This window comes from Anaerocolumna sp. AGMB13025 (genome assembly GCF_029689925.1).
In the GTDB taxonomy this organism is placed as follows: domain Bacteria; phylum Bacillota; class Clostridia; order Lachnospirales; family Lachnospiraceae; genus Anaerocolumna.
In genome coordinates this window covers 2,289,804-3,017,500 of record NZ_CP121445.1, presented here as the reverse complement: position 1 = coordinate 3,017,500, position 727,697 = coordinate 2,289,804, and the positions used below count along the sequence as shown (strand labels likewise).

Annotated in this window: 596 protein-coding genes, 4 tRNA genes, 2 other RNA genes, 4 pseudogenes, 1 riboswitch and 5 other annotated features (2 of these 612 cut by a window edge); of the genes and pseudogenes, 127 read left to right on the top strand and 479 right to left on the bottom strand. The window is 37.3% G+C overall.

Features of this window, described 5'->3' with window-relative positions; all coding sequences use genetic code 11:
* The 5 genes from alr to QA584_RS12280 form a co-directional block, all read right to left on the bottom strand.
* Positions 1–1,048: the 5' portion of an alanine racemase gene (alr, locus tag QA584_RS12300; protein ID WP_278274801.1), read on the bottom strand. 140 nt of this gene lie to the left of the window's left edge; only the first 1,048 of its 1,188 coding nucleotides appear in the window; it begins with the start codon at positions 1,046–1,048; its stop codon lies off the left edge, out of view.
* 242 nt (positions 1,049–1,290) lie between these two features.
* On the bottom strand, positions 1,291–2,931 hold the full coding sequence (locus QA584_RS12295) for an NAD(P)H-hydrate epimerase (protein WP_278274800.1): 1,641 nt from the start codon (positions 2,929–2,931) through the stop codon (positions 1,291–1,293).
* Between the two features lie 224 nt (positions 2,932–3,155).
* A complete protein-coding gene (gene acpS, locus QA584_RS12290) occupies positions 3,156–3,524 on the bottom strand; it encodes a holo-ACP synthase (protein WP_278274799.1) in 369 nt (122 codons plus the stop codon).
* Positions 3,525–3,561: 37 nt separating this feature from the next.
* Entirely contained in the window at positions 3,562–4,170 is a 609-nt protein-coding gene (locus QA584_RS12285; protein WP_278274798.1) for a hypothetical protein, read from the bottom strand.
* A 63-nt stretch (positions 4,171–4,233) separates the two neighbouring features.
* On the bottom strand, positions 4,234–4,884 hold the full coding sequence (locus QA584_RS12280) for a redox-sensing transcriptional repressor Rex (protein WP_278274797.1): 651 nt from the start codon (positions 4,882–4,884) through the stop codon (positions 4,234–4,236).
* 226 nt (positions 4,885–5,110) lie between these two features.
* Between QA584_RS12280 and abc-f the strand changes: the two genes are divergently transcribed.
* The gene (gene abc-f, locus QA584_RS12275; protein WP_278274796.1) at positions 5,111–7,045 is read left to right on the top strand and encodes a ribosomal protection-like ABC-F family protein; all 1,935 of its coding nucleotides are present in this window, start codon (positions 5,111–5,113) and stop codon (positions 7,043–7,045) included.
* Between the two features lie 312 nt (positions 7,046–7,357).
* Here abc-f and QA584_RS12270 read toward each other — a convergent pair whose 3' ends face one another.
* From QA584_RS12270 to QA584_RS12260, 3 genes are all read right to left on the bottom strand, one after another.
* Positions 7,358–8,026 (bottom strand): GntR family transcriptional regulator, encoded by a 669-nt coding sequence (locus QA584_RS12270; RefSeq protein ID WP_278274795.1) that lies wholly within the window; start codon positions 8,024–8,026, stop codon positions 7,358–7,360.
* 11 nt (positions 8,027–8,037) lie between these two features.
* Complete coding sequence (locus QA584_RS12265; RefSeq protein ID WP_278274794.1) at positions 8,038–9,198, bottom strand: isocitrate/isopropylmalate family dehydrogenase; 1,161 nt, start codon at positions 9,196–9,198, stop codon at positions 8,038–8,040.
* Between the two features lie 158 nt (positions 9,199–9,356).
* Positions 9,357–10,736 carry a 2-isopropylmalate synthase gene (locus tag QA584_RS12260; RefSeq protein ID WP_278274793.1) on the bottom strand — a complete coding sequence of 460 codons (1,380 nt, stop codon included), beginning with the start codon at positions 10,734–10,736 and terminating at the stop codon, positions 9,357–9,359.
* Between the two features lie 345 nt (positions 10,737–11,081).
* On the opposite strand from QA584_RS12260, the gene arcC reads away from it, so the two are divergent.
* The gene (gene arcC / locus QA584_RS12255) at positions 11,082–12,017 is read left to right on the top strand and encodes a carbamate kinase (RefSeq protein WP_278274792.1); all 936 of its coding nucleotides are present in this window, start codon (positions 11,082–11,084) and stop codon (positions 12,015–12,017) included.
* Between the two features lie 34 nt (positions 12,018–12,051).
* Here the strand turns inward: arcC and QA584_RS28850 are convergent.
* Both QA584_RS28850 and QA584_RS12250 read right to left on the bottom strand, forming a co-directional pair.
* Positions 12,052–12,150, bottom strand: a pseudogene (locus QA584_RS28850) (transposase); the annotation flags it as partial.
* A 274-nt stretch (positions 12,151–12,424) separates the two neighbouring features.
* Positions 12,425–14,218 carry a heme NO-binding domain-containing protein gene (locus tag QA584_RS12250; protein ID WP_278274791.1) on the bottom strand — a complete coding sequence of 598 codons (1,794 nt, stop codon included), beginning with the start codon at positions 14,216–14,218 and terminating at the stop codon, positions 12,425–12,427.
* Between the two features lie 284 nt (positions 14,219–14,502).
* Here QA584_RS12250 and asnB point away from each other — a divergent pair, with 284 nt between their 5' ends.
* Positions 14,503–16,356: an asparagine synthase (glutamine-hydrolyzing) gene (asnB, locus tag QA584_RS12245; protein WP_331487914.1), complete on the top strand. Its 1,854-nt coding sequence runs from the start codon at positions 14,503–14,505 to the stop codon at positions 16,354–16,356.
* 200 nt (positions 16,357–16,556) lie between these two features.
* Here asnB and QA584_RS12240 read toward each other — a convergent pair whose 3' ends face one another.
* From QA584_RS12240 to QA584_RS12225, 4 genes are all read right to left on the bottom strand, one after another.
* Positions 16,557–17,228 (bottom strand): ABC-2 transporter permease, encoded by a 672-nt coding sequence (locus QA584_RS12240; RefSeq protein WP_278274790.1) that lies wholly within the window; start codon positions 17,226–17,228, stop codon positions 16,557–16,559.
* The gene (locus QA584_RS12235) at positions 17,225–18,100 is read right to left on the bottom strand and encodes an ABC transporter ATP-binding protein (protein ID WP_278274789.1); all 876 of its coding nucleotides are present in this window, start codon (positions 18,098–18,100) and stop codon (positions 17,225–17,227) included. The genes QA584_RS12240 and QA584_RS12235 overlap by 4 nt, the downstream gene beginning before the upstream one ends.
* A gap of 3 nt (positions 18,101–18,103) precedes the next feature.
* Positions 18,104–18,532, bottom strand: a complete 429-nt coding sequence (locus tag QA584_RS12230; protein ID WP_331487913.1) for a GntR family transcriptional regulator — start codon at positions 18,530–18,532, stop codon at positions 18,104–18,106.
* Between the two features lie 598 nt (positions 18,533–19,130).
* Positions 19,131–20,825, bottom strand: coding sequence for a methyl-accepting chemotaxis protein (locus tag QA584_RS12225; RefSeq protein WP_278274788.1), 1,695 nt, complete (start codon positions 20,823–20,825; stop codon positions 19,131–19,133).
* 242 nt (positions 20,826–21,067) lie between these two features.
* Here QA584_RS12225 and QA584_RS12220 point away from each other — a divergent pair, with 242 nt between their 5' ends.
* The gene (locus QA584_RS12220; RefSeq protein ID WP_278274787.1) at positions 21,068–21,403 is read left to right on the top strand and encodes a cupin domain-containing protein; all 336 of its coding nucleotides are present in this window, start codon (positions 21,068–21,070) and stop codon (positions 21,401–21,403) included.
* A gap of 202 nt (positions 21,404–21,605) precedes the next feature.
* On the opposite strand, the gene QA584_RS12215 is transcribed toward QA584_RS12220, so the two are convergent.
* The 22 genes from QA584_RS12215 to mltG all read right to left on the bottom strand — a co-directional run bounded on the left by QA584_RS12215 (position 21,606) and on the right by mltG (position 53,096).
* Positions 21,606–22,553, bottom strand: coding sequence for a MetQ/NlpA family ABC transporter substrate-binding protein (locus QA584_RS12215; RefSeq protein WP_278274786.1), 948 nt, complete (start codon positions 22,551–22,553; stop codon positions 21,606–21,608).
* Positions 22,554–23,252 (bottom strand): methionine ABC transporter permease, encoded by a 699-nt coding sequence (locus tag QA584_RS12210; protein WP_278274785.1) that lies wholly within the window; start codon positions 23,250–23,252, stop codon positions 22,554–22,556.
* Positions 23,249–24,064, bottom strand: coding sequence for a methionine ABC transporter ATP-binding protein (locus QA584_RS12205; protein WP_278274784.1), 816 nt, complete (start codon positions 24,062–24,064; stop codon positions 23,249–23,251). Before QA584_RS12205 ends, QA584_RS12210 begins: the two co-directional genes overlap by 4 nt.
* 363 nt (positions 24,065–24,427) lie before the next feature.
* A complete protein-coding gene (gene nifJ / locus QA584_RS12200; RefSeq protein ID WP_278274783.1) occupies positions 24,428–27,958 on the bottom strand; it encodes a pyruvate:ferredoxin (flavodoxin) oxidoreductase in 3,531 nt (1,176 codons plus the stop codon).
* A 23-nt stretch (positions 27,959–27,981) separates the two neighbouring features.
* Positions 27,982–28,176: a DUF3787 domain-containing protein gene (locus QA584_RS12195; RefSeq protein ID WP_278274782.1), complete on the bottom strand. Its 195-nt coding sequence runs from the start codon at positions 28,174–28,176 to the stop codon at positions 27,982–27,984.
* Positions 28,177–28,381: 205 nt separating this feature from the next.
* Positions 28,382–31,321 carry an EAL domain-containing protein gene (locus tag QA584_RS12190; protein WP_278274781.1) on the bottom strand — a complete coding sequence of 980 codons (2,940 nt, stop codon included), beginning with the start codon at positions 31,319–31,321 and terminating at the stop codon, positions 28,382–28,384.
* 282 nt (positions 31,322–31,603) lie between these two features.
* Positions 31,604–34,759, bottom strand: coding sequence for an AAA family ATPase (locus QA584_RS12185; protein WP_278274780.1), 3,156 nt, complete (start codon positions 34,757–34,759; stop codon positions 31,604–31,606).
* The gene (locus tag QA584_RS12180; protein WP_278274779.1) at positions 34,756–35,910 is read right to left on the bottom strand and encodes an exonuclease SbcCD subunit D; all 1,155 of its coding nucleotides are present in this window, start codon (positions 35,908–35,910) and stop codon (positions 34,756–34,758) included. Before QA584_RS12180 ends, QA584_RS12185 begins: the two co-directional genes overlap by 4 nt.
* A gap of 464 nt (positions 35,911–36,374) precedes the next feature.
* Positions 36,375–37,286, bottom strand: coding sequence for an AraC family transcriptional regulator (locus QA584_RS12175; protein ID WP_278274778.1), 912 nt, complete (start codon positions 37,284–37,286; stop codon positions 36,375–36,377).
* Between the two features lie 215 nt (positions 37,287–37,501).
* Complete coding sequence (locus QA584_RS12170) at positions 37,502–38,260, bottom strand: tRNA threonylcarbamoyladenosine dehydratase (RefSeq protein ID WP_278274777.1); 759 nt, start codon at positions 38,258–38,260, stop codon at positions 37,502–37,504.
* 467 nt (positions 38,261–38,727) lie between these two features.
* Entirely contained in the window at positions 38,728–39,345 is a 618-nt protein-coding gene (locus tag QA584_RS12165; protein WP_278274776.1) for a DUF3793 family protein, read from the bottom strand.
* 424 nt (positions 39,346–39,769) lie between these two features.
* Positions 39,770–40,297 carry a peptide-methionine (S)-S-oxide reductase MsrA gene (gene msrA, locus QA584_RS12160; protein ID WP_278274775.1) on the bottom strand — a complete coding sequence of 176 codons (528 nt, stop codon included), beginning with the start codon at positions 40,295–40,297 and terminating at the stop codon, positions 39,770–39,772.
* Positions 40,298–40,570: 273 nt separating this feature from the next.
* Complete coding sequence (locus tag QA584_RS12155) at positions 40,571–41,245, bottom strand: GntR family transcriptional regulator (RefSeq protein WP_278274774.1); 675 nt, start codon at positions 41,243–41,245, stop codon at positions 40,571–40,573.
* Between the two features lie 39 nt (positions 41,246–41,284).
* The gene (locus tag QA584_RS12150) at positions 41,285–42,892 is read right to left on the bottom strand and encodes a mannitol dehydrogenase family protein (RefSeq protein ID WP_278274773.1); all 1,608 of its coding nucleotides are present in this window, start codon (positions 42,890–42,892) and stop codon (positions 41,285–41,287) included.
* A gap of 51 nt (positions 42,893–42,943) precedes the next feature.
* Entirely contained in the window at positions 42,944–44,023 is a 1,080-nt protein-coding gene (uxuA, locus tag QA584_RS12145) for a mannonate dehydratase (RefSeq protein ID WP_278274772.1), read from the bottom strand.
* 190 nt (positions 44,024–44,213) lie between these two features.
* The gene (locus tag QA584_RS12140) at positions 44,214–45,494 is read right to left on the bottom strand and encodes a hypothetical protein (RefSeq protein ID WP_278274771.1); all 1,281 of its coding nucleotides are present in this window, start codon (positions 45,492–45,494) and stop codon (positions 44,214–44,216) included.
* 130 nt (positions 45,495–45,624) lie between these two features.
* On the bottom strand, positions 45,625–47,397 hold the full coding sequence (locus tag QA584_RS12135; RefSeq protein WP_278274770.1) for a methyl-accepting chemotaxis protein: 1,773 nt from the start codon (positions 47,395–47,397) through the stop codon (positions 45,625–45,627).
* Positions 47,398–48,115: 718 nt separating this feature from the next.
* Complete coding sequence (locus QA584_RS12130) at positions 48,116–49,435, bottom strand: urease accessory protein UreH domain-containing protein (protein WP_278274769.1); 1,320 nt, start codon at positions 49,433–49,435, stop codon at positions 48,116–48,118.
* Positions 49,435–50,052, bottom strand: coding sequence for a DUF2318 domain-containing protein (locus QA584_RS12125; RefSeq protein ID WP_278274768.1), 618 nt, complete (start codon positions 50,050–50,052; stop codon positions 49,435–49,437). Before QA584_RS12125 ends, QA584_RS12130 begins: the two co-directional genes overlap by 1 nt.
* 52 nt (positions 50,053–50,104) lie before the next feature.
* The gene (locus QA584_RS12120) at positions 50,105–50,638 is read right to left on the bottom strand and encodes a hypothetical protein (RefSeq protein ID WP_278274767.1); all 534 of its coding nucleotides are present in this window, start codon (positions 50,636–50,638) and stop codon (positions 50,105–50,107) included.
* A gap of 402 nt (positions 50,639–51,040) precedes the next feature.
* Complete coding sequence (locus QA584_RS12115) at positions 51,041–51,454, bottom strand: Hsp20/alpha crystallin family protein (RefSeq protein ID WP_278274766.1); 414 nt, start codon at positions 51,452–51,454, stop codon at positions 51,041–51,043.
* 289 nt (positions 51,455–51,743) lie between these two features.
* Positions 51,744–53,096, bottom strand: coding sequence for an endolytic transglycosylase MltG (gene mltG / locus QA584_RS12110; protein WP_278274765.1), 1,353 nt, complete (start codon positions 53,094–53,096; stop codon positions 51,744–51,746).
* Between the two features lie 533 nt (positions 53,097–53,629).
* Between mltG and QA584_RS12105 the strand changes: the two genes are divergently transcribed.
* On the top strand, positions 53,630–54,586 hold the full coding sequence (locus tag QA584_RS12105; protein ID WP_278275160.1) for a S8 family peptidase: 957 nt from the start codon (positions 53,630–53,632) through the stop codon (positions 54,584–54,586).
* 246 nt (positions 54,587–54,832) lie between these two features.
* On the opposite strand, the gene QA584_RS12100 is transcribed toward QA584_RS12105, so the two are convergent.
* From QA584_RS12100 to QA584_RS12090, 3 genes are all read right to left on the bottom strand, one after another.
* Positions 54,833–55,387 carry a rubrerythrin family protein gene (locus tag QA584_RS12100; protein ID WP_278274764.1) on the bottom strand — a complete coding sequence of 185 codons (555 nt, stop codon included), beginning with the start codon at positions 55,385–55,387 and terminating at the stop codon, positions 54,833–54,835.
* Between the two features lie 90 nt (positions 55,388–55,477).
* Positions 55,478–56,323, bottom strand: a complete 846-nt coding sequence (locus QA584_RS12095) for a 2-oxoacid:ferredoxin oxidoreductase subunit beta (RefSeq protein ID WP_278274763.1) — start codon at positions 56,321–56,323, stop codon at positions 55,478–55,480.
* 1 nt (position 56,324) lies between these two features.
* Positions 56,325–57,995, bottom strand: coding sequence for a 2-oxoacid:acceptor oxidoreductase subunit alpha (locus QA584_RS12090; RefSeq protein ID WP_278274762.1), 1,671 nt, complete (start codon positions 57,993–57,995; stop codon positions 56,325–56,327).
* 356 nt (positions 57,996–58,351) lie between these two features.
* Between QA584_RS12090 and QA584_RS12085 the strand changes: the two genes are divergently transcribed.
* Positions 58,352–58,567: a chorion class high-cysteine HCB protein 13 gene (locus tag QA584_RS12085; RefSeq protein ID WP_278274761.1), complete on the top strand. Its 216-nt coding sequence runs from the start codon at positions 58,352–58,354 to the stop codon at positions 58,565–58,567.
* 95 nt (positions 58,568–58,662) lie between these two features.
* Here QA584_RS12085 and QA584_RS12080 read toward each other — a convergent pair whose 3' ends face one another.
* Positions 58,663–58,887 carry a hypothetical protein gene (locus QA584_RS12080; RefSeq protein ID WP_278274760.1) on the bottom strand — a complete coding sequence of 75 codons (225 nt, stop codon included), beginning with the start codon at positions 58,885–58,887 and terminating at the stop codon, positions 58,663–58,665.
* A gap of 197 nt (positions 58,888–59,084) precedes the next feature.
* Here QA584_RS12080 and aroC point away from each other — a divergent pair, with 197 nt between their 5' ends.
* From aroC to QA584_RS12050, 6 genes are all read left to right on the top strand, one after another.
* Positions 59,085–60,200, top strand: a complete 1,116-nt coding sequence (gene aroC / locus QA584_RS12075) for a chorismate synthase (protein ID WP_278274759.1) — start codon at positions 59,085–59,087, stop codon at positions 60,198–60,200.
* Between the two features lie 290 nt (positions 60,201–60,490).
* Positions 60,491–61,030, top strand: a complete 540-nt coding sequence (locus QA584_RS12070; RefSeq protein WP_278274758.1) for a helix-turn-helix domain-containing protein — start codon at positions 60,491–60,493, stop codon at positions 61,028–61,030.
* A 40-nt stretch (positions 61,031–61,070) separates the two neighbouring features.
* The gene (locus QA584_RS12065; protein WP_278274757.1) at positions 61,071–62,150 is read left to right on the top strand and encodes an ABC transporter ATP-binding protein; all 1,080 of its coding nucleotides are present in this window, start codon (positions 61,071–61,073) and stop codon (positions 62,148–62,150) included.
* Positions 62,140–62,958, top strand: coding sequence for an ABC transporter permease (locus QA584_RS12060; protein ID WP_278274756.1), 819 nt, complete (start codon positions 62,140–62,142; stop codon positions 62,956–62,958). Before QA584_RS12065 ends, QA584_RS12060 begins: the two co-directional genes overlap by 11 nt.
* Positions 62,952–63,758 carry an ABC transporter permease gene (locus tag QA584_RS12055; RefSeq protein WP_331487911.1) on the top strand — a complete coding sequence of 269 codons (807 nt, stop codon included), beginning with the start codon at positions 62,952–62,954 and terminating at the stop codon, positions 63,756–63,758. Before QA584_RS12060 ends, QA584_RS12055 begins: the two co-directional genes overlap by 7 nt.
* Positions 63,759–63,938: 180 nt before the next feature.
* Positions 63,939–65,009, top strand: coding sequence for an ABC transporter substrate-binding protein (locus QA584_RS12050; protein WP_278275159.1), 1,071 nt, complete (start codon positions 63,939–63,941; stop codon positions 65,007–65,009).
* Positions 65,010–65,295: 286 nt separating this feature from the next.
* Here the strand turns inward: QA584_RS12050 and QA584_RS12045 are convergent, their stop codons facing one another.
* The 19 genes from QA584_RS12045 to QA584_RS11955 all read right to left on the bottom strand — a co-directional run bounded on the left by QA584_RS12045 (position 65,296) and on the right by QA584_RS11955 (position 89,665).
* A complete protein-coding gene (locus tag QA584_RS12045; RefSeq protein ID WP_278274755.1) occupies positions 65,296–66,447 on the bottom strand; it encodes an iron-containing alcohol dehydrogenase in 1,152 nt (383 codons plus the stop codon).
* 9 nt (positions 66,448–66,456) lie between these two features.
* Positions 66,457–67,671, bottom strand: a complete 1,215-nt coding sequence (locus QA584_RS12040) for an aspartate aminotransferase family protein (RefSeq protein ID WP_278274754.1) — start codon at positions 67,669–67,671, stop codon at positions 66,457–66,459.
* A 122-nt stretch (positions 67,672–67,793) separates the two neighbouring features.
* A complete protein-coding gene (locus QA584_RS12035; protein WP_278274753.1) occupies positions 67,794–68,375 on the bottom strand; it encodes a TetR/AcrR family transcriptional regulator in 582 nt (193 codons plus the stop codon).
* Between the two features lie 66 nt (positions 68,376–68,441).
* Entirely contained in the window at positions 68,442–69,167 is a 726-nt protein-coding gene (prdB, locus tag QA584_RS12030; protein ID WP_278274752.1) for a D-proline reductase (dithiol) protein PrdB, read from the bottom strand.
* A 15-nt stretch (positions 69,168–69,182) separates the two neighbouring features.
* The gene (locus tag QA584_RS12025; protein WP_278274751.1) at positions 69,183–69,380 is read right to left on the bottom strand and encodes a CBO2463/CBO2479 domain-containing protein; all 198 of its coding nucleotides are present in this window, start codon (positions 69,378–69,380) and stop codon (positions 69,183–69,185) included.
* A gap of 141 nt (positions 69,381–69,521) precedes the next feature.
* Positions 69,522–71,333, bottom strand: coding sequence for a D-proline reductase (dithiol) proprotein PrdA (gene prdA, locus QA584_RS12020; protein WP_278274750.1), 1,812 nt, complete (start codon positions 71,331–71,333; stop codon positions 69,522–69,524).
* 25 nt (positions 71,334–71,358) lie between these two features.
* Positions 71,359–72,648: a proline reductase-associated electron transfer protein PrdC gene (gene prdC, locus QA584_RS12015; RefSeq protein ID WP_278274749.1), complete on the bottom strand. Its 1,290-nt coding sequence runs from the start codon at positions 72,646–72,648 to the stop codon at positions 71,359–71,361.
* A gap of 275 nt (positions 72,649–72,923) precedes the next feature.
* Entirely contained in the window at positions 72,924–73,955 is a 1,032-nt protein-coding gene (locus QA584_RS12010; RefSeq protein WP_278274748.1) for a proline racemase family protein, read from the bottom strand.
* A gap of 332 nt (positions 73,956–74,287) precedes the next feature.
* Complete coding sequence (locus QA584_RS12005; RefSeq protein ID WP_278274747.1) at positions 74,288–77,635, bottom strand: beta-L-arabinofuranosidase domain-containing protein; 3,348 nt, start codon at positions 77,633–77,635, stop codon at positions 74,288–74,290.
* 69 nt (positions 77,636–77,704) lie between these two features.
* Complete coding sequence (hypD, locus tag QA584_RS12000) at positions 77,705–80,077, bottom strand: trans-4-hydroxy-L-proline dehydratase (RefSeq protein WP_278274746.1); 2,373 nt, start codon at positions 80,075–80,077, stop codon at positions 77,705–77,707.
* Between the two features lie 2 nt (positions 80,078–80,079).
* Positions 80,080–80,994 (bottom strand): glycyl-radical enzyme activating protein, encoded by a 915-nt coding sequence (locus QA584_RS11995; RefSeq protein WP_278274745.1) that lies wholly within the window; start codon positions 80,992–80,994, stop codon positions 80,080–80,082.
* A gap of 796 nt (positions 80,995–81,790) precedes the next feature.
* Positions 81,791–82,102: a pyrimidine/purine nucleoside phosphorylase gene (gene ppnP / locus QA584_RS11990; protein ID WP_331487909.1), complete on the bottom strand. Its 312-nt coding sequence runs from the start codon at positions 82,100–82,102 to the stop codon at positions 81,791–81,793.
* Between the two features lie 4 nt (positions 82,103–82,106).
* Complete coding sequence (proC, locus tag QA584_RS11985; protein ID WP_278274744.1) at positions 82,107–82,901, bottom strand: pyrroline-5-carboxylate reductase; 795 nt, start codon at positions 82,899–82,901, stop codon at positions 82,107–82,109.
* A 96-nt stretch (positions 82,902–82,997) separates the two neighbouring features.
* Positions 82,998–83,972, bottom strand: a complete 975-nt coding sequence (locus QA584_RS11980) for an ABC transporter ATP-binding protein (RefSeq protein WP_278274743.1) — start codon at positions 83,970–83,972, stop codon at positions 82,998–83,000.
* Complete coding sequence (locus QA584_RS11975) at positions 83,973–84,995, bottom strand: ABC transporter ATP-binding protein (RefSeq protein ID WP_278274742.1); 1,023 nt, start codon at positions 84,993–84,995, stop codon at positions 83,973–83,975.
* Positions 84,996–85,013: 18 nt separating this feature from the next.
* Positions 85,014–85,949, bottom strand: a complete 936-nt coding sequence (locus tag QA584_RS11970; protein WP_278274741.1) for an ABC transporter permease — start codon at positions 85,947–85,949, stop codon at positions 85,014–85,016.
* 17 nt (positions 85,950–85,966) lie between these two features.
* Positions 85,967–86,881 carry an ABC transporter permease gene (locus tag QA584_RS11965; protein ID WP_278274740.1) on the bottom strand — a complete coding sequence of 305 codons (915 nt, stop codon included), beginning with the start codon at positions 86,879–86,881 and terminating at the stop codon, positions 85,967–85,969.
* Positions 86,882–86,892: 11 nt separating this feature from the next.
* On the bottom strand, positions 86,893–88,584 hold the full coding sequence (locus QA584_RS11960; RefSeq protein WP_278274739.1) for a peptide ABC transporter substrate-binding protein: 1,692 nt from the start codon (positions 88,582–88,584) through the stop codon (positions 86,893–86,895).
* 16 nt (positions 88,585–88,600) lie between these two features.
* Positions 88,601–89,665 (bottom strand): M24 family metallopeptidase, encoded by a 1,065-nt coding sequence (locus tag QA584_RS11955; RefSeq protein WP_278274738.1) that lies wholly within the window; start codon positions 89,663–89,665, stop codon positions 88,601–88,603.
* Positions 89,666–90,187: 522 nt separating this feature from the next.
* On the opposite strand from QA584_RS11955, the gene QA584_RS11950 reads away from it, so the two are divergent.
* Positions 90,188–91,438 (top strand): aminopeptidase P N-terminal domain-containing protein, encoded by a 1,251-nt coding sequence (locus tag QA584_RS11950; RefSeq protein WP_278274737.1) that lies wholly within the window; start codon positions 90,188–90,190, stop codon positions 91,436–91,438.
* A gap of 281 nt (positions 91,439–91,719) precedes the next feature.
* Here the strand turns inward: QA584_RS11950 and QA584_RS11945 are convergent, their stop codons facing one another.
* The 5 genes from QA584_RS11945 to QA584_RS11925 form a co-directional block, all read right to left on the bottom strand.
* Entirely contained in the window at positions 91,720–92,310 is a 591-nt protein-coding gene (locus tag QA584_RS11945; RefSeq protein ID WP_278274736.1) for a TetR/AcrR family transcriptional regulator, read from the bottom strand.
* A 510-nt stretch (positions 92,311–92,820) separates the two neighbouring features.
* Entirely contained in the window at positions 92,821–92,961 is a 141-nt protein-coding gene (locus tag QA584_RS11940; protein WP_278274735.1) for a hypothetical protein, read from the bottom strand.
* Positions 92,962–92,996: 35 nt separating this feature from the next.
* A complete protein-coding gene (locus tag QA584_RS11935; protein WP_278274734.1) occupies positions 92,997–93,953 on the bottom strand; it encodes a D-2-hydroxyacid dehydrogenase in 957 nt (318 codons plus the stop codon).
* A gap of 116 nt (positions 93,954–94,069) precedes the next feature.
* Positions 94,070–95,074, bottom strand: a complete 1,005-nt coding sequence (trpS, locus tag QA584_RS11930; RefSeq protein ID WP_278274733.1) for a tryptophan--tRNA ligase — start codon at positions 95,072–95,074, stop codon at positions 94,070–94,072.
* Positions 95,075–95,351: 277 nt separating this feature from the next.
* Positions 95,352–95,626, bottom strand: a binding site (T-box leader).
* A 141-nt stretch (positions 95,627–95,767) separates the two neighbouring features.
* Positions 95,768–96,385, bottom strand: coding sequence for an HAD family hydrolase (locus tag QA584_RS11925; RefSeq protein WP_278274732.1), 618 nt, complete (start codon positions 96,383–96,385; stop codon positions 95,768–95,770).
* A 434-nt stretch (positions 96,386–96,819) separates the two neighbouring features.
* Between QA584_RS11925 and QA584_RS11920 the strand changes: the two genes are divergently transcribed.
* The 3 genes from QA584_RS11920 to QA584_RS11910 all read left to right on the top strand — a co-directional run bounded on the left by QA584_RS11920 (position 96,820) and on the right by QA584_RS11910 (position 98,421).
* A complete protein-coding gene (locus tag QA584_RS11920; protein WP_278274731.1) occupies positions 96,820–97,299 on the top strand; it encodes an S-ribosylhomocysteine lyase in 480 nt (159 codons plus the stop codon).
* Between the two features lie 283 nt (positions 97,300–97,582).
* Positions 97,583–98,104: a hypothetical protein gene (locus QA584_RS11915; protein WP_278274730.1), complete on the top strand. Its 522-nt coding sequence runs from the start codon at positions 97,583–97,585 to the stop codon at positions 98,102–98,104.
* 44 nt (positions 98,105–98,148) lie between these two features.
* Positions 98,149–98,421 carry a hypothetical protein gene (locus tag QA584_RS11910; RefSeq protein ID WP_278274729.1) on the top strand — a complete coding sequence of 91 codons (273 nt, stop codon included), beginning with the start codon at positions 98,149–98,151 and terminating at the stop codon, positions 98,419–98,421.
* 63 nt (positions 98,422–98,484) lie between these two features.
* On the opposite strand, the gene rseP is transcribed toward QA584_RS11910, so the two are convergent.
* From rseP to QA584_RS11890, 4 genes are all read right to left on the bottom strand, one after another.
* Entirely contained in the window at positions 98,485–99,855 is a 1,371-nt protein-coding gene (gene rseP / locus QA584_RS11905; RefSeq protein ID WP_278274728.1) for an RIP metalloprotease RseP, read from the bottom strand.
* A gap of 613 nt (positions 99,856–100,468) precedes the next feature.
* Complete coding sequence (locus QA584_RS11900; protein WP_278274727.1) at positions 100,469–102,166, bottom strand: L,D-transpeptidase family protein; 1,698 nt, start codon at positions 102,164–102,166, stop codon at positions 100,469–100,471.
* Positions 102,167–102,319: 153 nt separating this feature from the next.
* Positions 102,320–104,053, bottom strand: coding sequence for an ABC transporter ATP-binding protein (locus QA584_RS11895; RefSeq protein WP_278274726.1), 1,734 nt, complete (start codon positions 104,051–104,053; stop codon positions 102,320–102,322).
* Between the two features lie 15 nt (positions 104,054–104,068).
* Positions 104,069–105,847, bottom strand: a complete 1,779-nt coding sequence (locus QA584_RS11890; protein ID WP_278275157.1) for an ABC transporter ATP-binding protein — start codon at positions 105,845–105,847, stop codon at positions 104,069–104,071.
* A gap of 156 nt (positions 105,848–106,003) precedes the next feature.
* On the opposite strand from QA584_RS11890, the gene QA584_RS11885 reads away from it, so the two are divergent.
* Positions 106,004–106,588, top strand: coding sequence for a DedA family protein (locus QA584_RS11885; protein ID WP_278274725.1), 585 nt, complete (start codon positions 106,004–106,006; stop codon positions 106,586–106,588).
* Positions 106,589–106,662: 74 nt separating this feature from the next.
* On the top strand, positions 106,663–109,398 hold the full coding sequence (locus QA584_RS11880; RefSeq protein WP_331487907.1) for a calcium-translocating P-type ATPase, PMCA-type: 2,736 nt from the start codon (positions 106,663–106,665) through the stop codon (positions 109,396–109,398).
* Between the two features lie 253 nt (positions 109,399–109,651).
* Here the strand turns inward: QA584_RS11880 and QA584_RS11875 are convergent, their stop codons facing one another.
* From QA584_RS11875 to QA584_RS11855, 5 genes are all read right to left on the bottom strand, one after another.
* On the bottom strand, positions 109,652–111,361 hold the full coding sequence (locus QA584_RS11875; protein ID WP_278274724.1) for a peptide ABC transporter substrate-binding protein: 1,710 nt from the start codon (positions 111,359–111,361) through the stop codon (positions 109,652–109,654).
* 81 nt (positions 111,362–111,442) lie between these two features.
* Positions 111,443–112,420, bottom strand: coding sequence for an ABC transporter ATP-binding protein (locus QA584_RS11870; protein WP_331487906.1), 978 nt, complete (start codon positions 112,418–112,420; stop codon positions 111,443–111,445).
* Positions 112,420–113,418 carry an ABC transporter ATP-binding protein gene (locus QA584_RS11865; RefSeq protein ID WP_278274723.1) on the bottom strand — a complete coding sequence of 333 codons (999 nt, stop codon included), beginning with the start codon at positions 113,416–113,418 and terminating at the stop codon, positions 112,420–112,422. Before QA584_RS11865 ends, QA584_RS11870 begins: the two co-directional genes overlap by 1 nt.
* A gap of 22 nt (positions 113,419–113,440) precedes the next feature.
* Positions 113,441–114,481 carry an ABC transporter permease gene (locus tag QA584_RS11860; RefSeq protein WP_278274722.1) on the bottom strand — a complete coding sequence of 347 codons (1,041 nt, stop codon included), beginning with the start codon at positions 114,479–114,481 and terminating at the stop codon, positions 113,441–113,443.
* A 13-nt stretch (positions 114,482–114,494) separates the two neighbouring features.
* Positions 114,495–115,412, bottom strand: coding sequence for an ABC transporter permease (locus tag QA584_RS11855; RefSeq protein WP_278274721.1), 918 nt, complete (start codon positions 115,410–115,412; stop codon positions 114,495–114,497).
* Positions 115,413–115,972: 560 nt separating this feature from the next.
* Here QA584_RS11855 and QA584_RS11850 point away from each other — a divergent pair.
* Positions 115,973–116,182, top strand: coding sequence for a hypothetical protein (locus tag QA584_RS11850; protein ID WP_278274720.1), 210 nt, complete (start codon positions 115,973–115,975; stop codon positions 116,180–116,182).
* 395 nt (positions 116,183–116,577) lie between these two features.
* Here the strand turns inward: QA584_RS11850 and eno are convergent, their stop codons facing one another.
* A complete protein-coding gene (gene eno / locus QA584_RS11845; RefSeq protein ID WP_278274719.1) occupies positions 116,578–117,888 on the bottom strand; it encodes a phosphopyruvate hydratase in 1,311 nt (436 codons plus the stop codon).
* 411 nt (positions 117,889–118,299) lie between these two features.
* Here eno and QA584_RS11840 point away from each other — a divergent pair, with 411 nt between their 5' ends.
* Both QA584_RS11840 and argH read left to right on the top strand, forming a co-directional pair.
* The gene (locus tag QA584_RS11840; RefSeq protein ID WP_278274718.1) at positions 118,300–119,808 is read left to right on the top strand and encodes a carboxypeptidase M32; all 1,509 of its coding nucleotides are present in this window, start codon (positions 118,300–118,302) and stop codon (positions 119,806–119,808) included.
* Between the two features lie 103 nt (positions 119,809–119,911).
* Entirely contained in the window at positions 119,912–121,291 is a 1,380-nt protein-coding gene (gene argH, locus QA584_RS11835) for an argininosuccinate lyase (protein ID WP_278274717.1), read from the top strand.
* Positions 121,292–121,374: 83 nt separating this feature from the next.
* On the opposite strand, the gene QA584_RS11830 is transcribed toward argH, so the two are convergent.
* From QA584_RS11830 to pgmB, 10 genes are all read right to left on the bottom strand, one after another.
* The gene (locus QA584_RS11830; protein ID WP_278274716.1) at positions 121,375–122,010 is read right to left on the bottom strand and encodes an SdpI family protein; all 636 of its coding nucleotides are present in this window, start codon (positions 122,008–122,010) and stop codon (positions 121,375–121,377) included.
* A complete protein-coding gene (locus QA584_RS11825) occupies positions 121,994–122,290 on the bottom strand; it encodes an autorepressor SdpR family transcription factor (RefSeq protein WP_278274715.1) in 297 nt (98 codons plus the stop codon). The genes QA584_RS11830 and QA584_RS11825 overlap by 17 nt, the downstream gene beginning before the upstream one ends.
* 151 nt (positions 122,291–122,441) lie before the next feature.
* Positions 122,442–124,034, bottom strand: coding sequence for a putative ABC transporter permease subunit (locus QA584_RS11820; RefSeq protein ID WP_278274714.1), 1,593 nt, complete (start codon positions 124,032–124,034; stop codon positions 122,442–122,444).
* Positions 124,035–124,145: 111 nt separating this feature from the next.
* Complete coding sequence (locus QA584_RS11815) at positions 124,146–124,865, bottom strand: ABC transporter ATP-binding protein (RefSeq protein ID WP_278274713.1); 720 nt, start codon at positions 124,863–124,865, stop codon at positions 124,146–124,148.
* Positions 124,866–125,447: 582 nt separating this feature from the next.
* Complete coding sequence (locus QA584_RS11810; RefSeq protein WP_278274712.1) at positions 125,448–126,749, bottom strand: LCP family protein; 1,302 nt, start codon at positions 126,747–126,749, stop codon at positions 125,448–125,450.
* 365 nt (positions 126,750–127,114) lie between these two features.
* Entirely contained in the window at positions 127,115–127,378 is a 264-nt protein-coding gene (locus QA584_RS11805) for a metal-sensing transcriptional repressor (RefSeq protein ID WP_278274711.1), read from the bottom strand.
* A gap of 13 nt (positions 127,379–127,391) precedes the next feature.
* On the bottom strand, positions 127,392–127,622 hold the full coding sequence (locus QA584_RS11800) for a heavy-metal-associated domain-containing protein (protein ID WP_278274710.1): 231 nt from the start codon (positions 127,620–127,622) through the stop codon (positions 127,392–127,394).
* Positions 127,623–128,019: 397 nt separating this feature from the next.
* Complete coding sequence (locus QA584_RS11795; protein WP_278274709.1) at positions 128,020–128,643, bottom strand: discoidin domain-containing protein; 624 nt, start codon at positions 128,641–128,643, stop codon at positions 128,020–128,022.
* Positions 128,644–128,655: 12 nt separating this feature from the next.
* Complete coding sequence (locus tag QA584_RS11790) at positions 128,656–130,221, bottom strand: glycosyl hydrolase family 28 protein (RefSeq protein ID WP_278274708.1); 1,566 nt, start codon at positions 130,219–130,221, stop codon at positions 128,656–128,658.
* A 106-nt stretch (positions 130,222–130,327) separates the two neighbouring features.
* Complete coding sequence (pgmB, locus tag QA584_RS11785) at positions 130,328–130,990, bottom strand: beta-phosphoglucomutase (protein ID WP_278274707.1); 663 nt, start codon at positions 130,988–130,990, stop codon at positions 130,328–130,330.
* Between the two features lie 531 nt (positions 130,991–131,521).
* Here pgmB and QA584_RS11780 point away from each other — a divergent pair.
* Positions 131,522–132,532, top strand: coding sequence for a LacI family DNA-binding transcriptional regulator (locus QA584_RS11780; RefSeq protein ID WP_278274706.1), 1,011 nt, complete (start codon positions 131,522–131,524; stop codon positions 132,530–132,532).
* Here QA584_RS11780 and QA584_RS11775 read toward each other — a convergent pair.
* From QA584_RS11775 to QA584_RS11680, 20 genes are all read right to left on the bottom strand, one after another.
* A complete protein-coding gene (locus QA584_RS11775) occupies positions 132,519–134,711 on the bottom strand; it encodes a glycosyl hydrolase family 65 protein (protein ID WP_278274705.1) in 2,193 nt (730 codons plus the stop codon). The two genes, QA584_RS11780 and QA584_RS11775, sit on opposite strands and share 14 nt — an antisense overlap.
* A 223-nt stretch (positions 134,712–134,934) precedes the next feature.
* Positions 134,935–137,241 carry a glycoside hydrolase family 65 protein gene (locus QA584_RS11770; protein WP_278274704.1) on the bottom strand — a complete coding sequence of 769 codons (2,307 nt, stop codon included), beginning with the start codon at positions 137,239–137,241 and terminating at the stop codon, positions 134,935–134,937.
* A gap of 440 nt (positions 137,242–137,681) precedes the next feature.
* A complete protein-coding gene (locus tag QA584_RS11765) occupies positions 137,682–138,560 on the bottom strand; it encodes a carbohydrate ABC transporter permease (protein ID WP_278274703.1) in 879 nt (292 codons plus the stop codon).
* Positions 138,561–138,670: 110 nt separating this feature from the next.
* On the bottom strand, positions 138,671–139,582 hold the full coding sequence (locus QA584_RS11760) for a carbohydrate ABC transporter permease (RefSeq protein WP_278274702.1): 912 nt from the start codon (positions 139,580–139,582) through the stop codon (positions 138,671–138,673).
* A gap of 99 nt (positions 139,583–139,681) precedes the next feature.
* Positions 139,682–141,184, bottom strand: coding sequence for an ABC transporter substrate-binding protein (locus QA584_RS11755; protein WP_278274701.1), 1,503 nt, complete (start codon positions 141,182–141,184; stop codon positions 139,682–139,684).
* Positions 141,185–141,464: 280 nt separating this feature from the next.
* Positions 141,465–142,298: an undecaprenyl-diphosphate phosphatase gene (locus tag QA584_RS11750; protein ID WP_278274700.1), complete on the bottom strand. Its 834-nt coding sequence runs from the start codon at positions 142,296–142,298 to the stop codon at positions 141,465–141,467.
* A gap of 195 nt (positions 142,299–142,493) precedes the next feature.
* Positions 142,494–142,781, bottom strand: a complete 288-nt coding sequence (locus tag QA584_RS11745; protein ID WP_278274699.1) for a hypothetical protein — start codon at positions 142,779–142,781, stop codon at positions 142,494–142,496.
* Positions 142,768–143,637 carry a hypothetical protein gene (locus QA584_RS11740; RefSeq protein ID WP_278274698.1) on the bottom strand — a complete coding sequence of 290 codons (870 nt, stop codon included), beginning with the start codon at positions 143,635–143,637 and terminating at the stop codon, positions 142,768–142,770. The genes QA584_RS11745 and QA584_RS11740 overlap by 14 nt, the downstream gene beginning before the upstream one ends.
* Positions 143,618–144,118 (bottom strand): hypothetical protein, encoded by a 501-nt coding sequence (locus QA584_RS11735; RefSeq protein ID WP_278274697.1) that lies wholly within the window; start codon positions 144,116–144,118, stop codon positions 143,618–143,620. The genes QA584_RS11740 and QA584_RS11735 overlap by 20 nt, the downstream gene beginning before the upstream one ends.
* A gap of 4 nt (positions 144,119–144,122) precedes the next feature.
* A complete protein-coding gene (locus tag QA584_RS11730; RefSeq protein WP_278274696.1) occupies positions 144,123–144,632 on the bottom strand; it encodes an RNA polymerase sigma factor in 510 nt (169 codons plus the stop codon).
* Between the two features lie 249 nt (positions 144,633–144,881).
* Positions 144,882–147,395, bottom strand: a complete 2,514-nt coding sequence (locus QA584_RS11725; protein ID WP_278274695.1) for a DNA internalization-related competence protein ComEC/Rec2 — start codon at positions 147,393–147,395, stop codon at positions 144,882–144,884.
* Complete coding sequence (locus tag QA584_RS11720; RefSeq protein WP_278274694.1) at positions 147,395–148,372, bottom strand: GerMN domain-containing protein; 978 nt, start codon at positions 148,370–148,372, stop codon at positions 147,395–147,397. The genes QA584_RS11725 and QA584_RS11720 overlap by 1 nt, the downstream gene beginning before the upstream one ends.
* A 92-nt stretch (positions 148,373–148,464) precedes the next feature.
* Entirely contained in the window at positions 148,465–149,928 is a 1,464-nt protein-coding gene (locus QA584_RS11715) for a HAMP domain-containing sensor histidine kinase (protein ID WP_278275154.1), read from the bottom strand.
* Entirely contained in the window at positions 149,885–150,571 is a 687-nt protein-coding gene (locus QA584_RS11710) for a response regulator transcription factor (RefSeq protein WP_278275153.1), read from the bottom strand. Before QA584_RS11710 ends, QA584_RS11715 begins: the two co-directional genes overlap by 44 nt.
* 53 nt (positions 150,572–150,624) lie before the next feature.
* Positions 150,625–151,371 carry a helix-hairpin-helix domain-containing protein gene (locus QA584_RS11705; protein ID WP_278274693.1) on the bottom strand — a complete coding sequence of 249 codons (747 nt, stop codon included), beginning with the start codon at positions 151,369–151,371 and terminating at the stop codon, positions 150,625–150,627.
* Positions 151,372–151,570: 199 nt separating this feature from the next.
* Positions 151,571–152,005, bottom strand: a complete 435-nt coding sequence (locus QA584_RS11700; protein ID WP_278274692.1) for a DMT family transporter — start codon at positions 152,003–152,005, stop codon at positions 151,571–151,573.
* A gap of 391 nt (positions 152,006–152,396) precedes the next feature.
* A complete protein-coding gene (locus QA584_RS11695) occupies positions 152,397–153,578 on the bottom strand; it encodes an aspartate aminotransferase family protein (RefSeq protein ID WP_278274691.1) in 1,182 nt (393 codons plus the stop codon).
* A gap of 30 nt (positions 153,579–153,608) precedes the next feature.
* On the bottom strand, positions 153,609–154,511 hold the full coding sequence (gene argB / locus QA584_RS11690) for an acetylglutamate kinase (RefSeq protein WP_278275152.1): 903 nt from the start codon (positions 154,509–154,511) through the stop codon (positions 153,609–153,611).
* 128 nt (positions 154,512–154,639) lie between these two features.
* Positions 154,640–155,860 (bottom strand): bifunctional glutamate N-acetyltransferase/amino-acid acetyltransferase ArgJ, encoded by a 1,221-nt coding sequence (argJ, locus tag QA584_RS11685; RefSeq protein ID WP_278274690.1) that lies wholly within the window; start codon positions 155,858–155,860, stop codon positions 154,640–154,642.
* Positions 155,861–156,285: 425 nt separating this feature from the next.
* Positions 156,286–156,900 carry a Maf family protein gene (locus QA584_RS11680; protein WP_278274689.1) on the bottom strand — a complete coding sequence of 205 codons (615 nt, stop codon included), beginning with the start codon at positions 156,898–156,900 and terminating at the stop codon, positions 156,286–156,288.
* Positions 156,901–157,376: 476 nt separating this feature from the next.
* Here QA584_RS11680 and QA584_RS11675 point away from each other — a divergent pair, with 476 nt between their 5' ends.
* Together QA584_RS11675 and QA584_RS11670 are read left to right on the top strand one after the other, a co-directional pair.
* Complete coding sequence (locus tag QA584_RS11675; protein ID WP_278274688.1) at positions 157,377–158,594, top strand: argininosuccinate synthase; 1,218 nt, start codon at positions 157,377–157,379, stop codon at positions 158,592–158,594.
* A 485-nt stretch (positions 158,595–159,079) separates the two neighbouring features.
* Positions 159,080–159,400 (top strand): putative heavy metal-binding protein, encoded by a 321-nt coding sequence (locus QA584_RS11670; RefSeq protein ID WP_278274687.1) that lies wholly within the window; start codon positions 159,080–159,082, stop codon positions 159,398–159,400.
* A gap of 257 nt (positions 159,401–159,657) precedes the next feature.
* Here QA584_RS11670 and QA584_RS11665 read toward each other — a convergent pair whose 3' ends face one another.
* The gene (locus QA584_RS11665; protein WP_278274686.1) at positions 159,658–160,596 is read right to left on the bottom strand and encodes an alpha/beta hydrolase; all 939 of its coding nucleotides are present in this window, start codon (positions 160,594–160,596) and stop codon (positions 159,658–159,660) included.
* A gap of 462 nt (positions 160,597–161,058) precedes the next feature.
* Between QA584_RS11665 and QA584_RS11660 the strand changes: the two genes are divergently transcribed.
* Both QA584_RS11660 and QA584_RS11655 read left to right on the top strand, forming a co-directional pair.
* A complete protein-coding gene (locus QA584_RS11660; RefSeq protein ID WP_278274685.1) occupies positions 161,059–161,979 on the top strand; it encodes a GGDEF domain-containing response regulator in 921 nt (306 codons plus the stop codon).
* 101 nt (positions 161,980–162,080) lie between these two features.
* A complete protein-coding gene (locus QA584_RS11655; RefSeq protein WP_278274684.1) occupies positions 162,081–162,887 on the top strand; it encodes a Cof-type HAD-IIB family hydrolase in 807 nt (268 codons plus the stop codon).
* A 196-nt stretch (positions 162,888–163,083) separates the two neighbouring features.
* Here the strand turns inward: QA584_RS11655 and pflA are convergent, their stop codons facing one another.
* From pflA to QA584_RS11620, 7 genes are all read right to left on the bottom strand, one after another.
* A complete protein-coding gene (pflA, locus tag QA584_RS11650; RefSeq protein ID WP_278274683.1) occupies positions 163,084–163,824 on the bottom strand; it encodes a pyruvate formate-lyase-activating protein in 741 nt (246 codons plus the stop codon).
* A 187-nt stretch (positions 163,825–164,011) separates the two neighbouring features.
* On the bottom strand, positions 164,012–166,237 hold the full coding sequence (pflB, locus tag QA584_RS11645; RefSeq protein ID WP_278274682.1) for a formate C-acetyltransferase: 2,226 nt from the start codon (positions 166,235–166,237) through the stop codon (positions 164,012–164,014).
* Between the two features lie 587 nt (positions 166,238–166,824).
* The gene (locus tag QA584_RS11640) at positions 166,825–167,547 is read right to left on the bottom strand and encodes an amino acid ABC transporter ATP-binding protein (RefSeq protein WP_278274681.1); all 723 of its coding nucleotides are present in this window, start codon (positions 167,545–167,547) and stop codon (positions 166,825–166,827) included.
* On the bottom strand, positions 167,534–168,247 hold the full coding sequence (locus QA584_RS11635) for an amino acid ABC transporter permease (protein ID WP_278274680.1): 714 nt from the start codon (positions 168,245–168,247) through the stop codon (positions 167,534–167,536). The genes QA584_RS11640 and QA584_RS11635 overlap by 14 nt, the downstream gene beginning before the upstream one ends.
* Before the next feature lie 244 nt (positions 168,248–168,491).
* Complete coding sequence (locus QA584_RS11630; protein ID WP_278274679.1) at positions 168,492–169,352, bottom strand: transporter substrate-binding domain-containing protein; 861 nt, start codon at positions 169,350–169,352, stop codon at positions 168,492–168,494.
* Between the two features lie 132 nt (positions 169,353–169,484).
* Positions 169,485–170,060 carry a LiaF domain-containing protein gene (locus tag QA584_RS11625; protein ID WP_278274678.1) on the bottom strand — a complete coding sequence of 192 codons (576 nt, stop codon included), beginning with the start codon at positions 170,058–170,060 and terminating at the stop codon, positions 169,485–169,487.
* Positions 170,061–170,658: 598 nt separating this feature from the next.
* Positions 170,659–171,852 carry an SLC13 family permease gene (locus QA584_RS11620; RefSeq protein WP_278274677.1) on the bottom strand — a complete coding sequence of 398 codons (1,194 nt, stop codon included), beginning with the start codon at positions 171,850–171,852 and terminating at the stop codon, positions 170,659–170,661.
* Between the two features lie 272 nt (positions 171,853–172,124).
* Between QA584_RS11620 and QA584_RS11615 the strand changes: the two genes are divergently transcribed.
* Positions 172,125–172,694 (top strand): manganese efflux pump MntP, encoded by a 570-nt coding sequence (locus tag QA584_RS11615; RefSeq protein WP_278274676.1) that lies wholly within the window; start codon positions 172,125–172,127, stop codon positions 172,692–172,694.
* A gap of 262 nt (positions 172,695–172,956) precedes the next feature.
* Here QA584_RS11615 and QA584_RS11610 read toward each other — a convergent pair whose 3' ends face one another.
* The 15 genes from QA584_RS11610 to QA584_RS11540 form a co-directional block, all read right to left on the bottom strand.
* A complete protein-coding gene (locus QA584_RS11610) occupies positions 172,957–173,583 on the bottom strand; it encodes a histidine phosphatase family protein (RefSeq protein WP_278274675.1) in 627 nt (208 codons plus the stop codon).
* 107 nt (positions 173,584–173,690) lie between these two features.
* The gene (gene rlmH, locus QA584_RS11605) at positions 173,691–174,170 is read right to left on the bottom strand and encodes a 23S rRNA (pseudouridine(1915)-N(3))-methyltransferase RlmH (protein ID WP_278274674.1); all 480 of its coding nucleotides are present in this window, start codon (positions 174,168–174,170) and stop codon (positions 173,691–173,693) included.
* Positions 174,167–174,850 (bottom strand): histidine phosphatase family protein, encoded by a 684-nt coding sequence (locus tag QA584_RS11600; protein WP_278274673.1) that lies wholly within the window; start codon positions 174,848–174,850, stop codon positions 174,167–174,169. The genes rlmH and QA584_RS11600 overlap by 4 nt, the downstream gene beginning before the upstream one ends.
* A gap of 66 nt (positions 174,851–174,916) precedes the next feature.
* Positions 174,917–175,339 carry a threonine/serine exporter family protein gene (locus tag QA584_RS11595; RefSeq protein WP_278274672.1) on the bottom strand — a complete coding sequence of 141 codons (423 nt, stop codon included), beginning with the start codon at positions 175,337–175,339 and terminating at the stop codon, positions 174,917–174,919.
* Positions 175,336–176,112 (bottom strand): threonine/serine exporter family protein, encoded by a 777-nt coding sequence (locus tag QA584_RS11590; RefSeq protein WP_278274671.1) that lies wholly within the window; start codon positions 176,110–176,112, stop codon positions 175,336–175,338. The genes QA584_RS11595 and QA584_RS11590 overlap by 4 nt, the downstream gene beginning before the upstream one ends.
* 387 nt (positions 176,113–176,499) lie before the next feature.
* The gene (locus tag QA584_RS11585; protein WP_278274670.1) at positions 176,500–176,865 is read right to left on the bottom strand and encodes a PH domain-containing protein; all 366 of its coding nucleotides are present in this window, start codon (positions 176,863–176,865) and stop codon (positions 176,500–176,502) included.
* Between the two features lie 20 nt (positions 176,866–176,885).
* Positions 176,886–177,623 (bottom strand): hypothetical protein, encoded by a 738-nt coding sequence (locus tag QA584_RS11580; protein WP_278274669.1) that lies wholly within the window; start codon positions 177,621–177,623, stop codon positions 176,886–176,888.
* 109 nt (positions 177,624–177,732) lie between these two features.
* Positions 177,733–179,250 carry a sensor histidine kinase gene (locus QA584_RS11575; protein ID WP_278274668.1) on the bottom strand — a complete coding sequence of 506 codons (1,518 nt, stop codon included), beginning with the start codon at positions 179,248–179,250 and terminating at the stop codon, positions 177,733–177,735.
* Positions 179,247–179,924, bottom strand: coding sequence for a response regulator transcription factor (locus QA584_RS11570; protein WP_278274667.1), 678 nt, complete (start codon positions 179,922–179,924; stop codon positions 179,247–179,249). Before QA584_RS11570 ends, QA584_RS11575 begins: the two co-directional genes overlap by 4 nt.
* Before the next feature lie 100 nt (positions 179,925–180,024).
* Positions 180,025–180,582, bottom strand: a complete 558-nt coding sequence (locus QA584_RS11565) for a hypothetical protein (protein ID WP_278274666.1) — start codon at positions 180,580–180,582, stop codon at positions 180,025–180,027.
* Between the two features lie 285 nt (positions 180,583–180,867).
* Positions 180,868–181,548 (bottom strand): peptidylprolyl isomerase, encoded by a 681-nt coding sequence (locus QA584_RS11560; protein WP_278274665.1) that lies wholly within the window; start codon positions 181,546–181,548, stop codon positions 180,868–180,870.
* A 207-nt stretch (positions 181,549–181,755) separates the two neighbouring features.
* The gene (locus QA584_RS11555) at positions 181,756–182,745 is read right to left on the bottom strand and encodes a Gfo/Idh/MocA family protein (protein ID WP_278274664.1); all 990 of its coding nucleotides are present in this window, start codon (positions 182,743–182,745) and stop codon (positions 181,756–181,758) included.
* Positions 182,746–183,151: 406 nt separating this feature from the next.
* Positions 183,152–183,498: a transfer-messenger RNA gene (gene ssrA / locus QA584_RS11550) on the bottom strand.
* Between the two features lie 550 nt (positions 183,499–184,048).
* Positions 184,049–185,014, bottom strand: coding sequence for a hypothetical protein (locus QA584_RS11545; protein WP_278274663.1), 966 nt, complete (start codon positions 185,012–185,014; stop codon positions 184,049–184,051).
* A 345-nt stretch (positions 185,015–185,359) separates the two neighbouring features.
* Positions 185,360–185,608, bottom strand: a complete 249-nt coding sequence (locus QA584_RS11540) for a hypothetical protein (protein ID WP_278274662.1) — start codon at positions 185,606–185,608, stop codon at positions 185,360–185,362.
* Positions 185,609–185,769: 161 nt separating this feature from the next.
* Here QA584_RS11540 and QA584_RS11535 point away from each other — a divergent pair, with 161 nt between their 5' ends.
* Together QA584_RS11535 and QA584_RS11530 are read left to right on the top strand one after the other, a co-directional pair.
* Positions 185,770–186,327: a hypothetical protein gene (locus QA584_RS11535; protein WP_278274661.1), complete on the top strand. Its 558-nt coding sequence runs from the start codon at positions 185,770–185,772 to the stop codon at positions 186,325–186,327.
* Positions 186,328–186,390: 63 nt separating this feature from the next.
* Positions 186,391–186,714 (top strand): hypothetical protein, encoded by a 324-nt coding sequence (locus QA584_RS11530; protein WP_278274660.1) that lies wholly within the window; start codon positions 186,391–186,393, stop codon positions 186,712–186,714.
* Positions 186,715–186,829: 115 nt separating this feature from the next.
* On the opposite strand, the gene smpB is transcribed toward QA584_RS11530, so the two are convergent.
* The 33 genes from smpB to QA584_RS11365 all read right to left on the bottom strand — a co-directional run bounded on the left by smpB (position 186,830) and on the right by QA584_RS11365 (position 228,784).
* The gene (gene smpB / locus QA584_RS11525) at positions 186,830–187,297 is read right to left on the bottom strand and encodes an SsrA-binding protein SmpB (protein ID WP_278274659.1); all 468 of its coding nucleotides are present in this window, start codon (positions 187,295–187,297) and stop codon (positions 186,830–186,832) included.
* A gap of 20 nt (positions 187,298–187,317) precedes the next feature.
* Complete coding sequence (rnr, locus tag QA584_RS11520; protein ID WP_278274658.1) at positions 187,318–189,462, bottom strand: ribonuclease R; 2,145 nt, start codon at positions 189,460–189,462, stop codon at positions 187,318–187,320.
* A gap of 181 nt (positions 189,463–189,643) precedes the next feature.
* Positions 189,644–191,686 carry a methionine--tRNA ligase gene (locus QA584_RS11515; RefSeq protein ID WP_278274657.1) on the bottom strand — a complete coding sequence of 681 codons (2,043 nt, stop codon included), beginning with the start codon at positions 191,684–191,686 and terminating at the stop codon, positions 189,644–189,646.
* A gap of 278 nt (positions 191,687–191,964) precedes the next feature.
* Positions 191,965–192,204 (bottom strand) — a binding site (T-box leader).
* A gap of 392 nt (positions 192,205–192,596) precedes the next feature.
* Entirely contained in the window at positions 192,597–192,833 is a 237-nt protein-coding gene (gene secG / locus QA584_RS11510; protein ID WP_278274656.1) for a preprotein translocase subunit SecG, read from the bottom strand.
* A 110-nt stretch (positions 192,834–192,943) separates the two neighbouring features.
* Positions 192,944–194,488, bottom strand: a complete 1,545-nt coding sequence (gene gpmI / locus QA584_RS11505; protein WP_278274655.1) for a 2,3-bisphosphoglycerate-independent phosphoglycerate mutase — start codon at positions 194,486–194,488, stop codon at positions 192,944–192,946.
* 195 nt (positions 194,489–194,683) lie between these two features.
* Positions 194,684–195,433 carry a triose-phosphate isomerase gene (gene tpiA, locus QA584_RS11500; protein WP_278275151.1) on the bottom strand — a complete coding sequence of 250 codons (750 nt, stop codon included), beginning with the start codon at positions 195,431–195,433 and terminating at the stop codon, positions 194,684–194,686.
* Positions 195,434–195,565: 132 nt separating this feature from the next.
* A complete protein-coding gene (locus QA584_RS11495; protein ID WP_278274654.1) occupies positions 195,566–196,759 on the bottom strand; it encodes a phosphoglycerate kinase in 1,194 nt (397 codons plus the stop codon).
* A 311-nt stretch (positions 196,760–197,070) separates the two neighbouring features.
* Complete coding sequence (gene gap / locus QA584_RS11490) at positions 197,071–198,084, bottom strand: type I glyceraldehyde-3-phosphate dehydrogenase (protein WP_278274653.1); 1,014 nt, start codon at positions 198,082–198,084, stop codon at positions 197,071–197,073.
* A gap of 401 nt (positions 198,085–198,485) precedes the next feature.
* Entirely contained in the window at positions 198,486–198,797 is a 312-nt protein-coding gene (locus QA584_RS11485; protein ID WP_278274652.1) for a spore coat protein, read from the bottom strand.
* A 12-nt stretch (positions 198,798–198,809) separates the two neighbouring features.
* Positions 198,810–198,995, bottom strand: coding sequence for a hypothetical protein (locus tag QA584_RS11480; RefSeq protein WP_278274651.1), 186 nt, complete (start codon positions 198,993–198,995; stop codon positions 198,810–198,812).
* Between the two features lie 429 nt (positions 198,996–199,424).
* Complete coding sequence (gene glgA, locus QA584_RS11475; protein WP_278274650.1) at positions 199,425–200,861, bottom strand: glycogen synthase GlgA; 1,437 nt, start codon at positions 200,859–200,861, stop codon at positions 199,425–199,427.
* A gap of 191 nt (positions 200,862–201,052) precedes the next feature.
* On the bottom strand, positions 201,053–201,856 hold the full coding sequence (gene spo0A / locus QA584_RS11470; protein ID WP_278274649.1) for a sporulation transcription factor Spo0A: 804 nt from the start codon (positions 201,854–201,856) through the stop codon (positions 201,053–201,055).
* Between the two features lie 489 nt (positions 201,857–202,345).
* Positions 202,346–203,635: a SpoIVB peptidase gene (gene spoIVB, locus QA584_RS11465; RefSeq protein WP_278274648.1), complete on the bottom strand. Its 1,290-nt coding sequence runs from the start codon at positions 203,633–203,635 to the stop codon at positions 202,346–202,348.
* Positions 203,636–203,842: 207 nt separating this feature from the next.
* Positions 203,843–205,525: a DNA repair protein RecN gene (gene recN, locus QA584_RS11460; protein ID WP_278274647.1), complete on the bottom strand. Its 1,683-nt coding sequence runs from the start codon at positions 205,523–205,525 to the stop codon at positions 203,843–203,845.
* Positions 205,526–206,139: 614 nt separating this feature from the next.
* Entirely contained in the window at positions 206,140–206,544 is a 405-nt protein-coding gene (locus QA584_RS11455) for a hypothetical protein (RefSeq protein WP_278274646.1), read from the bottom strand.
* Positions 206,545–207,009: 465 nt separating this feature from the next.
* Positions 207,010–207,687, bottom strand: a complete 678-nt coding sequence (locus tag QA584_RS11450) for a DUF5680 domain-containing protein (protein ID WP_278274645.1) — start codon at positions 207,685–207,687, stop codon at positions 207,010–207,012.
* 614 nt (positions 207,688–208,301) lie between these two features.
* Entirely contained in the window at positions 208,302–208,514 is a 213-nt protein-coding gene (locus tag QA584_RS11445; RefSeq protein WP_278274644.1) for a helix-turn-helix transcriptional regulator, read from the bottom strand.
* A gap of 497 nt (positions 208,515–209,011) precedes the next feature.
* Positions 209,012–209,332, bottom strand: a complete 321-nt coding sequence (locus QA584_RS11440) for a nucleoside triphosphate pyrophosphohydrolase (RefSeq protein ID WP_278274643.1) — start codon at positions 209,330–209,332, stop codon at positions 209,012–209,014.
* A gap of 68 nt (positions 209,333–209,400) precedes the next feature.
* Positions 209,401–209,733 carry a MazG-like family protein gene (locus QA584_RS11435; protein WP_278274642.1) on the bottom strand — a complete coding sequence of 111 codons (333 nt, stop codon included), beginning with the start codon at positions 209,731–209,733 and terminating at the stop codon, positions 209,401–209,403.
* A gap of 42 nt (positions 209,734–209,775) precedes the next feature.
* Positions 209,776–210,297 carry a dCTP deaminase gene (dcd, locus tag QA584_RS11430; protein WP_278274641.1) on the bottom strand — a complete coding sequence of 174 codons (522 nt, stop codon included), beginning with the start codon at positions 210,295–210,297 and terminating at the stop codon, positions 209,776–209,778.
* Positions 210,298–210,376: 79 nt separating this feature from the next.
* Complete coding sequence (locus QA584_RS11425) at positions 210,377–210,958, bottom strand: uridine kinase family protein (RefSeq protein WP_278274640.1); 582 nt, start codon at positions 210,956–210,958, stop codon at positions 210,377–210,379.
* Between the two features lie 497 nt (positions 210,959–211,455).
* Positions 211,456–211,860, bottom strand: coding sequence for a response regulator (locus tag QA584_RS11420; RefSeq protein ID WP_278274639.1), 405 nt, complete (start codon positions 211,858–211,860; stop codon positions 211,456–211,458).
* Positions 211,861–211,870: 10 nt separating this feature from the next.
* Entirely contained in the window at positions 211,871–215,326 is a 3,456-nt protein-coding gene (locus QA584_RS11415; protein WP_278274638.1) for a PAS domain-containing hybrid sensor histidine kinase/response regulator, read from the bottom strand.
* A 22-nt stretch (positions 215,327–215,348) separates the two neighbouring features.
* A complete protein-coding gene (locus QA584_RS11410) occupies positions 215,349–216,380 on the bottom strand; it encodes a protein-glutamate methylesterase/protein-glutamine glutaminase (RefSeq protein ID WP_331487901.1) in 1,032 nt (343 codons plus the stop codon).
* Between the two features lie 54 nt (positions 216,381–216,434).
* On the bottom strand, positions 216,435–217,265 hold the full coding sequence (locus QA584_RS11405; protein ID WP_278274636.1) for a CheR family methyltransferase: 831 nt from the start codon (positions 217,263–217,265) through the stop codon (positions 216,435–216,437).
* 33 nt (positions 217,266–217,298) lie between these two features.
* Entirely contained in the window at positions 217,299–219,014 is a 1,716-nt protein-coding gene (locus QA584_RS11400) for a methyl-accepting chemotaxis protein (protein WP_278274635.1), read from the bottom strand.
* 45 nt (positions 219,015–219,059) lie between these two features.
* A complete protein-coding gene (locus QA584_RS11395) occupies positions 219,060–219,557 on the bottom strand; it encodes a chemotaxis protein CheW (RefSeq protein ID WP_278274634.1) in 498 nt (165 codons plus the stop codon).
* A gap of 177 nt (positions 219,558–219,734) precedes the next feature.
* Entirely contained in the window at positions 219,735–221,864 is a 2,130-nt protein-coding gene (locus QA584_RS11390; protein ID WP_278274633.1) for a chemotaxis protein CheA, read from the bottom strand.
* A 30-nt stretch (positions 221,865–221,894) separates the two neighbouring features.
* A complete protein-coding gene (locus tag QA584_RS11385; RefSeq protein WP_278274632.1) occupies positions 221,895–222,257 on the bottom strand; it encodes a response regulator in 363 nt (120 codons plus the stop codon).
* Positions 222,258–222,278: 21 nt separating this feature from the next.
* Positions 222,279–222,869, bottom strand: coding sequence for a TetR/AcrR family transcriptional regulator (locus QA584_RS11380; RefSeq protein WP_278274631.1), 591 nt, complete (start codon positions 222,867–222,869; stop codon positions 222,279–222,281).
* A 330-nt stretch (positions 222,870–223,199) separates the two neighbouring features.
* The gene (locus QA584_RS11375) at positions 223,200–226,949 is read right to left on the bottom strand and encodes an Ig-like domain-containing protein (RefSeq protein ID WP_278274630.1); all 3,750 of its coding nucleotides are present in this window, start codon (positions 226,947–226,949) and stop codon (positions 223,200–223,202) included.
* Positions 226,950–227,380: 431 nt separating this feature from the next.
* On the bottom strand, positions 227,381–227,785 hold the full coding sequence (locus QA584_RS11370; RefSeq protein ID WP_278274629.1) for a DUF2680 domain-containing protein: 405 nt from the start codon (positions 227,783–227,785) through the stop codon (positions 227,381–227,383).
* 414 nt (positions 227,786–228,199) lie between these two features.
* Entirely contained in the window at positions 228,200–228,784 is a 585-nt protein-coding gene (locus QA584_RS11365; protein WP_278274628.1) for a TetR/AcrR family transcriptional regulator, read from the bottom strand.
* 199 nt (positions 228,785–228,983) lie between these two features.
* Between QA584_RS11365 and QA584_RS11360 the strand changes: the two genes are divergently transcribed.
* Entirely contained in the window at positions 228,984–232,064 is a 3,081-nt protein-coding gene (locus tag QA584_RS11360) for an MMPL family transporter (protein WP_278274627.1), read from the top strand.
* 231 nt (positions 232,065–232,295) lie between these two features.
* Here QA584_RS11360 and QA584_RS11355 read toward each other — a convergent pair whose 3' ends face one another.
* The 16 genes from QA584_RS11355 to QA584_RS11280 form a co-directional block, all read right to left on the bottom strand.
* Complete coding sequence (locus QA584_RS11355) at positions 232,296–233,495, bottom strand: SHOCT domain-containing protein (RefSeq protein ID WP_278274626.1); 1,200 nt, start codon at positions 233,493–233,495, stop codon at positions 232,296–232,298.
* 106 nt (positions 233,496–233,601) lie between these two features.
* Positions 233,602–234,090, bottom strand: a complete 489-nt coding sequence (locus QA584_RS11350) for a GNAT family N-acetyltransferase (protein ID WP_278274625.1) — start codon at positions 234,088–234,090, stop codon at positions 233,602–233,604.
* Positions 234,074–234,652, bottom strand: a complete 579-nt coding sequence (locus QA584_RS11345; protein WP_278274624.1) for a hypothetical protein — start codon at positions 234,650–234,652, stop codon at positions 234,074–234,076. The genes QA584_RS11350 and QA584_RS11345 overlap by 17 nt, the downstream gene beginning before the upstream one ends.
* Positions 234,653–234,928: 276 nt before the next feature.
* The gene (locus QA584_RS11340; RefSeq protein WP_278274623.1) at positions 234,929–235,555 is read right to left on the bottom strand and encodes a hypothetical protein; all 627 of its coding nucleotides are present in this window, start codon (positions 235,553–235,555) and stop codon (positions 234,929–234,931) included.
* 625 nt (positions 235,556–236,180) lie between these two features.
* Positions 236,181–236,525 (bottom strand): helix-turn-helix domain-containing protein, encoded by a 345-nt coding sequence (locus tag QA584_RS11335; RefSeq protein WP_278274622.1) that lies wholly within the window; start codon positions 236,523–236,525, stop codon positions 236,181–236,183.
* Positions 236,526–236,927: 402 nt separating this feature from the next.
* A complete protein-coding gene (locus tag QA584_RS11330; RefSeq protein WP_278274621.1) occupies positions 236,928–237,656 on the bottom strand; it encodes a YebC/PmpR family DNA-binding transcriptional regulator in 729 nt (242 codons plus the stop codon).
* Positions 237,657–238,001: 345 nt separating this feature from the next.
* Complete coding sequence (argR, locus tag QA584_RS11325; RefSeq protein ID WP_278274620.1) at positions 238,002–238,463, bottom strand: arginine repressor; 462 nt, start codon at positions 238,461–238,463, stop codon at positions 238,002–238,004.
* Positions 238,464–238,465: 2 nt separating this feature from the next.
* Positions 238,466–239,332, bottom strand: coding sequence for an NAD(+)/NADH kinase (locus QA584_RS11320; RefSeq protein WP_278274619.1), 867 nt, complete (start codon positions 239,330–239,332; stop codon positions 238,466–238,468).
* Positions 239,333–239,408: 76 nt separating this feature from the next.
* A complete protein-coding gene (locus tag QA584_RS11315) occupies positions 239,409–240,275 on the bottom strand; it encodes a TlyA family RNA methyltransferase (RefSeq protein ID WP_278274618.1) in 867 nt (288 codons plus the stop codon).
* A gap of 29 nt (positions 240,276–240,304) precedes the next feature.
* Complete coding sequence (gene dxs / locus QA584_RS11310) at positions 240,305–242,245, bottom strand: 1-deoxy-D-xylulose-5-phosphate synthase (protein WP_278274617.1); 1,941 nt, start codon at positions 242,243–242,245, stop codon at positions 240,305–240,307.
* 52 nt (positions 242,246–242,297) lie between these two features.
* Positions 242,298–243,266 (bottom strand): polyprenyl synthetase family protein, encoded by a 969-nt coding sequence (locus QA584_RS11305; RefSeq protein WP_278275150.1) that lies wholly within the window; start codon positions 243,264–243,266, stop codon positions 242,298–242,300.
* Positions 243,253–243,465, bottom strand: coding sequence for an exodeoxyribonuclease VII small subunit (gene xseB / locus QA584_RS11300; RefSeq protein WP_278274616.1), 213 nt, complete (start codon positions 243,463–243,465; stop codon positions 243,253–243,255). Before xseB ends, QA584_RS11305 begins: the two co-directional genes overlap by 14 nt.
* A 23-nt stretch (positions 243,466–243,488) precedes the next feature.
* Entirely contained in the window at positions 243,489–244,694 is a 1,206-nt protein-coding gene (gene xseA, locus QA584_RS11295; protein WP_278274615.1) for an exodeoxyribonuclease VII large subunit, read from the bottom strand.
* Between the two features lie 17 nt (positions 244,695–244,711).
* Positions 244,712–245,107 (bottom strand): transcription antitermination factor NusB, encoded by a 396-nt coding sequence (nusB, locus tag QA584_RS11290; protein ID WP_278274614.1) that lies wholly within the window; start codon positions 245,105–245,107, stop codon positions 244,712–244,714.
* Positions 245,108–245,222: 115 nt separating this feature from the next.
* Positions 245,223–245,612, bottom strand: coding sequence for an Asp23/Gls24 family envelope stress response protein (locus QA584_RS11285; RefSeq protein WP_278274613.1), 390 nt, complete (start codon positions 245,610–245,612; stop codon positions 245,223–245,225).
* 284 nt (positions 245,613–245,896) lie between these two features.
* Positions 245,897–246,445, bottom strand: coding sequence for a TetR/AcrR family transcriptional regulator (locus QA584_RS11280; RefSeq protein WP_278274612.1), 549 nt, complete (start codon positions 246,443–246,445; stop codon positions 245,897–245,899).
* Positions 246,446–246,717: 272 nt separating this feature from the next.
* Here QA584_RS11280 and QA584_RS11275 point away from each other — a divergent pair, with 272 nt between their 5' ends.
* On the top strand, positions 246,718–247,704 hold the full coding sequence (locus tag QA584_RS11275; RefSeq protein WP_278274611.1) for an NADP-dependent oxidoreductase: 987 nt from the start codon (positions 246,718–246,720) through the stop codon (positions 247,702–247,704).
* Positions 247,705–248,213: 509 nt separating this feature from the next.
* Here QA584_RS11275 and QA584_RS11270 read toward each other — a convergent pair.
* The 8 genes from QA584_RS11270 to spoIIIAA form a co-directional block, all read right to left on the bottom strand.
* Positions 248,214–249,089, bottom strand: a complete 876-nt coding sequence (locus QA584_RS11270; RefSeq protein ID WP_278274610.1) for a SpoIIIAH-like family protein — start codon at positions 249,087–249,089, stop codon at positions 248,214–248,216.
* Positions 249,090–249,108: 19 nt separating this feature from the next.
* Complete coding sequence (locus tag QA584_RS11265; protein WP_278274609.1) at positions 249,109–249,723, bottom strand: stage III sporulation protein AG; 615 nt, start codon at positions 249,721–249,723, stop codon at positions 249,109–249,111.
* A gap of 30 nt (positions 249,724–249,753) precedes the next feature.
* Positions 249,754–250,383 (bottom strand): stage III sporulation protein AF, encoded by a 630-nt coding sequence (gene spoIIIAF / locus QA584_RS11260; RefSeq protein ID WP_278274608.1) that lies wholly within the window; start codon positions 250,381–250,383, stop codon positions 249,754–249,756.
* 79 nt (positions 250,384–250,462) lie between these two features.
* Positions 250,463–251,623 carry a stage III sporulation protein AE gene (locus QA584_RS11255; protein WP_278274607.1) on the bottom strand — a complete coding sequence of 387 codons (1,161 nt, stop codon included), beginning with the start codon at positions 251,621–251,623 and terminating at the stop codon, positions 250,463–250,465.
* A 21-nt stretch (positions 251,624–251,644) separates the two neighbouring features.
* Positions 251,645–252,028 (bottom strand): stage III sporulation protein AD, encoded by a 384-nt coding sequence (spoIIIAD, locus tag QA584_RS11250; protein ID WP_331487899.1) that lies wholly within the window; start codon positions 252,026–252,028, stop codon positions 251,645–251,647.
* A gap of 18 nt (positions 252,029–252,046) precedes the next feature.
* Positions 252,047–252,241, bottom strand: a complete 195-nt coding sequence (gene spoIIIAC, locus QA584_RS11245) for a stage III sporulation protein AC (RefSeq protein ID WP_161839598.1) — start codon at positions 252,239–252,241, stop codon at positions 252,047–252,049.
* 43 nt (positions 252,242–252,284) lie between these two features.
* Positions 252,285–252,809, bottom strand: a complete 525-nt coding sequence (locus tag QA584_RS11240; RefSeq protein WP_278274606.1) for a stage III sporulation protein AB — start codon at positions 252,807–252,809, stop codon at positions 252,285–252,287.
* 157 nt (positions 252,810–252,966) lie between these two features.
* Positions 252,967–253,917 (bottom strand): stage III sporulation protein AA, encoded by a 951-nt coding sequence (gene spoIIIAA / locus QA584_RS11235; protein ID WP_278274605.1) that lies wholly within the window; start codon positions 253,915–253,917, stop codon positions 252,967–252,969.
* Between the two features lie 839 nt (positions 253,918–254,756).
* On the opposite strand from spoIIIAA, the gene QA584_RS11230 reads away from it, so the two are divergent.
* Positions 254,757–255,518 (top strand): shikimate dehydrogenase family protein, encoded by a 762-nt coding sequence (locus QA584_RS11230; protein WP_278274604.1) that lies wholly within the window; start codon positions 254,757–254,759, stop codon positions 255,516–255,518.
* 246 nt (positions 255,519–255,764) lie between these two features.
* Here the strand turns inward: QA584_RS11230 and QA584_RS11225 are convergent, their stop codons facing one another.
* The 5 genes from QA584_RS11225 to leuB form a co-directional block, all read right to left on the bottom strand.
* Positions 255,765–257,366, bottom strand: coding sequence for an MBL fold metallo-hydrolase RNA specificity domain-containing protein (locus tag QA584_RS11225; RefSeq protein ID WP_278274603.1), 1,602 nt, complete (start codon positions 257,364–257,366; stop codon positions 255,765–255,767).
* Between the two features lie 59 nt (positions 257,367–257,425).
* Positions 257,426–258,298: a DegV family protein gene (locus tag QA584_RS11220; RefSeq protein WP_278274602.1), complete on the bottom strand. Its 873-nt coding sequence runs from the start codon at positions 258,296–258,298 to the stop codon at positions 257,426–257,428.
* A 515-nt stretch (positions 258,299–258,813) separates the two neighbouring features.
* Positions 258,814–259,296: a 3-isopropylmalate dehydratase small subunit gene (gene leuD / locus QA584_RS11215; RefSeq protein WP_278274601.1), complete on the bottom strand. Its 483-nt coding sequence runs from the start codon at positions 259,294–259,296 to the stop codon at positions 258,814–258,816.
* Positions 259,297–259,308: 12 nt separating this feature from the next.
* Positions 259,309–260,574 carry a 3-isopropylmalate dehydratase large subunit gene (leuC, locus tag QA584_RS11210; RefSeq protein WP_278274600.1) on the bottom strand — a complete coding sequence of 422 codons (1,266 nt, stop codon included), beginning with the start codon at positions 260,572–260,574 and terminating at the stop codon, positions 259,309–259,311.
* Positions 260,575–260,924: 350 nt separating this feature from the next.
* Positions 260,925–262,007 carry a 3-isopropylmalate dehydrogenase gene (leuB, locus tag QA584_RS11205; protein WP_278274599.1) on the bottom strand — a complete coding sequence of 361 codons (1,083 nt, stop codon included), beginning with the start codon at positions 262,005–262,007 and terminating at the stop codon, positions 260,925–260,927.
* A 238-nt stretch (positions 262,008–262,245) separates the two neighbouring features.
* Between leuB and QA584_RS11200 the strand changes: the two genes are divergently transcribed.
* Positions 262,246–263,157, top strand: a complete 912-nt coding sequence (locus tag QA584_RS11200; protein ID WP_278274598.1) for a LysR family transcriptional regulator — start codon at positions 262,246–262,248, stop codon at positions 263,155–263,157.
* A gap of 76 nt (positions 263,158–263,233) precedes the next feature.
* Here the strand turns inward: QA584_RS11200 and mutY are convergent, their stop codons facing one another.
* The 7 genes from mutY to pheA form a co-directional block, all read right to left on the bottom strand.
* Entirely contained in the window at positions 263,234–264,310 is a 1,077-nt protein-coding gene (gene mutY / locus QA584_RS11195; RefSeq protein WP_278274597.1) for an A/G-specific adenine glycosylase, read from the bottom strand.
* Between the two features lie 656 nt (positions 264,311–264,966).
* A complete protein-coding gene (gene ilvC / locus QA584_RS11190; protein WP_278274596.1) occupies positions 264,967–265,977 on the bottom strand; it encodes a ketol-acid reductoisomerase in 1,011 nt (336 codons plus the stop codon).
* Between the two features lie 164 nt (positions 265,978–266,141).
* Entirely contained in the window at positions 266,142–266,648 is a 507-nt protein-coding gene (gene ilvN, locus QA584_RS11185) for an acetolactate synthase small subunit (RefSeq protein ID WP_278274595.1), read from the bottom strand.
* Between the two features lie 140 nt (positions 266,649–266,788).
* Positions 266,789–267,790, bottom strand: a complete 1,002-nt coding sequence (locus QA584_RS11180; RefSeq protein ID WP_278274594.1) for a glycosyltransferase family 2 protein — start codon at positions 267,788–267,790, stop codon at positions 266,789–266,791.
* 106 nt (positions 267,791–267,896) lie between these two features.
* Complete coding sequence (locus QA584_RS11175) at positions 267,897–268,943, bottom strand: glycosyltransferase (RefSeq protein ID WP_331487897.1); 1,047 nt, start codon at positions 268,941–268,943, stop codon at positions 267,897–267,899.
* A gap of 178 nt (positions 268,944–269,121) precedes the next feature.
* Complete coding sequence (locus tag QA584_RS11170; RefSeq protein WP_278274593.1) at positions 269,122–270,423, bottom strand: S1C family serine protease; 1,302 nt, start codon at positions 270,421–270,423, stop codon at positions 269,122–269,124.
* A gap of 144 nt (positions 270,424–270,567) precedes the next feature.
* A complete protein-coding gene (pheA, locus tag QA584_RS11165; RefSeq protein WP_278274592.1) occupies positions 270,568–271,707 on the bottom strand; it encodes a prephenate dehydratase in 1,140 nt (379 codons plus the stop codon).
* Between the two features lie 408 nt (positions 271,708–272,115).
* Here pheA and QA584_RS11160 point away from each other — a divergent pair, with 408 nt between their 5' ends.
* Entirely contained in the window at positions 272,116–273,141 is a 1,026-nt protein-coding gene (locus tag QA584_RS11160; protein ID WP_278274591.1) for a DUF5050 domain-containing protein, read from the top strand.
* A 418-nt stretch (positions 273,142–273,559) separates the two neighbouring features.
* Here the strand turns inward: QA584_RS11160 and QA584_RS11155 are convergent, their stop codons facing one another.
* From QA584_RS11155 to QA584_RS11130, 6 genes are all read right to left on the bottom strand, one after another.
* Positions 273,560–274,726 (bottom strand): IS110 family transposase, encoded by a 1,167-nt coding sequence (locus QA584_RS11155; protein ID WP_278271556.1) that lies wholly within the window; start codon positions 274,724–274,726, stop codon positions 273,560–273,562.
* 359 nt (positions 274,727–275,085) lie between these two features.
* Positions 275,086–275,913: a 2-amino-4-hydroxy-6-hydroxymethyldihydropteridine diphosphokinase gene (gene folK / locus QA584_RS11150; protein ID WP_278274590.1), complete on the bottom strand. Its 828-nt coding sequence runs from the start codon at positions 275,911–275,913 to the stop codon at positions 275,086–275,088.
* A 10-nt stretch (positions 275,914–275,923) separates the two neighbouring features.
* Complete coding sequence (gene folP, locus QA584_RS11145) at positions 275,924–276,739, bottom strand: dihydropteroate synthase (RefSeq protein ID WP_278274589.1); 816 nt, start codon at positions 276,737–276,739, stop codon at positions 275,924–275,926.
* A 182-nt stretch (positions 276,740–276,921) separates the two neighbouring features.
* The gene (folE, locus tag QA584_RS11140) at positions 276,922–277,476 is read right to left on the bottom strand and encodes a GTP cyclohydrolase I FolE (RefSeq protein ID WP_278275147.1); all 555 of its coding nucleotides are present in this window, start codon (positions 277,474–277,476) and stop codon (positions 276,922–276,924) included.
* A complete protein-coding gene (locus QA584_RS11135; RefSeq protein ID WP_278274588.1) occupies positions 277,454–278,797 on the bottom strand; it encodes a bifunctional folylpolyglutamate synthase/dihydrofolate synthase in 1,344 nt (447 codons plus the stop codon). Before QA584_RS11135 ends, folE begins: the two co-directional genes overlap by 23 nt.
* A gap of 13 nt (positions 278,798–278,810) precedes the next feature.
* Complete coding sequence (locus QA584_RS11130) at positions 278,811–280,013, bottom strand: class I SAM-dependent rRNA methyltransferase (RefSeq protein WP_278274587.1); 1,203 nt, start codon at positions 280,011–280,013, stop codon at positions 278,811–278,813.
* Between the two features lie 186 nt (positions 280,014–280,199).
* On the opposite strand from QA584_RS11130, the gene QA584_RS11125 reads away from it, so the two are divergent.
* The 3 genes from QA584_RS11125 to QA584_RS11115 all read left to right on the top strand — a co-directional run bounded on the left by QA584_RS11125 (position 280,200) and on the right by QA584_RS11115 (position 283,525).
* Complete coding sequence (locus QA584_RS11125) at positions 280,200–280,544, top strand: putative ABC transporter permease (RefSeq protein ID WP_278274586.1); 345 nt, start codon at positions 280,200–280,202, stop codon at positions 280,542–280,544.
* Between the two features lie 692 nt (positions 280,545–281,236).
* Entirely contained in the window at positions 281,237–282,178 is a 942-nt protein-coding gene (locus tag QA584_RS11120; protein WP_278274585.1) for an MBL fold metallo-hydrolase, read from the top strand.
* Positions 282,179–282,325: 147 nt separating this feature from the next.
* Entirely contained in the window at positions 282,326–283,525 is a 1,200-nt protein-coding gene (locus QA584_RS11115; RefSeq protein ID WP_278274584.1) for a GNAT family N-acetyltransferase, read from the top strand.
* An 88-nt stretch (positions 283,526–283,613) separates the two neighbouring features.
* On the opposite strand, the gene QA584_RS11110 is transcribed toward QA584_RS11115, so the two are convergent.
* The 6 genes from QA584_RS11110 to QA584_RS11085 all read right to left on the bottom strand — a co-directional run bounded on the left by QA584_RS11110 (position 283,614) and on the right by QA584_RS11085 (position 289,579).
* Complete coding sequence (locus tag QA584_RS11110) at positions 283,614–283,856, bottom strand: hypothetical protein (RefSeq protein ID WP_278274583.1); 243 nt, start codon at positions 283,854–283,856, stop codon at positions 283,614–283,616.
* Positions 283,857–283,961: 105 nt separating this feature from the next.
* Positions 283,962–284,768 (bottom strand): TIGR03915 family putative DNA repair protein, encoded by an 807-nt coding sequence (locus QA584_RS11105; protein ID WP_278274582.1) that lies wholly within the window; start codon positions 284,766–284,768, stop codon positions 283,962–283,964.
* Positions 284,765–286,216, bottom strand: coding sequence for a putative DNA modification/repair radical SAM protein (locus QA584_RS11100; protein WP_278274581.1), 1,452 nt, complete (start codon positions 286,214–286,216; stop codon positions 284,765–284,767). Before QA584_RS11100 ends, QA584_RS11105 begins: the two co-directional genes overlap by 4 nt.
* 130 nt (positions 286,217–286,346) lie before the next feature.
* Positions 286,347–287,510: an ABC transporter permease gene (locus QA584_RS11095; protein ID WP_278274580.1), complete on the bottom strand. Its 1,164-nt coding sequence runs from the start codon at positions 287,508–287,510 to the stop codon at positions 286,347–286,349.
* Complete coding sequence (locus tag QA584_RS11090; RefSeq protein WP_278274579.1) at positions 287,497–288,633, bottom strand: ABC transporter permease; 1,137 nt, start codon at positions 288,631–288,633, stop codon at positions 287,497–287,499. Before QA584_RS11090 ends, QA584_RS11095 begins: the two co-directional genes overlap by 14 nt.
* Positions 288,634–288,646: 13 nt before the next feature.
* The gene (locus QA584_RS11085; RefSeq protein ID WP_278274578.1) at positions 288,647–289,579 is read right to left on the bottom strand and encodes an ABC transporter ATP-binding protein; all 933 of its coding nucleotides are present in this window, start codon (positions 289,577–289,579) and stop codon (positions 288,647–288,649) included.
* 540 nt (positions 289,580–290,119) lie between these two features.
* Between QA584_RS11085 and QA584_RS11080 the strand changes: the two genes are divergently transcribed.
* On the top strand, positions 290,120–291,235 hold the full coding sequence (locus QA584_RS11080; RefSeq protein WP_278274577.1) for a sensor histidine kinase: 1,116 nt from the start codon (positions 290,120–290,122) through the stop codon (positions 291,233–291,235).
* A gap of 241 nt (positions 291,236–291,476) precedes the next feature.
* Positions 291,477–292,100, top strand: a complete 624-nt coding sequence (locus QA584_RS11075; protein ID WP_278275146.1) for a response regulator — start codon at positions 291,477–291,479, stop codon at positions 292,098–292,100.
* Between the two features lie 103 nt (positions 292,101–292,203).
* On the opposite strand, the gene QA584_RS11070 is transcribed toward QA584_RS11075, so the two are convergent.
* From QA584_RS11070 to QA584_RS11050, 5 genes are all read right to left on the bottom strand, one after another.
* A complete protein-coding gene (locus QA584_RS11070) occupies positions 292,204–293,178 on the bottom strand; it encodes an ABC transporter ATP-binding protein (protein WP_278275145.1) in 975 nt (324 codons plus the stop codon).
* Complete coding sequence (locus QA584_RS11065) at positions 293,178–294,278, bottom strand: ABC transporter ATP-binding protein (protein WP_278275144.1); 1,101 nt, start codon at positions 294,276–294,278, stop codon at positions 293,178–293,180. The genes QA584_RS11070 and QA584_RS11065 overlap by 1 nt, the downstream gene beginning before the upstream one ends.
* Positions 294,279–294,341: 63 nt before the next feature.
* Complete coding sequence (locus tag QA584_RS11060; protein WP_278274576.1) at positions 294,342–295,337, bottom strand: ABC transporter permease; 996 nt, start codon at positions 295,335–295,337, stop codon at positions 294,342–294,344.
* Between the two features lie 14 nt (positions 295,338–295,351).
* On the bottom strand, positions 295,352–296,320 hold the full coding sequence (locus tag QA584_RS11055) for an ABC transporter permease (protein ID WP_278274575.1): 969 nt from the start codon (positions 296,318–296,320) through the stop codon (positions 295,352–295,354).
* A gap of 208 nt (positions 296,321–296,528) precedes the next feature.
* Positions 296,529–298,586: an ABC transporter substrate-binding protein gene (locus QA584_RS11050; RefSeq protein ID WP_278274574.1), complete on the bottom strand. Its 2,058-nt coding sequence runs from the start codon at positions 298,584–298,586 to the stop codon at positions 296,529–296,531.
* 714 nt (positions 298,587–299,300) lie between these two features.
* Between QA584_RS11050 and QA584_RS11045 the strand changes: the two genes are divergently transcribed.
* From QA584_RS11045 to QA584_RS11030, 4 genes are all read left to right on the top strand, one after another.
* A tRNA-Pro gene (locus QA584_RS11045) sits at positions 299,301–299,374 on the top strand.
* 17 nt (positions 299,375–299,391) lie between these two features.
* Positions 299,392–299,464, top strand: a tRNA-Thr gene (locus tag QA584_RS11040).
* Positions 299,465–300,969: 1,505 nt separating this feature from the next.
* Positions 300,970–301,995 (top strand): ComEC/Rec2 family competence protein, encoded by a 1,026-nt coding sequence (locus QA584_RS11035; RefSeq protein ID WP_278274573.1) that lies wholly within the window; start codon positions 300,970–300,972, stop codon positions 301,993–301,995.
* A gap of 23 nt (positions 301,996–302,018) precedes the next feature.
* Positions 302,019–302,234 (top strand): DUF3006 domain-containing protein, encoded by a 216-nt coding sequence (locus QA584_RS11030; protein ID WP_278274572.1) that lies wholly within the window; start codon positions 302,019–302,021, stop codon positions 302,232–302,234.
* Between the two features lie 231 nt (positions 302,235–302,465).
* Here the strand turns inward: QA584_RS11030 and QA584_RS11025 are convergent, their stop codons facing one another.
* Positions 302,466–303,341, bottom strand: a complete 876-nt coding sequence (locus QA584_RS11025; protein WP_278274571.1) for a DegV family protein — start codon at positions 303,339–303,341, stop codon at positions 302,466–302,468.
* Between the two features lie 259 nt (positions 303,342–303,600).
* Here QA584_RS11025 and QA584_RS11020 point away from each other — a divergent pair, with 259 nt between their 5' ends.
* Both QA584_RS11020 and QA584_RS11015 read left to right on the top strand, forming a co-directional pair.
* The gene (locus tag QA584_RS11020; RefSeq protein WP_278274570.1) at positions 303,601–304,260 is read left to right on the top strand and encodes an ABC transporter ATP-binding protein; all 660 of its coding nucleotides are present in this window, start codon (positions 303,601–303,603) and stop codon (positions 304,258–304,260) included.
* Positions 304,261–304,318: 58 nt separating this feature from the next.
* Entirely contained in the window at positions 304,319–304,528 is a 210-nt protein-coding gene (locus tag QA584_RS11015) for a hypothetical protein (protein WP_278274569.1), read from the top strand.
* A gap of 174 nt (positions 304,529–304,702) precedes the next feature.
* On the opposite strand, the gene QA584_RS11010 is transcribed toward QA584_RS11015, so the two are convergent.
* Complete coding sequence (locus QA584_RS11010) at positions 304,703–304,912, bottom strand: hypothetical protein (RefSeq protein ID WP_278274568.1); 210 nt, start codon at positions 304,910–304,912, stop codon at positions 304,703–304,705.
* A 141-nt stretch (positions 304,913–305,053) separates the two neighbouring features.
* On the opposite strand from QA584_RS11010, the gene QA584_RS11005 reads away from it, so the two are divergent.
* The 7 genes and pseudogenes from QA584_RS11005 to QA584_RS10975 all read left to right on the top strand — a co-directional run.
* Positions 305,054–306,682, top strand: coding sequence for a recombinase family protein (locus tag QA584_RS11005; protein ID WP_278274567.1), 1,629 nt, complete (start codon positions 305,054–305,056; stop codon positions 306,680–306,682).
* A 37-nt stretch (positions 306,683–306,719) separates the two neighbouring features.
* Positions 306,720–306,890 (top strand): sulfonate/nitrate/taurine transporter ATP-binding protein, encoded by a 171-nt coding sequence (locus tag QA584_RS11000; RefSeq protein ID WP_278274566.1) that lies wholly within the window; start codon positions 306,720–306,722, stop codon positions 306,888–306,890.
* The gene (locus QA584_RS10995; RefSeq protein ID WP_331487890.1) at positions 306,877–307,359 is read left to right on the top strand and encodes an ABC transporter permease; all 483 of its coding nucleotides are present in this window, start codon (positions 306,877–306,879) and stop codon (positions 307,357–307,359) included. Before QA584_RS11000 ends, QA584_RS10995 begins: the two co-directional genes overlap by 14 nt.
* A 244-nt stretch (positions 307,360–307,603) precedes the next feature.
* Positions 307,604–308,899 carry a LysM peptidoglycan-binding domain-containing protein gene (locus QA584_RS10990; protein WP_278274565.1) on the top strand — a complete coding sequence of 432 codons (1,296 nt, stop codon included), beginning with the start codon at positions 307,604–307,606 and terminating at the stop codon, positions 308,897–308,899.
* 135 nt (positions 308,900–309,034) lie between these two features.
* On the top strand, positions 309,035–309,220 hold the full coding sequence (locus tag QA584_RS10985) for a hypothetical protein (RefSeq protein ID WP_278274564.1): 186 nt from the start codon (positions 309,035–309,037) through the stop codon (positions 309,218–309,220).
* Between the two features lie 319 nt (positions 309,221–309,539).
* Complete coding sequence (locus QA584_RS10980) at positions 309,540–310,877, top strand: recombinase family protein (protein ID WP_278274563.1); 1,338 nt, start codon at positions 309,540–309,542, stop codon at positions 310,875–310,877.
* Between the two features lie 46 nt (positions 310,878–310,923).
* Positions 310,924–311,322, top strand: a pseudogene (locus QA584_RS10975) (ABC transporter permease); the annotation flags it as partial.
* A gap of 323 nt (positions 311,323–311,645) precedes the next feature.
* On the opposite strand, the gene QA584_RS10970 reads toward QA584_RS10975, so the two are convergent.
* From QA584_RS10970 to QA584_RS10885, 18 genes are all read right to left on the bottom strand, one after another.
* On the bottom strand, positions 311,646–313,274 hold the full coding sequence (locus tag QA584_RS10970) for a hypothetical protein (RefSeq protein ID WP_278274562.1): 1,629 nt from the start codon (positions 313,272–313,274) through the stop codon (positions 311,646–311,648).
* Between the two features lie 257 nt (positions 313,275–313,531).
* The gene (locus QA584_RS10965) at positions 313,532–314,425 is read right to left on the bottom strand and encodes a hypothetical protein (protein ID WP_278274561.1); all 894 of its coding nucleotides are present in this window, start codon (positions 314,423–314,425) and stop codon (positions 313,532–313,534) included.
* 358 nt (positions 314,426–314,783) lie between these two features.
* Positions 314,784–326,102 (bottom strand): glycine rich domain-containing protein, encoded by an 11,319-nt coding sequence (locus QA584_RS10960; protein WP_278274560.1) that lies wholly within the window; start codon positions 326,100–326,102, stop codon positions 314,784–314,786.
* 248 nt (positions 326,103–326,350) lie between these two features.
* Positions 326,351–326,485 (bottom strand): hypothetical protein, encoded by a 135-nt coding sequence (locus tag QA584_RS10955; protein WP_278274559.1) that lies wholly within the window; start codon positions 326,483–326,485, stop codon positions 326,351–326,353.
* 58 nt (positions 326,486–326,543) lie between these two features.
* The gene (locus QA584_RS10950; protein WP_278274558.1) at positions 326,544–327,941 is read right to left on the bottom strand and encodes an Ig-like domain-containing protein; all 1,398 of its coding nucleotides are present in this window, start codon (positions 327,939–327,941) and stop codon (positions 326,544–326,546) included.
* A gap of 172 nt (positions 327,942–328,113) precedes the next feature.
* Entirely contained in the window at positions 328,114–329,508 is a 1,395-nt protein-coding gene (locus QA584_RS10945) for an Ig-like domain-containing protein (protein WP_278274557.1), read from the bottom strand.
* A gap of 1,029 nt (positions 329,509–330,537) precedes the next feature.
* Positions 330,538–331,779: a DUF5050 domain-containing protein gene (locus QA584_RS10940; protein WP_278274556.1), complete on the bottom strand. Its 1,242-nt coding sequence runs from the start codon at positions 331,777–331,779 to the stop codon at positions 330,538–330,540.
* 261 nt (positions 331,780–332,040) lie between these two features.
* The gene (locus QA584_RS10935; RefSeq protein ID WP_278274555.1) at positions 332,041–332,907 is read right to left on the bottom strand and encodes a hypothetical protein; all 867 of its coding nucleotides are present in this window, start codon (positions 332,905–332,907) and stop codon (positions 332,041–332,043) included.
* A gap of 45 nt (positions 332,908–332,952) precedes the next feature.
* The gene (locus tag QA584_RS10930; RefSeq protein WP_278274554.1) at positions 332,953–333,378 is read right to left on the bottom strand and encodes a GNAT family N-acetyltransferase; all 426 of its coding nucleotides are present in this window, start codon (positions 333,376–333,378) and stop codon (positions 332,953–332,955) included.
* 57 nt (positions 333,379–333,435) lie between these two features.
* On the bottom strand, positions 333,436–333,642 hold the full coding sequence (locus tag QA584_RS28700; RefSeq protein ID WP_278274553.1) for a GNAT family N-acetyltransferase: 207 nt from the start codon (positions 333,640–333,642) through the stop codon (positions 333,436–333,438).
* A complete protein-coding gene (locus QA584_RS10920) occupies positions 333,624–333,869 on the bottom strand; it encodes a hypothetical protein (RefSeq protein WP_278274552.1) in 246 nt (81 codons plus the stop codon). The genes QA584_RS28700 and QA584_RS10920 overlap by 19 nt, the downstream gene beginning before the upstream one ends.
* Before the next feature lie 89 nt (positions 333,870–333,958).
* Positions 333,959–335,425: a helix-turn-helix transcriptional regulator gene (locus tag QA584_RS10915; protein WP_278274551.1), complete on the bottom strand. Its 1,467-nt coding sequence runs from the start codon at positions 335,423–335,425 to the stop codon at positions 333,959–333,961.
* 300 nt (positions 335,426–335,725) lie between these two features.
* Positions 335,726–336,232, bottom strand: a complete 507-nt coding sequence (locus tag QA584_RS10910) for a hypothetical protein (RefSeq protein ID WP_278274550.1) — start codon at positions 336,230–336,232, stop codon at positions 335,726–335,728.
* A 95-nt stretch (positions 336,233–336,327) separates the two neighbouring features.
* Positions 336,328–337,134: a hypothetical protein gene (locus QA584_RS10905; RefSeq protein ID WP_278274549.1), complete on the bottom strand. Its 807-nt coding sequence runs from the start codon at positions 337,132–337,134 to the stop codon at positions 336,328–336,330.
* A gap of 428 nt (positions 337,135–337,562) precedes the next feature.
* Positions 337,563–338,399: a DegV family protein gene (locus QA584_RS10900; RefSeq protein ID WP_278274548.1), complete on the bottom strand. Its 837-nt coding sequence runs from the start codon at positions 338,397–338,399 to the stop codon at positions 337,563–337,565.
* A gap of 459 nt (positions 338,400–338,858) precedes the next feature.
* Positions 338,859–340,928: a molecular chaperone HtpG gene (gene htpG / locus QA584_RS10895; RefSeq protein ID WP_278274547.1), complete on the bottom strand. Its 2,070-nt coding sequence runs from the start codon at positions 340,926–340,928 to the stop codon at positions 338,859–338,861.
* A gap of 394 nt (positions 340,929–341,322) precedes the next feature.
* Complete coding sequence (locus QA584_RS10890; protein WP_278274546.1) at positions 341,323–341,877, bottom strand: hemerythrin domain-containing protein; 555 nt, start codon at positions 341,875–341,877, stop codon at positions 341,323–341,325.
* A 284-nt stretch (positions 341,878–342,161) separates the two neighbouring features.
* Complete coding sequence (locus QA584_RS10885) at positions 342,162–342,659, bottom strand: DUF5721 family protein (protein WP_278274545.1); 498 nt, start codon at positions 342,657–342,659, stop codon at positions 342,162–342,164.
* Between the two features lie 101 nt (positions 342,660–342,760).
* Here QA584_RS10885 and QA584_RS10880 point away from each other — a divergent pair, with 101 nt between their 5' ends.
* The gene (locus QA584_RS10880) at positions 342,761–342,958 is read left to right on the top strand and encodes a hypothetical protein (protein ID WP_278274544.1); all 198 of its coding nucleotides are present in this window, start codon (positions 342,761–342,763) and stop codon (positions 342,956–342,958) included.
* Positions 342,959–343,038: 80 nt separating this feature from the next.
* On the opposite strand, the gene QA584_RS10875 is transcribed toward QA584_RS10880, so the two are convergent.
* The 6 genes from QA584_RS10875 to QA584_RS10850 form a co-directional block, all read right to left on the bottom strand.
* Complete coding sequence (locus QA584_RS10875) at positions 343,039–343,728, bottom strand: TraX family protein (protein WP_278274543.1); 690 nt, start codon at positions 343,726–343,728, stop codon at positions 343,039–343,041.
* A gap of 124 nt (positions 343,729–343,852) precedes the next feature.
* Positions 343,853–345,706: an alpha-amylase family glycosyl hydrolase gene (locus QA584_RS10870; protein WP_278274542.1), complete on the bottom strand. Its 1,854-nt coding sequence runs from the start codon at positions 345,704–345,706 to the stop codon at positions 343,853–343,855.
* 51 nt (positions 345,707–345,757) lie between these two features.
* The gene (locus QA584_RS10865) at positions 345,758–346,420 is read right to left on the bottom strand and encodes a DUF6320 domain-containing protein (RefSeq protein WP_278274541.1); all 663 of its coding nucleotides are present in this window, start codon (positions 346,418–346,420) and stop codon (positions 345,758–345,760) included.
* Positions 346,421–346,435: 15 nt separating this feature from the next.
* A complete protein-coding gene (locus tag QA584_RS10860; RefSeq protein WP_278274540.1) occupies positions 346,436–347,695 on the bottom strand; it encodes a hypothetical protein in 1,260 nt (419 codons plus the stop codon).
* Positions 347,682–348,617: an alpha/beta hydrolase gene (locus tag QA584_RS10855; protein WP_331487889.1), complete on the bottom strand. Its 936-nt coding sequence runs from the start codon at positions 348,615–348,617 to the stop codon at positions 347,682–347,684. The genes QA584_RS10860 and QA584_RS10855 overlap by 14 nt, the downstream gene beginning before the upstream one ends.
* Positions 348,618–348,744: 127 nt before the next feature.
* Entirely contained in the window at positions 348,745–349,290 is a 546-nt protein-coding gene (locus QA584_RS10850) for a class I SAM-dependent methyltransferase (protein ID WP_278274539.1), read from the bottom strand.
* Between the two features lie 487 nt (positions 349,291–349,777).
* On the opposite strand from QA584_RS10850, the gene QA584_RS10845 reads away from it, so the two are divergent.
* Positions 349,778–351,412, top strand: a complete 1,635-nt coding sequence (locus QA584_RS10845) for an ABC-F family ATP-binding cassette domain-containing protein (RefSeq protein ID WP_278274538.1) — start codon at positions 349,778–349,780, stop codon at positions 351,410–351,412.
* A 480-nt stretch (positions 351,413–351,892) separates the two neighbouring features.
* Here the strand turns inward: QA584_RS10845 and QA584_RS10840 are convergent, their stop codons facing one another.
* Complete coding sequence (locus QA584_RS10840) at positions 351,893–352,480, bottom strand: zinc dependent phospholipase C family protein (RefSeq protein WP_278274537.1); 588 nt, start codon at positions 352,478–352,480, stop codon at positions 351,893–351,895.
* A gap of 732 nt (positions 352,481–353,212) precedes the next feature.
* Here QA584_RS10840 and QA584_RS10835 point away from each other — a divergent pair.
* A complete protein-coding gene (locus QA584_RS10835) occupies positions 353,213–354,490 on the top strand; it encodes an HlyC/CorC family transporter (RefSeq protein WP_278274536.1) in 1,278 nt (425 codons plus the stop codon).
* Between the two features lie 280 nt (positions 354,491–354,770).
* Here QA584_RS10835 and QA584_RS10830 read toward each other — a convergent pair whose 3' ends face one another.
* Both QA584_RS10830 and QA584_RS10825 read right to left on the bottom strand, forming a co-directional pair.
* Positions 354,771–355,538: an alpha/beta fold hydrolase gene (locus QA584_RS10830; RefSeq protein WP_278274535.1), complete on the bottom strand. Its 768-nt coding sequence runs from the start codon at positions 355,536–355,538 to the stop codon at positions 354,771–354,773.
* Positions 355,539–355,572: 34 nt separating this feature from the next.
* Positions 355,573–356,181: a nucleotidyltransferase family protein gene (locus tag QA584_RS10825; protein ID WP_278274534.1), complete on the bottom strand. Its 609-nt coding sequence runs from the start codon at positions 356,179–356,181 to the stop codon at positions 355,573–355,575.
* A 588-nt stretch (positions 356,182–356,769) separates the two neighbouring features.
* On the opposite strand from QA584_RS10825, the gene QA584_RS10820 reads away from it, so the two are divergent.
* The 5 genes from QA584_RS10820 to QA584_RS10800 are packed head-to-tail and all read left to right on the top strand — an operon-like array spanning position 356,770 to position 362,355.
* Entirely contained in the window at positions 356,770–358,281 is a 1,512-nt protein-coding gene (locus QA584_RS10820; RefSeq protein ID WP_278274533.1) for an amino acid adenylation domain-containing protein, read from the top strand.
* Between the two features lie 2 nt (positions 358,282–358,283).
* Positions 358,284–359,513 carry a diaminopimelate decarboxylase family protein gene (locus QA584_RS10815; protein ID WP_278274532.1) on the top strand — a complete coding sequence of 410 codons (1,230 nt, stop codon included), beginning with the start codon at positions 358,284–358,286 and terminating at the stop codon, positions 359,511–359,513.
* Positions 359,514–359,562: 49 nt separating this feature from the next.
* Complete coding sequence (locus QA584_RS10810) at positions 359,563–359,793, top strand: phosphopantetheine-binding protein (RefSeq protein WP_278274531.1); 231 nt, start codon at positions 359,563–359,565, stop codon at positions 359,791–359,793.
* Positions 359,794–359,795: 2 nt separating this feature from the next.
* The gene (locus QA584_RS10805; protein WP_278274530.1) at positions 359,796–361,379 is read left to right on the top strand and encodes an MBOAT family O-acyltransferase; all 1,584 of its coding nucleotides are present in this window, start codon (positions 359,796–359,798) and stop codon (positions 361,377–361,379) included.
* Positions 361,380–361,389: 10 nt separating this feature from the next.
* A complete protein-coding gene (locus tag QA584_RS10800; RefSeq protein WP_278274529.1) occupies positions 361,390–362,355 on the top strand; it encodes a hypothetical protein in 966 nt (321 codons plus the stop codon).
* A gap of 1 nt (position 362,356) precedes the next feature.
* Here QA584_RS10800 and QA584_RS10795 read toward each other — a convergent pair whose 3' ends face one another.
* From QA584_RS10795 to chvE, 20 genes are all read right to left on the bottom strand, one after another.
* The gene (locus QA584_RS10795; protein WP_278274528.1) at positions 362,357–363,310 is read right to left on the bottom strand and encodes a hypothetical protein; all 954 of its coding nucleotides are present in this window, start codon (positions 363,308–363,310) and stop codon (positions 362,357–362,359) included.
* The gene (locus QA584_RS10790) at positions 363,297–363,812 is read right to left on the bottom strand and encodes a hypothetical protein (RefSeq protein ID WP_278274527.1); all 516 of its coding nucleotides are present in this window, start codon (positions 363,810–363,812) and stop codon (positions 363,297–363,299) included. Before QA584_RS10790 ends, QA584_RS10795 begins: the two co-directional genes overlap by 14 nt.
* Positions 363,813–364,171: 359 nt before the next feature.
* Positions 364,172–369,358, bottom strand: coding sequence for an Ig-like domain-containing protein (locus QA584_RS10785; protein ID WP_278274526.1), 5,187 nt, complete (start codon positions 369,356–369,358; stop codon positions 364,172–364,174).
* Between the two features lie 52 nt (positions 369,359–369,410).
* On the bottom strand, positions 369,411–369,791 hold the full coding sequence (locus tag QA584_RS10780) for a hypothetical protein (protein WP_278274525.1): 381 nt from the start codon (positions 369,789–369,791) through the stop codon (positions 369,411–369,413).
* A gap of 108 nt (positions 369,792–369,899) precedes the next feature.
* Entirely contained in the window at positions 369,900–370,349 is a 450-nt protein-coding gene (locus QA584_RS10775; RefSeq protein WP_278274524.1) for a hypothetical protein, read from the bottom strand.
* Between the two features lie 368 nt (positions 370,350–370,717).
* Complete coding sequence (locus QA584_RS10770) at positions 370,718–372,733, bottom strand: hypothetical protein (RefSeq protein WP_278274523.1); 2,016 nt, start codon at positions 372,731–372,733, stop codon at positions 370,718–370,720.
* Positions 372,734–372,943: 210 nt separating this feature from the next.
* A complete protein-coding gene (locus QA584_RS10765; protein WP_278274522.1) occupies positions 372,944–374,746 on the bottom strand; it encodes an ATPase, T2SS/T4P/T4SS family in 1,803 nt (600 codons plus the stop codon).
* Positions 374,743–375,540: a hypothetical protein gene (locus QA584_RS10760; protein ID WP_278274521.1), complete on the bottom strand. Its 798-nt coding sequence runs from the start codon at positions 375,538–375,540 to the stop codon at positions 374,743–374,745. The genes QA584_RS10765 and QA584_RS10760 overlap by 4 nt, the downstream gene beginning before the upstream one ends.
* Before the next feature lies 1 nt (position 375,541).
* Positions 375,542–376,210: a hypothetical protein gene (locus QA584_RS10755; RefSeq protein ID WP_278274520.1), complete on the bottom strand. Its 669-nt coding sequence runs from the start codon at positions 376,208–376,210 to the stop codon at positions 375,542–375,544.
* Complete coding sequence (locus QA584_RS10750; RefSeq protein WP_278274519.1) at positions 376,200–377,177, bottom strand: SAF domain-containing protein; 978 nt, start codon at positions 377,175–377,177, stop codon at positions 376,200–376,202. Before QA584_RS10750 ends, QA584_RS10755 begins: the two co-directional genes overlap by 11 nt.
* A complete protein-coding gene (locus QA584_RS10745) occupies positions 377,174–378,040 on the bottom strand; it encodes a hypothetical protein (protein WP_278274518.1) in 867 nt (288 codons plus the stop codon). Before QA584_RS10745 ends, QA584_RS10750 begins: the two co-directional genes overlap by 4 nt.
* 258 nt (positions 378,041–378,298) lie before the next feature.
* Positions 378,299–378,763 (bottom strand): YbaK/EbsC family protein, encoded by a 465-nt coding sequence (locus QA584_RS10740; RefSeq protein WP_278274517.1) that lies wholly within the window; start codon positions 378,761–378,763, stop codon positions 378,299–378,301.
* Positions 378,764–378,909: 146 nt separating this feature from the next.
* On the bottom strand, positions 378,910–379,443 hold the full coding sequence (locus QA584_RS10735; RefSeq protein WP_278274516.1) for a hypothetical protein: 534 nt from the start codon (positions 379,441–379,443) through the stop codon (positions 378,910–378,912).
* Between the two features lie 224 nt (positions 379,444–379,667).
* Complete coding sequence (locus QA584_RS10730) at positions 379,668–379,820, bottom strand: hypothetical protein (RefSeq protein WP_278274515.1); 153 nt, start codon at positions 379,818–379,820, stop codon at positions 379,668–379,670.
* Between the two features lie 156 nt (positions 379,821–379,976).
* Entirely contained in the window at positions 379,977–380,654 is a 678-nt protein-coding gene (pyrE, locus tag QA584_RS10725; protein ID WP_278274514.1) for an orotate phosphoribosyltransferase, read from the bottom strand.
* Between the two features lie 79 nt (positions 380,655–380,733).
* Complete coding sequence (locus QA584_RS10720; RefSeq protein ID WP_278274513.1) at positions 380,734–381,642, bottom strand: dihydroorotate dehydrogenase; 909 nt, start codon at positions 381,640–381,642, stop codon at positions 380,734–380,736.
* A 26-nt stretch (positions 381,643–381,668) separates the two neighbouring features.
* Positions 381,669–382,436, bottom strand: a complete 768-nt coding sequence (locus tag QA584_RS10715; protein ID WP_278274512.1) for a dihydroorotate dehydrogenase electron transfer subunit — start codon at positions 382,434–382,436, stop codon at positions 381,669–381,671.
* Between the two features lie 269 nt (positions 382,437–382,705).
* The gene (gene mmsB / locus QA584_RS10710; RefSeq protein ID WP_278274511.1) at positions 382,706–383,881 is read right to left on the bottom strand and encodes a multiple monosaccharide ABC transporter permease; all 1,176 of its coding nucleotides are present in this window, start codon (positions 383,879–383,881) and stop codon (positions 382,706–382,708) included.
* Positions 383,881–385,419 (bottom strand): multiple monosaccharide ABC transporter ATP-binding protein, encoded by a 1,539-nt coding sequence (gene mmsA, locus QA584_RS10705; RefSeq protein WP_278274510.1) that lies wholly within the window; start codon positions 385,417–385,419, stop codon positions 383,881–383,883. Before mmsA ends, mmsB begins: the two co-directional genes overlap by 1 nt.
* A gap of 204 nt (positions 385,420–385,623) precedes the next feature.
* Positions 385,624–386,691, bottom strand: coding sequence for a multiple monosaccharide ABC transporter substrate-binding protein (gene chvE, locus QA584_RS10700; protein ID WP_278274509.1), 1,068 nt, complete (start codon positions 386,689–386,691; stop codon positions 385,624–385,626).
* 446 nt (positions 386,692–387,137) lie between these two features.
* On the opposite strand from chvE, the gene QA584_RS10695 reads away from it, so the two are divergent.
* Both QA584_RS10695 and QA584_RS10690 read left to right on the top strand, forming a co-directional pair.
* Positions 387,138–387,920, top strand: a complete 783-nt coding sequence (locus tag QA584_RS10695) for a DeoR/GlpR family DNA-binding transcription regulator (RefSeq protein ID WP_278274508.1) — start codon at positions 387,138–387,140, stop codon at positions 387,918–387,920.
* Between the two features lie 71 nt (positions 387,921–387,991).
* Entirely contained in the window at positions 387,992–389,488 is a 1,497-nt protein-coding gene (locus tag QA584_RS10690; RefSeq protein WP_278274507.1) for a sugar ABC transporter ATP-binding protein, read from the top strand.
* Positions 389,489–389,635: 147 nt separating this feature from the next.
* On the opposite strand, the gene QA584_RS10685 is transcribed toward QA584_RS10690, so the two are convergent.
* The 4 genes from QA584_RS10685 to QA584_RS10670 form a co-directional block, all read right to left on the bottom strand.
* A complete protein-coding gene (locus QA584_RS10685) occupies positions 389,636–389,944 on the bottom strand; it encodes a DUF2087 domain-containing protein (RefSeq protein ID WP_278274506.1) in 309 nt (102 codons plus the stop codon).
* A 19-nt stretch (positions 389,945–389,963) separates the two neighbouring features.
* Positions 389,964–390,713, bottom strand: coding sequence for a DUF2087 domain-containing protein (locus QA584_RS10680; protein WP_278274505.1), 750 nt, complete (start codon positions 390,711–390,713; stop codon positions 389,964–389,966).
* Positions 390,714–391,446: 733 nt separating this feature from the next.
* Entirely contained in the window at positions 391,447–392,376 is a 930-nt protein-coding gene (locus tag QA584_RS10675; RefSeq protein ID WP_278274504.1) for a glycosyltransferase family 2 protein, read from the bottom strand.
* Positions 392,377–392,518: 142 nt separating this feature from the next.
* The gene (locus tag QA584_RS10670) at positions 392,519–395,329 is read right to left on the bottom strand and encodes a YfhO family protein (RefSeq protein WP_278274503.1); all 2,811 of its coding nucleotides are present in this window, start codon (positions 395,327–395,329) and stop codon (positions 392,519–392,521) included.
* Positions 395,330–395,582: 253 nt separating this feature from the next.
* Here QA584_RS10670 and QA584_RS10665 point away from each other — a divergent pair, with 253 nt between their 5' ends.
* From QA584_RS10665 to QA584_RS10650, 4 genes are all read left to right on the top strand, one after another.
* On the top strand, positions 395,583–396,107 hold the full coding sequence (locus QA584_RS10665) for a peptidylprolyl isomerase (protein WP_278274502.1): 525 nt from the start codon (positions 395,583–395,585) through the stop codon (positions 396,105–396,107).
* Between the two features lie 287 nt (positions 396,108–396,394).
* On the top strand, positions 396,395–398,191 hold the full coding sequence (locus tag QA584_RS10660; protein WP_278274501.1) for an aminopeptidase P family protein: 1,797 nt from the start codon (positions 396,395–396,397) through the stop codon (positions 398,189–398,191).
* Between the two features lie 192 nt (positions 398,192–398,383).
* Positions 398,384–398,652, top strand: a binding site (T-box leader).
* 420 nt (positions 398,653–399,072) lie between these two features.
* The gene (locus QA584_RS10655) at positions 399,073–400,209 is read left to right on the top strand and encodes a trans-sulfuration enzyme family protein (protein ID WP_278274500.1); all 1,137 of its coding nucleotides are present in this window, start codon (positions 399,073–399,075) and stop codon (positions 400,207–400,209) included.
* A gap of 26 nt (positions 400,210–400,235) precedes the next feature.
* Positions 400,236–401,423, top strand: coding sequence for a MalY/PatB family protein (locus QA584_RS10650; protein WP_278274499.1), 1,188 nt, complete (start codon positions 400,236–400,238; stop codon positions 401,421–401,423).
* A gap of 229 nt (positions 401,424–401,652) precedes the next feature.
* Here the strand turns inward: QA584_RS10650 and pyrF are convergent, their stop codons facing one another.
* From pyrF to QA584_RS10635, 3 genes are all read right to left on the bottom strand, one after another.
* On the bottom strand, positions 401,653–402,579 hold the full coding sequence (gene pyrF / locus QA584_RS10645) for an orotidine-5'-phosphate decarboxylase (RefSeq protein ID WP_278274498.1): 927 nt from the start codon (positions 402,577–402,579) through the stop codon (positions 401,653–401,655).
* Between the two features lie 149 nt (positions 402,580–402,728).
* Positions 402,729–404,006 carry a dihydroorotase gene (locus tag QA584_RS10640; RefSeq protein WP_278274497.1) on the bottom strand — a complete coding sequence of 426 codons (1,278 nt, stop codon included), beginning with the start codon at positions 404,004–404,006 and terminating at the stop codon, positions 402,729–402,731.
* An 80-nt stretch (positions 404,007–404,086) separates the two neighbouring features.
* A complete protein-coding gene (locus QA584_RS10635; protein WP_278274496.1) occupies positions 404,087–404,482 on the bottom strand; it encodes an NUDIX domain-containing protein in 396 nt (131 codons plus the stop codon).
* Positions 404,483–404,782: 300 nt separating this feature from the next.
* Here QA584_RS10635 and QA584_RS10630 point away from each other — a divergent pair, with 300 nt between their 5' ends.
* A complete protein-coding gene (locus QA584_RS10630) occupies positions 404,783–405,034 on the top strand; it encodes a hypothetical protein (protein ID WP_278274495.1) in 252 nt (83 codons plus the stop codon).
* A gap of 464 nt (positions 405,035–405,498) precedes the next feature.
* On the opposite strand, the gene QA584_RS10625 is transcribed toward QA584_RS10630, so the two are convergent.
* The 5 genes from QA584_RS10625 to QA584_RS10605 all read right to left on the bottom strand — a co-directional run bounded on the left by QA584_RS10625 (position 405,499) and on the right by QA584_RS10605 (position 410,123).
* A complete protein-coding gene (locus QA584_RS10625; protein WP_278274494.1) occupies positions 405,499–406,179 on the bottom strand; it encodes a DUF3298 and DUF4163 domain-containing protein in 681 nt (226 codons plus the stop codon).
* A gap of 131 nt (positions 406,180–406,310) precedes the next feature.
* On the bottom strand, positions 406,311–407,159 hold the full coding sequence (locus QA584_RS10620) for a sugar phosphate isomerase/epimerase family protein (protein WP_278274493.1): 849 nt from the start codon (positions 407,157–407,159) through the stop codon (positions 406,311–406,313).
* 19 nt (positions 407,160–407,178) lie between these two features.
* The gene (locus tag QA584_RS10615; RefSeq protein ID WP_278274492.1) at positions 407,179–408,180 is read right to left on the bottom strand and encodes a Gfo/Idh/MocA family protein; all 1,002 of its coding nucleotides are present in this window, start codon (positions 408,178–408,180) and stop codon (positions 407,179–407,181) included.
* Entirely contained in the window at positions 408,177–409,352 is a 1,176-nt protein-coding gene (locus tag QA584_RS10610; RefSeq protein ID WP_278274491.1) for a Gfo/Idh/MocA family protein, read from the bottom strand. The genes QA584_RS10615 and QA584_RS10610 overlap by 4 nt, the downstream gene beginning before the upstream one ends.
* A gap of 12 nt (positions 409,353–409,364) precedes the next feature.
* Positions 409,365–410,123 carry a sugar phosphate isomerase/epimerase family protein gene (locus tag QA584_RS10605; protein ID WP_278274490.1) on the bottom strand — a complete coding sequence of 253 codons (759 nt, stop codon included), beginning with the start codon at positions 410,121–410,123 and terminating at the stop codon, positions 409,365–409,367.
* A gap of 138 nt (positions 410,124–410,261) precedes the next feature.
* On the opposite strand from QA584_RS10605, the gene QA584_RS10600 reads away from it, so the two are divergent.
* The gene (locus QA584_RS10600; RefSeq protein WP_278274489.1) at positions 410,262–411,104 is read left to right on the top strand and encodes a helix-turn-helix domain-containing protein; all 843 of its coding nucleotides are present in this window, start codon (positions 410,262–410,264) and stop codon (positions 411,102–411,104) included.
* Positions 411,105–411,309: 205 nt separating this feature from the next.
* Entirely contained in the window at positions 411,310–412,695 is a 1,386-nt protein-coding gene (locus QA584_RS10595; RefSeq protein WP_278274488.1) for an MATE family efflux transporter, read from the top strand.
* Between the two features lie 42 nt (positions 412,696–412,737).
* Here the strand turns inward: QA584_RS10595 and QA584_RS10590 are convergent, their stop codons facing one another.
* The 10 genes from QA584_RS10590 to QA584_RS10545 form a co-directional block, all read right to left on the bottom strand.
* The gene (locus QA584_RS10590; protein WP_278274487.1) at positions 412,738–413,382 is read right to left on the bottom strand and encodes a glycerol-3-phosphate acyltransferase; all 645 of its coding nucleotides are present in this window, start codon (positions 413,380–413,382) and stop codon (positions 412,738–412,740) included.
* Positions 413,369–414,463, bottom strand: a complete 1,095-nt coding sequence (locus tag QA584_RS10585) for a glycosyltransferase (RefSeq protein ID WP_278274486.1) — start codon at positions 414,461–414,463, stop codon at positions 413,369–413,371. Before QA584_RS10585 ends, QA584_RS10590 begins: the two co-directional genes overlap by 14 nt.
* Before the next feature lie 286 nt (positions 414,464–414,749).
* Entirely contained in the window at positions 414,750–416,894 is a 2,145-nt protein-coding gene (locus tag QA584_RS10580; RefSeq protein ID WP_278274485.1) for a glycoside hydrolase family 3 C-terminal domain-containing protein, read from the bottom strand.
* Between the two features lie 101 nt (positions 416,895–416,995).
* Positions 416,996–417,460 carry a RidA family protein gene (locus QA584_RS10575; RefSeq protein WP_278274484.1) on the bottom strand — a complete coding sequence of 155 codons (465 nt, stop codon included), beginning with the start codon at positions 417,458–417,460 and terminating at the stop codon, positions 416,996–416,998.
* 83 nt (positions 417,461–417,543) lie between these two features.
* Entirely contained in the window at positions 417,544–419,142 is a 1,599-nt protein-coding gene (locus QA584_RS10570) for an N-acyl-D-amino-acid deacylase family protein (RefSeq protein WP_278274483.1), read from the bottom strand.
* A complete protein-coding gene (locus tag QA584_RS10565) occupies positions 419,139–420,254 on the bottom strand; it encodes an alanine racemase (protein ID WP_278274482.1) in 1,116 nt (371 codons plus the stop codon). The genes QA584_RS10570 and QA584_RS10565 overlap by 4 nt, the downstream gene beginning before the upstream one ends.
* Before the next feature lie 66 nt (positions 420,255–420,320).
* Positions 420,321–422,840 carry a beta-mannosidase gene (locus QA584_RS10560; RefSeq protein WP_278274481.1) on the bottom strand — a complete coding sequence of 840 codons (2,520 nt, stop codon included), beginning with the start codon at positions 422,838–422,840 and terminating at the stop codon, positions 420,321–420,323.
* 328 nt (positions 422,841–423,168) lie between these two features.
* Positions 423,169–424,014: a carbohydrate ABC transporter permease gene (locus QA584_RS10555; protein WP_278274480.1), complete on the bottom strand. Its 846-nt coding sequence runs from the start codon at positions 424,012–424,014 to the stop codon at positions 423,169–423,171.
* Complete coding sequence (locus QA584_RS10550) at positions 424,015–424,959, bottom strand: carbohydrate ABC transporter permease (protein ID WP_278274479.1); 945 nt, start codon at positions 424,957–424,959, stop codon at positions 424,015–424,017.
* Between the two features lie 167 nt (positions 424,960–425,126).
* Positions 425,127–426,476, bottom strand: coding sequence for an ABC transporter substrate-binding protein (locus QA584_RS10545; RefSeq protein WP_278274478.1), 1,350 nt, complete (start codon positions 426,474–426,476; stop codon positions 425,127–425,129).
* Between the two features lie 632 nt (positions 426,477–427,108).
* On the opposite strand from QA584_RS10545, the gene QA584_RS10540 reads away from it, so the two are divergent.
* Together QA584_RS10540 and QA584_RS10535 are read left to right on the top strand one after the other, a co-directional pair.
* Entirely contained in the window at positions 427,109–427,768 is a 660-nt protein-coding gene (locus QA584_RS10540) for a helix-turn-helix transcriptional regulator (RefSeq protein ID WP_278274477.1), read from the top strand.
* 21 nt (positions 427,769–427,789) lie between these two features.
* On the top strand, positions 427,790–429,142 hold the full coding sequence (locus tag QA584_RS10535) for an MATE family efflux transporter (RefSeq protein WP_278274476.1): 1,353 nt from the start codon (positions 427,790–427,792) through the stop codon (positions 429,140–429,142).
* A gap of 96 nt (positions 429,143–429,238) precedes the next feature.
* Here the strand turns inward: QA584_RS10535 and QA584_RS10530 are convergent, their stop codons facing one another.
* The 26 genes from QA584_RS10530 to QA584_RS10405 form a co-directional block, all read right to left on the bottom strand.
* Positions 429,239–431,029 carry a hypothetical protein gene (locus QA584_RS10530; RefSeq protein WP_278274475.1) on the bottom strand — a complete coding sequence of 597 codons (1,791 nt, stop codon included), beginning with the start codon at positions 431,027–431,029 and terminating at the stop codon, positions 429,239–429,241.
* A 366-nt stretch (positions 431,030–431,395) separates the two neighbouring features.
* Positions 431,396–432,685: an MFS transporter gene (locus QA584_RS10525; protein ID WP_278274474.1), complete on the bottom strand. Its 1,290-nt coding sequence runs from the start codon at positions 432,683–432,685 to the stop codon at positions 431,396–431,398.
* Between the two features lie 205 nt (positions 432,686–432,890).
* On the bottom strand, positions 432,891–433,358 hold the full coding sequence (locus QA584_RS10520) for a hypothetical protein (RefSeq protein ID WP_278274473.1): 468 nt from the start codon (positions 433,356–433,358) through the stop codon (positions 432,891–432,893).
* 65 nt (positions 433,359–433,423) lie between these two features.
* A complete protein-coding gene (locus tag QA584_RS10515) occupies positions 433,424–434,233 on the bottom strand; it encodes a hypothetical protein (protein ID WP_278274472.1) in 810 nt (269 codons plus the stop codon).
* A 75-nt stretch (positions 434,234–434,308) separates the two neighbouring features.
* The gene (locus QA584_RS10510) at positions 434,309–435,151 is read right to left on the bottom strand and encodes an AraC family transcriptional regulator (RefSeq protein ID WP_278274471.1); all 843 of its coding nucleotides are present in this window, start codon (positions 435,149–435,151) and stop codon (positions 434,309–434,311) included.
* A gap of 167 nt (positions 435,152–435,318) precedes the next feature.
* Positions 435,319–435,789, bottom strand: coding sequence for a GNAT family N-acetyltransferase (locus tag QA584_RS10505; protein ID WP_278274470.1), 471 nt, complete (start codon positions 435,787–435,789; stop codon positions 435,319–435,321).
* A 36-nt stretch (positions 435,790–435,825) separates the two neighbouring features.
* Positions 435,826–436,611, bottom strand: coding sequence for a helix-turn-helix domain-containing protein (locus tag QA584_RS10500; protein WP_278274469.1), 786 nt, complete (start codon positions 436,609–436,611; stop codon positions 435,826–435,828).
* Between the two features lie 94 nt (positions 436,612–436,705).
* Positions 436,706–437,254, bottom strand: coding sequence for a flavodoxin family protein (locus QA584_RS10495; protein WP_278274468.1), 549 nt, complete (start codon positions 437,252–437,254; stop codon positions 436,706–436,708).
* Between the two features lie 739 nt (positions 437,255–437,993).
* Positions 437,994–438,581: a helix-turn-helix domain-containing protein gene (locus tag QA584_RS10490; protein ID WP_278274467.1), complete on the bottom strand. Its 588-nt coding sequence runs from the start codon at positions 438,579–438,581 to the stop codon at positions 437,994–437,996.
* 120 nt (positions 438,582–438,701) lie between these two features.
* A complete protein-coding gene (locus QA584_RS10485; RefSeq protein WP_278274466.1) occupies positions 438,702–440,057 on the bottom strand; it encodes a helix-turn-helix domain-containing protein in 1,356 nt (451 codons plus the stop codon).
* Between the two features lie 134 nt (positions 440,058–440,191).
* Positions 440,192–440,704 (bottom strand): GNAT family N-acetyltransferase, encoded by a 513-nt coding sequence (locus QA584_RS10480; protein ID WP_278274465.1) that lies wholly within the window; start codon positions 440,702–440,704, stop codon positions 440,192–440,194.
* Between the two features lie 145 nt (positions 440,705–440,849).
* Positions 440,850–441,512, bottom strand: coding sequence for a hypothetical protein (locus QA584_RS10475; protein ID WP_278274464.1), 663 nt, complete (start codon positions 441,510–441,512; stop codon positions 440,850–440,852).
* Positions 441,513–441,666: 154 nt separating this feature from the next.
* Complete coding sequence (locus QA584_RS10470; RefSeq protein WP_278274463.1) at positions 441,667–442,101, bottom strand: hypothetical protein; 435 nt, start codon at positions 442,099–442,101, stop codon at positions 441,667–441,669.
* A gap of 75 nt (positions 442,102–442,176) precedes the next feature.
* On the bottom strand, positions 442,177–442,893 hold the full coding sequence (locus tag QA584_RS10465) for a lysophospholipid acyltransferase family protein (RefSeq protein ID WP_278274462.1): 717 nt from the start codon (positions 442,891–442,893) through the stop codon (positions 442,177–442,179).
* Between the two features lie 470 nt (positions 442,894–443,363).
* Positions 443,364–443,981: a helix-turn-helix transcriptional regulator gene (locus QA584_RS10460; RefSeq protein WP_278274461.1), complete on the bottom strand. Its 618-nt coding sequence runs from the start codon at positions 443,979–443,981 to the stop codon at positions 443,364–443,366.
* 36 nt (positions 443,982–444,017) lie between these two features.
* The gene (locus QA584_RS10455; RefSeq protein WP_278274460.1) at positions 444,018–444,572 is read right to left on the bottom strand and encodes a Type 1 glutamine amidotransferase-like domain-containing protein; all 555 of its coding nucleotides are present in this window, start codon (positions 444,570–444,572) and stop codon (positions 444,018–444,020) included.
* 486 nt (positions 444,573–445,058) lie between these two features.
* A complete protein-coding gene (locus tag QA584_RS10450; RefSeq protein WP_278274459.1) occupies positions 445,059–445,970 on the bottom strand; it encodes a helix-turn-helix domain-containing protein in 912 nt (303 codons plus the stop codon).
* A gap of 135 nt (positions 445,971–446,105) precedes the next feature.
* Positions 446,106–446,870, bottom strand: coding sequence for a class I SAM-dependent methyltransferase (locus tag QA584_RS10445; protein WP_278274458.1), 765 nt, complete (start codon positions 446,868–446,870; stop codon positions 446,106–446,108).
* Positions 446,871–447,057: 187 nt separating this feature from the next.
* Positions 447,058–447,444: a pyridoxamine 5'-phosphate oxidase family protein gene (locus tag QA584_RS10440; RefSeq protein ID WP_278274457.1), complete on the bottom strand. Its 387-nt coding sequence runs from the start codon at positions 447,442–447,444 to the stop codon at positions 447,058–447,060.
* Between the two features lie 452 nt (positions 447,445–447,896).
* Positions 447,897–449,327, bottom strand: a complete 1,431-nt coding sequence (locus QA584_RS10435) for a helix-turn-helix transcriptional regulator (protein ID WP_278274456.1) — start codon at positions 449,325–449,327, stop codon at positions 447,897–447,899.
* Positions 449,328–449,472: 145 nt separating this feature from the next.
* Positions 449,473–449,904: an ankyrin repeat domain-containing protein gene (locus tag QA584_RS10430; RefSeq protein ID WP_278274455.1), complete on the bottom strand. Its 432-nt coding sequence runs from the start codon at positions 449,902–449,904 to the stop codon at positions 449,473–449,475.
* Between the two features lie 122 nt (positions 449,905–450,026).
* Positions 450,027–450,446 (bottom strand): GNAT family N-acetyltransferase, encoded by a 420-nt coding sequence (locus tag QA584_RS10425; protein ID WP_278274454.1) that lies wholly within the window; start codon positions 450,444–450,446, stop codon positions 450,027–450,029.
* Positions 450,447–450,629: 183 nt separating this feature from the next.
* On the bottom strand, positions 450,630–450,893 hold the full coding sequence (locus QA584_RS10420) for a CD3324 family protein (RefSeq protein ID WP_278274453.1): 264 nt from the start codon (positions 450,891–450,893) through the stop codon (positions 450,630–450,632).
* Between the two features lie 276 nt (positions 450,894–451,169).
* Positions 451,170–452,075: an AraC family transcriptional regulator gene (locus QA584_RS10415; protein ID WP_278274452.1), complete on the bottom strand. Its 906-nt coding sequence runs from the start codon at positions 452,073–452,075 to the stop codon at positions 451,170–451,172.
* A 1,091-nt stretch (positions 452,076–453,166) separates the two neighbouring features.
* Positions 453,167–453,238, bottom strand: a tRNA-Gly gene (locus tag QA584_RS10410).
* A gap of 163 nt (positions 453,239–453,401) precedes the next feature.
* Positions 453,402–454,193 carry a Cof-type HAD-IIB family hydrolase gene (locus QA584_RS10405; RefSeq protein ID WP_278274451.1) on the bottom strand — a complete coding sequence of 264 codons (792 nt, stop codon included), beginning with the start codon at positions 454,191–454,193 and terminating at the stop codon, positions 453,402–453,404.
* 340 nt (positions 454,194–454,533) lie between these two features.
* On the opposite strand from QA584_RS10405, the gene QA584_RS10400 reads away from it, so the two are divergent.
* Entirely contained in the window at positions 454,534–455,679 is a 1,146-nt protein-coding gene (locus QA584_RS10400; RefSeq protein ID WP_278274450.1) for an acyltransferase family protein, read from the top strand.
* A gap of 233 nt (positions 455,680–455,912) precedes the next feature.
* Here the strand turns inward: QA584_RS10400 and QA584_RS10395 are convergent, their stop codons facing one another.
* Positions 455,913–456,863: a radical SAM protein gene (locus tag QA584_RS10395; RefSeq protein WP_278274449.1), complete on the bottom strand. Its 951-nt coding sequence runs from the start codon at positions 456,861–456,863 to the stop codon at positions 455,913–455,915.
* A gap of 73 nt (positions 456,864–456,936) precedes the next feature.
* A complete protein-coding gene (locus QA584_RS10390) occupies positions 456,937–457,722 on the bottom strand; it encodes a class I SAM-dependent methyltransferase (protein ID WP_331487886.1) in 786 nt (261 codons plus the stop codon).
* 324 nt (positions 457,723–458,046) lie between these two features.
* Between QA584_RS10390 and QA584_RS10385 the strand changes: the two genes are divergently transcribed.
* From QA584_RS10385 to QA584_RS10375, 3 genes are all read left to right on the top strand, one after another.
* Entirely contained in the window at positions 458,047–458,352 is a 306-nt protein-coding gene (locus tag QA584_RS10385; protein ID WP_278274448.1) for a hypothetical protein, read from the top strand.
* A 323-nt stretch (positions 458,353–458,675) separates the two neighbouring features.
* Positions 458,676–458,901, top strand: a binding site (T-box leader).
* A gap of 283 nt (positions 458,902–459,184) precedes the next feature.
* Positions 459,185–460,858 (top strand): arginine--tRNA ligase, encoded by a 1,674-nt coding sequence (gene argS, locus QA584_RS10380; protein WP_278274447.1) that lies wholly within the window; start codon positions 459,185–459,187, stop codon positions 460,856–460,858.
* 42 nt (positions 460,859–460,900) lie between these two features.
* Positions 460,901–461,962 (top strand): radical SAM protein, encoded by a 1,062-nt coding sequence (locus QA584_RS10375; RefSeq protein WP_278274446.1) that lies wholly within the window; start codon positions 460,901–460,903, stop codon positions 461,960–461,962.
* Positions 461,963–462,378: 416 nt separating this feature from the next.
* On the opposite strand, the gene QA584_RS10370 is transcribed toward QA584_RS10375, so the two are convergent.
* From QA584_RS10370 to QA584_RS10285, 18 genes are all read right to left on the bottom strand, one after another.
* Positions 462,379–463,629, bottom strand: a complete 1,251-nt coding sequence (locus QA584_RS10370) for a glycerate kinase type-2 family protein (RefSeq protein WP_278274445.1) — start codon at positions 463,627–463,629, stop codon at positions 462,379–462,381.
* A gap of 44 nt (positions 463,630–463,673) precedes the next feature.
* Positions 463,674–464,558 (bottom strand): 2-hydroxy-3-oxopropionate reductase, encoded by an 885-nt coding sequence (gene garR / locus QA584_RS10365; protein ID WP_278274444.1) that lies wholly within the window; start codon positions 464,556–464,558, stop codon positions 463,674–463,676.
* Positions 464,559–464,730: 172 nt separating this feature from the next.
* Complete coding sequence (locus QA584_RS10360) at positions 464,731–465,687, bottom strand: D-2-hydroxyacid dehydrogenase (protein WP_278274443.1); 957 nt, start codon at positions 465,685–465,687, stop codon at positions 464,731–464,733.
* Positions 465,688–465,981: 294 nt separating this feature from the next.
* Complete coding sequence (locus QA584_RS10355; RefSeq protein ID WP_278274442.1) at positions 465,982–466,884, bottom strand: sugar phosphate isomerase/epimerase family protein; 903 nt, start codon at positions 466,882–466,884, stop codon at positions 465,982–465,984.
* 98 nt (positions 466,885–466,982) lie between these two features.
* Complete coding sequence (locus tag QA584_RS10350) at positions 466,983–469,121, bottom strand: alpha-amylase family protein (protein WP_278274441.1); 2,139 nt, start codon at positions 469,119–469,121, stop codon at positions 466,983–466,985.
* Positions 469,122–469,142: 21 nt separating this feature from the next.
* Positions 469,143–470,486 carry a hypothetical protein gene (locus QA584_RS10345; protein ID WP_278274440.1) on the bottom strand — a complete coding sequence of 448 codons (1,344 nt, stop codon included), beginning with the start codon at positions 470,484–470,486 and terminating at the stop codon, positions 469,143–469,145.
* Complete coding sequence (locus tag QA584_RS10340; RefSeq protein WP_278274439.1) at positions 470,446–471,108, bottom strand: hypothetical protein; 663 nt, start codon at positions 471,106–471,108, stop codon at positions 470,446–470,448. The genes QA584_RS10345 and QA584_RS10340 overlap by 41 nt, the downstream gene beginning before the upstream one ends.
* A gap of 12 nt (positions 471,109–471,120) precedes the next feature.
* The gene (locus QA584_RS10335) at positions 471,121–473,175 is read right to left on the bottom strand and encodes a family 10 glycosylhydrolase (protein WP_278274438.1); all 2,055 of its coding nucleotides are present in this window, start codon (positions 473,173–473,175) and stop codon (positions 471,121–471,123) included.
* 116 nt (positions 473,176–473,291) lie between these two features.
* On the bottom strand, positions 473,292–474,119 hold the full coding sequence (locus QA584_RS10330; protein ID WP_278274437.1) for a carbohydrate ABC transporter permease: 828 nt from the start codon (positions 474,117–474,119) through the stop codon (positions 473,292–473,294).
* A 12-nt stretch (positions 474,120–474,131) separates the two neighbouring features.
* Positions 474,132–475,052 carry a carbohydrate ABC transporter permease gene (locus QA584_RS10325; protein WP_278274436.1) on the bottom strand — a complete coding sequence of 307 codons (921 nt, stop codon included), beginning with the start codon at positions 475,050–475,052 and terminating at the stop codon, positions 474,132–474,134.
* An 88-nt stretch (positions 475,053–475,140) separates the two neighbouring features.
* Positions 475,141–476,628, bottom strand: a complete 1,488-nt coding sequence (locus QA584_RS10320; protein ID WP_278274435.1) for an ABC transporter substrate-binding protein — start codon at positions 476,626–476,628, stop codon at positions 475,141–475,143.
* Between the two features lie 245 nt (positions 476,629–476,873).
* Positions 476,874–477,509 carry a GntR family transcriptional regulator gene (locus QA584_RS10315; RefSeq protein WP_278274434.1) on the bottom strand — a complete coding sequence of 212 codons (636 nt, stop codon included), beginning with the start codon at positions 477,507–477,509 and terminating at the stop codon, positions 476,874–476,876.
* Between the two features lie 316 nt (positions 477,510–477,825).
* Positions 477,826–478,503 (bottom strand): GntR family transcriptional regulator, encoded by a 678-nt coding sequence (locus QA584_RS10310; protein WP_278274433.1) that lies wholly within the window; start codon positions 478,501–478,503, stop codon positions 477,826–477,828.
* 202 nt (positions 478,504–478,705) lie between these two features.
* Positions 478,706–479,272, bottom strand: coding sequence for a GNAT family N-acetyltransferase (locus tag QA584_RS10305; protein ID WP_278274432.1), 567 nt, complete (start codon positions 479,270–479,272; stop codon positions 478,706–478,708).
* A 212-nt stretch (positions 479,273–479,484) separates the two neighbouring features.
* Positions 479,485–480,318: an ornithine carbamoyltransferase gene (locus tag QA584_RS10300; RefSeq protein WP_278274431.1), complete on the bottom strand. Its 834-nt coding sequence runs from the start codon at positions 480,316–480,318 to the stop codon at positions 479,485–479,487.
* Positions 480,319–480,429: 111 nt separating this feature from the next.
* Complete coding sequence (locus QA584_RS10295; RefSeq protein ID WP_278274430.1) at positions 480,430–480,885, bottom strand: 8-oxo-dGTP diphosphatase; 456 nt, start codon at positions 480,883–480,885, stop codon at positions 480,430–480,432.
* A gap of 11 nt (positions 480,886–480,896) precedes the next feature.
* Positions 480,897–481,478, bottom strand: a complete 582-nt coding sequence (gene rfbC / locus QA584_RS10290; protein WP_278274429.1) for a dTDP-4-dehydrorhamnose 3,5-epimerase — start codon at positions 481,476–481,478, stop codon at positions 480,897–480,899.
* Between the two features lie 159 nt (positions 481,479–481,637).
* Positions 481,638–481,799: a hypothetical protein gene (locus QA584_RS10285; RefSeq protein WP_278274428.1), complete on the bottom strand. Its 162-nt coding sequence runs from the start codon at positions 481,797–481,799 to the stop codon at positions 481,638–481,640.
* Between the two features lie 201 nt (positions 481,800–482,000).
* On the opposite strand from QA584_RS10285, the gene QA584_RS10280 reads away from it, so the two are divergent.
* Positions 482,001–482,324 (top strand): hypothetical protein, encoded by a 324-nt coding sequence (locus QA584_RS10280; RefSeq protein WP_278274427.1) that lies wholly within the window; start codon positions 482,001–482,003, stop codon positions 482,322–482,324.
* 258 nt (positions 482,325–482,582) lie between these two features.
* Here the strand turns inward: QA584_RS10280 and QA584_RS10275 are convergent, their stop codons facing one another.
* The 4 genes from QA584_RS10275 to QA584_RS10260 all read right to left on the bottom strand — a co-directional run bounded on the left by QA584_RS10275 (position 482,583) and on the right by QA584_RS10260 (position 487,514).
* A complete protein-coding gene (locus QA584_RS10275) occupies positions 482,583–482,981 on the bottom strand; it encodes a GNAT family N-acetyltransferase (protein WP_278274426.1) in 399 nt (132 codons plus the stop codon).
* Between the two features lie 179 nt (positions 482,982–483,160).
* Positions 483,161–483,419 (bottom strand) — a binding site (T-box leader).
* 78 nt (positions 483,420–483,497) lie between these two features.
* Positions 483,498–484,139 carry an XRE family transcriptional regulator gene (locus QA584_RS10270; protein WP_278274425.1) on the bottom strand — a complete coding sequence of 214 codons (642 nt, stop codon included), beginning with the start codon at positions 484,137–484,139 and terminating at the stop codon, positions 483,498–483,500.
* A 64-nt stretch (positions 484,140–484,203) separates the two neighbouring features.
* Positions 484,204–485,307 (bottom strand): WD40/YVTN/BNR-like repeat-containing protein, encoded by a 1,104-nt coding sequence (locus QA584_RS10265; protein ID WP_278274424.1) that lies wholly within the window; start codon positions 485,305–485,307, stop codon positions 484,204–484,206.
* Between the two features lie 392 nt (positions 485,308–485,699).
* Positions 485,700–487,514, bottom strand: a complete 1,815-nt coding sequence (locus QA584_RS10260) for a leucine-rich repeat domain-containing protein (protein ID WP_278274423.1) — start codon at positions 487,512–487,514, stop codon at positions 485,700–485,702.
* A gap of 290 nt (positions 487,515–487,804) precedes the next feature.
* Here QA584_RS10260 and QA584_RS10255 point away from each other — a divergent pair, with 290 nt between their 5' ends.
* On the top strand, positions 487,805–488,692 hold the full coding sequence (locus tag QA584_RS10255) for a substrate-binding domain-containing protein (protein WP_278274422.1): 888 nt from the start codon (positions 487,805–487,807) through the stop codon (positions 488,690–488,692).
* Positions 488,693–488,896: 204 nt separating this feature from the next.
* Here the strand turns inward: QA584_RS10255 and QA584_RS10250 are convergent, their stop codons facing one another.
* The 13 genes from QA584_RS10250 to QA584_RS10190 all read right to left on the bottom strand — a co-directional run bounded on the left by QA584_RS10250 (position 488,897) and on the right by QA584_RS10190 (position 498,553).
* Positions 488,897–489,283: a VOC family protein gene (locus tag QA584_RS10250; protein WP_278274421.1), complete on the bottom strand. Its 387-nt coding sequence runs from the start codon at positions 489,281–489,283 to the stop codon at positions 488,897–488,899.
* A gap of 76 nt (positions 489,284–489,359) precedes the next feature.
* Positions 489,360–490,295: a hypothetical protein gene (locus QA584_RS10245; RefSeq protein ID WP_278274420.1), complete on the bottom strand. Its 936-nt coding sequence runs from the start codon at positions 490,293–490,295 to the stop codon at positions 489,360–489,362.
* Between the two features lie 79 nt (positions 490,296–490,374).
* A complete protein-coding gene (locus QA584_RS10240; RefSeq protein WP_278274419.1) occupies positions 490,375–491,223 on the bottom strand; it encodes a helix-turn-helix domain-containing protein in 849 nt (282 codons plus the stop codon).
* Positions 491,224–491,486: 263 nt separating this feature from the next.
* Positions 491,487–491,861, bottom strand: a complete 375-nt coding sequence (locus QA584_RS10235; RefSeq protein WP_278274418.1) for a hypothetical protein — start codon at positions 491,859–491,861, stop codon at positions 491,487–491,489.
* Positions 491,862–491,930: 69 nt separating this feature from the next.
* Complete coding sequence (locus QA584_RS10230) at positions 491,931–492,311, bottom strand: hypothetical protein (protein ID WP_278274417.1); 381 nt, start codon at positions 492,309–492,311, stop codon at positions 491,931–491,933.
* A gap of 107 nt (positions 492,312–492,418) precedes the next feature.
* Positions 492,419–492,640, bottom strand: coding sequence for a hypothetical protein (locus QA584_RS10225; RefSeq protein WP_278274416.1), 222 nt, complete (start codon positions 492,638–492,640; stop codon positions 492,419–492,421).
* Between the two features lie 87 nt (positions 492,641–492,727).
* The gene (locus tag QA584_RS10220; RefSeq protein ID WP_278274415.1) at positions 492,728–493,135 is read right to left on the bottom strand and encodes a DUF1905 domain-containing protein; all 408 of its coding nucleotides are present in this window, start codon (positions 493,133–493,135) and stop codon (positions 492,728–492,730) included.
* A gap of 248 nt (positions 493,136–493,383) precedes the next feature.
* Positions 493,384–493,884 carry a hypothetical protein gene (locus QA584_RS10215; protein ID WP_278274414.1) on the bottom strand — a complete coding sequence of 167 codons (501 nt, stop codon included), beginning with the start codon at positions 493,882–493,884 and terminating at the stop codon, positions 493,384–493,386.
* A 49-nt stretch (positions 493,885–493,933) separates the two neighbouring features.
* Positions 493,934–494,641 carry a Type 1 glutamine amidotransferase-like domain-containing protein gene (locus tag QA584_RS10210; protein ID WP_278274413.1) on the bottom strand — a complete coding sequence of 236 codons (708 nt, stop codon included), beginning with the start codon at positions 494,639–494,641 and terminating at the stop codon, positions 493,934–493,936.
* A gap of 458 nt (positions 494,642–495,099) precedes the next feature.
* Positions 495,100–496,089, bottom strand: coding sequence for a hypothetical protein (locus QA584_RS10205; protein ID WP_278274412.1), 990 nt, complete (start codon positions 496,087–496,089; stop codon positions 495,100–495,102).
* Positions 496,090–496,663: 574 nt separating this feature from the next.
* Positions 496,664–496,735 (bottom strand) — tRNA-Gly (locus QA584_RS10200).
* 115 nt (positions 496,736–496,850) lie between these two features.
* Positions 496,851–497,630, bottom strand: coding sequence for a nitroreductase family protein (locus tag QA584_RS10195; protein WP_278274411.1), 780 nt, complete (start codon positions 497,628–497,630; stop codon positions 496,851–496,853).
* Between the two features lie 59 nt (positions 497,631–497,689).
* Positions 497,690–498,553 (bottom strand): AraC family transcriptional regulator, encoded by an 864-nt coding sequence (locus tag QA584_RS10190; RefSeq protein WP_278274410.1) that lies wholly within the window; start codon positions 498,551–498,553, stop codon positions 497,690–497,692.
* 354 nt (positions 498,554–498,907) lie between these two features.
* Between QA584_RS10190 and QA584_RS10185 the strand changes: the two genes are divergently transcribed.
* Both QA584_RS10185 and QA584_RS10180 read left to right on the top strand, forming a co-directional pair.
* Positions 498,908–500,671: an ABC transporter ATP-binding protein gene (locus QA584_RS10185; protein WP_278274409.1), complete on the top strand. Its 1,764-nt coding sequence runs from the start codon at positions 498,908–498,910 to the stop codon at positions 500,669–500,671.
* A complete protein-coding gene (locus tag QA584_RS10180; protein ID WP_278274408.1) occupies positions 500,664–502,460 on the top strand; it encodes an ABC transporter ATP-binding protein in 1,797 nt (598 codons plus the stop codon). The genes QA584_RS10185 and QA584_RS10180 overlap by 8 nt, the downstream gene beginning before the upstream one ends.
* Before the next feature lie 155 nt (positions 502,461–502,615).
* Here the strand turns inward: QA584_RS10180 and QA584_RS10175 are convergent, their stop codons facing one another.
* Complete coding sequence (locus QA584_RS10175) at positions 502,616–504,478, bottom strand: 5'-nucleotidase C-terminal domain-containing protein (protein ID WP_278274407.1); 1,863 nt, start codon at positions 504,476–504,478, stop codon at positions 502,616–502,618.
* Positions 504,479–504,943: 465 nt separating this feature from the next.
* On the opposite strand from QA584_RS10175, the gene QA584_RS10170 reads away from it, so the two are divergent.
* On the top strand, positions 504,944–505,750 hold the full coding sequence (locus QA584_RS10170; RefSeq protein WP_278274406.1) for a class I SAM-dependent methyltransferase: 807 nt from the start codon (positions 504,944–504,946) through the stop codon (positions 505,748–505,750).
* Between the two features lie 295 nt (positions 505,751–506,045).
* On the opposite strand, the gene QA584_RS10165 is transcribed toward QA584_RS10170, so the two are convergent.
* From QA584_RS10165 to QA584_RS10155, 3 genes are read right to left on the bottom strand one after another with little or no spacing between them, the layout of a single operon-like run.
* Positions 506,046–506,786, bottom strand: coding sequence for a DUF4825 domain-containing protein (locus QA584_RS10165; RefSeq protein ID WP_278274405.1), 741 nt, complete (start codon positions 506,784–506,786; stop codon positions 506,046–506,048).
* Positions 506,783–507,454 (bottom strand): permease prefix domain 1-containing protein, encoded by a 672-nt coding sequence (locus tag QA584_RS10160; protein ID WP_278274404.1) that lies wholly within the window; start codon positions 507,452–507,454, stop codon positions 506,783–506,785. The genes QA584_RS10165 and QA584_RS10160 overlap by 4 nt, the downstream gene beginning before the upstream one ends.
* A complete protein-coding gene (locus tag QA584_RS10155) occupies positions 507,447–507,794 on the bottom strand; it encodes a PadR family transcriptional regulator (protein WP_278274403.1) in 348 nt (115 codons plus the stop codon). Before QA584_RS10155 ends, QA584_RS10160 begins: the two co-directional genes overlap by 8 nt.
* Before the next feature lie 927 nt (positions 507,795–508,721).
* Here QA584_RS10155 and rsgA point away from each other — a divergent pair.
* From rsgA to QA584_RS10135, 4 genes are all read left to right on the top strand, one after another.
* Positions 508,722–509,822, top strand: a complete 1,101-nt coding sequence (gene rsgA, locus QA584_RS10150; RefSeq protein WP_278274402.1) for a ribosome small subunit-dependent GTPase A — start codon at positions 508,722–508,724, stop codon at positions 509,820–509,822.
* A gap of 855 nt (positions 509,823–510,677) precedes the next feature.
* Positions 510,678–511,661, top strand: a complete 984-nt coding sequence (locus QA584_RS10145; protein ID WP_278274401.1) for an ABC transporter ATP-binding protein — start codon at positions 510,678–510,680, stop codon at positions 511,659–511,661.
* On the top strand, positions 511,658–512,524 hold the full coding sequence (locus QA584_RS10140; protein ID WP_278274400.1) for an ABC transporter permease: 867 nt from the start codon (positions 511,658–511,660) through the stop codon (positions 512,522–512,524). The genes QA584_RS10145 and QA584_RS10140 overlap by 4 nt, the downstream gene beginning before the upstream one ends.
* Positions 512,525–512,695: 171 nt before the next feature.
* Positions 512,696–513,487, top strand: coding sequence for an ABC transporter permease (locus QA584_RS10135; protein ID WP_278274399.1), 792 nt, complete (start codon positions 512,696–512,698; stop codon positions 513,485–513,487).
* A 42-nt stretch (positions 513,488–513,529) separates the two neighbouring features.
* On the opposite strand, the gene QA584_RS10130 is transcribed toward QA584_RS10135, so the two are convergent.
* Both QA584_RS10130 and QA584_RS10125 read right to left on the bottom strand, forming a co-directional pair.
* Positions 513,530–513,919 carry a VOC family protein gene (locus QA584_RS10130; RefSeq protein WP_278274398.1) on the bottom strand — a complete coding sequence of 130 codons (390 nt, stop codon included), beginning with the start codon at positions 513,917–513,919 and terminating at the stop codon, positions 513,530–513,532.
* Positions 513,920–514,376: 457 nt separating this feature from the next.
* Complete coding sequence (locus tag QA584_RS10125) at positions 514,377–516,086, bottom strand: hypothetical protein (protein ID WP_278274397.1); 1,710 nt, start codon at positions 516,084–516,086, stop codon at positions 514,377–514,379.
* A gap of 285 nt (positions 516,087–516,371) precedes the next feature.
* On the opposite strand from QA584_RS10125, the gene QA584_RS10120 reads away from it, so the two are divergent.
* Entirely contained in the window at positions 516,372–517,208 is an 837-nt protein-coding gene (locus QA584_RS10120) for a helix-turn-helix domain-containing protein (protein ID WP_278274396.1), read from the top strand.
* A 290-nt stretch (positions 517,209–517,498) separates the two neighbouring features.
* On the opposite strand, the gene QA584_RS10115 is transcribed toward QA584_RS10120, so the two are convergent.
* The 3 genes from QA584_RS10115 to QA584_RS10105 form a co-directional block, all read right to left on the bottom strand.
* Entirely contained in the window at positions 517,499–518,452 is a 954-nt protein-coding gene (locus QA584_RS10115; protein WP_331487884.1) for an L-lactate dehydrogenase, read from the bottom strand.
* 205 nt (positions 518,453–518,657) lie between these two features.
* Positions 518,658–521,024: a diguanylate cyclase gene (locus QA584_RS10110; protein WP_278274395.1), complete on the bottom strand. Its 2,367-nt coding sequence runs from the start codon at positions 521,022–521,024 to the stop codon at positions 518,658–518,660.
* Between the two features lie 306 nt (positions 521,025–521,330).
* Positions 521,331–525,158 carry a phosphoribosylformylglycinamidine synthase gene (locus QA584_RS10105; protein ID WP_278274394.1) on the bottom strand — a complete coding sequence of 1,276 codons (3,828 nt, stop codon included), beginning with the start codon at positions 525,156–525,158 and terminating at the stop codon, positions 521,331–521,333.
* 516 nt (positions 525,159–525,674) lie between these two features.
* Here QA584_RS10105 and QA584_RS10100 point away from each other — a divergent pair.
* The 3 genes from QA584_RS10100 to QA584_RS10090 all read left to right on the top strand — a co-directional run bounded on the left by QA584_RS10100 (position 525,675) and on the right by QA584_RS10090 (position 527,812).
* The gene (locus QA584_RS10100) at positions 525,675–526,466 is read left to right on the top strand and encodes an MBL fold metallo-hydrolase (protein WP_278274393.1); all 792 of its coding nucleotides are present in this window, start codon (positions 525,675–525,677) and stop codon (positions 526,464–526,466) included.
* A gap of 72 nt (positions 526,467–526,538) precedes the next feature.
* Positions 526,539–526,907: a VOC family protein gene (locus tag QA584_RS10095; RefSeq protein ID WP_278274392.1), complete on the top strand. Its 369-nt coding sequence runs from the start codon at positions 526,539–526,541 to the stop codon at positions 526,905–526,907.
* A gap of 20 nt (positions 526,908–526,927) precedes the next feature.
* Positions 526,928–527,812 (top strand): LysR family transcriptional regulator, encoded by an 885-nt coding sequence (locus tag QA584_RS10090; RefSeq protein WP_278274391.1) that lies wholly within the window; start codon positions 526,928–526,930, stop codon positions 527,810–527,812.
* Positions 527,813–527,949: 137 nt separating this feature from the next.
* Here the strand turns inward: QA584_RS10090 and QA584_RS10085 are convergent, their stop codons facing one another.
* Together QA584_RS10085 and QA584_RS10080 are read right to left on the bottom strand one after the other, a co-directional pair.
* Positions 527,950–528,165, bottom strand: coding sequence for a hypothetical protein (locus QA584_RS10085; RefSeq protein ID WP_278274390.1), 216 nt, complete (start codon positions 528,163–528,165; stop codon positions 527,950–527,952).
* Between the two features lie 107 nt (positions 528,166–528,272).
* The gene (locus QA584_RS10080) at positions 528,273–529,223 is read right to left on the bottom strand and encodes a DUF1848 domain-containing protein (RefSeq protein WP_278274389.1); all 951 of its coding nucleotides are present in this window, start codon (positions 529,221–529,223) and stop codon (positions 528,273–528,275) included.
* 645 nt (positions 529,224–529,868) lie between these two features.
* Here QA584_RS10080 and QA584_RS10075 point away from each other — a divergent pair.
* The 6 genes from QA584_RS10075 (at position 529,869) to QA584_RS10050 (ending at position 537,159) form a co-directional block, all read left to right on the top strand.
* Complete coding sequence (locus QA584_RS10075) at positions 529,869–530,216, top strand: DUF1622 domain-containing protein (protein WP_278274388.1); 348 nt, start codon at positions 529,869–529,871, stop codon at positions 530,214–530,216.
* Between the two features lie 148 nt (positions 530,217–530,364).
* Positions 530,365–531,306 carry a M14 family metallopeptidase gene (locus QA584_RS10070; protein WP_278274387.1) on the top strand — a complete coding sequence of 314 codons (942 nt, stop codon included), beginning with the start codon at positions 530,365–530,367 and terminating at the stop codon, positions 531,304–531,306.
* On the top strand, positions 531,306–532,241 hold the full coding sequence (locus QA584_RS10065) for a M14 family metallopeptidase (protein ID WP_278274386.1): 936 nt from the start codon (positions 531,306–531,308) through the stop codon (positions 532,239–532,241). The genes QA584_RS10070 and QA584_RS10065 overlap by 1 nt, the downstream gene beginning before the upstream one ends.
* 152 nt (positions 532,242–532,393) lie before the next feature.
* The gene (locus QA584_RS10060) at positions 532,394–533,575 is read left to right on the top strand and encodes a peptidylprolyl isomerase (protein WP_278274385.1); all 1,182 of its coding nucleotides are present in this window, start codon (positions 532,394–532,396) and stop codon (positions 533,573–533,575) included.
* A 230-nt stretch (positions 533,576–533,805) separates the two neighbouring features.
* Entirely contained in the window at positions 533,806–535,608 is a 1,803-nt protein-coding gene (locus QA584_RS10055) for a sensor histidine kinase (protein ID WP_278274384.1), read from the top strand.
* A gap of 3 nt (positions 535,609–535,611) precedes the next feature.
* Positions 535,612–537,159: a response regulator transcription factor gene (locus tag QA584_RS10050; RefSeq protein WP_278274383.1), complete on the top strand. Its 1,548-nt coding sequence runs from the start codon at positions 535,612–535,614 to the stop codon at positions 537,157–537,159.
* 320 nt (positions 537,160–537,479) lie between these two features.
* On the opposite strand, the gene QA584_RS10045 is transcribed toward QA584_RS10050, so the two are convergent.
* From QA584_RS10045 to QA584_RS10005, 9 genes are all read right to left on the bottom strand, one after another.
* Positions 537,480–538,292 carry an alpha/beta hydrolase gene (locus tag QA584_RS10045; RefSeq protein ID WP_278274382.1) on the bottom strand — a complete coding sequence of 271 codons (813 nt, stop codon included), beginning with the start codon at positions 538,290–538,292 and terminating at the stop codon, positions 537,480–537,482.
* A 76-nt stretch (positions 538,293–538,368) separates the two neighbouring features.
* Positions 538,369–540,393 carry a beta-galactosidase gene (locus QA584_RS10040; RefSeq protein ID WP_278275140.1) on the bottom strand — a complete coding sequence of 675 codons (2,025 nt, stop codon included), beginning with the start codon at positions 540,391–540,393 and terminating at the stop codon, positions 538,369–538,371.
* A 122-nt stretch (positions 540,394–540,515) separates the two neighbouring features.
* Positions 540,516–542,345, bottom strand: a complete 1,830-nt coding sequence (locus tag QA584_RS10035) for an ABC transporter substrate-binding protein (protein WP_278274381.1) — start codon at positions 542,343–542,345, stop codon at positions 540,516–540,518.
* A gap of 66 nt (positions 542,346–542,411) precedes the next feature.
* Positions 542,412–543,335 carry a carbohydrate ABC transporter permease gene (locus tag QA584_RS10030; RefSeq protein ID WP_278274380.1) on the bottom strand — a complete coding sequence of 308 codons (924 nt, stop codon included), beginning with the start codon at positions 543,333–543,335 and terminating at the stop codon, positions 542,412–542,414.
* Between the two features lie 16 nt (positions 543,336–543,351).
* Positions 543,352–544,302, bottom strand: coding sequence for an ABC transporter permease (locus QA584_RS10025; RefSeq protein WP_278274379.1), 951 nt, complete (start codon positions 544,300–544,302; stop codon positions 543,352–543,354).
* A gap of 433 nt (positions 544,303–544,735) precedes the next feature.
* Positions 544,736–545,464 (bottom strand): hypothetical protein, encoded by a 729-nt coding sequence (locus QA584_RS10020; RefSeq protein ID WP_278274378.1) that lies wholly within the window; start codon positions 545,462–545,464, stop codon positions 544,736–544,738.
* Complete coding sequence (locus QA584_RS10015) at positions 545,428–545,916, bottom strand: aromatic acid exporter family protein (protein ID WP_278274377.1); 489 nt, start codon at positions 545,914–545,916, stop codon at positions 545,428–545,430. Before QA584_RS10015 ends, QA584_RS10020 begins: the two co-directional genes overlap by 37 nt.
* Before the next feature lie 323 nt (positions 545,917–546,239).
* The gene (yicI, locus tag QA584_RS10010) at positions 546,240–548,603 is read right to left on the bottom strand and encodes an alpha-xylosidase (protein ID WP_278274376.1); all 2,364 of its coding nucleotides are present in this window, start codon (positions 548,601–548,603) and stop codon (positions 546,240–546,242) included.
* Positions 548,604–549,279: 676 nt separating this feature from the next.
* Complete coding sequence (locus QA584_RS10005; protein ID WP_278274375.1) at positions 549,280–551,910, bottom strand: bifunctional diguanylate cyclase/phosphodiesterase; 2,631 nt, start codon at positions 551,908–551,910, stop codon at positions 549,280–549,282.
* Between the two features lie 226 nt (positions 551,911–552,136).
* On the opposite strand from QA584_RS10005, the gene QA584_RS10000 reads away from it, so the two are divergent.
* Positions 552,137–553,843 carry a S8 family peptidase gene (locus QA584_RS10000; protein ID WP_278274374.1) on the top strand — a complete coding sequence of 569 codons (1,707 nt, stop codon included), beginning with the start codon at positions 552,137–552,139 and terminating at the stop codon, positions 553,841–553,843.
* 320 nt (positions 553,844–554,163) lie between these two features.
* On the opposite strand, the gene carB is transcribed toward QA584_RS10000, so the two are convergent.
* The 4 genes and pseudogenes from carB to QA584_RS09980 form a co-directional block, all read right to left on the bottom strand.
* Positions 554,164–557,364: a carbamoyl-phosphate synthase large subunit gene (gene carB / locus QA584_RS09995; RefSeq protein WP_278274373.1), complete on the bottom strand. Its 3,201-nt coding sequence runs from the start codon at positions 557,362–557,364 to the stop codon at positions 554,164–554,166.
* Positions 557,364–558,500, bottom strand: a complete 1,137-nt coding sequence (locus QA584_RS09990; RefSeq protein WP_278274372.1) for a carbamoyl phosphate synthase small subunit — start codon at positions 558,498–558,500, stop codon at positions 557,364–557,366. Before QA584_RS09990 ends, carB begins: the two co-directional genes overlap by 1 nt.
* Positions 558,501–559,272: 772 nt before the next feature.
* Positions 559,273–559,659, bottom strand: a pseudogene (locus QA584_RS09985) (peptidoglycan-binding domain-containing protein); the annotation flags it as partial.
* A gap of 27 nt (positions 559,660–559,686) precedes the next feature.
* A complete protein-coding gene (locus tag QA584_RS09980) occupies positions 559,687–560,085 on the bottom strand; it encodes a hypothetical protein (protein WP_278274371.1) in 399 nt (132 codons plus the stop codon).
* An 88-nt stretch (positions 560,086–560,173) separates the two neighbouring features.
* On the opposite strand from QA584_RS09980, the gene QA584_RS09975 reads away from it, so the two are divergent.
* Positions 560,174–560,467, top strand: a complete 294-nt coding sequence (locus QA584_RS09975; RefSeq protein ID WP_278274370.1) for a hypothetical protein — start codon at positions 560,174–560,176, stop codon at positions 560,465–560,467.
* A gap of 6 nt (positions 560,468–560,473) precedes the next feature.
* On the opposite strand, the gene QA584_RS09970 is transcribed toward QA584_RS09975, so the two are convergent.
* Positions 560,474–560,617, bottom strand: a complete 144-nt coding sequence (locus QA584_RS09970) for a hypothetical protein (protein ID WP_278274369.1) — start codon at positions 560,615–560,617, stop codon at positions 560,474–560,476.
* A 142-nt stretch (positions 560,618–560,759) separates the two neighbouring features.
* Between QA584_RS09970 and QA584_RS09965 the strand changes: the two genes are divergently transcribed.
* Entirely contained in the window at positions 560,760–562,229 is a 1,470-nt protein-coding gene (locus QA584_RS09965) for a recombinase family protein (RefSeq protein WP_278274368.1), read from the top strand.
* A gap of 22 nt (positions 562,230–562,251) precedes the next feature.
* On the opposite strand, the pseudogene QA584_RS09960 reads toward QA584_RS09965, so the two are convergent.
* The 7 genes and pseudogenes from QA584_RS09960 to QA584_RS09930 form a co-directional block, all read right to left on the bottom strand.
* Positions 562,252–563,115, bottom strand: a pseudogene (locus tag QA584_RS09960) (carboxypeptidase-like regulatory domain-containing protein); the annotation flags it as partial.
* A gap of 292 nt (positions 563,116–563,407) precedes the next feature.
* A complete protein-coding gene (locus tag QA584_RS09955; protein ID WP_278274367.1) occupies positions 563,408–564,391 on the bottom strand; it encodes a polysaccharide deacetylase family protein in 984 nt (327 codons plus the stop codon).
* A gap of 455 nt (positions 564,392–564,846) precedes the next feature.
* Complete coding sequence (locus QA584_RS09950; RefSeq protein WP_278274366.1) at positions 564,847–565,671, bottom strand: ABC transporter ATP-binding protein; 825 nt, start codon at positions 565,669–565,671, stop codon at positions 564,847–564,849.
* Positions 565,664–566,671, bottom strand: a complete 1,008-nt coding sequence (locus tag QA584_RS09945; protein ID WP_278274365.1) for an ABC transporter ATP-binding protein — start codon at positions 566,669–566,671, stop codon at positions 565,664–565,666. Before QA584_RS09945 ends, QA584_RS09950 begins: the two co-directional genes overlap by 8 nt.
* Before the next feature lie 10 nt (positions 566,672–566,681).
* A complete protein-coding gene (locus QA584_RS09940) occupies positions 566,682–567,932 on the bottom strand; it encodes an ABC transporter permease (protein ID WP_278274364.1) in 1,251 nt (416 codons plus the stop codon).
* A gap of 17 nt (positions 567,933–567,949) precedes the next feature.
* On the bottom strand, positions 567,950–568,954 hold the full coding sequence (locus QA584_RS09935; protein ID WP_278274363.1) for an ABC transporter permease: 1,005 nt from the start codon (positions 568,952–568,954) through the stop codon (positions 567,950–567,952).
* Positions 568,955–569,066: 112 nt separating this feature from the next.
* Positions 569,067–570,992 (bottom strand): ABC transporter substrate-binding protein, encoded by a 1,926-nt coding sequence (locus QA584_RS09930; RefSeq protein ID WP_278274362.1) that lies wholly within the window; start codon positions 570,990–570,992, stop codon positions 569,067–569,069.
* Positions 570,993–571,750: 758 nt separating this feature from the next.
* Here QA584_RS09930 and QA584_RS09925 point away from each other — a divergent pair.
* Together QA584_RS09925 and QA584_RS09920 are read left to right on the top strand one after the other, a co-directional pair.
* Entirely contained in the window at positions 571,751–574,255 is a 2,505-nt protein-coding gene (locus QA584_RS09925) for a GH39 family glycosyl hydrolase (protein WP_278274361.1), read from the top strand.
* 123 nt (positions 574,256–574,378) lie between these two features.
* A complete protein-coding gene (locus tag QA584_RS09920) occupies positions 574,379–574,933 on the top strand; it encodes a DUF3877 family protein (RefSeq protein WP_278274360.1) in 555 nt (184 codons plus the stop codon).
* 82 nt (positions 574,934–575,015) lie between these two features.
* Here the strand turns inward: QA584_RS09920 and thpR are convergent, their stop codons facing one another.
* Genes thpR through QA584_RS09905 form a run of 3 tightly spaced genes read right to left on the bottom strand, consistent with a single transcriptional unit; the run spans position 575,016 to position 576,400 of the window.
* Entirely contained in the window at positions 575,016–575,573 is a 558-nt protein-coding gene (gene thpR, locus QA584_RS09915) for an RNA 2',3'-cyclic phosphodiesterase (RefSeq protein ID WP_278274359.1), read from the bottom strand.
* A 19-nt stretch (positions 575,574–575,592) separates the two neighbouring features.
* On the bottom strand, positions 575,593–576,282 hold the full coding sequence (locus QA584_RS09910) for an MgtC/SapB family protein (RefSeq protein WP_278274358.1): 690 nt from the start codon (positions 576,280–576,282) through the stop codon (positions 575,593–575,595).
* Entirely contained in the window at positions 576,275–576,400 is a 126-nt protein-coding gene (locus tag QA584_RS09905) for a hypothetical protein (protein ID WP_278274357.1), read from the bottom strand. The genes QA584_RS09910 and QA584_RS09905 overlap by 8 nt, the downstream gene beginning before the upstream one ends.
* A gap of 389 nt (positions 576,401–576,789) precedes the next feature.
* On the opposite strand from QA584_RS09905, the gene QA584_RS09900 reads away from it, so the two are divergent.
* Positions 576,790–577,713: an ATP-dependent DNA ligase gene (locus tag QA584_RS09900; protein WP_278274356.1), complete on the top strand. Its 924-nt coding sequence runs from the start codon at positions 576,790–576,792 to the stop codon at positions 577,711–577,713.
* A gap of 143 nt (positions 577,714–577,856) precedes the next feature.
* On the opposite strand, the gene QA584_RS09895 is transcribed toward QA584_RS09900, so the two are convergent.
* The 14 genes from QA584_RS09895 to QA584_RS09830 form a co-directional block, all read right to left on the bottom strand.
* Positions 577,857–579,737 carry an APC family permease gene (locus tag QA584_RS09895; RefSeq protein ID WP_278274355.1) on the bottom strand — a complete coding sequence of 627 codons (1,881 nt, stop codon included), beginning with the start codon at positions 579,735–579,737 and terminating at the stop codon, positions 577,857–577,859.
* A gap of 368 nt (positions 579,738–580,105) precedes the next feature.
* Complete coding sequence (locus QA584_RS09890; RefSeq protein WP_278274354.1) at positions 580,106–581,176, bottom strand: branched-chain amino acid aminotransferase; 1,071 nt, start codon at positions 581,174–581,176, stop codon at positions 580,106–580,108.
* Positions 581,177–581,250: 74 nt separating this feature from the next.
* Positions 581,251–582,129, bottom strand: a complete 879-nt coding sequence (locus tag QA584_RS09885; RefSeq protein ID WP_278274353.1) for a DegV family protein — start codon at positions 582,127–582,129, stop codon at positions 581,251–581,253.
* A gap of 318 nt (positions 582,130–582,447) precedes the next feature.
* The gene (locus QA584_RS09880; RefSeq protein ID WP_331487879.1) at positions 582,448–583,608 is read right to left on the bottom strand and encodes a cyclopropane-fatty-acyl-phospholipid synthase family protein; all 1,161 of its coding nucleotides are present in this window, start codon (positions 583,606–583,608) and stop codon (positions 582,448–582,450) included.
* A 523-nt stretch (positions 583,609–584,131) separates the two neighbouring features.
* Positions 584,132–585,769 (bottom strand): hydroxylamine reductase, encoded by a 1,638-nt coding sequence (gene hcp / locus QA584_RS09875; RefSeq protein ID WP_278274352.1) that lies wholly within the window; start codon positions 585,767–585,769, stop codon positions 584,132–584,134.
* A gap of 484 nt (positions 585,770–586,253) precedes the next feature.
* Complete coding sequence (locus QA584_RS09870; protein ID WP_278274351.1) at positions 586,254–586,478, bottom strand: hypothetical protein; 225 nt, start codon at positions 586,476–586,478, stop codon at positions 586,254–586,256.
* A gap of 180 nt (positions 586,479–586,658) precedes the next feature.
* Entirely contained in the window at positions 586,659–591,533 is a 4,875-nt protein-coding gene (locus tag QA584_RS09865; protein WP_278274350.1) for a metallophosphoesterase, read from the bottom strand.
* A gap of 538 nt (positions 591,534–592,071) precedes the next feature.
* The gene (locus QA584_RS09860; RefSeq protein ID WP_278274349.1) at positions 592,072–592,743 is read right to left on the bottom strand and encodes a Crp/Fnr family transcriptional regulator; all 672 of its coding nucleotides are present in this window, start codon (positions 592,741–592,743) and stop codon (positions 592,072–592,074) included.
* A gap of 115 nt (positions 592,744–592,858) precedes the next feature.
* Positions 592,859–593,350 (bottom strand): dihydrofolate reductase, encoded by a 492-nt coding sequence (locus tag QA584_RS09855; protein WP_278274348.1) that lies wholly within the window; start codon positions 593,348–593,350, stop codon positions 592,859–592,861.
* Positions 593,351–593,448: 98 nt separating this feature from the next.
* Positions 593,449–594,297 carry a thymidylate synthase gene (gene thyA, locus QA584_RS09850; RefSeq protein WP_278274347.1) on the bottom strand — a complete coding sequence of 283 codons (849 nt, stop codon included), beginning with the start codon at positions 594,295–594,297 and terminating at the stop codon, positions 593,449–593,451.
* 347 nt (positions 594,298–594,644) lie between these two features.
* The gene (locus tag QA584_RS09845) at positions 594,645–597,059 is read right to left on the bottom strand and encodes a ribonucleoside triphosphate reductase (RefSeq protein ID WP_278274346.1); all 2,415 of its coding nucleotides are present in this window, start codon (positions 597,057–597,059) and stop codon (positions 594,645–594,647) included.
* A 674-nt stretch (positions 597,060–597,733) separates the two neighbouring features.
* Positions 597,734–598,978: a GTPase HflX gene (gene hflX / locus QA584_RS09840; protein ID WP_278274345.1), complete on the bottom strand. Its 1,245-nt coding sequence runs from the start codon at positions 598,976–598,978 to the stop codon at positions 597,734–597,736.
* A 23-nt stretch (positions 598,979–599,001) separates the two neighbouring features.
* Entirely contained in the window at positions 599,002–600,204 is a 1,203-nt protein-coding gene (locus tag QA584_RS09835; RefSeq protein ID WP_278274344.1) for a tetratricopeptide repeat protein, read from the bottom strand.
* Between the two features lie 267 nt (positions 600,205–600,471).
* Entirely contained in the window at positions 600,472–600,741 is a 270-nt protein-coding gene (locus tag QA584_RS09830; RefSeq protein WP_278274343.1) for a hypothetical protein, read from the bottom strand.
* A 363-nt stretch (positions 600,742–601,104) separates the two neighbouring features.
* Here QA584_RS09830 and QA584_RS09825 point away from each other — a divergent pair, with 363 nt between their 5' ends.
* Positions 601,105–601,485 carry a nuclear transport factor 2 family protein gene (locus tag QA584_RS09825; RefSeq protein WP_278274342.1) on the top strand — a complete coding sequence of 127 codons (381 nt, stop codon included), beginning with the start codon at positions 601,105–601,107 and terminating at the stop codon, positions 601,483–601,485.
* A gap of 33 nt (positions 601,486–601,518) precedes the next feature.
* On the opposite strand, the gene QA584_RS09820 is transcribed toward QA584_RS09825, so the two are convergent.
* The 3 genes from QA584_RS09820 to QA584_RS09810 form a co-directional block, all read right to left on the bottom strand.
* Positions 601,519–602,187, bottom strand: a complete 669-nt coding sequence (locus QA584_RS09820) for a GyrI-like domain-containing protein (RefSeq protein ID WP_278274341.1) — start codon at positions 602,185–602,187, stop codon at positions 601,519–601,521.
* 430 nt (positions 602,188–602,617) lie between these two features.
* Positions 602,618–605,719 carry an alpha-mannosidase gene (locus tag QA584_RS09815; RefSeq protein WP_278274340.1) on the bottom strand — a complete coding sequence of 1,034 codons (3,102 nt, stop codon included), beginning with the start codon at positions 605,717–605,719 and terminating at the stop codon, positions 602,618–602,620.
* 152 nt (positions 605,720–605,871) lie between these two features.
* Positions 605,872–606,993, bottom strand: a complete 1,122-nt coding sequence (locus QA584_RS09810; RefSeq protein WP_278274339.1) for a LacI family DNA-binding transcriptional regulator — start codon at positions 606,991–606,993, stop codon at positions 605,872–605,874.
* Between the two features lie 379 nt (positions 606,994–607,372).
* Between QA584_RS09810 and ssrS the strand changes: the two genes are divergently transcribed.
* A non-coding RNA gene (gene ssrS, locus QA584_RS09805) (6S RNA) lies at positions 607,373–607,549 on the top strand.
* A gap of 99 nt (positions 607,550–607,648) precedes the next feature.
* Here the strand turns inward: ssrS and QA584_RS09800 are convergent.
* The 17 genes from QA584_RS09800 to QA584_RS09720 form a co-directional block, all read right to left on the bottom strand.
* The gene (locus tag QA584_RS09800) at positions 607,649–608,704 is read right to left on the bottom strand and encodes a Gfo/Idh/MocA family protein (protein WP_278274338.1); all 1,056 of its coding nucleotides are present in this window, start codon (positions 608,702–608,704) and stop codon (positions 607,649–607,651) included.
* 198 nt (positions 608,705–608,902) lie between these two features.
* Positions 608,903–609,874 (bottom strand): sugar phosphate isomerase/epimerase family protein, encoded by a 972-nt coding sequence (locus tag QA584_RS09795; RefSeq protein WP_278274337.1) that lies wholly within the window; start codon positions 609,872–609,874, stop codon positions 608,903–608,905.
* A gap of 107 nt (positions 609,875–609,981) precedes the next feature.
* Positions 609,982–610,806, bottom strand: coding sequence for an AraC family transcriptional regulator (locus tag QA584_RS09790; RefSeq protein WP_278274336.1), 825 nt, complete (start codon positions 610,804–610,806; stop codon positions 609,982–609,984).
* A 408-nt stretch (positions 610,807–611,214) separates the two neighbouring features.
* Entirely contained in the window at positions 611,215–613,731 is a 2,517-nt protein-coding gene (locus QA584_RS09785) for a leucine-rich repeat protein (RefSeq protein WP_278274335.1), read from the bottom strand.
* A 205-nt stretch (positions 613,732–613,936) separates the two neighbouring features.
* Complete coding sequence (locus QA584_RS09780; RefSeq protein WP_278274334.1) at positions 613,937–614,362, bottom strand: hypothetical protein; 426 nt, start codon at positions 614,360–614,362, stop codon at positions 613,937–613,939.
* Positions 614,363–614,504: 142 nt separating this feature from the next.
* A complete protein-coding gene (locus QA584_RS09775) occupies positions 614,505–617,207 on the bottom strand; it encodes a GH36-type glycosyl hydrolase domain-containing protein (protein WP_278274333.1) in 2,703 nt (900 codons plus the stop codon).
* Between the two features lie 67 nt (positions 617,208–617,274).
* Positions 617,275–618,735 carry a response regulator transcription factor gene (locus tag QA584_RS09770; protein ID WP_278274332.1) on the bottom strand — a complete coding sequence of 487 codons (1,461 nt, stop codon included), beginning with the start codon at positions 618,733–618,735 and terminating at the stop codon, positions 617,275–617,277.
* Positions 618,736–618,817: 82 nt separating this feature from the next.
* On the bottom strand, positions 618,818–620,617 hold the full coding sequence (locus QA584_RS09765; RefSeq protein ID WP_278274331.1) for a sensor histidine kinase: 1,800 nt from the start codon (positions 620,615–620,617) through the stop codon (positions 618,818–618,820).
* Between the two features lie 141 nt (positions 620,618–620,758).
* Positions 620,759–622,462 (bottom strand): extracellular solute-binding protein, encoded by a 1,704-nt coding sequence (locus tag QA584_RS09760; RefSeq protein WP_278274330.1) that lies wholly within the window; start codon positions 622,460–622,462, stop codon positions 620,759–620,761.
* Positions 622,463–622,710: 248 nt separating this feature from the next.
* Positions 622,711–623,619 carry a carbohydrate ABC transporter permease gene (locus QA584_RS09755; RefSeq protein WP_278274329.1) on the bottom strand — a complete coding sequence of 303 codons (909 nt, stop codon included), beginning with the start codon at positions 623,617–623,619 and terminating at the stop codon, positions 622,711–622,713.
* A 14-nt stretch (positions 623,620–623,633) separates the two neighbouring features.
* Positions 623,634–624,596, bottom strand: a complete 963-nt coding sequence (locus tag QA584_RS09750; RefSeq protein ID WP_278274328.1) for an ABC transporter permease — start codon at positions 624,594–624,596, stop codon at positions 623,634–623,636.
* Positions 624,597–624,971: 375 nt separating this feature from the next.
* Positions 624,972–626,273: a peptidyl-prolyl cis-trans isomerase gene (locus tag QA584_RS09745; RefSeq protein WP_278274327.1), complete on the bottom strand. Its 1,302-nt coding sequence runs from the start codon at positions 626,271–626,273 to the stop codon at positions 624,972–624,974.
* Between the two features lie 398 nt (positions 626,274–626,671).
* Entirely contained in the window at positions 626,672–628,804 is a 2,133-nt protein-coding gene (gene ppk1 / locus QA584_RS09740; RefSeq protein ID WP_278274326.1) for a polyphosphate kinase 1, read from the bottom strand.
* A gap of 2 nt (positions 628,805–628,806) precedes the next feature.
* Complete coding sequence (locus QA584_RS09735) at positions 628,807–629,712, bottom strand: Ppx/GppA phosphatase family protein (RefSeq protein ID WP_278274325.1); 906 nt, start codon at positions 629,710–629,712, stop codon at positions 628,807–628,809.
* A 304-nt stretch (positions 629,713–630,016) separates the two neighbouring features.
* Positions 630,017–630,556: a DUF5662 family protein gene (locus QA584_RS09730; RefSeq protein ID WP_278274324.1), complete on the bottom strand. Its 540-nt coding sequence runs from the start codon at positions 630,554–630,556 to the stop codon at positions 630,017–630,019.
* Between the two features lie 106 nt (positions 630,557–630,662).
* Positions 630,663–630,863, bottom strand: a complete 201-nt coding sequence (locus QA584_RS09725) for a hypothetical protein (protein ID WP_278274323.1) — start codon at positions 630,861–630,863, stop codon at positions 630,663–630,665.
* Entirely contained in the window at positions 630,856–632,349 is a 1,494-nt protein-coding gene (locus QA584_RS09720) for an amino acid permease (protein ID WP_278274322.1), read from the bottom strand. The genes QA584_RS09725 and QA584_RS09720 overlap by 8 nt, the downstream gene beginning before the upstream one ends.
* Positions 632,350–632,646: 297 nt before the next feature.
* Between QA584_RS09720 and QA584_RS09715 the strand changes: the two genes are divergently transcribed.
* Complete coding sequence (locus QA584_RS09715; protein WP_278274321.1) at positions 632,647–634,014, top strand: MATE family efflux transporter; 1,368 nt, start codon at positions 632,647–632,649, stop codon at positions 634,012–634,014.
* A 375-nt stretch (positions 634,015–634,389) separates the two neighbouring features.
* Here QA584_RS09715 and QA584_RS09710 read toward each other — a convergent pair whose 3' ends face one another.
* The gene (locus tag QA584_RS09710) at positions 634,390–635,967 is read right to left on the bottom strand and encodes a nitrite/sulfite reductase (RefSeq protein ID WP_278274320.1); all 1,578 of its coding nucleotides are present in this window, start codon (positions 635,965–635,967) and stop codon (positions 634,390–634,392) included.
* Positions 635,968–636,123: 156 nt separating this feature from the next.
* Between QA584_RS09710 and QA584_RS09705 the strand changes: the two genes are divergently transcribed.
* Positions 636,124–637,029 carry a LysR family transcriptional regulator gene (locus QA584_RS09705; protein ID WP_278274319.1) on the top strand — a complete coding sequence of 302 codons (906 nt, stop codon included), beginning with the start codon at positions 636,124–636,126 and terminating at the stop codon, positions 637,027–637,029.
* A gap of 232 nt (positions 637,030–637,261) precedes the next feature.
* Here the strand turns inward: QA584_RS09705 and QA584_RS09700 are convergent, their stop codons facing one another.
* The 13 genes from QA584_RS09700 to QA584_RS09640 all read right to left on the bottom strand — a co-directional run bounded on the left by QA584_RS09700 (position 637,262) and on the right by QA584_RS09640 (position 648,241).
* Positions 637,262–637,672, bottom strand: coding sequence for a F0F1 ATP synthase subunit epsilon (locus QA584_RS09700; RefSeq protein ID WP_278274318.1), 411 nt, complete (start codon positions 637,670–637,672; stop codon positions 637,262–637,264).
* 44 nt (positions 637,673–637,716) lie between these two features.
* A complete protein-coding gene (atpD, locus tag QA584_RS09695; RefSeq protein WP_278274317.1) occupies positions 637,717–639,120 on the bottom strand; it encodes a F0F1 ATP synthase subunit beta in 1,404 nt (467 codons plus the stop codon).
* A 78-nt stretch (positions 639,121–639,198) separates the two neighbouring features.
* Positions 639,199–640,071, bottom strand: coding sequence for an ATP synthase F1 subunit gamma (atpG, locus tag QA584_RS09690; protein WP_278274316.1), 873 nt, complete (start codon positions 640,069–640,071; stop codon positions 639,199–639,201).
* Between the two features lie 8 nt (positions 640,072–640,079).
* Complete coding sequence (atpA, locus tag QA584_RS09685; RefSeq protein WP_331487877.1) at positions 640,080–641,579, bottom strand: F0F1 ATP synthase subunit alpha; 1,500 nt, start codon at positions 641,577–641,579, stop codon at positions 640,080–640,082.
* 5 nt (positions 641,580–641,584) lie between these two features.
* A complete protein-coding gene (gene atpH / locus QA584_RS09680; RefSeq protein ID WP_278274314.1) occupies positions 641,585–642,091 on the bottom strand; it encodes an ATP synthase F1 subunit delta in 507 nt (168 codons plus the stop codon).
* Entirely contained in the window at positions 642,088–642,573 is a 486-nt protein-coding gene (gene atpF, locus QA584_RS09675) for a F0F1 ATP synthase subunit B (protein WP_278274313.1), read from the bottom strand. The genes atpH and atpF overlap by 4 nt, the downstream gene beginning before the upstream one ends.
* Positions 642,574–642,591: 18 nt before the next feature.
* The gene (gene atpE / locus QA584_RS09670; RefSeq protein WP_278274312.1) at positions 642,592–642,816 is read right to left on the bottom strand and encodes an ATP synthase F0 subunit C; all 225 of its coding nucleotides are present in this window, start codon (positions 642,814–642,816) and stop codon (positions 642,592–642,594) included.
* A gap of 41 nt (positions 642,817–642,857) precedes the next feature.
* Positions 642,858–643,082, bottom strand: a complete 225-nt coding sequence (gene atpE, locus QA584_RS09665) for an ATP synthase F0 subunit C (RefSeq protein WP_278274311.1) — start codon at positions 643,080–643,082, stop codon at positions 642,858–642,860.
* 29 nt (positions 643,083–643,111) lie between these two features.
* A complete protein-coding gene (locus tag QA584_RS09660; protein WP_278274310.1) occupies positions 643,112–643,798 on the bottom strand; it encodes a F0F1 ATP synthase subunit A in 687 nt (228 codons plus the stop codon).
* Positions 643,799–643,978: 180 nt separating this feature from the next.
* Positions 643,979–644,428: a hypothetical protein gene (locus QA584_RS09655; protein WP_278274309.1), complete on the bottom strand. Its 450-nt coding sequence runs from the start codon at positions 644,426–644,428 to the stop codon at positions 643,979–643,981.
* 289 nt (positions 644,429–644,717) lie between these two features.
* Positions 644,718–645,098 carry an SMU1112c/YaeR family gloxylase I-like metalloprotein gene (gloA2, locus tag QA584_RS09650; RefSeq protein WP_278274308.1) on the bottom strand — a complete coding sequence of 127 codons (381 nt, stop codon included), beginning with the start codon at positions 645,096–645,098 and terminating at the stop codon, positions 644,718–644,720.
* Between the two features lie 332 nt (positions 645,099–645,430).
* Positions 645,431–646,615 (bottom strand): S8 family peptidase, encoded by a 1,185-nt coding sequence (locus QA584_RS09645; protein ID WP_278274307.1) that lies wholly within the window; start codon positions 646,613–646,615, stop codon positions 645,431–645,433.
* Between the two features lie 48 nt (positions 646,616–646,663).
* Complete coding sequence (locus QA584_RS09640) at positions 646,664–648,241, bottom strand: recombinase family protein (protein ID WP_278274306.1); 1,578 nt, start codon at positions 648,239–648,241, stop codon at positions 646,664–646,666.
* Between the two features lie 500 nt (positions 648,242–648,741).
* Between QA584_RS09640 and QA584_RS09635 the strand changes: the two genes are divergently transcribed.
* Complete coding sequence (locus QA584_RS09635; protein WP_278274305.1) at positions 648,742–649,524, top strand: hypothetical protein; 783 nt, start codon at positions 648,742–648,744, stop codon at positions 649,522–649,524.
* A gap of 170 nt (positions 649,525–649,694) precedes the next feature.
* On the opposite strand, the gene QA584_RS09630 is transcribed toward QA584_RS09635, so the two are convergent.
* Positions 649,695–652,373, bottom strand: coding sequence for a glycosyltransferase family protein (locus tag QA584_RS09630; RefSeq protein ID WP_278274304.1), 2,679 nt, complete (start codon positions 652,371–652,373; stop codon positions 649,695–649,697).
* 943 nt (positions 652,374–653,316) lie between these two features.
* Between QA584_RS09630 and QA584_RS09625 the strand changes: the two genes are divergently transcribed.
* The 3 genes from QA584_RS09625 to QA584_RS28845 all read left to right on the top strand — a co-directional run bounded on the left by QA584_RS09625 (position 653,317) and on the right by QA584_RS28845 (position 654,923).
* Complete coding sequence (locus tag QA584_RS09625; RefSeq protein WP_278274303.1) at positions 653,317–654,216, top strand: GNAT family N-acetyltransferase; 900 nt, start codon at positions 653,317–653,319, stop codon at positions 654,214–654,216.
* Positions 654,217–654,315: 99 nt separating this feature from the next.
* The gene (locus QA584_RS09620; RefSeq protein WP_278274302.1) at positions 654,316–654,828 is read left to right on the top strand and encodes an NUDIX hydrolase; all 513 of its coding nucleotides are present in this window, start codon (positions 654,316–654,318) and stop codon (positions 654,826–654,828) included.
* 26 nt (positions 654,829–654,854) lie between these two features.
* A complete protein-coding gene (locus QA584_RS28845; protein WP_442870358.1) occupies positions 654,855–654,923 on the top strand; it encodes a hypothetical protein in 69 nt (22 codons plus the stop codon).
* A 58-nt stretch (positions 654,924–654,981) separates the two neighbouring features.
* Here QA584_RS28845 and QA584_RS09615 read toward each other — a convergent pair whose 3' ends face one another.
* From QA584_RS09615 to QA584_RS09490, 27 genes are all read right to left on the bottom strand, one after another.
* The gene (locus tag QA584_RS09615) at positions 654,982–655,572 is read right to left on the bottom strand and encodes a nitroreductase family protein (protein WP_278274301.1); all 591 of its coding nucleotides are present in this window, start codon (positions 655,570–655,572) and stop codon (positions 654,982–654,984) included.
* Between the two features lie 148 nt (positions 655,573–655,720).
* Entirely contained in the window at positions 655,721–656,257 is a 537-nt protein-coding gene (locus QA584_RS09610) for a class I SAM-dependent methyltransferase (RefSeq protein ID WP_278274300.1), read from the bottom strand.
* Between the two features lie 66 nt (positions 656,258–656,323).
* On the bottom strand, positions 656,324–656,902 hold the full coding sequence (locus QA584_RS09605; RefSeq protein ID WP_278274299.1) for a hypothetical protein: 579 nt from the start codon (positions 656,900–656,902) through the stop codon (positions 656,324–656,326).
* A 98-nt stretch (positions 656,903–657,000) separates the two neighbouring features.
* Positions 657,001–657,654 (bottom strand): helix-turn-helix domain-containing protein, encoded by a 654-nt coding sequence (locus QA584_RS09600; RefSeq protein WP_278274298.1) that lies wholly within the window; start codon positions 657,652–657,654, stop codon positions 657,001–657,003.
* 258 nt (positions 657,655–657,912) lie between these two features.
* Positions 657,913–658,878, bottom strand: a complete 966-nt coding sequence (locus tag QA584_RS09595) for a phosphotransferase (RefSeq protein WP_278274297.1) — start codon at positions 658,876–658,878, stop codon at positions 657,913–657,915.
* A gap of 69 nt (positions 658,879–658,947) precedes the next feature.
* On the bottom strand, positions 658,948–659,553 hold the full coding sequence (locus tag QA584_RS09590) for a lactate utilization protein (RefSeq protein WP_278274296.1): 606 nt from the start codon (positions 659,551–659,553) through the stop codon (positions 658,948–658,950).
* Between the two features lie 36 nt (positions 659,554–659,589).
* On the bottom strand, positions 659,590–660,174 hold the full coding sequence (locus QA584_RS09585) for an AAA family ATPase (protein ID WP_278274295.1): 585 nt from the start codon (positions 660,172–660,174) through the stop codon (positions 659,590–659,592).
* A gap of 40 nt (positions 660,175–660,214) precedes the next feature.
* Positions 660,215–661,411 (bottom strand): enhanced serine sensitivity protein SseB, encoded by a 1,197-nt coding sequence (locus QA584_RS09580; RefSeq protein ID WP_278274294.1) that lies wholly within the window; start codon positions 661,409–661,411, stop codon positions 660,215–660,217.
* A gap of 63 nt (positions 661,412–661,474) precedes the next feature.
* Complete coding sequence (locus tag QA584_RS09575; protein WP_278274293.1) at positions 661,475–662,572, bottom strand: serine hydrolase domain-containing protein; 1,098 nt, start codon at positions 662,570–662,572, stop codon at positions 661,475–661,477.
* A 96-nt stretch (positions 662,573–662,668) separates the two neighbouring features.
* Complete coding sequence (locus QA584_RS09570) at positions 662,669–663,001, bottom strand: DUF4274 domain-containing protein (protein ID WP_278274292.1); 333 nt, start codon at positions 662,999–663,001, stop codon at positions 662,669–662,671.
* Between the two features lie 144 nt (positions 663,002–663,145).
* Positions 663,146–663,904, bottom strand: coding sequence for an MBL fold metallo-hydrolase (locus QA584_RS09565; protein WP_278274291.1), 759 nt, complete (start codon positions 663,902–663,904; stop codon positions 663,146–663,148).
* A 62-nt stretch (positions 663,905–663,966) separates the two neighbouring features.
* A complete protein-coding gene (locus QA584_RS09560; RefSeq protein ID WP_278274290.1) occupies positions 663,967–664,512 on the bottom strand; it encodes a GNAT family N-acetyltransferase in 546 nt (181 codons plus the stop codon).
* 139 nt (positions 664,513–664,651) lie between these two features.
* Positions 664,652–664,792: a hypothetical protein gene (locus QA584_RS09555; RefSeq protein ID WP_278274289.1), complete on the bottom strand. Its 141-nt coding sequence runs from the start codon at positions 664,790–664,792 to the stop codon at positions 664,652–664,654.
* Positions 664,793–665,045: 253 nt separating this feature from the next.
* Positions 665,046–665,534 carry a hypothetical protein gene (locus QA584_RS09550; protein ID WP_278274288.1) on the bottom strand — a complete coding sequence of 163 codons (489 nt, stop codon included), beginning with the start codon at positions 665,532–665,534 and terminating at the stop codon, positions 665,046–665,048.
* Positions 665,535–665,636: 102 nt separating this feature from the next.
* Positions 665,637–665,846 carry a DUF3916 domain-containing protein gene (locus QA584_RS28840; protein WP_442870357.1) on the bottom strand — a complete coding sequence of 70 codons (210 nt, stop codon included), beginning with the start codon at positions 665,844–665,846 and terminating at the stop codon, positions 665,637–665,639.
* A 347-nt stretch (positions 665,847–666,193) separates the two neighbouring features.
* Entirely contained in the window at positions 666,194–666,625 is a 432-nt protein-coding gene (locus QA584_RS09545) for an HD domain-containing protein (protein WP_278274287.1), read from the bottom strand.
* 139 nt (positions 666,626–666,764) lie between these two features.
* Entirely contained in the window at positions 666,765–667,433 is a 669-nt protein-coding gene (locus QA584_RS09540) for a hypothetical protein (RefSeq protein ID WP_278274286.1), read from the bottom strand.
* 264 nt (positions 667,434–667,697) lie between these two features.
* Positions 667,698–668,201, bottom strand: coding sequence for a hypothetical protein (locus tag QA584_RS09535; RefSeq protein WP_278274285.1), 504 nt, complete (start codon positions 668,199–668,201; stop codon positions 667,698–667,700).
* Positions 668,202–668,696: 495 nt separating this feature from the next.
* Positions 668,697–669,254, bottom strand: coding sequence for a YcxB family protein (locus QA584_RS09530; RefSeq protein WP_278274284.1), 558 nt, complete (start codon positions 669,252–669,254; stop codon positions 668,697–668,699).
* Positions 669,255–670,093: 839 nt separating this feature from the next.
* A complete protein-coding gene (locus QA584_RS09525) occupies positions 670,094–670,621 on the bottom strand; it encodes a GNAT family N-acetyltransferase (protein WP_278274283.1) in 528 nt (175 codons plus the stop codon).
* Between the two features lie 25 nt (positions 670,622–670,646).
* Positions 670,647–671,447, bottom strand: coding sequence for a phosphotransferase family protein (locus tag QA584_RS09520; protein WP_278274282.1), 801 nt, complete (start codon positions 671,445–671,447; stop codon positions 670,647–670,649).
* 282 nt (positions 671,448–671,729) lie between these two features.
* Positions 671,730–672,338, bottom strand: coding sequence for a S8 family serine peptidase (locus tag QA584_RS09515; protein ID WP_278274281.1), 609 nt, complete (start codon positions 672,336–672,338; stop codon positions 671,730–671,732).
* Between the two features lie 284 nt (positions 672,339–672,622).
* Positions 672,623–673,009: a hypothetical protein gene (locus QA584_RS09510; protein WP_278274280.1), complete on the bottom strand. Its 387-nt coding sequence runs from the start codon at positions 673,007–673,009 to the stop codon at positions 672,623–672,625.
* 76 nt (positions 673,010–673,085) lie between these two features.
* On the bottom strand, positions 673,086–674,381 hold the full coding sequence (locus QA584_RS09505) for a methyl-accepting chemotaxis protein (RefSeq protein WP_278274279.1): 1,296 nt from the start codon (positions 674,379–674,381) through the stop codon (positions 673,086–673,088).
* Positions 674,382–674,454: 73 nt separating this feature from the next.
* Positions 674,455–674,539: riboswitch (cyclic di-GMP riboswitch) on the bottom strand.
* Positions 674,540–674,783: 244 nt separating this feature from the next.
* Positions 674,784–675,521 carry an SDR family NAD(P)-dependent oxidoreductase gene (locus QA584_RS09500; protein WP_278274278.1) on the bottom strand — a complete coding sequence of 246 codons (738 nt, stop codon included), beginning with the start codon at positions 675,519–675,521 and terminating at the stop codon, positions 674,784–674,786.
* 49 nt (positions 675,522–675,570) lie between these two features.
* The gene (locus tag QA584_RS09495) at positions 675,571–677,196 is read right to left on the bottom strand and encodes a thiamine pyrophosphate-binding protein (RefSeq protein WP_278274277.1); all 1,626 of its coding nucleotides are present in this window, start codon (positions 677,194–677,196) and stop codon (positions 675,571–675,573) included.
* A gap of 21 nt (positions 677,197–677,217) precedes the next feature.
* The gene (locus tag QA584_RS09490; RefSeq protein WP_278274276.1) at positions 677,218–677,670 is read right to left on the bottom strand and encodes a GAF domain-containing protein; all 453 of its coding nucleotides are present in this window, start codon (positions 677,668–677,670) and stop codon (positions 677,218–677,220) included.
* A 674-nt stretch (positions 677,671–678,344) separates the two neighbouring features.
* Here QA584_RS09490 and QA584_RS09485 point away from each other — a divergent pair.
* A complete protein-coding gene (locus QA584_RS09485) occupies positions 678,345–679,196 on the top strand; it encodes a cell wall hydrolase (RefSeq protein ID WP_278274275.1) in 852 nt (283 codons plus the stop codon).
* A 185-nt stretch (positions 679,197–679,381) separates the two neighbouring features.
* Here the strand turns inward: QA584_RS09485 and QA584_RS09480 are convergent, their stop codons facing one another.
* Positions 679,382–680,083 (bottom strand): cyclic nucleotide-binding domain-containing protein, encoded by a 702-nt coding sequence (locus tag QA584_RS09480; RefSeq protein WP_278274274.1) that lies wholly within the window; start codon positions 680,081–680,083, stop codon positions 679,382–679,384.
* A gap of 164 nt (positions 680,084–680,247) precedes the next feature.
* Between QA584_RS09480 and QA584_RS09475 the strand changes: the two genes are divergently transcribed.
* Both QA584_RS09475 and QA584_RS09470 read left to right on the top strand, forming a co-directional pair.
* A complete protein-coding gene (locus QA584_RS09475) occupies positions 680,248–680,670 on the top strand; it encodes a DMT family transporter (RefSeq protein ID WP_278274273.1) in 423 nt (140 codons plus the stop codon).
* A gap of 19 nt (positions 680,671–680,689) precedes the next feature.
* Positions 680,690–681,172: a DMT family transporter gene (locus QA584_RS09470; protein ID WP_278274272.1), complete on the top strand. Its 483-nt coding sequence runs from the start codon at positions 680,690–680,692 to the stop codon at positions 681,170–681,172.
* 314 nt (positions 681,173–681,486) lie between these two features.
* Here QA584_RS09470 and QA584_RS09465 read toward each other — a convergent pair whose 3' ends face one another.
* The 4 genes from QA584_RS09465 to QA584_RS09450 form a co-directional block, all read right to left on the bottom strand.
* Positions 681,487–682,455, bottom strand: a complete 969-nt coding sequence (locus QA584_RS09465) for a D-2-hydroxyacid dehydrogenase (protein WP_278274271.1) — start codon at positions 682,453–682,455, stop codon at positions 681,487–681,489.
* Positions 682,456–682,839: 384 nt separating this feature from the next.
* Positions 682,840–683,361 (bottom strand): hypothetical protein, encoded by a 522-nt coding sequence (locus QA584_RS09460; protein ID WP_278274270.1) that lies wholly within the window; start codon positions 683,359–683,361, stop codon positions 682,840–682,842.
* Between the two features lie 71 nt (positions 683,362–683,432).
* Positions 683,433–684,323, bottom strand: coding sequence for a DUF445 domain-containing protein (locus tag QA584_RS09455; protein ID WP_278274269.1), 891 nt, complete (start codon positions 684,321–684,323; stop codon positions 683,433–683,435).
* 485 nt (positions 684,324–684,808) lie between these two features.
* A complete protein-coding gene (locus tag QA584_RS09450; protein ID WP_278274268.1) occupies positions 684,809–685,975 on the bottom strand; it encodes an IS110 family transposase in 1,167 nt (388 codons plus the stop codon).
* A 369-nt stretch (positions 685,976–686,344) separates the two neighbouring features.
* Between QA584_RS09450 and QA584_RS09445 the strand changes: the two genes are divergently transcribed.
* Positions 686,345–687,502 (top strand): IS91 family transposase, encoded by a 1,158-nt coding sequence (locus QA584_RS09445; protein ID WP_278271643.1) that lies wholly within the window; start codon positions 686,345–686,347, stop codon positions 687,500–687,502.
* A gap of 55 nt (positions 687,503–687,557) precedes the next feature.
* A complete protein-coding gene (locus QA584_RS09440) occupies positions 687,558–687,737 on the top strand; it encodes a hypothetical protein (protein ID WP_278271644.1) in 180 nt (59 codons plus the stop codon).
* 240 nt (positions 687,738–687,977) lie between these two features.
* Here QA584_RS09440 and QA584_RS09435 read toward each other — a convergent pair whose 3' ends face one another.
* Both QA584_RS09435 and QA584_RS09430 read right to left on the bottom strand, forming a co-directional pair.
* A complete protein-coding gene (locus QA584_RS09435) occupies positions 687,978–691,940 on the bottom strand; it encodes a CARDB domain-containing protein (protein ID WP_278274267.1) in 3,963 nt (1,320 codons plus the stop codon).
* A gap of 872 nt (positions 691,941–692,812) precedes the next feature.
* Complete coding sequence (locus QA584_RS09430) at positions 692,813–693,331, bottom strand: nitroreductase family protein (RefSeq protein ID WP_278274266.1); 519 nt, start codon at positions 693,329–693,331, stop codon at positions 692,813–692,815.
* A gap of 374 nt (positions 693,332–693,705) precedes the next feature.
* Here QA584_RS09430 and QA584_RS09425 point away from each other — a divergent pair, with 374 nt between their 5' ends.
* The gene (locus QA584_RS09425) at positions 693,706–694,005 is read left to right on the top strand and encodes a winged helix-turn-helix transcriptional regulator (RefSeq protein WP_278275138.1); all 300 of its coding nucleotides are present in this window, start codon (positions 693,706–693,708) and stop codon (positions 694,003–694,005) included.
* A gap of 93 nt (positions 694,006–694,098) precedes the next feature.
* On the opposite strand, the gene QA584_RS09420 is transcribed toward QA584_RS09425, so the two are convergent.
* The gene (locus QA584_RS09420) at positions 694,099–695,007 is read right to left on the bottom strand and encodes a helix-turn-helix domain-containing protein (RefSeq protein WP_278274265.1); all 909 of its coding nucleotides are present in this window, start codon (positions 695,005–695,007) and stop codon (positions 694,099–694,101) included.
* Positions 695,008–695,349: 342 nt separating this feature from the next.
* On the opposite strand from QA584_RS09420, the gene QA584_RS09415 reads away from it, so the two are divergent.
* Positions 695,350–696,342: an alpha-L-fucosidase gene (locus QA584_RS09415; RefSeq protein WP_278274264.1), complete on the top strand. Its 993-nt coding sequence runs from the start codon at positions 695,350–695,352 to the stop codon at positions 696,340–696,342.
* A 181-nt stretch (positions 696,343–696,523) separates the two neighbouring features.
* On the opposite strand, the gene QA584_RS09410 is transcribed toward QA584_RS09415, so the two are convergent.
* The 6 genes from QA584_RS09410 to QA584_RS09385 all read right to left on the bottom strand — a co-directional run bounded on the left by QA584_RS09410 (position 696,524) and on the right by QA584_RS09385 (position 704,460).
* Positions 696,524–697,927: an FAD-binding oxidoreductase gene (locus QA584_RS09410; protein WP_278274263.1), complete on the bottom strand. Its 1,404-nt coding sequence runs from the start codon at positions 697,925–697,927 to the stop codon at positions 696,524–696,526.
* A 118-nt stretch (positions 697,928–698,045) separates the two neighbouring features.
* The gene (locus QA584_RS09405) at positions 698,046–699,236 is read right to left on the bottom strand and encodes an electron transfer flavoprotein subunit alpha (protein WP_278274262.1); all 1,191 of its coding nucleotides are present in this window, start codon (positions 699,234–699,236) and stop codon (positions 698,046–698,048) included.
* A gap of 13 nt (positions 699,237–699,249) precedes the next feature.
* Complete coding sequence (locus QA584_RS09400; RefSeq protein ID WP_278274261.1) at positions 699,250–700,038, bottom strand: electron transfer flavoprotein subunit beta/FixA family protein; 789 nt, start codon at positions 700,036–700,038, stop codon at positions 699,250–699,252.
* 98 nt (positions 700,039–700,136) lie between these two features.
* Positions 700,137–701,693: an L-lactate permease gene (locus QA584_RS09395; protein WP_278274260.1), complete on the bottom strand. Its 1,557-nt coding sequence runs from the start codon at positions 701,691–701,693 to the stop codon at positions 700,137–700,139.
* A 457-nt stretch (positions 701,694–702,150) separates the two neighbouring features.
* Positions 702,151–702,858, bottom strand: a complete 708-nt coding sequence (locus QA584_RS09390; RefSeq protein WP_278274259.1) for a FadR/GntR family transcriptional regulator — start codon at positions 702,856–702,858, stop codon at positions 702,151–702,153.
* A gap of 252 nt (positions 702,859–703,110) precedes the next feature.
* The gene (locus QA584_RS09385) at positions 703,111–704,460 is read right to left on the bottom strand and encodes an MATE family efflux transporter (RefSeq protein WP_278274258.1); all 1,350 of its coding nucleotides are present in this window, start codon (positions 704,458–704,460) and stop codon (positions 703,111–703,113) included.
* Positions 704,461–705,036: 576 nt separating this feature from the next.
* Here QA584_RS09385 and QA584_RS09380 point away from each other — a divergent pair.
* Positions 705,037–705,192 carry a hypothetical protein gene (locus tag QA584_RS09380; RefSeq protein ID WP_278274257.1) on the top strand — a complete coding sequence of 52 codons (156 nt, stop codon included), beginning with the start codon at positions 705,037–705,039 and terminating at the stop codon, positions 705,190–705,192.
* Positions 705,193–705,361: 169 nt separating this feature from the next.
* Here QA584_RS09380 and QA584_RS09375 read toward each other — a convergent pair whose 3' ends face one another.
* The 4 genes from QA584_RS09375 to QA584_RS09360 all read right to left on the bottom strand — a co-directional run bounded on the left by QA584_RS09375 (position 705,362) and on the right by QA584_RS09360 (position 710,852).
* Positions 705,362–706,309, bottom strand: coding sequence for a glycoside hydrolase family 43 protein (locus QA584_RS09375; RefSeq protein ID WP_278274256.1), 948 nt, complete (start codon positions 706,307–706,309; stop codon positions 705,362–705,364).
* A 529-nt stretch (positions 706,310–706,838) separates the two neighbouring features.
* Positions 706,839–707,315, bottom strand: a complete 477-nt coding sequence (locus QA584_RS09370; protein WP_278274255.1) for a GNAT family N-acetyltransferase — start codon at positions 707,313–707,315, stop codon at positions 706,839–706,841.
* A 105-nt stretch (positions 707,316–707,420) separates the two neighbouring features.
* Positions 707,421–709,805, bottom strand: coding sequence for a GH36-type glycosyl hydrolase domain-containing protein (locus tag QA584_RS09365; RefSeq protein WP_278274254.1), 2,385 nt, complete (start codon positions 709,803–709,805; stop codon positions 707,421–707,423).
* Positions 709,806–710,204: 399 nt separating this feature from the next.
* Complete coding sequence (locus tag QA584_RS09360) at positions 710,205–710,852, bottom strand: flavodoxin family protein (protein WP_278274253.1); 648 nt, start codon at positions 710,850–710,852, stop codon at positions 710,205–710,207.
* Positions 710,853–711,199: 347 nt separating this feature from the next.
* Between QA584_RS09360 and QA584_RS09355 the strand changes: the two genes are divergently transcribed.
* The 9 genes from QA584_RS09355 (at position 711,200) to QA584_RS09315 (ending at position 721,638) form a co-directional block, all read left to right on the top strand.
* Entirely contained in the window at positions 711,200–711,859 is a 660-nt protein-coding gene (locus QA584_RS09355) for a redox-sensing transcriptional repressor Rex (protein WP_278274252.1), read from the top strand.
* A 16-nt stretch (positions 711,860–711,875) separates the two neighbouring features.
* Entirely contained in the window at positions 711,876–712,814 is a 939-nt protein-coding gene (locus QA584_RS09350) for a LysR family transcriptional regulator (RefSeq protein ID WP_278274251.1), read from the top strand.
* Between the two features lie 1,285 nt (positions 712,815–714,099).
* Positions 714,100–714,942: a sulfide/dihydroorotate dehydrogenase-like FAD/NAD-binding protein gene (locus QA584_RS09345; protein WP_278274250.1), complete on the top strand. Its 843-nt coding sequence runs from the start codon at positions 714,100–714,102 to the stop codon at positions 714,940–714,942.
* A 3-nt stretch (positions 714,943–714,945) separates the two neighbouring features.
* Positions 714,946–716,343, top strand: a complete 1,398-nt coding sequence (gene gltA, locus QA584_RS09340; protein ID WP_278274249.1) for an NADPH-dependent glutamate synthase — start codon at positions 714,946–714,948, stop codon at positions 716,341–716,343.
* A gap of 102 nt (positions 716,344–716,445) precedes the next feature.
* A complete protein-coding gene (locus tag QA584_RS09335; protein WP_278274248.1) occupies positions 716,446–717,084 on the top strand; it encodes a redox-sensing transcriptional repressor Rex in 639 nt (212 codons plus the stop codon).
* A 157-nt stretch (positions 717,085–717,241) separates the two neighbouring features.
* On the top strand, positions 717,242–717,718 hold the full coding sequence (locus tag QA584_RS09330) for an NADH-quinone oxidoreductase subunit NuoE family protein (RefSeq protein WP_278274247.1): 477 nt from the start codon (positions 717,242–717,244) through the stop codon (positions 717,716–717,718).
* Positions 717,719–719,593, top strand: a complete 1,875-nt coding sequence (locus tag QA584_RS09325; protein ID WP_278274246.1) for an NADH-quinone oxidoreductase subunit NuoF — start codon at positions 717,719–717,721, stop codon at positions 719,591–719,593.
* 91 nt (positions 719,594–719,684) lie between these two features.
* The gene (locus QA584_RS09320) at positions 719,685–721,388 is read left to right on the top strand and encodes a [FeFe] hydrogenase, group A (RefSeq protein ID WP_278274245.1); all 1,704 of its coding nucleotides are present in this window, start codon (positions 719,685–719,687) and stop codon (positions 721,386–721,388) included.
* A gap of 1 nt (position 721,389) precedes the next feature.
* Entirely contained in the window at positions 721,390–721,638 is a 249-nt protein-coding gene (locus tag QA584_RS09315) for a (2Fe-2S) ferredoxin domain-containing protein (RefSeq protein WP_278274244.1), read from the top strand.
* Between the two features lie 477 nt (positions 721,639–722,115).
* Here the strand turns inward: QA584_RS09315 and QA584_RS09310 are convergent, their stop codons facing one another.
* On the bottom strand, positions 722,116–722,844 hold the full coding sequence (locus tag QA584_RS09310) for a 4Fe-4S double cluster binding domain-containing protein (protein WP_278274243.1): 729 nt from the start codon (positions 722,842–722,844) through the stop codon (positions 722,116–722,118).
* Positions 722,845–723,184: 340 nt separating this feature from the next.
* Here QA584_RS09310 and QA584_RS09305 point away from each other — a divergent pair, with 340 nt between their 5' ends.
* On the top strand, positions 723,185–724,195 hold the full coding sequence (locus QA584_RS09305; protein ID WP_278274242.1) for an Ig-like domain-containing protein: 1,011 nt from the start codon (positions 723,185–723,187) through the stop codon (positions 724,193–724,195).
* Positions 724,196–724,256: 61 nt separating this feature from the next.
* Here QA584_RS09305 and QA584_RS09300 read toward each other — a convergent pair whose 3' ends face one another.
* Positions 724,257–724,640, bottom strand: coding sequence for an iron chaperone (locus QA584_RS09300; RefSeq protein ID WP_278274241.1), 384 nt, complete (start codon positions 724,638–724,640; stop codon positions 724,257–724,259).
* Positions 724,641–724,801: 161 nt separating this feature from the next.
* On the opposite strand from QA584_RS09300, the gene QA584_RS09295 reads away from it, so the two are divergent.
* Positions 724,802–725,899 (top strand): lactonase family protein, encoded by a 1,098-nt coding sequence (locus tag QA584_RS09295; RefSeq protein WP_278274240.1) that lies wholly within the window; start codon positions 724,802–724,804, stop codon positions 725,897–725,899.
* Between the two features lie 199 nt (positions 725,900–726,098).
* Here QA584_RS09295 and QA584_RS09290 read toward each other — a convergent pair whose 3' ends face one another.
* Positions 726,099–727,697, bottom strand: the 3' portion of a protein-coding gene (locus QA584_RS09290; RefSeq protein WP_278274239.1) for a GMC family oxidoreductase N-terminal domain-containing protein. The gene runs 117 nt beyond the window's last position; the window shows 1,599 of its 1,716 coding nt (coding positions 118–1,716); the start codon falls outside the window, past its right edge — the gene reads right to left on this strand; it ends in the stop codon at positions 726,099–726,101.

The following is a 727,697-nucleotide window of genomic DNA, read 5'->3' as shown; positions in this document are numbered from 1 at the left end:
TGCCTAACAGAGTAACCACATCTCCTTGCTTTACCTTATCAAGTCCCGTAACATCAACCATAAACTGATCCATGCATACTCTTCCGATAATCGGTACAGCTTTACCATGGATTAAAACTCTTCCTTTTGACGATAAAAGCCTTGGATAACCGTCACCATAACCAACAGGTATTGTTGCGATCTTAGTCTTGATTTTTGTTACATATGTACTTCCATAACTAACTCCAACACCTGCATCAACCTCTTTTATATAACTGACATGGGTCTTAATTTCCATGGCAGGTTTTAATACGATCTTATTTTTATTAACTTCTTCTGACGGATATAAGCCATAAGTCGAAATCCCGCTTCGAACCATATCTAATTGTGCTTCCGGTAAATCGATAATTCCGGCACTATTGGATATATGCTTAACGGGTATATTGATTCCAGCTTCCTCTAACTGTTTTATAAAAGCAAGATAACGTTTAAGCTGGTTTTTGGCCGAGGTTTTATCTATCTCATCCGCGCATGCAAAATGGGAAAATACTCCTTCTATGCAGATACCTTCCAATGCGTTAATTTTTTTGATTTCTTCCAAACTTTCTATTTTATCGCTAAATCCAATCCGACTCATTCCTGTATCCAGTTTTATATGGATTTTCGCTGTTTTGTTCTGTTTTAAGGCTTCTTTGGATAATTCCTCTGCTGCGCTATACTGAAAAATAGTTGGTGTTATATCATAACGGAGTAATTCTTTATATTGTTCTTTCGGTGTATACCCTAATATTAGCAGCGGTTTTAAAATACCGGCACGCCTTAATTCAATGCCTTCTTCAAGAATAGCGATTCCAAATGCATCCACTCCTATTTGGTCCAAGGTCTTTGCAATGGGAACTGCTCCATGGCCATAACCATCCGCTTTGATAATAGCCATTATTTTTGTAGTATTGTTGATTATTTTCCTTGTGTTGATAATATTTCTGCAAATAGCATCCAGATCAATGTTAGCGGTCACCCTGAAATACCGTTTTTCAATCTCATCTGAATCTGTTAACTCTGTTGACATATGTTCCTCCATTCCGTATCGGGATTTTGATGGTAGTCCTGATACCAATTTTTTCAGGCGTTTTATATATACAAATTGCTTATAATTGATTAAATTCATATAAAATACCTTCAAGCCTTAAAGTGTTATAAAAATTATCAGTAACCATATTGATAATAACAGTATCCATATTGATAATAAATAGATTAAAATTATTTTCATAAAATATCTGAGAAGGATTTGGTAAAAACTTTAATATGACATTATGATATGTTTATTACCATCGAAAGTGCATCAATTATGTCGCTGGCCATTAATGCATAGTTTCCCTTAGCCTCAGAGACCTTATCACCTGCCAAGCCATGTATAAAAACCCCCAGTTTGGCAGCATCCTTTGAAGCCATACCTTGGGCGATTAAGGCTGCTATGATTCCGGTTAATACATCACCTGACCCACCAGTAGCCATTCCATTGTTACCGGTTACATTGATATACCGCTCATTCTGAGATGCTACGATGGTTCTTGCATCCTTTATCGCAAATATGAGATCATTGTTCGTTACGCACTGGTCCGCAATGTCTATAAGCCCCTCTGCTATCTTTGATACCGAAATATTTAATAATCCGGATAGTTCTTTCAGATGAGGCGTTAATACCGTATTCTTTGGAAGGCAAGACTTTATGAGAGTTATCCGGTCAACACCTATGGTTCTATCCCATGAAGATGCATTTTCATTATATATTTTATCATATATGGATTCCTGCGTATTCCTTAACTCATCATCTGAATACATCTGCATATTTTGCATAGGAAGCTGTTCTAGCAGATTAATCTTCCTGGACAGCAGATTTATTCCATCAGCATCAAGTATTAAGGGTACCTTGCTTTTTGATAATACTACCTCTAACAGCCTTTTGGAATTATCGCTGATTCCGATTCCCGGTCCGATTACTATTACGTCTGCCCAATTTAGTTCATTTATTATTTCTTTAAGGACGATTTCATCAAAGAAAGCCTCCTCGTAAGTATATATAAGTGCTTCCGGTAATTGGGATTGCAGTATGATTCGGTTTTCTGAAGATGTCACGACTTTTACCAAACCAGCACCCATTCGGTATGCTGCTTTTGCAGAAAAGTAACAAGCGCCGCTCATCCCTTTTGAGCCAGCAATGATAAGTACCTTACCATAAGTACCTTTGTTGGAGTAATTCTTTCTTTTTGGCAACTTATCTAAATCCGAATCTTCATAACTAAAATAGCGGGAGTTAACTGCAGTAACTGCAAGCTGTGGAAATCCAATATCTGCAACCGTAACACAGCCGGCATATTCGCAGCCTGGATATAAGATCATACCTATTTTATTTAAACCAAAGGTTATTGTATAATCAGCCTTAACTGATATTCCCATAGGTCTTGCGGTATCTGCAGAAAGTCCGGAAGGTATATCTACGGAAAAAACCGTATGTCCGCCTGCGTTTATTTTTTCAATAATATCCTTGTAAACACCTGTGATATCCCTGCTTAAACCAATACCAAATAACGCATCTATTATAATAGTATATTCAGTGATTACTATATTGTTATCTATTGTTATACCTAAATTTCTAACGATAGATAGCTGCTGTTTTGCTAAAAGTGAGGCTTTATCTTCTTCACCAATGAAAAGAATCCTGACTTGATATCCCTCCAAGGCTAAAATACGTGCTGCTGCTATTCCATCTGCCCCGTTATTACCCGTACCGCACACTGCCAATATACGTTCCTGTTTATCTGCGTGTTTTTTTACCTGGCAAGCTACCGACAAAGCGGCCCGTTCCATTAATACAACTGCAGGAATACCTACTTTCTTGATCGTATAATCATCAATCGCTTTCATCTGCGAAGAATTAACTATTGTTCTCATATTAAAACCTCGTTCAACCTGTAGAACTATTACATGTTGCTTTAAAATATTATCCTTCAATACTAATGCTCTGATTTTACTTTATTACGGTGTCCTGACATACCTATTTTACACTAGCAAACAGGGCAATGCCTGCTCTCTATTCTAGATAGCTAACTGGGCAATGTCTGCTCTCTATTTTAGATGGCTAACAAGGCAATGTCTGCCCAGATTTTACTTTAGCATTAATCCGCACTTCGTTCTCCAACCACATATGCGCTGGCGTAATCCTTCGTATTTGTGATACTGACAAATATATTTGCGATTTCCAGAGATTTGCTGAGTTCTAATGCATATCCGTATAAATTAACGTACGGTTTTCCTAAAGGATCTCTTAAAACTTCTATTTCAATGGGTCGTATACCTCGAAAACCAGTTCCGAACATTTTTGAAACCGCTTCCTTCACGGCAAAATTATCTGCATACTTTTGCTTATGGGTAGCTCCCAATTCGATTTCCTTTGCTGTAAAATACTTGTTTAGAAACGTTTCATTCTCACATGCTTTTACCACACGATTAATCTCAATTAAATCAGTACCAATGCCAACAATCATTTAAAACTCCTGTACAGCTATGGTCTTTCCATACCTGTTAAATATTTTTCAGTTCCTCATCCAGCCCCTGCAGCAATTCAGCTCCTAACATATCATGCATATACGCGTAAATGGAGGTGTTTTTCATCTCCATATCTTGTTTTTCCAGTATCTTTTCTTTTAATTCTTCTCTCACTTTTGAAACCCATTGTGTAATTTCGGCAACTCTTTTATTATTGCTATTTAATCTGGCATAACATACCTTTGCGCTTTCAATAATCAACTGCTCATTAACCGCTTTAATCCGGTAGGGTAATTGGATTAATTCGTCTTCTGTGTTATTCATCTTTTCGCTGAGTTCCTTAATAAGCTTTTGATTGCGATCCATTTTTTTCGCTTTTAATTTGCCTGCTTCCGTCTCATTGACATCCATATGAGTGATGATTTCCTGCATAAGCCTTGATTTTAAGGTTTTCATGTCTTTCATATCACTTGTAAGTTTTCCCTGCTGTTTCATTAGATCATTTAACCTGGTTTCAATATCTTTTATATGGGCAGGTTTATCATAATCAGGAAATAGTTCATGCCAACGCTCATCCAGGGTAAGAATTGGAATCTTCTTACCCTTAAATATTTTATCATAATTTACTTCTTTTGATTTTCTCATTTGAATTCACTTCCTTCACCAAAGTAATTACCAGGCGTCAAGTTCTAATTGGTACCAGGAATTCTAATTTTTATCTTCTTTGCTTTCTTCCAAAGCTTTCAGGTTATAGGATAACCGCATTAAGCTCTCTGCCAGATGAACATTCTCTACCATAATATCACCAGGCAGATTAAGGTCTGTAGGCGCAAAATTCCAAAAAGCTTTTATCCCCATTCGAACCAGGTCTTTTGCAAGGGCTGGTGCTTTTAACTTTGGAATCGTTAATGCGGCTATATGAACTGTATTATTTTTCACAAAATCCTCTAACTCATCCAGCATGCGGATTTCTGTACCACGGATTGATATTCCTTCCAGTCTTGGATTTACATCGAAAATTCCTTTTATATAGAATCCCCGTCTTTCAAAATCCGTATAGTTAGCCAGAGCCTGACCCAAATTACCTGCTCCGATTATTATTAAATTATAGCATTTATCTAAGCCTAAAATCTTACCAATTTCTGTATATAAGTATTCCACATTATAACCATAGCCCTGCTGACCAAATCCCCCAAAATTATTCAAATCCTGTCTGATCTGTGATGCAGTTACCTTCATTCTTTCACTTAATTCTTTGGAAGAGATTCGGACTACGTCATTCTCTAACAGTTCTCCTAAATACCTGTAATACCTTGGTAATCTTTGTATTACAGCTAATGATATTTCCTTTTCCTGCACGATTATTCCTCCTATACTATTTAATGTAATTATTCACTGTCTTTCATAAACCAATGTGACTGAATAATCACAAAACTCACAAAACCCCACTTTATTAAATAATTATATGTGATTGATATTAAATTGTCAAATATAGTTTACCTAGTCATTTACTTGACATTCTTCCTGTGTTACAATATGATTTTAGTAGAATTATACTTGCATAAAATTAACGGAGAATAACATTATGATATTAGCATGTAAAAATATAAGTAAAAGTTTTGGGACAGACCAGATTTTAAATAATATTTCCTTCCATATTAATGACCGGGAAAAAGCTGCCATTGTGGGGGTAAATGGAGCTGGCAAATCTACTTTATTTAAAATTATCATGGGCGAACTTCCAGCCGATGAAGGAGAAATTATATTTGCGAAAGGAAGCTCTGTCGGTTATTTAGCTCAGCATCAGGATTTATCCTCTGAAAATTCAATATATGATGAAATCCTTACCATAAAAAAAGATGTTATTGAATTAGATAATTCCATACACAAACTGGAACTGGATATGAAGACTGCCTCCGGTGATGAATTGGAACGAATGCTTACAGCATATACAAGATTAACCCATGAATTCGAATTAAAAAATGGATATTCCTATAAAAGTGAGGTTATCGGAGTTTTAAAAGGACTTGGTTTTGAGGAAGAGGAGTTTATGAAACCGGTAACGAACCTTTCCGGAGGACAAAAAACCAGAGTTGCTCTGGGTAAATTACTTTTAAGTACACCAGATCTGATTTTACTTGATGAGCCAACAAACCATCTGGATATGGAGTCCATCGCCTGGCTTGAGAACTTTTTACTCAATTATAAAGGTGCTGTAGTCGTAATTGCACATGACCGTTACTTTCTAAATAAAGTGGTAACAAAAGTTGTAGAAATAGAAAACTCGAAAGCCACTTCTTATGAGGGCAATTACTCTGCTTATGCAGAAAAAAAAGCGTTTCAAAGAGATGCCCTGTTAAAGCATTACTTAAACCAACAAAAAGAAATTAAACACCAGGAGGAAGTAATTGCAAAACTTCGTTCTTTTAACCGTGAGAAATCCATCAAACGTGCGGAAAGCCGTGAAAAAATGCTGGATAAGATTGAGCGTATTGAAAAACCTATTACTCAGGAATCGCATATGTCCATCCGCCTTGAGCCTCACGTAATCAGCGGCAATGATGTACTTACCGTTACAGACTTAAGCAAATCCTACCCTTCCCTAAACCTGTTCAAAAAGATCAGTTTTGATATAAAACGTGGTGAAAAAGTAGCAATCATCGGTAATAATGGAACCGGTAAAACTACAATCTTAAAAATCATTAATCAGTTAATTGACTTTGATGAAGGTGAAATTAAATTAGGGGCTAAAGTTAAAATCGGGTATTACGACCAGGAACACCAGGTATTAAATCCTGATAAGACATTATTTGATGAATTGCAGGATACCTATCCTGATATGGATAATACGGAAATCCGAAATATTTTGGCAGCATTCCTGTTTACCGGAGATGACGTGTTTAAACGCATTAAGGATATCAGCGGTGGTGAACGGGGCAGAGTCTCCCTGGCAAAACTCATGCTTTCCGAAGCTAATTTTTTAATTCTGGACGAACCTACCAATCACCTGGATATATCTTCAAAAGAAATACTGGAAAATGCTGTTAATCATTATGCAGGCACTGTACTTTATGTCTCCCATGATCGTTATTTTATTAATAAGACTGCCACCAGAATTTTAGATCTGACGGAACAGAAACTTCTCAATTACATTGGCAATTACGATTATTATCTGGAGAAAAAACCGGAGATGGAATTACTTTACTTATCAGATGCCAAGTCACAGTCTCCTGCTGCTTTTGGTTCCAGCGATATGGATACATTAAACGGAGACGGTAAGCAGGATTGGAAACAACAGAAGGAAGAACAGGCCAAACTTAGAAAACGTCAGAACGATTTAAAGAAGACTGAGGACGAAATTCATAAATTGGAAACCAGAAATGAAGAAATCGATACTCTTCTGACAATGGAAGAGGTATTTACCAATGTAACCAGATTAATGGAACTTAATACAGAGAAGAAAACCATTGAAAAACGCTTGGAAGAACTATTAGAACTATGGGAAGAACTTGCAGAATAGTTCAATTAAATAAACCAATTAGATTCTCTATAAATGCACACTGAGGTCTTTGTAATAACTTCATAAAAAAACAAAAAAGCTGCTGTAACGTTAATTCTTTGTTACAGCAGTTCTTTTTAGATATATAGGTTTTTATATAATTCATTGCATATAAATTTTATATTTAGAGTCTTTTATATTCTTTATATAATATTTCAAATATAAAATATTATATAAAATATGCATGGTATTTTATATAATATTGTTTGAATATAATTTTAGCATGACATATAAATTACAACCCATACAATGCCCATTGACTACTATGTCGTCTTATAATCCCTGTTCACTGATATTCTTAATTGTATTCATAATATGTTCATGTGCCAGGAATTCAGCTTTTTCGCCATCTCTTTGCCTTATGGCATCTAATATGGCTGTATGTTCCTTATTGGAATTCGCTGCCCGGTTGTCAGATGATAAGGTTATCTTACGGATACGCTGTACATAATGATGAAAATCGGATAAAACATGATTTAATATCTTACTGTCGGATGCTTCATAAATCAACTGATGAAATTTATTGTCCAATTCAACAATCTGTTCATGATGCTCTTTCTTGGTATGAAATTCTGATAAATATACGATTTCCTCCAATTCATCAATCTGTTCCTGAGTAATATGTTCACAAGCCCACCTTGCGCACAGTCCTTCCAGATAAGAACGTATTATGTAAATGTCGTGAATGTCTTTTTCCGATATACCATTTACATAAGCCCCTTTGTTAGGAATGATGTTAACCAGCCCTTCCAGTTCAAGCTGCCTTAAAGCTTCTCTTACCGGGGTACGGCTGACACCAAGTTCCACACCAATGGAAGTCTCTTTTAATTCTTCGTTCTGACTATATTTACCGGATAAAATGTCCTCTCTTATCTTATTAAAAACCCGTCCTCTAAGAGAATACTTATCCGTTACTTCCTTATGAACATCTTTGTCGTCCACAAAAAAACCTCCTATAGATTTTCAATCGTACTCATTAAATAATCTGCAAATTCCGCACTGGTAGCACCGGTATTTCTTCCAGTGATAACAAGTTTTTTCTCAGAAATGGTACAAATATCAAGCGCTTTATATAATTTTTCAGCTTCCGCCCCATATCCGATATGTGCTAATAACATAGCACCTGCGCGGATTACGCTGCAGGGATCAGCATAGATATCTCTGCCTTCATCCACCATACGGGGAGCTGATCCGTGAATTGCTTCAAACATGGCGTATTTCTTACCAATATTGGCACTGCCGGCAGTTCCTACACCGCCCTGAAATTCAGCCGCTTCATCTGTAAGGATATCTCCATACAGATTAGGTAGAACCAGTACCTGAAAATCTTTTCTTCTCTTCTCATCTACCAGTTTAGCAGTCATGATATCAATATACCAATCATCTGCTGTAATATCAGGATATTCTTTAGAAATTTCTTTAAACATATCCAGGAATTTACCGTCTGTTGTTTTAATTATATTAGCTTTGGTTACTGCTGTAACTCTGGTTTTACCATTATTTTTAGCAAACTCAAAAGCTGCACGGATAATTCTTTCTGTACCTTGTGAAGTTACTACCGTAAAATCAACACCAAGATCCTGTGTTACATGGATGCCTTTACTTCCTACGGCGTATGCTCCTTCTGTATTTTCTCTGTAAAAGGTCCAGTCGATTCCCTGTTCCGGAATGCGTACCGGCCTGACGTTGGCAAATAAATCCAGTTCTTTTCTCATCGCAACATTGGCACTTTCAACATTCGGCCATGGATCGCCCTTTCGTGGCGTTGTTGTCGGTCCCTTTAAAATTACATGGCATTCTTTCAATTCCTCTAAAACAGCAGGGGGTATCGCTGCCATCTCATTAGCCCTGCGCTCTATGGTCAATCCATCAATCACTTTAAATTCAATCTTTCCGGATTTCACATCCCCTGATAATAAATATTCCAAAACTCTTTGAGCCTGGGAGGTAATTGCAGGACCGATACCATCTCCCCCGCATACACCGATAACTATCTTGGGTAACTCTTTATAGTTTATGAAATCACCTTGCTGTTTCATGACTTCAACTCTTTTTAATTGTTCCTCCAATAATCTGCCAAACTGTTCCTTAGCTGCTTGAATAAAATCCGTCATTTTTATCCTCCATTTTTATTTATATTATACCAACTACATACCAGTTTATTTCATTTTTCCCCAATTGTCAAATCACAGATAATGACTTTTCGTAATTTATTTAACAATAGCCTGCTGATATTTTTAATATATCTAATATGAATTTTTATTTTTTTACATTATTTCAAGGCTTCTTTTACTCCGTTAATTACTGTTATTAATTCTTCGTCGGTAATTACCGTAACACGACCATCCTCATATTCTTTATCTACCCATTCTTTTACTTTTACAACAACAGGATTAGACTTATCCACTGCATCCTTTCCTTTTAGCTTAAAGTAAGCATTCATCCAGTGGGCAATCCCAGCCAGACCGGAGGTATTAGAGACAGATACCAGCACAGGTCTGTTCAGGAATTTCTCCGTGTCGAATATATTATAGATTTCTTCGTTCTTAAGCAGACCATCAGCATGGATACCGGCCCTTGTAACATTAAAATTCTTACCTACAAAGGGCGTTCTGTGGGGTATATTATATCCGATTTCATTGGTAAAATAATCGGCTAATTCCGTAATGACTGTAGTATCCATACCATCCAGGCTTCCCTTTAACTGGGCATATTCAAATACCATAGCCTCTAAAGGTGTATTACCGGTTCTCTCACCAATACCGAATAGTGAACAATTGACACCGCAGGCACCGTAGAGCCAGGCTGTGGTTGAGTTAGTAACCGCCTTATAAAAATCATTATGTCCATGCCATTCTATCATATTGGATGGAACTCCGCCATGGGTTAAAAGACCGTATATAATACCCTGCACAGAACGAGGGATAACCGCACCTGAGAAATTAACACCATATCCCATGGTATCGCAGGCTCTGATTTTAACAGGAATACCGTACTGTTCACCTAACTTCATAAGTTCAAGGCAAAATGGGATAACAAAGCCATGGATATCGGATCTTGTTATATCTTCCAGATGACATCTGGGTGCCACACCAGTTTCCAGACATTCCCGCACCACACTTAGATAGTGGTTCATGGCTTCACGCCTTGTCATCTTCATTTTATAAAATATGTGGTAATCGGAACAACTTACTAATATTCCAGTTTCCTTCATACCGATTTCTTTCACCAATTCAAAATCTTTTTTGCTGGCACGGATCCATGAAGTCACTTCCGGGAATTCATAACCTCTTTCCATACATTTATAAACAGCATCTCTGTCTTTTTTACTGTATAAGAAAAATTCACTCTGTCTGATAATACCTTTTGGTCCGCCAAGTCTATGTAAATAATCAAAGATCGTAACTATCTGTTCAGTTGTGTAAGGTGCTCTGGACTGTTGTCCGTCACGGAAGGTAGTATCAGTGATCCATATTTCATCGGGAAAATTATGGGGTACGATTCTATCATTAAACGCTATCTTTGGCACCTCATCATAGGGAAATAAATTCCTAAATACATTAGGCTGTTCTACATCAACCAAAGGATATAAATGTTCTTCCAATTGAAGTAAATTGTTATGTGGATTCATAAATACTTTCCTGTTTTCCATGTTAAATTCTCCTTACCGTTTTTAATGAGCAATATATAAGAATATATGCCTATATTCTCATGATATTTTTTTAACGTTTTAAATTCTGTTTTATTGTATACAATTATACCGTCCTTGTCAAGTGAAAATTTTGATGTTGTAACCAATTATCACATTAACGTATTAAATTCTGGCAATATGCCTATAAATAACCTTTATTTTTTCATCTGATTGTTATATAATGTTTTAATAGAATATCCAACATAAAATAATTAGTTCAGAAACGGAAAACCCCGCTTTATTTGGAACCGCTTCTGACTTCTGGTACGTTATATTATGTTAATAATAAAAAAGCGAGGTAACGTTATGCAAAAAAAGAAACTTGTAGTTGCATTGGGAAGGAATGCGTTTGGGGATACCTTTCCCGAACAGCAGAAAGCAGTTAAGATAGCAGCAAAAGCAATAGCTGATCTGGTAGAGGATAATTATAATATTGTTATTACCCACAGCAACGGTCCTCAGGTAGGTATGTTCCATACAGCAATGACGGAATTCAGCCGTCTGGACTCAAAATACACGGTTGCTCCCATGTCCGTATGCAGTGCTTTAAGCCAGGGATATATCGGTTACGATTTACAGAATATAGTACGGACAGAATTATTAAACCGAGGAATTTTTAAACCGGTAACTACCTTGATTACACAAGTTAAGGTTGACCCCTTTGATAAGGCTTTTAGTAATCCTGCTAAAATAATTGGACGTTATATGTCTTTGGAGGAAGCAGAACAGGAAAAGAAAAAAGGTAATTATGTTGTATATGAGGAAGGCAAGGGCTATCGCAGAATTATTGCCTCCCCAAGACCTAAGGATATTTATGAAATCGATGCCATTAAAGCACTTTTAGACTCCAACCAGCTGGTTATTGCCGGCGGTGGCGGCGGAATTCCGGTTCTGGAACAGGGCACTACTCTAAAAGGAGCCAGTGCAGTCATTGAAAAAGACTATACCAGTGAATTATTGGCTGAGTTGGTTTCAGCAGATATTCTTTTATTCCTGACGGGAGTTGAAAAAGTTGCCCTTCATTATGGAACGGAGGAAGAACAACCCCTTGATTCCATAAGTGTTGAGGAAGCAAAGGAATATATTAGAATGGGTTATTTTGATGCTGCTTCCATGCTTCCTAAAATTGAAGCTTCAATACAGTTTATCTCTGGTATGCCAGAACGGCAGGCTATTATAACCCATATCGAGAAAGCAAAAGAAGCCCTTCATGGTAAAACTGGTACAAGATTTGTTTTATAACTGTCAGGTTATTATCGTTGCATTATACAACAAAAAAGAAAGGATCAGATATATTAATTAGTTTTTCGATTTCCAATGGTAATTTCAGCTGTCGTACTGTATAATTATCATTGGTGTTTTTATTTAGTCGCATAATTAATTATACCAAAAAATCGCTGAAGTCTCATGACCTCAGCGATTTTTCTTTTAGGGGAGTTTTTTTACAGCCCCTTTCTTTTTTATTTAATCAAATGAAATGTACTACATTTAATTATAATAATTGCTCTAATAGTTTTTGTACAAAGAATATTATGCACGGAGTATTATTCACAATACTTCCGTTCTATTGTATACTTCTTAGCGGTATATTGTAATTTATCTCATGTTAGATAAGAATTCTTTTATCAGCATATTAGTATCTAACTTCATCAGATTGCATAATTACTTAAATCTTCCTGGAAGTTCTTAATCATGGCTTCAAATACATTAATCTGACGGGTCAATTCATTGATTTGTTCCACATATACTGCTACATTGGAATTCGCTTCCTGGGTAGACGCTGAATTCTCTTCTGCGATTGCTGCCAGACTCTGGATACCGTCAAAAAGATTCGATATATTATCCGCTTCCAGTTTCAGATCCTGGGAATTTTGTATCATTAAATCAGAAACTACTTTCAGGCGTTCGTTGGTATGACTTGATGTATTAACAGCATCAGTCAGCTTTGTATTCTCAAGTTCCAGTACATCATATTGTACATCTATTCCTTCTACTACTTCATTGATACTGGATACAAAGGTTGTTAAGCTGTCATTGATCTGGTTAACGGCATTATTGGTTTCTTCCGATAACTTTCTTACTTCTTCTGCTACAACAGTAAAGCCTTTTCCTGCCTCACCAGCCCTTGCAGCTTCTATTGAAGCATTTAATGCCAGCAGGTTAATCTGTTTTGCAATGGCGGCAACGATTAAAACAATTTGTGTAATATCATTGGCATTGTTCTTTAATTCATTACTGCTGCGTCTGATATCATTAAACTTATGTAATACTGCTGTAATCTGGGATGCGGTTGACTGCACATTCTGGAAACTGTCTTCGATTCCAACTACTGCTTCTTCAATCTGTGACTTATTCGTTTGACCGTCGTTGGATATATCGGTAACATTCTGTATACTTCCATCTAAGACCGTTATTGCATTCTCCGTATCTTCTGCCTGGGTTATAGCTGCTCCTGCCACCTGGTCAAGGACGGTTGTAATATCATTACTGGTATTCTGCATGGTGAGAGCGATATCTGCAACAGATTTATTAAATGTGTATAACTCGTCCACAATTGCATTAAATCCGATAAAATCTTTTTGTACGCCTCTCTTTATATCATTGATACGTTCCATCATTTCTTCATATTCATCATTGGATTTTAAAACAATGGATTCTACAAAATTACGATTGCTTAGTTTCCCCAGTTCCTTCATTATCAGTTTTTTAGGTCTGTTAAAAAGCATGGAGGATAATAAGGATATGATGAGGGTCACACCTCCGATAATACCGGATTTCACAGGACCTGCTGATATTGCAAAGGATAAGGCTGTTAGGATTATCGTATTAAGTATGGCAGTTTTAGCCGCCGTATTTTTAAATACTCCCAGGGAAAACAAACGGCTGATATGATATTTTTTCGTAAACTGTATTTCCTTTTCAAAGGTTAGTTTCAGTTTTGTTTCATTCTCCTGCTTACTAGCAAGTTCTACCTTTATCTCTTCTTTAAAATAGTTGGCAACTCCACTAACTAATCCGGTAAGATAATCAATCATTCCTCTTTTGGAGCGGTAGGTAAATATGATATCATGAGATGATATAGGCTCAACATCAAGTACCGGGGGTACCGCACCTTTTATTCGTTTCATAACGATGACATGAACATCGTTCATGGATTTTAAAAACTGGTACGCAGATTCATGGCGGAAAAATCCGGGATAATTCTTACTGAATGTCTTAATGTTTTCCTCTCCCATAGTAGACCAGATTTCTTTATGACTTTTACCCGCAGCATTACCTATGTGATCTATTATTCCCTGAGCTATTCTGTCTTCTACATCTTCCAGAGGTGTAAATATATGATCGCTGGATAAACCATATGACTGCAGGGCGTTGTTTACTATTGCATCTCCAAACAATTTTCTGCAGGATTCTACCCAGGATGATACTACTGTGCCTTTCATATTCCTTTCTCCTTTGCAATAATTTATAGTAGAACGGATTTGCTTTAAACGGAAAGTAAAATATTGTCGTTTTTATTCAGAATCTGCCGCTTTTACTATTGACTCAATTATAAAACAATCATTTCATAAATACAAGATATCCCAGTACAAATTAAACAGGAAAATATATATTACTAGCTGCTGTCATTACCTTAAGCCCCCTCTGATTTATGACCGCAGCTTTTTTGTATCAAAAAATATCAAAAAGCATACTATAGCTATTATGATTAAGGATGGTGCTGATTTTGTGTGGAATAGCAGGCTTTTGTAACTTTCAGGAAGACTACACGTTAAGATCACCGGAATGGACTGATATTCTTAATAGGATGAAAGAGAAAATTAAGCATAGGGGGCCGGATGATAATGGGATATATCTTACAAAACATGCAGGTCTTGCCCATGCAAGGCTTTCAATCATAGATTTAGCGAACGGCAGACAGCCTATGACAAGAAAGATTGGTAATAAGACTTTTACCATAATTTATAATGGCGAACTTTATAATACGGCAGAATTAAGAACCGATTTGGAACAACGGGGTTTAAAATTTTTGACTACCAGCGATACAGAGGTAATTTTACTTGGAATCATGGAGTACGGCAATGATTATGTGAAACAATTAAACGGTATCTTTGCCTTTGCCATCTGGGATGAATATGCCCAAACCTTAAGCATATTCAGAGATCGGCTGGGAATAAAGCCATTATTTTATACCCTTGCAAATAACACTCTTGTCTTTGGTTCCGAATTAAAGGTTTTATTTGAATATCCGGATTGCAGACCGATTATTGACAAGCAGGGGTTGTGTGAAGTCTTTGGACTTGGACCGGCTAAAACCTATGGCAGCGGGGTATTTAAAAACTGCTTTGAAGTATTGCCAGGATGCTATAACGTATTTCATGAAGGTGATTTTAAATCCATAAAATACTGGGAACTGGTAAGCCGTCCACATACGGATTCATACGAAGAAACCATTGAAAAAACGTCTTTTCTTGTTAGAGATTCTATAAAACGTCAGATGGTATCCGACATTCCTATCTGTACCTTTCTCTCCGGCGGCGTTGACAGCAGTATTGTAACTGCCGTCTGCGCAGGTGAATTAGCCAAACTCGGCGAACAGCTTAATACCTTTTCTTTTGACTTTGACGGAAATGACCAGTTTTTTAAGGCCAACTCGTTCCAGCCCTCCAGGGATCGACCTTATGTTGATATGATGGTTAAGTATTTAAAGACCAACCACAAATATCTGGAATGTGATAATCTTAAATTGGCAGACTATTTGTATACATCGGTAGATGCAAAAGACCTGCCGGGAATGGCAGATGTAGATTCCTCTTTATTATATTTTTGTTCGGAAGTTAAGAAATATAATAATGTTACCTTAACCGGGGAATGCGCTGATGAAATCTTTGGCGGATATCCATGGTTTCATAATAAGGAATCTTTTGAACGAAACACTTTCCCCTGGTCTATAAACGTTGAGCCTAGAAAGCAGCTCCTAAAGGATAGTTTATTACAAGAAATTAACTTAGAGGAGTATATCTTAACCGCCTACGATAAATCGGTTCATGAAACTCCAAGGCTTGAAGGTGAAAGTGAATTAGAAGCCAGAAGGCGTGAAATTGCTTTCCTGAATATAAAATGGTTTATGATAACCCTCTTAGACCGTATGGACCGTACCAGCATGTATTCCGGTCTGGAGGCTAGAGTACCTTTGGCAGACCATCGTATTCTGGAATATGTATGGAACGTTCCCTGGGATATCAAATGCAGGGATGGCGTGGTTAAGCATCTACTGCGGGAATCCGCAAAAGGTTTATTACCAGAGGAGGTTCTCTACCGTAAAAAGAGCCCTTATCCCAAAACTTATAATCCTAATTATGAAAAACTGCTCTCCGACAGACTTATGGCAGTTTTAAAAGATTCATCTTCTCCGATTAATGCTCTTGTTGATATTGAAAAAGTAAGTAATTTTATCAGTACGCCTTCCGACTATGGCAAACCGTGGTTTGGCCAGCTCATGGCTGGTCCCCAAATGTTAGCTTATTTGCTGCAGGTAAATTATTGGCTGGATAAGTTTAAGATTGAAGTACAATTATAATGATTGGTAATTATTCCCATTAAAAGATCTAATACTTATTAAAAACAGTTGAGATTTGTATCATATTTTAAATTTATAATGCTGAATTCGTATAAGAATTAAAGTACAGAATGAATAATATATATGAAACAGCTCTCAACTGTTTAATTATTATATATCTTGGTTCGGGTAGGCTCCATATGAATCTGTAGATACCCATTTTATTTAAGTTCTTTCTTACGACAGATTGCAGCAGATACGTGACAGCATGTAAAAAATACAAGGGACACAGGCAATAATTCCAGTAAAACTGCAAGTATAAGGTGACGGCTACCATACACCAATACGCTCTGGATATGGTTTCCTGCTTCCGAAATATATTTATTTCCAAAACTCATGATTAACCAGATAATCATTCCTGGTATCATTTGTATGAATGTAAAAAACTGCTGGCTTTTTATTACACCTACTTTATAAAACATCGTATACTGAAGGCAACTTATAATAAACATTGCCGAGGTAAAAATGGTATAATATAAAATATGAATTCCGGTAACGGAACCGCCCTTTACGATGCAAATAAGCACCAGCAAAACAGACATTATCCCAAAGGAAGTAATTCCGGTAAACAGCAATAAAAATCTTCCCATCACCATACTATCTGTTTTCGCCGGCAGCGTATAATAAAATATGCTATAGCTTTTTGCGTTGTCCATGCTAAATGGTGTAGTTGCCAAAACAGAAAACCCAAATAACATATACCCTAAAATAAAAGTAGCTTCGGAATTAAGGAATACTATCATTATCAATCCTGTTAAAGGATACAGGAACATTGTTTTAATCTGTGCTTTCATTACTTTTAAATCGAGTTTTAAAAATTTTGCGGCATTCATGATGCATTCCTCCTTAATCCTTGAATATGATATATTACAATCTGTTCCACTGAGGGCTTTTCAATTACATAATTCCTTTTTAGATGATCCATATAATCCGCTGATAACAGTCCTTCAAATCCAACTTTTGTCTTTTTGAGCCCAATGATTTTATCTTCCAGGTTTTTACTTAGTTCATCCAGCCCGCCTTTTATTAAAACATATTGTTCCACCAGTTCATCTTTTGGTGCATCTATTATTTTTATTCCTTTATCCAAAAAATATATATAATCCGCTATCTGTTCCAAATCACTCATGATATGAGTAGAAAACAACACACTTCTTTCCCCGTCTGCAATATAGTCTTGCAATAATTCCAGGATTTCACTCCGCACTACCGGATCAAGACCACTGGTGGCTTCATCCAGAAGCAGCAGTTTTGTATCTCTGGCAAGAACCGCGGCAAACATGGTCCGGACTCTCATCCCTTTTGAAAACTCCTTTACTTTTTTTAAATAGGGAAGTTCCCATTGTTTTATAAGGGTTTGGAATTGTGATTTTCGAAATGAGGGGTAAAAAGCAACCATTACTTCCTCAATATCTTTTATGGTAAAATCATCAGGATAAAAACAGTCTTCTGAAATATAACCGACAGAATCCTTAAAAGCAATTTCATTTTCCTGTAACTCTCTTCCATCTACTTTAATGATACCCGCTTCTATCTTAAGCATTCCCATGACCAGCTTTATCGTTGTCGTCTTTCCGGCACCGTTTTGTCCTACATATCCTAATATATAACCTTTAGGAAGCTTAAGATTAATGTCTTGTAAAATAAAATCCCCCAGCCGCTTACTAAGTCCGGCTATCTCTAATGAATATTCTGAATTTACCATACTTTATACCTCCAGCAAAGTCTTTAAAATAACTACTAATTCTTCTTTATCAATTCCTGCATACCTAGCATTTTCCATTGCAAGTAAAAATGCCTCTTCTATACGTTTTAAGTACTGTTCCCGTACCATTGCATTATCTCTTGGAAGAATAATACTGCCTTTACCGGGAGTTGTTGCAATAAAACCCTCTTGTTCTAATTCACTGTAAGCTCTGGTTGTTGTAATGACACTGATTCCTATGTCTTTCGCTAACTGTCTGATCGATGGCAGAGTCTCATTCTCTTTCAGTGTGCCGTTGAGTATCTGTTCCTTAATTTGATCTTTTATCTGCATATAAATCGGCAATTCTGTATGATTGGATACGACCACTTTCAATTTATCACGCTCCTTAACTTTTTTATATTGAACAAACATGATTGCTTTAATTTTCATTACTGCTTCATGTGTCATTACTGTTATTACTGTATATATTATATTATATACAGTAGGTCTTTTTTGTCAAGATAAATGAATAAAAAAACTAGTTGTCTGAACATAATTATTTACTTTGCATTAATCTATACTTGATTTGAGTGTCAAATCCCCATGCCTTGGCGACACCACCATGAATGAAAACCGAATTTTAGCACCCTTTGTTTACTAGTTGTTAAATATTGGTTGTAGTCAATGCCATACAGTTGTAAAATTAGGAACTTTTTTAAGGTACGACCTCGCGTGTCAAATTGATATAGCTTCCAAGGTCTGCACCACGAATTGTCCAGCTCTTTTGAGCAAAAGGACGTATAATAAAATAAATTTATAGTAGGAAGCCCGCTGGAATCATAAATTGAATTTACCTGATTGCAGTAGATAAATTCAGCCTGGTTTTCAGATATCCATTCCGTAAGGATAAAAAAACGGATTGCAGGTCTGAAGCCAGGCTTATATTTTAATCATTATTTACTTTACTCACTCAAATCTCGCATTAATAAGTACAAATACTTGATAAATGATTGCTTATTTATTCCGGTCAGAATTAGCTAATGGAGCATTATAACTGAAAAAACTGTATTAATTCATTCAGTTTTTCCGCACTGATTTTATTCCCATTGGCCTGTTCTAATACATCACTGGTTTTAGCGGCTATATTGGTAGACTTTTCTGCGATATCAGATGATCCGCTGGCTCCTTCATTGGTTGCTACAGTAACTTCTTCAATAGCTTGTCTGATGAACTGAATCGATTGATAAAGGGTAATGGCAGAAGCTTTAATCTCTGCTACCATTCCTTCCACCGTAACTGCATCCTCATTATACTGTTCTCCTGTCTTAACAAAAGCTCTGTAGTCCTGAATGACTTTATTATCTACAAAATCCAATATACTTTTTGAATCCGAAACCAGATCTTCTACTGCACCGGATACCTCCTGTGTGATTGCTTCTATCTTTGATACAGCTGCCTGGGAATTCTCAGCCAGAAGTCTTATTTCATTGGCAACAACGGCAAACCCTTTCCCTGCTTCTCCAGCCCGGGCAGACTCAATGGATGCATTTAAAGCCAGAAGATTGGTCTGGGCTGTTATGTTAAGTATTGTTTTTGACAAGACCTTAATTTCTTCAATAGCATTTGTCTTATCAATAGACTGCCTTAATTGCTTATTGGCTTTTTGATATATCTCTGCGGCTGCTGATTGGGATTCCAAAGTCATAACCATTAATCGTTCCGCTCTTGTTTTTATATCAGATGCTAATACTAAACCATTATTAGATTTCTCGGATACACTTGCGATTTCTTTATCAATTTCTGCGGCTGCCGCACTCATCTCTTGGGAAGAGGCTGCTGTTTCTTCCATACCGGCTGATAATTCTTCGGTAGTGGCTGAGATTTCCTCAACATTGTTATATACTTCATTGGCATTGTCAGCTAATAAATTTGCAGCTCCTTCTATTTTTCCGCTCTCTTCTTTAATGGAATTCATAATCTTACTGATTTGATTCTGCATATTTATAAAGGATCTGGTAATATCACCCACTTCATCCTTTCGTTTCGCTATTTTGGGATTAAATTCGAATTTAAGATCTCCCTTCTCCAATTTCTCAATACTGTCTTTCAGATGCTTAAATCCACCGGCTATTATGGTTCCTAACAGGTATGCGAAAATAGAACCGGCCAGCAGGACCAACATCAGGAACCCGGTAATAGATAACAAGGATTCCGTTATCTTTGCATCTACATCCTTGGTATATATACCCACAAACCACATACCAATTACCTTGCTGTCTTTATCCTTAATTGGAATATAATAAGTACTGGCTTGGTTCCCCTCAACAACTGCTGACCCCAAATACTCCTGTTCTTTCTTAAGTACGGTATCGATGACCTGATCAGAAGCCCTGGTTCCAATCTGGCGCTTGCCAGAAGGGTCTTTTACCGTGGTGGAAATTCTTGTGTCTCCGGCAAATATAGTAGCAAGGATATCTGTCTTTTGTGTAATTTCATCTACCACTTCAAAATTATCGTTTATGCTGGTATCACCTTTATATAGCTTATTCCCTTCTAAACGCCAGTCTCCGGGATAATGTGCATCCAAAATGGATAAGCCTAATTCAGAATAATTCTTAAGTTCTGTTTTTGTTTCTTCTTTAATCAGTGTTGATATGTTTCTTTGGAATATTATAGTCGTAATAGCGATAAAACCTGCTAATGCAATTACTGCTGCCAATACTATTTTCCATTTTATTTTCATTTGTATTCCATCCTTTTGTTATGTATTTTACTGCTGATATTCTGAATTTTAGCTGATAATTTTAAAAATTTCAACTAAAATAAATGATAATGGCTAAAATGCCATAAATTACTATCTAATTTCCAATTTGTTGCAACTGCAACATACATTTTAGAATTTAGGTTTATACTAATTAGTAATCACTTACTACTAAATTAAGGGATTTGTATTATACAAGTTTTTTGGCACGGAAAGGAGATTTTATGGATAAAAAAATACTTAAGAATATTGATTTTGCTGCCGTATTAAATTTAAAGGAGCAGGTAAATTACCAGACAGGACAGATTGTAAGTAAAACCCTGATTCAAAACCAGAATGTAAGCCTTACCTTGTTCGCTTTTGATAAAGGAGAAGAAATCAGCAGTCATACTTCCAACGGAGATGCAATGATTACTGTAACAGACGGTACCAGTGAAATAACCATCGGCGATCAGGTATATTCCTTATCGGAGGGACAGACAATCGTAATGCCGGCCCAAATCCCTCATGCGGTTTATGCAAGGGAAGCTTTTAAGATGACATTGACCGTAGTTTTTTAATGAGTTGGTTCGCCAGACTCTAGCCCTGGCGTGCTGTCACATCAGTGACATCTTCTTATGAAGCGTCATGCTCATCCTGCACAGAGTGCTTTTTAAGTTACAGAATGGTTCAGAGAACTTTCCTCGTAACAGATAAAAAAGATTCAAGGAAAATACACCTTGAATCTTTTTTTAGTATCTTTTACTGCTCCAGCTAAGAGCATTAGAATACGGGAATTACCGCACCTTTCCAGGTATCGTTAATGAACTGTTTGGTTTCCTCAGAAGTAACGGCTTTTATTAATGCTTTGGTTTTATCCGATTCTTCATTGCCATCTTTTACTACTATCACATTAGCGAAAGTCTGGGCTGCATCAGAAGCTGTATCTTCTACAAGTAACGCATTTTCACTGGCTGATAAGCCGTTTGATAATGCATAGTTACCATTAATTACTGCAAGATCTACATCCTGTAATACTTTAACTGTCTGGGCAGCTTCGATTTCTACGATATCCAGCTTTTTCGGATTATCAACAATGTCCTTAACGGTAGCTTCGAGGCCAGCATTTTCTTTTAATTTTATAAGTCCTGCTTTTTCAAGTAACAATAAAGCTCTTGCTTCATTGGAGGTATCATTGGGAACTGCTATCTGCGCTTTGTCTGGTAAAGCATCAAGAGAAGTGGTTTTACCAGGGTAAATTCCAAGTGGTTCGAAATGAACTTTAGCTACTGCTTTTAAGTTAGTTCCATTTTTTTGGTTATAATCATCCAGGTAAGGCACATGCTGGAAGAAGTTGGCATCCAGGCTTCCGTCCTGTGTAGCAACATTAGGCTGGATATAATCAGAAAATTCTACTACCTTAATGGAATAACCTTGGGCAGCTAAGGAATTTTTCACTGCATCGGAATTTAATATAGTTGCATGAGGCTCTATGGTTGCACCAACAACGATTTCTGTTAATTCTCCGCTTGTAGTCTGCTCTGAGGCAGTATTTGCTGCAGAATCTGTAGTTGTATCTGCTGTAGCTTCTGTAGTTGATCCTGCTTCACTGGTTGTCTGATCCTGTGATGTTGCAGTATCCGTATCTTTTTTTGTCCCACACCCCGTAAATAATGCTCCAATCAGCACTAACGCCAGTAATAAACTGGTAATCTGTTTCACTTTTTTCATTTAATTCTCTCCTTTTCCTCTTTTATCAATTCTTTTTGAAACTATATGTCCAATGCTTTGTATGGCCTGCACAAATATAACCAGCAAAACAATTGTAACTATCATAATATCCACCTGGTACCTGTAATAACCAAAACGCATGGCAATATCTCCAAGTCCTCTTCCCCCGACTATACCTGCCATAGCAGTATAACCAACCAGGGTAATCATCGACAAGGAAGCACCCATAACCATAGATGGCAGGGATTCCGGTAACATTACCTTAAAAATAATCTGTAAGGTATTAGCACCCATAGCCCGGGCAGCTTCAATTACACCGCCGTCCACATCATGTAAGGTATTTTCTATAAGCCTTGCGATAAAAGGGGTTGCGGCAATGATTAATGGCACCGTAGCCGCTTCCGGTCCAATGGTAGTTCCGGTAACTAGTCTAGTGACCGGCATTACAAATACCAATAGTATAATAAAAGGTATGGATCTTCCTATATTAATAATCAGCCCTAGTAGTCTGTTAATAAAAGGCATTGGGAAGATACCGTTTTTTCTTGATATTTCAGCCAGAATTCCAATCGGAAGCCCTAATATGTAAGATACCGCCGTAGATACAAAAACCATATACAGGGTATCCATAATACCTTGTGCTATCATGGAACCATTATCTTCTAACAAAACTTTTAAATACTCGATTATCTGATTCATACATTACCCCCGCCAACTAAATTTCTTACGATTTCTGATGTATTATTCGTAAATACTTCATTTGTATCGCCCATTGCAACAACCTCCGCTTTGTCAAGGACTGCAACTTTATTGCATATTTTTTGTACTACATTCATTTCGTGGGTAATGACGATAATGGTGACTTTGGTTTCTTCATTTATCTTCTTTAATAATCTTAAAATCGAGTCGGTAGTCATACTGTCAAGTGCCGAAGTTGCTTCATCACAAAGAAGTATGGAAGGTCTGGTTGCTAATGCCCTTGCAATTGCCACACGCTGCCTTTGTCCTCCGCTTAGCTTTGCCGGATAATAAAATTCTTTTTCTTTTAAATCCACTAAAGCAAGTAATTCATCAACACGTTTCGCAATTTCTGCTTTCTTAACTTTTCTTTTCTTAAAGTAACTTAATTGCCTGTACTCTTTCACGCTCATGCCAGGTACGATAAAATCTTTAGTTCTGATAATCTCCAAACCAAAAGCAATGTTCTTTCTTACATTCTTTTGCATCAGCAGATTGAAATTCTGGAATATCATACCAATGTTCTTTCGAATGGCAGATAATTCTCTGCCCGTTTTAGCGGTAATATCCATACCATCAATAATAATCTTTCCTCTGGTTGGTTTCTCTAACAGATTAATACAGCGGATTAACGTACTTTTGCCTGCACCGCTCATTCCTATTATCCCATAAATATCGCCATCTTCGATTTCAAGATTAATGTTTTTTAAAACTGTTAACTTTTTGTTTTTACCGCTTTTAAACTCCTTCGTTAAATCACTTATTTCAATCATACCGTCACCTTTTCATATTGTATTTTTATTTCATACTTATCTGATATGATTTGTATGAATATTTATACTACTTTTTTTACTGTTTGTCAAGAGTCTTTTTTGAAGAATGCTAATTTTATCACTTCACACTGTTAAACCATAAAGGTAAAAACCAACTACTAGTTTGACCATTCGACCTAATAATGCACAACATAAAAATTTATACTATATTTCAGGGTATATTGTCAATAGAATAAGGCTTTTAATTAAGAATTAAAAGATAAAAAGAACGAATAGGAGCACTTTTCTATTCCATTAAAAAGAACCTGATACAGAATTCGTTCTGAAACAGGTTCTTTTCCTATATAATATAAGTTATATTCCTTACAAAGAAGCTAATGTTTTATAGGTTTCATACCGCTCTTTTGCATTTTCCTCAGCTTTATTAAATAATTCTTCCGCCACCTCAGGAAATGTCCTTGCCAGAGAACTATACCGCACCTGACCCATTATAAACTCGCGGAAGTTCTCCGTTGGTTCTTTCGAATCCAGGGTAAAGGGATTTTTGCCCTCCTTCTTTAATTCCGGGTTGTAACGATACAGATGCCAGTATCCGGCTTTCACTGCTTTCTTAATTGTTTCCATACTCCTGCCCATGCCTTCTCTGATACCGTGGCTGATGCAGGGAGCATAGGCAATTATAATAGAAGGTCCTTTATAGTTTTCCGCTTCCCTTACTGCCTTAATGAGCTGGTTATTGTCCGCGTGAATTCCTACCTGGGCGACATAAACATTACCGTAAGTCATCATCATTCTGCCCAGATCCTTTTTACCTGCCTTTTTACCGGAACTTGCGAATTTGGCTACTGCTGCCGTTGGAGTGGATTTAGAAGCCTGACCACCGGTATTGGAGTAAACTTCCGTATCAAATACTAAGACATTAATATCCTCCCCGGAGGCCATTACCTGATCTAATCCTCCGTAACCAATATCATAGGCCCATCCATCACCGCCAACAATCCAGTGAGACCGTTTCATCAGATAATCACTTCTTTGCTTAATCTGGTCGATCAGGCTCATAACTTCACTATCGGCAGATTGATAATTCTTAAGTTCCTCCATGAGTTTTTCACTTGCCGCTTTGCTGATTTCACCGTCTTCTTTATAATTAAGCCAGTCCACTAAAAGTTCCTTTACATGGGGCTCAATGGTTTTCTCCACTAATTTTAACATAGTGTCTTCCAAATTCTTACGCATCTGTTTTGAGGCCAAATACATTCCAAATCCAAATTCCGCATTATCTTCAAATAAAGAATTAGCCCAGGCAGGTCCCTTTCCCTCATGGTTGGTGGTATAAGAAGTACTTGGTGCGGAGGCTCCCCATATGGAGGAACAGCCGGTGGCATTGGCAATCATCATTCGTTCTCCAAAGAGCTGGGTTATCAACTTAATATAGGGAGTTTCTCCACAACCTGCACAGGCACCGGAGAATTCCATCAGCGGTTGTTTGAATTGGCTGTCCTTAAACGATTTGCCTAAGACTAAATCACTCTTATAGTGTACTTCCAAAGAAGCGAACTTCCAATTCTCCACTTGCTCCTCTACCTGGGTACCAAAAGGTTTCATTACCAGGGCCTTTTCCTTGGCAGGACATATATCCGCACAGTTACCGCAGCCCGTACAGTCCATGGGACTTATCTGTATACGAAACTGAAGTCCTTCTAAACCTTTGCCGGTTGCTTTTAGTGTTTCAAAGGATTTTGGTGCCTTTTTAGCTTCGCTGTCATTTAATAGAAAAGGACGGATTACGGCATGGGGACAAATATAGGAACATTGATTGCACTGAATACAGTTTTCTTTAATCCACTCCGGTACATTCACTGCAATACCGCGTTTTTCATATGCGGTGGAACCAGTGGGAAAGGTGCCGTCTTCTCTGCCTTTAAATGCACTGACCGGAAGTTTGTGACCTTTTTGCTGCTGCATCGGTCTCATAATATTCTTTACAAAATCCGGTTCTTTCATATCCTCTTCTTCAACGTCTTTCGCATCCTTCCAGGTCGTCGGAATATCCACTTTATGAATTCTTCTGACTCCTTTATCTATGGCATCGTGATTCATCTGAACCACTTTTTCACCTTTTTTATTATAGGAATAGGTTGCTGCATCTTTTAAGGCTTTTATAAATTCCTCTTCCGGGAGAATATTAATTAGTTTGAAAAAGGCTCCTTGCATTACCATATTGATACGGTTGCCAAGTCCTATCTCTTCCGCAATAGAAACCGCATCAATAGTATAGAACTGAATATTCTGTTCCGCAATCTGACGTTTATATCTGGCAGGCAGGTTTTTATCCAGTTCCTCATCGGACCATACGCAGTTTAGTACAAAGATTCCACCTGGTTTCAAATCATCGATAATATCATATTTATTAACATAGGATTGATTATGGCAGGCCACATAATCCGCATGTTCCACCAGATAGGTGGACTTAATGGCTGTTTTGCCAAACCTTAAGTGAGACATGGTAATACCACCGGATTTTTTCGAGTCATAATCAAAATAAGCCTGTACTTTTTGGTCGGTCTGATTACCGATAATCATAATAGCCTGTTTATTCGCTCCAACCGTACCGTCTGAACCAAGCCCCCAGACTTTACAGGAAATCCTGTCCTGAGGCTCTGTCATTAAACGGGTCACTGAGTCCAGGGACGTGTGGGTGACATCATCATTAATACCTAATGTAAAATGATTCTTGGAACTCTTTTGCTTTAAATTCTCATAAACTGCCGTAATATCAGTAGGCCTGGTATCCTTAGAGCCCAGACCGTAACGACCGCCGATTATTGTGGGTGCATCATGGATATCACTGTAACAGCCGCATACATCCAGATATAGAGGTTCTCCGATTGCTCCCGGTTCTTTTGTCCGATCCATAACTGCAATCTTTTTTACCGTTGCCGGAATACAGCTTAAGAAATGTTTGGCTGAAAATGGCCGATACAGATGTACCTTTATCAAACCGTATTTTTCTCCTTTTGCATTATGAAAATCTATAGTTTCTTCAATGGTTTCTGTAACGGAACCCATTGCAATAATTACATATTCCGCATCCGGTGCACCATAATAATCAAATAGTCCGTATTTTCTTCCGGTTATCGTTCCCATCTTTTCCAGATATTCTTCCACCACTGGAATAATATTATTATAAAAGGTATTACTAGCTTCCCTTCCCTGAAAGTAAATGTCCGGGTTCTGAGCCGTACCCCGAATCACTGGATGATTTGGGGATAAGGACCTTTTTCTAAATTCTTCAATTGCCTTATAATCCACAAGACTTGCATAGTCCTTATATTCCAGAGCCTCCACCTTTTGTATTTCATGGGAGGTTCGAAACCCGTCAAAGAAATGTACAAAGGGAAGTCTCCCCTTTATTGCCGCCAAATGGGCAATGGGAGCTAAATCCATCACCTCTTGAACCGAGCCGCTGGCTAACAAGGCACAGCCGGTCTGCCTGACTGCCATAACATCCTGATGGTCTCCAAATATACTAAGAGCATGAGCTGCCAGCGCTCTGGCACTTACATGCATTACACCTGGCAGCAGTTCACCTGCAGCTTTATACATATTCGGTATCATCAGCAGCAAGCCTTGTGAAGCGGTAAAGGTAGTTGTTAATGCCCCTGCCTGCAAGGAGCCATGAAATGCACCGGCTGCGCCGGCTTCTGACTGCATCTCTACTACGTTAACTTCCTGGTTAAATATATTCTTACGTCCTTTGGCCGCCCAGTCATCCGTAATTTCAGCCATACCCGAGGAAGGGGTAATGGGATAAATAGCTGCCACATCGGTAAATGCATATGCCACATATGCGGCTGCTGAATTGCCATCTAAAGTCATCTGTGTTTTTGACATTATTTTTCTCCACTTCTAGATTTCTATAATTTACTGCCGTTGTCTACCCAGTTTTTTGCCTTTTCCACATTATATTCATTTGGAATGCCTACATTGGTGTCATCCTGCAGTTTTTCTATATTGGCCCAAGCAGCCGTTCCCTCATTATTTGTGCAGTTTAATTTTCCAAGACGCTTGTTATTCGTACCGCTTAATGTATTTTTTACATTATCCTGCATTGCAAAGCTCCTCCTTCCTGTAATTAGATAAAAATTCATATTCATTAAATTCTCCAATTTTCTTTTTATTTATGCAAAGATAACCAAAAAGAGCTGTCCTGAAATCAAAAACAAATTAGAAAAGCTACAGAAAAGCAATCGCATTTCATTTCTTGTTTTTGAATTCAGGACAGCCTGATTTGGGACACAAAATAAGTAATAATTACTATGGTACAATATTGTCAAGAAAATTATGGTTATATATTTTCTCAACCTCTTCTTCCTGTAAGGGTTTGCTAAAAAGATAACCTTGTATATAATCACAGCCACCGTTCTTTAACCGTCTAAGCTGATCCATGTCCTCAATTCCTTCCGCCGTTATGGCAAGTTCCAGACTATGCACCAGCGCAATCAGATTGTCCATTGCCTTTAAATTATCCATGCTCAGGAATTTTTCACACAGGGATTTATCCAGCTTAATCTTATTAACCGGTATAAACGTCAAATAATTTAAGGAAGTATAACCGGTACCAAAATCATCCAATGCCAGTTTCGTGCCAATATTCCGTAACTGTTTTAAGAATTCAATGGTATTCCCTGTCTTTTCAATCAAAATACTTTCCGTTATTTCAATTTCCAGATAGGAAGGGTCTACCTCATATTTAATCAGTGATGCCTCCAAAAACTTAAGAAATCCGGAATCATTGATCTGTTTACTGGAGAAATTAATCGCCACCGGCTTTAACTTAAAACCTTTATTCTTCCAGTCAGCAAGTTTTTTTATTGCTTTCTCCGTTACCCATCGGCCAATTTCATGGATTAAACCAGTCTCCTCGGCAATCGGTATAAATTTATCAGGAGACATTCTGTAATTCTTAAGTCTTAGCAACGCTTCAAAACCAACAATATCTCCGGTCAATACATTGACCTGGGGCTGAAAAACCAGCATTAACCCATCTTCCTTAAGAGCTGACCGTAAAATCATTTCGATATCGGTTTTACTTTTTAACTCATCCTGCATATCATTATTATAAAACATGTAGTTATTTTTACCGCCCCGCTTCACACAATACATGGCGGTATCTGCATTCATCATCAGATGCTCTATATTATCGCTGTCCTCTGGAAAACAGGTAATACCAATACTGAATTTCACATAGTTTTCTTTCTCATTTAAAATCAGAGGTTCCTCAAAGAGCTTTATTATTTTATCTGCATAAGCTTCAATGACAGAACTATTTGTTTCATCTGATATCAGTATTAAAAACTCATCACCGCCAAATCGGGAGACAAATAATTTTTCATCGGCTATACCGGATAATTTTGAAGCTATCTCCAGGAGCATCATGTCGCCATAAAAATGACCCAGTGTATCGTTTATGCTTTTAAAATTATCGATATCTAGAAGCAGGACTGCTCCCTTCTTCTTTAAGGTCAATGCCTCTTTTATCTTATTCATGAAATTAAGGCGGTTTGGAAGATTGGTAAGATAATCATGAACGGCAAGATATTCAATATACGCTTCCTGTTCCTTCATCTTGGTTATATCCAGTATAATCCCATGAATAATTCTTAGTTCATTATTAATATCTTTAAAACCCTTTCCCCTTACAAGGACCCATCTTAAATTGGAATTCTGGTCGTAAATAGGCAACTGAATATTTATCTCTTCTTTTTCTCCAGCTTTATAAGCATTGAATTCATTTCTGATTTTTTGCTGCTCCTCGCAGGTTAAAAGAAGATCGAATAATTTATAGACATCCTCCTGTTCATTTAGGGATTTATTAATATCGTTAATGAATTTCTTAGATATATGGATTTCGTTGGTTATAAGATTATACTCCCATACGGCACTGTCAGTACTTTCAATGGCTACACTGTATTTTTGGTTTAAGGTCTCAATTTCTTCATTATGTTCCTGAATGGTATCATACTGTGCTCTAAGTTCCTCTTCGGAGGCAGTTAATTCTTCAAAGGTCTGGGTCAGCTCCTCATTGCTGTCCTGAAGTGCCTTTTCAATTCTTCTGCGCTTAATATTATCAAGAGTCAGGATAATTACGATTACCACCAGACAAGCCAATACAAAAAGGGTGTTTAAAACCAATTGCTTATGTTGTTCATAAAAACTGATCTTTTTATTAATAAGAACGGAATTTTCAGGAATTAAACCTGGGTCGATTTTAAATTTTTTAAGAAGCTGATAGTCAAATGTATAGGTATTGGGACTATCTGTTATCATGGCAATGGTTTCTACCGGGGTTCCGTCAAAAACCCGGCAAAGCATCCCTGCTGCTATTTTGCCAGATTCTAGATAATTCACCATTTTACCGCCTAAAATTCCTTTACCGACTCCTCCTACTTCGGCTCTTAATATAGGAATATGAGTATGTTCCCGCAATAGGTCCACGGCCTCTGGAATGGTAAGGGTATCTCCGTTCTTATCGGTATACATGCTTAAGTATAATAATATAGTATCCTTGCCAATGCTTTCAAATACATCCTCTAGTTCTGAAAATGTATATTGGGAAACATTAATATCATCAAAGATTAGCTGCTTAAAATATTCCTGATTCTGATAAAACTGCTCGCTGTCCCCTCTCCCTGTCAGAGTATCATCCACAATGGCCACTACTCTTTTTGCCTCTTTGTTTATTTTTAAACCAAACTGGATGTTTTCCCTTAGTGACATCTCTTCTACAATACCGGTTATATATTTATCAGAAGCTGCAAGCCTTGCTCTGTCAAAATCATTAACCCCCAAAAAAACAATAGGAAGCTCCTTGAATAAATCCTCCTGGTAATCCATGACAAACTGCAGGGCATTATCATCCCCCACCAGGATTCCGTCATAGGGAGCCAGATGATCTAATTTATACTTTAGCAGGTCATAAAATAATTTTTTACTCTCTTTTGTGTCAAAACGCTTTGTATCCATAAATTCTACATCCAACTGGATGTTAAGAGGATCGAGCACCTCTCTGATTCCCTTAATCTGATCGGGCACGCTTAAGAAACTTTCACTATAGGAGCTGATAAACAATACATGCTTGTCCTTTTCACGGCTATAGGCGACATTAGGTTTTACATGAACAAAATAGCTGCTGATACAAACAACTATAATCAAAACAGTTACCAGATATTTTATAAATCGACTTAATTCTTTCATAAATGCCCCCCATTTAACAGCAACAATTCAACAATTTTATCTTATATTACATATTATACCATATTATTCCTGATTTCGCCACAGTTAAAATGAACAAACATTTATAAGGATATATAGGATAAATGGGTGGTGACTTATAATTCTTAGAATTAACATATACCGTTTCAAATCCACTATTTTTATTATTCTATTATTGATTTGAGGGTCAAAAGCCTAATTTAGGTTGTAAAATGAATAACCCGGTATATATTCATTAATTAAGTTTTTTGAGGCTTTTGACTCTCAAATTATTATTTTATCAATATAACTTCCCTTGATATCTTTCTTAACAATAATCTGCTTTTCCATTCTCTCTTTTAACTCCTCCACATGAGAGATAATACCAACCAGACGGTTTCCCAAAGTAAGGTTGTTAAGGGTATGGATGGATTGTTCCAGCGCCTCCGTATCCAGTGAACCGAAGCCTTCATCCACAAACATGGTTTCGATTTCAATACCTCCTGCGTAGTTTTGGATAATGTCAGAAAAACCAAGGGCCAGGGATAGTGCCGCCATAAAAGATTCTCCGCCGGAGAGGGACTTTACATTTCTGATTTTACCGGTCCAGGTATCATATACATTAAGTTCCAGCCCGGTTGCACCTTGTAAACTGCCCTCTTCCTTTCGCAGCAGTTGATAGCGTTTGCCGGACATTTCATAAAACCGTTTATTGGCTTCTTCAATAATCTGTATAAAATAAGCTGCCTGGACATAGGTTTCAAAAGTAATCTTTTGTTTACCCTCTAATCTCCCATTCGCTGTTTTTGACATGGCACTAATGTCTAAATACTGTCTGCTCTTTTCCTCCCGTATCTTATTAATATCTTTTATATGAGTAAGGATTCCCTTATTTTCTATAATCCGGTTATGTACCTCTTTCTGTAGTTTCTCCAATTGATTACGTTCGTCACTGTTAAGTTTAATCTCATTCCGGATGGCTTCTAGGTCTGCCCTTTCCTTCCCGTAAGTCTTTTCCTTTATACGGTCGAGGCGGACTTTTATCTCCTGTCTGGCTGTCTCATACTGTTTGCAAGTATTTTTTATTTCATCAATTTCTTCCTGGGTCAAAAGTGCATTCAGATAGTCTTCTTCCTTACGGAATCCATATTCTTTCAACTTCTTTAGAAATTCTTTGCATGCCAAATCAAGGGCTTCTCGTTGGTCCTGGCACTGATTGGTAAATTCACTTAACAGACCGATGGTAGTTTTTAAATTTCCATCCGCCTCATGATATTCTTTTTCCGCTCTTAAATACCGGTTCCGCAGTTCTTCCAGTTCCCCTTTTTTCTTTGCTATTACTTCTTTTGCTTCCTCTAAAGAGGCAAATTCCAGCTTACTTTTTATGGCTTCTATTTCCCGTTTGCAGGCCTTTAATTCGGCTGTAGTCTGAATCTGTTCTTCTTTTAACTGTGCTGTTTCAGCCTCATAGGTTTCCAGGCGCTTTTGTAAATCTTTAAGTTGAATTTCACAAATTTCCTTTCTGTCACATTCTGATTTTAACCTGGCTTTTGCTTTTTCCAGGTTAAGAATTCTTTCCTTGAGGACAGATAAACAATCTCTGACGAAAGAAAGCATACTTTTAAGGTCAGTCCCGACTTCTTGCTCTTTTTCCTTATATAGTTCCGATAAGGCTTCCTCTATTGTCTTTCGTCTCGTTTCAAATTCTTTCTTCGAGCCGCTTGCCCTCATGCTGGCCTGAAGCATTTCTTCATTCAGGATATCTTTTTTATCTTTCAGTTTATTTAATTCTGCTTCGGAAGGCGCTTCCAGTAAAAGCTGTGCGGTCTTTGGATGGGTTATGGAACCGCACACCGGGCAGGGCATCCCGGTTTCCAGGGTTAAAGCCAGAATTCCTGCCTGCTCACGCAAGAAAGCCTTTTGCTTCGTTTCATATTCATTCCTGGCAGCTTCGTAGCTCTCTTCTGCCATAAGGAAGGTTTTTCTGTGGTTCTCTGCTTCTTCTTCCAGACGGATTAAGTTTAAAAGCTCTGCTTCTGACTGCTTTAGATGCAGTACTGCCAATTGCTCTTTCTCTAAAGTGTTCGCACAGTTTAGATAGTTAACCGGACTGTCTTGTATTTCCTTTAATTCCTCGGACAGATTCTGATTTAACTCCCTGGATTCTTTCCTTTTTTTAAGCAGCAAAACTGCCGTTTCCTCGGATTTTTTTAAATTACCGGCTAACAGGTTTTCTTGTTCGGTCAATGCTTTTAGCACATCATATTGAGGAAGACTTTCTTCTATATTACTGATTGATAGATTTAAGGTATCCCTGTAATCCATCTTTGTAAATTCTTCTTCATAAAGATTTTTAGTATGAATAACTCTTACTTCTAGTTCTTCCTTTTCTTTACCGGTAGCGATAAGCCTCTCTTCCAATTGTATTAGTAGAGCTTCTTCTCGTTTTTTCATATCTTCTATCGGTTTTACATAAGAGAGTGCCCTTTGCCCGGTAACTGCTTTTTGCTCCAGGGCTTTTATTTGCTCTTTCTGTTCTTCCAATTCTTCTTTTCTGATTTGGAGCTTTTCTTTTTCCTCAAAGTCATTGTTGATTGCTTTTCCATTGACTTCTTTTTTGATTAATTTTTCCTTGGCCTTATCAAGTTTACTTAGTTTATCATTTACTTCACTTAAGATATGGCTATCCTCCTCTAAGAGAAGGTCCAGGCAGTCTAATAATCCACTAACCTGATTTATATTTCTTAGTGCTTTAAAGCTTAGAATATTCTGATACTGCTCTGATTCTTCCCTGCCTTTAATGCCGTCTATATATTGTAGGATGCTTTTCTCCATGTCTTCATTTTCATTTTTGAGACTGATTTCTTTTTCTTTTAATTTATAGGAAACCCTTCTTAAAAAGTCAGTATTAAATACCTTTTGCAATATTTCATTTCTCTTATCATTATCCGCTAAGAGAAGCTCTAAAAACTCTCCCTGGGCAATCATTGCAATCTGTTTAAACTGGTCATATCCCAGACCGCCCAGTATATCGGAGATGATACCTTTTACTTCATTACGGTTGTCAATCTTTTTCCCGTCGGGCATCAGAATATATGCACCTTTCTTCTGTTCTGCCATGCCCTTTCCCCGGTCACTTTTTCTGGTCTGATCTGGGTACCGGTTAATGAGGTAATGCTGACCCTTATGGACAAATTCCAGGGTTACCTCAGTAAAGACATCAAGTGTCGCAAAATCACTTCTTACGGAATTAATCTCTCTGGTCAGACCGCTGGTCTTTTCGAATAAAGCATAGGATATAGCGTCAAAAATGGTGGTTTTCCCGGCTCCCGTATCCCCGGAGATTAAAAACAAGCCGGAACTTCCAAGTTTTCCAAAATCAATGGTGGTGGTCCCTGAATAGGGTCCAAAGGCACTTATAGTTAGTTTTAACGGTTTCATTCTGCCTCACCCCCAAGTTCCATAAAAATATCCTGCATTATTTTCCTCTGAGTCTCATTTAATTCCACATTATTTTGATTTTTATAAAACTCTTCAAACAAATCCATAGGACTTCGGCTTGCCACATCACCAGAGGCTGAGGTCCTTGAATTCTCATTAACCCTGGATTTTGCATTTTCCTTTTCCAGAATTAAGATATTGGGATACACCGTCCTGAGTTTGCCCATGGGATCGTAGATGTCCTCTTCATCCGTTATGATTGCATGTATATAGTCTTCCCGGTTTTTTCCGGTGTAGATTTCCTCTTTTAGCAGATTATCTAGTTTATCCTTTATAATCCGCATATCCCTGACCGGATGCAGGGGGATGGCCGTAACCGATACCTGGTTTTTATCCGTTATCTCCAGACAGGTTACGGACTTTTTATGGTTTGCTTCCGAAAATGAATACTTTAAAGGTGTACCACAATAACGGACTGTTTCCCGCCCGATTCTCTGGGGACCGTGAATATGTCCTAAGGCAACATAATCAAAAGCGTCAAAAACTGAAACATCAATATTATCAAGCCCCCCAACGGACAATAATTCAGAATCCGATTTCTCGGGTTCAACTCCTTGATTGGTAACAAACTGATGGGCTACCAGTATATTTCTTTGTGACTGGTCTATCTGTGCAGCTTCGATTACTGCCTTTACTGCCTTTTCATAAGTATCGGTTTCTTCCTCCTTAAAGAAGTAGGATACAACAGAGGGCTTTACAAAAGGAAGGAGATAGATATTAATACTCCCAAATTTATCTTCCATGGATATTTTATCCATCTTTCCGCGAAAAGTCCCTGCTATATGGATACCACTCTTACTCATTATCTCTTTTCCGAAGTTTAGCCGCTCCGGAGAATCATGATTGCCGCTTATGATAAATATCTTTATCTTTTTCATATCCAGTCTGGTCAGAAAGTCATCGAAGATATTAACTGCCGCTGCGGTAGGCACGCTTCGGTCATAGATATCCCCTGCTATTAAGATTCCATCCGGTTTTATATCATCAACAATTTCCAGTATTTCATTTAGTATATGTATTTGGTCATCGGTAAAATCTGTTTCCCTGAATTTTTTCCCTATATGAAGGTCAGAAATATGTAAAAATTTCATTCGAATTCCTCCTTTGCTTGTTTTTATCATATATCACCAGACTGGGACAGGCAAGTAAAAGTTCTTGGAATATGATTTTATTATAAAATTAGGATAAATCAAAATATAAAACTTTTAAAGGTATTCATATTAGTACCTTTTTCAGTAATGAATCGGTATTGTGTTACCATATAATTTAAATATTCAAACTTAGAAGTTATTTTAGTCTTGGTATACTTGATAAAATCAGCAAGGAAGGTGATTAAGAAAGCATGATTATGCTTTCAATTTAGCTTTAGGGCTGATTTTACCAAGTGTTTTTAAGTTTATTAACTGCGAAGTTTGAGTTAAATACATATTCCTGGCAGTCTGTAGACAAATTAACTTATGAATTTTAGATTATGCAAAAAGGCATGGGGTATTCCATGCCTTTAGTATGTATACATTATTAAATTAGGAAATTATCTAGTCTCACACTATGATAATTATCTTCTTATAATTGGTGCATAAATTTGAATAGCGTCAGTTTCATTTTTAAAGTGCTTGTCATACACTTCAAAGAGAGGATAACGTGAATATGTGTTACCATTCTTTGTGAATACTTCATCAGGTAAACTTAGGTTGTTTTCTTTTAGGAAAGTTTTAAAGAAATATTGAAAAAAATTCCCACTCGTTTCATCTTCCAAAGTGCAGTCAAACACTGCATATTCCGTAGTATCGAAACGACGTCCAATTAATCCTGTTGGTATGTTCTCAAGTGTTGAAACTTCAACAGCAACAATATATTTTGCTGTATCATCCTCCGTTTCGCTGTGAGTCATTCCATAACAAAGATGGTCATGAACCTGATCAGGAATTTTTTCTATTAAATTTTCGTTTCCCCATTGTTTGTATAAATCGCCTATACTGTGAGTTCCTTCACTGGTGTGATAATTTATATCAGTTTCTATGCCAACTACCAAAAAACTGTCTTTCTTGACAAATTGAACCTTCTCAAACACTTTTTTTAATTCCATAGATATACCTCTTTCCATTAATAAATTTTCAAGATTTAGAGGAAAGGGTTTGATATCTGGATTTAATTGACGAAATCTTGCCGGCGAAATTCCATACAATTGTGAAAAACTCTTAGTGAGTGCTTGCTGAGAACCGAATCCATTTTCATAAGTTATCTCAATAATCCGTTTATCCGTTCTTTTGAGTTCCAATGCTGTTTGATATAACCGATAACGTAGTATATAATCTTTCATTGTGTAGCTGGTCAGCGTCCTGAACACAGTTGATAAATGTGACGACGAAAGATATACATGGCTGGCCACATCGGAAACAGTAATAGGTTTGCTGTACTGGCACTGAATATACTCTATGGATTTTTTCACAATATCTGTATAATCCAAGTCAATCCCTCCTTCCATTATAATTATATCAAATGGTAGGTTATAAGTTTTGTCAAAATTAACTTTTTTACAGATGTTTACTGCACTTAATATACATACTCGGCTAATAAATTCTAATTTATTAAATAATATTATCATCAAGGATATAAATATAACTTTGAATGTTTATAAGAATAAGCTTTGAAATTGTGAAGAAATCAGTTCTTGTACGTTGTTTATCGAACCCCAGTTAAATCTTTTATAACCTCGCCTGCAATTATTAATCCGGCTACAGACGGTACAAAAGCATTGCTGCCTGGTATCTGTCTGCGTTCGGTACATTTTCTCTGGGCACCGGGTGGACAGATACAATTACTCCTACAGCTGATGGACATATCTTCAAGGGGCTGTCTTGCCGGCTCTTTTGAATATACCACTTTAAGTTTCTTAACTCCCCGTACCCTTAATTCCTTACGCATTACCTTAGCTAAAGGGCAGACTGAGGTTTTATAGATATCCGTTACTTCAAATCGTGTCGGGTCTAATTTATTCCCTGCACCCATACAGCTTATAATGGGCACATTACATTGATTGGCCCGCATTACCAGTTCAAGTTTAGCTGTTACGGTATCAATTGCATCAACAATATAGGTATATTCCCGAAAATCATATTGATCTGCTACCTCAGGAGTATAAAAGGTCTGATGCGTATTCACAACTGCCTGAGGATTGATTTCAAGAATCCGTTCTTTCATGACCTCTACTTTGTATTTGCCAACGGTTTTTCTGGTCGCTATTATCTGCCTGTTTATATTGGTAAGGCATACTTTGTCATCATCAAATAAATCAAAGATACCTACTCCGCTTCTTGCCAAGGCTTCTGCCGTATATCCACCGACACCGCCGATTCCAAAAACAGCTACCCGTGACTGACTTAATTTCTCCATAGCTTCTTTTCCAAATAAAAGCTCTGTTCTTGAAAATTGATTTAACATGCAATTACTCCTGTTCTATATTAAAATCACACAAATTGTTCTTTATTTCCCAGATTACCTATCTATTTAACCTGAAATATCATAGCATTTTATAGCTGTCATGTCAACCGGAATTGGCTTAGAAACGGTTTGACGATAGTTTGTTTAAAGGGAACGGCAGTATCCGGGTATGCTTGTAATTTTTTTGTAGGGAAAGAACCCACATGGCACTAAAACTTGGTGAACTGCTTAGAACAGTCGTAAAAGAGTAAAACTCGCTTCGCTCAGACAATTACTCTTTTACGACTTGTCGCAGTTCTCCAAGTTTAAGTGCCATGTGGAACCTTTCCAATACAAAAAAATTACAAGCATACCCGGATACTGCCTTTGTCTTTGGATTTTTACTGGGCATTACTGCAAAAAAGCGCTAAAAAGCTGAAGGCTTTCGAGCGCTGTGTTTTGTTCTTTATTGTTATTATATTCAGTTTTTATGCGGAAAGAAGGAGTTCTTTTAAATTCCTTCCTTCAAAGAATAGTTCCATTGCGTTTTCTCTCTGTTTTTTGAATCGTTCAAAGGTTCTGCCGGCTTCTTCAACATTATGATACACTTTCCAACAACCGCATAACATATAATTCTCCCCTTTATTTTTGATGAATTCTTCTACGTCAATGATGGGATATCCTAAAAATATGCCTACTTCGTGGGGGAATTCCATCCTTTTGTTTTCTTTAAAGCACTGAAATCTTATTTGAAAATGAAACAGGTTGTAATCAAAATTTTCAGCTCCCTTGCGATAGCCATTTTCTTTTAATATAACATTGTTACTGTTTTGGTCTAATACCTTTTTTAAAAGCTCACTTTGATATATTATGATATAAAACGCAGTTCCATTTTCATATAAAACCTTATAATAACATCTGAATTGGTCACTTTCCTCTTTTAAAATCTGAAAAAAGCGTTCCTGATCTTCTATATATTTTTTCTGAAAACATACCAGACTGGAAGGCTTTTCATTTAACAGGGTTGGCATACAGCTATTGGCAAAGGTAAACATTACATATGACGTAACTTTATCTCCCCTCATATTAAAAATATCATCGCTCATAACTATTCCTCCAGCATCACAATTTCTTTGCAGTTATCAGTTATCTCATCTTATTGATAACCGTTCTCATTATATAATATAATCTTACGGGAGCGAATATAAAAAGTCAATATTATAAATGAGAACAATTATCAAATAACATTGATATCTTAGGAATATCTTTTGCAATTATTAACTAAATTATGTTCATGAATTTTAATTCTAAGAGAGGATTCTACAATTATGAGAAACATATCGGAATATAAAAATATAAAGTGACTGTTAACAGACATATCATCAAAACTTACATTGATCATTAGAGACTATTGTATAAAGTACCTGAATAAAACACCAGGGTCACTAAATCCAGAACTCTACCTTTTCTGAAATAACAACCCTGGTAATTATTGTTTTACTATATCAATCTTTCATATTATTATTGGTTTTAAGCCCTGTTTGGATCTACAGCAGCCTTGGCCTTATCAAACTTATCTACACCGATATGGCAGTAGCCACTCGGGTTTTTATCCAGATATTTTTGATGATACTCTTCTGCCAGGTAATAATTTCTTAATGGCAGAACTTCAATTGCAATGGGTTTTTCATATCTGGTCTGAAGGTCAGTGATGGATTCTTTAATGATTTCCACATCACTTTCATCAATATAGTAAATACCGGTACGGTATTGTGTTCCGGTATCACCACCCTGTTTATTGACTGACGTAGGATTAATCACATCATAATACAATGTCAGTATAAAGGACAAGCTGATAACCTCCGAATCATACTCCACCCTTACTGTCTCCGCATGCCCGGTATTATTATGGCAGACTTCCTGATAGGTCGGATTCTCGGTATTGCCATTGGCATATCCTACATCGGTTTTTATAATTCCATGAATTCCGGATAAATACTTTTCAGTACCCCAAAAACAGCCTCCGGCTAAATATATGACTTTCATTTCCTTAAGCATAACTATTCACCTCGTAAAAATTTTTCGCTGTGTGTCTTATGAATGCATCATATATCACCCAACTTCCATTGTCAATATCGAAAACAGTTTATCCATCATATCGAAACAGTTTATCCATCATGACATATCGAAAACAGTTTTCCAACCATGAACTTGCCAAGGAATAGACCGCATATACTATAGGTATGTCAAATGCCGATTCTTTTACCCATTCTGCATATGATAAATGCTGCGGCAAATTGAATATAGTTTTACCGCAGCCTGCTATTTATTTCATTTAAAATAATCTGGATATTGCTTTTTTAATTCATCTTCATCCAGCTTATATCTGGATAAATGTTTCGTGACAATATTCTTTGCCGCTTCCTTATCCTTCTTTCTGATGGCCTCCAACAAAGTACGGTGATCTGAAATATTCTTGGAATCCTTAATTACGGATAAGCTAAGTCTTCTGACCCGGTCAAAATGTGTCATCATTCCGCCCAGTAAATCATAAGTAAATTTCTTATTGCTGAGCAAAAAAAGCAACTCATGAAATTCATTATCAAGCTGTAATAATTTGTCCTTAGCGGAATGTTCCAGATAAAACTCCTGCAATCTGAGGTTTTCTTCCAGGGCAAGAAAATCAGCTTCCTCTGCCGTATCACAAGCAATCTCCACCATAGCCTGTTCCAGTATTAACCTCACAAATCTAGCTTCATCAACCAATCCAGTATCAATTAAGGAAATATAACTGCCTCTTTGAGGATATATCTCTACTACTTTTAACTTACTAAGTTCAATTAATGCTTCCCGTACCGGTGTCCTGCTAATCCCCATCTCCTCTGCCAGTTCGTTTTCACTTACCATACTGCCAGGTATCAGATTCAGATAAATAATGTTGTGCTTTATTACACGATACGCATATTCCCGTGCCGTTTCTTTTCCGTTTCGTTCTAAAATGTACATGATAATTCCTCCGAATTCATGTTAGTATAAATAAAACTCTTAGTCAAGATACTTTATCAGAGTTTTACGAACGGCACCCGGACCTTTAATCAATTCCAAAAACATGTTTTCTATTTTATCTCCCAAACCAGCGGTATACAAATCTGTTCCAAAAATAATGTGATTTGATAAAATTTCAGCCACTTTCTCATGAATGCCTTCTTTATCCCCCAGTCTTATTCCGCTAATAAGAGGCGTTAACGACTCTAACATAGGGTCGGGGCTTAATTCAAATAAATTACCGTTATCATCAACTGCCATCAGATACCTTAACCACCCTGCCAGTACCAGAGGTATAAAGAACAGTGATTCCGTACTTAAACCTTCCTTATTCGCATATGCTTTTATTGTTTCCCCAAAGCGTATACTCAGCTTTTGTGAAGTATCACAGGCAATTCTCTGTGGCGTATCCGGCATAAAAGGATTTGGCAGTCTTACCTTAATTACCTCCTCTAAAAAATCACGTGGTTTTATGATTTCCGGGTCTGATACTACCGGAAGTCCTTCTATATACCCTATCTTATGTACCAAAGCCGCCAGTTCTTTATCCTTCATCTCTTCGGAAATCTTATCATAAGACAATAAGCAGCCAAAAATAGCCAAAGCGGTATGTAAGGGGTTTAAACAAGTACATACTTTCATCTTTTCAACTTTATCTACGGTTTCTTTTTCCGTATAAATGATTCCGCCCATATTTAATGGGAGACGACCGTTCTTAAAATTGTCTTCGATTACTAAGTACTGTGGTTCTTCTGCGTTGACAAAAGGAGCTACATATGTATTTTTTGAGGTAATCACAGTCTGGGTATCATAAAACCCAGACTCTTCTAACATAGTAATAACAGATTCCGCCGGTCTTGGGGTTATCTTATCAATCATGGTCCAGGGATAAGCAATCTCCTCTTTTACATATGTTAAAAAATCTTCCTCCACCATTCCATTCACAGCCCACTGTTCTGCAAATGTTGTTACAGCTTCATAAAGCCTGGTGCCATTGTGGGAACAATTATCCATACTGACTAAGGTTAACGGGAACTTTCCGGCCTTGTACCGCTCATAGCACAGTGCTGTCAGCTTTCCGATATAACTTTTGGAATCGGACGGTTTATGAGTAAAATCCTCCGATACACTGTTTATAAACTCCTGCTTATCATTCTTTAGGCTGTATCCTTTCTCTGTTATGGTAAAGGATACCATCTTTAAACCTTTGGTTCTGAAAATTTCAGTTAACCGGTTCCAGTCATGAGTATTCTGCGTATCCATCGTCAGGGATTCTGCGATACTTCCAATTACTTTCTTTTCCAGCCTTCCATCTGCCTTTAAGGTTACTAGTAAACTTAAGTCATCATAATTTTTATAACTTTTTTCTATTATTTCATAATCGTATCCTTCCGCAACAATAATGCCTTTCTTTAATATCCCTTTGTTTAATAAATCCTGGCATACAGCTGCAGGAAAGGCGCGGAATATATTACCGGCTCCAAAATGGATCCATTCCGGCTCCTGCCTGGTAGCTTTTATCATCACACTGCGGTTAAACTGTGGCAGTTCAAAACCTCTCTCTTCCCAGATTTCTCTATTATCAAGTTCCGATTGTTTTAATTTCATACTTTCCTCCATCTAAAGCATCAGCGGCAATTCACCGTTAATCGGCTTACATTATTTACCACTATTCTTATCTGCTTTTTCCACAGCTTCAATAAGCCCATTTAGGTAAGCTGCCCCCAGTGCCCGGTCATATAAGCCATAACCTGGCATTGCCACCTCTCCCCAGATTGCACGCCCATGGTCCGGACGAACCGGTCCGTCATATCCGACTTCATGAAGGGTTTTTATAATCTCGTACATATCAAAAGAACCATCACTGGATAAATGTGCGGCTTCATCAAACTTACCTGGTCCATGATGAATCAGGTTACGTACATGTGCAAAATATATCCTGCCTTTTCCTGCCCGTATGATTTCACATAAATCATTTGCTGGATTAGAGCCGTATGAACCGGTACAAAGAGTCAGCCCGTTAAATTCCGCATCTACGGCCTTTAAAAGTCTCACCGCATTCTCTTTACCGGTCATAATTCTTGGCAGGTTAAATACCGGCCATGCCGGATCATCCGGGTGGATTGCCATCTTAATCTTATATTGCTCGCAGACTGGTCTAATTCGATTCAAAAAATAAACCAGATTATCAAATAGCTTATCACTATCAACATCTTTATAAAGTTCAAACAATTCTTTTACGTGTACCAGTCTTTCCGGTTCCCATCCCGGCAATATAAATCCGTTGCTAGTTCCGTCTATCTGGCTAAATAATTTATCCGGTTCTATCTTATCGATTAATTCCTGGTCATATGATAATACGGTAGAGCCATCGGTCCTCCGTTTCGCAAGATCCGAACGTGTCCAGTCAAATACCGGCATAAAATTATAGCACACCATATGTATATCTGCTTTTCCCAGATTCTCAAGCGTGGTTATATAATTATCAATATATTTTTCTCGTTCCGGCAGTCCTATCTTTATGGAATCGTGTATATTAACACTTTCAATGCCTGCTATCTCAAGACCTGCGGCTTGTACTTCATCCTTTAAATTCTGAATTTTCTCCAAGGTCCAGACTTCACCGGCAGGTATCTCATACAAAGTAGTAATTACACCATGGACTCCAGGAATTTGTTTTATTTGCTCCAGGGTAACTGAATCATGACCGCTTCCAAACCAGCGTAATGTCATTTGCATTAATTAGTCCTCCTTATGTTTTATCTTGTATACTAGTATATATACTTTACCTTTTATTATGCATATTGTCAAGTGCAAGGAACATTCTCTCTAACAAGACTTTTATTCCCGTGAACTAAAGGTGACTAATAGTAACTAAAAGTAAAAACCCCTCTCATTATACGGGAGGGGTTCTTATCAAAATATCTCTTTATGATAATCTTAAAATATATAAGGACGATACAACACTTCCTGGTGCAAGTATCGGGAATCCGATTGTTGCAAAGGAATTATTGGCAATGGTAAGAACTGCCGGTACCGTACCAACTTCTACGATAGCAGAGATTTCAATTATATTGGTTGCCGCAAATGCTCCGGCCGTACCACCTGGTACCGGTACACCATTTAAGTTAATGGATATTGAAGTTAAAGCTCCAATCACATCAGCAGTAAAAGATACCAGATAAAAACCAGGCTGGGTAATAATTGTTTCTGTTGCATTCGGTAAAGTAAATCCGGTAGGAACTGCAGGTACATTACCACTGTTAAATACAAAATCATCGCCGCCGAGGATGGTTATAGAGGGATCTGTACTAAAACGATATACAAAGCCTGCTAATCCGCCTGATGGTCCAGGAGGTCCGGGAGGTCCTGCTGGTCCTTGCGGACCGGTGGCTCCGGTTGGGCCGGGAGGTCCTACTGGGCCGGTGGCTCCTGCTGGTCCTGCTGGACCGATTGGTCCTACTGGTCCTGCCGGACCGGTTGCTCCTGTGGCTCCGGTTGGGCCTGCTGGACCGATTGGTCCTACTGGGCCTATCGGACCGGTGGCTCCTGCTGGACCTGCTGGACCGATTGGTCCTACTGGTCCTGCCGGACCGGTGGCTCCAGTTGCTCCAGTGGCTCCGGTGGCTCCTGCTGGACCTGCTTCACCTTGTGGTCCTTGCGGACCGGTGGCTCCTGCCGGACCTTGTGGTCCTGCCGGACCTGGTATACCTTGAGCTCCTGCCGGGCCTGCTTCACCTTGCGGACCTGCCGGACCGATTGCTCCAGTGGCTCCGGTGGCTCCGGTTAAACCAATTGGACCCTGCTCTCCTTGCGGACCAGTCGGTCCAATTGGACCTGGTGCTCCTGCTGCTCCGGTAGCTCCGGTGGCTCCGGTGGCTCCTGCCGGACCTTGTGGGCCGGGAGGTCCTGCCGGGCCTGCGGGTCCTCTAGGTCCGACTGGACCAATTAATCCTTGTGGACCTTGAGGACCTTGTGGACCGAGAGGTCCAGGAGGTCCGGGAGGTCCAGGAGGTCCAGGAGGTCCGGGAGGTCCAGGTGGGCAAGGTGGTTTCGGTGGTTCCGGCGGACATGGCCAGTTTGGATCTGGTGGGCATGGTCTGCCTTGATTCCACTGATTGCCCAGACTTGAAGCTGTAACAATAGATTTATCTACATTTGAATTATTAACTGAGGATTTCGAAGTTGATGAATTTTGATCAGCGTTCATGCAAAAACTCCTTTCTGTTTAGATCAGGATTTAAAATCCTTACACATTAATAATATGGTTTTTACAGAAAAAGGTGCAACATAATTCATCAATATTCAAGGATATTTAACACAGAAAATCTAAATATAAATCAGACTAAAGTATATTCTCTCAGCAGTTCCTCTAATTTCCCTGCCTGGTTAATAAATTCTTCACTCATAGCAGAACTTTCCTGAGACGCTGCTGAATTTGACTCGACAATGGTGGTAATCTGCTGAAGATAGGACATGGATTCTTTTAACTGTCTGGCTTCGGCTTTCGAATTCCTTGACATACTCTCCATAACCTGATTGGTCTTCATGGATTCATTAACAATTATCTTAAATTTATCAGCAGTTTCATTGGCAACAAGAACCCCTTCCTTAATTGCACCAATGGTACTGTTAATCAAATCCGCACTGGACTTTACAGCTTGTCTGCATTCGTCTGCCAATTTACCGATTTCACTTGCCACTACAGCAAAACCCCTGCCTGCACTACCTGCTCTTGCAGCTTCAATCGAGGCATTCAAGGATAACAGGTTTGTCTGCTCTGCGATTGATTCGATTACACTGATAACTTTAGAGATTTTACCTGAATGTTCAGCTATTGCTTCCATCGCATATACCAGAGAAGTCATCTGACTGTTTCCCGACTGTGCAGCCGATACGGTATTCTGTGCCAGTCCCTGGATACTGTCCGCATTACTTACATTTTTATCAGCCATAACTACAATCTCATCGATCTGCTCTACAAGACGGTTAATTGCACTCATCTGATCCGTACCCCCATCTGCAACAGTTCTTGCAGTGTGGGCAATCTGATCTGCCCCAGCGGTAATCTGTCCTGCCAGAGCATAGATGATTTTCATCATATCTCCAAGAGACATAACCGTATTGTCAAGGGATGCCTGGATAGGTTTAAAATCTCCATCATAATCAATAGATACCCGAACTGTCATGTCTTTTTCTTCCAGCCGTTTCACTGTTTCGGTGATATTACCAATATAGCTTTTTAATTTTCTTGCAGTTTCCATAACCGCTTCGCATAGTATACCCATTTCATCTTCTGAGGAAACAGATATATCAATTCCCAGATTTCCTTTGGATATTTCTACCATCGCTGCTTTTAGTACCGTAATCGGTTCAGTGATACTTCGTTCCGTTAATCTTAATATGTAATAACAGCTTCCTGCACCGACTATAATCAGCAGAACAAAAATAATAATACCTTCATTCACTTTTTGATCCGACTGTTTCATATAATTTTTACCGTATATAGAAAAATTGGCTTCTATTTCACTTAACTCCGACACGATATGATCTAAAATCGGTACATAGTCATTTTTGTAAATACTGTATAACTTCTTCTGATCAAATACATTGGCACTGTCTAAAATCTGGGTTCGGTAACGGTTACCTTTATCAAATTCCAGCTTTAAGTTATTAACTATTTCAATATTATCATCCTCTAGCAAATCCATGGCATTCGTTAATTCCGTTACGCATTGTTCCAGCTTACTATATTCTTCTTCTGAAGCCTGTATGTATTTTTTGCACAAATCTTCTTTTTTGGTCATATATGCCCGAAAGATATTATTTTCAATATTCTTCATGGCCACCTGTGCGCTTTGGACATTCTGTTCTATGGCATATGGTCCAGCATAAAACCTGTTTAATTGATTATCGATTGCTTTCATATTAATAATACCAATAGTTACAATAATTAGGGCTATGATACCTGTATAGATAAATGTTAGATTTAACCTCCGATCGATGGATAAATTTAAGAATTTTTTTCTGTAGTACTTGATTCCTTTTAAGCTTACAGTACCTTTTCTCAAATTCCTTTTATTACCTCTGCTTTTTTTAATTCGCATCTTCATAAGTGTCCCCAACTTTCTTATCTGTTTGTTTACTAAGCTTATTGATCTTCTTTATTATGCCTTCAGATTATCAATTTTAAGTAAAGTCAGTGTTTACTGACTGTTAATCTTATGTAAAGAAATAGGGAATAATACCCATGAAAGGTAAGTATTAAGTTTTTGAAAAGCTAAATTTTATTGTGTTAATTTTATATAAAATAATGGTAATATCAGCATAAAATAAGGGTTTATCTGTATATTAAGCAATTGTAAACTTTGTCGTATAAGATAGAATTATAATATATTTCGTCGTAATAGATACTTTACATTTGCCATTCTGTTTTTGGATTCAATTTATCATAACAGTTTTATTTAGCATGAAAATTTTTTATTAGTTTCACTATATGCCAACTCATAATAAGCTTCCAACAAAATTATTCTAAACGGATCATTAACTCCCAACTCATAATCAATCTCGAATTAAAATATTGGGCAACATTTAATTTAATTTCAAATTCGCTTATTTGACAATATATAAATAATCTCAAATTCAATTAATTGATAATACATAAATAATCTCAAATTCGCTTATTTGACAACACATAAATATTCTCAAATTCAATTATTTGACAAAACATAATAATGGCTGCTGCAAAATTCAAGGGATAAATCACCTGGAAAAGTCCAAGTTTTATAACCTTCAATTTAGCAGCAGCCATGTTTATTTTAAATTCATTTTCTAATCAACTACAGTTATGGAACTCCTTATCATACCCATCCAACAGCTAAACCCAAATCTGCCTGATTCAGTCGGTGTAAATTCAATTACATTATCACCTTCTTTAAGCTTAACACTCAGATTATATTCCGGTATAATCATTTGATTGTTACAGCCGTTTATCATACCTTCACCGGCTTTAATGGTCCATTTTACTGGGACACCGGCTTTAACGGTAATAGCAGGATATCTTCCATAATCCAAAGTAGTGGTTATCTCCTGGTATTTACCATTCTCCTCTGCAACATTAGCAGAAACTTCCGTTCCTGTTTGCAGCTGAGGCAGTGTGACACCAGATAATGCAAGACCGTTATTTAACATACCGATACCCAAGACTACGACCAGCATAGCACAAACCGACATCATTTTATCCGTGAAGCGTTTATTCAGCTTACTGCTTACAGTTCCTAACAGGTACATTAGGGGTACCGTACCAAGGCTGAATAAGAACATAGATAAGGCCCCGGCAAAAAAACTTCCGGTAGAAAGAGCATATAACTGCATACTTTGCAGAGGACCGCAGGGCATTAAGCCATTTAGTAATCCAATATAAAAAGAGGAGTGTTTTTTATATTTCTCCTGACTTACTCGTTTGCCGATGAATTTTGGCATTTTCAGATTGAACCTGCGCAGCCATGGAAATACATTCAGCATATTTAATCCCATGATTACCATGAACACACCTGCAAATACTGCTACTGCACCTTTAAACCCGCCTCCAAGGCTGACTGCGGAACCCAGTAATCCTACAATTCCACCAATAATCGTATAAGATACCACACGTCCCAAATTATACATAAGATTAGGGATTAAGACAGAAGTATGTCCGCCTTTTACCGAGTTTACACTCTGTGCCAGATTAATTCCCCCACACATAGCCACACAGTGGAGGGACGTAAGAAGACCGATTACAAACAACATTCCGTATCCCATACTATTTTGTATTTGTGGAAAAAAATTAGTGAAATTCAGTAATCCAAAGTGCTTTAATATAATGTAAGCTCCAAATATCATAATTAAGATATAAAGTGCCTGGGAATTCATGGACTGTTTGGTATCAGGAGGCGTATCCACCACTTTGTAATCCAGGCGGTTGATTGCCGCCTTTATTGCATTCAGTTTTATGACATCTTCGTCATAGGTAATATTCACTTCCCCTTTACCGTAACTTGCCTTAGCGTTAATGATACCCTTCATGCCAGATAACGTATTTTCAATCGTCAGTTCACAATGTGCGCAGCTCATACCGGAAACTGATAACTTTTTTTTAAGCTGTTTCATTAAAACTTCTTCCAGTTCGTAAACCGTTCGGCATTATCTTGTAAGAATTTAGCCGGTATTACGATTTGAGTATCGGTAGTAGTCGCATCTGTATCGGTAATTGGTACAGGATTACAACCGCCGCGTTCCTGACCAATCATATCCAGACTGAATTGGTTTCCACAGTTCTGGCACTGAACAGAATCCCCCTGCTGCTCAAAAAATGCATAGGGGCTGCCATTACATACCTGACAGGTATTTAAGGCGGTGCGAATGGTTCCGTCACTGGCCTTAACAGCAAATAAGCCCATAGTAGTTCCATTAGCATCATATTCATAAAAAGATGCTTTATCCGTAATGTCGGAGAGATTAATTACAACATCACCCTCCTCGTTCAAAACCGCTTCTTTTGCAGAGGAACCGGAAGTTCCTGTGTCACTTACGGCAGTGATTTCGTCTGAAGCATTTTCTGCAATACTAGAAGTATCTTTATCTGTATTGGCAGCTTTCTTATTCGGAGCTAATACTACCAGTGAAATTGCTATGGCAGCCACAGCCACAGCTCCAATCATAAGTGGATTTACTTTCTGATTTGATTTCTTATTCGCTGGTTTTTTGATTGGTTTGTTGTTGGCCATATCATTGATTCCTCTCTTTTGATATCATTCTTTGACTAAATTATGAAAAGGATTAGTGGCAGGAAGGAAAACCTCCGTTACCTCCACTAGAAGCACCACTCTGGGTACTGTCTGAACCGGTACCAAATATAACAGCACACTGATCATACATGTTTAGATAATATTCTTTGTCATCTTCCGTAATTTCACCGTTTTTCACGGCATCCTCAAGTTCTTTCGTAAAACTATCCCGGTCAATTAAATTACCATTTTCATCAAGCATGTTAACAGAACCGCTTCCACAGCAGCTGCCCTGGCTTAAACTGTCATCTGCCTGACCAGATGCGGCAAGGGTAGGATCAAGGGCTGATGACTGTCGGGTAATTGATGTTCTGTCTTGTGTATCCTCTTCTTGGATATTTGACCCCTGTAAAAATTCGGTCTTTGTAATGCCGGTTTTTGTGTTACCTAAAGAATTCGTTGTAGTCACTTGTGGTACATTCACGTTATTGTTTGATATTTGTTTTCCATAAAAGGCATAGCCGGTTTTGACAGATGCTACTGAAATGGCTATGACTGCAAGTATAATTACTGCATTTTTCTTCATTCTATATTTCCTCCTTAACTTATTGTTCTTCTAGAGTATATTGAATCTATATGGAGGTTTTATGGAGAAATGTTCAGACACATTTTTTTCACATTTTATTCATTTTCACTTTACACAATTATCTGTCAGCTTATAAAAGCTTTCGCCAAACTTAACACCTCTCCTGTACTGAAAAAGTTATTAGCCAAGTGTCTTATACTGATACTCAAAACAAAGAGTCTGGCCTCTCCAGACTCTAGCACTGACGAACTGTCACATCCATGACACCTTCTTATTAAGCGTCATGTACATCCTGCACAGAGTACTTTTTATTTTACAGGATGGCAAGAAAACGTTTCAGAAAAATAAAAATAAGGGTCAACCTGACCCCTTTGCCAGGATGACCCTTAAGACTTTCTTCAATTATTTAATATCGATACGCTTGGTTTCAGAAGCTTCTATTGCCTCTTTGGGAAGCTTTAATTCCAGAATGCCGTTATTATAGGCAGCAGTTATATTCTCTTTGGCAATTCCACTTACATGAAAGCTCCTGGAATAGGAATTATAATGCCGTTCCTGCCTGATAAAATTATCTTTTTCCTCATTTATCTCTTCTTTGTGATTTGCGGTTATCTTAAGCAGGTCATTATCTAAGTCAATATTAATCTCTTCTTTTGCGAATCCAGGTAGTTCAGCCTGTAACAGGTAATGATCGCCCTTATCAATTACGTCTGTATTGTAATTGTCAAAACTGCTTAACAGATTTCCAAAGAAATCCTTGTACATGTTACCAAAGAAAGATGGTTGGGTTTGTTCGAATAACATTGGTCTTAACATAACTTTCACTCCTTTTTAAAATATAAAATTTTTACGCAACTAGTAAATCTTTTATTTTATAAAGGACTTTTTGTATCCTTTGCAATATATGTTATATCACATATATAACACGTATACAATAAACAAAAAATAAAATATATATAAATATTTTATAAACTAAAATAATCAGTCTGAGCTCTATAAAAATCAGTCTGAACTCAATTTACTTTGTTTTAAGCTCAGACTGATCTTTCATTTAAAGATTTAATGTTTATCTTATAACTTTATCTTATATATAACTGAAAGTGATTTACTTACCTGATATGGCTTTTATTTCTTCATAGGTTGCTGTAAAATAATATTTATCATCTTGATCACTGCAAAAGTATAAATAATCGGTAACTGCCGGATTCAAGGCAGCTTGAATTGCTTTTCTGCCCGGATTGCAAATCGGTCCTGCCGGTAATGCTTTACATTTATAAGTATCATAGAATGAATCATAACGCAACTTATCTCCGGTTATGTAGGGTTTTATATATCGCGTCAGGTAGAAATCGGTGGCATCCAATTGTAATGGCATATTCGCTTTCAATCGATTATGTATTACAGAAGAGACATTGGACATAACTTCTGGTTCAGCTGCTTCTTTTTCTATCAACGATGCTATTGTAAGAATCTCATCCATCGTATAACCCAGGCTAGCAGCCTTCGCCCTGTCTGCATCTGTAATTTTTGCATTGGTATTATTTAATATTCTTTTTAATACATCTGTCCCTTTGCTTAATCGGTAAAACTCATAGGTATCCGGATATAGATAGCCTTCCAATTTAAAGCATCTGTTTTCATCCTCCGGAATTTCCTTCACCAGGCTGTTATCATATTCCGTTTCCAGGGCATCATATAAAAACTTGGTTGAAGCACATACTCCTTTTTTAACAAGTAAATCAAATACCTGAGCAACGGAATACCCCTCTGGAATTGTTACTCTTACCGTAGCGGATATATTATTAACACCGGTGGCTTTTGGTATTGCAGTAACTGCTTTATACGGATTATAAACAACTAAGCCGCTGTATGTATAGGTATCATAACCTGCTAATTGCATGTCCGTTACTCCAAAAGATTTCACCCCCGTGATACTTGACATAACCCATTTCAGAGATGACATATGTACCATCATTGCATTGCTATCAGGGGAAATATAGGTTTTATACGGTAAAGACTTTTTAACACCCTTTGCTTTCCCACTGGAGTAATATATGCATTTGTTGCTGCCACAGGTAAAAACCAACTTTTTACCTGTATTTGTATTCGTTACCGTTGCCTTGTTACTTTTCGCATCAAAACTTAAGTTCAATACCGGCATAAGGCTGGTTAATTTCTCTAAAGGCATCATGATACTGCCGCTGTCGGTAATTTCAATTCCTGCGTCTGTGTCGGTCTCGCCAGGTTGAGTGGTTTCGGCGGTTTGAGTTGTTTTGCCGGTTTGAGTCGTTTTATCAGTTTTACGGTTAACATCATAATAAGTATATTTTCCATTTTGATCGGCAATTACTATTCCGTATTGTTTCACTGCTCCTTTTGCAACTTTGGGAAAACCGGCAACGGATAAGAGTAGGACCATTACCGTAAAAAGAGTAATTAACTGCTTGTATCTTTTCATTATAAACTTCCTTTCTGGCACTAACTAATATTTTTTACCTTTTACATCCCTTTATTTTACACTTTTATTCCAGATAAGTCACCACTAAATTACAACTTAAGGAAATCTTAAGATACGACAGTTTTTGAGGATAGCAAGTCCCTGTCTGCGGCACGCCTATCGAAAAAGAAGCTTATCTGGGCGGAAGTATTTATTACCTGAAAGATTGTCAGGCTCTAACATAGGATTGGATATATAAAATAAATTTACTACAAAAAATACTTGCATAAAGACAAGGAGCGAATTCATAAGATTAACAATGATATAAAGAAAGAATTTGGGCTGCCATGAATCAAAAGCAAAACATACAAATTATTGTTAGTTGCAGTGACTATGAAAATAATTACAATGAAGTAGCCGCTATGGGAAAAGTAAAATACAGACTTCCCATGATCGATTCCTATGTCATTGAAGTGGAACAAGACAGACTGGATCAGCTGCAGGAAGAAAATGCATTGTGGAGTTATGAGTTGGATACCCATATTACTGCCCAAATGAACCGGGCAGCAGAAATCATTGAATTAAAGTGGGCACATGACAGACAGATATTTGGCGAAAATATCGGAGTTGCTGTTGTAGATACCGGAATATGCATGCATAAGGATTTTACAGAAGGCGGTAACCGTATCCTTAGTTTTTACGACCTCATCCACGGAAGAACGGAACCATATGATGATAATGGTCACGGAAGCCATGTAGCCGGAATAATCGGCGGTAATGGTTTTTTGTCCAACCGAAAATATATTGGTCTGGCACCAAAATGCAATCTAATCGGCATTAAAGTATTAGACCAAAAAGGGGATGGCAATATATCTGATGTATTAGCTGGTCTTCAATGGATTATTGATAATAAACAAAAATATAATATACGGGTTGTGAATATATCCGTAGGTACCACCACAAGAGAAAATGTGGATGAAAACTCCCTTCTGGTAAAAGGGGTAAATGCGGTCTGGGATGCTGGTATTGTGGTAGTGGTTGCCGCAGGTAATAACGGACCCGGCCCCATGTCTATATCAACTCCTGGTATCAGCAGAAAAGTCATAACTGTGGGTTCCTCAGATGACCGGATTACTGTTGAATTATTTGGTAATAAAACCATGGATTACTCCGGCAGAGGACCTACGGCCTCCTGTATTAAAAAACCGGATATCGTAGCGCCAGGTTCCAATATTATCTCCTGCTCAACCATGAAAAATTATCAGCGTTACCGCTATAATCTACTCAATAATCCCCGCAATGATTATTCCAGTTTAATGTATACTATAAAAAGCGGGACTTCTATGGCTACACCCATTGTATCCGGTGCCATAGCCCTGCTGCTTTCCCAATATCCAAATATGACAACAAAAGAAGTCAAACTGAAATTGAGAGAAAGCGCGGTAGACTTAGGTTATCCCTGGTCAAAACAAGGTTGGGGATTGTTAAACATACCCAGACTATTGCAGTAGAATTGAACATGAAAATCTAAAAAAAGAGACTGTTGCAAAATTCATAGAGTAAATTACTTGGGAGAGAATGGGGATAATGTTTTTAGAAATTTTGTGTAAAGTATGCGCGAATGGCTGCAAGAAAGAGAATGCAGCCGCCTATTCGCGCAATCTTTACACAAAATTTCTAAAAACATTATCCCCATTCTAAGCCCAAGTTCAAAATCTTACAATTTTGCAACAGTCTCTTCTTCTTTATCATTCCAACTAAAATTTCTTATACATCTCTTTCTTTGCACCACAGACCGGACAGTTATCCGGCGCACCGTCAAGAACCGTATGCCCGCAGACCGGACAGATATATACACTGTTAAACTCCATATCTTTTCCCTCTTTTGCTGCGTTTTGTGCCTGACTGAATAAATCCGCATGAATCTTCTCTGCTTCTAAGGCAAAGTGGAAAGAACGCTGTGCCCCTTTTTCCTCCTGAAATTCTGCGGCATTTAGATAAACTGGATACATCTGTTCCACTTCATGAAGCTCTCCGTTAATTGCTCCCTGCAAATTATCAACGGTCTTACCGGTACCAAATACTGCTCCGGCTACAACAGTTGCATCTGCAGTGGTCCCGCCTATTTCTTTATAATGGTTATTGGCGTGGACCCTTTCTGCAAAGGATATTGCTTCAAATAATTTAGCAATATTGGGAAAACCTTCTTTTTCTGCTGCTGCTCCCCAGGTCAAATACCTCATGTGGGCCATACTTTCACCGCCGTATGCGGAATGTAGAAAATCACTGGTCATTGCATTTTTAACTGCCATAATATTCCTCCTAAAAATAATATTTATGTCAATAAAAACATAATTATAATTATATAATTCTGATTATTAGTATGAGTTCTATACAACCAATTATACAAATTCCTGTATTAATTTTTGAACCACCTCTTTGGAAGTCTGTCGGTCAACCAGTGGTAAACCTGATTTCAGAACCTGGTTTCGCTCGTCAAAATCCGCCTTTTCTTCCCTATATATAACTCCTAGCGGAATTTTATCACCGAATTCCAGGGACTTTTTAAAGGCTTCTAATTTATCCGCTGGATTATAGTCATCTTCAATATGGTAAACCCGGCTCTTATAATACCCGAAGGTATTAATCTTATTAAAACTAATACAAGGCTGCAGGATATCTACAAATGCATATCCCTTGTAACTGATTGCCTCCTTCATGATTGAAACCAGATGTTGTGTATCCCCGCTGAAGGCTCTTGCAACAAATCCTGCACCGGCTGAAATTGCCATCAGAATCGGATTAAAAGGGGTGTTGCTGTTCCCATTAATCTGTACATCGGTGATATGCCCTTCTGCTGAAGTCGGGGACGCCTGACCTTTTGTCAGTCCGTATATTTGATTGTCATGGACAAAATGTGTAATATCTACATTCCTTCTGATATTATGTATAAAATGATTGCCGCCTTCACCATAGGAATCACCGTCTCCGGTATCCACGATAACCGTAAGCTTTTCATTGGCAATTTTTGCCGCTGCGGCCGCCGGCAGGGACCTGCCATGCAGTCCGCAAAAGCGGTTAGCACTGATATACTGGGGAGTTTTAGCGGCCTGCCCGATACCGCCTACCATAAGTACTTCATAGGGGTCTTTACCAAGTTCCTCCAAAGCTGTCTTTAAACATCTTAATATGTTAAAATTACCGCAGCCCGGGCACCAGGCTGTTTCATATGTACTGAATGTATCCATATTAAATCAGACCTCCTTTCCATATTTCAAGAGCAATCTCTTCTCCAGAAATCTCCCTGCCATCGTATTTTAATATATGGGAAGTGCAGGCAATTCCTGTTTTTTCCCGTATCAACTCGGCTAATTGTCCTGTTGCGTTCTGCTCAACATTGATAATATTATTTGCAATAGCACTAAATTCTGTTAGTTTTTTAACCGGCAGAGGATAAATGTCGCCAAATATTAAGGCACCGTATTTTCCAGGCTCTTTTTCATTTAATAGCTTAACTGCTTCTGCCAGCGGACCATAGGTAGAACCCCAGCCAAGCAGTAAATCCGTACAGCCTTTTGCTCCTAAGAATTCCGGTTCTAACAGCTCTTCTTCTAATTTCTTAAGTTTTCTCATACGCTTATCCATCATATCCTTGCGTACACTGGCCGATTCGGTTATAAAACCATATTCATCGTGTTCATCACTGTCTGCCGAAACAAAATGTTTGGATTTGCCAGGGATCAGACGGGGAGAAATTCCATCCTCCGTTATAAGGTATCTAAGATATTCTCCCTTGATTTCTTTCGCATCAGCCGGTACGGCAACCTCTATACCGCTTAGATCAAAGGGTTCAACCGTTGCCGTTGAGTCACCTAAGAATTGGTCGCTTAGAAGGATAACCGGTATCTGATATTTTTCTGCCAGGTGAAATGCCCGGATGGTCTGGTAAAAAGCATCTTTATGATTTCTTAAGGCAATTACCATTCTTGGAAACTCTCCCTGTGCGGCTGATATGACAAACTTTAAATCACTCTGTTCTGTTCTTGTTGGCAGACCCGTTGCAGGTCCGGGACGCTGTACGTCCACTGCAACTAAGGGTATCTCTGCAATTCCTGAAAATCCAAGAGCTTCCACTTTAAGACAGAACCCGCCGCCGGAGGTACCAGTCATAGCTCTTGCTCCGGCATAGGATGCACCAAGCGCCATGTTAATGGCTGCTATCTCATCTTCCGCCTGCTCCACAACAATACCGGTTTCGTTACTTTTTGAAGCCAGAAATTCCATTACAGCGGTTGAGGGCGACATCGGATAGGCAGAATAAAAATTAAGACCAGCTGCGATTGCTCCCATAGCCAAGGCTTTGCTTCCGGATAGGAGCATCCAGTCCTTAAAGTTACCGTCAATATGGGTAAACTTTGCAGTAACACTGTCATATCCTGTTTGCAGGGCTTTTAAATTCACTTCCAGATATTGTTCTTTCACAGAAGTTTTCATGATATCACTGATATGTTCCAAAGATTCTCCGAATAGTTTCAGTACGGCACCAACTGCAATACTGCCGGATACACGGATGTTACCCAGGTCTTTTGCCATCTGATCCATATCCAGCTTAATCACCTGTGTTCCTTCGGCATTTAAACTGCTGTCACATAGTATAAACCCCTTTGCTTTCAGTTTATCTTTATGTAAAGAAACGGTTTCATCATTCAAGGCAATCATACCGTCTAATTTATCATTATGCGAAGTAATCTCTTCCGCTCCAAACCGGAGCATCGAAAAATTATGACCGCCGCGTACCCGGGACATAAAATCTCTTACTGTAAATACATAATAACCTGATTTCTTTAATGCTTTTTCCAAAATAGCCACTGTCGTATCAATTCCTTGTCCGGCAGCTCCTCCAATTAAAATATTGTACATAGATTTCCTCCTTTTCTAAATATAACAAATATTATACTTTATTCCGCCTATAATTACAACACGAAAACACTTTTTTACTGTTTATTTTCATTATTCATTATATTTACTTTAATTAAATAATTATTTAACAAAATAACCTATAATTATCAACACATTAATAACTATATTATTCTCCCTTCAAATGTATGCAGAGAATCTTTGTTTATTATACAAGCAAAACCTGTCCTTTTTTTTCCTGTCATAGTCTTTTATGTCGTTAATTGCGATAAAAACAGTATGTTTTTTTAAGAATTATAGGAAATGAGGCAAGCATGAATTCATATGATACAGTGTAATAACAAATAGGAGGCTCTTACATGAGTGATTTAGCAGCAACAAATTGCGGTGTTGGTAACGGTTGTAACGGAGGGTTCGGCGGCTCTTGGATCCTTATAATCCTTTTACTGTGCTGTTGCAATGGTAATAATGGTTTATTCGGAGGCGGTTTCGGTAATGGATGTAATGATGGCTGTGGTTCTATTATCTGGATCATCTTAATCCTTTGCTTATGCGGAGGTAATAGCTTCTGCTAATTATTATTCTTTGCGTCACTTCGGTACTAAAAGCTTAAGAAAAAAAGCTGCTGATGCAGCTTTTTTTCTGTTTATGAATCATATATTAATATCTTCTATTTCCTATTCCAATCCTGCCTTTGATTAAGCCTCATTTGCTTTACTTTCTCATAGCAATCCGGGTCAATTTCATACACGGAATTATCATCTATAATTAAATCATCTGATACTTTCCCACTCCGGTCTCTTCTTGCTTCACCTGCTGCGTAATATCTGTCACTTTGTGAGTTTTTTTGTATTGGATATTCATTACTCCTATTATAGTCATAATAATTTGGCATAGTAACCTCCTTGTATTTTAAATCGATTGTAAACTGTTAAAAATAACATTTTAGTTCAGGAAGAGCCTAAAATTAATTTACCAATCCTTACAATATATGAATAATTTGTTGAAATGTACATAATTGATATTGATAACCCGAATCTTTTCTTATATACTATGTCTAAATACACGTAAAAAGAAAACGAGGTGACTCTAATGTCAGGTTCTACATACGGAACTATGTTTAAAATAGCTACTTGGGGAGAATCCCACGGCAAAGGCATCGGGGTGGTGATTGATGGCTGTCCGGCCGGTTTAACCCTTACGGAAGAAATGGTACAGACTTACTTAAACCGTCGAAGACCCGGACAGACCAAATATGCGACTCCCAGAAATGAGAGCGATAAAGTTGAGTTCCTGTCCGGAATTTTTGAACAGAAAACCACCGGGACTCCAATATCCATGATTGTAATGAATACCAGTCAGCATTCGGCGGATTACTCAGATATTGCTAACTATTATCGTCCGGGACATGCCGATTATACTTATGACACGAAATATGGTTTCAGGGATTACCGTGGCGGTGGTCGTTCCTCCGGCAGAGAAACCATAGGAAGGGTTGCAGCCGGTGCAGTAGCCATGGCAATATTAAACCAACTTGGAATACAGGTTTGCGCTTATACAAAAACCATAAGTGATATCTCCATTGATTATAAAAACTGCAGCAAAGAGAACATTTTATTAAGCCCCCTTGCCATGCCGGATTTAGCCGCCTCTGAAAAGGCTCAGGTTCTTTTGGACACTACGATGAAGGAACTAGATTCCGTAGGCGGAATTATAGAATGTATCGTAAGTGGTATGCCTGCTGGCATCGGAGAACCGGTCTTTGATAAACTGGATGCTAATTTAGCGAAAGCAGTTATGTCTATCGGCGCAGTAAAAGGCATCGAATTCGGTTCTGGTTTCCTGGCTGCGGGTATGACCGGAATACAGAATAATGATAAATTCCAATATGATAAAGCAGGAAATATCAGTACAATGACAAACCATGCCGGCGGTATTCTTGGCGGTATCAGCGACGGTGCAGAAATCATATTCAGAGCTTGTGTAAAGCCTACTCCCTCTATAGCACAGACTCAGGATACCATTAACAAAACCGGTGAAAATATTAAAGTTAATATCAGGGGACGCCATGACCCAATCATAGTACCCCGGGCAGTTGTTGTCGTAGAAGCCATGACTGCGGTAACCTTAGTGGATATGCTTTTTATGAGCATGACCTCTAAAATGGATGCTATAGTGAAATACTTTACGCCCCAGAAGAACAACTAAATTTCTTTTTCCAGATTTTTTATAATAATACACTTTATATACAAAGAACGTAGAATCAAAGGTGAAGGATCCCTTTCGGTTCTACGTTTCTTTTTGCTTGATTTTACAGGTTTTCTCCGGGTATTAAACGGCTTTTGCAGCGGGTTTTATATTTTTTTGTATTTATTCAGAATTATTCGTTAAATTTACAAAACATTATATTGACATAGGAAAGATTACGTGTATAATAAATTATGGCATTTGTTTAGCAAGACTAAACTAAAAGTTTATTTCTATTAAGGAGGCAGGTTGTGAAGATTGGAGAAAAGATTAAGGAACTGCGGGTTTTAAAAAGCCTGACCCAGGAAGAACTGGCTGACCGAGCTGAATTGTCCAAAGGATTTATATCCCAGCTGGAAAGAGACTTAACTTCCCCTTCCATTGCTACCCTGGTAGATATACTACAATGCCTTGGGACAGATCTGGAGGAATTCTTTTCCGACCCTACCGCAGAACAGGTAGTTTTTAAAAAGTCAGATTATTTTCAAAAGTATGACAGTGAACTAAAAAATGAAATAAAATGGATCATTCCCAATGCCCAGAAGAATATGCTGGAACCAATTCTTCTAACCCTTGACCCGGGCGGTTCCACTTATCCGGATAACCCTCATGAAGGTGAAGAATTCGGATATGTATTAAACGGAAGCATAACGTTACATATTGGAAACAAAACTTTCAAAGCCAAAAAAGGTGAATCTTTTTATTATAAAGCCGGTAAAAAGCACTTTATTACCGCATCCGGAAAGCAAGGTGCTAGCCTGTTATGGATTTCCACCCCACCTAATTTCTAGAAAGTCATTCCTATATTATGAATACCAAGGAGGATATAACATGGCTGGCAACAAACTGATTAATTTAATTGATATTACAAAATCTTATGATAACAATACAGTACTGGATTCCTTAAATCTCTATATAAGAGAGAACGAATTCTTAACCTTGTTAGGTCCTAGCGGCTGTGGTAAAACTACTACCCTTCGAATTATCGGCGGTTTTGAAAATCCGGATTCGGGTAAAGTAATATTTGACGGTAAAGATATCTCCAAGCTGCCTCCCAATGAAAGACAATTAAATACTGTATTCCAAAAGTATGCCCTATTTACCCATATGACCATTGCCGAGAATATAGCCTTTGGGTTAAAAATAAAGAAAAAAAGCAAAGCCTACATAGATGATAAAATTAAGTATGCACTGAAACTGGTTAATCTAGAGGGTTTTGAAAACCGTACTCCCGATTCCTTAAGCGGCGGCCAGCAGCAGCGTATTGCCATTGCAAGAGCCATCGTTAACGAACCGAAGGTGCTGCTTTTGGACGAACCTTTAGGTGCTCTTGATTTAAAGCTCCGCCAGGATATGCAGTATGAATTAATACGTCTTAAGAATGAACTGGGTATTACCTTTATCTATGTAACCCATGATCAGGAAGAGGCCTTAACCATGTCCGATACCATTGTCGTTATGAACCAGGGTTACATTCAGCAGGTGGGTACCCCGGAGATGATTTATAATGAACCAAAGAATGCCTTTGTAGCTGACTTTATCGGCGAAAGCAATATTCTCCATGCTACTATGCTTGAAGACAAATTGGTTAATATCCTTGGCACTAATTTTCCCTGTGTCGATATCGGCTTTGGAAAGAATCAGCCCGTAGACGTGGTTATACGTCCGGAAGACATCGATCTGGTAAAACCGTCAGAAGGATTAATGACCGGACGGGTTACTTCCTTAATTTTTAAAGGTGTCCACTATGAAATGGATGTCATGGCCGGAGGTCATGAATGGCTTGTTCACAGCACAGATCTTTTCCCGGTAGGAAGTGAAGTCGGAATCTCTGTGAATCCTTTTGATATTCAGATTATGAACAAACCGGAATCGGAAGATGAAGAGGCGGTGATTCTGGATGAACAGTAAAAAATGGCTTTCCTTTCCCTTTATACTATGGATGGCTGCCTTTATCATTATACCGCTTCTAATGATTATTTATTATGGTTTTACTTCACAGGACGGCGGCTTTACCTTTCGTAATCTGACTCTGATTTCAGACCCGATTAACAGAAAAGCCCTCTGGCTTTCCTTACGGTTATCCATAATCAGTACCGTATTATGCCTGGTACTCGCCTATCCGGTGGCTCTTATCCTGCACAATATGAAATTAAAGAACAACTCCTTTATTGTAATGATATTCATTCTTCCCATGTGGATGAACTTTTTATTAAGGACTTTGGCCTGGCAGAATATATTGGAGAAAACAGGTATTATTAACACACTCCTGAATATACTGCATCTTCCTAATATAAATATTATAAATACACCATCTGCTATCATATTTGGTATGGTTTATAATTTTCTGCCCTTTATGATTTTGCCTATATACAATGTATTAATAAAAATCAGTGATGATATAACCAATGCTGCCAGGGATTTAGGCGCTAACGGAGTACAGACCTTTACAAAGATTATTCTCCCCTTAAGCCTTCCCGGCGTAATAAGCGGGATTACCATGGTCTTTGTTCCTTCCCTTACCACCTTCGTTATCTCGGAAATATTAGGTGGCAGCAAGGTTGTTTTAATCGGCAATGTAATAGAACAGCAATTTAAAACAATTAATAATTGGAATGCTGGCTCCGGTTTATCCTTGGTATTAATGGTATTTATATTAATCAGCATGGCGGTGCTGGCAAAATATGATAAGGAAGAGGAGGGCAAAAGTGTATGGTAAAAAAGATATTGACGAAATTTTATTTAGGCCTGATTTTACTGTTTCTCTACGCTCCTATCCTGATCCTGATTATATTATCCTTTAATAAATCGAAATCCCGTTCCAAATGGGGCGGCTTTACCTTTAACTGGTACAGCCGGTTATTCCAGGATGATGACATTATGAGAGCTTTATACAGTACTCTTTTGATTGCTATATTATCCGCATTGATTGCTACTGTCATCGGTACGGCAGCTTCTCTGGCAATCAACAATATGAAGCGGATTCCAAGAGCTGTTTTAATGGGAATTACCAATATTCCTATGTTAAATGCAGATATTGTAACCGGTATTTCCTTAATGCTTTTGTTTGTTGCCTTAAATTATTCCCTGGGTTTTTCCAGTGTCCTTATGGCACATATTACCTTTAATATACCTTATGTCATCTTAAGTGTCATGCCAAAATTAAAACAGCTTAACTTAAGTACCTATGAAGCAGCACTTGATTTGGGAGCTTCCAGAAGTTATGCCTTTTATAAAGTAGTATTTCCTGATATTTTTCCTGGTGTATTATCCGGTTTCTTACTGGCCTTTACCATGTCACTGGATGATTTTGTAATCACATATTTTACAAAAGGTGCATCCATTGATACCTTATCCACCAAAATTTATTCGGAGGTCCGTAAAGGAATCAAACCGGAGATGTATGCCCTGTCCACTCTTTTATTTGTCTCCGTCCTGATTCTTTTGGTATTAATTAACCGGAGAAATGACAGATCAAAAAATCCTGTTAAAGCGATGAAAGCAATAAATGACAGGTAAAACCATCTCTACAAAAGCTTCATGTTAAAGATTAGGGTCTTACAACCGGTAAAAAACCGATACTCTTTTCGCCCATTATTTTTTGCTGCTATGCGGCCGATGGAAGTTAGGTTGAAAAAACAAGAGCAGTTTTTTCAACATCCTGTTTTGATAGTGTGCTAAAGCACACAGATGGAGGTTATTATGAAAAAATTTAGCTTTATACTATTATTTGCTTTCGTTGGCATAATTGGTCTGACCGGCTGCCAGAAAAGCAGCAAGCCTACGGTTTATGTATATAACTGGGGTGAATATATCGATCCCGATGTGATTGATTCCTTTGAAAAAGAAACTGGTATCAAGGTGGAATATAATGAATTTGAGCAGAATGAAGATATGTATCCCGTAATTAAAACCGGTTCTGTAAAATACGATGTTGTATGCCCTTCAGACTATATGATTCAAAAGATGATTGACGAGAATCTTCTGGCAGAAATCAATTATGATAATGTACCTAATATTAAAAATATTGATACCATCTATTTAAAAAGTGCAGAAAACTTTGACCCGGGCAATAAATACAGTGTACCCTACTGCTGGGGAACTGTTGGGATTCTTTACAACAAGTCTATGATAAAAGAACCAATCGACAGCTGGGATGCTCTCTTTGATAAAGATTTTATTGAAAGGAACGGATACTCCGGTGATATCCTTATGATTAACAGTGTCAGGGATGCCTTTGGAATTGCTTTATCCTACTTAGGTTATTCCATCAATACCACCGATCAGTCACAATTAGAAGAGGCCAAAAAGCTGTTACAGTCACAATTTCCTATGGTCGATGCTTATGTCGTAGACCAGGTAAGGGATAAAATGATTGGCGGAGAAAATCCAATCGGCGTAATCTATTCCGGCGAGGCAATCTTTACCCAGAGGGAAAATAAAGATTTAGAGTATGTTGTGCCCAAGGAAGGCTCCAATGTATGGATTGATGGCTGGGTTATTCCTAAAAATGCACCGAATAAAGAATATGCAGAAAAATGGATTAACTATATGTGTGATCCGGAAATTGCATTAAAGAATTTTGAATATATTACTTATTCTACCCCGAACAAAGCTGCCAGGGATCTGATAAAAGATGAAGACATCAAAAACAGTAAGGTAGCTTTTCCTGAGGCTTCTGTCCTGGAAAGATGCCAGACCTATCAGTATCTTGGCACAGATTTAGAAAAACTATATCTGGATAAATGGAATGAAGTAAAATCAAACTAAATGTCAATGCTATATATAAAAGGTCTTAATTAGTGCTAAAAGAAACTGTGACCTAATAGAAACTGTGACTAATAGGAACCAAGTGTCAGTTTACTGAAACTTTCGCCTCCAGGGGTTAAGTAGTATGATAATTTTCTGCGAGGTGCGTAAACATACTGAAGTATTATTTTGTATCAGGAATAAATCTCCTAATGCATCATAAAAACTCCGGCTGTAAAAAATCAGTTATCACTTCTGATTTTTACAGCCGGAGTTTTTATGATTAAACAAAGTCTTTAAAAAAGTTCTAACCCATAGCCTTTTTATATAACAAAATAATATCCTCTAAGGTACTCTGTCTTGGATTAACTAAAATATTCCCGCTTTTCATGGCGTCCTCTGCCATAGCAGGAATCATATCCTCTGTGACTCCCACTTCTTGTAAATTCTTAGGAATTCCAAGGTTTACTGTCATTTCTTTTAACACTTTAATTAATAGATCCGGTGTGAAATCCTCTGGGACTTTTCTGTCTGGAACTAAATATCCATAGATTTTTTTATACCGCCCTTTATCACTAAGGGCATTATATTCCATTACCACCGGTAATAATATGGCATTAGCCACTCCATGGGAAACATTAAAAAATCCACCCAAAGGATGAGCCATGGCATGTACATTACCAAGTCTGGCATAAGCAAAGGCCAGTCCCGCAAACATGGAACCAGTAAGCATAGCCGATGCTGCTAAAAGGTTGGTTCTGTCTGCGGTGAAAGACCGGAGATTTTCTCCGATTAACTCCATTGCTTTTTCTGCGAAAGCATCTGTAAAGGGTGACGCTGCTTTTGATAAATATGCCTCGATTGCATGGACAAGGGCATCAATACCGGTAGCAGCGGCAATTGGACCTGACAGGGAAAGAATTAGTTCCGGATCTAGTATGGCATATTGAGGAATCAGTTCATAACTAAATACAGTTAGTTTATAATTTCTGGCATGATCTGTAATTACTGTAAAGGCAGTTACTTCACTTCCCGTGCCCGCTGTTGTCGGTATCGCTATGATAGGAGTAATTTTACCCGGCACCTTACTGCCGCCTTCATAATCCTTAATATTACCACCGTATACAGCAACAATTCCTACTGCTTTCGCCACATCCATAGGACTGCCGCCGCCCAAGGCTATAATTGAGTCAGCTCCGCTTTCTTTAAATGCTAAAGCAGCTTTCTCCACCGTTTCCACCGACGGATTCGCTTCCACTTCGTTAAAGAGTTCTGCTTTACAACCTGCTTTTTCCACAAGCTTAATAATTTTATCTGCTACACCAAGTCTGGTCAGATTTTTCCCAGAGATAATTAAGGGCTTACACCAGTTATTCTTCTTTAATATCTCTTCTACTTTTTTAATAGAGCCTTCCCCGAATATGATATCCTGGGGAACCGAAAAACTAAATTCCTTCATAACCCCTCCTTAGGCTAACGATAACACCGTTTCCTTAATAATTTCATAAGCTTTATCACAATCTTCTTCTGTTAGGATCAAGGGCGGAACCATACGGATGACACTGCTTCCGATCGCAGTTATAATAAGTTTTCTGTCAAAACAGCCATGCTTTACATCAATTGCTTTTATGCTTCCATCGAATTCAACTCCGACTAATAAGCCTTTGCCTCTTACTTCTATGACATGGGGCAGGGTTGCTAATTTCGCTTTAAAGTATTCACCCATTCGTTCAGCATTTACGTCCAGATTCCGGTCAAGGAGTTCTTTTATCTGAGCTAAGGAGGCAGCACAGCTTACTGGATGACCGCCGTAGGTCGTTCCGTGGGAGCCCATACTAAAGGCCTTTGATACTTCTTCTGTCGCACAGATTGCACCAATTGGCATGCCTCCGCCCATGGCTTTTGCCATAGATACAATATCCGGTTTTATGCCATACTGCATATAACACATAACCGTACCGGTTCTGCACCAGCCGGTCTGGACCTCATCCAGTAATAATAGCAGCCCTTTTTCATCACAGAACTCTCTTAGTCCAGTCATGAATTCCTGGGTTGCCGGATGTACTCCTCCCTCTCCTTGCAGCGGTTCAATCATAATAGCAATGGTATTATCAGTGCAGGCTGCCTTAAAGGAATCAAGGTCGTTATAATCTGCGTATGTAAACCCGGGAACCATGGACCCAAAACCTACCTGGCAGGCATTATTTGGTTGTCCCGTAGCTGACATGGAACCAAAACTTCTGCCATGGAAGCCCATTTTTGCAGTTACAATATTATATTTATCGGGACCATATGTTTCCGTTCCATATTTTCTTGCCATTTTAATCATTGCTTCATTGGCCTCTGTTCCGGAATTCTGAAAAAATATTTTATCCATTCCGATTGTAGTGCAGATTTTTTCTGCAAGGAGGGCCTGGGGAATGGTATAAGGATAATTAAAGGTATGCATAATATCCTGTACCTGATCCATAACTGCCGCTACTACCTTTTCATTGCAGTTACCGGCACTGTTAACAGCTATTCCGGCGTAAAAATCCAGGTATTTCTCTCCTTCTGAATCATAGATATACATATCTCTGGCAGTTTCTGCAATCATGTCAAAACGCTCATAAGTGTCAATCATATACTTTTTGACTAATCCCTTTATTTCTTCTTCTGTTTTACCTGTTTCTTTTAGTTTCATAATAGTGTTCCTGTGTATATTACAGCATCCATTTATCCTGCAATATTAATTGCCACAATCGTTGAAAGAAGTAAATGTGGCACCCTTTCTTTTATCAGATTTTCTTTCAACCAAACTAACCTTTAATTATTTCTGAAGCCCTGCATAAAAATGGTTAATAACTCGATACCATAAGAAGCCAGCGGATAGTTTCCTTCACAAATGCACCAGTCATACAGGATAGAACGTTCCTGCATCGCATAGATTTTCATTAATTCCCTGGAGGATCGCTCATCTTTTAATTGCTTCCTCTTTTGTCCTTCCTCTATGATTAACATTAAAGCTTTGTAGTAATAACGATTCTGGTTTAAAAGATGTTTTTCGCCTTTTTTCGTTACCTGGGATGAATATAAGTATGCCAGTATATCCACCGGTACTTTATCTTCAATATACTTAAATAAATGTTTTGACATGTATATTAATTTATCAAAGCTGTGAAGGTTCGGGTCTAAATCTTTTACTATAATCAGATACTGCTCATCAAACAAATCCGAAAGTGAACTAAACAAATCTGTTTTCGCACTGAAATAATGATAAAAGGTACCCTTTGAGACTTTACATTCTAGTATTATCTGCTCAATAGTCGTTGTATCATAACCCTGTTCATAGAATAACCGGAATGCGGTTTCTATTATTTTCTTCTTTTTTGAACTTTCCCGTGCCATTCGTCCACCTCCTGGATTTGTATAACTTAATAAGTGACTGTTCTAATACGTATCTAGTATAAAGGTTTATACATTATGCCTGTATTCATAGGGAAGTACTTTTAGTTCTCCAAAAGACTGCATCTCTGCAACTGCCTGTAACGATTCTTTTAAGATTGCTGTCTGCATTTCTATATTGTTAGGTTCCCCGGCATTGGACCCAATGGGTACGTGAGGCGCTGTAATACGGGGAGCACCCTGCTGTCTTGCAATGGGAGGCAAGGCGGCAATAATAACAGTTGACATACCAAGTTTTTCGCAGGCACGTTCTACTATAACTGCCGAACGGTGGCAGGTACCGCAGCCCCCGGTACATACTACAATATCAACCCTTTGTTCCTTTAATCTTCTAGCAATCTCCGGTCCGGTTTCGGTAGTGAATTTATCCACATTACCGCCGCCTCCCATAAAGCCGAACATGGTATCAGCAAGACTTCCGATATAACCTTCTGCAACCAGTTCTCTCAACCTGTCTAAAGGAAACATGGCATTGGGGTCTTTGTTAATATCAGAATTATCAAACCCGCCGTGAGTAACCATTAATTCACTGGTAGAAATCGTTGAGGGTATCTCGCGGTAAGAGTAATCTCCTGCCGTATTAAATGGTTTTTGGGATTTCTGGTGAATACCTCCGGCTGTGATAAAAGCCACCTTACATTCCTTTAAAGGTTTGCCAAGAGGTGTCCAGACTGCCTCTGGTGTTATAGGTACAAATATTTCTGATTTCATTCCTGTTGCTGTAGTTAATTGCATATACTTTCCTCCAATCTATTTTTGTTGTCTGACCTGCATATAGCTAAAGTAAAATTCTACTTCCTGTCCGACTTCTAACGCTTTATCTGAGATGATCCATCTAAGAGGTACGGTGATAACACCTAATCTTCCCTGAATACTGACTTTGACTGCGGTATCATTGATATCTATAACTTTTGCCCTGGTAAGCTGGGGATTTAATTCCACCTCCATGAAAGTCCTCCTTTCTCAGTCATCCTCTTCCTATAAATAATCTTTTAACTTAACTTTCTAATTTCTAATTACATAACTTTCTAATTTTTAATATCTTAACTTTCATTCGAACTTAATACGTTTTCAGCCTTCGAATCAACTCTATTTCACCAGTTTTTGATTTGCATCAATAACTTCCTGTGACCATTTTCTATTTGCGGGTTCAATTGGAATACCTGCCATTTTTGTTTTTAGCATAAGTACGGCTCTGGCAGCATCTTCGGGGCAGATGGAACTACAGCCCAGGACTTCATTTTCAAAGCCTTCCGGGTCTTTGTTTAATTCAATCATGGCATCCATATATTGATTGCCAACTACCAATTGTCCCTGATAAGCAGAGAAAGTAACCCCTACTGCTGGAATTCCACGGCTTCCGATGGCTGCTATGTTGCCGGCAAAATCAATATGGTTATTACCAAAGCCTTCCGTAGTAACAATTGCTCCCTCTAAGGCCATCGTTTCAATTAAAGCACCAAGGCGTTCAGTAACAAACATCTTTTCATCATTTACCTGGGGGCTTCCGATAAAGATTACTCCTACCAGGTATAATTCTTCGTCCTGTGCCAGCGCTTTTACCAGAGGTTCTCTAAAATAATGCCTCGTCATTTCTTTCGTAGCCGGTCCGATGCAAGTAAGGGCATGGATTCCGCCGTCTAATACTTCATTGGGGGATAACATAACCGGCACATTACCTAAATCTACATTCTTTTGTCCGCCGGGAACTCCTGCCGGTTCGCCAGGACAGAGGATATTATCATGCATGGCACCCTGACCCATGATTTCTTTTACTAGTACAACTCTTGGGCGTCCGTATTTATGTACATCACAGAATTTTTCTTCTCTGACCACTGGTTCAGTTGTCTTTTTTAATACTTCGCGGATTTCCTGGATAATTACATCACAGGCACAATGTGCGGCAAAAGGTCCTCTTCGCTCCATGCCGGTACCTTCTTGTATTACAACATTAACACGAATCATGATATCTGTTTCATCCGGGCAGCCAGGTCTTCCAAAAGCAACCTTTTCATCAATATAACCTTCACAGGAACCAAATTCATGAATCTGGACACCGCTTTCATCCAAACCGGTTAAACAAAATACCGCACCACTTAAAACCGCGGTTTCTCCTTCACCTAACTTACCCTTTACCTTAGCTGCAATTGGGATAATATCCATTATGGTATTTGTAAAGACATGGAGATTATCTGGTGTAATAATATCCAATTCCACTGACTTAACCAGCGGATTGCAGTCTTTTGCTTTCTTTAGGAGACCCTTGTCAATGGTTAAAACACCATTTGTAAAGGTGGTAGTTTCTGAAAGCTTAACTTCCTTTACTTTATATTCTTTTTGTATTAAAGTACGGATAATCTTATCTGACTTTTCAGCTTCTGCTATGCCTGACTCAACTTTTGCTGCAAATTTTGCAGATTCTGGGTTTACCAAACTTTGTTCTGATATATCTCCCAGATTAAAGCCTGCTGTATTCAGGGACTGTAAGGGAATATCAAGTGATAACCCTTTTAGTTCGTTTATTTCTAAATGAATCATTCTAGTTCCTCCGGTATTTGCTTCTTTTTTATTCATACCTATTCCATTCACTCCTTCCCCCGCCTTAACAGGTGCTATCTTTTCTTTTGCTGCTTCTGGCATTTCTTTCTCTATACCGCCTTCAATCATATCCGCGGTGATTGGTGTTAATGCCTCTGCGTCTGACTTTAAGGTTTTACCCAATACCTCTTGAATCGTTAAACCTTCCGCTGTAAGAGTAAGGAGCTGTGATTCCACCAGATCCGGAAATATCGTAGGATCTTCTAAATCCCCCTCGCTGATTACCAAGCCTTTTTTTCTTTGGCAGCAGAAAATTGCAGGTTCCTTCAGATGTTTTTGTAACATTTCTTTTGATATTGACATAAGTTCTCTCCTTATATAATAGTTTTTATGTTAAGTGGATTTTTCTGACTAATCTTAATCCGGCTGCCCTTAAAGCCCCATCCGTACAGTGGTATACTGAAAGGTTAAGCTGAGGGGCAATTGACATGACCGTATTGCTGCAATCGGTGCAATTGCTGATTAACAGTGACTTAGCGCCAAGACTTCGCAACTTTAAAACCTTGGCAGACTGACCCGGGCATTTACCTGGATTATCACATTTTAGATTATCCTTAACCCGTTTCGCCTGCTTACAGAATTCGACTCCAACTACATTAGCTCCCATGGAAGCTGCTATTTCCTGTAATCTTTCTTCATTGCCGCCGCAGGCACAGACTAATAGTCCCATATCTCTCTTATCCTGTAAAAATGGCATGGCAGCAAGGATTCCTCCGGTTGTTTTATGAGTAAAATCCTCTTTCGTAGTACGTTTACCAGTAAAAGGACCACCCATAATTAATTCTCCCACATCTTCTTTTAAGCCTCCGGCCATTTCTAATAGTTTACTGACTTTGGTACCTGCTAAAACATCGAGGAAAACCGTGGTGCCTTCCTTTACAGCCCCGCCAACGGTTATATCTTTATGTATTACCGGCTTCTTAAGCGCTACCGCTTCATATACCCGGTATATCGTTTCCAGATTCATAACCACTGCTTTTGCAGCCTGGGGCAGAGAATTAATATCAAGTAATTTCCCAGTAACTTCTCTGATTACCGCTCTTTCTTCCCCCATTGGATAAAGGTCCGGCAGCAGGAAGATTTCCATATTGTTATTTACGTGTTTCTTAAGGATATCAATCGCCTCTTTCTGTTTTTCTTTTATTGCGATGATACCTTTTGCAGCATTGGTAATCTCCATGGCTATGGCAAGTCCCTTAACAACTTCTTCCCCACTTTTTATAATCCGCTTTATGTTATGTTCTAAAATTGGTTCACATTCGGCTGCATTGATGATAACACTTCCTCCCCCTGATAAATCCGTCTGTAACTTCACAAAGGTTGGGAAACCGGCTCCTCCCATACCGCAGATACCAGCCTCCTCAATGAGTTTTAGTGGATCAGTTTCTGATAAGTGGAGGTATTCTGCTGTATCCGGCAGGTTTTTAAGAATTTCTATATATTCCTTTGTTACCTCTAGTATAGAGCCGGAAACACTGGAATGAATATTCAGACTCAAACCCTCGTCTGCCTTTCCGATTAGTTGACCGGTAAAAACATCATCACCGGGTTTTACACAAGCAAGTGCTGGCTTTCCTATATGCTGTTTTAAATAAAAGCGGTACACTTCTTCTTCCATGCTAAACCTTACTCCCTTCTGTATGTATTGCTTGTCTGACTATTATTATCTTTCAGGTTATACTCTTCTATTATCTGGGTAGTTTCTATGTAGTTTTTATGTAATTTCTATATATCTTCTATGTATCTTCTATATATTTTCTAAGTATTTTAATATACTTAAATTCATACTATGTTTTATACTTCGGTCGGTTGAGGGCTAAAAAAAATAAACCAATATCACAAAAGATTATCCTTCTTAAGAAAACATATTAGATTAACTCAATTCATGCCTGCCTAACTTTTACCAAAAATAAATCCATCCTTTAAAGGGTCCGTTTCATCTATCACCCATCGGTTAAATCCGGTAATATAAGCACTGCCGGTTATCTTTGGGATTACGGCTTTATACCCGCCGATACTGGTTTCTTTGGTAATCACGCCCTTAAACATAGAGCCGGTGATGCTTTCATATACGAATTCCTCTCCAATGCTTAGTTCTCCTTTCGCATATAACAATGCTAATTTTGCACTGGTCCCTGTCCCGCAGGGTGACCGGTCTACCTGACTATCTCCGAATATCACTACATTTTTTTTATTAGCCGCTGGATTGGTGGGGCTGCAATAAAATTCAACTAAATCCACCGTAGTGATATCTAAGCAAGGGTGCTTTATTTCAAAGGCTTCATTCACTTTTTTAATTATCTCCATCCCAAGTTCTGTTATCTCTGTGATATTCTCTGTACTTAAGATCAAGCCTAGCTTCTCTGCATCAATCATGGCAAAAAAGCTGCCGCCAAAGGATATATCCAGTTCTACCTTCCCATATCCTGCTATTTCAACCACTAAATCCTTTTTGTATACAAAAGCGGGAACATTAAGAATACTTGCTTCCACCGCTTTTCCATGCTCTACTTTAACACTTGCATAGATTAAACCCGCAGGTGCTTCTAACACTATCTTTGTATAGGGCTCCGTAACCTTTACCAGACCGGTTTCAACTGCTATCGTAGAAGAACCGATACTTCCGTGACCGCACATATTCAGATAACCTCCAGTATCCATAAAGATTACCCCCAAATCAGCTTCTTTGCTGATCGGTTCTGTTAAGACTGCACCAAACATGTCTTTGTGTCCCCGTGGTTCTAACATCAGGGCTGTCCTATAATGGTCAAAATGCTCTTCCAGATACTGTTTCCGTTCAATCATCGTGTTACCGATTAGTTCTGGAAATCCTTTGGTAATGATTCTGGTAGGTTCCCCCATTGTGTGTGAATCTATTGTTTCAAATACGGTGTAATTTAACCGCTGTTTCGGTTTTAGGTCCATGCATACCTCCTTATGGCATCCAATCCAGAAAAAAAGGTGTCACTTATATAAAGTGACACCTTTGTCGTATAATCCTATACTTATTTGGCTTCTGAATCTGTTCTGCATTCGTTTGTACTTTATTCTAGACTACGTTCTAGTCTTTTGTCAAGTATATTTTTTCTTTTGTTAAAAAAATATTTATTCAAACTTCGCTGCTATTTTTGTATTGGCATACTTAATATAATCAGCAATAAAAGTATTTAAGAAAGTTATTTAAGAAAGCATTGATTATGCAAGTATCAAAAATATCATTCCTTGAATCCTGAACATTAAGTATACTACATAAAACTCTATTCTACATATGGTATCATTATTTTAAAGTAGGTATGATAATCCACATGATGTGCAGCATACATAGGGATAAACCGCAATTCTTCATAGCTAAGCACAGGTATTCCTTCCTGCCAGGCAATACTAAAATCCTCCTTTATATCAGGGGATAGGATTAGGGTAATCCATTCTTTTAAACTGCTGCAGCCAACCATGACAAATGGTCCGTAAAAAATACTGGCTACCGGTAACTCCAAATCATCCGGAGTATATTCTAAGGCTAATTCATAGGGAGTATAAATTACTAATTTATCACCCTCTGTCCAGGTTCTGGTTAGGGTAATATAATTCTTATTCGTTTCGGTGCAAGCAAGCTCTCTTCCATTAAGAACCATCCGAAATCCGCTCCTGCACCAGTCAGGGATCCGAAAGCAACCGGTAAATGACTTACTGCTATGTATAGTAAAAACGGTTTTCTCAGCCACAAATCCTCCCGATTGGGTTATAACTATCTCTTCCTCCTGCCAATTCAAAATAGAAGGAATGTATAGATTGATATAAACTTTACGTTCCGATAAGTTCTTAAAATAAATACTCTCCTCGTACTTCACATGATTTTCCATGCCCGTTCCGTGGCAGCAGGTAAACTCCTGGTAATCTGTTCCATATTCTTTATGCTGTCCGGGTCCGATTGGCAGCATATAAGTGACACCATGATGCATTGTTTCAGTAATAACAGGATTTTGGGAAGCTATAATCTGGTTAAATAGAGTCTTTTCATAATAATCCATATATTCACTGTTCTCTGGTTCATACAGATACAGCTCTTTTGTCAGTTTCAGCATATTATAGGCGGCACAGGTTTCACAATTTCTATCTCCTTCTATATGACCGGCTAAAATATCTTTTTCCTTAAAATTTTCCCCTCTTCCTACTCCGCCTATGGAATATGCATAGTGTTTTGTTATCAGATGCCAGAAGTAATAAGCAGTCCGATAATAAGTAATATCTCCCGTTGCCTCATATTCTTTTAAGGCACCTAGAATCTGAGGAATATGCTGATTGGCATGCAAAGAGGTTATCGTATCTTTATTATTCGCAAGCCCGGTAAATACGATATGATTATCAAATAAAGCTGCTGCCGCTATATATTTACTGTCCTCCGTTATTAGATATAAGCGTGCCAAAGCTTCGTTCATACCGCCATATTCACCTGCAATATAAATGCTCCACATCTTACCCAGCTGCTGCCTGGTACAGACAGATAACCGCTCATATACCCAGTTTCCGATTCCGCAGGCTATGGTTAGTGCTGTCTGATTCTGCCCGTATTCATAACAGTCCAATAAGCCTGCCAATATTTTATGTAACGTATAATACGGTGCCCAGATAGACGGATAAGTTGCATATTCCTCCAAAAGAGCAAATTGATCCGGCGGATAAGCACTTAAATATCCTTTGCCCCAAAGCCTGCTAGACTGTCCCCACATAGATTGGGCTGTGTTGTCTTTCGTACATCTGCTGTTAAATTCAGAAGGATTTCCCTCTGATAAATCCTGCAATTCCTTTAAGGAATCTATTAGGTAATCTATTTTTTTCTTTAGCTCTTTATCACCTGTGGAGGAAAAAGCGTAAGCCAGAGCAGATAAATAATGTCCGGTAGAATGCCCTCTTAATAACCCTAAGGGTTCATCCCAGCCCCCTAAGGGTTTTGCATTTTTAGTATCCACTGAAAAGGCAGCACGAAACGCATAGAGCATCCGGTCCGAATCAAGTAGTTTTAAATAATCCAGTGTTCTTTTTTTGTTCTGGGTTACTATAGTATCTTCCCGTAAAACTATCTTGTTAAGACCAAAGCTGCCGCCTAGTTTCTTTCTTTCAACCCAACTGTCGCGCACTGCAATATAAGCCGGTATGATAACACCAGGATACTGTTTTAAATATCCTTTTACAGTAAAATCACCTTTTTTCTTTAGATCAGTTAATGAGACCTCTGACCAGAAAACCAACTCTTTCTTTTTGGTACCGTCACTATATTCAATCCAAATGCGATTTGGCAATACCGGGGAGACTTCTGGCTGCGTCTCTATTTTTATAAGGGGAATACTGGTAATGGATTTTCTTTTATATTCCGGCAGAAGCTTAACCTGGAACGGTTTCCTTAACTCCAGCTTATTATAAGAGAGAACCGCTGTTACTATTACTGCCTTCTTACCCTCTGTTTCAATTCCGCGAAAAACAACTCCTTCCGGTGATACTGCGAGAGCATCACTACTTTCCCACCGCAGTGCAGCACCAAGGTTTCCCCTTTGTGGCAGCTCTATATCCTCATAAATATGATTGATCCGGTTAAGGTTTAAGGACTCTGCTTCTTTTTGCAGCAGCTGTTCTTCCGAAGGATGGGCTTTTATCCGTACCACACAGCCATATTTTTTTTTGATGTTGTCACGGCTGATTACTACGTTAAGATGAACCCGTGCATCCCCTTTTCCGGGAAGCGGTCTCTTCACTTTCCCCTCTGATGTAAGATACGCTTCTTCTTTAGAGCTATAAGAAAACCTTGAACCATAAGGACCTGTCACCGGAAGTATTAGATCTTTGGAAGCTTCCTCTGGTATTTGAGCTTTTAAGTATTCTCTATCTGCCTTAATACAATCCTCATCAGATACAAAAAACAATTCCCTTACTTCCCGGAGAGGTAAAACCCGGTTATAAATCCTAAAATCCGCTACCTGAACCTTAGCAGACTCCAGTCCAAAGATTCCTTTGCCAAAATATAAACAGTCCTCCTTAGATAAAGCAGAAGCTCTTATTTTCTTTTGATCTAATTGGCTGGTTAACTGTCCATCAAGGTAAAAGGTAAAAAGTGAGGGTACCTCCGGCTCTAAGGTGATGCAGAATTGGTACCATCTATCTGTCTGAACCTTCTTATCAGGGCCTGCCGCCTGTTCCTGACTTTGACCGCTGTCTGATACACAGGGAATACAAGCAACTTCCTTTTTATCATCTCCTGTGAGAATTTTACAATAGAGCATAGTATCCTTACCAAAAGAGAATAAGGTCTGATTGTCTTTACATTCTATTATCTTGCACCAGAAACTGATGGTTATCCCAGCTTCATTGGCTAATATTCCTCGGGGCAGTTCAAGGTATCCCCCGTCTTCTCCTCCTGGTAACATAAGAGTATGAAAGGGTCTTCCATATATATCTTCTTTTACAATTACTGCACCGCCACGGTCGAAACTTCGGATTACACCGGTATAACCGTTCTCTGATACATCGGGCACAATCGTACTGCTTACCCGGGTAAAATCAAACTGTAATTGCAATCCCCTGTCAGGGCTGGTTTTTGTAACATCATTATTCACAGCATTATCTCCTTTTTAAGCGAACATAATTGACAGTCCTGCCCTTGGTATAGTTTAGTCTGTTCTTTCTTAATGAAAAGTCTGTTCCGTTCTTTCAATGATTTCGTCCTGTAAGGCTTTGCTCAAATTCCGGAAATGATCGCTGTAACCGGCAACCCTTACAATCAAATCTTTATAATCCTCCGGATTTTCCTGTGCATTGATAAGGGTTTGACGGTCAATTACATTAAACTGAATATGATGACCATCTAAATCAAAATAGGCTTTTACCAGATTAGCCATCTGTTCCAGCCCAATATCCCCTGCAACTACAGAAGGGGTAAACTTCTGATTTAGAAGCGTCCCTCCGGTTTTTAGATGATCCATTTTAGAAGCAGACTTTAATACGGCGGTGGGTCCTTTTGTATCAGCACCTTTCTCCGGTGAGATACCTTCCGACACTGGTTTATGGGCGAGGCGTCCATTGGGGCTGGCAATCATTACATCACCAAAATATACGTGACAGGTAGTAGGCAGCATATTAATACCATAAAATCCACCTTTCACATTGGGTCTGCCGGTGACACTATTACAATAATAAGTAAATACCTCTTTCATAATCTCATCTGCATACTCCTCATCATTGCCGTATTTTGGGGTATGGTTGCGCACCAGATTTAAAATATGCTCCCTGCCGGTAAAATTCTCCTTCAGGGCGTCTAGTAACTCCTTTAAGGTAAATTTCTTCTTGTCGTAGACGTTGTATTTTATAGCTGCTAAAGAGTCGGTTATGGTACCGATACCTACTCCCTGGATGTAATTGGTATTATATCTGGCTCCGCCTGCATTATAATCTTTGCCCTTTGCGATACAATCATTGGTTACAACAGATAACAGAGGTACCGGCATATAATCTCCATAGATTTTCTCAATAATATTATTACCCTTAAGCTTTATAGTAAGGAAATAAGTTATCTGCTTTTTATAAGCCTCAAACAGTTCCTCATAAGATTTAAAGTCCTCTGCCTCTCCCAGTTTTAATCCAAGCTGTAAACCGGTCATATGATCAAAACCGTTATATAAGGTAAGTTCTAAAATCTTTGGAAGGTTAAAATAACCGGTTAGAATATAAGCTTCATTACCAAAAGCTCCGGTTTCCACACAACCACTGGTGCCGCCTTTTCTGGCGTCGGTTATGGTTTTTCCTGCATTTAACAGTTCCATAATAATGGCTTCCGTATTATAAAAAGCCGGCTGTCCCCAGCCTTTTCTGGATATTTCACATGCCTTAAGTAAAAATGCCTTTGGGGTCTTCTTACTGATTTGTACATTGGAACTTGGCTGAAGAAGCTTCATCTCATCCATGCATTCCAGTATCAGATAACTTACTTCATTGACACCATCTTCTCCTTCCGGTGTAATACCTCCAGTATTAATATTGGCAAAATCCGTATACGTACTGCTTTCCTTCAAAGTTATACCAACTTTAGGCGGTGCAGGCTGATTATTGAATTTCACCCACAGGCATTCTAAAAGTTCTTTTGCAGAGTCTCTGTTAAGAATACCATTTTCTAAGTCTTTTAGATAAAATCCGATAAGATGCTGATCCAGTCTTCCTGGGCTATAAGCATCCCAGGGATTTAATTCTGTAGTTACTCCCAAATGAACAAACCAGTACATCTGAATCGCCTGCCAATAAGAACAGGGTTTATTTGCCGGTACGACCTTACAATTTTCGGCTATTTGCCGAAGTTCTTTCTTTCTGGTTTCATCCTTTTCCTGTTTTTCCAGTTCCAGGGCATAATCATGATAACGCTGTCCTAAAATCATAATAGCGTCACAGGCTATTGCCATAGCTTTTAATTGATTTTCCTTATCGAGAGCTTCCATATCCTTTATATAATCCAGATTCGCTATGGCTGCTTCTATCTCTTTTTTATAATCTGAAAAGCCTTTGATATAAATATTTTCCGAGCCAACGGTATGTCCGGGACCTCTTTGCTCCATAAACTCTGTAAATATTCCGCTTTGATATGCACTTTTCCATTCCGGTGACATATGTTTTAGTATTTTATATCTTATGGAACGTTTTTCCCAGTAAGGTATTATAGTAGTTTCCTGAAAACTGTAATCTTCTTCTTTTACCTTAAAATCGATTAAATCCCTGTCATTCATGACATGGAGATCTTCAACTGTATGACAGCACAGTTCCGGAAAGGTAGGTGAGGACTGGGGACCGTCTCCTTTTTCCCCTACTATTAATTCACCTTCCCCAATATAAAGGCTTTTGTGGGTGAAATAATACTTAAGGGACAATGCCCTAAGTTCTGGTATTGAGACACTGCCTTCATATTGTTTATATGCTTCCGTATACAATTTAGCACGTTCCATGTCTATATGGGTCGGGGTGGTCATACTTGTTTTCCTTAAATTCTGTATACGATTGTTCATTCCTCTGTCCATAGTCAACCTCCTATTTTAATATTAGAAAATCCATATTGTTCAAAAACTATTTTTATTGTCTCCATGGTTTGATTACTTGGAGTCATTAAGTCCTCCCCTGGATACATTAATTGCAGCCGCTTATATTTGCTGCTTCCGGTATCATGATATGGCAGCAGGTTTATTTGACTAAAAGATATATGGTTTTCTTTTAAAAATATCGCAATTTGTTCCATCTGCTCGGTAGTGGCATTAACCCCCTCAATTACGGGTATTCGTATCCATATGGAAGCTTTCTCCTGACTTAAGCGTTTCAAATTCTCTAAAATACGTTCACTGCCCACTCCTGTATATTTTTTATGTAATGCTGTATCCAGAATTTTAATATCGTACAAAAAGGTATCTACCATGGGTACCATATCTTTTAATACAGAAAAAGGGGCATAGCCGGAAGTATCAATATTCACCCGGTATCCCTTACGATAGAGTTTTGTTAATAGTTCCATTATGTAGGCGGTATCCTGAGCCAGCACTTCACCGCCGGATAAGGTTACCCCGCCCTTTGATTGTTCATAAAACACTTTATCTTTTTCTATTTCCCTAATTAGTTCATCTACAGTATAGTATTCTCCTGCCAGTGTTCGGATGTTTTGAAGACAGTACTCCACGCAACTGCCGCAGCCGTTGCACTCTGATAATTTAGTAGCCGCTATGCCCCATTTAAGAGTAATTGCAGCCTTGGGACAAGCGTTTATACAACTGCCGCAGCCAGTACAGGTTTCTTGGTTAAACAACAACTGTGGTGAAAACTTCTGGGTTTCCGGATTATGGCACCAGATACAGCACAGGGGACATCCTTTAAAAAATATCGTGGTCCGAATACCGCTGCCATCATGGATTGAATACTTTTGAATATCTGTAATGAGTGGTTTACCCATCTTTTCTCCTTTATACTTTGGTTTATACTTTAGTCTATTAAAATTTTAATCTTTCCTGCGTTATTTGTCAATATAGACTTTGAAATTTCATGGCTTAGACATTGAAAATTTTATAGCTTAGACTTTGATATTTTATAGTTGATTTGAGAGTCAAAAGCCTAATTTAGGTTGTAAAATGAATAACCCGGTATATATATTCATTTTGTCTACCTTACCTTCCTGCGGCATGTCCTTTGTAGAGCCTCATAGATGCAAAAAGCATCGCACTGCTCAGCTTTTTGCTGAGTCTCTAGTCGGACATAAACAGCCTTGTCAGCCGGTCTACGACAAAATGAATATATATACCGGGTTATTCATTAATTAAGTTTTTTGAGGCTTTTGACTCTCAAATCGTAGTTTAGACTTTGAAATTTAATAGCTTTTTACTTGACAGGAATCCTATGAATACAGCCGAGTTGGTTTATGAATCACTAAAGACAGAGCAAGCCTTTGACACTTTCATCCATACAAGGAATCAAGTAAAAAATCTGACGAATAAAAAAGCTGTTGCAAAATATAGGATACCAACCCTGGGCATAGAATACAGATTATATTTTGCAAAAATTTTGTTCCAGGTTCGTGCAAATATGCGGCTGCATTCTCTTTCTTGCAGCCATTTGCCCATACTTTCCACATAATTGTTGTAAAATATAATCCGTTTTCTCCCAGGTAATTTAGTCCTTGATTTGCAACAGCCACCTATTTTTTTACTTACAATGAACTACATTTCAATCAAAACTTACAGCTTCCCTGCTTACTATTCTTTATAGGAACAGCAATAATCCGCATAATTCCCTACTTTTACTTTGAATTTAGAATGAGCCGGAACGATAAAGCTTTCTCCGACTTTATAGGTCGTAAAGCCTGCTTCTTCCGGTAAACAAATCTCCATTTCTCCGCCTAATACTTCCATACATTCCTCTGCGGCAGTGCCAAATTCATATTCACCGGCTAACATAAACCCCAAAGTTTTTCTTTCGCCATTGTTAAAAAGTATCGTACGGCTGGTAACTTTTCCGTCAAAATACACATTGGCTTCTTTTATTACATCTACCTGTTCAAATTTCATAATTTTATAATCCTTTCGCTTTACTGGTACAGGCTTTCATCGCCTCCATAACGGAACTCCGGAAGCCGTTCTTTTCAAGGGCCCGAACTGCTTCAATTGTGGTTCCGCCAGGGGAACATACCATGTCTTTTAATTCTGCCGGGTGTTTTCCCGTTTCTAAAACCATTTTAGCACTGCCATAAACTGCCTGGGCTGCAAACCGGTAAGCCTGTGCCCTTGGCATGCCATCGGCTACTGCGGCATCTGCCATGGCTTCAATAAACATAAATACATAAGCCGGTGAACTGCCGCTTACAGCTACTACCGCATCCATAAGGTTTTCTGTTAATACTTCTGTTTTACCAAATCCACTCAAAACTCTGCACACCAGTTCCAGTTCATCTATTGTCACCAGTCCATTCGGACATACACCGGTAATACCTTCGCATACCAGAGCTGGTGTATTTGGCATACACCGCACTATTTTAACTGGTTTTCCAAAGCCTGTCAATAACCAATCCAAAGTTTTGCCCGGAGCAATGGTCACGATAATCTGATTTTCTCTTACCGTTTCTTTTATTTCCTTTATTACCGCTTCGTAGTACTGTGGTTTAACAGACAAAAACAGAATATCTGCCTTCGCGGTAACCGCTTTATTGTTAGTCGTAATCTGTATTTTCAGTTCATCTGCTGCTTTTGTAAGAGCAGGTTCATACGCATCGGAAGCTATCACATCTTCTGTGCTGGATATTCCTTTATTTATAATTCCGCCAATCATGGCAAATGCCATATTACCACAGCCGATAAAACCTAATTTCATATGAATTTCCTTTCTCATTACAGACTGATCTGCCTTACTATATTATTTCTTTTTCGAGGGATTTTTAACCGTTAAAGCAACACTTATCCAAACTTCCTACTCATTAGGAAAATGGCAGGCAACGCAATGCCCTTTCGTACTTTCCACCAGTTCTGGTATCTTTTTAAAGCAGATTTCCTGAGCCTTATGGCAGCGTTCTGCAAATCGGCAGGCTTGTGGTGGATTAATAGGACTAGGCACCTCCCCTTTAATAGGAATACTCTTTTGATTTCTGGATTTTGCTGGATCTGCAATTGGTATTGCTGAAAGCATAGCTTCTGTATAGGGGTGCCGTGGATGAGCGTATAATTCTTCGGTTTCTCCTATTTCAACAATCATCCCTAGATACATAACAATAACCCGGTCTGATATGTACTTAACCACACTTAAGTCATGGGCGACAAAAAGATAGGTAAGCTCCATTTCCTCCTGGAGTTTTTTTAACATATTAATAACCTGGGCTTGAATGGATACATCCAGAGCTGAGATCGGCTCGTCGCAGACAATCAGCTTTGGTCCAACCGATAAGGCTCTGGCAATGCCAATTCTTTGTTTTTGTCCTCCGGAAAATTCATGGGAGAAGCGAGACATATGGTCTTTATTCATGCCAACCTTTTTAAGAAGTTCCAATACCTTTAGGTCCAGTTCTTTGGCAGGACACTTCTGATGGAGTTTAATCCCCTCCCCCACAATTTCCTTTACAGTCATTCTTGGATTTAAGGATGCATACGGATTTTGGAAAATCATCTGTACATTTTTACAAAACTCACGTTTTTCAGTCTTTGATTTTATTCTGGAGATATCAGCTCCATTATAATATATGGTTCCGGCGGTAGGTTCATAAAGCCTTAAAAGGCACCTTCCCAAAGTGGACTTTCCGCACCCACTCTCTCCTACCACACCTACAACTTCTCCTTTATATACTTCAAAAGATACATTTTCTACTGCTTTTAGAGTTTCTGTTGATGAGATTTTAAAGTGTTTGCTTAACCCTTCTACCTTTAATAAGGGTTCTTTTCTATCAAGGGTCATCTAAAAACCTCCCTTCAACTGATTGATATCCTCGGTCTTAGGTGCGTAGGGGTGCTGCAGCCAGCAAAAGGTATAATGATCCTTTGTAAAATCTGTCTTCTCCGGCATCTGTTCATAACATACTTCCATGGCATATTCACATCTGACCGCAAAGGGACAGCCTTTTGGAGGGGAGAACAAATCCGGCGGCGTACCTTCAATCGAAATCAGAACATCCTCCTTCTTCATATCAAGACGGGCAATGGACTGAAGAAGACCCTTGGTATAGGGATGGCCTTTTTTATAAAAAATATCATCCACCAAACCACTTTCTACTACCTTACCACCATACATTACCAGCACCCGGTCACAAACCTTAGCAATAACCCCTAAGTCATGGGTAATAATAATTACTGCAACATTCAAGGTTTTACATAGGGTTTTTAGCAAAGATAGAATCTGTGCTTCAATGGTAACATCCAAAGAGGTGGTAGGTTCATCCGCGATAATAAGACCTGGATTTCCAATCAGTGCGATTGCAATTCCAATTCTCTGTCTCATACCGCCGCTTAACTCATGGGGATATTGCTTTAACCGGCGCTCCGGGTCGGTAATGCCAACCTTTTGCAATATATCAAGGATTGCTGCCTTACGTTCCTGGCGGGACATAGTTGTCCTTCCTGTAAAGACTTCTTCTATCTGCTTGCCAATTCGCATGGTTGGGTTTAGAGAGGTCATTGGATCCTGAAATATAAAACCGATTTCCTTACCCCTGATTTTTCTCATTTCCCGGTCTGTTTTTGTAATAATTTCTTCCCCTTTATACTGAATGGAACCGCCTTCAAAAAAGCCTGCGGATTCCGGGTTAAGCTTTAGGATACACTGTGCGGTAACACTTTTTCCGCAGCCGGATTCACCGACAATACCAAGAATTTCACCTTCTTTTACCTGAAAGCTTACATCCCTGACAGCTTTTACAACTCCACCATAGGTATGAAAGGAAAAGCTTACATGATTCATTTCTAAAATTGGGTTTTCACTCATAACCGCCTGTTCCTTTCTTTATTCTGTGCCTCGAAGTCTTGGATCAAATGCATCTCTTAAACCATCCCCCAGCAGATTAAGCGCTAACATAGTTGTGCAGATAAAAAAGGAGGGTATAATCAACTGTCCCGGACTAATACGCAGGTATTTAATTCCTTCTTTTGCAAGAATGCCCCAGCTGCTGTTGGGAGGTGCCATTCCAAGACCAATAAAGCTTAAGAAGGCCTCTGAGAAGATCGCAGATGGAATCGCCATGGTAAGATTTGTAATAATCATACCCATAATATTGGGTATCAGATATCTAAGTATAATATTAAAATCAGATACACCCAGTACTTTTGCGGCAAGCACAAATTCCTGTCCTTTTAATCGTAAGACTTCACCCCGGACAAACCGGCAGCTTCCAATCCACCCAACAATAACCATTGCTATAATCAAGCTGGTAACACCTCGCCCGATTACAACCATAATAAGCATAGTTACAATCAAATGGGGGATACCATATAACACATCTACCAGACGCATAATAAACATATCTAGTTTTCCGCCGCAATAACCGGAGATTCCTCCAATAAAGGTACCGATAATCGCATTTAGTAAGGCTGCAATAAAACCGATGGATAAGGATACCCTTGCACCCATCCACAAACGTACAAAGATGTCTCTGCCCAGGGAATCGGTTCCAAATAAATGCTTTAAGGACATTTGCTGGTTAATGCCTGCTGCATCCTGGGTTGCAAAATTATAAGGACTAAAAATTGGAACAAAAATAGCGAATAGCACATAGAGACCTACCAATAATAAGGATAAGTAAGCTATTTTATTTTTTCTTATTCTTCTCCAGGCATCCTGCCAATAGGATAAATTAGGTCTTGAGATGCTTTCCATTTGCTCCAGATTCTTGCCTACAACCTTGAATTTATCTTTTGTTAATGTCATTTCATCTGCTTTCATAATCTTGCCCTCTTTCTTTAACTTACCCTGATACGGGGATCTACAAATCCATATAAGATATCCACGATCATATTTGCAAGGACTAGAAATACTCCGTAGAATACCGTCATACCAAGTACCATGGTATAATCATTACCACTGATACTTTCAACATAATAGCGGCCCATACCCGGTATTGCAAAAATAGATTCAATTACAAAAGTACCTGTAAGTATAGAAGCCACCACCGGTCCCATCACTGTAATAATAGGCATAATAGCATTACGTACCTGATGTTTATATACAATCCGCATTTTGGACAAACCTTTTGCTTTAGCCGTCTTAATATAATCCTGGTTTACAACCTCTAACATACTAGAACGCATAACTCTTGAAATCATAGCAAGGGTACCAAACCCCAAGGCTATCATGGGAAGAATCGTATATTTAATTCCCTTATACTGGGCAACCGGCAGCAGCCCCCATTTGATGCCAAAGAAATACTGCAGCACACCACCCATAATAAAATCAGGAATACTAGTACCAATAATGGCTATAAAAATGCATATAAAATCCAGCTTTTTACCTCTGTTTAAAGCAGCAATAATTCCTAATACCAGTCCAAAGGATATGGCAAAGACAAGTGCTCTGATACCAATATCAAAGGAATAGGGGAAGGATTCCAGTAGTACTGCATTTACTGTACGGTTCATATATAGCATGGAATATCCGAAGTCACCGTGGAATAGATTTCCCAGGTAAGTCAAATACTGAATGAAAAGCGGTTTATCGAGGCCATAATAGGCCTCCATAACCGCTTTAATCTGCGGATTCATCTTTTCACTAGCAAAAGGTCCGCCAGGCATTAGTCTTACCAGGAAAAATACAGCGGTAACCAGTACAAATATAGTTATAATTGATATACCGATTCGTTTTAAGATGTATTTTCCCATTTAATCCCCTCTTATTCTGTAATATCAGCAGTGATATAGTTTAAGTTGGTTCCAACAAAATAAGTTTTAAAATCTTTAATTTTATCATTGATTAAGTAATATCTGTAAGTCATATCCGTAGGGATCATCGGCAGATCATCACAGATAATTTTTTCAGCTTCAAATAAAGCGTCATATCTGGCTTTGGGATCGATTGTGTTCTTTGCTAACTCTATGTACTTATCATATTCTGGACTGCTATACAAAGAAGCATTGTAACCATTTCCTGTTTCAAAGAACTCTAAGTAGCTAAAAGGATCCGAATAATCTGGTACCCAGCCTGTTGCCATCATCTCAAATTCATGTTTTCCTGAAAGTTCATATAATTGTTTGTAAGGAACCTGATTGATTTCAAGAACAATGCCTAAGTTTGTCTGTAATTGTTCCTGTATTACTTCTGCAGCCTTACGGGAGGAGTCTGCATCGGAGGTATTTAATATTACTTTTATATCAGAAGCATTCTTAATATTTAATTCCTTCATAGCTGCGGCTAAATATTCTTTTGCTTTTGTTACATCTGCGGTCTGGCTGAACGCATCTAAAGGATATTCTTCACCATAGGTTTTTGTAACACCGGATACCGTTGGTAAGACATATCTTGATGTAACTTTACTGATATCAGAAGTTGCTAGTTTAACATACTGCTCTCTGTCAATTGCAGTACTTACTGCCTTACGGAAGTTCTTATTGCCAAGAATATCATTGGCAGTTACATTAAACTGTAAAAAGCTTACTGCACCTGTACTGTAACTTTTTGCATCCGGATAGTTTGCAACCATTTCTGCCGGTATTTCAACAAAATCCAGATCCCCTGATTCATATAATCCAAGTGCAGTATTGGGGTCGGTTACAACTGAAATCTCAAGACCGCTTAATTTTACGATGTCTTTATTCCAATAACTTTCATTTTTTGTAAAGGTAAGTGTTGCTGCATGTTCCCAGGAAGTAAGTGTGAAGGGTCCGTTATATACTGCTTTGTCAGCGTCAGCAGCAAAATCTTTACCGTACTTTTCAACTAAATCCTGTCTGCAGGGATAATAGCCGCTGGTAGATAATACACCAAGAAAATAGCCGGCTGGATTTTCCAAAGTAATTTCTACGGTAGATTTATCAAGTGCTTTCACACCTAATTCTGAAACCGGCAATTCACCATTCATAACCTTCGTTGCATTTTTAACAATTCCGCCCATAAAGGAGGAGGGGCTTGCAGTTGCAGGATCACATAAACGTTGAATACCGTATACAAAGTCATTCGCCGTAAGGTCAACACCATCGCTCCATTTTAAACCTGATCTTAAATGAAAGGTATAAGTAAGACCATCCTTTGATAAATCATAGGATTCAGCACAGGCCGGTTCTACCGTACCGTCATTGTTCCTCATTAAACCTTCATATAAATGGTAATCAAGGGTTGCACCATACATGGAGTTAACTAACTGGGGATCAAGGGTCGGTGGTTCATTGGTAATGGAATATCGGATTACTTTTGCTGCGGTACTGGCTTTTGCATCCCCGGTATCACCGGTGGAGCTTTCCATGCTGTTTGTATTACCGGAAGTTGTAACATCGGTTTTGGTATCTTTGTCAAAGACACCACTGCATCCTGTTAGTGCAGACATACTTAGTACTACTGTCATTGCCAGTGCTAAAAATTTTTTCCTCATAATAGGTCCTCCATTTTTATAATTCTATCAGTTCCTTTGTAGCGCTTATCAGGTTTTCACACCCACTGTCTGTTATCAGCACCTGATCCTCAATTCGGATGCCGCCCCAGCCAGGAATGTAAATTCCCGGTTCTACCGTAATAATGTTGTTGGTCATAAGCTGGTAGGTTCCATTGGCCCCTATAAACGGAGGCTCATGGACAAAAAGTCCAACCCCGTGACCGATTCCTGAATAATTGTACTTCATATATTCAGTATGTCTGATTGCCTGTATCGAAGCTTCATAGGCTTGTACACTGGTGATTCCGGCTTTTAGTATTGCTTCTACCTCATTTACCATCTGAGATTCCAGTGCATATACTTCTCTTTGCCGGTCATCTGCCTTGCCTACCACCACGGTTCTTGTCATATCGGATAGATACCCTTTATATTGACAGCCATAATCCATCAGAACCAAATCGCCATATTCAATGGCTTTACCCGAAGGTATCCCATGGAGCAGTGAAGTTCTGGCACCAGAAATTACGATTCCGCCATAGGGCTTGGTATCGGCTCCTTCCATAACCATATAATGGGATAACTTAGAGGCAATCTCTTTTTCTGTTACACCTACCCGAATATCCTTTACTATCTTTTCAAAGGCTCTGGATGCAATATCACAAGCCGCTTTGGAATAAGCAATTTCCTGTTGGGTTTTTATGGAGCGGAATTCTTCGATCACATCGGTCAGCGGAATCAGTTCCATCTTTAATTTATCTGTTAATGCAGAATAGGTATCAAAAGTTATATGGGAGCTTTCAAAACCGAGATTGGTTAAATGCTGCTCTGCTTCAATATCTGCCAGGGTATCACCCATATTCCTGCCTGGCTTTCTCCAGTTTACAATTTCGTATTGGGGGCATTCAAGTGCTGCCTGCTCGGTATACCTGGGATCTGTTATAAAGTAGCTTTTCTTCTTTGTTAACAATAGAAAGGAATCCTCTCCGGTAAAGCCACATACATACCTTACATTTTCCGGTCTTGATATGAAAAAACCATCGATATGATTGGTTTCCATATAAGTCAGTACTCTTTCATTCATTGCCATACCTCCTGTTGTTTTCTGAATTTTTAACCAGGGTTTCTTCTTTCTTACTAATTCCTATCTTCTAAAATTGGATTTGCTTTATAAACTGCAAACAATAATTCAATACAAAAAAGAACGGCAAGGCAGTCTATATGACCGCTTTGCCATTCTTTTTTTTTATATCTTGAAAATAATTATGGGCTGTATTATACTATGTTTTATACTATGGTCTATATTATAATGTGGCGTTTTTCATTTGTCAACACGTAATTTTATTTTTTTTACACGTAATTTTATTTTTTTTTACTATTAATTTACATAGTATTCTTTGACTCCTAAATTATTGCTGCAGTATTCTTACTATCTCATTGCTACAAAAGTGATACAACTTGTATCATAGTTCCTGCTATGAGCATGAGATTTAGAAAAAGGTATCTATATACTGAAAGAAACTTAAAAAAGACACAGAGGATGCACATTTTTTAGTTATCCACATGGATTAATAATGCCGTTATTAAACGGCGGAATGGAGAAAACATGAAGAAAGAATTTCACAAAGCAAACAGAACTAACCTTTTAGACAGCCTGGAACCGGGTTCCCTGGCAGTATTGTTCTCCGGACAAGCGCCCAGAAAAACAGGTGATGAGTACTACCCCTTTTTTGCAAACCGTAGTTTTGTTTATCTGACCGGTATTGAACAGGAACAGAGTATCCTTACTTTGTACAAACAAGCTACTATTACTGAGGAAACCCTTTTTCTGCTCCCTCCTGATTTAATGGCAGAACGATGGACGGGAAAACGTCTTACGGATACGAATGCTTCTGATCTCTCAGGTATCACCATAATTAAACCCCTCGAGGAGTTTAAAAGAATACTGGAGCAGCTAATAGATTCCGGTGCTGTAGAAATATTGTACTTCGATTTTGATAAATTAAAAGAACAAGAACCGGATAATGAAGCTTATACACTTGCTGCCTACCTAAAGACACGTTACCCCTTTCTCTGTATTAAAAATTTGCAAGCCAGCTTAAGGAAACAAAGAACGATAAAACAGTCTTGTGAAATAGAAGCCATGAAAAAAGCAGAGGAAATTACAAAAGCAGGGATTATAGCAATGATGCAGGCCTCAAAACCAGGAATGTATGAATACCAATATAAAGCAGAATTTGATTATGTCCTTGCTAACCACGGAGTCTTATCTCCTGGTTTCCCTTCCATTATTTCTGCCGGTAAGAATAATTTCTGCATCCACTACTACGATTACCGTGGTCAGGCATTGGACGGAGATATGATTTTAAACGATGTAGGAGCTTGTTATGACAATATGATTAATGATGTTTCCAGAGGCTGGCCCTGCAATGGTAAGTTTAATGAAAAACAAAGGCTGCTATACGAATGCGCTTATGCGACCTCGAATTATATGTTTGATCTCTTAAAACCTGGTATACCCATGAAGGAAGTAGATTTAATTGCCCGAAAATTCAATTATGAACAGTTAAAAAATATTGGTCTGTGTGAGAAATATGAAGATGCCGGAAAATACATATGGCACGGCGGCGCACATCACGTAGGTTACGACGTTCATGACAGGGTATCACCTGTAAATGAGATGATTACTGCTCCTGGAATGGTGTTTTGCGTAGACATAGGAATATACTGTGAAGAATGGGGAATCGGCTTCCGGCTCGAAGATAATTGCCTGATTACGGAACATGGCTGTGAAAATCTCTCTTCTATCACTCCACGCAGTATCGAAGAGATTGAAGCAGTTATGGGTAAACGCTGAGTTATTAAGCCTTAATTAAACTGGTCTGTTTATAATTTAGCGTAACCTATATTACAGTTTCACATTTTCAGCCTGAGGACCATATACAAAAAATCCATGAAAATGCTGTCAAAACAAGGATTTAAACCTTTACGGCATTTCATGGATTTAGCAAACTAATCTTACGAATTATTTTTCCTATAATCTTTCATTATAACTGTCTGTCTAGCTAAATTATTCAATCCTTTTTACCCGTATTATCAAGCTCAAAGGTCTATTATTTAGAATCTTGATTATATAAATTACTGCATTTCATTATCCTTAAGGGCCTGCAACATAACTGGCATATATTCTTTACTGTATTTCGCCAGCGAATAATTTCCTCTGTTTAAACACCAGTCAGAAACAATCGCACGTTCACATAAGGTATAATATTTTGTTATCTCACGAACGGATTTATTCTTTGTAATCTGTCCATTTTTTTGACCTTCTTCAATAATATCTGTGATTAATTTATAATAAACCCGGTTCTGATCTAATAATCCAGATTGTCCTTTTGATAAAAGCTGAGTGGAATATAGGGAAGAAAGCAAATCTATATCGATCTGTTCCTCAATAAATAAATGCATTTCATAATTCATATAAAGCAGTTTATCGTAACTATTCAGATCTGGATTCATCTTTTTCTCTAGTTTTTCATATTCGTGATCCAAAATAGTCGATAAGGTATCAAGAAGTGCGTCTTTTCTATCAAAATAATAATAAAAAGTTCCTTTTGAGGTTTTCGCAGCAGCGATAATATCCTCTACCGTAGTATCTTCAAATCCTTTTTTATGAAATAACTCCCAGGCTGCATTCACAATCTTATCTTTTGTGTTTATTTGTTCTGCCATTACAATTAACATTCCTTTCATAAAACCCACAGCACAAAACTTAGCGGAAGTACTTGAGCTTAAAATAATTTTAACCTTTTCTAAATTGTAACTACATGAATACTGTGACCAACTTCTGCATTATTGACGTAATTTGACTCTTTTCATTATAGCTTTTTATATTGATTTATGCAAGTATTGTTAAATTTTTATAAAAGGCAGTGATACTTTCATACCGTTTCTAAAGCAGCTGAACTTGGAACAACAATATACTATATAATAAATTGTTTCATCATTTACTATACTTAAAATTGTATTTATCCAATTTTTTTATGACTATATTATGTAGCAAACAACAGTAAATTATATACTTTACTTTAGACGATAAAAACCCGGTAATACCTGCTTCCAGAGTACCGGGTTTATCGCTGATTCTAATTAATTAATTAATATTTCGTCTATGGATCCATATACTATTTGTGCATCTTATCAGTATCTCTATTGGCAGTCATTCTTTTCTCACAACAAATATCATATATAATCCAACAATTTCTCTTCTTCACCATACATATATCGTTTATAATCCAACAGTTTCTCTTCTTCACCATACATATATCGTTTATAATCCAACAATTTCTCTTCTTCACCATACATATATCGTTTATAATCCAACAGTTTCTCTTTTTTCACCATACATATATTGTATATTATCTAACAATATTTCTTTCTTCACCGCATAAAAAAGCTTTTATATTCTGATAAACTTCTTCCACGCAGCGTTTCCTTGCTTCTACCGTTGCCCAGGCAATGTGCGGTGTGATAATTAATTTCTTACTGTCTTTTATGCGAAGTAAGGGATTATCCGGTAACATAGGCTCAATTTTTATGACATCCAACCCAGCTCCAGCAATTTGGTCCTTCTCCAAAGCTTGTGTTAATGCATCTTCATTTATAATCGGACCCCTGCCTAAATTTAGCAGTACCGCGGTACTTTTCATCTTACTTAGAGCATTTTCATCAATCAGGTTCTCTGTCTTAGCGTTTAGAGGAGCATGAATGGATATTATATCAGAAGACATCAGCAATGTATCAAAGTCCACCTGCTGATAATCAGTTGTTGTATTCTTACCCGAGGTGGAATAATAATTAATACGGCAGCCAAAAGCCTGGGCTATCTTTGCTACACCTCTTCCGATTTCACCAAGTCCTATTATCCCCCAGGTCTTCCCATAAAGCTCATTGAATTTGACATCAAAACAGCTAAATATATCACTTCTGGCATATTCACCGCTTTTTACAAAGTCATCATAATAATTTAACTTTTCATATACATAAAACAGAAGGGCAAATGTATGTTGAACAACAGAATTGGTAGAGTATCCTCTTACATTGGTAACAGCAATATTTCTTTTGCCGGTATATGCAAAATCCACAATGTTAGTACCGGTTCCGGTTATGCATATTAACTTCAAATGGTCAGCTTTATACAGCGTAGATTCATTCATTGGAATCTTATTTACGATGATAATATCCGCATCTGCTGCCCTCAAAAAATCCTTATCCGGCTCTGATTTATTATATTTTACTACTTCACCAAATTCATTAAAAACAGATAAATCTACATCATTTCCTAAGGTATCGGTTTCTAAAAAAACTACCTTCATGCAATCCCTCCATGTCATATTCCTATGTCGTAATCATGATTTTAACTCAATTTACTTTATTGACAATTACTTTATTGAGAATTACTTTATTGAGAATCATTACTTCCTTTTGTCACTTACCTTACTCTCTCAGGAAAACCCACCTTTTTTTGTACCTTACGTAAGGTCTTAGTGGCAAAATAACTGGCTTTTTCTGCATTATCCTTAATAATTCCATCAACATAGGCTTTATCCTTGTTAAGTTCTTCTACTCTGGTTTGAATCGGTTTTAAAATAGAAGCAACTGCTTCTCCGACTGCTAATTTAAAATCGCCATACCCTTTGCCGTCAAACTCCTTAACAACGTCTTCGATGGACTTATTGGTAGTTGTACTGTAGATATCAATCAAATTTTTAATTCCGGGTTTATCTTCGGAATATATGATCTGATTATCGGAATCAGTCACAGCTCGTTTAAACTTACGTATGACGGTATCGGTATCATCTGTCAAATAGATACTGGCATTGATATTTTCATCGGACTTAGACATCTTTTTCTCAGGATCCTGAAGACTCATAATTTTAGCCCCGGTTTTACCGATATAAGGCTCAGGAATTGTAAATACATCACCATATATACCGTTAAAACGTTCTGCAATATCCCTGGTTATCTCCAGGTGCTGCTTCTGGTCCGCACCTACCGGAACCACATCTGCCTGGAATAAAAGAATATCCGCGGCCATAAGAACCGGATACGTAAATAAACCGGCATTGATGTTATCGGCATTCTTTGCCGATTTATCCTTAAACTGTGTCATTCGGTTTAACTCGCCCATATAAGTAAAACAATTTAAAATCCAGCTTAGTTCCGCATGACCGGATACATGGGACTGGTAATAGATACAATTCTTAACCGGATCCAGACCTGCTGCAATGTAAAGAGTCAGCAATGCCCTTGCTCTTTTCCTAAGCTCTGCCGGGTCCTGTCTTACCGTTATGGAATGAAGGTCTACCACACAGTAAAAGCATTGATATTCTTCATTTAATGTCAGCCAGTTACTTAATGCACCTATATAATTTCCTAAAGTAAGGCTGCCCGTTGCCTGCATTCCGCTAAATAATGTCTTTTTTCCATCTAACATATTTTTTCTCCTTTATAATAATTCTAGTCATATAACAATTTTAAGGGGGTATGCCTCCTGCAAGGGTGGATTTTATTTTACAGGAGGTTCAGAGAACTTTCCTGTAAAAAGAACAAAGAGTCTGGCTCGCCAGACTCTAGCGCTGACGCGCTGTCACGACAGTGACAATCTTCCTTAAGTGCGTCATGCGCATCCTGCCTGGAAGGCTTTTTAATTTATTGGAAAGTTCTAAGAACTTTCCTATAAATTAAAAAAAGACTCCTGTCGCAGTAATTATTACTGGGACAAAAGTCGAATCTGCTTCTGCGGTACCACCCGGTTTGACGTAAGATACGTCCACTTTCTCGTATACCCTTTAATTGATTCTTATTGACCAATTCCGATATACCCTCACTTGATAACGGGCAGAGTTCCCGTCAGGCATTACTAAGTTTACACTGTTCCTCCTGATCCTATAAGTCCATTCAATATAATCTTAATTACCGTGGTTCCACCCTCCACAGCTCTCTGTAAATCAGTACTATATCTACTATTCTTAATCCTCGGAAAAGAATATTCTGTTATTATTATCTATAGAATAATATTCTGTTATTCTTAGTTACCCATATAATTTTATTCCACCATATGGGAGTATCTTTAATATCGCTAATAAATAAAGTATATCTTCCACCTACAGAAAAGTCAATCCCTAATTTACAGCTTCAAAAGTTCATCAAAGGAGTCAATTACATAATCAGACTCTTTTACTTGCCCAAAGCCGTATCTGGCATAAACAAAGGGCAGTCCTGCGGCTTTTGCAGCTGTTGCATCTCCTGCGGTATCACCTACATAGACCGGTGCTAAAAGATTGTTGCGTTTGACAATCAGCCTGATATTATCTGCCTTTAACACACCTGTCCTGCCGGGATATTCAAAATCTTCAAAGTAATCCTGCAGCTGATGTGCTTTTAAAAAGCATTGGATATAGCCTTCTTCACAATTGCTTACAATAAAAAGCCGATAGGTTTTCTTTAATTCTTTCAGAGTTTCCTCCAAGCCTGGAAACAGGATACCTCCTACCTTTTCAAGGTACGGACATTGTTTGGTTGTACTCTCTCGCATAATTTTTATTGCTGTCTCCCTTGGTACGCTGGTAAGCAGCTTAACTGCAATCTCTTCCAAAGGCAATCCATATAAGGCTTTTAAGCGGTCAGCACTGATAATGTCTGTCACCTCTTTATATTTTGAAGCTTCTTCTTGCCAGATGATTGCCGCTGCATCGGTCGAATCCCATAAGGTTCCGTCTAAATCAAATATTATGCTGTCAAACATGTTTTATATCCTTTCTTCTTATGGTATAGTTCCATTATCCCTTGCATTCGATATGGTATAGTTACCTTTTTCTCTTGCATTTTATATGGTAGTTACCATTTCCTCTTGCATTTTATTTGGTAGTTCCATTTCCTCTTGCATTATATACGATATCCAATAAAAAATCCAGTTCCTTGAAGTAATTTTCCTAAATTAATTCAATAAGCTTTTCGTTCACAAATCAAAATTAATATTTCATAAATTTATTCTTTTTTGACTGGATAATATATGTTATAATATTCATATTATTATATTGGCAGTAAATTATCAATACTAAAAGATAAAGGATTCTAGAAGACAGACCAAGTGAAAAAACACAGTTCAACCGAAGATAAGCAAAAATATGTTTTTTTACTCAATATTTAATTGCCACTAATGGGCGGATGGAGGTTATTATGAAACAGATAGCAAGTTTTACCGTTGATCATATTAAATTGTTAAGAGGTGTCTATGTATCAAGGAAAGATACCGTAGGAGACGAAGTCCTTACCACTTTTGACATCCGTATGACCAGACCTAATTTTGAACCGGTTATGAATACGGCGGAAATCCATACCATGGAACATCTTGCCGCGACTTTCCTTAGAAATCACCCAGATTACGGTTCAAAAATAATCTATTTTGGACCTATGGGTTGCCGGACAGGATTTTATTTAATACTTGCCGGTGACTATGAATCAAAGGATATTATACCATTGTTGGTTGAACTGTTTGGGTTTATCCAGAATTTCGAAGGTGAAGTACCTGGTGCAGCTGCAATAAACTGTGGTAATTACCTGGATATGAACTTAAATATGGCAAAATATCTGGCGAAAAAGTTCTTAGAAGAAATACTTATTAATATTGATGAATCTCATTTAGTATATCCCCAATAATATGTATTCTTACTTGTGATATCTTTCATATAATTTTATTAAATGTTCATAGAAACCATTTTAATCGCATTTTGATTGATTATAAGTTAAGAATTAAGTAATATCGGACCGGAATTATGGTTATGTATAATGCCTGTAAGCAGACAATCTCAGGTTTATACTGTTCCCATATCCCGGTCTTTTTTATTTCATGGAATAGGGTAAGTCTTTCACTAAGCGCTTATTAGTAATATTTTAGATTCCTATGAATATAGTATAATGATAACAGAGAATTGGAGAAGCCATGGATATCGATGAAACCTTTAAGGATTCGGCACCAAAACAAAATATATTCAGCCATATTCTGGATATAGTCAGAGCCGCTTTTCCTTATCTTGACAGTGACACTCAGCAGTCAGCTCAGATTATCGTAAAAACCGGGGAATTAATGGATGCATATAATTCAATCCGTCACAAGGATTCCATTACAACTTTTAGTATGAGAACACAAAATATTGATATAGAAGCTTTACTGACTAATGTAAGAACTGTATGCACTGATAAAGAGAGGGAATTAATAGATACTATTCTAAATTTAATCAAAGCTAAGAATCTCTACGATACATATACCGCCTTCGCTTCAATGGCCTCCCAATCTGTAAATACAGAGAATCCCGACGGGTCCACCGAAAATAGTAACAGCGGTAGCTCAAGCCCGGATATGATGGATATTTTAGGAGCTTTTTTAACACCAGAACAAAAAAGTACCTTTGAGAATATCAACATGATGTTCAATATGACACAAGATCCACCAAACAATGAATAACTAATTTATTAAAACGCGTGTTATAACGCAGACAGGAGTCAGAGATGAAGGATTTAGAATGGATTAACCATCCTGCAATGAAGAATATCGATGCCAGAAAATTAGCTGTTTTAGTTGATTTAGCTAATGAGGCAGAAGGAAAACCTGCAGATAAAGCTTTGCCGATTTTAATAAAAGCCAACGCAAAAATGAAAGCCCTGGGGCTTACTTTTTCCCAAGATGAAACGAATTTAATGGTCGAAATCTTAACAAAAGATATGTCCCCTGCAGATAAACAAAAATTAGAGATGATTAAAAAAATGATCGCAAAAAAATAATCACAATAAGGCTGCTTCCTATTAATAAGAAGCAGCCTTATATACTAATTCGTAAAGCCAAAGCTATATCAGCCTTCTGACATCATTGAACATAACAACTACCATAAAAACAAATAATGCCACTAAACCTACAAAATGAATCAGTCCTTCTCTTTCTTGTTTTACAGCTTTCTTACGGTATACTTCCAATAATAAGAATACCAGCCGCCCTCCGTCCAACGCCGGTAAGGGGAGCAGATTCATCACACATAAATTTGCACTAAGCAAAATAGTCATATTGGCCAGGCTTAAAAACAAATTTAATAATCCATCATTCTTATTGGCATTATAGACAGTTCCAATCATACCCACAACACCAACAGGACCAGTCATATCATGAAGCCCCAACTTTCCCTGTATTAACTGACTTACACTTTTAACAGTACTCGTAACCATATATTTAATTTGAACTGCACTAGATTTAATAATTTCAAGTGAATCTGCTTTCTGCCTTCCGGTATTTATATTGAACCCAAGTTCATACTCTTTACTTAAAACCGGTGTTATTCTGACCGGTTTTTGAAGTTTGTCATTTCTGGAATAAGTAATAAAAACCTCTGTCTTCGTAAGTGGATTTTCTATAAAATAATTTTGCAGCTGATCCTCATTTTTGATTGTATATCCGTTGATTTTATGGATTACATCTCCGACAAGAAGTCCTGCATTTTCCATTGGAAGATTATTCGTTAAAAGAGTTATTACAACACCCTTATTATTAGGGACTGACTGATAGTTAAAGCCAAGCTTATATATCCTATCCGGTATATAGGTCGCGTATCCACGTCTCCCATTATGTATATAGGTTAATTCTACCTTATCACCGCTTAATGGATTCAACTGAATATAATTTAGAAAATCATAACCGGCAGAAATTTCAGTTCCATTCATATTGGTAATAAGGTCACCCTGTTTTATTCCGGTGCTTTTCATAGCCGGTGAATTTAACACTTGATTGATAACCGCAGGACTATACCCTATATCGTAACCGCTGATACCTATAACAACCATACACAGTACAAAAGCTAATAAAAAATTAAAAAACGGACCAGCAAGCGTTACAGATATCCTCGCCCAAACACTCTTATTACTATAAGCATTATCATCTTCCATTCCTTCATCCTCTCCCAGCATAATGCAGGAGCCTCCGATAGGGAATAGTTTCAACGAATAAATGGTGTTATAATTCCCATCCTGATTAACTTCCATTTCATGCGGGGACAGGAAGCATACAACTCTTCTTCCTTTACTGGTTCTAACCAGGGATATAATTCTTGGTCCCATCCCAATAGAAAATTCTTTCACAAATATCCCATTCTTCTTAGCAAGCAGAAAATGTCCCAATTCATGAACTACAATAATGAAACTGAAAATAAAAACAGCAATTATTACGTTCACTGATTCACCACCTTATTCCATAATTTGTATAATGTAATTAAATTATATACGCAGATATAAACTTTGTAAATATGCAGTAAAAAAGATTATATTATAAGTACAATATCAGATAAATTTATTTCAATGCTAAGCCTTCCAAAGTTAACCCTTTGTAAGCGTCTAAAGATTGATACATCAAAATCCATTCATATACACGCTTTTGATGAGGCCTAAACATTAGCTTCCAGTGCTACAGTAGTTTCCCCTAAACATCTTTGCACAATATCCATATCATTTACATTAGAAAACTTTGCTTTTCTTCCCAGAGCAAAATTGTCAGTTTACTGACAATTTCGTACCATCGCGGATTAACAGTAATAAACTTCCTCTCCGCGAGGTGTGCATCCATAGCGGAGCGTATTTATGGATGTAATATCTATTAGATTAAAAAATATGCTCCCTTCTAAGTGACAAGTCTTATTATTTTACTTGTCAACCTAGAAGGGAGTATCTCAACCATAAGCACTGTTTTCTTCCATTTATTAATACATTATATACGAAGAAACAATCTAGGCTGTAGCAATAATCACAGGTTATACAAATCCGTGCTTCCTAAGACTATAATAAAAAGTCGTTAATTTGCCCCATCCGTCGTATCCGTCTGATCAGTGGTACCAGTCTGATCAGAAGTATCACCTGAATTATCTTTATTACCTGCCTTATCTGTGTTACCGGATTTATCATCAGCAGATTTCGTACTCGGATCAGGTTCTACCGGTTCACCATCTGCTGTAAAATAAGCCGTAATGGAAATTATCTTACCATCATTGTCTTCTATGGAGTAAATAACTTTATATAATACATTATCTCCAGTGCTTATCTTAACAGTAATTTTATCCGTACATTCCTCACTGTCGCTATTGATAGCCGTAACTCCCTGTTTAACGAACTCTTCTGTAATATCTGTACCGGCAGGAATCCCATAATGATTATAAATTCCGTCTATCCTGGCTCCTGCAAAATAAGTAAATTGTACGGTTTCACTGGTGACATTACCAACTTCATCAGCTGCCTTATAGGTTACCGTATAAGCATAATCATCTTTTGCTTTCACCGTTACCTTAACTTTATCCGGTGTCAGCTTGGAATAATCATCTTTTACTTTAACATCCTTTAATGCCAATTTCTTAATTTCCGCACTGCCGGCCTGAAGCTGCTTCAATGTTAATTCCCTATAATAAATACCTTCCAATACCGGTGGTGTCGTGTCAATATGAACAACTGCTTTCGCGGTACCGGTTAATTTGTTTTCTGCTTTAATGGAATAATTAATAACATAGGAATCCTCTTTTCCTTTTGTTATCTTAACTTTGATATCTTTAGCAGAAAGCTTCTTCGTAGACAGATATGCAGTTACACCCTCTAAAGCATATGCCCGGTCTACTACGGTATCTGCTCCAATACTACTGTCAGCTACGCCTACAAGCTTTGGCTTTTCCTTACACTGGTTTACTGTATAAATTACTGTCTTTTCCGCAGTTCTACCAATTTGATCGGTGACCATATACTTTATCTTATATTTTCCTGCTTGATAAACATCCAGGCTACCTTCTACTTTAATCTTTTCGGTAATGTCAGTTCCGGTAGTAGAAGCCGCTTTTACACCGGACAGTAGGTTTGTTTTTACTCCCCAGGCAACCGATTTATTTACTGCGCCGTTAAAGCTTGGGGTTTTGTCCTTAAAAGGGTTTTTACTGCTAGGATCTGTAGGATCCCAGCCTGTACCGGCAGGAAGCTTAATAGTTTCCGGTTTTCCAAGGGGACCGGGTTCTTTAGCATTATAGATTTCAACGGTTGTCCCAAGGGGGCAGTTGTCATAAATCCATTTCACATCTTCTACTGTAAGTCTGATACAGCCGTGGGAGGCTGAAGTACCTAATTTATTATACTGGGTGGATGAAAGAGTCGTTTCATCCATTTTGTAGTACCAAACCGAATGAAACAAAATACCTTTAACTATTCTTGTAGAATATTGTCCCCACACATCTCCCATTAATAACTTCCACCTGTATTTCTCAAGTGTATTATATGTACCAAGCGGCGTATCCGGACCGGTAGAACAAGTCATTGCTTTTACAGGTACTGTATATTTACCCTCTTTATCTTTTCCATACACGGTCACACAATTCTGCTGCTTATTCACCTTTATGTAGTAAGGTGAGGAAGCTTTCGCAGATGTTGGCAACTTCATAATAAAAAGACTAAGAAACAGGCAGCCGATACATAGGATAATCATCTTTCGTAATTTGCGTTTAGTCACAAACCTAGTCATTCTTTACTCCTCATACTAAAGATTTTAAAATTTATGATCATTAAATTTACCATTATTTAGCATCCAAATAATGGTAAATAATATCATCCAATCAGGTAGTCTTAACATAAATGACCTTTGTGCCATTCTTATGTCAAAACTATTTCAAAACTATTAAACTGCAAATTGACTGTTATAAAGTGTATAATAAAAACCTTTCCTCTTAAGCAGTTCTTCATGACTGCCCTGTTCAACAATATCCCCATGCTGTAAAACCAATATGGTATCTGCTTCTTTTATTGTAGACAAACGGTGAGCTATTACAAAACTGGTCCTGCCCTCCATCATTTTGTTAAATGCCTTTTGAATATTAATTTCAGTTCTGGTATCAATGCTGCTGGTAGCTTCATCTAAAATCAGCATAGGCGGATCAATAATCATGACACGGGCTATTGTTAATAACTGTTTCTGTCCCTGGGATAAATTACCCCCGTCTTCCTCTATTCTGGTATCATAACCGTTTGGAAGACGCTTTATAAAGCTGTGTGCCCTGGCAGCTTTGGCAGCGCTAACAATTTCTTCTCTGGTGGCTTCCGGTTTTCCGTAAGCGATATTCTCGGCAACTGTACCGGAAAATAACCAGCTCTCCTGCAATACCATACCAATGGTCCTACGGAGCTTATCTCTGTTGATATGATATATATCTTTTCCGTCTATACTGATTTCTCCGGAATTAACATCATAAAAACGCATTAAAAGATTCACCAGAGTAGTTTTTCCAGAACCGGTTGGGCCTACGATTGCAATCATATTCCCCTTGTCCACCTCTAAATTAAGATTTCTGATAAGCGGCACTTCTTCCCGGTAGGAAAAACTGACCTGCTTAAAACTAACCTTTCCTTCACAATCCAGTAAAGATTCCTCCGGTTTTAATACAGGGGTATCCTCACTTAAGTCTAACAGAAAGAAAATTCGTTCTGCTGAGGCAAAGGCTGACTGTATCTGTGAAGCTATGGCGGTAATTTCATTAATTGGTTTTGCAAACTGGTTGGAATAAGTTAAAAAGCTTGCAATATTACCAACGGATAATCTGCCTGCCACAGCTAAAAAACCACCGATTACCGTTACGGATACATAAGCTATATTATTAATTAGCCTGGTGGTCGGATTGGTCAGGGAGGAATACCATTGGGCTTTTTGACCAGCCTTATACAGTCTGTTATTGATTTCATTAAAGTGTTTCAGAGATTCTTCTTCATATCCAAAGGCATTTACAATTTTCTGGTTTCCAATAATCTCTTCCACATATCCGTTTAGTTCCCCAACGGTCTTTGATTGTTCTGCAAACATCCTTTTAGAATGCTTGGCTATGAAAGAGGCGATAAAAAAGCACAGCGGTGTAATTAATACAACTGCCAGGGTTATGATGGGACTGATTGTTAACATAAAGATAAAACATCCCGCTATGATAACGACTGCCGACATAACCTGTGTGATACCTTGTAACAGACCATCCGAGATTGCATCAATATCATTGGTCAGTCTGCTTATGATGTCCCCATGGGCATTGCCGTCAAAGTATTTTAAGGGAAGTGTATTCAATTTTTCAAAGGCTTCCTTACGGATATCATGAATGGTGTTATAGGAAACAATGCTGCTTACATAAGACATAAGCCACTGGAATACACTGCTTACCAGAAAAAGCACCAATAATTGTATTATTATATGAATTAACCCTTTAAAATCCACCTGGCTGACACCTACTATCTTATCGATTGCATGTCCGGTAAGAAGGGGTGTAAATATAGATATGGTATTACCCAATAAAGCAAAAATAAATACAACTGTTAAAAGGGCTTTATATCTGCCCACATAGCCCCATAGCCGTCTTAATAGAGATTTTTTCATGGTATGCTCCTTTTCTTATCCTTCCGATTTCTGCATTTCCTGTGACTGACAGATTTCTTTGTATACTTCACAGTTCATTAGCAGTTCCTCATGTTTTCCGATACCTGCAATCTCGCCTTCGTTCATAACAAGGATCTGATCTGCATTTTTTATGGTACTGGCTCTCTGGGATACTATAAAAGTAGTCATCTCCCCTGTGTTTCGTTTAATGGCTTTTCTGAGTGCGGCATCCGTTGCAAAATCCAGGGCATTAAAGCTGTCATCTAATATGAGAATATCCGGTCTTCTGACCAGTGCCCTGGCTATGGTGATTCGCTGTCTCTGCCCACCGGACACATTAACGCCGCCCCGTAATATCCTGGTTTCATACCCGTCTGGGATTTCTTTAATAAACTCATCCGCTTGTGCAATTTTTGCCGCATTACGAACTTCTTCTTCTGTGGCATCAATTTTCCCCCACCTGATATTCTCAGAGATGGTACCGGAAAACAATACTGACTTTTGCGGAACGATACCGATTTTATTTCTTAAAGTTTGAAGCGGATAATCTCTTACATCTACTCCGTCTACCAGCACACTTCCACTGCTTACATCATAGAACCTGGGTATTAAGTTAATAACACTGGTTTTACCGGAACCTGTTCCTCCGATAATACCTATGGTTTCACCACGTTTTACCCGAAAAGTTATAGGTCCGATATCAGGGCTGTTATCCGAAGCATCTAAAAGTTCCTTCTCTTTATTTATATGCGCTTTATAGGACATGGATACATCTTTAAATTCAACAATGATATCACTGAAAGCTTCCTCTGCCTTTTCTGAATCCATCCCATCTTTTGTACTTACTATACTTGCTTTGGTTTCAAACACTTCAATAACCCGGCCGGCAGAAGCATACGCTTTTGTAAATATAACTACAAGATTTGAAATGACAATCAATGCAGCCAGAATCTGGGTTACATATCCGATAAATGCAATTACTTCTCCGGTAGCCATATTGCCTGCATTAACCCGGATACCGCCAAACCAGATGATAGCACCGATGGCTAAATTCATAACCAGGCTGGTTAAAGGATTTAACAGCGCAGAAACCTTTCCTACTAAAATTGCATTATCAGAATATTCTCTGTTACGCTTTCCAAATCGTTTACTTTCATAATCTGTTCTTGCAAAAGCACGGATAACCCGGACTCCGTTTAAATTCTCCCGAAGTACCAGGGCAATCTGATCTAATTTATTCTGAACTGCCCGGTATAAAGGAACCGTCTTCATCATGGTAAGAAAAAGTATGAGAACAAAAACAGGTAAGACAATAACCATAATAACCGACAGTTTTACATCCAGGACAAAGGCCATAACCAAACCACCAATACACAAAAATGGTGCACGGATGACAAGGCGGATCAACATTGCCACTGCAAGCTGTACCTGGTTGATGTCGTTGGTAATACGGTTTATTAATGATGCTGTCCCAAATTGGTCCAGTTCGGTATTAGACAATGTTCCAATATGTTTAAACATGGCATTCCTGATATCGGTTCCAACTCCCTGAGACACTAAAGACGCACTGTACTGACAGATTAAGGCACATATAATTCCAATAATAGCAGTGCCAAGCATAACACCACCCATCATAAGAATATATCTCTTATCCCTGCCGGCAACTCCAACGTCAATCACTTTTGACATGAAATAAGGCAGAAACAATTCCAGAATTGCTTCAAAAAGCTTAAAACTAGGACCTATAATCAAAAGTTTCGTATATGGCTTTAAAAACCTCGTAAGCTGCTTCATCATGTACACCTCAATAAGTATTCTTATATTATTAATCAGATAAAAACCCAATTGCCATAAATTATACCATTCTTTCAAGGATTTGTTAATACCAAAGTTAATCATGTTTAAACTTTATTGCTAATATATTGTATAAATTTGGCTTTAGGAGTTGAAATGAGCTTTTTTACCAACTTAATTAATGAATATGGCTTATTAGCAATGTTTCTAATTATTTTAATTGAATATGCCTGTTTTCCCTTATCCAGTGAAATTGTACTTCCTTTTTCTGGTGCCGTGGCTTCCTTACAGCATATTAATTTTTTAACCATACTGTCCCTTAGTGTTCTGGCAGGTCTGATCGGTACCAGCTTCTGCTATCTGATTGGCCGCCTGGGAGGCGGTGCATTAATAAACCGCTTAATCAGTAAATTCCCAAAGGCTGAAAAAGGAATTCTCTCCTCCCAGGCTAAATTTAAACAATACGGTGACCTGGCTGTGTGTTTCGGACGCTTAATTCCTATCTGCCGCACCTATATTGCATTTATAGCCGGTGCCGCAGGGCAGAGTTTCATATCTTATCTTATCTCCTCTTTTGCAGGAATTACCATCTGGAATACCATATTAATAGGTCTTGGTTATTATCTGCGTGAAAACTGGGATATTGTCGGTGGTTATTATACCCGTTATAAGGACGTTATATTGCCTTTCGTTGTATTTATCGGATTATCTCTGCTTGTTCATGTAAGGAAAGACAAGTGAATTGTTTTTGCACATGCCTCATATAATTAGCTAAGACATACTGAAAAAAATATTGACTTAACACGGGGGTTTATATGATGAACTGGCATAATATCACAAAAGAGGAAACCTTAAAACTACTGGAGAGCTCACAAACAGAGGGTTTATCTAAAAAGGACGTAATAAAAAGGCAAAAAAAATATGGACTTAATATATTAGACTCAAAAAAGAAAAAGAGTGTATTAATAAAGTTTTTCAGTCAATTTAAAGACTTTATGATTATTACTTTAATCTGTGCAGCCTTGGTGTCTTTCCTCGTTTCCCTGTTACACGGAAACCTGGATTTCGTTGATCCAATCATAATCATGTTAATCATTACTTTAAATGCGATTCTGGGTGTCATGCAGGAAACCAAAGCAGAAAAATCCCTGGAAGCCTTACAGAAAATGTCTGCACCATCTGCCCAGGTCTTACGGGACCACGAAATTATATCTGTCGATGCGAAAGATTTAGTACCTGGTGATATCGTCTATCTGGAAACCGGACATTTTGTACCGGCAGATGCCAGATTATTAACCGCTGTAAACCTGCGGATTGAAGAAGCCTCTTTAACAGGTGAATCCCATCCCGTTGAAAAAGAAGCAGATCTCGTATTAAAGGAAGATACTCTTTTAGCTGACCGCCATAACATGGTTATGGCAACCGGAGTGGTAACTTATGGCAGAGGAACCGCAGTGGTTACCGCAACCGGTATGAATACAGAAGTCGGTCATATTGCCCGGTTAATTATGGAGGACGAAACACCTATGACTCCTCTTCAAAAACGGCTGGCAGGAACGGGAAAAGCCCTGGGGATAGCAGCTTTACTAATCTGTGTCGTTATTTTTCTCTTAGGAATACTAAAAAGCCGCCCTGTTTTTGATATGTTCATGACCTCTGTCAGTCTGGCGGTTGCTGCGATTCCGGAAGGTCTTCCGGCAATTGTAACCATTATGCTCTCTTTAGGTGTCCAGCGTATGGCTAAGAAAAATGCAGTCATCCGTAAGCTCCCTGCAGTTGAAACCCTTGGCAGTGCTACTGTTATTTGTTCCGATAAAACCGGTACATTAACCCAAAACAAAATGACAGTAACGGAATTAGCCTCCTATCAGGGTAAAGAACAGCCTGACAGCCTGTTCAGTAAGTTCTTACTATCACTGGCTTCTCTTTGTAATGATTCCATCCTTCAGGTATCCGGTAAAGGAAAACGGTCAGGGGTTACCGCTACCGGTGAACCTACGGAAAAAGCGTTAATTATGGCAGCTTACCATATTGATTTATTAAAGCCAAAACTTGACAGCACGAACCCTAGAATCTTTGAAATCCCCTTTGATTCAACCAGAAAGCTGATGACAACCGTACATAATTATCCTTCGGGCAATATAAGAAGCATAACAAAAGGGGCCTTTGATGTCTTAATCAATAAATGCTCCTATATCTATCAAAATGGAAAGCAGGTTCCCATCACAAAAGTCCACCTGCAGTCAGTCAATAAGTTAAACGAGAATATGGCTGAACGAGCCTTAAGAGTCCTAGCAGTTGCTTATAAGGATATTGGCTCTGCCACAGTACTGCACAATCATACTGCTCCTGACAGAAATACCACAGAGCAAATCTGTAATTTTTTAGAAACCGGACTCACTCTGGTAGGTTTAATTGGTATGATCGATCCACCAAGGGAAGAAGTTGCAGATGCAGTATTAACCTGCCAAATGGCAGGCATAAAGCCGGTTATGATTACCGGTGACCACGTATCCACAGCCTGCGCTATAGCAAAGGAACTAGGTATCATGTCTGCCGAGGATTCCGCTATGACCGGTCAGGAATTAAGTCAGATGAATCAAGATACCCTTATTGAGCAGATTCCTCGCTATTGTGTATTTGCAAGAGTTTCACCGGAACATAAGGTCCGTATTGTAAAAGCCTTCCAGGCCAGAGGAGAAGTCGTAGCCATGACCGGTGATGGTGTTAATGATGCACCTGCCTTAAAAGCTGCCGATATCGGATGTGCTATGGGTATTACCGGAACAGATGTGGCAAAAAATGCTGCCGATATGATATTAACCGATGATAATTTTGCAACCATAGTATCTGCCGTTCAGGAAGGCCGGGGCATATATGATAATATCAAAAAAGCAATCCACTTTCTCCTATCCTGTAATATTGGAGAGATTATTACCATATTTACTGCTATCCTATTAGGTCTGCCATCTCCTTTGTTAGCTGTTCAGCTGTTGTGGGTCAATTTAGTTACCGACTCCCTTCCTGCCATCTCGTTAGGTATGGAACCAGCTGCAAAGGATATTATGAGAAAAAAACCAATACCTCAGAATAAAGGCATGTTTGCAGACGGTTTGGTATTTAAGATTATAATTGAAGGTATCCTTATTGGTTTCTTGGCCTTACTGGCCTTTATTATAGGTATTCGGGTTTATGACAGCCAAAGTATCAGCGATACCCTTTTAAGGCATGGCACTACTGTGGAAATAGCCGGCAATATTACCCCTTATATTGGCCGTACCATGGCTTTTGCCGTATTAAGCCTTTCTCAGTTATTCCACTCCTTTAATATGCGGAGTGAACATTCCTTAACAAAAATTGGATTTTTCTCCAATATGCAGCTAATCCTGTCCTTTATCGTATGCTCCTTCTTACAGATTATTGTAATCTCCTTTGAACCTTTAGCTGCTATTTTCAAGGTAGTACCTTTAAACGCTGCACAGTGGTCCGTAGTCCTTGTTTTATCCTTTATGCCTATTGTGGTGGTAGAACTGCAAAAAGGGAAGAAATAAATATTTCCTGCCTGAGCGGTCAGACTCTAATACTGCCGCCAGACCAGAAAGTGACAATCTTCCAGATACACATTTTATGCATCTCCTACGGGTTTATCTCATTATACTAATTATGTTTTATTATACAAAAAGAGAGTTGATAATAGCTGTATATCAGCAAATCATCAACTCTCTTTCTTAAATCATAATTTTTATTAAACCTGACTCCTCAGCCTTAATAAAATATTAAATTGAATACTGTTGCAAATTACTATTATTCTGCAATATCAGCATACTGGAAGTACCAGTATCCATAAGGAGAATGCCAGGAACCAGTAATCTTGCTGCTCTGCAGATAGAAGTCATTATAATAAGCAATAGGAATAATGCCAGCATCTTTCATAACAGTATCTTCAGCCTGGTGAAGTAAATCGGAACGAGTCTTAGGATCTGTTTCAGCGGCTGCTTTGTCCATTAATGCATCATAGTCAGGATTGCTGTACTTAGCATTGTTATTACCATTTGTACTAACCATTAATTCTAACATATTGGAAGGATCATTATAGTCAAATAACCATCCATCACGGCTTGCTTCATAGTCACCAGCACGACGCATAGGAGTGAAGGAAGCCCATTCAACTACGTTAACGTTCATAGTAATACCAAGTTCTTTCCAAGCCTTTTGTAAATACTGAGCTACTACTTTGTGATAACCAGAATCATTGATAGAGTAATTAATAACCGGGAAACCTTTACCTTCAGGATATCCTGCGTCTGCTAACAATTGTTTTGCTTTTGCAAGGTTGCCTTGGAAATCACCAAGATCAATATAAGGTTTTCCACCGTTAGCATTATCCATAAATGGACTGCCATCCCAGTCAACAACACCGGTACCAATGAAGTTAGGAGCTGCTGTATAGGTTTTCTGCATTAAGGTTTCGGCAACATAGTTTCTGTCAATTGCAAGACTTAAAGCTTGACGTACCCTAGAATCTGAGAACTGAGGTAACGTATTGTTAAGGTCAAGGTAGTAAGTTCCTAAAAGGGGATCAATATGGAAGTCTTCTTTTCCTTGAAGGGAAGGAATTTCTGCAGTAGGTACATCTTTAATCATCATTGCTGTTTTATCCTGATAAGCTGCATAAGAAGCGTTGGCATCTTCAATCAGAAGGAGTTTGATGGAATCCAGTTTGATGGATCCCGCATCACGGTAATTAGGGTTCTTCTTGAAAAGAATGTAAGAGCTTGGTACCCATTCACTGATATAAAAAGGTCCGTTACAGATATAAGTTTCAGGTTTAGTTGCCCAAGCATCGCCATTGGCTTCAATAGTTGCCTGGTTAACAGGACTTAAAACACCAAATGCCGCAAGTTTGTCAAAGTAAGCACATGGATGAGAAAGTTCAACCTTGAAAGTAGTATCATCAGGTGCGGATACACCTAAAGCATCTGGATTACCAGCTGCTGCTTCATCAAAGCCTTTTACCATACCAAGAACGGTTTCACCATAAGGAGCTGCGGTATTCGGATCAGCAACACGTTTCCAGCTGTATACGAAGTCTTTTGCTGTTAAAGGTGAACCATCAGACCATTTAAGACCACTGCGTAATTTAAAAGTCCAAGTCAGACCATCTGGGCTTACTTCATAAGATTCAGCAGCGCCTGGGATAATCTTATTGTCTTTATCAATATTTAACAGACAGTCAAATGCAAATAAAAGCATGTTACCACCATCAACGGAACTGTTAAGTGCAGGGTCGATAGTTTCAGGGTTAGGACCGATTTGTGCAACAAGCTGTTTTGCTGCACCGCTGTCTCCGCTGTCACCACTGGTGTTAGCGTCGGTTGTGCTGCTGGTATTACTGCTGGTGTTACTGCTGGTGTTACCGTTATTGTCGCTAGTGTCTGTTTTTTTGCCGCAGGCAGCCAGAACGGTAGTAGCCAACATAACAAGTACTAAGAAAAATGAGATTTTTCTTTTCATAAATTTCCCTCCTTAATTTTTAGGTTATATACAATTCACCCCAGTTTATTTGGGGTGAGATTGGGCAGAATTATACCGTGGCTATTTAACACGGTCCAGGTGATGACAGGCTGCAAAGTGACCGGTAGAAACTTCTTTCCACTCCGGTTCTTTCGCTGCACACTGCTCATCCGCATAAGGACAACGGGTACGGAAACGGCAGCCGGATGGCGGATTTACAGGGCTTGGGACATCACCTTTTAAAACAATACGTTTGTTTTCTCTTGAGGAAACCGGATCTGCAACGGGGATAGCAGATATCAAACTGCGGGTATAAGGATGAACACTGTGGGTAGTTAATTCATAACTATCTGCCAGTTCCACCAATTTACCTAAATACATAACACCAATACGGTTGGAGATATGCTTTACAACGCTTAAGTTATGGGAAATGAACAGATAAGTCAAGTCCATTCTATCCTGAAGTTCCTCAAACATATTTACAACCTGTGCCTGGATGGATACATCCAGAGCAGAGATAGGTTCATCACATACTATGAATTCCGGATTTACCGCTAAAGCACGGGCAATACCGACACGTTGGCGCTGACCGCCGGAAAATTCATGGGGGTAACGGTTGGCATGTTCTGTATTCAGTCCAACCAGACTTAACAGTTCTACAATACGGTCACGGCGTTCTTTTGCATTCGCCGCAAGTTTATGAATATCAATCGCTTCTCCTACAATATCTCCCACTGTCATACGGGGATCTAAGCTAGCATAGGGATCCTGAAAAACAATCTGCATTTTACGTCTGTACGGAAGCATGTTAACATGCGTAATATCAGTTCCATCATATATAATTTTACCTTCGGTGGGTTCATGAAGGCGGAGCAGGGTACGTCCTGTGGTAGTCTTACCGCAGCCGGACTCACCTACAAGCCCAAGAGTTTCTCCTTTATTGACAAAGAAGGAAACATCATCTACTGCTTTTACGACTTTTTTATCAAAATAGCCACTTCCGTGTACAGGGAAGTATTGCTTAAGATGCTGTACCTCGACTAGTTTTTTCTTTTCCATCAGGCTTGCGCCTCCTTTTCAAATTTAGCCTTATCTAGCAGCCAGCAGGCACTGTAATGATCCTTATCCACATGGGTATATTCCGGCATGGTACGCAGACAGATTTTCATACAGGAGTTGCAGCGGGGTGCAAAAGGACATCCTGCCGGAGGATTTAACATATCTACCGGCTGACCTTCGATTGGCACCAGTTTCTTATGTTCCTCATCATTAATATTAGGCACACTTAAAAGCAGCCCCTTTGTATATTCATGGGACGGGTGATAGAATATATCATCTGTTGTTCCCGTCTCTACTACCTTTCCTGCATACATTACGGCAATACGGTCACACATACCGGCTACAACACCTAAATCATGTGTGATAAGTATAATTGCCATTCCAAGCTTCTGCTTAAGTTCTGTCATCAGCTCCAGAATCTGAGCCTGAATCGTAACGTCAAGTGCTGTAGTTGGTTCATCGGCAATAAGCAGCTTCGGTTCACAGGCAAGTGCCATGGCAATCATAACACGCTGACGCATACCTCCTGAAAGCTCATGAGGATACTGTTTCAGACGTTTTCCTGGTTCATTGATACCAACCAGCTGTAAAAGTTCTTTTGCTCTTTCCTGAGCCTGTTTTTTATTTTTATCGGTATGAAGAAGAATTGCTTCCATAATCTGGTTTCCTACTGTATAAACAGGATTTAAACTGGTCATGGGATCCTGGAAGATAATAGATACTTCATTACCTCTCATTTTGCGCATTTCACGTTCTGTCATCATATTCACATGATGACCATTAAAATAAATATCTCCGCCAATCATACGACCGGGATGTGCTGTTAAGCCCATTAAGCTGTAAGCAGTTACAGACTTGCCGGAACCACTTTCACCTACAATACCCAGTACTTCGCCTTCACGGACGGACAGGGAAACATCATTGAGCGACTTGACTTCACCGGCTGGGGTGAAGAAAGAGAGGCGCTCATTTTGTATATCTACTAAAAATTCACTCATATAATTTACTCCTCTCCATTTCTTAGCTCTTCATCTTAGGGTCAAAGGCATCTCTAAGTCCATCACCAAATAAGTTAAAGCTTAAAATGATAAGACTGATCATGATAGCAGGTGCTAAAAGCAAATATGGATAAGTATTAATACCATTAACCGCATCACTGGCTAAGGAACCCAGAGACGGTAATGGAATGGCAACACCCAGTCCAAGGAAGCTTAAGAAGCTTTCTGTAAAAATGGATGAAGGAATCTGCAATGTAGTTGTAACAATTAAAGTACCAATACAGTTAGTCAAGAGGTGTCTGCGGATTATTCTTCCATTGCTTGCGCCTAAGGCTCTGGCTGCAGTTACATATTCGCTCTGTTTTAAGGTAAGCACCTGGCTTCTTACGATACGTGCCATACCTACCCAGTATAATAAAGCAAATACTAAGAAGATACTAATTAAATTAACACCGATAACCTGAATCCAATGAAATCCGGGCAGTGTGGCTAATTTGTTCATAGGCTCCTTGATAGCAAAGGATATCAAAACGATAAGTAAAATGTCTGGAACCGTATATACAATATCCGCGATACGCATCATGATCATATCTGTCCAACCGCCAAAGAAACCGGCAATCGCACCAAAGGTAGATCCGATTACTAATATAAGAGCAGATGCAATTAATCCAACCAATAAGGAGATACGACTGCCTACCATTAAGCGGACAGCATAATCACGACCGAGATTGTCCGTTCCTAAGATATGAGGGAAAACCTTCTCTCCGGAATCGATACGGGCTTGTTCCTGTACAGAATAAGTCATCGGTCTTAAGTACTCCGAACCCTGTATCTGTTCATCATATTTGTAAGCATAAAAACTAGGTACAATAAATGCAAGAAGCATTACTATTATAATAACGGCAAGACTTACCATTGCCACTTTATTTTTCTTTAAGCGGTTTATCGCATCTTTCCAGAAGCTGACACTTGGGCGCAGCTGTACCAGACTCTGCTTTTCATCATCAGAAGCAGGGAGAAAATCGTCCACCTTCAACTGAAAACTGAATGTATTCTGTTTCATTATATATTCCTCCTCAATTCAGCTGAATACGTGGGTCAATCAGTTTATAAACGATATCCACTATTGTATTCATAACAATTACTAACGTAGCAAGAAAAATTGTAGTTCCCATAATAACGGTATAATCACGGTTCATGATGGAACTAACAAACTGACCTCCAAGGCCGGGAATAACAAAAATCTTTTCTACAATAAAGCTGCCTGTAAGAGTATAAGCTAATAATGGTCCTACATAAGTAACAACCGGCAGAATCGCATTACGTAACGCATGTTTAAAAATGGAAAGAAACTGTGACACACCTTTTGACTTGGCCGTACGTATGTAGTCCTGACCAATTACATCTAGCATGGAAGAACGCATCAACCGAGTGATATAGGCTGTCGGATAAAAGGAAAGTGCAAAGACCGGTAAAACATAATGTAGCGGTGAAGTTAAACCCATGGTCGGCAGTATTCCCAAATGAACACCGAATACATACATCCCCACCGTACAGATTACAAAGCTTGGTACCGCAATACCACCGGTAGCAATGACTATAATAAGATTATCCAGCCACTTTCCACGATTAATTGCAGCTAAACTGCCCAGTGGAATACCGATAAATAAAGCCACCAGTACGGAGATTCCTCCAAGTCTTGCTGATACAGGGAATTTGCTTGTAATTATTCCTGCAACATCACGACCACGCTGCTTTAAGCTGAGACCGAAGTCACCATGAATAATATTCACCATATAATTTTTATATTGCACAATCAGTGGTTTATCTAACCCAAATTTTTCATAAAGGGCTTGCTGTGCCTGCTTGCTGATGGATTTTTCCGCAACGAAGGGACCGCCCGGTACCAGATTCATCAGAAAAAAAGTAATGGTTGCTACTAAAAATATAGTCACTATAGCTGCACTCACTCTTTTGAGAATGTATTTACCCATACAATAACCTACCTTTTTATCTTTTATATTATTTGACGACATGCTGCATATTTAACTGTATAAAGTATAATAATACCCAAAAAGGATAATTTTTCCAAGATAACAAAAAATTGCACACCCAATATGTAAAAATACACACATCTTTGTGCAATTCAAATCCTTTATACGGATATATAAGTGATATACATATTAAGTATAAGAAATACATATCATCTTTACAAGGTAAAATAATACTCAAAAACATGACAAATGTCAAGTAAATTTAATAACTTTTATAAATCGTATACACTTCCAAATAGCGCCAAAACAAAGAAAATGCATACTTTTACATAGGATTGTATTTAAAATGTATTTTTGTATTTCGGTATTCTTGCATTATAACTTATGTTCAGAAGCCAATAAAAATGCATAAATCAGGTATCTGTGTAATTAAGTGTAATTAAATACATTAAAAAGTTTAAATATACAAGTTGATTATCTTAGCGAAACGAGCTATAGTATTAGTAGAAAGTTTATCGGAAATTGTCGAATGACTCAAATATATATAGGGGGTAGCTCTATTGAACAGCAACGAACTTAGGAAATTAAGAGACAAAAGCCCATATGAGAATATTATGGATGGTAACTTTGCCATGTATGATAATGTAAGCTATCAGCGAGATATCAATATATGCGGTCCGGAAACCCTAGCCTTACAAAGTGGTAATATTATTAAATATTACCGCTGTAATCTAATGGAAGCTTTTCTAATTACTACTGCTAAAGAATAAATTAACATAGTACACCTTGATACAAATAAAAAGCTTCTGCAGACAGGATATATATACCTGCTCATGCAGAAGCTTTTTACAAATCATCTTATACTAATTGTCCAGTTTCTAATTCATTTCCGTTTGAATTTAATAATGGTTCACAATTCACAATCCAGAATGTATACATGAATACGTTTTATCTTCACTTTAAACCAGATGATAAAATACTTATTATGATGTGAAATACATTTTATAGTTTGTTGGATAACTGTTAACATGAAAGGAGTCCCTTAGAAAATATATACAATAAAATACAATCTTTACTCCTGGCATTTAATCTAATAACTGATACAGTAAACCAGTTCCGGTTTCATACCAGATATAGGATTCCATAAATAGGTTTAACCTTGTATTTATTTAATTTTAAAAGCGTTCTTGCCAAGGTACTGTGCAGTATCTCCTAATTGGTATTCAATCCTTAATAACCGGTTATACTTAGCCACACGGTCACTTCTGCTGGGCGCACCTGTTTTGATCTGCCCTGCATTGGTTGCTACGGCTATGTCAGCCAGGGTCACATCTTCTGTTTCACCGGATCTATGGGAAACAATAGCCGTCCAGCCGTTGTTTTTAGCCATCTCGATAGCTTCCAGTGTTTCTGTAAGCGTACCAATCTGATTAAATTTAATCAGTACGGAATTAGAAATTCCAAGTCCCATACCCTCGTTTATACGTTTCGTATTCGTAACAAATAAATCATCGCCTACTAGCTGGATTCTTCCACCCAATCGATCGGTAAGTTTCTTCCAGCCTGAAAAATCTTCTTCTGCAAGACCATCTTCTATTGACATAATCGGATAACGGTTGCATAAGTCCTCCAGATAATCAATCATGGTATCAACGGTCTTATATTCGCCTGCTTTCCAGAATAAGTACTCTCCTTCTCTGCCAGCCTTTTTCGCTTCCTCATACATCTCTGTGGAAGCTACATCCATAGCAATATAAAAATCCTTACCTGGTTCATATCCAGCTTCTTTAATTGCCTTTACAATGTAATCAAGGGCTTCGTCGTCACTGCCAAACTTAGGAGCGAAACCACCTTCATCACCAACTGCCGTTACATAACCATCCGCTTTTAGCAGTTTTTTTAAGGTATGGAATACGGTTGTGCTCCATTCAAGTCCAGCCGAAAAGGATGGTGCCCCTACCGGCATAATCATAAATTCCTGGATATTTAAACTGGAATCTGCGTGTTTACCTCCGTTAATGATATTCATCATAGGTACCGGCAATACTTTTGCATTCACTCCGCCAATGTACTGATAAAGTGGCAGGTCAAGGGATTCCGCTGCTGCTTTTGCTACTGCCAGGGAAGCACCTAATATGGCATTGGCACCTAAACGACCTTTGTTATCCGTACCATCAAGCTCTATCATCTTTTTATCAATTTCAACCTGATTCAATGCATTCATGCCGATTAATGCCTGGGCAATTTCTGTATTAACATTTTTAACTGCGTTTAATACCCCCTGCCCTAAATATCTTTTTTTATCATTATCCCTGAGTTCAACTGCTTCGAAGGCTCCTGTGGAGGCACCGGAGGGAACTGCTGCCCTGCCAAGACTTCCGTCTGCCAATACAACTTCTACTTCTACCGTTGGATTTCCTCTGGAATCAAGTATTTCTCTGCCTACAACTTTTTCTATTGCTAAATTCTTTCTCATCGTGTTCTCCTTCTTTCTAAATTTCTCTAAATTATGTTTTGGTAAATTTTATTACCGGGTCTGAATTACTTCACATTATGCTATCACCGTAAATGTCCAATTATAGTATAAACACTGTCTGCAAATGTATGCACTATGTGAGGATATGGAATGTACTTTATATTTTATTTAATCAGTTGCATATTTAGAAGATAGGACATCTTCTATCTTTATTATACCATAACCTCTGAAAAAAGTTGTACATATTTTGGTAGTTTTCCTACATTTTTTTGGAAATTTTAATTTATTCAACGACCCAATTTATTGATATTTTAAGGAACAATATGATATACTAAATGCAGACTCACAAAGAAGAAAAAATTAAAAAAGAAAGGTGTATTGCAAGTGGACTTGCGATGCAACGGGTGTATCATGAATAAAAATTATGAAGAGTTATCAAAGAAGATAGAAAAATGTATGGCTTTTCAGGCGGCTCTTACATTATTTGAATGGGATGCGGAGACATTGGCTCCGGAGGAGTCTATGGAGTATACTTCCAAGACAATTGGTATTCTTTCTAATGAATTCTTTACCAGTTTAATTAATGACGAGGTAAAAAAACTCATTCGTAAGCTCAGTGATGATAAGGAACACGAAACCCTTGATTTCAACCAGAAAGCTATCGTAAAAGAAATCAAAAAATCCATTGAAGAACTGGAACATATTCCTCCGGAAGAATATCAGGCCTTTAGTGAACTAACCGCAAAAGCCTCTGGGATCTGGTCGAGAGCTAAAAATAAGAAAAGTTTTGCTGATTTTTCAGAAACTCTGGACGAAATTATTATGTATCGTAAGAAATTTGCAGGGTACCGTGCTAAAAATAAGGAAAAGCTCTATGATATTTTATTAAACGATTTTGAAGAAGGCTTTAATATGGAAAAACTGGATGAATTCTTTGGCAAAATCAAAGAAGCCGTTATTCCTTTGTTAAAAGAAGTCACTAAGAGAAAGGATACCATTGATAAATCTTATAATCACAAATATTATGATGTAGAGAAACAAAAAGAATTCTGCCGCTATGTCAGCGGTTACGTAGGATTTGATTTTAACCGCGGTGTTATAGCAGAAAGTGCTCATCCCTTCACTACTAATCTTCATAATCATGACGTCCGCATTACCAATCATTTTCATGAAGACAACTTGGAAAGTGCTATCTTTTCTATTATACATGAAAGCGGTCATGGTATCTATGAGATGCATATTGACGATGCCATTACCCAGACACCGGTTGGAACCGGAACCTCCATGGGTATGCATGAGTCCCAGTCCCGATTCTTTGAGAATGTAATCGGAAGAAGCGAAGCATTTTGGAAACCGTTGTTTCCCAAGCTGAAAGAAACCTTCCCTGAGCAGTTAAAGGAGGTTACCTTAGAGCATTTTATCAAAGGGATTAATAAAGCTGCTCCAGGTTTCATCCGTACGGAGGCTGATGAATTGTCTTATTCTCTTCATATTATTATCCGTTATGAAATTGAGAAAATGATCTTTGCTGATGAGCTAAAAATCGAAGATCTTCCAAAAGTCTGGAATGAAAAATACAAAAAATATATGGGAATTGAACCGGAGAATGATGCAATTGGTGTTTTACAGGACATCCACTGGGCCGGCGGCAGCTTCGGCTACTTTCCCTCCTATGCAATCGGAAGTGCTATTGCCGCGCAGATTTATTATCATATGAACTCGATTATGCCAATTGATGAATACTTAACAGCCGGAAATCTTACTCCAATTCGGGAATATTTAAATAATCACATCCATAAATACGGTAAAACCAAAAATACCAATGAAATTTTAACAGAAATGATGGGTGAAGAATTAAATGCAGACTATTATGTCAAATATCTGACCGAAAAATACAATAAGTTATATGAATTGAATTAATATAATTTTTTTGTCTGCTTCATATTGAAAAAAAGCTTTTTTCATTGTATAATTAATCTAATTTACGAATAATTAAACATTTTAAGAAACGAGGTACCACTTTATGAAACTATGGGGCGGACGCTTTACCAAAGAAACCGATCAGTTAGTGCATAACTTTAATGCATCCATATCCTTTGATCAGAAATTTTTCAAACAGGATATTGACGGAAGCATTGCCCATGTTACCATGCTGGCAAAACAGGGCATTCTAAGCGATTTAGAGAAAGTAGCAATCATTAATGGCTTAAATGATATTAAGGAAGAGATAATTAGCGGTAGCTTAGTAATCGATGGGACCCATGAGGATATCCACAGTTTTGTAGAAGCCAACCTGATTAACCGGATTGGTGAACCGGGCAAAAAACTCCACACTGGCAGAAGCCGTAATGATCAGGTTGCCTTGGATATGAAATTATATACCAGAGATGAATTACTTCAGATTAAGGAACTTTTAAAGGATTTATTAGTAGTGCTCCAAAAGGTCATGAAGGAAAATCTGGATACTTATATGCCTGGTTTTACCCATTTACAAAAAGCCCAGCCTATTACCCTCGCTCATCATATGGGTGCTTACTTTGAGATGTTTAAACGGGATCATTCCAGGCTTTTAGATATTTATGACCGGATGAATTACTCTCCTATTGGCTCTGGTGCCCTTGCCGGGACTACTTATCCCCTTGACCGTGCTTATACCGCCAGACTGTTAGGTTTTGACGGACCAACCCTTAATAGCATGGATTCCGTTGCTGACAGAGATTATCTGATTGAATTTTTAAGTGGCTTATCTATCATTATGATGCATTTAAGCCGTTTCTGTGAAGAGATTATCATTTGGAATTCCAATGAATATCAATTTGTGGAACTGGACGATGCCTATTCCACAGGCAGCAGTATTATGCCGCAGAAAAAAAATCCGGATATTGCAGAATTGGTCAGAGGAAAGACCGGACGGGTATATGGTTCTTTAATTTCTCTTCTTACCACCATGAAAGGGCTGCCTTTAGCTTACAATAAAGACATGCAGGAGGATAAGGAACTTACCTTTGATGCCATGGATACTGTAAAAGGCTGTTTAGGGCTTTTTACCGGTATGCTCTCTACTATGAAGTTTAATATACCCGCTATGGAAAACAGCGCGAAAAACGGCTTTACCAACGCAACAGATGCAGCGGATTACCTGGTTAACCATGGCGTTGCCTTTCGGGATGCCCACGGTATTATCGGGCAACTGGTACTTTACTGTATTGATAAAGGGATTGCTATAGATGATATGTCCCTGGAGGAATTTAAAGCAATCAGTCCTGTCTTTGAAGCGGATATTTATGAAGCAGTCAACCTAAAGACCTGTGTAGAAAAACGCAATACCATAGGAGGACCCGGAAAAGCAGCTATGGCACAGGTAATTGCTCTAAACGAAGAATATTTGAAGTCTATACTATAGGTAAATAATTTTATTAAGAAAATCAAAAAGAGGATTTACACCAGGAAGTATTATATTCTGGTGTAATCCTCTTTTTCTCATAACTAATATCTTTTACGGTAAATATAATACGAATATACATTTATCGCAACTATTCCGCTAAGCATAATAATAAAAACTATTTTATTAATATAATCAGATTTCAAGAAACCCATAACAATCATGAAAACACCAATGATAATAAATAAATAACCACCTGCTTTATGGGTTTTGCGCCATACATATTCATCGTTTAAGGTCCAGGGATTTCGGATTCCAATAAAATGGTTACCTTTTAAGGCAGGCATATAATTCCCTATAAGAATGAAAAAGATACCCATAACCACCGGCAGAATTACACTGATATTAATATTATAACCCAATGCAATAATAATTGAAGTCCAGTTTAAGCCAATCATTAAAATTACGGTTGCTATTTCAAGAATCCTGTATACCTTGATATGTTTTTCATTACTAATCTTGCGTGTACTGAATTTTGCAAATAATTCAAAACAAATCAGAATAAGCAGCGGCAGCAGCCCTAACCCAATAATACTGCCTTTCTTACCCCAGCCATCAACTTCAAACCGTAAATTCCAGTGGACTGGTATTTGCTCGGGCAGCTTAGGATAACTAAACAGAGTTCCGATACTTGATACGATTGCTAATAACCATATCATATTTTTACTTATTTTCTTCATAATCCGTTTCTCCTTCGCTGCTGTTCTTATTGGTAAAATCAAAAAACCATTTAACCATATCTTCAAATACTGTCGTATTCAAGGTGTATACAATATTCTGACCCTGTCTTTCATCACTGATTAAGCCTGAATTCTTTAATATAGTTAAGTGATGGCTGATTGAGGGTTTACTAATATTAAAATAGTCAGCAATCTCACCTGCATTTAGATCCTTTTTTGATAATAGTTCAAGAATCCTGCGCCTGGTAGGATCAGCCAAAGCTTTAAAAGCATCATTCATGATAACCTCCATCTGCTCCATTAACGGCAAACAAATACTGAGTATAAAGCATCCTGTATGCTTTTTGCCGTTTGAATAACACTTTTCTTTTCAACCTGTTCATCCTTTCGTAAAATGAGTATTTAAATGTACTGCAAGATCTGTTTTGATACTAAAGTGACTGAAATAGTTTCTCACCTTTTGTATTTAAGTAATGATATAAAAAGCAGGTCATTAATGCGATAACTACTGTACTTGCGGCATTAGTATAAACGGGTTTTATATCTGAGAGTCCGAGTAAAAGTACTATGGGGAGTGCGACTACGGCAATTCCTCCAAAGGTTGCAATCATGGAAGCTGCACTCTGTTTAATTACCGAGACCTCGGAAGTCCAGTCCAGCTTTGGCAGTAAGAGATTAATCACCAAACCCGATACCGCTGTAAAAGCAGCATATACAACAGGCATTAAAAAAAGGACTATGATATCGTCAATTGCTAATTTAAGTCCAACTGCGATTAAGATGCCATTCAAAAAAACTGCCGGCAGGGTAATGGTTAAATTAACTGCGATTTTGCTTAAGAAGATGGTTTTTATTGAAACCGGTGAAGTTTTTAGTATCCATAAATTCCTGCCTTCTAAAGAAATGGAACAAGCAGTAATAAAAGTCATGGAAACACACATCGACACGATAAGCGGTGCAAGTGCACCAGCCATGCTGGACATCTGAGGTATCTCTAAAATCTGAGCCAGCTTTTCCGGACTCAAAAACAAAGTAGCTAACGCCCCAATCATCATCATGACAATGCCAAAAGCTGTATTCATAATATATAAACTGGAGGAAAAAAATCTCTTTAATTCCTTCTGGTATAAAGCCTTGAAAGGGCTGCCCTGCTTAAGTGCTCCTATCTTATAATTGGATTTTGTCCGGTTTGCAGCAATACCGGTATTAATTGCTTTAAATTTTATACCAACAAAGTAAGCAAATACAATAAGTGCTATACCAGATATCATTAGGAAAATCAACATGGAATATGGATTAAGTTCACATACTGCTCTCCGGTACATAGCGGCCAGAGGATAGATTCTGTCTATCTGCTTTGTCAGAACTGAACTCATCTGTCCCAATGCTTCCTCAGAATCCATTCGAAATCCAAATATCATAAATCCACCTAGAAAAGCGAAGGTTATGATTAAATTAAATAAATTACTATGGCGGAACCGGGAGGCAATTATTGTAATCAATGTTCCCATCACTGCAGCTGCAATCATAGGAATAACAGGTATAAACAATACCGTAAGCAGACTAGCTGCATAGAACAAAGGATTTGCTGCCGATAATATCCCATATGCAACAGCAGCCGGTAACATAATTATTAAAGTAAAAGTAATATTAATTGAGTATAATAAGATGAAACGACTAATTACTATCACACTTTCCTTTACAGGCAGTGACATAATCATATCATAATCTTTAAACCCAAACAAGGTCCCTTTTACTTTGTAAATCGTTGTCATAAAAGTCACCACACAAGTTACTGCCATCATTAACTCCGGCAGTAAATAAAGCATTCCGATAAGTTTTAGGGTTGTACCAATAGAATAACTGTAAATAAAAGAAGTTACCGCCATCAAAAGAATGAAAATCAATAAAGCTATACGAAACGTATAGTTTTTTTTCTTTACTATCTTTCTGCTTTTCATGGTTAAGTTAAAATCAAAAGCGGTATGCAGTTGAATCTTTGTTAATAACCAAATTTGTTTCATTATTTACACCCATTGCATATCGCAAGTTTACTTGCGATACTGCCACAAATATAACTGGTTGAAAGAATCATAATGTGGCATCCTTTCTACTCTTTTATTTTCTTTCAACCTTTACCCCTCCTGCTCTTCAATTAATTCCATGAAGACGTCCTCTAAACTATGATTCCCCTTTACAGATGCCGTATCACCACAGGCCACCAGATTTCCCCCTTTTATAATGGCTATTTTGTTGCATAGTTTTTCAGCAACTTCCAGTACGTGGGTTGAGAAAAATATAGCACTACCCTTATCACAAAGTTCGCTCATAATAGTCTTTAAGGTATGTGAAGCTTTGGGATCAAGTCCCACAAAGGGTTCATCAAGTATTAATAACTTTGGACTGTGAATCAAGGCAGAAATAATCACAAGCTTTTGTTTCATCCCATGGGAATAAGAAGATATCAAATCGCCTAAGTTCTGAGTTAATTCAAAGGCATCGGCATATTTTTTTGTAAGGCTCTCCCGCTCTGTTTTTGGTACCCCATAGATATCACCAATAAAGTTTATATACTGTATTCCAGTTAAATGTTCATAGATGTCAGGATTATCCGGTATATATGCTGTTACTCTCTTACAGGCAACCGCATCTTTTTTAATGGAAATACCATTAATCATAATATCTCCTTCTTCAAAATCAAGAACACCTGTAACTGCACGGAGAGTGGTGGTCTTTCCTGCTCCGTTATGCCCGATAAAACCATATATATCCCCTGACTCAACTTCTATGGATAAATTATTTACAGCTTTTTTCCCACCTTTATAGCTTTTACTTAAATTTCTGATACTAAGCATACACTTACCTCCCAATTAATTTCTATTACCTGCTCTTCCTTACTGATATAAAATTATTATAAGCATAGATATTTAGATAATTATCTAAATATCTATGCTTCCTATACTATACTCATCATAATAAAAAGTCAATATATTAAAACACTTAATCCCACTATACTATTATCTTTTCTTTATGATACCCGGATTTCCTGCATTGAAACTAATACTTCCTGAGTTTTCATCTTCCACATTATTGCATCCTTCACAAGTTATTAACCTCAAATGCAAATATACCCTCTAGGAACAAAGTGTCATTAAACTGATACTATCGCGACAAGCGGTTTACATAGCAATAACTTTCTCTCTGCGAGGTGCGCACTCATAGCGGAGCTTTTTTATGTGATAGGACGCAGTTTCTATAACATAAAAAAGGATCCATACCTGATATCAAGTATAAATCCCTTTTATTATATTGCTTTTAATATATTGCTATTAATATATTGTTTTAATATATTGTTTTAATATATTGTTTTAATATATTTATACTGCTTTTCTTATAAATGTTATTATTACTAAATATAAACCAACCGTAACTTTTGCTTATTCTTGTGTATCTGTGGTATCATCTGCCGAATTAACGTCAGTAGTACTGGTGGAATCAGCTCCATAAATAAACTCATGAATTTCTCCACGCATTGCATCCCAGTCAGTAGGCAGCAGGACATCCTGTTTATATTTTCCGATCTGAACTCGCTCTGTTTTATAATTACCGTCAGATGGGATTCTTAAATTCTCAAGTTTCTTTACATTTAAACTGGTTGCTTCTTCTAAATATTCATTAAATTCTGACTGTGTAATGTCTGTTTTTATATTAACATTATTTAATACATCATTCATAAACAAACCAAGTTGTAATACATTCTTTGATTTTAACTTATCAAATATGGAATTAAGGACTGCTCTTTGTCTTTGGGTACGGCCAAAATCGTTATTTTCCGTTCCGGTGGATACCTTACGAACCCTGCAGTAGCCTAAAGCCTGATTACCATTCATAAGCTGAGTACCTGCCTTTACATGACGGTTGGCAGGATCTGAAATATAATTCGTAGTATTCAGATAGTTTGCTTCCGTATTAGTCAAGGTAACATCTACACCACCTACAAGGTCAACTAGTTTTTCAAAAGAGTCGAAATTAACTAAAACATATCCATCTAGATGTACACCAAAATTGTTCTCTATGGTCTGGTACAGCAAATCAATACCACCTCTTGCATAGGCAGAATTTAATTTATTGTTATCGTGACCTGGAATCTCTACATACATGTCCCTCATGATAGAGGTAAGTTTCATGGTCTTATCTTTTGTATTCATGGTGGCGACTATCATTAAGTCGGTATTGGAGGCTCCTCCTATTTCTTCGACACCAAGTAAGAGTATATTTACAATATGCTCAACAGGTCTGTCTGGTTTATGATTTTCAACAGTATTCTGATCATTATCCGTTACATCCGTTGTATTAGAATCTTCATAGTCAAGCTTTCCATAAATGTAATTGCCGGCCAGCTTAATTATCAGACTCCTGCCGCCGGGAGTAAACACCAATAAACAGCCTATTAACATAATTGCTGAAAAAATAATCCCGAAAATTTTAACGCCTTTTGGCACTTTGCCTTTTTTCTTCTTGTTGTTATCATTTGTGCTCGTATCTTTGTCCTCCAATTCCGTGCTGATTTGCTGCGCCAATGAAGAATTGACTTCGTCTATAAACGCGTCTTCATCTTCATAACCGGCTATGTTATTGCCTATATCATCAGAATATTGCTCCCAACCTTTGTTTTTACTTCCATCTCCGGGAATATCCTTACTCTTATCATTTGTATAACGGTTATTATCTTTATCCATCCCATTCCACTCCTAAGGTTACTAGTATATAATTCCACTTTTCTGTCGAATTATCAGATAATTGGAAATAATTTAAATCCCGAACAATTATATCACATGTCAAGTAAAAAATAAAATAATATTTTATAAAATTAAGAAAACTTAAGGTCTCATAAGAATATCTTTATAATCTGTTTATTTTTTAGTATTCATATAATCGTTAATGGTTATTCTATGTCTTATTAACCAAAAATCTAAAAAAATAACAGTTTATAATTGTATACAAATTATATTTGCCACCAAAGGACCTTGTATGGGATATTGTGGCAATTTGCTAAAAGTTATATTAGATTTCATACCTGCGGGACACATAAAAAGATAAGCCCTCATTTCGAGAGCTTATCAATCAATTTTACGATTTCTTCAATTTTTTCATCTTCTGTACCCTGTTCAAATCCTTCTTTTACACATGCTCCTAAATGAGCGTGAATCACTTCATTGTTTACCTTTCTTAGGATTGCCTGGGTAGCCATAAGCTGATTTGAAACTTCAATACAATAGCGGTCCTCTTCAACCATTTTTAATAAACCATCGATCTGCCCTCTGGCAGTTTTTAAAAGACGAGTAACCTTAGTCTTATCCGCTTTCATATCACTCTCCTGATTATCTGCTAAAAAGACCTTTTTTTTCTTCTATAGACACCACTTCGTATCCGGCTTCTGTAACGGCATCTTTAAAAACAGCGTCACTCACATCGGAATCAAAACTTACCACCGCAGCCTTTTTCTTCAGGTCTACTTTTGCATTAACTCCAGAAATACCATTTAATGCTTTTTCTACTCTGGCCTGGCAATGGCTGCAGGTCATTCCTTCAATTTTTAATATTTTCTTCATGATTTTTCTCTCCTTATATGTTATTATATACAGATATTAATATCTCATGCTGTTGTTAAGAGATTGACCTCCACCGTATTTATCCGTTATCTTTTAAAACTTTTTTAGCAGTTTACTGACAACCGGGCAGGTCATCCCCAGTAACGTTAATTTTATTGCAGGGTAAAATCTTATCTGAACTAAGTAAAAGTCTTTCCTAATTCAAAATGCTCTGAACCTCTATACCCCCGTGGGGTGTACAATAAAACAATATATCTTTTTGCTTCATTTGTCAAGAATTTAATAAGACAAAATTATAATTACAATCCTAAAACTTTACAAAGAACAAGCCAAAATACTGTTCTAGAACCATAATTAGAACACTATTCTGGCTTTTCATTACTTGATTTGAATATAGCTATTTACTATAAATTTCAAATTCTGCTACCTGTCCTCCCCCTGCACCCGAATTTTCGGTAAATGAGAGCTGAACAAATCTGGTTTTAATATCCTCGAAGATTAACTGTACTTCATTACCAGTATCAGGATCAAACGTATATTGCTTTGAATCGATAAAGTCTGTAAATTTATTTCCATCTTCACTGATCTGAACCGAAAAGGTTTGGGTACGTTTTCCCCAGGCTGGGTCAGGGCATAGAGCAACACGGATAGCATGGATTTTAGAGGGTTGTTTCAAGTCTACGGTTAAGGTATTGGGATAATCCGATTTTCCTTCCCAGTAGGATATTCCAGCTGTATCCCCGTCCACCACTTTTCTTGGCGTGTAAACATCATTAAAACTACTGGCTTCCACCTTCTTACCTAATGCAATATTCGTTCCCTCCGGCAATACCAGGACATAATCTTTCTTTACAAAGTCTGGGTGTTCCATAGGCTCTGTCTGTTTGGGAGCCTTTACAACAGTAACATTAGCCGCATCTATGGATTGCGGCGGTTCCTTTAACCATGTTACGGCATATAAAATTAATGCAACATTAGCTGCAGCTAGCAATCCGATTAATAATCTTCTAACTATTTTCATAGGGCACACCTCTCATTCTAAAGTAAGATTTTTAGCAGTAGCTGCATCAATTTCAAATTTTCCCTGCTCAAAACTTGTTATCCTCTCACCTAGTATCTCAAGATTTTTTATGCTCACGCCATCAACCGTATGGCTTTCATCAAATCCGCCGATGTGGGAAGCATTAAATTTCCCGGATAAAACCTTAACTCCGTCAATACTTATATTACGTACCTGTCCTCTTTCTTTTGTCGTTGACCAATTTGAATTCTGGACAATATTAAGGTCAATTAAGTAAGGGGCTTCCTCGCCATCACCAGATCCCATTTGAGCATTTTCCACTGTTATGTTTTTAAAGCTTATATTAGAAACCAGTGCATCATCGGCGTTATGGATGGAAATAACTGGTTTGTGAAAATTATTTAAAACGGTAATATCCTCAAAATTCACTTTGCTGATGGCTGCCTCTGCCCTATTACCCTTATTGGTTTCATAACCAACCTCCATAGATTGGGCAAGGTCAGTCCATAGCTGCATATTTTTAAACGTTATATTCTCAGAATTTCCTTCATAATTTTTGACTACCAAAGAGTCATCCCAGCTTCTTACAAAGCAATTACTTATCTGGTAATTCTTACAAGACGATAGACTGATACCGTCACCATTGGGTCTGGAGGAGATAATCTTAACCCCGTTGATTACTCCATTGGTTGAACTCTTAGCGGCACACACCCAGGCATTGGGATTTAATACAATAACATCTTTTATGGTTATATTGTCACAATTATCAAACTTTAACGGGATATAAGCATTTTTCCCGAGCCAGCCCTCCAGCTTGGAACCATCAATAATTCCTCTTCCGCAAACCGTTATATTCTTTGCGTAATTGGCATTTACAATGCCGTGAATGACTGCTCCACCAGAAATATACAAAGTCTGATTGTCTTCTAGCATAATGGATCCAATATTCCATTCACCGGGACCAATATAAACAACATTCCCATCGTCCTGTAACGGTACATCTGTCTCTATGGGATTGGCAAAAATGTGTACAGCCCGGGATGCAGAATCATTAAAGGTTATGGTATAGGTATCCGGTTTGGTTATCATAAAGGTTATCTGATGGTTTTCTTTATCAATTTCAGGCTTTATACCATAACTTACCGGGCTTATTTTTACTGTATCGATATCAATTGAAGGAACCTTTACTTCCACTTTAGCCGCCCTGGCGAAATCAAAATAAGCGACCGGAGTTCTGGACTGGGGAGGCATATAATCAGGAACCCAGCTTCTGGTATGGTTTACATTGGTGTCATATACATAACAGTCGTATCCATTTACCGATATTTTGGTATCCGTGCAGTGCATCAGGGAAAAATCCCTTAATTTCTCACTGGTATTTATAAGATCTGCTGCCGTAGCATCTTTTAATGATTTTGGTCCCTCATATAACACTAATTTTGCATCTTTTAGACTTATCACCTGCTTCACCTCTGCTGCTTTTAGGTGTATATATGTAAAAATCCCGCCACACAAAATAAGCAGAACCAATGCAAAAATCCATTCACTGACTCCGCTTCTGGTTTTTTTACCCTCCATAATTACCCTCCATTCTTCTAACTATTCTTTTAACTATTCTTTTAACTATTCTTCTAACTATTCTTCTAACTATTCTTCTAACTATTTATCTAACACCAACCAATTATCAGCTATCTAGTATTGATTTCCAATCAATTTCCTCCTGTAAATTCGCCACCGCATAATCAGCCCTTAACTGCTTATATTCCGGTCCAACCCCCAAAGTTCTCATATGTGCTGCTTTTGCTGCAATAATACCTGCTATGGAGTCCTCCACCACCAGGCAGTCTTCTTTCAGAAGTCCTAGTTTTTCAGCTGCTACTTCAAATACTTGGGGATCCGGTTTTGATCTTGTAATATCAAGTCCGCAGCTGACCTTGTCAATATATGGTGTAAGTCCTGTTTTATCCAAAATCAGTGGTGTGTTCTTACTGACGGAACCAATTCCAATTAAAATTTCTTTCTCTTTTAACATCTTAAGAGTATTAATAACACCTGGAAGAATAGCATCCTCCTTTAAGGATTGCAGAAGCTTAATATAGTATTGATTTTTACGTTCTGCAAACTCTTGTTTTTCTTCCTCAGAATATACCCTGCTGCCTTTACTTAAGACAACCTCCAGCGATTCCATACGGCTTACACCCTTTTGCCTTTTGTTATCCTCTTTGGTAAAATTGATAATTCCAAGTTCTTTTGCAAACTTTTCCCACGCTTTAAAATGCATCTCGTCCGTAGAGACTAATACTCCGTCAAGATCAAAAATAACGCCTTTTATCATTCTTATACCCATTACATATCACAAATCCATCTGCGATACGGCCACAGAAAAAAATTTATTACTAAATCCGGTTGAAAGATTCTTATATGGAATCTTTTAAATGTATGTGTTTTCTTTCAAACTTTGAAAGATTCTAATATGGTATCTTTTTTTAAATATTTATGTTTTCTTTCAACCTTTGAAAGATTCTAAGATGGTATCTTTTTAAATATATATGTTTTCTTTCAACCTTTGAAAGATTCTAAGATGGTATCTTTTTAAATATATATGTTCTCTTTCAACCTTTGAAAGATTCTAAGATGGTATCTACTTTGAAGTTATATTTTCTTTCAACCTTTGAAAACTTCTAATGTGGCATCCTTTCTATAATATTTTTTTAAACTTCCGACCATGATACCGTTATCTGCCATCACAATACAGGAAGAAGTTCTTTTCGTATGTAGCAATTTCAAATATAATTAATCTGTACTTTTATTTACATTTGTGATAGACTATAATAATAATTAGTTTAACCTTAAACCTATGAAGAAAGGATCATCTTGGATGACTACTATAAAGGATATCGCTCAAGCTGTTGGTGTTAGCTGTACCACAGTCTCTAACGTAATTCACGGCAGGGCTGGCCGTGTTTCCGCGGAAACCATAGCCCATATCAATGAAACGATTGAAAAGCTAGGTTATGTACCCAATATGTCAGCACGCTCCCTGGTATCTAGTTCCTCAAAAGTAATTGGAATGATCAGCCACCTGACCCAGAATAAAAATGAAAGTATCGTGGAAGACCCTTTTCATTCTGCTTTTATTGGATCCATTGAAAAAACTTTACGTGAAAACGGATATTATCTTATGCTGCGTACCGTTGAAACCACTGCTGATTTATTGACTTTTCTTCGCAACTGGAATGTGGACGGACTTTTTTGTACCGGTGTTTTCCAGGATGAATTTTTTGATGCCTTGGCCGGCTTATCTATTCCAATCGTATTAATAGACAGTTATGTAACACACCCCAATATGTGTAACGTAGGTCTGGAAGATTATAATGGCGGTTACACCGCTACCAGATATTTGATTGATAAAGGTCACAAAGAGATTGCTTTTGCTTCTCCTACAATAAAAAAAAGAGGTGTTGTATACGAACGTTTCCTAGGTTACCAAAAGGCACTTACAGAAGCTGCCATCCCCTTTCGTCCCGAACTGGTTTTTGAACAGGAACTGGATGTGAATACTACTGTAGCTTTAGGTATGAATCTGGCAAAACGAAACGATATCACTGCTGTTTTTGCTACTGCGGATATATTAGCTGCTGGAATCATGTCAGGTCTTAATCAAGCCGGGAAAAGAGTCCCAGAGGACATCTCTGTCATTGGTTTCGATGATATTAACTTATGCCATCTTACTTCTCCACGGCTTACTACTATTCACCAGGATGCACCATTAAAAGGTAAATTAGCCGTCTATTTTTTAATTGATCAGCTGGAGAATAAACCAATACCTAACCGGGAAGTGATCCTTCCAATCCATCTGGTAGAACGAAACAGCGTTAAAGCAAGGTAACCTCAGCCCGGTCTTTCGTAACCATGACTCCATACAAGTCTCCTTTGTATATTAACTTAAAGGATAAGCGTTCCCACTTAGCCGGTAACGCTGCCTTTGCCTTTAATACTCCGTTTTCTTCATGGATACCGGCAAAACCTTCTATTGCAGTCATATAAGCTCCGCCGGAGGCTGCCGGATGGGTTCCGCCAATATAGATAAGTCCTGCCCATTGTTTCCCGCCTCCGCTTAAATCAGCATCGGCTGATTTTCTAAATAAAGGATACGCTTTATCCGGCATACTGCATTTACAAGCTAACATCGCATACATACAAGCGCTTAAAGAAGAACCATGTTCTGTCCTTGGTTCGTAATAATCCCAGTTCTTTCGCAGCAGGTCCTTACTATAATCCTCTGAAAATAAGTTCATCAGGGTAACAACATCAGCCTGTTTGATTACCTTGGTATGAGAAGCAATACCATAAGCACCGCCCCAATATTCTTTCTCATGAAGGATACGCCCCTTTAACTCGCCCAGCCCTACATCTTCCAATTTTTCGTAACCATCAAACTGCGGGATAATACCTGTTTTCTCATCCGGTTCCGGTATATACAGCCTTTTTGCTGCATCTTCATAGGTAGCTTTTAAACCCTTTAAATCATAGCCCTTTTGTTCTAACGCTTTCGTATCCAGGGACTTTTCCTTTAACAACCAATCTAGTACAGTTACCGCACTGTCAAAGGTATACTTGGCCATGCGGTTTGTATAGGCATTATTATTGACTCTTTCATGGTATTCGTCAGGTCCAATGACATCATGGAGTTCATAACGATCTATGGGAACTCTTTTTACCAGCAAATCATAATAAAATCTTGCACATTCCAAGATGACCCTGTCTCCGCCTTCTTCCAATAAATCCTTATTGCCGGTATAATTCACATACCGCATAATGCCATAAACCACAGCTGAAGATATATGTATCTGCTTATCTTTAAAATAAGTCCTCATCTGCCTGCCGGTAAATACATCGGTCACATTATAATCGGAGCAGGCATCATATCCGCCCTCCTGACTCTCCCAGGCATAAAAAGCTCCGTCATAGCCGTAACTTTTTGCTTTCTTTAAGGCTCCATCCAGAGTATCGATACGGTATTTTAGCAGCGTTTTTGCTACCTCCGGTTCAGTAAAGAGAAAGAAATCCAGCATAAACATTTCCGTATCCCAAAAAACCGCACCTTTATAAGTCTGTCCTGACAAGCCCCTTGCTGCTATAGACAAACTATCAGAATGCCTTGGGGCTATGCAGTGAAGATGATATATGGAGTAATTAAGTCCCTCCATGGCTGCATCATCCCCCTCAATCGTCACCTCGGAAATGCTCCATTTCTTTTCCCATTCCTTGAAATGGCTTTTTAAAGCTGCCTCGTAGCCGGCTTTTTCTGCGCCGTCAACTACGGTTTTTGCACGATCCATATAATCTTCTCTGTCTTTACTGGTAAAGACACTGATAAATTTATTAATAGTATAGGTTTTTCCTGCTTTGGCATGAAAAGTTAAAACTCTGGATATTGTTCTGTCTGCTTTATGTATCTCTTCTGTTGAAAGAAAATCTGCATTATAAACTTCAAATACTACAACTTTATCTTTGCTTTCATGGGTAATACCTACTGCTTTTATGATATTGCCCTCTTCGGATAACAGCACATCATCATAATGAGGTCCGTTAATATCCCATACATCACCGTCGATACCAGTAATTAGCCTAATTATACCGTCACGTTCTGATGTGACAGTGTATTTCATGGTAATAAGGTGTTTTTCCTTTAAACTCGCAAAACGTTCCTCTGTTACAGTCAAAGTGCCTTTCTCTGTCTTCCAGGTTGTTTTCCTGGAAAAGATACCATGCCTGTAATCCAAACTCATTGAGTGGAAAGCCGGTTTCTTATCCGGAAGCGTATAACTTTCACCGTCTAGTTCTACCGTTGTATATAAACCATTAGGTGCATTAAGAGGTTCTCTCCACCCATCTCCCACTTGGTCATAGATACCGGCAAGATTAACGGCAGTAAATTTATGCTTATCATACTCTGTAAGAGTCCCCCGGATTCCCATATATCCATTGCCTACAAGAAACTTATTACCATTGGCAGTAATACGGTCTTCAAAAAACCCTTCTTCATCAATCTTCCAATTTATCATACTTTAAATTACTCCCGTCCGCCTGCTTTAGCAGGCTTACATATCAAGACGTTGAAAGTGTATTTTACTTTCAACTACTCCCGTCCGCCTGCTTTAGCAGGCTTACATATCAAGACGTTGAAAATGTATTTTACTTTCAACTACTCCCGTCCGCCTGCTTTAGCAGGCTTACATATCAAGACGTTGAAAGTGTATTTTACTTTCAACTACTCTTTCAAATCACTTAACCTCTATAGTCCGCAGGAATTTCAATAACCGTTTCTTCTTTACTCAATACGATAGTTTCCCCATAGATCGATACCTCTATTTCCCGTCCGCCTGCCGTACAAAAGGTAACAGTATCTTTCCCGACTTTTACCTGTATAACATCCTGAGCGTAACTGATTCTAAAGGAGTAACCCTTCCATTCTTTTGGGATGGAGGGAGAAAATATTAATTTCTCCTGATCGGAACGCATTCCTGCAAAACCGTAAACAATATTCATCCAGGCTGCCGCAATGGAGGTGGTATGAAGCCCCTCCAGGGTATTACGGTTATAATTATCCAAATCCATCCTGGTTGCAAATCCAAAGAACTTATAAGCCTCCTCATGTTTCTTAAGCTGTACCGCCAGAATTGAATGAACAGAAGGTGATAAGGAACTTTCATGGATACACCTTGGCTCATAATATTCGTAATTATTTTTAAGCTGTTCTTCTGTAAAATTGCCGTTATACAGTAACATCATCATAAGAATATCCGGCTGTTTAATCATATCATTGCGATAGATTCTGTCATAAGTCCAATGATGATATAAGGGAAAATCCTCTACTGGTATCTTATCCACATCAATATGGGGCAGGTTAAAATAGCCTTCATGCTGCTCAAACACCCTGGTGGATTCGTCATATGGTATATACATATGTTCTGCAATATCTGCCCAATTGCCCAGTTCACCGGTATTTACTTTATACTCTTCCAGAAAATTATAATAATCAGCTTCCCGGCATTCCTTAAAGCGTCTTAACACCTCTAAGGTATATTCTAAAGTAACTTTACCTAGATAATTGGTATAGCAATTGTTATTTACCATCATCTGGAACTCGTCCGGTCCCATCACCCCATAAAATCCGTAGCGTTTCTTATCTCCACTCCAGTCTCCCCGGGTTGCAAGCATTCTGCTTACTTCCACCAGTACAGGAAGTCCTGTTTTAAACACAAAGGCATGATCCTTAGTAATATTCTCATAGTGCCAGATACCATAGGCTACAGCAGTAGAGGCCTGGAGCTGTAAACTTGCATGCTGCCACAAACTACAGCATTCCCTGCCGGTTATGGTGGCTATGGGATAAAAAGCTCCTTCACAGTCAAGAGCCTTTGCACGTTTCTTTGCTTCCTCCAAAGTCAAATAACGGAATTCAATTAAATGTCTCGCTGCTTCAGTATTATTAAATATATAAAACGGCAGGCAATATGTCTCTGTATCCCAGAAGGTGTTGCCGCTGTAGGCTTCACCGGTAAGTCCTTTCGCACCGATAATGGTTCCTTTTTCCGCACCGTGGTATGTCTGATGCATCTGAAAGATACAAAAGCGGATTCCCTGCTGGTTTAACTCATCTCCCTCAATTACAATATCAGAATCCTTCCAGACATTTTTCCACCATAGGGCACTTTCTGCTTTTTCAGCATCATATTGGACTTCTTTAACAGTATTGGCGGCTTCCATGCATTTAACGTTAAACGAATCAAAATCCTCTGGCAATGTATCCTTTCTGGTTATATTCATAATAACCCTGGTAAAAACCGTTGGCTGATCCTCTGTAACAGTAAGGGTAAATTGTTTTAACACTCTTTTATCCTCAACTATTTCTTCTTCTTTTACTGGATCACATTCAAAATAACAACTGGAAAAAACCGACTGGTTCGTATTGACGGTATCCGCCAAAATACTGCACCACTTTTCACCGGCTTTTATATCCTTACATTCCCATAAATTCTTACCGACCATATGATGGATTTCAGTGAAATCCAGACCAGCCGTAACCGTAACCTCTCCGGTAAAATTAAGCGGCGTCAGTATCAGTCTTTGACCTGCTAAGTGCGCTTTATTCATAGATAAGAAACGTTCTAATTCAACTTTTAGTTCCCTGCCGTCTTGCAGGATCCACACATAAGACCTATTTAGCACTCCAGTCTTTAAGTTCAGTATTCTCATAAAATCCCTGAATTCTGACTTGTTTAAATCTACTTCCTCGTCATTCACTTTAATTCTTAAATAAAGCCAGTTAACGGAATTAACAATAAATTCAGTTTTATCAATCATTCCCTTATAAGCAGAATGTTCCACTTCCTGGGATTCATAAATTCCATTAAAATAACTTCCAATCAGGGACTCGTTGGAATACCCTTCTTCGAAATAACCCCTGACTCCCATGTACTCATTACCTAAAGAAAAAATAGACTCAGAAACCTGAGAATAGGCTTTATCAAAACCTTCTTCAATTATGTTCCATGGATCGGTGATATAATATTTGTCAGCTATTTTTGCCATACTTTACCTCATTCCCTCGCAAGTTTTCGGAACAAAGTGTCAGTAAACTGACACTTTTGCACCCAAGTGGTTTGCGCAGCAATAACTTCCTCTCCGCGAGGTGCGCATCCCTAGCGGAGCGTTTTTTTATATTATAGGAAGCATTCTCCTATTCATAAATAGTCTGTGCCTGATTAAATTGGCACAAACTGTAGGGGCTGTTGCAAAATATAGAATACCAGCCCTGGGCATAGAATAAGGATTATATTTTGCAGAAATTTTGTTACAAGTTCGCGCGAATATGCGGCTGCATTCTCTTTCTTGCAGCCATTCGCGCATACTTTCCACAAAATTTCTGCAAAATATAATCCTTATTCTCTCCCAGGTAATTTAGTCTTTGATTTGAACAGCCCCACACAATTATAAAGCCGGTATGGTATAACAGATGATTGGGAGAACTCTCACCCCTTTAATGCACCTGCCGCCGCACCTGCCGTAATTTGTTTCTGGAAAACCGTAAATAATATAATGGGCGGGACAATAGAAAATGCTACTGCTCTAAGAACCTCGACATCCGTTGCATTGGACGTTCGGAACATAAACAAGCGTACCATAACAGTTTCTTTACCCGATCCATTCAAAAGCAGATATGGAAGCAGGAAATCAGACCATGCCGCATTGATTGCAAAAATAACTACTACCATAACGATTGATTTGGAAAGCGGTAATATAATCCGCAAAAATGTCTGCAGATATCCGCAGCCGTCCAGCTTAGCAGCTTCGACAATTTCTCTTGGAAGACCTTCAAAGAACTGCTTGAATAATACTACATAAAAGGCATTGGCTCCCAAAGCCAGCCATAATGGTATAAAAGATTGGTTAAGACCAATCTTGTTAATGTTAACAAACAAGGCAACAATACTTGTAGTTGCCGGGATTAATAAACTCCACATTACCAGTCCATATACTATTTTATGTCCCTTCGGCTTTAAAATAGCTAAGCCGTATGCCAGCAAACCGTTAAAAATAACCGCACTGATTACACTGCCTAGTACGGATATGAAAGAATTCACATAATACTTGACGAATTTTAAATCATTCCATGTTTTTATGAAAACTTGTAAATCAAACTTCTGCGGCAGGATGGTAGGATTTCTGCGAAACTCCTTAATATCCTTAAAGCTTGCCAGAAACACCCATACCGGCGGAAATAATGCTACAATGATGATTCCGATACAAAGGATAAAAATTATAATGCATAAAATCTTTGTTCTGGTAGAGTTAAGATCATAAAAACGAATGGTTCCGTCCTCTTTTTTTCTATACTTTTCAAAAAACATTAAAAGCTCCCATCTGTGTGCACTTTACGCTCACGAATCAAGATTACTCAATTGCCTGTGCCAGCATAAATTGAGGATTATAACAGGCTACTGTATTCTAGCAGAACCTGCTAATTTTCCTTCGAGGCGGTAAGTTTAAAGTATAATCCGCTTAAAACTACCAGTATAATACATATTATTACGGATAAAGCAGCCGCCATTGGATAATTAAAATCACGGAAAGCATAGTTATAAACCAACTGCATAATAGATATACTTGCATTATTCGGTCCGCCGTTGGTCATAACTAGTGGTTCGTAGAGGATCTGGAAGACAGCTATAATCTGTAATATTAAAAGTGTCTTTCCGAGGGCAAATATACTAGGCACCGTAATAAACCTCATTCTCTGAAATATTCCTGCTCCATCGATCGTGGCAGCCTCATACAATTCAGGATTAATATTACTGATACCCGCCATATATATTAAGGCCGTAGCACCGGCACCTCTCCAGGTCATGGTGATAACAATAAGCGGAACAGTTAATTTAGGATTTGTCAGCCACAAAAGAGGTCCAGCACCTATCTTTTCTAATAAAATATTAAGTACGCCTGTATTTCCCGGACTGAAAAAATATCGCCACATAAGAACCGTTGCAAGTCCCGGCATAATATTAGGGAAATAAACTCCCACACGAAAAAAACTCTTAAAATGTACTGTTTCTGAAATTAATACTGCCATAATAATGGGTGTAAAAAAACCGATAACTAGAGACCAAATTATGTATTTAAACGTATTTGCAAAAGCAGCAACAAAGTCCGGATGTTTAAATACTCTGATATAATTGTCAAATCCAACAAATTCTTCAAGCCGAATTCCTTTTGCCGTATATAGGGAGAGACGAATACTTTCGAGTAAAGGCTCCCACACAAAAAATGCAAATAATATAATTGTCGGAAGCATGATCAGCCATCCTGCCAGATCCTTTTTTCTAAATCCTTGTTTTGTTTTCAGCTGGAGTTTTTCTTTTTTTGCCCTGACCATTTTATCCACCCTCCTTTTTCTCTAAAGATGATGGGGTAATCTTATTCAGAAAACCCCATCATCGAATGGTTATATAGATAAAAACTAATTATAAGCCTACTATTTATTTACATTTTCATCAAGTAATTTCTGGTAGTTCTCGTCAGCAGTTTTCATGAGCGCTGCAACATCTGCATTCTTATCTGTTACTACTGCCTGAAGTACCTTGGTTAATTCCGCATATAAATCCTGTGCAGAACCTGGTTCTTCTAAGCGAAGATTACCCGGTGCCTTAATTGCATTAAAATAGGAATCATAAAGTTTCATGTCCACATTACCAAATTCCTTGGTTACAGCTGCCTCTGCTGCAAGTACCTTATCATCAACCCAGCAAGGGAAACGAGGAATAACAGGAACTTTATTAGCAACTTTATTCTGCGCATCTGCTCTCATACCTGCAATTGCATCATCAGTAGCAACCGGAGCCTTCCCCATAACTTCAAGATAATCAAGCGCTGCATTGATTTGGTCCGGAGTAGCATCTTTCGCAAACATATAAGGAGTTCCGCCTGATAAGGAGAACTGCGCTCCGCCAGGTCCTGCCGGTAAAGCCGCTAAAGATAATTTATCAACCGGCAGCCCATTTACCTGTGTAGGCTGATTAACTGCGTCGTTGGCTGCGATATACATAGCAGCGGTTCCGGTTCCTAAGTTTACAAAGCCTGTACTCCAGTCTTCATTCGTAGGATCAGGAGTTAGTACATCATAGTCCCATTTTAAAGATTTAACATATTCCATGGCTGCAATTGCTTCCGGGCTGTCTACGTTAGCTACAAATTTACCGTTTTCTTCCGTTGTTAAAGTTGCACCAAATGCCCATGCGATATTGCTGAAATGCCATCCCCCTGCATTATCTTTTGCTAACAGACAGAAACCAGCCTGGCCGGTAGCATCTTTAATCTTTTTAGCAGTCTCAGCAAGTTCCTGCCAGGTCTTAGGATATATCGGGTATCCGTCAGCATCAACAAGACCAGCTTCTTCAAATAATTCCACATTAATCATTAAACCTAATGCATAACCATCACGAGGAATACCATAAATTCTACCATCTTTTGATAACAGATCTTTGATAGAAGGATTGATTGCTTTATCCCATCCTCTTGCAGCAAGCTCATCTGTAATATCAGCTACGAATCCTCCATTAATTAACTTCTGAGGTTCTGTATACCAGGTTTCAAAAATTGTGGGAAGATTTCCTGACTCCGCTAAGGATACAAAGGTATCCGTAGCATATTTGTAATAAGCAGGAACAACTTCAACGTTAGGATGTGTCTCGTTAAAGGTCTTAACATATCCTTTATGAAGCTCAATGTCTGCAGTTAAAGTGTCTTCCGGCCAGATACCAAGTTTTAACTGGATATTTTCTCCTGAAGCTGGTTCTGTGGTGGTATCTGTTGATTGATCCGTTGCAGCCGTACCCTCCGTGGTCTGTGCTACTGTACTTTGGTTCGTATCTGTCGAGGTATCCGTGGGCGTATCGTTCTTTTTACCACAGGCTGCAACCATGCTAGCTGTGAGCACAAGGCATACCAAGAGACTAACCAGTTTTTTGATTTTCTTCATAAATTATCCCCTTCCTTTTAATAGGTTTCATAAATAGTTTAACGTTAAACTTACGAAATCTATTAATATTATGTAGTATTGTTACCGTTTAACGTTAAACCCATTATATCAGTTGTGTAATATGTTGTCAATAGATTTATCATTATTTTTTTTATTGTACATTATTACTCGTAAAAACGGTGATACGCTACAAAAACCAGGTTAATTCTATCATATATGCCAGTCTTAAATATAGAATACTTTAATATAGAATCCTAACGCTTATCACCGTTTATAATTACTACTTTCCTGTAGCTAAAAAATAAATAACAACTAGAACACCTAACACGATTCTGTAATATCCAAAAACCTTGAAATCATGTTTCTTAACAAATCCCATTAAGAATCTGATTGCAAATACGGAAACTACAAAGGCTGATAACATTCCCAGTATTAATATCATTATCTCATTCCCTTGGAAATTCAGACCAAACTTAAGCATTTTAAGCAAGCTGTAACCAAACATAGCCGGAATCGCTAAGAAAAAGGAGAATTCTGCTGCCACATATCTGGATGTACCAATAATAATAGCACCTAATATTGTAGCACCGGATCTTGAAGTACCCGGTATCAAGGACAACAATTGGAATAATCCAATCATAAAAGCAGTTTTATAAGTTAGATCGGATAAGTTCCTGATAACAGGTTTTCTATGTTTATTAATATTCTCAATAACGATAAATAAAATACCATAGACCACCAGTGTTATTGCTACCGTAATATAATTATAGAAATATTTATCAATGATATCATCAAACAAAAGCACCATAATAATTGCCGGCAGACAAGCGATGGCAATCTTAATCCATAAGGTCATAATATCCATTTTTATAAAGGGACCTTGATCCTTCTTAAAATTGAAAGGGAAAATCTTGTTCCAAAATAATAAGATGACCGCTAAAATAGCACCAAACTGTATCACGATGAAAAAAACTTCTTTAAAATCTGGTGATAAATTAAGCGGCATGATTTCATCCACCAAAATCATATGTCCCGTGCTGCTGATAGGCAGCCATTCTGTAATTCCTTCAACGATTCCTAAGAAAATTACTTTTAAAATCTCAAAAAAATCCATATATAATACCTTTCCTTTTGCACTTTTTACGGTTACTTAACCGCTCCTGTCTTATTATAACACAAAAACTTTACCTAAAGTAACCTAATTTTAAAAATTTGTCCAGTAAAAAAACAGCCTGCTGCTTATTCTTACCGGACAACTTAAATTTAACATCTCATATTTGATTTTATTTTTGTATTATACCAACACCTATCAATAAATAAGTCTTCCGTTTTCAAACAGATACTGCATTCCAGCCATACCCATGGCAAAAAAAGTTAATACCATTATAAGAAAAATTGCAGCTCCATCATAAACAATTGTTTCTTCTTTCCTATGTCCTATTAAAATTTCCCCACCTAATAAAATAAAAATAAAGGGCCATAATTTAAACACAGTCTGGTAACTGATTATATTGGTAAATATTCTTATCATAAACAGTATTCCAAAGATTATTAGACCAAAGCCAAGGGTAAAGGTTCCTGCTCTATGCATTCTCATCTTTTGCCTCCTTACTGTCCACTTCATTGGCCTCCATTATTATTGAGTTATCTAGTGCAATTATATCCTGTTGTGTAACCTTCTGCATCTCTTGCTGCATTTCCTTTTGTGTTTCCAGCGGTGTAACTTTTTGCATCTCTTGCACTTCCTTTTGTATTTCCGGTCTTGTATCTTTTTGCATACCGTTTTGTATTTCCTGCTGTGTATCTCTCTGAGCAGCTACAAGTGTTGGATTATGAAGATTACTGTTCTCCGGCTCCTTATAATTACTGTTTTGAGGTCTTATGCTTTCTATAGAATCCCGATTCTTTTTATAACCCATTTCTTCCCTATCCAGTTCCCGTTTCTTACCAGATATCATCTTGACACCTATAATAATAATTACCACTGAAAATAGTATTTTCTGCCCATTCCAACGCAGGGATCGTATAAAATCACTAAGACCAGAATTAATATATCTTTCTGTTTGGTCTGCAATAAAATTCAGAAGATTATCGCACAATACTGTTGCTCCGATTAGAATCAGGAATATGGCTATTGCCTTTTCATATTTCGTAATAAGGTGTTTTAACGGAGCATTATCCTGAGTTGGAAGAAATAAATAATGATCCTCCAAGGTCTGAAATATCCGGTCGGGCAGCGTCATTTTATTAATTGCATCAAAAAAGCTGTAAAACCATAGCACCGGGAGGGCTAAAAATATAATGCCAAGCCGGGTCCAGTTACCCGCTGCTATTATAAGTACTGCCGCTGTCATTATTGATATTCCTTGTTTCATAAAACCCATATACATATGTCCTGCTCCAAACATAGTAGAAAATATAAAGGTGAGAAAACTATTTTTTTTCCTTGTCATATTTAAAATCCTCCTTATTCAAATCATTATTTGATACCAGATTTTCCGTATATGCCACCATATCATCGGAAAACTCACTTATTCCAAGATTTATCTTATCTAAAAAACGTACAATGCCCAAAGGTTGCTGCGGTGTTGTTTCCTTACCAGGAGGTATTATGAGAAGTAATGCCAGAGCTGTACACATAGCCAGACCAATCTTTAAACTGTATCGCAGCAGTTGGATGTTTTTCCAGTTCAGCTTTAGAAAGCTGTATCGTACCTCTGTTGAACGTTCCAAGTCCCTGACTTTTCCCAGTATATTTTCTTTCATATAATGTGGTGCTTTTATCATGTCCTGCAGTATAATGCCTTCGGCAAATTTCTCTGCACATTCCTCGCAGACCGCAATATGTTCCAGTTCCTTTAGAGTAAGATTGCCATGAACAGTCGTTAGGTGCATTGTATCTGACTTTGTTACTTGCATTTTATCTGTCTCCATATCATTACTCCCTTCTCCATAATTTTCTTAACATAATTTTCGTACGGTATACCTGTGTTTGTATTGTTTTTACATTTTTTCCGCTTTTGTTTACAAGTTCAGAAATATCTTTTTCATAATAAAAATAGTCCAGGGCTATTTCCTGGTAGGGCGGTTTTAATTGACTGCAAATATCGTATAGTTCCTGTTTCACATCCGTTTCCAATACACTTTGTTCTGGCGTTGGTTCCTTACTTAGAACTTCATTAAAATATGCATCCTCTGTGGGTATTACCTTTCTTCCGGCCCTTTTTATGTAATCCAGGCTCTTATTGGTTGCGATCCGGCACACCCAGGCTTTTTCATTTTTCCCGTCAAAGGTATGCAGATTCTTATACGCTGCTAAAAATGTATCCTGGGTCAGATCTTCTGCATCAAAATAACTTTGCACCAGCTTATAGCAAATGGAAAAAACCAAATCCCCATATGCATCAATTAAATGTTCCAAATACTTATCGCAATTGATTTTTTCCACCTCCTTGTCACTGCAGTCTAGTTTTATAAGTTCATGAATGACCTTTCATATAATATAACGAGATACCTTATTAAATTACTTCAAGATTATATATTTTTTTTATTTTATTTCTTTTCATCTTACTGATATTAATTAATTCATTCTGATATTAATTCAATTAGTTCTGGCATAAATTCGATTAGTTCTGATAGTATTTTAATCAATACTAATAGTAATTCGAATAATTCATTCAATTCTGATTTTAATCAACTAATCCTCCACATATTCCTTTATCTCCATTCTCATCCCATCTGTTTTCACTGCGACCGCACCACTTTCATAGGTGATTATAACATCACTGTCTATCTGATTTAACCGGTTTAACAGCTCTTTCCCCGGATGCCCGTAACTGTTGCCTTTACCACAGGAGATTATAGAATACATTGGTTCCACCAGTTTAAGAAATTCTTCGAAGGTGGAATTATTAGAGCCGTGGTGGGCAACTTTTAATATATCATACTTTTGGGCTGGCTGGTTATATTTATTTATTTTGCTGTCAGTAGCATAGGGTTTCTCTGTCAGTTTCTTTAATTCATTCACTACCAAAGTTTCTCCCTCTTCCTCAAGGTCACCGGTCAGAAGTAAATTAAAGTCTTTGTAAGTTACACTAAGCACAGTAGAATAAGCATTCCTGGAATTATAACCAACATCTGCATTGGGATGAAGGCAGGTAATCCTTACCTCTCCGTCATTTATCGTATCACCCTTTTTGATATATAGCACGTTTATACCTTTTGACAGGGCGAGTGCTTCAAATTCCTTATAGGTATCATCCTTTTCCAGAATATCCGGGAGAATCAGATTTCTGATAACAATATTACCTTTATAGCTTTCCGGTTTACCCGCTTGTTTTGATTTCTTTAAATATTTTGTGTTCCTGTCTTCCATTGCCTCCATTAATTCCTTCATACCGGATATATGGTCTGAATCCATATGCGTTACAACAGCATAATCTATATATCCAATGCCATTTACTTTCAGATACGGTTTCAGACGGTATATACCTACCTTTGACACATCACTGCTGCCGCCGTCAATTAAATAAGTAGTTTTCGCAGGCGTAGACATAACTATTCCATCACCCTGACCTACATCAAGAAACTCGACCTTTAAACTAAGATCATTGGGTTTAACAAAGATGATAAGCAGAAACGACAACAGTAGAATATAGCACTTACGGTTTAATCTCTTATAGAAGAGAATAAGCAAGACCACAATTGAATAGTACGCTATGATACGAAAAGCCTCCGGACGTCCAATCAGCAACGTCCTTCCCGGCATTTTAGCCGCTAATTTGCATACCCCTTCATAAAAGTTTAGGAGATAATGCACTCCTCCTATTAAAAAGCTACCCAGTGGAAGCCAGATACATGCACAGGTTCCTGCTAAAATTGCCAATAAAATAATTATTGCAGAACTTGGCAGAATAATCATATTGATCATAATAGAATAGGTTGGGATTTCATAAAAAAAATAAAGAATAATGGGAAGTGTAATAATCTGAATACTGATGCTTGTTTTCAGACCTTCCCATAACTTACTTTTCAAGGGAAATAAAAGTGCTAGAATAGGATTTAGAAGAGCCATACCAATAATTGCTCCAAATGAAAGCAGGAAACCGGCATTTATTATTTGGAGTGGTGATTGGATTAATATAATGAGACCACTTAACGCAGTGGCGGATAATAAGTCATACGTTCTTCCTACTACTCCTGCTGTCATGAAAACAATTAGCATAACTACTGCCCTGTTAGTAGATACGCTAAAGTTAGTCAGGATACCATATGAACATATAATAAATATGGATATTACCCCATTGAAAAAGGCAGGCACATGTAAACGGCGTAATAACCGGTAAAGACTTAACCCCAGCAAAGATATATGCAGTCCCGAAATAGCCAGTATATGTGATATGCCGCTTTGTTGGTACAGTTCTTTCATATCCGGTTCTAAAAAAGACACATCTCCAAGGATCATGGCAGATAGAATTCCAGCATTTTTTGACGGAAGTATCTGCTGATATATATGGAGAAACCGCTCCTTTATGGTATGTAACATCTGATTAAACGTTTTATAATCCTCATCGATAAGACTGATTGAATCTGCATTTACTTTATAATCAATCTGAAGCATCTTATTGTACAGGTATTCATTGAACTGACCGGGATTTGAAGCTTTTTGGAATTTTTTGATTTTTCCTGATATTGTTAAGATATTACCAATTTTATATTGGTTTTTAGAAGAAGTATAGATTGTTAATTTTTTACTATAATATATATTTTGTTGTTTAGTCTGGGTTTGCTTAGTCTGGGTTTGCTTAGTCTGGATAGAAATGAACTGATTATTATTTCGTTGTTCCTGCTTTAGCATAATCGAATTATTGATTAAGGTAAGTACCAGATATTCACCTTTATCCTGAATCATCGCCAATTGTCCGGTCACATCACCTTTTATCTCAATTTCAAAGGCTTTATCCAGAGCATTACCGGTTAAAACCAGATTCATTCGGACATGACCCAGAAGAAACATAAATGGTAAGAATAGGAGAAAGTAATAATATCTAAACTTTTTTCTCCGGTTAACAACCGGTAACCACATCCAGATAAGAATCAATAACATACATATAATGCCGAGTAAAAGAATCCAGTTAAATCCGACTCTATACATTGCTAAACCCGCTAAATATGCAGCTAAAATCCACACAAGGGGTCTTCTAATATTCATCACTTGCTCCCTTCTATCAGCTCCAGATTCCGTTCAAAAAGTCCATCAAAAGTGAGCCCTTCCCGGTAAGATTTCTTCGTTTCTCCGTTAATCAGGAATTGAACCTTATTAATCGTGGAAAGTTCCACCAGGGAATTTACCACGGAATAGATTACAACTTCATCCTTAATACCGGATAATTTATTAAGAAAATCTTCATTAAAGTTAACATAACAAATTCCGTCCTTTGTGGAGGCATCAATTAAATTTGTTCCGTCCGGTATTGTCTTTTGAACCTTATCATCAATATTCTTAATATCTTTGGGACCGTCAATCAAGCTTGCCAATATTAATTTTTCAACTGATATATTACTGTCATACATAGGTATTTTTAAGTTGGTTGCTACTAATTTATTACCTTTTTCATTGGCAAAATAAACGGTTACATACACATTCTCCGCACTGGTACCATCTATAAAGTCCGTAGCCTTCATAAAACTGATGGGCTGATCATTTAAACCTGCCAGAGGCTGACCTTCTACATAAAATTCCACATCGTCCACTCCGTCAATCTGGCATAAGGTTTTAACAACACAGGCACGGAATAAAACCTCAGTTACCCCTGTCAGATCATCATAAGCTGAATTAAAATCTATGCTGAGTCCATTATCTTCGTTAAATTTAACTTTTTTCACTTTCAGTTCTTCCGGTTTTGAAGATTTTAAATTAATATCTTTTGGTTCCTTACTCAAAGCCTTAAAGTATTCTTTCACCAATTCTTCTTTATCAGCGGACACAGGTTTATATGGCTCTCCCACTATTTTCGTTTCATTTTTATCTATATAATAGACATAATATTTTGATTCTTCGGTTTTATTCTTATCCTTATCCTCATCTTTTGAACTGCAGCCGCCTAAGAGGACCGCTATGATCAGGAATACAACCAAAGATATGATATTTAATTTATTCTTTTTATATTTAATCTCAGATTCCTTCATAGTCTGCTCCTATCAGTCATATTTTATTTACTGCCGGGGATCGTCTTTAAAAATCCCCGTATACTTTCTTCCAATACTAGTTTTATTGTTATTTAAGCAATATAGTTAATCGGTACCCTGACAGTAAAGGTGGTACCTTCATTTTCTTTACTGAATACTTTAATAGCCCCTTTATGCATATGAACGGCATTTTTCGTTATGGACAACCCCAGTCCGGTACCGCCTGTTCCTCTGGAACGGGCCTTATCCACCCGGAAGAAACGGTCAAAGATAAAATCCTGTGCCTCTTCGGGAATACCAATTCCGGAATCCATTACTTTAACATAAAAATACTTATGGTCTGCATTCAGTGAAACTCTTACCCAGCCGTCCTCCACATTATATTTAATTGCATTTTCGATTAAATTAGAAAGGGCAAGGGATAATTTCACTTCGTCCACTTCAGCAATGACAGGACGGAAACTTTCATAAATTAATTCAATATTATTCTTTTTAGCAATAGGCCGAAGTCTTTTTAAGACCAGTTCCAGCAGATCGTTGATTTTTATTGAGGTTATGTTCATTTCACTGGCTGTCTTATCCAGTTTTACTAAAGACAAAAGATCTGTTATTATTTTATTCTCCCTTTCGATTTCCTCTGTAATATCAACTAAGAATTCCCTGTATAATTCCGGTGGTACATTTTCCTGCATAATAAGAGAATCGGCTAATACCTTTATGGAAGTTATAGGAGTCTTTAGTTCGTGGGATACATTCGATACAAATTCCTGTCTTGACCTCTCCAGGTTTTTGATACGCAAAAGCATCTGATTTAAGGAATTGGAAATCTGCCCGACTTCATAAAAGCCCTCAACTTTTACTTCTTCATCCATATAACCTTCTGTAAGATGTCCGATTGCTTTCTTTAGATTGTTAAAAGGTTTTGTGAATACTCCGGAATAAAAAAAGGCATATACAAAAATCAGAATGGCAGTTGTTAAAAAGAGTATAGAAGCCTTTTGAGATAACACCACCGATATGGAGTTAATATTTTTTATGGAAAAGTTCAGTAGGATAACACCCACAATGTCCTTGGTATTATTATGGGTTATCGGCAGGGTCATCTCAATGTAATTACCCTGCTTATTCTGATAGATACTGTTGCTGGTTCCGCGAAGACACTTAATTACATCTTCTGAAATAATGGTATTACCGTCTTCGATTCCGTAAGTATCTTTTAATATATTTAGTTTGCTGTCAATAACAAGAATTCTTCCATCATAGATATTGGCAATACGGGATAATTCCGTATTAACTTCTTCAACGGAAGGGTCACCAAAATAACCAGAGGAAATAAGCAGATTAGCCAGAGAACTTCCTTGGCTTTGCATATCATTCTTCCTCTGATTTAGCGCTGTTGAATTATAGGTACTCACCATTTCCCAGGTAAAAAACAGAATAGGCAGAATACCAATTAAGAAGAGTGCAAATAAAGAATGCACTCTCATACTTTTTAAAAACCATAATTTTGATTTAATCTTGGAAAAAATAGCCAACACCCCATTTTGTATGTATATATTTTGGCTCACTAGGATTATCTTCAATCTTTTCACGTAATCTACGGATGTGTACGTCCACTGTTCTTACGTCACCAGGATAGTCATATCCCCATACTATATTGAGTAAATTTTCACGGCTATATACTTTATTGGGATTGAATATTAATAACTCCAGTAAATCGAATTCCTTCGCTGTTAAATTAACTTCTTTATTATTGACATAAACCCGTCTGCTCTCGCAATCGATTTTAAGATCCTCAAACTTGATGACTTTAGCCTGGGTCTCTGAAGACTTTTTGGAACTTCTGCGCATAATTGCCTTTATACGGGCTTTTACCTCCAGTATATTAAATGGCTTCGTAATATAATCATCCGCACCGTATTCTAACCCCAGAATCTTATCCATGTCATCACCTTTGGCTGTCAGCATAATAATAGGCATATTCGAAAATTCCCTGATCTGCTGGCATACTTCAAACCCGGTCATCTTAGGAAGCATAACATCCAATAATACCACATCATATTCTTTCTTTTTGGCAGCCTCTAGGGCTTCTTCACCGTCATATGCACAATCCACTTCCATACCGTCTTGTTCTAAGCTGAAACGGATTCCTTTTACAATTAATTTTTCATCATCAACAACGAGAACTTTCTTTCCCACATTCATCACCCATCCTAATTTTTCCAAAGTTAAATTTCCTAAGCTGTAACAGCCTATTCCACATTAATCCTGTCACTGATTTTATTAAAAACGGAATTTTTTATTCCGCTTATATTTTTAATTTCTTCTATGCTCTTAAAACCGCCATGTTCCTGCCTGTAAGCTATGATATCAGCCGATTTGGCTTCTCCGATACCGGGTAAGGTCATTAATTCTTCCTGGGAAGCTTTGTTAATATTGACTTTACCGGAACTGCTATTCGGTTTAACAGTATCCTCATCTGATCTGCTTATAATGACGGAACTGCTCTCTGGAGGTGTACCTTTTACTTCATCCTTTGCAGGGATATAGATCTGTTCTCCGTCTGCTACCATCGCCGCCTGATTCACATACTCACCTGCAGCATCCTGAGTCAGCCCTCCTGCCAGTTTAATAACCTCTACCAGTCTGGTGCCTGGAACTGTTTCATAGACATCCGGCTTTTTAACCGCACCGCAGATATATACATAAATGCTATCCTGTGTTTCTACTGTGTTCTTACTTTGTTTCTGATGATTTTCAGATTCTGTTAAACCAGATTCACCTGATCTGCCATCAGACTGACCGGTCACTTCCCCAACTGTTGCAGCATCTTCTGTCTTCCAGATACTTTCTTCCTCTGTAAATCTTTCCTCTGTCGTCTGATCTGCAAGGGACACCAATACTTTAGAATCTTTTGCACTTTGACAGCTGTAGAGAACTCCGGCTGTAACAATCAACACAATTATAAGTCCGGTCTTTAAGCATTTTGCATTATTCATAAATTTATCCTTTCTTATCTACTTTTATGAAATCGAAGACAGTTTCAAACTGACTGACTTCACCTAAGCTGTATAAAAAAGGCCGCATCAATATCGTATCCTCAATACTTTACCTGCATAGTATTATTCTACCTAATATATTGTATGATTACAATAGGTATTTCGAAAGATTTTTAATTGTAAGAAAAACGTTAGAAAGCTAGTCCCATTTAAAGGTAATGATGCCTCCTATTACCAATACTACTCCGATTAATTTATGCCAATGGAACTTTACTTGTTCCACTCCAAAGATACCAAAAAGCTCAATTACATATGCCATAATTAACTGTGCAGTCACAATAATCATAATCGCTTTGGCAGGTCCAAGTGTATCCACGCTTTTTATAACAGTATAAGTAATAAAAGCTCCGAAAGCGCCTCCTAATAGCATATATTTATTATCCACTTTTAAAATAGCTCCGAAACTGCCCTCCCGTCCAGTTATAAACCATGCGGCAAGGCATACTAAAAATGCCGTAAACTGTACAAAGCATGAAGACACCCAAATACTGGTTTCTTTCGTTACTCCCGTATTGAATACTCCTTGGATACTCATCAACGCACCTGATATGATTGCAATAATCCATCCCAACATAATTAATAATCACCTTTATTTTCATCGTACGGCTGCATATAATATCCAAATCCGTCAATTATATTTTTGCCATTAAAAAGGAGCATATTCATACTGAAAGAAATTTTCCATTAAAACTCAGACTACTTATGTAGATTAACGAAGAGAAATTTTTCTGAGATTTTTAGAGGATAGTATTTTACGGGCAACTGTGGTTATAGCCTGTAAACAAACGTCTAAGTGTTAGGAAAGTTACGACTAATCCACAATGTCTATAAACAGGATACACTTGCTGAAGAAAAGAGTGAGGAACTACTATTATTTAATATACGTGGATAAATCAGAGTGCTTTCCTTTCATTAAAAAACCGGTATGAAATCCTGTCAGATTACTTACCGGTTTAAACGAATTACTAAAATATACTTTCCAAAAGGTTTATCATTTCATCCACATGAGCTTTTGTAATAATTAAAGGCGGTACAAAACGGATAATATTTGTTCCTGCAGCTATAATAATCAGTCCTTTATCCATAGCTTTCAGTATATATTCTTTCACAGGTACACTAAATTCCAGTCCCTGCATCAAACCTTTTCCTCTTCTTTCAATAATAAAATCATATTTTGAAACAAGTTCGTCTAATTTTTCTTCCAGATATCCTGAGATTTCATTGACATTCGTTAAGAGTTCAAGGGCTTCAAACAGGTCAAATACTTTGCTTACCGCGGCCGCGGCAAAGGGATTACCGCCGTAAGTTGTACCATGATCACCCGGTTCAAAAGCAGAGGCAACTTTTTCCGTTGCGGCAAATGCACCAACCGGAACACCGCAGCCTAAAGCTTTTGCGCAAGTGATGATATCCGGCTTAACCCCATAGCCCTGATAAGCGAACATGGTTCCGGTTCTTCCCATACCGCATTGAATCTCATCAAAAATCAGAAGAATATCCCGTTCATCACATAGGGTTCTTAATTCAGTTAAAAATTCCTTATTGGCCGGATACAAACCGCCTTCCCCCTGAATTGGTTCTACTATGACAGCACAGGTTTTATCCGTTATTTTTTCCTTTATACTGTTAATATCATTAAAATCCGCAAAAACAGCTCCACCGATTAAGGGTTCAAAAGCTTCACGGTATTTCGGCTGTCCGGTGATTGACAAGGCCCCCATACTTCTGCCGTGGAATGAACGGTTCATGGATATGATTTCACTGCCGGCATGATGCTTTTTATTATAATAATATTTTCTGGCAAGCTTTACAGCTCCCTCAATAGCTTCCGTACCGCTGTTAGTAAAGAATACCCGGTCCATCCCGGAGGCTTTAATTAATTTATCTGCTGCTTCAATTGTGGGAACATTGTAGTAATAATTAGAGGTATGTAACAGCTTATCAATCTGGCTCTTTAATGCCTCGTTATACTCCCTATTTCCATAACCTAAGGCAAATACCGCTATACCTGCTGCGAAATCCAGGTATTTTTTTCCGTTGATGTCATAAAGGTATACACCTTCCCCTTTATCCAGTACGATTTGGTATCTGCTGTAAGTATGCATTAAGACCTGTTCCGCTTTTGTGATAAATTCCTGCATTTCCATTGGTTTTCCTCCTTTATACCTTGCTTTGGTTTATTTAGCTGATTGGACTTTTTCGTGTTCAAATAAAATTCCTTCATTATTGAGAATAGCTGTACCGATTCCACGGTTGGTAAAGAATTCCAAGAGCAGGCAATGTTCCATTCTGCCGTCTAAAATATGGACTCTGGACACACCGCCACGAACTGCATCGATGCAGTTCTTTAATTTAGGCAGCATACCGCCGCCGATAAATCCATTATTAATTAATTCGTCCGCTTTATCCAGTGTCAGTACTGATATTAATGTATTTTTATCCTCCGGATCCGTATAAACCCCTTCAATATCCGTCAAAAAGGCCAGCTTTTCAGCACCGATGGCTGTTGCCACTGCACAGGCTGCATCGTCAGCATTAATATTATAAGCATGGAAATTATCATCTAGTCCAATTGGCGCAATTATGGGGATAAAATTATTATCAATTAATGTATTGATAAGCTCTGCATTTACTTCGGTTACATTTCCAACATATCCGATATCCTGTCCATTCACCAGTTTTTTTTCAACTTTAAGGGTTGCGCCGTCCTTGCCGCTGATTCCGACCGCCTTAACCCCCAGCTTCTCAATCATCTGAACCAGACCTTTATTGACCTTTCCAAGTACCATTTCTGCTACTTCCATGGTTTGTTCGTCAGTTACCCGTAGTCCTTCCACGAATTTAGATTCATTCCCAAGTAAGCTGACCCATTTACTGATTTCCTTACCGCCTCCATGGACGATTATGGGCTGCATTCCCACCAGTTTAAGAAGTGCTACATCTTTTATTACATTCAATTGGAGTTCTTCATCTAACATGGCGCTTCCGCCATATTTTACTACTACCTTTTTATTATTAAATTTCTGTATATATGGTAAAGCTTCAATCAATGTCTGAGCCTTAATCAGTATCTGTTCCATATGTTCCATTTCTAATTTTCCTCCAGCAACTTATACATAGTTATATTTTTGATTTCTTGTGTTATTTATGAGCGGTAATCTGTATTATTTGTGTAATCTATGAACGAAATCTGTATTTTTCGTATAATCTATGAACGGTAATCTGCATTGATTTTGATATAATCATAAGTTAAATCACAGCCCCAGGCTGTTGCTGTATGTTTTCCCATCTTAACATCAGCAATTGCCCTTACTTCTTTCCCGGATAAAATCTTCGTTGCAGTTTCTTCGCTGTAATCCGTTGCCATGCCGTTTTCTACCAACTTTAGCTTTCCGTCTGCACTTTCTATATATAAGTCTACGAAATCAGGATTAAAATCCACTCCGGAATATCCCATGGCACATAAGATTCTTCCCCAGTTGGCATCATTGCCATATACAGCAGTTTTAACCAGATTTGAAGTTATTATGGATTTGCTTAATATAATAGCTTCATCCTTAGTCTGTGCACCAACTACAACTGTTTCAAATAACTTGGTGGCACCTTCTCCGTCTGCGGCCATTTTCTTCGACAGTTCTGTAGTTACTGTGTGAAGTGCTTGACAGAATATAAAATAATCTTCATTCTTTTCCGTTATTTCTGCATTTCCTGCAAGACCGTTTGCCAATAGGATAAAGGAATCATTGGTGGAAGTATCGCGGTCAACGGATATCATATTAAAAGAGTCTTTTACATCTGCACTGATTGCTTCCTGCAATAAAGCTTTGCTAATCAAAACATCTGTAGTGACAACACTAAGCATAGTAGCCATATTCGGATGAATCATACCGGAGCCTTTCGCCATTCCCCCTATTGTAACTGTGTTACCGCCTAATTCTATGGATACTGCACACTCCTTGGAATAGGTATCTGTAGTCATAATTGCCTGGGCTGCCGCTAAACCATTCTCCATCGTATCATCCATTGCTTCTGCTAAAAGTCTGGTACCTTCTGTTATAACGTCAACCGGAAGCTGCTTTCCGATAACTCCGGTAGAACAGGTCAGTACATCCTGTGTAGCAATCCCTAGGTTCTTGGCCATTGCCTCTGCCATCTTATAATTATTTTCATCACCTAAGCTTCCGGTACAGGCATTGGCTACTCCGCTGTTTAGTACGACTGCCTGAACAGTTTCCTGTTCTTTTATTACTTTTATGTCCCATTTAACCGGGGCGGCTTTTACTACATTTGTTGTAAAAGTACCGGCTGCAATAGCCGGTACCGTGCTGTATACCAAAGCCATATCATTTCGTTTTTTCTTAATTCCCGCATAGATTCCAGCTGCTTTATATCCTTTTGCTGCGGTAACACCGCCTTGTATTCTTTCCATATATATACCCATTCCATATCCCAGTTTTGTCTGCGATACTGCCACAAATGAAATGTGATGATATCACAACATGGCACCTTTCTATTTTTATATATTCTATTGGTCATGGTAAGCCAGAGGCAAATCATTTTTCAACAGCTCCTTTAGCAATCTGACCAGTTCCGCTATAGCATAACCGGTCGTACCAATGATACCTGCTTTTATCAGCTGTCTTCCTATGTTTTCTACTGCTTACTTAAATAATTATTCATAATTATACATCCAAATTGATTATTATGCAATACTGGATTTCATATTTTATCATATTTTTTAATATTTTTACAATATAGCAGAAAGAAATCCGGTAAAATTCCGGATTTCTTTTCATCGTTCATTGTTTTAAATTTGTCATATACCAGGCAATGTAAGCTGTTGGATTGACATAATCAGCAGGAAAGAATATCAATACCTTCATCTAATAATAATGCATATAATTTAGCAATAGGAAACCCAACTATATTATAATAATCCCCTTCAATCTTTTCTATATGGACTGCAAATTTTCCCTGAATTCCATAACCACCTGCTTTATCAAAGGGTTCACCCGTAGCAATATAATTATCAATCTGAACTCGTTTCATAGGATAGACCCATACTTTTGTCATCTCTACAAATGTAAGCACTTTATCCGGTGCTTTTGCTGATCTATCGCCAGAAGAATTTTCGGATTTAATTACTACTGATACGCCGGTATACACCTGATGCCTGTTTCCCTGCAGCATCTGAAGCATAGCCTTTGCCTCTGTTTCTGAACCTGGCTTGCCTAACACCCGTCCGTCAAGTGCTACCATGGTATCTGCTCCGATAATTATGGATTTACCTTCTACCTTTGCCGCCACTTCCAAAGCTTTACTTTTGGCTAGTTCCCTTACTATCTCTTCTGGTTTTGACTTCGTTATGATCTCTTCTTTTTCACTAGGACAGATACAAAACGTAACACCCACCTGCTCCAATATTTCCTTTCTTCTGGGTGACCCGGATGCTAACACAATATTATACATAGTAATCCTCCTATTTCTTTATTATAATAAAATTGCACCCAGCCATATCATTCATGGTGCATTCAATAATATACTTCGAGCCATCGCTGTCAGGTAGTTTTTTTCCCACTGACATATAACGTTTGCTGACAGCAATTTTTTATACATTCTGTTGATGCAATCAAAAAAAGGCATAGAAGAAAACAACACTGCCGATAGGAAAGGCCCTTACGTTGATTAAGATCTACACCAGTTATGCATACCAGAAAACAATACAATTGTACCATTACTATACATTTATGTCTATAACCAGACAGTAAAAATCTTGTAAATAGTGAAGTTCCATTCTGGCTGTTCGTCACCACTAACTAAAAATTTTTTATACATTTTCAAAATTTGCTATTGCATAAATTAACATATTGATGTATATTTATAATAAATTCAAACCAAATCAATAATTGCAAAAACAGATGATTCAATCTTAAGGAGGATTTACTATGAAAGAAAAAGTTATACTTGCTTATTCCGGTGGTCTTGATACTACTATGATTATTCCCTGGTTAAAAGAAAACTATGATTACGAGGTCGTATGTGTTTGTATTAATGTAGGACAGGGTAACGAACTGGATGGCTTAGAAGAAAGAGCAAAGTTGTCCGGAGCCACGAAATTATATATTGAAGATGTTGTGGATGAATTTGTAGATGACTACGTATTGCCCTGCGTGAAAGCCGGAGCCATATATGAAAATAAATATCTTCTTGGAACTTCCATGGCGAGACCAGTTATTGCAAAACGTCTCGTAGAAATCGCAAGAATTGAACATGCAACTGCTATTTGTCATGGCGCTACTGGAAAAGGGAATGATCAGGTACGTTTTGAACTTGGTATCAAAGCCCTGGCTCCAGACCTAAAAATTATTGCACCTTGGAGAATCTGGGATGTTACCTCCAGAGAAGAAGAAATTGAGTACTGCAAAAATCATGGAATCGATCTTCCGTTCTCAGCTGATAACAGCTACAGCCGCGACAGAAACCTCTGGCACATCAGCCACGAAGGTTTGGAATTAGAAGATCCGGCAAGCGCACCAAACTATGATCATTTATTAGTTCTTAGTGTTTCTCCGGAAAAAGCACCAGAGGAAGGCGAAACCCTTACTATAACCTTTGAAAAAGGGATACCCACCGGATTAAACGGCACAAACATGAAGCCATCTGATCTTATTGCAGAATTAAACAAACTTGGGGGCAAACATGGTGTCGGTATCATTGATATAGTAGAAAACCGTGTGGTTGGTATGAAATCCCGTGGTGTTTATGAAACTCCCGGTGGTACTATTTTAATGGAAGCCCACGCTCAGCTAGAGGAATTAATCCTTGACCGTGCAACGTTAACTTGTAAGAAGGAAATCGGTAATAAGTTTGCTGATGTCGTTTATGAAGGTAAATGGTTCACTCCTCTTCGGGAAGCACTTCAGGCTTTCGTTGATGTAACCCAGCAATATGTAACCGGTGAAGTTAAATTAAAGCTCTACAAAGGTAATATTATTAAGCAGGGTACCACTTCTCCTTATTCTTTATATAATGAAAGTATTGCTTCTTTTACCACCGGTGATTTGTATAATCATCATGATGCGGAAGGCTTTATTAATCTTTTCGGGTTGTCCCTTAAGGTCCGGGCTATGAAGATGGCAGCGGTTGAGAATGAACAGAAATAATTTTTAGTTATTGATTATTTGCTAAAATCAGCTTCGAGATTATGATGAAAGCGCTTATGAAGGATTTCATAAGCAAACTTTCTATTTAAGTCTTTGAGCTGATTTTATCAAGTTTTTTAGACCTTGATATTTAGTTTTTCTTTATTTGACTCTCAGTATTTATCTCTGTTGTTTATATCCCCTTTTTTTTTTCACTTTTGATTTATCTCCTTTGTAATCATCCCTTCTGCCTTTGTCCCTCCGTTTTTCAGTCTTACGGTTTTCAGTTTTACGGTTAATCTGTCTATTTTAATATCCATCAGCGGTTTATTATTATCCTAATTTTTTTGTTTGTTTTTTAATTTTATGTTAATGATTCTTTTATTTTGTTGTAAACTATATGATGTATAGTAAACTATTATCAGATATGAAAAATTACTTTTTACATTGGTCATCTTTACCATTTTATTCGCAAATTACCTATCTTGAAAGGAGAAAACAAGTATATGATTATTACAACCACACCATCCATTGAAGGAAAAACAATTACAGAATACAAAGGTGTCGTTTTTGGAGAAGTAATCTCTGGCGTTAATTTTATTAAAGATTTTGCAGCGGGTTTATCTAATTTTTTTGGTGGTCGTTCCGGAACTTATGAAGAAGAATTAATTCAAGCCCGTGAAAACGCCATGAGGGAAATGGAAGACAGAGCCAGACAATTAGGTGCTGATGCAGTTGTCGGCGTAGACATCGATTATGAAGTACTGGGTGCTGATAATGGAATGCTTATGGTTACTGCTTCCGGTACAGCAGTTAGAATTATGTAAGATAACGTAATAATGGGATTTCTTATAAAAAGGCTGTTGCTAAATTGTAAGGTTTTTGCAACAGCCTCTTTGGTACTGAATAAGTGTAGATATAAGACTTAGAAATAAGTTTTATGTTTGCACTTATTTTTTTAAAATAAGGTAGTAAATGGTCTGATGTATAGCCTCTTGGATCAGAAATGCATCCGTCATAAAAACAGTCAGCCTTCACCTTATAATGAACATTCGATTAAGCTTCCCTGATTTTTTCCTGATTATTAATAATAATATTTATCCAGAAACCGTTCCAGTACAAGTTCGTACTCAGCTGTATTTTTCTCACAGGACTGAGCATGCTTTGCATTCGGCGCAAGATATAGTTCCTTCTTATCCGGTTTTGCATCATACATAGTCTGAGACATATAACAGGGTACATAATCATCCTCTAGCCCATGTATGAAAAGAATCGGTGCATGGCTTTGTACAGCCCCTTCCATTGGTACCACATCTCCTACCCAGAACCCAGCCCGCAATCTTATAATTAACTTTGCCACCGGCAGAAAAGGAAATGCAGGTATATGGTAATATTTCTTTAATTGATGCCGTATCAAGGACTCCAGGGAGGAATAGGCACAATCCGCAATGGTACAGCGTACTCGTCCATCAATTGCATGATGAGCCAAAACGGTTGCCGCACCCATAGACTCACCGTGGGTCACTATGGCCAAATTAGTACCAAATTCTGAAAAGCACCAGTCCAGGACTGTTTGTAAATCAAATTTTTCATAGTATCCCATTGAAGTATGTGCCTTACCGCTGAATCCGTGATTACGATGATCATATGTAAGTACGGTAATTCCTTTTTTTAAAAACATATTTGCGTACACCATACTGCTGTATTTCCCACAAGTATAACCATGACAGATAACCGCTATCTTTAATCTGCCCTCCGGATCCAAAAACTGCTCTTTACTTAAGTCATTGTTTATTAACTGGCAGGATAAATCGTATCCATACCTGGATCTGATATAAAAATCTTCCTTTTCCCAGCTCTGGTAAATCTTCTCTGTCAGCCTCCCAAGCTCCACCTCTCTTTGATAAAGCTTATCAGGGGTAACTACCTTTGGTTTTAATATAATATTGGATAAGATCCAGGAAGCTGCAAATAACAGAATTACCAATGCAAGGAGTATAAATAGTATTACATAACCAATCATATATTCTCCTGTCTGCCGATTATTCGGCTTAATCGGGTGCATCCCTATGAACGAGTAAAGGTATGCCCCTGCCCATCAAGCTCTTCTTTCTTAGAATTTAGAGGAATTTTCTGTGAAAGAACAATTCTCATACCATGTTATTTTATCATAGGTCAGTTAAAAAAAATATTGATATTTTATTAAGATTTTCTTTACATATTATAAGTAGTATTATAATTAGAATTCTATTCAGCTTTCTACTGCACATTAATACCAAAGAAGTGGTCAGAATCCCCCCTTGCTCAATTTCCACCGGAAAATAACCAGTTTTTACTGCTGCTCCTCCAATAAACTATACGAATCTTCCAATATAACTAATTTAACAATATACTGTATTGAATTTTCGGGCAAAATGCTTTACTATTAGTTTATAAATATAATTTTCGCTGAAAATGATATTGATTTTATACAAGGAGATATAAAATGGACAAAGACACTATATTAGTAGTGGATGACAGTGATATCATATGCAGTATTATAAAGGGCATTTTGGAATCGCCGACACTGCATATTGATATTGCCCATTCCGGCGAAGAGGGTATTCTTATGGCAAAAAAATTGCGGCCTACTCTTATACTGCTTGATATCATAATGAACGGTATCGACGGATATGAAACCTGCTGCATTCTAAAAAGCAGTACGGAGACCAAGGATATTCCTGTCGTTTTTATTACCGGTAACAATGATTCCGAGTCGGTATTAAAGGGATTTGAAGTCGGTGCGGCAGATTATGTATCTAAGCCTTTTATACCCGAGGAATTAAAAGCCCGTGTTAAAGTACATATGCAAAATATCAAAATTCAGCGCGAACTCCAGTTACTTATGAACGAATTAAAAGAAATGGCTGTTACAGATTATCTTACCAAGCTGCATAACCGTAGATATTTTATGGATCAGCTGCAAGAATTTGTAAACCAATATGATTTGAAGCTTTTTCTTATATTATTTGATATCGATAATTTCAAGAAAATAAATGATACCTATGGCCATAATGCCGGTGATATGGTATTAGTCTCTGTCTCCAGTATACTAAAATTGCTGCTGCGTGAAGAGGACATTCTATGCCGTTGGGGCGGGGAAGAATTTATGATCTGCTTACCTGATGTAACGGAGGACATCGCTATAGATTTAGCCAATAAGCTTCGCAAAGAAGTAAGCAAATACATCTTTAACTGTGATGGTTTCACTTTTCAGTGTACCATTACCGGAGGAATTATCCAATATGATAGGGCTATTTCTCCGGAGAAAAATTTTACCAATGTAGATCAGGCATTGTACCTTGGGAAATCTTCGGGAAAAAACCGCTGTATTATTAATTACCCAATACTAAAAGTAAATGAATAAAATAATTATTAAGATGGACTGGTTATATAACTGGACCATAGGAAAAACTGTAACATGATTGTATACGAAAGCTGATTCACACTTGACACAAGGAGATAAAAATGGCATACGAAATACTAGTTTTAGATATAGACGGAACCTTAACCAATTCCCAAAAAGAAATTTCAGAGAATACACTACAGGCAATAATGAAAATCCAGGAACGCGGACATAAGGTAGTACTAGCCTCCGGCCGCCCTACTCCGGGTGTCCTGCCGTTGGCGAATAAACTGAAACTATCCGAATACAATGGATATATACTGTCCTTTAACGGGGCTAAAATCATAAACTGCAAAACCAATGAAATCATCTTTCAAAAGGTTCTTCCCCGTGATATTATCCCCAAACTTCATGCTGCGGCCGTAAGACACCAGGTCGGAATCATATCCTATGAAAATGATTGTGTAATAACAGATATGGAAATCGATGAATTCATGGAGAAAGAAGCTGCAATCAATTGGATTCCCATTAAGAAAATAGATAACTTTCCTGCTTATATCAATTTTGACGTGAATAAGTGCTTAATGACTGGTCCCGGAGCAAAACTTGAAAAGGTTGAAATAAACATGAGGGATACCTTTGGAGATCGAATCAATGTTTACCGCTCCGAACCCTTTTTCCTGGAATTAATGCCGAAGAACATCGACAAAGCTTATTCTTTAAGTCACTTATTAGAGCATCTTGGTTTATCCAAAGAACAGATGATAAGCTGCGGCGATGGTTACAATGATTTATCCATGATACAATATGCCGGAATGGGTGTGGCCATGGCTAATGCACAGGAAGTTGTAAAAAAAGCTGCTGATTACATTACTTTATCAAATGATGAAGACGGGATAGCCCATGTTATTAATGAATTTATGTTGTAAATTATATACAAAAGGGCTGTTCAAAGTCTAAATTACCTGGGCAAAGAATAAGGATTATAGGCTGCAAAAAATTTGCAACATATAATCCTTATTCTTTGCCCAGGGTTGGTATCCTGTATTATTCAACAGCCTCTCTCATGAGACTTTATACCAGCTGGAATAACTGTTTCAAATACTTTTATGAGCAGTAAAGCCCTTAGGAATTCATTGCTACAGGTTTCCCGCTCTGCTCAAAAATCTTCTTTACTTCTGCCATCAATTCTTTGCCAGGTTCTTTTGTTGAAGATAATTTATATTCCAGACCAAGTTCCTTCCATTTGTATTCGCCCATTTTATGAAAGCCTAACAGTTCAATTTTTGATACATTAGAATAAGAGCTTAGATGATTAGATAATTCCTTAATGCTATCTATATTATCTGTAAGACCAGGCACTAATACATACCGTATCCAGGTATTAATATTCTTCTCTTTCGTATAATTCAGGAATTCCAGGGTCGGTCCTAAGGAAACTCCTGTAACTTCTTTATAAACTAACGGGTTATAATTTTTTATATCAAGTAAAACAATATCCGTATATTCCAGAACTTCCTTTACAACGTTATTCCAGATAAATCCTGAGGTATCTAACGCTACTGAGATTCCTTCCTTTTTGCACAATTTTGCTACCTCTAATACAAAATCCTGCTGGAGCAAAGGTTCACCACCGGTAAAGGTTACGCCACCGCCGGAAAAGCCCATATAGGACTTATATTTTACTATTTCACGCATCAACTGTTCCGGTGTATATTCCATTCCTCTGTTGGTATCCCAGGTATCGGGATTATGACAGAACTGGCACCTCAAAACACATCCCTGCATAAAAACAACAAATCGTATACCAGGACCGTCTACTGTACCGCAGCTTTCAAGGGAATGAATTCTTCCTGTTTTATTCATATGAGTCACCATACCTTTCCAGTCCATTGATTATATACCTGTTACATATCACTATTTATTCCTTTAATGCATTTACGGAATAAATATCTGAAATCCTGTTATAAATTTAACAGGAGCTTTAGTCTAATTAAGCTTGTTCCTGATATACTTTACCAGGAACAAGCTTATAAAAACTGCTTATTAACGATTATCTTTCATGGAACGTACGGTTAATTACATCTAACTGCTGTTCCCTGTTTAATTTAACAAAGTTAACGGCATAACCGGATACACGTATCGTAAGCTGAGGATATTTTTCAGGATGATCCATAGCATCTAATAAAGTTTCACGGTCAAATACATTTACATTAATATGGTGTCCCTTATCACAGAAGTAACCATCCAGCATACCTACCATGTTGTTTACTCTCTCATCTAAGTCCTTACCTAAAGCTCTAGGTACAATAGAAAATGTATAGGAAATACCATCTTCTGCATGTTTGTAAGGCAGTTTGGCAACCGATGCCATGGAGGCAATAGCACCCTTCTTATCTCTGCCGTGCATAGGATTTGCACCTGGTGCAAAGGGTTCTCCGGCTTTACGTCCATCCGGGGTATTACCGGTCTTTTTACCATACACTACGTTAGAGGTAATGGTTAAAATGGAAAGAGTCTGTTTTGCACTGCGGTAAGTTTTAACTTTACGAAGTTTATTCATGAAGCGTTCCACCAGCTCTACAGCAATTTGATCCACACGGTCATCATTGTTACCAAAAGCAGGATATTCTCCCTGGATTTCATAATCCACTGCAAGACCTTCTGCATTACGTATTACTTTAACCTTTGCATACTTAATTGCAGAAAGGGAATCGGTTACTACGGAAAGTCCGGCAATACCGCAGGCTTCTGTACGTAAAATATCAATATCGTGAAGTGCCATCTGTAAACGTTCGTAATTGTATTTATCATGCATAAAATGGATTACATTTAATGTATTAATATACAGCTCAGACAACCAATCCATAGTCTGGTCGAATTTAGCCATTACTTCATCGTAATCCAGATAGTCACTGGTAATCGGTGCAAATATCGGTCCAACCTGTTCACCGGCCTTTTCATCTTTACCGCCGTTAATGGCATATAATAAAGCCTTGGCAAGATTGGCACGGGCACCAAAGAACTGCATTTGCTTACCGATTCTCATTGCAGATACGCAGCATGCGATACCATAATCATCTCCCCATACTTCACGCATAATGTCATCGTTTTCGTATTGGATGGAGCTGGTATCAATGGATACCTTGGAACAGAACTGTTTAAAAGGCATCGGCAGTGAGGTTGACCAAAGGATTGTAAGGTTTGGTTCCGGTGCTGGTCCTAAGTTATATAATGTATGAAGAACACGGAAACTGCTTTTTGTAACAAGGGTTCTGCCGTCCATACCCATACCGCCGATGGACTCGGTAACCCAGGTAGGATCTCCTGAGAATAAGTCGTTATAGGAAGGAGTACGAAGGAAACGCACCATTCTTAATTTCATGACGAACTGATCCATTAATTCCTGTACTTCTGATTCTGTAATTGTACCATTCTTAAGATCACGTTCATAATAGATATCCAAAAACGTAGAAACCCTTCCAAGACTCATTGCAGCTCCATCCTGTTCTTTGATGGCTCCAAGATATGCAAAATAGGTCCACTGTGTTGCTTCAAAAGAGTTCTTAGCTGGACCGCTGATATCAAAACCATAAAACTGTCCCATTTCTTTTAACTGCTTTAAAGCTTTTATCTGTTCAGAAATTTCTTCCCTTACTCTGATATCAGGTGATTCCAAAGTATTTCTTTCAAATAATTTCTTCTGTTCCTTCTTTTCTTCGATCAGCCAGTCTACACCATATAATGCTACTCTTCTATAATCACCGATGATACGTCCTCTGCCATAAGCATCCGGAAGACCTGTGATGATTCCTGTGTGTCTTGCTTTTCTCATAGCATCAGTATAGGCATCAAAAACACCATCATTGTGAGTTTTACGGTTATTCGTATAGATTTCTTCTGTAGTTTTATCAAGAGTATATCCGTAAGCTTCCAATGCATTCTTTACGACTCTGACACCACCGTTTGGCATAATCCCTCTTTTAAGAGGCTTATCTGTCTGAAAACCGACAATCAATTCCTTCTCTTTATCGATATATCCAGGACCAAATGTAGTTATGGTAGAAGGTTTGGAGGTTTCAGCATCAATGATACCTTTTTCTGTTTCTACTTTCATTAAATCAGAAACCTGTTTCCATAACTCTTCTGTTCTTTTGGTGGGTCCAGCTAAAAAGGAATCGTCTCCTTCATAGGGTGTATAATTATGCTGAATGAAGCTTCGTACGTTGACATCTGTTGTCCAGCTTCCCGGATTAAAATCATTCCATTCCTGTCTCATTGCAATTCTCCTTTTCATAAACGCTTTGGGGTATTCTTTGTGAAATATGATGAAGCATTTCAATCAATTCCTAATTTTTTTAAGCAGATAATACATATAGTAGTTTAGATTGATTTTGCTTCTATATATTGTATTATATGAAAATGTGCTGTAATGTCAAGAGCTTTCTTAGGTAATAATTATCAATAAAGTATCGGCTCCATATTAATTTGTATATAGGGTTATTCACCCAGAAATAAGAATAAAATGTTACTGTAATCGAATTATGGTTTGTATTTTTATCGAGATAATGGGTCCGCTTCGCTTCCATATACTTATTAATATATTATATATTCCTATTTTATATATGTTTATATTTTGTATTATAACCGTTGTTCCATATTTTGAACCTGATTTTTACATATCTTTACACATTATTTACTAAGTGATATAAAAGATGACCAGTATTTCCTTCTATTTGAGGACATCAGAAAAAAAGAACCTCAAGTTTGTTTTGTATTTCGGTTTTTGCGCCAAACAAAAACAAAGGAGAAGTTCTTAAAAAGTCTTCTTATACTATAAAAACATCATCATAACTCTTAATTTTATTATAAAACCTTTGATAAAAATTCTTTTAACCTTGGATTTTGAGGATTATCAAAAAAAGCTTTGGGTTCATTTTGCTCCTTGATTTTACCCTCATCAATAAACAATACCCTGTTGGCAACTTCCCTGGCAAACCCCATCTCATGGGTTACAACCACCATCGTCATCCCATCCTCTGCCAGTTCCTTCATTAATTCAAGTACCTCCCCTACCATTTCAGGATCTAAGGCAGAAGTAGGTTCATCAAAAAGCATTACATCCGGATTCATAGCTAAAGCCCTTACTATGGCAATACGCTGTTTTTGCCCGCCGGATAACTGCTTGGGGTAAGCGTTGGCTTTTTCTGTTAATCCGATACGTTCTAATAATTCCAGGGCTCTGCGATCTGCTGTCTCTTTGTCCATTAACTTAAGCTTTACAGGCGCAAGGGTTATATTTTCTTTCACGGTTAAATGAGGGAATAGATTGAATTGCTGGAATACCATACCCATCTTCTGTCTCAGGGAATTAATATCTGTTTTTGGATTTGTTATATTATTACCTTCAAACCAGATTTCGCCCTCCGTAGGTGTTTCCAGTAAATTAAGGCATCTTAAAAAGGTGGACTTACCTGAACCGGAGGGTCCAATAATTACAACTTTTTCACCCTGTTTTATCGTTTCACTGATCCCGTCTAGGACCAAATGATGTCCAAATTGTTTTTTTAAATTATTAGTTGTTATCACCCTGGCTCATCCTCCTTTCAAAAAGTCCTAGTAATTTTGTTAAGCCTAATACGATAATTAAGTAGAATACGGCGGATATAATAAGGGGCGGCAGTATGTCCCAGGTTCGGGAACCGATGTACTGGGCTGCCTTAGTAAGATCAGTGACCGCTATCATACTGGCAACGGAAGTTTCCTTAATAAGTACAATGAATTCATTACCCAGAGCAGGCAGGATATTCTTGATTGCCTGAGGCATAATGATATAAAACATAGTCTTATTCGCATTTAAGCCTAAGGAACGTCCTGCTTCCATCTGTCCCTTGTCTATGGATTCGATACCTGCTCTTACGATTTCCGCCACGTATGCACCGGAATTAATACCAAAACAGATTGCAGCAACTACTATTTCATTGGTATTCCTTGAAGTGAAAATCAGGTTATAAATGATAAGCAGCTGCAAAATAACCGGGGTTCCCCGGATCAGATTAATGTATGCGTTACATATTGTTCCAATCCATTTTAATCCTTTCACACTCGCGACTGATACCTTAACAACAGCCACGGTAATTCCAATCAAAACCCCGATAAGAATGGCAAATAAGGATATTTCCAAAGTTTTTGAAAGCCCTTCGAGATAATACTTATATCTGTCTTCCGTTATAAATGCATCATAATACCTGGTAACAATCGATACAAACCAATCTTTTATAGTATCCAACTTAACTTCTCCTTTTTTTGTATATATATAAGTTTTAAAACGTATTCGGAATTTAAACTTATAGATGAATTTTTATCCCTGTCTGGTAACACATAATAAGCAGCAGACACTAATAAATTATGCCTGCTGCTTCTGCATTACGACCAGTGTATCCATTCTACTGCCGGTTTACGGTAAGCCCCGCCGTTATCTAATTACATACGGCTTGAAGACCTTTCGTAACTTAACTGATTACTCTATGTAATCACTTTCCTGCATTAGTATGGTTTGCAGTAAATTCTTCAATTTTGCCATCCTTGATTAATTGGTCGATGACTTCGTTGATTTTATTTAATAGCTCGGTATTGCCTTTTTTCACAGCGATTGCATATTTATCTTCAAATAAAGTACCATCTAAGATTGTAAGTGTATCATTCGCTCCTACTAATTCTTCTGCCGGATATTTATCCATTACGATGCAGTCAATCTTACCATTCTTTAAGTCCTCTGCTGCCTGTGCAAACTTTGTATAACGTTTGATATCTTTTGCTTTTAAGTTACCTTCATCAGAAACATAGAAATCTGCAATGTTACCCTGCTGAACTCCAATTGTCTTATCGTTAAGATCCTCAACACTTGTAACTGCGGGAGTAGCTTTATTCACTACTACTACTTCTGTAGAATTTACATATTCTTTGGAAAAGTCCATTACTTTTTTACGGTCTTCATTGACAGATACACCAGCTGCTACTAAATCTACTTTGCCCTGCTGTACTGCAAGTAAGGCACCGTCAAAGTCCATCGTCTTCACTTCAAGCTTTTTACCCATGGCGTCAGCAATAGCCTGGGCAATATCCATGTCGATACCAACTACTTTGTCACCTTCCATGTATTCATATGGTGCAAATCCAGGTTCTGTTCCTACAATTAAAGTGCCGTTATCTGCGGAAGACGTATCACTGGTGTCCTCTGCAGCAGTATTACCAGCATCAGCGGTATCACCAGTGGCAGATGTGGTATCCTTGGTTCCAGATGCCCCTGTACCACTATTGTCCGTCTTCGTTCCGCAAGCCGTAAGTGATATAGTAAGAACAATGGTAAGCATTGCACATAATAATTTTTTCATAAATAACTTCCTCCTAATTTCATATTTATAAAATATTATTTATATTAATGCTTAGTATTGTACCACGTTCATGAAAAATTTCAAGAGTTTTTTTAGCTTTTACTATAATTTTATTTTTTAAGAGATGTTATTTTATTCAATATCTAAGGTTTCAGTTTTATTTTCTTCCTTAGAATCAGCATCCTCTTTATAAGCTTTTATCCTGGTGGGATGCTTTGCTTTTACATCAATACCTGTCATTATATTTTCCGTATGGATATGAATGGTAGGTGCAGTATCATCATTAATAGCTGATACATTATTTGCTACGGCACTTAATTTAGAATCGGAAGAAATATCAACTTTTACATTATCCGGAACAACAATACTGATACCACTCATTTTGCTTTTACAGATTATATTCACATCCTCTTCAATAATTGCATTGCTAAGGTCTAGTTTTAGTCCGCTGCAGATCGTATTGATTTTCGCTCCGTTAAAAGGTTCATTTTCTATTTTAACATTCCTGCCATTAAAGGCTAACGAGTAATTTAAAACCTCACTGTCTTCTGAAATTTCTGGGACACTATTGTACTTATCAATCAGTTTTTCGGCTGCTTTCACACCAGTACGTATTGCTGCATAAGCAACGACATACTTAACCAGTCTTCTTTTTTTACGTTTTTTTACCTTTACATATCCCTTTGTACCAACAACTTTTTTAGCCATGATCTAAACTCCTTTCCTTACATGTAATATAGCGCGGTATACTAACATTACTGCGCATATTTACCATTTTGCTGCAAGTTCCTGATAGGCTGCCTTATTTATAAACTCTCCAGCAACCCTTTTCAGGTTCTTCTATGGTTCTTTCCATCCGAACTACTGTCAAAAGTAACTTCATATATTTCTCACAAGAAAATTGTTACTATTTATCCATTTAACTTACAGGAGATTATCCTTCCCGGCATATACAACCTGCAATGCAGTTTGATTAAGTTAGACCGATAATTTCTCCATTATAATTGATTATATTCACATCCTATTGAGTATATTCTTCGGTTTCTTTTTCATATAACATAAACCTATATTAATTAATTTGTTTCTCTTACCTTTTTCTATTCGTTCGTTGATTTTATGGAAGTATAATAGCTAAGAAAGACGTAATTTCTTGAAATGCAGTCTAGATAACCATAGCTTGAATATAGCTTTTTGATATTATATGCCAAAGCTTATGAAAATGTATAGCTCCTTTGGCATCTTCTTAAAAACTTCGCAGTTTATTTCACGAATCCTCTAAAAATAACCCGATTCAAACGATACACAGCTATAATGGCAAAAACATAAAGAACATAACCAAAAGTATAAGTATTCCCACATTAGCTAGAGTAAACAACACCAGATACTTAACAAACAGTGGCTTTTCTGTCTTTAAATAAATCCGGTAAGAAATTAAACTTGCTAATGAGGCTATGATAGTACCAAGCCCGCCAAGATTAGTTCCAATAATCAGATGTTCTGCATTCTTTGTAAAATTAGAAAGTAAAACCGCCGCAGGTACATTACTGATTATCTGGCTTAAAAGAATAGATGCCAAAACTTCCCTCGACTCTATTGCTTTTGATATAAAGAGGTTTATAGCCTTAACATTTCCCAGATTACCAGAAAAAATAAAAAAGCAGACAAAAGTCAAAAGCAGGGAGTAATCCACCATTCCAAATATTTTTCTGTCTAAAATACCGATTACAAAAATCACCACCCCCAAGGTAAGCCTATAGTCTATGAGGTGCATTACCGTTCCAAGACAGAGTAAGAATAACATAGCAAGCATTACTATATGTAAGATATTTCCTTTTGAGGTCTGATACTCTGTTAATGGATTTACATCGATACCGGCCGCTTTTACGTTAAGTTCCGATTGTAATGTCTTTTGGTCAAAGGCACTGTAATCCAGCTGGTTAATAGGTTCTTTTTTAATAATCAAACTGATTAAACTTAGGATGATAAATGAGAATAGAACATAAGGGACGGTTATTCCAAAAAAGTCCAGCTCTTTTAAATGATAAAAGGAATATAAATAAAGATTCTGAGGATTTCCAACAGGCGTCAGCATACTGCCAAGATTCGCAGCTATGGTCTGCATGACAATAACATATATCATATCATTTTCCCTTCCGGTCAGTTTTAACATTAAAACCGCAAAAGGAACAAAGGTAATAAGTGCAACGTCATTGGTAATCCACATAGAAGAGAAAAAACATAATAAAATTAATACATAACACATACTCCTCACAGATTTAACTCTTAATAACAGTCTCTCGGATAACCGCAGAAACACACCATTTTTTTGTAAACCGGCAACAACAGCCATTAGTGAAAACAATAGGGCAAGGACCCTGAAATCAAGATAGCCTATATAGGCTTTTGAAGGTTTGACAAGGAACATGGTAAAAACCGCAAACACAGCGGCTATTACTAATACCCTTTCCTTTTTAAAAAATTGATTTATCTTTTGCAGCATTGTCGTCATCCTTTCTGTCCAAATCCAATTTATTGTATCACGTTTCTAGTAATTTGCAATCTTTAATTTAGGTTAAAGAAACAAATTTTAATTTGGTTTTTGAAAGGAATATCCTGGTAACTGTATTTTTGGTGAAACTTATTTAGATTTTGTAAAAAATATTACTTTGTTAGGAATTTCAGTGCAAGCCTCCTGCGTATATATTAATACACAAATCTAATACTATTCAGTGTTGATTTTTTGAAAACAGGTTGGCAAAAGGAGGTTCCTGTATGGGAATTGCTACAATTATACTACTTGCCTTTGGCGTTGCAATGGATGCTTTTGCCGTGTCGGTCACAAACGGCTTATGTTATGATAAATTCAGACGGAAAGAAGCAATTATTAGTTCTTTTACCTTTGGAGTATTTCAGGCTGTTATGCCAGTAATAGGTTATTATATCGGCAGCACTTTTTATGAAACCATAGCCTTTTTAGATCACTGGGTGGCACTCTTTTTGTTAGGTGCCATAGGACTTAATATGATTGCAGAAGGGATAAAGACCTACCGCAATCCTGATAATATCTGTGAAACCGAGCCTTTTACCTTAAAAATATTATTAGCCCAGGCAGTTGCCACCAGCATAGATGCACTTGCTCTTGGAATCAGCCTTGCAGTAATGCGCACAAATCTTATTCTGGCTGTTTCCTGTATTGGAGGAATCACCTTTCTATGCAGTTTATTCGGAACATTTCTGGGGAAAAAATTTGACCGGTTTTTAAAAGAAAAAGCTGAGATTTTCGGCGGCTGCATCTTAATCCTGATTGGTCTACGGATATTTGCCGAGCATGTGTTTTACTAAATAGTTAGAGTGAATAACTACACCGAGGGAAGTCCGCAAAGCCAGGGCTGTTGCGCATCAAAGACTAAATTATCTGGGCGAGATTAGGATTATATTTTACAAATATTTTCTGAAATATAATCCCTATTCTATGCCCAGATTGACATACTTTAATTTACAGCAGTCCCTTCAATCTGCAAAAGCCGAACAAAAAAATATCTGTTCTGCGATAAATGTGCCTTTGATTATTGACAACTACATTCATCGAAAACAGATATACTTCTTACCAATTATGTCGGAATAATTCTTTATTGCCCTCTAAGTGGGCAGTATCATTAAAGCGCTGAAGATAAAACCTTTCATAGCTTTCATCATATACCAGCTCCGTAATACTGGTATTTTCAAGGGAATATGCAAATAATAATTTCTTATTCATGTCCAGTCCAATCAATCCGGTCAGTAACGCCCTGATAACACCACCATGGGTCACCACAGCCACTTTCTTCTTACCGGAATGAACAATTTCATCTATGGTGACAATAGAGCGCTGAAAGACATCTCTTCCACATTCACCACCTGGGTACGCAAGGTCTGATTCCAGTTTCATTTGTTTGGTTTTAAATTCAGCGAAATGCTCCGCAATGTATTCACTGGTATGTCCTTCTAATTCTCCAAAGGAAATTTCTCTTAAGTTTTCTCTGATATTGTGCTGCTGCCGTATGTAGAGATTAATTACCTCCGCTGTCTGTACCGCCCGGATTAAATGACTGGAGTAAAGCCCATCTATCTCATAGGAAGCTAAGCGCTTTCCCAGCAAATCTGCCTGTTGAAATCCTTCCGGAGACAATTCTACATCAGCATTACATAACGGACTGTTCTGCCAGCCATGCCGTATTAAGTATATATTCATAGTAACCTCCGATCTGTGTGCATTCGCACACCTGCAAATCAAGATGCAGCCTAACCTCCTCAAGTGCTGTTAGCAGTCAGCTGCCGCCAGGCAGCTTAAGCACTCTGCTACTTATGATAAGGTTCATTGGAATTAATCCGATAAGCGCGATAAATCTGTTCTAATAAAATTACCCGCATCATCTGATGAGGAAAGGTCATCTTAGAGAAACTAAGTTTATAATCCGCCCTGTTAAGCACTTCACTGCTTAACCCTAAAGAACCTCCGATTATAAATACGATATGCCCTACACTACCGACTCCCAGCTGTTCAATTTTATCAGCCAGTTCTGTAGAAGAAAGCTGGTTCCCTTCTATTGCAAGGGCAATGGTGTATGCACCTTCTTTGACATGCTTTAAAATCCTGTCACCCTCTGCTTTTTTTATCAGTTTTTCTTCCCCTTCACTTGCCTGATCCGGGGTCTTTTCATCATTTACTTCAATGATGTCCAATTTGCAGTAACGGCTTAATCGTTTTGAATATTCTTCAATTGCCAGGGTAAAATATTTCTCTTTAATCCTTCCCACGCCAATTATTGTTATCTTCATCCTGGCTCCTTGCTGTTTGAGCTTGTATTGGTTTTCTCCTCATATACATCTTCTTCCTGAACGTATTGATACAGAACACCGTTTTTTACCACTTTGACTTTTTCTCCTGAAAAACCACGTCTTCTTAATTCTCTCTGAAAATTAAAAAGCATAAATCCATGGAAAACAATTAATATGTTTTCTTTCGACCAATCAATCCGGTTTAAGAAAGCATTGATTCTCTTTCTGGTTCCAACCACTGTCTCCGGCTGGCTTTTTGATTTAAAAAACCAAGCCAGTCTGCCGCATACGTGCCACACTTCAAAAGGCAGCCTAAGCCTCTCCGAATGAATAAAGGGGGCGTTATCCACTTCCCTTAACAGTTTATCTATGTTTAAGTTACCGCTGTATACCTCTTTGGCTGTGGTAATGGCTCTGGGTAAATCGCTGACATAGCAGATATCCCATTCAATGCCATACATCTCAACCTGTTTTTTTATTACTCTTGAGGTCTCATAACGCTCAGACCATTCCCTGAATTCTTTTGATGTCATCATTCTCTTGTGGGGGCAGTTTACTTTAAAGTGTCTTAATAATCCAATTCTCATATTAGCTCCTATATCTTCCAATATTGCTCCCGGAATTTCCTCATTTTGTATTAACTGCCACTTATATACATAAGCCAGCTTGATTTGAAGCATGTACTATTATTTTACCTGTAATAGGAGTTAAATGCAAGCCTAACAATGCTGTTAATCCAATCTTCCTTAATTTCTCTGGAATATCCGAAAGATGGTATCCATAATAAAGATAGCTAATGCAATCATACCAGCTAACTGCATTGTTTCGCTGAAATAATAACCAGCCAAAGAATTATTATTGGTAATCAGGTTATAAACAATCCGGTACATACCTACTCCTGGCACCAGGGGCAAGATACCGGCAATAAGAAATAAAGTTACCGGTGTTTTTTTTAACCGTGCAAAAATATGGGATATCATAGCTACCACCAAAGCTGCCAGGAACATACCTGCAACAGTAGATGCACCTGCAGCTGCAAGCAATAAATACACCAGCCAGCCTACCGCTCCAACCAAACCGGCATAGCCTAAAAACTTCTTTGGCACCCCCAGGGTAATAGCCACGGATATAACAGCTGCGAAAGTACCAATTACCTGTATTAGTATCATAATAAGATACCTCCTGACATAAAGGAATAAAATGCAATACCGATTCCTATTCCAGCCGCTGTCGAAGTCGCAGAAACAAAGGCTTCAATAGCCCTGGCGCCTCCGGACATATAGTCTCCTTGTAACGTATCTCGAATTGCATTGGTAATTGCCACCCCCGGCAATAACGGCATGACAGATCCGCCGATTAACGTATCCAATTGGATAGCTGCTCCATAATAATGCAAAAACATCATACTGTTAAATGCAATTAAAATTGATGAAACCAGGTTTTTGATAAAGGTATTAATTTTAAGATTTTTAGTAATTATAAGGACTACGACAATTAAACCGCCATTCAATCCGGCAATTATACTGTTAAACCAATCACCACCCAAAAGAATGGTAAAAGACAAAGAGGCTATCATAGTACAAATATAATTTATTATTCTATTATACTGCTTCTGATTTTTTATCCCTTTTAAAGCTTCATAAGCTTCCTCTAACGTAATAGTGCCATCACACAGATTTCTTGATATATTATTCGCTTCATATATATTGGAGATATTCGTAATTCGGTTATCCACCCGCCTCACAACTGTAATGGCATCTAAATTGGAATCCCCCAAAGTCAAAAAAATACCGGTAGGCGTTACAAAAGTCTCCGTCTTTTCCAGTCCGGATATTTTTAAAATCCTGCACATTGTGTCTTCTACACGATAAGTTTCAGCACCGCCGATTAGCATAATTTCACCTGTTAACATAGCTGTATCTACTAAAAGTCTATAATTCATTGCCAGTTTCACTCCAATTCTTGTATGTGGATATTATTCTAAAAAATGAAATTGATTATGGTGTACTCTACTCTCTTTCTATGGAACTGCTTTTGCTATATGGCATGTTTATTACAGCAGCTTTCTGGAAAATTATGAACGTAAAAATTAACACTTTATTTTTATTTTCTTCATACTATAATCATATTTTAAAATTATAATTAACTTATGAAAGTGAAATTATGCTTCACACTCTCTCCTCCCCATATTAATTATAAAATGAGCAGGGGGCTGTTGCAAATCAAAGGCTGAATTGCAACAGCCCCTTTTCTCTTATAAAAATATGAAAGCACTCCTTAAAAAGCCTAAAAAAGGACAAGTCTAATATCCGACTTGTCCTCAATAATTTTATTGAATACCATCCGTATCCGAATTATCAATATCCATCGTATGCAGTGTCCTTCTTTTTCTTCTTGCTTCCTCCGAAGCATTCATTAAGAAATCTTTAATTACACTGGCATTCTTGATATGTAGCAATTGTAATTCCGGATGTGTCGTATCTCCAGTGTAGCAGGTCACAGTTCCCAACCCGAATATCCGTTCTGTAAAACTCTTTGTTAGTTTGACATCCTGCACTTTATACATAAACGCATCATCTACGGTAATACTTAAAAATCCACTGGTTATTGTAATCTTTTCATCAGATATGGTATAGGTTGTAAAACAAAGCGGTAATGCCAGAAACTTTGTCCTCTTTTTCTCTACATAGATCATGGTTTTGCTCCTTGGGCTATTTATTGATTTAGATCTAAAATCGCAGTTTTATCATTATATGATATCATAAGCTTCATGTTTGTCAGTTTAAAATCTTTTGGTACATCAAACAAAATCACAGCTTTTTGAGTCTTACCGGCAGCAACTTCCAGATTTATATACTGGATATCATTATCCAATAAAGTCAGCATCGGCATATAGACCATATCTTTATTGTCTGTTAACTTATACACTATATCATAGTCTTTTAAATTCAATTTCTTATTCATCTTTGTTATGTTTTTAACATGAAAGGAAACAGCTAATATTTTGTTACCTTTTGATGGCTCTATAGAAAACAAATTATTTTTATCAATATAGCTATCAAAAAAACCAGGTTCTTTCAATGCAATCTTAAAATTGTTCTTCAATGCTTTGTTAAATATCGTATCCAAATTTACAATATTAATCGTTTGCGCAGAGTCGGTAGAGTCTGACCCAGGTTTTGTTTGATCCATCTTCTGGTCTGTAGTATTATTCTTCGTATCAGAATTCCCAGTCGTTTCTACAGGTTCCATTTTATCAGCAGTTTCGGTAGTTTCAGTCGTTTGTTCCGGATATATTAAGGCTTTATCATAGTTTTTATCATATCTTAGCATGGTCCCTGCCATATATTCAGCCAATACATCACTCTCTTGCTCATTCATATCAATCAGCTGTGCACATCCTGTTAACGCCACGCCACAGATTGCTATTAGTAAAAAGAGTAATTTTTTCATCCTTTATCCTCCTGTAGAAGTCTTATAATTCATTTCCATAATACCACTAATTTTTTAAATCGGCAATCATAATCTTTAAAACTAAGAAATATTTCTCATTTCTTAGTTCTTAGTTATTTCTGGAATCCAGCTCAAACCAGAATTCTACCCCGGATTCATGATTGATTACCCCATATCTCTGATTTAAGGAGGTCATAATTGCTTTTACGATTGATAAGCCGATTCCGCTTCCGCCATATTCCCTGGTTCTGGCTTTATCTACTTTATAAAATTTTACCCATATACTCTCAAGATCTTCCTCCGGTATATTAGCACCTGTATTAAATACTGCAACCCGGACTACATCTTCCTGTTTAATCAGCATTATTTCAATAATTTTTGTACCATCTACATGGTTAAGGGCATTGCTGATATAATTGGTTACCACTTCCTCCACCATATATTCATCTGCCCATACATAAATCGGCTCCTGTTGTTCAAAATGGAGAATTACACCTTTTTGCTGAAATAAGATATCCGTGGCATTAATAACCGAACGGATTAAAGCCACAATATCAAAGCGTTCAAAATTCACCTGATTATTGCCGGATTCAATTTGATTTAGGGAAAGCAATTTCTTAACCATCTGATTCATTTTAGTCGCTTCGTCAATAATGACTTCACAGTAGAAGTCTCTGCTGTCTGCATCTTCATTAATATTGTCTTTTAAACCTTCCGCATACCCCTGGATTAAAGCAATCGGTGTTTTTAATTCGTGGGTAACATTGGATAGAAAATCTTTTCTCATTTCATCGATCTGAATCTTATTCTGAATATCGGATAATAGTTCATTATTGGCACTCTTAAGTTCTGAGATTGTTTTTTCTAACGTTTCAGACAAGGTGTTAATGCTGTTTCCTAATTCACCGATTTCATCCTGAGTGGTTACATTATATTTTACTTCAAAATCCAAATCGCTCATTTTTTTGGAAATACCTGCAAGCTGAAGAATTGGTTTTGAGAACTTTCTGCTGATATAATACATAAAAGCCGTTGCAATAAGAACAGCTATAATTCCTACATAGGCAAGAAATTGGTTCGATACGGATACGCTTTCTTGCATGCTCTCCAGGTTTGTACGCATAAGAATCATTTTATTGTCCTGGTCTACATACCCAAACAAATCAATATAATTTGATTCCATATTAGAATCATATATCTTATATATTCCATAATCTTTTGTTGCTTTAACCTGTTCTTTATATTTAACACCAGGGTTGATACCATTAAAAAGATAAGCCTGAAAAACAGATAAAATTCTGTTATCAATATCCTGTCTGGTTGAATAAACCCAATCCGCTCCAGAAGATAAAATATACACGCTTACATTACGGGACTCACTCCATCGCTCAAATTTAAGACTCTCATCACTGGTTATCACTGTCTTATCTTTGTTGCTTTTTAATGTTTTGTTTATTTCATCGTAAGTTTTACCCAAAGTATCGATTTTACTTTGAAGATAGAAATCAGCCAGAAAGGTCCTGTTTAAAACCCACAAACTAAAAATGATTATGATAATGATACTGATAAGAGCAAATGTCAGTTTAAAACGTATAGAAGATCTTATTTTTCGAAAATGGATTTTCATTCTTCTACCTCGAACTTATATCCCATCCCCCATATTGTTTTTATCAAATCACCTTTTGGTCCCATTTTACTTCTTAACTTTTTGACATGGGTATCGATGGTTCTGGCATCTCCAAAATAATCATAATTCCATACATTATTTAAAATTCTCTCTCTTGATAGGGCTACTCCCTGATTCATAATAAAGTAGGATAAAAGTTCAAATTCTTTAAAGCTTAAATCAATATTCTGGTCGTCTATCTTAACCTGATGGGCGTCTTTATCAAGGACAATACCACCGACATTAACGATTCCTTCCTCCAGTGCATTGGTTCTTCTTAAGATTGCTTCTACACGGGCTACTAAGATCTTAGGGCTGAAAGGTTTCGATATATATTCATCTACTCCTAATTCAAAGCCAAGAAGTTCATCCTTTTCATCACTTTTTGCGGTCAGCATAATAATAGGTACTTTTGAATATTGCCTGATTTCACGGCAAACCTGCCAGCCATCCATTTTAGGCATCATTACATCTAATATAAGTAAAGCAATTTCTTTGTTTTCAAAAAAAATGTCAACAGCCTGCTCACCATTCTCAGCTTCTAAAACCTCAAAATTCTTTTTACTTAAAAAGTCCTTCACTAATTTTCTCATTCTGCTTTCATCATCAACAACAAGTACTTTTAACTTATCCATAATATGCCTCCGATCATTACTATTTTAAATATGCTCGACTTTAACTTCATTATAACAATTATTTATGAAAAAAGTATGTTTTATCACAAGGATTTTAGGATTAGTTTCCATTACCTGGCGGCTTAAGGGCATCTTCTCTCTCTATTAGTGCATCCTCTCGGTTACTTAGGTCATTCTCCCAGGAGGAATAATGATCGATTACTTTATTTTCAATTTCGGCATACATGGTTTTATCCGTATAAACCGCAATTACTATCATTGCCAGTATAGTAACTACTAAAAATGTATTAATGATTCTTGATTTTGTGATTCGCACCTTCTGTTTTTCTGATAGCAGCTTATATTCTTCCAATTTCTGAACATCTGTCTCGTCGCATTTCGTTTGTGCCGGAACATAAATTCCATCTAAATCTTCTACTTTCACAATTCCTGAATTAAGTATGGTATTCTGAAGCTCCTTTAAAAATTCAAAACCGACTACCGTAGTAAATGTCCGGTTCTCGACTAATTTATTGTAAACCTTTAGTGCAGTTCTTGGATTGGATAAATCCGCTTTCGCGCGCAGAATATTAACAGATTCCTGCTCCTGGCTGGCATCACTGTAGTCCTTATTCGTGCTGAACATATATCCGCCGGTTACTAATTCCTCTTCTTTCATTCTATCCTTATCCTTTCCCAAGCTATTTATTATCTCTAGTATCCATACGGTCTTCTTCTCACTTACAGATTTTACTATCATTCATAACATAAAACGACTGCACATATTAATTCTACATAAATAGTCTAGTAAAAGAATACATAATCCCTTCCAAGGCATTTGACAGCAAGCTTTGATTCGGGCGATATGCCCTTTGTTGCTTCCTTTCAAATTATCTATTTAAAATTAATCAGCAATCGTTTTATCGTTTCATATTCTATTGTGGCTTCAAACTGATGTTACGGCTTATTTCTTATATTCAAATACATTAATTTTCTCGATAATTACATCGTTAAGAGGTTTATTGTTTTGCGCATCTACTTCCGTAGCTGCTACTTTGTCAAGGACATCTAAGCCTTCATATACCTGTCCAAAAACAGTATGCTGTTTAAAAAGCCATGGTGTGCCGCCTACTTCTGCGTATTTAGCGATTGCCTTATCATCGAATTTCATACCATATTGCTGTTCAATATTTGTCAGTGCTTCTTTTGTATAAGGGTCTTTAGCCTGAACAATAAAAAACTGGCTGCCATTGGTATTTGGTCCTGCATTGGCCATACATAAAGCACCCCGGTAAGGCTGTAGATTATCTGAAAATTCATCTTCAAAATTGCCTCCCCAGATACTCTCTCCACCGGTTCCGTCACCGCTTGGGTCCCCACCCTGAATCATGAAATCATTCATGACACGGTGAAAGGTAAGTCCATCATAATAACCGTCTTTTGCATGGGTGGTGAAGTTTTCAACTGCTTTTGGAGCCGCATCTTTAAAGAACTTAACAAAGATTGAACCATAATCTTTAATAACGATTTCTGCCACAGTTTCTCCATTCTTAGGTGCAGAGAACTGATCTGCTTTCTTACCGCAGCCTGATAATATTGTCATTCCTAAAACCAGTATAAGTATTAATGCTGTTACTTTTTTCATTTCTACCTCCATAAGAGTTCACAAGTTTACTTGCAAATCTTTATTATCTTTTATCTTATTATCTCTTTATAATGTACCCATAACATTGGAGACATTATTTAGTAGAGACCTATTCTTATACATCTTTATTACTTTTCTTTTTATTCTTATCTTTATTATCCTTATCTTCATTATTCTTATCTTTAATCAATTTTTAAATCTACTCTATCACTCCATTTCCTGCCGATATTTAAGCCCCCAGTCAGCTCTTATGCCATCCATTATCTTCATAATATCCAGAGTATCCTGTAAAGGAATCATATCACTCTCTAATTTTGAATTCCGTATACATTCATTTACTTCATAAGCCTCAAATTCATACCCGTTGATTCTTCCGCTTTCAACAAAGGTTTCAATTTCTTTACCATCTTTGTCATATACACTTGCTTTATCTGCATTCCAGAAGTTTTTAATGATAATCCTGCCTTTTTCACCGATTATAATAGCTTCCTGGCCCACTTCCGCATTAATTGCAGAACTGATCGTGGCAAGTACATCATTATCGAACTTAAACAAAACACAGTTCTGCTCATCAACACCGTTTTTTAAGAACACTCCTGTGGAGAAAACCTGTACCGGTAATTTCTCCATTAAATGTACAGCGTAAGTGATCGGATAAACCCCTGCATCTAATAAAGCTCCTCCTGCCAGGTCATAGTTATATAAACGGCTGGATTCATCATAGGGGACGGTAAAGCCAAAACCCACCTGGAGTTTCTTTACTTTACCTATCATCTCCATGGCAAGCCATTCCTTTACTTTTTTTGTTACCGGGAGAAACTTTGTCCACATTGCTTCCATTAAGAATACTTTATGCTCTTTTGCCAGATCAATTAAGTACTTTGCCTCTTTCCCGTTAAGGGTAAATGGTTTTTCACACAGAACTGCTTTTTTATTCTTAATGCAAAGTTCCGCATTTGGTTTATGCTCCGTATGAGGAGTTCCGATATAGATCACATCAATCTCTGTATCCTGTGCCAATTCCTCATAGCTTCCATAGGCTTTCGGATTACCGAATTTGCCGGCAAATTCCTTTGCTTTTGTAAGGTCTCTAGAGGCAACTGCTGTTAATTCTGTATATTCCATTTGTGTTAAGGCTTTCGCAAAACTTGTAGAGATACTTCCTGTTCCAATAATTCCCCATTTGATTGTTCTCATTCTAAACCTTCCTTTATTCCTGCGTTTTCTAAATGCCTGTCCTTGGTTTGTTACAGACTACCTGGCTTGTCTAAGGTAATCACGCATCTGTTATTTGATTGTTTTGTATTGCCGTACGGATTAAAACCTATATTAATAACCCTCCATATTCCAATAGATGATAAGACTGGTAAAACAATATTATTGTATCACTAAAATAACAAAAATAAAATCCCAACTTTAGAAAAACTTCCATAAGATATTTAAATTTCACAATAAAAATCCATTACACCTCTGAAAAAAATATTATTGTACTAAGTTTCATCCAATAATGTATTATCACTCTCCTTTAGTTATATGACAAAAAAATGCCTGAAACACTACATAAATGTTCCAGGCATTCTATCATGTTGTTAATCCTTACAACTAGTGGAGCTGAGGGGAATCGAACCCCTGTCCGAAAGCCCATTCATTGCAGCATCTCCCATTACAGTCAATCATTTGACATTCCCTCCATCTAGCGCCGGTTGACAGGCTTTAGACTTTAGTAGCTTCATAAGTTCTTTTATCTTCTCAAAGCTTTGAAGACAAAGTGCCTTGCTAATTTGATGCCGAGGTCTTAAACCGCAAGAAGCTTAAGTTCGACAGCTGCCATTAGGCAGCGTACGCTAAATTATCGTCTGCGTTTAAATTTAATTCTAAGTTGATGACGCGGTCCTAGTCCGCGAATGGCTTCCGCAACTTCAAAACCCCCGTCGAAACCAGTACAACCCCTTAAAATAATCGGGTGCTTATTTGAGTTACACAATACCTGTATGACGGTAACAGCAAATAAATGGTTCACAGACGTTTCACATATCAATAGTATATCCTACTTTTGTGACAAAAATGTGTACTTGGAATTTTTTTATATTTAATACCATAATTCATGTGATTGATTTATTATAAATGATATCCTATCAATTTGCAATAAGAATCTAATGGATATTTTTTGCAATCTAATCGATATTTTTTACAAAAGAATCCTCTTCCATTTATTATACCAGAATGTATATCTATTCAACTGTTCCTTAAAAAAGCTATTGTTTAAGTTTTTCTGTTTCTCTTCTTTCGGTTTTTGGGTCAAACGATACAGATTATTTTTTGAACTTTTAACACTCCAAGACAACTTGTCCATAAATTCACACTAAATTAAAGAAATATTCAAACTATATACATATATGAACGATATAATAAAAATATGAAAACAACAGGTTCCCACAACTTGCATATAAAAATTTTTTTTCATAAAGCCAGCAGTGAAAACTGCTGGCTCCTCCTATTTTTAGACCGTACATCCATTGCATTCTGAACAATTACTGCATTTATTAAATATTTTTAGTGGTTTGTTTATTATTCTGAAAGTGATATCCTTTAAGGAAAAGACACTATTATCATTCTCATTTATTCTGACTTTATCTTCATAAAATTCTACTTTAAGAGATATAATATCCATCCCTTCCTCATCAAGAAGACTAGGTCTTAACCCCGGCTCAAATTTTAGAATCTCACCGCTTTTTTTAGTTATTTCTATGCTGTCGGTGGAGGTAATTAATGATTTAATAGTGCCGTCATCATAAAAATTTAATGAATTCTTGTCTCCGTTTATACCATTGGCATTCATATCATAAGCAGTCAACTTGCCAATTCTGGTTTCAATTAAAACAGGATAGGCAGGTTCGCAGGATCTTAAATTACCCTCCGGATATAGGGATAATCCATAATGCACTCCTAATTTACCTGAAGGTGTATTAACCATCACTACCTCCTTCGGCCATAAAGTGAGGCTTTTTATCCTGCCCGTTTCATAAAAAAGTATGCTGATTAACCTTTTATTAATTTTACCAAATGGGAAACTTAATTCCTGGGGTTTCGCAAGTTCAAATTCATTCTCTTCGGTCCAGTAACCAGTTATTTTACCGTTAAGGGGGAATAACCGTTTTATTCTTCCGCTTTCATAAAATGTTAGAAGTTCAGCACTTAAAACACCAATATCGGTTTTAATCTGACACTGCCCCTGGAGGGCAATTTTTTTGAGGCTGCCATCCTTATAAAAAGCCAGGGAATTAATATACTTATTACGCACTCCTTCATTCTCATATTGGGGAATCAGCTTCCCATATGAAGTTGTCAGTACATTCCGTTCGATGACGGAACATTCTTTTATTTTGCCATCCTCATAGAAATCCGCGGAAGCAATACCTTTTATTACACCGTATTTTGATTCAGATATATTTATAATTACAGCCATTCTCATTCTCCCTTCTCTAATAACTTTTGGTCTTAACGATTCCTTATTCTTTGGTTAGACTAATAAAATAACAGCTCTCGTTCCGGTTCTGCTTCTGCATAACCAGACGCAAAAAGGTGCGGATATTTTCCGCACCTTCGCTGACTAAGCTATTTAAGTATTAGCTTATCATAACACACTTTTAAATTCAATACTTCAATAGTAATAAAAAACCGGCTTGAAACCAAGGCAATACCATAATATTATACAGTATTCTATACAGTATATAGATTAATATTATATTTATAAACACTACTGTATTACATATGTATTTTCATTCATTATTATGGTATAGATGGCTATTCCTTAATTTTTAAAGATTACTTTCGTAAGCCGGACCCCCTGTGGTAATTCCCTGCCCTTTTGCATAGCCTGATGAGCTTTATCGATCAGGTTACTCTTGATATCCTCCGGTAGATCAGTATCAAATTCATATACATATTCTTTTCTAATATGATTAAGCGCTATATTTAAAAGAGAACCTCCATTACCACAGTACTCTTTTAATGCATCACTGATAATTTTTTTATATTCGCCATATGACATGGGTCCCATTTACCTCAATCCATTCTATTTTATAGTATTGTATTAATATATGCAGAAAAATGAAAATGTTTCCTTTTTTTAAAAATTTTTTTAATATTCCCTTATAATCTATGCATGATTCTTTTAATTTATCATATCTTAACCATATAGGCATAAAAAGGATTTAACCAATGGATAGTACAAGTAACACTGCAGGATATTATTCTTCAGAGGACTTAAGAAATATAATAAGACAGATAATGAGTCAGTATTCCCTCTGGACCAGATTTTATATCGTCAGTAAAATGGCAGACTTAGGGGATTTGGAGGTGGTATCCAACAGACTGTATGAAGTACCAATTGATTTATATAATTTATTTCGCATTTATTATGACAATACATCTGTCCAGGAATTAGAAAATCAGTTCCGGGAACAGGTTACTCTGACTATTCAGCTCATAGATGAAATTAATTCAGATCAACCTGTTGATACTACAAAGAGCCGTTTAAAAGAGAATGCCGACCAGATCAGTCTTTTAATGTCTGGTTTAAATCCCTTCTGGAACATGCAAACCCTGCAGAATTTATTTTATAACCATTTTGATATGACAGAATACGAAGCCCAAAAAAGACATACCAGGCAATATGCTGCTGATGTTTATGAATATAATTTTATTGAATATCACACCTTGATGTTTGCAGATTATCTTTGGAGCGGAATCATAAATCAACTTTATCCAAAGCCTTAATTCCATCACGCTTCCCAAAAAACCGACATATACTATTATGTAATATGCTATAGGAGGTTATGGATGGACGGAATAAGGGAATTCGTTAATACTACCTGCTATGACTTGAATGTAATCGTATGGGTAAGAGCCGGTGAAAAACTTGGCTGTATCTTTCGTGTAGAAGAATTCTGCCTGAAACGGTTTGAATGTTTGAAGGTCGTTTTTGGAAATGAATATAATTCATGTATAGATGGTATAAAGGTATGTTATTGTGAAGGTGGTCAATTGGGGATTACCGAATTAGTAGTTAAACGGTTTGGCTGTACTTTGGACAGATTACTAAACAGGCATTTTCGTATCATATTTATAAGTGCCGGTCCTACTATTGCCATATCTGCTCAATAATTAAGATAGTTCCGATTAAACTCAAGCGTCTCGGATAATAAAATAAAATTAAAACCCACCTGGCTGATAATAATGTCAACTTGACATAATCAATCTGTTCGGTGGGTTTTATGATTTAATATAGATTTTTTACCTTAAAATCTTTCTCAGCTTCTCTTCGTTGATCTTTTTTTGCTATATCTTCCCGTTTATCATATAGCTTCTTACCTCTGGCCAGACCAATCTCAACTTTCACCAGACTGCCTTTTAAGTACACGGTAAGGGGCACAACCGTATAGCCCTTTTGCGCCACCTTACCCATTATTTTATTGATTTCATAATTATGCAATAATAATTTTTTGACACGAAGGGGATCTTTATTAAATATGTTACCTTTTTCATAAGGACTGATATGCATGCTATAGATGTATACTTCACCATTTTCAATCCGTATAAAAGATTCCTTAACACTGCATTTGCCCATACGAAGGGATTTGACTTCCGTACCATGAAGCACAATTCCTGCTTCAAAGGTATCTTCGATAAAATAATCAAATCTTGCCTTTTTATTGTTTGCTATCATTTTAATACTTTCTTTAGCCATAATTCCTCCCAAAACCTTAACTACTGATCTTCTTCCGGCGCTTCATCCACAAATGCAAAGTCGATGGTCCGAAGCAGCTTATCGGCTGCCAATACTTCCACCAGAACCTTTTCCCCTAACTTATAGGTTTTTCTGGTGTGTTCGCCTATCATGGCGTAGTGTTCCTCATCATAGATATAATAATCATCCTGCATTTCTGATACCCGGACCATGCCTTCAACGGTGTTTGGCAGTTCCACATACATTCCCCAGTTGGTAATACCAGAGATTACACCTTCAAAGATTTCCCCAATATGATCACTCATATATTCTACTTTTTTCAATTTATCGACATCACGTTCGGCATCATCTGCCCGGCGTTCTGTTATACTTGCCTGTCTGGCGATATCCGGAAGTATTTTACTATAATGGTTATACCGCTTTTCACTTAAACCTCCCCGCAGATTCTCTTTGATGATACGGTGGATCTGAAGATCTGGGTATCTTCTGATTGGAGAAGTAAAGTGACAGTAATATTTGGTGGCTAGACCAAAGTGTCCGTCACTTGTAGAGGTATAACTGGCACGTTTCATGGAACGTAAGGTTAAACGGCTGATTAAAGCTTCTTCGGGAGTATTATCTATTTTTAATAATAACTTCTGGAGCTCTTTGGGGTGAATATCATCCTGGCTGATTTTTATGCTGTAACCAAAGTTATTAATAAATATTCCTAGTTGCTGGATTTTTTCAGCATCCGGGTTATCATGACTGCGGTAAACAAAAGGTATTTCCTGCCAGAAGTAATCTTCAGCAATGGTTTCATTTGCAATTAACATAAAATCTTCGATAATCTTGGTTGCTTTATTCCTGTCATAGGGCTTAATTTCAATGGGATGACCATTCTCATCCAGCTTGATTTTACTTTCTGGAAAATCAAAATCAATAGAGCCGCGTTTTCTTCTTTTTTCCCTGAGAATATCCGCAAGTTCTGACATTAATTCAAACATGGGAACCAGTTCTTTATATTCGTTTCTTTCCGCTTCATCATGGTCTTCTAAAATTTTCTTAACACTGGTATAAGTCATTCTCCGGTCAACTCTTAATACTGTTTCTGCTATTTCATGACCGATTACCGTCCCTTTGTCATCAATATCCATAAAACAACTTAGGGCAAGTCGGTCAGTTCCTGCATTAAGGGAGCATATTCCGTTAGATAATTTATGGGGCAGCATTGGGATAACCCGGTCCACCAGATAAACACTGGTTCCTCGTTTGACTGCTTCTTTATCAAGGGGAGAATTCTCTGTAACATAATTGGATACATCGGCTATATGAACGCCCAAATGATAGATATCCCCGTCTTTTGACAGGGTTATGGCATCGTCCAAATCCTTGGCATCTTCTCCGTCGATGGTAACTGTCTGAAGACTTCTGATATCTTTTCTGCCTGCCATATCTTTTTCCGTGATTTCATCCTGAACAGCTTCCACCTGATTCATAACTTCCTCCGGAAATTCTACCGGCAGATTATATGCCATGATAACAGATATAATATCCACTCCCGGATCATTCATATGACCCAGTATTTCAATAACTTTACCTTCGGGATTTCGGTCCTGACTGCCGTAATCCGTTATTTTTACAACTACCTTGTGACCGTTAACAGCACCTTTTGTGTGTTCCTTGGGTATAAAGATATCTTTACCAAACTTCTGATTATCAGCAACAACAAAACCATAATTCTTACTTTTTTCAAATGTACCTACAATCGTACTGCTGTTTCTCTCAAGGATACGGATAATCTCTCCTTCTCTTCTCTTTCCGCGACCTTCATTTTTAATCGACACCATAACCTTGTCATTATGAAGTGCTCCCTTTGTGGCACTTTCCGGAATAAAGATATCCTCTGTCTCACTCTCAATGATAACAAATCCAAACCCTCTTTGAGTTCCGGAAAATATCCCCGTCCTGGTATTAGTATCTGCTATCTTATACCTGCCCTTTGTGTCTGCTTCGATTTTTCCATCCGTTTGCAAAGCTTCTAATACTTCTCTTAAATCCTGCTTTTCATCCCGGGGAACCTGTAATACACTGGCAATCTCTTTAAACTTCATAGGCTGATAATCTTTACTATTTATAAATTCCAATAAAATCTTTTTCTTTTCGTCCAAAATCACTTTATCCATTTTGCCTCCACTACTTTGCACTCAAACAATTTCACGTTTAGATACTCAAGCTTCATTTATATTGTAGTATACCATAATTCTCCTGTAATTAACACAAAATTTTTATTGGCTGCACATAGTGTCTGCAAATTCGAATATCTTATGATGATATGGTGATTTTAATAAGCGGTTACTTTTTATCTTATTCTGCTGCTTCCAACTGACTGGGATGTTTTTTAAAGAAATCCACCTTAGGTTCTAGGAACTTTAATTGATGCTTATCATAATTATTGATTATATCATATATTGGTGAGAATATATAATCCCAGCTCCACAGTCTTTCATCCACATTTAGATATTCTCTTATCATATTACACCCAAAAGGTGCTATAGGATGCAGCAAGGCAGCCGCAGTTTTAACTGCGTGGAAGGAATCAATGAGTACCTGTTTTCTAAGTTCCTCATTACCGGTAGTTTCGGCAGTCCGCATCGTGTTCACCCAATATTTATTCATATTACGGATAAAGGTATCAAGGACATAGGTCAGACTGTGGAATTCGTGATTATACATATGCCGTTCAAAAGTAAGTACTGCTTCCTCTGATTCCGCTGCAATCTTCTGGCTTACTTCTCCCTTTGGAATGGTGGAATTAAAGTAACTTTGAGAGGTGTAAAAACAGGAGCGGATTAACCGGTTAAATACATTGGTTAGCAGATTCCCTTCTTTTAGCACAATGTCCTCGCCAATTTTCTCTGTTTCAGACATATATACCTGAGGTCTAAAACTCACGCTCTTTGTAGATAAACCAAGGCTTAAGAAATGAATCCTTAACTGTTCCGGCGTATAAAATTTAAGCAGTTCTTTTGCCATAGGTGGCTTTATTTCGTTACTGCTGCTGGCTTTTTTATCCATAAATAATATATGTCGATTGGCAATCAGGTGAGGCAGAATAAGCTTATCCATACTCTTATGGTCCTCCTCACCATCTTTTTCAAGAGCTGCAAACATAGCCATTTCAGCAATTCCATAGAAATAAATATTATCTTCTCCAATAAACTGATAAACCTTGGCTTCTTGTGAATTCCACCACTTTGTCCAGTCACCGCTTTCTTTTCCGGCAGCTTCTAGATATGCCCTGGTAAAGGATATAGGTGCCCATAAGGATTCCGGCCATACCCAAAAAGTTAAATCCTTTAAATTATCTTTTTCAGGAACTTCCACTCCCCATTCAATATTGCCGGATAGACGGAAGGGTACTAAGGTTTTGCCAGTTCGAAAACGGATTCCTTTATTGCCAAAAACTTCTCTTGCCTTATCCCTGTCGCTTAATTTATCAAAAACAAAAGTTACAGAAGTTTTGGTATCTTCTGCCATAATGGTATGTTTTGGTAATAAGTCAGTGAGGTCTGTTACTCCCTCCAATTGATCTTTTTTTACATAGATATAGGGAGGCTTTAAGAATTCTTCAATGGTATTAATAATATATTTTCGCGTGTTGGAATTCACTTTCAGATTTTGAAGCCAGCCTTTTAACATCTCCTGCCATTCTTCCAATTTAAAGTACCAGTTAACAACCTCCCTTACTTCCGGGGTCTTGCCGGACAGAGTACTTTTTGGATTAATTAAATCACTTGGCATATATTGATGACCTAACGCACATTCATCTGCATAAGCCTTATCGGAGGAACAGCCTTCGATGGGACACTGACCAATAACCTGTCTCCCGTTTAGAAACACCTGAAAATCCGGATCAAAAAACTGGGGAGTAGACATTGGTATGATATTCCCATTGTCATATAACGTTTCAAAGATTTCTTTAGAAACTTCCTTATGAATTTCACCTGGTCTGCCAAGGGCAGAAGCTCCGTATAAATCAAGACTGATTCCATAATCGTCCAAGGTCTCCTTCTGAAGTTCATGGTTGCCTCTGACATATTCTTCTATGGTACCAGCTGGTTTGTCACTTCCTCCATTCTCTGATAGTTTTCTGTAACTTTCAAGAATTGGAGAACCATAACAGTCTGTACCGGATACAAATATTACATTTTCCGCACCAATCCGATCCCGTAAAAATCTCGCAAAGGTATCCGCGTGTACAAAAACACCTCCGATGTGCCCAAAATGGAGTTCTTTATTACCATAAGGCATACCTGCCGTAATCACTGCTCTTTTTGGGAATTCTGGTCTTTGGCTTTTCGCTATATCCTTATTTATTTTTTCTTTGTTCATTCTTTTATCATTCATCTTTATACCCTCTATACCGCAAATCACATGCAATACCACCACCGAATAAATGTGGAAGAATCCTAGTGCAGCGTCCTTTCTATTCTAATTTTTACTTTTAACCTTTTAAAGAATCGTTATGTGACCCTTTCAATATTTTTAATTCATACATGAGCCCAGGCTGCCGTCGTAAATGGTCTTTAATAGCAGGAGAATGAATGAACACCCACTCCATCTTATTTATTATAGTTCCGAAACAAGTTAAAAAACATAAAAAAAACACCTCCTACAATATTATCTGTAGGGGCGAAAGATTCGCGGTACCACCCTATTTTATTAATATGTCACCATATTAATCTCATCGAGTACATCAATACTCTAGTCCTGTAACGTAGACTAACGGCATAGCATCACTTATTTGAATAAGATCCGTATGCAGCTCCAAGGCTTGTTTCATCAATTATACCACTGCTCTTTCTCAGCCTGCAGAGCTCTCTGTGAGTTTAATAAATGATTACTCTTCTCTTCATAGCATTTATTTTTTCATATCACCTATTTTTTTTCATAGATTTATTTTTTCATAGCATTTATTTTTTCATAGTATATGCAATTTTTTTATATTTGTCAAGGATAAAGCAGAAAAATGCTTGACAGCATATAGTAGAAAAATACTTCGTCTAAATACTTGGATGTTCTCAAAATTCAAAATACATTTTCAAAATACTTGCTTTCTAACAAAATATCCGATTGCCCTCCCAAATAAATATATAGATGATAATGTAGTAAATAATCCTAATTAACTGAATCAATATTATATAATTCCATTTTAGTAGAAATGAATCATTATTATGATTCCCGTTTTAGTTAGAAATAACCTAAAAAGCACAAAAAAAGCATTCTGTCAAGACAGAATGCTTTCATTAAAATTATGCTACAATAAGTTAAGTACTACGGAAAGAATAATAAAACCTACCGCAAGACCCTTTGTAAATTTCTCCAAAGCGCCCTCCATGGAACGTCCTCTATTCTTACCCCAATAGGTATCGGCAACACCATTGATTGAGCCTGATAAACCTGCTGATTTGCCTTCCTGCATTAATACAACAACCACTAACGCGATACAAATGATAACATATATGATTGTTACGATTGTCTTTAAAATCTCCATCACTGCACCTCCTAAAGCTTCAATGTTAATTCTAACATACAATATTACAGATTTCAACTATTTTTTGTACAAGATATCCGCTATCCGGCAGGATGGATATTGGACATCGATTATTTCTTAATCAGTAAGGATTTTCCGGTCATGTCTTTTGGTTGTTTCAGTCCCATCATCTCAATCATAGTTGGTGCAATATCCGCCAGACAACCGCCTTCTTTTAAGGTATACTCTTTATCATAATTTACTAAAATAAAAGGTACTTCATTAATTGTATGGGCTGTGAAAGGTTCCCCAGTGGTGTAATCAATGAGCTGTTCTACATTACCGTGATCTGCACAGATAAACATCTGGCCATCCACTGATAATAATGCCTCATATGCCATCTCCACACATTTATCAACTGCTTCCACTGCTTTAACTGCAGCATCCTGGATTCCAGTATGACCAACCATGTCAGGGTTAGCAAAGTTTACGATGATAACATCATATTTTAAAGATTGAATGGCTTCTACCAGATTCTTAGCTACATCGAATGCACTCATTTCGGGCTGTAAATCATAGGTAGCAACCTTAGGTGAATTAACCAGTATTCGTTCTTCCCCTTCGTTTGGAACTTCTACACCGCCATTGAAAAAGAAAGTAACATGAGCATATTTTTCTGTTTCAGCAAGTCTTAACTGTTTGAGATTATGTTCTGCTAAAAATTGTCCAAAGGTATTATCGATGGAAATCTTATGGAAGGCTACTATTTTATTTGGTATTGTAACATCATATTCGGAGAAGCATACATAAGTTAATGGCATTCTGCCCTTATCTCTCTTAAAGCCTGTAAAATCATCATCACAGAAAGCTCTTGTTATCTCTCTTGCGCGATCAGGTCTAAAGTTAAAGAAGATAACAGAATCATTATCTTTAATGGTTGCTACCGGTTTACCATCTTTTCTAATTACAGTAGGCACTACAAATTCATCGTTTACACTGGAATCATAGGAATTCTTAATTGCCTCAACACCATTATCTGCAGTATCGCCTTCGCCACATACCATAGCGCGGTATGCTTTTTCAACTCTGTCCCATCTGTTGTCACGATCCATTACATAATAACGTCCCATAACTGTTGCAATTTCACCAACACCAAGTTCTTCCATTTTATTCGTTAATGCTTCTGCAAAGCCTTTACCGGAAGTAGGTGCAGTATCTCTGCCGTCTAAGAAAGCATGTACATATACATTACTAACACCCTCTCTCTTGGCCAGTTCTAATAGACCATAGAGGTGTGTAATATGACTATGAACACCACCGTCAGATAGCAGACCGAAAAGGTGTAAATCGGAACCATTCTTTTTGCAATTTTCCATTGCCTTTAACAGGGCTTCGTTTTTAAAGAAATCACCATCCTGAATTTCTTTTGTGATTCTGGTTAATTCCTGATAAATAATACGTCCGGCTCCCATATTAAGATGTCCGACTTCTGAATTACCCATCTGTCCTTCCGGAAGTCCAACTGCCATCCCGCTTGCATTTCCCTTTACAAATGGATATTCCGCCATCAGTTTATTCATAACAGGGGTATTCGCCAGTTTTACTGCATTACCTTCTTTTTTCTCATTTAAGCCATATCCGTCTAATATCATTAATACCGTAGGTTTTTTACTCATTCTGCTTACTCCTTTATGTGAAATGCGTAGAAAAATATAAAATGATACTTATATTACTACTAGATCTTAAATAAGGTTATGCACCTTATCTAAGATGTTAATATCCATTAAATAATTGGTGGAATTCTGCCACTCTTGAGACTGCCCTTTTTTAACCTGGAAAGCAATCAAATCCAGTGTACATTACCAACAATATTATTTATAGTTAACAATTTTACCAAAGTCAGGTTTTAAGCTTGCTCCGCCTACTAAGCCGCCGTCGATATCAGGCTGTGAAAATAATTCGGCTGCACTTGCTGCTGTAACACTGCCGCCGTACTGGATACGGATAGCTGCTGCTGTTGCAGCATCATAAATTTCAGCGATGCATTCACGGATTGCTTTGCATACTTCCTGAGCCTGTTCTGTAGTAGCAACTTTTCCGGTTCCGATTGCCCAGATTGGTTCATAAGCGATTACAGCTGTTTTTGCCTGATCCGGTGTTACATTTAAGAATGCAATTTTAATCTGCTGACGGATAAAATCAATAGTAACACCCTGCTCTCTCTGAGTAAGGGATTCACCACAGCAGACAATTGGAGTAATACCGTGTTCAAAAGCTTTTAATACTTTTTTATTCACAGTTACATCTGTTTCTGCAAAATATTCTCTTCTTTCGGAATGTCCGATAATAACATATTTAACCCCAATATCGGTAAGCATGTTAGGAGCGATTTCACCTGTAAAGGCACCGCTTTCTTCATAATACATATTTTCTGCACCGATCAAAATATTAGAACCCTTCGCTGCTTCAATCGCAGTTGTCAGGGAGATAGCTGGTACACAGAATACTACATCTGCATCTTCGGTAACTACCAAAGGTTTTAACTCATTAATCAATGTTACTGTCTCGCTGGGAGTTTTATTCATTTTCCAGTTACCAGCAATAATCTTCTTACGCATAATATTTCTCCTTTATAGTCAGGCAGCTTTCAATTTGGTCAATTTAATGATAGGAAATCTGCCGTATATTCATTCAGAAAGGGACGGTAAGTTGTTAAACAGTTACCTGTCCCTGAAAATTAGTGGCTTCTTATATTATTTATCGTTGGCTGCTGCCACACCGGGAAGTTCTTTTCCTTCTAAGAATTCAAGAGAAGCTCCGCCACCGGTTGAAATATGAGTCATCTTATCGCCGAATCCTAAGATGTTAACCGCTGCCGCGGAATCACCACCACCAATAATAGTGGTTGCATCGATTTCTGCTAATGCTTTTGCTACTGCAATAGTACCATTTGCGAAGTTAGAGAATTCAAAAACTCCCATAGGTCCGTTCCAAACAACGGTTTTAGCGCTTTTAATTGCATCTGCATATAATGTACGGGTTTTTTCTCCAATATCAAGACCCTGCCAGCCAGCTTCGATTTCTCCGCGACCTACTGTTTTAAATTCTGCATCATTGGAGAAGTCTTTTGCAACAACAGTATCGATAGGAATTAATAATTTAACACCTTTCTTTTCTGCTTTATCCATCATTTCTTTTGCATATTCAAGATAGTCAGCTTCCAAAAGGGAAGTACCAACTTCTTCACCTAAGGCTTTCATGAAAGTATAAGCCATACCACCGCCGATAATTAAGGTATCAACTTTATCTAATAAGTTATTGATAACAGAAATCTTACTGGATACTTTGGAACCGCCCAAAATAGCTACGAAAGGTCTCTCTGGATTATCAACTGCATTACCAAGGAAATCAATTTCTTTCTGCATTAAGTAACCAACTACTGCAGTATCGACATATTTGGTTATACCTACATTGGAGCAGTGTGCTCTGTGAGCGGTACCAAATGCATCATTTACAAATACGTCGCAAAGAGAAGCGAGATCTTCACTGAAAGCATCTACATTCTTCGTTTCTTCTGCTCTGTAACGGGTATTTTCAAGAAGAACTACATCCCCTTCTTTCATAGCGGCAACTGCTGCTTTGGCATTCTCACCAACAACATTGGCATCTGCTGCAAAAGTAACCGGCTGACCAAGTAATTCAGCTAATCTGACAGCGACAGGTGCTAAAGATAATTCCGGTTTTGGTTCTCCCTTGGGTTTACCAAGGTGGGAGCAAAGTATAACCTTTCCACCATCTCCGATTAATTTTTTAATTGTGGGAAGTGCTGCAACCAGACGATTTTCATCGGTAATCTTTCCTTCTTGTAATGGAACATTAAAATCACATCTTACTAAAACTCTTTTGCCTTTTACATTAATATCATCTACTGATTTCTTATTAAGCATATCTGTGACTCCTTTCATATTCTAACAATTATTTTTCTGACACTCCGGACCTTTATGATTGTTAATCTTTAATGACCTTCATTTCTATTAATCATGAATTTTCTAATCATTAATAATATATAATTTAATCACAATTAGTCACTAAATGATGTACTATGCTGTCCAGTCCTTACTTATTTCTTTACTTTTTAATATGGACTAAAAATGAGTCCGGCTTTGTTATCAGTCAAGGAGGGTTCGGTAAACGTTCCTCGACTTAATTTACAAAGACCGGACCCATTATAGGATCAATATAAATTATAAATTATGAATTAGTTTAATTCAGCAAAATATTTGATTGTTCTTACCATCTGGCTTGTGTAAGAATTTTCGTTATCATACCAGGAAACAACTTTTACTAAAGTTTGTCCGTTACCAAGATCTGTAACTTTAGTCTGAGTTGCATCAAATAAAGAACCTTGAGTAATTCCGATAATATCAGAAGATACTAATTCTTCTTCTGTATAACCAAAAGAAGGAGATTCTGCTGCTTTCATAGCTGCGTTAACGTCTGCTTTTGTTACAACGCCGTTAACAACTGCTACTAATTCAGTAGTAGAACCAGTAGGTACAGGAACTCTCTGTGCGGAACCGTCTAATTTACCTGCTAATTCAGGAACTACAAGACCGATTGCTTTTGCTGCACCAGTTGAGTTAGGAACGATATTAACAGCTGCTGCACGAGCTCTTCTTAAATCTCCCTTAGGATGAGGTCCGTCAAGAGTCATCTGATCACCAGTATAAGCATGGATTGTAGTCATGAAGCCTTTTGCTACAGGTGCTAATTTATTTAAAGTGTCAGCCATAGGAGCTAAACAGTTAGTTGTACAAGATGCTGCTGAAATAATTGTATCATCAGCTTTTAATGTTTTTTCATTAACGCTGTAAACGATGGTAGGAAGATCATCGCCTGCTGGAGCGGAGATAACTACTTTCTTAGCACCTGCATCGATATGAGCCTGAGATTTTGCTTTAGAAACGAAGAAACCAGTACATTCAAGTACTACGTCTACTCCAAGTTCTCCCCAAGGAAGATCTTTAGGATCTCTTTGAGCATAGATTTTAATTTCTTTACCGTCAACAACGATGGAATCTTCTTTCGCTACTACTGTATCACCCTTTGCATATCTACCTTGTGCTGAATCATATTTCAATAAATGAGCAAGCATTTTAGGATTTGTTAAATCATTAATTGCAACGACTTCATATCCCTGCGCACCAAACATTTGTCTGAATGCAAGACGTCCGATACGTCCAAAACCATTAATTGCCACTTTTACTGCCATGTTATAATTCCTCCTAATTGTTAAATTTTATAATATGCTGTCCGACTTTTTACATAATTAAAAAGCTGTAGATACAATTTATGTATAAAAGACAGCTATTAATCAATTATATGATTGACAAATTTTTCTCAAACACTATCTTATTTTACCTTTTTTAAAATGAAATTTCAAGTAGAAAATGCAAATTCATGGAATATTAATAGAATCAGCAGTTTTAATTACTTCTAAAGAGTTTCTTTGTGCAATATATCTGTAAACATTTTCTTTTAAAAATCATATCTCCGAAGCCTTAAAATGTCTTTGCCAAAATTGAGTCCGGTTATAAAAATTGGACATTACACTCCTACTGTCGTACAGTAAGAGTGTGATTCCAATTCTTTATTTCAAGGTTTACTTATTTTTTATCTCATGCTTCCATGACCCTGACCGGTCATTCCGGATTGTCCTGACATACCAGATTGTCCTCCCTGGCTGTTCACGAAATTTTTCACATTCATTATCTCATCCTGAGTCGCCTTTTGTGAGGGTTGATAATAATTTTTACTTTTTGCAATAGTATAAAGCTCAAACTGACAGGTTTCACCTTCATTACGGAATTTTTGTAATGTCTGTCTTAATTCCTGATTATCTGTCTGGGCTATCATATCTGCTAAACTTTTTAAACCTGAATTAATTGAATTTAAAGCATCTGTGACCATTACTTGCTCTTGCATTATGCTAACCTCCTATTTTAAGAATTGTATTAAGGTCTGTTTCTTCTGCTCTGCCGACTGAGCTTCTTTTTGGAAAAATTGTTTTACATACGGGTCTGTGCAGTTTTCTGCATAGGTTTTGTATTTTTCCTTATCCGTTTCACTAAATAATAAAAGATGTCTTAAATTCTGCAGTTCCATTTCTGATATATTACTCATTTAAATTTCCTCCTTTTTACTCAAAATAATACGGATAATTGCAGAATGAAGTATGAATTATGATTGAAATCAAATATAAATCATTAAGCAGTTACCTAAAAGTTATTATCTCTAAGGAGTGAATTTATTATTCAGATAATCTGTTTATAGTTATTTGTAAAGCATTCAGTATTTTCCAGTTTAAAACTTATATTTACAGTATTTCTGGGATTATATTTATTATGGTTAAATACATTTACCGGTTAACTTTTATTATGCTTATATATTTTTCAGTTCGTTTTTTATACTTATATGTATTTTTTAGTATTATTTATTCGGTTATATGTATTTTTCCAGTTTATATTTATTATGGTTATATGTATTTTTCAGTTTAAGTTTATATAGTTATACACATTTTTCAGTTATATTATTATGGTTTAATTTCTGTTTTTATAGTTTGTCATATAACTCTTCATAAAGTTTGGCAGAATTATTCCAGGAAAAGTCTTTCGTCATTCCTCTGTCTATTATTTTATTCCATTCTCTTTTTTTGTTAAAATAAATATTTTTTGCATAACGTATAACTGCTAACATCTCATGAGCATTATAATTTGTAAAACTAAAACCGGTACCAGTATTATCAAATTCATTATAAGGTTCCACCGTATCCTTAAGTCCTCCCGTTTCCCTGACAATAGGAACCGTACCGTATCGAAGACTAATCAGCTGGCTTAAGCCGCAGGGTTCAAAGAGAGATGGCATTAAAAAGGCATCACAGGCACTATAGATTTTATGAGCTTTTTCATCGGAATAATAAATATTGGCAGACACCCTGTCACCATACTTCCAAGCAAAGTGACGGAACAGATTCTCATATTTTTGCTCTCCTGTGCCAAGAATTACCAACTGAGTATCCTCCGAACATAGTTCTTCGATTACGTAGTCAATTAAGTCAAAACCTTTCTGATCTGTTAGTCTTGATACAATTCCTATCATGAACTTTTTATCATTGACCTCCAGACCCAGCTCTGCTTGCAAGGCCCGTTTATTTTTTATTTTCTCTTTCCTGAAATTTCTGGCACTGAATTTATGGTATATAAAATTATCATCTTCGGGGTTATATTCTTCATAATCTATTCCATTGACGATACCAGACAGTACATTGCTCCTGGCTCTCATCAGTCCATCAAGACCTTCTCCGTAAAAAGGGGTCTTAATCTCCTCCGCATAAGTATTACTTACTGTGGTAACGCAATCGGAATATACAATTCCGCCTTTTAGATAATTTGCGCTGCCATATGCCTCTAATTTATCCGGAGTGAAATAATAATCTGAGAGTCCTGTAATATCCTTTACAGTTTTCATATCCCATACCCCCTGAAATTTTAGGTTATGTATTGTCATAACAGCTTTCATACCGCTGTAGAATTCATTCTCCAGGAATTTGTCTTTTAAATAAACCGGCAGTAATCCGGTCTGCCAGTCATGGCAATGTATGATATCAGGTTTAAAGTCAAGGACCGGCAGGGCGCAAAGACAGGCTTTACAAAAGAAAGCGAATTTTTCAATATCTTCATATATATTTCCATAAGGTGTATGACCGGTAAAGTAAAATTCATTATCAATAAAATAATACGTAATACCGCAATACTGAGTTTCCAGTATGCCAACATATTGATTTCTCCAGGATAAATCCATGTAAAAATGTGTTTTTTTAACCATATTTTCCTTAAATTTTTCAGGAATCACCTGATAATTCGGTAAAATCACCCGTATATCATATTTTTCCTTGTTTATATATCCTGGCAAGGAACCAACTACATCTGCCAAGCCTCCGGTTTTAATAAATGGAACGCATTCTGAAGCCGCATATAATACTTTCTTCATTCAATTACCCTCCTGTTCATCATACAATCATAGAATTATCATATTAATTATACCTTATACTTATTATTTATAAAAGTATAAAAGACATATTTCTTTTGCAATGATTTAAACCGTAATAAAGCCTGTCTTAAAGGCTTATTTACCTTTAAAACAGGCTTATATATAACAACAGACTATATAATTAATTGCAATTATGCTCTCAATTTATATTCCAATCTAATTTTATCAGCGATTAAAGCTACAAATTCAGAATTAGTAGGTTTCCCTTTGCCGTTGCTTACTGTATATCCAAATAATTCATCGATGGTATCCATCTTTCCCCTGCTCCAAGCCACTTCAATTGCATGGCGGATTGCCCTCTCCACACGGCTTGGTGTTGTTTTATGCCTTTTGGCTATGGATGGATATAATAATTTAGTAATTGAATTGAGCATCTCATTATCATTAACAGACATCATAATTGCATCTCTTAAATATTGATATCCCTTAATGTGAGCCGGAACACCGATTTCGTGTATTATGTTAGTAACATCGGATTCAAGATTTCTTTCTTTATAATCATCTTTGTTTTCATATGCGCTAACACGGTGGTTTTCAATTAACTTATTATTATGTAAATCACCTCTGACTTGTTTAATCCTAGTCAATACCATATTATTATCGAAAGGTTTCATGATATAGTAGCTGGCACCAAGTTCAAATGCATTTTCGGTAACTCCTTCTTGTCCAATAGCTGTTATCACTATAAACGCTGGTGTTTTTTTATAAGACTCATCTAATCTTACTTTTTCCATAACGCCTAATCCATCAAGCTTAGGCATAATTAAATCCAGAAGTACAACATCTGGTTTCTTTTCTTTGATCATTTCCAGAGCGTCAATTCCATTTTCAGAGGTCCCTACTACCTCAATGTCTGAATCACCCTTTAAAATTTCTTCTAATAATTTTACGATTCTTTCATTATCGTCTACAATTGCTACATTAATCTTACCCACTTTGATTCCTCCCAAAATATTACCTGTTACGGTTTTGATATATTACTTTAAAATTGATTTTTACTTTCCTCCTTCCGGTTTATTATTGTTACATAAATTCACGAATTTTGCCCACCATGTACTACATTATACCTCGTATTGTTGTTTAAGTCAATATTTTCCATATTATTTACCAATTATTTTACAATACTTTAGATTATATCTGCAAATAGGGTGAGCTTTTACATAATTATTTATGAATTAGCACCATCCATGAATTCTGATATCCAAACTTTTGTAAAAACTTACCATATCTGCATTATATACATTTATTTCCATATTATCAATTGTTTCTTATCGCAATTTACGACAATAATGTTTTGTATTTCGGTTGATTTCCATATAATATAAATGTTTTAAATAAATAAATTGTTAATAGCTCTAACTTTGCTGTGTAAATTTATCCCATTTGAAAGAATTTTCCAGTTTCCCGTCGATATATTAATAGTATTATTTTTCTTCCAGATTATTAATCATATTTTCTATAAATGTACCGTAACCTTTGGTAGAATCCTGTATAAATACGTGAGTAACGGCACCTATGATTTTTCCATTCTGTAAGATCGGACTGCCGCTCATGCCTTGTACAATACCGCCGGTCAAATTTATTAAATCCTCATCCACAATACGAATTACCATACCCTTATTTGGGCTTGAACTATTGATGTCTATTTTTTCAATTTCAATTTTATATTCCTTTACTTCATTATTCACACAACTGAGTATAGTAGCCGGTCCCACTCTGACCTCTTGTTTTAAACCTATGGGCATATAGCCTTTTTTACTGACTAAACTATAATTATTACTTATCGTTCCGAAAATCCCCTGATTCGTATTTTTCAGAATATTTCCTATTTTACTTTTTTCATTTTGATTGATTAGTCCGATCAACTCACCAGGTGCATCCTTTCTGCCCTTTACAATCGTCATAATATCTGCCGAATAGAGGAATCCCCGGTTAATCTCCATAATGAGACTCGTATCAATATCTGTAATTCCATGGCCCAGTGCTCCAAATTCCCCATTCTGGGTTACAAATGTCAATGTACCGATACCCTGGGTATTATCCCTGATCCAGGCACCTATTTTATATTCCCCGTCTGCTGTCTTAACAGGAGATATGCTGTACTGTACATCTTTTTCATCCCTTCTAACATCTACTTTGATATCTTTGCCGCCGCAAGCTTGTATTTCTTTTATTAACTCTTCTTTGTTACGGATGGTTTTATTATTAATTGCAGTTATATAATCGCCGGATTTTATTTTGTTTAAAGCAGGTTCATAGTTCAAACCATCCGCTGCGTTAATTACACCTGTACCAAGTACCATAACCCCATCAGTCTCTACATATATTCCTATGGGACTTCCAATGGGCAGCAATTCCGTGGTATTGATTACCCCCAGTTCTACCTGTTTAAAATTAAGAAAACCAAATAATTTTAGATTAATTTTATATTGTCCGGTTTTCGTTGATTTTAACGAAAAGGGTTTATTTAAGTCCAGCTTGATTTGATCCGTTGGTACCGTTTTATTATTAACACTTATTACATCTACATTATCACTTATAAAATGTCCCTGAAAAGGTAGATTGAAATTGAAATCTTCATTCTCTCCTACCATAATTTTGATCTTATCCGGTATCCTGTCATCTATCTCTTTATAAGTGAAAAATATAAGAACTGCGATATTTACACATAATATCAAAATTAGAATTTTACGATATACAGATTTTCTATGCATAGTTTACTCCCATCTTTCGGCTTTCTGTAGTCAAACAGTCATAATAACAGTATCTGCACCTTATATTTAATTTAAACGGACAATAAATTATTTTTCTTATTCATAAAAACTGCCCTTTATAGCGCAAAAAAAGATATACAACAATTGTGTATATCTTTTAATGACTATCTATTTTTTGATAGTATCCCTATTTAATTTGATTTAAAACTAGTATTTTTTAGTTGTTTTTGCCAATTCTTTCATTTCTTTCGCACTTTGCATTACGGTTTCGGTAATTACTGCGCCGCCTAAGATTCTGGCAATCTCATCTATGGATTCTTTTTCCTTTAAATTTCTTATTGAAGTTTTGGTAGTAATACCATCTGTGGTTTTTTCGATAATGTAATGAGAATCAGCCATAGCAGCTATCTGAGGCAGATGGGTGATACAAAGAACCTGATGGGTTCCGGCTATCATAGATAGTTTCTCAGACACTTTTTGCGCTGTCCTGCCGCTGACCCCTACATCGATTTCGTCAAAGATCAGAGTTTCAATCTCATCTTTATCAGCTAAAACCGATTTAATAGCCAGCATAACTCTCGATAATTCACCTCCGGAGGCCACTTTTGACAAGGGTTTTATTTCCTCTCCGGGATTTGTTGAAATTAAGAATTCGGCATCATCAATACCACCGGCAGTAAAATGCCCAATCTCATTAAATACCATCTCAAACTTAACATCAATAAAATTAAGATCAATCAAAGCTTCCCTCATCTTCGCAGTCAGTTCTGCCGCCTTCTCCTTACGTATAGAAGATAATTTACCTGAGAGCTCTTTTAGTTTATTCTCTTTTAGCTCCAGTTGTTTTGCCAGTGCAGCCATAGTTTCTTCGTAATTATTATACTGGGATAGCTTATCTTCACTGTTATCGCAATATTTTAGGATGTCCTCTAAAGTACTGCCATATTTTGATTTTAGATGATTGATTAAATTAAGGCGTTGTTCCGTTAAAGATAAATCATCTTCATGGTTATTCATATCTGCCGTATATTCGGATAAATCCCTGTTAAAATCATTGACCAGGGTCTCAATATCAATAATCTGATTATAAAGACCGGAAAGTGAGTCATCATACTCCGTAAGCTTCATCAGCTGTTTTACCGATCTTCCGATATTATCACCGGCAGAATCCGTGATCTGATAGCTCATCCAATCATATACATTATTTAGTCCTTCTGCAATAATTTTGGCATTGGAGAGCTTTTTATATTCTGCTGACAGTATCTCGTCTTCACCGGTCTTTAAGGCGGCGGTTTTTATCTCGTTGATTTCATATTCCAAAAATGAAATTTCCCGAAGTCTCTTATCTTCATCTATTTTTAATTCACTTAGTTTATTGCGAAGGGTTATGTATTCTTTATATTCAGCCTCTAATTGCTTTTTAAGGTCTCCAAGGGTGTTCTTTGCAAACCTGTCTACGATTTCTAAATGTTTTTCTTTATACAGCAGCGATTGATGCTCATGCTGACCGTGTATGTCAATCAGAAGTCCTGCTACTTCTTTTAATATTCCGGCTGTTACGCTTTGTCCGTTGATCTTGCAGATGCTCTTATTATTCATAATCCGCCTGCTTATGATGACTTGTCCGTCTTCCGCAGGTAAATCCATGTCACTTAGTACTTTTAGTGTGTGTTCGTCTTCTATCTGGAATAGTAATTCCACCAGGGCATAATCTGCCCCTTTTCGTATTATATCCTTGGATATTTTGCCTCCTAAAGCGACATTGACCGAACCGATTATGATTGATTTTCCGGCTCCTGTTTCACCGGTCAGTATGTTAAGATTATCTTTAAAAGTTACATCTACCTCGTCAATGATTGCAAAATTTTTTACATGTAAGTTAAGTAACATTCAGTTCCTCCTATCGTTTATCCGTATAGACAAACAATTATCAGCTTCTCCAAGCTTTGTAAACATATGTTCTGTTGTTATTTTAACATATTGTTTCTGGAAGCGCAAATGATTTTTTTAGGATATTATGACAATGATTTTTTAGGATATTATGACGGACGCTTTGCTGGGAGGTTTGTTGATATGGGGGAGGACCCGGTGTAAGTACAGTTCAGGAAAGAATCCGAATGTTTCTAATGCTTTCTTCTTCGTTTAGAACACTGCTGCAGAGCAATAACTCAAAAAGTGCTATGCACTTTTCTCAGACAGATTGCTCTGCAGCAGTTGGCACGAAGAAGAAAGCATAAGAAACAGAACGGATTCTTTCAATTCACTGTTCTTACACCGGGTCCTCCCCCATTTTATATTAGTCTTTGAGCAAAGCTGATTTAGGGTTTACTGATTTATGGTTTGCTGATTTATGGTTTGCTGATTTATGGTTTGCTAATTGTAGGATTACTAATTCTTTTGTAAGAGATATTAATGTATCGAAGGGTAAATTAACTTTTGGGGATTGTCTGTTTGTTTTATACTTTTGGATTGTTTATAACTTTTAATTTCCATTTAGTTTTCTTTTATTTATCTGTTTTTAAGTCTTTTTTTACTGGTATTATTTTTATAAACAGATAGTAATACAGTGTTATGGAAGCGGGGTATATAATGATAAAGGTTAGGATATTGAGAAGATTGAAGTTCTCGCTGACAAATACTTCACCGTATTCAATCAGGTAGCGTATTCCGATTCCCACTGTGGTAAACAGTAAGGTTAATAGGTATACAGCTATTAGATTATTTTTTATGATACCAACCAATAATAAGCCTATGTATATAATGTACATTACATAGATAAAGTAATCTGTAAAGTTATTCAGATATTTACTTAATGGGAACATAAAGCAGCCTGTAAAAGCGATAAAGAACATGGTCAGAAACCAGAATAGTTTTTTTCTTTCCTGTACGTAATCCAGTAGTTTATTCAATGTTTCACCTCCTGAGAATTATCTGGGTCTTTGCCATAGTTACTCTGAATTTTCTTTTCTTTGATATTGAATGGTGAGCAAAGGCATATGGCTTTCAAATACAGATTAAATCTTTCAATTCTTATACTCAAATAGTAAACCATATTTTTTCTTCCTTCAATACTTAATTACTACTATTTATTATTTCTAATTCAAACTTCGCAGTTTTTTGTTTTGATATACTTGATTTCTCCTGTGAAACAATTCTGCCTCCCGCAGCATGTCTATCTATTCCTAGAGTAGCAAAAAACTGTCAAGTCGTAACCTGACAGTTTTCAGTTATATTATAAACTACGTATTATAACTAAGTAACCAAATCTTATTGATACATTAATAGAAAAAATTTTTAAGTTCTCGCTATAAAGTATTCTCTATACTCCTCAGTTCTGATTTTATCGGATATTAGGTCTGATACGACCAATTGTCCTATTTTACCAAACCGCCATGATAATAGCACTCAAAAACCTTTACATCTCCCCAGTATATTTCTTCTTTGCCCTGAAACCAGGTGAAGTCGCCTTCATAAGTACTATAATATATATTATTACCATTTTGATAAATCCTGGGTCCACGAAAAGGGGCTTCCTCCGGTCTTAACAATAGAGCTTCCTTCAAAAATGCCGGAGAAAATGAGTCCTCAAGGGTTCTTCCTGTATAATTCATAGCCCAAATAGGTGTATTATTTTCAAATAAAAGTTCCTCTCCTGAGAATTTTTCACCGCCAAAATAGGAATCAAAATACATTAGATTACCCTCGGTATATTTAAGATCATAGGAGCCTGGGCGGCAGGAAATCTCTTCTGCACTTCCTTTACCGGCATAGGTATTTTGGGCGGCAGTTAACAAAAATCTAATTATTCTTTTTTCATCCAGATTTTTTGCGGTACCAGGTTTGACCTTACAATCCGTATTTGTTTTTACTAAACTATCAATCGTTACACAAAACAATTCACTGATCTGAATTAAGTTGTCAATATCCGGAAATGCGGTACCGGATTCCCACTTCGTTACTGCCTGCCTGGAAATACCTAGTTTTTCAGCTAAGTCTTCTTGGGATAACTTTCTCTCTTTTCTAATAACTTGTAAATTTTCACTAAATTTCATGCTAAACTCCCATCTGTGCGCCTTTAGTGCACGTTAAAATCAGGATGTTAAAAAACTGCTTTTCGTTTTTAACTTTAACTCCCAAGAATAGTATAGCATAACCGGGGTGCATCACCATAAACCATTCATTGCTTTTTTGACAACCATTGGTTGCTATTATACCTTATGGTTGATGCTACATACTTTTTTCGTATTTTACTTTAAGATATACTGGTATGAACACAATAAACAAATAGGATAAACACAATAGTAAAATAAATTTTAACCCAATATTCATCAGACTTAAGGCGAGTATGACAGCGCCAAATAAAAAGATCATTACCTCATAGGCTTTCGCTTTTGCTTTATTGTTAATATACATATTTCGTTCATCATTTTGTTCTATTTCAATACTCTTTAGTAATTCTGGATTTTTCTCCCTGGTCTTGTAACTTATTATATTCCCAAAAAAATGACCGAATACCCCGCAGCCAACACCTACTAGTACATAAGGTAATGTTACTAAAATACCTTGAGGATATTATTGTATGATTTTTAACAAAACGAATCCTGCTGCGATCATGATTAACCCTAAGACAGCTAATATAACTAATATTGCAAACTTATTTTTCTTTTCAATTTTTATCATTTTCATCCTCCTCATAGATAAATATATCTTCAATACCAATTCCAAAATAACGGGCTAGCTTAAATGCCAGTATGATAGATGGATTATAACGTCCATTTTCCAAAGAACCTATTGTCTGCCTTGAAACCTCCAGTGCCGCAGCAAGCTCTTCCTGCTTAATTCCCCGCTTCTTTCGGATTTCTTCCAATCTGTTTTTCAATCCTATCTCCTCCCTAAACGCGATACGGAAAGTTCACTTTCCATCAGTAGTTTAATACAATATCATAATAATGTCAAGTTTACTTTCCGCTATTTAAAATTACTTTCCACTATTTTAAAATTACTTTCCGCTATTTTAAAATTACTTTCCGCTATTTTAAAATTATAATTAGCATACTATCCAGTTGATAATTATAAAAAACATTCAAACTAACAGTACACAGTTTATCTGATAAAACATTTGTGGCATTAAAACAGAGCGGGATTATTTGAACCCCGCTCCGACTATCTATATTAAGATGTTATTTTAGCAGTTATTTCTAACCTCAGCCTTTATAAAATTATTAGTGAATTCCAGGCTCAGAATCCTAAGCTTATGAAACCTAGTATAATCAATGCTTTCTTAATCACCATTCTTACTGCTTTTATCAAGTATACCAAGACATAAATTACTGCAAAGTTTGAATACTTTTATATGATTACAAACGAATGCATCACTTATATCTGCTTTTTAACCGACTTAAGCATTATCTTTTTTTGAAAAGCTCCGCGTTCTTCCGTTTTTTTCTTTCTGATCTCAATGATTTCTTCCTCAGTAATCCCCCGTACCTCACAGATTGCATGCAAAACTTCGTATACATCTGCCAGTTCTTCTACATCCTTATTCTCCAGATACTCAAGGGTTTCTTCCTTTAACTTTTTATCAAGCTCAGCAGTATATTCTTCATCAGAAAGTATTATATAATTCGGTATTTGCTTGCTTTCCTTTAATATCTCGGGTATTCTATCACGTACTAACTTATTATAAATTTTATTCATTGTAAACGCCTCCAATTATTTTATCTGTACCATCGTTTATACTACTTATTCTAATAATACCTTAAATCCTAAACACCTTTACTCCTTAAATAATTATCCTCGTCTTCACGGGCTGCAATATAAGCCTCCAGCAGATTAATACCATAATGCTCTGCAATTCTGATGGTCTGTCCTATTATATCTGCCAGCTCATTGCCGATCTGCATCCGGTTTTTTTCTGTTTCTTCTGTATTAAAACAATAATAATTCTCCTGTACCATGACACACTTAGAAAGTTCACCAACCTGTTTAGACAATTCAATCATGGCACCTTCTACGCCCCAAGGTTTTCCTTCAATCTTAGTAAATCGATTGACAATATTTCTATACATGTCAACTGCTTGTTCAAAAGTAATGTCCATCTATACCCCCTATCCTAACATTATATTATGAATAAATAAAAATTATTTATCAAAATCTTTATACATTAAACTTGGCTGAATCCCGGAATTATTTTGATACTTGCCGCTCTCATACAGGTCATAATCACCGTCTATGGTATGATAATAAATCTGGCAGATTTCGACCTCCGGATATATCCTGACCGGCTGGACACAAAATATTTCAAGAGTCCAATATCCAGTAAAACCCACATCACCAAAGCCGGCAGTTACATGAATAAATAAACCAAGACGTCCGGTTGAGGATCTTCCTTCCAGCATTGGTACATACTTTAGTGTTTTCGTAAATTCTATCGTTCTTCCTAGATATAGTGTATTTGGTTCCAAAAGTAATCCCTCATCCGGAATTATTAGTTTTTTAGTGGGATTACACTTCTTCATATCTAACGTATTGTTCTCATAGACAAGTAATTCATTATGTAACGATAAATTGTAGCTGTTCGGATTAATTTTCCTCTCATCAAAAGGCTCAATTATAATATCTCTTCCCATTTGCCTTTTTATTTCTCTGCCTGATAATATCATATGATTCCCCATGCATATTACAAGTCCCCCTGCAATATTCCATATAGATAATGATTAACAAGTTATTTTGTTCTATTTATTATTTAATTTCATTATTATTAATCTGTATATTACTCTTAATCAGTTCAACAATCCCTTCCTCGGCAAGCTCAGAAGGTTTGGAACCATTCAATATAAAATCTGCCTTCCACTTTGTAGGCTCTACATATTCGTCATGGCGATACCTTACCATATCGAGATATACATTGGCTCTCTCATCAAAAGCAAGCCCCCAGGTCATGTTTCTGCGAAGACGTCTGACAATCCTCTCATCGGGTCTGCAGTCCACAAATAATTTTAAATCCAAAGCAGAAAAGATCTCTTCGTCCCATAAAACCAGCAGCCCTTCTAAAATTATCAAATCATAATTACTGCTTATTGCTGCTTTTAAATCAGTATGAAGCTGTTCCAAATTAATCGTATCCGGATGATTATCATCCACATACATGGTTTCCATAACAGGTCCTTTGCTGTATGGTCTTTGCTCCTCAGGTTTGAAATAATCATCCATATGGATTACCATCTTATTATAACTCCCAAGCTTCTTCTCTAGTCTGTCACAGAAAGAAGATTTTCCGCTTGCACTGCCGCCTGCAATCCCAACGACAAAAGTCTTTTTCATCTTAATTGATCCTCCCGCCAAAATGATCAAATCCGTATCGTTTTATATTATATGATAATACATATTATTCCAACTATCAACATAAATCCTGGAAATTTAATAGAACTTTAATACTTAACATTCTATTGCATTTATTAAGTAAAGTCACTAATTGCATAAAAATACATATTTTGCATATCGTTGCATAAAAGACTCATTCCTATTCGTTAATAATTTATCAATCCAAGCAACGCAACCGTATACTTTTTTCAAAACACCTCTTATCCTGCCTGTTATCCGATTACTTATGGCCTGACAAGATTATTAATAAATCACCGGATATCGGTACTTAACAATCAAAAAAGGGCTGTAGGCCAATGTACTGATCACAATAAGTCAGACCAAAAAATCTAACTTATTGGCACATAATAGCCTTAGCCCCTTTCATAATATGAAAGCTTTCACCGGAAAAGATAATCTTATTGTTTTATCAAAAACGCCCTCTAAGGAAGACCTGTTCAATCAGCTTTCGGTATTAATTCCAGCTTTTGTAATACTTCTACAAGTTTTTGAGTATCGATTGGCTTTGCAGCATAAGCATCGCAGCCAATTTCAAATGCATTCTGTACGAACTGGGTTTCCGCCAATGCAGTGGTCATTATGATTTTAGCCCTCTTTTCCGGCAGAAGTCCCTGTCCGGTTTCCAAATCTCTTATATATTTTAACACTTTAACACCGTCTAACTTAGGCATCATAATATCAAGGCAAATCAAATTATATGGATTCCCATCCTTCATTGCCATTAAAAAAGCATCCAAAGTTTCCACACCATCTACAACCAAATCGCATTCTCCGTATGCGGAAAGAAATTTAAATAAAAACTTTCTGCTTGCCAAATCATCTTCAGCTATTAGTATCCTCATTATTTTCCTCCTATAAAACATTAGTCTTCCGGTAAATAGCAAATTCAGACTTTAGCTTTTCAACATGGGTTACTGCCTCTGATAGATTTCCCCTGCGCATCGCAAGTTCTATACGAAAAGCCAGGTCCTTTAGTTCCACCGCATCCATCTGAATCAGTTTCAGTTTAATCTCGTGAGCCGTAATTTCTATTGTCATCAAATCGTTATTGTCCATGGCAGCTTCCATAATAGAAATTGCTCCTGCAATATCTGATTGAATGAGTTTTAATTGTTCGTTCTGCAGCTTATTCTTTTTATTTTCGGTTATGGTCTCTTCTTTGTGTAATATCATATTTTCAAAAGTAAGATTATATAAACTGTCCTGATTTAATATGGTAATATCCAGAATATGAAATAATTCCTCCTGCTGGACCGGTTTCGGCAAATAACCGTCCATTCCCTGTGCCAGAAAAGCTTCACGATCACCCTGTAAAGCATACGCCGTCAGGGCAATAATAGGTATATGATCTTTCCCGTCTTCAAGAAGTCGTATCTGTTTTGCTGTTTCAATACCGTTCATTACAGGCATTTGAATATCCATCAATATGATATCATAATTGCTTTTTTCGTAAAATACGAGGGCTTCTTTACCATTACATGCCGTATCTACCAGGCATCCTTCCTGTTCCAATATCTTTTGAATTACTTTTCGGTTAATCGCATCATCTTCTACCAGTAAAACATGAAGCGAACGTATGATTTTTTGTCTTGGAGGGTATGAATCACTAATTAGGACAGGCTTACCTATTTTAAATTTTAATTTAAAGTAAAAGGTACTGCCCTTTCCTTTTTCACTCTGAGCTCCTATTTTTCCGCCCATTAATTCCACCAGCTGCTTGGATATGGCAAGTCCTAAACCGGTTCCGCTAAACTGTTTGGTATAAGAATTTTCAATCTGGCTGAAGCTCTTAAACAGTTTTTTAATATCCTGGGGAGCAATTCCGATTCCGGTATCCTTTACTGAAAATTTTAGTTCAATTTCTTCCTTATTCGAATGAATAATATCTATAAATAAATTGATATAGCCTCTTGGGGTAAATTTCATGGCATTACTGATCAAATTATTGAGTATCTGGCGCAGTCTGCCTGGGTCGCCGATTATATAATCCGGTATTTCCGGCGAAACAATATAGTTTAACAAAAGACCTTTCTCACTTACCTTGGGAGAATGAGTTTTTATTAGCGCATCAGCCAATTCTTTGATATTAAAACTTACTGTTTCAATTGATAATTTGCCTACTTCCATTTTGGAAAAATCCAATATATCGTTAATTATGTTTAACAACGAATCCGCGCAGGCTTTTGCTGTTATAAGATTATCTTTTTGCTCCTCGCTTAATTCTGTCAACATTGTAAGATCAACCATTCCAACCATGCCATTTATAGGAGTACGTATTTCATGGCTCATATTGGCTAAGAATTCACTTTTTGCACGATTAGCTGCTTCTGCTGCTTCTTTTGCTGCTATAAGCTTTATTTCTGATTCTTTTAAATGAGTAATATCATTGATTATCGTCACAATAATTTTATCTCTAGGACTGTAAATTGATATGGAAAACCACTTATTATATGTCTCTAAAAAAATCTCATCAAGCTGTATATTTTGACCCTGGGACAATAAAACAGCATTCTTTTGGATAACCTCAAACAAGTTTTCACTGTTTTGGGGAATAATAATTTCTAAACTGTTACCGATAATGTCACTTTTGGAAAAGCCGAATAATTTTTCAAAAGCTTCATTCACTTCGATAAATTTCATATCTACCGGCACTTTCTCATCATTGTATATAAGTCTTAAGTTTGCGTAACCGCTTTGCATATTCATAAAAAGTGAACGGTAATTTGTCTGACTTTCCAAAATCTTCATCTCATTTTTCTTACGTTCTGAGATATCACGTATGATACTGAGCAGAAAGGGTTTATCATCCATTAAAGCACTTTGGGAACTGACCTCCACCGGAAAAACGCTTCCGTCCTTTCGGTAATGGAGGGTTTCAAAAAATATTCCAGTCGAATATGCCTGCTCCAGCTGCTTTTTGGTATATCCCCAATCGGAGCGGATATTTTTGATATTCATGGTACTTATTTCTTCATAAGTATAGCCATAAGCTTTACAAGCTGCTTTATTTGCTTCGATAATATTACCGTTCTCATCAATAAAAAGCATAATATCCCTGGTATTTTTTGAAAGGATTTCATAGCGTTTTAGGACTTCTTCCGCCGCCTTACGTTCGGTAATATCAAGAACAGAACCGATATATCCGGAAAACTGCCTGTCCAGTTCATAATAAGGCGTACCTGCTTCTAAGCACCATCTGTATACTCCGTCATATCTAAGGACTCGGACTTCCACCTGATAATATTCCCTTTTTCTCATAGCACTGGTACGGATCTGTACATATCTGTCCAAATCCAAGGGGTGGATTACATTAGCCCAGCCGTAACCGGAAGCTTCCTTAAAAGTAACACCGGTAAAATCACACCAGATTTTATTGACGTAGTTACAAATCAGACCCGAATCGGTTTTCCAGATACTAGATGGCGTCTGATCCAATATATTGTTACAGTAATCTCTTGATATGGTTATCTGGATTTCCTGTTTTTTTCTCTCTGTAATATCTAATAGGGTAACAGCCGCATGATTCTTGCCGTTTACGATAATAGGCGCAACACTGATTCTAAACCAGCAGTCATTTTCCTTGCCGTTTTTTATAAATATCTTATTAAACTCCAGATTACTGGTAGCTTCCCCATTATAAATAGCCAAAGTCGTGGATTTCCATATTTCACAGTTTTCACAATTTAGGCTGCTTCCGCAGCCATTAACAGCCCTGGCACCTTTTACGCAATTGAAGCTGTCACCAAAATGTTTATTGACCACATCTTCTCTGCTTTTATTAAATAACTGTAAAGCAGCATCATTTACCTGATTGATTAGTAATTGCTCATCTAATATCAGCATGCCTACCGGGGCATGATTAAAGATTGCCTGCAGATTATTCTGTTCATTGAGCCGTTCTATTTCCAGTGTCTTAAGGCGTGTTATGTCGCGAAGAACAATAACTGCTCCGACAACTGCCCCATCTGCTGCTTTAACCGGTGAACAGGTAGCTGAAATGTATTTTTGTGTATGGTTTCGAGTTTGTATAACAGCGTTATTTTCAAGACCTATGGTTGTATAATTTTTTAAAACCGCATGGATTGGATTTGCAAGAGGTAAATTCGAAACAGCATTAATAAATGAACATACCTTTTGAAACTCCTGCCCCATTGCGTCCTCTGCCGTAATGCCTGTTATTACTTCGGCAATCCGGTTCATGTATATGATATTACCCTCAAGATCGGTTGAGATTACTCCATCTCCGATGCAGGACAAAGTAGCCTCCGCAAGTTCAATATTTCCCATATCCCAAGTTACCTTTGTCATAAAAGACCACCCTTCTGATTGATCAGCTTAACATAGAATATATTACTGAAGAGATATTCTCAAGTGACGCCTGTTTTTCTACTGCACCGATATTAAATGAAACTTTAGGCATACCATATACTACTGAGGATTTTTCATCCTGTCCAATGGTACGTGCACCATTTTGCCGCATTGTCAGAAGACCTTTCGCTCCGTCATATCCCATCCCCGTTAAAATAACTCCTATGGCACCGGCTCCCGCTTCCTTGGCAACTGATTCAAATAATACATCTACTGACGGGCAATGTCCGTTGACTTTAGCACCCTCAAAGCATTCCACCTTAAATTTTTCGCCGATTCTTTTTACCTTCATATGTTTATCTCCGGGAGCTATCAGGATATGTCCATTTTCAATATAATCTCCGCTTTTTGCTTCTTTTACCTCAAATGGAGTAGAATTATTTAACCGTTCTGCAAACATGCGGGAGAAAACCGCCGGGATGTGCTGTACGATAACAATTCCCGGAATATGAACAGGCAACCTTTTTATAAGAGAATAGATTGCTTCCGTCCCACCTGTTGATGCTCCGATAGCAATTATTTTGCAGGAATCCTTTATTGAAGAGCCTTTAACCTTATCCATAGCTTTTTCCACCGGACTTACTTTTCCATTCGGCTGTACGTTGGCTGCTACGGCTATCTTTATTTTATAAATCATATCATTAATAAATTCTTCGACACCTTTTATGGAATTAATATTAGGTTTGGTTACAAAGTCTATTGCCCCGGCATTCATAGCATCAAAAACCGAAGCATTTACGGCACTGACTACGATGACCGGTAATGGATATTGAGGCAACAGCCGTTTGATAAACTCAATTCCATTCATTTTGGGCATCTCAACATCACAGGTCATGACATCCGGTTCGTATCTTAAAATTTTGTCTCTGGCATCAAAAGGGTCTATTGCAGTTGCCACAACTTCAATATAAGGATCCGAAGACAACCCTCTGGACAGCACTTCCCGGTATACCAGACTGTCATCAACAATTAAAACTCTTATCTTTTTATTCAACCCTGCACCCCTCATTATATAGTTTTTGCTGCTTACAGTACTGTATCATTCCCTTTATCTGCCATTCAGGTATTCCTTCCTGTAAACAGCCGGCATAATATATCTAAACTTTGATTCCTCATGATTTAAAGATTCCGAATGTCCGATAAACAAATATCCGCCATATTCTATGGAATCATAAAATTTATTAATCAATTCCCGCTTAGTTTGTGCATCAAAATAAATCATAACATTACGGCAGAATATTACATGAAATTTCTTCTTAAAGGGAAAGGGGTTATTCATTAAATTAAATTGTCTGAAAATTACATCATTTTTAATTTTATCGGATATAACGGAAGTTTCTCCGTCAAGCTTTTTGATATAGCTATGTCTCCAGTAAGGGGGCAGTGATAATACATCTTCGGTTTTGTAAATTCCTTTGGTTGCTTTATCTAAAACTATACTGGAAATATCCGTTGCTAATACTCTGGCATCCCATTGATTTTTATCCCAACCTAAATATTCATCCAGTATCATAGCTAACGTATAGGGTTCTTCACCGGAAGAACACCCGGCACTCCAAATCCTTAAGTCTTTATCCAAAACCGTATTTTTAAGAAAAGGCAGCACCTTATCCCTGAAAAAATCGAAATGATCCGCTTCTCTCATAAAGAATGTATGATTGGTAGATATTTTATTAATCAGGATTGCAGCCGCATTACCGGTTTTGTCTGAGATTAAATATTCATAGTATTCGGAAAAACTATGAAAATTCCTGTCCATTAATACATGCTGGAGCCGTCCTATTACCAACGCCTGCTTTTCATTTTTCAAATATATTCCATAATGGGCTTTAATGTATGCCGCCAGTTGTTTAAATTCTTTATCTGTAATTGTTATCACATAGACTCCTAAAGTAAGAGTACTCTTAATACTCTAGTATTTACCAAACTCACTATCATTTAAATTAATAACAGGCTTTTGAGCTGCTGTATCTTCATTGTCTCCGCTTCTCTTTTGAGGACTTCTTTTTTTCTCTGCCATATTTTCTAACATGGTTAATATTTCAGGGCTGATATTATCTAATTTACCATAGTTTGATACCGTTTGTTTCAATTTGAAGTTGCCTACCATTTCTTTTAAAATCAATGCCTGACTGGAGAGTTCCTCACTGGCACTGGCACTTTCTTCAGAGGTTGCCGAATTGGTCTGTATGACTTCTGATATCTGCATGATACCCTGATTGATCTGCTCAATACCTAATGCTTGTTCATTAGAGGCTACAGCAATTTCTCCTACTAAGGAGGCTGCTTTGGTTACATCAGTAACAATTTTTGAGAGGGCTATTGCTGTTTCATTGGCGATTTTGGTTCCGCTTTCCACTTTTTTAATAGAACCTTCGATCATGTCCGTTGTTTCTTTTGCGGCATTGGCTGATCTGGCTGCAAGGTTTCTTACTTCTTCAGCAACTACGGCAAATCCTTTACCGTGCTGACCGGCTCTGGCAGCCTCAACCGCTGCATTTAACGCTAATATATTGGTTTGGAATGCAATTTCATCTATTACTTTAATAATTTTGGAGATGTTTGAGGAAGAGTCATTAATTTCTTCCATAGCCTTTAACATTTCCGTCATTTGAAGGTTACCATGCTCCGCATTATTCTTTGCCACATCTGCCAGTTCATTTGCCTGATTGGCATTCTGTGCATTTAACCTTGTTTGTGAGGATATCTCTTCCAGGGATGCTGTTAATTCTTCAATGGAACTTGCCTGTTCTGTTGCACCCTGTGAAAGGGCCATACTGGAATCTGACACCTGTTTGGATCCGGAGGCAACCTGCTCGGAAGAGGAATTTATATTGGTGAGTACCTGATTGACATTCTCTGTCATTTTTTTAAATGCTTTTGCTAAAGTACCGACTTCATCCTTTGAATTTACTTCTATCATAACATCCAAATCTCCATCGGCAATTCTGCCAGCTACTTTTACCAGTTTGTTAAGCTGTTTACTGATTATGCCGGCAAGTAATAAGCCCAATGCTACGGCTAATAAAATACCTGCTGCGATAACAGAGGTCATAATTATGGTTTGTCTTTTGAAATCTTGGGAATTTTCCTTTATGGTATTATCAGATACCAAGGTATTGTAATCAACTAAATTCTGAAGCTCTTTATCTGCCTTTTCTCTGGCATCTGTAACCGGTTTAAGCTCTTGCAGAGCTTGATCATATTTCTGATCTTTGATTAAATCCAGGTTTGCATCACGGGCAGTTCGATATGCACTCATGCTGCTCATTACATTATCATATAATGCTTTTTCTTTGTCATTATTGATTGTTTCTTTATATTTCGCCAATAATTCGTTAGACTGGTCTACTAAACTATTTATTTCATCTCTTCTGTTCTGATAATTACTTGGATTTTTTTCATATAAAACCATCAGATGATCCGAACGCACCTGCTGCAGAAACGTCTGAATACTGGATAAATCCTGAGAGGGCAGAAAGTTATTATTATACATGTCAATACTGGCTTTATTAAGTTTGTCCATGCTGGTGATGCCTACCGTGCCCACAATACCTGTAAAAATTGCTAGGATAATAAAACATAATACTAACTTACTGCGGATTTTCATATTTAAAAACCACTTCATAATCTCCATCTCTCCTGTCTATGACGGGGTCTTTAACCCCCATATCTAATTTTTATACGCCTCATTTAAATCATCAAGTTCATCTTCCATCAATAATTTTTCACAGTCCAATAATAATTTTACATCGCTTCCTACTTTACCGATTTTTTTAATATAACGGTTGTTTCCTTTATTCATTTCCGGTGGGTCTACGATTTCTTGCTCCGATATGGTTAAAACCTCAGAAACACTGTCAACAATCAGTCCAATGGATATACTTTTAATATCCACCACTATAATACAGGTCCTGTCATTATAAGTTTTTGGCTCTTTTTTAAACCTAAGTCTGACATCCATAACCGGTATTATCTTGCCGCGCAGGTTTATAATTCCTTTTACATATTCTGGTAGTTCCGGTATTTCTGTAATAGACTGGATTCCAATAATTTCCGTCACAAACTGGATTTCTATTCCATAACTCTCTTTACCCAGAAAAAAGGTCAAAAACCTGCCCTTTTGGGTATCTTCTTCCAACTCCAGCAAACCCTTCTCAACTTCTTTCATTTTAAACTCCCATCTGTGCGCATGGCGCACGTATTAATCAGGATATTGAAAAATATCTTTACTTTTTCAATTTAACTCCCATCTGTGCGCATGGCGCACGTATTAATCAGGATATTGAAAAATGTCTTTACTTTTTCAATTTAACTCCCATCTGTGCGCATGGCGCACCGCGCACTTTTAAGCATCCTGTGAGATTCCTCTCTTCGTATTGAATAATCCTGCCACATCCAGGATTAGACTGATACTTCCGTCTCCTAAGAGTGTACATCCCCCAAGACCCTTTATTTTTCTGAGCTGCTGTATATATTCAGGCAGGGATTTTACCACCACCTGCTGCTGTCCGATCAGCCCATCTGCAAATATACATATTCTTTTTTCTTCCTGTTCAACCATAATAATGATTCCATCAGCGATATCGGTTATCGCCGTTTTGACCTTAAACCATTCATGGAGTCTTAGGATTGGGTAACATTGCCCTCTTACCATAATCATCTCGTTGCCGTCCGGGTCAGTTATTAGATCATTTTCTTTCGGACGGAAAGATTCTTTAATAGATACGGTGGGTATGGTATAAAAGGAATTTCCCACTTTAATGGTCATACCATCTATGATAGCCAGGGTTAAAGGTATCTTTAACGTTATTAATGTTCCTTTATCTAGTACACTGTCAACTAATAATGCTCCCCCGACCATTTCTATATTCTTCGTAACTACATCCATTCCAACGCCTCTGCCAGAGAATTCCGTTACCTTTTCTTTCGTTGAAAAGCCCGGCAGTAAAATCATATTATAGATTTCCTTATCCGACATGTCTTCTTCGTTTTTATAGAGCAGGTCATTTTCTCTTGCCTTTTGCAGAATTTTAGCTTTATCCAATCCTTTTCCGTCATCTTTAACTACGACAAGAACATCACTGCCTGCATTTTTTGCCTCCAGTGTGATGGTGCCGCTGCCAGGCTTACCTTTTTGCTCTCTCTCCTGGGCAGATTCAATTCCATGATCCAGGGCATTCCGAACAAGGTGCATCAAGGGATCTGAAATATGTTCAATAATATTCTTATCAACTTCCGTATCTTCACCGATAATTTCAAGTTTCACGTCTTTGCCCAGTTTTTTATTCATATCACGGACAATCCGGTGCATTTTATGGAAGGTAGCAGATAGGGGTACCATACGAATTGACATTACCATATCCTGTATCTCACTGGTTATTTTGTTCAACTGCCTTGAAGCCTTCTGAAAATTATCCAGAATCAGTCCCTGTAAATCCGGATTCTGTATGACCATAGCCTCTGCTATTACCATCTCTCCTACCAAATCCATTAACTTGTCCAGTTTTGCTACACTCACACTAATAATGCTCTGAGACGTAACTGATATCTGATTGTCTTTTCCATTGGTGTCTTTTCCATTGAAGTCTTTTTCTTTGTGCTGTACTTCTGAAACTTCCGGCAGTTCTGGTATCTGTATTTTATGTTCCGGAAGCTTAATCTCCACAGGCTTTATGTTCTGCTTAATGTAAGTCTCTTCTTTTTCCAGTTGAATCAGTTCCAAATCTTTAAGAAACAGTGTTTTAGATAGTAAATCAAATAGTCTGTTATAGTCATAATCCGTTTCTATAAATACTATGAATCCATCTTTTCGAATAAGTTCTATACTTTCATCATTATCCATAATATCCTCAGGAATATAGGTTACTTCCCTGGTGATATCTCTTAAATCATGAATGACCGTATAGGCGCGTATATTTTCCATACCACAGCCATCCTCAAAGAAAATGGTGGCTTTATAGGCATATTCATAACTTTCCTGGGATGTTTTTTGATGGCTTATGTAATATTGCTGTCTCTCTTCTTTAACAATCAGTGCCTCATTATCCTTTGTGTCATCCATGTTGCTTTCTCTAAGAATTGTTAATAAATCCCTTAAGAGCTCTATGATAGGAGCCGAATCTCCGTCAGCTTCCTCACTTCTTTTAATTTTCTCCAATTCATTCTTAATAAAATCTACACCGCTTAATATCAGGTCAGATACAAGGGAGTAATCTACTTGTTTGGGTTTACTTTCCCGCAAGTAAAAAAATAAATCCTCAATTGCATGCGCCAGGGTTGAAATATCATTAAACATCATCATCGCAGATGAGCCTTTAATCGTATGCATGATACGAAAAATTTCATTAATAGAATCCTGGGTATAGCTGCTTTCTTCTTCGCTTGACAGTATCGTTTGTTCTAATTGCTCTAACAGCTGTGTTGTTTCAAATATGAACATATCAAGCAACGGTTCATTGGTAAATTGGTCTGACATCGGATCCTCCTCATACTCTATCTGAGAATGTTATATAGCAGTTAACTTATTAATTGACTGTATTACCTGCTCTTCTGTAAAAGGCTTTACAATAAAAGATCTTGCACCGCTCATTATTGATTCCTTAACCAAGGATTCCTGACCCATGGCTGACACCATAAGAATCTTGGCTTTGGGGTCAAATTCCATTATTACCTTTACGGCATCGATACCTGTCATTTCGGGCATCGTGATATCCATAGTAACCACATCCGGCTTTAATTCCTTATACTTTCTAACTGCCTCCAGACCATTACCGGCTTCACCAGCCACTTCAAAACCTGCTTTGATGAGAATTGTTTTTATGGACATCCTCATAAATGCTGCATCATCAACGATCAAAACTCTTATCATTCGTAATCTCCTTTCAAACTTTCAGTCCCCAATAAAAGCTTTTAGTGCCAAATTCAGTGTTGACATTATCTGACTCTTTAAGGAAAATTTACGTCCGGTGATTCTCCATCTTAAGCACACTTCACGGCATATCCCCAGTATAATGTCGGCAATCTGACCACTTTCGGCATCCGGATTTATCTCCTTGACGTTCTTTGCTTCCTCAATTAATTGAATCAGAAACTCCATACGGTTATTTTGTATGTTTATAACTTTCTCTGCAAGCTCAGGTTCATATCGCAATACATCCAAAATCTGCATAATGGAAGTAATTGCCGGATAGTTTTCATAGTATTCTGCATATGAATTAATAAAAAAAAGCAGCTTATCTTTCGCATCCATGTCTCTAAATTTTGTTGACTGAAATATATCCTCATCAAACTGAGAATAGAAATCCAGTACGGTAAACAGCAATTCATTCTTACTTTTAAAATGCCGAAACAAGGTAGCTTCTGATATTCCCTGTCTTCTCGCAATTTCTCTGGTAGACAGTTTTTGAATTCCAAGTTCATCAATAATTTCAATTGTGGTAATAATTAATCTTTCTTTTCTATGCAGTATGTTGTTTTCCATAATTTTACACCTACCGAAGTAATCGCTTACATGTCTTACTTACAAATATTATAACTGCTAAAATTTTCTTTGTCAATAAATGTTTTACTTTGTCGTATTGTAGATTATTATGTAGATACAACTATAAATTTTATTTTTTAACTTGAATGAATTGTCCATAATTTGTCATATTTGCTGTAACATTTGTTAAAATTAATTGAAGCCATAAAAAATCTCCATAAACATTTTGCTTGAGCAGATGGTATTCCTATCATCTGCTCTATTAAACAAAATATTCATGGAGATTTAATTTATTATGGTATTTGTTATATATTAATTTCAGCTCTTAAACTATTGAATTTTAGTTACTGTTAATCGGCAGGTTAACTTTCTGCCGTTAACGGTTGCTGTAATTATAGTAGAACCTACTCTTCTGGAACTTACCAGACCATTCGTAACAACCGCTATAGTAGAATCATCAACATCCCAGGTAATTCCACTGTTTATACCAATAACAGATAAACGGTAAGTGCTGTATTGCTCCAATTCAAGATTCGTGGTATTTAAACCTACAACCGTAACCTTAGTCGAAGCAGTTTTACCGGATTCTGTCATAACTGTAATATTGGCAATACCAGGAGTCCTTGCCGTTACTTTGCCGGTGGCAGAATCTACGGTTGCAACCGTTTTATTATCCGTTTCCCAGGTAAACCGGTCAGTGGAGGTAGTCGGGTTAATTGCTTTTTGTATTGTAGTTGTTTCTCCAACAACCATTGTCAGGTTCTGGTTAATAATTGTAACACTGTTGGCTGGAGTTCTTGGCTGAACAATTACAAAACACGCGGCTGCTTTACCACTATTATCTTTAGCGGTAGCTTTTATGTAGACAGTTCCTTCTGCCAGCGCAGTTACCTGACCATTGGAATCAACGATAGCTACTTTTTCATTACTGGAACTCCAGTTTAAGGTCTTATATGTTGCATTACTAGGGTTTATCCTGGCTGTTAGTTTAAAGGTACGTCCTTCAACTGTAGTGATTGAAGTTTTATTTAAACTTATTGAGGTTGCTTGTTTTACTACTCTTACAATACAAGTATCTTTTGCCCCACTGCCATCCTGTGCAGATGCGGTTATTGTCACCGTACCAATTTTTTTACCTGAAATCTTACCCTGAGAGTTTACTGTTGCAATTTTTGTATTACTTGAAGTCCATTTAATTGACGGATTCGTAGCTGCATTGGTTTTTACCTTTGCTTTTAAGGTATAGGTTTTTTTAAGACCCATCGGTACGTTAGATTTATTTAAGGTAACACTGGTTACTCGCTCTACAACAGTAACAACGCAGAATTCAGTAAACTTACCATCGTCTGATTTACAGGTTATAATTGCCGTACCGCCTTTTATTGCCGTAACTACCCCGGTAGCAGAAACTGTTGCAACAGATGTTTTAGAGCTTGACCATTTCACACTAACATCATTCGCTGCTGAACTGGGTAAAATGGTAGCTTTAATCGTGAATTTTTCACCGATAACAATTGTTTTTTCTTTATAATTAAGCTGAATACCACTCGCCTTAGCTTTAACCGTTACATAACAGTAGGCAACCTGACCGGTAGATGTTTTTACGGTAATGGTGGCTCTTCCGGGAGCTACGGCAGTGATTTTGCCTTTGTCACTGACAGTTGCTACTGAAGAATTTGAGGATTCCCATTTCAGGGTATAGTCATTACTGTTAGCTGGGGTCACCGTAGCCTTAAGGTCATAGGTCTGGCTGACATATAACTCCAGATCCGAAACATCCAGATTTATACCGCTGGCCTTTTGCTTTACTGTTATGGTACAGCTGGCAGTAAGGGTTCCGTCAGACGTCTTAGCTGTAATAACAGCCTGACCTACTCCCGTAGCTTTTAATAAACCGGTGGAATCAACGGTAACAACAGCGGTACTTGAGGAACTCCAGCTGATATCCTTGTTTGCAGCATTCGTAGGCGTAATAACATACCCAAGTCTGTAGGTATCCCCTACATATAAAACTTTTGTCGTTTCATCCAATACCAATGAGGCCGCCGGTATCTCAACCGTAATATTACAGATAGCAGTTACTGCTGGATTATCATCGGATGTCGCAATAATCGATGCAGTACCTCCGGCGACTAAGGTTACCAGACCATTACTGTCTACCGTTGCCACTTTGGAATTGCCTGTTGTCCAGTTAATTTTCTTGTTGGTAGCGGTATCCGGTGTTACATATCCGTATAACTGATAATTTTTCTTGGCTAGTGATAGCGTAACTGCCGTATTGGATAAGGTTATTTTGTTTACTCTTTCCTTGACGGTTACATTACAATAACCTACAACAACATTCTCCTGATTAATAGCAGTAATGACAGCAGTTCCCGCCGCAAGACCCTGGATAGTTGCAGAAAGGTCATAGGGTTTATCAATTTTTACTACTTTTTCATCGGAGGACATCCATTTTAAAGAAACATTATTAAGATTCGCCGGTTCTATTTCTGCTGTAATAGATGTCTTCTCATTAATACTTAAGACAACTTTATCCGGATCAATTGTAATTTTGTTAACCGACTGTTGTACATTAACAATACAGGTCGCAGACTTCACTACACCTTTGATTGTCTGTGAAACAGTAATAATCGTAGTTCCTTCACTAACACCGGTTACCAAACCACCAAGTACAGTCGCAACGCCAGGTTTGCTGGAGGTCCATACTACCGGCTGTGTTCTGTTGGTTACGTATTCCTGTAATTGAATGGTTCCTGCCGTATAAATATTAACTGAACTGTAATTTAAGGCAATTCCGTCTATTACTTTGACATAAATATTATAAGTCGTTGGATTAGCAGGATCAGAACCAATTACCGTTAAAGTAATTACCGCATCACCTACTCCCTTGGCAGTAATTACACCATCATTACTTATTGAAGCTACCGTAGGCATACTGCTGCTGTAACCAAATGTTCCGGAAGAAGGAATATTAGAGTTATCTACTATGCTGTAAGTATCACTTACATTCATAATGACTTGATTATTATTGTCGTTTACATTGATATTTACTGTTAATTTAATTTGTATAAATCCAACACTGCCAAGAGTATTTTCTGCCAGGGTACTGGGTTTATAATCTGACTTGACATAACCACGGATAAAATAAGTTCCTGCTTTCGCACCTGTTATAACAAACTTATCATTTTCTGTATTGTATGTAATTTTTCCACTTGGATCTAAGACATGAAAATCCTTATCATAGAACTCCCAATATAATTTAGCCGCATTGGCAGCACTTGTCGTAAACGTTAACGGAGTACTAAAGTCCGTATAGGTAACATCCAGTCTTGTATCAAAAGGCGGATTAGAAATCAAAGGATTCTTTACTTTAGGTTCAACAATTACTTTAAAAGATTTTGTTATGGGTTCTTCCTTTAACGTTGAATTCGTACTTACTTCAATTTGGGTTTCACCTGCACCCTTAACAGTAATATTACCGGCTAAATCTACGTCTACAACCGCCGGATCCAGAGATTTGTAAGTCATCTGACTATTCGTTAACGTATTGTCATCTGCATTGGTATATTTTAAATGCACAGGACTTTTGACTGTACCTATGGCATCATTTAACACCATTGTATAATTATCTTCCAAATCTGTAGTAAAAATAGGTTTAAACGGTGCGATACTTTTGTCAATCTTATAATCAACCTTTACTTTGCAGGTAAGCGTATAGGTATGACCACCCTGGGTAATAACAGCCGTAACTTTTGAAAACCCAGGACCTACTCTGGTTAAGGTTGCTATCATTGGGTTGGTAGAATTCTTTGTAACTGTCAGCACATGGGGATCGGATGACTCCCAGGAAATAGCATTCGGGTCTGTAATGTCAAAACCCTCTTCGCATTTTACTATAAGGGAACCTGTTTTTGATTTTAACTCAAATTCTCCACCCTCATCCAATTTACTTTCATAAAAAAACCAGTAGTCGCTGTTAGATGCCGCATATACCTGATAGAACTTCAATAACCCGGCGAATGCAAAAACTACGGAACAAATACTGATTACTAAATACTTCAATTTCTTACTTTTCATGTGTAACCTCCCTGTCAGAAAAAGCTCCAATTATTACATATAACAAAGCATTGAAATAAATACTGAAAACACTTTATTTCAGAATTTTTTAACTTTATTTACACAATAATCCAATAATTTGTCATTTTTGTGTTAATTTAATTAATTAGATTCTACAACTTGACTATACCCCCACTCCTTTTTCCCTATAATCTTACATTTTTCATCTTATTGTAGTTTAGCATAATATCACTTTTAAAGCAAGTTATGGATACCTTGCTGTAACTAGCACATATTTCCTATAAATTATTCCTGTTTTTGACCGGCACCTCAAGATATTTTTGAGCGATGAAGTTTTAGAACTATCTGAATGTTTAGAATTAGTTTTATATATTTATGAAAGTTAGTGTTTTTTATTGTTATTTATCGGTAACCTCTATACCCCAAGTATATTAGTTGTTTCTTCTATGGTTCTTTTGTGGCATAAACGGAAATTCACCACTTTCTTTTACTTTATCATACCTATTTTTCATATGAGATTTTATCATTTCAGCATCTTGCTTTTCAATAATTTTTAAATCCGCTAATTTATCCATTAATTGATTATCAATTTCCATATCCTGTTCCATCAACGAATATACTTCCTGCTTTTGTTGTGCAGTAAGAGAATTCCATTTTTCCGAAGCTTTTTTCATCTTCTCCCTAAAAACAGTTTTCCTGTCCTGCTGCACTTTATTATAATCTGTCTGTGTTACTGATTCCGTATTCGTTTCAGCTGCAAAGGTGGTAACCGGACTCATACTGAGGAATCCTATCATGCCTGTAATAACTAGACCACATAACTTTCCTTTATCCATCCTGCTTCCTCACTTTCCTGGTTAACAATAAGAACACTAACTTCCGAGATTAGTATTCCCAGTAGTTGTGTATAATGTGTGAATTAATATAATTTTTATTTTTATATTGATAAGGAGACTAAAACCTCATAATAAGCTCTCTGATATCACCTAAATATTAACTTTTATGTCATTAAAAATAATATCAGTTTAGCACTTTCTTTTATTTTTATACATTTCACATATCTTTCACGATTTGTTCATATCAGCTACATATTTTATTATTATAATATCCTTATGAATTAATTAAATGAAATGAAGCCACGGCTGCTAATGTGGCTACTGGCTTCGACTAACAACAAGTAAAATTAACATAGATTTTTTTCATAAACTCCCCCCTCTAAAGTCAGCTGATAACAGTTGGCTTTTTCTTTCTTATACCGAAGAATTCATTTCAGAAAAGGAGTCTAGGCCCTTAGTGACTAAACCAATTACAAATTCCGCCATTTCTTCCGGTGACAATTTCATATCATCTTCAAGCCATTGCTGAATTACACCGATAAAACCAGCAATTGTAAAGGGCAGAAAGTAACGTCCCCCAATTGCTCTTAGTGAATGAATGCCTTGAGGTTTGGATTCTCTGATAGCTTCTTTGAATTTATTTAAAAAACTATAATCTCCGTTTGGACCCAGCAATGCTTTACACATATCTGCATTTTCAAGTACAAAATCAAATACAAAGGTAAAAAAAGAAAGTACATTGTCATAGCCGCCATTTTTTCTGGACAATTCCATAAGAGCTTTTCTAAAATCTTCAAACATCTCTGTTTCGATTTTATCCAGCATATCATAAATATCTTTATAATATAAATAAAAGGTTGACCGGTTCACATCTGCCAATTCGGTAAGTTCGGTAACCGTAATCTTATTAATTTTTTTTTGGAGCATAAGTTTTGCCAGACTCCTTGACAGCATTTTCTTGGTCCTGAGCACCCGTCGGTCTTCTTTAATGTCCTGCATATAAAATCCTCCTAAAAATATTATAAACTTTTCTACAAATTTTTATTTTTTGTTGTTTAATAAACAAATCCATTCATTATTAATGTTTGTAACTATGAAACTCTTATATTACAATACATTAGCACTTGTCAATATACAAGTAAATTATTTTAAATCAGACAGACATATATGACTGCTGTAAAATTTAGGAGGATTTATTATGCGTAAAATAATTCAGTTCCGCTTTATACTGTTAGCTGCCTGGATTGCAGTTACATTGCTCTTTGCGTTTAATCAGCCGGATATCCGCCATATCCTGAGCGACAAAGGGGAAGCCACCATAAACGAGGATGCGCCTTCCAAAACTGCTTCAAAAATGCTCGAGAAAATGAGCACTTCCAAAGGTGATAACCTGATTCTGATGTTTTATAAAGAAGATAAAATTTCAGAACGTGATATGGATACGATTGAAAAAGGAATTACTCATTTAAAAGACCAGGAAAAGGAACTTGGAATCACTGGTATTCTTGATCCTTTTGGAACCCCGGAAGCAAAGGAGCAGTTAATTTCTGGTGACAAAACCACCATGTTGGTACAGATTACCTATGAAAAAGGTAAAAGAGACCGGAATGAGGTTATGGATGATTTTGAAACTGCAGTGAAAGACATTCCCGTTACACATTACCTGACCGGAGAGACTGCAATTAATAATGATTATTTAAAAACTGTCAGCAGCGGTGTCGATAAAAGTGCGGCCATTACTGTCATCTTCATTCTTGCAGTATTAATTATCCTGTTTCGTTCCGTGGTTACACCTTTGGTGTCACTGTTTGCTGTGGGAATCTCCTATATCTGCTCTATGGGAATCATAGGAATTTTTATTAACGTCTTTAATTTTCCCATTACAAGTTTTACCCAGATGTTTGTAATACTGGTACTATTCGGTATCGGAACAGACTACCACATTCTATTATTAAACCGTTTTAAAGAGGAACTCTCCCACGGCTTGTCCGTTGACGAAGCCATTGCTACCAGTTTAAGGACCGCCGGGAAAACCATAATCTTCAGCGGATTAACTGTTTTTATCGGGTTTTTGAGCCTTAGTTTTGTACAGTTTCCAATTTACCGGTCTGCCAATGCAGTTGCCATCGGTATCGCAGTTTTGTTAATTGAGATTCTTACTTTGACACCGGTATTTATGAAGTTACTGGCCGGGAAGTTGTTTTGGCCATCCAAATCTTCCTCCGGGCACAAGGAAAGTAAGTTCTGGGCAAGGATGACCTCGGCTTCCGTAAAACATCCTATAATATCCTTACTAATTACCGCCCTTATTATTGTTCCTATTATTTTATTTAATACTACGAAGCTGTCCTTTGACAGTATGTCGGATATGGACCCTGATATTCCCTCTGTCAAGGCTTTTAACATTATCTCTGATAAGTTTGGTGAAGGAAAGGCTATGCCGGTAACTCTGGTTATAAATAACAACGAGTCTATGGATACGAATGAAGCCTTAGCAGTAATTGATAATCTCACAGAAACTTTGAAAACCGTAAATGGAGTAGCGACTGTTTCAGGTCCGACTCAGCCCAAAGGTGAAATAATTGATGACCTTTATACGAATAATCAGATCCAAAAGGTTGCTGACGGTTTATCCGATGCAGATGACGGTATCGAAAAAGTAACTGACGGACTTAATAAGATTGAAGACAATCTTACTGCTCCGGATTTTTCAAAAGTGAAGGAGTTATCAAAAGGCAGTGGGGATTTATCGAAGGGAATGACCGCAGTCACAGATGGTCTGAAAGCGGTGGATCAAGGTATTAATCAAGGTGCAGACGGTGCTGATTCCCTGGCAGAAGGTATTCAGGGTTTAAAAACCGGAGTAAGCAGTTTAAATTCAGGAATTAAAGAACTTTCCGCTAATTTTACAACAATAAAAAATGGTTACACAACTTTAGGTGAAAGTTATAAAACTATATATAATTCTATAGCTTCCTTAAAACAATTAGAAACAGCGATGGAAGGCAGTGTGGGTAAGATAGACGGTAAACTTCCTAATGATCCCGATGTTGCCGCTTTAAAAGCAATGTTAGCCAAGTTATCAACTTCTTTGGATGGGTTAACTCAGGGTATGAACCTGGCCAATACCAATTATGATGCTCTTACAAAAGGGTTAAACCAGATCGATACTGCCCTTATTACACTAATTAAGAGTACGGATTCTGACTCTGATTTAGTAACCGGTATAAATAAACTGGAAGCCGGAGCAACTGCACTTTCCACCGGTTTAAAGGAAGGCAGTGCCGGACAGCAAAAGATTATCACCAGTATGGCACAACTATCTGCCGGTGCAGACAGTGTACATACTGGTGTGGACACTTTATCAGAGGGACTTGATACTCTGAGTAACGGTATTACGTATTTGAAGGATGGCATCGGGGCCAGTAAAGATGGTTTAGGTACCATATCCGAGGGCATTGACCAGGGAACTGATTTCTTAACAGAACTTACCGCCACAAAGAGTTTTTATATTCCTGAAGACGGATTTAACAATGCGGAAATAACTAAAATGTTAGATACCTATATGTCAAAGGACAGAAAGTATGCCAAACTGACGATCAATCTGGATTCTGAACCCTATGCCGATTCTTCCATTAAACTTATAGATAAACTTAATACGGTCGTTGAAAATCAACTGGAAGGCACGGTTCTCTCCAATGCGGCTTTTGGTATCAGCGGTGCTACTGCGACTTCAAAGGATATGAGTGATATGGCTGTTCATGATATTACGTTTACCCAGTGTATAGTTTTAGCCGCAATATTTATTTTATTAATTCTGGTAATCCGTTCTTTCTGGATACCGGTATATATTGTAGGTGCCCTCCTTACCGCCTACTATACGGCTCTTTCAGCCACTGCCTTTTTATCCGGGTTATTATTTAATAATCCCAATGGAATGGCCTGGAATGTACCTTTTTTCTCCTTTGTCATGATAGCAGCTCTTGGAGTGGATTATAGCATCTTCCTAATGGAACGGTTTAAAGAATATTCGGAACTCTCAGCAAAAGAAGCAATTATTATGGCAGCTAAAAATATCGGTGGAGTTGTTATGTCCGCAGCTATTATCCTATCCGGAACTTTTGCAACCTTATATCCATCAAACCTGGTTGTATTAATGGAACTGGCTATCTGCGTCATTATTGGTTTATTACTGCTGAGTATGATTTTACTGCCTGTAGTGATACCTGCTCTAATTACCTTACAGGAAAAAATCACATTAAAAACAGAGCGGAATTAAGATATGATATGTATACTTTATCTTCTTTCATCACTTCTAAATACACATACGAATCCGATGATAGAGCCATTTATTAATGTCATCAATAGGTTTTCTTCCTATTTGCTATTCCGTAATACCCGTTGAAACGTGCGCCAGCCAGGTGCACAACTTAATAAAACCAGACTGGATATTTATAAAGCCTGGTTTTATTTTATGTACTTTTTGTCTTATAAAAATTAACTATTATAATTATAGTATTTCTAGTAATTTTTTCTTCTCTGCTTCAAACTCCGCATCATTTAAAATCCCTGTATCATACATCAGCTTGAGTTTTTCAAGCTTTTGTTTAAATAAATCCATATCATCATTTTGTTGTTCTATTTTAACCTGCATATTATCGTAACTTGAAATAAACGAACCATTTTCAATTTGCTTTGTTGCTTGATGTACTGCACTTTTCTTTTCTAATTCAATTACAATATCATATTTTTTCTCTGGTAAATATGTTTGCAAGAAATTATATAAATCTGCGGGTAATTCAATGTCTATATATTGTTTATTAATATCCGAATAATAGTTCAGAATTACATTTCTATCATCTATTTTTTTAACTTCGGATGTAATATTAAAACTGGTAGATGGCAATTCAATTTTAGCTGGTTTATGGGTGAGTAGTGCTCCCCCAGCCATTCCCATAGGACCTAATAATAGACCCCCCCATAATGCCGCCTTTTTTGAAAATGTGCCTCCTGTTAAGCTTCCCCCAAAACTGGAATATGAACTGTTTAATTCGGTTGTATAATGTATAGTACCTGCCTTTTCATAATAATGAATTTTAGAAAAAGGTATAACACCATTGGATTCCTCATGACTATTTCCATCTATTTTCAAAAAATTAATACCCCGGCTCTTATCAATATATATGAGAGCTATTTGCAGATTTTCTTTAAATAATTCAAAAAATGGATTATCGTTGTCTGATATATGAAATTTATAACAATCACTATAAAATTGATTTGCACTCTTTAATTCTTCTGCTTTTCTCAGTTCAGTCTCTAATTCCAGCCGCTTTCTTGTATCTTCTTCTTTTCTAAGCTCTTCAAGATATTTCTGTCTGATATTAACTAACAAGTCATTTGCTTCTGTCATTTTAGAGATGCCCATTATTACAGTATTAGAATAATCGTTACTAATAATGGATTTTTTAGACTTATAACTAATTTTTAAACCGTTATCTCCTTTTACATTTATTACAGAAATCTCTGCAATTTCGGCAATGTCTATATCAAAGGTAAAAGCATCATCACTCAACTCACCATCATACCAAACAAAACCTATTCCCGATAAATAGCTTGGATAGACGAATAACTTCATTGAATGCTTTTTCCCAAATATGCCTTTTTTAAATTCTCCATAATAATATTCAATACACTTTTCATTATTAATCATTTATAGTTTCTCTTTCGACTGTATGTTATTGTGTGTTAATCATCCTGACAATCCCCGTAGGGCTGTTTGTTATTCCTGTCATGTTTCGTTACGTTTTGTCAACTTGTTAAAACTCCAAAATCATATCATACCATATTGCACCTCCATGTTGGGAGTTTGATACTCCTTTGTTTTCAAACCCAAACTTGGAATAATAAGGTATCAGGTTTTGTTTACAAGTTAATATAACTCCTTTACGCCCAGCTGATTTTGATGCTTCTATCATATGATTCATTAACATGCCAGCTATTCCTCTGTTACGGTACTTAAGAAGCACATCAAGTCCAAAAACAGCCTGATAATTACCCTTTGGATTATGCTTAGAAACATCACTGAATAATTCATCATAAATCGCAGTGCTATTGGTTACACACCCATTAATAAATCCAATTATTTCTCCCTCAAGTTCAGCCAGAAAAAAGCTTTCCGAAAATGTCTTAATCCGTTTTTTTAAGGTCTCCCATGCAGCAGCCTCTGCCTCTGGGAAACAACTTGCTTCTATTTCTGCTATACCCTCCAAATCTTCTATTGATGCATTTCTAATTTTTATATTCATTCATACCGATCTCCTTCGTGTTATTAGCCTTTGCTTTGCTTCCATATTGTTTGTAACTTGGGATATGTATATATTTTATACTAAGAAGGATAGGAAGAACACTTATTAATAATTGCAAGCAATATATACCGATTAATAAGAATGAAAAGTTGACCGTTAGATATATTAAGAATGATAAATATACTATGAATACGACTTTAACAATATTCATAATACCTACAGAAAGATTGGATACGATAATCTTCCATTTCTTAACCAATCCAGACTGAAATAATAATGCTATAATAAGAAGCAGGAAGGAGATTACTGCTTCTGCTATTGGTATGATAAGAAGAACACCTGCAAAGAAGTATTTTGACAGGTAGACCGTTCCTGATATAAATAAAGGAATAATACCCCCTGTCATTCCATTATAAAAATCCTTAAAATACTCATCACTGCTTTTTATAAAGATATTAGCCGAGTAATATCCACCAAGAATCGTTATGAAAGCTGTCAGCATACATACACCCAATAAAATCCCTATATATTTTGACAGCTTCTTCTCTTGATTTATATCCATGTTAACTATCTCCTTTTTATCTTTCGTTATTAGTAAAGAATATGGATTTTGTTAAGTAAATACCTGCATCATACAGGTGAATATATTTTTATTGTGATGTTCATTCAGTTTCATTCTTATGTCAGATCCATATTATACCATTTCTTCCAGATTAGCATACTCCGATATTATTGTAAATAAAAAATATCCTCTAAACCGGAATTGTGGTGAGTGATATTATCACTTATAACAGACACATATTGCATACTTGTCCTGCAAACTTATTTAATAGCAAAGTTACTTGTTTTTTCTATCATTCCAATAATATAAATTAATTCCTATGCTAGATGATGTATTTTCACTCCAGTCATAGTGCATATGAGGTAAATAATCCTCAATATATACATCCCCATATTCAGTCAAGTTCATTGCTCCATAGGTTAAGGAATGAAAACCGTCTCTATTAGTTGATATGTACATATTCCTCTTATGAATTTTTACCGTCAGCCGCCTGTTTGTTTTCCACCTGTCAATAAATTCTTTATTAATTTTAGGATTTCGCTGAATAATCTCTTCTGTCCTTGACTTTATTTTAAGGATATCTTCAATTTCCTTTATGGAAATTTGCGTCTCACAGTAGTTCCTGCAAACAATATCATAGTTGCATTCACATCCTTGAAAAGTATCAGTGAACTCCTTGCCTACCTGATATCTTACCGGCAAATATAAAATCTCATCTTTATGTAACTCTGCAGCTATGGAGAAACACTCAGTTAAAAATTGATACCCGCTGCCATTACCCCAAATTAAAACGAAGCCTTTATTATCATGGCCTGCGGTTATATTTGGGCTAATAGCATAGGGTGTCAGGATATATATTTCTTTTCCGCCGTAGACTTTTATTTTCCTTTTTATTAATTTCACGAGGTATCTCCTAACTCAAATTGTTTAACATTGCTTTACGTATACAATAAATAAAATTATACATCAAATTAATATATTTAGCTACCCCTTGTCCGCCCAATACGCACCTTCCAAAATACTTAAGCCTTTATCATATACTGAGTATCCGATGGTTATTTAATAATATGGGGTGTTTAATTACTGTTCTTATGTAATGCTTTGATGTAACGATAGCAATCGTAATCAAAGATGTTTCAATTATATTCAAGAAAAAGGATTTATTAATCTGGAATTTATTACCTAAGAAGAACTTCTTAAAGGAAAATACTGAATTGTATAAACAAGTATAACAGTTATATCAAAAGGTAATACCATTATTTATCTAATTATCAGGTTAAATAAAACAAGAGGTTACATAGTATTAAAGTTTTCGGTATATTAATATGAGGGGTGTATATTGATATAATCTCTAATTAAAACTATGTAACCCTCTTTTATATACAATAGCATATTTTGTAAAAACAGTCAATATTTTTATTTCTTATATTTATTTTTTTCGTTTATTTATGCCTTATAAGACGTTTCAATATGCTTGTGATAATAAAATAAAGGAAGCTGACAGTTGCAACTGAAAACTTCCTTCCTTTTATGATTGACCTTTCGCTAACTTGAATAAATTATCTATTATATCTAATACTATTTTCTGTTCACTGACATTTAAAGTATTTAGCTTGTTGATTAGTAACGTTAATACGGTATCGTTTTCACTGTTTGGCATTGGAAATTCACTAAATAGCTCGGCAAATGAAATATCAAGAGCAATAACTATCTTCCCTAGCATTTCAACAGTCGGGCTTCTGTCTCCACGCTCTATATGACCTAAATGAGTATTACTAACATCAGCTCTATGAGCCAGCTCTTCTATGCTAAATCCTTTACTATTTCTTAATATTCTTATTCTATCTCCGATTATCTTAGAAACATCATTCATTTTAAGAACTTCCTCCTGTACTCTTATTATTAACGATACATTTTATTATATTTACCATCAATAGCGTTTAAGGAATAAATATTCTATTATATTAACTATAAGGAATAATCGTTTCAATGATTGAGATAAATAGTTTATTCACATAATAAGATTTGCAAGATAAAAGTTAAGAGTACGAATTTGCTTTTAATTTACGCATTTGGCAATCAAACATAAATTCTTTTAAAACATCTTAAGTATAGAAAAATCCTGCATTCATCACTTGTGTCAGTTGTGATAAATGCAGGATTAGAAGTACCCTTCATTTTCTATTAAAACATACCAGTACATCATAACTGGTGAACATTTCTCTCTTACTAAATTACACAAAACTAGTATTTACAGTACTTTCACAGTCCCAACTTACTCATTCCAATTATGATATACTTCCTGCACATCATCATCTTCATCCAGTAAATCCAGAGTACGGTTCATCATCTTAATATCCTGTTCGCTGGTTAAATCTACCCAGGTCTGAGGTATCATAGTCACATCTGCCTGTGCCATGGGGATTCCGGCTTTTTCCAGGGTTTCACGAACTTCACTGAAGGCATCGGGATCGGTTAAGATTTCAAAACTGTCCTCTTCTTCTGAAAAGTCTTCTGCTCCGGCATCCAGGGCAGTCATCATAAGTTCGTCAGCTTCCAAATTACATTCTTCTTTATCAATGATAATCTGACCTTTTTTGTCAAACATAAAAGATACACAGCCTTGGGTACCCACATTACCATTACCTTTTGTAAATGCATTTCTGACATTGGAGGCTGTTCTATTCTTATTATCTGTTAAAGCTTCTACAATAATTGCAGTTCCATTAGGTCCATATCCTTCATAAGTTACAAATTCATAATTAACGGCATTGGCGTCTCCGGCTGCCTTTTTAATACTTCTGTCAATGGTATCATTGGGCATATTGTTGGATTTTGCTTTTGCTATAACATCTTTTAAACGACTGTTGCTATTCGGATCCGGTCCACCTTCTTTTACCGCTACAGCTATTTCTCTTCCTAACTTTGTAAATATCTTTCCTTTGGTAGAATCATTTCTTTCTTTTTTATGCTTAATATTGGCAAATTTGGAATGTCCCGACATATAAAAATCTCCTTTATTCTATAATTATTTGAATTAGCACATAAGTCTTATACTGTACTTATCAATTCCTGCTAAGCAGGCTTTTTACCTAAACAAGAAATTACCTAACAAGTATTAACTTAACAGGTAATTTGCTTAACAAGTATTTTGCTTAACAAGTATTTTACTTAACAAGTATTTTACTTAACAAGTATTTTACTTAACAGGTAACTTATCTAAGCCCGTAATAAATATTAAGTTTTTACACAAACGAATTCCGCCCACAGCCATACTTTAAGCTGTGACGGATATATACAGTTAAAATTCTTCTGCACAATAAAATATTGTATCACGGTCTATCCCAGTTTACAAGCTTTTTGAATTGATTAGTTTGTTTAGTTTTTCCATAACAATTACAGTTTCTTCTGTTGTTTTTATTACGCACATAACCGTATCATCACCGGCAATACAACCCATAATTCCCTGAATATGCAATGCATCCAAAGCAGCTGCCACCGCCATGGCCATACCGGATACTGTCTTAACTACAATAATATTCTGTGCCATATCCATGGATACAAAGCCGTCTTTTAACACACGGACAAACTTTTCACTCAAACCAGTCTCCGTATTATTCAAAACTATATACTTTTGTTTGCCGTCATCAACAGAAATTTTGGTTAATTTTAATTCACGTATATCTCTGGATATAGTCGCCTGGGTTACATTATAACCGGCTTTAGTCAATAAATCCGCTAATTCTTCCTGAGTTTCAATATCGTTCTTATTGATCAATTCAATAATTTTACTCTGTCTTCCAACTTTCATCCCTATTCTCCACCTTGTCCGATTTTTGTTCTTAGTATATTAAAAAAACTAGTATGATTAATTTTGACTAATTTAGTTTCCTCTTGCGCCTTACTAATGTCTATGATATCTTCAGCCTGAAGCAGGATTGCCATTCTTCCGTCAAACGTAGCAATAGCTTCTTCTTCCTGAGTCTTTTTGCTCTCATCAATCTTAATCTTTACCGAATCTTCGGAGGATACTACGATACTTCTGGAATTTAAGGTGTGAGGGCATATTGGTGTTATAATCATAACTCTGGCATCCGGTTTTACAACCGGACCTCCGGAGGATAGATTGTATCCGGTAGAACCTGTTGGCGTAGAGATGATAACCCCATCCCCGCGGTACCGGTCTACTAATTCATCATTAACATATATACTAACACTGATAATTCGTGAAAAACCGCTTCGTGTGATAACAATATCATTCAGAACAATTCCTTCATAAGCCTTCTTACTGCTGCTGAATATACTACCATGGAGCATCATTCTGCTCTCCATACCGCACTGGTCTGCAAATAAGGAATCCAAAGCTTCATATATATTATGTTTTTCCGTTTCAGCCAAAAAGCCAAGGGTTCCAAGATTGACACCAAGGATAGGGATTCCTTTGCCAGCAAGATCATTAGCTGCCTGTATGATTGTCCCATCTCCGCCTAGTACAATAGCACACTCGGTATCCTCTGGTATCGCTTTGGCATCGGTGAAGCGGTGACTGCAGCTGACAGGGTTCTGTCCCTCCAATAGCAGACATTCTTTATGATTTTTATTCATATAATCGACGATTTCAGAGGTTACCGCAAGATCCGTATCTTTATCCCGATTTGTTATTACACAAAATTTATTCATCCATAACTCCTGTAAGTTGCATTGCTTTGATTATTTATACAATGCTTAAAGATATTGTAACATAAACACCCGACCATTACAAGTTTAATGTATTATGGGCTGTGGTTACAATTTTATCAATATAGTCAGCCAGACTGCCTATTTCCGTATTCTCTACATACCTGCTGCATTCCGTTAAAGTAATTTCTTCCTTGGTATTTTGGGGGAGGACTTCCTTTTTTTGAATATGTAATAAATATTCAATATTCCCCTCCGGTCCTTTTATCGGTGAATAATCCAGATTAAGGATATGAAACCCAAGACTGACTGCAAATATAATAACTTTTTCTATAACCTCTATATGGATTTCCGGCTCCCGGACCACACCTTTTTTTCCAACTTTTTCTCTGCCGGCTTCAAATTGAGGTTTAATCAGGCACACAATCTCCCCTTCATTCCTTAACAACTCCCTTACCGGCTGTAACACCTTTGTTAAGGAGATAAAGGCAACATCAATGGATATGAAATCTATGCTGTCAGGGATCTGATTTGGTTCCAGATATCTTATATTGGTCTTCTCCATGGAAATGACTCTCTCATCCTGTCTTAACTTCCAGGCCAGCTGATTCGTACCAACATCTACGGCATATACCTTCACAGCTCCGTTTTGCAGCATACAATCTGTAAATCCGCCAGTGGAGGAACCCACATCCATACATATTTTGCCCTCTAGCGACACCCTGTATTGCTCCACAGCTTTTTCCAGTTTAAATCCGCCGCGGCTTACATATTTTAACGCAATGCCTTTGAGTTCAATGGTAACGGAGTCTGAAAACATACTTCCGGCTTTATCTTCCCGCTGACCCTCTACAAATACATTACCGGCCATAATAACCGCTTTGGCTTTTTCCCTGGATTCAATCAGGTTCCTTTTCACCAATAAGACATCCAATCGTTCCTTCACAATATCCTCCATTATATATCAATAAATGCTTATTTATCTTCTATTTTCGTTATAATATTTTCCAGGATAGATGGCGCATCAAAGCCAAGTTTTTCTTTTAACACAGCAACATCACCCTGTTCAATGAACTGATCTGGTAAAGATATGTTAATCATTCTTATCTGCCTGTAATTATGTTCCATTAAAAATCCTGCAACCCGTTCACCGTAACCACCGCTTTTCACATTCTCCTCCATTGTAATCCATATACCGTGGCTTTTTGAAAGGCGGTGCAGTAATTCTTCATCCATAGGTTTTATGAATCTTACATTAACTAAAGTGACCTCCTTACCCATACTGATAAGTTTTGTCATAACCTGATAACCAGTTTCAACCATACTTCCTACTGCAAGTATTACGATATGATCTGCAGAGAAGCTGCTGCCTGACTCAACCGGTTTTATAGAATGCACCGGTACCGTTTTTTCCTGACCGTTTATATTTAGTATCTCGCTTTTTCCGTATTCAATCGGGGTATTATATTCCGTAAGTCCCTCATAAGCCCTGCCTCTTGGATACCGTATTGCAATCGGACCGTTAAATTGGCTGGCAAAGATCAGCATATCCTTAAATTCCTGCTTATTCTTAGGTGCAATTAGTGTCATGGAGGGGATATGAGATAAAAAGGATATATCAAAAATACCCTGATGAGTTTCCCCGTCACTACCGACTAAGCCGGCCCGGTCAATCGCAAAAACCACCGGAAGCTTATTAATGCAGACATCATGGAGAATTTGGTCATATGCCCTCTGCAAAAAGGTCGAATATATGGCTACTACCGGTTTCATTCCGCCGGAGGCTAACCCTGCCGCATAGGTAACTGCATGTTCTTCCGCAATTCCCACATCAAAAAACCGGTCGGGATACTGCCTCATAAATTTATTTAAGCCTGTTCCGCTGGGCATCGCTGCCGTAATAGCCACCAGGTTATCATTCTTTTCTGCCAGCTCCATAATTGTATCAGAAAAGACATCGGTATATGTTACGCCTATCTTTTCTACATTATTCTTTCCTGTTTTTATATCAAAAGATTCTACACCATGATACCGGCTGGGATTAAGTTCCGCCGGTTTATACCCTCTGCCTTTTTTGGTAATGACATGGACAAGCACCGCTTCTTTTACCTTGGCAGCACTGGCAAATGCAGTTGTTAATTCATTGATATTATGTCCATCAATGGGACCGATATAGGTTAATCCCATATCCTCAAACAACATGCCGGGAATAACCAGCCGCTTGATGGAATCTTTCGATTTTCTTAATTTATCCATAATTACTGAACCAATTCCTGGTATGGTATTAAGTGCTTTTTCAACGGAATCCTTAAATCGATTATACTTCACATCGGTTCTAAGCTGTCCAAGATAATTGGCCATTCCACCAACGTTCTCCGATATGGACATATTATTGTCATTTAAAACAATCATCAGATTGGAATTGAGTCTTGCAGCATTATTCAGTGCTTCAAAGGCAAGCCCTCCAGACAATGCACCATCACCGATTACTGCGGTTACTCTGTAATTATCACCATTTATATCTCTGGCTTTTACAAGCCCCATGGCAGCAGATATGGAGGTGGAACTATGTCCGGTATCAAAAGAATCACAGTTACTTTCTTTCTTCTTCGGAAACCCGCTTAGCCCTTCAAAGGTACGTAAGGTGTTAAATTCGTTCTTTCTGCCGGTCAGCAGTTTATGGGTATAAGCCTGATGACCCACATCCCATACTAATTTATCTTTTGGGAAATCCATGCATAGATGCAAAGCCATGGTTAATTCGACCGCCCCAAGATTAGAGGCTAAATGTCCGCCTGTTTTACTGATATTTTGTACCAGAAATTTTCTGATTTCTTCTGCCAGTCTTTTATAATCGGAGGGATTTATTTTTTTAATGTCATTCGCCTGATTAATATTATCCAAGATTTGCGACAAGACTTCACCTTCATTTCATTTATTTATATTATTAATCCTGTTGTTCGTCATACTATTTCTCACGGCTGATCAGTTTTCGGATTAAAACCTTTAAAAAATCATTGCTTTTATTAAGGGACTCCAAGGCGGATATTCCTTTTGCTGACAACGACACAACTTCTTCTCTGGCTCTTTCTATTCCTAATAACCCGACATAGGTTATTTTATGATTCTTCTCATCACTGTGAACGGGCTTGCCAATTATCTCAGTAGTAGACGTAACATCCAGTATGTCATCTTGAACCTGAAAGGCAAGACCAATATCCGAAGCTATTCCCTCTAATGTACAGATATCAGCTTCACCAGCACCTGCCAAAACAGCTCCGATCATCATGGAGGCTTCCATTAGGGCACCGGTTTTTAATTTGTACATGTAATTTAACCGTTCCTGTATATTCTTATGACTATTTTGTGATTTTGTTAACCCCATGCCATTGCCTAAGGCATCAAAATCTGTGTCTTGCTCCAGTTTAAGACCAAAGCCTTCCATATCAATAACCTGACCGCCAATCATGCCATATATTCCTGCTTTTTCAGAAAGGATACAAAGGGCTTTTGCTCCCCGTATCAGGTCTTCACCGGAAAGCCTTGTTAAGGAGGCGGTCACAGTTTCAAAGGCATAGTTTAACAAACCATCCCCTGCCAGAATTCCCATGGCTTCACCAAAAACTACATGAGTGGTCTTTCTTCCCCTGCGGTACTCATCGTCATCCATAGCCGGCAGATCATCATGAACCAGGGAATAGGTATGAATCATCTCGATCGCCGCCATAAATGGTTCTACTAACCTTTCGTCTCTGCCTTCAAAGAGCCGGAACGTCTCCAGCATAAGCATTGGACGCAGTCTTTTGCCACCTGCTAATATGCTGTAATTCATTGCCTCGAACACACGCTTTTGAGGTCCTTCTTCTTTTGGCAGATAGGACTTAATTATAGCTTCAATGTGTTTAATTCTATTATCCTGTTCTTCATAAAAGTTCATCGGATTCATTCTTTTCACCTAAAATAATCAGCTTCTTTTCAACTTTATCAATAGAATCATTACAATATTTTAATAATTTCATACCTTCCTGGTAGAGTAAGAAGGAGTCTTCCAGAGTAATATCCTCCTGCTCCAGTTTATTAATGATTTCATTCATTTCCTGAAAGGAAGCTTCCAGGGTTTTTTCTTCTTTTTTCATTGCAACTCCTATCTAAGCAACTGTTAACGCTCTTTTTTAAGCAATTCCTCGACCCTCGCCACAACATCTCCGTCGGTGACACAGATGCGTAAGCGTTCTCCTTCTGTAACTTTTTCAAGGGAATTTACCACTTTATTATCACTATTTAAAACCAGAGAATAACCCTGATTTAACTTCTTAAGCGGGGAAAGCCCTTCCAGTTTCTCTATATAAAGCTCCAGCAGATGTCTTTTTTTTGTAAGCTTTGTCTGCATCTGCTGCCATAATTTCTGTTCCAGTTCAATAAGCTGCTGCCTTTTCTGTCTGATTTGATAAATCGGACTGGCATAGTCAAGTTTTAGAGCCATATGTTTTAACTCGTTGCGGCTGGCTGCGATTTTCTTTTGCAGTTCACTGTTTAGAGTTCGGTTATAGGCTTCGATATCAAACAATACGGCTTTAATATCCGGTACTGCCAGTTCTGCTGCTGCTGAAGGTGTCGGCGCTCTTAAATCCGCAACAAAATCAGCTATGGTAACATCGGTTTCGTGTCCGACTGCCGATATAACCGGAGTTTTACATTCATAAATTGCCCGTGCTACTATCTCTTCATTAAAAGCCCACAAATCTTCAATGGAACCACCGCCTCTTCCGGCGATAATGGTATCTACTCCAAGCCTGTCCAGGGTTTTAATACCTTCACAAACCGAAGCCGCTGCGCCTTCTCCCTGAACGAGAGCAGGATATAAAATGAGCTGAACATAAGGATTTCTTCTGGTGGCTATGTTAATGATATCCTGAATCGCTGCTCCTGTCTTAGCGGTTACAATACCAACTTTTTTAGGATAACGGGGTATGCTCACTTTATGTTCCCCATCAAAAAGTCCTTCTGCTTCCAGTCTGCTTTTTAACTGCTCATACTTTTGATATAATAAACCGGAGCCGTCAAGTATTATTTCTTTGGCATACAGCTGATACTTACCGTCCCGTTCATATACATTAACTGAACCCAGTGCGATAACGCTCTGGCCTTCTTTTAACTGAAACCGTAAGCCATTTCTCTGTCCGGCAAACATAACACAGGCCATCTGACCTTTATCATCCTTTAAGGTAAAATAGATATGACCGGAGGTGTGATATTTGCAATTCGAAACCTCACCTTTGATGTATATATTATTTAAGGCGTAATCCCTGATAAACATGTTCTTTATATAGAGATTCACCTGGGTTACAGAATAAACATTATCCATACTGCTCACCTTTACTTTTAAGCAAGTTTAGCCAATACACCATTAACAAAGGAACCAGAGGAATCCCCGCCAAAGATTTTGGCAATTTCAACCGCTTCGTTAATAGCAACCTTGGTCGGTATATCTTCATCGTATTTGATCTCAAAAATTGCAAGCCTCATAATAGTAAGATCTACCTTACCCATACGGTTTAATTTCCAACCGCTGGAGGCATCGGATAAAATCGTATCTATCTCCGCTATTTTATCGATAATCTTCGCAAAACGTTCCTTTAGATATCTTAATTCTTCTTCCTTTGGTTCTTCCAGTGAATCAAAATATAAATCTATCTGCTCATTTAATTCAGCATCCTCATGAAAATCTTTACGGAAAAGCATCCGAAAAAGATGTTCCCTGATTTCTCTTCTACTCATGTAAACTCCAATCTGTGCGCTGTATCGCACGTACCTTATTTATACCATTAACACATAAACAACCCTTAAATAGAATTATCTAAGGGCTGAATGGGTTTAGACACTATTGTTCTTTTTATTTGCTTCTTTCTATATTAACACCGGAAATTCTGATATTAACTTCCGAAACTGTTAAACCAGTCATATTCTCTATTGCTGATTTTACTTTTTCCTGAACCTGCCTGGAGGTATCGGGAATGCTGTAACCGTACTCCATTGTAAGAGATAAATCCACCGATACGGAATCCGAACTGACAGCAATCTTTACACCTTTTGATAAATTCTTCATCCCTAACTTACTTACCAATTCATTGGTTATATTGCTTGACATTGCAGCAACACCTTCAACTTCGGTGGCAGCTAAACCGGCAATAGTAGCAACTACTTCATCAGCAATCTGTACCTCACCCACATTACTTTCTGCATGTATTTGATACGTATTTCTATTCTCTTGCTCCTTAACCACTGTAATTACCTCCTAAGTTTTTCACTTTATATACTGTGTGTCCAAATAATGCTATTTAATACATTTATTATATCAAACTTATGTTTAAATGCAAATCATTTATTATATTTTTATTATTACTTAACCTTACACTTCATATTATTACCAATTTTTACAACCTGATTCCTTACCTTTCCTTAGTAAAGTTAATATAGTTTTATTCCGTTTTCATCATGCCACAGCTACGAGCTGTTCTCCAACGTCACATAGTAGTTTTATAGTTAATTTTTCTAAAAAAGTCACACTTATTTGCTATTACATTCTATGCTATTGAAAAGTTGCCAAAGTTGCTCCACGACGATTGTTGCAGAGTATGGCTTGGAACTATATATCCACCATTCTAACACACCTACTCCCGCTGATACTAAAAATTCAACAGAAATTTCTTTATTATCTTTTTGTTCCGTTAAATCGAGACGGTTAATCAATCCTTCTTTAAAAATATCCTTCATACGCTTTCGAAAAACTAAACTTTCTTTATTTGATAGCATAGCGGAATAAAATTCATAATTTACTTCGAGATGTTCAAAAACACGTGTCAGACTAGCTTTAGTTGTTATTTTTTCCGCCTTAGAGTCATGAATACATGATTCTTTTAATTCTGTTAAATGATAATCCAAACACTTGTCTCTTATGTCATACTTATCAGTAAAATGGAGGTAAATTGTTCCTCGATTCACGTTAGCTTTATCTGCGATTTCACCAATTGTAATTTTTTCCAATTCTTTTTCAAAAACAAGTACCATAAAAGCGTCCATAATTGCCTGTTTAGATTTTTGAATTCGTCTATCCATCTTAATACCCATTGCATAACACATCTGCAAGCAGATGTGTTACTGCCACATATAAAAAGGTTGAAAGAATCCATAAGTGGCATCCTCTCATTCATAATATTTTCTTTCAACCTAATACTCCCATTCATCTTAATAATTAACATACTAAAAGTAATTGTTGATTTTTCAACAATCTTCATACTATTACTTATTGAACTACCTAATTATAGCTGATAATATAAAATTATTCAACACACGTTGAATAAAAAACAATGTTAAGAAGGAGATACATTATGAAAGCAATCGGTTTAACAAGTTTTGGCAACCCCGGTACATTTGAAGAAATAGATGCGGATTTACCAGATATAAGTGACAACCAAGTACTAATTGAAGTGAAGGCTTCATCAATTAATCCCGGCGACGAACCTTTACGTACGGGGGAAATATTTAAAAGCTCTGTTGGTGGCCAATGGTCCGAGAAATTACCAATAATTCTCGGGAGTGATGTTGCCGGAATCGTAAGAGCAGTCGGGAAAAAGGTTACCCGGTTAAAAGTCGATGACCGCGTTATGGGATTAGCTATTCATTCAGGCGCATATCAAGATTTCGTTGCAGTAGATGAGGATCATCTTGCAAAGCTTTCAGAAGGCATATCATATGAGATTGCAGGTGCTGTACCTACAATTACGTTAACTGCAAAGCAAGCATTATTTGATCATGGGAGCCTTTTAAAAGGACAAAAAGTTCTAATTCAAGGCGGTGCCGGTGGGGTCGGTCATGTGGCTGTACAATTAGCAAAAAATCATGGTGCTTATGTTATAACGACAGCAAGAAAATATAATCATGATTTTGTAAAAGCTTTAGGGGCAGATGAAGTATACGATTACACTGAATTTGATATTGCAGATAAAATCCACGAAAAAGTTGACTTGGTAATTGATACTGTTATGGAGGCATCTATTATTGAAAATAATGGTGTATTAGGTAAAGTTGGTGAAAAAAGCCTCTCACTTATAAAAGATAATGGAAAATATGTATCAATTGTTTCCTTTGGAGTAAATAGTTATCCGATGGAACGAAATATTAAGACATACTTTTTTCAATCTATACCAAATTACTCAGACTTTGATAAAATTGTGAATTGGATTGAAAGGAAAGAACTAAAGATTCATATAGACAAGAATTTTTCCCTATCCCCTCAAGGAATTGTAGACGCTTACATCAATAGTAAAAAGCAACCGAAAAAAGGGCGAATTTCTGTTTCAAAAACTCAAGAATAAATAAGATGCTCCCTTCCTCTTTTTCGCCTGGTATCCTTCAAATTCAAAAGGTTAGAGTCTCACCAATACGCAGCTGCACTCTGTATGCCTTGAACGGTAATAAAGATGCCGGCTAAACCTGGTGGGACCTTGGCGGCAGGGTAAATTTCAGTAAAAACTGCTCTTCGTAAGCTTGTTCGGAACATGATTGATTCTGATCTGCTCGACATGAATTACTTTCTGATCGAGGATGATGACCTTAATGAAGATGAATTGGAAGAAGGTTTTTATATTTTCTAACAATATCGTCTGTTCGTTATGCCCGCTTTCAGCGGACTATTCTAATTCAAGGGTTCTCCGAAAGGAGAACTTTTATGTAAAATAAAATAAGGATTAGTATATGAAAAACATATACCAACCCTTACTCAAAGCCTATGTTAACAAATAACTCGTACGTAGTACGAGACTTAATTTTGCTTATTCTATTCCATCTGTCCTGCACCTTTTAATAAGCATAAGTCTCTTTCCGATCAATCACCTACTACAACCGGAGCAATGTTAATATCCTTTGATTTTACACCGGTCTTTCTCTTAACAATATCTTCGATCTTGGCGATATCCTGTTCATTAAGGCTTTCTGCATTAACAACAACATCAACAAGTTTTCCTTCAATGGTTACGATTACGTCACTAAAGCCCATGGCTTCCAAAAGAGTTTCTGTAGCATTTTCTTTTTCAGCTATGGCAGTCATTTCGATAATGCCGTTAACTGCATCTTCTTTGGCCTTTTCTGACAGACTTGCACTGTTTACGATTTTCATAAGCTCATCTTTGTTTGTTGATCTGAGCTGTTCCCTTGCTAATTTTCTGGAAGCAAAGAAATCAGGGGTTGTTGTTGTGCTGACTAAAACGGCTTCACCAGGTGCACTGGTTTCTTCACCTTTTTTATCTGTTACAACTTCACCGTTGTCATTCACATCGTATGCAGCAACTTCTTCAGAGTCTGATTTCTTATCAGAATTACTGGCGGTCTTTGTGTCATCTGTTTTTGCCTCATCTTTTTTGTCATCTTTAGCGGAAGCAGTTTTGTCAGTATCGTCTGCTGCTGCATCTTCTTTGCCGGTGCCTTTTGCTGTATCCGTTTTATCGCTTTCACCATCTGTTGTTATGTCCAAAGCAGTTTCGTCCAGTAAATCTTTCGTATCTTGAAGGGATACGGTGTCCCCATCTGTAATATTATCACCCTGGGTTTCCGTATATGTATCATAATCCAAGACATTCTTGCTGCCAACATCGGCAATTTTATCATCATTGTTCCTGCCAGAAAAATTCAGATACCCTGCAATCGCTATCATAATTGCTAATGCAGTAATAATGATTTGATTTTTCTTAAATATATTCTTCATACTTGCCTCCTTAAAACATTTATTTATTCATTTTCATTACTTTTACTTTATGAGCAGGTACGTCAAATAATACCTGTGCGGCTTCCATTATTTCTGTCATAATTTTGGCATTATCGCCTCCTTCGGCTATAACAACAATACCTTCCACCTCCGGCTCAAGTACCTGTAAGACATATGGCTCGCTTTTTCCGTCTCCACCATTCACCAAAACAGTGGAATCTTCCTTTTTTATACTGCTGCTATCTCTGTTTCCGCCCTCCCCATCAACTTCATTCATGCTTTCCTGTGTATATGGACCATCTTTTAGTACGACTTTTTCTTTAGAACCCTTTAATGTAATCATGACCTCAACATCACCAATTCCCTGGACTTTTGCAAGGGCATTCTTTAAACGGTTCTCCATTTCATTGGCATAAACATCGGTTTCATCTTTTGTTTCTATATTATTCGTGTTATCCTTTACCTTGTAATCTTGTTTTACTGCATTATCTTTCGCGGAATCTTTTGATGAAAGCATATCAGGAAATGATAATACAAGCAGAAATATACCTGCCATCAACAGTATTACGAGTCTTGCCGGACCAATTTCCTTAATACTGAGTTTTTTCTTTTCCTTTACCTTTTCTTTTTCCATACTTTCTCCTATTGTAGTACAACAGGACAGTTATTGCTCCTGTATACTAATATTTATATTATCAGGGTTGATATTATAGAAGTCCGACAACAGGTTTTTTATATTTATTTCATCCGGTGTGAGTATATCCTTGCCGTTTTCTGGATCGGCTTCTTTCTTGGTTCTGATTTTAATATCTTCTATTTTTATCTTATCAATGTTCACTGAAGGGCTCTCCTTTTCTTCAGACTTGTTATTGACTGCCGTTATATTTAATGAAAGCAGTTTTCCAAAGGAAGTACTGTTTTCATCCTCATCAATGGTAATTTTAATATCTTTTATATATAAATCCTGTCCTTCCAGCAGATTACCTACCTGTTTGCCGATTTGTTCCTTGTATTCCTTTAAAATCGTAGTAATCTGACTATCCTGTGCATCCATCAACCTGCTGTTCATATCCTGGGCATCTGCTAAAAGGGAATTCGTAGTGAAATAGTAATCCATGGTTTTGTCTAATTGAAATAGTTTTAGTAATGGTGAAATTACCATTATTACTAAAATAATTCCGGTAATTAAATTCACATATTTCTTGTAAGTACTTTTACCAAGTAAATTTGTAATAATTGTTGTCAGTACTAGAAATATGACAATATTTTTAACCCAGCCGTAAATTTCATTCATTTTCCACTCCTATTGCTTCTTACAGCCAAACGATCCCGGTACTGTCTGTCCTATTTTTAATCGGTTTTCTATCATCTCCTTATGTAGTGGTGGCTGCTATGATGGTTATAGTAAGTAAAAATAAGACGGCACCCACCAAAACGGTCTCTAGTAATAAGGCAGCCGCATCGGCTGAGGCAGTGACACAGTTTAACATACGCTTGTCCGAAATCGGCTGTACGGCGGCACTGCTTACCCGGTAAATAAGGGTTGTAATCGCCAGCTTTATAATAGGCAGCGCACATATTACGATGATTACAATAACTCCTGCTACACCAATGGCATTCTTTAACAGGACACCGGCACCAAATACGCTTTCCGTAACACTTCCAAGCACATCCCCGACTCCTGGTATGACACCGGCAAGTTTAAATAAAGCAGATTTTTTAATATTATCTGCTACCGGTAAAATCAACCCCTGTATGGCATTAACCCCTACCACCAGACCTAACATGGTTTTTAAAAGCCATTTGATTACGATAGACAACAAGTCGGCAAGCTTTGAGAGCAAGTCCTCCTTCGAGAGGTTATTTGCCATGGAAACGATTAAATATATATTAATCATTGGAATAACTAATTTTATTAATAATACATCCACAAAGGTAATTAAGAATAAGGTCACCTGGTAATATACCATTGAGGTTCCGGCACTGGAAACAAAAGCCACCGATAAAAAATAGGCCGGCACCAATGCTTTCATAAAACTTAATACCGCTGATATGGTATTGGCAGCCAGCGTCGCAGCCGATATGAACGAGGCGGTAAGTACCGAAAACAATAACAGATATGCCACATAAAATCCGGTTTCAGCAACCTGGGTATTTTGAAAGGCATATGAAAAATTAGTAAATACCGCAGCGATCACTGCTATGGAAATTAGGCTTGTGAGGGTCCCTATATTATCTCTGATTTCATTCATTACAGCATTTTTGATATCGGTTCCAATCTGTTGGATGGAAAATTTTCTTTCTCCGGATATAAGGCCTTTGACATAATCTTCAAAGTTAATGTGGTCATCGGATTTTAAGACATTGTCAATAACTTTCTGAATTTCGTTATAATCAAAGTCTGAATCGCTGTCAGTACCGGTAGTATACTCACCAGCATATACTTTTTCTTTTGTAAATGGCAGAAAGAGTATGAGAAACAGGAATAACAGTATCCTTAATAGTTTCCGCCTTTTCTTGATAGAAAAGTTCATTTGGAACCTCCTCTTTGATGACTATGCCGTTAAGAATTCATTGATGGTATCAAGAAGAGCCAAAAGTATCGGCATTCCCGTGGCCAGTATTGTCAGTTTACCTACTAATTCAATCTGATTGGCAACTGCAGTATGTCCACAATCCTTGCAGATATTGGAGGAAAATTCAGCAATATATGTAATCCCGATTATCTTAATTAGTATGGATATATAGGTTTCATTAAGACTAATATAAGTCTGGATTTTCTTAATGGTATTGATTATAATCTCTAATTTATTCACTCCCAGATAAAAGATAAGAATGCATCCTACAAGGCTTATATATACTGCATATTCCGACTTTGTACTCTTAAATTGTATTGCCATTAAGACAACAATAATACCAATTAAGGCAATTTGTATCATTATGATGCTCCCTTCTTCTTATAAGGTAAATAAATTCCTGATTATTTCAAACAGCTCGGATATATACGGCACAATCCAAAAAAGTACCAGGATCAGCCCTGCTAAGGTAGTTAAAAATGCCTGTTCTTCTCTTCCAGATTGCTTCAGTATCTGGTTTAAAACTGAAACCAATATGCCTACCGCTGCAATTCTAAATATCAGGTTGATAGTCATGTTATCCTCCTTGTGAATGTTGATTGCTCCCACATAAATCCCATCACAGCATAATTATTGTTATGAATATTCCGCCCAGAACACCCAGAGAATTATACAGGTACGATTTCTGTTTAACATTGTGGGATAATTCCTTAATTTCATCTTCAATTTGTGATATATATAAATCGATAGTATTAATCTGCATGTCCTTATCCAGATAACCGAGATTTTCACCAAACTGTCCAAGTGCGGTAAGATCTTTTTTGCTTAAGGATGTATTGTTAAGCTCTTTTAATACGGCTTCCTTCCATATGGTGCAAAATGAGATACCACCCAGTTCATTTAATCTTTCCGCTATTTTAGAAAGAAAATTTTTGTATTTTCCTTCATGCCGCAGGGATAAAGCTTGTACTGCTTCCGGCAAGGGTGTGTTGGCATACCTTATATCTCCCCGCAACAGAAAAATGATTTTTTTAAGCTCCCTTAAATCATTAATCCTGTTTTTTAATTCACTGCTAAAATACAGACCCATTCCGGCTGATGAAGTAAGGATTAAAACACAGCCGATTATTTTAATAACAAACATAGTTACCTCCTTTCTATCTGATTGTTTGTCCGCTATTTTTGATTGTTCATTTCTTCTGTTTTAATTCTTCTGTTTTATCTTTTCTGATATTAATTCTTCTGTTTAATTATTTCTGTTTAACTTTTATGTTATATTTTTTCTGTTTTATCTTTTCTGTTTAATAAATTCTTTTACCATTTTCATCATATATCTCTTCCAGATGTCCCACACTGCCATGATTATTTAATAATATGTAGCGTTCAAACAATCTTTCCTCTACTAGTTTTCCCAGTATCGGCTTATTTTTGATATCTTCAATAGAATTGCCGTGGACGGTGGCTATTAGTTTACAGCCGCAGTTCATTACATATTCAATTGCACTGATATCTTCTACAGACCCCACTTCATCAACTGCTATAACCCTGGGTGACATGGAGCGGATCAGCATTAACATTCCTTTTGCTTTTGGACAACAATCCAGGACATCGGTACGTATCCCCAGTTCATTTTGCGGTATTCCCATGTAACAGGCTCCGATTTCAGAACGTTCATCTACAACTCCTACCGTAATACCGGACCGATTTTCACTGCCATTTGATAATTGTCGGATTACATCTCGAAGCAGGGTCGTTTTTCCACAGCGGGGCGGCGATATGATTAAAGTATGATAGCAGTCGTTATCCTCATCCCCGGTAATATAAGGAATTACCTTGTCCGCACAACCCTTTACCTGATGGGACAGCCTGATGTTAATAAAGGATATATGCTTCATGCTCTTTATCTTGTTTTCCTCTAATACTGCTTTACCTATGATACCCACCCTGTGCCCGCCGGTTATTGTAATAAACCCCTGTTTTAATTCCTCTTCAAAGGCATACAGGGAATAGTTACTGATATATTCCATAGTTTCCCGGATTTCATTTTTGGTTATGACATAGGCTTCTCCAACTCCGGTTAACAGTTCCGACTCTTGGGTTACGAAGAATTCTTTGTTATCATAAATGAGCAGCAAGGGTGCATTTACTCTAAGACGAATTTCTTGTAATAAATCATAATCTAATATTATCTTGGATAGTATTGTCCTAAGTTTTATCGAAAAGATTTTCAACAGCTCGTCTTTTTTATTCATCTCATTCCTCCTCCTTTAGAACAATATATGTCCACCCTTTGAAATTATGACCGGATATTTTTCTTGCAAAATTTTATTAATTATATTATTCTTTTACTAATTAATGTATAAAAGTTTGAGGGGTTGGAGTTATTGGAGGTGTACGGATATAATCAGCAGGAGGGTTTTGATAAGCGGCAGTTAGGATTTGTTTTATATGCTTGGATTCTTCGGCTGAATTCACTAATGGAGTTTGAATATGGCAAAGAAGCTTGAAAAAGCACAAACTCCGAGCAAAGCTCGTCAAACAGTGTGCTTTTTCAAGCTATACCATATTCAAACTCCATAAGTGAATTGGCAGCCTCTGAATAAGGCGCATATAAAACAAATCCTAACCGCCGCTTATTTTTTTATGCTGTGAGCTGATTATATCCTGGTTTCTGGTTTTTTTGATCCAATTATTGTTGATGTTACTATGTTTTACCTTTCTGTATGTTGTTATATGTAATCTGGTTTTGCTTCCTATACGTTGTTGTGTCTAATATGTTTTTGATGTGGTATTGTTTTTCTTTGCTAACGTTTTTCGTTGCTATTACTGTTAATGTTTATGTTTTTGGCTATGTTTTTCGTTTATTGTGATATTCATTTATTTATGTGTTTTACTTTTATGTTTTATGATAATTTATGATGTTTATTCTTAAATAGAATAGCTTATAGTAATTTTTAGGTTTTGATTATGGGTTACCATCAATTTTTATTTTACTTATTTAAATAGACTTTTAAATAGGCTGGTTTATGAAATATTTAATACTATATAGAGATGATTTTCTATTCTTATATACGAAAGGATTGGTTTAATAATGGAATACGGTTTGATTGGAGAAAAGCTGGGGCATAGTTATTCTAAGATTATTCATGAGAAACTGGCGGATTATGATTATGCAATTACCCCTTTATCAAAGGAAGCATTTGAGCCTTTTATGAAGGCACGGGAGTTTAAGGCGATTAATGTTACGATTCCTTATAAGAAGGAGGTTATTCCCTATCTGGATGTTTTGGATGATAATGCAAGGCAGATTGGGGCTGTGAATACGATTGTAAAAAAAGATGGATTATTGATTGGTCATAATACTGACTTTCCGGGATTTTTATATATGATTGAACATAATGGGGTTGATATAGCGGGTAAAAAAGTAGTGGTTCTTGGTAATGGCGGCGCGGCTCAAGCGGTGCTTGCTGTCCTTCATTTTCTTAAGGCGGGGGAGATTATTGTTGTTAAGTCAAGGAGTGGGGATGGGGTTATTACTTATGAAGATTGTCTGAAATTTCATTCTGATGCACAGATTATTATTAATACCAGTCCGGTTGGTATGTATCCAAAGATTGACGCTAGTCCTGTTGATGTTTCACTTTATAAAGAGTGTGAGGCCGTCCTGGATATTATTTATAACCCACTGAAGACCACACTGCTGCTTCAGGCTGAAGAATTAGGGATTAAGGCTGTCAATGGTCTTGAGATGTTAGTGGCACAGGCTAAGTATGCAGTTGAATATTTTCTAGATAAAGAAATTGATGATACAGTGATCGATGAAGTTTATCATATGATATTAAAAGAACTGTAGTTTCTGATAGCGTGATATTAATACTCTTCCTGAATTAAATACTATCTCTTTTAGGTTATCTAGTTTTATTAAAATTCTCCGTTCTTATAATAGGTATATTCCATTTTTTATGATGAGTTAACCGCTGCAAAGCAGTATTTAAAAACTGTTAAACGAAAAATAAAAAGGACTATATTCAGATTACTTAAATCTGATCATAATAGTCCTTTTTATTTTAGTAAAGAATTGTATTCTTATATTATTTTTTTATCTATCCCATTTATCACTCAGGGAATTGATTTGATCAGTGAATTTGGCAAGATCCTTGTTCGATCCGCCTTCATTGTGCTGTATCACAACGAGCAGGCGCTTTCCGGCATTGACTAGGCGTTCATAAACAGAGGAAATTCCTTTCTTTTTCTCGTCTTTTGAATGAACCAGGGTAGCTTTGCCTTTAACCAGACATTCATTCTTAAGAAGGTCATATACTTCCCCGCTAAATGGTGCAACGGCATCGAAACCGTATTCTGTTTTTAGCGTTTCTGTAAACAAATCACAAATATTCGTTTCTCCATGAACCACAAAAACCCGTTCCGGTTTTTTATCAAAATGATTAATCCAGGTTAATAGTCCATTTCTGTCTGCATGTCCGCTGACACCAGCAAGTTTTCTTATTTCAGCATTCACCTGGATTAATTCGCCGAATAATTTTACTTCCGTGGCGCCGTCTAGTATAATATGACCTAATGTACCTTCTGACTGATATCCTACAAATAGGATAGTGCTTTCACTTTTCCATAGATTATGCTTTAAATGATGCCTGATTCTTCCCGCATCGCACATACCGCTGGCGGATATTATAACCTTACAGTCATCATCAAAATTAATGCCTTTGGATTCTTCCGAAGTTACAGATGTCTTTAAGCCCGGAAAAGTAATTGGATTAATACCTTTGTTCACCAGTTCCAATGCTTCTTTATCAAAGTATCCAATCATATTCTCATTAAATATCTGTGTAGCCTCATTGGCTAATGGGCTGTCCACATATACTTTAAAATCACCGTGACCGGTTACCAAGCGGTCCGCTTTTATTTTACGGATAAAATACAGCAGTACCTGGGTTCTTCCCACTGCAAAAGAAGGGATGACAACATTACCGCCTCTGTCAAAGGTGGTCTGTATAATCTTTGTTAACTCTCCGATATAATCCGGCGTTTCACCATGATTACGGTCACCGTAGGTAGACTCCATTACGACATAGTCCGCTTCCTTTATATACTGTGGATCATTAATTAAGGGCTGGTTTATATTACCGATATCACCAGAGAAAACAATCTTCTTGGTAACACCTTCTTCTGTAATCCAGACTTCGATACTGGCAGAACCCAGTAAATGTCCCACGTCAATAAAACGGAAAAAAACTCCATCAAAAAGCTTAATCTTTTCATTGTAGCTATGAGGTACAAAAGAACGAATGGTATTATAAGCATCCTCCATGGTATAAAGAGGAACATAGGGATTTTCTCCCTTTCTTTGTCCTTTCCGATTACGCCACTCAGCTTCAAAGGTCTGAATATGTGCACTATCCCGTAGCATAATATCGCACAGGTCACTGGTGGCTCCTGTGGCATGTATGCTTCCTCTAAAACCCTGTGCATAAAGCAGGGGGAGCCTGCCTGCGTGGTCCATATGGGCATGGGTTAACAGTACCGCATCTATACCTGCAGCCGGTTCCGGAATTTCTTGGTTTTCATATACATCCCTGCCCTGTTCCAAACCACAATCAATTAAAATGTGTTTACCGAGGGCTTCTAGGTAAAAGCAGCTTCCTGTCACTTCATGTGTAGCTCCTATAAATGTCAACTTCATATCGTGCCTCCATACGTAAATTCATCAGTAAGTTGTTATGGCTAAGGTCTTAAGTCCTTTTATCTTCCAGTCCCAAAGAAAAATAAAGCGATTGTTCCCGGACCGGAATGTGATCCGACTACAGGTCCGATTTGTGTAATTACAATTTCTTTTACTTCTAATTTTTCTCTGATTATATTTGCCAGATACTCCGCATCTTCTATTGAATCACCATGACCGATAAAAACAGTCTGTCCCATAGAGGGATTATAAGTATCCGCCATATGCTCAAGCAATGCGTGAAGAGATTTTTTCCGTCCCCTTACTTTTTCCATTGGAATTAAGTATCCTTCATCATCCACATGCAATATAGGTTTAACATTTAGTGCTGTTCCTATACCTGCACTAATCGCACTGACTCTTCCTCCACGTTTTAAATGGTACAGATCATCAACCGTAAACCAATGGCAGAGCTTATGGATATTTTTCTCCAGCCAGTCAACTAATTCCTCAATATCAAGTCCTTCTTCTTTTTTCTTAGCTGCGCTGTATACCAGTAAACCTTCGCCTGCGGAAGCGGCTTTTGAATCCACACACACTATCTTAGAGTCTTTATACCGTTCTAAAAGTTCTTCTCTTGCCAACAGAGATGAATTGTAAGTCCCACTGAGTGCTGAAGAAAATGATATGTAAAGAATATCATTCCCTTCCTTTAGTATAGGTTCAAAAAATTCCATAAAGGCTTCCGTATTAATTAAAGAAGTTACGGATTTTTCACCTTTTCTAAGCTGTTGATAAAATTCATGTATGCCCAATTCTCGGGTATCGGGATAATGCATATAGCTTTTTCCGCTTATTTCAAAAGCTAAGGGCATAACTTTGACACCTATTTCATCAACCATATCCTGGGAAATATCTGCTGTTGATTCAGTAATTATAACATAATTTTTCATAATCCACCTATTTCTAAAGTATTTGGATAATCCATTTTTATTATATTTTACCACTTATAGGTGCTTAATACAACTAATACAGCGTTAAAAATGAGGGTTTTGTTAACATAATAAAAAAAGCTTCCGTCATTATTAATATTTACACTACTTGAATATCTCATGTTTCATGGGATACTGCCACAATACATTAATTAAAAATAGCATTATGTGTTCGTGCAATATTTACAACTACTGCGCCGGAAGCTTTTGATTTTAACTAGTTTTCTAATTCAACCAATAATCCTTTTATTTATAATTTATCTCGATTACTATTTGATGATAGCATTTTATATGATTAATATTTTTATCTGATTATCTTTCTAACTGATTAACTTTCTAATGTCATCTTTCTAATGTTATCTTTCTATCGTTATCTTTCTATTGTTAGCTTTCTATCGTTAGCTTTCTATTATTAGCTTTCTATTGTTTGCTTTCTATTGTTTGCTTTCTATTGTTAGCTTTCTATTGTTAGCTTTCTATTTGTTAATATAATTTATCAGTCCTTCTGCCTTTATGATTTTCTGCATAAATTCTGGAAAAGGCTGACCCTGATAACTGGTACCCTTTGTTATGTCATAAATCATGCCATTATCAAAATCAATTTCTACCTCATCATTATTGTCAATTGCTTTTGCGGCTTCAGGACATTCTATAATGGGTAAGCCGATATTAATGGCATTACGGAAGAAAATCCTGGCAAAGGTTTCTGCTATTACACAACTTATGCCTGCTGCTTTAATAGCAATTGGAGCGTGTTCCCTGGAGGAACCACAGCCAAAGTTCTTATTGGCTACCATGATATCACCGGCTTTTACCCTGCCTACAAAATCGGGATCAATATCTTCCATACATTTTTTAGCAAGTTCCTTTGGATCAGATGAATTTAAATATCTTGCCGGAATAATTACATCGGTATCTACATTATCTCCATATTTGTGTACTGTTCCATGTGCTTTCATAATGATTCCTCCTTATAATCCCAGTTCGCTTGGGCCTGATATTTTACCGGTTATAGCACTTGCTGCCGCAACTGCGGGGCTTGCAAGATAGACTTCTGAGTCCACATGCCCCATTCTGCCTACAAAGTTACGGTTTGTTGTTGCAACTGCTCTTTCACCAGCGGCTAAGATACCCATATGTCCGCCAAGGCAGGGACCGCAGGTAGGAGTGCTTACAATGGCTCCGGCTTTTATAAAGGTGGTTAATAAGCCTTCTTCCAACGCTTTCAGATAAATATCCTGTGTAGCCGGGAATATAATGACCCGCATTCCTTTTGCGACTTTTTTCCCTTCCATTACTTTAGCCGCAATTCTTAAATCATCTAATCTTCCATTGGTACAGGAACCGATTACTACCTGATCAACTTTTATATCGCCTACTTCATCTATGGTCTTGGTATTTTCCGGTAAATGAGGAAAGGCAACTGTAGGCTTTAAGGCAGCTAAGTCTATTACATAAGTATCATCATATTCCGCATCTTCATCCGCTTCATAGATCGTATAGGGTTTCTTGGAATGCTCCTTTATATAGTCTTTGGCTTTTTCATCCACGGGGAAAATTCCGTTTTTGGCTCCCGCCTCAATCGCCATATTAGCCATGGTAAAACGATCATCCATACTTAAACTATTAAGTCCATCCCCTGTAAATTCCATGGATTTGTATAAAGCACCATCCACACCAATCCTGCCGATAATATGAAGGATAACATCTTTGCCGCTTACCCACTTAGATGGTTTGCCAGTCAGAACAAATTTAAGAGCGGAAGGAACTTTAAACCAGGCTTTTCCCGTAACCATTCCTGCTGCCATATCCGTGCTTCCAACACCGGTGGAAAATGCTCCCAATGCCCCATAAGTACAGGTATGGGAATCTGCTCCAATTACTGCATCACCGGCAACTACCAGACCTTTTTCCGGTAAAAGTGCATGTTCAATACCCATTTCTCCTATTTCAAAATAATTGGTAATATCATGTTCCATTGCAAAATCCCTCATACATTTGCAATGTTCGGCGGATTTTATATCCTTATTCGGTGTAAAGTGATCCGGAACCAAGGCAATTTTATTCTTATCAAAAACACCTTTTTTATTGACCCGCTCCATTTCATGAATGGCTACCGGCGCTGTTACATCATTGCCTAATACTAAATCCAAATCTGCTTCAATCAACTGACCGGCTATTACACTATCCAAACCGGCATGAGCCGCCAGAATCTTCTGTGTCATTGTCATACCCATGTATTCATCCTCCATTTTCATTAAATATTTATCTCATTCTATGTTTTCAAACTATTTTGTAAAATACCAATAATATAGATATTATTTCTTACTTCTATTTCCTTAAATCATTTTTCCATTGTAATTCTTCTAACATTTTCTTCATTCTAATATGTCATTTTGGAATTATTTACTGACCACTCTTTAGTTTTCTTTTCTTCTACAGTATGTTAGCGGTCATCTTTTTCATTACTTTATTTAGTACTTATTACTTTCTTTGGGACTTATCGCTTTCATTGGGACTTATTGCTTTCTTTGGGACTTATTGCTTTCTTTGGGACTTATTACGTTCTTTGGGACTTATTATTTTATCAAATTTCACCGACTATAAGGTCTCCCATTTCCCTGGTTCCTACCAAAGTTTTTCCTTCCGAAAGAATATCAATAGTACGGTAGCCCTTCTGCAAGACAGTTTTTACAGCTTTTTCAATCGCAGCTGCTTCTTCCTCCAAATCAAAGGAAAATCTGAGCATCATTGCTGCAGAAAGAACCGTTGCTATGGGATTTGCTTTGTTCTGACCTGCTATATCCGGTGCGGAGCCGTGGCTTGGTTCATATAGTCCCAGTTTGGTATCCCCAAGACTTGCAGAGGCCAGCATACCGATTGAACCGGTTACCATACTTGCTTCATCCGACAAGATATCTCCAAACATATTCTCAGTTAATATTACATCGAATTGCTTTGGATCTTTTACAATCTGCATAGCGCAGTTATCAACCAGCATATCTGTTAGTTCCACTTCGGGATAATCCGCAGAAACTTCTTTAACCACCTGTCTCCATAATCTCGAAGAATCAATTACATTGGCCTTATCCACACTGCAGACTTTTTTATTTCTTTTCTTTGCTATCTCAAAGCCCCATTTTGCAATCCTTCTGATTTCATTTTCATCATAAACCAGTGTATCCAACGCTTTTCTTAAGCCATTTTCCTCATAAGTTTTCCGTTCACCGAAATATAAACCGCCGGTCAATTCTCTGACTACAACAAAATCAAACCCATCGCCAATAATTTCGTCTTTTAGTGGACAAGCGCCTTTTAACTCCTCAAACAACACAGCCGGCCTGATATTGGCAAATAGTCCCAAACCTTTGCGTATAGCTAAAAGTCCTGCTTCCGGTCTTAGATTGGGAGGAAGGCTGTACCAGTTGGATTGCCCCACATTGCCCCCTACCGCTCCTAACAGGACAGAGTCACTGTTCTTTGCTGTCATAAGGGCCTCTTCTGTTAATGGAACACCAGTGGCATCGATGGAAACACCACCCATTAGTACTTCCGTATAAGTAAAATCATGACCGAATTTTACTCCAGTTTTATCCAAAACTTTTTTTGCTTCTGTAATGATTTCCGGTCCTATTCCATCTCCTGGTATAACAGCAATGTTGAAATTCATTCTTCTCATCCTTTCGCTATGTAAATAAAATAAATATTTTTCTGAAATAGTTTATCTTTGTTATTGCTATTCTATCATACTATTTGATATAATTGAAATACATATAAAGAATACTTATTATAACAAAGAGTTATATCAAAAACTTAGTTATCAACTTGAAATATTACAAAAATGCCATGTAAAACATCGTTGCACGCGGTTTAATATAACTAATATTATTTTCTAGAAAGGTATCAGAATGGAGCAAAACTTAAGCCTATACAAAATTTTTAATACGGTAGCTGAAACCTGCAATATATCCCGGGCTGCTAAAGAACTTTATATCAGCCAACCGGCAATCAGTAAATCTATAACCAGGCTGGAGGAGAACCTCGGCATTCTATTATTTACAAGAACCTCCAGAGGTGTCCGCTTAACCGACGAGGGCAGCCAGTTATATGAATATACCAAAACTGCCTTTGATACTTTAATGCAGGGAGAAGCTAATCTAAAACGCATCAATGAGCTGGGCATCGGACATATCCGTATCGGAGTAAGTACAACCTTGTGTAAATATATGCTTTTACCTTATCTCAAAGAGTTCGTATCTTCCCATCCCCACATTAATATAACCATCGAATGTCAGTCCACTTTTCAAACGTTAGAGTTACTGGAGAAAGGAAAACTTGATATTGGCTTGATTGGAAAACCTGCTGTTTTAAAAAATTTAGATTATTATACAGCAGCTCAGATCGAAGATGTTTTTGTTACAACGAAAGCTTATCTTGAAAATCTTAAAATTCGGGAAGCCCAGACAATTCTGTCCGATATTTTTAAAAGTGCTAATGTAATGCTTTTAGATGAAAAGAATATATCCAGATTATTTATAGAAGACTATTTTACCAGAAATCAGATTGAAACAAATCAGATTCTGGAGGTCAGTAATATGGATCTGCTGATTGAATTCGCCAAGATTGGACTTGGGGTATCCTGTGTTATCAAAGAATTTGTTCAAAAAGAATTAAGGGAAGGCAGTTTGATTGAAGTTCCTCTTGAGAAACCCTTGGATAAAAGGGAAGTCGGTTTTGTTTATTTAAATCATATTCAGCTGTCGGACTCTGTCCGTAAATTCATTCAATTTTATAAAACCGAGTATATATACAGCGAATAAGGATATAGAAGCTTAGTATATTACTCTACCGCTTCCCAGCAGTTTCCACTGATAACAAGATAAACCATTAAAAGGGCTAAATGCAGTTCCGATATTTTTCATATGCGGTCGGTAATGTGTATTTCTCTTCGATCTGTTCTTTACCGGCCCATATAATCTTCCCGTCACCATCTGTAAAATATACAGTATCCTCCATTACTCCGGATTCTACATCCAATTTAATATAATACCCCGTCATATGCCACTCAATGTGGGAAAATATATGTTTTCCATCACCAAGACTATTAATTGTATAACCTGTCACTCCATGCTCCTTAAGTAATTGTTCCACTCCATCTATCATTAACTTTCCTTCAACAGACGGCAATTCCCATAGCCCGGCCAGAAGTCCACTGTTTTTTCGTTTTCTGATGGCATATTCACCGTTTTTCTCAATCAAAAAGATTGTCTTTTCCTCTACTACCCTCGGTTTTTTCTGTGGTTTTACCGGAATACTCATTTCCGTCTTATTACGAAACGCTTTACATAGGTGCATAATCGGACATTTCATGCACAAGGGTTTTCCATTTGGTATACATATGGTAGCGCCAAGTTCCATCAAGGATTGATTGAAATCCCCCGGTCGGTCTTTCGGCATAATTTCCCTGATATCCTGTTCCAGTTCTTTTTTAACACTGGCTTTGGTGATATCATCAAAACTACCGGCTAATCGCTTCATAACACGAAGAACATTGCCATCTACCGCAGGTTCTGCTATTCCAAAGGCAATCGATGCAATTGCTCCTGCCGTATAGTTCCCGATGCCGGGAAGTTTTAAGAGACTTTGATAGTCCGAAGGCATTACACCGTTATGTTCCTCCATTATAATCTGGGCTGCCTTTTTCAGATTCCTGGCTCTATTATAATAGCCTAAGCCTTCCCATAATTTCATAAGTGGTTCTTCTTGTGCCTCTGCCAGTGCTTTTATATCCGGAAGTACCTGTATAAACCGTTCAAAATATAATTTAACTGCTTCCACTCTGGTCTGCTGCAGCATTATTTCTGATATCCATACATAATAAGGTTTAGGATTTGATCTCCAGGGTAATATTCTGGCATTATTATCATACCAGTCAAGTAAATAATCTATGGTTTCTGAATAATTATTGTTCATTTTTTATCTCCAGTTGTGTGAATTCGATATACATTACTATTTTACAAGAATTTCAACCCGGTAACAAGATAAACCGCAATAATTTTATTAAATTCACCAAAATCAACTATATATGCAAGAACAAAGAGTTTGGCTTGCCAGACTCTAGCGCTGACAAGCCTGTCACATCAGTGACACCTTCCTATTAAGCGTCATGTGCATCCTGCAGGTCCTGTTTTTATATTACGGGACTGTTGCAAATCCAAAGACTAAATTATCTGGAGCTGTTGCAAATCCAAAGACTAAATTACCTGGAGCTGTTGCAAATCCAAAGACTAAATTACCTGGGAGAGAATAAGGATTATATTTTATAAAAATTTTGTGGAAAGTATGCGCGAATGGCTGCAAGAAAGAGAATGCAGCCGCACATTCGCGCGAACTTGGAACAAAATTTTTATAAAATATAATCCTTATTCTAAGCCCTGGTTCTATATCCTACATTTTGCAACAGCTCCAGGTTCTATTACCTACATTTTGCAACAACCTCTGGTTCTAATATCCTGCATTTTACAACAGCTCCTGAATAAAAAAGATATCCCATGACAATGAACCTTTCATTGTCGTGGGATATCTTTTTTGATTCCTATTATTTTAGATTGTTTATTAATTATGTTTACTTAGTTATTAATAAGTTTGTCTTTATTTGTCCAGCTCATCATCTTACGAAGCTCGGAGCCTACTTTTTCTAATTGATGTTCGGATTCTCTTCTTCTCATAGCTAAGAAGTTTGTACAGCCAATTTGGTTTTCCAATAACCAGTTACGTGCAAAAACACCTTCCTGGATATCTTTTAACACCTGTTTCATTGCTTTTTTAGTATCTTCAGTAATGATCTTAGGTCCTGTAATATAATCACCATATTCGGCAGTGTTAGAGATGGAGTATCTCATGCCTGCAAATCCACTCTCATTGATAAGGTCAACAATTAACTTCATTTCATGGATACATTCAAAATATGCACTTTCCGGTTCATATCCGGCTTCTACTAATACTTCAAAGCCTGTCTTCATTAACTGGGTTACACCACCGCAAAGTACGGCTTGTTCACCAAAGAGGTCTGTTTCTGTTTCTTCCCTGAAGGTTGTCTGGAGAACACCTGCTCTTGCTCCGCCGATAGCAAGTGAATAAGCAAGTCCTAAATCATGAGCTTTACCGGTTGCATCCTGTGCTACGGCAATAAGACAGGGAACTCCCTGACCTTCCTGATACTGGCTTCTTACGGTATGTCCCGGTCCCTTTGGAGCTATCATAACAACATCAACATCTTTTGGCGGTATGATCTGTCCGAAATGAATGGCAAAGCCATGGGCAAACATAATTGTATTACCTGGTTCTAAGTTAGGTTCGATGGATTCTTTATACATCTTAGCCTGTTTTTCATCGTTTATTAAAATCATAATCACGTCTGCTTTTTTTGCAGCTTCTGCTGCAGTATATACTTCAAAGCCGGCTGCTTCTGCTTTTGCCCATGAACTACTGCCTTCATAAAGACCGATAATCACATGAACTCCTGATTCTTTTGCATTTAAAGCATGTGCATGTCCCTGGCTGCCGTAACCGATAACCGCTACTGTCTTGCCTTCCAAAAGTGATAAGTTACAATCTTCCTGGTAAAATATCTTTGCCATCTTCATATCCTCCTAAATAGTTATAATTTATTATTGTAAAAAGTGTCGCCACTCTTTGAAATAACCTTCAATAATCTTTATCCATTTAACTTGTTAAAGTCTAATTCTAAATAACACCGCCTGCACAAAGGCAGGCGTTAAATAGTAACGCTGATTCCCGCAACTCAATCATCCAGATAATCTGCTATATCACCGGAACCTCTGGTAAGACCAGTAATTCCTGTTCTGACAATCTCTTTGATCGTATAACCTTCGAGTAATTTAATGAATGCATCAATTTTAGCCTGATTACCTGTTAACTCAATCATAAGGGATTCCATGGCAACATCCACAATTTTGGCTCGGAATATGTCTGCCACAGCAATAATTGCTTGTCTTTCTTTCACTGTTGACAGAACTTTTACCAGTATTAATTCTCTGCACACGGACTCATCCGGTAATAATTCCCGAATCTCTTGTACATCTTCCAGCTTAAGCAGCTGCTTTCTGATCTGCTCTAAAATCTGGTCATCACCATTCACTACTACCGTCATTCTGGAATATGCAGGGTCCTGTGTTTCCCCAACTGTTAAACTATCTATATTATATCCTCTTCTGCTGAATAAACCGGACACCCGGCTTAAAACACCGGCCGTATTATCCACCAGTATTGATAACACCATCTTTTTCATCGGAACCTCCATATAGATTCTTTGCTTTAAATTGTATTCATTTTAACAATATGAGTATTAATTGTCAATAATTAAAACATTTTTTTGAATACTAATTTGCCAGTGCCTGAAATTTTTAGAAAATTCTCAGCCATGTTTGATTACAAAATGTAAAAGAGACCTAAATTTCTGAGGATTCCAGTTTTCATAAAGCCAAATTTTAATATAAGATGTCTTCTCTTAATCCAGCTTTCGTTTAATATATTCGCCATGCAAGATACCTGTATTTTTTGCTTTTCAGACATTACAGGTTCATATATTTTATAAAATTCTTTCGCTTGCAGTGCAGTTTTATGAATTACTTCCTTTTGCTGTTGTAAAGAACTTACACGGTCAGTAATGTAAGATAGGAAATTCTGATTGCCAACTACATTATCCCCATGCTGTCTATAAAATAGTGTTACTGCAGGCAGGAAACTGATATGTCCGAAAGCCGCAGCAACCAATGCTACCCACCAGTCATGGTACCTTGCATTACACGGCTGCAGTTCTAGTAATTTCTGCAAGGATTCATTAAACATAACGGTACAGCCAATTAATTTATTTTCCATCATTATATGAGGAAGATCTACTTTACAGGTATCTAGTCTGCTGCTTTTTATAAAGGAGCGTTCCACAATATTTAATTCCTGGTCTACAACCAGAGCATCGGTAAATACTGCTATTGGTTGATCTGGTCCATATTTTTTTTCAACTTTTTTTATCTGCATCATTGTCTTACAGATTTTATCAGTCATCCAGACATCATCCTGGTCGCAGAACATATAATAATCCCTGATAAATTCAGGTTCCTCTTCCTCTGTCGCATTCCCTATTAACTCTTCCTCTGGGTCAGCAATTCTTTTATTGCATTCAGCAGCATATTTAACTCCCTCCAGGAAATTAAGGGTTACGCCTTTATTTACAGTATTTTGCTGACACATAACTTTACCCGGATAATGGCTTACATATTCTTCAATTATGCTAAGTGTATCATCAGTGGAACCATCATCAAATATCCATAATTTCCAGTTGTCATACTGACCTTTTATGATTGATTCAATCTGTTCCCTGATATATTTCGCTCCATTATAGGTTGCCATTATAATATTAACTCGATTCATTCTGTTTATCCTGACCTTTCCGGAAACATGCAGTCTATATTAGCAGACATCTCATGTTTATCATAATTTATTTCGTAGTGTAAATCATAAGCAAGCCGTCAATAATTTATCTCCAAAAGGAAGGGTTCATACTAAGTCTTTCAACCAGATTACGCGGAAACCGTTCATAATTCATTCCTGCCTTATACCCCAGGTATTTAAATCCGCTCTGCAGGATTAAATCAGGTATTAAATAATAATATTTTTGACTAAATAAATATTTTATAGTGTTCTTTACCAGCTTCATACCTTCATTTTCCGATTTTACAGCAGCAAAAATATGATCATATTGCTTTTGAGAAACTGCAAGATCAAAGTTTCTTTGAAATTGCTGTATATACGTATAATAATGTGAATGGAAAACTTTAGTTTCTGCTGAATATGCTATGGTATAGCCCTCATTAATAATTGCCGCTGCCATAATCATATCTTCATTAAAAATAGTTTTCGTTACAAATCCACCCAGAGAATCGTATACGTCCTTTCGATAGGCCGCACATACATTAGAACAGAAATAAGTCTTGATTCCAAGTCTTGGAAGATCCTTTAGGGTTTTGGTATAGCTTTTATCCGGATAATTAAACTGTCTGGTATAAGCTTCAATTATCCCGCTTTTTTGGTTGGCTAACTGTCTGCCATATACTGCTGCCACCAATGGGTCTTGAAAAGGCATTATGATTGTATTAACCAGATGGGAATCCGCAGGAACCGCATCCTGGGTCATAAAAAGCATGATTTCAGCCTGAGACAAGGAAGCACCGTAGTTTCTAGTTCCACCGTGATCAAAATCAGCTTTTTCTATATCATAGCACTCTACGGCACATTCTGGTGTGCCAAGACTTAAAGCATATGCTATATGCTGGTTTGCGTCCAAAGTCTCTTCTATTGTATGCAGTAAAATAATCCGATTGGGTTTTTTACTTTGTTTCACTAATCTCTCCATCAGCTGATTAAATTTATTATCGGGTTTATAAACCGGTATAATTACATCTACTGTGGCAGTATATTCTCTATTTATGAAAAGATCTTCTTCTTTATCTTCTTCAATTGTATCTTCTAAAACATTCTTTTCGATCATCTCTGTCTGGTATACCTCCAAATAACATAATTTCATAAGCCTATCATAACCAAGTATTAAATACCTGTCAAGCAAATCTATATTATAATTCATCACATATTGTAATATTTTGTCGCTTTTATATTTACCTTGCCTTAATATTCTTAGAAAAAGAACAACAGCGGCAAATATCTGCCGCTGCTATTCCAGTTTTTGATTATATATAATTATTGATTTAATTTCCAGCAGGTCTGGTATCAAAATCTACGTTAATTGTTTTATCAACGTACTTGCCGGCCTCTAAGGATTTTATTCCTACTGTGCCGCTTGAACCTGCTTTGGTATATCCTAAAACATCCTGCAGATCTGTCATGGTTTCAACACTGATATTATTAACGGATACAATAATATCCCCGACTTTTAATCCAGCTTTCTCTGCAGCAGAGCCTTTTTTGATTTCTCCTACATATACGCCTACCGGCATATTAAATCTTTCAGAGTAATCATTGGTAACATCTTTACCGGCTATACCTAAATAAGCTTTATCGCCATCAGCCAGAATCTGCCTGTTCATCAACTCATTGATAATAGGAATTGCATCTGTTATAGGAATAGCATAGCCTATACTCTCAACATTATCATCTACATATTTTACTGAATTAATACCAATTACCTCACCTTTGGAGTTAAGGAGGGCACCTCCGCTGTTACCAGGGTTAATGGCCGCATCGGTCTGTAATACGTGTAAGGTTACATCATCAACCGTTACTTCTCTATTTAATGCACTGACATAACCTACGGTGATAGACTGCCCGTAACCAAGGGCATTACCTATGGCTATTGCCATTTCACCCAGCTTAATGGATTTTGAATTACCTAAGGTTGCAATTTTTATATGATCAATGGTTCCTTCTTTTAAATCGGAAAGTTTTACGGATATCACCGCTAAATCCTTTCCTGGTTCCGTTCCTTTAATGGTTGCCGGTGCTTTTGTATCATCAGCAAAAACAATTTCTACGGATTTTGCATTGGCAACTACGTGGTTATTGGTTGCTATTAAAATTTCAGAATCATTTTGCGCTATTATAATGCCGGAGCCGCTTCCTTGTACATCCTGACTGTATTCTCTTCCAAATATATCACTTGTTGTCTTAGGCATTACTGAATTAATAGCTACAATAGAAGGCATTGCATTACTTACGACATTGGATACATCGCCCGCATCATTGTTCTGTCCGGCACCTGTTTCCAGAGCTACGACATTACCCGCACCGTTACTGCTGGTTTTCGTGGTCCCGTCCGTATTCTTATTAGTATTAGTCATTGAATAATACCCCTGGAAGGATGCTCCTGCAACCAAGCCAAAGACGGCTCCTGCTGCTACTATTTTGGTAAAACTTTTCGCCAGATTATGTTTCTTTTTTGGCTTTACATCAATTATAACTTCTCTGCCATCATAAATCCCATTGGTTGGATTAGATGTACTATTTATATTTTTCTCATTGTTGTTTTGGTTATCAAAAAAATCACTGCTCATAATGTTTCTCCTTTCAAACTTTAATTATATGTTTTATATTTATTTTTCTATATCTGATTAATATAACTAAAGTTTAACAAGAAATTATGTCTTCTTTGTGATTACTATTTGAATTTTCTATGAAGATTGACATTATTTTTTTTATTACCCGATTGATTTATAGCTCCCAAGTATTTTTAAGCTCATTGCTTCTTCTTTTATCCCAAATAATGCATTTTTGACACCGGCATCTTTTAAGTTTCCTTCAAAATCTACAAAAAAACGATATTCAAAAACCTTGCCTTCTAAAGGTCTGGACTCAATCTTAGTCATGTTTAGATTATTATAGATAAAATGTGACAGCATATTGTAAAGAGTTCCGCTGGAATGTGGCAGTTCAAAGCAGATACTGATTTTATTGGCATCTTTTATATAATTCTTTTCTCTTGCAACAATAATGAATCTGGTGGAATTGTTCTCTTCGTGATTAATAGCTTCTTCTAACACCGAAAGACCATAATATTCGGCGGCTTGTCTACTGGCAACTGCCCCCTGGGTTAAATCACCGTCTTCTAATATTTTCTTTGCGCTGTCAGCGGTACTGGTACATTCTACCGGTTTCATAGCGGAGTGCTGTTCTAAGTATTTCGAGCACTGCATTAATCCCTGGGGATGGGAATAGACCGTATTTATATTGTCAATTGATGCACCAGGAAGTCCTAATAAGGCATGTTCAATTTTCACCACATGTTCTCCGATAATTGAATTATCAAACTCTACCAGCAAATCATAAATATCTGAAATACCACCAGTGGATGTATTTTCAATCGGAAGCACCCCATAATCGGCTTCCCCTTCTTTAATAGACTGCATCACTTTTTTAAAGGAGGACGCATAACTCCTGCTTATATTTGTGCCAAAATACTCTTCCATTGCCTGTTCTGTATAGGAACCCCTTACTCCGAAACATACAACTTTCGTATCCTTATCTGTATTCAGTTTTTCTATCTCAGTAAATGGAACCTGATATTCCTCTTCGCTGATTAAACCGTACTGTAATTTGCGGCTCATGGACATAATCTGGGTAAATAATTCCTGTACCCCATGACCGTTAAAATCGTTACTGGCAAGTTCCTTTAAGACTCTTAATTTCTCCTGTTCTCTTTCTTTATCAAATACTTTCTTTCCTGTCTGAATTTTGTATTCTGCCACATCCTTAGCCAGTTGCATTCTATACTCAAACAATTCCACTATTTTTTTATCGATCTTATCAATTTCTTCCCTGCTCTGCAATAAATCAACCATATGACCTCATTTCCGGATATTCCATCTTTGATCGAATCCTCTGTAACTGTTAAGTTGAAAACAGGTATTTCAACCCTGGTATCCTGTTCATGTAATTAAAAATATTTATATCCTCAATTATATAACATATCACCGCGTTAATGCAATCCTTAAGAAGAATCATTGCATAATATAACTTCCGGATTTATAATAAAAGTATAATATATGGAAATAACCCGTTCAAATTTATTGCCCTGATAATAATACAGAATTTATACTTTAGTAAATTACCACAAAACAAATTTAGGTAATTGCATAGCTCCATTCTTGCATCTGCATACATGTATTAATACAATATAGGAGTTTAACCTTACCCAGAGGATATTTAGCAATTGCCTAAAAATAATTACCTGAAAGGAGAAATCGGTTATGAAAAAGTTAATTAAAATCATAATATCTTTATTAATTCTAGTGATTGCCGGACTGCTGCTTTACAATATTATTAACTCCTCACGTACCGTATATAATTCAGAGGATACTGCCGGTAATACATCCGGCAACTTGTTTAACGGTGGTTTGTTTCTGGAATTAAACCAAAAAATTTATTTTAGTAATTTAAATGATAATGGCTCCCTTTATTCCATGGATTTGGCTCTTGATAATTACAAAAAAATAAATAAGGACAGGGCTGCTTATATTAATGGAGCAGGAAAATATCTCTACTACACACGGATGAATTATAAGAATAAGAAAACCACCAAAAGTGTATTTTCTTTTAGTAACACAGGTATTTACCGTATTAATTTAAATGGAGGAAATATAATAAGTCTTTATGAGAATCCCGGCGGACTAATTAACCTTTATGGTAATACTTTGTATTATCAGCATTATAACAGCAAGGAAGGACTTAAATTATATCAGGTTGGTATTGATGGTAACGATGAGAAAAAAATATCTGATGAACCGATACTGCCTATGACAATATGGGAGAACAGCTTGTATTATACCGGTACTGACAAAGACCATTACATTTATGCCAGGAATCTGACTACCGGAAACAGATCTCTTGTATATGATGGTAATTGTTATGCTCCGATTATTAACAACAATACGATTTACTTTATGTCCCAAGCCGATGATTATACCATATACCGGATTGAAAAAGATCAAGAGACTCCTGTTCAGATTATTAATCAGCGATGCAGTACCTATAATATAACGGAGGACGGACAATATTTATATTACCAAATCGACAATAATGAGAGTAATGGAATCGGAAGCCTTAATTTGACCACCGGGGAACGTACCGTTATAAAAGAAGGGAATTATAAGAATATTAACATTGCCGGGGGTTATGTCTTTTTTGAAGACTTTGAAGAACACAATATTTACTATCTGCCTGTTGGATCAGCTAATAGCGTATCTGTCTTTAATCCACCGGTAGATGATAAATAGAATTTAATACTGGGTAAGGCAGTTGCAAGTACCAAAAATTGATTTTATGTAAATTATGTGAGAATACATAAGGTAAACTTAATCGGTTAAAATACTAAATTAAAACATGATTATGCTATAATTCATAGATTCTCATTCTGAGTCAAAACTATATCCGTAAGTTCAGGCAAAGAATTATAAGTTTTGAACAAAGAGACTGGCTCGCCAGACTCTAGCGCTGACGCACTGTCACGACAGTGACAATCTTCCTTAAGTGCGTCATGCGCATCCTGCCTGGAAGGCTTTTTTATTGCATAGACTAACTATGTCAAGTAGTTATTTTATATTAGTTTACTGTTATATAATTGTACCTTGAAAATAGCATGACAAATAAAGCACCTTGAAAGCTGCCTTGAAAAATTGATATGAGAGATAAGAACTACTTTATGTAAGCTTCATGTTTCATTTCCATACAGTAAAGAACTCTGACCAGTTTTTTTGCAACGTGGGAAACTGCAACATTATAAGGTTTTCCTTCTGCCAGTTTTTTCTGTAAGAATAAACTGAAATTAGTATCCCATTTACCAACATTTTTAGCGGCTGTATAAAGTGCGAAACGCAGGTATTTTGAGCCTCTTTTAACCATTTTGGCATGGGTAGACGTATACTGCCCAGATTGATAGATAGATGGCTCCATTCCGGCAAATGCAAGTATTTTTTCGGCATTAGAAAAATCAGAAAAATCACCTATTTCGGCATGAATGATAGCTGCAGTTGTATAAGAAATACCGGGAATCGTTATAAAAGGAGAATCTATATTTTTAACAATCTCTTTTATTCTTTTCTCAATCACTTCGGTTTGTTCCTGCAGCAGAAAAATGCGAGCTAGGGTTTGTTGTAATTCAATGGTCTGTATGCCATCGCAGGTTCCGATTGATTGTTTGGCTGCTTCTTTGATATCAATTGCTTTTTGACGACCATAGTGACCTTTTGAATGTTTTGATAAAAGGTTAGTCAAACGAGTCAGATGAGCCTTTGAAATAGCGTTAGTATTGGTGTATTCACTCATAAGGTGATAAATCGAATTAACCTGTAGTTCATGAACTATTTTCTCTAATTCGGGAAAAATGATATTCATCAACCTAGCGAACGATACTTTGAGCCTGGAGCAATCTTTTACAAGGTTAAAACGATATCTTGTTAGTGACTTTAGTTCTTTTTCATGGTATGATGCAGGTGCATAGGGCGTTAGCTTCTGTGTCATCAGCATTGATACGATTGATTGGGCGTCAGCCTTGTCCGTTTTCGTCTTTCTAAAGCTTAGACTTTTTTTGTATAGACTAGTGTGAAGCGGATTGATAATAAAAATGTGGTAGTTTTTATTAGCGAGGAAATCAGCGATATTGTTGCTATAATGACCAGTTGCTTCCAGCCCTATTTTTATTGTTTCAGGGTTATTGGTGAAGGATTGCATACGTTGAAGCAAAAGAGAAAATCCAATAAGATCATTAGAAATGGTGAAGACAGGGAAAAGAATTTCGCCGTCCGAACTGGTGATAAGACAATCGTGTTTATTCTTTGCGACATCAATGCCTACGTAAATCATAATAATAGCTCCTTTTAGTAGATTGACACTGTTGCTTATTCCACAGAACTGCCTGCTATGTAGCCTCGTGCTAATTAAAACGTCATGCGTTATCTAACTGATCAACATTTAAGCAGGCAACTGTGGTTATAGCCTATGAACAAACGTCTAAGCGTTAGGTAAGTTCGACTAATCCACAGTGCCTATAAACAGTATACACTTACTCAAGAAAAGAGTAAGGAACTAATATCAATTTAACATACGAGGTAAGTTCGAAGAAGTTTCCTATGCAATGAAAAATAGCATAATCGTGCTTTTAATTACTGCCTATGATTTTAACAAGTATCCAATATAGCAATAGTGCTGTATAGATTAAAAATTCATTCGTTAGCGCTGTATGCTAACTCCTCATATAACCGGCAGACAGTTTTTCCATATACCGGATGTACCAGTGCCGGAGCAATTTCACACATGGGTGACAGCACAAATTCTCTGTTTTTAATTTCAGGATGAGGGATGGTTAACTCCTTTGTCTTTATAACTTCCTGGTCATAAAAAAGGATATCCAGGTCAATGGTGCGGGGTCCCCAGTGTATCGTCCTTACACGTTTTAATGTGTTTTCAATCTGTTGAATGAGTTCTAAGAGTTCTTTGGGAGTCCTAAGGGTTTTAAGTTCCAGCGCAGCATTTAAAAAATCCGCCTGCTCTACTCCCCCTACCGGATCAGTCACAAGGTAGGAGGATATGTTCGTAACTTTGCATAAGTCATCCAGGTCCAGAAGTTCAATTGCTTTATTTAAATTATTTTCTTTATCCCCCATATTAGAACCGATGCTTAAATAAACACAGTGCCAGCTTCTTTCCATAACAACAGAAACCGTTTCCAAGGGCAGAAGAATCGGTGCCCAGGGTTTTTTCACTTCTAATTGTATTTTATCGATCATTGGGAACTGGATTAATATCTTACGAGCCAGATGCTCCGTTAAGGTTTCAATTAATTTAAAGGTTTCCTTTTCCATCTGTTCTTTTATAAAATGGCATACTTCTCCGTAATTCACTGACTGAGTAAGATCATCTTTTATGGCAGCCTTCCTTAAATCTGCATAAAGTATTACCGATACCAAAAACTTCTGACCAAGAACGTTTTCTTCTCTATACACACCATGGTGACAGAATACTTCCAGATTCGTTATTTTTATCTGATCCATTATCCACCTCTTATTCCTTATGTTCCTTTAATATAGCTTCCGTCATTTTAACTGCCCTCCAATTAGCCAGTACATCATGGACACGGATTATACTGCATCCTTTCATTACTCCCATAACCGTTGTTGCTATTGTACCTTCTAACCGGTCCTCGGCAGGCAAATCAAGAGTAAGTCCGATTACAGATTTTCTGGAAGTTCCAAGTAATACCGGCAGTTTAAACTGTTTAAGCTCCTCCAGCCGATTCAATAATATGAGATTCATCTCATATGTTTTACCAAAACCAATACCCGGGTCTATTATCATCTTGTCCTTTTGTATACCTGCTTCTAAACCTATTTCTATACTTTCCTGCAAATCAGAAATTACCTCTTCCATATAATTTCCATATACGGCTTCCTTTCTGTTATGCATAAGACATACGGGAACCTGATACTCACTTATGATACCCGCCATGGCCTTATCATATTTTAAACCCCAGATATCATTGACCAGATCGGCACCTGCGAAAAGGGCTGCCTGTGCCACCTTGCTTTTATAGGTATCAATAGAAACGGGTATATCAAAATTCTTTTTCAATTCCTTTATTACAGGCACTACCCGTTCAATTTCTTCTTCATCCGAAACTTTTGTATGATTCGGTCTGGTGGATTCGCCTCCCACATCGATTAGCACAGCACCCTCATCGATTAGCTGATTGGCGTGAGCCAGGGCTTTAGAAACCGTATTGAATTTACCACCGTCTGAAAAGGAATCCGGTGTTACGTTTAAGATACCCATTATATGGGTATTTTCTTTCAGGTTAAATTCTTTTTTCCCTATAAGCATAAAATCTCCTGTTATTAACTATCTGAATTAGACCAGAGTAACAAGAATAGTTAATACTATATTTTTATCCATTAAATTGTTACGATAAACTATCATAATAAACTAACTTGATAAATATCTTGATAAGCTATCTTGCTAAACTATATTGATAACTGTTACCTCATATTATCATCAGCTTGACCTTATCTGATTAACTGAAAAAAGGTATTCCTCATTTCCGTATTATCTTTAAATATCCCTCTGCCAAGAAGTGTTGTCGTTTTTGTTCCCGGTTTTTGAACTCCCCGCATGGTCATGCACATATGCTCTGCTTCCAGCAATACAATGACTCCCTTGGGTTTTAAGTATTTCATAATGGCATCTGCTATCTGGGCCGTGAGCTGCTCCTGAATCTGAGGCCGTCTGGCATATGTCTCAACGGTTCTTGCAATTTTACTAAGCCCTGCAACTTTTCCATCCGGTATATATCCAATATATGCTTTTCCATAAAACGGAAGTAAATGATGTTCACAGACAGAGTAAAAGGAGATATCTTTTTCTATTATAATTTCATTATTAACAGCCTCGAATGTTCTTTCAAAGTATTCCTCTGGTTCCTTATTTAAACCGCCAAACAATTCTTCACACATCTTTACAATTCTTTTTGGAGTATCTGCAAGACCTTCTCTGTTAACCTCCTCACCGATTCCCTCCAAAAATAACTTAACTGCTTCCTCAATTTTCTTCTGATCCATAATTTACTCCTTCCGCAATTAAGGCAGATACTTCTTCTAAATAAGAAAGAGAACCAAATGCAATTATCACATCCTCCTCACCTGCTGCTTGATAAGCCTGTGAAACCGCACCTGATACAGTACCCGCATCAATGACCTGGCGGCAGTATTTTTCTGCTGCTTTTGCTAGTACCTTCGAAGAAAGCCCTCGGGCATTGCCAGGTGTAATGGTATATATTCTGTCTGCGTAGGGTGCTGTATGCTTTAATACGGCAACATAATCCTTATCTGCCAGAACTCCCATAATAAATAGTAATCTCCGGTGGGGAAAATAAATTTTTATATTTTCTGCAAGAGATATGGCTGCAGCTTCATTATGGGCACCATCTATAATAAACAACGGCTTATCTTTCACTACTTCAAAACGACCACTCCACCTGGTACTTAAAAGTCCGTTTCTTATATCCCTCTCTGAAATAGAGTATCCTAAGGCTTGTAGGGCAGTAATCGTTAAAACCGCTACGACAGCATTCTTAACCTGATTTTTGCCTAAAAGTTTTATTGTTAAGTTCTCCAGTTTTTCATAGGAAAACACTGTTCCAGTTATATTTTGCTCTTTTATAAGAATCTTATTAAAATCGGCAATTGTTAATACTGAGTTGTTATTTTTACAGGTTTCTTTAATGACCTCTTCGGCTTTTTCATCCTGCTCATAGGAAATCACCGGAATCCCTGGTTTTATGATACCAGCTTTCTCTGCGGCAATCTCTTCTAAGGTATTGCCCAGAATATGCATGTGATCCATGCTGATGGAGGTTATAACGGAACAGACTGTCGTGGTAATTACATTCGTTGCATCAAGTCTGCCTCCCAGACCCACCTCCAAAACCACCATATCACAACGACTGTTCACAAAATGCAGCATAGCCATAGCAGTTTCTATTTCAAATACGGTAGGATGAGGAAGCCCGACCTCCATCATAGCACTGCAGGCTTTACTGATTCTTTCTATATATTCGGTAACTTCTGCTTCCTTGATATAATCAGTATGAACGGCTGTGTTATCCTTTACGGTATTATCCGTCCAGGATATCTGTATCTTCTCAAAATAACTAAATACAGACGGTGATATATACCTTCCGACACGGAACCCGGCAGCTGCAAGTATATTCGCAAGATAAGCTGCTGTAGAACCTTTGCCGTTAGTTCCTGCAACATGGACAAATTTTAAACAATTCTGAGGATTATCCAGTCTATCCAAAAGTATTCTCATACTCTCCAAACCCAGTACGCTGCCATACTGCTCCGAAGCCTTTAAGAATCCATAAGCTTCTTCAAATGTCATAGCACAAGCCCCCTTACCGCTCTTCACACACCTGGAAAATGAAGAATTTCAAATAATAAGATTCATCCGCCGCCCATAGAATTGGATGATCCGGAGACTGGGTACGGTATTCAACCTGTCTCAACCGTTTTCTGGTATTTTTAGCGGCTTGTCCAATGGTTTCAGCAAATAATTCCGGTGTCATAAAATGAGAACAGGAACAGGTTGCAAGATAACCGCCATTCTTAATTAGTTTCATGGCCCTTAAATTGATTTCTCGGTAACCCTTTACCGCATTCTTAATGGAATTTCTGGATTTCGTAAAAGCAGGGGGGTCTAGTATGATAACGTCAAACTTCTTATTCTGGCGTTCAAGTTCCGGTAATAATTCAAACACATCGGTACACATAAAGTGGACGGTATCCTGTAATCCATTCAAGCGTGCATTTTCATTGGCCTGCTTTATTCCAAGTTCAGAAGCGTCCACACCGGTTACACTTTTGGCACCTGCCAGTCCGGCATTTAACGCAAAGGAACCCGTATGGGTAAAGCAATCCAGTACTTCGGCGTCCTTACACAGCTTTTTAATGGCTTCCCTGTTATATTTCTGATCCAGAAAAAAGCCGGTTTTCTGCCCGTCTTCCACATCCACCAGATATTTAACACCATTCTCTGTTATTTCTACCTTCGTATCAAAAGGTTCACCGATAAAGCCTTTTATCCGCTCCATTCCTTCATTACTTCTGACCTTGGCATCACTTCTTTCATAGACACCCCGGATTATAATACCCTCTTCCTTAAGGCAGCATTTTAAGAGTTCTACAATCTGCTCCTTCATTCGATCAATACCAAGAGCCAGCGACTGTACAACTAAGACATCATTAAATTTATCTATTACAATACCAGGAAGAAAATCCGCTTCCCCAAATATAATCCTGCAGCTGCTAGTATCCACCGTCTTTTTACGATACTCCCATGCCGCCTTAACACGGTTTTCTAAAAATGCATTATCTATCTCCTGCCCTTTTATTCTTGACATGATCCTTACCGTAATCTTAGATCTGGTATTAATAAATCCGCTGCCCATATAATAATCATCAAAATCATGAACGACGATAATATCACCGTCAGTAAAGTCTCCGCTTATGGAATCTATTTCATTATCATAAACCCACATGCCACCGGCTTTTAAGGTTCTTCCTTCTCCTTTTTTTAACTTGACAATTGCTTTCTCCATCGGCTGTTTTTCTCCATTTTCCACATAATGTTCTTCATTGACAACAATTATACCATAGAAAGCAGGATTGTCAACGAGACGAAACTCTCGTGATAGTGTATAGGTTTTCCAATTTCCGCTTATACTAACGACATGAAAAAATGTTTCCTAAGTAACTTCTTATTATGCGGGCTCAGCGGCTGGTGTATGGAATGCTTTTGGACCGGACTGCATTCTATCATCACCCATAAAGACAAAGCCTTATCCTGCCGCACTTCCGTATGGATGTTTCCCATATATGGTATGGCAGCCTGTTTAAATCCAATTTGCCGTAAGCTAAAAGACAAGAGTGCTCTGTTTCGGGGAGGTGTTTATGCATTTTTTATTTTTATCACAGAATTTTGCACAGGTAATTTACTAAAAAAATTTGGAGCATGTCCTTGGGATTACAGTAAGGCAAAACTAAACTATAAAGGTCTGATCCGGCTAGATTACGCCCCTGCCTGGATACTAGTCGGATTGTATTACGAAAAATTATTAAACCGGTCATAAATTATGCTATCAACGAACATACTCTGTAAATTAATATAAACAATAATATCCATTACTAACCTTTTATGTGCGATAAACACCAGCAAAGTATTGTTGTAAATCAATTATAAAGAATTACCGTCCAGTCATAGACATGAATTATGACGGTAACAAGTCTTTACGGCAAAGCCACTCTAAAAATAAATTAGTTAGTAATCCGTTAAACCTATGCATATTATTATAATAACTACAGAGTATGTTTCAAATGATGATATCTTATTTAAGTCACGTTTTTAGTACAGGCTTTTACTCATATTCTATGCAACAATTGCTACACCATTTAGACCGTACATATTTTATCGTTTTTAGTGTTTGATAGCCAGCTTGTGGAGCCTGTGAAATTTTTTCGGTAAATAGGGAATTCTATGATAATTAGAGCAGATGGAAACGTATGTGAGTGCCATCTGCTTTTTAACTATATACCCAATAGGATTCATTGTCGATATAGGATTGTATTATTCGAGTATTTTAGATAAAATAAAGAAAACGACAAATCGGAATTGACCGAGCTGAAACTACTGATAAAAAGCATAGCTTGAAGATAGCAAGTGGGAGTCTTTTATCATAATCATAAAAGTAGTGATATACTTATGTTTCCAATCATGCAAACAAAAAGAGTGACATTAAGACCTTTACAAAATGACGGTTTTTGAATGTATCAACAAAACGAAGGTGATGATTATAAAGAGATTAAAACACTGGACGATGTGAAAAAGCTTACCGATAATACCGTAATGATATCGAGAGCAATTTATGAAAAAAAGAGACTAGAAAGGAGGTCAATCGAAATGAAACTGAACGAAAAAGGCCAAATGGCAGCACCTGCTACCTGTAGGATGACAGCCAAAGATTTTGAAAATAAAGGTGGAACAAGTATATATTGGTTAGGTGGTGGCGGAGCCATGATAAACAGTGAGGGCACAATCATCATGATTGATCCCGTATTGGAAGGGTTTGATATGCCGTTATTAATTGATATACCGATTTTACCACAAGAAGTCCCTGAGGTGGATTCGGTTCTGGTTTCCCATTCAGATAATGATCATTATTCCAGAGCTACCTGTAAAAACTTGAAATCTGTGTGCAAGGCATATCATACAACGCTCTATGTGGCTTCATTAATGAAGGAAGAGTGTGACATTGATGGAAATGGGCATGATATAGCAGACCATATTCAAGTGGGCGAGATAGACATAGAACTGACACCTGCAGATCACGCCTGGCAGAGATTGTATGAAAGCTATAATTACCGAGTATGGGAAGACAGAGAATGTTGTGGATTTTATTTACGTACAAGAGATGCAAAAATCTGGTATGTTGGAGATTCCAGATTAATGGAATGCCAGCTACACATGGATCCACCGGATGTAATACTCTTTGATTTCTCAGATAATTATGTACATATTGGTTTAGAGAATGCATACAAACTAGCCAATACTTATCCTGATGCAAAGCTTGTGCTGATTCATTGGGGAACAATGGATGCACCAAATGAGAAAGCATTTAATGGCAATCCGCAGAATATCTTCGATCATGTAGTCAATCCAGAGCGCGTAATTGTGCTGGCACCAGGCCAGGAATACAAAGTTCGTTAAGAAAAGAGGAACTTCTAAGTTGATTAAGTTTATTCAGATATGTTTTTCTGCTATAATAAAGCTATAATTATTTCAACGGCAATATAAAAGCTGACAATCATACTTTACCTAAACAACAGGATTAACAGAAAACAGGAGGAATACGATATGCTAAAGGCTGTAATATTCGATATGGACGGTGTCCTGATAGACAGTGAGCCCCTTCATGCCAGAGCTGCAGTAAAGGCACTAGAACATTTGGGTTATAACGTAACAATAGAGTATTGCTATCAGTTTATAGGTTCAACAACGCTTCATATGCTGGAAGTAATGAAACAAGAATTTAACATTCCACTCGAGACCAGGGAGATGCTGACGGTCTATCAGGAAACCTTACACAACTTAATCAAAACAGAAGGCTATGAGCCAATTCCCTATACCAAGGAATTAGTTATTGATTTATATAACCATGGGATGAAGCTGGCGATTGCTTCCTCTTCTACCGTCAAAGAAATTGAAGCTGTCGTTAAAGCTTTGGGTATCAAGAAATATTTCACTAAACTAATCAGCGGTACCACTGTTTCACAGCCAAAACCAGCACCGGATATATTTCTTAAGGCAGCAACAGAATTAGGCGTTAATTGCAAGGACTGCATTATTATTGAAGATTCTTATAATGGTGTAAGTTCTGCCGTTGCAGCCGGTATCCCTGTTATTGGATTTGCCAATGTCCATTCCGGAAATCAGGATTTATCAAAGGCATCCGTTTTGATTGAAGGCTTTGATGAAATTGATTTTAGATTTATTGAAAACATCTATTTACGTACCTATAATATTCCTATAACAATTGCTGTGACAAACCGGTTAATTCTTCGCGAATTATCGGTTAATGATATTCCCGGCATGTATCAGATCTATCAGAATCCGGAAGTGAAACGATTTATTCCGGATATTGATGAATACCTGGAAAATGAGGTAGAAAAACATAAAGCCTATATAAAAAATGTATATAATTTTTATGGTTATGGTTTATGGGGCGTATTCAGTAAAGAAACAAACGAACTAATCGGTAGATGTGGTATCCAGAATACCTTGATTAACGGTACGGAGGAAATCGAATTAGGGTATCTGCTGGATGTAAACCATTGGGGATATGGATATGCTTTAGAATGTGTGAGAGCTATATTAAACTATGCATTTTGTGATTTACATATTGAGCGGATTGTCGCAGTAATTCATCCACTGAATACAAGATCAATAAAAGTTGCCGAACGAATTGGGATGGAAAAAAAGCAATCTATACATAAAGAAGAGATAGAATACTGGCTTTATGTTATAACTCCTAACATTTTTTTATCAAAATTTTAAAAATTAAATATTAATAAATACAAAATAAATAACGGCATTAAAAACGAGTAGAAAATGTATTTTCTGCTCGTTTTTATTAGTAATTTAATTACTTATTATTGTTGCTGGTCGTATTACCAGTCAAGGTATCATCTACCGTAGTACCTATACCTGTTGTATCATTATTGGTATTGATGGTATTACCAGTTCCATTGGTTCCGGTTCCAGTACCGGTTCCAGTTTGATCTGATGTAGCTGAATTATTAGTGCCATTATTTGTTGTCCCACATGCAGTAAAAGTTAAAAATGTCAGACAGCATACCGCCATTAATAAATATAATCTTTTTTTCATGGATACTCCTCCTGAAATATTTAATTTTACGCGAATAGTATCTCACTGATTAATTTATTTATGCATACTTCATATGTCAAATACGTCTAAATTGGATATTTTATACTAGTTATCCTTCGATTTATCTTTTTCCTCTGATGAAAATTCAAGCATGTTACTTCTGAAACGCAGCGGCAGATTATTTCTTTGCAGCTTAAAATTTTTGCGTTCTTCTATTGCAATAGAATTAAAAAATGCTTTCCACAATAATTGAAACTCTTCTTCGTGATCTGATAATTCCTCGAATCTATCCAGATTAAAATCGTCTGCCAGTACATAGATCCAAGGAAATCCGCTTCTATGTACTACAGCGGTTTTCCTTTTTTCATCATAAATTACAAAATTTTCAGAATTAAGACGGTCCGAGAAATGGGGTGCAATAAGTCGTAATATATCATTTCTGGGATTAATTTTAGCCAGTAAAACATTATTCTTACTTTCCATAAATCGGACAAACCCAAGGAAATGATGTGTCTCATTACCAACATTACGCCTTAAATTAAATATATTAATAACAGCATCATGACTTAGGTAGTCTACCACCTTAGGTCCAAGGGAAAACCCAAGAATAAGGAACCGATAAATAATATCTCCTTTCCCTGCTTCATCGGAAAGAGCTGCATAATATATCATTTCAAAAGCTTCTTCCGATATTTTTTCTCTTATTGATCTGGCTACTTTGACAGGCTTTTCCTCATCTACAGGTACTTCGATATATTCTGAAAATAATTCCATATTAAAGCTGTCCTTGTCTGCAGTTTTAACCTGAATCCTTATGTTCTCATGTCCGTACCTGCTGCTCCAGGCATCATAGATAGCCGTAAATATACCGTCTATACTGTCTTCGCACATATATATTCTTTTTGGTATCATAAGTACATACTCCTGACACCGGACTGATTAAAGGAATTGAAATTAACATCATCAAATAGTGAGAGTTGAGTATAAAGATTGCCACCTTCCATTCCAAATGGTAACTTTTCTTTGACACTAATTAACTGGTTGGTAATATAATTCTCCTCAAGCTTGATGGGATACATCATTTTACCGCTGCAGGTTATAAAGTACAAAGCTCTTTTTAACACAACACCGATTTTTTTCAGATCTTCAAACCGCAGATTGGCAGCTTGTCTTGCTTTTACGATTCTCTGGGCAGACTTAACCCCAATACCCGGAATCCGAAGTAATGTAAAATAATCCGCCTTATTCACCTCTACCGGAAACTGTTCCAGGTGACCTAATGCCCAGTTGCACTTGGGATCAATTAATATGTTAAAGTTTGGTCTGGTCTCGGATAATAATTCCGAAGCCTGAAAACCATAAAACCGCAGCAGCCAATCCGCCTGATACAGACGGTGCTCTCTAAGCAGCGGCGGTCCGCCGGGAAGTGACGGCAGGGAAGTATCCTCATTCACCTGAACATAAGCAGAATAAAATACACGTTTTAAATCAAATTTCTGATATAAACTTTCCGCTACGGTTATGATCTGATAGTCATTCTCTGGGGTAGCACCAATAATCATCTGGGTACTCTGACCAGCAGGAACAAATCCCCTGTTGCCAGTCGGCCTCTTTACCAGACCCAGTACGGGGGAAACCGACACTGGCAGGTTCTCCTTATTACTTTCTTTCTCTGAAAGAAGTAACCTTTCCCTTCCGGCTGCATCCGACAAACGTCCGTAGGATTTTAGACCTAATGCTTCATTCCTTCCTAGCTGTATCTGCTTCATGGGTCTTAGTATGTTCTTACGGCTTTTATGAGGAGCTAAATTCCTTAAACCATCGGCAGTGGGAAGTTCCAGATTCACACTCATACGGTCCGCATACCATCCCGTCATCTCAATAAGAGACGGATCTGCTCCAGGGACAGCTTTACAATGGATATATCCATTAAAATGATATACTTCCCTAAGCATCTTCAGAGCATTACACATCAATTCCATGGTATAATTAGGACTTTTTAACACACCGGAACTTAAGAATAAACCTTCTATATAATTCCTGCGGTAAAATTCCATAGTCAGGGTACATATTTCTTCCGGAGTAAAAGACGCCCTTACAATATCATTCGCTGCCCGGTTAAGACAATACTTGCAATCAAAAATACACTCATTTGTCATTAATATCTTTAATAAAGAAATACACCTGCCATCTGCAGAAAAAGTATGGCAGATACCACAAGCTACAGAGTTACCAATACCTCCGGGTGTCCCGCTCCTGTCTACTCCACTGGAAGTACATGCCACATCATATTTGGCAGCATCCGATAATATTTCTAATTTTTTCTGTATTGACATATGTTCCTGAATAATCACACTCATCTTTTCATCTCGCTTTACAAACATTTGTTTGTTTTTATTGTAGCACATTTTCCCAGACAAATCAAGATGTTATCAAACATTTGTTTGCTTTTCAAAACTGCTTTACAATAGTTTATCCGTAACATATTGATTAATTATTCTGTCGCTTATTTTTACTAATGACCAGTGATAAAGAAAACAACGCGGCTGCAAATCCAATTTGAATCAGCATATAATAAATGATACTCTTTATATTCTCCCAATCTAAGCGGGCTAAACCGGCAATGGTATCATTTCCTTTAATAAACCAATATAACGGAGTAAAGCTGGCCATTTTTAGAACTGAATCCCCCAATAAAAGTTGTGGTACAAAAGCTCCGCTGATAAAACTGAGTCCTAAAGGCAGTACCGTAGATAAGGCATTATTCGCCTGCCGGCCTTTTACGAGTATGGCTGCTAAATAACTCATGCTTAATGCACTAAAGGAAAATACAATTAAATTCAACCAGTATAGTAAGACATTCCCATTAACAGTTTTATCCTGATTAATTAGAAAGCCAAAAAGAATAAAAAACACATCATAAGTCAGCACAAATATTAGATTTCCGCCAATCAGCTGCAAATTCATATCCATGTTGGTCAAAGGAGTAACCATATTTCTGCGTAAGATATCTACGTTGTGGAACGTCAGCATAATCATCCCAATTCCCAAGAGACAGCAGCTTAACAAAATGTAAGAGGCCGTATTAAAATACTGATTATAAAAATTGTTTTCCTTTCCTTTATTATTATCCTGGATAAAGGAAACCTGAGTGGTTTTTTCTAAATCCTGCCTTATTTGGACCACCAGATCTTCTTCTGATATATCCGGCAATGCTTTTAAATATAATCTGGCAGCATTTAAATAGGTATTTACTGCATTGTCAACAGATAAATTATACGTTCCTCCCGGTATGTTTTTTTTCTCTACCTCGACCTCCTTACCGGCTAAAAAGTCTTCTCCGAAATCATATGGTATCGTAAGTATATATTCAACCTGATGAAAAAACAGGGCATCCGACAATTTAATGTCATTATCTTCGTAAACTTTAAAATCGCAGTATCTGCTTATATAATCCAGAAAATCCTGTACCAGTATACTGTCCTTATCATAGTTAATCAATGCAGTTTCTATTTTTGTTTCCTCAAAACCGGCAGTATCTTTTCTATGGTTCGTAGATAAAAGAAAAATTAAAACTGTAAAAATAATAAGATATATTATTAAAGCAGGTGCAGCACTCTTTAATAGTTTAAAATAGAGTTTAAATACTTGCATATTCTCTCCTCCTTACTTCATAGTACGTGACTGCCCCAAATAGTAACGTTAGAATGCAGAGCATATAAAGATTTTGAAACAGCTTTTCATAGCCTTCATAATAATACAGGCAGTAAAATGCATCCGTAATCAGACTGGAAGGGTTGACATAGCTAAGGATCGGAGCCTTTGCAGCAACCAAATATTTCAAATCAACTGCAACCATGCCGGAGAGAACTCCTCCGCCGATTACCACTGCATTTAAGATTGCAGAACGTACCTTAACATTTGCTTTTACCACCACGCAGATCATTGCACCTAAAGAAATTCCGCAAAGAGAACCAAGTAAGGCTGTTAATAAGACAAATCCAAGTTTATTACCAAAATCTATTCCAAGAACCTCATTTAAAAAGAACAGCAAAAAAAGAATACTGATGTAATGAAGGGTAAATGCAGCCATAAAATTAATGAGCAGCAACTTTATTTTATGAATCGGCGATACATTAATTCTAGCGCCAACTATTGATTGGTTAGCCTGGATATCAATCATTTCACGAAATCCCCAGTTTGTACCAAACATGCAGGCCAGCCCAACTAGGGTATAGAAATAAATCAGGGTAACATCCGGGATTCTCTCCTTATCATTGCCGTCTGCTATATAGTTCTTATAATGTGAGATTTCTTTCACAAAACCGGCATTAACCGTTTTCTGCTTAAGTGCACCGATAGACTTTGCAGTCTGGCTCATATGCAGGTAATTGTCTGCAAAAGCTTTTAATATGGATTGGTTTATACCATTCTCCTTTATATAAAGTTCTGGGGTATCCGCAGCTATGATATAGCCCTCAATCTGATCATTCTTAAGGAGTTCCTTTGCCTCCTCCAGGCTTTTTTCCTGAACATCAAATATCTTTTTACCTTCCTTTGTCTCAACTTTTGCCATAATATCAGCAAGATTACTACCCATGCTGTCCTCTGTTACAACTGCCACCGGTATGATATCTATATATTTATCACTGCTTAAATTATCAAACCCCATATAGAAAAACATGGCCAGGAGAAATGGAAATCCAAATGACCAGAATACAGTCTCATAACTTCTGCACAAGCACTTTATTCTCATCTTATACAACTGAAATGCCATGGTCTTCTCCTCCTTAATCCCTTAGTTCCTTGCCGGTTATTTCTAAGAACACATCATTTAAGGTCGGCATCTCCGTATAGATCTTACCGAAATTAATATCATGGCTCTGCAAATAGTCAAGTATATGGATCAGATTGTTTTTACCTTTTTTGGACTTCATTACTAACAGATTTTCATTGTAATCTACATAAGTAACATTGGAAATATGTGAAATTTCAATCAATTGGTCCTCAGTTAAGTTATAGGCTTCCACAGTAATTTTTTCACCAAGGGATATCATATTTTTTAATTCGTCTTTGGTTCCCGATGCAATGACTTTCCCTTTATCTAAAATGGATATTCTGCTGCAAAGCTGCTCTACTTCCTCCATATAGTGGGAAGTATATATGACTGTGGCACCATTTTCATTTAGCTTTTTTATCCCTTCCAGAATTTTGTTCCTGCTTTGGGGATCTACCGCTGCCGTAGGTTCATCTAAAATAATTAATTTGGGTTTATGGGCAATACCGCAGGCTATATTCAATCTTCGCAAGAGCCCACCGCTGAGCTTTTTCGGCAGGAACTTTATAAAGTCCTGGAGAGAAACAAACTCAATTGCTTCCTCCGTAAGCCGTTTTACTTCTTTTTTATCCTTTACATACAGACTGCAAAAATAAGAAATATTCTCATACACGGTCAGTTCCTCAAATACAGCGACGTTCTGCATAATAATTCCGATTTCTCTCTTAATATCATAAGCCTCCGGTCTCATAGGCTTCCCAAATATCTCAATACTGCCTTTATCATATTTTAACAGGGATAAAATACAGTTTATAGCAGTGGTCTTACCCGAACCATTAGGGCCCAGCAAACCATAGATTTCCCCCTCCTCCACTGACAGATTCAAATGATCAAGAGCTACTAATTTATCATAACGTTTTACCAGGTTTTTAACCTCAACTATCATATTTTCCAATCCTCCGATTAACTTACTTAACTTTAAGTATACTATACCTTATCATATTTTTCCATTACAGTGAACAACGTAATTAATTATTTATGACAAATGTAATCAAATACATGCTAAAAATACCTATATAACTTTTTACTATCCAGAAATTGATTAAGATACCATATGATCTGCTAATCATCCAGCCAAAAATATGTGCAAAAACAAAAGCCAAATAATAATAATAATAATAATATTAATAATAATAATGGACAAATCTATATCTGGTAACTATATCCGAATTTATGTCAAAATCTAATATCTGAATCTATATCTATATCTAAACCTATATCCTAATCCATATACAAATCTTAAGCCAAATCCATATATAAATCTATACCTAATCCATATACAAATCTATAGCCAAGTCCATACTCTAATCTATATTATATTCTATATCCAAATTTATCACGATATATAGTCATCACGAATTGATTTATACATCATTATTTGGTATTATTATAATTATTAAATTTCTATAAATAGTCGGAGGGCATCATGTTTGAAATCCATGATAAAATACTTCTTTTTCTATGTTGTTTTACTTTATATATGTTAGAAGTACATTCTGCATATGCAATCGTTCCGATTATTCTTGCAGTAACCTTCTCCTGCCTTAGCAGTTATCAGGATGATCGAAGGTTAAAGCTTGGATTATTCCTTATTTATATCGCTTGCTGCCAATTAGTACCTAACTGCTTTATTTTTCTTCCGTTAATTATTTACGATATAGCTTTATATGATTACCAGATTCTTTCTTTTTTAGGATTGTTTCCGTTATTTCTTAATTTTCAGCACTATAACAGCAGTGTAGTCCTCTTAAGTTTTGTATTTTTTATTCTTGCCTGGATAATGAAATATAAAACGATTTCCTCAATTCGACTTCAGGCAGAATTTAACGAATTGCGGGATACCTCCAAGGAACTCTCTTTATTGCAGGAGCAAAAAAACCAAAGCATTCTGGAAAATCAGGATTATGAAATAAATGTTGCCACCTTAAACGAAAGAAACCGTATTTCGAAAGAAATCCACGATAATATCGGTCATCTTCTCTCCCGTTCTCTTTTGCAAATAGGCGCTCTCCTGACAATCTCAAAAGAAGACGTTACCAGAGAAGGTCTCACTTCATTAAAAGAGTCCATCTCCGGAGGAATGGACAGTATCCGGAGCAGTATCCATAACATGCATGATGAATCCATTGACTTATTTACGAATATTGATACCCTGGTTAAAGATTTCGCCTTTTGCAGCATCAGTTTTGAATATGATATGAAATCAAACCCAGAGATCAAACTAAAATATTCCCTGATTGCCATTATAAAAGAAGCTCTGGCAAACATAATCAAACATTCCAACGCTACTAAAGTTTCCATCTGCCTTAGAGAACACCCTGCCATGTATCAGCTGATTATACAAGATAACGGCACGATGGAGGAGCAAAAACAGCTGAAATTGAGTAAATTAATAGAAAACCAGCTCTATTATGATGGAATCGGTATCCAGAATATAACAGACCGAGTTAAAAGCTTCCGTGGTAATATCAATATTACACTTGATAAGGGATTTAAAATATTCATAACCATACCAAAAGAAACTTACCGAAAGAATAATTAAAATTTAGAAACTATATTACAATGGGCATAAATATATAAAAATTTTTTGAAAGGAAGCCACATTACGATTCTTACAGAGGTTGAAAGTAATTATAATTTTTATAAGTCGCTATGTTATGATTCTTTCAAAGGTTGAAAGTATTTATAATTTTTATAAGACGCCATGTTATAATTCTTTCAACCTGAGTAGTTTTGTATTTGTGGCAGTATCGTAAGTGACATTCGATATGGAAAGGAATAAGATGAAGGTTTTGATAGTTGATGATGATAAATTGGTGTGTTCCTCACTAAAGATTATTTTAGATTCTGACAAGGATATCACCGTTACCGGTACCGGATATAACGGCAAAGAGGGAGTAAAGTTATACGAAGAATTAAGACCGGATGTGCTGTTAATGGACATCCGAATGGATGAAATGACAGGCTTAGAAGCAGGAGAAATTATATTAAGTAAATACCATAATGCTAAAATCCTCTATCTTACTACCTTTTTAGATGATGATTATATTATAAAGGCACTTAACATAGGTGCAAAAGGATATATGTTGAAACAGGATTTTGACAGTATCGTCCCTTCTCTTCATGCAATATATAAAGGACAGAATGTTTACGGCAATGAAATTATAACAAAGCTGCCAAACCTTCTGCACCAGAGTAACCCGGCAGCCAATTATTCATCTTATGGCATTACAGAAAAAGAATACGAAATTATATGTAAAATCGCTGATGGTCTTTCTAATAAAGAGATATCAGAGCTTTTATTTCTAAGTGAAGGTACAGTCCGCAATTACATCAGCCTCATTCTGGAGAAACTTAATTTAAGGGACCGTACACAGATTGCAATTTTTTATTATAAAAATAAATAAATGATCTATAAACACCCCTATAAAAATACCCAGCAAATATTGCCGGGTATTTTTCATATCACTTTTTATTCTTATACATCAAATTACAAGGTATTTACATCTTCTATTTCCTAAATAAATGGCATGCAACTTTGTGTTCTTTACCATGGTCAATAAATTCTGGTACTTCTTTCTTGCAGATTTCCATGGCATGCGGACAGCGGGTATGGAATTTACAGCCTGATGGCGGATTCGCCGGTGATGGAATATCTCCTTCTAATATGGTCCGGTTCATCTTAACATTTGGGTTTGGAACAGGTACTGCACTGAGGAGGGCTTTGGTATAGGGATGCATAGGGGAGCGGAATATTTCCTTTTTCGGAGCCATCTCTACCAGACTTCCCAGATACATAACTCCAACATTGTCAGAAATATGTTCTACAACGGATAAATCATGGGAAATGAATAAATAAGTAAGCCCTCTGTCTCTCTGCAAGTCCTTCATCAAGTTGATTACCTGCGCTTGGATAGATACATCCAAGGCTGAAACCGGTTCATCAGCAACAATAAGATCCGGATTTAAAGCCAGTGCCCGTGCGATGCAGATACGCTGGCGTTGACCGCCTGAAAATTCATGAGGATAACGGTCAATATAATATGGTCTTAGCCCGCAATCTTTCATTACTTTAATGATGTAATCACGATACTCTCCCTTAGGAACAATATTATGTTCCCTAACAGCTTCACCAATAATTTCACCAACTGGCATACGTGGATCCAGGGAAGAGTAAGGATCCTGAAAAATCATCTGTATTTTCGGACGAAGGGGTCTTAACTCACTCTTCTTCATCTTAAATATATCGGTACCGTTAATGACAGCTTCACCGCCGGTAGGTTCTGTTAATCTTAATATAGTACGTCCGATTGTTGTTTTACCACAGCCGGATTCACCAACTAAACCAAAAGTTTCACCGCGTTTAATACTAAAGCTTACTCCATCCACTGCTTTTACATGCCCTACTGTGCGCTGCAAAACACCGGCTTTGATAGGAAAATGTTTCAACAGATTATTGACTTCAAGAATATTATCGTTGCTCATCATTTCTTTCCTCCTATCTTCTTATCTTCCGTAATGCGGGAACCTGCATGGAGATAACAGCTTACTTTATGAGTTGGTGTTACGCTGATTAACTCCGGATAAACACCTTCACACTGTTCCATACACTTTTCACAACGGTTTTTAAAGTAACAGTGAGGCGGTAAATTAATGGGATTTGGAACATTACCTGGTATAGAATAAAGACGATCTACCTCTTCATTTAAAACCGGTTTAGACTTCATTAAACCAACCGTATAAGGATGCAGCGGTTTGTTAAAGATTTCATCGGCTGTACCCTGTTCTACAATACGACCTGCATACATAACCACAACATAATCCGCCATCTCTGCAACTACCCCTAAATCGTGGGTAATAAGCATAATAGAAGCGTTAATTTTATCCTTTAAATCACGTAAAAGATCCAAAATCTGTGCCTGGATTGTAACATCCAGAGCAGTAGTCGGTTCATCCGCAATAATCAGACCCGGATTACAAGAAAGCGCCATGGCTATAACCACTCTCTGCCTCATACCGCCGGACAGCTCATGAGGATAGGAATCATAGATTCCTTCTGCTCTTGCAATACCTACCAGTTTCAGCATTTCGATGGAACGTTCCTTTACTTCCTTTTTACTCATCTTGGGATTATGGAGCATAATACACTCATCTAACTGGTTACCAATCGTAAATACAGGATTTAATGTTGTCATGGGTTCCTGGAAGATCATTGCAATTTCATTACCACGGATCTTCTGCATTTCGGTGATTGGCAGCTTTGTAATATCAACTGCACGTTTTTTTGAAATTTGGTTATAACGAAGCTGTCCGCCTGCAATCTGACCTTGTGGACCTTGGAGTAAGCGCATTAACGATAAACTTGTTACCGATTTACCACAGCCTGATTCACCAACTACACCAATTGTCTTACCCATAGGTATATCAAATGAAACACCATCCACAGCCTTTACCGTGCCTGCATCCGTATAAAAATAGGTCTGTAAATTATCAAACTCTATGATATTAGCGGAGTTCTTCATCACCGTCGTATATTCTGCTTCGGGAACTTTCTTTTTATTATCTCTTTTAAACTTTCTATACATCTTTATATTAAATTTCTTAATCTCTTTTAATCTTTCTTTGTTATCCTGTGCCACTGCCTTCACCTACCTTTTCATTTTTGGATCAAAGGCATCACGAAGCCCGTCACCAATAAAGTTAAATGCCAAAACGGTTAATAAAATGCAAATTCCCGGCGGCATCCAGATATTTAGGTAATTCTTTAGTATAACAGAACTGTTTACTGCATTAACCATATTACCCCAGGAGGCATAGGGGAAAGCAATACCAACACCCAGATAACTGATAACGGATTCTGTTAAAATAGTAGAGCCGACATCCATAGTCGCCATAATAATAATAATCGGCATGACATTAGGTACCAGATGCTTAAAGATTTTTTTATAGGTACGGATACCTGCTGCTTCAGCAGCCTGCATATATTCCATTTCGCGTAAAGACAGAATCTGACCTCTGACCATTCTGGCAACTCCGGCCCAGTTCAGGATACCTAATACAATCATTATGTAATATATCTTATATTGCGGTGAGACCCCATAACCAACTAATAAAGCTGAGATAATTAACATCAATGGAATAAAAGGTATACAGTAAAATACTTCCACCAGACGCATTATAATCATATCGATTTTACCACCGTAATAACCTGCAATTCCGCCAAGGGTAATACCAATTAATAATTCAACAATAACAACACAGATACCAACGGTCAATGATATACGTCCACCATACATAAGACGGGCCAATACATCTCTTCCGTCTGCATCCGTACCCAAAGGATGGGCTGCGGACATCGGGGCTTTTAGGTTTAAGCCCACACCACTTTCTTTGATTGCCGGATCATTCATGTTTATTTCTTCACCGGTAGCTTTATTAATATAGAAGATTTCATATTCACCATAAGGCGAAAGAAACGGTCCTATAAAACAGAATAAAAGCATGAAAATAATAACCCCCATGCCTACACCGGCCAATTTATTCCGGAAAAAGCGCTTAGCTACCATCTGTCCGGGTGTAATAATAACCTGGTTTTGTTCAAATTCATCCTGTTCCTGTTGATTTTTTAATGTTATATCGTTCACGCTAGACCTCCTTCCTAATTGTACCTGACACGAGGGTCAACCACAGCATATAAGATATCAGATATTAAGGTTCCGATTAAAGTTAATACTGCTAAGAACATACTAAATCCCATCAGATAAGGTATATCTCCTGCGGTAACTGCTTTTAAAGCTATATTTCCCAGTCCTTCAATGGAGAATATACCTTCCGTAATAACTGCACCAGAAAAAAGCCCTGGTATCATACCTCCTACCATGGTGACAATGGGAATTAAAGTATTACGAAATGCATGTTTACCAATAACTTTATATTCCGGAACACCCTTTGCTCTCGCTGTTCTTACATAATCTGCACTTAAAACCTCAAGCATATTAGTACGTACATATCTTAGCAAACCACCGACACTTGTGATAACAAATACGGTAACAGGCAGTATCAGATGCTGACCGATATCTAAAATCCTTGCCCACCCGGTAAAACCAGCTCTGGCATTTACCATACCAGACAACGGAAGAATTCCTAATCCTACGGCAAAAACACGTTTCAGGATGGCAGCGAAAAAGAAAGATGGCAATGAGATACCAATTAACGCGATGGTTACAATTGCATAATCTGATTTTGAATATTGCTTTCTAGCTGCTAAAATACCAAAAGGAATAGATAGGAGCAATTCAAAAATCATAGCTGTAAAAGCCAGTGCAAATGTAATGGGTATATATCTTATGATAATTTCAGTAACCGGTTTCTGGAATAAAAATGAAGTTCCAAAGTCACCTCTTAAGGCTTTACCCAGCCAGCTAAAGTAACCTTCAACGATTCCCTTATCCAGCCCGTAGGATTCTCTCATCTTCTGTTCCATTTCGGCTGTAATATTAGGATTACCTGAAGTTATGGTAGCAACATAATCCCCAGGAGTTAATTTTCCAAGGAGATATATCATAATAGACACGCCTATTAATACAATAATGCTGATAAATATACGTCTAATAATGTACTGTTTCATATCCTGTACTTCCCTTCCATATGATTTGTTGGCTACACTGCTGGTAAAATATATCTATATTTCCTCAGCAGTGCAGCTAACCCTGCTGACATTTCGTCCGAAGTTATATGTTTTAATACTATCCCATAACAGTACATATCCCACCTGTAAAGGTGGGATATGTACCTTACTTTAATACTATAAGTAAATTACTTTATAACAGCAGTAATTAATTCATTTCCAGCTTCTCAATTTCTTTTGTGTAATCCCAATAAGTAGTTGTTTCCGCAGGAAGTGTATCAGTCTTAACTGTATTAGAATTGTAAATCAACATATTCTTTCTTTGATATACAGGCATATAGACTGCAGCATCCATAATTAAATCAAGTTCCTGAGCCACTAACTTACATCTCTCATTAAAATCAACAGTCTTTAAAATCTCAGCTTGTAATTTGTCAACATCAGGACTGTTAAGTTTAACATCATTATCGTTACCTTTGCTGCCAAACATCTGTGTTAAATCGCAGTCTGTCGCATTACCCCAGGCTGCTACCCACATGTCAAGTTCGCCTGACTGGAACATAGAGAATAAAGTAGAAGGATCTAAATCCTGAATAACAAGTTCACCGCCCATACTCTTTAAGTCATTTGCCATCTGGGTAAGAATAGGAGCTGAAGGATGATTCATGGTTCCGTCACCGCCGATACCGATTGTAATCTTTAACGGCTGTCCGCCTTTTGAAAGTTTACCGCTGGAATCTTTTTTATAACCGGCTTTTGTGAAATAATCCAAAGCTTTTGTAGGATCATAGCCATAAACTTCTTTTGCGTCATGAGGATACTCTGCAACCGTAGGCGTCATAGGTCTTTCAATAACCTTTGCAAGTTCTCCGTAATAAGATTCTACAGCAGGTGCTCTGTTCAATAAGTGCATTAAACCTTTACGTACGTTAAGGTCCGGAACTCTTTCTGAACTGATGGCAATATATCCATAACCAGGATTATCTACTAATGAATATTCCATTCCAGCAGATTCGATCTGTTCAACAACTTCTTTTGATGCAGATGGTTCTGTGATATCGATATCTCCGTTAATAACAGCATCTACTTTATCTTCGTTAGAAACTACCTGGAACTTAAGGTTCGGGATCTTAGGTGCTCCCTTAAAATAAGTAGGATTGGCTTCTAATGAAACGATATTATCCTGATAACTTACATATTTGTATGGTCCACCACCCAAAGGAGTTCCGTTAAAGGATTTAATTCCGTCTAATTTACCCTTTGTAAAATCTGCACCATAATAGTGTTTTGGTATGATAGGAATCCATGCAACCTGCTTGTCACCGGAGATATTAGGAGAATCAAATAATACAGTACATGTATTGTCATCCACTCTGGTTATACCTGAAATTTCTGGTACATCAACACCATCTTCCAGGTTGCCTTTTATGTATTCATTTTCTAATTTTTTCTGATAATAAGACTGAGGATCATAACCATCATGATACTTTGTATATTCGCAGTCTACCATCATTTCAAATAATTTATTTTCGTCTTTTTCAATACCGGTAGGATCATAACCTTCACCCTTTAAGTAAGTAACCCAGTCATAGCTGTCGATGCCTTCCCACCAGCCTGCTAATTTTGTATCTCTTAGGTAAGCTTTATAATCTTCTTCAGAAATTTTATCAAGGGAATATTTATCTTTTGCTTCCTTGGTAATCTTTTCAAGTTGTGCGTTATAGTCCGGTGTATCGTAATAGTAGTCTTTCAAACCAACGATATCCAGGGTTGAAAATGTAGATGATCCGTCATAAGTAGGATCCGCACATACATAATAATAGAAAAGAACGTCATCGATTGTAACAGGCTGCCCATCGGAGAATGTCATGCCAGGTTTAATGCTGACAGTATATTTAACCTGTGTATGTCCATCGGCTGCAGGTACTTCCTCTGCTTCAACATGACCCGCATTATCAACTACAGCTCCGGTTTTGTCTAACCAGGAAACGGTAGAGAATACCATATCTGTTACCTGATTATCAAATGCACTAAAGGAAAACATGGGATTGAATACACCATTAAATGCATCTGTACCGATTACTAATGTATCATATTGACCTGTTGCTTCAACTTTGTCTGGAACCGGCGTTGCTTCGGCTGATTGTGCCGTATTGTCGGTTGCTTCAGTTTCACTGGCTGTTTTGGTTGCGTCTTTGCTTTTACATCCTGCTAAAGACAATACCATGCACAGCACAAGAAGAATTGATAAAACTTTCCTTTTCATAAATAACCTCCATTTTTTAGTTTTTGTGCACACAGGGCACACAAGCACATTTAACCGCAGATAATGAAAAAGACCTTCGGCATGTGTATCGGAATGTCCCTTTCCCAGCACAGCCTACAAGCCTCGTTGCTTTATCTTATAATTAAATGAATCATTCTTAGAAAAAGTTCTCTAGAGTGGTTTTTGGTTCTCTCTGATTAAGATATTTCTCCCAGAATTATTAACTTTATTATATAATTCCTGTCTATAATTGTCAAGCCATCCGGACTTTTCCAAATAGTTATATAATTATCTATTTCTTATGTATATACTTGCAGGTTTATGCCTTTTTTTAATAAAAATTTATTTTTTGTCTTTCCCATGCGTACAAATTCCGCAATAGGAAAACCCAACCTAAATGCATTCATTTATGACCACTTTCTCCTGGGGCATATATACTATATTTTTTTTGCATCACTCACAACGTCAATGCAGTAAATTATTGTATAAATATACACCCCTCTCTGATACATGTAATATTTACTTAACATAAATTTAATATTTTAGTAATATATTCTCTGCAATTACCCCTTAATTTCACAAATCTTAGAGATTAATGGAATAATTTAAATAATCAAAAAATATTGAAAAATATTTAATTTTTTTCTTGACTTTTTTCTTTAAAAGTAGGATAATAGTTTGGCAAGAGTTAGTAAATATTCATATATTTTGAAGCGAGGTGTGGCTCAGATTGGTAGAGCGCTGCGTTCGGGACGCAGAGGTCGTGGGTTCGAATCCCGTCACCTCGATTTTTTGTTGAAATTATGCTGGAATAACTCAGTTGGTAGAGTACCTCACTCGTAATGAGGAAGTCGTGGGTTCAAGTCCCATTTCCAGCTTATGAAAAGCCACAAAATTGAAAGATATAACACGATGTTATAATAAATTAACCACTCAGAAATGAGTGGTTTTTTGATGTCTTGAGGACTGCTGAAATATTCTGATAATTGCGAAAGGTTCAGTGGCTGTTTACATCAGTTTATATTTAATTATAAATTCTTTTCAACAGTCCTGTATCATATAATAATGATTATAAATTAATGAGCAGGTTGTACATGCATAAATATCTTTCAGTTCTTATGATGGTACTGGGTATGGGTATAGGTATATATCTTTATCTACTGATGCTATCAGCTATCAGTTGGAAAATATTCTGGATAATATATAATAACTATACCTTGGGATTATTATTCCCTTTTGCTAATCACAGGTTAATTTTTATAGTTTTAGTTGTATTAACCTGTATTCTGATTTTAATTGCCATACATATCATCAATAACCTTCCAAAACATTTTAAATAGTAAGTTTCGAAACAACCTCAAATACGGCTATTTTTATCAATATATATCCTTAAGGCTTTTATTGCTAAAACCAAGGCATATACCACAAGACCAATTAGTAAGAAACTTAAAGCTACAAAAATAAGATTAAAAAACGAAAATGCGACAAGCATATTTATCACCTATATATCGCTAGTTCATTTGCGATACCGCCACAATTAAACAGGTTGAAAGAATACATAATGTGGCAACCCTTTCAATTCAAAATTTTCTTTCAACCTTTCTGTCATGATGCTGCAAAAGCAGCATCTCCACAAACTATCCTCCATCAGTTATTTTAGCTTTATTATACAATAGGTATCCATGCGAAACAAATTAAAATCTAATGAAAATAATTATAACTACCTTAAATACAATATTGTTTTCGTTTTAACTGATTAATTCTGACATCAGCTTATAAAATTAACAATATCTTCACAAAATTATCAAACCCTGTACACATTTGAACGATATACTAAGAACATAAAATAAATCAAGGTTCCCCACCTTGTTTATATAAATTTTTTTCATAAATTGGCCGGAGGAACAATCTTCCGGCCCTCCTCTATTTTTAAGGTTGATAAAAAGGCACAAAAAGACCCGGACTTTCATCCAGGTCTTCTTTAAAATACCCCCTCATGTGAAACCAATTACCCTTATTTATAATAGCATGGTATAATGCTATTATTACCTATGTTATAATACTTGTCCTATTGACTCCCATTTATTTACTACATTTTTATTTTAACACACTTATTAGCTCCAGTATATAGTCGAATATGCAAAAAACATGTAGAATAGACAAAAAACACCTAATAAGTTATACTGGTCTAATAAAATTATTATATAAAATCCTTATATCCGCTTCTATTCTTAACTACTTAAAGGATTTTAGTATAAGTTATACCACAAAAAAATAAAATACTTCATGAGAGGATATTTTAATACCACATAAATGGGTAAATTACAAAAAGCATTATACTACAAATATAATTACTACATAAAGGATATTAATGAAAATACATATGAAAAAACTAAGAATTATTATATTTTTGCTACTGACAGCATTCATAATTTCCATCTCTCTCCTTCTAACTTTAAAGCCTGATACCGTTGATTACAAGCAGCTAACTGTAAATTATATGGATATAGGACAAGGTGATAGTATATTAATTGAATCCGACGGTAAGTTTATGTTAATCGATGCAGGAAAAGCCAGCGAAAGTGATGTGGTGATAAGTTATCTAAAGAATAAGGGTGTTAGTACACTTGATTATGTAATATGGACCCATCCGGATGCAGACCACATCGGAGGCTCTGCCGAGGTCATGAAGGCTTTTGCGGTGAAACAGGTGTTAATGCCGCATAAATCCCATACTACTAAAACCTTTTATAATCTTTTGTCAGTCATAAAAGAAAAGGGTCTAAAAATAACGTCTCCGAAAGCAGGCAGTGCCTATACCCTTGGTGCTTCCTCATTTGTTGTAATTGCACCTAACAGGGATTATGAAGATAATAATAATTCCTCTATCGGAATTAAATTAATTCATGGTAATACCTCCTTTGTTTTTATCGGTGACGCCGAAAAAGAATCGATTACAGATATGCTGCATAATGATATCGATTTAAAGGCGGATGTTTTAATGGCCGGTCATCATGGTTCCGATACCAGTACCACTGCAGAGTTGTTAAAAGCCGTAGCTCCTGATTATACTGTTATAAGTGTTGGTAAAGATAACAGTTACGGTCATCCTGCAAAAACAACACTGGAACTCTTAAGCAATAACAATATAAAGATTTACCGGACAGATGAAAACGGTACTATCACCGCATCCAGTGATGGGAGTAAAATTTCTTTTTCTGCCAAAGAATATGACTTTAAAGCTTCAAAGGAAGATAAAAGTAAAACACCTGTCTATATAACTAAAACAGGAAAGAAATATCATTTGGCAGATTGTCCATATATCGGCCATAATAAACTGTCAATTTCCCTTAAACAAGCCAAGGAAAGGGACTTGACTCCCTGCAGTAAATGTAATCCGCCAGAGTAGCATATATACGAGGAGGTAGTTTTATGAAAGCAGTTATTGATCGATTTGAAGTAGATCTTGCTGTTATAGAATATGAAGACGGTACCATTCTTGAATTAAATAAAAACAGCCTTCCCAAAGGCTGTAAAGAAGGTGATTGTCTCTTGATAGATAACGGAAAGATAATCCTTGATATTAAAGAAACACATAGCAGAAAAACCGATATCAACCATTTAATGGATGATTTATTTGATAAATAATAATTTTTAGTACCTAATGGCTTATAAAATTTTTTTTAATTCGGAAAATTACGATAGAACCAAAGTAAAGGGGCTTGTTATCAAGCCCCTTTGAGTAAACACGAATTCCAAATAACCACCAATTTCATATAAACACGAATTTCATATAAACACGAATTTCATATAAACACGAATTCCAATTCTATCATTTAATTACTAATTGAATTCGTCTGTTCTAAAAAACTACTTCGTTTATATATCTCTGCCTTCACCAAAATAACAAATACCAATTGCACCAGGACCGGAATGAGCCCCGATACTTGGGCTTATTGTATTAACCAGGATATTATCGGTATTGAGTCTTTCTTTTATCAACTGGACAACATACTCTGCATCTTCTGCGGCATCACCATGTACCACACATATTGTATTGTCCTCATCCTTATATTTTCCTAACTGCCTTTCCATGTTACTTACTATGGTAGACAGAGATTTCTTACGCCCTCTTACTGTACCAGCAGGAACCAGGGCACCTTCTTTATTAACCACTAAAATAGGTTTAACATTTATCATGCTGCCCACGATTGCAGTCATTTTGGAGACTCTTCCGCCTCTTTGGAGATGGAACAGATCATCAACCGTAAATTGGACACAAAACTTTAGCTTATTAGTTTCTATCCACTCTGCTATCTCATCGATTCCTTTTCCTTCTTCCTTTAGCTGTACAGCCTTCATAATTACAAGACCTTCCCCCAGTGAGGCATTTAAGGAATCTAAAACAATGATTTTAGAACCCGGATTCTCTTCGCAGATTTCAATACCTCCAGTGGCAACATTACTGTGTCCACCGCTTAACGTTGAAGAAAAACTGATATGAAGAACATCAAGTCCCTGATCCACATACTTCTTAAAAGTCTCCCTGATTACAGCAGGATTACTTGCCATCGTTGTAGGCATCAAACCGGCTCTCATTTTATCATAGAATTCCTTGGGAGTAAGATTTATCTCATCTCCATAAGTAACGCCGTTAATATCATAATAATGGGGTATTATCCCAATATTCTTTTCTTTGATATACTCCGGCAATAAATCACAGTTAGAGTCTGCTGTAATGACAAAATCCCTCATTATATACCTGTCTCCTTTAACTTTATTAATTTTTACAGTTCGTTTCATTTCATATAATTGTGTATTATGTAAACAACTACATCCTTATTTTACCCGATTTAGCACGGATATGCAACTAATTTTTGGGAATCCTTCATTGTCTATTTATTTATATTTTATATTTTTTTTATTTTTTTCCCATTATCTTTATATTTTTCAACAAGTAACCCTATGAATTCCGTTTTCATATAATACAGTATAACTTAATCAGGAGGAATATATGGGAGAACTATTAAGAATTGACCACGTAAGTTACAACTACCATAGCTTAGAGGGGGAAACACCTGCGCTTTCGGATATTTCCCTTTACGTAAATGACGGTGAATTCCTCGCTATCGTTGGACCCAGTGGATGTGGTAAATCAACTCTTTTATCACTGATTGCAGGACTATTAAGACCTGATACCGGTGATATTTATATAAATAATAAAGATATAAAATCATCCGGCAAAAACATTGGTTATATGCTGCAAAAGGATCATCTCCTGGAATGGCGTTCTACATTACGGAATCTAACCCTAGGCTTAGAAATTCAGCATAAATTAACAGAAAGCAGCTATGTAGTTATAAATGATATGCTAGCCACTTATGGCTTGATTACTTTTAAAAATGCCAGACCTTCCGAATTATCCGGTGGTATGAGACAGCGTGCAGCATTAATCCGGACATTATTACTGGAACCGGATATATTGCTGCTTGACGAACCTTTCTCTGCACTGGATTATCAGACCCGTATCGAAGTTTCAGATGATATCTGGGGAATTATACGAAAGGAAAAGAAAACCGCCATACTGATTACTCACGATATATCGGAAGCAATCCCTACTAAAATGTTTCTTTCCTACCGTAATACAAGCTCTTCTCTGCCTATTTCTACATAATTCACCATTTTTTTCAACTCGCATATAATATAAAAAAACGAAAGGAGTGTATAACATTATGAGTAATAATGATGGCAGTGATATCAGCAAAAACGATTGCTGCAGAGACCCTTGGGGTCCAGGTTATGGACCAAGACCTCCATATTACGGACCTAGACCACCCTTCTATGGACCAAGACCACCCTTCTACGGACCAAGACCACCGTTTTACGGACCTAGGCCTCCATATTATGGACCTAGACCACCTTATGGACCAAGACCTTATTAATGCGTATCTTTTCATTTTTTTATGGATAAATTACTAATTCATATTTACTCGATTCCATTAACCGATTATTTACCTGTATAATTTAGTTGATAGTTAACGGTACTGCCTCGGTTTATATAAAAATTTATGATAATTGGTGACATTTATCTGCTTGACGGGAGGACAGGGTTACACCTAATCCTCCCGTACTTGTTTATCTTCCTCATGGTATACCTTAAAATCCTGAAGGCTTTTGTTCCTATGAATCAATCTCTCATACAGCAAAGGTCGTATCTGCTCCGGTTCCTTCATAAGTTGGGAGAATATTAATTCTGCTATGAGACGTCCCTTTATCTCATGGATAAATTCCTGCGCTTCTTCCGTATTTTTTATAACAATAATCATAAAACCACCTCGATTATATGTATTCTCACCTGCTTGTACACATTGATTCAAATCCAACAGAAAATGGTAATTTTTAAACCGGATACCGATATATTTTAAATAAGTGATAAATTGAAAAGAAAATAGCAGATGGAGGTTATTATGAATATTGCTATTTACAGCAGAAAATCCAAATATTCCGAAAAAGGAGAATCCATTGATAACCAGATTCAATACTGCAAGGATTATGCCCAGATCCATCTTTGTGATATAGCCGATAAAAACTATATCCTGTATGAAGACGAGGGGTATTCTGCCGCCAATACAATACGTCCCCAATTTCAAAAACTCATAAAGGACATTAAAAACCGCCGCATTAACCTACTCTTATGTTACCGTCTGGACCGGATTAACAGAAATGTATCGGATTTTTCAAAAACCCTGGATATTCTTGATAAATATGACGTGCCTTTTGTGTCAGCCACAGAAAATTTCGACACAGGTACACCTATGGGAAAGGCCATGATTTACATCGCTTCGGTCTTTGCTCAGTTGGAACGGGAAACTACCGCGGAGCGGGTAAGAGATAATATGCTTGCACTCTCCCATACCGGCAGATGGTTAGGCGGCTTAACACCCTTTGGATATCATTCGGAAGCCATCCTCTATATGGACGCAGATTATAAGGAGCGGCAGCTCTATAAATTAATACCGGTAGAACATGAACTAAAAACTGTTCAAATGCTCTTTTATAAATATATGGAAACGAAAAGTCTATCCCAGGTGGAGCAGTACTGCCTGGCTAATCATTTAAAAACCAAAAAGCATTGTGATTTTACCAAAAGTTCTCTATCTATGATTCTTCAAAATCCAACTTATTGTATAGCTGATACAGCAGCTTATGATTATTTTCAAGGTCTGGGTTGTGTTATGGCTAATACACTTACTGAATTTGAAGGTACACATGGAGTTTTGTGTTATAACCGCACCAGACATCAGACCGGCAGGAAGCAAAAAAAGCGTCCGGTCAGTGATTGGGTAATTGCCATCGGAAAACATAATGGAATTATTAACGGAAAGGACTTTGTCTGGGTCCAAAACCTCCTTAAAGAAAACAAATCCAAAGGCAGTCCTCGTACCGAGACCTCCAATATTGCTCTCTTATCCGGCAAAATCACCTGTTCTCTTTGCGGTTCCAAACTTAGGATTAAAAATATCCGTAAGAAAGAAAATAAGATCCAGTTTAGTTATGCCTGCGAAATGAAAGTATTATCAAAAGGCACCAGATGCAGCAGTTCCAATTTATCCGGAGACAGGCTGGATCAATTACTCTTAGATCAGGCTATCGGTTTGCTGTCTCCGGATTCTGATTTTAGCTACATACCTTATTTAATGCAGAAAGAGGGCTATCTCAAAGACAATGCCATAAATCAGGATAAAATACTAGAGGAACTGCACGAAGAAGAGACTTTGCTAAAAAACACCATTCATACTCTCCTTAATCAGGCTGTCATGAATTCCTCTTTATCAGATAACTATATACTGCCAAAATTAAATGAACTGGATAATAAGCTGACCCAGGTCCAACAAGAGATAACATCGTTAAGTGTTCAGAACGAAACTGGTGAGAGCCCCGAAGAATTGCTTGTTTCCAGGTATGAGAATCTTACCAATATCAGCACCTTGATTCATAACTCGGATATCCCACTAAAAAAATTTCTACTAAATTCCTTAATTGATACCATCAACTGGGACGGAAAAGAAGTAACCGTTACTTTAAAAACAAAATAGTAATAGCAGTTTCGTACAGATAGCAGAAGCCGTTTCCATGGCTGACCGTATCATTGTACTATCAAAAAGACCTGGAACTGTTAAAAGTGTAATTGATGTTAATTTAACCGTTGATGAGAAAACTCCATTTCGCTCCAGAAGTGCTCCGGAATTTAAGGATTACTTCAATTTAATATGGAAGGAGCTAAGTCAGAATGAAACTCAGTAAAAAAAAATTACTAAATTCAACTCAACTTTCTCCTTCCCATAAAGCTTATCTGTTAAATTATCTGGATAGAATGAGAAATGTCCGCATCTACCAGTTTTTAATTATCATAAGTTTTATCGCTCTCTGGGAAATAACTACCCGCTTAAAAATAGTAGATTCCTTTATTTTCAGCAGTCCCTCCAGGGTAATAAAATGCTTTATCGATATGGTGGCAGATGGCAGCATTTTTTATCATATCGGTGTCACATTACTTGAAACTTTCGTAAGCTTTTCACTGGTTATAATAATCGGCATACTAGCAGCTGTTATCTTATGGTGGAACGAGAGCGCCGCCAAAGTTTTAGAACCTTATCTTGTTGTTTTAAACAGCCTTCCAAAATCAGCTTTAGCTCCTGTATTTATCGTGTGGCTCGGAAATAACATGAAAACTATTATTGTAGCTGCCGTATCGGTAGGCACTGTTTCATAAGTACAATAAAATATCAGTCCTCTGAGGCTTTCTTTTCTGCCTTTAATACGATTTCATAGCCATATTTTTCAGAAAATAAGTAGGAAAGAATATTCAATAACTTATCCAGGTCCATAAAAACCTCCGGTTTTTGATACAATATATCCCACATGCTTTGTACATTATTACATTCTCAGGCCATGGGCTTCATGAACTGCATTATGGCAGCATATAATAAAAAATAAACGGATTCAATGAGGTTATTATGCTGATACATGTAGTACAACCGGGTGATACTTTATATTCAATTGCAAGCAAATATAAGGTGACTGTGTCTCAAATTATTCAGGACAACGGTTTGGAAGACATGGATAACTTAGTAATCGGCCAGACAATTGTCATTTTATATCCGGAAGAGACCTACACTGTTAAAGAAGGGGATACTCTGGCTTCTATTGCTGATAATCATGGGGTCACTCTTATTGAACTTCTAAGAAATAATCCTTATCTCTCAAACAGAGACTATATCTATCCCGGCGAAGTACTAACCATCCGATATGGGAACCGGAAGGGTAAAATTGTAACCAATGGCTATGCCTATCCCTTTATTGATATGAATGTGTTAAAAAAAACTCTGCCTTTTTTAACTTATCTGACTATTTTTAACTATACTGCCGGTTCAACCGGCGAAGTGATTGAATATGACCGCGGTGACCAAGAGCTTGTAGCTGCTGCAAGAGCATATGGTGTTGCTCCGATTATGCTGGTAACAACCATGTCCCAAAGAGGAGAACCAAATCTGGAAGCCGCCTCTAACATATTAACTAATGTTGAATATCAAAACCGCCATATTGAACAGGTTATATCCGTTTTAAAAAACAAAGGTTATTATGGTGTTAATTTTTCCTTTCAATATATAACTCCTGCTAACCTGTATTTATATGAAGCATTCCTGCAAAATATAATCACAAACATAAACCGTGAGGGTTTTCCGGTTTTTATTACCATTAACCCTCAAATATATTACGAAAATAATGAAGCTATTTTTGTCCCTGTCGATTATACAGCCATAGGACGGATGGCTGATACAATTAATCTTTTATCGTATAACTGGGGTCAGTCTTTTGGTCCTCCATTTCCATTTCCCGCCAGTAAGGTATATGAATATTTAAGTTATGCTTCTTCCCTGATCCCTCCGGACAAAATATTAATCGGTCTCCCTCTTATCGGATATGACTGGGAACTTCCTTATATCCCAGACCAGTCGAGAGGTTATGCACTAAGCACAGATGCCGCGGTTCGTTTAGCAGATGAGGTAGGAGTACCAATTCAATACAATGAAGCTTATGAAGCTCCGTTTTTTATGTATACAACCCTTCAATCTGCAACGGAACACATAGTATGGTTTAAAGATGCCCGCAGTGTAGAGTGGTTAACCAATCTGGTACCAGAGTTTAATTTAGAGGGAGTTGGCATATGGAACATTATGCAGTTCTTTCATCAGCTATGGCTGATTGTCAATTCTGAATATGAGATTGAAACCGTGCCACTTACAAATTAATTTAGGAAGGACTAAGAATAAAGCGCAGTTTCCAGACACTATCACACCTGAGAGTATGAAACTGAAAAATTTTTAATTATCAAATGTATAATTTATACAACTCTGAAAATACTATCCTCGAAAGGAGAATTTTATATGGATCAATTCAGAAATAGCAAAGGTACACCAACCAAACGTACCAGTTCAAAAAATAGAACCGGTTATAATTATAATTATGATTACGACTATAACACAGAATACGGAGACGGAGATCTGCCTGATATTGATAAACCCTCAGGTTTGTTTGACGAAACCGAATACTCAGAGGAAACGGACGAATAATCTGTTTCCTTTTTTTCTGATTATATGCCCAAAATGCTTTATCTTTGATACCAAAAAGAGATTAAATATTATATTTTATATATTTTATCTACATGTATTAATTGTGATTTATTAATTATATTTTATTAGTTAAATTCATTAGTTTCAATTATTTATTGCATTTATTAGCTTCATTTATTAATTTCATTTATTAGTTTCAATTAATGGTTACATATATTAGTTGTGTTTAATAGTTACATATATTAGTTATGTATATTAATTAGAGTCTTAATTAATATGTAAAAGGTTGTCCAATAACATAGTAAGGAGTTGAAAAAATATGAAACGTTGTGCAGCATATATAAGAGTTTCAACGGAGGAGCAAGTCCTCCATGGTTATTCCCTGGAAGCTCAGAAACTAGCTTTGACTGATTATGCTGCTGCTCATAACCTGGTCATTTTTGATTACTACATCGATGAAGGTTTTTCCGCCAGAAAGAAAATGTCCAAAAGAAAAGAGTTTTTACGTATGCTATCTGATGTAGAAGCCGATCGGATTGATCTGGTTATCTTTACAAAACTGGACCGTTGGTTTCGTAATATTTCTGATTACTACAAAGTTCAGGAAATATTGGAAGCCCATCATGTAAATTGGAAAACCATATACGAAAATTATGATACTACTACAGCAAACGGCAGGCTTCATATTAATATTATGCTCTCTGTCGCACAGGATGAGGCTGACCGTACCAGTGAACGAATTAAAGTAGTTTTCCAAAATAAAAGAAACAGAGGGGAGGTTACCAATGGTTCCCATCCTTTGGGATTTTGCATTAAGAATAAGCAGTTGGTTCCGGATGAGGCAGATATGAAGATTGTGAAAGATATCTTTGATTTCTATGAATTAAATCAGTCCATATATACTACTGCCCAAATGTTACGGGAAAAATATAATTTACATTTTTGTAACGCAACAATTTCCAGGGTTTTAAAAAACAAAATATATACCGGCGAATATAAAAATATTAAAAATTATACTACACCGGTTATCGATGAAAAACGTTTTAATGATATCCAAAACATAAAGCCGTTGCCAAAGGAGCGCAAAACTATAAAAAGAGTCTATCTTTTTACTGGGTTGCTTACTTGTAGAGAATGCGGCAGAAAGCTGACTGCCAACCATAGTTCGGTAAAATACAAAGACACTATAAGAGAATATAATCTTTACCGCTGCAAACGATATGTTGATCAAAAACTATGTACTCATAAAAAAGTATTAAATGAGCTTAAATTGGAGACTTATCTCATTACGCAAACCAAACAGGCTTTAAAAGGATACAACTTTCTGGCTGACATAAAAGATAATCAAAACCGGAATTACCATATGGAGGTTACTAGAATAAATAAAAAACTGGAGAAGCTAAAAGAACTATACATAGAGGATTTATTGGATAAGGATACCTATATAAAAGATTATAAAAATCTGAATACGAAACTGTTAAGTATTCCGGACTTTGAAGCCCAAAACAATCTGACGTTTCTTAAGAATAGGTTAAATACTGATTTTGAATCACTATACCATTTGCTGTCTGATACCGAAAAAAGAGTATTCTGGAGATCCTTAATAGCTGAAATAATTGTGGATAAAAACAACCAAGTAACGGTCAGATATAAATGATTCAAACTTCATTGTTTTTTTGGATTAGTGTATTTAATAAAATTTATTAGGTAGTACTGAGTTTAGTACTATCTTTATCGCTTCGGTAGCTGTATTTGGCAGCATCATAACTTTATATACAGATTTTATCAATGTAGAAGAAGACAAAATTAAATTAATCCGAACTCTTGGCGGTACGAAGAAAGATATTCTCTTTAAAGTAATCCTCCCCAGCAATATTCCCTCTGTCATAAGCGTTATGAAGGTAGATATTGGATTATCGTTAGTAGGTGTTATTATTGGAGAATTCCTGGCAGCAAAGGCAGGGCTTGGGTATCTGATTATATATGGCAGCCAGGTATTTAAACTGGATTACGTGATAATGTCAATTGTTATTCTATGTATATTAGCAACTGGGTTATATCAATTGCTGGCTCTTTTTGAGAAAAAATATCATAAAAATTAAGCTAAAATGTTTGTTTTTACATTCACATTTATGTGCGATTGGTAATATGTAAAGTTAATAAACATATTAACCATAAGTGTGATATGCTCCTTGTGTTTATTCTGCCTGGGTGGTTTTTATTTCACTTGTGATACGCTAATGTGAAATAAGAAGAGACTGGCTTGCCAGACTCTAGCGCTGGCGCGCTGTCACGACAGTGACATCTTTCTTAAGCGCGTCATGTGCCTCCCCCGGGAGGGTTTTTATCGAATAGGACGAACTTTCCTCTACGATAAAAAATGGTCCAGGCAGCTGCTTTCTACCCGAACCATTTTTATCTGTCACTAATTTCCTGAACTGCCAGTACTATTTAACAGCCAGGACTCACCATCCTCGTTTAAATAACACTCTATTATACCTTCTGAATACTTGGTAGTAAGTGTACCACCCTTACCGAATATCGGTTCCATATCAAATATACGTAATCCTAACCAGTCTTCTTTCTGAACTACTTCTGATTGTCCGCCTCTAATATAAGGGGCATATGCGCTCGGCTTAAAATACTCTTTCGTTGTCTCGGTATAGATTTTTGATTGAATCGTTTTCGGTGATCCTTTCTTTTTAACTACTACATAAAATACATCGCAGTAGTCATCATTATAACGGTAGACAATAGCCACTCCAGGTTTTACACCGGTAATGGAACCCTTCTGGGCGGTTACAAGTGATGTATCAGAAGAGTAAATATTATCATTGATATCACCGGCTGATAGTTGTTTCGTTTCTCCGACACTGACGTACTGTGTCTTCGTATCCTTACCGATTAACCAAGCCGGCAAATGAGTCTTTTTATATATGGACTCCGGGTCTTCACTGGTAAAGTCATAATCTGACTCTAATTTTGCCGCCGCTCCAAAACCTACCTCATCTATAGATCCCGAAGTGTTATCATCCTCATATTCTACGTCACTTTTTTTGAATAAAGTCACATAATTCCAGGTCTTACAACCGTATCTTTTCGTGTTTTCATCTATTGTATACTTAGAACAGATAAAACCAAGATTACTTAAAACAGCCCTGTTAACCAGTGCAAATCCTTTTGAAACAGCCTTTTTATCAAGGAGCATGGAATTTGCAGTCCGGTATTTTCCCATAAGGGTAATACCTTTCTTCCGGGAATTATATACCTCTTCTTTATATTTCTTCTCAGAAATCTGGGTGGCACCATGACTTATGACCGCATTCAATGCTGCGAGAATGCGTTGATTTGTGGTTGTATATTTGGGATCTGCAGCAACTTTTGCAAAACTTTTAATTAAATCATTTTCTTTTTTGAGCGTTTCCTCGGTAATACTATTAAAATTTTTTGCAGTAGAAGAAATGGTTTCATATAGATTATCATCCGTCAGATCAACATAGCTGCTAGGAGAAATTGCCTTATCTACCGTTACAGTAACACGAAATGTATCAACAAGTTTTTTTCCATTATATACAGATATGGTTGCCTTACCAGGACCTAGCGCATACATATTAATGTTATAAGGCATTGCCGTTACTAACCCATAATCAGAAGGCAGCCATATTGCAGCAGCATCAAGGTTCGTGTTCGCTTTCAGCCCGACCACACTGTCATCAGAAATCTTATAAGTATATTTCATAAATTTCTTATAATCCAGTTGATACCCATTCGGATACATCATTGAGTAATAGTAACCAGCTGACTCCTCATGTGAATATCTGAAGTTTTCGTCCGTGTGATACTGTGTCAGCTTTACATCATAGGTTCTGGCTTGTACTTCTTTTGCAGAAGAAAAAATAAATAGGAGTACCATAATGCTAAGGAAACGGAGGGCTCTTTGCCTGATTCTTTTTAAATTATCTTTAAATATTAGCTTACTAACTGGTAAATTTAAGTTGCTGTCTGTCATACTCAAGTTATCATCTTTCAAAATTAAATCCTTATTTTTCATCATTTTAACCTCTATTCTTGCGCAAGCTCTTTGCGCATACCAAGTTTGTGGTGCTCAAGCACGAACTTGCGGTTGAAAAATTTATTTTTCAACTTAACACCCATTGCATAACACTTCTGCAAGCAGATGTGTTACTGCCACATATAAAAAGGTTGAAAGAATCAATAAGTTGCATCCTCTCATTCATATTATTTTCTTTCAACCTATCTCCCGTTATTGTTGTGATTTGCACCAATGGCGAATTTCTTTTAGTTTGGGTATTATTTTACCATTACTTTATTAAATGCCCTGACCGAAATACTATAACTTACTGCGCCATACTCCTCCCCAGGCACTTCCATTGTCCGTTTTTCTGATTTTTTGGAGCTTATTTCATCGGTGAAATCACTCACAAATACGATCTCACCATTATCGTTATACCAGATAACCTGCCCATAAACAAAAGCTCTATCAGAAGAATTGTTTTTAATGTTAAATTTAATATCCTTATCAGAAGGAGCGACCACCCCACCCTTAGTATCAGTAACTTTCATTTTTGCAGTGCAGTTTACATACTTATAACCGGTTGTTACAGGATCAGTAGTAAAATCATCCAATTCAACTGTGCTTCTTTTTATATCGGCATCGTAATCATCATAGGTATTACAAATAGAATAAACAGTGGAACCCGGAGTCAGGCCTGTTATGCTGTCGTTAAAATAATCAAGAAATTCACCATCTGAGTCCCTTAGAACGATCATAAAATTTATCTCTTCAAAAAAGCCGTCCTTGGTGTTATTCTTAACTTTGTATAAGTAGGAACCATCTGAAAGCTTTTTGTAAACGGAAGCTGTTACATCCATTTTCTTTACAGTGAGCTTAATCTTATATGTATATTTCGATCCTGTTACTGTTATTGTAGTAGTCCCAGCCGCTTTTGCCTTTATATACAATATTGTAGAAGCTATTTCCGTAGTTTCTGCTACTTTCTTATTACTGTAAGTCACTTTTTTAATCAGACCTATCCGCTGGAAATTATAGTTCCAGCTTTGTCCTACAAACAACAAATCTGTTGTTGTATTGAGTTCCGCTGCCTCCGTCTTCCTTACTGTTATCCCACTAACTGTTATTACCAATATCAGCAGCGATAACAGCAATCTTTTTCCTATTTTCATCAGACACCCCACCTTATTATTTTATATATAACTTCTTATTGATCAACGCTTACCAAAATAATACTATTTTTTTCTATATATGTCAATAATTAGACATTTTTCTCAGCTCTGAATGGTAAATTTCTTTATAAATCCATTTTTCTTGAGTTCTTGAGTTTTCTCCCTATATCTACTATATGCGATATGTACTTTTTGAAAGTTGGAAGTGAACTATCGCATAAACCCTGAAATTGCAACATCCGAACTGCAATATCCTCTAGTGGGTAAAAAGACCCTGGAGCATCAAACCCCAGGGTCTTATTCCTAAAATATGTTACTCAAACTTCGCAGTTAATAAACTTAAAAACACTTGATAAAATCAGTGGGTCTGCTGGGTTGATATATCCACTAAGGATGATACCGTATCATAAGCTGCTATAAAAGTCGGAATACTGTTATCGAAATTGTACCTGCTGCCATCAATCATGATATATCCATTGTCATTACCGGAGTTATACTTTAAGTTCCACTTATCTCCGATAGCTTTGATGTCTGCTGTCATAAGAATAACATAATCACTATTATTGTTAAACTCGGCCCCTGCCTGATAGGTACCGGTTACCGTATACTGTACTCCTGATATCTGGAAAGTAGTTCCGATACCATAGTCTTTATCACCCACCTTTGAGATGAGATATGGTTTGGAAAATGTCTTTTCCTGTGTCACACCATTATCTATATATGAGGCTATATACCAGTTGTCTGCCGGCAGGACATGTATTCCTTTTTCTCTATAAGCGGTAAAAACTGCGGAGGAAGGTACCCCCAAAGTCAGATGCCATCTTTGTGCCTGATGATTGAACATTTCTGTGGAATAATCACCATTTATATTCGTTTCTGTACCACCATTTATACCATTATTGGTAAGCCCCAGTCTTGCCGCCTGTTTCTGAATGGCAGTAACCTGACTGCTGCCTACAAAGGTTCTGGCTCTTAGCCCCGGCTGCAGGCATTGCATAGTACCCAGGTTATAAAAATTGCCAAACGGTACGGTTAAATATTTATAACCGGTAATTTCATCCGTCGAATCCCTGATTGGTTCAATAAAGAAGTCCCTGACCGCATCTGTTATACTCGATTCCTTACCGCCGGCGGTATAGTTACGCCTTGCCGATTCATTGGTCCAATTCAAATACATGGTGTACTTGTATAACTGATCCGCTAATGTTTCATACCCCTCCTTATAATTGCCGTCCTCATCCATATAATCTGAGTATAATCCGAAATAATTAATTGGCTGATTAAGACCGTCATTGCTAATGTACACGTCCACTGGGGTCAGCGCATTCGTCTTTTTATTCAGAGCATAGAAATACGGGATAACCTGTAAATACTGATTATAATCCCCCATCGTTGTTACATCAAAGAGCACATTATAGCCAAGTTTGAGCTGTTCTGACTGGAGAAGGGTATTTGAGTTCTTATCAGCAGATACCCCTAAGCCATTACTTTCCGCTTTCGTCGTCCATTCCTGAGCACCCCAGGTATTATAATATCCGGTATCCTTACTTACCTGCTCACCACGGACATCTACTGCTAAGGGATATCCGGCTGAATTTCTGTGCCAGGATAAATAATGTTCTGAAATTGAACTGTCAACCTCTGCAATGATACCTTGAATTAACCAGTCGTCGTTATCGAAAGCCGTTGATTTTTTAAAATAGTTACTAAACCTTAAATCATCCGAATCCTCAATAATTAAATTTCCGATGCGGCCCACGACATCGATATAACCTAACTTACCGGCACTGTGATTAGAAGTAAAATCTCCAAACCTGTCTTTATTTGTTACATAGGTATTACCATATGCATAGATGTCATATTCCTCTTCGTACTGGTCATTTCCGTTATAAGGCGCTTCCTTTGTACTCTGCTCGTCATAGTTAATTGCTTCGGTGGAAAATTGTACTTCAACTGCGGAATGTTCGTTATTTTCAAGTACGCAATAGAAGTTATATTCGGAGTAAGGTTTACTTACATCAACGGTTCCATCCTCTTTTAATTCAAAGATCCATCCATTCATTACCGCCATAGTTCCGCCTTCTACTAAAGTCGTACTTCCGTCGTTAAAGGTAAGTAAATGATTGGTTCGGTCAAGTACATATTTTTCTCCATTAACATAAAGTATGTTTCCGCTAAAGGAATAATTATGGGTTGTCGATCGGTCAATTATTTCCAACGGAATCCATTCACCCGCCAGATAGCTTTCCCATGTGCCGTTTCTGTCATAGAGAACATCATAATCAAACTTAACGTATTTCTCTCTGGTCCATTCTGTCGTATCCATGCTGTTGGTAAATCCCTTACCACGGTAAATAGAAGGCTGTAAAATACCATAGGCACCATTACCTAAAAAGTCTCCGTTATTGGGGAAATACACTTTAAAGAAGTTATCCAGGGTTATATACGTAGCCTGTTCTATTTTCTTTCCGTTGGCATCAATGGCTTGTGTATCTGTCTTCTTATGATTCTCATCTTTATGGCAGGCATCCCAGCAGATTGAATTGGAATAATCATAATGACCGCCTGAGTGATGGGGTTCCGTACAAGTTAGTATTGTTTTCTCTGTAAAGGTTTCTCCGGTGTTGTTTTTTGTTTTGCAAGTCCAGATCGGATTTACTATTGTAGCATCACCAGTTGTTATGGTGTCGGGGATCAGGCTCATATTATCTTTAATATAATTAAATAGTTCTGTGTCATTAGGAAAACGATTAATTGAAATTACAGTTACTCTCGCATAACCATTACCTGTTCTGCCTCCCTGTACCATAGATACATCTGAAAATGCTGCATTACCCTGATATGTCCTATAGGTTGAATCACAGCCTGCATATCCTGATACATAGGAAGACCCGCCGCCACCGCCACCAGTATAAGCAGAGCCACCACCATAATAACCACCTCCGCCACCAGCACCGCATTGAGAACCATCCGCGCCATAGCCAAAACTTCCAGTTCTATGCATAGCAGGATATTGAGGGGAGTATCCGTCACCGCCAGCAGTCTGTGTTCCACCAGTTGCATATGAGCCTAAATAGGTTGGCTGGTTATTATAGGTTGATTTACCTATTAATCCGCCTCCATCACCTCTGGGGTTTAGTACTGATGCACAGCCTGTCCCACCGCCACCGCCGGCAACTAAGATACGGCTCCTTAATCCATCCAAACTGTTCCATATACCATTTGTTAATCTAAAATCAGTAGCTCCACCGCCTTGACCACCTTGATGCCCGTCAGCAGTATAACCTGGCGCCATACCGGCACCGCCGCCATTATAGGTACCACTTAAATAATTAGCGCTATTACCACTTGCTCCCTGTTGACCTACATACATATAAAGGGTAGTTGGCTCTTTGAGTTTTATGGTACCTGAAGTATAACCACCTTGACCTCTTCCACTTTCATCAGCAACAGAATAATTATTTCCACCTTGAGCTCCCCATGCCTCCAGCTTATAAGTACCTGCCGGCAATGTAATGGATTGAACATTTCCAGTATATTTGTAATTATATATCTGTCCTTCAGTTAACGGACCAGTGGGATTGACAATCGGAGGTTCACTTTCAATTACGGTAATTCTTGCATATCCGCTACCGGTGTGACCTATTTCCGTACTTCCATTTGCAGTAGGCATGGATGAGTTACCGGCTATTGTAATTCCATTTTGAACTCCTCCGATATAGGATGATCCACCGCCACCTCTGCCACCTGTGCTTCCTACACCTGCGTATCCACCGTAATAACCGCCTCCGCCTCCGGCATTATCACCTGTATAGCAATCCTGCCCTATACCAAGGGAATAACCAGAAGATTGGCTGGCTATACTACCGCCATCATTGCTTTCACCTGATAAACCACCGGCATAACCGCCATTTGAGTAAGGAGTATCCAAGGAAGCACCTCCGCCACCACCGGCAACAATAATTCTATTTTGTAATGCAGCACCTCCTGTTCTTATATCTGTAGCACCTCCGCCGCTGCCACCGCAACAGATTCCACTTCCTCCGCCGTTCCATGCTGATCCACCGCTGGGTGCCTGGCCTTGTTGACCTACATTAATATTTAGAACCGTAGACTGGGTTACTGTTAAAGTTCCTGTAGAATATCCACCTTTTCCACCAATATATGAACCAGCTACTCCACCTTGTGCGCCCCATGTTTCCAACTTATAAGTACCTGCCGGCAATGTTACTGTTTGAGTATATCCTGTAAATCCATAATTATAAACAGTACCGGAAGGTATTCCACTTGGCGGCGGTGTACTTGGGGTCGGATTTGGCGTTTGAGTAGCACCGGTTGGATTAATTGCCATCCAGAGTTCAACTTTTGTTACTTGTGCATCATTCCCACCAGGGAAATGATTTTCTGATCCCCACCAGGTGTAGGAACCAATGGCATAAAACCAATTCCCATGATAGGTTGAACCATCAATAAGCGATGCCCCTGAGGTTGATTTTACTAATCCACCCCAGAAATTACCGTTCATCTGAATAGATTTTGCTTCGTATCCGGCAGCATTTTGGGTACCATCCCCATTTGTCTCTAACTCATCCTGAGGTCTGTTTGTCTGCTTCCAGATGTTTGTTTGTCCGTTTTCCGGATAATATAACATAAATTCATATTTTGTATCAGCTTTATAATTCTGGATCTGATCCAGACAGGAAAACTTATAGGTACTGTTGGTATGGAGTGCTTCTGCCTCGCTTCCAAAATATTGTCCAGTGGAGGAATCCTGATAAAATACCCGGCCCCAAAGCTTTCCATCATAGGATTTTGTAATCATACCATCAGGAAGATTACTGGTGGTATCGATATTAAAATGTTCGATAACCTTATTAAATAACTGATTCCCCAGTTCCTTCTTTAAATCAGACCAGTCACCTGATTTGGCTTTCGACAACGCGATTTGATAGCCTCTGCTGTCCTGGGTCAAACAAGAGGTATTATGGACATGTTTTGAATAGATAGAGGTAAAACTGTATGGATTGGTATCAGTTTGTCCGGTAACTGCCGTTATTCTGGCAAAACCGTTGCCTTCCCTGACACTTTTATCCATATTAACATCGGTAAAGGTAAAGCCTCCCTGGCTTGTCTTAAAAGTCGTATCACATCCGGTATAACCTGTGACGTAAGATGAGCCACCGCCACCGCCTCCATGACCGGAATAACCGCCGCCGTAATAGCCGCCACCGCCGCCGGATTGACTGCCGGTACCGGCTCCAAACGTTCCGGTAACTGCTGTGCTTATGTATTTGCCATTTAAATATTGTATGGTAGAACCGCCGTTTATCTGGGTACCGCCAGTACCAATGGAGTAACCGTAAGCTAATCCAGCCGAATCCTGATTACTTGTTGTACCGCTGCCACCAGTGAGACCGCCTCCGGCACCTCCGGCACCATGTCCGTAACCGGTATAATAAGCAGGTGCTGTTGTACTGTCACCATCTCTGGAATTGGCACCACCACCTCCTCCAGCTACAAGAATACGGCTCTTTAAACCATTCATATTATTCCAATCGCCATTAATCAATCTAAAATCAGTGGCACCTCCTCCCGGAGCACCATAGAGATTCTGACCCGAGGCAATACTACCGCCTCCGTTCCAGCCGCCTGTATCCGTAGTAGAATCCGTTGCAGTAGAAGAACCACCCTGACCGCCGACATATACATACACAGTTGCTGGATTATTTAATTTTACTATACCGGAGGTATAGCCTCCCAAACCGCCGTACTGGGTTGTGTATCTGCTGGAATTACCACCCTGTGCCCCCCAGGCTTCAAGCATATATGTACCTGCGGGCAGTGTAATCGATTGTGCCGAGCCTGTAAATGGAAACTCATATATTTTATCCGTTGAAGTCACTTTCTTATAACTGGCCGTCCAATCAATATTGTTATTCGTTTCAATAAGTCCGTTGTATATATCCTGATAATACATATCATTTTGCTTATAGGTAGTATAACAGCTTGCCGTATGCTGTAATGTTCCACCGCATCTTGTGATAACGACATTATCAAGAAAGAAGTCAGTTGCATAGGTATTGTCTTTATCCCAACAACCAATATTTAGCCCGCTGCCTCTCATATCCTGATTAATTGCTGCTGCGGCAATCTGCTCCTCCGTCAGTCCGGTAACTATTTGGGAAATAACTTTCGTACCATCAATTGATAATTCACAATCATATAACGAACCAAGGCTGAAAGTTGCGGTTATTTTGACCTTCCTGCCTACTATATCAACTGCTCCGGTTCTTTTTTGTCCTGTACTTGTTATAAATACCGGAGTACCCGTATTAGCGGGAATATATAATCCAGCTCCTCCAATAGAGAATAACATGGTGTCTGCTGCTGGCCTTACCGGTATATAAAGATCCGCAGAAAGTTTCACTCTGGAGCTGCCAGTTAAATATACCCTGCAATCATTATAAGGGAAATTAAGCCTTGTTCCGTTCCCGTTAACCTTTAAAAATTGTCCTGTTCCAAAGCCCGCATAAGCAGGGTCTGCGGTTATTAAGGCCACGCCTGAAGGTAAATTAAAAGTAGTGTGGGCACCATCATCATTTAAAATATCATTTGTGATATACTGCCCGGGGTAAGGGTCATATGCATGAGAACCTTCCTCTTCAGGTACCGGGGTTGTATCATCTTCTCCATCGTCTATATCAGCATTATCTGATTCGGTATTCTCAAATTTAAATGACAGGCTTGTGGTGTCTAAGGTGTATTTACAATTGAGTTCCCGATATTCACAAAGTTCTGGTGTGCCAGGGCACTTTTCAAGAGCTTTTAATGTATCCATTGCATCTTTTACAATACCTTCTTCTGTACGCTGATCTTCGATATTGGATTTTTCCACCATTGCATATTGAGTTGATACAGAATCTAAGGTGACGATGTTATTAACCTTATAGTCTGAATTATCATTGTAAGCTGAATATTTTGACTTATAGGTAAGTCCAGGACCATAGTTATACCCGGCAGCAGCAAGGACCTTATCTATTTTTTCATCATATTGAATTGGTTTATCACTGTCCTCTTCGTCCTCTGATTCCTCCTCATCACTATCTTCCTCGTCTTCAATCGTATACTTTAAAATGGGAATATAGAAAACATAGGAATTGCCGGTTTCATATTGTGCATTTTTATTGGTAGGGTTTTGTTTTATTTTATCAACAAATATTCTTAAATCAGTGACCCTGTCCATTCTGGCCTGAGCTTTACCGGGTGAGGATATATTTGTAGTACCATTAGCCGGTTTTGTAAAGGATTGCTTGCTATTAACGCGAGCTAACCCCAGCTCATCTTCAGGAGTTGAAAATATAGTCTTATCCTCATCAAATCTGGTACTGATTTCGGCTTTATTTCCGGTTCCCTGATATTTTTTTGTTGTCTCATTATATTTGCCATTGTATGAACCCACATTAATTGCTGTTGGTAGTGTCTTAGCAAAGCTGGTTGCATTATTCGTCCACAGCTTCTCCCATTTAGCATCTACCTGATCCTGAGTAGACGGGGTTGTAATATCTCCGGAGGCAATTAAAGAATTAAAGTCTTCCTGAGCCTTTACAGCTTTCGTATTCTCAGCATAATATACCGGACTCTGATCACCGCTGGAGGTCTGTAAAATAAGCATATCAGATATTATTGTCGCCGTTACGGGCTGAGTTCGCCTTGTATAAAAACGCTTCCATTCCTCAGTAAGCAAATCTTTGGCATCCAGAGTATTGCCATAGGCTGTTTTAGGTGCTGCGGCAGTGGCAGTATTATCAGATTCCTGATCGATTGTCGTTATATTTAATGCCGGTGCTGTACCATATCCGGCGGTTTTACCGTTACTATACAACGTACCGGAGCCATAGCCTAACTGATGGCCTGTCTTCGCAGGCGGTGCAGGATTCTGTGGGCTTTGTACCACCATCAGACCATCGCATTTATTGGTTCGCTTTAGATCGCCACTTGACATTTCTTCATAATAAACCTTATCCCCTTGTGCTTCTTGTAACGAATAGCGGATTCTGCCTATTTTAGAGGGGTTTGTCAATTTATTATTACTATCATATACTGGTCCGTTATCCGCGGCTATGTTATAGAAGATATTAGGATCGCCCTGTGTGATTTTGGCGATTATGTTTTCATTTCCATCGTAGGTTATATCAGACATTGCCGTGGCGTAACCATTCTGCAGCTTATATACATTACATTTGGATATCATAATGGTATCATAGGATGAATCCTGATACCATACATCTTCAATTGCCGGCAGATCATGGGCACAACAGGGACCGCATAATGCATGGGCAGGTATGCCTGTTAGTCCGGTTATTGTTGTTGCTGATACATCGGAACTATTACCGTCATAGTTCGCAGCTTTTAGTGTACCGTTTTTAAAGGTCACTTTGATGGTATACTCAATTGTTCCGGATGCACCTTGCGTAAGGTCGGTACCAGGTGTATAAGTACCGCAGTTATGGGTATGGGGTACACCAGGTACGGCAGGACTTCCCCCATGACCTTCTGAATCCGGTGGAACTGCCGGTTTTGGCTCTGTATGCCAGCCAGAGGCACCATGTCCGTGGCCACAGTCACTATAGCCGGAACCAACACCTAACTTACCATCGGACCAACCCCAGCCATTGCCTAGTTTTCCTTTATCGTTACTGTTTAATAAAGCACCGGAGGCACTGGAGGAAGTATAGGTACCACCGCTGTAGCTTCTTAATGTTGTATGAGAATAGCTGTTATCTCCACCGTTTAATGTTACGGTTATTACTGCATCTCCTACGGTGTACTGTCTGGACTGTCCATCACTGTCTGCAATCTTTTGAACGGTAAAGCTGCTATTGGTAGCTTCCATGGAAGCAGCCCAGGCAATGGCCTGGTTTAATGCCGTATTGTATGCGCTGACGCTCCAGTCAGTAGAAGGTTCTGCCTTCGTTCTTAGGGTTCCTACATCAAAACCAAGTCCGGCGCAGGGACTTCCCGCTCTACCCGCATTAAAACTACCGATATCCGACGGTTCTTTAGTACTATTGGTAATGGTGCCTATCCACTGTGACCAAAGGGTGGTTTCACTGGTATGTCCGTTAACCGTTAAATTAGCAGAGGATTTGCCGTTTGGTGTTACGATTTTAGAGGTTTCATCCACTACATTTTTGCTGATGGTCTTACCGGCAGCATCCCCTACAAAGGTCTCATTCCTGGTATAGGCTTCGGTGCCGCCTTTTAGCTGGTCATTGGTTTTATATTCACATTCCGTGCCGTTATAATGAGTAATATATTCTCTGGTTGCTGTGACATCATATTCATAATCCAGCTGTAAGTCTGCCATGAATTCATTACCGCCGGAGGAGAAGTACAAGGTTCTTGTTGTTGGGACACCGGCCATTGCTTCAAATGTCTCGTTGTATATGGAGCCTTCTTTTAATTCCGCATATGCCAGGGATGGTTCTTGGGAGGTCCAGGTGGCTGTGGGGTAATCTATGTCACCTACATGCGGCTTTATCCAATTATATTCAAGATATGCTTTATTTGATTGTCTTATATCAACTATCTTTTTTATATCAGTATCACAAATAAGCTTTTCACTAGTTCCGTCTTTTTTACCGGTTGTATAAAACCAGCTTTTATCTTTAGTCTGATATTGTATTGTCACTTTTGAACACCATGAAACATCTTTTGGTATTTCTGTTTCAACTTGTACCGATTTGATAGTTGAATCACTAAATTCGCCAAGCACTTCTTTTCCAGATAATAACTCTAATAATACATCTGGTGTAACATAGTTCCAATCTGTTGATATACACCATTCTTTTCCTTCTGAATGAATTTGCTTGAATTTCCTATCGCCTTTGGAAATTGTATCAAAATCAGTACCACCATTATCTCTATATAGTTCAACTTTTATTCTAAATTGTTTAATAGTATTCGTACTAATAAATTTTTTCCACTCGTTTATAGCTTCTGTTATATTACCACTTCCTCCTTTAATATTCATAGCATTCAATTTTACTTGAATACGAACTTCGTCCTCGGTGGTTACTATATCCATGCTTTTATATTTCTTAGCTTTTAGTACAGCATTCAAATTGACCTTTCTAAGTATGCTATCATAAACAGGTCCGTTTATGTTCAAAGATTTATTAAGATTTTCAGAGTCAATCTTTAAATCTACATTATAGTTTACTGCAGGCGGAGCAATTGGAGGTTCAAGTACCCAGTTTGCTCCATACCAAGTTGTATTATTTAATTTAAATTTAAGCAGACTAATTAAGTAAGAATCATTATAGGAATCCCCCCAAACAAGTTTTCCATTCTTTACATTTCTTACTCTTTCCGGTATAATCCTGCTTATAATAGCTGAAGAAAAAATAGAATTATAGAGATAGGAACTAGGCTTTGATAAGGTTACAGCTTCTTTTAATCTTTTATTATAATCTGTGCTTTTTATTGTACTGAATACCTTTTCTGAAGATGTGTTAGTGGATAAGTTATATGTACTATTTACTTTATAAGCTATTTGACAAAGGTCATTATCCGAAACGAATACCGTTGCAGGTTCAACTGCACCGCTTTTGGTAACTAATCGATCCATTCTAGCTACTATGCCTTGAGTAATAGAGATATTTGACAATCCTTCATTCTTTGTCATATAATCTATAATACCCTTTTTCCAATATTCTTTATTATTAGAGATTGCACTTAGAGTCATCAATAAATCCAAATATCTCAAATCTAAAGACTCTCCTGCAGTAATTTCAATATTACTATCTTTCATTTTAACTACAGTAGAACTTGTTTCACTCCAATTATTGAAATTAATATTAATCAAATCAAGGTCTTTCTTTGGATCGCCAATTAAGTGTAAAAATTTATCTATCCTTGGCTTAGTATCAGCAGTATATTTCCATCCTGATTCATTTGAGCCTTGCGCGTCAACATCTGTTATATATGACCATAGGCGCGCAGATGTTGTTACATCAGCACTGGTAGGTTTACTTAGTAAGTCTGTAAATGATTGGTCTGATGCTAATGAGACAAAGCTTCGATTATTTTTTGTATACAAGTTATAAAGTGTTTTATAAAAAATGCCTTCCTTAAACTTTTCACCCTCCATGTCTGTACACTCATTCTTTGATAAATATACTATTCTGCCTATTGTGGTCGGATCATTTTTTCCGCCTTGTAATGTAAGTTCCGTAGACGTTGCGCTTGATTTTCTTGCCATATAAACTTCTTCTGCCGAATTGAAACCCTTTCTTATAAGATATGCTGACAAATCGTTTGTACACAGCCACATTGCATCCGTACTAGCATATGGAATAACACTTCTAACATTATTAGCCTGTTTATCATATCCATCTGTTTCTGTACTCATTGCTGTTCCTGTATCATATAACTGAACAATAAATACAGGATGTGTTACCGGCCATATCTCAGCACCACTGCCCGATACTCCTGGAACAACTGCACTCCCCTTCGTTGCAAGAGTAATACCAGCAGCGGAAGTTTGTATAAATTTCAGACCTACTATTCCTGCCATGCAGCATATTGCCAGTAATGCTAATAAAGCTTTATTCCGTATCTTAGTATTGTAAATTATCGATAATTTTGTTATTTTTTGCAACAATATTCGAAACATAATTGTTTCCTCCTTTTTTTCAAACTTGTTTGCTTAAACCATTATCTAATATCTACAATATGATTTATTTTTTTCATTTTTAGATATATTTTTTTATTTTTAATAAAAAATCTTTCAGAACATTCCATGCAGATCTCCCAGGGTACGCGCACGTCCATTTCTCGACCTATCTGCCATATTTACCATAAATGGTTCCCGTGTAGTTATTGGGCCATACCCCGTTTGTAGCCTTATATGATTTCTGATCGTCAGACAGAGATTTGCCATCCAGCTTCCTTAAGAATTGCCGTTACCCACGGCACCCTTGCCATTGGCAATATCCTCCCCACTACCGGACGAATTAGGGACTTACACCCGTTTAAATGTGCGCCCGCCGGGCGCATAACATAAAAGGCCTCCTGAACAGGAAGCCTTAAATCATCAAAATTACAAATTAAGTTATTAGTATAAATTATTAAAATAAGTTGCTATTCCAGGATACACATACATTTTTGCATAAGTATCTTCTTGATATAATCTATGATCACTCCAAAGAGTTTCTGATAAAAAGTACCTTTTCAAATCATTTAAGTCTGAACACCAAGTAGGATCTATATAATACCATTTATCATCAATTTTTACTTTATTCCAGGCATGCATTCGCCATATACCATCTCCTGTTCCAGTATCTACAGGACCAAGACTATAATATACTTCAATACCAGCACATTCACTTAGCAGACAAAAAGTTTCTGCATAAGCATCACAATCTCCATCTCCATCAAAAATCACTCGCGAAATCTCACCTTTATATATTATATCATCCTCATTACATCTGGCTGTCTTATTTAAATAAGTTTGAATGATTGTCACTTTTTCTCTAACACTCATTGATGTAGATGAAAGATTATTAGACTCAATAAACTCCCTAATCCACTTTAAAGTAGTCAAAGCCTCACCTGTATAGCCCGTAAAATTATTATTTTTTACTGCGTCTACAGGCGCCAGTATTTCCACACCTGCCCCAACTATGACCTCGAGTTCTCTGCTAATTCCTTCATAAGTTACAGTGATAGTAACTGTTCCATCCTTGATACCTTCAATTTCAATACCACCACTATGGTCAATACTACTTTTCATTGTAATGATTGGGGTAAGACTAACTATAGCGATACTATTATCAGATGATGTTACTTTTACTCCATCTAATACAGGTGTAAAACCATCTGCAAAATCAATATATTTCGTTTCCGTAACTCGAATTGATACATTTGTTTCCGTAAAACCATTAAAAATAACTGCCTTCATACTAATAGCGTCAATCTTTTTACCATGAACATAAGCTGAAACAGTAAAATTTCCGGCTTCGGTAGCTTTTACCTTTCCAGTGCTGCTTACTGTAACACCTGCATTACCAGAAATCTTATATGTAATACCCATTTTTTTAACAGCCGATGAGCTATATATGTCAGATGTTGGCATTAAACTAACAGGGTCTCCATTCACTACAACTTCTGTATTGGATGAAGAAATTTTTATTAGTGAGGGGTCTATAACTGTTATGTAACTTTTGTAAGTCTTCTTGTTTACTGTGGCTTTAATTGTTGCTGTTCCATATCCTACTGCCATAACCTTACCAGAACTTGATACTGTGGCAATCTGTTTATTTGTTGAGACCCAGGTTACTTTTTTGGAAGTACCAGTAACTTTTAGTTTTGTGGTTTCCCCCTTCGCCAAATAAGACGAATTGGCATTTAATGCTACGGTTGCCGATGATGCTGCTAATGCAGGAAGGGAATTGCTTGTTAATAGAATAGATAAACATACAACTAAACATAATATTTTATTAATTTTCTTCATCTATTTTCTCCTTTAAGGTTCTCTTATTCTTTTTTAAAGTAAATTGGATCTATAGTATCACTAGTTATATATTACTTAAGCGAGATACTAAATAACTAATCTTTAAACACATTATAATGATCAACAACTATCACATTAGTTTAGTGCTGTCAAAAATTTAATATTTACATTACTAGTATAGATCATTGTAATAAGTAGATACTCCAGGGTTTGGAAATACATTTGCATAAATATCTTCTTCTAATAATCTATGATTAGACCAAAGTGTTTGCGTTAAAAAGTATTTTTGCAAATCATTTAAATCCGAACACCATGTAGGGTCGATATAATACCATTTATCATCAATTTTTACTTTATTCCATGCATGCATTCGCCAGATTCCATCACCAGTTCCAGTATCTACTGGTCCTTCACAATAATATACTTCAATTCCAGCACATTCACTAAGCAAGCAAAATGTTTCTGCATATGAAGCACAATCTCCGTCTCCATCAAAAAGAACTCGAGATATCAAGCCATGTAATACAGTATCATCACTATTACTTTTGGCTGTTTTGTTTAAATATGATTGGATAATAGTTACTTTTTCCCTAATACTCATTGACGTAGATGAAAGATTATTAGATTCAACAAACTCTCTGATCCATGTTAAAGTATTCAAAGCCTCACCTGTATATCCGGTAAAATCATTATTTTTAACTGCATCTACAGGAGACAGTATTGCCACACCTGCTCCTACAATGACCTTAAGTTCTCTGCTAATTCCTTCATAAGTTACAGTGATAATAGCCGTTCCATCCTTGATACCTTCAATTTTAATACCATCGCTGTGATCAATACTATATTTCAAAGAAACTAAAGGGATAAGGCTGACCGTAGCAATACCATTATCAGATGAAGATACTTTTACTTGATCAAATACAGGTGTAAAACCATCTGCAAAATCAATATATTTCGTTTCCGTAACTCGAATTGATACATTTGTTTCCGTAAAACCATTAAAAACAACTGCCTTCATACCAATAGCATCAATCTTTTTACCATGAACATAAGCTGAAACAGTAAAATTTCCGGCTTCGGTAGCTTTTACCTTTCCAGTGCTGCTTACTGTAACACCTGCATTACCAGAAATCTTATATGTAATACCCATTTTTTTAACAGCCGATGAGCTATATATTTCAGATGTTGGCGTTAAACTAACAGGGTCTCCATTCACTACAACTTCTGTATTGGATGACGCTATTTTTATTAGTGAGGGGTCTATAACCGTAATATAACATTTATAAGTCTTCTTGTTTACTGTAGCCTTAATTGTTGCTGTTCCATATGCAACTGCCGTAACCTTACCAGCGCTTGATACTGTGGCAATCTGTTTGTTTGTTGAGACCCAGGTTACTTTTTTGGAAGTACCAGTAACTTTTAGTTTTGTGGTTTCCCCCTTCGCCAAATAAGACGAATTGGTATTTAATGCTACGGTTGCAGATGCTGCTAATGCAGGAAGGGAACTGCTTGTTAATAGTATAGATAAACATACAGCAAAACATAATATTTTATTAATTTTCTTCATCAATTTTCTCCTTTTAATGTATTTTCTTTCCTTCGTGTTTCTAGTAACTATATCTATTTACTTCATTAATGCAAATTACTATGGTATGCAGCCTAAAGTAATAAAAAAGCAATTGATGTAGTAAGTACAACTAGCAAAATATTTAAAATAAGTGTTAAAGTCCTATATCAATACTACAGTTGTTATAGTTTATGCTGTTAATACAGGCTGAGAAATACTTGCTATCAATAAAATGAAACCTGTCACTCTTAAATAAAGTCATTTTTTAAGATATCTCCTCTCCATATTATATTTTACTATTTGTTTGGGTTTGATTGAATCTTCAGATATTTTATTTGTATTAAATCGTATAAAGAATTTACTATGAAGGTTATAATATCTACCATTTTTTATTAGAATTATATTCCTAATCGGTTAATTGACAACAACTTAATATTCCCCTTAAATAAAAATCCTCACCCTGTATACATTTTAACTGCTTTTTCCCTTTTTTTCAATATATATCCATAATTTTATATATTTTGGTTATAATAATTTTTTATTTATTCATTCCTTATTCATTAAGCTGGCGCTGGTCTGACTTGAGTGCTAGAGTGTAATCTGAGATATTTATTTATTCAAGATACTTTTCGTATGCTTCGTCATATGCTTCGTTTGAGTTGTTTGAGTTTTGAATTTCATTTCTTTCTAGAATTTTTATTTGATACTTTTATTTATTTCTTACATTTGTATTTTGCTTATTCCATTTATTTCTTTCGCTATTTCTATTCATTTCTTTCTCTATTCCCATTCATTTCTTTCGCTATTTTCGTTCATTCAAGTTATTCGCTATTCTTCCCCATTCCTCAAAGGTTGCTAGTAATTTAAGATATTAAGATAACTTAACCTAATTAACGTAAGCCAAGATTAAAAAAACAGACCTGACATAGGAATTTTTATATCCTATCCAAGTCTGATTTCTTTAAAATTATTCGTTATTTAGTATTATTTTTGTTAAACAAAATTGAGTTGTTAAAATCACTCCTTTATTTACTGAAACTGTGCCAGTACTTTACCATCTGAATCAGCTACAAACCATTTGATGCTAATACATTTGCCTCTCCATCCATAGCTGGTGTCATTATAATCCATACATGTCACAGGTATCAGCAGATAATCACCATATTTTATTACATCTGCACTGTAATCATACTTCTTACTTTGTTTAACAGATAACTTTATAAAGGATTTCTCCAAATTCGTTTTATTGGTTCCAGATGTAAATCGGGATACCGTTATGAAAGCTTTACCGTCTGCCTTTGTACTATAGGTTTTATCACCAATAATATCAAAGGATTCCGAACCATTGACTTTATATTCATAAGTAGAGGTTTTACCGGTCTTTGTATTATATTTAAAATGTTTCTCGCTGCTATCAATATAATTGAAAAAGATGCTGCTGCCATTATTATAAATCTTTTCTTCATAAGTTTGTTCTACAATAACAGTTTTTTTCTTTGAACTGGAATCTAATTTTATTAACGTTCCATACCAATAATAGCCAGAACCCTCAAAGGTACCGTATTGATAATATATGTCCCCATTAATCTTACTAATATCGGATACCATTGGATAGGTCTGTTCACTTCCATCCAATGTAACCTTATCTGTAGTCAAAACAGTAAGCTTTGTCTGCTTCGGCATCAATACGTAGGTGGTCAGTTTCGAAGAAGTTTCATTAAATTGGGTAAAATATAAGGAATCATCTAATTTTTTTATAAAATTAAAGGTCGTATTACCGGTATGTATCAACACAGCTTTTTTGCTGTTATACTCTCTTTTATAAAGTTTAATTCCCTTATCTTTCGTATCTGTATAGTAAATATTGTTATCATCAAGGGCTATAAGCGAGCCGTTACTTACTGTCTTTTTATCCTTGGAGTCAAGTGATAAGGAATAGATCCTGTTAATTCCTACATTTTGATCATAATCATAGCTGGTATAATACAAGGTTTTATTATGAATCATCATATTTAGGATATCATTCTTAGTCGACATAAGTTTGGTTTTATTACCCGTTGCAATCTCCAGCCGAACGATATTGTAGGTATTATCGTCACCCTTAACAGTTTGGATATAATAAATATTCCCTTTATCCTCTAACATGGGGGAATATCCATACACTTTTGCGTCACTGGCAGCGCTGGTAATCAGGGTACTTGATGGTAATAAAATAATGATCAGAAAACTGGCAGCAAATAATTTAATCAGTCGTTTTAATTTTACGTTCATTACATTCTCCTTATTGGGTGTTTTCATTATCTTTATAGCAGCAGATACTTATATTGCACTGAGACATAACTTACTATAAACCTGCTGCCTTATTTCTTTACAATTATTATTTTAGTGATATTTCGCAGTTATATATGTGTTTTATGTTAACCATGATTCTTATATAAGAATACCGCTGCATTCTTCTTTTAGTAGATACAATGTAAGAAACCGAGTATTTTTATCATTATATATACGTTGCCATGTTTCATAATCCATCCATTAGAAAATACCAGGAACCTTATAAGCTATTCCAATCCCTATTATAAAGGAAGCGGTATTGGCTGTCAATGCATAGACACCGGGCTTCCATCCCGGTACGGCTTTTTGACTGTATTTTTTTAAATACCAGGTATAAAGAACTGCCTCCGTAATAAATACCGCAACTTCCAGGAGAAAATAGAATAATAAAAATGCCAGTTCTCCTAAATGATAATTAATCACATTCAAAGTAAAGTTCAGCGCAATCTGGGTTACAACATTAACAATCATAATGAAACGAACCTGCTTTGGTTCCCTGAAACCGAATAATAGAGCTATGCCAAGCTCAGTAACAATCGTAAGTACGATACGGATAATCAGGGACAGCATTTCATTCGTATACTTATAGGTTTCATCCGCAGAAAGGCTTATGCCTGAAACTTGTGCGGTAAAGTAGCTGTCAAAGGCATATCGTTGGTAGGTTTCGTCACTAATAATAAAACTATCTGTTTCAGGGAAATACAGAAGTATTTTAAATACCTGCGGTGGATAATAGGTCCAGCTAAATTGATTGGTTTGAGTACAGTCTTTAAAGTATTGTAAAAAATAATATCCATCCGCATCCTGATACTCCACAAACTTCTGAAAGATCTCATACTCTTCATCCCCTTCCTGATAATGTGCATTTGCATGATTACCCGCATTAAGTGCTGAGAATGGTCCGGTAGATTTCTGTTCCGAAAGCAGGGTGGCATAATAGGTTTTACCATTTATTCCTTTAAAATCAATTACAACAGACGGTTTTGGTCCCATGTCTGCATGGGCAGTATAAGGGAATAGAATTGTTATAATAAAAGAACAAAACATAATTACAGCTATTTTCTTCACAATGCACACACCCTCCTATCTAAGATTCTTCTGGTTCCTGCTTAGTTACGGATTCATTGTATATATCATACCATGACCTTCATGATCATTAGGTCTTACCCGGAATCCTAATTTCATATAAAAATCTTCTTTTCCTTTCGCTGCCATGAGTCCTACGGCAGTATGCGCATGCTCAAAAGAATTATTCTTAATAAACTTCATCATACGGGTAACAATCTCTGTACCGATACCCATTCTCTGATAATCTGGCGCTATAAATACATCCTGCAAATAGAAAATACGTGCTCCATCCCCAATTATTCTACCCATACCGGCTATTTTTCCATTTACCATTGCTGATACGCAAAATAAACTATTTTTTATTGCTTTATCCGCCTGCTCAATATTCGCCTGACCAAATCCTACCGCCGCCTGCAGTAAGCATAATTCTTCTGCCGTAACAGTATTTTCATAATATATGATATCATTCATTGAATTCTCCTCAAATAAGTTATGTTCGCTCCATATCCTACACCTTAGCTTCTGCTGTTATACTGATTTCTTAAAACAGATAATTCTATTTGCTTCTTGGAACCCAAGGTGTAAATGGAAATTTAAGCTTTCCGAATTGCTAAGTTCACAATCACTGGCAAATTCGCTGCACCCTTTCTTCTTTGCCCAAATTTCACATTGAAGAACAAGATTTTTCCCTATGCCTCTATTACGGTACTCATCTTTTACAAAAACCCCTTCCAAATATCCAACAGGACTGCTTTTGGTACTTCGACATAATCATTCCGTAAACTGCACTGTGCAAATCCGACGGTCACTGTTTCTATGAAATAGAGAAAAACTGCTGTTTTGTTTGAAGTAATATATTCTATCATTTCATTCTGTAAATAATTGATATCATTATCCGGCCATAATAACCTTGCTAATTCTGCAACATTTCTACTGTCATGGACTTCTGCCTGTTTTATCATAATTTATGCCCTCTTTGTTAGCCTTTCTTCATGAAACTAAAAAAACCTTCTAACCAATAACTGATTGTTGATAGACCTAATTTAAATCCTTACAGCTCCGCACTAAACATATAAGCCGTGCTGTATTTATCACATCCGTCAAGAAACACCTCCGCAGTCCAATATTTATCCGGATACGGAATGTTTACCCCTTGTCCAAGCATAATGTTACGGGTGACATCATACATGGCATCGCTGTCAAAACCTTCGCGTTTGTGCATAGCCTCCACATCACCGGAAAACGTTGCGTATGCAAACTGGGAAATGAATGGCAGACCTGCCAAGCCATCGTTATGGGTAACAAAATCAAAATAGACAAATCCTTCTGGTACAGGAGTTTCCGCTTTCATAAAACGTCCCCAAAAGCCGTGCCATGGTCCAACATCTACACTAAGCCCGTAATGATGCATAAATAAAACATCATAGTCAATGTCCGATTTATACTCGTTTAAAGTGTCTAGAATGCGGAATAAATCCTTGCGAACATCAATATCATCTAAGTCATCACCTTCTCGCCCGATAAAGCGCATGGCAGACAGTTCCTTGTATTCAAAGCTGTCTACTTTAAAGCCCTTTTGCTGACTTTGCACCATGTCCGGCATGAACAACGCCCATTGAACTGCCGCGTCGCAGTCCTTCAGGTAATTGATATATCCATAAAAATCCACACCAAGCGTACCATATTGACCTGTTGGATTACCCGCCATGATTTTCCTGATTCTGCGCTTTTCCATAACAGAAAAATCGTTAAACACACTGGTAACTGTTTCCTGCAGCCTCTCATCGGCTGAACATCCAGATAATTCAGCATCAAACCTGTCTAATGCTTTGAACACCGCTTCGTTGACCACACCGGACAGTTCGAGTTCCTTCAAATATGTACGAAGCTGCGCGTTCTGTTCTTTGAAACGCGCAAACACACCCTGCATCAAAATCTGTTCATTTTCATTGAGTTTTTCATCACCCCATTGGGAATCGTCCAGTACCCATTCGGTTAACGCATCAAAAACGCCGGGATTTTGTCCTCTTGCTTTTAATGCCCAGCCAGCAATTCTTTTGTATTTCTCCCCAGCCGTCAGTGTCTCATCCTTATGTCCTTCCAGGTCGCTCCAATAAAACTCGTCAATTAATTTACGTGACATATCAAATCCTCCTTGAATGGTAACGTTAATGGACAACGGATAAAATAGCTTAACATTTTCCCGCTGCACCTTAGATGGCGGCATGCCATGAAACCGTGTAAACGCCTTTGAAAAGCTTTCCTGCGTATCATATTGATATCGCATAGCCACATCAATGATTCTGCTATTTGACTGTAATAAATCCTGTGCAGCTAAACTCATTCGTCTATTGCGAATGTATTCGCCTATGGTCATACCCATTACTAAATGGAAAATGAGCTGAAAATGGGAACTTGATGTATAGGACTGGCTTGCTAATTCATCTATGTTAATATCGTCGGTCAAGTGCTTTTCAATGTAATGAATCGCATTTGTCAGGCATTGTATCCAGTTCACAGGCTAACCTCCTTTCAAGGAATAATTTTATACTATCATGTCTCAGAAAGTCATGTCTTAGAATACGATGATTTGTCATAAGATAATTAAAATTTTCTAACATCATATATAGTAAATAAATAATAATGAGTAGTTCTAAGCTATCAACTTTTGTGTAAGAAGATTACTAAAGAGTATGCTTCGTAAGTTTATCTGCCAGGTTTTCATATACTTTCACCATTGCCATGGTCATTAACACATTAAAGCAAGATGTACAAGCCGGAATCAGATCATTCTCATTAACGCACCACAATACAAACATTATTTGGGAACATACAAAGCATACTTCATGAAGTATTCGTGCTGTTCTGCGATAAGCTTTCTGATTTCACTGACATCAGATATCGTAACCTCGGGTATATCCAACACAAATGCACCACACGCATCTTTGCTTTCTCCGTTTGGGAACGTATAGGTATAAACAAATTTATCACCCTTACAATAACCACAATCCCCACATTTTGCGAGGCGGTTATTGCTTGATAATATCCTATCTCGAATAACACTGGCAAATTTGTCCGAGTATTTAATACAAGATGAAAAACGTAATCCGAAAAATGCTTTTCCAGTACCCTCTCGGACGCCGAGCCGTGCTATTACTCGGTTATGGGCAAGGTTATTAAATGAAAGAATAAACCCTTTTGTACGTTTTCTTATGGGAGTATAATCCAATTCAACCAAGGCCTCGATTATAGGTTGATAGACCAGTCTCTCCTCACTGCTTATCATCTCATAGAATTCTAAAATAAATTCTTCCCATCTCTTCATAATGAACCTCCTTGGAATCGTAACAGTTTAGGCTGTTTATCTTAGTCCCCTTCTCTGCTATACATTTGACTATAATACTCGTAGGTTAGATACCTTCAAAATTGAGATAGCACCTTAAAATTCTTTGTCTCAATTGAGATAAAACTATTTAGAATTTTGAAAACATCATCATAATCTGTTTCATGTGTTGTAAAACTATATTGATAACCATCGTTTACCCATGTATAATCAAAAGTCAATCTATTACCCCCTACGATTTTTACATTTACAGTTTTTGATGCCTGTGTATCAAAATCAGACCAAGCTGAGGCTATCATTTCCAGTGAATTGATATCACTTGAACCAATATATTCAAATGTCCAACCGCCTTCCTTCCACCATACTGATGTACCATCTTCATATGCAGTTATGCCAGGTGTAAGTTCAAAGTGCTTGGCATCTTCGGGTTTTTTAGCTGAGTCTGCGGTTATCTTGCTTTTTCCTCCGCTAATAGCTCCAACAAAATCAACTTCACTAACAGGTCCATTTTTATTAAGCAAGTCACTATTATCATTGAATTTCACAGACACCTTAGTAGCATAAACATTGATGTTATATGAATCCTCATTACCAGATGCCTCTAGGTAATACTTTTGTATGCCGTCTTTGTTAATAATAGGAGCCCAATTACATGGCAAATAAACTGGTATGTCTGTTGTTTCCATCAACCAATTCATCATATCTGTATTAAAATCTGCTTCTTCAATTTTTTGCATTCCCCCTGTTATAGGTGTAATTGATACTACATTTTTGGCTTGAAGACCCGTATCTGATTTCTTTTCTGTTTGTTTTTGTTTATCGCAAGCTACCACAAGGATACAGCATAGAATGATAACTCCCATATAGCTATATCTTTTTATCATAGACAACTCCATTCTTTTTATTCATTTTAACAATTCGTAATTGAATACCTTCTTATTTTTACATTTTACACCACCATTCCAATTATTGCTACCATTATTTTCTAGTACGGTACCAAGGGTATGGTATGAGGTTATTACTTCACTTCTCTTTTCTTCCTCTTTTTTCTTCATTTAAAAAGGAGAAAAAAGTTGAGATGCTTAATTTCACTTGGGTTATTCAGGGATTTTCTACCGTTTAATTTAAGAAGCGTTGCATGGTCTGTAATTGAAAAGATAAAAAAACAGACCTGAGACGGGGCGGCTTAATGCCCTATCTAGGTCCGATTACTAAGATACTTTCGCAAGATTTTCTAATTCATTTACTGTCAACGAAGATAAGCGGGGTTACCTTGACAATAAGGACGAGGTGCCTCGAAACAAGATTCTTCTTAATAGCAAACAATAACACCGCCATCCCCTGCATACATAGTACTTACTCCGGCCGTATCTACAATAAAACAATCTTTAAAAGGCACTCTTTTTAAGATCTCATCTCTTACAAACAATGCCCTGTTATAATTATTGCAATGTGAGATGGCAAGAGTCCTATCTTCCGGCTGAACGGCATCCTGTTCGATCAGGGTTGCCAGTAACAATAAAGCTTTTTGGATTCCCCTGGCCTGGTCGAGTTTACATATGTTGCCGTCTGCTGTTCCTGCCATAACCGGTTTAATATTTAATACACTGGTTAAAATTGCTTTAATACCGGTAAGACGTCCGCTCTTTCGTAAGGTGTCCAGGTTTTCCAGGACAAATTTTGTACTTAATTTTTCTCTGAAAGCTTTGACTGATTGGACGACATCTTGAAACTCTTTACCCGCTTCTACATATTCCTGAATTTTCTTTGTAATTAAGGTCTGACCCACTGATGCGGAACAGGAATTAAAAATTTCTATATTTTTATGAGGATTTTCCTCTAAGTATAATTTTCTGCCAAGTACTGCACTGTTATATGAGCCGCTTAGATTGGCTGATAAAGTAACCACGTATATATCTTCTTCTCCGCCATATAGTTTCATATATGCTTCCGGAGAAGGACAGGAAGATTTCGGTGAGTTCGGACTTGCTGCTACAATGCGTAAAAATTCTTTCTGATTAAATGTTTCATCATCTACAATAGTTTTGTCATCAACCTGCAATGATAGAGGTACTGAATAAATATGTTTATCTTTCTTCATACTATCTGTTAAGTCCGTACAACTATCCACAATTATTTTATAAGCCATTGGTTTATCCTCCTAAGATATTGAAGCCTTTTATATTTCAATTACATATATTGGTAATTACAACCATGTAATTCTATAAACTTTACTATGACATATAGTTTTCATTACTATTAATCATAGCATACTATATTTGATTTTTAAAGCCCTTTTCATAAAGACTTTCTAAATATTTTCTAAACTCAGGAGGTTTATTTAGATTTTTTTATAACACTATTTATTTCATGATGCTATTTCATTCACAATGGCTTTCGGTTCGTACTCCTAGTTAAAACAGAAGAACCGCTCCTGGATAACATGGAGCGGTTCTTCTGTTTATATTTAATAAAGTCCACAATGTTCCTTCTCCCATAAACATTCAAATTTAAAACAGGTATGGGTGTGATAACAGGCATCTCATGCCTGGAACATTCTGTTCTTTTTGCTTTATGAAATCTATCTCTAATCTCTTATTAATAATGATTATTTCGCTAAAACCATCATAATCTCATTGCTTCTGCTGATAAACTTAGTCATCGCTTCTGCATCAAGAGGTTTATGACTTAACATAGCAAGGTCATATAGTTGTTCGCAGATCATTGTTACATGTTCTGCTTCACCATGTTCAAATATATACTGTACCAGCTTATTGTTGGAATTTAGCACAAGGGTTTCACTGCTTCCAAACATTCCGGGATCCATGCCGTACATATTGTACATCTTCATCATATCCTGCATTCTACGGCTTTCTTCAGAAAGGGTTATCATAGAGGATACTTTATCGTTTTTAAGCTTCATAACTTTAACTTCCAGTTTTTCTTTATTCAGTACTTTTCTGAATAATTCAGTAAGCTTCTCGTTTTCAGTTTTTAAAGCTTCCTCATCATTGGATTCCTTAAAGCTGTCGGTAATATCCGCATCGATTCTCTGGAAACGGTAGGATTTTTCCTGCTGCTCTAACTGAGTAATAAATGGCTGGTCTATGTTATGTGTTAAAATAAGTGCATCAATGCCTTCTTCTTTAAACATGTTAATGTACTGGCTTTGCTGCTGTTCGTTCGTAACATAATATACAAGTGTTTGATCTTCTTTTTCTTCTGTTTTCGCTTCGGCAGCTTCTGCTTTTTCTTCGCTGTCTTTTCCTTTATCCTCGACCGCTTCTTCGTTATCTCCTTTAGAAGCTTTTACATATTCCGGTAAGGTTAAATATTTACCGTCCAGATTCTTAAAGATGATGAAATCTTTCATCTTATCACGGAACTTGTCATCCTTTAAGCAGCCAAATTTAATGAAAGGACTGATATCATCCCAGAATTTTTCATAGCTTTCCCTTTCCACTTTATACATACCGGAAAGCTTGTCAGCCACTTTCTTTGTAATATAATCAGAAATCTTCTTAACAAATCCATCATTCTGAAGAGCACTTCTGGATACATTTAAGGGTAGGTCAGGACAATCGATGGTACCTTTTAACAGCATTAAGAATTCAGGAATAACTTCTTTGATATTATCTGCAATAAATACCTGGTTGCTGTATAATTTGATTGTTCCTTCTAACGTATCATATTCTGTATTTAATTTAGGGAAATATAAGATACCTTTTAAGTTAAATGGATAATCCATATTCAAATGAATCCAGAACAGAGGCTCTTTATAATCCATAAATACCTGACGGTAAAATTCTTTATATTCTTCTTCCGTACAGTCATTGGGATGCTTTGTCCAAAGAGGCGTGGTGTTATTAAGAGGTTCCGGTTTCTTAGGTCCCTTTTTCACAGGTTCAGAAGCGGTCTCTGAATCAACCTCAGTATCATCAGTTTCTTCCTGCTCAGACACATTGCCGTCTTCATCTACAGAAGCATCGATTATAGTCTCTTCTTCCTCAGTAACCTCTTCTTCGGTCTCTTCCTCTACTGGTGCATTGGCATTCTTAAAATAAATTTCGATTGGCATAAAGGAACAGTACTTCTGGATCACTTCCTTGGCACGGTATTCATTGGAAAACTCATAACTGTCTTCATTTAAGTAAAGTGTTATTTCAGTTCCTCTAAGCTCACGGTCTCCTTCTTCCATGGTGAATTCAGTGCCGCCTTCTGATTCCCAGTGAACACTTGCAGCACCCTCCTGCCAGGATAAGGTATCAATTGTAACCTTATCGGCAACCATGAATGCAGAATAAAAACCTAAACCGAAATGACCGATGATTTGTTCTTCATTAGCTTTATCCTTGTATTTATTCAAGAAGTCGGTAGCACCGGAAAATGCGATCTGGTTAATATACTCTTTCACTTCATCAGCGGTCATTCCAATACCATTATCGATGAATTTTAAAGTTTTTTCTTCGGGATTAACGATTACATCAATTCTATATTTATTATCTTCCGGAAGGGTTACTTCTCCCATAAGTTCCAGTTTTTTTAATTTCGTAATCGCATCACTGCTGTTGGATATTATTTCCCTGAAGAAAATATCATGATCGGAATAAAGCCATTTTTTAATAATGGGAAATATATTCTCCGAATTAATGGAAAGACTGCCATGTTCATTCAACATAAAATCGCTCCTTTTATATGGTTATTTTTTATTTTTCTTTTGATAGAAATAATATTAATACTATAGAATAAGTTTGTCAAGAAAAAATTAGCACTCATTTCGTGTGAGTGCTAACAAATTTATAATTTATATGAAATTCCATTATTTATAATCATTAAGTTACTCAATACATTAACAATAAAAATCTCTATATAAGCCAGTTCGTTGAACTATAAATAGTGTGAAAATAAGTACATTAAACTCAACAGCCTATGATATTTCCTTTTATAAACACAACAATCTATAATATTTCCTTCCATAAAACTCAAAAATCTATAATATTTCCTTCCAAAAAACTCAATAATCTATAATATTTCCTTATCAAATTCAATAAGATCTGTTACTCAATTAACCATCAGTTATATTTATTCTCAAGTCCCTCTAATATCTTTATATATTTATCCTGAATTCCTTGTCCCTTTGCTTCCTTTTCAAATAGTTCAGATTTTTGGTTTATATCATTTAAAATATGCTCCGGCAGGTTTTTTCCGCCATAGGTATAGACCACGGCATCCTCTTTCTCGATATGCCTGGTCAAAAGATGGGTATAGCTGACCGCATTACTGATTACATCCAGCTTGCTTTCTTCCTCTCCGGACTTAACCCGTTTCAGGGCATCATCTAAGTCGCTTATATATAATCTGCCAAGGTCATGTTCCACCAGCATACCGTGAGTAACCAGATTATCTCCGATTCCGCCTAAATGAGACTGCATTTCTTTAAATAAGAATTTTTCCTCCTTACCATGATGATGCATATCCGCATAATTTCTGATAAAATCAATTATTTGATTAAAATCCTCATAATCAATATCCTGACCTTTCAGTATGAGATAACAGGCCTTTCTGACAACCTTTAACATACGCATAATGTATTTATGCTCATTTACCATCAGATCAATACTGTTCATAATTCCTCCATTCTACCCTTCACAGCAAAGGTGAACACAGCTTTTTATTATTGCCTAGTTCCAATCTCCACCTATACAACCACAAATAAGAAGCAACAAGCAATATAACCGGCAAAATGTTTCCATTCTGCCGGTCATATCACAATTTTACTATTTTTTATAATTATAGTATTTGTCCGGAACTATGAATTATTCACATAACCTAATCTAATTTAATTTGACACTCTGCAATTGACACTCTGCAAATCATATATTCAAAATCCGTAAAAATTATTATGAAATAATCATTCCTCTTCCACTGCAATCTCATAATGTTTTAAAAACACCTTCAAATCGTCATCCCAAGCCCGTTCCAGGGTTTTATCCATGCTAAAGCTCTTTACGGAGGTTCCGGTAATCAAATATAAATTGCCCTTATCAAACCGGATATTTAAAAAAAGTCCGTTTATATCAGCTGTCTGAAAAGGAGCACCTGATTTCGTCAACACTTTTTCCGTATTGGAAGGTGATAATAATAATACTATTTTAATGCTTAAAGGAAGCTTATTTCCTTTAATTAACGAATAAGCTATAGGTTTAATCTCGCTCCAGGTTGAATACTTTCTTCCTTCGAGGACTTCCCGTTCTTCGCTTGAATAATATTCCTCATTTAAATTTCCTGCAATCTGAAAATGATTAAATGTATTAATATGCAGTTCAGAAAGCAGAAAATTGTCGAATACCGTTTGAACCAGCAGACTTGACATAAACGCTTTTATATCGATTATTTTTAAAGATATCATGTATATTTCCTCCTATGATGCAAACACTAAGATAGCATGTATTAAAACACATGTATGATACAAAGGACTTCAGAAAAAGGATAAAACAGGAGGGCAAAATTATGTATTTTGAACATTCTAAGCGAAGCTACTATCGGTTCCCCAGTAAAAATAGTATAACGGATTTTGATACTCAGGCACCCTACTATTTTCCGGAAAAGAATTCTGTTGGATCAGATGAGTTATATGGAAGCTTCCAGGACTCAAATTACTATAATTATGATGATTTCCATGATCACGCACATGAAATGACCTTATGAAACCCAGCTATGAAGCCTAAGATAATGATATGATTACAGAACGGGGGTGCTTATTTTCCTGACATCCCCGTTTACTTGTGTTAAAACACCGGCAGCAGGCTGATTAAATATAAGACAAAAATATGAGCCGGATAAAATACATAAAACAGATATTTGTTTCCCTGACGGCCTCGTTTTCCGTTATAAGTCAAAATAAACATCATGGATACTGCTCCAAGGGTCTGAATGCCAAGACCAAACAAGGTATTAACAGACAATACTGCCAGCACAAGCAAAATTTTATTATTGCGTAATAAATAAAATGCTACAATCATTAATACACCCATATATTCATAATCCGTATTAAGTTTATAGGCGATAAAACACCCTGTCAGGATTAGGAGGCTTTGAAGTAATTTGTCTATTACTATATTCTTTGCAAATACTGTCAAGGTTATGCTAAGCCCATAGATTACCGCAAGACCGATAAACAAGGTGAAAAATATGTTCTGATGCAGCAAAAAGCCATTATGTATTGACCGGCTGGTAAATGCAAGGTCAAAAGGAATTTCTGAAATCAATGCGAATAATAAAAGCCTGGCTAAATATTTTTTGACATTATGGGTATGCAAAAAACCTTCCACTAACAAAAAACAAAAAATTGGAAAAGCCAGCCTTCCAATGCTTCTACATACCAGCCATGCCGTAGATTCCGACGGCAGTAGGATTGCCGCCATATGGTCAATGAACATGGTAATCATAGCAATTAATTTTAAATTGAAACCATTCATACTTACTTTACCATACCTTCTACCCATTTTATAAGTTAATTTAATTATTGCAAAATTTTATAAACAATTTTCTTAACCCTGCTGGTTATAAAAAATTACTATACCAGACAAGTTAGCTCTTCTGTCATTGACTGCTTAAAACAACAACGGATCTGGCACCGACTTCATAAAATCTTTGATTTACTGCAATTCGTGTTCCTTTCAGATTACTGCCAATCCCAGTATCAAAAAGCACCCTCCACTGTCTGCCTGACGGCAGTTTGGGAAGATCAAACCCATGTTTCTCCCAATGCATGTTAATGCCAAGGTAAAAAATCTGGTCATTTTCTTGCCTGTTTATCTTAACATAATTGCCGGCAAACATAACCCCAAGCACTCTGCTGTAATGGCTGTAATCCGGAAACCAGGCCTTTAATCCATGAAACGATAAATCCGGGAAACCGCAGGATATATAATCCATACTGCGCAACTGCCCCTCCATATGAAGGATGGGATGCTGCTTTCTTATGGAAATCACCTGTTTCACAAATTCGAAGATGTCCCCATTCGTATTTAATAAGTTCCAGTCAAGCCAGGAGATTTCATTATCCTGACAATAAGCATTATTGTTCCCTTCCTGAGAATTACCAAATTCATCTCCTGCTAGTAAAAGGGGGGTTCCCTGACTTAAGAATAACAGCAGAAAAGCATTATAAATCTGCTTTCTCCTTAAGGCTAAAACCTTTTTTAACTTAGTCTTGCCTTCTATTCCGCAATTCCAGCTGTAATTATAATCTGCACCGTCCTGGTTGTTTTCACCATTTCTCTCATTATGTTTTAAATCATAGGAAAACAAATCCATAAGCGTAAACCCGTCATGGTTGGTGATATAATGAATCACACCACTTTTATCCGGATTCCTCTTAATATGATAGGACGCTGTTTTTGTCTGATCTTCGTCTCCTCTTAAAAATTGTTTCATATGACTGGAATAGTCAGAATTATATTCTGCCAGATTTTTAAATACAATGCCAGAGTCCTTCGGATAAATCTGCTGAAAGTCCCAGCCCTCTGCCATTAATTTTGTTTTTCCAAGGTACGGATCTGTGGCTAATAAAGTTCCGGGTATGGTTTCTGAGGTCAATTTAAAACCGTCAATATGGTATTCCATTACCCAGTACCTTAGGCAATCCAGAATAAGACTGTGGCTGGTACCTTTTACAAAGTTCATTTCCATTATAACTTCGATGCCATTACGATGGAGGGCGGCAATCATATTCTTTAATTCCAAAACCGCCTCAGAGGGGTTAGAACTATAGGAGGCTTTTGGTGCAAAGTAGGCATTTTCCTTGCTGTAACCCCAATAGTTTATTTTCTCAGTGCTGACAATCCCTCTTTGGAGTATTATTTCATTATATTCATAAATAGGAAGCAGCAAAACCGCATTAATTCCCAGTTCTTTCAGGTAGGGGATTTTCTGCACGATCCCAAGGAACGTTCCGCTTCCCTGAACTTCTGAGGATAAATGCATGGTAAAACCTCTTACGTGTAATTTATATAATATCAGTTCAGAATAGGGAATGGCAAGGGGTGTTTCTCCCTTCCAGTCAAACTCACCGGTGAAAAAGCCGCCTTTGATACCACTTTTACTGCCGCTTCTTCCACCATCAGCAGCTATTTTACCATAGGTTTCCCTTCCATATATAAGTTTTGCGTAAGGATCGATAAATTCTTCACCTTTTCCCTGATACAGATAAGAAACTTCCGTTAGGTCCAAGTCCTTTACTATTACGGAAAATATACTGCCTGAGCGGTATTCTTCCGTCATAAGAATGGATTCTTTTAGCAGCCCGGAATTTACCTCATACAGATTCAGCCTGCAGGTATCACTTTCTGGAAGAGAAACAGAAAAATTAATTCCTTCTTCTAAAACTGTAACCCCCAGAGGAAGGGGTTTTCCTTTTCTTATTAAGAAACCCGAATCACTTTTCTTTACCACTTAAAACTCCTCCCATCCTGGGTTATAATGATAAAACCGGGTACTATCTCATTAAATATGCATCCGTTTATTTAGCTCTTCTCTAATATTATCCCCCTCAAATAAGATCACGGCTGCAAAAGATAATACACTGACCGATATGGATATAATCGAGGGGTATTTTGTATGCAGCAGGTCCAGCAGGATAAACAGAAGGGGAATAATTCCAAATATACTGTCCAGTACTATATAGATAACAAAATCCCTGGCTCCCAGCCGCATGATTTTAGCCATTACATACATAATTAACATGGCAACAACGCAGACAATAGGGATTACATAATCCAGTGACCATCCCCGCCAGCCGGTACGCCAGTCCCAAATCACCGCTAATATAGAGATAACCGCTACCTGCCAGATAATGCTTTTCGGTATATTGTGCCTCTTCCTGACAACCACACCCAGACTGATCCAGATACATAAAATACCGGCTATAATAAACATCGGCCAGTTAACCTTTACCGGAAACATGGCATTAACCGCCAGACTTATAACCACGATACAGATTGAAAGAAAGAGCATAACCCGAATCATTAAATTATACTGATAAGTTACCGGAACAACCGGAAATAACTCTTCCTCTTCACTGCCGGTGCCGGATAATGTATTCTGGCATAACGGACAGTATTTCCGGTCGCCCCGGACGTAAACCTTACAATGCTCGCAATACTGCATGGATTTTCCTCCTGTTTAAAGATTGGAAGCTATTTTTACATCGATGCCCTTTTTAGAAAGGGTTTGAAAGAATGTTTTTTGTATATCCGTATCCGAATAAGGCGATGTAAAACTTATTACCAGATTGTCGCCGTAAGAGCACATGCAAATCTGAGGACGTCTCGCACTGGTAAAAACATCAAATTGCCTGATATAAGGGGTAAACTCAGCCGGTATGGTTATTTTACCCACATTGGAGAGGGCTGCCGTAATTCCCCGTTCATTTATGCGGTTAGCAAGCTGCAAGGTAAGATCTTTTAAAGCTAAAGGTACGGCTCTTGCAAATACATTATGCTCAAGTGCTGCCAGGCGTTCTATTTGGTTCTTAAGGCGTTCTTCGGTTAATTCTCTGGCAAAGCTTTCACTAACACTTTTAATAACCTCTTCCATATCCGTTCTGTTTTTGCCAAAGTGGTAGCTGATATTAATAGTACTGAAAAAATTTCTGGCAGATTCTGATTCAAAGTAATTTCTCAAATTTACAGGAACAGATAGAACCACCGGCCGTCTTTTACCGCGCTCTGACATATTCTTATATATAGAATACATAAATAGAGCCGTAACATAAACCGTTAACGTTGTATTATATTCATGTGCGGCTCCCAGGACAGCTTTCACCGACATGGTTCCTTCCAATAACTGCATCTGGTTCTCTTCTCTTCTGGTTCCTCTGATATGATACGCCCTCTCGTTATTGACAACCAGGGAAATCCGTTTGCCGGTATAATACTTTAAGAAACTGTCATCCATTTTCTGTCTGACAGAGGCCTCATAGTCAAACTTAAGTTGTTGATAAGACAAGGTATCTTTATATTTTCTAATCAGGTATCGGTATAATAAGCTCTTCATAAACCAAAGCGCACCGGTGCCATCGGATAAGGCATGAAAGATTTCCAGACTGATTCTGTTTTTGTAATACAATACACGAAACAAAAGATTTCTTCTGTTTTCATTATAGATTTTAGCACAGACCGGCAGTGCTTCTTCTTCTACCACCGGGTGCAGATTACCTGTTTCAAAATAATACCAGAAAAAACCTTTTCTTAGGACTGATTTATATAGAGGAAAAACTTCTATGGTCTCATCCAATGCTTCCTGTAATAAGAAAGGTTCTACCCGTTCGAACAATTCACAGGCAAACCGAAAAACCTTGGTATCCCTGTCATTGCTGGTAGGCGGAAATATTTTCGCTGCATTGTCAAGCCTGGTCCATTCAACCCGTTTACGACGTTTCATTTATATTCTCCTCGTGAAGAAATCGGTTAATAATAGTATAGCAGCCCATAACATAGGCAGAATGCTTGGGAAAAGCTAAAAATCCATGGACTGCTCCTTTTATCCGTTCTATTCTTACAGTATTTCCATATTCTTGCAGGCGCAATCCATAAGCCTCACCTTCATCCCTTAAAGGATCATACTCCGCTGTTATTATCAGAGTATCCGGCTGATTGGTTAGTTCAGCAGCTAATAACGGGGCAACATAAGGGCTGTAACGATCCGCTTCATTACTAATATACAAATCCATATAGTCACTGATTCTCTGGGATGTTAGAAGATAACCTGTTCCATTCTCCCGCACAGACGAAAAAGGCGAGTTTTCACTATGATCATGGTAGGTTAAGGGGTACAAAAGAATCTGTCTGGTAACATTAAACTCTCCCCTATCCTTAGCCATTAGGGATACCACTGCTGCCAAATTACCGCCTGCACTGTCTCCGATTAATATAACTTCCTCTGGTTTCTTCTCAAAGACATCATGATTTAAAACAATTTCTCTTGTGACATAATAGCAATCCTCAGCTCCTGCCGGAAAGGGGTATTCCGGTGCCAGTCTATAATCGACGGATACCACCTGATAACCAGTCTGATTGGCCATGTTGGCACAGATATAGCTGTAACTGTCAATATTACCGGTTACCCATCCTCCTCCATGAAAGAATACCAGTACTTTAAACTCATGATCCTGACCAGGTTTGAAAATCCGAACCGGTATTTCTCTTCCTTGACAGATGATTTTTTTATCCAGTAAATTATACAACGGTTTTATATAAGGATGAGCTGCTAGAATGATATTGCGATGCAGCTTATAATTCTTCTTTAAATCAATTGGTAAAGTAAGGGCTTTTAAAGCCATTTTCCGAACCTTGTTCATAGCCATAGGCATCTTCCTTGCTGTATTTGGTAATGTCTCCATTTTATAGAAGAAACCGTAAAAAGTCAATGATACGGGCTCTGGAATACCTACAGATTTAAAAATAATTTTATATCGGAATTAATAACCCTAATTATATAATCAGCGGTTTCTTCGCATCCAGTATTATTGAAACCATACCTAAACTGCTAATGCTGTTTCTGGTATCAAACCGAAAGGATCGTCCGATTTTACCGTCCACCGGATTCCAATAATGATAATGAAATCTGCCATCTTCGTCACAATATTCCAGCAGTTCTACGGTAAATCCGGCTTTTTCAAACACTCTTTTTAGTGTCACATAATCATACACGATTTTGTGCGTATAAGCCGGATGATCTACTGGACCAGGACCGCCAATCTGAACCAGTTTCTGATATGCTTCATTCCTGAAATTGATATCCGGAACCGCACATCTTATATATCCCCCAGGTGCTAAAAAATCATAGCAGTTTCTGGCCGCCAAAATTCCCTCTTCCTCCGTCATATGTTCCCAGACATGCTCCGCTAACATAGCTTCGATTCCATTCTCCTCTGATATGTTGAAAAAATCTTTTTTATGTAACAAATTTAAATCTTCTTCCTGTGTACTTATCCATCCTTCAAAACTGGTTTTTCCTGCTCCAATAATAATTTTCATCTTTTTCCTTTTCTTCCTATGATAATGGGTATATTCTGAAACATTTAAAAATAATCAATTTATTATCTCTTCTTATAGGACATATTAATTATACCACGACGTTTCCCATATATATACATTAATTTCATTATTATCTTCTGTCTTCGCACCATTGAATAAAGAATAAAAAGCGTAAACCAGTTTATTTTACAATTTCTGAGGCAGTTAAAACTCTATCAGGACCAAAATAAGTCCCAGCTTCCCAGAAAAATCAATAAAACACTTGCAAAAACGTAAAATTACGTTAAAATAGAAATGATGTTAACCATACAAAATGATCGAGAGATTTAGGTGTGAAGAAAAAGCATCTCCACATCATTACGGGAAGGTTGAAAGAAAATATATAATTGAAAGGATGCCACAATACGATTCTTTCAACCTGTGAAACTTTCACATGTTAATTTGTGGCAGTATCGCAAGAAACTTGCGATATGCAATGGGTATAAAGATGATACAAGCAAGTAATATAACTTTAAGGCTTGGTAAACGAGCTTTATTTGAAGACGTAAATATTAAATTCACCGAAGGAAACTGCTATGGTTTAATCGGTGCCAATGGTGCGGGAAAATCAACTTTTTTAAAGATTCTATCCGGACAATTAGAAGCAACCCAGGGTGATATTATCATAACCCCCGGACAACGGTTATCCTTCTTACAGCAGGATCACTTTAAATACGACCAGTATGATGTTTTAAATACTGTAATTATGGGTAATCAACGTTTATATGATATCATGATTGAAAAAGATGCCATCTATGCCAAAGAAGACTTTTCAGAGGCTGATGGTATCCGTGCCAGTGAATTAGAAGGTGAATTCGCTACCTTAAACGGCTGGGAAGCAGAATCTGATGCAGCAACCCTTTTAAACGGTCTTGGTATTGATACCGGACTGCACTATAAACTTATGAGCGAATTAAACGGCAGTGAAAAGGTCAAGGTATTATTGGCACAGGCCCTGTTTGGTAACCCGGATATCCTGTTACTAGATGAACCTACCAACCATTTGGACTTAGAAGCCATCCGCTGGCTGGAAGAATTCTTAATTAATTTTGAAAATACTGTAATTGTTGTATCCCATGACAGATACTTCCTAAATAAAGTATGTACCCATACCGCCGACATTGATTATGCCAAAATCCAGCTTTATGCCGGTAACTATGATTTCTGGTATGAATCCAGTCAGTTAATGGTAAAACAGATGAAGGAAGCCAACAAAAAGAAGGAAGATAAAATCAAAGAATTACAAGAATTTATCCAAAGATTCAGTGCTAATGCTTCCAAATCCAAGCAGGCTACATCCCGCAAAAAAGCACTTGAGAAAATTGAACTGGATGACATCCGTCCTTCCAGCAGAAAATATCCTTATATTGATTTCAGACCCAGCAGAGAAATTGGCAATGAAGTCCTTACTGTAACCAATCTCTCTAAAACAATTGACGGTGTTAAGATACTTGACAATATATCATTTACTATAACCCGTGAAGATAAAGCAGCCTTTGTTGGACCTAACACCCAGGCAACTACTACTCTGTTCCGTATACTCGCAGGAGAATTAGAACCTGATGAAGGGAATTATAAATGGGGAATCACAACTTCCCAGTCGTATTTCCCAAAAGATAATACAAAGTATTTCGATACCGATGATACCATTGTAGACTGGCTTATGCCATTCTCTCCGGAAAAAGATGTAACATATGTCCGCGGATTTTTAGGAAGAATGTTATTTGCAGGTGAAGAAGGTGTTAAGAAAGTCAGAGTTCTCTCCGGTGGTGAAAAGGTAAGGGTAATGTTATCCAAAATGATGATCGTTGGTGCCAATGCCTTAATTATGGATGAGCCGACCAACCATCTGGATATGGAATCCATTACCGCTTTAAATAACGGTTTAATGAAATTCCCCGGGGTCATCTTATTTACTTCCCAGGATCATCAGTTTATTCAGACCATAGCAAACCGTATTATGGAACTTACACCAAACGGCTTAATCGATAAGGTTACTACTTATGACGAATACTTAGACAGCGATGAGTTTGCACGTAAGAGACAGGTAATGCAGATTGACCGCGGTGAAGATGATATCTGATAAAACAGTTTAAATAACCAGACTTTCACTGGTTTTTAAGTGAAAATACTCCGCGAGGCTTCTTCTGGCGGAGTATTTTTATGTATAAGGATACCCTATTGTCAAAGTGAGGGCTGCAAGCTAACTTCATGGAATAAACCTTCTGAAAAGTATTTTTGCTTTTATTCTAAGCAATGTTTCTGCAGCCACTTTGTAAAACAACAAATATCCGGGGTATCATAAGAATCAGCGAAGATTTATACTGAATAGATACAAATTCTTCATATACAAAGAATCTGGCTCGCCAGACTCTACGCTGACGCGCTGTCACATCAGTGACACCTTCCTATTAAGCGTCATGTGCATTGCAGGTCCTGCTTTTATTATATAGGATGGTTCAGAGAACGTTCCTGTATAATAAAAAAACAACGCTATCTTAAATAAAGTTGTTAATACTACTTTATTTAAGATAGCGTTATGTTATAAAACGATAAGCGCATATTATGCAGTTACGACCAGCCTATCAGAAAAATTTGTTTCAAATATGTGCAATATAGCGTCAACCACCTTGTGGCACAATTCCACGATATACATACAATCAACCTTAATAACTTTGATTGCCTTTAAATATTCCTCATGCATTTCTTTTATAAACAGCAAGATCTCATCCACGGTTTTAAATAAAGCACTTTTCTCCCGTCCTATCACGGCTTCATCACTCAGAACATAAGACTTAAATGCAAACTTTAAGTCCTTTTCATAAGAGCAGTGTTCTTTTAAACTGCCGGTAAATATTTCATTATGAGGAAAGGTAAAATAATCCGCTATATAATGGGTAATTACTCCAAGATGCCTGGAATAATATCCGGTAAATCCTCTATCGATATCATAATTGTCTGTAATTTTCAGTATTTCTTTCCTTAATATTTCAAAGGTTTCTTCAATATTATGTTTTCTTGTAATGAAAGAAGGCACACAGTCTGGTAAAATACTGCCTATATAAAATGCTTTCTTGTGATTTTGTAAATCTTCAAACTTCATACTTTTTATTAAATAATTCGCTAAAGAAATATGCGATTTTTTTCTCATAAAGTCCCCCAGTCTTAAAGGTGAGTCATTATATCTTATGCTTTACTATAGAAAAGGTCCTTCGATATATTTCGACATATCGTGTCGCCGCTAACATTCATTGTACTACTACTTTATCAAATAAACAACATTTTTATTAATAGTAAATATAGGTAATTATTAAATATTTATAAGTCAGGCTTAATAATTATGTATTTAGCGGTGTATGCTTATAAGTGGTTAAGAGACCTTCTGACTTTCGAATCATATACTATATTATAAAACAATTCCAACTAAATATAAATAGTAAAATTTAAAAATATCAGTTATAAGAGTAATAACATAAAACTCTTAAAGTTAATATGGTAATATTTTCTCACCACAGATTACAAACAATTGCACCAAACTATTGAAAATAGCCCATTTATATTGACATTTGCCACATTTTCATGTAAAATTATAACAATTGCACATGAAAACAAGCATTACTTATTAATCAAAAGGCACTTATAACGAGCAGATAATCTTATTGGATCATAGCTACTCTTTCCTTAAGAAGTAATTTATCATATTCAGGGATTAAGCTTAGGTCTTAAGATACATATCATATATAGTTTAATTATAGTAACTCATTTTTTAACTGTTAACTATTCGAAAAACTCTATTCGCTGCACAATACACATTGTGTTAAACACTGTATGAACTACTACTACGGTTATACTTGCCGCCCATTAAGAATTAGGAGATGATAATTTGGACTCGAGTGAAGTCACGCAACTGATCATATTAGGTATATTATTGCTACTATCCGGATTTTTTTCATCGGCTGAAACCGCTCTTACTACAGTAAATAAACTCCGTATCCGAAGCTTAGCTGAGGATGAAGTTAAGGAGGCCATTATTGTTAATAAGCTGATTGAGAACCCGTCCAAGATGTTAAGCGCAATATTAATTGGCAATAACGTTGTCAATTTAACCGCCTCTTCAATTGCTACTGCTCTCGCCCTTCGTCATTTTAATAGTGTCGGTGTCGGGATTGTAACCGGTATCCTTACTATATTTATATTAATTTTGGGGGAAATCACCCCTAAAACCATAGCTACCATATACTCAGAAAAAATTTCTTTACGCTATGGGCGAGTTATAAATTTATTAACACTGATAATGACCCCGGTTATATTTTTAATCAACCGGTTTTCGCTGGGATTTTTATTAATATTTCATATTAATCCCCACGCAAAATCTTCTGTTATTACAGAAGACGAACTTCGGACCATTGTTGAAGTAAGTCATGAAGAAGGTGTAATTGAGAGTGAAGAACGCAGAATGATCACGAATGTAGTTGACTTTGGTGATTCCCTTGCTAAAGATGTCATGGTACCAAGAGTGGACATGGTATTTGCGGAAGCTTCTTTAACCTATGATGAATTAGTCGAGCTTTTTGCTGTTGATAAATATACCCGTATGCCTGTATATAGTGAATCCAGGGATAATGTTATAGGAATTGTTATTATTAAAGATTTATTCTTCTACCAAGGTGCAAAAGATGATTTTAGTATCGATAAAATAATGAGAGACCCTTATTTTACCTATGAATATAAAAAAGTTTCAGAGTTATTGATTGAAATGAGAAAAGAATCCATTCCGCTTGCTATAGTACTAGATGAGTATGGCGCAACCGCCGGTCTTATTACTCTGGAGGATTTACTGGAAGAAATTGTGGGAGAAATCCGCGATGAATATGATGATGACGAAGAAGACTCCATACGAAACGTTGGAGATAATGAATATATTGCTGATGGTAACACTAAATTAGATGAAATTAATGAAGTACTTGGACTGGATTTAGAATCCGATGATTATGACTCCATTGCAGGACATATGATTTATCTTTTAGATCATTTACCTGAGGTAGGTGAAAGTGTGACCGACAATAACGTGGTCTTTACCGTTGATTCTGTCGAAAAGAACCGTATTGATAAAGTACACATTGTATTATTGCCGGAAGTAGAAAAACAATCGGAAGATTAATTACGCAAAGCATAGATACAATTATATTGAAAGCGTAATTGCTTATTTCTTATTAAATGTTGGAGTACAATTGTAATCCCCACAAAAGCTAACTTTGCGGGGTAATTTACAATCGTACTCTAATATTAATTTTAGAACCATTTATTATTGTACCATTAATGATTGAGCCATTTATTATTATACCATTAATTATAGCGTCATTTATTATTGTACCATTAAATATAGAGTCATTTAACAATAATGACAAAAATATACTTGGTATTTCTTAATTATACCAGACTCAGTTTAATAAAAAGTCCTTAACCCAAGGGGATACTACTGCAACGTTTGAAACTAATTCCGTGTGATTGAGCCCTTCAAATATTTTTATAGTAATATTATTCATTACACCCTTCTCTGCATAATGCTTCAAAGTATCTAAGACCTGGGGATTGTCCTTTGTTCCCGAATAGATAGCCAGCTTTGTTTTTATATCTTTTGAATCGATACCAACCCATTTATTCCATGCATAAAACTGTGATAAGAATACATCGATATCATTATGTCTAATCCACTCTATATCTTCCTGTGTCAAATCCAATTCATTTAAGGTATTGCTTTTCTTGGCTTTATTTAATCTTTCATATTCTTGTATCCACTCAGGAACAATATCCTTAAAAAATTTATTACCAAATGAGGAACCCCCACAGACCATTTTACTAATATTGCTGCCATATTTACATAGCTGTAATCCTATCGTACCTCCATAGGAATGCCCGAAATAATTATAGTTATGAAAACCACACTCCTTTACTACACCATTTATATCATTTATAATATTATGTATGGAATAAAAGTCCGGGCTATAAGATTTGTCACTTGCTCCATGACCTCTGGTGTCTATTGTTATTACTGTAAACTCCTTCTTAAAAACATTGATCCAATTTCTCTCTTCCCACATCTCTTTTGTAGAACCCATTCCATGAACAAGAACAAGCGGTGATCCTTTACCAAAAACCTTATAAGCGATTTTAGCACCGTCTGCCGATACTATATAATTATTATCCATTTTAACCCTTTCTGATATCTGCTTATAAGCAGTTCTACCATGGTATAATAGTTAATCCAGACCACTTTTCCAGCCAGGCAGTTACCTTTTTCCTATATATTTCTTCTGTTATCTGCACTTTATTGGGACGGACAATCTTGCCAAACAGATCATTTAACCCAAATGGCGCATATACCTTTATTCCAGTTTCCCTGGACCTTCTCACTCCTATCGCAGTTGCAGTAGTTGGCCATGTATTAATAGCTGTCTCCAGAGAAACGTAGGGAATTATTCCATTTCCAAAATGGTCTTTATACCATAAATGGACTCTTGCCTGATTTTTAACATCAATCTCTTTTTCAATATCCGAATATAGATTTTTTACTCTTTTAATTACTTTATCTTCCGAATCATAATCCATATTAATATTATCATAATAAACAAAATCTATATCCTTTATCCCATATTCCAAATCGTAACCAAAAAGATAATTCCAGACCGTCTGAGCAATGCACCCGGCTCCTAAATAGTAATTATCAAGTTTTAAGGTATCTGCCCTTTCAAGAACCTCGTTTAGCATTGGGCTGGAATTAATGATAGCTTCTAATATCTTAAGTTGCTGGTAAATGTCCGTATTGTAACCTGTAAGTTTTCTATTATCCATTTAGTCACCATATCCTCTCAATCAAAACTTTCTCTAGTTTATATTCTCAATCTAAATACCATCAATAATCAATCTCAATCTATAATGTCAATCTCCATTTTTAGTTATTCTCCATCTATAAATATTCATTCATTTAATAATCTCAGTCTAGTCTTGATTTATGATCAATCTCAGTCTGGTCTCCATCTATAATCAATCACAGTCTGATTACTTGATAATCCAAAACAGTCTTTGCTGAAATGCAGCATACATGTTTCACCAATTATAATTCATTTCCAAATAATAGTCAATTCGCCAAGAGGAACTTTTGTTCTTGTTCCAAATTCTTCTATACTTCCTTATACATCTGAATTTTTTTTTAAGTTTCTTACATTTCTTTAATATTCCTTACCAATTATTAACGCTTCTTAATTATTCTTAATTCGCTAAAATCTGATTGTTATTCAATTAATAAATGTTATAATCATTCTTATACAAAAAGGAGGTTGGTATCCGAAAGTTTAATGCAATGGTCTATGATCTTCTATTGTCCAGACCGTTTAAAACTTTCTGAAAAGTGTGGAACAAATTAAAGAGGAGTACGCAAACATGAGAAATGTTTTGGAATATCTTGAATTATCCGCTGAAAAACATCCGGATAAAACAGTTGTTGAAGATAGTAATAATTCTTGCTCATATAAAGAATTTTTACATAACGCCAAGTGCATCGGCAGTTCATTAACCGCTTATGAAGCTCCCGGTAGACCGATTATAGTATTTATGGATAAAAGCGTGGAAGCCTTAACCGCTTTTATGGGAATCGTGTATGCCGGATGCTTTTATATAATAATAAATCCGGATCAGCCAACTTTTCGTATACGGCAAATCCTGGCAGTTACCAAGGCAACTTGTATTATCACACGAAAGGAAAATACATCTATACTACCTGAAGATGAATTCACCGGAACCCAGCTTGATTATCATGAAATCTTAAGAAATGAAATAGCAGAAGACAAATTGCAATACATTCGTAATTTATCCCAGGATATAGACCCTTTATACTGTAATTTTACTTCCGGCTCTACCGGTATCCCAAAAGGTGTTTTGATAAGCCACCGGTCGGTCATTGATTTTATGGACAATTTTACTTCTCTGTTTCAGATTACCGAAACAGATATTATTGGAAACCAGGCCCCTTTTGATTTTGATGTCTCGGTAAAGGATATTTATTCCACCCTTAAAGTCGGTGCAACGATGGTTATCATACCCAAGAGACTATTTTCAATCCCAACACAGCTGCTTGATTATATCTGCGAACGAAATATAACCACCTTGATCTGGGCAGTTTCCGCATTATGTATGATTACACAATTAAAAGGGTTTACCTACCTGGTACCGACTGCTGTTAATAAGATTTTATTCAGTGGTGAAGCAATGCCGGTAAAACATCTTAAGTTATGGCAAAAGTATCTGCCGGAGGCTGTCTATGTTAATTTATATGGTCCTACGGAAATTACCTGTAACTGTACTTACTACCAGATTAACAGGGAATTTGACCTTAATGAGGTGATACCAATTGGAATACCATTTCCCAATGAAAAGGTCTTCTTACTAGATGAGAATAATAAGCAGATTACTAAGGAGGAACTTGTCGGTGAGCTTTGTGTATCCGGTACTGCCCTGGCTTTAGGTTATTATAATAACACGGAGCAGACAAAAGCTGCCTTTGTTCAAAATCCTTTGAATAAAAATTATCTGGAGCTAATTTACCGTACCGGTGATCTTGCTTTTTACGATAAGAATGGTGATTTATGTTTTGCTGGACGAAAGGATTTTCAGATCAAACATATGGGGCACCGCATTGAACTGGAAGAAATTGAATTAATAATAAACAGTTATCCTGGTATCCAAAGAGCCTGCTGTCTCTATGATACTGCCAAAAAACGAATTATTGCTTTTTATTCCGGAAATATGGAAAGAAAGCAATTACAAAGCAGAATGCAGGAATCCCTGCCTGCTTATATGCTTCCGGCTGTGTTTTTTCCTTTACCGGAATTACCAATAACAGATAACGGAAAAATTAACAGAAAAAAATTATTAGCTATTTACGGAGGAAACTAACCTTGAATGAAGTAAGTTTAGAATCGGCTATCAGTAAGTACAAAACTCCATTCTATGTTTTTGATATGGATCTATTAGCCGCACAAATCAGTAAAATCAGGATTGCTCTGGGTGACAAGGTGGAATTATGTTATGCCATGAAAGCAAATCCGTTTCTTATCAAAGAATTACAGGGACTTATCGACTATTATGAAGTATGTTCTCCAGGTGAATTTCAGATTTGTGAACGGGCGGATATTAACCCGAATAAAATCGTTATGTCCGGTGTATATAAGAATGCAAAAGACATTGAATATGCACTTAAACAATATGGAGATCAAATCATATATACAATAGAATCTCTTTCCCAATGGCAAATACTGGAACAATATACGCTAAAACACCAAATAAACGTACAGGTCCTGTTGCGTTTAACCTCCGGAAACCAATTCGGCATGGATGAAACCCTGATACGCCAGATTATACAAAACAGTAATCACACCTTCATCAACATTGAAGGAATCCAATACTTTTCAGGTACGCAAAAAAAATCTGTCAAGAAATTAGAACATGAATTAACTAGGCTCGACCAATTTTGTAATGAATTGAATAGTCAATATAATTTCACTGTCAAAAAATTAGAATATGGTCCCGGACTTCCTGTTTTTTATTTTGAAGAAGAACAGAATGAGGAAGATTTTATGTTAGATTCTCTCTCTAAATTGATAAACAATCTTACCTCTGGCGGTAAAGTCTCCTTGGAAATGGGTCGGTTCATTGCCGCTTCCTGCGGATCTTACGTAACGAGTGTGGTTGATATGAAAACAAATCAAAAAGAGGGGTACTGCATCGTAGACGGAGGCATGCATCAACTGAACTATTACGGGCAAATGCTGGCAATGAAAAGACCTCCTATCATTCATTGGAATAAACGATATGGAAAAACCTCGGAGTGGACCGTTTGCGGTTCCTTGTGTACCATACATGACGTGCTTGTAAAGCAATATCCTTTTACCGATCTGCAAGTCGGGGATAAATTAATTTTTGAAAAGACCGGAGCATATTCGGTCACCGAAGGCATCTCTTTGTTTTTAAGCCGTGATTTACCTCAAGTACTTTTATATTCAGATAAAGATAAGTTCCGTGTGGCAAGAAACTCTTTTCCTACGGATACCCTAAATTATTTTGACTGTTCCGCCAACGAAACACGAAAAGAAACAATGGATTCAATTCCAATGCTTTCTGTGGAATAAACGGATTCAGATTTTAAATAAAAATAAAACAATAAAGGAAATGAAAATTATGGAAAAATTGATCACTATTTTAGAAGATATTAACCCCAATATTAATTATGAAACGGAAACCAAACTAATCGATAATGGACTTTTCGATTCCTTTTCGATTCTTACTCTCATCCCTGAACTTGAAGACACTTTCGGAATTGAAATCACACCTGTTGATTTAGTTCCGGTCAATTTTAATTCTGCTGCTGCAATTTGGTCTATGATAACACGCCTGCAAGAGGAAGCTTAAAGATGAGTTATACTTCCGTATTATATCTGTTTATTTTTTTACCGTTCGTGATGCTTTCTTATCAGGTTACACCATCACGCCACCGTTGGAAAATACTGTTGTCTGCCAGTTACCTTTTCTTCCTATCAATAAGTGGAAAGCTTCTGGTTTATTTACTTATATCTACGGTTTCTATTTTTTATGTGGGGCGTTGGCTTTCTTCCTGTAAGAAAGCGTATCACATGAAAGAATCTGCTGCTGAAGATAAAAAAATCTTAAAACATAGATACGCAATTAAAACCCGAAGGATATTGTGGCTTGGTATAGGTTTGCAGCTGGGTATATTATTGATTTTAAAATACTCCAATTTTTTTGGTGGAAATATAAATTTTATATTAGAAGCCGTAGCTTTCCCAGTACTGCTGCCCACCTTTAAATTTGCACTGCCCATTGGTATCTCTTTTTATACCTTACAGGCTATTTCCTATTTAGTTGATATTTACTACCAAAAGATAGAAGCAGAAAATAAGATAGGCCGATTGGCCTTGTACATGTCATTTTTCCCCATTCTTCTGGAAGGTCCTATCTGCCGCTACTCTCAGACGGCAGAGACACTGTATCAGGGCAACTCACTGGATTACAAAAATGTTACTTTTGGTATGCAAAGAATTCTCTGGGGATTATTTAAGAAACTTATCGTAGCAGATCGCCTCAACATGCTTGTTGAAACAGTTTTTAACAAACCAAATCATTATAGCGGCATTACCATAATCGTAGCTGCTGTTTTATATACCTTTCAGTTATATACCGATTTTTCAGGCTGTATCGATATGACAATTGGTACCGGTCAGATATTTGGTGTAGTGATTCCTGAAAACTTCCGGCAGCCTTTTTTCTCTAAAACTGCCTCGGAGTTCTGGAGACGTTGGCATATCACCCTTGGCTCCTGGTTAAAAGATTACATATTTTATCCAATCTCCTTAACCAAGTTTGTTAAAAACCTGGGCAAGAGTGCAAGAGCAAAGTATGGCAAACATATGGGGCAAATCCTTCCCTCTTCCATTGCTTTATTTTTTGTTTGGTTAGGTAATGGATTATGGCATGGAACTGGCTGGAACTATATATTCTTTGGCATGTATTATTTTATACTGATTTTACTGGGCAATATAATTGAACCCTGGTTACAAAAGTTCATGGATTTTCTAAAAATTAACCGGGCCAGTATTCTATATCGTATCTTTCAGACTATAAAGATGCTGTTAATCATATTTACCGGAGAACTTTTCTTTCGAGCCGATACGTTAAAAAGCGGTATGCTTATGTTTCAATCCATATTCTCTGGTTTTAGCTGGTCTGTCCTTACCGATGGATCGTTATTAAAATTAGGGTTATCCCTAAAGGATTATGGAGTTGTTTTGTTTGGCTTACTTGCAGTATTAGTAGTCGGCATTCTACACGAACGTGGAATATCGATTCGCGAAAGAATAGCTGGCTGGAATCTTATCCTTCGGTGGAGTTTTCTTTACTCAGCCATACTGCTTGTAATTATTCTAGGCGCTTATGGCGACGGATATATACCGGCTAAATTAATATACGCAGGATTTTAAGAGGTAGACTATGCGATCAAAAAACTTAATAAAACCTTTTTTATTTACAACCGGATTGTTCTTATTATTATATATCCTATCCTATTTAATGCTGCCTTCCAATAGCATGGAAGAAGGTTTTTACAAAAAAATGAAAGGCATCTTAAGTGCACCTGAAAACACAATCGATTATATTATACTCGGTGACAGTGAAGGCAGTACCAGTATTTCTCCTATGGAAATTTGGAAAAATCAAGGTTATGCCGGATATAACTGCGGCGTTCCGGGTCAGCGGCTGCAGGACACTTATTATCTGCTTAAGAGATTACTTAAAAAGCAATCACCTCAGGTAATTTTACTCGAAACCAACGCTTTTTACCGGAATTTTGAATATACAAATGCACTTCAAGATGTTGTTGACGAAGCCACGAAAGTAATTTTTCCTGTCTATAAATATCATAACAGCTGGAAATACTTTAATTTCAGTATGTTGCAAAATTTAGAACATAAATCGAAAAATGCCAAGCCAAATGTATTGAAAGGCTTTCATTATAATATAATTATTAAGCCTTATACGAAAGGACCTTATATTAATCCTACAAGCAAAACTAAAAGGATTGATGATATGCCCTTGTTGTATTTAAACAAAATTGCAGATTTATGTAAGACAAAGAATATTCAGCTGATTCTTTATAGTGCGCCATCACCTTTGTGCTGGACTTATGAAAAACATAATGCGGCAGCAGCATTTGCAGAAAAGAACCAATTACCTTATGTAGACTTGAATTTGAACAATCAACAGTTAGGCATAGATTGGTCTAAGGATACCCGCGACAAAGGAAATCATCTGAATTTTTATGGAGCTAAAAAGGTGACAGACTATATGGGGACATATTTATCTGAGCACACAAATTTATCAGACCACCGTAAGGAAAAGTTATATGTGTCCTGGAATAAAGAACTGAAAAAGTACTTGGCAATAACGGAGCAGGATTAATCTAAGGCCTACATTCCGGACACGGATATGCTCCTTCCAAAGTACATTCTTCCTTGGTGTAATATGCTAATCCCGAAGTGTTGACAGGTTGGCAGTCTCCCCGGTGGTAATTCTTGATTCCATTACCCTCAGTGATATAGTAAATTCTTGATTTTGTAATTCTGGCACCAGCCAGGGAATACCGGTTATAAGTTTCCCTCCCTGCTGCTTGATAGGGATATCCTTGAAAAATAACCAGCATACTGATATCATCGATTGTCCGGTACCAGTCAGTTTTGTCAATCCGGGGCAGCCAAAACTGATATGTAATACCGAATTGTTCTGCAATGCGGTTATGCTGGTTGATATAATAATTCATACATTTTTCAATAGCCCCAATAATAGCGTTTCTCCGGATTGTATCAAATGTTTCCTGATTAGCCAGTAAGGAATCCGGAAGTTGGGGTTTTAAATCCCTATATTCTCCTTCATATATTACCTTTGCAGAAGTATCATAAATTGTCAGGTAGGTCCCAAGGGTAAATTTATATATTAAGCTTTTATCCTGATAGGCATAGGGCATTTTTTCCGTCCATTTCTGTCCAATTAAAACCTCTCCATTGGTTTCATAGGTATCTGAATAATTTATGTAAAACCCATCTGTATCGGTAACCAGAATGAGGGGTATATAACCTTTTAATCTGTTCTCCCCCTGTTCATTCCCAATCACACCAAAATTAGCAAATAAGGATTCGTAATATTGATTTACTGCTGTTTCTTTGTTCAGAACCAGTTTTCTTTTACTATCGACTTCTACTAAATCAACAACCCCATCTTCGATCGCACTATCTAAGGCTTTCTCATATTCTATCTTTTTATTGTTCACTGCCGTTAAGTTATTCGTCCGGAGGTCCATTATCGTAATTAAAGTAAGTTCTATAATAAAAAACAATATGGCTAAATTAGTTAATTTCATCCCGAATCATACCTCCGTAAGTTACCAGGATCTGCTCATCCGGGATATCGGCCCGATAAAATAATTCCATTAATTTTGTGGCAAGAGTTTTGCTTCGATTTACTACCGTAACAGATAGGTAATCCCCCCGTGAAAATTGATAGTCCTCTCCCAGGTCGAAGGTGTTTAAAACCTCGTCCTGATACGTATTGGTATAGTAAATATTATAGTCATTTAAAAATGTTCCTGTATCTTCGTCATACAGAGGTTCCACCACTTTATGGCTGTGTATGATTTCAATCTTGTATAAATTATTAGTCTGGTCAATCTTTTTGATGTAATCCATATACATAACGGAAGTTAAAAACCCGGTATTTTTTATGCTATTTACAAACTTTGTCGTTTCATCTGAAACATATACCTGACTAATAGCATCCTGTTTCTGTGCTATATATAAAAGCGGTCCCAGAAAAAGAATGATTGCTGCAAGTAAGAAAGCTACTATTTTGCTGAATGCATTCATTGATTTCCTTCTTTCGTAGGAGTTACTGCTAAATTCAGAGGATATATTATCTGGGTATGAAAAGGATTATGTTTTTACATAAATCTTATTAAAGTATTTATGGCACAAGCCAGAAATAACAGCTGCTTAATAACACAGACTTGAATCAAATTATGCAAAACATAATCCTTATTCTCAACCCGGGTTCTACATCCATATTACGCTCAGTAACTATATTAACTAATAGATATTTACTAATAATTATTAATTAATAACTATTTATTAACAACTAGCTACTAGCTACTAACTACTAACTATTAACTACTAACTATTAACTACTAACTATTTATTACCTACTACTAGCTATTAACTACTCACTGCTACCTGTTAACTATTTCGCTGCTGTCTGTCAGATAATTCCACTTGGTTTCGTCGTTAGTTCCATCATCTACTCTTACCTTAATAATGTATGTATACATGGTATTGTTCTGAGCGAGGGTAGCTGTGATTGTTGTAGTTCCTTTTTTGATACCTTTAATAATTCCTGCCTTATCTACTGTCGCTATCGTACTATCAGAACTGATATAAGAGACAGTGGCATTCTTTGCATACCCATTTAGATTAATTTTAGTTGTTTTGTCTTTATTGACTAATTTATATACCAAAAGTACAGGGGTATTGGAAGCCGTCTGTATTGCCTGATCTTTTAAATTAAGAGTCTTGTTCCCGTCAGACTTTACAGTAACTTTAACCGTAAATCGATAAGGGATACCAGCTTTAGTAACTGTTCCGGTAATTTGGGTTTTACCTTCTTTCACCGGAGTAATTTTACCCTCCTTATTTATTTTAGCTACACTATTGTCAGCACTTTTATAAGTTATCTTGGCATCCTTTGAAATATTTGCAACATTTAAATTAAACTCCGATCCAAGATAGATTAACTTGTCCATGGTAAAGTTAGGAATGGCTTCCGGTCTTTCTACTGTAACTAGCTGAGTATAAATTTGTTCCGGCTTCTCTTCTTCCCTGGCATAGAATTTATAGTTTGTCTTTTCCGGTTTGTTTGTCTGACCAATAGTATCGATTAGACTGATTTCTTTTGTCCAATCAGAATCTAATGTTGGCGCAATCTCCCATCCATCTTCAGCAACGATTTTATCATCCTTGATTGGTTTATTCGTTTCCTGTTTAATGACCGGTTCCGCTACTGTTTTTGCAGGCATAATCACAATCGAATTTTCTGGAAGCTTTATATCTTTATTATCTGTTTTACCATCTGTATTTCCGTCTGATTTGCCGTCTGTTTTGCCGTCTGTTTTGCCGGTTGTTTCTTTTAACTTCTCTAATTCCTGTTTTGTGGTTTCTAGATTCTTTACAGCTTGATCCAGTTTATCCTTCAAATCCTTTACTTCCGCTGTATTATTGCTACTTCCGGAGTTCCCTCCACTGGAATGATTACTGTTTTCAAGCTGCTTTATTATTTGTTGGATTTTTTCCTTTAAAGCTTCGTTTTCATTTTCCAGAAGGATTTTATCTGCTGCCAGATTCGCAAGTTTTAGTCTTAACTCTTCTATGGTACTGTTAGCAGTATTTAATAGGGTTTCCAGTCTTACAATTTCACTTTCATATTTTGCTTTTTCCGTATTTAGATCATTAATCCTGATTGTTAAGTCTGATATGGACGTCTGCAGGTCTTGATTCTTTTGGATTAATTGATTCATTTGACTGGTTAAAGCTAAAATCTGCTGTTTTAACTCCAGCACATCGGAGTCGGATAATTTCAATAATTCATCAAGTTTCTGCTGTAAGGTTTGGTTTAACTGTTCTGCCTCTTCCAGGTTTTTAAGCAGAGTACTCTTTTCTAATTCCAGTTCATGGATTCTGGTTACCGATTCTGTCAAGGAAGTCTGCAATTCAATTATTTTGCTTTTGAGTCCATCAAAATCCTCTGAGTCAACTAGATTTATTAATTCTTGTATCTTTTCTGTCAGTGTGATATTACTTTCCCTGGCTGTGGCAAGCTCTGTGTTTAATTCATCCAATTGTTCCTGTAGGAATGAATTATTCACTTTTTCATGCTGCAATTGTTCTTTTAATTGCTTAATGGCAGGAATAATATCATCGTCATTAACTATCCCTAATTCACCTTTGATTAAAGCTAATAAGGCATTTAAAGAATTAATCGTCTGATTGGCTGTATTTAGCTGTCCCTGTAACTTGATATTGCTGTCCTGTATCGAATCCAGTTCACTTTGCAGACCGGTGATATTACTTTCCAATTCTGATATGGTTCCATGAAGCTCTGTCACTTGGTTTATTAACTCCATATTTTTTTCTTCACTGTCCTCTAATTTGCCTGAAATAATCGTGATTTGGCTATTTAAAGATACGATCTGTGTATTTAATCCAGTGACTGTATTCAAAAGGGCATCCCGTTCTGCGGTTACTACATTGATCTGGTTCTGAAAGGACGTTACCGTTTCATTTAAATTTGTAATATGTGTATTTAACCCAGTGATAGTTTGTTTAAGAGTATCTTTTTCTGCTCCTGCTTGTTCCAAGGCCTCCTCTAATTCTAAAGCACGGGTCTGTAAGGTTGTAATCTGGATATTCAAGTTGGTTATTTCACTTTCCAGACCATCAATGGTTTCTTGTAATGTATCTTTGCCCTGATTGGCATTTGCTAACTGCTCTGTTAATGTATTTACCCGGGCTGTCAGATTAGCTACCTGCCCGGTCAAGTTATCTATTGTACCATAGGCATCATCCAGAAGTCCTAGAAGCCTTTGTATATCATCATCTAATTCGGATTTTTGCTCCGTTAATGACTCAACCTGTGATATCAGTTGCCCATTCTGTACTGATAGGGCATTAAAACCGTTCTGTAAGTCAGTAACCTGGTTTTCTAATCCTGCTATGGTGCTTAATAATTCCGTTACCTGATTGGTTAGTTCGGTATTAGCTGCTTCACTGTCGGAGAGCAATCCTTGTAGCAAGGTTATCTGTCCGCTTAAATTAGTAATGTCAGTTTGTAATCCTGACACTGTTTGTTCCAGTGTTTCTTTCTCTGTATTAACAGCTTCGAGGTTCATCTGCAAAGAATGAATCTGATCATTTAACCCATTTATCTGGTTATTCAGATCGGTAATCATTTGATTCAGACTTTCCTTATCTCCGTTAGCATCCTGCAATTGCTGTTGTAATTCTGTTGTATCACTCTGCAACTCGCTAATCTGATTTATATAATTTTCAATCTGACCATCCAGTTCGTTAATTCTATTCTCTAATGTTGCTTTTTCCTGATTGGCAGTTACCAGTTGACCCTGTAGTGTTCCTACCAGTGAGGTCAATTCCACTACCTGGTTTGTAAGATCTGTTACATCTCCTTCTAATGGATTATCTTTTACAGTAACTATAATGGGGTCGGAATCTAGATAATTACTATCCTCATATACCCGGCATACATAAGTCCCGGAATCCACCAGCACTACTGTACCTATATTCAGTTTGCTACTGACCGCATCTGGCACCTTTGCACCATCTTTGTACCACTGATAAGTAAGTTCCTTACTACTTAAAGAAGGTTTTGCATTTACGTATAATTCCATGGAATATCCTTTTATCAATGTCTTATCTGAAGATTGTGATACAATGGTTAATTGACCCTCTTCTTCCGGCTGTCCCTCATGAATGACTACTGTGATTGGGCTTGATGTTATGGTTCTACCGTCTGACTCTTTAATAATACAGGTATAGGTACCGGCATCCGAAACATTGGTTACGGATAAATTTAAGACCGGCGAAGTTTTACCAGAAAGAAGTTCTCCGTCCTTATACCACTGATAGGTTAAGGTATCCCCAATTGTATATGGTACCGAATTAACATAAACGGTTCCCTGCATTCCTTTTAGGAAAGTAATATCCGAATTACTTTGTTCTGTGATGATTGGTTTATCCGCATAGAACGTTCCAACTACCCCATCCGATATAATTGCATGTTTGATTTCACCGGATACTTTTATATAAATTCGGGTTGCATTATCCGGAATTACTGCTTTAAAAATACCTGTCCCATCTGTTGTTGCATTACTCCAATTACTATAATTGAAAGAATATTGTATTGAAGTATTGAAATAAGGAGTAATGATATCGGTAGGTGCCTTTGCTGGGTCCAATTCTCCGATTACATTTGATGTTGAAGTTGTAGGTCTTGCTGTTGTGGACGTAAAAGTTTTCGTGTAATGATTATTATTGATATCTGTTACATAAACGTTATGCTGTCCGGTTGGTAGATATAAAAACAAATACCCGTTACTGTCGGTTCCTAGCGTAACTTCCGGTCTATCATCAATAGAGACAGTAACCATGGCATTACTTGCACCAGGTACCTTAACCATATTAAGGTAAAGTACATTTCCCTGGGTATCATAGGGATCGATCATTGTCTTTGATATCGAATTGTAAAACCCATAATCCTGATCGAATGGCGGGGAAACAAGTATACTGCTGTCCGTTACAAATACAGCATTGTTTTTCGACATTGTAATACCGGCAATGCCAGTTGATGTCGTTTTGCTTACAATAGTGGATCCTTCGATGTAAAAGGAACCGGTTATATAAGTTGCATCTACGTAGTAACTTCCGGTTGACAGAAAGGAATTTATAATCTTTACTGTACTGCCGCCTAAACCTGTATAACCTTGGTACAAAACACTATCTTTTATCGTAATGTTGCTATACGGTGCATAGGATATATTTATCTGAGCTGTTGATGCCTGGTTTAAGATCTTTACATTTTCAATCAAAGTATTAGAGCCAAAATAGAACGCTGCACTGTTAAATATACAGTCTTTTACTGTAGCAGTATAAGAATTACCTATATTTCCGATATTTTGAATCAAAATACTACCCGCGCCTACATAAGTACAATCCGTAACTGAAATATTCCGATAAGCTTGTATTAATGCATTAACACCGGAATTTGAATCAACTTTAATCCCAGTAATAAACAGATTAGGTACACTCGTAGAATCACCGTATAGTACACCAGTGGTTTTGCATAAATTTCCTTCAACACCGGTTAAATTAACTGTAGAAATATTAGTCAGGCTATAAGTTATGGAATTACTAAATGTGCAATTTCCTTCCAGGATAATATTTAAGGTTCCTGACGCTGTACCTTTAATATTTCCATTTGTCACCACATTTTTGTAATGTATAGTTGGTATATTGGAACCACTTAATGTAATTGGCCAATTGTTGGCCTGTACACCAGTCAAAACAAGTTCACCGGTAATATCTCCAGAATTTATAACAGTCCCGGATGAATTCGTTTGAACATAACTTTGATTGGTTATCGTAATTGGGCCATCCGAAATACTCAATGAAGTATTTTCAGATACAGTGGCCATCATGGAAATTGCTGATGGAGTTACCGTTGAAACATCCTCTGTTGGGTTAATAACAGGATTTTCCGCTGCTTTTATTGTTCTGGCTGGTAATGCTGGTAATACCAATGCAAGAACCATAATGAATGATAAAGCTTTATTTAAACCCTTTTTATTCATTCGTTATCCTTTCTGTAATCAGGACTCTATTTGTTTATTAGAATCCGATCTATTAACTTTTGTATATCACTTTTATAATATTTCCGAAGGAATCATACTGATATGTTTTTGTATAGTCTGCCAGAGGAACCAAAGAAAAATCAAACTCCTGGTAGTTATAACCCTCCTTCAATATCGTCATGTCATTAATCTGAATATCATAATCCAAATCACCAATAAGTAATGTAATCATTTCAGCATAAGAAATTTTACCTGGTTGAATCTCTGCTAAAGATTGCTCACTTTCATAATAATTATTCTGGCTGGTAACATCATTTTTTGTAGTTGTAATAAGTTTATTTAATGATCTGTTATAAAATAATAGGAGTGTTACAGCAGTACAAAAAATAAATATATAAGCTGCCATTTCTAGAAATTTTAAACCATTCTGCATGATTATACCCATTACATATCACAAGTTCACTTGTGATACTGCTTTAAATTTTTAAGTTGAAAGAATTGTACTGTATCATCCCAGTTATTCTTAAATTTTCTCCAACCTCTATTGCTGTACAAATGAAATGCCAATTATGGTGTCGTTTACATCACGTAATATCTCACCGGTAAACTGTGCCTTTTGATTTATGTAATAACTACTGGTTATAGTCTGGGTATCCTTAACCGATGCATTACTTTCATTGCCCAATTCCTTATCACTATTGATTAGAATTCGATTATAGTAGACACTGGATTTCTTAGTGGTAACTTTCACAGCTATATCTTCGCTTTTGTATTTATTGATGGCATTGATTACTTCACTTCCGGTAACATCCAGCCCGTCATACATTACCTTGTCTGATTCAGCTACTTCCTTATTCATACGGCTGATTTGCCCGGTTCCATTCGTTGCAGCTGCACTCGCTTCCCTGCTGATATAAAATCCAATCCCTACTACTAAACAAGTGATTATAACTCCGGCTGCTAATATTAATCCTTTTAATGAATTATCCATTTTATTGTTCTCCTTTATTTTTTTGACTTATATTTTATGACTTACATTTTATGACTTATATTTTTGACTTATATTTTTGACTTATATTTTGACTAATATTTTTGTCTTATATTTTTGTCTTATATTTTTGTCTTATATTTTGACTTATATTTTTTACTTATATTTTATGACTTATATTTTATGACTTATATTTTATGACTTATATTTTATGACTTATATTTTATGACTTATATTTTTGATTAATATTTTACTTAGATTATTTACTTTTGATATTATCAATTTAACAACTTTCTCGCTTTGCTATCCTCCCCTCAATGGAGCTTTCACCCATAAACACACTTTCCAATATCCACTACTCTTAAAATTTTTCAATATATATCCTTAATCTGCTGCATATATCCTGCATATTGGGTTAAGCCCTCCACTATAAATGGTATAATCAGATAAAAACCAATCGTTATAGTAAATGGTATAAATGCTATCACCTTAGCAATTAAAGCTTTATCACCTATCTCGATTTCATTTTCTAATTTCCGCTTCTCCTGGTAGTGGTTCCGTTCCACGGCTATTTCATCAAAGGCTTTACTAATACCGATTTTGTCACTGATTTGCAGGTTTTCTATAATTTTAACGAAAGGTTCATACGGTTCTTTCCGTTTTAACGCTTCAAGGACCTCAATATCACCGGTCTGCAATTCGTTAATACATTCCTGTATGGATTTTTTAAATATTACCGCAAAGTTTTCAAACCAGCTTAACATTGTTTCAATTGTCATCCGGTCAAAATGCATCAGCATAAGTATAATAGAATGAAACTGTATTACTTCATCTTCCATATCCATCTGTCTTAATTTTTTTAATAACAACAAATTCAGATAGGGTACATAAAAAGCTGCTGCCCCCATAAGTAATGCTATGACCAGTTCATACCAATGGTAATACTCCATCTGGTAAGCATTAATTCTACTGATTATTTCTTTGTGACTCATTGTCATCAGTTGCTTGCTTTTTATAATTCCCTCTTCCAACAGTTTTTCTTCTATGTCCCTAGGAATCGGTTTTCGTTTCTTATATTGAATTACGTATTTTTTAATGATGCCTTTCATACTTTCTATCTGCTTCTCTGATATAGAGGAATTCAGATAATTCATAATGTTATAATTGGTTAGGATTTGAATTTTGTTATTATGATGAATTGTGATGGAAACTAAGATACAGCAAATAAATGTAACAAAGCTGTAGATTGATCTTTTTAAGATAAATTGTTTTGGTGTTATGGGTTCACCGGTTTTTCTTATTAAATCTTGCAATTTTAACGTTTTTCCGTAATTTTTATTAACAATATTGGATAATAACTCATTAACAAACGGAAATCTTAGAATATATTCCAGTATAAAATAATTACCGAGTTCTGCCTGTCTGTTTTCTTTCATACAATTAATCAGATTGTAAGATGTCAATGTGGATATAAATATGAATATCATAGTCACAATGCCAAAGGCACCGCTATAATAACTTTGCATTTCCGGTAAACTCAAGACTGCCCAGCTCTCTATAGCTTTTAAGAATAAAACAGGTGTCAGGCATACAAAAATCAGCCCGGAAAATAGGTGCTTCATCTTCTCTCTCTTTAAGATTTCCGTAAATACCTCCTGTTTTAGGTACTTAATATTAAGTAAAAACAGGGATTGGTTATCAACTTTTTTGTCACCGAACTGTAACATCATCACACACAAAGACAAAAATACTTTCATAAACCGATTCGGTACAGTCTCATTATAGTTACTGACTTCTTCACTAACTTCTTCGGAACTTAATACGGTATGTATTTTAACAGCATGCAGTTTAACCGGGTAAGGTGCTGTTTCGACAGAATCATAGATAGCCTCAAGTGTCATGCCGTGGGCTTGATAGTTGTGCCTGATATCTCCAAGTAATTTATCAAATTGCTTTAATAATTTTATCTCATTTGCTTCAACTGTGAAATAAATAACTTGACTATTTAAAATAAACAGAAATGCTATAGTAAGTCCTCCCCAGTAAAGGGTTGGTCCGCGAGTTAGCAAAAAGATAATTAGCAGGAAATCCAAACCCCAGGTTCGAAATGCCAATTTCATTGTGCTGCGTGATATTCTTTTGTAATCACCTGGCATATATATCTCAAAGTGTCTGGCAATTTTTTTAATATATCTTTTTGTAACTCTCCACTCGTGGAAAAATTCATACCAGGCACTGTAATAGTCTTTTCCTGGTTTTTTATTCGTGTTCAAAAAAATGGAATACTTATTTTTTCTTTCAACTTTTTTCTTCAGCCAATAGAACAGGAACGAAAACACGATAACCGAAATAATTAGTCCGAAAAATAACCACTGGATTATTCGCATATTACCACTACCTTATACCTTTCAATTACTAATTTGTCATTTCACTATAGCTTTTATTTATATCTTCAACTATATCTTTTAACTATACCTTTCAAATAAATCTTTTATTTATATCTTTTAAATAAATTTTCAATTATCTCTTTTAAATACATCTTTCAATCATATGTTTCAATTGTATTTTCCAGCTATCTGTAACTGCGAAACAGATTTTTATTCCACATCAAAAGCAGAGTTAAAAAAACTGGTAAATTCCGCCCCTTCTACTTCATTTAGATTCTTTAATATCCGCTCTCTGGCACGCCCACTGAAGGGATTTTTCAAAACGTACTGCCCCTTTTCAAACCTCACAATATCAGTGGTTTTATAAGCTTTCCTATCCGTTTTTCTTTTAAAATATTCAAGGGCAGCAGGTATATAATCACTGGGGTAGTCCTTCTCGTTTATCGGCACTATTTCAGTAATCCGGGAAATATATCTGTGTCCATTGATATTTTCCATGTGGATATCTATATTAATGGCCTTTACTACCTGTTCCTCGGCAAGAAATTCATTATGAAAGCCCCCGACCCTTAACTGGGCGATTTTCAGATTATCTATCAGATCCTCTGTCGTCTGGGCATGATGGGAACATAATGTCATTTTTGATATCTGGGAAGTCTCGACCAGCCAGTTAGCAGCTGTATGAGAGGCTACTTCTCCAAGTATTATTACTGTTCCGTCGGTTTTCTTCATAATATCTAAAGCTTCCTGCCCTGAGACCGTTTCTGTTTCCCGCAGTGTCAGTATATTAAAGTCCTGATATACTTTGCTTAAATTGAGTTCAAAAATCTGCTCATGTACACGCAGGGTAAAGGTTCTTCTGATATATTGGATTAAAAGTTTTAGTAACGTAGTTTTCCCGCTTCCCATCTCACCGGTGATTACGATAACCAGACATCCTCTTACCATCCATTTTAAGACATTAATAAGCTCCTCATTACCTTCCTCCTTAATTATGTTATGAATATCCATGTCAATAATACTGTCATGTTTTCTTACGAAAAATGCCCAACGGTCGGAAAATGGCGGTCGGAAGGTGACGACTCTGGAGCCGTCCTTCATATCGTTGGCGATAAATCCTTTCGCTTCACTAAGCTGTCCGGGATTGCCATAGCGGTAGATATTTTTGCATACCCGAATCAGTTCGTTCTGAGATTCAAACCCCAGAAACGACAGATGAGTAGTTTTTCCCTGAAAGAAAATCCATACGCTGTTATATGCATTCAGATTTTTAAGCTCCATTGTTTCAAAACTTTCTGCCTGATAGGTATAAAGGTCAAAGGGTATTCCTGAAATGCCACCGGATACTCCGTCTATTTTCATGTCCCTGATTTCATCAATTACACCGAAACCTTTGTATAACTGATAAATTCTTTGAGTCACGACCTCCAGCTTATCACTGAAATGAAGATAAATGCTTTCCGAATCATAAATTTCATCCACTTCCTGTTCTGTTATTTCATACCGCTCATGCTCACCATCAGTTTTAACCTCCGTCAATTGATAGGTTTCAATCAGCATGGTCAATGCATCATATTTATACTGCTTTTTATAAATATACAAGAGAATTTCGAATTTATCCTGTTTAGAGAGCAGTGAGCTATTATTAAATGGAATTACCAGGTCTATTGTCTCCCCTTTAATACCAAGATTCTTTTGTAGGATTTCCTTAATATAATCTTTGATATATTCTTTTGCTCCAATATCACCAAGACTGCAGCTTCTTAGATTTTTCCTTATCAGACTTTTAATCTTCTCCCGTTTTTGGGTCTCCAGTTTGTTCAGATTCAACTCGGCAAGGTTTTTATTAAGGATATTCTCAAATGTCAGGTTTACCTCCTGAACAAGATAAGGAATCCCATAAGGTTCCACAAGGTTATCTTCACTGATGGAATACCCTTTTTTCCCGACATACAATAAAAAGAGGAGTGAGGCTAAGGATATAAGTATAATTAATATAATATTTAAGATCAAATAATACCACCTGCCTTCAGCCAAGTTCCAAGTATTTCTTCAACCGCCTGTTTTGCCTTTTTAATAAAGTAACGATTATCATCACCTTTACCATTTACTAAATCCTTAATAATGAGATTTATTAATTTACCATCTATTACAGCATCCATTACTTCGGTGTTGTAAGGAATCACAGCTGTTTTATGTTTCAGGCAATGATAGGTCCTCATCAGGTTTTTTAAGTTATAACGGGAGTTTTTATTATATTTACCGATTAAATAGACGGTCTTTTCTTCGGGCAGATGATATCGGTCAAAGTAATCATTGATTACATTTATATCCTGGGTTAAGTTTACTGCAATTATGTCGGCTTCCTCCATCATTCTTACGGATACTTCATTGGTCCCCGGTACCAGATCCATAAATACCAAATCATAATACTGATTAATGGAATTTAAAATGGCAGGCATGGAAACCAAAAGTTCTGCTTCAAACATTTGCCGGTGACCCTTTACAGTTCCTGGGAGTAAATGTATTCCGTTATTATAAAGTGATATCACAGAATTATGTACAAGCTCCTCGCTCAGTTCTGCTGTTTTTATATTTCTAGATAAGGAATCCAGTCCGATATGTTCAAACAACTCCTGCCCGGTACCTTTACCCAGTATAGCTCTTTCCATACTGTTATCTGAGAACTGGTTATGAAGCAGTAACGTCCGTTTTCTATCTACAAGGGAAGCCATAGCTGCTGTAATAATTATATTACTGGTGGTACCGGACTGCCCGGATATCGGACTCCAAAATGCTATTTTCAAATTATACACCTCTTTTCGCCTTCTTATAGGCCAGTATAACCTCTGTTCTATTGAATTGAAGTGCTTCGGTCAGTATTTGCATCAGCAGATTCTTATACTGACCGGATTGTCTCCTGAACTTTACTTCATTGTTATATTGAAGTGAAACCATATTTTCTCTGTCAATATCATCTTCAAACAGGTAAAAATACTGTTTGATATTATTAATTTTATCTCTCAGGCTATCTGTAAGATAAGCTGCACTCTCACTATTTAGGAGATCTTTTATGATCAGGTAAGTCTCTTGTTCTTTCAGTACATGTATTAACTTTAGGTTATGAAATCTTAACGTGTTATGCTGCTGTTTATCCGTAATCAAATAAAGAATGGAACAGTTACCTATCTCTTTATGATTAACTTTAAATCCAAAATCAATCAGTATGAAGTCATATGCCTTCTCATATTCTGAGCTTGCTCTCTCTTTTACAAAATCTATCTTTTGATAGCTGACCTTAGAAACTTTAGGATTCAGGGAATCCGGAACCGGAATACAGCAGGTTAGCGCTCCCGTATCAGAGTTATCAATTAATAACACTTTTTGGTTTAGATTCAGCAGTAATTTTGACAGGAACAAGATAAGATCATATGCTTCTATTCCAAGAAATCCAATGGTCTTTGCATTAATCGACATAATAGACATCCTCCTCGTTTTCTCCCTCTTCGTTAGCTGCTGTACTATCGTCCGTCCCTCCCTGATTATCTTTACGTTCTATATTGCTGTACTTGGTACTCTTGGTATTATCCGCTTCTGCTCCCCTGTTATAGTCGGGGGCTATATAGCTGTATTGATCCCAGGACACCTCACTGTTATTGTTATAAAAGTCCAAAAGCCGGTTCTCTCGTTCGATACGCAGGTTTTCATATAAACGATCTGAAGCCGTCTGTACAACATTAGGGTCTTCCTTTATGAGTTTTAGGATAGCCGTATTTGGAATATAGGTAACGATAGACTCTTCCTGTATCCGAGGCTCTATATATTTTACGGTATAGAGCTTAGACCCTTTATTCAGATAGCAATCCACAATTGCTCCCGATACTCTTAATAATTCCTCGGGTGTAAGCCACATAAAGCAATTATTTCTTTCCATCGTCAGATTCTTTAGAGGTTTCTTGCTTAATACAATGTAATTTTCACCATTTGGAAATAGAATTCTAACATCGACAAAATCATTTTCTTTTAGATTACTGTTTAATAAAAATGAATTAAATTCAGCTTCTCTTACTGTAGTATCTGCAATATCCTCTGTTAACATGGTACTTAAAACCTCTGTCCCGGCTTTCATATCAATTAAAGCAATTTTACCGATTTCCTTGTCCGTAATAAAGTTATCCTGAGTCTGTTCCGACAGAACCTGGCTGTGTATTAACATGTCCTTCGTCACTTTACTTCCTGCCGTGATATCTTCTTTTGCTTGATATACATATACCTTGCTGGATTCCAGCTGATTAGATAATACTCTTATTTCACTTTCATAACTCTTTTTTAAATTATTGATTACTGTAAAATATGCTGTTAAAAAGACTCCACTACAGATTATGACACATAGGATCGATACTATAATATGCTGCCTGGTGGATCTTTTTAGTCTTCTTTTCATGAACACTCCTCCTTTGGATTTATATTTGTTACATGTTTCATGATCATGGACGCGGCTTTCTTAACGTCTCTTATAAAATCATAGTTTGGACTTTTCCTCTTGCAGTCATAATTGCGCGACAAAAATTCAATAACGGTCCCCTGAGATACCGCCTCCTGATATTCAATGTTATAAGGTATTACTGCTATGTTGGGTTTGCTGATTGAATGGGTTTTAGATATTTTATCTAGATTTAAACTGGAATTTTTATTATAATTACTGATTAAGAATACACTTTTGTCTAGGATTGACGAATAATTGTCAAAGAAATATTGAATTATTGATGAATTTTGCTTCAGATTAACTACGACTAAATCGACTTCTTCTAAAATGATTTTAGAACTGAGATTATTTTGATTTGATGTATCAATATATGTGATATCTGCAAATTCTTCTGTCGCATCCATTATGTCTTTTATATTCCCGTATAAATTATAGTCAAAGGTTTCTTGGTTAATATGATAACTGACCGGTATATAATATAAGGTATTATCAAGGATTTCAAGCGATGCTTCTTTTATAACTTCCAATGGGTCTGAATCAGTTCCCCATGGCTGGATTATATTGTCCTTAGCATATTTACCGGCGTTAAACTGATTGATTATGTAGTCCATTCCTATATGCTTAAACTGATAATTTTCCTCCCTTTCGATATAATGAGACCTCTGATACATCAGAATGTTACTTAGCTTATTTTTCTGGTAGTGATTTTCTATAAGGATTGACCTATAGGAATACTCCATAGCCGAAGCGATACTGATACAAGCCAGATTGCTTGTCACACCGCTGCTCCCCTTCGCAATGCCCCAAAATGCTATCTTCATATATACTCCCCTTTTCAATATTAAATTAGATTATTAAATAAGCCTAAAAATTCACCTAGTATGTCCACCTTTCCTTATTATTGTTTTGGGATGTTAATTATGAAAATAAAAAAGATACAAAAAAGAAAATAGATTTTTAAGATAATCTTATAATAAATGATTTTTTATGACTTGTAAAGATAATTTTTACATTTTTTCCAGATACGTTTCAATTAACAAGGGGAAGGCAGGAAAACGTTACCTGATTCCACCTTCCTATTAACTCTTGCACACATCAATCCATTGTGAGTAACCAGAGTATTTTTCTAATTGTTCTATTGTAAGTTCAATCGCACTGTTGCTGCTTCCACAAGCTGGATATACCGTTTCAAACCTTTTAAGTGATATATCTAAATAAACTAAAACACCATCATTAACAGCAAAAGGACATACACCTCCGACAGCATGACCTACCAAATCAAGGACCTCCTCCGGAGTAAGCATTTTTGCTTTTGTATTAAAAAACTCTTTAAATTTTTTATTATCTACCTTGGTATCACCAGCGGTTACTACTAAAACAGCCTGTCCATTCACCACAAAAGAAAGGGTCTTTGCTATTCTCTCAGGCTCACAGCCTAAGGCCAAAGCTGCCAAATCTACCGTTGCACTGGATACTTCAAATTCTCTTATTTGAGAATCCATATCATATTGTTTAAAAAAAGTTTTTACGCTTTCAAGTGCCATATTTATTTCTCCTCAATGCCAGAATCGTTTCCTGAATATTTTTCTAACTACAAATTTGCACTTCTCATAATATAGCCATTTTAAACTAGTTATACCTTCATTATCGTCTTTTATGATTTTTATAACATTATTATCTTCTAAATTCTTCATTCTTTGAGTTTTTCATATAAATCCAAAAAATAGTAGTAATATTTTTTATCAACTTTATATAACGACATTTTTATTAAACCTTTTTCATTTACTATACGTGGTTGTATTTTCTTAGAAATAGAGTTATCCAATTTAGATTCGTTTAAAACATCCCTAACATTTTGTTGCTCTTGCTCTTCATTATCTACATTATTTTGATATTTTTTATATATTACTTTTGATTCATAAACTAAATAGACTTCATGATAATCATCATGTTTTTCAATTAGCATAATATTATTACCGTATATTATATTATCGTAATCCTCTTTCTCTAGTATCATATTTTTTTTCATTTTTCCAAACATTTTTATGTACTTTTTAGCTTCTAATTGTATCTTTTGCGGCTTTACTGTCAAATTATTGATAGTGATTGTAATATTTTGAGTCATATCTTTAAAGTATATGATTGCGCCTAAAGTAAAGAGTAAAATAATTACTATAATTATTACTCCTAAATTCTTAGTTATTTTTTCTTTTAATTCCAACATAAAAACACCTCACAATACTTCATAAACAAGTCCCTACATAGATTTATGAAAGAATGAACATTTAACATTTCATAATATCAATTAACTGGTAAAGCTGTTTATTAGTAAAATTTAAAGTATATTATGTTAACTTATCTACTCTTTTAAATTATTAAGACTGTTGTAAAGATATCTAGAATAGCACTAAAAATCTGTTTTTTTATTTTACAACAGTCCCCGTATCATTAAAATAATATTTCTGATTTTTTCTTTAGTAATCTGCCACCGCTGATAATCATCATAACTCCGCCTGCTATTCCAGCTACAATAAATAGAATACCCATGACTAAATTACCAACTCCTACCGATTTCATTGTGGTATAAATTTTTTCACTCATAATTTTCTCCTATCTGCTGCTTTGAGCAGTCTTCTATCATCAGATAACGCTTATAGCTTTACCAACTGCCAGGCTTTACATGCATTACCGCCATTGCTACGATTACCGCCATGGCTAAGTACTACCCGGCAGCGTATTACCCGCCATTCTATGCACTTAAGACCTTGCACCGTATTGTTCATAATATGCATCAATTGCAGCTTTTAGTTTATCATCAATCACGATAGTTCCATTATAAGGCTTATTGTACAAATGTTCAACTACTTCTTCCATTGTTACGATTGCAGTTGTCCTAAGTCCATATACTTCTTCAATTTCCTCCAGGGCACTTTTGCTTCCTAATCCCCGTTCCATTCGGTCAACCGATACGACAAGTCCAAGTGCAGTAATATCACCCTGAGCGCGTAAAATTGGCATAGTTTCACCGATGGAAGTTCCTGCAGTTGTAACATCTTCAATAATAATAATCTTATCCTGATCAAGGATGGGACCTCCAAGCAGGATACCTTTATCTCCGTGATCTTTTACTTCTTTGCGGTTTGAGCAGTAGCGTATTTCTTTTCCATAAAATTCACTGATTGCCATGGATGCCGCAACACTTAAGGGTATACCCTTGTATGCCGGTCCGAATAAAACATCAAAATCAAGACCAAAGCTGGTTTCAATTGCTTTTGCATAATACTCGCCAAGTTTTCTTAACTGGGAACCAGTCCGGTAAAATCCTGCATTGATAAAGAAAGGGGTCTTTCTGCCGCTCTTCGTTGTAAAATCACCAAATTTTAAAACTCCGCAGTCCACCATAAATTCAATAAATTCCTGCTTATACTGTTCCATTATCCAACCTCCGTTTTTATTATTTTGTTATCATTATGAGATTATTATGTTATTTACCACCATATTATTGGGCTGGTTATCAGTTTCTATTTACACACCCAATCAGCTCGTTGATATCTTGAACCCCATACTTCTTCATATAGTTCTCAATTCCTTCTATCACATCAAGAGTAGCAGAGGGATTAATAAAATTAGCAGTACCCACTGCAACTGCTGTTGCACCGGCCATGATAAATTCCAGGGCATCCTCTCCGGTCATGATTCCGCCCATTCCGATGATAGGAAGTTTCACTGCATTGGCTACCTGATTGACCATACGGACTGCAACCGGCTTAACGGCAGGTCCGGACAATCCGCCAGTTTTATTGGCTAAAGCAAATTTCCTTTTGTGGATATCAATCTTCATACCGGTCAGGGTATTAATTAAGGAAAGGGCATCTGCGCCACCGGCTTCGGCGGCTTTCGCCATTTCCGTTATATCTGTCACATTAGGACTGAGCTTCATTATAATTGGCTGTTTGGCAAGTTTTTTTATTTCTTTTGTAATATCTTCCACCGCACAACTGTTTTGACCAAAGGCAATTCCGCCTTCCTTTACATTGGGGCAGGATATGTTGATTTCCAGCATATCCACTTCATAATCCGCCAGACGTTCTACTACCTGAGCGTAATCTTTTGTTGTTTTTCCGCATACATTTACAATGATTCTGGTATCATATTGTTTCAAAAAAGCAAGATCCCGTTCAACAAATACATCTACACCAGGATTTTGTAAGCCGATGGCGTTTAACATCCCGCCATAGGTTTCTGCTATTCTGGGGGTGGGATTACCGGTCCAGGCTATACTTGATACGCCTTTTGTAGTTACTGCACCAAGCCGGTTTAAATCAACAAACTCACTGTATTCCAGACCGGAACCAAAGGTACCGGAAGCAGTGGTAACTGGGTTTTTCCATTCAACACCTGCAATATTTACTTTCGTATTCATTTTCCCTCCATACCTAAAACCAATCATTAAAGTTCGATTTCCTCTGCATAAAATACAGGTCCGTCCTTACAGATTCTTTTATTATTCACATGAGTATGATGATCCTTATCCTTAGACTTGCATACACAGGCAAGACAGGCTCCGATACCGCAGGCCATTCGCTCTTCCATGGACAGCTGTGCCTGAATGCCCTGCTCCTGTGCATATGCCTTAACTCCCCGTAACATCGGAGTCGGTCCGCAGGCATATATAATATCTCCAACTAAATGATTGGCCTTTATTGCATCAATCACATTGCCTTTTGTTCCACTGCTGCCGTCTTCTGTTGATATATAGACACTTCCATAAGTCTCAAATTCCTTATCCAAAAATGTGCTATCCCGGTATCCTAATACAATCTGCTTCTCACACTGTAATTGTTTCGCCAGTTCCAACATAGGTGGAATTCCAATTCCCCCTCCGATAAGAATTGCCTTACTGCCCTCCATATGAAAACCGTTTCCTAAGGGGCCTAAAACCTCTATCGTATCAGATACCTTATAATGGGAGAATTCTTCCGTTCCTTCTCCGACTACCCGGTAAACCAGCCGCAGTGTCCCATTTTCCTTATCAATTTCACATATACTGATGGGTCTTGGAAGAAGCCTGTTACCAATTTTGCAATATAAGGACAAAAACTGCCCGGGTTTTGCACCCGCTGCTATCTGACTCTCCTTAATCCACATGCTATAAATATCCTCTGCCAGCTGAATCTGAGAGGTAATCACTGCTGTCTTTTTAAAGGTCTCACCCATGGTTTCATCTCCTGAATTTAGTGTCTGTATCACCAGACATACTTAATTGTTATCAGTTCCCAGTTTTTAATCTTACTTATTATAAACGAAAAGATTTGGTAGCACAAGTCCCGAAATCATTTTATGGATAGAATTTATGAAAGAGCGTTACTGTTCACACCACTGCTAAAAACAGCAGTGATGTGAACAATAACGAAAGAGCATCAATCATGTCTGCCTTTCTTTGACATAAGAGATGCTCTTGTTTTTGTGTTTAAAATTTAGAATCGTTATTCTGCAGAGGACTTTGATTTTGTATACACATCAAAAGCTACCGCTGCCAGCAATACCAGACCCTTAATTGACTGCTGCCAGTCAATACCAACGCTCATGATGGACATACCGTTATTTAAAATACCCATAAACAATGCTCCGATGATAGCTCCCATAATCTTACCGATACCACCGGAAGCAGATGCACCACCGATAAAACAGGCTGCAATGGCATCAAGCTCAAAGTTTGTACCAGCCTTTGGGGTAGCGGCATTTAAACGCCCTGCAACTACTAAGCCTGCAAGAGCCGCAAGAATACCCATATTAACAAATACCATGAATTTGACCCGTTTGATTTTAATACCGGATAATCTTGCTGCCTTTTCGTTTCCGCCAAGGGCATAGATATGACGGCCTAAAATGGTCTTTTGTGTAATAAAGGTATAGATTGCAATTAAACTGGCAATCAGAACCAGAACCGATGGAATACCTTTATAGGCAGCCAAGCCGTAAGTCAGTAAATTAATTGCTATTATCATAAGTATAATTTTTGCTGCGGTAAAACCAGCCGGCAGGATTTCCAGGTTATATTTTTTCTTATTCTTTAAATTTCGAAATTCCACATAAATATAAAGTAAGGATAACAAAACACCAATAATCAAAGCAATCAGATTTAAATCCCCTAGTTTTAAGGCTTCCGGAAGGTACCCATTAGCAATTGCCTGAAAGGATTGTGCATAGGGCGATAACGTCTGACCTTTTAGGATAACCATCGTAAAACCTCGGAATACTAACATACCCGCTAAGGTTACGATAAATGCAGGAATCCTTACATATGCAATCCAAAACCCCTGCCAGGCCCCAACTAAGGCTCCAATAATCAGGCAGAGGGGAACTGCAAGGATAACAGGCATATGATAGGTTACCATAAATACAGCCGAAACAGCACCGATAAATGCAGCCACCGAACCTACGGATAAATCAACATTACCAGTTAAAATAACTAAGAGCATACCCACCGATAAAATTAATACATAACTGTTCTGAAGAATAATATTTGTAATATTTAGAGGCATAAAGAGAACGCCGCCAGTTAAAATCTGAAATAAAATCATGATGACAACGAGAGCCATAACCATGGCATATTCTCTTATATTACTCTTAAAAATGTTTTTTATAGTTGTAAAAGTCATTACCTTACCTCCTTGTTATGGCCCATGATACATTTCATAATACTCTCCTGGGAAGCTTCGTCTCGGGATAATTCTCCTGCAATTTCCCCCTCGTTAACAACATAAATCCGATCACACATACCAAGTAATTCCGGCATTTCTGAAGATATTATGATAATGGATTTACCTTCCTTGGCCAACTGATTTATGATAGTATAAATCTCATATTTTGCACCGACATCGATACCTCTGGTAGGTTCATCAAGAATTAAAATATCCGGATCGGTAAAGATCCATTTGCTTAAGATAACCTTCTGCTGGTTTCCGCCGCTTAGATTCCCCGCCCGGTGAAGGATACTGGAGGATTTTATTTTAAACTTTTGTCTGAAACTTTCCGATACGATGTTTTCTTCATGAGGATTTATGATATTATTCTGGCTTAATTTTTTTAAATTTGAAAGAGTGATATTATTTTTAATCGTGTCAATAAGAATAAGACCGTAATTTTTTCTGTCCTCGGTTACATAAGCGATACCGTGATCAATTGCTTTACTAACCGTATCCAAATGAACTTCTTTCCCATTTATTTTTATGGTTCCGGATATCTTCTGTCCGTAAGACTTTCCGAATATACTCATGGCAAGTTCTGTACGTCCTGCACCCATAAGTCCGGCAAACCCAACGATTTCTCCCTGTTTTACCTTTAAATTCACATGATTAATTACAATTCTGTCTTCATTCTGCGGATGATGAACCGTCCAATCCTTTACTTCAAACACCACTTCACCTATGTGGGGTTCTCTTTTGGGAAAACGGTTCTCAAGGTCTCGCCCAACCATTCCCTTAATAATAACATCTTCGGTAATCTCATCCTCACCTTTTGTCAAGGTCAGTATGGATTTGCCGTCCCTGATAACTGTAATTTGATCTGCTACCTTATTTACTTCATTTAACTTGTGGGATATTAATATAGAAGTAACGCCATGATCTTTTAATTCCAATAATAAATTTAATAAGTTTTCACTGTCATCGTCATTAAGGGCAGCGGTTGGTTCATCCAGTATTAACAGCTTAACATCTTTTGCTAACGCCCTGGTAATTTCCACTAATTGCTGTTTACCTACACCGATATTGGCAACCAGGGTATTGGGGTTTTCTGTTAACCTTACTTTAGTTAACAGATTTTTTGTACTATGTAAGGTTTTATCCCAATCTATAATTCCTGATTTTGCTTGTTCATTACCTAAAAATACATTCTCGGCAATGGATAAATATGGTATCAATGCAAGTTCCTGATGGATAATTACGATTCCCTTTTTTTCGCTGTCTTTAATATCTTTAAAACTGCATTCCATTCCGTCAAAAAGAATTTTGCCTTGATAAGAGCCATGAGGATAAACCCCGCTGAGTACATTCATTAAGGTGGATTTTCCAGCTCCGTTTTCACCGACCAGAGCATGTATTTGTCCTTTTTTGACTTTCAGGTTTACATTGTCCAGTGCTTTTAAGCTGGAAAATGTCTTTGTTATTTCTTTCATTTCCAATATAAAGTCAGACATAGTTTTGGCTCCTTATAGTAAAATTGTACAAGGGGCTGCTGCAAGGCTTTACCTTCTTATTTTACAGCAGCCTGTGTACATAATTATAAGCAATTACTAACGCGACTTTTTCACATCTTCGCGTAATGATTATCAGCGATCCCGACTATGCATCAGCACAGTCTTTTATACGGGCACAATCTTGTACCCAGCTTAATCTTTTCACTATTTTAACTGGTCTTCCGTATAATAGTTGGAATCAATTAAGATTTCCTTGTAATTTGATTTATCTACCGGTACCGGATCGCACAGATAGGAAGGAACTACTTTCACACCATTGTCATAAGACGTTGTATCATTGATTTCCGGTTCGGTTCCTTTATAAACTGCGTCCACCATTTTTACACATTTTTCTGCAAGAATTCTGGTATCCTTAAAGATAGTAGAATATTGTTCGCCGGCAATAATGGATTTTACGGATGGTATTTCCGCATCCTGTCCGGAAACGATAGGCATCGGCATATCAGTAGAACCGTAACCTACACCTTTTAAAGAAGAAATAATACCAATAGAGATACCATCATAAGGGGATAATACTGCACTTACTTTATCAGAAGTATAGAAAGCGCTTAGGATGTTATCCATCCTTGCCTGTGCGGTAGCACCGTCCCAACGAAGGGTTGAAACCTTATCCATTCCGGTCTGGCCGCTCTTAATTACTAATTTGCCTTGATCGATAAAAGGCTGAAGCACTTCCATTGCACCGTCATAAAAGAAATAAGCATTGTTATCATCCGGTGAACCGCCGAATAATTCAATATTAAACGGACCTGCCTGATTCGCAAGATCCAGACCCTTAACAATGGATTCTGCCTGGAGCTGACCAACTTTTTTATTGTCAAACGTTGCATAATAAGAAACATTATCCGTATCACGGATTAATCTGTCATAGGCGATTGTCTTAATTCCGGCATCGGCCGCTTTTTTCAAAACGTCTGTCAGAGCCGAACCATCAATGGAGGCAACTACAAGGACTTTGGCTCCTTTTGATATCATATTCTCGATTTGGGCTACCTGATTATCAACACTATCTTCCCCATACTGTAAGTCAACGGTATACCCCTGTGCTTCCAATTGCTTTTTCATATTATCGCCGTCTTGTATCCAGCGCTGTGACGACTTGGTAGGCATTGCTACACCAACTAACTTATCATTATTAGTCTTTGCACACCCCGTCAATGAAAATACAAACATACTTGCTAACCCCAATGCGATTAACTTTTTCAGTTTCATAATACCTCTCTCCTTTTTATGAACTTAGTTTTTTATTAGCTTCTGCTGATTAGCACAGCTAATTATGTAAATCTACAAAAACATAAAGCTTTTGAACAATTGCACTAACGTTAATGTGTGTTTATGTTCGTTTACTTACGTTTCTGTGTTTTGATAATATCATTTTATTATTTTAATGTCAATACATTTACTATATATTTTTATAAATTTATTACTTTTTTATGCACATTACCCAATTGAAGTGAATATCTCTTACTTATCATCGAAACTATCTGTAATAATATGCTTTCGCTTTGTTACGTTTTTATTACTATTGCATTTTTTATTAAGATGATTTATACTTAATTTATTATTGGTAAATCCGATTATATTGCCGTATGATACTTGTATCTTTACGGTTTATACTATAATAAAAACTTTTAACGTTACTTAAGGATGTGTAATATATGTTTGCGATTGAGCGAATACGAATAATCAAAAATTACATACAAAATAATCATCAGGCAGAAGTAAGTACCTTAAGTAATATGCTGAATGTCTCTGAAGTAACCATTCGAAGAGATCTTGAGAAACTGGAGGAGGAGGGATTTCTCACCAGGACTCATGGCGGCGCGGTTCTTAATAATAACGATGATGACTCCGAATATGCTGTTGATGGCTATAACCCGGCTGACTATAACGAAATCGCAGATGTGGCAGTTCAGATGATTAAAGACGGCGATATCATTATGCTGACCAATGGGATTATCAACCTTCACATCGCAAAAAAACTGGGCAGCAAAAATAATATCACAGTACTTACGAATGATATTACGATTGCCATGGAGCTTTCTAATTTCAAATCCATCAAAGTCATACTCCTCGGAGGTGACATTGACAACCGGTATAATGCGGTATTTGGCACACTAACCATAAATAACCTGAATAAATTCTTTGTATCAAAACTTTTTATAGATATTGACGGCATCTCAGGAGAACTGGAATTAACGGTACCAAGCATTGACATGGCTTCTTTAATCCAGGAGGCCGCCCATAATGCAGAGCAAAAGATATTGCTGTTAACCGCAGATGCTTTTGAGAAAAACTCCTTTTACCGTGTTGGTAAAGCACAGCGTATTGCTGATCGTCTGATTACCAATTCACGAATTAAGGATGATTATAAGAACTTAATATTTAACAGCAACATTCAACTATTTACATCAATTGATGCTTTTGAAGGAAATGTATAAAGCTAGTACAAAGGTTTAGCAAATTACTGGACTGAGTGCCAGGACACTTTATAATGTTGAGGGGGTTCATCATGAATGTGCCGGCATTGATACTGAAAGATATCAATAAATACCTGAGTGAAGATTTTTCATTAAGAAGTATTAATCTGGACTTATATTACGGCGAAGTTCATGCCTTAATTGGTGAGAATGGTTCAGGAAAATCAATGATCATTAATGTCATCAACGGCATTTTCAAAAAAGACAGCGGTACTATTTATCTGGATGGTCAGGAGATCAATGTAAACTCTGTTTACGAAGCCAAAAAAATAGGAATTCACACCGTATTACAGGATCTGGCCCTATATCCGAACCTGACCGTTGCTGAAAATATTTACGCAGACAAAATGCCCTATAAAAACAAATTCCTTCATTGGATTGATTTTAACCAGTTGATGTTTGATTGCAGCGAACTATTTCAAAGGCTGGATATTAAACTGAATCCCCAGACACTTCTTGGCAGTCTTGGATTTGCCCAGATGCATCTGATTGAGATCATAAAAGCATTCGTATCGGATGCTAATATAATTATTTTTGATGAACCTTCCGAATTATTTACCCTGCAGGAAAAGGAAATTTTATTTCAGCTGATTAATAAACTAAGAAGTAAGAATAAAGCAATTATCTATATCACACATTTTCTAGATGAAATAGAAACCGTTGCCGACAGGGTGACGGTAATCCATCAGGGCAGGATAATTGGTACCAGAAATGTGAAAGAAACCACTATTCATGAGATAATTAATCTGATGGCTATGACAACTCATGGAAATCGTTATCCAAAGCTTGATATCCCCTTGGGGAAAACCATCTTTTCTGTTAAGAACCTGTCCTTTGGTCAGGTATTAACCGATATTAACTTCAATCTTAAAAAAGGGGAAATCCTTGGAGTTACCGGCTTCGTAGGCTCTGGTCGTTCCATTATGGCAAAATGTATCTTCGGGGAAACCAAACCTTCCTCAGGGAGTATTGAAGTAAATGGAACCCCGGTTAACATCCATGAGCCTTACGATGCAATCAAAGCCGGAATTGCATTACTGCCGGAAGACCGTATTAACTCTTCTGTATTTGGCTGTCTTGATCTCGAGAATAATGTATCCATTTCTTCCCTGACAAGATTTGTCCAAGGTATGATTATCGATCCGTACATACTAACGGACGTGACCAGTTCTTATGTAGAAAAACTTAGTATTAAGCCCGGCAATACCGATGATCTGCTTAGGACTTACAGCGGCGGTAATCAGCAGAAAACAGCGGTTGCCAAATGGATGATGAGTCATTTAAAGATTTATATTATGGATGAACCGACCAGAGGTGTCGATATTGCTTCCAAGACAGATATTTATAACTGTATGGTAGATATGGTCAGAAAGGGCGCCTCCATTATCTTCATCTCTTCTGACATCGATGAAATTTTAGGTATGTGCGACAGGATTCTTGTCCTTAATTCTGGAAAGCTTGTCTGCGATCTGCCAAGGAATCAGGCTACGAAAGAAAATATATTACTGTATGCAGCTAAATCCGTATGAACGGAAAATTTAGCAGGAACCTTGTAAAGGCAGTATCACAGGAAATATGTATACAAATTATAGTTTACGTGATAAAACGATAAAAACCTTGGACCAGGAATTACATATTTCACAGCCTGGTCCAAAGTCTTTATCGTTTATCCATTATTAACCTTTTAGAGATTCGTTCTCTTCTTTCCAATACGTTGCACCATCGTTGGTTCTGGATAAGAACTTTTTATCAATGAGTTCTCTCCGTAAAAGGAAAAAATCTCCGAAGGTATGCCAGGTTTTTATAATTTCATTGACTTCCTTTTCTGTATAGTAAGTCCCTTTCTCAAACTTTTCGGAAAGATAGGATAAAACCGCTATCTTTAACTCCCGCTTAGAGGGCCAGGTTTTAATCTTATTGTCTTCATTTAAAAAATTATCAATATTCATAATCATATATATGGTGTAATCGTATAATACAGCCATATGCTCCTTTCTATTCTTCTTACAACAGCCAGTATTCCTTGCAGTCCTTGGTTCGGTCCATAAAGCCATATTCGATCAGATAGCGCCTTATAGTGGGATAATCATGATAGATCCCTTTTAATATCTGATTCAGTTCCTTCTCCTCATAATTTCTGCCATGGTCAAACTGTTCCACTATTTTTTGCAGAATAACGATTTTCTTCTTTTCCTTCGCCGGAAATTCAATCAATTTTAACGGAGCCAGGGACGCAAAGGCTGTTTTGATTATTTTATCTTTTTCCTCTGTGGTGGTAATGTATCTGTCATCTACCATGGTTGCAGTACTGTGGATATTAATAAGGTTCTCATGAAGCGGGTTACCTTTTAGAGCCAGTTCATAAACTGCCAGGTACATCTTTGCCTGTTTCGCCTTCTCCCGGAACATAAACTTCTGATGCCGCACCGTTGAGGGCGATAGGTCAAGTTCCTTGGCAATCTCATTGTCAGTCAGCCCCGCATTGATTAATCCCAACAAATTTTTCTGATTCTGTGTCAGTCCCAGATATTTATTCTCCGAAACTGCCAGCATATCATAAACCGAGCCATGCTCCTTTGTGACATGAAGGGTTACCCCCATCTTACTGTCAAAAAAACGATTCTCGATTTGATAGATTTCGCCTGTAAAAAACTCTTTACCGCAATGATTGCAGCAATATTTATTATTCTCTTTATCGAACCGGTAACCGTTCTTGATTTCTTCTATTTCTAAATCAGTCCAATCGTTCTTCATAGTAAACCTCTCCGTTGATTGCTTATTCTAATCATAAACATATATTATATTAGTTTATTTAAATTGTCAACTTATTATGTGTTAGTTTATAAAAATAAACTTTCATCACTTAACTATATGAAACCAGGATACTAAATCAGCTGTAATACTTTGATTCAAATTACACGCAAAACGAGGCTGTTGCTAATCCAAAGACTACATTACCTGGGGCTGTTGCTAATCCAAAGACTAAATTACCAGGGAGAGAATAAGGATTATATTTTATAAAAATTTTGTGGAAAGTATGCGCGAATGGCTGCAAGAAAGAGAATGCAGCCGCATATTCGCGCAATCTTGGAACACAATTTTTATAAAATATAATCCTTATTCTAAGCCCTGGTTCTATAACCTATATTTTGCAACAACCCCTGGTTCTATAACCTACGTTTTGCAACAGCCCCTGCTTCTATAACCTATATTTTGCAACAGCCCCTGGTTCTATAACCTACGTTTTGCAACAGCTCCTGGTTCTATAACCTACGTTTTGCAACAGCTCCTGGTTCTATAACCTACGTTTTGCAACAGCCCCTGGTTCTATAACCTACATTTTACAGCTGCCCTTTCTCACATAGTTTGAATATAATTCTGCATAATTAATAAAACATTCATTAAAATTTACCGCAGACTGCAAAATAATCGCCTTGCACCATTATCAATGCAGCTTCTGCTCTCCCTATATCAGGTTTAACCTCAATTATAAACATTTTTCCTTCACAATATAGATAGGACGTTTTTTTACTTCCAGATAAGTTTTCGCCAGGTACTGTCCCAGTACTCCCATACAAAACAATTGAAATCCACTGACAAATAAAATAATACAGGTCATAGAAGACCATCCATGAGCTGATTTTACACCAATCAGATATCGAATCATAATTATTATTATACTGATAAAGGATAAAACGCATAAAAAAAGCCCGGAAAAAGATGCAATTCCCAAAGGCATTGTAGAAAAAGCAACGATACCGTCAAAGGAATAAAAAAGTAGTTTACGGAAAGACCATTTGGTTTCGCCAGCGGCACGGGCTACGTTATCGTATTCCAGCCATTTTGTCTTAAAACCGACCCAGCCGAATATACCTTTGGAGAATCGGTTGTACTCCTTCATCTCTATAATCGCATCTACCATCTGCCGGTTCATCAGCCTGTAATCCCTGGCACCATCTACAATATCTGTTTTTGAAATGCGGTTCATCAGATGATAAAACCGTTTGGCAAAAAATGACCGAAGCTTAGGCTCACCGTCTCTGGTGACTCTTCTGGTAGCTACCGAATCGTAACCCTCACTTTTAAGACAGTGGTACATCTCTTCCAATAACCTTGGGGGATCCTGCAAATCTGCATCCATCATAACAGCAAAGTCTCCGGTACAATTCTCAAGTCCTGCAAAAATTGCTGCTTCTTTTCCAAAGTTTTTCGAAAATGACAGATATTTTACTCTTTCATCCTTTGCCTGTAATCTTTTCATAATCTGCAGTGTTTTATCCCTGGAACCGTCATCAATTAGTATAATTTCAAACTCAACATAATCCATCTTATCCATTACAAACTTCATTTCCCTATAAAATAAGGATATCACTTTTTCTTCATTATAGCAGGGAACAACTACTGATATCTTGTCCAAATCTAATCTCTCCTTTATGCCCTATCGTTCATAGTTTATTAGGAAACTGCAAAATTATATCGATATAGCTTGCAATCACCTATCAATCTCCCATCAATCTCTAATTATTAATCCATCAAATCATAAAGCTCTTTCATCTATACTATATTTTCCCACGTTTTCCTCTTTTTATCCTGTCGTATAAAATTAAACACAGAAACAAAAACCAACCGGTTACCGAAACCGCTGCTCCTGCTTTTAGAAAAGGAGTCTCATAATACAATTCGATCTCATTCGTGCCGGCTCTAACCGGAAGAGCCAGATACATAACGTTGGCCTGGAGGGGGGTTGTTTTTACTCCGTTGACATAGGCACGCCAGCCTTTGCTGTAAGGTACCGTCAGACAAATAAAGGAATCCTTCAAAACCTCCGCCGTCCCTGTAACATGATTCTTTTGGACGTTGACATGATATAGTTCCCCCTTCTTTCTCTCACTGACCTGTTGTACGTAATTGTTCATTGGAAGTCCAAAAACCTTGATACTGCTGATATGGAATCTGCCTGTCTGAGGAAAGCTTAATTCGCAGTACTTCATAGGACTCCTCCCATATCCTAAATTAATTAAATAATCCTCTTTTCCAAAGTATGCATTGTTTCTGTCGGATCGAACATTAATCAGTTTCGCAGCTTCCTTCTCACCCTTTATCTTAAAATTCACCGCATAATAATCCGTATCATTAATATGAAAACCCTCCAGCCCCAGATAAGTTTCTGAATCTGCCAATCCATTAAATTGGATCGTAAGTTTTGCCCCAGGATCCGTAATATCTATATACTCACCATTAAGTGTCATTCCTTCGCCACAGGTAAGGGTAACCGGCAGCTCCTCAGATGAAAACCAACTCTGCTTAAGTGCTGAATTATCCTCCGCTGCTTCTGTTATTTTAGTCTCTTTCAGATAATCTAGCGGTTTTTCTAAGACTACAGCTTTAAGCATTATCTCCTGCTTTTGCAGCGGACTAAGTTTCTCATATTCATCTCTGGTTATATATTGCCCATAGGTATAACCCAAAGACAGGGCATACTGATTCTCAAACAGATAGTAAGATTTGCCGTCGATTTGCTGCCTCTTTATTAAATCATATCCATAAGGCGCTGTTGATTTATTAGAGGTAACCAGATATTTAACACCTGCCAGGGTACTAAGAACAGTACGGTAATCCAGATTATCAAACCGGTAAGCAGCTTTCTGGCTTAACAGTTCCAGGCCTTTCATATACTCTGAAACACGCTTATCCATAATACTGTAATAACCGCTGACATCATGAAAATTTAACGTAAGTGCTTCATTTAACGGTTTATCCCCGTAGGTTTCCACCCGGTAAAAGGAAGTATCCTGGATTGCCGGTATCATACCCACCGCCGAATTTAAAATTGTTTTATCCGCACTTCCTGCATCAACAAACTCTTCAACATAATTTCCAAACTTACTTGAATAGGTCAAATAGCCGTTTACCCCCAGATTACAAAATATCAGTATAAAAACTACAGCTCTTTGCAGATGAACCGAAACTTTATAGGTATTTAATAATAGGATGCAGATTGTTGTTACACAAAGAATAAGAAAAGAATACAGAACATAGCCATTCGGTTTTAAAAGCCCAAGTGCGCCAAAAATAAGGGTTCCTATCCCTAATAAAGCTTTATCCGTTTTATTTAGCCGGAAGATATCCTCATAAACAGCTGCAAATAAATAGGCAGTCAAAAAACAGTATCCAAACATCCAGCGATTGGCCACATAAGAAAAACCATTCATCGCATACCCGATAAAAGGAACCATAAGACAAACTGTTCCAAGTACAAAAAAAAGCTTTAACTCCCTGTATTTCTTTCTGCGAAATACAACAAAAACAGCAATCGGTATAACCGAAGCAAAGGAACACTGGTTCCAGAATCCCGGCGTAATATTAGGAGCCAGGAAAGACCCGGTAAGCATGGCATAATAACCCAGGCTGTAATGAAGAAGATTCACATGATATCCGCTGTTTAGCCGACCATTGTTAAAAAACGCTGCAATCACCGGCAGCAGAATTATCCCAGACATAAGAATCCCAAGGAGATAAAAGATACCTGCCCGCAAAGCAGTTTTAATAAGTGATTTCCAAAACGAACCGTTTCTTTCTCCCTTTAAAGCAGCTGACTCCGTAGTATAAGATACCGCAGGAGGAGTATCCTGCCCTGATGAATGGATTGGAAGCAGAGAGGCACTTTCTTTGGAACTATAATAATAAATGTGATAAAATCGGATAACCCCATATACGACAAGTATGATAGTTATCATATAAAAAAAATAAAAATTGCTTAAAGCACTGATAAAAGTCATGATAATAAATAAATATGGTTTTTGCTTTCGCAGAATAAATTCTATACCGATAAAAAGGAGGGGCAGATAGATAAATGGATTAGTAAAATAAGGATGTCTGACCCCAGCAAACAATACATAACCACAAAAAATATAAATAAGAGCGGAAACCACCGAAGGAAAGCTCTCTTTCTTCCTATAGATACAGTATAAGATAAAGCTGATACCAGATAAGTAAATTCTAAACAAAATAAGGAACCGGTAAATCACCTCCATACTCCCTGCTTTACCAAAAACTGATAAAAGGGTTAATGGGTCTCCAATTGCATAATAATTCAGTGTAGTCAAGGTATCAAAACCCATGCCGATACTAAAATCCACCATAGGAAAACCTTTGCCTTCAAGAAGGTCTCTTAATCTCCGGCTATAATATACCAGAGCCGGATAATGCTGATTGAGACCGTCCAAATCCCAGATAAACGATTTGTTATTTTCTGCAAATGGATGATATATGAGAAACTGCAGCACCAGAAAGGCAGCGGTAAAGGGTACTATATAATACAATAAATAATTGGCTGTTTTATTTTCTCTTATTTTAGACGGTAAAGGCATTGTACTTATCACTCCTTTTATATTGATTTCAACTCCTTTAGTATGCCACGGCGTATTAAAATATAACCGAACTATTCATAAAAAGCAGCCTGTCCCAGATTTGCTTTTGTAATATTACAAGTCCTCTTCGTTAAATACACGTAAATAGTAAGTAAATTACAAATACAATATTTAATAATTTAATTAGACACTCAACATAATATATGTTATAATTGTCCAATGTAAACATTTGACTTTAGAAAGGATAAAAAAAATGGCAGAGAAAAATCCTATAGTAACAATCGAAATGGAAAATGGCGATGTGATTAAACTCGAGCTTTACCCAGACATTGCCCCAAATACTGTTAAGAATTTCATTTCATTAGTACAGAAAAAGTTTTATGATGGTATTATTTTTCACAGGGTTATACGTGGATTTATGATTCAGGGAGGGGATCCTGAGGGAACTGGTATGGGAGGACCTGGTTACTCAATTAAAGGTGAATTTTCCTACAATCACTTTGAAAACAACCTAAAACATACTGCAGGTGTTATATCAATGGCAAGATCACAGATGCCGGATTCTGCAGGTTCACAGTTTTTTATTATGCATAAAGATTCTCCTCATTTGGATGGTTCTTACGCTGGCTTCGGTAAAGTAATAGAAGGCCTTGAGGTTGTTAACAAAATTGCAGATACAAAAACAGATTATTCCGATCGTCCGTTGGATCCTCAGGTTATGAAATCCGTAACGGTAGAAGTATTCGGCGAAACCTACGACGAACCGGAAAAAATTTAAATATATCATATAATAGATAATTATAGTCAGGGATTATAGATTTGCGACATAACTGCCGTTTTTTGCATTTATGTCGCTTTTTATTCGAACCAAAGGTCATGTCACACCACTTTCAAAACCGCTGTGAGGTAAAGAAAGAATCAGAATATGTTAAAAAGCAGTCACGATGAAAGATAGAATCAGATTACAATTGTTTCCCTAAGATGTTTCTCATTATCTGATTGAAATTATTATAATCTGCGAGTAAAATAGATAGGAAGAAGAATGTTCATAATAAGGAGGATAACATGGTTAAAGAAAGATTACAGCACTTACGGGCGCTGATGGCTGAAAATCAAATGGATGCCTATATTATCCCAACATCTGATTTTCATGAATCAGAATATGTCGGTGATTATTTTAAAGCCAGAAAATATATGTCAGGGTTTACCGGTTCTGCAGGTACCTTAGTGGTTACCTTAACCCAGGCAGGTCTTTGGACTGATGGAAGGTACTTTTTACAGGCTGCAAGACAGCTTGCGGATACCGGAATTACCTTATTCAAAATGGGCGAAGAAGGTGTACCTTCCCTCGAGGAATTTTTGCAGGAAACCTTACCCCAGGACGGTACTCTAGGCTTTGACGGTCGTGTTTTGAATGCCGGTTTAGGTTTGAAATTAAAAGAAAAGCTTGCGGTTAAAAACATCTCCATAAAGTATGATAAAGATTTAGTGGATTCCATTTGGACAGACAGACCTTCTCTTCCAGGTGAACCAGCATTTTTATTAGAGGAAATCTATTCCGGTAAGTCCACTGCGGAGAAATTACAGGAAGTAAGAAAAGAAATGAAGAAGCTTGGTGCCTCCGTTCATATCATCACTACCTTAGATGATATCGCCTGGCTGTTTAATATCAGGGGCAATGATATTGCCTATAATCCAGTTATACTCTCCTATGCTGTTATTACAGAGGAGAAAGCTTATCTGTTCTTAGACCAGACGAAATTATCCCAGGATATAAAGAACAAACTGGAAGAAAATACGATTTTATTAAAAGATTATCAGGACATTTACAGTTTTGTTACCAGTCTCTCCCCCCAGGTATCCGTGCTTTTGGATTCCAAAAAAGTAAACTATGCAATCTATAAAAACCTGAACTCTGAAATTTCAATTATTGATGCCGCCAATCCTACCGTATTATTTAAGGCCATGAAAAATCCGGTGGAAATAGAGAATTTAAGAAAATCCCATATCAAAGATGGCGTTGCCTTTACCAAATTTATGTATTGGCTAAAAACTAACATCGGTAAAATCGAAATCACTGAAATCAGTGCCAGTGATTACCTGGAGGAACGAAGAAAAGAACAGGAAGGTTTTATTGAACTTAGTTTTGATACCATCTGTGCCTATAAAGCGAATGCCGCTATGATGCACTACTCCGCCAGTCCTGACAGTAATGCACTCTTAAAACCGGAAGGATTACTCCTTGTGGATTCCGGCGGTCAATATTATGAGGGAACCACAGATATTACCAGAACCATGGCTCTTGGGGAAATCAGTGAGGAACTAAAAAAACACTTTACGGCAGTGCTGCGAAGTATGTTAAATCTGGCAGATGCCAAATTCCTGCACGGATGTATCGGACTGAATCTGGATATACTAGCAAGAGGTCCTATATGGGATATGAATTTAGATTATAAATGCGGTACCGGTCATGGTGTAGGATATCTGCTTAATGTTCACGAAGCCCCGAATGGTTTCCGCTGGAAGAAAGTACCGGAAAGGGATGACGGCTGTGTACTGGAAGAAGGTATGGTAACAACCGATGAACCCGGTGTTTATATTGAAGGAAGCCATGGTATCCGTACGGAAAATGAACTGGTTTGCCATAAGGGTGAGAAAAACGAATATGGTCAGTTTATGTACTTTGAACATATAACTTTTGCTCCTATTGATTTAGATGCTGTGGAGGTCTCCTTCATGTCTCCTGCAGAGATTAAAAGACTAAACGATTATCATGAACAAGTATACAAAAAAATATCACCTTATCTTACCCAGGAAGAAAAAGACTGGTTAAAGGTTTATACCCGTGCCGTTGGTGTATAACACCTACGATAATCCATATTTACACCCCTTGCATACCCTCTGCACGTTGCCGGTTTTTCAGTATTAAGAATCTTACACTACACTGGAGCTATATCATATTGCAAGCTCACTTGCGATTTACCACTAATAAAACTTTACACTAACCTGTTGACATTGAGTTATTTCTTTGCTATACTTTTATCAATTTCATAGTAAAACACTAGGAATGAGAGAGTAAGTGATTAAGAATCTAACAGAGAGCTTTGACGGTGGAAAAAAGCAGATGAAAAATGACTGAATATGGCTCAGGAGTGGCGGTTTGAATTGTAATATGTTTTGTTTGTATTGCATTTAGAATTCGACAGGGTTGCCTGTTACAGCAAGGGAGTATAATTAGGTATCTAATTTCGTACTCTTAGAGGTCTGTCTCAGTAATGAACAGATAAATTGAAGTGGTATCACGGGTTTTACTCGTCTTCTTAAATTAAGAAGGCGAGTTTTTTTGTATAAAAAAGATAGAAAGTTGAAAAAAATTGAAAGGATGCCACGTTTTGATTCTTTCAAAGGTTGAAAGAAAATTTGTTTATTGAAAGGATGCCACGTTTTGATTCTTTCAAAGGTTGAAAGAAAATTTGTTTATTGAAAGGATGCCACGTTTTGATTCTTTCAAAGGTTGAAAGAAAATTTGTTTATTGAAAGGATGCCACGTTTTGATTCTTTCAAAGGTTGAAAGAAAATTTGTTTATTGAAAGGATGCCACGTTTTGATTCTTTCAAAGGTTGAAAGAAAATTTGTTTATTGAAAGGATGCCACGTTTTGATTCTTTCAACCGGTGAAACTTGTTTCACATTTTATTAGTGGCTGTATCGCAAGAGATTTGCGATATACAATGGGTATAAGATATGGATAAATCAACTCTTTGTATACATGGGGCTAAAAATGATACTCATTCTACCGGAGCTGTCAGTGTACCAATTTATCAATCCGCAACATTTGCACACCTGGGAGTTGGAAAAAGTACCGGTTATGATTACTCCCGTCTCCAAAACCCCACCAGGGAACATGTAGAAAAGGTGGTAGCTAATTTAGAACAGGGTTGTGATGCTTTAGCTTTTTCAACGGGTATGGCTGCAATTACTGCTCTTATGGAACTCTTTTCCATAGGTGACCACCTTATTGCTTCCGGTGATTTATATGGTGGAACAGTTCGTTTATTCGAACATATCTCCCGTAAGAATGGTATAAACATTGATTATACTAATACAGCAGACTTAAAAACTGTAAGGTCTTTAATCCGTCCGGACACAAAAGCAATTTATATTGAATCACCAACAAATCCTATGATGCAGGTAACTGATATCGCCGCAGTCTGTGAATTGGCAAAAGCTAACGGAATCCTGGTCATTGTTGATAATACTTTCCTAACACCCTATTACCAGTTGCCACTAACCTTAGGCGCTGATATTGTAGTGCACAGCGGTACCAAGTATTTAAGCGGTCACAATGATACCCTGGCAGGATTTTTAGTTACAGGTAATATAGGTTTATCTGAAAAACTACGTTTTATTTATAAAACAACCGGAGCCTGTCTCTCACCCTTTGACAGTTGGTTATTGATTCGAGGGATAAAAACCCTTGCCGTTCGTATGGAACGTCAGCAGGAAAATGCGATCAAATTAGCAAATTGGCTTACGAAACAGGAAAAAATTAATAAAGTATTTTATATTGGTCTGCCTGACCATCCGGATTATGCAGTATCCACAAAGCAGGCAACCGGGTTTGGCTCTATGATATCTTTTGAAGTCGATAGCGAAGCAACTGCCATCCGGTTATTGGAACGGCTTCAATTAATATTATTTGCAGAAAGTCTTGGAGGAGTGGAAACCTTAATTACCTATCCTATGCTTCAGACCCATGCTGATGTTCCTATTGAAGAACGGCTGGCAAGAGGCATTAATGATTGCTTGCTGCGTCTATCTGTAGGTCTTGAAAACGCAGATGATTTAATAGCCGATTTAGCACAGGCCTTAACCGAATAAACTTATGTTATCTTGGAGGACTAGAAATGCCATATGATTTTAATTTAGTAGTGAACAGAAAAAATACAAACTCCTTAAAGTATGATTTTGCAGTAGAAAAAGGTAAAGCTGCCGATATATTACCATTATGGGTTGCAGATATGGATTTTCCTACAGTACCAGAGGTTACAGAAGCGCTGATAAATGCCAGCCGCCACGGGATATTTGGTTATACAGAGGTTAAAGAGGATTACTTTTTAGTTCTGCGTAACTGGTTTTCTTCTCATTATCACTGGGAAATTGAACGAAAATGGCTTATTAAAACACCTGGTGTCGTATTTGCCATCGCTATGGCAATACGTGCCTTCACTGAAAAAAACGAAGCTGTCTTAATTCAAAGACCAGTTTATTATCCTTTTTCCGAAGCCATTGAAAGTAATGAGCGAAAACTAATTAATAATCCTTTGGTTTATGAAAAAGGAAAATATCATATCGATTATAATGATTTTGAAGATAAAATAATAAAGAATAATGTTAAGTTGTTTATATTGTGTAATCCTCACAATCCGGTAGGAAGAGTATGGACCAAAGAGGAGTTAATCCACTTAGGTGATATTTGCCTAAAACATAATGTATTAGTCGTATCCGATGAAATTCATGCTGACTTTATTTATTCCGGGCATGCACATCTTAATTTTGCTAACTTAAAACCTGAATTTTTTGATAATACCATCACATGCACTGCTCCCAGTAAAACCTTTAATCTGGCGGGGCTGCAGGTATCCAATGTATTAATTGGAAATCCCAAATTAAAAACTGCCTTTAAAAATGAAATCATAAAATCCGGTTACAGTCAGTTAAACACCATGGGATTAATTGCCTGCCAGACAGCCTATGAATATGGAGATGAGTGGCTTAAAGAGTTAAAAGATTATCTTTATGAGAATTTAAGATATGTAAAGGAATTTATAGAAAAAAACATTCCTGAGGTTACATTAGTCGAACCAGAGGGTACTTATCTTCTATGGCTTGATTTTAAGAAATTAGGTCTTTCTGAAGAAGAATTAGAAGACCTAATCATAAATAAAGCGAAATTATGGCTAGACGCCGGAACTATGTTCGGTCCGGAAGGACTTGGGTTCCAACGGATAAATATCGCCTGCCCAAGAGAAACTTTGACTCTTGCCTTGACCAGTTTACATGATGCTATAGAGGAACGAAAGAAATCCAAATAGATTAATTTCAGGTTTGGAATACAATATTTAATCTTTATAACAATCAATATTTCTTAGACACTTTCAAGACTATTTTAGCATAGAACATTACTTAAATTTACAATTTTTTAGATTCAATCTCAAAATCTCAAATTTTAAGATTAAAGTTACAAATTATGATATTTTATTTATTGAAATAAGAAAATCCGTGGTATTCCCAAATGACACCACGGATTTTTTATTTTTGACTCTACTTATTATATAATGCTCCCATAATATCCTCTCTCATATCAATTACTGCCTGTCTGGAAGCATCTGCATAAGCGGTTGGTCCGAATTTTTCATATCCTGCTTGTTTATAAGCAGCAATAATCCCACGGGAAGAATTCACAATAGCCCCTAACCCGTCTTTATTAAAGTAATGAGCCAAATCTTTCCCTTTACCGCCCTGAGCGCCATAACCTGGTACCAGGATATAAGTTTTTGGCATAATCTCTCTTAGAATTTTACCCATCTCCGGATAGGTTGCACCAACTACAGCACCAATATAGCTGTACTGATTGCCCATACACGTTTCCCCCCATTCGGCTACTTTCTTTCCTACTAATTCATAAAGGGGCTTTCCCTCTATTAATTGATCCTGAAATTCGCCGCTGGAAGGATTGGAGGTCTTAACTAGTATAAACAAACCTTTCTTCTCTTCCTTACAAACTTCAATAAAAGGCTCCACACCATCAGAACCTAAATAAGGATTAACCGTTGCAAAGTCTTCATCAAACCCATAAAATGAATTATTTCCTACTTTTACTTTACCTAAATGCGCAGTTGCATAGGCAGCTGAGGTAGAACCAATATCACCTCTTTTGATATCACCAATCACAACTAAATCTTTTTCTTTACAATAGTCCACGGTTTTCTTAAAGGCAATCATTCCCTCGATACCAAACTGTTCATACATTGCTATCTGAGGTTTAACCGCAGGAATTATATCCCAGGTAGCATCCACTATTGCTTTATTAAACTGCCAGATAGCTTCTGCCGCACCGGCTAAGGTCTCACCTTTTTCCTGGTACGCCTTTTCTTTTACATGCTCTGGTATATAGGATAACATGGGATCTAAACCAACCACGATAGGCGCTTTACTTTGTTCAATCTTTTCAATCAATTTATTTATCATAATTACCTCCTAAGTGCCGCTTTAACGGCATTTAAATTTCTGTGAAAAAAGCACCTCTGTGCTTTTTTCGGTTGAAAAACGTTTTTCTTTTCAACCTACCGCCTAAGTGCCTCTTTAGCGGATATTAATCTGCTGTTTTGCGGATATCTTTAATTATCCTGAAATACAATTTTACCGTCAACGATAGTAACCTTTACCCGACCAACAACTTCTTTTCCGTGAAAGGGGGTATTCTTACCCTTAGAAGCAAATTCATTCACATCTATTTTATATTTTTCATTCGGATCGGCTATTACAACATCTGCCGCTTTTCCTACTGCAAGGCTGCCTTTATCAATTCCTAATACCTTAGCTGGATTTAAGCTCATCTTCTCAACCATCTGCATCGGAGTTAAATACCCTTGTTCCACCAACTCTGTCATAGTAAGTGCAAATGCAGTTTCGAGTCCCACTATTCCAAAGGGGGCTTCCTTTATGGATTTTGCTTTTTCCTCTGCGCTATGGGGTGCATGGTCTGTTGCTATTACATCCATAATATTGTTTTTGAGCCCTTCCTTTAAAGCCATGATATCTTCTCTGCTTCTTAAGGGAGGATTCATTTTATAATTGGCATCATCGCCTGTTATCTCTTCGTCCGCCATGGTAAAATGATGTGGACACACCTCACCGGTTACAGGTAAGCCGTCTTTTTTCGCCATATCTATAAAAGTCACACTATCCCTGGTTGAGCAGTGACAGAGATGAAGTTTTACTCCTGTATTTTTCGCTAAAAGAATATCCCTGGCAGCAATAATATCCTCAACTGCGTTGCTGATGCCGGGCATATTGAATTCCCTGGATTTGACCCCTTCGTTAAGAACCCCTTTTCCCACCAGCTCTTTATCTTCGCAGTGGGCAAATACCGGAATACCGGCTTCTTTGGCTTCTATCATTCCTCTTTGGTAAAGAGCTGTATTCATAACAGATTTTCCGTCTTCACTGACTGCCACTGCCCCGGCTGCTGCCATAGCCTTTATATCCGCTAATTCCTGACCGGACTGTCCGATTGTAACCGCACCGATTGGAAGAATATGAACCACCGCTTCTGTTTTCGCCTTGGTTAATATGGTTTCAATCATCTGCCTGCTGTCTGTGACCGGATTCGTATTTGGCATAGGGCAGATGGTTGTATAGCCTCCTCTTGCTGCAGCCAGAGCTCCTGTAGCTATGGTCTCTTTGTATTCATAGCCAGGTTCCCTTAAATGTACATGAAGATCAATAAACCCCGGCATAACATACAGTCCATTCGCCTCAATTACCTGATCTGCGGTTTTATCAATGCCTGCCCTTAGTTCTCTAATAATACCATCTTCAATAAGTAGGTCGTAGCTGCCTTCTGTTCCGGTAGACGGATCAAGTATATAACCGTTTTTAATTAATAATGTCAAAATCATACTCCTTTCCCTGGCGATTACACACAATGACGTCCGGCAAGCCGAACGTCGTCAAATTTTATTGTAAGGATATTTTATAACTCAGCTTTTTCAATATCAGCCATAACAGCTTTATTACCGATATAACTACCTATTTCTTCTTTTGTTACCCATTTAAAATTATTAAGTTCTTCACTAAGTACTATATCATCCCTTGTACTGATGCATAAAAAGCTGATCCCGATGTTACAGACATCACCAACCATAAAAGACCAGGTATACAGAATACGGTTTACTAACACAGACAGACCGGTAGTTTCAAAAATCAATCTGAGAACACCTTTTTCCGGATTCTCACCAAACTCTAATTTGCCGTCAATAAATTCCCATTGATAAGGATCTACTATTCTGTCATCATACCATTTTTCTACAAGTAAATATTTATCCTCATACTGAACGATACCTTTTACCATGATTTTGTATTTTTCCATAGTCTTCCTCCTTGAATACGCAGTTTATTCCTTTTTCCTTCATTTTTAACATCTTATCGACCAACACCATTTTTAATTGTTTATCTACATTATTATAACGTATGTCCAACCTGAATACAACAGATAGCTTCATATAAATATGTAATATTTTCTAGCATATTATGGCGTTTCTATGAGAACCCTAATCATAACATTTTTAATATGTTTGATGACACATCACATTGTTTGTACAAAAATTTATGATTTGTTTTTTACGATTTATTTACCGGTATATAAATACGGTATACTAAGGAGGCTAACATGGATAATCCGCCCAATGGCATCAATTCTTTCCCAAATGGCTTTACAGCATTTCCAATCGGAGCAACAAATATAGCCACATATCCCGCTGCCCTTAATAGTCTGATTAATTCAGATGACGGGGCCAGGAATTACTATGATAATATGGATGATGATGAACGGGCAGAATTGCTGCGTAACGCGAAAAACTTTCAATCAAAGGAAGAACTGGAACGGTATTTGTATCATTTGGATGAAGGGGAATTCAGATAACGCCTGAATTTCATTTGAACGAAAAAAACCTGTCATGTAGCATGAGCTTTAACACTCAGAATAAATGACAGGTTTTTATTAGTATTCCTTATTTATTATTATAATTCAAACTTCGCAGTTAATAACCTTAAAAAACTTGATAAAATCAGCCCTAAAGCTAAATTGAAAGCATGATTATGCTATGTTTCATAAGCGCTTTATTCTGAGTCTGATAATTCACTTATGACTTTTTCAGGTGGTTTAGACTCAAAATGCACACTGTTTGACGAGCATAGCGAGGAGTTTGTGCTTTTTGAGTCTTGCAATACCACATGAAAAAATCATTAGTGAATTTCCGGCTCAGAATCCTAAGCTTATGAAACATAGCATACTCAATGCTTTCTTACTCACCTTCATTGCTGATTTTATCAAGTATACCAAGACAAAAATAACTGCGAAGTTTGAAATTGTAACTTATAACTATATTAACACTCCGGTGGTATCGCTTCTCCTCTTGCAAAAGGAAATGTAAATGTCTGTATCCCGCTTACATAAGGTGCAATCTCATATAACTGAAAATAAATAACGACACCTTGTTCCGTCAAGTAAAAGTTTTTTGGATTAAAATTATCTTTTACTAAATCAGTATAATCCTCGAAAAACATTCCTTCATCTTTTTTTAAACGAATGGCAATCTGTCTGTCAATTTCATTTTGAATACTTTTCGTGAAATTATCCGTATCCGGAAAGAAATCTCCAAGTTCCATCCGGCTGCTACTTTGTAAATCCCAGGTATCGGCGCTTCTAAAAGTCATGCCATGGGCTCCTCCGGTATATTCATAGCGGTCAAAATATAAGCTTAGTGTACAATTTTCATTGTAAGTAACTGTGTATTCAACCAAGACTTCATACTGATGAATAGGAAATCCATTGGCTACAGAATATTCGTAATCCTCTACAGCAGACTGAAATAGTTTTGATATTTGCACTCTTTGGTAAAATACTGCATCCGCTTTATAAAATATATTGAGTTTGGTAAGGAACAACTTAAATTTATCCGAAATAAACTGCGGATATTTTATGGTATAGGTCAGAATCAGTTGACCCTTGTAATACATATCTTTTTTTATAACATTTTCTTTTACTGTCAGTTTATACGGTACCAAGTTCTGCCACCCCGATACTATTATCTATGATAACATATGCCGCCGGGGGCTTACTTGTTCATGGGCTAGCGAAGCAACAGCTTCTAAAGCATAGAAAGAATCCAACGAACATTCAAAGAATCCAACCGGTCCTAATTCTGCTTTAATAGTTTCTCCAGCGCATGAAATGCTATGGTATAAGAAACTTCGCCGTCTGTAAGTTCTCTCTTCTTCACATTTTGCTCCAGTGACTTTAGTCCTGCAAACTCTGCCAGATGAGGTTCCAGGCTTAAGTATCCCTGATAGCCTTCTGAGTCCAACCGTCTTAGGATTTCTAATACCTTTCCGTCACCCTCTCCTGCCGGAACCACTTCACCGGTGTCCCAAAGAGCATCCTTGATATGGATATATTCCACATAAGGCTTTAAAAGATTATAAGCCTCCAGGGTATCCTGTCTGCACTGAACAAAGTTGGCAAAATCAAAGGTACATTTAAAGTGATCGCCGTAAAATTCCCGGAGCAGCTCCTGGCATCTGACAGCGTTATCTCCGTAAATATCCTTTTCATTCTCATGAAGGAGGACTACCTTATGTTCTTTGGCATAATTAAGAAAACTCCGTATTCTTTTGAATACTTCTTCCCGGTATAAAGAAGGCTCTTCTCCATTTGGGATATAAAAGCTGAACATTCGTATATAAGGTGTCTCAAATACTTTCGCTAATTCCACAACTCTTTTAAAGGTTTCAAAATGTGGTTCAAAGTCCTCGGTAATTTTAATTTTACCAATTGGAGAACCAAGAGCAGATACTTTAATACCATTTTCCTTCAGGTAGGTCATAGCCGCCTTTGCTTCTTCGATTGTATAATCTGCTATATTCTTTCCATTGCCACTGCGGAATTCTATATATTCCAGCTTCAACTCCTTTAACAGGCGGACCTGGACCATCAAATCTGTATGAATCTCATCTGCAAAACCTGTAATACGAGTATTTTCTAACATAAGTACCTCTTTCTGATTGTTATATAATCCTTATTTCTTTCCCTGTCCTGGCCGATTCATAAGTTCCAAGCATAAGTAATATGGTTTCCTTAAGCCTCTGAAACTCCAGGGAGAAAGGTCTATTCGTTTCAATGCTGTCATAAAAGTCTGCTATGCAGTCTCTGTGACCGGCACCCCAATAACTTTTTCCAAGCCTTTCCTTATGTTCCATGGGAAGCTTATTCACGCCGCCGTCCTTACTATAGATTGTAACCTCCAGGTCTTCAATCCGGATTGTCATATTCTCACAGAATAGTTCAATTAAGGGCGGTGCATCCGTACAATAAGCCGTGGTAGCATAAAAGCAGGCAGTTTTATTCCCTTCAAACTGGTAATAAGCCTCCATCATATCTTCAACTTCAATAACACCTTTTAGATGATGATTGGTCATAGTTGCGTCTACCGATAAGGGAGTACCTAACAGATACGCCAGTAAATCCATGGTATGTACCGACTGATTGATTAAGACTCCGCCTCCTTCTGTAGCAAGACTGCCTCTCCATCCGCTCTCCGTATAATATTCCTGGTTACGGCTCCAGGTCACAAGCCCCCTTGCCCCTTTTATTGCACCTGATTCGCCGGAAGCCAGGAGTTTTTTTACTGCTATAATACTTGGATTATATCTGTTTTGAAAACATATCCCAAGCTTTTTACTGCTTTTAACTGCTAAGAGTTCCAGGTACTGTTCTCGTGAAATAACCGGAGGCTTCTCCATAAATACATGGATTCCCTGCTTTAAAGCGTACACTGCCATAGGAACATGAAGGTAATGAGGTGTGCATATGTGGAGGATATCGATATCCTCCCTTCCCAGCATATCTTCCAGGGAAGAGTATGCCTTACCGTGATACTTCTTCGCAAACTCCCGTGCCCTATCTTCATTTATATCTGCAAAAGCTGCCAGTTCATGTCCCTTAAAGCCCTTAAGGCTTTCGGCATGGACCCTTGCAATGCCGCCGCAGCCTACGATTGCTGCTCTCATAATTTCACCTGGGAGCCATAGGTGCTGCCCGTATCAAAGGTAACTTCCTTCACATTTTTCTTAAGCTTTGAGGTGGCACGGCGCTTATTTAATTCCGTCAGAAATAAATCCTCGTCGAAGGGAAGCTTAACTGGTTTACCCAGCCAGCTGGATAAATGCATGGCATTTGATAAGGTCAGTCCATTAATACCTTCCGCTCCTTCCGCTACTAAAGGGGTTCCATAAAGGATTTTTCCTGCAAAGGCATTTAAAACACCGGAATGCTGTGGGTTTTTGCCATCGGTTTCCAAGGTCACATATTGTCCCTCCGGTGCTTTAAAGCCTTCTGTTGCAGTAAAGCAATATTCCCTTTCACTAACGTCTAACTGATACAGGGTCAGTTTATCTGATTCACATACCAGCTTACCTTTCTCCAGGGTAATTTCAAATCGATTCGTCCCTGGAGCATCGCCTGTGGTAGTAACAAATACTCCGGTGGCTCCTGATGGATACTCCAGATAAGCAGTTACATCATCTTCTACTTCGATATCGTGCCACTTGCCATTATGGCAGAAAGCCTGTACACTGGATGGCATACCGCAGATCCACTGGAGCAGATCCAGATTGTGGGGGCATTGGTTTAATAACACTCCACCGCCTTCCCCCTCCCAGGTTGCTCTCCATTCTCCGGAATTATAATAGGCCTGGGTTCGGTACCAGTCCGTAATAATCCAATTAACCCGTTTGATGGCACCAAGGGTTTTACTATGTACCAGCTCATGCATTTTACGGTAGACATGGTTGGTTCTCTGGTTAAACATCATGGCAAATACCAGGTTACTCTTAGCAGCGGCTTCATTCATTTCACGAACCTGCTTGGTGTAAACTCCGGCAGGTTTCTCGCTTAAGGCATGAAGACCATGTTCCAGTGCTTTAATGACCAGTCTTGGATGTTCATAGTGTGGTGTTGCTACAATCACCGCATCGCACAGGCTGTCTTCAATTAAAGCATCCCCATCCTCAAATACTGCAACCGACTCCGGTAAATTCTCTTTTGCCCAGTTCCGTTTGGCTTCCTTTACATCTGCTACTGCTGCCAGTTCCATATCCGGAACCTGGTTATTTATAATCGTATTGCAATGGCTGCTGCCCATATTTCCAATTCCGATAATACCGATTTTAACCTTCTTCATGTAAGTTCTCCTCTACTTATAGCCTAGTTTACTTAAATTGTCGTAACTTAATTTTAAACAGTCAAAGGGACTGCCCTGGCAGGTATCCTGTTCCACCAGCAGGTATTCACAATTGGTATCCTCCAGTTTCTTTAATATGGCCTTAAAGTTCATATTACCTTCCAGTACAGGTGCCATTACAGGTACTCCGTTCACTACCGCCATATCCTTTAAATGCACACAGGATAAGCGGTCTTTCAGTACTTCAATCCACTGGCAGACATCCCCTCCGGCAGCCTGTACCCAGTAAGTATCCAGAGTGATCCCCATCTCCTCTGGGCTAAAGGCTTCCAGCAAATATTCGATTGCATAGTTACCGTTAAATTTTTCAAACTCAAAATTGTGATTATGGTACATAAATAACTTCCCAGCAGCCGCAATTTGCTTAGCGGCTTCCTTAAAATCCTCTCCAAAATGGGTAATCCAATACGGAGTACGGTATTTCTCCGGCATAGCCCCAAGTCCGATATGTTTACATCCCATAACCTCATGTTCCTGAATCAGCTTATTCGTATCATACAAAATCCTGTTCACATCGCTGTGGGTCAGAACTACTTCCAGGGATAAACTGTCACAGATTTCTCTGATTCTCTCAGCAGGGATATCTTTTCCAATACCGGAGATCTGAATGGTTTTGTAGCCCATTTCAGCAACCTTTTTTGCTGAGAAATGAAAGTCCTTTTCATTTTGTATATAAGTCCTTATTGTATATAATTGTGCTCCCAGTTTCACTAAAATCAACCTTCCTATGTTTCTTATAGTTTTATTTTAGAAAAAAACCCGGAAAATTACCATTGCAAATAAGAACATTCATATTGCAAATATAGCGATGCTAAGTTATACTTTATAGAGGAAAAAGGAGGATTTAAAATGGGAGTTATTGCAGAAATCAAGACTAACCGGGTATTATTCAGCTATACCCTTAGTGAAGCAGCCAACGACGACTTCCAGCTTCACTGCCACAATTATTATGAGTTGTATTTTTTAATAGAAGGTGATGTGGATTATCTGGTAGAGGGCAGACAATTCCACATGGCTCCCCACAGTATGCTTTTGCTGACACCAAATATTTTCCACGGTGTAAAGGTTAACTCCACGAAGCCTTACATAAGATTTGCCCTGCATTTTCTTCCGGATATCCTTACTATGGAGCGCAGGCATCTGCTGCTTTCCGCATTTCCTGCCATGGAAAAGCATTCCGGCAAAGAAATATATTATCCCAATACGGATGCTTATCGAATCTATTCTTTTTTTGAATCCTTTACCGAATGTTCCAGACTGGAACCAGAACTTTTAGAGGAACTCCTACCCATTTACATGGAATCCTTATTATCCCAGATCACGGTTATGAGCCACTCCGGGCAGACCGCCAACCCTTTCGTGAGTCCGGATACCCTTTCAAAAATCATAGCTTATTTAAACACCCATCTTACCGATACCATTACCCTGGATTATATATCAGAGAAATTCTTTATCAGCAAACACCATTTAAACAAGGTATTCCGGAAGGCTATAGGTACTACTGTCTGGGATTATCTGCTGCATAAAAGAATCATCTATGCACAGCAGCTCCTAATCAACGGACATAGTGCGGCAGAAGCGGCCGTCCAATCCGGTTTTGGAGATTATTCCGCCTTCTACCGGGCTTACATAAAGATTATCGGCCATTCTCCCTTACAGGACAGAGGAGTATTGCCGACTTTGGTAAGATAGATTGGATAACTAACAATTTAGATACTAAACTTTTTCTAAGTCGTAAGAACTGCGTATTTATGCGATTTATTAACAAGAAAGAAAATCTTACGTACCTGCCAGACCGGATATGGTATTGACTCTAAAATCCAATAAGAGTATAATCGTTTTTCGTACCACTCTCAAACAGGAATGGTTACCACATTAACAACTGGCAGGTGACATTATGAATTTCTTAAAGCAAAATCTTGAACAAAGACGTAATCTTATATTAAACGGTCCTGTATCCACGACCATATTGCTACTTTCGGTACCATCCCTCATGATGGGCGTAATCCAGTCAGTAATACCGGTTATTGATGGCTTATTCTTAAATAATATTGTTGGTACCGTCGCCGCAAGTGCCGTTACCTACTGCGCTCCAATTGTAAATATGACGGTAGCACTGGCACAGGGTTTAAGTGTAGCCGGAATGGCAATCATAGGTCAGTCCAATGGTAAAGGTGACTTTGAAGCCGGTCGGCGTATTTCAACTCAAATGATAGTTTTTTCCTTTTTAATTGGCTTTCTCTTAATCCCAATTCTAATCGTCCTTGCTTTTGTAGCTTCAGGACATGTAAGTCCTGAAATTTCAAAAGATGTATTTACATATCTGGCATTAAGTGCCGCAGTCCTGCCCTTTTCTTTTCTGGAATCCATTTACAATGCAATTAAAAATGCCAGCGGTAAGCCTGAGGACACCTTTACCAGAATGGTGATTATGCTCATTCTGAAAGTAATTTTTAACGTTCTCTTTATTGGTGTCTTCCGTATGGGTATTGTTGGTTCTGTCATAGCTTCCCTGGCTTCTAACATACTCATTACGTCCTGGATGTATTACGAACTGTTTATAAAATCCGGAAATGACCGGTTGATTCTGACTGGTTTTAAGTTTGACCGTCAAATCATAAAAGATCTGCTGCATATCGGTTTTCCTTCCATGCTCTCAAGCATCATGCTAAACTTAGGCTTCCTGCTTATTAATAACGAAGTTGAAAAATATGGAGCTATCGTTTTAAATGGTCAGGGAATCGCCAATAATATTACATCGGTCTGCTTTATTTTACCCTCTTCCTTCGGCTCTTCTGTCACTACGATGGTTAGTATGAATATCGGAGCAGGGCAGGGTAAAAAAGCCAAACTTTCCTGTTTAGCAGGCTGTATAATCAGCGCGGTTACTGCCGTTATCCTGATTGCTATCATTGTGCCCTTATCCTCACGGATTACGATCTTGTTCACCCGTTCCAAAGAGGTACTAGAAATTGCGAATAACGCCCTTCATATCTATACATATTCTGTGGTGGGCTTTGGCATCTGTATGGTACAGTTAGGCGCTTTCATCGGACTTGGCCGGACTCGGATTACCTTAGTAATGAGTATTCTTCGTGTATGGCTGCTGCGGTATGTTTTCATCCTTGCAACGGAACATTTTCTGGGCTTTTATTCCGTATTCTGGGGCAATCTCTTCTCCAACTATATGGCTGCACTCATAACCACCATACTGATTTTACGGATTAATTGGGTTTCCTCCATCCCCCAGGAGATTAAGATAAGCAATGCAAAAAACTCTTAAACCCTGTTTCCAAATACCAGTCCTATGTAGTATATTTTACATTTAATACCGGTAAGGTATGCCTTTGTCTGTTTTTTCCTTATAAAACTTATATAATTTGCCCCGATTGGCGTATATAAAAACAACTAAATTAAAGAACCAAATTATAAAATAAGAACCGGGAAAATTTAGAACTTTCATATAAAGACCAAGTAAAATCATACCTGCCACTACCATAACTCCATCCGCTTCGGAGGATACCCCTTTTCCCTTTTTAATAATCCTGGCGGCCAATTGAAAGACAGCCAATATAAGGGCAAAGATAAGAGAAACCTGAAATCTTGTAATTGCGCTCCATACTCCAAACGTTACTGCTATGGCTTTTCCGCCTTTGAATTTATGGAATACCGGAAAGACATGACCAAAGATTGGTGCAAGGGCAACGGGAATAAGGAAATTATTATTAACCACCCCCGACTCATAGAGAAATACCAGAGGAAGGTAACCTTTCATAAAATCTAAAATTACACCCAGTATTCCTAATTTATAACCTGCTGCGTGCCATAAATTAAAAGCTCCCGGATTACCATCACCAATGGCTTTTAAATCTTTTTTCACGATAAGACCAAGCCAATACGAAAACATTAAGGAACCGCATATATATTCCACCAAAATAAATATTATCATCATCCAATTATTTTCTGCCAACTTTGATTTGCCTTCCTTTCCAGATTACACTTCCTGTAAATGTTACCTGATAATAAGAATACAAAATAACCACAATAAAAAACACCGATGATAAACCATGTAGTACAGGCAGCAGATAACCATAATCACCGCTGTATTTTAAGAAATAAATAATTTGTATCGTATAAAATATATAGCCAATAACCAGGGGCACCGCATAGGACGAACCCATAAGAATCAGAATGGGGGTCACAAACTGGACGGCTAAAAGACCAATAAACCAGATGGCAATACACAGCATCGTTAAGGGTCTCAGAGTTGACATGCTAAGTACCGCGCTTTTACCAAAGCCCTCCAACTCACTACGTAGTCCTCCCGGATACATCCGGAAAGATACCAGTTGATAACCAATATAATTTTCAATTGGAATCCCGGCATCGGATAGACGTTTGCCCAGAGTCAGATCATCCAGTACTTCAGATTTAATGCTGTCATGTCCTTGAATTGTACTATAATCCTGTTTCGTCATTACAATACAGGAGCCATACATGCCTTTGCTTTTACTGAGTCTTTCAAAAGGTGAGGTAAATGCCAATACCCCGAGAATACAAGGAATAAGAGATAATTTTTCATAGAATTTTTCCGTTTTATGATAGGGAACGACAGAAACAGCACCACCGGATTTCTCTCTGGCCTTTAGCAAAATTTCCAGTGCTTTCTTAGCAAGTCTTACATCCGCATCCAGAAAAACCAATATGTCACCGGAAGATTCCTTCACTCCATTCCACAATGCCCAGGATTTACCCGTCCAATTCTCAGGCAATTCTGTATTTTTTATCACTGTTACACCAAAGCTTTCTGCCGTTTCATAGGTTTCATCTGAGGACATATCATCTACCACTATGATTTCATAGGGTTTTACTGTCTGCTCTTTTAAGGAAGCCAGTAGATACGGCAGATTTTCAGCTTCGTTTCTGGCAGGAATAATTACTGAGACCTTCGTATCCTTATTAAACTCATTATCCCGATTGTCAAGAAGTACATTAGAAAATAATACAAATCCAAATATACAGGAACATGCTAATAAAATCAAAATTCCCATAGTCGATATCCCTTCTTTTTTTGATGTTGTCTGCCCAAAGAGTACCTTACTAATTAATAATTTTATTACTGTTGATTAAATTAGTCAATTGTATTAATGAGAAATTTTTCCATTAAACTTCTGATTTCAATTATATTATTTATATGTTATGGATAAAAATAAGTTCCTTGGGATTTACGATTAGCAAGTACTGGCTATCATCTTCCTTACCGGCTTATATCAGAACCTTAAGTTTTAATGGCACAACGATACTCGGACTTGATTTTTGAATCTGAGCATACGGTCCTTAGCCCCATAAACTGTTAAGTTCAATTGACATGCTTAGAGGATATGCCCCCAACAGTTTTGCACTTCTTTTGTCAGGCTGGCTGCCGCCAGCATAGATAATGGCCTTTGTTCCGTCAAAAATCTTCTCGCCTTCTTCATTTATAACCATAAAAACTTCCATCGGCAGCACAAACTCTGCTTTTTTCATTTCTCCCGCTTTCAGACTGATACATTTAAAATCCACCAGGGAAAAATTCGGCACCGTAAGCCGGGAGTCCATAATTTTAACATAAACCTGGGTTATCTCTTCTCCGTCTGTACCGGATTGGTTTTTTACATCTACCGACACCCTGACATAACCTTTATCACCTGCAGCCGACTCCTCCAGTCTTATATTACTGTAGATAAAACGGCCATAACTCAGACCATAGCCAAAGGGATACAAAGCCTCCTGTTCCATATACCGGTAAGTCCTGTTTTTCATACTGTAATCTGTAAACTCCGGTAGTTCTTCTGTTGTCCGGTAAAAAGTAACCGGCAGCTTTCCGGATGGTGAAGTCTTGCCAAAAAGGATATTCGCTGCTGCCCTGCCGCCCATCTGACCTGGATACCACACCTGTAGAATAGCGTCGCAATGCTCCTCTGCATAATTAATTGCCATGGCACTTCCGGTAGAAAGTAAGAGCACCACCGGTTTTTTTGTTTCACATACTGCCTGTAACAAGCGCACTTGGGACTCCGGTAAATTTAAATCTGCTTTGTCCGCACCGGCATAGCTGTTATTGGCATCTCCTTCTTCCCCCTCCAGGGTCCCATTCAACCCCAGACACAAGAATACCACATCACTTTTCCTGGCCATAATGACTGCTTCCTTAATCCGGTCATCGGCTTCTGCGAGACTTTCAACATTATCCCGGTACAGATGCGCTCCTTCCGAATAAAAAATCCTGACCTTCTCCCCTAAGGTCTCACGGATTCCCTCCAACAGAGTATATTTTTCTGTGGCGGTTCCATTATAATTACCTTTTAGTATTTCATCACTGTCTCCATTGGGTCCAATTACGGCAACCGTATGTAACGCTTCTTTTTTCAGCGGCAAGATACCGTTATTTTTTAAAAGCACCATTGATTTCTCCGCTGCTTTTAAAGCCGCCTCATGATGCTCCCTGCAATCATTTACCTCATATGGAATCTCTTCATATTCCGTATGTTCGTCAAACATTCCAAGGCGCATTCTTGTCATCATAACATGATAAACCGCTTTATCAATATCCTCTTCTGAAACAAGACCTTTATTATAAGCATTTTGCAAATGAAGGTACATTGCTCCGCAGTTTAGGTCACAGCCGCTCTTTAATGCCAGGGCTGCCGATTCTGCCGGTGTTGAGGTAAGACCATGATACATATGAAAATCCTTGATTGCTCCACAGTCGGATACATAATAACCGTCAAATCCCCATTTTTCCCGAAGCAGTTCGGTAATCATGGCATAGCTTCCACAGCTGGCTTCTCCGTTTAGGCGGTTGTATCCACCCATGACTCCCTCCACTTTCGCTTCTTTCACACATTGTTCAAAGGCAGGATAATACGTTTCAAACAAGTCTTTTTTACTGACAATACTATTAAAGGAGTGGCGTCCCTTTTCCGGACCGGAGTGGGCTGCAAAGTGTTTTACACAGGCTGCTGCTTTTAATCGTTTCCCATTTCCCTGGATTCCTTTAATATACGCTGTACCCATCCGCCCGGTAAGACAGGGATCCTCCCCGTAAGTCTCATGTCCCCTGCCCCATCTTGGATCTCTGAATATATTGATATTAGGAGACCAGAACGTTATCCCTTTATATAGTCCTCTGTCACCATTTGCACAGGCTTCGTGATATTTCGCTCTTCCCTCGGTAGATATAATATCTCCAATCTGCTTTAGAAATTCCTCATCAAAGGTAGCTGCCAGACCAATTGACTGCGGGAACACCGTGGCCGCACCTGCTCTGGCTACTCCATGAAGGGCTTCATTCCACCAGTTATAGTTTAGGATGCCTAGTCTCTTAACCGCCGGTGCATCATATTTTAACTGAGACACCTTTTCCTCAAGGGTCATCTTAGAGATCAGATCCCTTACTCTTTCTTCATCTGTTTTTGTTTCATCCAAATATACCGGTTCCATATTTTTCTCCAATCCGGTGCTTTCTCAACACACCTTTATCAGTCTGTTCTCCATTTAGTAAATGCGGCTGCCACGGGCAGCCGCATATGACTTACTAAGTATTATTCATTAATCTCAAAGATAGCTTCAATCTCTACCGGTATATTACCTGGAAGCACATTCACGCCAATCGCAGATCTGCTTGGTGCTCCTGCCTCTTCTCCGAAAAGGTCCACCAAAAGCTGTGAACCTCCATTAGCCACATAAGGCTGATCATAAAAGTCCTCAGTACTTGCTACAAAAACCAGTATTTTCACAGCCTGCTTAACCTTATTTAAGTCACCAATCTGAGCCTGTAAAACAGCTAGTACGTTTAGCATGGAGTTTCTGGAGAATTCCTTGGCTTCTTCCTTGGTAAACTCTTTTCCAACTTTCCCATTAACCGGTTTATCAATAACCGGACCACAGCCGGAGATATACACCAGATTTTTTCCAAAGTTTTTAGCTGATGAATATACCCCTCCCTTTGCAGGTGCCTGGGGCAATTTAAGACCTAATTCCTCTAATTTTCCATATATATCAATCATCTCTACCTCTCATTCCGCCGCCTTTGGCGGCTAATAAAGTGTCAGTAAAAGTGCTTCTCCTTCACTTTCCTCATCATTTTCTTCTATTTTATTCGAATTACCCTACCGTTATTGAGGCTGCTCCGTTCATCCCTTGATATAGCAGTTTTTCCATTGACCATAACCGTATGGAAGCCGGTACTAAACTTCTTGGGAGCTTCATATACCGCATCATCCCTTATCAATTCTTCCTGAAACAGGTTTAAATCCGCATAATACCCTTTCCGAATCATACCGCGGTCTTTTATGGAAAGGCGGTCAGCCGGCAATAAGGTCATCTTTTTGATTGCCTCTTCCATAGTAAGTACCTTTCGTTCCCTTACAAACTCCCGAAGGACTTTCGGAAACGCTCCATATAATCTTGGGTGAGGGCAATCACTTACACCGTACAAGGCGTCTGATATCACCATGGAATAAGGCAGCTTTGCCACTTTATCCACATCCTCCAAAGACATAGACAGTACAATAATACCGACCTTTCCCATCTCCTGTGCAAGCAGTTCACACATAAATTCACCGGGTTCATCATAACCTGCTAGTGCGGCTCCTTCTTTAAAGTTCATTCCGGAGAACTTCCGGTTACTTTCCTTTGTCACGGAACTAATCAGAATCCGCTCCCAGCCAATGGCGGTAACCATATTGTCCCAGCCGGAATGTTCTTTATAGATCTCTTTCATAAAATTCTCTTTTCCGGCAGCTGTTTCCAGTTTAGCAAGGGTTTTGTTCAGGTTTTCTTCCATCAGCGTGGGTGGAATCAGGCTTAACAGCGTTGTTGAACCTCCACAGTAGGGATAAAAGTCCACCGTTATATCCTGCCCTTTCTGACGAGCAGCTTCAACTAGTTCAATCGCCCTGTCAATAACAGTTCCCCAATTCTTTACTCCTGTTACCTTAAAGTGACTGATATTTAGCGGAACCTCTGCTATTTTCGCAATTTCTATGATTTCCTTAACCGATGTCAGCAGATTATTGCCTTCCCCACGGATATGGCAGGCCAAAGGTCTCTGATAGGAAGCGGCTGCCGAGAATAGCTCTGTCATTTCTTCAAAACTGGAATAGCATTCCGGTTGGTACATAATCCCCGCAGACAGTCCTACTGCCCCTGCTGCCAGACCTTCTTTTATGTAGGTTTTCGCCAGGTTCATCTCTTTTTTTGTAAATGGAGACTTTCCATATCCTTTAATTGCTGCTTTTAAGGTTCCTGTTCCGATATAACTTCCAACCTGTAGGGGCAGGGGTTTTTCCTCCAGGGCTTTTAGATATTCCGGAAACTTTTCTATCTTCATCTGCTTTGGCGCAATTCCCAGACAAGGTTCGATAAAATCAAAGATTTCTTTCCTATAAGTCTCAGGCGCAGGAATGGGGGCTAGACCGCAGTTGCCTCCGATCACCGTAGTAAGACCCTGAGATAATTCAATAGATCCAAACTCAGGATTATATAAGGCGTCAATATCACAGTGCCTGTGGGTATCGATAAATCCCGGGGTAACACATAAACCGGCAGCATCAATTATTTCCTCGGCAGAGGCTTCTATTCCTTCTGAAACAGCTGATATTTTGTCATCTTCAATAAGAATATCCTTTATATAGGGAGGTGTTCCGCTGCCGTCATATAGTAATCCATTTTTAATTAAGGTCTTCATACCAGCATACCTCTCGCAGCTACCGTTTCCTGCTTTAAGCCTTCCCCGTCATATAAGTACACCTGATTCTGCATATTAACCGCAGTACATACATGAATAGGGATCAGCGCTATTTTATCACCCACCCTAAGTCCTGTATCCCCTTTGATACTAGTAATAATTCCATGTTCTTCATTCATGCGCCTAAGCTGCAAATCTTCATTTCCTTCCACCAGGGCATAGCCGGGATAATAATAAGGAGCCTTATCAAGAGGAATATCCATGGGAAAGGTTTTGGTTCCTCCGTCAATTACTGCATATTCCCTGGAGGGAACACTGACCACCGTGGCATAAATCCGGACAGCAATATCGCTTAGAACCGCTGCGCCTTCCTTACATAACATATAATCATTAAACAGATAGGTACCTGGACGTATTTCATTTACTTTTCCGGTCCTTGCCACTAAAAGTCCGGTCGGGGTGGAGCCGGCGCTTATTTCTTTAATGGGAACACCTGCTTTTTTAATCTCTTCTGCAATCTGCTCCATCAGCTCCCCTTCTTCCACACTGGCCAGATGTTTATCCTCCGTCACTGTATCGCGGTAGACCAGGCTTTTAAATGTATAAATTCCTGTCAGATTAAGACCCGGCAAACCGTGAATCTGTCTGGCCAGTTCTGCTGCCTTGTTCCTTAAGACACCGGTTCTTTTTGCACCGGTATCGACCTCCAGACGTACCTCCATGGTAAGCCCAGCGTCTATTGCCGCTTTATTTAGCAACATTGCACCTTCCATACTGTCCACCGCCAGAATCAGCCGTTTGATACGTTTAGCCAGTAAGAGGGCTCTTTTAATCCTAAAATCACCTACCATGGGATAAGCGATAAAGATATCCTCAATCCCGCCCTCTGCCATTACCTCGGCTTCCGATACTTTTGCACAGGTAATGCCACAAGCACCATAGGCTAGCTGTAGCCTGGCAAAATACGGCATCTTGTGGGTTTTGATATGAGGCCGCAAACTGCATTTACAGCTATTTGCCCCTTCCTGCATCTTAACAATATTTTCTTCGGTCTTAACCAAATCAATCACAATACAGGGCGTTTCCAGCTGATCTATTAATTCTTTTTGCATACCTCTTCCTCCTTTTTCTATAATCAAAGCTAATAGTTTGTTCTAGCTTACCTTAACATTCCTATATCAAAAGCTTTCTGCCACACTTCTTATACGAAGCTTAGCACCCAGCTCCTCCGCCGTAATCTGCTTCTTAAATTCCTTTTTGCAGACTGTAACCCATACCCCCTCCTTTGATGTTATATCAAAGTAATTATCTTCAAAAACCACATCTTCATCAAGGTCTAATTCCACATAACTGGCATATACATCCGACTTAATATGAATTCGAAAGTCCTCTTCCTCCTCTGTAACCTCAACCTGATATGTTGGTACTTTAAAAGTAAAGTACTTGGGTTTTACAAATAGATTCGTACCTCTGCTTATTACGATTCCATTTTCCAAAAGCCGATATTCAGCGCCGGCTTCATTTCTCTGGATTCCCTCCAGATATTCGTTAAAATCAATACTGATTTCTTTCTTTACTTTAAAAGGATTTATCCTGACAGGTTTCTCAAGCTCATAGATTGTACGCAGATCTCCGCCAAACAATCTGACCTGTAATACCGCTTCCCGTTCCTGAAAGGATTCATTGTGGATATAATAATCGATTTCCGTGCTTAGTTCTTCTTTTTCACAGGCCGTTGCCATAAATCTGGAATAAAATCTTTTGGCACCGTAATGCAGGGCTTTCCAACGCCCGTAATAGTCAATACTTGACCAGGAAGCCACCGGCCAGCAGTCATTTAACTGCCAGTATATCGCTCCCATGCACCTGCCCCAGTTTCTTCTCCAGTGTTCCACTCCGTACTGGATTGCTTTTAACTGTAGAATCTGAGAGATATAGGCAATACTTTCCATATCTTTAGGATACTTGTAATACCCGGATATATAGGAAAATATTTTCGTATTTGCCAATCCGTTTTTTTGATGGGATTCCATTACTTCACTGAAAATGTTCTGATCCTCCAAAAGGCTGAAACTATCCAGTGTTTTCTTCCCCGGAAAAGATTGAAACCCGAACTCGGAGCAAAAACGGAAATAAAAATCCCGATATTCGGTAAATGGTTTATTGGAATGCCATACTTCCCAGTAATGATTGTCTCCCCGGTTAAAATCATTGGGATTGTCAAACGAACCGCCGGAGGAAGGTGAGGAAAGCCAGTAAAAGGTCTGATCATCATATTGTTTTGTAATCCTTGGCAGCAGCAGTTCAAACATCTTAATATAATCTGCCTTATATTTCGGCCGGTGCCCAACAAGTCTCGCCCAATCACTCCAGCCCCACTCCATCTCATTATTGCCGCACCAAAGTGCCAGACAGGCGTGATGACGGAGGCGCTTTACATTATCAATGGTTTCTGACAGTATATTCTCTTCAAATTCTTCTGTTAAATCATATACATTGCAGGCAAACATCAAATCCTGCCAGACCAGAATACCATAACGGTCGCAGGCATCATACACATAATCCTCCGGGTAATAACCGCCGCCCCAGATACGGATACAGTTAAAGTTAGCCTTTGCACAATCTCTGATTAACCTGTCACTGCGTTCTTGGTTAAGGCGTCCCACAATATTGTCCTCTGGAATATAATTAGCACCCATAGCAAAGATTTTCTGACCGTTTACAACAAATGCGAACTGATTTCCCCATTCATCCTTATCGGTACATACTGTAATATTTCTTAAGCCAATCTTTCTTTCCCAGGTATCTTCTAGTACTCCATCCGCTTCCAGCATAACTGTTATATGGTATAACGGCTGCTCTCCGTACCCGTTAGGCCACCAAAGCTTAGGATCCCTGATCTCTATCTCAATATTTTTGAAGTCCTCATTGCCTGAAATTTTAGTTTCACCTGTTACTATTGTCCCATCCGGTGCTGTAACCTGACAGATTAAACGAAGGGAACAGCCAGAAAAACGTTTCACTCTTGTTTCAATATCCAGTCGTACTTTATTAATTACGGGTTTCGCATAGGGTTCATGGGAGTTTCCCTGTACTTCCTCATGGAACTGCCGTATCCTTATGTCTTCTATTTTCGCTGTACTGCAGCCGGACAGATAAACATTACGGAAGATCCCCGCATCCGGAAGTATTGGTCCCCAGTCCCAACCAAACATATAGTGTGCTTTTCTAAGTGCTCCATTCCCCTTCATACACCCGGTAGAAGCATAGAAGATATCACCTTCTTCATGGGCTTTTTCTACAAAGGCAATAGGCGAATGAAAATAAATCTCCAGTTCATTCTCTGTCTTTAATTTATGTTTCACATTAAAGCGGTACGTGCGGTGCATATCATTCACAGAACCAATCCGTTCTTTGTTGAGATAAATATCCGCAATCGTATCCAGACCTTCGAATACCAATATCTGCTCTTCATCGTTTAACAGTTCTTCTGTTACCTGAAAGGTTCGGAAATAACGGTAATCCTTTCGGAACAGTTCTTTGGTTTCATATTCATTTGTTCTCCAATACGGATCCTGAATTAGATTTAAGGCTGTCAGATCAGAAAGGACGCTTCCGGGCACTTTTCCTTCCCTGACTTTATTTTCTTCCCTTTCGCACCAGTTCCAGGTTCCATTTAATATCAGCCGATGTTCCATTATTATGCCTGTTGAAGCTGTTACAATTGTTCTTCATCCAAGACCTGTGACCAGACAATAGTACAACAGCCTCCTGCCACCAAGTTTAAATAGGTTGAAAGAATCTATTCGTGGCATTCCTTTCTTTTTTATTTCTTTCGACCTGAATCCCCTGTTACATCACTTCCTCCGGATTATCCTCCGCCTTTGCGGTGAAGGGGATCTTGCTTATATAAGTGCAAAATTTATCTTCACACCTATCGGAAACCACTCCCTACCGTGTTCCAAATAATAAATGTGAAGATCTATTTCATGCTCCATTGCACACAAAAACCAGTAAAAGCAGAGTTTAACCCTTTATACCAGAAGTGGCAATACCCTCCACGAAATTCCTTTGGAAAAACAGGAAGAAAATCACGACCGGAATAACAAATACGGTAGCTGCTGCCATCAAATGGGTCCAATCAACGGAATACTGATTTAAAAATCCCTGTAATCCCAATGACAAAGTCAGCTTTTCTGTTTTATTAATATAGATTAGCGGTGCCAGATAATCAGACCAGGCATTGATAAAGGCATAGATACCAACCGTAGTCAGTGCGGGTTTAGATAAAGGCAGCGCAATTGATATATAACGCCTGAATTCTCCTGCTCCGTCAATTTTAGCCGCTTCCATTAATGAATTAGGCAAAGCTGCAAAGAACTGTCTCATTATAATTATATAGAACGGGCTTCCGAAAAATGTCGGTGCAATAAGCGGTATGTAGGTATTGGTCAGTCCCAGTGCAGACCAGATTTTATATAAGGGGATCATGGTTACCGTATAAGGAATCATCATAGAACCCATAATGAGGCTTGATATAATCGGTGCTCCCTTCCACTTGATCTTAGCCAGTGAATATGCAACCAACGGTGTGGCTATAAGCTGTCCGATAATAGACATAGCTGTGATAAAGATACTGTTCATCATATAGCGGGCAAATGGGATTTTTTCCAAGGCCTCCGGAAAATTGGACCAAATCAGTTTTCTTGGAAATAATCTAACCGGCAGTTCAAAGGCATCCCCATTTGTTTTTAGCGCGGTGGTGACCATGACCAGAAATGGAGAGATAAAAATCAGGCACAAACACAAAATCAATAAATATAACGGTATGGGTTTCAGACGTTTTTTATAATAAGCACTTGTATATTTCATTTATTCGCCTCCCATTCCGTTATTGGATACTTTTTTCGTAATCTTGGTCATAATATAGGTCAGGATGCAGACAATTAAAAATAAAAACCATGCCATAGCGGAAGCCCTGCCCATCTTCATATAAGAAAAGGCCGTATTAAACAAATAAAGCGGATACATCAGGATAGAATTGGCCGGTCCACCGCCTGCATTGCTTGCCCCGCCGCCGGAGCTGGCATTAATGATAACATAGACCTGGGTAAAGTACTGGAAGGAATTAATGATATTAAGAATCCCCTGATATACCAGCACCGGTGCCACACCCGGAAGGGTAATACGAAAAAATTTGCTGACAGCGTTGGCACCATCAATTTCAGCAGATTCATAATAACTTCTGGGTACATTCTGGAGTGCCGCCAGACAGATCAGCATGGTAGTACCGGTACACCAGGTTCCCATCAGAACTAACGCCCACTTTGTATAAGCAGGATTAACCAGCCAGGCAGGTCCGTGGATACCCACCATACCAATAATACGGTTAATATAGCCGTAGGTAGGGTCAAACATCCAGATCCAAACCATAGTTGCAGCAATCATCGGTATGATTGAGGGCATGAAGAAAATCGTTCTGACAAACCCTCTTCCCTTATACTTGCTGTTTAATAAAGAAGCCAGCAGCATTGCAATAAATAGATTAATCGGTGTTGATACAAATGCCATAAATAAAGTATTCTTCAAGCTCTTAAGCACTAAGGGATCTTTCAATAAATACTGATAATTTTCAAGCCCCACCCATTCCGGCGCTTTTACCGGGTTAAATGAAGTAAAGCTGTAATATAATGAAGTCAGTAATGGGATCAGACTGAAACAGATAAAACCAATAATCCATGGAAGTGCAAATAAGAACCCGTTTAAATTATCCCGCCGTTCTGATTTTTTCATTTTAACTCCAGTCGTTTTCAACATAGGACTACTCCTTTCTAATAAATAAAGTACGCCGGGCATTCTCCCAGTCTGAAAAAATCCTGAGTGGGAATACCACATATAAGTTGGTTAACTTATACGGGATATTCCCATTCACAGGCAGTTTATCAATTCGTATTTAAATTAATTCCTATGAAAATCAAATGCTATTATTTCAATAAATCTGATTGTTTTTTCAATTCTTTTAATACCTTTTCCGGTGTTTCCATTCCATTATAAGCATAATCCAGATGTTCTTCGATTAATGAGGTATATTTGGAAAGATCCTCAATTTTAGGATATTGAATTCCATTTTCGGTCTTAAGGGCCGCAACAAATACATCAAAGTTAGGCTGGGCAAGAATGTCAGGATCATCATATAAGGATAGCTGAGTCGGAAGATTTGCTATGTCGATTAGAAGCTCCTTGGTTGCATCGGAATTCGTAAAATACTTAATAAAATCCCAAGCACCTTCTTTTTCATTTGCAACAACAGGAATGGTCAAACTATTGGTTTCATAACGGCTGGTGCCCTGTAATTCAGGCTGTGCTTTGGTACCGGGAATTAATGCAACACCATAATTAACATCCGAGTTATTGTTCTTAATCATGGCAGCTAACCAGGGACCGTCAAAGCGGAACAGCTGCTTTCCGGCAAAGAACATATCATTTTCCGTATAACGGTTTGTATTGGCAGTGGCTACGAATTCCTGAACTTTTTCAATACCGTACTTACTTCTGTATTCCAAGTTCATATTTAAACTGTCAAGGATTCCAGGATTGTCCGGTGTCAGGGTCTTACCGTCTTCTGCCCACCATCTGCCGCCGAAAGCATAAATTAATTCCTGTCTTGCACTGGCTAAGGGGAATAATGGATAGCCAAGTCTGGTTATCGTACCGTTTTCATCCACTTGAGTAGCTTTTACGGCCATATCATATAATTCTTCCATGGTTGTTGGAGGTTGTGTATATCCGATTTCCTTTAGTATGTCTTTATTGTAGAACATCTGGATAATCATAGCAGCAAAGGGTACGCCGTATACCTTATCCTCCAGTGTATTGGCAATCAATGACTGTCCGGCAAACTGTTCTTCCATAGAATAATTGTCTGATGATGCCATATCAGAAACTGGTTCGATCAGCCCGCTGGTAGCATATGTAATCACATCCTGGTTGGAGGCTTCAATTACATCTGGTGCTTCATTACCGGATATTGCAACGATTACTTTTTGTTTATCGGTAACACTTAAGCCTTCCACTACATACTTATCCTGGCTTTCATTATAGGCCTTGATGGCCTTTTCAAAGCTGGTGGCCTCATCACCTGTGTGAGAATACCAGAAAACTATCTTTTTCTTTTCCGTATTCGCCGCCGGTGTATTACCGGATTCGCTCTGTGTGCTGCTATCCGTACTTTCTGTAGGTGTATTCGGTGTGGAAGTTCCGCTTTTTCCACAGGCCGTAAGGGTTCCGATTACCAGTGCGGTAACCAGCAGGCACGACATTAATTTCTTCTTCATATGTTGCTCCTCCTTTTCTTTGCACAAAGTCCATATAAACTTTTGTAATGTTTATCAAACTTTTTTTATGCTTTTTTCACGTTTTTTTATGACGTTTTTATATTATCATACTTTTTGTTAGTTTACAAGAACTTTTTTTTGTTTTTTTGCACTTTTATTACACTTTTTTTAGTTTTAACTAACTTTTTTTAATTATTATTACCTGTTTACCAATTTGATTGTGTAATCAATCTAACTTTATGTTTGAATTTTATAATTTTTTCAAAACCCATTATATCTCAGTAGTTTTATAAAACACATATCTTTACATTTGCGAAAAAATGCTTTTAATCCTTCGTAATGCTTAATATCTCCTATATTTTTGATATCTCTGGGTATAGGTAAAATTAAGCTATTTATCTGTACTTATACATAAATAACTTTTTCTTCCAAAAAATTTGTTAGCATATTTTTATTTATAGTCTCTCTTTTCCAATATTACTTTTATTACTTTTCTTTATTTCAGTGTTCGATTTATAACTTTTTTTCAGATTTTTGTATTGTTCAAAAACTTTTTATATGATATAATAGGTCCAAGTTATGATTATATAACAATATTCTAATTTTATTTTAGTATAAGAGGTGATTTTTATATGAAATCTTTAGATGATGCTATGCCTTTATTTCAGCAGCTGCTGACTTTAATCGAAAAACAATTCGGCAGTAAATGTGAAGTTGTTCTTCATGACCTGACAAAAGACTATGATCACTCCATTGTAGATATCCGTAACGGATATATTACCAATCGTGCCATCGGTGGCTGCGGCAGTAACTTAGGTCTTGAAGTTTTGCGCGGGACTGTTGTTGACGGAGATCGTTTTAACTATATCACTACAACTCAGGACGGAAAAATCCTTCGTTCATCTTCTATTTATGTTAAAGATGATGACGGTAACGTCATTGGCTCTGTCTGTGTTAATATGGATATCACAGAAACGCTCCAATTCGAAGGCTATCTTCGCCAATTCAATCAGTTTGAGAACTTCTCTAATGAAGAAGAGATATTTGCACCGGATGTAAACAATCTTCTTACACATCTGATTCAAAAAGGTCAGGAGCAGATAGGAAAACAAGCATGTGACATGAACAAAAATGAGAAAATTGAATTCATTCATTTTCTAGACGAAAAAGGTGCCTTTCTGATTACCAAATCCGGAGAACAGATTTGTGAACTTCTTGGTATCAGTAAGTTTACGTTTTATAATTACCTGGAAACCAGCCGTAACCAAGTTTTATCAGATGACCCAGCTTAAAGTAAACCGGAGACATTACAAATGAAAAACCTTACTATAAACTCATTGACAGAAGGACCTGTAAACAGAAGCATCCTTTTGTTTACAGGTCCTTTAATTCTGGGTAACTTATTCCAGCAATTATATAATACTACCGATTCATTTGTTGTAGGCAACTTTGTCGGCAGCAGTGCACTGGCCGCTATTGGTGCCAGCGCACAGATCATTAATTTATTCATCGGTTTTGTTATCGGTCTGACCAGCGGAGCAGGTATTATCATTGCCCAGTATTATGGGTCAGGCGATTCGGTCAGGCTGATACGTTCCATTCATACCTCCTTCTGGTTTTGTATCCTGCTGGGAATTCTAATCTCTGTTGCAGGCTTTCTTTTCTCCCCTTCTATCCTATCCAAAATGAATACGCCGCCTGAAGTAATTCAGGCTGCAAAGTTATACCTGCGCATATACTTTCTTGGGGCACTTTTTACCATTATATATAATATGGGGGCCGGAACCCTGCAAGCTGTTGGAGATACCAGGCATCCGCTTTATTTTCTATGCATTTCTTCTGTGGTAAATGCTGTTTTATCTATCCTGTTCGTTGCTGTTTTCCACCTTGCCGTATTGGGTGTGGCCATTGCAACGTTAATCGCTCAGTTCGTCTCTGCTTTTTGTGTAGTATACCAACTCTGTCACACCAAGGAAGGATACCGGCTGACACTGTCTCACATCCGCTATGACAAAGAAATGCTGATTAAACTATTAAAATTCGGCATTCCTGCTGGTATCCAGACCACTATTACCTCTTTATCCAACGTAATTGTCCAGGGGTATCTTAACAACTTCGGCGCTCAGGCTATGGCAGGTAATACTATCTATAGTAAGGTTGACTCCTTTGCTCTGCTTCCGGCAAACTGCCTGTCTTTAACTACTACCACCTATATTGCCCAGAATATTGGTGCGCATAAATATGACCGTGTCAGAAAAGGTTTCACCGCACTGCTTAGAATCTCCATCGCTTACGCAGGGTTTGTTGGGCTTCTCCTCTTTTTCTTCAGCCAGATTCCGCTTAGATTGTTTACTTCCGAGGCAGAGGTTATCCGCTACGGAACCATGATGGCGCGAATTCTTGCCCCCGGATATATGCTCTTAACCTCCTGCCAGATTTTAATTGGTATGGCAAGAGGTACCGGAAACACCTTTTATACCATGCTGCTGTTTATCTTTAACCTGTGTGGTCTGCGCATCCTATGGCTGACTGTCATGATTCCACATTTCCCGTCCGTATATACACTTTACCTGGGCTATCCGCTTACCTGGGGAACAGCCGTCTTCTGCATGATTCTATATTATTACAAAAAGATAAGACCGGGTCTGTTAAGGACTATTGCATAAGAAAGAGTCTGGCTTTTTATTTCATTGGAAGTTCGATGAACTTTCCTCGTATGAAATAAGAAAGGGGCTGCATTTGCGACAGCCCCTTCCTTACCTTTATAACATATTTATCCAATCATTACCGTCTTTAGAAACTGTTACTCTTTCAAAACATCCTACAGTCACATATTTATCTCCATAAACTGTTCCGTTCAGACTGGTGCCAACCTGAGAATCTAAAGGAAACCATTTCAATCCATCATTCGATCCATAGGTCTTGCCATTGGAGCCAACTACAATAATTGAATACTTCACAGAAGCCGAAGGAGGGCATACTGTTATATCTTTCCAAGTAACGGATATTCCAGACATTACCGACTCCCATTTAACTCCATCCGGGGAGGTAAGAATCGTCCCGTCTTCACCAACTGCTACAAATCGATCTCCTGTCCATGCAATACTTCTTAGATTTTTATCCGTATCCGAAGTCTGGGTAGTCCAGTTTGAGCCATTGGTAGAAGTATAAATTTGTCCCTGATCTCCTACCGCCACATAAACCCGTCCATTATAACTTACCTGCTTAATATTTACGGCTGGTTTTACTACATAATCATCCCAATGGATTCCATTGTCGTAAGAGACAAGAATCAATCCATTGCTTCCGGTTACAAAATATACTCCATTATTATAGGATACTCCGAAAAAGGTATTACCAACCCCCTTAAGAGGAGTTGTCCAACTTTCTCCTTTATCACTTGAACGAAATAGCTGCCCATTTTGACCTACTGCAATGAAAACACCGCCTCCGCAAGCTACACCATTTAAGTCGCCAGCACCCGGAATTTGATAACCATCCTTCCATTGTTCGCCGTCATTTGATATCCGAATTCTTCTACCAGTACCAACAGCCACATAGGTATCACCATCATAAGCCACATCACAGAGCTGAAAACCGCTATCCGCACCTGGGTATACAGGAGTTACTTTAGGACCGGAATCCAGAAGCAAATCTGCGATTAACCCACTGTCTCCAACGGCTATTGCATGATCTTCAAGTTGAGCAATGTCCTGGAATGCGTAAGGACCTTTTTGGTATACTTCATCCCACTTCACTCCATCACTTGAAACACTAATCGTTCCGTTACTTCCAATAGCAACATAATCTTTGCCTGTCCAATCTATATCGTTATAATATACCGATTCATCTCTTGATACTATTTTCCATATAATTCCATCATTAGAAATACCTATTGTTCCGACATTGCCGGCAGCAATAAACTTGTCCTTATCCCAGGTTACGCTTTCTAAGATTACTGAATTATCCTCAAGAACTACATTATCAGCCTTCCAGGTAATGGCATCGTTAGAAAACAGACACTTGTTATCATTCGTTAAAGCATAAAATACGCTGCCATTCCATACCATGTTTACAATGTCTGATTTTATTCCACTTACACTTTCTGCATAGTTCCACTGATAACCGTCATTGGAGTAAAGTATTGTTCCATAATCCCCGGAGGCCACAAATAATTTGCCGTTCCATATTACCGAATTAAGATTATAACCGTTCTCACCCGGCATTACCTCTTTCCATGTAATTCCATCATCTGAGGTATACATAATTCCAAAGGCACCTACAGCAACAAATCTGGAACCATTACAGGCAACAGAGTTTAGAGTATATTCTGTCGGTAATTGAATATCACTCCAATTTGTCCCATCCGTTGTTAGTCTGACAGTACCAAAATCACCTACTGCTGCAAAGGTCCCCTTGTCATTTACGGTAATTGACCATAAATAACGATCTTGAATTGCAGGCAATGCTGATTCCGCTTTTACTGATGCTGTCGAAAAAATACTAGTAAAAAACATACATAGTACCATAAAAATAACCACTTGTTTCTTCATATACATCCCTCTTCTTCTTATTTTTTTGTAAATCGAAACTTAGATTCCGAGATGATAGCAAATGAATATGAGACAGCCAAGCTTCCATTTACAATTCTATCCTAGTATATATGTAATTATTTGTCAATTTCGTCTTATAACCTTTTTTCGGCATTTTTTGAATGAAAAATGAAATATATTGATATAGCATCTATTTGGTTACGTTAAATAGAGCATTCTCTGATTATCAAAAAACAATACTACTAATCCAAGAACCGGACGATCAAATTTTATTTTACATATAAAAATTCGTCAGAAGTTTATTTATAGAGACTACTGACGAACTTTAATTTCGTATTTAGTTATAAACCTTATTTAAAAACTATTCTAACTGATATGTGATTTTATACTTTGCACGTACTTGTTCCTATAGGCAACACAACTAAGTATACTACCCAAGATTCCCGTACATAAAAACATAACTGCCATTCCGCTGCCTGCACCAGTTCCAACTATTTTTTTGAGTATAAGAGACAATTCGCAGGTAGATGCCATAAACGGCTCAAATACATAATCAGCCAGATAACCGCCAAGCAAAATACCAACAGGGATAGTAGAATATTGTACTGCATTTCTGAGGGAAAATACCCGCCCCTGCATATGTATTGGAACCAGCCTATATAAGATAAGATTTTGCCCTGCCATAATAAATGGAATGGGTATACTTGCAGCCAATCCGGCAATACACCAAACCATAAGATTCCTGCCAACACCCATTAGTAAGTCCCCAAGCAAAAAAGAAATTGCCGCAGAGAAGAAAATCATCTTTAAAGGATTTCCTTTCTTCTTACCGACAGTGACCAAAATTCCTCCAATAATACCACCTATTCCAAGTACACCGCTTACAATGCCAAACACTGTACTATTACCTCCGCTTCTGGATAAAATCATTGGTGATAAAATATTCTCATAAGTCAGTCTTGAAAAGAAATTTATGAATGCCATATTTAATATAATATATAGTAAACCTTTATTCTCTCTTAAAAAACTTACTCCCTCCGTTAAGCCCTCGAAGGTTTTTTTGCTAACCTTTTTCTTCTGGCGGGAAGGTTCTTTGATGGACACAGATAACACCGCTCCCACTCCAAAAAGAAAGGTCAGCAAGTCGATTAGCACTACTACTTTCAGACCACCAAAAGCCATAAGCATTCCTGCAAATACAGGAGCTGCCACCGTTATCAGGTTGCTGGAAAAAGAATTTAATCCGCTGGCTTTTTCATATTGTCCATCCGGTACAAGCAGTCCCGTCACAATGGAGGCAGCTGGTGATTGAAATGCATTCATAAAACCTGTAATAATATTGACACAATAAATCTGCCAGGTTGATAACATATTAAACTGAAAACCTAAGAATATACTGGCTGTACCTATCGCAGCTATCGTATCCGCTATAATTAAAATCGCTTTTTTGGAATGTCTGTCAACGAATCCTCCGGCAAAAATACTTACCATAACATAAGGTAAATAGGTGCAAAAAGACAGCAGTGATAACGACATAGCCAAACCTGTTTGCTTATATATCCAGATGGTAAGTGCAAAACTAGTCATAGAACTGCCAAGCTGTGATACCGCTTGACCAAACCAAAATACGAAATAATTCCTTGTTATTTTTTTCATTGTATTTTCTCCTTATAAGTTTAAACTTTTCTTATAAGTACAAAATCCAATGGCCGGACGAATTTATTATTTATTATTTATTACATATACTCTGTACAGGCTTCGTCCCATCATCAGACCTTGTACAGAGATAAACACTCATATTAATAATCTTTGGATAAAGCATGCTTCCACTCCTTTACTATACCTGCTACGTATAATTAATCTAATGTGCTCTCAAATCATCATTCCATATGGAATCTAACGGAGCTTCATAGTATGAGTAAAATACATAGTAATTCTTGGCATCAGTGATTTCTTCTAGCTTCTTCTCTATGTTATCACAGTATTCTGCAAAATCAAAATCATTAAAAAAATCCTCAAAAGCATTATCATCTACTTTTATAAGAAAGATATCTTCTGAGTTAACAGTTTCCAATACCAACTCTTTTTCTGAATGAATTAACAATGCCGAAAAATACTGCATTCCGTTTCCATTACCCACTAATTTCCCGCAAACATCGTCTTTTGCTACTATTTCAAAATCGGCATTTAGTTTGGTGTTTTTCAGCTCTTTTGTATAATTATTAAGAATTATGTTATTGCCAATCGGTATAACGTATATTGGTGCTACTATTAGCAGAAGTATAACAAAAAAAATTATAAAAATAATATCCTGTATTTTTTTCTTCATTTTTATCACCATTGTATATCATAATATTCAACAAAACGTGAAACAAACTAGTTAAAAATATGCCATTATAAATTTTCTACCAATGAATATACCTTTTCTGACCAGTCCCATACGTCTTTGCAGTCGTTATCTACATAAAAAACTTTACCTAATAGCTTATCCGGAATCATAGTTTCTAATAATTCTCTATATGCACCTGGGATAATAATTGCATATACATAATCGCATAACACTACTTCATCTTTAACTTTAATTGGTAAAAAACCGTCATGTACCGCCTGCGGATGGTTGTCTAGCGTATCGTATTCAAAATAAAACCGTACTCCTGGAGTTAAATTAAGACTCAAATCCTCTTCCGTCGGAAAACGTTTCAGTTTTCTTTCCATAACTAATCTGTCTCCAGCCTGGCAGTTCCCCCAAGTAAACATCACATAATGAAAAAAATCTTCTGGGTCATGGGCAGCGTTTCTTTCTTCCTTTGCAAGCAGCTTTGCAGGAAGTTTTCTGGCATTTACCGCAGATAATAAACTACCACACTCCAATATTTTAATCGCATTTTCAAGTGGTGCAGTATGACATACAAACTTTGTCATGCACCCTTTTCTATCTCTGCATGCTGTACATTCCGTAATTTTTTCAGGTTTTTGCAGATTAGTGTATTCTTCCCTATGATTTAATGCATTCTTGATAGCTGCGGGAATACTGGCATTATCAGAGATTATTTCTACAGTTCTACCATGGGATTCTTCGTAATAGATAAAATCAATCACATTTTTCATTTCCCAATTCGAAATTACTGGGTAATTGGATAGTTTTTTATATAAAATACCATCCCATAGTTCTGTACAATCATGATTACAGATCTTAATTATCATCAACATCACCCTTCATTCTGAAAGAACTCTACAAAGACTTCTAACGATTTAAGATACCGCTAGGCGGTATTTTCATTACTTTTTAATTACCGGTATCCATATTTCGCTTTTGTAATCAAGGGCGCTAAGGTCACCGGCTGAGTACCATTCTACTTCCGGTGCTTCTGCATGCTCATAACCAGAGGTAGGAAACCATTCAGAAAAAATTCGTCCCCATATTTCGGCCATTGCCGTAGGCATGGGACCGACTATTTCAAAGATCGCCCAGGTAAGAGAGGGTATGTCCAGTTTGCACAGATTTTCGGGGGTATCAGCTTCTGTTATGGCGGCAATATAGTAATCCGTCGTATTGTCTTCATACATCCCACTGTACACACCTACCAAACCATTACCAAGTCCAGCAATTTGCGCCATTGTTTCCCCTGGCATTTCGCTCCACATCTTACCAATGCTTTCCCCCAAGCCATTAATATGCGAAAACCTCTGTTTTACACCTACAACAGCAAATGTATCTTTTTGCTCAATTCTGTAATTCATCTCAACCACTCCTTTTATTGATAAGGAGAATGTTACACGGGGATACGCTTTTAGTGAGATGCCTTTTTCTCTTGCTTTTGAGGGCGTAACTTCATGCATGGCAACAAAGGCACGAGAAAAGGAATCAGGTGAATTATAACCATACTTCAAAGCAAGGTCGATTATTTTCTCATTACTATTCTGTAACTCAAAAGCAGCAAGTGTTAAACGGCGACGGCGTATATACTCGGACAGCGGTACACCAATTAGAAATGCAAACATACGTTGGAAGTGATATTGGGAACATAATGCTATCTGTGCAACCTTTCCGTATTCAATTTCAGCATCAAGATTATCCTCTATGTAATCTATCGCTTTTTTCATATTCTCAAGTGTATCCATATGCTTCCCCTTTCAAGTAAAGTATAATATATTTATTTCGTATATACCCGATAATATTTGCAAGAATTTGTCGGTTGCGGTAACAGCTAATCCTATTTTATTTTATAGCCATAATATAAATCTGACAGGAATTCCATTCATCCCATAATGTAGGTAAGAAAATTGCCTTATTTTATAAAGTAATAATCTTGATTATGAAGAATATCTGTATTCTTAAATCCAGCTTTCGAATAAAATTCCAAAGCCTTTTTATTATCTTTATGACATTCCAGTACTACCGGAACCTTTCCATATTCGCGGTAAATACCTGACAAAGCCTCATTTAAGACTTCTGAGCCTATTCCCAAATTACGATATCGCTTATCGATAACAAAACCTATGATACGAAAAAAGAGGTGTCCCTTTAATTCAACCGGATCAGCTTCGCCTTCTATTGCTTTCCCAATTAAAATAATCCCAACATAATCTTCCTTGTATTTTATTGCGTAGCAATAACCTTTAAGATTATTATCTTTTCCATATTTTGAGAGCGCAATTGTATAAGAAATATCTTCTGCAAAATGTAGTGGTACATCATCCCTTTGTATCTTATACAATAATTTTTCGTTTTCTTCATTTAAAAATTCTAACTGAACCATTTTTATTTTACCTACATTTCCTAATTCTTTAAATATTTACTCAAAAAACCTTAAAATACACCCATCAATCGTTGTTATATTACATACCCTTGCTCCCCATGATTCGAAGGTGACTTCTGTTATATGGTCCCAACCGCATTTTTTCACATGATAATACAAATTGTCGAGGTTATTGACCTTCATCATAGAAATTAAACATTGTGGTGTTTCACCTGGTAATAAAAAAATACCATTAAAAGACGTAACACCAAGATGCACCAATTCGCCACTAAATGGCATAGCACAACCATATGTTGGTGTACCGTTATTGTCTCTCACTTCAACTCCTGCATACCACCCTAATATTTCTTCAAACCATTTGACCGTTTTGTCCATGTCAGCAGTTAGATAAACTGAGCCGACATTGCCTACCGTATAACCTCGTTCCTTAATTTTCTCCTGCATTAAATTCATCCCTTCTATAATAGAGTTAATAGTAATTCTGGAAAATATTTTTATTTCACCCTGCTTGCGCGCCATCATTGGCGAAATAGTATGAAAACGGGAAAACGCACGCGAAAAACTTTCTGGTGTTTCATAACCGTATTTATAAGCAATATCAATTATTTTGGTATCCGAACTTTTAATTTCTGCTGCCGCAAGTGTTAATCGTCTGTTTCGGATATAATCTCCCAACGATATACCGCAAATCATTGAGAAAAGTCTTTGAAAATGATGACTTGACATATAAGCCTGGCTTGCGATATCCTCAAAGTTCAATTCTGCTACTATGTTTTCCTCAATATAGTCAATCGCTTTCTGAATGTTTATCACTGTTTCCATACATCACACCTCCTATCTGTTTTGATTATAAAGGAATAAATTAAGTAATTCATGACTTTTTATGCTTGATGCTGCACATTACCTAAGTCAAATTCTAACCAATCATAATTTTATTGCAAAACTCTTCTATTTCGTTTCTCTTGCTTTCAACATCAGCTTTATACTCGACAGAGCAGAGTCCCAACCTATCAATAGGCATAATTTCCATGTGCCCATAAAAGTGTTCTATACTCTCGATAATTCTATTACATTCCCTCATACTTGGTCCTGTTCGCAATGCAATACTATATCCCTTTTTCCCTTGTCCGATTGTTGCATGGGGTTCATGGGTATTGCACCAAGGTGTACATCTGTCTATAAATGCTTTAAACTGTCCTGGTATATCAGCCCAATAAGAAGGCGCCACCGTAATAATATTGTCAGCCCAGATATATTCCTCGATAACATCCAGAACATTATCGTTTTGTATACATTTTGCTGTTTTATGGCATATCCTGCACCCTTTGCAGAATTTTATTGCATAATCATCAATACAAATACTTCTAAGATTATATTTAGTTCCCAATATTGAGTTTACTACATTTATTATTTCGGCTGTAGCACCATTTTTGACAGGGCTGCAGTTTATCAATAAAACATTCATCCATATACCTCCACACGAAATACTTGTCTCAACTACTTGCTCCATTATATCATTCTCTTTCGGATATGCCAACATATTCCAATATCAGTTAGTTCATATGTTTAGTTCATAGCAGTTTGTTCATTGTAGTTTGTCTAAAAATATTAAGCAAACGGTTATTGTGATTCTAATTACATTTTTTCAGTTATCAAACCGCGGAGTTAACATAAAGGCTTCTCTCAAATTTGTTAAGTACGAAACGGAATTTGAATTCTCTTTCTTGAAAACAGACATGATAATGGTTACTCATAAACTTTCGAGTAATCGGTTATCATGTCTGTTTTCATAAACTTCACGCTATGTTATTAATGCATAATGGGTGAATAAATCTGAATCGAATCGGTTTTCATTTAATAAGCATTTTTCATTTTTTAAGCGTTTTTCATAAGCGTTTTCATTTTAAATTGGGAATAACTTGAGTATGTGATTCCATTCTTTGTGATTCCCTACCCACTCCTTCAGTATTTCACAAGAAAAACCATCCTCCCCAAATATTGATGTGTCAGGTTTTAGAATTATCTCCGTACCCCTAAAACCATCTAAATCAGTAATATATAGTTCGTGCTGAGGAATACCTCGAATATAGTCTTGCCTAAAAGTCTTCCCCTCCCTCGCTACTGTAATCTGCAAGGCTTCGCATAGTGAATTAACCGTCTGTAGATCCGCTTGCATTAGGTCGCCCATTTGACTATACTCAACGTTAGTAATCGGCCTTCCAGTCCAATACCGCTTTACTGGCATATAAATCTTCTGACAAAGGTAGTCCTCTTCCATTATCACGAATTCTTATTCTGTTCTCTGGCAAAAGCTTAATTTCTATGTTAGTACAAAATCCATTCCTGGCCTCTTCAATTGATTGTTCAAGAAACTCAAAAACCAGTTGGTGCATATTGTGTTGCAGTGAATTTATTGCTTCCATATTTGACCTCCTTATAGTATCTGGTACAGCATACCCAGGCACTGTGTAAGAAGTGAGATGTTTCCTAACAGTACTTGGTGTTGAACCAAAGAGTTGTGTAAAAGCGCGTGTAAATCCTTCATGTGAGTCAAATGCATATAATACTGCAACATCAAGTACTTTACGCCCTTCCAGTAAGGAAACAATCGCATACTGCAATTTACGAATCCGAATATAACCCGTAACTGGCATTCCCATTGCGTAAGAAAATAGCTTGCTAAAATAGAAAGGACTATAACCTGCTAATCCAGCTAAAACACATAAATTTATTTTTTCATAAATGTGCTCATCAATATAGGCTAATACCATTTCCAACATATCACTGTTCATATACATTCACCTCACGAAAGAATCAAATTGCTGCCGGCAACACAATTATTTTATCATTTAGTTAAGCAGTTTTCTTGACTTCAAATACTATAATAAGGTGTTATGATCTGTTTATTTCTATTAATCCGATAATACAAATGTCTCGTAGGCCTTTATGGCTTTGTCTCTCATATTAAAATCGTAGATTCCACTATTTATTAACCTTATTGTGAAAAACATACACTCAACGATAGAAAGTTTGTAATCATTGATCAATTCCTCATACGAATAGTCCTTAACTTGCTCACAAAGACATTTATAATAATAATCGAGCAACGGTTTAGCACTGCTTTTATCTGATTCTATATGAAGGGCTAAGAGCATTGCTAAATCCTCGGTACACAATCCCGTTCGTAATGCTTGAAGGCCAATGAATTTTATGGTTCTATCCTTGGTTTTTGCCATTAGAACTTGTCCAGGGTGAAGATCCCCGTGAACAATTGTTATGTTCTTTCCAGAATTAAATCTTGTTTCGATGAGTTTTGGGTATTCATTTCTTAAATACTGAAGAGCCTCTTTAAAATAATTCAGTTTTTCAGGTTCAGGATTATTTTCGAAATTCATCCATACTTTTGGGATTTTCCCTGATTCCTCATTACTTTGATATTTTTTATAATCTTTTTCCAGGCAGCTAATATGGGAAAGGATATTCTCGTTTGATTTAACTCTCCAATCAAGTCCAATTTTTTCAAAAGCAACAGTGTTTTCCCAAAAAACGGAGTGAAACTTTGCTGTCGAGTATAAAATAGCATTATAGTTTTGCCTTATTATTTCACCGTTTTCATTATTTTCATCAAATTCATAGCCTTGAATATAATCATTTGATAGGTCATCCATAAGTACAATTTTTTCATCTAAATCAATATGATATATTAGCGGAACTGCCCTGGTATACTCTTTAATAAAGTTTAATCCATACAGTTCTTTATCATTCTTACCATAAATTTTTTCAACCAGTTTTATTTCTTTTTGAGAAGCCGATACGGTAATACTTATGATAGAATTTCCATCCTTTTTAACGGGTTTACTTTTGGTAACGGTACAATATCCTATGTTTGGGAAAACATTATACACGGAGTTAATAATGATATCGTTATCTAACCCTGGTCCTTTTTTCTCTTTTGATATATTTTCCCCATCCATTTTTTGTATCACATATTTAGCAATATATTCTGCCTGCTGATCCAAAAGTGTTGGTTTTTCCGCCTCTATTTTTTCATCAAAGGAATAAGCCGGCATTATAATATCATCAATTGTGCACCTGAATATTTGCGCTAATTTCGGTAATAAGGTCGTATCTGGCAAGGTATGACCGTTTTCCCACTTACTGATCGCTTGCGGGGAAATATTCAGCATTTCTGCAAGTTTTTCCTGCTGCAAACCTATACTCTTTCGTAAAGTAACAATTTTAACTCCTACTTTTTTTGTATCTAACATAACCGCTCCTTAATTTTTTATTCAACGTTGATAATCTAATTATAGCTACTACCAATAGCAGAAACCATATAAAAAACAGGAAGCGGTCTAAACTTTAAGTTAACCTGCAATACGTATAATTAAGTAACGTTATTTTATTTCTGGTTACAATTAATCCAAATAAAGTATCGGATATCCGTTATGTTTTCTACTCCCCCGCCACAAGCCATAGCAACCTTAAATGAGTAGATATTATCTTTTCTAATCGTTAATAATACTTTAGGAATCCCTATTAAAGAAGCTTCACATATCAATGCTTTAAGGAGTATTCTCCCAAATCCTTTATTTCGTTCACTTGGACGAATCGCATATCCAATATGACCACCCTCTTCTTTTAATTTTTCGGTAAGGAAATGTCTGATTTTTCCTACTCCAACAGGTCTTCCATCAATATAAAGCCAATATGTACTACTTGGAACCTTCCATCCATCGATTAGTTCGGTGGATTTTGACAAATTATCATCTTTTATTAGCCATTCTTTAAATTCCTCGAACTTCATGCCATTAACGGAATTAATATAGCCATTTTCATTATTCGGAATTTCTTGTAACATTTTATAAATGTCTACGCCATCGGTAATACTTAGCTTTTTTAATTCGATGTCCATATATTTATTAAACACCTTTCTACTTACTAGTGATAGGAATCAAATAACAGATTAAGACTTCTATTACTTATCTGTTGACATACTTGCAGATAGAAGTCACGATTTATTATCTAGTATATAAATTTTTGATAACATTGAATTTTACTTATTTATGTTCATTATCTGCAACATTTAAAGTTATTGTTTCTTTTTCCAAACTAATACTTCCTATTAATTTTGTTGGTTTTATAGTAAAATCAACAAAAGAACCGCCATTATCTATAGTAGCTTCATTCACTAATAAACCTCCGGCTTTATTAGTTGTTAACATCAGTTCCTTATCATTATACGAATAATCAAATATTACTACTTTTTTAGAAGCTGGATTATAATATCCGGCTTGTGAACGATGTATTCCCGATCCCCAGGAGAAGGTAAAATAAAATTCATATTGATTGTCCTCATCCAAATCTGCTAGAGCCATACTTGTTACACCATAACCTCCAAAATATTCACCCAATATGTATATTTCATTATCAAACATAAGAAATGAGGCCGTTGAACTATTGTACTTAAAAATGGTAAACTGAGAATTATTTGTAATAAAATCTGGAGTTATATTAAAGCAGTCATCTTTCTCGTATTCAGATTTAAAATTTTTGTTTTTGCCAAGGAAACTCTCGACCAGATTGTCAGATGGCAACAATCTCAGTTCAGATGTTGCGGCTTTAATAGAATGAGTCTCGTTCTTAGGCAGACCTTTTATTATATAACCCGAAATAACTAGTAACAATATACTAATAAATATAATGATGAATATTTTTTTCACGCTAACCCTCCCCATTATCCAATTAACTTGTTTCAGTTATAGCACCATTTTTGACAGGGCTACCTATGCCTTTTAATATAAGGACTTCCGACGAATTAAATTAAGCATGCTTCGGGAACCTGCTTTTTACTTTCCCAAGCACTTAAATTTACAATTAAAAGTACGAATGAAAAGATAATATTTTTATCATCACAGTAACTTCTCCTAGCAATAAATCCATATGGTGATAACTGAATAATAAATCACAAAAGCAAAATATGAATTTCCTTAACCATTCTCTGGTATTTGATGGATAGATTGCAACATACATCATGTCATCATCATCCTTTGGCAAGGCATCACAAATCATATTAAATGATTCCATAACCTTATCCCAGTCTACCCTTTTTAATAATTCTAACTGTTGTATTGCTTCATTTTTATTAAGATGACATATAGGTTTCTTATAATCCTCCGGTAAAGTTGACCACTGTGATATTAAACTCCAATAAGGTTCCACCATGGTTTTTTCCCAAGTTTCAGGATTATGAAATTCTTCTTGAATGTAATCTTCAAGTTTTAGATAAGCAGGTATGAATTCAATTTTCAATGTATTTCCTCCAAGTTATTAATGTATTTAAAAAACATTAAGAAGCGTGAAATGGTTTTCTCCCTTATCCAAAACCTAAAAGAAGGGTTCTCCTATTTTATTATTATTTAAATGTTTATATGATAATTGGGGCGTTCTAGGAGGTGGATCTAATGTTTTCTGTAACATTTTCAACTCCTCTATCCATTCACTTCTATGGTCTTCTTTATTATTTATTAATAATTCTCTGCCAAATACGATCCGGGTTTTATTAGTCATTGATGGTTGTTCTAAGAATATGGGCAATATTTTTGTTTGGGTCAAATATGATAAACTAAATATACCGTTATAGATTCTATCTATACTGTTATTATTAATATCTGAAATAGTGCCTTGCGGAAATATAAGGACATGTTTTGGAGATGTTATATTTTTTAAGTATTTAGATAAAATGATTAATGCTTTTGTCATATCTCCAGAGGAATTTCTATCTACACCGAGTAAATCGTAAAAATTTAATACAAAGGACATAAGTTTATCGTTATCTACCCATTCTTTCTTAGATAATATTTTTATATTGTCATGCAATAATCCTAATATTACTGCATCAAAATCACTTACATGGTTTGATGCTAAAATGTAGTCTTCCTTATCTAAATCAGGCATATTGTATAATTCAATATTAAATAATTTGAAGATAGCTTTTTTAAAGTCCACTTTATTATTAATATCAACTCCTGAATCTGTTAGTTTATGTAAAAACACATCTAAGTAGTTCGCAGCCTCTTCTCCGCTGAAAATTAAACTATCCACACTAAAATCCTCCAAGCAATTCTTTATATATGCACACCATGAGCAGACCACTCCCTAGTAAAAAGTCTTTTCGTACTCCTGCACGCTCTCACGATTTAGACTATCATCATATATTGAAGATTCGAAAAACCTACCATGAACACCTTCAAGATAACCCTTTTGAGTTCCATAAGGCACATATCTAGCTTTAAAATATTTCTATATGAGGGGTTGTTATTTTTATCAAACTTAGTATTTCATCATGGGTCATTATATCTATCTTTCCATTCTTTAATATTTCAAATTACTATATTATTTTTAACTTACCTACGATAAAACTCTTGGTAAATGCAAGTTTCTTAGTTATTATAACATTTTTTCAATTATCTTACAACAAATTCCATTAATGATACATCTTGCATTACATCTAACTTATTTCTGTAGGTGGTTCGCCTAACTTTCAACATATTTAGTAGGAAATGAATTTCTAATTATTCTGCCCATTGCATTTGCTCATAGGGAATACCCATCTTCTTGCATTCTTCGTAAACATCTTGCTTTTCAATACTATTCCCGATAGCGTACTTTAAAATCTTATCACGGAAGACAATAAATTTTATATTACCAGACTTAAAATCAACAAACCAATTTCCACCTTTTGTCTCATCTGAAATCATTACCTTTGATATCAAATTTGGAAAATCTCTGTTTGTCGATGTAAAATATATTACTGTCCAGTATTTTGGATTTCCTTGTGTTTTCCATATTTCTACTTTGTTGATAGTAAGATAATCAAGTACCATATCATTTTCAATACTTTCTTTAATAAGGATACCTTCATATAAACCTGCTTTTTCATTAAGAATAGCATTGTTTCCACATATATGAATCTCCTGTGCGCCGCCAATTATCAAATCATCTTTTAGTAAAACATCTATAGAGACCTGAAAAATTTTACTCAGTATCAAAAGCTTATCAACATTTGGTAATGCTATATCCATTTCCCATTTCGATATACATTGTCTACTAACATTACAAATTTCCGCCATATATTCTTGTGAATAACCGTACTTTTTTCTTAATATTTGTATTTTTTCAGATAGTTTCATTTCTATACCAACCTTTTGCTTTTAAATAAATTATTATCATTCAAGGATATAGCATTCTTCATCTTCTATGATAATTGCTTGATTATTTGTAAGATTAATGTGTGAACAATCATTAATGTCTATGTCCCCGGATATGTTACCTTCCATACTGTGTACGCTTAGTGTGCATGGTAAAAACCCAAGATTATCTTCGAATCCATTAACGCATATGCAACTTCCAGCACTTACACCAATATATACTCCACCCTGATTAATAAACTTCTTCAACACACTTTCAAATTTTACTTCATACATTTTGTCAAGAAGATATCTGCTATTGCCGCCACAGACATAAACTGCATCAAAAGTGGTCATTTCTTCATGTCGCATTATGTGGTCAAGATTATAGGTCTCTATGTTCCAAGGTGATATACCAGTATTTAGTAAATCATCCATACACTTTGGTAATACAGCTTTTGCATCATCATCAATAGCTGCGGTTGGTATCCATATTGCCTTTATTTCGTTTGCTGGTTTATTAACCATATCAAGAAACTTTTGCTCAATTTTTTTGTTTTCAAAGCCGGCTGATGTTAGAATTATTTTTTTCATTATGTACCTCCATAGAAATATTATTATAATGTAGTTGCTAAATATCAATATAATAAATCCATCAATTAACATCTACCAACTTATAAGTTCACTTTAGCAACCTACAAGTGCATAAATTATATATTTAATAAGGGCAAAACCCAAGATAATATTCAGTGGTAAGATACATAACTAGGGGAAACAGAAGACCTAAAGACAAATCGTAAATGCTCTTTCAGAGATGGACGGAATTGACCTACTCATGGGTACTCAAAACTCCAAAATGAAAAATCGCCAGAAACCTAATAAATAAGGATTAGCAATACTTTTCAAATAAGCGCGAGACGGGATTCGAACAAATCCCCCCGCATACAAGAATACTGATAAATAGGAGGTTTGCGGCTTCTGTTATTTATCTGCACACAAACTTGCACACATTTAAATATATGTGCAAGTTTGTCTTTTCTATAAAAGCAATTTTTACTTGAATAGGTTTGTAATTTTACTTTATTTTCTTTTAACTGGTCGCAATACCTCATATCCGAGGACTTCAGGATAATGACGTTGGTAATCTTGACAAACTTCTTCGTTCCATAAATATTTCTGATTATTAAAGCTTTCAGCCTCGATATCATAATTCCATGCAAGGTTCTCTACCTGATTCATTACCTCACCGTTATCTTTTAAATAATCGAAGGATGGGTGAAAAAAAACTAAATAATAGCTTGCAGGGAATTCTTTAATAGCAAAACCCTGAGGAATATCCCCATCATAGTCATGCGATACACCAAAACCATAAAAATACTTACGAGCTCCATTAATATAATGCCATCCCGCCATATGACAACCAATAACCGGATCTGAGATATGTCTCATACTCTCAATAATACCACACACCTCATCACAATTATGTTTGTTCCAAAAATCACCATAGCCATTTGCCTCATCACTCCATATACCAATATACTTATGTGCCGGAAGATATTCCATGCGTACTTCTGCATTTCTTAAGCATGTTTTATTCACTGTTTTCTCTCCTTTATAATAATGTTCGGGAAGTAAAACAACCTGTAAGTTTGAAAGTGCAATGGGTATAGGCTTTCTTCTATATACTGCTGGTGTACATCCATAGGCATTTACAAAAGCTCTCGTCAGAGCTTCTTGTGAGGAATAGCCGTTCTTAATTGCTATATCAAGAATCCGCTCATGTGTATCGCGAATATCAAGTGTGGCTTTTGCAAGTCTGCGTCCCGCAATATAGCTCTTAATTGTCATACCTACTATTTCATGAAACTTGGCTGAACAATAATATGGTGAGTACCCAATCTGCTCCGACATGTCAAGAAGTGATGGATTATCAGTCAAATTATCTTCCAGCCAATAAATCATTTTTTGTATTGCTTCATTCCATTCATACAAGATTGATCGCCTCCGTTCATAAGTAGAATACTATAAGTAAGCAAAAAAAGTCTTGATATGAGTTGTGAAATTTAATCAGAGGACAATTCAAAAAAATAAATGTGATATAAACGAATATTACTAATTCAACTACTGTTATAGTTTTATAGCCTTTGTAGCAATTGATGAATATATGAATTTATCCAATGCCGTTCCACCAGTATCTTCATAAAAACCAATAATAGCAAATCCTGCGTTAATTTGTCCTTGAATTTGGTCAGTTAAGGTATGTCCAAAAGTAACGCCTACTTCTTTGCACAGTGAAGCTACGGCCTCGCCATCCAGATGTTCCAAATCAGAATAAGGAATTTTGTGTTTAACAACTAAATTTCCTTTCTCTAATTCGCCTAAATCAAAAATGTATTCAATCGGATTTCCAAATCCGGCAATTAATATTCCATTCTTTTTCAAGACCCTTGCGCATTCATTCCAAACAGGTAAAACAGTATCAACATAACTATTGAACCAAGGGTGAATAATAAAATCAAAATATTCATCTTCAAATGCTGATAAATCTTTCATGTCACCTTGAATGGTTTTAAGATTAAGTCCATCCCTTTTAGCGACATACTCATCTTTTTCTAATTGCTTAAGACTATTGTCAAATACAGTTACTTGAGCACCTAATGCTGCCATGACAGGTCCTTGCTGTCCACCTCCGCTTGCTAAACATAATACTTTTTTTGATTTAATTTCAACAGGAAACCAATCAAGTGGAACCGTTTTGTTAGGAGTTAATACAATACTCCAGATTCCGTTTTTAGCCAGTTGAATAATTTCACTTGAAACTGGAACAGACCAAATATCATTGTTATCTGCCCTCTTATCCCATATTATACTATTTTCTTTAACATAATCCATTATATTAACTCCTTTACACCTAGCTCGATTACATAGTTACATCTCCAACAACTTTCTCTTGCCTCTGCTGCCGCATCTAGCGATGATTTGATTCAGCGATACCCTCATAAATCTTCATGAAATATCGGCTCCACAACTGGTTCCACATACATTAGGCAATCATCTGGATTTAAACATTAATAACGATTTATTCAACAGGACGTGATTTTTTCTTTCCGGTAAAGTCATTAGTCACAACTTTATATACACATACGGTATCCACCTGTTTTTCATTAAATATAACATCAATACCCGCTTGATGTTTCATTAATAGTGTAAGTGCTTTAATTTTTTCATTTGTATCAGTACTAAATTCAATCTTACCATTTCCAAGAACACTTGAGAAATAATAACCGGAATTGCATGGTGTCTTTTTGGCGTTAATTGGTTCACCTTCACAACACATTTCGAAGCAAACCGAACTATTCTTATGTAATATATCTATTTTTCTTCCTTCTTTCGCACTATGAAAATACAATGTCAGTACACCATTAATTATTTCGTATCCAAAGCTCAGGGGTACAACATATGGCATACCATCATCTACCATCGCAACATGACAAGTCTTACAACTTTTAATAATTTCTTCAATTCCCTCAATATCGGTTACTTCTCTATCTTATCTTCTCATACCATACCTCCACCATACCTCCAATTAAAATTTAAATAATCGACCATTCCAAACTCATTCAATCTCTATAATAACGATTCAAACGGCAGGTAGTAAGTAAAGGAACCTTCATCGTCGCATAAAGTAGCTTTGCCACCTGTCTTTATATAATCTCATTATAGATAAATTGGTACGATTTGTCTCTACCCAATTTTCATCTTTTTTAAATATCTTAATTACGTATTGCTTGCAAGGTAACCATGTTGAGAATTTGGAATTTATAGCGGTGTTATACTTCGTTGTATTAAAAGATTGCGTATCACACATCTACATTGCTTAATGGTTATACTGAGGTGGAAGACAATTCATAAGACAGTTTAATTGTCTTTATAATTCTCAATAATGTCGCATATCCGTAAATACACTTTAGAAAACTGCCTCATAATACAAGCAATTTCTTTACGTTTCGCAGCATCCTGTAAAACTTCGTAGCTTATGTTAAATTCGCCGCCTACTTCTTTTAACTGGTTTTCTAATATATCCAACGTCCTGTATTCCTGATCAAGCAGCGGTTTGATGCCAGCTAATTCTGGATTCATTTGTATAGCACGGTCGGTTGTATGTCGTTTGGAATAAATGTTTGTGGCTATGACGCAGATATAGACACAATAATACCGCCAGCTCGCAATACTGTTTGATGCTTCAAAGTCTTTTTTTGACATTTGGTAAAAATCACTTTCCAGCATATCCGCCCACTTCTCAAAAGCATCATTGCCGAAAAACACATCGTTGCTTTTGTTAGGCAGCGTCCTTATCAATCGAGGTGCGTCCATTAACGCTTTCTTATATGATTCCGAAATCGCCGGAAACACGTCTTTCTTTCCCTCGATAAATACAAATACATAAGGCAAGCCATCGTCCAATGTAAAGGGCATAAGGTTTGTGGCTTCTTCCGGCAAACGATAAAAACACTCACCATCATTTTCGTAACCGATAACTACAGATACTTCTTCGGTCGGCCACGGTTCACCGCCTGAAAACGGCGTATGGTAAAAGCCTTTACCAAGGACAGGGATACCTTTATCGATATACTCCATGATTTTAGTTCTGCATTTTTCCTTGTCTTTCGTCCACTCTTCGGCATCCATATATGAAAAATGATAGCCGATTGCGTCAAAGACTCGTTTTATTAACTCGTAATCAAACTTTGTGTGTGAGAAACAAACCTGCCATTTGTTCTTATCTGTTCCGTACACCTGCACATAGCAATCGCCCGAAACAGCGGAGAAGAACCAATAATCATACTGTTCGTCCTCACCCAAGCACTCCATTAAAAATTTCATGCAGCCGTTAAAAACATAATTCTGCCCTTTGTCAGGGTACTGTAATTGATGAATAGGTATGTTGTCAATCAGTTTACGTGACATGTCAAATCCTCCTTTAATAGTTACATTGATAGTCAGCGGTTGAAAGAGTTTTAATCTACCGCCTTGTTTTCGCACCCTTGAAGGGGATATGCCGTGAAACCTTATGAAAGCCTTTGAGAAACTCTCTTGCGTATCGTATTGATAGCGCATTGCAACATCAATGATTTTGCTTTTTCCATGCAATAATTCTTGCCCTGCCAAGCTTAAACGTCTGTTGCGAATATAATCGCCAATCGTCATACCCGTCACCAAATGAAAAATACGTTGAAAATTTGAATTTGAAGAAAACGCTTTATTTGATACATCGTCAATACTTATTTCATTGGTTAGGTTATTTTCAATATAATGTATCGCTTTCGATAGGCTTGTTATCCAGTCCACAGTTTATCTACCTCCTTACGTCAATGTTACAATAATCACGGAGAGAAAGTCATGTCTTAAAATGCTCATTGTTGTCCGGTATTTAAAATAAACAACAATTCCTAATATAAATAATCTTCCGTTCCCATTTGGGTACTCATTTAAGTTAATCATTATTTTTATAATTAATCAAGAACATAATCACCTTCTGTGAATTATAAATTTTTGCTATATCTAGTGGCGTTCTTCCATCGCCATTTTTTAGAGTAATATCTGCACCATTATCCAATAAATACTTAATCATTTCTATAGGTTCATCACCTTGCTTCCCCCTGTTTTGAATTGTTCCATCTATAGATACGTCCACTGCTTGATGTAATGCAGTCCAACCGCCTACAGGTTGGAAATTTACATCAGCACCACTTTTTAGCAATAATTCAACAATCTCCTTTTGCTCATTTTCTACTGCACAAATTAATGGAGTCCATCCATATTTATACACACTATTAGGATTTATACCTTGCTCCAAATGTTTTCTCACATACTCAATATCACCAACTGCACAAGCTCTAATAATATCATAATCATCATTACCCATACTGCTATTTACCTCCCGTTACACTTTTGATTTGTTCTTTCACATCAGATGGCAGTATTTTATAATTTTTAAAGTCCATATAGTTTTCTCTCCTTATATTACCATATCCAAATTTTGTTATTCTAAAGGGCTTTTGCCATGAACATTTCAAGTGGCTGTTCAAAACCTGGTATGTCAAGTACCAGGCAACCGCAGTCTTTATAACCAAGCTTTCGATAAAAATGTTGTGCATTTTCATCAACTTGTGTTGATGTCATAATCATTTTATAACCTTGCTTAGCCATTTCATCTTCCCAGAACTCCATAGCTTTCCGACCATATCCATGTTTGTGATAAGAAAAATCAATATAAATTAAAGTTAAGAAAGGTGTATTATCCCAGAACATATTAAAGCGTAATATCCCAATTGGATTCTCTTCATCTAGAATAACATATCCTCTTTTATCAGAAACTTTTTTTGAAAATTCTATCTCTGGCAAGTGTCTGTCGAGCGTATACCAAAATTCTTTATCTTTTTCCTCTAAGTATCTTATTTGAAACATATTTGTTCCCCCTATTCTTTTATTCAGCTCTATTAATTGTTATTGCTAATACCATTCTATCATAAAAATCTGAATATAGATTATTACAATCTTTTTAAATAAATTACAATAAAAAAGGGCTTTCACAAAATTGAGAATATCCGTGGTAAGGTAACTCAATTTTGTAAATGCCCTATTCAAGTATTACTTAAAATTTTTAAGTATTCGATAAATCGAACTTTCAGACAAATAATGCTCTTTTGAAAGTTGAACAACTGTTTTCCCGTCTTGAAAATTCATAAAGATTGCTCTGTTTCTAATAGTCAATTCCATTTTTTGACCGGAGATGCTTCCCCAATCTTTTCTCTTGTCTCTTCCTGGAATGTATAGAAAGCCTTCAGGGATGTATTTTCGAATTTCAAACAATAACTCATCAGGAATAACATTCAATGCATTTATATATTTCATTCGGTACTTGCTCCTTATTCTAATAATTCTTTAGAATGCGGATTCTGTACTATTCAATGAATTGGCAAATCTATATATACGCTCCACACGTATTTGCCTATTACAGAATCGCATGGAGCTTAAGTAAACGTTTATATTTCATTAATCCATCCTCCTCTAATGTGTATAGAATTAAATTCTGTTTTATCTTTATTATACGTTTCTTGATTAGTGAAGTCAATTATATGGACGGAAAGTGTAATTTCTACACTGATGAATTTAAACTTCTAATTATGTTCATTTTGTGGTGTTAATTTGCTTAACAGGAAACCATAATTCAATATAACCATGTTCTCTATCACCACCATAAATCTCAAAATTCGCACCAGCAACCCTTTCGTAATTAGCAGTAGGTAGCCATTCTGAATAGAATCTTTTTTGTAGATTTCTCAAAATCTCCGCAAAATCTTCATCCCACTTAAATTTTTCTGATGGAAATATGGCATATGTCTGTGCGGGTATATGTTGGATTTTATAGCCATCTGTTTTTGAGGTGTCCGAAACAAATGAACATAACATATATGGGAATGTATTTCCTTCTGTTTTCCGGTAATTTTCAGCACCATGGATTTTACATAAATCTTGTGAAACAAATTTAGGTAAATTGCCTGATGCGTTGAATAGTCCTTCGTAATCACCATTTTGATGGGACTGTTGCCATAATTCGGCAGGGCTCATAAAACCATCTTCTCCTGATAAAGATGCAACTGTTTCAATTCCAAAAATATTAAAAGCTTCTTTTGTTTCAATTCTGTATTTCATTTCTTTCTCTCCTTTAATTGAAATTTGAAAGGAGATTTTTGGATATGCTTTCAATTCTACGCCTGATTGTTTAGCTTCATTAGGTGTAATACCATGAATATTTACAAACGCTCTGGAAAACGAAACTGGCGAGTCATATCCATACTTCAATGCTACATCAATTACTTTATTATTAGAATTTTGTAATTCTATTGCCGCTTGCGTTAAGCGTCTTCTACGTATATATTCAGCTAATGGCACATCTGTAATAAAAGAAAACATACGTTGAAAATTATATGAAGAACAGCAAGCCTTTTGGGCTACTATTGTAAAATCAATATCCTCAGTTAGATTACTTTCAATATAGTCAAGAGCCGTATTCATTTTCATTAACAAATCCATATTATCCCCTCCTTTCAACTAAAGTATATATTATTGAAATTCTTTATTAGCAACTATTCATGCACAGTTTTGTTCTGTATTATATAAACACTCCGTACTTTAATTACATTTATTATTTTATTCAAACATACCATAATACCACCTTCACAAATTCTAATCTTAACATGTAAATTATTGAATCATAATACCATATTTAATAAAATAAATAAATAAAATTCCAATAATCCATGTACACCTTATATAAATGTGTATCTTCTACACTTCTTAAAATTGTGTATACTTTCCTTTGTGTAAAAATAAAATTAATTCTTTTGAGTAGTCATAGTAAGCAACTAAATAATAGTGATGCCATACTAGTTATGCTTAAAAAAATGGATGCTGCAAAAGCGTCGCAGACCCCTCGGAGAGCGAGCCGGGCAGTTGTCAAACTGCCCTAGTGAGTTAATTAATACAGATAATCTGAATTATAAGAACTGAAAATTATTTTTTGAAAAAACGTAAAAAAGTGCTCCTTTTTAAATTCGTCAATCATTTTTATGAATGTACCGGATTAACAAATATTTAAAGGAGGAAATTTTTATGGCAAACGTGTGCTCTGTAAGACATCAAGGTTATATTAAATCCAAGATGAGGCTTCCGTATCAGCACAATTTCAGAACGCTGAAAGACTACGGGAACAAAAACATTGATACATCACTTACTCATCTTAACACTTGCATAGCAAATAATCTGAAAAAAGGAGCCTATCTAACAGCAGGTCGATGAAAGGACTACTTTAAGCTATATTTACAATCCCAATACGGAAAAAGAGAACCTGGACATTATGAATAAGGCTCTGAAAAAGAAGGATAAAAAGGACAAGAATAACTAGTGCACATATCAGTGCAACAAAAAATCCCTTGAAAATCAAGGGATTTCGTAAGCGCGAGACGGGATTCGAACCCGCGACTCCTCGCAGCGGCATTGCTCTGCAAAGCCGCCGGAGAATGCTGGCGCATTCTCCTTAAGTCTATTTTCGTATGAGTTTGATTCTTGTCTGATATTTGAATAGAAAAAAGGACTCTTCTAACGAAGAATCCTTTTTTCTATTAAGCGCGAGACGGGATTCGAACCCGCGACCCTCGCCTTGGCAAGGCGATACTCCACCACTGAGCCACTCGCGCGTATGTAATTTGTTGTTTTGGTTTGTCGTGTATGTGTCAGCGACAAGTGATAGTATAATATAGGACGGGCATTTTGTCAACAGCTTTTTTGAATTTTTTTCACAAATTAGAAAATAATTTCATTTCATTACTGCCAACATATGTCCATCCCGCCAACATCAATCTATATAATCTGAAAATGCTGCATCGCATAAGCAATGCCATCCTCATGAATATCTTTCGTTACAAAACTTGCTATGTTTAGTATACATGCATCACTGTTCCCCATAGCGATACTGTTCGGTGCATAACGAAACATGGGAAGATCATTGGAGCTGTCACCAAATACATAGGTGTTTTCAAGAGACAAATGATAATGTTCCAGAACCTGCTTGATTCCGCTGGCTTTGGAATAACCACTGGGTACGATCTCATAAAGATCTTCACCACGGTCAATATAGTCAAATCCATCTCCTAATTCTGTTTTAAACTGATTCATATCCGTATTCGGATTCGCTTTTGCAAATATTTTATCAAATAGAAGTCCCTTATGGTCCCAATTTTTCATAAGACCATATCCTCTTTTATGAAAATGGTCCTGGATCATTTTCATGTCATCCGATATGATTTCCTTGGAATCAAAATATACATCTTCCAGACCTTCTAACACTGCATCCATATTGTGTTTTCGTAATAATTCGATTATTGTCTTACAGGTTGCCTCTTCTATCGTAACTGCCACAAGTACCTGATTATCAATATTGATGTAGGTCCCGCAGCCACATACAAAACCGTCAAAACCGATATCCCGTATTTCTTTTTCGATATTAAAATAGGTCCTGCCGGTATTGATAAAAGCCAGATGTCCTTTTGCTCTTGCTGCCTTGATTGCCTTTACGGTACTATCGGGAATGATACGCGTATCTTCCGCCAATATTGTTCCATCTATATCAAAGAACATTATTTTTCTCTCCATCTCATATTTCCTTTCTCTGCGAATTATTATCCCATACATCATATTTTGTAATTATATCTGTTATTTTGAAAGAATGCAAACAATTCATGATATTATATTTCCAGACAGCCTCCGAAAACAACTGTTACGTAAATAATATACTACTTTTATTTGATTATTTATGGCAGGCTAATGTAAAAATTTTGTAATTTATATTAAAATTAATAACTGGTCCGGTACTTTTCGGGCTATAAAATTAATTTTATTATTTCATATCTCTATATACTCATATACAGCTCTTTCTATATATGCTATAATTTACCATACTACTATTTAGTAAAATCTTATCAGGGGGTTACCAATGCTGCAGCACAATCAAAAATCCAGATATTTATATATCGATAATCTGAGACTGTTAATGATCATTTTTGTAGTTATGGTTCATCTTGCAGTAACTTACAGTGGTATCGGAAGCTGGTATCTTATGGATACAACTGAACTTGGAGCTGAATCCATTGTGTTTTTCGGTTTGTTTCAATCATTTACCCAGGCATATTTCATGGGAGTCTTATTTCTTCTATCCGGTTACTTTATTCCAAAATCCTATGATAAAAAAGGAGCAAAGCAGTTCCTTCATAACCGGCTTATCCGGTTAGGTATTCCGGTATTACTCTATACATTGGTCCTTCATCCATTTATTATGTATGTTCTCCTTGGAAAAACATGGGATAGGCCGTTATTTTTTGATTACTACTTTCATTATATCATCAGGCTTGACTTTATTGGTTCAAGCGGTCCTCTTTGGTTTGCCTTTGCTCTATTACTATTCAATTGTTTTTATGTATTGTACCGTAGTCTTACCAAAAGCAGACGAATTCCAAAAGAAAAGAATTTACCTCCACTCAAGGCTGTCATTGGTATAATAGCTTTAATCTCCCTGTGTGCTTACCTAATCAGGTTAGTCCAGCCAATTGATACCAGTATAATCAATATGCAGTTATGCTTTTTTTCACAGTATATAGTACTATTTACCCTGGGCATTGAAGCTGGACGATATGACTGGTTCTCAAAGATTTCTTTTGCTACCGGCCGCAAATGGCTGTTTGCAGCTTTCGTACCAGGAATTCTGTGCTGGGTGGTGTTAATGATAACCGGCGGTGCTTTAAATGAAGGTTTTGATCTATACAAGGGCGGTCTAAACTGGCAAAGTGCTGCCTATGCTGTCTGGGAATCCTTCACCGCTGTTGCCATGTCTATCGGACTGATTGGAGTATTTAAAGAAAAGTGCAATAAACAGTCAAAGTTAATAAAAACCATGTCAGGTAGTTCCTTTACGGTTTATATGTTCCATGGACCAATCATAATTACATTGTCACTTATCCTGTTTTATGTACATATGCATCCGATTCTAAAATTTTTAACTGCTTGTATCATCGGGCTGCCTGTATCCTTTCTCTTATGCAATTTTATAATTAGGAGGATTCCAATATTAAATAAAATTCTGTAAGTAAATAAAGGAATAAACTCATTTTTTACTTTTGCTCTATATAACATCCGAAATATAGAATAGAGCTAAATTTTGAAACCATTGACATATTACAGATAATTCAACAACAAATAAAACAGCCAATAATCGGCTGTTTTATTTGTAGATAATCTTTATTCTCTTATATAATAACTAGGTCTTTCATATGCTATTTGATTTTTAGTACCTCACGTTTAAGTATAATAAATTATCCGTTAATTGATAACATCCCTTAATTTCTGCGCAATACCACGGCAAATATCGCAGGGTGAATAATAATCCGAGACCTCCACTGCTATCCCCTGTTCCTTCGCTAATGCAAGGAGTCCGCGAATACCTTTTTGAGCTAATACTGACATAACCGGATTCTGGTAAGGATTATAGCCCGCAATAAGATCAAGTATGTTATTCTTATATATATTTCCAATCGGAAAGGCACATATAATCACATCGCCATTGGGATTGATGGAGATTCCCTTTACTTCATCCAGTCTTGAGGTATACTTTGCCTGTCCGCATCGAAAATCCAGGTCTATATCTGTTTGGGGATAGTATTCAGACAAATAAAGTTTCGCATTACCGGAGGGGGAAATATTGTTACCGCCAGAAACCGGTAACTTTAAGTCTGCAAAATAAGCAAGACATTCTTCGGTACGATTATTGTATTCATTATGGGTTTCCCTGTTTATCACCCATGCGGGATGAAGTTTTAAGTGCCGAAACTCTCGATTACTAAGCGCTTTGGCAAAAGCATATTGCAGATTTAGGGGAACAAATTCACTATGAAAGGCATCCACGGATAACAGGATATTATTCACACCGCACTCGATTAACTGTCCTGCTACCTCAGTGAGTCTGCTTTCCTTCTTGGAGAAATACCCGTTGGTAATAACCTGCCTTTCTGGAATACTGCATTCTGAGGCTGTTTTGTGGATACTACAAACGGTATCCGGATATAATAACGGTTCTCCGCCAAAGGTCATGACCGAATTCACTTTAAATTGGCTTGAGATATCCCTAATTACTTTAGCTGCAATATCTCCTTTTATTGCCTCAGATGGCTTTACCGTACCAACAGAGCAATGCCTGCACTTACTGGAACAGGCATAGGTTACTGTGAACTCGATCCGGTTTATTTCCGGGATGTATTTATTTAACTTATTCATACTGGCTACTCCTTTCTTTATCTGATTTGTTTCTTGATATTTTCTTGATAGCAACAACCTTTCTGGTAATTTACTACTTCCGTTTCCGTCCAACATACAAGCTGTGATTACTAAAACCAATTAAATCTTCCCGTTCACAAGTGTAAAAATGATAGTTTAACCATGCCTCAAATAATTCTTCCTCAGCGTTATCAATTGCTTCCCGAAAATGATTTGTCATTCCGTCCGATGCGGCAATATGTAGCGAATCCAACTCGAAATTCCCCATTAATTCCTTAATCTCTGAGACTGTACTCATCTCAAACAGCATTTCCGGAGTACCAACGCAATGGAACTGATCGGTTACTATTCCCTCTTTGATACCCTTAGCCAGATTACCGGCTGCCAATCCCCAACTAAGGATTACTCCGTCATTCATGATAAATGCCGCAAAGATAATTCCGCCAGGCTTCGTTACCCGGACTGCTTCTGCTACTGCTTTTTTCTTATCCTCTAACGTGTATAGATGATATAACGGTCCAAGTATTAAGGTAATATCAAAGCTGTTATCCTGATAGAATGACAAGTCACAGGCATTTCCCTGACGGATACTGACCTTCATATCGCTGGTTATATTTCCTTTAAAACACTCAATATTATGATCAATTAATTCTACCGCTTCAACTTCGTAACCCTTCGCTGCATAATGAAGGGAATATCGCCCCGTGGCCGCGCCTACTTCAAGGATTTTCATTCCCGGTTTCAGATATCTGTCTATATAGTTAGTCGTTGTCAGAAATTCTACGGAGCCATGTCTGCTTAATAACCTTCCTTCCTCGTTGTAATTGCTGTAGTAATTATTTAAGTAATCATTTTGCATAATAAACACCCCACTCTATGATATTAAGTCTGAATCCATATACTTTATTAAAATTAGATTCTTCCTACTAGACTAGCATCACTGAGAAAAATAGTCAACCATATAATTCCATTTTTCAATTGATACCCCAAACTATGTATACTATTTTTCTTGTAAAACAAATACTATTTTCATTTTTCCTTACGATTCTGATGATTTCAACCAACTTTATCTGCAAATATATTTATCCGGACATTCACTAGATGTCAACTAATAATATAAATAAGTTATAATCAATATAGAACAATAAGATTACTGTTGTATATCAATAAAAAAGGAGTCAATATGGGACAAATCAATTTTATGAATCTTTTAATCAAAAACGCAGCAAATCTATTACAATCAACTCTCGACGAATCTTTAAATCAAAGCATCACTTACAAGGAACTCGCGCAAAAGGAAGATATAGCAGAATACGCATTTATCAACATGATAGCAGATTTGACCAAAGAACAAAAATCAATAATTGATAATTTGATAGACAAACGAGATCATCTGAATGCTGAATACAGTACCATGGCTTATATTCAAGGATATATTGATTGCATACGCATGCTTAAAGCCTTACAGCCAGAAATCTATAAAGACTGATTAAATGCTTGCTAACCTACTGCCTAATCAATCTTAAATGGTACAAAATAAATTTTTCATTTATTATATAAATCTATATGAATAATAAGTATATTGACTTTAGAAACCAACACCATAATTAAAAGCTTTTTACTCGTTATACAAAAATCATTAAGCAGATATAAGCACTTCTTTTACCTGTAATAGGAGTTCTTTGTCTCATTATGAGAATTTTTATTCTTTTTATAAACTCTTATGGCAATGTAAATTAAATATTTAAAGCTTAATAAGAAAATGATTGACTTCATATACTAAAATATGTTATAAACTATAAAACATATAACGAAACTACGTTGAGTCAGAGAAGTACGGATTAATCCCTTGAAACAGCGAGTCAAGACCTGGTGAAAGCTTGACATCAATATGAATCCGGAAAAGAGCTGAGGAGTAACCTCATAAAAATTGTTAACAGCAAACATTGAGGTCGCAGGTCTGCGTTAAAGACTTATTGAGTGGCAGCATTATTATAATGCTGCAATTAGAGTGGTACCGCGATGCTTCGTCTCTTTTTTTAGAGACGAAGTTTTTTTATTTTACGAGGAAAGTTTTCTGAATATCCTCTGTAAAATAAAAAGCACTCTATGCAGACTGTACAATTGATATAAGAAAAAGGTATCACTGGTGTGACTGCGTGTCGGTGCTAGAGTCCTGCAAGCCAGACTCTTTGTTTTTGTAAAAATGATCTAGTACCTCCCGCTGAAGGCATATTGCTGCCAGGTCCGCTTGGATTCACACATGTCAGGTTACAAGACAACTGCCATACTATTGGCTTTTCAAAGAAAGGAGAACTACCATGCAATATTTTCAAAATCAGATTAAGAAAGAAATTCAGAAAAACTATGGAGACTGCGATGTTATTTTTTCGGCTGCTCCTACCGTGGAAACCGGTCATATCTCAATCCCCTGTTTTCATTTATCCAAGATAAGAAAAAGAGCACCAAAAGATATTGCTATGGAGTTATCAGAAGTCATAAAACCCTTATCTTTTATTGATAAAGTCGATATCACCGGCGGATACCTTAACTGCTTTATAAAAAAAGATATTTTGTTTCAGACCATCATATCAGAAGTCCTTACTAAGAAAGAAACCTATGGTTCTAGTCAGAGTGGTCTTAATAAAACAGCTTTGATTGAACATACCAGCATCAATCCCAATGCCTCTCCCCATGTAGGCAGAGCCCGTAATGCTATTATCGGCGATACCATTGTCCGACTGTTACGGTTTGAAGGCTATCAAACCGAGGTTCATTACTTTGTCAACGATATCGGCAAACAGATTGCTATGCTTTTACTTGGAGCCAGAAAAAGAGAGCAGGTTACCTTTAAAGACCTTCTGGATTTATATATCGATATGAATCAGCAAATAAAAGAGAATCCTGATTTAGAACAGGAAATCTTTGACCTTTTATATCAGTTGGAACATGGAGATGAAACCGTAAAAGCACAGTTCCGTAATCTGGTAAATATCTGTATCCAGGGACAGACCAGTATATTAAAGGAATTGGATATTAACTATGATTCTTTTGATTATGAATCGGATTATTTATTTAATGAACGCTTAGAGGAGATTTTAAATGAACTGAAAAGCACCGGCAGACTGGAAGAAGATGTCGAAGGCCGTTATGTCTTAAACCAGTCCGACTATAATCTTCCCATGAAGTCTCCTTATTTCGTACTGACAAGAAAGGATAAAACCTCGTTATACCCTCTTCGTGATATTGCCTACACCATAGATAAGGTAAAAAAGAATACCGACCGGAATATTATTGTTCTGGGCGAAGACCAAAAGTTATACTTTAAACAAATCGCTGCTGTTCTTGACCTTTTAGGATATCCCTCCCCCGAAGTAATCCATTATTCCTTCGTACTGTTAGCAGAAGGCAAAATGGCAACCAGAAACGGAACGGTGGTACTGCTTGAGGACTTTATGGAGGAAGCTTATTTAAAAGCTAACGCCGAGATTCAAAAAAGAAGGGATTATGCAGATGAGCAAACCGCCAAAGCAATTGCATATGGCGCAGTCAAATATTCCATCCTAAAAACTTCAAACGATAAAAACGTAACCTTTGACTGGAATAATGCCTTAAGCTTTGAAGGAGATTCCGGACCTTACTTACAGTACAGCTTAGCTCGGATTTTTTCAATTCTTAAGAATTGTGAAAATATAGAGGACCTGAACCCCGATTATTCCTTACTGGTAGAAAAAGAAGAACTGGAACTGATTCTGGAACTAGGCAGAATGAACGAAGTAATCGCATTAGCAGCCAAAACCTTAAGTCCTCACATCATTGCCAACTACCTGTATGGACTAGCTCAGAAGTTTTCAAGATTTTATCACCAGCATTCGATTATAAATGCTTCCAGTGAAGAACTTAAAGCAGCCAGACTTCAATTAATTATAGCGGTGAAGCAGGTAATACTTAACTGTTTTCATATTCTTGGGATTGAACCAGTGGAGACAATGTAGATTTGAAATCACAGCTTTTAGCTGCATAAGGAGCGTAGTTTTATGTATAAATTCAAGAAAATAATAGCCTGTTTGGATATGGCGGGATGCCCCAACAGATGTAAACATTGTTGGCTGGGTACTGCACCAAACGGTGATATGACTGGGGAAGACTTGCTATATATATCCCAGGCTTTCCGACCGTTTACAGAAGAATTTGAAATATCCAGCTGGTACAGAGAACCTGATTTCAGAGGTGATTATAAAGAGCTTTGGGATTTCGAAACTAAACTCTCAGATAATAAAAAATCTCATTTCGAATTGATAAGTTTTTGGAGAATGGTTAGAGATGATACTTATGCTGATTGGCTGTATTCTCTGGGGGTACGGATATGCCAGCTGACTTTATTCGGAACAGAAGAGACCACGGATAATTATGTTGGCAGAAAAGGAGCATTTAAAGAAATCATAAGCACCATTGATATTTTACTAAGACATCACATTGCACCAAGAATTCAGATTTTTATAAACAAACAAAACATCAAGGAATTACCTTATATTGAAGCTTTAATAACAAAGCTGGATTTAGTTAACCGCTGTAAGGAAATCGGACAGGAATTTGCTCTTTTTCTGCATCAAGGTTCCTGTGATGGTGAAAATGAAAAATTATATAATATAAGAATTACCAAAGATGATTTGAAGGAAATACCTGACTACTTAGTTAAATTGACTTTAAGGCACTGTAATTGCAGCTCTTTATCTGAAATTTTTGGCAAACCGGAAAATGTTCTGATAAAAGAGTTACTGGAAGATACTGCGACCAGCTCCATTGTTTCTGAGACGCCGGTATTTTATATCAATTGTGATTTTGATGTGTTCCCAAATGAGATTCAGCCATCAAATTGGTGGTGCCTGGGTAATGTTAAGAGAGATGGAATAAATCAGGTAATAAAAAATTATCAAAACAACAATTCAGTTGCCCAGAGATTAATAAGCACAGTTACAATTTCTGAAATGGTTCGTTTATGCGGGAATCCAGACAGCCTGCGATTATTTACCAAAGGGGATTACATAATTTATATTTGGAACCAATATTGCAAATTCATGTGTAAATCCTCGAATTGATGCTCACGATTGTGTATTCAGCCGTTACTTTTATAGACGCTTAATTAAGCTGACAGGGACTCGACTCTTACAAAACCGTCCTATTTTTAGTCATGCGATTATATGAATAAATGAATCATAAAATTTTTCGAATACCAATTAAAACTCGATACATGTTTTAATGTTTAAAGGGCCGTTGCAAAATCGTCAAGATTACTGAACTTGGGCCTAGAATATGGATTATGTTTTACAATTTTTTGTTCCAAGTTCTTTCGCGTTAATAGGCTGCCGCTTTCTCTTGCTTGCAGCCATACGCGCATACATTACTATTTTTTTACAAAACATAATTCATACTCTCACCCAGGTAATTGAACTTTTGAAATTTGCTACAGTTCTTGGCACAGTATAAGCGTTGATATGAGGCAATTGTATCCTGTTTACTTACACAAAACAACCATTACATCATTTACATTGGTCCCGGTGGCTCCTGTCATAATCAACCCATCCACCGCTTTTAAACCATGATAGGAATCGTTATTATTAAGGATTTCATCAAGATCCAGTCCCATCCCCTTTAATTTCTCTAAGGTCTCCCCGTCTACCATTCCGCCGGCAGCATCGGTTGGCCCGTCGGTACCATCAGAACCCAGGGAAAATATAAGAGTTTCTTTCATACCGGCAATCCCTTTTGCCGCTGTCAGGGCAATTTCCTGATTTCTCCCTCCAAGACCGGTTCCCTTTATTTTAACGGTAGTTTCCCCACCTGCTATTACAGCACAGGGGGCTTTAATACCATAGGGGTTTTTACATCGTACCTCTCTGGCAATGGACGAAATGAATTTTCCTGCTTCACTGGCTTCACATTCCAGAGTTGATGTCAGGATGAAAGGTGTATATCCCAGACTTTTCGCGTTCTCGGCCACCGCTTTGCACAACTCACTTACACTTCCGGTTATTACGGTTTCCACATTACTTAATTCTTTTGGAGTTTCCCTGGTTAATGCTTTGAGAATGGTTTCATTAAATAACAGGTTATACTTTTTTATAATATTTTGTGCCTCTTCCACCGTAGAACTGTCCGGATAAGCCGGACCGGATGCTATGGAATCCAGGCGGTCACCGATAACATCGGATAAAACAATGGAGTAGACCTTAGCCGGGGCACAGATCGAAGCGAACCTTCCGCCTTTTACATCGGATAAATGCTTGCGAATGGTGTTTATCTCCACAATATTAGCACCGCATTTTAACAAGGCACCCGTCACTTCTTTCATATCGGAAAGAGTCAGTCCTTCAGCCGGTTTTTCGAATAATGCCGATCCTCCTCCCGATATCAGAAAGATAACCTGATCTGTTGCCCTTAAGTTCTCAACTGCTTTGATTGCAAGTTCCGTGCCAAGGACAGAATTCTCATCCGGTACCGGATGCCCTGCTTCTATAATCTCAAAGCCGTCAATATTTCCTCTGGAATGCTCATACTTTGTCACCACAATTCCCTTGGTAATGGAAGAACCCAATATTTTTTTGGCGGCCTCTGCCATAGTCCATGCCGCTTTTCCTATGGATACCACTACGATACTGCCTGTAAAGGTTTTATTTAACAATGCCTTTTCCACCGCTTGATAGGGCAGTACATCTTTAATGGATTCATTTATAATTGTATATGCCTCGCTTTTGATGTCTCCCATATTAACCTCTATTCTTGCGCACGCTCTTTGCGCATACCTATTGTTTACTCTCCGATTACTGTACCTGATATTTTTGCATAGTATTTTGCCAGGGCACTGTGATCATCACTTCCGAAACCATCCGCATGCAACGTCTGCATCATCTCCATAACCTGAGAGGTAAGGGGAAGGGGAGCCCCTACTTCATGTGCTGTTTCCAGTGCATTGGTAAGGTCCTTGATATGTAAATCAATCTTAAAACCCGGGGTAAAATTATTATCTAACATCATGGGAACCTTGGCATTCATAACGGTGGAACCTGCAAGTCCGCCTTTGATTGCTTCAAAAACCTGTTCGGGATCCACTCCTGCTTTTTTAGATAGTGTAAATGCTTCCGCACAGGCTGCGATGTTTAAGGCTACAACTACCTGATTTGCTAATTTTGTGGTATTGCCTGCACCGATTGCACCACAGTATACGACACTGGCACCCAAACATCTAAGTATATCCTTTACGCTATCAAAAACTTCCCGATCACCACCGACCATAATCGATAAAGTTCCGTCAATTGCCTTAGGTTCCCCGCCGGATACCGGCGCATCAATCATCTTAACACCTTTCTCTGCACAAGCCTTCTCAATTTCCTGGGAAGCCAGAGGTGCAATGGAGCTCATATCAATTAGTACAGTTCCGGGTCTGGCTTCCGTTAGTACACCATTCTCCCCCATAACTGCAGCTTTCACATGAGGTGAGTTTGGCAGCATGGTTATAACAATGTCACTTTGTCTGGAAACCTCGGCAGCCGAACCGGCAAAAGCTCCACCGGTCGCAACCACTTCCTCCACTGCGGAGGAGTTTATATCAAAAACGGTTAGCTCATAACCGGCTTTCAGTAAATTCTTACTCATAGGCTTACCCATGATTCCTAAACCAATAAATCCAATTTTCATAATAAATTTTACCTGCCGCTGCCTAGCCAGCGGACACTGCCACAATTTACACTGAAAGAATGACTGTGGCATTCCTTTCCTATTATAATTTTCTTTCAGCGCAGTATATTATCACATTCATAAACTAGCATTCATAATTAATATATACCGGACACTCCATACTTCTGCACCATTAATTAACGGTATTGATGGGTTTACCCCCAAGAAATGCCTTTAGATTCTCCACTGCAGTATCCATAAGCCGTTGTCTGGATTCCTTGGGAGCCCAGGCTATATGTGGAGTTATTATAATATTTTTTGCTGATAATAAAGGATTATCTGCTTTGATTGGTTCAGCCGATACCACGTCTACGGCAGCTCCTGCTACCTTGCCGTTGTTTAAGGCATCTCTTAAATCCTCTTCCACAATTAAAGGTCCTCTGGAATCATTAATGATCATAACCCCATCCTTCATTTTGGCAATAGAATCCTTATTGATCATTCCCTCGGTTTCCGGAAATAAAGGACAGTGCAGGGTTATAACATCCGATTCCTCAAAGAGTTCATCCAGTTCTACATATTTACAACTTTCACTTTCCAGCTCTTTATGTTTACTGCGGGAATAAGCAAGTACTTTCATTCCAAGTGCCTGGGCAATTGCAGCCGTTTTCTGCCCGATTCTTCCGAAGCCGATAATTCCTATGGTTTTTCCGGCTAATTCAATTAAAGGGTAATTCCAGTAACAGTAATCCTGGCTTTTAGCCCAGTCTCCTTTTAGAACACTCTCGGAATGGGCACCGACGTGATGACATAATTCCAGCAGAAGTGCAATGGTAAACTGGCTCACTGCCAACGTACTATAAGCCGGTACATTGGCAACGGGGATACCTCTTTTTGTTGCAGCTTTTACATCCACTATATTATAACCGGTAGCCAGAACCCCAATGAACTTAATATCCGGGCAGGCTGTAAGGATAGTTTCATCTATAACTGTTTTGTTCGTATATATAATTTCTGCATTACCAATCCGTTCCGCGGTCAAATTTCCCGGTGTCCGGTCATAAACTGTTAACTCTCCCAAAGCCTCCAGACCGTCCCAGCTCAAATCCCCGGGATTTTCTGTATATCCGTCTAATACTACAATTTTCATTTTGTAACCTCCTATAATTAGTCTTGATTTGATAATTGTGAAACTATTTAGTTTTCTGGTTATAGCCTACAATATCCAATTTAATTCTTTATTACAAATACGAATTTCATAGCTTCAGTTGCCCTCTGGGCAAGATTCAGCTCTGAAATGGTATTCATTGCAGGGTATATAGATACAATAGTTGAGTTTCGCAATTACCAATTAGTTTTTGTTATTATGTACTTATCGTAATATCAAATCCTGATTTAAAAATCAGTTGTTTCATCAATCAGATTCTTGCCGCCGGTACAAGTCTTAATCCGGCAGTAAAGCCCAGGCTCTGTTAATTACACGTTTGGTATTGGCCAATATAATATCTGCGTCTTCCTCTCCCCAAGGCTTTACTTCCATGGAAAGGACATATGGTTTTTCTGCATTAAAAAATCCTTCTTCTTTTAAAACCCTGAAAAAATCCACCAGTTCCATAGTATCATTGGCGCTGTCAGAAAAACCGAATCTGGGATGCATATCGCCATAAGCTTCTGCTCCCGGTTTCACGACAGCATTGCCGAGATGGAGATGGGTAATGTAGGGTCTTAGGGTCTGAATAACAAATTTGCTGGTCTCATAGGTCGTAGGAAAATGAGATAGGTCTACCAAAAGCCCGAAGTTATTGCAGACCATCCTCATATCCGCCGCAAATCTGGCTGCATAAGGTGCCGGTCCGATTAACGCTGCTTTATCCATATCATAATCAAAAACCTCCAGATTCACCTGCATATTTTTCTTTGCCGCATACTCACACACTGCCCTGGTGGTTTTTAATAACTGGGAATAAGCCTGTTTCCTTCCTTTCTCGTCCCATTTTCCTGAGAGAAAAGCAATTCCTCTGGCACCTAAGTACTCCGCTTCATCCACTGCTTCGATAAGGGCAGCTTCTGCTTTTAACCTGCCATCTTCCTCTAAATCATTAGGATTTAAGCCCGTGGATAATAACCTGGGCTGTGCTCCGTAACAAATCTTCATATGGGATTGTTCCAGCAGCTTTTTCACCTTTTCCCGTTGTCCGTCCTCCTTTATCTGGGTAATTTCAATGGCATCAAAAAAATCATCACTGGCAATGGTTTTTATTGAATCCAGCAGTTCATACTGATTGGGCGGATGACTCATCCATTGTATCGTCCCGATTTGAAAATATTTGTGTATTGATTCTTTCATAATAATAACCTCCTTAATCCGCTTAACCGGCATATATATCCTTCTTCACATAACTTTCTTTCTCTGTGGAAGGGCTGGAACCTTTTTACATAATTCTCTTATGCTTTCTCTATTACAATCATTTCATGTTCCACCAGCGAGTCTATTACAATGGATTTCATATTCCCATTACTGATTACTGCTGCCGCCTCCTTAGATACGGTAAGTTTTGCTTTTAATGCTCCACAATAATCAGAATGGAAGGAAATCTGAACAGGTCCCACCGGCAGTGTTTCTTCATAGGTACCCACAGGGCAGTTCCCGCCGGTCAAATTAACCAGATGGATAATATAAATGTCGTCCTTTCTATAGAAATTTACATTAACATGTCCTCTGCTTTTTACGGTAATGGGTATCTTTTCTCCCAAAGTCCAGCGCACACTGTTTGCCAAAAGCTTCCCGTGATCCGGTATCAGTTCTTTGCCATAGCAGCGGTCAATATCTCCTGCAAAATAAACGACCCTGGAACCGGTTGGAAGTATTCCCGCAAATATCGGTATGATATCCTCCCGTTCTTCCCTTATCCAGCTAAATTCCGGGGGATAGATCGGAAAGGAAGGAATATAGCCGCAGACCGGCTGTAAGGTTCCGTCACTTTCCACTAAATGGATTCCTCCTCCAAAAGGAAGTAGATCCGTATCTTCAAATCCCTGAAAGATTTCATGCCGTTCTTTATAAAGACGGATATAGTTGTGGGCCTCCTGATTCATCCAGTTCCCGTCCTGTTTACCAAAGGCCCCGACTGATTTGCCGGTATGTTTTATACCAAGTAACTTATAAATCGGGCTTTCTATGTCTTTTTCACCCTCTTCGTTAAGCGTACACGACTTTCCGGTAATAATCAGGTTTTTACCCGCTATTAAAAATCTGCAGATGTCCTCCTGCTGGGAAGGGGTTAATATGGCGACTTCCGGAAGTATTAAAGTTTCTATGCGGTCAGCATATTTTCCAATATGGTCTGCGTGTACCGGTAAAAAAGGAATCCCTCCTTTGGAAAGTGCCCTTAAAAATCCGGTCCAGGGATATGCTGTTTTTTCCATATAGTCCTCCCTGCCGTAGAAATCAATATTATCCTGGGTCCAAATAACGGCTACGTTGGCAAGATTTTTCCGCCCATACAGATAGGCTTCGTTTTTTTCATGCCAGGTCAGGTCAGGAATACTGGCAGAAAACTGTCTGCGGTCATTGGTGCTGCCTCCGATATGATGATACCAGGGGGATATTCCTCCTGCAATTCCGGCCTGCATCCAGGCGGATATTTCCCTAGCCGGGCTAGAGGTCAGTCTAAAGGTCCGGTTTCCTTTAAAATAATGGGACATACTTTCCAGCACCGTAATATCTTCCTCACTGGCCAGCCTCAGCAGGGTTCCGTTTGCCGCATTTTGTTCAAAACCGTTAAGGGTATCTCTGGTCTGATGGTCGCTGAATATAATGGAGCAGCGTTCACATAAAGCCTTGATATCCGTGAAACTGCCCACTCCGCCAAAGGGGTCTGCGCTAATCATGCCAAACCACAGACAGTCTTGTCCGCCGGCTCTTTTTGTGGTTTCATTAAATAAATCCCAGTTCTCATTCCTGCATTCATAGCTCCATCTTATCCAGGTACAGTAGACCGAATCATCCCAGGATACCCGCTGTGGCAGCTCCAGACCATACTTTTCCCTAAACTTCTTTTTGCAATTTTCACAATAACATATGGTATTTCGTCCAAGCCCTTTCCAGCTGTTATCGGCAAACCCATCCGGATGGTATTTTTCGATAATTTCTTCCAGTACGGCAGGTATGTATTCCTTATAATAACCGCTGTTGACACAGGAGACATACCTTCTCTGGGACAGAATCGGATTTCCCTCCTTATCTCTGGCAAACCAGTCCGGATGCAGGTCATAAAATTCTTTATACGTACAATTAATATCCATTCTGGCAATAACATATAATCCCGCTTCTCTGGCTGCCTGATTCAATTCTCCGAAAAAGTCCCGCTCTCCCAAACCGGCTGCATGATACTGCCTCGGGAATTTACTCTGATAATAAGCTACGATTCCGCCGCAGTTGATTATGACTCCCTGTATCCTAGTCTTCTCCCAGTAGTTTTTCCAGAATTCAAGATTGCATTTCTTTGGATCATCCTCTGTCAGATTGGTTTGTCCAAACCGGTGCAGCTGTAGATACCAGGGTTCGTTTTTCTTCTGACTCATCTTTGCCCTCCGTTATAAAATTTAAACCTCAACTAAATATGCAGCATATTGCTCTAATACCGGTACCATAACCCCTTTCGTATCCAGTAGTTCCTTTTTACCCTCCAGAGTCAGGTTATAGATGCGCTTTGGTTTTATCTCCGTAAAGTTAACATGGATGGAATGAATGGGTATGGGATCAAAAAATGTTGTACCATTAAACCCTGATAAATTAAGGAGCTGGAGCAGGTACTGCCTGTCACCGCACTGATCAAAGAATAGTTCAACCTGTTTGGGTGCATCCGTTCTGACCGGATTGTTAAGCATACCCACCGATTCTATCAGCAAAAGCAGGATTTGTTTAAAATCTTCGAAGCCGTGCTTGTAATACAGTGTACCAGGCTGCCAGGGAATATAAATATTTTTCTCTTTTACCGTAGCCGATGGCTGTTTGGTAATCTCATGCCCGTAGCAGCGTTCCGGCGGCCCGTATCTGGCCGGAGCAACCAGGGGTAGATAATTTAAATTTCCCTCTTCGGTTTCCATATAATAATATTCCATATCCAGATAAACCAAGTCCCGCTTCTCAAAGCTCCTAAAAATAGCTTTGGGTTCTGTAAGCAGGTAACCTCCCCTTACCTTCTCAAGCTTATCTTTCAAATGCACTCCAAAGATTTCCGATAACTCCTCTTCATTATTCTGAAATGACATACCGGTTGCGATTACACTTGCTGTTGTGTTTTTAAGGGCTTTTAAAAAATGGCTGTTTTTAATCTGGCGGATTCCCGGCAGGATAACTGCGTCGTAGCGGTCCAGCCTTTCTACAACCCCCTCCAGCTCCAAAACCCCAGTCACATCAAAAAGAAGGTGCTCTTCTTTCAACATTTTAAAAATCCCTAGATATTCCCAGGAGGCAGGGCTGTGAACCCCAAAGGGAGAAGGATTGATTAACAGGATTTTAGCCTGGCTGGTAAAATTACCGAAATACGCTTCGTAGGTTTTATGAAACTGGAATACTTCCTTTACCTTGTCAAAATTATCACGATCCGGATATCCTTCAAAGGGTCCGATAATGCACCAGTCCAGACCACCTCCGGAGGCCATATCCCCATAGAGACGGATCTGATTTAACTGTTTGGATACCCCCATAAAACGGTAATAGATATCTACGGCATTAATAACACAATTGCTGGAGATTTTATCTTCAAAACTGCCCTCCACTACCGCTACGTTATTTTCACTGTTATAAAGCCAAAAAGGGTACGGACGGTCCACTGCTGAATTCGATTCATTCCTTACCATATCCACTCCCTTATGATTATAGGTGCAGACTAAAACCTCGGAATTAAGCTTCCTGACCTCGGCATATTTTCTGTAACAACTCATCTACTGTGAACTGCTTAAATTCCTTATATTTTAAGAACACTTCATCCAACTCATTTTCTTCTGTCGGAAGTTCCAAGCCATAGCTTTTACGGAAACGGGTCTTACAGCTGTCACACTGGCAGATTCCAATATAATTGTCGCTATAATCCTTAGTCTGGTAACCAAACATGTTAAAGAACACTCCATCTACCGGATACCTGCTCAAAACCTCTTTTATAATTTCCAGTGTACCTTCCTGCTGATATACGCCGTTTATGCAGGTTGCTGCCGTATCATGATATTTTACGGGTTCCCCGTATATGGATTTGGTAAACCACTCCCTGTGTTTCTCATAGATGCTGACATGAGCTTTACTAAAATCAAACCTGGCTATTACCCGGATTCCGTTTAAGTGGCATTTTTCCAATAATGTTCCAAAGAAATCCCCTTCCATATAGGGATTTCTGTACTGGAATTCCAGCTCCGTGGGATAAAAAGCGGTTATTCCCCCGCAGCCCACCATACAGGCATTTGCTCCAAACTCTTTTAACGTATTAATATAACTGTCAATATCCATATTGGCATCGATATCACGGAGATTATTCTGAATCATCCGCATTTTATTTTCCAGCCACCAGGCCATTTTTATCACCTCTTATTGAATTAGAATCATATCCCAGACATCAAGCCTGCGCAATGTAATGTAAACATAATCCTTCTTTTCTTCCCAGTCAACCTCTTCCTGGCCGATTACTGAGATTACCTCTGATACCCTGTCACCATTCCCTTTTTTCACCCGGAATTTTATATTATAGCAGGGAATCGTATTAGTCAGAGGCCGCTGTCCGATTCCGTTTACCAGATGAATCATTCTTTTGCCTTCCTTACTATATACCATAGCCTGAAGTCCTCCTGCATAAGATAGTTCCGTGGAATTATCCATGGAAAATACCTGATTTTCCCCAAGCATGTAATCCAGACAGTTCTTCATAAGCTGGTAATACTCACTGAATTTAAACTCTAAGGCTAACTTGCTTAATTCAAAGGGAAGAAACAATAGCGCGCCTTTACCAGTTCTTTTCAGGGTACATAAAGGAAGCTCCGTATGGGATACACACATACTCGCTCTCTCCGGAGGAGCTCCGACTCCGTCTAATGGTGCAAAGGGCGGCACCAGGGTCAGCAGAGTTTTTGTGAAGTTCTCCGGCTCAACATATAAAACCCGTCCCCTGTGAGGAAGTAATTCCACTTCTTCCAGTTTGTTTTTTAACACCGCTCCCTCGGGCTCAAAACGGATATAGCTGGCAGTAAGATAAGAGCTGGCCGACATAACCGGTTTAAGCCCGGCAAGCTTTGGAATCCAATCTGTCTGCGTCTCTGCAATACTTTCCAGAATTACCTTACCGCCAAAGTCTATGTATTCCTGAAGCAATTCTGCCGTATCTTCGTCCAGTTCAAAATCCCCGGGAATCACAAGCACTGCATATTCTTTCAATTTATCTAAATTGAAATGAAATTTATCCAGTAAATCAAACTGACACTGTATATTTATCATGGCTTCTGCCCAGCCCATAGCTGCCTCACTGCCATTCCACAGCAAAACTACTTGTGAAACACTGACGGCATCCTCCATATAAACTTCGCACTTTTTAATATTGTGATTGATTTGTCCTACACTCTTTAAAATCCTTTTATCACTTATTGTATCATTAAAACCAGTAAGTGAATGCCAGATAATTCCCCTGTTTGCCGGAACCTGACTCATCCAGTACAGATATTCCGCCGGTGTAATTCCCGTATGCCTCCAGTCCATTCCGGGTGAAGAATGTATAATTCCACAGGGCAGGGGTTTATTCTCAACACTATTACCAAGCTTCATATTCAAAGCCGGTTTAAAGGCCTGGGGAATTTTCTTTGCACCTTTTGATAAGACATCCTGGGCCTCCGTACATATCAGATCCGCCGTCTCGTAACGGTGATCCAGATTATCAACACGGTTGTTTCTGCCTTCTTCAAAGGTGGAATAATACAGAATCACCGGTACTTCTTTCCGTATATTCTTTACAAGACTGTATAAGTTACCTATATTATCCCGCAGGCATTGTTCTGTCCAATCTGTCTCAAACTCTTCCTTACGGTCCGGAAGCACTTTACCGTATCGCTCCCTGTATTTTCTGCGGCAGTTTCCGCAGTGGCATTCCTCCATCTGTGGTGCGTTAAAAAAAATACCGTCAATCTCGTAATTATGAAGCACTTCTTCTATAACCGGCATGGCAAGCTCTTCGTTCCGGTAGCCTCCATTCACACAGGTAGTTATAAGCTGGGACCACTCTCCCATCCGTTCTTTGCCGTAAATAAGCGGTTTTTTCTCCGTATCGCTTACAAACCAACCCGGCTTTTGTAAGTAAACATAATCATCGGTTTTACTGAAATCAAATCTGGCAATGACCTTTACCCCTTGTTTATGGCATTCCTCTATCAGGTTCTTTAGTAAATCCTGGTCCTCCGGCAGATACTCATTGATATGATGGTATTGGATTTTGCTGGGATACCAGGCATAGATGCCTCCTACATTTAAAACCACTGCATTGGCATCCAGTTCTTTTAAGTCTTCGGCTATTTTTACAGCCTTCATTTTAGGAGTGTCTTTTACCTGGAGGTTATATTGAATAATACGAAGCGGTCTTTGCCACCAATTTTTATCAACCATACTAGTCCTTTCCTGGGTTTCCCCGCCGTAAGCGGCACACAATCTGATATATAAAGCACCTTCTATTCCTCTTACCTTCCGGATGCCCCTTAGGCATTACATAAACGATAGGAAGCTTACTGCTTAATACCACTGACTGCGATACTCTGTACGATATGCTTTTGTAAAAACAGAAATATAATGGTTAAGGGAATCGCACTGATAACGGCTACCGCCATTCTCGGTCCGTAATAAACCGCATCCTGCTGGGCATTAAAAGCCGCCACACCAACGGAAATCATCTGTTTGGCTGCTGTCTTTATGGTTACCAGCGGCCAAAGATAGGAGTTCCAGTTGGCCAGTATTTGAAGAATACTTAAGGTAGCAATCAACGGCTTTGACAGAGGAATAATAATCTTTAAAAATATGGTCCATTCTCCAGCTCCGTCAATAAAAGCAGATTCCCGGAGAGAATCCGGTATGGTCTCTATATTCTGTTTGGCAAAAAATGTACCGTATACATAAGCAAAGCTGCCCAAAATCAATGGATAGTAAGTATCCAGCATTCCCCAGTTTTTATATTGCATAAATAAGGGGATCATTCTGGATTCGAACGGAATCATCATTACCGCCAGCATAAAGATAAACCAGAATTTCTTTAATACAAAATCTCCTTTTGCAAAAGCATAACCGCACATCAAAGCAAAGAATACGGAAAGAACCGTATTGGTAACGGTAACAAATATGGTATTGACATACAATCTTGCAAGTGGAATAGCCGTAAAGGCATATGTATAGTTAAAGAAAGTAAATTTTTTCGGTATCAGTGAGAAATCCGGCAGGGTAGTCAGGGCCGTGCGGTCAAAAGACAGAATCAGGCACCAATACAGGGGAATCAATACAATGACCAACATAACAAATAATATAAAACAGATTATTACTTTTCTTATTTTCTTCGCTTTCATCTTCCCTGCTCCTTATTCTTTATTTTTCTTGAAGAAACCCGTCATTTTTAAATTACCAAGAGTAATCGCCAGGGTAACGATAAACAGAATCATGGCACCGGCTGATGCAACACCGTATTGGGGCGTTTCAAAACTGAACTGGTAGATGTACATTAATATGGTCTGCAGGGTACCACCCGGACGTCCTGCCGAGGTATTTCCGCCAAGGATAAAAAGGTCGGTAAAACGTGCCAGACCGCCAATGATGTTTGTGATAAAAAGGAACGCAAAACATGAAACCATCTGGGGAATCGTAATTCGGACCCAGCTTTGAAAACCCGTTGCTCCGTCCACTTCCGCTGCTTCATAGATTTCCGAAGGTATGGACTGAAGACTGGCCAGATTAATCAGCATAGAATAGCCCAGGTGACTCCACACCCCTAAAATAGTAGCACCAAATTTACCAAAGCTTGCATTGGTAAGCCATCCAATATTTATTTTATGTCCGGTAATAAAGGAAAGGAAGTTATTTAACAGACCGTCATTGGCCTTTAATACTATCTGAAAAACCAGGATAACGCTGACACCGGTAATAATATTGGGGAAATAATATCCGACACGGAAAAAGCCCTGGATTTTCCCGCGACCGAGACTATTGATCAGGGATGCCAATATAAAGCCGACAGGAATGGATACCAGACCCATTAAGGCCAATACCACCGTATTATAAACAGATCTTAAAAATGAAGAATTATGGAGTATTAAATTATAATTCTTAAATCCTGTAAATTTTTCACCGAATCCAACCACCGATACATCATAAAAACTATATTTAATCGTAGTTAACATGGGAATATAGGTGAGTACCAGCAGCACCAGAATACTTACTATAATAAATGAGTACCATACCAGCTGTCTTTTCACATTATACCAAGCTAATTTATTCTTTTTCATAGGCTCTCCTTAGGTTTCATTTACCAAATGACAGTATCCAAACCCGACTTTGGATACTGCCATTTTAAATATTTCGTTTTTCTTATAACTACTGCACAGAACTCATATAATCGTCCAGGTTTTTCTGAACAAATTTTACCGCTTCGTCCGCAGAGGAATTTCCTACAAACATTTCATTAAGTATAGAAGTAACATCATTTGCAAAGGTTCCGAAATTACCGCTATCATAACACTCATTGGTAGAAGCACTGAACTCCAGTGGCTGCTGCTGCAAAACAGTTTCCAGTGCACTGTAATATTCTGGTTTCATGTTTTCTTTGAGCTTAGGAAGTGCGGACAGATTATTCGGTATACTATTGCAATCTACCAGCCATTGCTGAACCACTTCATCCGTAACCATAAATTTGATAAACTCCCAGGCTAAATCTTTTTCTTTGCTTGTGTTGCAAATAGCCATGTTCCAGTCACCCATATGGCTTGACGTATTTCCTGCGTTAGCACCGCTTTGGATTGCAGGCAGCGGCACAAACATAAATCGATCTAAAAGTCCGGCTGCTTCCAGTTTATTGTAGTCATCAATAGGACTTTCCGTAATACGCATGGCAAGATTATTATCTGCCGTATTGGCCACTGCAGTATCCAGCCCTTCCAGATAATCAGGACTTGAAAATGCATATAGGGAAGTAATATAATTTAATACCTTCTTTGTGGCATCTGTAGTGAAATCTGCTTTTGTTTCTTTTAATGTTTTGCCAAACTGGAATACCGGTGCATCAAATCCCCTGGAAGCCCAGATATAGTTTTTGTTCGCACTGGCTGCAGCCAGCATACTGATTCCGTAGGTTTCATTACCGGTCTTTGGATCTTTACCGGTGGTCTTTTTACTTAACGCTGTCACATCGTCAAAAGTCCAGGAGGCTTCCGGCACTGCAACACCGTAATCTTCAAAAATCTGTTTGTCTATTACCACAACCAGAGGATTGGCTGTAACCGTTAAACCATATGGTATGTATTTTGAAAAATCACCGCCATTATCCTCGGTTCTTCTCATAGCCAGCATACTAAACATTCCCTCCATCTCGGGATTCTTGTCCAAATAGGCTCCAATAGGCTCTGCAATGGCAGTAATGGAGGATCCATGAAGTAATACGTCAACATCACCGGAAAGAGCTGACGTCTGAAGAACTGCTTTCCAGTTATCCCATGGGCTTGTTTCGATTTCCAGTTTTACATTTGGATATAATTCATTCCAGCGTTTCACCACAACATCATAGCCAGGTAACTGAATACCGGTAACCAGGTCTGTTGTTCCGGTTTCTCCTACCGTTGTAAAGAGCCCCGGTCCTGCAATTTTTAAGGTTCCGCTTACATCGCTTATGGCAGTTTCTCCCCCTGCTTCTGCAGACCCATCACCCGCAGTCCCAGTCTTATCTACTTTTCCGTCGGTTTGTGTGCCGGTATTCCCATTTGATGCATCCGTTCCGGTACTGGAATCCCCATTTGAAGAGCATGCTGTAAGAAAAAGCAGCATAACCAGGCATAAACTGAATGCTATAATTTTTTTCATTGTTTTCATCAAAAAACCTCCTCGTTTAATTTCCTTACATGTTTACATTGTTAATGTTAATTTATATAAGTAACTGTTAATGTGTTTGTAAGTTTTAATAACCTTTCTGAAATGAATCACTGTAAAAAATCAACTCGTTCGGTCACTATTCTCACCTTCTCCTTTCCCAGCATATTCACATTAACAATTTCTTTTCGGAATATAAATCTTTAATCATCGTTTGTCATACATTGAAATTTTGTATGCAAAAACCATTACCTGAAATGTTGTTTCATTATCTTATCCGCAAGTTCGGTATTTTTATCTTCGATTGCTTTTATCATGATACGATGCTCTGAAATATCAGCTTCTATGATCTTTCCGTGATAATAGGTTATATTGCCTTTTCTTGCTGCCATATCGATAAATTCTCCAAGGAACGGATTTGTGCTGGCTCTGACAATCCGATTATGAAACTCCATATCTAATGTGGAAACTGCTTTCCATTCAGGGGAATTTGGATCAATATTCCCATTGGTTCCTTCCCATATTTCTTCCAAATTCAGCTGAACCTTTTCTAACTCTGCTAAATCTGTATTCGAACTATGGATAACCGCGCTTTCCAGGGCAATCCTTTCCAAGGCTCCCAATATTTCTAACCAATAACTACGTTTACGTTCACCACCTGTAACCACTATGCCATAACCTTCTATTCTCTCCAAAAGACCTTCCTCTAGGAGGACATGAAAGGCTTTCCTGATTGGTGTCCTGCTGACCTCCATTGTTTTGCACAGTTCCGTTTCAATTAATTTTTGACTGACCCTGAAAGTACCGTCTCTGATTCCATCTCTCAATTTATCTGCTACCATATCAGTAATCGAAACATGTACAATAGGCTGATTTGATTCCATACCTGTTTTATCACCTCATTTGTATTAGTTGCATAGAACAAACATAATGACCTTTTTGTGTTTCTTGTATACAATATCTTGACTTTTTAGACCTTTTTAAGGGGTTCTATGTCTGTTATCAAGTATATTGTATACAGTTTATCATGAAGAGCTATTTTTGTATATTACTATTATCCCCATAAAATAATGATTTTTTTGTGCACTTTGTATAGTTCAATTTAATTTCAATACCAAATAGATGCATTTTGGCGCACTAAAAAACGATCTGTCAAAATTGACAAATCGTTTTTTGTATACAATAAACGTTTTTTAATTTTTATTTGATTTCAGAATTGTATGCAATAATTTTATCACGAAGGGATTTGGTACTTTTCTGAAAGTGGATATCCATATATTTCTTTGCGATCTCAGGTTCATGCTGCTCAAGAGCATTTATAATATCATCATGTTCCTTACAGCTGTAAGGGATACGTCCCTTTTGAAACGGTACAAAATTCAGCACCATATGAGTCTTTCGGTGCAGAATGGCTAACTGTTCTTCCAATATGGGATTATGGGCTAATTTAGCAATATAAATATGAAACTCTATGTCATAATTATCTGCATCTTCCGGGTTTTCATCTGCACAAGCCCGCATCTTATTATTGATTTCCTTCAGTTCCCTAATCTGCTCTTCCGTAATATAACTTGCCGCACTCTGAGCAGAAAGCTGCTCCAGTACCCCTCTTACTTCATAAAGTTGAACCACATCATTGATACCAATGGAAGTTACAACAACTCCGACTCTGGGATTGTGAACTACCAGGCCTTCCGACTGCAATATACGAAATGCTTCCCGCACTGGTGTGCGGCTAACATTCAACTGCTTGCTTAGTTCCACCTCCCGTATTTTGTCACCGGATTTTAAGGTTCTATTCATAATATCTTCCCGAATCTTCTTTGCCACCATCTCTGCTATGGATTCTTGCACTACCCTCATCGAATTTTTTGTCATTTTTAACCCCTCCTGACTATATTTTTGTGTCTATCTTATCATATAAAATATAGAATCACAATTACATTTTCCCTATACTAAAAGCAATATCTCATATTACGCAAAGGGTAAAAAAATCCCTTATGAAGGGATTTTTTTGTTATCTTATCAACATATCAATTAAAGTTGATTTGAGAGTCAAAGTTTGAACTTTCAAATCTAGTCATGTAAAGTTTGAATTATTGATATAATACACTTCGTTATCCGTCCAAACACCATCTTCTAAAATAAAACCTTTCCTGACACTTTCAAATAAAAATCCTGCTTTTTGAACGACCTTCTTCGAAGCCGGATTATCAAGATTAATATGTGCTTCTAACCGATGAAAGTTTAACATATCAAAACCTATTTTAATTAAAGCTAAAACCGCTTCCGTTGCATACCCTTCCCCCCAATAGGTATTATGTATTGTATAACCGATTCTTGCATATTGGAAATCTCCTCTTTGATGGGTGGTGATATCACAATATCCGATGGAAGTACAGTTATCTTTTAAAAATATGTTCAGCATATAGGAAAAATCACTATCCGCCTCATTTTCCCGCCTTTCTAACAACTTTTGATACCACTCCAAAGTCATGAAACCTGTATCAAAACACCCTTCATCAAATCGATTACGGGATGGTCCGCAATTTTTATATCCAGAGACAAATACATCAAAATCAGTAATTAACACCGGTCTTACAATTATTCTCTCCGTCTCTGCCAAAATATCTCTATACTTAATCAATTATTACCTCCTGGTATACAAATAGTCTCTCGGAATCCCTAAGCCAGTATAAGGCTTTCAGATTCCTTTTTTATTAAAATCCCCACTTTCTCGTCAAAAACACTTGACAACTTCATCGAAAAATGTGCGCTTCGCACCCTTATATATAAGTTATTTTTCGATTGGAGGCGATTTTCTATGTTACCTGTTAATTCTGGCGGCCACCGCTGCTGCTATGTATGAGTCATATTATAAATAATAATTGCCTGTTGGACTTCAAGCAGATTCTTTTTAAACTCATATCCTGCAAAATGAGAACTTTCAATCACTTCGGCAGAAACTTCCTCCCCCCGGTAAAAGGGCGGGCACGGATTTAAGACACAATCATCATTAGCCAGCTTTATAAGGTCAGAGGTAATCTGATAATTTTCAAAATCTTTTAAAGCATTATGAGGTAATGAATCCGTACATATGACATCAATGTTTTGTACTGCTTTCTTTAAGTCACGAATTACTTCAACACCTTCTAACTCGTAACCGGCAGGACAGCTTTGCAGTAAGGAAAGCCCCATCAAGTCAGCCGCTTCTTTTAGGGCTAGTCCTATGTTGCTTTTTGCACCAACAAACAAGAACTTATCCTTGGTAAAATCCTGCCTTCTTTTTGAAAGCGCATATAAGTCCGACAGCATTTCGCAGGGATGATTGTAATCAGTCATTGCATTTATTACCGGAAATTCTGCATATGCTGCAATCTCCTCCAATAATGCAATTGATTTATGGCGGATAATTGCACCCTCTACCCAATTATTTAAGTATTTAACCACATCTTCTATTTTCTCTTTTTTATCAAGGGTTTCTGTGGGAAACAATATGGCTTGTCCTCCTAGTAAATAAATGCCTTTCTCAAATGTTATTCTGGTTCGCAGACTCGAACTTGGAAAAAACATAACTATAGTTTTTCCTGTTAAAAATCCCTTGTATTTACCTTCCTGTAATTCGTCTGCAATATGGAAAATCTCATTAATCTCCTCTATCCTATAGTCTGTCAGCCGTAATGTATGTTTCATGCTTTTCCCACCGTTTCTTATAGCTCATATCTGTTATCTCTATAACCTTATAAATCCAATGTTGTCTTTCTTCATCATAAGGTCTCTCTTTTGTATATATACCTATACAATTTATTTAAGTTCTTTCTTCCATTCCCCATCACTGATACAGCAATAATATTCGCTAAGATTCTCTTCTAAAAAGACTTTTAACATCTGATCCATTCCCTCTGCTAAATCCATATCCTTTAGTTCATCAAGCTTTGCCCAGTAAACATCTCCTTCGTCAGAAGAAGTAATCTCACCGGTAAATTGATCTGTTTTATAAAATAAGACCACGTAACGGGAACCGTCATTATGGGGCCATTGCTTTATACCGCAAAGCTGCGGGCAGGAAATATGTAAACCTGTTTCTTCATATATTTCTCTTATCACGGAGTCTGTAAACGATTCCCCTTTTTCAATATGACCTCCGGGAAATGTAATTCCTCCCCACTCTGTGTCTTTTCTATCCAGAACCAATACGTTTTGGTTGATATCATATACCATACACATATTCGTGAATATGGCCTTTTCACTTCTGTCCATTTTTACCTCCTCTAATCCTGATTGGGCTTATTAGAAAGCCTCCACTTCCTATCCTGAAAAGGTGGATGCTTTCTATCTCGTTCCGAAGTAATGATCTTCATCCCCTCTGTAATAGGCCAGTTGATACCGATGGTTTTATCATCCCAGGGAATGCCATCCTCATCTTCGGGATGATAATAATCCGTAAGTTTATATGTAAATTCAGCCGAATCAGAAAGCACTAAAAACCCATGGGCAAACCCTTTCGGAATATATATCATATTTTTCTTTTCTGAGGATAAAACAACACCAAACCATTTCCCATATGTATCAGATCCTTCGCGAATATCAACCACCACATCAAAAACCTCTCCACTTATCACCCGGACCAACTTTCCTTGCTGATAGGTTCTTTGAAAATGTAATCCTCTTAAAACTCCCTGAAATGACTGGGAATGATTCTCCTGAACAAAAACCATATTAAGTCCTGCTTCTTCAAAGTCTCTATAATTATAGGTTTCTAACGAATATCCTCTTTCATCTGCAAATATTTTAGGCTGTACCATATAGAGTCCTTCTATATCCAAACATTTTTCAAACGTAAACTGTCCCATGATTTGACCTCCTCTTTTCATATTTAAAGCACATTACAAGCCGATATTTTTAACATAGTATACCACAAATTCTTCCAAATAAAAACTGCATAATTGTATAATAAACATATGCTGATACCGCTAGACCTGCCACATGTTTAATTACTTACTTATATCTCATTATAGATTTATAGCATTCTCCTTCAGATATACAATCAGTTTTTGAACAGCACCTCCCACTTCTTCCTTACTTCCTGGTAGGTCATATATAAAGCAACCTTCCGGTTGTAATCTTTTCATAGACCACATAAATTGTTTAACCGAGGCATTGCATTTTATCACAATGCCCTCCATAACAAAATCATTAGAAAAAAACTGATATAACTCTTCTTCTGTAAAAATCCATTTTCTATTGATACAACTTCCTTTTAACAGTCCGCTCTTGATATATGAACGTAATGTTCTTGTAGTAAATCCAGTCATTAACGAAGTTTCACTATAAAATGGGCAATGTATACATTGTATGATGGGAAAGAAGTAAAAATGAATCAAAAAGAAATACTAGAAAGAGAGTTAACAGACCCGGATAAATATTATACCTATGCCAAGGAAATCATTTTGGATTATATAAAAACTCCCAGAACCGCTGAATTTCCTGATCTTCCCTCTTCTGCTATAGCAATGCAGAGAAAAGGTAAATATGTAGGCGTCAAAAGTTATTTCGATGCCCAAAACACCTACGGCGTATTTGTCCGCAGTAAATATACCGTAGAATTTACAGTTACGGACCTTAAAGCTAATATCTACAAACCGGTATATGTTAAAATAGATGACGAAATTAGAGGAGATTGGGTGGACTTGGATTAACCCACTTTTCATCTTAACATAGCCTGACATTGACAGGGCTGTTGCAAATTCAAAGGCTAAATTACCAGGGTGAGAATAAGGATTATATTTTGTAACAATTTTGCAGAAAATTTGTGAATGGCAGCAAAAAACCCTTATTCTATTCCCAGTCATATATTTTATATTCTACAACAGTCTCTGTCACAACATGTTATAACAAAACAATGATTTTTTACGATAATGGATTATCATACCATATCGTTCAAGCGGTACTTATATTTATAACCCCATCTTCAGATAAACTTCACAGGCTGTTTTAGGTGATGGAATCTCAATTCTTCTGGCATGTAAATATAATTCTTCTTTTTCCAGTATCTCCATAATTGAATTACCAATTCCCTTTTTATGAAGTTCTGGCTTCACAAAAATAGTTAAGAGAATGCTGTCTTTAAAACTCCCGATATGACTGGATATTGTACCGCAGCCAACTATTTCATTATCGATACAGCACACGTACATATGCGCAAAGCCGGCAACTGCCCGGACTTTTTCTTCATTAAAAATGATTGCACTTAATTCTTCTTTTGTATAAGTTTTTATATTTTCTATTAAAAAATTTTGGTTTATCAAATCAGCAACGCACCCTGCATCTTCATAACTAAATCTTCTTATTATCATTGTCAGCCCTTCTATTTTCTATAGATTAAAACCAATGTGTCAGATTACTGACAGTCTCACTCACTAGCAGACCTCACAGCAAGCAACTTTTTACCAGGAGTGAGAATCCACATCGGAGTGTTTTATATAATCGATTTCATTTTTTTATATAAAAAAAAGCTACCCTCCTCTGCTTAATTTTCAAGGACGATAGCTAATGTGCTTCGTGATACCACCTTAATTCATCTATATTTCTCAATATAGACCTCTGCGAGTACGGAATTACTGCTTCGATACTCTGGTGCTGTAATGGGCACTCCCATCGTAGCCTATACATAAATGTAGTCGGTACGCGGCTCCAAGACCATTTTCACCAATGTATTCTGCGCTTCTTCTCACCAGATATCAAAGCTCTCTGTAACATATCCCATCGGTTACTTTTCTTTTCATTGCCTTTATTATTTCTTATAAATTACTACGTTTTTACGCAAATGTCAAGAGCAGTTAGATTATAAATGTCCCGTTCTCTCACTTTTTCTAATTTGCATACCAATCCATGCATACTCGATAATCCTTTTCATCAAAGCTCCAGTTCACATTTTCTATCCAAATAATATTTTTATCATTTTGCATATATGGCTTTGTATAGTTTCTTCTACGACGTAATAACTCGTCATACCAATTTTTTGATATCCAATCACACCATTCTTTACTATCTACTTTGGTCAAAGCTATATTATCTCCGTAATTTTTCCAATCATCATCATTGTATGCTTCTGTAAATAAAATTCCTGATTTCTTCTCTATTATGAAATCTTCACTGTCATGATTAAGTAACCCTATTTTATCCCAATATACGTAATTATGTTCTTTTCGTATTCTAGCAAGTATAACAATACAACTAAAATCTAAATCATCCTCGCACACAAGTATAGGTACATTAAGAGTATCTTTAGCTACCAGCAATTCATAAATAAAATGCTTATCAGCCTCCCAAACAAGTTCTTTACCCCATGCAGGATATACCCCAAGTAAACTATTAAATTTTTCTAACCGTTTACATTTTCCTGCTTTTACCCATTCATTCAGATACATAACAATTGATTTTCCATCTATAACCAGATAGCTTTCATCATAATTATATGGGGTAGAGCATTTCATAATTTCTACTTTGTTCATAATAAAGCTCCTTATTCAGAATTACAACGTATTTCAGTAAAATTGCTAACCCATATCGAAAAAATCACTCTACTTTACTCCAACTAAGCCCTCCGTCATTTGTTAAGCAGACATTGCCATTTATATCTAGACCTACCCCATTTTTATCATTCATGAATTTAAAATTAGAAATTTGAATATTGCATTTGCCATCAAGTATCCAAGTCTTTTTCTTTGTAAAGGAATATATATATGATATATCATTTTGACCTAGATCGTATTGATGAAAAGATAAAATCATTTTACCATTTAGATTTTCGGTATCATAGAATGAAGGCTTCGAGGCATCTACATAAATATTATCTACATCCATTACTGAATATTTCTTAGGAAACACTGGATAATCTAATGTACGCCAAGTCTTACCACCATCATCAGTTTGATTTATAAATAGCCCATAAGCAAAAGCTCCGTTACTTCCACTCATAATCCAGCCACACTCAGAATTTATAAATGAGATAGCCGTTGGATAACCGCTAATTCCACTTGGCGTAATTCCAGTAATAATATCATCGCACCCTTTATCTCCGCAAACCATAGCCCAGTTTTCCCCTGCGTCAGTAGTTTTATATAAAACCTTATACATCTGACTCGCAGCGGGGGTTGAATCAATTAGCAGATATCCATTATCAGCATCAATAAAATCCATGGCATAATTTCCGATATCATCATTTACCCAGTTTAATTTGGAATTGATAATCGTAGAGAACCAGGTATGTCCTCCGTCTGTTGTTTTAGCAAAATTAGTATGGTTATTATATTGGGCAACCAAGAATAAGGTGTTATCATCGATAGCCTCTATAACTGGTTTAATATCTGTAATCATATCTGTATCCTCAATAATATAGATGTCCAACCAGGTTAAACCGCCATCAGTAGTTTTTAAAATATGTCTTCCTTCAGTAAGAGCAAATCCAGAATTCATCGATACCATACTTAATTGAATTATAGCTGGTCTTGTGCTCTCCATAGAACCGGGTGCTATAGTGACACTAATTGTTTCCGTAGGAAGAGATACATTTTCCACAGGCAAAACACTGTTTTGCCTACCTTTTGCTGCCAGCATATTGCTATTACACCCTGTCAATATAATTAGGAAAAACAAAATTACATACAATATTTTTTTCATAAAAAGCCCCCATCATTGGCTACTTCGCTATTTCCAACTATAACTAATTATCAAGTTTAATTTTACTTAATTATACAGTTCTAATTAGAGGAAGTCAAATCTTTGAGAATATCATCTCATCCGCACCATAAAATTTACTATTCTTTCCTTCATCTCCGAAAAGAAACATCTGCATAAGATATTCATGTGAACCAATTACAGATTTTACAAGCTTTCCTGCTCATATTAATTAAGTGCGAGACGGGATTCAACATTTCTGCTATCCATAAAACCCATAAAAACAAGTACAAAAGCACACCGTCTGCAATGTGCCTACAGCCTGTCTACAATTGCTTTTATTGGAAAACTATATTTGTAATATTGATGTTATTATATAAGTGATAATTTATTCTTTACCGAATATTTACGGAGGTGTCTGTATAAGAGCTAGGTATCATATGGGTAAAGGAATATCTGTCAGCATAGGAACCCCAGGAACAATAAATCGTCAGATTATAACAGTCAGAAAACGCAAAATCATCCATGTCAGTTACACTGTCAGGGATTCGTATGCTCTCCAGGCTGCTGCAATTGTAAAATGCAAAACTGTCGATACTCTTTGTACCCTCTTCAACAACGACTTTTTCCAAACCTGTACAATCGGCAAAGACATATTCACCAATACTGATAACACTCTTTGGAATCGTTACGTTTTTTAAATTGCTGCAATATCTGAATGCACCATTACCTATCTTCGTAACACTGTTCGGAATTGTTATACCCGTCAGTTTCTTGTTTTCATAAAAGGCACCGGCGCCGATACTTTTCACATTGTCTGGAATAATTACTGTATCGCCTTTTCCTTTGTATTGAACTAATATATTATTGCCCACTACCACGAAATCACTCCGATAGCTATCCAGCCAGAGCGTACCGTCAAAAGTCCCTCCGCCAATAGAAGTAACGCTCTTTGGAATAGTTATGTTCTTTAATTTTGCGCATCCAGCAAAGGCTTCATCACCAATGGTGGTCACGCTATTTGGAATTTTTACACTTTTAATATTCCAACCGTTTGCAAATGCCTCATCAGAAATAACCTTCACCCCATTAGGTATGGTAACGGCAGATTTTTTTCCGTTGTATTGCAGCAAGATGTTATCACCGGCTATAAAGAACTCCTCTTTACTGGCATACAGCCAGGGTACACCTTCAAATGATTTATATCCAATCTTTGTAACACTTTTTGGGATAGTAACCTTTTTCAGCTTGTTACAGCCCCAGAAGGCCATAGATTCAATGCTGGTAATTCCATTCGGAATCGTTACACTTGTTAAATTCTCACAATTACTAAAAGACATACTTTCAATGATGCCAATCCCCTTAGGAAAGACAACTTTTTTCAGGCCTGAATGCGAAAATGCCTGACTTCCAATGTTTTTAAGTCCGCTTGGAAGATTTATGCTTGTCAATTTGCTGCAGGTAGAAAAGGCAAGACTTCCGATACTGGTAACGCTATTTGGTATGGTTATACTTTTCAGATTACCGCAGTCTATAAAAGCAGCTGTACCGATGGTCTTAACGCTGTTTGGAATGCTTATGCCTGTCAGGCTTTCGCAGCTATAGAACATATAGTCGCCTATATTAACTGCATTCTTTGAAAGCTTTACATTTTTTAATTTTTTACATTTACTAAAAACACTCTCACCAATATTTGTAACACTATCGGGGATAACAACGCTTTTTAAAGTATTGTTGTCTGAAAATACCCCATAGGCAATGAATTTTATTCCATCCGGTATGGTGACCAATTCACTTTTACCGTTATAACTTACCAAAATATTCCCATTTGCCACAGTGAAACCACCGGAAATATCTTTAATCAACGGAGTATCTTCAAAAACATAAAGCCCGATATTTATAACACTGTCCGGAATATTTACACTTGTCAGACTGGTACACCCTGAAAATGCCCCCTGACGAATGGTCGTAACACTGTCCGGAATGATTATACTGGTCAATTCCGTGTGTTTTTTAAATGCGTAAATATCAATGCAGGTAACACCATCAGGTACGACTACTGAGCTTCCAGAGCCATAATAGTATTTCAAAGTACCGTTTTCAATAAAAAAATCATCTTCAGCCGCCTTAACTGAAAATGTGGGTATGATAGACATCATGAATAAAAAAATGAAAACGGTTAAAGTACTCTTAACACTAAATAATTTCAATTATTTTTCCTCCTTTTGTTTTGTATTTTCTGTTTTTTATCTATCCTTACTACAGATCAAAAAGTAAGCAATGTTATGGTATCCTTAATATCTCACATGAAAGAAGGATAAATTATAGATAAGTTTACCATATTTTCCAGAGTAAGGCTATATATCATAATAGAAAACATTGATATTTTTAGATTGGTGTTTTGGCCCCTAATACAATTATAGTTAGGAAATAGATTAGCAATTAATGAATATATTAAATAAACACTCTATATTTTCTTACGATTAAAAGAGGTTAAATCATGTATTTAAGATATAAATATGCAAATATGCTTATAAGAGCATCGAACATAGAGGATTACAATATTTACTATATTTCCAAGGACAAAATCAGTCAGTTCTGGTTTATCATTAATCAAGGAATCAATGATATGGCTAGTTTAGTAGGGGCTAGTTTTATTTGGGATGCTCCTGAGGAAAGATCTGTAGATAAGCAAATAGAAATAATAACCAATGCCGCAAATAACGGTGCAGATGCTATGCTAATAGCTGCTCTCGATCCTGTAAGTGTATCCAGTGCAATCGAATATGCAAAATCCTTAGGTGTTAAAATTATATATCTAGATACTCCTTCAACTGTAGAAGGCATTGTAACACTGGCTACTGATGATTACATGGCTGGTGTTACTGCTGGTGAAAATATGATTATTGAATTGGCAGCAGCCGGATATAGACAAGGCACAATAGGAATTGTTAGTGATTCCATAATGAGTACAAATACCAGAGAAAGAGTTAATGGTTTTCGTAGCGTATTTGCTACTAATAGAAATTTCAAACTGCTTAATACTCAATTTGGTCCTGACACAGCAAGTGCATTAATAATAGCAGATAGTTATATTGCTAATAACCCGGATTTAGTTGGAATATATGGTACCAATGAGGATACAACTATCGGTGTTGGGTATGCAATCAGTAAAAGTGGCATCCCAATAGTCGGAATAGGATTTGATTTTCCACCTGAAACTCAGAATTTGATTGAGAATGGAAGCTTAAAAGCGGTTATGGTACAAAATCCATACACCATGGGATATCTGGGAATGGCAGAAACCATAGCAGCTTTAAAAGGTTTTGAAACAGGTCCGCCCTATATTAATACTGGGGTATCCGTCCGAACAAAGTATACAAATTAATAGCAATTTAGTCGCAAAAAAACAGGAAAGCTTAATTTACTGGCTTTCCTGCTCTTTTTCATTAAGAGCGAGACTGGATTTGAACCATAATCCTATCCTACAAATACTGAAAAGAAAGGTGTTCCAAACACTTCTGATTAATGTGCACATGATAGTTCACATATTTTTTTAACGATAAAGTAGTTAGCTAACTACAAATAGTACCTATGCAAATAAGCACCACCAGACACCGTATTTATCGATTAATTCCACGCCACAGGGGCAGAAACACAGTTCTCCAAATGGTGTTATGATTTCACTTCCTTCAAGTAAGGTTTCGTATGCTTTTCGCACCTTATCTTCTTCCCCCTCTCCAAATTGAATGCAAAACTGCATGGTATTGCCAGTTATTCTTTTTACGCCACCTGCTCTTGTAGTGTCAGTTGCTTCACCGACCGCAATAGCTTGTCCGCAAATAGTAAGCTCCCTATGTATTACAATACCATTTTCATCAACATCCTGATATCCTATCTGGGCATCAAAGGCCCTCTTATAAAACTCAAAAGCTTCGTCACTTCCCTTAACATATATTTGTAATAAAGTCCTAAACATACAATATCCTCCTGGCGTTTGATTTTTAAGTAAAGCCGATTTTGATAATTTGTAATAGATAATTCTAATGATAGCTTTAAACCTCTATATAACCAAAATTTTTAAGAAAACGCATATTTTCAATAGCTTTATTTGATTTCCACCAATTTTCACTAATAGCAAATTCCTTACTATATTTACTGTTGTTATCAAACCATGTCCAGGTAATTCCCCAAACATCATTTTGAGGTATCGTTTCGATGAGATAGTTTATTTCTTTTTCTACAATATCCTTATTCTCATTGTAATAAATACTTTGTGGACTACTAATATAATTTGACGGACGAACACAATAATACTGCCATTTCGAAATATCATTCTCTATAGAATTTCTAACCAAATCGTTTAATCTAAGTTGTAATGAAGTATAATCATATTCATCAAACTTTAATTTTTTCAAAGCATTTATAAGCTTTACATATCCACCAATACCCATGTCCCCAGAGCTATTGCCAGACAATAAATTGTTCATTAAGTTTTTCACTAATGCTATTGTTTTTTGATATAATATAGAACTTCGATCTGCATAGTTTAATACAAATATTGATAACCCGGCTGTTACTCCAATACTTTCAGTTAAGTTTGCCTCCTCATTAAAATTCCACCATGGAGCATGAGGGAATTCATCATTAGACGGCACACAAAATCTCCAACCATATTCCATTAAATCATTTTCACTATACAAATATTTCAAAATCCCTTTATAAATCGGATGGTTTAAATCTATAAATTCAATATCATTTAAAACGCTTATGGCATATAAGGTTGTATAGGGTGTGGAATTTGGATTCCAGTTATCGGGTTCTAAAGAATTTCCAAATCCCCCATCATCATTCTGAAAATAGGATAAAGCTGAAATTATATCCTCTTTGCTTCCGTTTTCAAAATAATACTTCCATAAGCTAAGTTCAATGTCTCTTGCATTTCGGTAAACCCATGTTTTTATCATATTATAAGTATTTTTCGATATCATATTTTTTCCCTTCCTGATTTCATTTTTATAATTACTATAATGCATTATAATTACAAAATCGTATTGTAAATTTGCGACATTATTTATTTGCCTTGCTTATTGCATACCGTTTTGCTTCACTAGGCAAAAGCGTATGATATTTTTTAAAATCATGTAATAAATGTGATTGGTCTGTATAACCATAAAGATGAACAGCATCTGCTACATTAAAATGCTTATTAAATAAAATATCATTCCATATATTCTGATACCGTACCAATGAGGTCAGTTGTTTGGGGGAAACACCTATGTATTCATTGAATATACGTTCTAATTGCCTGCTGCTTATAAAAACCTCATCTGCAAGTTTAGTCGTTTTAATATTGCCTTTATTTCTAAATATACAAAATAATGCGGTTTCTAAATTATGATTAAGTCGTTTTATATTTAACTCATCAAGAAGTAATTTTTCAGCTATTTTAACCCGTTCATCTAACGTCGAGATATCAAATATGATTGGTTCCATGGCTGATTTTATTTTTGAAAAATGTTGCTGTGTATCAAATATACTATTCCTCACACCAGTCATAGCTTCATCAGAAAATAATATAGCAGTCCATGCATAAAATCTAATAGCAAAAATTGAAGTTTTTTCCTCTTTATCGTATTGAGTGGCAGCCATAAAAGCTTCATTGTTTATTCCAATAAATCTGCTATTTATCTTATTATCAGTATAATTTACATGAAAAATAATATCCATACAGGTATCAGGTATAATCAATTCATTCGTTATTATATCTTTTTTTATGTTAATGACTGGCTTCTTAGTTCCCCAAAAGCATTTGATATAAGGCCTTAAGCTCTGACAAGGTATAATCTCAATATAGGTACTGTCATCTCTGAATGGTGTAGCAGTTATAGGGTTATATAGATACTTGATTTTTTGCATTATAAATACCTCGTTTCAAATGAAGCTGAAAATTAAAAATCTATTTTTATATTCCAGACAATTGTATCACATATAATTTAAATCATAAACATAATTATCCAATGAACAGTATGCACTCCATCACTTATGTGCAGATTCTACACTTTCTAATTGGTGATTAACCCAAATACAGAACAAGAAAACCGGGATATCATGAATAGAGTTCTTAATAAAGACAAGAAAAAGAAGTTCACAAATCGTGTGTAAAAAAAATCCCTTGAAAATCAAGGGATTTCGTAATCGCGAGACGGGATTCGAACCATAATCCTATCATTCAAATACTGAAAAGAAAGGGGTTCATCCACTTCTGATTTATGTGCACATAAGAGTGCAAATACTTTATAGCTAAAAATTATGAGCCAAATGATTGAGATAAACTTTTTTATCACTTTGATCTGAGTATTTTTTCGCTTGAGTTTATCACCACTATTTTCTTCGTTCTCAGCTTCATTTATTTCTTTTGTCAATGCATTTCTTTCATCCATGCTTTGTAGCATTTTACTTACTTCATTTCCGGCAACAGGTCCTAAGAATAAAGTCATGCTAATAGAAAGCATTAAAAAAAATTGCTTAATTCTTTTATATATTCTATTTTTCATCAAATCTCCTTTTAACATAGTAAAAAAAGACACCTTAAAATGTCAATTTTGATTTCCATGTAAAAAGATTCAATTATTTAAACGGATTTTTTGAGCTACTAAAGACCTTGCATATATTTTAGAAAAAGAGTCATGCTCATAGATATAGAATTTACTAATCTGTATGGAACGTATTATGTTAAATGTCCCTAATAAAAAAAATAGTAATCCAGACTTATTAATTACTTTAATACGATTCATATTATTACTAATTAATTTATGGATTATTGATTTGTTGTTGCCATCACCAGAATTGTTGTATTCATGATTTATAGAAGCTAACTGCGAATCTTGAATCTCTTGTACATATTGTACTCCATATATAGCTAAATGAAATGATATGCATGCCACAAAAAGAAACAATAATAAATACGTGATTACTTTATACATCAATATGTTTTTTGTTTTCATTATAGTCTCCTCTTCTGATATGGTTATTGTTTTATAACCATGCCAATTTCAAAAATCTAGAAATAAAAAATTTTGTTATTTCATAGCTGTGAGACCACATATTAAGCTTATTGTACACTCAATAACTCCAGTGCTCTTTTGTACAGCGGGTCAAATTCACAGCCACAACTACCACATTCCTTGTCTGCCTGTTCAACTGCTTTTATTAATTCAGCAGTTGCATTTGATGCCTTGTTGTCTGCCAACCATTTTTTAGATGGCACGTCAATCAAGTCCCATCCAGATTGTGAAAATTTCTCAATGATTTTAATTAGTTCTACATTTGCCATTTTACATTCCTCCATTTTACATTCCTCTATTTTCTATATGCTTATTGTTTTTCTCATTCAATCGCTTAATCAAAGTATTTATCCTATTTATTTTGTTTCTTCTTTTTTTGCAAGTTCAATTTGGTTTACTTGCTCCCGCTTTTCATAATCAGGGCGTTCAAGAAATATGTCTAAAACGCCTGCACTTTTTAAATAAACTTCTATATATGAGGGTGTTATAAACTCTCGTTTTCTATTATCTTTTTCAAGTGTCACATAAACACTTTCTCCAAGCTTTTTACCAACGGCTCGTCTAATAAATTCATTATAAACTAAATAATGTCCATTTTTCGATGGTAGAAGCATGTGTTCAAATATATGTCCGTCAACAGTGATTGAAACAGGAATCTTTCCTTTTGAACCGAAATGCTCAATAGCCGAATATGGAAAGTAAAATACGCTCCATTTTATTTTTCCTTCCAGTTGTTTTATTTCACTATTAAATTCAAATCGCATTTAACACCGCCTCTCGAAGATTAAATGAATTTTTTGATTTATTTTCTTCAACAAATTTTGATTTGCAAGTAGCACTTGCTACCAATTATAAAAAGCATAGTTTCAAAAAATAGGTAAATTTGATTTGTGTATTTAACAATTATTTTATCATCTAATTTTATTGATTACAACATATTCCAATAAAGATTACACACAATCTGGTTCATTATAATTATTAAAAATTGTGTCTTGACAATTGAACCATTATATTATTTTGTATTTAGATCTTTATACGTTCCTTTTAACATGAGAATCAACACATCATACCATATATTTTTTTCAGCAGTATAACTAATTGTTACCTCCTCATATGGTTTCTCATATATTTCAGTATAATCAATATAATTTACTTCTAGTTCCGAATACATATCTAGTTCTCTTTTAAAACCATCTTTATCATGTAATGTTATGGTAACTCCGTTTGATCTAGAGCCAGTAATCTCAGTATTCTCATTTTTATTAATGGACAGATTATCAATTTCCGTATATGTATTATCTTCAAGTAACTTCATTAATTCATTTATAAGATCTTCTGTATCTAATGTATAAACAGTATCTACTCTCATTGTTGTAATAAAATCTATCTCTTGGCCATCTGTAAATAAGTTATTAATATCTGGCTTTGTATTATCATCTTCCGGTTTAATTTTAGAACATCCATAAAAATTTATTAGTATGAAAAAAATTAAGGTTATAATCAATTTCTTCATAGCATTACCTACTTTCATATTAGCTGATGGTGCATTTTATTCAATTCTCTTATTCTATGCTAACAACCTGTATTTCGAGTTGTATTTTTTCGAATCTTTCATCAATGTATCTCATCAAATATGCATTTGCTGATTCATTACTTTTTATAAAGTAAATTGCTCCATTTTCTTCTACAAATGCTGTATCTGACTCCATTGCCAAACCTGGTACAGTTTTTTCTTTCAACATTTCATCAAAATTACCTTTTCTTTCTTCATAATGAGGACAATATACAAAACAATGCATATCTAACAAATCATTTACCCAGCCATATCCAACTCCATTATTTACCCAGAAAATTTCACTGTCGCTGTGACCACAATTAAACCAACACATTGCTCCTGCACTTATACCTGCTAAAATAGCAGTATCCTTCTGGTAGATTTCTTTTAATTTCCTATCTACGCCATGTTTTCTCCATATTTCCATCATAGAAAACGTATTACCACCACCAACATAGATAATGTCAGCCCATGCTAATAATGCATCAATTTCACTCTCTGTATATTTTTGAGTAGTTAAACATAAGGATTTAATCTCACAATTTAAACATCCGAAGGCAACGTTAATAGTATCAATATATCCTTCTGCATCGCCGCTGGCAGTTCCAATAAACAAAAAATTCTTTTTTGTTTTCTTTACCATTTTCACCATATATTTATTAATTGCATTGTTCGATTGTAAATCTCCACCAGCTATGGCTACAATTCTTCCCATATGTATTCCTCGCTAAATTCAAATTCGTAAACTATAAAATCATAATACCACATTGATAAAAATAATTACATGAGCAGATAAAATAATCATATCAGGGAAGTAATTCTGTAGTGCGAGGCATTTCATCCGAGAAAACTTAATATCATGAATGAAGCTATGAAAAAGGGCAACAAAAAGAATGTAAAAAAGTAGTACACATATCAGTGCAACAAAAAATCTCTTAAAAATCAAGGGATTTCGTAAGCGCGAGACGGGATTCGAACCAAAATCCTATCCTACAAATACTAAAAAGAAAGGGGGTTCATCCACTTCTGATTTATGTGCACATAATAGTGCACATATTTTTATGCTCTGAATTATAACTTAATTATTAAAAGTCTGTCTGGTTTTTCGTACGCAGTTGTGAAAAAGCGAAGCACTCAACTCCCGATAACTCGAAAAAATCTACGGCATATTTCCTAATTCATCGGAACTTTTTCCGGATAAGTTGCTATTTTTAAGAAAAATGCTGCCTGATAAATACCGCCATAAGAATAATTATTTAGATTTTTATTATTAAAACTCTCGGCTTTAGAGCTAATTGAATCTGTATAAGCTAAAATGGGAGTAACGGTATTATTTTTGTATGCCAGTGTTACATTATTAAAATCACCATTTTGTCTATCGCCAGAATGATAATTAATATTTATTATATTGTTGTCACGATAATATATTTCGTCAATAGTATTGTCGGATTTGGTAATTGCATCAATGACTGCCTGGGCACCTTTCACTTTTAATAGCTGTTGCTGCGTTATTTTTAGCCCGCCATATTCTTTCAGACCGTCAGTAGTCCAATAAAGGTAGTAGGGCTTATAGGTATGCCCTGCTCCTATCCCATCCGTAAAATTCAAATCAAAATCTTCGCCTATTGTCGTAAATTCACCATTTCCGAGGTAAGAAAGGCCCATACCCGTGTTGGGAAGTTCAATGGGTTTTCCGTCTTTTACATACCAAGCATGAGATATTGTACTGCTGCCTCCGGGAACTTCTTCGCATTTGAATATTATTGTGCCCTCTACTGTCCAAAGACAAGGTGCATAAGACGGGTTGTCTGATAAATACATGATATTACTTTTCAATTTCAGAGCATCAGAATCTGTGATAAACCAAACGTCACTTCCTGCCATTGCAAACGCGGCATTTTGATTATCTCCAGTAGTAAAGCTCTGAATGAAAACAATTTGGTCTGAAGTGTATTTTAAAAGAATAGACTTTAATTTTTCCTCTGAAGTGGAACTGTTAGCCATAGTTGGAGAAGCTGCTGCAGTGGTTTCAGAAGGAGTTGTACCTTCTGTTATGGTTGCGTCAGGTGATGTTTGCCTAATTGGCTGAGTTATTTCCTTATTCGTACATCCCGCAAGGATAAAGCAAACCGCAATAATTGATAATAATACCTTTTTATTCATTTTACTCCCCTTTATTACCTAATATAAATAATCGTTCGTTCGTACGTGATAACAACAGCGAACTCTTTTAATTCCAAAAATATAATATCACATTAAATAAAATAAATAAACTAAATTTACCAATATCCTGTATACACTAATCATTAAAGTGTATTCTATACACTTCCTCAAAAAGTGTATACTTTCCTATTAATTATAATTAATTAAATTCATTTATTGGCTCTAAAAGGCACTAAAATTAGAGTGGAGAAATACCCACCGAGATAGAAAAGATAGGTAAAATACATCATGACAATGCAAAATCCACCTCGAAGAGGTGGATTTTGACCTTAAATGAATTGTTCCCACAATGGATAGCAGAACGTCTAAAGGATAAGAGCCTAAATATCAAAACTGTCAATCGAGATGATAAACACTGGAATAGATATTACATAGAGCATTCTATCATCCATGTGCCGATTTCAAAACTGACAACCAACATTCTCCTTAAGTCTATTTTCGTATGAGATCACTTCTTGTCTGGTATTTGAATAGAAAAAAGGACTCTTCTAACGAAGAATCCTTTTTTCTATTAAGCGCGAGACGGGATTCGAACCCGCGACCCTCGCCTTGGCAAGGCGATACTCCACCACTGAGCCACTCGCGCATATCATGTGTTTTTTGTTTTGTATTTCTCTCAAGCACATGACATAGTATAATATAATTTATCTGCTTTGTCAATACTTTTTTAATTATTTATTTAATATATTTTTTTCATCAAATTAAAACACTTTGACGCTAATCACATAATCATTCTTTTTAAACGCAATACTGCTGATATTATCCACATGAACCGTCTTAACATCAACCCATAGTTCTTCTGCGGTTACCAGTATATGAGCGAGACAAATTCCGATATCCACTAATTTGGCTTCATTTAAAACTCCGCTTAAAAATATGTTCTTTTTACAAAATATATGAATCCGGCTATCATAAACCACAAGCCTCCAGGGTTGGCTGTTCATACTCGAAGGGGCTAGTCTGGCTGCCTGGATTATGGTTTTTATATTCTTATTTACTTCACTTTTAAATATTGCAATGTCATTCAGGGGCAGTCGTTTTGCCTTCTCAGAAGTACGGTATACTTCATTCTCTGCTTTTCCGAATGCAAGTGCGATTACATACTCTACTTTGGCACCATCCGGTTTTACTTCTGTCTTCCCTTTCTTGGGCTTTAACATGCCAAGGTAGCAGGAACCTAAGCCCTTAGCCGTAAGATACAAGGATACCTGCTGCATCAGATAACCGGCGTTCATCTGAAAACCCTGTATGTTTTCAGAATACAAGGCAAGATAATAAGGCGCTTTATGAGTCAATGAACCATTAAAATACTTCTTTATATCGGAATTTTCCATCCATCTATATTCAACAGCAATACCCTCAAATAACATTGGGATACTTTCTGCGAAACTCTTTATTCCGTTCAGTAAGGTCTGATCAAGGGGTTCCATCTTGAATTTTCTTACTGTTTTCCTGACAAATATTGCTTCATATAAATTCATAACACACTCCACTTCCAGATACACATACATATCTTTAGACTACTCGACAATAGCTTGGTTCAGGCGTGCTTTTCCAATGCAATCTTCTTATAATAAAGGGGCGAAATACCATAATACTTTTTAAATAACTTGCTGAAATGGTATACATCCTCATAGCCTACACTGTTGGCTATGCTCTTAATACTACCGCCCTCTGATGTAAGTAATATATCCCTTGCCTTTTCCAGCCTGATTTTAATAAGATAATTAATGGGCGACTCTCCTGTCTCTTCTTTAAAAATCTTGGAAATATACACTGGACTCAGATACATATTATGTGCAATTTGGTCTAAAGATATCTTGTTTTCATAATTTTCATTTAGATAATTTATTATCTTTTTCACTGCATAGCTCTTGTTATAAGACTCAAAATTACAACCTTTTTGGCTGCTCTCCTGTGTCTCATAGATATCCCGAATCATTAATAATAAGATCTGGATCAAATGGGCTTTTAACATAAAGTACTTGCCTGCCTGACAGGCCTCGTTCTCTGCTAACATCTCATAACAATGCTTTGAAATATCCTGCTTTATTTCAGACGTAGTATGAAGAATAAATCCCCCATCTTTTAACAGGATGGAATTCGGCGGCATATTTTTAAAATGAAAATCCGTAAAACCTGCAAAAAATTCTACCGTTGGTTCTTTGGGATTCACTACAATATTCTGATGCTTCATGCCCGGATTACAGATAATCAAATCTCCGGCTTCAACGTCATAAATAATTCCATCCACCAAATACTTTCCTTTGCCTGATAATATATAAGTTAATTCAGTAAAATCATGGTCATGATATACGGAATCCGTTATCATCTTCTGCTTACTGGCAAATAATATGGTTGGATTTAAGTCATTATAGGTTATATCAAATTGATTCTGGCACATACCATACCTCCTCCTCTTTGCTAGCAAGTAATATACCTACGACGTAAGTCTGGCACCTGATGACAGGCTTGGTATTCATTGCTCAAAACTATATTTATTATAACACCTTTTTACTAAATGAAAAACATTTTTTGCAGTATTTTCTCTTTTTTTTGCACTGGGTATTTTTTATCATTTTGTTAAATGCCTAGAAAGCCTATCGTTTTTCCTGAATTTGAAAGCCCTCGAAACTTTTCGCGTATATAATAATTGACATGTTTTAAATAACAAAGTACATTTTATTTTTTCTTCATAATTATATAATGGAACAGAATCTAAAAAAGCAACCGAAGAAAAGGGGAGGACATTTAAATTATGACAGCTATGCAATGGTTTTTTTCATTTTTGAAAAAATACCGTACTACTTTAATAATAGCACTTATATTGCTTACTTTTACATCCTGTCTGACAATTATTAATCCGTACATATCCGGAATAATCGTAGATGATGTAATCAAGGGAGGACACAAGGAACTGTTACTGAAACTGGTACTGCTTCTTATCATTACCACACTGATCAGGTCCGTAATACGATACATATATTTATATATGTTTGAGACCACCTCCCAGAGAATGCTCTATACCATGCGTGACTATGTATACCGCCGCTTTTTGGAAGAAGATTTTTCTTTTTATAACAAAAACAGGACCGGTGACTTAATGTCAAGGCAAACCGGTGATATGGAGGCAATCCGTCACTTTGTGGCTTTTGTTATTTACGCCATCTATGAAAACTCCCTGCTCTTTGTCATAGCTTTGGTTATGATATTTACCGTGGATTACAGACTGGCACTCTGTATGATCGTTGTACTGCCACTTACTGCTATAACTACTTATAAGCAATTAAGGGCGATTAAACCTGCCTTCCATAATATAAGGAAGCATTTTTCCAGTCTCAATACCGCAGTTCAGGAAAATGTAAGCGGGAACCGGGTCGTAAAAGCCTTTGCCAAAGAGGACTTTGAGATTGAAAAATTCAATAAGGAAAACGATGAATACCGGGAGGCGGAATTAGGAGCTGCTGCAATCTGGCGTAAATATGTACCTATTTTTGAATTTTTAGCAAACTCTCTAACCTTTATACTCTACCTGGTAGGCGGTATCATGGTAGTAAAGGGTTCCATTACCATAGGTAAGCTAGTTACAGTAAGCGGTTACCTTTGGATGCTAAATAACCCTTTAAGAATGGCCGGCTGGCTGGCCAACGATTATCAGAGATTCGTTACTTCCGTGGAGAAAATCTATGCTACCGTAAAAGAAGAACCGGTTATTAAAACTCCCAGACATGCCGTTGATAATAAACGCTTTCATGGGGAAATCGAGTTTAAGCATGTAAATTACCGTGCGGAAGACGATGTTATCTTAACGGATATTAATTTTAGGATTCTGCCGGGTCAGACGGTAGGTATTATCGGTGCCACCGGTTCAGGTAAATCCACCCTAATGAACCTGTTATGCCGTTTTTATGATGTTACAGACGGAGCCATTACCATTGATGGCATTAATGTAAAGGACATGGATTTATACTGCCTGCGTAATAATATCGGTATGGCCATGCAGGATGTCTTCTTATTTTCAGATACCATTGAAGGTAATATTGCCTATGGCAATCCAAACTGTACCTTTGAGGAAGTTAAGGAAGCTGCCAAAGTCGCTAATGCAGATGATTTCATACAAAATATGCCAGATGGTTACGACACCATAGTCGGCGAACGCGGTATGGGCTTATCCGGCGGTCAAAAGCAAAGGATTTCTCTTGCCAGAGCACTCCTTAAAAATCCTTCCATTGTTATATTGGATGATACTACCTCCGCAGTTGATATGGAAACAGAAGCCCATATCCAAAATCAATTAACCTCCCTGACCGACCGGACTGTATTCATCATTGCCCACCGGATTTCTTCCATTAAAGATGCCGATGTGATTCTGGTCGTAGATGACGGCAAAATATTAGAAGCCGGTAACCATGACAGCTTAATTGCCAAACAAGGGTATTATTATACTGTATTTAATCATCAGTATGGTGAATTTGATAAATACGTAAGGACAAAGCAAAAAGGAGGTAAATACAATGGCTAGAAATAAGTATGATATTGACGAAACTCTCCAGTCCGAATTCAGCTTTGAACAGTTAAAACGGCTTTATACCTACATCAGACCCCATAGAAGGGATATGATCTTTACCATAGTCCTGATGATTATATCCAGTGCCTTAGGGATGTTTACCCCCCGTATTTTAATGACTATTATGGATGTTTACATACCGGATAAGAATATCAAAGGGATTGTTTCCATCAGCTTACTGTTACTTTTATTTAACTTAATCATTGTTGTGTTTTTAAGACTTAAGATCCATATTACGACGAGACTTGGACAGAATATTATCCACCAGATACGAAGCGATATTTTTAACCATTTGCAGGAACTTCCCTTTTCTTATTATGATGACAGACCTCACGGTAAAATACAGGTACGTGTTGTAAATTATGTTAACAGCTTAAGTGATTTACTTTCCAACGGTATCGTTAATACCATTACGGATTTATTCAGCCTTTTCTTTATTGTTGCATTTATGCTGTCCATTAATGTAAGGCTGTCTATCATCTGTTTGCTGGGATTACCGGTACTTATGACTTTAATCTTTGTTATAAAGAAGAAACAGCGGGTGGCCTGGCAGATATCCAGTAATAAGTCCTCTAATTTAAATGCCTATATAGCAGAAAGCATTAACGGTATCCGTGTTACCCAGAGTTTTGTAAGGGAACAGGAAAATATTAAAATATTTAACAGTTTAAGCAATAATTACTACAAGGCCTGGATGAATGCGGTAAGACTAAACTTTCTTTTGTGGCCGGCCATCGATAATATCTCCATGATTACTACCGCAGCCATATATATCCTGGGTGTTTCCTGGATAGACAATCAGGTTCCCGGCATTACCATCGGCGTTTTAATTGCATTTACCGGATATATCGGTAGATTCTGGGCACCTATCAATACATTGGCCAGCTTCTATAATTCTCTTCTGACTGCTATCTCATATCTGGAGCGAATTATGGAAACCATTGATGAGCCGGTACTGGTTAAGGATATGGAAGGAGCTGCAGAAATGCCTCCGATTAAAGGTACGGTGGAATTCAAGGATGTATGCTTTAGTTACGAAGACGGTATCCGAATCTTAAACGAAGTCAGCTTTAAAGCCAATCAAGGAGAATCCTTTGCTATTGTTGGTCCTACCGGAGCCGGTAAGACTACCATCATCAATCTGATTAGCCGTTTTTATAACCTGGATTCCGGTGAGATTTTAATTGACGGTATCGATATCAGCAAGGTAACGATTAAGTCTCTGCGTAAGCAAATGGGCGTCATGCTCCAGGATAGTTTCATATTCTCCGGCACCATTATGGATAATATCCGTTACGGTAATATGGAAGCCACCGACGAACAGGTTATGGTGGCTGCTAAAACCGTATGTGCCCACAATTTTATCATGGGACTGGAAAATGGTTATTATACAGAAGTGAATGAACGAGGCAGCCGTTTATCAGCAGGTCAAAGGCAGTTGATTTCCTTTGCCAGAGCCTTACTTGCCGATCCTAAGATATTAATACTGGATGAAGCCACCTCAAGCATCGATACAGAAACAGAAATCCTGTTACAAGAAGGACTTACCAAGCTTTTGGCAAACAGAACTTCCTTCATTATTGCCCACAGGCTTTCCACCATTAAGAATTCCAGCTGCATCCTTTACGTTGACGGCGGAAAGATTCAGGAAATGGGTAACCACGAAGAGTTAATGAGGCTAAAAGGCAGTTATTATGAGCTGTTTATATCCCAATATGAATTTCTGAATGAAAGTGCTATCTAAATAGGTATAAAAAGAGTCCGCTGCAAATTCAATTCTTTCAATTTGCAGCGGACTCTTTTTTCCAGGCATTTCTTTGTCTTGACTTCACAAAGTCTGAAAGTCTGACTTAATACATTTATCTTCTGGTAATATTTCTATGTGGAACTGATCTTTGCTTATTCGGTATATATTTTGAACTTTTGACCAATCTGTATTTTATCTGGATTAACAATAATATCCTTATTCCAATTATAAATCTTTTTCCAGTCACTTTCATTTCCATAAATCTTTAAAGCGATTTTCCGCAAATAATCTCCTTCTGTAACCACATACGTATCATAAGCTTTTGTTGTCTGTTTATCCTGCTGAACAGTTAAATTATCCTCCCCAGCATCTGTTTTTTTTATCTTATCTGCTTTATTTATCTTATCTGTTTTATCTGCTTTATTAACTTTATCAGTCTTATCTGCGCTATCTATCTTATCCCCTTTATCTGACTTAACTGTTTCGTTTATCACAGTAATTCTGCCTTCTGTTTTGCTGTCTACCCTCTTAATTTTATCAATATAACTGATAATTATTTCTTCCATAGCTCCATATTCATTCACTATATCAAAATTGGCCAGCATGGTATATCCATCCCCGCCTGCTACGATAAAATCATTCGTAGCCAGCAAATATGTTTTCTTTGGATTCACAGGAACTCCGTTTATCTTAGCATTTACTACACGGCTTCCGGCAGGTTTGGAAGCATCAATACAAAAGGTTATGCCGGATACTTGTGGGAAGGCACCTAATGGTTCCGGATAAGAGGCAACCCCAGACTCCATAGCTTCCAGAATAGCCTTACCTGTGACTTTTTTTGTCACTACATAATTCCCAAAAGGAAATACAGTTACTAAATCTTTTTTCGTTATATTTCCAGCTTCTATGGAAGCACGGATACCTCCGCCGTTGGTAAATGCCACGTCAGCACCAGTAGCATACCGGAAAGCATCTGTTGCCAGATTCCCCAGATTGGTTTCCTTTGTACGTACATTTTCCCGTACTCCATCCAGATAGACATTGGTTTTTCCAACAACTTTTGAGAGGAGTTTTTCCTGTTTGCCAGAAATTTCATTAATTAATGTATCTATATTCTTATCCGTCTCTGAAAAAGTAGTAGAATTCACAAGACCTGCATTCATCTTCCCATTAGGATCAATGGTTACTACACCGATATACCTGTAGTAATCTCCGGTGCTGGCAATTAAAGTATTCTTAACCTTAAGACCGGATTCATATACGGTATGGCTGTGTCCATCAACAATCAAATCAATTCCTTCCACATTCTGTGCTACTAAATCCGAGGTAAATTCACTGCTTTTATCTGTTCCAAGATGTGCCAGTGCAATGATTACATCAGCGCCTTTTGCATCCAAAGTCTTTACTTCTTCTTTTGCAGCCTCAACAGGATTTGTAAATTGTATGTCCGATACATTCTTGGGATTGGTTTTATAGGCAGTTTCCGGCGTGGATAATCCGAAGATACCATATTTTACACCATTTTTCTCGAGAATTATATTATCCTCTAGAAATGGTTTCCCAGTTTCTTTAACAGTAATATTAGATGATATTAATGGGAATTTCATTTGATCTTTTAGCTCTAACAGCCGTTCGCTCCCATAATTAAAGTCATGATTTCCTGGTGCCATGGCATCGTAACCTGCCATATTCATGAGACTAACAATACTTTCTCCTTTTTCGAGTGTGGCAATGGGAAGCCCATGGAGCGTATCGCCGGCATCTAATAAAATAACCTGTGCACCGGATGCTTCATAGTATTTCTTAAGGGCACTGACTGCTGTAATTCCCATATAGCCGTTATAACTGTCCGGCACTACCCTTCCGTGGGTATCATTGGTATGCAGGATTATGGTATAACCTTTTAAATTCTTTTCTTCCAGTGAAAGTACCTTTTCTGCTGATGCTGTAATACTGGAAGTAAAAATAAGCAACAGTACCAGCATAAATGAAATAATTTTGTGTAATCGTTTCAAAAACTCCACCTCCTATAAGATTATTAACAGACACAAGAACTTGTCTATTTTAATAGTAAATGGATTTCCTCAGACAATCAACCATATTTTGGTAATATCAATGTAAACTTTATGATATTTTTCTACTATATTCTTGTTTTATAACTATTTAGGCATTTATAATTAATTTATACAGGAACACAGGTTCATCATTTTCAAAATTATCTGTCTAAATATATTTTTTATTCCATATAATTCCATAGGTGGTATAATTAGAAAGGAAAGTATTGGAGTTGGGGTCTTAGAAAAAAAGATTGCATTTCAGACCTGCTTCACTACATTGGACAGCCAGCGTGCCAGCGATTTTGTTCAATAGCTTTTATTGTATTTTACAGCAGACAAAAACATATGAAACATACAGTTCTGTTTCGTAACATTAAGTATAATGAAAGTTATCTGCATATTCACGAAAACAAGGAGAATCCTATGAAGAACACTACCCGAAATTACGATGAAATTTATAAAAAGGAAAGTGAAATGTTTAATTTAGCGGCTGATTATTATGATCAGTTCCGTCCGAGTTATCCTGCGGAACTAGTCCAGACGTTTACCCATAAGACCGGTATCACAAAAGGTTCCGAACTATTAGAAATCGGTGCTGGCAGTGGCAAGGCAACACAGCTTTTTAAAGATAAAGGTTTCCATATCTGCTGCATTGATCCCGGAAAAGATCTGGTTGACAAAGGTATTTTAAACTTTCAGAATTATCCCAATATTAAATATGAATGTTCCAGATTTGAGGACTATAATACTCCGGATCGTTTCTATGATGTAATATTTGCAGCTCAGGCCTTTCATTGGGTTCCCCAGCCTGCCGGCTTTATAAAATGTGCTGCTGCTTTAAAAGAAAAGGGATTCCTGGCACCCTTTTGGAATATGTATATTACTTATGACAATGATTTGGATCATGAATTATGTGAGATATCTAAAAGATACGGCGGACTGGCAGATTTTCTAAATGAAGAAGGATGTGAAAAACGAATCTCAACTATTACCGCAAGTATCTATGATAGTGGTTTATTCCATAAGCCCGAGGTATTTAGATTCTTATGGAGGCAGACTTATACCGCTGATGAGTATTATGGATTTGCACTGACTGGAAACTCTTTTATACAAAAATCTGAGGAAGAGAAACAAAAAGCTTATAAAGACATAGTATGTCTGGCGGATAAACACGGCGGAGTAATTGACAGACCTTACTTATGTGTGCTATATCTGGCTCAAAAACTATGAAACGCTGATTTCTTTTAATTACATACTAATTTACAAACTGTACTATCATCCTAGTAAGTCAGGATATCGTAGAGACGGTCTCTCAATAAAAGAGGAAGAAATTTAAATTAGAATCCTTCTTTTCATTTTAGCGTACTCCAGTGTTTCGTATCGGTACACTATTGATTTCTAATATAAAGACTATAATTTGTGTATAACAGGAAAGCTCCCTTCCATGATTGCAACTGAAACAGGAAAGCTCGTTTCAAGGAGGGAGCTTCTCATTACTAAACGAAAAGCCTTTGAAGGTTTCACTTTATCTGACAATAAAAGCATTGTTTATGCTTGTTTCAATATAATCTGAATTTTTCAGTGGATTCTGTACCTTTGCTTCCCACTCTTTTACAGTCAATAAATCTGACAACGGCAGGTTATACAATTTTTCTATCCCTTCTCTGGTAACACTGTAGGATACATCGGAAAAATTGTAATTTATATTTTCCAGATTATCAATCAGGGCAAAAGCCGCCGTTGAATTATAGATTAAATCTTTATATACTTCTCTTCGGTAATTTGGCGTATCATCACCTTCCTCTGGTGCTTTATCTGGTGTTTCATTTGTTGTCTTATTCGTTGTCTTATTTGTTGTTTCATTCGTTGTCTTATTTGTTGTTTTATTTGTTGTTTTATTTGTTGTTTTATTCGATGTCTTATGGATTATTATCTTGCTTGTATCTTTACTCAATTCACCTGCCTTAATTAGTTCATCCTGATAGTTAACTTCAAACGTTAATTCGTTTGAAATAACCTGAAAGGTCATATTCCTTACAGCAAGAGGCAGATTGTAAAACAAATTTATGTCGTTGGAAGCATCTCCCATATACGGGCTTTTATATTCCAAAATACGGTCTAAATCATGGGTTGTGGCATCCAGTTGAGCTATGTTGTATTCCTTCTGTCTCTTTGCATTATCCGGAATAATGATTCCTTGCACAATAACGCATAAAATTACGCCTATCGTAAATAAAAAAATTATAATTCTGTTCCTATTTCTCATACTGTTTCCCCCGCTTCATTCTTCCGTAATATGCTGCATATCCGGGTCATAGTCACTGGAATCAAAATAGTTATAAAAGGTATATAATATTGTATCGCAAGCATTGCAAACTGATAGGGTCCATCAATGTGTACCGGTCTCAAAAACCAGATATTACTGGCAAAATGTATGCCAGTTATCAATATACAGCTCACTGCAAAAAATAAGCCCCATATAAGCCAGGCTGCCTTTCTATATCTGTAATAACCCTCAATATAGACAATGCTGATTCGATCACTATCCTGATTTTGCTTTGTCTGACTTATATAATAAATTCCGTAAATGATTACCATAAGGAACAGGGATATATTTAATACATTAAATCTTTGAAAAATCATCAACGGTATGGTTAATATCCATCCAATCATCAGACCCATTAAAGTTACCTGAAGTCTCTCTAATTTAAAACGATCCGAAAAGATAAGTTTACTATCTTCCACTAAACCATCAATACTGGTTATACTTCCCTTTACCCGCTTTAAAGCTTCTGCTTCATCCATACCCTGACTTATATAATCAGACCATTTTGCTTCCAGGTTACTTAGGATTTCTTCTTTAAAATCCTGAGTATTTTTATCTTTTCTATAATTAATAAATAAACTGTCAACATATTTAATTAGATCATTCATGTTCTGACCTCCTTTGGATTAATTTATTAATAGTTTTAACCGCCGCATTCCAAGCAGTTACAGCATTATCATAGGCAGCTTTACCGGTTACGGTTATTTTATAATACTTCCGCCTGCCACCCTGGGTCTCATCCCCCCAATAGCTTTGTATATAGCTTAACTTTTCCAGACGTTTTAAACTGGTATAAAGGGAGGGTTCTTTCAATTCGTACTCTCCGTCACTGCTCTTAAATATAGCTTTGATAATTTCATATCCGTAATTATCTCCATCTATAAGTACCCGTAATATTATGGTATCAATATGTCCGCGTATCAAATCACTGCTGATTAAATCTCCCATTTGATCACCTCCGGACTATATCATATCAAATATTACTATGTGTGTCAATGTAGTATTTCACAAATAATAATAATAATAATAATAATAATAATAATAATAATAATAATATTTTAGAGTAGTAATATGCACACTCGAAGCCTCTCTTCATACATACCAATACCAGTAATTATTAATAAGACACCTGCAAGGACCACGAACCACTAATGTGCTGTCAAAAATAATTAATAATTACTTGACAATCCCTTGAAAAGAATTTACAATTATTCATAATACAGATTATCTTAGTATTCTATTACCAAGGTAACGGAAATTGTATTACATCAATTTCCCGAAAGGAGATGTGTTTAATATGACTTTAGCTTATATGGTGGTTTATATTTAAACTTAATATGAGCGGAGCATAACAGGAAGATATTTTTTAGAAGGTATAACTTCTACAGGAATACTTCTTTATAACAAAATAAGTTTTATGTATAGGGTTTATTACCCTTTATTTTGTTTGCTCTGCGCTTTCAACCTTTCGTGGATTATTTGATTACTGAAATAATGGATACATTACTTATTATGTATTCATCTATATTGTAATATTGCAGCACGCGAATGGGCGTGTTTTTTTTGTGCTCATTTTTATGGTTACAGGCAGCCACCTTATTAAGCTACCTGACGTTTTTTGTGAAGGAAAATTATAAAAGAAAGGTGCCACGGTTTATTCTTTCACATTCTATTATGTGGCAGTATCTCTGGAAAACCTGAGGTACTCAATGGGTGAAACTATGAAAACTTTATCTAAACACAACTTAATTGTAACAATTCATAAGGAGGGACAGTCTGTGACTAACACTGTTCTTTCGCATAACAATAAAAGCAAAGCTGATTATGTTATTAATATTTTAATAAACCTATTACAACTTTTTGGAGGCAGATTCAATGATAAATTTAAACCATTACGGCTATAACGATATTTTTGACAGACAAATTACAGAAGAAGATAAAGCAATGGGCTTAATACCTGCGCGGGTTATATCCGTACAGAAAGAAACTTATCAACTAATTTCAGAACATGGTGAAAATAATGGAAAATTAAAAGGTTCCATCTTCTATCAGGATTCCAAATATCAGACTTATCCGGCGGTAGGAGATTTTGTGCTGATTAAACCCAACCCTATGGGCGATGAAGTTATTTACCGGGTTCTAGACCGCCGCACTTCATTCTCCCGGTTAAACCCCACTCTTCGCAATAATGTTTCCGGTGCCAGTGAGCAGATTGTGGCAGCTAATTTTGATTATGTATTTATTATGGCTTCTCTAAACTATGACTTCAATGTCCGCAGAATTGAACGTTATCTTGCTACTGCCTGGCAAAGCGGCGGCATGCCGGTTATTGTTTTAACCAAAGCAGATTTATGTGAGGATTACGACGAGAAAGCTGATGAGATCAGGGCGATTGCTTCGGGTATGGATATCCATGTAATCAGTGCGGTAACCGGATTTGGCATGGATTCTTTGGCGAAATATCTAAAGCCTAATTCCACTCTGGTATTTTTAGGCTCCTCGGGTATTGGCAAATCCTCCTTGGTTAATGCGCTGGCCGGTGAAGATTTAATGAAAGTAAATGAGATTCGTGAAGATGACAGTAAAGGTCATCATACTACCACATACCGCCAATTATTTAAGATGGACAATGGGGTCTTAATCATAGATACCCCTGGCATGAGGGAGCTTGGTATCTGGGCAGTGGAGGAAGGTTTAGGGGAAACTTTTTCCGATATTGAAGAACTTGCTGCTAAATGCCGGTTTCATGATTGTAGTCATATGAAGGAACCAGGCTGTGCCGTTAAGGCAGCTTTAAATGATGGTACTCTGACCACAGAACGTTGGAAATCCTATATAAAATTGAAGAAAGAAGCAAGGCACAGTGCTAAGAAAGCCGCATTACTAAAAGCCAAAACTACCAGTTATAAAAATACTGCAAAAAATCAATACTCATCCAGAAAACATCCATTATATCCGGATAAAATTGATAACTAATACGGGATATTCTAGGTCACTTTTCAGTTTAAACTAATTATTAATCGTTTGAATTTGTAAAAACCTAGTATTAAAATGTATTTTCAATTGCTAAATAACATCTTTTCCTTTATTTTTATAGTTTAATCATCTATCCACTAAGAACTGGGTTGGAATTATAATTAATTCCAACCCGTTTTTTATCCGACTTTAACTCAGTTAATTTACAACAGGTTTTACTTTGTTTTTTACTCCTATTTTTTACCTGTCTTTTACGCTATACCTCTACTCCTGTCTTTACACTATATCTCTACTCTTTCCTTATACGAATCAGTTTGATTTTTCCAACCCTTTATATATTCTCTGAACATGACAAGGTACAGTGACTCTTTTTGAGATTTAAAGTCTCACAGCACCTACAGCCATCACAGGAATGTATCGCTGTTATCTGCTGGTAAATCCGCTTACTGGAACTTATCCAAATATCAATCTACTAAAGGAAACGTCTTTTGGTATCTTCTTCTCTCTTTTACCTCATAAAAAGATCATAGATATTTTTCGGAATAAAAAAAGGCAATGGATTACACCACTGCTTACATAAACTAACTACTTATTAAATAATTAAGAACTCTTGTACAAATCAGTATTTTGACAACAGTGTAGAAAAGCCCTGTTACCTGTTGTTCAAATTGTATACATATCATACCACGCAAATGGCAAACCGTCAAGAAAAAATTAGAAATAATGAGATAAAGTCAGCTAAATATAATAGAGGAAATGCCTAAGTAATTGAAGTATCATTTGGCATTTTGACAATTCATACCAGGACGTCTAAAATAAGAAAGCTTTCACAACAAATTTAAGGAGGTAGTTGCGATGTCACAGATATACTTAAATGGTATATGTAAATCATTCAAAGTTTCACAGCGTCCGAAAGGGCATCTGGGTTTGCTGAAAGGTATTTTAATGAGAGAGACCAAACTAGTTAAAGCCCTGAATGACATTAGCTTTTCTATCGAGACAGGGGAATTAATAGGGTACATAGGACCAAATGGAGCTGGAAAATCAACAACGGTAAAAATCATGAGTGGTATCCTTACCCCTGACGGAGGTAGCTGCACAATAATGAATAAATGTCCCTGGCAAAACCGGGTAGATCACGTATCCGGTATTGGGGTAGTTTTTGGGCAGCGAAGTCAGCTCTGGTGGGATCTCCCGGTACAGGATACCTTTTCCTTACTAAAAGATATCTATCACATAAATTCATATGATTACAAAAAGCGTTTAACAGAACTTGCAGAAACCCTCAAAATTAATGAATTTATAAATGTCCCCGTAAGACAGTTATCCTTGGGTCAGCGTATGCGTTGTGAAATTGCCGCTTCTCTCTTACATAAACCGAAAATTCTATTTCTGGATGAACCTACGATCGGACTGGATGCAGTATCTAAGTTAGCCTTGAGGGAATTCCTGAAAAAAGAGAACAGGGACAATGGTGTTACTATGATACTAACAACCCACGATATGGACGATATAGAATCCTTATGCAGCAGAGTCATGGTAATTGGGAGGGGTGAACTTCTTTATGACGGAAATTTGGATTCCCTTAAGAACCGATATGCACCTTACCACAAAATCCATGCCACGTTAACAGAACATACGGAGATGTTTCCAATAGAAGGCAGTGAAAAGGTACAGGTTCACGGTAAAGATTGGACTGTTTTATTTGATCCGCAAAAAATTCCTACCCACAGGATGATTGAACGTCTGTCAAAGCAGTTACCCTTAAAAGAAATAACACTAAAAGAAAAGGATATTGATGAAATCATCGCTTCCATGTATGAGGAAATGTGCTTATGATAAATAAAATAAAGGAGAAGAAACGAATAAAGAAACTCTTCTATACCTTAAAAGCCTGTCTTTCCCTTTTTGCCATAAAAACAGCAGAGGGGTTCCAATACCGTATAGCAGGTCTTGCCGGAGCCTCCACCAGTATTTTCTGGTCCTTAATTGAAATTACTGTTTATACTATTTTCTATCGGTATGCAGATAATAAATCTGCTTCACTGGTTGCAGGTCTTGATTTAAGGCAGATTATCTCTTATTCCTGGCTGACTCAGATTTTCTTTATTTTGCAGCCTATGAGCATTGATGGCGAGATACTAGGTAAAATAACAAGCGGCGATATCGGAATCGAATTGTGCAGACCCATTGATTTATATACCCACTGGTTTGCAAAAGTCGCAGCAGGAAAACTAGCTCCTCTATTTTGCAGAGGTGGTATTATATTACTGACAGGTCTTATTATGCCGCCCTCCTACCGGCTGTCATTTCCGGCTTCCCTTACAGGTTTTATAGGAACACTGCTATCCATTCTTGGTGCAATTATATTATGCACTTCCTTCGGAATGCTGGTCACCACCATAAGGCTAGGTATTACCTGGGGCGACGGTCCTACCTATATGATAATGCTCCTCGGCGGCGTACTCTCTGGCGGTTACCTTCCACTTCAATTATGGCCGGAATTTATGCAAAAGTTCTTACTCCTACAGCCATTTGCCGGTTATCTGGATCTCCCTCTCCGCTTATATTTAGGAGTACTGCCTCCGCAAAAGATTGTCTGGGCAGTCTCTATGCAGCTCTTCTGGTCCCTGATTTTTATAATGACAGGAAAAATACTGATGTCAATACGTTTAAGAAAAATAATAGTACAGGGAGGTTAGTGTGAAATAAAGAACAATTTCACACCCTGATTGGAGGCAGTGCCGCATCTGCAGGCAGATGTGGCATGCTATGGGAGTTAGATTGAAAAATAAATTCTTCAACCACAAGTTTGTGCTTGCGCACCACAAACTTGGTATGCGCAAAGGGCGTGCGCAAGAATAGAGGTTAAAATGATAAAATCACTATCACTGTATTGTAAATTAATACGGATGAATTTACTGACCGGTTTACAATATAAAGGCTGGCCAATCATGATCTTACAGGTTTTATTTGTCGTAATCACGGACCCTATCGGTCTGATATTTATGTTTTCCAGATTCGGTAATATCGGAGAATGGTCTGTCTACCGGATTCTCTTAATCTATGCCATTGCTGTAACCAGCTTTGGACTTGCAGAGACTTTCTGCCGGGGTTTTGATTACTTTCCCTGGAAAATGATTCGTTCCGGTGATTTTGACCGGTTACTATTACGCCCCTCTTCTCTTATAATCCAGGTGGCTGGAAGTTACTTTCACATTCACCGCATAGCCAGAGTATTTGGCGGCGCCTGTGCAATCGCCTACTGCCTTTTTGCTTTAAAAGTACAGTTAAACCTGGCTGACGGTCTCATCCTTGCAGGCGCTCTGCTTGGTGGATTTTTAGCATATACCGGTGTCTTTTTATTTACCTCCGGTCTGGCCTTTTTTACCGTACAAGGTCTGGATTGGATCTATATCTTTACCAATGCCAGCTACCAGGTCACCAGATGCCCAATGGACTATATGCCAAAAGTCTTAAAATATATGTTTACCTTCTTTATGCCAATACTAATTATCAGTTATTACCCCGCCTCTGCAATATGCAGCTGGGGTGACAGCTACTGGAAAGGCTTTGCAGCCCTGCCTGCCGGACTTGTCTTCTTTCTGTTATCCACTTTTGTATGGAGGTATGGAGTAAAACATTATAAGAGTACCGGGAGCTGATTATTAAAGCTTGAAAAAACAAACTAATAGCCTTCGATAATTTTATTCATGGACACACAGGCAAAATGGGTGACCTGCGGGGTCAAGCAGCGTAATCCACTGAGGTCCCCAATCAGCCTGCCAGTATTGAGTCTCCGGTCTTAAAGCTCCTAAGGACAACGCGTATTGAACGGCTGCCTCAATATCCTGAACTGCAAAATCAAGATGCGCCATTTTCATTTGCTCTGACCTTGAGTTCGGCCATACAGGCGGTATATAATCTTCATCAAATTGGCAAGAAATACAGCTCGTTTCTCCCGGAACTGAAACAGAAACAAAAGATTCAATTTCATATACAATTTCACCGCTTACGAGTGACATATAGAACTTTGCAAGCTCTCTCGGTTCCTTACAGTCTAAAACAAAACTTTGTAATTTAATTAACGGTATCATATTTACCCCCTTTTCATATTGCAATTCCCTTGCAATACTACCACCAATAACCGTTTGAAAGTCAAATTGCTTTCATATTGAAACTTCTAATTCTTCCGGCAGACACTAAAATTAAGTAATCTTAACCTCCGCATATACCTTAGAAGTTAACCATATGTTTATGAAGAAAGAATACCAGTTAAGTACTGGGGCTGCAATCTCAAACATTTTTAAGTAAAAAGATTGTTCCTGCAAGATTACGTAACAATAAGTAAAAAAACCATTCATACACCAAATCCATCCGTTATTAAAGCTGCTAACTTACGCTTGGTAACTTGCTTAATATTAATGCAATAAACTATATTTTATGTAGTTTTTGCAAAGCAAATCTCTAACCACATATAAGATAAGTGGATTTCATCCAACGCTTTCACATTAACATTATTAGCTTATTAACAATAAAAATTCAGCTCTGAGTTTAATCATTAAAATTCAAAATAATCTTATTTTGCTCTGCACAAACCTTTACTTCATTTGATTCTCCGGTTTTTTCAAATGTTCCTTCATCAGTGCTTATGCTATATGCAAATCCATTGTATTGATAATTAAGTTTACTTTTTTCTACCGTTTTAATAGGAATTTCAATAACTTTACTCCATAAAAATTTCAATGCAAGCCTTCGATCAGCTCTTTCGGCCTTCTCTGATTTCTCAATCTTTTCAGCCTCATCAATCTTTTCAGCCTCATCAACTTTCTCAATCTTCTCAACCTTCTCAGCCTTATCAGCCTTATCAGCCTTATCAACCTTATTTTCAATTAATAATACTACTAACTTTGTTGGATAACAGTCAATCTGCAGTTGTCCTCCCTGCTCCAGCTCAAGTGAAATCCTCAGGCTTTCCTCATCTAGTTCTGTGACAACAGGAACACCTCCTAGCAGGTCTTCTGAGAGACCATCTCCAAGCATTTCCGGATATAGTCCGGCACGTACCGTACCCTGACTCCATTGGTTACCATCCACCACCGGCAGATTATCATAGGTAAACTCATCGTTTTGGCAGACTTTAGTAAGGTATCTTTCCTTGTAGTCCCCATGAAACCGATACAGATCCCTGATCCAAAATTTTTCTCCCTCCCAATAAAAATTAATTCTATAATATCTGCTGTTGTACCAAATCGATTTATGATTTTCATTTTTCCAATCGGATAAAGCCATCATTGCTGAAGAAGGCGTTACCGGATAAGTTGCTTTAAACCATTTTCCGGATTCACTTAAGGTTTCAACAGATAATTCTCCTTGGTCTGCTTTTTGGGCTATGTGCTTAAACTGGTAAGTCAGTCCATCTTTCATTGCCTGCCATCCAAAACTATTCTCCTGACCGACCTGGGTATATCCAAACGATAAGCAGGGTTCATTAAGAAACTCATGAAAATACCATCTAGTCCACCAGGGGGAGCCTCCGCCATCCGGATATACAGGTTCAAGTGTAATCACAGGCTGGACTTGGGAAGTTTGGAATCCATCCACCTTTTTCAGACCGGCATCATATTGGTAGATGGGATCACTGCCTAACATACGGAAAACAGGTACTGGAATCCCACTTTTAACATCATGAGCCGGGGTAAATACATTCGTTCTATTCGGATAATAGGCCTGTCCATAATACCCTCCCCACAGTGTATATCCGTCTGTCCCCCACTGGTCTTTACAATTGCAGGAGGCAGAGATCCCATAAGAATCAGAAAGATAAGATAAGGTATGCGCATCGATTAGCCAGGAACCAACAGAAGAAGGATACTCTCCAAATGTAGTTTTAAAATCCTCCATAAATACATCGGCTAACTTTTCCCTTTCTTTTGGAGTGTAACCGACCGAAAAACCAACCTGTCCATGCCAATCCCAGGAATACCCCTCCCTTCCTCTCCAGACGAGCCCGGCTTTTTCTGCCAATGGCTGAACGATCTCAAACCAGGCGCCAATTTCAAGCTTTGGACTCCTCTCCTTCTTAAGCAGGTTCGTAAATTCCTCTTTTTGCATAGCATCATATTGAAGCAGAAAGGTCCCGCTTAAATCATACTCTTTTAATAATCTGATCTGATGCTCCACCGGTTCCAAAAGATTTAATTCTGGATCTCTTGGCTCAACTCCTCTGATAAAATTAATGATATTAACAATTTTTCTGTTCATTTGGCTAACTCCTTTACTATTGGCAGCGATGCAAAATTTACATATTGTTGATTAAGAACACCATTCTACCGCCTATATTAATTGTGGTATCTGGTATTTTTACAATAGTATTTTTACATTAGTAATTATTTATTGGCAGTTATGTATTGCTATTTGATAACAACTACATTAATATAGGTTTTATAATACTTCATGTTTTAACAAAAAGGTATATAGTTATTGGTATTTATTATGTGTAAATTGGTAATTTCAATTTTAATATATTAAGTGAAATGGGTAAATGTTATGAATATTCCAGATAATTATTTTAAGACAACTACAGTATTTAGAAGAATTGGTAATAATGAAGCAAAAGGTATGCTTTCGTGTGGTTTTATACATAAAAAATCCTCTGCTGAATCGAACAATAATGTAATCTCCGACTGTTATACCGGCGTTTTAGTTATCAACGGTTCAGGTCAGTTTATTGCTCCAGACGGCAGCAAAACAGAACTGGTACAAGGCTGTTTTTTTCAACGGATACCTGGCAGGCAGCACTCCACCCTGGTTAATGATGACGGACAGTGGTTAGAATTCTTCCTCTCACTTGATCAGGATATTTACAGGGAACTGTGTTTATTAAACATGTTTAATCCCAATGAATATGTACTTCACCCCGGTGTTACAATTGGATTATTGGAGCTTTGCGAAAACTACTTAAGCAGTCTTCAAAAGACGCCCTACTTTGAATTGCCATATGTATTTTCTAGGGCACTGGACTTTTTATATACCATACACATTTATGATAGGAAGCAACAGGAAGAAAAACATGAATTAATCGATGAAGCCATAGAATTGTTAAATCAATATGCTTTAGAACGTGTCAATATCAGGGTAATTATTAATAAACTTGGGTTGGGTTATGAAAACTTCAGAAAAATATTTAAAGAAAGAACCGGGATCTCACCCCTGCAATACATAATCAATTATCGAATTAATACTGCTAAGTCCTTACTGACTGATGATAAACTTTCAATTAATGAAATAGCTGCCTGCCTTGGTTATAACGATGTCTTTTTCTTTTCAAATCAATTTAAGAAATATACCGGATATACTCCCAATGCTTTTCGTAAAAGAATCTGAACAAGTATTTATGATTATAAAACTATCCAGCTCCCATAGTTATAAGCTAATTAATTACATAATAGAATCTTCACCGAGAAAAACCTACTGATTCGGATCAATTAGATATACTCTTGATTCTTCCCAGGTCAAAACCTAGAATTAACAGGAGAGAAGCCTTTCTTAAATCAGTTCAATACCTTACCGGATAGCTTATCGCACACTTAACCAGCTGATTTAATCAAGACTTCCCTCATGTAATCTATAACCTGCAACCTTTAAAGCACCACTCATTACTCTAAAAGTACTTTTTATTTATCCAAAATTCTACCAGTATAATCCCTTATCACATTAATAGAATTTTTAAACTTAACCATTTCTTCCTCCGTCAGATGCACTTCCACCACATCCTTTACACCGCTGCGGTTCAATATTACTGGTACCCCGCAGAATACACCGTATTCACCAAATTCCCCTTCCAAAAGGGTGGAAACCGGAATAATTTTATTCTCATCATTTAAAATAGCTTTAATAATCCCAGCTGCAGTTGTCGCAATGCCATAACAAGTAGTACCCTTTACTTCCAGAATATCAAACCCCACTCTTGTAATACGTTTTACGATATCATCCAGATTCACATTGTCAAATTCCCGGTTATCTTCTAAAATATCATATATTCGCTTTCCCCCCACCGTAACATGGGACCAGGGGCACATCTGGCTGTCGCCGTGTTCTCCCATGGTATAACCCTGAACACTTCTCGGGTCTACGTTAAATAATTCACCGATGAAATATTTAAGTCTTGCAGAATCCATTGCCGTTCCGGTTCCGATTACCTGGTTTTTTGGAAGTCCTGATAATTTGTATACATAATGTGCAATCATGTCAACAGGATTGGATACAACGATAAAATGTCCCTTAAAGCCGCTTTCCATTACCGGTTCTACTATGGATTTAGCTATACCGGCAGATAATTCAAGGGTATCAAGCCTTGTCTGTCCAGGCTTTGGCGGCGCTCCGGCGGTTATTACTACTATATCCGCATCACCGCAATCCTTGTAATCTCCTTCGCTTACCTTTACATTCCGGTTTAAATATTCCACACAATGGCATAAATCCATTACTTCTCCACGTGCTTTATTCTTATTAATATCAATTATCATAACTTCATCGCAAACACCCTGTGTAATTAAACTAAAGGCTGTAGACGAGCCAACTAAGCCAGCTCCTACAATTACTACTTTACTACGATTAATAGTCATCATCCTCACCAATACCTTTCTATTTATTTTATGAAATATTATTAAAATATCTCCATTTTTTATTTAATGAAATTTTACTATGGTTCCTGCCTTTTATCCATTATGAGACTTCTATACGATTCCTGCCTTTTATCCATTATGAAACTTCTATACGGTTCCTGCCTTTTATCCATTATGAAACTTCTATACGGTTCCTGCCTTTTATCCATTATGAAGTTTCTATACGATTTCTGCCTTTTTCTTTTGCCTTATATAAAAGGGTATCGGCCCGTTTAATGAAAACTTTTGTATCATCCCCTAGATGATATTCTGTAAGTCCGATACTGATTGTAATATTCAGGTGGTCTTGTGTAAAGTCAAAATCCTGAATACTTTTCCTTATGTTTTCCGCTATCTCATAAGCGGCATCAATACCAGTGCGGGGAAGCAGGATAAGAAACTCTTCGCCGCCATAACGCCCTACATAATCAAATTTTCTTACATTACTTTGGATTAAACCAGATACTGTATTAAGCACCCTGTCTCCAATCTGATGCCCGAAGTTGTCATTGACCCGCTTAAAATAGTCAATATCTAACATCATCAGAGATAACCCGGTCATATCATTTACTGATTTACCGATTTCCTGATCCAGCAGTTCCATGATAAACCTGTGATTATATAAATTAGTCAGACCATCCCGAATGGATTGCTCCTGTAATAAGGAATTACTTTTTACTAATTCATTATTAACTTGTTCAATTTCATCCCTGCTTTTCTTTAATGCTTCCTGTACCTTCTTTCTTTCTGTAATATCTCTGGTCACAAAGACATATCCGAAAGGCTCTGAGGATTTTTCCCGCAGCACGGTTCCGTTAACCTCGGCATTGATATAGGTTCCGTCTTTTTTAATATACTTATATTCCACCGGTCCGATCTCTTCCGTCAATAACCGCTTCATATTGCATTTTGCAGCATCCAGATCCGATTTATCCAGCATATACAGCATATTATGGGGAATCAGATCCTCATTTGGATCATACTCTAATATGTTTTGAATACTTTTATTGATATACGTAATGTTGCCTTCAATATCACAAACTAAAACCAGATCAGGAATGGAATCCATAAGTTTTCTTAACATTTCTTCTGACTTTACGATATTTTGCTGCAGGATTTTCTGTTCTGTTATATCTGCAAGGCAGGATAACAACACTTCCCTTTCATTATACACCGCAGGTACCATGGTAATCAGCCCGGAAAACACCGTTTTATTTTTCCGTTTAAAGAATATTTCCTTATCCTTAACCGGTTTCCCATTAGCCAGATCCATCATTAATTGAAGTCTGTCAGTTGGATTTTTATAAAACTGATAGGCATCTTTTCCTAACATATCCTCATGAGTAATATTAAATAAGTCTTCCGTTTTCTGATTAATATATAAAATGGTATTGTCATTTTTGTTGGTTAGTATAATAGAAAAAGGTATGGTTTCTGCTACCGTGCGGAATAGTTCCTGGCTTTTAGTCAGTTTTTCAGCCGTTTTTTTATGATTGCCTATCTCACGCTTTAACTCTTCTATCATCCTTAAATCCTGTCCGACTATCAATAATCCTAACAGAATCTGGTTTTTGGATTCTCTGATTGGTGAAACTGATATGCTTATTGGTATATGATTTCCATCCTTTGTTCGTATTATGACATGATTTAATTTTACTGTATCCTCTATTTTATCATAGTTTATAATGAGTTTTTTTAAGTCAGGGTCATCAATAATATCTGTCAGCTGTGTGTTGATAAGATCTGTCAGCTCATATTGAAGCAGGCTTAGTACCTGTTTATTTATCCTTATGATTGTGCCTTCTAAATCTATTAAAAAAGTCAGATCAAGTATTTCGTGAAATAATTCATTCATAATCAAAGAATTGGATGCCAGCATGAAATTGTAATTGACAATTGCATAATATATTCCCCACAGCATAATCAAAATCAAAATCTGGGTAATATTCGGAAGGTAAATATGAAAAATTACCGGAATCAAAGTCTGGGTAATAAGGTCAACAGACAGAGGTATTATACTGGTAATAATGATAAACCTGGCCTGTTTCTTCTGATTCATTTTCCTTGATTTTTTTCCCCAACGGTAAAGAATGGCAAGGCTTAAGAATACATAGCTGTAATTATAAATGGCATTCCCGATATAAAAAAACTTTACTATAGGCTCCGGTGTTTGAATATCCGGCCCAAATAAAAAAATACACATGAAAAAAAATAATAATCCCGCCAGTGGAATTACTATTTTCATGAATAGTTTATCCAAAATTCTGTTATTCGTAATGGTAAGAACTAAAAGCAGTACGACAGATGGAAAAAAACACCATCCGACTGCCGATACTTTATTCCAGAATGAAAATGTGTACTTATCTTCAGCAACATAAGCAAAAGAATAGGTAAATGCCCAAAACGACAATATTACATTCAAGAGCAGGAAAAGTATCCCTTCTCTTGACTTTTTGTTTAACTTAAACGTATTAAATCCTACATATAAATATATAACTGATGATAATGTCGATAAAAAGGATAATAATTTCATCATAGTCGTAATCCGCCCTCAAGCTTTGCTTAAACTGTTGAATTATCCACATTTTTGCTATTATACTATATCAGAAATAATACTAGGAATCAATCTTATTTATCTACAATTTTTGATAATTTTATAGAATTTATTTTTCGTTTATTTTATTCAATTGTTATAAAGCAAGATCTTGTAAGAATCCATAACAAACGTACTTAATATAGACTGTTGAGTCATAAAACAAACTTCGTTCCAGATTTGTAAATAAGCCAATATCCTTTCCTTCATTTATTTTATTCCTCAACAGTAATATGATAATTTCTATCTTTATTTGAAATAACTTACACCGGATTCAAAAATATACTGGTTCTGATTGCCGTAAATATTAATGGCAACCCCATCACCCCTTCTTTCGGAATGGGCCATCTTACCAAGAACCCTGCCATCCGGGCTTGTAATGCCTTCAATGGAATAGTAAGAACTGTTTGGATTAAAGTCTTCATCTACAGCCGGATTACCGTTTAAATCAACATACTGGGTCGCTACCTGACCATTAGCAAATAATTTTTTAATCCATTCCTCATCAGCAACAAAACGTCCCTCACCATGGGAAGCCGGTATTGCATATACTCCGCCAAGTTCTGCTTTCATAAGCCAAGGAGATTTATTGGATACAACCTTTGTATAGACAGATTTTGATATGTGGCGTCCAATGCTGTTGGTGATTAGCGTCGGTGAATCCTCTTTCTGCGGAGTAATTTCCCCGTAAGGCACTAAGCCTAATTTAATCAGAGCCTGGAACCCATTACAGATACCAAGTGCCAGTCCGTCTCTTTCTTTTAGAAGCTTGTTAACTGCTTCCTTAATCTGTTCATTACGGAAAGCGGTAGCTATGAATTTACCGGAACCGTCTGGTTCGTCACCGGCAGAAAAGCCGCCTGGGAACATAAGGATCTGAGCTTTTTCAATGCCTCTTTCAAAAGCTTCTACGGACTCTCTGATATGATCCGCATTCAGATTTTTAAATACGATGGTTTCCACCTTGGCACCAGCAAGTTCAAAAGCCCGTAAACTGTCATATTCGCAGTTAGTTCCAGGAAATACCGGTATAAATACGTTCGGTACAGCTACTTTATTCTTAGCCACATAAACTGTTTTCGCATCATATACTTCACCTGTTGACTTCTTATTTTTAAGTGCTTCCTCTGCTCCGGAACTGGTAGGAAATACCTTTTCTAATGTTCCTGTCCATGCTGATAAAGCTTCTTTCATGGAAATCTCCAAGGATAAGGACTTCTTGTTATTCAAGAAGGATTCTGCTAAATTCTCCGCAGAATTATAAAGGAATTTATCTTCTGCTATAACTTTACCAATAACTTTATATGCTGCCTTAAGGCTGTCAAGTTTGGCTATATCTGCTTCTGCAACTTCGGCAATAATTGAACCATAGGCAGGTGCGAATAATTCCTGCACATCCACAGTGTTATTTAAGTTTACACCTAATCGGTTACCAAAAGCCATCTTACTTACTGCTTCGGCAATACCAAAAGCTCCTAATGCATAAGTGGATACCAGTACCTTGTCTTTGCCAAGCTGTTGTATCTTTCCATACAATTCCATAAGCTGACTATAAACCGGAAGATCATAGGAATCTTTTTCAAGGTCAAACTTAACCAGCAGGTTACCTGGAGTTTTAAGTTCCGGTGTAATGACCTCCTGGACTTTTGCTACATTAACTGCAAAGGAAACCAGAGTCGGCGGTACATCGATATCATTAAACGTACCGGACATACTATCCTTACCACCGATCGAGGGAAGTCCCAGCTGCATTTGTGCATCAAATGCTCCAAGAAGGGCAGTTAAAGGTTCTCCCCAGCGTTTTGCATCCGTTCCAAGACGTCGGAAATATTCCTGGAACGTAAAACGGATACTGGTATAGTCTCCGCCGGCTGCCACTATCTTTGCCACTGAGGAAATAATGGCATATACTGCCCCGTGATAAGGGCTCCAGCTTGACAAGTATGGATCAAAGCCATAGCTCATCATAGTAACAGTATCGCATTTACCTCTTAAAACCGGTAATTTAGCGGTCATGGTCTGTATGGGTGTTAGCTGATATTTCCCGCCGTAAGGCATCGTTACGGTAGCTGCTCCAATGGAGCTGTCAAACATCTCAACCAGACCTTTTTTGGAACATACATTTAAATCACTAAGTACCTTAAGCCATTTTTCTTTTATATCTGTTCCGTTATAACGGTCTTGTTTAAAATAATTGGAAGCTTCCTCTGGAAGAGTGATAAAGGCATCCGCTTCCTGATGTGCGCCGTTCGTATCTAAGAAAGCTCTTGATATATTAACAATCTCTTTGTCTCTCCAGAACATAACAAGTCTAGGTTCTTTGGTTACCTCTGCTGCCACGACTGCTTCTAAATTCTCTTCTGCCGCAAAGGCAAGCATCTGCTTAACATCTTTTGGATCAACAACAACGGCCATTCTCTCCTGGGATTCTGAAATTGCCAGTTCGGTTCCGTCAAGTCCTGCATATTTCTTAGGAACTTTATCAAGATAAATATGAAGTCCGTCTGCTAATTCTCCAATTGCTACCGACACACCGCCGGCACCGAAATCATTACATTTTTTAATTACTTTGCTGACCTCTTCCCTGCGGAATAGACGCTGTAATTTTCTTTCCGTCGGTGCGTTTCCTTTTTGTACTTCCGCTCCGCAGGTTTCAATGGATTCCGTAGTGTGGACTTTAGAGGAGCCGGTTGCACCACCACAGCCATCACGTCCGGTTCTGCCGCCAAGGAGTATGATAACATCACCGGGATCGGAATTCTCACGGATTACATTTTTCCTGGGAGCAGCTCCCATAACCGCACCGATTTCCATTCTCTTTGCTACATAATTGGGATGATAGATTTCATCTACCAAACCGGTGGCCAGACCAATCTGATTACCATAAGAACTATAACCACTGGCAGCTCCGGTTACGATTTTTCTCTGGGGCAGCTTACCCTTTAGGGTATCCTTAAGGGATACGGTTGGGTCTGCCGCACCGGTTACGCGCATCGCCTGGTATACATAACCCCTGCCAGAAAGAGGATCACGGATCGCACCGCCAAGACAGGTTGCAGCACCACCGAAAGGTTCTATTTCGGTAGGGTGGTTGTGGGTTTCGTTTTTAAAAAATACCAGCCATTCTTCGGTTTTGCCATCAATTTCAACCGGAACTACAATAGAGCAGGCATTGATTTCATCGGAAACTTCCATATCCTCCAGTTTGCCGTCTGCCTTTAATTTCTTCATAGCCATTAAGGCGATATCCATTAAAGAAACATATTTATCCTCTCTGCCTTTATATAAAGCTTCCCGATCCAAGAGATATCTTTCATATGCCTTTTGAATCGGTGCTTTATAAAAACCATCTTCAAACTGAATGTCTTTTAATTCCGTTAAAAAAGTGGTGTGTCTGCAATGATCGGACCAGTAGGTATCCAGAACACGGATTTCCGTCATAGAAGGATTTCTCTTTTCCTCTGTACTAAAATAATTCTTAATATGGAGAAAATCTTTAAAGGTCATAGCCAGATTAAGGGATTGATACAGTTCCTTTAATTGTGTTTCAGTCATCGCTGTAAAACCATCAAATACAACTACTTCCGCGGGTTCTTCAAATATACTCTCTAAAGTTGCCGGCTTTTCTTCCTCTGTCTCCTTAGAGTCTACCGGGTTAATACAGTAAGCTTTTATTTTATCAAAATCCTCATCCTTGATATCACCGGATAACACATATGTGGTAGCGGAACGGATAATGGGTTCTTCCTCTTCATTTAATAATTTAACACATTGCTGTGCAGAATCTGCCCTTTGATCAAACTGACCGGGTAAATACTGAACGGAAAAAACCTTGTCACTTTTTTCTGTTTTAAAAGTTTCTTCATATAAGAGATCTACAGGTGGTTCACAAAATACAGTCCCTAAAGCCTTTTGATATGTTTCTTCACTGACATTTTCGATATCATAACGGATCAAAACCCGTACACGTTCCAAGTCCTTTATACCAAGATAGCTTTTAATTTCATCGAATAATTCCATTGCTCTTACGGCATAGGCGGTTTTCTTTTCTACATAGATTCTCTTCACGCAGCTCATAGTCGTTATCCTTTCTGACTCAGTTACAATTTAGTTTCTGCCATTATTATAGCATAATACGTTTTATAAAAGAAATTAATATATGTTAACCTTTTAATAAGGAGTACTAATACATATTTCTTTGATAATTATTCCGTTTTACCTATGTTTGCTACATGGTAACGCATGAAATAAGATAATTCCAAAGACTAAGGCAGTATCCTGGTATGCTTGTAATATTTTTGTATTGGAAAGAACCCTCATGCCACTTAAACTTGGAGAACTGCGCCAAGGAGGAAAAGAGTATCTGTCTGAACGAAGTGAGTTATACTCTTTTCCTCCTGCTTTAAGCAGTTCACCAAGTTTTAGTGGCATGAGGGTTCTTTCCCTACAAAAATATTACAAGCATACCAGGATACTGCCGAACGCTTATTGCTTCTTTCTTCCGTTTGTTTGTGCTGTTTGCCATAATCCATCTATACAAATTCCTGTGTTTGAGGTAGAATAATAAAAGTAAGTAAGATTGGAGGTATACCTATGCAGATAACTTATATTCATCACAGCTGCTTTAGTGTTGAGTCAGAAGACACGGTACTCCTTTTTGATTATTTTAAGGGAACACTACCACAGTTTGACAGTAAAAAACATCTTTTTGTATTTGCCAGCCATAAACACCAGGACCATTTTGATCCGGTGATTTTTGACCTTGTAAAGACTTATCCCCGTATAACCTTTCTCTTATCCGATGATATCCGTATGGATGAAGATTATATGAACCGCAAACAAATCCCGGAAGCCGCCAGGCATCATATGATACAGATTGGAAAAAACGAAACCCTTACCTTGCCCGTTAATTCCAAAAACACCAGTATGAACGACCTTGGTACTTCAACAGAAAAGACTTTATCCCTAAAGGTTGAAACTCTTGCTTCTACTGATGAAGGGGTTGCGTTTATTATTACTGCTAATAATATGATTACAGGAAGCAATAAGGTAATTTACCATGCAGGCGATTTGAACTGGTGGTCCTGGGATGGTGAGACCCAAGACGAATACACGGAAATGACGAATAATTTCCAGCGGGAAATGGCTAAAATTAAAAACAGGGAATTCGACATCGCCTTTGTCCCCTTAGATCCCAGGCAGGAAGACCGCTTTTGGTGGGGCTTTGATTATTTTATGAAAACAGCCAGAACAAAACTGGTTTTTCCTATGCACTTTTGGAAAGATTACTCCATTATTACCAAATTAAAAAATATGGAGAGAACAAGGGAATATTTTGACCGGGTTGTGGATATAAAAGAAGAAGGACAGATTTTTAACGTATGATAAAAACACATAGGTCAGCGTATTATTATAGTGAAAGCGTAGGAAACTTACGCAGATTGGAGCAGCGTTTATATGAAATTTAAATTTGCACATAATAATCTGAATGTACTTAATCTGGATAAATCCATTCAGTTCTATGAAGATGCTTTAGGTTTAAAAGTTACTAAAAAAATTGAACCCGATGACGGTAGTTTTGTAATCGTATTCCTGGGAGATAACGAAACCTCTCATCTTTTGGAACTTACCTGGCTTAGTGACTGGGATCATCCTTATGACCTTGGGGATAATGAATTCCATCTGGCTTTTGTTGTGGATGATTACGACGCAGCTTATAAAAAGCATAAAGACATGAATTGCATCTGTTATGAAAATACTGCAATGGGCATTTATTTCATAAGTGATCCCGATGGTTATTGGTTAGAGATCGTACCGACCAGATAAAAAAAGAAAGGAGACTCTGCATGGATATTAATTATGAACTATATAAAGTGTTCTACTATGTAGCTAAAACTCTGAGTTTTTCCGAAGCTGCTGCATCACTTTTTATATCTCAGTCCGCCGTGAGTCAGTCTATTAAAGTCTTAGAGACCAATTTAAGTCAGACCTTATTTATCCGCAGTACGAAAAAGGTTGCCCTTACCAAAGAAGGGGAGCTCTTATATAAACATATTGAACCCGCTATTAACTTAATCAGCCGGGGTGAGAATCAGCTCTTAGAAGCTGCGGCCCTTGGAGAAAGCCAATTACGCCTTGGTGCCAGCGATACCATATGCAGATACTATCTGGTACCCTTTTTAGAGGATTTTCACCGTAAATACCCTGAAATCCATATTAAAGTAACCAACGGCACTTCCTTTCAGTGTGCAAAAATGTTAGAAGCGAACGAAGTCGATATCATCGTTACCAACTCCCCTAATTCCGCTCTGGTAAACAGTATGTATATAGAGCCGATTTTAGAATTTCAGGATGTATTTATCGGTAATGCAGATTTTTTTAAGCTTAAAGAAGAACCTTATACTTTGGAAGCGTTATTGGAATTTCCAATTCTGATGTTGACCAAACATTCCACTACCAGCGAATTTCTCCACAATCTCTTTTTACAGCATTCCCTGGATTTAGTTCCTGCAATCGAACTTAGCAGTAATGATTTACTGATTGATCTGGCTAAGATAGGTCTGGGTATCGCTTTTATTCCTGATTTCTGTTTAAAGGATGCCCATTCAAAACTGGTAAAGATAAAAGTCCAGGAGGAGCTGCCGACAAGAAAATTAGTAGCTGCCTATAACGGAAACATTCCTCTGTCCTCAGCAGCCAAGTATTTTATAGAACAGTTGATTCAAAAATGAATAGCCTGATTTCTATAATTCCAAAGGCAGTGTGCCCAGACAGCGGTTACATTAATCAACCGCCGCCTGGGTACACTGCCTTTGATTTAAGTTGTAACACCAGTATTATGCTTCCTGAATTTTTGCTGTATGCTGTATTAATTACCTTTACTGCTTAACGGGTTGCTTCTCTCTTCAAAAAAAGCTCCGTTATCGGGGTTACATTCATTCTGCGGATAATATCCGGCTCTGGGTACAATAGCGGAGGCACCTTTTATCAGATCTTTTTCGTCCTTTGACTTTATCTGTTCTTGTATTGTATTGTTTGTAGTAGTGGTAATTTTAATATTTGAATTATCTTCTTTTTGATTCATATTTCCCTATCCTTTTTTGATCCTTTATCAAAGGTTACATTATTATCATTCCCTGTTTCTGATAAAACATGTAATAAAAATTTTGTTCCTTAGCTCCCAGATAACTCTTATTTCAAATCTTCAAAAAAGCTGTAATTTCTATCTTTAAAGGACTGCATCTTCCTCACCGTCACTTTATCCTCTGTAGTAATTTCACCAATTAGTAAATCGGCTTTGGGATTATATTTTAAGCAGTTCTGTTCTACCGCAGGATAGCTGTAATTGGCATAACAATAGAGACAACCATGCCGACAGGTGTTATAAGCACCAATGTCAATACTTTGAATACACATACACCCTTCTCTTTGGGTGGTCTCTGCTTTTGTTTTAAGATTACAGCCGCAGATTCGTTCAATTACTGTTTTATCAATACATCTTCCATGCTTTAACCCTAATTCCTCTAAATCAATTTTTTCACAGCAGGAACGTAATTCAATCCCATACCGCCTGCTTATATCGGCCAATCCGGCTGCCAGCTTTGTCATCTCTTCTTTCGTGATCTCACGAAGCACTTGATTTTTAACTGTTTTACTCAATTTTGAATATATATCGACAAAACTGATGGTACAGATGTCCGTATAGTCCCTTAACCGACTGCACAAATATTCAAACTGCTCCAGGTGGTATTCTTTAGTTAACGTCTGATTTAAAATAATCGGGTCATAACGCCACAATAATTTAGCTTTACCGATTCGTTCGGATAGTTCTATGAAGGTGTCAATGATCTTCTCTTTATCACGTAAATAAGGCTCGATATCCTTTCCGTAAGGTGTCAGTGTGAATTGAAAATAATAGGTATAGCCCAAGTCATCAATATCCTTTAGCTTATCCATAATATGTTTCGCATCCTTCGTCCATAATACAATACAGTCCACAACCTCCGGTGTGAGGAGTATCTTACTTACCTGTCCATAATTCATGGGATTTCTGGTTAATACATATCCTTCCCGTAAACGATTTACAAACCAATCCGAATAAAATGCTGGTATATCGGTTCTTCTTGATGCACTTATAATCATATGTCCTCTTTTCCAAAATGCCAGGCAAGCACTTGACAGCTATAATAATATTAATAATAATCGTCGTCATAATTATAATCATCATAATTATAATAATCGGAGCTCCCTGGCTGTCTTCATTGGCTCTATATTGCGCTTAATCTGTAAAGTTTGCTTCTAAAAGCTCTCCGTCTAAGGTCTATGGGCATATTCAGACTGTAATTCATTCAGCCTGTAACAACTGTTTTTCTCTTAAAGCTTTAATGCGATACGATGAATTTTAGCTGTAAGATAAAACTGTTCTGCATTTTGTCAAATAGTATGCCCATATTGCTGATCTTCTGACTGAATAGGAATGCTTATAAAATGATACCTTAATTTTAACGGAAAGTCTGTTGTATCTCAATGATTTTTTTATTTTTCATTTAAAATTATGAATATTCAGTACAGTTTTTAGCAGGTGTAATCTACGATTTCAACATGTGAGCCCATCAATCCTCTTAACCTTTTACCAACTGAACTATTTTCGTAAAAATGCCGGATTTTAATTGTTTTTTCTTTAAAAAAATGGTATTATGTTATAAGTTGTTATTTGCAGATATCATATTCCGTATTTCAAAAAAGCAGAGAACGTGTAAACATCACAAGTGCCGGAGGTGTATTGATATGGAATATATAGAGAATTTGTTGATAAATCTGGTGGATGTTGCTATATTACTTTTTGAATTTATGGGTGTATTGGTTTTAATTATTACAGGCATACGCGGTATCATCGATTATTTCAGGAAGTATCCCCTTACCCGGTTAAATCTGGCAAAGGGCATGGCTATGGGACTTGAATTTAAATTAGGAAGTGAAATCTTAAGAACCGTGATTGTCCGTGACTATAAAGAGATATTAACTGTTGCCGGCATAATCTTACTCCGGGCTACTCTTACCTTTTTAATCCATTGGGAAATAAAAAACGAAGAAGCCCAAAACGCTGCTTTAAAGGAACCGGAGGATAAAGCTTAAATACCGGTTAAATTGCGGTCACAGTATTTACACCCCATACAAAATATAGTATCATTATAGCAACAAGGGCGTCTCATAACACTGTTTTTCTATGTGAATTCAGGTTTTTGGGATGACCCTTACTTAATTTCAGAAAGGATGAATAACTATGATAAAAACCGTATTTTCTATCGACCTTCCGGTATTAGAAAATATGCATATATTAAAAAACCGCATGGAACCTTTAACTCTCACCGGCAAGGAAAAACGTGTCTGTATAGTGACCGGAATACATGGAGATGAGTTAGAGGGTCAATATATATGTTATGAAATTATGAGAAGGATTCAGGATAATTTACACCACCTCCACGGAATCATTGATATTTATCCCAGCTTAAACCCCCTTGGAATGGATTCCTTAACCCGAGGTATCCCAGCTTTTGATCTTGATTTAAACCGCTGTTTCCCAGGAGATCCCGATGGCGATATGTCGGAAAATGCAGCTGCGAAAGTCGTTGAAGATATTTTAGGTTCCTATCTGTGTATTGATCTCCATTCCAGTAATGTTTTCTTAAGAGAGATACCCCAGGTCAGAATGATTGAAGAAAATGCTTCTATGCTGTTACCTTACGCAAAGCTCCTTAATTTGGATTTTGTATGGGTACATCCATCCGCAACGGTGCAAAACGCTACCCTTGCCCATGCCTTAAATACGAATGGAGTACCTACTGTAGCAGTAGAAATGGGAACCGGTATGCGTATTACCAAGCAGTTTGGTGATCAGATAACCGAAGGAATCTTCTGCCTGTTAAAAGAAATCGGTATGTGGGACGGTGAAGTTATAACCCCAAAAACACCTATTATCTCTTCGGAAGGACATCGGGAAGTTACTATGGTACATGCGGACGTATCAGGAATTTTTCTGCCAGCCGTAGAGCACTGGATTGGCGTTAAAAAAGGGGATGTCATTGGTGATATTGTTAATACCTTAACCGGCAGCATCGAACAGCATATCATATCTCCTTGTGACGGCATGGTATTTACATTAAGGGAATATCCCGTTGTTAACAGCGGTTCCTTAATTGTGCGCATACTGGGAGGTGACTTATAATGATAAAGGATACCATATATTCAATAAAATCCTCTTTCCGCGGGGAAATGAACATCCTGGGCTATCGCTTTGGAAAAGGAGAAAAATCTGCCTGTATCGTAGGCCCCACCAGAGGTAATGAAGTACAGCAGCTCTATATCTGCTCACAGATAATTAAAGCTCTCTCAAGACTTGAGAAGACCGGTGCTATCGTGAATAATAACGAAATTATGGTCATACCCTCCATCAACCACTATTCCATTAATATTGAACGGCGTTTCTGGGGTATGGATAACACAGACATTAACCGTATGTTTCCGGGAGAAAATGATGGAGAGACTACCAAGAGGATAGCTGCCGGAGTATTTGATGCGGTTAAGGGCTATAGTTACGGAATCCAGTTCGCCAGTTTCCATACACCAGGAGATTTTATTCCCCATGTACGCATGATGGAAACGGGTTATCATAATACGAGCCTTGCCAATCTATTTGGTCTGCCTTTTGTAATGACCAGAAAGCCACAGCCTATTGACACGGGCACACTAAATTATAACTGGCAGTTAAATGGAACGAATGCCTTCTCCGTATACACCAGCGCCACCGACCGGATTGATGAAAAATCTGCAAAACAGGCGGTATCTTCCGTACTCCGCTTTTTAACCCGCATGGGAATTATAAAGTATAACTGCCATAACGGCTTTATCGCCACTACCCTTGAGGAAGAACTCTTAATGTCCATCCGTGCTGACGTATCCGGCATTTACCGCCGCTTTAAGGAACCCGGTGACGAGGTGACCTTCGGCGATCTTTTAGCGGAAGTAGTTGACCCCATCGAAGGGGAAGTTATATCACAGATTATCGCCCCCAGTGACGGGATCATCTTTTTTGCCCATGGCAAACCACTGGTAGTTGAAAATTGTACCGTTTATAAGCTAATTCGAAGACTTCATGAATAGAATGAGCGGGAAGTGAGCAATAACAACGAAAGAACCCATGAATCTCGTATTCTATGTCTTGACTTATGAAAAAAAAGGTTTAAAATAGATACTATGTGTATACATGGCTGCTCATGTTTAGCACTGAGTATTAATTAAATGGAGGAAATAAAGTGAAAAAAGCAAAAAAAGTTGTGTCCCTCCTACTGATATTTACATTAACAGTTGGAGCGACATTAATGACCGGATGTGAAAAAAAGGAAAGTGATCCGGCAAAATCTATCGTAGTGACGGTTAATGACCAGAATGTTTATCTTAATGAAGTCATGTATTATATTTCAGCTGTTGAATCAACCGGAGCCCAATATGATGCGGCTTATCAGCAATATACCGGTGCAAGCTACTGGGATCAGAAAGACCCTAACGATCCTAAGAGTTTATCCATGAGAGAACAGGCAAAGAATTATGTTTTGGATACAGCAGAGTTGTATGAAATTCTTTACGATAAAGCTGTAAAAGGAAAATACACCCTCACAGATGATGAAAAGACTCAGGCAGGAACCAATGCAGACCAGATCTTAAACCAAATGAGCAAAGACCAATTAAAGGTTACCGGTTTTACAAAAGATGTATTAGTCAAGGTACAGGAAAAATTAACACTGAGCGGTAAATATTACAAAGATTTAGTCGATAGTTTCGATATCGATGATGATGGAATTAAAGCCTCCATAAAACGTGATGATTACAAGCAATATAAAACCGAATATCTTTTTGTACCTACTACAAAGTACGATGAAAACTATAAATCGGTGGATTTATCCGCTGATGAAAAAGCTGCTGCAAAAACTGCTATTACCGCAGCTCTTGATAAGGTAAAAGCCGGCGAAGAATTCTCAAAAATCAAAGAAGCTGATGACAAACTCACTTCCAGCACCTTAGATTTTGTTGTAGATGACGGTTCTGCTGAAAAAGAATATCAGGAAGCCGCTATGAAACTGGATAAGGGTGCTTATACCACAGATATCATTGAAACAGCTACCGGTTACTATATTATTAAGATGGTAGATAACAATTCCAGTGATGCCTATGATAAAGAAGTAAGTACTGCCATATCCAAAGCTGAGGATGATGCTTTTAAGGCAGAATATGAAAAGATGAAGAAGGATTACAAGATAACTGTTAATAACAAAGTTTGGGATCCCATCGTTATTGGTAATATTACGATTCCTAAGGCTGAAACAACCGGCAATGCAGCAAATGACACATCATCTGCCGGCAATACAACAGATACTACAACATCCGGTGATTCCACAACCGATAATACAAGTACGGAAAATGCAACTACCGGAGAATAAGAGAAATTAAAGGTAATATAACTCTAAAGGCTGTCCCATTATGGGACAGCCTTTATTATCTAAAAAAGTTTCCTCTCGAATCTTACATTTGAATCTTTCTGATAAATCTTTCTTATGAATCGTGCATTTGAATCTTTCCTCAAATTCTTTCTTCTTACTCTTGCTGTTTGACAATTTTTTCAGCATTTACTATAATAAACATAAAGGAAATTATGAAAGGTGCCTAAAACATGAAGATTCCAAGGGTATTACAACACACTTTTCACAAAACCAATGTGAAAAAGAAATTATACTTCATTTATATATCTGCGCTTTTGATCCCAATCTTAATTATTGGGATTTTCTTAATCGTGAATACCAGAAGATTGCTTCTAAATCACTATAAAGAACAGGTTGAGGCAGAAAATACCCGGGTAAAATCTGTTATGTTCGATGTAACTACTACGGTTTATAACATTTCCGATGAAATCTTTGCGGATAAGTCACTCCAGACCCTTTTGGCAGCCCGGTATTCCAGCAGACAGGAAGCAGACCGAAGCTGCAGTAATTTTACCAAGCTTACGAATTACATATATAAGAACACATTTATATCCTCAATCGAGCTGTATACCACGAATCCGACCATCTATGAGTATGCGTCTTTTCAACCGGTAACGGAAGATATAAAGAATACGCACTGGTATCAGCAGGCAAGCAATCGCTCCGATATCCTATGGAAAAGCCTTCAATCGGTTGACACCTGGAATAACACCTCTCAGGAACTGTGCTTAATCAGGAGAATCCCTATTATCGCAACGAAAGAATATGCCGTACTTGTTATCCGCATTAGTAATATATACTTAAAAAACCGTATCCAGAACAACTCCCTGTTTACTGCGGTAACAGTAAATAATGACCCGGTCTTTTATAGTTCAAAACGAGGTCTGTCCGGCAAATACTTAAACCTGCCAATTGATTATGAACAGCCCCAATTTCAGTATTCTGGTCCGCTGACTTACGAACATAAGGAAAGTATAGCCGATATCTCAACCCTGCACCCCTTTACTTCCAAAGATAATTTATATATATTGTCTATGGATTTTAACGCTTTTGAGGATACTGCTAATATAACCTTGATTTGCAGCATGATTATCTTATTTGCTACCGTAGTACCGTTAATTCTGATTACCTTATTTACCAATCAATTCAGCTCCCGAATCATAACCTTACGGGGAGAAATGTACAAAGCCAGTAAAGGTGATTACAATATAATCGATTCCATACCGGGAGATGATGAATTATCGGAGGTATTCCAGGATCTAAAGGTCATGATTCAAAGCATCACCAAGATGAATGCCCAGATGTATGAGGTCAAAATCCAGGAGCAGATCCTTAAGAATCAGCAGCAGAAAATGGAATTTAAAATGCTGGCAAGCCAGATTAATCCCCATTTTCTTTACAATACTTTGGAATCCATACGGATGAAGGCTTTGACTGAGGGCAACCGGGATGTATCCAATGCTATAAAGCTCTTGGGTAAATCCATGCATTATGTCCTTGAAAACACCGGCACCTCTTCAACGACTCTAAAAAAAGAATTGGATTATATATCCATTTATTTAGCAATCCAAAAGTTTCGTTTTAACGACCGTGTAAACTATTCCCTTACAATACCTGAGGATATGGATTTGGAGGAGTATCAGATTCTTCCTCTTCTATTACAGCCAATCGTAGAAAATGCCATACTTCACGGATTGGAGGAAACGGAAAAAGGCGGGCTGATATCGATCGATGTCGCTGCAAAAGAGGATGAATTTTTAATCATCAATATATGTGATAATGGTCTTGGTATGACGGAAGAAGAATTAATTACCTTAACCGACAGTATTAATCTGCGCCACAAACAGGCTGCCTCCAATATCGGACTCTACAATATCAATCAACGAATTAAACTGTTTTACGGCGATGCCTATGGTATGGCAATTAAAAGCCAGCCTCATGCAGGTACCTTAGTATCTCTTACGCTTCCTTTACACAATACTATGGAGGAATAATTTATGATGAAAGTATTTATAGCAGATGATGAAGCAAGCATCCTGGAAGGGTTGAAATATATTATTAATTGGAAAGAACTTGGATTTACCATATGCGGTGAAGCAAGTAACGGCGAAGATACCTTGAACTGCATTCTTGCCTTAAAACCTGATCTGGTCCTATTGGATATACGTATGCCCAAATTACAGGGAATAGAAATAGTAAAAGCCGCCAGGGAACAGAAATTTAAAGGTCATTTTGTAATCTTAAGCGGTTTCTCTGATTTTAAGTATGCCCAGGGGGCAATCCGGTATGGAGTGGATTTCTACCTTACCAAGCCAATTGATGAAGATGAGCTATATAATGCTGTATTAGCTGTAAAAGAGTCCCTCGAACGAGAACATCTGCACACCAACACCATGAACCACTATAGGGAAAAAGCCAAATACACCATACTAAGAGATATTCTTCTTAATACCAGCGATTACTCAAGTATTAACCCTTTGGAAATGAATCTTCTTGCGCCGGTATATCAAGTGCTGATTTATGAGAATTACAACCAGGATACCAAATCAATTATTTACAGTTTTGCAGATATGTTAAAGGTGACAAATCATGGTAATAATTCCTTTGAACATATAAGTATCCATCAAAAAGATATTATTTTACTAAAAGGAGAATTTGCGCTGGAACGTTTTCTAGGTTTCCTGAATCATTACGAAGAGAAACCCCAAAAGGGGTCTCCTTTGGATTCCCTGTTTATAACTTATGGACGGCTAGTTCATACTTTAGAAGATATCCATTATTCGTATGAAGATGCCTTCCAATTATTAAACCGGCGTTTTTTTTGCGAACAGAACCAGCATGCCATAGGCTATGAACAACTGCCGGATTTCAATACCGTACACTATGAAATAAATGCAGAAAAAGCCAACTACTACAGCGATACCTTCTGTGGCTGTATTCAAAGTTTTAACCGGAAAATGATTGCAGATACCTTATCGGCCCTAAGCAAAAATCTTTACTACACAAATACAGAACTGTCTGGTATCAAGCTGTTCCTAACCGATATTTATTTACAGATAAAACAGAATATGAATCATATCTACAGTACCACAGATATACCCTTTCCCACTAATTCATCCGTAATTGATTTTATTGAAAGCAAGTATTATTTATATGAGATTATTCTATTCTTTTCCGAACAATTTGAGATGTTGATGAATGCCATCGGTAATTCCTCCAGCGAAAGCATACTGGAAGATATCGTTTATTACATCAATCACAATTACAGGGACAATATAAAACTTGAGACCATCGCACCACTGTTTGGTTATAATAGCTCTTATTTAGGAAAAATTTTTAACAAAAAAATGGGGGAAAGCTTCAATTGCTATATTGACCATGTCCGGATCAATCATACGATGGAACTGCTAAAGCAAAAAAATTTAAAGGTATATGAGGTATCTGAACTGGCAGGCTATAAAAATGTAGACTATTTTCATAAGAAATTCAAGAAGTATGTGGGGATAAGTCCGGCGGAATATAGAAAGAAACTAATTTCTGATTAAATAAAAGGGTGTGACCTACAGACGTGACAGGGTGTGACAACATACAGACGTAACAGTGTGTGACATGCAGACGTGACAGTGTGTGACATGCAGATGATGGCGCACTGTCACATCAGTAACACCTTCCTCTTAAATCTAATGCGCATCCTGCACGGAGGGCTTTCTATTTTGAAGATAGGATTAAAGAACTTTTCTCGTAAAAGGGGTTGTTGCAACTCAAAAGACTCAATTACCTGGGAGGGAATAAGAATTATATTTTGAAAAATTTTGCGTAAAGTCCAGGTTGGTATATTATAGTTTGCAACAGCCCCTTATATAGATTATATATTTTTAAGCCAGGTTTCTACAAGAGGAATCCAGCTCTGGCATTCTTCCTGTATACCATATCCATTCAGGCAGGCAGTTTCCTTAGTAGCCAATCCCAGACCGTGTCCTCCTGCCGGGTATAAATGAAATTCCGTAGGTATGTTTTTTTCTTTCAATGCCATTACAAAAAGAAGTGAATTCTCTGCCGGAACACAATCATCCGGGAATGTATGCCAGATAAAAGTTTTGGGAGTATCTTCTGAAACCTGTTTTTCCAGAGACATTTTATCCACCAGTTCCTCATATCGTTCACCTAACAGGTTATAAAAGGATTCCCGGTGGGCATGGATTCCGGACGTTATAACAGGATAATTTAGTATTAAGCCGTTAGGTCTTAGATTCTCTGCTTCAGTATGCAAAGCTTCAGAGAGAAAGCTTTCCTTCCAGAACACACCGTAACTAGCGGCTAAATGCCCTCCTGCGGAAGATCCCTGAACAATGATTTTATCCTTGTCAATATGCCATTCCCCTGCATTATTTCTTAAAAGTGCTACAACCGTTGCCAGTTCCAGCAAGGCAGTGGGATAAACTGCTGGTCTAATTGAATAACGCAGGATTACTGCATGATAGCCCATAGCCATAAACTTTACGGCCATAGCTTCTGCCTCTCTGTCTGAGGTCATGGCGTAACCGCCTCCCGGACAGATTACGATAACCGGTCTTACTCTGTTTTCATCAATCTCTTTTGAATTATCCAGCAGATAAGTATAGAGCTTTGTATCAGGCAGTGAGCCTTCTACCTGTATATCAATCACCTTATGTATCATACGAACGTTCTCCTTTATGTCTGTTTATTCGCTATTTTCTGTTCAATCTTTTTAAGAATGCCCAATTAACTAATCACTATATAACCAACGTACTCTCTAAAATTAGTACATCTTTGGCTTTTAAGCAGATTTTATTGCCTTTATCATAAACCGTACCGGACAATAGTTCCTTGCAGTTATTCTCTGCAATAATAATTTTCTCCTCCGATGTATGGTTCAAAACAAAAACAAAACTTTTATCTCCTTTTATCCGCCTTACAGCCTCCACATCAGAAGGCGTGTTAAGTACCGGTAAAACCTCCTTTTCTTCACATATTTCCTTCAGAAAATCCCGGTAGAACTCTCGGGAAGAACGGGTTCCTACGTAATATGCCGTTCCCTTTCCAAAAGTATTTTTTGTAATGCAGGGAGTATTTCCATAAAAGTCGTTTTCATAGGAACTTATGGTTTTTGCTCCTTCTAAATGCATTATATCACAGAGCAGTTTTGCCGGATACTGTTTTCCTTTCATAATAAAAGAATTTTCTTCTCCATTTGGCAGTGCATCGTTTTCTTCTACCCAGATTCCAAGAATATCCCGTAATTTACCTGGATACCCTCCCGTTATTACCAGGTCATGTTCATCAACAATACCGCTAAAGAAGGTCGTAAGAAACGATCCTCCCTGGTTTACAAACTCTCTGATTTTCTCATCATAATTTCCTTTTGTCATATATAAAAGAGGTGCTATGACTATTTTATATTTGCTTAATTCATCATCAGATCCAATAATATCCACCGGGATATTCTGTTCATGAAGAGCCGAGTAATAGTTCAGAATTTCATCCTGATACTTAAGTTCACAGCTGGGTCCGGCGGAATATTCCAGCGCCCACCAGTTATCCCAGTCAAAAAGGATGGCAGTTTTTGCATCGGATACCGCACCAAGCGTTTTATCTCCTAACTGCTTTAATTCTTCCCCAAGAGCCGTTACTTCACGAAACACTCTGGTATGCTCATGACCCACATGGTCTATTACCGCACCATGATATTTTTCGCAGGCTCCAATACTCCTTCTCATCTGGAAGAACATTATGGCATCTGCACCGTGGGCAGCTGCCTGGTAACTCCATAATCTCATAACCCCAGGACGTTTTAAAGCATTATATGCCTGCCAATTGGTCACACTGGGGGTCTGCTCCATTAATACAAAGGGCATTCCTCCCTTTAAACCTCTGATCAAATCGTGATTAAGTGCTATTTTTGAGATGGAATCACTATTAGACGGATAATTATCCCAGGATACAAAATCCATATACTTTGCCCATTTTTTATAATCAAGGGGTTTATAAAATCCCATTAAGTTCGTTGTTATAGGTATATCCGGAGTAATCGCTTTAATGACTTCATATTCTGCCAGGTAGCAGGCTAACATGCTATCAGAATTGAATCTTCTATAATCAAGGGAAATTCCCTGAAACATTGTCCTTTCGTAAGCAAAGTTTTCACTTAAGAGATTGGGAAGTACGATTTCATCCCAATCATAAAAAGTATGCCCCCAGAAAGAGGTATTCCAGACCCGGTTCACCTCTTTTATCGTCTTATATTTTTGTTTCAGCCAGACCCGAAACGCTTTTTCACAATTTTCGCAGAAACACTCCCCACCAAATTCATTGGATATATGCCAGGCAACAATATTGTCATACCCTTTGTAGCGAAGCGCTAATTCCTTCGCCAGGGCCACTGAGTATTTTTGATAGGTGGGACTGTTGGGGCAGGAATTATGCCTTCCCCCAAATTTACGTTTCATACCATTAAACTCAGTCCTTAAAATATCTGGATATTTTTTAGCCATCCAAGCCGGGTGTGCCCCTGTTGAAGTTGCCAAACATACTTTTAAGCCATGCTTCCTAACCAGGTCCATTATCTTATCCAGTTTTTCAAACTGGTAGGTGACTTCATCGGTCTGTAACTCGGCCCAACTAAATACATTCAGGGTTACAATATCAATGCCAGCCAAGGCAAATAACCGCATGTCCTCCTCCCAGATATCCTCACTCCATTGCTCCGGATTGTAATCTCCACCATAAACTATTTTCTTTACATTATTGCTGTTAATCACGCTTTCTGCTCCTTTCAAAAAACTTCCTAGCAGAATGGATTACAAAGCTGTACTCCATTTATGCCGGGAAGTTTTTCTATTTATCTGTTTCTATTATTGAAATAAATAGGTTAAATATTTACTTAATTAGAGGCTTTTGCAGCTTCAACTCTTGCAGTATTCTGATCCTTGGCATTCTGCATATCCATTGCCAGTACCTTATCATAACCAAGACCATTCACTGTCTCCTGCATTTCTTTTAATAAGCTGTTAAATTCATCATCACTGGAGGCAAATACCATCTTCCAGGAGTATTCAATTATGATAGCCTTGCATTGTCCTCTGATAGCAGTAATTTGAGAATCCTCTGCCGGTGCTACATATGAGCTGCCAGGAGCAACCAGAACCTGATTCTTGTTCGTTAAGTATTCAAGAGTAGTTTTAGCTCCCATCTTGTTCTGCCAATCTGTATCCAGAGGCGTTTTATTCATTTCAAGAACGGAATCCCACAGGGTATAGTTATATGGGAATCCGGATACCGGATTAATATCACTTGGTAATACTGTTAAAAAGTTTAACTGTGAAACACCGTCTTTCCAGGAACCGCCGCCCCAGTCTTCCGGCATAGTTGCATCACCATTTAATAAGGCCTCTTTACCAAAATCCGTTAATTCAGGTCTGTTATTTACCATATCCCAGGTCAGACCTTGTGGTCCGCTGGTACCTGAGGTTTGTGCACAGGACATTTGGACACCTTCTGGTGAATATAACCAGTCGATAAAGTCAGCAAGTCTTTCCGGATCTTCGGCTTTACTACCAATTGCCACTACTGTCTTACTTCCTACCGGAGTACAGCCATATGAGAATATCTTCATATCATCAATGGGTGCAAGCATAAAGCCCTTACCAGCTCCTTTATGTTCTGTGGTATTATATGCTGCCTGACCAAGCCAAGGCCATGGGGAATATAAAACAGCGCCGTCCTGATATTTCGTATATAAGGTATCATAATTCTGCGTAGTGGACTCAGGATCTAATAATCCCATCTTATTTGCTTCATAATAGAATTTTAAAACTCTGTTATAGATAGAATTGGTATCGATAATGCTTTGGTAATCGGAACCGTCCGCCTTAGCCAGTACAAAGCCCAGTTCATCATATCCATAAAGACAGGTAGGCTGTTTTGCCAGACACATCATATTTCCGTCCCAATCTTTAAATAAAGAAATTGCATATGTCTTCTGTCCGGAATCGCTGGTAGGATTGGCATCCTGCATGGATTTTAGTACCGGAAGCAGATCTTCCAGGGTTTTAATCTGCGGATAACCTACTGCTTTATAATCATCCCAGCGTACATATGGACCAAAAGTTAAGTCAAGACCTTCGGAGGGATTTGTTGCCGGTTGTGCGGAAACACTGGTGGGTATTGCATAGATACTGTCACCCTCTACCAGACTGTTTATGGAATCAATTGCCTTCTGATATTCAGAAATATTCTTTCTAGCAGCAAATAAATCCGTTACATCCTTTATTAAACCTGCCGTTACAAGATCTTGCAGTCTGCCGTTATCAGCTCCTACAATAATCAAATCCCCAAGATCACCTGCTGCTGAACGGGTCTGGAATAACGTGTCGCCGCCTCCTGCTACATTAGGAGCTATGATATTAAGTTCCATGTTGAATTTTTCTTTTACTACATCTGCAAACCATCCGGATTGGATTCCCTGATAGTTGGCAAGATTATCAAATACATCTACAGTTATAAAGTTCGGATATTTCTTAGCACCACTGTCCTCTGCGGCAGTTTCCTCTTTTGTTCCAGCATCAGCTGTTTTATTTGCATCCTCTGATGATACCGTACTATCACCGGCAGGTGCGACATTTGCTGTGTCCTCTGCTTTCTTGCCGCAGCCGGCAAGGGTAACTGCTGTCAGAATAAAACATAACAGTATACTTACTAATCTCTTTTTCATACCTTCATCCTCCATTTTTAATTTTATAAATTAGCAAAATAATAAATTATTTCGTTTTGCTCAAATTCAACCCTTAACTGAACCAATCATAATACCTTTTACAAAATATCTCTGGAACATAGGGTAGATAAATAAAATAGGCAATACTACGATTACGGTTACCGTCATACGAACCGAAGTCGGAGTCTGTTTGGTTGCAAGTGCCATAACATTGGTAGCAGTTCCCGCACTGTTTTTAATCAGGGTAGCTAAGGAACTAGCCTGGTTTATATAAGTATACAGTAAATATTGCAGGGAATATAATTTCTGGTCCGTCACATATATGAGGGTATCCTGAAAGGAGTTCCACTGTGCCACTGCGGCAAATATGGCTATCGTTGCCAAAATAGGCTTACTGGTAGGTAGGATAATTTTTGCAAAGATTTTAATAATACTTGCACCGTCAATTTCTGCCGCTTCCTGCAAAGAAGCCGGAATGGATTCTACATAAGTCTTTACCAGAATAATATTAAAGGGCTGTACAATTACCGGAATAATATATACCCAGAAGGAGTTAGTAAGCCCCAGGGTTTTCATGGTAATAAATAAAGGAATTAAGCCTGCATTAAAATACATGGTAATTACAATAAACCGATACCAGAACTTTCTCCCCCACATCTTCTGCTGTGTAAACATAAACCCTAAAAAGGCAGAAGCAAGTACGGTTAGGCTGGTTCCAACGGCAGTTCTGGCCAAGGAAATTTTAACTGCTGCCGGCAGACCTTTTAATTTTAATACTTCTATGTAGTTCTTAAGATGGATCTGTTCCGGCAATAATCGAATTAATCCTTTGGCACTTAAATCATTGGCACTGATTGTATTAATCGCCAGATAATAAAACGGATAGACGCAAATCAAGGTAATCAGGGCAAATCCAGTATAATTAAAGATTTGAAACAGAATATCCTGTTTGGTATACTTTTTCTTTTTTAACTTCACTCTGTGTTCCATTTTGAACTCCTTTCTGCTAGATAATGGATACTCCACGTATTTTCTTAGATGCATAGTTGACCGCTGCCAGTAAAGTGATGCTGACTAAACTCTTTAGCATGCCGATGGCGGTTGCCAGGGACGGGCTTGCACCAGTCATACCAATGTTGTACACATATAAGTCAAGTACCTGGATATGTTCTTTGTTAAAGGAATTCTGAAACACATAATACTGATCCAGACCATTGTTTAAGAAATTGGCAATGGACAGCATAAGTAATACAAAAAAGGTAGGCATCAGAGCTGGTAAGGTAATGTGACGCATCAGCTTAAAGCGGTTTGCACCATCCACTCTTGCCGCTTCATATAACTCCTGGTCAACTCCGGCTATGGCTGCAAGATACATAATCGCTCCCCAGCCAAGACCTTTCCAGGTGTTCCATAAAAGCATCGTAAGCCAGGTATGGGAGTCCCCGTCTAAGAATTTAATCGGTACCTTAATTAATCCAAGGTCAAGCAAAACCGTATTAAAAAGACCCGTATTCGAGAATAAACTAAAGGCTACTGAAAATACCATGACCCAGCTGATAAAGTTTGGTAAAGTGGTCAGGGTCTGTACTAAATTTTTAAACCATTTACATTTTATTTCACTAAGAAGAATGGCAAAAATTACTGGGAATATCGAAGTAGCAAGGGTCAGACCACTCATTGCAAAGGTGTTCATCATTACCTTCATTAATTGACTTACCTGCATGGGATTGCTGAATAACATTTTAAACCATTGCAGACCTACAAAATCACACTGAGAAAGTTTTAAAGGCGGTTTATAATCAAAGAAGGCATATATCCAGCCATGTAAAGGAAAGTAAGAAAAGGTAAAGGATAATAATATAAAAGGCAATACATATAAAAATAACTTTACCCCTTGCAGGTTCTGCCTTTTCTTCACTTTTTGATGCAGATTAGTTTGTGTTGCTGACTTTCGCATGTTTAACCTCCAGAAATCGGTACTGATCATAAAAGTAATAATGTTTAATGACTGAATAAATAGTACCATTTTTCTTTTTCTAATTATACTGTAAAAATTTTAGATGAATTATAGTAGTAATTTGACTTTTATTACTTACTGGAAATTATTGTCATTTTTTGTTAAAGTTGGTTATTAAACCTGAACATAAAATAAGGATTATATTTTGTAATAATTTGTTTTAAGTCCGCCCAAATATACGGCTGTGATTACCTGCTTGCCGCCTTTTCAGCATACTTTCCACAAATTTTACATAAAATATAATCCTTATTTTCATCCAAGTAGTTTTTTCTTTGAATTTGTACCACCACAATTAGAACAGGTAAAACTTTAGGGTTCTACAGGTGTGTTTCACCGTCTATCTGTTTCTCCGTTTCTCTATATCTCTATTTCTCTATATCTCTATATTCCAGTAAGTATTAATATCGTTCAAACTGATATTATTCACGAAATTCTTCTTTATACTTAAAAATATCTCCAAATCATACAGTAATAAATACAGTACTGCCCGGTTCTCAAATTCTTCCCTGGTCAACGGGTTGGGCTCTTCCTTAAACGCCGCCTTTATTTGTCTTAACTCTTCCAATAAACGCTCTGCATTATTATACTCGTGGAATTGCTCCCGTATCTTGTCCATATATAAAGCCACCACCTGTGCCTGCGGCGGAATTGCTGTTAGCAAACTTACCTGCTCCGCTATGTGGCTTAATATAGTAAACTGACTCCTCCTCATCATAAAGTATTGAAGGTAATATCTGGTATCCCTTAATAATGTATTGTTCATATTATCATAAGCTCTTGATAATGCTTCCCTTAGATGAATATCTATTTCTTTAAGCTTTTCCGATAGCTTTGCCCTGTCTAGTTGCTCTGTTTGCAAGGTAAGTTTTATCTGCTCTGATTCCTCCGTTTTTAATCTTTGTTCTGTCTGCTTTGGCAGTTTCCTGTTATGGGTCATATCCTTGGATAATATAGAAAGAACCACTCTTATATCTTCCTCAATCAATCGCATGTCTGCCTTAACTGCCTTTACATTACCAGGCATATACAGATTTAAAATAATGCCAATGAGAATACCTAGTATCATCAGCTTACTTTCATTAAAGATAAGTACCGGCTCCATATTTTTTCAATAAGAAAATGGGTTACCAGAACGGAACACATGGCAATTCCTTCCTGAAGCTTTAGTAAATAGCTTAATGAGATGAACACCAATAAGAAAATACCGAAGGTTACAGTATAAAACCCCAAAGAGGTAAACAGAACATATGCTGTCAACAAAGCCAGTATAAATGCAAGAAGACGCTTTCCGGCTACCAGTAAGGTTTCCTTTTTCGTATCCTGAATGCTTAACAAAGTAATAATCCCCGCAGATGCGCTGTAGTTAAGCCCGAGCAGATCTGCAATCAGTATGGCTGCACTGCTTCCGGCAGCTATTTTCAAAATCTTAATAAAATTAATTTTACCACTTGTTAAATACTTAAATCCTTTCAACTCTTCCACTTCCCTTCTATACCAACTAACCTGATCATCTGTTGTCATTCTATGATTGTTAAGCCCCAACTTTGAAGTCAACCCTTATTACACCTGATTGTGTGCCGTTAAAATACTTTAAAAGATATCCCTGCTTATAATCACAATCCTCCATTAAGCGTACAATTTGTTATCTAAGTTTATGATATCATACACATAATGTCAATAAACTAGATAATGCAAGCTTTAGTGCTTACAACCAATTACACAAAATTAAAACAGACACTAGCCGTCAAAGGTGGCTTATGAAGCCGTTTTTCCTACCATTGACGGTTGCTGTCTGTCTTTAAGTATCCCAGATTTATGAGATAATAGGGGAATTATCTATTTAAGGTAACTCGCCGGATGCTCAATAAAAACGCGAGTTATTTTAATATACAGGTAATAACAGAATCTTTTCCATACTCAGAAGGAATAATAAAGGTTCCCGTCTCATTTACTTCGATTGCCGCCCCACTAACAGAATCTACATTTTTCACATCGTGTAAATAAACCTTATAAGGCGTTCCTTCCTCGAAGTTCTGAACACTTATCGTAATTTTATTGCCTTCCTTTACTACACCTGCACTTAACTTAAGTTCTGCCGACATATTATAAACGTTAGTTTTAGCTTCTGTTCCTTCTGTTAACTGATATACTTTTAGAGTTACATCCTTTGCATAATCATATTCCGGTTTGGAATCCACAGCACCTACTGCTATAATGGAATTTTCTTTCACCAGACAAGGGATGCTTAAATAATCATGGTGTTCTCTCACCCATCTGCCGCCAGTTACTGACTTACCTGTAAGGAAATTAGTCCAGTTACCCTCTGGTACATAATATTCTGCCATTCCTTCTTCGTTAAAGATAGGTGCAACAAGTAAATTGTCACCAAGCATATATTGTTTATCCAGATACTGACAGGTGGGATCCTTCTGGAATTCCAAAACCATGCTTCTCATGGCAGGAATACCGGTTTTATTGGTATCGATAGCAGTTTTATAAAGATAAGGCATTAGTGAAATTTTTAATTTTGTAAAGAAACGTGCTACTTCAACGGATTCTTCATCATAAGCCCAGGGAACACGGTAGGAGGAACTTCCATGTAATCTGGAGTGGGAGGACATTAAACCAAAAGCAACCCATCTCTTATAAACATCCGGGGTGGAGGTATCCTCAAAGCCTCCGATATCATGGCTCCAGAATCCAAAACCAGACATAGTTAAAGATAATCCACCCCTTAAACTTTCAGACATGGATTCAAAATCTGACCAGCAGTCTCCGCCCCAGTGTACTGGGAATTTTTGTCCACCTGCAGTCGCACTTCTTGCGAATACCACTCCATTGCCTTTTCCACACTTTCTCTCAACAAGACCGAATACCGTTTTATTATAGAGATAAGTATAATAATTATGCATTCTTATGGGGTCTGCTCCGTTATAATATACAACGTCCTTAGTAGGGATTCTCTCACCAAAATCTGTTTTGAAACAGTCTACACCCATATCCATCAACACTTCCAGTTTTGAGGCAAACCATTCACAGGCTGCCGGATTGGTAAAGTCCACCAGCGCCATACCGGGCTGCCACATATCCCACTGCCATACATCACCGTTGGTTCTCTTTACAAAATATCCGTTTTTCATACCTTCTTCAAACAGAATGGATTCCTGTGCAATATAGGAGTTAATCCATACACAGATTTTAAGACCTTTCTCTTTTAGACGCTTTAACATACCGGCAGGATCTGGGAATACTTCTTTATCCCACTGGAAATCCGACCAGTTAAAGCCCTTCATCCAGAAACAATCAAAATGGAATACACTTAATGGAATATCTCTTTCAGCCATACCATCCACAAAACTGGTTACGGTAGCTTCATCATAATTGGTAGTAAAGGAAGTCGATAACCATAAACCGAAGGTCCAGGGTGCAGGAAGTGCCGGTTTACCGGTTAAATCCGTATACCTTGAAATCGCTTCTTTCATAGTAGGCCCATTAAATATAAAGTAATCCAAACTTTCTCCAGGAACAGAGAAACCAACCTTTTTCACCATCTCAGAACTAACTTCAAAGGATACCTTATCTGTATGGTTTACAAATACACCATAGCCTCTGTTTGACAGATAAAAAGGAATATTTTTGTAAGATAACTCCGTAGAGGTACCACCGTCTTCATTCCAGATATCTATGGTTTGTCCGTTTTTAATAAAAGGTGTAAAACGTTCCCCCAGTCCGTATATCAATTCTCCTACGGATAAGCCTAACTGCTCTCTCATATAAGCATCTTTATTGTCGGTTTCGTAAGCAAGTCCTTTAAAAGCTGTCTTCATGTATGCCAGATCCCGCCACTTACTATCGGTTAGTTTATAATCGTCCCGATTAAATTGTATTGCTGCATTATGTTTATTAATTGTTACATTTAAAGAACCGCTTGACAATTTATAATTCGAGTCTGTTTCCTCAATATTTAAATTCTGAGTTTCATCAATAGACAACTCAAAATTCGGTCCGTGGTCAACTACTCCCATATAATGAAAAGTCTGAACTCTTAAAACTTCCGGCGCTGGTGCGGAAATCTTAATTGTCAGATTTGGTCCTCCGAGTGTATCTCCTCGATGGTTAATTTTATGAGTAGGAGCACAAAAGGTTATGCTGTTATCCGATCTTCTTGTCTCATATACTTCAGCCGGGCTAAAGCACTCGGTTCCTTCTCTTTGTACCCAACATCCATTACTAAATTTCATAAATATCTCCTTTCAGGCAATTGATTTTACTAGGTAATAACGAAACTGATAATTTATCTGCTCTCATGCAATTATTAATATTTTAGGTTAAAGCCTGCCCTCATAGTGACATACCCTGAAACAAGCTTAGCTGAATTGTTAATCCCTAAAACCTGTATAGTTTCGCAACTTACGAAACATATCTGATTTTTCGTAAGTCTATCTGATTTTTCTTATCAGTTCTATTATATCAATAATTTAAAATTGGGCAATGTTTTATATCATAACGACCATGTATTTTGTTTAACAATTATACTAATCAAAACAATAGAACAAATTATCAGTTAAACTGGCACTTTCGAGCTACAGTGATCCTGACAGCAAGGAATTACCTCTTAGAGATGCTCCCATTCATAATGGCGTTTATTCAAATCGACGCTAATTTTTATTATGGCACAAAGTTTCTAGTTACTAAAACTTTCGGTCAGAACGAAACTCTCAAACCGTCACTACCTCTAGTGCGGTGCGTATCATGGCAAGCTTCCTTAGTAAATGAAATTAGTATCCTGTTACTTAAATGTGGCTTACAAACAATTATCCCCCTATAAAGTGTTTCAGAAAAATAACATTTGATACACCTTAAAGAGGGATAACTTTATTCCATACTTATATTAAACTGACAGGGTACTTATATTTTCTATTTTTTATAGATTTCTTTAATCAAAGTCTCAAATTCCTCAACCGGAACCGGTCTGGAATACAAATATCCCTGGGCCATATCACACAATACGGTTTTTAAGAAGTCCGATTGAGTCTGGGTTTCCACGCCTTCCGATAAAACCTTCATATTCAGCTGTTTTGCCATACTGATAATACTAGATACAATAATCTGTTCTTCTTTTAGCATATCACCCTGTCCAAAAAATTCCTTGTCCAGCTTAATAACATCGGTCTCCATATTCTTTAATAAGTTAAGAGACGAATAACCTGCTCCAAAGTCATCTATAGAAACACCAAAGCCCAAATTTCGAAGCTTTTTCATTGTGGTTAGAGCAGCCTCTGCGTTGCTCAAAAAAATGCTTTCCGTAAGCTCCAATTCCAATAAATAGCAGGGTATCTGATAGTGATCCACTAATTTTTTAATTTCATTGACAAAATCCTCATCATTTAGATGAATTCTAGACACATTAACAGATATGGGAACTACCGGCATACCAGTATCAATCCAGGATCTGATTAACTTGCATACTTCTTCATATATATAAAAATCCAGATTTACAACAAATCCATTACGCTCAAACAATGGTATAAAATCATTGGGTGGAATCAGTGTACCATCTTTCTTTTTCCATCTAACTAAAGCTTCTGCTCCAACTAAATTATTATCCTCCAGCCCTATTTTAGGCTGCAGATAAACGATAAACTCTCCGTTTTTTAAGGCCTGTTCCATGGAGTTGGTAATTTCTGCTTCCCTTTGAAGCTGAATTTTCATATTGTGGTCAAAAAACTTGCAGGCAGTTTTGGGTGAGTTCTTAATACTTTTCCTGGCTACATTCGCATTATCAATTGCAATGGTTATATCTTCCCCAGGTTCAATCAAAGCTACACCACTAGCGACAATAAACTTATTGCCCGGATACTTTGCCCGCTGCATGATATTGAATTGTTCATTGATTGCCATAATTTGGCTATTAAGTTCTTCTTCCTCCTTTATAGGGACTGCAGCCAAAAAATTATCTTCCGACACTCTTGAAAAACCTATATCTTTGGTACCATTCGCCGTCAAAAGCTGAGCAAAGTCACATAATATCTTATCACCTATGTCATATCCCAGCGTATCGTTGATATATTTAAATTGTGTTATATCCGAATAAATAATTGCATAATTTTGTTCTGGATGATCGGCTAATAGCTGTATTACATCTTTCTTAAATTTATGTAAGGTTGGCAGACCTGTTAATACATCATAATTCTTAATTTTGTACAACTGTGCACTGGCCCGTTCTGAAGCTCTTAATTTTAACAAATACGAGGATATGATCTTGGTAATGGTAACTAAGGAATCAATTTCATACTGAGTCCAATATCTTGGCTTTTCACAGTCATGAATGCTGACACAGCCTTTTAAATTGCCGTTCTCAAATATACCACATTGAAGTAATGCCTGGATTTCTAAAGAATCAAGAATATTCTTATCTTTATCTGATATGGCCTCGTTTACGTTACTAATTAAAAATATTCCATTCTCATTAAACTTACGGGCATTGTCCTGTAATTTTGTAATAAATATATTAAGTTTATCTTTCTCCGGTTTTATGCCGTCTTTACAGCTTAGATATGTAATGTTTAAATTTGAATTTGATATAGAATTTTCTAATATACAGATATGATTACAATCAAATTGTGCCCTAACCTTGTTTAACAAAAGATTGATTGCACTGTTTACATCCTTTGTCCGTGACATGATATCAAAGGCAAAAGCAGTAATTTCTTTATCAAAATTATTACTTCCATAGGCTCTTGTCTTCGTTATCTTATATTTCTCATAGCAGTCATGGTCTATATAATTGCTGGTATTTTGTATATCCTGATAGAAACCGTAAAATCTCTTGTGGCGCTCTCTCGTATGTATTAATGCTGCATCTGCTTTCATAAAAAGCTGCATAAAATCCAGCCCGTCATTGGGATAGACTCCGATACCTATACTGCAGGACATTGTATAATCCGTATTCTCACCGGTATAGGTATTACGAAAGACAGAGTAGATCTCCTCTGCTTTGTCTTTAAGAAGCTCCGGACTTTCAACATTCTTTAAAAATATTAAGAATTCGTCCCCGCCAATCCGACCTGCAATATCCGTATCGTAAAAGATTTTTCGTAAGGATTCTGCTATATTGACCAAAACCGTATCTCCGAATAAATAACCCAGATTTTCATTCACCACCTGGAAATTATCTATGTCAACAATCATAAGTGCGTGATGGGAATTTTGTTCGGAAGTCATTAAAAACTTTTCTATAATACGCCTGGTATATTCTTTATTGAATAATTTCGTCAGGGAATCCTGTTTTTCCATCTCTTTTATACGGTAGCTCTCCATGAGCTTACGTTCTTTCTGACGAAACATCTCCTGTTTAATCTCTTCCCAGTTAGCTCCGTCTATTAAAGCGGAGTATATGGTATTCTCATAAACAAATTCAATATAATTATCTTTTTCTATGTAATTACTAATCACGCCATCCGGCAATGAAATATGCGAAAAAAAATCCATTAATTGATCTTTTGTGTAAAGATTTCTTTTCCTTAGTATTTTATCGTTACCATCCATGCTTTGTATTTTCCCATCTTCCCTGATGTACTTTTATAAGTAGAATCATTATGAATTATACCATGGATTTTACTATCAGACAACCATAAAAAGCGAAAAAAAACGCCGCTGATACAGGCTGTAAACACAAGCTCCTATTATACAGCGCGGCCTTACGGTAATTTAGAATAATAAAGATATTTATTCATATATTTAATTAATGAATTCTATATAGGAGATGATGACCTTGGATCAAAATTGCAGGGAATATGCCACCAGTGAAGATTATGCAGAATTTATTGTAGAGTTTGGGCAGTCACTGAATCAGCTAACGACTATCCCAAATACCTGTTTTGCAGCCCTTAATACGACTCATGCTGTTGTTTATGTCCCAATTGGCAGTGTTCCTGATAATCTGATTCAGACACATGGCTACGGCATTTTTCCAAGTTGCTTTGGTTTAATGGATACCGGTAGTCTGGAAGCTTCCGGGGTTACGAGAATTCGAAATGTACCTGGTTTCAATCTTCGCGGAGAAGGTGTGTTAGTAGGCATGATCGATACGGGTATTGATTATACACATAATGCCTTTAAAAATGCAGACGGCACCACCAAAATATATTCCATATGGGATCAGACAATCCAGACTGGACAGTCGCCGGAGGGCTTTTATTATGGGTCTGAATATACTCAGGAACAGATAAACCTTGCCCTCCAAAATTCCGATCCTCTCTCCGTAGTACCAACTACCGATGAGAATGGCCATGGTACTTTTTTAACCGGTATCGTTGCTGGTACCGATAGTTTGGAAAATAATTTCGCGGGAGTTGTTCCCTTTGCCGATATTGTAGTAGTAAAATTAAGGCAGGCAAAGCAGTTCATCCGAAATTTCTTTTTTATTCCTCAGGATGCGGTGTGCTATCAGGAAACCGACATCATGTTAGGCATTAATTATCTGCTGGCTGTGGCGAACCGGTTAATGAGACCTTTATCCATCTGTATTGGATTTGGTACTTCCCAGGGTGCCCATGACGAAAGAGGCGTATTAAGTACTTACCTTTCTGCAGTTGCAGATTTAAGCGGGATTGGCGTATCCATCGCAGGGGGTAATGAAGGAAATCGGGGTCACCATTTTCAGGGGACTATTACCAGAGGCAGTGAATACCAAACTGTAGAGTTAAGGGTCGGACCAAATGAAACCGGATTTTCAATGGAATTATGGGGTAATGCCCCCAGCACCTTTTCCATAGATATCCTTTCACCCACCGGTGAATTCATTCCGAGAATTCCGGCCAGAATAGGTGAAACCAGGGTAATCCGTTTTATTTTCGAAGAAACCGTAATCTATGTGGATTACCAGATTGTAGAAGCACAAACAGGCGATCAGCTTATTTTGCTGAGGTTTCGTGCTCCCACGGAGGGTATCTGGAGATTTCGGGTCTATTCAAACATTGATTTGGATTCAAGGTTTAATATTTGGCTTCCTATATCAAATTTTATCAGTGACCAGACTTATTTTACCCAGGCAACACCGGAAACTACTCTTACTTCACCCGGCAATACCATCGTACCAATTATATTAACAGCATATGATTATACGAATCAGAGCCTTTATATCAATGCCAGCAGAGGCTTTACCAGAACAGAAAATATAAGTCCTGACCTTGCTGCACCGGGAGTCAATCTTGTTGGTCCTGCCCCTGGCAATACCTATACTACTATGTCAGGTACCAGTGTGGCTGCTGCCCACACAGCAGGTATCGCAGCTATGATACTCGAATGGGGAATTGTAGAGGGCAATTATACCCAGCTTGACAGCGTGGAAATTAAAAATCTGTTAATCCGTGGGGCCAGAAGAGCCCCGAATAACGTCTATCCAAACAGGGAATGGGGTTACGGTATCCTGGATATCTATAATTCCTTTAACAGTTTAAGAGGAGAGACCGCCGGGTAAGTAAAATCCTTACGGATATATTTAATTTACCGGACAGATGTCAAAGAGTTTGTGCTTGTCAGACTCTATTGTATAAGAAAGCTGCTGTAAATTCAGGCTATAAAGATAATAAGCTAGAATTACAGCAGCTTTCCACATATCATTCCTAATATAGAATGACGTCTTCAATGCACAAACTTCGCAGTAAATAAACTTAAAAACACTTGATAAAATCAGGTCTAAATCTAAATTGATAGCATAATCAATGCTTTCTAGGTTAACTTAGGTGCTGATTTTATCAAGTATTAATACAAAATAACCGCGAAGGTTGAATAAATAATCTATAATTTTGCTATATCAATTAATGAAATATTCTCCATATCTGCATTTTCTAAACTGGTTAGCAGGGCATTGGCTGTATCCAGAGAGGTTAAGCAGGTTACACCGGTTTCTATAGAGGTACGGCGGATTAAGAAACCATCTCTTGATTTATCCCGTCCCTGTGTCGGGGTATCGATAACCAGATCAATCTCATGTCCAAGAATCAAATCAATAATGGTTGGTGCTTCTTTATCCAGCTTGTTAACCGGGATTGCTTCTACTCCATTCTCATTTAAGAATTTTGCAGTGCTTCTGGTTGCATAGATTTCATAGCCAAGAGCCTTAAATCTTCTGCCGACTTCCACAGATTCCAATTTATCCGCATCTTTAACGGTCATAATCATCTTCTTGTGTTTAGGAAGATTGATGCCAGCACCTAAAAAGGCTTTGTATAATGCTTCATTAAAAGTCTTGGCAATTCCTAAGCATTCGCCGGTGGACTTCATCTCCGGTCCAAGGCTGATATCAGCGCCGTGTAATTTTTCAAAGGAGAATACCGGCATCTTGATGGCAATATAATCCGCACTTGGCGCCAGTCCGGTTCCAAAACCTAAATCTTTAATCTTTTCACCCAGTATAACGCGGGAAGCAAGTCCTACAATGGGGATACCGGTTACTTTACTGATATAAGGAACCGTACGGCTGGAACGGGGATTTACCTCGATTACATATACTTCATCCTGATACAGGATGAACTGGATATTGATCAGGCCGATTACATTCAGGGATTTTGCCAGTTTTCTCGTATAGTCAACAATTACATTGGTGAGCCGTTCAGTAATATTCTGAGCCGGATATACGGAGATACTGTCACCGGAGTGAATACCGGCACGCTCTACGTGTTCCATGATTCCCGGGATTAAAATATCTTTACCATCACATACGGCATCTACTTCTACTTCCTTGCCCATTAAATACTTATCTACCAGAATCGGATGTTCCTGCACATTGATATTAATAATTGCCATAAACTCTCTGATATCTTCATCGGAGATGGCAATCTGCATTCCCTGTCCTCCAAGTACATAAGAAGGTCTTACTAATACGGGGTAGCCTAACTCATTCGCAACTGCAATTGCTTCCTCCGTAGTAAATACGGTCTTACCGGCAGGTCTTGGAATACAGCATTCTTCCAGGATAGCATCAAATAATTCCCTGTCTTCTGCTGCATCTACATTCTCAGCCGAGGTTCCAAGGATAGGAACTCCCATTTTTAATAGGGCTTCCGTTAATTTGATGGCTGTCTGTCCCCCAAACTGTACAACTGCACCGTCCGGATGTTCTAAGTCTACAATGCTTTCCACATCTTCTGGAGTTAAAGGTTCAAAATATAACTTATCCGCTATATCAAAGTCCGTACTCACGGTTTCCGGATTGTTATTGACAATTATGGTTTCATAGCCTGCTTTTCTTAAAGCCCATACGCTGTGTACGGAGCAATAGTCAAATTCAATACCCTGACCGATACGGATGGGACCGGAACCTAAAACCATTACTTTTTTCTTATTATTAACTGGCTCTACTTCATTAACACTGCCAAAGCAGGAGTAATAATAAGGGGTACTGGCCTCAAATTCTGCCGCACAGGTATCCACCATCTTATATGCAGGTATGATTCCGTATTCTTTTTTACGGAGATTCTTAACTTCTTCTAAGGTCTTACCGGCAAATTCTGCGATAACCCGATCCGGGAATTCCAGTCTTTTCGCTTCTTCCAGTAATTCTTTCGTCAAAGGCTTGTTCTTTAAATCCTGTTCCAGCTCAACTAAAACAGCGATTTTATCTAAGAACCATCTATCTATTTTAGTTATATCAAATATTTCATCATAGGAAATTCCCCTGCGAAGGGCTTCTGCTATAACAAATAATCGTCTGTCATCGATCTGATATAATTTTTCTCGGATTTCATCAATGGGATATTGATCATAATTACCATAAGAGAGGCTGTAAATATTTTGTTCCAGGGAACGAAGTGCCTTCATTAAAGCTCCTTCAAAATTGGTGCAGATACTCATAACCTCACCGGTAGCTTTCATCTGGGTGGTCAGGGTTCTCTTTGCCATAATGAATTTATCAAAAGGCCATTTCGGTATTTTAACAACCACATAGTCAAGGGCTGGTTCAAAGCTGGCATAAGTTTTGCCGGTTATTACATTCTGGATTTCATCCAGGTTATAACCAAGTGCAATCTTGGCAGCAACCTTGGCGATGGGGTAGCCTGTAGCTTTAGAAGCCAGAGCGGAAGAACGGCTTACCCTTGGATTAACTTCAATTACGCAATATTCAAAGGTATCCGGATGGAGGGCATACTGTACATTACAGCCGCCGGTAATATTTAGTTCAGTTATAATATTTAGTGCCGAGGATCTTAACATCTGATATTCTTTATCAGAAAGGGTCTGTGAAGGTGCTACAACGATGCTGTCACCGGTATGTACGCCTACCGGATCAATATTTTCCATATTACATACGGTGATGCAGTTGCCTTGTTTATCCCTCATTACCTCATATTCGATTTCCTTCCAGCCTGCAATACAGCGTTCAATAAGGCACTGTCCAACACGGCTTAATCGAAGTCCGTTGGTACAGATTTCTTTTAAATGCTCTTCATTCTGAGCAATTCCGCCGCCGCTGCCCCCTAAGGTATAAGCCGGACGTACTACTACGGGATAACCAATGGTTTCTGCAAAGGCTACCGCTTCCCCTACCGTTGTTACTACTGTACTTGGCGCACAAGGCTCACCGATTTTTTCCATGGTAGTTTTAAATTCCAGACGATCCTCTGCTTTTTTTATGGTTTCTGAAGTGGTACCAATTAATCTTACATCATTATCTTTTAAGAAACCGGATTCTTCTAATTCCATTGCAATATTTAAAGCTGCCTGACCACCAAGGGTAGGAAGGACACTGTCCGGTTTTTCTTTTAATATGATCTTCTTTACCATATCTGGTGTTAAGGGTTCAATGTATACGATATCTGCAATATCTTTATCCGTCATAATTGTTGCAGGATTTGAGTTAACCAATATAACGCAGATACCTTCCTCTTTTAAGGAACGGCAGGCCTGAGTGCCTGCATAATCAAATTCTGCCGCCTGTCCGATAATAATTGGACCGGAGCCTATAACCAACACTTTTTTGATGCTTTCAATCTTTGGCATTATTGTACCTCCATCATCTGAATAAACTCATCGAAAAGGAACTCTGAATCCTGGGGACCTGCACAGGCCTCTGGATGGAACTGAACCGTAAATATATTCTTTCCTAAGTAATGATATCCTTCTATTGTTCCGTCATTGGCATTAATAAAACTCTTTTCTGCAACAGAATCACTCATGGAGCCGTCTTCTACTACATAACCGTGATTCTGGGAGGAGATATATACCCTGCCTGATTTTAAGTCTTTCACCGGATGATTGGCACCTCTGTGTCCGTACTTTAGTTTCTTGGTATCCCCGCCATTGGCCAGTGCCATTAACTGATGACCCAGACAGATTGCAAAGATAGGGACGTTACTTGCATACATTTTTTTGATTTCTTCGATTATTTCCACACATTCCTTCGGATCTCCGGGGCCATTGGACAACATGATTCCGTCCGGGTTTTCTGCAAGGATTTCTTCTGCTTTGGTAAGCGCTGGATAAATCGTAACATCACAGCCTCTTTTTAATAAGCAGTCTTTGATATTATCTTTGGAACCGTAATCCAGTAATGCCACTTTAAAATCACCTTTTCTATAAGGATGAATTTTCAGTCCGCTTCTTGCATTATCCGCATCGGTTGGTACAAATTCCTTGGCATAATAAGTCTTTTTCTCTTTGCAGGTTACCTTCTCAACAACCTTTGTTACCTGATGACCTTTTAACTTCTGAATGACTTCCTCTAATACAAAATTCTCATTGGTCGTAATCATACCGTTCATAGTACCTTTTTCCCTTAAAATCTTGGTTAAGGCTCTGGTATCGATTCCTGAGATTCCCGGTATGTCTTTTTCCGTTAAAAAAGTTTCAATGCTGTCCTCACTTCGGAAGTTACTTGGGCGCCTTGCAATTTCTCTTACAATATATCCGTCCACCCATGGTCTTTTTGATTCCATATCCTCATAGCAGATACCGTAATTTCCAATTAACGGGTAAGTCATCACAACTGCCTGACCTGCATAAGAGGGATCTGTTAACACCTCCAGATATCCTGTCATTGAGGTGTTGAACACTATTTCACTAATCATATCCCTAGTTGAACCAATACTTTTACCTGTGAAAACATTACCGTCTTCCAGTATTAGAAAAGCTTTCATAACTTCCACCTGTCCCTTTCAAATAATGTAGTGCATTTTAAAGTAACTGCTGCCTGGTCGTGTGAAGTTATATTACCCGCATAATCAAGTATTCATCCTGTGCTTTATAACTTTATTCACCTGCCAAGTCTACTGATACCCAAATTGTCAAAATTCTATCATATCTTTATTTAAAATGCAACACTTATTTTCAATTTAATTCAAATTAATTATTATTCACTTTTTGTTTATAATTATAAGATATTAATAGAATTTAATCAAGCAAAATGTTCGGTTTTTTCAAAGTGACCTTACCGTGAGAAAAAAGGTGAAAATTCGTTTACCTGCCTTTTCTTTCTAGTTAAGACGGTTCTGTTGAAGTAAATCGTGTGAAAGGCGGATTCTCCATGATATTATCCCTTGGTTTGTATAAATATAAGAAGATTTTTATGCAAATAAATAAAGACTTAATAATCTAAGATATATAAATCTATACCTTAAATTATTAAGTCCGCTGTATTTGTAAGCTCACATTTTAAGTCACAATAGCCAAGGGCTGCTTCCTACAATTATTCCTATTACTCACTCAAACTTCGCAGTTAACAAACTTAGAAACACTTGATAAAATCAGCCCTAAAGCCAAATTGAAGCATGATTATGCTATGTTTCATAAGTGCTTTATTCTGAGTCTGATCATTCACTTATGACTTTTTCAGGTGGTTCAGACTCAAAATGCACACTGTTTGACGAGTCTAGCAAGGAATTTGCGCTTTTTGGGTCTTGCTTTAATTGCTTATTGTAATTCTGCTATTCTGGTAACCGCTACATAAAGTTCTGAAATCCGATACCAGGTTGGTAAATCCACAATTCCGTTAGCGGGAAGACCAAAGGTCTGTTGGAATGCTTTTACCGCTTCTTCTGTCTGTGGACCGAAGACCCCATCTACAGCAACTTTGGGTATTACAGTATATACATTTGCAATAGCATTTAATTGTTCCTGCATCTGTCTTACGCTGTCACCCCTGGAACCAATTGTTAAATTGGCACCCGGCCAGGAGGAGGGTACTCCTGCAACTTCATTGGCAGAATTAATATACATATTGGAACCGTAAAAGTTCCGAAGAATCTGTATTGGCGTAAGTCCCTGATCACCAAGATCTTTTGAACCCCATTGGGTCATCCGTATCGCAACAGGGTATGTATTCTATTAATTGGTTTTCTCTTCATTCGTCTTCACTTCCATTTTTCCTATACCTGAATTTTCCGTATCCTCAATATCTTCTTCAATATTGCTTTTTAATATTTTTTCCGTATTTTCAATTATTATATCCTTAATTTTACCCGCGGCATCCGGCTCGATTTTCTTTAGCAGCTGAATCTGATGGTCTGATTTGGCCATATTATAATATAAAGCCTTTGCAACGGCATATCCGCCCCAACCTGCTAAACAGACCTGATAGAGATTACCGGTGTCAATCCCAAACCCCTGCATGAAAAATAGTGCCACTGTCATTACCCAGCATTCAAACCGTGAATACTCTAATAGTTTTTTACTAAATGGCAGAAAATTAGTGCTTGCTCTTCTCTTTTTTGATTTTTTGATCATATATCACCTGCTTTCCTTATAAAATGTATTATCTTTCCATTGATTATCGAACATTTGTTTGTTATACTTTAAGAATGAGGTGATGCTTATGCCATTTTTCGAAACAAACAATACACCAAATGTAACAATTGATTATTCAAAATATCAGCCGGTTTCTGTAATTGCAATGTTTAATATCGAAGGTAAAATCCTGCCGGTATACATGGGACTTATGGATTTATACGGTAATGTGTGCAAGGTCAGAATTGATTCTATAAGCTCTACAAAGCCCGGGAACGGTTGTATGACTTATTGCTGTTTATATAACTCCGATATTCTCCAGAGACGAATCAATTTAACGTATTTTATTAACCAGCATTTATGGGCTCTAGAAAATCAATAACCAGGCTTACTCCGGCTGTTTCGTAGTTTCAGGTGGTTTTTGTACCGGGAGATAACCAGCTGCTCTTAGTGCCCTATCATTAAGAGCAGTTGCTTTTTCCTTTTTTACTTCTTCTGATAAGGTATCCCAGGATTTTATTTCCCCGTCCATATTAACATAAATCCTACCTTTTATATCCTTCTTAATACTTATCACCTCCTGATCTAATTTATGTCCCAGGACTTGTACATATTGCTAAAACGGGCATTTTTACAGTTTTCATAAAATATAATCAACTAAGGAGCTGATAAAAATGCAGACTGCGGCACTCTATATCCGTGTCAGTACAGAAGATCAGGCGGAATATTCTCCCGATGCCCAGAAACGATTACTACTTGAATATGCAAAAACCAATACGATAGCCGTTAAAAATGAACATATCTTTATAGATGAGGGAATATCAGGGCGAAAAGCGGAAAAAAGACCGGAATTTATGAGGATGATAACTGCTGCCAGAAAAAAGCCAAAGCCCTTTGACATTATCTTAGTCCACCGGTTCGACAGATTCAGCCGGTCCAGAGAAGACAGCATCGTGTATAAATCCCTGCTGCGCAAGGAATGCGATATTAAGGTAATATCCATTACCGAGCAGCTCGAAGACGACAAATTCAGTGTAATTTTAGAAGCTATGCTGGAAGCTATGGCAGAATATTATTCTTTAAACCTTGCCGATGAAGTCATTAAGGGTATGACTGAAAAAGCCCTTCGAGGTGGTTATCAGGCTAATCCGCCTTTAGGATACAAAATCCTGCATTCCGGGGAATTGCCTGTTGTTGTCTCCGAAGAAGCAGCTATTATAAAAATAATTTTTGAAAAATATACTTATGATGGTCTGAGCTGCTTTCAGATAGCAAAATTTTTAAATCTTTATGGGTTTAAAACAAGACAGAATAACTCTTTTGAACGCAGATCCGTGGAATATATACTAAAAAACCCCATGTACAAGGGTTATATCCGCTGGAATCAGAACCGTTCTGCCACAAAGACCAATAGGAATCCCTCAGATTGGATTCTTGTAAAAGGACAGCATAAACCCATTATCTCAGAAGAATTATATGATCTTGCCCAGACAAGAATGGAGTCAGAAGGATCCAGTAAACGTAAGGCAAGACCCATTACGGAATATAAGCACTGGTTATCAGGACTATTAAAATGCAGTAACTGCGGACAGAGTATGACCGCCTCTAAAGTTAAAAATTCCAGGTACTTAAACTTTTGCTGCAACGGTTATACCAAGGGAAAATGCCCGGTAAGCAACAGCATATCAGAAAATATGCTTATGCCGGTAATGAGAGAAACTCTTGAAAAAGTATTGGGTCAGACCTATATGCAAGACACCCTGGAATGGTTCAGGGCTGAAAAAAGAATATGGAAAGAATCCGGTGAGCTTGATTTGCTGAAACAGCAGCTCGATAAATTAATTGTTAAGGAAACTAAAATTAAAAGCGCTTATATAAACGGCAGCGATACCTTAGAGGAATACGAAGAAAGCAAATCCAACCTAAAAAAAGAGCAGAAAGCCTTAACAGAACGAATAAAACTCTTAGAAAAAACTTATGAAGCTGAAGACAAGGTAACCCCTTCCAGCCATATCCTAACGGCTTATGAGCTTTTTACTTCTGACAAAGCGGCTAATCAGACAAAGAATAAAGCCTTAAAAGCAATCATAGAAAAAATAGTAATCAACAGACAGGAGGGTACACTTGATATTTATTTCAAATAAACAGCAAAACCCTACCCTGTTACCATAAGGTCATCCACCCCGGGCAGGTTACATTCCTGCCGTCACAGTACTGGGTCAGAATAGGCTGCCGTACATTAGGCCTTGATAAATAATTATTAAATACCTGATCCACTGCCGTACCGATATTGCTGTAGATATTTCTTCCCCTCATCCATTTATGGTCAAAGGCAGTGGAGGAGGTAATGGTAAAATTATAACCTTGGTTTCGATACCATTCTGTATATACCCGGTTCAAAGTAAAGGACATAATAGCTAAAATATTCGCAGTTATGGTTGATTCCGGCCAGGTTGCATAGATTTCACTGGAGGCAACATTTTTGATATAATCTCTGTAACGTTCATAGTAATTTCCTGCTGAGGTATCCGTAGGCGGTCCATCGTGAACAATAACAAACTCCGGTACCACTACTTCTCTTAATACAATTTCACCGGTTTCATTCGTTGGCTTGATCTCTGCCTCTGCTATTTTAGGGGGATAATCACCATAAAGCGTATGAGGCGGTATTACAAAACGCTCCCCTCTGGTAGTTTCCGGAGCCGGAATCATCTGTATTGGCTGAACTGCATTTACCGTAGGTAATAACTCTGTACCGGATACTTGAACTGTTTCATACCCCGGCGCAGTTACTGTTACCGTATATTCCGAATAAGGCTGTTCGAAAATGGTCTGATCCAGACTGTATTCCAACGGAGGTGCCGGTAACTCAACGGGCTCAGTACGTCCTAACTCATCCGTAGTCAATTGTTCTATCGCAGAGGTGGGATCACCGGTATAAGCAATGCTTACCGTAGCACCGGGGATCGGCCTGAAACCATTCTGGGTTACACAATTCACCTGCAGGCTGCCAAGTGACTGGGTTTCCATCTGTGCCGGATATATTCTGGGGCTTGTGCGAAAACTTTGACCGACCCCTGGAAATTGCCTTGCATCCGAATATGAGAAGGACTTTGCGTTGTTCATATAATATTCTTTTATATTCATATTTACACCTTTTGCATATCACAGTTTCACCTGTGATACTGCCTAAAATAAACAGCTGAAAGAATCTTGACTGGGCACTCCTTTTCCTTATTATATTTTCATTCAGCTTTTATCCTAAAAAATATTATCACTTTTAATATATGCCGTTATATATAGAAAGTGATTACACTTTAAGTTAATGCCTTCCAAACTGATAGGGCTCTCGGTGATTCAAGGTATCAAAAACATATCCCTTTTCCTGAATTGATTTCAAAATATCCGGCAAGGTTTTTGCTGTCAACTTGTTCACAGAGGAATCATGCATCAAAATTATAGGATTACGATAACTATCCAGATCCTTAAGGACATTACTCTTAATCCGGTATTCGGATGGGGTGCCGACAGAGTCTTCCGCGCTTATGTTCCAGTCATAGTAAGTAAACCCCCTGCGCTCCATTTCTGCAATCAATTCATCCCTAATACCCTTGTTATAAGTATTATAACTTCCCCAGGGAAAGCGGAAAATATTAACCTTTATCCCTGTTGTTTCATAAATCAGTAAATAATCCTGATAAAAGTCCTTAAGAAACGCTTCCACGGAGGAGTATATGTTTTTATAATTATGGGAATAGGTATGTATTCCGATTGCATGACCCTGTTCTACCATCTCTTTTAAGCATTCTTCCCCTTCTGCTGTTATAGTACAGCCTAATACGAAAAAAGTAGCTTTTACTTGATAGTTACTTAGGGTATCCAATATTTCACTTGTTATATGGCTGGGACCGTCATCAAAAGAAAGATAAGCTATCTTTTTCTTCTCCAGAGAAATAACAGGTTTTATACTTTCCACATATAAATCCGGATAGAGTTTCATATAGCTTTTCTTCGTATCAACATCCACTCTTATTCTTTCATTTTCCACAATCGCCTTGCGTTGTGCATCAGAATCCGTATTCCAGACAGTCACCGGCTCGTTTCCTTTTTCCTCAATCGTTACGCCGGTTACGGCTTTGTAATTTATAAAACATAATCTTAAGGTTAAAACCATCAATATGCCAAACAGAATGAATTTACACTTTTTCTCCCTCATCTTAATCCTTATCTGTAATCCGCCACTGTCTTTTTCTATTATAATATGCAGGACCGGGGTAACCAATACATGGATACAGCCTGTTACCATGTATGCTTTGTCTGATCCACAGCCAGACTGACCGTTTCTCTACGTTCTATTAAAGCATGTGCCTCCTCGCAGCCTTTCTGCTACAGAGGCTTTTTGTAACTGGGCATTTTTACTAGTAAACTGATGCATTCGTGCCCGAGTGGTTTGCCAGCAATAACATCCTTTCCACAAGTTGCGCATCCATAGCGGAGCGTTTTTTTATGTAAAGAGACGTATTTCCCTATTTCAGAGCAAAGAGTCTGGCGAGCCAGACTCTAGCACTGAAGCGCTGTCACGACAGTGACAATCTTCCTTAAGTGCGTCATGCGCATCCTGCCTGGAAGGCTTTTTAATTTATAGACTAACTATGTCAAGTAGTTATTTTATAAATTAAAAAAAGGATCTGGTCTCTCGCAATATATGCAAGGACCAGATCCTGGGAAACTGCTAGGTGGGCAGTTTTCGTTATGTGCAGGTTAAACGGTTGTTAAATCCCATTCCTCATAAATCTTAGGAACATCGCTGATTAAGCGTTTGGTATATTCTGCTTTCGGATGTAGTATTACCTCATCTGCCGTACCGCTCTCCACAAATTTACCATGCTCCATAATATATACGCTGTCTGAAATATAATAAGCAAGACCAATGTCATGGGTAATAAATATGATGGTCATACCGATTTCATCCCGTAAGTGCAAAAGCATATCAAGAATGGTAGCTCTGGAACAAGCATCGATCATGGAGGTGGGTTCATCTGCCAGAAGGATTTTAGGTTTTAGAAGGAAAATACGTGCTATCATTAGACGCTGCATCTGCCCTCCGGATAATTCAAAGGGATACTTATTGGTCAGCTCTGCAAACTTAAGATTAACAAAGCTGCAGGCTTCGGTCATCATCTCAATTTTTTTGTCCATAGATAGCCCTTTTCCACCGCGCATATTAATGCAGTCTAGAAGTACGGTATCTATCTTGGCAAATACATTATAGGACGAAAAGGGATCCTGGAATATAGCCTGGATATCCTGCCAGTATTTTTTCTTACTTTTACGGGTATGGACATCCCGGGGTTTTCCCTGGAAAAATATCTGCCCTTCTGATTCATTACTAAGAGCGAGGAGCATTTTACTAAGAGTGGTCTTGCCGCTGCCGGACTCTCCTACGATGGATATCAGTTCCCCTACATGAAATTCAAAATCCACATGATCTACTGCAACGGTTTTCTTATCACCAAAACCAAAAATCTTCGTTACCCCTTTTCCGCTTAAACATAAAGGTCTTTTATCAGGTTTTGCATTATTCATGTTTATAGCCCTCCCTCAGTTTATCAACGTCCATGATACAACGGTAACTGCGGTCGTCTCCAAATTCTTTTAAACCTACCGAAATCGCTCTGCATTCATTAGTCACATACTTGCAGCGTTCGGCAAAACGGCAGCCTGACGGCGGCTTCTTTAAGTTTGGCGGAGTGCCCGGTATTGCAGTAAGTTTTACATCGCGGGTTCCTGCCTCCGGAACTATAATAGATCCCATAAGCCCCTGGGAATAGGGATGGACAGGCTCAAATACCATTTCTTTTGCCGTTCCTTTTTCAACAATCTGCCCGGCATACATTACCATAATGTCATCGGTAACATTATAAAGCAGCGGCAGCTCATGTGTAATAAATATCATAGACTTAATATAGCCTTTATCCATTAAGTTACGAAGCATCTTGATAACCATCTTCTGGCTGGTTACGTCAAGAGCACTGGAAGGTTCATCTGCAATTAAAACCTTCGGAGAAAGTATGGTAGAGATCGCAATTACCGTACGCTGTTTCATACCACCTGAAAGTTCCACCGCATGCTTTTCCAGCACCGAAGCCGGTAAACCAAGCTCTTCAAAACGCTTTCTGGCACTATCATAAATTTCTTTTTTGGGCATCTTTGGGTGATGCACCCGAACAACATCCTCAATAAACCGGATTATTTTTTGTGTCGGATTCAGAGCATTCATAGCAGCCTGGGGAATATACGCAATCTCCGTACCAAGTACCGATTTACGGATCGCGTCCGGCTTCATGGTGGATATATTCTTGCCATCAACTATAATATCTCCGCTGGTATAATGAAGGGGCGGAAAATAATACCCCATCAGACTAAGTGCCAGGGTGGATTTGCCGCAGCCGGATTCACCTGCAATACCTAATGACTTTCCTTCCTCAATGGCAAGGGATACATGGTCAACGGCGTAAACATCCTCACCGAACCTTGTAATATATTTTGTTGTAAGTTCTTTAACCTCAAGAATTTTCTTTCCCATAACCGGCCTCCTAGTCTCTTAAAGTGGGATTGAACACCTGATCGAGACCGGTATTCATCAAATTAAGTGAGAATGATACCAGGGCAATGGTAAGAATTACCGGGAAATATGCCCACCAGGAACCATTTAAATGAGCGGAATAGAGCATAGCCCAGTTCATCATAAGTCCTAACGTCGGTATCTCTGTTGTTTTTGGTCCAAGGCCGAGCATGGAAAGCTGTGCCTCAGCAAGTATAGCTGTGGATATCTGTAAAATCAATGCCATAACCACATAAGAAGCAATATACGGAAGAATATCCGTTATAATAATTCTTATTAAACTATGACCAGAAAGTTTACTCAAATTTACGTGATCCCTGTTTCTTAAGGAGATAACCTGGGAACGTACAGACCTTGTGGTCCATACCCAGGAAGTCATACCAATTACAATTGCTACCGTCGTGGCACCTCTTTGATCCTGACTGATACTGTAGGAAATCAGTATTAAAAGTACAAAGGAAGGAATTACCGTAAAGATATTGGTAATAAACATAATAATGTCATCAACGATTCCGCCTAGATAACCGGCTAGAAGACCTAAGGACAACCCAATAAAAGTTGCAATAACACCTGCTATCAGACCAATCAGTATAGAAGTGCCGGTGGCAGAAACAAGTTCTTTTAATACATCACGCCCAAAATTATCCGTACCTAATGGTAACCGTTTTACATTGGCAATATCCTTAATATTCACATAATCAGTATCTGCAATTACCTTACTTTGCTCTAATGTATTGGTTTCCTCATTATTTTGGGCTATGATGATCTGATTATTATTGATTGCATTCTCCAAGTTACTATTCAGACGTTTATAATAATTACGCTGAGCCATGGTCATGCCTTTGGGCTTAATAGAAGGGTCATAGGTATCTTCCCATAACTTTAAGAGCGCTTGTGTATCCTGCATATCAATCTGATCCGCAGAAACGCCTGCAGCTGTCAGCCATTGAACCATGGATACGCGGTCTTCATCATTTAATTTGGTTAATAAACGCTTTTGCTCTGCATCCGGTAATTTCATGGTTTTTGCTTCTGTACCAACTGCATCATAAGTAGATACATAAGTTCCGGGCTTAAAGAAAGAGCCCAGACCTACCATTTGCAATGGATTTCCTCTAAAAATCAGTGGATATATCAAAACTGTTAACAGAATAAAAGAAAATATCGTAAATCCTATTACAAATCTGGGAGAGCGAAACACCTGCCGTATTGTATTCTTCATCTTTACCTCTTCCCTCCTTAATCAAACTGCGCCGCTTTGACACGGGGATCAATAAATCCGTATATAATATCAATCGCGAACGTTGCAAACAGCACCATTAATGTAATAATAAGTGTAGTTGCCGATAACAGCGGATAATCAGACATTGTAATCGCCTGCAGCATGGTAGTTCCAAGACCCGGATAACTGAATATAATCTCGGCAACCAAAGCACCGCCTACCATGGTACCTAAGGATAATGCAAGACCTGTAACCTGGGGCAGCATGGCATTTCTGAATACATACCCTACGATTTTACTATCCTTAATTCCAAGGAAACGGCTGTATTTAACATAATCCGCATTTAATTCATAGATTGACATGGAACGCATACCAATGGCCTGACCGCCGATATTAATCGCAACAATAGACCAGAACGGAAGCTGATAATGTGAAACTACAGATTTAATAAAATTCCAGCTGAAATTAGGTATCATATCATATCCATACCCACCTGAAATTGGTGCAATATTAAGCTTTATTGCAAAAACAACAAGTAAAATTACAGCTAAACCAAATGCAGGAAGACTGCTGACAAAAAGACTGACAGGCATAAGCACCTTATCGAATCCTTTACGTATGTAAGCAGCCAGAGCACCGAGAATGTTACCTAACAGCCATCCTACTACAATTGCTGGAAGCTGTAGTCCAATAGTCCACCAGATGGCATTGGATATAATATTAGATACCTCTCTAGGATATTGACTGAACGAAAGCCCGAAATCCCCTGTAAAAGCATTCTTAATATAAGTAAAGAACTGAACATACATGGGTTTGTCTATACCAAACTGCTTGGCGTAAGTCTCATAAATCTGTTTCACTGCAGAGGTGTCTGAAATTCCCTTAGCCGATTTAGCAGTGATGACCGCAACAGGATCTCCCGGCATTAATCGGGGAAGTATGAAATTAAGCAGAACTGCAATTAGAAATGTAATGAGAAACCACACGATTTTCTTGCCGAAATATTTACGATAGCCTTTCATCTATTACCTCCACGTATTCGAAGACAGCCATGTTTCAAAACTCCCGAAACATGGCTGACTATTAGTATTCAGGTGATACTTTTACCTCACTATTATGTGTATGATATAAGTCTTATTGAACCAAAGTAATCTTATAGAGACCGGCAATACCATAACCATCAGATAAATCCATAGGTGGAATGTTATTTCCGTCACCGTTCTCAGGATAATTGGTCCAAACAGATTCATTCACAGCGTGGAATTTATCAGGTCTGTACATCAGTGAGAAGGAAGGTACATCAGTTAAGTAAATCTTAACTGCTTCTGTATAGTATGATTTTAATTTAGCTGCATCGGATTCGGTAGGAATCTTTTTAATCAGCTCATCAATTTTTTTGTTGCTGTAATGACCCCAGTTACCGGACCAGTTACCTTCGATACCGTTGTATTCTGAACTCATTAACATACGGATACGTCCCCAAGGCTGTACCGGTGTAGCACTGTCAGTCCACATCATAAAGATATCATAATCGGTTTGTTTCGCTGCGGTTACAACAGTCTGGTATACAGACCATTCAGGGTATTCAGTAGTAATATCGATACCGATATTCTTACCTGCTGCTGCAACGATTTCCATAGCTGCCATCCAGTCGGTCCAGCCGTTAGGAGCGCATGCATTAAAGGAAAGATTCTTACCTTTTATCTCACGGATACCATCACCATTCGTATCTTTAATTCCGGCATCGTCAAGTAACTTCTTAGCACCTTCAATGTCATTACCAACCCATTGAAGATCCTTAACTGCGTCATGGTCAAAAGTAGCCTGCTCACCAGCAGTAGGATTCATTACGGAACGAGGAACATCTTTAAAGGATGGAGATTGACCAGTTACAGCATTTGCGATGATTGCATCATAGTCAACTGCCATAGCGATTGCCTTGCGGACAGCTACATTATCAAGACCAGGTACATCAAAGTTAAACCATGCTGTAGGCATATTTACACAAACTCCATAAGGAGCGTCTTGAAGATAAGTAGAAATAGGCAGTCCGTCTTTTAACCAGAGATCCTGGATATTAGGTATAAACTGCTGGTCAACGTCAACTTCACCTTTTTTAAATGCAGTTTCAGTTGCAGCATTATCAGCATAGATTGTATGTGCGATATACTTCGGTGCAGGAAGACTTCCCCACATGGAAGCATCTTTACCCCAATAATTATCATCACGGATTAAAATAACTTTCTGATCATCTGCATAATATTTGTGATAAGGACCGGAGTAAACAACATCGTCTGCCGGATCTTTTTTAACCTTAGCAGCGTCGCTGTCGCAGCGTGCTTCCAAAGTCTGGATCCAAGCTTTTTGGATTACATAGGTCTGACCTAAATAACTGATAAGCATCAGAGGGTTAACCGGTTTGCCGTCATCAGTCAGTTTAGCTTTAATAAGTACTGTGGAAGGATCTACAGCCGTTACGGATTCAATATAAGGAGCAAGACCTACGCCCTGAGCTGTCTGATACTTAACATTGGAATCAAACGTATAGGCAACATCGTCTGCAGTAACAGGAGTTCCGTCGCTCCATTTTGCAGCACCTTTTATTTTAACTGTCATTTCGGTTTTTGCATCATTCCAGGAGTAGTCTCCATCTGCTAATAAAGGAGTCATGGAACCATCAAGCATGTTATACATATATAAGGTTTCATACATAAGTGTACGTGAACCGCCTGCGGCTTGTGCCAGAACTAAGGCATTGTTCATATCGTCAGAAAGAGGATTCCATCCATTAACAGCACCCCACTGCTGTCCGCCGTAATACAAGGTTTCATTTCTTGGAAGCTGATTGGGATCTGCAGGTTCACTGGATGTTGGTTCTGCAGTAGCTTCAGGAGTTGGTGTTTCGGTTGCTGTCGGTTCAACAGTAGCCTCAGTAGTATCTGTGGATGCAGTATCCGTAGTAGTATCCTTTGTGTTGCTTTTGCCACATCCGGCTAATACAGTTGTCATTACAAACAGCATAGCCAGGAAGAGAGCGGTTATCTTTTTCATTTTTCTCATTTTTACCCTCCTTAAAAATTAGGCTTCTCCAGCCTTTTATATTAAATATAAATACAAGAGTGTAGGTGCCGTCCCGTTTTATATTTAATTCTTAATAAAAAAACATTACTGGGTCTTTATAAAACCGTTTTTTTTACTAAATTGGCAGCATTTCGTGTCTTTTAATATATTATGTTATGTTATACATTTTAACTAATTTAAAATGTTTTTGCAACAGTTTTATATATTTTTTAATATTTTTTTTGCATGTTCGGTTACAACACTAATGCTTTATGTCCATTTATATGCTTTTTATTTTTTGTTAATTGTGCATTTTATACACTCTTAATAATCAGCTTTTTTCTTCTAAATAGAATTTATTCCTGCTTGAATCGATGAATTTATGTATAATAAAATAAAGTAATTTGTCGAATTTTCACCTCTTTTCATAAATTTTAACCTTAGATATATGATTTTATCCTATAAAACCAACAAAATCATCAATCTATCTATTTACATATCTTAATATATATTGTAGAATAAATCCATGCTGATTTATATTTATTTTGTATATTTTTTATACATTATTTCGCTGCAATTGTAATTATCTATCTTGTATCAATTAATTTAATCCAAATATAATACATGATTTTGTTGATATTTAATAAAGATTAATACATTTTTTCATTTTTAGGATTTCTAACTTAAAAAACGTTTTTTTAACTTAACTTTTTATATATAATGTATATATAAAATCAGTTGATGAGGAGGAGAAAAAAATGTACAAACATGAAATCATTGAGTATGCAAACGATGTTCCGGTAAAAATCAGTATTCAGAAACTAGATAATACAACCAGACACTGGCACGGCAGTATAGAAATTTATCTGGTATTAAGCGGTGAGATAACTGTTATGCTGGAATCAGAAACCTATCATCTGTTCGAGGATGATATCCTGCTAATTAACAGCAACCAATTACATGAAATCCACAGTTCCGAAAATGTGGTAGCAGTATTACAGATTAAACACAGCTACTTTAAACAATGGATCAATGAATCAACCTATTTTCAATGCAACTCTTCTGTTTATCACAACAAATCAAGATTTCTTCAACTAAAGAAGCTAATAGCACAACTTATTTACTTAAACTATAATAATACCGATTGTGACGATCTGCTCTGCATCTCACATTCCTATCATCTGCTTCATGAACTGGTTAAGAACTTTAAATCCACAGATATCAAATCAGCCGGTAAAAAATCCAAGAACTTAAAGAGATTAAAAGGAATCATAGAATATTTAAACGATAACTATACAGAGAACATAACCCTTAATTCCGTGGCAGAACGGGAGTATTTGTCAGCCTCCTATTTATCTCATTTTTTCGAAAAAAATATGGGTATCAGTTTTTTTAATTTTCTTACAGGAATTCGGATGAACCATGCAGTCAATGACTTACTGAATACCAATCTGACCATTGAGCAGATTGCCGCCGATAACGGTTTCGCTAATAACAGGTATTTTGTCAGCTGTTTTAAAAAGGAATACGGGATGCTGCCGAAACAATATCAGAAGGAACATAGAAAAGAAGGTACCGCAAACGCTGCCAAAGCACAGAAGTTCAATGATTATTTGTTAATTGAACAGCATGATTTCCTTAATAAATTAGGTGAATATCTGGATACCGGTACACCAGCAAAGCAAAAAAGCGAGGCTTCTTCTTCTGTAATTAATATTCTTAATGTTAATGCCGAACATACAAAAGGCACTCTCCACCACGCTTTTAAAACCTTTACCGGCGTCGGCAGAGCCAAGGAACTTCTTTTACACCGGGTTCGAACGGAGCTTATTACCTTACAAAAAGAAATCGGTTTTAAATATATTAAATTCCATGGTATTCTGGATGATTCCATGATGCTTTACAATGAAGACAAATACGGCAATCCCTACCTTGCCTTTCATTATGTAGATGAAGTCATTGATTTCTTACTTTCCATCAATTTAAAACCACTGATACAGCTTTCCTTTATGCCAAAACTACTTGCCAAAAATCCTGAACTTACAATTTTTTACAATCCCGTTATATTAAGCGAACCTAACGATTACTCCAAATGGGAATTTATTATAACGGAACTTACGAAACATTTCATAAAGCGGTACGGTCATGCAGAAGTAAGGACCTGGCTTTTCTCCTTTTGGAATTCCCCTTTTAAGTCCTATGCCTTTGCTTTTGACAGTGATGAAATAGCGTATGAATTATACCGCATTACCAGAAAATGCGTAAAGGAATGTGATCCTCTTCTGCGTTTTGGCAACCCTTCCTATGGATCACTGAATTTTTCCAACATGGAATTTTACAACTTTCTTGATTACTGTAAAGTAAACAATTGCTACCCTGATTTTTATAATATCCATTGCTACCCTGTTAAGACTTCCACAACAAAAGATTTGGCCACCTTAGGGGAGTCTACCGGCGAAAATTGCGAAAACGACCGGATTATTTTATCCGATGACCCGGATTATATAACCCACACTCTTGAATGCTTTAAAAAGAATATAGCAAAATATCCGAAACTTCCTACCTATATAACTGAATGGGCTTCAACCGCTTCCCACCGTGACTGGCTTAATGATACCTGTTACCGGTCGGCTTATATTATTAAGAATATACTGGAGAACTATGATACAGTTGACAGTTTCGGAAACTGGTGTCTGTCCGATACTATGGAAGAGCTTCCTTTTTCCAATGACGAATTTCATGGTGAATTAGGCTTATTCACTTATAACGGCATCAAAAAACCAGCTTTTTATGCTTTTACCTTTTTAAATAAGTTAATGGATACATTAATTGAAAAAGGGCCTGGCTATTTTGTCACAGCCAATCAAAAAGGTGATTACGCCGTTCTATTATATAATTACTCCCATGTATCTCCTTTGTATGCACAGGGCGTTTTGTTTAATGTTACTTTTATCGAACGGTATAATGCCATCATTGATACCAATTCCCTGGAGTTTGATTTTGTCCTTTCAGGTATTGAGAATGGCAGCTATATCCTTACGGAACAGATTGTAAACAGAGAGTATGGAAGCGCTTTTGATGAATGGGTCCGCATGGGTGCTCTGCCACTTACCACCGAAGAAGAGATAACTATCTTAAAAGGGCATTCCCTGCCAAAACTTACAAAAATCAGCAATGACGTTACCAATAACAGTCTAAATTACTATGCCAATTTAAAGCCTCAGGAAATCAGACTGCTCTTAATTAATAAACAGCCCTGGTAATTTAACACCTTTTGTCGTGTCTTTCCTTAATACCCTTTTGTCGTTGACAGGCTTAATTTTCTATATTACAATAAGTATGCTTCATTATACCTTTGGCTTCATTATAGAATAGGAGTAATACTTATGGCTGATACAACTGGTTTTAAAGACCTGGAAGAGAATATAGAAACTACCATTTATGAAGGCTTATTAAAGTTAGGTTATCAAAACAACGAAAGTTTTAGTATATACTATGACTTAGATTTATTAAATTACCTACTGGGTACTTCCTTCGAAACCAATGAAGAATGCTTAAATTACTTGAAGGGATTTATTACTTTTGTAAATGAGCGGTATGTTAATCTAAGAATAGACCTGGAGAGAAAACGTTTTAGGGTTACAGTGCCCTGGGAAGGAATTTCATATATATATAGAAAGAACGAGAATAATCTTTTTCTAAAGGAGTTAATACAAACAGTGAATACCCACTCCTTTACCCTTTTAGATATCCTTGACGTCTTTCGACGTTATTCTGAGGATTATATTTGCGAAGAAATCGATAATTCAGAATTTCAGTATGTGATTTACTTTAAAGACAACACAGTGGATAAATTCAAATACTGCTTTACATTTGATCAAATGGGCGGCTACTATCATAGGCTGTTGGATTTTAGTTATAACAAAATTCTGCAGGAATAAAACGAATTAATAGCAAAATTAATCGGGCGGTTTTCCATATTATCCTGAGAATAAAGGTAAATGTAAGATCGCCCGTAATAGATCAAACCATCAGATTTTTTTTATAGATTTCTGTATATACTAATTTTCCATTGATCCGCTCTGACTTCATTAGTCCGATTTCCCTGACGGACATGGACATCTCTGGTACCAGTTTTTCAAAATCATTCACAGAAAACCCCTGCTTAAGTTTAATATCCCTTCCAAGAGTCAGATGTGGCTTATATTCCCTTTCTTCTATATAAAACTCAAATTTTCTTAATTCCTTCACCAGTACCTGATTTAATTCCGTTAAAACAGGATTTGGCTCGACACCAACCCAGTATATATCTCCGCTCCTGCCTTTAAACCGGCCAAAACCACCGAAATTCAACAAAAAGGATGGTATCTCTCTGCTTGATACTGCTTGTTCCATCGCCTGTCTGGCATGTTCATAATCTTTTGTTTCCCCGATAAAGACCAGTGTCAGATGAAAATTATCCTTATGCGTGACATGCCCATGAGTTATATTCCCCTTAAGTTCTTGTGTTAGTTCATATAAATTGGTCTTTATTTTCTCATTGAAGTTAATTGCAATAAACAGCCTCATAAGTTCTTTCATAAATTAACGCTCCTTCTTACTATATTTCTTCGACTACGACAACATCCTCCATGGAACTGAGCATAGTAATAACCTTCATATGATCGTGTTTTTCTTTCTGTTTAATTGTTACAAATAATCCAACCATATCTTCTGCAGTTTTCGATTTTATTATCTCCACATTTGTAAGTTCCATATTGTTACTCCGAATAAAATCAAAGAATTTGCTAATGCTTTTTACAGACTGCAGTTCAACATATAATTCCACCAGTTTCGTTTTTGACATGAAATAAGCGTCAAACCGATGGAGTAGTGTCATACTTCCCAATATAAAAATACATCCAATCAGTGCTCCTTCATAAAAACCGATACCAATTGCAAGCCCCATACAAGCCGATGCCCAGAGACCAGCCGCCGTTGTAAGTCCTTTTACCTGCTGTTTACCTGTGATTAAAATTGTTCCAGCGCCCAGAAAACCGATTCCACTGATTACCTGTGCCCCTAACCTGGTAGCGTCAGAATTGTATTTCATGACATCAATAATATATTGATTGGTTACCATAACTAAAGCGGAACCAATACACACCAATATATGAGTACGGAAACCGGCCGGTCTTTTTTTTCTCCCTCTGTCATATCCAATTAAACCTCCGCAGATGGCTGCAAGACTTAAACGTATTATAATTGATAGTGTATTTACTTCCCGTAAATTTAGTGTAAAATCATTCATTTATCTGATTCTCCTTTATCATTTCATCATATACACCCAATGCATATCCCAGACTGATCTGGGATACTGCCACAAATAAGAATGCGGGAAAGATTCTGAGTATGGCAACCTTTCTCATTATAAATTTCTTTCACTTTATGCACCTTCCACCTATTGGTTCCTGGAAAGTGTTGGAGGGGTAGTAGTAATGATATATATTTTAACCACTTATTGAGAGAATGTAAAGAAAGAATACGGGAAAGGTCTCTGTTACAGAATTTATTTTTATAAAAATATTCCAGGTCTCCCTATTACTATTTTTATTATTGTTAATATAATATACCAAATGTAATCTATTTTTGATTCAGGACAGAGTATATCTGCAGATTTCATAATATCCGTTTAAAAGCAGCATACTAAATATAAAAAATGAGGTGATTTTTATGCCGGTTACACACAAAATTTTGATAATAACCTTGCTAAAGAGTTCGGATAGCAGTAGAACTGACAGACTAAACGGTAGTGCCTATGGATATATTTGAGGATAAGTCTATACGTCCCATGCAAATCAAAGAAATGACTGATCCCTTTAATTCTCCGGACTACATCTATGAATTAGAACTAGACGGAATAAGATGTCTCATCTATCTGGACGAAACCAGTACAGATATACGAAACGATCGTAATCACTGCCTGTTGGCTGCATTTCCTGAACTCTCAGACCTTAATGCATATGTCAAAGGGAAATGTATATTGGACGGAGAATTAATCGTAATTAAACAGGGAATACCGGATAGTATGGAAGTACAACGCCGCTCCCTGTTAAATGAGTATTTAAAAATACAGTTAGCTTCTGCCCGTTATCCCGCATGTTTCGTAGCCTATGATATATTGTATATTAATAATAAACTGATAACGGATTTACCCCTTATAAACCGAAAAAAACTATTAGAAGAAACAGTAAATGAGACCGAAAAATTGTCAGTCTCCAGATATGTCCCTGAACGAGGTTTAGAGTTATTCAATCTGACGAAGCGGCAAAATTTAAAAGGCGTGATAGCCAAGGATAAAGCCAGTAAATATTATCCTGATAAAACTTCAAAAGAATGGATTAAGTTCAAATATCTAACGGATAAGGATTTTATCATATGCGGGTTTATTGCAAAAAAACCCAATGCCACAAGCCTTATTTTAGGAGAGTACCGGGGAAATAATTTATTCTATAAAGGTCATGTTACTTTTAACGGGTGCTCTGATTTTGAAAAAGAGTATCCCTGTGTAAGAAGAGCCGAATCTCCCTTTCATTTAATGCCCTCTGGGAACGAAGATGTGGTATGGCTGGAACCTACCCTGGTATGCCAAGTGCAGTATACCCCAAGTGAAAAAGGCTTCTTACGGAAACCGGTTTTTAAAGAAATCAGGAATAACAAGAAGCCTCCCAGCCTTTCATAGATTAAAGTCTGATTCGAGCATAACAGGGAAGTTTGAATATATTATATTTTAACAGAAAAGACGTAAAATACACTGACCTATTGGTTTACAGCTATTTTGCGTCTTTTTGATCTGTAATTACATTCTTATCCCTTACTGCTGTTTCATTCCTTGTTTTCCAGATGCTTATTACAGGAATTCCTGCCATCCAGCATATAATGAAACGGTACAATAACAGTTGAAATATTTTTATGCTTGCTTAAATGCTGACTAAAGAAATGCGCAGTCTGATTATGCAGAAAATTATCATACCAATGAGCGGTAATAAATTTAATAATTATAACCGAAATATTTTCACCATGGTTAAGCTCCCGCTCTCTCTGCCATAAATAATCATCCATAGGCTTTATTATGTCACGGTAAGGTGTTTCAATAATTTTAAGTTCTATTGGAATCTCAAGGCTTTCCCACTGTTTTCTTAGCTGCTGTGCATGGTCTGTATGGCGGCATACATGGAGGGCTGTAATATTATTTGATATGGAATTGGCATAATTGATTGCTTTTAAAAAGGGTTTATTTATATCATGTACTAAGAGAATACACTGAGTTGAGGTGACCCCATCCTTATCATAATAAGGATTAAACTTCTCCAGCTGAAGTTCTTTGCTTATTGCGGAATAATGTTTATGGATACAATACATTCCCATCATAATAGCAGGTATTGCAATTGCCAGTATCCAGGCGCCGTCCATAAACTTTGTTGAAAAAACAATAACGGATACAACTAAAGTAACAATTGCACCAAACCCGTTAATCCAGGACTTATGCTGCCAGTTCTTTTCTTTAATTACCCTCCATTTTTTGAACATACCATATTGGGCGATAGTAAAGGAGATAAAAACCCCCACCGAATAAAGCGGTATTAATCTATGGGTTTCACTTTTAAATCCAATGATCAGAAGTGAGGCCGCTATAAATATGAATAAAATACCGTTTGAAAAACTAAGTTTCGTTCCTCTTGAAGAAAATTGTCTGGGAACATACCCGTCATGTGCAAGGATATATAATAACTGCGGCAAGCCATTATAAGCTGTGTTTGCTGCCAGGATTAAAATCAGGGACGTAAATACCTGAATCACATAATACATAAACGTATGCCCGAATACTGCGGCAGAAATCTGTGACAATACGGTATGTCCTTCAACAGGAAGTACCTGAAGATGAATTGCTATTATGGACGTACCTCCAAATATAAAGACGATAATAGCACCCAGCATAAATAGGATGTGTTTTGCGTTCCTTGTAGAGGGTGCTTTAAAACTTGGCACAGCATTGCTTACTGCTTCTACTCCTGACATGGCTGAACAGCCTGAGGAAAAAGCTTTTAACAAAATCAGCAGACCAATTCCCTGTAAGGTTTCATCAGAAAGAATGGGAGTGGTATACTCTAACGGGTTTAAGGTTCCATTTATTAGCTTAATAAAACCACCTAAAATTAAAATTGCCATGGAAATAATAAAAATATAGGTTGGAAGACCAAATACTTTAGAAGCTTCCCTGACACCTCTTAAGTTAATCAATGTTATAATAGCTACGCAAATTAATGAAATCGGCACTTTGTAACTGTGCAGAGATGGAAACGCAGAAACTAAAGCTGCTGTTGATGAGGATATACTAACTGCAACGGTCATAATATAATCTATAGTTAAAGCCGCAGCGGAAAGTAAAGCAGCTGTTTTACCGATATTTTCTTTCGCTACGGCATAAGCACCGCCTCCATTGGGATAATGGTCAATAATCTGGGAATAGGATACTACCAGAATTATTAATAATAATAAAATAGGAATGATAATAAATGGCAGGGTATGAAAAGATAACAGTCCGATTGCCGGTACTAATATGAGTAATATTTCTTCGATTGCGTATGCGACAGAAGATACTGCATCACTTGCCATAATTGGCAAACCCCATAGTCTGGTCAGCTTTTCATGACTGAGCTCATTATTTTTCAAAGGTTTTCCAAGTATAACATCTTTTATGTTCATTACAATCTTCTCCTTAAAGTTAAGTGCTATGTTTCAAGCAAATTTCAACTAATTTTACTCATTTATCTTCATAACGTCAATATAATATTTGTACAATAACAAAGGGTTCAATTCCATATTATTTATGCATTTTAACTATAGGTTTTATTGTGCTTCGTCTATTTTTACAAGAAAAAATTGAACCGGATTTCTTGTATTTTTTATATAATTTACAGTATACACGCCGGGAAATGCTAGCCTCCTTTAAATAAGCTTTCCATTATAACTGAAATTTATTAGCAGTTTGTCCACATAAAAGTTACTGAATTCATCCTGATGAGAAAAAAATAAGAGCCGACCCTTTACAGGATTGACTCTTACACAAAATACTATTCTACTTCTATTGTCCAATTGAACTGGTCTTCTAGTTTACCTAACTGGATTCCGGTAATAGTATCATAGAATTTCTGACTGAACTCACCGATTCCACCGTCCTGAACTTTCATAATGTGGTCTTCCCACCTTAATTGACCTACTGGTGAGATAACTGCAGCAGTTCCGGTCCCAAAAACTTCTTCCAGAGAACCGTTTTTATGGGCTTCAAAAATTTCATCAATAGAGATTTTTCTCTCTTCTACCGGCAGCCCCCAGGATTTACTGAGACTAATAACCGAATCTCTGGTTACACCGGGTAAAATACTGCCGTTTAATTTAGGGGTAACAATTGTTCCATTTATTTTAAAGAAAATATTCATAGCGCCAACTTCTTCTATATATTTTCGTTCCACTCCATCTATCCATAATACCTGGGAATAACCTTCTTCATGAGCTTTTACCTGTGATCTTAAGGAGGCTACATAGTTACCACCGGTTTTAGCTTCACCGATACCGCCTTTAACGGCTCTGACATATTCATCCTCGATCCAGATTTTAACCGGATTTAATCCTTCCGGATAATATGCTCCTACAGGCGATAATATAATCATAAACAAATACGTATCCGAGGGTCTAACTCCCAAGAAAGGATCCGTTGCAATTACAAAAGGTCTAATATATAAAGAGGTACCTGGTTTACATGGAATCCAGGCTTCATCTATCTTAACTACAGCCTGTAAAGCCTGTAAAAAGTCTTCCTCCGGGATTTCAGGAATACAGATTCTGCGGTTGGTCTTATTGGCTCTTTCAATGTTTTTGTCAGGACGGAATAACAATACCCTGCCATCCTCAGCTTTATATGCTTTTAAACCTTCGAACATTTCCTGACCGTAATGAAATACCATAGCAGATGGTTCCAGACTTATTGGTTTATAAGGTTCGATTCTTGCATCATGCCATCCCTTGCCGGTTTCATAGTTCATTAAAAACATGTGATCTGTAAATATGGTTCCGAATTTTAAGGGATTCTCTGCACCAGGAAGTTCCTTTGGGGTTTTTGTTTTTTCGATTCTGATATCTAACATGATGTTCATCCTTCTTTCATAATTATTCAAAGTTTTCAATATAGTTACTATATTAGACTTACTGTATTTAATTTTCAAGTGTTTTTTATAACATCTTTTGCATCTTCATTGAAAAAAAAGATTCCTACTCCCCCGATTCCTAAATGGCTGCCAAGAACGCTTCCGATTTTATTAACGATAAACCGTGTACAGCCTAACCTTGATTTAATCAATTCCATCAGTGCTTCTGCAATTTCCGGATCATCGGCATGGCTGATGCCGATGATCTGGTTGGTCAGGCTTTTTGCCCTTTCCTCCAGTAAATCAACAACCGTATTCAAGGCTTTTTTTCTGCCTCTGACTTTATGTATCACTTCCATCTCTCCGTTCTTTACATCAAGAATCGGATTAATATTTAAGATATTGCCAATCATGCCTTGCGTTCTGCCTATTCTTCCGCCTTTGATAAGCCAGCTCAAATCAGGAATGGTAAAGATGTGCTCAACACAATTAATTAATTCTTTCACATAGTCTGATATTCTTTTAAACTCCAGATTACCGCCAAATGCCATCCTTGCTGCCTGTAATGCAATCAAGCCAGTCGCAGTAGAACCTCCTTTGGAATCAACTACTTCCATATTCACTTCCGGATATTTTTCCTTAACTTCACCTAAGACACTGTTTGCCAGCTGATAAGTTCCGGATAATGCCTGGGAAAATGACAGATATATGAACTCCCAGCCTGCCACAGCATATTCGCTAAATAAATTATAGATTGTTTCTGGACTTGGCTGTGAGGTCTTTGGCATAATTCCTTTTCGCATGGCTCCATAAACTTCATCAACTGTTATTGTTTTCTTATCCAGATATTCCTTATCTTCCAATAAAACCTTCAGGGGCAGCACCGAAATATCATATTTTTTTATATCTTCCTCCGGCAAATCACAGGTACTGTCTACTATAATTTTAATCATAAACTTGTCTTCCTTTTATATACTTGTCTTCCTTTTATATACTTGTCTTCCTTTTATATAATTCCTATTATTATAACATAATTATACTGGTACACAACTAAATTTTATGTAATATCCCTTGCACTAAATTTTATGTAATATCCCTTGCACAACTAAAATTTCAGAATATCTCTTTTAACTGCAGCTTATATTTTATATAGATTATTATGTCAATAGAGACTGACTGAAAAATCAATTCTGTTTCATATTGGCTTTTCAGCAGCCCCTATTATTTATCAATATTCAATGTTCAGTTTATAGATACTGGCTTGATGATACCTATACGACTCGAATCATAGGCAGGTCGTTTGCTGCTCCTTTGGACATCAGAATCTGATGGATATCGATAATACCGTTATTAAACGTTGCTGCACAGGAGGACAGGTACAGTTCCCACATTCTGGTGAACTCTTCTCCCATCATTGTCACAATTTCGTCCCGGTGTTCCAGAAAACGTTTTCTCCACCACAACAGAGTACGGTTATAGTGTCTTCGCAGGCTTTCCACATCTAATGTATATAGTTGATATTCCGGTAATATATGAATCAGCTCTCTTAAGCTTGGAACAGTTCCACCGGGAAAGATATATTTTTTAATCCAGGCATCTCCGGGATGTTCTTTTTGAGCCGTAATAGAATGGAGCAGGAATACACCCTTGTCCTTCAAAACATGATATACACTTTTAATGAATAATTCATAATTGTCCCTGCCGACATGTTCTAACATACCTACACTTACTACTCTGTCAAACAAAAGGTTGGACTTTTCCAAATCCCGGTAATCCATAATCTCGACATTCAAAAACTCCTCCAGGTTTTCTTCTTTAATCCGTTCTTTAAATTTATTATATTGTTCCTGGCTTAAGGTAATACCGGTACCTTTCACTTGATATTTTTTAGCGGCTTCAATTAATAGCGCCCCCCAGCCACAGCCGATATCTAGCAGGGTCATTCCGGGCTTTAAGAACAGTTTGTCCAGGGTATGGTGTATTTTGTTCATTTGTGCTTCATATAGTGTATTATTTTCATCTTTAAAATAAGCACAGGAATAACTTAAGGTCTCATCTAACCAAAGACTATAGAATTCATTTCCTATATCATAATGGGCCGTTACTTCTTTCTTTTGGTTTCCTTTACTGGTAGCTGAAAACAACAGGCTGTGGAGTTTGGATTTGTTCGTTGTAAACTTGCCCATCTGACCTAAGAACAGATTCAGAACCTCATATAAATCCTTGTCTACTTCCAGGTCTCCACGCATATAAGCTTCTCCAAGGGCAAGGGATGTACTGGTTAACAGTTCACTTTTGCTGATGGGCTTATTTAAGGTGACGGTAAACTGTGCCTCACCGCTTCCTATCTTTTTAATTTCTTTGTCTGATTTCAGATTAAATGCCACTGGAATTATATTTGACATATAATCAATAAAGAAATGATCAAACATGCTTTTACACCTCTCTTTTCTTTTTATAATTTAATTTGGACATATTATCCTTTTTATTGTATTCACTTCGCTGACGGCAGTTATACAATTGTATCTAAATTCTTTTGTAATCTATTAATTTTCGTTTTTTTTTACTCATTTCTGTCAACGGGGTATCAGCAATAAAATTTTCTACTTATTTTAGTGCAAGTTGGTTGATTTGTCAACCATAAATAGTATTTTTTGGTAATACATAAATAGTATTTTCTGGTAATACCTTTTCTCGCCAGACTCTTGCGCTGACGTGCTGTCACATCAGTGACACCTTCCTATTAAGCGTCATGCACCATTCTGCACAGAGTGCTTTTCATTTTACGAGGATAGTTCAGAAAACTTATCGTAAAATGAAAAGAAGAGCCAGCATAAATCCGGTGGATTTTATGCTGGCTCTTCTTTTCGCATATACTATTATCAAATTTTTATTATCAATTTATACTGCCATAATTATTTAGGTAGTAATAAATTGAAATCTTAATCTTAATTATTAGGCCATAAATAAATTAATATCATCTTCTACTGTTCCAATTCCTGCAATACCAAAGTTTTCAACTAATACTTTAGCTACATTCGGTGATAAGAAGGCAGGCAGGGTAGGTCCTAAGTGGATGTTTTTAACACCAAGGTATAACAGGGAAAGTAATACGATTACTGCTTTTTGCTCATACCAGGCAATGTTAAAGGCAAGAGGTAATTCATTGATATCCTCCAGACCGAATACTTCTTTTAACTTAAGGGCGATTAATGCCAGGGAGTAGGAATCGTTACATTGTCCGGCATCTAATACTCTGGGAATTCCGCCGATATCACCTAATTCCAGTTTGTTATATTTGTATTTTGCACAGCCTGCTGTTAATATTACGGTATCTTTTGGCAGAGCTTTCGCAAAGTCTGTGTAATAGTTTCTGGATTTTGCTCTACCATCACAGCCGGCCATTACAAAGAATTTCTTGATTTGTCCTGCTTTTACTGCGTCAACTACTTTATCTGCCAAGGCAAGTACCTGATTATGAGCAAATCCACCGATGATTTCTCCGGTTTCAATCTCTGTAGGAGCTGCGCATTTTTTCGCGTGTTCAATAATCTGGGAGAAGTCTTTTTTATCACCGTTCTCGCCAGGGATATGAGTGCATCCTGCAAATCCAGCTGCACCAGTTGTGTAGAGTCTGTCTTTATAGCTGGCTTTTGGAGGTACAATACAGTTGGTGGTCATTAAGATGGGGCCGTTAAAGGATTCGAATTCTTCCGTTTGTTTCCACCAGGCATTACCATAGTTACCTACAAAATGACTGTATTTCTTAAAGGCAGGATAATAGTGGGCCGGAAGCATTTCTGAATGGGTGTATACATCTACTCCGGTTCCTTCTGTCTGCTTAAGTAACTCTTCCATATCCTTAAGATCATGTCCGGAGATTAAGATTCCAGGGTTTTTGCCTACTCCGATATTTACTTTTGTAATTTCTGGGTTTCCGTAAGTAGTTGTATTAGCGGTATCCAGTAATGCCATACCATCTACCCCTACTTTACCGGTTTCAAGAGTAAGAGCAACTAATTCGTCTGCACTTAAGTTATCATTTAACATTTTTGCTAAAGTACTCTGCATGAATTCATGAATGGATTCATTGTCAAAACCTAAGGCAAGCGCATGTTTTACATAAGCGGAAAGTCCTTTTAATCCATAAGTGATTAATTCTCTAAGACTTCTTACATCTTCATTCTTAGTAGCCAGTACGCCAACAGTAACTGATTTGGCATCCAGTTCAGAAGCTGTTACTGCATCCCAAAGTGCTGCTTCTGATAAATCCTCTTTATTATTTAAGTTTCCTAATAATTCTCTTTTTGCAGCTAAAGTCATAGTAACACGGTCATAAAAGACCTTGTCGTCAAAGTTAGCGTTAGTAATAGTGGTAAACAAGTTAAGGGTTACTAAATGGTTGATATCGCCGCCAACTGTTTTTCCTTCTTCTCTTAATTTAGTGGTTACCTCGGAAAGACCTTTGGTAACATATACTAATAAATCCTGCATTCTTGCAAGGTCAGGGGACTTACCACATACACCGACTTTGGTGCAGCCTGAACATCCTGCGGTTTCCTGACATTGATAACAAAACATTGCATTTTCCATTTAACTTTTCCTCCGATTTGAATTCTTGTTTTATTGTTTTGTTGCTCTTGATGAGTTAATAATAAAACATTATCAATTCTTTTTCCGTAACATATGTTACGATTAGATAAATATATCGTAATTAAGGAAAACCTGGGCATAGAAGGAGTTGTTTTAAATATAGATTATTGAACCTGGGCTTAGAAGGAGCTGTTGCAAAATATAGATTGTAGACCTGGGCTTAGAAGGAGCTGTTGCAAAATATAGATTATTGACCTGGGCTTAGAAGGAGCTGTTGCAAATTATAGATTATTGACCTGGGCTTAGAAGGAGCTGTTGCAAATTATAGTTTATTGAACCTGGGCTTAGAATAAGGATTATATTTTGTAAAAATTTTGTTCCAAGATTGCGCGAATATGCGGCTGCATTCTCTTTCTTGCAGCCATTCGCGCATACTTTCCACAAAATTTTTACAAAATATAATCCTTATTCTCTCCCAGGTAATTTAGTCTTTGAAATGCAACAGCCCCTTCTCTCCCAGGTAATTTAGTCTTTGAAATGCAACAGCTCCTTCTCTCCCAGGTAATCTAGTCTTTGAATTTGCAACAGTTCCTTCTCTCCCAGGTAATCTAGTCTTTGAATTTGCAACAGCTCCTTCTCCCCCAGGTAATTTAGTCTTTGAAATGCAACACTCCTTCTCTCCCAGGTAATCTAGTCTTTGAATTTGCAACAGTTCCTTCTCTCCCAGGTAATCTAGTCTTTGAATTTACAACAGTTCCTTCTCTCCCAGGTAATCTAGTCTTTGAATTTACAACAGTTCCTTCTCTCCCAGGTATCTAGTCTTTGGGTTTGCAACAGCTTCACATGTTAACCTTAAATTTCAAGGATATATCTTTTTAAATTCATTTTCTTATAGCACAATTTTCTTTACAGCACTATAAGCACCGTATATTTTTTCTTTCCCAGATGTTTTATAAGCCCGTACCCTGGCATAATAAATATTGTCTTTTTTCATTTTTTGAATACTTTTTGAAACAATCTTGCTATTCTTTATTATTACTGTTTTTTTATCTTTCGTAAACTTTTTGTCGGCAGCATAGGTAATTTCATAACCTGTTATGTCTTTTGTACTTTTCCATGCCAATGTTAAAGTGCCGGGTGCTACACTCTTAATTTTAATTTCGGTCACCTGTTTGGGGGTAACCGTTATTCTTATTCTTTTTTCATTAGCATTAAAATTCTTGTCTTCTGCTGCTCTAAGGGTAATAACTGCAATACCGCAGCCTTTAACCGTTACTGTTCCATCTTTACCAACTACCGCTACCTTTGTATTATCAGACTGATACTTTATGCGTTTATTTCTGTTCGTTTTCGCTTTAACCGAAAATGGTTTATCACCATAAGCCTTTGTATAGGAAGTTTTTGCAGAGGTTACAAACTTTTGGGAGGCTTTGTTTACGGTTATATATACCGTAATATTCCTTATTACATTATATTTTGAGGTATTTTTTGGTGTGTAAATCAGTGAAAAGTTATGTATTCCGGCATCACCGACAGAGGTTGTTAACTTTTCTTTAAAGGTAAAGCCTTCGGGTAGAATAACATCTGCCAAGGTATCTCCATAAACCGCTGTCAATCCGGTTGGTATTGTGATATTTGGATTCATTTTTTCTTTCACTGTGTCTGGGGACTGGGTTGGTTCTGGATTTTGAGTCGGATCTGGGGTCTTTGTAGGTTCCGGTATTTTTGTGGGCTCTGGTATCTTAGTAGGCTCCGGAGTCGGCACTGGTTCCTCGGTAGGCAGAAATACAAATTCATTCACATCACTGCGGATTAGTAAACCTGCTGAGTTTTCCATAACCGTATACCAGCCGTACAGCACATCCTTAGACAATCCTTTCCATTCAATTTCTGCTGTTTTATGAATGCTTTGTGTGCTGCCTATGGTTTTACCGGTAAACAAAGCAGCTTCCATAAAGGTAGTGGTCAGAGACCTTGGGGTTCTGTTGAAATCGACTTTTAATTCATAAATATCCTGTTGTGAGGCAATTACGCCAGCCTCGTAAGAAGTAAGTTTATCGGAATCAAAATAATTATAATCCTTTAATTCCTCCGAGTAGGAATTCATATAGATTTTTCCGTTAGCCAGGTCAAAATAAAGCATTTTAACATAACCAGTACCGCCTTTTTCTGCGGACTGATAATCGGTACAGATCTGATATACCGTACGTTCCTTTACTCCATCATAATTGTCATCAAATGCCGTAATATTAATTGCTGCTCCATGATAGTGTCCATTTAAAACTGCAAAAACATTGGGGTTTTTAGCTACGACCTCTTTCTGAACCAAATTACCGGTATAATCCAGCGCGCCGGCTTCGGTAATATAGCGGTGTAAACACAAAATAGCTTTGCGGTCACTGTACTGCTTCAGTACTTTATCCATCCAGGCCACCTCATTTTTAAAAATGTCCCACCCCATGTATACGACAATCAATTCAACACCATCAACTGTCAGTAAATCATAGTGACCTAAATTATTCTTATAGGAACCGCCATAGACCTGGCTGTCTTTAAACCGGTTTTCACCAAAATATTTTAAGTAATTCTCATACAACTCATTTCCGGCGGCCACATCATGATTACCGGCTAGTACGCCGTAAGGCAGATTGGCAGCCTCAAAGTACTTCATATTTTTATCGGCACATTGCCACTGATAATCTTGTTCAAATTCATCTACTAAATCCCCTGTATGAATTGCATATTTTATTTTTTGATTTTCCTTTTCACTTACAATCCATTGATTCATCGTGGTGAAGGTTTCTGGCCAGCTTTCTGTATAATACTGGGTATCCGTAATCCAGGCAAAGGAAAAATCATATTGTCTTGGAATTCCTGTCCCATCCCACTTGTAATCATTTTTAAAAGTTCCTTTTTCCTTTATTCCGGCAGAAGGTGTGGTTTCTGTTCCCCTTGCCTGTACCAAAACTCTTGCCACCCCGTTTTGTACATGATCTTCCAATACAAACTCCGTCTTTTTTATGCCCTCTTCTTCATTAATAGTAAGAAGTTCCCAGCTATTAGTACTTATCTTGTAAACATAGAGCTGAACCGGTTTGTTATAGGAAACCTCTGCACCTATCTTTACCTGCAAGATGTCAGTGGGTTCACCTTCTGCCTGAATTTCATAAATCTGATATGGATATTCCCCGTTTTCTGATACCACCGTCCCAAGCGCCCCAGGCATCCTGCTGCCAGTGTAATCTCCGCTTCCCTGCCATATACTGATTTCCTTACCAGGCTTAAGCTGCCTGCCTTCATTAAAGGTCACTTTTGTATTATCCAGGACGGATTCCCCCAGCATAGCTTTCAGCAATATGCTGTCTTTTTTTCCTCCGGTCTGGGTCATGCTGTTTACTGCAATCTTACCGTTTAGATAAGTAAAGTCTACTGTCTGAACACCCTGATTATCATTTAAGTCCATAATTTTAACTACCAGTTTGTTATTTCCCTCTCTTAGTTCTGAACCTTTAAAGGCATACGGTGCTTTTAAAATCCTGCCGTTTAGATACACTTCCAGAGAATTCTCATTAACCCCCGTATCATCAGTAAAATTAAACTTCGCACTGCATAAATTATCTAACATTACATTGGTCTTTATCTCAGTTGCAATAAGAGGTGCTGTATTATCTACCCGGATCTGTATTTTCTTACTATCCTTAACCGAGGAAATGGTTACTTCATGGAGTCCGTCCTTTTCCAGGGTGGTATCCCAAACATAACCCAAGGCGTCGACCTTATCAGCCGGAACCATAAATTCTATGTCCAGCCGTTCAATCATGCCTTTACTATCTCCCATTTTATAAACCGTGTCCGGATCAATTCCGTTATCCGGATTCAGGACTGTGCCGTCTGTTAACACAAGATGGAAGCCGGTAGCCTTATAATCATCATTATTATTTGCATTGCCGATTTCAAAAGCACTTCCCTGAGTACCCGCCCATAAAGAAACTGTAATTACACCGCTGCCGTCCTCCCTGTAGGTAAAATAGGATTGATCCACAAATACCGCTTTCGAGGACATTACATTTGACCATTTAGCCAAATAGGTCAAGATGTTATCCCCAATTGATACCGCATTCTTAAAATAGCTGTCATTTCCGCTAAAACTAAAGGTAAAAAAAGCTCCTTTTTCCAATAGATTGACCTGCTTCATTTTGGTATTATCAATTTTTATTGAGACCGTTTCCTTATCCGATTTCGCTTTTGCCGTAATCAGCACATTCCCCGATAAGCTGTCCCCTTCTTTTATGTTAGTCCGGATTCCGGTAAAATCATCGATTTTATTTACTTTTATCCGCTTCACAGGTGTTATTGTACTGCGGTATAAATTAGTCCCTTCCAGATAATAATCTACATACTCCTGATTTAATAATTTATCTGCAGGTATTTTAGCAAAATATTTACCAGCTATCCGAAAAGAGGTTGTTTCAATAAATTGATAGTCCGTGGCAGATGAAGTCTTATAATATATGGATATTTTCTGTATTCCCATATCATCCTCATAGGAATAGGGAATATTAAGCTCCTGCCCTTCGTCAACACTTGTTATGGACTCATCCAGACAGGTAAGTACCGGTGCATTCTTTGTATCCCGAATCACTACGGTTATCATATAACCGGTTCCCTCCGCCGGCAGAACAGCCTCATTGCCTGCAAGGTCTCTGGCAAAGATCTGTATCCGGTACTGACCTAATTCCTCTGGTTTAAAATTGACCTCATAAGAAAAACCTCCGTTTGTTTCACCTTTAAAATCCATAAGTATATCCGTTGCAGTTCCTGTTAATGCCTCTGTTATCAATTGGTAAGTCATTTTGGCATCAGAAAGCAGCTCATCTGCAGTAACCTGGACGGATAAGGTATCGCCAAGCTGAATCTGTTGTACCGGCTCTTCCCAGGTGAGTCTTGGCGGCACGGTATCCGCAGCTGGCTCTTTATGATAGAGCAGCTGCTCCTCCTCTACAACACCAGGTGTGGGGAGGGAGTTTAGTTTATAAACAGACATAGTACTGCCGGAAACCGGTACTTTAAAATGTATACTTTTACCGGGTGAAGACTGATTTTGGCTATAACGGACAACCGATAGTGGTTTACCGTCTTTCTCCAAGGATATTTCTCCGGTTTTATCCAGTTCTTTTAAACCTGTCAAAGAATATACCGGTACTGCCAAATCAATGTGATTTGCATCCCTGAACTCTTGTAGTGCCGCCATCCCTTCTTCACGTAAATATTCCTGTCCGTTTAGCCATAAAATTGCTGCCGTATTTTCCGGTATTATGATATCTTCCCCGTACATCCCGTCCATGGTCAGCTCTTGGAATGAGATAGCCGAACCTGTTACACAACTGATCTTATAGTTATCCTTAAAATGAATATCCTCATCTGTACTATTATATAATTCGACATACTCCATTGGTTTCGCTGTACCAGAACCAATCCCGTTGTCTGAATTATTAAAATATAGTTCTGTAATAAATAATCCCTTTGCCTTTGCTGTTATTGCTGAACCTGTAACGACAGCAGGTATCTCTGTATTTTCAGTTTCATTTTCTCTCTCTTTTGTTAATTCTTTCATAGCCGTTTCATCATTTTGGTTCGTTACCTGGACTGCTCTGTAAGCCATTGCAGAAACTACGGGTTCTATGCCAAGTATTGAACATAGGGTAATTACACCGATTAATATAATTGAAATCCCTCTTTTGTAAAATAGGTGTTTTCTAAACATAAATTATCCTCCTTAACCCCTATCTACGCACATAAAAGTATTATTTAAAAAGGAAAAACCTTTTTAACATTTACTTTATATACTTAAATTGTAAATTATGGATAAGCTCTCGGTAATGTTTTGTTAAATTTTTCCTTTTCGTCTGTCTTTTCGTTCTTCCCCAAAATCTAAGGCCAGGCTGTTGCAACTTATGAATTTGAAGGTCATTTGCGGCTGTCAGGGCAGCTATTTCGCAAATTGGGAAGAAATAAATTTTAATTTGCTACCTATTGTTTCTTTAAACTACTTATTTTATTTTGTAGTACTGCTATGGTATAAATTCGTGCATAAAAATAAGGATTATATTTATAAAAGCTTTATTAAGTTCCCTAGGTAGCGGCTACATTGTCTTCCTGCAGCCATTACTTGCAACTTCAATAAATTTTCATAAAATAATCCTTATTCTATCTATTTTAACTTAATCTTTTCGTTTCGTTTATACTGTCCATGAAGATGTAAATTGCCCATGAAACTCTGCGAACAGATGCTTATAAACTTCTTATAAAGCAGAATTTAGTTTATTCAGATCAATAATTTTTACCATATCCCTGTCAACCTCAATGAAACCATCCTCCTGCATTTTAATCAGTTCTCTGGAAAGGGACGGTCTTGTAACATTTAGATAGGCAGAAAGCTGTTCCCGATTCATGGTCAGCTTTACATACTTAGTATTATTACAGTTATCCATAAGATATTTAGCTATTTTCTGTCTTAAACTTCCGCTGGTTAAAAGCTGGAGTTTATTGTTTAAATAGTATGCTTTCCCCGCCAGAATACCTAACATATTCTGAATAATTAAAGAATGAGCATTGCAGGACTTATCACAGGTGTTAAAAAAATATTCCTTTGGGATTGCAAGTACGGTAGTATTCCCATTAGCTACTACATAGTAATTATAATCCGCTTTTTGAAGGAATACATATACTTCACCAAAGATATCTCCTTCTTCTATATTCGTAACGATATATTTTCTTCCATCAGGAGTATCTTTACAAACGGATACAGAACCATTGATTAAAACATACAGTGCTTTAGGGGGATCCATCTGACTGAATATGATCTGGTTTTTCTCATAATCTTTTAATTTGGCATTAGAGCAGCTTAAACACAGCTCAATATCTTCCTGATTTAAGTTCTTAAAAAGTATATTATCTTTTATTTTATCAATCATGTAATCTCCCATTATTCTTAATTATCAACAAGGAAAGTTTAATACAAATATAGAGTTCATCCCTAGTTATTAACTAATCTGTTCAAAAATAATTTAGAACCTGGTACAAGTAGCTTTATTTTTTTCTTATATATTTATAAAAAGCGTACTCTATATCATAGTAAGTACGTTCATCGGATTCCGCCTCAATCATCCATTGGGGATTCTCATCAAGATTCGGAAAATAGGTATCAGCATGGTAGGCATAATCAATCTTTGTAACATGGGCAACATCGCAATATTCAAGCATTTGTTCATAGATACTGGCACCGCCTATTATATAAACATTCTCTGATTTATAATCCTTTACAGCCTCCAGGGCTTCCTTAACACTATGAACCACCACCGCATCATTTACGGCAAAATCCGGTTTCGAGGTTATTACAACATTTAACCGGTTTTTAAGCGGTCTTCCCCCCGGAAAAGTTTCCAGGGTATTCCTTCCCATGATTACTACCTTATTCGTGGTTTCATCCCTAAAAAAACGCATGTCCTCTGGAATACTAATCAGTAACTTATTCTGATATCCGATTGCCCAGTTTTTATCTACCGCAACAATTAAATTCATTTGAAACTCCTCTCTGTGTTTCAAACAGACATAGTTAAGATATGTACCCTAATATGCCTGCTTAAAGCATAAAATATTCTCTTAGGTTTTACTTATCCTTAAACCGCTACGGGTATATTTTCAATTTTAGGACCGGTCACATAATGATCCAGTCTGAAATCTTCCACCTTAAATTTGTAAAAATCCTTGATGTCTGGATTTATCCATAATTCCGGTGCATCGTAGACCGGCCGTGTGATCATCTCTTCAATGATTGGAATATGGCGGTCATAAATATGGGCATCTGCTATAACATGTACCAATTCTCCGACTTCCATATCGCAGACCTGGGCCAGCATATGGATTAATACCGCATATTGGCATACATTCCAGTTATTTGCCGCCAGGATATCCTGGGAACGCTGATTCAATACGGCATTTAATTTAAGTTTATCACTGTCCTTCGCTTTGGTTACGTTAAAAGTCATACTGTAGGCACAGGGATAGAGATTCATCTCGTGAAGGTCCTGATGGACATAAATATTCGTCATGATACGGCGGCTGTAAGGATTATTTTTCAAATCATAGATTACCCGGTCAACCTGGTCCATTTCCCCTTCTTTGTATTTATGCTTTACTCCCAACTGATAACCATACGCTTTTCCAATCGAACCGGTTTCGTCGGCCCAGCTATCCCAGATATGACTGATTAAGTCCTTTACATTATTGGATTTTTTCTGCCATATCCAAAGAATTTCATCGATACAGCTTTTAATTGCAGTTCTGCGCAAGGTGATGGCTGGGAATTCCTTAGATAAGTCATATCGATTTATGACACCGAATTTCTTTATTGTATAAGCACTTGTCCCATCTTCCCATTTTGGTCGCACTTTTTCTCCTTCTGTACTGACGCCATTTGCCAAGACCTCCTTACACATATCTATAAATATTTTATCCGCCAAGCTCATAATCAACACTCCTTCCACTGTTATATCAGGTACTGATACTTAGTTTACAGCACCGTTTTCCCTAGGCAATTATAACATCCAACCGGATGACCGTCAAATAATAAGATAACGAAAAGCACCTCCTTACTGTTTTAAGTTTATTTTAGTCACTTAACCCAAAGGGGTGCTTATCTTTATTTCGTATATTATTAATTCTGTAATTACACTTTTTAATCTTATAATTATTCTTTTACTTCTTTTGCTTTTACTTCTTTTTTTCTTTTATTTCTTTTATTTATTTTTATCGTTTATTTTTATCATTTATTTCTTCCACATACTTCAGTTCTGTAGTAGAACTACTCTAACGTTTATCTTACCCCAGCAAACTGTCCTTCGGCAAACCCTTTGATATTGGAGGCATTGGCGTATTTTTTAAACTGTCCGTTTTCCACGATTACCAGTGTCGGTGCCTGCATAACTCCGTATTCTCTGGTTAGTTCCGGGTTATCCTCCGCATCTACCGTAACATAAGGATAATCCCTTAAATATTCTTTCGCTGCTTTACAGTTCGGACAGGTTTTTGTTGTAAAAAGATAGGCTGCATTATGACGGGTATCTGCTGCTGCCACTTCATCCATATAAGAAGAAGCCTTTTTAGAATCCTCTGCCCTCTCCTCACGGTCACAGCTGCCGCTCACCGGCATATATCTGGAGTGTTCCATCTCATATAGCTTTCTGTTCTTATATTCCTGAGTCTTGCCTTCGTTCCAGTTCTGTACTGGACGGTAATAGCCTGTAATACGGCTGTAAACTTCTGCATTCTGTCCGCATTCCGGACATTTGAACTGCTCACCATTTAGATAACCATGATCCTTACAGATGGAGTAAGTAGGTGACAGGGTATAGTAAGGGAGCTTATAATTCTCGGCAATAGTGCGGACTAACTTAGCCGCAGCCTTCCAATCCGGTAACTTTTCCCCTAAAAATGCATGGAAAACTGTTCCGGAGGTATAAAGGGTCTGAAGCTGATCCTGTACATCCAGAGCTTCAAAGATATCTTCCGTATAACCTACCGGCAAATGGGAACTGTTGGTATAGTATGGTGTATCTCCTTCTTTTCCGGCAGTCTTTATCATGGGCCAGCGCTTTCTGTCATGTTTAGCCAGACGATAGCTGGTAGATTCGGCTGGTGTCGCTTCCAGGTTATATAAATCACCATATTCTTCCTGATAGTCGGATAAACGTTCTCTCATATGATTTAATACCTTTACACTAAAGGCTTGCGTTGCAGCATCTGTCATGTCTTTTCCAAGCCAGTTTGCATTTAACCCAACCTCATTCATTCCCAGTAAGCCAATGGTTGAGAAATGATTCTCAAAGGTTCCCAAATAACGTTTCGTATATGGGTATAATCCTTCATTCAGAAGTTTTGATATAACATCTCTTTTTACTTTTAAGGAACGGGCGGAAATATCCATCATACGGTCAAGGCGTTTGAAGAAATCCTCTTCATTAACGGCCTGATAAGCAATACGGGGCATATTAATGGTAACAACTCCAACGGAACCGGTACTTTCACCAGAACCAAAGAATCCGCCGGTCTTCTTTCTAAGTTCCCTTAAATCAAGACGGAGCCTGCAGCACATGGAACGTACATCACTGGGTTCCATATCACTGTTAATATAATTTGAGAAGTAAGGGGTACCGTATTTTGAGGTCATTTCAAATAATAAACGGTTATTCTCGGTATCGGACCAGTCAAAATTGTTTGTAATGGAATAGGTAGGAATTGGATATTGGAAACCTCTTCCGTTAGCATCCCCTTCAATCATGATTTCAATAAATGCTTTATTGACCATATCCATCTCTTTTTTACAGTCTTTATATTTAAAATCCACTTCCTTACCGCCTACAATACAGTTAAGTTCTGCCAGATCATTCGGGACAGTCCAATCCAGGGTTATATTTGAGAAAGGAGCCTGTGTTCCCCAGCGGCTTGGTGTATTCACACCATAAATAAAGGATTGGATACATTGCTTTACTTCACGGTAAGATAAATCATCTATTTTTACAAAAGGAGCCAAGTAGGTATCAAAAGAAGAAAATGCCTGAGCACCTGCCCATTCATTCTGCATGATTCCAAGGAAGTTGACCATCTGGTTGCAGAGGGTGGATAGATGACCTGCGGGAGAGGAGGTGATTTTACCCGGTATTCCGCCAAGACCTTCGGTAATCAATTGCTTTAAAGACCAGCCTGCACAATAACCGGTCAACATAGACAAGTCATGTAAATGGATGTCCGCATTCCGGTGGGCACTTGCTACCTCTTCGTCGTATATTTCGGACAGCCAGTAATTTGCCGTAATGGAACCGGAGTTATGCAAGATCAGACCGCCTACGGAATACGTAACAGTAGAATTCTCTTTTACTCGCCAGTCTTCTTCCTTTACATAGCTGTTAACAATCTCTTTATAATCAAGGATGGTTGATTTCATGTTACGGATGCGTTCCCTGTTCTTGCGGTACAAAATATACGCCTTAGCTACATCCGTATAACCCGTCTGTTCCAAGACATGTTCCACACTGTCTTGAATGTCTTCAACACTAACCAATCCCTCTTTCACCTTAGTCTGGAAATCTGCCGTAACTCTTAAGGACAATAAATTAACTATATCCTCTGTATAACTCTTTTCCGTCGCCTTAAAAGCTTTGGTAATTGCCTCCGTAATTTTAGCCAGATTAAAATCTGCAACTTCCCCGTCTCTTTTTACTACTTGGATCATGAGTTGAATCCCCCTTCTTATTCTATTATCGCTCTTGTCTTTCGCAGAGTTCTCACAAATCATATATTAGCAGATTTTTCAAGTCACGTCAAGAGCATGATACAACATATATATTTGAACTATTTTTATACCACTATATATTGTGGTTTTATTCTAGTCCTTAATACCCATTTACTTTCCTGAATTCTGAAATTTAGTTAAAAATAGAGCCAATTCAAAACACTATACCTTCTTTTTATGAAATAGCATAAATATCTAAAATATTAAAATAATTAATTCAATTTATGTAATTTCATCTTAAGTTGTTAATTTTATAATCAATTAATAAAATAAAATATTTATACTTGTAATCTTATTATAAATACATACAATTACCATAATATTCCATTTACTTTTTTATACCTTTTAAGGAGCTTTGTCAATAGATAAAAATGGTATTGATCTTTCTTATTAAAAATATACCTCTCTTTCTGGTTAAAAAAAAAAATACTTCTCATTATAGTTAAAAATCCAATCCTCCGTCTGGATATTAAACAAAAGGACCGCAGATACTAAGTTATCAGACGTAAACCTTACACTTATTATCAGCGGCCCTCTTGCGGCTAATTATATATTAAAATTTATTTGGAACGTTATGAATACCGGATTTTTCACTTCTCTGCTTTTTTTGCTTCTTATATTTGATTATAAATATCTTTCGGCACATAAGCTTTTACATAGATACCTTCTGACTGATATTCTTCTTCCAGCAGCTGTCCATATTTTCTTATAATCTGAATCTTGCCGGCATCCTGATAAGAAAATACTCGTTCCACAAGAATCTTACGTTCCCTCAGAATCTCTTCAAAGATTTCCTGAAGCTCCTCCAGACCTTTTTTCTGTTTAGCAGAAATCTTAACTACTTTATCGGCTTTAAAGTCTTTTATGATAAGTTCCGTTACTAACAAATCCTGTTTGTTAAATGCTGTGATTACAGGTTTATCTTTCACACCAAGATTAGCTAAGGTTTCATATACCACATGCATCTGTTTATATGCTGCAGGATTTGCGCTGTCCACCACATGAAGGATTATATCTGCATATTTAGCTTCTTCCAGGGTACTTCTAAAAGCTTCAATTAAATGATGCGGGAGCTTTCTGATAAACCCTACCGTATCCGTTAATAAAATCTGCTGCCCGCTTGGCAGTACCAGATTTCTGGTTGTTGGGTCAAGGGTTGCAAACAGCTTATCCTCTTCTAACACTCCGGCGCTGGTTAGCTGGTTTAACAAGGTAGACTTTCCGGCATTGGTATAACCTACAATAGCAGCAATTGGAATAGCACCTTTACTTCGTAATTCCCTTGAAGTCTCCCTGTACTGCTTCACTTCTGACAGCTCTTTATTTAATTGGGAGATTCGGTCCCTGATTAATCTTCGGTCCACTTCCAGTTTCTTTTCACCAGGTCCTCTAGTTCCGATACCACCGCCAAGTCTGGACATAGAGTTGCGCATACCTACCAGTCTGGTGGAACGGTATTTTAATTGTGCTAGTTCCACCTGAATTTTGCCTTCTTTCGTAGTTGCATGCTGTGCAAAAATATCAAGAATTAATATCGTCCTGTCCATTACCTTTGCTTCCAGTGCATCCTCCAGATTTTTAAGCTGGGCTGGTGATAACTCATCATCACAGACAACACCGGTAGCCTCTAGTTTAAACAATAATTCCTTTATTTCCTCAATTTTACCTTTACCAATATAGGTTCCAGGGTGAACACTTTCCCGGTTTTGTATCACTTTAGCCACGGTTATTGCTCCGGCTGTTTTTGCTAACTCCTCTAATTCATCCAATGATTCAGCCGTATCATCTCCATCATTGACTGCTACTCCTACCAGGACAAGACGTTCTTCCTTTTCCTTTATTTCATACAGTTCACCCATTTAAAACTCCTATCAATTCTTAATTATTCTTTATGCGGCGTACTAGCTTCCGGTAGCCTGTTCTTAATAAATACACTTTCCGTCTTGGCTTCCTCATCCTCAGTATACACTTTTAAGTAATCTTTCATGAGAGCATTGGCTTTTTCATAATCACCCATATTCTCATATACTACAATTTCATTCCGTTTCATTGACTGTTCATATTCAATATCGTTGTATTTTAAGCCTGTCTGTAGATAGGACAGAGCTTCATCGTAGTTTTTAACTTTAATCAGGCTGTAGGCAATCTGATTATAAACAGCGGCAGAAGGTATATAGGCTGCTTCTTTTATATACATGCTGTAATTATATACCGCATTATCGTAATCCTCTTTCTGTTCATAAATACTGCCCAGGAAAAAATAGCTTTCTGCAAATCCATTCTTAAAGGCTTCACTGAATTCTCTGATTGCATCCTCATAGTTGCCCATATAGTAATGAACTTTCGCAAGATTGAAGTTGTCCTCCTGATTGGTGCCTTTTATGTTGGAGGCCATTTTTAAAACAGCTTCAGCATTGTCTTTATCACCTTTTTCTATCAGCAGAAAATATTTTCCGAAATAATAATCATAATTTTTGTTATCCAGTTTTATAGCTTTATCATAATCTGCCTGACTTTTATCATAACTTTTAAGCATCCGGTACCCATAAGCCCTGCTGTAATAGGTATAAGCATCCGATGGGTTGCTCTTTAAGAGGTCCGTATAGGTTTTGACCGCCTCATCAAAAAGACCTGATTTTGCTTGGGAATTTCCTTTATAGCTTAAGATATCCATATCTAAATCTCTTAATTCATTAATTGCCAGTGCTTTATCAAACTGTTCTATTGCTTTTTTATAGTCATGGGATTTAAAATATGTAATACCCTTTGCTCTGTAAGCTAATTTATTATTTTTATTAACGATACTGTTATCTTTATCTAGGATTGCCCGGTTTAGATTTTGTAAGGCTTCTTCATACCGCTTAAGCTGTACTAAAGTCATTGCATAATCAATATAATAATCTGCACGGTCACCGTTCATTTGGATTGCTTTTGCCAAACTGGCTTCTGCCTTTTCATAATTACCGTTAGAGAAATATTCCAATCCTTCTTTATGATAACTGCCAGCTGATTTCGAACCACAGCCGCCAAGTAATAAAACAGCCATAATTAGAAGCATCGCACTTATTAATCTTTTTTTATTCATTCCCCGACTCCTGTCCAAATTTTTATTTCACGTACTAATTAATCTGCCTTCCACCTTATAGGAACACTACTGCTATTATAAGTTGTACAGGAAATAAATGCAAGTCTTGGGAGGATATTTATTCTCAGCAGTATCACAAATTTCTTGTGATATGCGGCGTCAAGGTAGGTTAAAAGATAATATAGGGACTGTCGCAAAGCTGTAGAATAAATTACCTGTACTTAAGGTTCTATATTCTATAACTTTGTGGCAGTCCCTTGATGAGTGTTAAAAATCAGAGTCTACTCCCTGGGCAATATCAAGCATTTCTGATGTGGATAAATAAAAGCCATTTTCCATTTCTTCGATTTCATCATCCCCCTGATTTATCGAATCTCGTTTCTTGGGTGGCTCTTCCCGCTTAAACTCTCCCGCTTTATCTACAATATGATTTTGCGTAAAAGGGGAAACCGTTCCTTTTTTTAAATCGTATTTCTGAGCGATCCTGTCATCGATCTTAACCTTACCCTCTTTTGTTTCTAAATATAACTCTTCCATTCTCTCCTCCGTAATCAAACCGTTTAATTTTAATTTTTTTAGTATTTATATTTAATTTGCACAATTAAATATAAATCATACTGGGATTTAAATGAATAAGCGGACAATTAAGGGAATCTTAAATACTATAATATTTAATATCAAATATCAAATCATTATTATTAATGCTTTAAAATAACACGATGTGATTTATAAACGAAAAAATGTAGTATTTGTAAACTTTTTATTATTATGCTAAAATCAGTATGCTACCATTCATTCTTTACCCTGAAATTTCTTTTTTATATATTTACTGATTATTTGTAACAAGCATACAGTGATTACTAATTAATGCATGAACTATGCTTTATAGAAGGAGGTTTTATGACCGAACGCGAACATCTAATTCATAATTATTTCCAATGTTGGATTTCTAAAAACAGCAGCATATTAAGTACTACCTTTGACCCGGAAGCTATTTACAGCGAGTGTTACGGACCGATCTATTACGGGCTTGCAATGATTGAAACATGGTTTGAGGACTGGCAGAAACGCGGGTCAGTTTTGGCTTGGGATATTACGCAGTTTATACACCAGGGGAATTTCACCGCCGTCAATTGGTATTTCAAATGCGAATATGATGGTGTGACCAGCGAATTTGACGGTGTGTCCATAATTGAATTCAACCCGAATAACCGTATTATTAATCTAAAAGAATTTCAGTCAAAAATCCCTCATTACTGTCCTTATGACGCCACGAAATAATAATTTACCGATTAGAATAATTTATTTAACAAGTTAGAGTGTGCTTACCGGATGCCTTATTACTGTTTTACGTCTATCCGGTAAGGATTTTCTGGGGTCTGATAAATAGATTTCATGATGTCTTCTGATATTCCCGTCCGGAAGAACTGCCATAATGTCGTCTTTTAAATGATGTTCCTTGATGTAAGCTTCCATCTTAGCAACTGACTGGGCTTCTGTTTCATAAGGTCCAATATGTAAAATCTGAACACACAAGCCCTCTTCAAAGGTTTCAAACCTTGCCTTGCTTAAATTTAAATCTTGTCTTTTTCTGCCCACTTCCTGTAGTGCCCAGGAGAACACATCCTTCGTAACGAATTTTGGCTGCCTTATCATGGAGGTAAAACAATATTTATCCTTTCTGGTAAAATCCATCAGATCATCCTCCTCCATCCACCATAAGCCTTCCAGCGGCGGCACCACATATTCAAAATAACCCTTGGGTTCCTGTCCGCTTTTTATGCTCATCTTGATTGTAAAGGTCAAAGCATACAAAATTTCTAAGGTCTTTTCATATTCTCCACCCTTACTATTAGGATCACCTTTTCCGTCAATCATAATAAAATTCATAGCCGGTACATAGATTTTTGCCGGCTCTGGCTTTGGCAGATATAAATCCTTATATTCTTTTTTATAATCTATTTTATGATCTGCATTCTTCATATACCTAGTCTTCCTTTCTATTCCTTTTCTATATCTGTTTTATACCTTTTTTTATACCTTTTTTTATTTCTAATACCTTTATTTATGCCTTTTTCTAATACCTTTATTTATACCTTTTCCATACCTTTATTTATACCTTTTCCATACCTTTATTTATACCTTTTCCATACCTTTATTTATACCTTTTCTAATAAGATAACACATATAATTTGACAGCTGCATGTCATATTTTGATTAGTTGTTTTTCATTACGCTTATTTAAAGTTGAAAAGCCCAGGTATGCGGTGACCGGTCAAATCTTTTGAGTTTTGCTATAACAATCACGATGGATATCCATGAGTAAAGAGCAGATAATAAAAAGGGAAGCTCTATATTCGTTTGGCTTCCCTTTTTCATTAATTACTGACTGGACAGTTATTAATAATCATATTTAATACTTAATCTTAATGGTTTTAATTTCAAATGGCTTAAATACCAGGTTAATGCCATTAGAAACCGGTAAGATTTCCAGAGTTTCCTCCAGCATATTGGTAAGAGCAGCTTCTTTTACCTTACCATTTATATTCAAAGTTACGTTTGTATAGGTTCCTTCCGCATCATATAATCTAAGAATGTATGCTTTTTCTTCGTCTTCGCAAGGTTTTACTGCCTCGATTATAATATTGCTGCGGTTGGTGGAAGCAAAGGATTCCTTATTCCATACTCCCTTCACTGCGATTGGTTTATAATTCAGCTCATAAGCAGGTTTTATAACAGATTCTGCTCCAAAGCCTTCATTATGAGGATAGAAGGAATACGTACATTCATGTATTCCTTTATCTCCTTTATAATCCGGTCTATTGCCGCCTTTATGCAAGGACAGTCTTAAACTGGATTCTTTCACAGAGATACCGTACTTGCAGTCATTTAATATTGCAACACCGTATTTATTTTCAGATAAATCCGTATATTTATGATTGGATACTTCGAATTTTGCTTTTTCTTCCGGAGTATTACGGGTTGTAGGTCTCTTGATATATCCAAACTGTACTTCCTGTCTTGCAAAGTCTGAGAATATGGTGGTATCAAAGGCTGTCTTTAAGAATCTGTGGTCATCCTGCCAGTCCATAATAGTTTCAAATCTTACCTCTGTGCTGTCGGCAAAGAAAATCATATCCTGCTTTAACAGAGATTTTTCACTAAGTCTATATTCACTTCGTATTCTTAATTCCACCGGTCCGTCAGATACAACCTCACTGCCCAGTAAAACCGCGGAATCTTTAAATTTCAATTCAATATCTGCATCAATATCCCAGTTATCCCAGGCATTAGGCACATCTTCTGCCATAAGGAAGGTATTAAAGGCATAACCTTCGCCTTTTAATTCCCTGTCAATGGTTCGGTCAACAAAGGAAGTGATAAAACCTCTTTCGTCAAAGGCTACTTTCGCATTAGGGGTGGTAACCGTTTCTCCCTTTATTATAAAGGCAGATTCTTCCTTAAGGGTTCCTTTTACAAGCTGTAATGTTACAGAGGAAAATGCAGGTATCACTATTCCTGCTACGGCTAGCTTCTTATTACCTTTTACATCAGAGGTAATCTGCTGTTTATACGCTCCCTCCACCACATAACCTTCTTTATAATCCAGGTATATAACATCATTTCTTTCAAAAGAAAGTGTATTGATCACTGATACCATATCTGTGTTCTGCTCTGTTTTAATATAGTCCATAATATAATCATTGGATTTATTAATTATCTCAGTGGTTTCTGCTATAGATTCTTCATGTACTCTAGGTATAGAGGTTCCAGGAAGGATATCGTGGAACTGGTTTATTAACAGGGTTTCTAACAGAGGATGAATTTTTTCATGGGAAGCGGTAATGTTACGTTCTACAGCATCTCTTACTGTTAAAAATTCCAGGTTTCTTAAATTAATTTCTGCCAGACGATTATTTCTCTTAATGGTATGCTGGTTTGTTAAGGTTCCTCGGTGTAATTCCAGATATAACTCTCCTGCATATACAGAAGGATTTATCACTGTTTTTTCCAGCTGCTGCATAAACTCACTTACGGTAGTATGACCAGTTCTTGGAAGCCCTTCCAAATCCTTAATACGCCTTGACATTTCTATCATTTCAAACTGAGGACCACCGCCGCCGTCTCCAAAACCGTAGGATAATAATCTCATATTGGATACGGTTCTTTCTTTAATGGAGTCATTACCGTCCACTACATATTCCATCAGTGCTTCTGCATCCGGCCAGATGTGGGTCTTATTTAAATGTGTTAAAACTCTGGTGCCGTCAAGCCCCTGCCAGTAAAAGGTATCATAGGGGAAAACCGTAGTATCATTCCAGGCCATCTTCGTTGTCAGGAAATAGTCTACACCGCAGCCTTTCATAATCTGAGGTATGGAGGAGCTGTAGCCAAAGGTATCCGGAAGCCAGAAGGTATCCGCCGTATAATTAAAATATTGTCTGGTAAAGCGCTGCCCCCATAAAAACTGCCTGATCATAGATTCGCCGCTTGGTATATTACAGTCACATTCAATCCATACACCGCCATTTGGCTCATATCTGCCTTCTGCTACTCTTTCCACCAGTTTTTCAAACAGCTTAGGATAATTCTTTCTGATGACCTCACTATGAAAGGCAGAACTTTGTATAAACTTATATTCCGGGTACTGCTCCATTAGATTGGTCTGGTTTGCATAGGTTCTTGCACATTTTTTAACGGTTTCCCCTCTGTGCCAGAGCCAGGCAGTATCCATATGGGAGTGTCCGATAAAACCGGCATAAGGTGCGGTTGCAGAATTGGTCTGAACCAGTTTTTCCTTTATTAACATCCCTGCTTCCTTCATGGCTGACATAAAGGTTTCTTTATCAATGTCCTCATAGGAATAATACAAAATTTCATGAACTCTTGAAAGGGTATTGATAATATCGGCACGGCGGAAACTATTATGATCCAATACTTCTACCATCTGATTTAAGGTTCTTAAATCAAAGTAAAAATCGCAAATACTTTCATTTTTCAGACAGATATCCATGGAGTTAAAGGAAAAATCATAGGAGTTTCTCGGATCTTCTGCAAATGGCTCACAGCCCATTACATAATGACCCGCATAATATTCCACTGCAATGTCAATGATCTCACCGGCTTTTACGTTTTGTTTTAACATATCGCAATAATGATTGCCATGTCCAGTAATTACGATTTTTGTACAAAAAGTACCAAAGGGAACTCCATTTACCCATAAAAGTGCTTCATACCCTTCGATTTTAGGATAAAGGAAAAGTGATTTTCCTTCAAATTCCTCCGGCACTTTATATTGTCCTTTAAACCAGCAATAAGTACCTTCTCCACCCCATCTGTCTCCTTTATTGCAGGGTGTAAATAGCTTTTGATCCGGAATTTCATGATACTGCTCTGGTGTAGGGAACTTCACAGTGGATACTTCATCAATTTTTTCAAACATCATAGGAGCTATGGTATTTTCAAAACGCCTTAGCTTCGCTAACATTCTTTCAATCTGTTTTTCGTTTAGCATTCTTTTTCTCCTTATATTAGGGCTATATAATATCTTAAGTATTCCAGACAGTAAGTTTTTACTTCCTGACGGTCAGTAGGTTTTTACTACCTGACTGGATACATAATAAACAAGCAATCAATTTGATATATCAACTTATGGTATTTTTGGAATTAAATCCTTCCTTTTATAGCAACACCGCAGGAATCCCGTTCAATTAGTTTGGTTGGAATTATACTTTTAAAATACTCATGACTGCCGTTTTCTATGCGGTCAAGCAGTAACTGTGCCGCCACTTTTCCTATTTGATAAAAATTCTGCTGGACTGTCGTTAATGGCACTGAGAGGTACTTACCAAATTCCAGGTTATCAAAACCAATGACAGATAGCTGCCCAGGAACCGTTATTCCAAGTTCTGATGCTACTTTTATCAAAGCGCTGGCCAGATAATCATTTATTCCACAGATACCTGTTGTACCGTTATGAATCAGTTCTTTTAAAACCTCTTTGTATACCAGGTTGTAATCACTGTCAGCTTCCATAATCCCCATCTTAACCAGCTGGTCATCAATAGGGATATTATTTTCATTTAACGCCTTGCAGTAACCAAAATAACGGTTTCTTATAGAGGTGGCATCTTCGATTTTGTTATCGGATAGGAAAGCTATCTTTTTATGTCCTAATTTAATCAGATAATTAACAGCCTCATATGACCCCGAAAAATTGTCACTTACCACATAACTAATCGGTAAACTTTCATAATATTTGTCTATGGTAACAATCGGATAGTTATTAAGATATAACAGATTCATGACCTCCAGATTTTTTCTGTCAGAAATGGGATAATGAATTATTCCGGCGGCTTTATACTCATAAAACCGATGCAGTGCTTCTCTTTCTTCCTGAATATCATAATTACAGCAATGAACACTTAAGATATATCCTTTTTCCGCCATCACTCTGGAAGCACCTGCTACTACGTTCATTATTCCACCGTTGGAAACATCAAAAGGCAATACAAAGGGAATTATATGAGTATAATCTGCTTTGGAGTTATCTGTTTTTTCTGTTTTATCAAGGCTTGATACATAACTTCCGCTTCCCCTTACCCTGTATATAAGCCCTTCTGCGCTTAAATCTGCCAGGGCCCTTTTTGAGGTTATTCTGCTTACACCAAATCGTTCCGCCAGTTCCTTTTCTGTGGGCAACTTATCTCCGGGTTTAAACTTCTTACTCTCAATTTCCTGTCTTAAATAATTGATTATTTTTTCATATAACAGCTTATTCTCATCCATAAATTATCCCTTCTTTTGAATCCAGTTTGGTTTCAGACAATAATCTTATGGGGAATTGTGTAACATCCCCGGCAAAACAGTATCCAGCTCCCGCCCTCCATTGAACATGAACCCCAGTTTTCATTATAATTTATTATATCAAATACGCAAACCTCATATTCAGTCCTAAGTTATTATATCATTTATCGTTTTTTTGTCAATATTTTCACTTGTTAAACTCGCTTCTTTTCACTTGTTAACCCCCTCTTCTCACTAGCTAAAAACCCATTTTCGCTTGCTTAAACTAGTTTGACTTAAGGAAGAAAATTGCGGATGTTTTTACAGAATATTACTATTGTTATCTGCTGCTGAATACTTTATAATTGCTTTAAACAAAAGAAGAATCCTAGGGTGTTCGACATACCTGCCATTTTGATCCTACATGTATTAATAGGGATTCCTATATCTCTGAATGAATGACAAGCCATCTTTGCAGTGGACGTCAGAAATACAGATGCGGTCACCCACCTAGCCCTGCTAGGTATCAAAATTGCAGAAACGGCATTTTGGGTTAATTACACTTATCTTTACATAAAAAAATCCCTGCAAACCTGATTTTTAATCATTATTGCAGAGATTTTATTTTTCTATTGCAGTTCCTTATTCAAATAACTTCTTATTCAAACTCCACAACTTTGTGTTCTTTTGCAGATTCAAAGATTGCTTCCATTAATTTCATTACACGCATTACTTCCGGTAATTTTACTTTCGGTTCTTCCTTCTTCTCAATTACCTGCATCACATTACGGTAGAAGTCTCTGATATCGCTTTTCACAACTGGCAGTTCCTGTTTCTTAATGGTATCTTCCCTGCGGGGAGCCATAGTTTTGGTAAGTCCGGCTGCAGTGCGTACTGGAACTACATCGGCTTCATCCTTACCGGCAGCGCTTACGATTTCACCTTTTAAGTTCCAATCTTCAATCACTGCTGTTCCGTTTACCCCTAACATGTACCACCTGGGCAGATTTATGAAATTGCTGGTTCCTACTTCTACTAAAACTTCTGTACCGTTTTCAAATCTTAATTCAGCAGTAAAGCCGTCATCCACTAATTGGTTTGTAATATGGGTCTCTGTGGCATATATGGTCTTTAATTTTTTATCACCCATCATAAGAAGAATCTGATCTAACAAATGAACACCCCAGTCTAATACCATACCGCCGCCGTGTTCCTTTTCCTGTCTCCAGTCACCTGGTATACCTCTGGAACCATGAACCCTGGATTCGATTCTGTAAACATCACCAAGAAGGTTTTCATCATAGATCTTTTTCATTGTTAAAAAGTCTTCATCCCAGCGTCTGTTCTGATGCACGGTAAAGAGTTTGCCTGTTTCTTTGGAGGCATCTATCATCTCCTGTAAATCCTTTGAACTTAAGGTTACAGGCTTTTCGCTTACAACATTTTTTCCGGCTTTCATCGCCTTAATTGCTATGGGATTATGCAAATCATTGGGAGTAGATACTAGTACAATATCGATACGCTCATCTGACAGTAAAGCCTCAAGGCTTTCATAAGCTTTTACACCAACCTCTTTCGCATAATCAACTCTGGATTCTTTAATATCGTAAATACCGGCAACTTCTAAGCCGTCGATGGAATCAATCAATTCTCTGTGCCAGTTTCCCATTCCACCAAATCCAACAATACCTAACATAAAATTTTGCTTATCCATTCTAATACCATCGCATATCGCAAGTCCTTCCTGCGATACTGCCACATAATAACTTCGAAACAAGTTTCATAGGTTAAAGAAGAATACGGAACACTTTCATTACACTATATTCTTACCACCTTTGAATGAATCATCATGGGGCATCCTTTCATTTTGTTTTTTTACCTTGTCTTATCTTTCTTATGCAAACTATATCTATTAGGCCCAGAACATACTTCCCCGGTCTTCGTAAATCAATACATTCTTAAGGAATTGAATTGCTTTTAGCAGTCCTTCTTTGCCAGACATCAAACTGTCTTCATGTTCTATACTGATTGCATAATCATAACCAACCAAACGAAGTTCTGATATAATCGCTTTCCAGAATTCTTCTCCATGACCGTAACCTACGGAACGGAATATCCAGGAACGGCTGATTTCTTCACCATAATGACCAGTATCGAGTACACCGTTAAGAGCCGTATTATAAGTATCAATTTTGGTATCTTTCGCATGGAAATGATAGATTGCTCCAGCTTTACCAAGTTCTCTGATACAGGCACAAGGATCCATTCCCTGCCAGATTAAGTGGCTTGGATCAAAATTTGCTCCGATTTCAGGTCCTACGGCTTCACGTAAACGGAGTAATGTGCTTGTATTATATACACAGAAGCCCGGATGTAGTTCCAGTGCAATCTTATGGATACCGTGTTCTTTCGCAAACGCCACTTTCTGCTTCCAATAAGGAATTAATACCTCATTCCATTGATAATCCAATATGGCTGTAAAGTCCTCCGGCCATGGGCAGGTAACCCAGTTTGGCTGTTTGTCTAAAGGACTTCCTCCCGGACAGCCGGAAAATGTATTAACCACTGGAACACCTAATTTTTCTGCTAATAAAATTGCTTTGGTCAAATCTTCATCAAACTTTGCTGCAACCGCTTTTACAGGATGCACCATATTGCCATGGCTGCTGAGCGCGCTGATTTCCAGATTGTTATCTTTCAAGGTCTGCTTAAATTCAGCCAGCTTACTTTCATCATTCAATAAAACATCCGGATCACAATGAGCCTTGCCCGGATAGCCTCCGCAGCCTATTTCAATCATCTGAACACCGTTCTGACTTAAGAACTCACAGGCTTCGCTAAGCGGCATTCCCCCCAGAACCACTGAAAAAGTACCTAATTTCATAATTGTCCTCCTTGTATGCAATTTAATAAACTTCTCTGATAATAACATAATATAGTATTATCACCAAAAAAGCTATTAATGTATTGCTGATAATACATACAATCTTGCTATTTCTCCCAAAGTTTTGTCGGTGCATATCCATAGAAGCTGCGGAACTGGCGTCCAAAATTATTGTAGTCCTGGAATCCGACGGCATAAGCCACCTGACATACGGTCATTTCCTTTTGTTCCAATAGGTAATAGGCTTTTTTAAGCCGTATTTCATTAATATAATTGAGAGGACTTTTACCAACACTTTCTTTAAAGAGGTGGCAGAAGCGATATTCGCTGACATGAATGATATCAGCCAACTCCTTATTAGTTATTGGTTCCGTATAATTCTCCTGTATATACTGAAGCACCGTATTTAACCTGCTAAGATTTTTTATTCGGCTTATATTCTCCCGGTCCGAAAGGCTTTGTACTACATAGTTTCTGAGCAAATAAGCGATCAGCTCATAAAGTTTCCCCTTCATTGCAAGTTTATAGCCCGGATTTTTTTCATTCTCTTCTTCATAAATCGACATGATCAGATTACTTATCATAGGATCTGATTCGATGAGGGATTCAAAAATCACATTATAACCTGCTATTTCCTTTGAGAATACCCCCATTTCAAAAATGATGACCAGGGCATGAAAATCAGTCGTATGGCTGATTCCTTCATGAAGCTCATTGCTGTTAATTATGGTAAGGCTTCCTTCTTTCACAGATAAGGGTTTCTGGTTACAATAAAATACACCTTGTCCTTTTATGACGTAATGAAGTTCCAGGTGTTCATGCCAGTGAGGTGAAAAATAGGTTCCAGGTATCCTTATCCGGTTTTCAAACATCTGAACCGGAAATTCTTCATCTTTTATAAATTTTTTTTCGTATAAGCTTAATTCATGCATAGCCGTCCTCAATCATAGGCGATCCTTGGTTTTATTAAGAACCTAATTATTTACCCGTCAATTATAATACGAATCCCAACACAAAGTATATGGATAATCTTATAATATTTAATATGTTTTCTTACTTGGTAATTTCTTATTTTGTAATTTTCTTACTTTGTAATTTTCTTACTTTGTAATTTTCTTACTTTGTAATTTTCTTACTTTGTAATTTTCTTCATATAATTCTTTCTTATTTTCTTTCACAAAATCTATCTCTAATATTTTACCATTTTGATTAATTCGAGTGTCAGAAAGTTAATTTTGTGTTATGAATGAATAAGAGGGTATTCATAAAATACACAAAAAGAGGACTTTTACACTCGTTCGATATACTAATTCTCTTTCACTAAAACGCTCGAACAATTGTTAATCCGTATCCGGTATTTTGCGGTAAAACTTTCCGTTAATGGTACAGTACCTAATATTCATCTGGTAATTATATAACGTAGTCCCGTCGGTATAAAAAGCTTTATTACCATTTTCTACTTTTAAAGACTTAATATAATAGCTCAACGCCATATCGATATAATTGTCAAAAAGTTCCTTGGTACTTTCAGGAATGGAAAGTTCCGAATTCCGGTTGTCTTTCGGGTAGACATACATCTTTTCATAATCCTTACTGTATAGGATTCCATCTTTTGCACTGAAATATTTATTTGCAGGATTCACTTTAATTACCTGCAGGCTTGGTAAATTCAGAATAGGACAATTCAAATCTGAATACTCAAATAATTTCTTCACATTTTTACCGATAACCAGCTCTTTCAGATACGGGTTGGAAGTATCCATATATTTCTCCTCATACTTATAAGTACGGTTATTGCAGATTCCAACCGCATCCGTCACCGTATCAGGTATGGTAAAGGATTCAGAGGTCTTTTGGTAGGGATAGGCAAAGAGAACTGTCATATCCTTATTATAAAGGACACCGTCCACTGTTTTATAATAGGGATTTTTATTGCTTATCACATATTCTTTTATAGCTTTTGACGGAAAGTAATCTCCCCCCATATAACCATTCCACAAGTCTTCTTCAGCCAGAGAATCCGATAAGGTTAAGGTTTCCAAATAGGGATTATCCATAATGGACGCGGTATCTATTTTTTTAACGGTGTTAGGCATAGTAAAGGACTTATCCTTCTTTTGCATCGGATACCAGATAAGCTCTGTTACATCTTTATTATATAACACTCCCTCAATGCTTTTATAAACAGTATTATCATTTGCAACTTCGAAAGCCGTAAGATTATATAGTTTGGGCATATAATCCAATCCCTTCAGCTTAATTAACTCTTTTGACATGGTTATCTTTGTCAGATTCTGATAATTATAATCAGTAAGAGGATATATATCAAATTCCGTTACAGTATCAGGTATCATAAGTTCTGTTAGATTCTTTGGGATATCATACAACACGGTTTTATCTTTATTAAGCAGCATTCCATTTTCACAGGTGTAATAAGGATTATCCTCCGCTATGGTTAGTTTTTCCAGGGTAGGAATGATATAGCAACAGTCATGAGCGTAATATCGAAGGGATTCCACCTTCTTTGATAGCTCCATTTCCTTAACACCACTGTCAATCAGCTTACCTACATCAACATTTTTTAAGGTGTCTGGAAAAACTGCCTTTTCCTGTTTTTTTAAAAAAATAAGCTCCGTACCGGCTTTGTTATATAGACAACCGTTGTAAAGCGAAAAGGCAGTATTTCCTTTCTCCAGAGTTATTTTATCATAACTCTTATACGGGATAGCAATTTCCTTTAAGTCCTTTGGAATGACAATAGCTGTAAACTTCTCAAATATGGATAAATAGGTGAGCTTAGCACTAACAGCCAGACTCTTTAAGGTTGAGGGCAGCTTTAGTTCGGTTTGACTGTAACCCTCCGGGATATAAATAAGTTTTGTCCTTGGTGCATTGTATAGAATCCCCTCATATGAAGCATACCATTTATTTCCTGCTTCCACTAAGATAGTTTTAAGAGCTGCTGCATCCCAAAATGCAGTCTCTGCCACGGAATCCACTGTCTTTGGTATCATAATGGCAGTTAAATCGGACGCCCGAAACGCCTGCTCCTGAATTGTTGTTAACCCCACCGGCAAAACAATTTCTGTTAATGTGGAATCTTTAAAAGCTTCCTTACCAATGACAACGGTTCCTTTTGGTACTGTGTAGCTATTTCCTTTTCCATTCGGGCATAAAAGAAGAGTATCTCCCCTTTTGTTAAAAAGAGCACCTTTTTTAGCACTGTACGAGTTATTTTTGCTGTTTACCTTAAATTCTGAAATACTTCTTAGCTGATTCTGTAGATTATCAAGCTGGTCCGTTTTTAAATTTGCACCTATGGTAACGGTTTTTAAGTTTGAGTGATAAAAGGCCCCCTCCAGTATTGTGGTTACTGTATCCGGTATGGTATAAGAACCATAGGTTAATCCACTTGGATATTTTATCAGCACTGTTTTCTTTTTATCAAACAGAATACCTTTTTGTGAAGTGTACCATTTATTATTCTCTGATACTTTGATTTCCTTAAGATTGCTTAAATAGCCGGAGGGAGTTCTTGAAAATCCTGTAATCTTCTTTACCGTACCGGATATATATATGGTTTCTACATTTGGAAAAGCATCAAATCCATAGGTAAATGAAGTAACTCCCTCCGCGAATACCAGTTTCCTGATTTCCTGATACCTGCATTCAGATTCTGCACTAAAAATAAGATCACTTATTTCATCAGAGGTAATTACAAAAGTATCTTCACCTCGGTAAGGGATGGAGCCCTCCTTTGAATAAGCATATTCTGCTTCTGATGCGGATAAATGGTAATTACCAGAAAATAATGCAATTAAACTAAAAAATAAAACCCCCACTAAAGCTTTCCTCATATATTTTCTATCCTTTCGCTATTATAAGTAGATTCTCATACCATTATTATACATTTTAACCCGAAGTAGTTCAGAATACAATGTGATTATTTCTTCCTCTTTCATTTTAACAGTCTAAACTCTAGATAAATTAAAAACTGCCTTTCCCTTATCAGATAAGCCTTAGGCTTCCTCTGTATTTTTGAAAGGCAGTTTATAAAATATTTCATTTTCTAAAACCATTAACCGCAAAAATCTGATTCAGCTTTTCAATCTGTTCCTCATTTAGCATGACTGTGGGAGAATTATTATCGGAAGTATCCTGATTTTCAACAATTAAAACAGTTCCTTCTTTATCTAAGGTATGGGTATGCCATACTCCCCGTTTTACATTGTATAATTCCATGGGTTTCATGGCAACACCATCCATTTCATGAATAGTATCACCTTTACCTCCGGTAAATAAGGTGCAGCTTCCGCTTAAGAGTACGAAAACTTCATCTGTTTCATTATGTTTCTGCATGGATTTTAAATTCTGGATTTCCAGTTCCTCGCAATATCTTAATTCAGCAACCCTCCAGGCACCAAAATCAATCAATGGTTTATAACCTTCCTCATCATATGAGGTAATATCAATAAATTCATTTTTCATAAGTCCCAAACCTTCCCATTTATGTTGTATACAATATTTCGTATCTACTGATTCAACTAAAAACGCCTTCCTTGCTGATTTTATCAAGTATACCAAGACAAAAATAACTGCGTAATTTGAATTAATAAGTTTATTCTTTCATCTAAACCAGCTCTACTGTAATTATATGTTGCTTTGCAGCCTCCAGGTTTTCTAAAAAGCCTCTACGGATTGTACCGTTTTCCTTCTCCACATCGTATAAGGTATCGCCGATTGAAACGCTGCCAACCTTGTAAGCTCCGTATTCTTTACCGGAGATATTCCTGTATACCACCAAAAGCTTTCTGCCTGCAAAAATAAATTCAGCCGAAGCCTCTTTCTCCTCATTAAACTGTTCAAGCATCAGTTTTGGTTCTAACACAAGGTCACCTAAATATCCCTTGATGCCAAACATTTCACTTAAAACAGTAAGTAACAGCCAGCTTGCAGAACCGGTCAGGTAATGATACAGGCCTCTTTTATTATCGCCAATATACTCTGGAATTCCGGGGTAGGTCCTGCTCTTTGTGAAATCACTTAAGTGGCTGTAAAGACTGTGAATTACCTTATACCCTTCGGATACAAATTTTCTTTGATAAAGGGCATTGGCATACATGACTGCCATATGGGAAAATACCGCTCCGTTTTCCTTACTGCCATAAGCAAACCCAAACATTCTGCCAAGATCGGTTTTTAATTCCTTAAAGTCTGTATTTAACTTATAACCGCCCATGGAGGCATCATAGAGATAAGCATCTGCTGCCGCAGTTATTTCCCTGACCTGATCCCCGGTTGCGGTACCTGACATGATTGCAAAGACCTGTCCGGTTAACATCATACGTACCCCGTGTTCATTATCTCCTTCTACCTGTCTTCCGTTGTTATCATAATAACTGTTAAACCAGGAATGTCCGCCTTTTACAGTAATCCATTCTGTCTTACGGATGTGTTCCTTAATCCAGGCTGCTTTATTAATAAGGCCTGCTGCTAACTCTTTGCAGGATATCACTGCCTTCTCACCACTTATGGTGTGTTTACAGGCACCGCAATACGTCTGCAGCAATTCCTGTTTCTTTTTCGGGTCCTCATAAAGATTATCATCATCCTTAAGTAAAATTTCTATCTCCTTTAACAACGGTAATTCTTTTATTCCCTGGCGGTCTAACTGGAGAATAAGTTCTGCCATCTGTTCTAAATTATCCCCATAAAGAAAAGTAAAGGCAACACTTTCTCCCCGTTCCTTTGCCATATCCAGGGCATCGTTCCAGTCCGCACCTCTCATACGGATATGATTATGTTCTCCCACATCATAAAAGGAGGTCAAATGCTGAATCAGCATGTGTTCTATGACACTTCCCTTATATTCCCTGCCGTCCTTGGTTTTTAGATGGCTTCCATCCTCTGGTTTCCATAAAGTATCCTTATCCTCTCCGCGAAATGCCTGTGGATCTTTAAAATAATAATTTTCCTTAAGTAATAGGTTTAGATCCCCGCTCTGCATTATGTAGAGCTTTGTAGTAATAAAAGGCCATACGCCATGGTCCATCCATACTCTGGTAATGTTATTCCGGTCTGCGATAAATTCTCCCTGTCTGCTGCCGATTATCGTTGCATTACTGCCATCTGCCCTGACGCCTCCAAAGTTATCAAATAACATATCTCTTACACCATCCGGATTCATAATCAGCAGGGCAAGACAGTCCTGCCATAAATCCCTCCAGCCCCGTCCGCCTTTACCGTAATCATGGTGTGGCAGAAAAGAGCACCCATATATCCTCCTTAGCATAGGCTGAAAATTCACCCACTGCATCCAGGCATCAAAATTCTTGTCTCCGGTCTTATATGTAATATTCAGCTTTTCTTCCCAATAAGCTATCGTTTCAGTAAGAGCTGTCGTAAGGGCTGCCTTACTTAGATAAGGCTTAACCATTTTATCCAAAGCTTCTTTTGATTCTCCGTAACCCAATACAATAATATAAGTTCTTTCTTCCCCGGGCTTTAAGGTAACTGCTGCAAAACGGAGACCTCCAAGTGCTTCATAGCCTTCCAGCTTTGCTCCCTCTGTCACATATGGGATAGATTCATCCCAAATTGCTGCCGGATTCTCAAAGCTGCCGCCTTCCCCGATAAACGTTTCCACCTGAGGATAAAACCCCACCGGTACCTCTCCTTCTTCACCTGTACCAAATACACCGTAGACAATCGTATTCTTTCTATGCCCTCTTTCATCAAAAGTCAGGGTCGGATTAAGCACTACGCCTTCTTTTATTACCTCTACTCTATGAAGCAGAGAAGTCACATGTCTGTGATCCCTTACATTATCTGCTGATCTTCCGTAAAGTGGGATTGCTGCGGTAGGTATGAATTCCAGGATATCTTCCCCGGAATTCTTTAGTGTTACCTCCATAAGTTCCACGGTGTCATTTGAACAAGGTACGAAGGAAGTAATCTCAGCGGTTATCCCATATTCTTTTGAAACCCTTGAAACCTTCTGCCACAGGATACCGGCTGTGAGCACCGTTTCTTCCTTATCCTGGCTAAAAAGGGCTGCTTCCTGCTTCGCTGACTTGCCCGTGGCCGACCAGATCCCTTTCCCTTTTATATTACACCAGAAGTTCCTGGAAGATTTATTGTTATGTAAATCTTCACTGCTTACCGGAGCTAATAAAAAGGTATTCTGACCCATTTTGCTATCTCCGCCCAAAGTTGGTGTGACACTGCCCATTACACCGCTTTCATTAGCAATCGGAAAATAGAGATAGCTGTTTCGCTCCGGATTTATTAACCGAAACCTGCCTTTTTCATCTAAAAATTGATATCCTTCCATACCTGTCTCCCATCTACGCTGTCTGCGTATTGTATTATTAGTTTATATCGAAATTTTTGATATCTTCTCAAGGAATTAAATTCAATTTGCCAACCTGGGCATTCTTCCGATACTCCGAGGGGGATACACCGCAGACAGTTTTAAAGAGCTTCATAAAGTGTTTCTCATTCTCATATCCCACCTGGCTGCTGATTTCAATAATCTTTTTATCGGTTTCTTCCAATAACCGTTTTGCTTCATTAATCCGTATGGTTTTTAAAAAGTTCACAAAATTCATTCCGGTATACTGCTTAAATACATAGGAAAACAAGGAATAATTCATGGATATGTAATTGGATACTACTGCCATATTCAGATCCTTATCGAAATTTTCCTGAATGTACTTCATGGCCTTTTGCATTTTCTGTTTATTTTTATAATCGTCAAATTCATTCAATAATTTATCATTAATAGCTTCAATCCAGGCTGATATAGCCTCAAAGTAGCTGCCGGCATTATCATACTCAAATACATTCTTTAAGTCTTTTAAGTTCTCTGCGTTAAAATCCAGTACATTCTTATAGTTCGCACATATTCGCTCTACCACAGCATTCATAATTGACATGAAACGATCCGGTTCGATCTGACCCTGTTTGGTTTTATAGAGGATACGGATTAAAAACTTATTCGCTTCCTCTAATTTATCGGTTCCTACCATCTGAACAAACTGCTCAATCATTTCCTCAGAAACCGTTTCTTTCAGACTATCTGCCCGGTTATATTCTATAATAAAACTCCCTGTTGCAAAAGCATATTTTCTTGCATACAGGGCTTGTGCATACCCTTCCTTTAATTCTCTGAGGTTCTTATGTACCCTGCTTACCCCTACAAAATGATCCTTTAAAAGATTGCTTAAAACTTCTTCTTTATCCGAAGCCTTAAGGATAAATACACTTTGCCCGTTTATATCGTCCAAAAAGATAACATTCTCCCGGTTTAAGTCTTCTAAAGTCTTATAGTTTGTGCAGCAGATAACATAGTCACAGTCAAAAAAATAGTCCTTAAACTTACTTTCGATTGATAAAACTTCCTCTTCTGATATACTGTTATTCAGCAGCATGTATTTAAACTGCTGACACCCGATTTTTAAGTTTTCATTAAGCTGTATCTCTTCCGCATTAATTTCCTGCTCCAGTTTTTGGAGTATCATACTTATTTTATCCCGTTCTATTGGTTTTAGCAAATACTCTTTTGCTCCATACCGCAATAACTCCACTGCATAGGAAAAATCATCATACCCGCTTATTACTATGACTTTAGGTACATAAGGAAGCGATTGTATCTCTTTTACTAAGGTGATACCATCTTTTTTGGGCATGCGGATATCGGTTATCATTACATCAATTTGATTATTCTTAACAATTTCATAAGCTTCTTCTCCATTTTTACATAAGATAACTTCCTCAATAGGTACTAAGGAGCGCATAACCATTGCCTTAATACCCTGTCGAATGATTTTTTCATCCTCTACGATTAATAATTTTTTCATAAATCCTCCCCATAATAAAAAGTATAACGTACCTTGTTACAGATATTCTTCTGCCATTCGTTACATATCCCACCCTTTTATTTTAGGCATTGTCTGAGGTATAGGGTATTTTAACTATTACCTTGGTGTAACACCCCTTTTTCGAAGCAATACTAATTCCGTACTCCTCACCAAAATTTATCTTAATACGGTCCTGGACATTTTTAAGGCCGATTCCATTCCCTGAACTGCCGGTTGTTTCTATTTCTCCCTCTATCTTCTTTTGCAATTGTACGATTTCATCCTCCGTCATACCCCTGCCTGCATCTGTAATTTCTATGGTGCAGTAGTTATGAAAGATGATCCCTTTCATATAAATGCTGGTATCTTCCGCTAATTCTTCAATCCCATGATAGATTGCATTTTCAATAATAGGCTGTAAGGACATCTTCGGAATTTCCTGCTCGTAGATGGAATCCGGAATATTTAAGCTTAAATAGATTTCATAATCAAACCTTAAATTAATCAAGGCCAGGTAATTTTTTATGTAATCAATCTCATCTCCCACCGTAACATGTTTTGATACCCACTTCATGCTGTAGCGAAGAAGCTTGCCAAGAGCGGTTACCGCATCGGAGATCTCAAATTTTTCATCTACCTCTGCCATCATCTTTATGGATTCCAGTACATTATAAATGAAATGTGCATTGATCTGATTCTGCAAAGCACGGATTTCTGTGTTCTTTACCAGTACCTCCCGTTTGATATTATCATCCATCAATTGATTAATTTTGATTAACATTTTATTGATCTGCTGACCTAACTCTCCGATTTCATCATCCCGGTAACTCGGAACCCGTACATCCAAATCTCCTTTTTGGACCTTACGTACCGTATTCATTATAACATAAAACTGCTTTAAAATAATCTTTACCATTTTATCTGAAACAAACATCAGCACAATTACAATGATAAAAAAACATGCCCAAAAGATATTGCGTAAATTATTTACTGAGGTTAAATCCTCCTTTAAGGATACAAGACGAAACAGATATCCGTTTAATTCTTTTACATTTTTATAGCAGACTACCACGGATTCCCCATCCAAAATCATGGTATCATAGGAAATGTCCTCTAAATTCTCAGGCATATTATGTATAACCTCAGAGATATCATCAAGCCATCTGCAGTCATAATCCGGATCAAAGTAATACTTACCGCTGCCATCCACAAAACAGGTCCATTCCTCTTCTGTAGGGGAATAGATTTGCGGAAACAATAGTTCCATCTTGGTGGACACTTCAATTACAGCTTTCATACCATTGCTTAAGGTATTCTGAGTCACCAGAGAAACCAAATGGTCGCTTCCGTAAGTAGAATAGGTAGGAAAGATCTCATCCGGATAATCAAACTGCCAGGTCCCGGACTGGGGTACACCCTTCTTCGTCCACTCAAGCCGCGTCATTCTATCTTTCCGGTAAAGAATAGGCATCATTTCAGGTATTTTATCAAAATCTGCATAAACCCTGATCTGATACAGATAGGGGTTGGTATTCACTATTTTCTCCAGGGCCTTTATCTCAGTCTGATAAAAATTCAATAGCTCCTGGGTCTTAAATTCTTCCCTTTCACAGAACCTTACAACATAATTCCAAAAATTCTGGCTGTTTATCATTACCTGGGTGGACATCCGGCACATTTCCACATTTTTTTGGATCTGATTATAGTTTTGCGTGAAATTTAGTTCCACATTTTTCATTTTTTCTTTGATTTTAGAGTCTTTTATATTTTCAAAGAACAAAAGTGAAAAGATGACCATAGGAAAAACGATGATTAACATAATAAAAAATGTAAATTTATGGCTTAATTTTAAGGAGGAAAACATCCTTTTTATCTGTTTCATTTATGCCTCCGGGCAGTAAGAATTATAAAACAAGCCGAATTATTTCTATTTATTTCTATTTATTTTATTATAAAGAATTTCATGGGAAAAAACAACCTGATGAAAGAATTATCAGGCTGTTTTTTCCCTAGTTGCTTTTAATTATTTAATTCCTAATTTAACCTTTGCTTCATCCATCATTTCCGTCTTAGCAGCTAAAACCTTGTCGTAGCCGTAATCAGCACGGTGTTTAAGGAATTCACTCCAGATACTGTCAAATTCGGTCTCTGAACCAGCCAGTAAAAGTTTTGGAAGTACTACACCCCATTCATTATCTACCTGGGTCTGGATATCCATTTCATTTGAATCTGCCGGCAGGGATACATCATACTGGGAGGTTGACATTACATAGGGATATGTCCAGGTTTCCATCTGACCAAGGGGTTCTGTAGGAGGTACTGCCCATTTTAGTGCCATTGCATTATCCTGGAACATCCAGTAGGTAGAATCTGCACCGTATTGTTTGTTATATTGATTTCTGTCTTCTGTCAACATTGTTCTGACATCTGGTTTCATGGTAGCTACGCCGTCTACATAATCCCAGGTAGTTCCTTCTACACCTAACCAGGTCATGAGCTGTCCGTGTTCACTCATCAGATAAGAAAACAACTGAATTGCACGGTCAGGGCGTTCACAGTTTTTAGAAATCATAGTCACAGTCCAGCCGTTGATACCGGTTCCTGGTAAGGTATAAGCATCCCCTTTACTGTTCTTTGGTCCATCAACTGCCATATAGATACTGTTAGGATCATTAGCATACAGAATCTTTTGCTGATCGGCTAAGTCTGTTCTTTGGAATAACATACAGAAGTAACGTCCCTGTGCTACCTTTTCCTGCATTTGTGCCCGCTTATCAATAAAAATATCGTCTGACAGATAGCCTTCCTGTCCTAAATCCCTGAAAGTTTTTAACCATCTTACTAATTCCGGATCGGTAAATCTGTCATAATATTTTCCGTCCTTTTCATAGGGTACGGCTAAGAAGTTGCATAAATACTGATCAAAGGAAACATTACCGGTAGCAGTGAATTCATGGGCACCGATTGGTATGATGGGCTGACCGTTAATTTGCGGATATTTATCCACGGCAGCTTTTACTGCGGCTTTAAAGCCTTCCGGTGTTGTCATATCAGGGCTTCCGATTGCTTCATAGATATCTTTTCTAACCAAAAAGGTCTGATTAGAGGCAATGTTATCATATTTTTCATAATCTGCCGGAGAAAATGAGGAGTTCGGATAACCGTAAATATGTCCGTCCTCCTTGGTAAACCAGCTTACACGGCTTTTATCCGCAACACTAAACCAATAAGGATCATATTGATTTGCAAGATCATCCAAGGCATATACCATACCATCTTCAATCATCTGGTTTGTCTGGGGTTCATACCAGCCTAAGGTAACCAGGTCTGGGAGTGAATCGGAAGCAATTAAAGAATTTAATTTTTCTGATTCGGTTCCTGCCGGAACTACGAATTCAATATTACAGCCGGTTTCTTCTGTAATTGTCTTGGATACTAAATTCTCACCCCAGGGAGTGGTAAACCAGGAAAAATTAATGTACCAGGTCAAATCAACTTTATCTGCCGCATTTTTCTGCCAGCCCGGAACGCTATCCCCGGACGTATCGGCAGTTTCTGAGGTGCCTGTTGTTTCCGCGGTGTCGGTATCTGCCGCTTTCGTACTGGCCGTCTCCTCTGTTACGGCATTCCCTCCTGTCGTTTCATTCTTTTTTGCACAGCCGGCAGAAGTTAAAGCCATTACAAAAACAAGTGCCAGAGCTGCTACCTTTTTGTAACTTTTTTTCATAGTTTTATACCCAATGCATATCGCAAAATGACTTGCGATACTGCCACAAATAAAATGTGAAACAAGTTTCACAGGTTGAAAGAATGGTATTGTGGCATCCTTTCTTTCTTATATTTTCTTTCAACCTTTGTGTCAGGACCTGCAGGAAGAAACTAAAAATGAAACTCCTCTGATTTCATTTTAGCGTGCTGAAGATGCTTTTTTCTTCACAATCCCTCATTTTTTTCATAATTCGTATAAATATACATTTATTCCTTAACTGCGCCAATCATCATTCCCTTTACAAAATACTTTTGGAGGAACGGATAAACGCAGCATATAGGCAAAGTAGTAATAACCATGGCTGCCAGTTTAATGGAGGTGGAGGTGGTATCAGAGGCAGTTATATTGGATGCAGAAATGGACTGGGCCATCTGGCTGGATTGAACCTGTGCCACCATACGGTAGAGATAGGTCTGAATAGGTTCTAAGTCTACCCGGTTTGTCATAAACATCAAGCCGCCGAAATAGTCGTTCCATTGACCCACCCCAGCAAATAAGGCGATGGTTGCAAGGACAGGCTTAGATAAGGGCAATATAACTTTCACAAAGATTTTCCAGTCAGTAGCACCGTCAATTTTAGCGGATTCCTCTAAAGAGGCAGGAATTTCACGGAAAAAACTTATAAAAATCAGCAAATTAAAAAAATTAAAGGCCATCGGTATGATATAAACTAAAAAGTTATTTAATAAATTCAAATGTTTGAACAAAATAAAGGTTGGTATTAACCCTCCGGCAAAGAACATGGTTATGGTTCCAAACATCATATATACTTTTCTGCCCATGAGGTGGCTTTTGGATAAGGGATAAGAGACCATAGCGGTAAAAAATACCGTCAGTAAGGTTCCAAGGACAGTCTTTCCAATGGTAACCTTAAACGCCTGTAGCACACTGCTGTCTTCAAATACTGTTTTATAATTTTCCAAAGAGAACTTCCTGGGCCACCAGTAAATTCCGCCAAGCATAGCATCCTTGGCATCATTAAAGGAGTTAACCACCACATACCAAATCGGATAAATACATAAAAAGCAAATCAATATCATAAATATATAGTTAACCGTATCAAAGATAAGCGTACCCTTTGATCGTTTTATTTTCGTTCCAGCTGTTTTTTTCACAGTAAACCCTCCCTCTAATATAATGACCTGCCCAGTAATTTCTTACAGGAGGTATTGCCGATTAAGAGCAGAAATAAGGCTATAACCGATTTAAAAAGCCCGACTGCCGTAGCATAGGAGTATTTTCCGTTGGTCATTCCGACCTGATAAACATAGGTATCAATTACCTGGCTTCTTGATATATTAATCTGATTCTTTAAATTCATCATCTGGTCAAAGTTAGCGTTCATTAAACCGGCAATCTGCAGGATAAGCATAATAGCAATAGTCCCGGTAATAGAAGGCAGTGTTATGTATATTATTTTCTTAAATTTAGAAGCCCCGTCCACAGTGGCTGCCTCATAAATCTGTTGATCTACTGAGGTTATGGCTGCCAGATAAATAATTGCCCCCCACCCAAGTTCCTTCCAGCTATCCGTTATCAAGGCCAGCGGCCAGAAGTATTTTGGTATCCCTAAGAAAGAAATCGGTTCTTTAATCACATGGATCGCCATGAAAAAGTCATTAATAATACCTTCTTTACTGAGCCAGCTGGTTAAAATACCGCCAAGTACAACCCAGGATAAAAAGTGGGGAAGGTAAGAAATGGTCTGAGAAACCTTCTTAAACTTCATTCCTCTGATTTCATTAATTAATAGTGCGAAAATAATAGGTAATGGAAACCCGATTACCAGCTTCAGTAAACTGATACCAAGGGTATTGGTCATAATGTCCCAAAAGTTTGTATCCTGAAAAAATTCCTTAAAATATTTAAATCCCACCCAGGGTGCTTCTGCAATGGTTTTTGTAATCTTATACTTTTTAAATGCAATTACGATACCGCCCATGGGAATATAATTAAATATAATCATCCACAGGATACCAGGAAGCACCATAAACTGCAGATAGCGCTGATTCCACCATTTTTTTAAGACAGTTCTGCTTACTTTTGCCTGCCTGGGCTGTATCATATTACTTTTTTCAACCGCTCTAGCCATACTTTTTCCTCCATCTGTCATCTGATGTATTAATCATATAAAAAATATGCTATTTAAAAAACGTTTTTATTTTATATAAGGTGTCATTTTTTTATATTAAAAAAATCACATAATTTTACCGAACAGGATTTTATTCTTTAAAATATTTAGATTGGAAGCTGAAAAGAGGCCATAATACAGAGTAACGACTGCTCGTTATATGCATTATGGCTTTTCATAATCTTCGGCCGTCTTATGGGGTCTTCTAATCGGCAATCCTACCTTATAAAAACCTTTTTAGCCGCCTGCTATTCTATCCCTGGCTGATAAAATTCCTTCTTCGTCAGGGCATCCCTTACTTTCACAGCCAAAACTGAACTTTTTGACCTTCAAATCTTAATTCGTTTTTGCTGCCTTATTAAAAGATGTTTTAATGGTCTTATCTATATCTATCTTGTTCCAGTTCCTTGTATTTATCTCGATTTTATGTTTCTGCTTTAGTTCATTATAGGCAGCCGTGAAGGCTTTTTGCTCTGCTGCATCCACCGCTTCTTTTACCGCTTGTTCATATTTTGTTCTTGAGGAGTTATCCGTTAATTTGATAATATAATAACCTTTTACTGTTTCAACTAAATCACTGACTTCCCCGGGGTTCATGGCAAGGATGATTCCTTCCAGGTTCGTTTCTTCACCAAAAGTATTATCACCTTCCAAAAAACTTATTTTACCGGAATTTAAGATTCCTTCCTTACCAAGGGTGGTTATATCTTCTGTTTTCCGGGCTTTAACAAGAAGTGCCTCCAGGGCTTCTTTATTCTCTTTGCCCGCATAGATATATTCGATATCATATTGCTTATAATCAGTTTCATCAATTTCAGCTTTTACAGCTGCTTCATCCACTTTCAGCTTTTTTACAAAAGAGTCATAATACTTTGTAGCTACTGCTATCTTCTCCTGTATCACCAATAGCTTTTCCTTCGTAAGCCCTAAGGCTTTTACCTGTTCTTCCCCCATATTACCTACAATATTATCCGCTTTGCTCTTACTCTGTTCTTTTTCCTCTTGACTTAAGGTATACCCGTCCTTTTGTGCCAGCTGATAAAACAACTCATATCTGACAGCGTTCGTAAGGGCCATCTCCTTCAGGGCTTCTCTCATGGTAGAACCATCCTCATTTTTCATATCCCAATAGTTTTCACCGTTACCTACAAAAGAAGCGTACAGTTCCCCCTGCATGGCTGCTAACAAAACATGATACATCATTTCATCCATATATACCTTTGAATCATCCACCACAAACGCCAGGGTTTGAGAGTATGGTCTATTATTCAGACTACAGCCTGTGCTAAACAGTAAAAAAACTGCGGTCAGGAGAAACAAACTTATATGGATAAAACCCCTGCCAGTTAATCTCTTCTGAATTAAGCCTTTGTAAATCAGTCTTTTATATATCAATTCTTTATGAATCAGTTTTTTATGTATCAATTTTTTATGTATCAACTCTTTATGTGGCAATCCTTTATCAATCAATCCTCTATTTATAAATCCTCTATTTATCAATTCTCTACGAAGAATTTCTGTTAAACCTATTCTTTGATGCTTTCGTACTTTTGGAATTAGTTCTTTTTGTCCTATTTCTTTTTGTCCTATTTCTTTTTGCAGTATTTCTTTTTGTGGTATATTTATTATCTTATTCATTTAGCTCCTATCCCCATCTTTACCATTTTTCAAATTTGTTGTTTCTTCTATATCACACCTGGCTTATTCGTGGTTCTGCTGCTTAATAACAGCAAACGTTTCATAAAAATTAGGCTTCTGCTATTTCGGTATTATGAAAAGCCATGAAATTATTAATCAATGAATCCGGTATTGAATCAATATTATACAATCAAGTATAACAGAATTCTCCTTACGTTTAAGGTGTGTTTTTTACAAATAGGTGTAATTATTTTAGTTCGGGCAAAAAAAGAAATGTATCCTAAGGTTGATAGAATAAATTTCTTCCCTTTAAAATACATTTCATATTGGTTTCATACTTTGAGTGCTTACTCTTCACTTTATGACTGCTTTATGACTGCTTTTTAACTGCTAACGAATTACTTTTGATTTCTGATAAATGTACTAACCAGTTTCTGAAAAAAATAATTCGGTTTTGTACTCTGACCGCTTCTGGATATAACTTCTTCAATCAGATACTGCTGACTGTCAAAGGAAACCTCCGTGTCATTATCTTTCTTCCTATAGACACCGTCACTGCCGATCCATCTCGCCTTTACATTATCTTTAAACATAATATCTATTATATGTAAGATCTGTTCTTTTATATCCGGATCCAGAATCGGGCATGCGATTTCTACTCTTCTGGACGTATTTCTGGTCATCATATCTGCGGAGGATATGTATAACTGCATGTCTTTATCCTTGCCAAAACAGTAGATTCTAGAGTGTTCCAAAAACCTTCCTACAACACTGGTAACCGTTATATTTTCTGTCATTCCTTTAATTCCCGGTAATAAACAGCAGATTCCTCTGATAATGAGCTTAATCTCCACACCGGCATTGGAGGCTTGTGAAAGTTTAATGATGATATCTTTATCGGTAAGAGAATTGGATTTTATAATAATACCGGAACTCTCACCGCGCTTTGCCTTCTCGATTTCATAATCCATAAGTGCCAGCATATTATTTTTAAAGGAATAAGGCGCTACCAGCAGGTGATTATACTGACCCCTTAGATTGGATATGGACATATTCTTAAAGAATTCACCTGCTTCCAGTCCGATATCCTGATTGGCGGTTATTAAAGACAGGTCCGTATACAGCTTTGCTGTCTTTTCATTATAATTGCCGGTTCCTACCTGGGTTATGTACATGATTTTATTTCTGTCCCGCCTGGTTATCAGACAGATTTTTGAATGTACCTTAAAGCCCTCAAAGCCGTAAATGACGTTACAGCCTGCTTCCTCTAACCGCTCCGCCCACTCGATATTATTTTCCTCGTCAAATCTTGCCTTTAATTCTACTAAAACAGTTACTTCCTTATTATTTTCCGCCGCTGTGCTTAAATAATCAATAATCCTTGAATTTCTGGATAAACGGTATATCGTTATTTTAATGGATATAACACTTGGATCCTGGGCACTTTCTTTTAATAGATGTAAAAAGGGCTCCATCTGATGATAGGGATAGAACAAAAGAATATCCTTTTTCCTGCACTGACTGGTTATGCTTTCATTGCGGTTTAAAAAAGAAGGATAATTGGGCTCAAACACCGGATAACTGATCTGTTTTAATAATACCTGTGGAATCTTGCCTGCAAGTTCAAATACATAACCCATAACCAAAGGCGTTAAACTTGTAAATACCTGCTCTTTACCAAGTTCTAACTTATCCAGCAAAAAGTTGGCTAGTGACTTACTTAAATGTCCCTGCACTTCCAGTCTGACCGGAGAAAGCCTTGCCCGTTTCTTAAGTACCTTTTTCATCCGTTCTCTGAAATCATCGTCCACTTCAAAAATATCATCCTCTGGACTAATATCTGCATTCCTTGTAACTGATATAATTGCCGCACATTCTACCTTGTACATGCCAAAGATTTCAGAGGTATGTTCCAGTACAATTTTTTCCATCATGACAAAACGGGTCTGATTTCCTGGAAGCACCGCAACCTTTGGAAGTGACTGTGATATGGGTATCAAACCAAATTTCGTGTCCTCTCCCTGGAAAACACAAACTATGTATAGTCCTTTGTTGATAAGATGAGGAAAGGGATGGCGAGAATCAATGACCTGCGGAGAGAGAATCGGTAAAATATCACTTTGGTAAAAACGTTCTATATATTTTTTCTCTGATTTCTCAAGCTCTGATAAATCCAGATTACAAATTCCCAATTCTCTGAGCTTTTTCTCCACTTCTGAAAACAGCTGATCCTTTAGCTGATACAACGGCACCGTATGCTCAAAGATCTTAGCCAGCTGCTGCTTCGGGTTCATTCCGGTTTTATTATCGACACTGTTATTATCAATTAAGGATAAATCGGTAAGAGAACCTACTCTTACCATATAGAATTCATCCAGATTGCTGGTAAATATGGATACAAATTTCAATCGTTCATAGATGGGCACACTTTCATCCTGGGCTTCTAAAAGTACACGTTCATTAAATTTCAACCAGGATAATTCCCTGTTCTGCATAAAATTATTCCCTAAATTATTGTCTGAATGTGCCATAACTATTCTCCTTTCAGGATCCTTTCGTAAAAATATCCTTCCCTGATGCCATACTTGCTTACAATGATAGTTTCACTGTGAAAGTAATCCATGATTGTATCTACAATAATAAGTCCCGGTATAATGGTATGAACCCGGTCCGGAATATTTTGCAATACAGGAGTTAACGTATCTTTATGGCTATTATGAATTAATTCAAGTATCTTCTTTATATAAACTGCCTCTATTGTAGTGTTGGTTCTTGGTAAATTAAATAAATGGTTGCTTAACTTGGCGGCTGCCCTTATGGTTCCGCCCACTCCGCAGATTGTCGGATATTCCTGTCTGTCTAATTCCAACGCTTCCAGATTATCAAGTACTGCCTGTCTGATTGCAAGCCTTTCCCCATCTTTTGGAATGATTTTTTTCACATACTTAACGTATAGATTTAAAGAGCCGATGGGCATACTGGTGGCTTTTTGAATTGCTTTACCTGCAAAGGGTACTATTTCGGTACTGCCGCCTCCGATATCAACTAATATTCCACTGTCACTATCAATGACCTTGGTAGCACCGATAAAATCCAGCGTTGCTTCTTCTTCCCCGGATAAAAGTTCTACCTCAAACCCTGTATTATCCTTGATTAAGGAAATAACTTCCTTGGTATTTACTATATTCCGAAGGGATGCTGTAGCAAATACATGTGTATTCCCTGCATCAACATGAAAATTCTTTAGAATACCAGAAAACTCCTTCAAAATATCACAAGCTCTTTCTACCCCGCTGCTGCTCAGCTTTTCATTCTTTATATAATTGGCAAGACCGGCCATTTTCTTTTTTTCCAGTAATGATTTTACCTGGGAATCAAGATATTCATATATACACAGCCGAATGGTATTCGATCCTAAATCTATAATTGCGCAAATCATATAGAAAGCCTCCTATTCACCTTGTTCTATTATAGTACTATAGCCCAGTATAGTGATTGATTGTTAAGTAGTTGTAAAATTCTTGTTAATATTAGGTAAATTCAAAAAAATTGACGAATTTTGCAAAATATCTGAATTCCTTTTCTAGTATACTTTTTTTCTTCTAATTTCCTTATATATTTTTCTAATATCCTTATATTTTTCAAATATCCTTATATTTTTTCTAATATCCTTATATTTTATCTAATATCCTTATATTTTTTCAAATATCCATATATTTTTTCTAATATCCTTACTTATTTTTTTAATATCCTTTTTTTATTACTACCTCTCTGATATAACGAAAGGTTGCATCTTCTCCCTTATCCTTTAACATAACCAGCAGTTTTTCCAGCAACTTCTTCGTATCCTCATGGATTAAATAATGTTCTTTTGAAGACATAAAGTAATTATAGGCATCTGCGTCGGTATATTTATCTTTGTTATAATTTTTACTTGCCGCAATACGGTCACAGAACATTTCTATTACATATTTAACCGGCATTTTCATACCGGCCATTGGTGTACCTTCATTCATACTATAATCTATCCAGTATTCCAGATGATGTTTATTTCTTCCTTTATGATGAAGCCAGGCAAGACTGTAGCCTTTTACTTCTCGTTCCGCATTATTAGGGCTTCTGTTTCCCTGGTAATATTTTGCACCAACAGAAAATTCCACCCAGGAATATTTGGATAAATCATGGAGCAGTCCCTGTTTATATAAACCAGCCCGGAAGCAGTGTTTTAATACCAGCCATTTGTGATGATTAATTGTTTTTAAGTGCAGTATCCATTTAGACATAATGAACCTCCCAATTCTTACATCCATTATGATAGATTCTATCATGATAGTCAAGAATAGAGTTTTTTTTCACTTAATCAAAGATTACTATATTTTTTAAAGGTATCTAATTACCTGGGTTTCTCTTTTTCTCGTCGGGCAGCCGCCGAAAATCTCCGCTTTTCTTAAATTCTTTTTCGGCTTTAAGAACTGCCTTTAATTTCATATCCCTATCTGGGTCCTCTTTTCGAATCATATTAATTTCATTGTGCATTACATTATTGACTTCTTCTTTTGACTTGCAGTTTTTAAGCCTTCTTTTAAGCATCTCCTTGCTTCTTTGAAGCATTTGCATCTTCAGATATAACATGGGGTTCGATACCCTCATTTTGCTGTTTTTCAATAATATCTGATAATTCCTCTGAAAATTCTGTAGATAAACCACTTTTATAATTTCTATAACCGCTTTCTGATCTGCCTGCTTTTCCATGAAAAATCCGGTATATCTTCATCCCACCATAGCACAAGGAATAAAAAATAATCATGATAATTCCAGCAATCAAACCCGTACCCTGTCCTTTTATAAAAGGCATACTGATAACCGCACCAATCAAAGCTATTAAAACAAAGAGAGAGGAATAAGGAAAGCCGCCTAACCTGCATTTACCTTCGGGGCACCCATATTTCTTGCGAAAACGGATATGGGTAGCCATAATGATAATATAAGTAAATAACAATGCAAACCCGCCGGCACTGATCAAAAACAGGTAAACCCGGGGCAGTAATAATCCAAGTCCTAAACCAAGAAGCATGGCAAGACCGGAGAATAGTATCCCACGATAAGGAACTTCTGTATTATCTTTTAACAAGGAGGGTGCAAGTCCGTCTGCTGCCAGGGAACGTATCATTCTTCCAAGACCGAACATAGCCGCCAGCATAGTGGATAGTATCGCTGATATTAACACCAGATTAAGTACGGTACCCGCCCAGGTAATACCATATCGGTTCAGTGCTGCTACCATGGGACTGGTCTGCTCGTTGATATCTGCAGTGGGAATCAGCGGCAGCATAACAGTAACGGATAAAATATAAAATCCTACCAGACAAAATACCGTATAATTTATTGCCTTTGGTATGGTCTCCTGTGGATTTTCCGCTTCCGATGCCGCCAGTCCGATTACTTCAAATCCGGCATAGGCAAACATAACAATAAGCATACTTCCTGCAAGCCCCTTTATTCCACCTGCAAAGAAATTTTCATCAGTCAAAACTCCTGTGCCGACTGCTGCGGTACCGGGAAACAATCCGACAATCAATAAAACCCCAATCACAATAAAGGCAAGAATTGTTATGACCTTTATTGCCGCAAGACCACTTTCCAGTTTACTTAATTTACTTGCACCAAGCAAATTTAAGAGAGTTACACCTATGATAATAAAAGTACCCAGCCAGGAGATGGCTATATCCGGAACCCATTCTCTTACTAATATGGAGATGGCAGTGGCTTCACTGGACATGGCAAGAACCATTCCGGTCCAATATACCCAGCCAATAACAAATCCGGTTCCCTGACCATAAGCTTCTGATGCAAAGGCTCTAAAGGACCCGGAACCCGGATTGGCTACGGTCATTTCAGACAATGCATATAAAATGAAATATACCAGTACACCACCTAAGATATAGGATATTATAATCGAAGGTCCTGCCGAATGTATTGCTACAGAGGAGCCCAAAAAAAATGAGCCGCCGATAACCGTTCCCAATGCCAGCATGGCAAGGTGCAGAGCTGATAATCCTTTTTCTTTTCTCTTCAATTGTATTTTCCTCCATTCCTATTACTTAAACTTATTATCCCTAAAAATCCTTTTTACATACCAGACAGTTACTGTTAGAACATGATCTGTTTCGCTTAAAGTTATAAGGACGTTTTACTGTATGAAGGATACGAACTATCTGACTAAAAGATTTTGGGGCTAAGAATTATCTGGCGGATTTATGAATGATGAATAAAATTAATCTTTACAAATACTTGTTATTTTTTTAATGGATATGTTACAATTAACAGGATTAAAACAAAACCTAACCTTTACAGGAACTAAAAAGAAAGAAGAATGACTTTGAAGAACGACTTTTCACAAGGAAGTATTGTAAAAAATATTTTAAATCTTGCATTTCCCATGACCTTAGCTCAATTAATTAATGTTCTATATAATGTGATAGATAGAATTTATATCGGAAGAATATCAGATGGTGCAACGTTATCGTTAACAGCTGTGGGTCTGACCCTTCCTATAATCAGCATAATTATGGCTTTTGCAAATCTGTTTGGAATGGGTGGAGCGCCTTTATGTTCCATAGCCAGAGGTCGCGGAGATAATGAAGAAGCGGAACAGATTATGGGCAATTCATTTTTGCTGTTGCTAGTGTCTGGAGTACTGCTTACTGTTCTCGGATTGGTTCTTAAAAAACCCATGTTATATCTATTTGGTGCCAGTGATGCTACCTTTCCTTATGCTAATGAATATCTTACGATTTACCTTCTTGGTAATATATTCGTAATGATAGGGCTTGGCATGAATAGCTTTATTAACTCTCAGGGCTTTGGCAAAATCGGTATGATGACCGTACTGTTAGGGGCAATCACGAATATAATCCTGGATCCTATATTTATCTTTACCTTACATATGGGGGTAAAGGGAGCTGCCATAGCAACCGTTATATCCCAGTTTCTTTCAGCCGCCTGGATATTATTATTTTTAACAGGAAAAAAAACCATATTAAAGCTAAGGATTTCAAGCTTTAAGTTAAAAGTGAGCCTGGTTAAACGTATTACACTCCTTGGTTTGTCCGGATTCATGATGTCCATTACCAATGGTGCCGTGCAAATTATGTGTAATGCCAGCCTTAAGTTTTACGGTGGTGATTTATATGTTGGTGTAATGACGGTTATTAATTCTATCCGGGAAATAATTTCTATGCCGGTATCCGGATTAACCAACGGTGCTCAGCCGGTAATGGGATATAATTACGGTGCCGGTACTTATGACAGAGTCAGGGCAGCTATAAAATTTATGTCGGTTGTCTGTATCACTTATACTTTCATAGCCTGGGGTATTTTAAACCTTTTCCCTCATTTTTTCATACAGATTTTCAGTCAGGATACTGAGCTGCTGCAAGCTGCGCTGCCCTCTTTAAGAGTTTATTTTTTTGGTTTTTTCATGATGTCCCTTCAATTCGCCGGTCAATCCGTTTTTGTAGCACTGGGCAAGGCAAAGCAGGCAGTTTTTTTCTCTCTGCTTCGTAAGGTTATCATAGTAATCCCGCTTACTCTGCTTCTGCCTATGACCTTTAACCTTGGAACTACCGGGGTATTTCTTGCAGAACCCATATCCAACTTTATAGGCGGTACTGCCTGCTTTACAACCATGTTGATTATGGTAAGAAAAGAATTAAAGGTAAAAACGGGTATCAAGATATAACGATGTCCTAACTGCGCAGTTATTTTTGTCTTGGTATACTTGATAAAATCAGCAAGGAAAGTGATTAAGAAAGCATTGATTATGCTATGTTTCATAAGCTTAGGATTATGAGCCTGGAATTCACGAATGATTTTTTCATGTGGTTAAGCAAGACCCAAAAAGAACACACTCCTCGCTATGCTCGTCAAACAGTGTGCATTTTGAGTCTAAACCACCTGAAAAAGTCATAAGTGAAGTATCAGACTCAGAATAAAGCGCTTATGAAACATAGCATAATCATACTTTCAATTTAGCTTTAGGACTAATTTTATCAAGTGTTTTTAAGTTTATTAACTGCGAAGTTTGAGTTATATACTCTAAATGTTCTAAGCTATATTATATCAGATATTTGTCCACCAATTCATTGAAATCTGATTTATGATTCTTTAGATATTCCAGGAAATAGATCTTATTCCGGTTTAATTCTTCTGCCAGTTCAGCCATAAACTCCGGTATATCCACCATTTTAAGCATACCTGCGCTTTGACCAAATTCCGTCCTGTCTTTGTAACACTGACCGCCGGTATATAGTTCAAATACATCACACAAAGCATCACCGATCTTTTTCTTACTGCCTGCAAAACCGATTTCATTTACCTGGTGTCTGGCGCAGGAATTATTACAGCCGGATACATACATAGAAGGCAGATATTGATCGGATATACCTTTATCTTTCAGATTCTTTAGTACCGCTTTACATAAAGCCTGACTTTGTTCGATACCAATCTGACAGGTCGGAACTCCCACGCAGCTTATACTTCTTTGCAGCGGTGATACCTGCCTGATATCTTTTGTCACTGCTAATAACTCTTCTGCCTGTCTATGAGACAGATTTCTTATATACAGGCATTCATCCATACTTAGGCGTACCTCGGCTGTCTTATATTCTTCTAAATACGGTATAATCGTTTCAAGGGTCTTAGCAGGCATATGTCCGCAAAGGGGATGTATCATAACTGTATATAGATCTTTCTGCTTCTGAGGTATCAGGCAGGGTGTTCCATCCGATTCCCCTATCCATTCTTCGTCAACGGATAGTACTGGTTTGATTTCTTCAAACTGAAACTGCTCCTTTACGCTAACAAGATGACCTTTAAAACATTCCATGAATTCCTGCGTTCCCATTCTCCTTGGAATATAGCGGAGCCTTGCCTTACCTTTATTCTCATAGTCCCCTTCTTCTGTAAATAATCGAATCAGGGCTTCCACATAATAAAGGACTTCCTCCGGTGAAATCACTTCATCATATGGAAGAGCAATTGCAGGATTCATCCCAAGACCGCCGGCCAGATACAATAAAAAACAGGCTTTACCCTCCTTTCGTACTGCCATGAATCCCATATCGTTTACCGTACAATTGGCGGTATCCTCCAGGCTATTGGAAAATGATATCTTTAGTTTCCTGGGCAAACGATATTCCGTAATACGTTCCATCAGATAGTTTCCTACTAAAAGTGCATAGGGTGTCACATCAAAAGCTTCACCCTTTTCCACACCGGATAACGGGGATAAGGCAACATTTCTGGGAAAATTACCTCCGCTTCCCCTGGTATATAAACCATTCACAAGACCAGCTTCCATGATATCACATACTTCATCAATCCCTAAATCATGAAGCTGGATAGCCTGTCTGGTAGTGAAATGTATATTCTCTAATTGATACCGCCCTGCAAATTCCGATATTAACTTTAAGTGGGGTAAGTTTAAGACCCCAGACGGAATTCTAAGCCTGATCATAAATTTTTCTCCGCCTCTTTGGGCATAAACTCCCATTCCTCCTGAAGCTGCTTTAAACTCCGCAGAATTAATTTCTTTATCAATAAATCGATGTCCCACCTGACGAAACCTGTCGATCTCCTCCTTTAATTTCATATGGTATTCGTCCAACACTAATTTCCTTTGATCATTACTCATAACTTTTGCTCCTTCTCTGTTCATTCTTTATCAAATTACTTGATTTTATCACAGAAAAGCAATAAAATAAAATTATATATAATTATCGCAGTATAAAATGGATTTATACTAAATATTTCTGAGAAGACCACTGCCAATGAAGGGATATTAACAACTATGCTTGATTTTAGAATAGAAACTTTCTTAACCCTCTGTGAAGAAAAAAGCTATACCAAAACCGCACAGAAACTTTGTATTACCCAGCCTGCCGTAAGCCAGCATATCCGCTATCTGGAGCAGTATTATGGGAATAAGCTCTTTGATTTTAAAGGGAAAACCTTACGGCTGACCCCTCAGGGCGAACAGCTGCAAAAACATGCTCTTTTGTCGAAAGCCGACTGGAACAAACTAACTTCCAAACTAAAAAAAGAAGACTCGGTTAATCAGATCCGGTTTGGCGCAACACTGACAATCGGAGAATATGTTATGCCTGATATCTTATCAAGACTAATCGAACAAACTACTAATACCTTTTTTACGATGTTAGTGGATAACACGGAAACCCTATTGATGAAATTGCAGCAGGGACTCATAGATTCTGCATTTATAGAAGGACAGTTGGATAAAAACGATTATACCACCAAACTCTTTACTCCTGCCAGATTTATACCGGTCTGTTCCTCCAGTCATGAGTTTGCCAAACGAAGCGTATCCTTTGATGAAATATTTTCCAGGCGCTTAATTACACGGGAAGTGGGAAGCGGAACCAGAGGTGTGCTGGAACAAGTTCTAAAGGAACATAACCAGAAGATCCAAAATTTTTCTCATATCGTTGAAATCGGAAATATTAATGTAATAAAAAATCTTGTCAGGAAAGGTCTTGGCATAACCTTTTTATACGAAAATGCCGTAGAAGCAGAAATAAACCAGGGTTCCCTCCAAAAAATTCTCTTATCTGATTTTGAAGCAGTCCGGGAATTCAATTTCGTATGCATGAAAGACAGCCAATTTATGACCGAGAACTTAACCTTCTATGACCAATGCAGGAACTTATATAATTCTTTAAATAAAATACAGTCCTAACTCCAAATAAACCCTTGATATAATCAAAATACTAAATAAACAGATATTGTGCCAGCTATGCTATTATACCAAGGGCTCTGTCCTGTAAAAAATATAGCCATAAGTCGAAACAGCTACTCAAAGTCATCCAGAATTATCAGTAAACTTCTCATAATTGAAAATGCCTATATACAGAAAAAGCCGCATATGACTTCCCTGTGGGAATCATATACAGCTCATGATACACAATTTATTACTGAGATTTCCTCTTTGTAACCTTAAGACGGTTCATCGCACGATTCAGTGCTGCCTGAGTATGGTAATACTCCATAATACTTTGTTTCTGGCGCAGTCTTTCTTCTGCACGCATTTTTGCTTCATTTGCACGGTTAATATCGATATCTTCCGGTCTTTCTACCGTATCTGCAAGTAATACCACATAATCCGAGGCTACCTCTACAAATCCGGCGCTTACAGCGGCATAATTCCAGGTTCCGTCGACTAAAAACCTAAGTTCCCCTGCATTAATACAGGTAACCATTGCTTCATGTCTTGCCAGTATCCCATGTTCACCGTCAATTCCAGGGAATATCAGCATTTCGCATTCCCCTTTATAAAAAGGATGGTCACTCGCAATGATTTCAAGCTGAAATGTCTTAGCCATTGCTCCTCCTATCTTTCCATAAACTTTAGGTTTACATTGGAAGGTTATGCAGTTTCATTTTCTTTCATGCGTTTTGCTTTTTCTATTACTTCATCAATCGTTCCAACCATTAAGAAAGCAGCTTCCGGATATTCGTCCATTTCACCGCTAATAATTGCTTTAAAGCCTTTGATGGTTTCGCTTACGGGTACATATTTACCCTGAAAACCGGTGAAATTCTCTGCAACATAAAATGGCTGGGATAAGAATTTCTGAATCTTTCTGGCACGGTATACTGCTAATTTATCTTCTTCGTCTAATTCTTCCATACCAAGAATTGCAATAATATCCTGTAATTCTTTGTATTTCTGTAAAAGTTCCTGGGTCTTTCTGGCGGTTTCATAATGCTCTTCACCCACTACATCCGGCTCTAGAATTCTTGAAGTAGATTCAAGTGGATCAACCGCAGGATAAATACCCTGTTCAACAATCTTTCTGGATAAAACGGTGGTAGCATCCAGATGGGCAAAAGTATTGGCAGGAGCCGGGTCAGTTAAGTCATCGGCGGGTACATAGACTGCCTGAACAGAGGTAATGGAACCATTCTTGGTAGAAGTGATTCTTTCCTGTAACTCACCTACTTCATTGGCAAGGGTTGGCTGATAGCCAACGGCTGAAGGCATACGACCAAGTAAAGCGGATACTTCAGATCCTGCCTGTACGAAACGGAAGATATTATCAATAAATAATAATACGTCCTGTTTCTCAACATCCCTGAAATATTCTGCCATAGTAAGACCAGTCTGGGCGACTCTCATACGGGATCCCGGCGGCTCGTTCATTTGCCCAAACACCAAGGCTGTTTTATTGATAACACCGGATTCCTTCATATCTGTCCAAAGGTCATTACCTTCTCTGGAACGTTCACCAACCCCTGTAAATATGGAATAACCACCGTGCTCTGTTGCGATATTACGGATTAGCTCCTGGATTAAAACAGTTTTACCAACACCAGCACCGCCAAACAAACCGATTTTTCCTCCCTTGGCATATGGTGCTAATAAGTCAATTACTTTTATTCCTGTTTCAAGTATTTCTACTACAGGACTTTGATCCTCAAAAGTAGGTGGGTTTCTGTGGATTTTCCATTGATCTTCCCCTACTACTTTTTCGCCTTTATCAATAACTTCACCTAATACATTAAACATTCTTCCCAGTGTGTCTTTACCAACAGGCACCTTGATGCAGGAACCGGTTGCTGTAACTTCCATATCTTTTACAAGACCTTCACTGGAAGCTAACATGATACAACGCACGATATTATTACCAATATGGGAAGCGACTTCCATAACCAGTCTTTTTCCTTCCCTAGTTATTTCAAGGGCGTCCTTAATCATCGGAAGCTTACCGCTTTCGAATTCTACATCTACTACCGGACCTAAAACCTGAACTATTTTACCTTTTTCCATATTATCTATGTTATTCTAGTTCCCATGATAAGCGCTTATGACGCTTTATACATGGTGTATATAGAAATCTCCTTTCTGCTATTTTTTTAAACTCTTGGCACCACTTACTATTTCCGTGATTTCCTGTGTGATGGATGCCTGCCTTGCCCTATTATATAACAGATCCAATTCTCTTAGCATATCTTTTGCACTTTTTGTTGCAGCTTCCATTGCTGTCATTCTGGCATTCTGCTCGCTGGAGAAGGATTCAATTAATATACCATATAGAAGTCCTTTTATATAATTGGGTACAAGCTGATTCATAACTTCATCTGCGGAAGGTTCAAATCTTGCATGCTGATAGCCGGCTTTCCTACGTTCGAACTTATGCCTTTCAAGCGGCAGCATCCGGACAAATTGTACTTCAGCCTTCATCGGAGTAATCATCTTCGTATAGATTACATATACATCATCCAAATCGCCTTTTTCGAATAGGTCAATTATGGTTTCTGACATTAATTGCGCACGGTAGAGAGTCGGATTCTGGGCAGTATATAAAAACTCTCCGTCAACCTGTACATTTTTCCGCTTAAAATACTGTCTACCGACCTGACCGACTATATAAAGATAGTTGTTATTGCTTTTCGCCATTTCTTCTTCTGCTTTTTTAATTACGTTGTGGTTATAAGCACCTGCTAAACCTTTATCCGCAGTAATAACAATATATCCTTTCTTACGGTCTTCCTCTTTAATTTCTTCCCGGCGTTCAAAAAACACCTGATGCATATGAGGTGCACGTACCAATATATCATATATGGTAGATTGGAGCTTTTCAAAATACGGTTCTACGGCAAGTAGGTTTTTTCTGGCCTTTTTTAATTTTGATGAGGATATCAGATACATGGCGTTCGTTATCTTCATAATATCTTGTATACTCTTCATTCTGCTACGAATTTCTCTCATATTCGCCATGTCATCACCTACTTTTTAAATTCTTTGACTACTTTTTTAATCTGCGCCGTTAATTCATCTGTTAATACTTTATTGGTGTCAATATCCTGTATGATTTCAGGATATTTGGTTCTGAAATATTCCATTAAATCAGTACGGAAGGTCTTAATTTCTTTTACCGGTACATCATTAAGCAGTCTGCTGTTGGCAGTACATAACAGGATTACCTGTTCATGTAAAGGCAGTGGCTTGGATAAAGGCTGCTTTAATAATTCAACCAGTCTGTTACCATGATCCAGAAGATCTTTGGTGGATTTATCAAGTTCTGAACTGAACTGGGTAAAGATTTCCATTTCCCTAAACTGTGCTAAATCAATACGAAGACTTCCGGCTGCTTTTTTCATAGCTTTTGTCTGAGCGGCACCACCTACACGGGATACACTAAGACCTACGTTAACGGCTGGTCTGATACCGGCGAAGAACAATTCACTTTCAAGGAAGATCTGTCCGTCAGTAATAGATATTACATTAGTCGGTATATACGCAGAAACGTCACCGGCAAGGGTTTCAATAATAGGCAGGGCAGTTATGGAACCGCCGCCATGTGCTTCATCAAGCCTGCTGGAACGCTCTAATAATCTGGAATGCAGATAGAATACGTCACCAGGATAGGCTTCACGTCCTGGAGATCTCTCTAACAATAAGGACATGGTACGGTAAGCAACTGCATGTTTTGATAAATCATCATAAACAATAAGTACATCCTTACCCTGTGACATAAAATATTCTGCCATAGCTGTTCCTGCATAAGGAGCAATATATTGAAGAGGTGCCAAATCACTTGCAGAGGAGGATACTACGATGGAATAATCCATCGCTCCATGTTTTGTTAAGGTAGATACGATTTTTGCAACCGTCGAGGCTTTCTGTCCGATTGCTACATAGATACAGATAACATCCTGTCCCTTTTGGTTTAGTATCGTATCAATTGCTATAGATGTTTTACCGGTTTGTCGGTCACCAATGATTAACTCTCGCTGACCCCTTCCAATAGGAAACATGGCGTCGATTGAAAGAATACCGGTCTGCATAGGTACGGTTACGGCTTTTCTGTCACATACGCCGGGAGCTTCATTCTCAATCGGGAAGAAATCGACTGCTTCAATTTCACCTTTTCCATCAATGGGACTTCCAAGAGCATCCACTACTCTTCCAATTAATTTATCGGAAACCGGAACACCCGCCCTTTTCTGCGTTCTGACAACCTTAGATCCCTCTGTCAGTCCATAGTCTGAGCCTAATAAAACAACACCAATCGTATTTAACTCCAAATTCTGGACAATACCACGTACACCTGTTTCAAATTCTACGAGTTCACCATACATGGCATGATCCAGTCCATAGATAGTGGCAATACCGTCACCAATGCTTATAATCGTGCCTGTTTCCTTCACAGTCATCTTTATGTCATAATCTTCAATTTCACTTTTTAAAACAGAAATTATATCATTTTGATTTATATTACTCAAACATTTCACCTCCTGACAAGAGCTTTCTGCATTTCTTTTAAAGTACCTTTAATGCTTTTATCGTATTCCGTGTTTGCCACCGTCAATACGTAACCGCCAATCAGGCTAGTGTCTTCAAAAAGCTCCAGAATAACTCCTGTTTTCTTATATTTATTACATAACATGCTTTTTATTTGTTCAAGTTCTGTTTCTTCTGGTTTTGTAACATAGGATAATTTTGCTCTTATTATTTTTTTACTTTCTAAGACAAGTTTATCATATTCACTGAATATCCGATTAATAAATGTAATTTGCTGATGAAGGCATAATACCTTTAAAAAATTGCGGATATCCTTTTCAAAAATATCATCGATGACAGCTTCTTTTTCTTTCCTCTTTATACTGGGATTTTCCAGTACTAAAGAAAGTTCCCTGCTGCCCAACAATGTTTCTTTGGACTTATTAATACTATCTTCTGAAAGTCCTAAGGAAAACAAAACTTTTGCATAATTTGCTGCCTGTGAGGTCATCATTTCGAAGCACCTACCTCTTTTACGAAATCACCTAAGAATTGTTTATTTGCATCGTCGTCCATATTCTTATTGATTATTTTTGAGGCTGCAAGCATTGCAATACCGGCAATTTCAGCTTGTGCATTCTGAATGGATTTCTGCCGTTCAAGTTCAATTGTCTTACTGGCTTCCTGAAGAATTCTGGCTGCCTCTTCCCTTGTTTCTTTTAACTGCCTGTTAGTTTCAAGTGCAGCTTTTTCCCTGGCATCATTAATGATTTTAGAAGCCTCATCACCAGCATGGCTTAATTCGCCCTCATATTCTTCTTTCAGTTTGAAGGCTTCTGATTTAACCTCCTCGGCATTTTGCAGAGAATTATTAATTAGCTCTTCCCGTTTTTCTATCATTTCAGTTACCGGTTTAAACAGGAACTTTTTAAGGAAAAAGAAGAGTATTAATATGTTAACAAATGTCCATATAATGTTCCAATTTAAGGTTAACAATTGTGCTACCTCCTACTATTATTTTAAGAAAAGTATTATCAGTACGGCGATAACGAAACCATAAATAGCGGTTGCTTCTGCAAGTGCTGAACCGAGTAATAATATTCTTGTTATATCATCCTTTGCCTCTGGCTGTCTGGCAATAGCTTCTGTTGCTTTTGAAGTAGCGATACCAATACCGATACCTGCTCCTAAACCTGCCAATACTGCAATACCTGCTCCTACTGCGATTAATCCTGACATAATATATTTTCTCCTTTAATTATTATTTTAAAAATTAATTATTATTTTAAAAATAAGATGATAAGTACGGCGATAACGAAACCATAAATAGCGGTTGCTTCTGCAAGTGCTGAACCGAGTAGTAATATTCTTGTTATATCATCCTTTGCCTCTGGCTGTCTGGCAATAGCTTCTGTTGCTTTTGAAGTAGCGATACCGATACCAATACCTGCTCCTAAACCTGCTAATACTGCAATACCTGCTCCTACTGCGATTAATCCTGTCATAAATATTCTCTCCTATCAAAAATTATTGTTTAACCTTCCATTTTTTCTTTCATAAACAAGGTTGTTAAAAATACAAATACGTAAGCCTGTATCAATCCGTCAAATATATCAAAATAAAAACTGAACGGAATGGGGACAATTAATGGAACTGCTATTTTTATTAATTCCATAACAACAAAGCCACCCAAAATATTACCAAAAAGTCGCATACATAAAGATACGGGTCTGATAAATGACTCCATTAGGTTAATCGGCGCCAGAATGCCCATGGGTTCTCCAAAACTCTTTACCCAGCCTTTCCCCCCTCTTTGATGAATACCGGAATACTCAATTAAAATAATACTCATAACAGCCAAACCCGCAGTTATATTTAAGTCTTTTGTCGGTGGGGTAAACCCGATTAATCCGATTAGATTGGCGCAACCTAAATAAATGAGAACGGTAGAAAGATAGGGTACATAACGTTTCCCTTCTTCTCCAAGTATATTCTTAAATATTCCGGTTATAAATCCAACAAAAGTCTCAACACACACCTGTTTCTTTGTAGGGACTAATTTCAAATTACGGACAAAAACCAATGTTAATATCATGATAACAGCCATAATTCCCCAGGTTACAACTACCGAATTCGGTATGGGTATCCCTCCGAACAGTGGTATAGTAAAACTGATTTTACTGTCCAATTCCGACATTAACTCTGAAGCTAAGTCCTCCATAGATTTCACCTCCTTTTGTTAAATTTTTACCAAGACGGCAGCCTGTTTTTGCAGACTTCTTTTTTATTGCTCTTTTTTAATCGATGAAAGGGCGCATTCCGCGCACAATGAAATACCAACAGTAATAGATATTGTTAGTATTGTTAAGTAATCTTTTTTAATTCATATTTCTATTATTGATTATCGATAAGACAGAGCACTTTTTTTACCGTCTTTCAACTGTATAAAATGCACCTGAAGAAATTGGAATCTCGAATGCGTGACTTTAATAAACCACCCTTTGATATATAGGGTGAAAGAAGATAAGATAAGAAAAGAAAATATATAGAGATAGAACAGTACCCATTTTTTCTCAAAAGAAGCATAATGGTCACCTGCTAAAATATTATCGGATAAAATTTCTTCCTGTTCCGAATCGGTCAGCTTATTACCTGCAAACTTTAATTTATTAGTGCTGCTTCCTGTTTTTGCATCGTTGTCTCTGCTCACACTGCTGCTGTTTTCTGTGGATCTCTTATATGCATCGATTGTGAAATCAACACTATAATAAGCTAAAAATAAGGCACAAATCAGCAAAGATATAATAGTTTTCGCATATAAATTACTGAATCGTACAATTTTAACTGACATATTATATCCCTCCTTAACCTTTTTAATATTCGAATTATTCATATAATATACCTCATTTTGGATTCTGTCTAGTGAAAAAATTTATGTTTTATTATAATTGTTAAAAAATATAGAATTATGAGGATTTTTTAGTTATGTTATAGTATTTATTTCAAAAAAATAATAATTCAGGTATATTAACTGTCGAATTTTGTATGATTTGGCAATTTACAAGGCACTAAAGTGATATTTTTACACATAAATATACCGTAAAAAGCATAATTACCAAATATGCTTTTTACGGTTTGGTTTACTCATGAAGTTCCAGGGGGAGCCCGTCAGGATCAAAGAAAAAGGTCATTTTCTTCCCGGTAAACTCATCAATACGTACCTCTTCCGTATCAATTCCCACTGCTTTAAGCTCTTTGATTACCCCCTCCATATCAGTAACCAGAAAGGCTAAATGCCTGAGACCGCAAGCTTCCGGATGGTTGACCCTTTGTGGCGGGTTGACCACACCAAAAATCTCCAGCTCACAATCTCCCAGCCGTAAATCCAATTTATAATCGTTCCTTTCTTCTCTGAAATTCTCCCGGATGATTTCAAACCCAAGTTTATTAACATAGAAATCCCTTGATTTTTTATAATCTGAAACAATAATCGCCACATGATGTATAGTATGTAATAACATAATCTGCCTCCCTGACATTGATAAATAATTAACTTTAATTAACTATGCTGTGAAATTAACTTTATCATACTTTTAAATTAATTTAAATATCAAGCTGGAATTTTATGAATTTCTCTTCATGTTACTATAGCCAGGCTGAATATATGATTTCCTTTTTAAGTGCAATGTCACAGAATACTTTATTTCACTTTTACCTACTCATCAATCACTTGTCGGAGTTTCATTACCATTAATCATGCTTTCTTACTATATCAGTACAGTTAACAATCTTCTTGCAGAAAAACATCAATTATCCAAAATAAAAATGCGATTTGCATAAATTTTCATCCAACTCATTGTGTCAGGGCCATGGTATTCCTTAAACACAAAGCTCCAAATCCAAATGTGGGATTGGGGTAAGTGGGTTCAAAACTTAAGTGTCTTGCCCCGGCTATTAAATAAGCTTTCATTTTCTCACCGTACATATAAGGGTCATTACCATTAACAATTCCCCATTCCATCATAAGCGCACAGCTGCCTGTAACAAATGGAGTTGCCATTGAGGTACCGGAACGGGTGGCATATCCTCCCCCCGGCGCTGCTGCTGTTATATTAACTCCCGGCGCTACCAGATCCGGTTTTACGGAGGTATTGCCTCTAGGAAACCCTCTTCCTGAAAAAAAGGCCAGGCTATCATTATATGCATCATAAGCACCAACCGTAATTGCCCGTTCCGCGGATGAAGGTATGGTTAAAGTCGTCTGCTCGGTAGGTCTTAAAAATTCTGTCTCAGGATTTAATACACCGCCGGAGGGAAGCCACATATCATAATTACCCTCTACGATCGATATCGGTACCAACTCGATATTCCATATACCGGTTTCGATATAATCCGTAACCGGTATGAATTCTATATATATTTCCTGCTGTATATTATAAGGCAAAGGTTCACCATAATATAAAAAGATTTCTGTTGGACCGATACGAAACCGCTGCGTTCCTAACCGCTCCGGTATAGGTCCTACCCTAGTTCCGCCAGGAGAGGTTATTACAATTTCAAATTGGTCGAAAAAGTTTTTCCAGATCTGAAGATTAAATGTAAATTCGTATGGACCTACGGCTAGTTCAATGATTTCCCTTGGCGCACCAGGTGCTCCGCTTAAGACTCCGCTGGTATGCTTTCCGGCCGCGCCTTCATTGCCGGTTCCAATTACAATATTAATTTTCCACCTGTTAGCGATTTCATTGATATAGTTTTCCAGCAGAGAATTACCGCTGTGGGAACCGTAATTATTTCCAAAGCTGATATTGATTGCCATCGGCATATTAAGTTCGATTGCCCGCTTTACACAATAATCAATACCTTGCATTAACTGGGTTGTTCTTGGAAAAGAATCTCCTATGGACGCTCCTAATTTTACTACCAGTAATTCGCTTTGTGAAGCTACTCCCCGGTTTCTGCCGTTACTGCCCCTGCCGTTACCGGCTGCAATACTGGCTACATGTGTGTAATGTTTGAATACTAAAATATGTTGCACGTATCAAAAGCTCAATTATGTGCTTTATACTTGAATCAACGATATCTATTAAAATCTCCAATGGATAATAACCTCCTGATTGTTCTCGGAATCTTTTTCTCCAACTTCAATATATTCTACGAATTCATTTACTAATTCGTGATCAAGTTTAGCAAAATCCGCATAATTACGAATTAAATCAGCCTTTCTGCTTTGAGTTCTATCCGTTGAGTCCAGTTCCTCCAGTTCCAGCTTATATTTCTGAATCTGACGGCTGGTTTCAATAAGTGTATCATTGATCCTTTTCTTAAGATCTATGTATTCCGATTCTGAGATCAGTCCACTGCTTTTATCGATGTACAGATTTGAAAGCACGTTCTTTAAATTTTCTGCTTTTTCTTGATGCTTGTATAATTCATTCTTTTTCTTAAACATAGTCTTTTTATCCTCATTCTCTATAAAAAGACTTTCCTCCAATGGATTCCGAGACAAGTGGTCCTTTATTATATTTTTTATTCTTTCTTCCAATATCTCTATTAATTTATAGTAACTGATCGAATGAGGCGAACATTGCTGCTTATTGGACCTTCGGTATAACTGACAATTAAGATATTTATATTTGTTTTCACCGTTTATTTTTGTTAAGGTACTACCACAAGTCAGGCATTTCACTTTACCTGCTAGTAATGAAATTTCACCTTCTTTGGTTCTGGCATATCTTCTGGTTTTTATCAGCTTTTGGACAAGTTCAAAAACTTCCTTATCAATGATTGGTTCGTGGCAATTTTCCACCGTAATCCAATCTGCTTGTGGGATAGTTACAACTTTTTTACTTTTATAACTAATTTTTTTTTGCTTCCCTTGTACCATATCACCAATATACATTCGATTGGTTAGAATTTGCCTGAGGGTAGTGACTGCCCAAATCCCATATCGGCTGCCATATGTATTATCTTTTAGCCTATTCTCATAATTTAAACCCTGATTTTTCTTATAAACGGTAGGGGTTGGAATTTTTTCTTCCGAAAGCTTGTAGCAGATCTGTTTATTCCCATACCCTTGAAGGAAATAGGTAAAAATCTTTCTGACTACCTGGGCTGCTTCTTCATCAATAATCAATTTATATTTATCCTTTGGATCTTTCATATATCCATAAGGTGCATAGGCCCCCAGGAATTGTCCTTTTTCCATTTTTGCTTTATAGACACTCCGGATATTTTCTGATAGATCCTCACAATACCATTCATTGATTAACCCATTGATTTGTCTGGTCTTTTTATTACCTTTCACATCCGTATCCACGTTATCAACGACACCGATGAACCGGACTCCTATTAAGGGAAATAATCCATGTATATACTTTTCCACCAGTTCCATATCCCTGGTGAACCGGGACTGTGTTTTACATATTATCGTGTTAAAACAACCGTTTTTTGCATCTTTAATCATGCGTTTAAAATCAGGTCTGTCACTGTCAAGTCCAGAATAATCATCATCCGAATAAATACCATAAACAGCTAACTCATGACCAATAGCGTAATTTACAAGCAGCAGCTTCTGATTTTGGATACTGGCACTCTCATCTCCCTGGTTAATTTTATCTTCATCTTCCTTGGACAGTCTGCAATAGATCGCTGCCTTCTCCACTCTTATCACCTTCCCTTATATATGAAAATCAGCTGTTACACCGTTTCGTAGGTTTTAGGATCAATCCATCTTTTTCTCCTTGTTTTTTATTATTCTTAGAATTATATTTGTTATATTTTTGGTTCGCTCCTCATCACTTTTGTCTTTAAATACTTCCTTTACAATAATCAAAGGATGTCTCCTCTTTTTATCTTCTTTTGTTAAATATATATTCCTGAAAATCCATGTCCTATTCAGGTAATAAAAAGTTGTTAATCATAAAACCTGCGCCTTAAATCAGAATTTTTATTGTCCTGCGTAATGAATGGATACCTAGTGTCAAAAGCTCCTTGTACGTATGAGGTTCTAACAGATAAAAGATTTACGAATATATAAATAGATTATCCAATAAACTGAAATAGAAGGTATAAAATCCAAATAAAATGAGGGATAAGGTATTGAAACTAATCCATACACTTTTATTTTTATTACGACCAGAAAGAAACGCTGAAGATATTAAATTGGCAGAGACAAATCTTAAATCCCTGGAAAAGAGCAGTTCTAAAACCTTGGTGGTATATAATCAGGGACCATTATCGAAGGAAGAACTTACTGCTTTCCTGAGTCAGTTTAATTTGGATAGCATTGTGATTGGTGATTCCGTTAACGTAGGCATATCAGAGGGGAGACAGCGGTGTTTTCAGTATATCTGGGACAATTACCCAGACAACGAGTATATAAGCGAAATACATATGGATATGATATTTACATATCACTGGGAAGATGCAATGGTAGAATACCTGAAGGATAATATGAATGAGCCGGCGGTAAGCGCAGGTATCATAGATAAAAATGGTATGCTGGCTTTTTTAGATGAAGCAGCACATAATCTGCCAAATGACTGTTCCGAATACGACAGTTTCTTATCAGGGCTGCAAAAGGATATGATTGTTCATGGATTTACCCACCCCTGTATCCATAAATCTGATGTTATCAAGGAAATCGGCGGCTACAATACACATTTCCTCAAGGGCCGGCAATGTTTTGAAGACGACAGTCTGTTGCTTGGGTATTATTATTACTACGGCACGAAAGCAGATTGGCATCCTAAGGTCAATTATAATACAGTTGTCTATCATGCTGTTGCATTTCAGCGACTTGACCTAAAAGACAGCATATTAGTTAATCTCAACGGACTGGTCAGCCAATATGGGGCAATGGGATTAAAAAGTTTGAGTCATCTGCATAAAAGCGAATGGCATAAGAAATATTTCGAGAGAAAATATAATGAAATATTTAAATAAAGAACCGGGGAAAAATAAGCGTTCAGGCAGAAAACAAGATAACTACAGCCTTATCTTATGGAAATAAATAAGGAAGAGGTCTGCCCTTATTTTTTGCAGTCTCTTCCTTAAATAGATTCCCAAAAGGAGAGTTATTACCATATATTTTGCCCATGTCTGCCTTATCCTTTTTAGGATTCTCCTTTTGTGGAATTCTCACCTATTGTTACCAATAGGTATCCCTGACCGCAGTTATCTCCGCAAAGTTCCATCTCTGTAAACCATTTTTCCAGGGCTTCCCGCAGATAATGGGTCTTTGGAAGGAAATTTACTGAGTTTCTCTCACCTACTGTGTATTCATCGGTTACCTTGTAACCGGCTTCTTCAAAGTCCCGGATTAGGGAATATTGCGGTAATTCCCTGCCATAACTCCATGTACCGTTCTTCTCCATCAAGCCTTTTCCCATACGGTATCCTAAGGAGGCGGCATTTGGTATTAAAGATACCATTTTTCTGCAACAGGATTTCCAGATTCTTAGCATATTAATACGTTCTTCCCTATCAAAATGTTCGAGTAATCCTGCCTGGAATGCAATATCAAATTCGCCCTCTTCAAAGGGCAGGGAAACTCTGGCATCCGCTTTCACTGTTCTTACGGTACAACCAAACTTATCACTTAAAGCCTTGGTAAGGATAAGGCTCTCCTCTTGAAAATCAAGTGCAGTACATACTCTGCCATTTTGGGATAGATAAGCTGTTGTTGCTCCGCTTCCACATCCAATTTCTAATATCCTATCCTTTGGCCGGCTGAGTTTAAGCATCTCCTTACTTTGGGCACTTAAGTTTCCGTTTCGTATATTAACGTAAATAGTATCGGCAAGTGAATGGTCATAGAGTTTACTCCACTCGGTATCGGTTAGGTTTTTACTTGTTTTATTAACATCCTGTTTCTTGTCGTCTGATTTTTTGTCTTTGTCTACTATGTTTTTGTCTTCTATTTTTTTACACTTTCCTATCTTTATGCCTTCAATATCTTCTTTGACTTTCATCCATCTATTTATATAGGTATGTTCTCTAAGAAATCTGGTATAAGCATTTTTTCGAATCCTTTCACGTTCTTCCTCATGTTTCAGATAATAATCTATTATGCCAGGCAACTCATTTTCATCCTGATAACATATAATTTCTTTACCAATTTCGAAATATTGGTTCAATTCTTCCATATAACCGGTTATAACAACCTGATTACATGCGATTGCTTCAAATAGCCCTACTTTAACATTGTCATAACCTGCCACTGTTTTTGCAAATGAAAGGTACATAAGACCGCCATTTATTGCTTTTGTATGTTCAAAACCATTCACTTCCCCAAGTCCTGAGTCCCAGCCGCTGCCATAAGCTCCGACCTTGAATCTATTACTCAGCTCCCGTATCACGCCAAGTCTGTCCCCACGGGCATGACCAACTACTACAAGGTCATAGGTTTTTTCCATATCCGGCATATAGAAATGATGACTGGTCGATGCTGCAAATGGTAAGAGGTGTATATTTACCTTATCCCGGTTATATTGGTTGGTTAACGAATATTGTGAATTTGTATAGAACAAATCGAATTTATTCGCGTAAAATGCTCCGTTGTATGGATACACATCCGGATCTGACAGTTCTATCCCTATACTGACTATACCCAAATCTTTCAGCAGGGTAAAACCACTGTCCTCAAGTATCAGTCCGCCAGAATTTAAAACAATGGCATCTGGCTTAAAGTCAAGGATGTCTTTTTTGACTTTTTCAGCGTCAAGAATACAAATCTGACCATTTGGTGTTGTAATTCTGGTCTTAATCCTGGTATCAGGTGCATTGGTATAAACCTTTAAATCTATCTCATGGGTATCACATAACTTTGACAAATCATCCACCATGACCTTAACTACATCATTATTTTGCATCCAGTATGAGCCATAATGCAGAATGCGTACAGGGTTTAGCACTTTATCTATAGCAGCTCTAACATTGATAATCTGCTTCATAAGTGTAATAACTGCTTTTTCCCTGTAAGCAAGCTGTTTCTGTCTGATTAATTCACTTTCCCTTTTCGCCTTTTGGATCAGCCCTTTCAGTTTGTCTGTTTCATTGATTTTTATGCAGTATTCCTCTAAACCACAGTCTTTCATAAGGGCACGTATCTTTGGACAGATATCAACCGCGATACACGGCAGTCCTTTTTGTATCGCCGCAACAATACCATGGAATCTTCCCGATATAACAAAGCCGCAATTTCCTATCCGGTTTTCAATATCATCCCCACAGGTCTGAAAATCATCAGCTGTTATTTCCTTAAACTCCCCTGCAATGATCTGGTTATATTCCTCACTTTTGTTCTCATAACAAATATATTTACGAAACTGTTCATTCCATAACAAATCCTGACCGTCACGCCATACAAAAAACAAGTTATCCATATTTAGACTACTGCCGTCAACAACATGCAGCGGTGAGGAAAATGTAATATCATAGGATCGTTCGATATCATCTATTTTCATACAGTCAAGGGAATACTGGTCGCGGACATAATAAAACTTTGCATTTCTGCTAAGTTTATATGCCTCATCTGTTACATGGGGAAATTCTGCTCCCAGACCTAACATTCCATAAGGCGTAGCCTGGGAATATTGATACCATTGTCTTAATACATCATATATAAACAGCCCACCCCCGCCACAGATTACAAAATCATAGGCTGAAAAGTCAGCTACTGTTGTATCAATAAATACAGCCTCCGGAAACAAGCCTGCAATCGTACTTTTTATCCAATTGTCTCCCAGATTCCTTCCCTGCCACCAGCCCCATACTGCCAAAGTTTTTTTCATATTTTTACCCAATGCATATCGCAAGTTTACTTGCGATACTGCCACTTAAACTGGTTGAAAGAATCATTGTGTGGCTTCCTTTCAATTCTTAGATTTTCTTTCAACCTTATACCCGTTGCATATCGCAAGTTTACTTGCGATACTGCCACTTATAAAACTGGTTGAAAGAATCTTTGTGTGGCTTCCTTTTAATACTTTGATTTCTTTCAACCTTATACCCATTGCATATCGCAAGTTTACTTGCGATACTGCCACTTATAAAACTGGTTGAAAGAATCTTTGTGTGGCTTCCTTTTAATACTTTGATTTCTTTCAACCTTATACCCATTGCATATCGCAAGTTTACTTGCGATACTGCCACTTATAAAACTGGTTGAAAGAATCTTTGTGTGGCTTCCTTTTAATACTTTGATTTCTTTCAACCTTATACCCTCTTTCACCCCTTCACCGCGATGCCACCAGAACTAGCATTTCAAACAGCAGCGAGAAGATGCCTATTCTCTTCACACTTCCCATGGAAATTAAGATGTGAAAAACCAGATATTCAAACAGATATACACTAATTATCTTAGTTATAATCATTGTATACAAAGGGAAAGAATAGGTTCTATATAAACTCTGATTATTATCCGCTACACACATTCCTCCCTTTTGTTCTATAGGGAAGCATATCATTTTCTGTAAGGTTATGTAATGACGCCTTCTTTTGAAGCACTTTTAGAAACCCCAGTAGTAAAAGGGGTTACAGGCATTATTAATCGCCTTATCGTAAGTATCCATCAATATAAATTTTGTGTGGAATAAAATGGTTTTCTGTGTTACACTTTAAGAAATATTAGATTATGTAATATATATATTTTCGGAGGAGGTGGTTGTATGAGTGAGAGTGACATTAGTGATATTATATCCATTAATTATTTTAAATTAAAAAGGAGATGCTTTTATGAGTTACAACCCCAAACCGCAATTCAAGTTGTATACGGATGTACACGAGTTTTACAATGATACTTATGATGTGCTAATGCGTCACGAGGCACAGAATATGATTCTTCTTGGCAATATAATGATTGGACATGAAGGAAAAGATAAAACAGACTGGCGTGACCCTATAAAATGGCTTATGGCAACTATTTCAGATGCAAACGGTATTCGGCTAATCGCTTTAATGACACCACCGCATAATATAGCACTTTATGCAACAGATAATATAATTAGTTCTGAAGTTATACGATGTCTGGTGGATGGGTTGAAAGACCATGATATTCCTGGTGTAACAACCGAAAAAAGCTTGGCAGAGTGTTTTGCTAAAGAATATACCACTGTAAAAGGACTTAACTTTAAAACAACTATGAGCCAACGCATATATGAACTTAAAGCAGTAAACCCAGATATAAAACAATTTGGTGTTGTTCGTTTGCTAAACGAAAAAGATATGCATTTTTTCCCATACTGGGCAGAAGCATTTAATGCAGCAAATGTTTATGGGAATACACAAATGTCTATACCACAAGATACAAACTCATATCAATACCGATTATCTACAAAAAAGCAATACGTTTTAGAAGACAATGGGATACCTGTTTCTATGGCAGGATATACAAAAGAAACGCAAACAGCTATCTGCGTATCATTTGTCTATACCCCTACTTATTATCGCGGAAAGGGTTACGCTTCCTCATGCGTAGCTCAAGTCAGTCAAATCGCATTAGATAAAGGGTTTACAAAGTGTGTATTATACACAGATTTATTAAACCCAACATCAAATAGTATTTATCAAAAAATAGGATATACACCTATTTGCAATTCACTCATGTTAAAATTTAATAAAAGTTCTGACTTGTAATTCCTTACATTTTATTATGTATAAAATCTAAATAATCACTTAGTATATTAGTTTGATGGCTAATTTAGTTAACTTATATTTGTAGCTATGGAGGTACAAATGGACGAACAGTTAGACATTTACGATGAAAATAAAAGTCTTGTTGGACAAACTCATCCTCGAGGCAAGCCTAGAGCGGATGGCGACTTTTGCCTTGTTGTACACGTTCTAGTTCAAAATAGCGACGGTTTGTTTCTCATAACAAAGCGGGCTCATAAGCATTATTTACCTGACTTTTGGGAAAACACAGGTGGCGCAGTTATTGGGGGAGAAACGAGTCTTGAAGCAGCAATGCGTGAATTTAACGAAGAAACAGGTTTTACACTTATACCGAAGCTCGGTGAGCTGTTGTTCACCGATAAAGTAGTAAAGTCAGGATGGAGTTGCTTTATGGACAACTGGCTTTTTCGGCAGGATTTTGATATTGCGGACTTTATACCGCAAGAAGGTGAGACTGTTGCTGCAAGATGGGCCACATTAGAGGAAATAATCACGTTGCATGAAAACGGTGAGTTTGTACCTTTTGCCGAAACTGGTCTTGACGGCTATTTTAGACGACTCGGATTGCTTTAATAATAACAGAAGATGACCTAATAAGTTTGTACGATAAAGCCTTGCGTGGTAAGTATTCAGACCAGATGGGTCAGAAACTCTGTGAGTTCTGGTAGAAGAAATAGCACAAGAGTTTCCGTCTGTTGATACACAAGAGAATTATAATCCCTTTTATCAATTGCGCCACTCAACTACATCATCCATACTTTTTCTAGGTCTGGAAGGAGGGGTTTCGTCCGCATATCCTAACGCCAATGCTGCAAGAAGTTCTCCATCAGCTTTTAAATAATCACACAATTCCTTATAAGCAAAATAGGTATCGCAAATCCATAGGCTCCCCAAACCAAGTTCAGTCGCTGTGAGAATCATGTTTTCAATGGCCGCACCTATGGATTGTGCATTACAGATTTCATAAATGCGCTCCTCAGGCTTTAAGGAAGAATGAATATCTATTCCAATGGAATTAACTATAAATATAATAACTGGTGCTTTTTCCATTATTCTCAAGGTATTTTCCGAACCACTGAGATACTGTGCACTTTCCGGAAGAAGTGGATGTTCTTTCTCTCGCGATATTCCTTTTTTCATAACCGCTAATGCTTCATCCTTTGCATTACCGGTTACTACAAGGAATCTCCAGGGCTGACGGTTTTTTGAAGACGGCGCAAGGATTCCTGACTGTAAAATTTCCTCTATCATGTGCTTGGGCACTTGTAGGTTTTTATAGTTTCGTATGCTGCGTCTGTTCATTATAGCTGATAACATTTTGAGTATCCTTTCTCAATTCCATTCACAATCTGATATAACAGTAAAATATAACCTCTACAGATTGTTTCTGTTAATTTTTGCTTGCAACTATCACATATGCATTTTCTATATCTTCTATGTGCATAATACTTAGATTTGAATTTTCTTAAAACCTTAGAATTGTTTCCTTATCATCAGGAAACATTCTTATTTTTCTTGATATATAATCTATAACCTCGGATTGTATTTTGTCTATTGACAGTACAAATATACCATTCTTTTTTAGCAATTTAGCTATTTTAGATATAGCATTTTGCTTATCACGTATATGCCAAAAAACTTGTGATGCATAAATCACATCATATAATCCGCTAAATGAATACTCTAAGAAATCACCCCATATTATAGTTACATTATTAAATTCGTTTAAATTTTTTCTTGCCCTGATAACTGTCTTTTCAGATATATCGATTCCGCAGAATGTACCAGATTTTCCAGCAACCCTAATAGCCAATCTACCCGTGCCAACACCAATTTCCAAAACATCTTTCATCGGGGTGAGATTAAGACAATCAATAAAGTACTGCCCATCCGATTTGTCCATATATTCTTTCAATGGTTTTGGGTCATATACAGGGTCATTATTTTCATCCATCAGCATATCATAATGTTCACTTATACTAACAAATTTACTATCCTCCATTATAACTTCCGCCTCCATGTCTAATACTAATTCTTGCATTCAGATAGCAAAACCCATGCATTTGCATTACATTAAGCTTTTTATGGCTCTCGTTAATAGAGTATCCCAAGGTCTTGAGTCAATCAAGTTAATATTATTCTGATTACAGGTATCTGCAATCCACTTTCCGTATGCAATACTTATTTCTGCTCTGTAATGCTGTAAATCACCGCCTTCTCTTGATAAATAATTCTGCACGATTTGATTTATGTCCGGTTCATTTATAAAAATTGATTTTACCTCTGTATTATCAAATGATTTTGTTAATTCAGGATAGATAAAATCGCCCTCAATAATAATTGGCAATTTGTCTTCGATATGCCTGTTTACAAGGGCTTTTAATACCGGAGTGATTTCTTTGCTTACATCAATCAACCAGTTTACATTGCCATCAACTCCGACATCTTTCCAATTTACGCCGGTATTCCAATAATGTACAGCTGGATAACTTTCCTTTGTTGTAACCGTTTCTACAGATATGTGAATATCGTCTACTTCCAAAACATTCACACCATAGTATTGAGCAATTTCATAAGCTATGCTTGATTTACCTATTCCCGAAGCTCCTCCAATAAATAAAACGGTCCAGTTTCTATCCTTATTCACTTCATAACCTCCTCTGCATTTCTGACTTTTTGACTCAAATCTTTCTGGCAGTCGGTAATAATTGTAACTCTCAATTACATGTCAAAAATTACTGTTTGTCATGCTTTTTTCTTCCTGCAAAATAGTTTTCTATTATTCACAATAATAACAACATCTACACCGACACAAAAAACAAAATAAAAAAGCCAGCACAAACCATAAGCTACATAAGAATTACCCATTTGAGGTATCGGTGTAAAGGTCCACCAAAATCCTCCTAATTTACCTTGCAAAAAATTAAATATACAGGAAATAGGTATTAAGCTTAAAAACCACACATTTATAAGCCCAAAAAAATTAGTAGAGGCCTTCACATTTTCTCCTATTAACTGTCCTATTACAAAAATCATGCATCCAAAGGCCATGATAATAAAACCTACCGCAACCGAACTTGGATTTTGTTTTTCTATCCATATATTAATAGCAACAATAAGAGCAATGAAATTAATAAATGTAGCTATTGCTGACAATACCCTAGCATCTACTTTTCTTTTATCGGTCAAATCATGTTTAGATTCTATTCCTTTTAAAATATAGTCTGTTGTCACTTCAAAATAATTACTTAATAAGATAATCTTCTCCAAATCTGGACTGCTTTGTTCACTTTCCCACTTCGATATAGCTTGCCGTGATACTCCAATCTTATCTGCTAATTGTTCTTGTGAAATTCCTTTTGCCTTTCTTAAAGACTGAATTCTGTCTGCTATTGTCATAATTGACACCTCCTTTATTTATAGTGTCATTCTACTATCTAGAATGGTTGCAATTCCACCATTCTATCTTTTCAATATGTCAACCAATGGTTGCAGACCTGAAAAATTCTACTAATCTATCATCACAAACGAAATGCGTCTGAACCAATCAAACTTGGTATATCAATGCTGATTTTCTTAATGTTGATAATTGCCACTCCTTCATATCAAGGTACATCTTCTTACTTAACTGCATTACATAAAAGTTTTCCGTACTTTCTAAGAGCATAACAAAGAATCCAGCTCGAACCAGTGCTCCGTTAACCAAATCATTTCATTTTTAAAACGAATTACTTTTTCAGTGCTTTCACTAAAAATCTCAGGTTGAATCCACCACGATACTTCAATACACCATGTAACTCGCAATGCATCTGCTATATTAGCCATGGATAGTATTAAATGCTGTGAATAACCCTCAAGAAATGCATTTATTTTTTCTAAATTCAAATGATTCTCTATTAATGCTAAAGATAATATAGCTCTTCCTATGTCGTGCCAAATATAGCTATAATAGTTGCGGTCAAAATCAATGATAGCGGACACCCTATCTACATCAAACAAAATATTATCAGCAGCAAAATCCTCATGAGTAATCCCCTTGGGCAGCCTCTCTAAAAACTCATTATTAATCTGTTTTAATATAGTTTCTTGCGCAAGCACAGCTTTTCGGTATTCATCAGGTTTACCAGATGAGGATTCTCGCATACGGTCATAAAAATTATCCCATAACGATTCGATAACTTGATTGCTGTTAATTGGAAATCCCTTAATCAAATAAGCAGGTAATTGTGAAAATTCTTTATGCATTAAACCGCAGGCACTACCTAGACTATACATTTGCTTTATCGTAATGGTGTCAGGACCTTCCGTCTTCCCAGGACAAAACTCCATAACCATATAAGCTATTTCGTTATCCATTATACGAATAGCATGTCCTTTAAATTGCCTAATAGACGGGCAAGGTACGCCATTTCTCTCAAGAATAATCTGTCGTTGCAAAGCTAATTCAACTATGTTTAATTTATCTCTGCTATACCGCTTATTGCTGAACTGCTTAACCAGATATTCACATTTACCAGTGGATATCTTCCATTTCTGATTTAACCATCCGCCTGTTACTGGAGCAATCTGATGGCAAGTCAGCCCATAGCTATCTTTCAAATCAACTATCATACTATTATCCATACTCTGCCCTCTTAAACAAAATTGTTCGTATCGTTACATATTCATAGCTTTTATGCGAAGGACATAAACCTAATATCCAAGCTTTTCATGAATTAAAATAACTTCATATTCACTCCCAGTAGGTTTTTCCCATAGTACAGAAAAATTTCTGCATATTCTCTGCGGACTTTTACAATCATAACATTTATCACCCTTTATCGCACATGGCGTTTTTACTCCTAACCGTTTTGCATTAAGGGGTGCGGCTACATTTCTTGCCCTTTCTATGGCCTTATCATAACTTGAGGCTATTTTATTTTCACCAACAACTAAATAAACTTTATCATGTCCAAAACTAATTGCGGATACACGATTTCCAGTATTATCAATATTGATGATTTCTCCTGTTTCGGCAATTCCATTTACCGAGGAAATATAAAAATCCGCACGATTTGCTCTCTTTCTTGCTTCCATAGCACTCATGTTTTCAGGTAATCGCATATGCCAATACACCTCATTATGAGATACCAGTGCATCGTACAGTTTCATTTCATCAACTGTAACTGAACCTCCAATTCCAATGGTTCTATTACTTAGTTGATTCGATATATGCTTAGTTGCTTCTTCTGCACGTTTAAATTCACTAACGATATACCCTAAGTTCTCTAGATTGTTTTTAAGTTTTGTAAATTCCATAATAGTGGTGCTCCTTTACGTACAAGTTTTCTTTTTTTAATTAGAATGATTAAGATTATCTATCATTTTCTCTAGATTGTGTATCACAGATAATGTCCCATCAATCATAATAACAGGACAACCAAGTTTCATTGCACATTCTTCAACTGCTTTTGAATCGCGATTTTTTACTACTTTTTGGAATTCCATTTGTTGTTCAAACATATCGCCGCCATCAAGAACTCTTGCTCCGAACCTTTTTTCTTCCCTGGCTTGAATTCTCTTTAATCTTTCTTCAAGCGGCGTTTGAACCCAAAAAGCAATTTCAATACGAGAAAGAATTTCATCACTCCAGTTCATTGTAACTCCAGAAATAATAAACCTAGGATGAGTCTTTATATTCTCCATAATCGCAGTTTGTACTTCACTTTTTGTTCTAGGATTAGAAAAAGGTAGTTCGTCTAAATGCTCTGTATCTATTACACTGTTATTTTCTAAAGCCCATTTTCTTGATTCTCTTTGCTCAGGAAAATAATAATCTTCTACATCCATCTCAAAATAACCTATTTGTTTTGCTAACGCATGAGTTAGAGTCGACTTCCCGCCTCCATTCAGCCCGAATACAGCAATCCCTTGAATCATTCTTTATCCCCCACATATGTTATCTTTCATGAATCCTTATCTAAAAAATCCCAAACTTCTTTTTCTTATAAAACGGTATTACATTCTCCACAGCTTCTTTTCCGAAACCGCTTGATAAGGGAACAAAATCAAGATATTTACCATTCGAAAAAGGAACTCCTGCATTAGCTATGCCACTAAAAACCTCATTTTTATCACCCGAGAAATCAACAACAATAAGATAACTTTGCTCATTATCTTTAACCATTAATCTCAGGTATGCGGCATTAACATTCTTGTTGGTTTTCAGGTATTTACAGATCTCATCAATCATCTTTTGAGGATACTCTGCTGGCTCACCAAGCATAACCTTTGAATCTTTCTCTGCTACCTGTTCTTTTATCACTGTATTTTGAAGTGAACCTTCTGCTACACTTTCAATAACATTTAACATATCTTTCGTCAGAGTAATATTTACTCCATATGGATTAATGGATATGCCATCAGCCTTATCAATAAAATATTTGATATCTTCAAAAGTCGCAATATTACCACTAAACTTTTGCTCTTTATCAAATTTTCTGAATTCATTCCAGTCAGTAAAAAACGGATAAAAGCTTTTATCTTCTGTATTCGTTATTAATGGGAATTGCATAATACTCTTTTCCTTTACAACACCTGCTCCGTTATCTGCATTTGTTTTTTCCACATTCATTTTACTTGCATCTAAAGGCATAAGATATTTCGCATTATATATTTCCTTGAACATATTTGCTTCCATATCACGTGTAACTCTTTTAGTACCCAACCCCTGAAAGAAATGGTTAGCGGCGCAAACTAATGTAGGATTCATTATTGGTCTGTTTATTTCAGGAATATCTGAAAAATCAGGTTTATCAATAATATCAAACAAGCTTATAACCAAATGAGTCTGACCGTTGTCAATCACTATTATTTCAAAACCGCTTCGATATAAATCACCAAACATAAACATTCTTTGTTCTTTATGGTTTTCCACATACTTAACAATAATCTGTTGCTGCATCATATAATCCTGATATTCATAGTAATATTTTTTTTCAGTGAATATGTAGCATGCTGGCTTGCCATTTTCAAAGTCAAGATAGTAATTATTTGTGAACGGCATATATGAAATCAACAATAATTCTTCCGTTTTAATTCGTTCAATTATTTCACTATATATCTGTTTCTCCTTCGTTGATTCAAACTTTTTTATGATCTGTTGTATTGTGTCCATTATTCCACTTCCTTTTCCTTATTGCATAAAACCTATAGTCAATAATAAAATAGTCTTACTATTTTAATTAATTTCTGTTAATAATTTTACGCCTAGTACTGTTGCGGGTATTCGATAACTTGGAGAAAGGTTAGAAATAATAATAACACCCGTCTGCGTTTCCACATTAAATCCCATATAACAGTTATAATCGTCGGTACCGCCGTTATGCCAAATGATATGATTTTCTCTGTCAATAATCCAAGCCATAGCAATCTCATCCATATGTATTCCCATTGCCTCATACCTTTTAGAAGAAGTATTAATTTTCATCAGACTTTCATGGCACCTTTTAAAATATCCTTGTTCTTTCATTTGTAGTTTTAGGTAGCTTAACATATCAACTATATTGGAAGTAACAGCTCCAGCAGACATATATGCATCACCCGTTTTCCAGTCCCAGTAATTACTTAAATCTCCTTTACCATCTGATATCATAGTCGCTGTTAATCCAAGTTCTTTCTGCATATATTCATTCATTAAATCAGTATATTCTTTATCGTAAACCGCTTCCAGAACAAGTCCGAGTGTTGCATATCCAAAATTAGAGTATTTAAACGAATACACCTGATTCTTAAGCTTCGCTTTCTTGATTTGCTTTAATACCATCTCATCTGTGATTCCATAGAAATCATTTCTTCCTGTAAAAAAGCTCTTTACCATTGGTGATTCCAAATAATATGCTTTATATCCTGATGTATGTGTAAGCAGCTGCATTATCGTAGGGTAATGTTTTCCTTCCGGCAAATCCAAATAGTTATCAATCGTATCGTCCAATGATATTTTTCCTTCATCAATTGCTTTACTGATTAATGCCGATGTAAGGGTTTTGGTAAGAGAACCAATTTCATAGGTATGCAGCTCGCTTGGCAGTTCTTCTCCGTTTTCTCCATATACTTTATATGAGACATTCCCATTCTTTACTATACCTACGGTTATCACCGCATTTTTATTTTCTTGGGTCGTATATTCCAATGCCTCTTTAAACGAGAGAGCTGGAATCTTGCTTAACTGATATTTACCGTATTGGATATATCCAACAATTGCAACGACAATGCATACCATTACAGTTATAATTATCATTAATAACTTTTTGAATTTTAATTTCTTTGCTTCTTTCATATCGCAGATACACTTTCTTTATAAGTATAATTGGGAAGTTAGTTTAGCGTTCGATAATACTCATAAGTCTATTATAAGTCAGCTCACAAGTTAAGGTTATACATCTGCTAGATATACTTCTGGTATATTTTTTTTCCTTAATTGATAACGCTGAACTTTTGACAACGGAATTGTATAATGATGTTCTGATTTTATATATTTCCCATTTTCAATATCGTAACAAAGTTTGCCTATAAAACAAAACCATACTTTCGTACCCCCTGTGTTATGGGAAAATGTCTGAAAGTACCCATATCCATCTGCAAGATAAAAAATTTCTAATGCCATTGCTAAATCACAATTAGCATCTGAAATGATTCGTTTTGGTAATTTAAAACCATCATCCCAGTTGTAATTGTCTAACATGTTTTTCATTTGCTCGTATGTCATATCTCCACCTTTAATACTCTTTGATCAGTATGTTTTGTATTGCAATTTATATCAAATAAGAACTAATAAATAATAATGGGAAGTTCTAAATTAACCACGAACTGAAAGTAGACTTCATATCCTGCAAATTCTTAAAGGTCAGTTTTAGAGTTTATCGATTGAATAGCAAATAGCACTCTTCCCATCTCCAAAAGGATGTTGTTTGTCTACTCCACCAAACCATTCATAGTCCTTATCACCTTCGCCTTTGGTTTCTATTAAATTAGCAACACCATCTCTTAATGCAGTTATCAAAGAAATATTGTCAACTTCTTGTGCATGACCATGTAGAATATAATCAGCCTCTTTCGTCACATACATAATTTTATCGAGATTATTCAATAATTCCTTTAACATTTTACTTTCCTTAAGCTGCATCCAAAGTCCATGGTTAATACCGTCCCCTGTAAACAAAATTCTATCCTCTTTTAGTAAAAGGCAGATACCTCCAGGCGTATGTCCCGGTAACGATATAATATCAAGCGTTAGCCCACCAAGTTCAATAACATCACCATCCTTAAGAGGTTTAAATGGTGGCATATATAAATTGCGTTTCTTACACAATTCAACAAATTCAGGAAACGCCATATGTTCTTTCGCAACCTCACTGTCATCTGGATTCATATACGCCTCATCAAAATAAACATTTCCAAATATATGGTCACAATGACCATGAGTATTTACTACCATGAGAGGCAAATCTGTCAAAGTACGAACCACATCATACACATTCTCAGATCCGTTCATTGTATCAATAACTAAAGCCTTTTTGTCTCCTACTACCAAGTAACCAGTAGCTTCGCCATTATCATCCATCAGATAAATATGATCATTCAATTTCTTAACTTTAATTCTTTCAAACATTTAAGTTCTCTCCATTCGTTATATTCCATAAATTATCTATTATTCTTATTTCAATACTGCATTTACTTGCATGTATATTTTGTTAAGCTCTTATTCATATAATCTTTCATTGTAACTATATCACATTTAAAAATATCTGTCGGAATTTGTTCATTCATTTGCAACTCTGTTCTAAATACCTTTGCTCCGAATTTTCTGTAAAATGAATTTGATGATGAATTATGATAATTATAAATAACTATCTCTTTTAAACCAAGATTTTCATAATAATTCAAAATTCTTGACATTAGCATTAACGCAATTCCTCTCCCCCTCATTTCGGGGTAAACCCATAATCCATTTAATTCAATTCCACAATACGAATCTTCTTTTTCTGAAAAGCTCGCAAATACAACTCCTAGCATTTTTTCATTCTCAAATGCACCCAGTAAAGACCTTACATCATTGTTTTCAACTCCTGAATGCATCCAATCTACCAAAAATGAATACTCTTCATCTATATTCAATTTATCATCTGCCATTCCTGCCAATTCTTCTGGCCAGCAAAGTGCTTTAAGTTGAATTGTTTGAAACATATCTTTGTCTAATAATTCTCGTATAATAATCAAAATTTCACCTACCTATTCATATAATTAAATGAGATTTTTTGTAGGCGTGTCTTAAAACTCTCCTACAAACTGGAAGTTGTTATTCTACTTGTTATGACCAATTATTTTCTTAGCTTAGGTACAATGAGATAGAGAAGACTCATAATTGCAAAATATGTGATAGTAGATACAACGATTTCACCACATCTACAGTTTTATCAAATAGATATGAAATCAAAGCATAACAAGCTCCAAAAGTAACTGCTGAAACACCATTTCTAATTAAGTTTTTTTTATTCATTTTTTCTCCCTTAATTCTATCGAACTACTTAACTCAGTAGATTCCTATACAAAAGTTAAGAAGGTAGCTGTTAATATACTGGATACATAAAAAGAGTTATATTCTTGTAGTGTCATTTTCCTAAGAACAACTTTCATTTTCTTTACCCCTCATCTAAAATTCGATTTAATACATCCCTACAATCGAGAAATTTCCTATATTTATTTTACTTTTAATAAATATAATGGGAAGTTGCAGTAACTTCTCCGTTTGCTTATACTGCTTTGTTTTCCAATAATAGCTTTATGGGTTTTAAGTCGGGGTACTCTTTACACAACCGCTTCATATTTCTATAAAGAACCTCAACATACCGGCTATCCTCTTTTTTGAACTTATCCGCCAATTGCTTAAGAAAAGCTAAATGCTCAGTACGTTTTTCTCGCGCTACGGAAATAAGTGCAATGCTATAAAAATAGCCAATCACATCAACGTCTACGCTGGGGGAACTGTTCGGCATTTCATAAGTCTGGAGCATAGCAAAAACCTCATCAACCAAAGGTTTATTCACCGCGAAAGGCACTATTCTTTTGTAATCGTTTAACGAAACAGGAGCGTGAACGCAATTTCCCAGTTTTTTGCAATAAACCCATACTTCCTTTTTAAAGATATCTCCTGCTGTAACGGTCTGTCGCTTTAGACGTTTAGTAACATCGCGATTTTCGGTAATTTCATCAAGACTTTGGGCATTAATAACTATCGCCATAACAGTTCCCCTTTCATGTACAAAATATAAAAAATATGTATTTCTTATTTTCTTGATAATAACTGTTTATAAACATAATGGGAAGTTGGTTTACTTATAGTTCTATTCAAGTTCTCCTATAAACCAAATTTCACTTTTTGATTTAAAATCATCATCAACTATCTCTTCTATATAACCGCTTTCAATAAAATCATTAGGTATACATAAATCATAGACCTTTATTAAACTTCGATTATTATCTATCAAAGACCATTTCTGGTAATCGTCATCTCGATTAAAAAAATTCTCAAAATATTCGTCACCAAAAAATATTATTATTTGAGAATACCATAATTGAGGTAATTCAATACACGCCTTTTACAATTATTAAATGATTATATGCTATGTAAATCATACGATTCATTATGAAAACAAAAAGCATAATAAGTATAAGTAATAGAATATACTGCTTTGTCTTTATCATTCCAAAATATCCAATAAACCCGTACATCCCCCCTGTTAGCAATAACATTAATGGATAATTTTGTGGAAATATCCGTTTCATATAAACTCTCCTAATATTATTTTTCTTTTTCAACGGCACTGTATCACCTAACTACTTATTTCAAGACTCTTCTTCGTTTATCGAATGTAGAATTCTCTTTTGCTTCCCACATTTCTTATTCTGCAAAAGGTAGCGATATTGCGTCGCATAGCTGAATTAATATATCATAATTGTCATATTGTACATTTACTAAAAAGTTGCCTAAAAAATCTTTTTGCGATGCTGTGCAATCATATTTTCCAAAAAACGTACTCACATCTTTGATAGGGAATGAATGTGTTAGGCAAATACGCGCAAGTTCTTCTTGACCGAGACTCATCATAAAATCATATCCATCAAAAATATGAAGAATTCCTTTAATTCCTGCTCTACTACCAATATCATGCATTAGGCCCATTATATATGCCATATCACTATCCATTTCAGGCACTCTTTCGGCAATTAACCTTGCATTTGTTCCTACTGAAATGCTATGTTGCCCCCATGCACCTGGTGTTAATTCAACTCCAATTTTTAAATAGTTTTCTGCTTCTATTATTGTCAGCATTATTATGATTTTCTCCAGCAACTTCAAGTTTACTTATGTACTAGGCTAGGCTGTTTAAATATAATGGGCAGTTCAAAAAAATCGCCACCATCTCTTCATTTTTTATAATAGAAATACATCTAACGTATTAATGTTCTCTTCAAAGGCCAAAATGTTTTGCCAGTATATGAATCATTTCTTCTCGTGTATCTGTTTCAAAATCAGAACGAGTATACGTGAAAAATCCGGTGTTATTCCAATCTATTTCAATAGGTGGATGATATAGTGCCCATGAATTAAAATTATTGAGTGTTGCATTAGGGTCTTTACACAGCTTAATTTGTTCCAACATAAATTTTTTATCTGGATCATCACGTTCAAAAAAACGCGTTGTACAAATATCAGGTGGATTACAAAGCAATATTGCCACATTGTTATAATCTGAGATTTCACGTAATACATCAGGGGGAATATTCGTATCAACTATTACCTTCTTTCCCGTTGCTGCTAATCTTATTAATTCTAGAATTTCAATTTCAACACATTCATTAGACACAGTATTTGTCCAGTTCCAATGTTCTTCTGGTGTCATATTTAACCATTCTTCCCAACCACTCATTGTATCAAAATAACATAAGCCAGGTTGTTTCCATCGTGATAGTTTCTCTCTTGGAAATGCATCATGATAATTTTCACCACAAAATATCATATCGTATCGCTCAGAAAGCATCTTAACCATTGTTGATTTTCCTGCATAGCTGTGCCCGTTAATAAAATAAACATTACGTAAATAATGTTTAATAATATTGTCATTAATCTGTATTTTCATAATCAATTATCCTCTTTTTTTATCGTTACAAGAGTAACGTTGCTTTTAATTCTCCCTTCATAAATATGATATCAAGACATAGCCTTAATTTATCACCTTCTTGTAGTGTCATTTTCCTAAGAACAACTTTCATTTCTTTACCCCTCATCTAAAATTCGATTTAATACATCCCTACAATCGTGAAATTCCCTATATTTATTTTACTTTTTATAAATATAATGGGTTGGAAACAAATGCGAACCAAGCAATAAGCTTATTATATAGCTACGCAGTAGTCCAAAATTGAAAATCAATATATTCAGTTTTAGTCTCTATTAAATAATTGGAGAAGTTCCATGCATCAATTAAACCGTATCTTACTATTTGCTGAATAGAGGATTGAATGGCTGATGCAGCTATCTGTTTGGTAATCGGCAACCAGTCATTGCAAAATTCAACCTCTGTTACAGATTTATATTCTACCTTAATATCATCCTTGCGTAGTGACAAATACTCAGGTATCCAAATCGTCCTCAAAAGATTTTTCCATTCAGTTTTGTTAAAATTGTTGAAGGGCGGTTTATCTTTTTCCCATCCTTGTGAATCGTACAAATCATGGATTAACAAAAGTGGAAAAGCTTCTCCAATACATGCGTAACTTAATTTTGGAACAGCACAAAAGTATGCCCCCTGCTCACTACTATCTTTGCTTGCAACACGCTCACTACGTATAATTCCGTTATATTCCATTAATTCTATATTGGAAGCACATTCAGATAGATACTCCAAATTTGTAAAAAGTTCCTTTAAATTATTTATAAATAATCATCTCCAAACCGTAGGTTCGTTCACCTTATTTTGTTAAGTTAGCAAATAAAGATTTTCTACATTCGCCTTATAAATATAGCACTAAACTGCTAGCGCAGTGGTTCTCTTGCTTTAGGTAATTCTTCCCTTTTTTACATTTTATCACTTTATTTACACACAGTAAACCTTTAAAATAATGGGGGAAAGGGGGAACTATGCTTATTTTACCTTATAATTCTGTTATTACAAAGCAAACTTTTATCATTTCTGTTTTACTTCCATTTAAATATTTACTTTAAGGACAAAGTTTCCTATTCAATCCCCATAGGTTACTGGCAACCGCAGTTTCGTGCTATACAATTATCCAAAGTAATGCACCAGTTACTGGCACAATTAAAAGCAGATATCAAAGTTAACGGTATCTGCTTTTTTGGTGCATTACTTCGGATAACTATCTATTCATAATGGGAAGCTACATTAACTTCTCAGTTTGCTTTTTGTATCTCTTAAAATATCAACCTTCATATTGATAAATTCCAAGAATTTTAGTTTTTCCATTTCTGCTGAAAAAGCGGTTACTGGAAGAATATATGCCTGTACAGAACTAAAATAAATATAAATAGCTTTTTCTGTTACAACAATTTTTTCAATCAATGAATACTTCGTTATATTTTCAGTATTTGGCGCAATTTCATTTATCTTCTCATCATCAAACTTTAAGATGGCCTCGTTGCTATAAGGGAGTCTACCTTCTTTTTTCATTTTTATAATTCTTTTATTCATGGATTTTAGAATCTCTTTTTTGCTATAGCCAATCCATAAAATAGAAATAATCGTCATCACTATAGCTTCACTCAAAATTAGTTCGAAATCAGAGCCCGCAATACAAAATATAACAATGACCATAAAACAAAGGAATGGAGTAATAAATCTAAAGGACATCAAAGATTTTTTACCAGAAGGACTATTTAATAAATGATATTGATTAAATAGTAAATAATCCTCATCATCTAAAGTTATTTTAAACTCAAACATAATTTTCACCTCTTATTCTACAAATATTATGCGTTTTAGATTTATATTTATCGTTATTCATCACACATAGTTTCGAAGTACTAATGGAAATCCATCAGTATCTCTACTGAATTTATCAAATATCGGCAACTCACTTTTCATAAATTTATCTATTTCACAATGTTGTTCACTAACACTATTAACTAACTTCACAAATTTTCAAACTGAGTTTCAATGGTGTATTTTAGTAAATTTTTATATACCCTTAAGCTAAAATTTTTAGTTGCGTTCATTTTTAATTTCGCATATTCTAAAAACGATTTATAGTAATGTAAACTTTCATCTTTGGTGATATTTTCAAAGTGTTTAATTGCATAAATTGAGTCTAAATTATCATTTGACGATACACTCCTGTTGCCCATATTATTCCTGTTTCTAACCACTTATTTAACACAAAATTACTTGTCTAATAAAAAATTGATCCCATACCCAAATACCCCCTCATTGAGCTCCATTAATTTCATTAAATATATCATTAACTTCCCATTATTGCTATAACATACATAAATATATACTAAAATCACACTCAACTAACACATTTCCATTATATACCTACCTTCGTCAAATTACAAAGATATTTTACATAATATAACAGCTAGAAATCACTCTTATGATTTTCTATTTTCTCACGACTGAATCGGTTAAGTGTTGAGCTATAATACTGTTATACTATCTTATGTTTATGAATTTTAACTATCCTCCAATAAAAAAAATAAAAAGGTAACCGATTTATATTCGATTACCTTTCATTTATTAATCTTAAAAATCCCAATACTATATTCACAACTCAACATCACTATTTATCGTTCCATCCACTCTCTTTTCAAAATAGCATATTGGTAAGTATTTTCATAATGGGGTGTTCCATCCGGGTTATTGATAAAAGATATAAACTCCGTAAAGAGTCCTTCCTTTCTCATTCCAAGTCTCTCGCATAGCTTTTGGGAGGCATAATTATCATCTTCCGCATATGCATATATTCTCCTGGCATCGCTGTGAAACAGGTGCTCCATTAAAGCTTTTGCAGCTTCTGTTGCATAACCTTTCCCGCCGAAGTTTAAGTTAAAATTCCAGCCCACGCTATAGGTATCCGGCTCTTCTTTCATGGCAAATAAATCACCGATAATGAAATCCTTATCAGATAAGCAAACAGCGAAATGTCCGCCTTCTTTCGATCTATGCTCTACTTCTTTTTCTGCTTCATCAAGTGAATTTAATTTGTCTCTCATGAAACAATTGACGGGGGGATTCTTTAGTATCTCAAACAATCCGGCTGCATCTTTTTTTTCAAAATCCCGGATGATCAATCTGTCTGTTCTCAAATTCATAGTATTAACTCCTTATAATCAAATATTAAATCGTATCAAAATAATCATAAATTATTTTCTTAAATATCGGTTTATTCTCTTTCGCTTCGCAGTGTATCCGATGTGCGGCTTCAACAACTTTCCATTGTTTTATAGGAAGTGTATCCACTCCGAATAAATTTGCATACGCAGCTTCATATAACGTACCAAAATATTTCCTGGCTGTATTAATAGCAATCCTCATATCCTGAGGTACATCCTCCGGTAATGCAATACAATCAAAAACCAGTGAAGTTCTTGCGACATCAGCCAGTGGATTTCCACAGCTGGAATCACACCAATCAATTACATATAAACCCTTTTCAGAAACAATAATGTTATCCGGATGAAAATCATTATGGCACAAGGAATCTCCGTCTGGGAGTGAATCTAGAAGTCTTAAAACTTTATCTGCAATGTAGGGTTCCAGTTCATCGGAATGGGCTATATGCCTCTCCAACCTGGTTTTATCGGATTCCAAGGGTATGTTTTTACATTTATGTATTGCATAATGTAACCGTGCAAAATCAGTAGCCAGTTGGGCTAAATCTGCCTCTGGTTCAAACATTTTATGAAACAGGCTTGTCCCTTCAATATACTCCATAATAATAGCTTGTCTGCCTTCTACAACCATCCTGCCACCATACTGCGGTACATTAATTCCCAGGTTCTGAATAATTTGATTAATTTCACATTCCTTATCTATCTCTGCTTCAGATATATTTTCATGAAATATTTTTATAATGTTCTTTTCATCATATCTATAAACATCCGCAGTAGCACCTAAACCAATTCTTTCATATTCCAATTAGCTACCTTCTTTCAACAAACTTTATATAAATATAACTAAAATATTTATTTGATATTAATCTTTAACTCTACATTACCATTTCATTTACCATTAATCAAGATAGAATAGCCAATAATCTATTTTTTAAAATACATTCTTCCCATTAAACAAACTGACAACACATCTCCCTGCAGTTGCTGGTTATATATTATTTACGCATCGGCAATATTACAGCTATTTATGAAGACATAACTCATTCCTTTTGCATTTTCTCCCCTAACATACTTTAGTATTCAAACATTACACATGAGTCCCATGCCCTGAGGTATCGGTGCTTGGTATCAGGTTCATGCGCTGAATGGGATCGTTGACGGCTAAAGCTGCATTAATCTCCTCCCGTGAATAAACCGTTCCTATGGCATATCCAATCGGCGGATTTCCAGGAATCGTCTGATCCCATAAATCTATTATTCTGGTGGTGCCATTATCATTGCGAAAATCCGGATGGGTATAATCTATGCCGGAATCGATAATAGCTACAATGACGCCTTTCCCAAAAAGATTAAACTGTGGTGTCTGGAGCGGATTAATACAAGAAGCTGCTCTCCCCTGCGCAACACTGTAAAACAGCCGCTTTGGCTTTTCTATGAATTCAATCTCCTGGTAGTCTGACAGCCGGTTGATTAAATCTTCCCGGATTGTTATAATTGCATACTCATTTTGAAGCGGTACAATAATTAAGTCCAGATCCTGAGCGATCCGATTAATATCTCCGCTATATTTTACAATTAATTCCCACATGTTCACTTCCGGTAAGAAGCCCACGTTTAAGTCCAGGGTTTTAGACCTAGTCTGTTCCGAAACATCCAGTGCCAAATTTAATTGATTCTCTGCTTTTCCATCAGGCATAAGTGAAACACTTCCTATATACATCATTATTCTATTATATGCTTAAAGAAAGGATTTCTATTATATTTATTACTCTAAATAATGCAAATCATTTCAATCTTAATCCTATGTCAGTTAATTACTCCTTTGCAATAGCCTTACGAGGCCAACCTGACGGTTTCTGTGGGTTAGTACCTGTCAATCCAATTATAAATCTAATTTTTAAAGGTATGGTAACTGCTATAACAAAAAAAGCATTTCTTTCCATCTTTTACGGAAAGAAATGCTCCATATATTTCTACTGATTAAAATCCTTTCGATTTCAACCATTCTTCAGCTTCTGTTTCATTTAAGAATGCCTGCTGAGGAATTTTAACACCTACAGCTCTGTTAATCTGCATTTTAACGATTGCACTATCTACGATCATGGCACTGTATTTTACATTGTTATCGGAAAGCCATTCAACATGCTTTGCCATAACCTCACCAAGATCAGAAATTTTGTATTTTCTAAGGTCTGTGCAGATAGCCCAAGGCTGTTTAGCGATAGCCGGTCCTAGTTTATTTTCAAACTGGCTGTGATATTCTGCATAATCTTCTTTAGTCCAAAGACCTACCGGTGCTTCGTATACAACTTTTCTTGCAGAATCATACTTAATGGTGTAAAGTCCCTTTGGATGAGTGATTAACATATTATAACCTCCTGATAAAATTATTATTTTGAAATGGAGAAAACTCCAAACCAATCGATTAGGTCTAACAAATTAGTTATAAATGAAAATTATCTATATTCTCCTTCAAACTCTCAGCAATCGTATATAACTCCGTTGAGCATTCTGTAATCATTTGAATTAAAACATTCTGTTCTTCTACTGAAGAGGATACTTCCTGGGATCCGGCTGCTGTTTCTTCTGATATGCTTGCTATGGTTGCAACCATATCTCCGGCTTGTTTTGCATCTTCTGTGAGGGATTCTGTAGTACCGGAAACTGCTTTTACTTTCGTAGCAATGGATTCAACCTTATCGGAAATATCACCGATCGCTGATACTGTCTGTGATAAGGCATTTTCCTGTTCGGAGGACAGCAAATCGGCTTTATTAATCTGCTTTACTGTGTTTTCTATACCTGCTTGTACATCTTCAATAATTTCAGTAATCTGTTTACTGGATTCACCGGACTGTTCAGCTAGTTTTCGTATTTCTTCCGATACGACGGCAAAGCCTCTTCCATGCTCACCGGCTCTGGCTGCTTCAATTGCTGCATTTAATGCCAGAAGATTTGTTTGTTGGGCAACTCCTTGAATTACCTGTAAGATTTTTCCGATTTCTTTCGATTTTTCCATAAGATCTGCAACCGCATTTCCCATTTGTCCGGAAATCTGCTTATTTTCTTCCATCTTATCTTCCTGATAACGTATGGAATCCTTAACTGTTACCATTGCCTCAATTGCATCTTCTGCAAGCTGTTCGGAGGAATTCATATCCTGGGCAATTGCTTCAATCATTTCCACGATATTATTAATTCTTACACTTCCGTTTTCTGTTGATTCCGCCTGCTGGGTTGCACCCTGGGCTAATTGTGAAATGGACTGGGTGACTCTTTCAGATATAACATTCATATCGCCGGAGGAGTGTTTCATTTCACCGGAAGCAACTGCCACAATGGCAACCGACTCTTTTACATTGCTGATAAATTCACCCATTTTTTTCTGGATCTGGTATATATGTTCCGCATGGGTCTTTAACTCGCCTTTTGCTTTTATGTTGATGTCTCCTGTAAAATCACCAGATGCAACATCTTTTAATGACGCAAGGATCTGGGTAACCGGCTTAAGTACAAGTCTCATAATTACCAGAAATAAAATTAATAAAATAATGAATACCGCGAGACACAGCAGTAACAGGTAAGTGCCTAATCCGCCTGCCTCACCACCTGCATCCTTCACTACTGACTGAACCTTAAAGTATACACCTGCAAAGATTGCCACAAATCCCAGAAGTAAAACACCAAATACCGGTATTACTAATCTGGCTATAATGCTTTTTGCCTTAATGAAATTCAATTACAGCACCTCCTATTAATTTAAAAATAAAAAACAGCCATAGCGTAGTAATTACCACACCTGGCCTATTAACTACGGTAACCCGACCATCCTAGTGATTTCACCTTAGACTCGTGGCTTTGCGTCCTCATTTTTCAATGAGTTTGCTATTAACAAGTTCGTATTAACTTTTTCGTTCTAATCACAGGAATCCCCTTACCTTACAAACATAAGTAAGAGCGGATTCCTATGATTCGATTAATCTTACTTTTCCAAGTCGGATTATAGGAATTTATGTCTATTTTTGTTTAAATTATAACTCATAATAGCGAAAAGTCAATTAAAAAATACTTTTATTTTACATTTTTGTCATATTTTATGTTATTTGTAATTTACTTCCATAATCCATTCAAAGTTAATGCACTATAAAGCTAAACCACCATCAATTACAATTGTCTGTCCCACGATATATCTTGACACATCCTGGCACAGGAAATATGCAAGTTCCGCTACCTCCTCCGGGTCACAGAATCGTTTAGCAGGTATCTGAGCCTTGTAGAATTCGGCGGCATCTCCCAGACTATCTAACATATCAGTGATAATGATACCTGGTGCTATTGCATTTACATTAATATTCTTTTCAATAAGCTCGGCACTAAGAACACGGGTGAAAGCGGCAATCCCAGCTTTAGTGGCAGTATACCCATAGGATGCGGGCAGATTCATGACTGCTGCAAGTGAACTTAAATTAATGATTTTACCGTAATTTTGATCTATCATGTGAGGTGCCACCAGCTGGCATAGATTGAACATACCGGTAAGGTTAGTATTAACCACATCATTCCAATCCTTCTGGCTCATATCAGTTATCGTTCCATAACGTACAATACCCGCATTATTGATAAGGATATCGATTTTACCAAAATTTTGTTTCGTAAAATCAACCATTTCCTCAAGTGCTGTACGGTCTGCTATATCCGCCTGAAAAGTCAAAGCTTTACGTCCCATTTCAGATATCTTATCCTTTACCTCTTCTGCAGCCTGTGCATTATTTACATAGTTAACCACTACGTCCGCTCCGTGTTCTGCCAGTTTTAAGGCAATTGCCTTACCAATTCCTCTTGATGCTCCGGTTACTAATGCAACTTTTCCTTTAAGCATAGATATTCCTCCTTAATAAAATCATTGTTATGTTCTTTATCGCTTATAATTAATGCTTTTGTAATGATTTGAGACGATCACCATTGGGTGCTGGTTCACTTCCGTCGGTAATCAGTTCAATTACCACTGGTCCCTCGGGGTTCTTAATGATTTCTTTGATATGTTCCATATCCTGTATACTTTTGATTTGGGTAGAAGCAATTCCCCAGGTTTCCATCATCTTTGAAATATCCAGGCGCTCCTGCTTAAATCCATTCACGACTCTTCCAAACAGGAATTGATGTCCATGTTCCACAAAACCCAGCATAGCGTTATTGACAATAAAAAAGATGATAGGGAGTTTATATTCCTTAGCAGCCAGAATCTCCATCCCATTCATAAAGAAATCCCCGTCCCCTGCTATAACAGCAACCGGACGATTCGGATAGGCCATCTGCACTCCAACTGCTCCGGCGAGACCGGAACCCATAGCCGCATAATTTAAATTAATCTCAAAATCTCCGCCTTCCGGAATAGGTAGATATTTAAAGACAAAATTCATGAATTCTCCCAGATCTGATACATAATAGGTTTCCTTTGGCATATATGCAGGCAGTCTTTCTAAGAATTCTTTCAGGCTTAAGGATTTCATATGAGAATCGACAGGTCTGTTTAAATCAGGTCTTATAAATCCTATCTTTTCTCTTTTTTTAGCGGTGTTAAGGAAATACGGGATTACTTCCCTGATATCAGCATGTATTTTCACATCGGTTTCATACACTTTGCCAAGTTCCTTACTATCACGGTCAATGTGAATACTCTTCTTTCCCTGAAATAAAGCAGTACTGAAATTACTGGTTGCATTCTCTCCAAGACTGGAGCCAAGTACTAAGAGACCGGTTACAGACTCTGAATTCACATAGTCATTCGCCGCATCTGTACTTGCAAAACCATAATTTCCTAAGTTGAACGTAAAATCAGAAGAAATAACTCCTTTTCCTTCTGGTGTAGTTATGACCGGCCATTGCAGATGTTCACTTAACTCCATGACGAAGGAAGACATTCCTCTGCAGCCTTTTCCCACCAGTATAACTCCTTTTTCGTTCTGGTTTAAGATACTTACGGCTTCCTCAAGAAGGGACCTGTCAAGCGGCAGTTGGTTCAAGGATTCCTTAACGGGAGGCATACTATCTTCCAGGCACTGTGTTAGTTGAATGTCAATGGGAATGGAAAGATGCACCGGGCCCATTGGAACTGTCATTGCAGTTTCTACGGCATGTGCTACTTCTTTCATAACCTGACTTTCATCCAGCACGGTTTTACTATATTTCGTAATTGGTTTAAGAATTTCCTGGGTATCTAACTCCTGGATTGCACCTTTGCCGATCTGCCACCGGTGTACATAGCCGGTTATAAATATAACCGGAGCTTTACTTCGCATGGCATCTGCAACTCCGTTTATCATATTGTTGGCACCAACACCGCCTGCCCCCATGCAGACTCCTAATCTGCCGGTGACACAAGCATATCTGGCTGCCATATAGGCTGCTCCGCCTTCATTTTTTGCTATAACAGGCTTTATATCAACATCATTCATGGAATCATATAAAGGGCTTACCGTACCTGCCGGAACCCCAAATATACAGTCTACACCATTGGCTTTTAAGTACTTTAAAACCGCTTCTGCAATTCTCATTTGTATTGCTCCCCCTTATATCTAATATAAATCTCTTAAATACTCTTCTGATAAACTTGCACATTGCTTGATTTCATCCTGTGTGAAGTCATGCAGTTTTCCGATTGCTACAATACAGATAATTGCTTTTACTTCATTCTGCCTGACAACTGGAATAATTAAAATGCTGTCCACTCCAAAAAGAAAAAAAGCATCTGCCGATCTGCTGTCATTATTCGTGTCGTTAATATAGACCGGATGCTTTTTATTTGTTACTTCCTGCAATATGTAAGTATCCTTAATATATACCGGATTCTGCCCATGGACCGTTTTCCATTTTTCAATGCCCAGAATATCAGTCTGAGTCTTATAAATAGGTTTTAACCGTCCTTCCTCAATTCTGTGATAACCGATATCATCAAGTTTGGTTACTTCTTTGACTTTTTGAAATAGTTCTTCCAGCTGCAAATCTGCTATATCAGCTTTCTGCTCCATTCTATCATCTCCTTCCTCTAGAAATCTGCAAACCCGAGTACTGCTATCTTACGTCGCCCCACCCTTTGGTACCAGATAGCAATGAAATAAACAGCACAACAGACCATAATTTTACATATTCGGTTAAAATTGTACAATGATTTCATTATTACTTTAACATAGGTTTGGGTTGTCCAGGTTATGAAATTGTAAAATTTTCGTGTGTAAATTCGATATTTCTACAAAATTAGCCAGGTATATCCAAAATACATCATTAATTTCAATCTGTAAATGGACGCTTGCGTCCATACCATCTAGATAGTAATACTAGGATTATATTAAGGCTTTTCCCGGTTTTATCAATGTAGTCATATCCTAAATTTCAAAGGTCAAAGGTCTCTGGATTTAAGGAATACCAAGCCTCTATTTATTGATACCCCTCCCCGGTTTATTAAGTTGATATTCCCAGGTTCTTTGTCATAAGATTAGGAAAGCAATTATCCTTAATTCATTCTATCGAAACTACAATAGACCGGATATCTATTTTATTCGACACAGATAAGCATAATTATACATTTTTACACATATTATCCTGAATTGCTAATTATTCAATATATACTTGACCTTTGTTATGGTATAGAATAGTAATACAGGAATTGCAGCCGGTTTAATCAGCCAAACATAAGGAGGTACCTATGTTTAAATTCAGAAAAACTGGAGCTTTTGTGATTGGAATGGTTTTATCAATTACAGTGAGTTCCACATCTGCTTTTGCGGCGGACTACACGGTTCTTAAAAATGATTCCCTTTACAAGATTGGCCGCTTATTTAATACTTCGGTAAATACGATTAAGTCGACAAATCACCTTAAGTCTAATCAGCTTCGTACGGGTCAGGTAGTGAAGGTAAAGGCAAAAATCTATAAGATAAAGAAAGGTGATACCCTTTATAGCATTGCCAAAAAGAATAAAGTTACACTCGCTTCTTTAAGAAGAGCAAACAACAAATGGAATGACAAAGTTAAACCCGCTCAAAAATTACTGCTGCCAGCAGCTAATACTACTGCTAAGAAAGCAGCTGTAAAGTCCAGTAAGGTTGCCCCGGCAGCTAAAACCTTTCAAACAAGTATGGTCGCCCAGGCAGCCGACCAGGCACCGAATAGTTCTAAGGCTTCCATCTCATACACGAAAAATGAGTTGGATCTTCTGGCCAGGTTAATTACGGCAGAAGCAACGGGACAACCTTACGATGCAATGGTAGGGGTTGGAGCTGTTGTCGTAAACCGGGTTCAAAGTTCTGTATGGCCCGACTCTATTTCCAGTGTTATTAACCAGGTGGCCGGAGGTTATTATCAGTTTACGCCGGTAAAAAATGGTTATATTAAAAAACCAGCATCCAAGACAGCCATAAAAGCAGCGAAAGCAGCTTTAAATGGCAGCGATCCATCTTATAACGCCATGTTCTATTTTGATGATACTTCAACCAATTCCTGGTTATGGTCTAAACCGATTACAGCTAGATATGGTATTATGGTATTTGTTAAATAGCATTCGTTTAAAAAGACATCGGATATCCCTGTCATTTCCTTGTAGTGCCACAGGTTTGGACTCGATGATTTTCGTATACGAAAGAGAAATCTTTATAAATATATGGGATACAAAAGAGTAAACGGATTTAAGATAGTTAATTTACTAAAGAGAAAAGGCTGCCGGCTGTGGCAGCCTTTTTGCATTTACCGGTATAAATCAGCGGACAGCTTCACCAGTGTTTTTTCATCCGTTACCTCATACCGGTCCTCTTCCTTATATAATATACCCTTTTTACATAACTCACTTAATGTTCTCAGCAGATGGCGGTAACTGGTGCCTAAAACTTCTGCTATTTCTGTCAGGTTTTCTCTGAAAATGATCTTTGATTCCTTGTTACCGGGGATAATAATTCTCTCACCGGTGGTATAAATATAGCTTGCCAGTCTGTTTTCCAGGGAATACAATATATTAATAGAACTGTTTTTCGAACAGCGGTATAATTTATTTCCTAGTGAACCACAGATAAACTTAAGGAATTTCGTATCTTCAATCAATATAGACCGAACCCGGTTAAAGGCCAGTCCGATACAGTAAGTATCCTCAATGACCTGAATATTGGTCACGGCTGTTTGGGAACCAATTAACTCCATGTCCCCTAACACCATAAAATCCTGATAAAAACAAAGCAGCAAGGATTTACCGTTACTTAGGGTAGTAAATACTTTGGCCTTTCCTTTTACTATAAATATAAGGTATTGCATTTTTTCATTATCTTTTACCATATACTCATTCTTTTTATAAAAAAAAAGTTCCATATATGACCTCATATCCTTTGAAAATATCCGATCCACTTCAAATTCACGAATGAAACCCTTCAGTTTTTCCGAATCATTTAGCTTCTGCATGGCACGAATCCTCCGAATTAAATTAATCCTTAGTATGACATATGTCATAACGATTTACAACTAATTTATGATAAATTAGATATTACAAAGCAAGAATGTAAATACTCCTTTACGAAATCATTTACATAGCTTTGTTAATATACCCTACGGGAGGTAATACCAGTATGAACTACCTTATTTCCTTAATAATCGGTGCTGTTACATCTATCATGATTCTGCTCAACGGAACCTTATCCGACGGCTACGGTAACTATGCATCCAGTATCCTTATCCATATCTCAGGACTTATTGCTGTCCTGCTGATTCTTTTCATCACCAGGACTAAATTCCGTTTAAAAAAAGGCACTCCCATTTATCTGTACTGTGCAGGTTTTATTGGAGTGGCCACAGTGCTGTTTACCAATTTAAGTTTTGAACATCTGGGCGTTTCCCTGACTCTGGCACTGGGTCTTCTGGGGCAGACGCTATTATCTTTATTCCTTGACCATTTCGGTCTAATGGGATTTAAAGCTTCCCGTTTTAATCCCAAAAAATTAATTGGCCTGCTCTTTATCGGAGTCGGTATTCTGGTCATGACTATCTATTAATCAAAGGAGAGAAACTTATATGTTGCTTGTATATTTATTCATATCATTTTTAGCCGGCGTAACGGTAGTACTGGGTAGAATCGTAAATTCCGGACTGGCAGGAAAAATCGGAACTCTGCAAAGTACCCTGATTAATTATATTACCGGCTTGACCTTATCTTATATTGTATATCTAGTCAGCAGGGATAAACCAATTACGGAATCTATAGGGCAGATTTCTGTTCCCTTCTGGGCTTATTTGGGCGGTCTGGCCGGCATTGTCATAATCATGTGCTCCAATTATATTACTCCGAAATTATCTGCTTTTTATGTTACACTGCTGGTTTTTATCGGTCAGCTGATGTTGGGAATTATAATCGATTATTTTGTTTTACAGGAATTATCCTTAGGTAAATGCCTTGGCGGCTTATTGGTTTTAATCGGGCTGACCATAAATCTCTGGATTGATAAGAAAGAGTCTGGCTCGCCAGACTCTAGCGCTGACGCACTGTCACGACAGTGACAATCTTCCTTAAGTGCGTCATGCGCATCCTGCCTGGAAGGCTTTTTTATTGCATAGGTAAGTTCGAAGAAGTTTCCTATGCAATAAGAAAGAGTCTGGCTCGCCAGACTCTAGCGCTGACGCGCTGTCACGATAGTGACAAATTTCCTTGGCGCGTCATGTGCCTCCTCCCGGAGGGTTTTTTATCGAATAGGAGCACGCTGTTCCTAATGCCAGGTAACCAGATACTTCGTATCCTGTAATCCCATAATCTAGGGGTGTAAATGGGACCGGCAGCTTGTAAAACTGCCGGTCCGAATAGTAAGTTTGTATTCTTAATAACCCTCGGTAAAATCCACCAGATTCTCTAAGGGTTTATTCTCTAAAAACAACTTTAGATTACGGTTAAACATCTCAAATCTTCTGGTAATATTACTGGGTGAACTGCCGGAGGTATGAGGAGTCAGAATTACATTAGGAAGCTCCCACAAAGGACTGTCCTCCGGTAAAGGTTCCGGGGTGGTTACGTCAAGTCCGGCTCCGCCAATCCAGTTTTCCTGTAAGGCTTTAATCAGCGCCTCTTGATCGATTAGTGCGCCTCTTCCGATATTGACTAAAAAAGCATGAGGTTTCATCTTCTTTAATTTCTCTTCATTCATAATTCCCTGTGTCTTTTGTGTGTTTGGTAAAGCGAGAACAACATAATCCGATTGAGTCAGTACTTCATCAATATCCTCAAGACTGTAAAGTTTATCTACATATTCCGGTACTTCTGTTATCGTACGCTTTACTGCCAAGACCTCAGCTCCCCATGCTTTCGCTCTCTTAGCAATTTCCGTACCTATGTCTCCAAGTCCGATAATGCCAATAGTGGAACCATAAAAATCCCTGGTTTTAGTTAACCCCTTCCATATCTTCTCTTTCTTATCATAGGCATACTCCTGAAGATTTCGGTTGTAGGATAAAATCATAGCGAAAACATGCTCTGCAATTGGCAGACCAAATACACCACTGGAATTAGTTAAGATAATGTCCTTGTTGTAATAACTTGCTTTATTGGTATACCCATCAGCTCCTGCACTTGGCAGATGCAGCCACTTAAGGTTTTCTGCATCTTTTAAATATTGAACTTCAGGCCATCCGTATATAATATCTGCCTGCCTAATCAGTTCCTTTGTAGTTTCTTTTGCCTGGGCAGCTATAAGCACTGCACCAGGAGCAATGTCCAGGATTTTCTGTTTATAATATTCATCAATACTGAAAATAGAATTACTCATAATTAATATATGAAGCTGTTCACTCATCTTTTGCCTCCTGTCCTGTTAAAATCGGTAAACGGTTCCTTTTCTTGATTATAAACCATATAGAAATACCAGTAAATAGATTATATTATATAAAATGTATGTAGTATCGTAATCGTGTTACTGGGTACGCTAGAAGGTGCTGTTGCAAATCCAAAGACTAAATTACCTGGGAGAGAATAAGGATTATATTTTATAAAAATTTTGTGGAAAGTATGCGCGAATGGCTGCAAGAAAGAGAATGCAGCCGCACATTCGCGCAATCTTGGAACAAAATTTTTATAAAATATAATCCTTATTCTAAGCCCTGGTTCTATAACCTGCATTTTGCAACAGCACCATGTTTTACATTGAAACTCTTACGCAAAGGCAAAAGAGTAAGATGGCTTATTCTCCGCCAGAACCAATATCATTGATTCCGGAAGAACCAATCTTCTTATAAACAAAATCTGCAAATATGGAATATCCAAAATTGTAAGCAAAGGATGCTCCTATTAAAATAATTATTTTTACAATTAAATTTCCTGGAAGGTCAACTCCTAAAAATGGTTGTTTAAACCCAAAATCCAATATACCAGAGGTCAGGGATAACGCACCGGTACTGGCTGCTAATGTTATGGGTTTGTTTAATTTAAAATAGTTGGTAGCTCCAAGGGAGGCACCAACCACACCATTGGCAAATAAAAAATACAAGGCCTGATCGGCACTGGAAAAAAACACAAGGATTGCAGTAGCGATATATGATATGGCTCCTGATACGGGATTTGTCCTGGCTGCCGTATAAATGGGCACTGAACTGAATAAGGTCAGTAAGGCAAAGGATTCCGATAGGTAAGCCGGTATTGATTGGATTATAGTTGCAACTGCCGCCATGACAACTCCGACAACTACTATTTTTATACGGTCCATAAAATCACTCATTTCGTTCATTTATGGTTTATTATATGTTTTTATGAACTATATGTTCAGACTCTTACCGTTTAAAAAAGTAAATTAATCAATCCTAATATTAAACCGATAACAGCTCCAAGATTTACAACCGCCCCCAGTTCTTTTTTCATAATAGAAAGTACCAGCTCTTCCACTTCCCTTGTATCCATGGCATTTACTTTCTCCTCCGCTATCTTTGCCAGATTTAACGATTCCAGCAGCCTATCGGAATAATTCGTTATGACCATCCGGTAGGCTTTTATCAGTACCTCCTTAACTTCTGCTGTATTAATACGGCTTGTTAAAGAGGAAATGGTCTGTCCGTTTAACTTATCATATTCTTCCTTTACCAGGCTATTGACTTTTTCTTCGCCATGGTCTGCAATATACTGATTGATACGTTCTTTAATTGCGTCGGCAATCGGTTCTAAAACCGCAGGCTTAATAAACATGGCAAGCATAGTACCCTGTACTTTATCCTGAATAGCTGACGTTACTTCAACCGAGATCATCTGTCCTACATCTCTTGTAATCAGTTCATTATTTATCTTTTGTGTCAATGACTCAACAATGGTGGTTTCAAGCTTATCCTGGGTGGAATCTCCCAGTATATTATTTAAACGTTCCTTTAAAGATACATCATCCACTGATAATTTCAGTAATATGGCATCAATCTGTTCTCCTATCTCTTCTTCCTTTTCAGGTGACAACAGAGTGTCTTTCATACTTTTCGTATCCAAAAGATTTTTTCCCACCACATTACCGATGGCTTTAGCAAATCTTCCCTTTCCTTTCGGAATGATACCGGGTGTAAAAGGAACACGGAATTTACCGATATAAATCGGATTGATGGGATGAAACAACATCTCAACAGCTATTTTATTCGTTACATAACCGATAACAGCTCCAATTACCGGCCCAATTATTATATTCCATTGCATATTAGATTCCTTCTTTCGTAATTTACAACTATATTACTATCTCTGCTTTCATATTACAAGAGTAAAAATTATTCCCGCTTCTATTGATTGTACTTATAAGGTTAAATAATCAAATAGCCAAGAGTCTGGTTCGCCAGACTCTTGCGCTGATGCGCTGTCACATCAGTGACACCTTCCTAATTAAGCGTCATACGCATCCTGCAAGTCCTGTTTTATTTTATAGGACGATCGTTCAGAGAACTTTCTGTAAAAGAACCAAGAGTCTGGCTCGCCAGACTCTAGCGCTGACGCACTGTCACGACAGTGACAATCTTCCTTAAGTGCGTCATGCGCATCCTGCCTGGAAGGCTTTTTTATTGCATAGACTAACTATGTCAAGTAGTTATTTTATATTAGTTTACTGTTATATAATTGTACCTTGAAAATAGCATGACAAATAAAGCACCTTGAAAGCTGCCTTGAAAAATTGATATGAGAGATAAGAACTACTTTATGTAAGCTTCATGTTTCATTTCCATACAGTAAAGAACTCTGACCAGTTTTTTTGCAACGTGGGAAACTGCAACATTATAAGGTTTTCCTTCTGCCAGTTTTTTCTGTAAGAATAAACTGAAATTAGTATCCCATTTACCAACATTTTTAGCGGCTGTATAAAGTGCGAAACGCAGGTATTTTGAGCCTCTTTTAACCATTTTGGCATGGGTAGACGTATACTGCCCAGATTGATAGATAGATGGCTCCATTCCGGCAAATGCAAGTATTTTTTCGGCATTAGAAAAATCAGAAAAATCACCTATTTCGGCATGAATGATAGCTGCAGTTGTATAAGAAATACCGGGAATCATTATAAAAGGAGAATCTATATTTTTAACAATCTCTTTTATTCTTTTCTCAATCACTTCGGTTTGTTCCTGCAGCAGAAAAATGCGAGCTAGGGTTTGTTGTAATTCAATGGTCTGTATGCCATCGCAGGTTCCGATTGATTGTTTGGCTGCTTCTTTGATATCAATTGCTTTTTGACGACCATAGTGACCTTTTGAATGTTTTGATAAAAGGTTAGTCAAACGAGTCAGATGAGCCTTTGAAATAGCGTTAGTATTGGTGTATTCACTCATAAGGTGATAAATCGAATTAACCTGTAGTTCATGAACTATTTTCTCTAATTCGGGAAAAATGATATTCATCAACCTAGCGAACGATACTTTGAGCCTGGAGCAATCTTTTACAAGGTTAAAACGATATCTTGTTAGTGACTTTAGTTCTTTTTCATGGTATGATGCAGGTGCATAGGGCGTTAGCTTCTGTGTCATCAGCATTGATACGATTGATTGGGCGTCAGCCTTGTCCGTTTTCGTCTTTCTAAAGCTTAGACTTTTTTTGTATAGACTAGTGTGAAGCGGATTGATAATAAAAATGTGGTAGTTTTTATTAGCGAGGAAATCAGCGATATTGTTGCTATAATGACCAGTTGCTTCCAGCCCTATTTTTATTGTTTCAGGGTTATTGGTGAAGGATTGCATACGTTGAAGCAAAAGAGAAAATCCAATAAGATCATTAGAAATGGTGAAGACAGGGAAAAGAATTTCGCCGTCCGAACTGGTGATAAGACAATCGTGTTTATTCTTTGCGACATCAATGCCTACGTAAATCATAATAATAGCTCCTTTTAGTAGATTGACACTGTTGCTTATTCCACAGAACTGCCTGCTATGTAGCCTCGTGCTAATTAAAACGTCATGCGTTATCTAACTGATCAACATTTAAGCAGGCAACTGTGGTTATAGCCTATGAACAAACGTCTAAGCGTTAGGTAAGTTCGACTAATCCACAGTGCCTATAAACAGTATACACTTACTCAAGAAAAGAGTAAGGAACTAATATCAATTTAACATACGAGGTAAGTTCGAAGAAGTTTCCTATGCAATAAAAAAGTGTCTTCGACACATCAGCTCCCCTAGCCCCTCATTCATGAGGGGAATCTGGGGGTTTCTTTTTTTGTCATTCTGCTTCATAATAGTCATATGAATATATTACAGAAGATTTTCAATGACAATTATGAAATAATTAAATATTCTCTTCATCCTCGTCATGTTGTTATGGAAAACATTGAAAAGATGATTAACTGCGGCGATCCTTCCTTTGGTGGTGCCATGTACGGCTGTTCCCATTGCGGTGAACTTAAATTCGTTCCTTTCCGCTGTCACTCCAAGTTTTGCCCTACCTGTGGCAGCAAATACTCCAACGATCGTTCTACCACGATATCTTTTAAGTTAATTCGTTGCACTCACCGCCACTGTGTTTTTACTATTGACGAAGAACTTCGTCACTTCTTTTTGGAAGACCGTTCCCTTCTTAACTGTCTTTTCCAGGCGGTCCGTAGCGTTGTTCTTGAACTGTTCCACAAGATGAACAAAAGTAAGAACTATGTTCCCGGTTTTGTCTGTGTTCTACATACTTTTGGCCGTCCTCTTGAATGGAATCCTCACATTCACTGTCTACTTACCGAAGGTGGATTCTCCGATGATGGATTCTGGCGTGTTGTAAAACATTTTAATTACTCTTATTTTAGAAAAGCTTTTCAGACCGCTCTTCTTAATGAAATGGAGAAGCATATCGGTCCATCTTTCAAAAAAACCAAGGCCGCCATCTACAAGAAAGATAAAAATGGTTTCTATGTTTACGCAAAACCAAATCTTTGTGACCCTAATACCGTTGTAAAATATATCAGTCGCTATCTTAGTCGTCCTGTTATTGCTACTTCAAGAATTGACTCCTACGATGGTGAAAATGTAACTTTTCATTATAACAAACATGAGGATAATTCTTATGTTCAGAAAACAATTCCTGTGTTAGATTTTATTAAGCTTCTTATCCAACACATCCCTGAAAAGAACTTTAAGATGACACGCTATTATGGTCTTTATGCTCGTCATCGCGAGTTAGATAAAAGCCTTACCAAAGCTGTACCCAAATCCAAACACAAGATAATTCTGGATTTTAATAAATGGCGTAACCTTATTCTTTTGTCCTTTGGTTACGATCCCTTGAAATGTCAAAAGTGCAATCATACCATGGAGTTTCTGGAACTCTACTATAACCACAAACGTGTATCTCTAGTTGAACTTTACGAAAGGGCAATGGCAAAGTTTCACTGCCGCTCCAGCGGTAAAGCTACTTGATTTTCTATCCCATCTGGTCCATACTTAAATCATTCTAAGATGGGAGGCACTACTAATGGATCCAAAACAACTAGAGGAACTCAGACAAAACTATATCAAAAATCCTCCAGAAGGAATGACAGCTAAGCTTGTTCGGAACATGACTGATTCTGATCTGCTCGACATGCATTATTTTCTTACCGAGGATGATGACCTTGATGAGGACGAATTTGAAGAGGGTTTTTATATCTTCTAGCAATCTCGTCTGTTTCCTATGCCCGCTTATAGCGGGCATATTTAATACACAGGCTGGAGGAGAACTTTCCTAATAAATAAAAAAGCAGTGCCCCGGTTTCACGACATAACGGAGCACTGCTCTATTTTAACTCAATTATCTTATGATATTACAGGATGAATTTCTTCTTTATTATCTAGTACAAAGACCCAAACAATTCTATGACCCTATCACCACCGAATAAGCTTATTTTCATACCGGTTATTGAAATACAATATCAAATCCGTTCATGATCAGATATTTCTCAGGAGCTTCGATATTACTTGTAGTCAGATTGATAAAGGTAGCCGAACCATTGCCGGTGTAGGTGTAGATAGCCTCCCCCAGATGAGGTGAGGAGAATCTGGAGGTTGTAATAGCATCCTTACCGGTTCCGTTTATATTTATGTTTCTAAAGGTAATTCCGCTGAAGCCACCACCGTAACCAAACTGAATGGCATCTCTTTGAGAATTGATAATATCGATATTTTCAAAGGTGATATTCTTAATGCTTGGTCCGGAAGCTTCCAGGTCTATGGCACCTCGTTCACCGTTATAGCAGTCTTTACTGGTTCCGGAATTAATTATCGTTGTATCTGAGAATAAAATACCAGAATTATTTTCAAAATGATAACCAGGAAAAACCGTATTTAGCCTGATACCAGAACCCATAAAGCAATCCTTGACATAATTATACTGTGCCTTGTGGCCGGAACCGCCAAAGATAGCTATGGCTGCGGCACGCCAGTTATTTTCTATTGTATTATACAAAAAGGAATTGTTAACTTCCATTGGGGCTCCCATAGTGGAATCCGGCCACATGGCTAGACCGTCATCACCATTATTTCTGACACTGCAATTACGTACTGTGGAGTTTTTCGTACCCTGGCAGAAATTAACACCGTCTGCCAGATTATTTCTGATACGTCCGTTTTCGATTAACAGGTTATCGGCTGTTACAACAGGAGTATGTGCATAATCGGCAACCCAGAAACCGCATTCAAAATGATCCTCCCAAAAATCATGAATTCTTGAATTGGTTCCGAAATTATCCATAAAACATTTATAGATTGCCTCCTGACCATACCTGGAACGGAGCATGGAGTTAATATATACATTGCCAAAATCTACCGTACCGGTTATTCGAAAGGAGATACCGCCGCTGGCTTTATTAGGTGAAGTAAATTGCAGATTCGTATACCACATTCCTGCTCCTGTTATGGTAATATTGTCTGCATTAATGGTCCACATATTGCCTAAATTAAATTTACCTGCCGGAATATATACCGTTTTACCGGAAGAAGCAGCTGCATTTACACAGGCATTAAACGCTGCCAGATCATCGCTGTTGTCATCTGGGGTGGCACCGTAGGCAGTAACAGAAAGGGAATTGGATGGCTGCGGGATGGCTGTCGGTACCGGTTCTACTTCCACGAAGTCAACACCATATTCTAAACTGTCTCCGTTGGTTTTTTGTATTCTTAACGTATCCCCTGCCTTTAAGGCTATAGGAAGCTTAAAGTGTACCTCATCAAAACGGAAGGCCGCCTGACCGCCATTAGGCGCATCCTGGGGCTGATCGCCGGTAAAATACTGCCAGGACCAATAAGAGGATAACCCAATGGTTGATACTTTCGTTCCATTGACATAACAATCCAGGGAACCGCTCTGACCCATGCCATCTGAAGTATCCGGCATGGTAAAGCGCATCGTTACTCCTGCACCGCCCTGTGTCACATTCCATTCAACATAGGAGCCATTCACGGGAAGGGCAACGTACTTTTGATTGGAAGCTTCGGAAGCTATCAGTGCATAATTAAAATCCGGTGCTTCTCTGAGGGCTGCCCCGCCGCCGTAGGATCCTTGTTCCGATTCATATCTGGTATAAGGCATAGTAGCACCTCTGCCGCCGCTGCCCACTGTTATATTCGTAGTGTAGGTATTATTGGTTTCATCGGTTTCTACGGTAGTATTGTTACTATCGGCAGTTGCACTGATGGTATGAGAACCGCTTATGGCTGTCCAGGAACTGCCTGCTGTTATAACCAGGGACGCTCCCGGCGCGATCTGGCTGGTACTGTTAGCAGATACGGCTGCCTGGACTCCATCCACTTTAAAGGAAATGGTTCCTGCTGTACCTGCTATGGTACCCTGGTTTTTGACTGTGGCACTAAAGGTAACCCTGTCTCCGGTAGTGATGTAGGAGGGTGTGTAACTAATATTAGTTACACAAAAATCAATTCCCGGTGTAGGATTTACCGTTAAGCTTGTACTATAGGTGTTGTTGGTTTCATTGCCTTCTGCCGTAGTGTTTGCATTGTCAACTGTTGCCGTTAAGGTATGGTTTCCAACCGAAGCGTTATTCCATGTGCCGGTAACTGTTGCAACTGCGCCAATTGCTAATGCTGCGGTGTTATTGGCTGTCTCCGAAACCTTTGTCCCATCGACTGCAAAGGAAATAATCCCCGGGGCTCCTGCTGCTGTTCCCTGATTTTTAACAGTAGCCGTAAAAGTTACTGTGTTTCCGGTCGTAGGTTCGGCCGGTGAATAGGTTAAGTTTGTTACAACCAGATCCGGCATAGGTCCAGTGGTTACCGACAGATTTTCTGTGTACTGATTGTTGCTTTCATTTAGTTCCGATATTCGGTTTACATCATCCACCCAAGCCATAACGGTATGACTTCCGGTAGTTGCAGACCAGACAGCAGTACCTCTTGGTCCTCCGTTTGCAGTTACGGTTACGGATGCTCCTGGGGCAAGGGACGCAGTGGTAGTATCAGACCAACTTACCTGTGTTCCGTCAATAGAGAAGCTGACACCAATAATTGTTCCGGCGGGGGTTGACCCAGTACCCTGATTCTTTACTACCGCACTGAAAGTTACCTGATTACCCGTTAAAGGAGAGACAGGAGTTGAGGTAATATCCGTTACAATAAGATCCGGAGATCCTCCGCTGGTTCCACCTATGGTAAGATTTTTACTGTAACTGTTATTTCCTTCATCCGATTCTGTTACGGTATTATTTACATCTGCGGTTGCGGTTACGTTATGGCTTCCGCTAGCAGCAGTCCAGGTACTGGCAGCGGTTACGGTTAACTGGGCACCGGCTGCAATCTGCCCGGTAATATTTGTAGATGCTGCCACCTGGGTTCCGTCAACCAAAAAAGCTGTAATACCTGGTGCCGCCGCCTGGGTTCCCTGATTTTTAACAACTGCACGAAAGGTTACGGCATTACCTGGCACAGGAGTTTCCGGGGAATAGGTAATATCGGTAACAATAAAGTCAGGCTGATTTACAGTGCCGCCTCCGGTGGTTATTGTTTTTGAATATTGGTTGTTTGTTTCATCAGACTCTGCTATGCGGTTTACATCATCCACCCAGGCGGTTACCGTATGACTGCCCTGGAGTGCTGTCCAGGCAGCGCCGGATGGTCCTCCGTTGGCCGTTACGGTAATGGAACTTCCGGCTGCGATGGAACTGGTATTGTTATCCGACCAGGCTGCCTGGTTTCCGTCAACCAGAAAACTTACGCCATTAATAACCCCGGCTGTAGTCGCACCGGTCCCCTGATTCTTAATGGTAGCACTGAACGTAACCTGATTACCAGTCTGTGGAGTTGCCGGACTCCAGGATATATCCGTAACGACCAAATCCGGAGTACCGGTTTCTGCTGCTGTACCATATACTTCATATTCAGCAGCTTGTCCACCGGTTGCACCGCTGTTTGCGGTAAAATTCAGCCTTACATATCTGGCATTGGTTTCTGTAAATGTTATGGTTACCGTATTGCCAGTTGATGGATTAAAGTTATAGGTATCCGATGCTTTCACCGTACTGTAAGTACCGTTGTCCGTACTGGTAAGTACGGATAATGTCTGAGTTCTGGCCTCCCAGGTTGGATTTAACCTAAGTACTATCTTATAGACAGCCTGGACGCTGCCAAGATCCGCCGTCAAGATATTCGGATAAGCATTAGCGCCGCCTTCCCAATATGTATTTACGTTACCATCAACAGCATTGTCTGGGACGTAAACCTGTGTATAATTATTGGCTGTGATTGATTTTGCGCGGGCAAGATTAGCAGTATCCGCAGCATATGCAGTGGGCATGGATGTGAAAATCTGAGTTAAAATCATGGCTAATACTAAAAATACATGTGTAAACCTCTTAATTCTGTTTTTCATGAATTACCCCTCCACTTATTTTTCTTAATTTGATAGTTATCTGGTACATTATTTGCTTTTCTATGTACTTTTCTTAATCCCCCTCTCCAACTTTATTAAATTAAGATTTTTTTACTAACCCCCATAAATGTAATTTCAAAACCAAATAGACATATCTGCTTAATATGAGTTCTGTAAATTAATCAGAATTTCAGTTATTTCATATTCGGTAGTATGGTTTAACGTTAAACCTTTCCGAGTTTGTTGTTTGCTTGTTTGCTTTTTTGCTTTTTTGCTTTTTCAATATGCATGAATGTTGTTATTAAAGTTCTATTAAAGTTAACAGCATATTTGTAATTATCAATTTGTGCAATATTAATAGTCAATCCCTATATAATTCTGCACAATTAACTATTTTATCCTGTTATGATATATTGTATCACTAGTTTAATGTTAAATCAACAATTATTTATCATTATTTCCCTATTTATAAGTGCACTTTAAACAATACTTTAAAATTGTATCAAAAACCATTATACTGCTATTAAGAATATAAAAAACAGATAAATTAAGTGAAGCAAAAAAAGAGCAGATATAAAGTACAGTAAGGATTTGTCCCTTCCACTTAAGAAATAGAATTCTTATACTTTATAAAAGCCCTCAAATTTTACGATTTTTAATGAATTAATTTTAGTTGCTGATTCCATATTTAATTTCCAATTAACTATACTATTTTTCTTCTACTGCATACACCTGTTATATGATCTGTTTATTTAACTTTCTAATTTACCAATTGAATCTACGCAATTACTTCATTCATTTATCGCTTTCCTTGCACCAGTTATACTTAATTATAATCATTCCTAACCATAAAGGACCTGCCCATTATGCTTCTATAAAGCTTCATAAGATACTATCGTTTCTATTGGCTGTCGTGTTTTATCATGTCTATCGGATACCTGAGGTTCTCCATCCGGATAACCGATTACTAAAATACTAATTGGTTCCAGATTATCCGGTAAGTTAAATTCACTTCGAATCACTTCCGGGTTAAAATAGCAGACCCAAACAGTTCCAAGTCCAAGCTCTGTGGCCTGTAACATCATATGATCCGTCACAATACTAGTATCGATGTCCTGATATTTCTTTCCGTCAAAAGGTCTCGTCCAAGCCTTATCCTTATCCCCGCATACTAAAATTACAAGCGGCGCTTGATACGTATTGGCGGCCTTGTTAATCTTTTCAAGACCTTCTTTTTCCTGAATAACAATAAGTTTCTGTGGCTGGCAGTTGGCCGCGGTAGGTGCAACATGGGCGGCATTCAGTATCTTATCTAGTTTTATTTTCTCAACCTTTTTATCCTGATACTTTCTGCAGGAATATCTTGACTTTGCAATATCAATAAAATCCATATAAACTTCCTTTCTTATAACAGTAGCTATAACAAGCTATAATAAAAAACTTGTATCCTACACCATTTCTATGTTATGATTTTAACATTAAACGAAACATTTGCAAGTATGCACTTTATTGTAATATACTATGTAAAAAGATAGTGTGATTCATTTATTAATGTTTTTCGGAAATACCATAAAATTTTTATTAATCCAATTTATTAAATCTTCATGTAGGCAGCCGTGCCCAGATAGGAGTTAATATGAAATCAACCACTAATACTATAATTGCCGATACGCTAACTACCAAACCAATCACTGAAACAGATCCTGTCCCCGCTAACAAAGTTTTAACCCGAAGCAAAGACAGATTTACTAAATACAATTGTGCAATCGAAGCCACTCTGGATTTAATCGGAGGTAAATATAAGTCCATTATATTATGGCGACTGATAAACAGAACTTTACGCTTTAATGAAATCAGTAAAGAAATTCCACAGGCTACACCAAAAATGCTGACACAGCAGCTACGTGAATTGGAACATGACGGACTGATTAACCGGGTTGTTTATCCTGTTATCCCCCCAAAAGTGGAATATTCACTATCAGAGTTCGGAGAAAGCATTGTTCCAGTCTTGAGCAGCATGTGCGATTGGGGTCACCATTATATGAAGGATTATATAAAAGAATAAACTTAATAAGCCCTATATTCTTTATTTCAAGGTATACTTTATTTTTTATTTCTGCAACTAGTATTCCTTTTATTCCGTCTTTCGCATAAAGTCCTAGGGTAATAGATAAAACACCTTTTTTACTCTGGATGGTTGTATCTCTTTATTCTTTTTGTAAAATTTACTGAACGCTTTCACATCCTGGAACCCGGTACGAAAGGCTGTTTCTTTCACAGAAGCACCATTTCTAAGTAAGTGATCCGCTAAGTTAAGTTTATACATTGCAATGAACTTCTGGGGGGTTACCCCAAGGATTTTCTTGAATAATTTGATAAAGTAGGATTTATTTAAATAAACCAGCGCTGCTAGTTCTTCGTCAGATATATTACGGTCATAATTCTGCCTGATATATCCCACCGCCAGTATGATTCTCTCGTCATAGATTTTATAAGGCATTAATAAATCGTTGATATAGCGGATTAAAAATTCCACCAGGCTGTCTAAATTAATGCTTTTGCTTTTCTTCTTAATTATTTCTTTAATGGACATTAACAGATGGAAACATTCTATATTTTCACTTAAGTCAAGTGCTAAAGGCTCTGTGATAAAATATCCGGTAAGATTGACATGAAACCACAGGTGTACCAAAGGATTTGCTGTCTTATGGACAATCTTGTAGGCTTTGTTAATGGGAAAGATATAAAAGTAATTCGGTTTTAACTGAAAACTTGTAGTACTGTCGGTATAAGTCACATCCCCGCCTTCCACAAAATACATGCGGTAATATAAAGGGGTATCATTCACCATCCAGCCTTCATCACAGGGTGTATAATCCATATCCACAATATTAATATGATCCATTTTTATCAAGTTATCCGATACCTTAAAGCTGTTAACCTGGATTAAAGCTCCGCTGGCAATGCTGGCTGATTCAATGTCCTCATGTTCTTTATACTTATGTTCCAAGTGCTTTGTTATATGTTCCGCTTCTGTTTTTTTATTATTTATATTATTCTTACCCATATACAGTGACACTCCCTGTTTTACCTAAGTATAATCAAAAATTCTTATTTCTCTTTATGAATGATTTATCTTAGCATAGCATTTAAAACTTTCTTAGTATTATATTTGATTTCTCTTATCATACTATTTGATTTCTCTTATCATTATATTTTTAAAGGACAATTTAAGCAACCTTTTTGTCTATTTTGGCAGTTCTTTCTATAATTAAAACATGCTATCGTATGTTCCATGGAATGCTTTTATCATATTCCCATTAACCTGTTTTGGCAACTTAACCGCAGTTTATCAATCGTTGAAAGTAGCATTAGACAGGAAATATCAAATACAAGGACTGGTATATATATGACTGATTATAATTTAATTGAAAAGCAAAAATGGTTTGTTAATTTACGATTTGGTATGTTTATTCACTTTAACAGTGCAACCTTCCAATTCGCTGATACCGAACTAAAAGATTGGGAATACGGACATGAGAATAATAAAGAACCCAGACAATTTCCTTTTTCTCCAAAGGAATGGAACCCCACTGAACTTAACCCTGCTTCCTGGGCAAAAGCCGCCAAGGCTGCCGGTATGACCTTTTCTGCCCTGACTGCCAAGCACCATGAAGGCTTTGATTTATGGCCAAGTAAATATACGCAACACTCTGTTAAAAACGGCTCCATAACTACCGATGTTGTTAAAGAATACCTTGATGCTTTTCGAAAAGAAGGTATCATTGCCGGATTATACTTTTCCATGTTAGACCTCCATCATCAGATTGGACGTGAAAAATGTACTCCCGCAGACAAACAATTCATCAAAGATCAATTAAGGGAATTATTAACCGGTTACGGCGAAATACCTTTCCTTATTATAGACGGCTGGAATGCCCACTGGGGTGGTCCTTCCTATACGAACCTGCCCTTTGAGGAAATTGATGAATTTGTAAAGCAATTGCAGCCGGATTGTATGCTGCTTAATATCAGCTGCGAATCCAATCTAAATCATACCGATATCGTATTTTATGAGAATGCCGCCGGTCAGGAGGTAGAAGACACCTTTAACGGTCCCGGTGCCAGCTGTAATATACTAACAGACACCTGGTTCTGGCGTACGACAGATACTACAATGAGTATAAAAAGTCCGGAGTGGGTAATTGAAAAAATTAACGAAATGAATCAACATAATGTTACTTTCCTGCTTAACGGTGCCCCGAACCAGAAAGGATTGTTGGATGATAATATTATTGGATGTTTTAATGAAATAGGAAAACGATATAAAAAACCTGGGGATCTGAATAAACTTCCTGAAAATTGGATTTATCGAACCGAACCGATTCATCATAAGCAATAGGCTTATTCCACGCTTGACAAAGCAGTATCATTCAATCATAAAAGGACTGTTGTTAAATTCAAGAATTAATTGCCCTGGACAGCATATGACCCAGGTTCTATAATTCCGCAATTAACAACAGTCCATTTCTCATAGATAAACCATGGTTATTACATCAAAATTCTACTAATTAGCAACCAGGTTACATCTGACAAACCTTATGAGGATTCAAAATATTCTTTGGATCAAAAGCCAGTTTTATCCCCTTCATAATTTCAACGGTAGCAGGATCCATCGCTTCCATTAAATAAGACTTCTTGGCATAACCGATACCATGTTCACCAGAAACCTGTCCGCGCAATTCTCTGGCTTTTCCATAAATCTTATCCATGGCTGCTTTCATTTTGTGTTCCCATTCTTCCTCACTTAAATCATCTTTTAATATATAGGCATGAAGATTACCATCACCGGCATGTCCGAAACTCTTAATGCGGATATTTACTTCCTTGTACAGACCGTGAATATATTCCACCATTTCATTTACAGAACTTCTGGGCACTACAACGTCTACTTCATCCATATAAGTGGTGGATCCTTTGATGGCTTCCAGGAAGGCTCCTCTGGCTTTCCAGATGGATTCTTCTCTTTCGTTGGTGTCAGAAATAAGGATGTCCAGGGCTCCTTGTTCCAAACAGATCTTTGCTACATTATCATAAGCATTTTCTATTTCTTCCGTTGAGTTGCCGTCAAATTTTAATAATAGATATGCATCTGCACTGTTATCCGGGAATTTTTTACCTAAATATTTCTCTGCATCCATAATTACTTCACGCTGCATAAATTCAATAGCAGTCGGTATGGATTTGGATTTTATGATTAAAGGTACCGTGCCGATGGCTGTTTCTAGTGATGGAAAGGGAATCAAAAGGCTGATGGCTTTTTTCGGTAAAGGAAGAAGCTTTAATATGGCTTTTGTAATAAGTCCGAGAGTTCCTTCAGAACCAACCATTAAATCCTTCATAGCATAGCCCGTACTGTTTTTAACTACCTTACCACCGAATTCCACTACCTTGCCGTCCGGCAGAACCACTTCAAGACCCCTTACGTAATCTCTGGTAACACCGTATTTTACTGCTCTCATGCCGCCGGCATTGGTACTGATATTTCCGCCGATTGTAGCTGATTTTTCTCCTGGATCCGGTGGATAAAATAAGTCTCTTTCCTGTACATAAGCTGCTAATTCCATTAAAAGCACACCTGGTTCCACCGTAATGGTTAAATTATCTTCGTCCAGCTCTAAAAAATGATTCATTAAGCTGGTATCAATCATAATACCATGTTCCATTGCTACCGAGGAGCCTACAAGTCCGGTTCCTGAGCCTCTTGGTGTAACCGGTATATTATTTTCATAAGCATAGTGCATAATTGCAGATGCTTCCTCCGTTGAGGTTATTTTTACCACTACATCCGGAAAACTTACCGTATCACTTAATTCATCGTGGCTATATTCTTCGTTGATATCTTCTCCGTATAGTACTCTTTCTTTATCATTTATAAGCTCGTTTATAAAAGTTAAATCAGCCTGGTCTAATTTTTTATAATTCATTTTTTCACCTATTTGGTACCCTGGTCTTACCTTGGATACTGCCACAAAATAATAATGTGAAAGAATCGTAATGTGGCACCTTTCTTTTTAAAATTTTCTTTCACAATTCACGTAATTTTTAAGCCCCTTTTGATAATTTGATCTGATTAATTAAGTTCGGAATGATTTCATATAAATCTCCGACCAGACCGTAGTGGGCAGTTTTAAATATCGGCGCGTTTTCATCCTTATTAATGGCAATAATGTGTTCTGAATTATTCATACCGGCAGCGAACTGTACTGATCCGGAAACTCCGCAGGTAATGATCAGTTTCGGTCTTACGGTTCTTCCGCTAAGCCCTACCTGACGTTTTGCTTCCAGCCAGCCAGCTTCCATAACCGGTCTTGTGCAGGCGACCTGTCCGCCTAATAGATCTGCTAATTCCTGTATCATCTGTAAGTCTTCCTCTTTTTTTATACCTCTGCCGGCTACGACCAAAACTTCGGAAGCTTCAATAAACTGTTCTTTTTCTTTTGCTATAATATCAAGAACCTCTACCTTACTGGTTAATTTGTCTGTATCAATGCTGCATTCTACGATTTCACCAGCTTCGGCTTCATTTCTTTTCGGCGCATCCATTACCTTGTAACGAACAGTTGCCATCTGTGGTCTATGATTCGGCGTTAAAATCTGAGCCATAATGTTACCGCCAAAAGCCGGACGGATCTGAACTAAATCTGTTTCTTCTGTAATATCAAGGATGGTGCAGTCTGCGGTCAAACCGGTTTTTAATCTGGCTGCCAGTCTTGGTGCAAGCTGGCGTCCTACCGGTGTGGCTCCCATTAAGATTGCAGTGGGTTTCATACGGTTTACAAAATCTTCAAACACAGCGGTATATGGTTCCATTATAAAACGAGCTAACTTCTCCTGGTCATATACGAATACTTTATCTACCTTATAATGAAGCAGTTCCTGAGCTTCTTTCGTTATATTACTGCCCATCATAACGGCATATACCGGGTGATTGATCTTACCAGCCAGTTCTTTTGCTTTACCGATTAACTCATAAGTGACCGGATGGATTACTCCGTCAATGTGGTCTACATAAACTGCAATTCCTTTCCAATTCTCTTTATCAATAACTGCCTTTTCCTCTTCCACATATTCAATGGCACCGGCAGGTCCTTTCTTTACACATAACTTACACATCTTACAGGCTGCATTAATTAACAGTTCCCCGTTTTTTTCTTCCATTGCTCCAAAGGGACAGATATTTATTACTTCCTGTATGTTACCGACTTTACTCTGATTAATAACTAATTTTGCCATGGTTAAATTCCCCCTATACGAATTTTAATTCCTGTAATTTTGTAAACAGCTGACCGGTAAGCTCTTCCTCAGAGCCCTTAAACATTTCTCTATGAGCATTTACTTCTGGTGGAAATATTCTTTGAACTTGTGTCGGGGATCCATTCAGTCCGTAATGCTGCTCATCCTTATCCTCTAATTCTGCCAGACTGATCACGGTGATTTCGCGGTCTTTTGTTGCTTGTTTCTTAACATAAGATGGCAGTCTTGGCATAAAGATATCTTTATCTACGGTAAGAAGGCAGGGGAATTGAAGCTTTGTAACTTCAATATCGTCTGTCATATCCATTTCTACCACAACAGAATCCTCATTGATTTCAACTATTTTTGAAACGTTGGATACACTTGGGATATTAAGCCATTCCGATACTTCTGGTCCTACCTGGGCGGTATCACCATCGGTCGTCTGCTTTCCGCAGAGTATCAAATCAATATCACCGATGGATTTTATCCCCTGGGATATGGTATAGCTGGTTGCTAGTACATCCGCACCGCCAAACTTTCGGTCAGAAATCAAAATTCCTTTATCCACACCCATGGCAAAGGCTTCTTTGATTACAACTGCTGCCTGTCCAGGGCCCATGGTCAGTGCATAAATTGTTCCACCTAATTCTTCTCTGATTCTTAAGGCCGTTTCAATTGCATATAGGTCATAAGGATTCATTTTGGATTCCACACCGTTTCTTTTTAATACCCCGGTTACCGGATCCACTTCCACCTTATTGCTGTCAGGTACCTGTTTAATACATACTAAAATATTCATTCTTATTCACCTTTCCCTTTTTGTGATTCTGTTAATGACTTCTTATGCGTCATTTCTATTGAAATTAATTCTTTATTTTAAGGCTTACTTCCTATCAACTAACCTAAAATCTGTGCACCAATATAAGTGAAGATACCGACAATCGCCAGGAATAAGACATAATATTTAAAGGTACCTTTTAAAAGGACACTTTCTTTCCCCTGTAACTGAACGGCTGCCACTGCTACTGCTATACTTTGGGGTGAAATCATCTTTGCTGTAATAGCTCCTGCTGTATTAGAGGCTGATATCCAGGCCTGATTTAATTGAAGTGCTGTGGAGGTCTCCGCCTGTAAGCCTCCGAATAATACACTTGAGGAGGTACCACTGCCGGTTACGAAGGTGCCGATAGATCCAAGTAATGGTGCAAAAAATGGATAGAAGGATCCGGTAACCGTTACAAACATAAGGGATATGGAACCAATCATTCCGCTGTAACCCATTAATTTTGCCGTAGCCATGATTGAAATAATGGTTACTATGGTCTTAAACATCTGAATTACGGTCTTTCTAAATATCGTAACCATTTCTCCAAAGCGTGCTCCTTGGATTTTACCGCCTATAAATGCCGCAAGAATAATCCACAGACCCGGTGTAGTAAGCCAGGAGAAAACATAAGGCGCCGCGCCTTCTCCGGTATAGATATTAACGGAGGTTTTTACTGTAGCTAATACTGCATTTAAAGGTGCTATTAATTTGGAGGTACCAAGTAAGAATATGAAGATCAATATGAAGGGGCTCCAGGCAATCAAAGCTTCTTTTCCTGTTACCTTACCGTGGTTTTTTTCCTCCAGGCAATATTCTTTATCAATATCTTTCTTACCGAATAACTTAGCGGCTGCTGCCGTACATAACATGGAACAAACGGAACCAATAACAACAGGAAGTTCTGCTCCAAGGAATTTTGCCACCAGATATTCCGGTACTAAGAAGGAAACTCCTGAAATCAGGGTAATAAGAAGGATACCTTTTAAGGAACCTTTCGATTTGCCTTTCTCTGATTTACCGGTTAAGTAGACCAAAATAAATGGTGTCAGAATAATAAGCGGCGCAAGTAAAGTTACTGTATTGGTGGATAAACCAAATACATCAAGGCCTGTTATCTTAGCCAGTGTGGTAGTTGGAATACCGATTGAACCAAATGCGGTAGGAGTTGCATTGGCTATGAGACATACGATAGCCGCGAAAACCGGGTTAAAGCCTAATCCCCATAACATGCTGGCCGGTATGGCAACCGCTGTCCCAAAACCTGCCATTCCTTCCATAAAACCACCAAAGCCCCATGCAATAATTAGTACCAGTACTCTTTTATCCTTTGTAACACTTGATAATATTTTTTTTATAACTTCCATTTTGCCTGTAGCTACACAGACATTATAAGTAAAAATTGCTGCTATGATTACGATAATGATAGGCCACAGCGCCAGGGCAATACCTTCTCCTACTGCAGTTATGCTTTCAAAAAAGGGCATCTTCCACACAAATACCGCCAGTACATATGCAATACCCAGTGCTATGGTACAGGCTTTAAAACCTGGTACTTTTAATGCTGTTAAGGCTACAATCAGCCAGATTATCGGTAGTAAGGCTAAAATAAAAGCTAAAGTCATATTCATGTATGGCTCCTAACCGCCCGTTCTAGCGGGCATCACTTAATTTTTTAGTATTTTCTTCTCCAAACTACTTATGCGCTGCGCAACACATATTGTATGGTTGTTAAAATGCATCTCTTTATCCTTATGTCATATTTCATTTCTGCTTATCTTTTGTAAGGATCACGTGATTTTATAAATTGGTAGTACCAATTTTTAGTGCAAAAAAATAAGGGGTTACCACAAAACAGAATGTTCGATCTACTTGCTAAAGAATGGGTATCAGGTACTGCTGTTGTAATTGAACCGATTTCCAAACAAGTAGCTTAGACAGAGAGTTTTGTAACACCCCTGTTCCACCAATCAAGCTTAAATTGGTAGGACCACTTTGTAATTTTATTATACTTTCCTTTTTTGTCGAAGTCAACAAACGACATTTTTTTAACAAATGATTTGTATGATATTACTTTTATCGGGCATTTTATATCGTTTTTATAAAATTTTCGCTTAATTTTTCGTCAATTATACCAAAATGTTTGTTAATTGCTTCATAAGCCATATTCTTGTCCCGCATAATAAGACTCTTGACCATTTCGGTATGAGCCTCTTTCAGTCTGCTTTTACTTTTATCCTCGCTTAATATTTCCCTTCTTAAATCCACAATAAACTGATCGATTAACTCGGACAGTGCCTGCAAGATATCTATAATCAAGGTGTTTTTGGAGGCCTTTGCTATATTATAGTGAAGTTTTTTGTCCAGGATAACGTTATTTTCTTCTGTTTCGCTTTCCAGTATGTTATTAATCTCAACGAGTCTTTCTACTTCATGTTCTGTAATATTGTCAATTGCCAGAAGCAGGGCCTGCATCTCCAACCCCCTTCTTAACTGGGATATCTGATGGTAATCGATCTGATTTAGGAGAAACATGATTGACATGGATTCTACCAGGTTGTTTTCGAAATTACCGGTTAAGTAATTGCCGGCTCCCTGCTGGCTAGAGATTACTCCTATGATATCCAGGGTTCTTATGGCTTCCCTTACGGAATTGCGGCTTACCCCCAGTATCGTAGACAATTCCCGTTCCGCTGGAAGTTTCCCTCCGGTGATTAAATTTCCTTCACGGATCTGACCTTTTATATAATCAATAACTTTGATATATGATTTTTTATGAAGTTCTTTTTCATCCATTGGTTTCTCTCCTTGTACTATCTTTCTTCCATTGTAATAGCAGGGTATGCAAAAAGCAATTAGTTTCTTATTATAATGTGTTTTGCGCTAATTAAGATTGTAAGATAAGGTGTCTTCGCGGTATAGAGGCTGGGTACTTGATAAAAGCAGCTTGGGAAGTTGTGAAGGAACATCGGAAGAGGTATCATTTCTAAACTTAGGATTCCGTGTCTGATTTAAGCGCTTAGGCTACTCTCCAGCTATATTGAATTGTTACAAAGCATGCTTTTTCTTATAAATGAAGAAATATGTAATAAAAAGTATTGAGGTTACCGACCAGGTCAAAGGATAGCTAAATATTACGGTTCGGATATTTGTATGGATGGGGACTGCTGTAAAAATCCAAAGGATACGCAGCACACATACACCTAAACAGGAAAGGATCATAGGTATTATCGCGCTGCCCATTCCTCTTAAGGAACCGGAAAATATTTCAATGGAAACATAAGTACAGTAGGTCGGTACCAGAAAGTGAAGGATTTCCATTCCTTTTTTTATAACCTGATCATCTTTGGTAAACCAACGATATACGTAGGTTCCGCCAAAAGAAAGCAATATACTTAAACAGATTGCGGCAGACACCGCCATTACCAAACATACCAGGATGCCTTTTTTTACTCTGTCATTTTTACCGGCTCCATAGTTCTGACCTACAAAGGTCGTAACAGATATACCAAAGGAACCCATAATCATCCAAAAGATACCATCTATCTTACCATAGGCTGCCCAGGCTGCGATGGTATCTGTTCCAAACTGATTTATACTGGACTGGATTAGTACATTAGATACGGAATACATAAGAGACTGAAATCCTGCCGGTATACCAATATGTATAATGCGGTTTAGCATTTCCCTATGAAATCTGATTTTTCTTACATATAACCGGTAACAGTCGTTGGATTTCATAAGTGCCAGACATACCAGTGCTGCACTGAAAAACTGGGATATTACCGTAGCAATGGCTGCTCCTGCAACTCCCCACTTAAAAATGATTACAAATAAAATATCCAATATTATATTTAAAAAACAGCTGGCAATCAAAAAATATAAAGGTCTTCTGGAATCCCCGATTGCACGTAAAATTCCAGCCCCCATATTATAGGTCAGATTTGCTGTCATTCCTCCAAAATAGATACGGATAAATACAAGAGAATATGGCATGATTGATTCTGGCGTACCCATTAATCTTAGAGCCGCTGGCGCACCGATCAGACCGATACTCATAATCACAGTCCCTCCTACCAACGCCAGCATAATTGCGGAATGTACTGCCTTGCTTACATTTTCCTCCTTTTTTGCTCCATAATACTGAGAAATTGTTACAGTGGCTCCGGTTGATATACCTACAAAACAGCCAACAAACAAATTAATGATTACTCCAGTGGTTCCGCCTACTGCGGATAATGCTTCCTTACTGACATATTTCCCTACTACAATTGCATCAATTGTAGTATACAACTGCTGAAAAAAGGTTCCAAACAGTAAAGGAAAGAAAAAGATAAGCAGCTGCCTCCATATAACTCCTTCTGTAATACTATTACTGCTTGTCTGTAATTGCTTCATATTTGCGCCCATTGCATATCGCAAGCTGACTTGCGATACAGCCACAATAAACCAGGTTGAACGTATTGTATTGCGGCATCCTTTCGATTCTAATTTTTCTTGGCATAAAGCCCCTTTGCTCTTGAATACCAATACAGTTGAGCAACACTAAATACAAATTATAAACGATTGTAAAGGTAGATTCAAATTAAAATTTTTATAATAAGTTAACTTTTTTGCAGCTTATGAATCATCCGGAAGTCAAAAGTCACACAACCTGGTATTCCTCCAAAAACAATATTTTTTTGCAATCAGATCTTATGTATTTTGCATCATATCTTCTGTTATTAATCTTAAGATATACCTATTAGCCGATTCATAAATTCTATTAATCAGCAGATATTCCTATTAACTGATTCCTAAATTCTATTAATCTGCAGATACTTCTATTAACTTATTCCTTATTTCTATTAATCTGTAGATACTTCTATTAACTGATTCATAAATTCTATCAATCTGTAAATACTATCTACAGCTTTATTCTATGGAATAGACAGGTAACAGACGATATTTTTCGATGAGCTGAAAGGAAAATCTATGGATAACAATAAAAACCGAGAAAAAGACAGGGAAAAAAGCAATGCAGAATTGCGTAAAATGAAGCCAAAAGAAAACGCGGATGTAGGAATTATGAATGGTCAGATTCTTGGAGTTCATGAAGGAAAACATGAGAAAAGAAGATCTGAAAAATAAAATCCGATATATCGTTTTTGCTTACAACCAAAAAGCTACAAGGAAAGAAAACAGGTCACCTATCAAGGTCCGTTAACAGTAACATATACTTCCTGCATGACAGGGGATCTGTTTTCTTCACTTCGATATACAGACCCGACTAGGTCTGCTTCTTCAAGTCATTATTACACTAACGTTCGGACGGCAGCTTTTTAAATAATTTTAATCTTTCATATTCCTCCATGGTTATTGTTAGAATGGTACCATGCTTATAACCATACGGAAACTGAAAGGATTTGTCACCTCGGAGGAAATCCCCCGTCATGATACTCTCTGCCAGAAATGGAACATAGCCCTGTTCTGCAGCCGAACACCCATAGAAATCCAGGAACAAACACCACCTGCCATTTTCTAATTTAACTGCCGTTGGTGCTTCATATTGACCTGCCTGAAGCTGTTCCATACTTTTATCAAATTTTTGTATTCTCCGGTAAGGACCGGTTATGCTCTCTGCTTCCATAAGAATAATTCCTTCTGGACTTCTTTCACTTTTTAAAAACATATAATATTTACCGGCTTCCTCATAGATGGCAGAATCAATGACTCCGCTGTCCTCCTTCTGATACAACAACCGGGGAGCTGTAAAATCAATAAAATCTTTTGTCCTGGAATAATAGATTCCTTTTTCGCCGTATAAGTTAGAACTGTGAGAGGAAGACCAGTGGACAACATAGTCTTTTTCATCCCTATCGTATATGATATCTGGCGCCCACAAACATCCAAAATTATCATCTCCCAATTTTAACATCCTCTGTTTGGACCAGTGAATCAAATCATCGGATTCCCAAAGGACCAGGCACTTACTTCCATTTCTGGATATTTCATCCCAGGAATTATTATATTGATTGGGCATACCATAAGCTAAGCTTAAATCTGTAGCCAAAATAATGAATTTACCTTCTTGGGTTCTGGTGATAGTAAAATCCCTGACACCTTTATCACCACAGTAACTCCAAAGAACCGGATTTCCATCATTCACTTCTTCCCAATGAAAACCGTCCTTACTGACACCAAAATAAACCTGCTCCCCGTCCGGTGTTCTCTTTTCTTTAAAATGAACAAATAAGTAAGCTTGCATAATATCCCTCCTGAAAATATGAATTATTTTAGACTGGCTATTTATAGTTTTATAGATTTTCATGTGATTCTTTGTGATTCATTTTGAAATTTTTTATTATTTTCTTTTATTCTTTTGTATTATTCCCTTATATTTTTTGATCTCTCTACATATGCTTTTTGATTAATTTAATTTTTATCTTTCTCTAATTATACCTTGTTTTGCTTTCATTTAAGATACATTATGCTCCGCAATAGTTGACTTTTCTTCCGGCTTACTTACTATGTATATATTATTTCTTTCTTATAAAACAACCCCCGGTTTCTAAAATTCTACTCCTTTACTGGCACCGAATTCTATAACCGGGGGTTTTGTACTACTTCTTAATATTCAATTATTTTAACAAAATATACAAAAGCTCCCAAAATAAAAAATCGGGCAATAGAGGGCTGAACCTATTATGAGTTCACCCTCTTAAAAATTTGTATGGCAAATAGATGAAATTTAGAGTTTCTCAAATACCTATACCCTATAATAAATCAGGTTCCATTTATGTATTTAAAATTTCCATAGGAGTTGCGTTTATCGCTGCTTGCAGACCACATTTTTTATAGAATTCAACGCTTTTTTTCTCCTCAGAAATCAATATGATATAGAGATATGTTTTATACTTTTCTTTTATAGCTTCAACCAGTTCTTTACCAATTCCCATTCCCTGATAGTCCGGGCGAACCAGTAAATAATGCACATAAGCCGTCATTTCCCCATCATCTAAAGCATTGATTAAACCAATTAATTTAGCTCCTTCCCAGACTGATATAACGGTTCCAGAATTTCTCATAGCTTTCACAAGACGGTCAGGATAGTTGGCTGACAGCCATCCTACGGATGAAAATAATTCCTTTAAATCCTGTTCGTCAAAATCTTTCGTCCCTTTAAAGCAATAACCCATGCTGTTCTGCCATTGAATATCACACTCGGATTGCATATCACCCTTACTAATACTAGCACTTTTAATAATACTCATATTTCATAACTCCCTTTGCTCACTTGTTAAAGTCATTCCCGTTTATTACATAACCCATTATGGTATTTTCTAAAACCATATGATTTCCTTGTTGTCAATAGATTTCTATCTTACAACCGGCAATTTTACGATTATCTGATATTCGGTACCAGATGTTAAATCTGTTAGTTTACCATCCTTTATCAATTTACCCTCTACATACACTTCTGTCTTCTTAATTCCCTGTTCCCTCTTAATATCAATATAAAGCTTGGCGCCTCGAATGGTTCTGATAATAGAAGCCTCCTGCCAGTGGGACGGAAGCTTGGGATTAATTTGTATTCCTTCCTTGGTTCCTTTCACTCCAAACAAACCGTCAATAAAACAGCGGTAATACCAGGATATGGTCCCGGTGTTAAATAAATGGCTGGAACGGCCCGCAGTTCTGGGAAATTGTCTGTAAGCCCCTCTGTAATAGTTAGGGATGAAAACCGGTAACTGTCCTCTTCGTATATAATCCTCTTCCCCCGGTCCCGGAAGCATTTTTCTTAATAACCGATAGGCAATGTCATTTTCTGATTTTGTGTAAAGCGCGTAGATATAAAAGGCAGAAGCATGATTATATACAGCACCATTCTCTGCCGTACCCGGATGTTTCTGGGTTACCCTTCCTACATCCTCACGCATGGCGGTATAAGAGGGTGCCAGTTTTTCCACTCCATAAGGAGTTTCCAGCTGCTCTTCTACGGCTTTCATTAATTTCTTCTGTTTATCTTCATCTGCCGCACCGCATAACATGGCCCATCCCTGAGGATTAATAAATATTCTGCCTTCCTTATCCGTACTGATACCAAATACTACGTTATCATCGGTAATGCCTCTGGCATACCACTCTCCGTCCCACAAATATTGATTAATTCCTTCATTGGATTTAAGTGCCAGTTGGCAGAATTCCCTGCTGGTTTCTGGGCGTCCGTCCTGTTCACAGATCTCTGCCCAGATTAAAAATGCATAGGCAGAGGCCATTGTAAGCCAGCCGGATACCCCTTTTCCTTTGTACCCCACCATATTCATAGGGTCACACCAGTCACCCTGATTAATATAATTAAGTCCTCTCTCATCTCTTGCACGTAATAACCAGTACATGGCACGGTCAATATGCTCTCTTACGGGTACTTTCTCTTCCTGATCTGCAAATGGAACTAACTCTTCTAGTATCGAATAATCCGCCGTTTCCTCCAGATATGCGCCGATACAGATGGGCAGCCATACACAGTGATCCGTATGGGGTACCTGATTGATGTATTTTAACTCTGCATCTTTGTGCAGGAGAATACCATCTGGCATGGCTCCGCTTTCATTCTGCTGACTTAAGGCATGAAGAAATGCAGCTCTTGCGGTCCCGGCATTGATGTAACTCATCCCCATATTATCCTGCAGATAATTCCTGGTTTGAGGATCCGTTGTAAGGCGGTTCGTGATGCCGTGGTAATACATCTGTCTTGGAAGCCAGTGATTAACGAAATTATCCAGATCTTTATCCGGTGTCTTTATTATAATGCTGCCTTTACCTTTGGCGATGTATTCTGCATATTGTTCCAACGCTTTTGTAAAACCGTCTCTGCCATCTGCATCCTTACTTTTGAAATATTTATTTCGAATGAAAGCAATTTCTTCTTCATTATGTGCGGGTCCAAAAATAAATCGGTAGTCCTTTTCTTCACCAGGTTCCATCTCCAGTTTATATTGCAGGACACAGACCGGAAGTTCATATCTGGAATCCCCTTTTTCCAATTCCTCCGCCGCAACGGCCGAAGGCATTGTGATTCCGCCTTCCCCCTCAAAGGCTTCCTGGCTGACTTCCCAGGAATAAGGTTTATGTTCTGCTAATAGATAGGTTTTATCACTGTAATTTTTGATGGTGTAATAATCCTGATATTTTTGATAAGGTGATATAGAGGAACATACAATACTCTGTAATTCCTCCAGATATTCCCCGCACTGATTCATCCAGGACATATACCCTACTGTATAATAAGGATAAATGCTTATTTTTCTATTCTTACCGGAGAGATTCTTCACCTTGATCTGCCAAAGTTCCATGGCATCTTCTTTGGGCAGGCTAAGACACATTTCAATCACTATTTCATTGCAGGTCACTGACCACTTAATATCATGTTTGCCGACGGAAAAGGTATAGTTATCCGGTAGTTTGCGCACCGGTTCATAAGGTGCGGAAAAGATAGTTCCGTTTTCTTCATCCTTTACATAAACAAAACGTCCAGGATGGTGGGAATAGTAGGGCTGCTCCGGCTGCATAAAGCTTTTTGCCTCCAAATTAGGACCATGGGAGTATTTTGCAGGTTCCGGCTGCATAAATTGGGCGGTTGCATATCCACGGCAGCTTACCTGTATCATCATCTTTTCATTCCATAAGAAACCGGTGGCCTTAGGCAGGCTGGTTGGATTGGTCAGTTCATAATATTGATTATCTTCGGATGCACGTATCATAATCACTTCTCCTTTTTATGTCACAAATTTTTAGCATTGTATCCTATCTCTATTTTACTTTGGTCTAACGATTATAACTTAATTTATGATTTGAGAGTCAAAAGCCTCAAAAAACTTAATTAATGAATAACCCGGTATATATATTCATTTTGTCGTAGACCGGCTGACAAGGCTGTTTATGTCCGACTAGAGACTCAGCAAAAAGCTGAGCAGTGCGATGCTTTTTGCATCTATGAGGCTCTACAAAGGACATGCCGCAGGAAGGTAAGGTAGACAAAATGAATATATATACCGGGTTATTCATTTTACAACCTAAATTAGGCTTTTGACTCTCAAATCATTTTTTTAACTTTATACTTTTTACTTCTATACTTATGTCTGCTTTATAATGAAACCATTTTAGCGTTTTCCAAATCGGTATCCCATATCGTATGCTTTTTTACAGTCCTCTGGAAAAATCTCTTCCCGGCGTTTTGCCTTTTCTTCCTCATTAAAAGCGGAAGATTCATATTTGGTGTAGTCATCAAACTGATAGGTATCCGTAACAAATAAGCTTTCCGTTTCACCAAAAGTCCTTGCTAAAGGATTCTCAATGGTGGTTGAAAACATCTGTTTATAACCTACTTTATCTAAATATGCTTCCGGTACATTCATGGTATAAATCAGCCCCACCGGTATTTTATTCTGATTCAAGTTGGAATAATTCTTATCGTAAACCAGGTATTGAAAGATAAGACGCTCCAGAAAGGACCTCATCTCACCGGTAACCATACCCAGATAAATTGGAGAACCCAGAATTAAGGCATCCGCATTCTGGATTTTCTCAAACAATGGTTTTAAGTCATCCTTTACCGCACAGTTTCCATAACTTTTACTGCCAATCCGCTTACAGGCAAAACAACTGATACAGCCTTTATAATCAAGGTCATAAAGGTTAATAAGTTCAACCTCCGCTCCGGCAGAAACTGCGCCTTCCATGGCTTGTTTTAATAAAGTTGCCGTATTCCAATTCTTTCTGGGACCACCGTTAACAGCTAATACTTTCATACTTTTCTTTCACTCTTCCCAGCATCGCATACGTGACATACTGCCTTAGGCAGCCGCTGGCACCTTTCTCTTATCATATATCCTTACAAACTTCGCGACCTGGCTGTCCAAAGCCGCAAAAAGCCCATGAGAATCCTACATAATACTAACATATTTTTCTTGAAAATGTAAAGGATAATCGACACCCTTAATAACTGCAAACCTACCAGGATTCTGCGATTCCCTTTGCTGCTGATTTCTTCCTGGATTACCAGTGGCGAAAGTCGCAGAAACAATTGACATCAACCTATTTAAACATTATAATATCGATAATCAGATACTGAAATATACGAAAGGGGAGATAGCCCGTGAATGAAGAAAAAGTTATGCCCATTAAAATTTCAACCCAGGCTTTGGAACGCATGCCCTATTATCTGCAGTACTTAAGGCAGTTGCAGAAGGAAGGTACTATGGTTATCGCTTCACCTGCTATTGCCACAGATCTTTCCCTGAGTGAGATTCAGGTAAGAAAAGACCTGGCTGCCGTAAGTACCCAGAAAGGAAAGCCGAAAGCAGGTTTTATGATACAGGATTTGATTTATAATATGGAAGATATTTTAGGGTATCATAATGTAAAGGATGCAGTACTTGTAGGGGCGGGTTCTCTTGGCAGGGCACTGCTGTCTTATAAGGGGTTTGACAGCAGCGGAATGCATATTGTAGCTGCTTTTGATATAGATGAAACGATTATCGGCGCTGAACTCTACGGTAAAAAGGTTTTATCCGTTAATAAGCTAAGCGGCATGTGCAGAAGACTAAACGTTCATATTGGAATCATAGCTGTCCCGCAGGATATGGCCCAGACTGTATGTGACCAGCTGGTAGCCGGAGGAATCCAGGCAATCTGGAATTTTGCCCCCATACATTTAACTGCTCCGGATGAAATCTTAATACAGAATGAAAATATGTCGGCTTCCCTGGCAATCCTTTCAAAACACCTGCAGGAAAAAATAAACTTAAACAATTAAATGGAGGCACCTAAAGTTGAATACCTTATATTTTAAATATGCCATTGAGGTGGAACGTTTAGGTTCCATAACCCAGGCAGCTGACAACCTGTATATGGCACAGCCTAACTTAAGCAAAGCAATCAAAGAATTAGAAGACAGTCTTGGTATTTCCATATTTAAAAGGACTTCAAAAGGAGTTATTCCCACCCAAAAAGGTTCGGAGTTCCTTATATATGCTAAAAACGTATTGGCTCAGATTGATAAAATGGAAGCTTTAAATACTACCGATGATACAAATAGACAGTGCATCAACATGTCCATTCCACATGGGACTTATATTGCCGATGGTATAACAAACTTTGTTTCTGCACTGGACCAGAATAAAGAAATCAATATTAATATAAAAGAAACCAATTCTATGGAGGCTATCAATAATATTATTTATGATAAATTTGATATCGGCATTATCAGATATCAATCTGTTTACGAGAATTATTTTTTGGATTACCTGGCAGATAAGAATTTCTGTAATGATCTTATATGGGAATATGAATTATTAGCCTTAATGTCAACGCATCATGCTCTTGCATCGGTGAAAGAAGTCCACTTTTCCGATTTAAATGATTCTATGGAAATTATGCACGGTGATATTACGATTCCGTACATCTCCTCCGGTGAATCAAAAAAATCCAAGGAAGCTACGCAGCTTGATAAACGGATCTATGTATACGAACGCAGTATTCAATTTGATCTGCTTTCCCGTATTCATAATACATTTATGTGGGTTTCTCCTATTCCTAAAAAGTTATTGGAGCGGTATGATCTTACACAAAGAAAATGCAGTGTTCCAAATCATCAGTACAAGGATGTTTTGATTTATCCAAAGGGCTATAAGTTTACATCTCTTGATAAAAAGTTGATTGACAAGATTTATGAGGCGAAAAATGAAGTGGCTTATCGGGAATATTACTAATTCTGTTTGGTTATTAATTGACGAAAGTTATCAGTTGCCGAAACTTCGCAGTTTTAGGGGGATGGCTACCTGATGGAGCCGGGATAAAATCAGCATGGAATGTTTTGATATGGAAGTAGTGGTTTGGAGGTATCTCGTAAGCTTAGATTCTTCGCCTGAATTCATTAATGGCTTTTTCATGTGGTAAAGCTAGAGGAAACAGGCACAAACTCCTCGTTTCACTCGTCAGACAGTGTGCCTGTTCCCTCTAAACCACATTCAAAATCCATAAATGAATTATGCAGGCTCAGAATAATGCGCTTACGAGATACCTCCAAACCACTACTTCCAGGTACAGTTTTCGAGCTGATTTTATCCCGGCTCTATCAGATTGTTATTTAGGCTGTGAACTGCGAAGTTTCTCCTGTTTTGCTGGGTGCAGATGTGCAGTTAATGAATTTATGGGTTTGATAAGGGGTTGGGGTGGTATATGTCTATAATATATATCTTTTGTTAGGTGACATGTTTTTAACCGTTGCCTTCTGTCCCAATCTCGGAGCGAATTGGCAAGTGCAGGATGTACAAATTTTGTGATATATGTTTTAGAAGTAAATTTGAACTATTTTTTGTATATTCTTATTATTGGTCTGAGGTAATACTTAATGTCTGCTGATGTACTGCTGATTGTACTCTTTTGAATTTATCTCTAAAATATATCGTTTCATATCTTTTGATATAAACCTATGCTATAAAACGAAGCAGCTATATATCCTAACCAGTATATCGATATCGCAATATTGATATACTGGTTTTTTCATATGCAATTCCATATATCAGACGTTTGTTTTTTATATGTCTACTGAATCATTGCTTAATCTTTGGGACTTGATTTTATATTTAATGCATTTCTTTGTATTTCTTATATTAAGGTTTATACTTTTATTGTTTTCTTCTTTTCGATGCTTTATCGTGTAATGGCTTCTTTCTTTCCTTTTTTGACTATGTATGTGATTTTTTATGTAGCATTAAATCACAAGGATGCTTATTTTTACCTTTCGTTTTTAGTACTGCTGTTTTTATTGGTTTGTTTCATAAATATATTTATTTTACTTATATTGCCTAATATTACCTTATATGCTATTTTGATTTGCATTTCTTTATATCGATATTTGTATATCGATATTCTTTCTTTATATTTCACACTGAATTTTTGGTTTGTTAAAATAATAACAATGAATTTTGAATACCAAACAAGTTACCTGCCGGACCTTTTACCTGGGACCCTTGGCAGCAGACAGGAGTTATTATGAATCAGATTGTAAATAAGGAACAATTGAATCCTACCGTTACTCTTATGGAGATTGATGCACCTTTGATTGCTAAAAAGGCGGAACCGGGACAATTTATTATCCTGCGTGTAGATGAGAACGGTGAGCGGATTCCACTTACTATTGCAGATTATAACAGAGAAAAAGGTACCATAACTATTATATTTCAGATTGTTGGAGCAACTACGGAGGCCTTAAATCACTTACAAACCGGTGATTATATCCATGATTTCGCCGGTCCTTTAGGAAAAGCTACGGAAACAGATGGTTTAAAGAAAGTAGCAGTAGTCGGCGGCGGTGTCGGATGTGCCATTGCTTATCCAATCACTAAGAAACTCCACGAGCTTGGATGTGAAGTACATTCCATCGTAGGGTTCCGTAACCGGGAATTGGTTATTTTAGAAGAAGAATTTAAAAAGGCCAGCAGTAAACTTGTTTTAATGACCGATGATGGAAGTCATGGAGAAAAAGGTCTAGTAACGGATGCCTTAAAGCAGTTAATAGAGGACGGAAATCAATATGATGCTGTAATTACCATCGGTCCTCTTATTATGATGAAGTTTGTATGCAATTTAACAAAAACTTACAATATTAAGACCATTGCCAGTATGAATCCGATTATGATTGACGGCACCGGCATGTGCGGCGGCTGCCGTTTAAGCGTCGGCGGTAAAACACAGTTTGCCTGTGTTGACGGACCGGATTTTGATGGTCATGAAATTGACTTTGACGAAGCGATTACCCGCTCCCTGATTTACAAACCATTTGAACGGGAAGCTCATGAAGCTTTATGCAATCTTTATCAGATGGAGGTGAAATAATATATGCCGAATATGTCCCTAACTAAAAATGAGATGCCCTTACAGGCAGCAGATATCCGTAATAAGAACTTTTTAGAGGTTTCCTTAGGTTATACGAAAGAGCAGGCTATCGATGAAGCAAAGCGCTGCCTTAATTGTAAACATAAACCCTGCATTGGAGGATGTCCCGTACAGATCGACATTCCAGCTTTTATAGAAGAAATGGCTGAGGGAAATTTTGAAGCGGCTTATGAAGTAATTACCAGGTCCAGTTCCCTTCCTGCGGTATGCGGAAGAGTCTGTCCCCAGGAATCCCAGTGTGAACAAAAATGTGTCAGAGGAATTAAGGGTGAACCGGTTGCTATTGGCAGGTTAGAGCGGTTTGCAGCCGATTACCATAATGCAAACAGTATGGAAAAAGCTGTAAAGCCTACCCCCAACGGTCATAAAGCTGCGGTTATTGGTTCTGGTCCTTCCGGGCTTGCCTGTGCCGGCGATTTAGCTAAGAAAGGTTATGCCGTAACTGTATTTGAAGCACTTCATTTAGCCGGCGGTGTACTGGTATATGGTATTCCTGAATTCCGTCTGCCAAAGGCCATTGTGCAGAAAGAAATTAATACCTTAAAAGAACTAGGGGTTAAAATCGATACCAATGTTATTGTTGGAAAAACTCTGTCTATAGAAGAATTAAAAGAAGAATATGGATTTGAAGCTGTATTTATCGGCTCGGGTGCCGGTCTTCCAAGATTTATGAATATTCCTGGTGAAAATTTAAAAGGTGTTTATTCTGCCAATGAATTCTTAACCCGTGTAAATCTTATGAAAGCCAACCATGCAGATAGTACCACTCCTATCCAGAAGGGTAAAAAAGTTACCGTAGTAGGCGGCGGTAATGTTGCCATGGACGCTGCCAGATGTGCCAAACGATTAGGCGCCGAAGTTACTATAATCTATCGCCGTACAGAAAAAGAACTTCCTGCAAGACTTGAGGAAGTAGAGCATGCCAAAGAAGAAGGCATTGAGTTCTTATTCTTAACCAATCCCCTTGAAATCAAAGGTGATACCAACGGCTGGGTTACTGCACTTCGCTGCCAGGAAATGACCTTAAGTACCCCCGATGAATCAGGACGTGCCAAACCAATACCCCTTGACGGCAGTGAATTCGACAAAGAAACGGATTGTGTGATTATGTCTATTGGTACTTCTCCAAATCCCCTCATTAAGTCCTCCACCAAAGGTCTTGAAACACAGAGATGGGGTGGAATTATCGCAGAAGAGACTACTGGATTAACTTCTCTTGAAGGCGTATATGCCGGTGGCGATGCAGTTACCGGTGCTGCAACTGTCATCCTTGCCATGGGTGCCGGAAAAACCGCCGCCGCTGCAATGGATCAGTACATTATGGGGAAAGGGAAACTATAAAAGAAATTTATTATAAGAAAGGTTGCCGCACTGAGAATCTTTCACACATTCTTATTTGTGGCATTATCCCAGACCGCCTGGGATATGTAATGGGTGTAAATCATGATTTATAAATCCATATCCGCGCAGACCTTAAAGCGTCTGCCTGTTTACCTCGATTTATTAAATTCTCTTCCGGCAGATAAATTCACCTTTATTTCGGCTACAACCATAGCCGAGGCCTTGAGATTAAATGATGTTCAGGTAAGAAAAGATTTGGCTTTAATCAGTTCCGGCGGACGTCCGAAAATTGGATACCAGACAAAGAACCTGATTTATGATATAGAAAAGTTCTTAGGATATGACAATGTAGACAGTGCGGTACTTGCAGGTGCCGGAAGTTTAGGGCGGGCACTTCTCTCCTATGACGGTTTCTCCAAATACGGACTTGATATTGTGGCAGCTTTTGATGTGGATGAAACGATTATTGACACTACCATTAACGGAAAACAGGTACTCTCTTCCGACAAACTTAATACATTATGCAGCCGTATGAAAGTAAGAATCGGAATTATAACCGTACCAGCTCCTTATGCCCAGGAAATCTGCGATCAGATGGTAAAAAGCGGAATTCTTGCCATATGGAACTTTACAACGGTTACTTTAAAGGTTCCAGATACTATCCTGGTGCAAAACGAAGATATTGCCTTTTCACTGGCTAAGTTATCTAAGAATTTATCCAATCGGTTGAATATCTTATGATTTTCAACCAGCTGAATAACCTACGATTTTCATCCGTTTAAATAATCATTTACCGTTTAAATAATCATTTACCTTTTACAATAATAAGTACTTATTAGATTACTGATTTATATACAATCAATAAATACAAAAATAAGTTCATTTTCAGGAGGATTCTATGAGCGAAACATTTGACTACAAGGTTGTCGATGAAATCATTGGCGAACTTGGAAACCGGCAAAGTGCGATTATTGCTATTTTGCAGAATATACAGGAGTATTACCGCTACCTACCGAAGGAAGTATTTCCTTATCTTTCAGAAAAACTGGGTATCAGTCAGGCTAAAATCTATAGTGTTGCAACTTTTTATGAGAACTTTTCCCTTAAACCAAAGGGTAAATATGTGATAAAAGTTTGTGACGGTACTGCCTGTCATGTAAGGAAATCCATTCCAATACTGGAAAGACTCCGCAAGGAATTAGGATTATCAGAAGCAAAAGCTACCACAGATGACTTATATTTTACCGTAGAGACAGTTTCCTGTCTTGGCGCTTGCGGACTTGCTCCGGTACTTACTGTAAATGATAAGGTATATCCTGCCATGACCCCGGATAAAGCGGCAGAACTTCTTAATGAATTAAAGGAGGCAAACTAAATGCTTAAAGAAAGAAAAGAATTAGTAAACTTACGCAGCATCTATGAAACCTCTCTTAAGGCGGAAACAAAAAAAATCCTGGTTTGTGCGGGTACCGGCTGTATCTCAAGTGGTTCTCTGGAAATCTATGACCGCCTTACAGAAATTTTAAAAGAACAAAATATTCCCTGTTCCATCGAATTGCAGGAAGAACCTCACGGGGAAGCCGTAGGTATGAAAAAAAGCGGCTGCCATGGTTTTTGCGAAATGGGTCCTTTAGTCCGAATCGAGCCTCAAGGATATCTTTACACAAAAGTTAAGCTTACCGACTGTGAAGAAATAATCGAGAAAACCATTAAAGAAGGCAAGCACATTGAACACCTGGCTTATCAAAAAGGTGGAACTATACATAAGAAGCAGGAAGAAATTCCTTTTTATAAAAAACAGACCCGTCTGGTGCTTGACCACTGCGGACATATTGATGCCACTTCCATAAAAGAATATCTTGGTATCGGCGGCTATACTGCTTTTGAGAAAGCTCTCTTCGATATGAACGGAGATGACATTATTAATGAAATCACCGAATCAAACCTAAGAGGCAGAGGGGGCGGCGGTTTCCCTGCCGGAAGAAAATGGTCCCAGGTAAAACGTCAGAAAACAGAACAGAAATATATCGTATGTAACGGTGATGAAGGAGATCCAGGCGCATTTATGGACCGCAGCATTATGGAAGGTGATCCTCACCGTATGCTTGAAGGCATGATGATTGCAGGTCTTGCCTGCGGTGCCAGCGAAGGTTACATCTATGTACGTGCCGAATATCCCATGGCAGTCAGCCGTTTAAGAACCGCGATTGCACAAGCTGAAGAATTGGGGCTGTTAGGCGATCACATTCTTGGAACAGATTTTAGTTTCCATCTTCATATAAACCGCGGTGCTGGTGCATTTGTCTGTGGAGAAGGCAGTGCCCTTACCGCTTCCATTGAAGGAAACCGAGGCATGCCAAGGGTAAAACCTCCAAGAACCGTAGAACACGGACTTTTTGATATGCCTACTGTATTAAATAACGTAGAAACCTTTGCTAATGTCCCACTGATTATCAATAATGGTTCCGACTGGTATAAAGGTATCGGTCCAGAAAAAAGTGCGGGAACAAAAGCCTTTGCTTTAACCGGAAATATAGAAAACACCGGACTGATTGAAGTACCGATGGGTACTACTCTCCGTGAAGTAATATTTGATGTAGGGGGTGGAATGAGAGACGGCGGCGAATTTAAAGCAGTCCAAATCGGCGGTCCCTCCGGCGGATGTCTTACGAAAGAACAACTAGATCTTCCACTGGATTTTGATTCTTTAAAAAAAGCAGGTGCCATGATTGGTTCCGGCGGACTTGTAGTTATGGATTCCAATACCTGTATGGTGGAAGTAGCCCGTTTCTTTATGAATTTCACCCAGAATGAATCCTGCGGAAAATGTGTTCCCTGTAGGGAAGGCACTAAACGGATGTTAGAGATTTTAGAACGCATTGTTGAAGGAAAAGGCGAGGATGGCGATATCGAGCTGTTACTGGAACTGGCCGATACCATTTCTGCTACTGCCCTTTGCGGTCTTGGCAAAACTGCTGCACTTCCTGTTATCAGTACCATTAAAAACTTCAGAGAAGAATACGAAGCCCATATCTATGAAAAACGATGTCCGGCAGGCAGCTGCCAGAAATTAAAGAAGATTCACATTGATGAAGCCCTGTGCAAAGGCTGTTCCAAATGTTCAAAAGCCTGTCCGGTATCCGCTATCTCCGGTAAAATCAAAGAACCCTTTGTTATTGACCAGACTAAGTGTATTAAATGTCAGGCCTGTATTTCAACCTGTCCGTTCCATGCTATTATGGAAGACTAGAATATATTAGAAAAGAAAGGATGCCACTTTGTAATACTCATGCCTCAAATCCTGGGGCTATGGATTATAAACGGTATGTAATGGGTATTTTATGAAAACGAACGATTATATGCTTATAGATGGGATGCCGGTTGAAATAAACGGAGAGAAAAACCTCCTGGAGCTGATTCGCAAAGCCGGAATCAAGCTGCCAACCTTCTGCTATCATTCCGAACTGTCCATTTACGGTGCCTGCCGTATGTGTATGGTGGAAAATCAATGGGGCGGACTGGATGCTGCCTGTTCCACACCTCCAAAAGCCGGTATGGAGATACGTACCAACACCGGACGGCTTAGAAAATACCGCAAAATGATTTTAGAACTGCTCCTTGCCAATCATTGCAGAGACTGTACTACCTGTAATAACAACGGAAACTGTAAGCTGCAGGATCTGGCTATAACCTTTAACATAGAAGGGGTACGCTTTCCTAATACGGCGGCAGAACCCAAAATTGACGATTCTTCCTCCTGTATTACCAGGGATCAGAACAAATGTATCCTCTGCGGTGACTGTGTCCGCATGTGTAATGAAATACAAAATGTCGGTGCCATCGACTTTGCGCACCGCGGTTCCAAAATGACCATAAGTACTGCTTTTGATAAGCCAATTGCCTCTTCACCCTGTGTGGGTTGTGGTCAATGTGCCGCAGTATGTCCAACCGGAGCAATTGTCGTAAAAAATGATAAAAATAAAGTCTGGAAAGCTCTTGATGAAGCAAATACAAAAGTTACCGTACAGATAGCTCCAGCCGTACGTGTCGCAATCGGCAAGGAATTAGGTCATTCCAACGGAGAGAATACCATAGGTAAAATCGTTGCCGCATTAAGACGCATGGGCTTTGATGAAGTCTATGATACTTCCACCGGTGCAGACTTAACTGTACTGGAAGAATCCAACGAATTGATGAAGCGTCTGGAAGCCGGAAACACCACTATGCCGCTTTTCACTTCCTGCTGCCCTGCCTGGGTTAACTACTGTGAAAAGAATTACCCCGAACTCATCACTGATGTATCCACCTGCCGCTCTCCTATGCAGATGCTTGCTTCTGTAGTAAAAGAACAGGGAAAGACTTCAAAAAGAAACCATATACATGTAGCCGTTATGCCATGCACCGCTAAAAAATACGAAGCTTCCAGAGACGAATTTAAAGCTGAAGGAATTCCCAACGTAGATTATGTCATCACTACTCAGGAACTAATCCAAATGATTAAAGAATCCGGTGTCATATTTGCCGATTTGGAACCAGAAGCAGTTGATATGCCTTTTGGTACCATGACCGGAGCCGGTATGATCTTTGGTGTAACCGGTGGTGTGACAGAAGCTGTATTAAGAAGGCTCTCTTCCGATAAATCTTCCACTTCTCTTAAGTCCCTTGCTTATCAAGGTGTCCGTGGAATGGAAGGCGTAAAAGAAACTACTGTTGTATTTGGAGAAAAAGAACTCCGCATTGCTATTGTAAGCGGACTAAAAAATGCAACAGACTTAATTGAAAGAATAAAAGCCGGCGAACATTTTGACTTTGTAGAGGTCATGGCTTGTCCGGGAGGCTGCGTAAGCGGTGCCGGTCAGCCCTTTTCCTCCAGAGAGGATAAAGAAAAACGAGGCAAAGGACTCTATTCCGCAGATAAGCTTGCAACGATTAAACGCTCTGAAGAAAGTCCTCTGATGATGTCCTTGTACAATGGTCTTTTAAAAGGCCGTGTTCATGAACTCCTGCATGTTCATTATCATGCAAATACAAAGGAGGAGAAATAATATGCTTGAACTTAGTGTCTGTATCGGAAGTTCCTGCCACTTAAAAGGCTCTTATAATATTATACAACTCTTCCAGCAGATGATTGAAGAAAATGGTCTTCATGATAAAATTGATTTTAAAGCCAATTTCTGTATGAAAGAATGCCAGGGTGATGGTGTAGCTGTTTCTATAAATGGAACAGCTCACCACTTACAGCCGGAAAAGGCAAGGGAATTTTTTAAAGAAACTATTATGCCAATATTAAACTAATTTCTTATATAGACTTATTTTATGTAAATTAGTTTTCCTATATATATTATTTTATTGTTCATACTATTTATATCATTCATTTATTTATTGTTAAAACTGGTTTTTCATTAAAAAGCCTGATTTATAAACATTCATTTATCTATAATTTGCAAGAAATAATCGACACATTGGGAAACCAATTACAGAATGGAAGTTTAATGAAAAACTGAATTACTAATTATTTTGCTAACTATCTTTTAATCTTTGATAAATAATATACTTAAACAACAAACAAACAACACTAAGAACCCGGTAAGATATCTTACCGGGTTTTTGGTGTCCATAATTCGAATTATTAAGCAGACCTTGCTTATGATTTTACCTGATTGGAAGAGACTTTATGTCTTTTGAATAGACCATTGTCCGTATTGTTGTATATCAATGGGATTGAACATCGATATTATAACTAATTTTCTTCTGTTTTCAGGTTTCATTTCATTATGTTCTCGTATATTTTCTGGTATAAGGACATACTTCTATACATTTACCGCATAACGTTATAACCTTATCAATGGATTTAGCAGCAATCTCTCTTGCCTTCTTTCTGCAGGCAGCTGCATTAAAATATTCATCTCTGTCAAGTTCTGGACTCCAGCCCCTGCCGGAGATAGCCTTGCCAGGGCATGCATCTTTACAGCGCATACAGCTTCCGCATTTAGACTGGAGGATTGATGAATTATATTCAAGAGGCGCATCTGTAAGAACCGAAGTTAAACGAACTGCCGAACCGTATTTTTCTGTTATAAATAAAGCACTTTTACCAATCCACCCAAGTCCGGCATTTACTGCCACAGTCTTATGAGGCATTACTGTTCTGAAATTGCTATATTCTTTGCTGCTTGTAACCGTCTGTGGATATGCATTATATCCCTGTTTCTTTATGTATTCTGCACACTCAATCGCCAGTTCATCTAACTTGTTATTAAGCCTGTAATACCCATCATAATAGTCCATGGTAGGATAATTGCTGATATTTTTTATGATATCCTTCTCAAAGGCAAGTAGGATGGATATTCCGATGGGATATGCCGGTACTTCTATCGAGCCCTCTACCGAATCCACACTTTGAGGTCCATCCTCTATACTGGCATATAAACCTTCAAGCCTTGCAAAGCCTACAGCCGATGCCCCGTTTTCTAACAGTAATTGTTCAATTTTATCCTTCATACCATTCTCCCTAACCTTCCCCTGTAATACCTTTAGTGTACTGATAAAAGGGCTCAGGTATACCCTTATAATATCTTGCTTCAACCATTCCGTTATTGTCATTCCCCATAAGTATAGCCTTTAACAATAATTAAATTTATTTTATACTATTATATACAATATAAGGGATTTTGTACAATAAAATTCTAATTCTGAACTAGATCGGATAATTCATCGGATAATTCTAGACTTTAACTAGTTTACATTTTTTTCTTTATATGGTAAACTTAATGAAAGTTTGCTGACAGCAGTCTGTCTGCTGTTTTATTTATTCCTCACATTCCATGAATGGAGGATTCTTGTGACTCGTATAAGAAAATTCGTAATAACAATCTTATTATGTATCCCTTTATTAAGCCTATCCATACCTATACAGCCTGTTTCGGCTAAATCTGCTATTGCTGATCTTTCTTTTATTATTCTGTCTCAGTATAGTGCCACTGCCAATATCGGAGAAGAAATCCTGCTTTTTGCAGTTACCTCCAATGGTAAATTTCCGACCTGGAAAAGCAGTAATTCAAAGGTTGCATCCGTTAATACCTATGGAGTCGTAACTGCTAAAAAAGCAGGAACTGCCGTCATTACTGCAAAGATAAAAAATGCCGAGGCAGCCTGCCGTATTACCGTTAATAAGACCAAGGTAACCATTAACTTAACCAGTGCCTCCATCGAACACGGCGAAACCCTTAAGCTCACCGCAAAATCTTCGAATGGCTCTCAAATTGTTTGGAAAAGCAGTAAGAAAAGCATTGCCGTCATTGACGATAAGGGCACTGTAACCGGTTTAAAGCCTGGTGATACTGTAATAACTGCCAAAGCCGACGATACTTCCGTGACCTGCAATCTTAAGGTTAAATCCCCTTCGGTTAAATTAAGTAACTCTTCGGTAAAATTATACCGGGGGCACTCCGTTCAAATCACCGCATTCGTTTCTTCTAAGATAGCCCCAACCTGGAAAACCAATAAAAAAAGTGTTGCTCTGGTAGATGAAAATGGTACTATAACCGGGATAAAAAACGGAATTGCCGTTATTACTGCTACCGTTGATGGTGTCATAAAAACCTGTAATGTTACCGTGTTAAAACCAGAAATAACCCTAAGCTTGAAAGAACTTACTTTAAAGAAAGGTGCTGATGCAACCATCACCGCATCTGTATCTTCCGGTAACGAACCGGTCTGGTCTACCAGTAATCCCAATATTATAGCCATCAGCTCAAAGGGCAAAATAACAGCACTGGAAAAAGGTACTGCTTATGTCTATGCCAGCGAAGATGGAACTAAGGTCAGATGCAGTGTTAAAGTAACCAATTAATTGCATTGTGAGGGATAAATCAGCAAACTTTTAAATGCAGCTATCTTACTTAACAATCGAATTATTTCTTTTTGCTTTGCTTATCTTTCGCATGTTCCAGGTTCTCATTCACTCGAAACGTCACTATTCTGGTTACTAAATCAAATGGAATGGGTCTGTCATTGGAAAATTGTATTGCCCCTTTGGAGTTTTTATATTCCGTCAATTCTGCCTTAAACGTTTCTACACCCGTTTCACCAGGGTAAATCCCTATATGATTTTTAAAAGCGGCAAAATGTATCAGATTGCCCTTAAGGAAGAAGGTTGGCATCCCCCAGCTGATCTTTTCCACCGCTTCCGGTGCTGCTTCCTGGATAACCTTTCTTAATTGCTGTAATTTTTCCTGTATATCAGGTGTGAAATTCATAATATATTCATCTATCGTATCAAACTTGATCTTATCCATATTTAACTTTTCTCCTTTATCCATATTGTTAAAGAGTTTATAGTTCCTAACAAAAGTATACTTGTACAAGATAGGCTTGTCAACGGATTAAAACTATACTTTTAACATCTTGGCTATTCAGGCATAACATAGTATTATAAATGAAATCGGAGTAATGTAATATGCCCAGATACAGAACAGTTAATCCCTATGGCATGGTCTATATCATGACGAATTCCTCGGCTGGTAATCAGATTGCTGCCTTCAAAAGTTACACTGACGGCTCTCTTACTTTATTAGACCTATACGATACCTATGGTAATGGTACCGGTACTAAAGAAGTTTCCGCTGCAACACCTAATGACGGAATTGATACCCTTGCTTCACAAGGCTCCATAGCAATATCCCGTGACAGACGCTTTCTTTTTAATGTAAATGCGGGAAGTAACAGCATCTCAAGCTTTCGGATTGCAGGTAGTGGCAGACTTTCCTTCGTTAGTGTGGTACCTTCCGGCGGTTTACAGCCAAACAGTTTAGATGTATACGATAATCTGCTTTACGTTTCCAATGTAGGTGATACGGAAAACAATTTCAATTCCAACATCACAGGTTTTTATGTAGATGCAGAAGGATTCCTGTCAGTTATTCCTGACTCATCCCGTTCCCTTAGTACCCAGAATGCACAACCGGCCCGTGTTCTATTCAGTCCAAACAAACATCATCTTATTGTATCCGAACTAACCACCAACCGATTGAGCGTATTTGAAGTTTATCAGGACGGTACTTTAGCCGGACCTGTAATCAATCATTCAAACGGGGAAGGTCCCTTTGGTTCAATCTTCACCCCCCAGGGAGCTCTCCTCATTGCAGAAGCAGGCTCTAACGCACTTTCATCTTATACCCTTTTCCGTAATGGTGAACTGGAGGTAATAAGTGGTTCTGCCGGTAACGGTCAACAAGCTACCTGCTGGGTTGTAACAACACCGAATGGATTTTTTGCTTATACCTCTAATGCAGGAAATGGTACCATTTCAATCTACCGGGTTAACCAGTATGGTTCCCTAACGATAGTAGAAAGCTTATACAGTACACAGGATGCCCTCGGAGTTCCAATTGACAGTGGAGTCAGCCGGGACGGACGTTATTTTTATGTATTAAACGGGAATCAGGGCTCCATATCCGTATTCCGGATTGCTGCTAATGGATATCTTCATTATTTACAGAAAATAAAATGCGATGAAATACCGGAGCTTGGTACACAAGGACTGGTAGTATACTGATAAAAAAATTGATATAAAGCAGCCGGTTAATTGATTAAAATTAACTGTCTGCTTTATATCAGCTTTTATCACTTGCTTAAATTATTATGGATGTCAGAGACCTTATCAATTTCGAATCCTTAGATCGTATAATTATCTTAATGGAGCGTTACTTTTTCATAAACCGTTCATCCGAAGTATTCATCCAGGTCAAGACCAGTTAAGAGCCTTGGTGAAAATACTTTTCAGCAATCTTTTCAGAAGTACGGGTTGCAAGGGCCTGGGTAGTAAGGGTAGGATTAGGTCCGCCAATTCCATTATAAAGTACACTGTTGTCTGCAATATAGAGACGTTTAACCTGATACGCCTCACAATTGGTATCGGTCACATATCCCATACGCATAGTACTTGTAATATGGATAAATATTCCTGTCGGCCAGTTGGATCGTATTATCGTTCTTGCCCCTGCATTCCTGTAAATTTCTGATGCAATAACGGCTAAACGATCTCTCTTCCTTTTATCATTTTCACTTGGCTGATAATAAATAAGCGGAATATAACCATTCTCATCTTTTATCTCTTTATCCAATGAGACCCTGTTATTTTGATTCACATCATCATCCGTAAATATAAGGGCACTTAGTGTTCTTGGGTACTCTCTCATAAATTCTTTCAGCTGTTCCCCCACTACTCTGCCTTCTATGTCCCAGGGAACCTCTGCATTAGCTTTGTTCAGGAAGTGATAACCTTGTTCACTGGTACCATAGACTAACGAAGAATACAATCCAGGACCCATTCCATAGATTTGAACGACACCAAGTCCCGGATAATCAAGTCTGGCAGCCGCATTTTGTCCGACAAAGGGTTGGATCGCTGTTACCCCCAGCGTATCCATTAAAACCTTCTCATCAAATATTGCGGATACATTATCAAACCAGTGATTTAACAAGCCTCTGCCCACCCATTCATTTTCAGGCAATTCAGAATTCAGCCACAGCCTGGGAGTCTCAATTCCCCCTGCCGCCATTACAACAACCTTTGACCTTAACTCACCGATTTCACCGGTCCAGGTATTACGGTACCTTACTCCTACCGTACGAAGTCCTTCTACTGTATCTTCCTCCGTCAGAATCTTTATAACAAAGGTATTGGGTCTGACCTCAACATTACCGGTGCGCAGACCCCTTGGTATGTAACTTGCAAAGGTAGACCGTTTTGCTACTCCTTCAACAGTAGGGCCGATATGACACCCATTCACGCAATGCCCTCTTAAGGTACAGCCAACTGAATTATTGGTGTTAAAATCAAAGTCCGGATCATTGATCTGGGGGTTTGGGCGCAATATGGCATTGGGCTGGGAACGGTAACCGGGTTCAGTTAAATCAGGGGTATTAAGAGCCTGGTACCCGGCTTTTCTGGCTCCATAAAAAAACAGTTCTTCTTTAGCCGTTACTGGTGCCTGCCTTACCGGCAATGTTTGTTCTACTCTTTCATAATAAGGAATCAACTCCTCATAAGTGATTGGCCAGATATTGTTTACGGACTGTGGAAATGCACGGGGGCAATTAGCGAAATAATGCAGGGTGCTGCCGCCTACCCCTGCGTTCTGCCAGGTAAAACCTCCGTTGACAATGTTCCTCACCCAGGTGCTTTTATTTCTATCGGCCGGTCCCCAGCGAAACTTACCCGTTGCAAAATCATTCATATCATCTTCTAAATCTGTAAAACATTCTTTTAATATATCAATACTTAAATCCTCCGGGTTTGAACTTCCTGTTCCTCCGGGAGAAGAATTCGGTTTTGGCCATTTGGAATTCCC

What these genes read in the sequence shown, in the direction of transcription:
- QA584_RS10185 (WP_278274409.1), top strand. Translation starts at nt 498,908, where the DNA reads ATGACAGCTATGCAATGGTTTTTTTCATTTTTGAAAAAATACCGTACT.
- QA584_RS11125 (WP_278274586.1), top strand. Translation starts at nt 280,200, where the DNA reads ATGGAATGCTTTTGGACCGGACTGCATTCTATCATCACCCATAAAGAC.
- QA584_RS11655 (WP_278274684.1), top strand. Translation starts at nt 162,081, where the DNA reads ATGGCATACGAAATACTAGTTTTAGATATAGACGGAACCTTAACCAAT.
- recN (WP_278274647.1), bottom strand. Translation starts at nt 205,525, where the DNA reads ATGTTACTTAACTTACATGTAAAAAATTTTGCAATCATTGACGAGGTA.
- QA584_RS11795 (WP_278274709.1), bottom strand. Translation starts at nt 128,643, where the DNA reads ATGAAAATAGTTAGAAGATTATTAATCGGATTGCTAGCTGCAGCTAAT.
- QA584_RS09455 (WP_278274269.1), bottom strand. Translation starts at nt 684,323, where the DNA reads ATGCAATGGAATATAATAATTGGGCCGGTAATTGGAGCTGTTATCGGT.
- QA584_RS12150 (WP_278274773.1), bottom strand. Translation starts at nt 42,892, where the DNA reads ATGAAATTAAAACAATCGGAACTTGATAATAGAGAAATCTGGGAAGAG.
- QA584_RS09795 (WP_278274337.1), bottom strand. Translation starts at nt 609,874, where the DNA reads ATGAAATTAGGTACTTTTTCAGTGGTTCTGGGGGGAATGCCGCTTAGC.
- QA584_RS11370 (WP_278274629.1), bottom strand. Translation starts at nt 227,785, where the DNA reads ATGGATAAAGGAAAGTTATGTGGTCTAGTTATTACAGGCATGATAGGA.
- QA584_RS10525 (WP_278274474.1), bottom strand. Translation starts at nt 432,685, where the DNA reads ATGAAAAAAATAACAAGGAATTATTTCGTATTTTGGTTTGGTCAAGCG.
- QA584_RS10320 (WP_278274435.1), bottom strand. Translation starts at nt 476,628, where the DNA reads ATGAAAACAATGAAAAAAATTATAGCATTCAGTTTATGCCTGGTTATG.
- QA584_RS11980 (WP_278274743.1), bottom strand. Translation starts at nt 83,972, where the DNA reads ATGACCCTTGATAGAAAAGAACCCTTATTAAAGGTAGAAGGGTTAAGC.
- QA584_RS10020 (WP_278274378.1), bottom strand. Translation starts at nt 545,464, where the DNA reads ATGGAGCCGGTACTTATCTTTAATGAAAGTAAGCTGATGATACTAGGT.
- QA584_RS11820 (WP_278274714.1), bottom strand. Translation starts at nt 124,034, where the DNA reads ATGAAACAAATTTGGTTATTAACAAAGATTCAACTGCATACCGCTTTT.
- QA584_RS12065 (WP_278274757.1), top strand. Translation starts at nt 61,071, where the DNA reads ATGGCTGGCAACAAACTGATTAATTTAATTGATATTACAAAATCTTAT.
- QA584_RS10385 (WP_278274448.1), top strand. Translation starts at nt 458,047, where the DNA reads ATGGGACAAATCAATTTTATGAATCTTTTAATCAAAAACGCAGCAAAT.
- hcp (WP_278274352.1), bottom strand. Translation starts at nt 585,769, where the DNA reads ATGGAAAATGCAATGTTTTGTTATCAATGTCAGGAAACCGCAGGATGT.
- rlmH (WP_278274674.1), bottom strand. Translation starts at nt 174,170, where the DNA reads ATGAAGATAACAATAATTGGCGTGGGAAGGATTAAAGAGAAATATTTT.
- QA584_RS11840 (WP_278274718.1), top strand. Translation starts at nt 118,300, where the DNA reads ATGAATAAAAATTATGAAGAGTTATCAAAGAAGATAGAAAAATGTATG.
- QA584_RS09655 (WP_278274309.1), bottom strand. Translation starts at nt 644,428, where the DNA reads ATGTCAGTTAAAATTGTACGATTCAGTAATTTATATGCGAAAACTATT.
- QA584_RS11240 (WP_278274606.1), bottom strand. Translation starts at nt 252,809, where the DNA reads ATGTTTGTTATTAAAATAATCGGCTGTGTTTTAATCCTTACTTCATCA.
- QA584_RS09895 (WP_278274355.1), bottom strand. Translation starts at nt 579,737, where the DNA reads ATGAACATAAAAGATGTTATACTTGGAAAACCTTTGAAAAATAATGAG.
- QA584_RS09745 (WP_278274327.1), bottom strand. Translation starts at nt 626,273, where the DNA reads ATGAATAAGATAATAAATATACCACAAAAAGAAATACTGCAAAAAGAA.
- QA584_RS09990 (WP_278274372.1), bottom strand. Translation starts at nt 558,500, where the DNA reads ATGAAAGCTTTTCTAATACTGGAAGACGGTAATGTTTTCACAGGTAAA.
- QA584_RS09315 (WP_278274244.1), top strand. Translation starts at nt 721,390, where the DNA reads ATGCTTGAACTTAGTGTCTGTATCGGAAGTTCCTGCCACTTAAAAGGC.
- QA584_RS11395 (WP_278274634.1), bottom strand. Translation starts at nt 219,557, where the DNA reads ATGAAAGAAGTTGAGAAGGGTTTGCTGGAGTTGGAAGAAGATACCCAA.
- ppk1 (WP_278274326.1), bottom strand. Translation starts at nt 628,804, where the DNA reads ATGGCACATTCAGACAATAATTTAGGGAATAATTTTATGCAGAACAGG.
- QA584_RS11365 (WP_278274628.1), bottom strand. Translation starts at nt 228,784, where the DNA reads ATGCAGGACATTAAAGAAGACCGACGGGTGCTCAGGACCAAGAAAATG.
- QA584_RS11320 (WP_278274619.1), bottom strand. Translation starts at nt 239,332, where the DNA reads ATGAATAAATTTTGTGTAATAACAAATCGGGATAAAGATACGGATCTT.
- QA584_RS09470 (WP_278274272.1), top strand. Translation starts at nt 680,690, where the DNA reads ATGTTGCTTGTATATTTATTCATATCATTTTTAGCCGGCGTAACGGTA.
- QA584_RS10910 (WP_278274550.1), bottom strand. Translation starts at nt 336,232, where the DNA reads ATGAAGAGATGGGAAGAATTTATTTTAGAATTCTATGAGATGATAAGC.
- QA584_RS10630 (WP_278274495.1), top strand. Translation starts at nt 404,783, where the DNA reads ATGGATAATCCGCCCAATGGCATCAATTCTTTCCCAAATGGCTTTACA.
- QA584_RS12130 (WP_278274769.1), bottom strand. Translation starts at nt 49,435, where the DNA reads ATGAAACAGCTTAAAAAAAAGTTATCAGTTTCCGGTATGAGCTGCGCA.
- QA584_RS09925 (WP_278274361.1), top strand. Translation starts at nt 571,751, where the DNA reads ATGTACAAACATGAAATCATTGAGTATGCAAACGATGTTCCGGTAAAA.
- QA584_RS11545 (WP_278274663.1), bottom strand. Translation starts at nt 185,014, where the DNA reads ATGGCTGTAATTATAAATATATCTGAATCAAAATACGGTGTAATAAAA.
- QA584_RS10965 (WP_278274561.1), bottom strand. Translation starts at nt 314,425, where the DNA reads ATGAAAATAGGAAAAAGATTGCTGTTATCGCTGCTGATATTGGTAATA.
- QA584_RS11555 (WP_278274664.1), bottom strand. Translation starts at nt 182,745, where the DNA reads ATGAGAACAATCAAATGGGGAATTATTGGAACAGGAAGTATCTCTACA.
- QA584_RS10960 (WP_278274560.1), bottom strand. Translation starts at nt 326,102, where the DNA reads ATGTTTCGAATATTGTTGCAAAAAATAACAAAATTATCGATAATTTAC.
- QA584_RS12165 (WP_278274776.1), bottom strand. Translation starts at nt 39,345, where the DNA reads ATGAGCGATGATATTTTTAATATGAGGGGAGATAAAGTTACGTCATAT.
- QA584_RS10050 (WP_278274383.1), top strand. Translation starts at nt 535,612, where the DNA reads ATGATGAAAGTATTTATAGCAGATGATGAAGCAAGCATCCTGGAAGGG.
- QA584_RS09490 (WP_278274276.1), bottom strand. Translation starts at nt 677,670, where the DNA reads ATGGAGCAGAAAGCTGATATAGCAGATTTGCAGCTGGAAGAACTATTT.
- QA584_RS10970 (WP_278274562.1), bottom strand. Translation starts at nt 313,274, where the DNA reads ATGATGAAAAATAAGGATTTAATTTTGAAAGATGATAACTTGAGTATG.
- QA584_RS11390 (WP_278274633.1), bottom strand. Translation starts at nt 221,864, where the DNA reads ATGTCAGACCAATTTACCAATGAACCGTTGCTTGATATGTTCATATTT.
- QA584_RS11800 (WP_278274710.1), bottom strand. Translation starts at nt 127,622, where the DNA reads ATGAAGAAAATATTAAAAATTGAAGGAATGACCTGCAGCCATTGCCAG.
- gpmI (WP_278274655.1), bottom strand. Translation starts at nt 194,488, where the DNA reads ATGAGTAAAAAACCTACGGTATTAATGATATTAGACGGATATGGCTTA.
- QA584_RS09860 (WP_278274349.1), bottom strand. Translation starts at nt 592,743, where the DNA reads ATGATTGATAAAATAAAAGATAATATACTTTTTAAGAACTTAAATCAG.
- QA584_RS11995 (WP_278274745.1), bottom strand. Translation starts at nt 80,994, where the DNA reads ATGGGTAAACCACTCATTACAGATATTCAAAAGTATTCAATCCATGAT.
- QA584_RS10775 (WP_278274524.1), bottom strand. Translation starts at nt 370,349, where the DNA reads ATGGATAATTCATTAAAAGGATTAATATTAGCAGCCGGAGTTATAATC.
- mutY (WP_278274597.1), bottom strand. Translation starts at nt 264,310, where the DNA reads ATGAACAATAATTATTCAGAAACCATAGATTATTTACTTGACTGGTAT.
- QA584_RS10240 (WP_278274419.1), bottom strand. Translation starts at nt 491,223, where the DNA reads ATGCAAAAAATCAAGTATCTATATAACCCTATAACTGCTACACCATTC.
- QA584_RS09610 (WP_278274300.1), bottom strand. Translation starts at nt 656,257, where the DNA reads ATGGAGGATAGTAAATTTGTTAGTATAAGTGAACATTATGATATGCTG.
- QA584_RS11055 (WP_278274575.1), bottom strand. Translation starts at nt 296,320, where the DNA reads ATGAAACAGTACATTATTAGACGTATATTTATCAGCATTATTGTATTA.
- QA584_RS10330 (WP_278274437.1), bottom strand. Translation starts at nt 474,119, where the DNA reads ATGAAAGCGAAGAAAATAAGAAAAGTAATAATCTGTTTTATATTATTT.
- QA584_RS10235 (WP_278274418.1), bottom strand. Translation starts at nt 491,861, where the DNA reads ATGAAAAATAGAATATATAAAAGAATTAAGCAATTTTTTTTAATGCTT.
- QA584_RS10215 (WP_278274414.1), bottom strand. Translation starts at nt 493,884, where the DNA reads ATGAAGAAATTGATTATAACCTTAATTTTTTTCATACTAATAAATTTT.
- QA584_RS11580 (WP_278274669.1), bottom strand. Translation starts at nt 177,623, where the DNA reads ATGAAAAAATTACTCTTTTTACTAATAGCAATCTGTGGCGTGGCGTTA.
- mmsA (WP_278274510.1), bottom strand. Translation starts at nt 385,419, where the DNA reads ATGTCTGACTTTATATTGGAAATGAAAGAAATAACAAAGACATTTTCC.
- QA584_RS10395 (WP_278274449.1), bottom strand. Translation starts at nt 456,863, where the DNA reads ATGAATAAGTTAAATAAATACATCCCGGAAATAAACCGGATCGAGTTC.
- mltG (WP_278274765.1), bottom strand. Translation starts at nt 53,096, where the DNA reads ATGAAAAGATACAAGCAGTTAATTACTCTTTTTACGGTAATGGTCCTA.
- QA584_RS11355 (WP_278274626.1), bottom strand. Translation starts at nt 233,495, where the DNA reads ATGATTAATAATGAAAAGTGTATTGAATATTATTATGGAGAATTTAAA.
- QA584_RS12085 (WP_278274761.1), top strand. Translation starts at nt 58,352, where the DNA reads ATGAGTGATTTAGCAGCAACAAATTGCGGTGTTGGTAACGGTTGTAAC.
- QA584_RS09320 (WP_278274245.1), top strand. Translation starts at nt 719,685, where the DNA reads ATGAAAACGAACGATTATATGCTTATAGATGGGATGCCGGTTGAAATA.
- dcd (WP_278274641.1), bottom strand. Translation starts at nt 210,297, where the DNA reads ATGATATTATCAGGCAGAGAAATAAAAAGGCAAATGGGAAGAGATATT.
- abc-f (WP_278274796.1), top strand. Translation starts at nt 5,111, where the DNA reads ATGATATTAGCATGTAAAAATATAAGTAAAAGTTTTGGGACAGACCAG.
- QA584_RS11755 (WP_278274701.1), bottom strand. Translation starts at nt 141,184, where the DNA reads ATGAAGAAAATCAAAAAACTGGTTAGTCTCTTGGTATGCCTTGTGCTC.
- QA584_RS10875 (WP_278274543.1), bottom strand. Translation starts at nt 343,728, where the DNA reads ATGAATGGTTTCAATTTAAAATTAATTGCTATGATTACCATGTTCATT.
- QA584_RS11350 (WP_278274625.1), bottom strand. Translation starts at nt 234,090, where the DNA reads ATGAATATAAAAATTAGAAATGCATCAATAGAAGATTTGGAGGGTATA.
- QA584_RS11275 (WP_278274611.1), top strand. Translation starts at nt 246,718, where the DNA reads ATGAAAGCAATCGGTTTAACAAGTTTTGGCAACCCCGGTACATTTGAA.
- QA584_RS10610 (WP_278274491.1), bottom strand. Translation starts at nt 409,352, where the DNA reads ATGAAGAAGGTTAAAATCGGTATTATCGGAATTGGAAATATGGGCAGC.
- QA584_RS11560 (WP_278274665.1), bottom strand. Translation starts at nt 181,548, where the DNA reads ATGAAAAAAGTAACAGCATTAATACTTATACTGGTTTTAGGAATGACA.
- QA584_RS10715 (WP_278274512.1), bottom strand. Translation starts at nt 382,436, where the DNA reads ATGGGTGAGACCTTTAAAAAGACAGCAGTGATTACCTCTCAGATTCAG.
- QA584_RS09590 (WP_278274296.1), bottom strand. Translation starts at nt 659,553, where the DNA reads ATGGAATTTACAAAACTTAAAAACAATCTAGAGAACTTAGGGTATATC.
- QA584_RS11775 (WP_278274705.1), bottom strand. Translation starts at nt 134,711, where the DNA reads ATGATAAATTGGAAGATTGATGAAGAAGGGTTTTTTGAAGACCGTATT.
- spoIIIAC (WP_161839598.1), bottom strand. Translation starts at nt 252,241, where the DNA reads ATGACTATCAACCTGATATTTAGAATTGCAGCGGTAGGCATATTGGTT.
- QA584_RS09715 (WP_278274321.1), top strand. Translation starts at nt 632,647, where the DNA reads ATGACTTTGAAGAACGACTTTTCACAAGGAAGTATTGTAAAAAATATT.
- QA584_RS12080 (WP_278274760.1), bottom strand. Translation starts at nt 58,887, where the DNA reads ATGCCAAATTATTATGACTATAATAGGAGTAATGAATATCCAATACAA.
- QA584_RS10985 (WP_278274564.1), top strand. Translation starts at nt 309,035, where the DNA reads ATGGATCAATTCAGAAATAGCAAAGGTACACCAACCAAACGTACCAGT.
- QA584_RS11665 (WP_278274686.1), bottom strand. Translation starts at nt 160,596, where the DNA reads ATGATTGGTTATGTAATACTATTTATACTCCTTGCATTGGTAATTCTG.
- QA584_RS09405 (WP_278274262.1), bottom strand. Translation starts at nt 699,236, where the DNA reads ATGGCAAAATTAGTTATTAATCAGAGTAAAGTCGGTAACATACAGGAA.
- QA584_RS12025 (WP_278274751.1), bottom strand. Translation starts at nt 69,380, where the DNA reads ATGGAGGTGGAATTAAATCCCCAGCTTACCAGGGCAAAAGTTATAGAT.
- QA584_RS09370 (WP_278274255.1), bottom strand. Translation starts at nt 707,315, where the DNA reads ATGAGTATTATTAAAAGTGCTAGTATTAGTAAGGGTGATATGCAATCC.
- QA584_RS09700 (WP_278274318.1), bottom strand. Translation starts at nt 637,672, where the DNA reads ATGGCTAAGACATTTCAGCTTGAAATCATTGCGAGTGACCATCCTTTT.
- QA584_RS09890 (WP_278274354.1), bottom strand. Translation starts at nt 581,176, where the DNA reads ATGTTAGATATCAGAATCGAAAAAACAAAAACCCCAAAGGAACTTCCT.
- QA584_RS10245 (WP_278274420.1), bottom strand. Translation starts at nt 490,295, where the DNA reads ATGATATCGAAAAATACTTATAATATGATAAAAACATGGGTTTACCGA.
- QA584_RS10105 (WP_278274394.1), bottom strand. Translation starts at nt 525,158, where the DNA reads ATGAGCTGCGTGAAGAGAATCTATGTAGAAAAGAAAACCGCCTATGCC.
- QA584_RS11540 (WP_278274662.1), bottom strand. Translation starts at nt 185,608, where the DNA reads ATGGGACCCATGTCATATGGCGAATATAAAAAAATTATCAGTGATGCA.
- QA584_RS12235 (WP_278274789.1), bottom strand. Translation starts at nt 18,100, where the DNA reads ATGGTAAATTCAGAATATTCATTAGAGATAGCCGGACTTAGTAAGCGG.
- QA584_RS10345 (WP_278274440.1), bottom strand. Translation starts at nt 470,486, where the DNA reads ATGAGTTGTTACAGAAAATATGCCGAGGTCAGGAAGCTTAATTCCGAG.
- QA584_RS11700 (WP_278274692.1), bottom strand. Translation starts at nt 152,005, where the DNA reads ATGTTGGGATGGATTATTGCAATCATATCAGGTGCGTTGATGAGTATC.
- QA584_RS10635 (WP_278274496.1), bottom strand. Translation starts at nt 404,482, where the DNA reads ATGGAAAAATACAAAATCATGGTAAAAGGTATCGTTCAGTATGAGGAT.
- QA584_RS11885 (WP_278274725.1), top strand. Translation starts at nt 106,004, where the DNA reads ATGAGCTTTTTTACCAACTTAATTAATGAATATGGCTTATTAGCAATG.
- QA584_RS10070 (WP_278274387.1), top strand. Translation starts at nt 530,365, where the DNA reads ATGATAAAAACCGTATTTTCTATCGACCTTCCGGTATTAGAAAATATG.
- QA584_RS11330 (WP_278274621.1), bottom strand. Translation starts at nt 237,656, where the DNA reads ATGTCGGGACATTCCAAATTTGCCAATATTAAGCATAAAAAAGAAAGA.
- QA584_RS10930 (WP_278274554.1), bottom strand. Translation starts at nt 333,378, where the DNA reads ATGAATGATATCATATATTATGAAAATACTGTTACGGCAGAAGAATTA.
- QA584_RS11495 (WP_278274654.1), bottom strand. Translation starts at nt 196,759, where the DNA reads ATGCTTAATAAGAAATCAGTAGATGATATTAATGTAAAAGGCAAAAGA.
- prdA (WP_278274750.1), bottom strand. Translation starts at nt 71,333, where the DNA reads ATGTCAATATCAAAAGAAATGTTACAAAAACATCTGAAGGAACCTGCA.
- arcC (WP_278274792.1), top strand. Translation starts at nt 11,082, where the DNA reads ATGCAAAAAAAGAAACTTGTAGTTGCATTGGGAAGGAATGCGTTTGGG.
- QA584_RS10120 (WP_278274396.1), top strand. Translation starts at nt 516,372, where the DNA reads ATGAATATTCCAGATAATTATTTTAAGACAACTACAGTATTTAGAAGA.
- glgA (WP_278274650.1), bottom strand. Translation starts at nt 200,861, where the DNA reads ATGAAGAAAGTATTATATGCGGCTTCAGAATGCGTTCCATTTATTAAA.
- QA584_RS11095 (WP_278274580.1), bottom strand. Translation starts at nt 287,510, where the DNA reads ATGCAAGTATTTAAACTCTATTTTAAACTATTAAAGAGTGCTGCACCT.
- QA584_RS12205 (WP_278274784.1), bottom strand. Translation starts at nt 24,064, where the DNA reads ATGATTGAAATAAGTGATTTAACGAAGGAGTTTAAAAGCGGTAAAAAC.
- QA584_RS10820 (WP_278274533.1), top strand. Translation starts at nt 356,770, where the DNA reads ATGAGAAATGTTTTGGAATATCTTGAATTATCCGCTGAAAAACATCCG.
- QA584_RS09400 (WP_278274261.1), bottom strand. Translation starts at nt 700,038, where the DNA reads ATGAATATTTTAGTATGTATTAAACAGGTACCTGACAGCAATAAGGTG.
- QA584_RS09770 (WP_278274332.1), bottom strand. Translation starts at nt 618,735, where the DNA reads ATGAAAAAATTATTAATCGTAGAGGATGAAAAAATCATTCGACAGGGT.
- QA584_RS09800 (WP_278274338.1), bottom strand. Translation starts at nt 608,704, where the DNA reads ATGGATAAGCAAAATTTTATGTTAGGTATTGTTGGATTTGGTGGAATG.
- QA584_RS10545 (WP_278274478.1), bottom strand. Translation starts at nt 426,476, where the DNA reads ATGAAGAAGAAATTAATGTCGTGCCTGCTGGTTACCGCACTGGTAATC.
- atpG (WP_278274316.1), bottom strand. Translation starts at nt 640,071, where the DNA reads ATGGCGAATATGAGAGAAATTCGTAGCAGAATGAAGAGTATACAAGAT.
- QA584_RS11975 (WP_278274742.1), bottom strand. Translation starts at nt 84,995, where the DNA reads ATGAGTGAAAACCCAATTTTAGAAATGAATCATGTAAGCTTTTCCTTT.
- QA584_RS10315 (WP_278274434.1), bottom strand. Translation starts at nt 477,509, where the DNA reads ATGGAATCAAATCAGCCTATTGTACATGTTTCGATTACTGATATGGTA.
- QA584_RS09775 (WP_278274333.1), bottom strand. Translation starts at nt 617,207, where the DNA reads ATGGAAGGATATCAATTTTTAGATGAAAAAGGCAGGTTTCGGTTAATA.
- QA584_RS09815 (WP_278274340.1), bottom strand. Translation starts at nt 605,719, where the DNA reads ATGCTAAACGAAAAACAGATTGAAAGAATGTTAGCGAAGCTAAGGCGT.
- QA584_RS12220 (WP_278274787.1), top strand. Translation starts at nt 21,068, where the DNA reads ATGGATAAAAAAATACTTAAGAATATTGATTTTGCTGCCGTATTAAAT.
- QA584_RS11965 (WP_278274740.1), bottom strand. Translation starts at nt 86,881, where the DNA reads ATGGGAAAATACATCTTAAAACGAATCGGTATATCAATTATAACTATA.
- QA584_RS09375 (WP_278274256.1), bottom strand. Translation starts at nt 706,309, where the DNA reads ATGCAAGCTTACTTATTTGTTCATTTTAAAGAAAAGAGAACACCGGAC.
- QA584_RS12045 (WP_278274755.1), bottom strand. Translation starts at nt 66,447, where the DNA reads ATGAAGGAATTTAGTTTTTCGGTTCCCCAGGATATCATATTCGGGGAA.
- QA584_RS11865 (WP_278274723.1), bottom strand. Translation starts at nt 113,418, where the DNA reads ATGAGTGAATTTTTAGTAGATATACAAAATGAGCGCCTCTCTTTCTTC.
- QA584_RS10370 (WP_278274445.1), bottom strand. Translation starts at nt 463,629, where the DNA reads ATGGGAGACATCAAAAGCGAGGCATATACAATTATAAATGAATCCATT.
- QA584_RS10540 (WP_278274477.1), top strand. Translation starts at nt 427,109, where the DNA reads ATGAAATCTTTAGATGATGCTATGCCTTTATTTCAGCAGCTGCTGACT.
- acpS (WP_278274799.1), bottom strand. Translation starts at nt 3,524, where the DNA reads ATGATTGTTGGCATTGGTACTGATTTAATTGAGATTAATCGTGTGGTA.
- QA584_RS11080 (WP_278274577.1), top strand. Translation starts at nt 290,120, where the DNA reads ATGTTTGAAATCCATGATAAAATACTTCTTTTTCTATGTTGTTTTACT.
- QA584_RS09730 (WP_278274324.1), bottom strand. Translation starts at nt 630,556, where the DNA reads ATGTCTAAATGGATACTGCACTTAAAAACAATTAATCATCACAAATGG.
- QA584_RS10270 (WP_278274425.1), bottom strand. Translation starts at nt 484,139, where the DNA reads ATGAACAAAGTAGAAATTATGAAATGCTCTACCCCATATAATTATGAT.
- QA584_RS09910 (WP_278274358.1), bottom strand. Translation starts at nt 576,282, where the DNA reads ATGAATGATTTTACACTAAATTTACGGGAAGTAAATACACTATCAATT.
- QA584_RS12035 (WP_278274753.1), bottom strand. Translation starts at nt 68,375, where the DNA reads ATGGCACGGGAAAGTTCAAAAAAGAAGAAAATAATAGAAACCGCATTC.
- QA584_RS11585 (WP_278274670.1), bottom strand. Translation starts at nt 176,865, where the DNA reads ATGATCTATGTAGAGAAAAAGAGGACAAAGTTTCTGGCATTACCGCTT.
- QA584_RS11805 (WP_278274711.1), bottom strand. Translation starts at nt 127,378, where the DNA reads ATGAAAGCGGATAAGACTAAGGTTACTCGTCTTTTAAAAACTGCCAGA.
- QA584_RS11880 (WP_331487907.1), top strand. Translation starts at nt 106,663, where the DNA reads ATGATGAACTGGCATAATATCACAAAAGAGGAAACCTTAAAACTACTG.
- QA584_RS10195 (WP_278274411.1), bottom strand. Translation starts at nt 497,630, where the DNA reads ATGAATTTATATGAAGCAATATTTGTCAGGAAAACAGTAAGAAAATTC.
- QA584_RS09390 (WP_278274259.1), bottom strand. Translation starts at nt 702,858, where the DNA reads ATGGATGAAAAAGAACTTCATAAAAAATCATATATCAAAGTTATTGAT.
- rfbC (WP_278274429.1), bottom strand. Translation starts at nt 481,478, where the DNA reads ATGGGACAGTTTACGTTTGAAAAATGTTTGGATATAGAAGGACTCTAT.
- QA584_RS10800 (WP_278274529.1), top strand. Translation starts at nt 361,390, where the DNA reads ATGCGATCAAAAAACTTAATAAAACCTTTTTTATTTACAACCGGATTG.
- QA584_RS09785 (WP_278274335.1), bottom strand. Translation starts at nt 613,731, where the DNA reads ATGAGGAAAGCTTTAGTGGGGGTTTTATTTTTTAGTTTAATTGCATTA.
- QA584_RS09500 (WP_278274278.1), bottom strand. Translation starts at nt 675,521, where the DNA reads ATGCTTAAAGGAAAAGTTGCATTAGTAACCGGAGCATCAAGAGGAATT.
- QA584_RS10500 (WP_278274469.1), bottom strand. Translation starts at nt 436,611, where the DNA reads ATGGAAACAGTGATAAACATTCAGAAAGCGATTGACTATATTGAGGAA.
- QA584_RS09460 (WP_278274270.1), bottom strand. Translation starts at nt 683,361, where the DNA reads ATGGACCGTATAAAAATAGTAGTTGTCGGAGTTGTCATGGCGGCAGTT.
- QA584_RS12240 (WP_278274790.1), bottom strand. Translation starts at nt 17,228, where the DNA reads ATGAATGCCGCAAAATTTTTAAAACTCGATTTAAAAGTAATGAAAGCA.
- QA584_RS12140 (WP_278274771.1), bottom strand. Translation starts at nt 45,494, where the DNA reads ATGAACGCTGATCAAAATTCATCAACTTCGAAATCCTCAGTTAATAAT.
- QA584_RS10830 (WP_278274535.1), bottom strand. Translation starts at nt 355,538, where the DNA reads ATGGATAATAATTATATAGTATCGGCAGACGGTGCTAAAATCGCTTAT.
- QA584_RS11415 (WP_278274638.1), bottom strand. Translation starts at nt 215,326, where the DNA reads ATGACAAAGGTAACTTGGGATATGGGAAATATTGAACTTGCGGAGGCT.
- QA584_RS09450 (WP_278274268.1), bottom strand. Translation starts at nt 685,975, where the DNA reads ATGATTTACGTAGGCATTGATGTCGCAAAGAATAAACACGATTGTCTT.
- QA584_RS11815 (WP_278274713.1), bottom strand. Translation starts at nt 124,865, where the DNA reads ATGCTTAGTATCAGAAATTTAAGTAAAAGCTATAAAGGTGGGAAAAAA.
- QA584_RS11440 (WP_278274643.1), bottom strand. Translation starts at nt 209,332, where the DNA reads ATGAATAAAATTTATAATAAGTTAGTACGTGATAGAATACCCGAGATA.
- QA584_RS09865 (WP_278274350.1), bottom strand. Translation starts at nt 591,533, where the DNA reads ATGTTTAGAAAACACCTATTTTACAAAAGAGGGATTTCAATTATATTA.
- QA584_RS11935 (WP_278274734.1), bottom strand. Translation starts at nt 93,953, where the DNA reads ATGAAGGTAGTTTTTTTAGAAACCGATACCTTAGGAAATGATGTAGAT.
- QA584_RS11135 (WP_278274588.1), bottom strand. Translation starts at nt 278,797, where the DNA reads ATGACATTTGAAGAAGCTTATGGATTCTTAAAGGCTTCGGAGCAGTAT.
- QA584_RS11035 (WP_278274573.1), top strand. Translation starts at nt 300,970, where the DNA reads ATGAAAAAACTAAGAATTATTATATTTTTGCTACTGACAGCATTCATA.
- QA584_RS11870 (WP_331487906.1), bottom strand. Translation starts at nt 112,420, where the DNA reads ATGGAAAAGAAAAAACTAGTCGAGGTACAGCATCTTAAGCAATACTTC.
- QA584_RS10075 (WP_278274388.1), top strand. Translation starts at nt 529,869, where the DNA reads ATGGAATATATAGAGAATTTGTTGATAAATCTGGTGGATGTTGCTATA.
- QA584_RS09595 (WP_278274297.1), bottom strand. Translation starts at nt 658,878, where the DNA reads ATGGATAATAGTATGATAGTTGATTTGAAAGATAGCTATGGGCTGACT.
- argS (WP_278274447.1), top strand. Translation starts at nt 459,185, where the DNA reads ATGCAATATTTTCAAAATCAGATTAAGAAAGAAATTCAGAAAAACTAT.
- QA584_RS09380 (WP_278274257.1), top strand. Translation starts at nt 705,037, where the DNA reads ATGGATAACAATAAAAACCGAGAAAAAGACAGGGAAAAAAGCAATGCA.
- QA584_RS11725 (WP_278274695.1), bottom strand. Translation starts at nt 147,395, where the DNA reads ATGAATATTAGAAGACCCCTTGTGTGGATTTTAGCTGCATATTTAGCG.
- QA584_RS11070 (WP_278275145.1), bottom strand. Translation starts at nt 293,178, where the DNA reads ATGAGCAACGATAATATTCTTGAAGTCAATAATCTGTTGAAACATTTT.
- QA584_RS10945 (WP_278274557.1), bottom strand. Translation starts at nt 329,508, where the DNA reads ATGAAGAAAATTAATAAAATATTATGTTTTGCTGTATGTTTATCTATA.
- QA584_RS11385 (WP_278274632.1), bottom strand. Translation starts at nt 222,257, where the DNA reads ATGATAAGAGTTTTGATCGTTGATGATGCAGCATTTATGAGGATGTCC.
- QA584_RS10425 (WP_278274454.1), bottom strand. Translation starts at nt 450,446, where the DNA reads ATGTTTCAAATAAGATACTTAGAGGAAAAAGATAAAGAATTTTGGTAT.
- QA584_RS09480 (WP_278274274.1), bottom strand. Translation starts at nt 680,083, where the DNA reads ATGCAGAAGCTAAATGATTCGGAAAAACTGAAGGGTTTCATTCGTGAA.
- QA584_RS09585 (WP_278274295.1), bottom strand. Translation starts at nt 660,174, where the DNA reads ATGATTCAAGGGATTGCTGTATTCGGGCTGAATGGAGGCGGGAAGTCG.
- QA584_RS09415 (WP_278274264.1), top strand. Translation starts at nt 695,350, where the DNA reads ATGACTGATTATAATTTAATTGAAAAGCAAAAATGGTTTGTTAATTTA.
- QA584_RS09465 (WP_278274271.1), bottom strand. Translation starts at nt 682,455, where the DNA reads ATGAGTGAACAGCTTCATATATTAATTATGAGTAATTCTATTTTCAGT.
- thpR (WP_278274359.1), bottom strand. Translation starts at nt 575,573, where the DNA reads ATGAAAGAACTTATGAGGCTGTTTATTGCAATTAACTTCAATGAGAAA.
- QA584_RS12260 (WP_278274793.1), bottom strand. Translation starts at nt 10,736, where the DNA reads ATGGAAAACAGGAAAGTATTTATGAATCCACATAACAATTTACTTCAA.
- atpE (WP_278274312.1), bottom strand. Translation starts at nt 642,816, where the DNA reads ATGTCAGGATTAATCGCAGTAGGAGCAGGTATTGCAGTATTGGCAGGT.
- rnr (WP_278274658.1), bottom strand. Translation starts at nt 189,462, where the DNA reads ATGGATAAAGTGATTTTGGACGAAAAGAAAAAGATTTTATTGGAATTT.
- QA584_RS10430 (WP_278274455.1), bottom strand. Translation starts at nt 449,904, where the DNA reads ATGGGTAATGATGATTATGATATTATTAGAGCTTGTGCAGTTGGTGAT.
- mmsB (WP_278274511.1), bottom strand. Translation starts at nt 383,881, where the DNA reads ATGACTTTTACAACTATAAAAAACATTTTTAAGAGTAATATAAGAGAA.
- QA584_RS12230 (WP_331487913.1), bottom strand. Translation starts at nt 18,532, where the DNA reads ATGAAAATTAAAGCAATCATGTTTGTTCAATATAAAAAAGTTAAGGAG.
- QA584_RS11970 (WP_278274741.1), bottom strand. Translation starts at nt 85,949, where the DNA reads ATGAAAGCAGATGAAATGACATTAACAAAAGATAAATTCAAGGTTGTA.
- QA584_RS09615 (WP_278274301.1), bottom strand. Translation starts at nt 655,572, where the DNA reads ATGTTATCAGCTATAATGAACAGACGCAGCATACGAAACTATAAAAAC.
- QA584_RS11660 (WP_278274685.1), top strand. Translation starts at nt 161,059, where the DNA reads ATGGACAAAGACACTATATTAGTAGTGGATGACAGTGATATCATATGC.
- QA584_RS10115 (WP_331487884.1), bottom strand. Translation starts at nt 518,452, where the DNA reads ATGATGACTATTAATCGTAGTAAAGTAGTAATTGTAGGAGCTGGCTTA.
- pgmB (WP_278274707.1), bottom strand. Translation starts at nt 130,990, where the DNA reads ATGGGTATAAGAATGATAAAAGGCGTTATTTTTGATCTTGACGGAGTA.
- QA584_RS10490 (WP_278274467.1), bottom strand. Translation starts at nt 438,581, where the DNA reads ATGAACAGTGATATGTTGGAAATGGTATTAGCCTATATTGATGAGCAC.
- QA584_RS10900 (WP_278274548.1), bottom strand. Translation starts at nt 338,399, where the DNA reads ATGGCTTATAAAATAATTGTGGATAGTTGTACGGACTTAACAGATAGT.
- QA584_RS12195 (WP_278274782.1), bottom strand. Translation starts at nt 28,176, where the DNA reads ATGCAGGATAATGTAAAAAATACATTAAGCGGTACGAATAACAAGCGT.
- ppnP (WP_331487909.1), bottom strand. Translation starts at nt 82,102, where the DNA reads ATGAAATTTGAACAGGTAGATGTAATAAAAGAAGCCAATGTGTATTTT.
- QA584_RS10035 (WP_278274381.1), bottom strand. Translation starts at nt 542,345, where the DNA reads ATGAAAAAGAGATTAGTAAGTATACTGTTATGTTTTATTCTGACAGCA.
- QA584_RS11750 (WP_278274700.1), bottom strand. Translation starts at nt 142,298, where the DNA reads ATGGATTTTTTTGAGATTTTAAAAGTAATTTTCTTAGGAATCGTTGAA.
- QA584_RS11065 (WP_278275144.1), bottom strand. Translation starts at nt 294,278, where the DNA reads ATGTATAGAAAGTTTAAAAGAGATAATAAAAAGAAAGTTCCCGAAGCA.
- QA584_RS09495 (WP_278274277.1), bottom strand. Translation starts at nt 677,196, where the DNA reads ATGAGAATTGCAGAAGCGGTTTTAAAGTACTTAAAAGCCAATGGTGTA.
- QA584_RS11960 (WP_278274739.1), bottom strand. Translation starts at nt 88,584, where the DNA reads ATGAGGAAAAAATTTTTAGCACTGGCAATGACAGTAGTACTAAGTATG.
- QA584_RS11575 (WP_278274668.1), bottom strand. Translation starts at nt 179,250, where the DNA reads ATGAAAATCCATTTTCGAAAAATAAGATCTTCTATACGTTTTAAACTG.
- QA584_RS10825 (WP_278274534.1), bottom strand. Translation starts at nt 356,181, where the DNA reads ATGGATAATAGAAAACTTACAGGTTACAATACGGACATTTACCAGCAA.
- QA584_RS11705 (WP_278274693.1), bottom strand. Translation starts at nt 151,371, where the DNA reads ATGAATAATGCAAAATGCTTAAAGACCGGACTTATAATTGTGTTGATT.
- QA584_RS10085 (WP_278274390.1), bottom strand. Translation starts at nt 528,165, where the DNA reads ATGAATCAAAAAGAAGATAATTCAAATATTAAAATTACCACTACTACA.
- QA584_RS09945 (WP_278274365.1), bottom strand. Translation starts at nt 566,671, where the DNA reads ATGGGAAAGAAAATTCTTGAGGTTAAAGAACTTACAACAAAATATATT.
- QA584_RS10210 (WP_278274413.1), bottom strand. Translation starts at nt 494,641, where the DNA reads ATGGGAAGAATTGTAGCCATAGCTGGTGGAGATTTACAATCGAACAAT.
- QA584_RS10375 (WP_278274446.1), top strand. Translation starts at nt 460,901, where the DNA reads ATGTATAAATTCAAGAAAATAATAGCCTGTTTGGATATGGCGGGATGC.
- QA584_RS10655 (WP_278274500.1), top strand. Translation starts at nt 399,073, where the DNA reads ATGGATAAATCAACTCTTTGTATACATGGGGCTAAAAATGATACTCAT.
- folK (WP_278274590.1), bottom strand. Translation starts at nt 275,913, where the DNA reads ATGGATCAGATAAAAATAACGAATCTGGAAGTATTCTGTCACCATGGT.
- QA584_RS10850 (WP_278274539.1), bottom strand. Translation starts at nt 349,290, where the DNA reads ATGAAAATTATTATTGGAGCAGGAAAAACCAGTTTTGAAGGATGGATA.
- QA584_RS10580 (WP_278274485.1), bottom strand. Translation starts at nt 416,894, where the DNA reads ATGGAACCGGTATATTTGGATGAAACAAAAACAGATGAAGAAAGAGTA.
- QA584_RS12215 (WP_278274786.1), bottom strand. Translation starts at nt 22,553, where the DNA reads ATGAAAAAAGTGAAACAGATTACCAGTTTATTACTGGCGTTAGTGCTG.
- QA584_RS10400 (WP_278274450.1), top strand. Translation starts at nt 454,534, where the DNA reads ATGCTGCAGCACAATCAAAAATCCAGATATTTATATATCGATAATCTG.
- QA584_RS10520 (WP_278274473.1), bottom strand. Translation starts at nt 433,358, where the DNA reads ATGAAGAAAAAAATACAGGATATTATTTTTATAATTTTTTTTGTTATA.
- QA584_RS11910 (WP_278274729.1), top strand. Translation starts at nt 98,149, where the DNA reads ATGAAGGATTTAGAATGGATTAACCATCCTGCAATGAAGAATATCGAT.
- QA584_RS10565 (WP_278274482.1), bottom strand. Translation starts at nt 420,254, where the DNA reads ATGCAAAAAGAATTAATAGATCAGCTGGAAACGCCCTGTATTGTGATT.
- QA584_RS10355 (WP_278274442.1), bottom strand. Translation starts at nt 466,884, where the DNA reads ATGAAAGAATCAATACACAAATATTTTCAAATCGGGACGATACAATGG.
- QA584_RS10995 (WP_331487890.1), top strand. Translation starts at nt 306,877, where the DNA reads ATGAAACTCAGTAAAAAAAAATTACTAAATTCAACTCAACTTTCTCCT.
- QA584_RS11100 (WP_278274581.1), bottom strand. Translation starts at nt 286,216, where the DNA reads ATGAGTGTGATTATTCAGGAACATATGTCAATACAGAAAAAATTAGAA.
- QA584_RS11770 (WP_278274704.1), bottom strand. Translation starts at nt 137,241, where the DNA reads ATGGCAAAAATAGCTGACAAATATTATATCACCGATCCATGGAACATA.
- QA584_RS11760 (WP_278274702.1), bottom strand. Translation starts at nt 139,582, where the DNA reads ATGGTCAGGGCAAAAAAAGAAAAACTCCAGCTGAAAACAAAACAAGGA.
- QA584_RS10170 (WP_278274406.1), top strand. Translation starts at nt 504,944, where the DNA reads ATGAAGAACACTACCCGAAATTACGATGAAATTTATAAAAAGGAAAGT.
- QA584_RS10265 (WP_278274424.1), bottom strand. Translation starts at nt 485,307, where the DNA reads ATGAAAAAAATATTGTATGTAATTTTGTTTTTCCTAATTATATTGACA.
- QA584_RS10515 (WP_278274472.1), bottom strand. Translation starts at nt 434,233, where the DNA reads ATGATAATTAAGATCTGTAATCATGATTGTACAGAACTATGGGATGGT.
- QA584_RS11765 (WP_278274703.1), bottom strand. Translation starts at nt 138,560, where the DNA reads ATGTTTTTTGAAAAGTATAGAAAAAAAGAGGACGGAACCATTCGTTTT.
- QA584_RS12250 (WP_278274791.1), bottom strand. Translation starts at nt 14,218, where the DNA reads ATGAAAGGCACAGTAGTATCATCCTGGGTAGAATCCTGCAGAAAATTG.
- QA584_RS10180 (WP_278274408.1), top strand. Translation starts at nt 500,664, where the DNA reads ATGGCTAGAAATAAGTATGATATTGACGAAACTCTCCAGTCCGAATTC.
- QA584_RS11180 (WP_278274594.1), bottom strand. Translation starts at nt 267,790, where the DNA reads ATGAATCGAGTTAATATTATAATGGCAACCTATAATGGAGCGAAATAT.
- QA584_RS10130 (WP_278274398.1), bottom strand. Translation starts at nt 513,919, where the DNA reads ATGATACCGTTAATTAAATTACAAAGTTTTGTTTTAGACTGTAAGGAA.
- QA584_RS09705 (WP_278274319.1), top strand. Translation starts at nt 636,124, where the DNA reads ATGCTTGATTTTAGAATAGAAACTTTCTTAACCCTCTGTGAAGAAAAA.
- QA584_RS09295 (WP_278274240.1), top strand. Translation starts at nt 724,802, where the DNA reads ATGCCCAGATACAGAACAGTTAATCCCTATGGCATGGTCTATATCATG.
- QA584_RS10155 (WP_278274403.1), bottom strand. Translation starts at nt 507,794, where the DNA reads ATGGGAGATTTAATCAGCAGTGATTTGATACGCGGACATATTGATACC.
- QA584_RS11380 (WP_278274631.1), bottom strand. Translation starts at nt 222,869, where the DNA reads ATGGAAAACAACATACTGCATAGAAAAGAAAGATTAATTATTACCACA.
- QA584_RS11565 (WP_278274666.1), bottom strand. Translation starts at nt 180,582, where the DNA reads ATGAAAGAAGAGGAATTAGTAACCGGCGGATATATGTTCAGCACGAAT.
- QA584_RS09435 (WP_278274267.1), bottom strand. Translation starts at nt 691,940, where the DNA reads ATGAAAAACAGAATTAAGAGGTTTACACATGTATTTTTAGTATTAGCC.
- QA584_RS11955 (WP_278274738.1), bottom strand. Translation starts at nt 89,665, where the DNA reads ATGAATGAAAGAGTACTGACTTATATGGAAACCAATCATATCGATGGT.
- QA584_RS09855 (WP_278274348.1), bottom strand. Translation starts at nt 593,350, where the DNA reads ATGAATTTAATTGTTGCGGTAGATAAAAACTGGGCAATCGGATATCAG.
- QA584_RS11810 (WP_278274712.1), bottom strand. Translation starts at nt 126,749, where the DNA reads ATGGATAAAGATAATAACCGTTATACAAATGATAAGAGTAAGGATATT.
- QA584_RS10310 (WP_278274433.1), bottom strand. Translation starts at nt 478,503, where the DNA reads ATGACAAAAAATTCGATGAGGGTAGTGCAAGAATCCATAGCAGAGATG.
- QA584_RS10785 (WP_278274526.1), bottom strand. Translation starts at nt 369,358, where the DNA reads ATGAATAAAAAGGGTTTAAATAAAGCTTTATCATTCATTATGGTTCTT.
- pflB (WP_278274682.1), bottom strand. Translation starts at nt 166,237, where the DNA reads ATGAGACAGGAATGGAATGATTTTAATCCGGGAAGCTGGACAACAGAT.
- QA584_RS10275 (WP_278274426.1), bottom strand. Translation starts at nt 482,981, where the DNA reads ATGATAATAAGAAGATTTAGTTATGAAGATGCAGGGTGCGTTGCTGAT.
- QA584_RS09575 (WP_278274293.1), bottom strand. Translation starts at nt 662,572, where the DNA reads ATGAAAGAAGCAAAGAAATTAAAATTCAAAAAGTTATTAATGATAATT.
- carB (WP_278274373.1), bottom strand. Translation starts at nt 557,364, where the DNA reads ATGCCAAAGATTGAAAGCATCAAAAAAGTGTTGGTTATAGGCTCCGGT.
- garR (WP_278274444.1), bottom strand. Translation starts at nt 464,558, where the DNA reads ATGAAAATTGGATTTATTGGTTTAGGAATCATGGGTAAGCCTATGAGT.
- chvE (WP_278274509.1), bottom strand. Translation starts at nt 386,691, where the DNA reads ATGAAACTGAAAAAGTTAATCGCATTGGGGTTAGCAAGTATGTTTGTA.
- leuC (WP_278274600.1), bottom strand. Translation starts at nt 260,574, where the DNA reads ATGGGTATGACAATGACACAGAAGATTCTGGCGGCTCATGCCGGTTTG.
- QA584_RS11675 (WP_278274688.1), top strand. Translation starts at nt 157,377, where the DNA reads ATGAAAGAAAAAGTTATACTTGCTTATTCCGGTGGTCTTGATACTACT.
- QA584_RS11105 (WP_278274582.1), bottom strand. Translation starts at nt 284,768, where the DNA reads ATGATACCAAAAAGAATATATATGTGCGAAGACAGTATAGACGGTATA.
- pyrF (WP_278274498.1), bottom strand. Translation starts at nt 402,579, where the DNA reads ATGATAAATAAATTGATTGAAAAGATTGAACAAAGTAAAGCGCCTATC.
- QA584_RS11020 (WP_278274570.1), top strand. Translation starts at nt 303,601, where the DNA reads ATGGGAGAACTATTAAGAATTGACCACGTAAGTTACAACTACCATAGC.
- gap (WP_278274653.1), bottom strand. Translation starts at nt 198,084, where the DNA reads ATGGCAGTAAAAGTGGCAATTAATGGTTTTGGACGTATCGGACGTCTT.
- QA584_RS09920 (WP_278274360.1), top strand. Translation starts at nt 574,379, where the DNA reads ATGGCTGATACAACTGGTTTTAAAGACCTGGAAGAGAATATAGAAACT.
- QA584_RS10560 (WP_278274481.1), bottom strand. Translation starts at nt 422,840, where the DNA reads ATGGAACATCGGCTGATATTAAATGGAACCTGGAACTGGTGCGAAAGG.
- QA584_RS10840 (WP_278274537.1), bottom strand. Translation starts at nt 352,480, where the DNA reads ATGAGAAAAAAATCGCATATTTCTTTAGCGAATTATTTAATAAAAAGT.
- QA584_RS12285 (WP_278274798.1), bottom strand. Translation starts at nt 4,170, where the DNA reads ATGAGAAAATCAAAAGAAGTAAATTATGATAAAATATTTAAGGGTAAG.
- QA584_RS12180 (WP_278274779.1), bottom strand. Translation starts at nt 35,910, where the DNA reads ATGAAATTTTTACATATTTCTGACCTTCATATAGGGAAAAAATTCAGG.
- QA584_RS10190 (WP_278274410.1), bottom strand. Translation starts at nt 498,553, where the DNA reads ATGTGCCAGAATCAATTTGATATAACCTATAATGACTTAAATCCAACC.
- QA584_RS09540 (WP_278274286.1), bottom strand. Translation starts at nt 667,433, where the DNA reads ATGAAAATACAGATTAATGACAATATTATTAAACATTATTTACGTAAT.
- QA584_RS10095 (WP_278274392.1), top strand. Translation starts at nt 526,539, where the DNA reads ATGAAATTTAAATTTGCACATAATAATCTGAATGTACTTAATCTGGAT.
- QA584_RS11925 (WP_278274732.1), bottom strand. Translation starts at nt 96,385, where the DNA reads ATGTTTGACAGCATAATATTTGATTTAGACGGAACCTTATGGGATTCG.
- QA584_RS10795 (WP_278274528.1), bottom strand. Translation starts at nt 363,310, where the DNA reads ATGAAATTAACTAATTTAGCCATATTGTTTTTTATTATAGAACTTACT.
- QA584_RS11720 (WP_278274694.1), bottom strand. Translation starts at nt 148,372, where the DNA reads ATGAAGGAATCTGAGATTAAATATAAAAAGAATAAATTAAATATCATA.
- QA584_RS10730 (WP_278274515.1), bottom strand. Translation starts at nt 379,820, where the DNA reads ATGAGTGAAAAAATTTATACCACAATGAAATCGGTAGGAGTTGGTAAT.
- QA584_RS11130 (WP_278274587.1), bottom strand. Translation starts at nt 280,013, where the DNA reads ATGGAGAAAGCAATTGTCAAGTTAAAAAAAGGAGAAGGAAGAACCTTA.
- QA584_RS10225 (WP_278274416.1), bottom strand. Translation starts at nt 492,640, where the DNA reads ATGGCAAATGTAGAACTAATTAAAATCATTGAGAAATTTTCACAATCT.
- QA584_RS11450 (WP_278274645.1), bottom strand. Translation starts at nt 207,687, where the DNA reads ATGAAATTTAGTGAAAATTTACAAGTTATTAGAAAAGAGAGAAAGTTA.
- QA584_RS10950 (WP_278274558.1), bottom strand. Translation starts at nt 327,941, where the DNA reads ATGAAGAAAATTAATAAAATATTATGTTTAGTTGTATGTTTATCTATT.
- QA584_RS09310 (WP_278274243.1), bottom strand. Translation starts at nt 722,844, where the DNA reads ATGAAGGATAAAATTGAACAATTACTGTTAGAAAACGGGGCATCGGCT.
- QA584_RS09530 (WP_278274284.1), bottom strand. Translation starts at nt 669,254, where the DNA reads ATGTTTGAGTTTAAAATAACTTTAGATGATGAGGATTATTTACTATTT.
- QA584_RS10480 (WP_278274465.1), bottom strand. Translation starts at nt 440,704, where the DNA reads ATGGACATCGAATTAAAAAAGCTAAGTATTACCGATGGCGTAGACATT.
- QA584_RS11025 (WP_278274571.1), bottom strand. Translation starts at nt 303,341, where the DNA reads ATGAGGGATTTTGTCATTACAGCAGACTCTAACTGTGATTTATTGCCG.
- QA584_RS11780 (WP_278274706.1), top strand. Translation starts at nt 131,522, where the DNA reads ATGACTACTATAAAGGATATCGCTCAAGCTGTTGGTGTTAGCTGTACC.
- QA584_RS10805 (WP_278274530.1), top strand. Translation starts at nt 359,796, where the DNA reads ATGAGTTATACTTCCGTATTATATCTGTTTATTTTTTTACCGTTCGTG.
- QA584_RS10750 (WP_278274519.1), bottom strand. Translation starts at nt 377,177, where the DNA reads ATGAAAAGAAGACTAAAAAGATCCACCAGGCAGCATATTATAGTATCG.
- QA584_RS10755 (WP_278274520.1), bottom strand. Translation starts at nt 376,210, where the DNA reads ATGTCGATTAATGCAAAGACCATTGGATTTCTTGGAATAGAAGCATAT.
- QA584_RS10615 (WP_278274492.1), bottom strand. Translation starts at nt 408,180, where the DNA reads ATGAGAGCAGCAATCGTAGGCTGCGGCGGCATTGCAAGGGTCCATGCC.
- QA584_RS10670 (WP_278274503.1), bottom strand. Translation starts at nt 395,329, where the DNA reads ATGCCTTTACCGTCTAAAATAAGAGAAAATAAAACAGCCAATTATTTA.
- QA584_RS12055 (WP_331487911.1), top strand. Translation starts at nt 62,952, where the DNA reads ATGGTAAAAAAGATATTGACGAAATTTTATTTAGGCCTGATTTTACTG.
- QA584_RS10160 (WP_278274404.1), bottom strand. Translation starts at nt 507,454, where the DNA reads ATGAATGATCTAATTAAATATGTTGACAGTTTATTTATTAATTATAGA.
- QA584_RS11535 (WP_278274661.1), top strand. Translation starts at nt 185,770, where the DNA reads ATGGATAGTACAAGTAACACTGCAGGATATTATTCTTCAGAGGACTTA.
- QA584_RS11745 (WP_278274699.1), bottom strand. Translation starts at nt 142,781, where the DNA reads ATGAGAATGCATAGAGCAGGAACCTTTACCCTTGGCTTTGGTCTAATA.
- QA584_RS11085 (WP_278274578.1), bottom strand. Translation starts at nt 289,579, where the DNA reads ATGATAGTTGAGGTTAAAAACCTGGTAAAACGTTATGATAAATTAGTA.
- QA584_RS10440 (WP_278274457.1), bottom strand. Translation starts at nt 447,444, where the DNA reads ATGCCATATGTTGTACCCCTGAGCTTTGGATACGAAATAATTAATGGT.
- trpS (WP_278274733.1), bottom strand. Translation starts at nt 95,074, where the DNA reads ATGTTAGATGGAAAAAAGACATTATTTAGCGGAATGCAGGCAACGGGC.
- QA584_RS11030 (WP_278274572.1), top strand. Translation starts at nt 302,019, where the DNA reads ATGAAAGCAGTTATTGATCGATTTGAAGTAGATCTTGCTGTTATAGAA.
- QA584_RS11225 (WP_278274603.1), bottom strand. Translation starts at nt 257,366, where the DNA reads ATGAAGTTGACATTTATAGGAGCTACACATGAAGTGACAGGAAGCTGC.
- QA584_RS10005 (WP_278274375.1), bottom strand. Translation starts at nt 551,910, where the DNA reads ATGGATGGTAACGATAAAATACTAAGGAAAAGAAATCTTTACACAAAA.
- QA584_RS11220 (WP_278274602.1), bottom strand. Translation starts at nt 258,298, where the DNA reads ATGAAAAATTATGTTATAATTACTGAATCAACAGCAGATATTTCCCAG.
- QA584_RS10570 (WP_278274483.1), bottom strand. Translation starts at nt 419,142, where the DNA reads ATGAAGACCTTAATTAAAAATGGATTACTATATGACGGCAGCGGAACA.
- QA584_RS09430 (WP_278274266.1), bottom strand. Translation starts at nt 693,331, where the DNA reads ATGGATTTTATTGATATTGCAAAGTCAAGATATTCCTGCAGAAAGTAT.
- QA584_RS12210 (WP_278274785.1), bottom strand. Translation starts at nt 23,252, where the DNA reads ATGAATCAGATAATCGAGTATTTAAAAGTTTTGTTAGAAGATAATGGT.
- QA584_RS11115 (WP_278274584.1), top strand. Translation starts at nt 282,326, where the DNA reads ATGCTAAAGGCTGTAATATTCGATATGGACGGTGTCCTGATAGACAGT.
- QA584_RS10300 (WP_278274431.1), bottom strand. Translation starts at nt 480,318, where the DNA reads ATGAAACATACATTACGGCTGACAGACTATAGGATAGAGGAGATTAAT.
- QA584_RS11175 (WP_331487897.1), bottom strand. Translation starts at nt 268,943, where the DNA reads ATGAAATTATGTTATTTGGAGGTATACCAGACAGAGATGATCGAAAAG.
- QA584_RS11735 (WP_278274697.1), bottom strand. Translation starts at nt 144,118, where the DNA reads ATGGAGACAGATAAAATGCAAGTAACAAAGTCAGATACAATGCACCTA.
- QA584_RS10140 (WP_278274400.1), top strand. Translation starts at nt 511,658, where the DNA reads ATGATAAATAAAATAAAGGAGAAGAAACGAATAAAGAAACTCTTCTAT.
- QA584_RS11345 (WP_278274624.1), bottom strand. Translation starts at nt 234,652, where the DNA reads ATGGATATAAATCAAGAGAAGAAGCTGTCAAAATATATAGGGATTTTA.
- secG (WP_278274656.1), bottom strand. Translation starts at nt 192,833, where the DNA reads ATGGAGATTTTAAAGACAATCGTAACAATCATATATGTTATCATTTGT.
- QA584_RS10735 (WP_278274516.1), bottom strand. Translation starts at nt 379,443, where the DNA reads ATGTTGGAATTAAAAGAAAAAATAACTAAGAATTTAGGAGTAATAATT.
- QA584_RS10415 (WP_278274452.1), bottom strand. Translation starts at nt 452,075, where the DNA reads ATGGATTTGTTAATGAAAATGAATACGGCTCTTGACTATATTGAAAGT.
- QA584_RS11615 (WP_278274676.1), top strand. Translation starts at nt 172,125, where the DNA reads ATGGGAATTGCTACAATTATACTACTTGCCTTTGGCGTTGCAATGGAT.
- QA584_RS12090 (WP_278274762.1), bottom strand. Translation starts at nt 57,995, where the DNA reads ATGTACAATATTTTAATTGGAGGAGCTGCCGGACAAGGAATTGATACG.
- QA584_RS10890 (WP_278274546.1), bottom strand. Translation starts at nt 341,877, where the DNA reads ATGAACAGTATTGATCTGATGGTAAATGAGCATAAATACATTATGCGT.
- QA584_RS09760 (WP_278274330.1), bottom strand. Translation starts at nt 622,462, where the DNA reads ATGAAAAAAAGTTACAAAAAGGTAGCAGCTCTGGCACTTGTTTTTGTA.
- QA584_RS11400 (WP_278274635.1), bottom strand. Translation starts at nt 219,014, where the DNA reads ATGAAGTGGTTTTTAAATATGAAAATCCGCAGTAAGTTAGTATTATGT.
- QA584_RS10790 (WP_278274527.1), bottom strand. Translation starts at nt 363,812, where the DNA reads ATGAATGCATTCAGCAAAATAGTAGCTTTCTTACTTGCAGCAATCATT.
- QA584_RS11480 (WP_278274651.1), bottom strand. Translation starts at nt 198,995, where the DNA reads ATGAGTAATATATCAGAAATGGAACTGCAGAATTTAAGACATCTTTTA.
- QA584_RS09750 (WP_278274328.1), bottom strand. Translation starts at nt 624,596, where the DNA reads ATGGCTAGAGCGGTTGAAAAAAGTAATATGATACAGCCCAGGCAGGCA.
- QA584_RS12225 (WP_278274788.1), bottom strand. Translation starts at nt 20,825, where the DNA reads ATGAAAATAAAATGGAAAATAGTATTGGCAGCAGTAATTGCATTAGCA.
- QA584_RS10025 (WP_278274379.1), bottom strand. Translation starts at nt 544,302, where the DNA reads ATGCGAAAGTCAGCAACACAAACTAATCTGCATCAAAAAGTGAAGAAA.
- QA584_RS12170 (WP_278274777.1), bottom strand. Translation starts at nt 38,260, where the DNA reads ATGTTAAATCAATTTTCAAGAACAGAGCTTTTATTTGGAAAAGAAGCT.
- QA584_RS10855 (WP_331487889.1), bottom strand. Translation starts at nt 348,617, where the DNA reads ATGGCTATGAACAAGGTTCGGAAAATGGCTTTAAAAGCCCTTACTTTA.
- QA584_RS10770 (WP_278274523.1), bottom strand. Translation starts at nt 372,733, where the DNA reads ATGCGAATAATCCAGTGGTTATTTTTCGGACTAATTATTTCGGTTATC.
- QA584_RS10165 (WP_278274405.1), bottom strand. Translation starts at nt 506,786, where the DNA reads ATGAGAAATAGGAACAGAATTATAATTTTTTTATTTACGATAGGCGTA.
- QA584_RS12295 (WP_278274800.1), bottom strand. Translation starts at nt 2,931, where the DNA reads ATGAGAACAATAGTTAATTCTTCGCAGATGAAAGCGATTGATGATTAT.
- QA584_RS09710 (WP_278274320.1), bottom strand. Translation starts at nt 635,967, where the DNA reads ATGAGTAATGATCAAAGGAAATTAGTGTTGGACGAATACCATATGAAA.
- thyA (WP_278274347.1), bottom strand. Translation starts at nt 594,297, where the DNA reads ATGAGCTTGGCGGATAAAATATTTATAGATATGTGTAAGGAGGTCTTG.
- QA584_RS11670 (WP_278274687.1), top strand. Translation starts at nt 159,080, where the DNA reads ATGATTATTACAACCACACCATCCATTGAAGGAAAAACAATTACAGAA.
- xseB (WP_278274616.1), bottom strand. Translation starts at nt 243,465, where the DNA reads ATGAAAAAAGAAGAAAAAACCCTGGAAGCTTCCTTTCAGGAAATGAAT.
- QA584_RS11050 (WP_278274574.1), bottom strand. Translation starts at nt 298,586, where the DNA reads ATGAAAAGGAAAGTTTTATCAATTCTTCTTGTGCTGTGCATGGTATTG.
- QA584_RS11305 (WP_278275150.1), bottom strand. Translation starts at nt 243,266, where the DNA reads ATGAACTTTTATGAAGAACAGGATAATAGAATTAAACACATTGAAGCT.
- QA584_RS12185 (WP_278274780.1), bottom strand. Translation starts at nt 34,759, where the DNA reads ATGAAACCGTTAAAACTAACTATAAGTGCCTTTGGACCCTATTCAGGG.
- QA584_RS11200 (WP_278274598.1), top strand. Translation starts at nt 262,246, where the DNA reads ATGGAGCAAAACTTAAGCCTATACAAAATTTTTAATACGGTAGCTGAA.
- QA584_RS10510 (WP_278274471.1), bottom strand. Translation starts at nt 435,151, where the DNA reads ATGGATACACTTGAGAATATGAAAAAAGCGATAGATTACATAGAGGAT.
- QA584_RS10495 (WP_278274468.1), bottom strand. Translation starts at nt 437,254, where the DNA reads ATGAATGTTTTATTGATAAACTGCAGCCCTGTCAAAAATGGTGCTACA.
- QA584_RS09940 (WP_278274364.1), bottom strand. Translation starts at nt 567,932, where the DNA reads ATGAAGAATACAATACGGCAGGTGTTTCGCTCTCCCAGATTTGTAATA.
- QA584_RS09410 (WP_278274263.1), bottom strand. Translation starts at nt 697,927, where the DNA reads ATGAATTATAAAAAATTAGACCAGGCTGATTTAACTTTTATAAACGAG.
- QA584_RS09975 (WP_278274370.1), top strand. Translation starts at nt 560,174, where the DNA reads ATGCCATTTTTCGAAACAAACAATACACCAAATGTAACAATTGATTAT.
- QA584_RS10690 (WP_278274507.1), top strand. Translation starts at nt 387,992, where the DNA reads ATGAATGTGCCGGCATTGATACTGAAAGATATCAATAAATACCTGAGT.
- QA584_RS10325 (WP_278274436.1), bottom strand. Translation starts at nt 475,052, where the DNA reads ATGAAAAAGAATAAATTAGCTTGGTATAATGTGAAAAGACAGCTGGTA.
- QA584_RS11895 (WP_278274726.1), bottom strand. Translation starts at nt 104,053, where the DNA reads ATGAAAAAATCTCTATTAAGACGGCTATGGGGCTATGTGGGCAGATAT.
- QA584_RS10660 (WP_278274501.1), top strand. Translation starts at nt 396,395, where the DNA reads ATGGTTAAAGAAAGATTACAGCACTTACGGGCGCTGATGGCTGAAAAT.
- QA584_RS11360 (WP_278274627.1), top strand. Translation starts at nt 228,984, where the DNA reads ATGCGTAAAATAATTCAGTTCCGCTTTATACTGTTAGCTGCCTGGATT.
- QA584_RS10230 (WP_278274417.1), bottom strand. Translation starts at nt 492,311, where the DNA reads ATGAAAACAAAAAACATATTGATGTATAAAGTAATCACGTATTTATTA.
- QA584_RS10485 (WP_278274466.1), bottom strand. Translation starts at nt 440,057, where the DNA reads ATGTTAGATACAAAAAAAGTAGGAGTTAAAATTGTTACTTTACGAAAG.
- QA584_RS09950 (WP_278274366.1), bottom strand. Translation starts at nt 565,671, where the DNA reads ATGAATAATGCAAAACCTGATAAAAGACCTTTATGTTTAAGCGGAAAA.
- QA584_RS11590 (WP_278274671.1), bottom strand. Translation starts at nt 176,112, where the DNA reads ATGAATTATAGACTTTTAGTAGATACAGCTATGTTAACAGGTGAAATT.
- QA584_RS12135 (WP_278274770.1), bottom strand. Translation starts at nt 47,397, where the DNA reads ATGAAGATGCGAATTAAAAAAAGCAGAGGTAATAAAAGGAATTTGAGA.
- nusB (WP_278274614.1), bottom strand. Translation starts at nt 245,107, where the DNA reads ATGAGTAGAAGAGAAATCAGGGAACATCTTTTTCGGATGCTTTTCCGT.
- QA584_RS09900 (WP_278274356.1), top strand. Translation starts at nt 576,790, where the DNA reads ATGGATATATTTGAGGATAAGTCTATACGTCCCATGCAAATCAAAGAA.
- QA584_RS10135 (WP_278274399.1), top strand. Translation starts at nt 512,696, where the DNA reads ATGATAAAATCACTATCACTGTATTGTAAATTAATACGGATGAATTTA.
- QA584_RS11010 (WP_278274568.1), bottom strand. Translation starts at nt 304,912, where the DNA reads ATGATTATTGTTATAAAAAATACGGAAGAAGCGCAGGAATTTATCCAT.
- QA584_RS10360 (WP_278274443.1), bottom strand. Translation starts at nt 465,687, where the DNA reads ATGAAAATTGTAGTATTAGACGGATATACAGAAAATCCCGGGGATTTG.
- QA584_RS10455 (WP_278274460.1), bottom strand. Translation starts at nt 444,572, where the DNA reads ATGAAAAAAATAATTCTAACATCAGCCGGCTTTGAAAACAAAAAAATT.
- QA584_RS10980 (WP_278274563.1), top strand. Translation starts at nt 309,540, where the DNA reads ATGAAACGTTGTGCAGCATATATAAGAGTTTCAACGGAGGAGCAAGTC.
- QA584_RS09660 (WP_278274310.1), bottom strand. Translation starts at nt 643,798, where the DNA reads ATGGAGGACTTAGCTTCAGAGTTAATGTCGGAATTGGACAGTAAAATC.
- QA584_RS09475 (WP_278274273.1), top strand. Translation starts at nt 680,248, where the DNA reads ATGAACTACCTTATTTCCTTAATAATCGGTGCTGTTACATCTATCATG.
- argR (WP_278274620.1), bottom strand. Translation starts at nt 238,463, where the DNA reads ATGAAAGTTGGAAGACAGAGTAAAATTATTGAATTGATCAATAAGAAC.
- QA584_RS09555 (WP_278274289.1), bottom strand. Translation starts at nt 664,792, where the DNA reads ATGAATAAAAAAAACTTAATTAGAAATGGTGTTTCAGCAGTTACTTTT.
- QA584_RS11155 (WP_278271556.1), bottom strand. Translation starts at nt 274,726, where the DNA reads ATGATTTACGTAGGCATTGATGTCGCAAAGAATAAACACGATTGTCTT.
- QA584_RS10080 (WP_278274389.1), bottom strand. Translation starts at nt 529,223, where the DNA reads ATGATTATAAGTGCATCAAGAAGAACCGATATACCAGCATTTTATTCG.
- QA584_RS11420 (WP_278274639.1), bottom strand. Translation starts at nt 211,860, where the DNA reads ATGAGGATACTAATAGCTGAAGATGATTTGGCAAGCAGAAAGTTTTTA.
- QA584_RS11090 (WP_278274579.1), bottom strand. Translation starts at nt 288,633, where the DNA reads ATGGCATTTCAGTTGTATAAGATGAGAATAAAGTGCTTGTGCAGAAGT.
- QA584_RS11890 (WP_278275157.1), bottom strand. Translation starts at nt 105,847, where the DNA reads ATGAAGCAGCTTACGAGGTTTTTAAAGCCATATACGAAACTTTTGATT.
- QA584_RS11425 (WP_278274640.1), bottom strand. Translation starts at nt 210,958, where the DNA reads ATGAAAAAGACTTTTGTCGTTGGGATTGCAGGCGGCAGTGCAAGCGGA.
- prdC (WP_278274749.1), bottom strand. Translation starts at nt 72,648, where the DNA reads ATGGAAGAAGAAGTGTACCGCTTTTATTTAAAACAGCATATAGGAAAG.
- QA584_RS11950 (WP_278274737.1), top strand. Translation starts at nt 90,188, where the DNA reads ATGAAGAAAGAATTTCACAAAGCAAACAGAACTAACCTTTTAGACAGC.
- QA584_RS09600 (WP_278274298.1), bottom strand. Translation starts at nt 657,654, where the DNA reads ATGACAATAGCAGACAGAATTCAGTCTTTAAGAAAGGCAAAAGGAATT.
- hypD (WP_278274746.1), bottom strand. Translation starts at nt 80,077, where the DNA reads ATGGACAGAGGAATGAACAATCGTATACAGAATTTAAGGAAAACAAGT.
- QA584_RS09550 (WP_278274288.1), bottom strand. Translation starts at nt 665,534, where the DNA reads ATGGCGATAGTTATTAATGCCCAAAGTCTTGATGAAATTACCGAAAAT.
- QA584_RS10420 (WP_278274453.1), bottom strand. Translation starts at nt 450,893, where the DNA reads ATGAAATATATAAATGCATTGAATGTTATTCCTGATGAGTTATTGTTT.
- QA584_RS10505 (WP_278274470.1), bottom strand. Translation starts at nt 435,789, where the DNA reads ATGGTTCAGTTAGAATTTTTAAATGAAGAAAACGAAAAATTATTGTAT.
- QA584_RS10555 (WP_278274480.1), bottom strand. Translation starts at nt 424,014, where the DNA reads ATGAAATATACAAGTGCTTATTATAAAAAACGTCTGAAACCCATACCG.
- ilvC (WP_278274596.1), bottom strand. Translation starts at nt 265,977, where the DNA reads ATGGCAAAGATATTTTACCAGGAAGATTGTAACTTATCACTTTTGGAA.
- QA584_RS10090 (WP_278274391.1), top strand. Translation starts at nt 526,928, where the DNA reads ATGGATATTAATTATGAACTATATAAAGTGTTCTACTATGTAGCTAAA.
- QA584_RS09395 (WP_278274260.1), bottom strand. Translation starts at nt 701,693, where the DNA reads ATGAATATGACTTTAGCTTTTATTTTAGCCTTACTACCGATAATCTGG.
- QA584_RS09790 (WP_278274336.1), bottom strand. Translation starts at nt 610,806, where the DNA reads ATGCATGAATTAAGCTTATACGAAAAAAAATTTATAAAAGATGAAGAA.
- QA584_RS10030 (WP_278274380.1), bottom strand. Translation starts at nt 543,335, where the DNA reads ATGGAACACAGAGTGAAGTTAAAAAAGAAAAAGTATACCAAACAGGAT.
- QA584_RS09825 (WP_278274342.1), top strand. Translation starts at nt 601,105, where the DNA reads ATGACCGAACGCGAACATCTAATTCATAATTATTTCCAATGTTGGATT.
- QA584_RS10255 (WP_278274422.1), top strand. Translation starts at nt 487,805, where the DNA reads ATGTATTTAAGATATAAATATGCAAATATGCTTATAAGAGCATCGAAC.
- QA584_RS09365 (WP_278274254.1), bottom strand. Translation starts at nt 709,805, where the DNA reads ATGATACGTGCATCCGAAGATAATCAATATTATGAACTGACCAATCCA.
- prdB (WP_278274752.1), bottom strand. Translation starts at nt 69,167, where the DNA reads ATGCAATTAACTACAGCAACAGGAATGAAATCAGAAATATTTGTACCT.
- QA584_RS10940 (WP_278274556.1), bottom strand. Translation starts at nt 331,779, where the DNA reads ATGAACGTAAAATTAAAACGACTGATTAAATTATTTGCTGCCAGTTTT.
- QA584_RS10250 (WP_278274421.1), bottom strand. Translation starts at nt 489,283, where the DNA reads ATGTTTAGGACTTTATTACAAATATATGTTAAGGGAAGTGACGAAGCT.
- leuB (WP_278274599.1), bottom strand. Translation starts at nt 262,007, where the DNA reads ATGAATTTCAACATTGCTGTTATACCAGGAGATGGAATAGGACCGGAA.
- QA584_RS10390 (WP_331487886.1), bottom strand. Translation starts at nt 457,722, where the DNA reads ATGCAAAATGATTACTTAAATAATTACTACAGCAATTACAACGAGGAA.
- QA584_RS09880 (WP_331487879.1), bottom strand. Translation starts at nt 583,608, where the DNA reads ATGTTTGATCATTTCTTTATTGATTATATGTCAAATATAATTCCAGTG.
- QA584_RS09445 (WP_278271643.1), top strand. Translation starts at nt 686,345, where the DNA reads ATGAATATATTACAGAAGATTTTCAATGACAATTATGAAATAATTAAA.
- QA584_RS09830 (WP_278274343.1), bottom strand. Translation starts at nt 600,741, where the DNA reads ATGGAAGAGTTATATTTAGAAACAAAAGAGGGTAAGGTTAAGATCGAT.
- nifJ (WP_278274783.1), bottom strand. Translation starts at nt 27,958, where the DNA reads ATGTCAAAAACACAGATGACTTTAGATGGCAATTCAGCAGCCGCATAT.
- leuD (WP_278274601.1), bottom strand. Translation starts at nt 259,296, where the DNA reads ATGAAAGCACATGGAACAGTACACAAATATGGAGATAATGTAGATACC.
- QA584_RS12190 (WP_278274781.1), bottom strand. Translation starts at nt 31,321, where the DNA reads ATGAAAGAATTAAGTCGATTTATAAAATATCTGGTAACTGTTTTGATT.
- QA584_RS11230 (WP_278274604.1), top strand. Translation starts at nt 254,757, where the DNA reads ATGGAATACGGTTTGATTGGAGAAAAGCTGGGGCATAGTTATTCTAAG.
- spoIVB (WP_278274648.1), bottom strand. Translation starts at nt 203,635, where the DNA reads ATGCATAGAAAATCTGTATATCGTAAAATTCTAATTTTGATATTATGT.
- QA584_RS09330 (WP_278274247.1), top strand. Translation starts at nt 717,242, where the DNA reads ATGAGCGAAACATTTGACTACAAGGTTGTCGATGAAATCATTGGCGAA.
- QA584_RS09515 (WP_278274281.1), bottom strand. Translation starts at nt 672,338, where the DNA reads ATGCCTGATGGAAAAGCAGAGAATCAATTAAATTTGGCACTGGATGTT.
- QA584_RS09545 (WP_278274287.1), bottom strand. Translation starts at nt 666,625, where the DNA reads ATGCTGACAATAATAGAAGCAGAAAACTATTTAAAAATTGGAGTTGAA.
- QA584_RS11630 (WP_278274679.1), bottom strand. Translation starts at nt 169,352, where the DNA reads ATGAAAAAATTATTATGTGCAATGCTTACCATTGTTCTTACTATATCA.
- QA584_RS09360 (WP_278274253.1), bottom strand. Translation starts at nt 710,852, where the DNA reads ATGAAAGTATTAGCTGTTAACGGTGGTCCCAGAAAGAATTGGAATACG.
- QA584_RS11875 (WP_278274724.1), bottom strand. Translation starts at nt 111,361, where the DNA reads ATGAAAAGAAAAATCTCATTTTTCTTAGTACTTGTTATGTTGGCTACT.
- QA584_RS10845 (WP_278274538.1), top strand. Translation starts at nt 349,778, where the DNA reads ATGATACAAGCAAGTAATATAACTTTAAGGCTTGGTAAACGAGCTTTA.
- QA584_RS11000 (WP_278274566.1), top strand. Translation starts at nt 306,720, where the DNA reads ATGGCTGACCGTATCATTGTACTATCAAAAAGACCTGGAACTGTTAAA.
- QA584_RS11860 (WP_278274722.1), bottom strand. Translation starts at nt 114,481, where the DNA reads ATGAAACAGAATACATTCAGTTTTCAGTTGAAGGTGGACGATTTTCTC.
- QA584_RS09485 (WP_278274275.1), top strand. Translation starts at nt 678,345, where the DNA reads ATGTTTAAATTCAGAAAAACTGGAGCTTTTGTGATTGGAATGGTTTTA.
- QA584_RS11005 (WP_278274567.1), top strand. Translation starts at nt 305,054, where the DNA reads ATGAATATTGCTATTTACAGCAGAAAATCCAAATATTCCGAAAAAGGA.
- QA584_RS12120 (WP_278274767.1), bottom strand. Translation starts at nt 50,638, where the DNA reads ATGAAGAAAAATGCAGTAATTATACTTGCAGTCATAGCCATTTCAGTA.
- QA584_RS10575 (WP_278274484.1), bottom strand. Translation starts at nt 417,460, where the DNA reads ATGATTGATATATATGGAAAATTAGAGGAATTAGGTCTTAAATTGCCC.
- QA584_RS09935 (WP_278274363.1), bottom strand. Translation starts at nt 568,954, where the DNA reads ATGAAAGGCTATCGTAAATATTTCGGCAAGAAAATCGTGTGGTTTCTC.
- QA584_RS09955 (WP_278274367.1), bottom strand. Translation starts at nt 564,391, where the DNA reads ATGGTAACAGGCTGTATCCATGTATTGGTTACCCCGGTCCTGCATATT.
- QA584_RS09325 (WP_278274246.1), top strand. Translation starts at nt 717,719, where the DNA reads ATGCTTAAAGAAAGAAAAGAATTAGTAAACTTACGCAGCATCTATGAA.
- QA584_RS10920 (WP_278274552.1), bottom strand. Translation starts at nt 333,869, where the DNA reads ATGATAAAACAGGCAGAAGTCCATGACAGTAGAAATGTTGCAGAATTA.
- QA584_RS11855 (WP_278274721.1), bottom strand. Translation starts at nt 115,412, where the DNA reads ATGGGTAAATACATTCTCAAAAGAGTGAGTGCAGCTATAGTGACTATA.
- uxuA (WP_278274772.1), bottom strand. Translation starts at nt 44,023, where the DNA reads ATGCAAATGACATTACGCTGGTTTGGAAGCGGTCATGATTCAGTTACC.
- QA584_RS11570 (WP_278274667.1), bottom strand. Translation starts at nt 179,924, where the DNA reads ATGGATAAGTTAAAAGTACTTGTTGTTGATGATGAAAGCAGAATGAGA.
- QA584_RS10885 (WP_278274545.1), bottom strand. Translation starts at nt 342,659, where the DNA reads ATGATATCTTTAAAAATAATCGATATAAAAGCGTTTATGTCAAGTCTG.
- QA584_RS11160 (WP_278274591.1), top strand. Translation starts at nt 272,116, where the DNA reads ATGAAAAAGTTAATTAAAATCATAATATCTTTATTAATTCTAGTGATT.
- QA584_RS10745 (WP_278274518.1), bottom strand. Translation starts at nt 378,040, where the DNA reads ATGAAGATAGCATTTTGGGGCATTGCGAAGGGGAGCAGCGGTGTGACA.
- hflX (WP_278274345.1), bottom strand. Translation starts at nt 598,978, where the DNA reads ATGGGTGAACTGTATGAAATAAAGGAAAAGGAAGAACGTCTTGTCCTG.
- QA584_RS10810 (WP_278274531.1), top strand. Translation starts at nt 359,563, where the DNA reads ATGGAAAAATTGATCACTATTTTAGAAGATATTAACCCCAATATTAAT.
- QA584_RS10905 (WP_278274549.1), bottom strand. Translation starts at nt 337,134, where the DNA reads ATGATAAAAAGATATAGCTATATGGGAGTTATCATTCTATGCTGTATC.
- QA584_RS11530 (WP_278274660.1), top strand. Translation starts at nt 186,391, where the DNA reads ATGGACGGAATAAGGGAATTCGTTAATACTACCTGCTATGACTTGAAT.
- QA584_RS11610 (WP_278274675.1), bottom strand. Translation starts at nt 173,583, where the DNA reads ATGAATATATACTTAATACGGCATGGCTGGCAGAACAGTCCGTTATGT.
- QA584_RS09565 (WP_278274291.1), bottom strand. Translation starts at nt 663,904, where the DNA reads ATGTTTGAAAGAATTAAAGTTAAGAAATTGAATGATCATATTTATCTG.
- QA584_RS11920 (WP_278274731.1), top strand. Translation starts at nt 96,820, where the DNA reads ATGAAACAGATAGCAAGTTTTACCGTTGATCATATTAAATTGTTAAGA.
- QA584_RS10460 (WP_278274461.1), bottom strand. Translation starts at nt 443,981, where the DNA reads ATGAAACTATCTGAAAAAATACAAATATTAAGAAAAAAGTACGGTTAT.
- QA584_RS09765 (WP_278274331.1), bottom strand. Translation starts at nt 620,617, where the DNA reads ATGAAACAGATAAAAAGGATGTTTTCCTCCTTAAAATTAAGCCATAAA.
- QA584_RS11915 (WP_278274730.1), top strand. Translation starts at nt 97,583, where the DNA reads ATGGATATCGATGAAACCTTTAAGGATTCGGCACCAAAACAAAATATA.
- QA584_RS12010 (WP_278274748.1), bottom strand. Translation starts at nt 73,955, where the DNA reads ATGGACCTAAAACCGAAACAGCGGTTAAATTACACCGTATTTGAAACA.
- argJ (WP_278274690.1), bottom strand. Translation starts at nt 155,860, where the DNA reads ATGGAAAGAATACAAGGCGGTGTTACCGCAGCAAAAGGATATAAAGCA.
- QA584_RS10780 (WP_278274525.1), bottom strand. Translation starts at nt 369,791, where the DNA reads ATGCAGAATGGTTTAAAATTTCTAGAAATGGCAGCTTATATATTTATT.
- QA584_RS09300 (WP_278274241.1), bottom strand. Translation starts at nt 724,640, where the DNA reads ATGGATAAGATCAAGTTTGATACGATAGATGAATATATTATGAATTTC.
- folP (WP_278274589.1), bottom strand. Translation starts at nt 276,739, where the DNA reads ATGCTTATAGGGAAAAAAGAATTTAACCTGAAAGAAAATACCCATATA.
- QA584_RS09835 (WP_278274344.1), bottom strand. Translation starts at nt 600,204, where the DNA reads ATGAATAAAAAAAGATTAATAAGTGCGATGCTTCTAATTATGGCTGTT.
- QA584_RS10680 (WP_278274505.1), bottom strand. Translation starts at nt 390,713, where the DNA reads ATGAAGAACGATTGGACTGATTTAGAAATAGAAGAAATCAAGAACGGT.
- QA584_RS10205 (WP_278274412.1), bottom strand. Translation starts at nt 496,089, where the DNA reads ATGAATAAAAAGGTATTATTATCAATTATTGCGGTTTGCTTTATCCTT.
- QA584_RS11170 (WP_278274593.1), bottom strand. Translation starts at nt 270,423, where the DNA reads ATGAGCAGTGATTTTTTTGATAACCAAAACAACAATGAGAAAAATATA.
- QA584_RS12115 (WP_278274766.1), bottom strand. Translation starts at nt 51,454, where the DNA reads ATGTTAAGACCAATGTTATTCGAACAAACCCAACCATCTTTCTTTGGT.
- QA584_RS10600 (WP_278274489.1), top strand. Translation starts at nt 410,262, where the DNA reads ATGGGAGTTATTGCAGAAATCAAGACTAACCGGGTATTATTCAGCTAT.
- QA584_RS10065 (WP_278274386.1), top strand. Translation starts at nt 531,306, where the DNA reads ATGATAAAGGATACCATATATTCAATAAAATCCTCTTTCCGCGGGGAA.
- QA584_RS10220 (WP_278274415.1), bottom strand. Translation starts at nt 493,135, where the DNA reads ATGCGATTTGAATTTAATAGTGAAATAAAACAACTGGAAGGAAAAATA.
- QA584_RS10685 (WP_278274506.1), bottom strand. Translation starts at nt 389,944, where the DNA reads ATGGCTGTATTATACGATTACACCATATATATGATTATGAATATTGAT.
- QA584_RS11515 (WP_278274657.1), bottom strand. Translation starts at nt 191,686, where the DNA reads ATGAATGATAAAAGAATGAACAAAGAAAAAATAAATAAGGATATAGCG.
- QA584_RS09510 (WP_278274280.1), bottom strand. Translation starts at nt 673,009, where the DNA reads ATGTTAATCACTCATCCAAAGGGACTTTACACCATTAAGTATGATTCT.
- ilvN (WP_278274595.1), bottom strand. Translation starts at nt 266,648, where the DNA reads ATGAAAAAGATGGTGTTATCAATACTGGTGGATAATACGGCCGGTGTT.
- QA584_RS09885 (WP_278274353.1), bottom strand. Translation starts at nt 582,129, where the DNA reads ATGATTAAAATTATAGTAGACAGTACCTGTGATTTGCCGGAGGAAGAT.
- QA584_RS12125 (WP_278274768.1), bottom strand. Translation starts at nt 50,052, where the DNA reads ATGGCCAACAACAAACCAATCAAAAAACCAGCGAATAAGAAATCAAAT.
- QA584_RS10530 (WP_278274475.1), bottom strand. Translation starts at nt 431,029, where the DNA reads ATGAAGAAACAAGTGGTTATTTTTATGGTACTATGTATGTTTTTTACT.
- QA584_RS11375 (WP_278274630.1), bottom strand. Translation starts at nt 226,949, where the DNA reads ATGAAAAGTAAGAAATTGAAGTATTTAGTAATCAGTATTTGTTCCGTA.
- QA584_RS09630 (WP_278274304.1), bottom strand. Translation starts at nt 652,373, where the DNA reads ATGAAAAAAACTTTGGCAGTATGGGGCTGGTGGCAGGGAAGGAATCTG.
- QA584_RS09905 (WP_278274357.1), bottom strand. Translation starts at nt 576,400, where the DNA reads ATGAGAAAGGTTGCCATACTCAGAATCTTTCCCGCATTCTTATTTGTG.
- QA584_RS11335 (WP_278274622.1), bottom strand. Translation starts at nt 236,525, where the DNA reads ATGAATGATGTTTCTAAGATAATCGGAGATAGAATAAGAATATTAAGA.
- QA584_RS10595 (WP_278274488.1), top strand. Translation starts at nt 411,310, where the DNA reads ATGAATTTCTTAAAGCAAAATCTTGAACAAAGACGTAATCTTATATTA.
- QA584_RS11255 (WP_278274607.1), bottom strand. Translation starts at nt 251,623, where the DNA reads ATGAACTTTTCTATCAAGAAAAGGCGGAAACTATTAAGGATACTGTTA.
- atpD (WP_278274317.1), bottom strand. Translation starts at nt 639,120, where the DNA reads ATGGAAAAAGGTAAAATAGTTCAGGTTTTAGGTCCGGTAGTAGATGTA.
- QA584_RS09525 (WP_278274283.1), bottom strand. Translation starts at nt 670,621, where the DNA reads ATGAATTTGAGAACAGACAGATTGATCATCCGGGATTTTGAAAAAAAA.
- QA584_RS09725 (WP_278274323.1), bottom strand. Translation starts at nt 630,863, where the DNA reads ATGCTTAAAAGAAGGCTTAAAAACTGCAAGTCAAAAGAAGAAGTCAAT.
- QA584_RS09820 (WP_278274341.1), bottom strand. Translation starts at nt 602,187, where the DNA reads ATGAAGAATGCAGATCATAAAATAGATTATAAAAAAGAATATAAGGAT.
- QA584_RS11900 (WP_278274727.1), bottom strand. Translation starts at nt 102,166, where the DNA reads ATGACTAGGTTTGTGACTAAACGCAAATTACGAAAGATGATTATCCTA.
- QA584_RS10740 (WP_278274517.1), bottom strand. Translation starts at nt 378,763, where the DNA reads ATGGCACTTGAAAGCGTAAAAACTTTTTTTAAACAATATGATATGGAT.
- argB (WP_278275152.1), bottom strand. Translation starts at nt 154,511, where the DNA reads ATGGAACAGATACTGATTAAGGCTCAGACATTGATTGAAGCTTTACCA.
- QA584_RS11830 (WP_278274716.1), bottom strand. Translation starts at nt 122,010, where the DNA reads ATGAAGAAAATAAGTAAAAATATGATATGGTTATTAGCAATCGTATCA.
- QA584_RS10860 (WP_278274540.1), bottom strand. Translation starts at nt 347,695, where the DNA reads ATGAAACGTCGTAAACGGGTTGAATGGACCAGGCTTGACAATGCAGCG.
- QA584_RS11435 (WP_278274642.1), bottom strand. Translation starts at nt 209,733, where the DNA reads ATGGACATTACTTTTGAACAAGCAGTTGACATGTATAGAAATATTGTC.
- QA584_RS12060 (WP_278274756.1), top strand. Translation starts at nt 62,140, where the DNA reads ATGAACAGTAAAAAATGGCTTTCCTTTCCCTTTATACTATGGATGGCT.
- QA584_RS11120 (WP_278274585.1), top strand. Translation starts at nt 281,237, where the DNA reads ATGTATCAACAAAACGAAGGTGATGATTATAAAGAGATTAAAACACTG.
- QA584_RS09980 (WP_278274371.1), bottom strand. Translation starts at nt 560,085, where the DNA reads ATGATCAAAAAATCAAAAAAGAGAAGAGCAAGCACTAATTTTCTGCCA.
- spoIIIAF (WP_278274608.1), bottom strand. Translation starts at nt 250,383, where the DNA reads ATGAATGAAATTTACGGCTGGGTTAAAAATATTGTCATATTTCTAGTA.
- QA584_RS11595 (WP_278274672.1), bottom strand. Translation starts at nt 175,339, where the DNA reads ATGATACTAATACAGGTAATTGGTACTTTCGCAGCTGTTATATCCGTG.
- spoIIIAD (WP_331487899.1), bottom strand. Translation starts at nt 252,028, where the DNA reads ATGATACAAATTGCCTTAATTGGTATTATTGTTGTCTTAATGGCAATA.
- QA584_RS11945 (WP_278274736.1), bottom strand. Translation starts at nt 92,310, where the DNA reads ATGGCAGAACAAATAAACACAAAAGATAAGATTGTGAATGCAGCCTGG.
- QA584_RS12155 (WP_278274774.1), bottom strand. Translation starts at nt 41,245, where the DNA reads ATGTACATTTTAGAACGAAACGGAAAAGAAACGGCACGGGAATATGCG.
- QA584_RS09965 (WP_278274368.1), top strand. Translation starts at nt 560,760, where the DNA reads ATGCAGACTGCGGCACTCTATATCCGTGTCAGTACAGAAGATCAGGCG.
- QA584_RS11075 (WP_278275146.1), top strand. Translation starts at nt 291,477, where the DNA reads ATGAAGGTTTTGATAGTTGATGATGATAAATTGGTGTGTTCCTCACTA.
- QA584_RS09970 (WP_278274369.1), bottom strand. Translation starts at nt 560,617, where the DNA reads ATGGACGGGGAAATAAAATCCTGGGATACCTTATCAGAAGAAGTAAAA.
- QA584_RS10405 (WP_278274451.1), bottom strand. Translation starts at nt 454,193, where the DNA reads ATGGAGAGAAAAATAATGTTCTTTGATATAGATGGAACAATATTGGCG.
- QA584_RS09345 (WP_278274250.1), top strand. Translation starts at nt 714,100, where the DNA reads ATGAATCAGATTGTAAATAAGGAACAATTGAATCCTACCGTTACTCTT.
- QA584_RS11620 (WP_278274677.1), bottom strand. Translation starts at nt 171,852, where the DNA reads ATGCTGCAAAAGATAAATCAATTTTTTAAAAAGGAAAGGGTATTAGTA.
- QA584_RS10445 (WP_278274458.1), bottom strand. Translation starts at nt 446,870, where the DNA reads ATGGATTATGTTAAAGAAAATAGTATAATATGGGATAAGAGGGCAGAT.
- QA584_RS11110 (WP_278274583.1), bottom strand. Translation starts at nt 283,856, where the DNA reads ATGAAAAAAAGATTATATTTATTAATGGCGGTATGCTGTCTGACATTT.
- htpG (WP_278274547.1), bottom strand. Translation starts at nt 340,928, where the DNA reads ATGTTGAATGAACATGGCAGTCTTTCCATTAATTCGGAGAATATATTT.
- atpE (WP_278274311.1), bottom strand. Translation starts at nt 643,082, where the DNA reads ATGACAGGATTAATCGCAGTAGGAGCAGGTATTGCAGTATTAGCAGGT.
- QA584_RS12100 (WP_278274764.1), bottom strand. Translation starts at nt 55,387, where the DNA reads ATGGCAGTTAAAAATGCAATGACCAGTGATTTTCTACATTCCGCATAC.
- atpH (WP_278274314.1), bottom strand. Translation starts at nt 642,091, where the DNA reads ATGATGACCTCACAGGCAGCAAATTATGCAAAAGTTTTGTTTTCCTTA.
- msrA (WP_278274775.1), bottom strand. Translation starts at nt 40,297, where the DNA reads ATGCTTAAGGAAATGAAAGTCATATATTTAGCCGGAGGCTGTTTTTGG.
- proC (WP_278274744.1), bottom strand. Translation starts at nt 82,901, where the DNA reads ATGAAATTAGGTTTTATCGGCTGTGGTAATATGGCATTTGCCATGATT.
- QA584_RS12040 (WP_278274754.1), bottom strand. Translation starts at nt 67,671, where the DNA reads ATGAAACTAAAAGAAACAGGTAAAACAGAAGAAGAAATAAAGGGATTA.
- QA584_RS10990 (WP_278274565.1), top strand. Translation starts at nt 307,604, where the DNA reads ATGCTGATACATGTAGTACAACCGGGTGATACTTTATATTCAATTGCA.
- QA584_RS10620 (WP_278274493.1), bottom strand. Translation starts at nt 407,159, where the DNA reads ATGTTAGAAAATACTCGTATTACAGGTTTTGCAGATGAGATTCATACA.
- gloA2 (WP_278274308.1), bottom strand. Translation starts at nt 645,098, where the DNA reads ATGTTATTACATACTATACATCATGTGGCGATTATTGTTTCAGATTAT.
- QA584_RS09620 (WP_278274302.1), top strand. Translation starts at nt 654,316, where the DNA reads ATGGACGAACAGTTAGACATTTACGATGAAAATAAAAGTCTTGTTGGA.
- eno (WP_278274719.1), bottom strand. Translation starts at nt 117,888, where the DNA reads ATGAGAAAGAATTTAGCAATAGAAAAAGTTGTAGGCAGAGAAATACTT.
- QA584_RS10280 (WP_278274427.1), top strand. Translation starts at nt 482,001, where the DNA reads ATGAATCAAAAAGAAATACTAGAAAGAGAGTTAACAGACCCGGATAAA.
- QA584_RS10650 (WP_278274499.1), top strand. Translation starts at nt 400,236, where the DNA reads ATGCCATATGATTTTAATTTAGTAGTGAACAGAAAAAATACAAACTCC.
- QA584_RS12105 (WP_278275160.1), top strand. Translation starts at nt 53,630, where the DNA reads ATGAACCGGGCAGCAGAAATCATTGAATTAAAGTGGGCACATGACAGA.
- QA584_RS10110 (WP_278274395.1), bottom strand. Translation starts at nt 521,024, where the DNA reads ATGATGAAATTATTATCCTTTTTATCGACATTATCATCAGTTATATAT.
- rsgA (WP_278274402.1), top strand. Translation starts at nt 508,722, where the DNA reads ATGATAAATTTAAACCATTACGGCTATAACGATATTTTTGACAGACAA.
- QA584_RS10100 (WP_278274393.1), top strand. Translation starts at nt 525,675, where the DNA reads ATGCAGATAACTTATATTCATCACAGCTGCTTTAGTGTTGAGTCAGAA.
- QA584_RS11265 (WP_278274609.1), bottom strand. Translation starts at nt 249,723, where the DNA reads ATGGAAAAAGAAAAGGTAAAGGAAAAGAAAAAACTCAGTATTAAGGAA.
- QA584_RS09580 (WP_278274294.1), bottom strand. Translation starts at nt 661,411, where the DNA reads ATGGACACAATACAACAGATCATAAAAAAGTTTGAATCAACGAAGGAG.
- QA584_RS11825 (WP_278274715.1), bottom strand. Translation starts at nt 122,290, where the DNA reads ATGAATGATGCTTTTAAAGCTTTGGCTGATCCTACCAGGCGCAGGATT.
- spoIIIAA (WP_278274605.1), bottom strand. Translation starts at nt 253,917, where the DNA reads ATGAATAAAAAAGACGAGCTGTTGAAAATCTTTTCGATAAAACTTAGG.
- QA584_RS10125 (WP_278274397.1), bottom strand. Translation starts at nt 516,086, where the DNA reads ATGAACAGAAAAATTGTTAATATCATTAATTTTATCAGAGGAGTTGAG.
- QA584_RS10055 (WP_278274384.1), top strand. Translation starts at nt 533,806, where the DNA reads ATGAAGATTCCAAGGGTATTACAACACACTTTTCACAAAACCAATGTG.
- QA584_RS11015 (WP_278274569.1), top strand. Translation starts at nt 304,319, where the DNA reads ATGAGTAATAATGATGGCAGTGATATCAGCAAAAACGATTGCTGCAGA.
- pyrE (WP_278274514.1), bottom strand. Translation starts at nt 380,654, where the DNA reads ATGGAACAGTATAAGCAGGAATTTATTGAATTTATGGTGGACTGCGGA.
- QA584_RS11270 (WP_278274610.1), bottom strand. Translation starts at nt 249,089, where the DNA reads ATGAAGAATATATTTAAGAAAAATCAAATCATTATTACTGCATTAGCA.
- QA584_RS09420 (WP_278274265.1), bottom strand. Translation starts at nt 695,007, where the DNA reads ATGGGTAAGAATAATATAAATAATAAAAAAACAGAAGCGGAACATATA.
- QA584_RS10350 (WP_278274441.1), bottom strand. Translation starts at nt 469,121, where the DNA reads ATGAGTCAGAAGAAAAACGAACCCTGGTATCTACAGCTGCACCGGTTT.
- QA584_RS09780 (WP_278274334.1), bottom strand. Translation starts at nt 614,362, where the DNA reads ATGAAAAATGAATTTATTGATATTACCTCATATGATGAGGAAGGTTAT.
- QA584_RS09385 (WP_278274258.1), bottom strand. Translation starts at nt 704,460, where the DNA reads ATGAAGCAATTACAGACAAGCAGTAATAGTATTACAGAAGGAGTTATA.
- xseA (WP_278274615.1), bottom strand. Translation starts at nt 244,694, where the DNA reads ATGGATAATGTTTATTCTGTAACCCAGGTGAATCTCTATATAAAGAAC.
- QA584_RS10865 (WP_278274541.1), bottom strand. Translation starts at nt 346,420, where the DNA reads ATGCAGTATTGCGAGCATTGTAAGGTTTACGTCCGGGGCGACCGGAAA.
- QA584_RS10955 (WP_278274559.1), bottom strand. Translation starts at nt 326,485, where the DNA reads ATGCGCCCGGCGGGCGCACATTTAAACGGGTGTAAGTCCCTAATTCGT.
- QA584_RS09845 (WP_278274346.1), bottom strand. Translation starts at nt 597,059, where the DNA reads ATGATCCAAGTAGTAAAAAGAGACGGGGAAGTTGCAGATTTTAATCTG.
- QA584_RS10535 (WP_278274476.1), top strand. Translation starts at nt 427,790, where the DNA reads ATGAAAAACCTTACTATAAACTCATTGACAGAAGGACCTGTAAACAGA.
- QA584_RS10335 (WP_278274438.1), bottom strand. Translation starts at nt 473,175, where the DNA reads ATGGTTGATAAAAATTGGTGGCAAAGACCGCTTCGTATTATTCAATAT.
- QA584_RS10295 (WP_278274430.1), bottom strand. Translation starts at nt 480,885, where the DNA reads ATGGACAGAAGTGAAAAGGCCATATTCACGAATATGTGTATGGTATAT.
- QA584_RS10665 (WP_278274502.1), top strand. Translation starts at nt 395,583, where the DNA reads ATGGCAGAGAAAAATCCTATAGTAACAATCGAAATGGAAAATGGCGAT.
- QA584_RS09440 (WP_278271644.1), top strand. Translation starts at nt 687,558, where the DNA reads ATGGATCCAAAACAACTAGAGGAACTCAGACAAAACTATATCAAAAAT.
- QA584_RS10585 (WP_278274486.1), bottom strand. Translation starts at nt 414,463, where the DNA reads ATGGGAATTTTGATTTTATTAGCATGTTCCTGTATATTTGGATTTGTA.
- QA584_RS10880 (WP_278274544.1), top strand. Translation starts at nt 342,761, where the DNA reads ATGTATTTTGAACATTCTAAGCGAAGCTACTATCGGTTCCCCAGTAAA.
- pflA (WP_278274683.1), bottom strand. Translation starts at nt 163,824, where the DNA reads ATGAATAAAACAGGAAGAATTCATTCCCTTGAAAGCTGCGGTACAGTA.
- QA584_RS10720 (WP_278274513.1), bottom strand. Translation starts at nt 381,642, where the DNA reads ATGAATACGAAAGTAAATATTGCAGGTGTTGAATGGAAAAACCCAGTT.
- QA584_RS09570 (WP_278274292.1), bottom strand. Translation starts at nt 663,001, where the DNA reads ATGACATACGAGCAAATGAAAAACATGTTAGACAATTACAACTGGGAT.
- QA584_RS09625 (WP_278274303.1), top strand. Translation starts at nt 653,317, where the DNA reads ATGAGTTACAACCCCAAACCGCAATTCAAGTTGTATACGGATGTACAC.
- gltA (WP_278274249.1), top strand. Translation starts at nt 714,946, where the DNA reads ATGCCGAATATGTCCCTAACTAAAAATGAGATGCCCTTACAGGCAGCA.
- QA584_RS09810 (WP_278274339.1), bottom strand. Translation starts at nt 606,993, where the DNA reads ATGGATGAGAATAAGCTGTTATATGAAAAAATAATCAATTATTTAAGA.
- QA584_RS12095 (WP_278274763.1), bottom strand. Translation starts at nt 56,323, where the DNA reads ATGGATACATTCAGTACATATGAAACAGCCTGGTGCCCGGGCTGCGGT.
- yicI (WP_278274376.1), bottom strand. Translation starts at nt 548,603, where the DNA reads ATGAAATTTAGTAATGGATGTTGGGTACAAAGAGAAGGAACCGAGTGC.
- QA584_RS10695 (WP_278274508.1), top strand. Translation starts at nt 387,138, where the DNA reads ATGTTTGCGATTGAGCGAATACGAATAATCAAAAATTACATACAAAAT.
- smpB (WP_278274659.1), bottom strand. Translation starts at nt 187,297, where the DNA reads ATGGCTAAAGAAAGTATTAAAATGATAGCAAACAATAAAAAGGCAAGA.
- aroC (WP_278274759.1), top strand. Translation starts at nt 59,085, where the DNA reads ATGTCAGGTTCTACATACGGAACTATGTTTAAAATAGCTACTTGGGGA.
- QA584_RS10340 (WP_278274439.1), bottom strand. Translation starts at nt 471,108, where the DNA reads ATGGCCTGGTGGCTGGAAAATAAAATGCGGATGATTCAGAATAATCTC.
- QA584_RS12265 (WP_278274794.1), bottom strand. Translation starts at nt 9,198, where the DNA reads ATGACGGATTTTATTCAAGCAGCTAAGGAACAGTTTGGCAGATTATTG.
- argH (WP_278274717.1), top strand. Translation starts at nt 119,912, where the DNA reads ATGAAACTATGGGGCGGACGCTTTACCAAAGAAACCGATCAGTTAGTG.
- QA584_RS11695 (WP_278274691.1), bottom strand. Translation starts at nt 153,578, where the DNA reads ATGGAAATGCAGGAATTTATCACAAAAGCGGAACAGGTCTTAATGCAT.
- QA584_RS11740 (WP_278274698.1), bottom strand. Translation starts at nt 143,637, where the DNA reads ATGACAAGGAAAAAAAATAGTTTTCTCACCTTTATATTTTCTACTATG.
- QA584_RS09335 (WP_278274248.1), top strand. Translation starts at nt 716,446, where the DNA reads ATGATTTATAAATCCATATCCGCGCAGACCTTAAAGCGTCTGCCTGTT.
- QA584_RS11485 (WP_278274652.1), bottom strand. Translation starts at nt 198,797, where the DNA reads ATGCAAGAGCAAGTAATGGTCACAGATGCTTTAAATTCAATTAATTCA.
- QA584_RS09930 (WP_278274362.1), bottom strand. Translation starts at nt 570,992, where the DNA reads ATGAGAAAAATGAAAAAGATAACCGCTCTCTTCCTGGCTATGCTGTTT.
- QA584_RS10550 (WP_278274479.1), bottom strand. Translation starts at nt 424,959, where the DNA reads ATGTTGAAAACGACTGGAGTTAAAATGAAAAAATCAGAACGGCGGGAT.
- QA584_RS11280 (WP_278274612.1), bottom strand. Translation starts at nt 246,445, where the DNA reads ATGGATAGACGAATTCAAAAATCTAAACAGGCAATTATGGACGCTTTT.
- QA584_RS10045 (WP_278274382.1), bottom strand. Translation starts at nt 538,292, where the DNA reads ATGATACATAAGGTGATTGATATACAGGTAGAAGGCTCACTGCCTGAT.
- pheA (WP_278274592.1), bottom strand. Translation starts at nt 271,707, where the DNA reads ATGGTTGATTTATTGCAGAGCAGGGAAGAAATTGATAAGATCGATAAA.
- QA584_RS11790 (WP_278274708.1), bottom strand. Translation starts at nt 130,221, where the DNA reads ATGGAGGGTAAAAAAACCAGAAGCGGAGTCAGTGAATGGATTTTTGCA.
- QA584_RS11625 (WP_278274678.1), bottom strand. Translation starts at nt 170,060, where the DNA reads ATGGCTAAAAAAGTTGTTGGTACAAAGGGATATGTAAAGGTAAAAAAA.
- QA584_RS11600 (WP_278274673.1), bottom strand. Translation starts at nt 174,850, where the DNA reads ATGCTTCAAATCAAGCTGGCTTATGTATATAAGTGGCAGTTAATACAA.
- QA584_RS09735 (WP_278274325.1), bottom strand. Translation starts at nt 629,712, where the DNA reads ATGATTTGCGCAATTATAGATTTAGGATCGAATACCATTCGGCTGTGT.
- QA584_RS11680 (WP_278274689.1), bottom strand. Translation starts at nt 156,900, where the DNA reads ATGTATAATATTGTGTTAGCATCCGGGTCACCCAGAAGAAAGGAAATA.
- QA584_RS10145 (WP_278274401.1), top strand. Translation starts at nt 510,678, where the DNA reads ATGTCACAGATATACTTAAATGGTATATGTAAATCATTCAAAGTTTCA.